This window comes from Novosphingobium sp. Gsoil 351 (genome assembly GCF_009707465.1).
Taxonomy (GTDB): Bacteria; Pseudomonadota; Alphaproteobacteria; order Sphingomonadales; family Sphingomonadaceae; genus Novosphingobium.
Window position 1 is genome coordinate 1,631,445 of sequence record NZ_CP046120.1, and the last position, 901,983, is coordinate 2,533,427.

At 66.2% G+C, this 901,983-nt stretch carries 855 protein-coding genes, 14 tRNA genes, 1 other RNA gene and 43 pseudogenes (1 of these 913 cut by a window edge); 475 read left to right on the plus strand and 438 right to left on the minus strand.

The window, feature by feature from the left end; all coding sequences use genetic code 11:
* The 4 genes from bioB to GKE62_RS07850 form a co-directional block, all read left to right on the plus strand.
* On the plus strand, positions 1-345 hold the end of the coding sequence (bioB, locus tag GKE62_RS07835; protein WP_154691765.1) for a biotin synthase BioB. Its footprint begins 726 nt before the window's first position; 345 of the gene's 1,071 nt are visible here — the last part of the coding sequence; its start codon lies off the left edge, out of view; the stop codon is at positions 343-345.
* Positions 342-1,520, plus strand: a complete 1,179-nt coding sequence (locus GKE62_RS07840) for an acyl-CoA dehydrogenase family protein (protein WP_154691766.1) — start codon at positions 342-344, stop codon at positions 1,518-1,520. The genes bioB and GKE62_RS07840 overlap by 4 nt, the downstream gene beginning before the upstream one ends.
* Positions 1,521-1,804: 284 nt before the next feature.
* Positions 1,805-2,779, plus strand: a complete 975-nt coding sequence (locus GKE62_RS07845) for an ester cyclase (RefSeq protein WP_230206998.1) — start codon at positions 1,805-1,807, stop codon at positions 2,777-2,779.
* Entirely contained in the window at positions 2,776-3,792 is a 1,017-nt protein-coding gene (locus GKE62_RS07850; protein ID WP_154691768.1) for a nuclear transport factor 2 family protein, read from the plus strand. Before GKE62_RS07845 ends, GKE62_RS07850 begins: the two co-directional genes overlap by 4 nt.
* 12 nt (positions 3,793-3,804) lie before the next feature.
* On the opposite strand, the gene GKE62_RS19400 is transcribed toward GKE62_RS07850, so the two are convergent.
* Together GKE62_RS19400 and GKE62_RS19405 are read right to left on the minus strand one after the other, a co-directional pair.
* A complete protein-coding gene (locus GKE62_RS19400; RefSeq protein ID WP_255453591.1) occupies positions 3,805-4,137 on the minus strand; it encodes a LysR substrate-binding domain-containing protein in 333 nt (110 codons plus the stop codon).
* A gap of 23 nt (positions 4,138-4,160) precedes the next feature.
* Positions 4,161-4,718, minus strand: coding sequence for a LysR family transcriptional regulator (locus GKE62_RS19405; RefSeq protein ID WP_255453592.1), 558 nt, complete (start codon positions 4,716-4,718; stop codon positions 4,161-4,163).
* Between the two features lie 96 nt (positions 4,719-4,814).
* Here GKE62_RS19405 and GKE62_RS07860 point away from each other — a divergent pair, with 96 nt between their 5' ends.
* Together GKE62_RS07860 and astD are read left to right on the plus strand one after the other, a co-directional pair.
* Positions 4,815-6,005 carry an aspartate aminotransferase family protein gene (locus GKE62_RS07860; protein ID WP_154691769.1) on the plus strand — a complete coding sequence of 397 codons (1,191 nt, stop codon included), beginning with the start codon at positions 4,815-4,817 and terminating at the stop codon, positions 6,003-6,005.
* Positions 6,002-7,444, plus strand: a complete 1,443-nt coding sequence (astD, locus tag GKE62_RS07865; protein WP_154691770.1) for a succinylglutamate-semialdehyde dehydrogenase — start codon at positions 6,002-6,004, stop codon at positions 7,442-7,444. The genes GKE62_RS07860 and astD overlap by 4 nt, the downstream gene beginning before the upstream one ends.
* Here the strand turns inward: astD and GKE62_RS07870 are convergent.
* From GKE62_RS07870 to hisD (GKE62_RS07885), 4 genes are all read right to left on the minus strand, one after another.
* Entirely contained in the window at positions 7,416-7,949 is a 534-nt protein-coding gene (locus GKE62_RS07870; RefSeq protein ID WP_230206999.1) for a substrate-binding domain-containing protein, read from the minus strand. The genes astD and GKE62_RS07870 overlap by 29 nt on opposite strands.
* Positions 7,831-8,439 (minus strand): LacI family DNA-binding transcriptional regulator, encoded by a 609-nt coding sequence (locus GKE62_RS07875; protein WP_154691772.1) that lies wholly within the window; start codon positions 8,437-8,439, stop codon positions 7,831-7,833. The genes GKE62_RS07870 and GKE62_RS07875 overlap by 119 nt, the downstream gene beginning before the upstream one ends.
* Positions 8,440-8,536: 97 nt before the next feature.
* Entirely contained in the window at positions 8,537-9,304 is a 768-nt protein-coding gene (locus GKE62_RS07880; protein WP_154691773.1) for an SDR family NAD(P)-dependent oxidoreductase, read from the minus strand.
* Positions 9,304-10,635 (minus strand): histidinol dehydrogenase, encoded by a 1,332-nt coding sequence (gene hisD / locus GKE62_RS07885; protein ID WP_154691774.1) that lies wholly within the window; start codon positions 10,633-10,635, stop codon positions 9,304-9,306. The genes GKE62_RS07880 and hisD (GKE62_RS07885) overlap by 1 nt, the downstream gene beginning before the upstream one ends.
* A 95-nt stretch (positions 10,636-10,730) precedes the next feature.
* Between hisD (GKE62_RS07885) and GKE62_RS18465 the strand changes: the two genes are divergently transcribed.
* The gene (locus GKE62_RS18465) at positions 10,731-11,297 is read left to right on the plus strand and encodes a cupin domain-containing protein (RefSeq protein WP_230207000.1); all 567 of its coding nucleotides are present in this window, start codon (positions 10,731-10,733) and stop codon (positions 11,295-11,297) included.
* A gap of 47 nt (positions 11,298-11,344) precedes the next feature.
* On the plus strand, positions 11,345-11,683 hold the full coding sequence (locus GKE62_RS18470; protein ID WP_230207001.1) for a hypothetical protein: 339 nt from the start codon (positions 11,345-11,347) through the stop codon (positions 11,681-11,683).
* Here the strand turns inward: GKE62_RS18470 and GKE62_RS07895 are convergent.
* From GKE62_RS07895 to GKE62_RS19710, 7 genes and pseudogenes are all read right to left on the minus strand, one after another.
* Positions 11,680-12,429 carry an HpcH/HpaI aldolase/citrate lyase family protein gene (locus tag GKE62_RS07895; RefSeq protein ID WP_230207002.1) on the minus strand — a complete coding sequence of 250 codons (750 nt, stop codon included), beginning with the start codon at positions 12,427-12,429 and terminating at the stop codon, positions 11,680-11,682. The genes GKE62_RS18470 and GKE62_RS07895 overlap by 4 nt on opposite strands.
* The gene (locus tag GKE62_RS07900) at positions 12,420-13,568 is read right to left on the minus strand and encodes a cobalamin-independent methionine synthase II family protein (RefSeq protein ID WP_154691775.1); all 1,149 of its coding nucleotides are present in this window, start codon (positions 13,566-13,568) and stop codon (positions 12,420-12,422) included. The genes GKE62_RS07895 and GKE62_RS07900 overlap by 10 nt, the downstream gene beginning before the upstream one ends.
* Entirely contained in the window at positions 13,550-14,305 is a 756-nt protein-coding gene (locus tag GKE62_RS18475) for an alpha/beta fold hydrolase (protein ID WP_255453609.1), read from the minus strand. The genes GKE62_RS07900 and GKE62_RS18475 overlap by 19 nt, the downstream gene beginning before the upstream one ends.
* Positions 14,302-14,946, minus strand: coding sequence for a hypothetical protein (locus GKE62_RS18480; RefSeq protein WP_195908663.1), 645 nt, complete (start codon positions 14,944-14,946; stop codon positions 14,302-14,304). Before GKE62_RS18480 ends, GKE62_RS18475 begins: the two co-directional genes overlap by 4 nt.
* Positions 14,943-16,013: an ester cyclase gene (locus GKE62_RS07910; RefSeq protein WP_195908664.1), complete on the minus strand. Its 1,071-nt coding sequence runs from the start codon at positions 16,011-16,013 to the stop codon at positions 14,943-14,945. Before GKE62_RS07910 ends, GKE62_RS18480 begins: the two co-directional genes overlap by 4 nt.
* On the minus strand, positions 16,013-17,083 hold the full coding sequence (locus tag GKE62_RS18915) for an ester cyclase (RefSeq protein WP_230207003.1): 1,071 nt from the start codon (positions 17,081-17,083) through the stop codon (positions 16,013-16,015). The genes GKE62_RS07910 and GKE62_RS18915 overlap by 1 nt, the downstream gene beginning before the upstream one ends.
* 79 nt (positions 17,084-17,162) lie before the next feature.
* A pseudogene (locus tag GKE62_RS19710) lies at positions 17,163-18,107 on the minus strand (arginine N-succinyltransferase); the annotation flags it as partial.
* 182 nt (positions 18,108-18,289) lie between these two features.
* On the opposite strand from GKE62_RS19710, the gene GKE62_RS07925 reads away from it, so the two are divergent.
* The 3 genes from GKE62_RS07925 to GKE62_RS07935 all read left to right on the plus strand — a co-directional run bounded on the left by GKE62_RS07925 (position 18,290) and on the right by GKE62_RS07935 (position 22,052).
* Positions 18,290-19,735, plus strand: a complete 1,446-nt coding sequence (locus tag GKE62_RS07925) for an MFS transporter (RefSeq protein ID WP_230207068.1) — start codon at positions 18,290-18,292, stop codon at positions 19,733-19,735.
* A gap of 134 nt (positions 19,736-19,869) precedes the next feature.
* Positions 19,870-20,832 (plus strand): ester cyclase, encoded by a 963-nt coding sequence (locus GKE62_RS07930; protein ID WP_195908666.1) that lies wholly within the window; start codon positions 19,870-19,872, stop codon positions 20,830-20,832.
* Between the two features lie 35 nt (positions 20,833-20,867).
* Positions 20,868-22,052: an MFS transporter gene (locus GKE62_RS07935; RefSeq protein WP_195908667.1), complete on the plus strand. Its 1,185-nt coding sequence runs from the start codon at positions 20,868-20,870 to the stop codon at positions 22,050-22,052.
* Here the strand turns inward: GKE62_RS07935 and GKE62_RS07940 are convergent.
* The gene (locus GKE62_RS07940; RefSeq protein WP_195908668.1) at positions 22,001-23,260 is read right to left on the minus strand and encodes an FAD-binding oxidoreductase; all 1,260 of its coding nucleotides are present in this window, start codon (positions 23,258-23,260) and stop codon (positions 22,001-22,003) included. The genes GKE62_RS07935 and GKE62_RS07940 overlap by 52 nt on opposite strands.
* Positions 23,261-23,456: 196 nt before the next feature.
* On the opposite strand from GKE62_RS07940, the pseudogene GKE62_RS07945 reads away from it, so the two are divergent.
* A pseudogene (locus tag GKE62_RS07945) lies at positions 23,457-24,467 on the plus strand (pyridoxal phosphate-dependent aminotransferase); the annotation flags it as partial.
* A 49-nt stretch (positions 24,468-24,516) separates the two neighbouring features.
* On the opposite strand, the gene GKE62_RS18925 reads toward GKE62_RS07945, so the two are convergent.
* Entirely contained in the window at positions 24,517-25,650 is a 1,134-nt protein-coding gene (locus tag GKE62_RS18925; RefSeq protein WP_255453593.1) for an FAD-dependent oxidoreductase, read from the minus strand.
* A 122-nt stretch (positions 25,651-25,772) separates the two neighbouring features.
* On the opposite strand from GKE62_RS18925, the gene GKE62_RS07955 reads away from it, so the two are divergent.
* From GKE62_RS07955 to GKE62_RS07970, 4 genes are all read left to right on the plus strand, one after another.
* Entirely contained in the window at positions 25,773-27,104 is a 1,332-nt protein-coding gene (locus GKE62_RS07955; RefSeq protein WP_154691785.1) for an MFS transporter, read from the plus strand.
* 2 nt (positions 27,105-27,106) lie between these two features.
* Entirely contained in the window at positions 27,107-28,168 is a 1,062-nt protein-coding gene (locus GKE62_RS07960) for an ester cyclase (RefSeq protein ID WP_195908670.1), read from the plus strand.
* Positions 28,165-29,802 (plus strand): sulfotransferase, encoded by a 1,638-nt coding sequence (locus GKE62_RS07965; RefSeq protein ID WP_195908671.1) that lies wholly within the window; start codon positions 28,165-28,167, stop codon positions 29,800-29,802. The genes GKE62_RS07960 and GKE62_RS07965 overlap by 4 nt, the downstream gene beginning before the upstream one ends.
* 163 nt (positions 29,803-29,965) lie before the next feature.
* A complete protein-coding gene (locus GKE62_RS07970) occupies positions 29,966-32,335 on the plus strand; it encodes a TonB-dependent receptor (protein ID WP_195908672.1) in 2,370 nt (789 codons plus the stop codon).
* A gap of 22 nt (positions 32,336-32,357) precedes the next feature.
* Here the strand turns inward: GKE62_RS07970 and GKE62_RS07975 are convergent, their stop codons facing one another.
* On the minus strand, positions 32,358-33,389 hold the full coding sequence (locus GKE62_RS07975; protein ID WP_154691789.1) for a nuclear transport factor 2 family protein: 1,032 nt from the start codon (positions 33,387-33,389) through the stop codon (positions 32,358-32,360).
* A 230-nt stretch (positions 33,390-33,619) separates the two neighbouring features.
* Between GKE62_RS07975 and GKE62_RS07980 the strand changes: the two genes are divergently transcribed.
* The 3 genes from GKE62_RS07980 to GKE62_RS07990 all read left to right on the plus strand — a co-directional run bounded on the left by GKE62_RS07980 (position 33,620) and on the right by GKE62_RS07990 (position 38,408).
* Positions 33,620-36,370, plus strand: a complete 2,751-nt coding sequence (locus GKE62_RS07980) for a TonB-dependent receptor (protein ID WP_154691790.1) — start codon at positions 33,620-33,622, stop codon at positions 36,368-36,370.
* 96 nt (positions 36,371-36,466) lie between these two features.
* Positions 36,467-37,474 (plus strand): histone deacetylase family protein, encoded by a 1,008-nt coding sequence (locus GKE62_RS07985; protein WP_154691791.1) that lies wholly within the window; start codon positions 36,467-36,469, stop codon positions 37,472-37,474.
* 259 nt (positions 37,475-37,733) lie between these two features.
* Positions 37,734-38,408 carry an SMP-30/gluconolactonase/LRE family protein gene (locus GKE62_RS07990; RefSeq protein WP_370516075.1) on the plus strand — a complete coding sequence of 225 codons (675 nt, stop codon included), beginning with the start codon at positions 37,734-37,736 and terminating at the stop codon, positions 38,406-38,408.
* Here GKE62_RS07990 and GKE62_RS07995 read toward each other — a convergent pair.
* A pseudogene (locus GKE62_RS07995) lies at positions 38,365-39,977 on the minus strand (MFS transporter). The gene GKE62_RS07990 and the pseudogene GKE62_RS07995 sit on opposite strands and share 44 nt — an antisense overlap.
* A 123-nt stretch (positions 39,978-40,100) precedes the next feature.
* Between GKE62_RS07995 and GKE62_RS08005 the strand changes: the two are divergent.
* Together GKE62_RS08005 and GKE62_RS08010 are read left to right on the plus strand one after the other, a co-directional pair.
* Positions 40,101-41,153 (plus strand): ester cyclase, encoded by a 1,053-nt coding sequence (locus GKE62_RS08005; protein ID WP_154691794.1) that lies wholly within the window; start codon positions 40,101-40,103, stop codon positions 41,151-41,153.
* A complete protein-coding gene (locus GKE62_RS08010) occupies positions 41,150-42,391 on the plus strand; it encodes an MFS transporter (RefSeq protein WP_154691795.1) in 1,242 nt (413 codons plus the stop codon). The genes GKE62_RS08005 and GKE62_RS08010 overlap by 4 nt, the downstream gene beginning before the upstream one ends.
* Positions 42,392-42,488: 97 nt before the next feature.
* On the opposite strand, the gene GKE62_RS08015 is transcribed toward GKE62_RS08010, so the two are convergent.
* Positions 42,489-42,578: transfer RNA gene (locus GKE62_RS08015), tRNA-Ser, on the minus strand.
* Between the two features lie 153 nt (positions 42,579-42,731).
* On the opposite strand from GKE62_RS08015, the gene hspQ reads away from it, so the two are divergent.
* A complete protein-coding gene (gene hspQ / locus GKE62_RS08020) occupies positions 42,732-43,112 on the plus strand; it encodes a heat shock protein HspQ (RefSeq protein ID WP_154691796.1) in 381 nt (126 codons plus the stop codon).
* 18 nt (positions 43,113-43,130) lie between these two features.
* On the opposite strand, the gene dxs is transcribed toward hspQ, so the two are convergent.
* Both dxs and sppA read right to left on the minus strand, forming a co-directional pair.
* The gene (dxs, locus tag GKE62_RS08025; protein ID WP_154691797.1) at positions 43,131-45,053 is read right to left on the minus strand and encodes a 1-deoxy-D-xylulose-5-phosphate synthase; all 1,923 of its coding nucleotides are present in this window, start codon (positions 45,051-45,053) and stop codon (positions 43,131-43,133) included.
* Between the two features lie 37 nt (positions 45,054-45,090).
* Entirely contained in the window at positions 45,091-46,989 is a 1,899-nt protein-coding gene (gene sppA / locus GKE62_RS08030; RefSeq protein ID WP_154691798.1) for a signal peptide peptidase SppA, read from the minus strand.
* A 108-nt stretch (positions 46,990-47,097) separates the two neighbouring features.
* Here sppA and GKE62_RS08035 point away from each other — a divergent pair, with 108 nt between their 5' ends.
* Positions 47,098-48,120 carry an aspartate carbamoyltransferase catalytic subunit gene (locus tag GKE62_RS08035; protein ID WP_154691799.1) on the plus strand — a complete coding sequence of 341 codons (1,023 nt, stop codon included), beginning with the start codon at positions 47,098-47,100 and terminating at the stop codon, positions 48,118-48,120.
* Positions 48,117-49,352 (plus strand): dihydroorotase family protein, encoded by a 1,236-nt coding sequence (locus GKE62_RS08040; RefSeq protein ID WP_154691800.1) that lies wholly within the window; start codon positions 48,117-48,119, stop codon positions 49,350-49,352. Before GKE62_RS08035 ends, GKE62_RS08040 begins: the two co-directional genes overlap by 4 nt.
* A gap of 1 nt (position 49,353) precedes the next feature.
* Here the strand turns inward: GKE62_RS08040 and GKE62_RS08045 are convergent, their stop codons facing one another.
* The 3 genes from GKE62_RS08045 to GKE62_RS08055 are packed head-to-tail and all read right to left on the minus strand — an operon-like array spanning position 49,354 to position 52,079.
* A complete protein-coding gene (locus GKE62_RS08045) occupies positions 49,354-50,715 on the minus strand; it encodes an SPOR domain-containing protein (protein WP_154691801.1) in 1,362 nt (453 codons plus the stop codon).
* A gap of 37 nt (positions 50,716-50,752) precedes the next feature.
* Entirely contained in the window at positions 50,753-51,346 is a 594-nt protein-coding gene (locus GKE62_RS08050) for a hypothetical protein (protein ID WP_154691802.1), read from the minus strand.
* 13 nt (positions 51,347-51,359) lie between these two features.
* Positions 51,360-52,079, minus strand: a complete 720-nt coding sequence (locus GKE62_RS08055) for a ParA family protein (RefSeq protein WP_154691803.1) — start codon at positions 52,077-52,079, stop codon at positions 51,360-51,362.
* Between the two features lie 162 nt (positions 52,080-52,241).
* On the opposite strand from GKE62_RS08055, the gene GKE62_RS08060 reads away from it, so the two are divergent.
* The 4 genes from GKE62_RS08060 (at position 52,242) to bfr (ending at position 55,444) form a co-directional block, all read left to right on the plus strand.
* Positions 52,242-53,294, plus strand: coding sequence for an SPOR domain-containing protein (locus GKE62_RS08060; protein ID WP_230207005.1), 1,053 nt, complete (start codon positions 52,242-52,244; stop codon positions 53,292-53,294).
* A 137-nt stretch (positions 53,295-53,431) separates the two neighbouring features.
* Positions 53,432-54,682, plus strand: coding sequence for a DUF418 domain-containing protein (locus GKE62_RS08065; RefSeq protein WP_154691804.1), 1,251 nt, complete (start codon positions 53,432-53,434; stop codon positions 54,680-54,682).
* A 29-nt stretch (positions 54,683-54,711) separates the two neighbouring features.
* On the plus strand, positions 54,712-54,894 hold the full coding sequence (locus GKE62_RS08070) for a bacterioferritin-associated ferredoxin (protein WP_154691805.1): 183 nt from the start codon (positions 54,712-54,714) through the stop codon (positions 54,892-54,894).
* Between the two features lie 67 nt (positions 54,895-54,961).
* Complete coding sequence (gene bfr, locus GKE62_RS08075; RefSeq protein ID WP_154691806.1) at positions 54,962-55,444, plus strand: bacterioferritin; 483 nt, start codon at positions 54,962-54,964, stop codon at positions 55,442-55,444.
* 9 nt (positions 55,445-55,453) lie between these two features.
* Here the strand turns inward: bfr and der are convergent, their stop codons facing one another.
* On the minus strand, positions 55,454-56,827 hold the full coding sequence (gene der, locus GKE62_RS08080; protein ID WP_154691807.1) for a ribosome biogenesis GTPase Der: 1,374 nt from the start codon (positions 56,825-56,827) through the stop codon (positions 55,454-55,456).
* 115 nt (positions 56,828-56,942) lie between these two features.
* Here der and GKE62_RS08085 point away from each other — a divergent pair, with 115 nt between their 5' ends.
* Positions 56,943-57,638 (plus strand): CHAP domain-containing protein, encoded by a 696-nt coding sequence (locus tag GKE62_RS08085; protein WP_230207006.1) that lies wholly within the window; start codon positions 56,943-56,945, stop codon positions 57,636-57,638.
* On the opposite strand, the gene GKE62_RS08090 is transcribed toward GKE62_RS08085, so the two are convergent.
* A complete protein-coding gene (locus GKE62_RS08090) occupies positions 57,635-57,943 on the minus strand; it encodes a DUF3297 family protein (protein WP_154691808.1) in 309 nt (102 codons plus the stop codon). The two genes, GKE62_RS08085 and GKE62_RS08090, sit on opposite strands and share 4 nt — an antisense overlap.
* 93 nt (positions 57,944-58,036) lie before the next feature.
* On the opposite strand from GKE62_RS08090, the gene GKE62_RS08095 reads away from it, so the two are divergent.
* Positions 58,037-58,111 (plus strand) — tRNA-Val (locus tag GKE62_RS08095).
* Positions 58,112-58,167: 56 nt separating this feature from the next.
* Here GKE62_RS08095 and GKE62_RS08100 read toward each other — a convergent pair.
* Positions 58,168-59,448 carry an adenylate/guanylate cyclase domain-containing protein gene (locus GKE62_RS08100; protein WP_154691809.1) on the minus strand — a complete coding sequence of 427 codons (1,281 nt, stop codon included), beginning with the start codon at positions 59,446-59,448 and terminating at the stop codon, positions 58,168-58,170.
* A gap of 120 nt (positions 59,449-59,568) precedes the next feature.
* Between GKE62_RS08100 and serS the strand changes: the two genes are divergently transcribed.
* The 3 genes and pseudogenes from serS to GKE62_RS19715 form a co-directional block, all read left to right on the plus strand.
* Complete coding sequence (gene serS / locus GKE62_RS08105) at positions 59,569-60,861, plus strand: serine--tRNA ligase (protein WP_154691810.1); 1,293 nt, start codon at positions 59,569-59,571, stop codon at positions 60,859-60,861.
* 135 nt (positions 60,862-60,996) lie between these two features.
* Complete coding sequence (gene surE, locus GKE62_RS08110) at positions 60,997-61,761, plus strand: 5'/3'-nucleotidase SurE (RefSeq protein WP_154691811.1); 765 nt, start codon at positions 60,997-60,999, stop codon at positions 61,759-61,761.
* Between the two features lie 68 nt (positions 61,762-61,829).
* Positions 61,830-61,970: pseudogene (locus GKE62_RS19715) on the plus strand (LysM domain-containing protein); the annotation flags it as partial.
* 98 nt (positions 61,971-62,068) lie between these two features.
* Here the strand turns inward: GKE62_RS19715 and GKE62_RS18490 are convergent.
* Positions 62,069-62,275, minus strand: a complete 207-nt coding sequence (locus GKE62_RS18490) for a hypothetical protein (RefSeq protein ID WP_195908731.1) — start codon at positions 62,273-62,275, stop codon at positions 62,069-62,071.
* A gap of 3 nt (positions 62,276-62,278) precedes the next feature.
* Between GKE62_RS18490 and GKE62_RS08120 the strand changes: the two genes are divergently transcribed.
* Together GKE62_RS08120 and glpK are read left to right on the plus strand one after the other, a co-directional pair.
* Positions 62,279-62,479 (plus strand): peptidoglycan DD-metalloendopeptidase family protein, encoded by a 201-nt coding sequence (locus GKE62_RS08120; protein WP_230207007.1) that lies wholly within the window; start codon positions 62,279-62,281, stop codon positions 62,477-62,479.
* A 146-nt stretch (positions 62,480-62,625) separates the two neighbouring features.
* Positions 62,626-64,095 (plus strand): glycerol kinase GlpK, encoded by a 1,470-nt coding sequence (glpK, locus tag GKE62_RS08125; RefSeq protein WP_154691813.1) that lies wholly within the window; start codon positions 62,626-62,628, stop codon positions 64,093-64,095.
* 32 nt (positions 64,096-64,127) lie between these two features.
* Here glpK and GKE62_RS08130 read toward each other — a convergent pair whose 3' ends face one another.
* Positions 64,128-64,571 carry a DUF1465 family protein gene (locus GKE62_RS08130; RefSeq protein ID WP_154691814.1) on the minus strand — a complete coding sequence of 148 codons (444 nt, stop codon included), beginning with the start codon at positions 64,569-64,571 and terminating at the stop codon, positions 64,128-64,130.
* A gap of 118 nt (positions 64,572-64,689) precedes the next feature.
* On the minus strand, positions 64,690-64,887 hold the full coding sequence (locus tag GKE62_RS08135) for a YdcH family protein (RefSeq protein ID WP_154691815.1): 198 nt from the start codon (positions 64,885-64,887) through the stop codon (positions 64,690-64,692).
* Between the two features lie 245 nt (positions 64,888-65,132).
* Between GKE62_RS08135 and GKE62_RS08140 the strand changes: the two genes are divergently transcribed.
* From GKE62_RS08140 to ftsH, 6 genes are all read left to right on the plus strand, one after another.
* A complete protein-coding gene (locus tag GKE62_RS08140; protein WP_154691816.1) occupies positions 65,133-65,288 on the plus strand; it encodes a YdcH family protein in 156 nt (51 codons plus the stop codon).
* 121 nt (positions 65,289-65,409) lie between these two features.
* The gene (gene ptsP, locus GKE62_RS08145; RefSeq protein WP_230207008.1) at positions 65,410-67,731 is read left to right on the plus strand and encodes a phosphoenolpyruvate--protein phosphotransferase; all 2,322 of its coding nucleotides are present in this window, start codon (positions 65,410-65,412) and stop codon (positions 67,729-67,731) included.
* A 120-nt stretch (positions 67,732-67,851) separates the two neighbouring features.
* Complete coding sequence (locus GKE62_RS08150; RefSeq protein ID WP_154691817.1) at positions 67,852-68,601, plus strand: helix-turn-helix transcriptional regulator; 750 nt, start codon at positions 67,852-67,854, stop codon at positions 68,599-68,601.
* Between the two features lie 105 nt (positions 68,602-68,706).
* Positions 68,707-69,645, plus strand: coding sequence for a tetratricopeptide repeat protein (locus GKE62_RS08155; protein ID WP_230207009.1), 939 nt, complete (start codon positions 68,707-68,709; stop codon positions 69,643-69,645).
* A gap of 66 nt (positions 69,646-69,711) precedes the next feature.
* Positions 69,712-70,713, plus strand: coding sequence for a tRNA lysidine(34) synthetase TilS (tilS, locus tag GKE62_RS08160; RefSeq protein ID WP_154691818.1), 1,002 nt, complete (start codon positions 69,712-69,714; stop codon positions 70,711-70,713).
* A gap of 329 nt (positions 70,714-71,042) precedes the next feature.
* Positions 71,043-72,989 (plus strand): ATP-dependent zinc metalloprotease FtsH, encoded by a 1,947-nt coding sequence (gene ftsH / locus GKE62_RS08165; RefSeq protein ID WP_154691819.1) that lies wholly within the window; start codon positions 71,043-71,045, stop codon positions 72,987-72,989.
* Here ftsH and GKE62_RS19720 read toward each other — a convergent pair whose 3' ends face one another.
* The 6 genes from GKE62_RS19720 to GKE62_RS08190 form a co-directional block, all read right to left on the minus strand.
* Positions 72,990-73,511, minus strand: coding sequence for a hypothetical protein (locus GKE62_RS19720; protein WP_195908675.1), 522 nt, complete (start codon positions 73,509-73,511; stop codon positions 72,990-72,992).
* Positions 73,498-74,049 (minus strand): DUF3667 domain-containing protein, encoded by a 552-nt coding sequence (locus tag GKE62_RS19725; protein WP_195908676.1) that lies wholly within the window; start codon positions 74,047-74,049, stop codon positions 73,498-73,500. The genes GKE62_RS19720 and GKE62_RS19725 overlap by 14 nt, the downstream gene beginning before the upstream one ends.
* 109 nt (positions 74,050-74,158) lie before the next feature.
* A complete protein-coding gene (locus tag GKE62_RS08175) occupies positions 74,159-74,695 on the minus strand; it encodes a glycine zipper 2TM domain-containing protein (RefSeq protein ID WP_230207010.1) in 537 nt (178 codons plus the stop codon).
* A 90-nt stretch (positions 74,696-74,785) separates the two neighbouring features.
* Positions 74,786-75,520: a ParA family protein gene (locus GKE62_RS08180; protein WP_154691820.1), complete on the minus strand. Its 735-nt coding sequence runs from the start codon at positions 75,518-75,520 to the stop codon at positions 74,786-74,788.
* Between the two features lie 31 nt (positions 75,521-75,551).
* Positions 75,552-75,896: a DNA-directed RNA polymerase subunit omega gene (gene rpoZ / locus GKE62_RS08185; RefSeq protein WP_154691821.1), complete on the minus strand. Its 345-nt coding sequence runs from the start codon at positions 75,894-75,896 to the stop codon at positions 75,552-75,554.
* A gap of 112 nt (positions 75,897-76,008) precedes the next feature.
* Positions 76,009-77,529: a replicative DNA helicase gene (locus GKE62_RS08190; protein ID WP_154691822.1), complete on the minus strand. Its 1,521-nt coding sequence runs from the start codon at positions 77,527-77,529 to the stop codon at positions 76,009-76,011.
* Between the two features lie 152 nt (positions 77,530-77,681).
* On the opposite strand from GKE62_RS08190, the gene GKE62_RS08195 reads away from it, so the two are divergent.
* The 6 genes and pseudogenes from GKE62_RS08195 (at position 77,682) to GKE62_RS08220 (ending at position 81,943) form a co-directional block, all read left to right on the plus strand.
* On the plus strand, positions 77,682-78,182 hold the full coding sequence (locus GKE62_RS08195) for a UPF0262 family protein (RefSeq protein ID WP_154691823.1): 501 nt from the start codon (positions 77,682-77,684) through the stop codon (positions 78,180-78,182).
* Positions 78,179-78,928 (plus strand): glycoside hydrolase family 25 protein, encoded by a 750-nt coding sequence (locus GKE62_RS08200; RefSeq protein WP_230207011.1) that lies wholly within the window; start codon positions 78,179-78,181, stop codon positions 78,926-78,928. The genes GKE62_RS08195 and GKE62_RS08200 overlap by 4 nt, the downstream gene beginning before the upstream one ends.
* Entirely contained in the window at positions 78,925-79,377 is a 453-nt protein-coding gene (locus GKE62_RS08205) for a cytidine deaminase (protein WP_370516076.1), read from the plus strand. Before GKE62_RS08200 ends, GKE62_RS08205 begins: the two co-directional genes overlap by 4 nt.
* 11 nt (positions 79,378-79,388) lie before the next feature.
* Positions 79,389-79,943, plus strand: coding sequence for a dCTP deaminase (gene dcd / locus GKE62_RS08210; RefSeq protein ID WP_154691824.1), 555 nt, complete (start codon positions 79,389-79,391; stop codon positions 79,941-79,943).
* A 129-nt stretch (positions 79,944-80,072) separates the two neighbouring features.
* A complete protein-coding gene (locus GKE62_RS08215; RefSeq protein WP_154691825.1) occupies positions 80,073-80,726 on the plus strand; it encodes a DoxX family protein in 654 nt (217 codons plus the stop codon).
* A 24-nt stretch (positions 80,727-80,750) separates the two neighbouring features.
* Positions 80,751-81,943 (plus strand): annotated as a pseudogene (locus tag GKE62_RS08220) (trans-acting enoyl reductase family protein).
* On the opposite strand, the gene GKE62_RS08225 reads toward GKE62_RS08220, so the two are convergent.
* Genes GKE62_RS08225 through GKE62_RS08235 form a run of 3 tightly spaced genes read right to left on the minus strand, consistent with a single transcriptional unit; the run spans position 81,940 to position 84,131 of the window.
* Entirely contained in the window at positions 81,940-82,932 is a 993-nt protein-coding gene (locus GKE62_RS08225) for a right-handed parallel beta-helix repeat-containing protein (RefSeq protein WP_230207012.1), read from the minus strand. The pseudogene GKE62_RS08220 and the gene GKE62_RS08225 sit on opposite strands and share 4 nt — an antisense overlap.
* Before the next feature lie 55 nt (positions 82,933-82,987).
* Positions 82,988-83,218, minus strand: a complete 231-nt coding sequence (locus GKE62_RS08230) for a toxin-antitoxin system HicB family antitoxin (RefSeq protein ID WP_154691826.1) — start codon at positions 83,216-83,218, stop codon at positions 82,988-82,990.
* A 1-nt stretch (position 83,219) separates the two neighbouring features.
* Complete coding sequence (locus tag GKE62_RS08235) at positions 83,220-84,131, minus strand: SPFH domain-containing protein (RefSeq protein ID WP_154691827.1); 912 nt, start codon at positions 84,129-84,131, stop codon at positions 83,220-83,222.
* A 273-nt stretch (positions 84,132-84,404) separates the two neighbouring features.
* Between GKE62_RS08235 and GKE62_RS08240 the strand changes: the two genes are divergently transcribed.
* Both GKE62_RS08240 and GKE62_RS08245 read left to right on the plus strand, forming a co-directional pair.
* The gene (locus tag GKE62_RS08240; protein ID WP_154691828.1) at positions 84,405-84,578 is read left to right on the plus strand and encodes a DUF465 domain-containing protein; all 174 of its coding nucleotides are present in this window, start codon (positions 84,405-84,407) and stop codon (positions 84,576-84,578) included.
* 13 nt (positions 84,579-84,591) lie between these two features.
* Positions 84,592-85,578: a TerC family protein gene (locus GKE62_RS08245; protein ID WP_154691829.1), complete on the plus strand. Its 987-nt coding sequence runs from the start codon at positions 84,592-84,594 to the stop codon at positions 85,576-85,578.
* On the opposite strand, the gene recQ is transcribed toward GKE62_RS08245, so the two are convergent.
* On the minus strand, positions 85,565-87,469 hold the full coding sequence (gene recQ, locus GKE62_RS08250) for a DNA helicase RecQ (RefSeq protein ID WP_154691830.1): 1,905 nt from the start codon (positions 87,467-87,469) through the stop codon (positions 85,565-85,567). The two genes, GKE62_RS08245 and recQ, sit on opposite strands and share 14 nt — an antisense overlap.
* Before the next feature lie 264 nt (positions 87,470-87,733).
* On the opposite strand from recQ, the gene GKE62_RS08255 reads away from it, so the two are divergent.
* Positions 87,734-87,877 carry a hypothetical protein gene (locus GKE62_RS08255; protein ID WP_154691831.1) on the plus strand — a complete coding sequence of 48 codons (144 nt, stop codon included), beginning with the start codon at positions 87,734-87,736 and terminating at the stop codon, positions 87,875-87,877.
* A 21-nt stretch (positions 87,878-87,898) separates the two neighbouring features.
* Here the strand turns inward: GKE62_RS08255 and GKE62_RS08260 are convergent, their stop codons facing one another.
* The 6 genes from GKE62_RS08260 to GKE62_RS08285 form a co-directional block, all read right to left on the minus strand.
* Positions 87,899-89,203, minus strand: a complete 1,305-nt coding sequence (locus GKE62_RS08260) for a sorbosone dehydrogenase family protein (protein WP_154691832.1) — start codon at positions 89,201-89,203, stop codon at positions 87,899-87,901.
* Entirely contained in the window at positions 89,203-89,655 is a 453-nt protein-coding gene (locus GKE62_RS08265) for a DUF2231 domain-containing protein (protein WP_154691833.1), read from the minus strand. Before GKE62_RS08265 ends, GKE62_RS08260 begins: the two co-directional genes overlap by 1 nt.
* Before the next feature lie 88 nt (positions 89,656-89,743).
* Entirely contained in the window at positions 89,744-92,347 is a 2,604-nt protein-coding gene (gene metH / locus GKE62_RS08270; protein WP_154691834.1) for a methionine synthase, read from the minus strand.
* Positions 92,348-92,575: 228 nt separating this feature from the next.
* Complete coding sequence (locus GKE62_RS08275) at positions 92,576-93,622, minus strand: homocysteine S-methyltransferase family protein (RefSeq protein ID WP_154691835.1); 1,047 nt, start codon at positions 93,620-93,622, stop codon at positions 92,576-92,578.
* Positions 93,619-94,542 (minus strand): methylenetetrahydrofolate reductase [NAD(P)H], encoded by a 924-nt coding sequence (gene metF / locus GKE62_RS08280; RefSeq protein ID WP_154691836.1) that lies wholly within the window; start codon positions 94,540-94,542, stop codon positions 93,619-93,621. The genes GKE62_RS08275 and metF overlap by 4 nt, the downstream gene beginning before the upstream one ends.
* Positions 94,539-95,555 carry a metalloregulator ArsR/SmtB family transcription factor gene (locus tag GKE62_RS08285; RefSeq protein WP_195908677.1) on the minus strand — a complete coding sequence of 339 codons (1,017 nt, stop codon included), beginning with the start codon at positions 95,553-95,555 and terminating at the stop codon, positions 94,539-94,541. Before GKE62_RS08285 ends, metF begins: the two co-directional genes overlap by 4 nt.
* A gap of 224 nt (positions 95,556-95,779) precedes the next feature.
* Here GKE62_RS08285 and GKE62_RS08290 point away from each other — a divergent pair, with 224 nt between their 5' ends.
* The 3 genes from GKE62_RS08290 to GKE62_RS08300 all read left to right on the plus strand — a co-directional run bounded on the left by GKE62_RS08290 (position 95,780) and on the right by GKE62_RS08300 (position 97,407).
* Positions 95,780-96,070: a hypothetical protein gene (locus tag GKE62_RS08290; RefSeq protein WP_154691837.1), complete on the plus strand. Its 291-nt coding sequence runs from the start codon at positions 95,780-95,782 to the stop codon at positions 96,068-96,070.
* Positions 96,071-96,346: 276 nt separating this feature from the next.
* Complete coding sequence (locus tag GKE62_RS08295; protein ID WP_154691838.1) at positions 96,347-96,562, plus strand: hypothetical protein; 216 nt, start codon at positions 96,347-96,349, stop codon at positions 96,560-96,562.
* Complete coding sequence (locus GKE62_RS08300; protein ID WP_154691839.1) at positions 96,559-97,407, plus strand: MaoC family dehydratase N-terminal domain-containing protein; 849 nt, start codon at positions 96,559-96,561, stop codon at positions 97,405-97,407. Before GKE62_RS08295 ends, GKE62_RS08300 begins: the two co-directional genes overlap by 4 nt.
* On the opposite strand, the gene arfB is transcribed toward GKE62_RS08300, so the two are convergent.
* The 4 genes from arfB to pabB all read right to left on the minus strand — a co-directional run bounded on the left by arfB (position 97,408) and on the right by pabB (position 101,645).
* The gene (gene arfB, locus GKE62_RS08305) at positions 97,408-97,824 is read right to left on the minus strand and encodes an alternative ribosome rescue aminoacyl-tRNA hydrolase ArfB (protein ID WP_154691840.1); all 417 of its coding nucleotides are present in this window, start codon (positions 97,822-97,824) and stop codon (positions 97,408-97,410) included.
* Positions 97,821-98,489 carry an RluA family pseudouridine synthase gene (locus tag GKE62_RS08310; protein WP_154691841.1) on the minus strand — a complete coding sequence of 223 codons (669 nt, stop codon included), beginning with the start codon at positions 98,487-98,489 and terminating at the stop codon, positions 97,821-97,823. The genes arfB and GKE62_RS08310 overlap by 4 nt, the downstream gene beginning before the upstream one ends.
* A gap of 151 nt (positions 98,490-98,640) precedes the next feature.
* Positions 98,641-99,762: a pyridoxal phosphate-dependent aminotransferase gene (locus GKE62_RS08315; protein WP_154693625.1), complete on the minus strand. Its 1,122-nt coding sequence runs from the start codon at positions 99,760-99,762 to the stop codon at positions 98,641-98,643.
* A gap of 53 nt (positions 99,763-99,815) precedes the next feature.
* Entirely contained in the window at positions 99,816-101,645 is a 1,830-nt protein-coding gene (gene pabB / locus GKE62_RS08320; RefSeq protein ID WP_154691842.1) for an aminodeoxychorismate synthase component I, read from the minus strand.
* Between the two features lie 106 nt (positions 101,646-101,751).
* Between pabB and GKE62_RS08325 the strand changes: the two genes are divergently transcribed.
* The 4 genes from GKE62_RS08325 to GKE62_RS08340 all read left to right on the plus strand — a co-directional run bounded on the left by GKE62_RS08325 (position 101,752) and on the right by GKE62_RS08340 (position 108,122).
* Complete coding sequence (locus GKE62_RS08325) at positions 101,752-103,326, plus strand: helicase HerA-like domain-containing protein (RefSeq protein ID WP_154691843.1); 1,575 nt, start codon at positions 101,752-101,754, stop codon at positions 103,324-103,326.
* Positions 103,327-103,420: 94 nt separating this feature from the next.
* Positions 103,421-104,581, plus strand: coding sequence for an isovaleryl-CoA dehydrogenase (locus tag GKE62_RS08330; protein WP_154691844.1), 1,161 nt, complete (start codon positions 103,421-103,423; stop codon positions 104,579-104,581).
* Entirely contained in the window at positions 104,578-106,179 is a 1,602-nt protein-coding gene (locus tag GKE62_RS08335) for a carboxyl transferase domain-containing protein (RefSeq protein ID WP_154691845.1), read from the plus strand. The genes GKE62_RS08330 and GKE62_RS08335 overlap by 4 nt, the downstream gene beginning before the upstream one ends.
* 2 nt (positions 106,180-106,181) lie before the next feature.
* A complete protein-coding gene (locus GKE62_RS08340; protein ID WP_154691846.1) occupies positions 106,182-108,122 on the plus strand; it encodes an acetyl/propionyl/methylcrotonyl-CoA carboxylase subunit alpha in 1,941 nt (646 codons plus the stop codon).
* 125 nt (positions 108,123-108,247) lie between these two features.
* On the opposite strand, the gene GKE62_RS08345 is transcribed toward GKE62_RS08340, so the two are convergent.
* Positions 108,248-109,156 (minus strand): LysR family transcriptional regulator, encoded by a 909-nt coding sequence (locus GKE62_RS08345; protein WP_154691847.1) that lies wholly within the window; start codon positions 109,154-109,156, stop codon positions 108,248-108,250.
* A gap of 114 nt (positions 109,157-109,270) precedes the next feature.
* Between GKE62_RS08345 and GKE62_RS08350 the strand changes: the two genes are divergently transcribed.
* The 12 genes from GKE62_RS08350 to GKE62_RS08405 all read left to right on the plus strand — a co-directional run bounded on the left by GKE62_RS08350 (position 109,271) and on the right by GKE62_RS08405 (position 120,319).
* Positions 109,271-110,311 (plus strand): class 1 fructose-bisphosphatase, encoded by a 1,041-nt coding sequence (locus GKE62_RS08350; protein ID WP_154691848.1) that lies wholly within the window; start codon positions 109,271-109,273, stop codon positions 110,309-110,311.
* 5 nt (positions 110,312-110,316) lie between these two features.
* Positions 110,317-111,192, plus strand: coding sequence for a phosphoribulokinase (locus tag GKE62_RS08355; protein WP_154691849.1), 876 nt, complete (start codon positions 110,317-110,319; stop codon positions 111,190-111,192).
* A gap of 129 nt (positions 111,193-111,321) precedes the next feature.
* Positions 111,322-112,404 carry a class II fructose-bisphosphate aldolase gene (gene fba, locus GKE62_RS08360; protein ID WP_154691850.1) on the plus strand — a complete coding sequence of 361 codons (1,083 nt, stop codon included), beginning with the start codon at positions 111,322-111,324 and terminating at the stop codon, positions 112,402-112,404.
* Between the two features lie 14 nt (positions 112,405-112,418).
* Positions 112,419-113,873, plus strand: coding sequence for a ribulose-bisphosphate carboxylase large subunit (locus tag GKE62_RS08365; protein ID WP_154691851.1), 1,455 nt, complete (start codon positions 112,419-112,421; stop codon positions 113,871-113,873).
* 11 nt (positions 113,874-113,884) lie between these two features.
* Positions 113,885-114,307, plus strand: a complete 423-nt coding sequence (locus tag GKE62_RS08370) for a ribulose bisphosphate carboxylase small subunit (protein ID WP_154691852.1) — start codon at positions 113,885-113,887, stop codon at positions 114,305-114,307.
* A complete protein-coding gene (cbbX, locus tag GKE62_RS08375; RefSeq protein ID WP_154691853.1) occupies positions 114,304-115,194 on the plus strand; it encodes a CbbX protein in 891 nt (296 codons plus the stop codon). The genes GKE62_RS08370 and cbbX overlap by 4 nt, the downstream gene beginning before the upstream one ends.
* Positions 115,191-115,913 (plus strand): HAD-IA family hydrolase, encoded by a 723-nt coding sequence (locus GKE62_RS08380; protein ID WP_154691854.1) that lies wholly within the window; start codon positions 115,191-115,193, stop codon positions 115,911-115,913. The genes cbbX and GKE62_RS08380 overlap by 4 nt, the downstream gene beginning before the upstream one ends.
* Positions 115,910-116,335, plus strand: a complete 426-nt coding sequence (locus GKE62_RS08385; protein ID WP_154691855.1) for a phosphate-starvation-inducible protein PsiE — start codon at positions 115,910-115,912, stop codon at positions 116,333-116,335. The genes GKE62_RS08380 and GKE62_RS08385 overlap by 4 nt, the downstream gene beginning before the upstream one ends.
* A 2-nt stretch (positions 116,336-116,337) precedes the next feature.
* Complete coding sequence (locus GKE62_RS08390; RefSeq protein WP_154691856.1) at positions 116,338-117,012, plus strand: HAD-IA family hydrolase; 675 nt, start codon at positions 116,338-116,340, stop codon at positions 117,010-117,012.
* Between the two features lie 29 nt (positions 117,013-117,041).
* The gene (gene idi, locus GKE62_RS08395) at positions 117,042-117,599 is read left to right on the plus strand and encodes an isopentenyl-diphosphate Delta-isomerase (protein WP_154691857.1); all 558 of its coding nucleotides are present in this window, start codon (positions 117,042-117,044) and stop codon (positions 117,597-117,599) included.
* A 51-nt stretch (positions 117,600-117,650) separates the two neighbouring features.
* Positions 117,651-118,652, plus strand: a complete 1,002-nt coding sequence (bchI, locus tag GKE62_RS08400; RefSeq protein ID WP_154691858.1) for a magnesium chelatase ATPase subunit I — start codon at positions 117,651-117,653, stop codon at positions 118,650-118,652.
* On the plus strand, positions 118,649-120,319 hold the full coding sequence (locus GKE62_RS08405) for a magnesium chelatase subunit D (RefSeq protein ID WP_154691859.1): 1,671 nt from the start codon (positions 118,649-118,651) through the stop codon (positions 120,317-120,319). Before bchI ends, GKE62_RS08405 begins: the two co-directional genes overlap by 4 nt.
* On the opposite strand, the gene GKE62_RS19730 is transcribed toward GKE62_RS08405, so the two are convergent.
* A complete protein-coding gene (locus GKE62_RS19730; protein WP_370516123.1) occupies positions 120,306-120,509 on the minus strand; it encodes a hypothetical protein in 204 nt (67 codons plus the stop codon). The two genes, GKE62_RS08405 and GKE62_RS19730, sit on opposite strands and share 14 nt — an antisense overlap.
* On the opposite strand from GKE62_RS19730, the gene GKE62_RS08410 reads away from it, so the two are divergent.
* The gene (locus GKE62_RS08410) at positions 120,484-121,038 is read left to right on the plus strand and encodes an alpha/beta fold hydrolase (protein ID WP_370516094.1); all 555 of its coding nucleotides are present in this window, start codon (positions 120,484-120,486) and stop codon (positions 121,036-121,038) included. The two genes, GKE62_RS19730 and GKE62_RS08410, sit on opposite strands and share 26 nt — an antisense overlap.
* Complete coding sequence (locus GKE62_RS19735; protein ID WP_370516077.1) at positions 120,953-121,396, plus strand: hypothetical protein; 444 nt, start codon at positions 120,953-120,955, stop codon at positions 121,394-121,396. Before GKE62_RS08410 ends, GKE62_RS19735 begins: the two co-directional genes overlap by 86 nt.
* Here the strand turns inward: GKE62_RS19735 and GKE62_RS08415 are convergent.
* Positions 121,359-122,174 (minus strand): hydroxyneurosporene dehydrogenase, encoded by an 816-nt coding sequence (locus GKE62_RS08415; protein WP_370516078.1) that lies wholly within the window; start codon positions 122,172-122,174, stop codon positions 121,359-121,361. The two genes, GKE62_RS19735 and GKE62_RS08415, sit on opposite strands and share 38 nt — an antisense overlap.
* A gap of 23 nt (positions 122,175-122,197) precedes the next feature.
* The gene (crtD, locus tag GKE62_RS08420; protein WP_154691860.1) at positions 122,198-123,775 is read right to left on the minus strand and encodes a 1-hydroxycarotenoid 3,4-desaturase CrtD; all 1,578 of its coding nucleotides are present in this window, start codon (positions 123,773-123,775) and stop codon (positions 122,198-122,200) included.
* A gap of 59 nt (positions 123,776-123,834) precedes the next feature.
* Here crtD and GKE62_RS08425 point away from each other — a divergent pair, with 59 nt between their 5' ends.
* From GKE62_RS08425 to pufC, 10 genes are all read left to right on the plus strand, one after another.
* Positions 123,835-124,944 carry a methyltransferase gene (locus GKE62_RS08425; protein ID WP_154691861.1) on the plus strand — a complete coding sequence of 370 codons (1,110 nt, stop codon included), beginning with the start codon at positions 123,835-123,837 and terminating at the stop codon, positions 124,942-124,944.
* Between the two features lie 198 nt (positions 124,945-125,142).
* Positions 125,143-125,994, plus strand: a complete 852-nt coding sequence (gene bchC, locus GKE62_RS08430; RefSeq protein ID WP_370516079.1) for a chlorophyll synthesis pathway protein BchC — start codon at positions 125,143-125,145, stop codon at positions 125,992-125,994.
* Positions 125,991-126,977 carry a chlorophyllide a reductase iron protein subunit X gene (locus GKE62_RS08435; protein ID WP_154691863.1) on the plus strand — a complete coding sequence of 329 codons (987 nt, stop codon included), beginning with the start codon at positions 125,991-125,993 and terminating at the stop codon, positions 126,975-126,977. Before bchC ends, GKE62_RS08435 begins: the two co-directional genes overlap by 4 nt.
* A 3-nt stretch (positions 126,978-126,980) precedes the next feature.
* Positions 126,981-128,516 carry a chlorophyllide a reductase subunit Y gene (gene bchY / locus GKE62_RS08440; RefSeq protein ID WP_154691864.1) on the plus strand — a complete coding sequence of 512 codons (1,536 nt, stop codon included), beginning with the start codon at positions 126,981-126,983 and terminating at the stop codon, positions 128,514-128,516.
* A complete protein-coding gene (bchZ, locus tag GKE62_RS08445; RefSeq protein ID WP_154691865.1) occupies positions 128,513-129,955 on the plus strand; it encodes a chlorophyllide a reductase subunit Z in 1,443 nt (480 codons plus the stop codon). Before bchY ends, bchZ begins: the two co-directional genes overlap by 4 nt.
* Before the next feature lie 138 nt (positions 129,956-130,093).
* Entirely contained in the window at positions 130,094-130,258 is a 165-nt protein-coding gene (gene pufB, locus GKE62_RS08450; protein ID WP_154691866.1) for a light-harvesting antenna LH1, beta subunit, read from the plus strand.
* Positions 130,259-130,331: 73 nt separating this feature from the next.
* Positions 130,332-130,520, plus strand: coding sequence for a light-harvesting antenna LH1, alpha subunit (gene pufA / locus GKE62_RS08455; RefSeq protein ID WP_154691867.1), 189 nt, complete (start codon positions 130,332-130,334; stop codon positions 130,518-130,520).
* 117 nt (positions 130,521-130,637) lie between these two features.
* Positions 130,638-131,477: a photosynthetic reaction center subunit L gene (pufL, locus tag GKE62_RS08460; RefSeq protein ID WP_154691868.1), complete on the plus strand. Its 840-nt coding sequence runs from the start codon at positions 130,638-130,640 to the stop codon at positions 131,475-131,477.
* A gap of 13 nt (positions 131,478-131,490) precedes the next feature.
* Positions 131,491-132,459: a photosynthetic reaction center subunit M gene (gene pufM / locus GKE62_RS08465; RefSeq protein ID WP_154691869.1), complete on the plus strand. Its 969-nt coding sequence runs from the start codon at positions 131,491-131,493 to the stop codon at positions 132,457-132,459.
* Entirely contained in the window at positions 132,456-133,541 is a 1,086-nt protein-coding gene (gene pufC / locus GKE62_RS08470; RefSeq protein WP_154691870.1) for a photosynthetic reaction center cytochrome PufC, read from the plus strand. The genes pufM and pufC overlap by 4 nt, the downstream gene beginning before the upstream one ends.
* 94 nt (positions 133,542-133,635) lie before the next feature.
* On the opposite strand, the gene GKE62_RS08475 is transcribed toward pufC, so the two are convergent.
* The 8 genes from GKE62_RS08475 to GKE62_RS08505 are packed head-to-tail and all read right to left on the minus strand — an operon-like array spanning position 133,636 to position 140,141.
* The gene (locus GKE62_RS08475) at positions 133,636-133,917 is read right to left on the minus strand and encodes a hypothetical protein (protein WP_195908678.1); all 282 of its coding nucleotides are present in this window, start codon (positions 133,915-133,917) and stop codon (positions 133,636-133,638) included.
* 8 nt (positions 133,918-133,925) lie between these two features.
* Positions 133,926-134,420 (minus strand): TspO/MBR family protein, encoded by a 495-nt coding sequence (locus GKE62_RS08480; protein WP_230207013.1) that lies wholly within the window; start codon positions 134,418-134,420, stop codon positions 133,926-133,928.
* Entirely contained in the window at positions 134,417-135,610 is a 1,194-nt protein-coding gene (locus tag GKE62_RS08485; RefSeq protein ID WP_154691871.1) for a geranylgeranyl diphosphate reductase, read from the minus strand. The genes GKE62_RS08480 and GKE62_RS08485 overlap by 4 nt, the downstream gene beginning before the upstream one ends.
* Entirely contained in the window at positions 135,607-136,920 is a 1,314-nt protein-coding gene (locus GKE62_RS08490) for a BCD family MFS transporter (RefSeq protein ID WP_230207014.1), read from the minus strand. The genes GKE62_RS08485 and GKE62_RS08490 overlap by 4 nt, the downstream gene beginning before the upstream one ends.
* The gene (gene chlG, locus GKE62_RS08495; protein ID WP_154691872.1) at positions 136,917-137,831 is read right to left on the minus strand and encodes a chlorophyll synthase ChlG; all 915 of its coding nucleotides are present in this window, start codon (positions 137,829-137,831) and stop codon (positions 136,917-136,919) included. The genes GKE62_RS08490 and chlG overlap by 4 nt, the downstream gene beginning before the upstream one ends.
* Positions 137,832-137,883: 52 nt before the next feature.
* Positions 137,884-138,414, minus strand: a complete 531-nt coding sequence (locus tag GKE62_RS18935) for a helix-turn-helix domain-containing protein (protein WP_230207069.1) — start codon at positions 138,412-138,414, stop codon at positions 137,884-137,886.
* The gene (locus tag GKE62_RS18940; RefSeq protein ID WP_230207015.1) at positions 138,296-139,321 is read right to left on the minus strand and encodes a PAS domain-containing protein; all 1,026 of its coding nucleotides are present in this window, start codon (positions 139,319-139,321) and stop codon (positions 138,296-138,298) included. Before GKE62_RS18940 ends, GKE62_RS18935 begins: the two co-directional genes overlap by 119 nt.
* A 13-nt stretch (positions 139,322-139,334) precedes the next feature.
* On the minus strand, positions 139,335-140,141 hold the full coding sequence (locus GKE62_RS08505) for a B12-binding domain-containing protein (protein ID WP_154691873.1): 807 nt from the start codon (positions 140,139-140,141) through the stop codon (positions 139,335-139,337).
* Positions 140,142-140,518: 377 nt separating this feature from the next.
* Between GKE62_RS08505 and bchF the strand changes: the two genes are divergently transcribed.
* The 14 genes from bchF (at position 140,519) to hemA (ending at position 155,789) form a co-directional block, all read left to right on the plus strand.
* Entirely contained in the window at positions 140,519-140,974 is a 456-nt protein-coding gene (gene bchF / locus GKE62_RS08510; RefSeq protein ID WP_230207016.1) for a 2-vinyl bacteriochlorophyllide hydratase, read from the plus strand.
* The gene (locus tag GKE62_RS08515; protein WP_154691875.1) at positions 140,971-142,251 is read left to right on the plus strand and encodes a ferredoxin:protochlorophyllide reductase (ATP-dependent) subunit N; all 1,281 of its coding nucleotides are present in this window, start codon (positions 140,971-140,973) and stop codon (positions 142,249-142,251) included. Before bchF ends, GKE62_RS08515 begins: the two co-directional genes overlap by 4 nt.
* A gap of 4 nt (positions 142,252-142,255) precedes the next feature.
* Positions 142,256-143,797 (plus strand): ferredoxin:protochlorophyllide reductase (ATP-dependent) subunit B, encoded by a 1,542-nt coding sequence (bchB, locus tag GKE62_RS08520; RefSeq protein WP_154691876.1) that lies wholly within the window; start codon positions 142,256-142,258, stop codon positions 143,795-143,797.
* A complete protein-coding gene (locus GKE62_RS08525) occupies positions 143,787-147,389 on the plus strand; it encodes a magnesium chelatase subunit H (RefSeq protein WP_154691877.1) in 3,603 nt (1,200 codons plus the stop codon). Before bchB ends, GKE62_RS08525 begins: the two co-directional genes overlap by 11 nt.
* A 13-nt stretch (positions 147,390-147,402) precedes the next feature.
* Positions 147,403-148,299, plus strand: a complete 897-nt coding sequence (gene bchL / locus GKE62_RS08530; RefSeq protein ID WP_230207017.1) for a ferredoxin:protochlorophyllide reductase (ATP-dependent) iron-sulfur ATP-binding protein — start codon at positions 147,403-147,405, stop codon at positions 148,297-148,299.
* Positions 148,299-149,003 (plus strand): magnesium protoporphyrin IX methyltransferase, encoded by a 705-nt coding sequence (gene bchM, locus GKE62_RS08535; protein ID WP_154691878.1) that lies wholly within the window; start codon positions 148,299-148,301, stop codon positions 149,001-149,003. The genes bchL and bchM overlap by 1 nt, the downstream gene beginning before the upstream one ends.
* A gap of 1 nt (position 149,004) precedes the next feature.
* On the plus strand, positions 149,005-150,447 hold the full coding sequence (locus GKE62_RS08540) for a BCD family MFS transporter (protein WP_230207018.1): 1,443 nt from the start codon (positions 149,005-149,007) through the stop codon (positions 150,445-150,447).
* A 67-nt stretch (positions 150,448-150,514) separates the two neighbouring features.
* Positions 150,515-151,282 (plus strand): photosynthetic reaction center subunit H, encoded by a 768-nt coding sequence (gene puhA / locus GKE62_RS08545; RefSeq protein WP_154691880.1) that lies wholly within the window; start codon positions 150,515-150,517, stop codon positions 151,280-151,282.
* Positions 151,279-151,914, plus strand: coding sequence for a photosynthetic complex putative assembly protein PuhB (gene puhB, locus GKE62_RS08550; protein WP_154691881.1), 636 nt, complete (start codon positions 151,279-151,281; stop codon positions 151,912-151,914). Before puhA ends, puhB begins: the two co-directional genes overlap by 4 nt.
* A complete protein-coding gene (gene puhC / locus GKE62_RS08555; protein WP_154691882.1) occupies positions 151,911-152,393 on the plus strand; it encodes a photosynthetic complex assembly protein PuhC in 483 nt (160 codons plus the stop codon). The genes puhB and puhC overlap by 4 nt, the downstream gene beginning before the upstream one ends.
* Positions 152,393-152,680, plus strand: coding sequence for a hypothetical protein (locus tag GKE62_RS08560; protein WP_154691883.1), 288 nt, complete (start codon positions 152,393-152,395; stop codon positions 152,678-152,680). The genes puhC and GKE62_RS08560 overlap by 1 nt, the downstream gene beginning before the upstream one ends.
* Entirely contained in the window at positions 152,677-153,759 is a 1,083-nt protein-coding gene (acsF, locus tag GKE62_RS08565) for a magnesium-protoporphyrin IX monomethyl ester (oxidative) cyclase (RefSeq protein WP_230207019.1), read from the plus strand. Before GKE62_RS08560 ends, acsF begins: the two co-directional genes overlap by 4 nt.
* Positions 153,760-153,761: 2 nt before the next feature.
* On the plus strand, positions 153,762-154,541 hold the full coding sequence (puhE, locus tag GKE62_RS08570) for a putative photosynthetic complex assembly protein PuhE (protein WP_370516080.1): 780 nt from the start codon (positions 153,762-153,764) through the stop codon (positions 154,539-154,541).
* A gap of 24 nt (positions 154,542-154,565) precedes the next feature.
* Complete coding sequence (gene hemA / locus GKE62_RS08575; protein WP_154691885.1) at positions 154,566-155,789, plus strand: 5-aminolevulinate synthase; 1,224 nt, start codon at positions 154,566-154,568, stop codon at positions 155,787-155,789.
* Between the two features lie 69 nt (positions 155,790-155,858).
* Here hemA and GKE62_RS08580 read toward each other — a convergent pair whose 3' ends face one another.
* On the minus strand, positions 155,859-156,401 hold the full coding sequence (locus tag GKE62_RS08580; RefSeq protein WP_154691886.1) for a cytochrome c family protein: 543 nt from the start codon (positions 156,399-156,401) through the stop codon (positions 155,859-155,861).
* Between the two features lie 167 nt (positions 156,402-156,568).
* Between GKE62_RS08580 and GKE62_RS08585 the strand changes: the two genes are divergently transcribed.
* Positions 156,569-157,075, plus strand: coding sequence for a spore coat U domain-containing protein (locus tag GKE62_RS08585; RefSeq protein ID WP_154691887.1), 507 nt, complete (start codon positions 156,569-156,571; stop codon positions 157,073-157,075).
* Positions 157,076-157,212: 137 nt separating this feature from the next.
* Here the strand turns inward: GKE62_RS08585 and GKE62_RS08590 are convergent, their stop codons facing one another.
* The 5 genes from GKE62_RS08590 to GKE62_RS08610 form a co-directional block, all read right to left on the minus strand.
* The gene (locus GKE62_RS08590) at positions 157,213-157,767 is read right to left on the minus strand and encodes a GNAT family N-acetyltransferase (RefSeq protein ID WP_230207020.1); all 555 of its coding nucleotides are present in this window, start codon (positions 157,765-157,767) and stop codon (positions 157,213-157,215) included.
* On the minus strand, positions 157,764-158,831 hold the full coding sequence (locus tag GKE62_RS08595) for an alpha/beta fold hydrolase (RefSeq protein ID WP_154691888.1): 1,068 nt from the start codon (positions 158,829-158,831) through the stop codon (positions 157,764-157,766). Before GKE62_RS08595 ends, GKE62_RS08590 begins: the two co-directional genes overlap by 4 nt.
* The gene (locus tag GKE62_RS08600) at positions 158,828-159,181 is read right to left on the minus strand and encodes a hypothetical protein (RefSeq protein ID WP_154691889.1); all 354 of its coding nucleotides are present in this window, start codon (positions 159,179-159,181) and stop codon (positions 158,828-158,830) included. Before GKE62_RS08600 ends, GKE62_RS08595 begins: the two co-directional genes overlap by 4 nt.
* A gap of 44 nt (positions 159,182-159,225) precedes the next feature.
* Complete coding sequence (locus GKE62_RS08605; RefSeq protein ID WP_154691890.1) at positions 159,226-159,978, minus strand: alpha/beta fold hydrolase; 753 nt, start codon at positions 159,976-159,978, stop codon at positions 159,226-159,228.
* 199 nt (positions 159,979-160,177) lie between these two features.
* Positions 160,178-160,483, minus strand: a complete 306-nt coding sequence (locus GKE62_RS08610; RefSeq protein WP_154691891.1) for a hypothetical protein — start codon at positions 160,481-160,483, stop codon at positions 160,178-160,180.
* Positions 160,484-160,710: 227 nt separating this feature from the next.
* On the opposite strand from GKE62_RS08610, the gene GKE62_RS08615 reads away from it, so the two are divergent.
* A complete protein-coding gene (locus GKE62_RS08615) occupies positions 160,711-161,910 on the plus strand; it encodes an IS256 family transposase (RefSeq protein WP_154691249.1) in 1,200 nt (399 codons plus the stop codon).
* 109 nt (positions 161,911-162,019) lie between these two features.
* On the opposite strand, the gene GKE62_RS08620 is transcribed toward GKE62_RS08615, so the two are convergent.
* Complete coding sequence (locus GKE62_RS08620; RefSeq protein WP_154691892.1) at positions 162,020-162,340, minus strand: hypothetical protein; 321 nt, start codon at positions 162,338-162,340, stop codon at positions 162,020-162,022.
* 361 nt (positions 162,341-162,701) lie between these two features.
* Between GKE62_RS08620 and GKE62_RS08625 the strand changes: the two genes are divergently transcribed.
* The 3 genes from GKE62_RS08625 to GKE62_RS18950 all read left to right on the plus strand — a co-directional run bounded on the left by GKE62_RS08625 (position 162,702) and on the right by GKE62_RS18950 (position 165,342).
* Positions 162,702-164,135 (plus strand): aldehyde dehydrogenase family protein, encoded by a 1,434-nt coding sequence (locus tag GKE62_RS08625; RefSeq protein WP_154691893.1) that lies wholly within the window; start codon positions 162,702-162,704, stop codon positions 164,133-164,135.
* Entirely contained in the window at positions 164,132-164,899 is a 768-nt protein-coding gene (locus GKE62_RS18945; protein ID WP_230207021.1) for an acyl-CoA dehydrogenase family protein, read from the plus strand. The genes GKE62_RS08625 and GKE62_RS18945 overlap by 4 nt, the downstream gene beginning before the upstream one ends.
* 86 nt (positions 164,900-164,985) lie before the next feature.
* A complete protein-coding gene (locus GKE62_RS18950) occupies positions 164,986-165,342 on the plus strand; it encodes an acyl-CoA dehydrogenase family protein (protein WP_230207022.1) in 357 nt (118 codons plus the stop codon).
* A gap of 4 nt (positions 165,343-165,346) precedes the next feature.
* Here GKE62_RS18950 and GKE62_RS08635 read toward each other — a convergent pair whose 3' ends face one another.
* From GKE62_RS08635 to GKE62_RS08645, 3 genes are all read right to left on the minus strand, one after another.
* Positions 165,347-166,261: an acyl-CoA dehydrogenase family protein gene (locus GKE62_RS08635; protein ID WP_154691894.1), complete on the minus strand. Its 915-nt coding sequence runs from the start codon at positions 166,259-166,261 to the stop codon at positions 165,347-165,349.
* A 107-nt stretch (positions 166,262-166,368) separates the two neighbouring features.
* Positions 166,369-167,559 (minus strand): aromatic ring-hydroxylating dioxygenase subunit alpha, encoded by a 1,191-nt coding sequence (locus tag GKE62_RS08640; RefSeq protein WP_154691895.1) that lies wholly within the window; start codon positions 167,557-167,559, stop codon positions 166,369-166,371.
* 129 nt (positions 167,560-167,688) lie between these two features.
* Positions 167,689-168,501, minus strand: a complete 813-nt coding sequence (locus tag GKE62_RS08645; protein WP_230207023.1) for an alpha/beta fold hydrolase — start codon at positions 168,499-168,501, stop codon at positions 167,689-167,691.
* Positions 168,502-168,785: 284 nt separating this feature from the next.
* Here GKE62_RS08645 and GKE62_RS08650 point away from each other — a divergent pair, with 284 nt between their 5' ends.
* The gene (locus tag GKE62_RS08650) at positions 168,786-169,361 is read left to right on the plus strand and encodes a TetR/AcrR family transcriptional regulator (RefSeq protein WP_195908680.1); all 576 of its coding nucleotides are present in this window, start codon (positions 168,786-168,788) and stop codon (positions 169,359-169,361) included.
* Between the two features lie 33 nt (positions 169,362-169,394).
* Here the strand turns inward: GKE62_RS08650 and GKE62_RS08655 are convergent, their stop codons facing one another.
* Together GKE62_RS08655 and GKE62_RS08660 are read right to left on the minus strand one after the other, a co-directional pair.
* Complete coding sequence (locus GKE62_RS08655; RefSeq protein ID WP_230207024.1) at positions 169,395-171,845, minus strand: TonB-dependent receptor; 2,451 nt, start codon at positions 171,843-171,845, stop codon at positions 169,395-169,397.
* A gap of 121 nt (positions 171,846-171,966) precedes the next feature.
* On the minus strand, positions 171,967-173,568 hold the full coding sequence (locus GKE62_RS08660) for a GMC family oxidoreductase (RefSeq protein ID WP_154691898.1): 1,602 nt from the start codon (positions 173,566-173,568) through the stop codon (positions 171,967-171,969).
* Between the two features lie 132 nt (positions 173,569-173,700).
* Between GKE62_RS08660 and GKE62_RS08665 the strand changes: the two genes are divergently transcribed.
* The 11 genes and pseudogenes from GKE62_RS08665 (at position 173,701) to GKE62_RS08715 (ending at position 187,128) form a co-directional block, all read left to right on the plus strand.
* Positions 173,701-175,200 carry a class I adenylate-forming enzyme family protein gene (locus GKE62_RS08665; RefSeq protein WP_230207025.1) on the plus strand — a complete coding sequence of 500 codons (1,500 nt, stop codon included), beginning with the start codon at positions 173,701-173,703 and terminating at the stop codon, positions 175,198-175,200.
* Between the two features lie 13 nt (positions 175,201-175,213).
* Entirely contained in the window at positions 175,214-176,434 is a 1,221-nt protein-coding gene (locus GKE62_RS08670) for a cytochrome P450 (protein ID WP_154691899.1), read from the plus strand.
* A 4-nt stretch (positions 176,435-176,438) separates the two neighbouring features.
* Positions 176,439-176,837 (plus strand): Zn-ribbon domain-containing OB-fold protein, encoded by a 399-nt coding sequence (locus GKE62_RS08675; protein ID WP_154691900.1) that lies wholly within the window; start codon positions 176,439-176,441, stop codon positions 176,835-176,837.
* Complete coding sequence (locus GKE62_RS08680; RefSeq protein WP_154691901.1) at positions 176,834-178,000, plus strand: transporter; 1,167 nt, start codon at positions 176,834-176,836, stop codon at positions 177,998-178,000. The genes GKE62_RS08675 and GKE62_RS08680 overlap by 4 nt, the downstream gene beginning before the upstream one ends.
* A gap of 11 nt (positions 178,001-178,011) precedes the next feature.
* Positions 178,012-179,487 (plus strand): aldehyde dehydrogenase family protein, encoded by a 1,476-nt coding sequence (locus tag GKE62_RS08685; protein ID WP_154691902.1) that lies wholly within the window; start codon positions 178,012-178,014, stop codon positions 179,485-179,487.
* Complete coding sequence (locus tag GKE62_RS08690) at positions 179,487-180,032, plus strand: carboxymuconolactone decarboxylase family protein (protein WP_154691903.1); 546 nt, start codon at positions 179,487-179,489, stop codon at positions 180,030-180,032. Before GKE62_RS08685 ends, GKE62_RS08690 begins: the two co-directional genes overlap by 1 nt.
* A gap of 95 nt (positions 180,033-180,127) precedes the next feature.
* Positions 180,128-182,239: a molybdopterin-dependent oxidoreductase gene (locus GKE62_RS08695; RefSeq protein WP_154691904.1), complete on the plus strand. Its 2,112-nt coding sequence runs from the start codon at positions 180,128-180,130 to the stop codon at positions 182,237-182,239.
* Positions 182,240-182,624: 385 nt separating this feature from the next.
* Complete coding sequence (locus GKE62_RS08700) at positions 182,625-184,907, plus strand: arylsulfatase (RefSeq protein ID WP_195908681.1); 2,283 nt, start codon at positions 182,625-182,627, stop codon at positions 184,905-184,907.
* 48 nt (positions 184,908-184,955) lie between these two features.
* Complete coding sequence (locus tag GKE62_RS08705) at positions 184,956-185,246, plus strand: putative quinol monooxygenase (RefSeq protein ID WP_154691906.1); 291 nt, start codon at positions 184,956-184,958, stop codon at positions 185,244-185,246.
* 87 nt (positions 185,247-185,333) lie between these two features.
* Positions 185,334-185,759, plus strand: a pseudogene (locus tag GKE62_RS19740) (NAD-dependent epimerase/dehydratase family protein); the annotation flags it as partial.
* A 292-nt stretch (positions 185,760-186,051) separates the two neighbouring features.
* Positions 186,052-187,128 (plus strand): NADH:flavin oxidoreductase, encoded by a 1,077-nt coding sequence (locus tag GKE62_RS08715; RefSeq protein WP_154691907.1) that lies wholly within the window; start codon positions 186,052-186,054, stop codon positions 187,126-187,128.
* A 121-nt stretch (positions 187,129-187,249) separates the two neighbouring features.
* Here GKE62_RS08715 and GKE62_RS08720 read toward each other — a convergent pair whose 3' ends face one another.
* Positions 187,250-187,963 carry a hypothetical protein gene (locus GKE62_RS08720; RefSeq protein WP_154691908.1) on the minus strand — a complete coding sequence of 238 codons (714 nt, stop codon included), beginning with the start codon at positions 187,961-187,963 and terminating at the stop codon, positions 187,250-187,252.
* 126 nt (positions 187,964-188,089) lie between these two features.
* On the opposite strand from GKE62_RS08720, the gene GKE62_RS08725 reads away from it, so the two are divergent.
* Both GKE62_RS08725 and GKE62_RS08730 read left to right on the plus strand, forming a co-directional pair.
* A complete protein-coding gene (locus GKE62_RS08725; RefSeq protein ID WP_154691909.1) occupies positions 188,090-188,491 on the plus strand; it encodes a hypothetical protein in 402 nt (133 codons plus the stop codon).
* 300 nt (positions 188,492-188,791) lie between these two features.
* Entirely contained in the window at positions 188,792-189,061 is a 270-nt protein-coding gene (locus GKE62_RS08730; protein WP_154691910.1) for a hypothetical protein, read from the plus strand.
* Positions 189,062-189,298: 237 nt separating this feature from the next.
* Here the strand turns inward: GKE62_RS08730 and GKE62_RS08735 are convergent, their stop codons facing one another.
* The 6 genes from GKE62_RS08735 to GKE62_RS08760 all read right to left on the minus strand — a co-directional run bounded on the left by GKE62_RS08735 (position 189,299) and on the right by GKE62_RS08760 (position 193,120).
* Positions 189,299-189,463 carry a hypothetical protein gene (locus tag GKE62_RS08735; protein WP_154691911.1) on the minus strand — a complete coding sequence of 55 codons (165 nt, stop codon included), beginning with the start codon at positions 189,461-189,463 and terminating at the stop codon, positions 189,299-189,301.
* Between the two features lie 201 nt (positions 189,464-189,664).
* Complete coding sequence (locus tag GKE62_RS08740) at positions 189,665-189,844, minus strand: hypothetical protein (protein WP_154691912.1); 180 nt, start codon at positions 189,842-189,844, stop codon at positions 189,665-189,667.
* 403 nt (positions 189,845-190,247) lie between these two features.
* Positions 190,248-190,829 carry a hypothetical protein gene (locus GKE62_RS18955; RefSeq protein WP_230207026.1) on the minus strand — a complete coding sequence of 194 codons (582 nt, stop codon included), beginning with the start codon at positions 190,827-190,829 and terminating at the stop codon, positions 190,248-190,250.
* Between the two features lie 617 nt (positions 190,830-191,446).
* Positions 191,447-191,971 (minus strand): CAP family protein, encoded by a 525-nt coding sequence (locus GKE62_RS08750; RefSeq protein ID WP_230207027.1) that lies wholly within the window; start codon positions 191,969-191,971, stop codon positions 191,447-191,449.
* A 166-nt stretch (positions 191,972-192,137) separates the two neighbouring features.
* The gene (locus GKE62_RS08755) at positions 192,138-192,305 is read right to left on the minus strand and encodes a hypothetical protein (RefSeq protein WP_154691913.1); all 168 of its coding nucleotides are present in this window, start codon (positions 192,303-192,305) and stop codon (positions 192,138-192,140) included.
* Positions 192,306-192,487: 182 nt separating this feature from the next.
* Entirely contained in the window at positions 192,488-193,120 is a 633-nt protein-coding gene (locus GKE62_RS08760) for a PEPxxWA-CTERM sorting domain-containing protein (protein ID WP_154691914.1), read from the minus strand.
* A gap of 400 nt (positions 193,121-193,520) precedes the next feature.
* On the opposite strand from GKE62_RS08760, the gene GKE62_RS08765 reads away from it, so the two are divergent.
* Positions 193,521-193,784, plus strand: a complete 264-nt coding sequence (locus GKE62_RS08765) for a GlsB/YeaQ/YmgE family stress response membrane protein (RefSeq protein WP_154691915.1) — start codon at positions 193,521-193,523, stop codon at positions 193,782-193,784.
* 759 nt (positions 193,785-194,543) lie between these two features.
* Here GKE62_RS08765 and GKE62_RS08770 read toward each other — a convergent pair.
* Both GKE62_RS08770 and GKE62_RS08775 read right to left on the minus strand, forming a co-directional pair.
* The gene (locus GKE62_RS08770; protein ID WP_154691916.1) at positions 194,544-194,786 is read right to left on the minus strand and encodes a hypothetical protein; all 243 of its coding nucleotides are present in this window, start codon (positions 194,784-194,786) and stop codon (positions 194,544-194,546) included.
* A gap of 50 nt (positions 194,787-194,836) precedes the next feature.
* Entirely contained in the window at positions 194,837-195,073 is a 237-nt protein-coding gene (locus tag GKE62_RS08775; RefSeq protein WP_154691917.1) for a hypothetical protein, read from the minus strand.
* A 218-nt stretch (positions 195,074-195,291) separates the two neighbouring features.
* Between GKE62_RS08775 and GKE62_RS08780 the strand changes: the two genes are divergently transcribed.
* Positions 195,292-196,014, plus strand: coding sequence for a Crp/Fnr family transcriptional regulator (locus GKE62_RS08780; RefSeq protein WP_230207028.1), 723 nt, complete (start codon positions 195,292-195,294; stop codon positions 196,012-196,014).
* 75 nt (positions 196,015-196,089) lie between these two features.
* Here the strand turns inward: GKE62_RS08780 and GKE62_RS18960 are convergent, their stop codons facing one another.
* From GKE62_RS18960 to aguB, 5 genes are all read right to left on the minus strand, one after another.
* Entirely contained in the window at positions 196,090-196,377 is a 288-nt protein-coding gene (locus GKE62_RS18960) for a hypothetical protein (protein WP_230207029.1), read from the minus strand.
* Between the two features lie 154 nt (positions 196,378-196,531).
* Positions 196,532-197,158 (minus strand): hypothetical protein, encoded by a 627-nt coding sequence (locus tag GKE62_RS08785; RefSeq protein WP_154691918.1) that lies wholly within the window; start codon positions 197,156-197,158, stop codon positions 196,532-196,534.
* Between the two features lie 441 nt (positions 197,159-197,599).
* Positions 197,600-197,675, minus strand: a tRNA-Lys gene (locus tag GKE62_RS08790).
* Positions 197,638-198,183 (minus strand): 2-amino-4-hydroxy-6-hydroxymethyldihydropteridine diphosphokinase, encoded by a 546-nt coding sequence (gene folK, locus GKE62_RS08795; RefSeq protein ID WP_154693637.1) that lies wholly within the window; start codon positions 198,181-198,183, stop codon positions 197,638-197,640. Before folK ends, GKE62_RS08790 begins: the two co-directional genes overlap by 38 nt.
* Positions 198,180-199,031 carry an N-carbamoylputrescine amidase gene (gene aguB, locus GKE62_RS08800; protein WP_154691919.1) on the minus strand — a complete coding sequence of 284 codons (852 nt, stop codon included), beginning with the start codon at positions 199,029-199,031 and terminating at the stop codon, positions 198,180-198,182. The genes folK and aguB overlap by 4 nt, the downstream gene beginning before the upstream one ends.
* A gap of 315 nt (positions 199,032-199,346) precedes the next feature.
* Here aguB and msrA (GKE62_RS08805) point away from each other — a divergent pair, with 315 nt between their 5' ends.
* A complete protein-coding gene (gene msrA, locus GKE62_RS08805) occupies positions 199,347-199,880 on the plus strand; it encodes a peptide-methionine (S)-S-oxide reductase MsrA (RefSeq protein ID WP_154691920.1) in 534 nt (177 codons plus the stop codon).
* A gap of 3 nt (positions 199,881-199,883) precedes the next feature.
* On the opposite strand, the gene GKE62_RS08810 is transcribed toward msrA (GKE62_RS08805), so the two are convergent.
* Positions 199,884-201,134, minus strand: coding sequence for an RsmB/NOP family class I SAM-dependent RNA methyltransferase (locus GKE62_RS08810; RefSeq protein ID WP_154691921.1), 1,251 nt, complete (start codon positions 201,132-201,134; stop codon positions 199,884-199,886).
* A 71-nt stretch (positions 201,135-201,205) separates the two neighbouring features.
* On the opposite strand from GKE62_RS08810, the gene GKE62_RS08815 reads away from it, so the two are divergent.
* On the plus strand, positions 201,206-201,364 hold the full coding sequence (locus GKE62_RS08815; RefSeq protein ID WP_154691922.1) for a DUF1674 domain-containing protein: 159 nt from the start codon (positions 201,206-201,208) through the stop codon (positions 201,362-201,364).
* Positions 201,365-201,432: 68 nt separating this feature from the next.
* Here the strand turns inward: GKE62_RS08815 and groL are convergent, their stop codons facing one another.
* The 4 genes and pseudogenes from groL to GKE62_RS08835 all read right to left on the minus strand — a co-directional run.
* Positions 201,433-203,079 carry a chaperonin GroEL gene (gene groL, locus GKE62_RS08820; RefSeq protein ID WP_154691923.1) on the minus strand — a complete coding sequence of 549 codons (1,647 nt, stop codon included), beginning with the start codon at positions 203,077-203,079 and terminating at the stop codon, positions 201,433-201,435.
* A gap of 77 nt (positions 203,080-203,156) precedes the next feature.
* Positions 203,157-203,444 carry a co-chaperone GroES gene (gene groES / locus GKE62_RS08825; protein ID WP_154691924.1) on the minus strand — a complete coding sequence of 96 codons (288 nt, stop codon included), beginning with the start codon at positions 203,442-203,444 and terminating at the stop codon, positions 203,157-203,159.
* 120 nt (positions 203,445-203,564) lie between these two features.
* Positions 203,565-204,026, minus strand: coding sequence for a VOC family protein (locus GKE62_RS08830; protein WP_370516082.1), 462 nt, complete (start codon positions 204,024-204,026; stop codon positions 203,565-203,567).
* 164 nt (positions 204,027-204,190) lie between these two features.
* Positions 204,191-205,435: pseudogene (locus GKE62_RS08835) on the minus strand (MATE family efflux transporter); the annotation flags it as partial.
* 221 nt (positions 205,436-205,656) lie between these two features.
* Between GKE62_RS08835 and GKE62_RS08840 the strand changes: the two are divergent.
* Positions 205,657-205,926, plus strand: coding sequence for an usg protein (locus GKE62_RS08840; RefSeq protein WP_154691925.1), 270 nt, complete (start codon positions 205,657-205,659; stop codon positions 205,924-205,926).
* 40 nt (positions 205,927-205,966) lie between these two features.
* Here GKE62_RS08840 and GKE62_RS08845 read toward each other — a convergent pair whose 3' ends face one another.
* Positions 205,967-207,217: an aminotransferase class I/II-fold pyridoxal phosphate-dependent enzyme gene (locus GKE62_RS08845; protein ID WP_154691926.1), complete on the minus strand. Its 1,251-nt coding sequence runs from the start codon at positions 207,215-207,217 to the stop codon at positions 205,967-205,969.
* A complete protein-coding gene (locus tag GKE62_RS08850; protein WP_154691927.1) occupies positions 207,214-207,453 on the minus strand; it encodes an acyl carrier protein in 240 nt (79 codons plus the stop codon). Before GKE62_RS08850 ends, GKE62_RS08845 begins: the two co-directional genes overlap by 4 nt.
* 145 nt (positions 207,454-207,598) lie before the next feature.
* On the opposite strand from GKE62_RS08850, the gene GKE62_RS08855 reads away from it, so the two are divergent.
* Complete coding sequence (locus GKE62_RS08855; RefSeq protein ID WP_230207030.1) at positions 207,599-208,222, plus strand: Pycsar system effector family protein; 624 nt, start codon at positions 207,599-207,601, stop codon at positions 208,220-208,222.
* On the opposite strand, the gene GKE62_RS08860 is transcribed toward GKE62_RS08855, so the two are convergent.
* Positions 208,219-208,581, minus strand: a complete 363-nt coding sequence (locus GKE62_RS08860) for a response regulator (protein ID WP_154691928.1) — start codon at positions 208,579-208,581, stop codon at positions 208,219-208,221. The two genes, GKE62_RS08855 and GKE62_RS08860, sit on opposite strands and share 4 nt — an antisense overlap.
* A 77-nt stretch (positions 208,582-208,658) precedes the next feature.
* On the opposite strand from GKE62_RS08860, the gene GKE62_RS08865 reads away from it, so the two are divergent.
* The 5 genes from GKE62_RS08865 to GKE62_RS08885 are packed head-to-tail and all read left to right on the plus strand — an operon-like array spanning position 208,659 to position 211,977.
* Positions 208,659-208,889, plus strand: coding sequence for a DUF3572 family protein (locus tag GKE62_RS08865; protein ID WP_154691929.1), 231 nt, complete (start codon positions 208,659-208,661; stop codon positions 208,887-208,889).
* Positions 208,890-208,899: 10 nt separating this feature from the next.
* Positions 208,900-209,529 carry an HAD family hydrolase gene (locus GKE62_RS08870; RefSeq protein ID WP_154691930.1) on the plus strand — a complete coding sequence of 210 codons (630 nt, stop codon included), beginning with the start codon at positions 208,900-208,902 and terminating at the stop codon, positions 209,527-209,529.
* Positions 209,526-209,990 carry a RidA family protein gene (locus tag GKE62_RS08875; RefSeq protein ID WP_154691931.1) on the plus strand — a complete coding sequence of 155 codons (465 nt, stop codon included), beginning with the start codon at positions 209,526-209,528 and terminating at the stop codon, positions 209,988-209,990. The genes GKE62_RS08870 and GKE62_RS08875 overlap by 4 nt, the downstream gene beginning before the upstream one ends.
* Positions 209,968-210,735, plus strand: a complete 768-nt coding sequence (locus tag GKE62_RS08880) for a glycerophosphodiester phosphodiesterase family protein (RefSeq protein ID WP_370516083.1) — start codon at positions 209,968-209,970, stop codon at positions 210,733-210,735. Before GKE62_RS08875 ends, GKE62_RS08880 begins: the two co-directional genes overlap by 23 nt.
* A gap of 60 nt (positions 210,736-210,795) precedes the next feature.
* Positions 210,796-211,977, plus strand: a complete 1,182-nt coding sequence (locus GKE62_RS08885) for a GNAT family N-acetyltransferase (RefSeq protein WP_370516084.1) — start codon at positions 210,796-210,798, stop codon at positions 211,975-211,977.
* 76 nt (positions 211,978-212,053) lie between these two features.
* Here the strand turns inward: GKE62_RS08885 and GKE62_RS08890 are convergent, their stop codons facing one another.
* Positions 212,054-212,398, minus strand: coding sequence for a hypothetical protein (locus tag GKE62_RS08890; RefSeq protein WP_154691933.1), 345 nt, complete (start codon positions 212,396-212,398; stop codon positions 212,054-212,056).
* A gap of 315 nt (positions 212,399-212,713) precedes the next feature.
* On the opposite strand from GKE62_RS08890, the gene dksA reads away from it, so the two are divergent.
* From dksA to GKE62_RS08920, 6 genes are all read left to right on the plus strand, one after another.
* Entirely contained in the window at positions 212,714-213,172 is a 459-nt protein-coding gene (dksA, locus tag GKE62_RS08895; RefSeq protein ID WP_154691934.1) for an RNA polymerase-binding protein DksA, read from the plus strand.
* Positions 213,173-213,348: 176 nt separating this feature from the next.
* Positions 213,349-213,714: a PilZ domain-containing protein gene (locus GKE62_RS08900; RefSeq protein ID WP_154691935.1), complete on the plus strand. Its 366-nt coding sequence runs from the start codon at positions 213,349-213,351 to the stop codon at positions 213,712-213,714.
* Between the two features lie 59 nt (positions 213,715-213,773).
* On the plus strand, positions 213,774-215,252 hold the full coding sequence (locus GKE62_RS08905) for an ABC transporter substrate-binding protein (RefSeq protein WP_154691936.1): 1,479 nt from the start codon (positions 213,774-213,776) through the stop codon (positions 215,250-215,252).
* A 58-nt stretch (positions 215,253-215,310) separates the two neighbouring features.
* Complete coding sequence (locus GKE62_RS08910; RefSeq protein ID WP_230207032.1) at positions 215,311-215,703, plus strand: DUF4112 domain-containing protein; 393 nt, start codon at positions 215,311-215,313, stop codon at positions 215,701-215,703.
* A 101-nt stretch (positions 215,704-215,804) separates the two neighbouring features.
* A complete protein-coding gene (locus tag GKE62_RS08915) occupies positions 215,805-217,748 on the plus strand; it encodes a potassium transporter Kup (RefSeq protein ID WP_154691938.1) in 1,944 nt (647 codons plus the stop codon).
* Positions 217,749-217,820: 72 nt separating this feature from the next.
* A complete protein-coding gene (locus GKE62_RS08920) occupies positions 217,821-218,594 on the plus strand; it encodes a class I SAM-dependent methyltransferase (protein ID WP_154691939.1) in 774 nt (257 codons plus the stop codon).
* Here GKE62_RS08920 and GKE62_RS08925 read toward each other — a convergent pair.
* Genes GKE62_RS08925 through GKE62_RS19410 form a run of 4 tightly spaced genes read right to left on the minus strand, consistent with a single transcriptional unit; the run spans position 218,578 to position 221,729 of the window.
* Positions 218,578-219,075: a GNAT family N-acetyltransferase gene (locus GKE62_RS08925; RefSeq protein WP_154691940.1), complete on the minus strand. Its 498-nt coding sequence runs from the start codon at positions 219,073-219,075 to the stop codon at positions 218,578-218,580. The two genes, GKE62_RS08920 and GKE62_RS08925, sit on opposite strands and share 17 nt — an antisense overlap.
* Positions 219,072-220,364: an acyl-CoA dehydrogenase family protein gene (locus GKE62_RS08930; RefSeq protein WP_154691941.1), complete on the minus strand. Its 1,293-nt coding sequence runs from the start codon at positions 220,362-220,364 to the stop codon at positions 219,072-219,074. The genes GKE62_RS08925 and GKE62_RS08930 overlap by 4 nt, the downstream gene beginning before the upstream one ends.
* 31 nt (positions 220,365-220,395) lie before the next feature.
* Positions 220,396-221,274: a phosphotransferase gene (locus GKE62_RS08935; RefSeq protein WP_255453595.1), complete on the minus strand. Its 879-nt coding sequence runs from the start codon at positions 221,272-221,274 to the stop codon at positions 220,396-220,398.
* Positions 221,220-221,729: a phosphotransferase gene (locus GKE62_RS19410; protein ID WP_255453596.1), complete on the minus strand. Its 510-nt coding sequence runs from the start codon at positions 221,727-221,729 to the stop codon at positions 221,220-221,222. The genes GKE62_RS08935 and GKE62_RS19410 overlap by 55 nt, the downstream gene beginning before the upstream one ends.
* A gap of 155 nt (positions 221,730-221,884) precedes the next feature.
* Between GKE62_RS19410 and bla the strand changes: the two genes are divergently transcribed.
* Positions 221,885-222,862 (plus strand): class A beta-lactamase, encoded by a 978-nt coding sequence (gene bla / locus GKE62_RS08940; RefSeq protein ID WP_154691942.1) that lies wholly within the window; start codon positions 221,885-221,887, stop codon positions 222,860-222,862.
* A 123-nt stretch (positions 222,863-222,985) separates the two neighbouring features.
* On the opposite strand, the gene GKE62_RS08945 is transcribed toward bla, so the two are convergent.
* A complete protein-coding gene (locus GKE62_RS08945) occupies positions 222,986-223,261 on the minus strand; it encodes an entericidin EcnAB (protein WP_195908682.1) in 276 nt (91 codons plus the stop codon).
* 303 nt (positions 223,262-223,564) lie between these two features.
* Between GKE62_RS08945 and polA the strand changes: the two genes are divergently transcribed.
* Positions 223,565-226,405 (plus strand): DNA polymerase I, encoded by a 2,841-nt coding sequence (gene polA, locus GKE62_RS08950; protein ID WP_154691943.1) that lies wholly within the window; start codon positions 223,565-223,567, stop codon positions 226,403-226,405.
* Positions 226,406-226,456: 51 nt separating this feature from the next.
* On the plus strand, positions 226,457-227,761 hold the full coding sequence (locus tag GKE62_RS08955; RefSeq protein WP_154691944.1) for a sensor histidine kinase: 1,305 nt from the start codon (positions 226,457-226,459) through the stop codon (positions 227,759-227,761).
* A gap of 96 nt (positions 227,762-227,857) precedes the next feature.
* Here the strand turns inward: GKE62_RS08955 and GKE62_RS08960 are convergent.
* Together GKE62_RS08960 and GKE62_RS08965 are read right to left on the minus strand one after the other, a co-directional pair.
* A pseudogene (locus GKE62_RS08960) lies at positions 227,858-230,177 on the minus strand (CDC48 family AAA ATPase).
* A gap of 394 nt (positions 230,178-230,571) precedes the next feature.
* Positions 230,572-230,886, minus strand: coding sequence for a hypothetical protein (locus tag GKE62_RS08965; protein WP_154691945.1), 315 nt, complete (start codon positions 230,884-230,886; stop codon positions 230,572-230,574).
* Between the two features lie 154 nt (positions 230,887-231,040).
* Between GKE62_RS08965 and GKE62_RS08970 the strand changes: the two genes are divergently transcribed.
* Genes GKE62_RS08970 through GKE62_RS08995 form a run of 6 tightly spaced genes read left to right on the plus strand, consistent with a single transcriptional unit; the run spans position 231,041 to position 235,828 of the window.
* Entirely contained in the window at positions 231,041-231,700 is a 660-nt protein-coding gene (locus GKE62_RS08970; RefSeq protein WP_154691946.1) for an HAD-IA family hydrolase, read from the plus strand.
* Positions 231,697-232,416, plus strand: a complete 720-nt coding sequence (locus GKE62_RS08975) for a CoA transferase subunit A (RefSeq protein WP_154691947.1) — start codon at positions 231,697-231,699, stop codon at positions 232,414-232,416. Before GKE62_RS08970 ends, GKE62_RS08975 begins: the two co-directional genes overlap by 4 nt.
* Positions 232,413-233,282: a hypothetical protein gene (locus GKE62_RS08980; protein WP_154691948.1), complete on the plus strand. Its 870-nt coding sequence runs from the start codon at positions 232,413-232,415 to the stop codon at positions 233,280-233,282. The genes GKE62_RS08975 and GKE62_RS08980 overlap by 4 nt, the downstream gene beginning before the upstream one ends.
* A gap of 16 nt (positions 233,283-233,298) precedes the next feature.
* Positions 233,299-233,934 carry a CoA transferase subunit B gene (locus tag GKE62_RS08985; protein ID WP_154691949.1) on the plus strand — a complete coding sequence of 212 codons (636 nt, stop codon included), beginning with the start codon at positions 233,299-233,301 and terminating at the stop codon, positions 233,932-233,934.
* A gap of 25 nt (positions 233,935-233,959) precedes the next feature.
* Positions 233,960-235,099, plus strand: a complete 1,140-nt coding sequence (locus tag GKE62_RS08990; RefSeq protein WP_154691950.1) for a nitronate monooxygenase family protein — start codon at positions 233,960-233,962, stop codon at positions 235,097-235,099.
* Positions 235,100-235,156: 57 nt separating this feature from the next.
* On the plus strand, positions 235,157-235,828 hold the full coding sequence (locus GKE62_RS08995; RefSeq protein ID WP_154691951.1) for a ferritin-like domain-containing protein: 672 nt from the start codon (positions 235,157-235,159) through the stop codon (positions 235,826-235,828).
* On the opposite strand, the gene GKE62_RS09000 is transcribed toward GKE62_RS08995, so the two are convergent.
* The 7 genes and pseudogenes from GKE62_RS09000 to hisS form a co-directional block, all read right to left on the minus strand.
* Entirely contained in the window at positions 235,825-236,466 is a 642-nt protein-coding gene (locus tag GKE62_RS09000; RefSeq protein ID WP_154691952.1) for a lysozyme, read from the minus strand. The two genes, GKE62_RS08995 and GKE62_RS09000, sit on opposite strands and share 4 nt — an antisense overlap.
* 179 nt (positions 236,467-236,645) lie before the next feature.
* The gene (gene metK, locus GKE62_RS09005) at positions 236,646-237,857 is read right to left on the minus strand and encodes a methionine adenosyltransferase (RefSeq protein WP_154691953.1); all 1,212 of its coding nucleotides are present in this window, start codon (positions 237,855-237,857) and stop codon (positions 236,646-236,648) included.
* Positions 237,858-237,903: 46 nt separating this feature from the next.
* Positions 237,904-239,469, minus strand: coding sequence for an apolipoprotein N-acyltransferase (lnt, locus tag GKE62_RS09010; RefSeq protein WP_230207033.1), 1,566 nt, complete (start codon positions 239,467-239,469; stop codon positions 237,904-237,906).
* A gap of 13 nt (positions 239,470-239,482) precedes the next feature.
* Entirely contained in the window at positions 239,483-240,334 is an 852-nt protein-coding gene (locus GKE62_RS09015) for a DUF4167 domain-containing protein (protein ID WP_154691954.1), read from the minus strand.
* Positions 240,335-240,510: 176 nt separating this feature from the next.
* Positions 240,511-241,401 (minus strand): peptide chain release factor N(5)-glutamine methyltransferase, encoded by an 891-nt coding sequence (gene prmC, locus GKE62_RS09020; RefSeq protein ID WP_154691955.1) that lies wholly within the window; start codon positions 241,399-241,401, stop codon positions 240,511-240,513.
* Positions 241,402-241,447: 46 nt separating this feature from the next.
* A complete protein-coding gene (prfA, locus tag GKE62_RS09025) occupies positions 241,448-242,518 on the minus strand; it encodes a peptide chain release factor 1 (protein ID WP_154691956.1) in 1,071 nt (356 codons plus the stop codon).
* A 120-nt stretch (positions 242,519-242,638) separates the two neighbouring features.
* Positions 242,639-243,921, minus strand: a pseudogene (gene hisS / locus GKE62_RS09030) (histidine--tRNA ligase).
* 129 nt (positions 243,922-244,050) lie between these two features.
* On the opposite strand from hisS, the gene GKE62_RS09035 reads away from it, so the two are divergent.
* The 3 genes from GKE62_RS09035 to ppa are packed head-to-tail and all read left to right on the plus strand — an operon-like array spanning position 244,051 to position 247,223.
* Positions 244,051-245,991: a M61 family metallopeptidase gene (locus GKE62_RS09035; RefSeq protein ID WP_154691957.1), complete on the plus strand. Its 1,941-nt coding sequence runs from the start codon at positions 244,051-244,053 to the stop codon at positions 245,989-245,991.
* A complete protein-coding gene (locus tag GKE62_RS09040; protein ID WP_230207034.1) occupies positions 245,988-246,656 on the plus strand; it encodes a DUF1345 domain-containing protein in 669 nt (222 codons plus the stop codon). Before GKE62_RS09035 ends, GKE62_RS09040 begins: the two co-directional genes overlap by 4 nt.
* Positions 246,657-246,695: 39 nt before the next feature.
* Positions 246,696-247,223, plus strand: a complete 528-nt coding sequence (ppa, locus tag GKE62_RS09045; protein ID WP_154691958.1) for an inorganic diphosphatase — start codon at positions 246,696-246,698, stop codon at positions 247,221-247,223.
* A 33-nt stretch (positions 247,224-247,256) separates the two neighbouring features.
* On the opposite strand, the gene GKE62_RS09050 is transcribed toward ppa, so the two are convergent.
* Both GKE62_RS09050 and GKE62_RS09055 read right to left on the minus strand, forming a co-directional pair.
* Positions 247,257-248,603, minus strand: coding sequence for a TldD/PmbA family protein (locus GKE62_RS09050; RefSeq protein WP_154691959.1), 1,347 nt, complete (start codon positions 248,601-248,603; stop codon positions 247,257-247,259).
* A 95-nt stretch (positions 248,604-248,698) separates the two neighbouring features.
* Entirely contained in the window at positions 248,699-249,112 is a 414-nt protein-coding gene (locus GKE62_RS09055) for a hypothetical protein (protein ID WP_230207035.1), read from the minus strand.
* 191 nt (positions 249,113-249,303) lie between these two features.
* On the opposite strand from GKE62_RS09055, the gene lptB reads away from it, so the two are divergent.
* The 6 genes and pseudogenes from lptB (at position 249,304) to GKE62_RS09085 (ending at position 255,443) form a co-directional block, all read left to right on the plus strand.
* Positions 249,304-250,107 (plus strand): LPS export ABC transporter ATP-binding protein, encoded by an 804-nt coding sequence (gene lptB / locus GKE62_RS09060; RefSeq protein ID WP_195908683.1) that lies wholly within the window; start codon positions 249,304-249,306, stop codon positions 250,105-250,107.
* Positions 250,108-250,233: 126 nt separating this feature from the next.
* A pseudogene (gene rpoN / locus GKE62_RS09065) lies at positions 250,234-251,746 on the plus strand (RNA polymerase factor sigma-54).
* Between the two features lie 140 nt (positions 251,747-251,886).
* Complete coding sequence (locus tag GKE62_RS09070; RefSeq protein WP_195908684.1) at positions 251,887-253,326, plus strand: peptide MFS transporter; 1,440 nt, start codon at positions 251,887-251,889, stop codon at positions 253,324-253,326.
* A gap of 172 nt (positions 253,327-253,498) precedes the next feature.
* Positions 253,499-254,074: a glycine zipper domain-containing protein gene (locus GKE62_RS09075; protein WP_230207036.1), complete on the plus strand. Its 576-nt coding sequence runs from the start codon at positions 253,499-253,501 to the stop codon at positions 254,072-254,074.
* 129 nt (positions 254,075-254,203) lie between these two features.
* Positions 254,204-254,596, plus strand: a pseudogene (locus tag GKE62_RS19745) (hypothetical protein); the annotation flags it as partial.
* Positions 254,597-254,813: 217 nt separating this feature from the next.
* On the plus strand, positions 254,814-255,443 hold the full coding sequence (locus tag GKE62_RS09085; RefSeq protein WP_195908686.1) for a L,D-transpeptidase family protein: 630 nt from the start codon (positions 254,814-254,816) through the stop codon (positions 255,441-255,443).
* Positions 255,444-255,500: 57 nt separating this feature from the next.
* Here GKE62_RS09085 and GKE62_RS09090 read toward each other — a convergent pair whose 3' ends face one another.
* From GKE62_RS09090 to GKE62_RS09105, 4 genes are read right to left on the minus strand one after another with little or no spacing between them, the layout of a single operon-like run.
* A complete protein-coding gene (locus tag GKE62_RS09090; protein WP_154691963.1) occupies positions 255,501-256,349 on the minus strand; it encodes a phosphodiesterase in 849 nt (282 codons plus the stop codon).
* 29 nt (positions 256,350-256,378) lie between these two features.
* Positions 256,379-258,271, minus strand: a complete 1,893-nt coding sequence (locus tag GKE62_RS09095; RefSeq protein ID WP_154691964.1) for a cytochrome c3 family protein — start codon at positions 258,269-258,271, stop codon at positions 256,379-256,381.
* Between the two features lie 7 nt (positions 258,272-258,278).
* A complete protein-coding gene (locus tag GKE62_RS09100; protein WP_230207037.1) occupies positions 258,279-259,241 on the minus strand; it encodes a hypothetical protein in 963 nt (320 codons plus the stop codon).
* Positions 259,241-261,817, minus strand: a complete 2,577-nt coding sequence (locus GKE62_RS09105; protein ID WP_154691965.1) for a cyclic nucleotide-binding domain-containing protein — start codon at positions 261,815-261,817, stop codon at positions 259,241-259,243. Before GKE62_RS09105 ends, GKE62_RS09100 begins: the two co-directional genes overlap by 1 nt.
* Positions 261,818-262,033: 216 nt before the next feature.
* Between GKE62_RS09105 and GKE62_RS09110 the strand changes: the two genes are divergently transcribed.
* From GKE62_RS09110 to GKE62_RS09130, 5 genes are all read left to right on the plus strand, one after another.
* Positions 262,034-263,365 carry a tetratricopeptide repeat protein gene (locus GKE62_RS09110; RefSeq protein WP_154691966.1) on the plus strand — a complete coding sequence of 444 codons (1,332 nt, stop codon included), beginning with the start codon at positions 262,034-262,036 and terminating at the stop codon, positions 263,363-263,365.
* A complete protein-coding gene (locus GKE62_RS09115) occupies positions 263,352-263,741 on the plus strand; it encodes a type II toxin-antitoxin system VapC family toxin (RefSeq protein ID WP_154691967.1) in 390 nt (129 codons plus the stop codon). The genes GKE62_RS09110 and GKE62_RS09115 overlap by 14 nt, the downstream gene beginning before the upstream one ends.
* Positions 263,742-263,907: 166 nt before the next feature.
* On the plus strand, positions 263,908-264,603 hold the full coding sequence (ctrA, locus tag GKE62_RS09120) for a response regulator transcription factor CtrA (protein WP_154691968.1): 696 nt from the start codon (positions 263,908-263,910) through the stop codon (positions 264,601-264,603).
* 358 nt (positions 264,604-264,961) lie between these two features.
* Entirely contained in the window at positions 264,962-266,362 is a 1,401-nt protein-coding gene (locus GKE62_RS09125; RefSeq protein WP_195908687.1) for a phenylacetate--CoA ligase family protein, read from the plus strand.
* A 32-nt stretch (positions 266,363-266,394) separates the two neighbouring features.
* A complete protein-coding gene (locus GKE62_RS09130) occupies positions 266,395-267,093 on the plus strand; it encodes a tRNA (guanosine(46)-N(7))-methyltransferase TrmB (protein ID WP_154691970.1) in 699 nt (232 codons plus the stop codon).
* Here GKE62_RS09130 and GKE62_RS09135 read toward each other — a convergent pair.
* From GKE62_RS09135 to GKE62_RS09150, 4 genes are all read right to left on the minus strand, one after another.
* Complete coding sequence (locus GKE62_RS09135; protein WP_154691971.1) at positions 267,090-267,659, minus strand: superoxide dismutase family protein; 570 nt, start codon at positions 267,657-267,659, stop codon at positions 267,090-267,092. The two genes, GKE62_RS09130 and GKE62_RS09135, sit on opposite strands and share 4 nt — an antisense overlap.
* Positions 267,660-267,724: 65 nt before the next feature.
* Positions 267,725-268,897: a CaiB/BaiF CoA-transferase family protein gene (locus tag GKE62_RS09140; protein WP_230207038.1), complete on the minus strand. Its 1,173-nt coding sequence runs from the start codon at positions 268,895-268,897 to the stop codon at positions 267,725-267,727.
* A gap of 71 nt (positions 268,898-268,968) precedes the next feature.
* Positions 268,969-269,628: an alpha/beta hydrolase gene (locus GKE62_RS09145; RefSeq protein WP_230207039.1), complete on the minus strand. Its 660-nt coding sequence runs from the start codon at positions 269,626-269,628 to the stop codon at positions 268,969-268,971.
* A gap of 34 nt (positions 269,629-269,662) precedes the next feature.
* Positions 269,663-269,737, minus strand: a tRNA-Gly gene (locus tag GKE62_RS09150).
* 172 nt (positions 269,738-269,909) lie between these two features.
* On the opposite strand from GKE62_RS09150, the gene GKE62_RS09155 reads away from it, so the two are divergent.
* The 3 genes from GKE62_RS09155 to GKE62_RS09165 all read left to right on the plus strand — a co-directional run bounded on the left by GKE62_RS09155 (position 269,910) and on the right by GKE62_RS09165 (position 271,857).
* Positions 269,910-270,824, plus strand: coding sequence for a tetratricopeptide repeat protein (locus GKE62_RS09155; RefSeq protein ID WP_154691973.1), 915 nt, complete (start codon positions 269,910-269,912; stop codon positions 270,822-270,824).
* A gap of 2 nt (positions 270,825-270,826) precedes the next feature.
* Complete coding sequence (locus tag GKE62_RS09160; protein ID WP_154691974.1) at positions 270,827-271,456, plus strand: LON peptidase substrate-binding domain-containing protein; 630 nt, start codon at positions 270,827-270,829, stop codon at positions 271,454-271,456.
* A gap of 101 nt (positions 271,457-271,557) precedes the next feature.
* A complete protein-coding gene (locus GKE62_RS09165) occupies positions 271,558-271,857 on the plus strand; it encodes a hypothetical protein (protein ID WP_154691975.1) in 300 nt (99 codons plus the stop codon).
* 118 nt (positions 271,858-271,975) lie between these two features.
* Here the strand turns inward: GKE62_RS09165 and GKE62_RS09170 are convergent, their stop codons facing one another.
* The 7 genes from GKE62_RS09170 to GKE62_RS09200 all read right to left on the minus strand — a co-directional run bounded on the left by GKE62_RS09170 (position 271,976) and on the right by GKE62_RS09200 (position 276,865).
* The gene (locus GKE62_RS09170; protein WP_154691976.1) at positions 271,976-272,596 is read right to left on the minus strand and encodes a MarC family protein; all 621 of its coding nucleotides are present in this window, start codon (positions 272,594-272,596) and stop codon (positions 271,976-271,978) included.
* A gap of 19 nt (positions 272,597-272,615) precedes the next feature.
* The gene (locus GKE62_RS09175; RefSeq protein WP_154691977.1) at positions 272,616-273,320 is read right to left on the minus strand and encodes a hypothetical protein; all 705 of its coding nucleotides are present in this window, start codon (positions 273,318-273,320) and stop codon (positions 272,616-272,618) included.
* Positions 273,321-273,406: 86 nt separating this feature from the next.
* Positions 273,407-274,294, minus strand: a complete 888-nt coding sequence (gene folD, locus GKE62_RS09180; protein WP_154691978.1) for a bifunctional methylenetetrahydrofolate dehydrogenase/methenyltetrahydrofolate cyclohydrolase FolD — start codon at positions 274,292-274,294, stop codon at positions 273,407-273,409.
* A gap of 1 nt (position 274,295) precedes the next feature.
* Positions 274,296-274,589 carry a YggT family protein gene (locus tag GKE62_RS09185; RefSeq protein WP_154691979.1) on the minus strand — a complete coding sequence of 98 codons (294 nt, stop codon included), beginning with the start codon at positions 274,587-274,589 and terminating at the stop codon, positions 274,296-274,298.
* A 77-nt stretch (positions 274,590-274,666) separates the two neighbouring features.
* Positions 274,667-275,215 carry a hypothetical protein gene (locus GKE62_RS09190; protein ID WP_154691980.1) on the minus strand — a complete coding sequence of 183 codons (549 nt, stop codon included), beginning with the start codon at positions 275,213-275,215 and terminating at the stop codon, positions 274,667-274,669.
* A 64-nt stretch (positions 275,216-275,279) separates the two neighbouring features.
* Positions 275,280-276,176 (minus strand): acetylglutamate kinase, encoded by an 897-nt coding sequence (gene argB, locus GKE62_RS09195; protein WP_154691981.1) that lies wholly within the window; start codon positions 276,174-276,176, stop codon positions 275,280-275,282.
* Complete coding sequence (locus GKE62_RS09200) at positions 276,176-276,865, minus strand: queuosine precursor transporter (RefSeq protein WP_154691982.1); 690 nt, start codon at positions 276,863-276,865, stop codon at positions 276,176-276,178. Before GKE62_RS09200 ends, argB begins: the two co-directional genes overlap by 1 nt.
* A gap of 84 nt (positions 276,866-276,949) precedes the next feature.
* Here GKE62_RS09200 and GKE62_RS09205 point away from each other — a divergent pair, with 84 nt between their 5' ends.
* Entirely contained in the window at positions 276,950-278,269 is a 1,320-nt protein-coding gene (locus GKE62_RS09205) for a NupC/NupG family nucleoside CNT transporter (RefSeq protein ID WP_154691983.1), read from the plus strand.
* 67 nt (positions 278,270-278,336) lie between these two features.
* On the opposite strand, the gene mutS is transcribed toward GKE62_RS09205, so the two are convergent.
* Positions 278,337-280,910: a DNA mismatch repair protein MutS gene (gene mutS / locus GKE62_RS09210; protein ID WP_154691984.1), complete on the minus strand. Its 2,574-nt coding sequence runs from the start codon at positions 280,908-280,910 to the stop codon at positions 278,337-278,339.
* 102 nt (positions 280,911-281,012) lie between these two features.
* On the opposite strand from mutS, the gene GKE62_RS09215 reads away from it, so the two are divergent.
* Both GKE62_RS09215 and GKE62_RS09220 read left to right on the plus strand, forming a co-directional pair.
* Complete coding sequence (locus GKE62_RS09215; protein ID WP_154691985.1) at positions 281,013-282,623, plus strand: hypothetical protein; 1,611 nt, start codon at positions 281,013-281,015, stop codon at positions 282,621-282,623.
* An 81-nt stretch (positions 282,624-282,704) separates the two neighbouring features.
* The gene (locus tag GKE62_RS09220; protein WP_154691986.1) at positions 282,705-284,969 is read left to right on the plus strand and encodes an NADP-dependent malic enzyme; all 2,265 of its coding nucleotides are present in this window, start codon (positions 282,705-282,707) and stop codon (positions 284,967-284,969) included.
* A 1-nt stretch (position 284,970) separates the two neighbouring features.
* Here GKE62_RS09220 and GKE62_RS09225 read toward each other — a convergent pair whose 3' ends face one another.
* From GKE62_RS09225 to ppk2, 10 genes are all read right to left on the minus strand, one after another.
* Complete coding sequence (locus GKE62_RS09225; RefSeq protein ID WP_230206602.1) at positions 284,971-286,059, minus strand: NAD(P)/FAD-dependent oxidoreductase; 1,089 nt, start codon at positions 286,057-286,059, stop codon at positions 284,971-284,973.
* Positions 286,056-286,751 carry a methyltransferase domain-containing protein gene (locus GKE62_RS09230; protein ID WP_154691988.1) on the minus strand — a complete coding sequence of 232 codons (696 nt, stop codon included), beginning with the start codon at positions 286,749-286,751 and terminating at the stop codon, positions 286,056-286,058. Before GKE62_RS09230 ends, GKE62_RS09225 begins: the two co-directional genes overlap by 4 nt.
* Complete coding sequence (locus tag GKE62_RS09235) at positions 286,748-287,779, minus strand: type III polyketide synthase (RefSeq protein WP_154691989.1); 1,032 nt, start codon at positions 287,777-287,779, stop codon at positions 286,748-286,750. Before GKE62_RS09235 ends, GKE62_RS09230 begins: the two co-directional genes overlap by 4 nt.
* Before the next feature lie 121 nt (positions 287,780-287,900).
* Complete coding sequence (locus GKE62_RS09240; protein ID WP_154691990.1) at positions 287,901-288,674, minus strand: sulfite exporter TauE/SafE family protein; 774 nt, start codon at positions 288,672-288,674, stop codon at positions 287,901-287,903.
* A 132-nt stretch (positions 288,675-288,806) separates the two neighbouring features.
* Positions 288,807-289,199 carry a hypothetical protein gene (locus tag GKE62_RS09245; RefSeq protein ID WP_154691991.1) on the minus strand — a complete coding sequence of 131 codons (393 nt, stop codon included), beginning with the start codon at positions 289,197-289,199 and terminating at the stop codon, positions 288,807-288,809.
* Between the two features lie 97 nt (positions 289,200-289,296).
* On the minus strand, positions 289,297-290,412 hold the full coding sequence (gene ribA / locus GKE62_RS09250; protein ID WP_370515987.1) for a GTP cyclohydrolase II: 1,116 nt from the start codon (positions 290,410-290,412) through the stop codon (positions 289,297-289,299).
* Complete coding sequence (xth, locus tag GKE62_RS09255; protein ID WP_154691992.1) at positions 290,361-291,143, minus strand: exodeoxyribonuclease III; 783 nt, start codon at positions 291,141-291,143, stop codon at positions 290,361-290,363. The genes ribA and xth (GKE62_RS09255) overlap by 52 nt, the downstream gene beginning before the upstream one ends.
* 258 nt (positions 291,144-291,401) lie before the next feature.
* Positions 291,402-292,061, minus strand: a complete 660-nt coding sequence (locus GKE62_RS09260; RefSeq protein ID WP_154691993.1) for an outer membrane lipoprotein carrier protein LolA — start codon at positions 292,059-292,061, stop codon at positions 291,402-291,404.
* 72 nt (positions 292,062-292,133) lie between these two features.
* Positions 292,134-292,301 (minus strand): 50S ribosomal protein L33, encoded by a 168-nt coding sequence (gene rpmG, locus GKE62_RS09265; RefSeq protein ID WP_154691994.1) that lies wholly within the window; start codon positions 292,299-292,301, stop codon positions 292,134-292,136.
* Positions 292,302-292,387: 86 nt separating this feature from the next.
* On the minus strand, positions 292,388-293,185 hold the full coding sequence (ppk2, locus tag GKE62_RS09270) for a polyphosphate kinase 2 (protein WP_154691995.1): 798 nt from the start codon (positions 293,183-293,185) through the stop codon (positions 292,388-292,390).
* A 111-nt stretch (positions 293,186-293,296) separates the two neighbouring features.
* Here ppk2 and phhA point away from each other — a divergent pair, with 111 nt between their 5' ends.
* Positions 293,297-294,235, plus strand: coding sequence for a phenylalanine 4-monooxygenase (gene phhA, locus GKE62_RS09275; protein WP_230206604.1), 939 nt, complete (start codon positions 293,297-293,299; stop codon positions 294,233-294,235).
* 117 nt (positions 294,236-294,352) lie between these two features.
* Here phhA and GKE62_RS09280 read toward each other — a convergent pair whose 3' ends face one another.
* The 6 genes from GKE62_RS09280 to GKE62_RS09305 all read right to left on the minus strand — a co-directional run bounded on the left by GKE62_RS09280 (position 294,353) and on the right by GKE62_RS09305 (position 300,892).
* Positions 294,353-294,637, minus strand: coding sequence for a hypothetical protein (locus GKE62_RS09280; RefSeq protein ID WP_230206605.1), 285 nt, complete (start codon positions 294,635-294,637; stop codon positions 294,353-294,355).
* A 99-nt stretch (positions 294,638-294,736) separates the two neighbouring features.
* On the minus strand, positions 294,737-295,006 hold the full coding sequence (locus GKE62_RS09285) for a GlsB/YeaQ/YmgE family stress response membrane protein (RefSeq protein ID WP_154691997.1): 270 nt from the start codon (positions 295,004-295,006) through the stop codon (positions 294,737-294,739).
* Positions 295,007-295,106: 100 nt separating this feature from the next.
* On the minus strand, positions 295,107-295,922 hold the full coding sequence (locus tag GKE62_RS09290) for an undecaprenyl-diphosphate phosphatase (protein WP_154691998.1): 816 nt from the start codon (positions 295,920-295,922) through the stop codon (positions 295,107-295,109).
* A gap of 34 nt (positions 295,923-295,956) precedes the next feature.
* Positions 295,957-296,577: a 2-hydroxychromene-2-carboxylate isomerase gene (locus GKE62_RS09295; protein ID WP_154691999.1), complete on the minus strand. Its 621-nt coding sequence runs from the start codon at positions 296,575-296,577 to the stop codon at positions 295,957-295,959.
* A gap of 54 nt (positions 296,578-296,631) precedes the next feature.
* Positions 296,632-298,767: a M13 family metallopeptidase gene (locus tag GKE62_RS09300; RefSeq protein ID WP_154692000.1), complete on the minus strand. Its 2,136-nt coding sequence runs from the start codon at positions 298,765-298,767 to the stop codon at positions 296,632-296,634.
* A gap of 295 nt (positions 298,768-299,062) precedes the next feature.
* On the minus strand, positions 299,063-300,892 hold the full coding sequence (locus GKE62_RS09305) for an ABC transporter transmembrane domain-containing protein (protein ID WP_154692001.1): 1,830 nt from the start codon (positions 300,890-300,892) through the stop codon (positions 299,063-299,065).
* Between the two features lie 142 nt (positions 300,893-301,034).
* Here GKE62_RS09305 and GKE62_RS09310 point away from each other — a divergent pair, with 142 nt between their 5' ends.
* The gene (locus GKE62_RS09310; protein ID WP_195908326.1) at positions 301,035-302,300 is read left to right on the plus strand and encodes a polyhydroxyalkanoate depolymerase; all 1,266 of its coding nucleotides are present in this window, start codon (positions 301,035-301,037) and stop codon (positions 302,298-302,300) included.
* Here GKE62_RS09310 and GKE62_RS09315 read toward each other — a convergent pair.
* The 6 genes from GKE62_RS09315 to GKE62_RS18505 all read right to left on the minus strand — a co-directional run bounded on the left by GKE62_RS09315 (position 302,293) and on the right by GKE62_RS18505 (position 307,019).
* Positions 302,293-302,901: a DUF4126 domain-containing protein gene (locus GKE62_RS09315; protein WP_154692003.1), complete on the minus strand. Its 609-nt coding sequence runs from the start codon at positions 302,899-302,901 to the stop codon at positions 302,293-302,295. The genes GKE62_RS09310 and GKE62_RS09315 overlap by 8 nt on opposite strands.
* Before the next feature lie 40 nt (positions 302,902-302,941).
* The gene (locus GKE62_RS09320) at positions 302,942-303,511 is read right to left on the minus strand and encodes a carboxymuconolactone decarboxylase family protein (protein WP_154692004.1); all 570 of its coding nucleotides are present in this window, start codon (positions 303,509-303,511) and stop codon (positions 302,942-302,944) included.
* Positions 303,508-304,686, minus strand: coding sequence for an acetyl-CoA C-acyltransferase (locus GKE62_RS09325; RefSeq protein WP_154692005.1), 1,179 nt, complete (start codon positions 304,684-304,686; stop codon positions 303,508-303,510). The genes GKE62_RS09320 and GKE62_RS09325 overlap by 4 nt, the downstream gene beginning before the upstream one ends.
* Positions 304,687-304,982: 296 nt before the next feature.
* Entirely contained in the window at positions 304,983-305,432 is a 450-nt protein-coding gene (locus GKE62_RS09330; protein ID WP_154692006.1) for a MaoC family dehydratase, read from the minus strand.
* A 55-nt stretch (positions 305,433-305,487) separates the two neighbouring features.
* The gene (locus GKE62_RS09335; RefSeq protein WP_154692007.1) at positions 305,488-306,873 is read right to left on the minus strand and encodes a putative O-glycosylation ligase, exosortase A system-associated; all 1,386 of its coding nucleotides are present in this window, start codon (positions 306,871-306,873) and stop codon (positions 305,488-305,490) included.
* Entirely contained in the window at positions 306,870-307,019 is a 150-nt protein-coding gene (locus GKE62_RS18505; protein ID WP_195908327.1) for a hypothetical protein, read from the minus strand. The genes GKE62_RS09335 and GKE62_RS18505 overlap by 4 nt, the downstream gene beginning before the upstream one ends.
* Before the next feature lie 96 nt (positions 307,020-307,115).
* Between GKE62_RS18505 and GKE62_RS09340 the strand changes: the two genes are divergently transcribed.
* The 5 genes from GKE62_RS09340 (at position 307,116) to GKE62_RS09360 (ending at position 316,233) form a co-directional block, all read left to right on the plus strand.
* Complete coding sequence (locus tag GKE62_RS09340; protein ID WP_154692008.1) at positions 307,116-308,360, plus strand: TIGR04063 family PEP-CTERM/XrtA system glycosyltransferase; 1,245 nt, start codon at positions 307,116-307,118, stop codon at positions 308,358-308,360.
* Between the two features lie 54 nt (positions 308,361-308,414).
* Positions 308,415-309,167 carry a hypothetical protein gene (locus GKE62_RS09345; protein ID WP_154692009.1) on the plus strand — a complete coding sequence of 251 codons (753 nt, stop codon included), beginning with the start codon at positions 308,415-308,417 and terminating at the stop codon, positions 309,165-309,167.
* Between the two features lie 163 nt (positions 309,168-309,330).
* Positions 309,331-313,971, plus strand: a complete 4,641-nt coding sequence (gene gltB, locus GKE62_RS09350; RefSeq protein WP_154692010.1) for a glutamate synthase large subunit — start codon at positions 309,331-309,333, stop codon at positions 313,969-313,971.
* A gap of 55 nt (positions 313,972-314,026) precedes the next feature.
* A complete protein-coding gene (locus GKE62_RS09355) occupies positions 314,027-315,463 on the plus strand; it encodes a glutamate synthase subunit beta (protein WP_154692011.1) in 1,437 nt (478 codons plus the stop codon).
* A gap of 119 nt (positions 315,464-315,582) precedes the next feature.
* Positions 315,583-316,233: a hypothetical protein gene (locus tag GKE62_RS09360; protein WP_154692012.1), complete on the plus strand. Its 651-nt coding sequence runs from the start codon at positions 315,583-315,585 to the stop codon at positions 316,231-316,233.
* Between the two features lie 91 nt (positions 316,234-316,324).
* Here the strand turns inward: GKE62_RS09360 and GKE62_RS09365 are convergent, their stop codons facing one another.
* Entirely contained in the window at positions 316,325-317,002 is a 678-nt protein-coding gene (locus GKE62_RS09365) for a phytanoyl-CoA dioxygenase family protein (protein WP_230206606.1), read from the minus strand.
* Positions 317,003-317,174: 172 nt separating this feature from the next.
* Here GKE62_RS09365 and GKE62_RS09370 point away from each other — a divergent pair, with 172 nt between their 5' ends.
* Positions 317,175-319,595, plus strand: coding sequence for a ligase-associated DNA damage response DEXH box helicase (locus GKE62_RS09370; protein ID WP_154692014.1), 2,421 nt, complete (start codon positions 317,175-317,177; stop codon positions 319,593-319,595).
* A gap of 62 nt (positions 319,596-319,657) precedes the next feature.
* Here GKE62_RS09370 and GKE62_RS09375 read toward each other — a convergent pair whose 3' ends face one another.
* The 4 genes from GKE62_RS09375 to GKE62_RS09390 all read right to left on the minus strand — a co-directional run bounded on the left by GKE62_RS09375 (position 319,658) and on the right by GKE62_RS09390 (position 322,288).
* Entirely contained in the window at positions 319,658-320,098 is a 441-nt protein-coding gene (locus GKE62_RS09375) for a biopolymer transporter ExbD (protein ID WP_154692015.1), read from the minus strand.
* A 33-nt stretch (positions 320,099-320,131) separates the two neighbouring features.
* Positions 320,132-320,656 (minus strand): biopolymer transporter ExbD, encoded by a 525-nt coding sequence (locus tag GKE62_RS09380; RefSeq protein WP_195908328.1) that lies wholly within the window; start codon positions 320,654-320,656, stop codon positions 320,132-320,134.
* Positions 320,657-320,799: 143 nt separating this feature from the next.
* Complete coding sequence (locus GKE62_RS09385) at positions 320,800-321,558, minus strand: MotA/TolQ/ExbB proton channel family protein (protein WP_154692017.1); 759 nt, start codon at positions 321,556-321,558, stop codon at positions 320,800-320,802.
* 79 nt (positions 321,559-321,637) lie between these two features.
* The gene (locus tag GKE62_RS09390; RefSeq protein WP_154692018.1) at positions 321,638-322,288 is read right to left on the minus strand and encodes an energy transducer TonB; all 651 of its coding nucleotides are present in this window, start codon (positions 322,286-322,288) and stop codon (positions 321,638-321,640) included.
* 373 nt (positions 322,289-322,661) lie between these two features.
* Between GKE62_RS09390 and GKE62_RS09395 the strand changes: the two genes are divergently transcribed.
* Both GKE62_RS09395 and GKE62_RS09400 read left to right on the plus strand, forming a co-directional pair.
* Positions 322,662-323,540, plus strand: a complete 879-nt coding sequence (locus tag GKE62_RS09395; protein WP_154692019.1) for a hypothetical protein — start codon at positions 322,662-322,664, stop codon at positions 323,538-323,540.
* 57 nt (positions 323,541-323,597) lie between these two features.
* Positions 323,598-324,909, plus strand: a pseudogene (locus tag GKE62_RS09400) (homoserine dehydrogenase).
* Positions 324,910-324,920: 11 nt separating this feature from the next.
* Here GKE62_RS09400 and GKE62_RS09405 read toward each other — a convergent pair.
* Positions 324,921-325,370: a hypothetical protein gene (locus GKE62_RS09405; RefSeq protein ID WP_154692020.1), complete on the minus strand. Its 450-nt coding sequence runs from the start codon at positions 325,368-325,370 to the stop codon at positions 324,921-324,923.
* 66 nt (positions 325,371-325,436) lie between these two features.
* Between GKE62_RS09405 and glpX the strand changes: the two genes are divergently transcribed.
* The 3 genes from glpX (at position 325,437) to GKE62_RS09420 (ending at position 330,304) form a co-directional block, all read left to right on the plus strand.
* Entirely contained in the window at positions 325,437-326,444 is a 1,008-nt protein-coding gene (gene glpX, locus GKE62_RS09410) for a class II fructose-bisphosphatase (protein ID WP_230206608.1), read from the plus strand.
* A 366-nt stretch (positions 326,445-326,810) separates the two neighbouring features.
* Positions 326,811-328,298, plus strand: coding sequence for an ATPase domain-containing protein (locus GKE62_RS09415; RefSeq protein ID WP_195908329.1), 1,488 nt, complete (start codon positions 326,811-326,813; stop codon positions 328,296-328,298).
* A complete protein-coding gene (locus GKE62_RS09420; RefSeq protein ID WP_154692021.1) occupies positions 328,295-330,304 on the plus strand; it encodes a response regulator in 2,010 nt (669 codons plus the stop codon). The genes GKE62_RS09415 and GKE62_RS09420 overlap by 4 nt, the downstream gene beginning before the upstream one ends.
* Positions 330,305-330,450: 146 nt before the next feature.
* Here the strand turns inward: GKE62_RS09420 and rpoC are convergent, their stop codons facing one another.
* Both rpoC and rpoB read right to left on the minus strand, forming a co-directional pair.
* The gene (gene rpoC, locus GKE62_RS09425; RefSeq protein WP_154692022.1) at positions 330,451-334,758 is read right to left on the minus strand and encodes a DNA-directed RNA polymerase subunit beta'; all 4,308 of its coding nucleotides are present in this window, start codon (positions 334,756-334,758) and stop codon (positions 330,451-330,453) included.
* Between the two features lie 137 nt (positions 334,759-334,895).
* Entirely contained in the window at positions 334,896-339,068 is a 4,173-nt protein-coding gene (gene rpoB / locus GKE62_RS09430; protein WP_154692023.1) for a DNA-directed RNA polymerase subunit beta, read from the minus strand.
* Between the two features lie 461 nt (positions 339,069-339,529).
* Between rpoB and GKE62_RS09435 the strand changes: the two genes are divergently transcribed.
* The 6 genes from GKE62_RS09435 to GKE62_RS09460 all read left to right on the plus strand — a co-directional run bounded on the left by GKE62_RS09435 (position 339,530) and on the right by GKE62_RS09460 (position 342,462).
* Positions 339,530-339,670 (plus strand): hypothetical protein, encoded by a 141-nt coding sequence (locus tag GKE62_RS09435; RefSeq protein ID WP_154692024.1) that lies wholly within the window; start codon positions 339,530-339,532, stop codon positions 339,668-339,670.
* 10 nt (positions 339,671-339,680) lie between these two features.
* Entirely contained in the window at positions 339,681-340,235 is a 555-nt protein-coding gene (locus tag GKE62_RS09440) for a DUF2975 domain-containing protein (protein WP_154692025.1), read from the plus strand.
* The gene (locus GKE62_RS09445; protein ID WP_154692026.1) at positions 340,235-340,468 is read left to right on the plus strand and encodes a helix-turn-helix transcriptional regulator; all 234 of its coding nucleotides are present in this window, start codon (positions 340,235-340,237) and stop codon (positions 340,466-340,468) included. Before GKE62_RS09440 ends, GKE62_RS09445 begins: the two co-directional genes overlap by 1 nt.
* Positions 340,469-340,754: 286 nt before the next feature.
* On the plus strand, positions 340,755-341,270 hold the full coding sequence (gene rplJ, locus GKE62_RS09450; protein WP_154692027.1) for a 50S ribosomal protein L10: 516 nt from the start codon (positions 340,755-340,757) through the stop codon (positions 341,268-341,270).
* Between the two features lie 60 nt (positions 341,271-341,330).
* The gene (gene rplL, locus GKE62_RS09455; protein ID WP_154692028.1) at positions 341,331-341,708 is read left to right on the plus strand and encodes a 50S ribosomal protein L7/L12; all 378 of its coding nucleotides are present in this window, start codon (positions 341,331-341,333) and stop codon (positions 341,706-341,708) included.
* Between the two features lie 181 nt (positions 341,709-341,889).
* A complete protein-coding gene (locus GKE62_RS09460; RefSeq protein WP_154692029.1) occupies positions 341,890-342,462 on the plus strand; it encodes a hypothetical protein in 573 nt (190 codons plus the stop codon).
* A gap of 6 nt (positions 342,463-342,468) precedes the next feature.
* Here the strand turns inward: GKE62_RS09460 and GKE62_RS09465 are convergent, their stop codons facing one another.
* Positions 342,469-343,704: a TCR/Tet family MFS transporter gene (locus GKE62_RS09465; protein WP_154692030.1), complete on the minus strand. Its 1,236-nt coding sequence runs from the start codon at positions 343,702-343,704 to the stop codon at positions 342,469-342,471.
* 232 nt (positions 343,705-343,936) lie between these two features.
* Here GKE62_RS09465 and guaA point away from each other — a divergent pair, with 232 nt between their 5' ends.
* The 5 genes from guaA (at position 343,937) to GKE62_RS09490 (ending at position 346,780) form a co-directional block, all read left to right on the plus strand.
* Complete coding sequence (gene guaA, locus GKE62_RS09470) at positions 343,937-345,496, plus strand: glutamine-hydrolyzing GMP synthase (protein WP_154693651.1); 1,560 nt, start codon at positions 343,937-343,939, stop codon at positions 345,494-345,496.
* Between the two features lie 79 nt (positions 345,497-345,575).
* Entirely contained in the window at positions 345,576-345,866 is a 291-nt protein-coding gene (locus tag GKE62_RS09475) for a type II toxin-antitoxin system Phd/YefM family antitoxin (protein ID WP_154692031.1), read from the plus strand.
* 9 nt (positions 345,867-345,875) lie between these two features.
* Complete coding sequence (locus GKE62_RS09480; protein ID WP_154692032.1) at positions 345,876-346,067, plus strand: type II toxin-antitoxin system VapC family toxin; 192 nt, start codon at positions 345,876-345,878, stop codon at positions 346,065-346,067.
* A 21-nt stretch (positions 346,068-346,088) separates the two neighbouring features.
* Positions 346,089-346,328, plus strand: coding sequence for a hypothetical protein (locus tag GKE62_RS19750; protein WP_195908704.1), 240 nt, complete (start codon positions 346,089-346,091; stop codon positions 346,326-346,328).
* Complete coding sequence (locus tag GKE62_RS09490) at positions 346,325-346,780, plus strand: CHRD domain-containing protein (RefSeq protein WP_154692033.1); 456 nt, start codon at positions 346,325-346,327, stop codon at positions 346,778-346,780. Before GKE62_RS19750 ends, GKE62_RS09490 begins: the two co-directional genes overlap by 4 nt.
* 69 nt (positions 346,781-346,849) lie before the next feature.
* On the opposite strand, the gene GKE62_RS09495 is transcribed toward GKE62_RS09490, so the two are convergent.
* The 3 genes from GKE62_RS09495 to GKE62_RS09505 all read right to left on the minus strand — a co-directional run bounded on the left by GKE62_RS09495 (position 346,850) and on the right by GKE62_RS09505 (position 349,055).
* A complete protein-coding gene (locus tag GKE62_RS09495; protein ID WP_154692034.1) occupies positions 346,850-347,263 on the minus strand; it encodes a hypothetical protein in 414 nt (137 codons plus the stop codon).
* Between the two features lie 68 nt (positions 347,264-347,331).
* Positions 347,332-348,771, minus strand: coding sequence for a metalloprotease TldD (gene tldD, locus GKE62_RS09500; RefSeq protein WP_154692035.1), 1,440 nt, complete (start codon positions 348,769-348,771; stop codon positions 347,332-347,334).
* Positions 348,772-348,827: 56 nt separating this feature from the next.
* Complete coding sequence (locus tag GKE62_RS09505) at positions 348,828-349,055, minus strand: zinc-finger domain-containing protein (RefSeq protein ID WP_154692036.1); 228 nt, start codon at positions 349,053-349,055, stop codon at positions 348,828-348,830.
* 79 nt (positions 349,056-349,134) lie between these two features.
* Here GKE62_RS09505 and GKE62_RS09510 point away from each other — a divergent pair, with 79 nt between their 5' ends.
* The 5 genes from GKE62_RS09510 to GKE62_RS09530 all read left to right on the plus strand — a co-directional run bounded on the left by GKE62_RS09510 (position 349,135) and on the right by GKE62_RS09530 (position 353,154).
* The gene (locus GKE62_RS09510) at positions 349,135-350,082 is read left to right on the plus strand and encodes an ABC transporter ATP-binding protein (RefSeq protein ID WP_154692037.1); all 948 of its coding nucleotides are present in this window, start codon (positions 349,135-349,137) and stop codon (positions 350,080-350,082) included.
* A 3-nt stretch (positions 350,083-350,085) separates the two neighbouring features.
* Positions 350,086-350,337: a hypothetical protein gene (locus GKE62_RS09515; protein ID WP_154692038.1), complete on the plus strand. Its 252-nt coding sequence runs from the start codon at positions 350,086-350,088 to the stop codon at positions 350,335-350,337.
* A complete protein-coding gene (locus GKE62_RS09520; RefSeq protein ID WP_154692039.1) occupies positions 350,334-350,549 on the plus strand; it encodes a DUF2283 domain-containing protein in 216 nt (71 codons plus the stop codon). Before GKE62_RS09515 ends, GKE62_RS09520 begins: the two co-directional genes overlap by 4 nt.
* Before the next feature lie 2 nt (positions 350,550-350,551).
* A complete protein-coding gene (nadB, locus tag GKE62_RS09525) occupies positions 350,552-352,138 on the plus strand; it encodes an L-aspartate oxidase (protein ID WP_154692040.1) in 1,587 nt (528 codons plus the stop codon).
* Positions 352,139-352,269: 131 nt separating this feature from the next.
* Positions 352,270-353,154 carry an alpha/beta fold hydrolase gene (locus tag GKE62_RS09530; RefSeq protein ID WP_154692041.1) on the plus strand — a complete coding sequence of 295 codons (885 nt, stop codon included), beginning with the start codon at positions 352,270-352,272 and terminating at the stop codon, positions 353,152-353,154.
* A 64-nt stretch (positions 353,155-353,218) separates the two neighbouring features.
* On the opposite strand, the gene GKE62_RS09535 is transcribed toward GKE62_RS09530, so the two are convergent.
* Entirely contained in the window at positions 353,219-353,461 is a 243-nt protein-coding gene (locus GKE62_RS09535; RefSeq protein ID WP_154692042.1) for a GlsB/YeaQ/YmgE family stress response membrane protein, read from the minus strand.
* Between the two features lie 571 nt (positions 353,462-354,032).
* On the opposite strand from GKE62_RS09535, the gene GKE62_RS09540 reads away from it, so the two are divergent.
* The 3 genes from GKE62_RS09540 (at position 354,033) to GKE62_RS09550 (ending at position 356,538) form a co-directional block, all read left to right on the plus strand.
* Positions 354,033-356,048 carry a ribonucleoside-diphosphate reductase subunit alpha gene (locus GKE62_RS09540; protein WP_154692043.1) on the plus strand — a complete coding sequence of 672 codons (2,016 nt, stop codon included), beginning with the start codon at positions 354,033-354,035 and terminating at the stop codon, positions 356,046-356,048.
* A 65-nt stretch (positions 356,049-356,113) separates the two neighbouring features.
* Positions 356,114-356,353 (plus strand): hypothetical protein, encoded by a 240-nt coding sequence (locus GKE62_RS09545; protein ID WP_154692044.1) that lies wholly within the window; start codon positions 356,114-356,116, stop codon positions 356,351-356,353.
* A gap of 2 nt (positions 356,354-356,355) precedes the next feature.
* Positions 356,356-356,538, plus strand: coding sequence for a hypothetical protein (locus GKE62_RS09550; RefSeq protein ID WP_154692045.1), 183 nt, complete (start codon positions 356,356-356,358; stop codon positions 356,536-356,538).
* Positions 356,539-356,768: 230 nt separating this feature from the next.
* Here GKE62_RS09550 and GKE62_RS09555 read toward each other — a convergent pair whose 3' ends face one another.
* The gene (locus GKE62_RS09555; RefSeq protein WP_154692046.1) at positions 356,769-357,011 is read right to left on the minus strand and encodes a DUF2171 domain-containing protein; all 243 of its coding nucleotides are present in this window, start codon (positions 357,009-357,011) and stop codon (positions 356,769-356,771) included.
* 205 nt (positions 357,012-357,216) lie between these two features.
* On the opposite strand from GKE62_RS09555, the gene GKE62_RS09560 reads away from it, so the two are divergent.
* The 4 genes from GKE62_RS09560 to GKE62_RS09575 all read left to right on the plus strand — a co-directional run bounded on the left by GKE62_RS09560 (position 357,217) and on the right by GKE62_RS09575 (position 359,828).
* Positions 357,217-358,290, plus strand: a complete 1,074-nt coding sequence (locus tag GKE62_RS09560; RefSeq protein WP_154693653.1) for a ribonucleotide-diphosphate reductase subunit beta — start codon at positions 357,217-357,219, stop codon at positions 358,288-358,290.
* A gap of 130 nt (positions 358,291-358,420) precedes the next feature.
* Entirely contained in the window at positions 358,421-358,726 is a 306-nt protein-coding gene (locus tag GKE62_RS09565; RefSeq protein ID WP_154692047.1) for a DUF1294 domain-containing protein, read from the plus strand.
* Positions 358,727-358,796: 70 nt separating this feature from the next.
* Positions 358,797-359,210 (plus strand): hypothetical protein, encoded by a 414-nt coding sequence (locus GKE62_RS09570; RefSeq protein ID WP_154692048.1) that lies wholly within the window; start codon positions 358,797-358,799, stop codon positions 359,208-359,210.
* Between the two features lie 258 nt (positions 359,211-359,468).
* On the plus strand, positions 359,469-359,828 hold the full coding sequence (locus GKE62_RS09575; protein WP_195908330.1) for a hypothetical protein: 360 nt from the start codon (positions 359,469-359,471) through the stop codon (positions 359,826-359,828).
* A 175-nt stretch (positions 359,829-360,003) separates the two neighbouring features.
* On the opposite strand, the gene GKE62_RS09580 is transcribed toward GKE62_RS09575, so the two are convergent.
* Both GKE62_RS09580 and GKE62_RS09585 read right to left on the minus strand, forming a co-directional pair.
* Positions 360,004-360,405, minus strand: a complete 402-nt coding sequence (locus GKE62_RS09580) for a hypothetical protein (protein WP_154692050.1) — start codon at positions 360,403-360,405, stop codon at positions 360,004-360,006.
* 151 nt (positions 360,406-360,556) lie between these two features.
* On the minus strand, positions 360,557-361,822 hold the full coding sequence (locus GKE62_RS09585) for a dicarboxylate/amino acid:cation symporter (protein WP_154692051.1): 1,266 nt from the start codon (positions 361,820-361,822) through the stop codon (positions 360,557-360,559).
* A gap of 90 nt (positions 361,823-361,912) precedes the next feature.
* On the opposite strand from GKE62_RS09585, the gene glmM reads away from it, so the two are divergent.
* The 3 genes from glmM to thiD are packed head-to-tail and all read left to right on the plus strand — an operon-like array spanning position 361,913 to position 364,239.
* Positions 361,913-363,253: a phosphoglucosamine mutase gene (gene glmM, locus GKE62_RS09590; RefSeq protein ID WP_154692052.1), complete on the plus strand. Its 1,341-nt coding sequence runs from the start codon at positions 361,913-361,915 to the stop codon at positions 363,251-363,253.
* A gap of 12 nt (positions 363,254-363,265) precedes the next feature.
* The gene (locus GKE62_RS09595; protein ID WP_154692053.1) at positions 363,266-363,490 is read left to right on the plus strand and encodes a DUF1272 domain-containing protein; all 225 of its coding nucleotides are present in this window, start codon (positions 363,266-363,268) and stop codon (positions 363,488-363,490) included.
* On the plus strand, positions 363,487-364,239 hold the full coding sequence (thiD, locus tag GKE62_RS09600; RefSeq protein ID WP_154692054.1) for a bifunctional hydroxymethylpyrimidine kinase/phosphomethylpyrimidine kinase: 753 nt from the start codon (positions 363,487-363,489) through the stop codon (positions 364,237-364,239). Before GKE62_RS09595 ends, thiD begins: the two co-directional genes overlap by 4 nt.
* A gap of 1 nt (position 364,240) precedes the next feature.
* Here the strand turns inward: thiD and GKE62_RS09605 are convergent, their stop codons facing one another.
* Both GKE62_RS09605 and GKE62_RS09610 read right to left on the minus strand, forming a co-directional pair.
* Positions 364,241-365,161, minus strand: coding sequence for a TIGR00730 family Rossman fold protein (locus GKE62_RS09605; protein ID WP_154692055.1), 921 nt, complete (start codon positions 365,159-365,161; stop codon positions 364,241-364,243).
* A 68-nt stretch (positions 365,162-365,229) separates the two neighbouring features.
* Positions 365,230-365,303, minus strand: a tRNA-Gln gene (locus GKE62_RS09610).
* Positions 365,304-365,429: 126 nt separating this feature from the next.
* Between GKE62_RS09610 and GKE62_RS09615 the strand changes: the two genes are divergently transcribed.
* The 3 genes from GKE62_RS09615 to GKE62_RS09625 all read left to right on the plus strand — a co-directional run bounded on the left by GKE62_RS09615 (position 365,430) and on the right by GKE62_RS09625 (position 368,730).
* Positions 365,430-366,572, plus strand: coding sequence for a Ppx/GppA phosphatase family protein (locus tag GKE62_RS09615; RefSeq protein WP_230206609.1), 1,143 nt, complete (start codon positions 365,430-365,432; stop codon positions 366,570-366,572).
* Complete coding sequence (locus GKE62_RS09620; protein WP_154692056.1) at positions 366,569-367,231, plus strand: RlmE family RNA methyltransferase; 663 nt, start codon at positions 366,569-366,571, stop codon at positions 367,229-367,231. Before GKE62_RS09615 ends, GKE62_RS09620 begins: the two co-directional genes overlap by 4 nt.
* A gap of 62 nt (positions 367,232-367,293) precedes the next feature.
* Entirely contained in the window at positions 367,294-368,730 is a 1,437-nt protein-coding gene (locus GKE62_RS09625; protein WP_230206610.1) for a peptide MFS transporter, read from the plus strand.
* Positions 368,731-368,734: 4 nt separating this feature from the next.
* Here the strand turns inward: GKE62_RS09625 and GKE62_RS09630 are convergent, their stop codons facing one another.
* On the minus strand, positions 368,735-369,376 hold the full coding sequence (locus tag GKE62_RS09630) for a cytochrome c family protein (RefSeq protein WP_154692057.1): 642 nt from the start codon (positions 369,374-369,376) through the stop codon (positions 368,735-368,737).
* 132 nt (positions 369,377-369,508) lie between these two features.
* On the opposite strand from GKE62_RS09630, the gene GKE62_RS09635 reads away from it, so the two are divergent.
* The 7 genes from GKE62_RS09635 (at position 369,509) to GKE62_RS09665 (ending at position 376,649) form a co-directional block, all read left to right on the plus strand.
* Complete coding sequence (locus GKE62_RS09635; RefSeq protein ID WP_154692058.1) at positions 369,509-370,408, plus strand: prephenate dehydratase; 900 nt, start codon at positions 369,509-369,511, stop codon at positions 370,406-370,408.
* Positions 370,409-370,444: 36 nt separating this feature from the next.
* On the plus strand, positions 370,445-371,116 hold the full coding sequence (locus GKE62_RS09640; RefSeq protein WP_154692059.1) for a hypothetical protein: 672 nt from the start codon (positions 370,445-370,447) through the stop codon (positions 371,114-371,116).
* A 65-nt stretch (positions 371,117-371,181) separates the two neighbouring features.
* Positions 371,182-372,360 (plus strand): DUF4350 domain-containing protein, encoded by a 1,179-nt coding sequence (locus GKE62_RS09645; protein ID WP_230206611.1) that lies wholly within the window; start codon positions 371,182-371,184, stop codon positions 372,358-372,360.
* A complete protein-coding gene (locus GKE62_RS09650; protein WP_154692060.1) occupies positions 372,357-373,325 on the plus strand; it encodes a MoxR family ATPase in 969 nt (322 codons plus the stop codon). The genes GKE62_RS09645 and GKE62_RS09650 overlap by 4 nt, the downstream gene beginning before the upstream one ends.
* Positions 373,322-374,644 (plus strand): DUF58 domain-containing protein, encoded by a 1,323-nt coding sequence (locus tag GKE62_RS09655; RefSeq protein ID WP_154692061.1) that lies wholly within the window; start codon positions 373,322-373,324, stop codon positions 374,642-374,644. Before GKE62_RS09650 ends, GKE62_RS09655 begins: the two co-directional genes overlap by 4 nt.
* The gene (locus tag GKE62_RS09660; protein ID WP_154692062.1) at positions 374,641-375,696 is read left to right on the plus strand and encodes a stage II sporulation protein M; all 1,056 of its coding nucleotides are present in this window, start codon (positions 374,641-374,643) and stop codon (positions 375,694-375,696) included. The genes GKE62_RS09655 and GKE62_RS09660 overlap by 4 nt, the downstream gene beginning before the upstream one ends.
* Positions 375,693-376,649, plus strand: a complete 957-nt coding sequence (locus GKE62_RS09665) for an RDD family protein (protein WP_154692063.1) — start codon at positions 375,693-375,695, stop codon at positions 376,647-376,649. Before GKE62_RS09660 ends, GKE62_RS09665 begins: the two co-directional genes overlap by 4 nt.
* A gap of 127 nt (positions 376,650-376,776) precedes the next feature.
* Here the strand turns inward: GKE62_RS09665 and GKE62_RS09670 are convergent, their stop codons facing one another.
* The 5 genes from GKE62_RS09670 to rplK form a co-directional block, all read right to left on the minus strand.
* A complete protein-coding gene (locus GKE62_RS09670; protein WP_154692064.1) occupies positions 376,777-377,226 on the minus strand; it encodes a hypothetical protein in 450 nt (149 codons plus the stop codon).
* Between the two features lie 138 nt (positions 377,227-377,364).
* Positions 377,365-378,285: an isoaspartyl peptidase/L-asparaginase family protein gene (locus tag GKE62_RS09675; RefSeq protein WP_154693657.1), complete on the minus strand. Its 921-nt coding sequence runs from the start codon at positions 378,283-378,285 to the stop codon at positions 377,365-377,367.
* Between the two features lie 5 nt (positions 378,286-378,290).
* Positions 378,291-378,839, minus strand: a complete 549-nt coding sequence (locus GKE62_RS09680) for a phosphatase PAP2 family protein (protein WP_154692065.1) — start codon at positions 378,837-378,839, stop codon at positions 378,291-378,293.
* A 132-nt stretch (positions 378,840-378,971) separates the two neighbouring features.
* A complete protein-coding gene (rplA, locus tag GKE62_RS09685) occupies positions 378,972-379,673 on the minus strand; it encodes a 50S ribosomal protein L1 (RefSeq protein WP_154692066.1) in 702 nt (233 codons plus the stop codon).
* A gap of 4 nt (positions 379,674-379,677) precedes the next feature.
* The gene (gene rplK, locus GKE62_RS09690; RefSeq protein ID WP_154692067.1) at positions 379,678-380,109 is read right to left on the minus strand and encodes a 50S ribosomal protein L11; all 432 of its coding nucleotides are present in this window, start codon (positions 380,107-380,109) and stop codon (positions 379,678-379,680) included.
* A 447-nt stretch (positions 380,110-380,556) separates the two neighbouring features.
* Between rplK and GKE62_RS09695 the strand changes: the two genes are divergently transcribed.
* Entirely contained in the window at positions 380,557-381,138 is a 582-nt protein-coding gene (locus GKE62_RS09695; RefSeq protein ID WP_154692068.1) for a hypothetical protein, read from the plus strand.
* 534 nt (positions 381,139-381,672) lie between these two features.
* Here the strand turns inward: GKE62_RS09695 and GKE62_RS09700 are convergent.
* The 5 genes from GKE62_RS09700 to GKE62_RS09720 form a co-directional block, all read right to left on the minus strand.
* Positions 381,673-381,897 carry a hypothetical protein gene (locus tag GKE62_RS09700; RefSeq protein ID WP_154692069.1) on the minus strand — a complete coding sequence of 75 codons (225 nt, stop codon included), beginning with the start codon at positions 381,895-381,897 and terminating at the stop codon, positions 381,673-381,675.
* Between the two features lie 54 nt (positions 381,898-381,951).
* Positions 381,952-382,488: a transcription termination/antitermination protein NusG gene (gene nusG, locus GKE62_RS09705; protein ID WP_154692070.1), complete on the minus strand. Its 537-nt coding sequence runs from the start codon at positions 382,486-382,488 to the stop codon at positions 381,952-381,954.
* Between the two features lie 50 nt (positions 382,489-382,538).
* Positions 382,539-382,733, minus strand: coding sequence for a preprotein translocase subunit SecE (secE, locus tag GKE62_RS09710; RefSeq protein WP_154692071.1), 195 nt, complete (start codon positions 382,731-382,733; stop codon positions 382,539-382,541).
* A gap of 208 nt (positions 382,734-382,941) precedes the next feature.
* Positions 382,942-385,872 (minus strand): adenylate/guanylate cyclase domain-containing protein, encoded by a 2,931-nt coding sequence (locus tag GKE62_RS09715; protein WP_154692072.1) that lies wholly within the window; start codon positions 385,870-385,872, stop codon positions 382,942-382,944.
* Between the two features lie 188 nt (positions 385,873-386,060).
* Positions 386,061-386,136: transfer RNA gene (locus GKE62_RS09720), tRNA-Trp, on the minus strand.
* Between the two features lie 88 nt (positions 386,137-386,224).
* Here GKE62_RS09720 and aat point away from each other — a divergent pair.
* The gene (aat, locus tag GKE62_RS09725; protein ID WP_154692073.1) at positions 386,225-387,004 is read left to right on the plus strand and encodes a leucyl/phenylalanyl-tRNA--protein transferase; all 780 of its coding nucleotides are present in this window, start codon (positions 386,225-386,227) and stop codon (positions 387,002-387,004) included.
* Positions 387,005-387,039: 35 nt separating this feature from the next.
* Here the strand turns inward: aat and GKE62_RS19755 are convergent.
* From GKE62_RS19755 to GKE62_RS09745, 4 genes and pseudogenes are all read right to left on the minus strand, one after another.
* Positions 387,040-387,489 (minus strand): annotated as a pseudogene (locus GKE62_RS19755) (DUF2155 domain-containing protein); the annotation flags it as partial.
* Positions 387,464-387,862: an NADH:ubiquinone oxidoreductase subunit NDUFA12 gene (locus tag GKE62_RS09735; RefSeq protein ID WP_154692074.1), complete on the minus strand. Its 399-nt coding sequence runs from the start codon at positions 387,860-387,862 to the stop codon at positions 387,464-387,466. The pseudogene GKE62_RS19755 and the gene GKE62_RS09735, both read right to left, overlap by 26 nt.
* 40 nt (positions 387,863-387,902) lie before the next feature.
* Positions 387,903-388,388 carry a DUF192 domain-containing protein gene (locus GKE62_RS09740; protein ID WP_154692075.1) on the minus strand — a complete coding sequence of 162 codons (486 nt, stop codon included), beginning with the start codon at positions 388,386-388,388 and terminating at the stop codon, positions 387,903-387,905.
* A complete protein-coding gene (locus GKE62_RS09745) occupies positions 388,385-388,951 on the minus strand; it encodes a regulatory protein RecX (RefSeq protein ID WP_154692076.1) in 567 nt (188 codons plus the stop codon). The genes GKE62_RS09740 and GKE62_RS09745 overlap by 4 nt, the downstream gene beginning before the upstream one ends.
* A 157-nt stretch (positions 388,952-389,108) precedes the next feature.
* Between GKE62_RS09745 and GKE62_RS09750 the strand changes: the two genes are divergently transcribed.
* Together GKE62_RS09750 and GKE62_RS09755 are read left to right on the plus strand one after the other, a co-directional pair.
* Positions 389,109-390,854: a fatty acyl-AMP ligase gene (locus GKE62_RS09750; RefSeq protein ID WP_154692077.1), complete on the plus strand. Its 1,746-nt coding sequence runs from the start codon at positions 389,109-389,111 to the stop codon at positions 390,852-390,854.
* A 97-nt stretch (positions 390,855-390,951) separates the two neighbouring features.
* Positions 390,952-393,588, plus strand: a complete 2,637-nt coding sequence (locus GKE62_RS09755; RefSeq protein ID WP_195908331.1) for a PAS domain S-box protein — start codon at positions 390,952-390,954, stop codon at positions 393,586-393,588.
* 10 nt (positions 393,589-393,598) lie between these two features.
* Here GKE62_RS09755 and GKE62_RS09760 read toward each other — a convergent pair whose 3' ends face one another.
* The 4 genes from GKE62_RS09760 to GKE62_RS09775 are packed head-to-tail and all read right to left on the minus strand — an operon-like array spanning position 393,599 to position 395,421.
* Positions 393,599-394,102: an AAA family ATPase gene (locus GKE62_RS09760; protein WP_154692079.1), complete on the minus strand. Its 504-nt coding sequence runs from the start codon at positions 394,100-394,102 to the stop codon at positions 393,599-393,601.
* Positions 394,099-394,698, minus strand: a complete 600-nt coding sequence (gene pnuC, locus GKE62_RS09765; RefSeq protein ID WP_230206612.1) for a nicotinamide riboside transporter PnuC — start codon at positions 394,696-394,698, stop codon at positions 394,099-394,101. The genes GKE62_RS09760 and pnuC overlap by 4 nt, the downstream gene beginning before the upstream one ends.
* A 43-nt stretch (positions 394,699-394,741) precedes the next feature.
* Positions 394,742-395,113: an arsenate reductase gene (locus GKE62_RS09770; RefSeq protein WP_154692080.1), complete on the minus strand. Its 372-nt coding sequence runs from the start codon at positions 395,111-395,113 to the stop codon at positions 394,742-394,744.
* Complete coding sequence (locus GKE62_RS09775; protein WP_154692081.1) at positions 395,110-395,421, minus strand: antibiotic biosynthesis monooxygenase; 312 nt, start codon at positions 395,419-395,421, stop codon at positions 395,110-395,112. The genes GKE62_RS09770 and GKE62_RS09775 overlap by 4 nt, the downstream gene beginning before the upstream one ends.
* A gap of 152 nt (positions 395,422-395,573) precedes the next feature.
* On the opposite strand from GKE62_RS09775, the gene aroC reads away from it, so the two are divergent.
* On the plus strand, positions 395,574-396,635 hold the full coding sequence (gene aroC, locus GKE62_RS09780) for a chorismate synthase (protein WP_154692082.1): 1,062 nt from the start codon (positions 395,574-395,576) through the stop codon (positions 396,633-396,635).
* Positions 396,636-397,066: 431 nt separating this feature from the next.
* Entirely contained in the window at positions 397,067-398,377 is a 1,311-nt protein-coding gene (locus tag GKE62_RS09785; RefSeq protein ID WP_154692083.1) for a dicarboxylate/amino acid:cation symporter, read from the plus strand.
* A 147-nt stretch (positions 398,378-398,524) separates the two neighbouring features.
* Here the strand turns inward: GKE62_RS09785 and nth are convergent, their stop codons facing one another.
* Together nth and dapB are read right to left on the minus strand one after the other, a co-directional pair.
* Positions 398,525-399,184: an endonuclease III gene (gene nth, locus GKE62_RS09790; protein WP_230206613.1), complete on the minus strand. Its 660-nt coding sequence runs from the start codon at positions 399,182-399,184 to the stop codon at positions 398,525-398,527.
* Positions 399,181-399,909: a 4-hydroxy-tetrahydrodipicolinate reductase gene (gene dapB, locus GKE62_RS09795; protein WP_154692084.1), complete on the minus strand. Its 729-nt coding sequence runs from the start codon at positions 399,907-399,909 to the stop codon at positions 399,181-399,183. The genes nth and dapB overlap by 4 nt, the downstream gene beginning before the upstream one ends.
* 34 nt (positions 399,910-399,943) lie before the next feature.
* Here dapB and GKE62_RS09800 point away from each other — a divergent pair, with 34 nt between their 5' ends.
* Positions 399,944-400,657 carry an NAD-dependent deacylase gene (locus GKE62_RS09800; protein ID WP_154693660.1) on the plus strand — a complete coding sequence of 238 codons (714 nt, stop codon included), beginning with the start codon at positions 399,944-399,946 and terminating at the stop codon, positions 400,655-400,657.
* Here GKE62_RS09800 and GKE62_RS09805 read toward each other — a convergent pair.
* The 4 genes from GKE62_RS09805 to mutM all read right to left on the minus strand — a co-directional run bounded on the left by GKE62_RS09805 (position 400,646) and on the right by mutM (position 404,605).
* On the minus strand, positions 400,646-401,419 hold the full coding sequence (locus GKE62_RS09805; RefSeq protein ID WP_195908333.1) for a HesA/MoeB/ThiF family protein: 774 nt from the start codon (positions 401,417-401,419) through the stop codon (positions 400,646-400,648). The genes GKE62_RS09800 and GKE62_RS09805 overlap by 12 nt on opposite strands.
* Positions 401,420-401,479: 60 nt before the next feature.
* On the minus strand, positions 401,480-402,910 hold the full coding sequence (gene dnaA / locus GKE62_RS09810) for a chromosomal replication initiator protein DnaA (protein ID WP_154692085.1): 1,431 nt from the start codon (positions 402,908-402,910) through the stop codon (positions 401,480-401,482).
* A gap of 498 nt (positions 402,911-403,408) precedes the next feature.
* Positions 403,409-403,669: a 30S ribosomal protein S20 gene (gene rpsT, locus GKE62_RS09815; protein ID WP_154692086.1), complete on the minus strand. Its 261-nt coding sequence runs from the start codon at positions 403,667-403,669 to the stop codon at positions 403,409-403,411.
* 126 nt (positions 403,670-403,795) lie between these two features.
* Positions 403,796-404,605 carry a bifunctional DNA-formamidopyrimidine glycosylase/DNA-(apurinic or apyrimidinic site) lyase gene (gene mutM / locus GKE62_RS09820; RefSeq protein WP_154692087.1) on the minus strand — a complete coding sequence of 270 codons (810 nt, stop codon included), beginning with the start codon at positions 404,603-404,605 and terminating at the stop codon, positions 403,796-403,798.
* 57 nt (positions 404,606-404,662) lie between these two features.
* Here mutM and GKE62_RS09825 point away from each other — a divergent pair.
* From GKE62_RS09825 to GKE62_RS18970, 4 genes and pseudogenes are all read left to right on the plus strand, one after another.
* A pseudogene (locus GKE62_RS09825) lies at positions 404,663-405,401 on the plus strand (class I SAM-dependent methyltransferase).
* Positions 405,398-406,957: a 2-polyprenylphenol 6-hydroxylase gene (gene ubiB, locus GKE62_RS09830; RefSeq protein WP_154692088.1), complete on the plus strand. Its 1,560-nt coding sequence runs from the start codon at positions 405,398-405,400 to the stop codon at positions 406,955-406,957. Before GKE62_RS09825 ends, ubiB begins: the two are co-directional and overlap by 4 nt.
* Before the next feature lie 2 nt (positions 406,958-406,959).
* A pseudogene (locus GKE62_RS19760) lies at positions 406,960-407,334 on the plus strand (acyltransferase family protein); the annotation flags it as partial.
* Positions 407,335-407,431: 97 nt separating this feature from the next.
* Entirely contained in the window at positions 407,432-408,076 is a 645-nt protein-coding gene (locus GKE62_RS18970) for an acyltransferase (RefSeq protein WP_230206614.1), read from the plus strand.
* Here the strand turns inward: GKE62_RS18970 and mnmA are convergent.
* Entirely contained in the window at positions 408,073-409,233 is a 1,161-nt protein-coding gene (gene mnmA / locus GKE62_RS09840) for a tRNA 2-thiouridine(34) synthase MnmA (protein WP_154692089.1), read from the minus strand. The genes GKE62_RS18970 and mnmA overlap by 4 nt on opposite strands.
* A 155-nt stretch (positions 409,234-409,388) precedes the next feature.
* Between mnmA and GKE62_RS09845 the strand changes: the two genes are divergently transcribed.
* The 6 genes and pseudogenes from GKE62_RS09845 to GKE62_RS09865 all read left to right on the plus strand — a co-directional run bounded on the left by GKE62_RS09845 (position 409,389) and on the right by GKE62_RS09865 (position 416,635).
* Positions 409,389-409,724, plus strand: coding sequence for a hypothetical protein (locus tag GKE62_RS09845; protein ID WP_154692090.1), 336 nt, complete (start codon positions 409,389-409,391; stop codon positions 409,722-409,724).
* 2 nt (positions 409,725-409,726) lie between these two features.
* Complete coding sequence (locus tag GKE62_RS09850) at positions 409,727-410,026, plus strand: DUF1153 domain-containing protein (protein ID WP_154692091.1); 300 nt, start codon at positions 409,727-409,729, stop codon at positions 410,024-410,026.
* Positions 410,027-410,349: 323 nt separating this feature from the next.
* A pseudogene (locus GKE62_RS18975) lies at positions 410,350-411,519 on the plus strand (efflux RND transporter periplasmic adaptor subunit); the annotation flags it as partial.
* Positions 411,520-411,549: 30 nt separating this feature from the next.
* Positions 411,550-414,756, plus strand: a complete 3,207-nt coding sequence (locus tag GKE62_RS09855; RefSeq protein ID WP_230207073.1) for an efflux RND transporter permease subunit — start codon at positions 411,550-411,552, stop codon at positions 414,754-414,756.
* 89 nt (positions 414,757-414,845) lie between these two features.
* Positions 414,846-416,063 carry a DUF445 domain-containing protein gene (locus GKE62_RS09860; protein WP_154693662.1) on the plus strand — a complete coding sequence of 406 codons (1,218 nt, stop codon included), beginning with the start codon at positions 414,846-414,848 and terminating at the stop codon, positions 416,061-416,063.
* A 2-nt stretch (positions 416,064-416,065) separates the two neighbouring features.
* A complete protein-coding gene (locus tag GKE62_RS09865; RefSeq protein WP_230206615.1) occupies positions 416,066-416,635 on the plus strand; it encodes a GNAT family N-acetyltransferase in 570 nt (189 codons plus the stop codon).
* Positions 416,636-416,639: 4 nt separating this feature from the next.
* Here the strand turns inward: GKE62_RS09865 and GKE62_RS09870 are convergent, their stop codons facing one another.
* From GKE62_RS09870 to sucC, 3 genes are read right to left on the minus strand one after another with little or no spacing between them, the layout of a single operon-like run.
* The gene (locus GKE62_RS09870; protein ID WP_154692094.1) at positions 416,640-417,569 is read right to left on the minus strand and encodes an electron transfer flavoprotein subunit alpha/FixB family protein; all 930 of its coding nucleotides are present in this window, start codon (positions 417,567-417,569) and stop codon (positions 416,640-416,642) included.
* A complete protein-coding gene (locus GKE62_RS09875; RefSeq protein WP_154692095.1) occupies positions 417,566-418,315 on the minus strand; it encodes an electron transfer flavoprotein subunit beta/FixA family protein in 750 nt (249 codons plus the stop codon). The genes GKE62_RS09870 and GKE62_RS09875 overlap by 4 nt, the downstream gene beginning before the upstream one ends.
* 28 nt (positions 418,316-418,343) lie before the next feature.
* Positions 418,344-419,543 (minus strand): ADP-forming succinate--CoA ligase subunit beta, encoded by a 1,200-nt coding sequence (sucC, locus tag GKE62_RS09880; RefSeq protein ID WP_154692096.1) that lies wholly within the window; start codon positions 419,541-419,543, stop codon positions 418,344-418,346.
* A 164-nt stretch (positions 419,544-419,707) separates the two neighbouring features.
* Here sucC and GKE62_RS09885 point away from each other — a divergent pair, with 164 nt between their 5' ends.
* Entirely contained in the window at positions 419,708-420,502 is a 795-nt protein-coding gene (locus GKE62_RS09885) for a 3'(2'),5'-bisphosphate nucleotidase CysQ (protein WP_154692097.1), read from the plus strand.
* Between the two features lie 118 nt (positions 420,503-420,620).
* Here the strand turns inward: GKE62_RS09885 and GKE62_RS09890 are convergent, their stop codons facing one another.
* Together GKE62_RS09890 and GKE62_RS09895 are read right to left on the minus strand one after the other, a co-directional pair.
* Positions 420,621-421,616 (minus strand): aldo/keto reductase, encoded by a 996-nt coding sequence (locus GKE62_RS09890; protein ID WP_154692098.1) that lies wholly within the window; start codon positions 421,614-421,616, stop codon positions 420,621-420,623.
* 87 nt (positions 421,617-421,703) lie between these two features.
* Complete coding sequence (locus GKE62_RS09895) at positions 421,704-422,396, minus strand: OmpA family protein (RefSeq protein WP_154692099.1); 693 nt, start codon at positions 422,394-422,396, stop codon at positions 421,704-421,706.
* Positions 422,397-422,560: 164 nt separating this feature from the next.
* Here GKE62_RS09895 and GKE62_RS09900 point away from each other — a divergent pair, with 164 nt between their 5' ends.
* Complete coding sequence (locus tag GKE62_RS09900; RefSeq protein ID WP_154692100.1) at positions 422,561-423,883, plus strand: hemolysin family protein; 1,323 nt, start codon at positions 422,561-422,563, stop codon at positions 423,881-423,883.
* A 131-nt stretch (positions 423,884-424,014) separates the two neighbouring features.
* On the opposite strand, the gene GKE62_RS09905 is transcribed toward GKE62_RS09900, so the two are convergent.
* From GKE62_RS09905 to GKE62_RS18510, 9 genes and pseudogenes are all read right to left on the minus strand, one after another.
* Entirely contained in the window at positions 424,015-424,422 is a 408-nt protein-coding gene (locus GKE62_RS09905; RefSeq protein ID WP_154692101.1) for a DUF3035 domain-containing protein, read from the minus strand.
* Positions 424,422-424,952: a signal peptidase II gene (gene lspA, locus GKE62_RS09910; protein WP_154692102.1), complete on the minus strand. Its 531-nt coding sequence runs from the start codon at positions 424,950-424,952 to the stop codon at positions 424,422-424,424. The genes GKE62_RS09905 and lspA overlap by 1 nt, the downstream gene beginning before the upstream one ends.
* Positions 424,949-427,908, minus strand: a pseudogene (locus tag GKE62_RS09915) (isoleucine--tRNA ligase). The gene lspA and the pseudogene GKE62_RS09915 overlap by 4 nt, the downstream one beginning before the upstream one ends.
* Positions 427,909-428,098: 190 nt before the next feature.
* Entirely contained in the window at positions 428,099-429,016 is a 918-nt protein-coding gene (locus GKE62_RS09920) for a bifunctional riboflavin kinase/FAD synthetase (protein WP_154692103.1), read from the minus strand.
* On the minus strand, positions 429,013-429,516 hold the full coding sequence (locus GKE62_RS09925; RefSeq protein WP_230206616.1) for a dihydrofolate reductase: 504 nt from the start codon (positions 429,514-429,516) through the stop codon (positions 429,013-429,015). The genes GKE62_RS09920 and GKE62_RS09925 overlap by 4 nt, the downstream gene beginning before the upstream one ends.
* Positions 429,513-430,568 (minus strand): 5-(carboxyamino)imidazole ribonucleotide synthase, encoded by a 1,056-nt coding sequence (locus tag GKE62_RS09930; protein WP_154692104.1) that lies wholly within the window; start codon positions 430,566-430,568, stop codon positions 429,513-429,515. Before GKE62_RS09930 ends, GKE62_RS09925 begins: the two co-directional genes overlap by 4 nt.
* Positions 430,569-430,572: 4 nt before the next feature.
* Positions 430,573-431,055 carry a 5-(carboxyamino)imidazole ribonucleotide mutase gene (gene purE / locus GKE62_RS09935; protein ID WP_154692105.1) on the minus strand — a complete coding sequence of 161 codons (483 nt, stop codon included), beginning with the start codon at positions 431,053-431,055 and terminating at the stop codon, positions 430,573-430,575.
* A gap of 19 nt (positions 431,056-431,074) precedes the next feature.
* Entirely contained in the window at positions 431,075-431,761 is a 687-nt protein-coding gene (gpmA, locus tag GKE62_RS09940) for a 2,3-diphosphoglycerate-dependent phosphoglycerate mutase (RefSeq protein ID WP_154692106.1), read from the minus strand.
* Positions 431,762-431,804: 43 nt separating this feature from the next.
* On the minus strand, positions 431,805-431,945 hold the full coding sequence (locus tag GKE62_RS18510) for a hypothetical protein (RefSeq protein ID WP_195908334.1): 141 nt from the start codon (positions 431,943-431,945) through the stop codon (positions 431,805-431,807).
* A gap of 86 nt (positions 431,946-432,031) precedes the next feature.
* Here GKE62_RS18510 and GKE62_RS09945 point away from each other — a divergent pair.
* Positions 432,032-432,106 (plus strand) — tRNA-Thr (locus GKE62_RS09945).
* On the opposite strand, the gene GKE62_RS09950 is transcribed toward GKE62_RS09945, so the two are convergent.
* Genes GKE62_RS09950 through GKE62_RS09960 form a run of 3 tightly spaced genes read right to left on the minus strand, consistent with a single transcriptional unit; the run spans position 432,085 to position 433,933 of the window.
* Positions 432,085-432,660, minus strand: coding sequence for an NADPH-dependent FMN reductase (locus GKE62_RS09950; RefSeq protein ID WP_154692107.1), 576 nt, complete (start codon positions 432,658-432,660; stop codon positions 432,085-432,087). The two genes, GKE62_RS09945 and GKE62_RS09950, sit on opposite strands and share 22 nt — an antisense overlap.
* Positions 432,661-432,671: 11 nt before the next feature.
* Positions 432,672-433,646 (minus strand): quinone oxidoreductase, encoded by a 975-nt coding sequence (locus GKE62_RS09955; RefSeq protein WP_154692108.1) that lies wholly within the window; start codon positions 433,644-433,646, stop codon positions 432,672-432,674.
* Positions 433,643-433,933 carry a GNAT family N-acetyltransferase gene (locus GKE62_RS09960; protein ID WP_154692109.1) on the minus strand — a complete coding sequence of 97 codons (291 nt, stop codon included), beginning with the start codon at positions 433,931-433,933 and terminating at the stop codon, positions 433,643-433,645. Before GKE62_RS09960 ends, GKE62_RS09955 begins: the two co-directional genes overlap by 4 nt.
* Positions 433,934-433,982: 49 nt before the next feature.
* Here GKE62_RS09960 and GKE62_RS09965 point away from each other — a divergent pair, with 49 nt between their 5' ends.
* Together GKE62_RS09965 and GKE62_RS09970 are read left to right on the plus strand one after the other, a co-directional pair.
* Positions 433,983-434,993: a low specificity L-threonine aldolase gene (locus tag GKE62_RS09965; protein WP_154692110.1), complete on the plus strand. Its 1,011-nt coding sequence runs from the start codon at positions 433,983-433,985 to the stop codon at positions 434,991-434,993.
* A complete protein-coding gene (locus GKE62_RS09970) occupies positions 434,990-435,913 on the plus strand; it encodes a DMT family transporter (protein WP_154692111.1) in 924 nt (307 codons plus the stop codon). The genes GKE62_RS09965 and GKE62_RS09970 overlap by 4 nt, the downstream gene beginning before the upstream one ends.
* Here the strand turns inward: GKE62_RS09970 and GKE62_RS09975 are convergent.
* Positions 435,823-436,656: an SDR family NAD(P)-dependent oxidoreductase gene (locus GKE62_RS09975; RefSeq protein ID WP_154692112.1), complete on the minus strand. Its 834-nt coding sequence runs from the start codon at positions 436,654-436,656 to the stop codon at positions 435,823-435,825. The two genes, GKE62_RS09970 and GKE62_RS09975, sit on opposite strands and share 91 nt — an antisense overlap.
* 241 nt (positions 436,657-436,897) lie before the next feature.
* On the opposite strand from GKE62_RS09975, the pseudogene pepN reads away from it, so the two are divergent.
* A pseudogene (pepN, locus tag GKE62_RS09980) lies at positions 436,898-439,491 on the plus strand (aminopeptidase N).
* 48 nt (positions 439,492-439,539) lie between these two features.
* Positions 439,540-440,298 (plus strand): peptidoglycan editing factor PgeF, encoded by a 759-nt coding sequence (pgeF, locus tag GKE62_RS09985; RefSeq protein WP_154692113.1) that lies wholly within the window; start codon positions 439,540-439,542, stop codon positions 440,296-440,298.
* A 28-nt stretch (positions 440,299-440,326) separates the two neighbouring features.
* Here pgeF and GKE62_RS09990 read toward each other — a convergent pair.
* Positions 440,327-440,554 (minus strand): annotated as a pseudogene (locus tag GKE62_RS09990) (magnesium chelatase domain-containing protein); the annotation flags it as partial.
* A 123-nt stretch (positions 440,555-440,677) separates the two neighbouring features.
* Between GKE62_RS09990 and GKE62_RS09995 the strand changes: the two are divergent.
* The 6 genes from GKE62_RS09995 (at position 440,678) to yihA (ending at position 444,763) form a co-directional block, all read left to right on the plus strand.
* On the plus strand, positions 440,678-441,355 hold the full coding sequence (locus GKE62_RS09995; protein ID WP_154692114.1) for an alpha/beta hydrolase: 678 nt from the start codon (positions 440,678-440,680) through the stop codon (positions 441,353-441,355).
* Positions 441,356-441,451: 96 nt separating this feature from the next.
* Positions 441,452-441,586 (plus strand): 50S ribosomal protein L34, encoded by a 135-nt coding sequence (gene rpmH, locus GKE62_RS10000; RefSeq protein ID WP_154692115.1) that lies wholly within the window; start codon positions 441,452-441,454, stop codon positions 441,584-441,586.
* Complete coding sequence (rnpA, locus tag GKE62_RS10005) at positions 441,583-441,975, plus strand: ribonuclease P protein component (protein ID WP_154692116.1); 393 nt, start codon at positions 441,583-441,585, stop codon at positions 441,973-441,975. The genes rpmH and rnpA overlap by 4 nt, the downstream gene beginning before the upstream one ends.
* Positions 441,972-442,181: a membrane protein insertion efficiency factor YidD gene (yidD, locus tag GKE62_RS10010; protein WP_154692117.1), complete on the plus strand. Its 210-nt coding sequence runs from the start codon at positions 441,972-441,974 to the stop codon at positions 442,179-442,181. The genes rnpA and yidD overlap by 4 nt, the downstream gene beginning before the upstream one ends.
* A gap of 75 nt (positions 442,182-442,256) precedes the next feature.
* Positions 442,257-444,131 (plus strand): membrane protein insertase YidC, encoded by a 1,875-nt coding sequence (gene yidC, locus GKE62_RS10015; protein WP_154692118.1) that lies wholly within the window; start codon positions 442,257-442,259, stop codon positions 444,129-444,131.
* A complete protein-coding gene (gene yihA / locus GKE62_RS10020) occupies positions 444,128-444,763 on the plus strand; it encodes a ribosome biogenesis GTP-binding protein YihA/YsxC (protein ID WP_154692119.1) in 636 nt (211 codons plus the stop codon). Before yidC ends, yihA begins: the two co-directional genes overlap by 4 nt.
* An 11-nt stretch (positions 444,764-444,774) precedes the next feature.
* Here the strand turns inward: yihA and GKE62_RS10025 are convergent, their stop codons facing one another.
* Positions 444,775-444,951, minus strand: a complete 177-nt coding sequence (locus GKE62_RS10025; protein ID WP_154692120.1) for a hypothetical protein — start codon at positions 444,949-444,951, stop codon at positions 444,775-444,777.
* A gap of 7 nt (positions 444,952-444,958) precedes the next feature.
* Positions 444,959-445,393 carry a VOC family protein gene (locus tag GKE62_RS10030; protein WP_154692121.1) on the minus strand — a complete coding sequence of 145 codons (435 nt, stop codon included), beginning with the start codon at positions 445,391-445,393 and terminating at the stop codon, positions 444,959-444,961.
* Between the two features lie 74 nt (positions 445,394-445,467).
* Between GKE62_RS10030 and GKE62_RS10035 the strand changes: the two genes are divergently transcribed.
* On the plus strand, positions 445,468-446,136 hold the full coding sequence (locus GKE62_RS10035) for a glutathione S-transferase family protein (protein WP_154692122.1): 669 nt from the start codon (positions 445,468-445,470) through the stop codon (positions 446,134-446,136).
* Here the strand turns inward: GKE62_RS10035 and GKE62_RS10040 are convergent.
* Complete coding sequence (locus GKE62_RS10040) at positions 446,133-446,600, minus strand: cupin domain-containing protein (protein ID WP_154692123.1); 468 nt, start codon at positions 446,598-446,600, stop codon at positions 446,133-446,135. The genes GKE62_RS10035 and GKE62_RS10040 overlap by 4 nt on opposite strands.
* A gap of 41 nt (positions 446,601-446,641) precedes the next feature.
* On the opposite strand from GKE62_RS10040, the gene dapE reads away from it, so the two are divergent.
* Positions 446,642-447,772, plus strand: a complete 1,131-nt coding sequence (dapE, locus tag GKE62_RS10045; RefSeq protein WP_154692124.1) for a succinyl-diaminopimelate desuccinylase — start codon at positions 446,642-446,644, stop codon at positions 447,770-447,772.
* Here dapE and GKE62_RS18980 read toward each other — a convergent pair.
* From GKE62_RS18980 to GKE62_RS10060, 3 genes are all read right to left on the minus strand, one after another.
* On the minus strand, positions 447,764-448,132 hold the full coding sequence (locus GKE62_RS18980) for a Smr/MutS family protein (protein ID WP_230206617.1): 369 nt from the start codon (positions 448,130-448,132) through the stop codon (positions 447,764-447,766). The two genes, dapE and GKE62_RS18980, sit on opposite strands and share 9 nt — an antisense overlap.
* A 227-nt stretch (positions 448,133-448,359) precedes the next feature.
* A complete protein-coding gene (locus GKE62_RS10055; protein WP_370516095.1) occupies positions 448,360-449,502 on the minus strand; it encodes a murein transglycosylase A in 1,143 nt (380 codons plus the stop codon).
* A gap of 188 nt (positions 449,503-449,690) precedes the next feature.
* Positions 449,691-450,356: a Tim44/TimA family putative adaptor protein gene (locus tag GKE62_RS10060; protein ID WP_154692127.1), complete on the minus strand. Its 666-nt coding sequence runs from the start codon at positions 450,354-450,356 to the stop codon at positions 449,691-449,693.
* 233 nt (positions 450,357-450,589) lie between these two features.
* Here GKE62_RS10060 and secB point away from each other — a divergent pair, with 233 nt between their 5' ends.
* The 4 genes from secB to GKE62_RS10080 all read left to right on the plus strand — a co-directional run bounded on the left by secB (position 450,590) and on the right by GKE62_RS10080 (position 454,731).
* Positions 450,590-451,135 (plus strand): protein-export chaperone SecB, encoded by a 546-nt coding sequence (gene secB, locus GKE62_RS10065; RefSeq protein ID WP_154692128.1) that lies wholly within the window; start codon positions 450,590-450,592, stop codon positions 451,133-451,135.
* 32 nt (positions 451,136-451,167) lie between these two features.
* A complete protein-coding gene (gene murJ, locus GKE62_RS10070; protein ID WP_154692129.1) occupies positions 451,168-452,760 on the plus strand; it encodes a murein biosynthesis integral membrane protein MurJ in 1,593 nt (530 codons plus the stop codon).
* 23 nt (positions 452,761-452,783) lie between these two features.
* Positions 452,784-453,800, plus strand: coding sequence for a tryptophan--tRNA ligase (gene trpS, locus GKE62_RS10075; protein WP_154693664.1), 1,017 nt, complete (start codon positions 452,784-452,786; stop codon positions 453,798-453,800).
* A 172-nt stretch (positions 453,801-453,972) separates the two neighbouring features.
* The gene (locus GKE62_RS10080; RefSeq protein ID WP_154692130.1) at positions 453,973-454,731 is read left to right on the plus strand and encodes a DUF4136 domain-containing protein; all 759 of its coding nucleotides are present in this window, start codon (positions 453,973-453,975) and stop codon (positions 454,729-454,731) included.
* A 122-nt stretch (positions 454,732-454,853) separates the two neighbouring features.
* On the opposite strand, the gene dut is transcribed toward GKE62_RS10080, so the two are convergent.
* Together dut and GKE62_RS10090 are read right to left on the minus strand one after the other, a co-directional pair.
* Positions 454,854-455,324, minus strand: coding sequence for a dUTP diphosphatase (gene dut, locus GKE62_RS10085; protein ID WP_154692131.1), 471 nt, complete (start codon positions 455,322-455,324; stop codon positions 454,854-454,856).
* Positions 455,311-456,864, minus strand: coding sequence for a phosphopantothenate--cysteine ligase family flavoprotein (locus GKE62_RS10090; protein WP_154692132.1), 1,554 nt, complete (start codon positions 456,862-456,864; stop codon positions 455,311-455,313). The genes dut and GKE62_RS10090 overlap by 14 nt, the downstream gene beginning before the upstream one ends.
* 152 nt (positions 456,865-457,016) lie before the next feature.
* Between GKE62_RS10090 and GKE62_RS10095 the strand changes: the two genes are divergently transcribed.
* On the plus strand, positions 457,017-457,415 hold the full coding sequence (locus GKE62_RS10095; RefSeq protein ID WP_154692133.1) for a DUF4345 family protein: 399 nt from the start codon (positions 457,017-457,019) through the stop codon (positions 457,413-457,415).
* 46 nt (positions 457,416-457,461) lie between these two features.
* Here GKE62_RS10095 and pgmG read toward each other — a convergent pair whose 3' ends face one another.
* The 3 genes from pgmG to GKE62_RS10110 form a co-directional block, all read right to left on the minus strand.
* Entirely contained in the window at positions 457,462-458,865 is a 1,404-nt protein-coding gene (gene pgmG, locus GKE62_RS10100) for a phosphoglucomutase/phosphomannomutase PgmG (protein WP_154692134.1), read from the minus strand.
* Between the two features lie 98 nt (positions 458,866-458,963).
* On the minus strand, positions 458,964-459,263 hold the full coding sequence (locus tag GKE62_RS10105) for a J domain-containing protein (RefSeq protein ID WP_154692135.1): 300 nt from the start codon (positions 459,261-459,263) through the stop codon (positions 458,964-458,966).
* Entirely contained in the window at positions 459,260-460,090 is an 831-nt protein-coding gene (locus tag GKE62_RS10110) for a division plane positioning ATPase MipZ (RefSeq protein WP_154692136.1), read from the minus strand. The genes GKE62_RS10105 and GKE62_RS10110 overlap by 4 nt, the downstream gene beginning before the upstream one ends.
* Positions 460,091-460,145: 55 nt before the next feature.
* On the opposite strand from GKE62_RS10110, the gene panC reads away from it, so the two are divergent.
* Positions 460,146-460,991: a pantoate--beta-alanine ligase gene (gene panC / locus GKE62_RS10115; protein WP_154692137.1), complete on the plus strand. Its 846-nt coding sequence runs from the start codon at positions 460,146-460,148 to the stop codon at positions 460,989-460,991.
* Here panC and GKE62_RS10120 read toward each other — a convergent pair.
* From GKE62_RS10120 to lgt, 7 genes and pseudogenes are all read right to left on the minus strand, one after another.
* Positions 460,980-461,053 (minus strand) — tRNA-Gly (locus GKE62_RS10120). The two genes, panC and GKE62_RS10120, sit on opposite strands and share 12 nt — an antisense overlap.
* A 47-nt stretch (positions 461,054-461,100) precedes the next feature.
* Positions 461,101-461,637: an adenine phosphoribosyltransferase gene (locus tag GKE62_RS10125; protein WP_154693665.1), complete on the minus strand. Its 537-nt coding sequence runs from the start codon at positions 461,635-461,637 to the stop codon at positions 461,101-461,103.
* A gap of 131 nt (positions 461,638-461,768) precedes the next feature.
* Entirely contained in the window at positions 461,769-462,626 is an 858-nt protein-coding gene (locus GKE62_RS10130) for a cytochrome c1 (RefSeq protein ID WP_154692138.1), read from the minus strand.
* Between the two features lie 27 nt (positions 462,627-462,653).
* Positions 462,654-463,967, minus strand: coding sequence for a cytochrome b N-terminal domain-containing protein (locus tag GKE62_RS10135; RefSeq protein ID WP_154692139.1), 1,314 nt, complete (start codon positions 463,965-463,967; stop codon positions 462,654-462,656).
* Between the two features lie 13 nt (positions 463,968-463,980).
* A pseudogene (petA, locus tag GKE62_RS10140) lies at positions 463,981-464,563 on the minus strand (ubiquinol-cytochrome c reductase iron-sulfur subunit).
* Positions 464,564-464,774: 211 nt separating this feature from the next.
* Positions 464,775-465,746: a class I SAM-dependent methyltransferase gene (locus GKE62_RS10145; protein WP_154693666.1), complete on the minus strand. Its 972-nt coding sequence runs from the start codon at positions 465,744-465,746 to the stop codon at positions 464,775-464,777.
* A 71-nt stretch (positions 465,747-465,817) separates the two neighbouring features.
* A complete protein-coding gene (gene lgt / locus GKE62_RS10150; protein ID WP_154693667.1) occupies positions 465,818-466,720 on the minus strand; it encodes a prolipoprotein diacylglyceryl transferase in 903 nt (300 codons plus the stop codon).
* A 178-nt stretch (positions 466,721-466,898) separates the two neighbouring features.
* Between lgt and GKE62_RS10155 the strand changes: the two genes are divergently transcribed.
* Positions 466,899-468,599, plus strand: a complete 1,701-nt coding sequence (locus tag GKE62_RS10155) for a class I adenylate-forming enzyme family protein (protein WP_154692140.1) — start codon at positions 466,899-466,901, stop codon at positions 468,597-468,599.
* 158 nt (positions 468,600-468,757) lie between these two features.
* Complete coding sequence (locus tag GKE62_RS10160) at positions 468,758-471,496, plus strand: [protein-PII] uridylyltransferase (protein ID WP_154692141.1); 2,739 nt, start codon at positions 468,758-468,760, stop codon at positions 471,494-471,496.
* Between the two features lie 9 nt (positions 471,497-471,505).
* Here the strand turns inward: GKE62_RS10160 and GKE62_RS10165 are convergent.
* Together GKE62_RS10165 and GKE62_RS10170 are read right to left on the minus strand one after the other, a co-directional pair.
* A pseudogene (locus GKE62_RS10165) lies at positions 471,506-472,847 on the minus strand (glutamate--tRNA ligase).
* A gap of 4 nt (positions 472,848-472,851) precedes the next feature.
* Positions 472,852-474,517, minus strand: a pseudogene (locus GKE62_RS10170) (NAD+ synthase).
* A gap of 87 nt (positions 474,518-474,604) precedes the next feature.
* Here GKE62_RS10170 and GKE62_RS10175 point away from each other — a divergent pair.
* Positions 474,605-475,540 carry a ribose-phosphate pyrophosphokinase gene (locus GKE62_RS10175; protein WP_154692142.1) on the plus strand — a complete coding sequence of 312 codons (936 nt, stop codon included), beginning with the start codon at positions 474,605-474,607 and terminating at the stop codon, positions 475,538-475,540.
* Here the strand turns inward: GKE62_RS10175 and GKE62_RS10180 are convergent.
* Positions 475,537-476,520 (minus strand): AraC family transcriptional regulator, encoded by a 984-nt coding sequence (locus tag GKE62_RS10180; protein ID WP_154692143.1) that lies wholly within the window; start codon positions 476,518-476,520, stop codon positions 475,537-475,539. The two genes, GKE62_RS10175 and GKE62_RS10180, sit on opposite strands and share 4 nt — an antisense overlap.
* A gap of 112 nt (positions 476,521-476,632) precedes the next feature.
* On the opposite strand from GKE62_RS10180, the gene GKE62_RS10185 reads away from it, so the two are divergent.
* From GKE62_RS10185 to pheT, 8 genes are all read left to right on the plus strand, one after another.
* Complete coding sequence (locus tag GKE62_RS10185; protein WP_154692144.1) at positions 476,633-477,415, plus strand: inositol monophosphatase family protein; 783 nt, start codon at positions 476,633-476,635, stop codon at positions 477,413-477,415.
* Positions 477,412-477,870 (plus strand): gamma-glutamylcyclotransferase, encoded by a 459-nt coding sequence (locus GKE62_RS10190; RefSeq protein WP_195908335.1) that lies wholly within the window; start codon positions 477,412-477,414, stop codon positions 477,868-477,870. Before GKE62_RS10185 ends, GKE62_RS10190 begins: the two co-directional genes overlap by 4 nt.
* A gap of 124 nt (positions 477,871-477,994) precedes the next feature.
* On the plus strand, positions 477,995-478,198 hold the full coding sequence (gene rpmI / locus GKE62_RS10195; RefSeq protein WP_154692146.1) for a 50S ribosomal protein L35: 204 nt from the start codon (positions 477,995-477,997) through the stop codon (positions 478,196-478,198).
* Positions 478,199-478,215: 17 nt separating this feature from the next.
* On the plus strand, positions 478,216-478,578 hold the full coding sequence (gene rplT, locus GKE62_RS10200) for a 50S ribosomal protein L20 (protein WP_154692147.1): 363 nt from the start codon (positions 478,216-478,218) through the stop codon (positions 478,576-478,578).
* Positions 478,579-478,732: 154 nt separating this feature from the next.
* Positions 478,733-479,623 (plus strand): AraC family transcriptional regulator, encoded by an 891-nt coding sequence (locus GKE62_RS10205; protein WP_230206622.1) that lies wholly within the window; start codon positions 478,733-478,735, stop codon positions 479,621-479,623.
* A gap of 101 nt (positions 479,624-479,724) precedes the next feature.
* Complete coding sequence (locus tag GKE62_RS10210) at positions 479,725-480,615, plus strand: AraC family transcriptional regulator (protein ID WP_154692148.1); 891 nt, start codon at positions 479,725-479,727, stop codon at positions 480,613-480,615.
* Between the two features lie 53 nt (positions 480,616-480,668).
* Positions 480,669-481,799 (plus strand): phenylalanine--tRNA ligase subunit alpha, encoded by a 1,131-nt coding sequence (pheS, locus tag GKE62_RS10215; protein WP_154692149.1) that lies wholly within the window; start codon positions 480,669-480,671, stop codon positions 481,797-481,799.
* Positions 481,796-484,183 carry a phenylalanine--tRNA ligase subunit beta gene (pheT, locus tag GKE62_RS10220; RefSeq protein WP_154692150.1) on the plus strand — a complete coding sequence of 796 codons (2,388 nt, stop codon included), beginning with the start codon at positions 481,796-481,798 and terminating at the stop codon, positions 484,181-484,183. The genes pheS and pheT overlap by 4 nt, the downstream gene beginning before the upstream one ends.
* 11 nt (positions 484,184-484,194) lie before the next feature.
* On the opposite strand, the gene GKE62_RS10225 is transcribed toward pheT, so the two are convergent.
* Positions 484,195-485,721, minus strand: a complete 1,527-nt coding sequence (locus tag GKE62_RS10225; protein ID WP_154692151.1) for a fumarate hydratase — start codon at positions 485,719-485,721, stop codon at positions 484,195-484,197.
* Positions 485,722-485,888: 167 nt separating this feature from the next.
* On the opposite strand from GKE62_RS10225, the gene GKE62_RS10230 reads away from it, so the two are divergent.
* Genes GKE62_RS10230 through GKE62_RS10245 form a run of 4 tightly spaced genes read left to right on the plus strand, consistent with a single transcriptional unit; the run spans position 485,889 to position 488,934 of the window.
* Positions 485,889-486,491, plus strand: a complete 603-nt coding sequence (locus GKE62_RS10230; RefSeq protein WP_154692152.1) for a protein-L-isoaspartate O-methyltransferase — start codon at positions 485,889-485,891, stop codon at positions 486,489-486,491.
* A gap of 4 nt (positions 486,492-486,495) precedes the next feature.
* Positions 486,496-487,950: a TolC family outer membrane protein gene (locus GKE62_RS10235; protein WP_154692153.1), complete on the plus strand. Its 1,455-nt coding sequence runs from the start codon at positions 486,496-486,498 to the stop codon at positions 487,948-487,950.
* A 52-nt stretch (positions 487,951-488,002) separates the two neighbouring features.
* Complete coding sequence (locus GKE62_RS10240) at positions 488,003-488,551, plus strand: DUF2497 domain-containing protein (RefSeq protein ID WP_154693669.1); 549 nt, start codon at positions 488,003-488,005, stop codon at positions 488,549-488,551.
* Positions 488,552-488,565: 14 nt separating this feature from the next.
* A complete protein-coding gene (locus GKE62_RS10245) occupies positions 488,566-488,934 on the plus strand; it encodes a ferredoxin (RefSeq protein ID WP_154692154.1) in 369 nt (122 codons plus the stop codon).
* Here the strand turns inward: GKE62_RS10245 and GKE62_RS10250 are convergent.
* The gene (locus tag GKE62_RS10250; RefSeq protein WP_154692155.1) at positions 488,931-489,227 is read right to left on the minus strand and encodes a hypothetical protein; all 297 of its coding nucleotides are present in this window, start codon (positions 489,225-489,227) and stop codon (positions 488,931-488,933) included. The two genes, GKE62_RS10245 and GKE62_RS10250, sit on opposite strands and share 4 nt — an antisense overlap.
* 99 nt (positions 489,228-489,326) lie before the next feature.
* Here GKE62_RS10250 and GKE62_RS10255 point away from each other — a divergent pair, with 99 nt between their 5' ends.
* Genes GKE62_RS10255 through xth (GKE62_RS10265) form a run of 3 tightly spaced genes read left to right on the plus strand, consistent with a single transcriptional unit; the run spans position 489,327 to position 490,899 of the window.
* Positions 489,327-489,758 (plus strand): CBS domain-containing protein, encoded by a 432-nt coding sequence (locus GKE62_RS10255; RefSeq protein ID WP_154692156.1) that lies wholly within the window; start codon positions 489,327-489,329, stop codon positions 489,756-489,758.
* Between the two features lie 31 nt (positions 489,759-489,789).
* A complete protein-coding gene (erpA, locus tag GKE62_RS10260) occupies positions 489,790-490,122 on the plus strand; it encodes an iron-sulfur cluster insertion protein ErpA (RefSeq protein ID WP_154692157.1) in 333 nt (110 codons plus the stop codon).
* Positions 490,123-490,899: an exodeoxyribonuclease III gene (gene xth, locus GKE62_RS10265; protein ID WP_154692158.1), complete on the plus strand. Its 777-nt coding sequence runs from the start codon at positions 490,123-490,125 to the stop codon at positions 490,897-490,899. It abuts the gene before it with no gap.
* A gap of 28 nt (positions 490,900-490,927) precedes the next feature.
* On the opposite strand, the gene GKE62_RS10270 is transcribed toward xth (GKE62_RS10265), so the two are convergent.
* The 10 genes from GKE62_RS10270 to GKE62_RS10315 all read right to left on the minus strand — a co-directional run bounded on the left by GKE62_RS10270 (position 490,928) and on the right by GKE62_RS10315 (position 497,448).
* Positions 490,928-491,521, minus strand: coding sequence for a cell wall hydrolase (locus tag GKE62_RS10270; protein WP_230206623.1), 594 nt, complete (start codon positions 491,519-491,521; stop codon positions 490,928-490,930).
* Between the two features lie 256 nt (positions 491,522-491,777).
* Complete coding sequence (locus tag GKE62_RS10275; protein WP_154692160.1) at positions 491,778-492,125, minus strand: DUF1491 family protein; 348 nt, start codon at positions 492,123-492,125, stop codon at positions 491,778-491,780.
* The gene (locus tag GKE62_RS10280) at positions 492,122-492,652 is read right to left on the minus strand and encodes a PaaI family thioesterase (RefSeq protein WP_230206624.1); all 531 of its coding nucleotides are present in this window, start codon (positions 492,650-492,652) and stop codon (positions 492,122-492,124) included. The genes GKE62_RS10275 and GKE62_RS10280 overlap by 4 nt, the downstream gene beginning before the upstream one ends.
* Entirely contained in the window at positions 492,639-493,100 is a 462-nt protein-coding gene (locus GKE62_RS10285) for a PTS sugar transporter subunit IIA (protein WP_154692161.1), read from the minus strand. The genes GKE62_RS10280 and GKE62_RS10285 overlap by 14 nt, the downstream gene beginning before the upstream one ends.
* Before the next feature lie 142 nt (positions 493,101-493,242).
* Positions 493,243-493,803, minus strand: coding sequence for a ribosome hibernation-promoting factor, HPF/YfiA family (gene hpf, locus GKE62_RS10290; RefSeq protein WP_154692162.1), 561 nt, complete (start codon positions 493,801-493,803; stop codon positions 493,243-493,245).
* 44 nt (positions 493,804-493,847) lie between these two features.
* On the minus strand, positions 493,848-494,537 hold the full coding sequence (gene dnaQ, locus GKE62_RS10295) for a DNA polymerase III subunit epsilon (protein WP_154692163.1): 690 nt from the start codon (positions 494,535-494,537) through the stop codon (positions 493,848-493,850).
* Positions 494,538-494,578: 41 nt separating this feature from the next.
* Complete coding sequence (gene coaE, locus GKE62_RS10300) at positions 494,579-495,193, minus strand: dephospho-CoA kinase (RefSeq protein WP_154692164.1); 615 nt, start codon at positions 495,191-495,193, stop codon at positions 494,579-494,581.
* A complete protein-coding gene (locus GKE62_RS10305) occupies positions 495,190-496,014 on the minus strand; it encodes a shikimate dehydrogenase (protein WP_195908336.1) in 825 nt (274 codons plus the stop codon). Before GKE62_RS10305 ends, coaE begins: the two co-directional genes overlap by 4 nt.
* Complete coding sequence (locus tag GKE62_RS10310) at positions 496,014-496,598, minus strand: nucleoside triphosphate pyrophosphatase (protein WP_154692165.1); 585 nt, start codon at positions 496,596-496,598, stop codon at positions 496,014-496,016. The genes GKE62_RS10305 and GKE62_RS10310 overlap by 1 nt, the downstream gene beginning before the upstream one ends.
* 10 nt (positions 496,599-496,608) lie before the next feature.
* Positions 496,609-497,448: a pyruvate, water dikinase regulatory protein gene (locus tag GKE62_RS10315; protein ID WP_154692166.1), complete on the minus strand. Its 840-nt coding sequence runs from the start codon at positions 497,446-497,448 to the stop codon at positions 496,609-496,611.
* A gap of 325 nt (positions 497,449-497,773) precedes the next feature.
* Between GKE62_RS10315 and hemE the strand changes: the two genes are divergently transcribed.
* The 3 genes from hemE (at position 497,774) to rho (ending at position 500,667) form a co-directional block, all read left to right on the plus strand.
* Positions 497,774-498,802, plus strand: a complete 1,029-nt coding sequence (hemE, locus tag GKE62_RS10320; RefSeq protein ID WP_154692167.1) for a uroporphyrinogen decarboxylase — start codon at positions 497,774-497,776, stop codon at positions 498,800-498,802.
* An 11-nt stretch (positions 498,803-498,813) separates the two neighbouring features.
* Positions 498,814-499,257 carry a CopD family protein gene (locus GKE62_RS10325; protein ID WP_154692168.1) on the plus strand — a complete coding sequence of 148 codons (444 nt, stop codon included), beginning with the start codon at positions 498,814-498,816 and terminating at the stop codon, positions 499,255-499,257.
* A 153-nt stretch (positions 499,258-499,410) separates the two neighbouring features.
* The gene (gene rho, locus GKE62_RS10330; protein ID WP_154692169.1) at positions 499,411-500,667 is read left to right on the plus strand and encodes a transcription termination factor Rho; all 1,257 of its coding nucleotides are present in this window, start codon (positions 499,411-499,413) and stop codon (positions 500,665-500,667) included.
* Between the two features lie 40 nt (positions 500,668-500,707).
* On the opposite strand, the gene GKE62_RS10335 is transcribed toward rho, so the two are convergent.
* From GKE62_RS10335 to GKE62_RS10345, 3 genes and pseudogenes are all read right to left on the minus strand, one after another.
* Positions 500,708-501,115, minus strand: coding sequence for a nuclear transport factor 2 family protein (locus GKE62_RS10335; protein WP_154692170.1), 408 nt, complete (start codon positions 501,113-501,115; stop codon positions 500,708-500,710).
* A pseudogene (locus tag GKE62_RS10340) lies at positions 501,112-502,729 on the minus strand (FMN-binding glutamate synthase family protein). Before GKE62_RS10340 ends, GKE62_RS10335 begins: the two are co-directional and overlap by 4 nt.
* A 4-nt stretch (positions 502,730-502,733) precedes the next feature.
* Positions 502,734-503,432: a dienelactone hydrolase family protein gene (locus GKE62_RS10345; RefSeq protein WP_154692171.1), complete on the minus strand. Its 699-nt coding sequence runs from the start codon at positions 503,430-503,432 to the stop codon at positions 502,734-502,736.
* Between the two features lie 105 nt (positions 503,433-503,537).
* Between GKE62_RS10345 and GKE62_RS10350 the strand changes: the two genes are divergently transcribed.
* From GKE62_RS10350 to GKE62_RS10380, 7 genes and pseudogenes are all read left to right on the plus strand, one after another.
* Complete coding sequence (locus GKE62_RS10350; protein WP_154692172.1) at positions 503,538-503,819, plus strand: DUF6489 family protein; 282 nt, start codon at positions 503,538-503,540, stop codon at positions 503,817-503,819.
* 28 nt (positions 503,820-503,847) lie between these two features.
* Complete coding sequence (gene mnmE / locus GKE62_RS10355; protein WP_154692173.1) at positions 503,848-505,128, plus strand: tRNA uridine-5-carboxymethylaminomethyl(34) synthesis GTPase MnmE; 1,281 nt, start codon at positions 503,848-503,850, stop codon at positions 505,126-505,128.
* 60 nt (positions 505,129-505,188) lie between these two features.
* Positions 505,189-507,018, plus strand: coding sequence for a tRNA uridine-5-carboxymethylaminomethyl(34) synthesis enzyme MnmG (gene mnmG, locus GKE62_RS10360; RefSeq protein WP_154692174.1), 1,830 nt, complete (start codon positions 505,189-505,191; stop codon positions 507,016-507,018).
* The gene (rsmG, locus tag GKE62_RS10365; protein ID WP_154692175.1) at positions 507,015-507,668 is read left to right on the plus strand and encodes a 16S rRNA (guanine(527)-N(7))-methyltransferase RsmG; all 654 of its coding nucleotides are present in this window, start codon (positions 507,015-507,017) and stop codon (positions 507,666-507,668) included. The genes mnmG and rsmG overlap by 4 nt, the downstream gene beginning before the upstream one ends.
* Complete coding sequence (locus GKE62_RS10370; RefSeq protein ID WP_154692176.1) at positions 507,665-508,441, plus strand: ParA family protein; 777 nt, start codon at positions 507,665-507,667, stop codon at positions 508,439-508,441. Before rsmG ends, GKE62_RS10370 begins: the two co-directional genes overlap by 4 nt.
* Positions 508,438-509,401, plus strand: a pseudogene (locus tag GKE62_RS10375) (ParB/RepB/Spo0J family partition protein). The gene GKE62_RS10370 and the pseudogene GKE62_RS10375 overlap by 4 nt, the downstream one beginning before the upstream one ends.
* A 118-nt stretch (positions 509,402-509,519) precedes the next feature.
* A complete protein-coding gene (locus GKE62_RS10380; RefSeq protein WP_154692177.1) occupies positions 509,520-510,017 on the plus strand; it encodes a spore coat U domain-containing protein in 498 nt (165 codons plus the stop codon).
* Between the two features lie 156 nt (positions 510,018-510,173).
* Here GKE62_RS10380 and GKE62_RS18985 read toward each other — a convergent pair whose 3' ends face one another.
* Complete coding sequence (locus tag GKE62_RS18985) at positions 510,174-510,347, minus strand: hypothetical protein (protein ID WP_230206625.1); 174 nt, start codon at positions 510,345-510,347, stop codon at positions 510,174-510,176.
* Here GKE62_RS18985 and GKE62_RS10385 point away from each other — a divergent pair.
* The 4 genes from GKE62_RS10385 to GKE62_RS10400 all read left to right on the plus strand — a co-directional run bounded on the left by GKE62_RS10385 (position 510,331) and on the right by GKE62_RS10400 (position 515,246).
* Positions 510,331-510,750: a spore coat U domain-containing protein gene (locus tag GKE62_RS10385; protein WP_230206626.1), complete on the plus strand. Its 420-nt coding sequence runs from the start codon at positions 510,331-510,333 to the stop codon at positions 510,748-510,750. The genes GKE62_RS18985 and GKE62_RS10385 overlap by 17 nt on opposite strands.
* A gap of 18 nt (positions 510,751-510,768) precedes the next feature.
* Positions 510,769-511,533 (plus strand): molecular chaperone, encoded by a 765-nt coding sequence (locus tag GKE62_RS10390; protein WP_154692179.1) that lies wholly within the window; start codon positions 510,769-510,771, stop codon positions 511,531-511,533.
* Entirely contained in the window at positions 511,505-513,976 is a 2,472-nt protein-coding gene (locus tag GKE62_RS10395) for a fimbria/pilus outer membrane usher protein (protein WP_154692180.1), read from the plus strand. The genes GKE62_RS10390 and GKE62_RS10395 overlap by 29 nt, the downstream gene beginning before the upstream one ends.
* A gap of 115 nt (positions 513,977-514,091) precedes the next feature.
* Positions 514,092-515,246 carry an acyl-CoA dehydrogenase family protein gene (locus GKE62_RS10400; protein WP_154692181.1) on the plus strand — a complete coding sequence of 385 codons (1,155 nt, stop codon included), beginning with the start codon at positions 514,092-514,094 and terminating at the stop codon, positions 515,244-515,246.
* Between the two features lie 82 nt (positions 515,247-515,328).
* Here the strand turns inward: GKE62_RS10400 and GKE62_RS10405 are convergent, their stop codons facing one another.
* Together GKE62_RS10405 and GKE62_RS10410 are read right to left on the minus strand one after the other, a co-directional pair.
* A complete protein-coding gene (locus tag GKE62_RS10405; protein WP_154692182.1) occupies positions 515,329-515,877 on the minus strand; it encodes a glycine zipper 2TM domain-containing protein in 549 nt (182 codons plus the stop codon).
* A 121-nt stretch (positions 515,878-515,998) separates the two neighbouring features.
* A complete protein-coding gene (locus GKE62_RS10410) occupies positions 515,999-516,484 on the minus strand; it encodes a GAF domain-containing protein (RefSeq protein ID WP_154692183.1) in 486 nt (161 codons plus the stop codon).
* A gap of 99 nt (positions 516,485-516,583) precedes the next feature.
* Here GKE62_RS10410 and GKE62_RS10415 point away from each other — a divergent pair, with 99 nt between their 5' ends.
* A complete protein-coding gene (locus GKE62_RS10415) occupies positions 516,584-518,041 on the plus strand; it encodes a sorbosone dehydrogenase family protein (RefSeq protein ID WP_154692184.1) in 1,458 nt (485 codons plus the stop codon).
* Positions 518,042-518,060: 19 nt separating this feature from the next.
* Here GKE62_RS10415 and GKE62_RS10420 read toward each other — a convergent pair whose 3' ends face one another.
* On the minus strand, positions 518,061-518,879 hold the full coding sequence (locus tag GKE62_RS10420) for an ATP-binding protein (protein ID WP_154692185.1): 819 nt from the start codon (positions 518,877-518,879) through the stop codon (positions 518,061-518,063).
* The gene (locus GKE62_RS10425) at positions 518,876-520,609 is read right to left on the minus strand and encodes an acyl-CoA dehydrogenase (RefSeq protein ID WP_154692186.1); all 1,734 of its coding nucleotides are present in this window, start codon (positions 520,607-520,609) and stop codon (positions 518,876-518,878) included. Before GKE62_RS10425 ends, GKE62_RS10420 begins: the two co-directional genes overlap by 4 nt.
* A 57-nt stretch (positions 520,610-520,666) precedes the next feature.
* Here GKE62_RS10425 and GKE62_RS10430 point away from each other — a divergent pair, with 57 nt between their 5' ends.
* Positions 520,667-521,608, plus strand: a complete 942-nt coding sequence (locus GKE62_RS10430; RefSeq protein ID WP_154692187.1) for an L-threonylcarbamoyladenylate synthase — start codon at positions 520,667-520,669, stop codon at positions 521,606-521,608.
* 14 nt (positions 521,609-521,622) lie between these two features.
* Here GKE62_RS10430 and GKE62_RS10435 read toward each other — a convergent pair whose 3' ends face one another.
* The 6 genes and pseudogenes from GKE62_RS10435 to GKE62_RS10460 all read right to left on the minus strand — a co-directional run bounded on the left by GKE62_RS10435 (position 521,623) and on the right by GKE62_RS10460 (position 527,075).
* Positions 521,623-521,937 (minus strand): hypothetical protein, encoded by a 315-nt coding sequence (locus GKE62_RS10435; RefSeq protein WP_154692188.1) that lies wholly within the window; start codon positions 521,935-521,937, stop codon positions 521,623-521,625.
* A gap of 68 nt (positions 521,938-522,005) precedes the next feature.
* Complete coding sequence (locus tag GKE62_RS10440) at positions 522,006-522,794, minus strand: head GIN domain-containing protein (RefSeq protein WP_154692189.1); 789 nt, start codon at positions 522,792-522,794, stop codon at positions 522,006-522,008.
* A gap of 280 nt (positions 522,795-523,074) precedes the next feature.
* Positions 523,075-523,602, minus strand: a complete 528-nt coding sequence (locus GKE62_RS10445; RefSeq protein ID WP_154692190.1) for a CarD family transcriptional regulator — start codon at positions 523,600-523,602, stop codon at positions 523,075-523,077.
* A 276-nt stretch (positions 523,603-523,878) separates the two neighbouring features.
* Positions 523,879-524,217, minus strand: coding sequence for a ferredoxin FdxA (fdxA, locus tag GKE62_RS10450; RefSeq protein ID WP_154692191.1), 339 nt, complete (start codon positions 524,215-524,217; stop codon positions 523,879-523,881).
* Positions 524,214-524,549: an RNA-binding S4 domain-containing protein gene (locus GKE62_RS10455; RefSeq protein WP_154692192.1), complete on the minus strand. Its 336-nt coding sequence runs from the start codon at positions 524,547-524,549 to the stop codon at positions 524,214-524,216. Before GKE62_RS10455 ends, fdxA begins: the two co-directional genes overlap by 4 nt.
* A pseudogene (locus tag GKE62_RS10460) lies at positions 524,534-527,075 on the minus strand (helicase-related protein). Before GKE62_RS10460 ends, GKE62_RS10455 begins: the two are co-directional and overlap by 16 nt.
* Before the next feature lie 213 nt (positions 527,076-527,288).
* Here GKE62_RS10460 and GKE62_RS10465 point away from each other — a divergent pair.
* From GKE62_RS10465 to GKE62_RS10490, 6 genes are read left to right on the plus strand one after another with little or no spacing between them, the layout of a single operon-like run.
* Complete coding sequence (locus GKE62_RS10465) at positions 527,289-528,935, plus strand: M23 family metallopeptidase (protein ID WP_230206627.1); 1,647 nt, start codon at positions 527,289-527,291, stop codon at positions 528,933-528,935.
* Positions 528,936-528,982: 47 nt separating this feature from the next.
* Complete coding sequence (gene hemB / locus GKE62_RS10470; RefSeq protein ID WP_154692193.1) at positions 528,983-529,975, plus strand: porphobilinogen synthase; 993 nt, start codon at positions 528,983-528,985, stop codon at positions 529,973-529,975.
* Positions 529,972-530,508, plus strand: a complete 537-nt coding sequence (locus GKE62_RS10475) for a GNAT family N-acetyltransferase (RefSeq protein WP_154692194.1) — start codon at positions 529,972-529,974, stop codon at positions 530,506-530,508. Before hemB ends, GKE62_RS10475 begins: the two co-directional genes overlap by 4 nt.
* A 1-nt stretch (position 530,509) precedes the next feature.
* Positions 530,510-531,043 (plus strand): GNAT family N-acetyltransferase, encoded by a 534-nt coding sequence (locus GKE62_RS10480; protein WP_154692195.1) that lies wholly within the window; start codon positions 530,510-530,512, stop codon positions 531,041-531,043.
* Positions 531,040-533,256, plus strand: a complete 2,217-nt coding sequence (locus tag GKE62_RS10485; protein ID WP_154692196.1) for a fused MFS/spermidine synthase — start codon at positions 531,040-531,042, stop codon at positions 533,254-533,256. The genes GKE62_RS10480 and GKE62_RS10485 overlap by 4 nt, the downstream gene beginning before the upstream one ends.
* A 2-nt stretch (positions 533,257-533,258) precedes the next feature.
* The gene (locus GKE62_RS10490) at positions 533,259-533,825 is read left to right on the plus strand and encodes a gamma carbonic anhydrase family protein (protein ID WP_154692197.1); all 567 of its coding nucleotides are present in this window, start codon (positions 533,259-533,261) and stop codon (positions 533,823-533,825) included.
* On the opposite strand, the gene GKE62_RS10495 is transcribed toward GKE62_RS10490, so the two are convergent.
* From GKE62_RS10495 to GKE62_RS10505, 3 genes are read right to left on the minus strand one after another with little or no spacing between them, the layout of a single operon-like run.
* Positions 533,812-534,324 carry a DUF1993 domain-containing protein gene (locus tag GKE62_RS10495; RefSeq protein WP_195908338.1) on the minus strand — a complete coding sequence of 171 codons (513 nt, stop codon included), beginning with the start codon at positions 534,322-534,324 and terminating at the stop codon, positions 533,812-533,814. The two genes, GKE62_RS10490 and GKE62_RS10495, sit on opposite strands and share 14 nt — an antisense overlap.
* 42 nt (positions 534,325-534,366) lie before the next feature.
* Entirely contained in the window at positions 534,367-535,989 is a 1,623-nt protein-coding gene (locus GKE62_RS10500) for a cisplatin damage response ATP-dependent DNA ligase (RefSeq protein WP_154692199.1), read from the minus strand.
* Entirely contained in the window at positions 535,990-536,994 is a 1,005-nt protein-coding gene (locus tag GKE62_RS10505; protein ID WP_154692200.1) for a ligase-associated DNA damage response exonuclease, read from the minus strand.
* 175 nt (positions 536,995-537,169) lie between these two features.
* On the opposite strand from GKE62_RS10505, the gene GKE62_RS10510 reads away from it, so the two are divergent.
* Positions 537,170-537,751 (plus strand): EF-hand domain-containing protein, encoded by a 582-nt coding sequence (locus GKE62_RS10510; protein WP_195908339.1) that lies wholly within the window; start codon positions 537,170-537,172, stop codon positions 537,749-537,751.
* A 1-nt stretch (position 537,752) separates the two neighbouring features.
* Here GKE62_RS10510 and clpA read toward each other — a convergent pair whose 3' ends face one another.
* Both clpA and GKE62_RS10520 read right to left on the minus strand, forming a co-directional pair.
* Positions 537,753-540,125, minus strand: coding sequence for an ATP-dependent Clp protease ATP-binding subunit ClpA (gene clpA, locus GKE62_RS10515; RefSeq protein ID WP_154692202.1), 2,373 nt, complete (start codon positions 540,123-540,125; stop codon positions 537,753-537,755).
* Between the two features lie 172 nt (positions 540,126-540,297).
* Positions 540,298-540,504 (minus strand): DUF1192 domain-containing protein, encoded by a 207-nt coding sequence (locus GKE62_RS10520; protein WP_154692203.1) that lies wholly within the window; start codon positions 540,502-540,504, stop codon positions 540,298-540,300.
* A 95-nt stretch (positions 540,505-540,599) separates the two neighbouring features.
* Here GKE62_RS10520 and GKE62_RS10525 point away from each other — a divergent pair, with 95 nt between their 5' ends.
* From GKE62_RS10525 to GKE62_RS10540, 4 genes are all read left to right on the plus strand, one after another.
* Positions 540,600-541,598 (plus strand): NAD(P)H-quinone oxidoreductase, encoded by a 999-nt coding sequence (locus GKE62_RS10525; RefSeq protein ID WP_154692204.1) that lies wholly within the window; start codon positions 540,600-540,602, stop codon positions 541,596-541,598.
* Position 541,599: 1 nt separating this feature from the next.
* Positions 541,600-542,217 (plus strand): glutathione S-transferase family protein, encoded by a 618-nt coding sequence (locus GKE62_RS10530; RefSeq protein WP_154692205.1) that lies wholly within the window; start codon positions 541,600-541,602, stop codon positions 542,215-542,217.
* 134 nt (positions 542,218-542,351) lie between these two features.
* The gene (locus tag GKE62_RS10535) at positions 542,352-543,053 is read left to right on the plus strand and encodes a DUF1013 domain-containing protein (protein ID WP_230206628.1); all 702 of its coding nucleotides are present in this window, start codon (positions 542,352-542,354) and stop codon (positions 543,051-543,053) included.
* Between the two features lie 264 nt (positions 543,054-543,317).
* The gene (locus GKE62_RS10540) at positions 543,318-544,979 is read left to right on the plus strand and encodes an AMP-binding protein (protein ID WP_230206629.1); all 1,662 of its coding nucleotides are present in this window, start codon (positions 543,318-543,320) and stop codon (positions 544,977-544,979) included.
* Positions 544,980-544,992: 13 nt separating this feature from the next.
* Here the strand turns inward: GKE62_RS10540 and GKE62_RS10545 are convergent, their stop codons facing one another.
* A complete protein-coding gene (locus tag GKE62_RS10545) occupies positions 544,993-545,382 on the minus strand; it encodes a polymer-forming cytoskeletal protein (protein ID WP_230206630.1) in 390 nt (129 codons plus the stop codon).
* 4 nt (positions 545,383-545,386) lie between these two features.
* Entirely contained in the window at positions 545,387-546,511 is a 1,125-nt protein-coding gene (locus GKE62_RS10550; protein WP_230206631.1) for a M23 family metallopeptidase, read from the minus strand.
* A 255-nt stretch (positions 546,512-546,766) separates the two neighbouring features.
* Between GKE62_RS10550 and GKE62_RS10555 the strand changes: the two genes are divergently transcribed.
* The 16 genes from GKE62_RS10555 (at position 546,767) to wecC (ending at position 558,466) form a co-directional block, all read left to right on the plus strand.
* Complete coding sequence (locus tag GKE62_RS10555) at positions 546,767-548,068, plus strand: glutamate-5-semialdehyde dehydrogenase (RefSeq protein ID WP_154692208.1); 1,302 nt, start codon at positions 546,767-546,769, stop codon at positions 548,066-548,068.
* 24 nt (positions 548,069-548,092) lie between these two features.
* Positions 548,093-548,839 carry an aldo/keto reductase gene (locus GKE62_RS10560; protein ID WP_305080852.1) on the plus strand — a complete coding sequence of 249 codons (747 nt, stop codon included), beginning with the start codon at positions 548,093-548,095 and terminating at the stop codon, positions 548,837-548,839.
* A 2-nt stretch (positions 548,840-548,841) separates the two neighbouring features.
* Positions 548,842-549,153, plus strand: coding sequence for an aldo/keto reductase (locus GKE62_RS19510; protein WP_305080853.1), 312 nt, complete (start codon positions 548,842-548,844; stop codon positions 549,151-549,153).
* 10 nt (positions 549,154-549,163) lie between these two features.
* Positions 549,164-549,814, plus strand: a complete 651-nt coding sequence (locus tag GKE62_RS10565) for a nicotinate-nucleotide adenylyltransferase (protein WP_154692209.1) — start codon at positions 549,164-549,166, stop codon at positions 549,812-549,814.
* Positions 549,815-549,908: 94 nt separating this feature from the next.
* Positions 549,909-550,310: a ribosome silencing factor gene (gene rsfS, locus GKE62_RS10570; protein ID WP_154692210.1), complete on the plus strand. Its 402-nt coding sequence runs from the start codon at positions 549,909-549,911 to the stop codon at positions 550,308-550,310.
* A 127-nt stretch (positions 550,311-550,437) separates the two neighbouring features.
* Positions 550,438-550,860, plus strand: coding sequence for a 23S rRNA (pseudouridine(1915)-N(3))-methyltransferase RlmH (locus GKE62_RS10575; protein WP_154692211.1), 423 nt, complete (start codon positions 550,438-550,440; stop codon positions 550,858-550,860).
* A 13-nt stretch (positions 550,861-550,873) separates the two neighbouring features.
* Positions 550,874-552,100 (plus strand): murein hydrolase activator EnvC, encoded by a 1,227-nt coding sequence (locus GKE62_RS19515; protein WP_154692212.1) that lies wholly within the window; start codon positions 550,874-550,876, stop codon positions 552,098-552,100.
* Between the two features lie 68 nt (positions 552,101-552,168).
* The gene (locus GKE62_RS10585; RefSeq protein ID WP_154692213.1) at positions 552,169-553,509 is read left to right on the plus strand and encodes a S41 family peptidase; all 1,341 of its coding nucleotides are present in this window, start codon (positions 552,169-552,171) and stop codon (positions 553,507-553,509) included.
* Positions 553,510-553,540: 31 nt separating this feature from the next.
* Positions 553,541-554,011, plus strand: coding sequence for a disulfide bond formation protein B (locus tag GKE62_RS10590; protein WP_154692214.1), 471 nt, complete (start codon positions 553,541-553,543; stop codon positions 554,009-554,011).
* On the plus strand, positions 554,008-554,517 hold the full coding sequence (locus GKE62_RS10595; RefSeq protein ID WP_154692215.1) for a demethoxyubiquinone hydroxylase family protein: 510 nt from the start codon (positions 554,008-554,010) through the stop codon (positions 554,515-554,517). Before GKE62_RS10590 ends, GKE62_RS10595 begins: the two co-directional genes overlap by 4 nt.
* Positions 554,518-554,605: 88 nt before the next feature.
* Positions 554,606-555,166, plus strand: coding sequence for a hypothetical protein (locus GKE62_RS10600; protein WP_154692216.1), 561 nt, complete (start codon positions 554,606-554,608; stop codon positions 555,164-555,166).
* A gap of 187 nt (positions 555,167-555,353) precedes the next feature.
* Positions 555,354-555,569, plus strand: a complete 216-nt coding sequence (locus tag GKE62_RS10605; protein ID WP_154692217.1) for a hypothetical protein — start codon at positions 555,354-555,356, stop codon at positions 555,567-555,569.
* A 48-nt stretch (positions 555,570-555,617) separates the two neighbouring features.
* Complete coding sequence (locus GKE62_RS10610) at positions 555,618-555,839, plus strand: hypothetical protein (protein ID WP_154692218.1); 222 nt, start codon at positions 555,618-555,620, stop codon at positions 555,837-555,839.
* A gap of 144 nt (positions 555,840-555,983) precedes the next feature.
* On the plus strand, positions 555,984-556,460 hold the full coding sequence (locus GKE62_RS19415) for a UDP-N-acetylglucosamine 2-epimerase (RefSeq protein ID WP_255453311.1): 477 nt from the start codon (positions 555,984-555,986) through the stop codon (positions 556,458-556,460).
* A gap of 25 nt (positions 556,461-556,485) precedes the next feature.
* Entirely contained in the window at positions 556,486-556,773 is a 288-nt protein-coding gene (locus tag GKE62_RS19420) for a hypothetical protein (protein ID WP_255453312.1), read from the plus strand.
* Positions 556,774-557,164: 391 nt separating this feature from the next.
* On the plus strand, positions 557,165-558,466 hold the full coding sequence (gene wecC, locus GKE62_RS10620; RefSeq protein WP_154692219.1) for a UDP-N-acetyl-D-mannosamine dehydrogenase: 1,302 nt from the start codon (positions 557,165-557,167) through the stop codon (positions 558,464-558,466).
* A gap of 6 nt (positions 558,467-558,472) precedes the next feature.
* Here wecC and GKE62_RS10625 read toward each other — a convergent pair whose 3' ends face one another.
* Entirely contained in the window at positions 558,473-559,486 is a 1,014-nt protein-coding gene (locus GKE62_RS10625; RefSeq protein WP_154692220.1) for an NAD-dependent epimerase/dehydratase family protein, read from the minus strand.
* A gap of 348 nt (positions 559,487-559,834) precedes the next feature.
* Here GKE62_RS10625 and wecB point away from each other — a divergent pair, with 348 nt between their 5' ends.
* Positions 559,835-560,953, plus strand: a complete 1,119-nt coding sequence (gene wecB / locus GKE62_RS10630) for a non-hydrolyzing UDP-N-acetylglucosamine 2-epimerase (protein WP_154692221.1) — start codon at positions 559,835-559,837, stop codon at positions 560,951-560,953.
* A 24-nt stretch (positions 560,954-560,977) separates the two neighbouring features.
* Here wecB and GKE62_RS10635 read toward each other — a convergent pair whose 3' ends face one another.
* Positions 560,978-561,715 (minus strand): polysaccharide biosynthesis/export family protein, encoded by a 738-nt coding sequence (locus GKE62_RS10635; protein ID WP_154692222.1) that lies wholly within the window; start codon positions 561,713-561,715, stop codon positions 560,978-560,980.
* A 270-nt stretch (positions 561,716-561,985) separates the two neighbouring features.
* Between GKE62_RS10635 and GKE62_RS10640 the strand changes: the two genes are divergently transcribed.
* The 6 genes from GKE62_RS10640 (at position 561,986) to GKE62_RS10665 (ending at position 571,282) form a co-directional block, all read left to right on the plus strand.
* Positions 561,986-563,953 carry a nucleoside-diphosphate sugar epimerase/dehydratase gene (locus tag GKE62_RS10640; protein ID WP_230206632.1) on the plus strand — a complete coding sequence of 656 codons (1,968 nt, stop codon included), beginning with the start codon at positions 561,986-561,988 and terminating at the stop codon, positions 563,951-563,953.
* Positions 563,954-564,181: 228 nt separating this feature from the next.
* A complete protein-coding gene (locus tag GKE62_RS10645) occupies positions 564,182-565,459 on the plus strand; it encodes an O-antigen ligase (protein ID WP_230206633.1) in 1,278 nt (425 codons plus the stop codon).
* A gap of 85 nt (positions 565,460-565,544) precedes the next feature.
* A complete protein-coding gene (locus tag GKE62_RS10650; protein ID WP_154692225.1) occupies positions 565,545-567,779 on the plus strand; it encodes a polysaccharide biosynthesis tyrosine autokinase in 2,235 nt (744 codons plus the stop codon).
* A 31-nt stretch (positions 567,780-567,810) separates the two neighbouring features.
* The gene (locus GKE62_RS10655; RefSeq protein ID WP_154692226.1) at positions 567,811-568,977 is read left to right on the plus strand and encodes a tetratricopeptide repeat protein; all 1,167 of its coding nucleotides are present in this window, start codon (positions 567,811-567,813) and stop codon (positions 568,975-568,977) included.
* 100 nt (positions 568,978-569,077) lie between these two features.
* Positions 569,078-570,349 (plus strand): oligosaccharide flippase family protein, encoded by a 1,272-nt coding sequence (locus GKE62_RS10660; protein ID WP_255453313.1) that lies wholly within the window; start codon positions 569,078-569,080, stop codon positions 570,347-570,349.
* A gap of 42 nt (positions 570,350-570,391) precedes the next feature.
* Complete coding sequence (locus GKE62_RS10665; RefSeq protein ID WP_154692228.1) at positions 570,392-571,282, plus strand: FkbM family methyltransferase; 891 nt, start codon at positions 570,392-570,394, stop codon at positions 571,280-571,282.
* Here GKE62_RS10665 and GKE62_RS10670 read toward each other — a convergent pair.
* Complete coding sequence (locus GKE62_RS10670; protein ID WP_154692229.1) at positions 571,274-572,392, minus strand: glycosyltransferase; 1,119 nt, start codon at positions 572,390-572,392, stop codon at positions 571,274-571,276. The genes GKE62_RS10665 and GKE62_RS10670 overlap by 9 nt on opposite strands.
* A 176-nt stretch (positions 572,393-572,568) precedes the next feature.
* On the opposite strand from GKE62_RS10670, the gene GKE62_RS10675 reads away from it, so the two are divergent.
* The 4 genes from GKE62_RS10675 to GKE62_RS10690 are packed head-to-tail and all read left to right on the plus strand — an operon-like array spanning position 572,569 to position 576,521.
* Entirely contained in the window at positions 572,569-573,912 is a 1,344-nt protein-coding gene (locus tag GKE62_RS10675) for a hypothetical protein (RefSeq protein WP_154692230.1), read from the plus strand.
* Positions 573,913-573,919: 7 nt separating this feature from the next.
* The gene (locus GKE62_RS10680; RefSeq protein WP_154692231.1) at positions 573,920-575,053 is read left to right on the plus strand and encodes a glycosyltransferase family 4 protein; all 1,134 of its coding nucleotides are present in this window, start codon (positions 573,920-573,922) and stop codon (positions 575,051-575,053) included.
* A complete protein-coding gene (locus GKE62_RS10685) occupies positions 575,050-575,898 on the plus strand; it encodes an NAD(P)-dependent oxidoreductase (protein ID WP_154692232.1) in 849 nt (282 codons plus the stop codon). Before GKE62_RS10680 ends, GKE62_RS10685 begins: the two co-directional genes overlap by 4 nt.
* Positions 575,895-576,521, plus strand: coding sequence for a sugar transferase (locus GKE62_RS10690; protein ID WP_154692233.1), 627 nt, complete (start codon positions 575,895-575,897; stop codon positions 576,519-576,521). Before GKE62_RS10685 ends, GKE62_RS10690 begins: the two co-directional genes overlap by 4 nt.
* Here GKE62_RS10690 and GKE62_RS10695 read toward each other — a convergent pair.
* From GKE62_RS10695 to GKE62_RS10725, 8 genes are all read right to left on the minus strand, one after another.
* Positions 576,518-578,029 (minus strand): hypothetical protein, encoded by a 1,512-nt coding sequence (locus GKE62_RS10695; protein ID WP_195908341.1) that lies wholly within the window; start codon positions 578,027-578,029, stop codon positions 576,518-576,520. The genes GKE62_RS10690 and GKE62_RS10695 overlap by 4 nt on opposite strands.
* Positions 578,030-578,065: 36 nt before the next feature.
* A complete protein-coding gene (locus GKE62_RS10700; RefSeq protein ID WP_154693675.1) occupies positions 578,066-578,908 on the minus strand; it encodes an SDR family oxidoreductase in 843 nt (280 codons plus the stop codon).
* 20 nt (positions 578,909-578,928) lie between these two features.
* A complete protein-coding gene (locus GKE62_RS10705; protein WP_230206635.1) occupies positions 578,929-579,972 on the minus strand; it encodes a YihY/virulence factor BrkB family protein in 1,044 nt (347 codons plus the stop codon).
* Between the two features lie 6 nt (positions 579,973-579,978).
* Positions 579,979-580,941, minus strand: coding sequence for a DnaJ C-terminal domain-containing protein (locus GKE62_RS10710; RefSeq protein ID WP_154692235.1), 963 nt, complete (start codon positions 580,939-580,941; stop codon positions 579,979-579,981).
* 97 nt (positions 580,942-581,038) lie between these two features.
* Entirely contained in the window at positions 581,039-581,416 is a 378-nt protein-coding gene (locus tag GKE62_RS10715) for a hypothetical protein (protein WP_230206636.1), read from the minus strand.
* Position 581,417: 1 nt separating this feature from the next.
* On the minus strand, positions 581,418-582,278 hold the full coding sequence (locus GKE62_RS18515) for an ERF family protein (protein WP_195908342.1): 861 nt from the start codon (positions 582,276-582,278) through the stop codon (positions 581,418-581,420).
* On the minus strand, positions 582,275-582,871 hold the full coding sequence (locus GKE62_RS18520; RefSeq protein WP_195908343.1) for a hypothetical protein: 597 nt from the start codon (positions 582,869-582,871) through the stop codon (positions 582,275-582,277). Before GKE62_RS18520 ends, GKE62_RS18515 begins: the two co-directional genes overlap by 4 nt.
* A 423-nt stretch (positions 582,872-583,294) precedes the next feature.
* Positions 583,295-583,660, minus strand: coding sequence for a DUF3489 domain-containing protein (locus tag GKE62_RS10725; RefSeq protein WP_195908344.1), 366 nt, complete (start codon positions 583,658-583,660; stop codon positions 583,295-583,297).
* Positions 583,661-584,004: 344 nt separating this feature from the next.
* On the opposite strand from GKE62_RS10725, the gene GKE62_RS10730 reads away from it, so the two are divergent.
* The 7 genes from GKE62_RS10730 to GKE62_RS10760 all read left to right on the plus strand — a co-directional run bounded on the left by GKE62_RS10730 (position 584,005) and on the right by GKE62_RS10760 (position 593,555).
* The gene (locus tag GKE62_RS10730; RefSeq protein ID WP_154692238.1) at positions 584,005-586,074 is read left to right on the plus strand and encodes a catalase; all 2,070 of its coding nucleotides are present in this window, start codon (positions 584,005-584,007) and stop codon (positions 586,072-586,074) included.
* A 169-nt stretch (positions 586,075-586,243) separates the two neighbouring features.
* Positions 586,244-587,041 (plus strand): exodeoxyribonuclease III, encoded by a 798-nt coding sequence (locus GKE62_RS10735; RefSeq protein WP_154692239.1) that lies wholly within the window; start codon positions 586,244-586,246, stop codon positions 587,039-587,041.
* The gene (locus tag GKE62_RS10740; RefSeq protein WP_154692240.1) at positions 587,041-587,577 is read left to right on the plus strand and encodes a hypothetical protein; all 537 of its coding nucleotides are present in this window, start codon (positions 587,041-587,043) and stop codon (positions 587,575-587,577) included. Before GKE62_RS10735 ends, GKE62_RS10740 begins: the two co-directional genes overlap by 1 nt.
* Positions 587,578-587,782: 205 nt before the next feature.
* The gene (locus GKE62_RS10745; RefSeq protein ID WP_154692241.1) at positions 587,783-589,834 is read left to right on the plus strand and encodes a TonB-dependent receptor; all 2,052 of its coding nucleotides are present in this window, start codon (positions 587,783-587,785) and stop codon (positions 589,832-589,834) included.
* Between the two features lie 43 nt (positions 589,835-589,877).
* Positions 589,878-591,494, plus strand: coding sequence for a winged helix-turn-helix domain-containing protein (locus GKE62_RS10750; RefSeq protein WP_195908345.1), 1,617 nt, complete (start codon positions 589,878-589,880; stop codon positions 591,492-591,494).
* A gap of 321 nt (positions 591,495-591,815) precedes the next feature.
* On the plus strand, positions 591,816-592,517 hold the full coding sequence (locus GKE62_RS10755) for a sulfotransferase family protein (RefSeq protein ID WP_154692243.1): 702 nt from the start codon (positions 591,816-591,818) through the stop codon (positions 592,515-592,517).
* Between the two features lie 318 nt (positions 592,518-592,835).
* The gene (locus tag GKE62_RS10760) at positions 592,836-593,555 is read left to right on the plus strand and encodes a hypothetical protein (protein ID WP_154692244.1); all 720 of its coding nucleotides are present in this window, start codon (positions 592,836-592,838) and stop codon (positions 593,553-593,555) included.
* Between the two features lie 107 nt (positions 593,556-593,662).
* On the opposite strand, the gene GKE62_RS10765 is transcribed toward GKE62_RS10760, so the two are convergent.
* Both GKE62_RS10765 and GKE62_RS10770 read right to left on the minus strand, forming a co-directional pair.
* Positions 593,663-594,394 carry a hypothetical protein gene (locus GKE62_RS10765; protein WP_154692245.1) on the minus strand — a complete coding sequence of 244 codons (732 nt, stop codon included), beginning with the start codon at positions 594,392-594,394 and terminating at the stop codon, positions 593,663-593,665.
* Positions 594,395-594,584: 190 nt separating this feature from the next.
* Positions 594,585-596,873 (minus strand): zinc-dependent metalloprotease, encoded by a 2,289-nt coding sequence (locus GKE62_RS10770; RefSeq protein ID WP_154692246.1) that lies wholly within the window; start codon positions 596,871-596,873, stop codon positions 594,585-594,587.
* A 203-nt stretch (positions 596,874-597,076) separates the two neighbouring features.
* On the opposite strand from GKE62_RS10770, the gene GKE62_RS10775 reads away from it, so the two are divergent.
* The gene (locus tag GKE62_RS10775) at positions 597,077-597,340 is read left to right on the plus strand and encodes a GlsB/YeaQ/YmgE family stress response membrane protein (protein WP_154692247.1); all 264 of its coding nucleotides are present in this window, start codon (positions 597,077-597,079) and stop codon (positions 597,338-597,340) included.
* Between the two features lie 690 nt (positions 597,341-598,030).
* On the opposite strand, the gene GKE62_RS10780 is transcribed toward GKE62_RS10775, so the two are convergent.
* Positions 598,031-598,321 carry a putative quinol monooxygenase gene (locus GKE62_RS10780; protein ID WP_154692248.1) on the minus strand — a complete coding sequence of 97 codons (291 nt, stop codon included), beginning with the start codon at positions 598,319-598,321 and terminating at the stop codon, positions 598,031-598,033.
* A gap of 151 nt (positions 598,322-598,472) precedes the next feature.
* Here GKE62_RS10780 and GKE62_RS10785 point away from each other — a divergent pair, with 151 nt between their 5' ends.
* Positions 598,473-599,156, plus strand: a complete 684-nt coding sequence (locus GKE62_RS10785) for a thermonuclease family protein (protein ID WP_154692249.1) — start codon at positions 598,473-598,475, stop codon at positions 599,154-599,156.
* Positions 599,156-599,341 carry a hypothetical protein gene (locus GKE62_RS10790; protein ID WP_154692250.1) on the plus strand — a complete coding sequence of 62 codons (186 nt, stop codon included), beginning with the start codon at positions 599,156-599,158 and terminating at the stop codon, positions 599,339-599,341. The genes GKE62_RS10785 and GKE62_RS10790 overlap by 1 nt, the downstream gene beginning before the upstream one ends.
* Positions 599,342-599,916: 575 nt before the next feature.
* Here GKE62_RS10790 and GKE62_RS10795 read toward each other — a convergent pair.
* The 6 genes from GKE62_RS10795 to GKE62_RS10825 all read right to left on the minus strand — a co-directional run bounded on the left by GKE62_RS10795 (position 599,917) and on the right by GKE62_RS10825 (position 607,280).
* Positions 599,917-600,135 carry a hypothetical protein gene (locus GKE62_RS10795; RefSeq protein WP_154692251.1) on the minus strand — a complete coding sequence of 73 codons (219 nt, stop codon included), beginning with the start codon at positions 600,133-600,135 and terminating at the stop codon, positions 599,917-599,919.
* A gap of 335 nt (positions 600,136-600,470) precedes the next feature.
* Entirely contained in the window at positions 600,471-600,947 is a 477-nt protein-coding gene (locus GKE62_RS10805; RefSeq protein WP_154692253.1) for an Hsp20 family protein, read from the minus strand.
* Between the two features lie 167 nt (positions 600,948-601,114).
* On the minus strand, positions 601,115-602,314 hold the full coding sequence (locus GKE62_RS10810; protein WP_154690754.1) for an IS256 family transposase: 1,200 nt from the start codon (positions 602,312-602,314) through the stop codon (positions 601,115-601,117).
* 564 nt (positions 602,315-602,878) lie between these two features.
* A complete protein-coding gene (locus GKE62_RS10815) occupies positions 602,879-604,936 on the minus strand; it encodes an alkaline phosphatase (RefSeq protein ID WP_154692254.1) in 2,058 nt (685 codons plus the stop codon).
* A 698-nt stretch (positions 604,937-605,634) separates the two neighbouring features.
* Positions 605,635-606,294, minus strand: coding sequence for a PEPxxWA-CTERM sorting domain-containing protein (locus GKE62_RS10820; protein ID WP_230206637.1), 660 nt, complete (start codon positions 606,292-606,294; stop codon positions 605,635-605,637).
* A 353-nt stretch (positions 606,295-606,647) separates the two neighbouring features.
* Positions 606,648-607,280 carry a hypothetical protein gene (locus GKE62_RS10825; protein ID WP_154692255.1) on the minus strand — a complete coding sequence of 211 codons (633 nt, stop codon included), beginning with the start codon at positions 607,278-607,280 and terminating at the stop codon, positions 606,648-606,650.
* A gap of 517 nt (positions 607,281-607,797) precedes the next feature.
* Here GKE62_RS10825 and GKE62_RS10830 point away from each other — a divergent pair.
* Positions 607,798-611,301, plus strand: coding sequence for a hypothetical protein (locus GKE62_RS10830; protein ID WP_195908346.1), 3,504 nt, complete (start codon positions 607,798-607,800; stop codon positions 611,299-611,301).
* A gap of 349 nt (positions 611,302-611,650) precedes the next feature.
* Here GKE62_RS10830 and GKE62_RS10835 read toward each other — a convergent pair whose 3' ends face one another.
* Positions 611,651-613,906 carry an OPT family oligopeptide transporter gene (locus GKE62_RS10835; RefSeq protein WP_154693679.1) on the minus strand — a complete coding sequence of 752 codons (2,256 nt, stop codon included), beginning with the start codon at positions 613,904-613,906 and terminating at the stop codon, positions 611,651-611,653.
* Between the two features lie 415 nt (positions 613,907-614,321).
* Positions 614,322-615,224 carry a diacylglycerol kinase family protein gene (locus tag GKE62_RS10840; protein WP_154692257.1) on the minus strand — a complete coding sequence of 301 codons (903 nt, stop codon included), beginning with the start codon at positions 615,222-615,224 and terminating at the stop codon, positions 614,322-614,324.
* Positions 615,225-615,515: 291 nt separating this feature from the next.
* Between GKE62_RS10840 and GKE62_RS10845 the strand changes: the two genes are divergently transcribed.
* On the plus strand, positions 615,516-616,112 hold the full coding sequence (locus tag GKE62_RS10845) for a hypothetical protein (protein WP_154692258.1): 597 nt from the start codon (positions 615,516-615,518) through the stop codon (positions 616,110-616,112).
* A 465-nt stretch (positions 616,113-616,577) separates the two neighbouring features.
* Here GKE62_RS10845 and terL read toward each other — a convergent pair whose 3' ends face one another.
* The 3 genes from terL to GKE62_RS10860 are packed head-to-tail and all read right to left on the minus strand — an operon-like array spanning position 616,578 to position 619,917.
* The gene (terL, locus tag GKE62_RS10850; RefSeq protein WP_154692259.1) at positions 616,578-618,038 is read right to left on the minus strand and encodes a phage terminase large subunit; all 1,461 of its coding nucleotides are present in this window, start codon (positions 618,036-618,038) and stop codon (positions 616,578-616,580) included.
* Positions 618,035-618,454, minus strand: a complete 420-nt coding sequence (locus tag GKE62_RS10855; RefSeq protein WP_154692260.1) for a DUF5681 domain-containing protein — start codon at positions 618,452-618,454, stop codon at positions 618,035-618,037. The genes terL and GKE62_RS10855 overlap by 4 nt, the downstream gene beginning before the upstream one ends.
* A complete protein-coding gene (locus GKE62_RS10860) occupies positions 618,454-619,917 on the minus strand; it encodes a DNA methyltransferase (RefSeq protein ID WP_230206639.1) in 1,464 nt (487 codons plus the stop codon). The genes GKE62_RS10855 and GKE62_RS10860 overlap by 1 nt, the downstream gene beginning before the upstream one ends.
* Positions 619,918-620,604: 687 nt before the next feature.
* Here GKE62_RS10860 and pdxH point away from each other — a divergent pair.
* Genes pdxH through GKE62_RS10875 form a run of 3 tightly spaced genes read left to right on the plus strand, consistent with a single transcriptional unit; the run spans position 620,605 to position 622,972 of the window.
* On the plus strand, positions 620,605-621,222 hold the full coding sequence (gene pdxH, locus GKE62_RS10865) for a pyridoxamine 5'-phosphate oxidase (RefSeq protein ID WP_154692262.1): 618 nt from the start codon (positions 620,605-620,607) through the stop codon (positions 621,220-621,222).
* Positions 621,222-622,166, plus strand: coding sequence for a cation diffusion facilitator family transporter (locus GKE62_RS10870; RefSeq protein ID WP_154692263.1), 945 nt, complete (start codon positions 621,222-621,224; stop codon positions 622,164-622,166). Before pdxH ends, GKE62_RS10870 begins: the two co-directional genes overlap by 1 nt.
* The gene (locus GKE62_RS10875) at positions 622,166-622,972 is read left to right on the plus strand and encodes a PhzF family phenazine biosynthesis protein (RefSeq protein ID WP_154692264.1); all 807 of its coding nucleotides are present in this window, start codon (positions 622,166-622,168) and stop codon (positions 622,970-622,972) included. The genes GKE62_RS10870 and GKE62_RS10875 overlap by 1 nt, the downstream gene beginning before the upstream one ends.
* Positions 622,973-623,078: 106 nt before the next feature.
* Here the strand turns inward: GKE62_RS10875 and GKE62_RS10880 are convergent, their stop codons facing one another.
* Entirely contained in the window at positions 623,079-624,101 is a 1,023-nt protein-coding gene (locus GKE62_RS10880) for a serine hydrolase domain-containing protein (RefSeq protein WP_370515995.1), read from the minus strand.
* 29 nt (positions 624,102-624,130) lie between these two features.
* Between GKE62_RS10880 and GKE62_RS10885 the strand changes: the two genes are divergently transcribed.
* The 4 genes from GKE62_RS10885 (at position 624,131) to GKE62_RS10900 (ending at position 630,333) form a co-directional block, all read left to right on the plus strand.
* Entirely contained in the window at positions 624,131-624,487 is a 357-nt protein-coding gene (locus GKE62_RS10885; RefSeq protein WP_154692265.1) for a hypothetical protein, read from the plus strand.
* Between the two features lie 132 nt (positions 624,488-624,619).
* Positions 624,620-625,873, plus strand: coding sequence for an adenylate/guanylate cyclase domain-containing protein (locus tag GKE62_RS10890; RefSeq protein WP_154692266.1), 1,254 nt, complete (start codon positions 624,620-624,622; stop codon positions 625,871-625,873).
* 212 nt (positions 625,874-626,085) lie between these two features.
* Positions 626,086-628,437 (plus strand): DNA translocase FtsK 4TM domain-containing protein, encoded by a 2,352-nt coding sequence (locus tag GKE62_RS10895; RefSeq protein ID WP_154692267.1) that lies wholly within the window; start codon positions 626,086-626,088, stop codon positions 628,435-628,437.
* Between the two features lie 138 nt (positions 628,438-628,575).
* Positions 628,576-630,333 (plus strand): cation:proton antiporter, encoded by a 1,758-nt coding sequence (locus GKE62_RS10900; RefSeq protein WP_154692268.1) that lies wholly within the window; start codon positions 628,576-628,578, stop codon positions 630,331-630,333.
* 27 nt (positions 630,334-630,360) lie between these two features.
* On the opposite strand, the gene GKE62_RS10905 is transcribed toward GKE62_RS10900, so the two are convergent.
* Positions 630,361-630,993: a flavin reductase family protein gene (locus GKE62_RS10905; protein WP_154692269.1), complete on the minus strand. Its 633-nt coding sequence runs from the start codon at positions 630,991-630,993 to the stop codon at positions 630,361-630,363.
* A 145-nt stretch (positions 630,994-631,138) separates the two neighbouring features.
* On the opposite strand from GKE62_RS10905, the gene GKE62_RS10910 reads away from it, so the two are divergent.
* The 3 genes from GKE62_RS10910 to GKE62_RS10920 all read left to right on the plus strand — a co-directional run bounded on the left by GKE62_RS10910 (position 631,139) and on the right by GKE62_RS10920 (position 637,159).
* A complete protein-coding gene (locus tag GKE62_RS10910) occupies positions 631,139-633,925 on the plus strand; it encodes a TonB-dependent siderophore receptor (protein WP_154692270.1) in 2,787 nt (928 codons plus the stop codon).
* Between the two features lie 339 nt (positions 633,926-634,264).
* A complete protein-coding gene (ald, locus tag GKE62_RS10915; protein ID WP_154692271.1) occupies positions 634,265-635,380 on the plus strand; it encodes an alanine dehydrogenase in 1,116 nt (371 codons plus the stop codon).
* A gap of 57 nt (positions 635,381-635,437) precedes the next feature.
* Positions 635,438-637,159 (plus strand): diguanylate cyclase, encoded by a 1,722-nt coding sequence (locus GKE62_RS10920; RefSeq protein WP_154692272.1) that lies wholly within the window; start codon positions 635,438-635,440, stop codon positions 637,157-637,159.
* On the opposite strand, the gene GKE62_RS10925 is transcribed toward GKE62_RS10920, so the two are convergent.
* Both GKE62_RS10925 and GKE62_RS10930 read right to left on the minus strand, forming a co-directional pair.
* A complete protein-coding gene (locus GKE62_RS10925) occupies positions 637,156-637,545 on the minus strand; it encodes a thioesterase family protein (protein WP_154692273.1) in 390 nt (129 codons plus the stop codon). The two genes, GKE62_RS10920 and GKE62_RS10925, sit on opposite strands and share 4 nt — an antisense overlap.
* A complete protein-coding gene (locus tag GKE62_RS10930) occupies positions 637,542-639,596 on the minus strand; it encodes a S9 family peptidase (RefSeq protein ID WP_154692274.1) in 2,055 nt (684 codons plus the stop codon). The genes GKE62_RS10925 and GKE62_RS10930 overlap by 4 nt, the downstream gene beginning before the upstream one ends.
* Before the next feature lie 55 nt (positions 639,597-639,651).
* Here GKE62_RS10930 and GKE62_RS10935 point away from each other — a divergent pair, with 55 nt between their 5' ends.
* The 6 genes from GKE62_RS10935 to GKE62_RS10960 all read left to right on the plus strand — a co-directional run bounded on the left by GKE62_RS10935 (position 639,652) and on the right by GKE62_RS10960 (position 647,556).
* The gene (locus GKE62_RS10935) at positions 639,652-641,451 is read left to right on the plus strand and encodes an aminopeptidase P family protein (RefSeq protein WP_154692275.1); all 1,800 of its coding nucleotides are present in this window, start codon (positions 639,652-639,654) and stop codon (positions 641,449-641,451) included.
* A 54-nt stretch (positions 641,452-641,505) separates the two neighbouring features.
* Positions 641,506-641,874, plus strand: a complete 369-nt coding sequence (locus tag GKE62_RS10940; RefSeq protein WP_154692276.1) for a VOC family protein — start codon at positions 641,506-641,508, stop codon at positions 641,872-641,874.
* A 213-nt stretch (positions 641,875-642,087) separates the two neighbouring features.
* Positions 642,088-642,684 (plus strand): EF-hand domain-containing protein, encoded by a 597-nt coding sequence (locus tag GKE62_RS10945; protein WP_154692277.1) that lies wholly within the window; start codon positions 642,088-642,090, stop codon positions 642,682-642,684.
* Positions 642,685-642,702: 18 nt separating this feature from the next.
* Entirely contained in the window at positions 642,703-643,437 is a 735-nt protein-coding gene (locus GKE62_RS10950) for a response regulator (protein ID WP_154692278.1), read from the plus strand.
* Entirely contained in the window at positions 643,437-644,795 is a 1,359-nt protein-coding gene (locus GKE62_RS10955) for an ATP-binding protein (protein WP_230206640.1), read from the plus strand. Before GKE62_RS10950 ends, GKE62_RS10955 begins: the two co-directional genes overlap by 1 nt.
* An 82-nt stretch (positions 644,796-644,877) precedes the next feature.
* Positions 644,878-647,556, plus strand: coding sequence for a M1 family metallopeptidase (locus tag GKE62_RS10960; protein WP_230206641.1), 2,679 nt, complete (start codon positions 644,878-644,880; stop codon positions 647,554-647,556).
* A 19-nt stretch (positions 647,557-647,575) separates the two neighbouring features.
* On the opposite strand, the gene GKE62_RS10965 is transcribed toward GKE62_RS10960, so the two are convergent.
* The 3 genes and pseudogenes from GKE62_RS10965 to GKE62_RS10975 all read right to left on the minus strand — a co-directional run bounded on the left by GKE62_RS10965 (position 647,576) and on the right by GKE62_RS10975 (position 653,048).
* Complete coding sequence (locus GKE62_RS10965; protein WP_154692279.1) at positions 647,576-648,136, minus strand: cytochrome b; 561 nt, start codon at positions 648,134-648,136, stop codon at positions 647,576-647,578.
* Between the two features lie 97 nt (positions 648,137-648,233).
* Positions 648,234-650,700 (minus strand): annotated as a pseudogene (treF, locus tag GKE62_RS19005) (alpha,alpha-trehalase TreF).
* A gap of 5 nt (positions 650,701-650,705) precedes the next feature.
* On the minus strand, positions 650,706-653,048 hold the full coding sequence (locus tag GKE62_RS10975; protein ID WP_195908347.1) for a TonB-dependent receptor: 2,343 nt from the start codon (positions 653,046-653,048) through the stop codon (positions 650,706-650,708).
* 147 nt (positions 653,049-653,195) lie between these two features.
* Between GKE62_RS10975 and GKE62_RS10980 the strand changes: the two genes are divergently transcribed.
* Positions 653,196-654,125, plus strand: a complete 930-nt coding sequence (locus GKE62_RS10980) for an alpha/beta hydrolase (protein WP_195908348.1) — start codon at positions 653,196-653,198, stop codon at positions 654,123-654,125.
* Positions 654,126-654,145: 20 nt separating this feature from the next.
* On the opposite strand, the gene GKE62_RS10985 is transcribed toward GKE62_RS10980, so the two are convergent.
* Together GKE62_RS10985 and GKE62_RS10990 are read right to left on the minus strand one after the other, a co-directional pair.
* Positions 654,146-655,150: a substrate-binding domain-containing protein gene (locus GKE62_RS10985; protein ID WP_154692282.1), complete on the minus strand. Its 1,005-nt coding sequence runs from the start codon at positions 655,148-655,150 to the stop codon at positions 654,146-654,148.
* Between the two features lie 27 nt (positions 655,151-655,177).
* Positions 655,178-656,083, minus strand: coding sequence for an alpha/beta hydrolase (locus GKE62_RS10990; protein WP_154692283.1), 906 nt, complete (start codon positions 656,081-656,083; stop codon positions 655,178-655,180).
* Between the two features lie 77 nt (positions 656,084-656,160).
* Between GKE62_RS10990 and GKE62_RS10995 the strand changes: the two genes are divergently transcribed.
* Together GKE62_RS10995 and GKE62_RS11000 are read left to right on the plus strand one after the other, a co-directional pair.
* Complete coding sequence (locus tag GKE62_RS10995) at positions 656,161-657,375, plus strand: MFS transporter (protein WP_195908349.1); 1,215 nt, start codon at positions 656,161-656,163, stop codon at positions 657,373-657,375.
* Positions 657,372-658,388, plus strand: coding sequence for an alpha/beta hydrolase (locus tag GKE62_RS11000; protein WP_154692285.1), 1,017 nt, complete (start codon positions 657,372-657,374; stop codon positions 658,386-658,388). Before GKE62_RS10995 ends, GKE62_RS11000 begins: the two co-directional genes overlap by 4 nt.
* 46 nt (positions 658,389-658,434) lie before the next feature.
* On the opposite strand, the gene GKE62_RS11005 is transcribed toward GKE62_RS11000, so the two are convergent.
* A complete protein-coding gene (locus GKE62_RS11005) occupies positions 658,435-659,448 on the minus strand; it encodes an inorganic phosphate transporter (RefSeq protein ID WP_154692286.1) in 1,014 nt (337 codons plus the stop codon).
* Positions 659,448-660,551: a DUF47 family protein gene (locus tag GKE62_RS11010; protein WP_230206643.1), complete on the minus strand. Its 1,104-nt coding sequence runs from the start codon at positions 660,549-660,551 to the stop codon at positions 659,448-659,450. Before GKE62_RS11010 ends, GKE62_RS11005 begins: the two co-directional genes overlap by 1 nt.
* A 235-nt stretch (positions 660,552-660,786) precedes the next feature.
* Between GKE62_RS11010 and GKE62_RS11015 the strand changes: the two genes are divergently transcribed.
* Positions 660,787-661,257, plus strand: coding sequence for a CHRD domain-containing protein (locus GKE62_RS11015; RefSeq protein WP_195908350.1), 471 nt, complete (start codon positions 660,787-660,789; stop codon positions 661,255-661,257).
* 101 nt (positions 661,258-661,358) lie between these two features.
* Here GKE62_RS11015 and GKE62_RS11020 read toward each other — a convergent pair whose 3' ends face one another.
* The 7 genes from GKE62_RS11020 to GKE62_RS11050 form a co-directional block, all read right to left on the minus strand.
* A complete protein-coding gene (locus GKE62_RS11020; protein ID WP_230206644.1) occupies positions 661,359-662,768 on the minus strand; it encodes a S41 family peptidase in 1,410 nt (469 codons plus the stop codon).
* A 98-nt stretch (positions 662,769-662,866) separates the two neighbouring features.
* Complete coding sequence (locus tag GKE62_RS11025; protein WP_154692289.1) at positions 662,867-663,973, minus strand: helix-turn-helix domain-containing protein; 1,107 nt, start codon at positions 663,971-663,973, stop codon at positions 662,867-662,869.
* Between the two features lie 466 nt (positions 663,974-664,439).
* The gene (locus tag GKE62_RS11030) at positions 664,440-664,832 is read right to left on the minus strand and encodes a terminase large subunit (RefSeq protein WP_195908351.1); all 393 of its coding nucleotides are present in this window, start codon (positions 664,830-664,832) and stop codon (positions 664,440-664,442) included.
* Positions 664,833-664,854: 22 nt separating this feature from the next.
* On the minus strand, positions 664,855-665,865 hold the full coding sequence (locus GKE62_RS11035) for a PBSX family phage terminase large subunit (protein WP_230207077.1): 1,011 nt from the start codon (positions 665,863-665,865) through the stop codon (positions 664,855-664,857).
* Between the two features lie 5 nt (positions 665,866-665,870).
* A complete protein-coding gene (locus GKE62_RS11040) occupies positions 665,871-666,281 on the minus strand; it encodes a DUF5681 domain-containing protein (protein ID WP_154692292.1) in 411 nt (136 codons plus the stop codon).
* 12 nt (positions 666,282-666,293) lie between these two features.
* The gene (locus GKE62_RS11045; RefSeq protein ID WP_154692293.1) at positions 666,294-667,568 is read right to left on the minus strand and encodes a DNA methyltransferase; all 1,275 of its coding nucleotides are present in this window, start codon (positions 667,566-667,568) and stop codon (positions 666,294-666,296) included.
* Between the two features lie 130 nt (positions 667,569-667,698).
* Positions 667,699-668,394, minus strand: a complete 696-nt coding sequence (locus GKE62_RS11050) for a hypothetical protein (RefSeq protein WP_154692294.1) — start codon at positions 668,392-668,394, stop codon at positions 667,699-667,701.
* Positions 668,395-668,525: 131 nt separating this feature from the next.
* Between GKE62_RS11050 and GKE62_RS11055 the strand changes: the two genes are divergently transcribed.
* The gene (locus GKE62_RS11055; RefSeq protein WP_154692295.1) at positions 668,526-668,735 is read left to right on the plus strand and encodes a helix-turn-helix domain-containing protein; all 210 of its coding nucleotides are present in this window, start codon (positions 668,526-668,528) and stop codon (positions 668,733-668,735) included.
* Positions 668,736-669,011: 276 nt separating this feature from the next.
* Here the strand turns inward: GKE62_RS11055 and GKE62_RS11060 are convergent, their stop codons facing one another.
* The 9 genes from GKE62_RS11060 to GKE62_RS11100 all read right to left on the minus strand — a co-directional run bounded on the left by GKE62_RS11060 (position 669,012) and on the right by GKE62_RS11100 (position 675,261).
* On the minus strand, positions 669,012-669,578 hold the full coding sequence (locus tag GKE62_RS11060) for a DUF1993 family protein (protein WP_154692296.1): 567 nt from the start codon (positions 669,576-669,578) through the stop codon (positions 669,012-669,014).
* 192 nt (positions 669,579-669,770) lie between these two features.
* Positions 669,771-670,607 (minus strand): alpha/beta fold hydrolase, encoded by an 837-nt coding sequence (locus GKE62_RS11065; protein ID WP_154692297.1) that lies wholly within the window; start codon positions 670,605-670,607, stop codon positions 669,771-669,773.
* 44 nt (positions 670,608-670,651) lie between these two features.
* Entirely contained in the window at positions 670,652-671,536 is an 885-nt protein-coding gene (locus GKE62_RS11070; protein ID WP_154692298.1) for a pirin family protein, read from the minus strand.
* A gap of 23 nt (positions 671,537-671,559) precedes the next feature.
* On the minus strand, positions 671,560-671,982 hold the full coding sequence (locus tag GKE62_RS11075) for an OsmC family protein (protein ID WP_154692299.1): 423 nt from the start codon (positions 671,980-671,982) through the stop codon (positions 671,560-671,562).
* A gap of 36 nt (positions 671,983-672,018) precedes the next feature.
* Entirely contained in the window at positions 672,019-672,918 is a 900-nt protein-coding gene (locus tag GKE62_RS11080; protein WP_154692300.1) for an alpha/beta fold hydrolase, read from the minus strand.
* 44 nt (positions 672,919-672,962) lie between these two features.
* Positions 672,963-673,364, minus strand: coding sequence for a Rid family hydrolase (locus tag GKE62_RS11085; RefSeq protein ID WP_154692301.1), 402 nt, complete (start codon positions 673,362-673,364; stop codon positions 672,963-672,965).
* Positions 673,364-674,119 carry a nuclear transport factor 2 family protein gene (locus tag GKE62_RS19010; protein WP_230206645.1) on the minus strand — a complete coding sequence of 252 codons (756 nt, stop codon included), beginning with the start codon at positions 674,117-674,119 and terminating at the stop codon, positions 673,364-673,366. The genes GKE62_RS11085 and GKE62_RS19010 overlap by 1 nt, the downstream gene beginning before the upstream one ends.
* Before the next feature lie 115 nt (positions 674,120-674,234).
* Positions 674,235-674,885, minus strand: coding sequence for a hydrolase (locus GKE62_RS11095; RefSeq protein ID WP_154692302.1), 651 nt, complete (start codon positions 674,883-674,885; stop codon positions 674,235-674,237).
* A 31-nt stretch (positions 674,886-674,916) separates the two neighbouring features.
* Positions 674,917-675,261 carry a nuclear transport factor 2 family protein gene (locus GKE62_RS11100; RefSeq protein WP_230206646.1) on the minus strand — a complete coding sequence of 115 codons (345 nt, stop codon included), beginning with the start codon at positions 675,259-675,261 and terminating at the stop codon, positions 674,917-674,919.
* Between the two features lie 151 nt (positions 675,262-675,412).
* Here GKE62_RS11100 and GKE62_RS11105 point away from each other — a divergent pair, with 151 nt between their 5' ends.
* Positions 675,413-676,336, plus strand: a complete 924-nt coding sequence (locus GKE62_RS11105) for a LysR family transcriptional regulator (RefSeq protein ID WP_154692304.1) — start codon at positions 675,413-675,415, stop codon at positions 676,334-676,336.
* 123 nt (positions 676,337-676,459) lie between these two features.
* On the opposite strand, the gene GKE62_RS11110 is transcribed toward GKE62_RS11105, so the two are convergent.
* Positions 676,460-677,404 (minus strand): AraC family transcriptional regulator, encoded by a 945-nt coding sequence (locus GKE62_RS11110; protein WP_154692305.1) that lies wholly within the window; start codon positions 677,402-677,404, stop codon positions 676,460-676,462.
* A gap of 91 nt (positions 677,405-677,495) precedes the next feature.
* On the opposite strand from GKE62_RS11110, the gene GKE62_RS11115 reads away from it, so the two are divergent.
* From GKE62_RS11115 to GKE62_RS11155, 9 genes are all read left to right on the plus strand, one after another.
* Complete coding sequence (locus GKE62_RS11115) at positions 677,496-679,304, plus strand: NAD(P)/FAD-dependent oxidoreductase (protein WP_230206647.1); 1,809 nt, start codon at positions 677,496-677,498, stop codon at positions 679,302-679,304.
* A 24-nt stretch (positions 679,305-679,328) separates the two neighbouring features.
* Entirely contained in the window at positions 679,329-680,165 is an 837-nt protein-coding gene (locus GKE62_RS11120; protein WP_195908352.1) for a glutathione S-transferase family protein, read from the plus strand.
* A gap of 93 nt (positions 680,166-680,258) precedes the next feature.
* Positions 680,259-682,715, plus strand: a complete 2,457-nt coding sequence (locus GKE62_RS11125; protein WP_195908353.1) for a TonB-dependent receptor — start codon at positions 680,259-680,261, stop codon at positions 682,713-682,715.
* A gap of 58 nt (positions 682,716-682,773) precedes the next feature.
* Positions 682,774-683,082, plus strand: coding sequence for a YciI family protein (locus GKE62_RS11130; protein WP_230206648.1), 309 nt, complete (start codon positions 682,774-682,776; stop codon positions 683,080-683,082).
* A 110-nt stretch (positions 683,083-683,192) separates the two neighbouring features.
* Positions 683,193-684,755, plus strand: a complete 1,563-nt coding sequence (locus tag GKE62_RS11135; protein ID WP_154692309.1) for an MFS transporter — start codon at positions 683,193-683,195, stop codon at positions 684,753-684,755.
* 170 nt (positions 684,756-684,925) lie between these two features.
* Positions 684,926-685,774, plus strand: a complete 849-nt coding sequence (locus tag GKE62_RS11140) for an acetoacetate decarboxylase family protein (protein ID WP_154692310.1) — start codon at positions 684,926-684,928, stop codon at positions 685,772-685,774.
* Between the two features lie 134 nt (positions 685,775-685,908).
* A complete protein-coding gene (locus tag GKE62_RS11145) occupies positions 685,909-686,325 on the plus strand; it encodes a GFA family protein (RefSeq protein ID WP_154693685.1) in 417 nt (138 codons plus the stop codon).
* Between the two features lie 142 nt (positions 686,326-686,467).
* Positions 686,468-687,799 (plus strand): histidinol dehydrogenase, encoded by a 1,332-nt coding sequence (gene hisD, locus GKE62_RS11150; RefSeq protein ID WP_154692311.1) that lies wholly within the window; start codon positions 686,468-686,470, stop codon positions 687,797-687,799.
* On the plus strand, positions 687,799-688,566 hold the full coding sequence (locus tag GKE62_RS11155) for an SDR family NAD(P)-dependent oxidoreductase (protein WP_154691773.1): 768 nt from the start codon (positions 687,799-687,801) through the stop codon (positions 688,564-688,566). Before hisD (GKE62_RS11150) ends, GKE62_RS11155 begins: the two co-directional genes overlap by 1 nt.
* A gap of 57 nt (positions 688,567-688,623) precedes the next feature.
* Here the strand turns inward: GKE62_RS11155 and GKE62_RS11160 are convergent, their stop codons facing one another.
* Together GKE62_RS11160 and GKE62_RS11165 are read right to left on the minus strand one after the other, a co-directional pair.
* Positions 688,624-690,174 (minus strand): AMP-binding protein, encoded by a 1,551-nt coding sequence (locus GKE62_RS11160; protein ID WP_154692312.1) that lies wholly within the window; start codon positions 690,172-690,174, stop codon positions 688,624-688,626.
* A 67-nt stretch (positions 690,175-690,241) separates the two neighbouring features.
* Positions 690,242-691,423: a lipid-transfer protein gene (locus tag GKE62_RS11165; RefSeq protein WP_154692313.1), complete on the minus strand. Its 1,182-nt coding sequence runs from the start codon at positions 691,421-691,423 to the stop codon at positions 690,242-690,244.
* A gap of 104 nt (positions 691,424-691,527) precedes the next feature.
* Between GKE62_RS11165 and GKE62_RS11170 the strand changes: the two genes are divergently transcribed.
* From GKE62_RS11170 to GKE62_RS11190, 6 genes are all read left to right on the plus strand, one after another.
* Positions 691,528-692,430: a LysR family transcriptional regulator gene (locus tag GKE62_RS11170; protein WP_154692314.1), complete on the plus strand. Its 903-nt coding sequence runs from the start codon at positions 691,528-691,530 to the stop codon at positions 692,428-692,430.
* 106 nt (positions 692,431-692,536) lie between these two features.
* Positions 692,537-693,034: a MaoC family dehydratase N-terminal domain-containing protein gene (locus GKE62_RS11175; protein WP_154692315.1), complete on the plus strand. Its 498-nt coding sequence runs from the start codon at positions 692,537-692,539 to the stop codon at positions 693,032-693,034.
* Positions 693,035-693,048: 14 nt separating this feature from the next.
* The gene (locus GKE62_RS11180; protein WP_154692316.1) at positions 693,049-693,459 is read left to right on the plus strand and encodes a MaoC/PaaZ C-terminal domain-containing protein; all 411 of its coding nucleotides are present in this window, start codon (positions 693,049-693,051) and stop codon (positions 693,457-693,459) included.
* A gap of 42 nt (positions 693,460-693,501) precedes the next feature.
* A complete protein-coding gene (locus tag GKE62_RS19015; RefSeq protein WP_230206649.1) occupies positions 693,502-694,074 on the plus strand; it encodes an SDR family NAD(P)-dependent oxidoreductase in 573 nt (190 codons plus the stop codon).
* 19 nt (positions 694,075-694,093) lie between these two features.
* Positions 694,094-694,414 carry a hypothetical protein gene (locus GKE62_RS19020; protein WP_230206650.1) on the plus strand — a complete coding sequence of 107 codons (321 nt, stop codon included), beginning with the start codon at positions 694,094-694,096 and terminating at the stop codon, positions 694,412-694,414.
* A 21-nt stretch (positions 694,415-694,435) separates the two neighbouring features.
* Positions 694,436-695,407: an alpha/beta hydrolase gene (locus GKE62_RS11190; protein WP_154692317.1), complete on the plus strand. Its 972-nt coding sequence runs from the start codon at positions 694,436-694,438 to the stop codon at positions 695,405-695,407.
* Positions 695,408-695,705: 298 nt separating this feature from the next.
* On the opposite strand, the gene GKE62_RS11195 is transcribed toward GKE62_RS11190, so the two are convergent.
* Together GKE62_RS11195 and GKE62_RS11200 are read right to left on the minus strand one after the other, a co-directional pair.
* Positions 695,706-695,981 carry a hypothetical protein gene (locus GKE62_RS11195; protein ID WP_154692318.1) on the minus strand — a complete coding sequence of 92 codons (276 nt, stop codon included), beginning with the start codon at positions 695,979-695,981 and terminating at the stop codon, positions 695,706-695,708.
* A gap of 48 nt (positions 695,982-696,029) precedes the next feature.
* A complete protein-coding gene (locus GKE62_RS11200; RefSeq protein WP_154692319.1) occupies positions 696,030-696,221 on the minus strand; it encodes a hypothetical protein in 192 nt (63 codons plus the stop codon).
* Positions 696,222-696,351: 130 nt separating this feature from the next.
* Here GKE62_RS11200 and GKE62_RS11205 point away from each other — a divergent pair, with 130 nt between their 5' ends.
* Entirely contained in the window at positions 696,352-696,813 is a 462-nt protein-coding gene (locus GKE62_RS11205; protein WP_230206651.1) for a hypothetical protein, read from the plus strand.
* Between the two features lie 108 nt (positions 696,814-696,921).
* Here GKE62_RS11205 and GKE62_RS11210 read toward each other — a convergent pair whose 3' ends face one another.
* The gene (locus GKE62_RS11210) at positions 696,922-697,137 is read right to left on the minus strand and encodes a hypothetical protein (RefSeq protein ID WP_370515996.1); all 216 of its coding nucleotides are present in this window, start codon (positions 697,135-697,137) and stop codon (positions 696,922-696,924) included.
* Positions 697,138-697,293: 156 nt separating this feature from the next.
* Here GKE62_RS11210 and GKE62_RS11215 point away from each other — a divergent pair, with 156 nt between their 5' ends.
* Positions 697,294-697,734 (plus strand): DUF1810 domain-containing protein, encoded by a 441-nt coding sequence (locus GKE62_RS11215; RefSeq protein WP_154692321.1) that lies wholly within the window; start codon positions 697,294-697,296, stop codon positions 697,732-697,734.
* A gap of 353 nt (positions 697,735-698,087) precedes the next feature.
* Here the strand turns inward: GKE62_RS11215 and GKE62_RS11220 are convergent, their stop codons facing one another.
* Both GKE62_RS11220 and GKE62_RS11225 read right to left on the minus strand, forming a co-directional pair.
* Positions 698,088-698,330, minus strand: coding sequence for a hypothetical protein (locus tag GKE62_RS11220; protein WP_154692322.1), 243 nt, complete (start codon positions 698,328-698,330; stop codon positions 698,088-698,090).
* A gap of 451 nt (positions 698,331-698,781) precedes the next feature.
* Complete coding sequence (locus tag GKE62_RS11225; RefSeq protein ID WP_195908354.1) at positions 698,782-699,096, minus strand: UrcA family protein; 315 nt, start codon at positions 699,094-699,096, stop codon at positions 698,782-698,784.
* A gap of 137 nt (positions 699,097-699,233) precedes the next feature.
* On the opposite strand from GKE62_RS11225, the gene GKE62_RS11230 reads away from it, so the two are divergent.
* Positions 699,234-701,009, plus strand: coding sequence for a winged helix-turn-helix domain-containing protein (locus tag GKE62_RS11230; RefSeq protein WP_154692324.1), 1,776 nt, complete (start codon positions 699,234-699,236; stop codon positions 701,007-701,009).
* 429 nt (positions 701,010-701,438) lie between these two features.
* On the opposite strand, the gene GKE62_RS11235 is transcribed toward GKE62_RS11230, so the two are convergent.
* Together GKE62_RS11235 and GKE62_RS11240 are read right to left on the minus strand one after the other, a co-directional pair.
* Entirely contained in the window at positions 701,439-701,699 is a 261-nt protein-coding gene (locus GKE62_RS11235) for a hypothetical protein (RefSeq protein ID WP_154692325.1), read from the minus strand.
* Between the two features lie 151 nt (positions 701,700-701,850).
* On the minus strand, positions 701,851-702,345 hold the full coding sequence (locus tag GKE62_RS11240) for an Rrf2 family transcriptional regulator (RefSeq protein WP_154692326.1): 495 nt from the start codon (positions 702,343-702,345) through the stop codon (positions 701,851-701,853).
* A gap of 42 nt (positions 702,346-702,387) precedes the next feature.
* Between GKE62_RS11240 and GKE62_RS11245 the strand changes: the two genes are divergently transcribed.
* The 3 genes from GKE62_RS11245 to GKE62_RS11255 all read left to right on the plus strand — a co-directional run bounded on the left by GKE62_RS11245 (position 702,388) and on the right by GKE62_RS11255 (position 703,723).
* On the plus strand, positions 702,388-702,837 hold the full coding sequence (locus tag GKE62_RS11245) for a globin domain-containing protein (protein WP_154692327.1): 450 nt from the start codon (positions 702,388-702,390) through the stop codon (positions 702,835-702,837).
* Between the two features lie 212 nt (positions 702,838-703,049).
* Positions 703,050-703,418: a group III truncated hemoglobin gene (locus GKE62_RS11250; protein WP_230206652.1), complete on the plus strand. Its 369-nt coding sequence runs from the start codon at positions 703,050-703,052 to the stop codon at positions 703,416-703,418.
* Positions 703,415-703,723: a DUF1971 domain-containing protein gene (locus GKE62_RS11255; protein WP_154692328.1), complete on the plus strand. Its 309-nt coding sequence runs from the start codon at positions 703,415-703,417 to the stop codon at positions 703,721-703,723. Before GKE62_RS11250 ends, GKE62_RS11255 begins: the two co-directional genes overlap by 4 nt.
* A 204-nt stretch (positions 703,724-703,927) precedes the next feature.
* On the opposite strand, the gene GKE62_RS18530 is transcribed toward GKE62_RS11255, so the two are convergent.
* On the minus strand, positions 703,928-704,527 hold the full coding sequence (locus GKE62_RS18530) for a hypothetical protein (protein WP_195908356.1): 600 nt from the start codon (positions 704,525-704,527) through the stop codon (positions 703,928-703,930).
* A gap of 129 nt (positions 704,528-704,656) precedes the next feature.
* On the opposite strand from GKE62_RS18530, the gene GKE62_RS18535 reads away from it, so the two are divergent.
* Positions 704,657-705,202 (plus strand): hypothetical protein, encoded by a 546-nt coding sequence (locus GKE62_RS18535; RefSeq protein ID WP_195908357.1) that lies wholly within the window; start codon positions 704,657-704,659, stop codon positions 705,200-705,202.
* 205 nt (positions 705,203-705,407) lie between these two features.
* Here the strand turns inward: GKE62_RS18535 and GKE62_RS11265 are convergent, their stop codons facing one another.
* Entirely contained in the window at positions 705,408-709,655 is a 4,248-nt protein-coding gene (locus GKE62_RS11265; protein ID WP_195908358.1) for an NACHT domain-containing NTPase, read from the minus strand.
* Between the two features lie 11 nt (positions 709,656-709,666).
* Here GKE62_RS11265 and GKE62_RS11270 point away from each other — a divergent pair, with 11 nt between their 5' ends.
* From GKE62_RS11270 to GKE62_RS11290, 4 genes and pseudogenes are all read left to right on the plus strand, one after another.
* A complete protein-coding gene (locus GKE62_RS11270) occupies positions 709,667-709,891 on the plus strand; it encodes a hypothetical protein (RefSeq protein ID WP_154692330.1) in 225 nt (74 codons plus the stop codon).
* A gap of 163 nt (positions 709,892-710,054) precedes the next feature.
* Positions 710,055-710,420 (plus strand): DUF3489 domain-containing protein, encoded by a 366-nt coding sequence (locus GKE62_RS11275; RefSeq protein ID WP_154692331.1) that lies wholly within the window; start codon positions 710,055-710,057, stop codon positions 710,418-710,420.
* A gap of 229 nt (positions 710,421-710,649) precedes the next feature.
* Positions 710,650-710,853 (plus strand): annotated as a pseudogene (locus GKE62_RS11285) (DUF2924 domain-containing protein); the annotation flags it as partial.
* Entirely contained in the window at positions 710,846-712,531 is a 1,686-nt protein-coding gene (locus tag GKE62_RS11290; protein ID WP_154692333.1) for a recombinase family protein, read from the plus strand. The pseudogene GKE62_RS11285 and the gene GKE62_RS11290, both read left to right, overlap by 8 nt.
* A gap of 189 nt (positions 712,532-712,720) precedes the next feature.
* Here GKE62_RS11290 and GKE62_RS11295 read toward each other — a convergent pair.
* Together GKE62_RS11295 and GKE62_RS11300 are read right to left on the minus strand one after the other, a co-directional pair.
* A tRNA-Leu gene (locus tag GKE62_RS11295) sits at positions 712,721-712,807 on the minus strand.
* A gap of 129 nt (positions 712,808-712,936) precedes the next feature.
* On the minus strand, positions 712,937-713,761 hold the full coding sequence (locus GKE62_RS11300; RefSeq protein ID WP_154692334.1) for an MJ0042-type zinc finger domain-containing protein: 825 nt from the start codon (positions 713,759-713,761) through the stop codon (positions 712,937-712,939).
* A gap of 254 nt (positions 713,762-714,015) precedes the next feature.
* Here GKE62_RS11300 and ftsE point away from each other — a divergent pair, with 254 nt between their 5' ends.
* Genes ftsE through GKE62_RS11320 form a run of 4 tightly spaced genes read left to right on the plus strand, consistent with a single transcriptional unit; the run spans position 714,016 to position 716,972 of the window.
* Positions 714,016-714,747, plus strand: a complete 732-nt coding sequence (gene ftsE, locus GKE62_RS11305) for a cell division ATP-binding protein FtsE (RefSeq protein WP_154692335.1) — start codon at positions 714,016-714,018, stop codon at positions 714,745-714,747.
* Positions 714,744-715,727, plus strand: coding sequence for an ABC transporter permease (locus GKE62_RS11310; RefSeq protein WP_230206654.1), 984 nt, complete (start codon positions 714,744-714,746; stop codon positions 715,725-715,727). Before ftsE ends, GKE62_RS11310 begins: the two co-directional genes overlap by 4 nt.
* 8 nt (positions 715,728-715,735) lie before the next feature.
* A complete protein-coding gene (locus GKE62_RS11315; protein WP_154692336.1) occupies positions 715,736-716,263 on the plus strand; it encodes a YdcF family protein in 528 nt (175 codons plus the stop codon).
* Entirely contained in the window at positions 716,247-716,972 is a 726-nt protein-coding gene (locus GKE62_RS11320; RefSeq protein ID WP_154692337.1) for a 1-acyl-sn-glycerol-3-phosphate acyltransferase, read from the plus strand. Before GKE62_RS11315 ends, GKE62_RS11320 begins: the two co-directional genes overlap by 17 nt.
* Here GKE62_RS11320 and GKE62_RS11325 read toward each other — a convergent pair.
* Positions 716,969-717,885, minus strand: a pseudogene (locus tag GKE62_RS11325) (prephenate/arogenate dehydrogenase family protein). The gene GKE62_RS11320 and the pseudogene GKE62_RS11325 overlap by 4 nt on opposite strands.
* Positions 717,882-718,982 (minus strand): histidinol-phosphate transaminase, encoded by a 1,101-nt coding sequence (locus GKE62_RS11330; protein ID WP_154692338.1) that lies wholly within the window; start codon positions 718,980-718,982, stop codon positions 717,882-717,884. The pseudogene GKE62_RS11325 and the gene GKE62_RS11330 overlap by 4 nt, the downstream one beginning before the upstream one ends.
* A 71-nt stretch (positions 718,983-719,053) precedes the next feature.
* Between GKE62_RS11330 and GKE62_RS11335 the strand changes: the two genes are divergently transcribed.
* Genes GKE62_RS11335 through GKE62_RS11345 form a run of 3 tightly spaced genes read left to right on the plus strand, consistent with a single transcriptional unit; the run spans position 719,054 to position 721,285 of the window.
* On the plus strand, positions 719,054-720,175 hold the full coding sequence (locus GKE62_RS11335; RefSeq protein WP_154692339.1) for a homoserine O-acetyltransferase: 1,122 nt from the start codon (positions 719,054-719,056) through the stop codon (positions 720,173-720,175).
* The gene (gene metW, locus GKE62_RS11340; RefSeq protein ID WP_154692340.1) at positions 720,172-720,759 is read left to right on the plus strand and encodes a methionine biosynthesis protein MetW; all 588 of its coding nucleotides are present in this window, start codon (positions 720,172-720,174) and stop codon (positions 720,757-720,759) included. Before GKE62_RS11335 ends, metW begins: the two co-directional genes overlap by 4 nt.
* Before the next feature lie 4 nt (positions 720,760-720,763).
* Complete coding sequence (locus GKE62_RS11345) at positions 720,764-721,285, plus strand: hypothetical protein (protein ID WP_230206655.1); 522 nt, start codon at positions 720,764-720,766, stop codon at positions 721,283-721,285.
* Here GKE62_RS11345 and GKE62_RS11350 read toward each other — a convergent pair.
* Positions 721,278-722,255 carry an agmatine deiminase family protein gene (locus GKE62_RS11350; protein ID WP_230206656.1) on the minus strand — a complete coding sequence of 326 codons (978 nt, stop codon included), beginning with the start codon at positions 722,253-722,255 and terminating at the stop codon, positions 721,278-721,280. The genes GKE62_RS11345 and GKE62_RS11350 overlap by 8 nt on opposite strands.
* A 47-nt stretch (positions 722,256-722,302) precedes the next feature.
* Here GKE62_RS11350 and GKE62_RS19025 point away from each other — a divergent pair, with 47 nt between their 5' ends.
* Complete coding sequence (locus GKE62_RS19025; RefSeq protein WP_230206657.1) at positions 722,303-722,761, plus strand: hypothetical protein; 459 nt, start codon at positions 722,303-722,305, stop codon at positions 722,759-722,761.
* Positions 722,758-723,132, plus strand: coding sequence for a VapC toxin family PIN domain ribonuclease (locus GKE62_RS11360; protein WP_154692342.1), 375 nt, complete (start codon positions 722,758-722,760; stop codon positions 723,130-723,132). Before GKE62_RS19025 ends, GKE62_RS11360 begins: the two co-directional genes overlap by 4 nt.
* 1 nt (position 723,133) lies before the next feature.
* On the opposite strand, the gene GKE62_RS11365 is transcribed toward GKE62_RS11360, so the two are convergent.
* Entirely contained in the window at positions 723,134-724,696 is a 1,563-nt protein-coding gene (locus GKE62_RS11365) for a M28 family peptidase (protein WP_230206658.1), read from the minus strand.
* A gap of 227 nt (positions 724,697-724,923) precedes the next feature.
* Here GKE62_RS11365 and glnE point away from each other — a divergent pair, with 227 nt between their 5' ends.
* The 7 genes and pseudogenes from glnE to GKE62_RS11400 all read left to right on the plus strand — a co-directional run bounded on the left by glnE (position 724,924) and on the right by GKE62_RS11400 (position 733,935).
* The gene (gene glnE, locus GKE62_RS11370) at positions 724,924-727,596 is read left to right on the plus strand and encodes a bifunctional [glutamate--ammonia ligase]-adenylyl-L-tyrosine phosphorylase/[glutamate--ammonia-ligase] adenylyltransferase (protein WP_154692344.1); all 2,673 of its coding nucleotides are present in this window, start codon (positions 724,924-724,926) and stop codon (positions 727,594-727,596) included.
* Positions 727,593-728,066, plus strand: coding sequence for a peroxiredoxin (locus GKE62_RS11375; RefSeq protein WP_154692345.1), 474 nt, complete (start codon positions 727,593-727,595; stop codon positions 728,064-728,066). Before glnE ends, GKE62_RS11375 begins: the two co-directional genes overlap by 4 nt.
* Positions 728,063-728,853, plus strand: a pseudogene (locus tag GKE62_RS11380) (ferritin-like domain-containing protein). The gene GKE62_RS11375 and the pseudogene GKE62_RS11380 overlap by 4 nt, the downstream one beginning before the upstream one ends.
* A gap of 186 nt (positions 728,854-729,039) precedes the next feature.
* A complete protein-coding gene (locus GKE62_RS11385; protein ID WP_154692346.1) occupies positions 729,040-729,723 on the plus strand; it encodes a M23 family metallopeptidase in 684 nt (227 codons plus the stop codon).
* Positions 729,724-729,920: 197 nt separating this feature from the next.
* The gene (locus GKE62_RS11390; protein WP_154692347.1) at positions 729,921-731,468 is read left to right on the plus strand and encodes an acyl-CoA synthetase; all 1,548 of its coding nucleotides are present in this window, start codon (positions 729,921-729,923) and stop codon (positions 731,466-731,468) included.
* On the plus strand, positions 731,468-732,775 hold the full coding sequence (locus GKE62_RS11395; RefSeq protein ID WP_154692348.1) for a cytochrome P450: 1,308 nt from the start codon (positions 731,468-731,470) through the stop codon (positions 732,773-732,775). The genes GKE62_RS11390 and GKE62_RS11395 overlap by 1 nt, the downstream gene beginning before the upstream one ends.
* Positions 732,776-732,891: 116 nt before the next feature.
* The gene (locus GKE62_RS11400) at positions 732,892-733,935 is read left to right on the plus strand and encodes an MBL fold metallo-hydrolase (RefSeq protein WP_154692349.1); all 1,044 of its coding nucleotides are present in this window, start codon (positions 732,892-732,894) and stop codon (positions 733,933-733,935) included.
* 29 nt (positions 733,936-733,964) lie between these two features.
* Here GKE62_RS11400 and galU read toward each other — a convergent pair whose 3' ends face one another.
* Positions 733,965-734,840, minus strand: coding sequence for a UTP--glucose-1-phosphate uridylyltransferase GalU (gene galU, locus GKE62_RS11405; protein WP_154692350.1), 876 nt, complete (start codon positions 734,838-734,840; stop codon positions 733,965-733,967).
* A 79-nt stretch (positions 734,841-734,919) separates the two neighbouring features.
* Here galU and murA point away from each other — a divergent pair, with 79 nt between their 5' ends.
* Together murA and chrA are read left to right on the plus strand one after the other, a co-directional pair.
* Positions 734,920-736,203 (plus strand): UDP-N-acetylglucosamine 1-carboxyvinyltransferase, encoded by a 1,284-nt coding sequence (gene murA, locus GKE62_RS11410; RefSeq protein WP_154692351.1) that lies wholly within the window; start codon positions 734,920-734,922, stop codon positions 736,201-736,203.
* A 155-nt stretch (positions 736,204-736,358) separates the two neighbouring features.
* Positions 736,359-737,678: a chromate efflux transporter gene (chrA, locus tag GKE62_RS11415; protein WP_195908359.1), complete on the plus strand. Its 1,320-nt coding sequence runs from the start codon at positions 736,359-736,361 to the stop codon at positions 737,676-737,678.
* Here the strand turns inward: chrA and GKE62_RS11420 are convergent.
* The 3 genes from GKE62_RS11420 to GKE62_RS11430 all read right to left on the minus strand — a co-directional run bounded on the left by GKE62_RS11420 (position 737,658) and on the right by GKE62_RS11430 (position 739,578).
* Entirely contained in the window at positions 737,658-737,906 is a 249-nt protein-coding gene (locus tag GKE62_RS11420) for a ribbon-helix-helix domain-containing protein (RefSeq protein ID WP_154692352.1), read from the minus strand. The genes chrA and GKE62_RS11420 overlap by 21 nt on opposite strands.
* Positions 737,907-737,942: 36 nt before the next feature.
* Entirely contained in the window at positions 737,943-738,665 is a 723-nt protein-coding gene (gene phbB, locus GKE62_RS11425) for an acetoacetyl-CoA reductase (RefSeq protein WP_154692353.1), read from the minus strand.
* A gap of 109 nt (positions 738,666-738,774) precedes the next feature.
* Entirely contained in the window at positions 738,775-739,578 is an 804-nt protein-coding gene (locus tag GKE62_RS11430) for a hypothetical protein (RefSeq protein ID WP_230206659.1), read from the minus strand.
* Between the two features lie 336 nt (positions 739,579-739,914).
* Here GKE62_RS11430 and GKE62_RS11435 point away from each other — a divergent pair, with 336 nt between their 5' ends.
* The 4 genes and pseudogenes from GKE62_RS11435 to holA all read left to right on the plus strand — a co-directional run bounded on the left by GKE62_RS11435 (position 739,915) and on the right by holA (position 744,605).
* The gene (locus GKE62_RS11435; protein WP_154692354.1) at positions 739,915-740,382 is read left to right on the plus strand and encodes a DUF3576 domain-containing protein; all 468 of its coding nucleotides are present in this window, start codon (positions 739,915-739,917) and stop codon (positions 740,380-740,382) included.
* 133 nt (positions 740,383-740,515) lie between these two features.
* Positions 740,516-743,054 (plus strand): annotated as a pseudogene (gene leuS / locus GKE62_RS11440) (leucine--tRNA ligase).
* Entirely contained in the window at positions 743,051-743,554 is a 504-nt protein-coding gene (gene lptE / locus GKE62_RS11445) for an LPS assembly lipoprotein LptE (protein ID WP_154692355.1), read from the plus strand. The pseudogene leuS and the gene lptE overlap by 4 nt, the downstream one beginning before the upstream one ends.
* Before the next feature lie 10 nt (positions 743,555-743,564).
* Positions 743,565-744,605 (plus strand): DNA polymerase III subunit delta, encoded by a 1,041-nt coding sequence (gene holA / locus GKE62_RS11450; RefSeq protein WP_154692356.1) that lies wholly within the window; start codon positions 743,565-743,567, stop codon positions 744,603-744,605.
* 19 nt (positions 744,606-744,624) lie between these two features.
* Here the strand turns inward: holA and GKE62_RS11455 are convergent, their stop codons facing one another.
* Genes GKE62_RS11455 through GKE62_RS11465 form a run of 3 tightly spaced genes read right to left on the minus strand, consistent with a single transcriptional unit; the run spans position 744,625 to position 746,538 of the window.
* On the minus strand, positions 744,625-745,200 hold the full coding sequence (locus tag GKE62_RS11455; protein WP_154692357.1) for an LptA/OstA family protein: 576 nt from the start codon (positions 745,198-745,200) through the stop codon (positions 744,625-744,627).
* Between the two features lie 47 nt (positions 745,201-745,247).
* Complete coding sequence (locus tag GKE62_RS11460) at positions 745,248-745,892, minus strand: LPS export ABC transporter periplasmic protein LptC (protein WP_154692358.1); 645 nt, start codon at positions 745,890-745,892, stop codon at positions 745,248-745,250.
* A 28-nt stretch (positions 745,893-745,920) separates the two neighbouring features.
* Positions 745,921-746,538, minus strand: coding sequence for a ribonuclease D (locus GKE62_RS11465; RefSeq protein WP_154692359.1), 618 nt, complete (start codon positions 746,536-746,538; stop codon positions 745,921-745,923).
* Between the two features lie 84 nt (positions 746,539-746,622).
* Here GKE62_RS11465 and ung point away from each other — a divergent pair, with 84 nt between their 5' ends.
* From ung to GKE62_RS11480, 3 genes are read left to right on the plus strand one after another with little or no spacing between them, the layout of a single operon-like run.
* Entirely contained in the window at positions 746,623-747,312 is a 690-nt protein-coding gene (ung, locus tag GKE62_RS11470) for a uracil-DNA glycosylase (protein ID WP_154692360.1), read from the plus strand.
* Between the two features lie 58 nt (positions 747,313-747,370).
* Entirely contained in the window at positions 747,371-747,664 is a 294-nt protein-coding gene (locus GKE62_RS11475) for a type II toxin-antitoxin system RelE/ParE family toxin (protein WP_154692361.1), read from the plus strand.
* Between the two features lie 10 nt (positions 747,665-747,674).
* Positions 747,675-747,962, plus strand: a complete 288-nt coding sequence (locus GKE62_RS11480) for a HigA family addiction module antitoxin (RefSeq protein WP_154692362.1) — start codon at positions 747,675-747,677, stop codon at positions 747,960-747,962.
* Here the strand turns inward: GKE62_RS11480 and GKE62_RS11485 are convergent, their stop codons facing one another.
* Positions 747,963-748,598, minus strand: a complete 636-nt coding sequence (locus GKE62_RS11485) for a YqaA family protein (RefSeq protein WP_154692363.1) — start codon at positions 748,596-748,598, stop codon at positions 747,963-747,965. It lies immediately after the preceding gene.
* Between the two features lie 201 nt (positions 748,599-748,799).
* Here GKE62_RS11485 and GKE62_RS19425 point away from each other — a divergent pair, with 201 nt between their 5' ends.
* The 3 genes from GKE62_RS19425 (at position 748,800) to GKE62_RS11495 (ending at position 750,754) form a co-directional block, all read left to right on the plus strand.
* The gene (locus GKE62_RS19425; RefSeq protein WP_255453315.1) at positions 748,800-748,931 is read left to right on the plus strand and encodes a hypothetical protein; all 132 of its coding nucleotides are present in this window, start codon (positions 748,800-748,802) and stop codon (positions 748,929-748,931) included.
* 297 nt (positions 748,932-749,228) lie between these two features.
* Positions 749,229-749,429: a hypothetical protein gene (locus GKE62_RS11490; RefSeq protein WP_154692364.1), complete on the plus strand. Its 201-nt coding sequence runs from the start codon at positions 749,229-749,231 to the stop codon at positions 749,427-749,429.
* Between the two features lie 194 nt (positions 749,430-749,623).
* Positions 749,624-750,754: an OmpA family protein gene (locus GKE62_RS11495; protein ID WP_154692365.1), complete on the plus strand. Its 1,131-nt coding sequence runs from the start codon at positions 749,624-749,626 to the stop codon at positions 750,752-750,754.
* A 348-nt stretch (positions 750,755-751,102) separates the two neighbouring features.
* On the opposite strand, the gene GKE62_RS11500 is transcribed toward GKE62_RS11495, so the two are convergent.
* The 7 genes and pseudogenes from GKE62_RS11500 to GKE62_RS19520 all read right to left on the minus strand — a co-directional run bounded on the left by GKE62_RS11500 (position 751,103) and on the right by GKE62_RS19520 (position 757,932).
* Positions 751,103-752,668 (minus strand): MFS transporter, encoded by a 1,566-nt coding sequence (locus GKE62_RS11500; protein WP_154692366.1) that lies wholly within the window; start codon positions 752,666-752,668, stop codon positions 751,103-751,105.
* A gap of 21 nt (positions 752,669-752,689) precedes the next feature.
* Positions 752,690-753,388 carry a 7-cyano-7-deazaguanine synthase QueC gene (queC, locus tag GKE62_RS11505; protein ID WP_154692367.1) on the minus strand — a complete coding sequence of 233 codons (699 nt, stop codon included), beginning with the start codon at positions 753,386-753,388 and terminating at the stop codon, positions 752,690-752,692.
* A 40-nt stretch (positions 753,389-753,428) separates the two neighbouring features.
* Positions 753,429-753,857, minus strand: coding sequence for a hypothetical protein (locus tag GKE62_RS11510; protein WP_230206660.1), 429 nt, complete (start codon positions 753,855-753,857; stop codon positions 753,429-753,431).
* Positions 753,858-753,962: 105 nt separating this feature from the next.
* Complete coding sequence (locus GKE62_RS11515; RefSeq protein WP_154692368.1) at positions 753,963-754,886, minus strand: Hsp33 family molecular chaperone HslO; 924 nt, start codon at positions 754,884-754,886, stop codon at positions 753,963-753,965.
* Positions 754,883-755,820 (minus strand): annotated as a pseudogene (gene argF, locus GKE62_RS11520) (ornithine carbamoyltransferase). The gene GKE62_RS11515 and the pseudogene argF overlap by 4 nt, the downstream one beginning before the upstream one ends.
* Complete coding sequence (locus GKE62_RS11525; RefSeq protein ID WP_154692369.1) at positions 755,817-757,010, minus strand: aspartate aminotransferase family protein; 1,194 nt, start codon at positions 757,008-757,010, stop codon at positions 755,817-755,819. Before GKE62_RS11525 ends, argF begins: the two are co-directional and overlap by 4 nt.
* A gap of 157 nt (positions 757,011-757,167) precedes the next feature.
* Positions 757,168-757,932 carry a cold-shock protein gene (locus GKE62_RS19520; RefSeq protein WP_154692370.1) on the minus strand — a complete coding sequence of 255 codons (765 nt, stop codon included), beginning with the start codon at positions 757,930-757,932 and terminating at the stop codon, positions 757,168-757,170.
* Between the two features lie 273 nt (positions 757,933-758,205).
* Here GKE62_RS19520 and GKE62_RS11535 point away from each other — a divergent pair.
* The 3 genes and pseudogenes from GKE62_RS11535 to GKE62_RS11545 all read left to right on the plus strand — a co-directional run.
* Positions 758,206-758,625: pseudogene (locus GKE62_RS11535) on the plus strand (TIGR01244 family sulfur transferase); the annotation flags it as partial.
* Between the two features lie 20 nt (positions 758,626-758,645).
* Complete coding sequence (locus tag GKE62_RS11540; RefSeq protein ID WP_154692372.1) at positions 758,646-759,044, plus strand: hypothetical protein; 399 nt, start codon at positions 758,646-758,648, stop codon at positions 759,042-759,044.
* 5 nt (positions 759,045-759,049) lie between these two features.
* Positions 759,050-759,952, plus strand: a complete 903-nt coding sequence (locus tag GKE62_RS11545; RefSeq protein ID WP_230206661.1) for a sterol desaturase family protein — start codon at positions 759,050-759,052, stop codon at positions 759,950-759,952.
* A 121-nt stretch (positions 759,953-760,073) separates the two neighbouring features.
* Here the strand turns inward: GKE62_RS11545 and GKE62_RS11550 are convergent, their stop codons facing one another.
* From GKE62_RS11550 to GKE62_RS11580, 8 genes are all read right to left on the minus strand, one after another.
* A complete protein-coding gene (locus GKE62_RS11550) occupies positions 760,074-761,579 on the minus strand; it encodes an ammonium transporter (protein ID WP_154692373.1) in 1,506 nt (501 codons plus the stop codon).
* Positions 761,580-761,599: 20 nt separating this feature from the next.
* Positions 761,600-761,938, minus strand: a complete 339-nt coding sequence (locus GKE62_RS11555) for a P-II family nitrogen regulator (protein ID WP_154692374.1) — start codon at positions 761,936-761,938, stop codon at positions 761,600-761,602.
* Between the two features lie 152 nt (positions 761,939-762,090).
* Positions 762,091-762,777 carry an endonuclease/exonuclease/phosphatase family protein gene (locus tag GKE62_RS11560; protein WP_154692375.1) on the minus strand — a complete coding sequence of 229 codons (687 nt, stop codon included), beginning with the start codon at positions 762,775-762,777 and terminating at the stop codon, positions 762,091-762,093.
* Positions 762,778-762,802: 25 nt separating this feature from the next.
* Positions 762,803-763,363, minus strand: coding sequence for a pyridoxamine 5'-phosphate oxidase family protein (locus GKE62_RS11565; protein ID WP_154692376.1), 561 nt, complete (start codon positions 763,361-763,363; stop codon positions 762,803-762,805).
* Between the two features lie 42 nt (positions 763,364-763,405).
* The gene (locus GKE62_RS19045; RefSeq protein ID WP_230206662.1) at positions 763,406-763,747 is read right to left on the minus strand and encodes an alpha/beta fold hydrolase; all 342 of its coding nucleotides are present in this window, start codon (positions 763,745-763,747) and stop codon (positions 763,406-763,408) included.
* On the minus strand, positions 763,699-764,271 hold the full coding sequence (locus GKE62_RS11570) for an alpha/beta fold hydrolase (RefSeq protein ID WP_230206663.1): 573 nt from the start codon (positions 764,269-764,271) through the stop codon (positions 763,699-763,701). Before GKE62_RS11570 ends, GKE62_RS19045 begins: the two co-directional genes overlap by 49 nt.
* 67 nt (positions 764,272-764,338) lie before the next feature.
* Complete coding sequence (locus GKE62_RS11575; protein WP_154692377.1) at positions 764,339-765,871, minus strand: peptide chain release factor 3; 1,533 nt, start codon at positions 765,869-765,871, stop codon at positions 764,339-764,341.
* A 35-nt stretch (positions 765,872-765,906) separates the two neighbouring features.
* Positions 765,907-766,530, minus strand: a complete 624-nt coding sequence (locus GKE62_RS11580) for a TetR/AcrR family transcriptional regulator (protein WP_154692378.1) — start codon at positions 766,528-766,530, stop codon at positions 765,907-765,909.
* 111 nt (positions 766,531-766,641) lie between these two features.
* On the opposite strand from GKE62_RS11580, the gene GKE62_RS11585 reads away from it, so the two are divergent.
* The 3 genes from GKE62_RS11585 to GKE62_RS11595 all read left to right on the plus strand — a co-directional run bounded on the left by GKE62_RS11585 (position 766,642) and on the right by GKE62_RS11595 (position 771,100).
* On the plus strand, positions 766,642-768,960 hold the full coding sequence (locus GKE62_RS11585; RefSeq protein WP_154692379.1) for a TonB-dependent receptor: 2,319 nt from the start codon (positions 766,642-766,644) through the stop codon (positions 768,958-768,960).
* 810 nt (positions 768,961-769,770) lie between these two features.
* Positions 769,771-770,334 carry a sensor histidine kinase gene (locus GKE62_RS19765; RefSeq protein ID WP_370516096.1) on the plus strand — a complete coding sequence of 188 codons (564 nt, stop codon included), beginning with the start codon at positions 769,771-769,773 and terminating at the stop codon, positions 770,332-770,334.
* The gene (locus GKE62_RS11595; protein WP_154692380.1) at positions 770,324-771,100 is read left to right on the plus strand and encodes a LytTR family DNA-binding domain-containing protein; all 777 of its coding nucleotides are present in this window, start codon (positions 770,324-770,326) and stop codon (positions 771,098-771,100) included. Before GKE62_RS19765 ends, GKE62_RS11595 begins: the two co-directional genes overlap by 11 nt.
* Positions 771,101-771,198: 98 nt before the next feature.
* Here GKE62_RS11595 and GKE62_RS11600 read toward each other — a convergent pair whose 3' ends face one another.
* Positions 771,199-771,483, minus strand: coding sequence for a UrcA family protein (locus GKE62_RS11600; RefSeq protein WP_154692381.1), 285 nt, complete (start codon positions 771,481-771,483; stop codon positions 771,199-771,201).
* Between the two features lie 222 nt (positions 771,484-771,705).
* Between GKE62_RS11600 and GKE62_RS11605 the strand changes: the two genes are divergently transcribed.
* Complete coding sequence (locus GKE62_RS11605; RefSeq protein WP_230206664.1) at positions 771,706-771,978, plus strand: hypothetical protein; 273 nt, start codon at positions 771,706-771,708, stop codon at positions 771,976-771,978.
* A gap of 115 nt (positions 771,979-772,093) precedes the next feature.
* Positions 772,094-772,954: a metallophosphoesterase gene (locus GKE62_RS11610; protein ID WP_154692382.1), complete on the plus strand. Its 861-nt coding sequence runs from the start codon at positions 772,094-772,096 to the stop codon at positions 772,952-772,954.
* Between the two features lie 54 nt (positions 772,955-773,008).
* On the opposite strand, the gene purD is transcribed toward GKE62_RS11610, so the two are convergent.
* A complete protein-coding gene (gene purD / locus GKE62_RS11615; RefSeq protein WP_154692383.1) occupies positions 773,009-774,307 on the minus strand; it encodes a phosphoribosylamine--glycine ligase in 1,299 nt (432 codons plus the stop codon).
* On the opposite strand from purD, the gene xseA reads away from it, so the two are divergent.
* The 4 genes from xseA to GKE62_RS11635 all read left to right on the plus strand — a co-directional run bounded on the left by xseA (position 774,306) and on the right by GKE62_RS11635 (position 780,306).
* Entirely contained in the window at positions 774,306-775,754 is a 1,449-nt protein-coding gene (gene xseA / locus GKE62_RS11620; RefSeq protein ID WP_154692384.1) for an exodeoxyribonuclease VII large subunit, read from the plus strand. The two genes, purD and xseA, sit on opposite strands and share 2 nt — an antisense overlap.
* Positions 775,755-775,780: 26 nt before the next feature.
* The gene (locus tag GKE62_RS11625; RefSeq protein ID WP_154692385.1) at positions 775,781-775,981 is read left to right on the plus strand and encodes a DUF2093 domain-containing protein; all 201 of its coding nucleotides are present in this window, start codon (positions 775,781-775,783) and stop codon (positions 775,979-775,981) included.
* Positions 775,982-776,082: 101 nt separating this feature from the next.
* Entirely contained in the window at positions 776,083-776,889 is an 807-nt protein-coding gene (locus tag GKE62_RS11630; protein ID WP_230206665.1) for a M23 family metallopeptidase, read from the plus strand.
* 336 nt (positions 776,890-777,225) lie between these two features.
* Positions 777,226-780,306, plus strand: coding sequence for a TonB-dependent siderophore receptor (locus GKE62_RS11635; protein WP_154692387.1), 3,081 nt, complete (start codon positions 777,226-777,228; stop codon positions 780,304-780,306).
* A gap of 86 nt (positions 780,307-780,392) precedes the next feature.
* On the opposite strand, the gene GKE62_RS11640 is transcribed toward GKE62_RS11635, so the two are convergent.
* Entirely contained in the window at positions 780,393-780,920 is a 528-nt protein-coding gene (locus GKE62_RS11640) for a hypothetical protein (RefSeq protein WP_154692388.1), read from the minus strand.
* A 318-nt stretch (positions 780,921-781,238) separates the two neighbouring features.
* Between GKE62_RS11640 and GKE62_RS11645 the strand changes: the two genes are divergently transcribed.
* Positions 781,239-784,205 carry a TonB-dependent receptor domain-containing protein gene (locus tag GKE62_RS11645; RefSeq protein WP_195908360.1) on the plus strand — a complete coding sequence of 989 codons (2,967 nt, stop codon included), beginning with the start codon at positions 781,239-781,241 and terminating at the stop codon, positions 784,203-784,205.
* A gap of 76 nt (positions 784,206-784,281) precedes the next feature.
* Here GKE62_RS11645 and GKE62_RS11650 read toward each other — a convergent pair whose 3' ends face one another.
* Together GKE62_RS11650 and rpmB are read right to left on the minus strand one after the other, a co-directional pair.
* Positions 784,282-785,553 carry an aspartyl/asparaginyl beta-hydroxylase domain-containing protein gene (locus GKE62_RS11650; protein WP_154692390.1) on the minus strand — a complete coding sequence of 424 codons (1,272 nt, stop codon included), beginning with the start codon at positions 785,551-785,553 and terminating at the stop codon, positions 784,282-784,284.
* A gap of 36 nt (positions 785,554-785,589) precedes the next feature.
* On the minus strand, positions 785,590-785,880 hold the full coding sequence (gene rpmB / locus GKE62_RS11655; protein WP_154692391.1) for a 50S ribosomal protein L28: 291 nt from the start codon (positions 785,878-785,880) through the stop codon (positions 785,590-785,592).
* A 126-nt stretch (positions 785,881-786,006) separates the two neighbouring features.
* On the opposite strand from rpmB, the gene GKE62_RS11660 reads away from it, so the two are divergent.
* Positions 786,007-786,462, plus strand: coding sequence for a nucleoside deaminase (locus GKE62_RS11660; protein WP_154692392.1), 456 nt, complete (start codon positions 786,007-786,009; stop codon positions 786,460-786,462).
* Between the two features lie 16 nt (positions 786,463-786,478).
* On the opposite strand, the gene GKE62_RS11665 is transcribed toward GKE62_RS11660, so the two are convergent.
* From GKE62_RS11665 to GKE62_RS11685, 5 genes and pseudogenes are all read right to left on the minus strand, one after another.
* Positions 786,479-787,213 (minus strand): ribonuclease T, encoded by a 735-nt coding sequence (locus GKE62_RS11665; protein ID WP_230206666.1) that lies wholly within the window; start codon positions 787,211-787,213, stop codon positions 786,479-786,481.
* The gene (locus GKE62_RS11670) at positions 787,182-787,652 is read right to left on the minus strand and encodes a hypothetical protein (RefSeq protein ID WP_195908361.1); all 471 of its coding nucleotides are present in this window, start codon (positions 787,650-787,652) and stop codon (positions 787,182-787,184) included. Before GKE62_RS11670 ends, GKE62_RS11665 begins: the two co-directional genes overlap by 32 nt.
* Before the next feature lie 28 nt (positions 787,653-787,680).
* Positions 787,681-788,541, minus strand: a complete 861-nt coding sequence (nadC, locus tag GKE62_RS11675) for a carboxylating nicotinate-nucleotide diphosphorylase (protein WP_154692394.1) — start codon at positions 788,539-788,541, stop codon at positions 787,681-787,683.
* 63 nt (positions 788,542-788,604) lie between these two features.
* A pseudogene (locus GKE62_RS11680) lies at positions 788,605-789,400 on the minus strand (LytR/AlgR family response regulator transcription factor).
* Positions 789,401-789,468: 68 nt separating this feature from the next.
* Positions 789,469-790,644: a sensor histidine kinase gene (locus GKE62_RS11685; protein ID WP_154692395.1), complete on the minus strand. Its 1,176-nt coding sequence runs from the start codon at positions 790,642-790,644 to the stop codon at positions 789,469-789,471.
* A gap of 69 nt (positions 790,645-790,713) precedes the next feature.
* Between GKE62_RS11685 and GKE62_RS11690 the strand changes: the two genes are divergently transcribed.
* Entirely contained in the window at positions 790,714-791,331 is a 618-nt protein-coding gene (locus tag GKE62_RS11690) for an HD domain-containing protein (protein WP_154692396.1), read from the plus strand.
* Positions 791,332-791,334: 3 nt separating this feature from the next.
* Here GKE62_RS11690 and GKE62_RS11695 read toward each other — a convergent pair whose 3' ends face one another.
* The 9 genes and pseudogenes from GKE62_RS11695 to GKE62_RS11735 form a co-directional block, all read right to left on the minus strand.
* Positions 791,335-792,282, minus strand: a complete 948-nt coding sequence (locus tag GKE62_RS11695) for a M48 family metalloprotease (protein ID WP_154692397.1) — start codon at positions 792,280-792,282, stop codon at positions 791,335-791,337.
* Positions 792,279-793,100 (minus strand): DsbA family protein, encoded by an 822-nt coding sequence (locus GKE62_RS11700; RefSeq protein WP_154692398.1) that lies wholly within the window; start codon positions 793,098-793,100, stop codon positions 792,279-792,281. Before GKE62_RS11700 ends, GKE62_RS11695 begins: the two co-directional genes overlap by 4 nt.
* Positions 793,101-793,113: 13 nt before the next feature.
* The gene (locus GKE62_RS11705; RefSeq protein ID WP_154692399.1) at positions 793,114-794,481 is read right to left on the minus strand and encodes a M48 family metalloprotease; all 1,368 of its coding nucleotides are present in this window, start codon (positions 794,479-794,481) and stop codon (positions 793,114-793,116) included.
* A gap of 12 nt (positions 794,482-794,493) precedes the next feature.
* Entirely contained in the window at positions 794,494-795,435 is a 942-nt protein-coding gene (locus GKE62_RS11710; RefSeq protein WP_154692400.1) for an alpha/beta hydrolase, read from the minus strand.
* A gap of 71 nt (positions 795,436-795,506) precedes the next feature.
* Positions 795,507-796,994 carry a hypothetical protein gene (locus GKE62_RS11715; RefSeq protein WP_154692401.1) on the minus strand — a complete coding sequence of 496 codons (1,488 nt, stop codon included), beginning with the start codon at positions 796,992-796,994 and terminating at the stop codon, positions 795,507-795,509.
* 91 nt (positions 796,995-797,085) lie between these two features.
* Entirely contained in the window at positions 797,086-798,390 is a 1,305-nt protein-coding gene (locus GKE62_RS11720) for an MFS transporter (RefSeq protein WP_230206667.1), read from the minus strand.
* A gap of 3 nt (positions 798,391-798,393) precedes the next feature.
* Positions 798,394-798,831 carry a DUF2141 domain-containing protein gene (locus tag GKE62_RS11725; protein WP_154692402.1) on the minus strand — a complete coding sequence of 146 codons (438 nt, stop codon included), beginning with the start codon at positions 798,829-798,831 and terminating at the stop codon, positions 798,394-798,396.
* Positions 798,828-799,538: a sterol desaturase family protein gene (locus GKE62_RS11730; protein ID WP_154692403.1), complete on the minus strand. Its 711-nt coding sequence runs from the start codon at positions 799,536-799,538 to the stop codon at positions 798,828-798,830. Before GKE62_RS11730 ends, GKE62_RS11725 begins: the two co-directional genes overlap by 4 nt.
* A gap of 209 nt (positions 799,539-799,747) precedes the next feature.
* Positions 799,748-801,078, minus strand: a pseudogene (locus GKE62_RS11735) (DEAD/DEAH box helicase).
* 306 nt (positions 801,079-801,384) lie between these two features.
* Between GKE62_RS11735 and GKE62_RS11740 the strand changes: the two are divergent.
* Both GKE62_RS11740 and GKE62_RS11745 read left to right on the plus strand, forming a co-directional pair.
* Positions 801,385-801,573, plus strand: coding sequence for a DUF1289 domain-containing protein (locus GKE62_RS11740; RefSeq protein WP_154692404.1), 189 nt, complete (start codon positions 801,385-801,387; stop codon positions 801,571-801,573).
* Between the two features lie 6 nt (positions 801,574-801,579).
* Entirely contained in the window at positions 801,580-802,884 is a 1,305-nt protein-coding gene (locus GKE62_RS11745; RefSeq protein WP_154692405.1) for a M20/M25/M40 family metallo-hydrolase, read from the plus strand.
* Positions 802,885-802,886: 2 nt separating this feature from the next.
* On the opposite strand, the gene GKE62_RS11750 is transcribed toward GKE62_RS11745, so the two are convergent.
* Both GKE62_RS11750 and GKE62_RS11755 read right to left on the minus strand, forming a co-directional pair.
* On the minus strand, positions 802,887-805,136 hold the full coding sequence (locus GKE62_RS11750; RefSeq protein WP_154692406.1) for a bifunctional diguanylate cyclase/phosphodiesterase: 2,250 nt from the start codon (positions 805,134-805,136) through the stop codon (positions 802,887-802,889).
* A 101-nt stretch (positions 805,137-805,237) separates the two neighbouring features.
* A complete protein-coding gene (locus tag GKE62_RS11755; protein WP_154692407.1) occupies positions 805,238-805,753 on the minus strand; it encodes an MmcB family DNA repair protein in 516 nt (171 codons plus the stop codon).
* Positions 805,754-805,892: 139 nt separating this feature from the next.
* Here GKE62_RS11755 and GKE62_RS11760 point away from each other — a divergent pair.
* Positions 805,893-805,969: transfer RNA gene (locus GKE62_RS11760), tRNA-Arg, on the plus strand.
* Between the two features lie 109 nt (positions 805,970-806,078).
* On the opposite strand, the gene GKE62_RS11765 is transcribed toward GKE62_RS11760, so the two are convergent.
* Together GKE62_RS11765 and GKE62_RS19770 are read right to left on the minus strand one after the other, a co-directional pair.
* Complete coding sequence (locus GKE62_RS11765) at positions 806,079-807,206, minus strand: Fic family protein (protein WP_154692408.1); 1,128 nt, start codon at positions 807,204-807,206, stop codon at positions 806,079-806,081.
* 192 nt (positions 807,207-807,398) lie between these two features.
* Complete coding sequence (locus GKE62_RS19770) at positions 807,399-807,590, minus strand: hypothetical protein (RefSeq protein WP_370515998.1); 192 nt, start codon at positions 807,588-807,590, stop codon at positions 807,399-807,401.
* Positions 807,591-807,674: 84 nt separating this feature from the next.
* Between GKE62_RS19770 and istB the strand changes: the two are divergent.
* Positions 807,675-808,312: pseudogene (gene istB, locus GKE62_RS11775) on the plus strand (IS21-like element helper ATPase IstB); the annotation flags it as partial.
* A gap of 182 nt (positions 808,313-808,494) precedes the next feature.
* On the opposite strand, the gene GKE62_RS11780 reads toward istB, so the two are convergent.
* Positions 808,495-808,740, minus strand: coding sequence for a transposase (locus GKE62_RS11780; RefSeq protein WP_230206668.1), 246 nt, complete (start codon positions 808,738-808,740; stop codon positions 808,495-808,497).
* Between the two features lie 336 nt (positions 808,741-809,076).
* Between GKE62_RS11780 and GKE62_RS11785 the strand changes: the two genes are divergently transcribed.
* On the plus strand, positions 809,077-810,159 hold the full coding sequence (locus GKE62_RS11785; protein WP_154692409.1) for a phosphatase PAP2 family protein: 1,083 nt from the start codon (positions 809,077-809,079) through the stop codon (positions 810,157-810,159).
* Between the two features lie 601 nt (positions 810,160-810,760).
* Here GKE62_RS11785 and GKE62_RS11790 read toward each other — a convergent pair.
* Both GKE62_RS11790 and GKE62_RS11795 read right to left on the minus strand, forming a co-directional pair.
* Positions 810,761-811,957: pseudogene (locus GKE62_RS11790) on the minus strand (IS256 family transposase).
* Between the two features lie 582 nt (positions 811,958-812,539).
* Complete coding sequence (locus tag GKE62_RS11795; RefSeq protein WP_154692410.1) at positions 812,540-812,977, minus strand: hypothetical protein; 438 nt, start codon at positions 812,975-812,977, stop codon at positions 812,540-812,542.
* 191 nt (positions 812,978-813,168) lie between these two features.
* Here GKE62_RS11795 and GKE62_RS19775 point away from each other — a divergent pair.
* A pseudogene (locus GKE62_RS19775) lies at positions 813,169-813,384 on the plus strand (surface lipoprotein assembly modifier); the annotation flags it as partial.
* Positions 813,385-813,623: 239 nt separating this feature from the next.
* Here the strand turns inward: GKE62_RS19775 and GKE62_RS11805 are convergent.
* Positions 813,624-814,313, minus strand: coding sequence for a hypothetical protein (locus GKE62_RS11805; protein ID WP_154692411.1), 690 nt, complete (start codon positions 814,311-814,313; stop codon positions 813,624-813,626).
* Complete coding sequence (locus GKE62_RS11810; protein WP_154692412.1) at positions 814,310-814,822, minus strand: RNA polymerase sigma factor; 513 nt, start codon at positions 814,820-814,822, stop codon at positions 814,310-814,312. Before GKE62_RS11810 ends, GKE62_RS11805 begins: the two co-directional genes overlap by 4 nt.
* Positions 814,823-814,887: 65 nt before the next feature.
* On the opposite strand from GKE62_RS11810, the gene GKE62_RS11815 reads away from it, so the two are divergent.
* A complete protein-coding gene (locus GKE62_RS11815) occupies positions 814,888-816,114 on the plus strand; it encodes a S8 family serine peptidase (protein ID WP_154692413.1) in 1,227 nt (408 codons plus the stop codon).
* A gap of 104 nt (positions 816,115-816,218) precedes the next feature.
* Positions 816,219-817,064 carry a hypothetical protein gene (locus GKE62_RS11820; RefSeq protein WP_195908363.1) on the plus strand — a complete coding sequence of 282 codons (846 nt, stop codon included), beginning with the start codon at positions 816,219-816,221 and terminating at the stop codon, positions 817,062-817,064.
* A 355-nt stretch (positions 817,065-817,419) separates the two neighbouring features.
* On the opposite strand, the gene GKE62_RS11825 is transcribed toward GKE62_RS11820, so the two are convergent.
* Together GKE62_RS11825 and GKE62_RS11830 are read right to left on the minus strand one after the other, a co-directional pair.
* Complete coding sequence (locus GKE62_RS11825; protein WP_154692414.1) at positions 817,420-817,821, minus strand: PilZ domain-containing protein; 402 nt, start codon at positions 817,819-817,821, stop codon at positions 817,420-817,422.
* Between the two features lie 70 nt (positions 817,822-817,891).
* Positions 817,892-818,446 carry a thiamine phosphate synthase gene (locus tag GKE62_RS11830; RefSeq protein WP_195908364.1) on the minus strand — a complete coding sequence of 185 codons (555 nt, stop codon included), beginning with the start codon at positions 818,444-818,446 and terminating at the stop codon, positions 817,892-817,894.
* On the opposite strand from GKE62_RS11830, the pseudogene GKE62_RS11835 reads away from it, so the two are divergent.
* Positions 818,430-819,111 (plus strand): annotated as a pseudogene (locus tag GKE62_RS11835) (YggS family pyridoxal phosphate-dependent enzyme). The gene GKE62_RS11830 and the pseudogene GKE62_RS11835 sit on opposite strands and share 17 nt — an antisense overlap.
* A gap of 3 nt (positions 819,112-819,114) precedes the next feature.
* On the opposite strand, the gene pyk reads toward GKE62_RS11835, so the two are convergent.
* Positions 819,115-820,590, minus strand: coding sequence for a pyruvate kinase (pyk, locus tag GKE62_RS11840; protein ID WP_154692415.1), 1,476 nt, complete (start codon positions 820,588-820,590; stop codon positions 819,115-819,117).
* A gap of 65 nt (positions 820,591-820,655) precedes the next feature.
* Here pyk and GKE62_RS11845 point away from each other — a divergent pair, with 65 nt between their 5' ends.
* The 12 genes from GKE62_RS11845 (at position 820,656) to GKE62_RS11900 (ending at position 829,338) form a co-directional block, all read left to right on the plus strand.
* Complete coding sequence (locus GKE62_RS11845) at positions 820,656-820,952, plus strand: DUF1244 domain-containing protein (RefSeq protein ID WP_154692416.1); 297 nt, start codon at positions 820,656-820,658, stop codon at positions 820,950-820,952.
* A gap of 91 nt (positions 820,953-821,043) precedes the next feature.
* Positions 821,044-821,280 carry a DUF2312 domain-containing protein gene (locus GKE62_RS11850; RefSeq protein ID WP_154692417.1) on the plus strand — a complete coding sequence of 79 codons (237 nt, stop codon included), beginning with the start codon at positions 821,044-821,046 and terminating at the stop codon, positions 821,278-821,280.
* Positions 821,281-821,453: 173 nt separating this feature from the next.
* Complete coding sequence (locus tag GKE62_RS11855; RefSeq protein WP_154692418.1) at positions 821,454-822,767, plus strand: amidohydrolase family protein; 1,314 nt, start codon at positions 821,454-821,456, stop codon at positions 822,765-822,767.
* Positions 822,764-823,108 carry a YbjQ family protein gene (locus tag GKE62_RS11860; protein WP_154692419.1) on the plus strand — a complete coding sequence of 115 codons (345 nt, stop codon included), beginning with the start codon at positions 822,764-822,766 and terminating at the stop codon, positions 823,106-823,108. The genes GKE62_RS11855 and GKE62_RS11860 overlap by 4 nt, the downstream gene beginning before the upstream one ends.
* A gap of 41 nt (positions 823,109-823,149) precedes the next feature.
* Complete coding sequence (locus GKE62_RS11865; RefSeq protein ID WP_154692420.1) at positions 823,150-823,893, plus strand: YebC/PmpR family DNA-binding transcriptional regulator; 744 nt, start codon at positions 823,150-823,152, stop codon at positions 823,891-823,893.
* A 129-nt stretch (positions 823,894-824,022) separates the two neighbouring features.
* Positions 824,023-825,069, plus strand: coding sequence for an acyl-CoA desaturase (locus GKE62_RS11870; RefSeq protein ID WP_154692421.1), 1,047 nt, complete (start codon positions 824,023-824,025; stop codon positions 825,067-825,069).
* A 13-nt stretch (positions 825,070-825,082) separates the two neighbouring features.
* A complete protein-coding gene (gene ruvC / locus GKE62_RS11875) occupies positions 825,083-825,553 on the plus strand; it encodes a crossover junction endodeoxyribonuclease RuvC (RefSeq protein ID WP_154692422.1) in 471 nt (156 codons plus the stop codon).
* 114 nt (positions 825,554-825,667) lie between these two features.
* Complete coding sequence (gene ruvA, locus GKE62_RS11880; protein WP_154693700.1) at positions 825,668-826,264, plus strand: Holliday junction branch migration protein RuvA; 597 nt, start codon at positions 825,668-825,670, stop codon at positions 826,262-826,264.
* Positions 826,265-826,616: 352 nt separating this feature from the next.
* On the plus strand, positions 826,617-826,877 hold the full coding sequence (locus GKE62_RS11885) for a type II toxin-antitoxin system ParD family antitoxin (protein ID WP_154692423.1): 261 nt from the start codon (positions 826,617-826,619) through the stop codon (positions 826,875-826,877).
* Positions 826,870-827,166 carry a type II toxin-antitoxin system RelE/ParE family toxin gene (locus GKE62_RS11890; RefSeq protein ID WP_154692424.1) on the plus strand — a complete coding sequence of 99 codons (297 nt, stop codon included), beginning with the start codon at positions 826,870-826,872 and terminating at the stop codon, positions 827,164-827,166. Before GKE62_RS11885 ends, GKE62_RS11890 begins: the two co-directional genes overlap by 8 nt.
* Entirely contained in the window at positions 827,163-828,194 is a 1,032-nt protein-coding gene (ruvB, locus tag GKE62_RS11895) for a Holliday junction branch migration DNA helicase RuvB (RefSeq protein ID WP_154692425.1), read from the plus strand. Before GKE62_RS11890 ends, ruvB begins: the two co-directional genes overlap by 4 nt.
* A 244-nt stretch (positions 828,195-828,438) precedes the next feature.
* A complete protein-coding gene (locus tag GKE62_RS11900) occupies positions 828,439-829,338 on the plus strand; it encodes a PEP-CTERM sorting domain-containing protein (RefSeq protein WP_154692426.1) in 900 nt (299 codons plus the stop codon).
* A 16-nt stretch (positions 829,339-829,354) separates the two neighbouring features.
* Here the strand turns inward: GKE62_RS11900 and GKE62_RS11905 are convergent, their stop codons facing one another.
* The 3 genes from GKE62_RS11905 to GKE62_RS11915 form a co-directional block, all read right to left on the minus strand.
* Positions 829,355-829,615 carry a hypothetical protein gene (locus GKE62_RS11905; RefSeq protein WP_154692427.1) on the minus strand — a complete coding sequence of 87 codons (261 nt, stop codon included), beginning with the start codon at positions 829,613-829,615 and terminating at the stop codon, positions 829,355-829,357.
* A gap of 69 nt (positions 829,616-829,684) precedes the next feature.
* Positions 829,685-832,357 carry an aconitate hydratase AcnA gene (gene acnA, locus GKE62_RS11910; RefSeq protein WP_154692428.1) on the minus strand — a complete coding sequence of 891 codons (2,673 nt, stop codon included), beginning with the start codon at positions 832,355-832,357 and terminating at the stop codon, positions 829,685-829,687.
* A 106-nt stretch (positions 832,358-832,463) separates the two neighbouring features.
* Positions 832,464-833,342 carry a DMT family transporter gene (locus tag GKE62_RS11915; protein ID WP_154692429.1) on the minus strand — a complete coding sequence of 293 codons (879 nt, stop codon included), beginning with the start codon at positions 833,340-833,342 and terminating at the stop codon, positions 832,464-832,466.
* A 223-nt stretch (positions 833,343-833,565) separates the two neighbouring features.
* Here GKE62_RS11915 and GKE62_RS11920 point away from each other — a divergent pair, with 223 nt between their 5' ends.
* On the plus strand, positions 833,566-834,915 hold the full coding sequence (locus GKE62_RS11920; RefSeq protein ID WP_154692430.1) for a L,D-transpeptidase family protein: 1,350 nt from the start codon (positions 833,566-833,568) through the stop codon (positions 834,913-834,915).
* A 207-nt stretch (positions 834,916-835,122) separates the two neighbouring features.
* On the opposite strand, the gene GKE62_RS11925 is transcribed toward GKE62_RS11920, so the two are convergent.
* Entirely contained in the window at positions 835,123-836,703 is a 1,581-nt protein-coding gene (locus GKE62_RS11925; RefSeq protein ID WP_154692431.1) for an NAD(P)/FAD-dependent oxidoreductase, read from the minus strand.
* A 121-nt stretch (positions 836,704-836,824) separates the two neighbouring features.
* On the opposite strand from GKE62_RS11925, the gene GKE62_RS19430 reads away from it, so the two are divergent.
* Genes GKE62_RS19430 through GKE62_RS11935 form a run of 3 tightly spaced genes read left to right on the plus strand, consistent with a single transcriptional unit; the run spans position 836,825 to position 838,132 of the window.
* Entirely contained in the window at positions 836,825-836,956 is a 132-nt protein-coding gene (locus GKE62_RS19430; RefSeq protein WP_255453317.1) for a hypothetical protein, read from the plus strand.
* Positions 836,953-837,624, plus strand: a complete 672-nt coding sequence (gene msrA, locus GKE62_RS11930; protein ID WP_154692432.1) for a peptide-methionine (S)-S-oxide reductase MsrA — start codon at positions 836,953-836,955, stop codon at positions 837,622-837,624. The genes GKE62_RS19430 and msrA (GKE62_RS11930) overlap by 4 nt, the downstream gene beginning before the upstream one ends.
* A 46-nt stretch (positions 837,625-837,670) precedes the next feature.
* Positions 837,671-838,132, plus strand: a complete 462-nt coding sequence (locus tag GKE62_RS11935; protein WP_154692433.1) for a Fur family transcriptional regulator — start codon at positions 837,671-837,673, stop codon at positions 838,130-838,132.
* Here the strand turns inward: GKE62_RS11935 and GKE62_RS11940 are convergent.
* Positions 838,129-838,668, minus strand: coding sequence for a GNAT family N-acetyltransferase (locus GKE62_RS11940; protein WP_230206669.1), 540 nt, complete (start codon positions 838,666-838,668; stop codon positions 838,129-838,131). The two genes, GKE62_RS11935 and GKE62_RS11940, sit on opposite strands and share 4 nt — an antisense overlap.
* 78 nt (positions 838,669-838,746) lie before the next feature.
* Here GKE62_RS11940 and GKE62_RS11945 point away from each other — a divergent pair, with 78 nt between their 5' ends.
* The 3 genes from GKE62_RS11945 (at position 838,747) to GKE62_RS11955 (ending at position 840,379) form a co-directional block, all read left to right on the plus strand.
* Positions 838,747-840,129: an RNB domain-containing ribonuclease gene (locus GKE62_RS11945; protein WP_154692434.1), complete on the plus strand. Its 1,383-nt coding sequence runs from the start codon at positions 838,747-838,749 to the stop codon at positions 840,127-840,129.
* A 47-nt stretch (positions 840,130-840,176) separates the two neighbouring features.
* Positions 840,177-840,250: transfer RNA gene (locus tag GKE62_RS11950), tRNA-Cys, on the plus strand.
* Between the two features lie 53 nt (positions 840,251-840,303).
* Positions 840,304-840,379: transfer RNA gene (locus tag GKE62_RS11955), tRNA-Thr, on the plus strand.
* 137 nt (positions 840,380-840,516) lie between these two features.
* Here GKE62_RS11955 and GKE62_RS11960 read toward each other — a convergent pair.
* The 5 genes from GKE62_RS11960 to GKE62_RS11980 form a co-directional block, all read right to left on the minus strand.
* Positions 840,517-840,876: a single-stranded DNA-binding protein gene (locus GKE62_RS11960; RefSeq protein WP_154692435.1), complete on the minus strand. Its 360-nt coding sequence runs from the start codon at positions 840,874-840,876 to the stop codon at positions 840,517-840,519.
* A gap of 330 nt (positions 840,877-841,206) precedes the next feature.
* Complete coding sequence (locus tag GKE62_RS11965; protein ID WP_154692436.1) at positions 841,207-842,469, minus strand: type II toxin-antitoxin system HipA family toxin; 1,263 nt, start codon at positions 842,467-842,469, stop codon at positions 841,207-841,209.
* Between the two features lie 7 nt (positions 842,470-842,476).
* Positions 842,477-842,818, minus strand: coding sequence for a helix-turn-helix domain-containing protein (locus GKE62_RS19435; RefSeq protein WP_154692437.1), 342 nt, complete (start codon positions 842,816-842,818; stop codon positions 842,477-842,479).
* A 53-nt stretch (positions 842,819-842,871) separates the two neighbouring features.
* The gene (locus GKE62_RS11975; RefSeq protein WP_154692438.1) at positions 842,872-844,071 is read right to left on the minus strand and encodes an integrase arm-type DNA-binding domain-containing protein; all 1,200 of its coding nucleotides are present in this window, start codon (positions 844,069-844,071) and stop codon (positions 842,872-842,874) included.
* A 244-nt stretch (positions 844,072-844,315) separates the two neighbouring features.
* Positions 844,316-844,402, minus strand: a tRNA-Leu gene (locus tag GKE62_RS11980).
* A 326-nt stretch (positions 844,403-844,728) separates the two neighbouring features.
* On the opposite strand from GKE62_RS11980, the gene GKE62_RS11985 reads away from it, so the two are divergent.
* Together GKE62_RS11985 and GKE62_RS11990 are read left to right on the plus strand one after the other, a co-directional pair.
* On the plus strand, positions 844,729-844,932 hold the full coding sequence (locus GKE62_RS11985; protein WP_154692439.1) for a hypothetical protein: 204 nt from the start codon (positions 844,729-844,731) through the stop codon (positions 844,930-844,932).
* Positions 844,933-844,934: 2 nt separating this feature from the next.
* Positions 844,935-845,912, plus strand: a complete 978-nt coding sequence (locus tag GKE62_RS11990; RefSeq protein WP_370516000.1) for a DUF475 domain-containing protein — start codon at positions 844,935-844,937, stop codon at positions 845,910-845,912.
* A 40-nt stretch (positions 845,913-845,952) separates the two neighbouring features.
* On the opposite strand, the gene GKE62_RS11995 is transcribed toward GKE62_RS11990, so the two are convergent.
* The 3 genes from GKE62_RS11995 to GKE62_RS12005 form a co-directional block, all read right to left on the minus strand.
* Positions 845,953-846,576: a pseudouridine synthase gene (locus GKE62_RS11995; RefSeq protein ID WP_154692440.1), complete on the minus strand. Its 624-nt coding sequence runs from the start codon at positions 846,574-846,576 to the stop codon at positions 845,953-845,955.
* A gap of 22 nt (positions 846,577-846,598) precedes the next feature.
* Positions 846,599-848,158: a class I adenylate-forming enzyme family protein gene (locus tag GKE62_RS12000; RefSeq protein ID WP_154692441.1), complete on the minus strand. Its 1,560-nt coding sequence runs from the start codon at positions 848,156-848,158 to the stop codon at positions 846,599-846,601.
* A gap of 578 nt (positions 848,159-848,736) precedes the next feature.
* On the minus strand, positions 848,737-850,158 hold the full coding sequence (locus GKE62_RS12005) for a M20/M25/M40 family metallo-hydrolase (protein ID WP_154692442.1): 1,422 nt from the start codon (positions 850,156-850,158) through the stop codon (positions 848,737-848,739).
* A gap of 115 nt (positions 850,159-850,273) precedes the next feature.
* Here GKE62_RS12005 and gyrB point away from each other — a divergent pair, with 115 nt between their 5' ends.
* Genes gyrB through GKE62_RS12025 form a run of 4 tightly spaced genes read left to right on the plus strand, consistent with a single transcriptional unit; the run spans position 850,274 to position 855,259 of the window.
* Positions 850,274-852,817 carry a DNA topoisomerase (ATP-hydrolyzing) subunit B gene (gyrB, locus tag GKE62_RS12010; protein ID WP_370516097.1) on the plus strand — a complete coding sequence of 848 codons (2,544 nt, stop codon included), beginning with the start codon at positions 850,274-850,276 and terminating at the stop codon, positions 852,815-852,817.
* 47 nt (positions 852,818-852,864) lie between these two features.
* Positions 852,865-853,386: a nuclear transport factor 2 family protein gene (locus tag GKE62_RS12015; RefSeq protein ID WP_154692443.1), complete on the plus strand. Its 522-nt coding sequence runs from the start codon at positions 852,865-852,867 to the stop codon at positions 853,384-853,386.
* Positions 853,383-853,907: a nuclear transport factor 2 family protein gene (locus GKE62_RS12020; RefSeq protein ID WP_195908366.1), complete on the plus strand. Its 525-nt coding sequence runs from the start codon at positions 853,383-853,385 to the stop codon at positions 853,905-853,907. Before GKE62_RS12015 ends, GKE62_RS12020 begins: the two co-directional genes overlap by 4 nt.
* Positions 853,904-855,259, plus strand: coding sequence for an aromatic ring-hydroxylating dioxygenase subunit alpha (locus GKE62_RS12025; protein ID WP_154692445.1), 1,356 nt, complete (start codon positions 853,904-853,906; stop codon positions 855,257-855,259). The genes GKE62_RS12020 and GKE62_RS12025 overlap by 4 nt, the downstream gene beginning before the upstream one ends.
* Before the next feature lie 16 nt (positions 855,260-855,275).
* On the opposite strand, the gene GKE62_RS12030 is transcribed toward GKE62_RS12025, so the two are convergent.
* Genes GKE62_RS12030 through GKE62_RS12040 form a run of 3 tightly spaced genes read right to left on the minus strand, consistent with a single transcriptional unit; the run spans position 855,276 to position 858,036 of the window.
* Positions 855,276-855,674, minus strand: coding sequence for a thioesterase family protein (locus tag GKE62_RS12030; protein ID WP_154692446.1), 399 nt, complete (start codon positions 855,672-855,674; stop codon positions 855,276-855,278).
* A 46-nt stretch (positions 855,675-855,720) separates the two neighbouring features.
* Entirely contained in the window at positions 855,721-857,322 is a 1,602-nt protein-coding gene (locus GKE62_RS12035; protein WP_154692447.1) for an NAD(P)/FAD-dependent oxidoreductase, read from the minus strand.
* Between the two features lie 51 nt (positions 857,323-857,373).
* A complete protein-coding gene (locus GKE62_RS12040) occupies positions 857,374-858,036 on the minus strand; it encodes a TetR family transcriptional regulator (protein WP_230206671.1) in 663 nt (220 codons plus the stop codon).
* A gap of 85 nt (positions 858,037-858,121) precedes the next feature.
* Here GKE62_RS12040 and GKE62_RS12045 point away from each other — a divergent pair, with 85 nt between their 5' ends.
* Together GKE62_RS12045 and GKE62_RS19440 are read left to right on the plus strand one after the other, a co-directional pair.
* Positions 858,122-859,588, plus strand: a complete 1,467-nt coding sequence (locus GKE62_RS12045; protein WP_255453318.1) for a 5'-nucleotidase C-terminal domain-containing protein — start codon at positions 858,122-858,124, stop codon at positions 859,586-859,588.
* Entirely contained in the window at positions 859,533-859,961 is a 429-nt protein-coding gene (locus GKE62_RS19440) for a 5'-nucleotidase C-terminal domain-containing protein (protein WP_255453319.1), read from the plus strand. The genes GKE62_RS12045 and GKE62_RS19440 overlap by 56 nt, the downstream gene beginning before the upstream one ends.
* 33 nt (positions 859,962-859,994) lie before the next feature.
* Here GKE62_RS19440 and GKE62_RS12050 read toward each other — a convergent pair whose 3' ends face one another.
* The 6 genes from GKE62_RS12050 to GKE62_RS12075 all read right to left on the minus strand — a co-directional run bounded on the left by GKE62_RS12050 (position 859,995) and on the right by GKE62_RS12075 (position 865,693).
* On the minus strand, positions 859,995-860,795 hold the full coding sequence (locus GKE62_RS12050) for a DUF1295 domain-containing protein (RefSeq protein ID WP_154692449.1): 801 nt from the start codon (positions 860,793-860,795) through the stop codon (positions 859,995-859,997).
* Positions 860,788-861,432, minus strand: coding sequence for a lysophospholipid acyltransferase family protein (locus GKE62_RS12055; RefSeq protein WP_154692450.1), 645 nt, complete (start codon positions 861,430-861,432; stop codon positions 860,788-860,790). Before GKE62_RS12055 ends, GKE62_RS12050 begins: the two co-directional genes overlap by 8 nt.
* 76 nt (positions 861,433-861,508) lie before the next feature.
* On the minus strand, positions 861,509-863,302 hold the full coding sequence (locus GKE62_RS12060) for an ATP-binding protein (RefSeq protein ID WP_230206672.1): 1,794 nt from the start codon (positions 863,300-863,302) through the stop codon (positions 861,509-861,511).
* Positions 863,303-863,368: 66 nt separating this feature from the next.
* Positions 863,369-864,127: a TIGR02186 family protein gene (locus tag GKE62_RS12065; protein ID WP_154692451.1), complete on the minus strand. Its 759-nt coding sequence runs from the start codon at positions 864,125-864,127 to the stop codon at positions 863,369-863,371.
* Positions 864,128-864,164: 37 nt separating this feature from the next.
* The gene (locus GKE62_RS12070; protein WP_154692452.1) at positions 864,165-865,079 is read right to left on the minus strand and encodes a sulfite exporter TauE/SafE family protein; all 915 of its coding nucleotides are present in this window, start codon (positions 865,077-865,079) and stop codon (positions 864,165-864,167) included.
* Positions 865,080-865,141: 62 nt separating this feature from the next.
* The gene (locus tag GKE62_RS12075) at positions 865,142-865,693 is read right to left on the minus strand and encodes a hypothetical protein (RefSeq protein WP_154692453.1); all 552 of its coding nucleotides are present in this window, start codon (positions 865,691-865,693) and stop codon (positions 865,142-865,144) included.
* Positions 865,694-865,838: 145 nt separating this feature from the next.
* On the opposite strand from GKE62_RS12075, the gene GKE62_RS19055 reads away from it, so the two are divergent.
* Positions 865,839-866,333, plus strand: coding sequence for a hypothetical protein (locus tag GKE62_RS19055; protein ID WP_230206673.1), 495 nt, complete (start codon positions 865,839-865,841; stop codon positions 866,331-866,333).
* The gene (gene nhaA, locus GKE62_RS12080; protein WP_154692454.1) at positions 866,330-867,508 is read left to right on the plus strand and encodes a Na+/H+ antiporter NhaA; all 1,179 of its coding nucleotides are present in this window, start codon (positions 866,330-866,332) and stop codon (positions 867,506-867,508) included. Before GKE62_RS19055 ends, nhaA begins: the two co-directional genes overlap by 4 nt.
* Before the next feature lie 67 nt (positions 867,509-867,575).
* Here the strand turns inward: nhaA and GKE62_RS12085 are convergent, their stop codons facing one another.
* Entirely contained in the window at positions 867,576-867,995 is a 420-nt protein-coding gene (locus tag GKE62_RS12085) for a VOC family protein (RefSeq protein WP_154692455.1), read from the minus strand.
* A 130-nt stretch (positions 867,996-868,125) separates the two neighbouring features.
* Positions 868,126-868,872 (minus strand): TorF family putative porin, encoded by a 747-nt coding sequence (locus GKE62_RS12090; RefSeq protein ID WP_154692456.1) that lies wholly within the window; start codon positions 868,870-868,872, stop codon positions 868,126-868,128.
* 292 nt (positions 868,873-869,164) lie between these two features.
* On the opposite strand from GKE62_RS12090, the gene GKE62_RS12095 reads away from it, so the two are divergent.
* Both GKE62_RS12095 and GKE62_RS12100 read left to right on the plus strand, forming a co-directional pair.
* Entirely contained in the window at positions 869,165-869,962 is a 798-nt protein-coding gene (locus GKE62_RS12095; protein ID WP_154692457.1) for a metallophosphoesterase family protein, read from the plus strand.
* A gap of 36 nt (positions 869,963-869,998) precedes the next feature.
* Positions 869,999-871,309: a UDP-glucose/GDP-mannose dehydrogenase family protein gene (locus tag GKE62_RS12100; RefSeq protein ID WP_154692458.1), complete on the plus strand. Its 1,311-nt coding sequence runs from the start codon at positions 869,999-870,001 to the stop codon at positions 871,307-871,309.
* Between the two features lie 71 nt (positions 871,310-871,380).
* Here GKE62_RS12100 and rnpB read toward each other — a convergent pair.
* The 4 genes and pseudogenes from rnpB to GKE62_RS12120 form a co-directional block, all read right to left on the minus strand.
* An RNA gene (rnpB, locus tag GKE62_RS12105) (RNase P RNA component class A) lies at positions 871,381-871,803 on the minus strand.
* Between the two features lie 6 nt (positions 871,804-871,809).
* Positions 871,810-872,523 carry an N-acetylmuramoyl-L-alanine amidase gene (locus tag GKE62_RS12110; protein WP_154692459.1) on the minus strand — a complete coding sequence of 238 codons (714 nt, stop codon included), beginning with the start codon at positions 872,521-872,523 and terminating at the stop codon, positions 871,810-871,812.
* Between the two features lie 22 nt (positions 872,524-872,545).
* Positions 872,546-873,190, minus strand: a pseudogene (locus GKE62_RS12115) (histidine phosphotransferase family protein).
* A 32-nt stretch (positions 873,191-873,222) separates the two neighbouring features.
* On the minus strand, positions 873,223-873,624 hold the full coding sequence (locus GKE62_RS12120; RefSeq protein ID WP_230206674.1) for a Mov34/MPN/PAD-1 family protein: 402 nt from the start codon (positions 873,622-873,624) through the stop codon (positions 873,223-873,225).
* Positions 873,625-873,663: 39 nt separating this feature from the next.
* On the opposite strand from GKE62_RS12120, the pseudogene GKE62_RS12125 reads away from it, so the two are divergent.
* Positions 873,664-874,619, plus strand: a pseudogene (locus GKE62_RS12125) (RluA family pseudouridine synthase).
* 172 nt (positions 874,620-874,791) lie between these two features.
* Positions 874,792-875,685: an RNA polymerase sigma factor RpoH gene (rpoH, locus tag GKE62_RS12130; protein WP_154693705.1), complete on the plus strand. Its 894-nt coding sequence runs from the start codon at positions 874,792-874,794 to the stop codon at positions 875,683-875,685.
* Between the two features lie 10 nt (positions 875,686-875,695).
* Here the strand turns inward: rpoH and GKE62_RS12135 are convergent, their stop codons facing one another.
* On the minus strand, positions 875,696-876,505 hold the full coding sequence (locus tag GKE62_RS12135; RefSeq protein WP_154692460.1) for a transporter: 810 nt from the start codon (positions 876,503-876,505) through the stop codon (positions 875,696-875,698).
* A gap of 97 nt (positions 876,506-876,602) precedes the next feature.
* Between GKE62_RS12135 and mtgA the strand changes: the two genes are divergently transcribed.
* On the plus strand, positions 876,603-877,331 hold the full coding sequence (gene mtgA / locus GKE62_RS12140) for a monofunctional biosynthetic peptidoglycan transglycosylase (RefSeq protein WP_154692461.1): 729 nt from the start codon (positions 876,603-876,605) through the stop codon (positions 877,329-877,331).
* A gap of 307 nt (positions 877,332-877,638) precedes the next feature.
* Here the strand turns inward: mtgA and GKE62_RS12145 are convergent, their stop codons facing one another.
* Positions 877,639-881,094, minus strand: coding sequence for a carboxypeptidase regulatory-like domain-containing protein (locus GKE62_RS12145; protein ID WP_230206675.1), 3,456 nt, complete (start codon positions 881,092-881,094; stop codon positions 877,639-877,641).
* Positions 881,095-881,395: 301 nt separating this feature from the next.
* On the opposite strand from GKE62_RS12145, the gene GKE62_RS12150 reads away from it, so the two are divergent.
* Positions 881,396-882,337, plus strand: coding sequence for a cation diffusion facilitator family transporter (locus GKE62_RS12150; protein ID WP_154692462.1), 942 nt, complete (start codon positions 881,396-881,398; stop codon positions 882,335-882,337).
* 64 nt (positions 882,338-882,401) lie between these two features.
* Here GKE62_RS12150 and clpX read toward each other — a convergent pair whose 3' ends face one another.
* Together clpX and GKE62_RS12160 are read right to left on the minus strand one after the other, a co-directional pair.
* Complete coding sequence (clpX, locus tag GKE62_RS12155; RefSeq protein WP_154692463.1) at positions 882,402-883,664, minus strand: ATP-dependent Clp protease ATP-binding subunit ClpX; 1,263 nt, start codon at positions 883,662-883,664, stop codon at positions 882,402-882,404.
* 138 nt (positions 883,665-883,802) lie between these two features.
* Positions 883,803-884,529: pseudogene (locus GKE62_RS12160) on the minus strand (ATP-dependent Clp protease proteolytic subunit).
* A 357-nt stretch (positions 884,530-884,886) separates the two neighbouring features.
* Here GKE62_RS12160 and GKE62_RS12165 point away from each other — a divergent pair.
* Positions 884,887-885,087 (plus strand): hypothetical protein, encoded by a 201-nt coding sequence (locus tag GKE62_RS12165; RefSeq protein ID WP_154692464.1) that lies wholly within the window; start codon positions 884,887-884,889, stop codon positions 885,085-885,087.
* 97 nt (positions 885,088-885,184) lie between these two features.
* Here the strand turns inward: GKE62_RS12165 and tig are convergent, their stop codons facing one another.
* A complete protein-coding gene (gene tig / locus GKE62_RS12170) occupies positions 885,185-886,741 on the minus strand; it encodes a trigger factor (RefSeq protein WP_154692465.1) in 1,557 nt (518 codons plus the stop codon).
* Between the two features lie 45 nt (positions 886,742-886,786).
* Positions 886,787-886,871, minus strand: a tRNA-Leu gene (locus GKE62_RS12175).
* 122 nt (positions 886,872-886,993) lie between these two features.
* On the opposite strand from GKE62_RS12175, the gene GKE62_RS12180 reads away from it, so the two are divergent.
* Together GKE62_RS12180 and GKE62_RS12185 are read left to right on the plus strand one after the other, a co-directional pair.
* Positions 886,994-887,185: a hypothetical protein gene (locus GKE62_RS12180; RefSeq protein ID WP_154692466.1), complete on the plus strand. Its 192-nt coding sequence runs from the start codon at positions 886,994-886,996 to the stop codon at positions 887,183-887,185.
* Positions 887,186-887,200: 15 nt separating this feature from the next.
* Positions 887,201-887,659 carry an SRPBCC family protein gene (locus GKE62_RS12185; protein ID WP_154692467.1) on the plus strand — a complete coding sequence of 153 codons (459 nt, stop codon included), beginning with the start codon at positions 887,201-887,203 and terminating at the stop codon, positions 887,657-887,659.
* Positions 887,660-887,697: 38 nt separating this feature from the next.
* Here GKE62_RS12185 and thiS read toward each other — a convergent pair whose 3' ends face one another.
* Positions 887,698-888,708 carry a sulfur carrier protein ThiS gene (gene thiS, locus GKE62_RS12190; RefSeq protein ID WP_154692468.1) on the minus strand — a complete coding sequence of 337 codons (1,011 nt, stop codon included), beginning with the start codon at positions 888,706-888,708 and terminating at the stop codon, positions 887,698-887,700.
* Positions 888,709-888,778: 70 nt separating this feature from the next.
* A complete protein-coding gene (locus GKE62_RS12195; protein ID WP_154692469.1) occupies positions 888,779-889,153 on the minus strand; it encodes a MerC domain-containing protein in 375 nt (124 codons plus the stop codon).
* 112 nt (positions 889,154-889,265) lie between these two features.
* Between GKE62_RS12195 and GKE62_RS12200 the strand changes: the two genes are divergently transcribed.
* The 3 genes and pseudogenes from GKE62_RS12200 (at position 889,266) to rpsI (ending at position 891,492) form a co-directional block, all read left to right on the plus strand.
* On the plus strand, positions 889,266-890,318 hold the full coding sequence (locus GKE62_RS12200) for a COX15/CtaA family protein (RefSeq protein ID WP_154692470.1): 1,053 nt from the start codon (positions 889,266-889,268) through the stop codon (positions 890,316-890,318).
* Positions 890,319-890,441: 123 nt separating this feature from the next.
* Positions 890,442-890,920 (plus strand): annotated as a pseudogene (gene rplM / locus GKE62_RS12205) (50S ribosomal protein L13).
* Positions 890,921-890,922: 2 nt separating this feature from the next.
* Positions 890,923-891,492, plus strand: coding sequence for a 30S ribosomal protein S9 (gene rpsI, locus GKE62_RS12210; RefSeq protein WP_154692471.1), 570 nt, complete (start codon positions 890,923-890,925; stop codon positions 891,490-891,492).
* A gap of 59 nt (positions 891,493-891,551) precedes the next feature.
* On the opposite strand, the gene GKE62_RS12215 is transcribed toward rpsI, so the two are convergent.
* Positions 891,552-892,451 (minus strand): LysR substrate-binding domain-containing protein, encoded by a 900-nt coding sequence (locus GKE62_RS12215; RefSeq protein ID WP_154692472.1) that lies wholly within the window; start codon positions 892,449-892,451, stop codon positions 891,552-891,554.
* A gap of 125 nt (positions 892,452-892,576) precedes the next feature.
* On the opposite strand from GKE62_RS12215, the gene GKE62_RS12220 reads away from it, so the two are divergent.
* Positions 892,577-892,876 (plus strand): UrcA family protein, encoded by a 300-nt coding sequence (locus GKE62_RS12220; protein WP_195908369.1) that lies wholly within the window; start codon positions 892,577-892,579, stop codon positions 892,874-892,876.
* 102 nt (positions 892,877-892,978) lie between these two features.
* Here GKE62_RS12220 and GKE62_RS12225 read toward each other — a convergent pair whose 3' ends face one another.
* Positions 892,979-893,974, minus strand: a complete 996-nt coding sequence (locus GKE62_RS12225; RefSeq protein WP_154692474.1) for an adenosine kinase — start codon at positions 893,972-893,974, stop codon at positions 892,979-892,981.
* 86 nt (positions 893,975-894,060) lie between these two features.
* Between GKE62_RS12225 and GKE62_RS12230 the strand changes: the two genes are divergently transcribed.
* On the plus strand, positions 894,061-894,714 hold the full coding sequence (locus GKE62_RS12230; protein ID WP_154692475.1) for an EI24 domain-containing protein: 654 nt from the start codon (positions 894,061-894,063) through the stop codon (positions 894,712-894,714).
* On the plus strand, positions 894,711-895,142 hold the full coding sequence (locus GKE62_RS12235; protein ID WP_154692476.1) for a hypothetical protein: 432 nt from the start codon (positions 894,711-894,713) through the stop codon (positions 895,140-895,142). Before GKE62_RS12230 ends, GKE62_RS12235 begins: the two co-directional genes overlap by 4 nt.
* On the opposite strand, the gene GKE62_RS12240 is transcribed toward GKE62_RS12235, so the two are convergent.
* From GKE62_RS12240 to GKE62_RS12280, 9 genes and pseudogenes are all read right to left on the minus strand, one after another.
* A complete protein-coding gene (locus GKE62_RS12240; protein WP_154692477.1) occupies positions 895,132-895,494 on the minus strand; it encodes an iron-sulfur cluster assembly accessory protein in 363 nt (120 codons plus the stop codon). The genes GKE62_RS12235 and GKE62_RS12240 overlap by 11 nt on opposite strands.
* Entirely contained in the window at positions 895,494-895,958 is a 465-nt protein-coding gene (locus GKE62_RS12245) for an SUF system Fe-S cluster assembly protein (RefSeq protein ID WP_154692478.1), read from the minus strand. Before GKE62_RS12245 ends, GKE62_RS12240 begins: the two co-directional genes overlap by 1 nt.
* Positions 895,955-897,117 (minus strand): annotated as a pseudogene (locus GKE62_RS12250) (aminotransferase class V-fold PLP-dependent enzyme). The gene GKE62_RS12245 and the pseudogene GKE62_RS12250 overlap by 4 nt, the downstream one beginning before the upstream one ends.
* A 41-nt stretch (positions 897,118-897,158) precedes the next feature.
* Positions 897,159-897,890: a SufD family Fe-S cluster assembly protein gene (locus GKE62_RS12255; protein ID WP_154692479.1), complete on the minus strand. Its 732-nt coding sequence runs from the start codon at positions 897,888-897,890 to the stop codon at positions 897,159-897,161.
* Positions 897,887-898,630, minus strand: a complete 744-nt coding sequence (sufC, locus tag GKE62_RS12260; RefSeq protein WP_154692480.1) for a Fe-S cluster assembly ATPase SufC — start codon at positions 898,628-898,630, stop codon at positions 897,887-897,889. Before sufC ends, GKE62_RS12255 begins: the two co-directional genes overlap by 4 nt.
* Positions 898,614-898,829 (minus strand): hypothetical protein, encoded by a 216-nt coding sequence (locus GKE62_RS12265; RefSeq protein WP_154692481.1) that lies wholly within the window; start codon positions 898,827-898,829, stop codon positions 898,614-898,616. Before GKE62_RS12265 ends, sufC begins: the two co-directional genes overlap by 17 nt.
* Positions 898,826-900,307, minus strand: coding sequence for a Fe-S cluster assembly protein SufB (gene sufB, locus GKE62_RS12270; protein WP_154692482.1), 1,482 nt, complete (start codon positions 900,305-900,307; stop codon positions 898,826-898,828). Before sufB ends, GKE62_RS12265 begins: the two co-directional genes overlap by 4 nt.
* A gap of 178 nt (positions 900,308-900,485) precedes the next feature.
* Positions 900,486-900,896 (minus strand): SUF system Fe-S cluster assembly regulator, encoded by a 411-nt coding sequence (locus GKE62_RS12275; protein ID WP_154692483.1) that lies wholly within the window; start codon positions 900,894-900,896, stop codon positions 900,486-900,488.
* A 46-nt stretch (positions 900,897-900,942) separates the two neighbouring features.
* On the minus strand, positions 900,943-901,902 hold the full coding sequence (locus GKE62_RS12280) for a helix-turn-helix domain-containing protein (RefSeq protein ID WP_154692484.1): 960 nt from the start codon (positions 901,900-901,902) through the stop codon (positions 900,943-900,945).
* Between the last annotated feature and the right edge of the window lie 81 nt (positions 901,903-901,983).

The following is a 901,983-nucleotide window of genomic DNA, read 5'->3' on the forward strand; positions in this document are numbered from 1 at the left end:
AACGCGCTGGTGCCGATTCGGGGCACGGTGCTGGGAGACATGCTGGCGGACACCCCGCTGGCGAAGATCGACGACATCGAGTTCGTCCGCACTGTCGCGGTGGCGCGGATCACGATGCCGCTGAGCATGGTGCGCTTGAGCGCGGGCCGCGAAAGCATGAGCGAGGCGACGCAGGCGTTGTGCTTCCTCGCCGGGGCCAACTCGATCTTCACCGGCGACAAGTTGCTCACCGCGCCCAATGCGGGCGACGACGCCGACGGAGCGATGTTCGCGCGGCTGGGGCTGACCGCGATGCACGGCGAGGAGCCGATGCGGGCATGTGCGGCGGTGGAGAACGTCACATGAGCCAAGGCGTCGGACCCGAACTGACCGCAAGGATCGCGGCCAATGTCGAAGCATTCGTGCGCGAAGTGGTCGTCCCCTTCGAGACCGACCCGCGCCGCGACCACCACGGCGCGCCGACCGACGAACTGGCCGATGAACTCAAGGAAAAGGCCCGCGCCGCGGGCGTGCTGACCCCGCACATCCTTCCCGATGGCCGCCACCTCTCGCAGCGCGAGACTGCAGTGGTTCTCGAAAAATCGGGCCTCTCGCCGCTCGGCCCCGTCGCGCTCAACACCGCCGCGCCTGACGAAGGCAACATGTTCCTCCTTGGCAAGGTCGGCAGCGAGGAGCTCAAGCAGCGCTTCCTCAAACCCATGATCGAGGGGCGCGCGCGCTCGGCGTTCTTCATGACCGAGCCGGCCGAGGATGGCGGCGCGGGGTCCGATCCGTCGATGATGCAGACCACCTGCCGTCCCGACGGCAACCACTGGGTGGTTTCGGGCCGCAAGACCTTCATCACCGGCGCGCAAGGCGCCAAGGTCGGGATCGTCATGGCCCGCGCCGAGCAGGGCGCCTGCATGTTCGTGGTGGACTTGCCCGATCCCGCGATCCGCATCGAGCATGTCCCCAACACGATCGACAACTCGATGCCCGGCGGTCACGCCACGGTCCTGATCGACGATTTGCGCGTTCCCGCCGACCAGATGCTCGGCGAGGCGGGCGAGGGCTTCAAGTACGCCCAGGTCCGGCTTGCCCCGGCCCGCCTATCGCACTGCATGCGCTGGTTCGGCGCATGCGTGCGCGCCAACGAGATCGCCATCGACTACGCCAACCGCCGCCAGGCGTTCGGGCAGTTCCTGATCGAGCACGAGGGGGTCGGCTTCATGCTTGCCGACAATCTGATCGACCTCAAACAGGCCGAACTAACGATCGACTGGTGCGCAAGCATTCTCGACAGCGGCGCGCCGGGTACGAGCGAGAGTTCGATGGCCAAGGTCGCAGTGTCGGAGGCGCTGATGCGCATCGCCGACCGCTGTGTCCAGGTCATGGGCGGCACCGGGGTCAGCGACGCGACGATCGTCGAGCAGGTCTTCCGCGAGGTTCGCGCGTTTCGCATCTACGACGGCCCGACCGAAGTCCACAAATGGTCGCTGGCCAAGAAGATCCGGCGCGATTGGGTCAAGCGCCAAGTTTGACCTGCGAGCTTCCGGTTTGGGACCCCAATTGTCGACCCCACCCTCGGCCTTGGCCGCCAAGGCCCAGCCGCGCAGCGCGTTGAGGCTGCGGGGCGTCACATGGCAGCTTCGTTCTCAGCTTTGCATCTCGTCTAGGCGGACGGATCAAGCTCACTGAGACCGAGATTCTCGTACGACGGAAGAACTCTGGAAGCAGCGACGAGCATTGTTGCATTCGAATGCAAATCAGCGTAACTCAACCGTTCGCTGACGGCCATGGAATGATCTGCGAGGGGTACGGCACTATGGCCATGGCGGGCTTCGACGCGAAATGGAAAGATCTTCCAGACTACATCATCGATATAACCCGCACCATTTGGGAAGGCCGCAACGTTGCCGCTCTGCGTGAGTGGTATGCAAAGGACATCATCGTCAGGATGCCGGGTGGCTTATCGCGCGGCAACGAGCGTGTGATTGCAGCGACCCTCGCGACGTTGGCGGAGTTTCCCGATCGCACGTTGCTGGCGGACGATGTTGTCTGGTCGGGCTCGCCGGAAGCCGGGATGTTGAGCTCGCATCGGATCTCCTGCACCGCCACCCACCTCGGCTCGGGCGTCTTCGGACCGGCCACGGGTCGTCGAGTCGGTTTTAGGGCGATCGCCGAATGCCACGTTCGGGCCGGAGTAATCGACGACGAGTGGCTGGCGCGCGATCAGGGAGCGATCTGTCGGCAGATCGGGATCGAACCCGAAGAGTTTGCGCGGGCACAGATTATCCGGGAGGGCGGACCGGAGACCGCGCCGGCGCCTTTCACGCCCGATCATGACGCCATCGGGTCGTACACCGGTACCGGCAACGACGATCCATGGGGCCAGCGCTATGCCGAGATTCTCAGCGCACTGATGGACGCTGACATTGCTGCCGTCGCCAGGAATTACGACCGCGCGTGTCGCCTGGCTTATCCGGACGGCATCGAAGCGCGATCGCATGGCCCGGCGGAAGACTTCTGGACCGGGCTGCGTGCCGCTTTCCCGTCGGCAGAGTTCAAGATCGACCATCGGATCGGCAACGACGATCCCATGTTGGGCCCGCGCGGCGCGCTGCGCTGGAGCTTGCAGGGAAAGCATGACGGTTGGGGCTTGTTCGGGCAACCGACGGGCGCGCCAGTGTACGTCATGGGATTCAGCCATGCCGATTTCGGGCCGTGGGGCCTGCGTAGCGAGACCGTCGTTCTGGATACGGTGGCGATCTGGAAGCAGATCCTGCTGCACAAGGGATGACCGCTACGGCCGCCCAACTACAGTCCGCCAAGGCTGTCGTGCACGCCTGCCACGAGGCAATGACGAGAGCCAAGCCGGAGACCGCGGCGTCGGTCTTGGCTGCACATGTATCGCCGGATTACCGTTGGCGCGGCGTTCACCCGTTTAACGAGCTGAGCGGGACTGAAGCCGTGGCTCGGACCTTCTGGTCTCCGTTGTTGGAGGCCTTCGCTCCGGTTCAGCGTCGTACCGACGTTTTCCTCGCCGGACTTAACAGGGCCCGAGAAGACGACACGGTGTGGGTACTTTCGATGGGCCATTTGCTCGGGCTGTTCGATCGGCCCTGGCTCGGCATTCCTCCCACACGCAAGATAGCGATGTTGCGCTACGCTGAGTTCAATCGGGTTGCGAACGGCCAGATCGCGGAAACCGCGCTGTTTTGCGACATCGTCCATCTGATGCTCCAAACCGGTCTTGCACCGTTGCCCCCCCAGACCGGAGCCCACCTGGTTCAGCCCGGCCCGATGACGCAAGATGCGCTACTGTACGAACCTCGGCCTGAGCACGAAGGGCAAGCGACCTATGCGCTGATCAAGCGGATGATCACCGACATCGGCAACCCCGGCAAGTACCCCCGCCGGGAGGACGAGTTGCGCCAGCACTGGGCCGAGGACATGATCTGGTGGGGTCCAGCCGGAATCGGTGCGAGCTACACAATCGAACGCTATATCGAACAGCACGCCGGGCCCTTCCGCGCGCACCTTCATGACCGCGTCTTTCACGGTCACGTCGCCTTCGTAACCGAGGGCAATTATGGCGGTTTCTTTGGCTGGCCGAATCTGACCATGCGCAATATCGGCGGCTACCTTGGATTGCCCACCTCGGCCGAGCGGGGTGAGATGCGCGTCGTCGACGTCTATCGGCGCGACGGAGACAAGCTTGCAGAAAACTGGATATTCATCGACATCTTGCACTTCCTGAAGTGCCAAGGCCTGGATGTTCTGGAACGGATCGCCACTGTTCCGCGGACCTGACGCCGCTAGGCGTCACGAGATTTTCGCGCCGCTCTCTCCCGCAGCTTCTTGCAGCAGCCATCTTCGAAACTTGCGGAACGCCGCTTTCTCAAGTTTTTCGGTGGGATAGACGAGATAGTATGCCCCCTCGCTCTCCTTTAGCCGAACTCCAGGGATCTCGACCAAGCGACCGTCCGCCAACTCATCACCAATAAGGTATCGGGGGATGATCGCCGCTCCGGCACCGGCCGCGGTCGCTTGCGCCAGCATCGAAAAGTGCTCGAACGTCGCCGTAGGTTTTCGAGATAAAACTGCAGCGCCCGTGGCGAGGTCGCACTTGTCCCATGCGTCCAGCCGGTTGCTCATGGCCAGCAACGGAACTCGCGCCATCAGGTCCTCGGGGGTTCCTCACGGCCCGACAACCACGATCCCGCCATCACCGCGACAGCCACCTCGGCGAACAGCAGATCGCAACGCGCGCGCCCCCAATCGGGTCGCCCGAAGTGGATGGCCGCGTCGTACGGTTCCGCAGCGAAGTCGAACTCGTCGTTTCGTGCAAAGAGGTTCACGACGAGCTCCGGCGCTTCGCGAGTAAGGTGGGCGAGGCGCGGTGCCAGCCACCGCATGCCGAAACTCGGCAGTGTGGCCAACGAGATCACCCCTGAATCGAGTACCGATCGATAGCGCGCGGTGGCCTGCGCGATAGCGGCGAGCGGACCGGCGATCGCCGCCGCGTAAGCTGACCCGCGCGTCGTCAATTCGAGACGCGGCCCATGCCGGGCAAAGAGCTGGACGGCAAGTAGCGCTTCAAGTTTTGCGATCTGGCGGCTTACCGCGCTTTGGGTCAGGTTAAGTGCGGCAGCAGCTTGGGTAAAGCTGCCGGTTCGGGCGGCTTCATGAAAGCAGCGCAGTGCACCCATCCCGGGCAGCAAGCGGGAATCACTCATGGTTCATTCCCTTCCGGAATGATGACATGCGCACAAGTCGTTTTGTTGTTGGGACTGTTCCTGAGCAAGGGAAATGGCTTGCGCGGGAGGCCATCAATGACTCATGCTCTGATGAACGTCTACAACAGGGCGGCGCCGGTCTTCGTGCGCGGAGAGGGGCCTTGGCTCTTTAGCGAGAGCGGCGATGCCTATCTCGATTGCGTCTCAGGGATAGCCACAAACGCGCTCGGGCATGCTCATCCCCGCCTGCGCGCCGCGTTGGACAAGCAAGCCGGCAAATTGTGGCATATTTCCAACATGTTCCGCGTGCCCGGTCAGGAACGCCTCGCGGAGAAGCTCACCAGCAGCTGTTTCGCCGACCAAGTGTTTTTCACCAATTCCGGCGCCGAGGCCGTGGAATGCGCCCTCAAACTTGCTCGGCGCTATCATTACGTCCGCGGCCGTCCAGAACGGACTTGGGTCTATTCCCTCTCCGGCGCCTTTCACGGCCGCACTTACGCGACGATTAACGCGGCCGGTAACCCTTCGTATCTCGAAGGTTTTGGCGAGCGCCTTCCGGGATACTCCGCGCTGCCCATCGATGACCAAGCGGCGCTTGCAAAGGCGCTCGCCCGGCCGGAGACCGCTGCTATCATAGTCGAGCCGGTGCAGGGCGAGGGTGGAGCTCGCGAACTACCTCGCGCACTGCTCCGCTGGCTACGCCGGGAGTGTTCGCGCCGCGACGTATTGCTCATCTATGATGAGGTCCAGAGCGGTATGGGCAGAACCGGGCGCCTGTTCGCTCACCAATGGCATCACGGATGTGAACCGGATGTGATGGCGATCGCCAAGGCGCTTGGAGGCGGCTTTCCCGTCGGCGCATGCCTGGCTTCCGAAGCGGCCTCCGTGGGGATGGTTCCAGGCACCCATGGTTCAACCTTCGGCGGCAACCCCCTGGCGATGGCGGTCGCTGAGGCAGCATTCGATATCATCGCCGAGGCGGCCTTTCTCCAGACTTCCCGCACCATCGCCGAATTTCTTCGTGACGGGCTCTCCGTGCTGGCCCAGGCTCATCCGAATATCGTCAAGGAAATTCGCGGCAAGGGTATGCTCATCGGGGTTGCCCTACACCCGAACAATCGAGCTTTTATCGCGTCGGCTCGCCAGCAGCGGTTGTTGTTGGCTGGCGGTGGCGACAACATCGTTCGCTTGCTTCCGCCGCTCAACTTGACGACCGCCGAAGCACGGGAGGCGCTCGATCGCTTCGAGAGGACTTGTGCCGCGATGACGCTGGCGGAGGCCTCGTGATCCTCCGTTCGTTCGATCCGGCGCTCGGAGAGGAACTCTGGCAGGGCGACGTGGCGCCGGCAGAAGCCTGTGCAGCTGCTGTCGCCCGGGCTCGACAGGCGCTACCCCTGTGGAGTCGCAGGCCGTTGGCCGAACGCGTCGACATCCTCGAGGGTTACGCGGCGAAGCTGAAGGGGCAGGACGAGGCGATGGCGCTGCGCATCGCCCGCGAGGCAGGCAAGCCCCTATGGGAAGCTCGAACCGAAGTAGCGGCGATGATCGGCAAGGTGGCGCTATCGGTCGCAGCGCTGCACGAGCGGGCCGGAGAGCGCGAAGCCGCGACCGACTTCGGCGTTGCAACACTTCGCCACAGACCGCATGGAGTCATGGCGGTCCTCGGCCCGTTCAACTTTCCCGGTCACCTGCCCAACGGTCATATCGTTCCGGCGCTGCTTGCCGGCAACTGCGTCGTATTCAAGCCGTCTGAGCAGACCCCGTGGGTCGGGCAGGCGATGGTCGAAATGTTGTGGGAGGCGGGAGTTCCTGGGGATGTCGTGCAGATCGTGCATGGCGGAAGGGAGACTGGCGGCGCCTTGGTCGCGTGCGACGTCGATGGCGTTCTCTTTACAGGTTCGGCCCGGGCGGGGCGCTTTCTGCGCCGCACCTTGATAGACCGCCCGGAAGTCATCCTCGCGCTCGAGCTTGGCGGCAACAATCCGCTGGTTGCCTGGGACGGCGATCCTGCACTGGCAGCCGAGGTCGTCGTTCAATCCGCCTTCATCACCGCGGGACAGCGCTGCACCTGCGCCCGGCGACTGATTGTGCCCCAAGGCGGCTACGGAGACCAAATGGTTGCGGCGCTCAGCGAGCGCATTGCGGCCTTGCGGATCGGGGCCTGGAACGATTTCGATCAGCCCTTCATGGGGCCGGTGATTTCAAGCCAGGCGGCACGGGCAGCTCACGACGCTCAGACCGCGCTGGTCGCAGCGGGATCGCGCTCGCTGGTGCCGCTTGAGGCCGTCCCAAACCGATCCGAGGCTTTCGTGAGCCCAGGTTTGATCGACAGCACCGGGGTAGACGCTGCCGACGAGGAAATCTTCGCACCCCTTCTTCAGGTGATCCGCGCGCCGGACTTTCCCCAGGCGATCGAACTCGCGAACCGAACTCGCTTCGGTCTCGCCGCTGGGCTGATCAGTGACGATCCCGGTTTGTGGGATCAATTTCGCCGGTCGATACGAGCGGGCGTTGTCAATCGCAATCGGCCGACCACAGGCGCCTCTGGCGCGATGCCCTTTGGCGGGCTCGGCGAGTCCGGCAACCACCGCCCGAGCGGGTTCTACGCTGCCGATTATTGCGCGCATCCGGTAGCTGGCCTGGAGGCGGCCAAAGTACATTCCATCCCAACCTTGCCGGGTTCCGGCTCTGCGCCGGTTAGACCCGGGCAGAGCGCCCCTCAATGAGAGTTCCGGTGAAGCTACGGATTTCGGGCGGAAGCTCTGGGTTTTCCACTCGTTCGAGCAGCATGGTCACCGCGGCTTCCGTCATCCTGCGAACCGGTTGCCGGATGGTAGTCAAACGGTAACTGGGCCAGTCAGCCGGGCCCACGCCATCAAAGCCAACGATCGAAATGTCCTCGGGAACCCTGAGTCCGAATTCGTCCCGCGCCGCATCCATTGCGCCTATCGCCATGAGATCGTTGGCGCACACGATCGCATCGGGCCGGCCCGGCGCTTTGAGCGCCTGACGCAGCCCCGCCGCGCCGCTTTCGTGATCGAAATTGCCCTGGAGAATGAGTGGCTCAAGTCCATGGTGCGCCAGGCGGGTTACCGCGCCTTCGACGCGCTGATTACCCACATAGCTGTCCGGAGGGCCGCCGATTATGACGAACCGCCGGTGCCCCGCTTCTACCAAACGGTCGATCAGAAGCCGCTCGCCGCCGATCGAGTCGCAGAATACGCTCGGCACGGTCCCCCCCTTCCGCAAAGCGGTTGTAGAGCACGACCGGTACGCGATGGCGCTCGAACTGCGCCAGATGAGCCGGAGACAAATGCGCTGCGGCGATCGCCCCGTCGACACGATAGCGCCATAGCTGCGTCAGGACCGCTCCGACGTCACTCTCGTGCTGGAGTGCAAAGAGGAGGACCCGAATTCCTTCGACGTCGAGGCGGTGAGAAAGCTCAGCAAGTACTTGGGGGTAATAGAGGTTCGTCAAATTGGAGATCAGGAGCGCCACGAGGTTCGAGCGGCGCGTGATCAAGCTCGAGGCGAAGGCGTTCGGTTCGTAGCCCAGCTTGGCCGCAGCCTTGAGGATGGCTTTGCGCTTTTCGTCCGAAATGCTGTTACCGGGGCGAAAGCAGCGCGATACCGCCGACTGCGACACCCCTGCGAGGCGGGCGACATCGTATGAGGTTGGGCGCCTGGTGCGATCCGGCACAGTGGAACTGTCAGAGCTCATGCGATCAGCTTAGGACAGCGATTTCATGTGAAGGCAAGTGACCACGCGCACGTAAGGGTGGCTAGGTGTCATCCGTCAATCAGGAAAAAGCGGGGACTCACTCAGCGGTCCATCCGCCATCGACGATGAGGCTGGTTCCGGTGACCATGGCGCTGGCATTGGCGGCGAGATACACCACGGCGCCCATGAGGTCTTCGACCTTGCCGATCCGGCCCAGCTTGATCTTGTCCAGCACCGAAGAGCGGAATGCCGCGTCTTCGAAGAAGGGCTTGGTCATCGGGGTTTCGATGAACGTCGGGGCGATCGTGTTGGAGCGGATGCCATGCGCCGCCAGATCGAGCGCGAGAGCCTTGCTCATGCCCTCGAGCGCCCACTTCGAGGCGCAGTAGAGCGAACGATTTGGGCCGCCGACATGCCCCATCTGGCTGCCGATGTGGATCAGCGAACCGCCGCTGCGCTCGGCCAGCATCCGCCGCGCGCAAGCCTGGGTGACGAAGAACGTGCTCTTGAGGTTGAGATCGAGCACCGCGTCGTAGTCGGCCTCGCTGACGTCGGTCATCGGCTTGGGCCGATTGGTCCCGGCGTTGTTGACGAGCACGTGGAAGGCGGGCCGCTCAGCGAAGAAATCGGCGACCGCGGCGAGGTTAGAGACATCCAGCGCCGCCGCCCGGGCGTTTCCGCCGGCCTTGCGGATCGCCGCCGCCCCGGCTTCGATCTCGTCGCCCGAGCGCGCCACGAGTGTCACTTCGGCCCCCGCCTCGGCCAGCGCCGCGGCCAGCGCCAGGCCGATCCCCCGCCCCGCCCCGGTGACGAGCGCCCGGCGCCCGTCGAGCCGGAACGATGGCGTGACTGGCAGCGCAGTCATCAGTCCGCCGTCGCCAGCAGCGGCTCGGCTTTGCCTGCATAAGCCACCTCGCGATGGCCATAGCGCCGCACGCGGATGTTGGCCTGCTCGCCGTGGCCGGCGAATCCTTCGAGCGCGCACAGGCGGCTGCAGTATTCCCCGATCATCGCCGACGCCTCGTCGGTCAGGACGCGCTGGTAGGTGCAGGTCTTGATGAACTTGCCGACCCACAAGCCCCCGGTATAGCGCGCCGCCTTCTTCGTCGGCAGCGTGTGGTTGGTGCCGATCACCTTGTCGCCGAAGCTGACGTTGGTTCGCGGCCCCAGGAACAGCGCGCCGTAGTTGGTCATGTGGTTCAGGAACCAGTCGGGATCGCGGGTCATCACCTGGACGTGCTCGGAGGCGAGCGCGTCGGCGATGCGGACCATCTCGGCGTCGTCTTCGGCGACGATGACCTCGCCGAAGCTTTCCCAGGCGCGACGCGCGATGTCGGCGGTGGGCAGGATCGTCAGCAGTCGCTCGACTTCGCGCATCGTCTCCTCCGCCAGCTTGCGGCTGGTGGTGAGCAGGACCGCCGGGCTGTCGGGACCGTGTTCGGCCTGGCCAAGCAGGTCGGTCGCGGCCAGCTCGCCGTCGCAGCCGATCTCGTCGGCGATGACCAGCGTCTCGGTCGGACCGGCGAACAGGTCGATGCCCACCCGGCCGAACAGCTGGCGCTTGGCCTCGGCGACGAAGGCGTTGCCCGGACCGACCAGCATGTCGACCGGAGCGATGCTCTCGGTCCCCAGCGCCATCGCCCCGATCGCCTGGATACCGCCGAGCGCATAGATCTCGTCGGCCCCGGCCATGACCTGCGCCGCGACGATCGCGGGTGCGGGCTTGCCGCCGAACGGCGGCGCGCAGGTGATCACCCGCGGCACGCCGGCGACCTTGGCGGTGATCACGCTCATGTGCGCCGAAGCGAGCAAGGGATACTTGCCGCCGGGCACGTAGCAGCCCGCCGCGCTCACCGGGATGTGCTTGTGGCCCAGCACCACGCCCGGCAGCGTCTCGACTTCGACGTCGGTCATGCTCGCGCGCTGGATCTTCGCGAAATTACGCACCTGCGCCTGCGCGAACTCGATATCCTTCAAGTCCTGACCCGAAAGCTGGTCGAGGCAGTCCTGCTTCTCTCGGCTCGTCAGCGCGTAGCTCTCGCGGTCCCAGCCGTCGAACTTCACCGACAGTTCGCGCACCGACGCATCGCCACGCCGCTCGATGTCCGCCAGCGTCGCCTCGACAATATCGCGAACCTTGCGGTCCGCGTCCGCCTTCGCCTCCGCCGTCGCACCGCGCTTGAGATAGTCAGCCATAGTACGAAACCTCCACCAGTTTGGCGAACCCCATTGACTGCGAATGCACAAAATTGCAAGGTCATTGCGATAGGTGGCGGACGGGACAAATCACAGTGGCTTCAAATTCGGGACCGAATGGTCGAATCCCTGCGGCTCTGGAGGCGCGTGTCGTCCGCTACCGCGACCTCATTCCTTGCCGAAACGCATTCATCGATACCCGCACGCCAGGCTCCGACGCCAAGGAGAATTTCACGATTATCGGGCCTGGCGTTTCGGAAAATCCCGAGCAGCACGTCCACATCACCGAACCTCACGGCTTCAACATTGGCGGCGCACGCCAGCCGCCCCGGTGTGTGAACTCGCAGCACAGTCACGACACCGCCGAGGTATTCGTAGTCCACTCTGGACGTTGGCGCTTTACCTTCGGCGAGCACGGCGAGGACGCCCAAGTCGACGCGGAGCCTGGTGATATCGTTTCATTTCCAATTCACACCTTTCGCGGATTCGAAAACATCGGCGAGGAGACAGGTTTTCTTTGGTCCGTGCTCGGAGGCGACGACCCAGGGCGGGTGCTGTGGGCTCCAGAGGTGTTCAGGATGGCCGAACGCTACGGGCTAATACTTCTGGAAAACGGGGCACTAGTCGACACGACCCTGGGGCAAACCCCCCGCCCGGCGTAAAGCCAATGCCAGTCACCAGCCCTGCGGCTATTGCCGGTCTGCGGCGGATGCGGCCCTCCGACGAAAATGAAATCATTTCTCGCGCCTCGACTGCCCCACGTCTGGGCGAACAATGCGCGATCGGCCCGGGAGGCACGCTTCCAGCCGCCCGGGGGTTCACCGTCAGCCGCATCGGGCTGCGGCTCGCGGAGAGCACGCCTGCGCTAGAGCAGCAGAGCCCCGAGGTCGTGTTCGTGCAGAGCGGGTATGCCGAAGTTCGCACACCAGAGGGGAACGTCAGCCTTGCTGCTGGGGACACAATGACCGTGCCAATCGGCCTACTGCGCGCCTACGCCGCGAGCGCGAGCGACGCGCAGCTTATCGTCGTCCGTGGCGAGCCATCCTAGAGCCCGGCAGCCGCGCGCGCAGCCCTCGCCCCCGCGCGCATGAAGGCGTGGTCGGAGCCCTGGAGGAACAGACGCGCGCCCTTCTCGCTCCATACGGCCACATCGGGGTCTCGCGGAACGAACATGCCCACGGGCAGGCTGGCCGCGAGGCCGGCGGCGAGTATGCGTTCGACCGCCTCGATCACCCGCGGGGCATTCGGGTCGGTCTCGCCAAGCGCGATGGTCAAGTCGATCCGTCCAATGAAAAGCGCGTCTAGGCCTGCCACCGCTGCAATCTCTTCGACAGCCTCGACCGCTTCGACGTCTTCGATCTGTGCTAACACGACCGTGCGCTCTTTACTTGCCGCAAGGTGGGCGGGAATGGTGACCGAACCATAGCCAGCTGCACGCGACGAGCCCGCATAGCCACGTCCCCCCCGCCCGTATTGCGCAGCGCAGACCAGGGCGCGGGCCTCATCCGCCGTGCGGACATGGGGAACGAGAACCCCATCAGCACCGCAATCGAGGGCATTGAGAATATGCTCGGATGCCGCTGTTGGGGTGCGGACGATCACTGGCATTCCTGCGGCGCGGGCTGCGAAAATACAGGTATCGATTGCCGCCCGGTCGAAGGGGGCGTGCTCGGCATCGAGGCACAGCACATCCAGTCCGGCGCTAGCAAGGACCTCGACGAGGATCGGCGAAGGGGTCTTGAGGAACGAGCCCCACAGCGTATCGCCGCTCGCCAGGCGCTGTTTCAAGCCCACGACGCCACCCGCTTGCTGGCGATCGCAGCGCCTTCGGCCAGGCTCGCTAGCTTCGCCCAGACGATTTCGGGATCGACCGCGCCGAAACCCGCGAAGGTTGAAAAGCCGCAATCGGTTCCGGCGATCACCCGTTCGGCTCCGACCAGATTGACGAAGCGCTCGACCCGCTCGGCCACGACTTTGGGATGTTCGATGAAGTTGGTGGTGGAATCGATCACGCCGGGAATGAGCACCTTGTCGCCGGGCAACCGCGCGAGGTTCTCGGCGAACGCTGCCCAGTCGTGCTGGTGCCTTGGATTGGCGGTCTCGAACAGCAACCCGGCCGGCTTCGCCCGCAGCAACGTGGGAAGAATGACCTCCATTTCGACGTCGCAGTGGTGGGGGCCTTCGTAGTTGCCCCAGCAGACATGCATACGGCAGCATTCGGCCGGGATGTTGCGCAGGGCATGGTTGAGCACTTCGACATGCCGGCCGATGGCGACGAGATAATCCGCGTCTGAGCGGTCCTTGAACATCATGTGGCGGCCAAGGCCGAGATCGGGACTGTCAAGCTGGAGGATAAGCCCGGCGGCTACGATGGCCTCGTATTCGGGCCGCATCGCCTCGGCTAGCGCCTCGAGATAGGCATCATCGTTCGGGTAGAAGTCGTTGGGTTGGAACAGTGCGATGACGCCAGGCGAGGCGGCGTTCATGAACCCGACCGGATCACCGTGAGCCTCCCGGGCCGCAGCGAAGCGGCGCATGTCATCGTGCAGCGGTTCGAGTGTAACCGGGCGCACCTCGCCGACACACCGCGGCCGGCGATAACTCGGTGTGCCGCCACCTTTGGCCTGACGCTCGAGAAAGGTCGGAAATGCCTCGAGATCGGCAGGCGCGCGCCTCGGGCTGTCACCCGCAAAACCGCTGATCCGATCCTTGATATATGTCGCGTAGCTGATCTTGCTCATCTCGCCATCGGAGACGATGGCGATGCCAGCCGCGACCTGGCGCTGCACCGCTTCCTCCACTGCGGCAGCAGCCACCTTATCGAACCGCTCTTGGTCGACAACGTCGCCGCGCTCGGCGGCGAATAGCAGCTCGGTGAGCTCCCTTCCCCGCGGCAGCGAGCCGACGTGCGTGGTCAGGATGCGGTCGGGCATAGGGTCTCCTCGGCAAGCCAACCGAGCAGAGCGTCGGCGAGCGGTTGCGGGCGTTCGAGCGGCACCAGATGCCCGGCTCCTGCGATCTCCAGGCAACGGGCTCGCGGGCCGATCGCTGCGGCCCAGGCGCGGTGCCAGTCAGGCGGACACAGACGATCTTCGCTGCCGCAGGCGAGCAAGACCGGCATCTGCAGTTGGGAGAGCGACGAGCGTAGGTCGTCGCGCTGGCGCAGGGCTTCGCTCTGCGAGACAAATGCTTCCGCGCCGAGCTCTTCCGCCATCTCCATGACCAGGTCGAGCAAGGCACCATCGCGCTGGTTGGCGGCGGCGAGGTAGTTCGGCTTGAGCTCTTCGGCGACGATGCGCGCAAGCTCGCCCGCCTTGACCGCGGCCTGCTGGCGCGGCCGCACCGCGGCACGCACGGGCAAGTCGGCGGCGGCGTTGAAGGCGATCAAGCCGAGCGCTGCAATGCGCCTAGGGGCGCGACGCGCCATCTCTGCGGCGACGATTGCGCCCATTGAAAAACCAACCGCAATTAGAGGGCCCTGGGCTGCGGCTAGCGGCCCCTGGGCTGCGGCTAGAACCGCATCCGCCATCTCGCCGATGCTCGGTTGGTCCAGACGAGGGGCCATTTGCACCCGATGCCCGTCCTCCTCCAATAGACGGGCAACGGGCTGCCAGAGGCGAGCATCGCACATGTTTCCCGGAATGAGCAGCAGGGGCGGCGAGACGGTCATAGGCGGGGTGTCCACGCACCCGATGGCGGCAAGTCGATGACGATCGCAGGCTCCTGGCCAGGCGCCACGCCGATTGCCGCATAACCGCGCAGCAAGCGCCGCGGCGCATCGTCGCTCAGGACGTAGACTGCCACGAGGGCGGCGGCCGCGGTGCCGTTGCCGAACGCGCGAGTCACAAAGCCGCGCACCCGCAGCGCACCGTCTCGCGCCAAGGTCTGAAGCGCAGCGGATGCGGCGCTGCGCAGCGCGGCGGCGCTCTCCGTCACTAGCTCGGGGTGGTCCTCCGCCCGGAACGCAACCTCCCCGCGATCCTGACGCAGATCGGGATCGAACGCCACCGATACGGCGCGTTCGAGTTTGCCGGGATGTCCGGCGCCGAGCCGCCATAGCCGCCCGATACGGCCGTCGTAAAGGTCGGCGAAGAGCGCAGCATCGGTGCCGATCCACGCCGCACCGCTGGCTGTTTCTACATGGAACGCGATGCCTTGGCAGTCGAAACGCTGGCGGGCGAATTGGGCGAGGATGGCCTCCTCGCCAAGAAATTCGACCCCCTGCCATTCGCAGCGTGCGTTGCCGAGCAATCCGTCCTGCTCGGGCCTGCGCCCGTCGGCCAGCGCAGCAAAATGCTCAGAGACCGTCATGCGCCCAAGCCGCCGGCGATTTGGCGCAGCACTGCCACCTCGTCGAAAACGGTGACGTCCTCGACTATGCAGCCATCGCGGAGGCGGTAATGCGAGGCGGCGAGCAGGTAGAGCTCGCGCCCGCTCGGCTCGCCCCACACCCCGGTGCCGCGGTGCCACCCGGTCAGCGACCACCGCAGCGCCACCGCGATATCGCCGCGCGGCAGGGGCCGAGCCGCGACATGCTCACACCGCCAGGCGCGATCGTGGAGCACCGCTGCGATCTGCGTCAGACAGCCGATCCAGTAGCCGCGGCCGAATCCGTGCCGATTGGACGGCCAGCGCACCTCGGCCGCCGGCGACAGCTGCTGCGCGGCTTCTCCGTAAAGGTCCTCGACGAAGGCACGGCAGAGCATTCGCGCGCAAGCAAATGCGGGGTGGCCGGGGTCGATGTCAACATTGCCCATCGAGCGTGTTTCCGCGATTGCCGCCTTGCGCCAGTCATGGCGGGTCTGATCGCCTTCGCGATCAAGCGCAGCGACGGCGGCGGCAACTTCGCTCGGTTCTGCTCCCACCTGCCAAAGCGCGCGCGAGTTGTCCCTGACCAGCCATTCCTCGACAATGCGGTTGGCCACGACTTTGCAGTCGGCGATCGTAGTCGCGCCGGTCCCGCGCATGGTGGCCGCACCGACCAGCGGCTCATCTCCGAAGTGGGTCGATCGACTGGAAATGCGATGCGAGCTGTAGAAAACCCCGGGCGCGTCTTCGGACCAGATCACGTCCTCGGCCAGGACCACTCGATCAGCGTAGCTTGTGACAGCCGCGACCGTGTTCTGGGTAACGGTCTCGATCCCCGTCGTCGGACCCGCCAGCGTGTGCATCACGCACTCTGCGCCATAATGGGTGCGGCACAAGCCGGCGTTCTTCTCTTCCCAAATCCGATGGGTGCAGCGGACGATGTAATCGACGATATCGCGATACACTGGGTCGAACCCATCCAGTGCCTGCCGCCGCGGCCCTTCGGCCATCTGCTCAGACATCGGTCGGCCGACCGGTGACAGCACTTCCAGATCTTGGTCCCAAGCCATCAACGATAAGCCTGCGCCAGCACGCCAATCTCGTCGAATAGCATCCATTCCTCCACGATCCTGCCCTCAGCAAGCCGCAGATGGGACATGCCCATCATGAATACGGGCTGCCCGGCCGGACACTCCCCGAGGACGCCCCCGGGAGCGCTACGCCCTTCGAGAACCCAACGAACAGCGACGATGACCCCATCGGCTTCCTCGCTCCAACTCACGTGCTCGACGCGCATCATGCCATCGGGGATCGCGGCAAGGACGTGCAGGATTAGCGCCTGGTAGTTGCGCAGGCCTTGCGCGGTGCGGCCGCCGCCCGCGTGGGCCACCACATCCTCGGCATAGGCGCGTGGAAGCCAATCAAGCCGGCGCAAGTTCCACACATCGTGGAACAGCGCCCGCGCCCACCCGTCGACCGTGCACTCGTCGAGGTCGAGGCGTCCGCGCGGCGCCTGGCCGTCAAGCCGCGTCGGCGGTGAGACGACGAAAGTCTCCGCCGTTCCATTCTCCGCTACGGTGCGGGCGATGGCATGCGGATCGTAGCCGAGCTGGCGCACTGCGGCGCCGTTGTCGCGGACCAGCCATTCGGTGTGGATACGGTTCTCGCGGCTTATGCAGTCGGCGGCAAAGCGGATCGAAGTGCGGCGCCCGGTTCCCGGACCCCACGGCGTGCGACCTACATTGGTCGATCGGCTGTGACCGAGGTGGGAGGTATAGAATCCCTCTTTCTCGTCTCCACTCCAAGCGACGGCGAGATGGTGGATTTCGCCATCGGGATAGGCGTTGAGGGTGGCGACGGTCGAGGCGACGACCTCCTCGACCGAACGAACGATCCCGTACGAAGAATAGATCGTGCAACTCGCGTCGTACGTATCGTAAATATAGCCGACGGCGCGCTCCATCCAGATTTCGTCTGTAATCCGGACGATATAATCGACAATGTCGCTGAACCGGTCTTCGTATCCACATAGCGGCTGTGAGCGTTCGCGCTGCACCTCGCGCAGGACGCGCGCGTCTTGCTGGCGCAATAGGGTCACCGGGGCACGCTCGGGCAGGAGAAAGGGCAGCGCATCGCTCATTGCCGCTGACTCCATAGGGGGCGAGCGAGATCGAGTCGCCGGTCTGGATATGGAGCGCATCGGCCACCGCAGCGTCAAGCCGGGCGTCACCGTCTGCGAGCGCCTGCGCGCGTCCGCGAGCTAGGCGGAAGGCCGGTCCGCTACCGCAGGCAATCAGCGCGGCTTCGTCGCCGCCATTCTCGGCATAGCGCAAACTGCGGCAAGCGGCGACGGTGCGGACCGAGTCGATCGGCGAGACCAGTGTCGGTCCACCGTCGAAGATGTCGACATAGCCTTCGTCGCGAAAGCCTTCTGCGAGGAGCATCGCGAGCGCCGGACGGCCGTCGTCATGAGGACGGCCGAGGGCCTCTTGTGCGGCCGTCGGAAGCATCGAGACGTAGATCGGGTAGCGCGGACCGAGATCCGCGATAAATTGATTGCCGAATATGGCACCGGTGCGGTCCGCCTCGTCGAACTCCATATCGTAGAAATGCCGTCCGATCGCGTCCCATACCGGCGATCGTCCGGCCTGGTTCTGATAGCCGCGCAATTCAGCGATCACTCGTTCGCCGAACCAATCGCGGTGGGTGGCGATGAACATGTAGCGCGCGCGCGCCATCAGCTGACCCAGCGCAAGACCGCGACGTTCAGGGTCGACGAACAGGCCGCCGACCTCCGTTTCCCCGTCGAAATCGTTGGTGAGGTTGAGCAGCCGCTGCGGCCGTGAGCGGGCGAGCGTGCGCGAAACCGCCGCCTGCCGCGTAATCCGGTAACTATAGAACGGCCATTCCGCGCCGACGCGCGCGAAGATCATACCGATGGCGACGATGTCGCCCTCAAGTTCGGCAACCAGCATAACCGGGGCGCCCGCGAGTCGTGCGGCCTCGTCGAGAAGGGCGGACTCGGCGGCGGCGATACGCCGCTCGAGGGTTGCCGGATCGGGCGGGAGGTTGGTCAGTCCATTGCCGCCGCGGCGCGCGAGCTGGAGCACCGCGCCAAGATCGGCAGCCCTTACCGGCCTTACGATCGCTTGTTCCTCGCCCATCGCGCCTTTGTAGCTTTATTGAATACGCAGTCAACATCTAGACTGTCGTTTGAGAAGAGAGTAGCGCTCCCAACGAACTTATACCTTGTAGCAGGTCTGGCATTCGGCCAGCATCCGCAGTCAAAGGGGGGCGCTGGCTCTTGGCAAGCGATCTAAGCCGCATTGGAACCGGCGTGACTGCAATGCTGGATGGCGCCAGCCAGCCGCCTTTGACCGTCCGCGACAAGGTCTCGTATGGGCTGGGCAGCACAGCCGAGGCGCTGGTCTTCACGACCACGTCCAGCTTCACGCTGCTGTTCTATAATCAAGTGCGCGGCCTCGACGCGGGGCTAGTGGGAACGGCTCTGGCGGTCGGTTTGTTCGTGAACGCCTTTGTCGATCCGATGGTCGGTTCTTGGTCCGACCGCACGCGTAGCCGCTGGGGGCGCAGGCATCCATTCATGTTCGGCGCAATCCTTCCGGCCGCCCTGCTGTTCTTTGCGCTGTACAATCCGCCGAACATCGGCACGTCCGGGCAACTGGTCTGGCTGTCGGTCATGAATACCCTGCTGTTGCAGGTGATGACGGTTTACCACACCCCGCACCTTGCGCTCGGCGGCGAGATGTCGAGCGATTACCTGGGCCGCACCAGCGTGATGGCCTACAACACGTTTTGCCTCTGGATGGGCGACACCTTGGGGTGGCTGCTTTCGTTCCGCGTATTCTTCGCCGCCTCCGGCAAGTTTCCCAACGGAGCTCTCGACCCGTCGCGCTATCCCGTGTTTTCCCTGACGGTCGCGCTGCTGGTCGTGGTGATCCTCGGCTATTCGAGCTGGTCGACGCGCAACCGAATTCCGTTCCTACCGCAGCCCAAGCCTGGCCAGAAGGCGTTCGGCCCGCGCGAACTGCTGCGAGACGTGTCCGGAGCGCTTGCCAACCGCAACTATGTGATGCTGCTGCTCGGATTGTTCTTCCTGTCGATGATGACTGGCGTGCGGATCGGGCTGTGGCTCTATACCGCTACCTTCTTCTGGCAGCTCGACAACAACCAGATCAGTCTCTTTGTAATCGGCAGTTTCGCCGGTTACGTCTTCGCCGCTTTTGCGGTTAAGCGCCTTCACGCCCGTTTCGACAAGCGTTGGACTGGCGCGATCGCACTCGTCCTCTACAGCCTCGGCCCGGCAATTCCTCTTGCTTTGGGCTATGCGGGCGTGCTGAGCGCGCGAACGCCGCACATCCTGTGGATCCTGATCGCCTTCTCAGTGCTGCAACACGCTCCTTACAGCCTGATGATCACCACCGTGACTTCGGCGCTCGCCGACATCGCCGACGAGAACGAACTCAAGTACGGCGTCCGCCAAGAGGGCGTACTCTACGCGACCCGAACCTTCTTCCAGCGGGTCGACCAAGCGCTCGGTACCGCGCTGGCTGGCTGGGTCCTCAGCGCCATCGATTTTCCCAAGGGAGCGAAGCCAGGTGAGGTTTCCAACGAGGTTTTGATGGGCCTCGCCGCCGCCTTCGCGCTGTCGGCGATCCCTGGTCTCGTTGCCGGCGTGTTTTACGGCATGCTGCGGGTCACCCGCGGTACTTACGAAGCCACCCGCGCCGCGCTCGCCGAACGGCAGTCGGCAGAGCTTTCGCCACTCTGATCTTGCTGCCCAACGAGGATACTATGCCTGCGCCAGACACCCCTTTTCCCTTGCCGGAGCGCCCTCCCGTCACCCGCATCCGACATGCGCGCACCTCGGACTTGTTGCGTCCTGCCGGACCTCGGACCCAGCCGATGGCGGGCTTCGAAGACGACTTCGTCGACATCGTCGACTACATCGTCCGCATCACCCACCAGATTTGGGTCGATCGGGCGATCGGGCGCATCTACGACACGTACGACGCCAACTGCGTCGTTTATTCCGCACTTGGCACGGTACGCTCGGTCGAGGATGTCGTCGCCAACACGCTGCAGGCCGTCAGCGCCTCGGGCGATGGAGAATCCCATCACCTCAACGTTGCCTGGAGCGGCGATGAAGACGAAGGCTTCTACACCTCGCACTTGGGCTTCGCCTACGCCACGAACACCGGCGCGACGATGTTCGGTCCGGCGACCGGCCGCAGAACCGGTCGGTTCTTCGTTGCCGACTGCATCAGCAAGGACAACCGCATCCATACCGAGTGGCTGATGCGCGACAACGGCGCCGCCGTACGCCAAATGGGTTTCGACCCCCACGAGGTCGCGCGCCGGCTCGCTCAAGCGCCGGCGCCCGAGCAACCGACGATCGCGGTTCCCACCCGGCTTGACGGACAAGCAGTGCGGGCCGCCTACGACGGCCCGACCGACACTCCGCGCGGATGGATCGAGCACCATTTCGATGCCTGGAATACACGACGTTTCGATCACCTGGCCTTGCACTATGCGCCGGGGATAATCGCGCATTGGTGCGGCGGACGCACCGCGCAAGGGTTGCGCAACGTAACCGCGTTGATCCTCCAACTGCTAGCCAGCCTGCCAACGGGAACTATCCGCGTCGAACACGTCAGTTGGGCGGAGGAAACCGACGGCACGATCGTTGCGGCAAGGTGGACGCTCGAGGGCTGGACCCGTGGAGGTGGTCTCCTTGGCGAGGTACCGGCAGGCAAACCGGCAGCGATCATGGGGGCCACCCACTTCCGCTTCCGCGGCGGGGTGATCGTCGAGGAATGGACGGTTTTCGACGAAATCGGCACGCTTGTGCAAATCTACCGCGCCTGATCGTGGCGTCGACAATGTCGGCGAAGAGGGCCCGGGTGGCGGTGGTCTTATATTTGCTGCTGCTCCAGTTCCTTTACAGCTGGTCGTGGAGCAGCAGCGATGTGCTGCGGCCTTTGTTCCGTCGACTTTATGGACTGTCCCTCGCGCAGGCAGGATTGGCCTATTCGGCGCAAGTGGGTGCAGCTCTCATCGGGGCGCTTTTGGTGGGCCGGGTCCAGCATCGCGCCGGGCGGAAGCATACGCTGAGCCTAGTTGCCGCAGGCTGCGGCCTCAGCCTTGCAGCAGGCGCGCTCGTCGACGGTCTGGCAGCACTCTTCGTGCAACGGCTCGCCCTCGGGCTCTTCATGGGCGCTGTCTTTCCTGTGACCGTCGGGCTGGTTGTCGATATGTTTCCGCCGGGCCAGCGCGGCCGGCTCGCCAGCCTCGTCGACGCGACCTATTTCTCGGCGGTGATCGCACTTGGCTGGGCGGCGGCGGCTTTGATCCCGCTCGACTGGCGCCTGCTGTTCTGGCCTGTGGGCGGCTCGCTCGTGTTGCTCAGCTTCGGGGCCCACTTGCTCGCGCTGGCGGCACATCCCGAAGACCATCCGAGGGACGCCCCACGCGCGCGCGATTTGTTCGCCCCGCCCTTGCGTGCGCAGACTCTGGCGCTCACAGCGATGATCTCGGTCAACGCTTGCGGCCATCAGGCGTTCGTCGGTTGGCTGACCGTGTACCTCAGCGAGGTCGACCGGGTTTCTGCTGCTGGAGTGGCCGCCACGCTGACCGCGTCGTACCTTGGCAGTATCAGCGGCTGTTTCGTCTGGGGCTTCGTCGTAGACCGCTTCGGTCGCCGCGCCGGCGGCCGGGGGCTCATAGCCGCAGGTGTATTCAGCGCCGCCTTCGTCCTTCTCCCGGCGCCTTTGTGGGCAAGGCAAGTCGCCGTGTTCGGATTCGGATTTGCTTTTGCCGCCATTGCGACGATTGGCCCGTGGCTCGCCGAGCTTTATCCAGCACGATTGCGCGCGCCGGCCACGTCGATCTTTCAGTGGGGCCGCTGCCTCAGCCTTGTCGCTCCGCCCCTGACCGGGTTCCTAGCCGAGAGGTTCGGATTGCCGGCCGTGATGACCCTGGCAGCGGTCGCTTTCGCCATGTCGGGGCTGATCTGGCGCCGCTTGCCCGAAACACATCACCAGGCCTGGCGCAGCACCGTACTCCAGCCAAATCTGTCTGGCCGATAAGGACGGTGCTCGATGTGCGTCGCTTGACCGCAAATTAGTTCGGAGACTAGGCGGCCACTAGCCGGGCCGCCGATCATCCCGTCATGGCCGTGGCCGGCCACGATCGCAACTCTCGGCGCCCTGAGCAGACGACCGATCGCAGGCACGCTATCTGGAAGTGCCGGGCGGCTGCCCATCCAAGGCCGTTTGTCCGCTGCGGTCAGGCCCGGGAACAGCCGCTGCGCGCGACCCCACAACGCTTCGGCTCGGGCATAGTTCGGCGGGGCGTCGGCATCCGCAATTTCCACCGTTCCGCCGAGACGCATTCCGCCGCGCATGGGCGTGAGGGCAAATCCGCCTTCGCGGTAGATCATCGGCGCGCTCAACTCCAGCGACGGATCAACAAGCTGGAGGTGGTAGCCGCGCTCTGCGACGAGTGGGATCTTTAGGCCGAGCGGCTTGACCAGCGTTGGCGTGCGCGCGCCCGCTGCCACGACGACTTGGTCGGCGAGATGCGCTTCACCGCCTGCCCAAAGGGTGCAGAAGTCGTCACCGGCAACAATGCGGTCGACCTTGATGGACCGGAACGCGCCGCCTTGCTCGCGGAACCGATCGCCTAGGGCTACGCAAAGCGCGGCCGGGTCGGGTGTGTGGGCGTTCCCGGGAAAGTAGAGGGCACGTCGTGCATGAGAGGCGATTCCAGGCACGCGCGCCTCGATCTCGCGTCGGTCCAGTTCCTCGCAAACTATGCCGAGCTCACGCCGGAGTTCGGCGGCGAGCCGTTCGGCAGGGCTCGGCTGCTCGCCTATCAACAGTGTTATGCCTCCGCGTTCGTGCACGTGGTCGGGGTAGGCATCGCCGAGCAGCATGCGGTATTCGCGCAGCGTGTTGCGGTGCAGCGCGCGCAGCGCGTCGACGCCCTCGCGCACCGCCGCGGGGCGGCTGGCGAGGAGCCATCGGGCGAGGAAGGGCAGCGAAGCGAGCGCATCGGCTGGGCGAACTGCCAATGGGGCCAGCGGGTCGAGGAGCCATCTCGGCACGTTGCGGATCATTCCGGGCATTGCGACGGGCAGATGAGCGTCGGGGTTGATAAGCCCGCCGCTGCCCCACGAGCAGCCCAAGCCTACGCCTAGCGGATCGTACAACTTCACAGATCGGCCGCGCTCCTGGAGATTGAGAGCCGTCGCCAGCCCAGCGATGCCGGCGCCAATCACCGCCACGTCGTCCACTTTTACCTGGGCCACCGCACCCTCCCACCGCTCCACGAGCAGGCTCTAGTGCATTCGGATGCAAAACGCTATGTGTCCCTGAACGGAGGGCCGAAAATGCCAATGCTATCACAACGGGCCGCGTCGGCACCGGCCAGCGGCATCCGCGCGATCACCAATCGCGCTTTGGCGATGGGCGACGTTTTGCGCCTAGAAATTGGGGGAGCCCAACTTCCCGACTCCGCCACACATTGTGGAGGCAGCGCATCGCGCCGCGCGCGACGGCTTTACCCGCTACACGGAAACGCAGGGCCTGCCCTCGCTTCGCGCGGCATGGTGCGACCGGCTGAAACGAGTTAACGGCTACGATACGACGCCCGAGCGCCTGCTGGTCACCGCTGGCGCGGTCTCGGGCCTCTTTGCCACTTTTGCCGCGATACTCGAGCAGGGCGACGAAATCCTGCTACCCGACCCGGGATGGCCCAACTGGTCGATGATGGCGAAGCTCATTGGCGCTCGGCCGATCGGCTACCGCTGTTCGCCGCACACGGGCTGGCAGCCCGACCTCGACCACCTCCGCGCCCAAGTCACTCCGCGAACCAAGGCGGTGCTGGTCAATTCTCCGGGCAACCCGTCGGGAGCGGTGCTTGATGCAGCTACGCTTCGCGCGATTTCCGAGATGGCCGAGCGCCACGATCTTTGGTTGATCTCCGACGAATGTTACGATGGGATCGTCTTCGAAGGCGAACACCTCGGCGCGGCCGCGGTCGCCGATCGGGCACGTACGGTGACGATCGTAAGCTGCTCCAAGACATACGCGATGACCGGCTGGCGGGTGGGCTGCGTCGCTGCGCCCGATGCGCTGGTCGGACCACTGGCCAAAGTCCAGCAGGCAACGCTTGCTAGCGTCTGCGCGGTCGCGCAGAAGGCGGCGGAATCGGCGCTCACCGGCAGTCAGGATGCGGCCGAAGCTATGCGTCTGGCTTATCGGCAGCGTCGCGACGAGGCGGCCGGGCTGCTGGCGCACCTTGGCCGGCCGATCGCTCCGCCGGGAGGCGCGTTCTACGCAATGCTCGACTTGTCTGATTGCATTGCCGACAGCACGGCCTTCGCACAACGGCTGCTGGACCAGGAGCGGGTGGCGGTGGCGCCGGGCCCGGCGTTCGGTAGCCAAGCCCCGGCTAGTGTGCGGGTCGCGCTTTGCGTCGATCCGGCGATTCTCGAAGCCGGGCTGCGCAAACTGGTTGCTGCAGCGGAGCGCAGCCGTCAGGGGGCGCTCACGCTCCCTCGCCGGGGAGCAGAGGCCGATGAGCGGCTAACCCGAACCGCGCGGCGTGTTCGCCCCGCGAGCCGTCCAAGACCATCTGCGCTACGTAATCGCCCAAAAGTGGCCCGAACTTGAACGCGTGGCCTGAGCCGCCTCCTGCTATCACGACATGAGCCGCCTCCGGATGGCGGTCGATTATGAAGTCTTCGGAGGCGGTATTTTCGAGCTGACTCACATAGGCCGATATAATGGGCCGCTTGGCAAGCGCGGGCAATCGGGCGGTAAGGAACTGCTTCGCGCCGTCGATCGCGAGAGGCGTAGGCAGGCGCTCCGCCGAATCCGGGTCCATGTCTATCCCGCGCATGGGCGGCGCGATCTTGACCCCGTTGCCGAGGTCCGCTGAGGTCCAGCCGAGCGGGTCAACGAGATTGGGACAGCGCTCCCAGCCAAAGCGCGGATCGCCAAGTTCCGGCGCGACGAACAGCAGCTCGCGGCGCGGGGTGCGGATGAACCCTCCGAGCAGGTCTGGCAACAATCGCGGCAGCCACGGCCCACACGCGAGCACGATGGTACCGCAGGGAAACTGCTCTCCATCGACCTCAAGGCGCGTGGAAGCGCCTTGTCCGAGGAGCGTGCCGCGACCGCGAATGACTTGGCCGTTGGCTCGGCGGAGTGCGCGTTCGACCTCGCGCAGCGAAAGCTCTGCGGCGAGCACGCCGGATTCGGGCTCATAGAATGTTGCAGGCGCCGACCACCGCACTTGCGGCCACCGACTTTCGACCTCGTCGGGGGACAGCACTTCGAAGGCCGCTCCAAGGGCAGCGAACAAATCGGCCTGAGCTGCGATCTCGGCGTCGGATCCGGCACGCAGGCTGCCGCACGGATAGACAAGAGTCGTCTCGAATTGCCTTTGCCGTTCACCCCAAATCGCCCAGGCGCGACGAGCCCAGCGCGTGTAGAAAGCATCAGCGCCGTACGCGGCACGGATATTGCGCGACTCTCCTCCGCTCGAAGAGCGGGGGTTGGGGGTGGGGTACATGTCTATCATCGTGACGCGGACACCCGCTTCGGCGAGGCTCAGCGCCGTCCACGCACCGAACGCGCCTGCTCCCACCACCGCGACGTCGCAGGCGCGGTACGTCACGGCCGCGACCTGCGCGGGGAGCGCCCCGGCATCCGGGCCTCCTCGGCGAAAAGTGGATCGAGATCGGCGAGGGAGCGCAAAATCGGCATTGCGAGTTGACTGCGTATGCATTCGTGGGGAATATGGCAATCGATTCCGTCTGGCGCAGCGCCGTCGCGGGATCGGGAGAGTCGCAAGTGCCGCAATCGCGCGAAGTCCCTCACGCCAGCGAAGTGGCGCTGTCGATCCGCATCGCCGCGTATGTCGCGGTGCTGCTCGGCTATGTCTTCTACTGCTACAATTACATCGTCGTGGGTTTCGTCAGACCGTACCTGGTCAGCCAGGTCGGGTTCTCGATCTCCGACACGGCGCTCATCACGATGGCCGGCAACGTCGGGGTGACGATCGGCGCGATCGTGTGGTCGCACTTCGTCGCCCGGGCAGGCCGTCGCAAGGCGGTCATCCTCATCGCGACGGGGATCGGCACCCTTGCGGTGCTCCAGGCGGCGACCCGCATCCTTGGCGTGTGGATCGGACTGCGTTTCTTCATGGATGGGCTTCTCGGCGGCTACTACGTCGTCGCCACCAGCCTGGTGGTCGCGCTATTTCCCGCAAAGAGCCGGGCCAAGCTGATCGCGCTGAATTCGGCGATGTACCCGGGCGCCAACATTCTTATCGGCGTGCTGGGCGGCTGGCTGGGCGACGCGCACTGGACCGTACTGCTGTGGCTGGCCGCGATGCCGCTGCCGATCGCGGTCGTGCTGTTCTTCGCGGTGCCGAAGGACAGCAACTATGCCGCCTATGACGACGAGGCGGGGAGCGGCACGGACGGCGGCGGGCGATGGAGCGAGATGTTCGCACCGCGGCTGCGCTGGATCATGGCCGGTTGCATCCTCTTGTCCGGGCTCGACTTCAACGCCTGGCAGTTGTTCCAGGGCTTCGTTACGCTCTACGTCAAGAACACCCTGGGAATGACCGCGGCCGCGATGGGCGCGATCGTCGCCTTCACCAGCGCCGGTTCCTTCATCGGCAACTTCTTCTGGGCGATCATAGCCGACCGCTTCGGACGCAAGGTCCCGCTGATCGGTTATATACTGGCGGCAGTGATGGTCCTGGTCTTCGTTCAGCCCGGGCTGGACCAGACTTGGCTGTCGCTGTTCGGCTTCGTCTTCGGCTTCGGCATGTCGTGCACGACCGCCTGGGGCGCCTGGTTTGCCGAACTCTTTCCGGTCCGGCTGCGCCCGTTCGGGGCCGCGCTGTTCCATATCGGCCACGTGATGGCCTTGGGGGCGCCGCTGCTCGCCGCCTATACCACGCAGCACCTCGGCATCACGACGTCGATGAGCCTGGCCTCGGTGGTTTATGTCGCGGGAGCGGCGCTGTGGTTCGCATTGCCTGAGACCCGCAAGGGCGGGTTCAAAGCCTCGGTCGCCCGCGACGCCGCGGCGCTGGCTCCGGCTGCAAAGGAGGGATGACGATGGCCCATCCGCAATTCGATCTGCCGTTCAACCTGCCCGAAAGGCCGCGCGTTCGGCGCATCAGGAAGGCCTCGCCCGCCGAGCTCACGGGTCGAACCCAATCCTTGGCGGGCTTCGAAGACCGCTTCACCGACATCGTCGATTACATTGTGCGGATTACCGACGAAATCTGGCAGGACCGCGCGGTCGGATACATCCGCGACACGTACGACGCCAACTGCGTGGTCTATTCGAGCTATGGCGTGACCCGCGGCGCCGAGGCGGTCGTCCGCAACACGATCGCGGGCCTGGCTGGCGCGCCGGACGGCGACACGAACCATCTCAACGTCGCCTGGAGCGGCGACGAAGCGCTGGGCTTCTACACCGCGCACCTGGGCTACGGGTTCGCCACGAATCTTGCGCCCAGCGACTATGGTCCCGCCACCGGGCGGCGCTATTCGCTGCGCTTCGCCGCGGACTGCATCAGCGCCGCAAACAAGATCCACACCGAATGGCTGGTGCGGGACAATGGCGCGATGGTGCGGCAGGTCGGTCTGGATCTCGACGAGGCGGCGCAACGGGTGGCGCTCAAGCCTGCCGCCGAGCCGTATCTGATCAGCGCCCCGGTTCCGGGCGCTTCGCCGCCGCCTCTTGCCGATGCGGGCGAGATCGAGAGCTGGGCGCGGTCATTGTTCGAGCGCGTCTGGAACGCTCGCCGCCTTGACCGCCTGGCCGAGTTCTACGCTCCGCACGCGATCGTCCATTCGGCGAGCGGGCGTAGCGCGCATGGGCTCGCAGCGATTTCCGACCTCACCCTGAGCGTGCTTGCCGCCATCCCCGACGGCGAGATGAGCGTCAATCACGTCTGCTGGGCTGACGAGACCGACGGCGTCATTGTCGCAGTGCGATGGGTCCTGACGGGAACGTCCGCGCGGGGAGGCGTGCTTGGCAACCAGCTGCCGGTAGGGCGGCCGGTGTTCATGATGGGCAGTTCGCATCTCCGGCTCGATGGGCCGCGCATCGTCGAGGAATGGACGGTGTTCGACGAGGTTGCGGTGATGGCGATGGCCTATCGCGGATGACGCTGGCCGCGCGCCTTGCCGCGGCTCAGCGCGATCCCGAGCTCGTCGCTGCCGCGGCGGCGATGGCGAGCGATCGGCTCGACGTGGCCGAGCGCGGCCTCAAAGGCGTGCTTCGTGCCCGGCCGACCGAGGTTGCGGCAATCCGCATGCTGGCCGAGGTCGCCGCGCGGCTCGGCCGTTACCGCGACGCCGAAGCGCTTCTCGCGCGAGCGCTCGAGCTTGCCCCCGACTTTCATACAGCGCGGGCGAACTACGTCACCGTCCTCCACCGGCAGAGCAAATTCGCCGACGCGCTCGCCCACGCCGAGCGCCTCATAGCGGCTGAGCCCGCCGATCTGGGCCACCTCGCACTCAAGGCCGCGGTGCTGGTCAGGACCGGCGAGTACGATGCGGCGCTGGACGCGTACGACCGTATCCTGGCAGCGTTCCCCGACAATGCACCGATCTGGGTAAGCCGTGGACACGTTCTCAAAACCGTCGGCCGCCAGAACGAGAGTGTCGCCGCCTACCGGCGCGCGATTGCGATCCAGCCCTCGTTCGGCGACGCCTGGTGGAGTCTGGCCAACCTCAAGGTTTCCGGGTTCGACGATCACGACATGACCCGGATGCACGCCGCCCTCGCCGCCGCGGCGAACAGTGCGGATCGCTATCATCTCCATTTCGCGCTGGGCAAAGCGCTAGAGGATCGCGGCGATTATGCCGCGTCGTTCGAGAACTACGCGGCGGGCAACCGAATGCGCCGCGCGGAGCTGCCCTATCGCGCCGAACGCACGAGTGCGCATGTCGCCGCGTCGCGCGATCGGTTCACGGCGGAAGCGTTCGCCCGCGCTGGCGCTGGAGGACATCCGGCGGACGATCCGATCTTCATCGTCGGGCTGCCCCGCGCCGGTTCGACGCTCCTTGAGCAGATCCTCGCGTCGCACAGCCAGGTCGAAGGAACGATGGAGTTGCCGGACATCGGGACGATCGCCGCCGACCTGGGCGGACGGGACGCCGACGGCACGCTGGACGACGCGGACGCGGGCTACATTCCGCACCTGCTTGGATTGACCCCGGCCCAGCGGCGCGAGCTTGGCGCGCGCTATCTTGCGGGGACCGGCATTCAACGGAAGACCGGGCGGCCGCGCTTTATCGACAAGATGCCGAACAATTTCGCCCACATCGGTCTGATCCATCAAATCCTGCCGAATGCGACGATCATCGACGCGCGCCGGCACCCGATGGCCAACGGTTTCTCTGCGTTCAAGCAGCACTTTTCGCGCGGACAGGGCTTCACTTACGACCTGCGCGACATCGGGCTTTATTGGCGAGACTACGCCGCCGTGATGGCCCACTACGAAGCCGTCCTGCCGGGCAGGGTGCTGCTGGTGCGGCACGAGCGGCTGATCGCCGATCCGGAAAGGGAGATCAGGCGCCTTCTCGACCATTGCAGGTTGCCGTTCGAGCCCGGCTGTTTGACGCCGCACCGCAATTCCCGACCGGTCCGAACCGCGAGTTCGGAGCAGGTCCGCCGCCCCATCGCCAAAGCACCCGACGAGGCATGGCGGCACTACGCGCAGTGGCTTGGTCCGCTGCGGGAAGCACTGGCCGGAGCGGATGTCGAGTATGAGAGGGCATTGACGCAGATTGCGTGAAATCGCCCTCAACAGTCTTGCATTCGAATGCGCGAAATGACATGCAGCAGCCCACCCACCGATCGCCGCAAAAGGGCGACGACCTATTCCAGGGAAGGAGATAAGCATGTCAGAAGCTGGAATCCTTGGCACGAGGGCCCTGTTGTGCTGCACGGCGACACTTATGACTTCGACTGCAATTCCTGCATTCGCCCAGACCGCGGGCGCCGAGGTTGAGAGCGACGCGGGGGCGCCGATTATCGTCACCGCCCAGCGCCGCGAGGAAAACCTTCAAGACGTTCCGGCGAGCGTGGTCGCGCTCACCACCGACAAGCTCGAGGCGCTGCAGGTGCGCAACTTCGTCGACTATATGGCTTACCTGCCAAGCGCGAGTTTCACCACTGGCAGCACCGGCGTTCCCGGCAACAGCTCGATCTCCTTCCGCGGCATTTCGACCGGCGGCGGTCTGGTAACGTCCGGTACGTTGCCGACCGTCGGCTCGTACCTCGACGATCAACCGATCACCTCGATCCTCGGGGCGGTGGATATCCACGTCTATGACATCGCCCGAGTCGAAGCTCTCGCGGGTCCGCAAGGCACGCTGTACGGCGCTTCGAGTGAAGCTGGCACCGTCCGGATCATCACCAACAAGCCGAATTCGAGCAAAGTCGAGGGACGCGCGGACATCGAGGTCAACAAGATCGCCCACGGCGATTGGGGTGGCCAGATCGAAGGCTTCTTCAACGTGCCAGTCGTGCAGGATCGCGCCGCGCTGCGAGTGGTGGGCTGGTATGAACACACCGGCGGCTACATCGACAACGTCTTGGGTTCGCGCACCTTTCCCAGCTCGAAAATCACGCAGAGCAACGCGGCGCTTGTCGAAGATGATCACAACCCGGTCGACATCTATGGGCTTCGCGCGCAGCTTGGCATCGACCTTGACGACAACTGGACCGTGACTCCGTCGGTCATCGCGCAAAAGACCAACTGGGACGGCAGCTTCCAATCGGACGACGACAAGGTCGGCGAGCTCAAGGTCGCGCACTACTATCCTGAATTCGGCGAGGACAAGTGGTACCAGGCCGGTCTCACGATCACCGGCCGCATCTCGAATTTCGAGGTGACCTACGCCGGGTACTATATGGATCGAAGAATCGACACGCAGAACGACTATTCGGACTATGGCTATTTTTACGACCTGGTGGCCGGGTCTGGCACCGGCGTCGTCAACAACGCCGGTCAGTTGATCGATCCCTCGCAGATCAACGTCAACCGCTTCCGCCTGCACAAACTCAGCCAGGAATTGCGCATCGCCACCCCGCAGCAGGCGCGCTTCCGGGCAATCGCCGGGCTGTTCTACCAGCGCCAGTTCCAGCGTGACGAGAACGACTACCTGACGCCCGGCTTCGCGGACCGCCTGTCGGTGCCGGGGCGGCCGGGCCAGGTCTGGTTGACGCTCGAGGACCGTGTCGACCGCGATTACGCGGCTTTCGCTCAAGCCGATTTCGACGTCACCGACAAACTGCTCCTGACCGGGGGCGTCCGCGCCTACAAGTTCGACAATACGCTGGAAGGGTTCTTCGGGGTCAACACCACGTATTTTGGCACCGGCGTGCGCCAATGCCTGGGACGGGCGCAGGGCGGGGGGCCGTTTGGACTGGGCCCCGCCGTGGTGCCGGGAAGCCCGTGCACGAACCTGGGCATTCTCAATGCGGATGGGTCGGTTTCGCCCAAGCGATCGAAGGGGGACGGCTTTACGTACCGCGCGAACGCGACGTATCGCTTCACGCCCGACAACCTCGTTTACGCAACCTACTCAACCGGCTTCCGTCCGGGCGGGATCAATCGCGCGGGCGCAGCGGTTCCGTTCGGCGCCGACAAGCTCTACAATTATGAGATCGGAACGAAGAACAGCTTTGACGGCGGGCGGCTAACCGTCAACGCGGCGGCGTTCATCGACGACTGGAAGAACGTGCAAGTCAGCTTTCAGCCGCCCGGTGGCAGCGGAGTGGTCTTGATCGGCAACGTCGGAAAGGCGCGCTCCAAGGGCATCGAGGGAGACATCGCCTGGCGCCCGGCGCCAGGGTTCTCGCTGACTGCGGCCGCCGCCTATGTAGACGCCAAGCTGAGAACCCCGTTCATTATCTCCGGCAAGGTGACCGCGCCTGCCGGTCAGCGCCTTCCGCTTACTCCCAAGTTCAAGGGCAACATTACCGGGCGCTACGAGTGGGACACGGGCCCAGGCCGGGCTCACGTCCAGGCCGCGGTGGCCTATATCGGGCAACGCAATCCGGTGATCACCACCAGCGATCTGATCAAGACCGGGGTACTGCCCGACTATACCACGCTCGATGCCTCGATCGGGTATGCGTGGGGCGACTGGGACGCCGAGCTTTACGGACGCAACCTCACCGATGCTCGCGGGCAGCAGAGCCGGGCGGCTCGGTGCAACATCAATTATTGCGGGCCCAGCACCCAGGACCCGGTCGGCGAGATCTACCGGATCTATATTCAGCCGCTGACCATAGGCTTGCGCCTGGGCCGCAAGTTCTAGGGGCGGATGTGGCCGCGGGGCCTCAGCCGCCCCCCGACTGCACCGCATCCATGCGCTTGAGCACATCGAGGCCCTGCATCGCCAGGTAATGCAGGATGTCGATGAATATCCAGTTCTCGGCCAGTTTTCCGTCCTGGGCGCGGTACATGTCGATCACGCGCATGTCGGCCGCCGCAGGGCCGGCTGTCATGCCCATGTAGCCGCCCGCGTTGCGCAAGGTCAGGTTGGCCCAGCCGAAGAACCCGCCGAAGTCACCCTCGGCGATCTTGGCGATATGGCCGTTGAAACGGTATCCGGCGGATAAGGCGTTGTCGAACGGGATACTGTGCTGGCGAACGTATCGCTCGATGGTGAACGTCGCCCCGATCCCCGCCGGGCCCCACCAGATCATGTCGTCATGCCAGACCCGGGCAAGGCGGGTGGCCTCGTCCTTGTTGTGGAATTTGGCGCCGGGGTTTTTGAGCATCGCATCGATCGCGGCCAGCGTCGCCTCGCCCCGTGCGGGGTCCTGTCGCTCGTAGCAGAGCCCGGTATGCGTGCGCGGGCCAGGCTGGACGAGCATCGCTCCGGTCTGCGGCGGGAACGGATTCTGCCCTGCCTGCATCATCAGGTGCGGAATGTCGCAGAACATGGCGGTCTCGACGATCTTGCCGTCGACCACGCGGTTGAATTCGCAATAGCGCAGCATGACGATGCGCAAAGTATGCCGGATGCCGAGCCACGGGCGCTCGAACAGCCCCATCAGGTGGCCCATCTCGGTCACCCACACGCTGTCCCCGCCATCGATCGCATTGCGGCCGGCAATGAAGATGTCGGGTCGCCGCTGCAGCGGCCTGAGCGCGTTCCTGAGCGGCGTCCAGAAAACACGCGCGACTGCTTCGGGTCCGTATTGCTCATGGAACGGGTGCATGCCGCGCCAGTGCCAGTCGGGCGACACAAACTGGGCGAGGGCCTGCTCGATATTGGCGGGGGTCGAGTTGTCGAGCGCATCGTGGAAGGCGCGGACGACGGCCTTTTCGGCCTGGTATTCCGCAACCGCTTTCCTATCCGGCATCGCTTGACCTCCCCCTCGCGGATTCGTCAGTGCGTACGAAGTCAATGATTATGCCTCGGGGTAGCCTCGATTTGGAAGGAAGTCCACCAATCGCTGCCGCCAACTCGACTCTTCTTCCCCAAAATTGCCGGTTTTGGCAAACTTTGGGTAACAAGCAGCCGACAACGGACTTGACTGCGGCTGCAACAATGTCACACTGACGGGACTCATAAAACCTGGGAGGGTTCGACATGGCGGTCCAGCGTTCGAAGGCATTCTGGCGCAATGCGCCGATCATCACTGAGGTTCTGCTCGGCGCGCTGTCGCTTGGGTGGGCCGCGCCGGGTCTCGCGCAGCCGGCCGCGACGGGCGCGGACGCCAACGAGGAAGCCAACGCAAGCGGCGAGATCATCGTCACCGCCCAGCGGCGCGAAGAATCGCTGCTGGAAGTCCCGATTTCCATCGTCGCAATCGGCAACAAGGAACTCGGCAATCGCGACATTACCGAGGCGTCCCGTCTCGAGTCCATCGCCCCGGGGCTGCAGATCGGCCGCTCGGGCGCCGACCCGAGGCCCGCCATTCGCGGCATCTACACCGAATCGATCCAGGGCAACTCGGACCCTCGTGTCGGCGTTTACATCGACGAAATCTATCAGTCGCGCACCTCGCAGCTAAGCGTTCCGTTCGTCGACCTTGCGCGGGTCGAAGTGCAGAAAGGCCCCCAGGGCACGCTGTACGGCCGCAACAGCTTCGGCGGCAACATCGCTCTGGTTACCAACAAGCCGAACTTCGATCGGGTCGAAGGCGGCGTCGATTTGCTTGCCGGCAACTACCGGCGGCTGATGGCGGACGGTTACGTCAACCTGCCGATCGCACCAGGTCTGGCCGCACGATTTGCCGGAGCGGTCGAGAAGCGCGACGGTTACATCAAGAGCCTGACCACGCCTCTCGCCGACTACGACGACAAGGGTCAGCATTACCTTCGTGGCGCGTTGCGCTGGTCGCCGCCGAGCATGGACGATCGCCTTGAGATCATCCTGAGGGGTTCGTACTGGAACGAGGACGACGCCGGGGGGAACACCTTCAACGCGAAGGCGATCGGACAGTTCATCGACCCGAAGCTGGTCGTCGCCCCCGGCGGCACGCTGACGGTGGGCAACGCGACCTTTACCTTCCCGCAAGGCTTCAACGGACGTTCGTTTACCGGTCAGTTCGTGCCCTATTCGACGTTTCGCGACGGGATTCCCGACATCAACGGAGCGGACATCGGAATCCTGATTCCCGGGCCTTACAAGGCGTTCAATGACGCGATCGGGTTCAACAAGATCAAGTCCTACCAGGGCTCGTTGAACATGGGGCTCGAGCTTGGCCCTGTTAAGCTGCGCTCGATCACGGGGTACACCGATTTCCGCGCCAATCGCGGTGGTGACAACGATGGCACCTCGGCCCCATTCGGGATCGGGTACTTCATCACCGAGAACAAGTCGTTCACGCAGGAACTCCAGCTGCTGTCCAACACCAAGGACAGCCCGCTGCAGTACGTGATCGGCGCCTACTATCTCGATGACAAAGTCCCGGACATGTTCCTTGGCGTGCGGAACCGCACGTATTCGACCGCCAGCGCCCTGGCGAACGGCCAGGTGCCGCTTTACTTCGGCAGCAACTTCACGACGCTCCCGAGCGTGCCGCCGTTCTCCAACGCCCTTATCACCGCGCCGGCGAGCGACGCCTACAACCCGCTCTCGTTCCAGCACACCAAGGCCTACGCCGGTTACGGACAGCTCTCCTACACCGTGGCCGACAGGCTGACGCTTACCGGCGGCTTGCGCTATACGGTGGACAAGAAGGACTTCGCATCGGCGCTTGGCAACCGCTTCGCTCCGGCGGGAACTTATCTGGTCTTTGCGCCGACGACCAACTTCAACCACACATGCAACGGCTTCACGGCGGCGGACCCATCGTCAACCGCGCCGGCGCAGACCGTTGCCGAAGCGCTCATCACCCGCTGCGGCAAGAAGACTTTCAAGTATTTCACCTATCGCGGAGCGGTCGATTACAAGCTCAACGACGACACCCTGCTCTACGCCAGCTATTCGACCGGCAAGCACTCGGGTGGGTTCAGCTACAGCGTCATCCCGGGAACGCCCGACAACTCGCTCCCGCCCTACGGCACCGAAAGCGTTACCGCGTACGAGGCGGGGCTCAAGGCGTCGTTGTTTGACCGCCGGGTCCAGCTGACGCTCGCCGGATTCTACAACGTCTACAAAGATCTCCAGGTGCAAACGAGCTTCGCCAACCCGAACGTTCCCAACAGCGTCATTACCGTCGCCGGCAACGGAGCGCGGACCAAGGCACCCGGCATTGATTTCGAAGTGGTCGCCCGGCCGGCCGACCGACTGCGGATCAACTTCTCCGCCAACTATCTGCACGCGCGCGACGATCCGTTCCCCGTGGCGGTGACCAACAACGGCGTGTGCGACATCGTTGCGCCGGGCGGGACCTGCACCACGCGTCCGGAAGTGCGGCTTGGCTTTTCCGGGGGCATCCTCCCCAATCCGGTCAGCAATCCGGAGTTCTTCGTTCCGGTGCTCGGACCGAACGGTCAGCAGCTCGTCGTGGGAGGCGTGCCGCAGTTTCTCGCGCTGGGTTACAACAAGAAGACGAGGGTACAAAACCAGGCCGATATCCAGCTTCGCGGAGGAGTCGCCTACGATATCGATCTGGGTAGCGCCGGCACCCTCACCCCCGAGGTGCAGACTTACTTCAACGGCGGCTATATCCTCTCTCGGACCCTGGTGAATTTCAAGCAGAAGTCCTACACCAAGACCGAGCTTCGCCTGACCTGGACCAACGCGGAGGATAACCTCTCACTCCAGGCCTTCGTCGAAAACCTCGAGAACGAAGCCGTCATCGGCCGCGCGACGATTGCCAGCGGTGGTGCGTTCAGTGGCACCTTCGCGCCGCCGCGGACCTACGGAATGAAGCTCAGCTTCCGGTACTGAGCGGATGCGCTGACCGGCGGCGGCGATCGAACCGCGCCGCCGCCGGCAGCGAAAGCTGATTGTCCTTTGCCGGTCGACGCGAGCACTGTCTGCCGCATGCGCAAGTTCTATCACGACGGACAGGCCGGGCACGATCCGGTCAGCGAGATGCACAACGGCAGCATGGTCCCGTACCGCGAGCACAGCGGCCGCATCGCCAGCGTGCTCGAGGCAATCGGCGAGACCGACCAACCCGCGGATTTGGGACTCGCGCCGATCGCCGCAGTCCACACGGACGAGTATCTCGACTTTCTTCGGTCGGCGCATGACCTCTGGCTTGCTGCCGGGCGTCGCGGCGACGCCTTGGCGTACGCCTGGCCGGTGGTCCGGCGGCGGCCGCTTTCCCTCCAACGGATCGACGCCTTGCTGGGCCGCTTCAGCTTCGACGCGACGACCCCGATTTCCGCTACGACCTGGCCCGCCGCCTATGCCAGCGCGCAAACCGCGCTGGCGACGGGCGGAGCGGTTCTTGCAGGCGCGCGCGCGGCTTTCGGCTTGTGTCGCCCGCCCGGCCATCATGCCGGGGCCGATTACCTGGGCGGGTATTGCTACCTGAACGTGGCCGCGGTCACTGCGCAGCTTCTTCTCACGAGTGGCTGCGGACGCATCGCCATCCTGGACATCGACTATCATCACGGCAACGGGACGCAGGACATCTTCTGGGAGCGTGGCGACGTTTTCTACGCCTCGCTTCATGCCGATCCCGCAACCGACTACCCCTTCTTCTGGGGCCACGCCGACGAGATCGGCCAGGGGGCGGGTCGCGGCGCCACACTGAATCTCCCGCTGCCGCGAGGGACCGCCCTGACCGAGTACCGGCCGGCGCTTGCCGCTGCGCTTGGAGCCATCGCACGCTTCTCGCCGGATTGCCTCGTGGTCAGCTTCGGCGCCGACACCTTCACCGGTGATCCCATCTGCGGGTTCGAACTCGCAACGGGGGACTACGCCAGGATCGGCGCGGACATAGGCCGCTGCGGCATCCCAACCGCCATCCTCCTCGAAGGTGGCTATGCCGTCGCCGAGCTCGGCGACAACGTCACCGCTTTCCCTTCCGGCTTTGCCTGACCCCACATTGGAGAACACCCATGGATGAATGGATCACGATGGCGACCGGGCTCGGCTTTCCCGAGGGTCCGATCGCCTGCGCCGACGGCAGCGTGCTGCTGGTTGAGATCGAGGCCGGGTGGATCACGCGGGTCCACGAGAACGGCACGGTCGAGCGCCTGGTGGAGACCGGGGGAGGACCTAACGGCATGGCCTTCGGGCCCGACGGCCTGCTTTATGTGTGCAACAACGGGGGGTGCCTGTGGCGCGAATGGGGGGGATGCGCCTGCCCCACGGCACGCCCGAAGGCTACCGCAGCGGTTCGATCCAACGCGTGGATATCGCTGCCGGCACCGTCGAGCAACTCTATGCGTCGGCCGGCGAGGTTCCGCTCAAGGGGCCCAACGACATCGTTTTCGACAGCCACGGCGGCTTCTGGTTTACCGACAACGGTAAAGGCACCACGCGGCAGCGCAGCGTGACCGGTGTGTTCTATGCGAAAATGGACGGCAGCTCATGCCGCGAAGTGATCTTTCCGCTCGACAACCCGAACGGGGTCGGACTTTCGCCGGACGGCCGCACGCTCTACGTCAGCGAGACGCCTCCGGCGCGTCTTTGGGCATTCGATATCGTGGCACCGGGGGAAGTCGCCCTGACACCCGGCCTGCGAGGAATGAGTGGGCGCTTCGTTCATGCCACTGCCGGGGTCGCTGCTTACGATAGCCTTGCGGTGGAGGCGGGCGGAAACATCTGCGTCGCCACGATCGGCCATGCCGGAATCACGGTGGTGACGCCGGATGGCGAACTGGTCGAGCACGTCCCGACCGACGACCCGTTCACCACCAACATCGCCTTCGGTGGCCCTGAGCTTCGGATGGCTTACGTCACGCTGGGTGGCACGGGGCGCCTGGTCAGGCGACCGTGGCCGCGCCCTGGCCTGGCGCTGGTTGCGTAGACCGTTCGGCGGCCAACGCCTGGCGGGTCGCGTGGTAGGATTCGCGGGTCACGCGCATCATCGCGTAGAACCCCGTGGCGACCAGTCCGGGGAGAGACGCCGCAACATAGGCGAGAGCCAGCCCGCCGAGCACTGCATTGTCGACGTGGCCCGGTTGCGCTTTCGCCGGGAAGGCCACGAGCGCCAGGACCATGCCGGCAAACGCCGTGCCGACGGCCGAGTCGATTCGCTGGAAGAACGTTCGCACCGAGTAGAGCACGCCCTCCTGGCGCAGGCCGAAGCGCAGCTCGTTCTCGTCGGCGATGTCGGCGAGCGCCGATCGGATCGTCGTGGTCAGAATGCTGTACGAGGCATGCTGGAACACCCCGAAGGCGATCAGGATCGCCAGCAGGCCGGGCATACCCGGGCGCAGAATTCCGAGGTAGCCGAGCAACAGCGGGATGCCGGGCACGATCGCATAAGTGAGCGACGACAACGCACCGCTCCAGCGTTTGTCGAGACGCTCGTGCAGCGGTTTGACAATCGCCGCGGCAAGCAGGTAGCCGCCGATGTTGCCGAGCACGAACCAGCTCAACTGGTTGTTGTCGAACCGCCAGAAGTAGCTGCCGACGTATAGCGACAGGCCGTTGCGCACGCCCGTCATCAGCGAGAAGAACAGCAGCGCAAACAGCAAGACGACGTAGTTGCGATTGACCAGGGCGCGGCGCACGTCGCCTCCGAAACTGCGGAGCGACAAGCGCTCCGTCCCCGGTGCGGGTTGCGAGACGAAGGGAATCCGCGACCGAGTCCACCATGTCGAGGCGAAAAGGATCGTCCCGACCAGCGCGGGAATCGCCAGCGCGAACACCGGGTAGCGCGAGGCATCGAGAGCGCCGTTCGGCAACCCCGGCTCCGGTGCAAAGAACAAGCGGAGCGTGAGAAGCGTCGCCACGGTGTCGCCGACGAACATCATGAAGGTGTTGTGCGCCATCACGCTCGAGCGCTCGAGATAGCCTTCGGACATCTCTCCGCCAAAAGCGAGGTGAGGGGTGTGATAGATCGTCATCATCTGCAGGAGCAGCGTGTTGGTCACGGCCAGCCACACCAGCAGGCCGGTGGGGCCGAGCCCTTCGGGCGGACGGAAGGCCAAAAAAAGCTGAGCGCGATCGGGACGATCGCCAGGAACATGAACGGATGGCGTCGTCCCAGGCGCGAGCGCGTCCGGTCGGACCATGATCCGATCAGCGGATCGAACACCGCGTTCACGAACAGGCCCACCGACAGCGCCGCCCCGACTTCTCCGGGGGGAAGGCCCAGCACTTGATTGTAATATATCATCAGGAACGTAGCGGCGATGAAGGTGATCGACTCCGCCGCGGTGCCAAGCGCGAAAGCGACCTTGAGTTTGAGCGTAAGCGAGGGCGCCCGGTCCGCCGCGAGGGCCATCCTTCGATCTCCAAAACGCAAGACATCGTGATCATGTCCGGGTTCGGATGCAAACTGAATCTTCAGGCGCTGTAATTCTCGATTGACGGCGATACGGCAGAGGAAGCGATAAGGTCTTGCATTCGCAGTCAGCGAAGCTAGCATCGCCTTGTGTTGCGAGCGAGAGAGTGGTCACGACGCGAATTCGCCGGGCTGGCAACAGCCGGGTGGGCTACGCTGGCGGCGCGTCGAGCCAAAGCACGCGCGGGTTCAGGGGAGAGAGCGAACATGCTGCAACATGCCCACAACAAGCGTCTGATCGCCGAATTCCTGACCGCGATGGCGGCTGGCGACGAGCGCCGGACGCTCGAGCGATTCTGCCATGCCGATTGCCGTTTCGAAGTCTTTCACCCGTTCAACACGATCGACGGCCTGGACGCCGTCCACGAACGGTTTTTCGTCCCGCTTCGGACAGCGTTCCCCAATTACGAGCAGCGCATCGCCTTTGCGCTTGGCGGCGGATACGAAGGCCGCGACATGGCAAGCACTTGGGGCTATGTCCTGGGCACTTTCGACGCGCCCTGGCTGGGTATCCCCCCGACGTTCGGCCTGGCCTACCTGAACTTCGGCTTCAATGCGATCGTCCGCGACGGCAAGATCGCCAAGGCCTACATCTTGCTCGATATCGTCGACCTGATGCGCCAAGCGGGCCACTACCCGCTGCGCCAGGCGCCGGGCACGTCCGAGCTGTGGCCCTTCCCGCCTTGCGACACCGGCGCGAGTGCGCTCGATTACGATCCTGTTCGCGGCGCCCGGTCCCTCCAAATCATCCGCGAAATGCAAATGAACCTGCTCACGCCCGAGCAGATCAAGGCTGGCGCGCCCGGCTCGCACAGTCCTCACTGGCACGAGCACATGGGGTGGTATGGGCCAGCGGGCATCGGTTCCATGCGCGGACGGCGCGGTTTCCGCGACTTTCATGGTGCGCTTTTCCTCCAGGCGTTTCCGAACCGCACTGGCTGGCCAAGGCAGGAGGGAGGACCGCAAGACGCCCCGGGGCACTACATCCGGCTGGGTGACGGGCTCTACGCGGTGACCAGCGGTTGGCCCTCCCTCCACGGCACGCACACCGGATCGGAATGGCTGGGTTTGCCGCCCACCGGGCGCAAAGTGGAAATGCGGGTCGCCGATTGGTATCGGCTCGACGAGCAGGGCAAAATCCACGACAATTGGGTGTCGATCGACATCCCCCACATCCTTCACCAGATGGGACTCGACATCTTCCACGACCTCCAGTTTTTCGTCGACCGATCCAAGCCCCGCGAGCGTCTGCCGCAGTGACCGCACCGGTCGCCGGAGGCGCTGGCCCCGCCGAGCGAATCCGCGCGGAGGACATTCCCGCGTCACTGCGTTGCGGGGCCTTTGGCTTCCTGATGATCGCCGAGTTCTTTTATGGCTGGGCGTGGAACACGGTCGACTTCCTGCGTCCGCAGATCCGGGAGTCGCTGGGCCTGACCCTGACGGAGGCGGGATCGGCCTACACCGCGCAAAGCAGCGGCGCGCTGGTCGGCGCACTGGTGCTCGCGCAGCTGGCCGACCATTTCGGGCGCCGCAGAACACTGTTCTGGGTCATCGCGGGCTACGCGATCACCGGCGCCGCGGGCGCGCTGGTGACGAGCTTCGGTCTCTTGCTGCTTCAACGCTTCGTGCTCGGATTCTTTCTCGGCGCGATCTTCCCGGTGCTTATCGGCACCTACATGGGCCTGTTCCCGAGCACGTTGCGAGGCAAGCTCGCCGCGCTCGGCAACGGCACTTACAACCTGTCGGTGGTCGCGCTGGGCTACGCCTTGGCGTGGACCACCTCGATCGACTGGCGTGTGCTGCTGTGGGCCGGTGCGCTTGTGCCCTTCGCGATCGCCCCGCTGGTTTTCGTTGCGGTGCCCGATGATCGCAAGATGATCCCGTGGGGAACTGAGGGCGATCTGGCCCGGCCTCACAAGCTGCCGATGACCGAGCTCTTTTCCGTCGCGCTTCGAGGCAACACGTTGCTGCTGTTCACGTTGGTCGCCCTGAACTTCTTCTCGTATCAGGCCTTCGCGGGCTGGGTCACGACATACCTCAAGGATGTACGCGGGTTCGCCGCCGAAGTTTACGGCCCGATCGCCGCCTGGCAATTCTGGGGCGCGCTGATCGGCGGCTTCTTCTGGGGCGCCTTCAGCGATCGTTATGGCCGCCGGACCGGCGCGGCCGGATTCTTCGGCGCCGGCGTCGCCATTCTTTTCTACCTGTATGTCCTGCACTCTCCGGAGCAGTTGCGTTGGGCAGGGTTTGCGTGGGGCTTCATGTTATCCGCGCAAGTAGCGTGGGCTCCCTGGATGTCGGAGCTGTTTCCCGCCCATCTACGGTCGACGGCAATGTCTATCTTCAACTGGGGGAGAATCGTTTCGATGACCGCCCCGCTTGTAACGGGCGCCATTGCAGAAACGTTCGGCCTCACTTGGGCCATGACTCTCGGTGCCGCAGGGTTCGCAGCGGGCGGCCTGGTGTGGCTGCGCTTGCCGGAGACGGTAAAACGCTAACTGCAAGGCCCGGTCCTGGCCGCGCGCCAAAATGGACGCGCAAGTGCGTGAATTAGGAGCTGCGACCGACAACACCTTCCTGCCGCGAAGGGGGAACTGGCGGAGAGGGAGGGATTCGAACCCTCGATACGGTTACCCGTATGCCGCATTTCGAGTGCGGTGCATTCGACCACTCTGCCACCTCTCCGCGAGATAAACCGCACGGTTTCCCGGGCGGCGGGCTGGCCGGAAGCGGGCGGTTAGCCCAAGCTCCGGCGCTTGCCAACCCTTTCGCGCCCGCATCCCCGGCCAACCGGCGCAAGCGCCTTGTTTCGCACCCGCGACAATCTATATTCGGGGCATGGACCGCGCGCAGTTCTTTTCCCCGCAGGCCGGCAAGATGGTCGATTCTCCGCCGGTGTCGCATGCCAGCTTCGGCATCGGCGACATCGTGCGCCACCGCATGTTCGATTTCCGCGGGGTGATCTTCGACGTCGATCCGGTCTTCGCCAACAGCGAGGAATGGTACAACTCGATCCCCGCCGAGGTTCGCCCCCACCGCGACCAGCCGTTCTACCACCTCCTCGCCGAAAACGGCGATTCGAGCTACGTCGCCTACGTCAGCCAGCAGAACCTGCTGGACGACGGCGACCTCGGACCGATCGAGCACCCCTCGGTGGCCGAGATGTTCGAGGATTTCGCCGAGGGTAAGTACCGCTTGCGCCGCGATTTGCGGCACTAGCCCAGGATCGCGGCGGGCCTAGGCCCGCGCCTCTTCAACCCCCGCGCTGTTGTGGCGCAGCGCCTTGAGCACAGTATCGACGATCTGCGGGGCGTTGAGCCCGGCGGCGTCGTACTGTTTGTCGGGGGCGTCGTGATCCTGGAACAGGTCGGGCAGGCGCATCGTGCGGATCTTCAGACCGGCATCGACCAGGCCTTCGTCGCTGGCGAGCGTGAGGACGTGCGCGCCGAGGCCGCCGATGCTGCCCTCCTCGACCGTAACGATCACCTCGTGTGTCGTCATCAGGCGGCGGATGAGCTCGGTGTCGAGCGGCTTGGCGAAGCGCAAGTCCGCAACGGTGGTGGATAGCCCGCGCGCTTCGAGTTGATCGGCGGCCTTGAGCGCCTCGCCCAGCCGCGTGCCGAGCGACAGCAGCGCGATCTTCGTCCCCTCGCGCACCACCCGCCCCTTGCCGATCTCGAGCCGCTGCGGAACATCGGGCAGCGCCACGCCGGTGCCGTTGCCGCGCGGATAACGGAAGGCGATCGGACCGCTGTCATGCAGCACGGCGGTGTGGGTCATGTGGACCAGCTCGGCCTCGTCCGCCGCGGCCATCACCACGAAGTTGGGCAGCGTCGCCAGATAGGTCACGTCGAACGAACCGGCATGAGTCGCGCCGTCCGCGCCGACGAGGCCCGCGCGGTCGATCGCGAAGCGCACAGGCAGGTTCTGGATCGCCACGTCGTGGACCACCTGGTCATACGCGCGCTGCAAAAAGGTCGAGTAGATCGCACAAAAAGGCCGCATGCCCTGTGCCGCCAGCCCTGCCGCGAAGGTCACACCGTGCTGTTCGGCGATGCCGACGTCGAAGAATCTCTCGGGATGCGCGGCGGCGAACTTGTCGAGCCCGGTGCCCGAAGGCATCGCCGCTGTGATCGCGCAGATCAACGGATCGGTCTCGGCTTCCTTGGTCAACTGCGCGCCGAAGACGTTCTGGTAGGCCGGCGGGCCCGCCGCACCCTTGACCTGCTGGCCGGTGATCACGTCGAACTTCTGGACGCCATGATACTTGTCGGCGCTGTTTTCCGCAGGGGCATAGCCCTTGCCCTTTTGGGTGACGACGTGGACCAGGCACGGTCCGACCCCGGCGTCGCGCACGTTTTCGAGCACCGGCACGAGCTGGTCGATGTTGTGGCCGTCGATCGGGCCGATGTAATAGAAGCCCAGTTCCTCGAACAGCGTGCCCCCCATCGCCATCCCGCGGGCGAATTCCTCGGCCTTTTCGGCAGCATCGTGGGCGCGGCGCGAGATCTTGCCGAGCGCCTTCTTGGCGAAGTGACGCAGGCCCAGGTATTCGCGCGAAGAGGCCAGCCGGGCAAGATAGCCCGAAAGGCCGCCCACCGGCGGCGCGATCGACATGTCGTTGTCGTTGAGGATCACGACCAGCCGGTTGCCCGCCTGTTCGGCGTTGTTCATCGCCTCATAGGCCATGCCAGCGCTCATCGCGCCGTCGCCGATAACCGCGATCGCGCGACCGGGTCGGTCGCTCAGCTTGTTGGCCACGGCAAAGCCCAGCGCGGCGGAGATCGAGGTCGAGGAATGCGCCGCGCCGAACGGATCGTATTCGCTCTCGCTGCGCTTGGTGAAGCCGGACAGGCCACCACCCTGGCGCAAAGTGCGGATGCGGTTACGGCGGCCGGTGAGAATCTTGTGCGGGTAGGCCTGGTGGCCGACATCCCAGATCAGGCGGTCGCCCGGCGTATCGAACACATAGTGGATCGCCACGGTCAGTTCGACGACCCCGAGGCCGGAGCCGAGATGACCACCGGTGGTCCCCACCGCCGAGATCATTTCCTGGCGCAACTCGTCGGCCAGTGCACGCAACTGGCCGGGCGGGAGCTTGCGCAGATCGGTGGGGGTGTCGATCGTGTCTAGAAGCGGGGTAGCGGGGTTGGCGCTCATCGGCAGGGTCTTACACGCGGGCGATGCGAGTGTCGATTCAACGCCGCGACTTTGCCCCGAACCCCGCCAGTTCGACCAACGCCTGCAATGCGTTAACCCGGTTGCGGTCTGCCCTCGGAGGAGCACCGGCGGGACACTCGAGGCAGTAGGCCTGAATTCCGCCCTGCCCGCTTAACAACGCCACATCGTGTACCAGCCGCTCGGCCAGCGCCGCCTGCTGCGCGGCGACGATCCCGCCGATTCCGCCCGAGCTGGCGCGAGAATCGTCGTCGTCGCGTTCGAGCAGCCGGACCAATAGCGTGCGGAAGGTATCGTCTTCCTCTCCCAGGTATTTCGGATGCCACTCGCCATCGCCGAGCTTGGCAGCCTTGGCGGCGTAGGCGAGCGCGTCTTCCATCCCGCCGAGTTGATCGACCAGGCCGAGCTGGCGCGCCGTGCCGCCGTCCCAAATGCGCCCTTGACCGATCGCATCGACCTGTTCGGGGGTCTTGCCGCGCGATTGGCCGACCAGGCCGATGAACCGCCGATAGCCGTTCTCGATCGTCGCCTGGACCAGTCCTTCGACTTGCGGGTTGAGGCCGCCGAAGACATCCGGCTGACCCGAGAGCGGACTGGTCTTGACCCCGTCGCTGGTCACCCCCCAGTTCGCCAGTGCGTTCTCGAAGGTCGGGATGATCCCGAAGATGCCGATCGACCCCGTGATCGTGCTGGGTTCGGCGAAGATGTGCGTGCCCGGCGTGGAGACCCAATACCCGCCCGAAGCGGCCAGGTTGCCCATCGAGACGACCACCGGGATGCCCTTGGCCTTTTGGCGCAGGATCGCAGTGCGGATGCGTTCGGAGGCGAGCACCGAACCGCCGGGCGAATCGACCCGCACCACCAGCGCGGCCAGATCGTCGTCGAGCGCCTCGTCGAGCGCCTTGGCGATCCGGTCTCCGCCCGCCTGGCCCGGCCCGGCGTCTCCATCGACGATCTCGCCGGCGATGGTGATCACCCCGATCGGCTTGCCCGCGGTGTTCTCGTCGAGATCGGCGAGCCAGGGATCGAGATCGGTCTTGCGAAACTCGCCGACCCGTCCGCCGATCTCTGGGCCGACCAGTTTGGCGACGCGCTGGCCGAACGCGGTGCGGTCGCCCAGATGATCGACCAACCCGGCCTGGACCGCGGCCGCGCCGGTGTCTCCGCCCGCGGCCTGGAGCCAGGCGGCAGGGTCCTTGGTCGGCAGGTCGAGGTTGGCCTTGGGCCGCGCGCGCGCGATGTTGGCGCGGTAGTCGTCCCACAGCCGGGCATAGACCGCGCCAAGCGCTTCGGCTGCCTCGGGCGACTGGTCGGCGCGGATATAAGGTTCGACCGCGCTCTTGTAGGTGCCGACCTTGAATACGTGGACGTTGATCTTCAGCCGGTCGAGCAGGTTCTTGTAGTACAGCCGGTTGCCGCCCGGCCCTGCTACCACCGCGCCGCCCAGCGGATCGGCCCAGACCTCGCTGGCGTGCGCGGCGAGCAGCATCGAACCGTCCGTGTAGGCGATCGCATGCGCCAGCACGGGCTTTTTCGCGGCGCGTACCGTGTCGAGCGCAGCGCCGATCCGTTCGAGATGAACCTGGCCCGCACCGGTGAACTCGTCGAGATCGAGCACGACCGCCTTGATCCGCTCGTCCTTGGCCGCGGCCTCGATCGCGCGGACCACGTCGCGTTCGCGGAATTGTTTGGCCGGCGTGCCCTGGCCGAGCAACATCTTGAACGGATCGACCTTGGCCGGTTCCTCGACGATCGACCCGTCGAGCTTGAGCAACAGCGCGCCGTCGCGCACCAGGCCGGGATTGGGACGGAGCGTGAGCACCGCATAGAGCGCCCAGAAGAACAGCAGCAGGAACAGGAGCGCGAACGCATCCTTGATCCCGACCAGGATCGCCCAGACCTTGCGTGCGAAAATCATCTTCTGCCAAATCCTAACACTTCTGGGGCGATGTAGGTGGAGCGAGGCTGGCGCGCCACCCGAATCCGCTTGAGCGACCCATGCGGCTCGACTAGGGGCATCGCTTTAATGCCATCGCCGGAAACACCCGTCGTCGGACGCTACCCAAGCGGGCGCGCCGCGTTCCCGCACCGTGACCTGCTGGGCATCGGCAGCCTGGCCCGGCATGAGATTCTCTACCTGCTCGACGAGGCGGAAGAGTGGGTCGCGCTCAACAAGCAGGCCTCCAAGCACGCCGACCGGCTGGCCGGGCTGACGATCATCAATGCGTTCTTCGAGAATTCCACCCGGACGCTGCTGAGTTTCGAGATCGCGGGCAAGCGGCTGGGCGCCGACGTGGTCAACATGCACGCCGCGCAATCGAGCGTGAAGAAGGGCGAGACGCTGATCGACACCGCGCTGACCCTGGGGGCGATGCGTGCCGACGCGATCGTTATCCGCCACGCCAGCAGCGGCGCGGTGCGGCTGATCGCGGACAAGGTCGATTGCCCGGTGCTCAACGCGGGCGACGGCCAGCACGAACACCCGACGCAAGGCTTGCTTGATGCGCTGACCATCCGTCATGCGCTGAACCGGCCCGCGGGAAGCGATCTCAACGGGCTGCAGGTCACGATCTGCGGCGATATTCTCCACAGCCGGGTGGCGCGATCGAATATCCTGTGCCTGACCGCGCTTGGCGCCGATGTGCGCGTCTGCGCGCCGCCCGCGCTGATGCCCGACGGGGTCGATGCGATGGGAGTCGCGCCGTTCCACGACTTTGATGCCGCCTTGAAGGGCGCCGAAGTGGTGATGATGCTGCGGCTCCAGCAAGAGCGGATGAGCGGCCAGTTCATCCCTAGCCCGCGCGAATACCGCCATCTCTACGGGCTGACGCTCGATCGCCTAGGCCGCGCCGCGCCGGGGGCGTTGGTGATGCACCCGGGGCCTATGAACCGCGGGGTGGAGATCGATTCCAACGTCGCGGATCTGACTGGCAAGGAGGGGGGCGGACGCTCGCTGATCACCCGCCAGGTCGAAAACGGCGTGGCGATCCGCATGGCCTGTCTCGACGTGCTGACCCGCAGACGCCGCGGCGTAGAGGGCTGGGCATGAGCATCGCCGCGCCGCTCACGATCGTCAACGGTCGGCTGGTGTTGCCGACGGGCGAGCCTCGTCCGGGCGCGATCCGCTGCGAGAACGGCGTCGTCGTCGCGCTCGACGGTTCGGTCGTCGCGCGCGATGGCGATACCGTCGTCGATGCCAAGGGCGCGCTGGTCGCGCCCGCGTTGATCGACCTGGGGGTGTTCGCGATCGACCGCCCGGCGTTCCACTTCGGCGGTATCGTCCGCGCCGCGCTGATGCCCGACGAGACCCCGCCCCTCGACCATCCGGCGCGGGTGCGGTTCGCGGCGCAATCGGGCAAGCCCGACTTGTGGGTGCATCCGCTCGCCGCCGCCACCAGGGGCCTCGAGGGTCGCGAACTCGCCGAGCTGGCGCTGATGCGCGAGGCGGGGGCAAGGGCTGTCGCCACCGGGCGCAAGTGGGTGGCGGACAGCGGGGTGATGCTGCGGCTGCTGCGTTATGCGGCGATGCTCGATCTGGTGGTAGTGACCCATGCGGAAGATGCCGGACTGACCGGCGAGGCGGTGGCGACCGCGGGCGAGATGGCGACGCGGCTGGGCCTGCCCTCCGCCCCCGCCGAAGCCGAAGCGCTGGCGGTGGCGCGTGACATCGCGCTGGCCGAGTTGGCCGGCGCCAAGCTGCATATCCGCCAGGTGACGACCGCGGCCGGTCTCGCGCTGGTTCGGGCGGCCAAACTGCGCGGCGTGGCGGTCACTGCGGGAGTGACTCCGGCGCACTTCATGCTCAGCGACCTGGAACTTGCCGATTTTCGCACTTTCGCGCGTTTGTCGCCGCCACTGAGATGCGACTGGGAGCGTCGCGCGGTGATCGCGGCCATCGCCGACGGGACGATCGACGTCATCGCCAGCGGCCACGATCCGCGCGGACCCGAGGACAAGCGCCTGCCCTTCGCCGATGCCGCGCCGGGGATGGCGGGGGCCGAGACGCTGCTGTCGCTGACCCTGACGCTGGTCCGCGACGGGGTGATCGACCTCGCCCGCGCCTTCGCGCTGCTTGCGGCCAATCCGGCGCGTTTGCTGGGGGTCGACGCGGGCGAACTGCGCGGCGGCGCCGAAGCCGATCTCGCGATCGTCGATCCGGCCAAGCCGTGGATCGTGGATTCGGACAAGATGGCCGCCGCGGCGGGCAACACCCCGTTCGACAAGCGCCCTGTGGAAGGCCGCGTCGTCGCCCTGTTCAAGGGCGGCGCGGCGGTCGGCTAGGTCAGCGCCGCAGCCCGCGCATCACCGCGCCCGCGCCCTGGATTTCGGCGCGCTTGACCAGGCAGGCGCCGCCCCGCGACTTGACCCTGGCGCACATCGCCGCTGCATCGGCATAGCTACCGAAGCCGGTGGCGGCGACGCGCCACACGGGCACGTCGTTGACCATGGCGGTGGTCGTAACCGACTTATAGCCCTTGAGCGCAGGAGTACGGCGGGTGAACTTGCCCCAGCCCTCCTTGGCGATCGCCGGATTGGTGTACGACCCAAGCTGGACCCAGTGCGATCCGCCCGAGACGGCGTTGGCGATCGCGGTCATCCCGGCCAGGCCCTTGCCCCTGCCGGGCTGCGCAACCTTGCGCGGATCGCTGACGAATTTGGTGCGCATGGCCTTGCCCGCGAAGGGGGAAGAGGCCGCCGACCGCGCCGGGGCGGAAATCGTGGCGAACGCGGGGGCATCGCTGGCGACGAGCGAGGGCGCGCGATCGAGTGCGGCAAGCGTGACCGGCTGAGCGACCGGAGCCGCGGCAGGAGCCGCAACCGCAGGAAGCTCGGCCTGGGCCATCGCAGGCGGGGCCGGTTGCGGCGCCACCTGAGCGGCGGGCTCGGCCGCGGCCACCACCTGGGCTTGCGCCTCGGCGGCCAGTTCGCTCGAACCCGGGAAGTTGGCCAGCGCCAGCGCCTGCGGCTGACCCGCATCGCTGCTCGGGGTCACGCCGAGCAGGTGCGCCACGCGCTTCACGGCGTCTTCGGGGCGGCCCATCTCGGCCCATTCGCCGATCCGGTCGGAGACCTTGTCCGCGGGCAGGTCCTGCGCGACCATCAGCCGCGCCTCGCGCCAGCGGCCGTCAAGGGCGAAGGCAAAGGCCAGGTTCTGGCGGATCTTGGCGTCGTTTTCGCCGTTGCGCAGCGCGTCGGACAGCACTTGCACGCCCCGCGCCGGTTCGCCGGCCAGCGCGTAGGCAAGCCCGAGGTCGCCAGCGGGGATGGTGTTGCGCCAGTCGTGGAGCAGTTCCACCGCGGCGGCGTTGTTGCCGTTGGCGGTTTCCGCCAAGGCCAGCCCGAGCACGGTTGCGGCGCTCTCGTCGCCCAGGTTCAAGGCATCGTCGTACGATTGCGCAGCCGAGGCGAAGCGTCCGGCGGCGAGGTAGGCGGCCGCCAGCGAGGCGCGCGCGGCGGCGTCGCGCGGCGACGCCAGCACGGCCTTTTCGGCCTTGACGACAGCCTTGCTGCCCTCGCCCGATAGCGGCTTGGCGGCATAGCTCGAAGGCCGGGCCCCGCCATCCGAGGCGCATCCGCTGAGCAATCCGACGGCGATGGCAGCGGTCGATGCGAGCTTGAGGATCGTGGTGCGAGTCCCGGTCATTGTAGTTTCCCCCGGAGTTCCGTGTGTCGAAAAAATGTCAGCGGCGCCGGACGCGCTTGGCCAGGTCGTCGAGTTCGGGCAGTTCCTCGAGCAGGCGGTCGAGCGCCTGGGTCACGAGCTGCTGGGCGCTGCGGCCCTGCATGGTGCAGGCCAGCCGCAGCTTGAGATGGCGAACCTCGTCGACCCGCAAGGTGAACGCGGCGCGGCGGCCGTCGGCAAGCGCCGAGCGGCGCTCGGCTGCGGCGCTGGCGGATTCGGCCTTGCCTGCGGCATCGCGCGCATAGCGGTGCGCGGCGAGCGGGATCAGTGACGAAGGCTCGGACCTGCCCTCGTCTCCGACATGACCAGCCAAAGCGTCCTGCTGGCGCAGCACCTCGGGCATTCCGGCGGTAAGCGGTGATTGCTGCAACTGTTCGTCGGGCGCACCGAACGGAACGACGGTCGAATCGACCGCTTCCTCGCCCATGTCGTCCCAGCCGAGATCTTCGAGATGGTCGGGGTGCGGCGGCAGCGGAACCTCGGTCGAATAATCGACCAGCGGCTGCCACTGGGGCCGCATCGCCGGCTTGGCGCCGCCCTTGCGAGCCAGCAGCGTCGGCGACAGCGACGCAAAGGATTTGGGCTCGCGCATCGACCCGAACCCGTCAGGAACCGGCGACGCGGCGGCCGAAGCCGCCCTGCGGCCGGCTCACCCCGGGCAGCATCGTCACCGATGCCGGCGCCGCGAACACGGTGCGGCGGAAGTTCTTTTCCAGGCGATCGGAGATATAGCCCCACAGTGCCTCGACTTCCTGCGCCGATCGGCCCTTGGGATCGACCTCCATCACGGTGCGGCCATCGATCATCGAGGCTGCGAAATCGGTGCGGTGATGCAGTGTGACGGGAGCGACGGTGCCGTGCTGGCTCAGCGCGACCGCGGCCTCGCTGGTGATCTTGGCCTTGGGGGTGGCGGCGTTGACCACGAAGATCAGAGGCTTGCCGGCGCGCTCGCACAAATCGACCGTGGCGCCGACGGCGCGCAAATCGTGCGGGCTGGGGCGGGTCGGGACGACGATCAGTTCGGCCACCGCGATCACGCTCTGGATCGCCATGGTGATCGCTGGAGGGGTGTCGATCACCGCCAGACGGAAGCCCTGCTGGCGCAGAACCGCGAGGTCTCCGGCCAGGCGTGCCACGGTGGTCTGGGCGAAGGCGGGAAACTCCGCCTCGCGCTCGTTCCACCAATCGGCCAGGCTTCCCTGCGGATCGATGTCGATGAGGACGACGGGACCGGCGCCTGCGCGCTGGGCCTCTACGGCGAGGTGCCCGGACAAGGTCGTCTTGCCCGATCCCCCCTTCTGTGATGCCAATGCCAGAACGCGCAACGTATTGCCCCCTAAATGCCAAGCGGTCCTTTGGAGGCCGGTATCCGTCATCACCCCTAATTTTGGGTTAACGGGCTTCCACGGCATGCGCTTCCACCGCTCGGTGATCTTGAGTGGGCTTCGCTAAGCGCCCGTTTACCATGCCGCCGCTATGGAAGCGTCGTGAACGGCGAGACGACCATGGCGCGGTGGCGGTTGGCGGCAGCGGGAGCGGCACTTGCGGCCCTAGCGGCTTCGCCTGCCGAGGCCGGTGTCAAGGACGGCGTCGAGGCATGGTCTCGCGGCGACTATGCGCGCGCCGCCGCCGAATGGCGCAAGCCCGCCGCCGCGGGCGATGCCGATGCGCAGTTCAACCTGGCCCAGGCCTACAAGCTGGGCAAGGGCGTCCCCCCCGATCTCAAGCGCGCCGAAGACCTCTATTTCAAGGCGGCGCAGCAGGGCCATCTCCAGGCGGCGGACACCTATGGCCTGCTGCTGTTCCAGTCCGGGCGGCGCGAGGCGGCGATGCCGTGGCTGGCGGCTTCGGCCGAGCGCGGCGAGCCCCGCGCCCAATACGTGCTGGGGGTGGCGCGCTACAACGGCGACCTCGTCCCCAGGGACCCGGTCCTCGCCTATGCGCTGATGACTCGCGCCGTCGCCGCCGGACTGGAACCCGCCAAGGCGACGTTGACGACGATGGACCAGACGCTGTCGCTCGAACAGCGTCAACAAGGCGTCGCGCTTGCGGCGGAACTGGAGCGCGAGGCCAGCGCCCAGCGCGCCGCGCAGATGGCTTCGCTGGGGCTCGGAGAGAAGACCGCGCCACTTGCGCCGCCGCCGTGGCCGGAACCGGTGACGGCCGGGGCCGACTACGCCAATCCGGTCGTGGTTTCGCGCCCGGTCCGGGGGGTTGCGCGGGCCTCGATCGTGGCCGTTCCTAACGTCAAAGCCGCTCCTGCTCCCGCGAAGGTCGCGGTCGTCGCGCCTGCCGTTCAACCGGCTGCCGCGCGAGGCAGCGGCACGTGGCGCATCCAGCTCGGCGCGTTCGGCGTTTCGGGGAACGCCCAGGCGCTGTGGGGCAAGCTCAAGGGCAACGCCGCGCTCGGCGGGCGGCAGGCGTTCTTCGTTCCGGCGGGCAGGCTGACCAAGCTCCAGGCCGGGCCATTCGCCAGCCGGGCGGAGGCGCAGACGGCGTGTGGACAGGTCGGCGTGGCGGGGTGCATGCCGGTGGGCTGAACCTTTCCAATCGATCCTTGCCCCTCCCCGTCGTCCCGGCGAAGGGCGGGGCCTAGACAAGCTCTGCAATCGCGATGATCGTGCGGTGACGCAGGGTTGGCTGGGTCCCGGCCTTCGTCGGGGCGACGGGGGATTTTGTGCAAAGTGCAGAACAGTCCCCCTCCCGCCTGATCGCGCTCGATTTCGTGCGGGGCGTCGCGATCCTGGGGATCCTGCTGCTCAACATCGTCGGGTTCGCCTGGCCCGAGATCGTCTATGTCAGCCCTCGCGCGCCGACCGCGCCGGTCAGCATTGCCGACGACTGGACCTGGCTGGCGGTGTTCGTGCTAGCGGACGGCAAGTTTCGCGGCCTGTTCTCGCTGCTGTTCGGGGCGAGCATGCTGCTGTTCGTCGAGCGCGCCGAGGCATCGGGGCGCGACGGCGCGGCCCTCCAGCAGCGGCGGCTGGGGTGGCTGGCGCTGTTCGGCCTCGCCCACTTCTTCCTGCTGTGGTGGGGGGACATCCTGTTCCTCTATGCGGTGTGCGGGTTCTTCGCGCTCGCGTTGCGTCACCTGACCCCGCAGCGCCTCGCGATCGCCGCGCTGACGATCTACGCGATTGGCGCCGTCACCCTCGGCGCGCTGACCGCGGGCGGCGCGGCGCCGTGGCTGGGTTGGGACGATGTCGGCGGCGGGACCGCGGCGAGCATCATCGCCGACTATGGTAACGACGCCCGGGCCGAAATTCCCGCAACGCTGGCGCCGTGGTCAGATCACGTCGCGCACATGCTGCGCGACAACTGGACCGATCCGCTGACCACGGTGGCGATGACCTGGTTCGAGACCATCCCGCTGATGCTGATCGGGATGGCGCTGTTCAAGACGGGGTTATTCGCCGGGATCTGGAAGGCGGCGCGGCTGAAGCGCTGGGCGTGGCGTGGCATCGGCGGCGGGCTGGTGCTGACGCTGCCACTGGCGTGGTGGTTGTGGCGCGAGGACTTCGCCCTGCCGCTGACCCTGTTCGTCTGGCTCGGCCCCGCCGCCGCGGGCCGCCTGGCGAGCACGCTGGGCTATGCCGCATTCGCGGTCGTGCTCGCTCGGCGCTGGGCCGGCAGCGCACTGGGAGGCCGCCTCGTGGCCTGCGGGCGGATGGCGTTCTCCAACTACATCGCGACCTCGCTGGCGATGACCTTCATCTTCCACGGCTGGGGGCTGGGCCTGTTCGCGCGCATCGGCCGGTTCGAGCTGCTCGCGTTCGTCCTGCTCGGCTGGGGGCTGATGCTGGCATGGAGCCGGCCGTGGCTAGCGCGGTTTCGCTTGGGCCCGCTCGAATGGCTGTGGCGCTCGCTCACCTATGGCCGGATCGCGCCGATGCGGAAGCCACTTGCTATTGAAAGTGATTCGCAGTAGTAACCTCTCCATCGAGAGGGCCCGAGCGCATGTACGTCTGCATCTGCAATGCCATCCGCGAAAAGGACCTGCGCGCCGCCGCGCGTTGCTGCCGCGATGGCGCGGAGGACCTCTACGCCCGCCTCGGCCGCACCCCGCAATGCCGCCAGTGCCTCGACGAGGCCGATGATATCGTCGCCGAGGAACGCAGCATGGCGCTTTTGCCCGCCTGATTCCTTGCTCCGCTAGCCGCGCCGGGCCATAACCCCCTCCACCCGGCGCGGCGACCAGGAGCGAGCGATGCAAGGCGACACCAAAGTCATCGAGTACCTCAATCGCGCGCTGACCAACGAGCTGACCGCGATCAACCAGTATTGGCTGCACTATCGCGTGCTCCACCACTGGGGCGTGACCAAACTCGCCGAATACGAGCGTCACGAATCGATCGACGAGATGAAGCACGCCGACACGTTGGCCGAGCGCATCCTGTTCCTCGACGGACTCCCCAACTTCCAGGCGCTGCACAAGCTCAAAGTCGGCGAGACGGTCGAGGAAATCCTCCGCGCCGACCTCGCATTGGAAATGGAGGCGATTCCGTTGCTCAAGGACGCGATCGCCCATGCCGAAAGCGTCCGCGACTACGTGAGCCGCGAGATCTTCGAACGCATCCTCGAAAGCGAGGAGGAACACGTCGATTTCCTCGAGACCCAGTTCGACATGATCGAACGGATGGGGCTGGCCAACTACGTGCAGTTGCAAAGCAAGCCCGCCGAAGCAGGTTAAGGCGCCGCGCTATTTGTCGTCGAACGGGTTCTTCGCGCTGCGCAGCGTCAGCCGCACCGGAACCGCCTCGAACCCCAGCTCGCGGCGGATGCCGTTCACCAAGTAGCGCTGGTAGCTCATCGGCAGTTGGTCGAGCCGGGTGCCGAACAGGATGAACCCCGGCGGACGGGTCTTGGCCTGGGTGATGTAGCGCAGCTTGATCCGGCGCCCCCCCGGCGCTGGCGGGGGATTGGCCTCCAGCGCGCGATCGAACCAGCGATTGAGCTGGCCGGTCGTGACCCGCTTCGACCACGCATCGCGCAGTGTGAAGGCGGCGCGGATCAGATCGTCGAGACCCTTGCCGGTCACCGCCGAAACGCTGAGCACGGGCAGCCCCTTGACCTGCGCCAAACCCTCGTCGAGCGCGAAGCGGATCCCGTTGAACAGCCCGCTGGGGTCCTCGGCGATGTCCCACTTGTTGATCGCGACGATCAGCGCGCGGCCCTCTTCGAGCACCAGGCTGGCGATCTTAAGGTCCTGGTGCTCCAGCCCGCGGGTGGCATCGAGCAGCAGCACCACCACTTCGGCGAAATCGACCGCGTGGCGCGCGTCGGCGACCGCCATCTTCTCCAGCTTGTCGGTGACTTGCGCCTTCTTGCGCATCCCCGCGGTATCGATCAGGCGGATGGGCCGCGCCTCACCACTCTTGGGATCGTTCCAGGTCCAGTCGACCGCGATCGAATCGCGGGTGATACCCGCCTCGGGCCCGACGAGCAGACGGTTTTCGCCCAGAATTCGGTTGATCAGCGTCGATTTACCCGCATTGGGTCGCCCGACGATCGCCAGCTTGAGCACCGACTGCGGATCGTATTCGCCGTCGTTGTCCTCCTCGGCCTCCTCCTTCTCGGCATTGCCGATCAGCGGCAGCAGCGCCTCGAACAGGTCGCCCAGCCCTTCGCCATGCTCGGCCGAGAATGGCACCGGATCGCCGAAACCCAGCGAAAAGGCCTCGTATAGCCCGTGATCGCCCGAGCGGCCCTCGGCCTTGTTGGCGACCAGCACCACCGGCACCGAGGACTGGCGCAAATAGCGGGCGATCTCCTCGTCGAGCGGGGTGAGCCCGGCGCGCGAATCGATCACGAACAGCGCGACGTCGGCGCCCACCAACGAGACCTCGGTCTGCGCGCGCATTCGCCCGGGCAGCGTCTCGGCGGCTTCGTCCTCCCAGCCCGCGGTATCGACGATGGTGAAGTCGATGCCGAGCAGGTGCGCCTCGCCATAGCGACGGTCGCGGGTCACTCCTGGCTGATCGTCGACCAGCGCTAGCTTTTTGCCGACCAGCCGGTTCCAGATCGTGGACTTGCCGACGTTGGGCCGGCCGATGATGATGACTTGCGGGCGCATGGTGCGGGGCCGTGGCCGCTGGCGGCGGGCATGGCAAGGCCTGTCACCGACCCCGGCGCTTTGGCGGCGCCGCGGATTAGGGCGATATTAACCCTCTCTGGCGATCTTGCCGGGCATGAGGGGTTGGACCGGACTTGCCGCCGCGATGCTCGCGTTGGGATGCGCGCCCGTCGCGCTGGCCTCGTCATCGGACGATTTTTCGATCCAGGGCGATGCCGCCAGCGATCTGCCTTACCTCCAGTGCGTCCCCTACGCGCGCCAGGTTTCGGGCATCAGGATATTCGGCGACGCGCACACCTGGTGGGATCAGGCGGCGGGCAAATACGCGCGAGGCAGCCGCCCCAAAGTCGGCGCGGTGATGAGCTTTCGCCCTTATGGCGCCATGCGCCTGGGCCATGTCGCCGCGGTCAGCCGGGTCATCGATTCGCGCACCGTGCTGCTGCGCCACGCCAACTGGAGCCTGATCGGCGGCCGCCGCGGCCAAATCGAGGACGATGTCCGCGCGGTGGACGTCTCGGACGCCAACGACTGGAGCGAGGTGCGCGTGTGGTTCGCGCCGATTCAGGCGCTCGGCACCACGCATTGGCCGCTCAACGGGTTCATCTATCCCGACAAGCCACAGGACCTGATGGAAGTCCCCCGCATGGTGCTGGCCTCGGCGGACGCCCGCCCGGCCCGCAAATCGCGTATCGGCAGCGATTTCCTTAGGGGCATCGCGCTGGACGACAAACCGCGCAAGGCGGCGGCGACCTCGCGCCCCGGCAAGCGTTCCGCAGATCCCATTGGCGAGATCATCGCGCGGGTGAGCTAGTCTCGCTTCGCCACCGGCGCGTCCTCGCCGAGATCCTTGTACCAAGCCTCGACCGGACCGCTCAGCTTCAGCGTCAAAGGCCGCCCCTTGCGGTCGAGCGTGCGCCCCGCCTGGACGCGGACCCAGCTTTCGGAGATCGAGTATTCCTCGATATTCGTGCGCTCGGTGCCCTTGAAGCGGATGCCGATTCCGCGCTCCAGCTTCTCTTGGTCGAAGTGCGGGCTCGCCGGGTCGATCGCCAGCCGGTCGGGCGGGACATCCGCGGCGGCGGGTGTGGTGGATTCGGGCGAGTTCTGGTCGGTCATGGGGCCGCGCCTTCGGGGGATGCGAGCCGCTTGTCAATTCGCAGGCGGTGCTTTAAGCGCCCGCCTTCGCGAACCGGGCCAGGCCCGGACGGCGGGCGCGTAGCTCAGCGGTAGAGCACACCCTTCACACGGGTGGGGTCACAGGTTCAATCCCTGTCGCGCCCACCAGCGGCGAACGCCTTCGCAAACTCTCCGCTGCGGATAGGCCCGGCCCGGACTGGCGGTCAGGCGATCGCCGCGTGGTCGAGATGAATGTCGTAGACGTCCGAATCGCCAAGATTCTTGAGATGCGCGACGCGCGGGGGATCGTAGGGATAGCTGTCCTTGGTCAGCTCCCAGATGTCCTTGCTGACCGTGATCCCGTCGGGAGCGGCGAGGCCCTGGAGGCGGGCGGCGACGTTGATCGTGTCGCCCCAGTAATCGTAGCTCAGCCGCATGTTGCCGATCACCCCGCCGATCATCTCGCCGGTGTTGATCCCGATGCGGACCTTGAGGTCGATCCCAAGCTGCTCGCCGACGCGGTGCGCCTCGCGGACCAGGAACACCGAGAAATCGACCGCCGCCTTTTCGGGTCGCGGCGGCTTGGTCAGCGCCCCCGAGACCGCCATGTAGCAATCGCCGATGGTCTTGACCTTCTCCATCCCGAACAGCGCGCAGCCATGGTCGGCGCGGGCGAAGAAGGCGTTGAGCATGTCGACCGTGCCCTTGCTGCCCAAGGCCTTCGAGATGCGGGTGAAGCCGACGATATCGGCGAAGACGATCGCCACGTGTTCGTGCGCATCGGAGACTTCCTCGTTGCGGCGCAGGCGTTCGGCGATTGGTGCGGGCAGCGCGCTTTCGAGCAGCGCGTCGGACTTGGCCTTTTCGGCGTCGAGATCGCGGGTCAGCTTGAACAGACGCCGCGCCTTATCGTCGATCGCCCAGTTCACGTAGAACAGCAGGGCTACGAAGGTGCCGTAGGAATTGAGCGTGTAGCCGATCTCGCTGGTGACCACGCCTTCGTAGCTCAGCAATCCCCAGATGTAGAAGAACGAAGCGACCACCAAGACGAGGTACGAGGCGACCGCGGCAGAGAACGCCAGGCAGCCCGCAGCCATCGCCAGCAGCAGCGAATAGCAGAACTGTCCGCTGAGCGGCCAGCCGTTCTGCCCGCTCTCGACCATCTGCATGTTGGTGACGAACATGCCCGGCTGGATCAGGATGAAGAAGATCACGTCGTTCCAGCCGCGGGTGACGTAGCCCGGGCGCCCGACCGCCCATGCATAGCCAAACAGCAGCGGAATGAAATACAGCTGCGCGTAGCCGACCTTTTCGAACGCGTCGCGGCCCAGGAACACGAAGCTCGACAGCACGAAGACGACGATCGCCACGCCGACGATCAGGCACATCGCGCGGGTGAACTTGGCCTGGCGGCTGCGCTGCTCGGTCAGATAGGCGAGCTCGTAAGCGGGATCGGGAAACCGCTGGATAAAGCGCCTGAAGAACCGGCCGACGATGTTGGTCACGAACGCCCCCAGCCAAGATCGAACCTGCGCGCCAGACAGACGATGGCTGGCGGTGAGTCAAGCACGCCGTGCGGGCGGCTCGCTTGCGCGAGCGCGGCCTCGGGGGCATAGGCCCGCGCCATGCACGACATCCGCCTGATCCGAGACGACCCCAAGGCTTTCGATGCCGCGCTGGCGCGGCGGGGTTTGGGAGCGCAGGCGGCGGCGGTGCTGGCGCTCGATACCGCCAAGCGCGCGGTGGCGACGCGATTGCAGGAAGGCCTCGCCCGCCGCAACGAAGCCTCCAAGGCCATCGGCGCGGCGATGGGCCAGGGCCGCAAGGAGGAAGCCGACGCGCTCAAGGAGGAAGTCGGCATCCTTAAGGTGTCGCTGCCCGCGCTTGAACAGGAAGAGCGTGAGCAGACGGCCGCGCTGCACGATGCATTGGCCGCGCTGCCCAACCGCCCTGCCGACGACGTGCCCGAGGGCGACGACGAAGCGGGCAATGTCGAGCAGAAGGCCTGGGGCGCCAGGCGCCAGTTCAACTACGCCCCGGCCAACCACGCCGATCTCGGCGCCGCGCTCGGGCTCGATTTCGAGACCGGCGCGCAGATCTCCGGCGCGCGGTTCACCTTCCTGCGCGGGCAGATGGCGCGGCTGCAGCGCGCGTTGGGGCAGTTCATGCTCGATCGCCAGACCGCCGCGGGCTTCACCGAATGCGCGCCGCCGCTGCTGGTGCGGAGCGACGCGATGTTCGGTACCGGGCAACTCCCCAAGTTCGCAGAGGATTCGTTCCGCACCGGCGACGACCACTGGCTGATCCCGACCAGCGAAGTCAGCCTGACCAACAGCGTGCGCGAACAAATCCTCGCCGACGGCGTGCTCCCGATCAAACTGACCGCGCTTACTCCGTGCTTTCGTTCCGAGGCCGGGTCTGCGGGCAAGGACACACGCGGCTACATCCGCCAGCACCAGTTCGAAAAGGTCGAACTGGTCACGATCTGCCGCCCCGAGGATTCTGCTGCCCAGCACGAGCGGATGACGCTCGCTGCCGAAGCAATCCTCGAGGCACTGGAACTGCCCTATCGGCGGATGCTGCTGTGCGCGGGCGACATGGGCTTTTCCGCGCGCAAGACATACGATCTGGAGGTCTGGCTGCCCGGGCAGGATGCCTATCGCGAGATTTCGAGCATCTCCAACTGCGGCGACTTTCAGGCACGGCGGATGAACACGCGGTATCGGCCCGAGGGCGGCCCAGATGGCAAGAAAGGGGGCACGGAGTTCGTCCACACCCTCAATGGCTCGGGCCTCGCGGTCGGGCGAACGCTGGTTGCCGTGCTGGAGAATTACCAGCAGGAGGATGGTTCGGTTCATCTGCCCGTAGTCTTGCATCCGTACATGGGTGGGGTGACCAAGCTAACGCCGGCTCTATGACCCGCCCTCTCCTTCCCCGTCGCCCTGAACTCGTTTCAGCGTCCATCTCGCGACTCAAACCGAAGAACGTTGGTGAACGAGGGATGCTGAAGCGAGTTCAGTATGACGACGGTTGGAGACGCTAGGGACCCATTGATGCGCATCCTCCTCACCAACGACGACGGCATCAACGCCGAAGGCCTCAAGGTCCTCGAACGGATCGCGCGCACGCTTTCGGACGATGTCTGGGTGGTCGCCCCGGCGGAGGAGAATTCGGGCGCGGGGCATTCGCTCACGCTGACCCGCCCGGTGCGGCTGTTCAAGCACGACGAGCGCCACTGGTCGGTCAGCGGCACGCCGACCGATGCGGTGACGATGGCGCTGCGCAAGGTGCTGCCCGCCCCGCCCGACCTGATCCTTTCAGGCGTCAACCGCGGGGCCAATCTCGGCGACGACGTCACGTACTCCGGCACGGTATCGGCCGCGTTCGAGGGCGCGTTGGCGGGCATTCGTTCGATCGCGCTGAGTCAGGTCTATGCCCGCGAGGGGATGGGAGACACCGTGCCGTTCGCGGTCGCCGAGGCCTGGGGCGAGCGGGTGCTGCGCCCGCTGCTGGGGGTGCCGTTCGCCGAGCGAACGCTTGTCAATGTCAACTTCCCCGCGATCGAGCCCGATGCGGTCCAGGGCATCCGCGTCGTCAAGCAGGGGTTCCACGATTACGCGCGCGGCAGCGTCGTCGAGGGGACCGATCCGCGCGGCTATCGCTATTACTGGTTCGGCCTCCACGGCATCGAGCACACACCCGGCCACGCCACCGACCTGGAGGCGATCGCCGACGGGTTCGTGGCGGTCACCCCGCTCCAGCTCGACCTGACCCACACCGGCTCGCTGCTCGCGCTGGGCGAACGGTACGCGCGGTGAGACTTGCCGCCGCCTTGTTGCTCGCTGCTGGACTGGCGGGCTGCGTGGGCAGCGAGCGCCCTGCGCAAATGAGCGAGCCGCGCGGCGGATATGTCGTGCGGCCGGGCGACACGCTGTCGTCGATCGCCGCGCGCAATGGCTTGATGATGAGCGTGTTGGCCCGCGCCAACCGCATCCCCCCGCCCTACCTGATCCGCGTGGGCCAGCGTCTGGCGATCCCTCGGGGCGGAAGCGAACCGGTGCGGCGGACGGAAAGCCGCCCGGTGGTCCAGCCGCTCCCGGCGCCGACGCCCGCCCCGGTGCCGACTTACGCGTATCGCCCACCTGCGCGCAGCCCCGCACCGATCGGCGCGCCGCGGCTGGTCTGGCCGACCGACGGCCCGGTCGCCGAAACCTTCGCCAGCGGCGCCGACCCGCGCGGCGTCGCCTTCGCCACGCTCAGCGGCGCGGCGGTGCGCGCGGCGGCGGGGGGATGGTGGTCTTCGCGGGCCCCGAGCCGCAGAAGTACGGCCAACTCGTGCTCGTCGACCACGGTGGCGGCTGGGTCACCGCCTATGGCCACCTCGCCAAGCTGGTGGTGCGCCAGGGCGAACGCGTCGCCAGCGGCGCGCGGCTGGGCTTCACCGGCGGGAGCGGCACCGACGCGCGACTGCACTTCGAATTGCGCCGCGACAACGAACCGCGCGATCCGCTACCGCTGCTGCCGCCACGGTTTTGAGGCGGCACCCTTTTGCCAAAACCCGTTCGTGCTGAGCTTGTCGAAGCACCGCTCTTTCTTCTAGCATCCCCGCGCAACCGCACGAAGAAAGAACGGCCCTTCGACAAGCTCAGGGCGAACGGTGTTGGGGGGGAGCGATAGCCTGAATGACCGACCTGATCCTCGTCCTCGATGCCGGGACCACCTCGACCCGGGCGATGGCGTTCGCCCGCGATGGCTCCATCCGCGCTGTCTCGCAGTGCGAGATCACCCAGCACTATCCCCAGCCCGGCTGGGTCGAGCATGACGCGCAGGAAATCTGGGAGGCGACGCTGCGCTGCGCGCGCGCGTGCATCACAGCGGCGGGCGGCGCGGCGCAATTCGCGGCCATCGGCATCACCAACCAGCGCGAGACCGTGGTGGCGTGGGACCGGACCAGCGGCGAGCCGCTCGCCCGCGCGATCGTCTGGCAGGATCGCCGCACCGCCGAGTTCTGCGATTCCCTGCGCACGGCCGGCCACGAGCCCGCGGTCCAGCACGCCACCGGGCTGCTGCTCGACCCCTATTTCTCCGCAACCAAGATGCGCTGGCTGCTCGACAACTCGGGCGAAGTCGCCGCGGCGGCGCGGACCGGGGTGCTCGCTTTCGGGACTGTCGAAAGCTGGCTGGTGTGGAAGCTGACCGGCGCAACGCACGTCTCCGATGCCTCCAACGCGAGCCGCACGTTGCTGCTGGCGTTGGATGGCCCGCAGTTCGATCCCGGCCTGTGCGACCTGTTCGGCGTGCCGCTCGCCGCGCTTCCCCAGGTGGTGGATTGCGCGGGCGAGTTCGGGACTACCCTGCCGGGGCTGTTCGACGCCCCCCTCGCCATCCGCGGACTCGCGGGCGACCAGCAGGCCGCGACCGTCGGCCAGGGCTGCAACGAACCGGGCGAGGTCAAGGCGACCTACGGCACGGGCGCGTTCGTCCTCGCCAACATGGGAGCCGTGCTCCCGCGATCGCGCCACCGCCTGCTCGGCACCGTTCTGACCCAGCTCGGCGGCCGGCGGACCTATGCGCTCGAGGGCTCGGTGTTCGTCGCCGGGAGCCTGGTCAAATGGCTGCGCGACAGTCTTGGCATTATCGCCAGCGCCTCGGAGACCGCAGCGCTCGCCGCCAGCGTCCCCGATACCGGCGGTGTGGTCCTGGTTCCGGCGCTGTCGGGCCTGGGCGCGCCGCATTGGCGGCCCGATGCGCGCGCGGCGCTGACCGGGATGAGCTTTGCGACCACCCGCGCCCACCTCGCCCGCGCCGCACTGGAAGCTACCGCCAACCAAACCCGCGATCTGATGGACGCCTTCGCCGCCGATGGCGCGCCTTGGGCCGCGTTGCGGATCGACGGCGGGATGAGCGCCAACGACTGGCTGGCGCAGGACCTGGCCAATATCCTCGGCATCGCGGTCGAGCGGCCCGAGATGGTCGAGACCACCGCGCTGGGCGCGGCGATGCTGGCGGCAGTGGCCAGCGGCTGGTTCGCCGATCTGGACGAGGCGGCCAAGAGCATGCGCGGGCCGGTGGTGAGTTTCACGCAGGCGATGGACGGGGCGGTCAAAAATGCACGGTTGGCCGCGTGGCGCGAGGCGGTGGCCAAGGTGTGATCGCACCGTTGCGTACGGTGTCTCGACGGGCGCTACCCGACCCGCGCCAGCCTCTCGCGCAAGCGTTCGATCGCGGTCGGTGCGCCCACAACCGCAGCGCCCCGCCGCCACGCGGCTTCCAGCCGCTCGATCCGCGCGAACAGGCGCTCGCTCATCTCCACCAGCCGGGCGGCATCCTCGGGCAGCAGCGCAAGATCGCCTGACGCCGATCGCGCGGGCAGGCGGCCGTGGCGGCGGAGCTGGAACTCGCTGATCTCGCCCGCGAAGAACGCGCGGTGGTTGAGCAGCCAGGCGAGGCAGTGCATCGTCCGGGTAGTGGCGCGCAGCCCCTCGCACGACAGCGCGACTCGCGCCGAGCAATCCTCGCCGATCGCGAAGTCGCCGCCGAAGCGGGTGCGCAGTTCGTCCGCCAGAACCAGCGCGTCGCCATAGAGCGCGTTCACGATCCGCTGGTTGATGTCTGCCGGAAGGGCCATTGCCGACACGTCTACGCCTCTTGCCGGTCCGCCGTCACGCGTCGCGCGGCTTGTTTCACCGGCGATGTGGCCCCTGTCCCAGCGCGGCACGAAACCGTAAGGGCGACCGGCGGAGAACCTATGCGATGATGTCGGGGATCAGATAATCCTCGAGCATCGATATCTGGTCCTTGAGCCTGAGCTTGCGCTTCTTCAGCCGCGCGATCTGGAGCTGGTCGCGCGCGCCGGCGGCGGTCAGCGCATCGATCGCCGCGTCCAGATCACCATGTTCGATACGCAGCATTTCCAGCCGCTTGCGCATCTCCTCTTCGCTCACCCGGACCGCCCTTCGTTGACACGCTCGGCGCCGTTCGTCCCGCGAAGGAATCCCCCGCCGCGTCCGCGCCTTTTTAACCCTTGCAAGCTACGACCAATGTGCTTGCATGACAATCGACGCGGGGGGCTTTGAGTCGGTCGCCGTCATTTGTGCGACCGCACATCGCCCACCGCGCCAGGACGGGTCCACCCGCCCCGGGCGTCGCATAACGCGGCTCCGCGGGGCTACGACGGAGGCGAACACCTATGGAAGCATCGCACATGAGCGCGCTGGTCGAAAAGCACGCCGGACTGGAACGCAAGATCCAGGAAGAAATGAACCGCCCCGCGCCCGACGATGCCCTCCTCCACGAATTGAAGAAGCGCAAGTTGCGCCTCAAGGACGCCATCACCCAACATTGATTCAGCCGGCCGGCCGGCCGGCTGCCGCTTCCCACCTTTCGGGCCTGGGCGCGGCTACGACCGGCTGGCCGCGTCACTGCGGCACGGTGCGGCGGGCACCGCGACGCGCGCGATCCCCCGTATGGAAACCGCGCCCCACTTCCGCTACGCCACCCCCATGCTTTCCGCCGCGGCCGCCGCCCGCTCGATCCTGACGCGCCTGCACGAGGTCATGGCCTCGCGGGCGCACGCCCAGGGCAAGCTCAACCGCGTGGTCGACGTGATCGCCGAGGCGATGAACAGCGAGGTCTGTTCGATCTACCTTCTGCGCGAAGGGATGCTCGAGCTGTTCGCCACCCACGGACTGTCGCAAAAGGCGGTCCACGTCACCCGGATGGCGATCGGCGAGGGGCTGGTCGGGACGATCGCCCAGAACACCGAGACGCTCAATCTCGCCGAAGCCACCGCGCACCCGGACTTCTCGTACCGTCCCGAAACCGGCGAGGAAAAGTTCCACAGCTTCGCGGGGGTGCCGATCGTGCGCCGCCAGCGTGCGGTGGGCGTGCTCGCGGTCCAGCACGCCGATCCGCGGCGCTACGAGGAAGTCGAGATCGAGGCGCTGCAGACCGTGGCGATGGTTCTGTCCGAGCTGATCGCCAACGCCGAACTGATCGACGAGGACGAGGCGCTGTCCGCGGCGATGGCGGCGACCGGCGAGGACCGGCTGACCGGGCTTGCGCTGGTCAAGGGGCTCGCCGCGGGCGGCGCGGTGTTTCACCAGCCGCGGATCACGATCGAGCATGTCGTCGCCGAGGATACCGAGGCCGAACGCCAGCGGGTCTATCTCGCTTTCGACAAGATGCGCGAGCAGATCGACCGGATGGCCAGCCAGGCCGAGTTTGGCGTCGGCGGCGAGCACGACGAGGTGCTCGAGACCTATCGCATGTTCGCCTACGACGAAGGCTGGAGCCGCCGGATCAACGAGGCGATCGACAGCGGGCTGACCGCCGAGGCCGCGATCGAACGGGTCCAGCAGCGCACCCGGATGCGGATGCGCCAGATTGACGATCCGTTGCTCGCCGACCGGATGCACGATCTGGAGGACCTGGCGAACCGCCTGCTGCGGACCGTGTCGGGCCAGGTCGGCACCGCGGCCAGCCAAGGCCTGCGCGGCGACGCGATCCTGATCGCGCGCAACCTGGGACCGGCCGAACTGCTCGAATACGATCGCCGCCGCCTGAAGGGCGTGATCCTCGAGGAGGGCTCGCTCACCGCGCACGTGGTGATCGTGGCGCGGGCGATGGGTATCCCGGTGTTGGGGCGCGTGCGCGGCATCCGCGGCAAAGTCCGCGAGGGCGACCAGATGCTGCTCGACGGCGATCAGGGCACAGTCATCCTGCGCCCGATCCCCGCGATGGTCGAGGCGTTCGAGGCGCGCTTCGCCAAGAGCCGCGAGCGCCAGGCCGGCTATGCCGCGATGCGCGAGCTCGAACCTGTGACCAAGGACGGCGAACGCGTCACGCTGATGATCAACGCCGGCCTGCGCGACGACATGGGGCTGCTCGCCGCGACCGGGGCCGACGGGGTCGGGCTGTTCCGCACCGAGTTCCAGTTCCTGGTTTCGGCCACGCTGCCTGCGCGCGAGCGCCAGACCCGCCTGTATCGCGACGTGCTCGACGCGGCGGGGGACAAGCCGGTGGTGTTCCGCACGGTCGACATCGGCGGCGACAAGGTGCTGCCCTATCTGCGGCACGACGATGGCGACGGCGAGGAGAACCCGGCGATGGGCTGGCGCGCGTTGCGCGTCGCGCTCGAACGAGAGGGCCTGATGAAGGCGCAGGCGCGTTCGCTGCTCGAGGCCGCCGGGGGCCGCACGCTCAACGTCATGTTCCCGATGGTGTCCGAACCGTGGGAGTTCGACGCGGCGCAGGCAGTGTTCAAGAGCCAGGTCGCCTGGCTCAAGCAGCAGCGCAAGCCGCTGCCCGAGGCGATCCGCTATGGCGCGATGCTCGAGGTGCCGGCGCTCGCCGAAGTGCTCGACGTGCTTGCGCCCAAGCTCTCGTTCCTGTCGATCGGGACCAACGATCTTACCCAGTTCCTGTTCGCCGCCGACCGCTCCAACCCCAAGCTGGCAGAACGCTATGACTGGCTGAGCCCGGCGATCCTGCGCTTCCTGGCGCGGGTGGTCCGCGACACCGGCCCCGGCGTGGGCGGACATCCGGTCGATCTAACCGTCTGCGGCGAGATGGGCGGGCGGCGGCTGGAGGCGCTGGCGCTGATCGGGCTGGGGATCAAGCGGCTGTCGATCACCCCCGCCGCGGTCGGCCCGATCAAGGCGCTGGTCCGATCGATCGACGCCGCTGAAATCCGCGCCGCGATGCTCGGATGGCTGGCCGAACCGCGCGCCGACATGCGCGTCGCGCTGCTCGAATGGGCCGCGGCGCGCAAGATCGAGGTCGATTGATCTCGTTTCGTCGGCTGGAAACGCCCTTCCTGCCGCAAAGCCGTTGACTCGGAACGACGAAATGCGCGTTTGGGTGCCAAGGGGTCGTCGAAAATTCAAGCGGGGCGTGGGGATCGGGTCGTGGCCGAAGCGGACGTAATGCCAATCGAGGCGACGGGAGAGGACCATCTTTCGTCGCGAGCCGGGGATAGATTGCGCGCAGCGCGCGAGCGGTTGGGGATCGACCGCGGCGAGCTATCGCTGAGAACCAAGATCAACGAACGTCATCTGGCCGCGGTCGAGGACAGCGACTTTTCGGCGCTGCCCGCGCGGATCTACGCCGTGGGCTTTGCCCGCAGCTATGCCGGGGCGGTCGGGCTGGACGGCGGGGTCATCGCCGCGCAGGTTCGCCGCGAGCTCAACGAGCAGGAAACCCCCGCTAACCAGCGCCCGGCCTACGACCTCGATCTCAAAGATCCCGCGAAAGTCCCCTCGTCACGGCTGGCGTGGCTCGCAGCCGGGCTCGGGCTGGTGCTGATCGTGGCCGGAGCGGTGTTCTGGCGCAGCTATTTCGTGCCCGCCGTCGATCTGCCCCCGGTGCGCGAGGACGTTGCCGCAAACGCTGTCGCCTCGCCCCAACTGACCCCGGCGGCGATGCTCAGCCCGACGGCGGAGAGCGCGGCCGGGCAGGTCACCCCGCTCGATCCGGCACCCGGCACCGGCGCCGACGCGGCGCCGGCCGGCCCGGCGGTCCAGTCGCGCCCCGCGGCGCGCAGCACGACGCCCGCCGCGGCGCGGGCGGCGCCGTCGCCCGGGCCCGAGCCGGTGCAACCGCCGGTAGCCGCGCAGACCCAGCCCGAACCGGTCCCGTCGAGCACGCCCTCTCCCTGAGCGGCGGCTTGGCCGACTGCGCCGGGTGACAGGCGCTCAAGGCATGGTTAAAGCAAATTCGGCACGGTTTGGAACGGCCATGAAAACGGGCCGGGCGGGAGAATAATGATCATGGCGACAGCGCGGCGGCGACTGTATTCGCGCATCTGCATTGCGCTGGCTTTGGCGGGGTGCGCTCTTTCCGCACCCGCCTCTGCGCAAAGCGACGCCGAGGTCCGCATCAAGAAGCTGGAGGCAGAAGTCCGCGCGCTCCAGCGCAAGGTCTTTCCTGGGTCCGACGGCAAGTATTTCGAGGCCGAGATCGCCCGCCCGGCGACGCCGGTCGCGGCTCCGGCCACGGTCACGACGGGTCCGGTCAACGACCTGATGGGGCGAATCGACGCGGTCGAAGGGGCGCTGGCGCGGATCACCGCGCAGAGCGAGGACAACGCCAACCGGATGGGCAAGCTCGAGGCGCGCCTGGCCGCGATCGAGGGCGGCAATGCGGCCCCCGTCGTCGCGCCCGCCGCGGCCACCACCTCGGCAGACCCGAAGCCGGCTTCGATCACCGGCTCGGTGGCCTCCAATGTGGCAGCGATGGCAGCGACCCCCGCCGCGAAGCCCAGCGCCGACCGCATCGCGGCGGTCGCCGCGATCGAACGGCCGGCCAGCGGCGACAAGGCAGAGGACGACTATCTCTACGGCTATCGCCTGTGGGAGGCGAAGTTCTATCCCGAAGCGGCGCAACAGTTGAAGGCGACGGTCGACAAATACCCCAAGGGCAAGCGTATCAGCTATGCCCGCAACCTGTTGGGCCGCGCCTATCTCGACGACGGCAAGCCCGGCACCGCGGCGCAGGTGTTCCTCCAGAACTACCAGGCCGACAAAGCGGGCGACCGCGCCGCCGACAGCCTGCTCTATCTGGGCGTGGCGATGACCCGGCTGAAGGAAACCAAACGCGCCTGCGTCGCACTGGCCGAGTTCGCCGACACTTATCCCGGCGAGGCGGCGGGGCGGTTGGCGAGCCAGTATGGCAGCGCCAAATCAGCGGTGAAGTGCAATTGATAGGGCGGACGATCTAGTCCCCCCGCGCCGCTCATCCCGAGCGAAGTCGAGGGATGTGGCGCAACGATGCAGGTTGCGCGCGATGTCTGGGCTACGCTCGACATCAGCGGGGTTGGGTTGAACGAGGAAAGCTACAGCGGCTTCGCCGCAAGCCTTGACGCGCTGATTGATTCCAAATCCCGCGTCGGCCTGGCCGTCTCCGGCGGCCCCGACAGTCTTGCGCTGCTGCTACTGGCCTGCGCGGGAGCCCCCGACCGCTTCGAGGTCGCCACCGTCGATCACGGCCTGCGCGCCGAGAGCGTTGCAGAAGCCGAAGCAGTCGGTGTGCTGTGCGAACGGTTCGCCGTTCCTCACGCCACCTTGCGCCCCGTCGTCGCAGCAACCGGCAACCTCCAGGCCAACGCCCGCGCCGCGCGTTATGACGCGCTGGGCGAGTGGGCGAAGGCGCGCGGGCTAGGGGCGATCGTCACCGCGCACCATGCCGACGATCAGGCCGAGACGCTGCTGATGCGGCTCAACCGCAGCGCCGGCGTGCGCGGACTGGCGGGGATGCGTGCGTGCGCGGAGGTGCCCGGCCACCCCGGCCTGCCGCTGCTTCGCCCTCTGCTCACCTGGCGCAAGGCCGCGCTCGAGGCAGTGGTCGCCGCGGCCGGGCTCGACCCGGCGCGCGATCCGTCGAATGCGGATCCGCGCTTCGAGCGCGCGCGCGTGCGATCCGAACTGGGCAATTCCGACTGGCTCGATTCCGCCGCTCTCGCCGCCAGCGCCGCTCACCTCGGCGAGGCCGACGATGCGCTTGCCTGGGCCGCGACGCGCGAATGGGATGAGCGTGTCGAGCGCCCCGGCGCGATCCTCGTCTATCGCCCCGCGGCCCCCCGCGCGGTGCGCTTGCGGGTGGTCGAGCGCATCGTGGCCGAGCTCGCCCACGAAGGCGCGCCGCGCGGAAGCGAGATCGCGCGCCTGGTGGACCGCCTCGACGCCGGCGAGACCGCGACCCTGGGCGGCGTGCGGGCTTCGTCCGCACGCGGAATCTGGCGCTTTTCCGGCGCCCCCGCACGTCGCCAATGACCAGACCATGCGCGGGGGCATCGCCGCGCCAAGCCGCTTCGGCCATTAAAGCGCTGTCCTACGTCCGGCCCGGCGTAGTATCGCTTCGCCGTGCGGCGCGATGCGACCTTTGCCCCCGGAATCGACGGACGCCAACGCGTCCCGCGCCCCGGATGACTTCGAAGGTCACAGGCGTGCGCCACACAATCGTTTTTAATCAATTCGTTAGACGAGAAAGTCTCAGAGTTTCGCCGACGCTTTCACGGTCCACGGGTCCGTTATATTGCCATTCACCGTCCCGCGCCTACATTGGCAGGCAAGCCCCCCCTCACGAAGAGCGCAATCGGACCATGAACGACGACCAGCCTCCCGGCGGCAACCCCTGGATCAAGAGCCTGATGGTGTGGGGCGGAATTTTCCTCGCCCTGCTGCTTGTGGTCTCGATGTTCGGCCCCAAGACCGATGCCGCGGCCAGCCAGATGCGCTATTCCGACTTCCGCGCCAAAGTCGCCGAGGGCTCGGTCAGCGAGGTTCAGATCGCGCCCGACCGGATCACCGGCACGCTGAAGAACAACACCCCGTTCTCGACCATCCCGATCGCGGGCGACAGCGGGCTGACCAAGCTGCTGGATGAAAACGGCGTGAAATACGCGGGCCGGGCCGAGGAGCAGCCCAACCTGCTGCTCTACATCCTGGTCCAGGCCCTGCCGTTCCTGTTGATTCTGGGCGTGGCGTTCTTCGCGATGCGCCAGGTCCAGAAGGGCGGCGGCGCGGGCGGGGCGATGGGCTTTGGCAAGTCCAAGGCCAAGCTGCTTACCGAAAAGCAGGGGCGGGTGACCTTCCAGGACGTCGCCGGGATCGACGAGGCGCGCGAGGAGCTGGAGGAAATCGTCGAGTTCCTGCGCGATCCCAACCGTTTCGCGAAATTGGGCGGGCAGATCCCCAAGGGTGCTCTGCTGGTCGGCTCGCCCGGCACCGGCAAGACCCTGCTCGCGCGCGCGATCGCGGGCGAGGCGGGCGTGCCGTTCTTCACGATTTCGGGCTCTGACTTCGTCGAGATGTTCGTCGGGGTCGGCGCATCCCGCGTGCGCGACATGTTCGAACAGGCCAAGAAGAACGCGCCGTGCATCGTTTTCATCGACGAGATCGACGCGGTCGGCCGCCATCGCGGCCACGGCCTGGGCAACTCCAACGACGAGCGCGAGCAGACGCTCAACCAGCTGCTGGTCGAAATGGACGGGTTCGAGGCCAACGAGGGCATCATCATCATCGCCGCCACGAACCGCCCCGACGTGCTCGATCCTGCGCTGCTCCGCCCCGGCCGGTTCGACCGCCAGGTCGTGGTGCCGATCCCCGACATCGAGGGCCGCGAAAAGATCCTTGCCGTCCACATGAAGAAGGTGCCGCTGGCCCCCGACGTCAATCCGCGCACGATCGCGCGCGGCACGCCAGGTTTTTCGGGCGCGGACCTCGCCAACCTGGTCAACGAAGCCGCCTTGCTCGCCGCGCGCCGCAACAAGCGGCTGGTCGCGATGCAGGAGTTCGAGGACGCGAAGGACAAGGTCATGATGGGCGCCGAACGGCGCAGCATGGTGATGACCGACGACGAGAAGAAGATGACCGCCTATCACGAGGCCGGCCACGCCATCGTCAGCGTGTTCGAACCCGCGAGCGATCCGATCCACAAGGCCACGATCATTCCGCGCGGCCGCGCCCTCGGCATGGTCATGCGCCTGCCCGAGCGCGACAGCTATTCCTATCATCGCGACAAGATGCACGCGAACCTGTCGGTCAGCATGGGCGGCCGCGTCGCCGAGGAGCTGATCTTCGGCCACGACAAGGTCAGCAGCGGCGCCTCGTCCGACATCCAGTACGCGACCAGCCTGGCGCGCAACATGGTCACCCAGTGGGGCATGTCGGACAAGCTGGGGCCGCTTCAGTACGAGCAGACCCAGGAAGGCTATCTCGGCTACGGCGGCAGCCAGCGGACGATGAATTCGGACGAGACCAACAAGGCGATCGACGCGGAGATCCGCGCGCTGGTCGAGGGGGCGCATGCCCGCGCCAGCGAGGTGCTCAAGGGCAACGAGGACAAGCTCCATCTGCTCGCGCAGGCGCTGCTCGAATACGAGACGCTCAGCGGCGACGAGATCAAGCAGTTGCTCGATGCCGGCAAGATCGACCGCCCCGATGCCCCGACGGGGCCGGTGCGACCCGTGACCACGGTTGGCTCGGCGATCCCCAAGGCCGGTCGCCGCTTCGGCGGCGCGGGCGAGGCGGCGCCGCAGGGGGCGTGATCAACTCAGCGTAAGGGCGACCAGCGCCAGCGCGAAAAGCAAGAGCGAGATCGCGGCGAACAGCGACAACGCCGTAGTCCGCGCGAGCGCCCCGCCGCGGGACGTCGCGTAAGTCTCGCGCAGCTGGCGGTACATGTGAAGCGGCACGTAGAGCAACAGCACGACGGGCAGCACGGGAACATCGTACGTCACCGCCAGGCTGATCGCGGCGATCTGCAAAAGCATGAAGCACAGCGAGTACGTCACGAATACCGTGTGATCGTAAAGCCCGAAGCGGCGGCTGAAGGGAAACAGCAGCCACACGAACGGGACGCTGAGCGGTATCAGCATCCAGCTGTATTTGTAAGCGCTCGATTGCAGCTTGTAGATCAGCAGGTCGGGATTGGCCTTGGCCTTCTTCCACAGCGCGTTGATCCGGTTGACGAGGTTTCCGTCGCTCGCGCCATCGGACACCGCCAGTTGATCGGGCAGCTTGCCCGCTCGCCCGGCTCGGATCGCGGCAAGCGCGCTACGATCGAACACCAGTTCGCTTTCCAGATCGCCGGTCGGCCGCCCCGCGGCGCGCGCGCGCGAGCCGGGCCTCGGTCGTCGCAAGCTCGCGGGCCGCGTCGGCCTCGGCCTGAACGCCGCCGGACTTGGCGGCGATCACGGCGGAGGGTTCGACGTGGATCGGTCCCACCGCCAGGTTGAACAGCGCGAAGGTGAGGAATACGACGAACAGGAACAGTGCGATCGGGCTGACATAGCTGGCGCGGCGGCCATCGATGTACTCGCGCGTGAGCAGCCCCGGTCGCCACACCAGCAACGGCAGCGTGCGCCAGATCTTGCCTTCGAAGTGGAACACGCCGTGGAGCAGATCGTGGAAGAACGCGGCCAGCGTCTTATGGACATGTGCAGCCTGGCCGCACGAGTGACAGTGGCTGCCGCAAAGGGTCGTCCCGCAGTTGAGGCACGCCGTCTCTTGCGTGTGCCCATCTGGCGCCTCGCCCGCAGCGGGCTCGACCGCCCGGGCGAGCAGCGCTCCCTCAGCAATATCGCCGACGATCTCGCTTCCGCTCATGCTCACCCCGCACGGCGAGGTAGCCCGGGTCAGGTCGTCTAGGCAATTGCCCTCGTAAGCAAAAAGGGCCGACGTTGCCGCCAGCCCTTCATTGATGCGAACCTCGCGATCAGTTGCAGCGCACTCTGCCTCGCTCGACCTCGCGGCCCAGCGCGGCGCCGGCGCCTGCACCGATGATGGTGCCGAGCACGTTGGATCTGCCCCGGGCGATCTGGTTGCCGAGCAACCCGCCAACCGCCGCGCCGACGATCAGCCCGGTCGTCCCGTCGTTGCGGCGGCAATAGTAGCGGCCGTCGTTGCCGCGATAGATGCGGTCGGTGCGGCTGAGGGTGTACGGCCGGTAATAGCTGCCGTCGCGGTAGTAGCGCTGGGCATCGTAATACCGGTATCCGGGCTCGTAGCGGTTGTAGTCGTAAGCCGCATAACGCCGCCAGTCGCGGTTGTCCTTGCGCTGCGCCTTGGCGAGTTCGCGGCGGCACTCACGCAGTTCCCGGCGATACTCGGCTCGCGAATCGGCGCGGCGCAGCTCGCGGTTGCATTCACGCACCTCGCGGTCGGTGCGGTAGCCTGTCTGCGTGGCGGCGGGTGCGCTCGCCAATGGGATCGAGGCCATGCCGATCACGGCGGCCAATGCCAGTTTCTTCACGATAACTCTCCTGCTCGTGCGATTTCGCCCATGGCCGTCAGAACGACTGCGGCAAGACGGCGTTCCCGCCGTTCCCGCCCCGTGCCGCGGTCAGGCAGCCCGCGTCAGGCGCCGCTCGACGATCGCCCACAGCGCGGCGAAGGCTTGGGCCGCCGGGCTCGCCGGGGCGAATGCGCCGATCGGCGCCCGGCGCGTGGCCATCTGCTCGATCGCGCTGGCCATGGGAATCACCGGCCAGCCCGGGTGCGCGAGAATCGCCGCGCGGTGGCTGGCGCGGCGGCGGTCGATCATCGAGAGCACCGGCAGCAGGGGCGGGTGGCGCTTGTGGTTGTCGGCAAGATCCGCGCGGATCTGTTCGAGCGCGCGCAGCGACAGGAGCGAGGGCGTGAGCGGCACGACCACCGCATCGGCGGCGCGCATCACCTGGGCGCTTACCTCGTTGAGTACCGGCGGACAATCGAGCACGATCCGCGGGTAATCGCTGTCGAGCCGCTCGATCAGCCGGGCGAGGCGGCGTTTCTTGCCAATCTTGAGCAGCGCCGCATCGAGCGCGCGCAGGCTGGCGTCGGCGGGCAGGAGCGCGAGCCCTGGCCAGGCCGTGGCACGGGCCAAGGCGGCGGGTTCCTGTTCGTGCGCGAACAGCCCGGCGGCGCGCTGACGCGGCGGCGGATCGACATCCAGCAGGAAACTGGCACCACCCGAGGCGTCGAGGTCCCACAGCAACGTGGCGCGCTTGGAGATCGTCGCCGCGCACCATGCCAAATTGGCGGCGATGGTCGTTTTCCCGACTCCGCCCTTAACGCTGTAGACCGCGATCGTCGCCATCCGCGCAGACTAGTGGCGAACGGCGGGGGTGTCAGCCGTCGTAGTCGGCGCCCAGCGAGGTGTTGCGCACCGGCGCGGCAGCAGTGATCCGCAGTGCTTCGGCCGACTGGCTGAGCGAGCCGACCGCATCGGCCTCGTCCTCGTCGTCGGGGAGGATCTTCTGCAGCGACGAGACCAAGTTCTCGTGAAGGTGCTTGGGCCTGATCGTCTCGTCGGCGATCTCGCGCAGTGCGACGACGGGGTTCTTGTCGCGATCACGCTCGATCGTCAGCTCGGCCCCGCCCGAAATTGCGCGCGCTCGGGTCGCGGCGAGCAGGACGAGGTCGAAACGGTTGGGAACCTTGTCGACACAATCTTCGACGGTAACGCGCGCCATCGGGCACTCCGATCAAATTGCAGAGTCTGCGGGAAAGCGCGTGAGGTACGGGCCGAGCACGCGAAAGTCAAGATTTTCGGGCAGGATGACGGGTTGATTCTCACGAACTCGATCAGTCGTAGCCGTTGCTCGCACGGTCCCCTTCGGCCAGATCGCTGAACTTGGTGATGCGCGGTTCGAAGCGGAGGCGGACCTTGCCGGTCGATCCGTGGCGCTGCTTGGCGACGATCAGCTCGGCTAGGCCGTAGACCCGCTCCATGTCCGCAGCCCATTGCGCGTGGGCATCGTGGGTCTTGGCGTCGTCACCTTCGACCGGGCGCTTGGGCTCGCGCGAGCCGACGTAGTAGTCTTCTCGGAACACGAACAGAACGATGTCGGCGTCCTGTTCGATCGAACCCGATTCGCGCAAGTCCGAGAGCATGGGGCGCTTGTCCTCGCGCTGCTCGACCGCCCGGCTGAGCTGCGACAGCGCCAGCACCGGCACGTTCAACTCCTTGGCCAGCGTCTTCAAGCCGCGGCTGATCTCGGAAATCTCATTGACGCGGTTGTCCTGCGCGCGACCCGAGCCCTGGAGCAGCTGGAGGTAATCGACAACGATCAGGCCGATGTCGTGCCGCCGCTTCAGGCGCCGCGCACGCGCCCGCAGCGCAGCGATCGACAGCGCCGGGGTGTCGTCGATATAGAGCGGCAGTTCGGCAAGGCGCTGGCTTGCGAACGACAGTTGCTGGAAATCGTCGCGGCTGATCTTGCCCATCCGCAGCATCTCGCTGGAGATACCCGACTGCTCGGCGAGGATTCGCGTGGCCAGCTGGTCGGCGCTCATTTCAAGGCTGAAGAACGCCACCGCCGCACCGACCGACTTGTCCGCCGCGATGCCGTCGACCAGGTCGCGGCGCATGCGGTCGGCGGCGTTGAAAGCGATGTTGGTGGCCAGCGCGGTCTTGCCCATGCCGGGGCGCCCGGCGAGGATCAACAGGTCGGATTCGTGCAAGCCCCCGATCTTCTCGTTGACCGATGTCAGCCCGGTGGTGGTGCCCGAAACGTGACCGCCCGAAAGCAGCGCCTGCTCGATCATCCCCAGCGAGATACGCGTCGCGACCGCGAAAGTCTGCGCCTCGCGTCCGCTGCTGGCGCCGTCGGCGACGGCATATAGCGCCGCCTCCGCTTCCTCGACCTGTTGCATTGGGGCGACATCGTTCGAGGTGTCCATCGCCCCGGTGACGAGGTTGCGCCCGACCGAAACCAGTTCGCGCAGCAGCGCCAGGTCATAGATCTGCGCGGCCAGTTCGCGCGGGGCGAGCAGGCCTTGGCCATCGGCGGTCAACCGCGCGAGATAGGTTATGCCCCCCAGCTCCTTGAGCGCCTCGTCCGCCTCGAAATAAGGCTTGAGGGTCACCGGGGTGACGGTCGCGTTGCGATCGAGCAGCTGAAGAATGCGCTCGTATATGCGCTGGTGGAGCGGCTCGAAGAAGTGCTGCGGGCGCAGGTTGCCTGCGTGCTCTTCGATAACCCGGTTGTCGATCAGCGCTGCGCCGAGAAATGCCGCCTCGGCCTCCAGATTCGCCGGCAACGCGCGGATTCCCGACTCGTCTGCGGAAGCGGGTGCGGGAAAGGGGATCGGTTCGCTGGCCATGCGGGGGTCAATGCGACGGGCGGTGCCGCGGCGGCAAGGGCGTTGCGACGAACGGCTGGGGATCGCCCTGTCTATAAGTATCGCCTGCGCCATTTCCCGACAGGCCATGCTCCCTTGCCCCCGCATGTTGCATCTGCGAGACAGCGTGCGCCATGGCGGACCCCGGTAAAATCGAAAACTGGCGCATCAGCCACATCGATCTGGACGAAGCGACTATCCTGTGGCGCAATCCAGATATCGAACAGGAACGGCGGATCGCTATCTTCGACCTGATCGAGGAGAACTCGTTTCGTCCGGTGCGCTCGGCCGAGGCGGGGCACGATGGTCCGTACCGGCTGCGCCTGTCGGTCGAAGACGGGCGGCTGGCGTTGGCGATCGCCGACGAAGCCGGCACGCTGCTGGAAACGATTATTCTCGCACTGGGGCGTTTCCGCCGCCCGATCCGCGATTATTTCGCGATCTGCGACAGCTATTACCAAGCGATCCGCCGCGCCACCGCAGCCGAAATCGAGACCATCGACATGGCCCGCCGCGGGGTCCACAACGAAGCGGCGGAGCTGCTGCTTGAACGCCTGGAGGGCAAGGTCGAAACCGACTTCGCCACCGCACGGCGGCTCTTTACCCTGATCTGCGTGCTGCATATCAGGGGTTGAATCAGACCAGAATCGAGCACGGGGCGCACGACAAGATCATGGCAAGGGCGAAGCGTTCGACGACGCGCGTCGTCCGGCGGCGGCTGTTCGCGGCGGGCGGGCTGCTGGCGCTGGTGCTGATCGGCACGGCTTGGTGGGAGGCTGGCGAATGGCGTCCCACGCGCGCGCGCTTTCCCGTGCAGGGCGCGGAAATCGGCAGCGGCGACAGCGCCGTGAACTTCGCCGCGCTGAAGGCGAGCGGCGCGGATTTCGTCTATCTCGACGCCAGCGAGGGCACCACGCAGCGCAACGCCGGGTTCGAGGAGCATCTTGCCGCCGCGCGCGAAGCCGGGTTGCAGGTCGGCGCGCTCCACCGCTTCGATCCGTGCCTGGGGGCCGATCCCCAGGCCGGCAATTTCGTCACCGTGGTCCCCCGCGACGCCAAGTTGCTGCCGCCCGCGATCGAGCTCGCCATCGACGACGAGGCCTGCGCAGCGCCTCCCGCCGAGGCGGCGATGCAGAGCGAACTGACGACTTTGGTCAACCAGCTCGAGGCGCATTCGGGCAAGCCCGCGATCCTCAAGCTGTCGCGCGGGTTCGAGGCGCGCTATCACGTGTCCGCGATGATCGATCGAAACTTGTGGGTGACCGGCGCCTATCTCGCGCCGGGCTATGCCGGGCGGCCATGGGTGATGTGGAGCGCCAACCCCCGCCTGCGCTCGCCCGCCGCCGCGGGTAGACTTCACTGGGTGGTGGTGCGGCCGTGAGTGGGCTGTCGTCCGCCCAGCGCGATTCACTGATCGCAGCAGCGCGCGAAGCGTCGAGCGGGGCGTACGCGCCGTATTCGAACTTCCACGTCGGCGCAGCGCTGTTGCTGGCTGACGGCACCGTAGTCACCGGCGCAAACGTCGAGAATGCCAGTTACGGCCTGTCGCTGTGCGCCGAGACGGTGGCGGTGGCCAAGCTTATGTCGGATGGCAAGCGAGGCGGGCTCATCGCGGTGGCGGTGGTCGGGGGCCGGCCCGCCGCTTCGGGGGAAGCGACCCCCGGGGCCGATCCGGTCAGCCCCTGCGGGCGTTGCCGCCAGGTCCTCAACGAGATCGCCCAGCTCGGCGGAACCGATCCGGCGGTGCTGTGCATCGGCGCCAACGATGTGGTGGAAACCACCCTAGCCGCGCTCTTGCCGCTGGCCTTCGGCCCGGCCAGTCTGGGCTGACAGGAGCGGGCATGGCAATTCTTTCGGACAAGTGGATTCGTACCCAGGCGATCGAGCACGGCATGATCGAGCCGTTCGTCGAGGCGCAGCGGCGCGATGGGTGCATCAGCTATGGGTTGTCGTCTTACGGCTACGACGCGCGGGTTGCCGAGGACTTCAAGATCTTCACCAACGTCAATTCCTCGGTGGTCGATCCCAAGGCGTTCGATCCCGACAGCTTCGTCGATCGCACGACCCAGTGCTGCGTGATCCCGCCCAACTCGTTCGCGCTGGCGCGCACCGTCGAATACTTCCGCGTCCCGCGCGACGTGCTGGTGATCTGCCTGGGCAAGAGCACTTATGCCCGGTGCGGGATTATCGTGAATGTCACCCCGCTCGAACCCGGCTGGGAGGGGCACGTGACGCTCGAATTCAGCAACACCACGCCCCTGCCCGCCAAGATCTATGCCAATGAGGGCGCGTGCCAGTTCCTGTTCCTCCAAGGCAACGAGCCGTGCGAGATCAGCTATGCCGACCGCGCGGGCAAATACATGGGCCAGCGCGGAGTTACCCTGCCCAAGCTGTAGAGTTGTATTGCTTCCGGGAACCTATCGCCGCCAAACTCGCTTGATCGCCAAGGCGCGGAGGTTTCGTCCCTGGCGAAACCGGCCGTCCGCGCCTTGCCTTTCAAAGCGCTATGCCGGGAGCAAGCCGCCATGAACGTCATCGCCGCCGTCATCGGACGAATCTTCATCGCGCTGCTGTTTCTCTATTCCGGCGCGACCAAGCTGTTCAATCCCGCGGCGGCCGAAGCAATGATCACCGGCGCGGGGCTGCCCAACGGGCTGGCGATCCCCACCGGGATATTCGAGGTGGTCGCCGCCTTGTGCCTGATCATCGGCTTCATGACTCGGCTCGCCTCGATCCTGCTCGCCGGTTTCGTCGCGCTCACGATCGTGTTCTTCCATAACGATCTCACGACCATGCCGGGCGCGATCACGGCTTTGAGCCACCTTGCGCTGATCGGCGGGCTGCTGTGTCTGTTCGCGCACAGTCAGATGCGCTGGAGCTACGATTCGATGCGGCTGACCCGCCGCGCGGAGATCGCCGAGCGCGATGCAGCCGCCAAAGTCCATGAGGCCGAGCTGCGCGCGGCCAAGGCCGAAGCGCACGCCGAAGGCCTGCGGACCGCGCCGGTCGCTCCGGCGCCGGTGGTGGCAGCCCCAGTGGTTGCCGCGCCAGTGATCGACCGGAACCGTGACGGCATCGACGACCGCGACCAGCGGGCCGTCCCCGCCGCGCGCCACGATATGGATCGCGACGGGATTGACGACCGAGCCGAAGCCATAGACCCTCGCCTGCGGCCCTGATTCAACCGGGCCGGGAGAGGCCCCATGGCGCAGACCAGCCCGCGCGACGCGCGCGAATTCGACATCGTGATCTACGGCGCAACCGGCTATACCGGACGTCTCGTCGCCGAATACCTGTCGCAACACTATGCCGGCCGCGCCGACGCGCCGAAATGGGCGATGGCCGGGCGCAGCGAAACCAAGCTGCGCGAAGTGCGCGACCTGATCGGCGCGCCCGAATCGACCCCCTGATCGTGGCGGATGCCGACGACCCCGGCAGCCTCGCCGCGATGTGCGGGCGGGCGCGAGTCGTGATCACCACCGTCGGTCCCTATCAACTTTACGGCGAGCCGCTGGTCGCAGCCTGCTCCGCTGCGGGGACCGACTACGCGGACCTGTGCGGCGAGCCCGGGTGGATGCACCAGATGATCGAAAGGTACGATGCCGCCGCCAAAGCCAGCGGCGCGCACATCTGCTTTTCCGCCGGCTTCGATTCGATCCCGTTCGATCTGGGCGTGCTGATGCTCCAGAACGAGGCCAAGGCCCGCTTCGGCAAGCCCGCGCCGCGCGTCCGTGGCCGGGTCCGAGCGATGAAGGGAACCTTTTCGGGCGGCACCGCGGCGAGCCTGACCGAGACGATGAAGGCGGTCGCCAAGAACCCCAAGCTGATATCTGTGCTCAACGATCCCTTCGCGCTCACCCCCGGCTTTTCCGGGCCGAGCCAGCCCGGCGGCCTGATCCCGCACTACGAGGCCGATCTCGACAAGTGGGCAGCGCCGTTCATCATGGCCACGATCAACACCAAGAACGTGCACCGCACCAATTTCCTCCTGGGCCACCCCTATGGCGAGGACTTCCGTTATGACGAGATGATGCTGACCAGCCCCGGCGAGGCCGGCAAGGCGGCGGCGCATGCGGTCGCCGAAATGCTCAAGAACCCGTTCGGGGCCAAACCGCCCAAGCCCGGTGAAGGGCCGAGCAAGGAGGAGCGCGAGACCGGGCACTACGACGTATTGTTTATAGGCGAGATGCCCGGCGGCGAGAAACTGCACTATGCGGTCAAAGGGCGTTATGATCCGGGCTACGGCTCGACCAGCCGAATGATCGCCGAGACGGCGATCGCGCTGCTGTCGTGCGCCAAGCCAGGCGGTGTCGGGACACCGGGGTCGTTCGTCGGCGAGGCGCTGGCAAAGCGGCTGCAGGACAACGCCGAGATTTCGTTTGGGGTGGAAGCCTAGCGCCGCTCGAAGCGCTTCAACCCCAGCCCCAGCCGGTTGTCGCCCAGCGCAAGGCGGTCGCCCGACCAATCGGCCACGAAAGTCGTGGTCCGATCGACGTTAGGCGCCAGGCGGGCGTCGTTGGCGGCGATGATCAGCCCGTTCGACGTATGGGCCTTACCTTCCGCCGCCACCGCGATGAACGCGCTGTAGTTTTCCTTGTCCGCCCCTTGCACGAACCAGTTCTCGGCGATCGTTCCGCTGGCTCCGCCCGGCAGGTCGACCATGTAGTTGGTCGCCTTGCCGCGGCTGTCGTCGAAGCTCGACTGGACGATCTCGATCCGCACCGCGCGGCTTTTGACGTAGTGTCCGCCGCGGCCCTGTTCGAAGCGGCAGCGGCGCACGGTCAGCGCGCCATAGTTGCCGATGTAAAGCGAATGCGCGCAGCCGCCCGCGCCTTCGCAGGTGCCGAGCCGGGTGAAGGTTGATTTCTCGATCAGGATCGAGCCGCCGGGGTCCTCGGCGGTGAGGATGCCCTGGTTGCTGTCCATGAACCAGCTTTGGGTGACCGCGAGGTCGCCGTGCTCGAGCCGGATACCCGCGCCATTGGCTTCGGGCACGCGCAAGCGCGCGAAGATCAGTCCTTCGACGCGCGCGCTGCGCCCGCGCAGGACCAGCGCCGCCTTGCCCTCGCACACCCCGCCGTCGAGCGCGGCCTGGCCGGGAACTTGCGCGACATAGCCGACCGAACCCTTGGTCTGCACTGCACAATCGCGCCACCGGCCCGAAGCGATGCGGATCGTGCCGCTGGCGTCGCCGATGGCGTCGACCGCCTGCTGGAGCGAGCCATACGAGCGCCCGGTCTCGGCAATCGTGTAGGGCCGCTGCGGCGTGCCTTGCGCGAACAGCGCGCCAAGCGGGATGATCGCCAGCGCCAGCCCGCCGAGCAGATACAGCGCGAGCCGGTCGTTGCGCGCCGCGCCGCTGGTCGGTTGCGAAAGCAAAGGCATCGGCGGTCCCCCCGGAAACCGCCTCCGTTTCTAGGCCGCAATGGTTAACCGAGCGTTAGGACGCGGGCTTGACGGGGTCCTTGGGCGGCCGACCCCGCTTCGGCTGGGGCGAAGCCTGCAAGCGCACCCCACGCCTGGTCAGCGCCTCGCGCAGCAGGCATTCGATCTGCGCGTTGACCGAGCGCAAGTCTGACGCCGCGGCGCGCTCGACCGCGGCGTGGAGCGCCGGGTCGAGCCGCAACGGGAATGCCTTCTTGCCCGTGCCCGAAGGTCCGCTTCCAGCCATGCTACTGGTAAAGCGAGCCTGCGTTGACAATGGGCTGGGTGTCGCGCTCGCCACACAGCACGACCATCAGGTTCGAGACCATCGCGGCGCGGCGCTCGTCGTCGAGCTCGACCACATTTTTCTCGCTGAGCAGCGCCAGCGCCATCTCGACCATGCCGACCGCGCCTTCGACCAAGGTCTTGCGCGCTGCGACCACAGCCTCGGCCTGCTGGCGGCGAAGCATCGCTCCGGCGATCTCCTGCGCATAGGCAAGGTGGGTGAATCCGCACTCATCGACGGTGATTCCGGCCAGCCGCAGCCGCTCGATCAATTCGCTGCGCAATTCCGCGCCGACCTGGTCGTGGTTGCCGCGCAGGGTAACTTCGGCGTGGGAGAAATCGTCATAAGGGTAGCGCGACCCGATGGTCCGCACGGCGGCTTCGATCTGGACCATGACGAACGCCTTGTAATCATCGACATCGTACAGCGCCTGCGCGGTATCGACCACCCGCCAGACCACTTGTGCGGCCATCTCGATCGGGTTGCCGCGCAAGTCGTTGACCTTGATCTTGTCGGAAATCAGGTTGTTGGCGCGCACCGAAATCTTGGCCTTACCCATCCATGGCCAGACCCAGCGCAGGCCGGCATGGCGGTCCGTTCCGCGATAGCTGCCGAACAGCGTGATCGCGGCAGCGGTATTGGGCTGGAGCATGTAGAAGCCCGAGGAGATCAGGATCAGCGCGAGCACCGCCAGTCCGGTCGTTACGAGAAAGCCGAAGACCTCCGTGTCGAGCGGCTCGCTGCCCGCAAACGCGACAACGTGCCAAACCGTCCATGCGAGCAGCACAAGGAACAGCACGAGCATCAAATAGCCGGTGGTGCTCCACGCACCCCGTTCGCGGCTGAGGTTCATGGCAGAATGCGAATCGGTCATCGATGTACCCCCCTTTAATATGATATCATATTAATATCATTGCGGCATGACTGGTCAAGAGCCCTTGCATTGCGGTGCGGCCAAGCCCATCTGGAGTTCACAGGACCGGGCCCCTCTGGCGCGGCATGGTGGCGGCAACGCCGGTATGCCTCGTGATGTCGGACTGTATCGGATGTTTCCGATGCTGTGGTCCGGGCTCGACCATCCACCCGCACCAGGCTCCGGCACGGCTCATCCGATCGAACGTCAATTCGTTTTCGATAGGGATTTGTCATGCCAGACACCGTTTTCCGCCTGATGGAGCGCCACCAGACGCTCGATGAGCGCCTGCGCCGGTTGCAGACCGCGCGCTGGCCCGATCCGTTCGAGATCGCCCGCCTGAAGAAGCTCAAGCTCGCGCTTAAGGACCGGCTCAACCGCGTTCTCCAGCGCCGCGCGCGCGCCTGACGGGGACGCCACGATGGAAATCCTGTTCGCCGAGATACTCGGCACCCCGGCCTGGTTCTGGCTGGCCTTCGCCGGCCTCGTCGTCGCCCTCACCGCATTCGATCTCGGCGTGCTCCACAAGGAGGACCGCGCCATGGGCATCGCCGAATCGCTCAAGCTCACCGCGTTCTACGTGAGCGTCGCGCTCGCCTTCGGAGCGTGGATCTGGGCCGCGCGCGGCGCCGAGCTGGGTATGCAGTACTTCACCGGGTTCTTCATCGAAAAGGCGCTGTCGATCGACAACGTATTCGTGATCAGCCTGATCTTCAGCTTCTTCGCGATCCCGGTGAAATACCAGTATCGCGCGCTGTTGTGGGGGATCGTCGCGGTCATCGTGCTGCGCGGGATCATGATCGCGGGCGGCGCGGCGCTGGTCGACCAGGCCTATTGGGTGCTCTACCTGTTCGCCGCGTTCCTGGTGTTCACCGGGATCAAGATGTTCTTCGCCGGCGATGCGCAACCCGATCTGGCGAACAACGCGGCGGTGCGCTGGATCTCGACCCGCATGCGGGTCACCCAGAAGCATCACGACCAGCGGTTCTTCGTCAAGGTGCCCGACGAAAGGACCGGCAGGCAGGTGACGGCGGCGACCCCGCTGTTCCTGGCGCTGGTGGTGATCAACCTCGCAGACCTGGTTTTCGCGGTCGATTCGGTGCCCGCGATCTTCGCGATCACCACCGATACGTTCGTCGTCTACACCAGCAACATCATGGCCATCCTGGGCCTGCGGGCGCTGTATTTCGCGCTCGCCGCGATGATCCACCGCTTCCACTATCTCAAATACGCGCTGGCGGCCGTGCTGGTGTTCATCGGCTCAAAGATCTTCGTCGCCGATTTCGTGCTGGGCGGAGACAAGTTCCCACCGGTGCTCAGCCTGGGCGTGACGCTCGCTCTGATCGCGGCGGGAGTCGGCTACTCGCTGTGGAAGACGCGCGGCCAAGTCCCGCTCACAACTGCCTGATGACCGCCAGGAACGCGTCGCCGTAGGCCTCGAGCTTACGTGCACCGATCCCGCCGATCGCGCCCAGGGCGGCGCGGTCGGCGGGACGCGCCGCGGCCATCTCGCGCAATGTGGCGTCGTGGAAGATCACATAGGGTGGGACCTGCGCCTCGGCCGCGAGATCGCGGCGCAGCGCGCGCAGCGCCTCGAACAGCGGATCGCCGACCGGGTTGACCCCACCTCCCTCGCGGCCGCCCGCACGATCGCGCCGCCGCTTGCGTTCGGGCCGCGCGGCCAACGCGACCAGCACCGGCAGTTCGCCCTTGAGGATCGCCCGCGCATCGCCGCCCAGCGCCAGCCCGCCATGCTCGGTCGCCACCAGGCTCCCGCGCGCCTGGAGAGCGCGGGCAAGCGGCTTGAGCAGCGGCGCTTCATCGGCGGTGGCGATCCCGAACACGCTCAGCTTGTCGTGGCCGCGCGCGGTCACGCGCTCGTCGGCAACGCCGGTCAGCACCTTCTCGAGGTGGCCGAGGCCGAAGCTCTGCCCGGTGCGATAGGCGGCGGAGAGCAGCTTGCGCGCGGTCTCGGTGGCGTCGACCACCCCGGGCGCGTCGAGGCAGTTGTCGCAGTTGCCGCACGACTGCGGCGGGTCCTCGCCGAAGTGGCGCAACAGGATAGCGCGGCGGCAGCCCGCGGTTTCGACCAGCGTCGCGAGCGCCTCCAGCCGAGTGCGTTCGCTGGCGCGGCGATGATCCTCGACCTCGCCCAGCCGCTGCCGGGCGCGGGCGAAATCGTCGGCGCCCCACAGCATCAGCGCGGTCGCGGGATCGCCATCGCGCCCGGCGCGACCGGTCTCCTGGTAATAGGCCTCGATCGACTTGGGGATGCCTGCGTGCGCCACGAACCGCACGTCGGGTTTGTCGATCCCCATGCCGAACGCGACCGTGGCGACCATCACCATGTCCTCGCTGGCGACGAACGCGGCCTGGTTGGCGGCGCGCACCTGCGGGTCGAGCCCGGCATGATAGGGCAGCACCCGCCTTCCGCTCCGCCCCAGCGCCTCGGCCAGCTTTTCGACCTGGTTGCGGGTCTGGGCGTAGACGATCCCCGGCCCCGACTGTTCGGCGATCAATTGCGCGAGCTGGCGTTGCGCCTGATCGCGCGGGCGGATCGCATAGCGGATGTTGGGCCGGTCGAACCCGGCGACGATCAGGCCCTCGTCCGGTATCCCGAGCTGGGCGAGAATGTCGGCCCGGGTATGCGCGTCGGCGGTGGCGGTCAGGGCGAGCCGGGGGACATCGCCGAACCGGTCGAGCAGCGGACGCAGTAGGCGATAGTCGGGGCGAAAATCGTGGCCCCACTCGGACACGCAGTGCGCCTCGTCGATCGCGAACAGGCAGATCGGCGACTTGCTCAACAACTCGCGGAAATGCGGCTGGCTGGCGCGTTCGGGGGCGACGTAGAGCAAGTCGAGCGCACCGCTGCGGAAGCGGTCGATCGCAGCCTCGCGATAGTCGTCGCTGTCGGCGCTGGTCAGCGTCGCGGCGCGGATGCCGTTGGCCGTCGCCGCGCGCAACTGGTCGTGCATCAGCGCGATCAGCGGCGAGACCACCACGCAAGTGCCAGGCAGCATGACCGCGGGCAGCTGATAGGTCAGCGACTTGCCGGCGCCCGTCGGCATCACCGCCAGCGTCGATTCGCCCGCCAGCACCCTGCGCACGACGTCTTCCTGCGCGCCGCGGAAATCGGCGAAACCGAAGACGCGGTGGAGGGCTTCTCGCGCCTCTTGGACCACATGGACCACTGTCCTGGGCAAAATTTCTTCGGGGCCGCAATGAGGCGGCGCGGGTCCTTCGCGAGCATCGACCCCGTCTTCGTGGATCGAAAGGGCGAAAGGAGGGAGCGAGGCCATGCGATCGCCCATGGCAAATTTCGGCGTCGTAGGAAAATTGCTTCGGCGAATGCCGTCAGAAAGGCGTCCGAAAAGCCGAACCCGCTGCCATCCAAAGCAAATCTTGCTTCGCTTGCGCGGCGCGGGACCTAGATTGGAGCCGTCGATGGCCCGCCACCGACCGCGGCTTTTGAGGTTCAGCTTGCTCCGCGTCAAAAAAGGCTAAAGCGCACGGCCGAGGCGACGACGCCAGACTCGTGTTCCATCGCAACATGGAGACTGGAAATGACGATTCGTCGAAATACCCGCCGCCGCGATCGCGTGCCGCCGATTCCACACCCATCATGGACTTACGGCAGCGACCGGCTCGCCGCGCTTTCCGGCAAACGCCTGAGCGCGCGCGATTTCTGGGAACGGGTCGGACCCTGAGCCAATCGCCACCCGGGTGGGTTAGCCTGCCGGGGTGACCCGCCAGATCGCGTGTCCGACGTCGTCGGCGACGAGCAACGCGCCCTGCCGGTCGAGCGCGACCCCGACCGGACGGCCCCGCGCCTTGCCGCTCGCTTGGTCGATGAACCCGGTCAGGAACGGCACCGGCTTGCCCGTGGGCCTGCCGCCCGCGAAGGGCACATAGGCTACTTGATAGCCATAGAAGACCGTGCGGTCCCAGCTGCCGTGCTCGCCGACGAACGCGCCGCCCTGGAAGCGCGGCGGCATCAGGGGGCCGTTCGAAAACGCGAGGCCGAGCGCGGCGACATGGGGGCCGAGCGCATAATCGGGCGAGGTCGCGCGGGCGACCATCTCGGGCCGCTGCGGGCGGACGCGGACATCGACGTGCTGGCCGTAGTACGACCACGGCCAGCCGTAGAACCCGCCGTCCTTCACCGAGGTGAGATAATCGGGTACCAGGTTGTTGCCGATCTCATCACGCTCGTTGACCACGGTGTAGAGGGTGTTCGAACCGGGTCGGAAGCTGAGGCCGTTGGGGTTGCGCAGCCCGCCCGCGAACAGGCGATGCGCCCCGGTGGCAGGATCGACTTCCCAAATCGCGGCGCGATTGTGCTCGGCTTCGAGGCCATTTTCGACAATGTTGCTGTTCGATCCGATCCCGACATAAAGCTTCGAACCGTCGGGGCTGGCGACGAGATCCTTGGTCCAGTGGTGATCGATCGGCCCGCCGGGGAGCGCGGTGAGCATCGTTCCGGGACCGGCGCTGGTCCCGCCGGAAGTGAACGGATAACGCCAGATCGCATTGGTCGCGGCGACGTACAGCGTGTTGCCGATCGTCGCGATGCCGAACGGCGAGGTCAGCTTGTCGACGATCACGAACTTCTTTTCGGCCACGCCATCGCCATCGCCGTCGCGCAACAGCACCACGCGGTTGCCCGGCTTCACCGGCGAATGCGCCTGGCCGATCACCAACCCATAGATGATATCCTTGGGCCGCAGCACCGGTTCGAACCCCGGCCCGCCGCTTTCGACCACAAGCACGTCGCCGTTCGCGAGCGGGAGCACGCGGCGCGGGGCTTTGAGATTGCGCGCGAACGCCTTGACCGTGAAGCCGGGCAACGCGGTCGGGGTCTCGTTCGCCTTGAATCCCACCGGTTTGGCGATGCCCATCGGCGGAAACAGATACTGCTGCGGTTCGGGCAACTTGGGATTGGCCCCATACTGGTCCTCCCCTGGAAATTGCGGGTGGGAGCAGGCCGAGGCGAGCGACGCCGCGCCGAGCGCGAGTGCTAAACGAGCGCGCATCACCGGATTCCCCCGCGCTGGTGGACGTAGGCGAGCCGGTGACCGAGGAACCCGGTCACCGCCAGCGCCAGCACGGTCAGTAACGACAGGGTCAGCCCGGTCGGAACGACGCCGGTCCAACCGTCGCGGGCGTGGACCAGGTTGTTGAACAGCCCGAGCACGAGGACCAGCGCGCTCAGCCCCAAGTGCAGCCACGCGCTGGCGGGGCGTGCGTGGCGCCGCGTAGCCAGCAGGTCGATCAACCCGAACAGCGCCGCCAAAGCGCCGAAGAATTCACCGGACGCCAGCAGCCATTGGGCGAAGTTGGACCACTGGACCTGCCCGTTGCTGCCGACATAGGCGAGATCGCACAGCAGCGCGCCGGTGAAGCCCACGATCGGAAACGGCACGAGCATGGCGTGGACGGGCACTCCGCCGATCGCCGCGCGTGGTCTGAAGCTTGCGTCCGCCATCGTTTATGCGCCCCATTGGCCTGTACAGGCGCAACGGCGCAGGCGGGGTTTGGTTGCCTTACCGTTTTGTCATCCGGGGGCGAGGCGCTCAATCGAGGTTGGGGCGCAACCACCGCTCGGCCTCGGCCAACGGCATTCCCCGCCGCGCCGCATAGTCTTCGACCTGGTCGCGCCCGATCCGCGCCACCCCGAAGTAGGCCGCTTCGGGGTGGGCGAAGTAAAACCCGCTGACCGCCGCGGTGGGCAGCATCGCCTGGCTTTCGGTGAGCTCGATCCCGGCGTTCTTGCCCGCATCGAGCAAGTCGAACAGGATTGGCTTGAGGCTGTGGTCGGGGCACGCGGGGTACCCGGGGGCGGGGCGGATGCCGCGGTATTGCTCGCGGATCAGCGCCTCGTTGGTCAGTTGCTCGCCCGGTGCATAGCCCCACAGCGTGGTCCGGACGTGCTGGTGGAGGCGTTCGGCCATGGCCTCGGCCAACCGGTCGGCGAGCGCCTTGAGCAGGATGTCGGAATAATCGTCGTTGGCGGCCAGGAAGCGCGCGCCGTGCGGTTCGATCCCGTGGATGCCGACCGCGAAACCACCGATCCAGTCGCCCGCTGGATCGATGAAATCCGCCAGACACATGTTGGCGCGGTCGCGGCTTTTCTTCACTTGCTGGCGCAAGAACGGCAGCAGGACGTTGCGCTCCTCATCGGCGAGGTGGATCGTCACGTCGTCGCCGTCGCGCGCGCAGGGCCACAGTCCGACGACGCCGCGCGCGGTCAGCCACTTCTCGGCGATGATGGTGTCGAGCAGCGCGTCGGCATCGGCCTTGAGCGCGCGCGCGGTCTCTCCCACGACTTCGTCGTCGAGGATCGACGGATAGGTTCCGTGCAGCTCCCAGGCGCGGAAGAACGGGGTCCAGTCGATCACCTCGCGCAAGTCTGCCAGATCCCAGTCGGCATAGACATGGATGCCGGGTTGCTCGGGTGGAGGCGGCTTGTCCGCGAAGCTGGGATCGTAGAAATTGGCGCGCGCCTCGTCGATCGTCAGCAGGACGCTTTGCGCCTTGCCCTCGCGCGCCTCGCGCACCTTGCGGTAATCACCCGCCGTGCTTTCGACGAACCCGTCGCGCTGGGTGTCGGACAGGAGCTGGCTGGCGACCCCCACCGCGCGGCTGGCGTCGAGCACGTGGATCACCGGGCCGTCGTAGGCAGGGTCGATTCGCAGCGCGGTGTGGACCTTGCTGGTGGTCGCCCCGCCGATCAGCAGCGGGATGTCGAACTCGGCCCGCTTCATCTCCTCGGCGACGGTGACCATCTCGTCGAGGCTGGGGGTGATCAGCCCGGACAGGCCGATGATGTCGGCATCCTCGGCCTTGGCGGTCTCGAGGATCTTCGCCCACGGCACCATCACGCCCAGGTCGATCACTTCGTAGCCGTTGCACTGGAGCACGACGCCGACGATGTTCTTGCCGATGTCGTGGACGTCGCCCTTGACCGTGGCCATCACGATCTTGCCCTTGGCGCGCGCGCCGGGTTCCTTCGCCGCCTCGATGAACGGGATCAGGTGGGCGACCGCCTTCTTCATGACGCGGGCCGATTTGACCACCTGCGGCAGGAACATCTGGCCCGATCCGAACAGGTCGCCGACCACGTTCATCCCGTCCATCAGCGGGCCTTCGATGACCTCGATCGGGCGCGCGTAGAGCTGACGGGCTTCCTCGGTGTCATCGACCACATGCGCGTCGATCCCGCGCACCAGCGCGTGTTCGAGCCGCCGGGCGACGTCCCACCCTCGCCATTCCTCCATCGCCTTTTCGGCCTTGGCGTCGGTGCCGCGATAGGATTCGGCAAGCTCGATCAGCCGCTCGGTCGCATCCGGACGCCGGGCGAGGATCACGTCCTCGCAGGCCTCGCGCAGGACGGGATCGATCTGGTCGTAGATGTCGAGCTGCCCGGCGTTGACGATCGCCATGTCGAGCCCGGCGGGAATCGCGTGGTAGAGAAACACCGAATGCATCGCCCGGCGCACCGGCTCGTTGCCGCGAAAGCTGAACGACAGGTTCGAGAGGCCGCCCGAGAAGTGCACATGCGGGCAGCTCAGCCGGATCGCCTTGACGGCTTCGATAAAATCGAGCGCGTAGCGGTCGTGCTCCTCCATGCCGGTGGCGATGGCGAAGATGTTGGGATCGAAGATGATGTCCTCGGGCGGAAACCCGATGCCGGTGAGCAGCGCATAGGCGCGCTCGCAAATCTCGATCTTGCGCTGCGCGGTGTCTGCCTGCCCCGCCTCGTCGAACGCCATCACGACCACCGCCGCGCCATAGGCCATGCACTTGCGCGCCGCGTCGAGGAACGGCTCCTCGCCTTCCTTCATGCTGATCGAATTGACGATCGGCTTGCCCGACACGCACTTGAGCCCGGCCTCGATCACCGCCCATTTGCTGCTGTCGATCATCACCGGCACGCGCGCGATGTCGGGCTCGGCGGCGATCAGCTGGAGGAAGGTGGTCATAGCCTCGACCGCGTCGAGCAGGCCCTCGTCCATGTTGACGTCGATCACCTGCGCGCCGTTCTCGACCTGCTGGCGCGCAACCTCGACCGCGCGGGTGTAGTCGCCCGCCAGGATCAGCTTCTTGAACGCGGCGCTGCCGGTGACGTTGGTCCGCTCGCCGATGTTGACGAAGCGCGAGGAGGCATTCTGGGTCATGGGATCGCAGTCGAAATGGGGTTGCAGGATAGCTTGTCCTCCCCCCTGCAAGGGGAGAGGATAGCCAAGCTTGGCCCGCGGAGCGGGACTAGCGCAGCTTGGAGAGGGGTGGTCTCCGGCCAGAGCACCCCTCTCCAACTTCGCCTAGCCAGCAAGCTGGCAAGTCTCCGTATCCTCTCCCCTTTCAAGGGTGAGGGCTGCCAAGCCGAGATTTCACGCACGTTACCGCTAAGCCGCCATCACGAACGGCTCCAACCCTGCCAGCCGCGTGACGGGCGCCAGCTCGGGTAGCTTGCGCGGCGGCCGGCTCGCCGCCGCCGCGGCGATCGCCGCGATGTGCTCGGGCGTCGAGCCACAGCAGCCGCCCAGCACGTTGACCTGCCCCGCCTCGGCCCATTCGCGGACCAGCGCGGCGGTGGTTTCGGGACGTTCGTCGTACTCGCCCAGCTCGTTGGGCAGCCCGGCGTTGGGATAGACCATGATTGCGGCGTCGGCGATCGCGCTCAGCGCGCGCACGTGCGGGCGCAATTGCGTCGCGCCGAACGAGCAGTTGAGCCCGATCGTCAGCGGGCGGGCATGGCGCACCGCGTACCAGAACGCCTCCACCGTGTGGCCCGACAGATTGCGCCCCGAAAGGTCGGTCAGGGTCATCGACAGCATCAGCGGCACCTCGCGGCCCAGCTCGGATTCGAGCTGCTTGACCGCCATGATCCCGGCCTTGCAGTTGAGCGTGTCGAACACGGTCTCGATCAGGATGAAATCGGCCCCGCCTTCGACCAGCGCGGCGGCCTGTTCCTTGTAAACCTCGACGAGGAAGTCCCAGTCGATCTCGCGAAAGCCCGGATCGTTGACGTCGGGCGAGAGCGACAGCGTCTTGTTGGTCGGCCCGATGGCGCCGGCCACGAAGCGCGGGCGGCCATCGGCAGCCTCGAACTCGTCCGCCACCCGCCGCGCCATCCGCGCGGATCCCAGGTTGATGTCGCGCACCAGATGCTCTGCTGCGTAGTCGGCCTGGCTGATCCGGTTGGCCGAGAAGGTGTTGGTCTCGGCGATGTCGGCACCGGCGGCGAAATAGGCGCGGTGGATCGATTCCGGAACGTGCGGTGCGGTCAGCGCGAGGATGTCGTTGTTGCCCTTCTGGTCCTTGGCCAGCCCCAGCGATCCGGCATAGTCGGCTTCGGCCAGCTTCCAGTTCTGGATCTCGGTGCCGAATGCGCCGTCGGTGATCAGGATGCGCCTGGCGGCGGCGTCGAGAAACTGTTCGCGCTTGGTCATGGCGTGGGCTCCGGGCGCAATCCGAGCAACTGGCAGATCGCGTAAGCCTGCTCGGCGCGGTTGAGGGTATAGAAGTGAAAGTCCCGCACCCCGCCCGCGTAGAGCTGGCGGCACAAGTCCGCCGCGGCGACCGCGGCGACCAGCGCGCGCGGGCCGGGACGTTCGTCGAGCCCTTCGAACAGCGCTTCGAGCGAGGCGGGGATCGTGGTGTTGCCCGACATCCGGCGGATTGCTGAAAAGCTGGTCACCGGCATGATCCCCGGGACGATCGGCGCCGTGATCCCGGCGGCGAGCGTCTGGTCGAGAAAGCGGAAATAGGCATCGGCGGAAAAGAAGAACTGCGTGATCGCGCGTGTCGCTCCCGCATCCAGCTTGCGCTTGAGGTTGTCGAGATCGGCCGCGGCGGTCGCGGCGTCGGGATGAACCTCGGGATAGGCGGCGACCGACAGCTCGAAGTCGCGGCGGGCCTTGAGTCCCGCGACCAGCTCGGCCGCGCTCGAATAGCCGTCGGGATGGGGCGTGAACCTGGCGCCCTCACCCGGCGGGGGATCGCCGCGCAGCGCGACGATATGACGCACCCCCGCGTCCCAGTACTGCTCGGCGATGTCCCCGATCTCGGCCTTGCTGGCCGCGACGCAGGTAAGGTGCGCAGCCGGAACCAGCGCAGTCTCCTGCACGATCCGCGCGACCGTCGCGTGGGTGCGCTCGCGGGTAGAACCGCCCGCGCCGTAGGTCACCGATACGAAGCTGGGATTGAGCGGAGCGAGCTGGGTGATCGCGTCCCACAGCTGCTGCTCCATCTTCTCGGACTTGGGCGGGAAGAATTCGAACGAGACCGCGATGTCGCCGGGCAGGTGCGCGAACGAAGGCTCGCTCGCCGCGCCAGGCTCGGGCCCAGGACGGGGCGCAAGGCGCGTCATGCGCTTTCCTTTCGGCGGGGGAGCCGGCTGACCGCGTCGGCCCGGCGCAACCCCGTCCAGATCATCACGGTAAGCTCACCGCCGCCCAGCGCTTCGCTGGCCTCGGGAGCGAACCCCGCCGCGTCGAGCAATGCGGCGACTTGCTCGCTGGAAAAGCCCAGGCGGACATGGGCGTGGGCGCTGCGCAATTCCTCGCGATCGTGCGGCGCGAAATCGACGATGGCGACACGCCCGCCCGAACGAGTGACGCGCGCGGCTTCGGCGAGCACAGCTTCGGGCGACTGTGCGTAGTGAAGCACCTGATGAAACAGCACCGTATCGAAGCTGGCATCGGCGAACGGCAAGGCGGCGAAGTCGCCCTGGACCAGCTCGACCCGTCCGGGAGCCAGGTGCTGGAGACGGGCGCGCGCGAGCCGCAGCATCTCGGGGCTGTTGTCGAGCGCGATTACGGCATCGGCGGCAGGCTCGAACAGTTCGGCCATCCGCCCGGTGCCGGTGCCGACGTCGAGCACGCGGCCCAGGCCCAACGCATTCTGGGACACGCCGCCGAGCAGCCGGGCCAGCTCCGCCTCGACCGTCGCCTCGGCGCTGTGGAGCGAGCGCAGCACGTCCCACTGCGCGGCGTGGCGAGCGAAGTAATCGGCGGCGCGGGCTTCGCGGGCGTGGCGGATCTGGCCCAGGCGCAGGCGGTCGGCCTCGGCCTGCGCGGCGAACGCGGGATCGCCCGCTTCGCCGCGGTCGATCAGCCCGGCAACAGCGGCGGCAAGCGGCGGTCGATCCACGCCGGAAATGCTGCGCACAAACACCCAGCTGCCCTCGCGGCGGCGTTCGGCGAGGCCTGCTTCGGCGAGGATGCGGATATGGCGCGAGACGCGCGGCTGCGACTGGTCGAGCACTTGCGCCAACTCGCCCACCGCCAGCTCCATCCGCGTCAAAAGACGCATGATCCGCAGGCGCGTAGGATCGGCGAGCGCGCGCAGGATGTCGATCAGGGTGGCGTCGATCCGGCTCATCGGACAGTCATATAAAGAATTCTTTATATGATGCAACCACTCGGTCGAGCGGTGGCTGGCCCGTCTTGCTCCGCGCCGAACGGGAAGCTGCGCAAGGTGAACCGCGGATGAATTTTGGCGTTTGCCTTGGGCTTGGCAAATCGGTAAACAGCCCTCCGCCGCCGCGTGTGCGCCTCCCTTAAGGAAGCGGTTCGCGGCGGTCGTTTTATCGAAGAGGGCCTCTCATGAAGAAGATCATTGCTGCCGCGTTTGCGGTGACCGCCTCCCTGGCTCTCGCCGCTTGCGGCTCGAGCGACAAGGCTGCCGACGAAGCTGCCGCCGACAACGTCGAAATGCCGGCTGAAGAAGCCATGCCTGCCGACGCCGCGACTGCTCCGGCCGACGCGATGGCGCCTGCCGCCGATGCTTCGGCTGCTGCTGGCGCCGCGAACGACGCCAAGATGGATGCCGAAGCCGCTGCCGGTGCCGCCGAGAAGGCCGCCGACGAAGCCAAGGCCGAAGAAAAGAAGATGTAATCGGCTCCGGCTGCGTGGAAGCGCGGCCGGGATTGCATCCGCCGCAAGGCAATCGGGGGACGGAAGCCGGGATGCCGGTTTCCGTCCCTTTGGTTTGCGCGGCGAGACGGCTTTCGTCTCGCGGGCCGCCGTGGCATGGCTGGCCGGATGAGACCCGCCACGCCCAAACCGCTTGCCGATTACGTGATCCGCTCGGGTCGAGCGAAGTCGAGACATGCTGATCTCGCGCAATCGTATCTCGACTGCGCTCGACACGAGCGGGGAGATGCAAAAACCATGAGGGTTGCCGCCGCGGCGTTTTGCCTATCCCTCGCCGCGTGCGGGCCGGGCGCGGACGATCCCGGCCCGGGCGCGGTGACCGTGGGCGAAGCCAAGGCGCTCGACGATGCCGCCGCGATGCTCGACGCGCGTCGCCCGCCTGCCGAAGCCGCGACGGTCGCCCCCGCTCCGCCACCGCCCACGCCCCCGACCACACCATCGGCCAAGCCATGAGCGATTGGGACGCCTGGATCGGACGCGAGGAACGGCGCGAGGACCGCGTCGAGCCGAGCGCCTATGCGCGCTGGCTGGCCACGCTCGACCGCGAGGCGCCCGCGGATGGATCGGTCGCGCAGGGATTTCACTGGTGCTTGGCGCTGCCCGACGCGCCGACCGCGGGCCTGGGCGAGGACGGCCACCCGTTGCGCGATGCCTCGCCGGACAGCTTCCTCCCGCCGGTCCCGCAACCGCGCCGGATGTGGGCTTCGAGCAAAGTCGAATTCCTCGCCCCGCTCCGCGTCGGCGCGGCGATCGAGCGTCGTTCGAAGGTCGCCTCGGTCACGGCCAAGAGCGGCGCGAGCGGGCCCCTGGTGTTCGTCGATGTAGCCCACGAAACGCACGCCGACGGCACGCTGGCGGTGCGCGAGGTCCAGAGCCTCGTTTATCGCGATCCGCCGCCCGCGGGGACGCCGCCTGCTCCTCCGGTCGCGGGTCCGGGCAGCTTCGATCCCGCCGCGTGGACCGCGCACCGCGCGCTGGCGCCATCCGAGCCGCTGCTGTTCCGTTTCTCCGCGCTGACGTTCAACAGTCACCGCATCCACTACGACGCGCCCTATGCCACGCATGTCGAAGGCTATCGCGGACTCGTCGTCCATGGCCCGTTGACCGCCAGCTTGCTGCTCGATCTGGCGCGGCGCGAGCTGGGCGACAACGCGCTGAAGTCATTCGCTTTCCGCGGCGTCTCGCCGGCCATCGCCGGAGAATTGCTGCACCTCGTGATGCGCAGCAAAAGTGCAGCATACGAACTCGGTGCCTTCGCGCCCGACGGTCGCGAGGTCATGCGCGCGAGCGCGACCTAGTCAGTCGAAAGAGACTTTTCCGCGCCCGGCCTTGACCGCGCCGCGCAGCTTCTTGCCCGCCAGCCGCTCGACCTTGTTGATCCGGTTGACCCGGCTGCGAGCGCGCTTTTCCGGCACCTTGAAGGCATCGGCGACCAGCTTGGCGATCCGCTCGCGCGCGTCGACGCGGTTCGCCTCCTGGGTGCGGAAGCGGCGCGCGGTCAGCACGATCTCCCCAGCGGCGGTCATCCGGCTGCCCGCCAGCGTCTTGAGCCGCGCGAACACCGCCTCGTCCAGGCGGAGCGCGAACACGTCGAGCCGCACCTGCACCGCGGTGGCGACCTTGTTGACGTTCTGGCCGCCCGGCCCGGCCGCCGCGATGAACCGCTCCTCGATCGACGCCAACGCGCGGGCGATCGTCTCGGCCGCGTCGCTCACGCTACAGAATCCGGGAGGGCGAACCCCAGCGCGGCGAAATCGGCGGGCAGCGGGCTGGTCGCGGCGACCGGCGGCTTGCCTTCGCGGGCGATGCTCAGCATCCGGGCGTGGAGCATCGTCCGCATGCCGTTGCGCGCCGCGCCGTAGACCGGATCGCCGAACAGCGCCGCCCCCAGCCCCGAGGCGGCGTGGACCCGGATCTGGTGGGTGCGCCCGGTCTCGGGCCGGAATTCGACGAGCGTCAGCCCGCCGCGCTCGTCCAGCTTGCGCCAGTGCGTCAACGAAGGCTTGCCCTTGCGCGCGGGGATCATGCGCCAGCCGTGCTCCGCCGAGCTGATCTTGCTCAGCGCCAGTTCGATGGTTCCCTCGGCGTCGGCCAGCACCCCGGCCACCACCCCGAGATAGACCTTCTCGACCGCGCGCGCCTCGAACGCCGCCGAGAACCGCTTCAGCGCCTTGGGGTTGCGCGCCAGCAGCAGGCAGCCGGAGGTATCGGTATCGAGGCGGTGGACCGGCACCGGCGAACGCTGAAACCCGAGCCTGAGTTCGTGCGCCCGATCCTCGAGACAGGCGCCGCCCGCGCGCGGCCGCTCGATCGGCAGGCCCGCGGGCTTGTCGATGATCAGCGCTTCGCCGTCTTCGAACAGGATGGGAATGGCGTTCACTGGGTCCAATCTTTTCACACGAAGACACCAATAAGTCGTGCCGACCGCAGGTCGATCCGATCAATCGCGGCGAGCGCGCCCTTCGATCGGCAAGCGGCTTCGCCCCGGGTTCAACGTCTTCGTGTCTTCGTGTCTTCGTGTGAACCCATCTTCACGCCAACGCCACCGCCTCGGCAATCCGCCGCAGCGCCTCGTCGAGCATCGCCTCGTCGGCGGCAAAGCTGATGCGAAAGCCTGACTCTCCACCGAACGCGCTGGCCGCGACCACCGCCACGCCGTGGTCGAGCAGGTGCAGGCATAGCGCCTCATCGGTTCCGAACCGCCCCATCAGCGGCGCGGCGTCGACCAGGCAATAGAACGCACCGTCGGGCGTCGGGGTCGACAGCCCGGGAATCGCGGCGATCGCCGCCACAACCCGGTCGCGCCGCGCGCGGAACCGCACGCGCCAGTCGGCGAGGAAATCCTGCGGCCCTTCGAAAGCCGCCACCGCCGCGGCCTGGCTGATCGAGCACGGGTTGCCCGAGCTGTGCGACTGGAGCCGTTCCATTGCCGCGATCAGCCAGCGCGGGCCGGTCGCCACCCCGATCCGGAAGCCGGTCATCGCATGGCTTTTGGACACGCCCGAGACGGTCAGGATGCGGTCGGCCAGATCGGGGCATTCGACCGCCAGCGTCGCGTGCGCGCCCGGCGTGTAGCGCAGCGGGGCGTAGATGTCGTCCGACAGCACCAGAACGCGGGGATTTTCGCGCAGTACTGCGCCAATTTCGCGCAACTGGGAGACCGAATAGACCGCGCCGGTCGGATTGCCGGGGCTGTTGAGCAGGAACCAGCGGGTGCGCGGGGTGATCGCGGCGGCGAGCTGGGCGGCGGTGATGCGGAAGCCGCCCGCCGCGCTGGTCGGCAACGCGACCACCTCGGCCCCGGCGAAGCGCACCACCTCGGGATAGCTGACCCACCACGGCGCGGGGATCAGCACGTCGTCGCCCGGATCAAGCGTGGCGAGCAGCGCGTGGAAGATCGCCTGCTTGCCCCCGGCGCTGACCGTGACTCGATCCGGCGTTGCCGCAACGCCCAGGTCGCGCGCGAAATGCAGCGCCGCGGCCGCCTTGAGCCGGGCGGTGCCGCCGACGGGCGTGTAGCGGGTGTCGCCCGCATCGAGCGCGGCCTTGGCCGCGGCCACCACATGCGGCGGGGTCGCGAAGTCGGGTTCGCCGACCGACAGCGAGATGATGTCCCGGCCTTCGGCGCGCAGCCGAGTCGCGCGGTCGGTCATCGCGCTGGTCTGCGAAGGAGCGATGCGCTGCAACGCGGCGGACAGCCGCTCGCTCACGTCCCCATCAGCCGCGCCGGGACCAGCCCGCGCAGCGCGTTGCCGATCCAGAACCCGCGCTCCAGATCGCCGATCCGCAGCTCCGCCTCGACCGCGCGGCCCTCGCCGAGCAACGACGCGCGCAGCACGCCCGGGAGCAGACCGAGCGCGGCGGGAGGAGTTAGCAGCGGGGCGTCCTGAGCATCCCCGGCCCGCGCGACGAACACGCTAGTGAAGCTGCCCTCGGTGACCAGCCCGGCCGCGTCGAGGAACACCGCCTCGTCGGCCCCGGCGGCGCGCGCCACCGCCAGAGCTTCTTCGTAAAAGCCCCGATCCGAGGTCTTGTGACGCAGCCGCCAGTCGGTCGCCGCAACCGGCAGCGGCAGCAGCGCGACCCGCGCCGGCACCGGCAGAGGCCGCGGCAACGGCGCCATCTCGATTGCATGCGCCCCGCTGCGCGCCGCGACCACCCGCAGCCGCGACGGCGCCTCCAGATCGAAGCACAGCGCCTGGATCGCGTTGCGCAAGGCGTGGCGGTCGAACGCAAAGCCGAGTTCGGCGGCGCTCGCCTTCATCCGTTCGAGGTGGAATTCGATCAGCGGCACACCGACCGCCGGATCGAACCGCATGGTCTCGATCAGGTCGCACTGTGCCGCCGTCGAACGCCCCACGAACCCTCCCTTGACCACGCACTCGCGCCATTCGTCGAGCGGCTGCGAATCGGCGACGATCGCCGATCCCACCCCCATCGTCGCACGGCCCGCCAACCCGTCCGGGCCGGGATCGAGCCGCAGGGTGCGGATTGCCACATTGAACGCCGCGTCGGAAGTGCCGTTGGCATCGGCGGGGTCAATCCGGCCGATCGCGCCGCAATAAGGCCCGCGCGCGTCGCGCTCGACCGCCTCGATCAGCTCCATAGCGCGGATCTTTGGCGCGCCGGTGATCGAGCCGCAGGGAAAGATCGCGCGGATCACGTCGATCGCGCCCAGCCCCGATCGCAAGCGTGCGCGCACGGTGGTGGTCATCTGGTGGACCGTGGGATAGCTCTCGACCGCAAACGCGCGCTCGACCCGAACGCTGCCGGGCCGGGACACGCGGCTTAGGTCGTTGCGCATCAGATCGACGATCATCAGGTTTTCGGCGCGATCCTTGATGCTGGCGGCGAGTTCGCCGGCGACCTCGGCATCGCGCGCCGGATCGGCTTCCCGCGGACGCGTGCCCTTCATCGGCTTGGCGGTGACCGCATCGTCCTTGAGCGCCACGAACAGCTCGGGCGACAGGCTCAGCAGCCAGTGCGAGCCGTCGAATACGATCCCGCCATAGCCTGCCGCCGCCTGCGGACGGAGCGCGGCGTAAAGCGCCAGCGGATCGCCGCGCCAGGTCCCAGAGAGCGGAAAGGTCAGATTGGCCTGGTAGATGTCGCCTGCGAGAATTGCCGCGCGCAAGCCGGCAAAGGCGGCGAGATAGCCCCCGGGGGAGAGTTGCGGATCGAGCGGGCCGATCGAAGCGGGCGCCGACCCAGACTGCTCCGCCAGCCAGCCCGGCACCGCCTCAGCGGCGATCTCTTCCCACCCGGCAAACGCCCCGAACCACACCAGCGGGCCGCCCGCGCCGCAGCGCCTGGCGGCCAGCGGGGCGAGCCGCGGTTCGATCGCCAGCCCGGCCTCGTAAGCGATGGTTCCGGCCAGGGCGTGGCCCTCTGCCGCCAAGTGTTCGATCCTCAGCAAGGCGCCCGCGACGTCCTCGGGCCGACGCGCGACGACGATCTCGAGCGGGTCGCGATAGAGCCGCGCCGGGCTCGCGCCCTCGCCGCGGGCGTCGTCGAGGAGGATGAACGGGGCGACCATTTCGGTGAGGCGGCCCCTAGCCCAGACGCGGCGCCATGCAAAATCCCTCGCCTGTCCCGCCGCTGCGTTCTATCCACTGCGCGAGAACCGACGACGGAGCAAATGCATGGCGGAGATCTTTCTGGGCTCGACCGAAGGCGGCGAACGCCAGACGCTGCTGCTGGGCCGGGCCAACCGCCACGGCCTGGTCGCGGGGGCGACCGGCACCGGCAAGACGGTCACGCTCCAGACGATGGCAGAGCAGTTTTCCGCCAACGGCGTCCCGGTGTTCCTGGCCGACGTGAAGGGCGATCTTTCGGGCATCTGCATGGCCGGCAGCCACGATTTCAAGCACGCCGACAGCCTCGAGGCGCGTGCGCTCCAGCTTGGCATCGTGCCCTACGAATACCACGACAACCCGGCGGTGTTCTGGGACCTTTACGGCAAGAAGGGCCACCCGATCCGCACCACGATTTCGGAAATGGGCCCGCTGCTGCTGTCGCGCCTGCTGGACCTGAACGAGACGCAGGAAGGCGTGCTGTCGATCGCGTTCAAGTGGGCCGACGACAACGGGCTGCTGCTGCTCGACTTCGAGGACCTGCAGCAGACGCTGATCGCCTGCGCCGAGCAGGCGAGTGAGCTGGCGACGAAATACGGCAATATCTCCAAGGCCAGCGTCGGCACGATCCAGCGCCAGCTGCTTGCCTTCCAGACCCAGGGGGCGGACGCGTTCTTCGGCGAGCCCGCGTTCGAAATCAACGACTTCATACGCACCGACGACAGCGGCAAGGGGATCATCAACATCCTCGCCGCCGACCAGTTGATGCAGAGCCCCAAGCTTTACGCCACCTTCCTGCTGTGGCTGCTGTCCGAACTGTTCGAGGCGCTGCCCGAAGTCGGCGATCCCGAAAAGCCAAACCTGGTGTTCTTCTTCGACGAGGCGCATCTATTGTTCGACGACGCTCCGCAAGCGCTGTTCGACAAGGTCGAGCAGGTCGTCCGGCTGATCCGTTCGAAGGGCGTAGGCGTGTTTTTCATCACCCAGAACCCGATCGATATCCCCGAGAAGATCGCGGGCCAGCTCGGCAACCGCGTCCAGCATGCCTTGCGCGCGTTCACCCCGCGCGACCAGCGGGCGATCAAGGCCGCGGCGGAGACCTTCCGGATCAACAAGGACCTCGACGTCGAGACCGTGATCACCGAATTGAAGGTCGGCGAGGCGCTGGTCTCGACGCTCGACGAAGACGGCGCACCGACGGTGGTCCAGCGCACGCTGATCGCGCCGCCGCACTCGCGGCTGGGTCCGGTGACCGACAAGGAACGCGCGATCATCCGCTCGATCAGCCCGTTCGACGGCAAGTACGACAGCGCGGTCGATCGCGAGAGCGCGGCCGAAGTGCTGGCGAAGAAGTCGGAAGATGCCGCCGCGGCCGCGCAAGTGGTCGAAACCCAAGGCGTCGAAGCGCAGCGCGCCCAGCCGCGCCAGACCCCGAGCATGTGGGAAAAGGCGGGCAAAGCCGCGTTCGGCGCGGCCGCTGCCTCCGCCGGAACGATGATCGCACGCTCGATGACCGGGCGCAGGTCGGGCGGATCGGTCGCCGCCAGCGCGGCCAGCGCCGCCGCGGGGTCGATCGGCACCGCGCTGGGCGGGGCAATGCTCGGCCGGTTCGCGCGCGGGCTGCTGGGCGGATTGCTGCGGTAGGCGAAACCAGATCCTCCCCCGCCAGGGGAGGAGACCGCCCGCCCCCTTGCCGACTCTCGCCGCCGCGCTATGGCTGGGACGAGAGGAGAGATCGTTGCGAGCGACACCGGATTTCGACTTCGCCCTGGGCGACAACGCCGAGATGATCCGCGATGCTGCGGGGCGTTTCGCCGACGAGCAAATTGCGCCGCTGGCCGCCAAGGTCGATCGCGAGGACTGGTTCCCTCAGCTGCTGTGGCCGGCGATGGGCGAGCTGGGCCTGCACGGGATCACCGTTGAGGAGGAGTGGGGTGGGCTCGGCCTGGGCTATCTCGAGCACGTGATCGCGGTCGAGGAAGTCAGCCGCGCGAGCGCGAGCGTCGGCCTGTCTTACGGCGCGCATTCCAACTTGTGCGTCAACCAGATCAGGCGTTGGGGCAATCCCGAGCAGAAGGCCAAATACCTGCCCAAGTTGGTCAGCGGCGAGCATGTCGGCAGCTTGGCGATGAGCGAGGCCGGGGCCGGTTCGGACGTGGTCTCGATGAAATTGAAGGCGCACGCGGTCCAGGGCGGCTGGGTGCTCAACGGCACCAAGTTCTGGATCACCAACGCGACCTATGCCGACACGCTGGTGGTCTATGCCAAGACCGGCGAAGGGAGCCGCGGGATCACCACCTTCCTGATCGAGAAGGACATGCCCGGCTTCTCGATCGGCCAGAAGATCGACAAGGTCGGGATGCGCGGCTCGCCCACCGCCGAGCTGGTGTTCAACGACTGCGAGGTTCCGGCGGAGAACGTCATGGGCCCCGAGAACGGCGGCGTCGGCGTGCTGATGAGCGGCCTCGACTATGAGCGCACGGTGCTCGCCGGAATCCAGCTCGGGATCATGCAGGCCTGCCTCGACACGGTCATCCCCTACGTCCGCGAGCGGAAACAGTTCGGCAAGCCGATCGGGGCGTTCCAGCTGATCCAGGCCAAAATCGCCGACATGTACGTCGCGCTGCAATCGGCGCGGGCCTACACTTATGCAGTCGCCAAGAATTGCGACGCCGGCAACACCACCCGGTTCGACGCCGCGGGCGCGATCCTGCTCGCCAGCGAGAACGCGTTCCGCGTCGCGGGCGAGGCGATCCAGGCGCTGGGCGGCGCGGGCTATACCACCGATTGGCCGGTCGAACGGTACATGCGCGACGCCAAGCTCCTCGACATCGGCGCGGGGACCAACGAGATCAGGCGGATGCTGATCGGGCGCGAACTGATCGGAGCTGGCGCGTGAGCGGACCGGTTCTGACGACCGCGCTCAACCTCGACAGCGACGACGCGAGGCAGCGCGCCGCGCATAACCGCGGTTTGGCCGAAGCGTTGCGATCCAAAGTCGCCGAAGCCGCGCTGGGTGGGACCGAGAAATCGCGCGAACGCCACGTCTCGCGCGGCAAGCTGCTGCCCCGCGACCGCGTCGAACGGCTGCTCGATCCGGGCTCGCCGCTGCTCGAGATCGGGCAGTTGGCCGCCAACGGGATGTACGAGGGCGACGTGCACGGCGCATCGCTGATCACCGCGATCGGGCGGGTCAGCGGCCGCCAGTGCATGATCGTGTGCAACGATGCGACCGTCAAAGGCGGCACCTATTACCCGCTGACGGTCAAGAAGCACCTGCGCGCGCAGGAGATCGCACGCGAAAACCGGCTGCCGTGCATCTACCTGGTCGACAGCGGCGGGGCCAACCTGCCGCACCAGGCCGAGGTCTTCCCCGACCGCGACCACTTCGGCCGCATCTTCTTCAATCAGGCGCAGATGAGCGCAGCTCAGATCCCGCAGATCGCCTGCGTTATGGGGAGCTGCACTGCGGGCGGGGCCTATGTTCCGGCGATGAGCGACGAGAGCGTGATCGTGCGCGAGCAGGGCACGATCTTCCTGGCCGGACCGCCCTTGGTCAAAGCCGCGACCGGCGAGGAGATCAGCGCGGAGGACCTGGGCGGGGGCGATCTCCATGCAAAGAAATCGGGCGTGGTCGATCACCTCGCCGAGGACGACGAGCACGCGCTGACCATCGTGCGCGATATCGTCAGCCACCTGGGTGCGGTCCACCAGCCCGATATCGACCTGCGCGAACCGCGCGCGCCCAAATACGACGCCGAAGAACTCTACGCGATCGTCCCCGACGACGTGCGCGCGCCCTATGATGTCCACGAAGTCATCGCCCGGCTGGTCGATGCATCCGAGTTCCACGAGTTCAAGGCACTCTACGGCAGCACGCTGGTCTGCGGCTTCGCGCATATCTGGGGCCAGCCGGTCGCGATCCTCGCCAACAACGGGGTGTTGTTCAGCGAGAGCGCGGTCAAAGGAGCGCACTTCATCGAACTCGCCTGCCAGCGGCGGATACCGCTGCTGTTCCTCCAGAACATCAGCGGCTTCATGGTCGGCGGCAAATACGAGGCCGAGGGCATCGCCAAGCACGGCGCCAAGCTGGTCACCGCAGTCGCCACCGCCAGCGTGCCGAAGCTGACCGTGGTGATCGGCGGCAGCTTCGGCGCGGGCAACTACGGCATGTGCGGACGAGCCTACTCCCCGCGCTTCCTCTTCACCTGGCCCAATGCCCGGATCAGCGTGATGGGCGGCGAACAGGCGGCGTCGGTTCTGGCGACGGTCCACCGCGATGCGGAGAGTTGGACGCCCGAGCAGGCCGAAGCGTTCAAGGCCCCGATCCGCCAGAAGTACGAGGACGAGGGCAACCCCTATTACGCCACCGCGCGGCTGTGGGACGACGGCGTGATCGACCCCGCACAGACCCGCGACGTGCTGGGTCTGGCGCTGGCCGCGGCGCTGAACGCCCCGGTGGAGGAGGCGCCCCGGTTTGGGGTGTTCCGGATGTGACGATGATCCAATCGCTCCTCATCGCCAACCGCGGCGAGATCGCCTGCCGGATCATCCGCACCGCGCGGCGGATGGGGATTCGCACCGTCGCGGTCTATTCTGACGCCGACGCCAAGGCCTTGCATGTGCGTTCGGCGGACGAGGCGGTGCATATCGGTCCCTCCCCGGCGCGCGAGAGCTACCTCGTCGGCGAGAAGATCATCGCCGCCGCCAAAGCCACGAACGCCGAGGCGATCCATCCGGGATACGGCTTCCTTTCGGAGAACGCCGACTTCGCGCAGGCCGTGATCGACGCCGGGCTGGTGTGGGTCGGCCCCTCGCCCCAGAGCATCCGCGCGATGGGGCTCAAGGATGCCGCGAAAGAGCGGATGATCGCCGCCGGAGTGCCCGTGACGCCGGGCTATCTCGGGGCGGACCAGTCGCCCGAACGCCTGCAGGCCGAGGCCGACGCGATCGGCTATCCGGTGCTGATCAAGGCGGTCGCGGGCGGCGGGGGCAAAGGGATGCGGCGGGTCGAGAGCGCGGGCGAGTTCTCCCACTCGCTCGACTCCTGCTGCAGGGAAGCCGCCTCTTCGTTCGGAAATACCGACGTGCTGATCGAGAAGTACATTCTCAGCCCGCGCCACATCGAGGTCCAGGTGTTCGGCGACAGCCACGGCAATGTCGTCCACCTGTTCGAGCGCGACTGCTCGCTCCAGCGCCGCCACCAGAAGGTGATCGAGGAGGCCCCCGCGCCGGGGATGGACCCGGAAACGCGCGAGGCGATCTGCGCCGCCGCGGTGCGCGCGGCCAAGGCGGTCGACTACGTCGGCGCGGGCACGATCGAGTTCATCGCCGATGCCTCGGAAGGGCTGAGGGCCGACCGCATCTGGTTCATGGAAATGAATACGCGGTTGCAGGTCGAGCACCCGGTGACCGAGGAGATCACCGGGGTCGATCTGGTCGAATGGCAACTCCGCGTGGCGAGCGGCGAGCCGCTGCCCAAGCGGCAGGACGAGCTGGCGATAAACGGCTGGGCGATGGAAGCGCGGCTCTATGCCGAGGACCCCACGAAGGGGTTTTTGCCGAGTATCGGGAAGCTGGAGCACCTGACGCTCCCCGAGCACATCATCCGCGTCGAGACGGGGGTCGAGGAAGGTGGCGAGGTTTCGCCATTCTACGATCCGATGATCGCCAAGCTCGTTTCGCGTGGCAACGACCGGCAAAGCGCTATCGACGACTTGGCACAGGCGGCTGCGACAACCGCCGTGTGGCCGGTGCGGACCAACGCGGCGTTCATTCTCAACTGTCTGCGCTCGCCGGATTTCGCCGCCGGGACAATCAATACCGGTTTCATCTCCGATGCTGGGGAGCAGCTGATCCCCGACGACGCGCCGCCAGCCGCTGTCGTAGTTGCCGGGGCAATGGCCGTCGCAAGCAGATCGGCGGGGAACCCTGTCCAGCAATTCGGTCACGGATTGATTGGACTCTCCGAAGCGAATTCACGCCCCTGGACTGGCGCATTCGGTTTTCGTCTCAACGCCGGACCGAACCAGATGGTCACCATCGACGTTGATGGTAACCCCCAAACCGCGTCGATTCCTGATCCTTATGACGAACTCGACGCTTGGGTTGAGACTTGCGGAAACACGATCTTGGTCGGCCAGAATGATGGCCGAGTCTTCGCGATCCACGATTCCCGCAATGACGGAGCCGGCCACCACCACGCCCACGACGGCGACATCCTTTCGCCGATGCCGGGCAAGATTATCGCGGTCGAGGTCACGCAAGGCCAGGCGGTGACCAAGGGCCAGAAGCTGCTCACGCTCGAGGCGATGAAGATGGAGCATACGCTGACCGCGCCGTTCGACGGGGTGGTGACCGAGCTTGCCGCGGTCGCGGGCGCGCAAGTGCAGGTCGAGGCGGTGCTGGCCCGGATCGCGGCGAGCGAAGAACAAGGCTGATCGCATGATCCTCCCCTGCAAGGGGAGGTGCCGGAGCGAAGCGGAGGCGGAGGGGTGTCCACACCCGCGTCGTCACCCCTTCGTCAGCCCAAGGGGGCTGCCATCTCCCCTTGCAGGGGAGGAACTCACCCCGGCAGGAAATTCCGCCCGCGCCGCGCCACGAACTCCCTGAACGCGGCCAGCGTGGGCGAGGAGGGCCGATCCGCCAGGCTGACCACGAACCACTGGCGCATCAACGGCGTGCCGACCACGTCGAGCACCGCCAGCCGCCCGACCTCCAGCTCGAGCGCGATGGTGTGGGCGGACAGCATCGCGACGCCCATCCGCGCCATCACCGCCTGCTTGATCGTCTCGTTGGAGTTGAATTCGGGGCCGGGGCGATCCAGCCCGCCCGGAATTTCCCCGAGGAACAGTTCGAGCGAGGTGCGGGTGCCCGAGCCGGCTTCGCGCATCAGGATCGTCTCCTGGGCGATGCGCCGTTTGGGGATGGCGCGCTGGCCCGCCAGCGGATGGTCGGGCGCGGCGATGATCACCAGCGGGTGGTCGCCGATCAGCGCGGTGGCGACGTCGGCGGCGCGCGGCGGGCGCCCCATCAGCGCGACGTCGATCTCGCGCGCATCGAGCGCGGCGATGATCCCGGCGCGGTTGGCCACGGTGAGCTGGAGTTCGATGCCCGGATGCTCGGCGGCGAACCCGGCGATCAGGCCCGGCACGAAATACTTGGCGGTCGAGACCGCGCCAAGCCGCAGCAGGCCCTGCTCGGCTCCGCCGATCGCCGCGATCTCCTCGCCAAGCAGGAGCAGGCGCTGCGCAATGTCCCGCGCCGCGGCGATCGTCGCCCGGCCCGCGTCGGTGGCGCGAAAGCCGTCGCTGGCGCGTTCGAACAGCGGGGTTCCGGCGGCGGCCTCGGCCTGCTGGATCTGCAGCGTGACCGCAGGGGCGGTGAGGCCGAGGTCGCGCGCGGCGGCGCTGACTTTGCCCAGCCGGGAGATCGCGAGCACCGCCCGAAGCTGACGAAGGGTAAGACCGCGCATGGACTATGCTAAGATTTTCTCACTACATATGTAAAGAGATTAAACTTTACTGAAATCGGACTAGCGTCTCACCTGTCGCTCAAGGCGCCACCAAGGCGCCACGGAGCGGACGCGGTGATCGGAACCACCCTCGACGACTGGCTCGATCGCCACCGCGCCACGGACGCGGCACAGGGCGCGGCCGTCGCCGACACGATTGCGATCCTCGCGCGCACCGGGGCCGGGCTTGCGGCGACGATCGCCGCCGGACCGCTGGGCGGCACCGTCGCCGATCCTGGCGCAGTCAACGCCGGGGGCGACGCCCAGCGCGGACTCGACTTGCTCGCCGACGACCGCTTCCTGACCGCGCTCAGCCGCTCGCCCGTCGGGCTCTATGCTTCAGAGGAACTGGCCCAGCCGGTGGTTATCGATGCCGCGCGGCCGCTGGCGCTGGCGATCGATCCGCTCGACGGCTCGTCGAACATCGATACCAACGTCTCGATCGGCACGATCTTTTCCGTCCGCGCCAACGACGCCGGGGCCGATCCGCTCGCGCCGTTCCTGCGTTCGGGGCGCGAGCAGTTGGCCGCCGGCTTCCTGATCTATGGTCCGCAACTCGCGCTGGTCCTGTCGCTGGGCGAAGGCACCCAGATTTTCATCCACGACCCCGCCGAGGGAGCCTTCCGCCTGATCAACGAGCGCAGCGCGATCCCGCCCAAGACCCGCGAATTCGCGATCAACGCCTCCAACTACCGCCACTGGCACGAGGCGGTGCGGCTCTATTTCGACGATTGCCTGAAGGGCGGCCACGGCCCGCGCGAGGACGAGTTCAACATGCGCTGGGTCGCCTCGCTGGTCGCCGAGACTTATCGCATCCTCGCCCGTGGCGGGACCTTCCTGTACCCCGGCGACCGCCGCCGCGGCTATGCCAAGGGCCGTTTGCGGCTGGTCTACGAGGCGCAGCCGATCGCGATGCTGATCGAGCAGGCCGGCGGGCTGGCGACCGATACGATCGAGCCGATCCTCGATCTGTGCGCGACCGAACTCCACCAGCGCGTTCCGCTGGTGTTCGGCTCGGCCAACGAAGTGCGCCGGATCGGCCGCTACCACACCCGCCCCAGCGACATGAGCGACCGCGCCCCGCTGTTCGCCAAGCGCACGCTGTTCCAGGCCTGACGGACATGAGCGCGCGTCACCCCATCATCTCGGTCACCGGCTCGTCGGGCGCGGGCACGACCACGGTCAAGCACACCTTCGAGCAGATCTTTCGCCGCGAGGGCATCGCCGCCGCGACGATCGAGGGCGACGCGTTCCACCGCTATGACCGGGCGACGATGCGCGAGAAGCTCGCGACCGCGGAAGCCGCGGGCAATCGGCACCTCAGCCACTTCGGCCCCGGCGAGAACCTGTTCGAGGAGCTGGAGCAGACCTTTCGCCAGTACGGCGCGACCGGCACGGGCAAATCGCGCCACTACATCCACGACGATGCCGAGGCCGAGCTTCACGGCGCGCCTCCCGGCACGTTCACCGAATGGGCGGACCTGCCCTCGCCCACCGACGTGTTGTTCTACGAAGGGCTGCACGGCGCGGTCGTTACCGACACCGTCGACATCGCCCAGCATGCCGATCTGCGGATCGGCGTGGTTCCGGTGATCAACCTCGAATGGATCCAGAAGCTCCACCGCGACAAGGCGGCACGCGGCCATTCGGCCGAGGCGATTACCGACACGATCCTGCGGCGGATGCCCGATTACATTCACTACATCTGTCCGCAGTTCGTCGAGACCGACATCAATTTTCAGCGGGTGCCGGTGGTCGATACCTCGAACCCGTTCATCGCCCGCTCGATCCCTACCCCCGACGAATCGATGGTGGTGATCCGCTTCAAGAACCCGCGCGGGATCGATTTTCCCTACCTCACCACGATGATCCAGAACGCGTTCATGAGCCGGGCCAACTCGATCGTGATTCCCGGCGGCAAGCTCGACCTGGCGATGCAGTTGATCCTGACCCCCCTGATCCTGCGCCTGGTCGAGCGCAAACGGAGGATGGACTGATGGTGAGACGGGCTTCCCATTCCCCCTCCCCGCTCATCCCGAGCCAAGTCGAGGAATCCCGCGCAAGGGTGCGACCTCACGAGAGATGTCTCGACTTCGCTCGACATGAGCGGGTTTCTGGAGGGCAACATGGCTAGAATTACACTGCGCCAACTGCTCGATCACGCCGCCGAGCATTCGTACGGCGTGCCCGCGTTCAACATCAACAACATGGAGCAGGGCCTCGCGATCCTGGAAGCGGCGCAGGCCTGCGACGCGCCGGTGATCCTCCAGGCGAGCCGCGGCGCGCGGTCGTACGCGGGCGACATCATGCTCGCCAAGATGATGGAGGCGCTGGAGGCGATGTTCCCGGCGATCCCGATCGTGATCCATCAGGACCACGGCAACACGGTCGCCACCTGCCTCAGCGCGATCCAGAACGGCTTCACCAGCGTGATGATGGACGGCTCGCTGAAAGAGGATGCCAAGACCCCCGCGGACTACGCCTACAACGCCGGGATCACCGGCGAGGTGGGGCGGCTGGCGCACATGGTCGGGGCCTCGGTCGAGGGCGAGTTGGGCTGCCTGGGCAGCCTCGAAACCGGCGAGGGCGAGGCCGAGGACGGCCACGGGTTCGAGGGCGCGCTCGACCATGCGATGCTGCTGACCGATCCCGACGAGGCCGAGCGCTTCGTCGCTGAAACCGGGGTCGATGCGCTGGCGGTCGCGCTGGGCACTAGCCACGGCGCCTACAAGTTCAGCCGCAAGCCGACCGGCGACATCCTGGCGATGGAAGTCATTGAGAAGATTCACGCGCGGCTGCCCAATACCCACATCGTGATGCACGGCTCGTCCTCGGTGCCCGAGGAGTGGCAGGAAGTGTTCAACGCCCATGGCGGCGCCATGCGCGAAACATATGGAGTGCCGGTCGAGGAGCTGGTCCGCGGCATCCGGCACGGGGTGCGCAAGATCAACATCGACACCGACCTGCGCCTCGCCGCCGCGGCCGAGTTCCGCCGGGTGGCGCAGACATCGCCCAGCGAGTTCGACCCGCGCAAGTTCCTGAAACCCTCGATGGACGCGATGGCGAGCATCTGCCGCGCCCGCTTCGAGGCGTTCGGCACCGCCGGTCAGGCCAGCAAGATCACCCCGCTGCCGATGTCCGAGATGGCCAAACGCTATGCCAGCGGCAGCCTCAACCCAACCCCTTCCCTCGCCCGCGCCGCGGCCTGACAGGAGAGCGACCGATGAACGCACCCGCCACCATTTCCGCCAAGGAACGCTATGCCGCCGGGGTCATGGAATACGCCAAGATGGGCTATTGGGAGCCCGACTACGAACCCAAGCCGACCGACCTGATCGCGCTGTTCCGGATCACCCCGCAGGAGGGCGTGGACTCGATCGAAGCGGCTGCGGCCGTGGCGGGCGAAAGCTCGACCGCGACCTGGACGGTGGTCTGGACCGACCGGCTGACGGCGTGCGAGAAGTACCGCGCCAAGGCCTATCGCGTCGATCCGGTCCCGGGCGCCGAAGACCAGGTGTTCGCCTGGATCGCCTACGACATCGACTTGTTCGAGCCCGGCTCGATCGCCAACCTCACCGCCTCGATCATCGGCAACGTGTTCGGGTTCAAGGCGGTCAAGGCGCTGCGGCTCGAGGACATGCGCATTCCGGTCGCCTACCTCAAGGCCTTCCAGGGTCCGGCGACGGGCGTGGTCGTCGAGCGCGAGCGGCTCGACAAGTTCGGCCGCCCGCTCCTCGGCGCGACGACCAAGCCCAAGCTGGGCCTCTCGGGGCGCAACTACGGGCGCGTGGTATACGAAGGGCTGAAGGGCGGGCTCGACTTCATGAAGGACGACGAGAACATCAACTCGCAGCCCTTCATGCACTGGCGCGACCGGTTCCTCTACGTGATGGAGGCGGTCAACAAGGCGCAGGCCGCGACCGGCGAGGTCAAGGGCCACTACCTCAACGTCACCGCCGGCACGATGGAGGAAATGTACGAGCGTGCCGAGTTTGCCAAGGAGCTCGGCTCGGTCATCATCATGATCGATCTGGTGATCGGCTACACCGCGATCCAGTCGATGGCCAAGTGGGCGCGGCGCAACGACATGATCCTCCACCTCCACCGGGCCGGCAATTCGACCTACAGCCGCCAGAAGAACCATGGGATGAACTTCCGGGTGATCTGCAAGTGGATGCGGATGGCCGGGGTCGATCACATCCATGCCGGAACCGTCGTCGGCAAGCTCGAAGGCGATCCGGCGATGATCAAGGGTTTCTACGATACGCTGTTGTGCGACACGCTGCCCGCCAGCCTCGAGCATGGGCTGTTCTTCGACCAGGACTGGGGCAGCCTCAACAAGGTCATGCCCGTCGCCTCGGGGGGCATCCACGCCGGGCAGATGCACCAGCTGATCCACTATCTGGGGGAAGACGTGGTGCTCCAGTTCGGCGGCGGAACGATCGGTCACCCGATGGGAATCCAGGCCGGGGCGACCGCCAACCGCGTGGCGCTCGAAGCCATGGTCCAGGCGCGCAACGAGGGCCGCGACTACCTCAACGAGGGGCCGGAGATCCTCGCCAACGCGGCGCGCTGGTGCACGCCGCTCCGGGCGGCGCTCGACACCTGGAAGGACATCACCTTCAACTATGCCTCGACCGATACCGCCGACTTCGTCCCCACCGCCACCCCTGCCTGAGGAGTCAACCGATGCGCGTCACCCAGGGAACCTTCAGCTTCCTTCCCGACTTCACCGACGAGCAGATCACCGCCCAGGTGCAGTACTGCCTCGACCACGGCTGGGCGATCAATCTGGAGTTCACCGACGACCCTCACCCCCGCAACACCTATTGGGAGATGTGGGGCATCCCGATGTTCGACATCGCCGATGCCAAGGGGGTGATGATGGAGCTGGCCGAATGCCGCAAGGTCCACGCCGGTGCGAACTATATCCGCCTGACCGCATTCGACAATTCGCACGGCTGGGAGTCGATCAGGCTGTCGTTCATCACCGACCGCCCGGCCGACGAGCCAGGCTTCCGGCTCGAACGCAAGGAAATCGGCGGTCGGCAGATCCAGTACACCACGCGCCCCTATTCGTCGGCCAAGCCCGTGGGGCAGAGGTACGCGTGAGTGGCGACCCGATCGACCTCAAGCGCGAATTCGCCGAGGCCGGGCTCGGCGACGAACTGGCGGTACTCGATGCCGAGCTGATCGGGCTCGCTCCGGTCAAGCAGCGCATCCGCGAGATCGCCGCGCTGCTCCTGGTCGACCGGGTGCGCGAGCGGCTGGGGCTGACCAGCGAGCCGCCAACGCTGCACATGAGCTTCACCGGCAATCCCGGCACCGGCAAGACCACCGTGGCGCAACGGATGGCGGGGATCCTCCACAAGCTAGGCTACGTGCGCAAGGGTCACCTCGTCTCGGTTACCCGCGACGATCTGGTCGGCCAGTACATCGGCCACACCGCACCCAAGACCAAGGAAGTGCTCAAACGCGCGATGGGTGGCGTGCTGTTCATCGACGAGGCCTATTACCTCTATCGCCCCGAGAACGAGCGCGACTACGGCCAGGAAGCGATCGAGATCCTGCTCCAGGTGATGGAAAACCAGCGCGAGGACCTGGTGGTGATCCTGGCCGGCTATGCCGACCGGATGGACACCTTCTTCGGCAGCAACCCCGGCTTTCGCAGCCGCATCGCCCATCACATCGATTTCCCCGACTATGCCGACGCCGAGCTGGTCGAGATCGCCGCGCTGATGCTGGCACGCCAGGGCTACAACCTGTCGGACGAAGCGCAAACGGCGCTGGGCGAGTACATCGCGCTGCGCCGCGGCCAGCCACATTTCGCCAACGCCCGCTCGATCCGCAACGCGCTCGACCGCGCCCGTCTGCGCCAGGCGGTGCGCCTGGTCGAGGGCGGCGGGGCGGTTGCGGCGGAGCGGCTTTCGACGATCGAAGCCGAGGACATCCGGGGCAGCCGCGTCTTCGCAACGGCCAGTGACGGCCCCGCGCCATGACGCTGAAGGCGCTGATCTTCGATGTCGACGGAACTCTCGCCGAGACCGAGGAAGCGCATCGTAGCGCGTTCAACCGGACTTTCGCCGAGGCCGGGCATGACTGGGAGTGGTCGCCCGAGCACTACCGCCGCCTGCTCGAGACGACCGGCGGAAAAGAGCGGATCGCCGCGTTTCTGGACGAGATCGGCGAGTCGCTTGCGGCAGAAACGATCGCCCGGCTCCACGCCCGCAAGAACGCGATCTACGCGCAACTTGTGGCCGGCGGCGAAGTGGCTTTACGCCCCGGCGTCGTCCGCCTGATCGACGAAGCGCGCGCGGCCGGGGTGGGGCTCGCCATCGCGACCACAACCAGCCGTGCCAATCTGGCCGCGCTGCTCGGCCGCCTCTTCGGCCTGTCCGCGCTCGGCATCTTCGCCGCTGTTGTTGCGGGAGAGGACGTGTCCGCCAAAAAGCCCGATCCGGAAGTCTACGCACGCACGCTCGCCCTGCTCGGCCTCGCCCCCGGCGAATGCCTGGCGATCGAGGATTCACGCAACGGGATGCTGGCCGCGCGGGCCGCGGGGCTGCCGGTGCTCGTCACCCCGTCGCGCTACACCGACCACGAGGTGTTCGACGGCGCGGCACTGCTCCGCCCCGATCTCGACTCCGCGCCCGCGATCACACTCGCCGATTGCGAACGGCTGGTGTCCGAGTCGCCGGCCACGGCCAACGCCGCATGACCGCGTCCGATCCGCTTCCGAACCTCGACGAAGCGCCGCTGGCCGGGCACGGCGGGCGGACCGAGACGATGGTGCTGGCGGGGTTCAGCTCCGTCGAGCACGCGCTACTGATCGTCATCGCGCTGCTGACGATCGGCGCGGCAAGCCTCGAACTCTACGGCGTGTTCGTCGCGCGGACAGTCGCGCTCGCCGACATCCTGCTGATGTTCCTCTACACCGAAGTCATCGGGATGATCGCGGTGTTCTACACCGGGCGCGGATCGCCGTTCGTCTATCCGATCTTCATCGCGATGACCGCGCTGGCGCGGCTGATCGTGCTCCAGGGCAAGGACATGGCCCCGGAGAACATTCTGTTCGAGGCGGGGGCGATCCTGCTGCTGTCGTTCGCCGCGGTGATCATCGCGCGCGCCGGGCGGCACTGACCTTGGCGGCCTCTCGCTTCGATGTAGTCGCGTTCGATCTCGACGGGACATTGGCGGACACCGCAGACGACCTTGCCGCCGCGCTCAACTATGCGCTGGTCCTGGCAGATCGGGCCCCTCTTGGCCTCGAAACGGTTCGCGCGATGGTTGGCCACGGGACCCGCGCGCTGATGCGCAAGGGGCTGGCGGCTACCGGTGATGTCACCGAAGCGCTGGTCGACGCCAGCCTGCCCGATCTGACCAATTTCTACGCGGCCAACATCTGCACCGCGACGACCGGCTACCCCGGGGTCGAACAGGCGCTCGATATGCTCGCAGAGCAAGGGTCACGCCTCGCGGTGTGCACTAACAAGCCCGAGCGGCTCGCGACGATGCTTGTCGAAGCGCTCGGCTGGACAGACCGATTCGCGGCCGTCATCGGCGGCGATACGCTGGCCTTCACCAAGCCGGACCCCGCGATGCTCCACGCCGCGATCTCCCGCGCCGGCGGGGGCCGCGCCGCCTATGTCGGCGATTCGATCACCGATGCCGACACCGCCCGCGCCGCCGCGATACCGTTCGTCGCGGTTTCGTTCGGGTTTCTCGACCGGCCGGTGGGGGAGCTGGGTGCGGCGGCGGTGATCGACCACTACGACGAACTGCCGGCGGCGCTTGCCAGTCTCGTCCGAGTGACATAGCACTATGACAAACGACCCTGACACTCGGGATGAGTACCCTGTTCGGCCAGACGCCTACGTCCGCATCGCCACGCGCAGCGCCAGCCGAGGCGCTGCTGATCCTCGTCGATGAGACCGACGCCGAGGTCGGGCATGCCGAAAAGCTCGAGGCGCACCGGCTTGGCGCGCTCCACCGCGCGGTCTCGGTGAGCATCGCCGACAGCAAGGGCAACATCCTGATCCAGCGCCGGGCGAGCGGCAAATATCATTCCGCCGGGCTGTGGTCGAACGCCTGCTGCTCGCACCCCCTGCCGGGCGAGGAAGCGCTGGCGGCGGCGCAACGCCGGTTGGGCGAGGAGATGGGGTTCGTCTGTGATCTCGGGTTCCGGCAGAAGCTGCGCTATTCGAGCGAGGTCGGTGCGGGACTGATCGAGAACGAACTGGTCCATTTCTTCGCGGGAACCTACGACGGCGAAGTGATCCCCGAGCCGAGCGAAGTCGGCGAGATCGCCTGGGTGCCGCATGCCGAACTCTACGCCCGGGTGCGCGCCAATCCCGTCGACTTTTCGGCGTGGTTCCGGATCTATGTCGAAGCCGGGGTCATCTAGCATCCGCGACGCTTGCCGCCCCGCCGACGCTTCTCCAGAGTAACCCCGCGCATGGCCCGCTTTCCCTTCTCGGCGATCGTCGGACAGGACGAGATGAAGCTGGCGCTGCTGATCGCGGCGGTCGAGCCGGGGATCGGCGGCGTCATGGTGTTCGGCGACCGCGGCACCGGCAAGTCCACCGCCGCGCGAGCCTTGGCGGCGCTGCTCCCGCCGATGAAGGTGGTCGCGGGCTGCCGCTTTCATTGCGCGCCCGAACAGCGCGGCTCGTGTCCCGATTGCTGCACCTCGCCCAGGTCCGCCCTGCGCCCGGTGCCGTTCGTCGATCTGCCGCTCGGCGCGACCGAAGACCGCGTGGTCGGCGCGCTCGATCTCGAACGCGCGCTGCGCTCGGGCGAGAAGGCGTTCGAACCTGGGCTGCTGGCGCACGCGCACCGCGGGTTCCTGTATATCGATGAGATCAACCTGCTCGAGGACCACATCGTCGACCTGCTGCTCGATGTCGCCGCCTCGGGCGAGAACCTGGTCGAACGCGAGGGACTGTCGGTGCGCCACGCCGCCAGGTTCGTGCTGATCGGCAGCGGCAATCCCGAGGAAGGCGAGCTGCGCCCGCAACTGCTCGACCGCTTCGGCCTGTCGGTGGAAGTGCGCACCCCGCAAGAGATCGCGCCGCGGGTCGAGATCATGCGGCGCTGCGCCGCGCAGGAGCGCGACGGCGAGGCGTTCGTGGCCGAATGGGCGGCGGAAGACGCCAAGACGGTCGCGCGTATCGCGCGCGGGCGCAAGCGGCTTGCGGCGCTGACCGTGCCCGACGAGGTGCTGACCGATGCCGCCGAGCTGTGCCAGGCGGTCAACGCCGACGGGTTGCGCGGCGAACTGACCCTGATGCGCGCGGCGCGGGCGCTGGCGGCGCTCGACGGGGCCAAGGCGGTACGGCGCAGCCATCTGCTGAGCGTCGCGCCGATGGCGCTGCGCCATCGCCTGCGCCGCGACGTGCTCGACGAGACCGGCTCGACCGTGCGGATCGAACGCGCGGTGGGCGAGCTGTTCGGGTGAGCCCGGAGGACTTCGAGTCCGCCGCAGCCGCCAAGCCCGGCGAGGATGCGCTGCTCGCCGCGCGCTTGTTCCTGATCGATCCCATCGGGTTGGGCGGGCTGGTGCTGCGCGGCGCCGGTCCCGCGCGCGATGCGGTGGTCGAAAGCATCCGTGCGCATCTGCCGTTGCGCCGCTTGCCCGCCAACGTCGACGACGCCCGCCTGCTCGGCGGGATCGACATCGCCGCGAGTCTTACGGCGGGCAAGCCGGTCCACGAACGCGGCCTGCTCGCCGAGGCTGCGGGCGGGGCGCTGCTGGTGACGATGGCCGAACGGATCGAGGATGCGACCGCCGGGCGGCTGGCGCAGGCGACAGAGGGCGAGGCCCGGGTCGCGCTGGTGCTGCTCGATGACGGCGCCAACCCCGACGAGCGGCCGGCGCCGGCTTTGGTCGAGCGGTTGGCGTTCGCGTGCGACCTGTCCGGGTCGCGCGGCATCGCTGCCTTGCGCGCGTGCCAGATGCCGGGGATCCTTCCGCGCGAGGTCGCCGCCGCTGAGGCAGCGTTGGAGGCCTTGGCCGCCACGTCGCTCGCGCTCGGCATCGATTCGGCTCGGGCGCTGGGGTTCGCGTTGCGCGCCGCCCGCGCCCACGCCGCGCTGAACGGGCGGACCGTGCTCGACCAAGCCGATTTGCAGGTCGCCGCGCGCCTCGTGCTCGCGCCACGGGCGACGCGGTTGCCCGCTTCGGAGGCGGACGCGACGCCCGAGTCCGGCGAGCAGGAGCCGCATGATGGCGGCGAAGGCGACGAGCGTCAGCTCGAAGCGCCGCCCGAAGACATGGTCCTCGCCGCCGCAATCGCCGCGATCCCGCCCGATGTCCTTTCGGCTATCGCCGAGGGGCGCGCGACGCGCAGCGCACGCGGTAGCGGGGCGGGAGCCAAGCGTCATTCGAAGCTGCGCGGACGCCCGCTCGGCGCGCGGCCGGGAACGCCGCGCGGCGGAGCGCGGCTGGCGCTGATCGACACCTTGCGAGCGGCGGTGCCGTGGCAGGCGCTGCGCCGGCGCGAAACGGGCACGGTGGCCGGACGCCTGCTGATCCACAAGGCCGACTTGCGCATCCGCCGCTTCGCCGAGCGGGCGGGCGCGGTGACCGTGTTCTGCGTCGACGCCTCGGGTTCGGCGGCGCTGGCGCGGCTGGCGGAGGCCAAGGGCGCGGTCGAGCTGATGCTGGCGCAAGCCTACGTCAAGCGGGCCGAAGTCGCGCTGGTGGCGTTTCGCGGAGCGGGCGCCGAACTGATCCTGCCGCCGACCCGCTCGCTGGTCCGCGCGCGGCGCACCCTTGCCGAACTGCCGGGCGGTGGGGGCACCCCGCTGGCGGCCGGGCTGACGCTGGCCCAGCGCGTGAGCGAGAGCGCGGCGGCGCGCGGACACACTCCGTTTCTGGTGGTCATGACTGACGGGCGCGCCAACATCGCCGCCGATGGCGCGCCGGGTCGAGTCGCGGCGGTCGCCGACGCGACCGCCGCGGCCCGGCGCATCGCCGCCCACGGCACCGCCGGGATCGTCATCGACATCTCGGCGCGCCCACGCCCCGAAGCCGCGCAACTCGCAAACGCGATGCGCGCGCGCTATCTGCCGCTGCCGTTCGGCGACGCCCGTACCGTCCACCGCGCGGTCACCGCGGCATGAGCGCGCCGCGCTGGGAGGTCGAGGGCCGCCACTGGCCGCATCGCGACGCCAGCCGGTTCGTCGCCGCGGGCGGCCTGACCTGGCATGTCCAGACGCTGGGCAGCGGCCCGGCACTTGCCCTGCTCCACGGCACCGGCGCGGCGACGCATAGCTGGCGCGGGGTCATGCCGCTGCTGGCCGAACGGTTCACCGTAGTCGCGATGGACCTGCCCGGTCACGGCTTTACCCGCGGGCGGGTGCGCGGTGGACCGTCCTTGCCCGCGATCGCAGGCGCGGTTGGCGCGCTTCTCGACGCAATGGACGTGCGTCCCAGCGTCATCGCCGGCCACTCGGCGGGCGCGGCGATCGCGCTGCGGATGGTCCACGATTCAGGCGAGCGCACCCCCCGTCGTCGGCCTCAGCCCCGCGCTGATGCCTTTCCCCGGCCTTGCCGCGAAGCTGTTTCCGGCGCTGGCCAAGGCATTGTTCGTCAACCCCTTCGCCCCGCGCATCTTCTCGCGCCTGGCGAGAGGGCCGGGCGAGATCGAGCGCTTCCTCCACCGCGCGATCGCCTCGCGGATCGATGCCGAAGGGGTGCGCTGCTACCGCGCGCTGCTCGGCAGTTCGGAGCATTGCGCGGGGGCGTTGGCGATGATGGCCAACTGGGATCTCGAGGGACTTGCCCGGCTGCTCCCGGAGATCGCTGCGCCGGTGACCCTGCTCCACGGGGAGCGAGATAGCGCGGTGCCGCTCGATTCGGTGCGCCGGGCCACCGCGTTGCTACCCGGTGCGCGGCTCGAGGTGCTGCCCGGGTTGGGCCACTTGGCCCACGAGGAGCGGCCCGATCTGGCGGTCGCGGCGATCCTCACGCGCCGCGGCCGAACATGCTATGGCGGCGTGAGGAAGCGAGCGGGGAGGACGGCGGATGGCAGAGCATTTCGGGTGGATCGAGATGGTCCTGGCCGGGATTTTCGGCCTCGGCTTCGGCGTGTGGCAATTGTGGTCGGTCAACCGCGAGATCGCCAAGGACAAGCTGGCCAAAGACGGCGCGGCCGAGGTCTCAGCCAGTGGCTCGCGGCATCCGGTAGGGGAGCATGAACTGGACGATCGGTGAGGCGAACCGGTTCAGGTCGAGGCTTTCCTGCACCGCCACCGTGCTCTCGCCGAACAATCGCGTCGACAAGGTCGAGCGGGCATAGAACGGCGCGTCTTCCCAGGTCTTGATCACCCCGGCATGACCACGATCGGCGCGCGTCTTGCGCTCCATCTGCCACAGCGTGTTCGGCAGCGGCGCGACCAGCGGCAAGTCCTCGTGATGCGGCGCGCCGGTCCTGTCGAAGCGCAAGGCGCTGGCGAAGCGAGAACCGTCGCGGCGCTCGCCCTCGTACGTCACCGCCGCGCCGTCCTTCAGATGCGCGCGCGACCAGTGCCAGACACGAAAACCCTCTTCCAGCGACTCCGAACCCCGGTTCGAATCGAAATATCCGCTGCCCCGCCAGCGCAACGCCGGGCGCTCCATTTCGACCTCGACGCGCGCCCTGGGGGCATAGCACTGCCACTCGTGCCGCCTGGCCGGATCGAGCGCCAGCGCGCTGGCGTTGAGCGTTTCGGGATGGATCGTCACCCGCCCGCACACCCGTCGCTGCCAAGGCACGCCGAGCCGCTTGTCGCGTTCCTCGATATCGATCGTCAGCGCGTCGCCGCTCCAGCGCACCTCGCTCGGCCCGATCGCGAGCGTATCGGCGTCGCGCACGATCGCGCCGCGCGGGCGCTCGGTCATCGTCCAGCGTGCACGCGCGCCATAGAGCGCGACGTTGAGCGCGGCGTGATCGATCGGATCGCCGCGCCCGCTCGCCTTGAAATAGGGCGAGAACACGCTGCCCAGAAAGGCGATGATGGTCAGGCCATGTTTGCCGTCGTCGGAGAGTGCGTCGATATACCACCAGGCATAGCCGCCGGGCGGGACGGCCGCATCGAAGCGCGGTCGCGGATCAGGCTTTCGGCCGCGAGCCGCCCCGACAAGGCGGCCATCGGCACCCCTGCGCCCGGATGGGTGCTCCCGCCCGCGCAGTAGAGCCCAGGGATCCGCGTCCGGGCGCCCTGGCGCAGGAAGGACGCCGCCCACCCGTGCGAGGCCCGTCCATAAAGGGCTCCACCCGTCGACGGGAACAGCCTCGCGAAAGTATTGGGCGTCGCCAGCGAATGCGACAGCGGCGCCTCCAGCGTCAGCCCGCATCGCGTAAGACTGCGCACCATGGCCTGCGTGCATCGCTCGATCTCCTCGGGGGTGTAGTCGTGGGTGTCGCCATTGGCGGGGGCGTTGACGATGATCTGGAAGCGCTCACGGCCCTCCGAACTCGACTTGGCAGGCGCGAGGCCATCGGCGGCATCGCGATCCTGCGCGCAGACGTAGACGCTGGGATCGGCGGGCGGGCGGCCCGCGGCGATGGCGCGGAACTCGGCGGGATAGTCGGGCGAGAAGAACACGTTGTGACGCGACAGGGGGAAGCCGTCGGCGCGCGCATGAGCGAGCCAGGTGAACGCCGAAAGCGAACGATTGGCTGGGCCGAGCGGGCCGCCAGCGCGCTCCGCTTCGGGCCCGAACGCGCCGTCTCCCAGCGCTGCGGGATCGGCGTTGACCAACACCGCATCGGCGGCGATGCGCTCGCCATCCCGGCTGATCACCCCCGCCGCACGGCCATGCGCAACCTCGATCCGCGCCACCGCGGTGGAGGTCCGAAAGGTCACCCCGCGCGCCTCGGCCAGCTTGCGCAGCGCCTGCGCCAGCGCGCTCATCCCGCCCTCGATCAGCCACACCCCGCGCGCCTCGACGTGGGCGATCAGCATCAGCGTGGCAGGGGTCGCGAACGGCGAGGAGCCGCAATAGGTTGCATAGCGCCCGAACAACTGGCGCAGCCGGGGGTCGGCGAATTGCTCGCCGAGCACTTTCCATAGCGTTTCATAGGGCCGGATCGCGAGCAGATCGCCGACGCGCGCCAGCCCGATCCGCCGCATCAGCGGCAGCGGCCACGCGGCCTTGGGCGCGCGCAGGAAACTGTTCTCGAGGATCGCGAAGATGCGCGCCGCCTCGGCGCGGAAGGCACGGTATCCGGCCGCCGCCTGCGCCCCGGCGAAATCGCCGATGGCCGCCTCGCTGCGCGCAGGATCGGCGTGGAGGTCGAGTCGGCCGGAGTCGTTCCAGGCGTGGCGGGCGAGCACTGGGGCGGGACGGACCGCGAGGTGGTCGTCGAGCCGCTCGCCGGCCTCGGCGAACACCTCGTCGAACACCTCGCGCAGGGCGAAGACCGTAGGCCCGGCATCGATCAGCGCGCCGTCGACCGCGACCCTGCGGACCTTGCCCCCGACGTCGGCCTCTTTCTCCAGCACCGTCACCACGCAGCCGCGCAAGGCGAGGAGCAGCGCGCCGACCAGCCCGCCGATACCGGCCCCGATCACCACCACCCGCGTGTCCGCCATGGCCTCTCCTCGCGAGGAGGATTGACCAAAGCACCCGGAGTGTCCAGTCCCATGGACAGATGCAGACGTCGGGCGATCTGGGCGACAAGCCCCCATCCGGAGTGCGCGCGGCATGGCTGCGCTGGCGCAACCGGGTGCTGGCTTCGACGCGGTTCCAGCAGGCCGCCGCCGCATTCCCCCTCAGCCGCGCGATCGCGCGGCGCAAGGCCGCCGGATTGTTCGATCTGGTCGCCGGGTTCGCCTATTCGCAAGTGCTGGCCGCGACGCTCGACAGCGAGCTGCTGGACTTCCTCGAAGCGGCCCCGGCGACAACCGGAGCGGTCGCCGCACGGACCGGGCTCTCGCCCCAGGCCGCCGAGCGCCTGCTCCGCGCCGCCGCCGCGCTCGACCTGACTGAGCAGATCGCGCCGGGGTGGTGGACGCTGGGCCAGCAGGGCGCGGCGCTGTCGGGCAACCTGGGCGCGCGGGCGATGATCCGCCACCACCGCCTGCTCTACGCCGACCTTGCCGATCCGCTGGCGCTGCTCCGCGCCGACCGCCGCGAACCGACCGCGCTGGCGAAATTCTGGACCTATTCGGCGTCGGCCACGGGTGCCGAAGCCGGACCTTACACGCAGTTGATGGCGGCATCGCAGGCGATGGTCGCCGCGCAAGTGGTCCCCGCCTATCGCTTCGATCGTCATCGCGCGCTGCTCGATGTCGGCGGAGGCAGCGGCACCTTCGCGCGCGCGGTCGGAGCCGCGCATCCTGCTCTTCGGATCGGCGTGCTCGACCTGCCGGGCGTGATCGCCTCGCTACCGCCGTCCGCGATCGAACCCCACGCCGGCGACTTTCTGCGCGATCCGCTGCCACCGGGCTACGACCTGATCAGCCTGGTCCGCGTGCTCCACGATCACGACGACTCACCCGCCCAGCACCTGCTGTACGCGATCCACGCCGCGCTTCCCCCCGGCGGCAGCCTGCTGCTCGCCGAGCCGATGGCGGATACGCGCGGGGCGCGGGCGATGGGCGACGCCTACTTCGGAACGTACCTGTGGGCGATGGGATCGGGGCGACCGCGGACGGCGCGCGAGATCGGCGCGATGCTGAAGGCGGCCGGCTTTCGCCGATGGCGCGAAGTAGCAACGAGCCAGCCGCTCATCGCACGGATCATCGTCGCGTTAAGTTGACACCTTTCTCTGTCATGAACGATTGACACCCGTTTCCGTTTGGTTACGTTGCCAACTGGGCGAGCATCCCGCCGATGCCGTCCGGGGTTCTTCGCCCGGAAAGGAAGCGAAGCCGATGGAGGGAGTCGCAGTCATCCTCGAAGCGCCGCGGCAGCTTGCGCTCCGCTCGCTCGAGCTGACTCCCCCGCTGCCGGCGACGTGGTTGTCGAAACGCGCTGGAGCGCGATCAGCAGCGGCACCGAAAAGCTCCTGTGGACCGGCGAGATGCCGTCCTTCCCCGGCATGGGTTATCCGCTGGTTCCCGGCTACGAATCGGTTGGCCGGGTGGTCGATGCCGGCACCGAGGCCGAGGCGCGGATCGGCGACTGGGTCTTCGTTCCCGGCGCGGCCTGTTATCGCGATGCGCGTGGGTTGTTCGGCGGCACCGCCGCGCGCCTGGTGGTGCCATCCGCGCGCGCCTTGCCGGTCGCTGAATCGCTCGGCCGGGACGGCACCTTGTTCGCGCTCGCCGCGACCGCGCTCCACGCGCTCGAAGGCGGTGAGGCGCCGGACCTGATCGTCGGCCACGGCGTGCTCGGCCGCCTGCTCGCGCGCCTCGCCATCGCCTCGGGTGCGCCGGCCCCGGTGGTGTGGGACACCAACCCGCTGCGCCGCGGTGGCGCGGCCAGCTATGATGTGATCGATCCCGCCGACGACGACCGCCGCGACTATCGCGCGATCTACGACGTCAGCGGCGACGCCACGCTGCTCGACGTGTTGATCGGACGCGTCGCCAAGCGCGGCGAGATCGTCCTCGCCGGGTTCTATCGCGACCGCCTCAGCTTCGGCTTCGCCCCGGCGTTCCGCGCCGAGGCGCGGCTGCGCGTCGCCGCGGAATGGGGGCCGGACGACCTGTTCTCGACCCGCGCGCTGATCGAATCGGGCGCGCTCGACCTCTCGGGCCTGATCACCGACGTTCGCCCCGCCGGGCAGGCCGCCAGCGCCTATCCGATGGCGTTCGACGATCCCGACTGCCTCAAGATGGTTCTCGACTGGAGCGGCACCGCATGACCATGCTCGATCTCCATTCCGGCCTGCGCGACGAAGCGGGAATCGAACCCGACCCGGTACCGACCGGCGAGGTCAAGAGCGCCACGCAGATCATCGCGATCTACGGCAAGGGCGGCAGCGGCAAATCGTTCGCGCTCGCCAACCTCAGCTACATGATGGCCCAGCAGGGCAAGCGCGTGCTGCTGATCGGCTGCGATCCGAAGTCCGACACCACCAGCCTGCTGTTCGGCGGCAAATCGACCCCGACGATCATCGAGACCTCGAGCGCCAAGAAACTGGCGGGCGAGGAGATCGGGATCGAGGACGTCTGCTTCCAGCGCGACGGGGTGTTCGCGATGGAGCTGGGCGGGCCCGAGGTCGGGCGCGGCTGCGGCGGGCGCGGGATCATCCACGGGTTCGAGACGCTCGAGAAGCTTGGCTTCCACGAATGGGGCTTCGACTACGTCCTGCTCGATTTCCTCGGCGACGTGGTCTGCGGCGGGTTCGGTCTGCCGATCGCGCGCGACATGTGCCAGAAGGTGATCGTCGTCGCCTCTAACGACCTGCAATCGCTCTACGTCGCCAACAACGTCTGCAAGGCGGTCGAATACTTCCGCAAGATGGGCGGCAACGTCGGCGTCGCGGGCATGATCCTGAACAAGGACGACGGCACCGGCGAGGCCAATGCCTTCGCCGAGGCGGTCGGCATCCCGGTGCTGTGCGCGATCCCCGCCAACGAGGACATCCGCAAGAAGTCGGCCAACTACCAGATCATCGGCAAGCCCGGCGGGCAGTGGGCCGGCCTGTTCGAGGAGCTGGCGATCAACGTCGCCGAGGCCCCGCCGCTGCGCCCCAACCCGCTCGACCAGGACGGTCTGCTGAACCTGTTCAGCGCCGACATCACCGGCGCGGACTTCACGCTCAAGCCCGCGACCCAGGCCGACATGCGCGGGGTCGAATTCGTCACCAAGCCGAGCCTCGAGGTCATTTATGACGAGGCCTGACGCATGACCGACCTCGCCCTTCCCGTGGCGACGCGCGAACGCGACCGGATCGATCTCGATCCCGTCGCCGAAGCCGGCGGCTGCCACGGCGGGGCGGAGACGATGCGCGAAGCCGCTAAGGCAGCGGGCAAGAGCGAGATCCTCGATCGTTACGCACAGGATTACCCACAGGGACCGCACGACCAGCCGCAATCGATGTGCCCGGCGTTTGGGTCGCTTCGGGTAGGCCTCAGGATGCGGCGCACCGCGACCGTGCTCTCGGGCTCGGCCTGCTGCGTCTATGGCCTGACCTTCACCTCGCACTTCTACGGCGCGCGGCGCAGCGTCGGCTACGTTCCGTTCAGCTCGGAGACGCTGGTCACCGGCAAGCTGTTCGAGGACATCAAGGAAGCGGTCGAGGGCCTCGCCGATCCGGCCAACTACGACGCGATCGTCGTCACCAACTTGTGCGTGCCGACCGCCAGCGGAGTACCGCTGCGGCTGCTCGGCAAATCGATCAACGGCGTGCGGATCATCGGCATCGACGTGCCGGGCTTCGGCATCCCGACCCACGCCGAGGCCAAGGACGTGCTGGCGGGCGCGATGCTGAACTATGCGCGCGGCGAGGTCGAGGAAGGCCCAGTCGCCGCGCCGAAGACCCGTTCGGACAAGCCGACTATCACCCTGCTGGGCGAGATGTTCCCCGCCGATCCGGTCGGGGTGGGGATGATGCTCGAACCGCTCGGCCTCGCCGCCGGGCCGGTGGTGCCGACACGCGAATGGCGCGAGCTCTATGCCGCGCTCGATTGCGCCGCGGTCGCCGCGATCCATCCGTTTTACACCGCCAGCGTCCGCGAATTCGAGGCCGCGGGGCGAGGCATCGTGGGATCGGCGCCGGTCGGCGCGGACGGAACGGCGGCGTGGCTCGACGCGATCGGCTCGGCGTGCGGTATCGCTCAGGAAAAAGTCGATGTGGCCAAGAACCGCTTCGTCCCCGCGATCCGCGGCGCGCTCGCCGCCAATCCGATCAAGGGGCGGATCACGGTTTCGGGCTATGAAGGGTCCGAGCTGCTCGTCGCCCGGCTGCTGATCGAGAGCGGCGCGGATGTGCCCTACGTCGGCAGCGCCTGTCCCCGAACCCGCTGGTCCGATCCCGACCGCGAATGGCTCGAAGCCAAGGGCGTGCGCGTCCAATACCGCGCCAGCCTCGAACAGGATCTCGCCGCGGTCGACGAGTTCGGGCCCGACCTGGCGATCGGCACCACCCCGGTGGTCCAGCACGCCAAATCGCGGGCGATCCCCGCGCTCTATTTCACCAACCTGATCTCCGCGCGCCCGCTGATGGGCGTCGCCGGGGCGGGAAGCCTCGCCGCGGTGATCAACGCCGCGATGGGCAACAAGGCGCGCTTCGACAAGATGCGCGAATTCTTCGAAGGCGTCGGCGAGGGCCACGCCGCGGGGATCTGGGACGAGACCCCGCAGGATCGCCCGCAGTTCAAGAAGAAGTACGCCGCCTTGAACGAAGCCGCGCGCAAGGCCGCCGAGGCGGTGGGATCATGACCCTGGTCCTCGATCACGATCGCGCGGGCGGATACTGGGGCGCGGTCTACGTGTTCACCGCGATCAAGGGTCTGCAGGTGATCATCGACGGCCCCGTGGGGTGCGAGAACCTGCCGGTGACGTCGGTGCTCCACTACACCGACGGGCTTCCCCCGCACGAGCTGCCGATCGTGGTTACCGGGCTGGGTGAAGAAGAACTCGGCAAGACCGGCACCGAAGGCGCGATGAAGCGGGCGTGGAAGACGCTCGATCCCGATCTGCCCGCAGTGGTCGTGACCGGATCGATCGCCGAGATGATCGGCGGCGGGGTGACCCCCGAAGGCACCAACATCAAGCGCTTCCTGCCGCGCACGATCGACGAGGACCAGTGGCAGTGCGCCGACCGCGCGCTGTCGTGGCTGTGGAAGGAATTCGGCCCCAAGGCGGTGCCGGCGCTCAAGGAGCGCAAGGAGGGCGAGAAGCCCCGGGTCAACATCATCGGCCCGGCTTACGGCATGTTCAACATGGCCTCGGACGTCGCGGAAATCCGCCGCCTCGTCGAAGGCATCGGGGCCCAGGTCAACATGGCCTTTCCGCTCGGCAGCCACCTTGCCGACGTTCGCCGCCTGGCCGATGCCGAGGCCAACGTCTGCCTCTACCGCGAATACGGGCGCAATTTGTGCGAGGTGCTCGAGCGGCCATATTTCCAGGCCCCGGTCGGGCTCAGCTCGACCACCGCCTTCCTGCGCGCGCTGGGCGCCGAACTGGGCCTCGATCCCGAACCGTTCATCGCGCAGGAAAAGCACACCACGATCAAGCCGCTGTGGGACCTGTGGCGATCGGTCACCCAGGACTTCTTCGCCACCGCCAATTTCGGGATCGTCGCCAACGAGACCTATGCGCGCGGCATCCGTCACTTCCTCGAAGACGACATGGGGCTGCCCTGTGCATTCGCGTTCAGCCGCAGCGCCGGGATCAAGCCGAAGAACGAAGAAGTCCGCGCCGCGATCCACGCCGCGCCGCCGCTGGTGGTGTTCGGCAGCTACAACGAGCGGATGTATCTCGCCGAGTGCAACGCGCGCAGCATCTACATTCCGGCGAGCTTCCCAGGCGCGGCGATCCGCCGCCACACCGGCACGCCGTTCATGGGCTATTCGGGCGCGACCTACCTCGTCCAGGAAGTGTGCAACGCGCTGTTCGACGCGTTGTTCAACATCATCCCGCTCTCGACCCAGCTCGACGCAGTCGAAGCGACCCCGGCGCGGCCGCACCGCGAACTGGCGTGGGACGCCGACGCCAAGGCCAAGCTCGACGCCCTGGTCGAGGCGCAGCCGGTGCTGGTTCGGATATCCGCCGCCAAGCGCCTGCGCGATGCCGCCGAACGCGCCGCGCGCCGCGCCGGCGACGACCGCGTCACCGCCGATCGGCTGGCCGACGCCCTTTTGGAGGGAGCCGGCTGATGCGCGGCCCTCGCCCCCGCAGTTTTCACCCCATTGCCCGCGCCGCGGGCTCAGAAATCCCCACGACTCGCTCGGGGGATACCGCCGGAGGGGCGCCAGCCGCTTCTCGCACAGCAAGGCAAGACTGGAGATGGAGCTATGAATGATCCGACACCACGCGACGATCGCTTCGGGCTGAGGACCTACCTCACCCCCGAGGAGGCCAAGGAATTCCACAAGCTGTTCATGAGCAGCTTCCTCGGCTTCACCGCGGTCGCCATCGTCGCCCATATCCTCGTGTGGATGTGGAGGCCGTGGCTCTGAGCCACTTCGACAGTCGCTCCTCACCAAACACGGTCCGGGGCGAGATAATGTTCATTTCGCAAGGATAACGACCATGTGGAGAATCTGGCTCATTTTCGACCCGCGCAGGGCCCTCGTGGCACTGTTCATTTTCCTGTTCGTGCTGGCTCTGGTGATTCACTTCATCCTGCTCAGCACCAATAAGTACAACTGGCTCGATGGCCCGCACGATGCGGCGGCGCCGATGGCGGCACCCGCGGCAGCGGCTCCGCCGGCGACCTGACCCACGGCTGTTGCGAGGGGCGGCGGCCCACAAAGCCGCCGTCTCCCGCGGTCGCCAGCCGTTGGCGAATGACGATAACACGGGTCCCGCCGAACTGCGGCGGGGGAGGATAAAGCTATGGCGCTGCTCAGCTTCGAGCGGAAATACCGCGTGCGCGGAGGCACCCTGATCGGCGGAGACCTGTTCGACTTCTGGGTCGGCCCGTTTTACGTCGGCTTCTTCGGCGTGGTCACCGCGATATTCGCCTCGCTCGGCACCGCGCTGATCTTCTACGCCGCGTCGCAGGGACCGACCTGGAACCCGTGGCTGATCTCGATCGCGCCGCCGGACTTGTCCTACGGCCTCGGCCTGGCCCCGCTCAACCAGGGCGGTTTCTGGCAGATCATCACGGTCTGCGCGCTGATCTCGTTCACCTCGTGGGCGGCGCGCGAGGTCGAAATCTGCCGCAAGCTGGGCATGGGCTATCACGTGCCCGTCGCCTTCGGCTTCGCGATCTTCGCCTACTTCTCGCTGGTGGTGATCCGCCCGGTGCTGCTGGGCGCGTGGCACTTCGGCTTTCCCTATGGCATCTTCAGCCACTTGGATTGGGTCTCGAACACCGGCTACCAGTACCTCCATTTCCATTACAACCCGGCGCACATGCTGGCGGTGAGCTTCTTCTTCACCACCGCGCTGGCGCTGGCGCTGCACGGCAGCCTGGTGCTTTCGGCGGTCAATCCGCCCAACAACCCCGACGGCACCCCCGGCGAGGTCAAGACCCCGGAATACGAGGACACCTTCTTCCGCGATCTGATCGGCTATTCGATCGGAACGCTGGGCATCCACCGCCTCGGCCTCCTACTCGCGCTCAACGCGGCGTTCTGGAGCGCGGTGTGCATCATCATCAGCGGACCGCTGTGGACCAAGGGCTGGCCCGAGTGGTGGACCTGGTGGCTCAACCTGCCGATCTGGTCGTGAGGGAGCAACGATAATGGCTCGTTATCAGAACATCTTCACCCAGGTTCAGCTCCGCGCGCCCGAATACGGCATCCCGCTGCCGCCCGGCGAAGAGCGCAGCGGCGGGATCGGCTTCAGCGACCTGTTCGGCCGGATCGGCGGGGCGCAAGTCGGCCCGATCTATCTCGGCTGGCTGGGCACCGCATCGCTGATGTTCGGCTTCCTGGCGATCGAGATTATCGGGCTCAACATGCTCGCCTCGGTCAACTGGAACTTCATCCAGTTCATCCGCCTGCTGCCCTGGCTGGCGCTCGAGCCGCCGGGGCCCGAGTGGGGCTTCACCTTCTTCGTGCCGCTGGCCCAAGGCGGGTGGTGGCAGCTCGCCGGCTTCTCGCTCACCGCCTCGGTGCTGCTGTGGTGGCTTCGCACCTACCGCCGCGCCCGCGCGCTGGGGATGGGCACGCACGTCGCCTGGGCGTTCCTTTCGGCGATCTGGCTGATGCTCGTGCTCGGGTTCATCCGGCCGATGCTGATGGGCAGCTGGGCTGAGAGCGTGCCGTTCGGGATCTTCCCGCACCTCGATTGGACCGCGGCGTTCTCGATCCGGTACGGCAACCTGTTCTACAACCCGTTCCACGCGCTTTCGATCGCGTTCCTCTATGGTTCGACGCTGCTCTTCGCGATGCACGGCGCGACGATCCTGGCGGTGGGCCGCTATGGCGGCGAGCGCGAGATCGAGCAGATCACCGATCGCGGCACCGCCTCGGAACGCGCCGCGCTGTTCTGGCGCTGGACGATGGGCTTCAACGCGACGATGGAATCGATCCACCGCTGGGCCTGGTGGTTCGCGGTGCTGACCACGCTGACCGGCGGGATCGGCATCCTGCTGACCGGGACGGTGGTCGACAACTGGTATCTATGGGCGCAGCAGCATCACTACGCGCCGTCCTATCCTGTAGCCGGGGTCCCCGACCCCGCCGGTCTGGGGAGCGTCGGACAATGAGGAGACCTATTCTCGTCGCCGCGGCGGCAACGTTGCCGCTGGTTCTGGGCGCCTGCGAGCTGGCGCCCAAGACCACCCACCAGAACGGCTTTCGCGGCACCGGCATGGATACCATCAAGGTCTCCGCTGCCGCCGCGGCGAGCGCCGTGCCCGCGCCTCCGTACGATCCACCCGCCGCGACCGGCGGCACGCCCGCCGGCAACGTCTACAAGAACGTCCAGGTGCTGGGCGACATTTCAGACGAGCAGTTCAACTACACGATGGCCGCGATCACCCAGTGGGTCGCGCCGGCCGAGGGTTGCAACTATTGCCACAACCCGGCGAACATGGCGTCGGACGAACTCTACACCAAGGTCGTCGCGCGGCGGATGCTGCAGATGACGCGCGGGATCAACCAGGGCTGGACCAGCCACGTCGGCAAGACCGGGGTGACCTGCTACACCTGCCACCGCGGCCAGGCGGTGCCGAGCGAGCACTGGACGCTGCCCGCCGCCGATCCGACCAGCATCGTCGGCAACCGTCACGGCCAGAACGATCCGGTCTCCAACTCGGCGTATTCCTCGCTGCCCAACGCGGCGGTGGCCAAGTACCTGCTTGGCGGGACGACGCCCGAGGACGTCCGAGTAGTGGCCAAGACCTCGCATCCTTCGCCCGCGGACAGGATCTCGATCAAGCAGACCGAGGCCAGCTATGCGATGATGATGCACATCACCCAGGCGCTGGGGGTGAACTGCACCTATTGCCACAACGCGCAGTCGTTCCAGACCTGGGCGACCAGCAACCCGCCGCGCGCCACCGCCTGGTACGGCCTGCGGATGGTCCGCGACATCAACGGGAAGTACATCGGGCCGCTGAGCGCCGTCTTCCCCGCCAACCGCAAGGGCGAGGGCGGCGATCCGTTCAAGGTCAACTGCACCACCTGCCACCGCGGCCAGAACAAGCCGCTGGGCGGAGTCGCGATGAGCAAGGACTATCCGGCCCTGTTGCACGGGGGGTACACCCAGACGGCGGCGCCGATGATGCCCGCGCCCGCCCCGGCGGCAGCGCCTGCTGCGGGGGCTGGGACGACGGCGACGCGGTAGGCGATCCTCCCCGGCACGGGGAGGGGGACCAGCGAAGCTGGTAGAGGGGTTTCGCGCCACCACGCGGCGTTGCGTGAGAAGGCGTCCCCCTCCGTCAGCGCTTCGCGCTGCCACTTCCCCGTCCCTGGGAGGATCGTCCCCGCCTCTTCACGTCCGCCAGATGCACCGGGAACGACAGCGCCAGCGGCAGCGCGATCCACGGCCAGGCGGCACCGGTCAGAGCGCCACGCAATGCGACGATCAGCAGCACGGCTGGCAGCAGCAGTAGAGCGACTGGGAGAGCCTCGCGCCCACGCGCGACCAGCCAGAACGCCTCGACGGCGAGCACGACGAGAATGAAATCGGCGGCGTGGCCGCTGGCGAACAGCCATGCCATCGCGTCGCTCAGCGGAACGGGCCGTTGAGCGCGACGATCTGCCAGTTGAGCGCGCCCGCGATCGTGACCCACACCAGATAGGGCGCCAGCAGCAGCCCGGCGGTGCGCGACAGGCGCCCGCACACCAGGATCAGCGCGGCGATCGAGCACCACAGCGCGATCAGCTCGCCGAACGCCCAGTCAGGCCGTTGGAGGCGGAAAAAGATCAGGCTCCACAGCAGGTTAAGGAAGCCGTTCAGCGCGAACATCCAGACCAGCGTGTCGGCCTCGCGGCTGCTCGCGGTCTGCCGCCAGGCGGTCACCGCGGCGCTCGCGGTCAGGGTGAAGACCACCGTCCAGATGATTCCGAAGGCCGGGCCGGGCGGGTTCCAGTCGGGCTTGCGCAACGCCTGATACCACGGCCCCAGATCGGTGATGGTGCCCCCGACCACGCCGACCAGGATCGCCGCGAAAGCCGCGATCGTTACCGGGGCGATCCAGCTGCGGCTTACCTGCACGCTCACTGCGGCAGCGGCCTCAACCGCAGCAGATGCCCCATGTCCTTGAAAAATATCCGCAAATGGGCAAGCGGCTTGGCCCGCACCAGGCGCTTGTTCATATAGGCCTGCCAGGTCAGCTCCTGCACGTCGGCATCGGCGCACATCGCCACGAACCGCTCGCGCCGCTCGTCGCTCGAGTACCAGAACCGCTGCATTATCCCCAGCACCCAGAACACCCGCCCGTGCTCGCGCATGAACGCCTTGCGCGCGGACTTGAGCGCGCGCGGGTTGCCGGTGGCGAGAAACGCCTCGCCCGCATCGGCCGCGGCGCGGCCGCCGGTCATCGCGTAGTAGATCCCCTCTCCCGAAGCCGGGGCAACCACCCCGGCGGCGTCGCCGGCGAGCAGCACATCGCGGCCGTTGTCCCAGCGTTTGAGCGGCTTGAGCGGGATCGGCGCGCCTTCGCTGCGGATGGTGGCGCAGTCGGTCAGACCCAGATCGCCGCGCATTTCCTTCACCGCGCCACGCAGCGAAAAGCCCTTGTTGGCGCTGCCGACCCCGATGCTCGCGGTCTCGCCATGCGGAAACACCCAGGCGTAGAAATCGGGCGAAAGCTTGCCCTGGTAATAGACGTCGCAGCGCCCACCGTCGAAGCCTTCGGGGGTCGACGGGGGCGAGGCGACGATCTCGTGATAGGCGAACACGCAAGGGATCCGCTCGGCCCCGGGCAGATTCTGCCGGGCCACCGCCGAACGCGCGCCGTCAGCGCCGATCACCAGCCGGGTGCGAACCTCGCGCAATTCCTCGCCGCGCGCGTCGCGATACCACACCGCAGTGCCGTCCTCGTCGCGCTCGATCCGTTCGAACACCCCGGTGCGGCGCTCGGCCCCGGCGGCGGCAGCGCGCGCGCGCAGCCATTCGTCGAACACGTCGCGGTCGACCATCCCGACGAAACCGATCTCGCCCACCGGCATGTCGACCCGGCGATTGGCGGGCGAGACCATCCGCGCCGAGCGCGCGCGCGCGACCAGCAGGCTGTCGGGGATCGCGAAGTCCTTGAGGAGGCGTGGCGGTACTGCGCCGCCACACGGCTTGATCCGCCCGGCACGGTCGAGCAACAGCACCTTGCGGCCCTTGCCTGCAAGATCGGCGGCCGCGGTCGCCCCCGCGGGGCCACCGCCGATCACCACCGCGTCATAGATCGCCTCTTTCATGTCGAACGCACCGTCTGGGTACTCCTTCGCGCGGCGCTGACCGCGAGCAGTGCGGCGAGCGCGAACAGCCCCGCCTCGCAGGCGAAAATCAGGCGGAAAGCGGCGGCGGTGCCCATCCCGTCGGCACGCGCGAAATCGACGCCGAGCGCGCCGGTCAGCCCGCCCAATCCGAAGGCGATCGCCTGGGCCGCGCCCCACACGCCCATCCGCACGCCCTCGCGGGTCCGCGCCCCCGCGCCCGCCAGCCCCATCATCGCGCCGATCGCCGAGACCGCGAACACGCCGTTGGCGAAGCCCAGCGCGAAGACGTTGGCGGCGAGCGGCCAGCCGGCACCGAAGCTCGCCGCGACGGCCAGCCCACTTAGCGCCAGCGCCGAACCGAGGCAGCCGCCGACGATCCAGATGCGCAAGTCGGAAGGCAGTCTCCCCGCGAACGCGCTGCCGCCGATTCCCGCCATGATCATCCCCAGCAGCACGCCGCCATGCTGGGTGCCGGAAAGCTGGGTCGACTGGCCGGGGCTCATCGCGAAGACGAGGCCCGCGAACGGCTCGAGGATCAGGTCCTGCATCGAATAGGCGAGCATCGAGACGAAGATGAACAGGGTGAAGCGGCGCGCCTCGCCCTCGCCGAAAATCTCGCGCAACGCTTCGCGCAGCTCGGGCGGTGGATCGCTTTTTACCGTCGCCGCGGGCGAACCGCCGCGTTCGAGGCGCCAGGTGGCAAGGCAGGTCAACGCCAAGGCGCATCCCGCGACCCCGGCGGCGACGCGGATCAGGCGGCCTTGCGAAAACGGCTCGAGCAGCGCTCCCGCCACGCCCGCCGAGACCACGATCCCCGCGACCATCATGATCCACGTGACCGAGGCGGCCGCTGCGCGCCGTTCGGGCGCGACGCCCGACGCGAGCAGCGCCAGCATCGAGGTGCCCGCCGCGCCGACCCCCGCGCCGATCAGCGTGAACCCCGCGATCGCCAGCGTCATCGCGCCCGCGGGCATCATCGAGTGAAGGGTCGTCGCTTCGACGGCGAGCAGCGCGCCCGCCGCCAGGATCGCCATCCCGCCGACGATCCAGGGCGTGCGCCGCCGCCCGTTGTCCGAACCCTGCCCCCATAGCGGGCGCGAGAGCTGGACCGCATAATGCCACGCTACCAGCCCTGCCGGGATCGCCGCGGCGAACCCGTACTCGACCACCATCACCCGGTTGAGCAGCGAGGTCGCGAGCATCGCAATCGCGCCGATCGAGGCCTGGACCAGCCCCAACCGGAAGATCCCGGTCCAGCCGATCCACGCCCCCGGTCGGATCGAGTTCACCAGTAGCCTCCCAGCCCCAGCGCGCTGGCGAGCATGCCGAGCACATAGAGCGTGATCCCGGTTCCCCCGTACCACGGTGCGTTGGCCGCAGGATCGCGCAGCAACTTGGGCATGGCCAGGAACTGGGCGAAGAGCAGCACGGTCACGATCGCAGCAGGCAGCAGCATCCCCCACATCGCCAGCAGCGCGATCACCCCGACTTGCGCCAACGCCATCACCGCGCAGGCCAGCCGGGCCGCGTTGGCCACGCCCAGCGTCACGGGCAGCGAGCGCAGCCCGGTGGCGCGATCTCCCTCTACCGCCTTGAAATCGTTGAGCGTCATGATCCCGTGCGCGCCCGCGCTGTACAGCGCGATCACCGCCAGCACCCGGTCCGGCGGCAGGCCCCCCGCCATCACGCTGGCCCCGGTGAACCAGCTCAGGCCTTCATAGCAAAGCGCGACAACCGCGGGGCCCAGCCAGCCGCTGGTCTTGAAGCGGAACGGCGGCGCGCTGTAAGCCCAGGCGCAGGCGATCCCGAACAGCGTGGCGATCAAAACCCAAGGACCCGTCGCGAACGCCACGGCCAGCGCCAGCACCGTGCCGATGCAGGCGATCCACAGCCCCCAGTGCCCCGCGATGCGCCCCGACGGGATCGGACGGTCGGGTTCGTTTATCGCGTCGACATGGCGGTCGAACCAATCGTTGACCGCCTGGCTGGTGCCGCAGACCAAGGGTCCGGTCAGCGCCATGCCGGCGATCACGAAGGCCCAGCGCCCGCTCGGCGAACTGCCCGAGGAAACGATCCCGCATCCGAACGCCCAGATCGGCGGAAACCAGGTGATCGGCTTGAGCAGTTCGAGCACGTCGGCCGGCTTGGGGCGCGGTGCGGGAACAGGAGCCGATACTGGCGGGACGACCGTTCGTGTCACGGTTGGAAGGCTATGCCTGACAGTCGGGACCGTCAAACCATTATGACACGCGCTACTCGGATTCGTCCATCAGATTGCCGAGACCATAGCGGTGCAGCTTCGAATAGAGGCTCTGGCGGCTGAGGCCGAGCACTTCGGCGGCGGAGGCGCGGTTGTCCGAGGTGTAGGACAGTGCCGCCTCGATGCACAGCCGTTCGATCAGGTCGGTGCTCTCTCGCACGATGTCCTTGAGAGCGACGCGCCCGACCAGTTCGGTGAGCTGCTCGACCGAACGTGGCAGCTCCTGCGAGGCCGGCGGCAGATCGCGCAGGCGGCGACCGATCTGGCGGATTGCGAAGCCATAGTGCGGTGTCTCGCCGCCAGTGCGCACTGCGGACAGCTCGACCGGCTCCTCGCTTTCGCCGTTCCGCCCGCGCACCACGGTGCCAACGTTGCGCGCAAAGCCGTGCTTGGTCAGCTGGTTTTCAATCAGCTCGAGGTCGATACCCGGCCGGCCAACGAAGTCGGCCAGCGCCCGACCGCGCAGTTGGTCGAAAGTCGCGGCCTCGGCGAGTTCGACGAAGGCGTTGTTGGCGATGACAATCTTCATGCTCGCATCGGCGACCACGAAGGCGTCGGGCATCCGCTCGATCACCTCGAGCAGCGGGGTCGCTTCGCGCGACGCGGGTGCCGTTTGACCCAGCCGCACGAGCAGGGAAACGACCGCCATGCTGGCGGAATCCGGTCGCAGAGAGAGTCAGGGTACGTTCGCCGTGGCCGTATTCCACTTCGATCGGCGAGACTGAGTTGGAAGTCATCACCGACCCCAGGAACGCGAGCAGCGGTTCGCGGGCGGTGCGCGCGAACAGCGCGGTCAGCCGCTGCCCGGCAAGCGTTCCGGGCCGCGCGGCGAGCAGTTCGTGCGCGGCGGGATTGGCCTCGCGGATCCGCTGGGTGTCGGCGTCGACAATCAGGACCGGCTCGGCCGACATGTCGAACAGCAGCCGGTACCGCGTTTCGACCTGGCGCAGCCGCATATAATCGCGTTCCAGCGATTGCTGGGCTTGGAGCAGGCGCTGCTGGAGCGCGGCAGAATCGCGCATGTCGCGGCCTAGCGCTATCGTCCGCCTGCCACCTGCGAGCGGAACCACCGTGTAGCGAACCGCCACATCGCCGCCGCGCGAGATGTGGTTGACCTGCCGCCAGCGCTGGGTCTCGCCCTTGCGGGCGCATTCGAGCATTTCGGCAACCTTGATCCGGCTCTCGATCGTAACCGTCTCGCTCCAAAGCGAGCCGGCCCACGTGTTCATGTCGGGAAACTCGACCGGGTTGGCCGATATGTCGACGATCCTTCCGGTTGTGTCGAGCACCAGCGCGATATCGCCGGCGGCCATCGCGAGGCGCATGCCGACCCCGGCGTCAAAATCGCCGAAGATCGCTTCAGGGCTACTGAACGGCGCCTTGTCCGCTATGCCCTTGAGGCTTTCGCTCGGGTGCCGAATCCCGGTCAACCATGCCTCCCGCTCAACAGGCCAGCGCTGTTCGCGGCTCGGCCTTGACGACCAGTCGCTCGGCCAGCGCCAACGCCGTGGGTCCATCGGGCGCTGTGCCGTCCGCGCCGGCCAGGTCGGCCAACCCCGGGTCGTCGTTGATCGCCCGGCCGCCGAGCATCACATAAAGCTTGGGATTGAGGGATACGCTGCGCACCGCGGTGATAAGGTCGGAAAGCTCGCCGCTATGGCAATCGCGCGATACGGTCAATCCAATCAGATCGAAATGCCTCCCGCCCACCATCGTTAGTAGATCGCGCCGCTGCGGCTCGATGAGTAGTTCGCTCTGCCATCCGCCCCGCGAAAAGATCTCTTCGACCATCAACGTGCCGAAGCTGTGCTGATCGCCCGGGATCGGACTGAACAACGCCGTCCGCGCCGAGAACAGCGAACCGGATATGGCCGGGGTGCGCCAGGCGATCTCGCGCATCACTTCCTGCAGACGCCACAGCCCGATCGTCACATCGACGAAATCGCAGGTGTCGCTCTCCCAGAATTCGCCAAGCTTGCGCGCAGCCGGGGCGAGAAGATCGACGAAGATCGACTCCGCGGCGATCCCCCGCGCGAGCAGCCCTTCGACGTGCTCAAGCAGTTCGTCTGCTTCGAGCACCAATGCGAGCGGGACGAAACGGCGGACATCTTCGGCCGAAATCCGCGCGGACCGGGCGATATCGGCGGGCGATCTGGGCACACCATGGGCGGCCAGCAACTGGGGGATGATCTCCCCTTCTATCAGCGTACTCAGGGCGGCGTGGGAATTGGCCTCGATCGGCGCGTCCACTGTTTCGAGACGACGGCTGCGACGGCCACTCGGCGGCCCTCGCATGCGCCTGCGAGGCTCGTCGTCTGTAAAACGGATCACCGTGGCCATGCGCAGACTCTCCCGGTCTGAGTGTGGTGGCAAAATTCGCTCGTAGAATCTTGCCTGTGACCCGGCGTGTCGATGTTTCGACTCCCCCGAATCCGTTCAGCCTACGCTCATTAAGGCAACGCGCAACCCCCGACCCTGTCAATTTTTCTTGTCGTCCAGAATGATTGACACTGGCTGCAAACGAGTCGTAGTCTCGTGGCGACCAGCGAAAGGTAGATACGCTCGGCATGGTTGGGGAAGCATCTGTTTTTGCGGTCGAGGGCCCGGTTCGGGCTGGCCGCCGCGCGATGCGCCCCCTTTACACAAGCGAAGAACGCGAACGCCGAGACGCGTCACCCTGGACGCTCGTCCAGGGTATCCTCGCGCCGGTTCAGTTCGCGATTTTCCTGATCAGCCTGGCGCTGGTCCTGCGCTGCCTGGCGACGGGCGAAGGCGCCTGGGCGGCGGATACTTCGGTGCTGGCCAAGACCGCCGCGCTCTATGCGATCATGATCACCGGGTCGATCTGGGAAAAAGCCGTCTTCGGCAAATGGCTGTTCGTTCCGGCGTTCTTCTGGGAAGACGTGTTCTCGATGCTCGTGCTGGCGCTGCACACCGCCTATCTGGCGATGCTGTTCGGCGGCATCGGAACGCTCGAGCAGCGGCTCGGGGTCGCACTTGCCGGTTATGCGGCTTACGTAATCAACGCCACCCAGTTCCTGCTCAAGCTGCGCGCCGCGCGGCTCCAGGCGGCTTCCGCATGACCCCCGCGCTGCCCGCCGCCGCGCCGGTGCTCGAACGCGCACCGGTGCTGCGCGAAAGAGGGCAGCGGGAGGTTTTCTGCGGTCTTACCGGGATCGTCTGGCTGCATCGCAAGATGCAGGACGCGTTCTTCCTGGTGGTCGGCTCACGGACGTGTGCGCACCTGCTGCAATCGGCCGCGGGGGTAATGATCTTCGCCGAGCCGCGCTTCGCGACCGCGATCATCGAGGAGCGCGATCTGGCCGGAATGGCCGACTGCCACGAGGAGCTCGACCGCGTGGTCGACCGGCTGCTCGCGCGGCGGCCCGAGATCAGGACGCTGTTCCTGGTCGGTTCGTGCCCGTCCGAGGTGATCAAGCTCGACCTGTCGAAGGCGGCGCAGCGGATCGGCGCGAAGCACGCCGGGGCGGTGCGCATCCTCAACTATTCGGGCAGCGGGATCGAGACCACGTTCACCGAGGGCGAGGACGCCTGCCTGACCGCGCTGGTGCCCGAGATGCCCGCGGGCGATCCAAACGGCCCGACCGAACTGCTGATCGTCGGTTCGCTGCCCGACATCGTCGAGGATCAGTTCCTCCGCCTGTTCGCCGAGTTGGGCATTACCCGCGTCGGCTGCCTGCCCGCGCGGCGCGCCTGTGACCTGCCCGCGGTCGGACCGCAGACGCGTTTCCTGCTCGCCCAGCCATTCCTGACCGAGACTGCGCGCGCGCTCGAAGATCGCGGCGCGCGGCGGCTCGATGCACTGTTTCCGTTCGGGGCGGAGGGTACCACCGCCTGGCTGCGCGCCGCCGCCGAGGCATTCGGGGTCGCCGAGATGGACTTCAACCGTGTCGTCGCGCCGGGGCGGGCGCGGGCCAAGCGCGCGCTTGAGCACAGCCAGGAACGGCTGGCGGGCAAGACGATCAGCTTCCTGCCCGATTCGCAGCTCGAAATCCCGCTCGCCCGGTTCCTGTCGACCGAGCTGGGGATGATCCCGCTCGAAGTCGGCACCCCCTATCTCAACAAGGCGCAGATGGCGCGCGAGTTGGAGCTGCTGCCCGAAAGCGCGCGGCTGAGCGAGGGCCAGGACGTCGATCGCCAGCTCGACCGGGTGCGCGCGGACAAGCCCGATCTGACCGTCTGCGGTCTGGGTCTCGCCAACCCGCTCGAAGCCGAAGGCTTTGCCACCAAGTGGTCGATCGAGCTGGTGTTCTCGCCGATCCACGGGTTCGACCAGGCGGGCGACCTCGCCGAACTGTTCGCGCGGCCCCTGCGCCGCCGCGACGTGTTGCGGGTCTAGCGCGGTGCAGCTCGCGGTCTGGACCTACGAAGGCCCGCCCCACGTCGGGGCGATGCGCGTGGCGACCGCGATGGACGGGGTCCACTACCTGCTCCACGCGCCGCAGGGCGATACCTACGCCGACTTGCTGTTCACGATGATCGAGCGCCGCGGCAAGCGCCCACCGGTCACCTACACCACCTTCCAGGCGCGCGACCTGGGCAGCGACACCGCCAGCCTGTTCCAGACCGCCGCGCGCGATGCGGTCGCCCGGTTCCAGCCCAGTGCGCTGATGGTCGGCGCGAGCTGCACCGCCGAGCTTATCCAGGACGATCCCGCCGGCCTCGCCGAAGCGATGCGCCTGCCCTGCCCGGTCATCCCGCTCGAACTGCCCAGCTATCAGCGCAAGGAGAACTGGGGGGCGGCGGAGAGCTTCTACCAGCTCGTCCGCAAGCTGGCCGATCCGGCGCTGCGCCCTGCCCCGCGCGACGGGCGGCGTCCGTGCGCGAACCTGCTCGGCCCCTGTGCCTTGGGCTTCCGTCACCGCGACGACACGATCGAGGTGACCAGGATCCTCGACCGGCTGGGGATCGACGTCCATCTCTGCGCGCCGCTCGGCGCGACGCCCGAAGACTTGCGCACGATCGGCGAGGCCGATTTCTCGATCGTGCTTTATCCCGAGATCGGCGAGGAAGCCGCGCGCTGGATCGAGCGGACGTTCAAGCAACCCATCGTCCGCACCGTGCCGATCGGGGTGAACGCGACCCGCGAGTTCATCGCCGAAGTCGCCGCCGCCGCCGGGGTCGACCCCGCTCCCGCGCTGGCCGACGATGGCTCGCGGCTGCCGTGGTGGAGCCGCTCGGTCGATTCGACCTACCTCACCGGCAAGCGCGTGTTCGTGTTCGGTGACGGTACGCACGCGGTCGCCGCCGCGCGCGTTGCCTCCGAGGAGCTGGGCTTCGTGGTCTGCGGCCTGGGTTGCTACAACCGCGAGTTCGCCCGCGATATCCGTGCCGCCGCGGCCAAGTACGGCGTCGCGCCGCTGATCTCGGATGACCACCTCGAAGTCGAGGAGGCCATCGCCGCGGCCAGCCCCGAGCTGGTCCTGGGCACCCAGATGGAGCGCCATATCGCCAAACGGCTGGGCATCCCGTGCGCGGTGATCTCGGCCCCGGTCCACGTTCAGGATTTCCCCGCGCGGCACAGCCCCCAGATGGGTTTCGAGGGCGCCAACGTGCTGTTCGACACCTGGGTCCATCCGCTGGTGATGGGGCTGGAGGAACACCTCCTGACGATGTTCCGCGACGATTTCGAATTCTCCGACGCGGCGGGTGGATCGCACCTCCACGCGGTCAGCCCGGCGGCGGCGATCCCCGAGGCGATTCTGGTTCCGGCCAACGACGGCGGCGCGGCGTGGACAGCCGAAGCCGAGCGCGAACTCAAGAAGATCCCGTTCTTCGTCCGCGGCAAGGCGCGCCGCAACACCGAAGCTTTCGCGGCCGAGCAGGCGCGCGGCGAGATCGACCTCGCCACGCTCTACGATGCGAAGGCGCACTATGCCCGCTAGCGCGCTGCCTCCGGTCCGCGTCGCGATCGTGACGCTCGACAACCACCTCAAGGGAGCGGTCGAGCGCGCCGAGATGGAACTGGCGCGCGACAATATCGCAATCTCGCTCCATGCCGCCGCCGACTGGGATCGCGATCCCGCCACGCTCGAGCGCGCCAAGGCCGAGATCGCCCGCGCCGACATCGTCATCGCGACGATGCTGTTCCTCGACGATCACGTCCGCGCGATCCTGCCCGCGCTGACCGAGCGCCGCGAGAACTGCGATGCGATGATCGGGCTGATGGCGGCAGGCGAGGTGGTCAAGCTGACCCGGATGGGCGGCTACCGGATGGACGCCCCGGCCAAGGGCCCGCTGGCGCTGCTCAAGCGGCTGCGCGGCCAGAACGGCAAAGCCGGCAAGCCGGGCAGCAACTCGGGCGCGGGGCAGATGAAGATGCTGCGCCGCCTGCCCAAGATCCTGCGCTTCATCCCCGGCACCGCGCAGGACGTGCGCGCGTACTTCCTCACCCTGCAGTACTGGCTGGCCGGTTCGGACGAGAACGTGATCGCGATGGTCCGCGCGCTGATCGACCGCTATTCCGCGGACGAGCGCGCGGTGCGCCGTGGCGCAACCCCGGGCGCGCCGCCCGCCGACTATCCCGAGGTCGGGGTCTACCACCCGCGCACCGAGCAGCGGATGAGCGAGAGCCTGCGCCTGCTGCCGCGCGGCAAGGGCGAGAACGGCACCGTCGGCGTGCTCATGCTGCGCTCGTACCTGCTGGGGCGCGATGCCGGGCACTACGACGGGGCGATCGACGCGTTCGAGCGCGCCGGGCTGCGGGTGATCCCGGCGTTCGCCAGCGGGCTGGATGCGCGCCCGGCGATCGACAGGTTCTTCGTCGCCAACGGCAAGCCGACGGTCGACGCGGTGGTCAATCTGACCGGGTTCTCGCTGGTCGGCGGCCCGGCCTACAACGATTCGGCCGCCGCGGCGGATACCCTCGCGGCGCTCGACGTGCCCTACCTCGCGGGCCACGCGATCGAGTTCCAGTCGCTTCAGCAATGGGGCGCGAGCCGCCAGGGCCTGCTCCCGCTCGAAGCGACGATGATGGTCGCGATCCCCGAACTCGACGGTTCGACCGTTCCCAGCGTGTTCGGCGGGCGCGCCGATGCCAGCGGCCCCTGCACCGGCTGCGCGCGGCACTGCAATTTCCCCGCCTCGGGCCTCGTCCGGGTGATGCGTTCGTGCCCCGAACGCGCCGAGGCGCTCGCCGCCAAGACGGTCAAGCTGATCGCGCTCAAGCGGAGCCAACGCGCCGAGCGGCGTCTCGGCATCGTCTTGTTCAACTTCCCGCCCAACGCCGGCGCAACCGGGACCGCGGCGTTCCTCGCGGTGTTCGAATCGCTCCACGCCACGCTGCTCCGGTTGGCGCGCGAGGGTTATGCGGTCGACGTGCCCGCGACGGTCGCTGACACCCGCGCCATGATCCTTGACGGAAACGCCGAACGCTTCGGCGCGGACGCCAACGTCGCGGTGCGGATCCCCGCCGACGAGCACGTCCGCCGCGAGCCGCACCTCGCCGCGATCGAGCGCCAGTGGGGCGCGGCGCCGGGCAAGCTCCAGGCTGACGGTTCGTCGATCCACGTGCTGGGCGCGCAATTCGGCAACGTTTTCGTCGGGATTCAGCCCGGGTTCGGCTACGAAGGCGACCCGGTGCGGCTGCTGTTCGACGGCGATTTCGCCCCGACCCACGCGTTTTCCGCGTTCTACCGCTGGCTGCGCGAGGACTTCGGCGCGCACGCGGTGCTCCACTTCGGCACCCACGGCGCGCTCGAATTCATGCCCGGCAAACAGACCGGCCTGAGCGGCGATTGCTGGCCCGAACGCCTGCTCGGCGATCTGCCCAACTATTACCTTTACGCCTCGAACAATCCCACCGAGGGCATCCTCGCCAAGCGCCGCTCGGCTGCCACGCTGGTCAGCTACATGACCCCGCCGCTGGCGCAGGCGGGGCTTTACAAGGGCTTCGCCGATCTCAAGGCGATGGTCGAACGCTGGCGCGCCTCGGCCCCCGACGGCGAATGCGACGCCCTGGAGGCGATGATCGGCGAGGCCTGCGTCGAACTCGACATCGAACTGGGTGCGATCGAGACGCTCGCCGGACGGCTCTACGAACTCGAGCGCACGCTGATCCCGGAGGGCCTCCATGTCTTCGGAAGCCAGCCGCAGGGCCAGGCGCGCGAAGGCCTGATTGACGCGATGGTTGCTGCTGACGCTGGGGCCGATCCGCAGACCGGGCGTGCCGCGATCGAGACGCTGATCGGTAGCTGCGATGAACTTGGCTCGCTGGTCCATGCGCTAGACGGCGGCTATGTGCGCCCGGCGCCGGGCGGCGATCTGCTGGCCAACCCGGAAGTGTTGCCAACCGGGCGCAACCTTCACGGCTTCGACCCCTTCCGTATCCCCAGCAAGTTCGCCTGCGCTCAAGGTGCCGAGCAGGCCGAGCGGCTGATCGCGCGCCATATCGAAAGCGGCGCGAACTTCCCCGAAAGCCTGGCGATGGTGCTGTGGGGCACCGACAACATGAAGAGCGAGGGCGTGCAGATAGCCCAGGCTCTGACCCTGATCGGCGCGCGCCCGCGGATCGACGGCTATGGCCGCCTGTGCGGGGCGGAACTGATCCCATTGGCCGAACTGGGTCGCCCGCGGATCGACGTGGTGGTGACGCTCTCGGGCATCTTCCGCGACCTGCTGCCCTTGCAGACGCGGATGATCGCCGAGGCCGCGCTGCTCGCTTCGCAAGCCGACGAGCCGCTCGACCTGAACTTCGTACGCAAGCACAGCCTCGCCCATCAGGCGCTGCATGACTGCGATCTGGAGACCGCGAGCCTGCGTGTCTATTCCAACGCCGAGGGCGCCTACGGGGCCAACGTCAACCGTCTGATCGACGGCGGGGTGTGGACCGATCCGGACGAACTGGCCAACGCCTTCGAGACCCAGAAGGGCTATGCCTATGGGGTCAGCGGTGCGCCCGTCCAGCAGCGCGACCTGCTGCGCAGCGCGCTCAAGGACGTCGAGTTCACTTACCAGAACCTCGAAAGCGTCGAGACCGGGATCACCGATCTCGACCAGTACGTCGACGGCCTCGGCGGCATCGCACGCTCGGTCGCGCGGGCGCGCGGCGCGGCGGCGCCGGTCTACATCCTCGACGCCACGCAAGGGACCGCCAAGGTGCGCACGCTGGGCGAGCAGATCGACCTGGAAACCCGCACCCGCACGCTCAACCCCAAGTGGTACGAGGGGATGCTCAAGCACGGCTACGAAGGCGTCCGCAACATCGAAGGTCATGTGACCACGACGATGGGCTGGTCGGCCACCACCGGTCAGGTCGCGCCGTGGGTATACCAGAAGATCAGCGAGACTTTCGTGCTCGACCCCGAGATGCGCCACCGCCTGGCGGCGCTCAATCCCAAGAGCTCGGCACGGGTCGCCAACCGGCTTCTCGAAGCCTGCGACCGGCGCTTGTGGGAACCCGATGCGGCGACGCTCGCCGCGCTGCGCGAAGCCAGCGACGAACTCGAAGACCGGCTCGAAGGGCTACAAGCAGCCTGATTAGGAACACGATATGACGATGCTCGACACCCTTACCCGCGACGCCCCGCCCGATGGCGAAGGCTCACTCCAAGTCGCGCTCGATCCGGCCGACAAAATCAAGGGCGCAAAGGTCTTCGCGGTTTACGGCAAAGGCGGGATCGGCAAGTCGACCACCTCGTCCAACCTCTCCGCGGCGTTTTCCAAGCTCGGCCATCGGGTGCTTCAGATCGGCTGCGATCCCAAGCACGACTCCACCTTCACCCTGACCAAAAAGCTGATGCCGACGGTGATCGACGTGCTCGAAACGGTCGATTTCCACGCCGAGGAGCTGCGCCCCGAAGACTATATGTTCGAAGGCTACAACGGGGTGATGTGCGTCGAGGCGGGCGGACCTCCCGCGGGCACCGGATGCGGCGGCTATGTCGTCGGGCAGACGGTCAAGCTGCTCAAGCAGCACCACCTGCTCGAGGATACCGACGTGGTGATCTTCGACGTGCTGGGCGATGTCGTTTGCGGCGGGTTCGCCGCGCCGCTCCAGCACGCCGAGCGCGCGCTGGTGGTCGCGGCCAACGATTTCGACAGCATCTTCGCAATGAACCGGATCGTCGCGGCGATCAAGGCGAAGTCCAAGAACTACGACGTGCGGCTCGCAGGAGTGGTCGCCAACCGCTCGGCCGAGACCGACGAGATCGACCGCTTCGCAGATGCGATCGGGATGAAGCGGCTCGCCCATTTCAAGGACCTCGACGCGATCCGCCGCAGCCGCCTCAAGAAGTGCACGCTGTTCGAGATGGACGACACGCCGGACATCGTCGCCGCTCAGAACGAATACATGAAGCTGGCGGACATGCTGTGGGCTGGCGTCGACCCACTCGACGCGCAGCCGATGAAGGACCGTGATATCTTCGACTTCCTGGGGTTCGAATGATGGCCAGTCATGCACCCAACACCGTGTGGTTCGATCACCGCGATCGCCTCGCCGAATACTTCGACGGGACCGCCCGCAAGGCGTGGATCGACCTCACTTCGGACGTCAAGGTCAGCGGCATCCGCGCCACAGTGCGCGCCGGTCGGGAGCGGATGCGGTCGCTGTTGCTAGACTGGTTGCCGCCCGACTTGCGCCGCACCCGCCTGCTCGACGCGGGCTGTGGCACCGGCGCGCTGGCTATCCAGGCTGCGCGGCGTGGGGCTGAAGTCACCGCGATCGACATCGCCGGGGGGCTCGTCGAGATCGCCCGTGAGCGCCAGCCGTCTTACCTCGGCCACGGCAAGATCGATTGGCGGGTGGGCGACATGCTCGATCCCGGGCTGGGTACGTTCGCGCATGTCGTGGCGATGGATTCGCTGATCCATTATCCGGCGGGCGAGATCGTCGAGACAGTCGAGCTGCTCGCCGAACGCTGCACCGGTTCGATCGTATTCACGTTCGCCCCGCACACCGCGCTGCTGGGGGCGATGCACCGGGTTGGCCAGTTTTTCCCGCGCAGCAACCGCTCACCCGCCCTCGTCCCGGTCGCAGAAGCCGAGTTGCGGACACGCCTTTCGGCACTTCCCGGCTGGCGGATCGGGCGCAGCGAGCGCGTGGTCAGCGGGTTCTACACTTCGCATGCGCTGGAACTGGTGCGCCGCTAAAATGACCGTACGCCGCCTTCCGCTGACCGTACGCAAGCCGAGCTGGACGCGAATCGCGACCGCCTGGCTGCCGTTCGCGGACGCGGCGAGCGACGACTTGCCGCTGGGGCGCCTACTCCGTCTGGCGCTGTTCCAGGTCAGCGTGGGGATGGCGACCGTTTTGCTCAACGGCACGCTCAATCGGGTGATGATCGTCGAGCTGAAAATCCCAGCCTGGCTGGTCGCACCGCTGATCGCACTGCCGCTGCTGGCCGCGCCGTTCCGCGCGCTGATCGGACACAAGTCGGATACCCACCGCTCGCTCCTCGGCTGGCGGCGGGTGCCGTACATCTGGTTCGGCACGCTGATGCAGTTCGGCGGGCTGGCGATCATGCCGTTCGCGCTGCTCCTGATCGGCCAGCCCGATACCGAAATGGCGGGGATCGCCGCGGGGGCGCTGGCCTTCATCCTCACCGGTACGGGGATGCACACCACCCAGACCGCCGGGCTGGCGCTGGCCACCGACCTCGCCCGCGAGGAGGACCGCCCGCGCACCGTGGCGCTGCTCTATGTGATGTTGCTGGTCGGCATGATGCTGTCGTCGCTGGTGATCGGCGCGCTGCTGGTCGATTTCTCGCCGACCCGGCTGGTAGGGGTGATCCAGGGCGCGGCGGTGCTGACGATGCTGTTCAACTTGTGCGCGCTGTGGAAGCAGGAGGCCCGCCACTCCGCCCCTATCGAAGTCGTCGCGCTCGCTCGCCTGCCCTTCGCGCACGTGTGGCGCGGGTTCGTCGCAGAGCGCAATGCGATGCGCCTGCTGGTCGCGATCGGGCTCGGCGCGGCTGCGTTCGCGATGCAGGACGCGCTGCTCGAACCTTATGGCGGCGAAATTCTTGGCCTGACGGTCGGTGCGACCACTGGCCTGACCGGGGCCTGGGCGCTCGGCGCGCTGGGTGGGTTCGCGCTGGCGGGCCGGTCGCTGACAAATGGAATCGATCCGCTGCGGCTCGCCGGGTTCGGTCTTGCCGGCGGAATCTGTGCATTCCTGATGGTGTTGTTCGCGGCGCCGCTCGGCTCGCCCGCGCTGCTCGCCGCGGGCGCGTTGACGATCGGGCTGGGCGTCGGCCTGTTCTCGGTCGGCACGCTTGTGGCGGCGATGGCGCTGGCCCGCGGCGGCGCTTCCGGCCTGGCGCTGGGCGCGTGGGGCGCGGTCCAGGCAAGCGCCGCGGGGCTTGCAATCGCACTGGGCGGAATCGCTCGCGACCTGATTGCGAGCCTGGCGGTCGCCGACGGCCTCGGCGCCACGCTGGCGCTGCGTTCGACCGGGTACAGCGCCGTCTACCTGATCGAGATCTTGCTGCTGCTGGTCACTCTGGCGGTGATCGGACCTTTGGTGGGACGCGATCGCATTCTTCCGCCCGCAGGCACTTCTCGCCGCTTCGGGCTCACTGAGTTTCCGACATGAGCAGGCTTGGCATGAGCAATTTGGGCATGAGCAATTTGGGCATGAGCAAGCGGGAAAGGACCGGACAATGAGCGATGGCTATCTGGTGGGTTCGATCGACGTCGCCGAACTGGCGTTCTTCGCATTCGTACTGTTCTTCGTGCTGCTGGTGTTCTGGCTGCGACGCGAAGACCGGCGCGAGGGCTACCCGCTCGAGGACGAACTGACCGGCGCGGTCGAGTCCTACGGCGGCGCGATGCACACCGCCACGACCAAGAGCTTCCGCCTGCCGTTCGACCGCGGCACGGTGAGCGCGCCCACCAAGGGCCGCGAGCCGGTCGATATTCTCGCGCGGCGTCACGAGAACTTCAGCGGCGCGCCCTATGAGCCGACGGGCAATCCGCTGACCGACGGCATTGGCCCGGCCGCCTACGCAGAGCGTGCCAAGTGGCCCGATCAGGACGCCGGCGGCCGGGCGCGGATCGTCCCGCTTTCGACCCAGACCGAAATCACCATCTCGCGCCCGGACAGCGACCCGCGCGGGATGAAGGTCTATGGCGCGGATGGCGCGCTGGCGGGCACGATCTCCGACCTATGGGTCGATCGCTCCGATCACCTCGTGCGGTATTACGACATCGCCACGACCGGCGGCGGACGCGCGCTGGCTCCGGCGGCGATGGGCAAGATCTCCAAGGGCGCGCTGGTGGTCGACGCGATCAACGCCGCCGACTTTGCCGGAGCGCCGCTGCCGGCCGCTGCGGGCGAGATCACTCGTTACGAGGAAGAGCGAATCGTCGGCTACTTCGGCGGCGGCTATCTCTACGCCAACGCCGACCGGCAGGAGCCGTGGCTATGAGCGAATACGACCACGAACCGGTCCGCGGGCTGCCGGGCAACCTGCCGCCGGGCGAGACGATCGTGTGGCAGGGCGCGCCCGACTGGCGCGTGCTGGCGCGCAGCGCGCTCCACACCCGGCTGATCGCAGCCTACTTCGCGGTGTGCCTGACGCTGGCGCTGGTCAACGGCAGCATGCTGGGCGTTGCCTTTACCGTGATCGGCGGGGCGCTGGTGGTCGCGCTGCTGACCGGTTTTGCCTGGGCAGTCGCGCGGACCACGGTCTATACGCTAACCAACCGCCGGATCGTGCTGCGGATCGGCGTGGCGCTCAACACCTGCATCAACCTGCCGCTCGGCCTGATCGGTTCCGCCGACCTGCGCGAGCGGGGCCATGGCTTTGGCGACATCGCGCTGGCGCCGACCGCCTCGCACCGCCTGGGCTATGTGCTGCTCTGGCCGCACGCCCGCCCGTTCCGTCTGCGCAGTCCCCAGCCCATGCTGCGCGCGGTGCCCGATGCGGCGATGGTCGCGCAGCAACTGGCACGAGCCTGCGCGGCGCTGAGGCCAGTTGAGCAGATGGAAGTCGAGGCGACCGCTCGCCAATCGCGCCCAGCGCTTGCTTCCGCCGGACTGGTCGAGGCTGCGGCATGAGCCACACGCATGCCCACGACGAGACCGTCCCCAAGCCCGCGCTGATCGCGGCGGGGGCGCTGGTGGTGCTGAGCATCCTGCTGACCTTGCTGGTACGCGTCGGCGTACTCGAGCGCGAGGCGGTTCCCGCGGCGGTGCGAGCGGCGGACCAAGCGAGCGTGGTCGAGACCCGCAAACTCACCTTCAGCGACCGGGCCGACGGCGCGGTGGTGATCGCCGACGCCGCCACCTCCGCCACCGTCGCGGTGATCGAAACCGAAACCAAAAGCGGCGGGTTCATCCGCGGCGTGCTGCGCGGCCTCGCGCGCGAGCGCCGGTCGCGCGGGATCGGTTCGGCGCCGCCGTTCACGCTGACCCTGTTCAGCGACGGCTCGCTCAACTTCGTCGATACCGCCACCGGGCGGAGCATCGAGCTGGGGGCATTCGGCCCCGACAACCGCGCGGTCTTCGCCGCCTTGCTGCCCAAGGCCGCCGCCTGATGCCCCGGGCCAGCTTCGATACCCCCTGCCGCATCGCGATCGAGCAGAGCGAGGAGCATTTCCACGCCCACGTCGAACTGGCCGGCGACATCGCGATCCATCCAGGCGACCGCGTCCGCGTACACGGCGCGCCGATCCGAGTGGCGTTCGGCCAAAGCGTGGTCCACGATCGCACCGCCACGGTGACCCGCGCAGGTCCGCTGCTGCGGGCATGGACCAGGTTCGTGGCATACTTCGATCTGGCCGAACTCTACGAAGTCAGCTTCACCCCGAGGAAGATCTCATGAACGCGCCCGTCTCCGCCAGCGCCTTCGACAACGCGATGGCCGCGCCCGACACCATGGCCATGGCGACCCAGGATACTGTCCTCAGCCCGCGTTTCTACACCACGGATTTCGCGCAGCTCGACGCTATCGATGTGACGTCCGTGCGCGCCGAGTGGGATGCGCTGATCTCGGAGATGCAAAGCGATCCCAACAAGCGCCACTTCAAGCGCGACGCCAGCTTCGATGGCGTGATCGAGGGCCTGGAACCCGCGCTGCGCGCCGAGTTCACCGACTTTCTCGTCAGTTCGCTCACCTCGGAGTTCTCCGGCTGCATTCTCTATGCCGAGATCGCCAAGCGGACCACGAACCCGGACGTGAAAATGCTGTTCAAGCTGCTCGCCCGCGACGAAAGCCGCCATGCCGGGTTCATCAACGAAACCCTCAAGGACGCCGGGATCGGGATCGATCTGAGCTTCCTGACCAAGACCAAGAAATACACCTATTTCAAGCCGAAGTTCATTTTCTACGCGGTCTATCTGTCGGAAAAGATCGGCTACGCGCGCTACATCGCGATCTACCGCCAGCTCGCCGCGCACCCGGAACTGCGCTTCCACCCGATCTTCCAGTGGTTCGAGCGCTGGTGCAGCGACGAGTTCCGTCATGGTGAGGCGTTCGCGCTGCTGATGCGCGCCGATCCCAAGCTGCTGACCGGGGTGAACAAGCTGTGGGTGCGGTTCTTCCTGCTCTCGGTCTATGCGACGATGTATGTCCGCGATCACGCGCGCCCGGTGTTCCACAAGGCGTTGGGGCTCGATCCGACTGCCTACGACTACAATGTGTTTGCGATCACCACTCAGATCAGCCGCCAGGTCTTTCCGATCGAACTGGATACCGATGCCCCGGCTTTCCGCGCCGCGCTCGAGCGGCTGCTCGCGGCAAGCCGGGCAATCGCCGATGGCAAGGCCCGCGGCGGCATCGCCGGGGCGCTCCAGCGTGCGGGCGGGATGATCCGCGCCGGTGCCGCCTTTGGGGGCCTGTTCTTCCACCGCACGCGCAGCAACGAACTGCCCGCCACCATCCGGCTGCAGCCCGCATGGTGACGATGGCGGGCCATATTCTGCCATTGGTGGCGACGATCGCGATCTGGTTCTTCGCGACGGGGCTGGTCGCGTGGCTTGATAACCGGGACCGGGCGACGTTTCCCGTCGCGCTGATCGTCGCCGGGATCGCTGGGGTGTTGGGCCTGGCGATGGTGGTGATCGCCGCCAGCCTGGCGAGCGCGGTCGGGGCGTACCTCGGCTTCGGCGGGGCGATGCTGGTCTGGGCGTGGCACGAGATGAGCTTCCTGATGGGCGCGGTGGCGGGCCCGCGGCGCGAACCCGCCCGGCCCGAAGCGCGCGGCTGGGACCGCTTCGTCGATGCCGGATCGACGCTGATATACCACGAGATCGCGCTGGCGGTGACCGCGCTATTGTTGATCTCGCTGACCTGGACCGCGCCCAACCCGCTGGGCGCGCAAGTGTTCTGCCTGCTGTTCGCGCTGCGTTTGGCAAGCAAGCTCAACATCTTCCTCGGCGTGCCGAACATGAGCGACGAAATCCTGCCGCCGCACCTCGCCTATCTCAAGAGCTACTTTGGGCCGCGCCGGTTCACCGCGCTGCTGGCTGCGACCATCGCCGCGACCGCCGCGCTCGCCGCGTGGCTGGGCGCGCAGGCGCTCGCCGCCGCGCCGCACGGTGCCGACGCGGTGGCGCTGAGCCTGCTGTTTACGCTTGCCGCGCTGGGCGTGGTCGAGCACATATTCTTGGCGTTGCCGTTCCGCGACGGCGCCTTGTGGGGCTGGGCATTGCCCGGCCAGAAGCGGGCCAAAAGCGGCGCGTAAGACGGTTTGGAGAGGGGAATACGCATGGATTACGAAGGCTTTTTCCAGACCGAGCTCGAGGCCGTTCGCGGCGAAGGCCGCTATCGCATCTTTGCCGAGATCGAACGCCATCGCGGCGCGTTCCCCAAGGCCACGCGTTACGACGACGAAGGCGGCACCCAGGACATCACGGTGTGGTGCTCGAACGACTACCTCGGCATGGGCCAGAACCCCAAGGTCATCGAAGCGATGCACCAGGTGCTCGACGAATGCGGCGCCGGGGCTGGCGGCACGCGCAACATTTCGGGGACCAACCACCACCACGTGCTGCTCGAGCGCGAACTCGCCGACCTCCACAACAAGGAAGCCGCGCTGCTGTTCACCTCGGGCTATGTCTCGAACTGGGCGGGGCTCGGCACGCTGGCGGGGCGCATTCCAGGCTGCGTGGTATTCTCCGACGGGCTCAACCATGCTTCGATGATCGAAGGCATCCGCTATTCCAAGGCCCCCTGCCGCATCTGGAAGCACAACGATCCCGCCGATCTCGACCGCCTCCTTTCCGAATATGGTCCCGAAGTGCCTAAGCTGGTCGCGTTCGAGAGCGTCTATTCGATGGACGGCGACATCGCCCCGATCGCTGAAATCCTCGATGTCTGTGAGAAGCATGGTGCGCTGAGCTATATCGACGAGGTCCATGCGGTCGGCCTCTACGGGCCGCGCGGCGGCGGGGTGGCCGAACGCGAAGGCCTGATGGACCGAATCACGGTGATCGAAGGCACGCTGGGCAAAGCGTTCGGGGTCATGGGTGGGTATATCGCCGCCTCGGCGGCGCTGTGCGATTTCATCCGCAGCTTCGCTAGCGGGTTCATCTTCACCACCGCGCTGCCGCCAGCACTGGCCGCGGGCGCCTGCGCGAGCATCCGCCACCTCAAGGAAAGCCAGATGGAGCGCGCGCGCCACCAAGAGCGCGTCGCCAAGGTTCGCCACCGGCTCGATGTGCTGGGCATCCCTCACCTGCCCAACCCCAGTCACATCATCCCGGTGATGGTCGGCGATCCGGTCAAGGCCAAGATGATCAGCGACTGGCTGATGGACAACCACGGGATCTACGTCCAGCCAATCAACTACCCGACGGTTCCCAAAGGCACCGAGCGGCTGCGGATCACCCCTTCGCCAGTCCACAGCGACGGCGACATCGACAGACTGATCGAGGCGCTGAGCGACATCTGGAGCCAGTGCGAACTCGCCCGGAGATCGATGGCGGCGTAATTGCCAGTGCCCACGAAAAAGGGCGCGATCCTTGCGGATCGCGCCCTTTTCCGTGTGTTTCGTGAACCGCTATTTCGAGGCTGTCGTCAGATAGGCGATCACGTCGGCGCGGTCCTGCGCCTTGGACAGGCCGGCGAAGGCCATCTTGGTGCCCGGCACCACGCGCTGCGGCTTCTCGAGATACTGGAACAGCTTATCGGGCGACCAAGTGATTCCGCTATTCTTGTTCGCGGCCGAATAGCTGAATCCGGCGATTTCACCCGAGTGACGGCCGATGATCCCGTGCAGCGACGGGCCGATCATGTTCTTGCCCGCTTCCAGCGTGTGGCAGGTTTTGCACTGGAGAAATATCTTCTCGCCGTTGGCGGCGTTGCCGGTCAGGCTGGCCAACTTGACGCCATCGACGGTGTCGGTGTTGTCCGCAGCCGGCGCGGCGCTGGCGGCTGCCGCCGGCGCTCCTGCCGGAGCGGCAGTGGTGGCAGCGGGGGTATCGGCCGCAGCAGCGGCGGCTTCGTCCGCTGCCTCACTGCCGTCCTCGGCCTTGTTTCCTCCGCAACTGGCCAGCAGAAGCGACGCCGAGATGACGCTGATAACGCTAAATGGAATCCGCATAAGTCTAACTCTCCCTGGGCCCGTGGTTCCGCTTAATGCAGGTGTTCAACCGCATCAACGAATGATTGTTCAGCAGCCTTGCGCACGTTTGGGTTTATGCCGTTTCATGCCGGGACGGGCGCCAGCGAGGACTCGAATGCAGCGCGGCCCAAGGGCAAGACCCAACGATGGACAGCCGCCACGTCGCTCGCTTCGTCACCCTGTTCGCGCTGTCGACCGTCGGCGCGGCATGGCCCACCGCCCAGGCTGCAACCGCGGCGTCGGCGACGATGGCGGTCAGCGTCGAGGTTGCTCCCAACTGCACCGTTGCCGCCGAGCCGCTGGTCTTCGGGACCACCGACGCAGCGCAGGCTCCGTCGCAAACCGCGAGTGCCGCCATCGAGGTTTCCTGCGGCGCGGAAGTGCCTTTCACCGTCGCGCTCGATGATGGACAATTTCCCGCCGGTGGCGCCCGGCGCGCGCTCGACCCGGCGAGTGGCCGGTACCTTGCCTACGACATCTTCGCCGATCCCGCCCACACCACCCGGTGGGGCGCATTGGGGAGCCAATCGGTCGCCGCCGTCACAAGCTCTGCCGGAACCGCCCGCCTGACCGCCTACGGAATGATCGGCGGGGACCCCCGCATCACCGCGGGCCGCTATGCCGATCAGGTGACGGTGACGACCAACTTCTGAGGTAGCGGAACACAGCGGAACCAACCTGGAGCCTGATGGCATAGGATATCGTGACCGACTATAAACGCCGCGATGGGCCAAAGGTCCGGCGATGACGAAGGGCTGGCGTTCGGCTGACCCGCGAACGATAGGGGGGATCAGGCCATCAGCGCCTGCGTTCGCGACCGTTCGCGGGCCACGTCCTGCGAGAGCACTGCCAGATCGTGCGGTTGCCCATTGGAGTCATGAACCTGATCGCGCAGCAGCGCCTCGCCGCGAAACCCGGATTCCTCGAACAGGGTAATCGCGCCGCGCTGATCCGGGGTCATCCGCGCGGTCAGCTTTGTCGCGCCCCGGGCGATCGCATGGTCGATGCTGGCTTCGAGCAGCGCTCTTCCGACCCCCTTGCCGCGCCATTCGGGCAGGACGAGCAGGCGCACGTCTGCGACATGCGCCGACCAGCTGAGCGGATCGCTGAGCACCGCGGTGGTCGCGACGATCTCGCCTCCCGCGACGGCAGCCAAGCTGTGGATCGAGCCGCGCTCGATCGCCTTGCGCCAGGCCGCGAGCACTTTGGGCTGGCGAATGTCGCGGTCCAGAAACAGCAGATCGTGCGGCGGCACTTTGCCCACGAAGCTGCGGACAGCGGCCTCGTCGCAATCCGCCAGGGACTGGATAGCCACCGGAGCGGCGGTCTTCACTTTCGCGTTCACAGGCTTTTCTCCGCCAGCCAATCGTCGAGCTTGGGCCACATCCGGCGCACCGCGTTGGGTCCGCCGACCAGGCTGACATGACCGCCCTTGAGGGTGACCTGCTCCTTGTCGACGCTGCCGATCATGTCGATCAGCGGAGCGGAGGCGGCGGTCGGCACGATATGATCGTGCTCGGCCGTCACGTGCAGGAACGGTACAGTGATGTTGGCCAGGTCGACCGGGCGTCCGGCGACGTCCATCGTGCCTTCCATCAGCGCGTTATCCCACATCAATTTCTTGATGGTGTCGCGAAAGTACGCGCCCGCGAGCGGGAGGATGTCCGTGCCCCAGCGATCGATCATCCGGTGGGCCTTGACGAACTCATCGTCCCACATTCGGTCGACCAGCCGCAAATTGCCCGCGATCCTGCCCGCCGGGCGCAGCGAATCAAACGAGGAGTAGAGCATCTCCGACGGGCAATTGCCCAGGGTATCGACGAGCCGGTCGACATCGAAATAGCGCTTGTCCGACCAGCTGGCGAACAGCGGCATCTGGCTGAAGTCGACCGGAGTGGTGAAAGTCGCCAGGTTCCTGAGCCCCGCATCTGGGTGCAACGCCGCCCACAGCAGCGAGAGCACCCCGCCGAAGCAATAGCCTAGGACGCTGACATCGGGTTCGCCCGTCGCCTGTTTGACGCGCTCGACGCAAGTCGGGATGAAGTCGAGCACGTAGCTGGCGAGATCGAGCGTCTTCTCGTCGGGGCGCGGGGCCTCCCAATCGATCATGAACACGTCGTAGCCGCGCTTCAGCAAATACTCGACCAGGCTCTGCCCCGGGGTCAGATCGAAGATATAGCCGCGGTTCGTCGTGGCCATCACCAGAAGCACCGGCACCCGGTAGATTTCGTCGACCAGAGGACGGTAGTGATACAGCCGTAGCGTGCCGCGTTCAATCAGCACGTCCTTGGCGCTCGCCCCCACGACCGGGGCGGGCGAAGCGAAATAGCCTAGCCCCTTGATGTTGCGCTGAAGCGCCCGCTCGAACTCCTGCCTGCTGCGTTCGAGTAGCCCGGGCTGTTCGCTCATGACTTGGCCGGAGGCTGGCGCGTGCGTGGCGGCCGGGGCAGCGCCGCGACGGTGGGCTCCGAGGGTTTGCCCGCCTCGATCCGCGCCAGGCTGGCCTCAATCGCGCCCAGCCGCGCGGACAGCGCCTCGATGTCGGTCCGGCTCGGCAGGTTGGCGACGGCCAGCGCCTTGCCCATCGCATCCTGCAGCGCCTTCTGCATCTGCAAGTAGCCGGCGGTCATCGTTTGCATCGCTTTGGTCGTCTCGGGACGCTGGAGAAACTGCGCGCCATATTCGTTGGCCAGCTTCTCCCACTGATCGAGTGCCGAGCGCATCATCGCCATCGGATCGAGGGAAGGCTCCACGCTCATCGACACGACCCGCCTGAAAGTTCAGTCATGGCGTCTCCCCTGCTTCATGCCTCTTGCGCGACTCGCGGGCGGGCCAGTATCGCCGCGACATGAAGCAGAACCTCGGGGTTGTGCGTCAACCCTAAATGGCTCCCGCCAACTTCTATGTTCTCGGTGTGGGCAGCCGGCTCCTCGATGCAGTTGCGCCACGCCGTAACCCCGTCGTTGCGCGAGTAGATAGCGGTGGTCGGAACGGCTGGCGGCGCACGGTCGCGCTCGAACCGCTCGCGCCATGAAGCGGAATCCACGCTCTCCCCGCTGACCAGCTTGTACATGCCGCGAATCGAGATCGCCCGCGGGTCTCCGGTAAAGGGCGAACCCAGGGTGATCACCCGCCGGACGGCCTCGGGATATCGGCGCGCCATTTGCCGCGCCATCATTCCGCCCAGGCTCCAGCCAACGAGACTCACTTTGTCGGCCGAACGTCCAGCCAGCTCGGATAGGCGCGCATGCAGCCCGGCCTGATCCTCGCCGAACTTCAGGTACCCGGTATTGAAGCCGAGCCGCCATGGCTCGCTGTCATAGCCCAACCACGAAAGATAGTTGCGCAAGGCCTGGGTCATCACGTCCGAGGTGGCGAAGCCTGGCAGGACCATGACCGTGTGCCCGTCACCGCGAGGCGCAGCGAGAAGGGCGGGAAGCCGCGCAAACATGCTTGCGAATTCAAGCGCTGCGCGCAGCGGCTCGGTCGCGCTAAGCCACAGCCCGGGCGCGGCGATGGCCTCGCTCTCGCGCGCCAGGTCACTCAGGGCAACCACCCACCGCTCTCGTCATCAACCGCCCCCTCAACCGACAAAACCCATCGCCCGCCCCCTCTAGCCAAAAATGGGTGGAAGGCAGTAGGGCCCTCTGCTCCCACGCCCGCCATACGGGCTTGCGGCGTTGAATGCGAGGACGAGGCGGATGGTGAACGACGCAGTCCCGGTCGAATCAGTCTCTGCGCCTGAAATTCCCATATCAATGGGAAAGTAGTGGGAAATCGCGCTCTGACGGGTCATTCTGGGGGTGATGGCATGCAAAAACCTTCCGGAATGCACGCGCGAGCTGTCCAATTTCCCCTATTCGGTTTTCTGGGAAGAGTTTGACGATTCCTGGGAAAATCTTCCGCTCAACCAGGAATTTTTTCCCCTTCTGGAATCCCGGTTCGGAGCCGCCCGAGCGCTCGGCGCGCGCCATCATCTCACGATTGGCGGAGGCAACGTTCTTGAGATTGTGCGCCCGATCGAGATGGATGAGTATCAGAAGGAACTGCTGTGCCTGCACCTCTACTGGCTGGCATCTACCTCAACCGGGAGCACAGCCGGTTTTTCAAATCTGGCCTCGAGCATCCTTAGGTCGTGCCCCCGGGCGTGGTGTAGGTTTCGAGGGTAGCGAAGCTGACCGGACGCGCGCTCCCCAACTAGCGCTGTAGCGGCCGGTCAGTTTCGCGGGTGGTCATCGGCGAACTTCGGATAAGCTTGGGTTGCGAAACTCAACTTACGGAGACACCGATGACCAACGACAAGATGGACCTGCACGCGCTGGTTGGGAAGACTGCCGACGGCGATTTCCTGCGCGACATGATTGGTTTTGCCGCGCAGCGGTTGATGGAGCTGGAGGTCGGCGGCCTGACGGGTGCGGCCTACGGCGAGAAGGATGCCGAGCGGCTCGCGCAGCGCAACGGCTATCGGGACCGGGACTGGGAGACCCGCGCCGGCACCGTCGAGCTGCGGATCCCAAAGCTCAGGAAGGGCAGTTACTTCCCGGGCTTTCTCGAGCCCCGCCGCATGGCGGAGAAAGCTCTGACGGCTGTGATCCAGGAGGCCTACATCCAGGGCATCTCGACGCGCTCGGTCGACGATCTTGTCAGGGCGATGGGGATGAGCGGCATCTCGAAGAGCCAGGTCAGCCGGCTGTGCGAAGAGATCGACGGCCGCGTGAAGGCGTTCCTCGAGCGTCCGATCGAAGGCGACTGGCCCTATGTCTGGATGGATGCCACCTACATCAAGGTCCGGCGAGCCGGCCGGATCGTCTCGGTCGCCGTCATCGTCGCGGTCGGTGTCAACAATGACGGCCGGCGCGAAGTCCTCGGCATGGCGATCGGGCATTCCGAAGCCGAGGTGTTCTGGACGGACTTCCTGCGCAGCCTTGCCCGCCGCGGCCTGCGCGGCGTGAAGCTGGTGATCTCCGACTCCCATGAAGGCATCAAGGCATCGGTCGCCAAGGTCTTCAGCGCAACCTGGCAGCGCTGCCGCGTCCACTTCATGCGCAACGCCCTGGCCCATGCCGGCAAGAGTGGGCGCCGGGTCGTCTCGGCGTTCATCGCCACCGCCTTCGCCCAGGAAACACCCGAGACCGCCAAGGCCCAGTGGCGCAGCGTGGCTGATCAGCTCAGGCCGACCGTGCCCAAGCTGGCGGCGCTGATGGACAGCGCCGAGGACGATGTGCTGGCCTACATGACCTTCCCCGCGCAGCATCGCACCAAGCTGCACTCCAACAATCCCATCGAGCGCCTCAATGGCGAGATCAAGCGGCGCACCGACGTCGTCGGCATCTTCCCCAACGAGGAGGCCATAACCCGTCTCGTCGGCGCGATCCTGCTCGAACAGAATGACGAGTGGGCCGTTCAGCGCTGCCGCTACATGACGCTGGAAAGCGTCTCGGGATTAAGCGATAACACCATCATCAGGTTGCCAGCCATGGCGGCATGATCAATCCGGCTTGGCCGGAGATCGCTGCGACTACGCCAGCGAACCTACACCACATGGTGGGACACGATCCATCCTTAAGTGTCTGAACCACTCGACGACGCAGACGCTGTCAGTTCAGCAAATCGCCCGGGTCGATTTTGATACGGTCGTTCAATCGTCCAAGCTGACGAAATCCGCCGCTGACCGCGCTGACCCCAAAATCATCGAGCGGGGCCCACGGGTCGAGCTCGACTTGCTTGCCGACCGCGGCTTGCTGGTACTTTCCTGCGATCTCCTCGCTCCCGAACGGTCCGGCAATGAAGTCCAGCGATGCCCCTCGAACGAGGTCGACGTAAAATGCACGCATGGCGCTCCTTTCTGCTTTGGCAACGTGAGCTGGGCAGCGTGAACACCCGACCGGCGGCCACCAGCGCACGAGCGCCTGCGGCAAACTATCGATCAGCGATGTCGGGATCTGCGGTCAGGTCGAATGCGACACTATCCGCTCACACCAATGACTATGGTCGCGGTGTGGGGGAATTCAACTGGAAAGCCAGAAGCAGAGCTCCGGGACTGATCGCCATGGCGCCGCCACTGCCGCTAAGCATTACCGATGTTACAGCATGCCGCGCTGGCAATGACTAATCTCGTCGAACGCCTTGACGAGAACGACGCCGACGGGATCGAGGCTGTCTTTGCATCCGTCACTTTCCCACCCTGGTCGCCGACAAGCTCTATTGCTACTTTTATCTAATGAGGTTAGATTTCAAAACGGAAAGGCTGCGGAATGGCGGCCTAACAAGGAGAGCTAAATGGCGACGCACGCGCGTGACCGTTTTGTGCTGACTGTGGATGGCCGAAGCGTGGAAACCGCCAAGACAATCCCGGTTCGCAATCCCGCGACGGGAGAAGTTTTTGCAGAGGCACCGGCCGCCGACGCAGCCGACCTCGACCGTGCCGTCGCCGCGGCCTCACGCGCCTTCCCCGGCTGGCGCGACACACCCGTGGCCGACCGCAAGGCTGCAATCATTAAAGCAGCCGACCTGATCGACGGCGAAGCTGATGCACTTGCCGCCCTGTTCACCAGGGAGCAGGGACGCCCTTTACCGGGCGCTAGGGCGGAGATCGCGGGCGCGGCGATGTGGCTTAAGGCGACCACGATGCTCGATATCCCGGTCGACGTCACCGAAGACACTGCCACGCGTCGAATCGAAGTGCATCACGTTCCGCTAGGAGTCGTTTGCGGCATCGTGCCCTGGAATTTCCCGGTTCTTCTTGCAGCCTGGAAGATCGGCCCTGCGCTCATGGCGGGGAACACGCTAGTGCTGAAGCCCTCTCCATATACTCCACTCACCACCTTGCGGATTGCCGAACTCATCCGAGACTGCTTTCCCGCAGGCGTGTTAAACGTCATCTGTGGCGGCGACGAACTGGGTCCGCTGATGACGGCGCACCCTGGTTTTGCAAAGATCTCGTTCACGGGATCGACGGCGACCGGTCGACGTGTAATGGAATCTGCGGCGCGCGACCTCAAGCGGATAACACTTGAACTTGGTGGCAACGATGCCGCGATCATTCTCCCCGACGTCGATGTTGACGCGGTTGCCGAGCAATTATTCGAAGGCGCGTTTCACAATACTGCACAGGTTTGCGTGGCAACGAAGCGGCTTTATATTCACGCCGATATCTACGATAAGCTTCGCGACCGCTTGCACGAGTTGGTGCGCGAAACCCCGATCGGCGACGGTGCCCAACAGGGCAATCGTTACGGCCCGATTCAAAACGAGGCGCAATATCGGCGCGTGATTGCGCTCCTCGACGATGCCCGCGCCAGCGGGTTGACCTTACTCGAAGGCCAAGCGGTCCCCGAAAGGGGGTATTTCGTCCCGCTGACGCTTGTCGACAATCCACCTGACGACGCCCGCGTGGTTGTCGAGGAAGCGTTCGGCCCCGTGCTCCCACTGCTCAAGTTCACGGACATCGACGACGTAGTCACTCGCGCCAATGACACGGAATACGGACTTGCTGGCGCAGTCTGGTCCGGCGACGTCGAACAGGCCACCGCGATCGCGCATCGCCTCGATACCGGTACGGTCTGGATCAACCAAAACCTGCAATCGACGCCGTTCACCCCCCTGGCCGGGGCCAAGCAATCGGGCTTTGGTCAAGAAAACGGGTTGCCTGGACTTCTGGAATTTACGCGACCGAAGTCGATTTACATTCCAAAGTCGGCCGCCGCGGCGTGAGCAGCACGCTATCAGCTTCCGAAAAGGCGTTTCGCGCCGAGGTTCGCGCATTCCTTGCCGATGCGCTCACTCCGGAGTTGCGCTTGGCAGGGAGCCGGATGACCAGCGTCTATGCCGATCATGCGTCGCAGATGGCGTGGCAGGCGATACTCCACAAGCGTGGCTGGGCGGCACCGGCTTGGCCGGTTGAATACGGCGGCGCTGGGTGGAGCGCCATGCAGCGACATATCTTCACGAGCGAGCGTGTAGCCGCCGGCGCTCCACCGACCTCGCCTATGGGCATAAACATGGCTGGGCCGGCGATCATCGGCTACGGAACGGAAGCACAGAAGGCCTACTTTCTCCCGCGAATGCTGTCGGGCGAGCATTTCTGGTGCCAAGGTTACTCGGAGCCCCAAGCCGGCTCTGACCTCGCTGCCCTGGATATGAAGGCGGTGCGCGACGGAGATGCACTGGTCTGCACTGGCAGCAAAATCTGGACCACGCATGCCAACGTAGCCAACTGGATGTTCTGCTTAGTCCGCACCGCGCGGACCGAGCGCCGCCAGCAAGGTATTACCTTTCTTCTCATTGACATGGCCACGCCGGGCATCGAGGTTCAGCCGATCATTATGCACTCGGGCGAATGGATCCAGAATCAGGTGTTCTTCGACGCCGTACGCGTGCCCGTCGCCAACGTTCTTGGTGAAATCGACGGGGGCTGGACGGTCGCCAAGTACCTGCTTGATTTTGAGCGCGGGGGAGCGCTTACGCGCCGGAACTGAAGGCAAAGCTCGATCTACTCTATACCGAGGCTGCGGGACGGATCGCTGCCGATCCAGTGTTCGCCACACGGCTCGCCGATGTTGGAGTGCAGATCGAAGTTCTCGACGCTCTCGAAATGGAAATTCTCTCCGCACTGTCAAACGATCGCTCTGTCGGCACCGATGCATCGATGATGAAGATCTTGGGCACCGAACTGCAGCAGCGGATCACAGAGTTGCGGCTCGAGGCCGCGGGGCCGCTTGCGCGTGCCTGGCAGCCGCGTGTCGCTATGCCGGGCGGCCCCGTAATAAACTACCCGGGTCCCACGGAAGCTTATGCCAGTTTAGAGCCTTGGCAGGCAATCGCACCGCTGCGCTATCTCAATGAACGGGCCGGCTCGATCTACGCGGGAACCAACGAGATCCAGCGCAACATCATCGCTAAGGCAGAACTTGGCCTTTAGCCACCTAGCGCGCCTCGCGCAGGCTGGCATACCGGGCTAAGTGCTTGTCGGCTGAGCCAAGTTCGTTTTCGATAACGGTCAGCCGCTTGAAAAAGCCCGAGAGGGGGAGCTCAGCGGTCATACCCATCGCGCCGTGAAGCTGCACCGCCTGCTGCCCGACATATCGCCCTGCGGCTGCAACGGTCGCCTTTGCGGCACTGACGATCCGTGATCGGACGTCGGCGGGACCGTCCAACGCTTCCATCGCCCGCCGCCCGATCGCCTCCGCTCGACGCGCCTGTATGTGCATGTCCACCAGGCGGTGCTGGACAACTTGGAACTGGGACAAGGTCTGTCCAAACTGGTGACGTTGGCGGGTGTAACTAACGGTGTCGCGGACCAATCGGCGCATGATCGCCGCTGCCTCGACTGCGATGCAGGCTAGCGCTTCGTCTATAGCGACATCCACCGCTTCAGCTGCGTCGTCCGAAACAAGCAAAGCCGGGGTGTCGGCGAATGTTACGTCGGCCGCCCGCCGGCCGTCAATTGTAGGATAACCGACGATCCTGTAACCGGCGCCAGGTTCGACAAGAAACAGACCGACCCGGAAACCCAGCGGAACGACAACGAGGAATGCCATCGCCGACTCGGCGTGAAGCACAAGTTTAGCTCGCCCGCTGAGAGTCCATTCCTCCCCAACCGAGGACCCTGCCAAGCCACCACGGAGACGCGGATCGATCCCGGCGACAGCACAGACGGTTCCATCGCCCGCGAGTTTGCGCAGCGTCGCATCAGCCACTCCCGAGAAGCGGCCAAGTAGTCCGGCTGCCACGACACTGCTTTCGAGAAAAGGCGTTGACCGACCTGTTTCGCCCAGAGCTGCCATGATCGGCTCGGCTTCCCGCGCGACGAGGCCCAGACCGCCGAAAGTCTCAGCCACGCGAAACCCGCTTACCCCGGCAACAACCAACCCGTCCCAAGCTGCACTAGCGTCGGCGGCCGCGAGCCTCCGACTGATTGCTTCGAACAGCTGGTGCTGCTCGCCGTTCACGCCCGTTCGAGAAGCGACTCAAGCGCCTCGTAATAGTGGACGATGTTAGCCTCCAGCCCGCAGTAAACGACCTCGTCGGGAACGCCCGTGCTCAGACCGGCCTGGCTGATCTCCGCGGCGCGGAAATCCTCGCCGCCAAACACGCTGATGATCAGCTCGTATGAACGCTTGAACACCTCCTCAGCCTTGGGTGTGGTCGCCGGGCCTGGGGTGAGCATAAAGTAGTGTACCGTTGTGCGATCGGCATCGCGCGGCATCAATATCATCACGCTGGTATAGTACTGGCTGGTCACAACCACGACGTTGGGGAACGCAGTGTAGGCATGCGTCACGAGCTTGTGGATATTGGCTTCAGCGTCCTCATCGAGCATCGCCGGATCATAGTCGATCCGGCCTGAAACTTGGCGGATATTGGCTCCGAACACATCGACGATGTTGGGTGCGTCCACGAACAGGTTGCCTATGGATGCGGCGTGTAGACGCTGAACGTGATAGCCCTCGAGAAACGGCTCAAGGACGACCTTCCAGTTGGCCTTCAATTCGAATGTCTGGCGCCCATAGACGTGGCCGTCGGCAATGCCGAGCGCTGTGAAATCTGCGGCAATTTGGTCGGAAAGCTGCGAATAGTCAGGATCGCCGCCGTCGAGCTGGGCATATACGATGCCGCCGAAGACACGGGCTGGCAGTCGCTTCAGGGAGCGTTGCGACTTGTCTAGACCGGCAAACATGTCCGCCCGAGCAACGCCAATCAGCTTGCCGTCAATGCCGTAGGTCCACGCATGGTATGGGCAGGTCATTCGACTCTGGGTATGGACGGTGCAATCTTCAATTAACTTCGCGCCCTTGTGCTGGCACGCGTTGACGAAGACGTTGACGTCACCGTCGCGCGTTCTCGACACCAGCAGAGGCACGCCATACGCCTCGACCGCGACGATTGAGCCTGCATCGGGAAGCAGCGCCGCAAGCGTGACAGGCACCGGGAACCGGCGGAAAATTTTCGTCTGCTCAAGATCAAAGCGCTCGCGACCGGTGAAGATCGCATTGGGGCGAGTCGCCGCGAGCGGAACATTCACTGCGTCCTTCTCAGCGGGAATGCGCCGGATCGATTCCTGTTGGCTGGCGGTTAGGTCCGACAGGCGAGTGACTTTGCGCCCGACGGACTTCGTGATGTCGACGACCTCGTTCATGGGTCTAACTGCCTCTCCTGCTATCCGGCGGCCATATCAAACTTTAAATCTAATGCCAATAGTTTTAACAGAGTCGGGCTTGATCAGGACGCCGCCCAAAAGCCAGCACGGGCTCGTTTGAAATTCCGTTCAAGTCCTGGTTGCCGGTCGTAGGACACGGTCGAGAAAGGCTATGACGCTAGCGTTGAAAGCATCGTTGCGATCACCCGACACCATATGGCCGGCGCCGCTGACATCGGCGACTTCCAGTGAGGGGAGGATCGCCCGAAATTCCGCGACGCCGCTGTCGCTGACAACGTCGCTGTTCAAGCCGCGCACAAGCAGAACCGGCATGTCGTCATTGTCGGCTAGAGTCCGTGATGACTGCTCCACGATCAAATGATGTAACTCGGGATCGGTGGCAACGATACGCGGGTCATAGTGCCAGTAGAGGCGTCCGTCTTTTCCCGCGCGCAGGTTGCGACGAAGCCCTTCAGGGTCGCTCGGCCGCCTGCGATGCGGATTGTACGCGGCCACCGCGGCCACAGCGTCCCCGATAGTGTCGAATCCCCCAGACGTGCCGCGCATGAAACCGACAATTCGGTCGATACCCACAGGCTCGGGCATCGGTACGATGTCCACCAAGACGATCGCTGCCGGCTGCAGTCCTGAGGCGACCGCATGGATTGCAGTCGCCCCGCCGAGAGATGCGCCCACGAGGGCGAAGGGCTGGTCAAGCTCTTGGACGATCGCGCGCAAGTCGCCCACCCGGTCGTCCAGCGAATAGTGCCCTGCATCTGACCAGTCGCTCTCGCCATGTCCGCGAGCATCAAAATTGATCACATGGTAACCGCGGGTGACTAGCGCATCCATCGCGCCGGACCAGCTATGCCGCGTCTGACCGCCTCCGTGCAGAAGCACAACAGCAGGGGCTTCTGGTGGACCCGCTTCGTCTGCGATCAAGGTGACCCCATCTGGCGACTGATAGCTTCGCAATCCAGGCATCAAGAAATCCCCCGCAGGATCATAAATCTATCGTTGTTAGTTTGCGATTGCAATTTCGCGCAAGCTGCTAGTCTATGCAGAACGGCTGGCTTACCGATTGGTGAGCGAGTGGATCGCGAAATGGGGTGAACGCATTGAAATCTGCACAAGGAACTGCCGCAAAGCCCGTGCGGGTACCACGTGCCGGTCGCCCGGCGACGCCCCTCATTACCCGGCATGCAGCTTCCGTGGCTGCCCTGAAGATGATCGATCGTCACGGCCTGGACGGACTCAACCTGCAGGTCGTGGCTCGCGAACTGCACGTCAGCGCGCCATCGCTCTACCATCACTTCAAGGATAAGGAGGAGATCCTCACCGAAGTTGCCCGGCGAATGATGGAGGAGATCGGCTCCGAACAAGAGAAATGGTCTGACGATTGGGAAACCCGGACCATCGAGCTTAGCCTCGCGACCCGCCGCGTGATGTTGCGCCACCCGAACGCCTCGCCGTTGGCCCTGCGCTTTTTCCCTCGCAAGGTGATGCTGCCTGCTTACGAGCGGAGCCTGGTCGATTGTCCCTACGCGCCCGAAGTACGCATGGTCATTCTGGAGGCGGTCGAGAAGTTTACCTACGGGACCTCGCTTTTCGCCGCTGCAGCCGAGGCGCACCACATCCCCGCGATGCCGGAGATAGACCCAGCCAAATTTCCCAATCTGGCTGAGGCATTGTCTCTCGCCCCGGACAACGACGAAAGGCTTCATGTCGAGGCCCTAAAGGCGCTGCTTGCAGGATTTCGGGCTTCGTTCCGGCCTTTGACGACGACCAAGCGCAAGCACTGAAAGGGCTCGGCCCCTGAGCCGAGCCCCACATCGTTAGAACTTGAGCCCGACCTCGACGTATATCTCACGAGGATTGTCGACGAAGGCCGACATGTCGGCCAAGGTCGCAGGGCCCGCTGTGCCCGTCCCTGTTCCCCCGGTGAAAGGGATATCATTCGCTGCGGCGACGACGAGCTTGTTGGTGAGGTTTCGACCGATTAGCGAAATCGACCACCGATCGTCCGGGCCTCGGAGGGCCAGACTGGCGTCAATCTTGGTGTAGCTCTTCTGCACAGAGTCCGGCCGAAGCGCGTCGGTGAAATTGAACTTTGACGTGTAGCTGACATCGCTGACGGCGCGCACCGACCATCCCGACGACCCGACCGGCACGTCCCATGTGAAACCGGCTCGGCCGGCGAACCTGGGTGCCTTGGGCGGCGTGCGTCCGTCATAGTCCTGCGCGGTGAAAGCAGCTCCAACTTTCTGCAGATTGCAACCCTGAACGATCGTCTGGCCCGGATAGCACTGACCAATGTAATCCTGGTATTTGGCATCGTTGTAGGCGGCTGCGCCCCGCAGGCTGAGCCCCGTAAGGCCTGGTACCCGGTAATTGAAGTCTGCTTCGATACCCTGGGTACGCAGCTTGCCCGCGTTGCCCGCGATGAGCGAAACAGCGATTGGGTCGAAGAACTGCACCTGCAGGTCCGAATATATGTATCGATAGATAGTCGCGTTGAGGCTCAAGCGCCGGTCGAGCTTGAGCGTCCGGACACCGACCTCGCCTCCTTCGGCGGTCTCGGATTTGTAGCGACCTGCCGCAACGGTTGCCGCAGGTGTGAGAACCTGGGAGATATTGAAGCCGCCCGCTTTGAAGCCTTGTTTGTAAGCAGCGTAAAAAGTGGTGTCGGGCTCGGGCTTGAATCGAATGGTCGCCTGAGGGGATATGTTGCTTTCCCGGTACCGGTCCTTGAGTTCAAGACCGCCCGGAAACGCCCCGGCAAAGGCGATGTGGCCAGGCAGCGAACGTTGGAACGAGTCGCGCGATTCGAGGCTGTACCGAGCACCGCCCGCCAATTCGAGTTGGTCGGAGACGTTGAGTGTGGCTTCGCCAAACAGCGACATCGAATCCGTGCTGAACCCATTGTCGCGCTTGAATGTGACGTATGTGTTGTTGAGCGGGTCGAGGGGAACCGGAAAAATGTAGGCATCTGTGTTGAAGTCGAATTTGCCGTGAGCGTAAAATCCGCCGAACAGCATGTTAAACGGTCCGTCGAAATGTGACTGGAACCGCAGCTCCTGCGAGTATTGGGTGAACTCGGCAAGCTGCGTAAAAGTCGACGGATACGCCTCGCCCGAAACGTTGTTCAGGTCTGTTTGCTTGAATCTGTAATATCCGGTGATCGACGTCACATCGAATGGATCGCTCTTGATCGTTCCCGTCATGATTCCGTATTGCGAAGCGAAATCCGCATAAAGACGACCATCACGCGCGTAACGATAGTTTGTCTGCGCAACCTGGATGGGGATTGCCGAGCTATCGGACCGTCCGTTGATACGGCAATCGGCATTGGGGCTGGGAGGAATCCCGTTGGCCGTAGCGGGAACGGTTCGTCCGCCGCCGCAGATCCGCTCGACGATGTCCGTCGGTCCACCATCATTGACTTGCGAGAAGCCACCCTTGAACTGCAGATTGAAGGATTCGGAAGGATCCCAATCCACCGTAGCGCGCGCCCCATAGCTTTCCGCAAAGCCGCGGTACTTGGAATTGCGCGTTCGGACCTGGCCTGGAATCGGCGTTGGATAGGTGGCCGCTGCGGTGTTGGTGAACGAGCCGTCGCTGTCCGAATAGCGACCTGCGATCCGCGCCCGCAAAGTATCGCTCAGTGGACCGGAGACGAATGCTTCGGCATATTTTTCCTTGCCTTCAAAGCCATAGCCGGCCTTCACCCCGCCCTCGAACCTGTCGGTGGGGCTGTTGGTGACAATGCTAATCAACCCACCGGTGGTGTTCTTGCCGAAGAACAACGCCTGCGGACCTTTGAGCACCTCGACTCGTTGAATGTCGTATTGCGGCAGACTGATCTCGCGGCCGCGGCTCATCGGCAGGCCATCGACCACGAAGGATACCGACTGGTCAAAGCCCGCGGACAAGGCTGTCGAGCCGACCCCGCGCAGGAAGATGCTGGCCGATGAGCCAGATGCCGCCTTACTGGTGATGAGCGACGGGACCAGCGTTGCTAGATCGGTCACCCGCGTCACGTTGTAATTCTGCAGGGTCTCGCCGCCGACCGCAGTGATCGCGACGGGAGCATCCAGCAGACGCTCGTCACGGCGTCGTGCCGAGACGATGATCTCGTTTGGATCGACCGTCTCCGAGACGTCCGTGGCCGGGGCAGCCGATGGGGCCTCAGCAGGCACGGACGCCGGCGATTGAGCGAACGCCGCGCCAGGCGCGACCATCGCGGTTGAGATCAACAGAGCGGCGACACGGAGCTTTTGAGCCACAAACAATCCTCCCAAGGGCCCGAGGCATTGTTCCGCCGCTGGGCTTGACTGCGCTCGAAGACGCACGCCGATATCGACCAATCCGCAACCTAATGTCAATAGATAAACGGCCCCGTCGTTTCTAGGTGCTCCCGTTCAGGATAAGATCCGCGGCTCGCCAGGCCATCGCCATGGTCGGTCCCTGGGTGTTACCCGCGGGGATTACAGGCATGACGGAGGTGTCCATCACCCGGAGCCCTTCGACCCCGCGGACCCGCAGTTTCGGGTCAACCACCGACTTCTCATCCTTGCCCATCCGACAGCTGCCAACCGCGTGATAGGCACAGGTTCCAAAGCGATCATAGGCGTCGAGAATCTCGGCATCGCTCGCATACGCGGGACCGGGCATTGTCTCCTCAGCGATCATCTGGTCGAGCGGCGGCTTTCGTGCATACTCGCGCACCACCCTTACCGCGCCGATCATAGATTGCCGATCTTCTTGGTTGGCTCGATAGTTGGGGTTGAACCGAGCGGCGGCGTTCGGGTCGCGGGTGTCGATATGGATGTTGCCGCGCGATGTCGGACGCAGCGAATAGACCACCACGTGCATTCCCGGGAAGGCTTCGACGTCCTGCCGGTTCTTGGCGAAATCGAACGAAAACGGCGCTATCAAAATCTGCGCGTCGGGTCGGTTGAGCCCCGGTCTGGTGCGGAACCAGGCGCCAATCTCGTAGGCCGCGGCAGCCATCGGTCCCTTGCGCGTAAGATAGTACTGCAGGGTCGAGCGGAGCAGCCGCCAGCCTTTGAAATGCTTGTTCTGGGAAATGTCCCGCTTCAGCTTCCACTGCATTATCAGTCCGCGGTGCTCGATCAGGCCTTCCCCGACTTCCGGGTTTTCGTGGACCAGGGGAATACCGAGCGCCTCGAGCCGCCGGGCATCGCCAATGCCCGAACGTTCGAGAATCCCCGGGCTGGCCATCGCACCACCGCAGACGATGATCTCACGACCTGCGCCAACTGCGTGACGTTCTCCGCCGCGGAGGAATTCCACCCCAGTAGCCCGGCGATCGGCAAAGATGACACGGTCGACCGTGCACTCCGTCAGGATCGTCAGGTTCTTCCGGTCCTGCGCTGGACGGAGGAATGCGACGGCGGCGCTTTGACGTCGTCCCTTCGCGATCGTTCGTGGCGCGAATCCGATCGCGTCGGAATTGTCCGGCGCATTGACGTCGGCCTTTCGCGGCCAGCCCATCGCCTCACCCGCCGCGATCTGAGCCTCGGACAGCTCGTCACGCAGGTCAGGCATCGTCACCTTTAGCGGTCCGCGATCGCCGCGTGTCTCGTCCGCGCCGAGTTCGTGGCTCTCGATCGCGGCGTAGGCCTTGCCGATGTGCTCCCAGTTCCAGTCGTCGCTGGTCAACTCCGCAAGGGCGTCGAAGTCCGCGGGCTGGCCGCGGACATACATCATGCCGTTGACCGAGCTCGATCCGCCAAGCACTCGACCCCGCACCCACACCTCGGACTGCCCTGCCGTGGATTCTTCGGGGTTGCTGGCATAAGCCCAGAGGTGGTTGGGATCCGCCATGACCTTCGCCAGGCCCTTCGGCATCGCTATGAACGGGTGAGTGTCGCGCGGCCCCGCCTCGATCAGCGCAACCGAGATTGCCGGATTTTCGCTGAGCCGGTAAGCCAGCACACAGCCAGCTGCGCCGGCGCCGACGATCACGTAGTCGAAGCGTTTCATGCATTCCCTCCGGGGGTGTGACGACATCTTCGGCCGCCTCATTCACTAAACCTATTGCCATTAGATAGAATGATCAATAGCTAGGTGGCAACGGGCGTCGCAGGACGCGAGACGGCGATGGGATAGGAACAGATGGCGCAGACCTTGCCTTCGGCAGTTGCCTGGTGGGCGCGAATGCGTCCCGACCAGCCCGCCGTGGTCCTTGGCGACGACACCCTGACCTACGGCGAGTACAAATCCTGGTCAGACCGCGTCGCAGCAATGCTCATCGCCGACGGTCTCGAACCGGGCGACCGGATCTCCATCTGTGCAGCCAACAGTTTGGCCTACGTCGCTCTGATCATGGGAACAATCCGGGCCGGGGGCATCGTCAATCCGATCAATTTTCGCTACACCCCGCGAGAGATCGCTGAGCAATGCGATGCCACTCAGCCGCGCTTCGTCTTCGCAGACGCTGACTTCGGCAAGAACGTTGCAGCCTCGGGCAGGAAACCACGCCCGATTGACGACATTGACGCACTGCGCTCAGGCCACGCTGCGACAATCGCGCACGATCCGGACCCCGACGCGCCGGTGGTTATCATTGCGACGTCCGGCTCGACTGCCAAACCCAAGGGCGTCGTCTTCACCAACCGCTCGATGACCGCGTACGCTGCCAACTGGGCGTTGGAAGAAACTAGCTCTGCGGCGGGAGCCCGCGTCTTGAGCCTAGCGCCACTCAACACATCGGCTGGCTTCGTCCAGTTGATGCACTACACGACGCAAGGCTGCACGATCTTCATGCTGCCCAAGTTCGAGCCGATGACCGCGCTGCGCCTGATCGAGCGGGAACGCATCACCTGCTTCGGAGCAGTTCCCGCCTTTTTCGAGTTCATCGCCGCGTTGCCCGAATTTGCCAACGCGGATTTGAGTTCGCTCCGGCTCGCCACCGCGGGCGGCGCACGGGTCAGCCGTCAGTTGTTGGAGGCCTACAGGGCCAAGGGAATCATCATCCGCCAGATTTATGGTCAAACGGAAATAGGCGGCAACGCCACCATGATGCCCGAGCATCTCGCGTTGGACGCGCCCGAAAAGTGCGGCTGGGGCAGCGTCTTCATGGACTTGCGAGTGGTGCACCCGGATGGTTCGGACTGCGCGCCGGGAGAAACCGGCGAAATCCTGATGCGGTCGCCGTCGATGATGCTGGGGTATTGGCGCAACCCGGAAGAAACGGCCCGAACCATTCGCAATGGATGGCTCCATTCCGGCGACATCGGTGCGCTCGACGATCAGGGCATGTTGACCTTTATCGATCGTCTGAAGGATCTGATCATCTCGGGCGGCCTCAACATCTCCGCCGCCGAAGTCGAGGCGGTCATCACTGAGTTTCCCGGCATTGTCGAAGCCATGGTGATCGCGGCGCCCGACACCAAATTCGGCGAGACCCCACTGGCAGTGATTCATGGCCCAGCGGAAATCGACGTCCGGGCCTTGATTGAGCACTGCGACGCCAATCTCGCGAATTACAAGGTGCCCCGCTACGTTGCCTACTCGCGCGAGCCGTTGCCGCGGCTGGCAACGGGCAAACTGTCCAAGCCCGCCGTCCGCGCACGCTACGCGGACGCTTACACTCAGCTTCCGCGCGTCCGCTAATGGAGTTCAGCGCATGAACACTCACCCAGCAATTGCCGGTCATGTTCCCGATCATGTTCCGCTCGATCTGGTCTACGACTTTGATATCTACGCGGACGCGCGGGTGTCGAGCGACGTGCAGCGCACGTACGCCGAGGCGATCGCGCATGCCCCCGATATCTTCTGGTCCCCCGCGAATGGCGGGCACTGGCTGGTCAAGCGGTTCGACGCGATCGCCGCAGTGGCGACCGATCCCGAGCATTTCTCGGTTCGTGAGATGCAAATCCCGCGGGTCGAGAATCCGCCGTTCTTCATCCCCCTGAGCCTGGATCCGCCCGACAACCTGCCATACCGGCGGGTTATGGCCCCGATGTTCGGGCCCGCCGCCATAAAGGCCCTCGAGCCTCGTCTTCGCCATTGGGCGCAAGCCATTGTTGCCGATGTCGCCCACAAACGAACCTGCGATTTCATGGGTGACGTCGCCAAGGTATTTCCTGTCACAATCTTCATGGAGCTGATGGGGATGGACCTCTCCAGGCTTCACAAGTTCCGTCACCTCGCCGAGCGATTCTTCGAAGTCCAGAACGACGCCGCGGAAATGGCCCGGCTCAGCGCCACTATACTCGGCATCTTGAGAGACCTTGTTGAGGAAAAGAGGGCGAAGCCCGACGAGAAGCTGATGAGCCACTTCATCCACGCAGAGATCGAGGACGGCCGGGTGATGAGCGATGACGAGATACTCGCGATGAGCTTCGTCTTGTTTCTCGGGGGGATGGACACCGTCACCAATGTCACCGGCTTTGCCTTCCAACAGCTGGCCCAGATGCCCGAACTCCAAGCGCGGCTGGCGGCCAATCCTGCAGGTCTGTCAGGCGCATTTGCCGACGAGGCGGTGCGCGCCTTCGGGGTCGTCAATTCGCCGCGGCTGGTCGTCAAGGATAAGGACCTGATGGGTGTCCCGTTCCGTGTCGGAGACATGGTGCTGAACCTCTTGCCGGTCGGCAGTCGTGACGAGCGCCGTTTCGAAAATCCGCACGTGCTCGACATTGACCGCAAGAAGACGGCCCACATCACGTTCTCGACGGGTCCGCACCTGTGCATCGGCCATGTCCTCGGCCGGGCTGAAATCCGCGTGCTGGCGGAAGAATGGATGCGGGCAATCCCGCGTTTCCAAATCGTCGAGGGGGCGGAACGGCCCTTCCGCACGGGCACCGTCATGGCGCTCGAGAAGCTGCAGCTGGAATGGGGCGCCTGATCGCATGAACCGGCTGGACGGCGCCGACGCGCCCTATTGGCATGGCCTCGCGGAAGGCCGGCTCCTGTTGCCTCGTTGCGGCGGCTGCGACCGCTGGATGTGGCCCGCCGGTCATCGCTGCGGACAATGCGGAAACTCCGACATCCGGTGGATCGAGAGGGAGCCGCGCGGAACGACTTTCTCATGGACGCGCACCTGGCATCGTTTCGGGCTTACCGAGGCGCTCGAGCTTCCCTTTGCCACCGTGCTTGCGGAAATCGACGAATGCGGTGTGCGCCTGCTCGGGCTACTGGATGATCCTGGGCGGATCGATCCGAGGATCGGCGAGAACCTGGTGGGACGCTTCGGTCAGACGACGGTCGGCGACGACCGCATTCCAACCCTGATCTGGAGCCGGACATGAACCCACTGTTCGGAACCACCGCGATCGCGGGAGTGGGCCTTCGCCAATACAAGCGCGGCGCCTCGCCGCTGCCCGAGCGAAGCGTTTTGGTCGAAGCAATCCTGGGTGCCTGTGCAGAGGCGGGGCTCGACCCCGCGGAAGTCGACGGCTTCGTTTCGTATGGCGACGACCATAACGAGCCGGTCCGGTTGATGCCTGACCTTGGAACTCGCGAATTGCGCTGGTCGGCGTCTGTCTGGGGGGGCGGCGGCGGCGGAATTGCCGGTGCCTTCGGCGTTGCGGCAGCCGCGATACTTTCCGGCCAGGCCAGTTCGGTGATAATATTCCGTGCTCTCGTCGAAGGCGCTAGCGGACGAATGTCTGCCGCCGTGATGGCGCACCATCTCAACGATCACCTGCTCGCCGCGGGCATTGTCGCGCCCGCCCAGATTTGCGCAATTCGCGCCAACCGCCTGTTCGAATATCACGGGGTGCCGCGCAGTATTGTCGACGATCTGGTGAGCGCCTCCTACTTTCACGGGAGCCGCAATCCGGAGGCGGTCAGCTTCGGTCAGACATTCGATCCCGCACAGATTCGGGCATCCCGCCTTATCGCCGAGCCTTTTCATCTGTTCGACTGCTCGCGCGAGAATGACGGTGCCGGAGCATTGCTGATGGTGTCGGCCGAGCGGGCGCGCGACCTCGCCAGTAGACCCGTCTATCTGCTCGGATGCGCCCAGGGCACGGAAGCGGGATGGGGCGATCTGCTCGAAAATGACAATGCGGAGGTTTACGCGACTGCCGGTTTCCGACCGGTAGCGCGCCGGCTTTACGAGAGCACCGGGCTTTCTCCGTCGGACATCGATGTTGTCCAACTGTACGAAAATTTCGATGCCCAGGGGATCATGTCCCTCATCGACCATGGGTTTTGCGACTATCGAAACGCAGCCGACGTCATCCGTTTTGACAACTTGATTAGCGACGGAGGAAAACTGCCGATCAACACCTCAGGCGGAAATCTGGCCCAGGGGTTCATCCACGGCATCGGGCTCGCGGTTGAAGCGGTTCGGCAGTTGCGAGGCGAGTCGAGCAATCCTGTCGCCGATGCCCGGACCTGCCTACTTGCAGGCGGACCGGGCGCTCCCACGGTCAGTTCCGCGATCTTCGCCAATCAGCTGCCTTGAAGGATCACGCCATGCGCACTGCGCTCAAGATGTACATCGACGGGAAATGGGTCGAACCCGCTGCCACTCGAACGATCGAAGTTATCAACCCAGCGACCGAGCAATCTGCGGGCCAGGTCGCGTTGGGAAGCGCAGCAGACGTCGATCGCGCCGTCGTCGCGGCTCGACGGGCCTTTCACAGCTTTGGACGATCCAGCCGCAAGGAACGCATCGAATTACTCGAGGCGATTATCGCCGCATACAAACCACGCCGCGCCGATGTCGCCGCCGCGATCACAGCCGAGATGGGCGCGCCCGCCGAACTTGCCGACAAACTGCATGGCGCGATTGGCCACATCCACCTCAAGATCGCGCTCAACGTGCTCAAGGACTTCGAGTTCAGCCGGATGCGCGGCACCACCCGAATCGAATACGAGCCGATCGGCGTGTGCGGGCTGATCACCCCGTGGAACTGGCCGATCAACCAGATAGCGGCGAAGGTCGCACCCGCGCTCGCCACCGGGTGCACGATGATCCTCAAGCCCTCCGAGCTCTCCCCTTTCTCTGCTCAGATCTGGGCGGAAGTACTCGATGCCGCGGGTGTTCCAGCTGGCGTGTTCAATCTGGTCCAAGGCGACGGTCCGGGCGTGGGCAGGGCGATAGCTGCTCACCCCGACATCGATATGGTATCGTTTACTGGATCCACGCGCGCCGGGATTGAGGTGGCACGGGCCGCCGCTCCGTCGATCAAGCGGGTCCATCAGGAGTTGGGCGGCAAGTCCGCCAACATAATCCTACCAGACGCGGATGTCGCAGAAGCGGCCGCCGCCGGATTTCGGGCGATCGTTACCAACGCCGGCCAGTCGTGCAATGCGCCGACGCGAATGCTCGTCCCGCGCGATCGGCGGGACGAAGCGGTCGCAGCGGTCGCAGCGGCGGCCGCCACGATCGCCATCGGCAACCCCTTGGACAATCCCGACATCGGGCCAGTGGTGAGTCGTAGCCAGTTTGAAAAGATCCAAGGGCTGATCGAGGCTGGGGTGGCGGAAGGCGCTACGTTAGTAAGCGGCGGCCCAGGTCGTCCCGACGGACTCACGAGCGGATTCTACGTGCGCCCCACGGTGTTTGCCGATGTCGAGAACAGTATGACGATCGCTCGGGAGGAAATCTTCGGACCGGTGCTTTGCGTCATGTCTTACGACAGTGTGGACGACGCAATCGCAATCGCGAACGCGAGCGAATACGGGCTGGCTGGTTACATCCAGGGCAAGGATGAAACCCTGATTGCCGACGTGGCCTCCCGGCTCCGTGTCGGACAAGTGCTGGTAAACCAGCCACACCCCGACGGAATGGCACCGTTTGGCGGCTACAAGCAGTCAGGGAACGGACGCGAATGGGGCGACTTCGGGTTTGAGGGATACCTCGAAGTCAAAGCCGTGCTCGGGGCTCGGCCGCTCGCAACGCCGGGTGCAGTCGAAGCGGCAGCACCAGCAGCTGTGCTCGCCTGATGGCCCGTCTGCCGTACCCCGACCCGTCCGCCCAAACCGAAGAGATTCGCGACCGGCTGACACGCATGGGCTCGCTCAACGCCACTCGCATGATGAGCCATGCCGAAGGCGCGATGCTTGCCTACGGTAAGCTCGGCACCCAACTGCTCCTTCGCGGCAAGCTTGACCCCGTATTGCGGGAAGTCGTGATCCTGCGGATCGGGCAGCTCTGCAACTCCGACTACGAATGGCACCAGCACGTCAGTGTGGCCCGCGCCGTCGGGATGGACGAGGCGACGCTCCAGTCCATCACGGATAAAGCGTTCGAACGGCTGGATGAGGTTCAACAGGCAGCGATCGCGGTGGCTGAAGAGATCAAGCGAGATGGCGGTGCGAGTGCTGCAACCTTTGCTCGCGCACAGGCGCATTTCTCCGCCGAGGAGCTGGTCGAACTGTGTCTGGTTGCGGGGTATTACATCATGACCGCCGGGCTGCTGCTGAGCTTCGACATCGAGATCGAGGACACAGCACCCCTGGGTGCAAGCATGATGACCGGCAAGGCCTGACTTCCTGGGGAGACAACCGGGGTCCCGCTAGAGCAAGCCCAGGGCCTGTCCATCCGACAAGGGTTCTGCCTGTGAAACACTGAGGAGTATGGGCCATGGCCCTGACGACCGTCCCAGGCGAAGATGGCGAACACGTTACCTATTGCCGGATCTGCGAAGCCCTGTGCGGCATGGTTGCGGACGTCAAGGACGGCAAGATCGTCAAGATCAGGCCTGACCACGATAATCCGCATTCGCGCGGGCACATCTGCGTAAAAGGTCCTGCGTTGGTAGAAGTCGCCTACGATGAGGACCGGGTCACAGCACCCCTTAAGCGTATAGGGGGACCAGGCGAATTCGTGCGGGTTACTTGGAATGAGGCGCTGGCGGACATCGCCGATCGGCTTGGCGCGTCGATCGAAAAAAATGGTTCAGCCAGCTTTGCGATGAACACCGGCAACCCGCCCAGCATGGGTTGGCCGAGCGCCATGGCCAATGCGCTTTTTCAGCAGGCAATGGGCTGTAGCAAACTCTATACGCCGTCGTCCGAAGATATCACCAGCTCGGTCCTCGCAACCGAGCTTCTCTTCGGTACCCACGCATTCGTCTTTCCCGATCTAGCTGAATGCGACCACCTCTTGATCTTCGGGTCGAATCCGCTGGTCAGCCATGGCTCCCTCCTGATCGCCCCCCGCTTTAGAGAAGATCTCGAGGAAATCGCTCGGCGAGGCCGGGTCATCGTGATCGACCCTCGCCGTACTGAAACCGCCCGCAAGTATGAACACGTTTCCGTAATGCCCGACACGGACGTGTGGCTTCTCGGAGCGATGCTCCAGGTGATCTCAGCAGAAGCATTGGGCGACGACGACTTCATCGCAGATCATTGTGTGGGCTGGGCCCGGCTCGCCGCCGCGCTTGCTTGGGTAACACCGGAGCTGGCTGCATCGCATTGCGGGATTGCGGCTGATGCCATTCGCACCCTCGCTCGCGACTTCGCGGGCGCTCAGCGAGCTGCAGCGATGGGCCGGATTGGCATCTGCCGAGGTAGTTATTCCACATTGACCAACTTCCTTCTGCAGGCCCTAAACGTCGTCTGCGGGCGGTTCCACCGGCCCGGTGGAGTTGGATGGGGCTACGGCGGCACCGCGACCAACGAGCAATTCAGGGGGATCTCGCCGGCCGCTACGCGCGGTGGTATCCCCTCACGAGTCAGCGGACTGCCAAGCGTCTGGGGTGCCCAATCGAGTCTGACCTTCCTCGAAGAAATGGTGACCCCTGGCGAAGGGCAGATCAAAACGCTTTTGGTCAGTGGCGCCAATCCGGTCATGTCGATGCCCAACGGACCACGCCTGCCCGACGGGTTCGCCGGGCTCGATCTAATGGTATCGCTTGATTTCTACATGACCGAGACGGCGCGTCATGCTCACTACATCCTGCCGGTCACGACCGCGCTCGAACGTGAAGACATCAACCAGTTCTTTATGAACCATATGGTGCGCCCATTTGCTCAGCATGTTGCCGCCGTGGTTCCTCCGATTGGCGAAGCGCGGACAGAGTGGGATATCTTGAGCGATCTGGCAGAGCGGATGGGCCGCGGTCGGGTGTTCGGTACATCGTCCCCATTCGATTTGGCGGATGCCGGTTTGCGCGCCGGAAACGAGGGCAAAGACGGGCTTTCACTCGCAGTCCTAAAGGAACATCCCCACGGCATGATGATCGCGCGCGGCCGTTGGGCGTTCGAATTCACCAAGCGGATTGGCCATTCTGATCAAAAGATCCACCTTTGGGATCCGCTGCTAAGAGGTGAGTTTGATCGGCTGCAATCCTCGCCTCCAAGAGACCCGGCAAAGCTTCGTCTCATCAACGTTCGCCGCCTCCGCTCGATCAACAGCTGGATGCAGAACGTTGATCGCCTCGCCCGGAACGACGATCCACTTCTGCTTATCCACCCTGATGATGCGAACGCGCGCCGAATCTGCGACGGTGCGACGGTCGAAGTCTCGACCGCGTGGGGACGGATTGAAGTGACCGTCAAAGTAACGGACGAGGTGCGCGCCGGGTGCGTCGCCTATCCCCACGGGCGCGGGCAAATGGGCGGGTGGCGACGGGCCAATAATCGACCGGGTGCAAACCTCAATGAGATCACCCCCTCCACCCCCGACATGGCCGAACAGATCTCTGGGATGAGCTTTCTTGAGGGGTTCGATGTTAATGTCACTCCGGCATAGGGGGTCCGGTTACTTTATACCAAATATGCACACATTTTCTTGCATAAACGCGGCGCGTGGCGTACTATTCTTGCTTCCGCGCAGCTAGTCGAGTTGTGCTGACTTGCTAATTATCATAAAATTGTGACTGCATTACTTCGCAGTTTTTGAAAACATTCGACTAGCTCCGCGCAAAGCTATCGCATTTCGACGCCTATTCAACTCCCGCATCGCCCGGTGGCTCCAGATGGCGCATCGGCAGCCCTTGACTTTAAATCTAATGTTCGTAGATTTCCGCCGTCAAGGCATTCGGTGCCTGCGAGATACGCAAGAAGCGTTAGGCCAGAAGCGGCCGTTTTGAACGCAGGAAAGCTGGGAGGACGGAATGACGGAATGGAGCTGCGGGGTGTCGGTATTGGCACTTGTCATAGCGACATTTTCCAGCTTGCCGGCGGCTGCCCGCGAAGAACCCGTGATCGGAAAAACTATCGCTGAATCCAAGGAAGCTACAATACAGCGTCCGGCTGCCCGACCCGGAGCTCCCAACATTCTCGTCTGGATGCTGGACGACACCGGTTTCGGTCAGCTATCTTGCTACGGCGGATTGGTTGCTACACCCAACATCGACCGGGTGGCTGCAAAGGGCCTGCGTTATTCGAATTATCATTCGACGCCAATCTGCTCCGCCAGTCGCGCCGCTTTCCTGACCGGGCGAAACTCCCACGAAGTTCACATAGGCGGGCATTCTGCGATGTCGATCGGATTTCCCGGTCAAGACGCGCTGGTGCCACGAAGCGCAGGAACAATCGCCGAGAATCTGCGCCAGGCGGGCTACTCAACCTACGCCGTCGGGAAGTGGGACCATCTTCCTCCAGGAGACGCCTCGGCTGCAGGGCCGTACACCTATTGGCCCAGCGGTCAGGGGTTCGATCGGTTCTACGGATTTCTGTCCTATGACGCCGATAACTTTGCGCCACTCCTCTGGAACGACCATACTCCGGTCGAGCTTCCAAAAGATCCGGCGTATCATCTCAGCAGCGATATGGCAGATCGGGCTATCGAAATGATAGCTTCACGCCAGGCAGCTGGACCTGGCCGCGAGCCATTCTTTCTATACTGGGCTACCGGAGCGGTCCATTCGCCTCACCACGCTCCCGATGAATGGCTACAGCGCTTTCGAGGAAAATTCGACAAAGGGTGGGACGTTGCTCGCGAGTGGACATTGAAGCGGCAGAAAGAACTTGGATTGGTCCCTCCTGACGCTCAATTGCCGCCCCGTCCTGAAGGCATGAAATCATGGGCGGAGCTCTCGGCTGACGAACGGCGGATCTATGCCCGCGCAATGGAGGCGTTTGCTGCCCAATTAGCCCACGCAGATTTCGAGTTCGGGAGAATTATTGACGCGCTCGAGGCTCAAGGCGAACTTGAGAACACAATGGTGATTGTCACGTCCGACAACGGAGCAAGTGGTGAGGGCGCTGTTACGGGGACATACAGCGAGCAGCTCATGGCGAATGGCCGATTTGCGTCAGTGGACCAAAATCTGCAGCATATGGACGAATGGGGGCGGCCCGGCACATACCCATTGTATCCAGTAGGATGGGCTGTCGCTGGTGACACCCCATTTCGCTATTACAAGCAGACGACCTTCGAAGGAGGCATCCGCGTACCACTGATTATCTCCTGGCCGAAAGGGATAGCGGAAAAGGGCCAGATTCGTGGCCAATATGCGCACATCAGCGATGTCATGCCGACGATTCTCCAAACAGCTCAGGTCCAGCCCGCTGCCACCGTGAATGACGTTTCGCAGCAGCCGACAAGCGGCACCTCTTTAACCTATAGCTATCAGCAGGCACGCGCACCCGACGCAAAGAAAGTCCAGTATTACGAAATGTACGGGAACCGGGCGGTCTGGGCTGGCGGGTGGAAAGCGGTGATGCCCCATCGCTTGCAAACCTGGGACTTCAAGACCCAGCCCCCAATTACGGATGCTGGCTGGCAGCTCTATGACCAGCGCAAGGACTTCAACGAACTACACAATGTGGCAGCAGAGAATCCTGCGAAGCTCTCAGAGATGATCCGCTTGTTCGATGAGGAGGCTGGAAAATACAATGTTTATCCTCTCACGAACACAGGTGCCGCGCAGCGCCTGATGGCGGATCGCGGCAAGCGCAATCTCCAGGCGCGAGGCGGACTGTTCAACTATGTCGGAGCGGTCAGCCGTATTCCTGAGGCGTTGGCCCCTCCGATCGCCACGCATAGCTTCTCTATGTCGATGACCGTTGAATCTGAGCGGCGCAGCAACGGGACATTGATGGCGATAGGCGGACGTTTCGGAGGCTTGGGTCTCTATTTGCTGAACGGCATTCCAACGGTGGCAGTCCGGGCCCTGGACGGAGAACTATTCACCGTTCGCGCGCCGAACGAGGTGGTCGGAAAGTCGCGAATTGGATTGCAGTTTACCAGGATAGGCCCCGAAGAGGCGAGAGCGACGATCAGCGTGAACGGCAAGGACGTCGCGAGTTCGTCGGTTAGTGGTGCTCTCTCAACCTTCATATTCTCGGGTAACGAGACCTTCGATATCGGCTCGGACCCTGGCACTACCGTGCTTGATGGCCTCGACGCTCCGTTCAAATTCGCCGGCGCTATTGGCGAGACCCGTTTTGCGGTGCAACTGCCAGCACAGTAGTTCAGCCACTTCGAACGCCGAAGGTCGCTGCTCGGGAGAATTATCGACATGATTTCTGTCATCGCAACTCTGCGGGCTAAACCTGACAAAGGCGGAGAATTCGAGCGCCTGTTCACCGAGTTAGCCGCACAGGTCCGGGCGAACGAAAGCGGCAACATCACCTATCAGCTGAGCCGCAGCCGGACCGAATCCAATACATACAAGGTGCTCGAAATCTATCGCAACGAAGAAGCGCTGGAGGCACATCGTGCATCGGAACACTTCCGTGCGGCAGGACCAGGGTTGGGCGCCGTGCTCGCGGGTCGCCCCGAGGTCGAAGTTCTCGATGCCGTAGGCTGATTGAGGAGCCGTACTGCATGGCACGCGTGTTCATTACCGGCAGCACCGACGGACTTGGCCTGGCCGCGGCTCAGTCGTTGCTCGCGGATGGGCACGCAGTCACGCTCCACGCCCGCTCGAAAGCGCGGGCCGAGGAGGCCCTGGTGGCGGCCCGGCGCAGCCGGGGTGGCTATCGGGGATCTGGCCAGCCACGAAGAAACCTGCAGCATCGCAGACCAGGTCAACGCTTTGGGCCGAATGGATGCAGTGATCCACAATGCGGGCATCTACACCGCGCCGGACCGCGGCTCGACGCCCGAAGGCCATTCGGCCGTGCTGGCGGTCAACACGCTGGCACCGTACATCCTCACCGCGCTCATCAAGCGGCCCGGGCGCCTGGTCTACCTGAGCAGCAGTGCGCACCGCGGCGGCGAAGGGTCGCTGGAGGACCTCGACTGGACGGCGCGCAAGTGGGACCCGGCACGAGCCTATGCCGAAAGCAAACTGCACGTGGCCGCGCTTGCGGCGGTATTGGCGCGCAGATGGTTCGACGTCGTTAGCAGCGCCGTCGATCCCGGATGGGTGCGCACGAGGATGGGCGGACCCTCGGCGCCAGTCGATCTCCACACTGGTCAACGCACCCAAAGCTGGCTTGCCGTCGGTGGGGAACCACGGGCCAAGGTCAGCGGCGGTTACTGGCGCGACCTCGCCCGGCAAGAGCCGGCAGCCGAGGTCACAGATGGGGACTTTCAGGATCGGCTGCTTTTGCGGCTTCACGAACTGAGGGGGTGGCGCTGCCTTCCTGATTTCCTGATAGGACGTGGCCATGAGCATCGATCCCTTCTCGCCCCTCGTCCTGCCGCGCGGCCCGGCGCTGCCCAACCGCTTCATGCTCGCGCCGCTGACCAATCAGCAGAGTCATCCCGACGGAACCTTGTCCGAGGAGGAATACCGCTGGCTGACGATGCGAGCCACAGGCGGCTTCGGGCTGACGATGACCTGCGCAGCGCACGTGCTCGCCAGCGGGCAGGGATTTGCCGGACAACTCGGGATCTGGTCGGACGCGCATCTCAGCGGCCTCACCCGCCTAGCCGAAGGGCTTTCCCAAGGCGGCGCTTCCGCTGTACAGCTCCATCACGCTGGCATGCGCTCTCCTGCGGACTTGATCGGCGGCCCGCCTGCGTGCCCCTGGGACGATGGAGAAACCGGCGCGCAGGCGCTGTCGACCGCCGGGGTGGAGGACATTGTCGAAGCTTTCGTCGGCGCGGGAATTCGGGCCGAGCGTGCGGGCTTCGACGGGGTAGAGCTCCATTCGGCCCACGGCTATTTGCTCGGACAGTTTTTCGACGCCGAGCATAACCATCGCAGCGACCGGTTCGGCGGCTCGTTCGCCAATCGTCGCCGCGTGCTCGATACGATCATCGACAGGTTGCGGGAACGTACAGCGCCGGATTTCCAGATCGGCGTCCGCCTTTCGCCCGAACGATTTGGGATCGACACCGCAGAAGCGCTTGAGCTTGCCGGCTCGCTCATGACCTCGGGACGGATTGATTACCTCGATATGTCGCTGTGGGATTGCTGGAAAGAGCCGCTCGATCCGCGCTTTGCCGGCAAGCCGCTAATCGAGTGGTTTGCGCAGTTGGAGCGGGGGAACACACCGTTGGGCGTCGCCGGGAAAATTATGAGCGGCGGTGACGTGCAGCGAGCCTTCGATGCGGGTGTCGACTTCGTGCTGATCGGCCGCGGTGCGATCCTTCACCACGATTTCGTGCGCAAGGTGGCTGCTGATCACGACTTTGAACCGGTCGCCCGGCCCGTCGCACCCGAACACCTCGAGGGCGAAGGCCTCTCCGACGCCTTCATCGGCTACATGAAGAATTGGAAGGGATTCGTGTCGGCCTGACGGCCGGTGGGTCGATGATGGATCTTATGTGAAGCGCGTGCATGGTGATTGAAGGCGGTTTCGCGCCCCCGTTAGAATGTTCAGTGCGGTCGTAGCAATCCCTGGAACAGAAATCCTAGCATCAAGATCGGTCACTGACCTTCCGTCTCCCCCACAGGGCATTCACAACCTCGCCAAGAAAGTCTCCGATCTGGCCGGTCGGTCGAGCCTTTCCTATTACTGCTGCCACGCGCACGGTCCAATGTACGCGTTTGGGATCGAGGATAAGTGAAAGCTGTTCGATCACGGGTTTGAGGTCATGCGTACGCCGATCACAACCAACTACTTCTCGAAGCAGACTTTCCTTTGCGCCATAATTGGCGGCCTCTGCGTCGATCTTGGCTTGGGCATGGTCCCAAGTCACGTTTCCAAGGGAGGCTAGGACCTCGTCCGCGAGAAAGAGATTCTCGCTTTCATGACAGTTTAACTGAATAAACGCGATATGCTGCTGCGGTGTAGCCGGGCTTTCAGAGGGCTTCCCCTTGTCACCATCGACTAGCGCATAACCAGACTTGGGCTGTCCAGGCTCCCGTAGGGCCGTCATCACCCGCTCCAACGCTCTTTGGTGAGCCAAGATTTGCTGGCCTCCAGATGGCAGGACGGAGAAACTGACCTGGTGATGGCGCGGAACCTGGCTCCAGATCCGGTAATCGTCGTCGCCCTCGACAAGTACCATAGGCACGCCGAATAAGGGCCCCATGAGCGCGTGTCCGCCAAGGCACGAAGCCAATTCCTTCAGAATGTCGTCGAACGGTTGAGCAGCAAAGAAGGTGCCCACACGATCAAGGTAGAGCACGCTAGCTCCCCCACCACCGAACTGCCCCAGCGCGGCAAGCAACGACTGTGGGTCGCCATCACCGTTTGAAAATTATAGTTCCCGGCGGCTTCCGTCACGAAATCTGCAAATCGGACGCGCGCGTCCGTGCCCCCGATCTCCCACATTGTCCGCGAAAGGCTCGAGGTCGAGCACCTGGCGCTGGTCGAGGCGCTGGAAACCGTCTCGCCGAAGCTGGCCGCTCACTACGGCAAGTTTGATGGGCTGTTCGCCCGGTTGTGCCTGCTCTGGCTTTGTATCGACAATGCCGATGCCATCCACCCGCCAGCCGAGATCAGCCTGCCGACCGCTGAGCGGGTCGCGAAGTTCATGGAGACCTTCATCCGGCCTAGCGCGGTCGCGTTCTACGCGGGCATGCTGGGGGGTTTCGGCAGGCCACGAGGAGTTAATCGCCTTGGCCGCGTGGATCGTTGCCAAGGGGTTGGACGAGGTGGGCGCGCGCGATGCCCAGCGCTCAACACAATCGCTGCGGCACCTGACTGCCGATGAGGTCCGCACGCTTTGCGAGAAGCTGGAATCGTTTGGGTGGCTCGAACGCGGGGAGCCTGCGCCCAAGAGCAACACGCCCCGATGGATCGTCAATCCTCGGGTCCACGAGCAATTCGGGGACCGTGCGGCGCTTGAACAGGCTCGCCGCGAGGCCGCGAGGGAGGCGCTTCGTGATGCTCTCCGGGTCTAGTTGTCACCAGTTGTCGCTTGCGCGCATGGGTACAAAACGAAATTTGACCCCTTTTCCTATTGCGACGGCTTCTGTGTCGCGCGCGCAAGCGACATGTGGTGACAACTGGAATGGGTAGCGTTTCGAACCTGTTCCACCCCGAGCGCTGGGTGTCGCAATGGCGGGCGCTGGGCGGCTATCTCACTGTTGGCGAATGGCCGGTGATCGATGGCGAGCCGACATTGTTGGACCTTGCGCCGACTTTTCCGGCGGCCGAACCTTGGGACTCACCGCGGCGTAGGCAGGCCACACACCTGCGGGCCGCGCTGGCGATGCCAGGCGCTCGGGGTCGTGTGATAGACTACCTTGCCCGCGTGGAGGCTAGCAGGGGTTGGGGGTGAGGTGCCGGGCGAGCGGGGCTGGGCCGCTGGTCATGTAGGCGGACCTCGCACCCTGGCGGCGTGACCCGGTCGTGGGCCCAAGCCGACCCCCATACTCGGGCCCACGCCTCAGCCTCGCTCGGCACGCCTAACACTGAGTTAATGACCGTCGCGCGAACGTCCTCGGCGCGTGCGCCTTTCGGCCCCTGAGCGTCGCCAAGTCCCTATGCTGGTCGCCTATCAGAGAGACCCACAGCACTAACGCTGATCTTCTGGCGGCATCCCGTAGGCCTTGTGCGCCGTCGATTCGATGTCGCGGCGTGGCACGGGGCCGTCGCGGTCGCGGCAGAGGTATTCGGAAACCAAAAGTCCGCCGATGAAAAACGCGGCGACTAGGGCCGCAAGGACGATTGCGGTAGACATAGGGCTCTCCCACGGCGGGAGCACTCCAGTGTCTCTCAGTCACCGACATGCCTCGATAAGGGACGGCGATGGGCCAAGCTTACAAACTTGATCTAGGTTAGCGAGTCTTAATCCTGACGGCGTGTTTTGCTCGATAGTGTGTCACCGCACACAGGACGACTCCAGCAAACGCGGGGATGCCAATCGCCCGGGGCAGCGCGATCAGGCGCGCCTAGCCTCGATCATCTTGTTCAACTGACGGACAAGAAGCAGCCCCAAGTTTTCGTCGACGTCCTGTCGACCCTCTGATTGCAAGGCCACCCGAAGCTCGTCGATGTTTTGAAAGGTGCCAGAGTCTGCCAACTCGAACGCACGCTCCAGCGTCGAATGTCCCATCCTCATGCAACCCCCCTCGCGTGCGGCAGCACCCGATGTAGACCCGGCGCCCACTTTGGAGCGCGGCACCCGAACGCCGAGTCCGCGCGCTCCTTCGCATCCGGACCTGCGGAAGTGATTGTAGGAAATCGACAAACCATTGCTGGATCACCGTTCATGTTCGCCGAGTAGCCTTACCGCGCAAATATGAGGCCCCGGCCATTGCGAGCCGGGGCCTCAGGGTGCGGAAGGGAACCGCAGCGACGACGGAGGGTCTGGGAGAGGGTTGTCGTCGCCAACGTTTGATAGGGGTTGGAGGGTGGCTGTCCTTGATCCAGATAAAGTTCGCCACGGCGAGGAATATAAAAACACCCAGATGCGAAGGTTTAGGCCATCCCCCGCGCGGTTATGGCTTCGACCATGGCGCGCATCAGCACTGGTATCGGTACACGCACATTAGCGCTGATCCACCCCGCGTTTTGTGCGCGCCGCTGCCCGAACGCGCCGATCCATTCCGACGCATCCGCCAGGCACGATGCAACGGCGCGACCGGCAGCAGGTAGCACCGCCGAGACGGCGCGAAGGCATAGGCGATGGAGTCACAGGCCAGCGGCTTCTGCACCCAACCGGGGGATCGGCGCGCTTCGTCACTCCATTGCTCTAGCAGGATGTCGGGCCATTCGTTGGTGCGGACCTTCTCGTCCACCGTGTAGGTCCGTCCACAGGCGAGCGTCAGGACGCGATCGATCCCACCGCGCTGTGCCAAACCATCCTCGCGCACCGAAACGGCGCTGACGAGAGTTGGGAAGGCAATCCGATAGAGGTCCAGCCACCATGGCGCGTCGGAGTAGCTGTTGGACAGGGCAAGGCTGGTGCGGAAGTTGTGGACGGGCCGCAACGGGATACGCCCCGGCAGTGAGGCCGGGGCGCTTGGGAAGAGTAGGGATTGTTGCTCGGCCATTTTCGCCGATCCAAATAATCTACACCGGCGAACCGGGCTTTCCGCCAGCATCTAGGTGTGCCTTTGGCGGTACAAACAAATTCCCGCTATCAGCTGAGCGCACCCCGTCCGCGCCGCACCGAAAACTCGATTGCAGGTGACCTGCCCCCCGCGTATGTCGGCTGCTCGTCATCTCCCGTCGTAAGAGCTGGAGAGCGAAGCGCATCAAATCTGAACACCGAGCAGGAAGCGATTTGTCTGGACGGGCTAATCGTTTAGCCGAGTATGGCTAAAACGAGAGATCATTATGATAATTGCGCTCGCACTTGCGACAACACCGGTCTTAGCCGTCCAGCTGTCCCATTCAGACATGCTGGCTTGCACCGAACTGACGCAAGTTGCCGAATCGACAGCGGCTCAGTTTCCCAAGTGGGTTGACCCTGTAACTCGCATCGACGCTCTGGTTGTGACCTGTAAGTCGAAGGCCTACCGTGTCGACAAGTTCATCAATGTGCCGACCTCGGACATGAGGGAGGGATGGCACGGTCGGAAGCAGGCCCAATGGGATGAGCAAATATGCACCGGGAGCATGGGCCCCCTCGTGGAGGCCGGGTGGCGTATCTCCCAGGTCCTGACTTTTGCGAGCGGAGAGCGGGTCCAAATGGATGCTCATTGCGGCAGGGTCTAACCTATCCGATCTTCTCCCCCATCACGTTTCCGGCAGGGAAGTAACGGCATACCAGCACCTCGTGCCCTCTGGCACGCGACACCGCACAGCCCACTTCCCGTGTCTCGGGCCAGATCAGTTGGGTGTAATGCCCGACGTCTTGCCAGCTGCCGGTCTTGGATACCTCCGGAAACTGTCCAGGTGTGAAGTAGCGGGCCTCCTCAACAAAGCCGCCGACCATCTCATCGGTCGAGTAACTCCCAGCGGTACCCATCCAAAGATTTTCGCCCTCGTCTTCGCGATCCCGGCTGTGCTCGAATTGCCCGCTGCTCGCCAGCGTGTCAGCCCATGCTTGCGCCTCCTGCGCTAGGCTCGGGTTCCATCTAAGGCGCGGAACGCCGACTCTGTCCCGCTCGAGATTGTGTGCATTGAGCAGTTGCACCTCAGTCTCTGCCAGAGCTCTATCGCCGGGTACCGTTGCTGACGCAGCAAACGCCAGGGTTGACGCCACAGCGATCCCACCGAAAATCCACTTGATAGCGCTCACCACCGGTGCCCCTTCCGCAGAAGTAGACACGATTGGCGCTTTCGATTTTGCTAATCCGAGAGGTTAATGCGGAGCCGGAGATCGCTTCGCCTGCTACTTGCATCAGGTCCGCGTCACTGGCCGGGGTTCGCTCGTGGTCGCGGTAACGTCCCAAAGATCCGCGGTGTCACTGACCTGAACGACTATCGAACACCGGCGTGTCATATTCATCGCGCACGATGGCATGCGTCACGCCGCTACGTCCGGAATAGCCCGGCAAGTCACGGCTGATAGTTGCCAGAGCCGCACCCAAGTCCTTCATTTCCATCGTCGACAGGGTTCCTTCGACCTTCATCCACTCTATTCGATAGCCCATGGTAATCGGCTTTCTTGCTCACAGGCTAAGATGAGCGGACTCACGACGGTTCCCACGCGACGAGCCAATGCAGAGCAGCACCGCTTCGAATTGACGTTAGCGACCGTGTTCTACACGCAATCTCGCATATCGCGTTGTTGGGCTAGCATCGCTGAAGCGTCTCAGACGTACCTGACCCGAACACCAGCAACGGTTGCCTTGCGACGGCGCAGCGCGCCGCCCAGAATCCCAAAGCCTGCCAGCATCATCGCCCAAGTCGCTGGCTCAGGGACTGCAGCGGTAACCGCGCTCAGGCGGAAGTTGCCATTGTAGTCGTTCAGATCGCCTCCGGGCACGGCGGAAAATTCGCTGACCGGGTTGGCCCGAGTGCGATTCCATGAGAAATCGGAGATCGAGTACGTCAGACCGTCGATTAGAGCGCTATTGGTGGAAAGAAAGGCATTGGGCTGCCCCGATGCATAAGTCGCCAACAGCGCTGCTCCACCCTCAAAGCCCAAGGTGAGTGTGTAGATCGCATCCGACGGCGGAAACGTGCCGACAGGATAGCCATCGCCATAGATCAGAAACTCGTCACCGGAGTTGGCACTAGTGGGCGTCAGGCTGGAATCGGTAGGGTTGATTACCGGGTTGGAAAGGCCGTTCCTCTGCAAGAACACGTTGTAAAAGCTGTTCCCCCCGACGGTGTCCCAGACCGTGCCCGTTGGACCAGTCACCGATGCGCTGAGCAGCGTTGCCGCCGAAGCGGGGGCGGCGAAGGCAAGGCAGGTGGTGATCAAGATGGCGGCTTTACGCATAGCAGTGCTCCTGTTCGGAAACGCAGTTGCGCTGCCGCCGTTGACGCCGAATTTTCCAAGTAGCCCCCAGGCGAATCGCCTGCAGAACGGGTTAGCCAACGGGCCTAATCGAAACAATAACTTAGGTTAGTTTTTGAAGTGTCTGATGTTAGGGTTCCTTACCCGGACATTTGCGTGACGACCCGCGCAAAGCGTGTCGGCAACGAGATACCCGGCTCGCGTTGCGGCCCATCGAAACTATCTGTCCAGATCGCTGGGCACGCGACCCCGGCTCCGGATGAACGTTCCGGCTGCAACGGGTGCTCGGCTGAGGCCGCGAAGTTAGCCGCATAGGCGCTTCCTGGGCGGAACCTTCATTCCTGCGCAAACGTTTCGCTGTTGCGGGAGCAGGAGAAGTGTCATGAATCTGATCATCCTTCTTGTTGTCGGCGGAATCCTCGGGTGGGTCGCCAGCATGCTTGTCGGCGGCGGGGGCGGCATCCTCATGAACATTATCGTTGGCATCGTAGGCGCCCTGCTCGCCGGGTTTTTGCTCAATCCGCTCATCGGCGGTGGCAATATCATGAGCGGCGATCTGAGCCTGAGCGCTATCGGTGTTTCCCTGCTAGGTGCGATCCTGTTGCTCGTGGTGCTCAACTTTTTCCGACGCGGCGCGGTTCGCTAACCTCGGAGTGTCGCCAGCTGCACGCGCGTCGTCGAGTCTGGTAGGATGGCGTTGGCGGCTCGGGTACGCGAAGAAGCCTAGCCGCCCTCAGATGAGAGGGCAGGGGCGATGCGGTTCATTGTAATCGACGCCAAGGGCAGTCCTCTATGCGACGACGCGGGCGAGCGGATCGCGCTGCCCACGTACGAAGAAGCATTGCGCTGGATTAGACCTGGCGAACAGGTTGTGCCCTATTTGGATCGGCGGCGCGAAAAACCTTCCAGGGGGTGGCTGACACTGCCACTTGGGCCACGTACCGCTAGTCGCCCTCGTATTTTGTAAACGCTCAGCGCGATGGGGAAGGGGCTTCCTACCAACGAGAGGCTAATTTTTGGGCAAGCCAGACGCGCTTGTCTCGCTCGGGCTATGGTGCTCGTCAGGCAGGAAATCGATCAGATGGGGCGGCACGGGTTCTTTCCCTACCCATGGAAGCCCCGGCCGCATTCCGCTTCGCTTAGCAAGGCACTCGGCAACACCGAAGGCGCCTACGAAAAACACCGCCAAAACTACCCCGAGAAGCAGCACGTTCGACATACGAGGCCCCGTCCAAAGCCAGACGCGCAACCTACTCTTATACCCTGTCTGCTGATTGACCTGGATCAATGTTGGCTGAAAAATCCGTCCGTCGAGGAGCTGGCCTTGTGCGCGCGCCCTTTGCCATATTCTCGATGCAGAGTCGGTGACCGCGGCTGTCAATCGCGCCAGGCCTCCATCGTCAACTCACCTGGTATAGTTGATCGACGCGGCCTCAGTGGCGAAGAAGGTGAGCGAGAACAGACTAAGGTCACTTTCGTCAGTGACGGTCATTCGCCACTCCATCCGATCCCAGAAATGGTCGGATTCATCGCAGAGAATCTCACCCGCCATTTTGACCGCTGCGCACTTGGCCGTAGCCAAGTCATCATACTCGCACCCATTGGCGTCCAGGCCTTCCCCGTCGATGTGAAAATAAAAGAGGGGCAAGTTCTATCTCCTCCTGTGATGAGGGCATGGGGACGAGAAGTTGATTTTGCCTAGTTCCTATCGACTTTCAGCGAGGCAGTGATGGCGGTCAAGAGTTGATGCGCACGCCACATCGGTGCGGCATCCCCATCGGCGGCTTCCGCCACATCCTTCTGGACGTCGAGTGCGCGCTCAGCAATTTCAATTACCTGCTGCAGGTCGAGGATGCCGTTTTCGCAGAGGCCGTGGATAAGGCTCTCGACCAGCAGCAACGCAGCCTGACCTTGGGGATCGGCGAGCGGCTGCATGTCACTTCGCATCGTAGAGCCGTTGTCGTTCGTAAACATGCGAGCGCCTCTCGGTACAGGCGAGAGTGCATTGCCTCTCAGCCGCCGACGCCTGATGAAGTCTGCCAACGATTTGCTGGCCATACACTCATGTGCATCCAACAACGATAACCTATAACAAGATTCGACAATAACATTGCGCAATATTATGATGAGGGTCGGAAGGGGTAAGGCGCCCCATGCCCAATCGATTCGTGGAAAAACTCAGTGGATTGGTCGAGCTTACGGCCAACGACGCGGTTGCGCTTGAAAAGGTCACTTCCAATACGCGCACCTACGTAGCTCGTCAGGACCTGATCCGCGAAGGCGATGAGACCGGGCCCGTTTTTATAGTCCTGGAGGGATGGGCCTGCCGCTACAAGATCCTGCCGAGCGGAAGCCGCCAGATCATGGCTTTTCTGATGCCGGGAGATTCCTGCGATTTGCACATAAAGCTTCTCGCTGAGATGGACCACGGGATCCAGGCTGTCACTGACGCAAGGGTCGCCACTATCTCGCGGAGCGAGATGGAGGGCGTGATGCATGAGCACCCGAACATCGCGCGCGCCATGTATACCTCGCAGCTCGTCGATGAAGGGATCATGCGTGCTTGGATCGTAAGCATGGGGCGGAGGAGCGCCTCCGAGCGTGTGGCCCACCTGATTTGCGAACTTTATCTGCGCGCGCGCAACATCGGGCTGACTGGCGATGGTGAGTTTGCACTGCCGCTCTCCCAGCTGGTGCTCGCAGACTCGCTCGGAATGACCGCCGTGCACATCAACCGTGTTCTCAAGGAACTTCGGTTGGCGGGGGCGATGTCACTGAAGCGGGGCAGCGTCACGATCATTGACCCCGTATTGTTGGTTCAGATCGCAGGCTTCGACGAGAACTACCTGCATCGGCGGCTCCGTCTGGTAGCCTAGCCTGCCTGTCCTCGATCCCGCAGCGAGCACATACGAAGCCGATAACTATTTCTCTCGGACAAGAAAGTCCGGCCTCTAGATGCCATTGGTGGCGATCAGTCGCTGCGGCTGACCGTCCGCGATTGCCATGGCACGCTTCCGCATCCCGTCGAGCATGGCACCACCGTGGGATTGGCGGCAGCTCCTCTGCGCATAATCGCCCTCGTGGCCGAGCATCCTCCATAGGTTGGACGTTTGAGGCGGGGCCGTCACCCCGGTCACGAGCAAGTAGGCCAAGGCAAGCTTGTGCAGGACGGTCCGCTCCACGGGAGCCGTCTCCGAATTCGAGAACGGGGCACGGCTGGAACAGACACGAAATTTCATGAAACTGAAAATTGCCGGCCTGTCGCGCGGCAATTGATTCGGGGGCACTGGACGGAGCTTGGTTCTAGACACCCCCGTCCTGATGGGATGGTGGAGCAGCAGGAGCATCCCGCGACGGGCTATCGCAGCGGGCCAACTGAAAATTCGTCGTCGCCTATCTCAACCCCGTATTCACACCCCAGCCGAAGGTGGACAGCCTGATCCTTCGACCGTGCCATGGGATTGTGAAGTGCCGCGCATTCCTTGATCGGTGAGATCGGCCCGCCAAAGTGCAGCGGCGTGTAGGCAACGGCATGAACGTGCTGAAATTCCGGTCGCAGGAAGAAATGCGATCGACCGGATTCTTGCCCTCTTGGTCGATCGTCGCCTTGAACTGCCAGCCGCCGACCGAAGGGGTGTCAGAGTCAGCGCCCACTCGGAAAGTCACATATTGCGATCCGATGGGCAGGAAAGCCTTCGCGAAATCTGGAACAGGGCCGCCGATTTTCGGAGCAACAGGTGCTTCCTGGCTGAGCCGAAACCCTGAAATGGCGATGACGACATAATCGCCCTCGGCAATCGCGCCCGCTTCACAGTGTTTGCGGATGGCCTCGGCCTTGGTTGCAAAGCCGCCAGTCAGTCGCCGCAAGGCCGCGTCCTCGGTCTTAGCGTCCGTTGACCATGAGGTGTAGCCGTCGCCCTTTTCCTCGGTCCATGTGTCCGACGAATGGGGCTCTGGCGTCGTAATCTCTACCAATAGGCGACCTTCCCCCAGCACAAAGGCAAGATCGAACCCTGGCACGCGGCCAAGCGGCTCCACCCGGCATCTAGGAAGGCCGCAGCGAACAGCAGCTCTGAAATGCGCTGCGGAGTCTCGCGGCGAAACCGCGCTGGGAAATCATCGTCTAGGAGCATGTGGGCACGCTCGAATGTCGCCTCGCACCACGCCGCTATGTCAGGCCGGAAGTCCGTCTTGCTCAGATTCCGGAAATAACGATGATCTGTCTCAAGCTCGGATCCATCAAAGAGCACTGTATATTCCCCCTCAAGAGCATTGCTGTTGTCTTTCCACATCGAGCGGAGGGTCGAATAAGGTGTCATCTTCATCCGACAGCGGAACCTCGCGGCACTAGCGAACCCAATCGTCACCCTTCGCGTTGTTGGCCTGATGCCCCTGTGATGCCCTGAGAAGCATCGGCGGGCGACACGCCGAACAAAGCCCGCGCTAAGTCACTGACATTTTTGGTGAGCCCTGCTGGGTTCGAACCAGCGACCTACTGATTAAAAGTCAGTTGCTCTACCGACTGAGCTAAGGGCCCGACCGGGTTGGCGGATAGGGAGCGGGGTGCGGCGGGTCAAGCGCGCGGCGAGGTGGGCTATCGTTAGCACCGTAAGCGGATCACGCCAGTCGCGGGCGATAGTCAGCGCTGGGGCGAGGACGAAGCCGCGCGTCCGGTAGGCCGGATGCGGAATCGCCAGACCGGGCGAAGCCCATGCGCCCATGCTCCACAGCACGATGTCGAGATCGAGCGTGCGCGCGCCCCAACGGCGGCCGCGGCGGCGGCGTGCGAAGCGGTGCTCGATCGCCTGGAGCCGAGCGAGCAAGGCCGGCGGGTCGAGCTTGCTGCGGACGATCACGGCCGCGTTGGCGTAGCGCCGCTGCGACGGACCGAGCGGCGCGCTGGCGACGATCCTCGAGGCGGCCTTGAGCTTGATTCCCTTTTCGCCATCGAGCGCACGGAGTGCGGCGCGCAGGACTTTGGGCGGCGAGCCGTATCGCGGATGGCGCACGTTGCCGCCCACTGCGATCAGGTAGCGCGACCTCACGAATCCTCGGTCAGTCGGCGGTACAGTTCGGGTCGACGGTCGCGGAAGAAGCCCATGCCCGCGCGATGTCGCCGCGCGGCATCGAGATCGAGCGTAGCAACCAGCGCGCCGCTCTCCTCGCGGCCATAATCTACCGCGAAATCGCCCCACTGGTCGGCGATGAAACTGTGGCCATAGAACGTCTGGCCGTGCTCGCTACCGATCCGGTTGGCCGATATCACCGGCATGCAGTTCGACGCAGCGTGGCCGAGCATCGCGCGGCGCCAGATGCGGCTGGTGTCGAAATCGGCGTCGTAGGGCTCGCTGCCGATCGCGGTGGGGTAGAACAACAGCTCGGCGCCCATCAGCGCCATCGCCCGCGCACACTCCGGAAACCACTGGTCCCAACAGATGCCGATGCCGATCCGGGTGCCGCAGACGTCCCAAACTTTGAACCCGGTGTTGCCCGGACGAAAATAGTACTTCTCTTCGTAGCCCGGCCCATCGGGAATGTGGCTCTTGCGGTAAGTGCCGAGAATCTCGCCGCCCGCGTCGATCATCGCCAGGGTGTTGTAGTAATGCTGGCCATCGCGCTCAAAAAAGCTGGTGGGGATGGCGATGTTCAGCGTCCGGGCCAGCCGCTGCATTTCGCGCACCGGGGCGCTTTCTCCCAGCGGGCGGGCGAGCGCGAACCGCACTTCGTCCTCGAGCGCGCAGAAGTAAGGCCCGGCGAACAGTTCGGGCGGCAGCACGATCCGCGCGCCACGCGCCGCCGCGTCCTCGACCAGCGCGGCGACCGCGGCGATGTTGTCAGCCTCGTCGGGGGCGTTGAGGGCGAGCTGGAGGGCGGCGACGGTGAGCGTGGTCATGTCCCCAGCGGTTATTTCGGCTCGAGCGCGAAGTCCACCGACACTGCGAACCGCGTCAGCGCGGTTCCGGAGCGGATCGATGACGGCGGTGGCGCAACCACCGGTCGCGGGCCGGCAGCGCGCGCAGGATCGATTTGGGCCGCGGCCCTGGCCGAAGGTGATCGGCAAGCGCAAGCGCGGCGGCCAAGGGCAGGCAGATCAGGGCTAAAAGTCGCATGGGAACTCCGGGGCGACTGCAGAGGCAAGCTTAGCCTCGCAAAGCGCAATGACAACCGCACCAGCGCTTCCTATCTTATCCGCACGAAGGAGATTTCGATGGAACAGGCGATTGTCGCAGGCGGATGCTTCTGGTGCACCGAGGCGGTGTTCCGCGATGTGATCGGGGTAAGCGGGGTCGAGAGCGGCTACATCGGCGGCAGCGTCGAGAACCCGACATACAAGGCGGTCTGCAGCGGGTCCACGGGCCACGCCGAGGCGATCCGAGTGACCTTCGATCCAGCGGTGCTCGATTACGGGCAACTGCTCGACGTGTTCCTGGGCACGCATGATCCGACCCAGCTCAACCGCCAGGGCAACGACATCGGCACGCAATACCGCTCGGCGATCTTCCCGCTGGACGATGCACAGCGGGCCGAGGCAGCCGCGGCGATCGAACGCTGGAACGCCGATCATCCAGGCCAGCGCGCGGTGACGACGATCGAGGGACCTGCCCCGTGGTATCCGGCCGAGGACTATCACCAGGAATACTGGGAAGGCGAAGGCCAGCGCAATCCCTATTGCCTGGCGACGATCCCGCCCAAGCTGATGAAGCTGCGCAAGAGCTTCGCGGCGAAGGTGAAGTCTGCTTGAGGTTCAAGCTGGTGCCGTCCAGCGAGCGATGAAGAAGCCGTCCATGCCGCCCGCATCGACGAGCATGCCAGGATCGGTACGCAGGGTGCCGTCGGCGCGGGGCAGCAGCCCGGTGGGCAGTTCGCCCGCACCGATCGGATCCGGCGTGAGCGCGACCGCGGCGGTCTGCGCCTCGCCCTCTTCGGGTTCGAGCGAGCAGACCGCGTAGACCAGCCGTCCGCCGGGCGCGAGCCAAGTGGCGGCGCGGGCGAGCAGCGCTGCCTGCAACTCGGCCATCTCGGCGATCTGCGCGGGGGCGACGCGGTGGAGCACGTCGGGGTGGCGGCGGCAGGTGCCAGTGGCGGTGCACGGGGCGTCGAGCAGGATGGCGTGGAAGCGGTCGCCGGGCTCCCAGGCGAGTGCATCGGCGGTAACGATCCCCGCGGTCAGTCCCGCGCGGGCGAGGTTGGCGTCGAGACGTTCGAGCCGCCGCGCGGACTTGTCGAGGGCAGTGACCCGCCAGCCCGCCGCGGCGAGCTGGAGCGTCTTGCCGCCCGGTGCCGCGCATAGATCGAGCGCGCTGCGGCCTTCCCCTGCGCCGAGCAGCCGAACGGGCAAGCTGGCGGCGAAATCCTGAACCCACCAGGCGCCCTCGGCGAAGCCCGGCAGGTTCCCAATCGCAGTGCCTCGCGGCAGTCGGACGTGGCCGGGCGCGAGCGATGAACCGCCCAGGCGTTCGCACCACTGTCCGGTTTCGCCAGGGTCGCGCAAGCTGAGATCGAGCGGCGGTGGCTCAGCCAGCGCGGCGGCGATGGCGGCGGCGCGGGCGGGATGCGCCGGTTCCCACCGCGCGACCACCTCTGGCGGCAGCGTCGGCCGGGCGGGCAGCCGCACCTCGCGCCGCAGCAGCGTGGAGAACACCCCGTGCGCCAGTCGCTTGGGGCCGCCGCCCAGCAGCGGCAGCGCGGTCGCGATCACCGCGTGAGGGGGCGTGCCCAGCCGCAGCGCCTGCGCGAGCATCAGCCGCAGCACGCTGCGCGGCTTCGCATCGTGGGGCAGCGGCTGCGCGGTCGCGCTGTCGATCAGCGCATCGAGATCGGTCAGCCAGCGCAAGGCTTCGCTGGCGATCGCGATGGCCAGCGCCCGGTCCTCGCCAGGCAGGCCGCGCATTGCGCCACCCGCCTGCTCCAGCGTCTCGCCCCGCCGCAGCACCGCGTCGAGCAGGCGCAGCGCCGCGGTTCGCGCCGGCTGGCCGGGGGTGTCGGGGGCGTTCACGCGAAGGGGGCTAGGCCGAGAGGTCGGCAAAGGCAATTGCACCGGACGGCGGAGGCGCGCACACTGCCCGCATGGAACGCGCCACCCAACGCCCGCCGGGTTTCAAGAAGCCCGCCAACTGGACCACTGACCCCGCACCTGAACCGCGCGCGCCCGAACCCTTGGACGACCCGCTCGACCCAACCCGTTTCGGGGACTGGGAGCACAAGGGCATCGCGGTCGATTTTTGAGCTGACGAAGCAAAAGGGCCGGGGGATTGCTCCCCCGGCCCCGTCTTTTGCTTGGCCGAACGGCTGGATCAGAAGTCCATTCCGCCCATGCCGCCCATCCCGCCGCCGGGCATGCCGCCCATCGCCGGCTTGTCGTCGGGCTTCTCGCTGATCGCCGCTTCGGTGGTGATCAACAGGCCCGCGACCGAGGCCGCATCCTGCAGCGCGGTGCGCACGACCTTGGTCGGGTCGATGACGCCGGCCGCGGTCAGGTTCTCGTACGTATCGGTCGCGGCGTTGAACCCGCGCAGTTCGTCGTTTTCGCGCAGCAGGTTGCCCGCGACAACGGCGCCGTCGTGGCCGGCGTTCTCGGCGATCTGGCGCAGCGGGGTCTGGATCGCCTTGCGGACGATGTCGATCCCGCGGGTCTGGTCGTCGTTGGCGCCCTTCATGCCCTCAAGCGCCTTGACCGCATAGAGCAGCGCGGTGCCGCCCCCGGGGACGATGCCTTCCTCGACCGCGGCGCGGGTCGCGTGAAGCGCGTCGTCGACGCGATCCTTGCGCTCCTTGACCTCGACCTCGGAGGAACCGCCGACCTTGATCACCGCGACGCCGCCGGCGAGCTTGGCCAGGCGCTCCTGGAGCTTCTCCTTGTCATAGTCGCTGGTGGTGGTCTCGATCTGGGCGCGGATCTGCTCGACCCGGGCCTTGATGTCGTCGGCATTGCCGGCGCCATCGACGATCGTGGTGTTGTCCTTGTCGATCGAGACGCGCTTGGCCTGGCCGAGCATGCCCACGGTCACGTTCTCGAGCTTGATGCCGAGATCTTCCGAGATCATCTCGCCCTGGGTCAGCGTGGCGATGTCGCCGAGCATGGCCTTGCGCCGATCGCCGAAGCCGGGAGCCTTGACCGCCGCGACCTTGAGGCCGCCGCGCAGCTTGTTGACCACCAGCGTGGCCAGCGCCTCGCCCTCGATGTCCTCGGCGATGATCAGCAGCGGACGCCCGGTCTGGACGACGGCTTCCAGGATCGGGAGCATCGCCTGCAGGTTCGACAGCTTCTTCTCGAAGATGAGGATGTAGGGATTGTCGAGTTCGACGGTCATCTTGTCGGGGTTGGTGATGAAGTAGGGCGACAGGTAGCCGCGGTCGAACTGCATGCCTTCGACGACATCGAGCTCGAACTCGAGGCCCTTGGCCTCTTCGACCGTGATCACGCCTTCTTTACCGACCTTGTCCATGGCCTCGGCGATCTTTTCGCCGACTTCACGGTCGCCGTTGGCGGAGATGATCCCGACTTGGGCGATTTCCTGGCTGCCGGAGACCGGCTTGGAGCGGTTCTTGAGGTCGGCGACGACCTTGGTCACCGCCAGATCGATCCCGCGCTTGAGATCCATCGGGTTCATGCCGGCCGCAACCGAAGTCATGCCTTCGCGAACGATGGCCTGAGCCAGCACGGTCGCGGTGGTGGTGCCGTCACCGGCCATGTCGTTGGTCTTGCTGGCCACTTCGCGCAGCATCTGCGCGCCCATGTTCTCGAACTTGTCCTTGAGCTCGATTTCCTTGGCGACGGTGACGCCGTCCTTGGTGATCCGCGGAGCGCCGAAGCTCTTGTCGATCACCACGTTGCGGCCCTTGGGCCCCAGCGTGACCTTTACCGCGTCGGCGAGGATGTCCACGCCCTTGAGAATGCGCTCACGCGCGTCGCGCGAGAACCGTACGTCTTTGGCAGCCATGGTGCTGTCCTTTCAGATTGAGTTGAATGTTGTGCTTGGACCACTTGGACCAGTGTCCTGGGCTAAAAATCCCGGCTTCAGGCGATCACGCCAAGAACGTCGGATTCCTTCATGATCAGCAGGTCTTCACCGTTGACCTTGACCTCGGTGCCCGACCACTTGCCGAACAGGACCTTGTCGCCGGCCTTGAGGTCCATCGGGGTGATCGTGCCGTTCTCGGCGCGGGCGCCCGAACCGACCGAGACGATTTCGCCCTCGCTCGGCTTTTCCTTGGCGCTGTCGGGGATGATGATCCCGCCGGCGGTCTTCTCTTCGGCTTCGATGCGGCGCACGAGCACACGATCGTGCAGCGGACGGAAATTCATGGAATTCTCCCTAGCCATGATAAAATTGGCGCTTTGGCACTCGCCATGGGAGAGTGCCAGCGCGGCGCATATGGGTCGGCGCTGCCGCAGCGTCAAGCGGTCTAGGAAACGATTGTTACGCTATTTGGGCGGGAGCGGCTGCCACAGCTCCACTTTGGTGCCGTCGGGATCGACGATCCAGGCGAACCGGCCGCTGGGATCGCTATCGTCGCGGCCCACGGGCTTGACCCCCTTGGCCGCGATCCGGGCGAGGAAGGCGTCGAGATCGTCGACCGCGAAATTGATCATGAACTCGCGGGTGGAGGGGGCGAAGTAGTTGGTGTCGGCTTTGAACGGCCCCCACACCACCACCGGCGGATGCCCCGGCGCATCGGTCTTGAGCGCGGCGCCGCCCCAATCCTCGACCGCGATGCCCAGCACGTCACGATACCACGCAGCCAGCGCCGTCGGATCGGGACTGCGAAAAAACACGCCGCCGACTCCGGTGATGCGCCCGGGCGCCGGATCGGGAGCGGCTGCGGCGGTCGTCGACATGAACGCCATGCTCGCCGCCATCGCCGCGATTGTCCAGCACTTCGGCATTGCCGCTTCCCCTTCTCAAAACGGCAGGAGTCCCAGCCGCTCCGCGCGCGCCAGCGGGCAAGGAGCAGCGCCGCTACCACGACAAGCCCCACCGCCAGACCCAGCCAGACGCCCAACCCGGATAGCGGGGTGAGGAAGCCGAGCAGCACCGAAGTCCCGAACCCGAAGATCCAGTAGCCGAGCAGGGCCAGGACCATCGGCATCCGGGTATCCTGCAAGCCGCGCAGCGCGCCCGCAAGCACCGCCTGCGCGCCGTCGAACAACTGAAACGCCGCTGCGATCGTCAGATACTGGACCGCGAACAGCACCATCGGCGTCACGCTCCACGCGTCGCTCCCCAAGTAAAGCCACAGCACCAGCCGCGGCGTCAGGATCATCAGCGCTGCGGGCAGGGACATGTAAGCGAGCGCCAGGATCAGCGCCGCCTGGCCCGCGCGCGCGACCGCCGCCCGGTCGCCCGCGCCGAAATGATAACCGACCCGGATCGTCACCGCCTGGCCGATCCCGAAAGGCACCTGGAAGGCCAGCGCCGCGATCTGCAGGGCGACCGTGTGCCCGGCCAGTTGCGCCTCGCCGATGAGCCCCATCAGGAACGCGGCGCTGGAGAACAGCCCGCCCTCGGCCAGGATGATCGCAGCGATCGGCACGCCGATCCGGATCAGGTCGCGCAGCCGCCGCCACTCGGGCCGCCACCAGCGGCCGAGGATGTGATAGCGCCGCAACCGGCGGTCGGCGTAGATGATCGCGATATAGGCCAGCAGCGTCGCCCAGCCGGTCACCAGGCTCGACAGCGCCGAGCCGATCAGCCCCAGTTCGGGCGCGCCGAAATGACCGAACACGAAAACGTAGTTGCCCAGCGCGTTGACCACGATCGCGACGAACGTGATCAGCGTCGCGAACGCCGGCCTTCCCAGCGCGGAGACGAACGTGCGCAGGACGTTGGACCAGATCATCGGGATCATCGCCCACAGCAGCACGCTCAGGAATCCGCCCGAGCGGGCCGCCAGGATCGGGTCCTGGCCGCTCGCGAGCAGGATCGCCTCGCCGTTGGCGACGATCGCCATGCCGATCAGCCCGCAAAGAACCGATAGCCACAACGCCATCCGTACCGAGCGGCGGACCTCGCGCACCGCATGCGCGCGCTTGCCCAGTTCGGCGGCGATCAGCGGCGCGCAGGCCCCTGTCAGCCCCGAAAAGCACCACATCAGCAGCCCGAAGATGGTCACGCCCAGGCTCGACGCGGCAAGCGCCTGCTGGCCGAGCCGGGCGACGAAGATCACGTCGATCGCATAGACCAGCATCTGCAACAGGTTCGCCGCCGCCAGCGGCACAGCCAGCCGCAGCGTCGCGCGGAACTCGGCGCGCAGGGGGCTGGGCGAAGCCAGCGGCAAGACGGACGCGTGCGACATAAAGCCGGCCCGGATAGGCGCGGTCGCGGGGGAGCGCAAAGCCGGCGTCGCACATCGCACGCTTTCACCCGGCTATCGCGGCATTGCCGCAACAGTCGGGGATAACGGCGTCAATGCGATGTTAACTGTGATTGCCGATAACCATAGTCAAATCTTGCAGGAATTGCGGGCCTCGGGGTCCTGACTCCAGCCCGCTCCTTCGCGAGAGGAGACCGTTGGGCATGACCGATCCCGATTTCGTCCTGCAGGTGAAGGGCTACGGCCTTTCGACCGTCCAGATTCACTACTACCTGCCGGATCATCCCAGCCTGCTGCAAATGTTCGTGATGCAGCAATACGATATCGCCCCGGCCTTTCCGCGGCTGGACCGGTTCCTCGACTATTGGCGCCGCGAGATCGAAGCCGCGCTCCATTCGGTTCGGGTCGCGCACAATCATCTGATCGGCCCCGCCGAATGGCGTGCGGTCGACGGGGTGATCACAATCAATTGACAGCGGCTTTGCGCCGGGCCTGGCCCCGTTCGCCCTCGGCTCAGATGATCCCCACCGCCTGGCCCGCCCGCTCGAACATCCCCAGGATCGTGTGGACCTGATCGGCAGTATGCTCGGCGCACAGCGAGCATCTGAGCAGCGTCATGTTCGCCGGGGTCGCCGGTGGCCGCGCCAGATTGACGTAGAGGCCCTCCTTGAGCAGCGCCTCCCACATCGCCGCGCCGCGCTCCAGGTCGGGCATGATAACCGCGATGATCGCGGACTGCGGCGTCTCGGTGCCGAGCTGGAACCCCTTCGCCTTCAAGCCGGCGTGCAGCGTGCGGCTGTTCTCCCACAAGTGCGCGCGCTTGTTGCCGCCGTGCATCAGCTTGCGGATGCTGGTCGCGGCGGTGGCGACGACGCTGGGCGGCAGGCTGGCGGTGAACACATAGGGGCGGCAGACGAGCCGCATGATCTCGAACTTGGGGTGGTTCGAGACGCAGAAGCCCCCGACCGTGCCGACCGACTTGCTGAAGGTGCCGATCACGAAATCGACATCGTCGAGGCAGCCCTGGTCCTCGGCCACGCCGCGCCCGTTGGGGCCGATGAAGCCCATCGAGTGCGCCTCGTCGACCAGCACCATCGCGCCGTTGGCCCTGGCGATGCGGATCATCTCCTTGAGCGGGGCGATGTCGCCGAGCATCGAATAGACGCCTTCGAGGATCACCAGCTTGCCCGCGCCTTCGGGAATGCGCTTGAGGCGTTTCTCCATCGCCTCGATGTCGTTGTGCTTGAACGGCACGACCTCGGCGTCGCCCAGCTTGCAGCCGTCCCAGATGCTGGCGTGACTGTCGATGTCGAGGACGATGTAGTCGCCCTTGCCCGCGATCGTGCTGATGATACCCAGATTGGCCTGGTACCCGGTCGAGAACACCATGGCGTGGTCCATGGCGTAGAAGTCCTTGAGCGCGTCCTCGCACGCGCGGTGGCCCTGGTAGGTGCCGTTGAGCACGCGGCTGCCGGTGGTCCCCGCTCCGAACTCGTCGAGCGCCTGCTTGCCCGCGGCGATCACGTCGGGATCGAAGGTCATCCCCATGTAGTTGTAGGTGCCTAGCAGGATCGTCTCGCGCCCGTTGCAGATCGCCTGGGTGGGCGAGAGCACCCTTTCCATCACCAGGCTGAACGGGTCCTCTTGGCCCGTGGCAAGCAGGTTGGCGCGCATGTCGATCAGCGGATCGAACTTGCTGAACAGGTCGGGGCCGGATCCCGCCAGAACGGCGGGGCGGTCGGCTTCGTCGATGCCTTCGGTCATGCGGAGAGCTTCGCCACGGCGTCGATCAGCTGGCCGTAGGTTTCGATCTCGGCCTGCTGGTTCATGCTGATGATGATGTCGAATTCGTCCTCGATCGCGGCGACGAAATCCATCACCGTCAGGCTATCCCATTCTAGATCGCCGGCGAAGGTGGTGGCGCCGGTGATGGCGATGCCCTTCTTGTTGAACGGCTCGATGATCCCGGCGATGCGCTCGGCGACTTCGGCGCGATCCATAAATTACTCCTGAAACGACTTGCGGCGGGCCTGTGCCATCCGAATACGGCGGAAAAGCGGCCCGTCCAGTGGCATTCAAGGATGTTGTCAACGGTTACAGTTTTGTGTCAGACGGGCTTTCGGGCCAAATCAGGGGTTTGTTGCCATGTCGAGGGCAGAAATCGTACCGATCCAGGAGGCCACATCGGCCGCGCCCGTCACCCCCGCGCCGGCCGCAGCCGAACCGGTCGTCGCCACCCCCTCAATGCCCTCGCCGACCGGCTATTCCAACCACGCGATCCATCTCGTCCGCACTTCACAGCAGATGCAGCTGGCGCTGTCACAAATGGCCGACCAGAAGGCCTCGATCCTGATGGGCGCCACTTTCGTGGTGTTCACGATCGCAGTCGGTCAGGCCAAGAACGGGCCGATCCCGATCAGTCTCGCGGTGCTGGCGCTCTCGGCGTTCCTTTCGGCGCTGTGCGCGGTCTATGCCGTGCTGCCCTCGATCCGCCCGCCCAAGAAGGGCTTCGTGGGCAAGCCCAACAAGCTGTTCTTCGGCCATTTCACCCAGCTGGACGAGGAAGAGTGGACCGAAGGGATCCTCCAGCGGCTGCGCTCGGACGAAGGCGTGTTCCGGACGATGCTCCACGACATGTACCAGAACGGCCAGGTACTTCAGGGCAAGAAGTACAAGTATCTGGGGCGCGCCTATCGCGTGTTCATCGTCGGGCTTTCGCTCACTCTGATCGCGTTCATCGCCGAACGGTTCGGCTTCACCGCGATCTAGACCAGCTTACGCACGGCCACCATGAACGGCCCGATCGACACCGGCTTGGCCAGATAGCCCTCAGCCCCCGCCTGCCGGATCCGGTCCTCGTCGCCCTTGCCGGCGTAGGCAGTGACCGCAAGGATGGGAATCGCGCGCAAGTCCTTGTCGGCCTTGAGCTGCTCGATCAGGTCGAGGCCGGAGACGGTCGGCAGGCTGATGTCCATGATCACCAGGTTGGGCACGAACTGGCGGGTGCGCTCGATCACCGCCTCGCCGTCGGCGACCGGCTCGACCGCGAAGCCGTTGGCGCGCAGCAGGTCGCAGAACAATTTGCGGTTGAGGTCGTTGTCCTCGACAACGAGGATGCGCTTTGCCATGCGCGTCGTCCTATGCCGAGCGAACGAGGCTGACAATTCTCCGCGACCCTCCATCCCCCGCCGTCGATCCGCAAGCTTTGGCGCTGTCCGCGCTGGGCTGGGTGCTGGCCAACGAGGATCGCGCAGCGCGGCTGCTGGCGCTGACCGGGCTGACCCCCGAGGCCTTGCGCGAAGGGCTGGGCGATCCGGCGGTGCTGGGCGCGGTGCTCGACTTCCTTTGCGGGCACGAGGCCGATCTGGTCGCCGCCGCGCACGAGCTGGGTGTCGAACCGCGGACGTTGGCCGCCGCGCGGGACAAGCTCGCATGAGGTGCTTAGGGTGACTCGGCCGCTGATCATCACCGATTGCGACGAGGTGCTGCTCCACATGGTCGCCCCGTTCCGCGACTGGCTGGGCGAGGCGCACGGCATCGATTTTTCGATGGAAGGCTCCGATTTTGGGAAGGCGCTCAAGCACCAGGACACCGGCGCGCTGGTCGAAGGCCCGGAGATCTGGCGCCTGCTCAACGGGTTCTTCGATACCGAGATGCACCGCCAGTTGCCGATCGCGGGCGCGGTGGACGGCGTGGCCAAGCTGGCCGAGCACGCCGACGTGGTGATCCTCACCAATCTGGGCGACCACAGGCAAGTCACGCGGACCGCGCAGTTGCGCGCGGTGGGGATCGACGCCCGGGTGTTCACCAACCAGGGGCCGAAAGGGCCTGCACTCCAGGCGATTCTCGACGAATACCGCCCGAAGAGCGCCGTGTTTATCGACGACCTGCCCCAGCACCACGGCTCGGTCGCCGAGATCGCCCCGCACGTCACCCGGCTGCATTTGTGCGGCGAGCCGCTGCTCGCCCCGCACATCGCCTGCGCGCACAAGGCGGGCCACGCCCACGCACGGATCGACGACTGGGCCAACGCGCTGCCGTGGCTGCTCGAGCGAATAGAGGGAGTGCCTGCATGAGCGTCGAAGACAAGCTGGCCGAACTCGGCCTGACCCTGCCGCAGCCCGCCGCGCCCGTCGCGGCTTATGTGCCGGTCGTCATCGCTGGCGGCATGGCCTACGTTTCGGGCCAAGTCTCGATGACGGACGGGGTACTGATCAAGGGCCGGCTCGGCGAGAACATGGGGCCGGACGAGGGCATCGCCGCCGCGCAAGCCTGTGGGTTGATGATCGTCGCGCAGTTGAAGGCCGCGCTCGGCGGAGACCTTTCGCGGGTCGAAAGGATCGTCAAGCTGGGCGCGTTCGTCAGCTCGACCGCCGATTTCATCGATCAGCCCAAAGTCGCCAACGGCGCGAGCGAACTGATGGTCGCGCTGTTCGGCGAGGCCGGACGCCATGCCCGCAGCGCGGTCGGCGTGCCGGTTCTTCCGCTGGGCGTCGCGGTGGAGATCGACGCGATTGTCGCCGTTCGGCCCGCTTGATTCCTGGCTGGCGCCGCCCTCCGGCGAGCAGCGCGTCGGCTGGCTGAGAGCGCACGCATACGCGCATCGCGGACTGCACGGTGGCGGGTTGATCGAGAATTCGCCGAGCGCGTTTGCCGCCGCGATCGAACGCGGGCTGGGAATCGAGTGCGACGTCCAGCGCAGCCGCGACGGCGAGGCGATTGTGTTTCACGACTGGGAGCTCGACCGGCTGACCGGCGAGAGCAGCCCGGTTAAAGCGCGCGACGCCGCCGACCTCACACGGATTGCACTGGGAGGGACCGGCGACACGATCCCCACGCTCGCCGACCTTCTCGCGCAAATCGGCGGCAAGGTGCCACTGCTGATCGAGATCAAATCGAAGCGCGAGGTTCGCTTCGGCCCGCTGTGCTTAGCGGTGCGCCGCGCTCTCGAAGGTTATCGGGGGCCAGTCGCGGTGATGAGCTTCGACCCGCGCGTGATCCGCTGGTTCCGCGCCCAGGCGCCGCACATCGTCCGCGGGCTGGTGGTCACCGAGGAGGGCCACCGCACGTTTTCGGGCAGCGTTGGGCGCCACCTGGCGCTGTGGCAGGCGAAACCGGAATTCCTCGCCTACGACATCCGCGACCTGCCGAGCCGCTTCGCCTGCGCCCAGCGGCGGCGCGGCTTGCCGCTGCTGACCTGGACCGTGCGCAGCGAGGAACTGGCCGGCCGGGCGCGACTCCACGCCGATGCGCCGATTGCGGAAGGGGCGGGGGTTGGCTGAACACTCGCCCACCCCCGCTCATCCCGAGCGAAGGCGAGGGATGGCGCGCGCGGGCAGACCGTGGCGCGTGGTGTCTCGACTTCGCTCGACACGAGCGGGTTCGTGGAAGTGAGAGGGCCAGTTACCGCTCGAATCGCCCGCGCGGTTTCCGATCTGCCCGCCGCCGAGTGGGATGCGCTCACCGACGGCGCCAACCCGTTTATGCGTCACGCGTTCCTCTCCGCGCTCGAACGATCGAGCAGCGTCGGCGGGCGAAGCGGGTGGACGCCGCTACCGGTGCTTTTCGACGGCCCAGATGGCCGCCTCGCCGCCGCGCTGCCCGCCTATCTCAAGCAGCACAGCCAGGGCGAATACGTGTTCGACCATGCGTGGGCCGATGCCTGGCAGCGCGCCGGCGGCGCCTATTACCCCAAGCTCCAGATCGCCGCGCCGTTTACCCCGGCGACCGGCCCGCGCCTGCTGACCCGCGACGCGGCCTATGCTCCCGCGCTGCTCGCTGGGGCGGAAAAGCTGTGCGCGTTGCACGAATTGTCCTCGGCCCATGCCACGTTTGTCGAACCCGAGCAGATCCCGCTGTTCGAGGCCGGGGGCTGGCTGATCCGCAGCGACATCCAGTTCCACTGGCACAATCGCGGTTACGCTTGCTTCGACGATTTCCTGCAGGCGCTTTCCTCACGCAAGCGCAAGGCGATCCGCAAGGAGCGCGCGGCGGCGCAGGAAGGGGTCGACATCCGCGCCTTCACCGGCGCTGAAATCCAGCCCGAGCACTGGGAAGCCTTCTGGCAGTTCTATCAGGACACCGGCAGCCGCAAGTGGGGCCGCCCCTACCTGACCCGCGCCGCCTTCGACATGCTGGGTGAAGCGATGGGTGAGGACATAGTGCTGATGCTGGCGTTCGTGGGCGACACCCCGATCGCCGGGGCGCTCAACTTCCTGGGGGGCGAGGCGCTCTACGGGCGCTATTGGGGCTGCACCTTCGACAAGCCGTTCCTGCATTTCGAGCTGTGCTATTACCAGGCGATCGAGCTGGCGATCGAACGGGGTCTGGCGCGGGTCGAGGCCGGGGCGCAGGGGCCGCACAAGCTGGCGCGGGGGTACGAACCGGTCCAGACGTTCTCGGCGCACTACATCGCCGACCCCGGCTTCCGCGCGGCGATCGCGGATTTCCTCGAACGCGAACGCGCGGGCGTGGCGCAGGATCAGCTCTATCTGGGCGAACGGACGCCGTTTCGAAGAGCCTAGGATTGAAAGTTGCGCTCGCAAGGGCGCCATGAGCAATGCGCAGATAATCTGATCAGCAGCTTTCATGCACGATGCTCTAAGCCGCCCGCTTGGCCCCCGCGCTCAGCCATTCGCGCGCGCGGCGCTGGGCTTCGGCGATTTCGCGGGCGGTCATTTCCTCGGCGATATCGGCGCGGCACCAGGCGCTTTCCGCGTGGCCGGATACGGCGGCGAGGTTGAACCACTTATGCGCCTCTATCAGGTCGCAGCCGACTCCGTGGCTGCCGGTCGAATAGGCGACGCCCAGGTCGTAGTATGCGGCGATGTCGCCCTGTGCGGCGGCGGCGAGGCAGCTTGCGACCAACAGGTCGGCGTTTTGCGTCGCGTCGATCGCAAGCGGCTGAGCGGTGCTCGCCGCGATGCGGATGATCCCTTGTTCCATGTCCCCAACTTCCCCCGTCAGCCGGTGTTTCCCCCTTCCGGCAAACGCAACCTGTCCAATCAGGGTCAACAAAAGGTTAACGTCCATGCGGCTTTTCTGATGCGCCGCTGTTGCGCTTTCGCGACACCCGTCGAAATTCCCTCGAAAAGAGCGCGATCCATTCGGCTAGCCTTAAGCTTTCACCCGCTAACCGCCGCCTCGCCCCACCTGGACGCTTGTGCGCGAGTCAGGCCGCAACTATAGGCGCGCACTAACAGGCACTTGGCGTAACAGCGCGGGTGCCTGGCCCACGGGGTACGGGTTTGGAGAGATGGGATGGCCACGGTTTTGGCTGACGAGATCGACGTACTGGCGAAAGCCAAACGCGCGCTGTCCGGCGACTATCTGCCGGGCGACGACGAGCCTTACATGGGCGAACAGCAGCTCGAATATTTTCGCCGCCTGCTGCTAGAATGGAAGCGTTCGATCCTGGCCTCGTCCGCGGACACGCTCCAGCTACTCCAGGACGGGCCGATCCGCGAACCCGATCTCAACGATCGCGCCTCGAGCGAGACCGACTGGGGGATCGAGCTGCGCACGCGCGACCGCCAGCGCAAGCTGATCGCCAAGATCGATTCGGCGCTGCGCCGGATCGACGAGGGCGAATACGGCTTTTGCGAAGTCAGCGGGGAGCCGATCGGGCTGGGCCGGCTGATCGCGCGGCCGGTCGCGACGATGACCGTCGAGGCGCAGCAGGCGCATGAGAAGCGCGAAAAAGTATCGCGCGACAATTGAGTTTTCGCGGGCGCGAATGCGGTGCCAGCCCGCTTCCCCGGTTCGCCGGAACCCCGCCTCCCTTCGCAACCGTTGGCGGCGCGTTAAGCAATTATTCGCGTTCGTTGGCTAAGCGTAGGGCTACAGAACGTCGCGCGCCGCCGGTTGGTGCGCGGTCCGGTTCGCAAGGTTGATCCATGGCCGACGACGACCATCGCCATCTCTCTCGCGACAGCCTGTTCCTGATGGCCGAACTGCGCCTGCCGGGAGAGGAGACGCTCGGCCGGGTCAAGGTGCGCAATCTCTCGGCGGGCGGAATGATGGCGGAAGGGGCGGTCAAAGCCGTCCGCGGGACGCTGATCGAGGTCAACATCCGCAACGTCGGGTGGGTCGGGGGCGCAATCGCCTGGGTCCAGGGCGACCGCTGCGGCATCGCCTTCAACGACGATATCGATCCCTTGGTCGCGCGCGCTCCGGTCACCGCGACGAGGGAAAGCACATTGCGGTTCGCGAAGCCGGCGGGGCCGTTCGTCGAGCCGGAGCGCACGCTCCGTAAAATCTGAAGGCCCGCCCCAAAGTGCGGCACTGACCCGGAACCGCAACCCTGCTACACCACCGGTCGATGCGGCGTGCGCCTGCCCTTTTCTGCCTGATCATGCTGCTGGCGGGCGGCTGCGGCCGCCGCGACGACGGGCCGGTCAAAGTCTCGGTGATCGGCGGCACCGACGCCTTCGCGCAGATGAGAGGCGTGCGCCTGACCCCCGCCGCTCAGCTTCTGCGCGCCGCCACCACCGAGGGTCTCGTCGGGTTCGATGCCGAAGGCCGCGTTGTCCCCGCGTTGGCCGATCGCTGGATCGTAACGGAGGACGGGCAAAGCTATATCTTCCGTGTGCGCAACGGCCAGTGGCCCGATGGCAGCGCGATCACCGGCGAGAACGCCGCCGCCGCGCTGCGACGCACGATCGCCGGGCTGCGCGGCACCCCGCTGGCGCGCGATCTCGCCGCGGTCGGCGAAATCCGGGCGATGGCCGGGCGGGTGGTCGAGGTCCGTCTCTCGACCGCGGTGCCCGACCTGCTCGATCTGCTCGCCCAGCCCGAATTGGGACTCGCATGGAAGAACCGCGGCGCCGGGCCGATGACCCTGGTGCGGACAGGCGACGTAGCCGAACTCGCGCCGATTCCACCCGAATCGCTGGGGCTTCCCGCTGAAGAGGGCTGGAAGGAACGCGTCCGTCCGCTGCGCGTCCGGCCCGAACCCGCGGCCGCGGCGGTGAAGCGGTTCGACGAGGGCTATGCCGATATTGTATTGGGCGGGACGGTCGACACCCTGCCGCTGGTCAAGGTCTCGGGGCTGTCGCGCGGCAACTTGCGGCTCGATCCGGTGATCGGCCTGTTCGGGCTGGCGGTGGTCACCCGCAATGGGCTGTTCGCCACGCCCGAGAATCGCGAGGCGATCGCGATGGCGATCGACCGGGACGCGCTGCTGGCCGAATTCAACGTGGCGCGCTGGGCACCGACCACACGGATCGTCTCGCCAGACGCCGCCGACGACGACGCGGGCAAGAGTGGCGCGGTCGGCGAGCGCTGGACCGGGCTCGACCTCGCCGCCCGCCAGCGCGTGGCCGCTCAACGGATCGCGCGGTGGACCGCGGCGGGCAACACCGCCCGCCCCGTCCGGATCGCGCTGCCCGCCACCCCCGGGGGCGCGATTATCTTCGCCCGCTTGCGCAGCGATCTCGCCGCAATCGGGCTTAAGGCGACGCGGGTCAAGGAAACCGAGGGCGCGGACTTGCGCTTGTTCGACGCGGTCGCGCGCTATGGCCGGGTCGCCTGGTTCCTCAACCAGCTTGGCTGCACCGCGGGCCGCGCGGTGTGCAGCCCGCAAGGCGACGCCCTGATCGCCAGCGCGCTGACCGCGCCCGACGCGGCCACGCGCACCACGCTGCTGGCGCAGGCCGAGACCGAGATCACCGCCGCCAACGGCTTCATCCCTTTCGCCCGGCCGCTGCGCTGGTCCCTTGTGCGCGGCGACATCACCGGGTTCGCGAACAACCCGTGGGGCCTGCATCCCTTGTTGCCGCTGGCGCTCGCCCCCAGATAGGCGAGGCAACAACGATAAGGCCGCAAGCATGGACACTGAGCGGGTTAGGCCACAACGGATGGGCTTCGAACTTCCCTCGCTCGGCAGCGACGCCGCCGCGGTTCGCCAGCGGATCGAGGCGATGGAGAAGCTGCTCGAACGCAGCTTGACGATTCCCGGCACGAAGATCCCAATCGGGCTCGATGCGCTGGCCGGGCTGATTCCGGTGGCGGGCGACCTCATCACCGCCGCAATGGGCGCATGGATCGTGTGGGAGGGAAAGAACCTGGGCCTGCCTAAATGGCAGCTGTGGCGGATGGCGGCCAATGTCGGGTTCGATGCCGCCATCGGTGCGGTCCCACTGGTCGGCGATGTGTTCGACTTCGCGTTCCGCTCCAACAGCAAGAACCTGCGGATAATCAAGCGCCACCTCGATCGGCATCATCCCGCGACGCAAGTAATCGAAGGCTGATTACGGCCGGAGAGAGCCCTGCCAAATCCCCTTGCATTGCCATAGCGGAAGAGTAGGGCGCGCAGCCCGTGCCGCGTGCAGGGATTTCCGTGGGGTAAACGATGGCATCCGCCGCAACCGTTTCGTCCGAATCCGTCGATCTGAACCACCATAACCCGACCGGCCAAGGCCTTGTCCCGCTGACCATCGGCGCGATCGGAGTCGTGTTCGGTGATATCGGGACCAGTCCACTCTACGCGTTTCGCGAGGCGCTCAATCAGGCGGGCTCCGACGGCCTCGTCCGCGAGGAAATCATCGGGGTGATGAGCCTGATGCTGTGGGCCTTGTTCCTGATCGTGACGGTCAAATACGTCATCGTACTAATGCGCGCCGACAACCGCGGCGAAGGCGGGGTGCTGGCGCTGCTGGCGCTGGCGCGTGGATCGGTGCGACGCGGATCGGGCGTGGTCCTGGCGCTGGGCGCGCTGGGCGCGGCGCTGTTCTATGGCGACGCGGTGATCACCCCGGCCTTGTCGGTGCTTTCGGCAGTCGAAGGCCTCAAGACGCTGCCCGGCATGGCCGAAGCGATCCCCCAGACGCGCGTGATCTGGATCACCCTCGTGCTGCTGGTCGCGCTGTTCGCGATCCAGCCACGCGGAACCGCTGTCGTCTCGCGTCTGTTCGGCCCGGTGTGCATCGTTTGGTTCCTGGCGATCGGCGCCCTGGGCGCGCTGCACATCGCCGACGGACCCGGCATCCTCGCCGCCTTCCTGCCGTGGCACGCGGTGAGGTTCGTCGCCAGCCACGGTGTGCTGGGGCTGTTCGTGCTGGGCGCGGTGTTTCTGACCGTGACCGGGGCCGAAGCCCTGACCGCGGACATGGGCCATTTCGGCAAGCGGCCGATCCGGATGGGCTGGCTGCTGCTGGTGTTTCCCGCGCTGGCGCTCAACTACTTCGGCCAGGGCGCGTTCGCGATCGCCACGCTCGACGCCGATCTTGCGCGCGGCGCGGCTTTCACCAACCGCGACTGGTTCTTCCAGATGGTCCCCGAAGCGATCCGCCTGCCGATGATCCTGCTCGCCTGCCTGGCCACGATCATCGCCAGCCAGGCGGTGATCACCGGCGCGTTCAGCCTGACCCAGCAGGCGATCCAGCTTGGCCTTCTCCCGCGGTTGCGGATCAAGCAGACGTCGGCGGGACATTCTGGCCAGATCTACGTCGGCTTCGTCAACTGGGCGGTGCTGTTCGGGGTGATCGCGCTGGTCCTGGGGTTCAAGAGCTCGTCGGCAATGGCCGCGGCCTACGGCATCGCCGTAACGGGCACGATGGTGGTGACTTGCTGCCTGGCGTTCGTGGTGGTCCGACGCCGCTGGCAGTGGAGCCTGGCCGCGTCGGTGGCGCTGATCGCGCCGTTTCTCGCACTCGACATGCTGTTCTTCGGCGCGAACATCCTGCGCGTGGTCGAAGGCGGATGGGTGCCGCTGACGATCGCCGCCTGCCTGCTGGTGGTGATCTGGACCTGGGTACGTGGCCGCCGCTTCGTCGCCACTCTTGAGGACGACGGCGCACTGCCGCTGGCCGAGATGGCCGCCGCGCTGGCCAAGCGCCCGCCGCCGCAGGTCGATGGCACCGCGGTATTCCTGACCGCGCGCAGCGAGCTCACCCCGCACGCGCTGCTTCACAACCTCAAGCACAACCGGGTGCTCCACAAACACAACTACGTGACCACAGTCCGCACGATGGCGGTGCCGCATGTGTCGCCCGAGGATCGGATCACGGTCGAGCGGATCGACGATCGTTTCAGCACGATCGAGCTGCGCTATGGCTTCATGGACACGCCCGCGGTCCGCGACGACCTGGTCGCGGCGGGCGGCGCGGTGGCCGACGCGGCGCAAGCCAGTTTCTTCATCGGGCGCAACAATTATGCGTTCTCGTCCGACGTGGGCATGCCGGTGTGGCAGGACGTGCTGTTCATCATCCTCCACCGCAACGCCGCCGATCCTACCGACTATTTCGGCATCCCCCACAACCGGGTGATCGAGCTGGGCGCGCAGTATGCGATTTGACCACACGCGATTTGAGGGTGTCGCCGCGCCCGCGCGACGATATGGTCGCGGCAACCGATGGGAGAACCTGCAATGAAGTTTCGATATGCCGCCTTATGCGTTGCCCTGCTCGCGACTTGCGCCACTCCGGTAACCGCCAAGCCCGCCGCCAAGGCCAACCATTCCGCCTCCGCGCTCTATGCCGCTGCGCTCGCCGACCCGGCGCGCCCCGCCGCCGACCGCGAGCGCGACGTTGCGCGTCTGCCGGCGCAGCTGCTCGCTTTCGCGCAGGTCAAGAAAGGCCAGCGGGTCGGCGATTTCGTCACCGGCGGCGGCTATGTCACCCGTGTGCTGGCCCCTGCGGTCGGGCCGACCGGGCATGTCTACGCCTTCCAGCCGGCCGAGTTCATGAAGTTCAAGGCGAGCTACGCCGACGATCTCAAGGCGCTCGACGCCGCCTACGCCAATGTCGACGCGGTGCCCGGACCGTTCGCCGCCCCCGCGTTTCCGGCGGGTCTCGATACGATCATTACCGTACAGAACTTCCACGACCTCTATCTCAAGCCCTTTGCCGTCGATACCGGCGCGAAAGCCAGCGCGGCGCTGTTCGCGGCGTTGAAACCGGGCGGCACGCTGGTCGTGGTCGATCACAGCGCCAAGGCGGGGACCGGCACGACGCTGTCGGATTCGCTCCATCGCATCGACAAGGCGGCGGTGATCGCGGCGCTGACCAAGGCCGGGTTCAAGCTCGAGGCCGAGAGCGCGCTTTACGCCCACGCCGCCGACCCGCGCACCGCCAACGTTTTCGACCCAAGCATCCGCGGCAAGACCGACCAGTTCGCGCTGCGTTTCAGGAAGCCGCGGTAGCGCCCTCACCGATATAGCGCATTGCCACGTCGCAACGGCTGTACTCCCCGCCACAGCGGGCGAGGACTTCGGCATCGTGGACGAAGCCGTTGCGTTCGTAGAGGCGGATCGCCGCCTGGCTCTTGCTGTTGGTCAGCAGGAACAGACGCGTCGCGCTCAGCGCGAAGGCGCGGGCAATCGCGGCGCGCAGCAGCGCCTCACCCGCGCCGCGCGCCCGCGCCTGGGGGAGAACCGCCATCTTGATCAACTCGAATTCCCCCTCGCTGGTCTTGAGCAGTCCGCAGGTACCGACGATCCCCAGCGCCTCGTCCTCGGCAAACAGGACCGCGCCCCCTGGGGCAACGATCTGTCCGTGAGGATCGGCAAGCTGCGCCTCGTCGACCGGCTCGAGCGCGTACATTTCCTCGATCCACTGACGGTTGATCCGGGCGAAATCTCCGGCCAGCGATGCATCATAGTCGCGGATGCGCAATCCGCTCATAGGGCCGCGAACTCCGCCTTCCGCGGCCCGAGATAGCCGAACAGATACGCCGCGACCTTGCGCATCTGAATCTCCTCGGCGCCTTCGGTGATGCGATAGCGGCGGTGGTGGCGATAGATGTGCTCGAACGGCTTGTGCCGCGAATAGCCGATCCCGCCGTGGACCTGCATCGCCCGGTCCGCCGCCTCGCACACCAGCCGGTTGGCGTAGTAGTTGCACATGCTGATCTTGTCGGAGAGGCGGTGCTCGATCTCCTTGTGGGGCATCTGGTCCATCTCCCACGCGGTCTTGTAGATCAGCATCCGCAGCATCTCGCATTGGGTCGCCAGCTCAACCAGCGGGAACTGGATGCCCTGGTTGCGCGCCAGTTCCTCGCCGAATGGCTTGCGCATCCGGGCGTAGCGGACGCTTTCCTCGACGCAGAAGGTGGCGGCACCGAGCGACGAGGCCGCCTGGCGGATGCGGTTCTGGTGGACGAAGCTCTGCGCCAGGCTGAGACCCCGTCCCTCCTCGCCCAGGATCGCCTCGTGCGGCACCCAGACATTGGTCAGGCTCAGCCGCGGGTGGTCGGTGGGCATGTTGAAGGTCCACATCCACTCCTCGATCTTGAGGCCCTCGGTCGGATTGGGGACGAGGAAGCAGGTGATGCCGCGAGCCTCGCCGGGGCTGCCCCGGGTGCGCGCAAATAGCGCGCAGTGACTGGCCACGTGCATTCCGGTGATCCACATCTTGGCCCCGTCGATCCGCCACCCGGCGACCCCGTCGCGGGTTTCCGCCACCGCGCGGGTCTCCATCCAGGTCGCGTCGGAGCCGTGGTCGGGCTCGGTCAGCCCGAACGCGACCCTGCGCTTGCCTTCGAACCCGCCGAGGATGAATTCCTGCTTCTGCGCCTCGGTTCCGAACTCCTCGAACATCGCCACGAAAGGGAAGTTGCCGACGATCGAGTGCTCGTTCTGGAGATCGTTGTGGAGCCCCAGGCCCTTCTGCGCGAAGCGATCGCGGATGACCGCCATCCACAGGTTGGCGCCGTCCTGGCCGCCGTACTTCTTGGGCGCGGAGAACCGCCAGTGTCCCGCCTGGTCCGCGATTTTGCGCGATTGGCGGAGCAGGTCTTCCCACTCATGCCGGGGCAGTCCCCCGTTCTCGAAGTCGGTGCGCGCGTACTCGCGGCGGTGATCGAAAAAGCGAATGTTGTCGTCGGCCTGTTCCAGCGGTCTGATCTCGGCGTCGATGAACGCGTCGAGTTCGGCGAGATAGGCGACGAGGTCGGCGGGCAGGGCGAAATCCATTGTTCTCTCCCGAATCGGTTTAACCGTTCGATTAAGAGACCTGCCATTTCCCGCGGGCCAAGGCGAGCGAAGGATATTTCGGCTGGTCCGCCGCCAGCTTGGTCAGCGCCGAACGCCGCAGGCGCGCGAGCAGGCCCTGCGTCGCCAGCGTCGCGCGCCCGGCCAGAATATCGTCCGCCAGCACACGGTCCTCGGCCGGGGACCGCGTCGCCAGTTCGCGCGCCACGATGCCCAAGGCGTTGCGCGCGACGGCGTGCTCGAAGCGTTCGCGCCCCACGAAACGTTCCTTGACCAACCCCAGCCATTCGCCAACCGCGGTGAGGATTTCATCGGCGGATGGCTCGCCCGCCTCGCGCGGCGCGGCGGTTGGAGCCGACGGTACCGCCCGCGCCCGCTCAGCCTCGGGCGCTTCGTCCTCGACAAGCAGCAGCAGGTCGAGTTCCTGCTCGGCGGCGCGTCTTCCGACGACCACGCGTTCGAGGCTGCGGTCGGCGCCGCTGCGCCAGGTCTGGCCCATCCCCAAACACCCCAGGGCCCACCATACCGTGCGATAGACCTGCCAGAACCGGAACCGCGCCGGGTCCACTTTCGCCCCACCATTGGCCTCATAGGCGTCGAACAGCTCGTCGAGCGACCCCAGGCCGAACCCAGGCAGCGGGCTGCCGAAGCGCCAGACTGCCATGCATCCGAATGCCAGATCCTCGTGGAAATCGCCAAGGTGCGCCAGTTCCCAGTCGAGCACCCCGGTCAGCCGACCATTCTCGGTCATCAGGTTGCCGATGCGGAAATCGCCATGAAGCAGCCGTGGCGCTATAGGATCCGGCAAGTTCGCGCGCAGCCACGCGAGGCCAAGGGCTATGATCGGGCGGTCGCCGCCGTGCTGGGCAAACTGCTCGGCAAGCCCCTCCACGCCGGCGGGGGATCGAGGCGGGGCGCCACCGTCATCGACGCCGGATCGATACGGTGGACCGCTGCAAGCGACGCGCCGAGATCGCCGAGCAGCTGCGCTCCTCCGCCCAGCGCCACCTCTGGCGCGGCGGTACCGGGCAGGCGACGCATGACGAAGCCACTGCCGAGGTCGTCGCCGGGCTCGAGTTCCGCAACCACCTCAGGTGCCAAGACTCCGGCGGCGTGCGCGGCGCGGATTATCGAGGCCTCGCCCGCGTGATCGAGAGGACGGCCCGCCATGACCTCTGCGGAGGGCGCACGGCGCAGGACATAGGCATTGCCAGCGCTGAAAAAGGCCCAGCTCTCCATGTTGGCGCCGCCCGAGAGGCGCTCCAGATCGGCTACCGCGCCGCGCCCCCCGGCCCGTTTCATAACCTCGCCTAGCCTGGCAGCCAGGTTCTGATTCGTTTCGCCCATTCACACTTCGTTAGCCAAACCTTGGGCAATATCCAGCCCAGCGGAGGCGCGCAGACGCCAACCCGTTGGAACCAGGGCTTGCGAAGCTTGCCTAAAATGCGTTTAATCATCTGGGGTTGGGTCGTATATTGAACTTCGGGACTGGGGTTACACGGATGAGTAAACGGGGTCGCGCCGCTTCCATTGGCTTTGCGATTTTGGCGCTGGTCGCCACGCCGGTTCCGGCTCAGTCGGTCAAGGCACAGGCGCTCGCGCCGCAGCGCGATTTCGCCTCCGCGGCGCTTGATCGCGCGCTCGAAACGCAACTGCGCGCGATCGTCGCCAATTCGGGCGGACGGATCGGCATCTACGCCGCCGACGTGGATGGCCCGCGCGCGGTTACGATCAACGCCAACCAGGCGTTTCCGATGGCCAGCACGGTCAAGGTTGCGATCGCCGCGGCCTATCTCCAGGGCGTCGACGATGGCCGTTTGCGGCTCGACACGGCCTATCCGCTGCGCATCGGCACGGGCCAGACCGGGGCGGATGGCCGGGTCATCACGCGCGAGGGAATGAGCCTGTCCGCGCAGAGCCTGATCGAATTGATGATCACCAAGAGCGACAACCAGGCGACCGACGCAATCCTGTCGGCGGTCGGGGGACCGGCGGAGGTCAACCGCTGGCTGCTGGGCGCGGGTATTTCCGGCCTGCGCGTCGATCGCGACATCGCCACGCTGCTGCGCGACGATCAGCGAAAGAACGATCCGGTGCTCGGACTGGACAAGCGGGATACGGTGACCCCTGCCGCGATGGTCCGCTTGCTCGGCGCGCTGCATCGCGGCGAAGTGCTGAGCCCGCAGAGCCGCGCGGTGCTGCTCGGAGCGATGAGCCGGTGCAAGACCGGCAAGACCCGGATTCCGGCGCTGCTTCCCGAAGGCACGCTGATCGCGCACAAGACCGGCACGCTATGGGCCCAGACCAGCGACGTCGGGATCATCCGCCTGCCCGATGGCCGCAACGTGGCGCTGGCGGTCTATGTCACAGGGCAGAGCAGCCACGCCGCCCAGGCCCAGACGATCGCCCAGGTCGCCCGGACGGTCTACGACAGCTTCACCACCAGTTCCTACCAGCCGAGCTATTCGGCGCGGCGTTAGGATTTCGGACAAGTAGTCGTCGCCCCCGAATGGGGCGATGATAGCGGGGCGCTCACCTCTCAGCCCAAACAAAAAGGGCGCGACCTTGCGGTCGCGCCCTTCATGTATTCGCAAACGCGAAGATTACATCTTCTTGTCGGCTTCGGCCTTCTCGACGCCTTCCTTGGCACCTTCGGCGGCGCCGCTGGCGGCGGCATCGGCGGTCGTCGCGGCATCGGCAGCGGCTGCCGAAGCGTCGCCCATCGCGTCAGTCGCGCCGGTCGCCATCGCGTCAACGTTCGCGGCGGCATCCGAAGCAGCGGCGTCGGCAGTGGTGGCGGCGGCGTCCTCGGTCTTTTCCGAGCAGCCGGCGAGAGCGAAGGCAGTGCCGACAACCGCGGCGAGGATCAGTTTGCGCATTCGAGAGTTCCCTTAAGGACACAAAAAACGGGTGGAGCGCGCGACGGCCCCATGTCCAAAAGCGCCGCGCAAAGTCTACTGATTAGGAAGACTTCGGGGCGTCAAATAATCGTTTGCGCGCGTCTGTGCAAGCGCGGAGCGCGCGGCCGGTCGCATTCGTCCCCAAAATGCTTGATAGCCGCCAATTGTGTCGTCGATATGACGGGCTCGCGATAGCCTCGGAGGAACGGGGCCTGCCGGGTTTCGCGCCGCGATTCGCCGACCCGGCGTGACGCCCGCGCACCGCGCTGCTAGGCGATTCTCATGTCGAACCGCCAGCATCTCTACCTCGTCGATGGCTCCGCCTATATCTTCCGCGCCTATCATCGCCTGCCGCCGCTGACCAACCCGCGCGGGGTGCCGGTGGGCGCGGTCTATGGCTATACCACGATGCTGTGGCGCCTGGCCGAAGACCTCAACAAGGCCGACGGACCGACGCATCTGGCGGTGATCCTCGACAAGGGCGCGACCAGCTTCCGCAACAGGCTCTACGATCAGTACAAGGCGCACCGCCCGCCCCCGCCCGAAGACCTCGTCCCACAGTTCCCGCTGATCCGCGACGCCACGCGCGCGTTCAGCCTGGCTTGTATCGAGGAGGACGATCTCGAGGCCGATGACCTCATCGCCAGCTATGCCCGCGCGGCCACGCTGAGGGGCTGGGACGTGACCATCGTCAGCTCTGACAAGGACCTGATGCAGCTCGTGGGCAAGTGCGCCGAAGGCGGCGGCTGCATCGACATGCTCGATACGATGAAGAACCAGCGGATCGACATTCCCGAAGTGATCGAGAAGTTCGGCGTTCCACCCGAGAAGGTCGGCGACGTGCTCGCGCTGATGGGCGACGCGGTCGACAATGTGCCGGGCATCCGCGGAATCGGGCCGAAAACCGCGACCAAGCTGATCCAGGATTACGGCGATCTTGAATCGGCGCTCGCCGCCGCGCCGACGATGAAGCCGTCCAAGATGCAGCAGAGCCTGATCGACCAGGCCGAGATGGCGCGGCTCAGCCGGGTGCTGGTCCAGCTCAAGGAAGACTGCGAGCTGCCGATACCGATCGAGGATTTCGCGCTGGCCGCGATTCCACCCGATCCGCTCGCCTCGTTCCTGACCGAGCACGGCTTCACCAGCCTGCTCAAGCGATTGGGAGCGGGCGGCAGCGCGCCGGGTCCGGCGACTCAACTGAATCCCGCCAAGCCCGTCACCCCCGGCGCGGCAGCCGCTCCGCAGGGGAGCCGCCAGACGCTGCCTGAATTTCCGCCGGTCGATCTCGACGCCTACGAATGCGTTCAGACGATCGAGGCGCTCGACCGCTGGATTGCGCGCGCCTTTGCCGCAAGAGCCGTGGCGTTCGATACCGAGACCAGCTCGCTCGACGCGATGCGCGCCGAGCTGGCCGGGGTCAGCCTCGCGCTCGGCCCGAACGATGCCTGCTACATCCCGCTCGGCCATGGCGGGTCGGACATGTTCGCCGAACGGCCGCTCCAGATCGACAAGGCCACGGCGCTCGCCCGGCTCAAGCCGCTGCTGGAAAGCGACGCGGTGCTCAAGATCGGGCAGAACGCCAAGTACGACATCAACATTTTTGCGCGGGCCGGAATCCAGGTCGCCCCGATCGACGATACGATGGTGATCAGCTTCGATCTCGACGCCGGGCGCGGCGAAGAGGGGATCGGCGGGGGCCACGGGATGGACGAGCTCGCCACCCGCCATCTCGACCACACCACGCTGACCTTCAAGGACATCTGCGGCAGCGGCAAGAAGGCGATCCCGTTCGGCGAAGTCCCGCTCGACCGCGCCACGCGTTATGCCGCCGAGGACGCCGACGTCACCTGGCGGCTGTGGACCCTGCTCAGGCCGCGGCTCGCCGAGGAAGGCGGGACGCGAGTCTACCAGACCGTCGACCGCCCGACGATCGCGGCGATCGCGGCGATGGAGCGGCATGGGATCAAGGTCGACCGCGAACGGCTCGCGGGCCTGTCGACCGAGTTCACCCACGCCATCGCCGGGCTGGAGACCGAGATCCACGGCCTCGCCGGCCAACCTTTCACCATCGGCAGCCCCAAGCAGCTCGGCGACATCCTGTTCGACAAGCTGGGCTACAAAGGCGGGCGCAAGGGTAAGAGCGGGCAGTATTCGACCGACGTCGGCATTCTCGAAGGGCTGGCCGCCCAAGGCGCGGAGATGCCCGGCAAAGTGCTCGAATGGCGCCAGCTATCGAAGCTGAAATCGACCTATACCGAGGCGTTGCAGGCCGCGATCAACCCCGCGACCGGGCGCGTCCATACCAGCTACAGCCTGGTCGGCGCGCAAACCGGGCGATTGAGTTCGAACGACCCCAACCTGCAGAACATCCCGATCCGCACCGCACTGGGCCGCCAGATCCGCGACGCCTTCGTCGCCGAACCCGGAAACGTGCTGCTCTCGGCCGATTACAGCCAGATCGAGCTGCGCCTCGCCGCGCACATGGCCGACGTCCCACCTTTGAAGGAGGCATTTGCGGCGGGCGAGGACATTCACTCGCGAACCGCGATGGAAATGTTCGGGACGGTCGACCGCGACACCCGCGGGCGGGCGAAAACGATCAACTTCGCGATCCTCTATGGCATCAGCCGCTGGGGCCTCGCGGGTCGCCTCGGAGTCACGCCCGAGGAGGCGCAGGGAATGATCGACCGCTATTTCCAACGGTTCCCCGGCATCCAGCGTTACATCGTCGCCACGCTGGAGAGCGTGCGCGAGCGCGGCTATTCCGAGACGCTGTTCGGGCGCAAGACATGGTTCCCGCGGATTTCCTCGCGCAACCCCAACGAACGCTCAGGGTCGGAGCGCGCGGCGATCAACGCGCCGATCCAGGGTACGAGCGCCGACATCATCAAGCGCGCGATGGCGCGGATGCTGCCCGCTCTGGCGGATGCCGGGCTGGAGCATGTGCGGATGCTGCTTCAGGTCCACGACGAGCTGGTGTTCGAACTGCCCGAAGCGGACGTCGCGGCCGCAAGTCCGGTGATCGAGCGGGTGATGGCCGATGCCGCTCTACCGGCGGTCGTGCTCGACGTACCGCTGGGGATCGAGATCGGCACCGGCCTGAGTTGGGGGGCAGCACACTGACTGCCGTCCGCCTTGTGACGGACGCGGCGCTCGCCTAGGCAGCGTCTGCCCATGGCTCTCGAAACCGAACAGCAGATTTTCGCGCGCAAGCGGCTCGGGTGGCGCCGCACCGCGCCGGGGATGGCCAGCCTGGCGCTGTTCGGCCTGGTCGCGCTGTCGCTGCTTGCGGCCACCTTCCTGATCTTCTCCACCGTCCGCGCCGAGCGGGCCGAGCGGGTCCAGGTCGCCCAGACCCGCGAAGTGCTTGAGGCGCTGCGCGAGATCACTACCGCCACGCTCAACGCCGAGACCGGCCAGCGCGGCTATATCATTACGCTCGACCGCCGCTATCTCGCCCCGTTCCAGCTTGGCGCCGCCTCGTACCCAACCGCGATGCGCCGCCTCCACGCGCTGCTCGATCCCGCCGCCGATGCGCGTCAGCGGGCGCTCGTCGCGCGCGTCGAGAAGCTGGCCGACGCCAAGTTTGCGGAGATGGCCGAGACCGTCTCGCTGGTCGACGACGGGCGGATCGTCGATGCCGAGGCACGCCTGCTCAGCGACGAAGGTCAGCAGCTGATGACCGAGCTGCGCGCGACCGCGGGCGAGCTCGAGGCGATCGAGGCGGGACAGCTGAGGCGCGCGGCAAGCGACACCCTGCGGCTCGAAGGGCGCATGGCCCCGCTGCTCGCGGGGCTGCTGCTGCTGATCCTCGGGGCGCTCGTGCTGGGGTTGTGGCAGGTCGTGCGTGGGGCGCGGGCCGAGGCGCTGGCCGCGACTGCGCAAGACCTGAGCGCAGCGCGCGACCGCGCCGATCTGCTCGCGGGCGAGCTCAACCACCGGGTCAAGAACCTGTTCGCGGTGGTCCTGGCGATCGTCAAGATGAGCGGCAAGGGCGATCCGGCGGCCAAGCCGGCGATCGACAAAATTGCCCAGCGGCTCCACGCCCTGCTCCGCTCGCACGAAGTGACCCAGGGCGATCGCACCCGGCCAGAGATTGACCTGCGCGAATTGGTCGATACCGCGCTGGAGCCCTACCGGCTGGACGAATCGCGCGGGCGGATCGAGGGGGATCCGGTCATGCTGCGCTCGCATCTGGCGGTGCCGCTGGGACTAGTGCTCCACGAGCTGGTGACCAACGCGGTCAAGTATGGCGCGCTTGCCAATGGCGATGGCAAGCTGGCGGTAAGCTGGCGGCACGAGGGCGGGCGGGTCCGCCTGATCTGGCGCGAAGAAGGCGCCAAGCCCGTCGCGCCTTCAGGCGACGAAGGCTTCGGCTCGATGCTGATCGGCAGCTCGGCCAAGCAGATCGCCGGAACGATCGAGCGCCACTTTCACCCGACTGGGGTGGAAGTGACGATGGATTTTCCGGTCAAGTAGGCACGCAGCGTCGGGCAGCCGACGCGACGCAGGAGCAAACGAACCGTGCTTCGATAAGCTCGGCGCCAGTGGGTTCCAGGCTAGCTCGTTACTCCCTCACCCGTGCTTCACATCGCGCGTCGAACTGACCATGCCCGGCGCGATGAAGCCGATGGGCGAGACCTCCATCGCCCGCTTCTTCAGCTCGCCCTTCATCTTGGCGTATTCCTCTTCCATCTCCGCGGTCACCGTCGCGCGCGAATCCTCGAGCGCCTCGCGGAAATCTTCGCCGGTGACGTCGCGGACCTCGGCTCCGGCCCGGCGCAGCGCGTTGAGGCCGGCGCGGCGAACGACGTCCTCCAAGTCGGCGCCGGTGAAGCGCTCGGTCTTGGCGGCGACCTTCGCCAGATCGACGTCCGCGGCCAGGGGCATCCCCGCGGTGTGAATCTTGAGGATGTGCAGCCGCCCCGCCTCGCTCGGCGTGCCGACGTAGACCAGTTCATCGAACCTTCCCGGCCGCAGCAGCGCCGGATCGACCAGCGCCGGGCGGTTGGTGGCGCCGATCACGATGACCGACTGCAGCTCCTCCAGCCCGTCCATCTCCGCCAGGATCGTGTTGACCACCCGTGCGGTCGCCTGCGGCTCGCCGGCGCTGCTTCCACGCGCGGGGACCAGGCTGTCGATCTCGTCGATGAAGATCAGGCATGGCGCGACCTGGCGGGCGCGCGCGAACAGCCGCGCGATCTGCTGCTCGCTCTCGCCGAACCACTTGCTCAGCAAATCGGACGATTTGATCGAGATGAAGTTGGCCTCGGCTTCCTTCGCCACTGCCTTGGCGAGAAGCGTCTTGCCGGTCCCGGGAGGCCCATAGAGCAGAAAGCCCTTGGCCGGGCGGATGCCCAGCCGGTGGAATGCCTCGGGCAGCTTGAGGCGGCAGCTCGATGCCTTCGCGCAGCGTCTCGCGCGCCTCGTCGAGACCGCCGACGTCGTCCCAACCCACGGTCGGCACTTGGACCATCACCTCGCGCATTGCGCTTGGCTGGATCCGCTTGAGCGCGTCGAGGAAGTCCTCGCGCTCGACCCGCAAGTCGTCGAGCACTTCGGGCGGGATCGTCTGCGCTTCAAGATCGAGCTTGGGCATGATCCGCCGGACCGCCTCGATCGCCGCCTCGCGCGTCAGCGCGGCCAGATCGGCACCGACGAAGCCGTGCGTGGTGCGCGCCAGCTCCTTGAGATCGACCCCTTCGCCCAGTGGCATACCGCGGGTGTGGATCGCCAGGATTTCGCGGCGACCGCCCTCATCCGGCACGCCAATAACGATCTCGCGATCGAACCGACCGGGCCGGCGCAGCGCCTCGTCGATCGCGTCGGGACGGTTGGTCGCGGCGATCACCACGAGGCTGACGCGCGCTTCGATCCCATCCATCAGCGTCAGGAGCTGGGCGACAAGGCGCTTCTCCGCCTCGCCATGCACCTGGTCGCGTTTGGGTGCGATCGAATCGATCTCGTCGATGAAGATGATCGCGGGGGCCGAACGGGTAGCCTCTTCGAACACCTCGCGCAGGCGCCGCTCGCTCTCGCCATAAGCCGAACCCATGATCTCTGGGCCGTTGATCGTGAAGAAGCTGGCGTCGCTTTCGTTGGCGACGGCCTTGGCCAACCGGGTCTTGCCCGTCCCCGGCGGGCCGTGGAGCAGCACCCCCTTGGGCGGATCGACCCCCAGCCGCCGGAACAGCTCGGGATAGCGGAGCGGTAGCTCGACCATTTCGCGCAACTGCCGGATAGTGTCGCCGATCCCGCCGACGTCGTCGTAGTTGAGCTCGGCGCGGCTGTCGCGCGGCTCTTCATACTCGGCGCGCAACTCGACCTCGGTATTTTCGTCTATGAAGACGACGCCCTTGGGCACCGTCGCCACCACCGACAGGCGGATCTGGGTCAGCGCGAAGGCGGGCACGTTGAGCATCTGGCGCAGCTGGGGCGGCATGTCGCCACGATCGACCTGCTGTTGCCCGGCGGTGGCAACGAGATCGCCCAGCGTCAGCGTCCGCCCGAAGAAGTTGCGCTTGAGCGCCTGCGCCGGGCCTTGGAGCCGCAACTCGCGCTGGGCGGGAGCGAATACCACCCGGCTCGCGGGCTTGGCGACGGCTTTGCGCACCACTACATGCTCGCCCGAAGCGACTTCGGCGTTGGCGCGCTGGAGGCCGTCGAGGCGAATCACCTCGATCCCCTCGTCTTCGGGGTGAGGCAGGATCGCGCGCGCGGCGGTCGCGCGCTTGCCCTCGATCTCGATTACGTCGCCTTCGGTAATCCCCAGCTGGGCCATCGTGGCGCGGCTGATTCGCGCGAAGCCGGTTCCGCTCTCTTCCTGGCGCGCACCCGCGACCTGGAGCCTGATCCCGTTGTCGGTAAGTGCGATCGCGGTCGCTGCGTCAGCCATGGCCCGTCCTGTCAATTAGTCTTCTAGGCGAAGCTAGGGTTGCACGACCGGGAATTCAAACGGGCGGCGCGCTCGGACGATCCCAAGACCAGGTAGAAAAAGCGCGGATGTCACCGTCATCCCCTCGCCCGGGCGCAGAAAAAAGGCCCGGACGTTGCCGTCCGGGCCATGAAAGTTTTGGGAGAGGATGCCTGAAAGGCAGGATCGTTATGCTCCTGACCCAAATATTGTGCAAGTGCGAAAAGGGATTTCAAGGATGAAAAAAACGCAATCGTAGGGCTAGATCGCGCGATACTGGCCGAAATGCTCGGACAGCCGGCAATTCGGAATGTCCTAAAAGCCGCTGACGCCTATCCGAAGCCGCGTTCACCGCTGCGATGCAGCACGTCGGTGATCAATCGGGCCGTGCGCAGCCGCGCTCGGTCGCCGGCCCGACGCTGCGCTCGACCGAAAACGGATAGACCGTGTCCGACATTCCATCGCTACACGGACCGGCGGTCACCCGCAGACGCAATGGCCGGCCATCAAGCAGCCCGCCGATATCGGCAAATCCGGGACCGGCGGTGCGTGTGACCGCGACGACCCGGCCCCGCTGGTCGAGCGGAGTCGAATAGGTCAGGCGATCGCCGTCCACTTTGGCCGCCCAGAACGGCTCGGTCCCCAACGCAGTGAAGCGTCCCGGAAGCGCGAAGTCCGCCGTCGTTCTCACGCATCCACCCAAGAACAAGGCGGCCGGTGCGGCGATGAAGACCAAGCGCAAGCAGCTTCTCCGTGTAGGTCGAGCCCCGCGGAATGCCTAGCATGGCGGAGTCATCCTCGCGAGCAATTGTGCTTCGCCGCGGCGCCGCCTATGGCCCCGCGCGATGGATATTCGGGCAGCGATCTTCGATTTCGGCGGGGTCATCACCGCCTCGCCTTTCGAAGCGTTCAACCGGCTCGAGGCCGAGCGCGGGCTGCCCCACGACCTCGTCCGCCGGATCAATGCCGCCGATCCCGACGGCAATGCCTGGGCCTTGCTCGAACGCGCCGAAATCGGTCGCGCCGAATTCGACGCGCGGTTTGCCGCAGAGGCGGCGGCGCTGGGCCACGACCTGCGCGGCGCCGACGTGCTGGCGGTGATCGCCGGGGCGATCCGCCCGGGAATGGTCGCCGCGCTCGACACGATCCGCGCCGCGGGGTTCAAGCTGGGCTGCATCACCAACAACGTGCCGGGCAGCAGCGGCCCGGCTATGGCCGCCGACGCGCATGCCGAATCGCGCTATGCCGATATCTTCGCCCGGTTCGATTGCGTGATCGAAAGCGCCAAGGCCGGGATCCGCAAGCCCGACCCGCGCATCTACCTGATGATGTGCGAGGCCTTGGCGGCATCGCCAAACGAATGCGTCTATCTCGACGACCTGGGGATCAACTGCAAACCCGCCGCCGTGCTGGGGATGACCGCGATCAAGGTGACGGGCGAGGCGCAGGCGCTCGAGGACCTGTCGCGGGTCCTGGACATCGATTTGGTCGGAGAACCCGCATGAACAAGCTCTATCCCGACGCCGCCGCCGCCTTGGACGGCCTGCTTCGCGACGGTCTGACGATCGCCTGCGGCGGGTTCGGTCTGTGCGGCATTCCCGAGCGCCTGCTCGACGCGGTGCGCGACAGCGGGGTCAAGGACCTGACCTTCGCCAGCAACAACGCCGGCATCGACAACGAAGGCATCGGCAAGCTGCTGCGCACGCGCCAGGTCAGGAAGATGATCGCCAGCTACGTCGGCGAGAACAAGGAGTTCGAACGCCAGTACCTGGCCGGCGAGTTGGAAGTGGAATTCTGTCCGCAGGGTACGCTGGCCGAACGCATGCGCGCGGGCGGCGCGGGGATTCCCGGTTTCTACACCAAGACCGGGGTCGGTACGCTGGTCGCCGAGGGCAAGGAGGCCAAGACCTTCGATGGCCGCAACGGCCCTGAGGAGTTCATCCTCGAGCGCGGCATCTTCGCCGATCTCAGCCTGGTCAAGGCGTGGAAGGCCGACGCGAGCGGCAACTGCGTGTTCCGCAAGACCGCGCGCAACTTCAACCAGCCCGCCGCCACCTGCGGCCAGGTCTGCGTGGTCGAAGTCGAGGAGATCGTCCCCACCGGCAGCCTCGATCCCGACGCGATCCACCTGCCCGGCGTCTACGTCCAGCGCCTGATCGTCGGCGCGCCCTACGACAAGAAGATCGAGTTCCGCATGACCCGGACGCGCGAGGCGGCGTGATCGGGCTGGCCGCCAAGGGCCGTTTGCTTGGCGCCCTCGCGGCGCTTGCGCTGCTCTCCGGCTGCATCGCCGCCGCCGCGCTGCCCCTGATGGCGGGCGGGGCGATGTTCGCCGGCGGCAACGTCAAGATCAGGGCGGCGACACCGCGGCCCAAGTCCTCGGGCACGGTGCGGATCGCCCCCACGCCAGAGGAACGCACGGCCGGGACCGCGGTGGCCGCCTTGGCGCTACCGAGCGCCGCGCCGGCGGGCCTGGGTTCCACCGCTGTCCTCACCGGCCTGACCGAGCTTCCCCCACCCACTCCGTCGGCGGCCGACCCGTGGCGGGCGTTCGTCGACTATGCGGCGCGGCAAGGCGCCGGGCTCGCCGGCAACGGACGGGGCCGTTCGGTCCTTCTCGAATCCGGCACCCAGCTCGTCCTGCCGAAGATGCGGACCTGCGAGGGCAAGCCCCCCGCGGTCATCGTCGATCTCGACGCCGGGCCGGGCCGATTCACCCCCGGCACGGCGGTGACCCCGTCGCCGGGCCTGGCCGAGGGCCTGGCGCGGCTTCGCGAAGCGGGGGTCGTGGTGCTGTGGATCAGCGCGCTGCCCGGAGGCGAGGTCGGTCAGGTCGCCGAGGCCTTGCGCTCCTCAGGGCTCGACCCGGAGGGCAAGGACCCGCTGCTGCTCGCCCGCTCGGCCGATGACCGCAAGCAGGTGCTGCGCGAGGACGCCAACAAGGACGTCTGCGTGATCGCGATTGCCGGCGACCGCAAGGGCGACTTCGACGAGCTGTTCGACTACCTGCGCGATCCGCGCAGCGGCGACGGGCTCGACTACCTGCTCGGCGCTGGATGGTTCATAGCGCCCCCGCCGCTCGGCTGACTGCAAAGGAGTTTCGATGCCCTGGACCCGCGACGACATGGCCGCCCGCGCCGCGCAGGAATTGCGCGACGGGTATTACGTCAACCTGGGCATCGGCATCCCCACGCTCGTCGCCAACCATATCCCGCCCGGCGTCGAAGTCACGCTCCAGTCGGAGAACGGGATGCTGGGGATCGGGCCGTTCCCCTATGACGACGAGGTCGATCCCGATCTGATCAACGCCGGCAAGCAAACGATCAGCGAACTGCCCAGCAGCGCCTATTTCGACAGCGCCGCCAGCTTCGCGATGATCCGCGGCGGGCACATCGACCTGACCGTGCTCGGCGCGATGGAAGTCAGCCAGGACGGCGACATCGCCAACTGGATGATCCCGGGCAAGATGATCAAGGGCATGGGCGGAGCGATGGATCTGGTCGCCGGGGTCAAGAAGATCATCGTGGTGATGGAGCACACCGCCAAGGACGGCAGCCCCAAGTTCATCCCCCAGTGCACCCTGCCGCTGACGGGGCGGAACGTGATCGACATGATCATCACCGACTTGTGCGTGTTCCAGCGGCCCGATCACGCCAGCCCGTTCAAGCTGATCGAATGCGCGCCGGGGGTGACCGCGGACGAGGTGGCGGCCAAGACCACGGCGCGCTACGTGACCTGAGTCGCGCCGCCTGGGAGAGTGCCGCATGAACAACGCCGTCTGCCGCCTGACCGGTTGCGAGTTCCCGCTGTTCGCGTTCAGCCACTGCCGCGACGTCGTCGCCGCGGTGAGCAAGGCGGGCGGGTTCGGGGTGCTTGGGGCCACCCGCTTCAGCCCCGAACAACTCGAGGAGGAACTGGCCTGGATCGACGCGCATGTCGATGGCGCGCCCTATGGCGTCGACGTGCTGGTGCCCGAGACGATCGATCCGCGAGTGGCCGGGATGACCAGCAATGCAGAGCGGGCCGGTGCGATCGGGGCGGCCCATCGCGATTTCGCCAATGCCATTCTCGGCGACTACGGAATCAAGACCGACGCCGCGGTGCCCGTCCTGCGCGAGCGCATGGGTATCACGCCCGAGAATGGCCTGGCGCTGATGGAAGTGGCCTTTCGCCATCCGATCCGGCTGATCGCCAACGCGCTGGGCATCGCGCCGCCCGAAATGCTCGCCGAGGGCAAGCGCCGCGGCGTGCCGGTGGCGGCGCTGGTGGGCGCCAAGGAGCACGCGCTGCGCCAGGCGGCCGCCGGGGTCGACATCATCGTCGCCCAAGGCGGCGAGGCCGGCGGGCACTGCGGCGAAGTCTCGACGCTCGTGCTTATTCCCGAGGTCGTCCGCGCGCTTGCAGGAGCGGGCTATGCCACCCCGGTGCTCGCCGCGGGCGGGATCATGACCGGGGGGCAGATGGCGGCGATGATGGCCGCGGGCGCCCAGGGCGCGTGGACCGGCAGCGTGTGGCTCGCCACGCCCGAGGCCGAGACCAGCGAGGCGTTCCGCGAGCGGATGGTCGCCGCGCGCAGCCGCGACACGGTTCGTTCGAAAAGCCGTACCGGCAAGCCCGCGCGTCAGCTTCGCACCGCGTGGCATGAGGCATGGGACGGCGCGGACTCGCCGGGCACTTTGCCGATGCCATTGATGGGGATGGTATCCGAACCGGCCTTCGCCCGGATCGAGCGCGCGGCCGCCGCCGGGAACGAACAGGCCCGTGACCTCGTTTCCTATTTCGTCGGCCAGGGAGTCGGACTGATCGAGGACGTCCGCCCGGCAAAAGCCGTGGTCCAGGCATTCCGCGAAGAGTTCGCCGAGGCGGTCGGGAGCCTGATGGAGATGCTTGACGACGGTTCATGACCGGCACGTTACCGCGGCGTCCAGTCGGGCCGCCAAAGCCATGGAAACAAAAGCCGAATGACGTCCCTTGCCGCCTTCCGCGCCCGATTTCTCGAAGTCCTCGCCTCAATCTACATCTACAACGAGCACCGTGGCTACACGTCGCTCGACCGGGTGCTGGAGGCGGTGCGCGCGCGCTGCCCGGATGACACCGCGTTCATCGCCGCGGTCGAGAAGCACCGCGCCGACGAGTACAAGCATTACCTGATGTTCAAGCGCTGGTTCGACCTGAAGGGCACGATGCCGCTCCGGGTCGATCGCACCTGCGGCCACATCGACCGCTTCATCGAGGGCGTGTTCGGCTGCCCGATCGAGGACCTCGACACGGCAGCGATCATCGCCGACGGGGCACAGTTCGAGAAGCTGTGCCGGGTGATCATGCTCACCGAACAGCGCGGGATGCGGCAGGTCGAGATCCTGCTCAGGAACAGCCATATCCGCTCCGACCCGGTGATGACCAAGATCTTCCGTATCGTCGAGGAAGACGAACCCGATCATTGGCTGCCCTACCACGGCTGGCTGACCCGCCAGGGACGGGTCACCGCGAAATGGCGCGAACGCTGGACCGACTACTGGATCCACAAATCGCTGATGCTGGCCAAGCTGCCTGCGGTGTTCCTCAACGCCCGTTCGCCCCGGCTGGAGCGGTGGCCGCACGAGGATGCGGCGGTCTATGCCATGGCGGCTTAGCCGAACAATCGTTCGAACCAGTTCGGGGCCGATTTTTCGGTCGGGCCGACCGCGCCGCAAGCCGGGGCCGGAGGTCCGTCGGCAACGGTAGCGGACGCCACCAGCAGCCCTTCCAAGGTTTTCTCGATGCTGATGCGCTCGGGTCTGACCGGCCGGTAGGTGGACTTTTCTACGTCGTACACCGCAACGCTGCCATCTCTCGACCACCTTGCGGCGAAGAACAGGTCGCGCTCACGGCGGCGACGCGCAAGGATTGTAGGGGGCCTGCGCCAGTCGCGGATGGCCTCGCGAGCGGCCGCGAGATCGCCGTCAAGAAACCGCTTGAGCCATGTCGCGCGCCCGATCGCGCCGGTGTTGTAGTGGAACAAGAGCGCGGCGGCGAGCTGGTGTTCGCAAGGCTTGAACGCGGCGAACACCGCGGGGAGATAGCGCGTGCTCAGGAGCCACACGAACACTTCGAGGCAGCGTTTGATGCTCTGCGGGTTGTCGCGGTAACGGCCGACCCGGTGCCCGCTGGCGTCGGTGATGCCCATGCTCCAGGTCCACACGCCGGCGCTGTCGCGATAGGCTTCGCGCGCCAGCCCCTCGTGCCGGATGATCTCGCTGACGATGTGGGGAGTGAGGGAGTCGACAGTCACGCGAATCGCCTTTCGCCAAAGACCAGCGTGATGGCGATTCAGGCTCGTGTAGGAAAGTTGTCTTTACCGTATCGGTTCAAACTCGGCGTAGCTCGCCGTTATCGGCGCGACCGGCCTGCGACGGGCGCCGACCCGCGCACCGTGAGCCGCGACGGGAACGCCGCGCTTGCGGTTGTCGATCAGCCCAGCGCCGCCCGCAGATCCTCGACCAGATCGGTCCGTTCCCACGGGAACAGGTCGCCTTCAGGCTTCCGCCCGAAATGCCCATAGGCGGCGGTCTTGCGGTAGATCGGCTTGTTCAGCGACAGATGCGTGCGGATGCCGCGCGGGGTCAAGCCGCCGAGCTTGGCGATGCTCTTGATCGCTTCCTCCAGCTTGTCGTCGCCGACCGTGCCGGTCCCGTGCGTATCGACATAGAGCGACAACGGCGCGCTCACCCCGATCGCATAGGCGAGCTGGATAGTGCAACGTGCGGCGAACCCGCCCGCGACAATGTTCTTGGCCAGATAGCGCGCGATGTAGGCGGCAGAGCGATCGACCTTGGTCGGGTCCTTGCCGCTGAAAGCGCCGCCGCCATGCGGCGCCGCGCCGCCATAAGTGTCGACGATGATCTTGCGCCCGGTCAGTCCGGCGTCGCCATCGGGGCCGCCGATCTCGAAGCTGCCGGTGGGGTTGATGTGGTAGACGGTCTCGTTGGTCAGCAGCTCGGCGGGGAGCACGTCGGCGACGACCGCGCGCACGTAATTGTGCAGTTCGGCCTCTTTCGCCCCCTCGTCATAGCCCTTGGCGTGCTGGGTCGAGACGACGATCGCGGTCGCGGCGGACGGCTTGCCATCGCGGAAGCGCAGCGTGACCTGGCTCTTGGCGTCGGGCTGGAGAAAGGGCGCCGCGCCCGAATGACGATCGGCGGCCATCCGCTCGAGGATCTTGTGGCTGTAGTGGAGCGTGGCGGGCATCAGATCCGGCGTCTCGTCGCAGGCGAACCCGAACATGATCCCCTGGTCGCCCGCGCCTTCCTCCTTGGCTTCACCGGCGTCGACACCTTGCGCAATGTGCGCCGACTGGGGGTGGAGGTTATTCGAGAAATCGAGCGTTTCCCAGTGGAACCCGTCTTGCTCGTAGCCGATCTCGCGGACGACATCGCGCACGGTCCGCTCGATTTCGTCGCGCACCCCGTCGGCCCAGTTGCCGTCCTCGTCCATGATGTTCTTGCCGCGAATTTCCCCCGCCAGCACGACCTTCTGGGTGGTCGTCAGCGTTTCGCAGGCGACCCGCGCCTCGGGGTCCTTGGCCAGGAACAGATCGACGATCGCGTCGGAAATCTGGTCGGAGACCTTGTCCGGGTGGCCCTCGGAAACGCTCTCCGAGGTGAACAGGAATTCGCTGCGCATGGGGAAGTCCGTTATATAAAGAAAGCTTTATGTGCGGTGCGCGGCTCTAGCGGGGGCGGCGGCGCAAGGCAACCAAGGACAGCGCAAGCAAGACTATGGCCCAGCCAAGCGGGAGCATATTGCCCGTGCGGGCGAACGGTGTCGGCGGCTTGGCCCGGGGCACGAAGGCGTCCATCCGTGCGGCGCGATGCTGGGGGACGGTCTGTCGAACCACGCCGTTGGCGTCGATCGCTGCGCTGATACCTGTGGTCGTCGCGCGCAGGATCGGCAGCCCTTCCTCGATCGCCCGCATCCGCGCCTGGGCCAGATGCTGCGGCGGTCCAAAGCGGCCGAACCAGCCGTCGTTCGATGGATTGAACAGGAAATCGGGGCGGTTGCCACGCTCGACCACCTGGCCGGAAAAGATGATTTCATAGCAGATCTGCACCCCGATCCGGCCCCACGGTTGCAGGTCCAGCGTGCGCGGGCCGGGGCCGGAGCGAAAATCGAGACTGCCCGCCACGAGCCGCGAAGCCCCGAGCGGCTCGAGCAATCCGCGCATCGGCAGGTATTCGCCGTATGGCACCAGGTGCGCCTTGACATAGCCGCTGCGGATGCGCCCCTCGCCATCGAGCGCGGTCACTGCGTTGTCTGCGGCGACCACCCGGCGGCCCCGCATGACCAGATCGACCGCGCCGGTCAGCAGCAGACTCCCTGGCCCGATCACCCGTCCGATCCGTTCGCGAGCCGCCTTGGGATCGGCGGCGTAAGTCGATTCGGCGTAGAACAGCTCAGGATATCCGGGGCGCAGATAGTCCGGCACCCCCGATTCGGGCCACAACACCAGCCGCCGCTGGCCCGGATGCCGCGCTAGGCTGAGCTGCGCGGTGCGGCGGAACTGGCTTTCGTATTTGGTCGGATCGGTCAGCTCATCCTGCGGGATGTTGGGCTGGACGAGGGTGTATGGCAGGGTGCCGGGCTGAGCGGCGGGAACGTAGAGCTGGGGCGCCAGCACCGCGAGGAACGGCGCCAGGGCCAGCGCGATGCGGCGGGCGGTGCTGATCTCCAGCACCGCCAACCACCAGCACCCGCCCAACAGCGCCGCCAGCGCCGAAAGCGCGTAGGTTCCCAGCCACGGGGCGAGCAGTGCCAGGCCGGGGCGCGACCACGGCCCCAGCGCGATCATCCCCAGCGGGTTCCACACGAACCCGGTGAACACCCAACTGCGCAGCCATTCGGTGATCGTCCACAGCGAGGCGAAGGCGAGGACGAGCGCGAGCGGCGAGCGGCGGGCGATCGCCCACGCCGCAACCGCCGCCAGCATCGGATAGACCGCCAGGTACAGCGCCAGCATGAACACCGCGATCCAGCCGAGCCAGGCGGGCATCTCGGCCTGATAGGTGAAGGCGGTGGCGATCCACCCGTTGCCGAAGGCGAAATGCCCGACGCCGAACACCCAGCCCAGCAGCGCCGCGCGGCGCCAGTTGGGCGCATCCGCGATCAGGTAGAGCAGGACCGCGATGCCGGCCAGCGTCAGCGGCCACAGCGACAACGGAGCGAAGCCGGCAGCCGAGGCTAGCCCGGCAGCAAAAATAATCGACAGAAGGCGGCGCGGCAGCACCGGAATTATCACCGGTGCCGTGCGATCAGCCGGTCACCACCTCGAGCGGTTCGCCGCCGTCGGGAAGTGGGGTCTTGCGCGGACGACCACGGCGGCGCGGGGCCGGTGCTTCTTCGGCCTCGGCCTCGTTCGCGATCACCTGCGCCCGCGATTCGGCGATGGCCGGAGGCAGGATCGACGCGTCGAACCCGATCGGCTCGCCGGCCTCGGCGTCGCCACCGGTCACCGGGCCGCCGGTCACCGGGCGCTCTTCGCGATCGCGGCGGGGGCGCAGGCCGCGGGTGTTGCGGACGAACGGGTTGGGGGCTGGCGCTTCGCCTTCCGCGGCACTGCCTAGCGGATTGCTTTCGCCGTTCGCCTGGCTTTCCTCGCCGCGCGGGCGCTGGGGTCCGCGCTGCTCGTAGCCGCGCGCCTCGCGGGCGCCGTCGGGCGGGCGCTGATCCCGCGGCTGGCGTTCTTCGCGAGGCTCGCGGGCCTCGCGCGATTCCTCGCGGCGATAGTTCATCGGCTGGTCGAAGCCGGGGATGTCGTTCTCGGCGCCGAACTCGTTCTCGTCGCTCTCGTCGAAGCCGCCGCCCTCGCCCGGACGCTCGTTGGGGCGTCCGCCGCGCTGCTCGTCCTGGCGGACGCGGGTGTCGGCGCTGACCCGGAAATAGTGGTCGGCGAACTGGAGATAGTATTCGGCCTGGACGCGATCGCCATTGAGGTGCGCGTCCTGAGCCAGCTTGCGATACTTCTCGAGCATCTGCGGCGCGTTGCCGCGCGCGCGGCTGTCGATCCGGTTGAGCTGCTGACCCCCGCCCTGCGGCCGGTTGTTGTTGCCCCGTCCCCGACGCCGATTGTTATTGTTACGGTTGTTGTTGCTGTTGTTGTTCAAGACAGCCTCGTCCTCTGGCTGGAGCGAGCGGACGGCAAAGGGCCGGACCGGTCGCGAAGTACCGCTTTCGCGCGCCCACAAGGGCGTTGCGAAAGTCCCTCATCTGCGGTGCGGAGCGGGGCGGCTGCCCTTGCGCTGCGGCAAATGGTGGAGTGGGCCGGGCGGGCGGGACCTTGTCATCCACCTGCTGGCTTGGTTTCGAGGTAATGCGGATCGCGCGCTTTGCCAAGCGGTTTCTTGCCAAGGCCCGACAGCGCGAGCGCGCGCGGGCGATTGGCCAGATCGCGGTGGAGTTCGGCCGCGAAACCAGCGGTGTGGGCCAGCGCGGCGACGGCGTCGGCCTGCGTGGCGCCGATCTCCACCACCGCCACGCCGCCGTCCTCGATCAGCGCGGGCAGTTGCGGGATCAGCGCGCGATAGGCGTCGAGGCCGTCCGCGCCTGCGAACAGGGCCCCGGCGGGCTCGTGATCGCGCACTTGCGGGTCGAGCGCGGCGCCGTCCTCGACGTAGGGCGGGTTGGCGAGGATCAGATCGAAGCGGCCGAGATCGGCGGCCCAGCCGGGGCGATTCCAGTCTCCCAGTTGCATCATTGTGGCAGCAGCAAGTGCGAGCATGCCGGCGTTTTCGCGCGCGATGGCGACCGCCTCGGGCGAACGGTCGATCCCCACCCCCAGCGCGCCGGGGCGCTCGGCCAGCACGGTGAGTAACAGCGCGCCCGATCCCACCCCGCAATCGAGCACCCGGCGCGGCGCGGGGCACGCGGCGAGCGCGGCGAGCACGGTGGTCTCGCTGTCGGCGCGCGGGATCAGCACGCCGGGCCCGACCCTGAAGGATCGCCCGAGGAAATCCTGCGAGCCGACGATGTAGGCGACGGGTTCACCGTTCAGGCGGCGCACCACCAGCCCGGCGATTCCCGCCGGGACCGGATCGCGCATCGCCCGGATCAGCATGTCCGGGCGGGACAGACCCAGAACGTGCGCCATCAGCAGTTCGGCATCGAGCCGCGGGGTGTCCGAGACCCGGGCGAGAACCTCCGCGGCCTCGCGGATGGCGAGCGCGACGGTCACCCCGACCGACTTGCCAAGACCCGCTTGTCCTCGACCCGCCGAAACCTCACTCCCCCACCGCCGCCAGCCGCTTGGCCTGGTCCTCGGCGATCAGCGCGGCGATCAGTTCGCCCAGGCCCGGGCCTTCGAGGATTTCCGGCAGCCGGTGCAGCGTCAACCCGATGCGGTGATCGGTGACCCGGCCTTGCGGGAAGTTGTAGGTGCGGATGCGTTCGGAGCGGTCGCCCGAACCGACCATCGCCTTCCTCGCCTCGGCCTCGGCCCCGTGCGCCTCGGCGCGGCGCAGGTCGTAGAGCCGCGTGCGCAGCACCTGCATCGCCTTGTCCTTGTTCTTGTGCTGGCTGCGCTGGTCCTGCTGGATGACGACCAGCCCGGTGGGCAGATGGGTCAGGCGGACGGCCGAATCGGTGGTGTTGACGTGCTGCCCGCCCGCGCCGGACGCCCTGTAGATGTCGATCTTGATGTCGCCGGGATCGATCTGGACATCGACCTCGTCGGGCTCGGGCAGCACCGCGACGGTCGCGGCGGAGGTGTGGATGCGCCCGCCGCTTTCGGTGACGGGCACCCGCTGGACGCGATGGACGCCGCTTTCGTATTTGAGCTGCGCGAACACGCCGGTTCCGGCGATGTTGGCGACGATTTCCTTGTATCCGCCCAGATCGTTGACGTTGGCCGAGATGACCTCGACCTTCCAGCCCTGCTCGGCGGCGAAGCGCTCGTACATGCGGAACAGGTCGGCCGCGAACAACGCCGCCTCGTCGCCCCCGGTCCCGCCGCGGATTTCGAGCATCGCCGGCCGCGCATCGGCGGAATCGCGCGGCAGCATGGCGATGGCCAGCGCCTGTTCGGCGGCGGGCAGTTCGGCGTTGAGCCGGGCGATGTCGTCGGCCACCAGCGCGCGCATTTCGGGATCGGGATCGCTGATCGCGCTCAGCTCCGCCAGCTCCCCGCGCATCTCGCGCACCGACGCGGCGGCGCGGGCGACAGGTTCGAGTTCGGAATAATCGCGCGATGCCGCGACGAAGTCCGCGCCTTCGAGCGTGCCTGAGGCGAGGCGCGCTTCGAGCTGGGCGAACCGTTCGGCGATCTGGGCAAGGCGGGCGTCGGTGATGGTCACGACGCAGTCCCCAAATAAAACTCCCCGTCACCCCGGCGCAGGCCGGGGTCCAACCAGCCCATCACCGTGCAGCGACGACAGGTTGGATAGGCCCCGGCCTGCGCCGGGGCGACGGTAAGTTCAAACATTGCCATGAGCCAGCATCGGCACGCCTAGCGCCGCCAATACTGCATCCCTCACCGCGAACGAATGCTCGTCGTCTCCGAACCACTGCAAGTAGTACTGGCCTCTCGGATCGTCCGCGCGCCGCACAAACACGACGCCGCTGGCAGCCGATTTGCGGGCGATCTCGACTCGCCGTTTGGGATTACCCTTGAAGGCAATGTCCGCAGGAATGCTAGCACAACGCAGCTTGTTGAGGATTGTGAGGGCGTCAGCCTCCAGTTCTGGGCTATCAGGGGCTACCGCCACCGATATCGGCACTGGCACCTCCCCCACCAGCATCGCCAGCCGCTCGATCCCCGCCGCCCAGCCGACCGCCGGGGTGTGGGGCCCGCCCAGCGTCTCCATCAGCCCGTCATAGCGCCCGCCGCCTAGCACCGTGCCCTGCGCGCCCAGCCGGTCGGTGACGAACTCGAAGGCGGTGTGGCGATAGTAGTCCAGACCTCTCACCAGCGATTCCGCGCGCTGCCAAGCGACGCCCGCCGCGGCCAGCCCATCGCAGACCTTGCCGAAGAACGCCTGCGCCTCGCCGCTCAGGAAGGCGTCGATCTTGGGCGCGTCGGCCAGGAACGCCTTGTCGCGCGGGTCCTTGCTGTCGAGGATGCGCAGGGGATTTCGTTCCAGCCGCTCCTGGCTGTCCTCGCTCAAATTCGCCCGGTGATCGCGGAAGTATTCGACCAGCGCCGTCCGCCACGCCTCGCGGCTGGCGCCATCGCCCAGCGTGTTGAGCTGCAAGGTCACCCCGTCCGCGATGCCCAGTTCCTTGAGCAGTTGATCCGCCATCGCCAGCAGCTCGACGTCGGCCTGCGGCTCGCCCGCGCCGATGATTTCGGCGTCGAGCTGGTGGAACTGGCGGTAGCGGCCCTTTGCGGGCGTTCGTAGCGGAACAAGGGCCCGTGGGTGGCGACCTTCAAGGGCGCGTGCTGCTGCCAGCCGTTGGTAAGGTAGGCGCGGGCGATGCCGGCGGTAAATTCGGGGCGCAGGGTCAGCGATTCATCGCCGCGATCCGTAAAACTGTACATCTCCTTGGAGACGACATCGGTGGTCTCGCCGATCGAGCGGCTGAACACTTCGGTCTTCTCGAACACCGGCATCTCGATCCGGCGGAAGCGGTACAGCTTGCGCACGCGTTCGAAGGTTTCGACCACGTGCTGGAACGCCTCGGCCTCGGCGCCGAAGATGTCCTGGGTGCCGCGGATGGCCTGAGGCGTTTTCAGGGGCGGGGTTTTGGGCGTGGTCATGCTGGCGCGGCGCTTAGCGGGAATGGGGATTTGGGGAAAGGGCGGCGCTCATTCCCCCTCCCGCCCGCGGGAAGGGGGATGCAAACGCGACCCGTTGCAACCGAAACCGCATCCCGGCATTGAGGGGGCATGCACAACGCACGCGCGGTCGCACCGCTCCTCGCCGCCCTTCTCCTCGCCACCTCGCCACTTGCCGCGCAGGCGCAGCGATCGACGCCGATGGCGCTGCCGATCTCGAGCACCATCCCCGCGGCGCAGGACGTTCCCTATCCCGGAACGATGGGCCTCGACATCGATGCAACCGATGTCGCCCGCGGGGTCTATCGCGTGACCCAGACGATTCCGGTCAGGCCGGGCGCGTCGGACTTCGTCCTCCTCTTGCCGCAATGGCTTCCGGGCAACCATTCGCCCACCGGCAACGCCGCGCTGATCAACGATCTGCGTTTCACCGCCAACGGCAAGCCGCTGGCGTGGAGGCGCGATCCCGTCGATGTCTATGCGTTCCACGTCGCCATCCCCGATAGTGCGCGTGAAGTGACCGCAAGGTTCGTCCACACCTCGCCGTTGCAATCGAGCGAAGGCCGGATCACGATGACCCGCGAGATGCTGAACCTCCAGTGGGAGAAGATGAGCCTGTACCCGGCCGGCTTCTATGTCCGCCAGATCAAGGTCAAGCCGACGGTCAAGTTTCCCGAGGGCTGGACGGTCTTCACCGCGCTGGACGGCAGGTCCACCAAGGGCAGCACGGTAAGCTGGGCGGCGACCGAGTACGATGCGCTGGTCGATTCGCCCGTTTTCGCGGGCAAGCATGCGGTGCGCACCGACATCGGTCACGGGGTGTGGATGGATGCCATCGCCGACAAGCCCGAGCTGCTGGCGATCGCGCCGAACCGCATGCAGACCTATCGCAACCTGACCGACGAGGCGCTGGCGCTGTTCGGCGCACGGCACTTCGATCACTACGATTTCCTGCTGGCGTTGACCGACCGGATGGGCAGCATCGGCCTTGAGCACCACCGGTCGAGCGAGAACCAGTACGAACCCAGGGACTGGATCGAGTGGGACAAGATGGACTGGGACCACAACGTGATCCCGCACGAATTCGTCCACTCGTGGAACGGCAAATACCGCCGCCCGGCGGACCTGTGGACCCCCGACTACCGCACCCCGATGCAGGACAGCCTGCTGTGGGTCTACGAGGGGCAGACCCAGTTCTGGGGCTATGTCCTGGCGGCGAGATCGGGCGTACAGAACAAGCAGACCGTGCTCGACATGTTCGCCGCCGCCGCAGCGACCTATTCGGAAGGCCAGCCGGGACGCGGCTGGCGCTCGGTCGAGGACACCACCAACGATCCGATCATCAACCGCCGCCGCCCGGTGCCCTACACCTCGCTCACCCGCTCGGAGGACTACTACACCGAAGGCGCGCTCGTCTGGCTCGAGGCCGACCAGGTGATCCGCCAGGGCACGCGCGGCGCGCGTGGGCTCGACGACTTCGCGCGCGCTTTTTTCGGGATGCGCGACGGCGACTGGGGCGAGCTGACCTACGATTTCGACGAGGTCGTAAGAACGCTCAACGCGGTCTATCCGTATGACTGGGCGACGTTCCTGACCACGCGGATCAAGACTCCCGGCCAGCCCGCGCCGCTCGCCGGGATCGAACAGGCCGGCTATCGGCTGGTTTGGAAAGACAAGCCCAATTCCTACGACGAAGGCCGCTACGGCAACGTCAAGTCCACCAACCTCGCCTACTCGCTCGGGCTAAGCCTCGATGGCGACGGCAAGGTCACCGGCGTCCGCTGGGACAGTCCCGCGTTCGACGCCGGGTTGGTGACCGGAAGCCAGATCATCGCGATCAACGAGGTCGCCTACAGCGCCGACGAGATCAAGAGCGCGATCACCGCGGCCAAGGGGGGCAAGGAGCCCCTCCGCCTGATCGTCAAGCGCGGCGATTCGGTGCGCACTGTGCCGGTCGATTGGCACGGAGGCCTGCGCTATCCGTGGCTGGAGAAGACCACAAAGGGCGAGGCCGGGCTCGACCGCCTGCTCGCGCCAAAAGTCCGCAAGTGAGCCGGGCGCGAGACGCTCTGAAGCTGGGCAACCGGATCGCGCCACCGCGTTTTGTGCTGTTCCTCGTGCTCCTGCCCGCAGGCCTGTTCGTCTATCGCGCGGTGATGCACACCAACGCCTGGCTCGATCCGCTGGCGATGGCGTTCGATTTCGCCGCGGCGGTGTTCCTGCTCTCGCTGATCCCGCTGCTGCGCGACAGCGAGGCGGTGGATATCCGCAAGCACGCCGCCGAGAACGACGCCAACCGGGTGGCGCTGCTGGTGGTCACCACGCTGCTCACTTTCGCGGTGATGGCCGCGATCACCGCCGAGCTGAAGGGCGCGCAAGCGCACGATCCGGCGGCGATGGCCAAGCTGATCGGCACGCTGCTGCTGATCTGGCTGTTCGCCAACACGGTCTACGCGCTGCACTATGCCCACCTGTTCTACTCGCGCGAGGAGAAGACGGGCAAGGACGCGGCGGGGATCGACTTTCCCGGCACCAAGACCCCCGACTACAAGGACTTCGCCTATTTCGCCGGGACCCTGGGGATGACCTTCCAGACCTCCGACACCGCGATCACCGCGCCGAAAATCCGCCACATCGCGCTGCTCCACAGCTTCGCCGCGTTCGTCTTCAACATCGGAGTGATCGCGTTCACGATCAACACGCTGGGCGGAAAGTAGGATTGCCGCAGTGCAGCATTAGGGCTACGGGCCACGGCCATGGACATCAGCAAGATTCCCGTCGGCGACAACCCGCCCGAAAGCCTCAACGTGATCATCGAGGTGCCGGTCGGCGGCGAGCCGGTGAAGTACGAGTTCGACAAGGCCAGCGGCGCACTGTTCGTCGATCGCATCCTCCACACGCCGATGCGCTATCCCGCCAACTATGGGTTCGTGCCGCACACGCTCAGCCCCGACGGCGACCCGCTCGACGCGCTGGTGATCGCGCGCAGCCCGTTCATCCCCGGCTGCGTCGTCCGCGCCCGCCCGATCGGGGTGCTCAACTTGGAAGACGAAGCCGGCGGCGACGAGAAGCTGATCTGCGTGCCGGTGGACACCACGTTTCCCTATTATTCCGACATCGGCGAGCGCCAGGACCTGCCCTCAATCGTTCTCCAGCAGATCGAGCACTTCTTCACCCACTACAAGGACCTGGAATCCGAGAAGTGGGTCCGGGTCGGCAAGTGGGGCGATGCCGATGAGGCGCGGCGGATCGTCGAGGAAGCGATCGCGCGGGCGAAGAAATAGGTCGATGCTTTCCGAGCTTGTCTCGGGAAGACCTTATTCCCCCGCCACCGTCATCCCGTCGACCCGCAGCGTCGGCACGTCGATCCCGCGGTAGATCTCAAGGTCGTTCGCCGCGCTGAGGTGCGCGAACATCTCCAGCAGGTTGCCGGCGATCGTGATCCCCGCGACCGGCCCGGCGAATTGCCCGTTCACGATCCGCAAGCCGCTGGCGCCGCGGCTGTAGTCGCCGGTCACGCCGTTGACCCCCTGGCCGATCAGCTCGGTGACATAGACCCCGTCGGCGATGTCGCCGATCAGGTCGGCCACGCTGGCCGCGCCCGGCTCGATCCACACGTTGCTCGCGCCGACCCCCGGCGAGCCGCCCTGGCCGCGCACCGCGTGGCCGGTGGGAGCCAGGCCAAGCTGGCGCGCCGAGGCCGAATCCATCAGCCAGCCGGTCAGCCGCCCGTCCTCGACCAGCGCGCGCGGCGCGGTGGGCAGACCTTCGCCGTCGAACGGGCGCGAGCGCAGCCCGCGCAGCCGGTGGGGATCGTCGCGGATGGTGATCCCGCGCGCGAACACCGCCTCGCCCGCGCGGCCGAGCAGGAAACTGGCCTTGCGCGCGATCGCCGCGCCGCTGATCGCGCCGAGCAAATGCCCGACCAGCGATCCGCCGACCCGCGGCGAGAATACCACCGGGCGCGGGCCGCTGCTCAGCGGCTGCGGATCGAGCCGCGCGACCGCGCGCTCCCCCGCCAGCGCTCCGATCTCGTCCGGGCCGGGCAAGTCGGCGGCGTGGCGCGCGACGCGCCAGGCGTAGTCGCGCTGCATTCCCGCGCCCTCGCCCGCGATCACGCTGGCCGAGAGCGAATGGCTGGTGGAGGCATACGCGCCCGCAAAGCCCGCGCTGGTCGCCAGCGCGACCACCGCCGCGCCGATGCTGGCGCTGCCGCCCTCGGAGTTGGTCACCCCGGCGACCGCGCGCGCGGCGTCCTCCGCCTGCTCGGCCCGCGCGCGCAGTTCGCCGGGAGCAAATTCGCGCGGATCGGCCTGGTCGAGCTGCGGGGGAAGGCCGCGCAGCAGCAAATCCTCGGGGGCCAGCCCGGCATACTTGTCCTCGGGCGCGGCGCGAGCCATCGCCACTGCCCGCGCGGCCAGCTCGGCCAGCGCTGCGTCGGACAGGTCGGACGAGCCGATGCTCGCGGTCCCCTGGCCGACGAACACCCGCAACGAGACGTGCTCGCTTTCGGAGCGCTCGACATCCTCGAGCGCACCCAGCCGGACCTGCACGCTTTGCGAGGAATCGGCGGCGAACAGCGTGTCGGCGGCGTCGGCGCCAGCGGCGCGGGCACGCTCAACCAACGCCTGGCAATGGGCTTGCGCTTGTTCCGGGGACAGCATGGGGCGACCCTGACCTGACTTGGGTGCCGGCGGAATGCGGGCGAGGACACGCCTCTAACGGTGGGGCAAAGGGCGGTCAAACCGCCCGGAACGCTTCAGCCGATGCGCTCGATACCCAGGATCAGGCCGGTCAGGACGAACGGCAGCCCGATCGCGAGCAGCCACAGGAACGCCTGGTCGCGGCGATAATAGCCGCGCAGCGAAGCGTCGGCGGCCTGATCGTCGCTGAGCTTTTCCCAGCGCCGCTCGAACCGGCGGCAGGCGGGGATGATCGCGGCGACGAGCACGATCAGCGAAAAGTACGGCAGGATCGACCCTTGGGTAAACTTCTTCATCGCGCCGATGGTCATGAAGATCTGCAGCGCGGTGTAGACCAGCAGGGCATAGGCGACATTGTCGCTCATCGCCTTGCGCCAGTCACACGGATGCGCCGCCGCGCGCGGACTATCGCTCCGGACATCGGTGCTGCGCGTGAACGTGTTTCGGTGGTCGCGCACGGCTTTGGCCATGTCCTTGACTCCATCCTGGTCCCGGACCCGACTATCACCCCTTCCGCCACCCTCGGCAAGCCTATTCACCAAATGTCCGCCCTGCGGCAAACGGCGAGTCATGCATAAATCCTGCCAGACGCGTGGTGGCGGGGGCTTTCCCGCCATGGCTCGCGTGCTATGGACCACTTCATGCGACCGAATACAGCCCGATGAACCTGGCTCACGACCCCGCTATCGCCGCCACGCAGGCCGCCGCCTCAGGCGTCAATGGCGCGTCGCCTCCGATTCCCCAAGGCGGATTGGAGGTGGTCTCGATCGCCAAGAGCTATGACAAGCGCGCGGTGCTCAGCGACATTTCGCTTGCGGTGGGCAAGGGCGAGGTGCTCGGCCTGCTCGGTCCGAACGGCGCGGGCAAGACCACCTGCTTCTATTCGATCATGGGGCTGGTCCGCCCCGACAGCGGGCGGATCCTGCTCGACGGGATCGATATAACCCGTCTGCCGATGTATCGCCGGGCGATCCTGGGGCTGGGCTATCTGCCGCAGGAAACCTCGATCTTCCGTGGGATGACGGTCGAGCAGAACATCGCCAGCGTGCTCGAGCTGGTCGAGCCGGACAAGGCCACCCGTGCCGCCGAACTGGAACGCCTGCTCGGCGAATTCGGGCTGACCCGGCTGCGCGCCAGTCCGGCGATGGCGCTGTCCGGCGGCGAGCGGCGGCGCTGCGAAATCGCCCGGGCGCTGGCCGCCAATCCCTCGATCATGCTGCTGGACGAGCCTTTCGCGGGGATCGATCCGCTCTCGATCAGCGACATCCGCGATCTGGTCAAGGACCTGGCCGCGCGCGGGATCGGGGTGCTGATCACCGATCACAACGTCCGCGAAACGCTCGACATCGTCGACCGCGCCTGCATCATCTATGGCGGCCAGGTGCTGTTTGCGGGCTCGCCCGAAGCGCTGGTGGCGGACGAGAACGTGCGGCGCCTTTATCTGGGCGAGGGGTTCACGTTGTGAACCGGTTCTCACCTTCCGCTCGTGCTGAGCGTGTCGAAGCACCGTCCTTTCTTGCTGCAGGCGCCGTGCCAGGAGTGAAGCACGGCGCTTCGGCAAGTTCAGGACGGCCGGGAACAGGGTAGGCTTATGGCGCTGGGTCCTCGCCTGGACCTGAGGCAAAGCCAGTCGCTGGTGATGACCCCCCCAGCTCCAGCAGGCGATCAAGCTGCTGGCGTTGTCCAACCTCGAACTGGAAACGGTGGTCGCCGAGGCGGTGGCGGACAATCCGCTGCTCGAAGCGGGCGAGGCCGGAGCGCCGGGCGATGCGGTCGAGCTCGAGCTTCCCGACGAACGCCGCACCAGCCTGGAAAGCTCCCCCATCGATCGGTTGATCGGCGAGGGCCGCGCCGCTGACGATCGCCCGCTCGACATCGACGCCACCGCACTCGACCGCGACCGTGACACCGGCGACGGCAGCGAGCGCGCATCCGCGTTCGAGCTGGAACGCGGCGGCGATAGCGGGGGCGGGGGCGGGGAAAGCCTCTCGCTCGAGGAGCGGGGCGGGGGCGAGCCGAGCCTGGCCGAACACCTCCACGCCCAGGTCGGCCCCGCCGCGCGCGATGCGCGGCAGGCGGCCATCGCCCGCTGGCTGATCGACCAGCTCAGCGAGGCGGGCTACCTCGAAACTCCGCTGCGCGAGATCGCCGAAATGCTGGGGGCACCGCTCGCCGAGATCGAGGACGCCTTGCGCCTGGTCCAGTCGCTCGACCCGACCGGGGTCGGTGCGCGCTCATTGTCCGAATGCCTCGCGCTGCAGGCGATCGAGGCCGACCGCCACGATCCGTGCATGAAGCGGCTGATCGAGAACCTCGATCTCGTCGCCAAGGGCGCCTTCGCCCAGTTGAAGCGGATGTGCGGGGTCGATGACGAGGATTTCGCCGACATGCTCGCCGAACTGCGCAGCTACGATCCGCGCCCGGGTCTGCGGTTCGGCGGCGGCCAGGCGGAATCGGTCACGCCTGACATCCTGATCCGCGCTCGCGCCGACGGCGGCTGGGACATCGCGCTCAACCAGGCGACGCTGCCGCGGCTGGTGGTCAACCGAAGCTACTACGTCGAGCTCAAGCGATCGTGCAGCGACAAGGAATCACGCGGCTGGCTGGGCGACAAGCTCGCCGACGCCAACTGGATGATCAAAGCGCTCGACCAGCGCCAGAAGACGATCCTCAAGGTCGCCGCCGAACTGGTCAAGCAGCAGGACGGGTTCTTCCGCCGCGGCGTGGCCGAGCTCAAGCCGCTGACCCTGCGCACCGTCGCAGAGGCGATCGAAATGCACGAATCCACGGTCAGCCGGGTCACCTCGAACAAGTATCTCAATTGCGAGCGCGGCACCTTCGAGCTGAAATACTTCTTTACCAGCGGGGTCGCTTCCGCCGATGGCGAGGGCGCGGTTTCGGCCGAGACCGTCAAGGCGCAAATCCGCGCGCTGATCGAGGCGGAGCAGCCCGACGCGATCCTCTCCGACGATACCCTGGTCGAGCTCTTGCGCGGCAAGGGCTTCGATCTCGCCCGGCGGACGGTGGCCAAATACCGCGAGGCGATAGGGCTGGGCAGCTCGGTCCAGCGGCGGCGGCAAAAGACGCTGGCGGGGGTGCGGTAGGCCCGCGGTCCCGACCAGGAGATCCCGTTCATCCTCAGCTTGTCGATGGACAAGCGGCGAATTGGAGTAGGACTTTTCGCCGGATGCTATACCCCGTGCCTATTCAGGCGCGGGCAAGCGTTTGTGGGGGACACGGCCGCATGACCACCACCGAATCCGGCACCGGCCTTCACGGCGAGGACATCGCCGATCCCACCGGCGCCCACGCGCTGCAGTCTGGCGATCACGCATTCTTCGGCCATCCCAAAGGACTCGGCTACCTGGCGGGTACCGAGCTGTGGGAGCGCTTCAGCTTCTATTCGATGCAATCGCTGCTGATGCTGTACATGACCAAGTACCTGCTGCTGCCCGAAAATTCGGGCAAGGTGGCCGGGCTGGGCACTTACCGCACCGTGCTTGAGGCGATCTTCGGGCCGATGACCGACCTTGCGCTCGCGGCGCAGACTTTCGGACTCTATTCGGGGCTGATCCTGGTGACGCCGCTGGCGGGCGCCTATCTCGGCGACCGCGTGCTGGGACGGACCAAGACCGTCACGATGGGGGCGCTGCTGATGAGCGCGGGCCACCTGACGATGGCCAGCGAGCAGGCTTTCCTGCTTGCGCTGGCCCTGCTGATCGCGGGTGGCGGCCTGTTCATCAGCAACCTGGTTTCGCAGATCGGGGGATTATACGCGCCCGAGGACACACGCCGCACCCGCGCTTTCGGGATCTATCTGATGGCGCTCAACGTCGGGGCGCTGGCCGCGCCGCTGATCGCGGGGACGCTGGGCGAGAAGGTCGGCTGGCATTGGGGCTTCGGCGCGGCGGGAATCGGGATGCTGTGCGGGCTGGCGACATACCTTGCCGGTCGCCGTCACTTCCCGCCCGATCTGATCGCACGCGGCGAGAAGTCAGCGCCTTTGACGCGCGGCCAGTGGACTTCGGTCGGCGCGATTGTGCTGCTGCTGGTGCCCAAGATATTCTTCTTCGCCGCCGCGCAGCAGGCCTACGGAATCATGGTGGTCTGGGCCGACACCGCAGTCGACCGAACGGTCGGAGGATGGGAGCTTCCGGTCACCTGGGTGCTCACCGCGGACGGCATCCTGACCATCGTCGGCGTGATCTTCGCCAACTGGGCCTGGACCCGGCTGGCCGCGCGGGGCCGCGAGCCGAGCGACATTCGCAAGGTCGGGATCGCCAATGTGATGGTAGCCGCCTCGTTCGTCGGGATCGCCCTTCTTTCGACGCTGGCCAAAGTGCCGATGATCGGCTGGCTGGCGTTCTACCTGGTGCTCGACTTCTCCTACGCCTGGAACGACCCGCCTTCAAAGGCGCTGATCGCACGCTATGCGCCGCGCTCGGTCAACGGCACGATGTTCGCGATCTCGAGCCTGTCGGGCGCGCTGGGCTTCTTCCTGCTAGGCTATCTCGGACGATTTTACGAGCCGCTGGGTGCACCCGCCTATTTCCTCCTCACGGCCACATTGCCCGTTGCCGGGGCGATCATGCTGATCGCTTTCGCCAAGCCTTTGGAGAGGTTACTCGCCGCGGGCGACGGCGACGGGGTGCACGCGTTCAAGGCCGAACCGCTGCCGGCTTAAGGCCACGGGTGGCGCAATCGCGACAAGTCGCGGAACCGTGCGGGGAACGGAATCGTACCGATTGCCGTTACCCCACCACGAAGGCCACGAGTCTTTCGGGTTGCACCGTGTTTCGATGTTCCGGGAATCTCGCCGCTTTCGCGCTCCTATCAGGGACTTGCGGAGAAGCATCATGCACAAGACAGCACTCATTCTATTCGGCGCCACCGCACTTTCGCTCGGCGGCTGCACCTCGATGAATCACGACAGCACGCTCGCCAGCGCAGGCACCGGGGCGGCGATCGGCGCTGCTGCAGGCGCGGGCGTCGGCGCGGTGGTCGGCGGCCTCAGCCCGATCGAAGGCGCGGTGATCGGCGCCGCGGTCGGCGGTATCGGCGGCGCGATCTGGGCCGATCGCAACAACGATGGCTATGCCGACGGCTATGTCCAGAACGGCCAGTACTACGAAGGGCGCCCGACCTATGCCGCGGCTGCCCCGCAGTGCAAATCGGTGCTCGGCGGCGCGGCGACCGGAGCCGGCGTCGGCGCGGTCGGCGGCGCGGGCGCGGGTGCGCTGATCGGAGGCATCAACCCGCTTGAAGGCGCACTGATCGGCGCAGCGGTCGGCGGTCTCGCCGGGGCGATCTGGACCGATCACAACAACGACGGCTGCGTCGACGGCTACACCCGCGAAGGCCAGTACTACGAAGGTGGCCCCGTGATTCAGCCGGTATCGAGCACTCCGGTGCGCACCGGCGAGCGCGGCTGAATGCGCAACCGACCCACGGCGGAGCGGCAAAGCCGTTCCGCCGGGTTTGTCCTAATTGCGGTTACGGCGGCGGCGGCAGCGATGCTGGCGCCGTCGCTCGCGCATGCCGAGCTGCCGCCGCAGCAGATGATGGCGGCGCTCGACGCCAATACCAAGCTCGATCCCACGCTGCGCGGGTTTTACATCGCGCGCGGCTATCGCCCGCTGTGGATCGAGGGCGACGCGCCGAACCAGGCGGCCGAGGCGCTCTACAAACTGGTCGCGACCGCGCAGTTCGACGGACTGAGCCGCAAGGCGCTCCAGGCCGATCGCCTTCGCGGCTATCTCAAGCGCGCGCGCCGCGGCGACGCCGACGATCTGGCCAAGGCCGAACTGGCTTTCTCCAAGACCTTCGCCGCCTACGTCCAGGGCACCCGGGCCACCCGCGATGCCGGGATGAGCTATCAGAGCAACCTGCTGGCGCCGATCGTGCCCAGCGCCAACGCCGCGCTGACCGCGGCCGCCGAAGCGCCTTCGCTCGAACGCTATGTCGACGACATGGCGTGGATGCACCCGTTCTACAACAATCTGCGCGATGCGCTGGCGGCCCGCGAACTGGGAGAGGGCGATACAGAACTGGTCCAGCTCAACCTCGAACGCGCGCGCGCGATCCCGGCAAACCCGGCGGCGCGCTATGTTCTGGTCGATGCCGCCGGGGCGCGCCTGTACATGTTCGAGAACGGCAAGATCGTCGATTCTGATGAAGGTGGTGGTGGGCAAGCCGAGCGAGCCGACCCCGATGATCGCCGGTCTGATCAGCAACGCGGTGCTCAACCCGTACTGGAACGTGCCGCCCGATCTGGTCAGCAGCCGGATCGCGTGGAACGTCAACAAGAACGGCCTGGGCTATCTGAAATCAAAGGGTTATCAGGCGCTCAGCGACTTTTCGAACAAGCCCAAGGTGCTCAACCCCGCCAAGATCGATTGGAAGGCGGTCGAGGCCGGCACCAAAGAGCTGCGCGTGCGGCAGCTTCCGGGCAAGAGCAATTTCATGGGCAAGGTGAAATTCAACTTCCCCAATAGCCAGGGCATCTATCTCCACGACACTCCGGACAAGGCGCTGCTCAAGGAAGAGGTTCGCTTCGCCAGCTCGGGCTGCGTGCGTCTCGAAGACGCGCCACGGCTGGGCAAGTGGTTGTTCGGCAAGATGCCGCAGGCGAAGAAAGGGGGGGTCGAGCAGGTCGTGCCTCTCGAGCAGCCGGTGCCCGTCTACATCACCTACCTCACCGCCGCGCCCGACGACGGGCGGATCGTCTTCCGTGACGACCTCTACGGCCGCGACGCGCCGCAGATGGCGGAACTGGGAAGGGACGCACGGCGGAGCCGGTAATCTGGCGGCACCGGTATCCCCTCATGTCGAGGGAAGACGAAACATCGCAAGTGAGCCCTAAACCGGCCGCTCCTCCAGCATCGCACCGATCATCGCTTGCAAGCCCTCGTCGTAGTGCGCCAGCACCTGGTGGTCGGTGGCGGTATCGTAGTGGCTGATCAGTTCGCGGCCGTTCCACCAGTGGAGCGCGTAGGCGGGCGGATCGGCCACGATCAACGGGCGGCCATCGGCCACCGCGGGGTCGATCGGCTTGAGCTCGAGCGCCACCGGCGGCGCAGTCGAGGGGCAGGTCGCGACGACAACGTCTTCCCAGCGGGTCACGATCGCGCGGTGGATGTGGCCGCAGACCAGCCCGATCACGTTGTCGCGACCGCGCAGGCAATCGGCCAGGCGGTGCACCCACGGCTCGGCCGGATCGGTGTTCATCCACGCGATCCCTACCTCGACCGGTGGATGATGCTGGACGATCAGCGTCGGGCGATCCGGCGCCGCATCCAGCGTCTGGCGCAGCCATGCGGCGCGCGCGTCGCAAAACGCTCCGCCGTGGCGGCCTTCCTCGAGCGTATCGATCACCACCAGCCGCACTGGGCCGTCATCAATGGTGTATTGCAGGAAACCGTCGGTCAGCGGGGCTTCGGGAAACACCTCGGCGAAGTTGTGCCGTACGTCGTGGTTGCCCAGCGCGTAGTGGACCGGGAATGGCAGCTCCGCGAACGCCTCGCGCAAGCGGCGATAGCTGGCGACGTCACCGCGATCGACGAGGTCGCCCGTCGCCAGCATCAGGTCGGGCGGCGGGTCGAGCGCGGTCAGCGCCGCGAGCGTCGCGTCCAGCCGCTGGCGATTGAATTCGCCCGGCGAGTCCGGCTCGAAGCCGAGATGGATATCGGTAATCTGTGCGACCAGCATTTCATTGTTCTTTTAGCGGGACGAACCCCTCACCGCGAGGAGGACGCGGCAGCGCCCCCGTTGCGGCGGCGGTCGTAGGAAGCCCGCCGCGATGCGGGCAACCTGGTCAACCACGGAGCTTTCTCGTCGAGGTGGTAGTCGTGGCACATCGCGCAGCTCGAATCGACCGCCTGCTTGACGTGACTGGAAGCCAGCTTGGCGCCGGTTCCGCCGACGTGGCAGGTGCGGCAGCCGCCCTCGCCGTCGAGTCCGGGGACGAGCAGGTCGGTGGCGTCGTTGCTGGTCTTGGCCTTCACATGGCAATCGACGCAATCAAACTTGGTGTGCTTGGCGTGGGTGAACCAGCCCTTGTGGTAATAGCGCTGGGTCTGGACCACGTTCTGGACGTTGTAGCCCGCGGTGGCCGCGCTGCCATTGCGGGTGATGTTGTGGCAGTCGAAGCAGGCGCCGCCCTTGTTGAACAGCATGTTGATCGCCTGGCCCGCTTCGGTCGGATAGAACCGCACCGCGCGGGCATAGTCGCTCGCCGTCTCGGCCGCGGCGCGGTCGCCAGGCACACGGCGGCTCATGCTGTCGAGGTTGATCGGACGCGGCGGCGCGCCCGCGGCGAAGAAGCCGCGCAAGTCGGCCACCACCTGTTCGGGTTCGCCATGGCGCAGCGTGCGGAAGGTGCCGCCAACCTTGTCGAACGTCAGGCTGTGACAGGTCTGGCAGGCCTCCTCCATCACCACCGGCTTGTACCAGACCCCGCTGGGATCGGACTGGTGGCAGTTCTCGCAATTGAGCCCTTCCTGATCGGGAAATTCGTTGGGGCGGCGGCGGACCATCTGGGCGACGCCGTTGACCGTCGAGAGATGCTGGGCGTGGGTGAACTTGACGCCCGAGAATTCCTTGGCGGTGGGCGACCAGGCGATTTGCTTGGTCATCGGGTTCATCGCGTTGCTGGGATCGACCACCACCGTCGGCATCAGCTGCGGATGCGAAGTGCCGAAGTCGGCGGCGTCGGGCAGGCGGGTGTCGGGCAAGCGCGTTTTCAATCCGGCATGGCAATCGGTGCAGAACTTCTGCTCGGTCGGAGCCATATCACCCGCACCCTCGTGCTCGGTGTGACATTCCACACAGCGCCCCGCGGGCTTGTTGAAGGTCGTCGCCACCGCGCGCTGGAACGCGGCGAAACCGCCGGGCGCGCCGCGTGCCTGGATCAGACGGCCGGTGTCCTTGATGTGATCGTGGACCTTGGTGTGGCAGGTCTGGCAGGCGTTGTCGCGAACCGCGACGAACGGCTTGACGTGGCATGCCTGGCAATCGTTCTCGAGCGATGCGTGCGCCTTGCTGAGCTTACCCGATTCCCAGCTCTTGTCGGCGTGATAGCCGGCGGGACGTTCGGCATTCTTCTTGAGGGCGAGATCGCTGTAGCTGGCGTAGCTCCAGATCGGCCAGGCAAGGAACGCCAGCAGGACCATCGCAGCGAACGCCCAAGCGCTCATCCGCTTGCTAGGGACCAGGCCCTTGAGCGTGTAAGCCTCGTTGGTCTCGGGATCGGAGTTGGAGTGCGAGACCGGTGTCTCGCGGCGCACGGTGAAGCTGGGAAAGCGGATGCCGCTGAACTTGCTCTCGTACAGTCCGACCTTGATCCGGTGGCTGCCGAACTTGAGCTCGGAGCCGAGCGTGACGTCGATCTCCTTGCGCTGGACCGACTGGCCATCGACCTCGAACGGTTGGCCGTTGAGGCTCTCGACCTCGATGTGGCTCTCGTCGAGCTGGGTGACCAGCGCATGCTCGGGATCGACACCGAGATCGGGCAGGTGGAGGCCGCAACTGCTGTCGCGGCCGATTTTCATTTCATCGCCGTCGACCCGCTTGGCGCGCTCGAGCTCGCCCCCGCTGGCTTTCAGGGCAATTTGGCGGACAAGAAAGCTCATGCGCCGCTCACCAGTAGAAGAACACGCTGATCACGTGCGCGGTCAGCGCGGCGATCAGGGCGAAGGTTGCCGGGACGTGGATGTAGAGCCAGGCCTGGAGCCAGCTCTTGAGCTGGAGATGCCTTCGCAGCTTCGCGAGCAGCGCCTCCTTCTTGGTCAGCAGCGTCTCGACGCGTTCGAACGGGTCGTCGTCGGTTCGCGGGCGGAAGTTGCGCAGCCTGCGCAGCTCGGTCATCGCGATGCGGGTCAGATCGCCCGGATAGCTGTTGCGCGCGCGCTGCCAAAACGACCCCGCGAACACGTCCTCGCCCAGGCACTTTTCGACGATTGCGGCAGCCTCGGGATCGAGCGGCTGCGCCGAATCGTGGATCTGGCGGTCGAGCTGCTTCATCTGCTCGATCATCACCTTCTCGGTGATCGCGCCATCCTCGTCATAACGGTTTTGCGAAAGCGCCTTTGGCAGCGTCGCGTAGACATAGATCCCGAACAGTCCGGACAGGATCACGATCATCATAAGCGACCATGCCAGGGTGTGGACGTTCCAGCCGAGCTGGAAGCCGGTGTGGAGCGTCGCGATCACGATCAGACTGAGTCCGAGATAGACGTGCGCGCTGGTCCAGGCCTTCAGGCTCCACCGCCCCGGAGTCATCGCCCGCTTCCGCACGCCCAGCAGCGTCAGCCACAGGATCAGTCCGAAGCCGATGGTGCCCAAGGTATAGCCATACCACGACCCGCCGTTGTGACGTGGCTGGATGTCGATCAGGAAATAGGTCGCGAAGCAGATCACGCAGATGGCGATCGCGGTCTTCCACCAGCGGCCGTTGCCGTAAGTGAGGAAGCTTTCGTGGCTGGTGACCTTGTCGCGGCGGACCCGCGGAGCCTTCGTCGGCTTGACCGTCGAGGTCGAGGCTTTGGTCGTCGCCGCGGTCTCGAAATCGCCTTGGTCGGGGTTATGCGGGATGGTCGCCATCAGGCGCTCTCCTGTTCCAGACGGGCGACGGTTAGGAACTCGTCGGGAGCGATGCGGATCGCGGCGCCGGTCGGGCAGGCGCGCACGCAAGCCGGACCGCCGTCGATGCCGGCGCACATGTCGCACTTGATTGCCTTCTTGCGATCGAGCGATTCGTCGATCGCCGGGTCGCCGGTGTATTTCATGTTCTTCTTGGACCACTTGTACGGCGGCTCGCCCGGTCCGGGACCGCTGCCGAAGAGCAGCCAATTGAGAAGGCTCGGCTTCTTGGGCGGAACCTTGTCCATGCGGATCACCCCGTAGGGGCAGTTGCGCTGGCAGTTGCCGCAGCCGATGCAGGTGTCGTTTATGAACACTTCGCCGTCGGGGCCACGGTGAATGGCGTTGGGCGGGCAGTCGGCCATGCAGTGCGGGTGCTCGCAGTGGCGGCACGAAGTCGGCACGTGTAGGTTGGCGAACGTTTTACCTGCCTCGCGATCGAGACGGCTCAATCCCTCGTGGCTATCGGCGCAGGCCTTTTCGCAATTGTCGCAGCCGACGCACAGCGTTTCGTCGATCAGCAGCACGTCGGTCGCCTCGCCCAGTCCCTGCGCGACGAGGAACGCGGCCTGTTCGGAATAGAGATCGACCACGCTCGAGATCGAGTCCTTTTTCGATTCGATCAGCGCGTTGGTCTGGCGCCGCAATTCCATGTCCTTGCGCGCGCGCTCGAGCAGCGCGGGCTTTCCCGCGAGCACCGCCTCGAACTTCTCGCCATCGATCTTGATGACCTCGGACTTGACCGCGGCACGCACGCTGGCGGTGCGCTGCCCGCCCGCGATCAGGGCCATCTCACCGACGTACGATCCGGCCGGCAGATAGCTAAGGAACACCGGCTTGCCGCCCACCATCTTCTCGACGATCATCGAGCCGACCCGGATCACGAAGATTTCCTTGCCCTCGTCGCCCTCGCGCAGGATCGTATCGCCGGCCTTGATCTGCATGATCTTGGCATCGTCGACCACTTCGCGGATGTCGTTCGGGGTAAGGCCCGCGCCGAACATCTGGAGTAGCTGGCGCTCGGTCGAGATACGCTCGATCGCCTTCTTGGCAGTCGGCACCTGGCTCTGCAGCTTGAGCGCGGCGTTGCGGCTGATCTCGACGCAGACTGTGTCCTCTGCGGCGACGATCGTCGCGCCTCGGCGGCGGCCAGAGATCAGGCCGACCTCGCCAAAGATCGAACCCTTCTCGATCGGCACGACCTTCGACGTGTCGGTCGGATCGATCCGGACGTGGACCATCCCGTCGGCGATCGCGAACAGCGAGGATCCGGGATCGTTCTTCTCGAAGATCGTCTGGCCCTTGCGGTACGAACGCATGTCCGAATCGAGCATGAACTCGCGCAACTGAAGCGTGGTCATGCTGTTGAGGATGGTGACGTTGCTCTTGAGGAACTCGAGCCAATCCTCGACCGAGCGGTTGCCCGGCAACCCGGCGAACTTGGCGTCGAGCAGCGGCTGGTCCGCCGGCTTCAGGCTGGTGTTGCCGTTGATGAATTCGACCGCGTCGTAGCCCTGGTTCATGCAATGCTTGATCAGCGGATAGCCGGCCAGCGCACCGATCACGAAGATTCCCGGCGCGGTCGATTCGAACACCGGCGACAGCGTCGGGAAGGCAAGGCGGTCCTGGCTGGCGAACTCGATCCCGCAGCCTTCGACAAACCCGCGCGGCGGGGCCGAGCCGATCCGGGCGATGATCCGGTCGCAACGGATACGCTCCTCGCCGTCGCGCGTGGTCAGCGTGATCCAGCCGGGCTCGACCTCCTTGGTCTCGGTCTCGTACATGATCGTCAGGCGGCCGGCAGCGTCGTCGTCGACCAGCGCCTTGGCGTTGGGTTCCTTGGCGGTGGCGAAGCTTTCGCGGACGTTGGTCGATTTCTGCGCGCGGTTGAGCACGGTGACGACGTTGCCCTGCACCTCGTCCTCGACCAGACCGCGCGCGTTCTCGATCCCCGCGTCGCCAGTGCCCACCACGGTGATGTGCTGGTCGACCACCACATAGGGATCGTCGAGCTGATAGGTCACGTGCGGCAGATCCCCGCCGGGGCAGCGCATCAGGTTGGGGTTGCCCTGAGTGCCGATGGCCAGAATGACGTTCTCGGCGATCACCTTCTCGCCGTTCGTCAGGGTCAGCTCATAAGGAGGGGCGTGGCGTTGCAGTTCGGTCGTAGTGGTCGATCCGTCGCGAGCGCGGCTGACGATCTTCTGGATCGAGCCGGGGATCGCGTCGCCGGTACCCTTGATCGACTTGACTTCCGCATTGAATTTTACGTTGACGTTGAGCTCTTTGGTCCGGTCGTTCCACTTGCCGAGGATGTCTTCGCGCTTGCCCGCGTCGAACTCCTGATCTGAGCGCAGGATCAACTGGTTGGGCGTCGCCATGACGTGCTTGCCCTTCTGATACTTGTAGATCGTATCCGAAAGGTGGTCGGTCTTTTCGAGCAGGACGTGGTTCAGGCCGAGCTTGGCCGCGTGGCTTGCGGCGGACATTCCCGCCGGCCCCGAGCCAATGATCGCTACCTTGTAGATTTCGCTCACCGGTGCACGTCCCCCGTCGCAACAGGCCGCGGCACGCTGGTGCCGACGCCCCTGTACTTGCCTGCTGCGACCCCCGATTGACTCGACCTTAGCGAAACAAGCTACGATTTCCACCCGCTATTTTCGCTTGTCGGCCGTGAGGTTGCGAAGCGCTTGCCAGCGTCGCCGGGCGCCGCGATATGCGTGGCGCTGCGACAGCGACCGGAGGAGAGACCAGTGAGCAAAGCCGAAACCAGCGCCGGAGCCGTCGATGGCAACTCCGGTTCCGGGGCGTCTGGCCCTCGCGGCGGACGCATCGCCTTGGGCGCCGCGCTGGTCATCGCGCTCGCGGCGGGCGGGGTGGCGATCTGGCGCAGTCGCGAGGCGCCGCCCGCCGCGGCTCCGGCGGCTGCCGCGCAGCCCTCGGTGGACGAGGTCATCACCCAGCTCGAGGCCCGGTTGAAGACCAATCCCAACGACGCCGAGGGCTGGCGGATGCTCGGCTGGTCGTACTACCAGACCGAGCGCTATGCCGAGGCGGCGACCGCGATGAAGCGCGCGACCGTGCTCGATCCCAAGAACCCCGAATACTTCTCGATGCTGGGCGAGGCGCTGGTCCTGGCGAGCAAGGACGGCGACGGCGTCCCCCCCGACGCCGCCGCCGCGTTCGATGCGGCACTGGCGCTCGATCCCAAGGAGCCGCGCGCGCGCTATTTCCATGCCGTGCGCCTCGATCTCGACGGCAAGCACACCGAAGCGGTCGAGGAGTGGTTCGCGCTGCTCAAGGATTCGCCCGCCGACGCGCCGTGGGTCGCCGACGTGCGTGAGGTGATCGCCGCGGTCGGCAAGAAGAACAGCATCGATGTCGCCACCCGGCTTGCCGCGATCAGCCCCGCCCCGCCCGCCAACGGCTTCAAGACCACCGGCCAGGAGATCGCCTCCGCGGGCATCCCGGGCCCGACGCGCGACCAGATCCAGGCCGCCAGCGCGCTGCCCAAGGGCGCCCAGGACCAGATGATCCAGGGCATGGTCGATGGGCTCGAGACCAAGCTGAAGGCCAATCCGCAGAACGCGCAAGGCTGGATCATGCTGATGCGCAGCCGGGTGCAGCTCGGCCAGCAGAAGCAGGCTGCCGAGGCGCTTCAGGGCGGCCTCGCCGCGTTCAGGAACGACGGCGCGACCAGCAGGCAGTTGCGCGAGGCGGCGGCGACGCTGGGGATCGGGGGGGCTAGCCTCGCCTTGCCGGTTCCCGGGGTTCATGCTATCTTACCCTCGTCTTACAACATGGTGAGGGCGATGGGTATTCACGAGAAGATTGGCACGGTCGTATCGACCAAAGGCCAGGTGATCCTGCCCAAGGCGATCCGTGACAAGCGGCAGTGGGCGGCGGGGACACGGCTGACCGTGGAGGATACGCCTGATGGCGTGTTGCTCAGGGCCAGTCCCTTGTTTCCCCCAACCACGCTCGACGAAGTTTGCGGAATGCTGAAATATGAAGGGCCTGCTCTGACCATCGAGGAGATGGACGCGGCCGTCATGCGAGAAGCGAAGCGCCGTGCGCGCCGTTGATACTAATGTTCTGGTAAGGCTGCTCACCCATGACGACGAAGCGCAGACGCGGATCGCCAAGCGCATCATCGCAGCCGGAGAGACGTTCGTTTTATCAACGGTTCTGCTCGAGACCGAGTGGGTACTTCGCGGTGCATATCGCTTTGCGCAGCCCGATGTGAACAGCGCTTTGCGTGCCCTGGGAGGTTTGCGAGGAGTGACCTTCGAAGCGCCCGACGTAATCGCGCAAGCGCTGGATTGGCATCAGGAAGGCATGGACTTCGCGGACGCCATCCACTTGGCGTCGGCAGGCCGCTGCGACGCATTCGTCACTTTCGACCGCAAGTTCGCCAAACGAGCAAAGACGCTCGCCGCTACGCCGATCAAGGTGCTTTGACCGCCTTGTCCGTTCCCCAACCTCTGTGACATTCACGCCGCAAGCCCCCGGAATCCCGACGTTTACACGAAATTAACCTTTTCTCTTCAGAACTCCTGTGGTTAATGACCGGCAAGACGAGTTGACGGTTTGTTACCGGGGCAGAGATAACGGGGGGTACCGCCACATGCGTGTTTTGCTGATCGAGGACGAGCCGACCACGGCCAAGGCGATCGAGCTGATGCTCACCACCGAGGGCTTCAACGTCTATTCGACCGATCTGGGCGAAGAGGGTTTGGACCTGGGCAAGCTCTACGATTACGACATCATCCTGCTCGACCTGAACCTGCCGGACATGCACGGCTACGACGTGCTCAAGAAACTGCGCGTCGCCAAGGTGCAGACCCCGGTGCTGATCCTGTCGGGCATTTCCGAGATGGATTCCAAGGTGCGCAGCTTCGGCTTCGGCGCCGACGACTACGTCACCAAGCCGTTCCACCGCGACGAACTGGTCGCGCGGATCCACGCGGTGGTGCGCCGTTCGAAGGGCCATTCGCAATCGGTCATCCGCACCGGCAAGCTGGCGGTCAACCTCGATGCCAAGACCGTCGAGGTCGAAAGCGCGCGGGTCCACCTGACCGGCAAGGAATACGCGATGCTCGAGCTGCTGAGCCTGCGCAAGGGCACCACGCTGACCAAGGAAATGTTCCTCAACCACCTTTACGGCGGGATGGACGAGCCCGAACTGAAGATCATCGACGTGTTCATCTGCAAGCTGCGCAAGAAGCTGGCGATGGCGTGCGAGGGCGAGAACTACATCGAAACCGTCTGGGGCCGCGGCTACGTGCTGCGCGATCCCGAGGACCGCGCCGAAGCGGCCTGATTTACCTGGCGCAAGCTACGCTACCCAGAACGGCCCGTCTCGCGAGAGGCGGGCCGTTTTTGGTTTGAGCCTTGCCCACTCTCGCCGGGGCGATGCGCAATCGGGCGGGAAGCCTCCCCGAACTGACCCTTGCTTTCCTCACTGACTGCTATGTTCGCCTGCGAGAGTGGACGCTTGTCCGCGATTTGCTTCACACGAAGTCACGAAGATGGCCTGGGCGCCGCAGGCATCTTTCGTCACGCCTCGTTGCGTTTGGCCCAACGATGGAATTTATGATGGCTTCGCCGATGGCACTACGTATTCGTGGCTTCGTGTGAAATCTCTTCCAACCGTGCGGCCGCGCAGGAAGGCTGCGGAATTGACCGCCGCGACCGCCGATGCCACCCCGCCAGGAATGCCTGCCGCGTTCGACATCTTGCACAGCGCAATCCCCGGCGTCGCCTGGCCGCCGCTGGTGCAGGGGGTGGCCGCACTGGTCGAGGCTTACGTCTCCCGGCTCGAAGTCACCGAGTGGTTGCCGATCGAGGAGATCGAACAGGCGCAGCGCGAACAGCTCGGGCTGCTTGCCGACCATTGCGCGCGGCATTCGCCCGCCTTTGCCCGGCGGCTGGCAGCGGCCGATCTGACCGCCGTTGACCTCGCCCAGCCGGGCGGACTGGCGCGCCTGCCTTCGCTTACCCGGCGCGGCCTTCAGGACCATGACGGCTTGTTCTGCGCCCAAGTGCCCGAGGCGCACCAGCCGGTGGGCATGACCCAGACCTCCGGCTCGACCGGCGAGCCGACGCGAGTGCGGCGCACCGGGCTCAACAAGCTGGGCCACATGGCGATGACGGTGCGCGACCACCGCTGGCAGAGCCGCGACGCACGCGGACGGCTCGTGGCGATGAGCGCGCACCGGCACGAGGTGAAGCCGCTGCCCGACTGGGGCGAGCCGCTGGCGCTGCTCTATCGCACCGGCCCCGCGCTCAGCCTGCCCGCGACGATGGCGGTCGCCGAACTGCACGCGCGCATCGCCGATTTCGCACCGCAAGTCCTGGTCACCTATCCCAGCGTGCTGGGCGCGATGCTCGACATCATCGAGTGCGGCGGGCGGCAGTTCCAGGGCCTCGCCCATGTCCGCTGCATGAGCGAGATGGTCCATCCCGACCTGCGCGCGCGGACGCAGGCGTTGCTCGGGCGGACGATCGAGGACGCCTATACCTCCGAGGAATTCGGCTTCCTCGCGCTGCAATGCCCCGACGCCGACGGCTATCACATCATGGCCGAGACCCACATCGTCGAGGTGATCGACGACAACGGCAAGCCCTGCGCGCCCGGCGAATGGGGCCGCGTGCTGGTGACCGACCTCCACAACTTCGCCACACCGCTGATCCGCTATGCCATCGGCGACTATGCAATGGCGGGGACGCCATGTGCGTGCCGGCGGGGGTTGCCGCGGATCGAGCGGATCATGGGGCGCGAGCGCAACCTGGTCGTCACCCCCGATGGCGCGCGCCACTGGCCGCTGACCGGCTATAGCAAGTTTCACGCCATCGCCCCTGTGCGGCATTACCAGTTGATCCAGCGCGATCTGGAAACAGTGGAGATGCGGCTGGTTGTCGCCGAGCCGCTCTCGTCCGCGCAGGAGGCCAAGCTCAGGGCGCTGATTCAGACCTCGGTGGGCCATCCTTTCGACATCCGGCTGACCTACTTCGCCGATGCGCTGCCCCCCGATCCCTCGGGCAAGCGCGAGGAGTTCGTCAGCCTCGTCGCCGGTTGACCCCGAGGGCGGCCCCTGCCACCGGCCCCGCGATGACCGCGCACAAACCCGGCGACCCGACCACGATCAACCGCCTTTACGGCCGCGCCAAGGGCAAGCCACTGCGCGCCGGGCAACAGGCGCTGGTCGACACGCTGCTCCAGCAGATCGCGGTGCCCGCCGAGAGCCCGGTCACCGCCGAGCGGCTGTTCGGATACGACCGCCCGCTCCATTTCGAAATCGGCTTCGGCGGCGGCGAGCACCTCGCGTACCGCGCCGACTTGCTACCCGATCACGGCTTCATCGGCGCCGAGCCATTTCTCAACGGCGTCGCCCAGGCGCTGGTCCATATCCGTGACGGCGCACTCGGCAACGTTCGCATCCACCATGGCGATGCGCTGGAGGTACTGGCCCGCGTGCCCGACGGAGCCTTGAGCTTCGTCTATCTGCTCCACCCAGATCCCTGGCCCAAGGCGCGCCACGCCAAGCGGCGGATGATGAACGACGGCCCGCTCGAGCTGATCGCGGCCAAGCTCAGACCCGGCGGCGAATTCCGCTTCGGCACCGATCATCCGGTCTACCTGCGCCACGCGCTGATGATAATGCAGCGCCACGGGGCTACGTTCGAATGGCTCGCCAAGAGCCCAGTCGATTGGCAGACCCGCCCCGGCGGTTGGCCCGAGACCCGCTACGAGGCCAAGGCCCGCAGGCTGGGGCACGAGGTCTGGTACTTCCGGTACCGGCGCATCTAGCTGGCCTTCAGCACCGCGCAGGCGATGCGGTCACCGCTGTCACCGGAAGGGTCGGTCTTGCCGTCATCGCGCTTGGCGTGGACCACCAGTGCGGCGCCATCGGTATCGATCAGGTCGGAGACGGTGCCCCCACCAAGCGTGGTGTTGACGATCCCGGTGCCGTCTTGGCCGACGGTCAGGTTGGGGATGTCGCCCGCGTGGGGTCCGTCGGGATTGGCCAGCCCGTGCTTCTTGCCCGCCGGGTTCCAGTGACCGCCCGCGCTTTCGAACTTGGGGCCTTCGCACTTGCCGACGGCGTGAAGATGGATGCCGTGCTCGCCCGCGGGCATGCCCTTGACCTGCACTGCCAGACGGATGCCTTCGCCAGCAGGCAGCACCGTGACCGTGCCCACATCCTTGCCGTCGGCGGTCATCAACGTTGCGGCCGCACGCGTCGGCGCGGCGCTTGGTCCGGCGTCCATCGGCAGCGAAGCGCTCGCCTCCGCGGTTGGCGCGGCGTCGGGTGTCTTGGTCCCGCACGCGGCGGCGGCGAAGAGGAGCGGCAGAACGAGGGCATGAAAACGCATGGGTTGCTCCGTTGACGGATCGGTGGCTGCAAAAGCTCCAACCGGGCCGCTTCGTTCCCGGCGTTTCACTCCTCGTGCGGCGAGAACGCGGGCGGGTGCTCGCCCAGCTTGGGCGGCGGGCCCCGCTCTCGCGCGGGCCAGCCACCGAATTCGACCGGCTGCTTCATCTCCCAATAGGCGCCCTCGCTGGGATGCTCGCGGCGCGCGAAGAATCCGGTCGCGGCCAGGTGCGGATCATCGTGAATGTCGCCAATGTCGCGGGCGGTGCGCGCCGGGAGATCGAGGGTACGGCATAGCGCCTCCAACTCGGCCGAGGTGTGGTTGACGGTCAGCGTCGCGAGCAGCGCGTAAAGATGGGTCACGTTGGCGACGCGCTTCTCGCGCGTGGCGAAGCGCGGATCGGTGATCGCATCGCCCGCCCCCAATGCTTCGAGCAGCCGCGGCCAGGCCTGCTCGGTGTAGGGAACGATGCTGATATAACCGTCGCTCGTCGGAAACGGCTGGCGGTTGGGATCGATCTGGCGGGCATAGCAGGCCGGCGCGTTGGGTGGATCGTAAGTCAGCCCGGCGAGATGCTCGACCAGCGAGAACTGGGCGAAAGCCTCGAACATCGGCACCTCGACATATTGTCCTTCGCCGGTGCGCAGCTTGTGGACGATCGCGGCCAGCGCGGCGTAGGCGGCGTGGAGCCCCGAAACCTTGTCCGCGATCAGCGAGGGGACATACCGCGCTCGCGGGTCGCCATCGACGCGGGCGGGCAGGCTGGCGAACCCAGTCGCGGCCTGGATCACGTCGTCGTAGGCAGGCTCATTGGCATAAGGCCCGCTCTGCCCGAAGCCGACGCAGTGGACGTAGATGATTCCCGGATTGAGCGCTCTGGCCGACGCGAAATCGAGTCCCAGCCGCTCGAGCGCCTTGCCCCGGACATTGAGCACGAGCACGTCGCATTCGCCGACCAGGCGGTGCATCGCAGCCAGATCGTCCGCGTCCTTGAGATTGAGCACGGCCGAGCGTTTGCCCCCGTTGAGCGCGAAGAAGGTCGGGCTCATTCCGGGGGTCTTGGCGGGAGCACCGAGCCAGCGGGCGATGTCCCCGCTCTCCGGCGCCTCGATCTTGAGCACCTCCGCGCCCAGGTCGTGGAGGATCTGGGTCGCATAGGGGCCGAACACCACGGTCGTCAGGTCGAGCACCCTGACCCCGGTGAGCATCGCCTTGCCGTCGTTACCCGCCGCCGCCATCCACGCCATCCTATCGTTCGCCTGCCTTGGCCACGGAGTGGCGCGGGGCGGACGGGCGCGCAACCCGCAATTTAGACCGCCTTCAGCAACGCCTTGGCGATGAAATCCCGCCCCAGCCGTAGCCCCACCGGATCGACGCTGTGGGGCACGCCCAACGAGACATGGGTGGTCACCGCCACGCCGAGCCGCTTGAGTTCGCTTTCCGCCAGATGCAGCGCGGCGACCGGGACCACCGGATCGGCCGAGCCGTGAACCAAAAGCACCGGGGGTTTGGCGGTATTCGTGGCGATGTCCGCCACGCTGGTCAGCATCCCGGAATACCCTGCGATCGCGGCCACCGGGGTCTTGCGCCGCAGACCGACATGCAGCGCCATCATCGTCCCCTGGCTGAACCCGACCAGCGCCAGGGCAGCCTCGGTCAGTCCGTACTGCGCCAGCTTGCGATCGAGAAACGCGTCGATGGCCGGCGCCGCCGCGGCCGCGCCCGCCGCCAGGGCCGCGGGCGCAAAGCCCGACAGGCCCCACCACTGGTAGCCCGCGCCCATCATTCCGCACCTTTGCGGCGCATGCGGTGCCAGGAACAGGGCATCGGGCAAGGCATCCTGCCAGTGCGGCGCCAGCGCGATCATGTCCGCGCCGCTCGAGCCATAGCCATGGAGCAGCACGACGATCTGCCTTGGGTCCGACCCTGACCGAGGCTTGAGGCTCTTGCCGTTTACGATGGGAGACAAAATCGCGCCTGCCTTCTTGGACGATGAAGGAGACTGGAGCGGGCGAAGGGATTCGAACCCTCGACCCCAACCTTGGCAAGGTTGTGCTCTACCACTGAGCTACGCCCGCTCGTGCGTCTGCTGGACCTGCGCGAAAACCGTCCGGGTCCGTGGAGAGGCGGGCGGTTAGCATCGCGTCTTGAGGGCCGCAAGGGTTAAGTGTCGCGGGCGGAAACCACTTGCCGAAACCGCCGCTGACCCCACATGATGCCCGCTAACCCGCGCAATCGGAGCAGACACCCTTGGCGACCCTCGGCCTCAATCTCGACGAACAGAAAGCTGTCGACCGCTTCCGCAAGGATGTCGTCGAACCCTCGATGACGAGCCTCGTCATCCTCGATTTCTGGGCCGAGTGGTGCGGGCCGTGCAAAGCGCTGTCGCCGATCCTGGAAAAAGTCGCCGCCGACTATGCCGACAAGGGCGTGATCCTGGCCAAGATCGACGTCGATGCCGAGAAGTTCATCGCGGCGCAGTTCCAGGTTCGGTCGATTCCCACCGTCTACGCGATGTTCCAGGGCCAGCCGGTTGCCGACCTGACTTCGGCGCGGACCGAATCGGCGCTGAAGGCGATGCTCGACCAGATCCTCGCCAAGCTGCCGATCCAAGGCGGCGCGGCGGCTGATGCGGCAGCTGAGCTGGAACCCTTGCTGGCGATGGGCGAGGACGTGCTGGCAAGCGGCGATGGCGAGCGCGCCGCCTCGATCTTCGCCCAGATCGTCGAGATGGCGCCCGACAATGCCGTCGCCAACGCCGGGCTGATCCGCGCGCTGACGCTGGCCGGTCGCACGGACGAAGCCCAAGCCGCGCTCGACGCCCTCGATCCGAACCTCGCCGCCGACCCCGCGCTGGCCCAAGCCCGCGCCGGGCTGGCGCTGGCCGAGGACGCGCCCGACCTTTCCGAACTTGAGGCGCTGCGCGCCTCCGCGGCCGAACGCCCCGCCGACATGGAGGCGCAGCTCGTGTTCGCCAATGCGCTGATCGCCAGCGGCGACCGCCAGGGCGCGGCGGACAAGCTGCTCGCCATGATCGCCGCCGACCGCGAATGGAGCGAAGGCGCCGCCAAGGCCCGCCTGCTCCAGCTGTTCGAGGCGACCGGACTCGAGGACCCGTGGGTCTCCGCGACCCGTCGCCGTCTCTCGACGCTGCTGTTCGGATAATCATGACTGCTGCGGCCACCACCACCCGGCTGTCGATCTTTCCGCTGCCCGGCGCGGTGCTCTATCCCGGGCTGCAACTGCCGCTGCACATCTTCGAGCCGCGTTATCGCGCGCTGGTCAGCGATGCGCTCGCCCGCGACCGGCGGATCGCGATGATCCAGCCGCAAGGGCGCGAGGAAGGCGCGCCGCTGTTCCGTGTCGGCTGCGTCGGCAAGATCGCCCAGTTCGAGGCGCTCGAAGACGGGCGCTACAATCTGGTGCTCGAGGGCGAGGCCCGGTTCCGGCTGCTGCGCGAGATCGACGCTGCGACCCCGTTTCGCCAGGTCGAGGCAGAACTGCTCGCCGACCCCGCCGACGAAGTGCTGAGCGCGGTCGAACGCGCGAGCTTCGAACGCGAGGCGCGCCGCTTCGCGGCGGCACAGGGCTATCGCGTCGATTGGGAATCGGTCGCACGGCTCGACGACGTTTCGCTGATCAACGGGGTCAGCCAGATCGCCCCGTTCGACGCCGCGGCCAAGCAGGCGCTGCTCGAGGTGAACGGGATCGGCGAGCGTTGCGAACTGCTGGTTCAACTGATGCAGTTCTTCGGCCGTCACGACGGCGGCGACGACGGGGCGGTGACGCTGCAATAGCGGCGGGCGCCAAGGCTGGGGCCAACATGACCAATTTGTAACTGTTCGGCGCGGGCGATGCGCGCTTATTCCGGCTGGCCGATGGGCAGCAGGAGAACTTCATGAAACGGTTGTTGATCGTCGCCGCCGCCGCGACCGCGCTCTCGCTGGGGGCGTGCAAGAAGGAAGACAAGTCCGCCGAGGCGACCGACGCCAGCACCGAGGCCGCGATGGCCGCGGGCGAAGCGAGTTCGGCCGCCGCCACCGCCAGCGACGCCGCGATGGACACCGCCGCCGCGCCGATGGATTCAGCCTCCGCCGCAGCCGCGGGCGACAAGGCCGCGATGGCAGGCGACGCCGCCGAAAAGGCCGGCGACAAAGCCAAGGAAGCTGGCGAGAAGGCCAAGGACGCCGCGCACTGATACCATCCCCTGGGGTGCGCGAACCGAGCAACGCCCGGGCTTTCAGGCCCTAGCCCGGGCGTTGTTCCTTCGGTCACCGGGCTTCGTATCCTCTCCCCTCGAAGAGCAAGGGCCGGGGTCAGCCGAGCACGGCCTTCAGCCCATCGATCACATACTGCGCCGCCAACGCTGCCAGCAGCACCCCGAGCAGGCGGGTGATCACCGCCTCGACGCTGGTTCCAAGCAGCTTCATCAGCGGCCCCGCGGCGATCAGCGAGAGCGCGGTCAGCACCAGCACCGCGGCTAGCGCGGCAAGCACCACCAGGGTCTGTGCGGTTCCCTGACTACGGCTCATCAGCAGCATCATCGTCGCGATCGAGCCAGGTCCGGCGATCATCGGCATCGCCATCGGAAACACCGCGACATCCTCGACCTCCGGTGTCGCCTTGATTTTTTCCGCCCGCTCCTCGCGCCGCTGGGTGCGCTTCTCGAACACCATGTCGAGCGCGATGACGAACAGCATGATCCCGCCCGCGATCCGGAACGCATCGAGTTCGATGTGCAGCGCGCCGAGCAGGTGCTCGCCGAACAGCGCGAAGATCAGCAGAATGATTCCGGCGATCAGGCTGGCGCGCAACGCCATGCTCCTCGCCTGCGGACGCGTCGCGCCGCTCGTCAGCCCGGCATAGATCGGCGCGCAGCCGGGCGGGTCGATCACCACGAACAGGGTGACGAAGGCGGAGAGGAACAAGTCTAGCATCGAAGTTGGCGGGCGCCGGTTACGCGCAATGCGGCGCAGGCTGTCCGGCTGGAACCGGCGGCGGCGGCGCAGTGCGGCGAAACACCTCTTTCATCCCGTCGTCCGAAGCCATCCGGACCACCGCGGTGCGCGAGCAATCCGCCGCGATCGCCGTTTCCCACGCCAGCGTGCCGTCGTTAGCCGCCGCGCTGCCCCACGCCTCGCCGCGACGAACGTCGCGGCTGGGCCGAGGGCCTTTGAGGCATTCGGCGACCTTGCCGGAAATCGTCTCGGGATCGATCGCGCCGCCCGCGCTGTCGAAGCCCTGGTCGAGCACCCAGCGGTATTCGCCGCTCTCCTGGCGCTGCCAGACGGTGAGGAAGCGGCTCTTGCGTCCGCTAGGAAAGGACGCCTCGCCGGTGGTGACCGCGAACGAGCCGTCGCAGCTCGACCACGCGGCATCCGGCCCCCACAGGATCGGCTGGGCCGGATCGGGCGTGCCCTTCAGCGACTGCTGGACGTTGCTCCACGCGGGCGGCGGCGGAAACTGCGCGTCACCGGTGGCGTAGTGGCGGAACGCCGTCCACGTGCCCTTCTCGCGCGCCATCCGGGCGAACGCGCGCTCGGTGGTGATGACCTGGCCGGGATCGGCGAACGGACGCAGGCCATGCGGCTTTCGCGCGTCGGCCGCCGTGGCGCAAGCGGTGAGGCTGAGGACGAGCGAAGCGAAAAGCAGTTTATGCATGGCCAACCCTACCCGCTCATGTCGAGCGAAGTCGAGACATCACGCGCGATGATGTCTCGACTTCGCTCGACATGAGCGGGCGTTGGTTAGATTTCCGTCCCTCGCACCCCCGCGCGGCGTTGCGCCGCGACCAGGGTGTTGCGCAGCAGGCAGGCGATGGTCATCGGGCCGACCCCGCCGGGCACCGGGGTGATCGCGCCGGCGACGGTGCTCGCCGAGGGGAAGTCGACGTCGCCGACCAGCTTGGTCTTGCCAGGTTCGGCGCCCGGAACGCGATTGATCCCGACGTCGATGACAGTCGCGCCGGGCTTGAGCCAGTCGCCGGTGACCATGGCGGGGCGCCCGACCGCGGCGACGACGATGTCGGCGCGGCGGACGACGTCGGCCAGGTCCCTGGTCCGGCTGTGGGCGACGGTCACGGTGCAGCTTTCCTTGAGCAGCAATTGCGCCATCGGCTTGCCGACGATGTTGGAACGCCCGATCACCACCGCGTCCAGCCCCGCCAGGTCGCCGAGACGATCTTTCAGCAGCATCAGACAGCCCAGCGGGGTGCACGGCACGAACCCGTGCAGCCCGGTCGCGAGCCGGCCAGCGTTGACCACGGTGAAGCCGTCGACATCCTTGTCGGGATCGATCGTGGCGATCACCTTGGCCTCGTTCATGTGCGGCGGCAGCGGCAACTGGACGAGAATGCCGTCGACCGCCGGATCGGCGTTGAGCGCATCGACCAGCGCGAGCAGTTCGGCCTCGGGGGTATCGGCCGCCAGCTTGTGTTCGAAGCTGGCCATCCCTGCTTCGAGCGTGGCCTTGCCCTTGGAGCGGACGTAGATCTGGCTCGCCGGGTCCTCGCCGACCAGCACCACCGCCAGCCCGGCCTGGCGTCCGGCCGCGGCCTCGAAGGCGCGCGCCTGGTCGCCGACCTTGCCACGCAAGGTGGCCGCAAACGCCTTTCCGTCGATCGTCTCCGCCGTCACCTCAAGTCGCCGCGATCGCTACGTTGCGCAGCACGATCATCACGATCTGGAGGAGAATGATCAGAACCATCGGCGAAAAGTCGATTGCCCCGGTTGCGGGCATGATCCGCCGGATCGGGCGCAGGATCGGCTCGAGGATCGCATTGATCGCGGTCCACACCGCATCGACGAAGCCGTTGTGCCGGTTGACCACGTTGAACGCCAGCAGCAGGCTGAGCACGAACTGGATGATCACCGCGACCACGATCACGTTGATCAACAGGCTGACGATCTCGATCAAGGTATAGAGAAACACCGCGTGCGCCTTGCCGTTGTAGGGTGCGCGCTGCCTAGCGGGACGCGGGCGTGCTAGCAATGAGGCGATGGCCGGATTCAGGGCTCGAACGTGACACTCTGGATGTGCCAGCGCAGTTGCGCCGGGGTTGCGCCGTCGACGTCGTTTACCCGGCGCACGACGATCGTACCGTGGCGCTCGAAGGAAGCGCCATCCTTGCGTGCGCCGGTGAGGGTCAACGGAACCTCGTAATATAATGACCCCGCCGCGCCCTCGACATCGCCGTCGCCGACGCCGACGGTGATTGTCTTGTAGTCCGCGAACTGTTTGGCCGACTTTGCCGCGGACGCCCCCGCCCCCCATTGCGCGTCGGCGCGCGCAAAATCGCGCCGCTCGATCGCGCGGGCCCATTCGAGCAGGACGTTGCGCGCGCCCGTCTCGCCCTTTTCGGCCTCGGGGACGAGAGCGGGGGCCGAGAGTTCGTCGGGGCTTGGCGTCGAGGTTGGCGGGGTGGTCTCGGCCGGCGACGGCTCGGCGGTGGCGGCCGGCGCCTGCGCGGCCTCGCTCGGCGCGGGGGCGGGCGCGGGCTGGTTGCAGGCGGAGAGGGCGAGGGCGAGCGCCGCGATGGCCGGAGGAGACTGCTTCATGGCAGGTTCGACGCGAGGAACCCCGTTCCGTTCCTCACCCAACCCGGTTTGACAGGTCTTGGCCTCAAACCCGGATCAAGGTCCCCGCGCCGCGGCTGGTGAAGATCTCGAGCAGCAGCGCGTGCGGCACCCGCCCGTCGAGCACCACCGCCGCCTCGCACCCGGCCTCTACCGCGTGGACGCAGGTTTCCAGCTTGGGGATCATCCCGCCGCGGATCGTGCCGTCGGCCTGGAGCTCGGCGATCCGCGCCGGGGTCAGGTCGGTGAGGAGCGCGCCCGCCTTGTCGAGCACGCCGGGCACGTCGGTCAGCAGGAACAGTCGCGCCGCGCCCAGCGCCGCGGCGATCGCCCCGGCCATCGTATCGGCGTTGATGTTGTAGGTCTCGCCGTCCTCGCCCGCGCCGATCGGGGCGACCACCGGGATCATCCCTGCCGCGCACGTGGTCTCGAGGATCGTGGTGTCGACCCTCGCCGGCTCGCCGACGAACCCGAGGTCGATCGCCTGTTCGATGTTGCTGTCCGGGTCCTTGCTCGTCCGCTCGACCTTGCGCGCGGTGACCAGGCCCGCGTCCTTGCCCGAAATCCCCAGCGCCTTGCCGCCCGCCCGTGCGATCCAGCCGACCAGCTCCTTGTTGATCGAGCCCGAAAGGACCATTTCGGCGACCTTGGCGGTCTCGCGATCGGTAACGCGCAGCCCGTCGATAAAGCTGCTTTCGACCCCCAGCTTCTTGAGCATAGCGCCGATCTGCGGCCCACCGCCGTGGACCACCACCGGATTGATCCCGACCGCTTTCAGCAGCACCACGTCCTGCGCGAAATCGTGCGCGGCTTCGGGATCGCCCATCGCGTGGCCGCCGTATTTGACCACGAAGGTACGACCGGCATAACGCTGGAGATAGGGCAGCGCCTCGGTCAGCGTCTCGGCTTTGGCGAGCATCGCGGGATCGGGAACCTGGCTCATCAAGAACGCTTTCCGTCGAGCTGGCGGGAAATGGCGACCACCGCCCAGATGATCAGCGGCACCAGCACCGCCGAAAGCACCACCTTGGCCAACATCTGCCCGAGCATCAGATCGAGGATCGGGCGCACGCCCCAGAACGAGGCGGTGATGAAGATCAGGGTATCGACGATCTGGCTGAGCGCGGCGGCGATGAACCCGCGGAAACCGGCCCAGCGGCTGGCGGTGCCATCCTTCGGCCGCAGCCTGTCGAAAATCCAGATGTTGAGCGTGACCGAGACGCCATAGGCGGCGATCCCTGCCGCCATCATCCGCCAGCTCTGCCCGACGATGATCGGAAACGCTTCCTTTGCGGGGGGATACATGCCCGGATCGGTCGGGAGTTGCAGCACCAGTAGTGCAAGTAGGATGGCGATCGTCAGCGGCACGAACCCGAACCGCACCAACCGGTCGGCGGTGGCCTTGCCATGCAGTTCGGCGATCGCGCTCGATATCGCCACAAGGGTCAGGAACGGAAAGATTCCCGCTTCCACCGCCAGCGGCCCCAGCGCGACCTGCTTGGCCCCCAGGAACCCGCCCAGCGGCACCATCCCGCCATACAGGATCGCGAACAGGAACAGCGAACGCGGGATCGAGAGCGCGCTTTGGGCGGGCGTTTGCAAAGGCGCCAGTGCGGGGGAAGGACTATCCATCGCGGCCCGATAGCGGGATTTTGACCGTCCGCCAAATCCCCCCTAACACCCTGCCTGCCAACAGGGTCCGGAGCCTCAATCCCGATGCGTGTCGTCTATTCCCTCCTCGGGATCGCCTTGATCTTGGCTCTCGCCTTCGCGCTGTCGAGCAATCGCCGCGCGATCCGCCCGCGGGTGGTCGCCGCGGCGTTCGCGCTGCAGGCGGGGTTCGCCGCGATGGTGCTCTATGTCCCGTGGGGCAACGCCGCGCTGCAGGGAGCCGCGCACGGGGTCGAGAACCTGCTCGGCTATGCCAAGGCTGGGATCGACTTCCTGTTTGGCCCGCTCGCCAAACCCGAGATCGGCGGGCAGAGCTTTGCCATCGCCGCGCTGCCGGTGATCATCTTCTTCGCCGCGCTGATCAGTATCCTCTACTATCTCGGGATCATGCAGCTCATCATCCGCTGGATCGGCGGCGCGCTCGAGCAGATCACCGGGATCAGCAAGGTCGAGAGCCTGACCGCAGCTGCCAACATCTTCGTCGGGCAGAGCGAGAGCCCGCTGGTGATCCGGCCTTATCTCGCCGCGCTCAACCAATCGCAGCTGTTCCTGGTGATGACCGTGGGCATGGCGGGTGTCGCGGGGACGATCCTGGCAGCCTACGCCAGCATGGGCATCCGCATCGACTATCTCGTCGCCGCCGCGTTCATGAGCGCGCCGGGCGGCATCCTGATGGCAAAGCTCATCATGCCCGACGAGCCACCGCGGATTGAGCCCGACCCCGAGGTTCGCGCGGCGATAGCCGACGAGATTTCCGAGGGCGGGCCCGTTGCGGGTGATCCGCTGACCAACCCGCACGATCCCGCGACGATCGAGCCCTCGCCGGTCGAGCCTGACGAGGAGCGCCCCGCCAATATCATCATGGCCGCGAGCCAGGGCGCGCAGACCGGCGTGAAGCTGGCCGTCGCGGTGGGCGCGATGGTGCTCGCTTTCGTCGCGCTGGTCGCATTGGCCAACGGCATCCTCGGCGGGATCGGCGCGTGGTTCGGCTATCCCGAGCTCAGCTTCCAGGGCATCATCGGCTACGCCTTCGCTCCGATCATGTGGCTGCTGGGAGCCGCAAGCTGGACCGAGGCGCTGCACGCCGGCAGCCTGTTCGGGACCAAGCTGGTGCTCAACGAATTCGTCGCGTTCATCGAGCTCGGCAAGGACGGCGTCCTGTCGCCGCATATGGTCGCGGTGGTGACGTTCGCGCTGTGCGGCTTCGCCAACTTCAGCTCGATCGCGATCCAGATGGCGGTGACCGGCGGCCTCGCCCCGAATCAGCGCCCGCACATCGCCCGGCTGGGGATCAAGGCGCTGGTCGCCGGGAGCCTGAGCAACCTGCTGAGCGCGGCGTTGGCGGGGCTGTTCTTGTCGCTTTGAGGGAGTTGAAAGGGGCGGCGTCCGAACGCGCCCCCTCTCCCAGCCCTTTGCCCTGAAGGGGCGAGGGCTAGTCCCCCGCTTCGTGCTTCAGCCGGTATAGCTCCTCCAGCGCCTCCCGCGGACTCAGCGCGTCGACATCGAGCGCCTTGAGCCGCTCGCGCAGTTCGTCGCAGACCTCCTCCTCGGCCGCCAGCGCCGCGGCGAACAGCGGCAGGTCGTCCAGCCCCGCGGCCAGCCCGCCGGTTGCCGCGCGGCCCTTTTCCAGCTTGTCGAGCACCGCCTTGGCGCGCTTGAGCACGGGCGGCGAAACACCGGCCAGCCGCGCCACCGCAAGACCGTAGCTGCGATCCGCCGGGCCTTCGGCGACTTCGTGCAACAGCACCAGATCGCCTTTCCATTCGCGCGCGCGAACGTGGTGGAGCGACAGCGCCTCGCATGTCTCGGCGAGGCGCGCCAGTTCATGATAGTGCGTGGCGAACAGGCAGCGGCAGCGGTTGGTCTCATGGACCGCCTCGACCACCGCCCAGGCCAGCGCCAACCCGTCGTAGGTCGAAGTGCCCCGCCCAACCTCGTCGAGGATCACGAACGAGCGCTCGGTCGCCTGGGAAAGGATCGCCGCGGTCTCGACCATCTCGACCATGAACGTCGACCTGCCCCGCGCAAGGTTGTCGCTCGCTCCGACCCGGCTGAACAGGCGATCGACCAGGCCGATGGTGGCGCTGGTCGCGGGCACGAACCCGCCCGCCTGGGCGAGGAGCACGATCAGGGCATTTTGGCGGAGAAAGGTCGACTTGCCCCCCATGTTCGGCCCGCCAACCACCCACAATCGGTCGCCAAGCGACAGCGTGCAGTCGTTCGCCACGAACCGTTCGCCCGCCTTGTCGAGCGCGGCCTCGACCACCGGATGACGCCCGCCCTCGATCGTCAGCACCGGCTCGGCGACGATCCGCGGCAGCGCCCAGCGCCCCTGGGCGGCGCGCTCGGCCTGGCCTGCGGCAACGTCGATCCGGGCGAGTGCGGCGGCGGTGGCGGCGATGGCCTGGCGGGATTGCGCCACTTGGCCGACCAGTTCCTCGAAATGCGCCTCTTCAGCCGCCAGCGCGTGGCCCGCGGCCTCGGCGATCCGGCTCGCCTCCTCGTGCAGCGCGAGCGCGTTGAAGCGCACTGCGCCGGCCATCGTCTGGCGATGGGTGAAGCCCGAATCCGCCGCCATCAGCCGGTCGGCATGCTTGGCCGGAACCTCTACGAAATAGCCGAGCACGCCGTTGTGTCGGATCTTGAGCGAGGGCGTGGCGGTCTCGTCGCGGTACCTGGCTTCGAGCGCGGCGATCGCGCGACGGGCATGGCCGCTGGTGCGGCGCAATTCGTCGAGTGCGTGGTCGTAGCCTTCGGCGATATAGCCGCCCTGATCGCGCGTCGTGGGCGGCGCGGGCACCAGCGCGCGGCTCAGCAGATCGACCAGCGCGCCGTGCCCGCCCAGCGCGGGGAGCAGCGCGTTGAGAAGCGCGGGCCGATCCTCGCGTTTTTGCAGGTGATCGCGCACGCGGCGCGCCTCGCTCAATCCATCGCGCAACTGGCCGAGGTCGCGCGGACTGCCCCGCCCCGCCGCTACTCTTCCCAAAGCTCGCCCGATATCCGGCGCGGCGCGCAGCATCACGCGCAGATCGCCGCGCAGCAGCGAATCGTCGTGGAGCCAGCTCACCAATTCGAGCCGGGCGTTGATCGCCGCAGAATCGGTCAGCGGGGCGGACAAGTCCTCGGCCAGTTGCCGCGCCCCGGCCCCGGTCACGCAGCGGTCGATCGCTTCGATCAGGCTGCCCTTGCGCGCGCCGCCTTGCGTCGAGAGAATCTCCAGACTGACGCGCGTCGCCTCGTCCATCGCCAGCGCCGCGTCGCCGCCGCGCACCTCGGGCGGCAGCAGCAGCGGAAGCGCGCCGCGCCCGACATGGTCGAGATAACCCAGCAGGCCCCCGGCGGCCGCCAGCATCGCCCGCCCGAAGCTGCCGAACCCCTCGAGCGTCGCGACCCCGTGCGCGGCCTTGAGCCGCCGCTCGCCCGATTCGCTGGTGAAGTCCGCCGCGCTGCGCGCGATCGCCCCGTCGGGCGCCGCCCAGCCCTCGGGCGCGACCACTTCGCTTGGGCCAAGCCGCGCCAGCGCCGCGCCCAACGCATCGGGTACGCACTCTTCCAGCTCCATCCGCCCGGTCGAGATGTCGCACGCCGCGATCCCGCAAAGCCCGCGCACCTCGCACACCGCCGCCAGCACATTGGCGCGGCGCGGTTCGAGCAGCGCTTCTTCCGTCAGCGTCCCGGCGGTGACGAAACGGACGATGTCGCGCGCGACCAGCGTCTTGGCCCCGCCGCGCTTTTTTGCGGCCTCGGGAGTCTCGACCTGTTCGGCGATCGCCACCCGGCAGCCTGCCTTGATCAGCCGCGCTAGATAGCCCTCGGCGGCGTGGACCGGCACCCCGCACATCGGGATCGGCGCGCCGCCGTGCTCGCCGCGGCTGGTCAGCGCGATGTCGAGCACTTGCGCCGCGACCCTGGCATCGTCGAAGAACAGCTCGAAGAAATCGCCCATTCGGTAGAACAGCAGACAATCGGCCGCCTGCGCCTTGAGCGCGAGATATTGCGCCATCATGGGGGTTGCGGCTATGGGGCTCACGGGCAGCCTGGCGGGTCCGAGTGGGAACGAGCCACCTAGACCAGGCATCCGGCATTCTCAAATCGGTGACGGGAACTCATGCACAGTCGTGAAGCATTGGCGCTAGGGCGCGACGCGGCGGTGCTGCAGTGGCTACGCGCGCCGTGGCTCATGGCCGCCATCGCGGTACTGTGCCTGCCCTATCTGCTGGTCACCGTACCACCGCTGATCGACCTGCCCGGCCACCTCGGCGCCGCGGCGATCGAGGCCGCCGCGCCGGGCAGCCCACTCCACCAGTACTGGAACTGGCAGTGGGCCTACTCGCTCAACATGGGCGGCGAAGTGCTGATGAAGCTGCTCGCCGATTCGTTCGGACTGGTCGCGGCGGGCTGGTGGAGCGCGGTGATCGCCACGGTCCTGTTCGCCGCCGGCTGCGTCGCCGCGATCCGCGCGGTCAATCCCCGGGGCGCATTCGGGCTCGGCTGGGCGCTGATCTTCGTGTTCAGCTATCCGCTGCTGATGGGTTTCATCAACTACGTGCTGGCCACGGGGCTGGCGCTGCTGGCTTTCGCCGCGTGGGTGACCTGGCGCGACAGGCCGGGCCGCCGGATCGCCTTGTTGCTGATCGCCCAGCCCATTCTGCTGACCTGCCACGCCGTCGGCGGCGCGATGCTCCCCTTGCTGGTCGCCACCTACAGCGTGGGCGCGGCGCTCGACGATCGCGGCGGCGGCTGGCGCGACGGCGCGAAGCGAGTGCTGCGCGAATGCTGGCCGCTGCTCGCTACCTTCGCGACGATGGCGCTGTGGAAACTCGCCGCGCCTGCGGGCAAGGGCGGCCTCAAGTGGTACGGCGCGCAAAAACTGCTCGCCTTTCCGTTCGCCCTGCGCGACCAGAACCAGATCCTCGACGTTGGTTCGCTGGTGGTGTGCGGCCTGGTACTCATCGTCGGAGCCGCGATCGGCGCGCGCTGGACGTGGCGCCAGGGCCTGCCCGCGCTGGCGCTGGCGGTGCTGTTCGCGATCGCACCGGGCGCGATCGACGGCAGCGCGCTGGTCGACGTTCGGCTGCTGCCGGTCGCGATCATGCTGGCGCTGGGGTTCCAGGATTGGAGCCGAGTCGATGCGGGCGTGGCGCGCGCGGTCGCGCTGGCCGGAGTGGGGCTGCTGGTGGTGCGGCTGGGCACCACGGCTTACGGCTTTGCCGCCTATGACGCCGACTACCGCGCGCAGCTTGCCGCGCTCAATCGCGTCCAGCCGGGCGCCAAGGTGCTCGCGCTGGTCGAGCACACCTGCCTGCGCGAAAGCTGGCGGACCCCGCGTACCGATCACCTGCCCAGCCTCGCCAGCGTCTATCGCGGGGCTTGGACCAACGACAACTGGGCGGTGCCGGGGCTGCACATGCTCACTCCGAAGTTCCGTCCGGGGCGGAACTACACCGCCGACCCGTCCACCTTCGTGTGGTCGCCGGGTTGCTCGGGCGGCAAGCGCCTGCGCGGGATCGACCAGGCGATGCGCAAGGCCCCGCTCGACAAGTTCGACTATGTCTGGCTGATCGACACCGGCAAACCCCGCCACCAGGACAAGCGCCTCGCCCCGGTGTGGCGCTCGGGCCGCAGCACGCTCTATGCGGTCAAGGCGCGTACCAACGTGCTGGGCGGTCAGGCGATGGCCAAGTCGAGCGTGCGAGTGCGGGTGCGCAACAAGGGCTGATTCCCCTCCCAACCCCGGTTGCCGCGCGGCGCGTCCCGTCCTAGACCTTTGCGGCGCGCGGGGCGACAGGGGTTTTTGGGCATGGCCGACGAGAGCAACGTCAAGTTCACCGAGCGCGAGGCGCTGTTCTTCCATTCGACCGGGCGCCCGGGGAAGATCGAGATCATCGCGTCGAAGCCGATGGCGACGCAGCGCGACCTGAGCCTGGCCTATTCGCCCGGAGTCGCGGTTCCGGTCCTCGCCATCGCCGCCGATCCCGCCACCGCCTATGACTATACCGCCAAGGGCAACCTCGTCGCGGTGATCTCCAACGGCACCGCGATCCTCGGTCTGGGCAACCTCGGCGCGCTCGCCTCCAAGCCGGTGATGGAAGGCAAGGCGGTGCTATTCAAGCGCTTCGCCGACGTCGATTCGATCGACATCGAACTCGCCACCGAAGACGCCGACGCGATCATCGAGGCGGTAACGCTGATGGAGCCCAGCTTCGGCGGGATCAACCTCGAGGACATCAAGGCGCCCGAGTGCTTCGTGATCGAGCAGGCGCTCAAGGAACGCCTCAAGATTCCGGTGATGCACGACGACCAGCACGGCACCGCGATCATCTCCGCCGCCGGGCTGCTCAACGCCTGCTTCCTCACCGGCCGCAAGTTCGACGAGGTCAAGGTGGTGGTCAACGGCGCGGGCGCCGCGGCGATCGCCTGCACCGCGCTCATCAAGGCGATGGGTGTGCGCCACGAGAACGTCATCATGTGCGATCGCTCGGGCGTGATCTATCGCGGGCGCGAGGGGATCGACCAGTTCAAGTCGGCGCACGCGGTCGATACCGACCGGCGGACGCTGGAAGAAGCGCTGGTCGGCGCCGACATCTTCCTCGGCCTCTCGGCCAAGGGCGCGCTCAAGCCCGAAATGATCGCCAAGATGGCCGATCAGCCGATCATCTTCGCGATGGCCAACCCCGATCCCGAGATCACCCCGCCCGACGCCAAGGCCGCGCGGCCCGACTGCATCATCGCCACCGGGCGCTCGGACTATCCCAACCAGGTCAACAACGTCTTGGGTTTCCCCTTCATCTTCCGCGGCGCCCTCGACGTGCGGGCGACCGCGATCAACGACGAGATGAAAATCGCCGCCGCCCGCGCCATTGCCGAGCTGGCGCGCGAGCAGGTTCCCGAGGAGGTCGCCGCGGCCTATGGCGGGCTGACGATGCAGTTCGGGCGCGACTACATCATTCCCGCACCGTTCGATCCGCGACTGATGGAGGTGGTATCGTCCGCGGTCGCCAAGGGGGCGATGGATTCGGGCGTCGCGCAAAAGCCGATTCCGGACTTCGACGCCTACCGCCACAGTCTCAAGTCGCGGCTCAACCCGACCACCTCGGTGCTGACCCAGGTCTATGCCAAGGCGCGGCTCAACCCCAAGCGGGTGGTGTTCGCCGAGGCCGAGGACGAAGTGGTGCTGCGCGCGGCGATCCAGTTCAAGGAAGGCGGCTATGGCGAGCCGCTGCTGGTCGGGCGCGACGCGGCGGTCCGCGCCAAACTCCAGGAACTGGGGATCGAGCAGCCCAACAGTTTCGAGATCCACAATTCGGCGATCAGCCCGCACGTGCCCGCGATGATCGAAGTGCTCTACGAACGGCTCCAGCGCCGTGGGTTCATGAAGCGCGACGTCAAGCGGATGGTCAACCAAGACCGCAACGTGTTTGCCTCGCTGCTGGTCAAGCTGGGCCACGCCGACGCCATGATCACCGGGATCACGCGGCCGTTCGCGCAATCGATGCGCGAGATTCGCCAGGTGCTCGATCCGGTGCCAGGCAAAGTGCCGTTCGGCATCCACCTGATGATCGGCAAGAACTACACGGTGTTCCTCGCCGATACGACGATCAACGAGCGGCCGTCGTCCGCGGACCTGGCGGAGATCGCGAAGGGCACCGCCGAAGTGGCCAAGAAGCTGGGCCACGAACCGCGCGTCGCATTCCTCAGCTATTCGACCTTCGGCAACCCGCCGGGGCGCTGGCTCGAGAACATCCGCGAAGCGGTGGCGCTGCTCGACGCCGATCCGCCGGGGTTCGAATATGAAGGCGAAATGGCCCCCGACGCCGCGCTCAACCCCGCGACGATGGCCAAGTACCCGTTCATGCGGCTCTCGGCCCCGGCGAACGTGCTGGTGATGCCGGGGCTGCAATCGGCCAACCTGTCGGCCAAGCTGCTGCGCGAACTGGCCGGCAACGCCACCATCGGGCCGATGCTGGTGGGAATGGAAAAGCCGGTCCAGATCGCGGCGATGAACTCCAACGCGAGCGACATCTTGACGCTGGCGGTGCTCGCGGCGGCGGAGGTGATGGGCTAGACTAGCCTCCCACTCGCGTCATTCGGGCAGCAAGGTCGACCAGCGAGGGGACGAGACGGGCGACGGTGACCAAAGCTCCGGCGCTGGTCGGTCGTTCGCCGAGACCCGCGATCATCCGCGCAACCCCGATCGGCAGTTCAATCTGGTAGGCAAAGCGAGACTGCCAGTCCGCCGCGGCCCCAGCTCCGCCGCGCCGCCAGGCCTCGGTCGCGCTGACGCCACTGGCCAGCGCGATGCCCATGCCCTCGCCCGCGAGGCTGGGGATCACCCCCGCCTGATCGCCGAGCCGGAACAGACCCGCGCGGCCCTCACGCAGCCGCCAGCCGTAAGGGACGTTCGCGATGGCATCGATCGGCTCGCTTCCATCGCGCCAGGCCAGCCGCTCGCCCAGCGCGGGGCATTCCTCGCCCAGCGCGGCGAGCAGCCGTTCCGGATCGCCGGCCTCGTTCAGCCGCGAGCGGTGGACCGCCATGCACACGTTGGCGCTGCCGTCTTCCTGCAGCGCGATCCCGCAATAGCCGCGATCGAACAGGTGCAGCTCGATCGCGTCGCCGATCAGCCGCGCCAGCCCCGGCGCGGCGGCGATCCGCACGCGCAGGCCCAGCGTGGGATCGCTGCCGCGCGCCTCGGCCGGGCGGGCAAGGCCGCGGACGTCGTGCTTGCCGCTGGCGAGGAACAACGCATCGGGGCGCAATTCGCTGCCGTCATCGAGCCGGACCGCGTCCTCGATCGCGCGCACCGCAACGCCGCGTTCAATCCGCGCGCCCGCTGCCCCCGCGGCCGCGAGCAGGACCGTGTCGAGCTTGCGGCGCGAGACCGAGCGAGCGGGGCGCGGCAATCGGGCTTCGGTTTGGCGTGACCCGGCAAACAGCCGCACCCGCGTCGTCGCGATGGGGTTTAGCGTATCCGCCTCGACCCCGAGCCCCGCCAGCGTCTCGAGCGTGCGCCAACTGAGGAACCCGCCGCACAGCGCATCGGCGGTTTCGCGGCTACGCTCGATCAGCAGCGGTCGCTCGCCCGCGCGGGCCAAGCCGATCGCCGCCGCCGCGCCGGCCGGACCCCCGCCGACGATCAGCAACGGCGGGTTCACGCCTTGAGCTTCTCGACGCACAGCCGGAACGGAAACGCGCGGAAGACCCGCGCGGTCACACCGGCCTCGGCCAGGATCGGCCCCCATTCGCCGGGGCGATAGCTGCGCGCGATCGACAGGGTGCCGTCGTGGCGGACGATCCGGTGCCAGCCGAACAGCGTCGCCAGCAGCGGGAACCCGCTGTGGGCGAAGCGGTGGCGGTGGAGATCGTTGATCAGCCAGCCGCTGCGCGCATGGCGGTCCATGAAGCGCAGGAAATCGACGAGCTGGTCGTGGGTCATGTGGTGCGCGACGAGGCTGGAGATCACGACATCCCATGGCTCGCTCGCCAGATCGGCGTAGTCTCCGGTCACCCAGCGGATCGTCATGTCCGGGGGCGTATGGGCGCGCGCCGCCAGTTCGCTGCGCGGGTTGAGATCGACCCCGACGAGTTCGACCGCGTGGCCCTTGCGCCCTGCCCAGCGCGCGATCCGGCGGAGCATGTCGCCATCGCCGAACCCGACATCGAGCACGCGCAGCGGTCCGCCGCGATGCCGCGCAAACACGCGCGCAAGGAACGCCAAAGTCGGCCGTGCCGCCATCGTCACCACGTTGACCTTGGCCAGATCCCCCACCACCGCCGCATACGTGGCGGCGTCGAGATCGTCGGCGTCCATCAGCTCTTCGGCGATGGCGCGCTCCGTGAGATTCACGGCGCCGACCGGAAGCGGATGCCCTCCGCGGCGAGGCCCGGGCCGAACGCCAGCGCAACGCCCGATCCGATCCGGGATCCCCGCAGCAGCCGCTCGAGCGCGAACATCAGCGTCGCCGACGACATGTTGCCGACATCCTCCAGGACCCCGCGCGATACCGCCAGCGCCTCGCGCGGCAGATGCAGCGCGCGTTCCACCGCGTCGAGGATCGAGCGACCCCCGGCGTGGACCGCCCAGCCATCGACTTGCGCCGGATCGCGCCCGCCGGTCGCCGCCAGCGCGAATTCGGGATCGGCGAGTCCCGCCGCAATCCGCGCCGGAACTTCTCCCGACAGGTGCATGGCGAAACCGCGGTCGGTGATGTCCCAGCGGATCAGCTCGGCGCTGTCCGGCAAAGTCGTGGCGAAGGGCGCTTCGAGCGCGAAGCCCGAGGGTTCTGCGGTGACCAGCGCCGCCGCCGCGCCGTCGCCGAACTGGAGCATCGCCAGCAGCGGCTCGAGTTCGGTCGCTTCCTGCAAGTGCAGCGTCGAAAGCTCGACGGTGACCACCAGCACCCGCGCCGCGGGATCGGAGCGGACGATGTGGCGCGCGCTGCGCAGCGCGGCGACCGCCGCGTAGCAGCCCATGAACCCGACCAGCAGCCGCTCTACGCTCGGCGCCAGCCCCAGCCGCCGCGCGACGATCTGGTCGATTCCCGGCGCGACGAACCCGGTGCAACTTGCCACCACCAGGTGGGTGATCGTGCCCAGGTCGGTTCGCGCAGCCAGCGCCGCGATCGCCTCAAGCGCGAGTTCCGGCGCGGCTTGCGCGTAAAGCTGCATCCGCGCGCCGGTGCCGGGCAGCGGGGTGGCGGCGTAGAAACCGCTGGCGTCGACCGGACTGCCGCCATCGTGACCCACCGGCAGGATCGACCAGCGATGTCCGATTCCCGATCGCGCCGCCATCCGGTCGAACAGCGGCCGCCGCCGATCGCTCAACTGCGCCCGGGCCCAGTCGATGAAAGCGTTATGGATGTCATGACCCGGCACCGCCGTGCCGACCGCATTGAGATAGCAGGGGGAAGAATCGGAAACGGCAATGGCCTAGAAAACGAGGGAACCTGCTATTTGTGCTCCCGCGACGTGCGGTTCAAGCCCCCGCGCCCGCCGGTCATCCCCAGGCGCGGTAGACGCCATAGGCGCTGGTCAGGGTCAGCACGATACCGACCAGGATCAGCATCGCCTTGGCCGGAATCCGCTTGGCCGCGAAGGCGCCGAACGGGGCTGCGGCGATGCCGCCGATCAGCAGGCCCAACGTCGCTCCGGCGAGGTCGGCGAAGCCCAGGTTCCAGATGAAGGTGGCCGAGACCGCCACCGTCAGGAAGAACTCGGCGGCGCTGACCGTGCCGACGACCTTGCGTGGGTCGGCGCCCTGGAACAACAGGTTCGAGGTCACCACCGGTCCCCAGCCCCCCCCGCCCGCGGCATCGAGGAAGCCGCCGACCAGGCCCAGCGGCGCGACGAACCTGGCCTCCTTGATCTTGGGCGGATACAGGATCCCGCGCACCAGAAGATAGAGCCCGATTCCCGTGAGATAGAGCAGCACGAACGGCTTCACGAAATCCGCGTTCTGCTTGAACAGCAGGGATAGCAGATAAGCGCCGGCGCACCCGCCGATCACGCCCGGAATGGCGAGCCGGACGAACAGTTTGCCATCGATGTTGCGGTGGAGCAGGTGGCTGATCCCCGAGACGCCGGTGGTGAAGCATTCGACCACGTGGACCCGCTGCGACGCGAGCGCCGGGGGCACGCCCATCACGCCGACCAGAAGGGTGTTCGAAATCACCCCGAACGCCATCCCCAAGGCGCCGTCGACCAATTGCGCCGCGAAGCCGACCGCGATGAACGGGAGCAGCGCCGAGAGGTCGAACGCCCCGAAATCCATCACATGCGCTCCCCGTCAGGTCTACTGGAGCGGTAGAGATGAGTGGGGGGCGAGGCGAGCAAGAATCTCGGACCCGCGACGAAGCGAAACTTTCGCGAGCCAGAGCCTATGCTGGAGCCGCAGCCAAAGCCGTCAGCGCACCAGCACCGCGGCGCGCTGCCAGGCAAAGCTCGTCGACAGCGCGCAGCGCGCGGTGGCCACCGAGACCAGCACGTCGCCGCCCTCGCGATGCCAGCGGAACGGCAGGTAATACCGCGCGAAGCCGCCGTTCGAGGCGGCGCGGATCGTCCAGTCGAGCGGCTTCATGTCCCCGTTGGCCAAGACCATCCGCCCCGCCGCGCCCGAACCAAGGCCCGACGCGGCGATGCGGTAGAACTGGCCGTTGCCGATCACGCGCAGCACGCAGTCCCCGTCTTTCGCCCGCGCGACCTCGGACCAGCCGGAATCGACGGGTTCGGCTGCCGAAGCAGTTGCGCCAGCGAGTGACGAGGCAAGGATCGAAGCGATGGCGAAGAGTTTGAACATGGCTCGGTTCTCCACGACTGGCCAGCGGGCGGCCATGCTATCCGATCCTCGATCGGCCCGCCGCCCCTCGTGCGCCGGCGCTCCAAATCGGGACGGATCAGCCCAGGAGATGCCCCGAACGATCGCGCTTGGTCGCGAGGTAGCGGCGGTTGTGCGGGTTGGCGGGGAGCGCGTGGGGCACCCGCTCCACCACCGTCACGCCCGCCCCCTCGAGCGCCGCGACCTTGGCGGGGTTGTTGGTGAGCAACCGGATCGGTCCCGCGCCGAGCAGCTCGAGCATCCGCGCGGCGACGGGGAAATCGCGCGCCTCGGTGGGCAGGCCAAGCCGCTCGTTGGCGTCGACGGTGTCGAAGCCCTGGTCCTGAAGTTGATAGGCGCGCAACTTGTTGATCAGGCCAATGCCCCGGCCTTCCTGGCGCAAATAAAGCAGCACGCCCCAGCCGGAGTCCTGGCGGGCTTCCTCGGCCATCGCGTGCAGCGCGGCGTCGAGCTGCGGCCCGCAATCGCACTTCAGGCTGCCGAGGACGTCGCCGGTCAGGCATTCGGAATGGAGCCGAACCAACGGGACGCGTTCGGACGACTGCCGGCCGATCACCAGCGCTACGTGCTCGCGCAGATCGTCGCGGGCGCGGAACGCAACGATCTCGGCCTCCTCCAGCGCTTCGACCGGGAGCCGGGCCCGCGACTGTATGGTCAGCGCGGCGGGGGCCTTCCACGCGGTGAGATCGGCGGCGGACACCTCCTGCGCCTCGTCCGCTTCGGACACGACCAGGAATGCGGGCAGAATTCCCGCCAGCCGGGCCAGCTCCATCGCCGCCGCGGCCGCCTCGCGCGCGGCGATCGGCTCGGCGAGGAACGGTCCCTTGAGCGGATAGCGCAAATCGAGCGCGGGATCGGCAATGGCCCGGGCGAGGTCGAGCGTGAAAGGTTCGGGACCGCGGATCAACACCGGCGCGTGGGGTGCGGCGGCGGCGCGCTGGTTGGCCAGCTTGAGCGTGACCGCGCGCGCGTCCGAGATCAGCAGCCGCGAAGCATCCAGCCCCGGCTCGGCGAAGGCAGTCTCGGCGGGCAACAGATCGAGCGCGCCATCGCCGCCCATCGTCCGGATCGCCCAGCCGTGACGCAGCGCATCGAGCGCCCGCGCGACACGACGCGTCGCACTCACAGATCGAACTCGGTGATCAGCGGCACGTGGTCCGAGGGCTGGTCCCAATTCCGGGTTTCCTCGACCACGCGATGCGCGGTCATCTGGCGCGCCAGTTCAGGCGAGGCCCACGCGTGGTCGAGCCGCCGGCCCTGGTCCTTTTGCCGCCACCACGAGCGATAGCTCCACCACGAGTAGCTGCGTCCGGGCGCGGGGATGTGCTCGCGCCCCAGATCGACCCAGCCGTGGGCATCGCGAAACCGGGCGAGCGTTTCGACTTCCTGCGGGGTGTGGCTGACCACCTTGAGCAGCGCCTTGTGATCGTAAACGTCGCAATCGAGCGGGGCGATGTTGAAATCGCCGACGATCAGCGTCGGGCGATCGAGCTTGTCCGCCCAGCGGGTCATCCGTTCGAGGAAATCGAGCTTCTGGCCGAATTTCGCGTTGACCTCGCGATCGGGAATGTCGCCGCCCGCGGGGATATAAACGTTCTCGAGGATCAGCTTGCCCGCAACCTCGACCCCGATATGGCGGGCCTCGCCGTTGTCCTGCCAGTCGTGACGGCCCAGTTCCTTCAGCGGCAGGCGGCTGACCGTGGCGACGCCGTGGTAGCCCTTCTGTCCGTGGACCGCGCTGTGGCCATAGCCCAGCGCTGCAAAGGCTTCATAGGGGAACTGCTCCGCGCGGCACTTGATCTCCTGCAGGCACAACACATCGGGCGCCTGCTCGGTGAGAAACCGCGCGACCTGATCGATCCGCAGACGGACCGAGTTGATGTTCCAGGTGGCGACGGAGATCATGGCTCAGCGGTTAGCGTGTCGCCGCGACAAAAGAAAACCCCCACTCCGGGGGCATTGGAGCGGGGGTTCCTTTGCGTTCGTCACGCTTTTGACCCGGACGACTGTTTGAGAGGTCTGGGCAACAGGGGGGAAACCCGCCTCGACCGTCCGTGTCCTGGACTATCTAGGGACTGGGCGCTTGCTGCGCAATGAACGGGCTCGTTAGGATTGTCGCAGTTTGTCGCAAGTTCCGCACGTTCGCGGACGAGCCGTTGCCCCTCAGCGACCGGGCGCGTTGCGCCGGGGATCGGTGTAGGAGAAAGCATTATCCGCGATGGCCACGCCGTATCGCTGATTGGCGAGTCGGATCGTGGTGCGCTTGTTCTGCGAATCGAGCGCGACCCAGCTGGTCAGCTCCATTCCGCCCGGCGCGCCGGGATCCTTGACGAAGATCATCGTGATCACACCGTATTCGGGATGCTTGGCGTCGCGCACCTCGATGCTGGTCACCGCGGGATTGCCCGTCGCGATCAGGCGGCCATAGCGCGAGACGTCGCGCTTGGGATCGAGCAATGCGCCGAGCGGGCTGTTGCCGATCGGCCAGCGCTGGACCTGGCGGACTTCGTAATCGACCATGGTTAGCGCCTTGCCGTCCGAAACTATCAGCAGCGGCACGCCTTTCTGGTACTGGAAGCGAATCTTGCCGGGACGCTTGAGCGTCATCTGGCCCGCCAGCCGCTGGCCGTTGCGGTCGGTCTGGGTAAAGTCCGCGGTCATCGTCGAGATGCCGCGCAGCGCGGCGACCGCCTGGTCGAGCTGGGAGCCGGAGCTTTGCGCCGCGAGCGGAGGGGCGAGCGCCGCGCCGGTGGCCGAAACGGCCAGCGCGGCCACGGCCAGCGACCGCAGCGGCTTGTCGAATAGGGTTTTACGTATGGTCATGGCCGGGGTCCTAGCAGGTCCGGCATTGAACTCGAACTGAACCGGCGGGTTCCCCGCGCCGGTCGCGCGCGATCACTTGATCTTGGCTTCCTTGAACTCGACATGCTTGCGCACGACGGGGTCGTACTTGCGGAAGGTCATCTTCTCGGTGGTGTTGCGCGGGTTCTTCTTGGTGACATAGAAGAAGCCGGTGTCCGCGGTGGAGACCAGGCGGATCTTGACGGTTGCTGACTTGGCCATCGGAAGTCCTGACGCTTAGAAATGAAACGGGCGGCACGCGCGCGCCGCCGACAGGCCGCGGCCCTTGCCCCGCGAGGCCATCGAAGTCAACCCGAGTCGTTGTCTTTGGGCGGAGCAAACGCCGGTATCGGGCGGAGCCTGCCATAGCGTTCGACCTGCGGTTCGTGGCCCAGTGGCGTGAGCTCGAGCGGCGGGTCTTCCACCGCGGTATCGGGCAGGCGGTCGATCAGGTCGCGGATCAGCGTCAGCCGCCCGCGGCGCTGGTCGTTAAAATCGACCAGCGTCCACGGCGCGAACTTGGTGTGGGTGGCTTTCAGCATCGCCTCGCGCGCTTCGGTATAGGCCTCGTACTTGTCGCGCGCGGCCAGGTCGATCGGCGACAGCTTCCAGCGCTTCAGCGGATCCTCGAGGCGATCCCTCAGGCGCTTTTCCTGGAGTTCCTGATCGGTGGTCAGCCAGTACTTGAACAGCAGGATGCCGTCGTCGACCAGGCCCTTCTCGAACGCGGGAGCCTGGGAGAGGAAGGCCTGGACCTGGTCCGGCTTGGCGAAGCCCATGACGTGCTCGACCCCGGCGCGGTTGTACCAGCTGCGGTCGAACAGGACGATCTCACCCTTGCTGGGGAGGTGCTCGGCGTAGCGCTGGAAATACCATTGCCCGGCCTCGTGCTCGGTCGGCTTGGGCAGGGCGACGATGTGGCACTGGCGCGGGTTGAGCTGCGACGAGACCGCGCCGATCGCCCCGCCCTTGCCCGCGGTGTCGCGGCCCTCGAACAGCACCACGATCCGCGCCCCCGTCGCCGCCGCCCACCGCGCCACGCCGACGAGTTCGCGCTGCATCGGTTCGAGCAGCTTGGCGTACTTGTGCTTCTTGAGCTTCTTCATCGCCGCCCCTTCCGAGTCGCAACACGCCATGCTGGGCCAGCCACGCAGGTTTCGCAATTCTCGCCGGTTTGCCGGGCGGCACGGCACCTGCTAGAAGTTGCAACCGAAACCATGGCCACGATCGATCTTCCCGAAGCCGACTTTGCGGCGCTGCCAGCCATGGACGGCGGCGTCTTCACCGCGCCGCTGCAGCGCCCCGCTCATCTCGGCGAGGACTGGCTCGAGCCGGCCCAGCGCGACTACGCCAGCGACGAGCACGCGATCTGGGACGAGCTCTACGCGCGGCAGATGGACGTGCTCCCCGGCCGCGCAGCCGGTGCGTTCCTAGCGGGCACGCAGAAGCTGGCGCTGGGACGCGGCGGCGTGCCCGAATTTGCCCGGCTCAGCCGCGAACTCGGCGCGCTGACCGGCTGGAGCGTCGTGCCGGTGCCGATGCTGATCCCGGACCACGTGTTCTTCTGGCACCTTGCCAACCGGCGCTTTCCCGCGGGCAACTTCATCCGCAGCCGCGAGACCTTCGACTACATCGAGGAACCCGACGTGTTCCACGACGTGTTCGGTCACGTGCCGATGCTCGCCGATCCGGTCTATGCCGATTACATGCAGGCCTATGGCCGCGCCGGGTGGAAGGCGATGCGCTATAACCGGCTGAAGGCGCTGGGCTCGCTCTACTGGTACACGGTGGAGTTCGGGCTGATCATGGAGGGCGACGGCCTGCGCGCCTATGGCGCGGGGATTCTGTCCGGCCCGACCGAGGCGGTGTTCGCGCTCGAGGCGCAATCGCCCAACCGGATTTTCCTCAATGTCGACCGGGTGATGCGCACCGGCTACGTGATTGACGATCTTCAGCCGACCTACTTCGTGATCGAGAGCCTGAACGACCTTTACCACCAGACCGTCGATCGCGATTTCGACCGGCTGTACCGCTCGCTCAATCCCGGCTTCACCTATGCCAACACCGCGGTGATCGACATCGACGACGTGCTGCACCGGGGCACCCAGGAGTATTTTCTGCGCGGCGGAAGGGCGTCGGGGGCGACGCCGGTTTAGACAACCGTTTCCCAGTTCCGCTCATGTCGAGCGGCTCACACGCATGTGGGCCCCGGAAAACGAAAACGGCGCCGGATCGCTCCGGCGCCGCTCGTGACGGTAGTCGAAAGCTGCGGGTCAGCCCGGCGCGCCGCCGTCCTTCTTGTCGGCAGCGTCTTCCATGGCGTCGGCCTTCTTCTCGCCCGCATCGCGGACGGCGTCGGCCTTCTCTTCCATCTTGTTCTCGGCCGGAGTGTCCACGCCGTCGGTCTTGGTGTCCATCGCGTCGGCCTGGTTTTCCATCGCATCGGCGGTGGCGTCCGCGGCGTCGCGGGTGGCTTCGGCAGCGGCTTCGGTCGCATTCTCGGACTTGCTGTCGCACGCGGCGACGCTCAGCCCGAGGGCGGCGATCGAGGCGAGCATGGCGCTCTTGGCAATAATCTTCATCGTGTCTTCCCCTTCAAGAAAAGGGGACGGTGGAGATTAACCCACCGTCCCGTTGGTGTTGCAGCAATCCGGTGTTTAACGCACCGAACCGCGGCGGACGAGATTGACGATCGCAAGCAGCACGACCGCGCCGAGGAACGAAACCAGCAGCGACGAAACACTGAAGTCGCCGTTCCAGATGTTGCCGCCACCGATGAGCGGGTTGAGCAGGAGACCGGCCAGAACCGCGCCGACAATGCCGACGATCACGTTCAGCAAAATGCCCTGCTGGCCATCGGTGCGCATCACGATGCTGGCGAGCCAGCCGAGAATTCCCCCGACGATGATGAGGATGATGATGCCCATGGTGTGCTTCCCTTCGATTGGTGTGTCGGGGCAGAAACCGGGGCCGGGTCATTTGGTTCCTTAATTGCGGTGAACCGTTGCTGCACGAAGCAGCGGCAAGTCAACCGTTTCGCAGCAGCAACCACGCAACTGCGGCGGTCCCCGCGAGGATTCGATACCACGCGAACGGCGCAAAACCGGCGCGGCTGACGTAGGCGACGAACACCTTGATCACCGCCAGCGCCACCACGAACGCGACGATAAAGCCGACCGCGATCTGCATCCAGCCGACCCCGGCACCCGTGGCCAGGGCATCGCGATGATCGAGCAGTTCGAGCGTCGAGGCGCCAAGCATCGTCGGCACCGCAAGGAAGAAGCTGAACTCCGCCGCGGTGCGCCGCTCGATTCCCATCGCCAGCGCGCCCATGATCGTGGCTCCCGAGCGGCTGACCCCGGGAATCATCGCCACGCACTGCGCCAGCCCCACCCCCAACGCCTGCTTGAGCGGCAGTTGGCCGATCCCGGTTGCCGGCCCAGGCTTGGCGATCCGTTCGATCGCCAGGATCGCGATTCCGCCCGCGATCAGCGCCCAGGCGACGATCGCCGGCGAGCCGAGCATCACGTCGATCTGGTCCTTGAACGCCAGCCCGAGCACGGCCGAGGGCAGGAACGCCGCCAGCAGGTTGCGCAGGAAGCGCAGCGAAATCGGCTCCAGCCGCAGGATGCCCCAGCCCACCGCCCAGAACGTGCGCCAGTATTGCACCACCACCGCCAGGATCGCGCCGAGCTGGATCACGACGTTGAAGGTCGCCCAGGTTTCGGCATCGAAACCGAGCAGTTCGGTGGCGAGGATCAGGTGGCCGGTCGAGGAGACCGGAATGAACTCGGTGACGCCCTCGACGATGCCGAGGAGGATGGCGGTTACGATGGAATCCATGGGCCGCGCTGGTGGCCCGCGGCGAGTCGCGCCGTCAAGCTGCTTGCGGTGAACGCTTGCGGATAAGCGCGGCTTCCACCAGCGGCAGGCGATCGTTGCCGAAATACATGTCGTCGCCGTTGACGAACATGCTCGGGCTGCCGAACCCGCCGCGCGCGATCAGCTCGTCGGTGTTGGTGCGCAGTTGCGCCTTGATCGGATCGCTGCGGGCCTCGGCGAAAACAGCCTCGGGCTCCTCCCCCTGCGCCGCGATCAGCGGGGCGAGCACCGCGGGATCGGCAAGATCGCGCTCGTGCGCCCACAGCGCGTCGAACGCCGCGAAGGCGAACGGCTCAAGCTTGCCCCGCGCCTGCATCGCCAGCGCCACGCGCATCGCCAGCACCGCGTTGACGGGGTGGCCGCAGGCGGGCGGGAAATGGATTTCGAGACCCGCCAGACGCGCCCAGTCCTGCAAGTCCTTGTCCATGTAGCGGGCCTTGGCGGGGACCGGGTTGGCGCGGGTTTCGTAAATCGCCTGATTGACCGCGTTGAACACTCCGCCGACCAGGATCGGGCGCCAGACGATCTCGGCACCATGCCGCTTCGCCATCGGAACCAGGTTGTGCACCGCCAGCCAGGTCCACGGACTGGTGAGGTCGAAAAACAGCTCGATCATCGGCGCAGCAAAGGCCTGCGGACGGCGCCTGTCAACGCCGCCCGCTGCATGACCTCACCAGATGTGCACGCGGTCCTTGGGCGCCAGGTACAGCTTGTCGCCGGGCTTGATGGCGAACGCCTTGTACCATGGGTCGAAGTTGCGCAGCACTTCGTTGATCCGCGCCTTGTCGGGCGAGTGCGGGTCGGTCTGCATGATCTGGCGCTGGAATTCCGGCCGAAACAGCGTGCGCTGGTGCTGGGCATAGGAGATGAAGAACCGTTGGTCGCCGGTCAGCCCGTCGATCACCGGCGCCTTCTTGCCCTTGAGCGAGAGGTGATAGGCCTTGTAGGCCATCGAAATCCCGCCGAGATCGCCGATGTTCTCGCCCAGCGTCAGCCGCCCGTTGATGCAGGTCTTGCCCTCGTCGAGCGGGCAGAAGGCATCGTACTGCTGGATCAGGCGCTCGGTCAGCCCGTCGAAGGTCTTGCGGTCCTGCTCGGTCCACCAGTTGGACAGCGCGCCGGTGGGACCGAAGCGCGAACCCTGGTCGTCGAAGCCGTGGCCGATCTCGTGGCCGATGGTCGCACCGATTGCGCCATAGTTGATCGCCGGATCGGCGGTCGGGCTGAACATCGGCGCCTGGAGATAGGCCGCGGGGAAGACGATCTCGTTGGCGCTGGGGTTGTAGTAGGCGTTGACCGTCTGCGGGCTCATGAACCATTCGCTGCGGTCGACCGGGCCATGGAGCCGGGCGAGATCGTACTTCCACGCCCAATCGGCGGTCGCGACCCGATTGGCGAGCGGCTGGCCGGGCTGGATCGTCAGACCATCATAAGTCTTGAACTTGTCCGGGTAGCCGATCTTGACCGAGATCGCGTCGAGCTTGGCCTTGGCGGTCGCCCTCGTCGCCGGGGTCATCCACGGCAGTTCTGCCAGATTCGCCGCCTGCGCCGCGCGCAAGTTGGCGACCAGCTCGATCATCGCCGCCTTGCTCGAAGCGGGGAAGTGGCGGTCGACATAGATTTTGCCGATCCCCTCGCCCAGCTGGTTCTGCACCGCGGCGACCGCACGCTCCCAGCGCTGGCGCTGGACTTTGCGGCCCTGGAGGTACTGGCCGTAGAAGGCGAAGTTGGCGGCATCGATATCGCTGGGCAGGATATCGGCGTTGCTGGCGATGAACCGGCTTGCCATCCACGCCTTGAGCACCGGCAGCGGGGTCGCGCTCACCAGCTTGAGCATCGCCGGGAAGCCGCCGCCCAGCTTCGCACGCTGTTCGGGGGTCAGTCCGGCCGCGGTCGCCTGCTCGTCGGTCGGCAGGATATTGGCGACGTTGAACTTGTCGGTCGGCGCCAGCCCGTTCTGCGCCATGAACCGCGCGATCGGGAAGTTGCCCGACAGCGCGATCAGCTCCGCCCCGGTCATCGGGTGATCGGTCAGCAGCGGGTTGCGGCGCAGCGCGCGGTCCCACGAAATCTCGGCGATCTGGCGCTCGAAGCCATAGACCGCCTCGGCGGTCGCCTTGGGATTGGCGTCGCCCGCCTTGCCCAGGAAGAACGCCAGCAAGTCCTTGTACTTGGAACGCATTTCCAGGTTGCGCGGGTTGTCGATCAGGTAGTTGTCGCGATCGGGCAGGCCAAGTCCGCCCATGCCGACACCGACCTCGTACTTGTCGGGATCGGCGTTGCTCGCGCCGATGCCGAAGCCCAGCGGCGCGGGATAGCCCGGCTTGCCCATCAGATCGAACAGCGCGTCTGCGGTCGGCGCGGCGGCGATGGCATCCAGGTACGGCTTGGCCGGGGCGAGGCCCGCGGCGTCGATCGCGGCAGTATCGAGATAAGCGGTATAGCTGTCGCCGATCCGCCGCTCGAGCGTGCCCGGCGCGGGGTTCGTGGTCGCCAGCTCCTCGACGATCTTGCGCACGTCGCGGTCCGAACCGAGGCGCAGATCGGTGACCACGCCGTAATAGGGAAACTGAGGCGGAATCGAGGTCGCGGCGGCCCACTTGCCGTTGACGTAAGCGTCGAAATCGTTGCCCGGGCGAACCGAGGTATCGAGTTCCGCCTTGTCGAACCCGATCTTGGTGTAGACCATCGGGGTGGGATCGACATACGCGGCGACCGTGGCGGCGGGCGTTGCGGTCTGCGCGCTGGCGGACGTGTAGGCGAGCAGCGATGCGGTCGCGGCGAGTGCGAAACCAAGACGATTCATGCGGTCAGTCCCCGACGAATGCGGTTGAAAATGAAACCAATTCCAAGGCGCATGGGGCTGAAGCGGGTCTGAATGCAAGGTGGTTGGCAGATGATTGTGTGCGGTTGGTCGATTGAAAGCCGAGCCCTTCGCCTCTCCCCTGGCGGGAGAGGATAGCGACGCTTGCTCCGCAGGAGCTAGCACAGCTTGGTGACGGGGCGAGGCGGGCGTGCCGTCAGTCCCCCTCGCCAACTTCGCCCAGCGAGCAAGCCGCAGGTCTCCGTATCCTCTCCCGCCAGGGGGAGAGGCGAAGGAACTACGCCGCCAACCCGTCGAACTGGAGCCGCGCCAGCCGCGCGTACAACCCGTCGGCTTTGGTCAGCGAGGCATGGGTGCCCTGTTCGACGATCCGCCCCTCGTCCATCACCACGATTCGGTCGGCCTGGCGGATGGTGGCGAGGCGGTGGGCGATGACCAGCGTGGTGCGGGCTTTCATCAGCTTTTCGAGCGCATCCTGGACCAGCCGTTCGCTTTCGGCGTCGAGCGCGCTGGTGGCTTCATCCAGCAACAGGATCGGCGCGTCGCGCAGCACCGCGCGGGCGATCGCGACGCGCTGGCGCTGCCCGCCCGAAAGCCGCGCGCCCGAATCGCCGAGGAACGTATCGAGCCCCTCGGGCAGACCGCGCAGGAATTCCTCGGCGTTGGCGGTGCGCGCCGCATCCCAGATCGCGTCGTCGCTCGCGTCCCAGTTGCCATAGCGCAAGTTGTCGCGCGCACTGGCCGCGAACAGCACCGCGTCCTGCGGCACCAACGCCATCCGTGCCCGGATCTCGGCGGGATCGGCCGAGGGCAGCGGCACCCCGTCGATCTTCACCGTCCCGGCCTGGGGATCGTAGAACCGCTGGGCGAGGAGGAACAGGGTCGACTTGCCCGCCCCCGACGGCCCGACCAGCGCGACTGTCTCGCCCGGCTCGACCGCCAGGGTGAAATCGCGCAGCGCGGGGGCGTCGGGCCGGGTCGGATAGCGGAAACTGACCTTTTCGAACGCCAGCTGGCCCCGTGGCGGCTTTGGCAACGCAACCGGGCGCAGCGGCGCGGCGATGTCCGGCTCCTCGTCGAGCAGTTCGGCCAGGCGGCTGGCCGCACCCGCGCCGCGCAGCAGGTCGCCATAGACTTCGGAGAGCGAGGCGAAGGCGCCCGCGACCAGTCCGCCGGTGAGCACGAACGCGGCGATCGTTCCGCCCGAGATGGTCCCGGTGGCGACGCCGACCGCGCCCTGCCACATCAGCACGGTGATCGATCCGAAGATCAGGAAGATGACGATCGCGGTCATCGCCGCGCGGATCATGATCCGCCGCCGGGCGACTTCGAAGGTGCGCTCGACGGCGCCGGCGAAGCGCTCCTGCTCGCGCTTTTCCTGGTTGAACGACTGGACGATCTTCATCGCCGCGAGCACTTCGCTGACCATCGAGCCGACATCGGCGACGCGATCCTGGCTGGTCCGCGAAACGGTGCGCAGGCGGCGCCCGAAGTAGATGATCGGAGTGATGACCAGCGGGATCGCCAGGACCAGCCCGGCGGTGAGCTTGGGCGCGAGCGCGAACAGGAAGATCGTGCCCCCGATCCCGGTGATCAGATTGCGCAAGGCGACCGAAACCGTGGTCCCGACGACCTGCTCGATCAGCCCGGTGTCCGCGGTCATCCGGCTGCTGATCTCGCGCGGGCTGTTCTCCTCGAAGAAGCTGGGCGGCATGCGCAGCAGGTTGGTCTGAACCATCAGGCGGATGTCGGCGACCACGCGCTCGCCCAGCCACGAGACGAAGAAGAACCGCAGCGCGGTGGCCAGGCCCAGCACCGCGACGATCATCAGCAGATAGCGGAACGAGTTGCCGATCTCGTCGAGGCTGGCCCCGGGGCCGAACGCCTTGTCGATGATCACCTTGAACCGCGCCGGGATCGCCAGCGTCGCCGCCGAAGTGGTCATCAGCGCGAACAGTGCGACAAGGAGATGCCTGGGATACCTGAGCGCCTGGCGCCAGATCATCAGCAGCGGACGCAGCGTGCGGGCGGGCTTCGCGGGGGGTACCGGGTCCGCGGCGGCAATCGGGGTCGGGGCCGCCACGGCGGGCGCTTCGCTCTCGTCCATCGCCCAGCGCCTAGCCGATCGCCGCGCGGCTTTGAAGCGCAACCATGGACAAAAGGTCCGCATCTGCAACTTTCGTCTCATGCCGCATTGCAACATGAGCCCAGACGGCGCACATTGCGGCCAGAAACACAGGGGTTACCAAGTGCTATACAAAGCTTACGAACTCCAACGCTCCCTCCTCAACGCGGCCAGCGCCTGGGCGTCGATCGGCGCGGACCTGCTTACAGACCGGCGGTTTCCCGCAGGTTTCATGGGCTGGGGCGAAATACCCGCCAATCTCCTGGAGGTGTTCGCCCATGCTACCCAGCCGCGCGGCAAGCCGACTTTCGGGCTGCGCACGATAACCGTCGATGGGACCGCCTACCCGGTGACCGAGGCAACCGAGATCCACAACACCTTCGGTGATCTCAAGCGGTTCAGCCATACCGGACTGCCCGCCGACGCCCCGCGGCTACTGATCGTGGCGCCGATGAGCGGGCATTACGCCACGCTTTTGCGCGGCACGGTCGAACGCATGCTCGAACGCTGCGTGGTCTACATCACCGACTGGGCCGACGCGAAGCTGATCCCGCTCGACGCAGGGCGGTTCGATCTCGACGACTACATCGATTACCTGATCGGCTATCTCGAACACATCGGCCCGCAGGCCAACGGCCAGGGCGCGCACATGATGGCGGTGTGCCAGCCGTCGGTCCCCGCGCTCGCCGCGACCGCGATCATGAACGAGATGGGGCATCCCTGCCGACCCGCCAGCCTTACGATGATGGGCGGTCCGATCGACACCCGCGAAAGCCCGACCGAAGTCAACGATCACGCTATGAACAAGCCGCACGTATGGTTTCGCCATAACGCGATCACCACCGTTCCCTCGACCTATCCGGGCCAAGGGCGGCGCGTCTATCCCGGGTTCGTCCAGCTCGCCAGCTTCATGAGCATGAACCTGGAAAGCCATATGATGAGCCACTGGGGCCTGTTCCGCCATCTGATGGCCGGCGCGGACGAGAGCGCCGACGCGACCAAGGCGTTCTATGACGAATACCGTTCGGTCTGCGACATGACCGCGGAGTTCTATCTCCAGACGGTCGACGTGGTGTTTCAGCGCCATGCCCTGCCGCGCGGCGAATTCGCCCACCGCGGCAAGCGGGTCGATCTCGGCGACATACGCGACACCGCGCTGCTGTGCATCGAGGGCGAGCGCGACGACATCTCGGGAATCGGCCAGACGAAGGCCGCGTTGAAGCTGACGCCGAACCTGCCCGAGGGAATGAAGCGCTATTTCCTCGCCCCCGAGGCCGGTCACTATGGCATCTTCAACGGCTCGAAATGGCGCGAGACGATCGCCCCGGTGGTGGACGAATGGATCGCCAAGTTCGAGCGGCCCAAGGCCAAGTTGAAAGCGGTCAGCTAGAAGGCGGCGGCCGCGCCTCGCGCGTGCCGAACAACCGCTTCCAGATGCGCCGCGCAACGATCAGCAGGCTCACCGCCAGCGCCAGCAGGACGGCCGCGATGCCGGTCGCGACCGCGGGGTGGGTGTAGGCCAGCGCAAGCAGTCCGGCACTCGCGACATCCTCCGCACTCGACACGAGGATGTTGCTGAAGGGTTCGGGGCTGGCATTCACCACCGCGCGCGCGCCAGCCTTGCCGCCATGCGCGAGCAGCGCGCCACCGCCGCCGAGCAGGAAGGCGATTACCTGCATCGCTGGATCCTGCGGATTGACGATCGCCAGCGCCAGCAGCGCGCCGCCGAGCGGGCGGATCACGGTGTGGACGCTGTCCCACAGCGAATCGAGCCAGGCGACCTTGTCGGCGAAGAACTCGGCTACCGCGGCGACCCCCGCCACGCCCATGACCCACGGGTTGGCCAGCACTGCCAGGCTGGCGAGGTGCGTGGGCAGCGGGACATAGCCGGTGCGCATCGCGATTCCCGTCGCCAGGACGCACAAGTAGAGCCGCCACCCCGCGAGCAGGCTGACGCTGGCGGCGACACCGAGGATTTCGACGATGCTCATCCGCGTGAGGCTGCGCGCTTAGCCGTCCGCTGGCAAGCGTTCAGCGGCGGTCGAGATCTGGATCGAGCGTCTGGCCGGGATCGAGCTGGACCCCGAAGCTGTTGAGCATCATCGAGACCTGGCTGTACTGGCCCACGGTCATCACCAGATCCATGCGCGCCTTCTCGCCGAGCGGCGCGAGCGCCGCCCAGGTTGCGTCGCTCACATGGAAATCGCGGGTCAGCTCGTCGCAGGCGGTCAGGATCGCGCGGTCGATCGCGCTCCACGAAGGTTCGTCCGGTCCCTGCTTGATGGCGAGGATCTCAGCCTCGTTCAGCCCCGCGTCCAACCCGATCGGCACGTGCTGGGTCCACTCGTAGCCCGCCCCGCAGGCGAAGCCCGTGCGCAGGATGGCGAGTTCGCGCTCGCGTGGCGGCAACGCGTTGCGGCGCGACAGGATGTAGCTCCCCCAGCCGAGGAACGCGGTCAACGCCTTGGGCGCGTGGGCGAGCGTGCGAAAGATGTTGAGCACGCCCAGCCTGCCATCGCGCACCGGGGCGAGCGCGGCCTGCTGATCGGCATCGAGCCGGTCGAGATCGAGCGGGGCGATCCGGGGCGCCGAGAGCCTCACAAGACCTCGAACAGGCCCGCCGCGCCCATACCCCCGCCGACGCACATCGTGACCACGACGTATTTCGCGCCGCGGCGCTTGCCCTCGATCAGGGCGTGGATCGTGCAGCGCGCGCCGGTCATGCCATAGGGATGGCCGATGCTGATCGAGCCGCCGTTGACGTTGAGCAGTTCGTCGGGGATGCCAAGCACGTCGCGGCAGTACAGAACCTGCACCGCGAACGCCTCGTTCAGCTCCCACAAGCCGATGTCCGAAACCTTGAGCCCGAATCGCGTGAGCAGCTTGGGCACCGCCACGACGGGGCCGATGCCCATCTCGTCGGGTTCGGTCCCGCCCACCGCCATGCCGACATAGCGGCCCAGCGGGGTCAGGCCCTTTTGCGCGGCGATCGCCGCTTCCATCACCACCACCGCGGCCGAACCGTCGGATAGCTGGCTGGCGTTGCCCGCAGTGATCGTCCCGTCGGGAAGCACGGTCTTGAGGCTTTGCAGACCTTCGAGCGTGGTGTCAGCGCGATTGCCCTCGTCCTTGGCGATCGTCACCTCTTTCGTGGAGGTTTCGCCCGTCGCCTTGTCAGTCACCGCCATCGTCACCGTCGCGGGGACGATCTCGGCGTCGAACTTGCCCGCGGCCTGCGCGGCGGCGGTGCGCTTCTGCGAGGACAGCGCGTATTCGTCCATCGCATCGCGCGAGATGTTGTAGCGGCTGGCAACGACCTCGGCGGTCTGGAGCATCGGCATGTAGATATTGGGGTGCATCGCCATCAGCTCGCGGTCGGGGGCGACGCGCATGTCCTTGGTCTGGACCAGGCTGATCGATTCCTGCCCGCCCGCGGCGACCACGTCCATCCGGTCGACGATGATCTGCTTGGCCGCGGTGGCGATGCTCATCAGCCCCGACGAGCATTGCCGGTCCATCGTCATCCCCGAGACCGAAACCGGCAGCCCGGCGCGCAGGGCGACCTGGCGGGCGAGATTGCCCGCCTGCGTGCCCTGCTGGAGCGCCGAGCCCCACAGCACGTCGTCGACTTCGGCCCCTTCGATCCCGGCGCGCTCGATTGCGGCCTTGAGGCTGAAGGAACCCAGGGTCGCGCCCGAAGTGGCGTTGAACGCGCCGCGATAGGCCTTGCCGATGGCGGTGCGGGCGGCGGAAACGATGACTGCGTCACGGGACACTGGGCTGTTCCTTTATGCTGAGGCCGGCGCGACCTTCGAAAGGCTGAGGCCGAACCGGGTTCGATTCGCATGATGGGAGCGTGGACCACTTGGACCACAGTCCAGGAATTAAAAAAGTCACCCTGTCCGTTGCCGAAGAAGCTGGGTTCCTGGACGAGGGCGCAGCGAAAGACATGCCGCGTACATGACACAATCCGCTTCGAGTAGGAAAGCGCCGCGAGCGTAGCGGCGTCCCGCGACGGATCGCTCCGGCGGGACAGGCCGGTTGCAGCGACCGGCACGTCACGCCGCCGTTTTCACACGAAAAACTGCATGATCCATTCGGCGATCAGCGCAGGCTTGTCCTCGCCCTCGATCTCGATGGTGATCTCGTTGGTCTGCTGCCACTGGCCAGGGCGCTTCTCGACCAGTTCGGTCAGCTTGGTGTGGCTGCGGACGCGTTTGCCGGCCCGGACCGGTGCGATGAAGCGGACCTTGTTGCCGCCGTAATTGACCCCCATTTTGACGTTGTCGACCCGTGCGCCCTTGGTCTGCGCACCCAGCACGGGGATCAGCGAAAGGGTAAGGAAGCCGTGGGCGATGGTCCCGCCAAAGGGGGTCTGCTTGGCCTTTTCCTCGTCGATATGGATGAACTGGAAATCGCCGGTGGCCTCGGCAAACTTGTTGATCCGATCCTGGCTGACTTCGAACCACTCCGAAACGCCGATGACCTCTCCGGTCTTCGCGCTGAGTTCCTGTGGAGTCATTGGGCGTCCTCTCCGCTGGCCTTATTCGGCCCGCGTCATGAACGCATCGCTGGCGTCATGCAACGCCCGCGGCACCGGTTGGCGGTGCCGTAGCGTCACGCCTGCCGGGCCGCACCGAAACCACGGCGGCGCGCGCCGAATCACGCCGCCGTGTCCAGCTCCACAGTCCGCATTGCAGCGCCACGATCATGTAGCAGAACGGCTGGAAGGCGATCCCGACGAACCCCGAACCAACCAGGTAGACGATCTGCGAGCGCTGCAACGCCGAGGCCAGCGGCGCGATCCACGCCGCGTCGGGGTCCGGGTCGCGGCGATGGCGGCGATAGATCCGCTCCATTTGCCACACCCCCAGGATGTGGAGCAGCAGCCACAGCGTGAGCCCCGGATAGCCTTGCTCGCCCAGCATCTCGAAGTAGGCCGAATGATAGGCGCGCGCCTTGTCCTGGACGGTGGTGGTCTGAAACGCGGTGGTGTTGCCGCTGGTCTTGGTATCGACCAGTTCGACCGAAAGCTTGTTCTGGCGATACGCTTCGAACCCGCCACCGAACGGATGGTCGTTGGCGAACCCGATCGTCCATTGCCACACCGCGAGCCGGGTCGAGGCCGACTGATCGGCCTGGTGATCGCCGATCGTCTCCATCCGCTGGGTGAAGCTGGGTGGAAGGAACGGCACCGCCAGCAGCCCCGCCGCTACGATCAGCACGACATAGCGGACCCGCCGCTTGACGTCGCGCAGGCTCATCGCGATCAGGAGCGCCAGGCAGACGAGGCCGGTGCGCGCCTCGGTCCCCACGGGCATCAGCGCGCAGGCGAAGCACAACGCCCAAGCGAACAGTTTGACCCGCCAATCGGGCCGGAAGATTGTGCCGTACCCGGCCAGCCAGAGCGCCAGGGGGATGATCGCGATCGCCACGGTCGAGAGGATCGATCCTTCGTATAGCCCGACGTTGTCGTTCACCAGGAGATGGAGGGAGCCGTAGCCGCCGCCCGAGATCAACGTCTTGATACCGGCGGGGATGATGATCGCGCCCGCGGTGAGCGTCATCACCAGCGCGGTCGCTTCGATCCGCAGGCGGGTGCGCAAAGTCAGCGGCAGGAATATCGCGAAGACCAGCGCCTTCCACACCCAGTCCCACTTGGCGAGCGCGTCCGCGGGGAAATCGGCCGCGATCGTCGTCGCCCCGCAATACGCCAGCAGCATCGCGATCAGGATCTGGCGGAAGGTCAGGCGGCCGCCGTTCTTGGCGTCGGCATAGGCCCAGCCGAGAAACGCAAGGCCGAACGCAATCAGCGAGATCGGCAGCTTCTGGAGCAGGAACCACGAGATTTTCTGCGGCGCGAGCACGTCGATATAGACGTAGGCGAGCACCCAGACGAACGGCTTGCGCAACCCCGCGACGAACAGCGCGAAAACGAACGCGGTCAGAAACAGATCGCTCATCGCTTGGTTCGCGGGGAGCGGTGCGCCTTGGCCCGGGGCGGCAGGCTTTCGTCAGGATCGGAATCGAGGTCGGGCCGCGCGAGCAGCCGCCAGACCGCGATGGCGAGCAGCAAGTGGATGAGGCCCAAGGCGAAATTGTCGATCACGCGCTCGTGCCCTGCTCGGGGAAGTTGGTCCCGTTTTGGACATATTGGGCGCAACCGGTTGACGCCCCGTTAAGCCTTCGCTGCGAAGTGCTCTCCATGCCGCGGATCCTTCACGTTCTCGACCACAGCCTGCCGTTGCACAGCGGTTATACCTTCCGCACCCGCGCGATCATGAAAGCGCAGGAAGCCGACGGCCACGAGGTGCGCGCGATCACCGGCTTACGCCAGGGATCGCACACGGCGGCGGACGGCGCACCCGAAGAGCACGCCGGGCTGATCTTCCATCGCACCCGCGGCGCGCCGAGCGGGCGCGCCGGCTGGCGCGAGTGGCGCGAAATCGCGGCGCTGGCGAAGGCGATCGACGACGTTTGCGAGCAATGGCGGCCCGATGTGTTTCACGCCCACTCGCCCGCCTTGTGCGGGCTTGCCGCGGCGCGCGTCGCCAAGGCGCGCGGCATCCCGCTCGTCTACGAGATTCGCGCGTTCTGGGAGGACGCCGCGAGCGGCAATGGCACCGGCGCCGATGGCACGGTGAAATACTGGCTGACCCGCCGTCTCGAGAACCGCGCGATCGCCAGGGCGAGCGCGGTGGTGACGATCTGCCGCGGCCTGCGCGACGATCTGATCGCCCGCGGGGTCGCGCCCGCCAAAATCTCGACCGTGGCCAACGGGGTCGATCTCGCGTTGTTCGGCGAGCCTCTCCAGCGCGACCTGGCGCTGGCCCGCGAACTCGGCTTCGACGCTTCCCACGAGGGCGGACCGGTGATCGGCTTCGTCGGAAGCTTCTATCCCTACGAGGGGGTCGACGACCTGATCGCGGCGATGCCGGCGCTTCTGGTGGCGCATCCCGCGGCCAAGCTGCTGCTCGTCGGAGGAGGCCCGTCCGAGGCAGCGCTGCGCGCGCAAGCCGCAGCGAGCAGCGCGGCCGGCGCGATCCGGTTCGTCGGACGCGTTCCGCATGAAGCTGTCCAACGCTACTATTCGCTGATCGATGTGGTCGCCTATCCGCGCAAGGCGATGCGGCTGACCGAACTGGTAACGCCACTGAAACCGCTCGAAGCCATGGCCCAGGGCAAGATCGTCGCCGCCAGCGACGTCGGAGGTCACCGCGAACTGATCGCCGACGGGCTGACCGGCACGCTGTTCGTCCCCGACGATCCGGTCGATCTCGCACGCGCCCTGGCGATTCTGCTGTGGCGGCAAAGCGAGTGGCCGCACCAGCGGATCGCCTCGCGCCGGGCGGTCGAGCGCGACCACGACTGGGCGCGTAACGTGCTGCATTATCGGGACGTTTACCAGCGCGTGCTAGACCCGTTGGGCACGCAAACCGAGCCCGCCTGACGGGGTCGGGCGCCGCGCGAACCGGGATCGCTGCCGCAAAAGAGACCGTCGCTGATGAACCGTTCCGACGCCCAGCCGCGCGATGCCGCGCCCAGCAAGTCGATCCTCGCCCACCCTTGGTTCGCCAGGATGATAGGGCTGTGGTTTGCGGCGCTGTTCGGCTTGAGCAGCCTCGCGCTGGCGCCCGAGGTGCTCGAACGGATCGTAACCACGCTCGGCATCGATACGATCCTGCCCGCCGCCGCGCCGCCGCTGGGCCAGACCGCACGGTTGCTGCTGGCGATGGGCATGGCCGGGGTGGGCGAGATCGTCGGCCTGCTGGTCGGCGCGCTCCTGGCCAGGCGACATCCGGCCCGACCCCGCCAACGGCACGAGCTGACGCCGGCCGCTGCGCAAGTCGATGCGATCGAGGCTGCTCCGCAGCCGGACGGCGAGTGGCTTGTCGAAGCTGAAAAGCCACACGAGAGCGCACCCGAGCCCGACGCCGCGCCCCTGTTGATCCCTGTCGAAACGGTGGCGGAGCAACCGCTTGCGCCGAGCGAACCGCGGCAACCGGTGATCCCGGCGGCGGTCGCGTCGGGCGTCGCGTCTGCCCCGGCGCGCATCGCGGCCGCCAACCTCGACGAACTGGGCGTCGTCCAGCTCAGCGAACGGCTCGCGCTCGCCCTCCAGGCGCGCCGCGAGCGCTGGGCGGACGCACCGGCGGTGGCCGCGCCGCATGCGGCAGGCAACCCCGATCCCGGCGAAAGCGACCGCGCGCTGCGCGCCGCTCTGGCCTCGCTCCAGCGCATTTCCGGGGCGCACTGAGCCCGCCCCGAGGCCTCCGCCCCCATCGCCGGGCTTGGCGGTTGCAAAATAACTATCCGCAAGCCATGGGACCCGAACACGCAATTATCGTCGCCTAGGCGGCGCGACGATTCGCGTTTGGTTTCCGCGGTAACTTGTACCGCGCTTGCAGACGGTGGAAAGAATGGGGTTACCGGAGGCCCAAGGCCTGTACGATGCACGGCATGAGCACGATTCCTGCGGGGTGGGCTTCGTGGCCCATATCCGCGGGCAAAAGAGCCATGCGATCATCGCCCAGGCGCTGGAAATCCTCCACAACCTCGACCATCGCGGTGCGGTGGGCGCCGACCCGCTGCTGGGCGACGGCGCGGGCATCCTGATCCAGATTCCCGACGCGCTGTTCCGCCGGTGGGCGCAAACGCAGGGCCACGATCTGCCGCAAGCGGGCGACTATGCGGTCGCGATGTGCTTCCTCCCCCGCGACGAAGCCGCGCGCGACATGGCCTGCGGGATGTTCGAGAAGTTCGTCGCCAAGGAAGGCCAACGCCTGATCGGCTGGCGCGAAGTGCCGACCACGCTCGACGGGCTGGGCACCGCGGTGATCGAGCAGATGCCGGTGATCCGCCAGTGCTTTATCGCACGCGGCGCAAACTGCGCCGACCAGGCCGCGTTCGAGCGCAAGCTGCTGGCGATCCGCAAGCAGACCCAGAACCCCCTCGCCGCGCTGGCGATGAAGCACGACCTGCCGGGGCTGACCGAGCTCTACATGCCCAGCTTCTCAAGCCGCACGATCGTCTACAAGGGGCTGCTGCTGGCGACGCAGGTCGGCAGCTTCTACGACGATTTGCGCGATCCGGCGTGCGTCTCCGCTCTCGGCCTCGTCCACCAGCGCTTCAGCACCAACACGTTCCCCTCGTGGAAACTCGCGCACCCGTATCGCTTCATCGCCCACAACGGCGAGATCAACACCGTGCGCGGCAACGTCAACTGGATGAACGCCCGCCGCCGGACGATGGAGTCCGAGCTGCTCGGCGCCGATCTCGACAAGATGTGGCCGATCATCCCGCACGGCCAGTCGGACACCGCGTGCCTCGACAACGCGCTCGAACTGCTCCTCGTCGGCGGCTACAGCCTGGCCCACGCGGTGATGATGCTGATCCCCGAGGCGTGGGCCGGCAACCCGTTGATGGACCCCGCGCGCCGCGCGTTCTACGAGTACCACGCCGCGCTGATGGAGCCGTGGGACGGTCCCGCCGCGGTCGCCTTCACCGACGGCCGCCAGATCGGCGCGACGCTCGACCGCAACGGCCTGCGCCCCGCACGCTATTGCGTGACCGACGGCGACCTGGTGGTGATGGCCAGCGAAAGCGGCGTGCTGCCGATCAAGGAAGACGACATCGTCCGCAAATGGCGCTTGCAGCCGGGCAAGATGCTGCTGATCGACCTCGAACAGGGGCGGATCATCGAGGACGAGGAGATCAAGGCCGAGTTGGCCGCCGCCGAGCCCTACCAGCAGTGGCTCGACGCCGCGCAGTACATGCTGCGCGACCTCGAAGTGGTCGAGCCCGAACTGGCCGCGCTGCCGGTCGATACGACCAGCTTCTTGGATCGCCAGCAGGCGTTTGGCTACACCCAGGAGGACATCTCCCGGTTCCTCGAACCGATGGCGCTGGCGGGCGACGATCCCATTGGCTCGATGGGCACCGACACCCCGATCGCGGTGCTCTCGGCCCGGCCGCGGCTACTCTACGACTATTTCAAGCAAAACTTCGCCCAGGTCACCAACCCGCCGATCGATCCGATCCGCGAGGAACTGGTGATGAGCCTGGTCAGCATGATCGGCCCGCGCCCCAATCTTCTCGGCCATGAGGCAGGCGCGCACAAGCGCCTCGAAGTCGGCCAGCCGATCCTGACAAACAACGCGGTGGCCAAGATCCGTTCGGTCGAGGCCGCGCTCGACGGCGCGTTCCGCACCGAGACGATCGACATGACCTGGCCCGCGGCCAGCGGCGCGGCCGGGTTGGAGCAGGCGATCAAGGAAATGTGCTGGGCAGCGACCGAGGCGGTGCTGGCTGACAAGAACATCCTCATCCTTTCGGACCGGGCCCAGGGGCCGGACAGGATCGCCATGCCCGCGCTGCTGGCCACCGCCGCGGTGCACCACCATCTCGTCCGCCAGGGCTTGCGGATGCAGACCGGGCTGGTGGTCGAGACGGGCGAAGCGCGCGAAGTCCACCACTTCTGCGCGCTGGCGGGCTATGGTGCCGAGGCTATCAACCCTTATGTGGCGTTCGAAACGCTCGAGGACATCCGGGTTCGCAAGGCGATCCCGCTCGAGGCGAAGGATGTCCAGAAGAACTACATCAAGGCGATCGGCAAAGGCATCCTAAAGGTGATGTCCAAGATGGGCATCAGCACCTACCAGTCGTATTGCGGGGCGCAGATCTTCGACGCGGTCGGGCTGTCGTCGGCGTTCGTCGACAAGTACTTCACGGGCACCGCGACCACGATCGAGGGCGTCGGACTGGCCGAAGTCGGCGAGGAGGCGGTGCGCCGCCACGTGATCGCATACGGCGACAACCCGGTCTACCGCCGGATGCTCGATGTCGGCGGCATCTATCAGTACCGCATCCGCGGCGAGGAGCACGCCTGGACCCCGGCCAACGTCGCGCAGTTGCAGCACGCGGTGCGCGGCAACGATCCGAAGAACTACGCCGAGTACGCCGCCTCGATCAACGATCAGGCCGAGCGCCTACTGACCATCCGCGGCCTGCTGCAATTCAAGCCCGCCGGTCCCGCGGTGCCGTTGGACGAGGTCGAACCCGCCAGCGAAATCGTCAAGCGCTTCGCCACCGGGGCGATGAGCTTCGGCTCGATCTCCAGAGAGGCGCACACCACGCTGGCGCTGGCGATGAACCGCATCGGCGGACGCAGCAACACTGGCGAGGGCGGCGAGGAAGTCGACCGCTTCACGCCGCTGGCCAACGGCGATTCGATGCGCTCGGCGATCAAGCAGGTGGCTTCGGGCAGGTTCGGGGTGACCACCGAATACCTCGTCAATTCGGACGACATCCAGATCAAGATGGCACAGGGCGCCAAGCCCGGCGAAGGCGGCCAGCTGCCCGGGCACAAGGTCGACAAGAACATCGCCGCGGTGCGTCATTCAACCCCGGGGGTGGGGCTGATCAGTCCCCCGCCGCATCATGACATCTATTCGATCGAGGATCTCGCCCAGCTCATCCACGATCTCAAGAATGCCAACGCGAAGGCGCGGATCTCCGTCAAGCTGGTGTCCGAAGTGGGCGTCGGCACGGTCGCGGCGGGCGTCGCCAAGTGCAAGGCCGACCACATCACCATCTCGGGCTATGAGGGTGGCACCGGCGCTTCGCCGCTGACCAGCCTGACCCACGCGGGCAGTCCATGGGAAATCGGCCTTGCCGAAACCCAGCAAACGCTGCTCCTCAACGGGCTGCGCAGCCGCGTCGCGGTGCAGGTCGACGGCGGCTTGCGCACCGGACGCGACGTCGCGATCGGCGCGCTGCTCGGCGCGGACGAGTTCGGGTTCGCCACCGCCCCGCTGATTGCCGCGGGCTGCATCATGATGCGCAAGTGCCATCTCAATACCTGCCCGGTCGGCGTAGCGACGCAGGACCCGGTGCTGCGCGCGCGGTTCACCGGCCAACCCGAGCACGTCGTCAACTACATGTTCTTCGTCGCCGAGGAACTCCGCGCGATCATGGCCGAGCTGGGCCTGCGCACCGTGGCCGAGATGGTCGGAAGGGTCGACCTGCTCGACACCGATCCCGCTATCTCGCACTGGAAGGCGCAAGGGATCGACTTGTCGCGGCTGCTGCACCAGGTTCCGGTGCCCCACGCCGGGGCGCTGAGCTGGACCGAAACGCAGGACCATGGCCTCGAAGCCGCGCTCGACGTCGACCTGATCGCCGCCGCGCGCGATGCGCTCGACAGTACCCAAGCCGTGCGCATCGAGCGCAAGGTGCGCAACGTCAACCGCACCGTGGGCGCGATGCTCTCGGGCGAAATCGCCCGGCGGTTCGGCCATCGCGGGCTGCCCGATAACACCATCAATATCCGCCTGACCGGGGTGGCGGGCCAAAGCTTCGGCGCGTTCCTCGCCCACGGCGTGACCCTCGACCTGACCGGAGACGCCAACGACTATGTCGGCAAGGGCCTTTCCGGCGGCCGGGTGATCGTCCGCCAGCCGGGCCACGTCGACCGCGACCCGACGAACAACATCATCGTCGGCAACACCGTGCTCTACGGCGCGATCGCGGGCGAGGCCTACTTCAACGGTGTCGCGGGCGAGCGGTTCGCGGTACGCAATTCGGGCGCGGTGGCGGTGGCCGAAGGCTGCGGCGATCACGGTTGCGAATACATGACCGGCGGGGTGGTCGTGCTGCTCGGGGCGACCGGGCGCAATTTCGCCGCGGGGATGAGCGGTGGGGTCGCCTACGTCTACGATCCTGACGGCATCTTCGCGCCGCTGTGCAACGCGGCGATGGTCGATCTGATGCCGATCAGCACCGTACGCGACGACGAGGATGGTGCGGGACGCCCGCAGCAGCGTGCGGTCTCGGTCCATGACTACGGCATGGGCGACATGCTCCGCCACGATGCCGAACGCCTGCGCATCCTGGTTGAGCGCCACCATCTCCACACCGCCAGCAAGCGCGCCCGCGCGCTGCTCGACGACTGGGGCAACGCGCTGGGCAAGTTCGTCAAGGTCATGCCGCGCGATTATGCGCGAGCATTGCAACAGCTCGAAGCCGAGCGTTTGGAAGCCGAGACGGTCGCGGCGGAATGAATCGACTCAACTATTCCCGTCGCCCTGGCGACGGCCAATTGGAAATTTGACGATCGTGGGCAAGGAAACCGGATTTCTGGAGATCGAGCGGCAGGAGCCCGGCTACCGGCCGGTCGAGGAGCGGCTCAAGCACTATCGCGAGTTCACCGTCCCCCAGGCCGAAACCGCGCTCAAGGGCCAGGCGGCGCGGTGCATGAACTGCGGGATTCCGTACTGCCACAACGGCTGTCCCGTGAACAACATGATCCCCGACTGGAATCACCTGGTCTACGAAGGCGACTGGCGCGAGGCGCTGACCAACCTGCATTCAACCAACAATTTCCCCGAGTTCACCGGGCGCATCTGCCCCGCGCCGTGTGAGGCGAGCTGCACGCTCAACATCGTCGACGCCCCCGTGACGATCAAGTCGATCGAATGCGCGATCGTCGACAAGGGTTGGGAGGAAGGCTGGATCGTGCCGCGCCCGCCACTGCGCAAGACCGGCAAGTTGGTCGCAGTGATCGGCTCGGGACCGGCGGGCCTAGCAGCGGCGCAACAGCTTGCCCGCGCCGGGCATTCGGTAACGGTGTTCGAGAAGGCCGACCGGGTCGGCGGACTGCTGCGCTACGGCATTCCCGACTTCAAGATGGAAAAGCACCTGATCAACCGCCGGGCGATGCAGATGGAGGCAGAAGGCGTTCAATTCCGGACGAGCACCGAGGTCGGCGTCACAGTCAGCTTTGCCAGCCTGGAAGAGAACTTCGACGCGGTAGTGCTGGCGGGCGGCGCGGAAGAGCCGCGCGGGCTCGAGATTCCCGGCGCCGAGCTGCCCGGCGTGCGCCTGGCGATGGAATTTCTGACCCAGCAGAACAAGCGAAATGCCGGCGACGACGAATTCCGCGCCGCACCACGCGGCACGCTGACCGCCACCGGCAAGCACGTGATCGTGATCGGCGGCGGCGATACCGGGAGCGACTGCGTCGGCACCTCCAACCGCCAGGGCGCGGCAAGCGTGACCCAGCTCGAGATTCTCGCCAAGCCGCCGGAAAAAGAAGATAAAGCGCTGACCTGGCCCGACTGGCCGCTCAAGCTGCGAACTTCGTCGAGCCACCAGGAAGGCGTCGCACGCGACTGGGCGGTACTGACCAAGCGCGTCGCGGGCGAGGACGGGCAGGTCACTGGGCTGGAATGCGTCCGCGTCGAATGGCGGGATCGCGAGATGATCGAGATTCCGGGGAGCGAATTCACCCTGCCCGCGGACCTGATCCTGCTGGCGATGGGCTTCACCGGCCCGCGCCGTCAGGGCTTGCTCGAACAGGCCGAGGTCGGGTTGGATGCTCGTGGCAATGTCGCAGCGGATACCTCGCGCTATGCGACCAGTCGCGAACGGGTGTTCGCCTGCGGAGACATGCGCCGCGGCCAGAGCCTGGTCGTCTGGGCGATCCGCGAAGGCCGCCAGTGCGCCCGCGCGGTCGACGAGATGCTGATGGGGGCGAGCGAACTGCCGCGCTGACTTCAGAAAAACTCCGCTGTCCCGAGCTTGTCGAAAGACCACATTTCCTCCAATCGGCTTGCTTGAAGCACGAAGGCAAGAACGGCCCTTCGACACGCTCTGGGCGAACGGTTCTGGTGATGACAAAATTGCTCCGGTTGGCGCTGCTCAGCTTGATCCTCGCATTTGCATGTCCGGCCGAGGCCCGCTCGCCCTACGCTGGGCGCTATCGCGTTGCAGAAGGGCCCGATGTCGCGGGCGGGCTCGAACTGGGCGCCGACGGCCACTTTCGCTACTTCTTGAGCGCAGGCGCGCTCGACCAGCACGCCGACGGCACCTGGACCGAGACCGGCGGCGACATCCGCTTGACCACCGACCCGAGGCCGGTCCCGCCCAGCTTCGCCCGCGGCCCCGACGCCATGCCGGAAGCGGGCAAGGACGCGCCGACGATCCACGTCAGGCTGGCCGATGGCCGCGACCTTGCCGGGGTTGACTTCCGCATCGGCCTGACCACGGGCGCGAGCATGGCGGGCTATACCCAGGCGGAAGGCTGGAGCTTCGAGGAACAAGGCGAGAAGCGAATCGTCTGGGTGGAGCTGGTTGAACCGATTTACGACGTGGCTTCGCCGCGCTTCATCATCGATCCGCCCGCGGCCGGAGGGCTGGTGTTCGTGCTCACCCCCAATGACATCGAAGTCGTCGATTTCCGCAACGACCGGTTCGAGAAGCGTTCGGACGATTTTGTCCTCCACTTGGGCGAGCGGACATTGCGAATGGTGCGAGCGAAGTGATCGTTCCCGCATCGCAAAGGGAGTTGGCAGCCCCCTTGGGCAATCGACGGTTGGTAAACGCGAGATAGGTTCTCCGCTGCCAAGGCAGAGTTCAATCCTTGCCGCCGAACAGCTTGCGCCAGCCCTGTTTGGCGACCAGCCCGACCGAGCCAAAGTCTCCGATTTCCTGGAAGTCCTTGCCCTTGAGCGAGGTCCGCTCGCCCAGGGTCACGCGCACCGCGATCCGCGGCCGGTCGGAATGGTTGGGATAGGCGCCGTAGAGCTGGGTCGCGTCGAAGAACAGCACCTGCCCAGCTTTCATCGCCGCGTCGTACGAAGGGGCGGTGGTGCTGGCGAGTTCGAGCGAGGAAAGCCGCGAGACCGAGACCATCGTCCGCTCGCCTTCCGCCGAGTTCGCGCCCATGCGCAGGCAGCCATTGCCTGCCCCCGCCTCGGTCACCGCAAACCACAGCGTGAACAGCGACGGCGGCTCGTCGGCGGCGCCCCATTCGCTCTGGTCGGTGCGATAGGTGGTCGAGGGCGCGCCGGCCTGCTTGATCGACGGGCAGGCGCGATAGACCACCGGATCCCGCAGCCGCTGACCGACCAGCGCGCGCGCATCGGGTTGTTCGAGGAGCTGGCGCAGCAGGCCTCCGGCCCCGCGGCTGGCGGCGAAGAACCCGGCCAGCTCTATCTCCGGTTCCCGGCTGCGCGGCGGCAGCGCAACCGCGGCTGCGCCAACCCGGGTTTCGAGTTCGGCGCGCAGCGTTTCGGGGATCGAACTCGACAACAATCGCCACATGCGGGTGGGCGGCCTCCAAAGCGCGAATCCTCGTGCGTTGGACAGACCTTCCCGGTTTCGGCCGCAATGCGCAAGCCCCCACGCAAGCCGGGTTTGACCAAGTGCGCCGATCGTGCGTTGAAGGTGCGACGATGGCCGCCGCCCCTGCTCTTCCCCCGAAATCGAGCAATGGTTTTCCACGCGCGGGTGGCGTCCGCGGCGCCATCAGCGCGAAATGCTCGCCGCTGATGCCGCGGGGCGGCACGCGCTGCTGATGGCCGATACCGGGGCTGGCAAGACACTCGCCGGGTTTCTGCCGACACTGGCGGCCTTCGCGCAGGGGCAACCCCCGCCAGAAGGCCTCCACACGCTCTACGTCTCGCCCCTCAAAGCCCTGGCAAACGACGTCCAGCGTAATCTTCTGACGCCGGTCGAGGAGATCGGCTTGCCGATTCGGATCGAGACGCGCAGCGGCGATACTCCTTCGGACCGCAAGGCGCGCCAACGCAGCAAACCGCCTCACATCCTCCTGACTACCCCCGAATCGCTCTCACTCCTGCTCAGCTATCCGGAAGCCGAGACGATGTTCACCTCCCTCCAGCGGGTGGTGATCGACGAGGTCCATGCCTTCGCCACCGGCAAGCGCGGCGATCTGCTCGCGCTGGCGCTGACCCGGCTCCAGGGGGTCGCGCCCAGCATGCGCCGCGCCGCGCTCTCGGCCACCGTTGCCGATCCAGAGGGCTTTCGCGCCTGGCTGGCCCCGTGGGGGGACATCGACAGCGTCGCGATGGTTGAGGGTGAGGCGGGCGCTGCGCCCGAGGTCGAGATCCTGCTGCCCGAGGACGCGCGAGTGCCGTGGGGCGGGCACGCTGCCGCGTGGGCGGTCCCGCAGCTCTACCAGTTGATCCGCGCCAACCGGACTACGCTGATCTTCACCAACACGCGCTTTCTGGCAGAGTACATTTTCCAGCTGCTGTGGGAGATCAACGACGACACCCTAGCGATCGGCATCCACCACGGCAGTCTGTCGAAGGAAGCCCGGCGTAAGGTCGAAGGGTCGATGGCGCGCGGCGAGCTGCGCGCGCTCGTCGCCACCGCCAGCCTCGATCTGGGGGTCGATTGGGGCGACATCGACATGGTCGTCCAGATGGGCGCGCCCAAGGGCTCGAGCCGCCTCCTCCAGCGGATCGGTCGAGCCAACCATCGCCTCGACCAACCCAGCCGGGCGTTGCTCGTCCCGGGCAACCGCTTTGAATTTCTCGAGGCCACCGCCGCCAAGGACGCAGTCGATGAGGGCCAGCGCGACGGCGAAGACTTTCGTCCCGGTGGACTCGACGTGCTCGCCCAGCACGTGATGGCTTGTGCCTGTGCCGGGCCGTTCAGCCAAGACGCGCTGCTCGCGCAGGTGCGCTCGTCGCTTGCCTATGCCTGGGTCGACCAGACGGTATGGCAGCGGGTGCTGAATTTCGTCGCGACCGGTGGGTATTCGCTCAAGGCCTACGATCGGTTCAAGCGGATCGTGCGCGACTCGGCGGGGACGTGGCGGCTGACCCACCCCGAGCACGCCGCCCGCCACCGGCTCAACGCCGGGATCATCCTAGATGCCGAAATGCTCGAAGTGCGGTTCAGGAACGGGCGCTCGTTGGGTCGGGTCGAAGAGACCTTCGGCGCTTCGCTCAGCCCCGGCGACACCTTCTGGTTCGCGGGAACTAGTTTGGAGGTTGAGGCGGTTCGGGACATGGCGATCATCGTGCACGCGGCCAAGAGTGCGGCGGCGATCCCCAGCTATGGCGGGGCGCGGATGCCGCTGACGACGCACCTCGCCGACCGGGTCCGCGCCCTGCTGGTCGACCGCGCGGGCTGGGCGCGCTTTCCCGACGACGTGCGCGAATGGCTGGAGATGCAGGACTGGCGCAGCCGCCTTCCGGGGCCGGGCGAGCTGCTGGTCGAAAGCTTTCCCCACGGCAAGCGCGAATACACCGTCTATTACACCTTCGAGGGGTGGAACGCGAACCAGTCGCTGGGGATGCTGCTGACCCGGCGGATGGAGGACCGGGGGCTGGGGCCGCTGGGGTTCGTGGCCAACGACTATTCGCTGGCGGTCTATGGCCTCAAGCCGGTCGCGGACCCCGCCGCGCTCCTCTCGCCCGACATCCTGACCCACGAATTCGTCGAATGGGTCCAGAACTCGCACCTGCTTCGCCGCGCCTTTCGCGAGGTGGCGGTGATCGGCGGGCTGGTCGAGCGCCAGCATCCGGGCAAGCGCAAGTCGGGCAAGCAGGTGACCTTCTCGACCGACCTGATTTACGACGTGCTGCGCAAGTACGAACCCGACCATATCCTGATCGAGGCCGCCTGGGCCGACGCGCGCACCCGCATGACCGACGTCAGCCGCGTCGGCGACCTGCTCGACCGCGCCGCCGGCCAACTGGTCCACGTCCAGCTCGACCGGGTCAGCCCGATGGCCGTGCCGGTGATGGTGATGATCGGCCGCGAGAATTTGCCGTCGGGGGCGGCAGACGAGGACCTCCTGCTTGAGGCCGAGAGCCTGGCCGGGACGGCAATGGGCGGAGGGGAGACTCCAGCTACGGAGCGCGACTGACCGACAAAAAAGGGGCGGATCGCTCCGCCCCTTCCTGGTGATTGCTGGAGAATGCCTTGGGCTTAGCCGCCGGCCTTGCCGAAGTTGGCGTAGAGTTCGTTCTGGACGAAGCCGAACTTGCTGACGCCCGATATCTTGATGACCTTGAGCACCTGGTCGGCCAGTTCGTAGCTCGCAAACTCTTCCGGCTGGAACTGCAGCTCGGGTTCGGGCGTCATCGTCCGCGTCTGGGCGAGCAGCGAAACCAGCTGGCCCTGAGTGGTGGGCGCGCCGTTCCACAGGATCTCGTTGCCCTGAGTCAAAATCAGCTTGTTCTTCACCGGGTCGATCTGCTGCTCAGGGGTCGGCGGGGTAGCCGCCGGCAGATCGATGGGGATCGCGTGGGTAGCCACCGGGATGGTGATGATGAACATGATGAGAAGCACGAGCATGACGTCGATCAACGGCGTCGTGTTCATTTCCATCATCGGTGAGCCGTCGTCCTTGCCGCCGCTCATTGCCATTGTCTGGTACTCCTGTTCGTTCGGCTGTCGGCGTTAGCCGTTGGGATCGACGGGGTTGGAAATGAAGCCCACCCGCGGATAGCCGGAAATCTGGACGTTGTAGATCGCCCCGGCGATGCACTTCCACGGCACGTTGACGTCGCCGCGGATGTGAACTTCGGGGATCTTGTCGGGATCGATGTTCTGAGCCCCGCCCTCGCGCTTGACGATCGCGTCCAGCCGCTCGAACGCCTGCTTCTGCAATTCGGCCGAATCGACCGGGCTCGTATTGTTGAAATAGACCCGGCACTGCCCGCCGCGCGATGAACCCTCGTAGCCCGGATCGCCGGGACTGCGCCCACCCTCGTCGGTCGAGACAACCGCGAGCAGCAGGTTTTCGACCTTGTCCTGCGATTCCTCGTACGGGTTGACCGGGACCTTGAGCTTCTCGATCTGCTTGATCGCCACCGGCACCGCAATGAGGAAGATGATCAGCAGCACCAACATCACGTCGACCAGCGGCGTGGTGTTGATGTCCGACATCGGAGTTTCTTGGGCGCCGCCTACCGCAACTGCCATGCTCTCATATCCTGTTCTCTTGCGGTCGGTTCCGGAGGGCGTTGTCCCGCCTGGAAGGCCGACCCACCGCCTCGCGCGGCCGCATGCGTTTGCTCACCGCCCTCCCCCGCGGGCGGGCGCCCGCGGGGGAGGGCAAGTCGTACTCAATTCTTGGCGGCAGCCGGTGCCGCGGGGCGGGCCGGAGCGGCGGTGGTCACCGCAGGGCGAACCGCACCCTTCGAGTTGATGTTCGCGAGCACGTCGGTCGAGAACCCGCTCAGGTGCTCGGCGATGCGCTTGTTGCGGCTCTGCAGCCAGTTGTAGGCGAGCACGGCCGGAACGGCGACGAGCAGACCGAGCGCGGTCATGATCAGCGCCTCGCCGACCGGACCCGCGACCTTGTCGATCGAGGCCGAACCGGCGATGCCGATGTTGATCAGCGCGCGGTAGATGCCGACCACGGTGCCGAACAGACCGATGAACGGCGCGGTCGCGCCCACGGTCGCGAGGAAGGGCAGGCCGCCGGCGAGACGCGCGTTGATCGAGGCTTCCGAGCGGGCGAGCGAGCCGTGGAGCCAGTCGTGAGCTTCCATCGAATCGGTCATCTTGCCGTGCTGGTCTTCGGCGGCGAGACCATCGTCGACGAGCTGGCGGAAGGCCGAGTTCTTGTCGAGCTTGTTGGCGCCTTCGCGAAGGTTGTTGGCGCGCCAGAAGTTGGTGCGGACATCGCGCGCCTGGCCCATGATCTTCTGCTGTTCGAAGAACTTGGTGAACAGGATGTAGAACGAGCCGAACGACATGATCCCCAGGATCGTGACCGTGGCATAGGCGATGAAACCGCCCTGCTGGAGCGCTTCGGCGAAACCGAACTTGTTCTGCGGCGCGGCGGTCTTGGCTGCCGCGGCCAGGATGTCGATGAGCATGCGGGTCTTCCTCTCAAACAATATCGAAAATGCGAATTCGCAGGGTTGGTCATGCCGGGGCGGAACCCGCCCCGGCGAGTTAGTTGATCTTGTAGACGATTCTCGTGCTGAACGAACCGGTGGTGGGGTTGCCCCCGGCATCGAGCGCGGGCTCGAAGCGGGCGTAACGCTGCATCCCGTCGCACGCGGCGCTGTCGAGATCGCCCGATCCGCTCGAACCCGTCACTGTGCAGCCCGCGACGCGACCGTCGGGGCCAACGGTGACACGGACGCCGACGGTACCTTCTATCTCCTTGCGCAAGGCGGCCGAAGGATAGTTGTCCTGAATCCGCGCAGCCCAGCTGCTTTGGCCCTTCGGCTTGGCGCCACGCGCCTTCGACACCGCGGGCGGCGGCGGGGGAGCGGGCGGCGGCGCCGTGACCGTGGGCGGCAGGACCACCGCGGGCGGAGTGGCTACCGCCTGAACCGGCGAGGGCCGATCGAAGCTGATCGGAGGCGGCGGCGCCACGATCGGCGGGGGCGGCACCGGCGCGTCGGGCGGCGGCGGCGGCGGTTCTTCGGGGGGCTTTTCTTCCTTCACGTCGAAGGTCTCGACGCGTTCCTTGATCTTCTTCACCGCCTCGTACGCCAGGCCAGTGACCAGCGCATAGCCGACGATAATGTGCAGGATCGCCACAATGATGAGCGCGGTAACGCGATTGCCGCTCATCTTCTGGTCAGCGTATGCCATTCAGGTCCTCTGCTCTGCCATCCCGCAAACGGGTCGCCCAAAACCACCGGGTCGAACGGCAAAGCCCTGCGACAGGCTCATCACGCCAGACCCGTTCAAACTATCGCTCCACCCTGCCGGATAGACCGAACCGCCAGCGCCGGAAACAAGTTCGGACGGCGGCATCGGTCGAGCGTATTTTTTATGTTCGCCCAACGTCTCCGAGCTTTAACGTTGATCCCCAAACCGCGCAAATGCTTTATCGGTTAAGACCGAATTCACCGTTCAAGCGCTCAACGAGGGGCGTTGCAGTGCGTTCCCACCCCTTGGTGGACGATCGGTTCGCGGCCGAAATCGTCACCGTTCGCGGGGTCGTTCCAGGAGCTTTCCCGTCATGTTGAAACCAGTCCTCGCGAAATGCCTAGCGGCGGCGGCGGTGCTTGCTGTTTTCCCGGCACCCCAAGGGTTTGCGCAAGAACGGACAGCCCCGCCCGTCGCCCCGGCCGCCCCCACATATGCCGATCTCGCGGACCTGGCGGACCATGCCCCGCTGGTCGCCCGCGTCGAGATCCGCGAGGCCATCCGATTGAAGCCCGAGCAAGCCCCGGGACTGCGTGGCGGAATGGCGAGAGTTTTCGTCAAGGCGCGAACCCGCGCGCTGCTGCTGGGTGAGACCATCGGCGAATCGGCCAGCTACCTCGCCGATGTGCCGCTCGACGCCAAGGGGAAGCTGCCCAAGCTGAAGAAGGCCGTGGCCCTGATCTTCGCCCGCCCGGTCGCCGCCAGGCCCGGCGAGCTCCAGCTGGTCGCGACCGCGGCGCAGGTCGCATGGTCGCAGCCGGTGGAGGAGCGGGTGCGCTCGATCCTGACCGAGCTGGTCGCGCCCGGGGCGCCGCCGCGCGTCACCGGCGTGCGCGAGATATCCCATGTCCCCGGGAATCTGGTGGGCGAAGGCGAGACCCAGATGTTCCTGACTACCGAGGCGGGCGATCCCGTCTCGATCAGCGTGCTCCACCGTCCCGGCGAGCCGCCGCGCTGGGGCGTGGCATTCGGCGAGATCGTCGATCAGGCCGCGCGCCCGCCCGTGCGCGACACGCTGGCCTGGTACCGCCTCGCCTGCTTCCTCCCCGCCGGGCTTTCGAGCGAAGCGGTTCTTTCGGGCGATGGCGTAGCCCAGCGCATCGCCGCCCAGGACTATCGCTACGTCCGCGGCCAGCTTGGGGCGTGCCCGCGCACGCTGAGCGGTTTGGGGGCGGGAGCGGTGCGCGGCTGAGGCTGGCGCCCGGCGGGTTCGCCCCCTAAGAGCGCCGCCAGATCAAGCGGGGGCAGCATGGCGGGACCACTTCGGATAGCATTGGCCGGGCTCGGCACGGTCGGGGCGGGGGTTATCCGCCTGCTCGACGCGAACGCCGGCCTGATCGCGCGCCGCGCCGGGCGGCGGATCGAGATCGTCGCGGTCTCGGCGCGCGAGCGGCTCAAGGACCGCGGGGTCGATATCACCCGCTTCGCGTGGGACGACGACATGACCGCGATGGCCGCGCGCGCCGATGTCGACGTGGTCGTCGAACTTGTCGGCGGCAGCGACGGCCCGGCGCTGACTGCGGCGCGCAACGCGCTCGCGCAGGGCAAGGCGCTGGTGACCGCGAACAAGGCGATGATCGCGCACCACGGTCTGGAACTGGCGCAGGCGGCCGAAGCGGCGGGAGTCGCGCTGAAGTTCGAGGCCGCGGTCGCGGGTGGAATCCCGGTGATCAAGGGCCTGCGCGAAGGTGCGGCGGCCAACGCGATCGAGCGGGTCTATGGCATCCTCAACGGCACCTGCAATTACATCCTCTCGACGATGGAAGACACCGGGCGCGACTTCGCCGGGGTCTTGGCGGAAGCGCAGGCCAAGGGTTTTGCGGAAACCGATCCGGCGTTCGACATCGACGGGGTCGACGCCGCGCACAAATTGGCGATCCTGGCCAGCATCGCCTTCGGCAGCCGGATCGATTTCGCGCCGGTCGAGACGATGGGCATCCGCCGCGTGCTCGCCGCCGACATCGCCCAGGCCGCGCAGCTCGGCTACTGCATCCGCCTGATCGGGATGGCCGAAGCCGAAGGGGGACGCCTTGTTCCAGCGGGTCCACCCCTGCCTCGTCCCGCGCCAGCACCCTCTCGCCCACGTCGACGGCGCGACCAATGCGGTGGTCGCGGAGGGCAATTTCTCGGGCCGCCTATTGTTCCAGGGCGCGGGCGCCGGCGACGGACCGACAGCGAGCGCGGTGGTCGCCGACCTGATCGACATCGCGCGTCAGACCGTGGTCGGCGGCGAAGTCGGCGCACCGTTCTCGATCCCCGTCGCCGAGCTCGAGCCGATGATACCCGCCGCGTCCGGCAAACGGGTGGGCAAGGCGTATTTGCGTTTCATCGTGGCGGACCGGCCCGGCGTGCTGGCGGAGATCGCGGCGGCGATGCGCGATGCGGGGGTTTCGATCGAGAGCCTGATCCAGCAGGGCGATTCCGATCCCGACGGGCAGGTGCTGATCGCGCTGGTCACCCACGACGGGCCGGAGCGCTGCATCGCCGAGGCGCTGCGGCTGCTGGAAGGGTCCGCGAGCCTGGCCGAAGCGCCGCTGGTGATGCACATCCTGGGCGCCTAGCGCCCGATGCCCTAGGGCTGCGCCTTTTCGCCCTTGGCGATCAGATCCGCGTCCGATCCGGCGGGCGCCTGGGGCAGCGCTTTGACGTCGATGAAGATCATCGGCGGCAGCGGGCACGGTGGAATGAAGCAGCCGCGCGCGACCACCAGGCCGGGATAGACCGGGCGCAGATCGGGCGCGCGGGGCAGGCCGTCGCGGGTCGACTTGGCCGAATCGAGTTGCTCGCGCCCCGGATAGCGGTGCTCGTGCACGTCGCGCGGTGCGCAGACGACGATCTCGCCGGCATCGGCGGCGCCCAGCGCGCAGCGCTTGTCGGTCAGGTCGGTCGTCGCCCGCTGCGCGGCGAGACGCTCGGCGACCTTGCGATCGAGCTCGGATTCGGCGTTCTGCGCGTGCGCGGTGCCCGTCGCATCGATCCAGATCAGGGCGATGGCCGCAAGCGCGGCGGGCAGTCTCGACAACGCAGGCCTCGCTCTTTAGGGCACGCGCACTCACTCCCCTTCCCCGCTGAACTGGAATTGAACGTCATGGCGAACAACGCCCCCGCGCCCACCCCGATGGCGACCCGGCCGAGCGCCCTGCTCGACCGCGTGCTGGTGCTGGAAATGGTGCGCGTGACCGAGGCGGCGGCGATCTCCGCCTCGCGCCTGATCGGGCGCGGCGACGAGAAGGCCGCCGACGCCGCCGCGGTCGAGGCGATGCGCGCCGCGCTCAACGAGCTCGACATGGACGGCACCGTGGTGATCGGCGAGGGCGAGCGCGATGAGGCGCCGATGCTCTATATCGGCGAGAAGGTGGGCAGCGCGCAGGGCACCGGCCCCAAGATCGACATCGCGCTCGATCCGCTGGAAGGCACCACGATCACCGCCAAGGCCGGGCCCAACGCGCTGGCGGTGCTGGCGATCGCCGAGGAGGGCAACCTGCTCAACGCCCCCGACGTCTATATGGACAAGCTGGCGGTCGGCCCCGGCTATCCCGCCGGGGTGATCGACCTCGACCGCACGGTGGGCGAGAACGTCGCCGCGGTGGCCGCGGCCAAGGGGGTCGAGCCCAACGAGCTGATCGTCTGCGTGCTCGACCGCCCGCGCCATGGCGCCCTGATCGCCGAGCTGCGCGCGATCGGCTGCGGGATCGCGCTGATCCCCGATGGCGACGTCGCCGGGGTGATCGCCACCACCGACGAATCGACGGGGATCGACCTCTACATGGGATCGGGCGGGGCGCCGGAGGGCGTACTCGCCGCCGCCGCGCTGCGCTGCGTGGGCGGGCAGTTCAAGGGCCGCCTGCTGTTCCGCAACGAGGACGAGAAGGCGCGCGCGCGCAAGTGGGGGATCGCCGACCTCAATCGCCAGTACGATCTTACCGAGCTGGCCAAGGGCGACTGCATCTTCGCCGCCACCGGGGTCACCGACGGCTCGCTGCTGAAGGGCGTCAAGCGGCTTAAGGGCGGGACGATGACCACCGAGAGCGTCGTCATGCGCGCGAGCAGCGGCACCGTGCGCTGGGTCAGGGGCGAACACCGCAAGCCACGCTAAACCGAGCGGCCGAAGCGCGCCTTGGACCACTTGGACCACAGTCCAGGGGTAAAAAAACCGACCTTCGGGACATGCGCCTGCGGAGCGGGCGAAAAGGGTGTTCGTCGGCCTAGGATCGGGTCTGCGGCGCATTGCCGATCGCGCGAGCAAATGAAATCCAACTTTGCAATGTGCGCGCACCGCGAGCCACGCCAGCAGCGCGGCCCCGACGCTCGGCTTGGAACGAGTTCCCCGTAGCGGGGTTTGTTTCGACAATGTCCGGGTCGCATCCGTCGACGGCGCTGCCGCGCCCCTTTCCGCAGCCGCGCAGAGCGCGCCGCTGGCGCCGGGGAGAGCGTCGATTTGAGCATTGAAAGTACTGACGAAATGAACAACGCGGGCAACAACGCCGCGACCGGAATCGAGGGACTCGACGACATCCTAAGGGGCGGACTCTCGCGAAGCCGCGTGTTCCTGCTCGAAGGCAGCCCCGGGACCGGCAAGACCACGATCGCCACCCAGTTCCTCCGCGATGGCGCAGCGAACGGCGAGCGCACGCTCTACATCACCCTGTCCGAGACCGAGGACGAGCTGCGCAACAGCGCGGGCTCGCACGGTTGGTCGCTCGAAGGGATCGAGGTCTACGAGCTGGTCCCGCCCGAAAACCTGCTCGACGACGACCAGCAGCAGAGCCTGCTCTATTCGTCCGACCTCGAGCTGGGCGAGACGACCAAGCGGATCTTCGAGGCCTTCGAACGGGTCAAGCCCGACCGCGTGGTGCTCGACAGCCTGTCCGAGATCCGCCTGCTCGCGCAAAGCTCGTTGCGTTACCGGCGGCAGATTCTCGCGCTCAAACACTACTTCGCGCGCCAGAACGCGACCGTTCTGATGCTCGACGATCTCACCACCGAAATCAACGACCGCACCGTGCACAGCGTCGCCCACGGGGTGCTGCTGCTGGAGGAGATGGCGCGCGATTACGGTGCCGAACGCCGCCGGATGCGCGTGATCAAGTATCGCGGCCGCCGGTTTCGCGGTGGCTACCACGACTTCTGCATTAAGACCGGCGGGGTCGAAGTCTACCCGCGGCTGGTTTCTTCGGAACACCGCGCCCAGTTCGTCCGCGAGACGGTGCCGAGCCAATCCCGCGAGCTCGACGCGCTGCTGGGCGGCGGGATCGAACGCGGCACCAGCATCCTGATCCTGGGGCCTTCGGGCACGGGCAAGTCGCTGCTCGCGCTCACTTTCGTGGTCGGAGCCGCCGCGCGCGGCGAGCGCTCGGCGATGTTCGTCTTCGACGAGGAGCTCGGATTGCTCAAGGAACGGGCCAAGGGTCTGGGCATCGATCTCGACGCGCTGGTGGCGGCGGGCAACCTTACCCTGGAACAGGTCGATGCGGCGGAGATGACCCCGGGCGAGTTCTCGCAGCGGGTGCGTCAATGCGTGGAGGTCCACGGCGCGCGCACTGTCGTCATCGACAGCCTCAACGGCTTTCAGGCGGCGATGCCCGAGGAAAACGCGCTGATCCTGCACATGCACGAGCTGCTCCAGTTCCTCAACCGTCAGGGGGCGACAACCTTCCTGACCGTCGCCCAGCACGGTCTGGTCGGCGACATGAAATCTCCGGTCGACGTCACCTATCTGGCCGACACGGTCATCCTGCTGCGCTACTTCGAGGCGCTGGGCCGGGTTCGCCGGGCGGTGTCGGTGGTCAAGAAGCGGACCGGCGCGCACGAGGACACGATCCGCGAATTCCGCATCGGGGCGCGCGGCTTCGATCTCGGCCGGCCGTTGACGGGCTTCCAGGGCGTTCTGCGTGGCGTGCCCACCCTGATCGACGCCGGCGAGGCGCTGCTGTCCGAAACGGGCGAGTGATTCCCGCCTTTTCCGAACGGGCGCTGATCCTGGCTCCCCATGGCCGCGACGCGACGATCGCCGCGGGGATGCTGCGTGAAACCGGCATCGACACCGTCGCCTGCACCGATGTCGCATCGCTGATCCGGGGACTGCGCCAAGGGGCGGGCTTCGCGGTGATCACCGAGGAAGCGCTGCTCTCGCCGGACTTACGCGAGCTCAGCGCGTGGCTCGACGAGCAGGCCGAATGGTCGGACTTCCCGTTCGTGCTGCTGACCGTGCGCGGCGGCGGGCTGGAGCGCAATCCCGCGGCCGGGCGCTATCTCGAGACACTAGGCAACGTCACCTTCCTCGAGCGGCCGTTCCACCCGACCACGCTGGTCAGCCTGGCGCGCGCGGCGATCCGCGGCCGCCGCCGCCAATACGAGGCGCGCGCGCGGCTGCTCGCGCTGCGCGAGAGCGAAACCCGCTATCGCACGCTGTTCGACACGATGGACGAGGGCTTTTGCGTCATCCGCTTCCTCGACGGACCGCATGGCAAGCTGAGCGACTATTTGCATATCGAAGCGAACGCCGCCTACGAACGCCATGCCGGGATCGCCAACGTGGTGGGCCAATACGTGCGCCAGATGGTGCCCGACGAAGCCGATGGCTGGGTCGAGCTTTACCGTCAGGTCCTGCTCACCGGCGAGCCGATACGCTTCGAGCGCGAGCTTGAGGCGACCGCGCGGCATCTCGAGCTCGCGGCGTTCCGGATCGAGCCCGCGAGCCGCCGCGAAGTGGCGGTGATCTTCCAGGACGTCACCAACCGCCGCCGCGCCGAAATCGCGCTGCGCGATCTCAACGCCACGCTGGAGCGCCGGGTGGAGGACGCGGTGGCCGAGCGCGAGGCGGCGACCGTGCAACTGCGCGAGGCGCAGAAGCTGGAGACGCTGGGCCAGCTCACCGGCGGGCTGGCGCACGACATGAACAACCTGCTGTCGCCGATCATGAGCACGCTCGACATGCTGGAACGGCGCTATGGCGGCAGCGACGCGGGGACCGCGCGGGCGCTCGACCGGGCGATCCGCTCGGCCGAGCGCGCCAAGACGCTGGTCAGCCGGATGCTCGGGTTCGCCCGGCGCCAGACGCTCGAGACCACCGCGGTCGATCTCGCCCGGTTGATGGACGGGATGCACGAGCTGATCGCCAGCTCGGTGGGCGCCACGATCGGGATCGAGACGCGGATCGCGCCATCGCTGCCTGCGGTGCTGGCCGACGCGAACCAGCTCGAACTGGCGATCCTCAACTTGTGCATCAACGCCAAGGACGCGATGCCCGGTGGCGGCCGCGTGACGGTCGAGGCCGCGCTGGCCCCGGCGCCGCCGCCAACGCTCGCGCCGGCGCCCGGCGGCTACGTCCTGCTGCAGGTCAGCGATACCGGTTGGGGCATGGACGAGGCGACTCTGGCCAAGGCGATCGAACCGTTCTTCTCGACCAAGGAGATCGGCAAGGGCACCGGGCTGGGACTGAGCATGGTCCACGGGTTCGCCAACCAATCGGGTGGCGCGTTCATCCTGAACAGCCGCGTCGGCGAGGGTACCCGGGCCGAGCTGTACCTGCCGGTGGCCTCCACCCCGGCGGCGGCGGTAACGGTCCCGCACCCGCCCCAAACTCCCGCGGCGGCGGGCCGGACGGTGTTGCTGGTGGACGACGAAATCCTGGTGCGGATGGGCACCGCCGACATGCTCGAAGACCTCGGCCACACCGTGATCGAGGCCTCGAACGGCGCCGACGCGCTCGAGCTTCTCGCGGCGAATCCGCAAATCGAGGCGGTCGTGACCGACTTCACGATGCCCAAGATGACCGGCGCCCAGCTCGCCAAGCTGATCCGCCAGGAGCACGGCGAACTCCCTATCCTGCTCGTCACCGGCTATGCCGCGGGCGACCTCGATCTGGCCCTGCCGCAACTGACCAAGCCGTTCCGCCAGACCGATCTGGCCGAAGCGCTGGCGGGGCTGTGGAGCGTGGGCGCGATCGACGCCTGACTGGAGGCAGATTGTCTAGGCCGCTCGTGTCGAGCGGATCAGATGATTTGCACGGCGTTCCAGCGACAAAAAACCCCGCCGGATCGCTCCGGCGGGGTCTTTGGTACTCTCGCCCTCGCCCCTGAAAAGGGCGAGGATAGGACGGCTTACTCGGCCTCGCCCTCGCCGATGTGAGCGGCGTCGCCATCGGCCAGCAGGTAGTCGCCGGCGTCGGCATCGGTGCCGTGGGTCTCGCCCTCGACCATCGCCAGCACGTCGTCGCCGATCGCCGCTTCCGGACCCTGGGCGAGTTCGGCGGCGTGCTCTTCGGCCGCCGTCGCGGGCGCGATCAGGCTTTCCTGGAGCTTGCGGTAGGCGGCGCGCAGCGCGGCGTCGCGGCTGGTCGCCGCCACGCGCATGCGGTTCATCCCCGCACCCGTGCCCGCCGGGATCAGGCGCCCGACGATCACGTTCTCCTTGAGCCCGATCAGGCTGTCGGTCTTGCCTTCGACCGCGGCCTGGGTGAGAACGCGGGTGGTCTCCTGGAACGAAGCCGCCGAGATGAAGCTGCGCGTCTGCAGGCTCGCCTTGGTGATGCCCAGCAACACCGGCTTGCCCTCGGCGGGCTTCTGGCCCTTGGTCAGCTTGGCGTTGTACTCGTTCATTTCCTCGTAATCGAGCTGCTCGCCGGCCAGCAGCGTGGTGTCGCCGCCGTCGGTGATCTCGACCTTCTGGAGCATCTGGCGGACGATCACCTCGATGTGCTTGTCGTTGATCTTCACGCCCTGGAGCCGGTAGACTTCCTGGATCTCGGCCACGAGGAACTCGGCCAGCGCCTCGACCCCCATGACTTCGAGGATGTCGTGCGGATCGGGCGAGCCCGAGATCAGGTTGTCGCCCTTCTTGACGAAATCGCCTTCCTGGACGTCGATCACGCGGCTCTTGGGGATCAGGTACTCGACCGGATCGCCCTCTTCCGGGACGATCGCGATCTTGCGCTTGGCCTTGTAGTCGCGGACGAACTCGATCCGGCCGGCGACCTTGGCGATGATCGAGTTGTCCTTGGGCTTGCGCGCCTCGAACAGCTCGGCAACGCGCGGCAGACCGCCGGTGATGTCGCGGGTCTTGGCGGCTTCGCGGCTGGCGCGGGCGAGCACGTCGCCGGCCGAGACCTGCTGGCCGTCCTCGACCGACAAGGTCGTGCCCGGCGCCATCATGAAGCGCGCGCTCTCGCCCGAATCCTCGTCGTGCAGGGTCAGACGGGGACGGTAGTCCTCCTTCTTGGCCCGGCCGATGCCGCGATTCTCGGTGACGACGCGCTGGGCGATGCCGGTGGCTTCGTCGACCTGCTCGGTGAGCGTGCGGCCGTCGATCAGGTCCTGATAGCGGATCGTGCCGGCCTTGTCGGTGATCACCGGGGTGGTGAACGGATCCCACTCGGCGACGCGCTCGCCCAGCGCGACTTTGGCGCCGTTCTCCTGGAGGAGATGCGTGCCATAGGGGACGCGGTGGAGCGCGCGCTCGCGGCCCTCGTTGTCCATCACCACGATCTCGCCGTTGCGGGCCAGGCTGAGCCGCCGGCCGCGCTTGTCGATGATCGTCGGGATGTCGCGGTGGACTATGGTGCCGTCCGCAATGGCTTCGAGGTGGCTGGTCTCGTTGACCTGCGCCGCGCCGCCGATGTGGAAGGTCCGCATCGTCAGCTGCGTGCCCGGCTCACCGATCGACTGCGCGGCGATGATCCCCACAGCCTCGCCGATGTTGACCGGGGTGCCGCGGGCGAGATCGCGCCCGTAGCACTTGCCGCACACGCCCTGCTCGGCGGCGCAAACCAGCGGCGAGCGAATCCGCGCGCCCTGGATGCCCGCGGCCTCGATCTTGAGGATCGCGGCTTCGTCGAGCAACTGGCCGTCCTTGGCGATGACTTCGCCCGACTTCGAATCGACCAGATCCTCGGCCAGCGTGCGGCCCAGGATGCGCTCGCCGAGCGAGGCGATGGTAGTTCCGCCCTGAACGATCGCGCGCATCTCGAGCGCGCGCTCGGTCCCGCAATCCTCGACGACGACGACGCAATCCTGCGACACGTCGACCAGGCGGCGGGTGAGGTAGCCCGAGTTGGCGGTCTTCAGCGCGGTGTCCGCGAGGCCCTTGCGGGCGCCGTGCGTCGAGTTGAAGTATTCAAGGACGGTCAGGCCTTCCTTGAAGTTCGAGATGATCGGGGTCTCGATGATCTCGCCCGAAGGCTTGGCCATCAGCCCGCGCATGCCCGCAAGCTGCTTCATCTGCGTCGGCGAACCGCGCGCGCCCGAATGGCTCATCATGTAGATCGAGTTGACCGGCTTCTGGCGGCCCTTCTCGTCCTTCGGCGTGGCCTTGATCTCGTCCATCATCGCGTCGGCGACCTTGTCGCCGCAGCGGCTCCAGGCGTCGATCACCTTGTTGTACTTTTCCTGCTGGGTGATCAGGCCGTCCTGATACTGCTGCTCGTAATCGGCGACGAGCGCCTTGGTCTCACCCACGAGCTCGACCTTGCTGTCGGGGATGATCATGTCGTCCTTGCCGAAGCTGATCCCCGCCTTGAACGCGTTGCGGAAGCCCAGCGTCATGATCGCGTCGGCGAACAGGACGGTGTCCTTCTGCCCGGTGTGGCGATAGACCTGGTCGATGACGTCGCCGATCTCCTTCTTGGTGAGGAGGCGGTTGACGACGTCGAACGGCACGGTGTGGCTCTGCGGCAGGCATTCGCCCAGCAGCATCCGTCCCGGGGTCGTCTCGAAGCGGCGCATGTACTGCTGCCCCTTCTCGTCGGTCTGCGGCACGCGCGCGACGATCTTGGAGTGCAGCGTCACCGCCCCCGCGGCGAGCGCGTGGTGCACTTCGGCCATATCGGACATCATCATGCCCTCGCCCGGCTCACCCTCGCGGTCCATCGACAGGTAGTACAGCCCCAGGACCATGTCCTGCGACGGCACGATGATCGGCTTGCCGTTGGCGGGGCTGAGGATGTTGTTGGTCGACATCATCAGCACGCGCGCTTCGAGCTGGGCTTCGAGGCTCAGCGGCACGTGGACCGCCATCTGGTCGCCGTCGAAGTCGGCGTTGAACGCCGAGCAGACCAGCGGGTGGAGCTGGATCGCCTTGCCTTCGATCAGCACCGGCTCGAACGCCTGGATGCCCAGGCGGTGGAGCGTGGGGGCGCGGTTGAGCATCACGGGATGCTCGCGGATCACCTCGTCGAGGATGTCCCAGACTTCCTTGCGCTCCTTTTCGACCCACTTCTTGGCCTGCTTGAGCGTCATCGACAGGCCCTTGGCGTCGAGCCGGGCGTAGATGAACGGCTTGAACAGCTCGAGCGCCATCTTCTTGGGCAGGCCGCACTGGTGCAGCTTGAGTTCGGGCCCGGTGACGATCACCGAACGCCCCGAATAGTCGACGCGCTTGCCGAGCAGGTTCTGGCGGAAGCGGCCCTGCTTGCCCTTGAGCATGTCGGACAGCGACTTGAGCGGACGCTTGTTGGCGCCGGTGATCACGCGGCCGCGGCGGCCGTTGTCGAACAACGCGTCCACCGCTTCCTGGAGCATGCGCTTTTCGTTGCGGACGATGATGTCCGGCGCGCGCAGCTCGATCAGGCGCTTCAACCGGTTGTTGCGGTTGATCACGCGGCGGTACAGATCGTTGAGATCCGAGGTCGCGAAGCGGCCGCCATCGAGCGGCACCAGCGGGCGCAGTTCGGGCGGGATGACCGGAACGACGTCGAGGATCATCCATTCGGGCTTGTTGCCCGAATCGATGAAGCTTTCGACGACCTTCAGTCGCTTGATGATCTTCTTGGGCTTGAGCTCGGACTTGGTGGTCCGCAGGTCTTCCATCAGGTCGTCGCGTTCCTGGACGAGGTCGAGGCTCATCAGCATGTGCTTGACCGCCTCGGCGCCGATCCCGGCGCTGAACGCGTCCTCGCCGTACTCGTCCTGCGCATCGAGCAGTTCGTCCTCGGTGAGCAGCTGGTAGCGCTCGAGCGGGGTCAGGCCCGGCTCGATCACGACGTAGCTCTCGAAGTAGAGGATCCGCTCGAGCTGCTTGAGCTGCATGTCGAGGAGGAGGCCGATCCGCGACGGCAGCGACTTGAGGAACCAGATGTGCGCGACCGGCGCGGCGAGCTCGATGTGGCCCATCCGCTCACGGCGGACCTTGGTGACCGTGACCTCGACGCCGCACTTTTCGCAGACGACGCCCTTGTACTTCATGCGCTTGTACTTGCCGCACAGGCACTCGTAGTCCTTCACCGGCCCGAAGATGCGGGCGCAAAACAGCCCGTCGCGCTCGGGCTTGAAGGTCCGGTAGTTGATCGTCTCGGGCTTCTTGATCTCGCCGAAGGACCACGAGCGGATGCGCTCGGGCGAGGCCAGACCGATCTGGATCTGGTCGAAGGTCTCGGGCTTGGCCACCGGGTTGGTGAATTTGGTCAGGTCGTTCATTTTTCGGTCCTCTTAAGCCCTCTCCCCTTCAGGGGAGAGGGTTGGGAGAGGGGGCTGTCCCCCTTGATCTCGGCGCATTGAAGAGAGCGGACATTCCCCTCTCCCCGACCCTCTCCCTGAACGGGAGAGGGAGATTCCTACTCCGCCGCCTGCGGCCACTCGTCTTCCTCGCTCGTATCGATCGAGGAGAGTTCGACGTTGAGGCCGAGGCTGCGCATTTCCTTGACGAGCACGTTGAAGCTCTCGGGGATGCCGGCCTCGAAGGTGTCGTCGCCCTTGACGATCGCCTCGTAGACCTTGGTCCGCCCGATCACGTCGTCCGACTTGACCGTGAGCATTTCCTGCAGCGTGTATGCCGCGCCGTAGGCCTGGAGCGCCCAGACCTCCATTTCGCCGAAGCGCTGGCCGCCGAACTGGGCCTTGCCGCCCAGCGGCTGCTGGGTGACCAGCGAGTACGGCCCGATCGAACGCGCGTGGATCTTGTCGTCGACCAGGTGGTGCAGCTTGAGCATGTAGATGTAGCCCACGGTCACCTTGCGGTCGAACGCGTCGCCGGTACGCCCGTCGTAGAGCGTGACCTGGCCCGACGGATCGAGGCCTGCCTTGACCAGCATCGCCGAGACATCCGCCTCGCGCGCGCCGTCGAAGACCGGGGTGCCCATCGGCACGCCGTTCTTGAGCAGCTCGGCCATGTCGACGATCTCGGACGGGGTCCGCGCGTCGATCTGGTCGTGGTACCGCTCGCCGTAGATGTCCTTGAGCCGGTCGACCAGGGCCGAGGGCGGCGCCGCCGCCTCGGGGTTCGGATTGGCGTCGCGCCATTCCTGCAACGCCGCGGTGATCTGCTGGCCGAGACCGCGCGCGGCCCAGCCCAGATGCGTCTCGAAGATCTGCCCGACGTTCATGCGCGAAGGCACGCCCAGCGGGTTGAGCACGACGTCCACCGGGGTCCCGTCCTCTAGGAACGGCATGTCCTCGGCGGGGAGGATGCGCGAAATGACACCCTTGTTGCCGTGGCGCCCGGCCATCTTGTCGCCCGGCTGGAGCTTGCGCTTCACCGCCACGAACACCTTGACCATCTTGAGCACGCCCGGCGCCAGCTCGTCGCCGCGCTCAAGCTTCTCGCGGCGGTCCTCGAACTTGGCGTTGATGACCTTGATCGCCTCGTCGTACTGGAGGCGGACGGCCTCGAGCTGGGTTTGGCGGGCATCGTCGGCGACCGCGAACTTCCACCATTCGTGGCGCTCGACTTCGCCGAGGACGGCCTCGTCGATGACCTGGCCCTTCTTGGCAGCCTTCGGCCCGGCCGCGACGACCTGCCCGACGAGCATCTCGCGCAGGCGGTTGTAGGTCGCGCGATTGAGGATGTTGCGCTCGTCCTCGCTATCCTTCTTGAGGCGTTCGATTTCCTCGTTCTGGATTGCGCGGGTACGGTCGTCGATTTCGATGCCGTGGCGGTTGAACACCCGGACCTCGACGATCGTCCCGGAAACCCCCGGCGGCAGCTTGAGCGAAGTGTCGCGCACGTCGCTGGCCTTCTCGCCGAAGATCGCGCGGAGCAGCTTTTCTTCCGGCGTCATCGGCGATTCGCCCTTGGGGGTGATCTTGCCGACGAGGATGTCGCCCGGGTGCACTTCGGCGCCAATGTAGACGATCCCCGCCTCGTCGAGGTTGCGCAAGGCTTCCTCGCCGACGTTGGGAATGTCGCGGGTGATGTCCTCCGGCCCCAACTTCGTGTCGCGGGCCATGACCTCGAATTCCTCGATGTGGATCGAGGTGAACACGTCGTCCTTGACGATGCGCTCGGAGATCAGGATCGAATCCTCGTAGTTGTAGCCGTTCCACGGCATGAACGCGACGAGGCTGTTGCGGCCCAGCGCCAGTTCGCCCAGCTCGGTCGAGGGACCGTCGGCGAGGATGTCGCCGGCTTCGACCACTTCACCGACCTTCACCAGCGGGCGCTGGTTGATGCAGGTGTTCTGGTTCGAACGCTGGAACTTCTGGAGCGTGTAGATGTCGACGCCCGACTTGCCGGGCTCGATGTCACCCGAGGCGCGGATCACGATGCGGGTGGCATCGACCTGGTCGACGATCCCGCCGCGCAGCGCGCCGATCGCCGCGCCCGAATCGCGCGCGACGGTTTCTTCCATGCCGGTGCCGACGAACGGCGCTTCGGCGCGAACCAGCGGCACCGCCTGGCGCTGCATGTTCGAGCCCATCAGCGCGCGGTTGGCGTCGTCGTTCTCGAGGAACGGGATCAGCGAGGCGGCGACCGAGACGAGCTGCTTGGGCGAAACGTCCATCAGCGTCACGTTGTCGCGCGGCGCCATCACGAACTCGCCGCTGTCGCGCGCCGAGATCAGATCCTCGACGAAGCGGCCGTCGGCGTCGGTTTCGGCCGAGGCCTGCGCGACGACGTGCTTCTGCTCTTCCATCGCGGAGAGATAGACGACGTCCGAGCTGACCTTGCTGTTCGAAACCTTTCGGTACGGGGTTTCGATGAAGCCGTACTTGTTGACCCGCGCGAACGTGCTGAGCGAGTTGATCAGGCCGATGTTCGGGCCTTCGGGCGTCTCGATCGGGCAGATCCGGCCGTAGTGGGTCGGGTGAACGTCGCGGACTTCGAAGCCCGCGCGCTCGCGCGTCAAGCCGCCCGGCCCGAGCGCCGAGACGCGGCGCTTGTGGGTGACTTCCGAAAGCGGGTTGGTCTGGTCCATGAACTGCGAAAGCTGGCTCGAACCGAAGAACTCGCGCACCGCGGCGACCGCGGGCTTGGCGTTGATCAGGTCGTTGGGCATCACCGTCGAGACGTCGACGCTGCTCATCCGCTCCTTGACCGCGCGCTCCATGCGCAGCAGCCCGACGCGGTACTGGTTCTCGAGCAGCTCGCCGACCGAACGCACGCGGCGGTTGCCGAGGTTGTCGATGTCGTCGACTTCGCCCTTGCCGTCCTTGAGATCGACCAGTTCCTTGACCACGCTGAGGATGTCCTCGGTGCGCAGCGTGGTGATCGTGTCCTCGACTTCGAGGCCGAGGCGCATGTTGAGCTTGACCCGGCCGACCGCGGACAGGTCGTAGCGGTCGGGATCGAAGAACAGACCGGCGAACAGCGCATCGGCGGTTTCGCGCGTCGGCGGCTCGCCGGGGCGCATCACGCGGTAGATGTCGGCCAGCGCCTGGTCGCGATCCTCGGCCTTGTCGGCCTTCATCGTGTTGCGGATCCACGGCCCCGTGTTGTTGTCGACGTCGAGCAGGACGAGGCGATCGACGCCCGCCTTGTCGAGCGCCTCGAGGTTCTCGGGGCCGACTTCGTCGCCCGCCTCGATCCAGATCCGCCCGGTCGATTCGTCGATCAGGTCGTGCGCGGCATAGCGCGCGAAGATTTCCTCGGTCGGGATCAGCAGCTCCTTGAGCCCGTCCTTCTCGGCCTTGCTTGCCATCCGCGGGGTGATCTTGGTGCCCTCGGCGAAGACGACCTCGCCGCTGGTCCCGTCGATGATGTCGAAGGTCGGCTTCTGGCCGCGCCATTGCTCGGCCACGTAAGGCAGCCGCCAGCCCGCTTCGGCGCGGACCCAGGTGACCTTGTTGTAGAAGTAATCCAGGATCTGCTCGTTATCGAGCCCCAGCGCGTGGAGCAGCGCGGTGACCGGAAGCTTGCGCTTGCGGTCGATCCGGACGTTGACGATGTCCTTGGCGTCGAATTCGAAATCGAGCCACGAGCCGCGGTACGGGATGACCCGCGCGGCGAACAGGTACTTGCCCGAAGAGTGCGTCTTGCCGCGATCGTGGTCGAACAGCACGCCCGGCGAACGGTGCATCTGCGAAACGATCACGCGCTCGGTGCCGTTGATGACGAAGGTGCCGTTCTCCGTCATCAGGGGCATGTCGCCCATGTAGACGTCCTGCTCCTTGATATCGACGAGGCTCTTGGTCTCGGTGTCGTGATCGACCTCGAAGGTGGCGAGCGTCAGCGTGACCTTCATCGGCGCGGCGTAAGTGATCCCGCGCTGGCGGCACTCGGTGACGTCGTACTTGGGCGGCTCGAGCATGTAGCCGCCGTCCTTCTTGATATCCAGGCTGGCGGTGCCGGCGAAGTCGGTGATCGGGAACACGCTGCGCAGCGTCTTCTCCAGCCCCGAGACGTAGCCCGTGGCGGGGTCGGACCGGAGGAACTGCTCGTAGCTTTCGCGCTGCACCTCGATCAGGTTGGGCATCGCGATGACTTCGTGGATGTCGCCGAAGATCTTGCGGATGCGCTTCTTGGCGGAGCTGCGGCTCGCCGAAACCGGCGTGGTGGGCTGGGTGGCCATGAGGGGGTCTGCGCCTCTTCAAAGGGCCGGACGAGAGGTCCGGCGAAAATCGTTCCGTCACGCGGGCGGACCATCCGACGCAAAAACGGCTGCGAGGCACACGGCACCCCTTCCGAGGACCGGGCCTGCAGCCATCGCGTCGTATGAGGCCTGGGCTTCCTTCCGTGGCGGCCCCTCGCGAATGGGTCCGCCTTGCTCGAAACACGCAAGCGAAGCGGGCATATAGGCGGCACGCAGGCGGGTGTCAAACGGTCGTCAGGACGCGCGAATCGGGCCGCAGACTGCCACGCGCCAAACCCCGCGCCGTGTAACCCGTCGCCGATTTCAGGGCGCGGCGCCGCCGCAGCGCGGGGAATTTCCGTAAAACAATCAGTGCCATATTGTTTTTCGATATTTATCGATTGACGATATGAACGACTGGACATATTGAATAACGATATCGCCCATATCGGAGAACGGCTATGACCCGCTTTCAAATCTCGCAGATCGCCTCGGTCGCCATGTCGGCCGCGTTCGTGCTCGCATCGTGGCTCGCCACCGTGACGGTGCCGGTCTCGCCCGTCGCTTTCGCCGCCGCGCCCGTCGCGGTCGAACTGGCCTGAGCGCGGCGCGATGACCCCTAAACGCGACCCCCTGCTCACCGCGGCGCGCCTGCTCCTGATGGTCTTCATCGGCGTGCTTGGCGTCGCCGCGGTGGCGGCTCTCCTCGTCATCCCGGTGGTGATCGTCTTCCAGGCCCGCGTCCTCGCAGAAATCGCCGCCAAGGGGGTCGAGACCGGCCCCGAGATGATCGGCGCGATCCTGATCGTGCTCGCCGGGATCGCGGTGTTGCTGGCGATGGCAGTATGGTTTCTCGTTCTGCTGCGACGGATCGTGCTCAGCGTCGGCACCGGCGATCCGTTCATTCCCGAAAACGCCGAGCGCCTGTCGCGGATGGGCTGGCTGGTCCTCGCGGGCCAGATCGCCTCGATCCCGGTCGGCGCACTGGTGCTGTGGATCGCCAGCGTAGTCGAAGACAGCCCCGCCGCCGAACACGCCCACGCCGACCTCCACTCCGATTTCGGCTTTTCGTTCAGCAGCCTGCTGCTGATGCTCGTGCTGTTCATCCTTGCGCGGGTCTTCCGCCGCGGCGCTGCGATGCGCGAAGAGCTGGAAGGGACCGTGTGATGGGCGAGGCCGAGACCGATGACGGGAAGATCGTCGTGACCCTCGACGAGCTGCTCTACCAACGCCGCATGACGCTGACCGAACTGGCCGAAAGGGTCGACATCACGCTGGCAAACCTCTCGATCCTCAAGACCGGCAAAGCCAAGGCAATCCGTTTTTCCACGCTCGAGGCGATCTGCCGCGTGCTCGAATGCCAGCCGGGAGATTTGCTGGGGTACGCCCGCGAAGCTTGACTCCGGGCGGGCCTTCCCCCACAGGCCCGCCCCGACCGGCAGGTTCGCCCTCCGGTCGTCCGTCCGAGACAGTCGGTGCGGGGTGTCTGCCCCGCTTAATTTCCGGCCTAGACGGGGAAACGAGATTTTCGCGCTCGGGCTTTTGGGCCCCGCGCCTTGGCGTTCGTTTCGGCGACGCCGCCTCCTTCCCCATCACTGGACTCGCCCGCTTGGTGCCCTGTGCGCCCGGCGGACATCGCAGCCGGTCGTTTGCCCCCGTGCACTCGGCCAAAGGGAAGGAGTACGCATGGATCGTTCGCAGAAAGCCGACGCGGTCGCAGCGCTCAACGCAACCTTCAACGAGGTCGGCGTGGTGGTCATCACCCGCAACCTCGGCATGACCGTGGCCCAGTCCACGGCCCTGCGCACGAAGATGCGGGATGCCGGTGCATCGTTCAAGGTTTCCAAGAACAGTCTCGCGCGCCTGGCGATCGAAGGCACCAGCTATAGCGGGATCGGTGACATGCTCACCGGTCCGGTGGCGTTGGCCACTTCGGTCGACCCGGTCGCGGCCGCCAAGGTCGCGATCGATTTCGCCAAGACCAACGACAAGCTCGAGATCGTCGGCGGGGCCATGGGGACGCAAGTTCTCAGCCCCGACGGGATCAAGGCGCTCGCTTCGCTGCCGTCGCTCGACGCGCTGCGCAGCCGCCTGATCGGGCTCGTCCAGGCCCCGGCTACCAAGATCGCCCAGGTCGTCGTCGCCCCCGCGAGCAAGCTCGCCCGGGTGTTCAACGCCTATGCCGAGAAAAGCGCCGCGTAAGACTGTTCGCATTCGTTTCTGCCGGCTGGCCCGGCACACATCCAATCAGGAGCACATATCATGGCCGACATCGCCAATCTCGTTGAAGAACTTTCCAAGCTGACCGTCCTCGAGGCGGCCGACCTCGCCAAGGCGCTCGAAGAGAAGTGGGGCGTTTCTGCCGCCGCCGCGGTTGCGGTCGCCGGCCCCGCCGCCAGCGGCGAAGCCGCCGCTCCCGCCGAAGAGAAGACCGAATTCGACGTCATCCTGACCGGCGACGGCGGCAAGAAGATCCAGGTCATCAAGGAAGTCCGCGCGATCACTCAGCTCGGCCTGACCGAAGCCAAGACCCTCGTGGAATCGGCTCCCAAGGCGATCAAGGAAGGCGTCAACAAGGCCGAAGCCGAAGAGATCAAGGCCAAGGTCGAAGCCGCCGGCGGCACCGTCGAGATCAAGTAACTTTCAGGTTTTGCGGGTGTCTTGAAGCACCCGTGATCGGAAGGGGCGGCACGAGCAATCGTGTCGCCTTTTTCGTTTATGTGAACAATCGGTAATGCGCGCTGCAGAGCGCGTTTTGTAATCCACGGTTCAGCTTCGCCGCATAAAATCTGCGCGCCGATTCAACCATGGAGGTTCAACGATGCGGGTATCCCGTAACGTCATCCTGACCGGCGCCGCCGCGCTGCTGGTCTGCGGCGTGGCCGAGGCGGCCACCGCGAAGCTTCACAAACTCAATGTCGCGCTGCCCGATGGCTCGGTCGCGCAAGTCGAATACGCGGGCGATGTCGCGCCGCGCGTCGTGGTCCAGGCTGCGCCGCAGGCGATCGCATTCGCCGATCCGCTGTTCGCGCTTGGCGGCGATCCCTTCGCCGAGATGCAGCATGTCTCCGCGCTGCTCGAGCAACAGCACCGCGCGATGCTCCAGCAGGTGGCCGAACTCCAGCGCGCCGCCGCCACGGGAACTCCCGCGCCGGGCCTGACCCTCACGAGCAACCTGCCCGCCGGGTCGTACCACTATAGCATGGTCTCCTCGACCACCGGCGCCGACGGCTGCACCCAGACCGTCTCGTGGAGCTCGGACGGGAAAAGCCCGGAGCCGCAGGTCACCAAGACCAGCGTAGGCAACTGCGACGCCGCCCGGCGCGACCGGGCGCCGATCGTGCCCGCCAAGGCCGAGGCTCCGGCGCAACCGGCCCCGGCAACGCGGATATAGAGGTGCCTAGCCCGCGGGGGCGGCCATCGCCTCCGCGGGAATTCGCCTCAGCCCCGCCAAGAACAATCCCAGCCCGATCAGCGAAAACCCCGCCGCAACCAGCAACGGCATCGCCGGGATTTGCGCCACCGCGCCCGGCCCGTTGAACTTGGCGAAGACGCCGGCGTAGAGCGGCGGGGCGACGATCGCGGCGATGCTGCCGATGCTTTGCGTCGCGCCCTGGAGTTCGCCCTGGCTGCGCGCGTCGACCGCGCGACTGTTGATCGCCTGGACCGAGGGCTGGATAAAGCCCTGCAACGACCCGACGAGGATCGCGGCGTAGACCAGCGCGGTGCTGGTCGCGGCCCAATACATCGCCGCCGAGATCGCGAACCCGGCGACCCCCAGCATCACCGCCGTCCGCTCGCCCAGCCACGGCGCGACCCAGCGCAGGCCAAGCCCCTGGACCAGCGCGCTGGTCAGCCCGACGACGGCCAGCGCCAGCCCGACTTGCTTCACGTCGAAGCCGTAGGCGGCCATCGCGAAGTAGGTCCAGATCGCGGGGTAGACGGTGTGCGCCAGCATCCACACCCCCAGTGCGGAGACCAGCCAGATCGTCGCCGCGCTCTGCCCGCGCAGGGCCCTGAGCGCGGCGAAGGCGTTGGCGCGGCGCCACTCGAACGGGCGCCGGTTCTCGGGCGCAAGCGTCTCACGCAGGAAGATCAAACCGAACGCGAAGTTGGCTAAGGCCAGCCCGCCCGCGGCGTAGAACGGCATCCGCGGATCGATCGCGCCCAGCAGCCCGCCGAGCGCCGGCCCGGCGATAAACCCGAATCCGAACGCCATCCCCATCGTGCCGAAATTCGCCGCGCGTTTTTCGGGCGGGGTGATGTCGGCGATCGCGGCATAGGCGGCCGAATAGCTCGCGCCGGTGACGCCCGCCACGATCCGCCCGACGATCAGCCACCACAGCGCGGGAGCCAGGCCCATCACCGTATAGTCGATCCCCATCGCGAGCACGCTGGCGAGCAGCACCGGGCGGCGACCGTAGCGGTCGGAGAGGTTGCCAATCACCGGCGCGAACACGAACTGCATCGCCGCATAACCCGCGCCGAGCCACCCCGCCCACACCGCCGCGCCATCGACCGGCATGTGCCCCAGGTGCATGATCAGACCCGGCAGCACCGGCATCACGATCCCGAAGCCGAGCATATCGATCAGGACGATGGCGAAGACGAACCCGAACGTGGCGCGGTGAGTCATGGATTAGAACTGCTCCTGATAATCCGTCCCAATAGACCAAGCAAAGTCCGCTCGTGTCGAGCAGCCCGCGCAGCGGGCACCGTCGAGACACCGTACGCAACAGTTAAACGTCGTGCGGGATGTCTCGACTTCGCTCGACATGAGCGGGTTTAGGGGGGCACGGCAATTACGCCAGCCAGAATGCAACGCGCGCCCGCTGGACATGCCCCGCCACGTTGCTATCCGCCCGCGCATGACCATCCAGCCCTCAGATTCCATCCTGATCGTCGATTTCGGCAGCCAGGTGACCCAGCTCATCGCCCGCCGGGTACGCGAGGCCGGCGTCTATTCGGAGATCGCCCCGTTCACCGCCGCCGCCGAGACGTTCGCGCGGATGAAGCCAAAGGGTATCATCCTGTCCGGCTCGCCCGCCTCGGTGCTCGACGAGGAAGGCCCGCGCATCCCCGACGAAATCCTGAACAGCGGGCTGCCGATCATGGCGATCTGCTATGGCCAGCAGGCGCTGATGCACCAGTTGGGCGGCGAGGTGTTGCCCGGCGATTCGGGCGAGTTCGGACGCGCCTTCATCGAGATCTCCGATGGCTGCGCATTGTTCGACGGGCTGTGGGCCGAGGGCGAGCGCCACCAGGTGTGGATGAGCCACGGTGACAAGGTCACGCGGCTGGCGCCCGGCTTCCGCCCCGTCGCCGCCAGCGCGGGCGCGCCGTTCGCGGTGATCGCCAACGATGCCAAGCGCATCTACGCGATGCAGTTCCATCCCGAGGTGGTCCACACCCCCGACGGCGGCAAGCTCTACAAGAACTTCGTTCGCCACGTCTGCGGACTGGCCGGCGACTGGACGATGGCCGAGTTCCGCAAAACCAAGATCGCGGAAATCCGCGCCCAGGTGGGCAAGGGCCGCGTCATCTGCGGCCTCTCGGGCGGGGTGGACAGCGCGGTCGCCGCGGTGCTGATCCACGAGGCGATCGGCGAGCAGCTCACCTGCGTGTTCGTGGATCACGGGCTGATGCGATTGGGCGAGGCCGACCAGGTCGTCAGCCTGTTCCGCGGCCACTACAACATCCCGCTGATCCACAAGGACGTCAGCACGCTGTTCCTGGGCGGGTTGGCGGGCGTCACCGATCCCGAGGCCAAGCGCAAGTTCATCGGCAAGACCTTCATCGACGTGTTCGAGGCCGAGGCGCGCCAGATCGGCGGGGCCGAGTTCCTCGCCCAAGGCACGCTCTATCCCGATGTGATCGAATCCGTGTCGTTCACCGGCGGGCCGAGCGTGACGATCAAGAGCCACCACAACGTCGGCGGGTTGCCCGAGCGGATGAACATGAAGCTGGTCGAGCCGTTGCGCGAGCTGTTCAAAGACGAGGTGCGCGAGCTCGGTCGCGAGCTGGGACTGCCCGAGGTGTTTGTCGAGCGCCATCCCTTCCCCGGCCCCGGGCTCGCCATCCGCATCCCCGGCGAAGTCACCCGCGCGGGGTGCGACACCTTGCGCAAGGCCGACGCGATCTACCTCGAGGAGATACGCAACGCCGGGTTGTATAATGCGATCTGGCAGGCCTTCGCGGTGCTGTTGCCGGTGAAGACCGTAGGCGTGATGGGCGACGGCCGAACCTACGACAACGTGTGCGCGTTGCGCGCGGTGACTTCGACCGATGGGATGACCGCCGACATCTATCCGTTCGACGCCGCGTTCCTGAGCCGCGTGGCGACGAGGATCATCAACGAGGTCAAGGGCATCAACCGGGTGGTCTACGACTACACGTCGAAACCGCCCGGCACGATCGAGTGGGAATGAAGGATCGGCAAGCTGGGTTCAGTGTGATCGCGCACTTCTTGTATTTGACCAACCCCCTTGGCCAAGGCACGATCCCCATATGACCATCCATGTCAACGTCGGCGAAGCCAAGACCCGGCTTTCCGAACTCCTAACCGCTGCCGCGCGCGGCGAGGAGGTTGTGGTGGACAAGGCGGGCGTGCCGTTCGCCACGCTCGTACCGCGTCCGGAAGCCTTGGCGCTCGAGCGGGAAGCACGCGCAGCGAAGCGCAAGGCGGCGTTCGGTTGTCCGGCCGAGAAGTACAAAGACTATCCGCCCGAGGCTTTCGAAATTCCGCCGTCGATGACCGACGAGGAATACGTAGAGCGGGTCAAGCGCAAATTCGGCTGAGCAACGGCTTTGCAACTGCTGCTCGATACGCACATCGTCGTCTCGATCGTTTTGAACGATCGGCGTCTTTCAGCGATGCAGCGGGAAGCCTTGGGCAAACCCTACAACGAAATTCTCGTTAGTCCGATCATTGCCTACGAACTGACTCATCTGCATCGCACTCGCCGCATTCCGTTGGCTGAGTCCATGGATCAGCTTTAAGACCTGATCGGGTTCCATTTAATCGATCTGCCCCACGGCATCTGGCGAACAGTTGGCGAGTTACCCGACATTCATCGCGATCTCATCGACCGCATGCTGAGCGCGCACGCACTTGCGAGCGGACTGACCATCGCGACGGCCGATGCGAGCATCCACCGCTACTCCGTGCCCTTCGTCTTGCCGGAACCTCGTCCCCGCGCGACCGTTAGCCTCCTTGTAGCGCCGCAGGGACTGTTGGCGCCGAAGGAGAGTATGCCATGAACAGGGTCCGTTTGCTCGCACTGGGCGCAACCGCCGCCGCTGTCACCCTGGCTGGGTGCGCGACGGTCGAAGAAGCTGCCGTTTCCACGGTTGCCCAGACCTATCACGCCAACATGACCGGCGCCCAGGAAGTGGGTGGCGGAGACCCCGACGGGTCGGGACGCGCCGATATCTCGGTCTCCGACCGGCTCAACCAGGTGTGCTGGGATATCCACGATATTCGCGGGATCGGCGAGCCGACCGCGGCACACATCCACAGCGGCGTCGCAGGGGTGAACGGGCCGGTCGTGGTCCCGCTGACGAAGAACAACGAAGGCACGTGGAAGGGCTGCGCCGATCGCGGCACCGAATGGACCCAGGATTACCTGAAGGCCAACCACGCGGCGTTCTACGTCAACATCCACACCGCCGATTATCCCAACGGCGCGATCCGCGGGCAGCTGCACAACTGAGATAGCGCCCGGCGATGCGGCGGAGGCTCGCAAGCGAGCGTCCGCCGCATCGCCGTCAGTCGCACATGGTCAGTCGCGCAAGGCGACCTTCTTGTAGGGGACGAACTCGCCGAGCCCGACGAAGCCGCTGTAGAAGTGGCTCGACTGGTCGTGTAGCTGGACGATGTCGACGCTGCACAGCGACGCCCCTCCGCCATGCAGATTGGTGACCATAATATCGTCGTCGTCGAGCGACTCAGCGCCGTTGCGCGGGCGGTTGACCCACAGCGTGTGGCCCGCGTCATAGACGATCGCGGTCTTGTCGATGATCCGCGAGCCGCGGATCGAGGGGAGGAAGATGCAATCCTGAGGCTTGCCCGCAACGCGCCCGTCGAGCATCTTTGCCAGCTTCGCTTCGGGCGACAGGCGCGGTTTGGCGTCGGCGGCGACCGAAAGCGAAAGTACGGTGGCGGCGGCGAGAACGGTGGCGATGGTCCTACGCATGGCAGCGACTCCTTTGGCGCTAGCACCCAGATAGGCTTCTATGCCTGAACCCGCAATGACCGCAAGGATCAGGCGGTGCCGCCGACCGTCAGCCCCGCAACCAGCAGTGTCGGCTGGCCGACCCCGGCGGGTACGCTCTGGCCGCCCTTGCCGCAGATGCCCACGCCTTCGTCGAGCGCCATATCGTTGCCGATCCCGGTGACGCGGGTGAGCACGCTGGGACCGTCCCCGATCAGCGTCGCGCCCTTGATCGGCGCGCCCAACCTGCCGTTCTCGATCTTGTAGGCTTCGGTGCAACTGAACACGAATTTGCCCGAGACGATGTCGACCTGGCCGCCCCCGAAGCTTTTGGCGAAGATGCCGTTCTTGACCCGGCTGAGGAGCTCGGCGGGGTCGTCGTTGCCGCCGCGCATGAAAGTGTTGGTCATCCGCGGCATTGGCGCGTGGGCGAAACTCTCGCGGCGCCCGTTGCCCGTTGGAGCCACGCCCATCAGCCGGGCGTTAAGGCGATCCTGGATGTAGCCCTTGAGGATGCCATCCTCGATCAGCACGTTCTCCTGCGTCGGGGTGCCTTCGTCGTCGATGCTCAGCGATCCGCGGCGGCCCTCGCCGTTGGCGCCCAGCAGCGTGCCGTCGTCGACCACCGTCACCCCGGGCGCGCCGACGCGCTCACCGATCCGGCCCGAGAACGCGCTGGTGCCCTTGCGGTTGAAGTCGCCTTCGAGGCCGTGACCGACCGCTTCGTGGAGCAGCACCCCGGGCCAGCCTGGGCCGAGCAGCACGGTCATCTCGCCCGCGGGCGCGGCTACGCTTTCGAGATTGGCCAGCGCCTGCGCCAGCGCGGTGTCTATCGCGCGGTTCCAGGTCGCGGGCTCGAACAGCCGGTCATACAACCAACGTCCGCCGATCCCGAAGCTTCCGGTTTCGCGGCGGCCGTCCTTCTCGGCAACGATGCTGACGTTGAGCCGCACCAGCGGGCGGATGTCGTGCGCGACGAAACCGTCGGCGCGGACGATCTCGACCACCGACCAGCTCCCCGAAAGCGAGGCCGAGACCTGGGCGACGCGCGGATCGCGCGCACGCGCCGCGGCGTCGATGGTTTCGAGCAGTTTGACCTTCTCGGCGAAGGGGATCGCATCGAGTGGGCTGGCGTCGGTGTAGAGGTGCCGGTTGGAACGGCGCGGCGGCGGCGCGGGACGGCCTTTTGCGGGATCCAGCAGGGTCAAAGTTTCGGCGGCGCGGCGGACCGCGTCGCGCGAAATCTCGTTGGCGTGGGCGAACCCGGTCATCTCGCCCGAAACCCCGCGCAAGCCGAACCCGGCATCGCGCGAATAGTCGGCCGTCTTGAGCCGCCCGTCGTCGAACCCGAAGCTCTCCGTGGCGACGAACTGGAGGTAGAGCTCGCCGTCGTCACATCGCGACAGGGCGTCGGCGGTCAGCCGCTGCGCCTCTTCGGGCGAGAGCTTGTCGGGGGCGTAGAGCAGCGAGCGGGGGTCGGTGAGCGTCATGCCAGCCGATATAGGGCGAAGCAGCGCTTCCCCAAACCAAAACCCGCGCCGGAGTGCTAGAGGCTCATTCCGCCCGAAATATCGAGCATGGTCTTCTGGTTCACCCCGTCCGCCGGCCCGCCCCGCAACACGAAGCGGCGGTCGCAATAGCCGCAATCGACGTAGCCCTGCTCGTCGATCTCCAGCCACACACGAGGGTGGCCGAGCGCGGGAGCGATGTCCGTGGCTCCGTCGCACTTCACGCGAGTGGTTTCGACCAGGACGGTTTCGGGCGGCGGGATCATGGTCCGCGCCGTTAGCAGCGCGTGCCCGACCCGCCAATGGGGTTTACGCGGCCCTCGCGTTGGGGCAGTCGCGCTACCCATGAACACCGGCCCCGCGATCTCGATACGCAACCTCGTCAAGCGCTATGCCGCGTTCAAGGGCGCGCCGGGCAAGCTGGCGCTCGACGATGTCAGCTTCGACGTGCCGCAGGGCCAGATCTTTGGGCTGCTCGGCCCCAACGGCGCAGGCAAGTCGACGCTGATCAACATCCTCGCGGGGATGGTCGACAAGACCGGCGGCAGCGCCGCCATCTGGGGCTTCGACATCGACCGCGAGCGCAAGAACGCCAAGGCCGCGATCGGGATCGTCCCGCAAGAAATCGTGTTCGATCCGTTCTTCACCCCCGCCGAGGTGCTCGAAATCCAGGCCGGCCTCTATGGCGTGCCCAAGGAACTGCGCCGCACATTGGCGCTGCTGCGCGAGGTCCACCTCGCGGACAAGGCCGAGGCTTATGCCCGAACCCTGTCGGGCGGCATGAAGCGCCGCCTGCTGATCGCCAAGGCGATGGTCCACTCGCCCCCGGTGCTGGTGCTCGACGAACCCACAGCGGGGGTCGATGTCGAACTGCGCCAGCAGTTGTGGGTGCTCGTCCGGCGGCTCAACGACGAAGGCGTGACGGTGGTCCTGACTACCCACTACCTCGAGGAAGCCGAGGAGCTGTGCGATCGCATCGCGATCATCAACCACGGTCGCCTGATCGCCGACAAACCCACCCGCGAACTCGTCGGAATGGCGCGCGAGAAGGTGGTGGTGCTGACGCTCGACCGCGACATCGCCGAGGCCCCGGTCCACCCCGCCTTCGTCAAGAGCGCGCGCACCGGCGAACGCACGGTCGAGATCACCTATGATCGCGACCGCATGAACGCGGGCGAAGTGTTGTCGGTGCTGCAAGGCCAGGGCTTTGCGATCGCCGACGTCTCGACCCGGGAACCCGACCTTGAGGATGTGTTCCTCCACCTGACCAGCGCGCCGAAAGAGGCGGCCTAGGGGGTGACGACGACGCGCTATTTCGACGAGCAAGTCTTGCGCAAGCGACCTTACCTGACCATCGATCTGTGTCTGGGTGTGATCGCCAAGCCAGTCAGGACCGAAATACGGGACGATGGCCGAGTCCGGCATTTGGGCACGGTCACGTTGCCAAACGAAGACAGGCCGCGCATCCTGCGGGTCGTAACACTTGAAGACCGCACAACCATCCACAACGCCTTTGTAGATCGCACCTTTCGCGAGGACGCACCATGAAGCTGCACTACTACGCCGAGACCGACAGTCTCTATATCGAACTGCGTGACGGCGCGGGTGTGGAAGTGCGCGAGATAGTGGCTGGTTTGAACCCCGATATCGACGCCGACGGCCATGTCGTCGGGTTCGACAGCGATAGCGCTTCAAAATTGCTCGACCTGTCCACGCTCGAAACGATTGCGTTGCCGCACACGACGATGAAGGCGGCCTGACGCTGGGCGAGGGCACCAATTTCGACGTCATCGTCGTCGGCTCGGGCGCCGCCGGCCTGACCGCCGCGCTGGCGCTGGCCGAGACCAAGCGCGTCCTCGTGCTTGCCAAGGGCACGCTCACCGGCGGATCGACCGCGTGGGCGCAGGGCGGGATCGCGGCGGTGCTCGACGAGGGCGACACTTTCGAAAACCACATCCGCGACACGATGATCGCCGGAGCCGGACTCAACCGGCTGGAGACAGTCGAATATGTGATCGGCCAAGCCCCCCGCTCGATCCAGCGGCTGATCGAGCTGGGCGTGCCCTTCAACACCGAGGCCAAAGAGCTCCATCTCACCCGCGAGGGCGGGCACAGCCATCGCCGTATCGTCCATGTCGATGACGCCACTGGCTGGGCGGTGCAGGAGGCGCTGCTCAAGGCCGCCCAGGCCAATCCCAACATCACCCTGCTGCCCGGCCGCGCCTGCGTCGACCTGATCACCGGGCGGCACGAGGCGCGCTATTCCGGGTCGGGCCGGGTCTGGGGGGTCTACGCGCTCGACGAGGCGACCGGCGCGGTCGAGGCGCACACCGCCCGCGCGACGATCCTGGCGAGCGGCGGCGCGGGCCGGGTCTATCAGTTCAGCACCGCGCCGCGCGGCGCCACTGGCGACGGCATCGCCATGGCCTGGCGCGCGGGCTGCCGGGTCGGCAACATGGAGATGATGCAGTTCCACCCGACCTGCCTCTACAACCTCGAGGTCAAGAACTTCCTGATCACCGAGGCGGTACGCGGTGAAGGTGGCCACCTGCTCAACCCGCGCACCGGCCACCGCTACATGCCCGATTATGACGAGCGGGCCGAGCTCGCCCCGCGCGACATCGTTGCCCGCGCCAACGACGCCGAGATCAAGCGCGACGGGCTGGATTTCGTCCACCTCGACATCAGCCACCAACCGCCCGAGTTCGTGCGGCACCACTTCCCGACGATCCACGAAAAGCTGCTCGGGCTGGGCATCGACATGACCACACAGCCGATCCCGGTGGTGCCCGCACAGCACTACACCTGCGGTGGGATCGTGATCGACCTGGCCGGGCGAACCGACCTGCCGGGGCTCTACGCCGCGGGCGAATGCACCGAAAGCGGGCTCCACGGCGCCAACCGCCTCGCCTCCAACAGCCTCCTCGAATGCTTCGTCTTCGGCGAGGCGGCGGCGGCCGACATCCTTGCCCGCTGGGAGCAATTCGAGGCCCCGCCCCCGGTCCGCGCCTGGGACGAGAGCCGCGTCACCGATTCGGATGAAGAGGTTATCATCAAGCAGAACTGGACCGAGATCCGCCGGTTCATGTGGAACTACGTCGGGATCGTGCGGACCACCAAGCGGCTCGAACGCGCGCAGCACCGGATCGCGATGATGACCGGCGAGGTTGAGGACTACTACGGCCATTTCCGCATCAGCACCGACCTGATCGAGCTGCGCAACCTCCTCCAATGCGCCGACCTGATCGTCCGCTCCGCGCTCGCCCGCCACGAGAGCCGGGGCTTGCACTATATCCTCGATTACCCCGAAACCGACCTCATCGCGCGCGATACGGTGCTGGTGCCCTAACTGATCCTTCCACCCCGCTCATCCGAGCGAAGTCGAGGGACGCTGGCGCAACGGTGCGCAGTTGCGCGCGCTGTCTCGACTACGCTCGCCATGAGCGGATCTTTTCTGAGCTACTCAAACAGGAAGTCCAAATGCCCCAGACAACCCATAACGGCATCACCCTCGAATACGAAACCCATGGCGATTCGGCCAACCCGGCGTTGCTGCTGATCATGGGGCTGGGCGCGCAGTTGACGCTGTGGCCGATCGAGCTGGTCGATGCGCTGGTCGAACGCGGGCTTTATGTGATCCGCCACGACAACCGCGACATCGGCCTCTCGACCAAGTTCACCGAAGCGGGCGTGCCCGACATCCCTGGCGTGGTGATGGCGCTCATGACAGGCAAGAAGCCCGCCGTTCCCTACACCCTGTCCGAGATGGCGGGCGACGCGGTGGCGGTGCTCGACGCGGTCGGCGTGGCCAAGGCGCACATCGTCGGCGCCTCGATGGGCGGGATGATCGCGCAGTTGGTCGCGGTCGAGCATCCCGAGCGCGTGCTGTCGCTGACCTCGATCATGTCGAGCACGGGCAACCCGATGCTCCCACCCGCCAAGCCCGAGGCGATGGCCGCCTTGACCGCGCCGATCGCCCCCGACGCCGACAAGGCCGCGATCCTCGAGCGCGGCGGGATGATCAGCCGCGCGATCGGCAGCCCCGGCTATCCCGCCGACCCCGCGCGGATCGCGGCCAACGTGACCCGCGACTACGATCGCAGCTTTCACCCCAGCGGCGCGATGCGCCAGATGGCCGCGATCGTCGCCGACGGCGACCGCCGCGCCCGGCTCAAGGGCGTGACCGCGCCGACCCTGGTGATCCACGGCGCTGACGATCCGCTGGTTCCGGTGGAGGGCGGCCGCGACACCGTGGCGGCGATTGCCGGAGCGCGGATCGTGGAGATTCCGGGCATGGGGCACGATCTGCCGCTGGCGCTGGTCGAGACGATCGCCGATGCGATCGCAGGACATGCCAACGGCTGAGCACTAGAACGACGGTACCCCCCTCCCGCTAGCGGGAGGGGTTGGGGACGGGCCTTCCACGACCTCACCCCAAATGCAGCATGCGCCCCACAAAGATCAGCACCATCGCCCCGATGATCGAGGCGATGAAGCCGGCGCGGTGGAAGCCGGTGGCGCCGCGCGCGGTGACCATGCCCGCGAGCAACGAGCCGGCTATGCCCAGGCCGATGGTCCACAGCCAGCCCATCCCAACCGTGCCGGGATAGAAGAACCGCGCGAGGATGCCGACGATCAGGCCCGAGATGATCGCGCCGATGATGTTGATCATGGATTGTACTCCGTCGCAGGTTACGATGCCCGCATCCTGTCGCGGCGGCATCGGCGGGGCAAGCGCTTCGTCACGCCGCGGTCGCAATCCACAGCCGCGTCATAAAACTGAAAAATATTTCGCACGGCACAATTAGCATCTTGCGCATCCCGCAACGTCCGCTCGAAGCACGCGTCGCTGCGTTGCAGCATGGGCGAGGCTGCGCCGAAACGAATCGGGCGTGCGACGAACCGTGTGGTTATCGACGGCTTTACCCTCTTGCGTCCATTTTGGATTGAGGCACTATAGGTAGTGGTTGGGTTGCGGGGGCACCTCAAAACCTTGTAGTACAAGGGACGCGCGGTTTTGCGCGGCGAAGGCGCTCGAATGCCGCCGGAAGAGCGGCAGCCGATCCGATCGGATCGGGTCTGGGGAAAAGTTTTTCCCTTTGATCGACCCAGACATGGTATGGCGGGGGTTCGCCCGTCGAGTCGAACAGAAGCGGAACGCCCGGCGCGCGGTCCGCCGGGTGTTCGCCAGGAATTGGGGTGGCGTCGGCCTGCAGGCCGACCCGCCGGGACGGGGGTGACGCATGGATTTTACTACAAGGGACGAAGTCGCAATGGCGCAGCAGGATCTGGGGTTCACCGCTACGCTGGAACGTGACGAGCAAGCGAGGCCGGCGATGAGCATGGACAAGGACGGCGCCGGGGCGGACACGGGCTCGGCCGGATTGGTCGAAGCCATGGCCGCTGGCGCGCTGGCCGCGGCGGCCGTCGCGAGCAAGGACGCCGATTCCAAGGCGATCCACGCCCGCCGCTTCGACATCGTCACCGACACCGCGCGCGACGCGCTTTTGACCGAATTCGGCAAGGACACGCTCGACGACCGCTACCTGCTGCCCGGCGAGACCTATCAGGACCTGTTCGCGCGCGTCGCTGATGCCTATGCCGACGATCAGGGCCACGCCCAGCGGCTCTACGACTATATTTCGAAGCTGTGGTTCATGCCCGCCACGCCGGTGCTGTCGAACGGCGGCACCGGCCGCGGCCTGCCGATCTCGTGCTATCTCAACTCGGTCTCGGACAGCCTCGAAGGCATCGTCGGCACCTGGAACGAGAACGTCTGGCTGGCCAGCCGCGGCGGCGGGATCGGCACCTACTGGGGCAACGTCCGCGGAATCGGCGAGCCTGTGGGCCTCAACGGCAAGACCAGCGGGATCATTCCGTTCGTGCGGGTGATGGACAGTCTGACGCTGGCGATCAGCCAGGGCTCGCTGCGGCGCGGCTCGGCGGCGGTCTATCTCGACATCTCGCACCCCGAGATCGAGGAATTCCTCGAAATCCGCAAGCCGTCGGGCGACTTCAACCGCAAGGCGCTCAACCTCCACCACGGCGTGCTGCTGACCGACGCGTTCATGGAAGCCGTGCGCGCCGGCGAGGAGTTCGCGCTGCGCAGCCCAAAGACCGGCGAGGTCCGCGGCAAGGTCGACGCGCGCAGCCTGTTCCAGAAGCTGGTCGAGACGCGGCTGGCCACCGGCGAGCCGTACATCGTGTTCTCCGACACGGTGAACCGGACGATGCCCAAGCATCACCGCGACCTGGGGCTCAAGGTCTCGACCTCGAACCTGTGCAGCGAGATAACGCTGCCGACGGGCACCGATCACCTCGGCAACGATCGCACCGCGGTGTGCTGCCTGTCGTCGCTCAACCTAGAAACCTGGGACGAGTGGAACAAGGACGAGCTGTTCATCGAGGACGTGCTGCGCTTCCTCGACAACGTCCTTCAGGACTACATCGATCGCGCGCCCGAAGAGATGGCCCGCGCCAAGTATTCGGCGATGCGCGAGCGGTCGGTGGGCATGGGGGTGATGGGCTTCCATTCGTTCCTCCAGCTCAAGGGCATCGGCTTCGAAACCGCGATGGCCAAGGCGATGAACCTCAAGATGTTTCGCCACATCGCCGCCAAGGCCGACGAGGCGTCGCTGATGCTGGCGCAGGAGCGCGGAGCCTGTCCCGATGCCGCCGACATGGGGGTGATGCAGCGCTTTTCGTGCAAGATGGCGATCGCGCCGACCGCCTCGATCAGCATCATCTGCGGCGGGACGAGCGCGTGCATCGAGCCGATCCCGGCCAACATCTATACCCACAAGACGCTGTCGGGCAGCTATTCCATCAAGAACCCGTATCTGGAAAAGCTGCTCCAGGCGAAATCGAAGGATTCCACCAACGTGTGGAATTCGATCCTCGAGCGCGGGGGTTCGGTCCAACATCTCGACTTCCTCAGCCCCGAGGAGAAGGCGGTCTACAAGACCAGCTTCGAGATCGACCAGCGCTGGTTGCTCGAATTCGCGGCCGACCGCACGCCGTATATCGACCAGGCGCAGAGCCTGAACCTGTACATCCCCGCCGATGTCGACAAGTGGGATTTGGCGATGCTCCACTTCCAGGCGTGGGAGCGGGGGATCAAGTCGCTGTATTACCTGCGTTCAAAGTCGGTGCAGCGCGCCGGATTCGCGGGCGGGGTCGAGGCCGACAACACCTCCGAAGCGCCCAAGTACGAGCTTGGGGGCCAGACCGACTACGAGGAATGCCTGGCGTGTCAGTAAGCCGCTAGGCCCCGGCGCGGAGGGCGGCGTGGACGGTATGCGGTATCCCCGAAGCGGTGTTGCGGATGATCTACGGTATTCCCGAGGCGGTGTTCTGGACGGTCGGCGCGGTATCGGTGGTGATCGGCCTGCTGCTGATCTTGCGCCGCGAGCGGATCGTGCGCTGCCTGCGCTGGTGGCTGATCAAGCAACTGCGCTGGGTCCGCAGCCCGCGCTATCGCACCTACTTGCGGATCAACGGTTGGCTGCTGTTCGTGCTGGGAACGCTGATGCTGGTGCTCATGACGCTCAAGCCCGCGCGGTGACGATGGCGCTGCCCGCATGGCCATGGCTGCTCGCCGCGGTGAGCGCGGCGCTGGCGATCCACGGCGGGTGGCGGGCGTTCCGCGCGCAGACCGCCGCGCCGCGCCCGGGCATCGTCGAGTTCGGCGTCGGCATGGCCGGGATCGCGATGCTGCTGCCGCGGCTGGCGGGGGTCTATATCCCGTGACCTGCCCAATCCCGCTCGAACGTCCCAACCCCGCTCATCCCGAGCGAAGTCGAGGGATCGTGCGCAATCTTGAACCCATGCGCAGCGTGTCTCGACTTCGCTCGACACGAGCGGAATTCGTCGGGCTGGTCTCGCGCCGAAAGAAAAACGCCCCCCCGGCCGTCGGGGAGGCGCCTTCCGGCGACGTTGGGCCGCCTGTCCGCGAAGGGTTTAGGGAACTCTCTCGCGGATTACTCTTCTTCTTCCATCGCATAGGCGTTGGCCGCGGTCGCGCTGAGGCGGACGGTGCCGCCCTCGACGTCGGCGACGAGGCCGCGGGCGATATAGTGGTGGTGGCCCTGATGGCTGCCCATGCCGCTGTCGGCCTTGGTCAGCTTGATCCGGTCGCCCTCGAGCTTGTCGATGGTGCCGAGGTGGACCCCGTCGGCGCCGATCACTTCCATGTGCTCGCGCAGTTCGCTGGCATCGGTCATGGCAAGTCTCCTGTTGCGGTGTCGGCCGGGAAAGCGCCCGGCGCTGTCGGACCATCAACCCGCCGCGCCCCCGCCCGTTCCCGGCGAGGCGCCGCGCAATCGCCGCCACCTGTCCACCGCCGCGTTCCTGCCGCCGCTTACGCAGCGCGCGTCGCTCGCCTATATTCACCCATTCGCCCACCCCAACCCGCACAGGGAATCTGACATGTCGCTGCTCGAAGCCCGCAAGACCTACAAGCCTTTCGAATACCCGTGGGCCTACGAGTTCTGGAAGCGCCAGCAGCAGATCCACTGGATGCCCGAGGAGGTGCCGCTGGGCGAGGACTGCCGCGATTGGGCGCAGAAGATTTCCGAGCACGAGCGCAACCTGCTCACCCAGATATTCCGCTTCTTCACCCAGGCCGACATCGAGGTGCAGGATTGCTACCACGATAAGTACGGCCGCGTGTTCAAGCCGACCGAGATCAAGATGATGCTGGCGGCGTTCTCCAACATGGAGACCGTCCACATCGCCGCCTACAGCCACCTGCTCGACACGATCGGCATGCCCGAGAGCGAGTACGGCATGTTCCTGGAATACCAGGAGATGCGCGACAAGCACGATTACCTCGCCCAGTTCGGGGTCGACAGCGACGAGGACATCGCCCGCACGCTCGCCATGTTCGGCGGCTTCACCGAAGGGCTGCAACTGTTCGCCAGCTTCGCGATGCTGATGAACTTCCCGCGCTTCAACAAGATGAAGGGCATGGGCCAGATCGTCAGCTGGTCGGTCCGCGACGAAAGCCTCCACTGCGAAGGCATCACCAAGCTGTTCCACGCCTTCACCAAGGAGCGCGACTGCCTGACCAAGGCGGTGAAGGAAGACATCATCGATTGCTGCCAGAAGACCGTGAGGCTGGAGGACGCGTTCATCGACCTGGCGTTCGAGCAGGGCCCGGTCCCGGGGATGAGCCCCAACGAGATCAAGCGCTACATCCGCTACATCGCCGACTGGCGCCTGGGCCAGCTCGGCCTCAAGCCGGTCTACATGATCGAGGACCACCCCCTCCCCTGGCTCGCCCCGCTGCTCAACGGGGTGGAACACGCCAACTTCTTCGAAACCCGCGCGACCGAGTATTCGAAGGCCGCCACACGGGGCAATTGGAACGACGTGTGGTCGAACTTCGACCAGCGGAGGAAGGCCAAGACGGGCGAGGCGGCGAACGAGGGCGCCGCGGAAGTCGAGGCCGGGGAGCCGGATATGTTTGGCGAGGCGGCTGGGGCGCAGGCGGCGGAGTAGCCATACGAAGCCAGCCGCGGGTTGGCGAGAGGTTGGTTGGGCACCGGCCTGCGCCGGGGCGACGATGAAGCGCCGGGTGGGCGACAGGGGTTTTGCGCTTTGTTTACCGGGCGCGCCGTAGGCCTCGGTGATGCCGCCGCCGTTCGACGCGATCCTCACCCTCGCCAACGTCGCGACCGCGCTGATCGTGCTGAACTTCGTCGTCTTCGCCGCGTTCGGGTTCGACAAGGTAGCGGCCGAGAACGGCCGGCGGCGGATCGCGGAGGCGACGTTGCTGGGCTGGGCGCTGCTAGGCGGCACCCCCGGCGCCTACGCGGGCCGCGCGCTGTTCCGCCACAAGACGCGCAAGCAGCCGTTCTCCCGCTCGCTCCACGGCATCGGCATCGCGGTCCTGCAGGTGGTTGGGTTGACCGTGCTGGCGGCGTTCAAACTCTAACCGTCGCCCCGGCGGAGGCCGGGGCCTAGATGACTTCGCGTCATGGCACCCTCGGCTTCAGGACGAAAGGTTGGTTGGGCCCCGGCCTGCGCGGCGCGATGGGTGGACGCCCGCGCGGCAGGGGCAGCTGATCGGGCTGATCGCCGAGACGGGCAGCGTGATCGCGGCGTGCCGGCGGCTGGGGATCGGGCGCGAGAGCGCGTACCGGCTGCGCGCGCGGGCAGGCGCAGCCGGTTTCGCGGCGGCGTGGGACGCGGTGCTGGGCCGGCGGCACGCGCCGGTCGATCTCGCATCGGCGAAGTCCACAGGTCTGTCCGCCGGGTACCGCTGCGAGCATGGCCTGATCCAGGTCGTCATGTACGCCGGGCGCTATGCCCGAAACCTGCGGAAGCCCGACAATTCGGCGCTGCTCCAGCACCTCGCGCAGCTTGACCGGGCGCTGGCCGCGGACGACGCCGGCGCGCGCAAGTCACAGGTTTTATAATGGCGTTTGGCGGTCCAGCCGGGTGCGCGCGGCGGCGGGTTTTTCGGCCCCGCGCGCGTCAGCACCAGCTTGCGCGCGCCTCGCCCATATATGTCCGGGCCACCCCGGCCTCGATCAGCACTTCGGCCGCGGTCTCCGTCCGCCCGCGCACCGTGCGCCGCGCGGTCATCAGTTCGCGGCCGTATTTGTCGGTCGGACGATCGAGCCGGGGGGACCAGTTCGAACGGGGCGGCGTTGACCCAGCGCTGGAGCACGGCGGTGGCGCGTTCGGCGCCGAGCGCCTCGGCCGGGCAGCGGGCGCGGACTTCGGGGGCGTCGATGCCGACGATGCGGACGGTGCGCTGCGCGATTTTCAGCGTATCGCCATCGACCACGCACAGCGCCCCGCGCCCCGCGCCGCAGCGGGTGAACGCACCGTCGACCGCGACCGGGCGGGCTTCGAGAAAGGCGGGCGGGGCGAAGGCGATGGCGTTGCGCCACAGCACCCACAGCGCGGCGATGACGACGATCCCCAGCCACCAGCGGATCGCCCGCCAGAAACGGACGAGGATGTTGGGGCGGCCAGAGCGTTTGGCCGATTCTCCGCGCCACTGCGCGGCGGGCAGGACATGGCCGTAATCCTCGGGCCGGGTCCACGATTTGGGCGCCTTGGGGCGTCTGCGAAAGGGGGATGAGATCGCCCATGGCGGCGGTGTAGCCCAACGCGGCGGATGCAAGAAGGGGCGACGGACCGGGCCCGCCGCCCCTGTTCTCACGGACCCGCCGCGCGGGGCCACGCCTGGTGGCGGTGCGGCTAGTCGGCCTTCTTGTCCTTGCCGGCCTTGACCTTGGCGCCCCCCTTGGCGGTGTGCGCGGCATGGGCATCGGCCGAGACCGTGGCGCCGCCCTCGGCCGAGGCGGCGGTGTCGTGCGCCGCGGCGACGGCTTCCTGCGCCCGCTCGGTGGCGGTGGCGACGGTCGCCTGCGCGGTGTCCGACGCCTGCGCCGAGGTGCTGGCGATGCGGTCGGCCACGGTATCGGCGGTGGTGCCGACGCCGTTGACCGCGCCGTTGGCGGCGCCATTGGCCTGGCCGGTCACGGCGCCGACGCCAGCGCCAACCCCGGCGCCAACCCCGGCGCCCACCTGGGCCTGCGCGGTCGCGCCCGTGGCGAGGAGGAGCGCGAGCGCGGCGGTGGAAACGATGGTCTTGGTCATGGATTTTGCGTCCCGTTGTGCTGTTGTGCTTGAGGGACGCGCGATGTGCCGGGTGCCCCCGCCGCTGGCTACCCCCGGCGCGGCGGAGCGCGCCGGAGCCGGGGCGGGCGGCATCCGTTCATCTGCGGTTTAGGCGGGGTTTATCCGCGGTTCAGCTTGGCGGCCCGCGCAGGGCCCGGCGATCGACCGCCGCGGCGACCGCGACGTCCATCGTCACATTGCCGACGGTGCGCATGAGGTCGGGCAGCATCTCGACCGCGACGAGCAGCGCCAGCGGGCCGATCGGCACGCCCATCGCGAGCGCGATCGGCCCGATGTTGGCGATGAAGCTGATCGAGCCGGGCAGGCTGGGCGCGCCCAGCGAGCTGAGCAGCGACACCGCGACCCCCGCGGCGAGCGCTGCGGGCGTCAGCTCGACCCCCGCGAGGTGCGCGACATAGACCGCGACCGCGATGTTCATCGCCGGGCTGGTCGCGCGGAACAGTGCCACCGCCAGCGGCAGGACGTAGTCCGCGCTGGTCTCGCTCAGGCCCAGGCGGCGCGCGGCGGAGAGCATCGCGGGCAGGCTGGCTAGCGAGGACTGGGTCGAGAGCGCCACCGTCTGCGGCGCCAGCATCGCCGCGGCGAACGCGCGCGGGCTTTGCCGGGCCAGGCCCAGCGCGACCGCGTAGGCGCCGAGCAGCACGACCCCGCCGACCGTGCTGACGATGACGATATAATGCGCCAGCGCCCCGACCGCGGCCGCGCCGCTCTTCGCCGCCACCCCCAGCGCCAGCGCCATGACCCCGATCGGGGCCAGCGCCAGCACCCAGCCGACGACCACCAGCATAGCCCCGGCGATCGCTTCGAACAGATGCTGAAGCGTCCGTCGCGGCTCGCCTCCAAGCCGGGTCGAGGCGAGCGCGAACAGCGTCATGAACACCACCACCGGCAGCAGCGCGCCCCCCGCCGCCGCCGCGACGACGTTGTCGGGGACGAGCGCGGCGAGGAAGTCGGCGAGCGTAGGCAGCGGCGCGTCCGCGCCCGCGTCGGCCAGTCTCAGCGCGGCGGCGGCCTCGGGCGGGACCGGCGACCAGGCCAGCAGCAGCGGGGTCAGCAGCGCCGCCATCACCGCGCTGGCCAGCAGGATCGCGGCGAACAGCCCCACCGACGCGCGCGCCATCGTCCCGCCCCGCGCCGCGGCGACGGTCCGCACGATCCCGGTGAACAGCAGCGCGGCGACCAGCGGCAGGATCGTCATCTGCAGCCCGCGCAGCCACAGCGCCCCCACCGGATCGGCGATCGCCAGCACCGCGGGCAGCGCAGCGCTGTCGCGCAGGGCGAGACCGGACGCGAGCCCCGCGACGAGCCCGGCGAAGGTCCACGCGGTGGGCACGCGGATCTCGGGAAGAGGCGACGCGTTGCGATCTTCGGACATGCCGTGCTTCCCCGCCGCGACTGGAGGGGTGACATTACCCGGCGCTCGCGGCATGGCAATCGCCGGGCGAATTCGAGCTTCGGGACGCACATGACACGCAAGTTCTTCGGCACCGACGGCATCCGCGGGCGCACCAACGCCGGGACGATGACCGCCGCCACCGCGATGCGGGTCGGCCAGGCGGCGGGCACCTGGTTCCTGCGCGGGGCGCACCGCCACCGCGTGGTGATCGGCAAGGATACGCGCCTGTCCGGCTACATGATGGAGAACGCGCTGGTCGCGGGCTTCACCAGCGTCGGCATGGACGTGATCATGACCGGGCCGCTGCCGACCCCGGCGATCGCGATGCTCACCCGCGAGATGCGCGCCGACCTGGGCGTGATGATCTCGGCCAGCCACAACCCGTTCGAGGACAACGGGATCAAGCTGTTCGGCCCCGACGGCTACAAGCTGTCGGACGAGGCCGAGCTCGGGATCGAGGCGCTGATGGGCGGAGAGATCGCGCTGGCCGACGCCCGCGACATCGGCCGTGCGCGGCGGGTGGAGGATGCGCGCGGTCGCTATATCCACGCGGTGAAGGCCAGCCTGCCCGACTCGGTGCGGCTCGACGGGCTCAAGATCGTGGTCGATTGCGCCCATGGCGCGGCCTATCAGGTGACGCCCGCGGCGCTATGGGAGCTGGGCGCGGAAGTGATCGCGATCGGGGTCGAGCCCGACGGCACCAACATCAACGCCGGGGTCGGTTCGACCAGCCTCGCCGCGATCAAGGCGCGGGTGGTGGCCGAACAGGCCGACATCGGGATCGCGCTGGATGGCGACGCCGACCGGCTGATCGTGGTCGACGAGCGCGGCGAGACCGTCGACGGCGACCAGATCATGGCGCTGATCGGCTCGAGCCTGGCCAGACAGGGGCTGCTCAAAGGCGGCGCGGTGGTGGCGACGGTGATGTCCAATCTCGGCCTCGAACGGTTCCTCGAAGCGCACGACATTGGCCTGTTGCGGACCGCGGTGGGCGACCGCCACGTGCTCGAGGCGATGCGCGCGAAAGGCTGCAACGTCGGCGGCGAGCAATCGGGACACATGATCCTGACCGACCACGCGACCACCGGCGACGGCACGATCGCCGCGCTTCAGGTGCTCGCCGCGCTGGTCCGGGCGAAGAAGCCGGCGAGCGAAGTGCTCCACCTGTTCGACCGGGTGCCGCAACTGCTGCGCAACGTGCGCTTCGCGGGCGGCAAACCGCTCGAGCACGACGCGGTCAAGCGCAGCATCGCCGAGGCCGAGGCCGCGCTGAACGGCAAGGGCCGCCTGGTCATCCGCCCCTCGGGCACCGAACCGGTGATCAGGGTCATGGCCGAGGGGGACGATGCGGGCGAGGTCGAGGCGGCGGTCGCATCGATCTGCGCGGCGGTGGAGGAGGCGGCGGCCTGATGCCGAAAACCGATGCTTGAGATGCGCCCCGACTGCGAACGCTGCGGCGCGGACCTGCCCGCCGAGGCGCCGGGCGCGTTCATCTGCTCGTTCGAGTGCACCTTCTGCGCCGAATGCGCCGATGCGCTCGACGACCGCTGCCCCAACTGCGGCGGCGAGCTGATGGACCGGCCGAGCCGCGCGAAGGCGCTGCACGCGAAGTTTCCGCCGGGCAAGGTGCGGAAGTTCAAGGGTTGAGCCCCCCGCCCCGCATCCTGACCATCGCCGGGTCCGACAGTTCGGGCGGGGCGGGGGTCCAGGCGGACGTCAAGACGATCACCATGCTCGGCGGCTACGCGATGACCGCGATCACCGCTTTGACCGCGCAGAACACAATCGGAGTGACGCGGGTCGAGCAGGTCTCGCCCGAGATGGTCGCGGCGCAGATCGACGCTTGCGTCAGCGACATCGGAGTCGATGCGATCAAGATCGGGATGCTCGGGTCCGCGGCGATCGCGCGCGCGCTCTCCGACCGGCTCGAAACGCTGGCCGCGCCCGTCGTGTTCGATCCGGTGATGGTCGCGACCAGCGGCGCCGCGCTCGCCGATGCCGAGACGATTGCCGCGTTCGAGCGGTTGATGGCGCTGGCGACGCTCACCACGCCCAACGTCGCCGAACTCGAAGCGCTGGGCGGCGACGACGCGATGGCGGCGCGCTGCGTCGCCTATCTCGCCAAGGGCGGCGATGCCGAGGGCGCGACGGTGATCGACCGGCTGGTCCGCACCGACGGCAGCATGCTCAGCTTCGAAGGCTCGCGCATCGCCACCCGCCACACCCACGGCACCGGTTGCACCCTGTCGAGCGCGATCGCGACGTTTCTGGGCATGGGTCTGCCATTGGAGGAGGCGATTGACCGGGCGCGGGGATTCGTCAGGTCGGCGCTACGCGCGGCGCCGGGGTTCGGGGAGGGGTCCGGGCCGCTGGGGCACGCTCAGGCGCGGGGTTAGCTCAGCACTCCAACCCGTAAAACGCCACGATATGCCCCCAGGCCTCGTCGGCGGTCTCGACCCAGCGGAACAGCTCGAGGTCGGCGTGGTTGATCACGCCTTCGTCGGCCATCGCTTCGAAATTGACGACCTTGTTCCAGTACGCGCGCCCGAATAGCAGGATGGGGATCGGCTTCATCTTGCCGGTCTGGATCAGGGTCAGCAGCTCCATGAATTCGTCGAGCGTGCCGAACCCGCCGGGGAACACCGCCACCGCGCGGGCGCGCAGGAGGAAGTGCATCTTGCGCAGCGCGAAATAGTGGAACTGAAACGAGAGGTGCGGGGTGACGTATTCGTTGGGCGCCTGCTCGTGCGGCAGGACGATGTTGAGCCCGATGGTCTCGGCCCCCGCCTCGTGCGCCCCGCGGTTGGCCGCCTCCATGATCGACGGGCCGCCGCCCGAGCAGATCACGAACTGGCGCTTGCCGTCCTCGACGACGTTGCACTCGCCCGCCAGCCGGCCGAGCCTGCGCGCCTCCTCGTAGTACTTGGAATTGGCGATCAGGCGCTCGACCACCTTGCGCCGTTCGGGCGTGCTGGCGGTGGCCAGCGCGGCCTCGGCCTGCTCGGGCGCGGGAATGCGGGCGGAGCCGTAGCAGACCAGCGTCGAGCCGATCCCGGCCTCTTCCAGCAGCATCTCGCACTTGAGCAGCTCGAGCTGGAAGCGCACCGGGCGCAGTTCCTCGCGCAGCAGGAACTCGGTGTCGCGGAAGGCCAGGCGATAGGCCGAATCGCGGGTCTGGGCGGTGTCGGGTGCCTGGCTTTCGGTGAACGCGGCCTCGGTCCGGGCGCGGTGGAATTTGCGGCCCGTCACGTCGCGGTCGGCGGCCACCGGCTCGGGCAGCGGGGCCTTGTCGGGCGCGGCGGGGTTCTGTTCGGTCATGTCTGCTCCCGGCCAACCGCCGCGACGCCTCGGGGTGGCGGGAGAGCGGTCGCGCGAATATGGGCGGTTGGATGCCCCGCGAGGATTCGAACCTCGATTGACGGAGTCAGAGTCCGCTGTCTTACCGTTAGACGACGGGGCAACGAGGGGTGGGCCTCTATGCGGGGGCCGGGGTCGAGTCAAGCAAGGCCCGGCCCGGTTCGGCGCCTCGCTTGCCGCCCACCGCGCAAGACGCTAGGCTCGCGGTCAGGTTCCCGGGGCGGGCATCGTGCCTGGCGAAAAACAGAGTTCGGAAAAGCACACCATGGCGGAGATGAGCCCGCCGCCGCGGGCCAGCGAGGCGCATCGAGACGAGCCGGTAGCGAAGCCGGCCCAGCCCCATTTCCGCCCCGCCTGGCAGGGCCGCCAAGCCTACGCCGCGATCGACCTGGGTACCAACAACTGCCGCCTGCTGATCGCGCGGCCCTCGGGCGAAAACTTCACCGTGATCGACGCCTTCAGCCGCGTCGTCAGGCTGGGCGAAGGCCTCGCGACCAGCGGCGTGCTCAGCCAGGAGGCCATGGACCGCGCGCTCGGCGCGCTCCACGTCTGCGCCGACAAGCTGCGCCGCCGCAACGTCCACCTCGCCCGCTCGGTCGCCACCGAGGCCTGCCGGCGAGCGAGCAACGGCGCCGAGTTCATCGCCCGGGTGCGCGACGAGACCGGCATCTTCCTCGACGTAATCAGCGCGCAGGAGGAAGCTCGGCTGGCAGTACTCGGCTGCCACATCCTGCTCGAACAGGGCGAGGGTCCGGCGATGATCTTCGACATCGGCGGCGGCTCGACCGAGCTCGTGCTGATCGACAGCGGCGAACGCGTGCCCCGGATACTCGACTGGCAGAGCGTGCCATGGGGCGTGGTCTCGCTCACCGAAAGCTGCGACGGAATCGACCTGGCCGACCCGTCACCCGATGCGCTGGCGAGGCATTATGCGCAGATGCGCGGGCTGGTTGCGGACAGCTTCGCCGAGTTCGGCGAACGGATCGAGCCGTGGCGGGCCAAGCGCGGACTCAATGGGGCCGGCGCCGAACTTCGCCTGCTCGGCACCAGCGGGACGGTGACCACGCTCGCCAGCCTCCACCTCGAGCTCCCGCAATACGATCGCCGCGCGGTCGACGGGCTGATCATGCCGGTCGAGGCGATGCGCGCCATCAGCGCGCGGCTTTCGGGGATGTGCCTCGACGAGCGCCGCCAGTTGCAATGCATCGGCCGCGAGCGCGCCGACCTGGTCGTCGCCGGCTGCGCGATCCTCGAGACGATCCTCGACCTATGGCCCGCCGAGCGTCTGGGCGTGGCCGACCGCGGCATTCGCGAGGGCATTTTGCGCAGCCTGATGGCGGCCGACTTCCGCCGTCAGGCGGACAAGACATGAGCCGGTCCGGCCGCGACCCGGGGGAACGCCTAAAAACCGCCAAGAAGCGCACCGCCTCCTCGGCACGGTGGCTCACCCGCCAGCTCAACGACCCTTACGTCAAGCGCGCCAAGGACGAAGGCTACCGCAGCCGCGCCGCCTACAAACTGGCCGAGCTCGACGATCGCTTCGCGCTGCTCAAGGGGGCCAAGGCAGTGGTCGACCTGGGCATCGCGCCGGGCGGGTGGGCGCAGATCGTCGCCAAGCGCGCACCCGGCGCGGCGATCGTCGGGATCGATTTGCTCCCGGTCGATCCGCTGCCCGGCGTCACGCTGTTCCAGATGGACTTCATGGCCGACGAAGCGCCCGGCCTCTTGACCGAGGCGCTGGGCCGCGCGCCCGACCTGGTGCTGTCCGACATGGCCGCCAACACCGTCGGGCACAAGCAGACCGATCATTTGCGGACGATGGGCCTGGTCGAGGCGGCGGCGGACTTCGCGATCGCCGCGCTCGCGCCGGGCGGCGCCTTCGTCGCCAAAGTGCTCGCCGGAGGGACCGATCCGGTGCTGCTGGCGCTGCTCAAGCGCCACTTCGCCGCGGTCAAGCACGCCAAGCCGCCGGCCAGCCGCAAGGGCTCGTCGGAGTGGTACGTGATCGCGCAAGGATTCAAGGGCGTTTGAAACGAGCCCGCACCGTGTAATTTTGTCCCCTTCGTAGCGAAGCAAACCCGGAGTGCCCGCCCTTGGAAACCAGCGCGATCGATGCCGATGGCGACGCCCTGCGGGCCGGACAGGCGCTCCCGTCCGGCGTGCCGACCGCCGAAGCCTTCGGCCAGCCCAAGGGCTTGTGGGTGCTGGCCGGAACCGAACTGTGGGACCGCATCTCGTTCCACGGGATGGTCGCGATGCTCACGCTCTACATGGCGGGCGAACTGCTGCTGCCGGGGCGGATCGAGCATGTCGTCGGGTTCGCCGGGTATCGCGCCTTCCTCGAGGGCATGACCGGGCCGCTGTCGGTCCAGGCGCTGGCGACGCAGACCTTCGGGCTGTATTTTTCGGGCGTGACCTTCATGCCGCTGTTCGGCGGGGCGATCGGCGATCGGCTGATAGGGCGCAAGGCGGCGGTCAGCCTGGGCGCGCTGCTGATGACCGCGGGGCACTTCGCGATGGCGTTCGACGCCTCGTTCCTGCTCGCGCTGGTGCTGCTGGTGCTGGGCGCGGGGCTGCTGCGCGGCAACCTGAGCGCGCAGGTCAAGGCGCTTTATGCCGAAGGCGATTCCCGCTCGGTCAACGCGTTCCAGTACTATTACCTCGCGATCAACTTCGGGGCGTTCATCGCCCCGATCGTGGCGGGCGGGGTCGCGGCGATCTGGGGCTGGCACGCCGGGTTCGGCATCGCGGGGTTCGGCATGCTGATCGGGCTGATCGTCTACCTCGTCGGCCAGAGGCACCTGGTCGACGAAAAGCCGCGGCGGCTGCGCCCGATCGAGGAACGCGGTCCGCGCGCCGCGCTGACGCCGGGCGAGCGCCGCCGGGTGCTGGGCCTCGCTCTGATCTGGCCGATCTCGGTCTGCTTCTGGGTCGCACAGGCGCAGATCTGGAACGTCTACAACATCTGGGTGCGCGATCACGTCGAGATGCGCGTCGGCAGCTTCGACGTGCCCGTGCCCTGGATGCAGTCACTCGACGGGCTCGCCCCGGCGCTGTTCACCCCGGTGGTGCTGTGGATCTGGTCGCGTCAGGCCAAGCGCGGCAGGGAGCCCGACCTTTACGTCAAGCTGGCGATCGGCGCGGGGATCTTCGCGCTGTCGACCGCCTGGCTTGCCGCCGCCCAACTGATCTACGGCGCAGGCCGCGCGCCGATCCTGTGGCCGGTGTGGTTCCACGTGATGTCGAACTTCGGGGCGGTCTATTTCGCGCCGACGATGCTCGGCATCTTCGGCACCCGCGCGCCCTATTCGCTCCGCGGCACTCTGATCGGGATCAACAGCCTCGCGGTGTCGGCGGCGAGCCTCATCAGCGGCCCGATGGGCGGGATGTACGAGACGATGAGCCCGGGCGCGTTCTGGCTGATCAACACCGCGATCTGCGGTGGCGGGGCGCTGACCGTGCTGGTCCTGCGCGGCTTCTACGGACGGCTGCTCGATCTCGATCCGGTCGCGCCCACCGCTGCGGGCTGAGCGATTACGGAGCCTTAGTGGTGGCCGCCGCCGCCTTGTCTTCGCCCGCCGCCGCTGCCTCCGCCGGAGCGGCCTTGGCATCCGCCGCGGCGGTGTCCGCTGCCGGGGCCGCTTCGGCGGCGGGCAGCGGCAGGTTCGAACCCTGCTTGTTGAGATAGACGATGATGTTGGCGCGGTCTTCCGGCTTGGAGAGGCCGGCGAAGCTCATCTTGGTGCCGCTGGCGAACTTCTTGGGGCTGGTCAGCCAGGCATCGAGATTGGCAAAATCCCAGTTGCCGCCGTGCCCGGCCAGATCGCCCGAGAACGCGAAGCCGCCCTTGCCCTTGCCGATCGGCTCGCCGACCGTGCCGTAGAGGTTGGGTCCAATGCCGTTGGCCCCGCCCTGCTCGATCGTGTGGCAGGCCTTGCACTTGGCGAAAAGCGCCTCGCCCGCGGCCGGATCGGCGGCGGCGAGCAGCGTGGGCAGCGGCACCGCGGCCGCGCCACCTTCGCCCTCGACCTCGACGCCTTCGATCGCATAGCCCATCTTGTGCGGACGATGGTCCTTGTCGGCCTCGAAGTAATGGCGGCTGACGCTCGCGAGCCCGAGCGCGACGATCCCGCCGAACAGCGTCCAGCCAGCAATCGTGTTGAACCTGTCGTCCATGTCCCCAGTGCCCCGTAAGCAGCCGATTTGGCCGCTGCTCTAGTCAGGCCCCCGCGAGCGCGCAAGTCAGATTGGCGTGCAAGTGCGATTGGGCTTGCGGACAGAGGTTTCAGCCTCCTAAGCGCGCGCCCGATGCACAGTTATCCGCCCGCCGCGCTTGCGCTGGTCGAAACGTACACCGCCGCAGTCGCGGGCGATCCGGCGCGCGCGATCGCTTTCCAGGGCGCGCCCGGCGCCAATTCGCATCGCGCGCTGGCCGAATACGCCCCCGACGCGCTGCCGTTGCCGTGCTTCTCGTTCGAAGACGCGCTGGAGGCGGTGCGCGACGGCCGCGCAGGCCAGGCGATGATCCCGATCGAGAATTCGCAGCACGGGCGGGTGGCGGACATCCATTTCCTCCTCCCCGAATCCGGGCTGGCGATCGTCGGCGAGCATTTCCTGGGGATCACCCACTGCCTGATGGCGCTGCCCGAAGCTGGCGACGGCCCGTTCGAGGCGGCCTACAGCCATCCTCAGGCGCTGGGCCAGTCGCGCCATTTCCTCCGCGAGCGGGGGATCGTGCCGCTGAGCTATGCCGACACCGCCGGCGCGGCGGCCTATGTCGCCGAGCTCGGCGACCTCACCGCGGCGGCGATCGCGCCCCGCATCGCGGCGGAACTCTATGGCCTGCGGATCGTGGCCGAGGCGGTCGAGGACGCGCCCGACAACACCACCCGGTTCGTGGTGCTGGCCCGCGAGGCGCTCGATCCCCTGCCGCAGGGTCCGGCGACGATGACGAGCTTCGTGTTCGAGGTGAAAAACATCCCCGCCGCGCTCTACAAGGCGCTGGGCGGGTTCGCCACCAACGGGGTCAACATGACCAAGCTGGAAAGCTATCAGCGCGGCGCGAGCTTTTCGGCGACGACGTTCTACGCCGACATCGTCGGTGCGCCGGGCGATCCCGCGGTCGATCGCGCGCTCGCGGAATTGGCGTTTCACTGCAAGCAGTTGCGCCTGTTGGGGACTTATCCCTTGGCGCGCGAGCGGGGTTAGGTTGCACCGCCGCCCGGCGCGTGCGAGCAAGCGCGGGTGAGCGAAGCAGGGGGCGTCATCGCCGGGTCCGAGGCCGCCGCGCGCGATTCCGCGGCGTGGGCCGCGCTGCGCGCCGATCCCTCGATCCAGTTCGCGCCGGTCCCGCCGCCTGCCCCGCCGGTCACGCCCGAATGGCTGCTCGCGGTCGGGCGCTTCCTCGAACGCCTGCTGCGCCCGCTCGGCGAGCTGCTGGGGATGGACTGGCGCTGGCTGATGGGGACGCTGCTGACGCTGGCAGGCGCGGGCGCGCTGTGGCTGGTGTGGGTGCTGGCAATCGCCCCGTGGCTGGCGAGGCGGCGCGCCGAAGCCGTCGCCGAAACGCCCGAGTGGAGCCCCGATCGCGCCGCCGCGCTCGCCCTGCTCGAGGACGCGGACCGGCTTGCCGCCGCCGGGCGCTATGGCGAGGCGGCGCACCTGCTGCTCTTGCGCAGCGTCGGCCAGATCGGCGCGGCGCGCCCCGGCCTGCTCCTCCCCGCCAGCACCGCGCGCGAGATCGGCGCGGCGCGCGCGCTGCCCGATCGCGCCCGCCACGCCTTCGCGACGATCGCCCAGGTTGTCGAGCGCAGCCTGTTCGCCTTGCGCGGCGCGGGCGAGGGCGACTGGGTGACGGCCCGCACGGCCTACGCCGAATTCGCGCTGGCCGATTTGCTGGCGGCGGACTTGCGCTGAGCGCCGCGTCCGCCTTCAGTCCGCGCGCGGCGCTGGGGCTGGTCGCGGTCGGCGCGATCGCCTTCGTGACGCTGCTCTACGCGATCGGCGCCGGGCTGACCGGCGGCGGCAATGACGGCGGCGCGCATGCGCTGTCCAAGGGGCTGACCGGCTATGCCGGGCTGGCCGAACTTGCCCGCGAAACCGGATTGAACGTCGCCACGGTTCGCAGCGTCGCGCGACTCGACGACCCTGGACTGCTCGTTCTCACGCCTCCCGCGGGTGCGGATGGGAAGGAGATCGAAGGGATCGTGGCCGCGCGTCGCGCGATCGGTCCGACCATGGTCGTAGCGCCCAAGTGGCTGACCGTTCCCGCGGGGAACTCCGGCAAGCCCGGCTGGGTTGCGCTTGCCGATACCGTCCTGCCGCGCTGGGAGGGGTTCGCCGATGACGTCACGGTCGAGATCGTCGAGGCCCGGACGTGGCGCTACAAGGTCCTTAGTGGCCGCTTGCCACAGCGGCACCGGGTCGAAATCGGAACCGGCAAAGACCTGATTGCCCTGGTCTCCGACGACCGGGGACGAACTCTGGCCGGCTATCGCGGGGACGAGGGCTACTACCCGCGCCTCAACGCCATGGCCGGGGTCGATGTCGACATGGGCGGTGAACGGACGGAACTCCATCCACTGATCCTGGTGTTCGAACCCGACCTGCTCGACAATCAAGGATTGCGCGACCGCGCGACCGCGATGCTCGCACTCCATCTGCTGCGCGAGGCGAGCGACGGCGGGCGGCTGCCGATCGCGTTCGACGTCACCCTCAACGGCCTGGGCCGCGCGCGCAATCTGCTGACGCTGGCGTTCACCCCGCCGTTCCTGGCCGCGACGCTGGCGCTGCTGCTGGCCGCGCTGGCGGCGGGGTGGCGCGGGTTCATCCGCTTCGGCCCGCCGCGCGTGGCGGCGCGCGCGATCGCCTATGGCAAGACCGCGCTGGTCGAGAACAGCGCCGGGCTGATCCGCCGCGCGGGACGCATCCGCCTGCTCGGCGCACCCTACGCGGCGCTCGTCACCCAGCGCACCTTGCGCGCGCTGGGCCTCCCGCCGGGGAGCGACGCCGCCGCCATCGACGCCGCGCAGCGCCGCCGCGGCCAGGCGGGGGCGGCATTCAGCACCGAAGCCGCCGCGCTGGCCGCGGCGCGCAAGCCGACCGATCTCGTCCGCCACGCCGCGGCGCTTCACACCATTGAAAAGGGCCTCTCGCGATGACCGAATCCGCCACGCTGGACCAGGTGCGTACGCTGGCCGAGGCGATCCGCGGCGAGGTCGCCAAGGCGATCGTCGGGCAGAGCGAGACCGTCGAGCACCTGCTGATCGCGCTGTTCGCGCGCGGCCACGTGCTGCTCGAAGGGCCGCCCGGCACCGCCAAGACCTTCCTCGCGCAAAGCCTCGCCGCCGCGCTGGGGCTGGACTTCGGGCGTATCCAGTTCACCCCCGACCTGATGCCCGGCGACATCCTCGGTTCGAACCTGTTCAATTTCTCGACCAGCGCCTTCACCCTCACCCGCGGGCCGATCTTCTGCGAGCTGCTGCTCGCCGACGAGATCAACCGCACTCCGCCGAAGACCCAGGCCGCGCTGCTCGAGGCGATGCAGGAGCGCCGCATCACCCTCGACGGCGAGGCGCACGCCCTGCCCGAGCGGTTCACCGTGATCGCCACCCAGAACCCGATCGAGAGCCAAGGGGTCTATCCGCTGCCCGAGGCCCAGCTCGACCGGTTCCTGTTCAAGCTGCTGATCGACTACCCCAGCGCCGAGGAGGAGGCGCGGGTGGTGCGGCTGTACGGAGAGCGGGGCGGTGCGCCCAGCCCCGCCGCGATGGGGCTGGGCGCGGTGACCGATGCGGCGGGGATCGCGCGCGCCGCGGCGGCGGTGAGCACGGTAACGCTGGCCGAGCCGGTCTCGGACTACATCGTCCGCCTGATCCGCGCGACGCGCGAAACCGCCGAGCTGAGCAGCGGCGCCAGCCCCCGCGCCGCGGTGCTGCTGGCCCAGGCCGCGCGCGCCCGCGCCGCGCTCGACGGGCGCGACTACGTGGTGCCCGACGACGTCAAGGCGCTCGCCCCCGCGGTCCTGCGCCACCGCCTGCTGCTGTCCCCGGCAGCGGAGATCGAAGGGCGCAGCGGCGAAGCCATCGTCGGCGAGCTGATCGAGGCGACCGAAGCGCCCCGATGACCTTCTACCCCACCGCCCGCACCACCTTGCTGCTGGTCGCGCTCGCGCCGCTGGCGCTGTTGCTGGCGGCAGTCGCCGAACCGCTATGGGTGCTGGCGCCATTGGTGGGGCTGGTCATCGTTGCGCTGGTGGTCGCCGACGCAGCGCTGGCCGGACGCGCGGCGGACGTCCGCCTGATCGCGCCGGGCGACGCCGAGATCGGCGAGTCGCTGGCGTTGACCGTCCTCGCCGACTTTGCCGGCAGGCGCGGGACCGGGTCGCCCGAGGCCGCGTTGGCGGTGGATCCCCGGCTGGCCGCCGGGGGCCGCACCGCGTTCCCTCTTGCCTACGATCCGGCGAGCGCAAGCTGGTCGGGCACCGCCGAACTCCTCCCGAACCGTCGCGGTTCCGCGGCGATTGCGGCCCTGTGGCTGCGCTGGCCCGGCCCGCTCGGCCTGGCCTGGCGGCAGCGGGTCGAAACGTTCGACCGCATAGTCCGCATCCGTCCCAACCTCGCTCCGGCGCGCAGCCCGGCGCTGCAGATGCTGCTGCGCGACGCCCAGTTCGGGCTGGTCGCACGACGCATCCGCGGGGAAGGATCGCAGTTCGAGGCACTGGCCGAATACGAACCGGGCATGGACCGCCGCCGGATCGACTGGAAGAGCTCGGCGCGCCACGTTCGCCTGCTCGCCAAGGAGATGGAGGCCGAGCGCAACCTGCCGATCGTCTTCGCTTTCGATTGCGGGCAGGCTATGTGCGAGCCGGTCGAAGGCCTGCCGCGGATCGACCGCGCGGTCTCGGCCGCGCTGACCACCGCGTTCGTCGCGCTCAAGGCGGGCGACCGGGTGGCGCTGTTCGGGTTCGCCGCGCGAGTGCTGGTGGCGACCCCGTTCATCGTCGACACCCGTCAGTTCCGCCGCCTCCACGCGGCCGCCGCCGAGCTCGACTACCGTCCCGAGGAGGCCAACTTCACCCTTGCGCTCTCGACCCTGGCGGCGCGGCTCCAGCGGCGCAGCCTGGTGGTGCTGTTCGCCGAATTCACCGATCCCACCGGCGCCGAGCTGATGATCGAGAGCGTCGCCCGATTGGTTACGCGCCACCGCGTGCTGTTCGTGGTCCTGCACGACGAGGAGCTGGAGGCGATGACCGCGCGCGAGCCGGCCAGCGTCCAGGCGATCGGGGTCGCGGTCGCCGCCGACGCGCTCGCACGGCAACGGATGTTGGTGCTCGCCCGGCTGCGGCGGCTGGGGGTGGACATCGTCGAAGCGCCGTGGCGCGAGGTCGGCACGCGGCTGCTCGACGCCTACCTGACGCTCAAGCGCGGCGGGGGCATCGGATGAACGCGCTGTCGCGCCTGTTCGCCAAGACCCCCGAACCGGTGCTCGCGGTCGAGCAGGCGGCGCTGCGCTCGGACCGCTTCCGGCTCGAGCGCGAGGGCGACTGGAAGCGGCTGGAAGCGATCGTCGTGCGGATGGAGAAGGGGCGCCTCTCGCGCCTGTCGGACGAAGACATCCTGGCGCTGCCGGTGCTCTACCGGACGGTCGCCTCGAGCCTCGCCATCGCCCGCGAGACCTCGCTCGATGCCGCCACGCTCGCCTATCTCGACAGTCTGGCCCAGCGCGCCTGGTTCCTCGTCTATGGCCCGCGCGTGGGCCTGTGGGGATGGCTGCGGCGGTTCCTGGGGGGCGACTGGGGGCGCGCGGTGCGCGGCATCGGCCCCGACATCGCGATCGCGCTGGCGGTGATGGTCGCGGGCGCGGTGGTCGGCTGGCTGCTGGTCGCGCACGATCCCGAATGGTACGCCGCGCTGATCCCCGAAGGCCTCGCCGACGCCCGCCGTCCCGGCGCCGACGCGGCGACGCTGCGCGGCACGCTCTATGGCGACGACGGGCAGGCCGGGCTGGCGGTGTTCGCCGCGGCGCTGTTCAGCAACAACGCCCAGGTGGCGATCCTCGCCTTCGCGCTGGGCTTCGCCTTCGCGCTGCCCTCGCTGCTGCTGCTGGTCCACAACATGGCCGGGCTGGGCGCGATGCTGTGGCTGTTCGACCGCGCCGGACTGCTGCCGGATCTGGTCGCGTGGCTGATGGTCCACGGCACCACCGAACTCTTCGCGATCCTGCTCGCGGGCGCGGCGGGGATCCACGTCGGGCGCGCGCTGGCGTTCCCGGGTGAGGCCGCGATGCTCGATGCCGCGGCCATCGCCGGCCGCCGCGCCGCCCAGGTCATGACCGGGGTGGTGCTGATGCTGATCGTCGCGGCGATGCTCGAAGGGTTCTTCCGCCAGCTCGTCCAGGATCCGGTGGGGCGGTTCGCCATCGGCAGCTTCATGCTGGTGTTCTGGATCGGTTACCTGTTCGCCTGGCGCCGCGGCGCAAGCGGAGACGCGGCGTGAGCGCGGCGCGCACCGCCAAACCGTCGCGCCCGGTGCTCGATACGGTGCGCCGCCGCCGCACCGTGGTGACGCCCGAGGGCATCGCGCTCGACTTCACCGTCGCCTCGCGTTCGAGCCGCGCCGGGGCGCTGCTGATCGACCTCATGATCGTCGCGCTGGCGATGCTGCTGACCACGCTGCTGCTGATCTTCCTGCTGTTCGGCACGCTGCAGGTCGGCGACGGCGCATTCGACCAGAAGAACGCGGCAGGGCGCGTGCTCCAAGGTTTCGCGGCGTTGTGGATCGTGGCGATGTTCCTGTTCCGCAACGCCTATTTCCTGTTCTTCGAACTCCGCCCGCGCGGCGCGACGCCGGGCAAGCGGATGGCCGGCATCCGCATCGCCGCGCGCGACGGGGCGCAGCTCACCGCCGAGGCGGTGATCGCGCGCAACCTGGTGCGCGACATCGAGCTGTTCCTGCCTGCGGTGTTCTTCGCCCAGGCCAGCCAGGGCGGGGGCGACACCGGCGTGGCGACGTTCGCCGCGCTCGCCTGGCTGCTGGTGTTCCTGGCGATCCCGCTGGCGGGCCGCGACCGCCTGCGCGCGGGCGACATCATCGCGGGCAGTTGGGTGGTCGAGGCCCCGCGCGCGAAGCTGGCGACCCTGCTCGCCACCGGCACGGCGCTCCGCGATGGAACCAGCGCGATCACCGGCGCGCGCTTCCGCTTCAGCGAGGCCGAGCTGGCGGTCTACGGCGAGTACGAACTGCAGACGCTCGAACGCGTGCTGCGCGACGGGCGCGGCGAGAACCTGGTCGCGGTGACCGAGGCGATCTGCCGCAAGATCGGCTGGGAACCGGGCCGCGGCGACGAACGCGCGTTCCTCGAAGCTTATTACGCGCAGCTCCGCGCGCGGCTGGAAAAGGGCATGCGCTTCGGCAAGCGCAAGGCCGACAAGCACGCGGGGGAAGGCTAAGCTCTTTCCCCAGGGCGCTTCTTCAATCCCCCCCGGGTGGGGAGGCGGAGGGGTGCCCACGCCAGCGTCGACACCCCTCCGTCAGCCCAAGCGGGCTGGCACCTCCCCGGCAGGGGAGGCGCTGTACCTACTTACGCCACTTGAGTTCCTGGAGCAGTTGCGTGCCCTCGACATGGCGGAACTTGGCGCGCTCGCCCGAGGCGGCTTCCATCTGGGCATCATCCATCTTGACGTTGGCGCGGATCATCGCGGCCCGCCGCTCGCCCTCGGCGCCGTCCGGAATGTTCTTGAACCGGCGGATCAGGTAGAGATCGGGCTCGCCCTTTCGCGCGTTCACGTTGGCGAGGATCTCCCAGCTCGTCTGCCAGCCCTGCTTGACCGCGTATTCCTCTTGCGCCTTATAGAAGCCGCTGAGGAAGTTGGCGTAATCGAGATAGTGGCCATCGTCGATCGAGACGCTGGTGACCGAAACATAGTCGCCGCCGATGAACGGATCGTTGCTCTGCGCGAGCGCGGGCAGCGGGGCGGCGAAGGCAAGGGTAACGGCGGCAACGGCCGCGAGTTTCAATGCACGCATGGGGGCAGTCCTCCTGTTCCCGGCCGACGGACGATCCGCCGGTCACGGGCAGCATTGGAGTCGGGCGACCCTCGTTCTCATTATTTGATTTGAGCCGGCCCCTAAGCTGCGCCGATGCTAGACTTACAACGCTGTCAGTCAATCCTGTTCAGCAAAGATCGCGGCTTCGCATAGACCGCCGCTGTCGGCGCGCGCGCGGTACATGCCCGGCGTGTTGAACGCGAACGCGGTGCTGCCGTCGGGCGCGGCGACGATCACCCCGCCGCTGCCGCCGAGCGCGCCGATTTCGGCGATCACCGCGTCGGCGGCGGCTTGCGCGCTTTCGCCCAGCAGCCGCATCCGCGCACCGATCTCGTGCGCGGCGGCGGTGCGGATGAAGAACTCGCCCGCGCCGGTGGCCGAAACCGCGCAGGCGCGATCGTCGGCATACGTGCCCGCGCCGATCAGCGGGCTGTCGCCGATCCGTCCCCAGCGCTTGCCGGTGAGGCCCCCGGTCGAGGTCGCCGCGGCGACGTGGCCCGCGTCGTCCACCGCGACCGCACCGACCGTGCCGTATTTGAGATCGACGTCGTACCAGCCCAGCTTCCTGGCCTTGAGCTCCTGCAACTGGCGCCAGCGCTCGGGGGTGGCGAACCAGTCGGGGTCGACCTGCTTGAGCCCCTGTTCGCGGCTGAATTCGTCGGCGCCGGGGCCGGAGAGCAACACGTGCGGGCTCGCCTCCATCACCGCGCGGGCGAGGCGCACGGGGTTGCGGGTGTGCGTCGCCGCGGCGACCGCGCCGGCGCCGCGGGTCGCCCCGTCCATGATCGCGGCGTCGAGTTCGGTGGTTCCGTGATAGGTGAACACCGCGCCGCGCCCGGCGTTGAATTTGTCATCGTCCTCGAGCACCGCCACCGCCGCGACCACCGCATCGAGCGCGCCGCCGCCCGCCGCGAGGATCGCCGATCCGGCGTCGCGCGCCACCTCGAGCGCGGCGAGATGCTCGGCCTGCGCGGCCTCGGGCATCGTCGCCGGGGTCATGCTGCCCGCGCCGCCGTGGATCGCGATGCTCCAGGCGATGCCGGTCAAAACGCCATCGCCATGCTCACCCCGCCGCCGTGGGCATCGCCCCACGGCACGACCATCGCGCTGCGCGGGTGGTGCTTGTTGGTGATCAGCAAGCCCGCCGCGGTGCCGATCCCGGCGCCCACCGCGCAATCGTACCAGTGGTGCTTGTCGGCCTCGACCCGCGCGAGCCCGACGAACGAGGCGGCGGCGAAGGCGGGAATGCCGATCCCCGGCCCCTCGCGCTCGTAGATGCTCGCCGCGGCGGCGAAGCCGACCGCGGTGTGGCCCGAGGGGAAGCTGCGGTTGTTGCTGCCGTCCGGCCGACGCTCGGGGAAGAGCTCCTTGAGCCCGGTGGCGGTCAGCCCCGCCGCCCCTTCCGATCCCGCCGCCTGGAGCGCGCCCGCCCCGTCGCCGTGGACCGCGGGCAGACCGATCGCCAGCGCGGTCAGGGCCAGCACCCCGACGTCGCTGGCGGTCGCCCAATCGTGGTCGGAAGCCTGCGCCGGGGTGACGGCGGCGAGCGCGATGGCGGAAGCGGCGACGGCTAGCGGAAGACGGCGATTCATGACGAGCTCCTCTGCCGCGAATGACGCCGCGCCCACCTCATAACCACAGCGGCCGTGCGACGGAAGCCGATGCAAAGGGGGCCGGGAAGGTTTCCCTTCCCGGCCCCCGAATAACGCACCGAAATCAGGCGATCAGACGCCCGCGACCTCGGCAGTGTCGATCTTTAGCCCCGGGCCCATCGACGAGCTCAGCGCGACCTTGCGGACGTACTTACCCTTGGCCCCGGCAGGCTTGGCCTTGACGATCGCATCGACGAACGCAGCGAAGTTGGCCTTGAGCGCATCGTCGGAGAACGACAGCTTGCCGATCCCCGAATGGATGATCCCGGCCTTCTCGACGCGGAACTCGATCTGCCCGCCCTTGGCGGCCTTGACCGCTTCGGCGACGTTCGGCGTGACGGTGCCCAGCTTGGGGTTGGGCATCAGGCCCTTGGGGCCCAGCAGCTTGCCCAGCCGACCGACGACGCCCATCATGTCGGGCGTGGCGATGACCCGGCCATAGTCGACGTTGCCGGCCTGCATGTCTTCCATCAGGTCTTCGGCGCCGACCTTGTCGGCTCCCGCCGCCAGCGCCTGCTCGGCCTTGTCGCCGCGCGCGAACACCGCGACCTTGACGGTCTTGCCGGTGCCCGAGGGCAGCGTCACCATGCCGCGGACCATCTGGTCGGCGTGGCGCGGATCGACGCCCAGGTTGAGCGCGACTTCGAGCGTCTCGTCAAACTTGGCCCTGGCCAGCTCGCGCAGCGTCTTGAGCGCCTCGTCGACGCCGTAGAGCTTCTGGTTGTCGCCGAGCTTGGCGGACAGCGCTTTCGCTTTCTTGGTTGGCTTGGCCATGTCGTCAGCCCTCCACAACTTCGAGGCCCATCGCGCGCGCGGAGCCTTCGATGATCTTGGTCGCCGCGTCGATGTCATGCGCGTTCAAGTCCGCCATCTTGACTTGCGCGATCTCGGACAGCTGCGAGCGCTTGATCTTGCCCGCGCTGACCTTGCCCGGCTCCTTCGAGCCCGACTTGAGGCCCGCGGCCTTCTTGATCAGGTAGGTCGCCGGGGGGGTCTTGGTCACGAAGGTGAACGACTTGTCGGCGTAGACGGTGATGATCGTGGGCAGCGGGGTGGTCTTCTCGACTTCCTGCGTGGCAGCGTTGAACTGCTTGCAGAACTCCATGATGTTGACCCCGCGCTGGCCGAGCGCGGGCCCGATCGGCGGCGACGGATTGGCGGCGCCCGCGGGCACCTGCAGCTTGATGTAACCGGTAATCTTCTTGGCCACGGATGGCCTCCTTTCTTCCTGTTGGCGCCGGGTGTTTCACCGGGAAGCCTCAGAGTGAGCGGTCAGGCAGACGGCGTGGGCCGTCCTCCCGCGGGGAATCGCCGGGGGCGGACCCTTCGGCGAAGGCGCGCGCCTAGGCGATGCCGGACCGAAACGCAATCCCGCTTGAAATGTAGGAAAACGTGGCAGAGATGGTGGCGGGCATGGCCGCCGCCCGCCCCTTCACCCGTGCCCAGGCGCTCGAGAACGCGGCCTTCCTGCACGAGCTCGCCCGCACCGGCAACGCGCGCGAGGCCGCCCGCCGGCTCGGCGCGCACCGCGCCCGGTTCACCAAACGCCGGCGCCGCCCATCCGGCGTTCGCCGCGCGCTGGGACGCCGCGCTGGCGCTGGCCCACGCCGCGCTCGCCGCCCGCGCCGGTCCAGCGGCTGCGCCCTCGCCTCACCCAATGCCGCACATCGTCCGGATCGCCGGGGGCCGGCTGCAGCTCCGCCGCGCCTTGCCCGGAGCGATCGACGGCGCCGCGCGGCAGCGCTTCCTCGCCGCACTTAGCGCCACCGCCAATGTCCGCCTGGCCGCCAAGGCCGCGGGCTTCAGCCACGCCGCGTTCTATCATCACAAGCGGCGCGATCCGGCGTTCGCGCGCGAATGGCGACTGGCGCTGGCCGCGGGATACGATGCGCTGGAAACCGCGCTGCTCGCCGGTTGGTCGCACGAAGCGTACGAATACGATCATTGGCGCCACAACGCGCCGGTGCCGATCCCGCCGATGACCGCCAACCAGGCGCTCCAGGCGCTCTATCTGCACCAGAAGGAAGCCCGGCTGCTGGCCGAACCGGACGCCCTGCGCCGCCGCCGCGGCGAGAGCTCGGCGGCGTATTCGGGCCGCATGGCATTGGTCCACGAAGCGCGGATTGAACAGGACCGCGAGCAGTTCCGCATAGCCCAGGCCGCCCGCGCGCGCGCGCCGGGCCCCACCCCGCGCCGCACGAGCCCGAACCGCCGGTGCTGCCCGACCTGGCCCAGGTGACCGGCTGGTCGAAAGCAGCGGGAAAGCCGCCGCTCGACGCGAGCCTGGCGCTGTTCGGCGGGTGGCGTCTCGCCGATTGACGAAAGGATTGATCGAGGAGTGGAGAGGGGCGGCTCACCCCCGTCCGCTTATGCCGACTCCCTCCCCGCTCAAGTCGAGCGAAGTCGAGACATTCCGCGCAAGGCCCCGTCGTCGCGCGCGGTGTCTCGACGGGCGCCCGCTGCGCGGGCTGCTCGACACGAGCGGAATTCAGGCGGTGCGGTTCTGGAAGCGGAAGATGCCGACGATCTCGATCGCATCGCGGCGCACGTGATAGGCGATCTTGAACTTGTAGCGCCGGGTCAGCTTGCGCCTCAATCCGCGTCGGCCAAAAGCTTGAGCCGAGTATGGGTTTTCTTGAAGCAACGATTGCACTCTCGATGTCGGCTCGAACCCGCAAAGCGACATCCGGATCGATATTTTCGTAGTAGCCGGCAATCGCCCGCAAATCCTCTAACGCCGTTGAACGATAGCGGACGTTTTTCAACGAGGTTTTCAGGCCCTGTCGAAGCGTCGGAAGACTGCTTCTACTTCTGCCGGATCCGCATACTGGGGATCGGGGTCGGCCATCCGCCGATCGAGTTCGGCAAGTTCGTCTGGGGTAAACCCAAACTCGGGATCATCGGAATCCATGATCGCAGCGAGAATCTCATCGATCTCGGCACGCCGTTCATCGGGCAGCGCTTCCGCGAAAGCGACGAATTTCTCGAGGATGCTCATCTCGCGAGCATAGCACCAAGCAAACCGGCGGCCAAACCCGTCCGGCGGGCAATCCTACTTCGCCAGCTCGACCTCTTCGAAGCCCAGTTCCACCGGGGTCGCGCGGCCGAAGATCGAGACGCTGACCTTGACCCGGTTCTTGTCGAAATCGAGCTCTTCGACGGTGCCGTTGAAGCTGGCGAACGGGCCCGCGTTGACCTTTACCGAATCGCCGATCTCGTAATCGACGTGGACCTGCTTGCGCGGTTCGGCGGCCGCCTGTTCGCGCGCACCGAAATAGCGCGCGGCCTCGCGCTCGCTGATCGGCTGGGGCTTGCCGTTGGGGCCGAGGAAGCCGGTGACCTTGGGGGTGTTCTTGACGAGGTGGTAGACATCGTCGCTGAGCATCAGCTTGGCGAGCACGTAGCCCGGCATGAACTTGCGCTCGACCTGGACCTTCTTGCCGCGCTTGACCTCGGTGATGGTTTCGGTCGGCACTTCGACCTGCTCGACCAGCTGCCCCAGCCCCATCCGTTCGGCTTCCGAAAGAATGGCGTCGCGAACCTTGTTCTCGAAACCGGAGTAGGCGTGGATGATATACCAGCGGTGCATGGGAAACCTTCGTGCGGGACGGGATCAGGCGCCAGAATCAGTCGAGCGGATCAGGCAAGCGAGAGCAGCTGGCTGACGATCCAGCCGAACAGCGAATCGATGCCGAGGAAGAACACCGCGAGGAGCACCATCATCACCCCGACCATGATCGCGGTGGTGACGGTTTCCTGGCGGCTCGGCCAGACGACCTTGCGCGCCTCGGCCTGGACCTGGCGCATGAATTCACCGGGACTGGTCTTGGCCATCGCGACTCGCTTCCTCGCAGTTTGCGCGTCTCGCGCCATCGGCTCCCGCGCCGCCGCGGGCGCCCCATGATGGGAGTGCCGCGAACAGGCTGAAGTTCTCCGATGTCGGAAGACAGGGGCGCCATTACAAGCGTGGGCCGCGGATGGCAAGGCTTGGCTGGCGCGCGGCAGGGGCACGCGCGCACGGCAACCGTCCAACGGCGTGCGTTCAGGCGGCGGCGGCCAGGCCGTCGCGCCAGACGCCGTCCCAATCGCCGGGCGGCGGCACTGCGGAGAGCGCGCGGGCGCGGGCGAGCATAAGTTGCGCGGGGCGGTCGTCGGGGTTGAGTTCCACAGCGCGCGCGAAGGCCGCCAGCGCATCGTCCCAGCGCCCGGCGGCCAGGGCCGCGCGGCCCTCGGCATAGGCCGCATGGCCGGCCGGGTCGGCGGTGCTGCGCGCCAGCACCTCGAACACCGTCTCGGGCCGCTTGCGCCCGCGCACCGCGATCAGATCGATCTCGCGCATCGGCTGGTCGGTCGTCACCGCCTTGGCCGTGGCCTCGTCGATCAGCATCTCCACGCCATAGGCCTTGGTCAGATCCTGAAGCCGCGCGGCCAGGTTCACGCTGTCGCCGATCACGGTATAGTCCATCCGCTTGGGGCTGCCGATCGTGCCCGCCACGACCTCGCCGGTGGCGATGCCCACCCCCAGGCGCAGCGGCGCCGCGCCGCGTGTCTCGCGGTTGCGGTTGATCGCATCGAGCATCCGCAGCATCTCGAGCCCCGCGGCGAAGGCGTTGTCGGGGTCGCGCTCGCTCGACAAGGGCGCGCCGAACACCGCCATCACCGCATCGCCGATATACTTGTCGAGCACGCCGCCGTTGCCCGAGACCGCCTCGTACAGTTCGGTGAACAGTTCGTTGAGCGTCTCGACCGTCTCGCGCGCGGTCAGTTCCTCGGCCATCGTGGTGAAGCCGCGGATGTCGGCGAACAGCACGCTGGCCTGGCAGGCGGTGCCGAACAGCGAATCGTCGTCGCGGCCGAGCACCTGGTCGACCACCTCCTGGGTCATGAACCGGCGCATCGCGCCTTGCAGCCGCTTGCCCTCGGAAATGTCCTCGATCACCAGCAGCACCCCGACCCGGCCGGTCTCGCCTTCGAGCGGGGTGATCGAGAGATTGACCGACGATGGCCGCTCACCGCCGGCGGTGAATTCGATGTCGAGCAGCAGCTTGGGTTCGCCGCGGTCGGCGACAGCGGCGATCTCGTCGACCAGCCGGGGGTTGAAGCGCGGCAGCACCGAGCGCGCGTCGAGCCCGGCGAGCAAGGTCGCCGAGGCGCCCAGGATCTGGGCCGCGGCGGCGTTGAGCTTGGTGATCTTCCAGTCCAGATCGAGCGCGATGACCCCGCCCGACATCGAGCGCAGGATCGATTCGTCGAAGCTGCGCGCCGCGACCGATTCGCTGAACAGCCGGGCGTTGTCGATCGCCACAGCGGCCTGCGCCCCGAACGCGCCGACCCGGGCGGCGTCGTCGGGCGAAAAGGCTTCGCCATCCTCGCGATTGAGCGCCTGCATCACCCCGATCCGGCTGCCGTCGCGCGAGGTGATCGGGACGGTCAGCACGCTTCGGGTGCGATAGCCGGTCGCCTCGTCCACCGATCGGTTGAACCGCTCGTCCTCGTAGGCGTCGGGAATGTTCAGGGTCTGGCCGGTCGCATAGACGTAGCCGGCGAGCCCGCGCCCGGCATCGAGCTTGAGCGGTCCGCCTTCGACGCCTTCGGCGACCAGCGAGGTCAGCGCCCGGTCGGAATCCTGCTTGAGGAACAGCGAACTGCGGTCGGCGCGGGTGATCTTGCTCGACACCGCGACGATCTTGCGCAGCAGGCTGTCGAGCTCGAGGTCGGAGGTGATCGCGGTGTTGACCTCGAGCAGGTTGCGCAAGTCGTCGTTATCCTGTTCGGAGCGCGCGACCGACAGCGACCAGCGTTCGGCCAGGATCACGACCTGCGAATAGAGCAGCATGACCGCGCCGAGCGCAGTGAATTCGTAGCTGCGCAGCTCGTCGAGGGTCGAGATCGCGGTCCAGACCAGCGCCATGATCACGAACGAGCCGACGAACAGCGCCATTCCGATCAGTTGCACGATCGCCCCGTCGCGGCGGCGCAGCGCCGCCAGCGCGATCACCCCCATCACGTAGACCTGCGAGGCGACGCCGGTCGGCAGGAACACGTTGCGCCCGATCTTGGAGGCGAGCAGCGTGTTGCCCAGCGTGAACATCACCGCCTGGACGGCCACGATGCTCAGGAAGAACACCACGAAGGCGCGCACGACCAGCGGCGAGCTTTCGCGCCGGTAGAGCTCGTGGACATAAAGCAGGAAGAACATGCCCGCCAACGGCGCGGTCAGGTACTGGAACCCCATCACCTGCTGGAACCGCAGCGCCGGGAACTGCATCATCAGGATGTCGTCGAACGCCAGAACCAGCATCGAGGGCAGGTAGGCCAGGCTGGCGAGCCCGAAGAACAGCGAGGCGCGGTCGCTCGGGCGGTAGAAGAAGGTGATCAGCGACAGCGCCGCGACGAGCGTCAGCGACGCCGCGTAGAGCGCGGTCCGGCTCCACTTGGTCGCGATCCAGTCCTGCATCGGTTCGGCCAGGCCGAGCACCGGAACCTGCTCGAGCCCGTTGTCCCAGTGGAGCCACACCGCCAGGTCGATCGCCAGGTTCAGCGGTCCGCCCCTGTGGTCGAACGTGATCAGATGGGCGCGGTGGACATAGCGGGTGGCGGCGGCGCTATCGCCAAGCACGCCGCGTTGCGATACCTGCCGCCCGTCCAGCGTGATCCGCGAGGCCGCGTAGATCGCCGGGACGTGGAGCACGTAGCGGCCCGGAACCAGGCCGCGCAACTGGAGCGAATAGCGCGCCCGGCCCTGCTGCGGCAGCGTGGTGCCGGCGATGTTGAGGCCTTCCCACAGCCCCGGCGCATCGGCCCAGCCGCTGGTCCCCGGCGCCGGTCCGGGGCCGCCGAGCCAGGTCAGCCGCCATTGGCCGTTGAGCTCGATCGGGCGGACCAGCGGGCCATGGGTGGTGAGATCGAGGACGCCGTGCTCGACCCGGCCCGCGCGCGGATCGAGCGAATCGCGGAAGTAGGGCGCGACCATCAGCAGGATCCCGACCAGCGCGCCGAGCCCGATCAGCAGCCGGCGGCGCGGCGATGTCGCGCTCAGCCACGATTCCCTGCGTTTGGCGACGCCTGTGGTGATCCCGCCAACCCCTCAATCCGGCGGCGATGCCGGAGCCTGACGACCAGCTTAGCCGATGCCGGACCGAGCGTCCACGCGAAGGGAAGTGGCAGGAGTGGAGGGACTCGAACCCACGGCCCTCGGTTTTGGAGACCGATGCTCTACCAACTGAGCTACACTCCTAAGCCCCACCCCCCTACCCACCATGCGCGGCAATGACAACCTAGGCGATGACAGGCGGGCAGCGGACAGGCACAATGCCGACCTCACCATGCACGCGCCCGCCGCCTCGCCGATCGATCCCGAGTTGCTGCTGAGCGCGTATCGCGCGGGCATCTTCCCGATGGCCGACGCGCGCGACGATCCCGAGGTATTCTGGGTCGAGCCGCGGATGCGCGCGATCCTGCCATTGGATGGCTTCCGCATGTCAGCCTCGCTCGCCCGGACATTGCGCCGCGAACGCTTCCAGGTGACCTGCAACGCCGCGTTCGATGGCGTGATCGACGCCTGCGCCGCGGCACGCGAAGGACGCAGCGAAACCTGGATCAGCGGGCGGATCGCGGCGAGCTATCGCGAGCTGCACCGGCTCGGCTGGGCGCATTCCATCGAGTGCTGGAAGCAAGGCGAGCTGGTCGGTGGTCTCTACGGGGTCGGCTTCGACCGGGTGTTCTGCGGCGAAAGCATGTTCAGCAGCCAGCGCGATGCGTCGAAGGTGGCGCTGGCGTGGCTGGTAGCGGCACTGCGCCGCGCTGGTGCCGCGCTGCTCGACTGTCAATTCATGACCGATCATCTCGCCTCGCTCGGCGCGGTCGAGATCGACCAGCAGGACTACCTCGCGCGGTTGCGCGCGGCTCAGGTCGGCGTGGGGGCCGGGCTTGGCGCTATGCTCGGGGTAGCGGAGGGCGAGGAATCGGGCGGAGCCGCCGGGCTCGATTTGCCCGCGGGCTTTGCCGCGCTGCTCGCCGACACCCCCTCGGCCGCTTTTGCCGCACCGGGCGTCGCCTCGTCGCCGGGGAAGCGCATTGCGCAGTCCTTGACCCAGACATCGTAGACCGGGTGCTCCACGACGTTGAGCGAGGGCGCGTTACGGAAAAGCCAGCCCGAGAATACCTTGCGCCAGGCTAACTTGTCGCGGACCGTGGCGCGCTCCTCGACGAACACCTGAACGAACGCGCCGGTTTCGGGCGGGTCTTCCCACGGCGCGGTCTTCTCGCACGCCGCCAGCTTGACGATTACATTGTCGATACGCAGCGATTCGCCAGGCTTGAGCTTGATGTCGCGGGTCAGGTTGTTGCGCTTGTTGAGCAGACCGATCGTCGCGACGCGCTCGGCGAGCGGGGTAACGCCCTTTTCATCGACCATTTTCGCCGCGCCCGCGGGTTTGGCCGAACCCGTCTGGCTCACTTCGGGAGGTAGATCGGGCTCGTCCTTCCCGCACCCCGCCAGCGTCATGGCGAGCAGCGGCAGCGCGACAAGAAGGGGGCTGGGGCGTGCGAACATCGGTGCGGGCTCAGTCGCCCGGGGACCAGGCTTCATAGTCGCCCGTCGCCGCCGCGCGCTTCCCGCCGCGCTCGAGCGCACCTGCAGGTCGATAGGCCGCCGCGGTCCCGGTGGCGTTGGGGGTGTAGTCGACCTCCCAAATCCGCGCTGGAGGCAGGTTGCTCTCGGGCACCCCCTCGAAAGAGCCGTGGAGCCAACCGTGCCATTCAGGTGGCACTCGGCTCGAATCGTTGGCACCGCTGTACATCACCCAGCGGCGCTCGCGCCCGTCCGGCAGTTTCTTGGCTGCGCGGAAATAGGCGTTGCCCTGTGCGTCGGTGCCTACCTTTTCGCCATGGCGCCAGCTGTTCAGCGCGGTGCCTATCGTCGCGCCGTCCCACCAGGTGAAGATTTTCGAGAGGATACCCATCGCGAACCGCCGTTAGAGGATTTGGTCGGTCGAGGGCAAGCTACCACTCGACCCGATCGCCGATCGCCAGCCCGAGCTGGGCGGCGCGGCCGCCGTTGAGTTCCAGGATGGCCACGACGGGACCTTGCGAGCTGATCGGAGCCAGCGAGTAGGGTACCGCATCTGGAGCGATGCTCTCGATCCGGCGGTCGGGGCCGACGAACACCATGTCCAGCGGAATCACGGTATTCTTCATCCAGAAACTTGCGCGTTGCGGCGGGCGATCGACGAAGATCATCCCCTCGTCGGCACCCATTGAGGTGCGGAACATCAGCCCCTTCTCCCACTCGGTGTCGGTGCGCGCGATCTCGACGCGAAATTCGTGGCGGCCGTTGGCGGATGCGATCGACAGGGGAACGACTTCCAGTCCCGAAATCGGATGCCGGACCGGTGCCGAGGCCGCCGCCTTCTGTCCGGCGTCGGCGCTCATCGGCGAGCACGCGGCAAGCGCGGCGAGGACGGCGTAAAAAACGACGCGAACGCTCATGTTTCTGATTCTCCAGCCGCTTCGTCGACCCATTCGAGCGCTTCGGCCTCGCTGGCTGCATCAACCAGAATGCGCGCGCTGTCGAGGGGGTGGCCCGCGCGGAGCATCGCGGCGAACTGCTTCTGGCGCTGGGCGGGATCTGGCCGCGCCTTCCCGAACGGGCCGAACCGTCGCTTGCGCGCGAGGACCAGCGCCGCGCGCCGCGAAGCTGCTTCGTCGCCCTGGACGCTGGCGCGCAATTCCTCGGCGATGCCGGCGCCGCGCAAAGCCTGCTCGATCCGCCGGTCGCCATAGCCGCGGCGGTGCAGGCTAGACGCGCGTCCGCGCGCGAACCCGGCGTCGTCGACATAACCGGCCGCCACGAAACGCTCGATCAGCGCCGCGACGTCCGGGCCGGGCACCGCGTTCCACCCGCGCTCGCAAAGCTTGCGTCGCAGATATTGGGCCAACTTGCCCGCGCTCGTCGCGAACCTCGCGACATAAGCGAGCGCCAGTTCTTCCAGCCCGGGCGGATCGAGCGGCTTGGTCACACGCGGCGTGCGAGGCTGGCGGGGCGGTCTCATGGGCGCGCCATATTCGTGCCACAGTCCGCCGCGATGGCAAAACTCCGATCCCGGCACCGATGAGGGCGGAGCCGGGTGACCAGGTCATCGGGGACCGGCCGAAGCGGCTCAAGCCGCACGGCGAAGTCTCCACGAAACAACGGGTTCTTGCGACGACATGACCGATACCGTCACCCTCGCGGCGTTGCCGCCGACCCCCAACGATTGCGCCCTGCCGCGTCGCTTTTCGGATTTCGTCACGTTTGCCGAGGCGCTCGATTATGCCGCGCTGAGCAAGAAGGGCCTCAACTTCCACGACCCTCGCGGCAACTTGACGCGCGCTTACCCCTATGCCGAACTGCGTGACGAGGCACGGGCGGCGGCGTTCCGGCTGATCGCGGCGGGGATCGCCAAGGGCGACCGTGTAGCGCTGATCGCCGAGACCGGGCCGCAGTTCGCCGCACTGTTCTGCGGCGCGGTGCTGGCGGGTGCGTGGCCGGTGCCGCTGCCGCTGCCGACCAGCTTCGGTGGCAAGGACAGCTATATTGACCAGATCGCGGTTCAGCTCGGCTCGAGCGATCCTGCTGTGTTGCTGTATCCCGAGGAAATCGCGGCGATGACCGAGGCTGCCGCCGCGCGCCATGGCGTCCGTGCGCAGTCCTACACCGATTTCAACAACGCCCCCGCGAACACCGCCGCGCTCCCGACGTCCGATCCCGAAGACATCTGCTACCTCCAGTATTCGAGCGGATCGACCCGCTTTCCCCATGGGGTCGCGGTTACCCACCGCGCCCTCCTGAACAATCTGCGCGGACATTCGACCAGCATGAAGATCGGCGACGGTGATCGCTGCGTTTCGTGGCTGCCGTGGTACCACGACATGGGTTTGGTCGGCTGCCTGCTCTCGCCGATCGCCAACCAGGTCTCGACCGATTATCTCAAGACCGAGGACTTCGCGCGTCGCCCGCTCGCCTGGCTCGATCTGATCAGCCGCAATCCCGGCACCACGCTCAGTTATTCGCCGACGTTTGGCTACGACATCTGCGCGCGGCGAATTTCCAGCCAGAGCCACGTCGCCGACCGGTTCGACCTGTCGCGCTGGCGGGTCGCCGGCAACGGGGCCGACATGATCCGCCCGGACGTGATGCAGAGCTTCGTCAACGCGTTCGCCGAAGCCGGCTTCCGCGCGCAGGCCTTCCTCCCCAGCTATGGTCTCGCCGAAGCGACGCTGGCGGTGACGGTGATGCCGCCAGGCGAAGGCATCCGCGTCGAGCTGGTCGAGGAAGAGCGCCTGTCGGGCCGTCCGCGCGATCTGTCTCGGCCGGCCCGTTATCGAGCCATAGTCAATTGCGGCAAGCCGGTGCTCGACATGGAGCTGGCGATCCGCGGCGAGAGCGGCAAGGCGCTGCCCGACCATCATATCGGCAAGGTCTGGTGCCGCGGCCCCAGCGTGATGCACAGCTATTTCCGCGATCCCGATTCGACCGCGGCCGCTCTCGTCGAAGGTTGGCTCGATACCGGCGACATGGGCTATCTCGTCGACGGCTATCTGTTCATCGTCGGGCGGGCGAAGGACATGATCATCATCAACGGCAAGAATCATTGGCCGCAAGACATCGAGTGGGCGGTCGAGCAACTCCCCGGATTCCACCAGGGCGATATCGCCGCGTTCGCCGTGGAATCCGACAATGGCGAGGAGGTGCCCGCGGTTCTCGTCCACTGCCGGGTCAGCGACCCCGACGAGCGCCTGCGCCTGCGCGAGCAGATCCGCGACAAGGTACGTTCGATCACCGGTATGAACTGCGTGGTCGAACTGGTCCCCCCGCGCAGCCTGCCGCGCACCAGCTCGGGCAAGTTGAGCCGCGCCAAGGCCAAGACGCTTTATCTGGGCGGCGAGATCGAGCCCTATGCGCTCGCCGCTTGACGGGCTTTTCGCAGACTCTTGATTTTGATCTTTTCCCTCCAGTAGATGGGCGGCAGGGGGAGGTCTCGGCGACATTGATCGCGAGGCCATCATTCGCTTGCTCGTAACCGCGCCCGACGAATTCCGGATGATCGCCGACAGCGCGCCGCTGCCGATCTGGCTGACCGGGCTCGATCGGCGGCGGCGGTTCGTCAACCAGGCCTACGTCAAGCTGCTCGGCGGCAGCTACGAGGAGGCGCTCGAGTTCGACTGGCGCTCGATCCTCCACCCGGCCGATCACGACCGCATCGTCGCGGAATCCATTGCGGGCGAGGCGACGCTCAAGCCGTTCACGCTCGAGGCCCGCTATCGCGTCGCCGACGGCTCGTGGCGCTGGCTCCACTCGGTCTCGCAGCCGTTGTTCGACGCCGACGGCGTACATCTCGGGTTCGAGGGCGTAGCCTTCGATCTGACCGCGATGAAGGAAGCGCAGCGCGAGCTCGAGGCGCGTGAGCGGCGCTTCTCGGCTTACGTCAACCAGACCGCTGCTGGCTTCGGCGAAGTCGACGCGACCGGCCGCTTCAGCCGGGTCAACGATCGCTTTTGCGAGATCACCGGCTATTCGCGCGAAGAGCTGCTCGAGCGCACGATGCTCTCGATCACCCACCCCGACGATGTGGCGCGCAACGTACCGCTGTTCGAAGCGGCAGTCGCGCATGGCACGCCTTACGTCCACGAGAAGCGCTACATCCGCAAGGATGGCGCGATCATCTGGGTGAACAACTCGGTCTCGGTAATCACCGAGACCGACGGCGAACTCAGTGGAGTTCTGGCGGTTTCCATCGACGTCACCGCGCGGCGTGAAGCCGAGGCCGATCTGCGCAAGGCCGAACAGCGGCTGCGCCTCGCCACCGAAGGGGCGGGGATCGGAACGTGGGATTGGAACTTGCGCGAAGGCGTGGGCACCTGGTCGTCGCAGGCGCAGCGCATCCTCGGGGTGGAGCGGGGCGAAAACATTTCGCTCGAGGAGCGGATGAACGCGGTCTATCCGCCGGATCGTCCGGCGGTGACCGCCGCTCTCGGCAAGAGCTTGAGCGGCAGCGGCGAGTTCGCCCTGGAATATCGCATCCAGCGCCCCGACGGCGCGATCCGCTGGGTCGCCTCGCATGGGGTGATGGAGCGCGACGAGGCCGGACGCTATGTTCGCGCGCTGGGCACGCTGCGCGACGTCACCACCCGGCGCGATGCGCAGGAACGGCTCGAACAGCTCAATCGCACGCTGGAAAGCAAAGTCGCCGAGCGCACGCGCGAGCGCGACGCGATGTGGCGGCTGAGCCGCGATCTGTTGCTGGTACTCGACGCGCGCCGGCGGATCGTCGCGATCAATCCGATCGTCGAAGAGGCCATCGGCTATTCGTCCGAGGAAGTGGTCGGACAGCCCTTCGAGCGGTTCCTCCACCCCGACGACAGGCCGCTGCTCGGTCAGGCAACCCGCCGCGGGCGCCGCGAACGGATCACCGATATAGACGCCCGGCTGGTAACCCGCGACGGCAACGTCCGGCAGTTCGTCTGGAACGCCACGCCCGAGGCGGGCTTGGCGTACGTGAACGGGCGCGACGTGACCGAGGAACGCGCACGCCAGGAAGAACTCTTCGCCGCGCAGGAAGCCCTGCGCCAAGCCCAGAAACTCGAAGCCATTGGCCAACTCACCGGTGGGGTCGCCCACGATTTCAACAACCTGCTCAGCCCGATCATCGGCGGACTCGACATCCTGCGCCGCCGCGGCGTGGGTGGCGAGCGCGAGCATCGCCTGATCGAAGGCGCGCTCCAGTCCGCCGAGCGCGCCAAGCTGCTGGTCCAGCGCCTACTCGCGTTTGCCCGCCGCCAGCCGCTCCAGGTCCGAGCGGTGACGCTCGCGCCCCTGCTCGAGGAATTGCGCGGGCTGCTTACTTCCACGCTTGGCCCGCAGATCGAATTGTCGATCCTCGTCGCCCCTGGTCTCGATTCGGTAATGGCCGACGCGAACCAGCTCGAAATGGCGATCCTCAACCTGGCGGTCAACGCCCGCGACGCGATGCCCGACGGCGGTCACCTGCGCGTTTCGGCGCAGCGTGTGGTGGCCGCATCGGGCACCGCGTTCATCGAGCTGGCGGTCAGCGACGATGGCCTGGGCATGGACGAGGAGACCCTGAGCCGCGCGGTCGAGCCGTTCTTTTCAAGCAAGGGCGTGGGCAAGGGCACCGGCTTGGGCTTGTCGATGGTCGAAGGGCTGACCGCGCAGCTGGGCGGATCGCTGCATATCGACAGCCGTCCCGGTGGCGGCACAACGGTGACGCTGTGCCTGCCGGTGGCGGGTGGCGTCTCGGCACCGCTCGCGCCCCCGCTCGCGTCGCCGGGGGCGGGCGGCAAGGGCTGCATCCTGGTCGTAGACGACGAGCCCCTGGTGCGCATGGGCACCGCCGAATTGCTGCGCGACGAAGGCTACGAGGTGGACGAGGCGGAATCGGCCGAAGCCGCGCTTGCGCTTGGTTCGTTCGATCGCTTCGCTTGCGTGGTCACCGATTATCTGATGCCGGGGATGAACGGGGTCGAGCTGGCCGCGCGGATTCAGCTGGCGCGGCCCGCGCTGCCGATCCTGCTGCTGTCCGGGTATGCCGATCCCGGGGCGTTCAGCGCGCTGCCATATCTGTCGAAGCCATGCTTCGGCGACGACCTGGCCCGGGCGGTCGGCACGCTGCTGGCGGACAAAGCCTAGCCGGCGGGAGTCAAAGCGCACCGAGGAAAGCTCGGGCCGTCGCTTCGCGCGTCGCCCAATCGCCACCCACCCGGTCGAACGCCACCCCGGCACGGACCAACATGTCCTCGGCCAGCGCTGCAAACCGCGCACGGGCCGCGGCGGTCCCGAAAAAACGGGTACCGTCGGCCACCCACGGAACATCGGGCGCGAACAACAGGTAGCGTTCGGCCTTGGGATAGGCGAGCAGCACGGGCGGAACTTCGCCGAACAGCATCGCCGCCCAGGCGGCGGTCATCAGCGGATCGGTGTCGAGCAGCACCAGCGGCGGGGCATCGGCACAGGTCGCGCGCATCGCCGCGTCCTGCCCCTCGGCGATGGCGAGCAGATCGGCCATCGTCAGGTCGGTGCCGCGCGTCTCGCAGTATTCGCGACCGTATTCGGGCACAAAGGGACGACCCAGTTCGCTCGCGAGCTTTTGCCCCAGGACCGACTTGCCGGTGCTTTCCGCGCCGTGAAAGCAGACCCGGATCAAGCTTCGTTGCCGACCGCGACCGGCTGCCGCCGCGCCGCCTCGACCCATTCCTTGAGCCCGAACAGGCTCATCACCAGGAACCCGCCGTAAAGGCCCGCGGTGGGATAGAGCCCGCGGTTGATGTAGAGCGCGATCGAGGCGACATCGATCACGATCCACAGCACCCAGTTCTCGATTCGGCGAAACCCCAGGAGCACTTGCGCGGCGACGCTGGCCCCGGCGATCGCGCTGTCGGCGTACGGCATCACCGCGTCGGTGAAGCGATGCATGACCCAACCCAGATTGATGCAGAGCGCGGCGGTGACCACCAGCCATACCGCCCGACTGGGATTGTCGAGCCAGCGCACCGGCACGGTGTCGTCCTCACCCCCCGCGCGCGACCACAGCCACCAGCCCCAGCCCTGGGCGAGGAAGAAGAACACCTGAAGCCCCGCCTCGGCGTAGAGCCGCTCCTCGTAGAACACGAGGATGTAGAGCGCGACCATCGCCATCCCGAACGGGAAATTCCACACGCTGCGGAAAATGAGCAGTGCGATGTTGGCAAGACCGAGCGCGGCGGCGGCATATTCGATGAGTTCGATCGTCGCGGGCGTCACCTGCCCGCGATAGCGGGCAAGCCGTGCCGGGTGAAGCGGGTTTTCAGGTCAACGCGCCGCCGAGCGCGGTCGACCATTCCTGCGCGTCGAAGCCCACCAGCAGGCCCTTGCCGTCCCCGTGCTCGTACTCAACCACCGGGCGCTTGATCGCCGAGGTGTTGGCGGACATCGTCCGCACCGCCTTTTCGGTGTCGAGATCGGTCCGCTCGCTCTCGGGCAAGTTGCGAAAGGTCGGCCCCTTGCGATTGAGGATCGCTTCCCACCCGCGCGCATCGACCCATTCGCGCAGCTTGTCCGGCTCGATCCCCGCCTTCTTGTAGTCGTGGAAGCGGTAGGCGAGCCCCAGCCCGTCGAGCCAACCGCGAGCCTTCCTGACCGTATCGCAGTTGGGGATGCCGTAGACCGTGATGCTCATGCGTCGCGCCTTTCGAAATGGTGGGTGCGCGGGTCTGGGCAGGCGTACAAGGTATAGCTGTCGTAATAGCGCTCGCGCCCGTTGGCCTTGGCGACGCGATGTTCGGCCACCCGGCCCCAGCCGCGCGCCGAAGCCTCGTCGTCCCATTCGCTGAGCGCGATCGTTTCGCCATCTTCGGCAACATAGCTCTTGAACGATCGATAGCCGGGCTGTTCCCGAGCGAGGTGTTCCATTGTCGCGGATTCGGCGTCGTATGCGGCCTGGTCGATGTCGGCGCGCTTGCGGTTGCGGAAAACGACAAGGTACATTTGAGGGTCTTTAGGACCGACATGGCGTTGAAGAAACCGCTCGTGTCGAGCGTAGTCGAGACACCTGGGCGCGATCTCTCGACCTTGCTCGACATGAGCGGAGTTGGGGGATGCCTAGACAACCGGGGGAAATCCGCCAAAAGGCGCGGGCTATGAGCTTCAACTCCTTCGGCCACGTGTTCCGCTTCACCACCTGGGGTGAAAGCCACGGCCCGGCGCTGGGCGCGGTGGTCGATGGCTGCCCGCCGGGGCTGGCGCTGAGCGAGGCCGATATCCAGCCGTTCCTCGACGCGCGGCGGCCTGGGCAATCGAAGTTCACCACCCAGCGACAGGAACCCGACGCGGTGCGTATCCTGTCGGGAGTGTTCGACGGACACACGACGGGGACACCGATCAGCCTGATGATCGAGAACGTCGATCAGCGCAGCAAGGACTACGCGGAAGTAGCCAAAGCCTATCGCCCCGGCCACGCAGACTACGCCTACGACGCCAAGTACGGCTTTCGCGACTACCGCGGCGGCGGGCGCAGTTCGGCGCGCGAGACCGCGGCGCGCGTGGCGGCCGGCGCGGTGGCGCGGCTGGTGGTCGCCGAGGTGACGATCGTCGCGCATGTCATCGAGATCGGCGGAGATCGAGCGGAGACCTTCGATGTCGCCGAGATCGCCAACAATCCGTTCTTTTGTGCCGATCCGGCCGCGGCGGCGCGCTGGGAAACGCTGGTCGATGGTGCGCGCAAGGATGGCTCCTCGCTCGGCGCGGTGGTCGAATGTGTCGCAACGGGCGTTCCGGCCGGTTGGGGCGCGCCGCTCTATGCCAAGCTCGACGCCGAGCTCGCCCACGCGATGATGGGGATCAACGCGGTCAAGGCGGTCGAGAACGGCGACGGTTTCGCCGCTACCCGTCTGCGCGGCGAGGAAAATGCAGACCCGATGCGACCGGGTGAGAACGCGCCGGAGTTCCTTGCCAACCACGCCGGCGGGATCGCGGGCGGGATCAGCACCGGGCAGCCGGTGGTGGTCCGCGTCGGCTTCAAACCGACCAGTTCGATCCTGACCCCGGTCGATACGATCGACCGCGACGGCAACGCCGCCGAAATCATGACGAAGGGCCGCCACGATCCGTGCGTCGGCATCCGCGGCGCCCCTGTCGTTGCGGCGATGATGGCGCTCGTCCTGGCCGATCAGAAGCTGCTTCATCGGGCGCAGTGCGGATAGGCTTCGCGCGCGGGCAAAGCCTTGCTTGAGGTGGACCGCAAAACGGCCCGCCAAAAAAAGCGTCGATCTGGCATTTTTCCATTTCAATGCAATACTTTGCAAGCCGGTGAACCCCCGCTTGTGTGACCTTTCGCCGACCCGGGGCTCGCGCCCGGTTTGGGCATCCAATACAGGCGAGGAACGGCGATTTTCGTCACGCCCGCGATCCTGTCTTTGAAAACCGATGTAGGAAATAGAAGACGACGTTGGACGCGGCGCGAGCCATCGCTCCTCTCCGGTTCGCCCGGGCTCACTGGTTTTGCCCCGGCTCACTGGTTTTGCCCCGGCTCACTTGTTTTGCCCCGGCTCACTTGTTTTGCCCCGGCTCACTTGTTTTGATTGTCTGAACCAACGCGGTCGCTAGGCTTCGCCGCAACCGCCGGGGAGCACCAATGGCCAAGCGACTGACCCTCTATATCCTGATCGGCATGGCGCTGGGGCTGATCGCCGGCGCGCTGCTACATGGCGCCTACGCCAAGGGGGATCCGGCGCTGGCCCAGGCCGCCGACTACCTCAAGCTGCTCCCCGACGTGTTCCTCAAGCTGATCAAGATGATCATCGCCCCGCTGGTGCTGGCGACGATCGTTGCGGGAATCGCCGGGATGGGCGACGCCGCCGAACTCGGCCGGATCGGCACCCGCGCGCTGGCGTGGTTCATCACCGCCAGCCTGCTGTCGCTGAGCCTGGGCCTGCTGCTGGTCAACCTGTTCAAGCCTGGGGTCGGTCTCGCGCTCCAGCCCACCGCGGACCTCGGCGAACTGGCGGTCAAGGACTTCACCTTGCGCCACTTCGTGCTCGAAATCTTCCCGACCAGCGCGTTCGACGCGATGGCGACGAACAACATCCTTCAGATCCTGGTGTTCTCGCTCTTCGCCGGGGTGGCGCTGTCCGCGCTCGGGCCGAAAGGCGCGGTGCTGGTGCGCGGGGCCGAGGCGCTGGCCGAGCTGATGCTCCAGATCACCGGCTACGTGATGCGCTTCGCGCCGTTCGCGGTGTTCGGCGCGATCGGATCGGTCGTCGCGACCAAGGGCCTGGGGATCGTCGTCACTTATGGCGTGCTGATCAGCGAGTTCTATTTCGGGCTGGTGCTGTTGTGGGCGATCCTGCTGGGCATCGGCGGGCTGTTCCTGGGGCGGCGCATCTTCACGCTGATCCGCTATATCCGCGAACCGCTGCTGCTGACCTTCTCCACCGCGAGTTCGGAGGCGGGTCTGCCCAAGCTGTTCGAGCAGCTCGACCGGTTCGGGGTGCCGCGGCGGCTTTCGGGTTTCGTCCTGCCGCTCGGTTACTCGTTCAACCTCGACGGCTCGATGATGTACATGAGCTTCGCGACGATCTTCATCGCGCAGGCCTATGGCATCGAGCTATCGTGGACCCAGCAGATCCTGATGCTGCTGACCCTGATGGTCACCAGCAAGGGCATCGCCGGAGTGCCGCGCGCCAGCCTGGTGGTGATCGCCGCGACGCTCAGCCAGTTCGGGCTGCCGGTCGAGGGCATCGCGTTGATCCTGGGGATCGATCAGTTCCTCGACATGGGCCGCTCGGCCACCAACATCGTCGGCAACGCGGTAGCGACCAGCGTGATCACCAAGTGGGAGGGGATGCTGGAGAAGCCCGAGCCGATCGCGGTCGAGCCGCCTCACGCCCCCAGCCACACGGCGGCGCACGGCAGGGCAGGGCTCGATCTCGATTCCTCGGCCTAGGCAAGGAGTTCACGCAAAGGCGCTGAGGCGCAAAGGCGGTTTCCCTTGCGGCGAAGCCGCAGTTCATTGTGGCGCCTTGCAGAAGGTCGCTCCTGCGGCGCACCCTACCTCCTTGCGCCTTCTTATCTTTGCGCCTTTGCGTGAACCCTACTTCTTTTCGACCGCCGCCGTCTTCGGCCTGAACGCGCACAAGTCCGCCACCACGCAGCGCCAGCATTCCGGGGTGCGCGCCTTGCAGGTGTAGCGGCCGTGCAGGATCAGCCAGTGGTGCGCGCCTTGGCGGAACGGCGCGGGGACCTTCTTGTCGAGCTGCGCCTCGACCGCCTCAGGGGTCTTGCCCCGCGCCAGGCCAGTGCGGTTGCCCACCCTGAACACATGGGTGTCGACCGCAAAGGTTTCCTCGCCCCAGGCGCAGTTGAGCACCACGTTGGCGGTCTTGCGGCCCACGCCGGGCAGCGCGGTCAGCGCGTCGCGATTCCGCGGCACTTCGCCGCCGTGCTCGGCGATGAGCTTCTCCGACAGGGCGATGACGTTCTTCGCCTTGGCGTTGAACAGGCCGATCGTCTTGATGTGCGCCTTCAGCCCGTCCTCGCCCAGCGCGACCATCTGCGCAGGGGTGGTCACCTCGCGGAACAACGCGCGCGTCGCCTTGTTGACCCCGACGTCGGTCGCCTGCGCCGACAGCACGACGGCAACCAGCAACTGATAGGTGTTGCCGAACTCGAGCTCGGTAAGCGGATCGGGGTTGTCCTCGGCCAGGCGGCGGAAGAATTCGAACAGCTCGGCCTTCGTGCGCGGTGCGCTCAAAGCCCCAAGACCTGCGCCATCGTATAGCGTCCCGCGCGCTGGCCGATCAGCCAAGCGGCTCCGCGCACCGCCCCGCGGGCAAAGATCGCCCTGTTTTCGGCAATGTGCGTCAGGACGATGCGTTCGTCCTCTCCCGCCAGGATCACGCTGTGATCGCCCGCCACGGTTCCGCCGCGCAAGCTGGCAAAGCCGATCGCGCCGCGTACCCTGGGGCCGCTCACCCCATCGCGCCCGCGCTCGCTGGCTTCGTTCAGGCGGATTTCGCGCGCCTCGGCGGCGGCCTCACCCAGCATCAGTGCGGTGCCCGAGGGGGCATCGACCTTGCGCCGGTGGTGCATCTCGGCGATTTCGATGTCCCAGTCGGCATCGAGCCGCAGCGCCGCCTCGCGCACCAGGTGGACCAGCATGTTCACGCCGAGCGAAGTGTTTCCGGTCTGGAGCACCGCGATCCGGTCGGCGGCGTGGTCGATCAGGAAGTGGTGGCGGTCTTCGAGGCCGGTGGTGCCGATCAGGATCGGCGTGGCCGCCTCGACCGCGATGTCGAGATTGTCCTCGAGCGCGGCGGGCGAAGAGAAATCGACCAGCACGTCGGACACTTCGGCCAGCGCGACGAGGTCGCCGCCCTGGTCGATCCCGCCCGCCACGGCATAGCCCGCCGCGGGGATCGCCTCGGCCAGCGCCCGGCCCATGGCTCCCGCGCTGCCGATGATGCCGATGCGTTCCATTGTGCTCCCCAGGTCCGCGTGCTTCATGGCGGACATGACTCCCGTTCGCAACATCGTGATCCTGACCGGCGCCGGGGTATCCGCCGAAAGCGGAATCGACACCTTCCGCAGCGCGGGTGGTCTGTGGGAACAGCACCGGGTCGAGGATGTCGCCACGCCCGAGGGCTTCGCGCGCGATCCCGAGTTGGTGCTGCGGTTCTATGACATGCGCCGCGCGGCGATCCAGACGAAGGTACCGAACCCCGCGCACGAGGCGCTTGCCCGGCTCGATGCGGAATGGCCCGATGAGACTGGGCGCGAACTGCTGATCGTGACCCAGAACGTCGACGATCTCCACGAACGCGCGGGGGCGAAGCGCGTGCTGCACATGCACGGCACCCACCTCAACGCCTGGTGCATGGCCTGCGACGTGCGCTCGCCGTGGCGCGAAACGCTGATCGACCGGCCGCCGTGCCCGGCCTGCGGCAAGGCGGCGCTGCGCCCCGATGTCGTCTGGTTCGGCGAGATGCCGTACGAGATGGACCGCATCTATGCAGCGCTGCGGTCGGCCGACCTGTTCGTCTCGATTGGCACCTCGGGCGCGGTCTATCCCGCTGCGGGGTTCGTCCGCGATGCGCGCGAATGCGGCGCGGCGACGCTCGAACTCAACCTCGAACGCAGCCAGGGATCGCGCTGGTTCGACGAGACGCGGCTGGGTCCGGCAAGCGAACTGGTGCCGGCATGGGTGGAGGAACTTTTAGGCGGCTGAGCACCCGCGACACTCCGGGTCCTTGGCGATTCGCAAGCTGCGCAGCGCGGGGGCGAGCCCGTCGAGCACGTGGAGCTGGCCGAACTGCGGATCGCCCATTCCGCCCACGCCCGCCGCCGCCAGGATCACGCGCACCGCTGCGAGCGCCGCGAACGTCCCCGCCCAACCGGCCATCGCGCCCAACATCCCATCCTCGGCGCAACTGTCGCAGTCCTCGGCATCGAACGCATCGCCGACGAAGCAGCGATAGCACGGCTGGCCGGCCAGGTGCCCCGCGAACGCGCCGACCTGGCCCTGAAAACGCCCGACCGCGGCGCTGACCAGCGGCGTTTGCGCGGCGACACAGGCGTCCGACACCGCCAGCCGGGTGGCGAAGTTGTCGCACCCGTCGACGATCACCGTACCACCGTCGAGCATCTTCGCGGCGTTGTCGCGGCCGATCCGCCCGCGGCAGATCCGGACCTCGATCGACGGATCGAATCGCACAGCCCAGGCGCGGGCGACGTCGACCTTGGCGCTGCCGATGTCAGCTTCGGCGAAGATCGTCTGGCGTTGCAGATTGCTCGCCTCGACCACGTCGTCGTCGATCAGTATCAACGCGCCGACCCCCGCCGCGGCCAGGTATTGTACTACCGGCGAGCCGATTCCGCCCAGCCCGACGACAGCCACTTGCGCCCGGCCCAGCGCAACCTGACCGGCGCCGCCAATCTCGGGCAGGACGATATGGCGAGCGAAGCGGTCGAGGCGGTCGGAGGGCAGCATCGGACTGCGGACTAGCCTGTTAACAAGCCGGGCAAAAGCGGTTCGCCCGGTGTGGACGAATCAGCTCTCCAGCTGGCGCAGCAAGCTGCGCACGTCGCCGTCCATGTCGGCATCGCGCGTGCGCAAGTCTTCGATCAGGCGCACCGCGTGGATGACGGTCGAGTGGTCGCGCCCGCCGAACTTGCGGCCGATCTCGGGATAGCTGCGCGGGGTCAGCACTTTGGCGAGGTACATCGCCACCTGGCGCGGACGAACGACGGCTCTCGCCCGGCGCTTGCTGCCCATCTCGGTGCGGTCGACCCGGTAGAACTGGCAGACGGTGCGCTGGATCTCGTCGATCGTGATCCGCCGGCGATTCGCCGAGAGAATATCGGTGAGCTGTTCCTCGGCGAGCTGGAGCGAAACCTGCTGCCCGGTGAGCTGGGCATAGGCGATCAGCTTGTTCAGGCCGCCCACCAGCTCGCGGACGTTGCGGTTGATCGTGCGCGCGAGGAACTCGATCACGTCGCCGGGCACCTGGTGGTTCTGCGCGACGAAGCGCAGCATCCGGTGCTCGAGGATCTTGCGGCGCAGCTCGATGTCGGCCGGTGCGATATCGGCGACCAGGCCCATGCTGAGCCGCGAGAGCAGGCGTTGTTCGACGCCATCGAGCGCCTGCGGCGCGCGATCGGCGGCGACCACCAGGCGCTTGCCCGCGGCGAGCAGCGCATCGATCGTGTGGAGCAGTTCCTCCTGGGTCGAGGACTTGCCGATGATGAACTGGATGTCGTCGACCAGCAGCAGGTCGAAGCCCCTGAGCCGCGCCTTGAACTCGAGCATCTCGTTGGCGCGCATCGCCTGGACGAACTCGATCATGAAGCGCTCGGCCGAGCAGTAGAAGATCCGCGCGCCGGGGCGGCTGGCGGCGAAGGCGTGGCCGATCGCGTGGAGCAGGTGAGTCTTGCCCTGCCCGGTCGAGGCCTTGAGATAGAGCGGCGAGAACTGCGGCGCGGCCTCGGCCGCCATCCGCTGCGCGGCGTTGCAGGCGAGCACGTTCGAGGCGCCGGTGACGAACTCGGTGAAGGTCAGCGAGGGGTCGAGCCCGGCGGAGAGCGAATCGACGATGCCCGGCGCGACCAGGGCGGCGCTGGAGGTCTGCATCGACGCCGGCGGACGCACGCTTCCGTTCAGCTTGAGCTCGGGCAGCGCGCGGCGGCGCGGGTGGACCGAGATGCGCACGTGGCGCACTTCCTGCCGCGCGATCTTCCACGCCAGCGACAGGCGATCGGCAAAGCGATCGGCGACCCAGTTGGCGGAGAATTCGGTCGGCAGGAATAGATCGAGCGTGCCGGTTTCCTTGCAGAAACTGCCAAGCTGCACGGGCTTGATCCACTGGCTGTGAAGCTGCTGGCCCAGGTCCTTGCGCAGACCTTGGCTGATGTCGGCCCAGTCGGCCGCCAGGTCGAGTGCTTCTTGATCCTCGACCGTCGTTTCCATGTCTGCCTTGCTCATCGACCCCCGCACCGACGATTCTACGCCAGCCTTCCACCTTGCCGCGACCCTGTTAAGTCCGCGGCGCGACCATACGTTCCAACCGTCCGGCGCAACGTTTCCCCCGTCAGCGCAGGCGCAATTCGGCTAGGTCGCGAAACTCGCGTATCGACCTTCGCCGCAGGAACTGGATTGCCAGGATTCGCGCCAAACGGCGTTCCTCCCGACGACCAATTCCTAAGCCCGGCTCGGGGCGTGGCAACCCGCCGACTGCAAAAAAAGTGAAATATTCGCCTTGACTCGCCACGGTCCGCAGAATTGCGCCTACTTCGTCTCAACCCTCTGAAATACTTGAATTATTATGCAAGGGTCGGGCCGAATCGTGGAAAATCCGTGCTTTGCCGCAAAGCACAATCGGGGCCGCCAAACACCAAGCGCCGGCGGTGGTCCGCCGGCGCTGCAAGTGTTCCGCTTGTGTACTGCCGACGCAAGCGGCGGGTGATCAAACCGCGGTGCGAATCAGAGCGCCGCGACTCGCTTGGTCAGCCGCGAGAACTTGCGGCTGGCGGTGTTCTTGTGCAGCACGCCGCGGGCGACGCCGCGCATGATCTCGGGCTGGGCAGCGGCCAAGGCTGCATCCGCCGCCGACTTGTCGCCACCCTCGATCGCGGCTTCGACCTTCTTCACGAAGGTGCGGATGCGGCCGAGGCGATTGCCGTTGATCTCCGCGCGGCGATCGTTGCGGCGGATGCGTTTCTTGGCTTGGGGCGTGTTGGCCATGTTCGTCCTCTGTGGGGCCGCGGCACGGCCACTTGATCCTGCTGATGCTGTTCGGTGAGGCAGGCCGAGACCCGCCGGAAAGCGCGCGCCCTAGCGCCGCGCGGCCGAATCGTCAACCGGCCATGCTTACTTCTGGCACTTCGGGCAGAACCACGTGCTACGTCCCCCCTGAACGATCCGCTTGACCGTTCCACCACACCCGCACGGCTCGCCCTCGCGGCCATAGACATCGAACTGCTTGGCGAAATAGCCCAGCTGCCCCGAGGGCTGGGCATAATCGCGCAGCGACGATCCCCCCGCCTCGATCGATTCGGCGAGGACCATTTGAATCGCGGGGACGAGGCGCTCGAGTGCGACCAATGGGACCTTTCCCGCCGCCTTGCGCGGATCGATTCGCGCGCGAAACAGCGCCTCGCAGACGTAGATGTTGCCGAGCCCGGCAACGATCCGCTGATCGAGCAGCAGGAGTTTCACCGCGGCGATCCGGCTTCCAAACGCGCGCTTGAGGTGTTTGGCGGTCAACCCCGGCCCCAGCGGCTCGGGGCCGAGCGCGGCGAACGGCGGCCATTCGTCGAGGCGCGCGGTATCGACCAGGTCGACCGAGCCGAACCGCCGCGGATCACACAGTGCGAGAACGTGGTCCTCGGTTTCGAGCACCATATGATCGTGCTTGGCGATCGCCTCGGGATCGATCCGCCAGCGTCCGCTCATGCCGAGATGGAACACCAGCGTGGCCGCGCGGTCGGTATGGATCAGGCCGTACTTGGCGCGCCGCGCTAGCCCGAGGACGGTCGCTCCGGTCAGCGTCTGGACGAGTTCGGGCGGGAACGGGCGGCGCAAGTCGGCGCGATTGACCGCGACTCGCGCGATCCGCCGTCCGTCGAGGATGCGCTCCAGCCCGCGCACGGTGGTTTCGACTTCGGGAAGCTCGGGCACGCGGGGCGGCTTATCAGTCTTTGCGCCCACGGCAATCGCCCTCTAAAGCGCCGCGCGATGAGCGATCCCGAAACCGTCTCCTTCGGCTACGAAGACGTCGCCCCCGCCGAGAAGGCCGCGCGGGTCGGCGCGGTGTTTTCCAGCGTGGCCAAGAGCTACGACCGGATGAACGACGCGATGAGCGTCGGGCTTGCACCGGATGTGGAAGGATACCTTCGTGCGCCGGGTAAAGCCACGTGAGGGCGAGACGATCCTCGACATGGCCGGCGGCACCGGCGACATCGCCTTTCGCATGGCGGCGAGCGGCGCGCGCATCACCGTCGCCGACATCAACCAGGACATGCTCGACGTTGGGCTCGAACGGGCCGCCGACAGGGGCATCGACGGCCTGGTGTGGTCGCGCCAGGATGCCGAGGACCTGGCCTTCCCCGCCCGCAGCTTCGACGCCTACACGATCGCCTTCGGCATCCGTAACGTGACCCGGATCGACGTGGCGCTGGCCGAGGCGCATCGCGTGCTCAAGTATGGCGGGCGGTTCTTCTGCCTCGAATTCTCGACCACAACCTGGCCTGGATTCGCCGAAGTCTACGACGCCTATTCGCACAAGGTGGTGCCTCGGATCGGCCAGGCGATCGCCGGGGACGCCGATTCGTACCGCTACCTGATCGAATCGATCCGCCGCTTTCCCGACATGCCGAAGTTTGCGGGCATGATCCGCGCCGCCGGGTTCGCGCAAGTCAAGGCCGAGCCGATCCTCGGGGGGCTGGTCGCGATCCACTCGGGGTGGAAGGTTTGACGCAGCCCGCGACGCATATTCTGCGATTGCTGGGCTGGGGGCGGACGCTGGCCCGGCACGGCGCGTTGCGCGGGATCGAGCGCGACCCCAATACCCCGGCGCAAGTGCGCCGATTGTGCCGGGTCGCTCGGATCGGCGCGATCCAGCCGCGAGCGCCCGACTACGCAGGCGCGTTCCGCGAAATCGGCCCCGCCGCGATCAAACTGGGGCAGACGCTGGCCACCCGTCCCGACATTGTCGGCGAAGATGCCGCGCACAACCTGCTCTCGCTCCAGGACAGCCTGCCCCCGGTGCCGTACCAGGCGATCTGCGCCGAGATCGAGGCGAGCTTCGGCAAGCCGGTGTCGTCGCTCTATGCGACGATCGAGCACGAATCGGTGGGCTCCGCGTCGATCGCCCAAGTCCATCGCGCCACCACCGCGCAAGGCCGCCAGGTCGCGGTCAAGGTGCTCAGGCCCGGGATCAGGGAAAAATTCGCGCGCGATCTCGACACCTACGAATGGGCCGCAGCGCATCTCGAGGCGCTCGGCGGAGAGGCCAGCCGCCTGCGCCCGCGCCTCGTCATCGCCAACTTCAAGCGCTGGACCTTGCGCGAGCTCGACCTGCGGCGCGAGGCGGCCTCCGCCTCCGAGCTCGCCGAGGCGATGACCGCGTTCGCCGGCTACCGCGTCCCCGCGATCGACTGGGACCGCACCAACGGCCGGGTGATGACGCTCGACTGGGTCGACGGGGTCAAGATCAGCGATCTCGCCGCGCTCGACGCCGCGGGCCACGACCGCAAGGAGCTGGCACGGCGGCTGGTGCTGGCGTTCCTGACCCAGGCCATATCGCACGGGCTGTTCCACGCCGACATGCACCAGGGCAACCTGTTCGTCGAACCCGACGGGACGATCGCCGCGATCGACTTCGGGATCATGGGCCGGATCGACCGTCGCGCCCGCGCCTGGCTCGCCGAGATCCTCTATGGCCTGACCACTGGCAACTACCGCCGCGTCGCCGAGATCCATTTCGAGGCGCAGTATGTGCCCGCGCACCATTCGGTCGACGACTTCGCCACCGCGCTGCGCGCGGTCGGCGAGCCGATGCGCGGCAAGCCGGTCAGCGAGCTGTCGGTCGGCGCAATGCTCGACGGACTGTTCGCGATCACCCGCGATTTCGACATGCAGACCCAGCCGCACCTGCTGCTGCTGCAAAAGACGATGGTGATGGTCGAAGGCATCGCCACCAGCCTCGATCCCGCGATCAACATGTGGGACGTCTCCGCGCCGTTCGTGCGCGACTGGATCCGCGACGAGCTGGGGCCCGAGGCGGCGCTGGCCGATCGCCTGCGCGAGGATGCCGACACGCTGCTGCGGCTGCCATCGCTGATCCGGCGGATCGAGGAACGATATCCGGCCAAGGGCGGCGCGCCGCAGCCCTTGCCGCTTCCCGACGTCGAGCTGATGTGGGAGCGGCGGACGGCAAACCCGCGCCGGCCGGTGTTCGGCTACGTTGTCGCGCTGGCTGCCGGAGCCGCGCTCGCGCTGGCGGGAGCGGCGCAAGGCTGGTGGGGGTGAACATGCCCCTGAATCCCGTTGGGCATCCCCTGCGCCTGCCCAAGCGGCACTTCAACGCGCTCGACCTGTCGCGGCTGGTCGCCGCGGTGGCGGTGCTGTTCTGGCACTATCTCCACTTCACGATACCCGCGAGCGGCAACCGTGCTCCGCCCAACTTCGGCGACTTCGAGCCGCTCCATGGCCTGTTCGCGGCGTTCTATGCCCACGGACATCTGGCGGTCGAATACTTCTGGATCGTCTCCGGGTTCGTCTTCGCGCATGTCTATCTGGCCGAAACGGGCGCGCGGGGGCGGTTCTGGCTTGCCCGAGTCGCACGATTGTGGCCGCTACACTTGCTGACATTGTGCGTGGTCGCTGCGCTTCAGGCCGCGTACTGGACCCAACACGGCGATCATTTCGTGTTCGGGCCAAACAACCTCTACCACTTCGTCCTCAATCTCGGGCTCGCGCACTACTGGGGGGTTCGAGCGGGGGATGAGCTTCAACGGTCCGTCGTGGTCGCTGTCGGTCGAAATCCTCGCCTATGCCGCGTTCTGGCTGGTCCTGCCCGCGCTGCGCCAGGGGCGCGCCGTTGTCGCGGGGGCGCTGGCGCTCGCCGCCGCGCTGCTCGCGCCGCAATACCCGGCGCTCAAAGCCTTCGCCTGCCTCGCCTACTTCTTCGCGGGAACCACGATCTATCTGGCGATGCTGCGCGGCTGGGCGTGGCCCGGCGTACTGGCGGTGGCCGGTGGCGCGGGCCTGATCCTGGCGGCTCGGTACGATCCGGTCACCGCGCTGGAATTCCCGCAGGGCGGGATGTGGGTGGTCTCGCTGTTCGCGCTCGCGCTGCTGGCCGACCGGCTCGACCCCGGCGACCGGCTGGCGTTCGGCAAGCGCCTCGGCGATGCCTCTTACGGCACGTACTTGTGGCACTTTCCGATCCAGCTGGTGATCGTGATGATGCTCGACGCGCTGCCCGGCGGGCGGGCGCTGGCGCAGCATTGGGCGGTGCTGGCGGTCTATCTCGCCGCCGCGCTCGCCGCCGGTTTCGCCTCGCACCGCTGGTTCGAGAAGCCCGCCCAACGCGCGGTGTTCGCCGCGGCAGCGCGATTGCGGACGGCGCGGATCGCCATGGCTTAAGCCTTCTGGGTCTCCGCGATCCAGCCGCCGCCCAGCACTCGCTCGCCGGCGTAGATCACCGCCGCCTGCCCCGCGGCCACCCCGTATTCGGGCGCGGCGAAGCGAAGCGTGGTCGCCGCGCCGCCGCCGAGCGGCCCGTCGAGGACCACCGGCATCGGCCTGGCCAGCGAACGCACCTTGGCGGTCAGCGGTGCCCCAAAATCACTCGGGCTCATCGGTCCGATCCGGTTGGTCTCGACCAAGCGCGCCGCAGACACCGCGAGCAGCCGCTTCGGCCCGACGATCACCCGCGCCGCCGGGGCATCGAGCGCGGTGACATAGAGCGGTTCGGCCAGCCCGCCGATCTCCAGCCCGCGGCGCTGGCCCACGGTATAGTGGAGCACACCCTTGTGCTCGCCCAGCACCGCTCCGGTCTCCGCATGGACGATCTCGCCCGGCGCGCCGCCTTCGGGGCGGATGCCGCGCACGACTTTGGCATAGTCGCCATCGGGGACGAAGCAGATGTCCTGGCTGTCGGGCTTGGCCGCGACTCGCAAGCCGGCCTGTTCGGCCAGCCGCCGCACTTCTGGCTTGGGCAGACCGCCCAAGGGAAAGCGCAGGAAATCGAGCTGGGCCTCGGTAGTGGCAAACAGGAAGTAGCTCTGGTCGCGCGCCGGATCGGCCGCGCGCCATAATTCGGGTCCGGCGGCGCCGGCGACCCGCCGGACATAATGTCCGGTCGCCAGGCAATCCGCGCCCAGATCGCGCGCCATCGCCAGCAGATCGGTGAACTTGGGCCCCATGTTGCAGCGGATGCAGGGGATCGGGGTCCGCCCGGCGAGATAGTCGTCGGCGAACTGTTCGATCACCTCCTCGCGAAAGGACGAAGCGTGGTCGAACACGTAGTGCGCGATCCCCAGCCGATCCGCGACCGCGCGCGCGTCGCGGATGTCGTCGCCCGCGCAGCACGCGCCCTTGCGCCCGCTGGCCGCACCGTGATCGTAGAGCTGGAGCGTGATGCCGATGGTTTCCGCCCCGCTCGCGGCAGCCAGCGCGGCGACCACCGAGCTGTCGACCCCGCCCGACATCGCGACTACGATCCGTCGCGCGGCGATCGGCGAGGCAAGCTGGAACAGCGCGGCGGCATCGGGCCGGTCGAGAAGCGCAAGGACGGACATCGGCCCGCCTATAGACGCGGTTCGGTCGCGGCGAAAGCAGCGGACGTCCGGCCCGCATTTCCCGTACAAGTCCTCGCCGCGGCTTAAGATTGGTCAACATGGGGTAAACCGGCGCTTTACCTTGCCTTGACGTTGACTCGCTATTGCCAGTCGCGATGGACCTGAACCTTTCCTCAGCCAAGGCTTTCGCCGACGCCGCCGATGACGGCGAAGGCACTGAGCTGCGGGCGCTGGACTGGGGGGCGCTGCTGGCGCGGCTCGGCGCCGAGCGCGATTTGCGCCGGGAACTGGCCAAGGGTCTCGCCGCTCCGCGACGCCTGGCGGATTTCGCGGGCGGCGCGGCAATCGTGGTATCGGGCGTTTCGTCCGTTTCGCCGCACAATGCACCAAGCGTTAACCCTGACGCTTTAGCCGATTTCAAATCGGCGGGAGGCAACACGTCGGCGACGAGGCATCCGCTGGCCGTCGCGAAGCTTGGCGCTCGAGGATAACAATGATCGAAAATCAGAAAATCCGTCCGGCCATGGTCATCGGTCCCCTCGGCGAGCCGCTTTCGCTCGAGTCGCTGCCCTCGCCGGAAACCACGCGCTGGGTTGTGCGGCGCAAGGCCGAGGTCGTCGCCGCGGTCAACGGCGGGCTGCTCTCGATCGACGAGGTGTGCGAACGGTACAACCTGACCATCGAGGAATTCGCCTCGTGGCAGCGCTCGGTCGATCGCTCGGGGATGCAGGGCCTGCGCGTCACCCGGCTCCAGCACTATCGCGACTTGTACGAGCGCCAGCTCAAGTACTGAAGCGGCATCGGCCGGGGTCTTTCGACCAACCGGCCCCACGGTTCGACCGGGGTAGCGGCGGGGTATTCCCCCGCCGTCCTTATTCGTGCTTAGCCGGGAAGGGCGCGAGACCGCCCCGGTAGCCTGTCATTGCCAGCTTTCGCGCGCGGGACTATGGCGCAGCTTGCCGTCTGCCGCGCGTGCTTTTCGGCCAAGTGCCTCCTTGCGGGAGGTGGCTTATCGAGATAACACACCGGTGCAGGATGAGGGGGCACTCTGCGTCCCACGATGTACGTGGCGCATCGGCGCCGACAAGGCCTGAGACTTGAGGGGCTGTGAGTTTTATGAACGACGAAACGCGGATCGACATGGCCACGGCCCAGCCGATCGACAGCTTCGACCACGAGCCTTTCGGCGAGCGGCTCAGCCGCCGCAAGTGGTGGATTGCCGGCGCGATCGCGCTGGCCCTGGCGATTGGCGCGTGGATCTATTTGCGCTCGGGTAGCGAGACTCCCGCCGCAGATGCCGCCAACCAGGCCCCCACCGTCACCGTCATAACCCCCGGGCGGGGCACCATCCAGGGTACGATCACCGCCACCGGCACGCTCGGCGCGCGGCGCGAGATGCCGGTGGGTTCGGTCGGCGAGGGCGGCCAGATCGTGCAGGTGTTGGTCGAAGCGGGTCAATGGGTGCGCCAGGGCCAGGTTCTCGCAGTGGTCGACCGCTCGGTGCAGACCCAGCAAGCCGCCAGCTTGGCGGCGCAGATCCAGGTCAGCCAGGCCGACGCCAATCTGGCCCAGGCCAACCTCGACCGCGCGCTCAAGCTGGTCGCGCGAGGCTTCGTGTCCAAGGCCGACGTCGATCGGCTGGCCGCCACTCGCGACGCCGCCAACGCCCGCGTCCGCGTCGCTCGCGCCCAGCTGGGCGAGGCGCAGGCGCGCACCGCCCGGCTCAACATCCTTGCCCCCGCGGCCGGACTGGTGCTCGAACGCAACGCTGAGCCGGGTCAGGTCGTCGGCGGCGCCAGCGGCGTGCTGTTCCGCCTCGCCCGCGGCGGCGAGATGGAGTTGCGCGCGGGCGTCTCGGAAATCGATCTCGCCCGGCTCGCCCCCGGTGTGACCGCGCAGGTCACCCCGATCGGCACCGACCGGAGCTTTACCGGGCAGGTCTGGCAGCTTTCGCCGACGATCGACCCGCAGAGCCGCCAGGGCACTGCCCGGATCGCGCTGGCCTACAACCCCGCCTTGCGCCCCGGCGGGTTCGCGACCGCGACGATTGCCAGCGGCACGCTGGTGGCCCCGCTGCTGCCCGAATCCGCGCTCCTGAGCGACGACAAGGGCAGCTATGTCTATATCGTCGGCAACGACGGGAAAGTCGTCCGCCGCGCGGTCAAGACCGGGATCGTGACCGCCAATGGCATTGCGGTGGTCGACGGCTTGACCGGGACCGAGCGGGTCGTGCTGCGCGCCGGCGGCTTCCTCGCCCCCGGAGACAAGGTAGTGCCGCGCGCCGCGCGGCCGCGACAAGCTAGAAACGAATCCCTCATGAACTTCCGCAACATCTCCGCCTGGTCGATCCGCAACCCGGTGGTGCCGATCGTCCTGTTCATCGGATTGACGCTGGCGGGGATCGTCGCGTTCATGGGAATGAAGGTCCAGGGCGATCCCGACATCGAGTTCCCCGCGGTGATCATCTCGATCTCGCAGCCCGGCGCCGCGCCGACCGAGATCGAGACCCAGATCACCCAGCGGATCGAAAGCGCGGTGCGCACGATCAGCGGCGTATCCTCGATCAGCTCTACCGCGCGCGAAGGCAACAGCCAGACCGTGGTCGAGTTCCAGATCGGCACCGACATCAACGAAGCGGTCAACGAGACCAAGAACGCAGTCGATCAGGCCCGCGGCGAGCTGCCTGACGGCATTCTCGAGCCGCAGGTCACCAAAATGCAGACCTCGTCTCAGCCGATCGGCTATTTCGCGGTTTCGGCCACCGACATGACGATCGAACAGCTAAGCTGGTTTATCGACGATACGGTATCGCGGCGGCTGCTGGCGATCCCCGGACTCGCCGGGGTCGATCGCGCGGGCGGGGTGGACCGCGAGATCGTGGTCGAGCTCGATCCAGCGCGGATGCAGTCGCTCGGCGTGACTGCCAGCCAGATCAACACCGCGCTGCGCGCCAGCAACACCAACACGGCGGGCGGGCAAGCGCAGATCGCCGGATCGCGCCAATCGGTGCGCGTTCTCGGCAACGCCAAGACCGCCTACGACCTCTCGCAGTCCGAGATCGGGCTGCCCGGCGGGCGCACCGTCCGGCTGACGGACGTCGCCCGGGTCAGCGACCGCTATGGCGAACTCAGTTCGATGGCAAAGGTCCGCGGCACCCAGGTGATCACTTTCGGGATCACCCGCGCGCGCGGCGAATCCGACGTCAGCGTCTACGACGGCGCGCTCGCCGAGCTCGACAAGATCACCAAGGAAAACGGCGGGCGGGTCAAGTTCACCCGGCTCTACACCAGCGTCGACGACATCAAGGTCCAGTACGAAAGCTCGATCGCCGCGATGATCGAGGGTGCGGTGCTCGCGGTGATCGTGGTGTTCTTCTTCCTGCGTGACTGGCGCGCGACGGTGATCTCCGCGATCGCGATCCCGCTTTCGGCCATCCCGACTTTCTGGTTCATGGACCTGCTGGGGTTCACCCTCAACGCATTGTCGCTGCTCGCCCTTGGGCTTGTCGCGGGCGTTCTGGTAGACGATGCGATCGTCGAGATCGAAAACATCGTCCGCCACATGCGGATGGGCAAAAGCGCCTACCAGGCTTCGATCGACGCCGCCGACGAGATCGGCCTGGCGGTGGTCGCGACGACCTTCTCGATCGTCGCGGTGTTCCTGCCGGTCGGCCTGATGCCAGGCGTCTCGGGCCAGTTCTTCAAGAATTTCGGGCTGACCGTCGTGGCCGCGGTGCTGATGAGCCTGCTCGTCGCGCGGATGATCACGCCGATGATCGCGGCCTATTTCCTCAAGGCCAAGGGTCACGCCAGTCACGGCGAAGGGCCGCTGATGGACCGCTACATGGCGGTGCTAGCGTGGTCGCTCGACACCCGTGCCGCGCGCGCGTTCCGCGAGGCCGCGCGCCGCGCCGATGGCCGCATTCCCTTGCGCAAGCGGCTCGCCGCGCGGCTGCGCGATCACCGCTTGTGGATGCTGGGAATCGGGTTCGGCTCGTTCCTGCTGACGGGCGTGTTGTTCGCCACCATCCCGCAGGAATTCTTCCCAACCGGGGACAGTAACTTCAGCCGCGTCGGTATCGAGATGGTGCCCGGCACCACCTTGCAGCAGACCGAGGCGGTGGCCGATCAGGTCGCCGCGATCGTCAACCGCGAGCCTGAGGTGGGCGAAGCGCTCGAGCGTATTCGCGAAGGTTCGGGCAATGTCTTCATTACCCTGAAGGAGGATCGCGCGCGGACCAGCCAGGAGTTCGAACGCGCGCTGACGCCGGTCCTCCAGAAGATTCCCGACGCGCGGGTCACCTTCCTGTCCAACCAGGGCGGCGGCCCTGGCGGCGGGACGGGACGGGCGATCTCGGTGATGCTCTCGGGCTCCAACCCGGACCTGCTCAACCGCACCGCCGCAACGCTGGTCCAGCAGATGAGCGGGCTCAAGTCCGTGGTCGCGCCGCGCGTCTCGGCCGACATGCGTCGGCCCGAGATCATAGTCACCCCCCGGCTCGATCTCGCCGCGCAGCTCGGCGTGACGACGGCCGCCCTGAGCCAGGCGATCCGCATCGCCACCCAGGGCGAGATCGATCAGAACAGCGCCAAGTTCTCGCTTTCGGACCGCCAAGTGCCGATCCGGGTCAAGCTGCCCGAAAAGTCCCGCCGCGACATCGAGACCATCCGCAACCTGCCGGTGCCGACCGCTAGCGGAGGATCGGTGCCACTGAGCCGAGTCGCGGCGATCACCTTTGGCTCGGGGCCGACCACTATCCAGCGCTACAACCAAAGCCGCCGAGTGTTCATTGGCGCCGATCTTGCGCCGGGCGTGGTCAAGGGTACCGCCGACAAGGACATCGCCAAGCTGCCGGTCATGCTGAACCTGCCGCAGGGCGTGTCCAATGCGCCATTCGGATCGGACCAGTGGCAGCAAGAGATGCTGGTCAACTTCTTCATCGCGCTGACCGCGGGCGTGTTGCTGGTCTTCTCGGTGCTGGTGCTGCTCTATCGCCGGTTCGTCTCGCCGTTGGTCAACATGGGATCGCTGTTCCTGGCCCCGTTGGGCGGGCTGATCGCGCTGTTGATCACCGGGCAGCCGATCAGCCTCGCGGTGTTCATCGGCGTGCTGATGCTGTTCGGAATCGTCGCCAAGAACTCGATCCTGTTGATCGACTTCGCGATCGAGGAGATGGCGTCTGGCCGCAAAAAGCTGGAAGCGGTCATGGATGCGGGCCACAAGCGCGCCCAGCCGATCGTCATGACCACCGTGGCCATGGTCGCGGGAATGATCCCGACCGCGCTGTCGCTGAGCGGCGACGCCGCGTTCCGCGCGCCGATGGGGACGATGGTGATCGGTGGGCTGACGTTGTCGACCCTGCTCACCCTGCTGATCGTGCCGGCCGGGTTCAGCCTAGCCGACGGAATCGAGAAGCGGCTCGGGCCGTGGCTCGGCCGCAAGGTGCTGACTTATCGCGAGGGCGATGATCGGAATGACCCGGCGCGGAACGATCCGGGGCGCGAGGCCGTTCCCGCGGAGTGAAATCGCCCGCGCTGATCGCTCCCGCCCGCACCAGGGCTTTCGCCCGCCGCCTGGGCATCGCGGATGCTCCGGTCGATCGCGCGCGGCAGATGCGCCGTACCGCCACCGGGTTGCTCGTGGCCATGGCCGGTCTGTTCTTCGTCGCGCGCACATTCCGCGATGTGCATCCGGTGTGGGGCTATGTCCTGGCCTTCGCCGAGGCGGGGATGATCGGCGGGATGGCAGACTGGTTCGCCGTGACCGCGCTGTTCCGCCACCCGCTGGGCATTCCGATCCCGCACACCGCGATCATCCCGGTCAACAAGGACCGCATCGCCGATACGATGGCCGGGTTCCTCCAGGACAACTTCCTCACGGTGCCGGTGATCTCGCGCCGCATCCAGGCGATGAACGTCGCCCAGGCGCTCGGCGATTTCCTCTCCGATCCCCGCGAGGCCGAGGGTATGCAAGGCACCCGCCTGCGCGCAGGGGTAGCCAACCTGATCGGCGACGTGCTCGAATCGCTCGATCCTGAAAAGCTCGGCGGACTGGCCAAGGGCGCGCTACGCAGCCAGCTCGAGAAACTCGACGTCGCCCCGCTGCTGGGCCAGCTGCTCGGCGCGGCGATTGCCGACAAGCGCCACATGCCGCTGTTCGAGGACTTCGTGCGCTGGAGTGGCGGCGTGCTCGAGGACAACGAGCCGATGATTCGGACGATGATCCACGAGCGCGCGAATGCCATCGTGCGGTGGACCAAGCTCGACGAGACGCTCGCCAACGCGATCCTCGACGGGCTCTACAAGCTGCTCGCCGAGACCGTGGTGGTGCCCGATCACCCGGTCCGGCTGAAGGTCGAGCAGGGGCTCGAAGACCTCGCCCACAAGCTGGTCCACGACCCGGCGATGCAGGCCAAGGTCGCCAGCCTCAAGCGCGAAGTTCTGGCCAACCCGGCGTTCGCGCGCTGGCTCGACGGAATGTGGGAACGCGGCCGCGCGGCATTGCTGCGCGCCACCCGCGATCCGCACAGCGCGCTGTCAGGCCAGTTCGGCGAGAGCATCGCCGAGCTGGGAGGGGCGTTACAGCGCGATGTGCGCCTTCAGCACCTGGTCAACCGTTTCGCCCGACGGACGGTGGTCGGCACCGCGACGCGCTATGGCGACCAGATCGTCCGGCTGGTTTCGGAGACGGTGCGCCGCTGGGACGCCCGCACGGTGACCGGCCGGATCGAAGGCGCGGTCGGCCGAGATCTCCAGTTCATCCGAATCAACGGCACGCTGGTCGGCGGGCTGGTCGGGGTGCTGATCCATGCAATCGACACGGTGCTGTGAGCGTGCCTGTCCTAGTCACCGAAAGGCTCGAGCTGTGGCGCCCGCAGGCGAGCGACCGCGCGGGCCTGCGCGCGCTGATCGGCCCGGGAGAGGTGCGCCGCTTCCTCGGCGGGATGGAAGCGAACGACGCCGACGTATTTGCCAGGCTGCTGCGCAATGCAGGAAGCTGGGCGCTCTACGGTTACGGCACTTTCATGGTTCGCCATCGGGGGCGACCGGAGATCGTCGGCAACTGCGGGGTGTTTCACTCATGGCGCGGGTTCGGGCCGAGCCTCGACGACGTCGCCGAAGCGGGCTGGATCGTGGGCAAGAGCGCGTGGGGCAAGGGCTATGCCCAGGAAGCCATGGCCGCGGCACTCGACTGGTTCGAGCGTGAGCACGGCGCGCAGCCGACGCTGTGCATGATCGAGCAGGGACACCGCGCCTCGGAGGCGGTGGCGGCGAAGCTCGGGTATGTGGCTTGCGATCGGGTGGCAGAGAAGGACGAGCGGCCGTTGATCGTTTATCGGCGTCCCGCTGCGAACTCCGGAGCCAAACCGCTTGCCGAGTGGACGCGAGCCCAGCCAGCCTGAGTGATCACAGCTTCCCCGTCAGCTCCGGCACCAAATTGAACAGGTCGCCCACCAGCCCGATGTCCGCCACCTGAAAGATCGGGGCGTCTTCGTCCTTGTTGATCGCGATGATGGTCTTGGAGTCCTTCATCCCGGCAAGATGCTGGATCGCGCCCGAGATGCCGATCGCGATGTAGACCTGCGGGGCGACGATCTTGCCGGTCTGGCCAACCTGGTAATCGTTGGGGACGTAACCGGCATCGACCGCAGCACGGCTCGCGCCGACGCCCGCGCCGAGCTTGTCGGCGAGCGGAATGATCACCTGCTGGAACGTCTCGGCATCCTTGAGCGCGCGGCCGCCCGAGACGATGATTTTCGCCGACGTCAGTTCGGGGCGCTCGCTCTTGGCGATTTCCGAGCCGACAAAGCTCGACAGACCCGATTCGCCGGGACCGCTGACCGCCTCGACGCTGGCCGAGCCGCCGCTGGTTTCGGCCTTGGCGAACGCGGTGCCGCGCACGGTGATGACCAGCTTCGCGTCGCTCGATTCGACCGTGGCGATGGCGTTGCCGGCATAGATCGGACGGGTGAAGGTCTTGGGGCCTTCGACCGAGAGGATGTCGCTGATCTGCATCACGTCGAGCAGGGCAGCGATCCGCGGGGCGATGTTCTTGCCGGTCGTGGTGGCGGGTGCGAGGAACGCGTCGTAGTTGGCCATTAGGCCAGCAACCAAAGGCGCGACGTTCTCGGCCAGTTCGTTGGCATAGGCCGCATCGTCGGCCTTGAGCACCTTGCTCACCCCCGCGATCTGCGCGGCGGCCTGCGCCGCGCCCTCGCAGCCTGCACCCGCGACCAGCGCGGTGACGTCGCCCAGCTTGGCGGCCGCGGTGACGACCGCCAGGGTGGCGTCCTTGACGCTCGCGTTGTCATGCTCGACCCAGATCAGCGTGTTCACGAGACCACTCCCATTTCCTTGAGCTTGGCGACCAATTCATCGACCGAGCCGACCTTGATCCCCGCGCTGCGCACCGGCGGCTCGCTGACTTTCAGCGTCTTCAAACGCGGCGCGGTGTCCACGCCGTAATCGGCGGGCGTCTTCTGCGCCATCGGCTTGTTCTTGGCCTTCATGATGTTGGGCAACGACGCATAGCGCGGCTCGTTGAGGCGCAAGTCGGTGGTGACCACCGCCGGAGCGGTCAGCTTCACGGTCTCGAGCCCGCCGTCGATCTCGCGCTTGACCGTGATCGTCTCGCCCTCGACCGTCAGCTCGTTGGCAAAGGTGCCCTGCGGGCGCCCAAGTAGCGCCGCGACCATCTGGCCGACCTGGTTGCTGTCGTCGTCGATCGCCTGCTTGCCGGTGATGATGATCCCCGGCTGTTCCTCGTCGGCGATCGCCTTGACGATCTTGGCGACGGCGAGCGGCTCGACCTCGTCGTCGATCATCACCAGGATCGCGCGATCGGCGCCCATCGCCAGCGCGGTGCGCAGCGTTTCCTGCACCTTCTGCGGCCCGACCGAGACCGCGACGATTTCGGTGACCGCGCCCTTTTCCTTGAGCCGGATCGCTTCCTCGACCGCGATCTCGTCGAACGGGTTCATGCTCATCTTGACGTTGGCGAGATCGACGCCGGTGCCGTCGGACTTGACCCGCGGCTTCACGTTGTAATCGATCACCCGCTTGACGCAGACCAGGGCTTTCATGAGGCTTCCTTCTTGAAACGGGTGCGGCTCACGCCGCCTTCTTTACTTCGGCCACGATCTTGCGCGCGGCGTCGCCAAGGTCGTTGGCGGGAACGATCGCCAGCCCGGAACTGGCGAGGATCGCCTTGCCCTGCTCGACATTGGTGCCTTCGAGGCGGACCACCAGCGGCACTGAAAGGTTCACTTCCTTCGCCGCCGCAACGATGCCGTCGGCGATGATGTCGCATTTCATGATCCCGCCGAAGATGTTGACGAGGATGCCCTCGACCGCCGGGTCCGACAGGATGATCTTGAACGCCGCGGTGACCTTTTCCTTGCTCGCGCCGCCACCCACGTCGAGGAAATTGGCAGGAAACGCGCCGTTCAATTTGATGATGTCCATCGTCGCCATCGCCAGGCCTGCGCCGTTGACCATGCAGCCGATGTTGCCGTCGAGCTTGATGTAGGCGAGATCGGACTTGCTGGCCTCGACCTCGGCGGGGTCCTCCTCGGTCTCGTCGCGCAACGCCTCGATGTCCGGGTGGCGGTACATCGCGTTCGAATCGAAGCTCATCTTCGCATCGAGGACGAGGAGCTTGCCATCGACGGTTTCGACCAGCGGATTGATCTCGAGCATCGAGCAGTCGGTCGCGAGAAACGCGTCGTAGAGCTGCCGCGCCAGCTTTTGTGCGGCCTTGTTGGTCTCGCCGGTCAACTTTAGCGCATAAGCGACCTCGCGGCCGTGGTGCGGCTGGAAGCCTTGCGCGGGGTCGATGGTCAGCGTGGTGATCTTCTCGGGGGTGTCGTGCGCAACGTCCTCGATGCTCATCCCACCCTCGGTCGACACGACCATCGCCACCCGTCCACTGGCGCGATCGACCAGCAGCGCGAGATAGTATTCCTTGGCGATATCCACTCCGTCGGTGACATAGAGCCGGTTGACCTGCTTGCCGCTCTCGCCGGTCTGGATCGTCACCAGCGTGTTGCCGAGCATTTCGCGCGCGTTGGCCTCGACCTCTTCAAGCGACTTCGCCAGCCGGACCCCGCCCTTGGCCTCGGCGGGCAGTTCCTTGTATTTGCCCTTGCCGCGCCCGCCTGCGTGGATCTGCGCCTTGACCACCCATAGCGGGCCGGGAAGCTTCTTTGCGGCGGCGACCGCCTCTTCCACGTTCAGCGCCGGATAGCCCGCGGGCACCGCGATGCCGGCTTTGGCGAGCAATTCCTTGGCCTGGTATTCATGAATGTTCATGCAAGCGTCCCGATTGCCGGAAGTTATGAGAATCCCGCGCGGTGCGGGCGCGAGGGCGCCTAAGCACAGGGGGCGGCGTTTGAAAAGGGGGGGCGTTAACCGCGCGATTAATCCAATACCTGCGGCTTGCGAGCCGCAACGAAAAGGCACAAGCGACAACGGCCGTGATCGATCGTGCCCGCCTCGAACAGATCGTCCGCCAAGCCGGCGCGACCGCGCTCGCGACTTGGCCGGGGCACGGCCACGCGCTGGAGGTCTGGGACAAATCACCCAACAACCCGGTCTGCGCCGCGGACATCGCTGTCGATGCGTTCCTCAAGCGCGAACTGGGTGCGCTGCTCCCATCGGCCGGTTGGCTTTCCGAGGAAACCGTCGATCATCCCGAGCGGCTCGAACGCGGACTGTGCTGGTTGGTCGATCCGATTGACGGCACCCGCGATTTCATCGGCGGGCGGCCTGGCTGGGCGGTATCCGTGGCGCTGGTCAGCGAGGGACGACCGCTGTTCGGGATGCTTGCGGCGCCCGCCCGGTTGATCGAGGGTGAGCCCGAATTCTGGAGCGCCGAGGCGGGGCAAGGCGCGTGGCGCAACGGGGTGGCGCTTACCGCAAGCCGACGCCTCGCGCTTGCCGGATCGCGCGTTCCCGCCGATGCCCTGCCGGGTCCCGACGCCGATCTAGTTACCGTCTACAAGCCCAACTCCATCGCGCTGCGGATCGCGATGGTGGCCGCCAACGAGGCTGACTTGCTCGCCACCTTGCGTTGGGGGTTTGAATGGGACGTCGCCGCGGCCACGCTGATTGCGCGCGAAGCAGGTGCCGCGGTCAGCGACGCGTTCGGCCAGCCGCTCGCCTACAACAAACGCGATCCGCGCGCCTTCGGCGTGCTGGTCACCGCGCCCGCGATCCATGAGGCGGCGGTTGAGCGACTGGCGGAGCGGGCGGAAAAGCTGGGGCGCTGATCTTCGGTGAAACCGCCAACACCGCCCTTCCCCTGCGAAGTCGAGCGATGCCGCGCACCGTCCGACCCGCGCGGCCGAAGTCTCGGATCCGCGCCGCTGACCAGTGGGGGACCGAGGTCTACGCGAACTCCTCGGTGTCTATCGTGCGCTGCATCGCTTCGGCGTAGCGTCCGCCCGCGACGGTTTCGCGGTTGATCAGCGAATCAAGCTCGGCGCTGACCGCGGCGGGCAGTTCCCAATCCCACCGGGCGATGTTTTCTTCCAGGTGCGCGATGTTTGCGGTGCCGGGGATCGTCACCACATGGTCGCCGCGCGAGAGCACCCAAGCGAGCGAGAGCTGCGCCGGGGTCACGCCCTCGCGCGCGGCGATCGCCTCGAAGCGGTCGAGCAGCTCACGATTGGCCGCCCAGTTCTCCCCGCCAAAGCGCGGCATGGAACGGCGGATGTCTTTTGCGCCAAGCGCGCCCGCATCGCGCACCCCGCCTGCCAGCGCCCCGCGGCCGACAGGCGAGAACGCCACGAACGTCGTCCCCAATTCACGGCAGACGTCGAGCACCGCGATTTCCGGGTTTCGGGTCATCAGCGAGTATTCGGTCTGCATCGCCGCGATCGGATGCACCGCGTCGGCCTTGCGCAGCGTCTCCGCAGACATCTCCGACAGTCCGATCGAGCCGATCTTGCCGGAGGCGACCAAGTCCGCCAGCGCCCCGATCGACTCCTCGATCGGCACGGTGAAATCGCGGCGGTGGAGATAGTAAAGGTCGATCCGTTCGGTGTTGAGCAGACGCAGCGATTCGTCGAGCGCGGCGCGGATCGTTTCGGGGCGGCAATCGATCCGGCGCTTGTCGCCATCGACGATGATCCCGGTCTTGGACGCGAGGAAAAACTCGTTGCGCCTGGCCGCAAGCGTCTTGCCGATCAGAGTCTCGTTATGGCCGAGGCCATAGATGCGCGCGGTATCGAGGTTGTTGTACCCAAGGTCGAGCGCGCGTTCGAGAAGCTTGGCGCCGTCCTCGTCCGACGGCGGGGTGCCGTAAGCCCAGCTCAGCGACATGCAGCCAAGCCCGATGGGGTTCACGGCGCGACCGGCGATCGTGCGGGAGGTTATCGGCATGGGCGACCTTTCCTGCGAAAGGCCGCCCGATGCCAGCGCCCATAATTTAGTGCAAGACCGGACGGGCAAACCCGGTCGCGACGTGGCCTACTGCCCGCCGCGCGCCGCGGCGACGTCTTCCTGAGTGATCGGCACGATCTTGATCTCGACCCTGCGATTGCGCGCGCGGCCATCGACCGTATCGTTCGAGGCGATCGGCTGGGTTTCGCCAAAGCCCTGCCAGCGCACCCGCGAAGCCGAGACGCCGCGGCTGGTCAGATAGTCGCTGACCGCCTTGGCGCGGCGTTCGGACAACGCCTGGTTGTACTGGTCCGACCCGGTCGAATCGGTATGTCCGTAGACGTCTATCAGGCTGTTGGGATAGTCGCGCAGCGATTGTGCGATCTGGTCGAGCGTGGTGCGGAAGTTGGGCGAAATCGCCGAGCTGTCGGTGGCGAAGGTCACCCCGTCGGGCAAGTTGACCAGGATCGCCTGGCCATTGTCGGTCGTCGACACGTCGATCCCCGAACCCGCAGTCTGTTCCTTGAGTTCCTTGATCTGCTTGTCCATCTGATAGCCGACGACCGCGCCGCCGACGCCGCCCAGCCCCGCGCCGACGATGCGCCCGGTCTTGCCGCCGATCACCCCGCCCAGCAGACCTCCGAGGACGGCCCCGCCAACCCCGCCGATCGCGGTGCGCGAGACCTTGCGCTCGCCGGTGTTGGGATCGGTGACGCAGGCCGAAAGGCTGACGAGCGAGACGGCGGCGAGGCTTGCGCCAAGAAGACGGGTGGAGAGCATGGGTTCTTCCTTGTTCGTGGTTCGTGCGGTGCGACCCAGACGGTATAACATAGGCGAAGATGAAGTCGGTTTAGTCAGCAAAACTGGCCTTAACCTGAATAGTTCCCCAAATCTTCGACCTCCATGGCCTTCGCACGGTCGCGCACATCTGCTAGCGCACCCTGGTGACGCCATTTCCCTGGTCCGATGTCCTGATCATCGCAGGGCTGATCCTGCTCAACGGCCTGTTTTCCATGTCGGAACTGGCGATTGTCTCTGCGCGCACCGCGCGCCTAAAGATCGCGGCGGAGGAGGGCAGCAGCGGCGCCGCCACGGCGCTGCGCTTGGCTGCCGATCCAGGCAAGTTCCTTTCCAGCGTCCAGATCGGGATCACCCTGGTGGGGATCATCGCAGGCGCGTTTTCTGGCTCGCGACTGGGAGGGCCGGTCGGCCAGCGCCTGGAATTGGCCGGGCTGTCGCACCGCTATGCGGAACAGGCCGGGTTCGCGCTGGTCATCGTGCTGACCACCTACTTCAGCCTGGTCGTAGGCGAACTGGTGCCCAAGCAACTCGCGTTGCGCGCCGCCGAGCCGATCGCCAAAGTCGCCGCGCGACCGATGGTGATCGTGGCGATGGTGACCGCGCCGTTCGTGTGGCTGCTCGATCGTTCGTCGAGCACGATCATGCGCCTGTTCGGCTTCGCCAAGGGCGGGGAGAACCTGCTCACCGCCGAGGAACTCCAGATGATCTTCGCCGAGGCCACCCGCCACGGGGTGATCGAGGAAGGCGAGCGCGCGATCATGAGCGGAATTATGCGTCTCGCCGACCGCCCAGTGCGCGAGGTGATGACCCCGCGCACCGAAGTCGATTTCATCGAGCGCCGCGCGACCGAAGCCGAGATTCGCGCGGCGATGATCGCCAGCCCGCACTCGCTGATACCGATCGCCGACGGATCGATCGACACGATCGTCGGGGTGGCCAAGGTCAAGGACATCCAGGCGGTGCTGTTGCGCGGGCGCAAGGTCCAGCTGACGCGGCTGATGAGAAAGCCCGCGATCGTCCCCGACCAGCTCGACGCGATGGACGCGCTGGGAGTGCTCCAGACCGCCGACGTGGCGATGGCGCTGGTTCACGACGAGTACGGCCACCTCGAAGGCGTGGTGACCCCGGCGGATCTGCTTTCGGCCATCGCCGGCAATTTCGTCAGCCACCAGGACGAGGGCGATGAGCCGATGTGGATCGAGCGCGAAGACGGCTCGCTGCTGGTCTCGGGCGCGTTGCCCGCCGACGTGATGGGCGATCGCCTCGGCCTCGATTTGCCCCACGACCGCGATTATGCGACCGCGGCGGGCTACGTCCTGTCGGTGATGAAACGCCTGCCTCAGGAAGGCGAGCGCTTCGACGAGCAGGGCTGGCGGTTCGAGGTCGTCGACATGGACGGGCGCAAGATCGACAAGCTGCTGGTGTGCCGGTTGCGCAAGGCGCGCGAGGAAGATGCCCCGGAATAGCCGTCCCGGCCTTCGCTCGTATCGAGCAGGGAGCGCAGCGGCCGACCGTCTAGACGCCGCGCGCTAGGGCGAGGTTCGGGGCGTTGTCTCGATTGCGCTCGACATGAGCGGGCTTGGAATGGCGGCGGCGATTAACCCTGCGCGGGAATCGCCGCCTGCGCCTCGCGGCCGTCGCCTTCGGGGGCGGCGAGGATGTCGCGGGTGACGCTACCCTTCGCGACAGTATTGGTCTGCGGATCGCCGACGGTGCTGCGGATGCCGGCAGCCGAAGCCCCGGCGCGACCCAGCGCGTCCTTTTCCACCTGGCTGCGCGGCGCGGGTCCGCCGAACAGCGCGTCGAGTGCCTGGCTGCTGGCGTCGTTGTCCTGAGGACGCGGGGCACCGGGGTTGGGCGGAGTCAGAGCGAAATCGGGCGGGACCACCAGCGGCGCCTGGCGTGAGACCGCGAATTCGTCGGGCCGCTCGCGGTTGAGGAACCCGGTCGAGCCGCAACCTGCCAGCGCTGCCGAAAGGACGAGAAGGGTGGGGAGAGTGCGCATCAGTGAAGAGTCTCCGGAGCCGGCGCGTCGCCGGCTGAATTTGGGGCAGGTTTGGCGGGCTTGTCGCGCAAAAGCAGCGAGCGGGCAAGTAGCAGCACGACCCCGCAGGTGATCGCCGCATCGGCGACGTTGAACACCATGAACGGGCGAAACGCGCCGAAGTGGAGGTCGAGGAAGTCGACCACGTAACCGAACCGCGCGCGATCGACGATGTTGCCGAGCGCGCCGCCAAGGACGAGGCCGAGCGCGACGATGTCCCAGCGGTTCTTCTCGCGGCTGATCCACACCGCCACCCCGACGGCGATCGCCGCGGTGACCGCGACCAGCGCCCAGCGCTGCGCGTCGCTGTCGGCGGTCAGCATCCCCAGGCTGACGCCGTGGTTTTCGACATAAGTGAAGTTGAAGATCGGCAAGAGGACCACCTGCCCCACCTCGCGCAGCGCGAGCGGCGCGAGCATGAGCCACTTGACCAGCTGGTCGAGCGCAAACACGCCGAGCGCGAGTGCGTAGCCGGAAGCGCGGTGGGTCATGCCGCCGCGTCCATGCCCGCCACCACCTGATCGCACCGTGAACACAACGCGCCGTCCTCGGTCACCTCGGGCAGGTGCCGCCAGCAGCGGCCGCATTTGCGGCGCTCGGTCTTGCGGACTGACGTCGGGCCTTGGTGCACCGCTGACACGATTAAGACCTCGGCGAGGTCGAGGTCTCCCGGATCGCCCGGATATGTGTACTCAACCTCGAGGCTCGAACCGATCACCTTTTGACGCCTCAGAGGTTCGATAACTTCGTTGGCCAACATTCGTTGGCTCCGAATCGCGTTCCAGTTCTCAATCAACTCGTCATCCCGGCGAAGGGTTTGGGCGGTCGGCAGCACGGGCCATTCCAGCAAATGCACCGACCCTTCGCCCGGAAACCGCGTGCCCCAAACCTCCTCGGTGGTGTAGACCAGCACTGGCGCGGCGTAGCGCACCAGCGCGTGGAACAGCGTATCGAGCACGGTGCGGCAGGCCATGCGCTTGGGATCGTCGGCCGCGTCGCAGTAGAGCGAATCCTTACGGATATCGAAGTAGAACGCCGACAGATCCTCGTTGCAGAAATCGACCAGAGCGCGAGTGTAGGTGTTGAAGTCGAAGTCCTCGACCGCCTGCTTCAGCGTCGCATCAAGTTTTGCAAGCAGCGCCAGCAAATAGCACTCCAGCTCGGGCATCGCCGCCACCTCGACCCGCTCGGCGTCAGAGAATCCCTCCAGCGCACCCAGCAGATAGCGGAAGGTGTTGCGCAGCTTGCGGTATTGGTCGGCGACGCCCTTGAGGATTTCGTCGCCGATGCGGTGGTCTTCGGTGAAGTCGACCGACAGCGCCCACAGCCGGATAATGTCGGCGCCGTAAGTCTCCATCACCTTGAGCGGATCGATGGTGTTGCCCACCGACTTCGACATCTTCAGCCCCTTGGCGTCCATCGTGAAGCCGTGGGTGAGGATCGCCTTGTACGGTGCGCGGCCGCGCGTGGCGCAGGATTCAAGCAGCGAGGACTGGAACCAGCCGCGGTGCTGGTCCGACCCTTCGAGGTAGAGATCGGCGGGCGGGCCGACGTATCCTTCGGGCCGCATCATCTCGGGCCAGCGCCCGCTTTCCATCACGAAGGCGTGGGTGCAGCCCGAATCGAACCACACGTCGAGGATGTCGGTGACTTGCTCGTAATCGTCGGCGGCATAGTCGTTGCCGAGATATTCCTGCGCGCGCGTAGCGGTCCAGGCGTCGACTCCGCCCTCGCGCAACGCGGCGACGATGCGTCCGTTGACCGCGGGGTCGGTGAGGTATCGGTTGGTGCCCTTCTTCACGAACAGCGTGATGGGCACCCCCACGCGCGCTGGCGGCTGAGCACCCAGTCTGGCCGCCCCTCGACCATGCTGCCGATGCGGTTGCGCCCCTTTTCGGGCACGAAGCGCGTGGCGGCGATGGCGGCGAGCGCGGTTTCGCGCAGCGTCTCGCCCTCGCCCTGCGCGGCGCGTATTTCCGCCTCGTCGGCGCAACGCGGCACCTGGCGGTCGATCGGTCGATCCATCGGCACGAACCATTGCGGGGTGCAGCGGTAGATGACCTTGGCCTTGCTCCGCCACGAGTGCGGATACGAATGCTTGTAATCCGCACTGGCCGCGAGCAGCCCGCCGCTCTCCCGCAAGTCCGTGCAGATCGGTCCTTCGGGGGCGTTGAACTTGGGGTTGATGACGCTGGCGCTACGTGGATCTGGGCCGGGGAGCCAGCCCCAGTCGGCGCGGTACTTGCCGTCAGCTTCGACCGCAAACACCGGCTCGATCCCGTGCGCCTTGCACAGTGCGAAGTCGTCCTCGCCGTGGTCGGGCGCCATGTGGACGAGCCCGGTGCCGCTGTCGGTGGTGACGAAATCGCCGGACAAGAACGGGCGCGGCTTGGCGAAGAACCCGCCGAGGTGGTGCATCGGGTGACGGGCGATGGTCCCGGTGAGGTCCGAGCCTTTCAGCTTGATCCCTTCCAGTAAGCCAAGCCTTGGTCTTGCTCCGTCGGGCATTGGCGGCATCAACGCATCAACTCGGCGACGCACCTCGCCTTCAAGTTCCTTAGCGATCAGGAGCTTGCGGCCGGACCAGTCGTTCAGCGGGTGGGTATCTTGGGCTGCCTCAAGATTAGCGTCGCCCACACCGCTAGCGCCCATTGCAACCGTGTAGATTCCGTACTCAACCTCCGGCCCATAAGCCAAAGCCTGGTTGACCGGGATCGTCCACGGCGTGGTCGTCCAGATCACCGCGTGCGCGCCGACCAGTTCGGGGATCGGGGATTCGACGATCTCGAACGCCACGTCGATCTGCGTCGAAACCACATCCTCGTACTCGATCTCGGCCTCGGCCAGCGCAGTCTTTTCGACCGGGGACCACATCACCGGCTTGGCCCCGCGATAGAGCTGGCCGGATTCGGCAAACTTCATCAGCTCGGCAACGATCGTCGCCTCGGCCTGGAAGTCCATCGTCAGGTAGGGGTGGTCCCAGTCGGCGTTGACGCCGAGGCGTTTCAATTGCTCGCGCTGGCGATTCACCCAGTGCTGGGCATAGGCACGGCATTCGGCGCGGAATTCTTGCGGAGGAACCTCGTCCTTGTTGCGCTTCTTCTTGCGGTATTCCTCCTCGACCTTCCACTCGATCGGCAGGCCGTGGCAATCCCAACCAGGGACATAGGGGGCGTCCTTGCCGAGGAGCGTCTGGCTGCGGACGACCATGTCCTTGAGCACGTGGTTGAGCGCGTGGCCGATGTGCATGTCGCCGTTGGCGTAAGGCGGGCCGTCGTGGAACAGGAATTGCTCCCGACCGCGCCGTTGTTCGCGAAGGCGCTCGTAGAGCTTTTCGTCTTGCCAGCGCGCGAGAAACCCCGGCTCCTTGGCGGGGAGCCCTGCCTTCATCGGAAAGTCGGTCTTCGGCAGGAAGACGGTGGATCGGTAGTCGCGCGGTTCGGTCATTGCGCGCGGGCCTTAGCGATGGCGAGGCGGCGGCGCAATTTGTGTCACACGAAGACACGAAGGCACGAAGAGACTGGGCATACGGCGAAGCCGCTTGTTCATTCCGGCCAGGGCGCATCGCGGTGCCGGGATCGACGCGGACTGCGGCGCAGCACGACATCTTCGTGCCTTCGTGTCTTCGTGTGAACCCTCAACCGAGCAGCCGCCGGGCCTCTTGGCAATCCGCGTCCATCTGAGCTTTCAGGTCGTCTAGCGAATCGAACTTCGCCTCCGGACGGATGAAGTGGTCGAAGGCGACCTCGATCTCCTGCCCGTAGAGGTCCTCGGCAAAGTCGAAGAAGTATGGTTCGAGCAATTCCTTCGGCGGATCGAACGTCGGTCGCACCCCCAGGTTGGCCGCGCCCTTCAGCATCCGGCCGTCGGGCAGCTTTCCCGTGACCGCATAGATCCCATAGCGCGGCCGGATGAAGCCGTACATCGCAAGGTTGGCCGTGGGATAGCCCAGCGTCCGCCCGACCTTGTCGCCGTGCTGGACTTCGGCGCGGATCGCGAAGGGGCGGGTCAGCAACCGGGTCGCCTCGGTGCAATCGCCCGTCTTGAGCGCCTTGCGAATGCGGGTGGACGAGACTGGCGCTCCGTTGTCGATCACCGGTGCGGTGGTCCTGACCTGCAAGCTATAGCCCGCACCCAACCCGCGCAGCATCGCGATGTCGCCGCCGCGGTTTTTACCGAACGTGAAATCGCCGCCGGTCACCACCCCCGCCGCGCCGATATGCTCGCCCAGCAAACGGACGAATTCCTCGGGCGTCAGCTCGGCGAAGGCAGCGTCGAAGTGGAACACCAGCATCGCGGCCGCGCCAGCGGCGGTGAACCAGTCCTCGCGCTGCTCGAGCGAACTGAGCCGGAACGGCGCCGCATCGGGCACGAAGTGGCGGATCGGATGCGGCGAAAACGTAGCGACAATCGCCGGGCGGTTCTCGGACTTTGCCCATTCGATCGCCTCGCCGACCACCGCCTGGTGGCCGCGGTGAAACCCGTCGAAGTTGCCCAGCGCGAGGATCGCCCGACGCAAGGCGTCGGGCATCGGATTGCGGTGATCCAGCCTCACCCAACGCGCTCCAACGTCACGAAATCGTAGGGCGGCTCGCCTTCCAGCGGCTCTTGCGTCACGCGCTTCACCTCACGCCAGCGCGCCGGATCGAACCCCGGCATCGTGGTGTCGCCGTGGATCGGCGCGTCGATCTCGGTCAGTTCGATCCGCGTCGCGAGCGGTTCGAACAGCGCGAAGATTTCCGTGCCGCCGATCACCGCGACGTCGTTATCGCCCGCATCGGCGATCCACAGGGCCGACTCCTCGTCCTGCGCGACGTCCACCCCCTCGGCCGACCACTCGGCATCGCGGGTGATCACCACATGGCGGCGACGGGGGAGCGTGCCGGGCAGGCTCTCAAAGGTCTTGCGCCCCATGATCACGGTCTTGTCGAGGGTGAGTTGGCGGAAGCGGCGCATGTCGGCGGGAATTTTCCAGGGTAGGCCGCCGGCATTGCCGATCACGCCGTTGGTGGCGCGGGCGACGACCAGGAACAGGCCGGGGATAGGCTTCGTCACAACGTCAACCTTGTCACGTGGCCCATCTTGCGGCCTGGGCGCGCCGCGGCTTTCCCATAAAGGTGCAGGTGATTGGCGGGATCGCTGAGGATTGCCGCCCAGTCTTCCGCGGCATCGCCGATCACGTTGCGCATCTCCACGCCCTTGGCGGCGAGCGTGGTGTCGCCCAGTGGCAGGCCGCAGATCGCGCGGATGTGGTTCTCGAACTGGCTGGTGAGCGCGCCTTCGATCGTCCAGTGCCCCGAGTTGTGGACGCGCGGGGCCATCTCGTTGAACACCGGACCGCTGGCGGTGGCAAAGAATTCTAGCGTGAGCACGCCGACGTAGTCGAGCGCCTCGGCGGCCTTGCGCGCGAGATCACGCGCGGCGGGGATCTGCGAAGTGACCGCCCCGCTGGCTGGAACGCTTGAGCGCGACAGGATGCCGCCCTTGTGGACGTTCTCGGCGCTGTCCCAGAAGCGGATGTCGCCATCGGCGCCGCGCACCAGAATCACCGAGAATTCGGCGATGAAATCGACCAGCGCCTCGTAGATCAGTGGCTTGGCGGGCAGGTCGAGCGCCGCGGCGTCCGTGGGCGAGGCAATCCGCCACTGCCCCTTGCCATCGTACCCGTCGCGGCGCGTCTTCAGGATACCAGGCGCGCCGATGCCTTCGATCGCGACGGTCAGCTCGGCGGCTGAATCGACTTCGGCGTAGGCCGCGGGCACCCCGCCGAGGTTTTGAGCAAACCGCTTCTCGGCCAGCCGGTCCTGCGCGATTTCCAGCGCGCAGGGATGCGGCAGCACGCTCGCCTCGCCCAACGCGGCGAGCGGGGCGACCGGCACGTTCTCGAACTCGTAGGTGATCACCGCGCAGTCGCGCGCGAACTTGGCCAACGCCTCGGCGTCATACCATCCCGCGCACGTGAATCCGCCGCAGACTTCGGCTGCGATGCTGTCCGCCTCGGGCGCGTAGACATGTGCGCGATAGCCGAGCTGCGCCGCGGCAATTCCCAGCATCCGCCCGAGCTGCCCGCCCCCGAGGATTCCGATGGTTTCGCCCGGAGCGATCATCTGGTCATTCGGGCCGATCGACGACAGCAGCGGTCTGCGCGGCGCGGTAGGCCTGCAACCGTTCCGCCAGCGCCTGGTCGGCTATCGCCAGGATCGCCGCCGCGAGCAGCCCGGCGTTGGTCGCCCCCGCCTCGCCGATGGCCAGCGTGCCCACCGGAATTCCGGCAGGCATCTGGACGATCGACAGAAGCGAATCCTGGCCTTTAAGCGCCTTTGATTCCACCGGCACGCCGAGCACCGGCAAGTGGGTCATGCTGGCCACCATTCCCGGCAGATGCGCCGCCCCGCCCGCACCGGCGACTATAACCTTGAACCCCGCCGCCGCCGCGCCCTTGGCGAACGAAACGAGCCTGTCGGGAGTGCGGTGCGCCGAGACGATCCTAGCCTCATGGGCGACGCCCAGCGCGTCAAGCGCCTGGGCGGTACGGCTCATCGTCGCCCAGTCGGACTGACTGCCCATCACGATCGCGACCAGCGGCTGCCCCATGTCCTGCCCCCAAAGAATCTCAGCGTTCGGCGAGGTAGTAGCGGTCCGACACCGCCAGGTCGTCGGCCAATTCGTAGATGAGCGGCTGCCCGGTCGGAATTTCGAGATTCGGGATCTCCGAGTCGGAGATTCCCGACAAGTGCTTGACCAGTGCCCGCAGCGAGTTGCCGTGGGCCGAGACGATCACGGTTTCCCCGCCGCGCAGCGCGGGCACAATCTCAGTTTCGTAATAGGGCAGGACGCGGGCGATAGTGTCCTTGAGACTTTCCGCCGCAGGCACCGCGACATCCGCGTAGCGCGGATCAGATGACAGGTCGAATTCGCTGCCCGGCTCCAGCGGCGGTGGCGGAATGTCGAAGCTGCGTCGCCAGATGTGAACCTGTTCGGCGCTGTGTTTCGCGGCGGTCTCGGCCTTGTCGAGGCCAGTCAGCCCGCCATAGTGACGCTCGTTAAGCTTCCAGCTCTTGGTTTCGGGCACCCACAACCGCCCGCAGGCCTCCAGCGCGAGATGCAGCGTCTTGATCGCCCGGGTCTGAAGCGAGGTGAACGCGCATGTCGGCAGGATGTTCTTCGCGGCCAGGAGATCGCCCGCTGCGCGCGCTTCGGCGGCACCCTTCTCGGTCACGTCGACGTCCCACCAGCCGGTGAAGCGATTCTCGAGATTCCACTGCGACTGGCCGTGGCGGATCAGGATCAGGCGCGGCATTGGGGCTCCGTGGCGGTCGGCGGGGAGCGAGAGGCCCTAAAGGTCACGGGCCGCTTTGGGAAGGGTCCGGCGGCGTGGCGCCTTGCCTTAAGGCTCGCGCCTGTTCCTTGCGGCGACGCAGATTGGCGCGCAGTTCGGCGGCAAGGCGTTCCTCGCGCGTAGGCCTGGGCGGGTCGTCTGCCATGGCCCCAGCTTGACAAAGCCCAGGCCCGCCCGCAATAGCGCGCCGCCACTCGCCTAAGGCAGTTGGCGAAAAAGCGGAAATGGTTGGCTGCTGTAGCTCAGTGGTAGAGCGCATCCTTGGTAAGGCTGAGGTCGGGAGTTCAATCCTCCCCAGCAGCACCATTTCCCTGTTCGATCGAAGCGACAAACTTCACCAGCAGCGCCGCGAGCCGCTCGCGTGTTTCGCCGTCGGTCAGGTCGCCATCGGCATCGAACAGTTTGCCCGAACGGGCCACGGTCAGCGGCGCTCCGAACCAGGGTGCCGCTCCCAACTGCCGCAGCACTGGTAGCCACGCCGCCTGCGATAGAACCGTGCCGAACCCGCCCGGCGAAGCGCCGATCAGCGCGACCGGTTTGCCCCCGAACACGCGAGCGATGTCGCTGTTGGGACGCGACAGCCAGTCGATCGCGTTCTTGAGCACGCCGGGAATCGACGAGTTGTACTCTGGAGTGGCAATCAGCAAGCCATCTGCTGCGGCAATCGCGTCCTTGAGTCCGGCCACGGCGGACGGAATCCCCTCGGCTTCCTCAAGATCGCCGTCGTAGAGGGGGATTCCGGCGATGCCGTAGACCGCCAGCGTGCTCCCGGCGGGCGCGAGTTGGGCCGCAGCGCGGAGCAGACCCGAATTGAACGACGCCCGGCGCAGGCTGCCCCCCAGACCGACGATGATGGTCACGGCGTTCTCCTTCAGGGAATGAGGATCGTCGATCCCGTCGTCGAGCGCGCTTCGAGATCGCGGTGCGCCCGCGCCGCTTCGCGCAACGGATAAGTCTGACCGATCGTCACCGTCAGTACACCATTGCGGATCAAGTCGAACACCCGGCCCACCCCCGCGGCGGCTTCGCCGGGAACGCGGTAATAGTCGAACAGCGTCGGGCGGGTGACGAATAGCGAGCCCTTCTGTGCCAGCACGCCCAGATTGACGCCCTCGACCGCGCCCGAGGCGTTGCCGAAGCTGACGATGATCGCCCGCGGCGCGGCCGAATCGAGCGAGGCTTGCCACGTGTCCTTGCCGACACCGTCGAAGATGGCGCGCACACCGTTGCCCCCAGTCAGTTCGCGGACCTTGGGCGCGACCGCGTCGCGATCGTAGCGGATGACGTGTTCGGCTCCTGCCTCCCGCGCCGCCTCGGCTTTGGCGTCGGTTGAAACCGTGCCGATGACCTTCGCGCCCACGTGCTTCAGCCATTGGACCAGCACCAGCCCGACCCCGCCCGCGGCGGCGTGCACCAGCACCGGCCAACCTGCCTCGACCCGCGCACAACGCTCGACCAGCGCCTCGACGGTGCAGGCCTTGAGCAGCGCGGCGGCGGCGATCTCGTCGCTTACGCCGTCGGGAATACGAAACAGCGCCGCGGCAGGAAGATTGCGCGCGGTGGCGTAGGCGCCCGGACCCATGAAGGTGCAAACCCGGTCGCCTGGCGCAAACCCCGTCACGCCTTGGCCGACCGCTTCGACCAGGCCCGCCGCTTCCATGCCCAGCCCGGAGGGCAGCGTGACCGGATAGAGACCGCCGCGGTGGTAGGTGTCGATGAAGTTGAGACCGACCGCAGTGTTGCGCATCCGCACTTCGCCAGGACCGGGAGGTGGCAGTTCGACCTCGCGCCACTCGATGACTTCGGGGCCGCCCTGGCGCTCGATAAACGCGGTGGTCTCGCTCATGCGCGCAACTCCGCCCAATCGGGATGCCGGCGGAACGCGGCTTCGACGTAGCTGCACTGGGGGACGATCCTGTCGCCCGCTTCGCGGGCGTCGGCGATCAGCGCCTCGACCAGCTTGGCCGCGACGCCCCGCCCGCCGATTTCTGACGGCACCAGCGTGTGGTCGGCGATCAGCGTCTTTCCGCGCCGCTGATAGGTCAGCCGTCCGATCGCGTCGCTGCCCGCTACCACTGCATGATATTCCCCCCGCGCGCCTTGGTCGTGGCGAGTAATGGTCGTGCCGTCCATGAAATCTCCTGTGCTTGACCGCCAACGCGCGAACCCTATCAGCGGGTCCATGCGCTTCTTCTCGGATAACGCCGCCTCGGTCCACCCCCAGGTTTGGGAGGCGCTCAAGGCCGCGGATGCGCCCGATACGGCCTATGACGGCGATGCCCTTTCGGCGCGGCTCGATGCCGCGTTTTCCGATTTGTTCGGGGTGGAATGCGCGGCCCTGTGGGTGGCCACGGGCACCGCCGCAAACTGTCTTGCGCTCGCCGCGATTTGCCCGCCGCACGGGGGCATCCTGTGCCACCGCGAGGCGCATATCGAGATCGACGAGGGCGGCGCGCCAGGGTTCTACACCCACGGCGCCAAGCTGCTGCTGGTCGACGGCGAGGGCGCGAAGTTGACGCCGGAAGCGCTGGCGACCGCCGTCGCGCCGATCCGCAACGATGTTCACCAGGTTCAACCGCACGCGCTCTCGCTGACCCAGGCGACCGAGTACGGGAGGGTCCACACGCCCGCCGAAATCGCCACGCTGGCGGCATTTGCGAACGAGCGAAAGCTGGGCCTGCACATCGACGGCGCGCGCTTTGCCAACGCGATCGCGCACCTCGGCTGCGCGCCCATCGAGGCCTGCAAGGGCGCGGCCACGCTCAGCTTCGGCTGCGTCAAGAACGGCGGGATGAACGCCGAAGCGCTGGTCCTGTTCGACCCCGCGCTCGCCGATCTGGTCAAATACCGCCGCAAGCGCGCGGGGCATCTCCAATCGAAAGGCCGTTTTGCCGCAGCACAGCTTCTGGCGATGCTCGAGGGCGAGTTGTGGCTGGCCAACGCCCGCGCCGCCAACGCCGCCGCCAAGGAGATCGCCGCGGCCTGCGGCGCCCGATTGCTTCACCCGGTCGAGGCCAACGAGATTTTCGTATCGCTCGCCCCTGCTGAAGCGGCTGCGCTGCGCGCACAGGGTTTCGACTTTTACGACTGGCCCGCACCTCCGGGCAACCCCGGCGCGGCGCGGCTGGTGACGAGCTGGAACAGCAATCCCGCCCACGTCGCCGCACTCGACCAAGCGATCCGCACCCTGTGACCGCCGCGCCCGCGCAAGCCGCGCCGCACTGGCGCCCGCGCGTGGTGATTCCCTTCGTGCTGCTCAGCCTGATCTGGGGCTCGACCTGGCTAGTAATCCGCGACCAGCTCGGCACCGTTCCTCCCGGCTGGTCGGTGACCTGGCGGTTCGCGATCGCCACGGTGGCGATGTTCGCGCTGGCAAGGTGGCGGAAGAATCCCCTTCGTCTCGATTCGCGCGGGCAATTGCTGGCGTTGCTGATCGGCGCGCCGCAGTTCGCGCTCAACTTCCAGCTGGTCTACCGCGCCGAGCAGCACTTGACCTCGGGGGTGGTGGCGATCGTCTTCACGCTGCTCTTCGCCTACAACGCGATGCTCGGCCGGGTCTTCCTGGGGCGCAAGCTGAGCGCACGCTTCCTCGCCGGTTCGGGGATCGCGATCATCGGAATCGCACTGCTGCTGATCAACGAGACGCAGCGCGCTGGCTTCGCAGGCGACAACGTCTGGCTCGGCACCGCGATGACGCTCGCCGCGATTCTCTGCGCCTCGAGCGCCAACGTCCTGCAGTCGACTCCCGCGGCCGAGCGGCTGCCGATCTTCACGCTGCTAGCCTGGGCCCTGCTGTGGGGTGCGTTGGTCAACGGGGTGCTGGCGTGGGCGATTTCGGGTCCGCCTCAGTTCGAGCCCCGGCTGGGCTACGCGCTGGGCGTCGCCTACCTCGCGCTGGTCGGATCGGTCGCGGCGTTCCCGCTCTATTTCCGCCTGCTGCGGGACATCGGTGCGGCGCAGGGCGGCTATGTCAACGTGGTGGTGCCGATCGTGGCGATGACGCTTTCGACGCTGTTCGAGGGCTATCGCTGGTCGGCGCTGGCGGTCGCCGGGGTCGTCGTGGCACTGAGCGGCATGGCGGTGGCGCTAAGCGCGCGCAGGCCGTCGACGTAGCTCGGATATAGAGGCCGCCAGCCGAGCACGCGCTTGGCCTTGCCGTTCGCCACCCGCCGGTTCTCGGCATAAAATGCGCGCGCCATCGGCGAGAGGTTGGCCTGTCCTAGCGATAGCAGCGGCGGCGGCGCGCGGCCGAGCAGGCGGCAGGCTTCCTCGATCACTGTGTTCTGGCTGGCGGGCAGATCGTCGGCGAGATTGTACACCCCCGACGGCGCAGTTAGCGCGGCGATCGCCCCGCTGACGATGTCGGCGACATGGACCCGGCTGAATACCTGGCCCGGCAAGTTGATCCGGTGCGCCGCCCCGCTCGCCACACGTTCGAGTGGGCTGCGGCCCGGTCCGTAGATGCCGGGCAGGCGAAACACCCTGGCCCCCAAGGCCTGCCAAGCGAGATCGGCCTCGCTGCGCGCGGTGCGGCGGCCGGTGCCGATCGGTGCCATCTCGTCGACCCACGCTCCGCCAGTATCGCCGTAGACCCCGGTCGACGAGAGGTAGCCCAGCCACCTTCCCCCCAACGCCGCGCCGAAAGCGTCCAGCACCGGATCGGAGCCGGCGGCATCCGGCGGAACCGATGACAGCACATGGCTCGAATCGAGCAACGCCGACTCGACCGCGGTGCGGGCGGCGAAATCGCAATCGCCGTCACGCCCGGTAGCGCGGACCGTCCACCCCATACCGCGCAAACGGGCCGCCAGCGCTTTGGCGGTGTAGCCCAGCCCGAAGATCAGCATTTGCGGCATAGTTTGGCCGATTCCCCCGATTGCGGTTCGTGCCGTCGCGGCCTAACTCCTATCCCGCTCGTGTCGAGCGAAGTCGAGACACGCTGCGCAACGAATCAACCTTGCGCGCGATCCCTCGAATTCGCTCGTGAAGGGCGGGTTTGGGAGAGAGTACGCAGCCATGACCGAAGTCGCCCAGCACCCCTCGACCCCGCCCGGCAATGTCCAAATTGCGGATGCGGCCCCGCCCCCCGCACCGACGATGATCCAGCGCAAGGATTACAAGGCCCCGGCGTGGCTGGTCCCCACCATCGCGCTCGATTTCGCGCTCGACCTCGAAACCACGCGGGTACGCTCTACGCTGGCGGTCGAGAGGAACCCGGCCGGAGACGGCAGCGCCACGCTGCGCCTCAATGGCGACGGAATTCAGGTGACCGCGCTCACCCTCGACGGGCGCAACTTCAATTCATGGGCGATGGACGGCGACGATCTGCTGATCGACTTGCCCGGCGACAAGCACACGATCGAGATCGAGACCCGCATCCACCCCGCGACTAACAGCCAGCTTTCGGGACTCTACGCCTCGAACGGAATGCTCTGCACCCAGTGCGAAGCCGAGGGCTTCCGGCGGATCACCTTCTTCCCCGACCGCCCCGACGTGCTGAGCAAGTATTCGGTGCGGCTGGCGGCGGACAAGGCGAAGTTCCCCGTGCTGCTCGCCAACGGCAACGAGGTCGCGACGGGCGAGGATTTCGCACGCGATGGCGACGGCACCCACTGGGCGCAGTGGGACGATCCCTGGCCCAAGCCGAGCTACCTGTTCGCGCTGGTCGCGGGCGAACTGCTCGCCAACCGCGACAGCTTCACGACGATGTCGGGGCGCAAGGTCGATCTGGCGATCTACACCCGCCCCGGCGACGAGACACGCACCGATCACGCAATGACCAGCCTGATCGCATCGATGAAGTGGGACGAGGACACCTATGGCCGCGAGTACGACCTCGACGTGTTCAACATCGTAGCGGTCTCCGACTTCAACGCGGGGGCAATGGAGAACAAGGGCCTCAACATCTTCAACACCCGCTACATCCTCGCCGATCCCGATACCGCGACCGACGGCGACTACGACGCGATCGAGGGGGTCGTCGGCCATGAATACTTCCACAACTGGTCGGGCAACCGCGTGACCTGCCGCGACTGGTTCCAGCTAAGCCTCAAGGAAGGCTTTACTGTGCTGCGCGACCAGCAGTTCAGCGCCGACCGCGGCTCACCCCCGGTCAAGCGGATCGAGGACGTGCGGATCCTGCGCGGGGTCCAGTTTCCCGAGGATTCAGGTCCGCTGGCACATCCCATCAGGCCCGATTCATACCAGGAAATCAGCAACTTCTACACCTCGACCGTCTACAACAAGGGCGCCGAGGTGATCCGGATGATGACTGTTCTGGCGGGCAAGGAGCGCTTCCGCAAGGGCACCGACCTCTACTTCGAACGCCACGACGGCGAAGCCGCGACCTGCGAGGATTTCGTCTCAGCGATCGAGGACGGCGCTGGGCTCGACCTCAAAAAATTCCGCCGCTGGTACGAGCAGGCCGGGACGCCGAGGGTCGAAGTCGAATCGAGGCACGATACGGCGAGCGGCGACGTAACCCTCACGATTCGGCAGAGCGTCCCGCCCACCCCCGGCCAACCCGACAAGGCGCCGATGCCGATCCCCCTGCGCACCGCGCTGTTCGACCGTAAATCGGGCGCAAACCGTGGCGAGGAACTGCTGGTGCTCGACGAAGCGCAGGCCGATTTCACCTTCACCGGGTTCAAAGAGGCCCCGGTGATATCAATCAACCGCGGTTTCTCCGCCCCCATCGCCATCGCCACCCAGCCGCCCGCCGAGGATTTGCTGTTCCTCGCCGAGCACGACGACGATCCGTTTGCGCGCTACGAGGCGATGCAGCAGCTTGTGGTCCAGCATCTGGTCGGGATCGTCACCGGGGCAGTCGCGGGCGAGGCCATCGACAGCGGCCGCCGCGATATCGGAGACGCCTTCCGCGCGATCCTCGCCGACCCGGAACTCGACGACCTGATGCGCGGCGAGCTGGTGATCCTGCCGGGAGAGACCTATCTGTCAGAGCAGCTGCTCGTCAACGAACCCGCAAAGATTCACGCCGCGCGCGAGGCGCTCAAGGGCTGGCTCGGGACGACACTCAAGTCCGAACTGATTGCGCTGCACGACCGTTGCTGCGCGGTGGCATACAGCCTGTCGGCCGAGGCCCGGGGGCGCGAAAGCTCAAGACCCAGGCGCTGGTCTACCTCGCCCCCGCCGACAAGCCCGAGGCGATCCGCCGGGCCAAGGGGCAGTTCGACGCCGCGGACAACATGACCGACCGCCAGGGCGCGTTGATGTTGCTGTGCGGGCTCGATTGTCCCGAGCGCGAGGATGCGCTCAAGGCGTTCCACGACCGGTTCGCGGGCAACGCGCTGGTGATCGACAAGTGGTTCTCGCTCCAGGCCGGATCGCTCCACCCCGATGCGCTCGCCCAGACCAAGGCGCTGCGCCAGCACCCCGACTTCACGATGACCAACCCGAACCGGGTGCGCGCGCTGTACATGGCCTTCGCCGCCAACCCGCAGGCATTCCACGCCTCTGACGGCGCGGGCTACAAACTGATAGCGGATTTGATTTTGGAACTGGACCCGCTGAATTCGAATACGGCGGCTAGGTTCGTTCCGCCGCTGGGCAGATGGAAGCGGATGGAACCTGGCCGCGCGGCGCTGATGAAGGGCGAGCTGGAACGCATCGCCGCGTTCACCGGGCTGAGCCGCGATACCCGCGAGCAGGTCACGCGCAGCCTGGATGGATAGAACACGACTCCACCTCAATCACTGCTCGCGTCGAGGGGTAAGCCAGGTGTGACCGAACCCGTCGAAGTCATCCGCGCCTCTTGCCTCGGGTCAATCCCCCACGGCTTCCTCGGCCGCCGCGGTGGGGTTTCCACCGGTATCCACGCCGGCCTCAACGTCGGCTGGGGGTCGGACGACGAGCGCGCCGCCGTCGCCGAAAACCGCCGCCGCGCGGTCGAAGCGGTGCTGCCCGGCGCGGCGCTGGTAACCGTCCACCAGGTCCATTCGCCCGACGTCGTCACCGTCACCGAACCCTGGCCCGACGATGCGAGGCCCAAGGCCGACGCGCTGGTCACCGACCGTCCCGGCCTGCTCCTCGGCGTGCTCACCGCCGATTGCGCGCCGGTGCTGCTGGCGGATGCCGAGGCAGGCATGATCGGCGCGGCGCACGCCGGATGGAAAGGCGCGCTCGGCGGGGTATGCGAGGCGACGGTCGCCGCGATGGAAGCGCTCGGCGCCCGGCGCGATCGCATCGCCGCCGCCATCGGCCCCTGCATCGCCCAGGCGAGCTACGAGGTGGACGCCGCGTTCGTCGACCGCTTCGCTCCGGACAACGCCCGCTTCTTCAAGCCGGGCCGCGCGGGCCACGCCTGGTTCGACCTCGAAAGCTACGTCGCGATGCGGCTAGCGGCGGCGGGGGTCGGCACCATCGAAAGGCTTGGCCTCGACACATACGCCGGCGAAGCCCGCTTCTACTCTTACCGCCGCGCCACCCACCGCGGCGAGCCGGGCTATGGGCGGGAAATTACCTTGATTGGGTTACCTTGAAATGGAAAACCTGATGTTCCCGGCGGTCTTCATACCTCAGGTCGGCGGGGGAAAGGTTGATCGTGATCCGCTTGGGCGGCAGCGCGAGGCCCAGGGCGGAGAGCGCGGCGCGGACCCGTTCGCGGCTTTCGCCGACCGCCTTGTCGGGCAGCCCGACGAGGAAAAAGCCGGGAAGGCCGGGGCCGACTTGGCATTGCACTTCCATGGCGCGCGCCTCGAGCCCGAGGTAGGCGACCGTCGATACTAGTGCGACCATTCGTGCGCCCCCGTCGCCACGCGGGTATGCATCGCGGCGCGGACCAAGTCGAGACCGCGCCCAGCCGATTGATCCGCCCCGGCTTAAACACGAATTAACCTCAAGGCGTTAGCTGACCGGGCGATGCTTCGGTTCGCCCTGATCCTTGCCGCGCTCTCGCCCGTGCCCGCGCTTGCGCAAGAGGCGGCGACCATAAGCGTCGAGGTCGTCCAGGAGACCCCGCTAGGCGATCCGGGCGGCGAGCGTTTCGTCGCGGAGGGCCGGTCCGATGCCACAAGCCTTAAGGCAATCGCCGCATATGGTCCGTTCCGCGTGCTCGATTCCGGCCGCGCTGCATTGGTCGACGTCACCGACACCGCAACCCCGCGCGCCTTTGCCCAAATGCTGATCGCGTTTCCCGGCTTGCGCACCATCGAGATGGTCGAATGCCCGGGCACCAGCGACGATACCGCCAACCTACGCCTGGGCCGAATGATCCGCCGCGCAGGGCTCGACACCTATGTGCCGCAAGGTGGTTCGGTGCGCTCGGGCGCGGTCGAGTTGTTCCTCGCAGGCCGGCACCGCCACGCCGAAGCCGGGGCGCAGTTCGCGGTGCATTCGTGGCAGGACAGCGACGGGCTCGAACCCAGCGACGTGGCCGATAACGACCCGGTCAACCTCGCCTATCTCGCCTATTACCGCGAGATGGGGCTGAGCGACGGGCAGGCCCGTGCATTCTATGCGATGACCAACGCGGTGCCGCACGACGACGCATTGTGGCTGAGCAAGGACGAGTTCGCCCGCTACGCGCCGCTGGATTGATACGCCGCAGCCGCGTTGACTTTAAGCCGCTGCTGACCTAACGGCGCGCCTCGATTTGGCGGCAACCGTCGCCGCAGACCCGATTCGAGAGATCCGATGAAGCGCACCTTTCAGCCCAGCAACCTCGTGCGGGCACGCCGTCATGGTTTTCGCACCCGCTCGGCGACGCCCGGTGGCCGCAAGATCCTACGCGCCCGCCGCGCCCGTGGCCGCATCAAGCTGAGCGCCTGAGCGACTCTTCGCCGCCGCCGCTTGCGGTCCTTCGCAAGCGTTCCGATTTCCTCGCCGCCAACCGGGGCCTGCGCGTTGCGCGGGCAGGTTTCGTCTTGCTCGTCCGCCGCGACGCCGCCGATGACGGCGCGATGCGCTTCGGCATCACCGTGACCAAGAAGATCGGCGGCGCGGTGATCCGCAACCGGATGAAGCGGCGGTTTCGCGAGCTTGTGCGCGAATTGTTGCCCGTTCACGGGATCGCCGGTGCCGACCACGTGCTGATCGGCCGCGAAGGCGGCATCGAGCGCGACTTCGCTCTGCTGCGCGGCGAATTGATCTCGGCGCTGGACCGGGCCACTGCGGGCAAGGGCGACCCGCTGCGCCGACGCAAGCCTCCCGCCAAATGAAGCAGCTGCTGATCCTGATCGCGCGCGGCTGGCAGCTTGGACCTTCGCGCGTCCTGCCGCCATCGTGCCGCTTCGCCCCGTCGTGCTCGCAATACGCGATCGAAGCGCTGGAACGGCACGGCGCGATTAGGGGTGGCTGGCTTGCGGCGAAGCGGCTAATGCGCTGCCACCCGTGGGGCGGGCATGGTTACGATCCCGTCCCCTGACGGGGTTGGCCCGTGCCTTGATCGCGCGATCGCGGTCCCCCATTTGCTCAGCGACACATCCACAGGACGGCATCCTTGACCAACCAGCGCAACCTGATCCTCGCGGTGGTGCTCACCGGGCTGCTCCTGCTCGGCTGGGACGCCGGGCTGCGCTACTTCTACCCGCAGCCGCTCAAGCCAGCCGCATCTGCCCCCGCGACGAATGCTAACGCCCCCGCGCCCGTCGCGCCGGGCGCCCCGGCCAAGCCTACCCGCGAGGGCGGGCTGACCAGCGCCGCCGACATCGCGTTGGAAAAGCAGGACCTCGACTCCGCGCTGGCCGGCGGCGGGCGCGTCCCGATCGCCGGACCGCGAGTGACCGGATCGATCAACCTGACCGGCGCGGTGATCGACGATCTCTCGCTGACGAGCCACCGCGCCGAACTGGCCAAGACCTCAGGCCCGGTCCGGCTGTTCTCGCCCGCGGGCACCCCGGCGCAGCATTTCGCCCAGTTCGGCTGGGTCGGAGAAGGCGTTCAGTTTCCCGACGCGCGCACCGTGTGGCGCGCCGAGGGCACACGCCTGACCCCGCAGACCCCGGTCACCTTGCGCTGGGACAACCCCACCGGGCAGAGCTTCGCGATCCGCTTCGCGATCGACGCTGATTACATGATCACCGCGACCCAAACTGTCGCCAACCGCGGTGCCGCGCCGACCGTCGTGCGCCCGTTCGCGTTGGTCAATCGCACCAACAAGACGGCCAGTTTGGACACTTGGAACGTCCATTCGGGTCCACTCGGCGCGTTCGCCGGATCGGTCGATTTTTCGAACAACTACAAGGATGTCCGCGAAGCTCCCGCCGGCACGATCTCGCCTGCCGGACACCCCGGCTGGATCGGGTTCACCGATATCTACTGGATGTCGGCGCTGATCCCAGATGCCAGCGCGCCCGCCAGCGGTGACTTCCGCGCGCTGGGCGGCGACATATTCCGCGCCGACCTGCTCTACCGCCCGGTCGCGCTCGCCCCCGGAGGCCAGATCGTCCGCACCACCCGCCTGTTCGCGGGAGCCAAGGAAAACGCGGTGCTTACCGCGTACGAAAATGCGGGCATCACCAACTTCAGCCTGGCGATCGACTGGGGCTGGTTCCGGTGGTTCGAGAAGCCGATCTTCATGCTGCTCGACTGGCTGTTTCGCACCATCGGCAACTTTGGGGTGGCGATCATTTGCCTGACTTTCATCGTGCGCGGGTTGATGTTCCCGGTCGCCCAGCGCCAGTTCGCCAGCATGGCCGCGATGCGCGCGATCCAGCCCAAGATGAAGGCGCTGCAGGAACGCTACAAGGACGACAAGGCCACGCTCCAGCAGAAGACGATGGAGCTGTACAAGGAGGAGAAGGTCAATCCGCTGGCCGGGTGCCTGCCGATCTTCCTGCAGATTCCGGTGTTTTTTGCGCTCTACAAGGTGCTGACGCTGGCGATCGAGATGCGCCACCAGCCGTTCGCGCTGTGGATCAAGGATCTTTCCGCGCCCGATCCGCTGCACATCGTCAACTTGTTCGGGCTGCTGCCGTTCACCCCGCCCAGCTTCCTGGCGATCGGGTTGCTCGCGCTGCTGCTGGGTTTCACCATGTGGCTCCAGTTCAAGCTCAACCCGGCGCCGATGGACCCCAGCCAGGAGATCGTCTTCAAGATCATGCCGTGGATGATGATGTTCGTGATGGCACCGTTCGCCGCGGGGCTACTGATCTACTGGATCACCTCGAACATCCTGACCATCGCCCAGCAATGGTATCTCTATAAACGCCATCCCCAATTGAAGGCGCAAGGCGAGAAGGACGCGCAGGACAAGGCGCGGGCGGCAGCACGGGACAAGCCGGCCGCGGCTGCGCTGGCCAAGCCGACGCCCGCGCCGCGCCCGAGCACCCCGCGTCCAACGACCCCGCGCAAGCCCAAGCCGCGCGGGCGGTGAGCGATCCTGACGAAACCGAACGCGCGCGGCTGCTGTTCGCGGGGCGGATCGAGTTTCTCAAGAGCGCGCCGTCGCTCCAGTTTCTGCCCGAAGCGGACTTTCCCGAGATCGCCTTCGCGGGCCGTTCGAACGTCGGCAAGAGCTCGCTGCTCAACGCGGTGACCGGGCGCCGGAGCATCGCCCGTGCCTCGGTCACTCCGGGGCGGACGCAGGAGCTGAACTTCTTCGAGCTGGGCGAGCCGACCAGGCTGCGGCTGGTCGACATGCCCGGCTACGGCTTCGCCAAGGCTCCGCCCGAAGTGGCCAAGAAGTGGCAGCGGCTGGTCCGCGATTTCCTGCGCGGGCGGGTGGTGCTCAAGCGCGTGCTGCTGCTGGTCGACAGCCGCCACGGGATCAAGCCGCCCGACCTCGAAATGATGACGACGCTCGACGAGGCGGCGGTGGTCTATCGCCTGGTCCTGACCAAGGCCGACAAGATCAAGCCGAGCGAGCTGGAGAAGGTCGTGACCGCCACCCTGGCGGAGGCGCGCAAGCATTCGGCCGCCTATCCGGAACTGCTGATCACCTCGTCGGAGACCAAGGCCGGTATCGCCGATCTGCGCCGCGCGGTGCTGGAGGATGCCGGGCTTTAGCCTATCCCCTTTCAGGGACGAGGGCTCTTGCGTCGCCACCGGCGCCAGCCAAACCAGCAGAGCCCTGCGCAAACCAGCCCGGCCAGCACCCATCCGGCCGCCTTTGCCACCACGATCCCCACCGCGATCAGCGCGCCGAAGGTCAGTCCCCAGCTGAGGTCGACGATGAATTGGGAGATGACGTCCATCGCGCCCCTATCGGGCGAAGAGTCCATCGAGGCTAGCGAAGGCTTTCATTTCCAAGGCATTTCCGCTGGGGTCACGGAAGAACATCGTCGCCTGTTCGCCCGGTTCGCCCTTGAAGCGGATGGTGGGTTCGATCTCGAAGCGGGTGCCCGCGGCGACCAGCCGCTCGGCCAGTTCGTGCCACTGGGCCATATCGAGCACCACCCCGAAATGCGGCACGGGTACCGCGTGACCGTCGACCGCGTTGGTGCGTTCGTCCGAGCTCGCCGCGCGCCCGTAGCCGGTGTCGGTTCGATGCGCGACGATCTGATGGCCGTGGAAATCGAAATCGACCCAGTCGTCAGCGCTGCGCCCTTCGGGGCAGCCCAGCACCCCGCCGTAGAACGCCCGCGCCTCGGCGATGTCGCGGACGGGGAAGGCGAGATGGAACGGGCGCAAGCTCATGGAGTTGTGCTACCGGTTCATTCTCGACTTCGCCAGACTGAACGCTTAATCCCGCCCGGTATCAGGGGCATCGCATGAAGCTGATCATCGGCAACAAGAACTATTCGAGCTGGAGCTTGCGCGGCTGGCTGGCGTGCAAGCAATCGGGGCTGGGCTTCGAGGAGATCACGGTCCCGCTCTATGGCGACGACTGGGACGAGGCCAAGAAGCAGGCCGAGGACCTCGCCCCCAGCCAGGGCAAGGTGCCGATCCTGTGGGACGGCGAATGCGTGGTGTGGGACAGCCTGGCGATCATCGATTTCCTCGCCGACCGCGTCGGCCGCGACCGCTTCTGGCCCAAGGATGAAACCGCGCGCGGCATGGCCCGCTCGATGGTCGCCGAGATGCATTCGAGCTACCTTCCCCTGCGCCGCCAGTTGCCGATGAACGTACGCCGCAAGATCGAAGGCATCGAGCCCACCGAGGAGACCCGCGCCGACATCGTCCGGATCCTGGGACTGTGGGCCGAGGCGCGGGCGCGGTTCGGCAAGGGCGGGCCGTTCCTGTTCGGTAGCTTCGGAGCCGCCGACATCATCTACGCCCCGGTGGTCAGTCGGTTCATCAGCTATGGCGTGCCCGTGCCCGGCTTCGCGGTCGCCTATATGCAGGCGGTGTGGGAGCACGAATGGATGAAGGCCTGGATCGCCGCCGCCGAGGCCGAGGAATGGTCGATCGAGAAGTTCGAGAACCCGGTTCCGGCCTAGGCCGGGCGCTGTGTCTCCGGATAGGGCGTGCCGTCCTTGTGGCGGTAGACGCCATCATCGGTCCAGCACATGTCGATGTCGGGATAGCTGCCGCCGCCGTCGGGACCCGCGCTGATCGCGACGAACACGCAGTCCGCTTCGGTTTCGTTGACCAGGTGATGGCCGTTCTCGGCGTCGGCGGGCCAGGCGCAGACGTCTCCGGGGCGCAGTACGGTGCGGCCCGCGTCTTCGATCAGGACCGCTTCGCCCGACAGCATGACCAGCAGTTCGTCCTCGCCCTTGTGCCAGTGGCGCTGCGATGACCACGCGCCCGGCTTGAGCACGACGTGGCTCGCGCCCAACGCGGTCAAACCCGACGGCGGAGCAAGGCGGCGATACCAACGGCCTTGCACAGGCGCGTCGAACGGCGGCGGGTAGCCGGTGCGATTGGTTTGCGGGATCGAGTCGAGATCGATCTTGGGCATCGTCGCTTCCTTCGCTGGCCGTCCTGTTATAGGCGTCCGCCATGGCGGATTCCAGCGACGTCGCGACCCTTGCCGAGCGGCTGATCGCCGCCCCCAGCGTGACCCCGGCATCGGGGCTGGCGTTCGATGCGCTCGAGGCGATGCTGCGCCCGCTGGGTTTTTCGATCACCCGCTTCCACGCCGGCGAGCCGCCCGACGGCCCGGTCGAGAACCTCTTCGCGATCCGCCAGGGGCCGGCGGGCAGCCGCCATTTCGCTTTTGCCGGGCACCTCGATGTGGTTCCGCCAGGCGAAGGCTGGAGCAGCGCGCCGTTCGCGCCCGAGCGCCGCGGCGACCTGCTCTACGGGCGCGGCGCGGTCGACATGAAGGGCGCGATCGCGGCCATGGTCGCGGCCGTCGCGGAAATCCCGGTCGAGACTGGGACGCTGAGCTTCGTCATCACCGGCGACGAGGAAGGTCCGGCGCGGTTCGGTACCGTCGCGCTGATCGAACGGATGCGCGAGATCGGCGCGATCCCCGACTTGTGCCTTGTCGGCGAGCCGACCAGCGTTGCCCGGCTGGGCGACATGGCCAAGATCGGGCGGCGCGGGTCGGTCAATGTCTGGCTAACGGTGACCGGCGCGCAAGGCCACGTCGCCTACCCGCACCTCGCCGACAACCCGGTGCGCAAGCTGGTCGCGCTGCTCGCCGAATTGCAGGCGATGCCGCTCGACGACGGGACCGAGTGGTTCCAGCCGTCGAACCTGGAAGTCACCGATCTGACGGTCGGCAACCCCGCGACCAACGTGATCCCGGCCGCGGCCCACGCGCGGCTGTCGATCCGCTTCAACGACTTACACAGCGGCGCGAAGCTGGCCGAGCGCGTGACCGAGATCGCCGCGCGCCATGGCGGCGTGGCGCGGCCGGTGATCTCGGGCGAGGCGTTCCTGACCCCGCCGGGCGACTTTTCCGCGCTGATCGTCGCCGCGGTCGAGGCGGAGACGGGCATCGCGCCCGAACTGTCGACCAGCGGCGGAACATCGGACGCGCGGTTTCTCAAGGATCTGTGCCCGGTGATCGAATTCGGCCTATGCAACGCGACGATGCACAAGACCGACGAGGCGGTCGCGCTGGCGGACCTCGCGACTTTGGCGCGAATCTATCGGCGGATCGCGCTGTCCGCTCTAGCGTAACGTGGTGGGCGCTTTCCTGAGCACGACATAGACTGCGCCGGCGCCGCCGTGGCGGTGGTGCGCGGGGCGGATCGCAGCAATCCTGGAGGCGTGCGGACTGGCCGCCAGCCAATCGAGCAGCTTCGCCCGAATCGCCCCGCGGCGGTTGCCGCGCTGGTCATGGTCGCCATGGGGCCGCGATTTGCCCGCGATCACCAGCAGCACACGGGCGCCGGTGAGGTTGGCCTGGGCGAGCGCGGTCATCAGCCGGGTATAGGCCGAGTCGATCCCCAGGCCGTGCAGATCGATCTGCGCATCGGGCGCCACCAAGCCCTGCGCGAGCCGCCGGTCCCAGGTGCCGTCGAGGGTCTTGTGAGCCATCGATACCGCCCCGGACCGGGGAGCGGGACCGCGCGAAGCGTGGTGGAGGGGTTTGGCGACAGGGCGCGATGTCTCGGGCGTCGCGCTTCGCGGCGGAACCCCTCCACCGTCCTGCGGACGGTCCCCCTCCCCGGTCCGGGGAGGTTTTGCGCCTGCCAGCGGTGTCACCGTCTGCGCCACCGCGCGCCATAGCGCGACCTCGCTGGGACTCAGCCCCCGCGGCGGCTTCACGGCCCAGAACGACGGGCGAGGACGCCTTTCGGCAGCAGAACATAAGCGGTGCCGCGCGCGCTCATCCCGCCCGCAATCGCCTTGGCGCGGTCGCCCGCGCCCCAAAAGGTGTCGAACCGGCCCGGACCCTTGATCGCGCCGCCGGTGTCCTGCGCGATCCACAGCCCGTTGGCCTCCGGCCGGTCGACGCCGAGCCAGACCGGTGCGCCCAGCGGGGTATAGGCGGGATCCGCAGCGACACTTGCTTCGGCGCGGACCGGAACGCCGAGTGCGCCAAGCGGGCCGTCTCCTGTCAGTTCCTTGAAAAACACCCAACTCTTGTTCTCGCGCATCAACGCCCGGCCCTCGTCGGGATGATCGTGCAAGTACTGGACGATCCCCTGCATTGAACCCGAGTACTGCCCCGGCTGATCGCCGAGCAGGCCGCGCTCGCGCATCACCGAGCCGACGCCGACGTAGTCGCGCCCGTTCTGCCCGGCATAACCGATGCGCATCACCGTGCCATCGGGCGCGCGCAGGCGGCCCGAGCCCTGAATCTGGAGGAAGAACATCTCGATCGCATCGAGCGCCCAGGCGATTTCCAGACCTTTGCCGGCCAGCGCACCGTCCTCGATTTCGGCGCGCTCGTAGTAGGGCACGAACGCTCCGGAGGCGTCATACCGTCCGAGCGGCGCGCGACCGGTACGCTGGTCTTGCGGCGTCTCGGCGGGCCAGTCGCGGATGAGGTCGGGCGGCAGTTTGTAGACCGGCACGTCGTAGCCCGGCAGATGCGTGCGCGCGCCGGCGATTTCGGGTTCGTAGTATCCGGTTGCGAAGGCTTGACCGCCGCTGATCGCCGCGGTCTCGAAATACTGCGCGAAAAACCGCGCGGCCTGCCCGGCGGGCCAGCCCGGCGCGGCGGCGCAGGCCGGCTGCCAGTCGGTGGCTACCGTCAGCCCGCTGGTGTCGGCGCGCGAAAGCAGTCGCGGGCAGGATTCGGCAAAGCCGCGCAACGCGCCCGCGGCATCAACTTCTGTGATCGCGAGGCTGGCGACCGCAGGGCCGGGCGCGGCGACCAGCGCAACGGGCGCCGGAGTGGGAGTCGGCGAGGGCGCCGGGCGCGGCGGCGGCTCGACCGGATAGCGCGGCGGGGGGATCATCGGTCCGCACGCGGCTAGCGCGACGGTGAGGAACCCGGCAATCCAGCCTCTGGAACGCCGCACCTTATGCATTTCGATACATTCCCAAGCTCCGCTCGTGTCGAGCGTAGTCGAGACGTTCGCGCTACGCTCCGCGTGTCTCGACTACGCTCGACACGAGCGGATTGTAATCCGGGTCTCTCTTGAACTCAGCCCTCGTCGGTTTCGTCGAGCAGCCAGTCGGGTTCGCGCGAGGTGAGGTTGCGCGAGAAGGTCCAAAGATCGCGGCTCTCGATCGCGTCGTCGAGCGAGCCGGCGATGACCTGGCCTTCGGCGTCGCGGGTTACGCTGGCGACATCGGCTGTGAAGCGTACGCGGATGCGGGCGGTGGTGCCGTCGAGTTCGGCGTGATCGATCACCGCTTCCTCGATCCGGATCAGGCGATTGTCGAGCGTCTCGCCCGCCGCGGTGCGCGCGTCGATCGCGGCAACGAAGCCGTCGTAGACGTCCTTGTCGCACAGTTGCGCCAGCTCCTCCTTGTCGCCGCGCCAGTAGGCTTCGAGGACCATCGCGTAGGCCCCCTTGGCGCCGTCGAGGAATGCGGAAATGTCGAAGCGGCGGTCGGCCGCGACGATCGCTCGGACCCCGGTTTCGGCCTCGACCGGAAAGCCGGGGCGAGCGGGGGCGCTGGGCGCGGCACGGGGCGGGGCGAGTTCCTCGGCGCGTGCCGGAGTGCGCTGCGCCGGGGCATCGGGGCGGTGGACCGGACGATTGATCGGCGGCTCGTCATGCTCTGCGCGGCGGCCCAGCACCGAATAGAGCCGGAGGCCGAGAAAGGCCGCTACCATCGCCAGGATTACGATCTGCACAATCACGCAACTGTCCCGCTTGCTGAACCTGTCTGCCCCTCGCCCACGGGCAGCTTGCCTCAGATAGGTACGAAAGACAAATGAACAACGCGTGGATGCGCGCACGTTCCCGGAGAATCCGCACCTTTGGTCGCAGCGGCGGTGGCGGCGCGAGCCCGCTGTCCCGCGCGGTTGCCGCTGGCGACCGAGCCTGCTAGGCGCGCGGCCATTCCGCCATCTTGCGACGAAAGCGTTTTCCCATGGCCGACGAAGGCAACGACATCCTCCAGAAGCTCGATCTCGACGCCGGTTCCGGTCCCGACGGTCCGGCGCCCAACGGGGAGGACACGTCGCCCGCGGTCGGGATCATTTCGCAGTACGTGAAGGACCTCTCGGTCGAGAACCCGCACGCCCCCGAAAGCTTCCAGTGGCAGGATCCCCCCCAGGTCGACGTCCAGTTCAACATCGGCAGCCGGACGCTCTCGGACGAGCTGCACGAGGTCGAGCTGAAGATCACGATCTCGTCGAAGCACGAGGCGGGAACCGCGTTCGTGGTCGAGCTGGCCTATGCCGGACTGGTCGGCATGCGCAACCTGTCCGACGATCAGGCACACCCGTTCCTGTTCGCCGAAGCGCCGCGGATCCTGTTCCCGTTCGCCCGCCGGGTTGTCGCCGATGCGGTGCGCGACGCCGGCTATCCGCCGCTGATGCTCGAGCCGATCGATTTCAACGGCCTCTACATGCAGCAGCTCGCCGCGCGCGATGCGGGCCTCGCCGAAGAAGGCGCGCCGGTCGGCAACGCGTGATCGCGCTGCCTCCCGGGTGAGGGGGGACTGAAGTGCCAAGCCTGGCCCGCAGCCTCGGCACGATCGGCGGACTGACGCTCGCAAGCCGCGTGCTCGGGCTCGTCCGCGACAGCCTGTTCGCTCGCTATATCGGCGCGAGCTTCGCCTCCGACGCGTTCCTCGTCGCGTTTCGACTGCCCAACATGTTTCGCGCGCTGTTCGCCGAGGGCGCGTTTGCCGCGGCCTTCATCCCCATGTTCAACCAGAAGGTCGGCGATCCCCAAGGCGGCGGGCTGCCGAACGGCATCGCCTTCGCGGAACGCGCGCTGGCGGTGCTGCTGCCGGTGCTGGTGGCGATGACGGTGCTGCTCGAGGCGTTCGCCTGGCCGGTTACGTTCGTGCTTTCGGGCAAGTTCAACGGGGTCAGCCCGGATCAGTTCGCGTTCGCGGTTCTGCTGTCGCGGATCACGATTCCCTATCTGATGCTGATCAGCCTGGTCTCGCTGCTCGGCGGCATCCTCAATTCGCTGCACAGGTTCTGGGTCAACGCCGCCGCGCCGATCCTGCTCAATGTCTGCCTGATCGTCGCGCTGCTCGCCTTTCATTCGGCCGACCCGCTGGTCACCGCGCGCAACCAGGCGATCGCGGTCAGCGTCTCGGGCGCTCTCCAGTTGATCTGGCTGATCGCCGCCTGCCGCGCCGCGGGGGTCAGCCTGAAGCTGCGCCGTCCTCGCCTCGATCCCGACATCAAGCGCCTGCTCTCGCTGATCTGGCCCGCCGCCGCAGGTGCAGGCGCGGTCCAGATCAATCTGGTCGTTTCCACCGCGCTCGCCGCCTCGCTGCTCAGCTCGGGCAGCGTCACCTACATCTACATGGCGGACCGGCTGAACCAGCTTCCGCTCGGGCTGATCGGGATAGGGCTGGGCACCGTCCTGCTGCCGACGATCTCGCGGCAGTTGAGCGGCGGCGAGGAAGCCGCGGCGCTGGAGACGCAGAACCGCGGTCTTGAGTTGGCGCTTCTGCTGACCCTACCCGCGACCATGGCGCTGGTGCTGTGCGGCGAACCGATCGCCGCGGCGCTGTTCGGCTATGGCCGGTTCGACGCGCACGATGTCCACTACACCGCGCAGGCGCTCGCGGCGTTCTCGGTGGGCTTGCCCAGCTACATCCTCGTCAAGGTCCTGACCCCAGGCTATTACGCGCGCCACGACACGCGCACCCCGGTCAAGTATGCGACGATCTCGATGGTGGTGAACCTCGTGCTCAACCTTGCCCTAATCGTCCCGCTGGCGCACATGGGGCCACCGCTGGCAACCGCGATCGCCTCGACGGTCAATGTCGCGATGCTCTATCGCACACTGGTAAGGCGCGGACATTTCTCACCCGACGCACGACTCAAGCGCCGGGTCTGGCGGCTGGCGCTCGCCGCGCTGCTGATGGGTGCGGTGCTGTGGGCTCTTCAAGGATTGCTGACGCCTTATACCCACGGCACCTGGACCATCCGCTTCGCCGCCTTGACCGTGCTAGTGGGCGGCGGCGCGGCGGTCTACTTCGCCGCAACGCTGTTGTTCGGCGCATTCTCTCGCGCTGACTTGCGGCTCCTCTTCCGCCGCAATCGCGCCGTGCCGATCGAGACCGACCGATGACCGACCCCAAGCCAATCAAGCCGATGCGCGTCGTTTCCGGCATCCAACCGACCGGCAAGCCACACCTAGGCAACTACCTGGGCGCGATCCGCAACTACGTGCGGCTTCAGGACGATGCGATGCGCGCCGACGGCGAATGCCTGATCTTTCTGGCCGATCTTCATGCAATCAGCCAGCCTCACGACCCAGCCGAATTAGCGGCGAGCACGCGCGAGCTGGTGGCCACGCTGGTCGCCTGCGGTGTCGATCCCAAGCAGGCGGTCCTGTTCAACCAAGCGCAGGTGCCCGCTCATGCCGAGCTGCAATGGTTGCTCAACGGCACCGCGCGGATGGGCTGGCTCAACCGCATGACGCAGTGGAAGGACAAGGCCGGCAAGAACCGCGAGGGCGCAAGCATTGCCCTGTTCACCTACCCGGTGCTCCAGGCCGCCGACGTCCTGCTCTACCAGGCGACCCACGTGCCCGTGGGCGACGACCAGAAGCAGCATCTGGAACTGGCGCGCGACATCGCCCAGAAGTTCAACACCGACTTCGGCGCGGGCAACGAGGTGTTCACCTTGCCCGATCCGATCGTTCCGCCCGACGCCGCACGGATCATGAGCCTGCGCGACGGTGCGGCCAAGATGAGCAAGTCCGATCCCAGCGACATGAGCCGGATCAACCTGACCGACGACGCCGATACGATCATGCAAAAGGTGCGCAAGGCGAAGACCGACCCGGCACCGCTCCCGTCCGATGCGGCAGGGCTGGAAGGTCGCCCCGAAGCAGCCAATCTCGTCGGAGTCTACGCCGCGCTCGCCGGAACCAGCATCGCGCAAGTGCTTGCTGAGCACGGTGGGCAGGGTTTTGGGGCGTTCAAGCCGGCGCTGGGCGAGCTGCTGGTCGAGACGCTGGCGCCGATCGTCGCGCGCTTCCGCGACTTGCGCGAGGACCGCCCGGCACTCGATGCGATCCTGGCCGATGGCTCGGCCAAAGCCCGGCAACTGGCCGCGCCGACGTTGGACGCGGCCTACGCCGCGCTGGGGCTGGTGCGCGGATAGCCAGGCTGTATTCGCGCGGCATATCGCTCGTTGCGAGCTGGCGCCAGCGCATCAAACGACACAGCGCGCATTCAACGCGCATTCAGCGACTCCGCGCTAAGCAAAGTTCATGCTAAAACAATCGTATGCCCGAGAAATCGGGTGAAGCGATTGCCGGACTGGAGTTTCCTTGATGCGTTCGCCCTCCTACTCTCCATTGCGCCGGATCGGCCTGATCGCCGCGCCGTTGCTGCTCGCCGGCCTCGCCGCCTGCGCAACGCCGTTCAACGCCAACGTTAAGCGCTTCTCCAGCGCGATGCCCGCGCCCCAAGGGCAAACGTTCGCGGTGGTCGCCGAGGATCCTCGCGATTCGGGTGGGCTCGAGTTCGGTCAGTATGCCGACCTGGTCGCCGCGCAAATGAGCCGCCTTGGCTATGTCCGCAGCGATCCCAGCCATGCGGCGATGATCGTGCGCCTCGACTATGGCGTCGACAACGGCCGCGATCGGGTGCGTTCCACCGGGTTCAGCGATCCATTCTGGTCACCGTGGTATGGCAGCCGCTTCGGCTATGGCGGGGGCTTCGGTTATAGCCGGTTCGGCTACGGCGGCTTTTCGCCCTATTATCACCGTGGACTGTGGGGCTATGGCTGGCAGGATCCCTTCTTCTTCGGATCGGGCTATGGCGATGTCGACGTCGTGACTGTCTACACCAGTGAGCTCGACCTCAAGATCGACAGCAGGGCCGATGGCCGCCGCTTGTTCGAAGGCAAGGCGCAGGCCGCCTCGCGCTCGGACCGGCTGGGCTATCTCGTCCCCAATCTGGTCGAAGCGGTGTTCACCGACTTCCCCGGCCGGTCGGGCGAGACCGTGCGCATCTCGATCGCGCCCGAGGATGGCAAGAAGTCGATCAAGCCGATCCGCGACAAGGACTTCGAGCGGCCGCGCTACTGAGCGGTTGGCCCCGAAAACGAAGGGCGGGTCGGCAACGGCCCGCCCTTTTCGTTGCCAAGCAGCGTGCATGAATTCAGCACAAATTCCGCTCATGTCGAGCGGGTCAGAATCGGCACCTCGCTCTAGCCGTCGCCGATACTGACGACCCCGGTCGAGCCGAAGCCGCCCTCGCCGCGCTTGGTTTCATCGAGCTCCTCGACCTTGAGCCAGCTCGCCCGCACCACCGGGGCGATCACCAACTGGGCGATGCGGTCGCCACGACGGACCTCGAACGGCGCTTGGCCGTGGTTGATCAGGATCACCTTGAGCTCGCCGCGATAGTCGCTGTCGATCGTGCCGGGGCTGTTGGGAACGCTTATCCCGTGCTTGAGCGCGAGGCCCGAGCGCGGGCGAACCTGAATCTCGTAGCCATGCGGGATCGCCACCGCCAAGCCCGTCGCCACCGGCCAGCGTTCGCCGGGGTGGAGGGTGACGTCCTCGGCCGACAACACGTCCATTCCCGCCGCTCCATCCGTGGCGTATTCCGGCAGCGTCAGCCCCTCGAAATGAGGAAGCCGCCGGACCATGATCGGAACCGGCTCAGGCGAATGCATCGGCTATCCGCTCGATCAGATGGCGCGCGACCTGTTCCTTGGGCATCGGCGCCCAATCCTCGACGCCCTTCTTGGTGACGAGGTGGATGCGATTGTCGGCGCCGCCCATCACATCTCCCGATACGTCGTTGGCGACGATCCAGTCGGCGGCCTTGCGCTTGAGCTTCTCCTGAGCGTTGGCGACGACGTCTTGGGTTTCCGCGGCGAACCCTACCACCAGCTTGGGCCGTTTGCGCCCGGTGGCGAGGCTGGCGAGAATATCGGGATTTTCCTCGAGGACGAGGGCGGGTGGGGCGGAACCGCGCTTCTTCATCTTCTCGGCGGCGAAATCGCGCGTCCGCCAGTCGGCCACCGCAGCAACCATGATCGCGACGTCCACCGGGAGGGTCGCGGTGACGGCCTCGGCCATTTCACGCGCGGTCTCGACGTCGATCCGCTCGACCCCCGGCGGCGTGGCCAGAGTCACCGGACCCGAGACCAGCGTCACCCGCGCGCCAGCGGCGGCGGCGGCGGCGGCGATCGCATAGCCCTGCCGCCCCGACGAACGGTTCGCGATATAGCGCACCGGATCGATCGGCTCGTGCGTCGGCCCCGCGGTGATCAGGATGTGCTTTCCGTGGAGTGGCCGCGGCGCGCCGTCGGCGAAGTCGGGCTGGCCCTCGAGCGGATCGGCCAGGGGCTCGGCGGGCGTCTCGAGAGGCGGCGGCGTTTCAAGATGGAGCGCGTGGCGGTCGGCATTGGGGATCGCATCAGGATCGGTCGGCGGTGCGGCCTTGGCCTTGCCCTTCTTGACCAGGATCGGCGGCGCATTCGGATCGATCGGAAGCGGCGCGGGCGCAAGCTGCGGCTCGCCGGGCGCCGGCTCTTCCTCGACGATGGGCAGGCCCGCCTCGTCGCGCGGCGCACGCGCGATCAGGTTGGCGGAAAGGCCGCCAAGGCCTTCGCCCGCGTCACTCCCAAAATCCGCATCCAGTCCGGGCAGTTCGGGCGAGGCGGAGGGCAGGTCGAGCACCTCGCCGATCGCCCGCCAAATCGTCGCGGGCTCGGGCAGGCGGCCCGGGCCGAATTCGCCACAGGCCATGGGTCCGTGGTCGGGATCGAGCACGAGGATGCCCAGGTTCGTCAGCTCGGCGATGTTGCGCCGCGTTGCGGGATGCTCCCACATCTTGACGTTCATCGCGGGAACCGCAAGCACCTGCTTGTCGGTGGCGAGGAGCAGCGTGGTCGCCAGATCGTCGGCCACACCCGCCGCCATCTTGGCCAAAAGGTCGGCGCTCGCCGGGCAGACCACCACCAGATCGGCCTGGCGGCTGAGCTGGATATGGCCGATCTCGACCTCGTCCTTGAGATCCCACAGGCTGGTGTGGACCGCGTTCTCGCTGAGCGCGGCGAGCGTCATGGGGGTGACGAACTGCGACCCGCCATGGGTGAGCACGCAGACCACCTCGCCCCCGCCTTTCTTGATCAGGCGAACCAGCTCGCACGCCTTGTACGCGGCGATGCCCCCGCCAACGATCAGCAGGATGCGCGGAGCGGTCATGTCAGGATTCTGCCGTGGATCGGTCCCGCCCCAGTCTGCACGTTACCCCCCGCGGCGAAACGACCCGGTGTTTGACGTCCAGCCTGCGGGACACCATAGTTCACGAACCTAGTGTGCATTGCATAATGCAGCAAGGTTAAGGGGGAATTGCGATGCGTCTCGTGCTGACCGCGCTGGTCTATCTGTCCGGCCTGCTGTGCCTGTTCCTGGCGGTAGGATTCCTCATCGATCCCGCAACCAATGCGGCGGGGCTGGGCATCAAGGCCGAGGGCGCCGCGGCGCTATCGACGGTCCGGGCGGACTTTACCGCGTTCTTCGGAGTAACCGGGGCTTTGATGCTGTGGGGCGCTTGGCGCCGCAACGGCGACCTGCTGCTGGTCCCGGCGCTTATCTACGGTACGGCCTTCACCTGCCGCGCGATCGGACTGGCGATCGACGGCACGTATCCCGATTTCGCCCAGCCGATGGCGGTCGAAGCGTTCTGGACAGTGCTGCTGGTCGCCGCGTGGCGCGTGCTGCCGCACCACAAGCTGGCTGAGATGGCTGGGTAGTTAGCCTGCCAAGACCAAGTCTTGAGCGTCGAATTCCAGCCGAAAATCAGTGCCCCGCCTGTTCGCCGCGCTCGAGGCCTGAGGCCTCGAGCTGCGCATCGATCTGCTCCATCAGCCGATCGAGCCCGGCCTGGTCCTCGCTTTCGGCGCGGGCGACGAGCACGTCCTGGGTGTTGGAGGCGCGCAGCAGCCACCAGCCATCGGCGGTAGTGACGCGGACACCGTCGGTGTCGTCCACCGCGGCGCCCGACGCCGAGAGCCGTGCCTTGACCTCATCGACCACCGCGAACTTGCGGCTTTCGTCGACCTGGAAGCGCAGTTCCGGGGTGTTGACCAGCGGCGGCATCTCGCCGCGCAGTTCGGTCAGCGACTTGCCCAGCCTGACGGTTGCCGCGATCAGCCGGATCGCCGCATAGAGCGCGTCGTCGTAGCCGTAATACTGATGCGCGAAGAACACGTGACCGCTCATCTCGCCGGCCAGTTCCGCGCCCGTCTGCTTCATCTTGGACTTGATCAGACTGTGCCCGGTCTTGCCCATCAGCGGCTTTCCGCCAAGCTCGGCGACCCGCTCGAACAGCGCACGGCTCGCCTTCACGTCCGCGATGATCGTCGCGCCGGGGACCATCCGCAGCAGATCCTCGGCATAGATCATCAGCAGCTGATCGCCCCATACGATCCGCCCGGTGCCGTCGACCGCGCCGATCCGGTCGCCGTCGCCGTCGAAGGCCACTCCGAAATCGAGCCGCTTGTCCGCCACCAGCGCGCGAAGATCGGCGAGGTTCTTTTCCTCGGTGGGATCGGGATGATGGTTGGGAAAATTCCCGTCGACATCTGTGAACAGCGTGAAGTGCTCGCCCGGAAGCCGGGCGACGAGCGCCTCGAGCGCGGGCCCCGCCGCGCCGTTGCCAGCGTCCCAACCGACGCGAAGTCCGGCGAGGCGATCGTCGCCGATCCCGGCTAGCCCTTCGACCAGCCGGTCGATGTAGGCAGGCATGACTTCGCGCGTCTCGCTCGTCCCGTTGCCCGAGGCCCACTGCCCGGCGGCGGCCATCCGGCCGAGCTCGACGATGTCCTCGCCGAAGAACGGCCGGCCCTGGAACACCATCTTGAACCCGTTGTAGTTCGCCGGATTGTGGCTGCCGGTTATCTGAATGCCGCCGTGCACGTCCTCCATCGAGGCTTCGGCGTAGTACAGCATCGGGGTCGGCCCCATGCCGATCCGCACCACGTCGCACCCGCTCGCGTTCAGCCCCTCGACTAGCGCATGCTCGAGGATCGGCGAACTGACCCGCCCGTCGTAGCAGACCGCGACCTTGGATCCCCCGGCCTCACGTAACTTGGTCGCGAAGCCGCGCCCGATCGCGCGCGCATCGTCGGGCCCGAGCGTTTCGCCGATGATCCCGCGGATGTCGTATTCGCGCAATGACGTGGGGTGGAAGGTGTGATTCATGGAGCCGTCCTAAATCGAAAAGACCCGCTCTTGTCGAGCGATGTCGAGACACGTGACGCCCTGTCCCTCGACTACGCTCGGGACGAGCGGACGATGCTTTAATCGCGAGAGGAAGAAGGGTTCCCCGGCAGCCGCGCGAGAAGCAGATCGCGCGCAGCGTTGGCCTCGTGGACTCGCTCGCTCGACCCGCCGCGATCGGGATGGACTCGGGCGATCAGGCGGCGGTGGGCTTCGGCGATATCCGCCGCGCTGGCGCCGCGTACCACCCCCAGCACCGCGCGCGCCTGCGCCTCGTCGGACGATGCGCTGGCGGCCCTGAACAGCTCCCACGGCCACTTGCCCGCAAGCATCCGAGAGAGGACGCTCGCCAGGATAAGCAGGACGATCAGCTTGCTCATGCGCCCGTCCCGCTCAGCGCCAGTTCGGGTTGGGGCCGGGTCGGCACCGGCAGGTTGAGCCCGGCGACCAGCTGGCGCAGTTCCTGCCGCGCCACCAGGTGGCTGGTACCCAGTTCGCCGAGCTGACCCTTGTCGAGCAGGGTCAGGCCCGAGGGAAACAGTTCACGGTAGATGACTCGCTCGCTCAGCCCCTGGGCGATCCGGAAGCCGACGCGCTTGCTCAGCTCGGTCAGCGCCTGATCGAGGCGGCGCATATTGCGCATCTCGACGTGGCCCGAGCGGTTGCGCACGACCACCCAGTCCATCTCGCGGCGGCCTTCCTGGATCGTGGTCATCGCCCGTTTCTTGCGCGCTTCCCAGATCAGCTCGGCATAGAACGACAGTTTGCGCACCTTGAAGGTCTCGGCATCAACTTGGCCGATCAGGTCGAAATCGACGAAGCTGTCGTTCAAGGGCGTAACCAGCGTGTCGGCGCGGGTGGCGACATGGCGGGCGAACGGATCATCGCGGCCGGGGGTATCGAACAGCAGGAAATCGTGGCCCTCGCCGATCTCTTCGCAGAGCTGGTCGAGCGCCTCGACGGTTTCGCCACGAAAGACCGCGAACTCCGGGCCGGGCAGGCGAATGCCGCGGCGGCGCTGGGTTTCGGCGCGGTTCTCGAGATAGCGGTGGAGCGTGCGCTGGCGCGAATCGAGATCGATCGCCGCAACCTTCGCGCCCTGATAGGCGAGCGCGACCGCGACGTGGACCGCGGTCGTCGACTTGCCGGTGCCGCCCTTTTCGTTGGCAAAGACGATCCGATGGGGGCCAGTTGCGGGACAGGGCATGACTTGCGAGCTTTCTCCTGCGATACGCGGGCCATTAGGCTACAAGCGGGGCGGCGTGCAAACCATCCACACCATCGAAGCGTTGAGAACTGCGCGCACGCGGCTGCGGGGACGGCTGGCGCTGGTCCCGACGATGGGCGCGCTCCACGACGGCCATCTGAACCTGGTGCGCGAGGCGAAGGCACGCGCCGCGCATGTCGCGGTTTCGATCTTCGTCAATCCGCGCCAGTTCGGGGCGAACGAGGATCTCGACGCCTATCCGCGCCAACTGGCGCGCGATTGCGCGTTGCTCGAGCCGATCGGGGTGGACATCGTCTGGGCCCCGAGCGCGGCGGAGATGTACCCGGCGGGCTATGCCACCAACGTCTCGGTCTCTGGCGTCAGCGAGGGTCTGTGCGGCGCTGAGCGGCCCGGTCACTTCGATGGCGTCGCCACCGTGGTGTGCAAATTGTTCAACCAGGTCCGTCCCGACCTTGCGCTGTTCGGCGAAAAAGACTGGCAGCAGCTTGCGGTGATCCGCCGGATGGTCCGCGACCTCGATCTGCCATTCCCGCGCGAGATCAGCGGCAGCCCGACCGTGCGCGAAGCCGACGGCCTCGCGCTGTCGTCGCGAAACGCCTATCTGAGTGCCGACGACCGTACCCGCGCCGCTATCCTACCCGCGGCGATGAAGAAGGCTATCGCCGAGATCAGCGGGGGCAAGGCGGTGCCCGAAGCGCTCAACCGCCTGATCGCAGCCCTGCTCAGCGGCGGCTTCGCGGCGGTCGATTATGCCGAACTGCGCGATGCCGAGACCTTCGCGCCCCTGACCGAACGCCCGACCGACTTCGCGCGACTATTGGTCGCGGCGCGGATCGGCGGCACGAGGCTGATCGACAACATGGAGGCATGGAGCGGGTAAGGGGAATCGAACCCCTCTAGCTAGCTTGGAAGGCTAGTGCATTACCACTATGCTATACCCGCGCTTGCGCCGCCCTATAGGGCGAGCGTCACCTAGGTCAATCTCGTGGTCAATGTCCGGGGAAGTCCACCAGGGCATCGACCTCCAGCCCGGCTTCGCGCAGGCGAGCGGCGCCGCCGAGGTCGGGCAAGTCGATCACGAACAGCGCGTGGCTGACCGCCGCTCCGGCCTGGCGCAGAAGTGCGGCGGTAGCGAGCGCGGTGCCGCCGGTGGCGATAAGGTCGTCGACGATCACCACCTTTTGGCCCGGCAAGACCGCGCTGGGATCGATTTCGAGCCGGTCGGTGCCGTATTCGAGCGCGTAGTCGATACCGATCGCGGGTACCGGCAGCTTTCCCGGCTTGCGCACCGGCAGGAACCCCAGGCCGAGCTGGGCGGCCACTGCCGCGCCGAAGATGAACCCGCGCGCTTCCATGCCTGCGACCAGCTCGGCGCCTGACGCTTGCGCGCGCTGGGCAAGATGGCCGACGCAGGCGGCGAAGCCCTCGGGATGGCCGATCAGCGTGGTGATGTCGCGGAACAGGATGCCAGGCGCGGGAAAGTCCGCGACGGTGCGGATCAGGGCGCGAAGCTCGGCGGGGGTCATTGGCCCGCGGTCACCCGCCACCGCAACCCATCCCGCTCATCCCGAGCGAAGTCGAGGGATGCTGCGCAACGTTCGACCATTGCGCCAGATGTCTCGACTTCGCTCGACATGAGCGGGGCATGGAAATCAGATCAGTGCTTCTTGTCGCGCCAGACGTTCTGGTAGGCGGCATAGGCCAGTCCGGTCAGGACGATCAGGAACAGCAGCACCGGCCAGCCGGTCTGGTGGCGCTTCGCCAGCTTGGGTTCGGCGGTCCACACGAGGAACGCGGCAACGTCCTTCGCCATCTGCGGCACGGTCGATTTCGTCCCGTCGCCAAAGGTGACCTGTCCCTCGCCGGTCAGCGGCGGAGCCATCGCCAGGTTGAGGTTGGCGAAATAGGGGTTGAAGTGCAGCCCATCCGGCGTCTTGGCGTCGGGGAACTTCTTGAGCAGTTCCTCGCCCTTCTCGTTCTTATAGCCTTCCTGCTCGGTGAACCCGGTCAGCAGCGAATAGACATAGGCCGGGCCGTCGTGGCGGGCCTTGGTCATCAGCGACAGGTCGGGCGGGATCGCGTTGTTGTTGGCGGCGCGCGCGGCGATGTCGTTGGCGAAGGGCTTGGGGAAATAATCGGTCGGCAGGCCGGGGCGGGTGTTGACCTCTCCCGTGCTAGGATCGAGTCCCGGGACCTGGAAGCCCTTGGCGATCGCCTTCACCTCTGCCTCGTTGTAGCCGAGCTGCCTCAGATCGCGGAACGCCACGAGGCGCAGCGAATGGCACGCCGAGCAGACTTCCTTGTAGACCTGAAATCCGCGCTGGAGTTGTTGCTTGTCGAAATTGCCGAAGGGTCCGTCGCTGGCGAAATGGACCTCCTTGGGGTGCTTGTGGAATGAACGCTCGACCGATTTGGGCATGCCCTCTTCGGCGAAGGTGATCGCGCCGACGACGAACGACCACAGCACCGCGACCGCGAAGAACAGGCCGGCGAGGATCCCGAAGATACGAACCATGGGCTTTGCTCTTGTCCTAGTGTCGCGTCAGGCGGCGGGAACGGGTTGGGCGGAAGCGACCGATCCGGGCGCGAGCACGGCCTTGTCGTCGTTGCCCAGCACTGCTTCGGTGATCGAATACGGCATAGGCTCGGGCCGTTCGATCGACGAGACGATCGGCAGGATGACGAGGAAGTGCAGGAAGTAGTACGCGGTCGCAAGCTGAGCGACGAGCACGTAGGGCTCTTCCGCCGGCGACCCACCGCAATAGCCGAGGATCAGGACGCACGGGATCAGGCCGAACCAGAAGAATTTGCGGAACAGCGGACGGTACTTGCCCGAACGCACGGGGGAGGTGTCGAGCCATGGCAGGAAGAAAAGCAGCAGGATCGCGCTGAACATCGCCAGCACGCCCATCAGCTTGGCCGGGACGAAGAAGAAGTCCGAAGTGAACGAACGCAGGATCGCATAGAACGGCCAATAATACCATTCGGGGACGATATGCGCGGGCGTGCTCAGCGGGTTGGCCGGGATGTAGTTGTCCGGGTGGCCGAGCCAGTTGGGCGCAAAGAACACCATGAACGCGAACAGGATCAGGAACGCGCCCAGCCCAAAGCCGTCCTTGGCCGTGTAGTACGGGTGGAACGGGACTGTGTCGCTCTCGGTCTTCACCTCTACCCCTGTCGGGTTCGACGAGCCGGGGATGTGCAGCGCCCAGACGTGGAGGATGATCGCCCCTAGGATCACGAACGGCAACAGGAAGTGGAGCGAAAAGAAGCGGTTGAGCGCGGCGTTGTCGGGCGCGAAACCGCCGAGCAGCCATTCCTGCAGCGGCGTGCCGACCAGCGGAATCGCGCTGAACAGCCCGGTGATGACCTTGGCCCCCCAGAAGCTCATCTGCCCCCACGGCAGCACGTAGCCCATGAACCCGGTGGCCATCATCAGCAGGTAGATCACCACGCCAAGCAGCCAGATCATCTCGCGCGGGGCCTTGTACGAACCGAAATAAAGGCCGCGGAAGATGTGGATGTAGACCACGACGAAGAACATCGAGGCGCCGTTGGCGTGGCCGTAACGGATTAGCCAGCCCCAGTTGACGTCGCGCATGATGTGCTCGGTCGAATCGAACGCGACCCCGGCGTTGGCCGCGTAGTGCATCGCCAGGATCACCCCGGTGAGGATCTGCACGACCAGCATGAAGCCGGCAAGCACCCCGAAATTCCAGAAGTAGTTCAGGTTGCGCGGCACCGGATAGCCAGCGCCTACCGCGTTGTAGACGAAGCGCGGCAGTGGCAGCTTTTCGTCAAGCCAGCGCATCACGGGCGCCTTCGGCTGGTAATGGTTCGCCCAGGGGAAGCTCATCGCGTGTCTATCCTCAGCCGATCTTGACCACGGTATCGGAATTGAAGGCGTATTCCGGCACCTCGAGGTTCTTGGGCGCGGGGCCTTTGCGGATCCGCGCCGCGGTATCGTAGACCGAGCCGTGGCAAGGGCAGAAATATCCGCCGAACTCGCCCTTGGTCTCGCCTTCGCCAGCGCCCAGGGGGAACGCAGCCGAGATGGGTGCATACCCCCATCGTGATCAGCCAGTTCTTCTTGCCTTCCTTGGTCCGCTCAGCGAGCGTCTGAGGATCGCGCAGGGTCGCGACCGAAACCTTGTCCGCCAAGGCGATTTCCGCCGGGGTCAGGTTGCGGATGAACACCGGCTGCTTGCGCCAAACCGCCTTGATCGCCTGGCCCGGCTGGATCGAGGAGATGTCGATCTCGGTCGAGCTTTCGGCGAGCACGTCGGCCGACGGCGCCATCTGGCTGACCAGCGGATAGAGCGCGGCCAATCCGCCCACCCCGGCGAACGTGACGGCGGCGATGTTGATGAAGTCGCGACGCCGAACCCCGTCGTCGGGCGCGCCGTCACCGGTTGCCGGGTTCGGCGCTTCGATGATCGCCTCTTGTGCCATTCGAAACCCTTATCGCTCGGTCGCCGGGCGGCGGCCTGCCCCTTCGTCGAATCGTCAAGGCACGCCAGGATTGCCCCCTTGCGGCCTTGTGCAACGGCCGGCGCCCGAAGGCGCGGATCCCCCGCTTGGCGGGCCTGATACCTATGGCGGGTGCGCTTGCCAACAGCATTTTCGGACGATCCGCCCGCACAGCGCGCAACCACGGGTGAATTCAGAATCCGGCCGCGTCGGGCCAGCTTGCCGCGGCCAGCCCCATGACCTTGAACAACGCCCCCATCTGGTCCTCCTCGATCAGCCGGTCGCGCGCGGCGAAGATCGCCTCGGCGCGTTCGGGAGCGCACGCCGCGAGGTTCTGGGCGCGGGTCTCGATGCCCAGCGCGCGCAGGAAATGGCCTTGCGCGACCGTGCCCAGCCAGCGCACGCCGCGCGACTGGGCGATCCCGGCGAGCGTCGCGAAATCGACGTGCGCGGTGAGATCGGCCTCGCCCGGCGCGGCGAACGGATCGAGCCGGCGATGCGCCCGCACCGCCTGGAGCGTACTGCCCGCTTGCGCCCGGTCGGATCCGTAGTCGATGAACAGCGCCGCGCCGCCTTGTGCCGCCAGCCGCTCGGCGACTTCGCCGATCGCCGCCGCCGCCGCGGGGCAGGTCTCGACGATCGTGCCTTCGGGGGCGTCGCGAAATGCGCCGGGCAGCGCCGCATCCATCGGTTGCGACCCCGCGACGAAGGCGTAGGCCCTTCCGTCGTGCCCGATCATCCGCTCGCGCCAGCCTGCGCAGGTACGGACCAACTGGCGCACCGGCAATGCATCGAGGAATTCGTTGGCGACGATCAGCAGGGGTCCGAGCGTAGGCAAGGTCGCCAGATCGTGGTGCCATTGCGCGGTGGGGTGGAGCGCCTGCTGCTGCGCCTTGAGTGCGGTGCTGGTCTCGACGAAGTGGACTTGCGGTGTCAGCCCGCAGCGCCGGGCCGCGCTCAGCGCGTCGCGCGCCAGGGTGCCTCGTCCCGGGCCGAGCTCGACGTAGTGCACCGGCTGGTCGCGACCGGCACGGATCCACAGATCGGCGAGCCACAGTCCGATCAGCTCGCCGAACATCTGGCTGATCTCGGGCGCGGTGACGAAATCTCCGGCGGTGCCGAGGGGGTCGCGGGTCGAATAGTACCGCGCGTTGCTCTCGGCCATGAAGTGGGCAACGCTGATCGGCCCGGTTGCGGCAATCAGACGGGCGAAGATGGCTGAGAGCGAAGAGTCGCTCACGCCGGCACCGCCACCCCGCTGCCCAGGCGCGGACGGAGCAGACCGCGGATCAGAAAGAACAACCCGACCGCCATCAGCGGGATGGTCAGCCACTGGCCCATCGACAGCCCGGTGCGCTGCGCGAAATCGAGCAGCTGGGCATCGGGCTGGCGGAAGAATTCGACGGTGAAGCGCGCAACCGCGATCCCAAACGCGAAGGTGCCGACCAGCACTCCGGGGCGCCAGCGTGCGTCGGTCTTCCAAAAGAGGGTCAGCAGCACGATCGCCATCGTCAGCCCTTCCAGCCCTGCTTCATAGAGCTGGCTGGGGTGGCGCGGGAGGTCTCCAGCGCCGGGAAAGACCATCGCCCACGGCACGCGGCTTTCGGTCACCCGCCCCCACAGCTCGCCGTTGACGAAGTTGGCGAGCCGCCCGAACATCATCCCGAACGGCACGCAGACCGCGATGTAGTCCGCCAGGCGCAGGAACGAGAGCCGGTTCCTCCACGCGACCCAGGCAAGCGCCAGAAGCACGCCGACGAGGCCGCCGTGAAAGCTCATGCCGCCTTCCCACAGCTTGAGCACGTCGGCCGGGTGGCTCCAAAGCTCGGGTGCGTAGAAGATCGTGTAGCCCAGCCGCCCACCCAGGATGATCCCCAGCGTGGCGTAGAAGAACACGTCGTCGGCATGGCGTTGGGCCATCGGCGCACCGGGTGCCTTGATCATCCGCGAAAGATGCCAGTAGCCCAGCAGAATCCCCGCCAGGTAGGCAAGGCTGTACCATTTTAGGGTGAAGAACCCCAGGTCGAGCGCCACCGGAGAAAGCCCCAGATCCTCCCAGTGCAATGGCTGGACCACCGCCGTGCCGGCCGCCACTGCGGTGCCCGCGGCACCACCCGCCGCGCTGACCGTGGCGAGCATGTCGGTGGCGGCCGCCGCTAGTGACAGCACTGTCAATTCTCCTTAGGAAAGGCGTGTAACTGCCCCACAGAGGGCATTTGGGGCGCGGTTTAGGGACAGCCGGGGTCACAGGCAAACCGAAATCGGGCCAATCAGGGAAGGGGTCGCCGCTGCCGCGGCGATGAAAGGAAAAACAGAAATGCCGAGCCAGCTCGATCTCGATCTCGAACGCGCGTTCGAGCGACACTACGCACCCGGCGGCCTGCTCGAGACGGCCCAGTTTCGGGTCGCGCGGTTCGGGGTGGACATGCCGCTGCTGGTCCAGGCGCCGCCCGCGCTGCCGCAATACCTCGCCCATTTCAGCGCCGCCAATGCCGAAAAGGAGTTCATCGTCGACGGCCCGCTGCGGCTGACCTTTGCAGAGGCCTATGCCGCGGCGCGCGAAGCGGCGGGCGGCCTGGTCGCCGGGCACGGCGTGCGCAAGGGCGATTTCGTCGGCATCGCCGCGCGCAATTCCGGGTGCTGGATTGTCGCTTACATGGCTGTCATCATGGCGGGAGGGTGCGCGACGCTGCTCAACGGGTGGTGGCAGGGGAGCGAACTGGCCGAGGGGATCAGGCTCGGCCCGTGCAAGCTGGTGCTGGCCGACGCCGGGCGGGCCAAGCGGCTCGAGGGTCTCGATCATGGCGCGACGATCCTCCCGCTGCTCCACGATTGCCCGCCCGCGCAAGGCCTCGCCGCGCTGACCGCCAAGGGCGGCGGCGCGGATACCGCGCTGCCCGAGGTCGGCCCCGACGACCGCGCGACGATGCTGTTCACCAGCGGCTCGACCGGTCAATCGAAGGGTGCGTGGTCGGACCACCGCGGGGTGACCCAGGGGACGATGAACTATCTCGCCCAGTCGATCGCGGTGCTCGGCCTGATGGAGGAACGCGGCGAGCTGCCCTCGAGCCAGCCGACCGCACTGGTCAACGTGCCGCTGTTCCACGTCACCGGCGAGGTTCCGCTGCTGCTGCAAAGCTATGCGCTGGGGCGCAAGCTGGTGCTGATGCCCAAGTGGGACGCGACCGAGGCGATGCGGCTGATCGAGGCGGAAAAGATCACCTATTTCGTCGGCGTTCCGCTGATGAGCTACGAGATCGCGACGCACCCGGACAAGGACAAGTACGATCTGTCGACGTGCGTCACTTTCGCCGCGGGCGGCGCGCCGCGCCCGGCCGAGCACGTCAGCCGGCTGCGCGAGGCGCTGCCGCATTCGTTCCCGATCCTGGGCTATGGCCTGACCGAGACCAACGGAGTGGGCGCGGGCAACTTCAACGAGAACTACCTGGCCAAGCCCGGCAGCACCGGGCGCGCCTCTCCGCCCCTGGCGGAACTGGGAATTCTCGACGACGACGGTAAGATGCTACCGCAAGAGACGATCGGCGAAGTCTGCATCCGCTCGATCTGCAACTTCGTCGGCTACTGGAACAACCCCGAAGCGACCGCCGCCGCGTTCACCGCGGACGGCTGGTTCCGCTCGGGCGATCTCGGCTACCTCGACGAGGACGCCTATCTGTTCATCGTCGATCGCAAGAAGGACATCATCATCCGCGGCGGCGAGAACATCTCGTCGATCGAGGTCGAGACCGCGCTCTACGCCCACCCCGATGTCGCCGAGGCCAGCGTGTTCGGGCTGCCCGACGAGCGGTTCGGCGAGGTTCCGGTGGCGGTGTACCAGGCCGAAGAGGGCCGCACGCTCGATCCCGAGGCGCTGCGCGCCTTCGTCGCCGGCGAAATCGCGCCGTTCAAGGTCCCCGCCAAGTTCTGGCAGGTCACCGAGCCGCTGCCTCGCCTGGGCACCGAAAAGGTCGACAAGCGTGCGCTGCGGACGCGCTATGCGGCCGAGTGGAAGGGCTGAGTCCTTCCTGAACCCCGGCCGATCCTCCAAGGTCCGCTCATGGCGGGCAGCCCGCGCAGCGGGCGACCGTCGAGACATCGCGCGCAACGCTCGCCCGGTACGCCGGATGTCTCGACTTCGCTCGACATGAGCGGGTCCGGGGTGCGAAAGACCGGGCGATGACCATGGACCGCCTGCCCAACCAACGCGCGATCCTCGACCGGCGCGTGCTCGCCGAGGGGATCGGCGCGGCGGTGGCCAGCGACGCGGCCAAGGCGCGTCCGGCGATCGTCGCGCTGTTGCGCGAGGCGCTGGGCGCGGGCCGCGAGGAGCTCGCGGGGCGGCTGGCGCTCCACCCCACCGCCGGACACGAATGCACCCGCGGTCACACCTTCCTGGTCGACCAGCTCGTGCGGGTGATTCACGACCACGTGATCGACGACGTCTATCCGCTGGGCAACCGCAGCACCGGCGAACGGCTCGCGATCATGGCGGTCGGCGGCTATGGCCGCGCCGAAATGGCCCCGCATTCGGACGTCGACATAGCCTTTCTGACCCCGGCGAAGGCGACCTCTTGGTGCGAGCAGGCGATCGAGGCGATCCTCTATTTCCTGTGGGATCTGGGCCTCAAGGTGGGCCATTCGACCCGCTCGCCCGACGATGTCGTGCGCATGGCCAAGTCCGACCTGACGATCCGCACCGCGCTGCTCGAAGGACGCTACGTGTGGGGCGACCGCGAGCTCTACGACACCGCCGCGCGGCGCTTTCAGGCCGAGGTCGTCGCCGGCACCGAACGCCAGTTCGTCGCCGAGAAGCTGGCCGAGCGCAACGAGCGCCACAAGCGGGTGGGCGACAGCCGCTATGTCGTCGAGCCCAACGTCAAGGAAGGCAAGGGCGGGCTGCGCGATCTCCACACGCTGTACTGGATCGGCAAGTACATCCACAAAGTGCGCAGCGCGTCGGAACTGGTCGATGTCGGGCTGTTCAGCGCCGAGGAATACCGCGCCTTCCGCCGCGCCGACGACTTCTTCCTGGCGGTGCGCTGCCACCTGCACCTCGTCACCGGGCGCGCCGAGGACCGCCTGACCTTCGATCTCCAGCGCGAGGTGGCCACGCGGATGGGGTTCGCCGAGCGTCCGGGCAAGAGCGCGGTCGAGCGCTTCATGCAGTATTATTTCCTGACCGCGAAGAAGGTCGGCAGCCTGACCGGCGTGTTCCTAGCCCAGCTCGACGAGCAGTTCGCCAAGGCGAACCGTGGGTTTTTTGCCGGCCTGCGCCGCAAGAACCGCAAGATCGGCGACTACGTAGTCGACAACGCCAAGCTTTCGCTGGCGGGCGACGATTTCTTCGCGGCCGATCCGGTGCGGCTGGTCGAGCTGTTCGTCGTGGCCAATCGCGAAGGGCTGGAGATCCATCCCGACGCGATGCGCCTGGCCGCGCGCGACGTGCGCCTGATCGATGCCGCGGTGCGCAAGGACAAGCGCGCCAACGCCCTGTTCCTCGACCTGCTGACCAGCCGCAAGAACCCCGAGGACGCGCTGCGCTGGATGAACGAGACGGGGGTTTTCGGGCGCTTCGTGCCCGACTTCGGCCGGGTCAACGCGCAGATGCAGTTCGACATGTATCACCACTACACGGTCGACGAACACACCATCCGTGCGATCGGGCTGCTCGCCCGGATCGAGGCGGGCGAACTGAGCGAAGACCATCCGCTGTCGCAGGAGGTGATCCCCAAGCTCGCCAGCCGCCGCGTGGTCTACGTCGCCACGCTACTCCACGACATCGCCAAGGGCCGCGGCGGCGACCACTCGGTGCTCGGCGCCGAAGTCGCGCTCAAGCTGTGCCCGCGGCTGGGGTTGAGCGACGGCGAGACCGAACTCGTCGCGTGGCTGGTGCGTTATCACCTGCTGATGAGCGCGACCGCGTTCAAGCGCGACCTCGCCGACTGGAAGACGATCGCCGATTTCGTCGCGCAGGTGCAATCGGTCGAGCGTCTGCGCCAGCTGCTGGTGCTGACCGTGGTCGACATCCGCGCGGTCGGGCCGGGGGTTTGGAATAGCTGGAAGCGCCAGCTCCTGGGCGAACTGTTCAGCGCGGCGGAGGAGATGCTCCGCCTCGGCCACAAGTCGAGCGGCCGCGCCCAGCGAATCGCGGCGAAGAAGCACGCGGTCGCCGAGCGGCTGGCCGAACGCAGCCCGCTGGTCGGCACGATCGGCGCGCAGCTTGGCGACGCCTACTGGATCGCCGAGCCCGAGGACATCATCGCGCTCAACCTCGTCCAGCTCGACCGCGCGCTGGGCCACCCGTTGACGGTCGAGGCCGAGTACTATCCGGCGCGCGGGGCAACGCTGGTGACGGTGCTGGCGGCCGACCACCCGGGGCTGTTCTACCGCATCGCCGGGGGCATCCACCTGGCCGGGGGCAACATCATCGACGCGCGGATCCACACCGCGCGCAACGGGATGGCGGTCGACAACTTCCTGATCCAGGACCCGCTCGGGCGCCCGTTCAACGACGCAGGCCAGCTCAAGCGGCTGACCCGCTCGATCGGCGATGCGCTGGCCAACCGGGTCAAGCTGGTGCCCCAGCTCGCCGCGCGCCCGCTTGCCCGCGCGCGCGCCGAGGCGTTCGACGTCAAGCCGATCGTGCTGTTCGACAACGCCGCCTCGAACCGCTTCACCGTGGTCGAGGTCGGCGCGCGCGACCGGCCCGCGCTGCTCAACCGGCTGGCCCGGGCGCTGTTCGAGGCGCGGCTGATCGTCCATTCGGCACATGTCGCGACTTATGGCGAGCGCGCGGTCGACACCTTCTATGTGACCGACCTGCTGGGCGGAAAGATCGAGGGCAGTCGGCTGCGGACCATTGAAAAGCGCCTGCTCGAAGCGGCCCAGGTTCAGGACGAGGTGGTGGCGGCCTGAACACCCGGATCAGCCGCTGGCGGCGGCCTCGAGCCGCGCGGCCGCGCGGTCGCGGCCGATCAGCGGCAGCAGCGCGGCCATGTCGGGGCCGTGATCGCGCCCGGTCAGCGCCAGGCGCAGCGGCAGGAACAGCGCCTTGCCCTTGCGCCCGGTGGCCTGCTTGAGCGCGGCGGTGAGCGCCTGCCACGGGGTGTCGCCCCATTCGCCGTCGCGCAGCACCGCGGCGGCCCCGGCCAGATAGTCGCGATCCTCGGCCGCGACGGCGGACGCCTCGACCGGCCCCGTCACCACCCGCCACCAGTCGGCGGCTTCGTCGATATGCGACAGGTTGGGGCGGATCGCATCCCACGCCGCCTCGCCCATCCCATCGGGCAGCAGGTGTGCGACGCGGGCGAACGGCAGGCGGTGGACGATGCCGGCATTGACGCGGTGCAGCTCGCCCTCGTCGAACCGCGCCGGGGCGCGGCCGAAGCGGCCCAGATCGAAGCCGGCCACCAGCTCGTCCACGGTGAGCTTGGGATCGACCGGGTCAGCGGTGCCGAGCCGGGCGAGCAAGGCAACGAGCGCCTCGGGCTCGATCCCCGCCTCGCGCAGGGCATCGACCCCGAGCGAGCCGAGCCGCTTGGATAGCTTTCCCTCGCTTCCGACCAACAGCGCCTCGTGGGCGAAGCGCGGCGCCCCGGCGCCCAGCGCCGCAAACATCTGGAGCTGCGCGGCGGTGTTCGAGACGTGGTCCTCGCCGCGCAGCACGTCGGTCACCCCCATCGCAACGTCGTCGATCGCGCTGGGCAGCATGTAGAGCCACGAGCCGTCGGCGCGGCGGACCACCGGATCGGACATCTGCCGGGGATCGAAGTGCTGCGGCCCGCGGACGCCGTCGAGCCATTCGATCGGTGCGGCATGATCCAGCTTGAACCGCCAGTGGGGCGCGACGCCCCGCGCCGCCATGGCGTCAGTGATCGGCCTCGGTGAGCGTCAGCGCGGCGCGGTCGTAGATCGGCGGCAGGCCGCGCCCGAGCTGGACCTTGCGCTTGAGGTCGAGCTCTTGCGCGGTCTCGTAGGCGCGATAGACCCGGCCCGCCGCGGCCAGTCTGGCGAATTCGGTCTCGTAGAGCCCGAACCGTGCCGACTGCCGTTCCTCGCCGTCGGGGTGCAGCCCCAGCCAGCCGAGATCGGCGCGGATCGCGACGACGTGGTCCTCGCGGCTACGCTCGGCGTCGGTATCGTCGATCCGCAGCAGAAACCGCCCGCCGCTCTTCCTCGCGAGCATCCAATTGTGCAGCGCGGTGCGGATGTTGCCGACGTGGAGCCGCCCGGTGGGCGACGGCGCGAAGCGGGTGACGATGGTCATTCGCTCAACCGCTTCGAAACGCATGCGTGATCGGATACCGGCGGTCGCGGCCGAAGTTGCGCATCCCCAGCTTGACCCCCGGCGGGCCTGGCGGCGCTTGTATTCGGCCAGATGCAACAGGCGCTCGATCCGCTCGACCGTCTCGCGTTCGAACCCGTCGGCGACGAGCTGGTCGACGCTCTTCTCGTGCTCCACCAGGCCCAGCAGGATGCCGTCGAGCACCTCGTAGGGCGGCAGCGAATCCGAATCCTTCTGGTCGGGACGCAGCTCTGCACTCGGCGGCTTGGCGATGATATTCTCGGGGATCACCCGCCCCTCGCGCCCCAGCCCGATCTTGGGCCGCGCGGTGTTGCGCCAGCGCGAGATCGCGAACACGGTCATCTTGTAGGCGTCCTTGAGCGGGTTGTAGCCGCCCGCCATGTCGCCGTAGATCGTCGCGTAGCCGACGCTCATCTCGCTCTTGTTGCCGGTGGTCAGCAGCATCGGCCCGAACTTGTTGGACAGCGCCATCAGCGTCACGCCGCGAATGCGCGACTGGAGGTTCTCCTCGGTGATGTCGACCGCGGCATCGGCGAAGCTGCCCGCAAGCATCGTATCGAACCCGTCGACCGCGGGCTGGATCGGGATGGTATCGTAGCGGCAGCCGATCAGCCGCGCGCATTCGGTGGCGTCATCGAGGCTCGACTGGCTGGTGTAGCGGCTGGGCAGCATCACGCACCACACCCGTTCCGGCCCCAGCGCATCGGCGGCGATCGCCGCGCAGATGGCGCTGTCGATCCCCCCGACAGCCCCAGCACAACCCCGGGAAAGCGGTTGGTGTCGACATAGTCGCGCAGCGCCAGGACCATCGCGCAGTAGATGTCCTCGGGATGTCCGGCGAGATCGTAGACTTCGCCCGGCTCGCAGCGCCAGCGGCTGCCCGAACCGGCGGGCGTGCGCACCCAGCGGGTGGCGACCACCGCCTCCTCCCAGTCGGGCAACTGGACCCACACCGCGCCCTCGGGGCCGACCACGAAGCTGGCCCCGTCGAACACGACCTCGTCCTGCCCGCCGACGCGGTTGAGGTAGATCAGCGGCGTGCCGGTATCGATCGCGCGGCGTTTGGCCACCCCGTCGATCCTGAGCTCGTCCTTGTCGATCTCGTAGGGGCTGCCGTTGACCGAGATGAACAGTTCGGCGCCCGCTTCGGCGAGATGGCGGCAGACCTCGGGATGCCAGATGTCCTCGCAGATCGGCAGGCCGAGCAGGCAGCCGCGGAACAGCACCGGCTCGGGCAGCGGGCCCGGCATGAACAGGCGCTTCTCGTCGAAGGTGCCGTAGTTGGGCAGCTCGTGCTTGAAGCGGGTGGCGACCACTCTGCCGCTGTCGAGCAGCGCGACCCCGTTGTGGAGCGCGCCGTCGCGCACGAACACGCTGCCGACCAGCATCGCCGGGCCGCCGTCGGCGGTGGCGTGGGCCAGCCGCTCGAGCTCGGCCGCGGCGCGCTCGATCAGCGCGGGCTTGAGCACCAGATCCTCCGGCGGGTAGCCGATCAGGTGCAGTTCGGGGAACACGATCAGGTCGGCCTGCGGCTGGCTGGCGCGCGTGGCGAGCATGGCCTCGGCGTTGGCGGCAAGGTCGCCGACGCGCTGGTTGAGCTGGGCGAGGACGATACCGAGAGATTCAGCCATGTCGCCGGGGATAGGTAGCGCCTTCGCTTATTGCAATCCGCTCCCGGCGCTGGCTAAGGCCGGGACGCTCGGGGCGGGAGAAGCGCAATGAAGATCATGGCCGGAAATTCCAACCTGCCGCTGGCCCGGGCGGTAGCGGGATACCTGGAAACCTCGCTCACCGACGCCAGCGTGCGCCGCTTCGCCGACGAGGAAGTGTTCGTCGAAATCCACGAGAACGTCCGCGGCGAGGATGTGTTCGTGGTCCAGTCGACCAGCTTTCCCGCCAACGACAACCTGATGGAACTGCTGATCTGCATCGATGCGCTGCGCCGCGCCTCGGCCCGCCGGATCACCGCGGTGGTGCCGTACTTCGGCTATGCCCGGCAGGATCGTAAACCCGGCCCGCGCACCCCGATCTCGGCCAAGCTGGTCGCCAACCTGATCACCCACGCGGGCGCCGACCGGGTGCTGTCGGTCGATCTGCACGCCGGGCAGATCCAGGGCTTCTTCGATATTCCCACCGACAACCTCTACGCCGCGCCGACGATGGCGCAGGATATCCTCGAGCAGACCGCCGGGCAGGACCTGATGGTCGTCTCGCCCGACGTCGGCGGCGTCGTCCGCGCCCGCGCGCTGGCCAAGCGCCTCGACAACGCACCGCTGGCGATCGTCGACAAGCGCCGCGACAAGCCCGGCAGCTCCGAGGTGATGAACATCATCGGGGACGTGCGCGGGCAAACCTGCGTGCTGATCGACGACATCATCGATTCGGGCGGCACGCTGTGCAACGCCGCCGCGGCGATCATGGATGCTGGGGCGGCGAGCGTGTCGGCCTACATCACCCACGGCGTCCTTTCGGGCGGCGCGGTGGCGCGAGTCGACAATTCCGCGCTCAAGGAACTGGTGATCACCGATTCGATCCTGCCGACCGATGCGGCCAAGGATTGCGAGCGCATCCGCATCTTGCCCATCGCTCCGTTGATCGGCGAAGCGATCCGCCGGATTGCGGACGAGAGCAGCGTATCGAGCCTGTTCGACTAGGCCGGCCCTGCCCGCCACGGCGTGGCGCCCGGTTCGATCCGCCGCAGTTCCTCGAGCCGCCGCGCCTGGCGCCCCTCCAGCGTGATCCGCAGCAGCGGGTTGGCGCGACGCGTGAGCTGCTGGGGGGTCATCCCGAAGAAGTGCGAGAACTCGCGGATCAGGTGACTCTGGTCGAAAAACCGCAAGGCCAGCGCCTCGGCTTCGTCGGGCGCGGCGACACCGAGCAGCTGCGACGCCATGTCGAGCACGCGGGCGCGGCGCAGAACCTGCTTGGGGGTCATCCCGAAGTCGCGCTTGACGATGCGTTCGAGCGTGCGCTGCGTCACCCCGTGGGTCGCGATGAATTCGGAGACCGGGGCGTCGGGGCTGGCAAACGCAAAGCGATCGAACGCGGTGGTCACCGGATCGGGCGGGGGCGGCCGGCGCAGGGCGATGAATTCGCGAAGCAATTCCTCGAAGCGATCGGCCCAGGCATCGTGCCCGGCGGCAACGTCGAAACGGTCGCCCAGCCGACCGTGCCCGACGATCCCATCGAAATCGATGATCCGGTCCATAGAAGCCGACGGCAGCATCCCGCCCATCGCGTATTCGGCCCCGGGCCGCAGCGACAGGCCCGCGACCTTGAAGCTGCCGTCGACGGTGATCGGCATGCACTTCGACAGCGGTCCGAAGAACAGCGCCTGCCCCTGGTTGCCCAGGTTGTAGCTGGCGGGGCCGTCGACGGTTTCAGCCCCCCACCGCCCGTGGAACAAGACCCGCAGGTTGGCCGCGTCGTTGAACATGTTGCAGCGGATCGTGGTCCCCGCGGGCGCGCGGACTTCGGCCGACATGATCCGCGCGACCCAGGGCGAAACGTCGGGCGCGGCGGCCCGGTTGAGCGATAGCGGCAGGCCATCGCGCGTCTCCCCGGTCAGCGGTTCGAGCACGGGATCGGCCGCATTGCCCCCGGCCGCGGTAGACGGCGATCCGTTTTCTTTCATTGCCGCCGTCCATATGCGGTTCGCCGCCGATGGCAATCGGGGGCAATCGGGGGTCTCGCGCAATTTTTGGCGTGGTCTGGCGCAGTTCGGCCCAGTCCGCTAGCGCGCTCCCATGCGTTTCGACCACGATATTGCGCTCGCGCTGCGCCTCGCCGATGCGGCCAGGGCGGCGATCCGCCCCCACTTCCGCAGCGGTCTGGCCAGCGAGCGCAAGGGCGACGCCTCGCCGGTGACCATCGCCGACCGCGCCGCGGAAGAGGCGATGCGGCGGATCCTGATCGCCGAAGTCCCGCGCGACGGGATCGCGGGCGAGGAGTTCGGCTATAGCGATGGCGCCAGCGGGCGGCAGTGGGTGCTCGATCCGATCGACGGGACCACCGCGTTCCTCGCCGGACGCCCCCTGTTCGGAACGCTGATCGCGCTGCTGGTCGAAGGCTGGCCGGTGCTGGGGATCATCGACCAGCCGATCCTGGGCGAACGCTGGCTCGGCGCGGCGGGCCAGCCGACCACCTTCAACGGCCAGCCGGTCCGCACCCGCGCCTGCCGCGCCCTGGCAGATGCGGCGACCGCGACCACCGGGCCGCACTATTTCGACGACCACGACGGCGAGCATTTCATGGCCCTGGCCGCCCGCACCGATCACAAACGGATGGTGATGGGGGGCGATTGCTACAACTACGCGATGCTCGCTTCGGGCCATCTCGACATCGTCTGTGAAGCGAACCTCAAGCTCCACGATTGGGCGGCGCTGGTCCCGGTGGTCGAAGGCGCGGGGGGATCGGTCAGCGACTGGGCGGGCGAGCCGCTCGGTCCCGGGGCCACCGGCCACGTCCTGGCGCTGGGCGATCCGGCGCGGCTCGAGGACGCGGTCGCCGCGCTCGCCTGCGGGCATTGAGCCTGCGATTGCCCGGCCCGCTGTTCTTCTACGGCGTGCTGATGCCCGGGCTGGTCAGCGGCAGGATGGCCGCGCTGGTCGGTCTGCTCGACCCCGGCATTGCGGCGACGGTCCGCGGCACGCTCTATGCCGTTGCGGATCGGCGCGGGCACTACCCGGTGCTGGTGGCCGATCCCGCGGGCGGGACGGTGGCCGGCCGCGTCCACGCGCCGGGGCCAGGCTTCGGCGCGGCGGAACTTGCCGAAATGGATGCGTTCGAAGGCTATCTGCCGGACGATCCGGGGCGATCCGACTACATCCGCCGCGCTTTGCCGGCCACGCTCGCCGATGGCCGCGCGACGGCGTGCGAGGCCTATGTCTGGAACCGCGCGGTGGATGGCGATCTGGTCCGCATCCCCCACGGGGACTTCGCCCGCTACCTCGTGGAGACGGGAATGAACCCGCTTCCCGGCTGATGTGCTTGCGTTTGGCGCCATCCCCCCTTACAGGCGCGCGCTTCATCGACACGGAATCTATGACCCGCCTGGCTAACAAGGGCTGCCATGGCCGGTTCAGCGTGTCCCCGAACAGGAGACCAAAATGCCCAAGATGAAGACCAAGAGCGGCGTGAAGAAACGCTTCAAGCTCACCGCCACCGGCAAGATCAAGCACGGGGTGGCCGGCAAGCGTCACCGCCTGATGAGCCACAACGCCAAGTACATCCGCCAGAACCGCGGCACCGACGTGATCTCCGACGCTGATGCGAAGACGATCAAGAAGTGGGCGCCCTACGGGCTGAACTGACGGAAAGGACTTAGACAATGGCTCGTATCAAACGCGGCGTCACCACGCGCGCCAAGCACAAGAACATCCTCGAAGCGGCCAAGGGCTATCGCGGCCGCCGCAAGAACACGATTCGCGTCGCCCGCCAGGCGGTAGAGAAAGCCGGCCAGTACGCCTATCGCGACCGCAAGGTGAAGAAGCGGTCGTTCCGCGCGCTGTGGATCCAGCGGATCAACGCCGCGGTCCGCGCCGAGGGACTGACCTACTCGCAGTTCATCCACGGCGCGAAGCTTGCCGGGGTTACGCTCGACCGCAAGATCATGGCCGATCTGGCGATGAACGAAGGCGGCATCTTCTCGGCGGTGATCGCGCAGGCGAAGGCCGCCCTCCCGGCCGCCTGATCGCCACCACCGCCTACCGGATCGAGGGCGTCGGCTGCGAAGCCGGCGCCCTCTTCGCATTCGCAGCAAGGAATCGCTTTACGACAGTCCCGCAGCCGCCATACTGTTGCGCAAGGGATCGCCAACAACAACAAGACGAGGGGACGCGGGCCGCGTGAGCGCTGATTGCCAGGTCGATGTGCGGTTTCATCAACCGCCGGAAGCCTTGCGCGCTTACTTCACCACGTTTTATTCGACCGAGGTGACCTTGCCGCCCGGCGAGCGGGTGGTCGACTATCTTCATCCCGAATGGGCCGGGATACGCATCATCACCGGCGACCTTCCCGATGCCGAAATCGCGGGACGCGAACCGCTGCCGCCCACCGCCTTCATCGCCCAGGGACCGACCAGCACGACCGTTCGGTTCACCGCGGGAAGCCTGCGGCTGTGGGGCATCGGGCTGCTTCCGCTGGGATGGGCGAAATTCGTCGGAACGCCCGCCGACCGGCTCGCCGACGTCCTGGTCGACGGACACGATCACCCGGACTTCGCCGAATACGCGCCGCTGGCAGACAGCTTGTTCGGGGCGGATCCCGATCCCGCCGCCGAACTGGAGCGAATCACCCGCTTCTTCGCCGCGCGGGTCGACCGCAAGGTGCCCGACGAGTCCCGCATCGTGGCGTGTCACGACGCACTCATCGATCCCGACGTGGCGACCGTGGCCGAGATGGCCGAGCACACCCGGCTACCGTCCTACACCCTCGAACGGACCTGCCGCCGCCACTTCGGGTTTCCGCCGCAGCTGCTTTTGCGGCGCCAGCGGTTCATGCGCAGCCTGGTCCAGTTCATGCTCGATCCGTCGCTCAAGTGGATCGGCGCGATCGACGCTCACTATCACGATCAGGCGCAGTTCGTGCGCGACTTTCATCGCTTCATGGGGATGAGTCCGCGCGAATACGCCAACGCACCGCACCCGATCATCGGCGCGGTCATGCGCAGCCGGTTCGAAGCGGCCGGCGCCGCCGTCCAGGCGCTGCATGTCCCGACCGCCAGAAATTCCGTTTGATAGCAGCTTGATCGTTCGCGCTTTTGACGGCAAAGGCCTGCCAGGTGTCGGGGGGCGAATGGCAACGATCGGCTTGCCATGAGCATAGCGGGTCGCAAGAAATGTCATCCGACAGCACGGTCACGGTGCATTTCTTTCAGCCGCTGGCGGCGTTGCGCCCCTATTTCACCGCGTTTTACCTGACCGAAATCGATGCCGCGCCCGGCGTGCTGGTCGATGACTACCTCCACCCCGAATGGGCTGCGATGCGGTTTACCGACGGTCCGCCACCGATCGCCAGCGTCGGGCCGGGGCCGTTGGTGGCGCAATGGCCGTTCGTAGCCAACGGTCCGACCAGTAAGGCGATTCATTTCGGCTGCGAGAAATCGCGGATCTGGGGCCTGGGTCTGCAACCCGCGGGCTGGGCGAAGTTCATCCCCGAAGGCGCCGACAAGCTCGCCAACCTCACCGTCGATGGCACCGTTCATCCCGCGTTCGCGCGGTTTGCCCCCCTGATCGAGAAGATCTTCGATGGACGGCACGATCCCGCCGCCGAAGCCGCGCGGATCAACGCCCACCTGATGACGATGATCGATCTTGCGGTGCCGCATGCAGCGCAAATCGCCGAGGTCCACGAAACGATCCTCGATCCGGAAGTGGCGACGGTTTCGGAACTCGTCGAACGCACCGGGCTGGCGCTCCACTCGCTCGAGCGGCTGACCCGGCGCTATTTCGGCTTCTCGCCCAAGCTGCTGCTGCGCCGCCAGCGGTTTCTGCGCAGTCTGGCGCAGTACATGCTCGACCCCTCGCTCAACTGGATCGGCGCGATCGACGGGCAATACCACGACCAGGCCCAGTTCGTGCGGGATTTCAAGGCGTTCATGGGCCTCAGCCCGCGCCAGTACGCGGCGCTGCCGCACCCCATCCTGCATCCGATCATGCGCCAGCGGATGACCGACGCGGGCGTACTGCAACCTTCCGATCTGCCGACGATCGCCCGCTACGCCGACTAGCGGCGCGCGGCCATCGCCGCTAGGAAGCGCGCTTTCGCGAACCCTGGAACCTCATGAGCGACATCGAAACCCTGGCCGCCGAGGCCGACCGCAGCATCGCCGCCGCGCCCGATCTGGCCGCGCTCGAGGCGCTGCGGGTCGCGCTGCTGGGCAAGCAGGGCAGCGTCTCGGTCCTGCTCAAGACGCTGGGCGCGATGTCGCCCGAGATGCGGCAGAGCGAGGGGCCGCGGATTCACGCGGTGCGCGAACGCGTGACCGCCGCCCTCGCCGCGCGCAAGGCCGCGCTCGAGGCCGCCGCGCTCGACCTGCGGCTCGCCTCCGAAACGATCGACCTGACCCTGCCCGCGCCCGAAGCCCCGCGCGGCGCGATCCATCCCGTCAGCCAGGTGATGGACGAACTCGCCGAAATCTTCGCCGACCTGGGCTTCGCGGTCGCCACCGGGCCCGAGATCGAGGACGACTGGCACAACTTCACCGCGCTCAACATGCCCGAGACGCACCCCGCGCGGGCAATGCACGATACGTTCTATTTCCCCGACCAGATGGCCCAAAGAACCGGCGAGGGGGACGCCGGCAAGATGCTGCTGCGCACCCACACCTCGCCGGTGCAGATCAGGACGATGGTGGCGCAAGGCGCACCGGTGCGAATCATCGCGCCAGGTCGCGTCTATCGCAGCGACAGTGATGCGACTCACACACCGATGTTCCACCAGATCGAAGGCCTGGTGATCGACCGCGGCATCCACCTCGGCCACCTCAAGTGGACGCTCGAGACCTTTCTCAAGGCGTTCTTCGAGCGCGACGACATCGTCCTGCGCCTGCGCCCGAGCTACTTCCCGTTCACCGAGCCGTCGGTCGAAGTCGACGTCGGCTGGGAGAACGTCGGCGGCAGGCGGGTTCTGGGCGGCGACGGCGATGCACCCGGGCACGGCTGGATGGAACTGCTCGGCAGCGGCATGGTCAGCCCGCGCGTGCTCAAGTTCTGCAACCTCGATCCGAACGAGTGGCAGGGTTTCGCTTTCGGCGTGGGGGTCGACCGGCTGGCGATGCTCAAATACGGGATGGACGACCTGCGTGCGTTCTTCGACGGCGACCTGCGCTGGCTGCGCCACTACGGCTTCTCGGCGCTCGACGTGCCGACGCTGTCCGCGGGCGTGGGGGCCCAGAACAGGATGGCGCCATGAAATTCTCGCTCTCCTGGCTCAGGGACTTCCTCGAAACCGACGCGACGGTCGAGGCGATCGCCGCCAAGCTCAACGCCATCGGGCTCGAGGTCGAAGGCGTCGAGGACCCGGCCGCGCGGCTGGCGGGGTTCCGCGTCGCGCGCGTGCTCACCGCCGAGCGCCATCCCAACGCCGACAAGCTGCAGGTGCTGTCGGTAGATGCCGGCCCAGATTTCAATGGGAGCCGGCCGCTCCAGGTCGTCTGCGGCGCGCCGAACGCGCGCGCGGGGCTGATCGGCGTGCTCGGGCTGCCCGGCGCGGTGGTCCCGGCGGGCGGGTTCGAGCTCAAGAAATCAGCGATCCGCGGGGTCGAATCGAACGGGATGATGTGCTCGAGCCGCGAACTCGAACTCGGCGACGATCACGACGGGATCATCGAGCTGCCCGGTGACGCGCCGGTCGGCCAGGCCTATGCCGACTACGCCGGATCGGACCCGGTGTTCGACGTCAGCGTCACTCCAAACCGCCCCGACTGCATGGGCGTCCACGGCATCGCGCGCGATCTTGCGGCCGCGGGGCTGGGCACGCTCAAGCCGCGCGCGATCCCGCAGGTGCCCGGCGCGTTCCCCTGCCCCACCGAAATCCGCACCGACGATCCCGATGGCTGCCCGGCGTTCCATGGCCGGGTGATCCGCGGCGTGACCAACGGCGCCTCGCCCGCGTGGCTGCAGGCGCGGCTCAAGGGTGCGGGGCAACGCCCGATCTCGGCGCTGGTCGACATCACCAATTACGTGATGCTCGGCTGGGGCCGCCCGGCGCACGCCTACGACCTGGCGAAGCTGACCGGCGCGGTCGTCGCGCGGCGCGCGGCGGATGGCGAAGGGGTGACCGCGCTCAACGGCAAGCACTTCGTGCTCGACCACGAGATGACCGTGATCGCCGACGACATGGGCGTCCACGACATCGCCGGGATCATGGGCGGCGAGCATTCGGGCTGTTCGGACGCCACCCGCGACGTGCTGCTCGAGGTCGCGTACTTCGATCCGGCGCGGATCGCGCGGACCGGCCAGACGCTGGCGCTGGCCAGCGACGCGCGCAGCCGGTTCGAGCGCGGGGTCGATCCCGGGTTCGTCGAGCCGGGGCTCGAACTGCTGACCGCGCTGATCCTCGAGATTTGCGGCGGCGAAGCGTCGGATGTGGTCCGGGCCGGGGCACCGCCCGCCGCGCAGCATACCGTGAGCTACGATCCCGCGCTCTGCGCGCGGCTCGGCGGCGTCGACGTCATGCCGTCACGCCAACGCGAGATACTGGAAAGACTGGGCTTTTCGGTGGTCGAGGGCGATGCGCACTGGGTCGTCACCGCCCCCAGCTGGCGCCCCGACATCGACGGCGCCGCCGACCTGGTCGAGGAAGTCGTCCGCATCCACGGGCTCGACAACGTGCCGTCCACCCCGCTGCCGCGCGCGGACGGCGTGGCCCGGCCGACCGCCACCCCGGCGCAGGCGATCGAGCGCAAGGTCCGCCGCGCCGCCGCTGCGCGCGGGCTGGTCGAGACGATCACCTGGTCGTTCCTGAGCGACGCCGAAGCCGAGGCGTTCGGCGGCGGGGCATGGAGCCTGGCCAACCCGATCAGCGAAGACCTCAAGGTCATGCGCCCCTCGCTGCTCCCCGGCCTGCTCTCGGCCACCCGCCGCAACCTCGATCGCGGCGCGGCGAGCGTGCGGCTGTTCGAGGTCGGGCGGCGTTATCTGGCGGATGGCGAGCGTCCGACGCTGGGGCTGGTGTTGGCGGGCGAGCGCACCGCGCGCAGTTGGGCTGGGGGCAAGGCGCAAGCGTTCGACGCCTTCGACGCCAAGGCCGAGGCGCTCGCGCTGCTGGCCGAAGCGGGCGCGCCGGTCGACAATCTTCAAGTCATGGGGGAAGCGGGCGGGCAGTTTCATCCCGGCCAGTCGGGCACCTTGCGGCTTGGCCCCAAGACCGTTCTGGCGCGGTTCGGGATGCTCCACCCGGCGACGGCGCGCGCGTTCGATCTCGACGGACCGGTCGCGATGGCCGAGCTGTTCCTCGACGCGATCCCGGCGCGCAAGGCGACCGGCTTCGCTCGCCCCGCCTTTACCCCGCCCGCGCTCCAGGCGATTACCCGCGACTTCGCGTTCCTCGTGCCGTTGGCGCTGCCCGCTGGCGACCTGGTCCGCGCGGTGCGCAACTGCGACAGGGCCAACATCGTCGCCGCACGCCTGTTCGACGATTTCCGCGGCGCGGGCGTGCCCGAGGGACACAAGTCATTGGCGGTGGAAGTGACGCTCCAGCCAGGCGAGAAAAGCTACGACGAGGCCGAACTCAAGGGGATCGCCGAACGGGTTGTCGCCGCGGCCGCAAAGCTGGGTGCTGCGCTGAGGGGCTAGCGTCGCACGCGCTACACCCCTTCCAGCAACCCTTCCCTGGCGATCCGTTCCTTCCACTCCAGCGGCGCGAGCTGGTGGACGTTGTTGCCGGCCGAATCGACCGCCACGGTCACTGGCATGTCCTTGACGGTGAACTCGTAGATTGCCTCCATCCCCAGGTCCTCGAACCCGACGACCTTGGATTGCTTGATCGCCCGCGCGACCAGGTACGCCGCGCCGCCGACCGCCATCAGGTAGGCGACCTTGTGCTTGGCGATGACCTGGGTCGCGCCCTGCCCCCGCTCGGCCTTGCCGATCATCGCCAGCAGCCCGAGGTCGAGCATCATGTCGGTGAACTTGTCCATCCGCGTCGCGGTGGTGGGTCCGGCGGGGCCGACCACCTCGCCCATGATCGGATCGACCGGGCCGACATAGTAGATCGCGCGGCCCCTGAAATCGACCGGCAGCTCCTCGCCCTTGGCCAGCATGTCCTGGATCCGCTTGTGCGCGGCATCCCGCCCGGTGAGCATCGCACCATTGAGCAGCAGCCGGTCGCCGTGCTTCCAGCTCTGCACTTCTTCGGGCGTCAGGTGGTCGAGATCGACCCGCCGCGCCGCCTTGTCGGGCGCCCAGGTGACCTTGGGCCAATCGTCGAGGTTGGGCGTCTCGAGGAAGCTCGGCCCCGATCCGTCGAGAGTGAAGTGCGCGTGGCGAGTGGCCGAGCAGTTGGGGATCATCGCCACCGGCTTGCCCGCGGCGTGGCATGGCCATTCCTTGATCTTGACGTCGAGCACCGTGGTCAGGCCGCCCAGCCCCTGCGCGCCAATGCCCAGCGCGTTGATCTTGTCGTAGAGCTCTACCCGCAGCTTCTCGGTATCGGTCTGGGGCCCACGGGCCTTGAGCTCGTGGATGTCGATCTCCTCCATCAGCGATTCCTTGGCGAGCAGCAGCGACTTCTCCGCCGTCCCGCCGATGCCGATCCCGATCTGGCCCGGCGGGCACCACCCCGCGCCCATCGTCGGGATCGTCTCCAGCACCCAGTCGACGATCGAGTCGCTGGGGTTCATCATCTTGAACTTCGACTTGTTCTCGCTGCCCCCGCCCTTGGCCGCGACATCGACGCTGACCGTGTTGCCGGGCACGAATTCGACATTGAGCACGCACGGGGTGTTGTCGCGGGTGTTGCGGCGGGTGAACGCAGGGTCGGCGACGATCGAGGCGCGCAGCTTATTCTCGGGGTTGTTGTAGGCGCGGCGGACCCCTTCATCGACAACCTCCTGCATCGATCTGGCGCTCTCCAGCCGGCAGTTCTGGCCCCATTTGAGGAAGACGTTGACGATTCCGGTGTCCTGGCAGATCGGGCGATGCCCCTCGGCGCACATCCGGCTGTTGGCGAGGACCTGGGCCATCGCGTCTTTCGCAGCTGGGTTGGCCTCGCGCTCCCACGCCCCGCCGAGCGCGCGGATGAAGTCCATCGGGTGGAAATAGGAGATGTACTGGAGCGCGTCGGCGACGCTTTCGATCAGGTCCTCTTCGCGGATCGTCACCATTTCGCTCATCGTCAACCTCCCGTGAAGTCATCCGACGAAACGCATACCCCTGCCGTCGAGTGCTGCCAAGAAGCGCTTGGCGCGGGTGCGGGGTTGGCTTAGATACCACGCGATTGCCCCGGTGTGTTGTTCATGCAATACAGCCGAGCCACGGGGCGCATGAGGGTTGTTTTGCAATGACGGTGCTGACCGAACCGGCGCTAGATTCCGCCGTGGGCATGGACGCGGCCCGGCGCGCGATGATCGACAGCCAGCTGCGCCCCAGCGGGGTCAACGATCCCGCGGTGCTCGCCGCATTCAATCGCGTACAGCGCGAAGACTTCGTGCCCGCCTCCGCGCGCGCTGTCGCCTATATGGACCGCGCCGTTCCGCTCGGCGCGGGCAAAGTGCTCGCCCCGCCGCTCACCCACGGGCTGATGCTGATGGAAGCCGCACCGGCGACGGCGGACCGCGCGCTGCTGGTCGATGGCGGCAGCGGCTATCTGGCCGCGTTGCTGAAGCCGCTGGTGGGATCGCTCGAGGTGATCGAGCCAGGCGCAGCAGCCAGCGGCGATGGCTACACCCTGATGATGATCGACGGCGGGATCGAGCAATTGCCGGATGCCCTGGCCGCCAAGCTGGGCGACGACGGCCGGGTGATCACCGGGCTGATCGAACGCGGCGTCTCGCGTCTCGCGACCGGGCGCAAGGCAGCGGCCGGCGTCGGCTTTCTCACGCTGGGCGAAGCCGATTTCGCGGCGCTTCCCGAATATGCCCTACCGGCCAAGTGGAGCTTCTGAGGCGATGCGTCGCACGATACTGAAAACGGCGCTGCTTGCCGGCGTGGCGCTGAGCGCCGCGCCCGCGCTGGCCAATCCCGATACGCTGCAGGAAGCGCTGGTTTCGACCTACCAGAACAACCCGACGCTGCTGGGCGCGCGGGCGCAGCAGCGCGCGGTGGACGAAGGGGTGCCGATCGCGCGCGCCGACGGTCTGCCGTCGGTCAACGCCACCGCGCAATACGTCGAGTTTCTCAAGCAGAGCTCGAACAACTTCACCGCCCCCGCACGGCAGGTGGGGGCCAACGTCGATCTGAGCGTGCCGATCTATTCGGGCGGGGCGGTCAAGAACGGGATCCGCGCGGCCAAGACCCGAGTGGAAGCCGGGCAGGCGGACTTGCGCGGAACCGAAGCCTCGGTGTTCAGCCAGGCGGTGGGCGCGTACATGGACGTGCTGCGCGACCAGGCGATCGTCGGCCTCTCCGCGAACAACGTGAAAGTGCTCGAGGTCAACCTCAAGGCGGCGAGCGACCGTTTCGAGATCGGCGATCTGACCCGCACCGACGTCGCCCAGTCGAACTCGCGGCTCGCGCTGGCGCGCGGCGACTACCGCACCGCGCAAGCCAACCTCATCTCCAGCCGCGAACGCTATATCCAGATCGTCGGCAAGCCGCCGGTCGATCTCCAGCCGCCCCCGCCGCTGCCGGGCTTTCCGGCAAGTGTCGAGGATGCCGAAGACGTCGCGCTGGCGAACAACCCTGATCTTGTCGCGGCGAAAGAGCGGAGCAAGGCCGCCGGATACGACATCGACGTGGCCGGTGCCGGACGCCTGCCCAAGCTGAGCGTGTTCAGCGGGGGGGCCTACACCAACTATCTCAACACGCTGGGCGGCAGCGCAGGTGCGGGGGTGTCGTTCGCCCAGACCGCGACGACCGCGCAAGCCGGGGTCCGCGCGACGATTCCGATTTTCCAGGGCGGGCGCCCCGCGGCGCAGGAACGCCGCGCCCAGGCGCAGGCGGCGCAGACCTACGAGAACGAGATCGCGGTCGAGCGCGACGTGATCGCCCAAGTGCGCAGTGCATGGTCGTCATACCAGGCGGCCACGGCGATCATCGCGACGAATCAGGTGGCGGTCGATGCGGCCGCGCTCAGCCTCGAAGGGGTGCGCGCGGAGAACACCGTGGGCAATCGCACGATCCTGAATATCCTCGACGCCGAGCAGGAGCTGCTGCGCGCCCAGGTCCAGTTAGTTACCGCGCGGCGCAACGCCTATGTCGCGGGATTCACGCTGCTCGCCGCGATGGGCCGGGCCGAAGCCGACGACCTCGGGCTCGACGCGGGCCCGCTCTACGATCCGGAAGTTAACTATCGGCGGGTAAAGGGCAAAATCTGGGATTGGGCTCACGACCCCGATCCCAAGGCGCAGGCCACCCGAACCGTTGACACGCTTCCCCAGGACGCGTCTATTCCGCCGCAATAGTTCACGCTCCGGCAGGGGTTGCCGGTCGGGCAGGGTGTGGAGTGACGTCATGATGCGCCAGGCAGGCGAGCCATCGGTCGAGGAAATCCTTGAATCGATCAAGAAAGTGATCGCGCGCGACAACCGCGCCGAGGCCGAGCAGGTCCGCCGCCGGCGTGAAAGCACCGGCGTGGCCGACCGCGCCGATCCGCTGGCTCCGGCGGAGGCTTTCGCCGACGAGGGTCCGGTCCCCGTTCTCGAGCTCACCGCCGCGGAAATGGCGCCCGCCACCGCCGAGCAGGATTATAGCGAGATGGATGATTCCACCGATGACGGAACCGCTGACGCACCGCGCGAAGATGCCGTGCCGCCTCCGGTCGATGAGCCCCTGCTGGCCGAAACCGCGCGCTCGTCCGTCCGCGAATCGCTGACCGCGCTGGCGATGCTGGCCGAACCTGGCGCACGTCCGCAGATCGTCCGCTCGGGCGAAACCTCGCTCGAAGGGCTGACCCGCGAACTGCTTCGCCCGATGCTGGCCGAATGGCTCGAGAAGAACCTGCCCGCGACGGTCGACCGGCTGGTCGCGGCGGAAATCAGCCGGATCGTCGGCAAGCGCAGCTAGCCCACACCGCTTTCATGCAAAACCCGCCCGATTCGGTCGCGCTCGCCGCGCGCGTGCTCGATAGCCTGGGCGGGTTCGACACCCGGCGGCACATCTTCCTGTGCTGCGATCAGTCCAAGCCCAAGTGTTGCGCCAAGGACCGCGGCCTCGCGGCCTGGGACTACCTCAAGCGGCGTCTGAAGGAACTGAACCTTGCCGAAAAGGGCGGGGTCCAGCGAACCAAGGCGGACTGCCTGCGGGTGTGCGAGGCCGGTCCGGTGGCGGTCGTCTGGCCGGAAAACGTCTGGTACCACTCGTGCGACCCGCCGGTACTGGAACGAATCGTTCAGGAGCACCTGATCGGCGGCGTGCCGGTGGAGCAATACCGGCTTCAGCGGCCCTAGAAGGGCTCGCGCTCATCCTCCAGCGGATCGAGGATCGCCTCGTCGTGGCCGGTGCCGCTGGACAGGAACACCAGCCCCATAAGCGCGGCCATCAGCATCATCGCCACCCCGATCCCTAGCGCGGTGGCGATGTAGAAGTGGATCGAGACCACGCCGTCGTGGCGGTACAGTCCCCACAGGCACACGATGACGGTGATCAAGGTGATCCCGCCCATGAACTTCATCAGCCGCCTGTAGCGCGCCCAAGCGAAGTGGGCGTTGTCCGGATCGTCGAGCGGGGACCAGCGATTCATGGCTTTCAGATGGGCTTATGCCGGCCCGCTGGCAAGGCCGCCCGTTTCGTGGCATCATCGGGCCACTCCCTGACGAGGGCTGGCGAAAAGGAGACGGCAATGACGATAGCCAGGCTTATCGCGGGCCGCAGTCCCGAGATCTGGTCGTGCCATGCCGATGACAGCGTCGCTGATGCTGTCGAGATGCTGGCGACGAAGCGAATCGGGGCGCTGCCGGTGCACGACGCAGGCAACAGCGTTGCGGGCATATTTTCCGAACGCGATGTGCTTTACTGCCTCAACACCAAGGGCGCCGCCGCGCTCGACCTCAAGGTGCGCGAGGTCATGACCGCCACCCCGATCACGATCACACCCGGCACCCAGGTACTCGAGGCTCTCGGGTTGATGACCCGGCGGCGCATCCGGCACCTCCCGGTGGTCGATGGCGGCGCGCTGGTCGCGTTCGTTTCGATCGGCGACCTGGTGAAGTACCGCATCGACAGCATCGAGGCCGAAGCCGAGGCTCTGCGCAGCTATATCCAGACCGCTTGAGCGGAGGCTGCAGCATCCCTATCTGGGGAAGATGGAAATCGCCCCAATCACGCTCGCACCCAATGCCGCAAGGCGCGTCGCGACGATCGCGGCCAAGCAAGGCAAGCCCGCGCTGTTGCGACTGTCGGTGGAGGGCGGCGGCTGCTCGGGCTTTCAATACAAGTTCGAGCTGGCCGAAGCGCCGGATAGCGATGACGCGGTGAGCGAAACCGACGGGGTCCGGCTGGTCGTCGACGCTGTCAGCCTCGATCTCGTTTCGGGCTGCGTGGTCGACTACGTCGAATCGCTTGGCGGATCGGCATTCCAGGTTAGCAATCCCCAAGCCGCCAGCGGTTGCGGGTGCGGTTCGAGCTTCAGCATCTAGGTGCGGATCGCCAGCTATAACATCAACGGGGTGAAGGCGCGGCTGCCGCGGCTGCTCGAGTGGCTTCAGGAAACCCGACCGGCGGTCGCCTGCCTGCAGGAGATCAAGAGCCAGGACGAGAGCTTTCCCGGCCACGAATTCGAAGCGATCGGCTATCACGCGATCTGGCACGGCCAGAAGGGCTTCAACGGCGTAGCCATGCTCGCCGACGGGGTGGCCCCGGTCGAAGTCCAGCGCGGCCTTCCCGGCGATCCCACCGACGACCATTCGCGTTATATCGAAGCCGACGTCTTCGGGGTGCGGGTGGCGTGCATCTATCTGCCCAACGGCAATCCCCAACCCGGACCCAAATTCGACTACAAGCTGGCGTGGATGGAGCGGCTGCGCGCGCGGATGCGCGAACTTCTGGCCAGCGAGGTGCCGGCGGTCGTGCTCGGCGATTACAACGTGATTCCGCAGGACAAGGACGTCTGGTCGCCCGTCGCGATGGCTGCCGATGCGCTGATGCAGCCGCAATCGCGCGACGCGTATGCCAGGCTACTCCACGATGGCTGGACCGACGCGATCGACATACTCAACCCGCGCGGCGGCGTGTGGACGTTCTGGGACTATCAGGCAGGCGCCTGGCAGCGCGACCACGGCTTTCGTATCGATCACGCGTTGCTCTCACCCGCACTGGCCGACCGGCTGGTCGCGGCTGGAGTCGACAAAGAGCACCGCGGCCGCGAGAAGGCCAGCGACCACGCGCCGATGTGGGTCGAATTGCGCGACCGATGAGCATGCCTCCCGCCAGGGAGGAATCGGTTCAACGATAGAAGATGTGGTTGTCGATCCGGGCTAGGCGAGTCAGCCGCCAGTTGGGCGAGACGCGCGCGGCGTGAAAGAACAGCGCGCCTTCGACCGGGCTCTTCCAGCTGCCTTCGTGGGCGATGCGGGCGATCCGCGCGGCTTCGGTCCAGGCGCGGCCGGACTTGTTGATCGCGGGCATGCCGTGTCCCTGGACGAACGAAAATTGCGAACGCTGGTAGACCACGCCGCAATAGCTGGCGGGGAAGCGGCCCGACTTGGCGCGCGCGACGATGACGCGCCCGACCGCAAGCTGGCCGGCCAGAGTCTCGCCCTTGGCCTCGAAATAGATCGCCCCGGCCAGGCAGGCCAGTTCGTTGGAGAATTCGCTGGGTGTGGCGGTCTGGGCCACCAGTTGGGAAAGCGACGCGGCATCGACAGGGGCCGGAGCCGATACGGCTTCATCGGCGACGGCTTCGACCGCCGCAGCGGGAAGCGGCTGGACAACCGGCTGACTGGCGAATCCGGGGGCCGATGAGATTTCGGCAGGTGCTGCGGGGAGCGGCTGGGCCGCTGCACCGGAACCCTCGCCGGTGACGAGGGTTGTGATCAAAGTCGCAGCAACGGCAAGCGTGCTGGCGTAACGAAGCTTGTTGCTTCTGGGCTTGGTAGTCATTGAATATCTGCATTGGGCGGTGAGCGGCCCGACGCACGATATGATCGGGCCATACTCCGCGCGTTGACCGCGCGGGACCCCGCCAAGATCGTGCCGGCGACCCCCCGTCTGCGTGCTTGCGCCCGAGCCAAAAGCCCTGATCGCCGCCTGCGCCAAACTGGAAGCCCAGCGAGTATTGTGCGGTGCAGCAGAGTCAAGCCGCCGTTGGTGAATCCCGGATGAACCGTTCGGGATTCGGGACGTCCAGTTCGACGATCCACAGGTCGTCGTCCTGGGCCGCGCGCCGGGTCAGATATTCATCGAATTCCGTTTTATTTTCAGGGTCTTGAGTGCGATTGAGGGTCCATGCGCGGATGCCGTCCGGTTGCGGCATTCGTTCGTAAAGCGTCGGATTCGTTCGTGAATCCCGCAGGACAAGCAAGATTGTTCCAGCGTCGCGCTCGCCCTTGGCGATGATCGTGGCGAAGCCACCAGCGCCCGCGACTCGCCGCATCAGCCCCGCCACTTCGAGGTGCGTCGGCAGCCGCGCCTCCTCGCTCACTCAGAATAGCCCGCCGCGTATCCGGGCAGGCCAGAGAGGCCAATATGCGAGCGCATGAAGGTCCCGGTGCCGCGGCCGATCATTTCGCCCTCCTCGTCGGTCAGCCAGGCCTCGGCGACCAGCACACGCCGCCGCCCGCTGATCCAGCGGCCCTGCGCGACCACATCGCCCGCACGGACCGGGCGGGTGAAGTGGAGGTTGAACGACGTGGTCAGCAGGAAGCGGTCGGTGACCAGAGTGTTGGCGGCATAGAACGCCGCATCGTCGAGCATCTTGAAATAGATCGTGCCGTGCGCGGCGCCCGCGGCGTGAAAGGTTTCGGGCGTGATCGCGAAATCGATCCGCGCGCGGCCTTCGTCCGCGATGCTCATCGTCGAGCGGAAGATCCGGTTGATCGGCGCGCTGGCGTAGAGCCGCTCAAGCGCGCGGTAGTGAAACCCCGCGCCGCCCTGTTCGCCAGCGCGGCCTTGCGGATCCGGCGGCGTCGCGGTCGATGGCCCTAAGCCGCCCTGGTCAGGCGGCGTCACGGTCGATTACATTGCAGAGTAGGCCGTAGATCGCCTCGGCATCGGGCGCGGCCTCCAGATTGGCACGCATCCGCTCGTCGCGCATCATCCGGCTGATCGCGGCGAGCGCCTGAAGATGCGAAGCGCCGCCCTGATCGGGCGAGAGCAGGCCGAAGACCAACCCCACCGGCATGCCGTCGGCAGCCTCGAACGCGACCGGGGCATCGAGCCGAAGAAATGCCGCGACTGGCTCGGCCACCCCCGCAATCCGCGCATGCGGACTGGCCACACCACGGCCGAAGCCGGTACTTCCCAGCCGCTCACGCTCCTCGATCCGCTCAAGCACGTCGCCACGATCGAGACCGTAGACCGCTGCGAAGCGATCCGCGAGCGCGCCGAGCACCTGCGCCTTGTCGGTCACGCGCAAGGTCGCCACCGCGTCAGGTTCGAGTTGGAAAAGATGGGCCATGGACAGTTCGCTTCAATCAGCCGTTCAGCGGCCGCAACCATCGCAACGCGCGAGTGCGCCGGCCAGCGCCGCGCCATCGCGCCTCAGGATGTTTCCGGTCTCGCGGCTTCCGGCAGCAACCCCGCCAACAAGCGAGGTTCGGTCAGCGCGGTTCGACCCAGCCGATCGAGCCATCGCCCCGCCGATAGACCATATTATGCAGCCCGGTTCCAGCATTTTTGAACAACAGGGCGTTGGTGTTGCGCAAGTCGAGCATCATCACCGCGTTGCCCACGGTGGCCTCGGGCACATCGACCTTGGTCTCGGCGATCACCAGCGGAGCATCGCCTGCTTCATCGGCGTCGTCGGCGCCGTCGAACACGGTATAGGCGGCCTCTTCCTCGCGTGCGGCCACCGCCGTCTGGCCATGGTGATCCTTGAGGCGGCGCTTGTAGCGGCGCAGCTGGGTCTCGATCTTGTCGGCCGCCTGATCGAGCGCCTGGTGGGCGTCTTGCGCTATCGCGTGGCCCTTGAGGATCAGGCCCTGCATCACGTGGGTGACGATGTCGCAGCGAAACGCGCCCTGTGGAGCCTTGCCCAGCGTGACCTGCGACGACAGGGCGCGCGAGAAATGCTTTTCGACTATGCCCGTCAAGCGCTCTTCGGCGTGCCCCTGCAATGCCGAGCCGGTGGCGATCTGGTGTCCCGAAACGCGGATATCCATCGTTTTTGTCTCCATTTGCGGCCTCCTGGCGGGGCTGCTTGAGGTCAACGCGCCGAGAGCCATAACGGCGCGGCAAGCGTGGCGACGAAAGCGGCATGGCGGGCGAGTTCGCCCTCGCTCGCGGTATGCGGACGCGGTGCGCGGAACACGCGCTGGCGCTGGGTGATGGCCGAACTCGAAGCGTCGTTGGCGGCAGCCTCGGCCACCAGTCCCAGCCCGATCTGACGCCCTCCGGTCAGCTCGACGTAGAGCTGCGCGAGCAGCTCGGCATCGAGCAGCGCGCCGTGCTTGACCCGGTGGCTGCGATCGATCCCATAGCGGCTGCACAGCGCGTCGAGGCTCAGCTTGGCGCCAGGATGGCGGACCTTGGCCAGCGCGACGGTGTCGATCATCCGGGTACGGCAGACCGGGTCCATCGCGCACAGGCTGAGTTCCATGTTGAGGAAACCGAAATCGAACCCGGCGTTGTGCGCGACGAGCTTGGCGTCGCCGAGGAATTCGATCAGCTCGGCCGCCTTTTCGGGGAACGGCGGCTTGTCCGAGAGAAACACATCGGAAAGCCCGTGGACCGCCTCGGCCCCCGCGGGCATCGAACGGCCCGGGTTGAAATAGGCATGATAGGTGCGCCCGGTCGGAACCCGATTGATCATTTCGATGCAGCCGATCTCGACCAGCCGGTCCCCGCCTTGCGGATCGAGCCCGGTGGTTTCGGTATCGAAGATGATTTCGCGCATTGGTGAACTCTATATCGACCCGACGGGCGCGGCTGGCAAGCCTACTTGGGCGGCGGCCATGGCCCATTTTCGCGCAAATGCGCCACGAGCGCGTCGATTTGAGCGCGGGTCTCGCCCACCTGCACCCCGGTATCGATCACGAAATCGGCGCGCGCGCGCTTTTCGCCATCGGGCACCTGGAGCGCCAGGATCTTCTCGAACTTCTCGATGCTCATCCCGGGCCGGGCGAGGACGCGTTCGCGCTGGATTGGGCCGGGGGCGGAGACCACCGCCACCGCGTCGAGGCCGTGCTGGCCGGTCTTCTCGTAAAGCAAGGGAATGTCGAACACGATGAGGGGCGCTTCGGCGTTGTCGGCGAGGAACGTGCGGCGCATTTCGGCGACTTCGGGATGGACGATGGATTCGAGGAGCTTGAGCTTGTCAGGATGGCCGAACACCGCCGCTCCCAGCTTCTGACGGTCTACGCCCAGCGCACCGGTCGTACCCGGAAAGGCACGTTCGATCGGGGCGAGACAAGCGCCGTCCGGCCCTTGCAACTCATGCACCGCGGCATCGGCGTCGAACACCGGCACCCCCAGCTCGCGCAGCATCCCCGCCACCGCCGACTTGCCCATCCCGATCGAGCCGGTAAGGCCAAGGATGAACGGCTTGCTCATGCGGTAAGAAGGGCGCGGAGTTCGGCATCGTGCTCGCGCGGGGCAGGCTGGCCGAAGAATTTTTCGAAGGCTGCGGCGGCTTGTCCGATCAGCATGGCGAGACCGTCCACGGTGCGCAACCCAAGCGCATGGGCGGCTTTCAGCAATTCGGTTTCGAGAGGCGCATAGACCATGTCGAAAACCACCAACGCGGGGTTGGCCAGATTGTCGATGATGGCCTGAGGTAAATCATCTTTGCCGGACATGCCCAGCGAGGTCGCGTTGATGATGACTTCGGCGCACTGGATATTGAGTGGATCCTCCAATGGTCTCGCGCAACCGCCCAGCCCAAACTCGTCGAGCAAGGACGATCCCAGCTCATGATTGCGCGCCGAGCTGTAGACAGTTGCCACCCCCCGCCGTTTGCATGCGGCGAAGGCCGCCCGCGCCGCGCCGCCCGTGCCGAGAATACACACGGTGCTGCCCGCCGGCATCAAGTTGACGGGCAGGGCCGCCAGAATGCCGGCAATGTCCGTGTTGGTCGCCGAGAGCCGCGCGGAGGTGGGGAAGACCGTGTTCACAGCCCCGGCCGAACAGGCTGGCTGGTCCAGATTGTCGACAAGCGCGATGCTTGTGACCTTGTGCGGAATCGTGATGTTGCATCCCCGCCAGTCCGCGTCTCCGCGCCTCCGCGCAAAATAGTCGGCCAGCTCGTCTGCCCCCACGTTACAGGCGCGATATTCCGCGTCGATCCCGAGCTTCTTCAGCCAGAAGTTATGGATCAGCGGCGACTTGGAGTGCGCGATCGGATCGCCGACCACCTCGGCATAAGGGCGACCCATCAGCCCAGCTCGCCATGATCTCGTAGTGCGCTCAAAAGCGGCAGCAGCGGCATGCCCAGCACGGTGAAGTGGCTGCCCTCGACGCGTTCGAACAGCTGCACTCCGCGCCCCTCGATCCGGAACACGCCTGCGCAATAGCCGACATCGGGCCACTCGGCGGCGAGGTAGCTCTCGATGAAATCCTCGCTAAGTATCCGGACTTGCAGCATTGCAACGTCGCCATGACGCCAAATGCAAGCGCAGTCGCGCGTCAGCACCGCCGCACTGTGAAGGCGCATGGGCTGGCCCGAGAACAGCCGGAGATGTTCGGCCGCCTCGTCCCGGCTACGGGGCTTGGCGAAAATCCGCCCGCAGACTTCGACCAGCGAATCCGAACCCAGCACAAGCCGCCCCGGCGCCGCCGCGCTGCCCGCCAGCGCCTTGGCCTCTGCCAGGATCATCGCGACTTGGGCGGGAGGAACCGCCACCAGTTCGCGGCGGATCGCGGGTTCGTCGACCGCGGCGGGGCGCGCCTCGAACCCCACGCCTGCGGCCTCGAGCATCGCCTTGCGCGAAGCGCTGGCAGAGGCGAGGATGAGCGTCATAGCGCCACACTCATATCGGCTTGCTCCCGCCGTCTGCCCCGTCGGACTGGCGCTCGTTGTAAAGGTTGATCACCGCCGCGGCTGTTTCCTCGATCGAGCGGCGCGAGACATCGATCACCGGCCAGCCGTTATCCGCGAACATCCGCCGCGCATACTGCACTTCCTTGGCGACATGGTCGGCATCCACGTAGGCGGTCTCGGGAGCCTGGCCGATCGACAGCAGACGGTTGCGGCGGACCTGCACCAGCCGTTCGGTGGCGGTGGTCAGACCGACCACCAGCGGGCGGCGCAAGCTGAACAGCGCCGCCGGCGGCGGGCTTTCGACGACGATCGGGATGTTCGCGGTCTTGTACCCGCGGTTGGCGAGGTAGATCGAGGTCGGGGTCTTCGACGAACGCGAGACTCCGGCCAGCACGATGTCGGCGGCTTCCCAGTTCTCCCAGTTGACCCCGTCGTCGTGGGCGATGGTGAACTGGATCGCCTCGACCCGCGCGAAATAGGCGGCATCCATCGCATGCTGGCGGCCGGGACGAACTTTGGCGCGCTGGCCGAGCAGGCCTTCGAGCGCCGCGTTCACCGCGTCGAGCGCCGCCACCGCGGGCAGGCCCAACGCGGCGCATTTGGCCTCCACCCGCTCGCGCATCCCGCCATCGACCAGGGTGAACAGCACCAGCCCCGGATTGGCGGATATTTCGGCCATGATCCGGTCGAGGTGTTGCTGCGAACGGACCATCGGCCAGAAGTGGCGGATGACTTCGGCATCGTCGAACTGGGCGAGCGCGGCCTTGGCGATCATCTCCAGCGTCTCGCCGGTAGAGTCGGACAGCAAGTGGAGATGAATCCGGTTCACCGGCCCTGCTATGGCGCAGGCCAAAGCCTGTGGAAAGCCATGCCACAAGCCCGTGGGCGGATCGGGGGACAATCCGGGTTGGCCGATCCGTTCGTCCAACGAGTCCTCGTCGCCGCGATTCCCCAACAGGCCGCCGGCGTTCCCCACAGGCTGGGGATAAGGCGGACAGCTTTGCTTTGACTCGGCCCGCGCGGCGAGTCGGGGCTTGCATTTTGGCCGGGTCCGCGTGAACAACTAAGGGATGGCGTCGCCGTCCCCGCTATCCACACCCCATCAGACTCCATCATCCATATATTCTCTTTTATTTTGATTCAGGGATGACCCGATGCCCGGCCTCCTGCTCGATACCTTGAACGGTGCCAACCGCGCCGAGCGACCGGTCTGGCTGATGCGCCAGGCGGGCCGCTATTTGCCCGAATATCGCGCCCTGCGCGCGCAGAAGGGCGGGTTTCTCAACCTGGTCGAGGACAGCGACGCCGCGGCCGAGATCACCCTCCAGCCGATCCGCCGGTTCGGGTTCGACGGGGCGATCCTGTTCTCGGACATCCTGATCGTGCCCTATGCGATGGGCCAGAACCTGGAGTTCCTCGTTGGCGAGGGTCCGCGCCTGTCGCCGCCGCTGGTCGATCGCGCGCTCGAGGACTTGCGCGCGGTGCCCGAGCGCTTCGCGCCGATCTACGAGACCGTCCGCAAGACCCGCGCCGGGCTGGGCGCCGACCGCACGCTGCTGGGCTTCGCGGGCAGCCCGTGGACCGTGGCGACCTACATGGTCGCGGGTGAGGGAAGCCGCGATCACCACGCCACCCGCGCGCTTGCCTATCGCGACCCGGCGGCTTTTCAGGCGATCATCGATGCGATCGTAGAGGTCACGCTCGAATACCTCGCCGGACAAATCGCGGCTGGGGCCGAGGCGGTGCAACTGTTCGACAGCTGGTCGGGAAGCCTCGCGCCCGCCGAGTTCGAACGCTGGGTCATCGCCCCGACCGCGCGGCTCGCCGCGGCGCTACGCCAGCGGTTTCCGCAGGTGCCGGTGATCGGCTTTCCCAAGGGCGCCGGCGCCAAGCTCGCAGCCTATGCGCGCGAGACCGGCGTATCGGCGGTGGGGCTCGACGAGACGATCGACCCGGTTTGGGCGCATCGCGAGCTGCCCGAGGGCATGCCGGTGCAAGGCTGCTTCGATCCGGTGCTGCTCGAAGCGGGTGGACCGATGATCGAAGTCCGCGCCCGCGCGATCCTCGATGCGCTGGCCGGACGTCCGCATGTGTTCAACTTGGGTCACGGTATTGGCCAGCATACGCCGATCGAGCATGTCGAGCAGCTCCTCGGCGTGGTTCGCAGCTGGCGGGCCAGCTAGGTGTCGGCGCCATGGATTGGGTACTCGGCATGACGTATCTCTGGCTCAAGGCCGGGCATGTGATCTTCGTGATCTTCTGGATGGCGGGGCTGTTCATGCTTCCGCGCTATTTCGTCTATCATCAGGAGAGCGCTCCCGGATCGCCCGAGAGCGCGCTGTGGGTGACGCGCGAGGCCAAGCTGCTGCGCATCATCCTGTGGCCTGCGCTGACGCTTGTGTGGCTCCTGGGACTGGCATTGGCAATCACGACGGGGGCGTTCGGGCAAGGCTGGTTCCATGCCAAGCTTGCCTTCGTCCTGGCGCTGACTGCGTACCATGTGTGGCTGGCCGGTTACGCCGCGGCGCTGGCCAGGGGCGAACGCAAGTTGAGCGGCAAGCGGCTGCGCCTGCTCAACGAAGTGCCGGGGATCGCCGCGGCGCTGATCGTGATACTGGTTATCGTCCGCCCGTTCTGAGCGGCCGTGCCCGATTGACTTGATCCGTTGCGCCGCTTATCTGAACGGCCTCTCCTCCGGTAGCGGACGGCGGCCCAGCCCCGTCCAGGGTCCGCTTTCTCCAAGCCCCTAGACCTTCCGCCGGCCATGTCACGCCTACCCGGAATCTTCAGCATGCATCTCAAAGACCTCAAGAAAATGACTCCGGCCGATCTCGTCGAGATGGCCGAGGAACTCGGCGTCGAGGGCGCTTCGACCATGCGCCGCCAGGACATCATGTTCGGCATTCTCAAGGAAGTCGCCGAGGATGGCGAGCAGATCATGGGCGAGGGCACGATCGAGGTGCTGTCGGACGGTTTCGGATTCCTGCGCAGCCCGCAGGCCAATTACCTTGCCGGACCCGACGACATCTACGTTTCGCCCAACCAGGTCCGCAAGTTCGGGCTGCGCACCGGCGACACAGTCGAGGGCGAGATCCGAGCGCCGAAGGACGGCGAGCGTTATTTCGCGCTGACCAAGCTGATCGCAGTCAATTTCGACGATCCGGAAGCCGTTCGGCATCGCGTCAACTTCGACAACCTGACCCCGCTCTATCCCGACGAGAAGCTCAGCCTCGATACCCTCGACCCGACCGTCAAGGACAAGTCGGCGCGGGTGATCGACATCATCAGCCCCCAGGGCAAGGGTCAGCGCGCGCTGATCGTCGCGCCGCCGCGCACCGGCAAGACCGTGCTGCTGCAGAACATCGCCAAGGCGATCACCGACAACCATCCCGAGGTGTTCCTGCTCGTCCTGCTGGTCGACGAACGCCCCGAGGAAGTCACCGACATGCAGCGTTCGGTGAAAGGCGAAGTCATCTCCTCGACCTTCGACGAGCCCGCCACGCGCCATGTCCAGGTCGCCGAGATGGTCATCGAAAAGGCCAAGCGGCTCGTCGAGCACAAGCGCGACGTCGTCATCCTGCTCGATTCGATCACGCGGCTCGGCCGCGCCTACAACACCGTGGTGCCCAGCTCGGGCAAGGTTCTGACCGGCGGCGTCGATGCCAACGCGCTCCAGCGGCCCAAGCGGTTCTTCGGCGCCGCACGCAATATCGAAGAGGGCGGCAGCCTGTCGATCATCGCCACCGCGCTAATCGATACCGGTAGCCGGATGGACGAGGTGATCTTCGAAGAATTCAAGGGCACCGGCAACTCGGAAATCGTCCTCGACCGCAAGGTCTCGGACAAGCGCATCTTCCCCGCGCTCGATGTGGGCAAGTCGGGCACACGCAAGGAAGAGCTGCTGGTCGAGAAGGACAAGCTCTCGAAGATGTGGGTGCTGCGTCGCATCCTCATGCAGATGGGCACGATCGATGCGATGGAGTTCCTCCTCGACAAGATGAAGGATTCCAAGAGCAACGAGGACTTCTTCGCGACGATGAACCAGTAGGCGGTTCGCCCGACAGGGGGGCCAGTGCCGGGCCGGGCGATCACCCCTTCGTCTGGAGCTCCGCCGCCATCAGCTCCCACAGCTTGTTGATCGCCTTCAACGGCCGGACCATCACCTTGAAGTCGCGGATCTTCCAGTCGGCATCGAACGCGATCAGGTCGATGCCGTTGATGGTGATCCCGTCGATCTCGGCGACGAATTCGAGGCACGCCTCGTGCCCGTCGACCAGCTCGCGGACATAACGGAACTTGGCGTGACCGCCGGGCGAGCCGAGCACCTGGCCCGCGGCGCTGAGATAGGCGATGACCTTGGTCTTGCCGGCTTGGGGGGTGTGGACCACCGGCGAGTGGAACACCGCGTCTTCGGCGAGGATTTCGGCCAGCTCGGCGGGGACGTTGCCTGCCGCCATCACGCGGTGCCAGTCGGCCAGCCCGGGGTTCTTGCTCATGCCGCTCTCCTGAAGCTGTCGCTGCGCGACGCGTCCCAATAACGCTTGTACGGCGTGCTGGCGGGATCGGCCAGCAATTGGCCTTCCTCAACGAAGTCGTAGATCCGGTCGACCGGGTTCGAGCGCGCGCTGTTCAGCCGTTCGGACAGGTCCTGCGGGCCGATCTGCCATGGATCGTCGAGCCCCATGGCGACGACGATCTCGCGCAGCCCGGCCAGTGTCTGCTTGTGGAAATGGGCGACCCGTGGCGCCTTGTCCGCGACCACCAGGCCGCGTTGGCGCCCGGCGTCCTGCGTGGCGATGCCGGTCGGGCAGGTATCGGTGTGGCAGCGCATCGACTGAACGCAACCGAGCGCAAACATGAACGCCCGTGCCGCGTTGCACCAGTCCGCCCCCAACGCCATGTTCATCGCCAGCCCCGCGCCCGAGTGAACCTTGCCCGAGGCGGCGAGACGCACGTCGCCTTTCAGCCCGCACCCGACGAGCGCGTTGCGGGTCAGGATCAGCCCTTCGCGCAGCGGCATGCCGATGCTGTTCGAAAGTTCGACCGGCGCCGCCCCGGTCCCGCCCTCGCCGCCGTCGACCACGATGTAGTCGAGCCGGATGCCGCTCTCGCGCATCGCCTTCATCACCGCGAACAACTGGTGCGGCTGCCCGATGCACAGCTTGATCCCGACCGGTTTGCCGCCCGCGAGATCGCGCAGCTTCGCCGCCCATTCGAGCAGCTCGAGCGGGGTCGAGAAGGTCGAATGCGCGGCGGGAGAGATGCAATCCCGGCCAATCGCCACGCCACGCGCCTCGGCGATTTCCGGGGTGACCTTGGCCCCCGGCAGGACTCCGCCGTGGCCCGGCTTGGCCCCCCTGGCTGAGCTTGATCTCGATCATCCGCACCTGATCGTCCTGCGCGGTCGCCTCGAACCGGCTCGGGTCGAAACCGCCCCTGGCATCGCAACAGCCGAAATAGCCGCTACCGATCTCCCACACGAGGTCGCCGCCATGGACCCGGTGGTGGCGCGAAAGCCCGCCTTCGCCGGTGTCGTGATAGAACCCGCCGATCCTCGCGCCCTTGTTGAGCGCGAGGATCGCGTTGGCGGAGAGCGCACCGAAGCTCATCGCCGAGATGTTCAGCAGCGACGCCTCATAGGGCTTGGCGCACTGCGGCCCGCCGACTTTGATCCGCCAGCCTTCCGCAGCCTTCTCGTTCGGGGCGATCGAGTGACCGAGCCATTCGTATTCGTCGGAGTAGACGTCGAGCTCGGTGCCGAAGGGATGCGCGTCGAGCTGTCCCTTGGCGCGGGCGTAGACCAGCGCGCGCTCGTCGTGATTGAACGGCCGCCCGTCGAGATCGCTTTCGACCACGTAGGAGCGCAGAAACGGGCGCAAGTCCTCCATGATCCAGCGCACCCGCGCGACCAGCGGATAGTTGCGGCGCAAGGTATGGCGGGTCTGGACGAAATCCCACAGCGTGATCGCCAGCAACGGGGCGAGCAACCACAGCGTCCATCGCGCCGGGGGCCAGGCGGCGGCACCGACCGCCAGCGCGGCCAGGATCAATGGAATCGCGAACCGGCCCAGCCCGGCGAACGAGCTGGTCAGCCGCTTCGCGCCGATCATGCCCTCAGGCCAGATGCTGGGCGAAGAAGTCGCGCGTGCGCTGGTCGGCCAACTTTGCCCCAGCTTCGTCGCGGCGGTCACCCATTTCTGCGGCGAACCCGTGGTCCAGCCCTGGATAGTCGTGCAGCGCGACTTTCGGGTGGCTGTCCAGGCCGGCGTGGATCGCGGCTTGGGCTTCGGGCCCGACGAAGTGGTCCGCGGTGGGAATGTGCAGCATCAGCGGGTGGGCGATCGCGTGGCTTTCGTTGAGCATCTGGTCGATCATGACGCCATAATACCCGACCGAGGCCGAGATATCGGTTCGCGTCGCCGCCATATAGGCGAGCCGTCCGCCCAGGCAGAACCCGACGAGCCCGACTTTGGCGCAGCCTTCGCTGCGACGCAGATGGTGGATCGCGGCCTCGATGTCCTTGACCCCGTCGTCGGCGTCGTATTGCTGGAAATAGCCGAATGCCTGCTGCAATTGCTCGGGCACGTCGGGATCGAGTTCGACCCCAGGAGCGAACCGCCAGAAGATGTCGGGGGCGAGCGCGAGGTAGCCAAGTTTGGCCCAATCGTCGCACTTGCGGCGGATGCCCGCGTTGACCCCGAAGATCTCGGGCACCACGATGATCGCGGCTTGGGGCGGACCCGCGGGGCGGGCGAGATAGATGGGAATGGCCCCGTCGCCATCGAGTGCCGGAATTGTCGTCGTATCGCCCATCGTCTCAATCCTTCGCCAGCAAAGTCCGGATCAGCCTAGTCGCGCCGATTGGACTTTGCCAAGGCCGTGTGACAGGCTGCACGCCGCAGGGGGAGGAGAGCGTCCATGAAGTTCCATGTCGAGGTCGATTGCACCCCCGAGGAAGCCCGCACCTTTCTGGGCTTTCCCGACGTCAGCAAGGCCAACGCGGTCTATGTCGATGCGGTGTCGAAGGCGATGAAGGGCGTGTCCGACGTCGAGAAGCTGCAGGACTACGCACAGCAGCTCGCGCCGATGGGCCAGATCGGGATGAAGCTGTTCCAGCAGTTCATGGAGAACGGGCCCGGCGCGCTGGCGGCGATGGCCGACGCGGCCACCAAGGGCGGGCGCAAGCGCAACGGCGATTGAAGCCGCGCCGGACGTTCTCGCTGCGGCGATGAGCGACACGATCTTCGCCTTGTCGAGCGGGCCTCCGCCTGCGGCCATCGCCGTGGTGCGCATCAGCGGGCCGCATGCCGGGGAGGCGTTGCGCGCGCTGGCGGGGCGCCTGCCCGTACCGCGCCGGGCGAGCACCGCGAGCCTGCGCGATCCTGGCGACGGCTCGCTGCTCGATCGCGCGCTGGTGTTGTGGTTGCCGGGACCGGGCACCGCGACCGGGGAGGACAGCGCCGAGCTTCACCTTCACGGCGGGCGCGCGGTAGTCGCCGCGATCGAGCGCGCGCTGGCCGGGTTGCCCGGGCTGCGCCGTGCCGAGGCTGGGGAGTTCACCCGCCGCGCCTTCACCAACGGAGTGATCGATCTCGCCGAGGCCGAGGGCTTGGCCGACCTGCTCGCCGCCGAAACCGAACTCCAGCGGCGCAGCGCGCTGGCGATGGCTTCGGGCGAATTGTCGCGCCTGGTCGAAGGCTGGCGGGACAGGGTCCTGAGTTTGTCCGCCCAGCTCGAGGCCTCGCTCGATTTTGCCGATGAGGACGACGTCGCCGGGCTGCCCGCGGCGTTCGAAGCCGATTGCCGCGATCTGAGCGAGGCGCTGGCGGCTTGGCTCGCGCGGCCACACGCAGAATTGCTGCGCGACGGTTTCCGGGTGGTGATCGCGGGTCCGCCGAATGCCGGAAAGAGTACACTTTTCAACATGTTGACCGATACCGAGGCGGCTATCGCAACCCCTATTCCGGGGACCACGCGTGACCTCTTGACGCAGCCGGTCGCGCTCGACGGGGTGCCGTTCGTGTTCGTCGATACCGCGGGGCTAAGGGCCGATAGCGCCGATCCGGTCGAGCGTATCGGGATCGCGCGGGCGGAGGCGGCGAGCGCCGCGGCAGACCTCGTGCTGTGGCTTGGGGCAGCGGACGAGCGACCGGGCGGGGCCTGGCAACTCGCGCCGCAGTGCGACCGCCCCGATAGGGATGCGGTCGCCGATCCCCGGCACGCCGTCTCCGCGCTGACGGGTGAGGGCATCGCTTCGCTTTGTGCAGATCTCGTCGCCACCGCTCGCGTCGCCATGCCCGCGCCGGGCGCGGTGGCCCTCGGTCAACGCCAGCGCCGCTTGCTTGGCGAATGCCGCGAAGCCGTCGCCAGCGCCGCCCACCACCCCGACCCGCTGCTCGCCGCCGAACACCTCCGCCTCGCCCGCCTCGCGCTTGATCGGCTGATCGGGCGCAGCGGCACCGAAGACATGCTCGATGCGCTGTTCGGCCGGTTCTGCATCGGCAAGTGATGTTCCACGTGGAACAGGCCGCTTTTGACCACGGCTATCGCGTGGGGTAACGGCGCGGTCGTGAGCGAGTTCGATGTCATCGTTGTCGGCGGCGGGCATGCCGGGTGCGAGGCTGCAGCGGTCTCCGCGCGGATGGGTGCACGGGTCGCGTTGGTCACGTTCGATCCGGCCACGCTCGGCGCCATGAGCTGCAATCCCGCGATAGGCGGGCTGGGCAAGGGCCATCTGGTGCGCGAGGTCGATGCCTTCGACGGCCTGATCGCGCGCGCTGCTGACGCGGCGGCGATCCATTACCGCATGCTCAATCGCTCGAAGGGGAGCGCGGTGCAGGGGCCGCGGGTGCAGGCCGACCGAGGCTTGTTCCGGCGCGCAATCCAGCGGATGTTGGCCGAGCAGGCCGGCCTTACCGTCGTCGGCGGCGAAGTCGCCGGGTTGAGCCTCGCGAACGGCAGGGTCCAGGGTGTCGAACTTGGCGACGGTTCGGTGCTTACCGCAGCGTCGGTGATCCTGTGCACCGGCACTTTCCTCGGCGGGCGGATGTTTCGTGGCGAGGAGACCTTCGCGGGCGGGCGGATCGGTGAGGCCGGGGCGCAGCGGCTCGCCGCGCAATTGCGCAACGCCGCGCTGCCGATGGCCCGGCTCAAGACCGGCACCCCGCCCCGGCTCGATGGGCGGACGATCGACTGGGCCGAGCTTCCGGAGCAAGCCAGCGACGCCGCGCCATGGACGATGTCGGCGCTCAGCTCGCGCCGCGCCAATCCTCAATTGTTCTGCGCGATCGCCCGGACCAACGAGCGAAGCCACGACGTCATTCGCGCCAACCTCCATCGCTCGCCGTTGTTCAGCGGCGCGATCGATGCCCGGGGCCCGCGCTATTGCCCGTCGATCGAAGACAAAATTCACCGCTTCGCTGACCGCGACGGACATCAGGTGTTCCTCGAGCCCGAAAGCCTGAACGATCACGCGGTCTATCCCAACGGCATCAGCACCTCGTTACCCGCGGACGTTCAGCTTGCGATGTTGCGGACGATGGATGGGCTCCACCAGGTCGAGATGACCGTGCCCGGCTATGCGGTGGAATACGACCATATCGACCCTCGGGCGCTGCGGCCTTCGCTCGAATTGCGCGCGATTCCCGGCCTCTACTGCGCTGGCCAGATCAACGGGACCACCGGTTACGAGGAAGCGGCGGCCCAGGGCCTGGTCGCCGGCATGCACGCCGCGGCGAACGCGTTGGGCAGGGAGTCCGCCCCGATCGACCGGGCCAACAGCTATATGGCGGTGATGATCGACGACCTGACACTTCACGGGGTCAGCGAGCCGTACCGGATGCTGACCGCCCGCGCCGAGTACCGGTTGCGGCTGCGCGCTAACAACGCCTCGACCAGATTGACCCCACTGGCGCTGGCCGCGGGATGTGTCGGCTCGGAGCGGGCCGAGTGGTTTGGGCGCCGCGAGGACGAGCGGATGCGCCACGAGGTTGCGCTCGATCACTCAGCCACCGCGTCCGAGCTTGATCTGCCGACAGGGTCGGGCGAGCGTCGCAGCCTGCGCGACTGGCTCCGCCTTCCCGGGGTGACTCTGGCCACCGTGCTGGGCGAAGCTGCACCTACCGACCCCGTGCTGGCCGAGGAGATCCAGGAGGACGCAGTCTACGCGCCCTACCTCGCACGCCAGGATGCCGAATTGCGCGATTTGCGGGCGAGCGAGGGGCTGCTCCTTCCCGGCACACTCGACTATCCCGCGATCCCTGGACTGTCGAACGAGATGGCTGAACGGCTTGGCGCCGCACGGCCGTTGACGCTTGGCGCAGCAGGACGGGTCGCCGGGATCACGCCGGCTGCGCTGGCGGTCTTGCTGATCCACGCGCGGCAGCACACCGCGGCATGACGCTGGCCAGCGAGGGCGAGGCGCGCGATTGGTTCGGCTCGGTGCTGGGGTGCGACGCGGCGACACTCGCCAGGCTCGACCGGCTTGTTGAACTTCTCCGCGCCGAGAACATGCTTCAGAACTTGGTTTCGGACACGTCGCTCGCGCAGGTCTGGGTGCGTCATCTCGCGGATTCGGCGCAACTCATCCATGTTTCACGTGAAACATCCCGTGGGACTTGGCTCGACCTGGGAAGCGGAGCTGGATTTCCCGGATTGGTCGTGGCCCTCTGCCGTCCAGCCGGCGAGGTAATCCTGGTCGAAAGCCGCAACCGGCGAATCGCCTGGCTCGAAAGCGCAATCGACAGGCTGAGCATCACCAACGCCCGCGTGTTCGGAGGCAAACTCGAGGCGATGGAGACGATCCCGGCAGCGACCATTTCGGCGCGCGCCTTTGCGCCACTTGCGCGGCTGATCGCTTTATCGGCACGCTTTTCCACATCGCAAACACAATGGCTGTTGCCCAAAGGCAGAAAGGGGCGGCAGGAACTGTTGGAAATGCCAAACACGGTCAAATCCATGTTTCACGTGGAACAAAGTCTCACCGATCCCGATTCGGTCATTCTCGTGGGTCGCGGCGTGCCCCCCGATTTCAAGGGAAAGCGCACATGATTCGGATGGCTATCGCCAATCAGAAGGGCGGGGTGGGCAAGACGACCACCGCGATCAATCTCGCGACCGCGCTGGCGGCGACCGGCTGGCGGACGCTGCTCGTCGACCTCGATCCACAAGGCAACGCATCCACGGGAATCGGCATCACCGCCGACGAACGCGAAAACTCCACCTACGACCTCTTGATCGACGGGCGTCCGCTGAACGAGACATTCCGGGCCACGCGGATTCCGGGCCTCGACATCGTCCCATCTACCGTCGATCTCTCCGGGGCGGAGGTCGAACTTGTCAACGTCGCCGAACGGACCGATCGGCTCAAGACCGCGCTAAAGGGCGATTCGCGTCACGATGTCTGCCTGATCGATTGCCCGCCTTCGCTGGGGTTGCTGACGCTCAACGCGCTGACCGCCGCAGACACCTTGCTGGTGCCGCTGCAGTGCGAATTCTTCGCGCTGGAGGGGCTGTCGCAACTGCTCAAGACGGTCGAGCAGGTCCAGCAGCGCTTCAATCCCGCGTTGGGGATCGTCGGCGTGGTCCTGACGATGTTCGACCGCCGCAACCGGTTGACCGACCAGGTCGCCGCCGACGTCCGCTCGTGCCTCGGCCCGCTGGTCTTCGAGACCGTGATTCCGCGCAACGTCCGGCTGTCGGAAGCACCCAGCCACGGTCTCCCGGCGCTGATCTACGACCACGCCTGCGCGGGATCGCAGGCCTACATGGCGCTCGCCCGCGAACTGCTTTCGCGCCTGCCCGAACGGAGAATCGCCGCATGACCAACGACGAACTGGTCCGCCTGTCGGTTCCCGCATCGGCCAAGAAGCGTCCCGGTGGTCTGGGTCGCGGGCTCGGTGCGTTGATGGGCGAAGTGCGGCGCGAGGAGCCGCTGATCCAGACGGCCGAAGCCGATCGAGGCACCACCGATGGCTTCGCTTTGATTGCGACCGCCAACATCGAGCCGCATCCAGATCAGCCGCGTCGCCATTTCGACGAAACCTCGCTCGACGAGCTGGCCGCCTCGATCGCGCAGCGCGGGGTGATCCAGCCGGTCATCGTGCGCCCGCTGGGGTCGGGACGCTACCAACTCGTCGCGGGCGAGCGCCGCTGGCGAGCCGCGCAGCGGGCGCGGCTCCACGAAATTCCGGCGTTGGTGCGTCAGCTCGGCGATGGCGATGTCGCCGCGCTCGCACTGATCGAAAACCTTCAACGCGAGGATCTCAATCCGATCGAAGAAGCGGCTGCATATCAAAGACTTACCACCAAAGACGGGCTGTCGCAGGCGGACGTCGCCAAGATGGTCGACAAGTCGCGCAGCCATGTCGCCAACCTGATGCGGCTGCTCGTTCTGCCCGCGGAGGTCCAGGCGATGCTCCAGGACGGCCGGTTGCAGATGGGCCACGCCCGCGCGCTGATCAACGCGCCCGATTGCGCCGCGCTCGCACGCGACGTGGTCGCGCGCGGACTGTCGGTGCGCGCCACCGAGCGCCTGGCGCGCAAGGCGCTGCGTCTTGGCGAGGGGGGAGGGCGAGGCGCCCGCGCGCAAGGCTCGTCTGGCGCGCGACCCGGTCGAGGACGCCGACATCGCCGCGGTCCAGCGGCATCTCGAGGATTTCCTCGGACTCAAGGTGACGATCGCCGCCGATGCCGATCCGCGTTCGGGGGCGGTTACGATCCGCTATCGCACGCTCGATCAGCTCGATCTGGTTTGCCAGCGGCTAACCGGCGGCGGGATTTGAGTATCGATCCCGTCCCGTAGCCGGCCGTTCGCGCCACGCCTTCCGGATAAAGTCACCGCGCCCTTAACCTTCGCCTAAGTGGTTTCCTTTAAGGGGGCTGCGACTTGGAGGGATCGGGATGATCAGCGGGCGTTGGGGCGCAGCTTTGATGATGGCGAGCGCCTGCGCGCTGGTCGCGTCGCCGTGCGCCGCCGCCGGACGCGCGACCAGCCAGTTCCGCGTATTGGTCAATCCCGTTAGTAGCTGCACCGTCAGCGCGGCTCCCCTGATTTTCCTGATCCCGGTGCCGACCAACAGCAACGTCGATTCGACGTCGACGATAACGATCAAGTGTCCGCCCAACACGGCCTACACGATCGATATTGATACCGGGCTTCATGCCAACGGGATCAACCGCCGGGTCTACAACGCGGGCTACAACGCCTACATCAATTACGACGTCTACAAGGATCCCCCGCGCAGCGCCGTGTGGGGTACCGGTGGGACCAAGAACGTCGGCGGCAACTCGGGGGTTACCGGCGTCGCTCTTATGACCGTTTATGGCCGGGTAAACTCGGTCAAGACGCTCAAATCGGGCAGCTACAACGATACGCTGACCGTAACCGTCACCTTCTGACGCGCACGCGCGAACCTGGCTCTCAAAGGTGCGAGCCCCCCGCCCAATGTCCCCCCAGATTTGAATTTGCGCGATTTCAGCCGCGGCGGTTACCCGATGTTAACCATACCGATCTAGGTATTATCCCCGAAGGCGATGCGAATTTCTTCGTAACCATTAGCCAAATTTCAATCGTTCGATGCGCATGGAGGGCGCGGCTTTGAGGCCGAGACTTTTGGGGATGACAAACATCATGCGTAACATTTTTCTTGGGCTGGCCGCTGTTGCCGCCGTCGCTGCAACTCCGGCGCTTGCCGCCACCGCCACCAACACGATGCCGGTTTCGGTCAATGTGATCAATTCGTGCACCGTCGCCGCCACGCCGATGTCGTTCGGCGCGCCGACCGCGATCGGTGGCAGCGATATCGACACCAGCTCGTCGATCTCTTTGGTGTGCACCAATGGCGCGACCTACGATGTCGCGCTTGACATGGGTCTGAACGCCGCTTCGGGCCAGCGTTACCTTTCGAACGGTGCCGTGACGCCGACCAAGATTCCGTACAACATCTATAGCAACGCCGGCCGCACGACGGCTTGGGGCAGCAATTCGGGTATCGGCGGCAACACCGTCGCGGGCGCGGCCGGTACCAGCGGGCTCGTGTCGCTCATTGCTTACGGGCGCATTCCGTCAAGCGCGACCTCGGTCGGCGCGGGTGCCTACACCGATACCGTGACGGTCACCGTCACCTTCTAAAAGCCAATGGAGACCTGAATGACCCGACCTGTCGTTTCATCGCGCCTGTTCGCCCTGATCCTGGCAGGCGGGTCGTTCCTCGCATTGACCGCGCCTGCGGTTCATGCGGACGAGCCAGCCGCTCCCGCTGCACCATCGGTGCCGGGAATGGCGCGGCTGAATATCGCTCCGCTGCGGCTCGAGCTCGATGCAGCGAAGCCCGCCGCCACGGTGATGCTGACCAACACCTCCGACCGGCCCGTACCCGTCCAGACCCGGCTGTTCGCCTGGAGCCAGGAGGGTGGCGAGGACCACTTCACGCCCAGTTCGGCGCTGACGATTTCTCCGGCGATCGTCGCGATCCAGCCGGGCGCCACCCAGATCGTTCGCCTGCTGCGCACCGGCGCCGCCTCGCCCGGCGAGAAGCGCTTTCGGCTCGCGGTCGATCAATTGCCCGATCCGACGCTGGCCCAGTCCGGCTCGGCCGAGGCCCGGCTGCGCTTTACGATCCCAGTCTTCCTCGACCGCGATACCGCTGCGCCGGCCCAACTCGACTGGCGGATCGGCGCCGACACCATCGAGGTCGGCAATGCCGGGGGCGCGACTGCGCGGATCGTTTCGATCGAGGTCAAGACCGCCGCGGGCAAAGTCGTCCCGGTCCAGCGCAATTCGCTGCGCTATGTTCAGGGCAGTTCCGCCATCGCCTGGCCGATCGCCAACGGCTGCGCGCTGGGGCCGGTCACGATAGTCGCTCAGGTCGATGGCCGAATGGCCAATGTCCAGGCTTCGCCCGTTTGCGGGTGAACGGCTCCTAGCGCTCTGCGCTGCCGTTCTCGCGGCAGCAAGCGGCGGAACTCCCGCCCTCGCGCAATCGGATCCGTTCGCTCTCCCCCCGGGGCTTACCGCACAAAGCGTCGCGGCGAGCAGCGGGCCCGGGCTATCCGAGATATCCATCGACGGCGATGTCCGCACGCGGCTGGTCGAACTGGCGTGGCGCGATGGCGTGCTGACGATCGACGCCGCCGCCGCCCGCGCCGCCGGGCTCCCAGTGGCGGCCGCCAGCGGTGGCATGATACCGCTCGCTTCGCTTCAGATCGCCAAATGGATCTTTGACCCGACCCACCAGCGGCTCGACGTCCAGCTCTTGCGCAAGGGCGACGGCGACAACTACATCGATCTGTCGCGGCCGCCCAAGCGCGACGGCATATCCGCGCCGCTGACCGCGCTACGCTTCGATTACGACTTGACGGGCACCTTGGCCCGCGGCCGCACCGACGCTGCGGGGTTGGTCGCAGCAGCGCTGGTGCGCGGCAACGTCGCGTTGACCAGCGGGTTTCAAGTGGCGACGAGTCCGGCGCCGGGGACGGGAAAGCTGCTGCGGCTCGACACTCAACTGCAGATACTCCTCCCGCGGCGCGGTCTGACCGCGACCGCGGGCGATTTCTTCTCGGCCGGCGGGCAGAGCCAGCGCGCGCTGCGGCTGGGCGGCCTGCAGATCGCCTCCGACTATAGCCTGCGCCCCGATCTGATCACCACGCCGCTGCCCAGCTTTACCGGCCAGGTCGCGGTGCCCACGGGCATCGACCTGATCAACGGCGACCAGCGTTACAAGCTCGGCGACATCCAGCCCGGCGAGTTCACCGTGCGCAACGTCCCCGCCAACAGCGGGCGCGGCGAGGTCGCGGTGATCGTGCGCGATGCCTTGGGCCGCGAAGTCATTCAAAGCACGAAGTTTTACGTTTCGCGCAACTTGCTGGCACGCAACTTGAGCGAGTTCGCGGTCAACGCCGGGTTCGTCCGACGACGATACGGGCTGCGTGGCGAAGACTACGGGCCCCTCACCGGCAGCGCATTCTACCGTCGCGGGATTTCCTCGCGGCTGACCGTCGAGGGCACCGCGGAGTGGACCTCGGGCCTCGTCAATGCGGGGGCCCGGGGCGATGTCGTGTTGGGCGGACTCGCGCTGGCGACGCTCGAGGCGCGCTACAGCCGCGATTCCGTGGGCAAGACGAGCGGAACGCTGCTCAATCTGGGGCTGGAATCGAGCGGCAGGCGCATTTCCGGACGAATTGGCGCGATTTTGCCCAGTTCGGGCTATCGCGACGTCGCCAGCAAGCTCGGCGACCCCCTGCCGCCAAAGCAGTTCGTCGGTCAGCTCAACTTCGATCTGGGCCATATGAACCAGATCCAGCTTTCCGCCTCGCGCCAGGAGCGCCGCTTCGATCCCCGGTTTCCTGCCTTCGAGCGCAAGAGCGACCTGCTCAACGCCTCGTTTCGCACCCGTATCAGCCGGAGCATCGATGTTTTCAGCTCGTTCGGCTATCGCCGCGGTCAAACTAGCGCGTTCACCGGGTTTGCGGGCCTTTCGATCCAACTTGGCGGTGGACGCAACTTCCAGGGTTCGGCGAGCGGAGGCACCGGGGCCCCCCTGTCGGGTTCGAGCACCTTGTCCAAGCACGACATCGAGGGAAATTCGGTCGGCTATGCGTTCGAGCGGACCTATGGCCCGACGACCCGCACCTCGGGCAGCGTCGCCTATCGCAGTCCCTATGGCCGAATCGAAGGCCAGGCCGAGCGCGTCGGCGGAAACTTCGGGTTTCGGGCCAACGCGCGCGGATCGCTGCTGATCGCGGGGGGCGGGGTGTTCGCGCGCAACCAGACCGGGGGCAGCTATGCGCTGGTGCGCACCGGGACCATTGCCGGAGTGACGGTGATGCGCGAGAATCGCCCCGCCGGCGTGACCGCGCGCGGCGGATTGCTGCTGGTCGAGAACATCCCGGCGCAAGTGCCGATCAGCTTCGACATCGATCCAGACAAGCTCCCCGTCGATGCGCTGGCGCGCGACACGCGCAAGCGGATCATCGTCCCGCGCGGAGCAGTCGGGCTCGTGGCGCTCGACGTGGTGCGCTTTATTCCGCGGCAAATCCGTCTGATCGGACCGAACGGACAGCCGGTCGCCCCCGGCACGCTGATCAAGGCCCTGCCATCGGGTGAGCAGACCATGGCCGGCTTCGACGGAGTGGTCGATTTCAACGCCGGCGGCGGCGATCGCAGCCTGGCCGTGGCGGGCGAGGACGGTGCGCAATGCGTGGCCGAGATCGATCGCGCGCAGCTCGATGCCGCGACCTCGCCCGACGATTTGCCACGGTTCGAATGCCGTGCCGCCATGCCGGGCGTGCTCGCGCAAGACACCGCTGGCGAACGAGCCACATCGGGCGCCATGCTCGCCGGGCGCAATCGGCGCTAAAGTCGCGCGGTGCGACTTCTCGGTTGTCTTTAACCGAACGATTAAACCCGCTTGACCCTCACCGGCGGCGCGGCCACACCGGCGCCAACCAAACCAGGAGAGGGGCCTCACCGCCATGTCGCTCGATCAGCTCGCCCGCACCGCCTATACCGAAGACCACGAAGCTTTCCGCCAGACCGTGCGCCAGTTCCTCCAGAAGGAGGTCGCGCCGCACGCCGCGGAGTGGGCCGACGCCGGCATCGTCCCGCGTTCGATCTGGCCCAAGGCCGGCGAGCTGGGAATGCTCTGCCCGACGGTGCCCGAGGAATACGGCGGGCTCGGGCTCGACTTCGGCTACAATGCGATCGTCGACGAGGAGAGCGCCTATTACGGGCGTGCCACCACCGGCTTCTCGCTGCAGTCCGACATCGTCACCAACTATCTCGTCAGTTACGGCAGCGAGGAGCAGAAGCGCGAATGGCTGCCGCGGATGGTCGCGGGCGAAGTGATCACCGCGATCGCGATGACCGAGCCGGGCACCGGTTCGGACCTCCAGGGCATCCGCACCACCGCGCGGAAGGACGGCAACCACTACGTCATCAACGGCAGCAAGACCTATATCACCAACGGCCAGAACGCCGACCTGATCCTGGTCTGCGCCAAGACCGACACCGAGGTGGAGCCGAAGTGGAAGGGCGTCTCGATCATCCTGGTCGAAGCCAACCGCGAGGGCTTCAAGCGCGGCCGCAACCTCGACAAGATCGGCCAGGACGAAGCCGACACCAGCGAACTGTTCTTCGAGGATGTTCGGGTGCCGATCACCAACTGCCTGGGCGAAGAAGGCAAGGGCTTCGTCTACCTGATGAGCGAGCTTCCCCAGGAGAGGCTATCGATCGCGGTGAGCGCCCAGGCCAGCGCCCAGCGCGCGTTCGACGACACGGTCGAGTTCACCCGCGACCGCAAGGCGTTCGGCAAGCCGGTGATCGATTTCCAGAATACCCGCTTCACGCTCGCCGACCTCAAGAGCAAGCTCCAGGTCGGCTGGGCGCATCTCGATTGGGCGCTGGTGCGGCTGCTGAAGAAGAAACTGACCCCCGAAGAAGGCGCGGCGGCCAAGCTGTGGCACACCGAACTGCAGTGGGAGGTGATGGACAAGTGCCTCCAGCTCCACGGCGGCGCGGGTTACATGAACGAATACCCGATCGCGCGCGCCTGGCGCGCCGCGCGGGTCACGCGGATTTTCGGCGGGACCAACGAGATCATGAAGGAGCTGATCGGGCGCAAGCTGTAGCGCCCGGTTACTTGCTGAGGCGCAGCTTGGTTCGCTTGACGCGCGCCGGGGCGCGGGCTGGCGCGCGACGGGGAATGGTCACCTATTCGGGCACCCATTCCTCGCGGGTGACGACTTCATCGTGGCAATCCTGCTCGCCGGGAACCGATACGAGCATGTAGCCTGGGGGGAGCACGGCGTCGCACTCGCCGCCATAGGCTTGCGGGTCGTCTGACAAAGCGGGAGATCGGATGGCCCCACGATCCTCGGCGCGGTCGATCGCCGCCCCGGCGGCGGCCCCGACCACCGCCCCCGCCGTGGTGCCGAGCAGGCGGTCGCCGTGTCCGGCGATGCGGTTGCCGATCAGTCCGCCGGTCACGCCACCGATCGCGGCACCGACCAGGCCGTCATCGCGGCGGCGACCATAGCCGTCGCGAAGATAGGCGGGGGTCAGATGCGGCCGCATCGACCCGTCACGCAGTCCGCAGCGTTCGGCAAGCGCCCGGTCGACCTGGAATGCGTTCTGCACCGGGGGCGTGAAATTTGCCGGAGAGGCGGGGTAGTCGATGGCGCGGTCGTGGCGGGCAAGGGCCGGGGTGGCAGCGAGCACCAGCGCGATGGCGATCCCCCTGGCAAAGGTCTTGGCGGGCATCGAACGAGTCCCCTGTCCGGGGGCGACCCGATGACGCCGCCCTTCGCCGGTTGGCTACCATCGCAACCCGCGGCGCACCACGGGGCGCCTGCCGCGCCCCCGACGGCGTCCCAATTCGGGCCTAGATTCTCGCGGCGATCAGCGCCGCCAGCGCCTCGATCCCGCGCGCGTCGTCGCCGTCGAAGCGGCTCGGCTCGGGACTGTCGAGGTCGATGACCGCGATCAAGATGCGATCCTCACGCAGCACGGGCACCACCAGCTCCGCGCGGCTGGCCGCGTCGCAGGCGATGTGGCCGGGGAAAGCGTGGACATCGGGCACGAGCTGGGTCTCGCCCGAAGCCGCCGCGGCCCCGCATACTCCCTGACCGAACGGGATCCGGATGCAGGCGGGCTTGCCCGCGAACGGTCCGAGCACCAGCTCCGATCCCTGCGCGCGATAGAACCCCGCCCAGTTGAGCCGCGGCACGAACTGCCAGATCAGCGCCACGATGTTAGCCATGTTAGCGACACCATCAAACTCCCCCGCGGTCAAGGCGTCGGCGGCCATGATCAGCTCGCGGTAGAGCTCGGGTTTGGGGAGATCGGCGCTCGCGGCAAAATCGTACATCCCGGTCAGCTAGGAGCGGAGGTGCGCGCGGGCAAGGGGAGTTGCGGACGGCGGGATGGGCGCTTACGTCTCCGGCCAAACAACGGGAACACCAACGCAATGCTGCGCAAGATCGCTTTGTGGATCATCGGAATCGTCGTCGTCACGGGAATCGCGCTGTGGCTCGTCACCCGTCCCGACACCGGTAAGCTCAGCGATGCCCAGCTTTCCGGCCCGCACCCGACGCTGGCCAAGGCCGACGCGCAGACGATCCCGACGATCGTCACCGCCGATCCGATCGGGTGGAAGGCGAACGAAGCACCCATGCCCGCGCCGGGGTTGGCGGTCGGCCGCTTCGCCGTCGGCCTCGACCACCCGCGCACGATGCTGGTGTTGCCCAATGGCGATGTCCTGGTCGCCGAAACCAACAGCCAGCCGCGCCCTGTCAAAGGCATCAGCGGGATCGTCATGAACTACATGATGAACAAGGTCGGCGCGGGCGGCGGCTCGCCCGATCGCATCCAGCTGCTGCGCGACGGCGACAGCGACGGCGTTGCCGAGCAGAAGATCCTGTTCCGCAGCGGCCTCAAGTCCCCATACGGTATGGCACTGCGCGAAACCCCGGAGGGCTCGCAACTACTGGTCGCGAACACCGATGCGGTGCTGAGCTTCCCGTTCAAAGTCGGCGAGACCACGCTCACGGGCGATCCGGTCAAGCTGATGGATCTGCCCGGCAACGGCAATCACTGGGCGCGCAACCTGCTACTCTCGCCCGACAACTCGAAGCTTTATATCGCGGTGGGTTCGTCATCGAACATCGCCGAGAACGGGATCGACAAGGAGACCGGCCGCGCCGCGATCCACGAATACGATTTCGCCAAGAAGACCCACCGGATCTACGCGGCGGGGCTGCGCAATCCCAACGGGATGGACTGGAACCCGGCCTCGGGCGAGCTATGGACGGTGGTCAACGAGCGCGACATGCTCGGCTCCGACCTCGTCCCCGACTACCTGACCGATGTCCCGTTCGGTTCACACTACGGCTGGCCGTGGGTCTACTGGAAGGACAACCTCGACATGCGGGTCAACGAACCCGCTCCGGAATACACCCTCAACTACATCCGCAAGCCCGAATACGCCCTGGGCAGCCACACCGCGCCGCTCGGGCTGGTGTTCGCCAAAGGCGGCAACTTGCTGGGCCCCAGGTTCGCCAACGGCGCGTTCATCGCGCGCCACGGATCGTGGAACCGCAAGCCGCTGTCGGGTTACGATGTGGTGTTCGTCGCGTTCGACGCGCGCGGCAACGCGTCGCCCCAGCCGCCGGTGCCGCTGCTGACCGGGTTCCTGGCGAAAGACGAGCGCGCGCACGGACGCCCGGTGTGGGTGAGCTGGGCCAAGGACGGAGCGCTGCTGGTCAGCGACGATACCGGTGGGATCATCTGGCGAGTGGTCGCGCCGGGGGCGTCGCCCTCCGCGCCGATCGCCGCGGTGAAGTCGACGTCGGTGGGCGAGCGGGTCCAGCTACCCGATTCGCTCAAGGGCAATATCGCCGCGCCCAACGAGCAGTTCCGCAACTGAGCAGGTTCGGGATGGACGGCTAGAGGGCGATGCCTTCTCGGCCCGCCAGCTCGGTAACGTATTGCCAGGCGACCCGGCCCGAACGGCTTCCGCGGCGCTTGCTCCATTCGAGCGCATCGCCCGGCTCCCAAGCGAGCCCCGCCGCTTCGGCATAGCCATCTACGATCGCCAAATAATCGTCCTGGCCGCACGCATGGAAGCCCAGGCTCAAACCGAAGCGATCGGCTAGCGCGAGTTTGTCGTCGACCGCGTCGCGGGGGTTGATCGGGTCGTCCTGTTCGGAGAGGTGGCGTTCCAGGATCGCGCGGCGGTTCGAGGTGACGGCAAGGCGGACATTGGCGGGCCGCGCTTCGACCCCGCCCTCGAGCCAGCTGCGCAAGTGCCGGGCTTCAAGGGTTTCGCCGCTCTCGAACCCGAGATCGTCGAGGAACACCAGGAACCGCCGCCCGACCCCGCGCAACGCCGCGAACAGCGCGGGCAGGCTGGCGAGCGCATCGGGGGCGGCCTGGACGAGCGCCAGCGAACCGGGGCGGTCGGCTTGCGCGGCGGCGACCGCGGCGCGCAACAGCGCCGACTTGCCCATCCCGCGCGCGCCCCACAGCAGCATGTCGTGCGCCGCCGCGCCGCTGGCGAGCCGCGCGACGTTGCCCGCCACCGCGGCCTTCTGCGCGTCGATCCCTTTGAGCAGCGCCAGCGGCGGCGCGTCGATCGTCGGGACCGGGCGCACTCCGGCATGGTCCCAGACGTAGCCAGGGTGCGTGCCCCAATCGGTCGCGGGCGGCGCGGGCGGGGCGAGCCTTTCGAGCGCCGCCGCGATCCGTTCGAGGGCCTCGCTCACCCGGCGAGCGCCTCGGCGTCGAGCGCGTAGAGCAGGTCCGCCCCGGCCATTGCCGCGCGTTTCAGCCCGCGCGCTTCGGCCGCCAGATGCTCGGCGAAATAGCGCGCCACCAGGGGTTTGGAGGTCGCCAGCGCGCCCGACGCCATCGCCGCCTCGCGCTGGAGCTGCCACCCGGCGACCGCGGTCGCCGCCATTGTCAGGAACGGCACGCTGCCCGCAAGCCGGTCGTCGAGCGAGGCGGTGGCGCACATCCACTCCAAAACCTTGCTGCAGTCGCTCGACAACTGCTGCAATTCGCCGTCGGTTTCGCGCACTGCATCGGCGAACAGGGCGCGAAGCACCTCTCCCCCCTCGTAGCCGAGCTTGCGCGTCACGAGATCGGCGGCCTGGATGCCGTTGGTCCCTTCGTAGATCGGCGCGATGCGGGCGTCGCGATAGTGCTGGGCGGCGCCCGTCTCCTCGATGAAGCCCATGCCCCCGTGGATCTGCACCCCCAGGCTGGCGACTTCGCACCCGATGTCGGTTCCCCACGCCTTGATCAGCGGCACCAGGCAGTCGGCGCGCTGCTGCGCCGCCGCGTCGCCCAGCGATCCGCGATCGACCTGCCCTGCGGTGTAATAAAGCAGCGCCCGCGCGCCTTCGGTCAGCGCGCGCATCCGCAGCAGCATCCGCCGCACGTCGGGGTGCTCGACGATCGCCACCGGGGCCTTGTCGGCCGATCCCGCGCGCGCCGACTGGACGCGCCCGGTGGCGTATTCCTGCGCCGCCTGGAGCGCGCGCTCGGCGATCTGGACGCCCTGGCTGCCGACGTTGATCCGCGCCGAGTTCATCATCGTGAACATCGCCTTGAGGCCCTCGTTCTCGCGGCCGATCAGTTCGCCGATGCACTCGCCGCCGCTGGTCGAGCCGTCGCCATAGGCCATCACGCAGGTCGGCGAGGCGTTGATCCCCAGCTTGTGCTCGATGCTCGCGCAACGCAGGTCGTTGCGCGCGCCCAGCGCACCGTCGGCGGCAACGTGGAGCTTGGGGACGATGAACAGCGAGATGCCGCGGCTGCCCGCGGGCGCGCCGGGGGTGCGCGCGAGCACGAGGTGGATGATGTTGTCCGCGCAGTCGTGCTCGCCGAAGGTGATGAAGATCTTGGTTCCGGCGATCCGGTATTTGCCCGAATGCTCGCCTTGCGAGATCGGCGTGGCGGTCGTCCGCAGCGCGCCCACGTCGCTGCCGGCCTGCGGTTCGGTAAGGTTCATCGTCCCCGACCATTCGCCGCTGACCAGCTTGGGCAGGTAGAGCGCCTTCTGCGCTTCGCTGCCGTGGTGCAGGATCGCCTCGATCGCACCCACGGTGAGCATCGGCAGCAGGGTGAACGCCATGTTGGCGGTGCCGCAAGTTTCGAGCACGCAGGTCGCCAGGCTGAACGGCAAGCCCTGGCCGCCGAAATCTTCGGGGCCGGCGATCGAGTTCCAGCCCTGCTCGACGAAGTGACGATAGGCCTCGCGGAAACCCTTGGGCAACGTGACCGTGCCATTGGCGAGCGTCGCGCCTTCGGTATCGCCCAAGCGGTTGAGCGGCGCCCATTCGCCCTCGGCGAAATCGCCGATGCCCTCGACGATCGCTTGCACCACATCTTCGCTCGCCGCGGCGAAGCGGTCGTCCGCGGCGAGTTCTTCGATCCCGGCGCAAGCCTTGAGCGCAAGCAACTGGTCGGCGGTGGGGGCGGTGAAGGCCATTCGCTTTTCCTTGTCGACGAACTTTCCCAGCCTATAGCCGCCGCCGTGGACGGGACAATGCCAAGGATTGCGCCAAGGATCGCCGGGGACGAAGCGCTGGACGAAGCCTTCGCGATCTTGCGCGACGGCGGTCTCGTCGCGGTCCCGACCGAAACCGTCTATGGCTTGGCCTCGCGCGCCGATAGCGACGAAGCGGTCGCCGCGATCTATCGCGCCAAGGGGCGGCCCTTGTTCAACCCGCTGATCGTTCACGTCGCGAACTTCGCCGCGGCACAGCGGCTGGCGGAAACCGATGAGCGCGCCGAGGCACTGGCGGCAAAGCTGTGGCCTGGCCCGCTGACGATGGTGCTGCCGTTGCGCGCCGGGGCTTCGATCGTGCCCGCGGTGACCGCCGGGTTGGCGACGGTTGCACTGCGCTGCCCGGCCCACCCGCTGATGCGCGCCTTGCTCGAGTGCTGCCCATTTCCCCTCGCCGCGCCATCGGCCAACCGCAGCGGGGCGATCAGCCCGACCGAACCGGCGCACGTCGCGGCTTCGCTAGGCAGTACGGTGCCGCTGATCCTGGATGGCGGCGCGTGCGCAACGGGGCTCGAATCGACCATCGTCGCGCTGCGCGGCGAATGCCAGTGGCAAATCCTCCGCCCCGGACCGATCGAGCGCGAGCGCATCGTGGCGATCCTGGGCGCGGGCAACGAAATCCTCGAACCCGCGAGCGCGATCGAGGCGCCCGGCCAGCTCACCAGCCATTACGCCCCCGCGAAGCCCCTGCGGCTCGACGCGGAAGAGGCCGCGCCGGACGAATTCCTGATCGGCTTCGGCGCGATCGGCGGGCAAGTCACGCTTTCGGCGGCGGGGGACGTCGGCGAAGCCGCTTCCCGGCTCTACCGCTGCCTCCACGAAGCCGACGCCTCGCCCCTGGCGCGCATCGCCGTCGCCCCCGTGCCCGAAGGCGGGATCGGCGCGGCGATCAACGACCGCCTGCGCCGCGCGGCTGCCTGACGTTATTGCGGCTCTTAGGGCACGGTGGGCGTGATGCCGTCGATCTGCGCCCGGATCGAGGATTGACGCTCACACGCGCGGCGATCGCCCTCGAGGCACTGGCCCTGGAGCTTGTCGAATTCGCGCTGGAGCTTGCCCAGGCGTTCTTCGCGCTGACGGATTTCCCTGCCGCGCTTCTGGTCCGCCTCGGACTGGCTGGTGGTCGCCAGATCGACACCCTTGCTGGCCACCTTGACCGGCAAAGTGACGACGTCGAGCGCGGTCTTCGCGAGACACCCTGAAAGCATCAGCGCAGCGGCTGAAGCGGCGAATACGAGACGTGCGGACATGGCGACCCCTGCGCTGGCAAGCGCGGACCTTTACCGGCGCAGGGTTGCGTTTGACTGAACCGCCGCCTCTAGGCCTTCGGCTGGTCGCTCTTCGGCTTCGTCCCGGCGCTCGCGGCGGGCGTGCAGACCAGGCGGCCCGAACCCATCGACGTGACCTTGCAGGTCGCGCGCCCGATCACCCGGACCTCGCCCGAACCCATGATGTTGGCCTTGACGGTGCCATCCGAAGCGAACGCGCTGTCACCCGAACCGGCGATGTCGACCTTGGCTTCTTCAACCTTCAACGCATCGAGCCGGGCGTCGCCGCTGCCGGCGATGGTCAGCTTGAGCGTCTTGGCGGTGCCGGCGGCGCGATAACTGCCCGATCCGGCGATATCGACCTTGAGCGAATCGGTGGCGACCGATTCGGTTTCCACGGTTCCCGAGCCCGCGACAGTGACCCGTGCCGAATCTCCGGCGAGGCCGGGCGAGAACATCTTGCCCGAACCGGCCATCGTCAGCTTGCGCGGGGCGGGCATGGTGACGTTGATGGTGACCGTCTCGCCACCCGACCATTTGCCGTTCTTGCGCAGGATTCCCAGCGTGCCGTTCTTGAGCGTGAAGCGCATCTGATCGGCCGTGTCAGAATCGCCGTCGACGCTGATCGCCAGTTTGTCGCCCTGGCTGATCCGCACCGTGTCGGGGCCGAGCAGTGTCACTTCGCTGGGCGGCGCACCGGTCAGGTCCAAGTCGGCGAGCTTCTTGCCCTCCTCACCGTCCAGGGAAACGTGGAGCTTGTCGCATCCGCCCGATGCGGCGGCCGCCAGGGCAAGCGCGGCGAGCGGCGCGACGCCGCGCAAAAGGGATTTGAGACTCATCGCGATAACCTCCGTTTGTGTGTTATCGCCTTAATACACTGCCACGCAGGATCGGCGCAAGCCGGTCGGCGAACTGTCGATTCGCTCCGACGAGCGACCGTTGCGCGACATCCCGCGCGTTCGCTCGGGATGCGCGGATCGGGGGCGTAAACGGCCGGAAGAGCCTTGAAACAGATCCCGCTCATGTCGAGCGAAGTCGCGACCTGGCGTTGGCGCGCGCCCCACAAACCAAAAGGGCCGCCGGTTTCCCGACGGCCCCTTCGTTCACTTGCTCAACCGATCAGGCGCTTTCGGCGTAGTACTTCGGCGCGTGCTCGTTGAGGATCGCGAGAATCTTCTTGAGCGCGGTCGGCTCGTCGGTCTTCTCCATCGCCGCCAGCTCGCGGGCCAAGCGAGACGAGGCGGCTTCGAAAATCTGCCGCTCGGAATAGCTCTGCTCGGGCTGGTCGTCGGCGCGGAACAGATCGCGGGTCACTTCGGCAATCGACACGAGATCGCCCGAGTTGATCTTGGCTTCGTATTCCTGCGCGCGGCGCGACCACATCGTGCGCTTGACCCGCGGCTTGCCGGTCAGCGTCTCGAGCGCTTCCTTGAGCGTCTTGTCGCTCGACAGCTTGCGCATGCCGATCGCTTCGACCTTGTTGACCGGAACGCGCAGCGTCATGCGCTCTTTCTCGAATCGCAGCACATAGAGCTCGAGCTGCATGCCCGCGATTTCCTCGCGCTGCAGCTCGACCACGCGGCCGACCCCGTGCTTGGGATAGACGACGTAGTCGCCGACGTCGAAGGCGAGCGCCTTGGTGGCCATGTCATGTCCTTTCATCGCGGCGGGAGACGCGGACTCGGCGAAACGACGGTGCAGGTCCGGGTGGCGAAAGCCGCGGCCTGCCCATGGCCGCACGCCCGGTCGGTGCGCGCATCGATCGGTTGAGCTGGTTTCCTGCCTTGTCAGATCTGCGGATCGCGCGGTCCCGAAGGGGTCGAGTCCGCCGCTTGTCCGATTATATAACCCATCCGCAACAAAATTTCCACCCCCGCATGCCAATGCGCACAAATACGGGGTTTCGGAGGGTCCGGCGGGGTATCAGTCGCCCTCGCCAGGGTCGGCCGAGAAGTACTTGTCGAACTTGCCCTCTTCGCCCTTGTGCTCGTCGGCATCGTCGGGTGAAGGCTTCTTGACCGTGATGTTCGGCCATTCGGCGGAGAACTTGGTGTTGAGCTCGAGCCACTTCTCGAGTCCGCTCTCGGTATCGGGCAGGATCGCCTCGGCCGGGCATTCGGGCTCGCACACTCCGCAGTCGATGCACTCGCTGGGGTTGATGACGAGCATGTTGTCGCCCTCGTAGAAGCAGTCGACCGGGCAGACCTCGACGCAGTCCATGTACTTGCACTTGATGCACGATTCGGTGACGACGTAGGTCATGGCGGCGGTTCCCCCGATGTTTGGGCCGTTTGGCCGGGTGCTATGGCGAATGGGGCAAGGGCGTCAAGCGTCCGGTAGCAAGCCTGCGCTTCGGGCGCGGGACCACGGCGCTGCGGCAGCGTCACGATTTCGACGATCCGGACCCGCTCGGCGGGCAGGGTCAGCACGTCACCGGCACGGATGGCTTGCGCGCTGCGCTCCACGCGGCGGCCGTTGAGGCGGATATGCCCGGTGGCGATGCGGGCCTGCGCGGCCACGCGGGTCGGGGCCAGACGCAGGAACCACAGCAGCTTGTCGAGCCGCAGCGTCGCGTCGCTCATCCCGCCGCCCATGCGGTAAGCGCGGCGAAGGCGTCGCGCGGGGGCCGGGCGACCGGGTGCGACGATACGGGGTGGCGGCGGCGCGGCGGCCGCCACTGCCACAAAGGCGGCGCGGGCGGGCCGGACTGCCCGGCGCCGAGCGCGCGCGGCGCGCGGACATCGAACCCGGCAAGGCGCAGCAGTCGGGCGTATCCCGCGGTCGACAGTCCCATAGACACCGCCACCGCCGGATCGAGCGCATAGCGCCGTCGTGGTGCGGCGACGCGCCTGGCGTGGGCGGCGCGCAGCAGCTTTTCCGCCAGATCGACGCGTAGCGCTTCGCCGCCGAGCGAGCGGTAACCGAGCGGCGGCCTGGGGGCCCGGAGCACCGGTGGAAACGTTTCGGGCGCAGCGGGCGGGGTCAGGCCGCCGATCCGCGCCAAGGCGGTCCACAGCGCCAGCGGCCCAGGCCTGAGCAGGGCGGGGTGGTGAATGTCGAGCGCACCGATCTCGCAGGCCGAGCGCGCGGAGGCGTTCGCGTTGCGGCGCGTCGAGCGCGTCGAGTGCAGCGTCGCGCGGCATGATCGCGCACGATTCGACCAGCCGCAGCGCCAACGCACGCAGCGCCGGACCCGATTCGGGATCGCGCGCGACGCCTTCGAGCGCGACCAGCGGGGCGAGCAGGCTGGTGACCCGCCCGGTCAACGCCCGCTCGAGCGCCCCGGCCACCTCGGCGCGCATCTGTGGGGTGAGCCGCGACACCGACGGATCAAGCACGATTCGTGGCGCCAGCAAGCTGCGGCCGCGCTCGAGCCGCGCGACGGTTTCCCCGCCCCACGCCAGGGTACCATCGGCTGCGATCGTCACCGCCGCGGCATCCAGAACCATCGCCCGCGCGCGATCGGCGAGCAGTTCGGGAAGATGGCGCTCGGCCGCGGCGAGCAGCAGCTTGCGATCGCCCGCGCGCGCCGCCGGATCGACCTGAAAGCGGAATCCCGACAGTTTGCCGATCGCCTCGTCGTCGACGGTCACCGCGCCGGTTTCGTCGACGCCTACCGGGAGCAGCGCGGCGTCGGGCCCCAGCTTGCGCATCAGCACGGTGGTACGGCGGTTGACGAAGCGTTCGGTCAGCCGGGCGTGGAGCGCGTCGGACAGGCGCGCTTCGGCGGCGCGGGCGCGCGCCGCCATTTCGTCGCGCTCCATCACCCAGTCGGGACGCTGGGCGATGTAGGCCCAGCTGCGAATCGCCGCGATGCGCTGCTGGAGCGTGTCGATGTCGCCCCCGGTGTGATCGAGCTGGGCGATCGCCTGCGCGACATAGTCGCCGCCGATGTGCCCGTTACCGACCGACAGGTCCTGCCACAGCCGCGCCACGAAGCGCGCGTGCTGGTCCCCGCCGAGCTTGCGGAAATCGGGCAGCGAGCACGCCGCCCAGAACCGCCTGACCAGCGCTGCGCCGCGAATCGTCCGCGCGACTTCCGGATCCTCGGCGAGAAACTTGAGCGTGGCCAGATCGATCGCCTGGGGCGCGGGGGCCAGCGCGGGGTTGTCCGGGGGCGCTTTGAGATCGCCGATCAGCGTGGCCAGCGAATCGAACCGCGGCTCGGCCTCGCGCCAGTACAGCCGGGTCAGCGGGGCAAAACGATGTTCCTCGATCGCATAGACTTCTTCCGGGGTGAACTCGGGCGACGAATCCCCCGCTCCGGACAGCGTCCCGAAGGTGCCGTCGCGCTGGTGGCGTCCGGCGCGGCCCGCGATCTGGGCCATCTCGGCGGGGGTCAGGCGGCGCTGGCGGTGCCCGTCGAACTTGCTGAGACCGGCGAACGCGACATGGCCGATGTCGAGGTTGAGCCCCATCCCGATCGCGTCGGTGGCGACGATGTAATCGACCTCGCCCGACTGGAACAATTCGACCTGGGCGTTGCGGGTCTGCGGGCTGAGCGCGCCCATCACCACCGCCGCCCCGCCGCGGAACCGGCGCAGCATTTCGGCCACTGCATAGACCTGTTCGGCCGAGAACGCGACGATCGCGCTGCGTGGGGGTATCCGGCTGAGCTTGCGCGCGCCCGTATGGCTCAGCGTCGAGAACCGCGGGCGGGTGACGATCTCGGCGTCGGGCAACAGGGTGCGCACCAGCGGCGCGAGCGTCGCCGAACCCAGCAGCATCGTCTCCTCGCGCCCGCGGGTGTGGAGCAGGCGGTCGGTGAAGATGTGCCCGCGCTCGGGATCGGCCCCGATCTGCGCCTCGTCGAGCGCCACGAACGCGAGGTCGGGCCGGCTCGGCATGGCTTCGGCGGTGCACAGCAGCCAGCGCGCGTCCTTGGGCTCGATTCGCTCCTCGCCGGTGATCAGCGCGACCCGGCCATCACCCTTGAGCGCGCGGACCTTGTCGTAGACCTCGCGCGCCAGCAGCCGCAGGGGAAAGCCGATCGCCCCGCTCGAGTGCGCGATCATCCGCTCGATCGCGAGATGGGTCTTGCCGGTGTTGGTCGGGCCAAGCACGGCCTTGACGGTGGAGTCGCCGGGTCGCGGGCGATCTGGGGATGGCCGGGCGGTCATCGTGCAGCGAATGTGGCAGCAGCGGCCGCGCGGTTCAAGGTGGCGCGGCTCGGCTTTCAACCGCCACGTCCCATCGCAGGCGAACCCGGCAAAACGCCGATTTAAGTCGAGTTTAACCCTAAGCGCGCACATAAGCGCGCGACGGAGTGGGATCCGGCGCACGGGAAGCGCGGGCTGCGACAGCCCGCCACGCCGGATGAAGGGGGCGCAGGTTTGTTCAGATCGCGCGAACAGTTGGCAGGCCGCTTCGGCACGCGCGAGGCGTTCGCCCCCGCGCATGCCGCGCCCGCCGCGCTGTCGTTCGCCCAGGCGATCCCGGTCCCACCGGCCCGGCCCGAGCCGCTCAGGCTGCGCCGGGGGCGGCGCAAGGACTGGCGGCAGATCGCCCACGAGCTGCGCTACGATCACCTGCCCGCGCTCCGCGATATCGATTGGGTGCCCGATCTGGCGCTCGATATCGGCAGCGGACGCTGGCTGCGAGGGATGGCGACGATGGCCGGGCTGGCGGCCACCGCGCTCCTGTTCTGGCCGAGCTTCGACGCGGTCGAGGCCGCGCCGACGACGCGCGTCGATGCCCGTACGCGCGACGAGTTCCGCAGCCAGATGATCATGCCGCTCGCGCTGGGCGGGGACAGCGGGCGGCGGATGGGCGCGACTGCGGCGGTGATCGCGCTTGCGAATGCGCCCGAGCGTCCGACCATCCAGCTCGTCGCCACGCTCGGCCAGGGCGACAGCTTCGGGCGGATGCTCCAGCGCGCGGGCGTGGGCAGCGGCGACGCCGCGCGGATCGAGAGCATGGTCGCCGCCGCGGTGCCGCTGTCCGAGATCGCCGCGGGCACGCGCTTCGACCTGACCCTGGGGCGGCGGACGTCCGCCACGCAGCCGCGCCCGCTCGACGACCTGAACTTTCGCGCCCGCTTCGATCTCGATCTCGCGGTCGAGCGGCGGGGCGGCGAGTTGGCCTTGATCCGCAAACCGATCCGGGTCGACGACACCCCGCTGCGGATTCGCGGAATCGTCGGATCCAGCCTCTATCGCTCGGCGCGCGCCGCCGGGGCGCCGGTCAAGGCGATCCAGGAGTACTTGCGCACGCTCGATACCCACATGAACCTCGAGATGGACCTCGCACCTTCCGACGAGTTCGACATCGTCGTCCGCTACAAGCGCGCCGGATCGGGCGAAAGCGAGGTCGGCGACCTTATGTACGCCGGGGTCACCCGCGACGGCAAACCGCGCGCGCAATTGCTCAAATGGGGCAATGACGGTCAGTTCTACGAAGCTTCCGGGGTCGGCCAGACCAACCAGGTTCGAATGGGCATGACCGCGCCGGTGTTCGGACGGATCACCTCGGGCTTCGGGCTACGCCGCCATCCGATCCTCGGCTACACCCGGATGCACGCCGGCATCGATTTCGCCGCCGCCTACGGCTCGCCGATCTACGCGACCAGCGACGGACTGGTGACTTATGCCGGGTGGCACGGCGGGCACGGCAACTTCGTCCGGCTCGACGCGGGCGGCGGTCTGGGCACCGGTTACGGCCACATGAGCCGGATCGCGGTGGCGCCGGGAATGCGCGTCCGCCGCGGCCAGGTGATCGGCTATGTCGGTTCGACCGGTCTCTCGACCGGGGCGCATCTGCACTACGAGATGTATCGCAACGGGGTGCCGGTCAATCCGGGGTCGGTGCAGTTCGTGACGACGACCTCGGCGCTGAGCGGCGCCGATCTGGCCGCGTTCAAGGCAAGGCTCGCGGTGCTGCGAGATCTGCGCCCCGGCGCCGCGCTCGGGCCGCTGTCGGGCCCTGCCGCGGCTGCTCCGCACCGCGAGATCGATCGCCTGAGCACCGCTGCCGCGCGCTAAGGCGCGGTCGCTTTTCACGCCGCGGGTTTTGCGGCACAAGCGCCCCGATGACCGCCAGCTATCCCGCGCTGCGCCTGCGCCGCACCCGTGCCTCGTCGTGGAGCCGGGCGCTCCACCGCGAGACCTTGCTTACCCCCGCCGACCTGATCTGGCCGCTGTTCGTGACCGAGGGTCGCGGGATCGAGGAGCCGATCGCATCGCTGCCCGGCGTCTCGCGCTGGTCGTGCGACGGAATCGCCGCGCGCGCCAGGGAAGCCGTCGCGCTTGGCATCCCGGTGCTCGCGCTGTTTCCCAACACGCCGCATGGCCTGCGCAGCGACACCGGCGGCGAGGCGCTCAATCCCGACAACCTGATGTGCCAGGCGATCCGGACCATCCGCGATGCCGTGGGCGACTCCATCGGCGTGCTGACCGATGTCGCGCTCGATCCCTACACCAGCCACGGCCAGGACGGGCTGGTCGACGCCGCTGGATATGTATCGAACGATGATACCGTGGCAGTGCTGGTCGGGCAAAGCCTCAACCAGGCCGCGGCCGGAGCGGACATCGTCGCCCCGTCGGACATGATGGACGGCCGGGTCGGCGCGATTCGCGCCGCGCTCGAGCGCGAGGGTTATCCCAATGTCCAGATCATGAGCTACGCCGCCAAGTATGCGAGCGCATTCTACGGCCCGTTCCGCGACGCGGTGGGTTCGCGCGGCCTGCTCAAGGGCGACAAGAAGACCTACCAGATGGATTCGGGCAACGCCGAGGAAGCCTTGCGCGAGGTCGCGCTCGATCTCGCCGAGGGCGCCGACAGCGTGATGGTCAAGCCGGGGCTGCCCTATCTCGACATCGTCCGGCGCGTGAAGGAACGCTTCGACGTTCCCGTCTTCGCCTACCAGGTGAGCGGCGAATACGCGATGATCGAGGCCGCGGCGGCGGCCGGCGCGGGCGATCGCGACGCGCTGGTGCTGGAAACGCTGCTGGCGTTCAAGCGCGCTGGGTGTTCGGGGGTGCTGACTTATCACGCGGCCCACGCCGCGCGGCTGCTCGGATGATCGAGACCGCGCGGCTTCTGCTGCGTCCGCCATCCGCGAACGATCTCGACTGGGTGCTCGAGAACATGAACACCGCGGCGGTGATGCGCCACCTCGGCGGTGTCCGCCTCGCCGACACGGTCGCCGAGCGGTTCGCATCGGACATCGCCGACTTCGCCGAAACGGGAAGCGGTCGCTGGATCCTGTGGCTGCGCGTAGAGGAGCGCCGGATCGGCAGGTGCGGCCTGTTTCGAATGTCCAGCGAAGCCGCGCCGGAAGCCTTACGCGGCCAGCATGAGATCGGCTGGACGCTGGCCGAACCGTATTGGGGGCAGGGCTATGCCAGCGAGGCCGCGCGCGCGGTGCTCGACTTTGGTTTCGAAGCGCTCGGTTACCCCGTGATCTATGCCCAAACCAGCGCTTCCAACGCGGGATCGACGCGGCTTATGGAGCGGCTCGGCCTCGAACGACGCCCCGATCTTGACTATGTCGATCCCGACTATCCCGCGGCAGACAACCCGACGACTGTCTATTGCGCGTGGCCGGGTGCCTAGCATGAGCGAGTTCCGTCTCGTCACCGATCGCCTGATCCTGAGGTCCTGGCGCGAAGCCGATCGGGACCCGTTCTTCGCGCTCAACCGCGATCCCGCGGTGATGGAGTTCCTTCCCGAAACCGACCGCGCGGCGAGCAACGATGCGGTCGACCGGATGCAGGCCGCGCAAGCCGCTCATGGCCATTGCTTCTGGGCGGTCGAGCGCCAGGGCGACGGTGCGTTCCTGGGTTTTTGCGGCCCGATGCCCGCGCGCGAACCCCTCAACGAGGTCGAACTCGGCTGGCGGCTTTGCCGCGCCGCCTGGGGCCAGGGCTACGCCAGCGAAGCCGCGCGCGCCAGCCTCGCGTGGTGCTGGGCCAACCTCGCCACGCCGACGGTCATGGCGATCACCGTTCCAGCCAACGTCCGCAGCCGCGCGGTGATGGAGCGGATCGGCATGACCGAGGTCGAGGGCGGCGATTTCGATCATCCGCATGTACCCGAAGGCGATCCGTTGCGCCGCCACGTTCTCTACCGAATCGCTCGTCCGGCATGACGTCACCGATCGCGCCCGCCGTCCGCCGCCCGCTTTTCGTGGCGACGGTGCTGACCGGCAGCTTCCTGCTGTTCGTGGTCCAGCCGATGGTTGCGCGGCTGGCCCTGCCCCGGCTCGGCGGTGCGCCCAACGTGTGGAACAGCGCGATGCTGGTCTATCAGGCCTTGCTGCTGGGCGGGTATGCCTACGCACACCTGCTTTCGCGGTTGCCGGTGGCGCGCCAGGCCACCATCCACCTGGTGTTGCTCGCGCTGGCGGCGATCACGCTGCCGATCCATCTGGCCGACCTCGCACCCCCTGCTCCGGGGCGCGAAGCTTTGTGGGTGCCAGCGCTGTTCGGGCTGTCGATCGGGCCGGTCTTCTTCCTCGTGTCGGCGCAGGCCCCGCTGATGCAGCGCTGGTTCTCGGCCAACCCCAACGCGGGCCAGCCATGGGCGCTCTACGCCGCGTCGAATCTCGGAAGCTTCGCTGGCCTGATCGCCTATCCACTGGTGTTCGAGCCGCTGCTGGGCGTCCATGTCCAGGCTTGGGCATGGAGCGCGGGCTATGCTGCGCTAGTAGTGCTGATCGGGCTGTGCGCATGGGCGCGGTGGGGCCTCCGCGCTGCACCCGCCGAAACGCTGGACGAGGCGGCCGAGCCGATTCCCGCGCGACGCATCGTCCAGTGGCTGGTGCTCGCCGCGGTGCCATCGGGGCTGATGCTTTCCACCACCACCCACCTCACCACCGACGTCTTCGCGATGCCGCTGCTGTGGGTGATCCCGCTGGGTCTCTATCTGCTAAGCTTCGTTCCCGCCTTCGCCGACCGGCGCCCCTTCGCGGGCGCGGTGACCCGCGTCACCCCGCTGCTGATTCTGCTCGCCGGCGGGTTCGCGATGACCGCGCGCGGGACCGGATCGCTGTCGCTGGCCCTTGCCGGGGTGGTGCTGCTGTTTGCCGTTGCGGTCACCCTCCACGCGCGGCTGTACGACTTGCGCCCGCCTGCGAACCGCCTGACACTGTTCTATCTGACGATGTCCGCAGGCGGCGCGCTGGGGGGGCTGTTCACCGCCTTGCTCGCGCCGCTGTGGTTCGACTGGGTGTGGGAACACCCGCTGCTGGTGCTCGGCGCCGCGTTCCTAGTGCCGATGCGTCCGTTGCTCGGGTGGATGCGGATGGACGGTGTAACCCGCTCGATGGCGCTCTACGTGATCACCGCGCTCCTGCTGCTCGCGGCCTTGCTCGGCTGGGTGTTGCTGGGCGTGGACCCCAGCCTGTCGCCGTATCTGGCACTATTGCTGACGCTGGCGATCGCCTTCTGCGGCGTGCTCGTGCTTGGCGAGCGTCTTGCCTTCGTCTCGATCCTGACGATCCTGATGTACGCCCACGGGGGGCTCGAAACGCTGCGCCAATCGTATGAAGGCGCACGCACCCGCAGCTACTTCGGCGTCTATACCGTGCGCGACTATCCCAGCGAGCACCAGCGCGTGCTGTCCCACGGCACCACCTTGCACGGGCTCCAGTTCACCGATGAGCGGCGGCGGATCCCGACGACCTACTACGGGCGCAGTTCGGGGATCGGCATCGCGATGAGCCGGGTCCCGCAGCTCTATGGTCCCGCCGCCCGCGTGGGCGTGATCGGGCTGGGCACGGGCACGCTGGCGTGCTGGCACGTTCCGGGTCAGCACTGGACTTTCTTCGAGATCGACGACGCGGTGCTCGACCTGTCGCGGCGCGGGCGCTTCACCTACCTGCGTGACTGCGCGCCGGACGCCACGGTCCGGATCGGCGATGCCCGGCTGGAAATGGCCAAGCTGCCCGCGCAAAGCTTCGACGCGATCGCAGTCGATGCGTTCTCATCCGATGCGATCCCCCTGCACCTACTCACCGCCGAGGCGTTGGGCGTGTACGAGCGCGCGCTCTCGCCCGGCGGGCTGTTGATGATTCACATCTCCAACCGCTATTTCGAACTGGAGCCGCAGCTCTCGGCGGCGTTGGGCGTGGCCGGCTGGCACGCCCGGGTGTTGACCGATCAGCCGCGCCGCGACAGCGTGCTATCCGGTTCGGTGTGGGTGGCCGCGACCCGCGATCCCGCCCGGCTCGCGCGGGTTACCGCGGGCAGGACGGACTGGAAGCCGCTGCTCGACGGTCCAGGCACGCGGCCTTGGACCGACGAGCATGCGTCGATTCTGGGCGCGGTGCGCTGGCGCAATGTTTTGGGTAAGGTGTTGTAACCATGAGCGAACCGCGGATTCATGACGTCACGATCCTGCCGATTCACGGCAAGTCGCCGCGGATCGACCCGACCGCCTGGATCGCCCCCGGCTGCCGGATCATCGGCGACGTGACGATCGGGCCGGGGTCGAGCGTATGGTACAACTGCGTCCTGCGCGCCGACGTCAGCCGGATAGTGATCGGGGCGCGCACCAACGTGCAGGACGGCAGCGTACTCCACTGCGATCCCCCCCGCCCCGGCGATCCGGACGGCTCACCCCTGCTCATCGGCGACGACGTGCTGATCGGGCATATGGCTATGGTCCACGGCTGCGTACTCGAAGACCGCGCCTTCGTCGGGCTCGGAGCGATTGTGATGAACAAGGCGCGCATCGGCGGCGATGCGATGCTGGCGGCGGGCGCGATGCTGACCGAGGGGAAGTCGATCGCGCCGCGCCAACTGTGGGGCGGCCGCCCGGCGCGGTTCATGCGCGATCTCGACGACGCCGCGATCGCGGGCATGCGAATGGGCGTCGCGCATTATGCCGAGAACGCAAGGGCGCACGCCGCGGCGATCAGACTGGTGTAGGCGCCTTCGCGTAGCGCAGCATGTAAGGCAGGAAATCGGCTTTCCCGATGGCCAGCCCTTTCGCACGCAGGATCGCATAGGCGGTCACGACGTGAAAGTAGAGCTGCGCCAGCGCCCAGTCGCGGACGTATTCGTCGGCCCGCATTGCGAATGTCATGCCGTTGGGCAGCGATAGCTCAATCGTCGCGTCAAGTGCGGCGAAGCTGGCATCGGGCTGCGTCTTGAGCGCGGCGCGCACCTTTGCGATGCGGTCGCGTGCGGCGGCGAGCGTCGTGTCATCATCGTCGGGCAGTGCAAAAGTGCTGTCGGTGGTTCGCTTGAGCGCCGCGGAAATCTGGTCGCAGGCGATACGGACCTGTGCCGCAAGCGGGAACATGTCGGGCGCCAACTTCTCCGCCAGAAGCGCGTCTCCGCCGTGTTCCACCGCCTTGCCGAGAAGATGATCGAGCGTTGCGAGCACGTTCTCCGCGGCGGGCTTGAGCTGATGGGCAATGGTCATGACAGATCTCTCCAGTTGCATTTTGCAACTGATAGCGTGGGGTCAGTCCCGGATCAATGCCTTGAGCGAGTGCATCCGATCTGCCTCATGGGCTGGTTTGTCGGTGCGAATGCGGTTGATCCGGGGAAAGCGCATCGCCACCCCCGATTTGTGGCGCTTGCTGGCGTGGACCGAATCGAACGCGACCTCGAAGACCAGGCTCTTGTCGGTCTCGCGCACCGGGCCGAAGCGGGCGACGGTATGGGTGCGGACGTGGCGGTCGAGGAACTTGAGCTCCTCGTCGGTGAATCCGAAATAGGCTTTGCCCACCGGAAGCAACTCGGCGCCTTCGTCGGGGTCGCCGTCCCAGCAGCCGAATGTGTAGTCCGAATAGAAGCTGCTGCGCTTGCCGCTGCCGCGCTGGGCGTACATCAGCACGCAATCGACCAGCAGCGGATCGCGCTTCCACTTGAACCACAGCCCGGTCTTGCGCCCGGTGACGTAAGCCGAATTGCGCCGCTTGAGCATGACCCCTTCGATCGCCTCGTCGCGCGCACGCTCGCGGATCGCTGCAAGATCGGCGAGCGATTGTGCGGAGATGACTTCGGATAGGTCGAAGCGAGCAGGATCCAGCCGCGGCATAAAGGCTTCGAGCTCGGCGCGGCGCTGTTCCCACGAGAGCGCGCGCAAATCCTCGTCCTCACGGATCAACAGGTCGTACAGGCGAACGAAGGCGGGGTATTCGGCGAGCATCCTTTTCGACACCACCTTGCGCCCCAGCCGTTGCTGGAGCGCGTTGAAGCTGGCCGCGCCACCGGCTTCGCCGCCTTGATGACTGCCCCGAACGAGCAGCTCCCCGTCGAGCACTGCGGGGATGACGAGCGCGGCTGCGATTTCGGGGAAAGTCGCGGATATGTCGTCGCCGCTGCGCGAATAGACGCGCGTTTCACCTCCCAGATCGTTGGCCACATTGACGATCTGAACGCGGATCCCGTCCCATTTCCATTCAGCCGCATAGTTCGGAAAGTCGCTTTCCATCGCAGCCATCGCCGGGCCCTCTAGCGGGTGCGCGAGCATGAACGGACGGAACAGCGGAACCTGGCCCGTGTCGGGTGCGGGCGCGCCCTCGGCCGCCCAGGCGAACAGCTCGGCATAGGGCGGGAACTGGCCGTGCCAGTATTCTTCGACATCGTCGATCGAGACCGCGAACGCCTGAGCGAACGCGACTTTGGCAAGCCGCGCCGAAATCCCGATCCGCATCGCCCCGGTCGCCAGCTTCAGCAGCGCATAGCGGCCGTTGGCGTCGAGCCGGTCGAGCAGCGCGGCCAGCTCGGCCGGCGCGGTCGCGCGGGTCATCTGCTGGAGCGCATGGACGGCTTGCGAAACGGTGGGCGGCGGTGGGACTTCGCCGGGCGGTTCGGGCCACAACAGGCTGGCGGTCTCGGCGGTATCGCCGACGAAGTCGCGGCTCAGCGAGAACAGCACCGGATCGACGCGCTCCATCAACAAGTTACGGATCGTCGAGCCCTTGACCGCTGGGAAATCGAGCCCATCGGTCAAGGCGGCCAGCGCCCAGCCACGATCCGGGTCGGGAGTGACGCGCAGATAGCCGGCGATCAGCGCCAGCTTGGCGTTGCGGCTGCGGGTATAGACCAGCGCGTCGACCAGAGCGGCGAAGGCCTTCACCTAATCATCCTCGTCCTCGTAGCCCACTAGCGCCAGCGCGCGGCCTTTGCGCTGGTGGAGCTGGCACCAGCGCAAAAGCGCCTCCTCGCGGCCGTGGGTGATCCAGCTTTCGGCGGGGTTCACCTCCTCGATCGTGCGGGTGAGTTCGTCCCAGTCGGCGTGGTCGGAAATCACCAGCGGCAGCTCGACGTTACGCTGGCGCGCGCGCTGGCGCACGCGCATCCAGCCGCTGGCCATCGCGGTGATCGGATCGGGTAAGCGGCGGCTCCAGCGGTCGTTGAGCGCGGATGGCGGAGCCATCACGATCTGCCCGGAAAGCGCGCCTTTGGGCGCATCCGCCATCAGCCGCAGGTCGCCTAGTTCGACCCCGTGCTCCTCGTAGAGCCGGCACATCCGCTCGAGCGCGCCGTGCAGCCAGATCGGCTCGGCGTACCCCGCCAGGCGCAGCTCGGCGATCACGCGCTGCGCCTTGCCCAGCGCATAGGCGCCCACAAGCACGCAACGCTCGGGGTTGTCCGCGCGCGCCTTTAGAAGCTTGGCGATCTCCTCCGCGATCGGCGGGTGGCGGAACACCGGCAGCCCGAAGGTCGCCTCGGTGATGAACACGTCGCACGGAGTCACCTGGAACGGCGGACAGGTCGGGTCGGGACGGCGCTTGTAGTCGCCGGTGACAATCACCCGCTCGCCCGCGTGCTCGAGCAGGATCTGCGCGGAGCCGAGGACGTGGCCCGCAGGGAGGTAGGTCGCATCGACCCCGCCGCGCAGGCGGATAGTCTCGCCATAGGCGACCGGCGTCGCGCCGGCGTCGGTCGCGTAGCGCAACTTCATGATGGCCAGCGTTTCCAGGGTGGCGACGGTCCGTTCGTGGCCGCCGCGGGCGTGATCGGCGTGGCCATGGGTGACCAGCGCCAGCCCGGCATGGCGCGCCGGATCTATCCAGGCATCGGCGGGGACGACGTGGATGCCGTGCGGCTCGGGCCGGATCCACGCGAAGGGGGCGGTCATCGCCGGTTCAATGGGCAAGCGTTACGGATCGTTCCCTCCGGTTGTCTCGACAGGTTCGCAAAAGGATTGGCACGTTGCAACCAAAGGCAAACCCGCTAGGTTCGCGACGCCACTGGTGGACGGCGATGGACCGAACCGGGATCCGGCCGGAACCGTGGCTGCTAAAGGGATGACGATGCGCAAGGTTTGGAACGGGGCGGCAAAAGCCGGCCGTTGGACACTCGCCATAGGCGTTTGCGGCCTCGCGCTCGTTGGCTGCGATCGCAAGGAAACCGGGCCCGAAGCCCAGGACACCGTCGCCACGGCCCCGGCCACCGCCACGCCCGTCCCGCCCGTCACCGCCGACCCCGCCGCAACCAAACCGCTACTCAGCTTCGCCGGGATGGATACCGACGACAACGGCCTCGTCACCTCGGCCGAGAATGCCAAGGCGTCGCAGACGATCTTCCAGGCCATGGACCTCGACAAGGACGGCGCGGTCACGCTTCCCGAAATGGACGCCGCCCGCGATGCGATCGGCGAGCGGCCCGAGTTTTCTTCCGAAAAACTGATCGAATCCGCCGATGCCGATCACGACGGCAAGCTGACTCTGGGCGAATGGGTCGCGGCATCGAACGCGCGCTTCGCAAGGTTCGATGCGAACAAGGATGATTCGCTCAGTCTGCCCGAATGGCAGGCGGGAATTGCCGCGGAGATGCCGCACGATGCTGCATCCGCCACCTTGGCCGGTTCCAAGAGCGGCCCGAGCAAGCGCTAACTTACTCGCCGCCGTCCTCGCTGGGTTCGGCGCTCGGCTCGGGCGTCGCAGTTTTCTTGGCCTTGCTGGGGCGCTTCTTGACCAACTTGGGCGGGGCCGGGGTCAGCTCGAACGAAAGCGCGTTGTCCTTCAGGCTGACGTGGACCTCGCCGCCGTGGGCGAGCTTGCCGAACAACAGTTCTTCGGCGAGCGGCTGCTTGACCTTCTCCTGGATCAGCCGCGCCATCGGCCGCGCGCCGTAAAGCTTGTCGTAGCCGCGCTTCGACAGCCACTCGCGCGCCTCGCTGTCGAACTGGATGTGGACGTTCTGCTCGGCCAGTTGGAGTTCCAGCTGGAGGATGAACTTGTCGACCACCCGGCTGACCACGCCCGTCGGCAGGTAGGCGAACGGGACGATCGCATCGAGCCGGTTGCGGAACTCGGGCGCGAACATCTTCTTCACCGCCTCGTCGCCCGCGTCCTCCTTGGAAACGTCGCCGAAGCCGATGCCCTGGCGCGCCATGTCGCTGGCCCCGGCGTTGGTGGTCATGATCAGCACGACGTTGCGGAAATCGACGGTCTTGCCGTGGTGATCGGTTAGCCGACCGTTATCCATCACCTGAAGCAGGATGTTGAAAAGGTCCGGATGGGCCTTCTCAATCTCGTCGAGCAACAGCACGCAGTGCGGCTGCTGGTCGACCGCGTCGGTCAACAGGCCGCCTTGGTCGAACCCGACATAGCCCGGAGGCGCGCCGATCAAGCGGCTGATCGAATGCCGCTCCATGTATTCGGACATGTCGAAGCGCTGCATCGGGATGCCCATGATGCTGGCGAGCTGCTTGGCGACCTCAGTCTTGCCGACGCCGGTGGGGCCGCTGAACAGAAACGAGCCGATCGGCTTGTCCGGATCGCGCAAGCCCGCGCGGCTCAGCTTCATCGCGGTGGCGAGAAGCTGGATCGCCTGATCCTGCCCGAAGACGACGCGCTTGAGATCGCGGTCGAGGTGTTCCAATACCTTTTTGTCGTCCGAACTCACAGATTTTGGCGGAATCCGGGCCATCGTCGCGATGACCGCCTCGATCTCCTTGGCGGTGATCGTTTTCTTGCGCTTGCCTGGCGGCACCAGCATTTGCATCGCCCCGACCTCGTCGATCACGTCGATCGCCTTGTCGGGCAGCTTGCGGTCGTTAATGTAGCGCGCCGACAGCTCGACCGCGACCTTGATCGCTTCGGGAGTGTACTTGACCTTATGGTGGTCTTCGAACGCGGTGCGCAGGCCGCGCAGGATCTTGATCGTGTCCTCGATCGTCGGCTCGTTGACGTCAATCTTCTGAAACCGGCGGAGCAACGCCCGGTCCTTTTCGAAGTGATTGCGGAATTCCTTGTAGGTGGTCGACCCGATGCAGCGGATCGTTCCGCCCGAAAGTGCAGGCTTGAGCAGGTTCGAAGCGTCCATCGCCCCGCCGCTGGTCGCGCCGGCGCCGATCACGGTATGGATCTCGTCGATGAAAAGCACCGCGTGCGGCAATTTCTCGAGTTCGGAGACGACCTGCTTGAGGCGCTCCTCGAAGTCGCCGCGATAGCGCGTGCCCGCCAGCAGTGCGCCCATGTCGAGGCTGTAGATCACCGCCTCGGTCAGCACCTCGGGCACCTCTCCCTCGACGATCTTGCGCGCCAGACCTTCGGCGATAGCGGTCTTGCCGACGCCGGGATCGCCGACATAGAGCGGGTTGTTCTTGGACCGGCGGCAGAGGATCTGGATCGTCCGGTCGACCTCGGGCCCGCGCCCGATCAGCGGATCGATCTTGCCCGCGAGCGCCTTCTCGTTGAGATTGACGGTGAACTGGTCGAGCGCTGAATCCTTCTTGGTCGATGCCTTGCCGTCACCGCCCTTTTCCTCGGCCTGAGGGGTTTCGCTTTCCGCACCCTTGGGCGATTTGGCCTCGATCTGGCGGCCGCCCTTGCCGATCCCGTGGCTGATGTAGCTGACCGCGTCGAGGCGGCTCATGTCCTGCTGCTGCAGGAAATAGACTGCGTAGCTGTCGCGTTCGGAAAACAGTGCGACCAGCACGTTGGCCCCGGTTACGGTGTCCTTGCCGCTCGACTGGACGTGGAGGATCGCGCGCTGAATAACTCGCTGAAACCCGGCGGTGGGCGCGGGATCGGCCTTGTCGCTGGTCTTGAGCGATTCGTATTCCTGATCGAGATACTGCTTCACCACGTCGCCCAGGTCGCCCAGATCGACCCCGCATGCGGTCATTACCTGGCTCGCGTCGGCATCGTCGATCAGCGCGAGCAGCAAGTGCTCGAGCGTGGCGTATTCGTGGCTGCGGTCGGACGCATTGCCGAGCGCGGCATGTAGGGTCTTTTCAAGCGACTGGGCGAAACTGGGCATCGCGGTACTTTCCGGCTCGCGCCTCAACGACCTCTTCAGCAGAGGTATGAAGAATTACGGTTAACGAAAGCTTGCGCAAGTCCGGTCGTGGCGATGTCCGGCATGGCGAGCATTGAGGATGAAACGAAGATATGGGAAGACCGCACCACGTTGCAAAGGGCGGCCCGCCAGATCACGGCGTGGCGGGCCTGGCGAACAGCGCATCGGCCGCTACGCGATGCGCCTTGGCCTTGTCGCGGTGGGCGACGATCCGCACCACCTCGGCCTCGCACAGTTGAATTCGCTCGTTGAGTTCATCGACCGAATAGCTGTCGAGCGCTTCGCCCGCCAGCTTGCTCGCGGCATCGCCTCGGGGACGGGGCAGGTCGTCGGGATCCATTGCGATGCAGCATCCCCCCCTAACCCCGCTTGCTGTCAACCGGGCGCGGGGCTAGGCAGCGGCGACTGTGGCATCCAGGGCACAGGGGGGATGAAATGGCCGAGGTTCCCGCGACCATGACTGCGATCGGGTTTGCCGAACCCGGCCCCCCAGAGGTGCTGCGGCCCGAAACGATCGATGTGCCGATCCCTGGTCCCGACCAAGTGCTGATCCGCGTGGCTTATGCCGGGGTCAACCGCCCAGACGTGATCCAGCGCCAGGGCTTCTATCCCGCCCCTCCCGGAGCTTCGCCGATCCCTGGGTTGGAAATCGCCGGCCAGATCGTCTCGGCAGGGCCGGGGGTGGTCATGCCGATGGTCGGAACCCAAGTCTGCGCACTGGTGTCGGGCGGGGGCTACGCCGAATACTGCCTGGCCCATGCCGGGCATTGCCTGCCGGTTCTGGAAGGCATGCCGCTGGACCAGGCCGCGGCGCTCCCCGAAACGCTGTTCACCGTCTGGCACAACGTGTTCGAGCGCGGCTTTGCCCGCGATGGCGAAACGGTCCTCGTTCACGGCGGGACCAGCGGGATCGGCTCGATGGCGATCATGCTCGGCCGCGCGTTCGGGCTGACCGTGCTGGTAACCTGTGGCGGCCCGGACAAGTGCGCCGCCGCGCGAGAGATCGGCGCGGCGCTGGCGATCGACTACAAGGCTGAGGATTTCGTCGAGGCGGTCAAGGGCTTCACCAAGGGCAAGGGGGTCGACCTGGTGCTCGACATGGTCGCGGGCGAATACGTGGCCCGCAACCTCAAGTGCCTGGCCGACGACGGCCGCCACGTGACCATCGCGGTTCAGGGTGGGGTTCGGGCTGAGCTCAACATGGCTGACATCATGCGCCGGCGCCTGATGCTCACCGGCTCGACGCTGCGCCCGCGCCCCGATGCGTTCAAGGCGGCGCTGACGAACGAAATCCTCGAACACGCCTGGCCGCTGATCGCCGACGGCACGATCCGCCCGGTGATGGACCAGACGTTCGCGCTGGCCGACGCGGCCCAGGCGCATGCGCGGATGGAAGCGGGCGAGCATATCGGGAAAATCGTACTGAAGGTGTGAGATGAGCGACCTGATCCTTCACCAGGACCCGCGCAGCGGCAATTGCTACAAGATCGCGCTGACCGCGGCGCTGCTCGGCATTCCGCTGACGATCCGCGACTACGACATCATGAAGGGGGAAACGCGGACACCCGATTTTCTCGCCGACGTGAACGGCAACGGGCGAATTCCGGTGCTCCAGATCGGCGACAAGTTCCTGCCCGAAAGCAACGCCGCGTGCTGGTATCTGGCCCAGGGCTCGCCGCTCGTCCCGGACGACCGCTTCCAGCAGGCCGATGTGCTGCGCTGGATGTTCTTCGAACAGTACAATCACGAACCCAACGTCGCCACGCTGCGCTTCTGGTTGCGCTTCATCGGCCAGGACAAGCTGAGCGACGCGCAGCAGGCGCAGATTCCGGCCAAGCGCGCCGCGGGCGATGCCGCGCTCAAGCTGATGGACGGGCATCTGGCACGAAACGACTGGTTCGTCGGCGAGGGCGCGACTTTGGCGGACATCGCGTTGTTCGCCTACACGCACGTCTGCGAGCAGGGCAGCTTCGCGCTCGACGATTATCCCGCCGTGCGCCGCTGGCTGGCGCGGATGGCTGCGCAGCCCGGTTTCGTGGCGATGGAGCAATAGCGCGCAAACGCTTGCCCAGAAGCGACGCTTGGCCTACATCGCGCCCCGACGGCCGCTCCGGAAAGGGGCGGCCACATCTGTTTTTGGCGTGCCCGCCACCTATCTTTTTGGCCTACCCGTACGGGAGAATTTACGTGACCCAGGTTACCCCGCTGATGCCCCACGCGACGGCATCGTGGCTCGTCGACAGCACCGGCCTGACCTTTGAGCAGATCGCCGAATTCTGTGGGCTGCACATTCTCGAGGTCCAGGCCATGGCCGACGATCTGGCCGGCGCCAAGTACACCGGGCGCGATCCGGTCCACTCCGGCGAACTGACCAACGAGGAGATCGAACGCGGTCAGGCCGATCCCGATTATCGCCTGAAGATGCAGAAGGCGCCGGTCCAGGTCACCCGCACCAAGGGTCCGCGCTATACCCCGGTGTCGAAGCGTCAGGACAAGCCCGACGGCATCGCCTGGATCATCCGCAACCATCCCGAGATTTCGGACGCCCAAATCGGCAAGCTGATCGGCACCACCCGCAACACCATTTCGGCGATCCGCGAGCGGAGCCACTGGAACATCTCGAACATCAACGCCAAGGACCCCGTCACCCTGGGCCTGTGCTCGCAGCGCGAGCTCGACGGCATCGTTGCCAAGGCCGCCAAGAAGGCTGGCATCGCCGAGGACGATGCCGCCCGCGACGCCCGCCTCGGCGACGATCGCGAGGCGTTGATCGAGGAGCTGCGCGCCGAGCGTGATGCCAACGCCAAGGTCGCGGCCGAGGCGGCGCACGAGGCCGAGGCCGCCGCCTGGCTCGAAGCCCGTCGCGCCGAGGGGGTCAGCGACAGCTGAGCTCGCTGCTTCGCGCGGCGGTAAACTCCCGCGGCGGTTGGGGTTGCCTACGCAGTTCCTCTGCTGGACTTCCTTAACCAGCGTCCGCTATCCAGTCGTCAAATAGTCCCATGACGGGTCGCAGTGGCGCGACCGCGGCAAACCGCGGCGCGTGAACAAGCTTGGCGAGGCGGGGGTCCGGGGGGGCCGTTTCGCGCGCGGGCAAAGGGAACAATGGACGCAGACCCCTCCGGGTCCGCTCCGGTCTCTGCGAGTGCGGAGTCGGTGCGTGACGGCTTGGCGCGATATGCCGCGCGGGGGCTGGCGTACGCTCCGCTCAGCCTTCCCGACATGTTCTTCGCCAGCGCCGCTGCCGAGCCTGCGGCAGCGCTAGTCGACTTTCTAGGCAGACGCTTCAGCTACGCCCAGATCGCCGCCCAAGCGCGCGCGCTCGCGGCAGGGCTGCAGGTGCGGGGGATCGGCAAGGGTGACCGGGTCGGACTGTTCCTGCCCAACATCCCGCTGTATCTCTCGGCCTATTATGGCGTGCTGGCGACCGGGGCGAGCGTGGTCAACTACCCGCCGGTGTGGAACGCTGCGCAGCTTGCGCGCGCATTGGCGGAAACCACGCCGAAGCTGGTGATCACCGTCGATGTTCGGGCGCTGCTCGACGAGGTGACGGCCGCGCGGAGCGCGGCACCGTTCCCCGAGCTGGCGGTCGGGCGGCTGGCCGCCATGCTGCCTCCGCTCAAAGCCTCAATGCTGGCGCTTTCGGGCCGTGGCGGACAAATCCGCGGACCCAGGACGATCCCGCTCGCGCAACTGCTTGCCGCGGAAGAGCCGCAACCGGTTGCGATCGATCCGCTGCACGATCTTGCCGTGATCCAGTATTCCAGCGGAACCACAACCGGATTGCCACGCGCGGTGCGGCTGAGCCACCAGAACCTGACTGCGAACGCCCGTCAGCTCGAGGCGATCGATCCCTGGCACGGCGGCCATGCGACGATGATCGGCGTGCTCCCCCTGGCCACGACGTTCGGTAATTCGGCGGTGCTCAACCGGACCGTGTTCGATCGCGGCTGCATCGCGCTGCTTCCCCGGTTCGTCCCGCGCGAGGTCCTGCACACGATCAAACGCACCCGGGCCGGCGCGATGCCCGGCATCCCCACGATGTTTCAGGCTTTGCTCGACGATCCCGGGCTGGCCAAGGCCGATCTCACATCGCTGCGGGTATGCATTTCCGGGGGAGCGCCGCTGTCCGCTCCGCTCAAGCGCAAGTTCGAAGCCGCCTCGGGCGCGACCGTGGTCGAAGGCTATGGCCTGACCGAGGCTGCGGGGGTGGTTGCGGTCAATCCACTCGACTCCGCCCAGCGGCCGGGGTCGGCCGGCAAGGCCCTGCCCGGCACGCGCTGGACCCTGCTCGATCGCGCCGACCCGTCGCGTCCGGCGCCGGCGGGAGAGCCCGGCGAACTCGCCGTGGCCGGGCCGCAGGTCATGCTCGGCTACTGGAACGATCCCGCCGCGCAGGCCGAGGTGTTCAGCGGCGACTGGCTGCGCACCGGCGATTACGCGACGGCCGACGCCGATGGCTATCTGACCATAATAGATCGCCTGTCCGACGCCATCGCCAGCGCCGGAACGACGATCTTCCCCAGCCGCATCGAAGAAGTCCTCCTCACCCACGAACTGGTCCGCGAAGCGGTGGTGATCGGCATTCCCGACGCGTTTCGCGGGGAAAGCCCGAAGGCGTTCGTCACGCTATCAGGCGAAAGCTTCGAAACCGGCGAATCGCTGCGCAACTGGCTCAACGGACGTTTGCCCGCGAACAAGCGGGTGCTCGCAGTGGAAGTGCGCAGCAGCCTGCCCCGGGTTCCGGTGGGCAAACTCGATCGCACGGCGTTACGGCTGGAAGAGGCTGAGCGCGCCCGGGCGTTCAAGGCCCGATGACGCGATCAAGAATTTAGTTCACCAGGCTGATCAGCACGCCTTCGTCGCTGCTCTCGGCATTTCGGGCCGAATGGTGCGCAAATCGTCCGTCGACCTCGGCGCCCTGTTCGATGGTCAGCGCGTCGTAGCTGACGTCGCCGAGGATCCGCGCCGATTTCAGGATCGTCAGGTGGCCCGCGTCGATCGAGCCGCGCACGGTTCCGGCCAGCCTCGCCGATTGTGCGCAGATCGCGCCGGTGATCTCGCTGCCCTCGCCCTGGACCAACGTCTGGCAGACGATGTCGCCCTCGATTCGGCCATCGACGTGGAGATCGGCGCTGGCCGTGACATCGCCGGTGATGGCGATGTCGGGTCCGAACACTGAAAAGGTCGAGCCTGACCCCGAATTCCGCCCCCCGGCCACCAATTCAGCTCCGTGAGGCCAAGGCGCGGCCTCCTGCTTTCGCGAAAACATTCTGGTTCCCCTCCAAGAATGGGCGCGGATTGACCGCCTGATCGTTGATCCGTACTTCGAAATGGAGGTGCGGCCCCGTCGAACGCCCGCTGCTGCCGATCGCCCCGATGGTGTCGCCGGCGCCGACCACTTGGCCGATACGCGCACGGAATGCGGACATGTGGGCATAGCGCGTCACCACGCCGTTGCCGTGGGTGATTTCGAGGCAGTTGCCATAGCCTTGGCGAATGCCGGCGAAGCTGACGGTGCCCTTGGCGGCGGCATAGATCGGCGCGCCGATCGGGCCGCGAAAGTCGAGCCCGGCGTGAAACGCGGGGGCGTCGGTGAACGGATCGCGGCGATAGCCGAAGCCGGAGGAGATGTATTCGAGGCTGGCGGGCAGATTGTGCGGCACCGCGGCCAGGCCGTCTTGCAGCGCGCCCATTCGCGCCAGGCTGAGCCCGAGTCGCTGGAACCGCGTATCGAGATCGTTGGCGGCGCCGAGCAGCGGGCCGCCCTGCGCGCTGCGGTCGTTCATCTTCGCCAGCATCAGGCGCGGGTTGAGCCCGAGGCGACGGATCGACGCCTCGGCGCCCGCCGCGCGGCTGTCGGCGAGGCGAGTAAGCTGCTCGGCGAAGGCGAGTTGACGCTGTTCGATCACGGCAAGCCCGGAGGCGCTGGGAAAGGACGCGGAGATCCTGGCGGCGGGCTTGGCGGTCTCGACGGGGCGCTCGGAAGCGGTATCGCCAGCGGCCGGCGCCGGCAGGTCGCCCAATTCGCTCTTGACCACTTGTTCGATGAACGCCTGGCGGCGCTCGAGATCGGCAGCGAGGTGATCGATGTCCTTGCGATACGCGGATACGCGGGTTTCCGCGCTGGTGACCTTGGCCTCGCGCTCGAGCAGCGCACTGCGCTGGCCGGTCGACGCAAACTGCACCGCGATAATCGCGATCATCATCGCCAGCCAGGCGAGCACGATGATGCCGCCAATCGCTGCAGCCGCGATCTGGACGCGCGACGAAACCCTGATGAAACGCACCTGACCCTGCGATCGCATGAAGAATTCGCGATCGGGGAACCAGGAGCGCAGACGGGTCATCCACCCGTCGCGATCCAGCGTTTGCAAAGTTGCGACCCACCCTTTGTTTTGCGTCGGACGGCCACTGACACCTGTGAAAGCGCAAGTCGAATCGCCGCGGTCGGACTCGGGGCGAGCCGGGCGAGTCGCGCGACAAGACGACTCCTCGCCTACAAATTTTTAGCAAACTTCGGGAACCGTGAGGCGCAAAGAGCGTTGGCGCGCTTCTTCCCAATCCGGTGTGACAACGTCCGCGCCCGGTGGTAGCGGCGCGCTATGGCCACCACTGCGATAAAGCCCGCCGAATCGGCGATTGAAGTTGCCACCGGAACCGTCGGCGAAAGCGTTCGTGCGCTGGCGCTTGCCGGGCGGCTGGCGCAGCAGCAGCTAGCGAGGCTGCCCAGCGCGGTGCGCGCCGCCGCGTTGCGCTCTGCGGCAAAAGCCTTGCACCAGGCGGCGCCCGAAATCCTCGCTGCAAACGCCGCCGACATGGCTGCCGCCCGCGTCGCCGGGCTGTCGGCGGCTATGCTCGACCGCCTGTTGCTCGATGGCCCGCGGCTAGCCGCCATGGCCGATGCGGTTGCCGCAATCGCCGACTTGCCCGATCCGGCCGGCGAGATCATCGACCGCCGCGAGCGGCCGAACGGGCTGGTGCTCGAACGCGTGCGCATTCCGGTTGGACTGATCGGGATCGTCTATGAAAGCCGCCCCAACGTTACCGCCGATGCCGCTGCGCTGTGCGTTCGTTCGGGCAACGCGGTGCTCCTGCGCGGAGGTAGCGAGGCGGTCCGTTCGAACCGCGCGATTCATGCCGCATTCGTTTCCGGGCTGGCCACGCAAGGCGTGTCTGCCGCAGCCGTCCAATTGATCCCGACGCAGGATCGCGCCGCCGTCGGCGCGATGCTGACCGCCGCCGGGCTGATCGACATGGTTATCCCGCGTGGCGGCCGAAGCCTGGTCGAACGAGTCCAGACCGAGGCGCGCGTTCCCGTGCTCGCGCACCTCGACGGGCTTTGCGTGAGCTACATCCACGCTGCCGCCGATCCCGCCAAGGCACGGGCCATCGCGCACAACGCCAAAGTGCGCCGCACCGGCGTTTGCGGAGCGATGGAAACGCTGCTGATCGATGCGACGTTCCCCGATCCCCATGGTCTGGTCGAACCGTTGCTGGCGGACGGTTGCGAATTGCGCGGGGACGCGCGGGCGCGGGCCATCGACCCCCGCATCAAGCCCGCCACCGCCGATGATTTCGACACCGAGCACCTCGACATGATCCTCAACGTCGCGGTGGTCGACGGGCTCGACGAGGCGATGGCGCATATAGATCGGCACGGCTCGCACCACACCGACGCGATCGTCACCGAAGATGCTGAGGCGGCCGAGCGGTTTCTGGCCGAAGTCGATTCGGCCATCGTCATGCACAACGCCTCGAGCCAGTTCGCCGATGGCGGCGAGTTTGGGATGGGCGCGGAAATCGGCATCGCCACCGGGCGGCTCCATGCGCGCGGCCCGGTCGCGCTCGAGGGCCTGACCACTTACAAGTGGCTGGTGCGCGGCACCGGCCAGATCCGCCCCTGATTCCACGCCCGCGAAGGATACGTCATGCGCACCAATCGTCTCGGCAACACCGGCCTGATGGTTTCCGAACTGTGCCTGGGGGCCATGACCTTCGGGACCGAGGCGGGCCGGTTCGGGGCGATCGCCGGCCTCGACCAGGACGCCTCGACCGCACTGGTCAAGCAGGCGATCGACGGCGGGATCAACTTCATCGACACCGCCAACGTCTACACCACCGGCCAGTCGGAGGAGTTCGTCGGCGGGGCGCTCAAGGCGTTGGGGACAAGGCGTTCCGATGTCGTGATCGCGACCAAGGCGATGGGCGCGATGGGGTCAGGGCCGAACGACGCCGGGGTATCCAGATACCACCTCATGCATCAGATCGACGCGAGCCTGAAGCGGCTCGGCACCGATCACGTCGATCTCTATCAGATCCACGGCTGGGATCCGACGACCCCGATGGAAGAAGCGTTGCGCGCGCTCGATGACATGGTTCGTTCGGGCCGGGTGCGTTACATTGGGGTCAGCAACTGGGCGGCCTGGCAAATCGTCAAGGCGCTGGGCATCTCGGCGCGGCTGGGTCTGGAAAGATTCGCCTCGCTCCAGGCCTACTATACCGTCGCTGGACGCGATCTCGAGCGCGAGATCGTGCCGATGCTACGGTCGGAGGGTGTCGGGCTGATGGTCTGGAGTCCGCTGGCCGGCGGATTCCTCTCGGGCAAATACACCCGCGGCGCCGATGACCGCAGCCAGGGCGAGGGTCGCCGCGCGGCGTTCGATTTCCCCCGGTGAACATGGATCGCGGCTACGACCTGATCGATGCGATGAAACGGATGGCGGACAGCCGTGGGGGCAGCGCCACCGTGGCGCAGATCGCGCTGGCCTGGCTGCTCTATCAACCGGTGGTCTCGACCGTGATCGTCGGGGCCAAGCGCGCCGACCAGCTCGCCGACAACCTCGCCGCCTGCGACGTCGAATTCACCGCCGCGGAATTGGCCGAGCTCGACCAGCTCAGCCAGCTGCCGCCCGAATACCCGGGCTGGATGCTCGGTTTCCAGAGCGGCTACCGCGCAAAATTCATGGCCGAGCCACGAAAGCCCAAGTGAACGCCTCCACGTGAACCGTGACGGCCCGTTGACCGGCCTGCTTGGCGGCAGCTTCAATCCCGCGCATCGCGGCCACCGCCGCATCAGCCTGTTCGCGCTGCGTCGGCTGGGGCTGGACGAGGTGTGGTGGCTGGTCTCACCTGGTAATCCGCTCAAGCCGGTCGAAGGCATGGCACCGCTGTCCACACGGGTCGCCGCGGCGCGCGATCAGGCGCGGCGGGCTCCGATCCGGGTCACCGCGATCGAACGCGAGCTGGGCACGCGCTTCACCGTCGATACCCTGCGCGCACTGGTTCGGCGCTATCCCGAGCGACGCTTCGTGTGGCTGATGGGCAGCGACAATCTCGCCCAGTTCCACCGCTGGAAAGACTGGCGCGGGATCGCCGCGGCGATGCCGATTGCGGTGATCGCGCGTCCGGGGTATGATGCCGCCGCCATGGCGAGCCCCGCGATGGCCTGGCTGGGCCGCTATCGCCGGCGACCCGAGACCCTGAAAGACCCGGCGAGACGGAGTTTGCCCGCGCTGTACCTGTTGCGTTTCGATCCCGATCCGCGCTCGGCCACCGTGATTCGCTCCGCCGATCCCCACTGGCATCGTCGTTTTGCCGTCGCCACGCGCGATGGCGTCACGCATCGCCCGATCCCGGCTGACCCCGCCTGATCGCGCGGCCATCCCTTGTCCCACTGGCCTTACGGCCGCGCTGGGGCATATTTCGGTCCATGATAACCCGGCATGAGGAGCCACTTCGACCCATATGACGCCGCTTGAATCGCTGCCGGCCACTGCCGCTGCCGCCCCGCCTCCCGCACCGGTGGGCGAATCGCCGCTCCACACGCTGGTGCTGACCTCGCTCGACGACGATCAGGCGCAGGAGGTGATTTCGATCCCGCTCGACGGCAAATCCTCGATCGCCGATCACATGGTCATCGCCTCCGGCCGCTCGACCCGCCAGGTCGCGGCGATGGCGCAGAAGCTGGCCGAGCGGATCAAGCAGGCCGGAATGGGGCCGGTCCGGCTCGAGGGACTGCCCGCTGCCGACTGGGTGCTGATCGACGCGGGCGACGTGGTCGTCCACCTTTTCCGCCCCGAAGTGCGCAGCTTCTACAACCTCGAACGGATGTGGGCATTCGGCGACGCACCGCCGGCGGCGGCATAAGCCCGAAGTCAAATCCCAACCCTATCATCCCGAGCAAAAGGCGAGGGATCGCGCGGAACGGTCGAGCAAGGTCCATGGTGTCTCGACTTCGCTCGACACGAGCGGGGTTGGGGGCAAAGAAGGCCGCATGCTGCTCCACGTTGTCGCCCGAGGCAAAATTGCGCGTTCGCCCGAGGCTGAGCTGGTCCAGCGCTACTCCAAACGAATCGTGTGGCCGCTAAAGATCAGCGAACTGCCCGAACGAGGCGGGAGCGTTGCGACACCGCCCACCCCCTGCCGCACCATCGTCCTCGACGAGCGCGGGCGCGACCTGACGTCGGCCGAATTCGCCGCGCTGCTCTCGCGTTGGCGCGACGACGGGGTGCGCGAGGCGCGGTTCTGGATCGGCGCGGCGGACGGCCACGACGAGATCCTGCGCGGCTCGGCCGACCTGCTCGTGCGCTTCGGCGCGGCAACCTGGCCGCATCTGCTGGCGCGGGCGATGCTGCTCGAACAGTTGTGGCGCGCGACCAGCATTATCGCTGGCCATCCCTATCATCGCGAAGGATAAGCGGCGGCGCACCATGACGTCGCGCTCCACCCCCGTTTCCGCCCCCATTTGCGCCATTGTTGCACTAGCGCTGGCGGTCGCAGCGGGGGTCGGCCAGGCGCAGGCACCAGTCCTGAACGCCGGTGACGACCCTCGCGGTGCGCTGGCCGCCGCCCTGACCGAGCAGCGCTTTGCCGCCGCCAGGGCTGGCCGGTTGGAGACTGCGGCGGCGCAAGCCTCCGCTGCCGCGGATCGCACCGCGCAGGCGACCGCCGCCTTGGCCGCGCGTATCCAGCAAGCCGAAGCGGGAGTGGCCGCGGGCGAGGCGCGGATCGCGCTGATCGAACGTCAGCGGGCGAGCTTGCGCGATTCGCTCGCGGTGCGTCAGGCCCCGCTCGTCCGCCTCACCGCCGCGCTCCAACTGATGTCGCGCCGCCCGCTGGGGCTAAGCGTGGTCCGGCCGGGGTCCTTGCGCGATATGGTCCACTTGCGCGCGGTGCTTGAATCGATGCTCCCCGCGGTGCGCCGCCAGACCGCGGGGTTGCGCGCCGGAATTCTCCGCGCGCGCCAGCTTCAGGCGGCGGTCCGCCAGGCTCAGTCGGGACTGCGGGGCGATCAGGCGCGGCTGGCCGAGCGCCGCGCGGCCCTGGTCGGGATCGAGACCCGCCAGCGGTTGAGCTCGCGAGCGGCAAGGGGGGACGCCAACCGCGAGGCCGACCGGGCCCTGGCACTGGCCGAGGAAGCGCGCGACCTGACGTCGCTGATGGGGACCCTCGAGCAGGCCGGAGCGCTGCGCCAGCGCCTCGCTGCGCTGCCCGGCCCCATGCTGCGGCCGGCCCAGCCGGGGGCGGCGCGGATCGAGGTTTCGCCCGTAGCCTCGCCAACCGCCGGGCTCGACTACATCCTCCCGCTCGCGGGAACGATCGTCACCGGTTTCGGCGAGGCTTCGAGCGGCGGGGGTTCGCGTTCGCGCGGGATCACCATTGCCGCAAGAAGCGGCGCCCAGGTGATCGCCCCCGCCGCCGGCCGGGTAGCGTTCGCCGGCCGCTACAAGGGCTTCGGGCAGATCGCCATCATCGAACACGACGGCGGCTGGACCACGCTGATCACCGATCTCGCGGCCGTTGCGCCCGCGGTCGGCGACCGCGTTGTCCAAGGCGCCCCGCTCGGCGTCGCCGGCCCGGGCAGTCCTCGCGTCACCATCGAGTTGCGAAAGAACGGCGCGCCGGTCGACGTCCTCGCCGCCATCTCCAGGCGTTGATCGATGCCCATCTGGCGTTAAGCTCGGCGCATCTATACATTGGCGGCAATCCGCCCGAGGCATTTCCCATGACCAAACCCAGATTCGCCAACCTTCTGCGCGCCGCCACGCTGGTCAGCGCGGTGGCTCTGCTGCCTGCGGCGACCGCCGGGCTCGCCGCGGTCGATGCCTCGGCCAGCCCCGAATTCGCCAAGCTGCTTGCGGTCTACCAGCGGATCAAGTCGAGCTATGTCGAGCCGGTGGACGACGACAAGCTGATCAAGGGCGCGATCGACGGGATGCTCGCCAGCCTCGATCCGCACAGCAGTTACCTCGACGCACGCGATTTCGAGAATCTGCGTACCCAGACCGATGGCGCCTACGGCGGACTGGGGCTGTCGGTGACGATGGATGACGGCGCGGTCAAGATCATCGCCCCGACCCGCGAAAGCCCTGCCGACAAGGCGGGATTGAAGGCGGGCGACTTCATCACCCATCTCGACGGCAAGCTGATCTACGGCGGCACGCTCGACGAGGCGGTCGACCGGATGCGCGGCGAGCCCGGAACGCCGATCCGCCTGTCGATCTTCCGTCCCGGCCGCGACGAACCATTCGATGTGACGATCACCCGGGCGATCATCGATCTCAAGCCCGTCGACTGGGAGGTCAAGGACAACGTCGGGATCATCACCGTGTCCAGCTTCAGCGCCGATGTCGGCAGCGACGTCGGCGAGGCGATGAAGGGCATCCGCGCCAAGCTGGGAGGCAAGGCCCCCGTGGGGATCGTCCTCGATCTGCGCCAGAACCCCGGCGGGCTGCTCGATGAGGCGGTGGCGCTGTCCGACGAGTTCCTCGACAAGGGCGTGATCGTCTCGCAGCGCGGGCGTTACGCGCGCGACAACGAGACCTACAACGCGCAGGCCGGCGAGCTGGCCCGCGGCATCCCGATGGTTGTGCTGATCGATGCCGGCTCGGCCTCGGCCAGCGAAATCGTGGCCGGGGCCCTGCAGGACCAGCATCGCGCGCTGGTGATGGGTGAGCGCAGCTTTGGCAAGGGAAGCGTCCAGACGCTGCTCCCGTTGTCGCGCTCGACCGCGCTCAAGCTGACCACCGCGCGCTACTACACCCCCTCGGGCCGTTCGGTGCAGGAAGGCGGGATCGAGCCGGACATCGCGGTGCCGCAGATCTCCGACCCCGACATGCGCGCCCGCGCCGCGCGCTCGTACCGCGAGAGCGACTTGCGCGGTCACCTGATCAACGAGGTCGATCTCGACGAAAAGGCGCTCGAGGTCGACAAGGTCCAGGACCCGCGCTTCAGGATGACCGCGGAGGAACTCAAGGCCAAGGGCATCGATGACTTCCAGATGTTCTATGCAATCAAGACCATTCGCAACACCGCCCCCGGAGCTCTTCTGGCGGCCCGGCGATAATCGTGGGGCGCTGATACTGGTCCGCAAGGCGATGAACCCGAACCGGCTGGCTTACCTGCTAGCGCTGCTGATCCCGGCCGCGCTCCTCGGCGGAGCTTTGATCGCGCAATACGGGTTTGGGCTGCCGCCGTGCGAGATGTGCTGGTGGCAGCGCTATCCACACATCGTCGCGCTCGCCCTGGCGGCGCTCGCTTGGCTGACGAAGCGCGATGCCTTGGTGGCGCTGGCGGCCGTCGCGATCCTCGTTTCCGGGGCAATCGGCGCGTTCCATGCCGGGGTCGAGTACAACTGGTGGGAAGGCGTCACCGCCTGCACCGCCAATGCCGCGGCGGGCGGCGACCCGCTCGCGTCGATCATGGCCGCGCCGATCGTGCGCTGCGATGTCGCGCCGTGGACCCTGGGTGGCGTTTCGCTCGCCGGGTTCAATTTCCTGATTTCGACGGCGGCGGGGATCGCGATCCTGTTCCTGATCCGCCGTCGTTCGCGTAAGGCCGTCAGATGAGCAAATCGTCGCGAATGCTGCGGGTCGATCAGGCTGGCGAATACGGCGCGACGCGAATCTACGCGGGCCAGCTCGCGGTGATGGGCGATCGCGCGCCGCACGCTGCCGAAATCGCAACGATGGCCACGCAAGAGGCGGAACATCGCGCGCGCTTCGACGCGCTCATCGCGAGCCGCGGGGTGCGTCCGACTGCGCTCCAGCCGCTATGGAGCGCGGCTGGTTATGCGCTTGGCGCGGCGAGCGCGCTGATCGGGCCGGAGGCGGCAATGGCGTGCACTGCCGCGATCGAAACCGAGATCGATCGGCACTATTCAGACCAGCTTGACCAACTGGGCGACGAGGATCCCGAGCTGTCTGCGATGATCGCCGAATTCCGCGACGACGAGCGCGAGCATCACGCCACCGCCATCGCATCAGGGGCGGAGCGGGCGCCCGCCTATCCGCTGCTTTCGGGGGTGATACGGCTCGGGTGCCGGATGGCGATTCGGCTCTCGGAGCGCATCTGAGCGGAACATTGGGCGCACTCGCTCGCTTCATGATGCATTCACCGCCGCGAGGCGCTAATCCTTTGGCCAAACCAGCAGGAACAGCTCGATGATCAGGACCGCCGCCCTCTTCGCCCTCAGCTCGTTTGCGTTGCTTGTCGCGCCCGGCCCCGCGCTGGCGCAAGCCGATGGCGAGAAGGTGAATCAGTTGATCGTCTATGGCGACGACCCCTGCCCACAATCGAGCGCGGATCAGATCACTGTTTGCGCGCGCAAGGGCGAATCCGAACGATATCGCATTCCCGAACCGCTGCGGGGCGACCCGCTCTCGCCCAAGAATGAGGCGTGGACAGACCGAGTGCAGGCATACGAGACCGTCGGCGCCCAAGGCATTTCGAGCTGTTCGCCCGTCGGTTCGGGCGGGGCGACAGGGTGCATGGCCAAGCTGATCGACACCGCCTACGCCGAGAAGCGCCAGGGTAGCGACACCCGCTTCGGTGCCCTGATCGAAGCCGAACGCGCCAAGCGCCTGTCGACCATCGACGCCGATGCCGCCGCCACCCAGGCTCGGGTGGAGCAGCTCGAAAAGGAATACGACGCCAAGATCAAGGCCGAGCGCGATGCCGAAACTCCCGGCACCGTCGCGCCCCTCCCTGCGCCTGGCAACTAGCCCCTGAACTTTCTGGTTTGGGTGGGCGCCAAGCGGCGGCGTTCGACCGACCGCGCTCAGAAAACGCTTGAGCGCATTTTGCAAAACCCCGGTAACCTATTGAGCAACCAAACGTATTGCGTACGCCAGGCTAAGGCGATGTCCTGAGCCCGGCTAGGTGCACCCGGAATCGTTTTTAGGAGCAATCATGAGGAAACTTCTCACCGCCGCCGCTGCGGCTTTTCTGGTCGCGGGAACAGGGGCTCACGCCGCCGCGCCGGTGCGGGCTGCTGCACCAATTGAAAATGCCAGCGAAATGTCTGGCGAGGGCCTTCCGCTCAGCGTGATTCTGGTGCTCGCGGCTGTTCTCGGCGGCGCGATCTACCTGCTGGTCGATGGCAACGATTCGCCAGACAGCCCCTGAACTCTGCGAGTCACTCGCACTCTATTTTCAGATTCAGGAGTTAGGTTTATGAAGAAGTTGGTTACTAGCGCGCTCTTGGCGTTTTCTCTTGTTGCCGCGCCAGTCGCGACTGCCCAGACCGCACCGTTCCGCGCCGCCGCTCCAATTTCCGGAGATGCCAGCGAAATCGGTGGCGGCGAAGGCGGAGGATTGATCCTTGCGGTTATTATCGTTGCGGGGATCATCGCCGCGATTTTAGCGCAGGAAGACGATTCTCCCGACAGCCCCTGATCAGAGCTGCTCCACACGCCCGCAACCACACGAGCCGGCGGGTCCGCAATGACTCGCCGGTTCTTTTGCGGATGCCGAGTTCGACCTTGAAGCACTGTGGCCAGCGGATTGCGGCGCTTCGGTCTCTCTCCTAAGCGTGCGGCGATGGCCGCCCGTAAGATCCTGACCGTCTTCGGGACCCGGCCCGAGGCAATCAAACTCTTTCCGCTGCTCCATGCGCTGACTGACGATCCTCGGTTCATTTCGTTCGCGTGTGTTTCGGCGCAGCATCGCGCGATGCTCGATCAGGTTCTGGATATCGCCGGATCATGCCCGTGCACGATCTCGACCTGTTGCGCCCCGATCAGACGCTCGACGTGCTCCACCGCGACGCTGCTGACCGGCCTGGGCAGGGTGATGGACGCCGAGAACCCCGATTGGGTTGTGATCCAGGGTGACGTCGCGACGGCCATGGCGTGCGCACTATCGGCCTTTTCTCGCAAAATTTCGGTCGCTCATGTGGAGGCGAGGCTACGCAGCGGCCCAATCCACCCGCCGTGGCCCGATGAGGTCACCCGCAAGATATCGGCACGATTGCTGAGCTGCACTGGCCCCGACCAAGACCGCCGCGGCCGCGCTTAGCGCCAAGAACATCGCGCCCGCAAGCGTGCACGTCTCTGGCAACTCGGTGATCGACACAATGCACTGGATCGTTGCCAAAGGCAAAACCGGTCCGGCTCTCGTCACTGGTTTTGCCGAGCTCGAGGCACGCTTTTACGGCACACGGATCATCGGCCTGACCAGCCACAGTCGCGAAAACTCTGGGGAAGGCAGGCGCGCTATCGCTGACCCGGGAAAGCGGATCGCCGCTCGGCTCGACGTGGCAGTTGTTTTCCCAGTCCACCTCAACCCCACACGTCCGCGCAGTGATGGAAGCCGAGTTGGTGGGCTTTGACAGCGTTGCGCTGGTCAAACCCCTCGACCATCGGCACTTTGCCCGACTTATCGCCCTCGGCTCGCTGATGGCGACCGATAGCGGCCGGTGCAGGATTACGCACCCGCGCGCGGTAAGTCGCTTCTGGTAATGCGCGAGACTACGGAGCGACGGTAGGGCGTGAAGGAAGGAACGACGCCGTTGGCCGGCACAAATGCGAACCGAATCGTAGCGGAAACTCTGCGCTTGCTCGACGATGGGCAGGATATTTCGCAATGGCGCGCGACCAGAACCCGTGTGGGACAGGCAAGCGGAACAACGGATCTCGGGGTTCGTGGCACAAAGCAAAGGCCGTCCGAATTGCTGAGCATCGTTACCCAAATCTTCACCGCACACTGCCATCTGGCGAGCCATGCTCGGCGACATCAAACCTACTGTCTGCGTGGTTGGCCTTGGCTACATCGGGCTGCCCACGGCAGCTATCATCGCGGGCGCGGGCTGCCCCGTGCTCGGCTTCGATGTTTCGCAATCTGTAGTCGACACGATCAACCGTGGCGAAATCCACATCGAGGAGGTTGATTTGGACGGGCTGGTCCACGGCGTCGTCCAGCGTGGCTTGCTGCGTGCCAGCACCCGTATCGAACCGAGCGACGTTTTTGTCGTCGCGGTGCCGACGCCATTCGCCAAGGACGAGGACCATAAGCCCGGCCTCTCTTTAGTGCTCGCGGCCGCCACCGAAATCGCTGCAGTCCTCAAACGCGGCAATCTGATCATCCTCGAATCCACGTCGCCAGTGGGCACCACTGAACAGGTTCGCGACTTGATCGCCGGCCTGCGCCCTGATCTCAAGTTGCCGGGAAGCACGGCCGAGTCGGCCGACGTATCAATCGCGTATTGCCCGGAGCGCGTCCTCCCGGGACGCATTCTTGTGGAGCTAACACACAACGACCGCTCGATCGGCGGGATCACGCCTCGTTGCGCTCGCAAAGCGCTGGCATTCTACAAGCGCTTCGTCCGCGGCGAGTGCCTGACCACTGATGCACGAAGTGCAGAAATGACTAAACTGGTCGAGAATGCCTACCGCGACGTCAACATCGCCTTCGCCAACGAGCTGTCGATGATCGCGGACGAAATGGGTCTCGACGTGTGGGAGGTGATCCGCCTCGCAAACCGTCATCCGCGGGTAAACATCCTCCAGCCGGGACCGGGCGTTGGCGGACACTGCATCGCAGTCGATCCGTGGTTCATCGTCCACGGCGCTCCCGAGCAGGCTCGGCTCATCCGCACTGCGCGCGAAGTGAACGACGCCAAAATGCGCCACGTGCTCGCCCGCGCAATCGCGCTGGTCGAATCTGCACCCACACAACAGGTCGGGTGCCTCGGCCTCGCCTTCAAGGCCAACATCGACGACCTCCGCGAGAGCCCGGCGCGCTTCGTTGCCGCCAGCCTCGCCCGTCGCTTTGGCAAGCGGGTCAAGGTGGTGGAGCCCTTCGCGACGACTCTTCCGAGCGAGTTCGCGGAGACTGGGGCTGCGCTGGTCGATCTTGACACCGCGCTAGAGACTTGTGGCGTGTTGATCCTCCTGGTCGATCACGAGGTGTTCCGCGCCGTGCCACTCGACGAGCGTCGCCACGCCCAGCTCTACGACACGCGGGGAATCTGGAACGACCTTGGGCAGGCAGCGTCCGCCCTGCGCCTGCGCCTCGCGAGCTGAGCCGGCCTATTCGCCGTAATAGTCGCGGTACCACGCGACGAACTTGCGGATGCCTTCTCGCACGTCGGTTTGCGGGCGATATCCGGTTAGCCTCTCCAGCAGTGTAGCATCAGCCCACGTTGCTTCCACGTCGCCCTTCTGCATGTCCATGTAGTTGCGGATCGCGAGATGGCCACATTCGTCCTCGATCGCTGAGACGAAATCTCCGAGTCGTATCTTGTCGCTGTTGCCGATGTTGACCACACGGAACGGCGCTACGGGCGAGAGGCTGTCCCATTGGGGAATCGCCTCGGGAGTCCCAAAGCGCAGCGGAACCGCGTCGATCAAGAGGCGAATGCCGCGCACGAGGTCGGTCACGTAAGTGAAATCACGCCACATCTCGCCGTTATTGTAGATATCGATCGGCTCGCCGCGTAGGATGCCGCGGGTGAACTTGAACAGCGCCATGTCTGGGCGCCCCCAGGGCCCGTAAACCGTGAAGAAACGGAACATAGTCGTAGGCAGATCCCATAGGTGCGCATAGGAGTGCGCCATTGCCTCGGTCGCCTGTTTGGTTGCAGCGTAAAGCGTCAGTGGCGTGTCGGCCTTGTGATGCTCTGCGAACGGCAAGACCCGGTTGGCGCCGTAGACCGAACTGGTCGACGCCATCAGCAGGTGCTCAACACCAAGCTCGCGCGCGCATTCCAACACATTGAATGTGCCTACAATGTTGGCGTCCACATATGCGCGCGGGTTCTCAAGGCTGTAGCGCACTCCCGCTTGCGCGGCGAGGTGGACGATCGTGTCGGGTCGTTCGCGCAGCGCCAGCGCGCGAAGCCGCTCCAAATCATCCAACATTGCGATCTCGGCTGAAAAATGCTGGTTCTGCAGTAGCATCTGGTGCCGCCGCTGCTTTATCTGCACGTCGTAGTAGTCGGTCATCCCGTCGTAGCCGACCACGGCGAAGCCTTCGCGCAACAACAGTTGCGACAGGTGAAAGCCGATGAACCCGGCCGAGCCAGTTACCAAAACCTTGCGCAATAGCCGCCTCCTACGCGTCCAGCCGGATCGCTCCCTTGAGATCGGCCAAAGTGTCGCCCGACGCAACCAGCGCCGTCGGGGCTCGATCCCCAGGTTACCAGTCGTACGCCAGCTCCGTCGCGAGCGGCATGCTGAACTTAGTCGCGCTTTATCGCCATTGTCCGCGTGGCGCTATTCGCCGGGGCAAAGCGAGCCTCAAAAAGCAGTATCGGGGCCGGAGGGCTGCGCTTTTGAGCGCGAAAGCTGCGAAAATCGCGCAACAGCAATGGGCTGAGCCTGCTGTAGGAAACCAAGTCAGCCTGAGCGGCGACTGGCACAACCAAGAATTCCTGCTAGGCGCACTGCACCATGAGCATGAAAATACTTACCATATTCGGCACCCGCCCCGAGGCCATCAAGCTGTTCCCGCTGATTCACGCGTTGGAGGCCGATCCCCGCTTCGTCTCGAAGGTGTGCGTGTCGGCCCAGCATCGCGCAATGCTCGACCAAGTGCTCGCCATTGCCGGAATCGAGCCCGATCACGACCTTGATCTGATGCGTCCCGATCAGTCGCTCAACGCACTTACGGCCGCCTTACTGACTGGGCTGGGCAGGGTGATGGATGCCGAAAGACCGGATTGGGTAGTGGTTCAGGGAGACACAGCGACGGCGATGGCCGGGGCGCTGTCCGCGTACTACCGCAAGATTCCGGTCGGTCACGTCGAGGCCGGTCTGCGCAGCGGCAATATTCACCATCCCTGGCCGGAGGAGGTCAACCGCAAGATCATCGGAAGCATTGCCACCCTCCATGCCGCGCCCACCGAAACCGCCGCGCAGGCATTGCTGCGCGAGAACGTCGATCCGCAGACCGTCCACGTCACCGGTAATACCGTAATCGACGCGCTCCACTGGATTGTCGCCCGGAGCGAGGTGGAGCGTGGGCTAGTGTCAGGCCTTGCGGATCTCGAAGCGCGGTTCGCCGGCAAGCGGATCGTCGGCATGACCAGCCATCGCCGCGAGAACTTCGGACAGGGCATGCGAGCGATTGCGACCGCGGTGAGGCGGATCGCCGCCCGCGCGGACGTGGCGGTAATCTTTCCGGTCCACCTGAACCCGAACGTGCGTGGGGTGATGCACGCCGAACTCGCCGGGCTCGACAATATCGCGCTGATCGAGCCGCTCGACTACCCGCATTTTGCGCGGCTGATGGCAATCTCCACGCTCCTGCTCACCGACAGCGGCGGGGTACAAGAAGAGGCGCCGGCCTTGGGCAAGCCGGTGCTGGTCATGCGCGAGACCACCGAGCGTCCCGAAGGAATCGAGGCCGGGACCGCGCGTCTGGTCGGAACTGATCCGGGACGGATCGTCGCCGAAACCTTTCGCCTGCTTGACGATGAGGCGGCCTACGCGGCGATGGCTCGGGCGCACAACCCGTTCGGTGACGGCCGTGCGGCGGGTCGAATCGTCGAACTGCTCGCGGCGGGGTGAACCTCTTCGACCACGTCGCCTGTTTCAGTTGCCGTTGTTTTGCAGCGCGATGATCAACGGCGTCGTAATGAGCGGCGCGAGCTGGGTGGCGTCCTTGATGAGGCGGCGCGTCTTGCTATCGCCGACGATGACCACGTCGTTGGGATAGATGTCTGGGTCCGGATAGTTGGCGCGACGGATTGCCGCGAGGTTGTAAAGCGCGGCGAGGCGCTGGCCCCCGACGTTGCGCATCACCACGACGTCGTCGATCTTGGCAAACTCGTCGAGGCCGCGGGCGGTGGCGATCGCGCGGGTCAAGGTCATGCGCCCTATGACTGGATACACCCCCGGCTGCTTCACCTGGCCGTCCACGGTGACCATTTGCCCTACGGTCTCCTTGAGGTTGACCGTCACCTCGGGATTGCGGATGTGGCCCGCCCGCAAGCGCCGGACGAGCTCAACCTCGAGCTCTCGTGGGGTCATGCCCGACGCGTCGATCACGCCAGCGATGGGGAATGAGATGCGCCCCGCAGCGTCGGCCGAGACCTCGCGCCGGGTCATCCCTTCGATCCCGAAGACATCGATCTCGAGCTTGTCGAACGGGCCAATCAGATAGGGACGACTGACCCCAACGACGTCTGAGCGTTGGGGGGCGGGAAGCTCGTTGCCTTCGAACACCTGCACGCCGCCGGCGGAGCCGAGGCGGCCGCCGCTCGGGCCGTAGCAAGCCGTCGTCAAACCGCAGGCCGCTGCGGCGACCAAAGCCAACGCGGCGCGAAACATGCTTGATGTCATTTCCCAAGGACTCCTGAGCACGCGCCTGGCGCGTTGCGTCCCGTTATAGCGAAGCCAGCCCGGGTCAATGTAGGAAATGCCCGAACGCACCGAGCGCCATTGAAAAGGCAAGCTCTGCAGAGGCTTAATGCGCGGAGCGCAGTAGCGTAGCTCGACGCAGCCCTCGACAGTGGCAGCGGGTTCGTGCACAGGGCGGCCAACCGCGATGGCGGTGCGGGTCGTAGATCGGCCGGCAACGAGATTATCGCCGCTCCCTGCATGCGCTCGGACACCCTGATGGCCCCGATTGAACTGAGAATTCCCCAGCCCCTGCTAGAGCGCGTGCTGGCGATGCCGCGGCTGCAGAAGCAGATCACGGCAATCACGTTCGACGCATTCCTGTGTTTGGCGAGCGTCGCGATAAGCTATTACCTTCGGCTGGGGTCATGGATTTATCCGGCCGACGCGCAGGCTCTCTCCTACCTATTGGCAGTTACGCTGGCGCTGCCACTGTTCGCCATTTTCGGTCTCTACAGGGCGATCTTCCGCCATGTCGGCGCCGCCGGCATCGCTTCGGTGGTCCAGGCCTGCGCGGTTTACGGTGCGGCTTACGCCACCCTCTTCACCTTCATCGGGATCGAAACGATCCCGCGCACCGTAGGTCTCATCCAGCCAATCATCTTCTGCGCGCTGCTCGTCGGGCTGCGGGCGCTTGCCGGCTACACTCTCGGCGTGTTCCACGGCCGACCGCGCGCGGGTCAGCGCCGACGCGCTCTGATCTACGGCGCTGGGGGCGCCGGACGACAGCTGGCTGCCGCGCTGGCAAACTCGCCTGAGATGCAGGTGGTCGGTTTCGTCGATGACGACACCTCGTTTCACGGCCATGTCGTCAATGGCAAGCCCGTATATCCCGGGGATCGCCTTGCCGCGCTGATCGAACAGCTCGACATCGCCGATCTCCTGCTGGCGATCCCGTCGGCGTCGAGGCGCCGCCGAAACGAGATCATCGAGGGGCTTCTGGGTACGTCAGCGGCGCTCCACACACTGCCCGGAGTCACCGACCTCGCCCGCGGGCGAGTGACGATCAACGATCTGCGCGAACTCGACATCGAGGATCTACTATGGCGTGATCCGGTTCCGCCCAACGGACTTCTGCTGGGACGCAACGTCGCCGGCAAGCGGGTGCTGGTGACAGGCGCGGGAGGGTCCATCGGCAGCGAATTGTGCCGTCAGATACTCAATCTCGGGCCAAGCGCGCTGATCCTCGTCGATTCCAGCGAATACAATCTCTACGCGATCGAAGCCGAGCTCGAGCAGCGTCGCCGGGTGTCGGGGTCAAGTGTGCGCGTGACGGCGATCCTGGCCTCGATTGGCGACACCGAGAGAATGGAGCGCGTGCTCAAAACTTGGCGGCCCGAGACGATCTACCACGCCGCTGCCTACAAGCACGTGCCCCTTGTTGAGCACAATCCCGGCGAGGGTGTCCGCAACAATACCTTCGGGACTCTGACCATGGCTCGCGCGGCGATCGACGCCGGGGTGGGTGACTTCGTGCTGATCAGCACAGACAAGGCGGTGCGGCCGACCAACGTCATGGGCGCGTCCAAGCGCGTCGCCGAACTCGTCCTACAGGCGCTTGCCGCTCAGGTCAGGCGCGGATCCGGTACCAAGTTCTCGATGGTACGGTTTGGCAACGTGCTGGGCTCAAGCGGTTCGGTTGTGCCGCTGTTTCGCAGGCAGATCCGCGCTGGCGGACCGGTAACCGTGACGCACGCCGAGATGACGCGCTATTTCATGACGATTCCCGAGGCCGCGCAACTCGTCATTCAGGCTGGCGCGATGGCCCAGGGCGGCGAAGTCTTCGTGCTCGACATGGGCGAACCGGTGAAAATCCTCGAGCTCGCGCGGCGGATGATCGAACTATCGGGCCTCACGGTACGAGACAGGGCCAATCCCGACGGCGACATCGAAATCGCCGAGGTGGGCCTGCGGCCGGGAGAGAAGCTCTACGAAGAGCTGCTGATCGGCGACAATCCGGAGCCGACAATCCATTCGCGGATCATGAAGGCGAACGAAGCGATGGTTCCCTTTAGCAGGCTCGAGGAGCACCTCGACAAGATCCAAGCCGCGCTCGACGCTCACGATCCCGTTCGGCTCCGTGAAGAGCTTCATCGCCTTGTCCCTGAATATGTGCCTAGCCAGGCCCCGACTACGCAGGTTCCGGCGGATGCGCGCATTGCCGGCTAAACGACAGACTGCCCGCATGGGCCCGCGATTGCGGCTGCGGGCAAACCTGCTAAAGGCGCGCGCACAAATCGCCTTCGGGCGAACTCATATGACACGCTGAACCGGATAGCTGTGCGACATCTCCTGAAGACTTTGGACCGCCATGGCGTTCGTTACTGGATGTTGGCCGGCTACGTAGTGCTGCTTTTTCTTCTTGGCGGCGGTGCGCGCGAGGACTTGCAATCCCTGGTGATTCTTCGCCCCCTGTCGATCCTGGCTTGCGCCGCGGGAATACTCTCCCTGCGGCGCGACGATTGGAACCGCTATCGAACTTTGTTCCTACTTGTCAGCGCGACGATCGTGCTCGTCGCGACCCAGCTCGTGCCGCTACCGTCGGCCGTCTGGCACGCGCTGGCTGGGCGCGAAGTGGTTCGCGAGATCGACGCCGTTGCCGGGCTTCGGGACGTCTGGCGTGCGCTTAGCATGGATCCCGGGATGACCTGGAATGCTCTGTTTTCGCTTAGCGTGCCCCTTGCGGTCCTGGCGCTAGCGGCGGGGCTATCCGGTGCGGCGTTGCAACGTTTGCTCAGTCTGCTTCTGATCGTCGGCTTGGTCAGCGGCGTCCTGGGAGTGCTGCAACTTGTCGGCCCGGCGCATGGGCCGCTCTACTTCTACCGCGTCGCCAACTTCGATTCCGCGGTTGGCCTGTTCGCAAATCGCAATCACCAGGCGGCGTTTCTCGCCTGTCTTTTCCCAATGCTGGCGGTCCACGCGTCGCAGCGGGTGGCAAATCCTGACGCCAGCCGCCGGCGCACTTGGAGCGCGCTGGTCGCCGGCGCGATTCTGATACCGTTTCTGCTCAACGCCGGTTCACGCAGCGGGTTGCTGCTGGGCGCAACGGGACTGGCCGCGGCCTGGTTCCTGTATCAGCCACGTCAGTCCGAGTTTGCAGCTGTACGCACTGCGAAGCCGTCACGGGCGATGCCTGCGCTGATTGCTGGCGGGGCTCTCGCGCTAGTTGGCCTGACGGTGATCGTCACGCGAGCCGCTTCGCTTCGACGGTTGCTACAAGGCGAGGAAGGCGGCGAAAATCGGCTGCAAGTGTGGGCGCCGATCGCGCGACAGGCCTGGGATACTTTTCCTTGGGGCACCGGATTCGGCAGCTTCGCTGCAGTCTTCAAGGTTATCGAGCCGCGTGCCAACCTCGACACGTCCTATCTTAACCACGCGCACAATGACTGGCTTGAGCTGTTCCTCACCGGCGGCCTAGCGGGGTTGCTGCTGCTTGCCGCAGCGCTCGCGGCAATTGCGCAGCGGGTATGGCGGGCATGGCGTGCGGTGCCCGGCGCGGGGTCTTCGGAGGCTGTCGATTTTGCCCGGCTCGGTGCGGTGCTGCTGGGGTTATTTGCCATCGCCAGCCTAGTCGACTATCCGTTGCGAACGCCGTCGCTGACAGCAACGGCGATCATAGCGCTTTTGTGGTTGTGGCGCGGCACCGACCACTCGCCGGATTCCCGCGGCACGTGAGTTCGATGCTTTCTCTTCGTAAGACAGCTGCTTACAAGGCTTACCGCCAGCGCCCCCGCCCCACCATCGCTTTCCGGATCATTCGATGAACGCTCTTTCGCCCGATATCCCTTCCTTCACCCCGCCTGCGGATGGGCGCGCGGCAGCGACCGGGCCCGACGTGCCGATCCTCCTATATTACTGGCAGATCGCGCTTCGCTGGCGCTGGATCATTCTCGGAATCATTGCCGCCTCGATCCTGGCTGGCGTGGTTGTGACGCTGTTGATGCCACGCCAGTACACCTCCCACGCTCGCGTCGAGATTAGTCGCCAGCAGAAAAACATCGTCAAGGTTGATTCGCTGGAGCCCGAACAAGCGGGACGCGACCTCGAGTTCTACCAGACGCAATATTCCCTGCTCCAAGCGCGCTCGCTAGCCGAGCGTGTGGCCCGCCAGCTTCGCCTTGCCTCTAGCGACGAGTTCTTCGCGGCACACGGGGTTGAGCCGTCCGGCGGGACGTTATTCGGCGACCGCGCGCAGGGGGCAACCACGGCTCAGCGCCAGGAGCGCCAGGAGCTGGCGGTGGACCTGCTGCTCGACCATGTCGAAATCCTGCCGATTCGCGGATCATCGCTGGTCGACGTCAGTTACACCAGCCAATCGCCGCAAGTCTCGACGAAGATCGTCAATGCGTGGACCCAGCAGTTCATCGCGGCGACCATGGACCGGCGCTTCGCCTCGACCGCCGATGCGCGACGCTTTCTCGAAAACCAACTCAGCGAGTTGCGCGGCAAGCTCGAGCAATCGGAACGCGAGACGGTCAACTACGCCTCGGCCAAAGGCATCGTCACACTCAGCCGGACCCAAGGCGATGATGGCCGGACACGCACTGAGAAGACGCTCGCTTCCAACGATCTCGAAGCGCTCAACACCGCGCTAACTCAGGCGACTGCCGATCGCATCGCGGCGGCGAGCCGGGTGGGAAGCAACGGCGCGGCGGTGGCGCCCGAGACCGGGGGAGCGCTTGCCAACTTGCGGCAGCGCCGCGCCGAGCTGGCTGCCGACTATGCTCGGCTGATGGTCCAGTTTGAGCCATCCTACCCGGCGGCTCAAGCAACCCAGCAGCAGATCACCGCGCTCGACCGGGCAATCCATGCGGAGGAGGGGCGGCTCTCAAACGGGCGCAGCGCGGAATATCGCGAGGCGGTGAAGCGCGAGACAACGCTGGAGGCGCGCGTCGATTCCTTGCGTTCGCAGCTCGACCAAGAGCAACGCAATACTATCCAGTATAATATTTACCAGCGCGAGGCCGACACAAATCGGCAACTCTACGACGCGCTGCTGCAGCGGTACAAGGAGATTGGTGTCGCCGGGGTTGAAGCCAACAACATCGCCATCATCGATCCCGCGATCCCCCCCACCGCGCCCTCCTCTCCTAACTTAGCGCTCAATCTCGTGCTTGCGCTGCTCGTCGGCTTGGTTCTCGCGGGAGTCGCGACGGTGGCCCTCGAACAGATCGACGAGGGGTTGCGCGATCCGGCTTCGGTTTCTCGCAAGCTCAGCGCGCCGCTGCTCGGCAGCATTCCAGACGCAGAGGAAGGCGATGCGCTCGAGCTCATCGGGGACCGCAAGTCAGAGTTGTCGGAAGCCTATTTCAGTGTCGCCTCAAACCTCGCCTTCTCTACCGATCATGGCGTGCCGCGCTCGTTCATGGTCACCAGCACACGACCGGCGGAAGGTAAGAGCACGACCAGCTATGCGCTGGCGGCAATGCTCGGGCGGACTGGAAAGCGCGTGCTGCTGATTGACGCCGACATGCGCTCGCCGTCGCTGCACACGTTTTTCGGTTTATCGAATGCGCAAGGCTTGTCGAACCTCCTCGCTGGCGCCGAAGATGCGCAGAAACTCGTCTATCCAACACGAATCAACGGCCTTTCGCTCCTTGCCACCGGGCCGATTCCGCCCAGCGCGGCCGAGCTTCTAAGCGGCGCTCGATTTGGCGAGCAAATTCGGCGCATGCTCGAAAGCTTCGATCACGTGGTGGTCGACTCGCCGCCGGTGCTAGGCCTGGCCGATGCTCCGCTGATCTCGCGAGCGGTGGAAGGCTGCGTCTTTGTGACCGAGGCCGAAGGCGTGCCTGTACGCGGCATTCAGACTTCGCTTGACCGTCTACGCACCGCCAACGCCACCATCTTCGGGATCATTCTGACCAAACTCAAGCGCACCCATGCCGGCTACGGCTACGGCTACGGTTACGGCTACGGGTACGGGTACCGTTATGGCGATGGCGATGGCGACGCGGTACCGAGCCGCAGTGCCGGTGAGACGGCCGCTGCCTAAGCCAACGTTAGGAGCGCGCAAACCGGCTCGGGTGGCCGCCTGGCTAGCGGCCGTCGCGCTGGCCGGGCTGGCCGCGATCCAGTCGTTCGCCTTGGCGCTTGGACCGGGTGGGGTCGACACGGCTATCGCGACTGGCTGGGCCGGCGGCGAAAAGTATGCCGCCAAGGCCGCGCTGAGCTATATCACGAATGCGCGGACCCCCCCCTTTGCGGAAATCGAGCGGCTGTCGCGCGAAGGCCTGCGTCGCAAACCTCTGAACCCCGCTGCGTTGACCTTGATCGGATTCGCGCGAGAGCGCCGCGGCGATGAGGCCGGCTCGCTGCGCCTGTTCGAGACGGCTCAGCGCGTCTCGCGGCGCGATGTCCTGACCCAGCTCGCTTTCGTTAACGGCCTTGCCGCGAAGGGCGATCTGGCTGGTACGCTCGACCACTATGACGTGGCGCTGCGGACCAACAACAGCGCAGTTGAGCTGATGACCCCGATCCTCGGCAACGCGATGCGCGACACGCGCATCCAGAAAGGCTTCGCCGGTCTTGTTCGTCAGCGCCCACCGTGGCTGCTCGTGGTGCTCGACAACATGAGCAGCACGACACAGTTCCCCGGGGGACTGGCGAAGTCGCTGGCGCTGGCCGGTGGTCTGCCACGCACGCCACCGTTTCCCGAGATCGAGCAACGCCTGTTGGCGCGCGTACTCGCAAGTGACGGGCCCATCGCGGCACGCGAATACTTCCTCTCGCTCCCCGGGGCGCGAAGTGCCGACCTGACCACGCTGAGCTTCGACGCGCGAACGACCAATCCGGACTTCGCTCCGTTAGTCTGGACCGAGATAGCGGATCCCAACGCTAGCGGCGCCTTCGTCCGCGATGGCGGGATGCTCTCGCTCCAAGGCTCGGCAGCGCCCAATTCATCGGGCGTGCTGGCGAGCCGGATGATGTTCCTCCCCGCAGGGCAATACCGGGTCTCAGGGCGCAGCGCTGTCAACGGCGATCCCGGCGCCGCCCTGACGATGACTATTCGATGCCTGGTTGACGGACGCGATCTTGCGAACTGGAAGGGGAAATTCGGCACACCGCTTCCGCCGCTGACGATCACGCCGGCGTGCGCGACGCAAAAGGTCGATGTTATGCTTGGGGCGGGCGAAGGCTCGAACGGCGCGGAGGCCCGACTGACCGGGCTTAGCCTGAAGCGGGGCGGCTGACGGCGTTGCGGGACGGGCGACGACAGGCATGCCGGAAGTGACACAAGCGTCCGCGGCGGGTGTTGCCGGACCTCTCGCGGGAGAGGCCGACCGACCCGGGATGGTTCGCGCGGGGGCATTCGCGCTCGGGCTCAAGGGCGCGTACGTCGCTGCTCAATTCGGAGTGGGTGTTCTGTTGGCCCGGGCGCTGGGACCGGTCGGGCTGGGAACATACGCCTTCGTCATGGCAGTGGTCCAAGTTTTGGTAATCGTCGGCCAATGGGGCATTCCGGCACTGCTGATGCGGCGCGTCGCCATCGACATGCAGGCCGCAAAGCTCGCCGACGTGAAGTCGAACGTGTCGAGCGGGCTTGTACTGGTCACCCTGACCGCGCTGACCGCGGGCGCCGCGTTTTTCGTCGGGGCCTCCCTGATCGAACCCAAGCTAATTTGGGCGAGCGTGCCGGTCATCGTGTTGGTCATAACCATGGCGTTAGGCAGCACGATTGGCGGCGCTCTGCGCGGCTTTGGTTATATCGTGCCGAGCCTGCTTGCCGAAGAGACGTTGCGCCTTTGGCTGCTGGTGATCGTGCTCGCCGGAATGTTGGCGTTAGGATCGCCGCTGACAGCAAGGACTGCACTGCTGATTCACGCGGTTTGCGGCGTCCTCGCCCTCGTAGCGGGAGCCGCTCTGCTACTTCGCCTAACTCCCGGGCCGCTGCGCACCGCCAAAAGATCGCCGCGGCTTCGTGCGACAGCGGTGCAGGGCTTTCCGTTCCTATTGCTCCTGAGCGCCCAGACGCTGAGCTATCAGACTGACACGATCATGCTTGGCTTGCTCAGTCCCGGGGCCCCAGTTGGGCTTTACCGAGCCGCGTTTCAGGTCGCCGAGGCTGTCGGCATCCTACTGTTCGCGATCTCGACCGTGATTGGTCCGCATTTAGCCCGTGTCGGGCACAACCCGGCCCAACTCCGGTCCATCCTTGTCCGCGCGCATCGGGTGGGGGTAGGGCTGGTCGCTCCAGGACTGATTGTGGTGCTGATACTTGGAAACCGGTTGCTCGGCTGGCTGTTCGGAGTGGATTTCGTAGCCGCCACGTTCGCCATGCAAATTCTGGTCGCAGGCAAGTTGTTCTATGCCTCGACTTGCTTCGTCGGCTTGGCGCTGAGCATGATGGGCAGGGCTTGGGCGGCCGCCACCATTTCGGCGGTAGTGATTTTCGCTAACGTAGCGCTTGATCTGATCCTGATTCCACGCTTTGGCATCGACGGCGCCGCGATTGCCGACGCAACGAGCAATTTCCTGGTCGCCGCTGGCGGAGCGCTATACTTGCGACGGCTTTTCGACGGTAGCGGCGTCACCGCTTTCGCCATAATCCGGCAACGGTCCTGACCGAGACCATTCGCGCGCAACCTCCCAAGGAATCGAGAAAGCATGCTTGTCCGCATTGACCAGGCATTGGCCTGGCATCTCCCAGGAAATCTGCTGAAGGACCTTTACCCGCGAGGCATGCGCCGACTTGCCGAACACGGCCTATTTCGTGGCACCCATCGGGTTCGAACGCGCTTCGGTTTTCGGATGGCTGTTAACCGGCTCGACGCAATCAAGTGGTGCATCTACTATTTTGGACAGTTCGAGCCTCGGATCAGCCGGGCCTTCGTGAACCTTCTGCAGCCCGGGGACATTGCGATCGATATCGGGGGAAATGTAGGGTATCACACGCTCCTTGCTGCCAAGCTCGTCGGTCCAAGCGGGCGCGTCCTTGCGTTCGAGCCATCTCAGCGCAATTTCGCCGAGCTGTGCGACAACATCGCCCTGAACGGGTTTGACAACGTCGTTCCGAGCCGAGTTGCGGTGTCCGATGTTGCTGGGACCGTCGAACTTTATTTCGGGGGCGAGAATGAACAAGGCAACTCGACTCTTTTCCCCAGCGAGGCAGGCTGGAGTTCGGAGAAGGTCGAAGCCATTTCGTTCGCGCAAATCGCGGATCGGTGCGAGCTGGAGAGGGTCACCCTTATCAAGATCGACGTCGAGGGTGCAGAGGGCCACGTCATTCGCGGGATAGTCCCCTATCTGTCGAGGCTGAATCCAGAGTGCGTGATCTTTCTGGAGATCAGTCCTGGCAACACCGGGCATGGAGAGGAATTGCTCGCACCGTTTCTCCAGCACGGATTCCATGCTCGGATGATCGAGAACGAATATAATCCGGAGTTCTTTCGCAGCGACGAAGCGGTCGTGTTGCGCGACCTTAGCCTCGTCGCGGGAAGGATCGTCGACGTGGTGTTGACGCGCGATCCCGCAAGCTTGGCCCGCCTATCAGGCTGATTTCCGCGCTGCCGCCGCGCTTCGCAGCACATACAGCCCGTGGATGTTGGCTTCGACATACGATGCGAAGCTTTCGTCCCAGACTGCGCGCGCGCGCCGGCCTGCTGCGACGATTGCGTTCCTATCCGCAGCGAGGATTTCGAGCTGGCCCCGGATTGAGCGTGCGCCATCGTCGACGGCCCAGCCAGTCCGCTGCGCCTCGACCTTGGCCCCAGGAGGTGTTCCCCTCGAGGTCAGCAACGGCCGCCCAAGGACGAGGTGCTCGTAGTATTTGTTGGGGGCTGCGAAGCGGTGATTCTCGACGGAGAGGTAGTACAGCCCAAGAATGACATGGCAGCGGGCCATCAGGGCCATTCCAGCGCGGTGTTCTACCGCCCCATGGAAGACAATCCGCTCGCACGTAGCGGCCGCTAGTCTAATTCGGCCTTCAAGCGCTCCGGCGCCTGCGACAACAAGCCGGTAGCGGGGGTCCGAAGCAACGATTTCGAGCACATCCTCGAGACCGCGATGCCACGCTTCGAGGTTTCCGAGATAGCCAAGGGTCAACGGCTCGTCGGCATCGACCGGATCAGCAGCCCATGCGAGCGCAGGCACGTTCTCTACGACAAGTAGATTGGCGCCCTCGCGAATTCCGTGCTGGCCCCGACGGGTCGGGTCGGCGATGATCGTCAGTGCAGCTTTCGCTGCAAGCAAGCCTTCGAGCTTTCGCGCAGCCCTTGCCGCCGTGTTGCGCAAACCTCGCGAATCCGGGTAGCTGTCGTAGAAGTCAACTATCACCGGGATCCTAAGTAACGCTCCGGCGAGGTAGGCCGTCAGCGCTGAGTCGAGATCGACGGCGTGAATACTGTCAATCTCCCGACGCAGCCGCCACACCGTCCCGACGATCGCGATGTTCCACGCGACCAAGCCCACAAGATTGCCCCAGCGAGCGCCAATGGGGGCGGAGCGACGGAACGGTATCAAGTTGTCGTGGATGCGCGACGATTGCACTGCCGGGTCGCGCTGCCAAAACAGTATCTTGTAAGCGGACCCGCGCCTCTCCAGCGCCTGCACATACCTCGCCAGACGTGAGTCGGTCGCGACTTCGATCGAGCGTATGAACAGTCTCACGGGGTCCCGTCGATAGTTAGGAGAGTTCGGCAGTGGCGCTTGCTACCGTTGGCCAGTCCCCATAAGGAGCCGGCTATGCCCCCGCAAGTTGGTTCAGGGATCCCGCGCCCCATAGCGACGTGTGCCAAAGCTCGCTACTCGCTCGCGCCTGTTGTGAGGCGTCGAGTCGTGTTGCGATGAGCGCCGCAACGTTCGCGTGGCTTTCTCTGGTCGTAAATGGCTCGTTGCTGGGCTGGATCTTTCTGCGCAAGTCGTTTCGCCCGAGCCAGTTCTTTGCCGCCACCGCGCTTTTCTCTTTCGGCGTACGCCCTTTGGCGTCCGAATCCTGCGAGTTTTTCACGCCGTTCTATTATTTCGAGATTGGCCTCTATGAGCGCGGCGTGATACTTGCCAACGTTGGCCTGACGGTTTTTATCGTCGGCCTTTTTATTGGCGCCCGCCCGATACGACAGGGCTTCTCGGTCGATACTGTGCAGCTCGGCTATTTTGCCGAGTTCCTGCTAGTGATCGCCGCACTGCTCGATGTTGCCGCATTGCGGCTGTTTGGCACGGCTATTCTCCCAGGGGTTCGCACCACTGGCTTGCAGCAGGCGGCGTCCGGCAGCCAGATTTTCTTTGCGGCGGTGAGTGCGGTGACCGTTCTCGGCATGGGGCTTTCGGTGCTGTGCGTCCTGACCCGGCGACCCGGGATGTCCCTTGTACGGATGGTCGTCCGCATCGCCGGGTTCTTCCTCATCTCGATGATCTTCTACCAACGTGGCGCGTTGCTTGTCGGAATCGTCTTCGGGCTGTTCCTGATGGGCTTGTACGACAATCGGTTCTTTGTCAGGAACAAGGTCCGGCTTGTCTCTGTCTTCGCCGGCATGCTGCTGTTGGCTACGCTCGGGCGACAGATCATCACGGAGATCGTCGCGCTGGTTGAACCGAGCGTGGCGATGGCCGAGCAATCGGCCCCCGGCGCCAACTACAGCTTCGCGTGTCGCGTCGCTAATACTGCGAACCAAGAGCACGACCAAGTTTGGCCGACACTGCTGCCTTACGTCGACCAATATGGCGCCGACCATTTCGCAAACGTCACTGCGGCAATTTTCCGCCCCTTCCTTTCCGCCACTCAGCGTGACCGCCTAGGGCTGACGACCTCGGTTGATGCGCTCAACATCTACAACGATTCTCAGTCCTACCTGGATCTCAACTTCGGCTTCTCGATCTCTGTCATCCAGTATCACTACTACTCAATGGGCTTGCTTTTCGTAATTTCGCTCGCGCTAGCGGGCTTACTTACTTCGCGGATCGAGAATGCGATCGACAAGGGGCGTCGCAGGGAAATCGATCCGGCGTACCTCGTCCGCGCGGTGCTCGTGCTCAACGGCTCGTACCTGCTCAACGGCCCCTTCGATGAGCAGCTCAAATGGGCGCTGATCAATTCGGTCGTGGGGCTCGGAAGCATTGCCGCCTACCTCGCGGGCCGACGCCTGTTTTTCCCGCAATACGGTCTGGCCCCAGACCGCGCGCAAGCCTGACTCCGCCATGCGAATCCTCATTTTCGGCACCTTGCCAGCCATGCTGTTCAAGTTTCACGGCGCGCTGATCGAAGCGCTCGTCGCAGCCGGCTGCGAGGTTCACCTCGCGGCCGGAGGGCTTACGCGCGACCTGGAATATGCGCCGCGCCTTGCACGGCTAGGCGCAAGGCTGCACGACGTGCGTCTCGATCGCAACGGGACGAACCCGCTCGCCGACCTGGCTACGCTGTCGCAAATCGCTCGCGTGATCCGGGCGGTGCGGCCTGACGCGATGCTCAGCTACACGGTCAAGCCCGTGGCGTACGGAACGTTAGCCGCCTGGGCATTGCGCGTCCCGCGCAAGGTCGCACTGGTTGTCGGCCTTGGCTATGCCTTCACGGACGAAGCTGGGTCCAGTCCCAAGCGCAGGGCAGTGCGCTTGGTCATGAGCGCGTTGTATCGGCTCGCTTTCCGCGCTGCGGACCTCGTGGTTTTCCAGAACCGGGACGACGAGCGCGAGGTCCGCGCGCTAGGGCTGCTCACCAAGCGAGACGCAAGCGCGGTGGTCGATGGCTGCGGGGTCGATCTCGCCGCGTTCCCGGCCCAACCCCTCCCGTCGCGCCCGGTCTTCCTATTCGTCGGGCGCTTGCTCGTAGACAAGGGTGTTCGCGAGTTTGTCACCGCCGCGCGCACTGTGCGAGCCCGCTTCGCGGCGGCGCGATTTGTCCTGCTCGGCGGGCTCGACACCAATCCATCCGGCATCTCCGCCGATGAAGTCGACGGCTGGGTGCGCGAAGGAGTGGTCGAATGGCTCGGCTACCACGAGGACGTGGCGCCGGCATTGCGCGAGGCGAGTGTGTTCGTGCTGCCGAGCTATCGCGAGGGTCTCCCCCAGTCAGCAGTCGAGGCGCTTTCTTCGGCTAAGCCGATCGTCACCACCGACGTGCCGGGGTGCCGCGAGACCGTCGTCCACGGTGAGAACGGACTGATAGTCGCGGCTCGAGACGCAGTTGCGCTGAGTACGGCGTTGGCCGAGCTTGCTGGAGCGCCCGAACTGCGTGAACGCATGGCACGCGCCTCACGCGATCTGGCCGAGCGTCGCTTTGATGCCCGTCTCGTCAATCGCCAGCTATTCGTGGTGTTAGGCCTGGAGGCGGAATGACCGCGCCGCGCATCCTTATCGTCGGGGCAAGTGGAAGGCTGGGAGGATTTCTGCGCCGTGCATGGCGGGAGGAAACGACGCCGTTCGTCTCGGTGTTTCAGCATCGCCGATCCGAGCCGGGCGCGCTTAACTGGTCCAATTTAGCAGAGCCAGCGCCGCTACTGCGCGAGCGCGCCGCGACTGAGCCGTTTGCCGCGATGGTGATGCTCGCCGGTGCGCTTCCCGGACGCGGTGCGGCGCTTAGTAACGCGGGTCTCGCCGAGATGGCGCTCTCGGCAGCCCATGCTGCGGAGATTCCGCGAGTGCTGCTGGCCTCGTCGGCAGCGGTCTACGGAGCGGGGCGGGCGCCCTATGCCGAGGACGATCCTTGCACACCCTTGAGCGATTACGGAGCCGACAAGCTCGCTATGGAAACCGTCGGCGAAAGCTGGCGGTCGCGCGGACTCGAGGTGACGAGCTTGCGGATTGGCAACGTCGTCGGGGCGGACGCGCTGCTGGGCTATGCTGATATGGATCGGGCTAAGGTCATCGACATCTACCCGGACGGGCGAGGCCCGGTGCGCTCCTGGCTCGGGCCGCGTGACTGGGCCAAGGCCGTGGCCGCACTGGTGCGCGCGCCGGGCGCCTTGCCTCGGACTATCAACCTCGCCAGCGAGCCCCCCTTCGCAATGGACGAGCTGGCGGACGCCGCTCGACTAAACTGGGCTGCTCGGCCGGCACGAGCGGATCCGCGGCAGGTCATCACTCTCGATACGAGCCTCCTCGGCCAGCTGACCCGAGTGCCGGTTGACACTTCGCTCGAGGCGCTAATTACCCAGTGGCGCGACTTCGGATCCATGCGATGACCCCAGCCAAGCGCCTGTTCGACATCGCCGCAGCGCTTGGGCTCCTGCTTGTGCTCGCGCTTCCCTTGGCGTTGATCGCGCTGATTGTACGCATACGCGACGGCCGCCCGATCTTTTACATCTCCGAGCGGATGCGCACTGTCGAACAACCCTTTGCGCTGATCAAGTTCCGGACGATGGCGGAGGCCGGCGACGATTCCGGGGTTTCCGGCGGGGACAAGCTGAACCGCATCACACCCACCGGACGATTCTTGCGGCGCTACCGGCTGGACGAATTGCCCCAGCTGTTCAATGTCCTGCGAGGCGACCTCACCTTCGTCGGCCCGCGTCCGCCGCTGCGCCAGTATGTCGAGCGTTTCCCCGAGCTTTACGCACGGGTCTTGCGCTCGCGCCCCGGGGTGACCGGACTGGCGTCGATCGTCTATCACGATCATGAGGAGCGGCTGCTGGCCCGCTCGCGCTCCGCGGAAGAAACCGACGCGATCTACTGTCGCAGTTGTGTACCCCGCAAGGCGCGCCTTGATCTCGTCTATCAGCGCCACTCTTCGCTATGCTGGGACGTGCTGTTGATGCTGCAGACCACTATCGGCGTGCGTGCGAGCGGCCAGCGCAGGCGACACTAGCCGGATGACTTACGCGGTCCCGTCTCGCGGCGCTCGCCGGAAGCGACGAACGACAAGTTACTACGGTTCGCCGCCTGGACGAAGTCGACGATGGGTATAACTGGTGCGATGACGGTTGATTCGCTCCACGCGTCTCCCGCGGGCCCTTCGACCCAGTAGCGCTGCGCAACCGATCCAAAGGCTGTCGGCTCGAAATGAATTTCCGAACGGTTGACGGTCTGGAACTGTCCCGTGCTGCGCAAGACTTTGCCTGGGCCGAAAATCCCACGTATCCGCAGCGTGACCGCTTCAAGATATTCGATTTCGCCAGCTGACTCGCATCCTTCCGCGAAGATAGTCAGCTGATGTGCGAAGTTTGCGCCCGACAGCCGGAAGCCACAAGTGCCGGCGCGGGCCTCGCCGCCTGCTACCGCCTGATTGCTAGTGTAAATGATCGCCGTCACCGCCGCGGCGTTGTGCAGGCGCACGGGCGCGCCGACGGGGTTATAACTGTGGCAGGTCAGAGGGCCATGAATCGTAAGCGCGCTGCACGAGGGAGGTCCGCCCTGTTCAGCGAACTGCGAAGGGACTTTCCAGAAGTCCGTGTTGGTGAAAGCCAGCGCAGTGTCCGCCTTCCAGTAGCCCGGAGTGACGACGCTCGCCAGCTCGGCGCTGTGGTTGAGCCAACCGATCGAGCCTTGCCTGCCATATGCTTGCGGCGAACTCACGATGTCGATGTCAACGTTGTCGAGGACGTTGAACTGGGCGTACTGGCTGCTCTGCGCGCGCCGGTCCGCGATGCCACAGAGCGATGGATTGCGGCGACCGGAACAGACGGAGAGGCCACGGACAACGGTGCGTTGCGAGCCGATCCGGTCAATTACGGGGTAAGCCCCGGTCTCGCCCCACAGCACCGTACCGGAATGGGCGCCATAGACCTTGCCGCTGCCGGCACCCTCGAGCACCGAGCCCGCTGGCTTGAGCGCCATGTTTACGGAGCGCGAGCGAATGAGAATGTTACCAAGCGGCAAACGCACCGTGTGGTGCCGCGATAGCGCTCGATTGAGCGCCTGCGCGTCATCGGTCCCGTGCCCGGTCGCCGGATCGTAATCGGCCATGAGCCCGAACCACACTGCTTCGACCGCGCCACGCCCTGAGACCCGATGCCACAGGCCGCAGCCCGCCGGTCCGTCGGCGAACCATGCCTCGAGCGCGAGTTGGTCATCCCAATCGTCCGGAAATGCGCGCTGCGGATCGATTACTGTGCCGCCGTCGTGCGTCCGCTTCAGCGCAGCAGCGTTCCACACGAAGCGCCCGCCGCCACCATCGCCTGTTTCATGGTAGCCGAGCACGTCGAGATAAGCGCCGTCGGTCCCCACCAGCCCGCCCAATCCGCTCATGGTCCGGATCGTGCCGCCGGTGTGTGCGGGCATGGACTCGGTCTGAGCCGCGCAAGCGACGGGGACGGCCAAACCGATCCCGGCGATCAATCCGCGACGCGAGGAGTTGAACTTGTTGTCGCGGGCCACCTATCTTCAATCTCCCGGATGCGGACTCGCTTAAACCTAGGCCAGCGCGATATCCGGCGCATCTTCCTGCTTCATGCCGATCGTGTGGTAGCCCGCATCGACATGGTGTGTCTCACCCGTCACGCCCGCCGCAAGGTCCGACAACAGATAAAGGGCCGCACCTCCGACATCGTCAATCGTCACATTGCGGCGGAGCGGGGAGTTAAATTCGTTCCATTTGAGGATGTAGCGGAAGTCGCCGATCCCTGAGGCCGCCAAGGTCTTGATCGGTCCCGCCGAGATCGCATTAACGCGAATTGCGCGGGGCCCGAAGTCATTGGCGAGGTACTTGACGCTGGTCTCTAGCGCCGCTTTCGCCACGCCCATTACGTTATAATGGGGGATCACCTTCTCCGCACCGTAGTAGCTAAGCGTTAGGAGCGCGCCGCCGCCTTTGCCTGTTTCGGGATCGAACGCCGGCATCATTTCCGCAGCACGCCGCGCCACCGCGGTGAAGCTGTAGACGCTGATGTTCATCGTCATCAGGAAGTCGTCGAGCCCGATGTCAGCATAAGGCCCGCGCAGGGCTTCCTTGTTGGTGAAGCCTATGGCGTGGACTACGAAGTCGATTGTCGGCCAGCGCTCGGCCAGCTTGGCAAAGGTCGCGTCTAACTCGGCCTCGGTCGAAACGTCGCAGTTCAGCAGGAACGGCTCGCTGTCGCCCGGATTGAGCAGTTGCCCCGCGAGTGGCCGCACCCGCTTTTCCATGACGTCACCCTGATAGCTGAACGCCAGCTCGGCGCCCGCGGCGTGGAGAGCCTTGGCGATCCCCCAGGCAAGTGACTTGTCATTTGCAAGGCCCATGATCAGCCCGCGCTTGCCGTTCATCAATTGGGGCATCGATCCCGTCGCCTGCGAGGTCATGCGGTCGCTTCTCCGTCGTCTTTGAAGGGTTCGCGCTGCACGCGCGCCCGATTATCCGCCTGGCCGATCATGTCGCGCTCTTCCGGAGTCTCGGTCAGAGCGGCGTTCAGTTCGGCGCCGACGACCATCCCTAAGCCGACCAGCCAGAAAAAGAAAAGCACGATCATGACCCCGGCCAAGCTGCCGTAGGTCGCATCGTAGCTGAAGAAGCGACGCAGCACCGCGGGCAGCGCGATCGTTACCGCCACCCACCAGGCCGTCACCAGCAGCGCGCCGGGCCACTTGGGGTATCGCCGCTTGCGGTAGGCGCCCGGGGTCAGCGAAAGGAACAGCAGGTAGATCGAAAGGTACAGCCCCAGCGCGGGGATGAACCGGGTCAGCGCGAGCTGGTCGATCAGATCGACCAATTGCGGGAACCACGCGTCGATCACCTCTTGCACTGCGCCGATCAGCACCTGCACCGCCAGGCTGACCAGAAGCAGCAGCACCGCGGCGATGATTACCCCGCTCGAGGCCAGGCGATAGCGCCAGAACGCGTGTTCCCAGTGGGTGCCATAGGCGCGCCGCAGAATGTCGCGGATCGTCTCTACCAGGCTGCCGACGGTCCACAGGCCGACGATCCCGCCGATCCACAGCAGCCAGCCCGAGCGCGCATCGACCACCCCGCGCGCGACCGGTTCGATCGCGTTGGCGACCACCGGCGGCACCGCGAGCAAGAACGCGTTGATCGAGGCCGCGCGCTGGCTTTCCTCGCCGACGATGGAGAAAATCGCTGCGACCAGGATGAAGAACGGAAATAGGGAGAGGATCGCCATGTAGGCGAGGTTGCCGGCGTGAATGAAGCCGTCGTTGTAGGCGCCCGTGGCGACGCGTTTGACGATTTCGAGGAAGCGGCTGCCCGGGCCGAAGTGCTGCCTGGCGCGTTCCTCCAGACCCGCGCGCGTGCGCAGCGCCTGCTTGCGGCGGGCTTCGGGGGAAAGGTCGGGCAGTTCGACGAGCGGCTTGGCGTCGGGGGGAAGGGTCGGTTCGGGAGACGCCACGAAAGCCTAAACGCCCAGCTTGGCGCGCAAGTTCCGCTCGTCGCGCCAGCCTTCGAGGCGCTTGGCGAGGTCGCTGTCGTCGGCCGGCACTTCGACCTGCAAAGTCACCAGCTGGTCGCCGCGCACGCCGTTCTTGGCTGTGAAGCCCTTTTCCTTGAGCCGCAGCGTCCGGCCGCTGCCGCTGCCCGGGGCGACCGTCAGCATTACCGGGCCCTCGACGGTCGGCACGCGGACCTTGCCGCCTCTGACTGCCTCGTCGAGCGTGATCGGCAAGTCGAGGCGGATATGGTCGCCATCGCGGCGGTAGAACGGATGGCCGCCGATTTCGATCGTCACGATCGCATCGCCGGCACCGCCCGGCCCCGGTTCGCCGCGCCCGGCGAGGCGCATCTGGGTGCCGGTTTCGACGCCCGCCGGCAGCTTGAGATCGATCGTTTTGCCATCGCTCAACGTGATCCGCTGCGGCGCGCGGGTGGCGGCGTCGATGAAGCCAACTTTGAGCCGGTACTGGACGTTGGCGCCCTTGGGCACGGGGCCGCGCCGGGCGCCCCCGCCCCTTCCGGCGCCCATGCCGCCCGGTCCGCCACCGCCGAACAAGCCCTCGAAGATGTTGCCGAGATCGATCCCCTCTGCCCCACCGCCGCCGAAGCCTTCGAAGTCCTGGGCGCGAAAGCCGCCTTGGCCGCCGCGAAAGCCGCCGCCGGGTCCGCCGCCGCCGCCGCCGAAGCCGAACGGCATCGCCGGGTTGCCGTCAAAGTCAATCTCGCCGCGATCGAACCGGGCGCGCTTGTCCTTGTCGGAGAGCAAGTCGTAGGCCTGGGTGACCTCGGAGAATTTTTCCGCCGCCTTGGGCTTGCCGGTGTTGCGATCGGGATGGAGCTCCTTGGCGAGCTTGCGGTAGGCGGACTTGATTTCCTTTTCGGTCGCTCCGCGAGCGACGCCCAGGATCGAATAGGGATCGGCAGCCATGCGGAGTAGCTAGGGTCAACGCGCCTGTACGGCAACCCACGCGCTTTGATTGTCGCCTTTGGGCCTGTCAGCGGGTGACATGATCGCCTCGCATTGCTCAGGGCGCGAAGTGCATTTGGCGCGGGCGATGAGGCCTGGCAGTCCCAGCATCCTCAAGCACCCGCCGATGCGGCGAACGCCGCGCAAACACCTCCGCCAGCGCAACCAGATCGAGCCCGTAGCGGATTTCGAACGCAGGCTCGCCGATCTGGTGCTGCTCGGCGTGGTGGGCGCGACACAGGCTGATGGTCCAGCGATCGGAGGGTTTGAGCGCAATCCCGCCGTCGGTTCCTGTGCGGACATGGGCGCACTCGATGGGCCCGGCAAGGCAGCCGGGTACCGAGCAGCGATGCTTGCGCACCCAGGCGCGGTGCGCGGGACAGGACCGCACGGGGTTGGGGCGGCGCTCGCGGACGAGCCGGGGCGGGAGGGACACGCTAGCCATTTGCGGCCAGCCCTTCCGCGACCGCGATGGTGCTCGCCCGCTTCGCCCGCGCCGGCTTGGACTGAGAGCCGGTGCGCTTCACGCCCGCTCCGGCTGATGCGCGGGCGGCGAGGACTGTACCATCCACCGGCTCAGACGAACCTGCAGCTTCGGCGGTGACGATTGCCGCGACCGCCTGCGCCAGCACCTTGCGCCGCGAAGCAATGGCCCACCCGACCCGCGCGTAAGCGGTGGGCTGCTCGCGCGCCAGCGCGGAGAGCTGGGCGCGGTTGCTGGCGAGCAGCCGCTCGATCGCCTCGGGGGTGACGCAGCTTTCGACCACCGCGGCGATGTCCTCGGCCCACTGCAGCCAGCCTTCGACGGGCGCGGGGAGGGCTGCCACCCTGCCGCGGCCGGACGAGCTGCGGCCCGACGGGCCGGGGCAGGGTGAGTTGCGGTCCGGGTCCTCGCGTCCGCTGGCGGGGATGCAGAACGCATGGAGCACCGCGTGCTTGTAGGCCGAGGTCATCGCCTTGGCGCTGGCCTTGTCGCCATGGTCGAGCGCCTCGCCGACCGCCTCGATGGTGTGCGACGAGCCATCCTCGACGCTGACCAGGTCGAACGCGACGCGCAGGACCACGTGGATCAGCGCTTCCCCGGCGGGATCGGTCCGCTCGCCCTGGGTGCGCTCGAGCACCCGGGGCAGGATACACAGCCTGTGCTCGGCCAGCAGCGGCGCGAGCCGCTCGACCACCTCGTCGATGGCGCGATAGGCATAGCCCTCGTCGCGGTTGATCCGCTCCCTGGGCAGGCCGTGATGGGCGAAGGCGGCGGTGATGGCGCTGATCGCACCGTAGACCCGGGGCAGGCTCATGAGCGTTGCCCGCGGATCGGAGCGGCCTCCCTGATGGTGATCGCGCCGGCCTTGCTGCGTTTGGCCTCGATGCCGTGGCCGTAGGCGCGCGCGACATCGGCCTCGACCAGTTCCTTCAGCGACGAGGTCGCGGTGGCATGCGTCCTGGCCGCCTCGCGGTGCTCGAGCCAGTCGGCCGCGAACGTGGCCCAGGCGTTGTGCCCGGTCATGCACACCTCGCGCACCCCCACCGGTTTGGGAGCATGGCTGATGATGCTGATCACCGGAGGCTCGCCGCTTCGGACACAATGCCAGAACCGCATCTCGGCCTCGAGCAGGTCTTCCTGGTACATCCAGTCCGAGGCCACTTCGTAGACCTCCCACTTGGAGTTGCCGTAAAGCACCGAGAGCAGCGCGGTGTCGCAGCCCACCACCGCCATGGTGTGCTGGAGCTGGGGCATGTAGCGCTGCAGCACTTCGTCGGGACTGCCGAACGGGCTGGTGTGCTTGGCTTCCCAGATCGCTCCTCGCTCCATCACGTAACCATCGAGCGTGGCGCTTGCGCCAAGGTCGGACCGGGCAGCGCACCCGTTCGCCGACGCGGGTGACCGCATGCCCGACCAGCTTCTCGTACCACTGGCGGTTGAACGCCTCGGTCCAACTGCCGAGCATCACCGGCAGCTTGTCCGAGAGGTCTTCGGGCGCCTCCTCGCCGCGCTTCTCGCGCCAGAGGCGCAAGATCCGCTCCGCCGACCCCGACAGGATGGTGTTGGCGTCCGAACCGCCGATACTGCCTACTCGCTCGGCGAGGGCCGCCGCGCTGAGGCCAAGCGAACCTAGCTCGGGCCAGGGGACCGATCCCCGCAATGGCTCGCGCTCGGGTTGCGCGGCCGATCGAGGCCGACCTTGCGGAGTGGGCAGCACCTGCGCTGCTTGATCCTGTTTTGCCATGCGAGTTGATCCGCGTTTGCCCGCGCGCGGGTTGCCGGCATGGACCTGGGGCGAGGGCGCGGCGCGAGATGGCTGGGGGTTGGTCATCACAACACGCTCCCCGTGCCAATCGTGGTGCCAGTGGTGGTCTCACTGACCGCTAAGACCGCCGGGGTGATCGCGTAGCGCGAGATGCCATCGCGCATTGTCCGCACGATCGCGTGGCGTTTGTGCCGCAGTGTGGTGAGCGCGGCGCGGACGCTGTGCGACTGCCATCCCGTCGCCGCCATCAGCTCATCGATGCTGACGCCGCCGGGCTGACCAAGCAGCTCCATGACCACGGTGTTCTTGCTCCGCGGCGGCAGCGCCTTGGCATTCTTCGGCGCTGTGCCCTTTCTTGCCTGCGCTTCGGATAGCGGTTTCCGCCCGCGCGTGGCGACGCGGCTCGGGGCGTTGGTGGTCTTGCGGATCATGGGGTGTCTTTCGGTGTTCGAAGCCGCACCAGTGCTGCTTCCACCGACCACACCCCCGCCGGTCAGCCGGTCGGGGGTAACGCGCCGCTCAAGCGGCTGCATTCGCACGAGCAACCAATGCTCGCTTCGCCAGCACAGTCCACTCGAATGTCGAACTCCCCAGCACAAATCCGCGTCCGGCAAAAAGCTGGGTCACCGAGACCAGGGTCCTGCGTCAAAGAACGTGTCCGAGTAGCAGCGGAAATCCGTCGCGCCGCAAGCTTTGAACTTTTTGTCGAGCCAAAACCGGCATTTGCGCGTTGTGCCTGGAGACCTGGGTGTTCCGGGCGCAGAGGAACGATCACATGGTCAAACAGACGGAGCAGTCCCGCGGTAGCGGCGGCGAAACACATCAGCGCGGATCCGACGAGCTTCTCACGACCAACCATGGCGTTGGAGTCAGCGACAATCAAAATAGCCTGAAGAGCGGTTCGCGCGGTCCGACGCTGCTCGAAGACTTCGTCCTGCGCGAGAAAATCTTCCATTTCGACCATGAGCGCATCCCCGAGAGGATCGTTCATGCCCGCGGCACGGGTGCGCATGGCGTGTTCGAGGCGACGGCGGATATTTCCGGGCTTTCGAAGGCAGCGGTGTTCACCAAGGGTGAGAAGACAGAGGTCTTCGTTCGCTTCTCGACGGTGGCGGGCGGAGCGGGATCGGTCGACACGCCGCGGGACGTTCGCGGTTTCGCGGTCAAGTTCTACACGCGCGAGGGCAACTGGGATCTGGTCGGCAACAACATCCCGGTTTTCTTCATCCAGGATGCGATCAAATTTCCCGACCTCGTCCATGCGGTAAAGATGGAGGCGGACCGCGGCTATCCGCAGGCCGGCAGCGCGCACGACACCTTCTGGGATTGGGCCTCGCTGATGCCCGAAACCACACATATGCTGATGTGGGCGATGTCCGACCGAACACTACCGCGTTCGTTACGGATGATGGAAGGTTTCGGGGTTCATACTTTCCAGCTTGTCAACGCCGCCGGGAAAGTCAGTTTCGTCAAATTCCACTGGCGACCCCGGCTGGGCATTCAGTCGACCGTCTGGGACGAGGCGCTGAAGCTTCAGGCGGCTGACAACGACTACCACCGGCGCGATCTGTTCGAAGCGATCGATACCGGTGCGTTTCCGCAGTGGGATCTCGCGATCCAGGTGTTCGATCAGGCGTTCGCCGATGCGCAGCCTTACGACGTTCTCGACGCGACGAAGCTGATCCCCGAAGAGGACGTCCCGCTCCGCGTGATCGGGACCCTGACGCTAAACCGCAACGTCGACAATTTCTTTGCTGAAACCGAGCAGGTTGCGTTCCTGCCGAGCAACATCGTGCCCGGCATCGACTTCTCGAACGACCCGCTGCTCCAGGGGCGGCTGTTCAGTTATCTCGACACGCAGAACTCGCGCCTTGGGACCACCAACTTTCACCAGATTCCAGTCAACGCGCCGCGCTGCCCGTTCGGCAATTTCCAGCGTGACGGCAAGATGCAGACGATGGTGCCCAAGGGCCGTGCCAATTACGAGCCCAACAGCCTGGCAGCGCACGGCGAGGAAGGCGGACCTCGGGAGAATCCCGAGCGGGGCTTCGTCACGGCAAGCGCCACAAGGGGCGATGACGAAACGGGCGACAAGCTTCGCGTCCGGGCCGAGACCTTTGCCGACCACTACACCCAGGCGAGGTTGTTCTACCGCTCGCAGGACGCTCACGAACAGGCGCACATCGCCTCCTCCTTCGTCTTCGAGCTCTCGAAGGTAGGTCTGCTGGACCAGGTGCCGCCGCGAATGGTCGCCAATCTGCGAAACGTCGATGAGGATCTGGCCAAACGCGTCGCAGCTGGCCTCGGCATCCCCCTGCCGCCCAAGGCGAAAGCAGCGAAGCCGACACTCGATATGCCGCCCTCCGATGCGCTGTCGATTCACAAGAAGATGAAGGCAACGCTTGAGGGGCGCGCGGTCGGAATCCTGATCGCCGACGGTACCGACGCGGCTGATCTCAAGTCCATGGTCGAAGCGGTGACCAAGGCCAAGGGCAAGCCGGTGCTTGTCGCGCCCAAGATCGGGGGCGTGAAACTATCCGATGGCAAGTTGCAAAAGGCGGACGGTCAGCTGGCGGGTTCACCCAGCCAGCTATTCGATGCAGTCGCGATCATTCTCTCGGACGAGGCCTGCGCGATGCTCCTCGCAGACGGCGCGGCTGTCGAGTTCGTGATGAACGCGTATGGGCATCTCAAAGCGATTGGCGCCAGCGCGGCAGCGCAGCCGCTGCTCGACAAGGCGGGTGTCAAACCGGATGAGGGTGTGACGACCTTAGGTGCTGCGTTCGTCAAAGCCGCTGCTCGGCGCTTCTACGACCGCGAGCCTCACATTCGCACCTTGGCGTGACCCCACGGGTGCAAGTGGCGGAATAGGGCGCGGCTGTCCCTGACTTGAGTGCCGGCTCAAATCCAGGGAGCAGACTTTGGATATCTTCACACCTTGGCTGGTGATATCTCACGCGCGTCCTCAAGTGCTATAATCGCAACCGCAGCTGCGTTGGCGCGTTGGGATCAGCGTGAAGCTTGCCACCTACAACGTCAACGGCATCAATGGCCACCTGTCCGTGCTGCTGCGTTGGCTCGGCGAATCGGCGCCCGACGTTGTGTGTCTGCAGGAACTAAAAAGTTCCGACGACCGGTTTCCGGAAAGCGCACTTCGCGATGCGGGCTACATTGCAGCATGGCATGGTCAGCAACGTTGGAACGGCGTCGCCATCCTCAGCCGGGTTGGTGATATCCATGTGACCCGCCGCGGTCTGCCCGGCGATCCTGACGACACGCACAGCCGCTACCTGGAAGCAGCGATCAACGGGATCATCGTGGGCTGCCTCTATCTGCCCAACGGGAATCCGCGGCCAGGACCCAAGTTCGACTACAAGCTCAAATGGTTCGCGCGGCTGCTCGACCATGCGCAGGGCTTGCTCGATCATCGTCTGCCGGTCGCGCTGGTGGGCGATTTCAACGTCATGCCGACCGATCTCGACGTCTACGCCCCTGAACGCTGGCGTGACGACGCGCTGTTCGCGCCAGAGGTACGCGAGGCTTACGCCGCGCTGCTTGCACAAGGATGGACTGATGCCGTCCGTGCGCTTCATCCCGATGAGCGCATTTACACATTCTGGAAGTATTGGCGCAACGCCTTCGCTCGCGACTCCGGCCTGCGAATCGACCACCTACTGCTCAGCCCCGATCTCGCCGCCCAACTGACCAAAGCCGGCATCGATCGCAGTCCGCGCGGTTGGGAGAATACCAGCGACCACGCCCCGGCGTGGATCGAGCTGAACGACAAGCCGAAACCCGGGAGGAGGCGCTGATGCCGCGCGCGCTGAAGGTGTATCGGACCGCGATCGGGTTCCATGATGCCTATGTCGCTGCGCCGAGTCAGAAAGCCGCGCTGGCCGCTTGGGGTACGGACAAGAACCTGTTTGCGCGCGGTGCAGCGGAGATTGTGAGCGACCCAGTGTTAATGAAGGCCCCGCTGGCAAGGGCGGGCCAAGTAATCCAAGTCGTGCGCGGCTCCGCGGCGGACCACGTTAAGGCACTCGGCAAGGGTGAGCGACCGAAGGCGAGATCCGCGCCGACGCCCCAGCGGAAGCAGCGCGAAGCCAAACCCAAGCGTCCACCCAAACCGTCGCGCGAGGCGCTTCGGCTGGCCAGGCAGGGTATGCGCAGGGCCGCCGAGCGTGCCGTCGAGTTACTCGCCGACCTCGCAAAGCGTGAGAAGGCATTGGCCGCGGAGCGCCGCCGGCTGACACTCGCGCTTTCCGCCGAAAAACAGCGGCAGCTTACGCGTTTGCGGCAGGCCGAAAAGGCATACGAAGACGCGCTCGCGGACTGGTCGCGCGGCTAAAAAGTCTGGCGCTCGCTCGACGCTACCTGCATTTGGTTATCGAAAGTCCTTCCCGTTTTTCGGAGGAGTCTCGCCGGAGGGATGCGAAGTCGCTGGCCGCCCGTCCATGAAGGTGGGCTGAGGAATTTCCGACGTTTTGCCGATGGACTTTTCGCGGGACACCAACCTGCTTGTTTCTCATCCCGCAACACGGCGATAAGGGCGTATGGGATGGCGTTTCGGCACCGACGCGCGACTAATAGCGTTCATCCCGGCAGTGGCGGGCGGCGCACCTGCATGGGGGCAGGCGGCGGAAGAGATCATCGTGACCGGCGAGCGGGTGGCGCGGAGCGAAGCTACAACCCCATCCAGCGTCGTGGTGATTACGAGCGACGCAATCCGGGCGATGCCTGGGACCGATCGTATCGATCAAATTTTCGCACTCATACCCAACGTCCAGCTGGGATCGGGCGGTGAAGGGCCGACGATCCGCGGCCAGGACAGCAATGGTCCGTTGCGCGATATGCCTGCGTTCCTGGGCGGCAATCGCCCCCGTGTGACGATGCAGATCGATGGCCGCCCGGTTGGCTATAATGAGCTCGCATTCGGGGTCACTGGACTCTGGGATGTTGCAAAGATCGAGGTGTTTCGTAGCCCGCAGACCACGACTCAAGGGCGCAACGCTATCGCCGGGGCAATCTTCATTGAGACCGCTGCGCCGAGCTTCGATTGGCAAGCACGCGCTCGCCTGCTCGTCGGTGAGGCCGAAACGCGCCAGGCATCGGCTGCGGTCGGCGGACCTTTGATTTCCGATGCGCTCGCATTTCGCGCGTCGGTTGATCTCCGCCGCAGTCGGCCTGCCAGCCGCATTTCTTCGCCGGCCCTGACCGATTTCAATCGCGACGATTACGATTCGCTCAGGTTAAAGTTGCTCGCTACGCCGGAGAACACGCCGGGCCTTCGGTTATCTGCAACCCTCAGTCACAATCGTTCTGCAGCGCCGCAGTTGGAGGGGGTTCGCGCGCCGTTTGCGGCTCGCCGAGACCCTGCCGCTACCTATGGCTTCTTCAAAGTGCGGGTGGATGCTGCGACACTTCGGGCCGACTATGCCATTACCTCCGATTGGAACACCACTGTCACGCTGACCCGCGGAGACGCGACAATCCGACGGATCGCCCCGCCGGGATTCGGCGAAGCACGGATCGGAGCCGGCGACTGGACCGCCGAAGCAGTTACGATCTGGCGCCCCCGACCGAACCTGGCGCTGCTTACGGGAGCCAACTTCACTCACGCCACGCTCGAGCAACAGATCGATCTTCGCGCGGCACTGCTGGGTATGGGCCGCTTTAGCGATCGCCAAGATGCGCTCGGTCTGTTCGGCCAGGCGGAATGGCGGGTCGCGTCCGCTCTTACCGTCACAGCGGGTGCGCGCTACCAGCGCGACGACCAGGACCGCTCGGGCATTCTCGGCATCGGTAACCCCACCCAGTTGCCGCTCGATTTCCGCCAGCGTTATTCGCGCTTTCTCCCGAAGGTGTCGGTGAGCTTCGATGTGCTGAAAGGATTGCGCGTGGGGGGGCTAGTGCAGCGCGCCTACAATCCGGGAGGCGTCACGCTCGATGCGCGCCGCCGAATCGCGGATACATTCGACCCCGAAACCCTCTGGGCTTACGAAGCGTTCGTACGTCTCGCAGCACCGAACCGCACGTTCATCGTTTCGGCCAACATTTTTTACTACGACATGAACAATGCACAACGCAGCGTGATGCGTGAGCTGCCGACGCCAGCCGGCATCGTGACGGTCGCCGAAATCGGCAATGCGCCCGCCGCACGCAGCAGCGGAGGGGAGTTGCAGGGCCAGTGGCAGGTTCGGCCTGGCCTCGATGTTCGCGGAGCGATCGGGCTGCTACAGACTCGCTTGACCCGCACGCTCAGTGCATCCGATCCGCTACTCGGAAAGCAGTTTCAGCGCTCGCCCCACTTTACCGGTACCGCCGCTATTGATTGGCGCCCAAGCGACGACCTGCGGCTGTCAGGTCAAGCTCGGCACAACTCGGGGTATTACAGCGAGGACACGAATGATCGCGATCGCCGGGTCGGCGGGGCGACTGTTGTAGACATAAACGGCGCATGGACGCGCGGCCCGTTCACGGTATCAGCGTATGTTCGCAATTTATTCGACAAGTTTTACCTCACCTATCGGTTTTCGAAGGTGATGAACCTCGCCACCGCCGGTGATCCACGAGAATTCGGCGCCTCGGTAGAAATGCGCTTCTAACATTGCTCTCGCCCATAGGTGCGAGGCGGGTTAGATATTGCGCGTGAACGATCTGCCGTTTCCGCTTTCCGAATCAATCCACGTCGCGCTCCAACCGCTCGTCCGCCGCGCCGATTTTCAGTTGGGTCACGCCACCGTCCGTCCCTCGCTCAGGACTATCGAAGGCCCGCAGGGAGCTGCGAAGGGTGAGCCCCGGGTGATCCAGGTGCTTGTGGCGCTGGCTGACGCGCAGGGCCGCGTGTTGTCGCGGGACGATCTGCTGCGCCTGTGCTGGGATGGACGGATCGTTGGCGACGATGCAATTAACCGTGCGATCGCCGAAGTGCGCCGCATCGTTGCATCGACCGGCGCCGGTTTCGAAGTCGAGACAGTCCCACGGGTGGGTTACCGGCTCACAGGGATCGATTGGAATGCATTGCAGGTTGGCGAGGTTAGCACTGACCCGTCACCGACGATGTCTCGTCGCACGGCGATCCTCGTGGGTGGTGCGTCTGTAATCGCCGCGGGCACCGGCGCGGCCATGTTATTGCATCGTCGGGACGAGGAGCACGTCACCCGTCTGATCGAACGTGGACGCTTAATGCGCGCGATGGGGCTACCAGGCTCTCAGGCTGGAGCTAAGCAGCTGTTTCTGCGCGCCGCTTCACAAGACCCGGGGAGAGCGGAGGCTTGGGGTTGGCTCTCCGTGGTGGAGCTTGTCGATGGTTCCACGGCCAATGCTCGCGCCCAGGATGCAGCGCAGCGGGCACTCGCGCTCGACCCCAAGGAGGCTAACGCGCGATCGACGATCGCCTTGCTGCGTCGCGATCTCGACGACTGGGTTAGCTACGAGAACGATTTGCTTGGCATCGTGAAAGACGATCCGGGTTGCGCGCCCGCGCATGAATATCTCACGCTGTTTCTGCAAAGCGTCGGCAGATGTCGGGACTCACTCGCGTCGAACGAGCGGGCGGTCTCGCTCGAGCCGTTCTCTCCGAAGCATCAGTCGCGCCGAGCTATGAAACATTGGATTTTCGGTCGCATCGGTGAAGCCGACAAGGTTGCAGACCGCCTGCTTCAGTTGCGACCTCGTGATCCTAACGCCTGGAACGCGCGCTTGATCATTTATGCTTTCACTGGCCGCGCTGAAGCTGCGCTCGCATTGCTGGACGATGTGCCGAGCAGGCCTGCCAACCTCAAGGCCCCCAGCATCAATTCCTGGCGAGCAGGCCTCATTGCACTGGCAAGCCGAGCATCTCGCGACATCGCCATCGCGGTGGCGACCTACGCCCGCGTCGCCCCACTTTCTCCCGGCTTGGCGGCCAATGCCATAATGGTGTTCTCGGCGTTGGGAGAACTGGACGCGGCGTATACTGTTGCCGATGGTCTCCTTAACAATCGCGGTCCACTCGTCCTGCGATCCCGCGAGCCACGTATTCAAGGCGAGGTCTATTCGAACCCGGTTTGGGGTCGCACGCAATTTCTGTTCATTCCAGCAACCTCATCATTTCGTGACGACGAACGCTTTCCGGATCTCTGCGAGCGGATGGGCCATGTCGCCTATTGGCAAGAACGGGGGATCTGGCCGGATGCTTTTGTTAGCGGATCCTTGACCCGGCTTCGAACGGCGGCGGCGAACGCCACTGCTCTCCGTGGGGCCAATTCGACCAATGGCCATTGAGCGACCAGCGGCCGAAGTCGATTTCCTTGGTTTAGATGGCTCCGAATAACCTGATGAGCACTCACTGTGCCGTCAACGAGAGGTCCCGCTGCTTAAAGGAGAGAGCGGAATGTTGCCGTTGGAGGGCTGACCGCTTGTGGTGGCGCTGGCAGCGGAAGCCGTCATTTTCGCAAGTAGGATTAGCGGTCATTCTTCAAATGCGAGCCCGAGCCGGGGACATTCCTAGGGCTATTTCGGCGTACGAGAGCAAACGACCCCGGTGTAGTCGTCTCGCCGTACAAACACTTTCGCGCCATTCGGAGCTGGCCTACAACTGTGCACATGGCGCTTCGGGTCATCGCAGCGGGCTTGGGCCGGAATGCCACTCTGTCGATAAAATTTGCCCTGGAGGCGCTCGGCTTCGGGCCGTGCCACCATATGACGGAAGTCTTTGCAGACGAACAGCGGCAGGTTCCCTTGTGGCTTGAAGCCGCCGCAGGCCGGCCCGACTGGGATGTCATCTTCGAGGGATTTGGCTCTACCAGCGATTACCCCTCTGCCACCTTCTGGCGCGAGATCGTCGAATATTACCCGAATGCCAAGATCGTGCTGACAACCCGCGACCCCGATCGCTGGTTCGATTCCGTCAGTCAGACGATCTTCTCGCCGTGGATGCAGGACGCCCACGCCGGCACGGCGGCTCATGCTTTGATGCAGGCGACGATGTTTGGTCCCATCGCCGGGAACGTATCGGACCGGGCGTTCCTCACGGACTGGTACGTCCGGCGCAACCGGGCGGTGCTCGATGGAATAGCCGCCCAGCGACTGCTGCACTTCGATGTACAAGACGGCTGGCACCCACTGTGCCAATTCCTCGACGTGCCGGTACCTGATCTACCGTTTCCTCGCACCAATAGCCGGGCCCAGCTGGGCCGCGCGAGCGGCGCCGCAGGTGTCGTTTCGAGTGACCCGCAAGCGCGAGAGCGCTTCGCGCGCCTCTATATCGAGCTGATGCGAGACCAGGCCTTTGCGGCGGTGGAGTGACCGGCCGGACAAATCATCGGAAATTCATCAGCAATCCGCCGGACAAATCATCGGAAATTCATCAGCAATCCATCGGCACGGCATCATTTGGCTGGCCGGTTGACGGGCGCATGACGGTTGCAAGGAGGTGCAGCCATGATACGCATAACCCGACGCGAGACACTCGCCGGCGCTGGCCTAGTCCTGCTCGCCGGGTGCGGTGGAGGCGGCAGTCCCAGCGCGCCGATCAGCTTGGGACAGATGTCAGCTCCCGCCCCGACGCCAACTCCGTCCCCTACACCTTCCTCGCCTCCGCCGCCGGTGGGATCGTTCGGCAGCTTGAGTGCGACCACTTCCCAAGCGTTCTCGACTCTCGGAAACTTGCAGGCTGGCAAAGGGAGCGGATGGGATTTCGTTTACGAAGCTGGGACTCTGGCGACCCATCCCGGACATGCGATCCGCTTCGCGGCGCCGTCAAGCCTACTGCTTATGGTCCCCGGACTTGGCGAAGGGGAACTCGTTCCGCGCAATAATTCGGGAGCGATCGTCAATGGCCAGCGCGCTGAGGCCTACTTCAACGTGTTGGGCGGCATACTCGATCTTTCCAGGCCCATGGTAGGAGAGCGGCTTCAGCAATATGTGATGCAAGGCTACTTCGCCAGCTCCCCGAATGCCAATTCAACCGAGTCAAACCTCATGTTGGCATTTGGATATGGAATCCCTACGCCGCCCAATGCTCTACCCACCTCGGGCGCAGCCGACTACCAGATGGTATTCACCGAGAAGGGCTTCACCTTCCGTGCAGACTACGGTGCCAAGATCATAACGGGCACCATCCCATACTACGTCAACGGGCCAACCCTAGCTTCCGAACTTCGCGATGTGACGATCAGCGCCGACGGGGCCAGTTTCAGCGGTCGGCTGATCCCGCCAGATGGATCGGGAGAAGGGCTCCTCCAAGGCCTGTTCATGGGGCCTACCGGTGAAGAGTTTCTAGCCCAGGCGATCCTAAAATCGGGACAGAGCGCCACCTTGTTCTCCGGCACCCGCGCGTTTTAGGCGGTCGCTTTGGTCACAAGCGGAAGCGCCAACTCGCGTTGCGCAACCGGCCAGAAAGATGTCATTGCCGCCAACGCGGCAAGCCCAAGGGTCCAGAGACTCGCGGCTCAACCAGCAAACGAGCTGGCATAAGCTATGACGCTGGGTCGGCCAGCCAAGGTGAACGTGACGGCTATCCAGACAAGCAGGGCCCCGCCGGTCCAGTAGTGTGCGGGGTGCACCTGCCCATGGACCCGGCGGTCGAAACGCATTGCCACCCCGAGGTGCGCCAATAGTACCACCAACACCAGTACGATCGCGCGCTGGTCGAAGAACTGCGGTAGGATCAACCGCCCCCAAGCTACCGACATCAAGCTCAGCATCGCGCCGAACATGAGCCGCTTGTGCCAGTCACTCCGCATCCGCAAGAGCAATGCGCTCCCCGCAAGCGCGGCGAAGACAGCCATGTTGAGCCAATCCATCATCAGGAAGAAGCTAGGGGTGAAAAACGGCGCGATACGCCCCTGCGCGATCGTCCGGGTTATGGTCCAGCACCCGAAAGCGACCAGCCAGATGCACCATCCCGCGACGAGGATGCCCAGGCGCCGATGCAAGGCGAGATCGCCGCGCGCCACGAGCCAGGTCTGCATCACATAAAGCCCAAGGAAACCGACCATAGTCACCGCGTGAGTATGTACCCACCAGGGCGAGTGGAAGCTCGACACGCCGATGGCGAAAAAGAAGCCGAAGCCTGCGATCGCGGCGATGAGGAACACGAGCGACATGCGGAAATAGAACGTCCGCTCTCGCGTCATCGGGTCGCGCTGCCCGCCTTCGAACGATTGCGAAATCGTTGCCATCGCCCCCTCCCTCCAGCGAGGAGTCTACAACCTTCGTAGCAGGGGAGATAGCGCTGAGATTCTAGCGAGCCTTGGTATTGCACCCCCCATTGCGACGTTGGAGCAACACGGCACTAGGGACTAAATGGGCGCGGTTTATGACTGGCGTCTTTCGGTCAAAGCTCCGACAAAATCGGGCATCAAGACCCGATCAAATTGGCATCCCTGGCGGAATCTCGGGCCGGGGCACGGAAAGGGCGGCGCTTAGCGCATCGTGATCGGATAAAAGAGCGCCAAGTCCGTGTTGCCAGTCGGCTTGCTCGCCAGACCCCGATGCCGCCACGAGTTGCCTAGCCCAGGTTCCCATTAATCCCCCCATCTGCATGACGGTCGCAGACGAGAGATTTTTGGCGCGCGCAGTTCTGGCCAACTCAAGTGCAATAGTGGTCGCAATCCGGCGCCCCACTGCCCCTCGAGCGGCCGCACTGTCGGCAAGAGCAATCAACTTGCTCACCACCGCATGGACAGAGGGAATTGCAGGCGATTGAGCCGACTGCATTTCAAGGCGGTTGAGGCGCTCTGGCTCCAGCAGGCTGCCTAAGATCATAGTCGCCCCAATTTCAGTGGCACCCAAGCTGTCAAAGACCGGTCCGCCCGCGGTCGGCATGACCTCGATGTCGGTTTGATAGTCGCCGATCGTACCCTGCCCAAAAGACAGCATCGGCTGCAAACGTGCGGGTACGGTCCATGCGTCAACCGAAAGAGTGTCGAGCAGCGCCGCCAGCGCCGCGTTTTGCTGTGCAGCCGGGACGGTCTCGGTCGCGACGGTTTCGCCAGCTACGGCCACTGGAGAAACCACACCTCCCAATGCCTTTGCCGCAGCCTCGACCTGATATCGATGAATCAGCCATACGGGAACGAATGAGCGGCGAAGATCGGAAAGATCCTGTCCTTGCGGGAGCGCGTCGATCCCAAACCGAGCCAGAGCTGCTCTGCGGATGGTCATCATCCGCGCAAGCTCGGCGACAGGATCGCCGAAATCATCCCATATTGCGCCCAGCGGATTAGCGGTCTCGGATCCGCGGGAGTCGTTGTCACTCACAAAGCGCAGCCCCTTGGCGCGCGCCTGCCGGACCATTTCGGATCCTTCAGCATCGTTTTGAGCGCCGTACAGGTAGGCTACAAGGAAGCGATCCCAATCGCCCAACCCGGTGCCGTAAGCGTCAGCGAGGGACAGCTTGCCATCCTTCAGCTCCACACGCGGAGCGGGATAGTCCATGACGGAATAGCGGCCTTGGCTGCTCGCAGCGAAGTTGTGCTCGAAACCTAGCGCATGACCCACTTCGTGGGCGCCGAGCTGGCGAATCCGCCGAAGAGCGACCTCCACCGGATCTTCAGGCCCCCCGCTGTTGGTCAAGCCAGCGCCGACCAGAGCCTGGTAGATCATGATGTCCTGCCGTACCCGCAGCGAGCCGAGCATCACAGCACCTTTGATCACCTCACCGCTGCGCGGATCGGTAGCAACACCGCCATACGACCAGCCGCGGGTAGCACGGTTGACCCAATTGACGACGTTGTAGCGGGCGTCGAGCGGGTCGACGTCGTCCGGCAGGACCGCCACTCGAAACGCGTCCACGAGACCTGCCGCATCGAACGCCTGCGCCCACCAGCTCACCCCGTCCAGAAGCGCCTGGCGCACAGGCTCGGGAGCGGCGGGGTCGATGTAGAATACAATGGGCTCTTTTACCGGCGAGCGCACTGCCGATGGATCGGTCTTCTCAAGCCGGTGGCGCTCGGCGATGCGCCGAAGGATCGGCAATCCGAGGGGTGTCGAATAGTCATACGTGAGCTGGCTGAACACGAAGCCATAGGGATCAGTTCGCGGCGTCAATGCCTTCTCCGGCAGCGCGACCAAAGAGTGATGCACCCACATGGTGACATCCGTCCCGTTGGGGGAGACGTTGCGGAGTTCAGAGGTGGGCTTTTGAGACGTAAAGCTGAGCAAGGAAGCGAACTCGGCGTTTCGTGGGAACACCTTAGCTTGTGTGGGATCAGCGACTGAGCGCGATCCATCGAGCGTGTACGGATGGCTCTCCGTTCCAAGCCGCCCCGCCAGCCCGAACCGATCGGCGGCGAGGAATGGCGCGAAGTCGAAGGAGAAGCTGCCGTCTTTGTCCGTTTTTGCAATGTCCCCCACCCAAAGCACCGATGAAGGAAAGCTATGTGCGACCCCTTCCCGCTCGGCTAAGGTTCCCGTTGAGGCCACGAACTTGCTGTTCACGAGTTCCACCGCAATTTTCGAGCCGATCCGGCGAAACCTCACAATACCGTTTGTCAGTGTGGTGCCGCGGTCGAGACTGACGGCAGCCGATCCGAGCCCAGTCTCGACTTTGGCAATATAAATGAACTGCGCAGCAATCCCGTCAGCGTCGGGTTTCGGAAGCTCGAATATGATTTTCCCGGTGTCGGGGTTTGCCGACACAACGATCAGGGGGAGCAAATTCCGCCGCGGAGGCTGCCGGGATCGTGAGCGAGTTCGCCCAAGCCACCAACGCGGCTGCTAGCAACAGATTTTTCATAGCGCCCCCCAAGACGTTGGGAGATCAAGCAGTTGGACCGATCTGTCAAATGGATAGGCGTGACCGCGTTGGAACTATCATTCCTGCGCGAGCGTTTCGATCTTGCGGGAGCAGGAGAAGTGCCATGAATTTGATCATTCTTCTTGTTGTCGGCGGAATCATTGGGTGGGTCGCCAGCATGCTTGTCGGCGGCGGGGGTGGCATCCTCATGAACATTATCGTCGGCATCGTAGGCGCTCTACTCGCCGGGTTGTTGCTCAATCCGCTCATCGGCGGTGGCAACATTATGAGTGGCGATCTCAGTTTGAGCGCCATCGGTGTTTCGCTGTTGGGCGCGGTCCTGTTGCTCGTCGTCCTCAACTTTTTCCGACGTGGCGCGGTCCAATAACCGCGAGCCTCAATCAGCCAGATTGAAACTGCCCCGCTTCGGCGGGGATTCTTTTGCTCCGCCATCCGACCGATCTCGATTTCTGTGCGCGCCGTCCCCGGGCTAACTTTCGGCGATGGCCTTGGCGTGCTGGTGTAGCCCATCGAGCCTGACGCCACCGTGAGACTGCCCGCAGCTCATCTGCACCAGAACACCCTCAGGCAGGCGTTGAGTTTGGCATAGCCCACCGCTTCACCAGTTGCGCGGCCAGGGTGGGGCGTCGAGCACAAGCGGGTCCCATACCCGCGCTGGAACTGAAAATTAGAGCGCCGCTGTCTGCGCGGACTTCAACATGCGTCGCGCCCCAACGGACCTTGTGCGCGATCAACCTCGACCTGGCGATGTCGCGTGCCGCGGCAAGAGTGCCCACTTGCTCAGAGCTGATCGCGTCGTCGCCTGCGAACCAAGTGATTGTAAATATCATTGCTGCGATCCTCTCGGTAACGATCCCGGAAAGGCCCCCGGCCTCCTTGGGGGAAGGGCCGGGGGTTAGTCCTACTCAGGGTCGCACTGGCAAGTTGGAGTTCGCGCACTAAGCGAGGGTGAAAAAACAGGGTTAGGAATTTAAGATTTGGAAGGTCTGGGACATCCAAACCTCATGCAGGGGCTTGGAACGGCAATAATGAGGCGCGGGTGCGGTGAAGTGTCGGATCAGCCCACAGCATCGAGAAGTTCGATCTCGGGCCGGCCCTCGAGGACGCGTCCCAACCCCGGGCCAGCCGCGCGGAAGTGGTCCGAGGCGCGATGCGCTTCCAGCGCTGCTTCATCGCGATAGAGCTCGAGAACCTTGTAGGTGGCGGGCTCGGTCCGGCTGCGGCAGAGCTGATAGGTGATGTTGCCACCTTCATTTGCTCTGACTTGTGCGGCCAAGTCAGTGAAGAGGCGCTCGAACTCATCTGTCATACCGGGCTTTGCCCGCAGAATTGCGACGACTGCGATCATGGCGACTATTCTCCTTGGGGACTGTGTGACCAACCCGGATAATCCTGAGTAGCGACAGATGCGGGCGTGTCGAGCGAGGGGGCAGCGCTGCGAAGGCTGGGACTCATTCGGGGAAATTGTTTTGCAAGAGGTTCGCTGGCATTCTCAGCCGATGCGATCCCTGTTTCTCGCCGTCGCCCTCATCGCAGCACCGGGTCAGGCCCAAACTCTGTCCGGTCCCGCCAAGGTCGTCGACGGTGATTCGCTCTCGGTGTCGGGGATTTCGGTCCGTCTGTTCGGCATCGATGCCCCCGAGGGCAAGCAGACCTGCAATCGTTCCGGCACCGCGTGGCGTTGCGGCGAGGAAGCTGCGGCACAGCTTCGCGGGCTCATCGGCGGCAACCCGATCGAATGCCGCGGCCGGGACATCGACACCTACGGCCGGACGCTCGCGGTCTGTGCGGTGGCCGGCATCGAGATCAACCGCGCGATGGTCGAGTCCGGATGGGCAACCGCGTTTCGCAAGTACAGCCAGGACTACGTGGTCGAAGAGACGCGCGCCAGAGCGGCGCATCGCGGGATCTGGGCGTCCGAGTTCCAGCTCCCCCAAGACTATCGCGCAGCGCAAAGCGCAACGCAGGGGGCCGCTCCGGTTGCACTCATGCAGAGGCAGATTGCGTCACCCGCTACGCAAATGACCTCGGGCTGCGCGATCAAGGGCAATCGCAACCGCAAGGGGCAGTGGATCTATCACCTCCCGGGGATGCCCTACTACGCGATCACCCGGGCCGAAGAGATGTTCTGCAGCGAGGCCCAAGCCCAAGCCGCAGGCTACCGCCGCGCAATCGTGCGGTGATGGACTGGCAGCACGAGGTCTGGGCCGAAGCGTTGTGGGTTGAGCAGCACAAGGGCAACGAGGGCCCGGCGTTCATCGCCGATCAGGTTGCCCGGCTGGCTCTCGCAAACGACCTTGACGGCGTTGCCCGGTGGAAGCGGATCTCCACCGCCTACGACGAGCTGCGCGCCGGGCGTCGGCAGTGAGGAACGATCGCTGGCTCAAGGTCGAGCTCGCGGCGCTGCTTGGCGCATCCCTCCTGATGGGTGCGCTCGCCGTGCGATCGGGATGGCAACAATTGATCGGCTTGCTCTAGCGCTTACGGCGAAGTGACCACACCAGCGAGGCGAGACTGGACACCAACGCTGCAAGTGCGGTGATGAGGACGGGATCAAGTGCGGGCATGGGCGACTCCGGGCAGGAGTCGCGACTAACCATATTGGCACTATGTAGGAAAATGAAAAGCGCAAGCGCCCGGTTACGCCCCCACAAATCGCCGATTGTCCTGAGTGACAAAGAACCCAAGGCCTTGCCTTTGGGCGCTGCCCGGCGACGAGCCACCAGGAGCGGAAAGCGCTCAACCAAAGACAGTCACTTGAGCCGAAGAGGCAGATCATGTCCTGAACGGGTCAAAAGTGGCACCGCTGCCGTCGGCAACATTTAGATCACCGAGGGCGGCAGGGCGCACATTCCGCGCCGCGGAAGATCCGCGATCCGATTTTGGAACCAGCCGGCGACCTTGTCCGTGAGAACGGATCTACTCAAAGAACGCCCGCACGGATCAGGTTTCACCTTGCAGCAGAGCCGTCATCGGGGATGCTGCCTGATGCCGATCGACATCTAGGCCGCGAAACCAGCGGCCCAGCTGATCCTCGACGATCCGGCAGAGCTGAGACAATCGCGCGATCCGCTTGCTCTCCGGTTGAGCCAGTGCCCGCTTGAGCTCCTGTTCGAGACGTTGGCTCTCTTCATCCAAACCTTCCCGGAACCTTTGCGGCATTCCTCAGCAAGCTCCTCGGTCCAGATCACGCAGGGCAGCCATCACATCGTCGTACTGGAGGGGCCGGTCGACACCAGGTGGGTGGCGAAGCGCGGGTTGATGCTCGACCGCGTGAGCATCTGACGCCCACGAAGCCAGAATTGCCCGCTTCACCTCGGGTTCGAGCTGCGGATGGCGCACAACTTGCGCAGGATCACCAAAATTGGAGAGGAACACGAGCTTGTCTCCTTTCTAACTGTCCTCACACTTGCAGATGAGCGGACCGCGCTGCCGGGCCTCAACCCGGGCGGCTGCCGGCCTGCTCCAAGCAGTGCCGGCAAACCGCAACCGATATTTCAGCCGGTGGCGCTCGCCTTGGCCTTGGGCCCTTCGAGCTGGTCGTTGGCGGCCTTGGCGCTGATCTCGATACGCCGAGGCTTCATCGCTTCGGGCACCACACGCTTCAGGTCGATAGTCAACAAACCGTGCTCAAACGTGGCGTTTCCAGCCTCGATGAAGTCGGCAAGCTGAAAGCGCCGTTCGAACGCGTGGGTTGCAATGCCGCGGTGCAGATACTCGCCCTTGGTCTCACTTTGGGAAGGCTTGCCAGTAACGGTCAGCAGGTTCTGCTGAGCGACGATGTCAATCTCCTCGGGTCGGAAGCCGGCAACCGCAAGCGTGATCCGGTAACTGTCTTCGCCCTCCCTCAGCAGATCGAACGGAGGAAAGCCGTCCGACGCGTCGGCGCGGGATCCCGTCTCGAGAAGGTCGAAGAGACGGTCGAAGCCGACCGTCGAACGGCGGTAAGGGGCAAAGTCGAAGTTGGTTCTCATTTCCAAATCCTCCTCACGAAGCAATTCGGACTTGAGTTGCACCGGTGACGAAGAGCCGGTGCCCTCTACGTCCACCGGACCCGAACACGGCGCCCGGGATCGTGCCCCACCGCGTGGTGTAGGTTCGCCGGCGTAGCCCTGGCGATCTCCGGTCAAGGCCGGATTGGTCAGGCGGCCATTGCGGGCAGCTTGACCAGGGGATCATCGCCTAATTGGGCGACGCTTTCCAGTGTCATGTAGCGGCAGCGCTGGACCGCGTACTCATCGTTCTGCTCGAGCAGGATCGCGCCGACGAGACGGATGATGGCATCCTCATCGGGGAAGATCCCGACAACGTCGGTGCGTCGCTTGATTTCGCCGTTGAGACGCTCGAGCGGGTTGGTCGAGTGGAGCTTGGTGCGGTGCTGGGCCGGGAAGCTCATGTAGGCGAGGACGTCCTGCTCGGCGTTGTCCATGAGCGCAGCGAGCTTGGGGACCGTGGGCCGGAGCTGGTCGGCGACCTTGCGCCACTGGACCTTGGCGTCCTCGGCGCTCTCCTGGGCGAAGGCGGTGGCGATGAACGCCGAGACGACCCGGCGCCCGCTTCGGCCGGCATGTGCCAGCGCGTTGCGGGCGAAGTGAACGCGACATCTTTGCCAGGTGGCGCTGAACACGCGCGAGACCGACGCCTTGATGCCTTCATGCGCATCCGAGATGACCAGCTTGATGCCGCGCAGGCCGCGCCGCGCGAGCGAACGCAGGAAGTCGGTCCAGAACACCTCGGCTTCGGATGGGCCGACCGCCATGCCCAGCACCTCGCGGCGGCCATCGGAGTTGACGCCCACCGCGACGATCACCGCGACCGAGACGATGCGTCCGGCCTGGCGTTGCTTCACGTAGGTGGCGTCGATCCAGAGATACGGCCAGTCTCCCTCGAGCGGCCGCTCGAGGAAGGCCTTTACCCGGCCGTCGATCTCCTGGCACAGCCGGCTGACCTGGCTCTTGGAGATCCCGCTCATCCCCATTGCCTTGACCAGGTCGTCGACCGAGCGCGTCGAGATTCCCTGGATATAGGCCTCCTGGATGACCGCGGTCAGCGCCTTCTCGGACAGCCGCCGGGGTTCGAGGAAGCAGGGGAAGTAGCTTCCCGTCCTGAGCTTGGGGATCCGCAACTCGACCGTGCCAGCCCGCGTCTCCCAGTCGCGGTCGCGGTACCCGTTTCGTTGCGCCAGTCGCGCAGCGCTCTTCTCGCCGTAGCCTGCGCCGGTCCGCTCGCCGACCTCGAGCTCCATCAGGCGCTCGGCGGCAAATCCAATCATGTCGCGCAGAAAGTCCGCATCCGGGCTCTTTCCCAACAGCGCGCGCAGGTCCATCTTGTCCTCGGTCATCGGTTGTCTCCGTAAGATTGATTGGCAAACCAACCTTACCAGAAGTCGCCGATGACCACCCGCGCAGCTGACCGCCCGCTACAGCGCTTTGGGGAGCGCGCGGCCGGTCAGCTACGCTACCGCCGAGCTACACCACGCCCGGGGGCACGACCGCGCCCGGTACGGCTTGAGCTAGTCTGGGTCACCCCGCTTTCAAGATCTCCGATGCGCATCCGACACAAAATTCAGACTGGCAGCCTTGTCGCCGGCAGCGGACTTGGCTGCGCTACGGGCTTGGCAGCCAGCAATTTAGACCGACAAGCTTTCGAGATGCCATCGCCAACGGCGGCGCAGCCGCTTGGTTGTACGAGACCAACAATTTGCTCTCAGCCGGCGTCCGGACGCCGCCCCCAAGTTGATGCGCCGCGATTCCTGCCCCCATCCGAACCACAGCGACTAAGGGTGAAGTCGCCACCCACTCTGGAGGGAAGGTGCAAGTAAGGTCAACGGATCTCTGGTTTCGGCCTGGGCGCAGGTTGGGCTATAAGGACGACACCGAGGCGCAATTCTGCCTTACTTTGCGCATCAAACAGACAGCTTGGGATCGCCCTCCAGAACCCGCTGCCTGAGCTCTGGTGCCATACCAGCCGACCAGAGCCGGGCGCGGTGCGAGACGCGATAGCGCAGCGGCCCGCCATCCGGCGTCGTCGCGCGCGCGACCGGGCGAACGATGCAGACGAACTCAGTTTCGATGACGTCCGGTCCGGCGCTGACTACCGAATAGCCATGCCCAGCCATGTCGACGAACTCGACGTGCGGGGCGACATCGGGATTGGTTAGCGCTCGCGCCTTGGCGATGTCGCCGCTCGCCGAGTATTCCAGCGCAGACCGCACCCCGCGCTTGAGCATCAGGTTGACCACATGCTCGGGCTCGCCGCCGACTGGCTTGCGGATGTAGAGCGGGCGCAATGGATTGGCTTCCCTCATGCCTTCGACGGCCTCACCCATCCCGGGAGCCGAGATCGACCCGGTAATGAAGCTCAAGCCGACCGGTTCGAACTTGGCCGGCGGCAACCGCGGCGCGGCGTAGCCTGCCCAAAAGCTGTGTCGGTCGCCCGAGACGGTGACGAAGCCCGAGACCTTCTGGTCGCGGACCAAGTCGTAGATTTCCGCTCGCTCGTGAAACGCGCCGCTGAAGTCGCCGCCGCCGAATGTACCGAAATCCTTTCCCATCCACGGCGTCTTGATGAACCCGACGGGCAGATTTTGCGCGTCGGTCCGCATGTCCAGCGGGCCGTTCGTCACGCCCCAAATCTTCCACGTCGCGTTCGAGCGGGTCAGCCGCTCTTTGAGCCAGGCCTTCTGCTCCTGCCCGAGTACTGTCACCGGCGGCTCGTCCTTGCGGAAATTGGGGATGGTCTTGTCGCCGATCCCAATTGTCGCGGGCGGTTGGCCCCCGTTGTAGTCCCGTCCGCCGTCAACGATCTCCATCCATTCCTGCGGCAGGACAGGATATTGGCCTGAGTCGAGCGCAGCCGCGTCGGGGCGGTCGGTAGGGTCGGCCATCTTGTAGCTGTGATGATCGGTGAGGATCAGCTCGATGTTTTTGCCGTAGCGCATCGCGCGGTAGGCGGTCATGCTGCCGACAGCGATGCGGTTGTTTGGCTCGGTACCGAAGCCATGGTCGTCGAAGGTTTCGATCGGCGCCGCGGTGACTGCGGGCGGGTCGAACTCCTCGAGCCCCTCCCCCGAGGCCTTGGCCACGCGGGACGGGATGTATTCCCACCACGCCTGGTTGGCGGCGACCCGTAGCGGCTGCGCCGGCTCCACCGTCGCGCCATATTTGATAAAGCTTTGCCAGCCTTGCCAGGAGAATTCGTGGTTGTCGCCGATACACACGAAAGGGAAGTGCGCGCGAGCATCCTGAATGTCGGGATCGTTGATGTGAGCCCGGTAGACGAAGCGGTAGCCGGCGAGGTTGGTTGGAACGTGGAAGTTGCTGACCTTGCGCGCATCGGGGACTTTGCCGATGTCGTACACCGTCCGCGAGAAGCGGTGGGGGAGTTCTTCGGGATATTCGACAACCTCGTAGATGAAGTCGCCGAGGTGAAGCACGAACCCGAGCTTGCGGTCAGCGGCCGCGCGTTCGTCTTCCCAGATCATGCGGGCATAGGCGTTCTGCGCGCCTTCATTGACGCTGTTGCACGAGACGAAGGCGAAACGCACCGGGCGCGGGTCGTTCGAGCGCGGGGCTGTGATTGTGCGGCCGATACGGCTGCCGCCCCCGCTGTCGTCGGTGAAGCGGTACCAATAAGGCGTCGCCGGCGTGAGTCCGCCGACCAGCGCGCGAGTGGTCCAGTCAGACGCTGCCAAGACAGGGACGCGAGATTGGGCCACGACGTGGCGGAAGCCACGGTCCTTCGCTACCTCGATGGTCAACTCGTGCCGCTCGCCTTGATCGAACGGCCTCCGAGTCCACAGTATGACGCTGTGGTCGTCGGGATCGCCTGAGGCCACGCCTTGCGGAAAGAGCCGTCGGTCCTCGCGCCAGGCAATCCGCGAGGGCGCGGCATCCGACCGGCTTGCCCAGATGCCGCAGGCCCCGAGCGCCGTGGCGCTTAGCAGGAATTGCCGTCTATCCACTTTTCAGTCCCCGTTTGGGGCGGGATGATCGATGAAATACGGAGTCGGGCAATGGGCGCTCTACAGACGGCGTTCCCCGCCCGTCCAAGCTCACGCCAGCGCGGTCACACAGCATTGCAAACCCACGATTCGTGAGCCATTGACCGTATTTAGGAATGCGCACCGGGAAACTGTATGACCGGATGCGAGGCGCAGAAGGAAACGGCCAAAGGAGCCGGTAGCGGCGTGACCGCTTCTCAGTGGCAGACGCTAGAAAGGGACTTCTGTTCGGCGCGTGTCGAGTGGAGACTGAGCCAGTCGGTGAGATGCGGCGTCGCTGTCTGTGCTGAAGAAGGCTTCTGGGCTATGCAGGCTGTGGATCGGTACGGCTCTGACTTTCAAGGCGACCTTCATAGTTTTGTGTCCTCGCTCAAGAAGGCGCCCCGGCTTGAGGCAGCCGGGGCGAGGCGCTTTAGGGTCGCACGTTGCGGTGTAGCCCGTCCCTGTTAAGCGTCGGTAGCGAACTTGGTTGAGATTTAAGGAATCCGCTGCCGCACCGTCGCGACTTCATCTGCACGACAGCCTCGTGGCACACTCGCTCATCGGGTTGATCCCAAGGATCGTTCTGATCCGTGAGCCTGCCGCGGTCGGATAGGATACGCGCCACAGCTCTGGCGTCAGCGCTCTGGACAATCAGGCGCGCTGACGCCGAAAGCCTGCTATGCGTAACGGACTCGCGCCTTCACTCCGTCGCGGTTGCGCCGTCGCATGGTAAAGCCGAGCATACCGAAACCGATCAACATCATTGCCCAGGTAGCCGGCTCAGGAACTGCACCCGTCGTACCGAGCGTGAAGTTGCCGACATAGTCGTTGGGGTCTCCGCCCGGCGTTGCTGAGTGAATCTGGACCGTGTCGCCGCCGAACCGCCGGAACGAAAAGTCGTTCAGGGTATAGTTGAGCCCATCAATTACGGCCGAGCTGCCGGCAAGGAAGGTATTGGTCGTCGGCGTGTAGGTTCCGGTCAGCGACGCGCCACCCAGGAAGCCCAGCGTAAGCCTGTAAATAAGGTCCGAATCCTGATTGGTCCCCGGAAGAAAGCCTTCTCCGGCGAGCAGAAACGGGCTCGGGCCAGAACCGACGTTTTGACTGATCGTCTGATCGTTTGGGTTGAGCACCGGCGCGCCATTCAGGCCACTAACCGGGTACTGAACGAAAAGCGTGTAAGTAGGATTGCTGGGGTCAGTATCCCAAACAGTTCCTGTGGTAGCACCTTGGGCGTTCAAACCGTAAACTGCAGCATTAATCAAAGTGGCTGCACTAGCCATGCCAGAAACAGAAAGTCCCGCTGCGGCCAACGAAAGCATGACGATTTTACGCATATAAGTTCTCCTTGTCGGAAGTGTATCACTACCGACTATACTACGCCTGTTATCCGTCAGTTCGCCTTACAGAGACTTGCCCCGACTCGACTTACTAGTGAGTTATTAAAGGCCTCGCCGTGTCATTTGTTATACTGAACTGCAAGGTATTGCTGCCGTGTCAAAATGGGACGCGGCGCCCTACGCCCCGTTGCCCCGCTTGGTTAACTTAATGTTAACCGCAGACCTAACCGTCGAGGGCTTTCGCGGTTCCCACTAGGTTGAATTTTTTCGCGATAACAAGTCCATGGGGACCCCGGGGGGCTCGGTTGAGGCCGACCGTCATCGAGGCAACAGCGTGCGCGCTAGGGCAATCAGTTGATGTCGTAGCTCAACAGGGTGAACCTGGCGGGCGCAGTTGCAAAGACACCGTGGCCGCGAGCACCCGGCGCGCCGAAGGTGAGTCCAATGCGATCGGCGTCGGCTAGCGCTGCTTCGAAGGCTTCGCGATAATCGCCAGACGATTTGCCCCAAACTGAAATCCAGCCGTCATCATTAAAGCTGGCGCGCATTTCGTAGGTGCCAGGCGCGATCTCCCGCAATGTCTGCTCGGGCGCGTACCAGCGGAACATTTCAAAACGTTTCCCGCGCCACGGATCGCCCCGGCGCTGGAAATACAGTGAGACCGTAGCGGGGGTGGTTGGCGTCTCGCGAGACACAAACGACGCCCCCCGTTCGCCCTCAATGCGGTAGCGCACCGTTAAATTGTGTGCGCCGGCCATCGAACCGACCGGCGTTGTTACGTAATGCACGTGGCCGGCCGCATCGTCGGGATAGGGAAAGTCAAACGACCATCCACTGCGCGTCGGCTGAGGGGTGTTGGGCATTCCAACTGAATAATCTCGCCCGCGGATATTCGGACCTATTTCCCAAGCTTGAGCGGGACGAGACGCAAGGTTCTCGGCCGCGACAGGCGCGGCGAAAGCGGCAAGCGCAAGGGCGGACAAGATGGCTCCTTTAAGCATAGCAGCGTGTCGCACACGGGCGTTTGCACCGGTATGAATGTGCGAGTCAGTTGACGGACAGGAAGACGACGCGGTTCCAACCCCGGGAGCCAATCACCACCTTCGGGCGTGCCGGGACACGATCTGTGGACCGTATAGCGGGAACCATCCCGCTTAAAGAACGTATGGCTTTCAATCGGTTGGGGGGCCAGCCGGCGGCGCATGTACGCGCTTGCACCCTAGGAAACCGATCAACATGTCGACGACACGCTTCGCGCTGCTCAGCAGCGCGTCATTTGCTGCCGCCTCCCTCTTGCACTCAAGCGCCGCTCAGGCGCAGTCTACGACCTGCTCGCAGACGGGAACCACGATTACCTGCGTGGACGGCACCGCGACCGTCGTGACCGCAAACACCACCCCCGCAACTTCGACCGTTTCGGGACCTGGCCTTGTCACGGTCGCCACGACAGGTCCGTCGACGACCGCCTACTCGGCCACAGGCCCAATTGCGACGACCGCAGTGCCTGCCGTAAATCTGACCTCGACCGGGGGAGCGCTAAGCTTCACCCCGTCGAGCACGGGTGCGCCCGTGAACATCAGCGCCACCGGTGGCGTCGGCGCCAATGGCGTGACGCTGAATACCGTCGGCCAGACCGCGACGGCGACCGTGGGCAACGTGACGACCAGCGGAGCGAATTCCTTCGGAGTGCTGTCCAACGGCGGCACGGATCTGACGCTGCGAACCGGCGACATCACCACCACCGGCGCCACCAGCCGGGGAATCCAGGCAGTTGCCCAGACTGGCGCGGTCAACATCACCGCAGGCAATCTGACGACTACCGATCGCGCGATCAGCGCCGCTGCGGCAGCGACCTCCAATGCGACGGTCGTGACCGGCAACGTCTCTACGGGTGCATCGGGCGTTCTCGTCAACGGCAACAACGTCAATATCACGACCGGCAATGTCACCACCGCAAACGGCTTTGGCGTGATCGGGCAGGCCCAAGCGAGCGGCACCGGTAACGTGGTCGTCCGTACTGGAACGGTGACCAGCACCAATGGTGCCGGTGTCGGCGGAACCGTATTCAACACCGTTGGCGGCGTGGATGTCGGTTGCACCTCGGTAAATTCGAACAGCGGCGGCGCCGCAGCCGTGTTCGCCCAGAATAACGGTTCGGGCGCGCTGACAATCAACTGTGGTGCAGTGACCAACGTCGGCAACAACGGGGTTTATGCACAGTCCTTCGGTACCCCCAATGGTGGCAATATCGCAATCAACACAACTTCGGTCTCTGCGAGCAACACCGCCTTTCCCAGCCTGTTCGCGCAGACGAACGGCACGGGCACAATCACGGTCAACGCGGGTACCGTCACTGGCGGTACGAGCGTAGCGGGCGTCGGGGCCGTCGGTATCGATCTCATCACCGGCACCGGCGCGATCGACGCTGGCTACGGCAATGTGACCACTGTCGGCACTGCGCTTCAATCCAACTCCGCCGGCACTCTCATTCTGCGCGGAACTGGTGCCACGCTGAGAACATCGGGCGCGGGATCGACCGCAGCCCTCATCAACGCCAGCGGCGTTACGGGCAACCTCGGCAACGTCGCCACCACTGGCGTTGGCGCAAAGGGTGCCGTCGTTACTTCGACCGCCCCGGTCAACCTGACCATCGGCAACGTCGCGACCACCGGAAACGGCGTGACCGTCAACAGCCTGACCAATGCCATCACGCTGGTGACCGGCACTGTCACCGCGACCGAAGCCGGAGCAACCGGCACGGTTGTGAACGCGACCGGCCCGGTTACCTTCAACGGCGGCAAGCAAACAGCCAACGGCGCCAACGCTTTGCAGATCAACGGCGGTGCGGGCGCGATCAGCGCCACGGTCGCTGGGGCCGCGACTACTGGAACCGGCGCTGCGGTGGCGATCACCGGGACCGGCCCGGTTGCGTTCGCGAACACTGGCTCGATCACCACCACCGGTGCCACTTCGGCCGGGCTCGCAATCTCTGGCGTTACGACCGCGGCGGTCAATTGCGGCAACGTATCGACAACCGGGGCTAACAGTCCGGCTGTCGTCGTCGCGGCCAATGGTACCACGAGCGTGACTTGCGGCACCATAGCCACCACCGGCGCAACCAGCGATGCGGTCCTCGTCAGCAATACCCTCGGCACCATCACCGTCACCGGCGGAGTGACCTCGGCAACCGGCGTAGGATCGCGCGGCATCGTCATCAGTTCCTCCGCGCCAGCAGCGTCAGGGCTCGTCACGGTCAGCACCGGTGCGGTCACCGCCAACGGCAATGCCGTCCAGGCGAGCTCGAGTGGCGGCGCTAATGTGGTCGTCAGCGCCACCGGCGACGTCGCGTCCACCACCGGGACAGGCATCACCGCCTCGACCGGCGGCATGACACTGGTGACGATTGGTGCCGGTACGACCACCACCGGTGTCCAGGGCGCCAGTCTGCAAGGCACGTCAGGCAATACGCTGATCGTCAACGGCACCCTGCGGAACGCAGGTGGCACCACCCCCTACACGGCCCTAGCCGGTGGCCCGTTCACGCTGACGCTGGGGTCGACAGGTACGATTGTGGGTCCGCTGGCATTCACCAGCGGCAACGACACCTTCAACAACCAGGGCACCTTCGTCCTGCCTGCGTCGCTCGATTTCCTCGCAGGGGTCGATGTGTTCAACAACAGTGGTACGCTGAACGCGTTCTCAGGGACTTCGGTCGTCAGCAATCTCGAGACGTTTAACAATGCCGGCGGCTTCATCGACATGCGCGATGGAGCGGCGAATGACATGGTGAGCCTCGCCAACTCAAATTATGCTGCGTCGGGCAATGCGCGCCTCGGCATCGATGTGGTCGCCACCGGCGCGACCACCACAACCGACCGGCTCGTGATCGGCGGGACGACCAGCGGGACCACTACGGTGCTGGCCAACTTGGTGAGTCCGGTCATCGATTCGACCGGTGCATTGATCGTCGATTCATCGCTCAACAACATCGCTGCCGGACAGTTCGTTCTTGGTGGGATCACTAATTTCGGCCTGATCAATTACGCGACGCAGGTTCGTGCAGGCGACGTGTTCCTGGTCGCGACTCCCGATGCCCGGGCCTACGACACGGTGTTCGCCGGGCGCCAGGTGCGCGACTTGTGGTATCGCTCTGCTGATGCCTACACCTCTTACGCGACCGCGCGGCGGGTCAGCTTTGGCCAGGAGCGCAAGGCTCCCATCGGCTTCTGGGCGCAGCTTTATAGCGAGAACGGGAAAGCCGGCGATCGCAACCGGAGCACCTCGTTGTTCGGGACGGCGCTTACAGTGTCGGACCGGATGCGCACCGACTACCGCGGAGCGCAAGGTGGTATCGACTTCGGTTCGTCCAACTTCATCGTCGGGCTCACCGGGGGGTATGCGCGAGCCAAAGGCGATACCGAGGCGGCAACCGATTTGGTTACCGAAGGCCGAAACTATGGCGCCTATGCCCAGTTCGGGATGACCAATGGGTTCTACGCCGGGGCGCTGATCAAGCGGGACGATTACCGTACGCGCTTCAACAATGCCGCGATCCAGGCGGGTTCGATCAGGCTGCGTTCGCGCAGCGATGGCATCGAAGGCGAACTCGGCCTCCGCACCGGCGGTGAAGGGAACATCAATTTCGACGTTGGTGCAGGGCTTGCCTATGTTCGCTCGAAGCTCGACACGTTCGATTTCGGTAACATCACGTTCGACGCTGATCGGATGACGAGCATGCGCGGGCGCGTGCATGCCCGGGCAAGCTTCGCGGGCGACATTGCGCCGTTCATCGAAGCGCGCGGCTTCCACGAGTTCCGTGGTGACACCGAGTATCAGCTGCGCAGCGGCTCGAGCTCGACCACGCTCGACGGCCTGGGCAAGGGGACTTGGGTACGGATCGAAGGCGGAATTGGCGGCGGGACCGGGGGCGGACCGCTCATCAGTGCCTGGGCCGATTTCGGCGATACTCGCGGGTACGGTGTGCGAGCCGGATTCCGCTTCTAGGTATCGTTTGCACACATGAACCGACGGGCGTCCGGGAGACCGGGCGCCCTACGTTCGTAGCCCTCCTAGCTTTCGAAAAACGCCCCTCCCTGTCGTCCAATATCTGGGGCATTGCGGCCCCTGAAGATCACGTCCGTTTCTAAGCGACGCGCACAAAGCCGTCGACTTTCCGACGCCTCACGGCGTCCGAAGCTCTAAACGGTTGCCGACGTTCCGCTTACAAACGAATCAACAGAACTTGCAGACATTCCGCTGCTGACCCAATTCCGCAGTACGCCACAGGGTTCAAGGCGGACCGAAGGGCAACTTCGATGGCATTTTCATCATCAGCAAACCTACCGACACTGACCTAGTCCACCTTGTCGGTTGCGTCCTTCGTGCGCTGCGTTGCGACCATGTAGAGCGCGACGACAATCGCTCCAAAAGGAAGGAGCGACAGCGCGTCTGCAAATGGTCCGCCGTAAAACGGATTGGATGTTTTCATGGCGGCGTCGATGCGCGCGCTCGTTTCAGTCAGGATCCCTGACATGAAAGCGATCGCAATTCCGGCGATCGCCCCCCCGGCGATATAGCCCGACGCAAGCAGCACACCGGGGCCCCGGTCCTCTTCCGCCTTGGCGTCGGCCGCGAACAGCGACCGGTCTCGGCGCTGGGCGCGCCGGTCGACCAGCCAGCGTACCATGCCGCCCACGAAGATCGGGCTGGAAGACGAAAGCGGCAGATAGACCCCCACCGCGAAGACCAGCGAGGGAACCCCTGTCATCTCGAGTGCCAACGCGATCATGGCTCCGAGCAGGACCAGGCCCCACGGGAGTTGATGGTTGAGTATGCCCTTGATGATGTACGACATCAGCGTCGCCTTGGGCGCATCGAACTTTTGAACGGGAGCGCCAGCGGCGGTGGTCCGATGCGTGCCGTTAATACCGGGATCGACCAGGAACGCCGGGGTTCCGGCAGCATCCACCAGATAGCGCTGCGGCGTGCCTGCCTTGTCGGCAAAACGCCGAACGCTGTATTCCGCCCCGTTCACCTTCTCCTTGGGCAAGGCGCTCAGTTCGGCCGGGGAGAGGGTCGGAAGTGCCGACGCCACCGGGCCGGCCTGCATCACTGGGACGAGGACGGTGCCGGCCTGGTTGAGCGCGAGCAACACTGGCCCCAGCGCAAGTGCCGAAGCCAGCGCCCCAACCATGATCGCGATCTGCTGCGACCGCGGCGTCGAACCGATCAGGAACCCGGTCTTCAGGTCCTGCGAAGTCGTGCCGCCATTCGATGAGGCGATGCAGACGATCGCGCCGACCGACAGCGCTGTGACGTAGTAATTGGGGCCGGTCCAGCCGAGCGCCAAGAACACCAGGCAAGTAACGAGCAGCGTTGCGACGGTCATCCCTGAGATCGGATTGGAGGTGGACCCGACCTCGCCGGTCAGCCGCGATGACACAGTGACGAACAGAAATCCCACGAAGATGATGAGCGCGGCACCGACCAAGTTCATGTGCAGCGGCCGGGCCAGCAGGATTGCTGCCATCAGCCCGATCAGCCCGATCGCGACAAACCTGGGCGACAGGTCACGGTCGGTCCGGGGCCGACTTTCCTCGGTGACGCGCTCGCCCGGTCGGCGCGTGGTCACGCTGCGCCATGCGCCTTTTATGCCCCCCGCAATCGTCGGTAGCGAGCGGATCATACTGACGATTCCGCCTGCGGCGACCGCGCCCGCGCCGATATACAGGACATAGGCCCCACGGACATCATCGGGCGACATTTCGCTAATCGGCATTGTCCCCGGAGACACGATGACGCCGGGGACGCCGAAGAACTTGATCGCGGGGATCAGGACAAGATATGCGAGGACCCCGCCCGCGCACATCGTCGCCGCCAGCCGCGGTCCGATGATGTAGCCCACGCCGAGCAGCTCAGGAGAGATCTCGGCTGCCACCGAGCCGCCGACGAACGGCTTGCCAAACAGGACCTGCGGCACGTCCTTCCACGACTTGAACGCGACCATCGCGATTTTGTAGACGATCCCGATCGCGAACCCGCCGAAGATCAGTCTGGCGCCGCGGGCTGCATCAATCCCGTCGTCAACGGCTGAATCAGTCCCGGCCGCAACCGCGCGATCCTGCGCCGAACATCCCGCCTTGAGCACTTCGGCGCAGGCGGTGCCCTCGGGATAGATCAGCTGTTCGTGCTGCTCGACGATCAGCGCGCGGCGCAGGGGGATCATCATCAAGATGCCCAGCAGCCCCCCGAGTACCGATACGAGCAGCACGCGTGCGATATCTAGATCGAAGCCCAGGATCATGATCGCGGGCATCGTTACGCCGACGCCGAATGCAATCGACTCGCCCGCAGACCCCGCGGTCTGGACTATGTTGTGCTCCAGGATTGTCGCATCGCGCCCGCCCAACTTGGCGATCAGGCGAAATACTGTCAGCGATATCACGGCGACGGGAATAGACGCGCTGACTGTCAACCCGACCTTAAGCACCAAATAGAGTGACGAGGCCCCGAAAACTATCCCGAGTACCGTGCCAAGAATTAGCGGAACCAGCGATAATTCGCGCATGTTTGCGCTGGCAGGGATGAAGGGTTCGGGCCGCGGCAACATGCTCTGCGAAAGATTCGGAGTGGCAGTCCCGCGCGCGGATTCATTCCTCAACTCAGGATCCTCTCGTCAATTGTTCGAGACTATGATGGACTTTTTGCCCACGGCAATTGAATAATTCCTAGATAGCTAGTTGACCGTGTCGAAGGCGCCGATCTGACGAACGTACCTGATCGGATTGCGGACACCCAATGCTCTGCGATATCTCAGGGCCACTCCTCCATAAGGGAGGCGGTTGCCGACACTCTGCCCTCAGGCGGCTGCCCTCTGGAAACGGACGTCCAGGTATTGTCTGTCTAATCGCAAAGATGTCTCGGCTGGGCACGGTTAGCGCTTGGTTGCCCACCCTGAGCCCATGACCGCGTGCCCCTCGGCCAGGGCCACCCATTGCCGCTTTTAGCGAACCGCCACACCGGCATTATATTTGGAACTGCCCGTCGCGGGGTGCCGCCACCTCAATGGCGCCTTTCGCGACGCTGATTGTTACCGGGGTTCGCGCTGCTATCTCGCCGTCGATCGAAATATCGAGCCGGGGCTGGGTGCCAAGCCGCATTTTGCGCCCCCGAAACTCACGTGTCGTGCCGTGCCTTCCGCGCAGCTTTGTCACCGTCGCGAACCAGCTCCAACCCAGACCCCATACGCTTTTCCCGGTGACGGCCTGAATGACAATCACTCCGCTATCAATTTCCTGACTCTCGACCATTTCGACTCCGCCGTGATGCGTGCCGTTGGCGATCCGAACCTCGGTCGCCCAGACTTTCTTGTGTCGCCCATCGTCGTACTCGACGGTCACTCGGAACGGCCGGAACTTGAACGCGCAGCGCGCCGCCCAGAGCAAATAACCGACCATACCCAGGTAGCGCTTCAACTTAGGAGGCACCGTCTCGGCGATCATCGGCGACAGGCCTATCGCCGCGGCATTGACGAAGAAATGTCCGTCGATGCAGCCAAGATCGATCCGCTTGCGCTCTCCATTGGCAATGACCGCGACCGCGCTGTCGATGTCCTTGGGAATTCCAAGCGTGCCCGCAAAGCTGTTGGCGGTGCCAAGCGGTACGATCGCGAACACGGTGTCTTTGCCCATGAAGGAACTGACGTTGGTCGACAGCGATCCGTCACCGCCACCCACGATCACCATCGGCGCCTGCGCGATTGCATCGCAAATGGTCGGCTCCATCTGGTCCGGATCGGTGATGGCGTGCGCGGCAAGGAGTTCGACTCCCGCGGCAGCCAGCTTGTCACGCACTTCGTCAAACGCTTCGGCACCACTGCGGCTCATGGAGTTGACGACGAGGATGGCTTGTTGGGGGAGGGGTGTCATCTCAGCCGTGCGTGGCACGCCCTCTATGCCCGCGCCAGTCCCGTGTAAGCTAGGAGCAGTCGTTCCGCGTCCAACGACGAAAACTTGCGTCAGTGGCCGCGTAACCCTGCCCTCCGGCACTGGGTCGAGGCGCGCCCAACATCGCGCAGCAACGCGGCTAAGCTAAACACGAAGCGATCCGTAGCGGTGCAGAGCATGAAATTAACGAACTCGCTCAATTATTTGACCGGCTTCATCCCTTAGGCATGACTCACCGACGCGATGAAGTATCGCGTTCATGGGGGATAATTGATGGATTACCGTGTTGCCGCGCTTGCGGCCGTCTTGCTTGCTTCGCCGGTCGCCGCACAGGCGCCTACTCCGACGGCCAACCCCAAGGTGCCCGCCACCGTTGTATTGCCCATGATGGTATCGCCCGCACAAAACGTCACCTTGATCCAGCAACAAGCAGCAAGCGATGTGTTGCGCGCGGGTTCACCTGTTCCCGTCGCTCTCTCCGAGTTTCTCACGACGAAGGGCAAGGCTCTCAAAGTCGGGCAACGTGTCCGTCTTGAAGTCGCACAGGACGTCATGATCAACGGTCGCCTCGCCATCCCGGCGCGCAGCCCTGTCGAGGGCGTTTTGACCGAAGTTCGCAACAAGGGGATGTGGGGCAAGTCCGGTGCGATACGGCTGCACATCAGCTCCGTGAGCATCAACGGCACGGCGATCAGGCTCACCGGCGACATGGACACCCGAGGTCAAACCGGCACCGCTGGGGTGGTGGGCTCTCTTGTCGTTCTTCCGATCGCAGGTTTCTTTGTAACTGGCACCAGCGCCGAGATGCCACTCAACATGCCAGGTCGCGCGTTCCTCGATCAGGACATCGCCCTGGCCGCCGCTCTCTGAGGATCACCAGTTCACTAGGCGCGCCTAACAACGGTGCGCCTAGTGGGCCTCATTTCTTGCTGTCCTATTCGCCCGGCGCGGCTCTACGTGGCTATGGGTGCCGTAGCCTGCATCGTGGTGCCATCGTTCTGAGCTACATACCGGGAAGAAGGCGACTGGCAGCGGCTGGCCTGGTGGATCCACGCCCACCTACCCTACTCCTACCTGACCTTCCTCAAGACCCATTTCGCGTTCAACATCGGCTGGCATGAGAATCCAACCCGCATCATTGACAGCCGAGCCAAGCCGCGAGCAATCCTAACCAAGCCGGGAATGGCCAACCACGATGGCAGTCACGCCGAAACGTGGGATGGCATTGTAACGGACAGCATGGTGAGCACTAAATAGACGCCGAGTGGACCGGGCGGGGGAGTAGCCCGCTTCGCCTGTCAACGGAGCCAAAGAGTTGTAAACTGCCAGGAGGATCTAGCGGCGCATACGACCTTTGGGGCGGGGGAGTGCCCGCGGCCGCTCGCGGTGAAAATCTTGCCGCTCGGGATTGAGCAAGCTGGCGAACCTCGTCTGAATGTAGTCGAGCGCCTGGCTGGTGCTATCGACCTGATCGTCATGAACCCGATTGGGAAAGCCAAGGAGTTCGTCGAGGTAAAGCGCAAGCCAGGGCGCGTCGCGCGGCAGGAAGATCCTGCCGGTCTCGAACATCACGGCCCGCGCCTGCATTCGCGCGACTTTGTCGATCTTGGGTCTATGGAGAATCGGTCTGCACACACTGGACGCACGCCGGAGGTGCTGCACCAGCCCACGGCCAAGGTCGGCGTCTTCAACCACGGTTACATGGACCCCGCAGCGTTGATGCACCTGCTCAATACGGCGGATGAGTTCGGGGGCTTCGAGACGGACACGCTCGACATGAAGCAAATGAGCCTCGTTCGCCCGGACGCCCCAGACTGTCGCGACTGACCAGTCAGAATTTTCTCCCAAGGTCGATGCGGTATCCCAGCTGGCAACACGTGTGGTGTAGTCGTCGGCCGGTTCCTCGTAATAGCGCAGCCAGCCTTTGCGCACGACAATGCCATCGTCAGGTACCGGTTGCTGTTGATATTGCGCGCTGAATGCGGTTTGGCCCATGATCCGGCGGCGGACTTCGAGCTCTGCTTGACCCATCCGCGAAGGCTGGATGTGCTCGCCCCGCGCGCGGTGGTAAATTTCGCCATGACCGATGTCCCAGGTTTCATCGGCGGTCGCTGTGGCGGGAACGACCAAAGTTTCCCACTGTTCCTGCCCGAGCATGTGGCCCGCCAGATCGTCATCATGGAGCCGCTGCATCACGCAGACGATGGCGCTTGCGCGTGGGTGGTTGAGGCGGGTTGAAACCGTGTGGTCGTAAGACTTCTTCACCCTGTCACGAGCGACCTTCGAATAGATCTCCTGCCCCTTGTTGGGGTCGTCGAGAATGATGAGATCAGCGCCTCGGCTCAGCACGCTGCCATTGATCGAGGTGGCGAGGCGGTACCCGCCAGTCGAGCTTGTCCACTCCATCTGCCGGTTGGGTACGACAGGGCGGCACGCTGGAAATACCCGCCGGAACCAGGCGCTACTGACCACCCGGTTGAACAGTACCGCCTGCGCCAGCGCCACATCCTTGTTATACGCCACCGCCATGATCCGGCAGCCCGGGTCATGACCCAGCCGCCAGGCACTATAGCCGACGCTGACCAGGATCGTCTTCATGCTGCGCGGGGGTAGGTTGACCATCAGCCGGCGGCAATCGCCTCGAGTTACCCGTCGCAAACGCTCGTTGATGAGATCGATATGCCAATTGTGCTCATAGGTCGTGCCCGGCTCGAGAGTTGCCATGACCCGGGCGATAAAGGTCGGATAGTCGATCCGGATCATGGCGTCGTAGAAGCTTTCAGGAAGTTCGATCACTTCGTACCGTGCCTCGCTGCGGGGACTTCCGCGTCAGATTTGTCGTTGCCCAGCAGCTGTTCTTGGGACAGATAGCGCTTCGCGAACCGGGCCAGGTCCGCCGGATCGACCGCCACCACCGGGTATTCAGGCTGGCTCGGCCCAGCGATCAGCTTCAACAGGTTGGCCAGACTCTTGGGGTCGCCCATGGCGGCGTCATTGACGAGTTTCTTGGCGATGATCTCGCGCTTGGTCAGGCGGACGCGTTTGCCGCCCTCGGAGATCATAACCATCTGATCGAGTTCCGCTTCGACCTGCTTGCGGATGTCCCGGTTTTTGGGCGGGCGACCGGCGGGATTGCCAGACTGCCCCTTCTTGAACCGGGCATGTTCCGGCGGGTTGCCGCCGCGGGCGGACTTGGGGCGAGCGGCGGCCATCAGACCTCCTCCCCCGCGGCGGCACCATCGTCGCCATCGGCTCGCAAAGGAACTGGATCGCCATCTTGAGCTCCGGGGATTCGCTCGCGGGTTATTTCGGCAAAGGTCTGGCCGGTTGCCTCCAGCACTGCCTCATTCCCGCTTAGCGCTTTCCACCGCCTGATCGTCGCATCGCAGTAGAGTGGATCGAGCTCGATCAGCCGCGCCTTGCGCCCGGTCCGCTCGGCCGCAATCAACGTGGTGCCATAACCTCCAAACGGATCGAGGATGATGTCACCGCGCCTCGAACAATCTCGGATCGCATCGGCAACCATGATCCACGGCTTGACCGTGGGATGGGCAGCAAGTTCTTCGTCGCGAGCCCGGTGGAAGCCAGCGTTACCCTTGTAATTCCAGACGTTCGTACGGTAGCGCCCAGTTTCGCCCAGCCCGAAATTGTTGATGTGCGGACCGGTGCCGTTCTTCCAAACAAAGATCAATTCGTGCTGGGATCTGAAAAAGGTCCCCATCGATGCCGAGGGCTTGGCCCACACGACCAATTGCTTAAGTTCGGTGTAGGCTTGGTTGCCTGCAGCCAGCATCTCGCCCATGTGCTTCCAGTTCATGCACTGGAAATGGATTGAGCCGTCGATGCTGTGTTGAGCACAGTGCCGGAATGCCCTCGTTAGAAAGGTGGTGAACCCCTCGGGGGACATCTCGCCCGCCGCCATCGCAAAGTCGCGGTGCTTGTGCTTGCCCTTGCTGGAGATGGCAGCCGCTGATTCGTTGTACGGGGAATCTGAAAACACCATCCCCGCTTTTTCGCCGCCCATTAACGTGACGTACGTCTCCGCTTCGAGGGAGTTGCCGCAGATGAGGCGGTGCGTACCCAGGAGCCACACATCCCCCAGCCTGGTGATAGCCACTTCGCTCTCATTCGGGGGACCAGAGAGGCCATCCTTTTCCGGCTGAGGAGCGCATAAGAGATCGTCGATCTCGCTGGTCGCAAACCCCGACAGCTCGATCTTGAGGTCGAGATCGAGTTCTCCCAATTCGGACAATTCGATCCTGAGCACATCGAGATCGAACTCGGACTGTTCGGCGATCTTGTTGTCCGCGATTGCGTACAGCCGCAGCTGCTCTGGACTGAGATGTTCCAGTTCGATCACCGGAACCACGGTCATCCCCAGCGCTGTAGCTGCCAGCCATCGCCCGTACCCACTGACTATCTGGCCGGCGTGGTTGATCAGGATCGGGTTAACGAAGCCGTGCTCGCGTATGGATGCGCCAATAGCCGCGATCTGTCGTTTATTGTGCTTGCGCAAGATTCGGGCGGGCGGCTTCACATGGGCAAGAGCGCGGTAGGTGACGTTGATACGCAGGTTGCTTTGGAAGTGATTGTTCAATGCCGCGGTCGGGGTTGAGCCCTCGACTGGGTTTGCGAATTGAACCCGCTTGCGGATGTTAGTCTTTTTGGGTGTCACGGGCTTGTCCTTCGGGTCGGTCGAGCAGCCAGGACAGAATCGGGTAGACCATAATGAAATGGTCGGTCCGGTCGCTATCTTTGCTGCCCACATGCCCGAAGTGACAAGCGGAATGCCTCCATTCGCCGCTCGCGGAGCTCAGGAGACCCCCCACATAGCACGGTATTGTCACGGTGCAAAATAAATTGTACATGAATTCTGCAAATATACCCGACGTACAATTCTAATACTGCTACGATTAAAGTGTTTGTCGAGAGTTGTGGCTCTGATTTCGGAAAAATGTGCCCTGTTAATTGTGCTTGATATCAGCCAAGTACTTGAGCGAGTTGGGATTCGCGAGACGGGATGAAAGGCTTCCCCTGTTTTGCCTTATGAAACAGGGGTCAGATCGCCTCTGGCAGCGATGTTGCTGCCCTGTTAGCGCCTTCATAAAGAAGGCCCCCGCTTTGCTCTGCAGCTCCCTGTTCCTTGGGCGTTTCGCACAGCAACGCGCTCAAAGCAGGCAACCAAGGTAACCTTCCCACGCTAGTTGGAGCTCAACGATCCTGCCGAGGGCCACCCAGCAGCGACTCAGCGCGACGATTGTTCAACACACAACCGCGCCATCGCCGACCCTGGTCCGAGGGGTGCAGGTCAGATCGACTCAACAGGGTCGACGCCTACGGCGAGCGCGTTACAGAGCAACCCATGTCACTCGTTGATCCCGCCTCTGACTGGATACCTCACACTGATCCGTTCGCGCTGTTCGACGCCTGGTTCGCTGAGGCGCGGGCGAGCGAGCTGAACGATCCCAACGCCATGGCCTTGGCGACCGCCACACCAGCGGGCGCGCCCTCGGTGCGGATGGTGCTGCTCAAGGGACATGGTCCTGATGGCTTCGTGTTCTACACCAATTTCGAGAGCCGCAAGGGACACGAGCTGGCGGCGAACCCGCAAGCAGCGCTGCTGTTCCACTGGAAGTCGCTGCGCCGCCAGGTGCGGGTCGAAGGACGGATCGAGGAAGTGACCGCGGCCGAGGCGGACGCCTATTTCGCCAGCCGCCACCCCGTCTCGCGATTGGGCTCGGCCGCCTCGGACCAGTCGCGCCCGTTGCCGGATCGCGAAACCTATCTGGCGCGGGTCGAGGCGTTGCGCGCGCAGTATCCTGACGGCGACGTCCCGCGCCCGCCCCACTGGTCCGGCTATCGGGTGATTCCGGCGGCGATCGAGTTCTGGGTCGACCGCGACCACAGGCTGCACGAACGGCGCCGGTTCGTCCGCGAAAACGCGAATGCACCATGGTCCAGTACGCTGCTTTATCCTTAATGTCCGCCCCCGCACTCAACATCCGCGCCGCGTTCGCTTCGATCAGCGTGGCATTGCTGCTGCTGGGGATGAAGGCGTGGGCGGTGTGGGCCACGGGCTCGACCGCGATGCTCGGCAGCCTGGCCGATACCGCGCTCGACCTGATCGCCAGCCTGGCGACGCTGGCGGGTGTGTGGATCGCGGCGCAGCCCGCCGACGAGGAGCACCGTTTCGGCCACGGCAAGGCCGAGGCGCTGGCAGCCATGTTCCAGGTGGTGCTAATCTCGCTGTCTGCGTTTGGGCTAGCAGTCCGCGCAATCCAGCAGTGGATTGGTGGAGGACGCACCGAGGCGGCGCAGGAGGGCATCCTCGTCTCGGCCATCGCGATGGTCGCGACACTGGCGCTGATCGCCTATCAGCGGTTCGTGATCGCGCGCACCGGTTCGATCGCCATCAGCACCGATCACGTCCACTACCAGTCCGATCTGCTGCTCAACCTCGCGGTGATCGCAGCGCTCGCGCTCGATCAATATGCCGACATTTCCGGCGCCGATCCGTTCTTCGCGCTAGCCATCGCGGTGTGGCTGGGGTGGGGGGCGTGGAACGCTTCGCAGGCCGCGATCGAGCAGTTGATGGACCGCGAGTGGCCCGAGGCGCAGCGCGAGGCGTTTCTCGCGGTGCTCGCCCAGCATCCTGAGCTGCGCGGGGTCCACGATTTGCGCACCCGGACCAGCGGCAATCACGATTTCGTCCAGTTCCACGCCGCGGTGGACGGGCGTATGACGGTCGCCCAGGCGCATCGGGTAATGGATGAGATCGAGGCACGGCTCGAGCAATCGTTTCCCGGCGTCGAGGTGCTGATCCATCCCGATCCGGAGGGGTTGGTCGACGAGCAGGGCCACGCCGCCGAAGAATTGCTGCCTACTGCACTGGCTGCTGCGGGCGCTACAGAGGGGAAAGACTGATGCCGACCGTTCCCTACTGGCATGTCGATGCCTTCGCCGACCGCGCCTTCGCGGGCAACCAGGCCGCGGTGATGATCCTCGAGGAATGGCCCGACGATGCGGTTCTCGCCGCGATCGGCGCGGAGAACCTGTTCGCCGAAACCGCGTTCCTCGTTCGCGACCACGCCGGTCCCGCCGACTGGGAGCTGCGCTGGTTCACGCCCGCGGTCGAGATCCGCCTGTGCGGCCACGCCACGCTGGCATCGGGTCATGTGCTGCTAGGCCGCGACGGGGGCGAGCGGGTGGTGTTCCGCACGCGCCTTGCCGGGTTGCTGGAGGTGCGGCACGAGGCGGCGGGCTATGCGCTGGCGCTGCCCGCGATCGGGGTCGAGCCGGGCAATTGGCCCGAGGCGGTTGCCGCGCTCGGCGGCGCGGCGCCGCAAAAGGTCTGGCGCAATCCCGATCGCTACAACGTGTTCCTTTACGAAAGCGCCGCGCAGGTCGCCGCGCTTGCCCCCGATTTCGGGGCGCTCGCCGCGCTCGGCGACCACCAGTTCATCTGCACCGCCCCCGGCGCGGGCCATGCCAGCGGCGCCGACGTGGTCAGCCGGGTGTTCGTGCCGGGTGCGGGTGTGGACGAGGACAGCGTGACCGGGTCAGCGCACGCGGTCCTCACACCGCTGTGGGCCGACCTGCTCGGCCGGAGCGAATTCAGCGCACACCAGGCCTCGGCGCGGGGCGGCTCACTGACCTGCCGGCTGGAGGGCGAGACCGCTTGGCTCGGCGGCCCGTGCGTGACCGTGGTCGAGGGCAGCTTTACGTTCTAGCGCGCGTAGAGCGCCACGATCCGCGCGATCCGTTCGCGCACCGGAATGAGCTTGTCCTCGTCGGTGCGGCCCAGCCGGACCACGGTCAGCTTCTGGCGCGGGGCGATCACCACGTATTGGCCGAGGTGACCCTGTGCGGCGAAGACGCTGGCGGGTGCGCCCGGGAATTCGGGCTTCCCCCGCGCTCGCCATTGGCGGCCTGGGGCCGATTGAGCCAGGTTTGCGCGCCGTAGCCGGGATTGCGCGGATTGGGGGTGGTCATGAACTCTATCCACGCGCGCGGGACGAGTTGCACGCCCTTGACCGCACCACCATTGCGCAGAAATTCCCCGAATTTCGCCCAGTCGCGCGCGGTGGCGTGGATCAGGCTGCCGCCGATCAACGTGCCTGAGCGGTCGAATTCGGGCAGCGCGCTGGTCATTCCGGCCGGTTCGAACAGGCGGTTGCGCAAATAGTCGGCCATCGCCCGGCGGCGCAGCACGGGGTCGGTGCCGGCGGTCAACGCACGGGTGGCGATGTCGGCCAGGATCACCGTCGTGTTCGAGGAATACTCCCAGTGCCGTCCCGGCTCGGCCTCGAGCGGTTGGGCTTCGGCATAGGCGGCCATGTCGTCACGCCCGTCGAGAAACAGCATCCGCACCTCGCCCGATTCGTAGATCGGATTGCCCGCCTCGGTGTGGTGCAGCCCCGAACGCATCTGGAGCAACTGGCGCAGCGTGATCTCGCCGCGCGGATCACCAGGACGCTGCCAGGCGGGGACCGGCGCGGGCTGATCGAGCTGGAGCCGGCCGTCCGCGATCAGCATCCCGATCATCACGGCGGTGATCGTCTTGGCCATCGACCAGCTGATGAAGCGCGTGTTCTCGTGATAGCCAGGAGCGTAGCGTTCGGCGACGGTCTGGCCGCCCTGCACGACGATCACGGCCCGCGTTTCGTCCTCGGCCAGCGGTGTGAATAGATCGTCGATCCGCCGGGCCAGCGCCTCGCGCGGCACGCCGGGCTTCGCGACTACCGCCGCCAGCGCCGCCTCGCTCAACGGCGGAGGCGTCGGCGCGGTCGCGGGCGTGCAGCCGTTAAGCGCTGGCACCAACGCCAGCACAACGATAAGGAACGCGCGAACCTGGGCCATCGGCCCGCCCCTGTCGCAACGGGACCCGCATGGCAACCGCAAACCCCGCCGCGCCCACGCCTCGTCGCGCGCACCGCCGCCGTCGCCTGTGGGCGCTGCTCGCGCTTGTCGCGCTGGCCGCGCTGCTCGCCGCGTTCTGGCGTCCGCTGACTGGCTATGCCCGCGTCGGCGCAGCCTATGGCGCGCATGTCGGCTGTTCGTGCCGCTATGCCGGGGGGCGTACGCTGAAGGACTGCGCCAAGGACTTCGAGCCCGGCATGGAGCTCGTCTCGCTCAGCGAGGACCGCAAGGCGCGCTCGGTCACCGCGCGCTTTCCGCTGCTCGGCGGCGCGACCGCGACCTACCACGAAGGCTGGGGCTGCGTGCTCGAACCGTGGCGCGGTTGAGCGCATTGTAGTCGAGGCGAGCCCCGCCGGATAGAAAAGCACGTGCGCTGTGATACAGCGCACTGGCCAGACGCGGCCCAGCCGCTTTGCTGGAGCCAGCGTGGCCGGTCCGCGCCTTGGATTGGGGACGCCATGGCATCACTCGCCCGCCTGCTGTTCCAGCGCTTCGCGGACTCCCGCGACGAGCAGCGCTATCGGCTCGAGCTGCGCCAGCGGCAAACCAAGTTCATCCGCGCGTTGATGTTCATCGGCGCGGCGATGCTGTCTGTCTACGTCATCCTCGCGCCGCTCTACTTGTCGCTGGCGGCAACCTTCGCGGTGCTGCTCTCGACCGTGGCGATGGCTCCGCTGCTAGCGTTTTACGCGTGGTACGTCGGCCGCCCCGGCTATGCCGCCAATCGCTGGGTCGAGATCGGCTTCTTCGCGCTGATGGAGCCGCTCCATCTCTATTACATCTACACCCTGCACAGCACCGGGGTGACCGGATGGCCGTTCTACGGCGTGCTATGCTACAACCAGATGCTGTTGCTGAGCTTCGCCAGCCTGGCCTTCGCCGCGTCGGTTCGCCAGTTCCTGATCTGGACCACGATCACGGTGGCCATGGTCCTCGCGCTGCTGGTTTCGATCGGCTACCCCTCGAACGTCGTCGCATACACGACCGCGTTTTACGCCCCGTTCGCCTGCCTGGTCGGCTACATCAACTGGGCCAGCGACGACAAGGCGCGGGCGCTGTTCGAGGCCGGCACGCGGCTAGATGCCGAAAAGCGCAAGTCCGACGCGTTGCTCTACAACGTGCTGCCGCAAAGCATCGCCCAGCGTCTGCAATCGGGCGAGGCGGTGGCCGACGCGTTCCCGGAAGTAACGATCGTGTTCGTCGACATCGTCGGCTTCACCCGGATGAGCCAGGCGATGGACGCGGGCCAGGTGGTGACCCTGCTCAACGCCTATTTTCACAAGGCCGACGCGGGCTGCGACCTGTTCGGGATCGAGAAGGTCAAGACCATCGGCGATGCCTATATGGCGGTCGCGGGCGCGATCGTGCCCACGCCCAAGCCGGCCAAGGCGGTGGTCGATTTCGCGTGCTATCTGATCGGCGCGACGCGGGACATAAGCCGCGAGTTCGGGCTCGATTTCAAGCTCCACATCGGGATCAACACCGGACCGGTGGTCGGCGGGGTGATCGCGGGCAAGAAGATGCTCTACGATTACTGGGGTGACGCGATCAACGTCGCGAGCCGCCTCGAAGGTGCGGCCCCGCCCAACGGGATCACGGTCAGCCAGGCGACATACGACGCTACGAAGGACTCCTGTCGCTACCACCCGCCGCGCCCGGTAACGCTCAAGGGAATCGGCGAGGTTCCGGTCTACGACGTGGATCTGGGCTGATTGATCCTCTCCCGGGACGGGGAGGTGGCAGCCCGCAGGGCGGACGGAGCGGCGGGCAGTCCCAGCTAACGCGGCAAAAGGGCGCTAGCCACTCGACCACCCTTCGGGCGCTCCCGCTCCTGTGCCGGGAAGGATCGGACCATTGGATTCGCATGGATTCTTGACGAGGAGTCACGCCTGCGCGCATGATGCGGCCTGACAAGGGGATGGTCATGGCTTCACGTGCGATCATCGCGACAGGGCGCGGCACGCCTTCCAACTGGCGCGCGGCGCTGCGCCGTTCGGCACTGCGCGCGGGCGAACTCGGCGGCGCCTGCGCGCTGTTCGGGCTGATGTTGTTCCTCGGGCTGGCGTTGGCCAGCTACCACCAGACCGATCCCTCGATCAGCACCGCTGCCGGCGGCGAGGTTGCCAACTGGATGGGCGCGCCCGGCGCCTGGGCGGCCGAGCGGATGCTGTTCGCGTTCGGGCTGCCTTCGCTGCTGGTGCTGCCGCTGATCTATCTCGAGGCGCGCCAGCTGTGGGCGTTGTCAGACGCCGCGGATGGCGACGAGGCGCTGCCCAGCCCGCGCTGGTGGCGTCTGTTCGGGATGCTGCTGCTGGCGATGGCGCTGCTCGGCACGGTGCTGGCGCTGGTCTTCGATACGCCGGGCGGCTCGCTTCCGGCCTCGCTCGGCGGGGTCGCGGGCTTGCTCGGGGCGAAGGCGATCGCCGCATTTGCCGCGCTGCTTCCCCCGGCGGCGCGGGGCTGGACCACGTTCGGCCTGGCGCTGGCGACGCTGGCCGGTGGCGCGCTGCTGGCGGGCCGCGTGCTGCAACTCGAATGGCGCGCGCTGCTGCGGATGCCCGCGTTCTTCCGCCGCCCGCACCGCGATCCCGGCGGCGCCCCCGCACTTTCGCCGCGCCGCGAGCGCAAGGCAGCGCGGCGCGCGGCGGCCGAGGACGCGCCCGCGCTGCCCGAACGCAAGCCGCCCGAGATCGCCGATACCCGCGCCCCGCCCAAGCAGGCCCAGCTTACCGCCAAAAGCCGCCAGACCGACCTGTTCGCGGCGTTCGAGCTGCCCAGCCTCGACCTCCTCGCCGACCCCCCGCCGCAGCCACCCAACAAGCTCGACAAGCTGGCGCTGGAGCGCAACGCCCGCTTGCTCGAAACCGTGCTCGACGATTTCAACGTCAAGGGCGAGATCGCCGCGGTCCGCACCGGCCCGGTGGTGACGATGTACGAACTCGAACCCGCGCCCGGCGTGAAGGCCAGCCGGGTGATCGGGCTGGCCGAGGACATCGCCCGCAACATGAGCGCGATCAGCGCGCGCGTCTCGTCGATCCCCGGGCGTACGGTGATGGGGATCGAGCTGCCCAACGCCGACCGCCAGATGGTCGCGTTCAAGGAGCTCGCCGCCTGCGACGCGTTCGTCACCTCGAAGGCGCTTCTCCCGATCATCCTCGGCAAGGATATCTCGGGAGAGCCGATCGTCGCCGATCTTGCGGCGATGCCCCACCTGCTCGTCGCCGGGACCACCGGTTCGGGCAAGTCGGTCGGGCTCAACACGATCCTGCTGTCGCTGCTCTATCGCCTCACGCCCGACGAGCTGCGACTGATCCTGATCGATCCCAAGGTGCTCGAGCTCAAGAGCTACGACGACATCCCGCACCTGCTCAGCCCGGTGGTGACCGAACCGGCCAAGTCGGTCCGCGCGCTCAAATGGGCGGTCGAGGAGATGGAGCGGCGCTATCGCCAGATGAGCAGCATCGGCGTGCGCAATCTTTCCGGCTTCAACGACAAGGTCAGGACCGCCGCTGCCAAGGGCAAGCCGCTGGGCCGCCGCATCCAGATCGGGTTCGATCCCGATAGCGGCGAGGAACTGTTCGAGGAACAGCAGCTCGATTACCAGCCGCTGCCCCAGATCGTGGTGATCGTCGACGAACTCGCCGACCTGATGGTCACGATCGGCAAGGAGATCGAGGTGCTGATTCAGCGGCTCAGCCAGAAGAGCCGTGCCGCGGGCATCCACCTGATCATGGCCACCCAGCGTCCGTCGGTCGACGTCATCACCGGGGTGATCAAAGCCAACCTCCCGACCCGGATCAGCTTTGCCGTGACCAGCCGGATCGACAGCCGCACGATCCTGGGCGAGCAGGGTGCCGAGCAGCTGCTGGGCAAGGGCGACATGCTCTACAAGCCCAACACGGCCCCGGTGATGCGCGTCCATGGTCCGTTCGTGAGCGATGAGGAAGTCGAAAGCGTCGCCGATCACTGGCGCGGCCAGGGTTCGCCGGCCTACGTCGATTCGGTCACCGAAGAGCCCGAGGACGGTGGGTTTGGCTTCGACGATCTCGACGCCACCGCCAGCGACGCCCCCGAGGAACGCAAGTATCGCCAGGTCTGCCAGATCGTGTTCGAAAGCCAGAAAGCCAGCGCGAGCTGGATCCAGCGCCAGATGGGCGTGGGCTACAACACCGCGGCGAAATGGATCGAGCGCATGGAGGCGGACGGCTTCGTCGGCCCGTCGAACCACGTCGGGCGGCGCGAGATCTACCGGGACAAGGATGGCTCGCCGCTGTGAGGGTGGCGCGCGGATTTTGAAGAAGACACCAGATGACCAACCCGCGGTACATCCGCCGGACGCTGGAGGCGGCGCTGCGGGGGGGACGCCTTCATCCGAGGTAGGAATCGGGTCCCCGACGGGCTAACCCTTTCCACAATGCCCGACGCCCCCACCGCCACCTCGCTTCTGCGCGACGGGTTCCTCCTGCTCGGCTCGGCGTTGGCGTTCGTGCTGCTGTTCCGGCGGCTCGGCCTCGGCGCCACACTGGGCTACCTCGTCGCGGGCGCCGTCATGGGTCCACATGTGCTCGGGCTGGTCGGCGACGCCGAGGGCAAGATCGGGATCGCCGAGCTGGGGATCACCCTGCTGCTGTTCGTGGTCGGGCTCGAGCTGGCGCCCGCGCGGCTGTGGCGCTTGCGGCATTCGATCTTCCTGTTCGGCACCAGCCAGGTCTTGCTGAGCGGGCTGGCGCTGGCCCTGGTGATCGGGCTGGCGACGCGGTTCAGCTGGGCCGCCGCGCTCGCGCTGGGGCTGCCGCTGGCGCTGTCGTCGACCGCGCAGGTGCTGCCACTGCTCCAATCCGCCGGGCGCCTGCGCACCCCGTTTGGCGAGCGCGCTTTCGCGATCCTCCTGTTCCAGGACCTCTCGATCATCCCGCTGATCACGGTGATCGCGGCGATGAGCCGCAATCCCGCCGACGCCGGCGGGCCGCCCGGGTGGTTGCTTGGGCTCTACACCGTCGCCGCTATCGTCGGGCTGGTCGCGGCCGGCCGCTTCGTGATCCGTCCGCTGTTCGGGCTGATCGGCAATCTCGGCGAGCGCGAGATGTTCGTCGTCGCGGCGCTGTTCACCGTCGTCGCCAGCGCCGCGTTGATGGAGGCGCTGGGGCTGTCGACCGCGCTCGGCGCGTTCGTCGCCGGGGTGATGCTCGCCGATTCGCCCTATCGCCACGAGCTCGAGGCTGATGTCGAGCCGTTCCGATCGATCCTGCTCGGGCTGTTCTTCCTCGCGGTGGGGATGATGCTCGATCTCCCCGCGATTGCGCGCAGCCCGCTGTTCGTCGTGACGATGGCGCTCGCGCTGATCGCGATCAAGGCCGGGATCGTCTTTTCCATCGCGCTGGCCTTCCGGATGACGTGGCGCGGCGCGCTGGCGCTGGGGCTGCTGCTCAGCCAGGGCGGCGAGTTCGGCTTCGTCCTGTTCGCACAGGCGCAGAGCGCGCTCCTGATCAGCGGCGAGGCGGCGAGCCAGTTCGGCGCGATCGTCACCCTGTCGATGGCCAGCACTCCGTTCCTGATGATGGCGACGGCCAAGCTGCGCGAGGCGCCGACGATCCGCGAGACGCGAGAGGAGCCCAAGCACGATGGCGCCAACGCGTTGATCGTCGGCTACGGACGATTCGGGCAGACGGTGGCGCAGATCCTGATCGCCGCGGACATTCCGGTGACCCTGATCGACAGCGACGTCGAAATGATCGACGTCGCCGGCCATTTCGGCGCCAAGGTCTATTTCGGCGACGGCACCCGGCTCGACCTGCTGCGCCAGGCGGGCGCGGCCGAGGCCGAACTGATCTGCTTCTGCATCGATGGCGAGCAACTGACCCCCGACATCGTCGAGGCGGTCCACACCGCGTTCCCCAATGCCGCGCTCTTTGCGCGCGCCTACGATCGCCGCTCGGTGATCCTGCTCAAGCCGACCCCGGTCAAATTCGTGGTCCGAGAGGTCTACGAAAGCGCGGTGCGGATGGGCCGCCTGGCGCTCGAGGAACTCGGCGCGAGCGAGGAAGCGATCGATCGCGCGGAAACGATGTACCGGGCCCGCGACAAGGAGCGGCTCAAGCTCCAGATCGAAAGCGGGGACGTGAGCGCCGCACGCGACCGGATCATCGTCCAGCCCCAGCGCGAGGGGCGGTAGGGGCAAACTCGGAATTGGATTGAGGGCTTACTTGTCCGGAAGCGGCCAGCCGACGCGCTTCATCTCGAAGCTGTCCGAATTGCGCACGTAGTGCCCGCTGCCATGCTGGCGGCCCAACAACTTCATCGCCTGCGTATCGATCCGCGGCCTTGCAGGGTCGCCGCCCAGGAACTCATCGGCGATGTGGATCGCCAGGATTTCACCCAGCACCACGGTGCTGCGCGGGCTGGCGTCGATGATCTGGAACGTCCGGCACTCGAAGCTGACCGGGGCGCTGGCGATCAGCGGGGGGACGACATGGAGCGCGGGCGTAGTGGCGATCCCGGAGTAGGCGATCTCGTCCTCGCCCGGCGGGGCATCGGCGGCGGTCAGGTTCATCGCCGCGGCGTCGGCCTCGCCGACCAGCGCGATGGTGAACTCGCCGGTGGCGCGGATCAGACGCGCGGTGTCCTTGTCGCCTCCGCGCGCGTGGTGCGCCATCAGCCCGAGCACGACCAGCGGCGGATCGTCGGACAGCGCGTTGAAGAACGAATGCGGCGCGCAGTTGCGCGTGCCGTCGGGCGCTTGCGTCACCACCCACGCGATCGGTCGCGGGGTGACGGTGTTGACGATCAGGCGATAGCGATCCGCGGGCGAAAGCGCGGCCATGTCCCAGTGCATGGGTGCCGCTTAGCCATGGATCGTGGACAAGGCGAGCGTTGCGCGCATGTCACGCCTCGATGACAATCCGCTGCGTTGCAGCAGGACGCACTTGCCGAAAGCGGGCGCAGGTCGCAGCGTGGGTGCAACAGGGGAGCCCAAAGCCATGAATCTGCGCAACATTCTCAGCACCGGTGGAGCCATCGGAGCGATCGCCCTCTCGCTTGGCGTCAGCCCGGCGCAGGCCCAGGACACCAGCGCCCAGGCCGCGGAAGAGACCGCGCCGCCCGAAAGCGCGATCATCGTCACCGGCTCGCGATCGACCACGCGGACCGTCGCCAATTCACCCGTGCCGGTCGACGTCCTTTCGGGCGAGACCCTGACCGAGGGCGGCCAGGTCGAAACCAACAAGATCCTCAACAAGCTGGTCCCCAGCTTCAACTTCCCCCAGCCCGCGATCTCGGACGGCTCGGACGCGCTGCGCCCGGCCACGCTGCGCGGCCTCGCCCCCGATCAGACGCTGGTGCTGGTCAACGGCAAGCGCCGCCACACCGCGGCGTTGCTCAACATCAACGGCACCGTCGGGCGCGGTTCGGCGGCGGTCGACATGAACTCGATCCCCGCGCTGGCGATCGAGCGGATCGAAGTGCTGCGCGACGGCGCCTCGTCGCAATACGGCTCCGACGCGATCGCCGGGGTGATCAACATCCGCCTCAAGACCGCCGACAGCGGGGGCAAGGCGGTTGTGAGCTACGGCAAGTACGTGACCACGCTCGACGATGTGCTGCGTGTGACCGGATTGCAGACCAACGCTGCGGGGCAGCCGTTCTTCGATCCGACCGACGGGCGTTATCTCGCCGCCAACACCGGCGGTGAACTCAAGGTCCGCGATGGCGAGACCTATACTTTCGCGAGCAACGTCGGCCTGCCGATCTTCGGCGAGGGGGGCTATCTCAACCTGACCGCCGAGTATCGCCACCGTGACCGGACCAACCGCACCGGGTTCGACCTTCGCCCCAACTACGTGCGCCCCAGCGGCACGACCTTCGATCCGCGCGAACTGACCTTCGATCGCCGCGAGTTCCGTTTCGGCGATCCCGAGGCCGACGACTTCACCCTGTTTCTAAATTCCGCAATTCCCTTGGGCGACGTGTTCGAACTCTACGCGTTCGCCAGTTTCAACCAGCGCGATTCGGTGAGCGCCGCCAACTATCGCCAGCAGTCGAACGCCAACAACGTCGATTACTCGCAACTCGCGCCCAACCAGCCGCCCCCCGCCGTCGGGCGCCCGCTGCTGACCCCCGACGGGTTCCTGCCGCTGATCAAGTCCGACCTGACCGACTATGCCTATACCGCGGGGATCCGCGGCGAAATCATGGGCTTTCGCAGCGACCTGTCGGTCGGGATCGGCAGCAACCAGTTCGACTACGTGACCCAGAACTCGGTCAACGCTTCATTCGGCGCGGCCACGCAGGGCAAGTTCGACGCCGGCGGGCTCAGGTACACCCAAGGCTTGCTCAACCTCGACCTCAGCCGCGACTACGAACTGGGCTTCGCCAAGCCGCTGACCGTGTCGTTCGGCGGCGAGTATCGCAACGAGCGCTACCAGATTCGGCCGGGCGACTTCCAATCCTACGCGCTCGGGCCGTTCTTCCGCGCGGCGGTCCCCAACACCACGTTGGCCAACTGCACCGCGCTCGGCGGACGCTACGGGTCGATCGCGGCGACCACTTGCGACTTTCCGGGCCGTAACGGCGGCGCGGGCGCGCAAGGCTTCGCCGGGCTCCCGGCCAACGCCCGGACTGATGCCGTCCGGCATAACTTCGCGGGCTATGCCGAGGTCGACACCGATCCGTTCGATGGTCTTTCGCTGACTGCGGCGGCCCGCTTCGAGCATTATTCGGACTTCGGCAACACCGTGACCGGCAAGCTTGCCGCGCGCTTCGAGGTCGTCGATGGGTTCGCGCTGCGCGGTTCGGTCTCCAACGGGTTCCGGGCGCCATCGCTTCACCAGCAGGTGTTCACCACCACCTCGACCAACTTCATCTCGGGCATTCCGATCGACATCCTCACGGTCCCGGTCTCCAACCCGGTGGCGAGGGCACTGGGGTCCAAGGATCTGAAGGCCGAAAAGAGCCTCAACCTCAGCGCAGGGTTCACGGCCAACCCCCTCTCGGGGCTGACTTTGACGGTCGATTACTACAACATCCGCATCCGCAACCGCATCGTGCTGACCGAGAACCTCGGCGCCTCGGGCAGCGGCACGAGCGCGCAGAATGCTGCGGTCGGCGCGCTGCTCGCCGCCGCGGGCTATCCTTCGCTCGGCGCGGCGCGGTTCTTCGTCAACGGGCTCGATACCCGCACCCAGGGCGTCGATGCGGTGCTCAACTGGCGGGTCCCGGTCGATTTCGGCAAGTTCAACCTGACTGCGGCCTACAACTACAACGACCAGAAGATCCTCAAATACCGCAACAGCCTTGCCGGGCTGTCGGCAATCCCCGGGCTGGTGCTGTTCGGCCGCACCGAAAGTTTGCGCTTCACCAAGGGTCAGCCGCGCGACAAGATCGTGCTCAGCGCCGACGGCGACATCGGCGCGTTCGGGTTCACCGTGCGCGGTACGCGCTATGGCAAGGTGCTGTCACCTGGCTCGATCGCCCCGCTCGCGCCCAATCAACTTAGCCTGACCGCGCTCGGCCCCGACGACATCAAGCTCAGCCCCAAGTGGATCACCGACATCGAGGTCCGCTTCGACGTCAGCGAGCGGATCCACCTCGCGGTCGGCGCGGACAACGCCTTCGACGTCTACCCCGATCGCCTGCCTTTCGGCCCCCGCCCGGCGGCTGCAGGCGGCGGGTTCTATCCGCAGAACAACCAGTACAACGGCTATTCGATCTTCTCGCCGTTCGGCTTCAACGGCCGGTTCCTCTACGGGCGCGTCGGCTTCGACTTCTAGGCAAGGTTCCTTCGGGAGAGGAGTGAGGGCCGTCCGGGTGACCGGGCGGCCCTTTCGCATCGCGCGAAACGCCTTTCTTACTTGGGGCGGGGTGTGGCTTAGTCGGCGCGATGATCAAAGCCGCTCGCCCCGGTTCGTTTCAGCGCCGCTCGGTCGCCGCCCCGTCGCGCTCCGTTCGGGGTGGCGCGGTGGCCGCCGGCTCGCACGTGTGGAAGGCTGGAAATTTTTCCCTTGGACAGTGGTCCAAGTGGTCCAAGTGGTCCACGGGCTCGGCAGTTTGCGGGTTCGGTTGCGCCCAACCGGTTGCAACTGTAACGACCCTGGCAAAGGAGACTTCCCATGCGCGTTGGAACCGTCGGCGAGATCAAGAACCACGAATACCGCGTCGGGCTGACGCCTGAAAGCGCGCGCGAGCTGGTGGTCAACGGCCACGAAGTGTGGGTCGAAACCGGCGCGGGGCTGGGGATCGGCGCTTCGGACGAAGACTATGTCGCGGCGGGGGCGGTGATCCAGCCCGATGCCAGGACGGTGTTCGACGGCGCGGAGATGATCGTCAAGGTCAAGGAGCCGCAGCCCGTCGAATGCGCGATGCTGCGGCGCGGGCAAATTCTCTATACCTACCTCCACCTCGCGCCCGATCCCGAGCAGACCGCGGCGCTGGTCAAATCGGGGGTCACTGCGATCGCCTATGAGACGGTCACCGGGCCGGGCGGGAGCTTGCCGTTGCTCAAGCCGATGAGCCAGGTCGCCGGGCGGATGAGCATCCAGGCCGGCGCGACCGCGCTGGAGAAGGCACATGGGGGCAGGGGCGTTCTGCTGGGCGGGGTGCCGGGGGTGCTGCCGGGGCGGGTGCTGGTGATCGGCGGGGGCGTAGTCGGCTTCAATGCGGCACAGATGGCGGTCGGGCTGGGGGCGGACGTGACCATTCTCGATCGCGATCCCGAAGTGCTCGAACGCCTCGGCACGCATTTCGAAAGCCGCGCCAAGACCCGTTTTTCCAACCGCGCCAACATCCAGCAGATGATCTGCGAGGCCGAACTGGTGATCGGCGCGGTGCTCGTCCCCGGCGCGGCGGCGCCCAAGCTGGTGACCCGCGACATGCTCAAATGCATGAAGCCGGGGGCGGTGCTGGTCGACGTCGCGATCGACCAGGGCGGCTGCTTCGAGACCAGCCACGCGACCACCCACCAGGACCCGACCTACATCGTCGACGGGGTCGTGCATTATTGCGTCGCCAACATGCCCGGCGCGGTGGCGCGGACCAGCACTTATGCGCTCAACAACGTGACCCTGCCGCACGCACTGAAGATCGCCGAACTGGGCTGGCGCGAGGCGATGCGCCGCAACCCGCACCTCGCCGCCGGGCTCAACGTGCACGACGGCAAGCTGACCTACCAGGCGGTGGCCGAGGAGCTCGGCTACGCGTTCGTGCCGGTGGCGGAGGTGCTCGGCTGAGCCTATTCCCTATCCGGGCTTAACCCGTTCAAAACGCCTGTCGGGTAAAGCGGCGCGATGGGGCTCATCGGCTTACTCGGCAGGATCACCACGTTGGCGTTGGCGCTGGCGGTCGTGATGCTGGCGCATGCCGCGCCCGCGACGGCTGCGCCCATCCGCCCGGTCTGCCACGGCTTCGCCGACCCCGGAGCGCTGCCGCGCGAGTGGTCTTGCGGAGCGACGCACTGGAGACCGACCGCGCGCGTGGCCTGGCTGCGTTTCGATGCGGCATCGTGGCGGGATGCGCCGCCGCGCAAGCTGATCCTGACGATCGGCCGGTTCGACCGGGCAACGGTCAGCGCTTACGGCGATCGCGGCGTGCAATGGTCGCGGGAGCTCCACCTCGACGACTTCACGGCGCTCGAAAACGGCCCACGCATGGCGGTGAACCTTCCCGCGGTAAGTCCTCAGACCAAGTCGATCATGGTTCGGATCGATCATACCTGGAGCATCCACACCTTGTCCGGCACCCGGCTGGACGCGAGCGACGCGCCGGGCGAACCTTGGGGCTATCGCGCGATGGTGCTGCTGGCGATGCTCGCCGGATTGCTCTGCGCGCCCGTGATCTTCGACCTTGCGTTCTATACCGCGCTGCGCGAGCGATTCCTGCTGTGGCACGCGGGAATGACCACCGGCATGCTGACCCAAACCGTGATGGCGTCGGGCCTGGCGGTGACGTTGTTCGGGCTCACGCCGGTACAACTCGCGGTGCTGTCGCCGCTGGCGTTCGCGGTCGCGGTCGCTGCGGCTGCGTTCTTCTCGGCCGAGTTCCTCGAACCGGACGCGCTCTCGCCGCGGATGCGCCTGTTGTTGCGGCTATCGGGCTGGTGGGTGCTTCTGGTTTCATGCACGCTGGCGCTACAGCCGCCCGGACTGGGAGCGCTGGGCGGGCAGACCTACCACCTGAGCTTTCTGCCGACGACGCTCGTCTTCGGGACGACCATGATCCTGGCAGTGCGCAGCGGCAGCCGCGCGGCGCGGTTTCAGATGGCCGCCTGGACGCCGATCCTCGCTTGCGGCTTCGACCGGCTGTTTCGCGGAATCGGCCTCTATTCGCTCCCGATGGCGGCAGACCAGGCCATCTATCTGGCGATGGCGCTCGAGGTGGTGATAACGATGCTGGGTGTGGCGGATAGGTTCATCGTGTTGCGCGGCGAACGGGATCGCGCCAACGCCCGAGCCCAAGAGCTCGAGGCGGCGATCGAGCGCGATCCGCTTACCGGACTCTTCAACCGCCACGGGATCGAGGACCGCTTCGCCGCGTTCCGAAACGCCGGGTTCGACACGCTCGCGGTGGTCGATCTCGATCACTTCAAGGCGGTCAACGATGCGATGGGCCATGCCGCGGGCGATTGCGTCCTTGCAGCAGCGGCGGCCGCGCTCAGCGACGATCCGGACCTCGTCGCGTGGCGGTTGGGCGGAGAGGAATTCCTGCTGTTGCTGCGCGGTCGCAATGCCACGGCACGTGCCGAAGCACGCCGCCAGGCGATCCCCGGCCGTGTCGCCGCGACGATTCCGGGGCTACCCGCGCCGGTCACGGCGAGCATGGGCTTGGTCGAGATGCAGCGCGGATCGATGCTGGCGACGCCCTATGCCGAACTCTACGCGCGGGCGGACCGCCTGCTCTACGAAGCAAAACACGCCGGGCGTAACCGGACGTGCAGCGAAAAGGTCACGCTGTTCGCGGGCGGCGATCGGCGCGTGGCTGACCGCCGCCGGAGCGCCCGTCAGGCAGCTTAGAACGACGCCGCGATCTCGGGGCGGACGCGGCACAGCCGCCCGCTGGCGCGGTCGAGCAGCGCCCATGTGCTTCGCGCCGAGACGATCGTCTTGCCGACGCGATCACGGAACACCACGCACCGATCGAACTGCGCTCCGCGCGGCGGGCCGGGAATGAAAGTTTCGGCGATCACGCTCTCGCCCAGGCCGATGTTGCCACGATAGTCGATCTCATGGCGGGTCACGACCCAGACGTGCGCCGCGACATGCGCGGGCGCGGCGACCGCATGCCAGTGCGCGGTCGCGATCTCCTGAATCCACTGCACCCAGACGGTGTTGTTGACGTGGCCCAGTTCGTCGATGTGCGCCGGGCCGGCGGTGAAGGTCATCGCGTGACGGTCGCTCACGCCGCGACTCCCAACTGCCACAGGATGAACGCGAACTCCTCGGCGGTCTCGCGCAAGCTCTCGAACCGCCCCGATTTGCCGCCGTGGCCCGCGCCCATGTTGGTCTTGAGCAGCAGCTCGTTGGCGTCGGTCTTCAGTTCGCGCAGCCGGGCGACCCACTTGGCCGGTTCCCAATAGGTCACTCGCGGGTCGTTGAGGCCGGCGGTGACCAGCAGCGGCGGATAGTCCTGCACGCGCACGTTGTCGTAGGGGCTGTAGCCGCGGATCAGGTCGAAAGCGGCCCGATCCTCTATGGGGTTGCCCCATTCCGGCCACTCGCCGGGGGTCAGCGGCAGCGAGGCATCGAGCATCGTCGCCAAGACATCGACGAACGGCACATGCGCCACCGCCGCGCCCCACAGTGCCGGATCGCTGTTGAGGACGGCGCCGACCAGCTCCCCCCCGGCCGATCCGCCCGAGATGCTGATGCTGCCAGCTTGGGTGAAACCGCGCGAGATCAGGCCATGGGCAGCATCGACGAAATCGGTGAAGGTGTTGGCGCGGCGCTCGAGCTTCCCCGCCTTGTACCACGCCCGCCCCAAATCGTCGCCGCCGCGGATATGGGCGATGGCATAGGCGAAGCCGCGATCCACCAGCGAAAGCCGGGTGGTCGAGAAGCCGGGGTCGATGCTGATGCCGTAGGCGCCGTAGCCATACAGATGAAGTGGGCCGCCGCGTTGGCGGTCGCGGCGGTAGACGACGCTGACCGGGATCGCGGTGCCGTCGTGAGCAGGGATTTCGAGGCGTTCGGTGACGTAGAGCGAGGTGTCGTAGCCCGACGGGATTTCCTGGACTTTCAGCACCTCCATCGTCCGCGTGGTGACGCTGTAGTCGAACACCGTCGCCGGGCTGACCATGCTCTCGTAGCTCAGCCGCAGCGTGTCCATCGCCCACTCGGGATTGTCGCCCAGCCCGGCCGAAAAGCTCGCTTCCGGAAACACGATCGGCTCGATCCTCGCCGGGTCGTCGTAGTAGCGCACTTCGATCGTATCGAGCCCGCGAACCCGGCCCTCGGTCACGTAGAAATCGCGAAACAGATCGAAGCCGGTGAGATAGAAGTCGTCGGTGCCCTCGACCAGCGTGGTCCACTCGCCCGGGTTGTCGAGTGGCGCGGTGGCCAGGCGGAAGTTCTCATGGGTGTCGTTGGTGTGGACGAACAATACGCCGTTGCGCTCGTCGATGTCGTACTCGACGCCGGTCTGACGCGGGCGGACGAGGATCGGCGTTGCGAGCGGATCGGCGGCTGGGACCAGTCGGACCTCGCTGGTCTCATGGTCGCTGGTCCCCACGATCAACCACTTCTGGTTGGCCGAAAGCGACGATCCGACGCGAAAGCCCTCGTCGTCCTCGTGAAACAGTTCGATGTCGTCGGACAGCGGCTGGCCCAGCCAGTGAAGCCGGGCGTTGTCAGTCCGCCACTGTTCGTTGGCAAGCGAATAGACCAGGCCGGTGTCGTTCGCGACCCACACCAGCCCGGAGAGCGTACCGGGGATCTCGTCGGCCAGCACTTCGCCGGTGGCGATGACCTTGATTCTGGCGGTGAAGCGTTCGGAGCCATTGTCGTCGACCGACCAGGCGAGAAGCTTGCCGTCGTTGGAGACGCTGATCGCGCCGAGCCGGAAATACTCATGGCCTTCGGCCAATGCGACTTCATCGAGAATCAACTCGTCCTCGCCGCCTGAGACCGGCCTGCGCCACCACTTCTTGTATTCGGCGCCGTCCTCGAACTCGATCCAGTAGAGCCAGTCGCCGTCCCTCTGCGGGACCGACTTGTCCGCCTCCTTTATCCGCCCGCGCATTTCCTTGAGCAGTGTCTCGACCAGAGGCTGGTGCGGCGCCATCCGCGCTTCGAACCAGGCGTTCTCGGCGGCAAGGTGGGCGAGGATTTCGGTGTCCGCGACCTCGGGATAGCCGGGGTCGCGCAGCCAGGCATAGTCGTCGGTCAGCTCGACGCCGTGGTAGGTGACGGTGGAAGGCTTCTTGGCGGCGACGGGAGGTGTGGCAAGAGTCATCCGGCGGCCCTATGATGCCCCGCATGACCCCGCAACCCGGACCACGCTCATGCTGATGCACACCCACGAATCACGCCTCGATGCGCTGCGCAAGGAACTGGCGCGGCAAGACCTCGATGGCTTCGTAGTCCCGATTTCCGACGAGCACATGAGCGAGTACGTCGGCGGCTATGCCCAGCGGCTCGCCTGGCTGACCGGGTTCGGCGGCTCGGCGGGAACCGCGGTCGTGCTGAAAGACAGCGCGGCAATGTTCGTGGATGGGCGCTACACCCTGCAAGTCCGAGACCAGGTCGACGGGCGGTTCTGGGACTACCAGAGTGTGCCCCAGACCAGCGTTGCCAAGTGGCTTGGCGAACACGCACCCGAAGGCGCGCGGATCGGCTACGATGCCTGGCTACACGGCAAGCCCTGGGCCGACGCGGTGCGCAGGGCGCTGGCCGACAAGGGTGGCGAACTGGTCGCTGTGGAACGCAACCCGATCGATGCGGTCTGGCAGGACCGGCCCGAGCCTTCGGACGCTCCCGCCACGGTCCACGCCACCGAGCATGCGGGCAAATCCAGCCAGGAAAAGCGCGCGGCGATCGCCGAGTGGCTGGGCGAGAAGAAGCTCGACGCAGTGGTGATCGCCGCGCTCGATTCGCTCGCCTGGCTTTTCAACATCCGCGGCGCGGACGTCGAGCGTACGCCCGTTGCGCTGGGCTTTGCGCTGGTCCACGCCGACGGCACTGCCGACCTGTTCATGCCCGAGGCCAAGCTGCCCGCCGAGGTCCGCGCGCATCTCGGCAACGCGGTGCGGGCCCACCCGCGCGAGGCGTTCGTGCCCGCGCTCGGCGAGCTTGGGGGCAAGCGTGTCGGGGTCGATCCCGAACGTTCGGTCCACGCAATCTTCGCCGCGCTCGAGGCCGCCGACGCGACGATCATCGAACTGCGCGATCCCTGCGTGCTAGCCAAGGCGGTCAAGAATGAGGCCGAGAAGGCCGGGCAGCGCGCCGCGCAGGCGCGCGACGGGGCTGCGCTCAGCAAGTTTCTCAAGTGGCTGGCCGAGGCCGCGCCTGCGGGCACCGAAACCGAGCTGTCCGCCGCCGCACAGCTCCGCGCGCGCCGCGACGAGACCGGAGTGCTTAAGGACCTGTCGTTCGATACCATCAGCGGCGCGGGACCGAACGCGGCCATTCCACACTACCGAGTCAGTGAGGAATCGAACCGGCGGATCGAGCCCAACAGCGTCTACCTGGTCGATTCCGGCGGGCAGTACCTCGACGGCACCACCGACGTGACGCGGACTGTGTGGATCGGTCCGGGTCAGCCTCCCGCCGAGGTCCGCGACCGCTTCACCCGCGTGCTCAAGGGCCACATCGCGCTGGCGCGGGCGGTATTCCCGCAAGGGACGGTCGGCAGCCAACTCGACGGCTTCGCGCGCCAGTTCTTGTGGGCCGCCGGTCTTGATTACGCGCACGGCACCGGCCACGGGGTGGGCAGTTTCCTATCGGTTCACGAAGGTCCACAGCGGATCGCCAAGTCGGGCGGGGGTCAGGCCGGGACCGAGCAGGAACTGCTCGCCGGGATGATCCTGTCCAACGAGCCGGGCTACTACAAGTCGGGCGAGTACGGCATCCGAATCGAGAACCTGGTGCTCGTGGAGCCGCGCGAGATTGCTGGCGCGGAAGGTCCGTTCTTGGGCTTCGAGACACTGACTTTCGCCCCGATCGACCGCGCGCTGGTCGATACCGCGCTCCTGACCGCGGAGGAGACCGCGTGGTGGAACGGCTATCATGCCGAGGTGCTGGCCAAACTGGGCCCGCGGCTCTCGGGCGAAGAGCGAGCTTGGCTGGACGGCGCCTGCGCCCCCTTGTGAGGCCACGAATGTTCCTTTAATGTTCCAATCGACTCAGGGGAAGGGAGCAGGAACATGATTGGTTATGTTACCGTCGGCACCAACGACATCGCCCGCGCGGCGAAATTCTACGACGCGATCGCCGCTGAGCTGGATACCCCGCGAATGATGGAGTTCGAAAACTTCATCGCCTGGGCCAAGCCGGGCGGAGGTGCAGGTATCGCCGCGACGAAACCGTTCGACGGCAACGCGGCGAGTGTCGGAAACGGCGTGATGGTCGCATTCGAGGCGAAGGACGAGGCGCAGGTCCAGCGGCTCTACGACATCGCGCTGGCCAACGGCGGAACCGACGAGGGCGCGCCCGGGCCACGCGGCGAAGGATTTTACGCGGGCTATTTCCGCGATCCCGACGGCAACAAGCTCAACGCCTTCGTGATGAGCTGAGGCAGGACGCCGCGGCCTGGCTTTCCCCGCGGTGAACGACGGGCGACGTTTGCGACAAATCGCGACAAAAGTGGCTGGCCCCGGCATAGTCGCGCGACACGGGGGGCCTAGAAGGCTTGCCGAAGCCGTGTCCGGGTCGGTCGCTTCCCTCCCCCTTCCCGTTCGACCTCGGGCATGGCTTCACGCATTCTGCGAAACAGGAGGTTGTTCGCGATGAAGAAGTTTACTCTGGCTGCGGCCGCAGCCACTCTGGCGATGAGCGCCACCGCGTTGATCGCCGCGCCCGGCGATGCCAAGCGCGGCCCCGACGCCAATGGCGACGGCACGATCACTCGCGCCGAAGTCCAGGCCCAGGTCGCCGAGCGTTTCGCCAAGGCCGACGCCAATGGCGATGGCGTGCTCAACGAAGCCGACAAGGCGGCGCGGACCGGCCAGATGTTCGATCGCATCGATACCGACAAGAACGGCTCGATCAGCCGCGCCGAGTTCCTCGCCGCGCATTCGGGTGCGGGCGGCGAGCACGCCGGCATGGACCATGGTGCAATGTTCGGTCCAGGAGGTCGCCCCGGCGGACGCATGGGAGGCGCGGGCATGATGCTGCGGATGGCGGATACCAACAACGACGGCGCGGTGACCCGCGACGAAGCGCTGGCCGCGGCGCTCAAGAGCTTCGACCGGATGGACGCCAACAAGGATGGCCAGGTGAACCGCGCGGAGCGCCAGGCCGCGATGCAGGCGATGGGCGCACGGATGCGCGGCAACGGCCCGGGCGGTGACATGCCGCCACCTCCGGCCGGCGACGACCAGTAAGGTCTTGATGGGCGCGGCGTGACGGCTCCGACCGAATCTGCGCCAACCCGGCTGCTCATCGTCGATGACGAATCCGCGCTGCGCGAACCCCTGGCGGACTATCTGGTCCGCCAGGGATTTGCCGTGACCCAGGCGGGCACCGCGGCTGAAGCGCGCAGCCGCCTAGCCGAAGACGTCCCCGACCTGGTTCTACTCGACATCATGATGCCGGGCGAGGACGGCCTGTCGCTGTGCCGCCACCTGGTCGAATCGCGCCGGTTGCCCGTCATTTTCATCACCGCCCGCGGCGAGGCGACAGACCGCATCGTTGGGCTCGAGATCGGTGCCGACGACTATGTCGTCAAACCGTTCGACCCCCGCGAGCTGGTCGCCCGTATCCGCAGCGTGCTGCGCCGCGCGAATCGCGGCCCGTCTCCGGCCAGCGACGAGTACGACTACGAATTCGAGGGCTGGCGGCTCGATCCGCTCAAGCGCCGCCTGGTCGATCCCGAAGGCGCCGTGGTGGCGATTTCCTCGGTCGAGTTCCGTCTGCTGCTGACCTTTCTCGATCACCCCCGCCAGGTGCTGGATCGCGACCGCCTGCTCGATATGGTCCAGGGCCGCGAGGCGCATCTTTTCGATCGCGCGGTCGACAATCAGGTCAGCCGCCTGCGCCGCAAGATCGAAATGGACAGCAAGAACCCCCAACTTATCCAGACGGTGTGGGGCGGCGGCTACCTGTTTGCCGCCGATGTGCGCCGGGTGCCTGCCTAGTGCCGGTCTGGCCGCGAAGCCTGCAAGGTCAACTGCTGCTCGCGATCGCGGTGGCGCTGCTGATCGCGCAGGGCGTCAGCGCGGCGCTGATCTATCGCGCCCAAGCTGAACGACGCGAAGCCGCGCTGGTTTCGGCGGCTGCGTTCCGCCTGACCGGGGGCGAGGGGCGCGACCGCCCCGGGCCGATCGCGCGAGGCGAGCGGATGGGGCTGCGGGTGGGAGCCTCGTCGCCCCAATTCGCCGGCGAGGCTCGCGACACCCGCGCCGAGATAGCGCTGGCGGATATTCTCACTCGCGAGGGAGTGGCCTTCGACCGAGTTGTCGTGCTCGACCGCCCCCTGGCGCGCGATGCCTATGCACGCGATTGGCTCGCTCGAAATCACGATCGAGTCGTGCGCCGAATGCACGAGCCGCCCAGCGAGCTGGTGGTGGCCGCGCTCCGCCGCACCGATGGCCAATGGCTGAGCGCGCGCGTGGTGGTGCCGCCGGGCGAGCGTCGCCTGCTGCGCTCGCTCCTGCTCCAGGCGCTGTTCACGTATGCCGTGCTGATCGGCGCGGTGGCGCTGGTCCTGCGGCGGATCACCCGGCCTTTGGCGGCGCTGACCCGGCGCATGGAGCGCTTTGCCGGCACCCGCGATGGAAGCGAACCGCTCGCCGTCGAAGGCCCCGACGACGTCCGCCGGCTGATCGCCGCGCACAACGCACTCGAAACGCGGATCGCCACGCTGCTCGATGAGAAGGACGTCATGCTCGGCGCGATCGGCCACGATCTCAAGACCCCGCTGGCGGCGCTGCGGGTACGGATTGAGAATGTCGAGGACGATGCCGAGCGCGGCAAGATGGCGGCGACCATCGAGGACATCAACCGCAGCCTTGACGACATCCTCAGCCTCGCGCGCGTCGGGCGTCCCTCCGATCCACTCGAACCGACCGAACTCGGCGCGCTGGCGGCGGCGGTGGTCGAAGAATACGAGGACCAGGGCAAGCCAGTGACGATCGCCGAAGGTCCGCGGATCGTACTGCACGCACGCGCCACCTGGCTGCGGCGCGGCCTGCGCAACCTGATCGACAACGCGCTGCGCTATGGCCAACGCGCCCGGGTTTCCCTGGTCCGCGAAGGCGGCATGGCGGTGATCCGGATCGAGGACGACGGCCCCGGGATTCCCGCGGACGAGATCGTCCGGATGCTCGAGCCGTTCACTCGCCTCGAGGGTAGTCGCAACTCCGCCACGGGCGGCGCGGGTCTGGGGCTGACTCTCGCCCGCGCGGTCGCCGAGCAGCACGGCGGAGCGCTGCGCCTGGCCAATCGGCGCGATGGGACGGGACTGATCGCTAGCGTTTCGTTACCGCTGGTGTGACATTCGTCGAAAGCGATTAGAAATGCGCGGATGTTTGGCTATTCGCTTGCCGTGAACGAAAACGTTACGGGATCGCAACTTCATGACTATCCGCACGGTGGCGCTGGCCGCCAGTCTCCTGCTCGCAGGCACGGCAATGCTCACGCCAGTCGCCTCAGCTCAGCCCGCAACGCCGCCGCAGCCGCTTGCCAAATCAGTGCCCAGCGACCTGCCGCGGACTGCACGCCCGCTGCACTATGCGATCGCGATCGAACCCGACGCTGCCAACCTGACCTTTGCCGGCCAGAGCAGCGCCGAGATCGAGGTTTTCGCCGAAACGTCCGAACTCTTGCTTCACGCAGTCGACCTAAAGATTGCCGAGGCCCGTCTGGTACCTGCGGCGGGGGGCGTGGCGATCCCGCTCAAGATCGCGCTCGACGAAGGCAACCAGCTTGCCCGCTTCGCCGCGCCCTCGCCGATCACGCCGGGCCGCTACACGCTGACCACGCGCTATTCCGGGACAATCTACACCCAGGCCAACGGATTGTTCGCGCTAGACTACAACGACACCGCTACCGGCCAACCGCGGCGCGGGCTGTTCACCCAGTTCGAGGCACCTGACGCGCGCCGCTTCGCGCCGCTGTTCGACGAGCCCAGCTACAAGGCGACCTTCGACCTTTCGGCGATCGTGCCGGCGGCGCAGATGGCGGTCAGCAACATGCCGGTCGCGCGCGAGGAGCAGCTGAGCGGCGGGCGCAAGCGGGTGACGTTTGCGACCAGCCCGAAGATGTCGTCGTACTTGCTGTTCTTCGGGACCGGCGATTTCGAACGGATAGCGCGGAAGGCGAGCAACGGCACCGAAGTCGGCGTCGTCGTGCCGCGCGGCAAGATTCCCCAGGGCGGCTACGCGCTCGATTCGCTGGCCGAGCTCGTCCCCTATTATTCGGACTATTTCGCGCAGCCCTATCCACTGCCGAAGCTCGACGAGGTGACCGGTCCCGGCCAGTCGCAGTTCTTCGGGGCGATGGAGAACTGGGGGGCGATCTTCACCTTCGAGTATTTCCTGCTGAACGATCCCGCGCTGACCAGCGCCGCAGGCAAGCAGAATATCTACACCGGGGTTGCGCACGAAACTGCGCACCAGTGGTTTGGCGATCTGGTGACGATGGCTTGGTGGGACGACTTGTGGCTCAACGAAGGCTTCGCGAGCTGGATGGAGACCAAGGCCAGCGACCACTTCAACCCTAGCTGGAACGCGCTGCTCGACCGTGTCGGTGGGCGCGAGGCAGCGATGGGCCAGGACGGTTTCGTGACCACCCATCCGATCGTCCAGAAGATCCGTACCGTCGAGGAAACCAACCAAGCCTTCGATTCCATCACCTATTCCAAGGGCGAGGCGGTGATTTCTATGCTCGAGGCCTATGCCGGGCCGGACATTTGGCGCAGCGGCCTTCGCGCCTACATGAAGGATCGTGCCTATGGCAACGCGACCACGCAGGACCTTTGGCATGCGGTGGAGGCGGCGGGCGCGCCGGGCCTCACTGCGATCGCTAGCGATTTCACCAACCAGCCGGGTATCCCGCTGGTCCGCGTCGCCGAGGCGCGGTGCGTCGGAGGGCATACCCGGCTGGTGCTAGAACAGAGCCAGTTCAGTCGCGACCGCAAGGCTGATGTCGCCGCGCAGCCGCTGCGCTGGCGGGTGCCGTTGCTGCTGACGCCGCGGGGGGGCAAGCCGACCCGCATCGTGCTCAAGGATGGTCGCGCCGAAGCGACCGTGGCGAGTTGCGCGCCGGTCGTCGTCAACGGCGGCCAGCTGGGTTATTTCCGCACGCTCTATCCCGCCCCGACGCTCGCCGGCCTGACCAAAAACCTGTCCAGGCTGGCGCCGATCGATCAGCTCGGTCTGGTGAAGGACAACCTCGCGCTGTCTCGCGCCAGCTATCAGCCGATGACTCCGGCGCTCGATCTGCTGGCAGCGGTTCCGGTCAAGGGCGATGCGACGGTCGCCGCCGGCGCCGTCGACGAGTGGGGCAAGCTCTACGACAGCCTCGCCGCCGAACCGGCGGAGCAGGCGCGCCTCGGGGCGCGGATCGCCCGTCAGTGGCGCCCGCGGATGGTCGCGCTCGGGTTCGAGCCGCGCACCGGCGAGACCTTGCCGCAGGCGCAGCTGCGCGCCGGCCTGATCGCCATGCTGGGCAAGCAGGGCGACCCGGCGGTCGTCGCCGAGGCCCGCCGCCGCTTCGCCCGGCTCCCCGCCGACCCGCGTGCGCTCGACGGGCCGCTCAAGACCGAATGGTTGCGCATCGTGGCGGGCAACGCGACCCGCGCCGAATGGGACGCGCTGGCCGCGCTGGCCAAGTCGAGCCCCGCTCTGGTCGAACGCTCGACCTATTTCGGGCTGCTCGGCCGCGCCAGCGATCCGGCGCTGGCGCAGGCCACGCTCGATCTCGCGCTGACCGACACGCCTCCGCCGACGGTGCGCGCGGCGATGGTCCGCGCGGTCGCCGAAGGACACGCCGACCTCGCGTTCGGATATGCGATGGCGCACCGCGCCCAGATCGAGGCCCTGGTCGACGATTCCTCGCAGGCGAGCTATTTCGCTGGGCTCGCCTCCACCGCGCAGGATCCAACCACGCTGACCGCGCTTCAAGCTTATGGCGCGGGCCTCAAGCCCGACCAGCGCAAGCCGGTGGCCCGCGTGCTCGGCCAGATCCGCCAGCGCCTGGCCGATACCGCCGCGCAAGTTGCGGGGACCAAGGCGTGGCTGGCCGGCAAGAGATAACGCGGAAGGGTGCCCGAAGTCAGTCTGGCGCGGGGAGCATTCGCGCGACTATGTCCTGCTCATCGTCAAACAGGATGTGCTTGAGCACCGCGACGATGTGCAGCGTGACGAGCCCCATCATCAGCCACGCCAGATTGGTGTGGACGAAGTGCGCGGGTCCGGCCGATGCCTCGCCGCGCGGGACCGGCAGGAACGGCACGGCGAACGGCCCGAAGCCGAATGCGTCCCGATCGTGGTCCGCTGAGGTCATCCACCAGCCGCTCAGCGGGAGAACGAGCAGCAGCACGTAGAACGCGGTGTGGGTCGCGCGCGCGGCCCACCGTAGCGCGGGCGCTATGGTCGTGGGCAGAGGGGGTGGCCTGTGGCTCAGGCGCCAGCCGGTCCGGACCAGCGACAGCGCCAGAATGATCATCCCGATCGACTTGTGCAGGCCGATCGCCGCTTGCGCCCTGTCGGTATCGTAGGCCGCGCCATACCAGCCGATCGGGATCGTCGTCAGGACCAACGCCGCGATTCCCCAGTGCAGCAGAATCGCTGTGCGCGAATAGGTCGAGCAAACGGATCCGGCCTGGTTTCCCATCGCCCTATGGTGCGGCGCGATCAGCGCCACCGCAAGCCGTGGATCGCGACGGCTGCCATCGCCGTGCTTGGATTAGGTTCCTTGCTGCGAGCTTGGACTATTCCGCAATCTCCGCGCCGACCACCGCGTCGCACGAATCGATGAAGTCGGCGATGACGCCGTTGGTCCAGCCGAACCCGGTCTGCGGCGCGTACTCGCCCCCGCGCCGACTGCGCCGGCCTCGACATCGTATTTCTCATAGACAAGGCCATGGCGCCGGTAGGTCTGGTCGACGGTTGTCACCCACCGCCGCACGATCTCGCGGGCGAGCGCGCCATGGCCGTAGCGGCGCAGGCCGGTGACCGCGATCCACTGCAGCGGGGCCCAGCCGTTGGGCCTATCCCACTGCTCGCCGGTTTCGACGAGCGTCGTCCGCAGGCCCCCCGGGGCGAGGAAATGGCCGCGGACGCATTGCGCGATCGCATCGGCTTGGACTTGCGTGGCGAGTCCGACCAAAGGGGCGCCAACGCGGCGGCGCTGGGCTGCGGCCGGCGTTGGTCGTGGTGGAGATCGAGATCGGCGAAGAACCCGCGCGATCCGTCCCAGAAATGCCGTTGGATCGCTGCTTGGCGGTCCTGCGCCCGCCTTGTGTAAGCGGGGGCATCGGTATCGCCGCTTTGCGCGATCGCCGTTTCCAGCCCAAACAGGAATGCGTTGAGATCTACCGGAGCGATCGATGTAGTCCGGATCGAGGAGAGCGAAGAATCGTCCAGCCAGCGCGAGGAAAAGTCCCAGCCGCTCTCCGCTCCGGCCCGAAGGTCGCGATAGACCTCTCGCGCTGGCCGGTCGCTTGCGGCGGCCGTCGCGATATCCTCGCGCCAGCTCTCGTCGCGTGGGGTGCCGCTCGGATCCCAGTAGCGGTTGACGAGGCTGCCGTCGGCCAGGCGCGCCACGTGGTTGCAGCGTTCGCCCGGCCCGATGTCATCGGCCCCTTCCATCCACCAAGCATACTCGCGCTTCATCGCGTCCAAGCGGCGAAGCGCGACATCGGGGCGACGATCGTCGAGCAGCGCGACCATCATGTGGAACAACGGCGGCTGCGAACGGCCGAGGAAGTAAGTACGCGCGCCATTGGGGACGTGACCGTGCTCCTCGATGAGATCGGTCATCGCGTCGACGATGCCGTTGGCGAGTTCCGTCTCGCCATCGCGCACGAGACCGAGCATCGTGAAGTAGCTGTCCCAGTAGTAGATTTCGCGAAACCGCCCGCCCGGCACGACATGACGGTGGCGGACCGGCAGCGCCGAGGAGTAAGTAGCGCCGTCTGCCGGATCGCGCGCAAGATCGGACCACATGGCGCGGATGTGGTCGCGCAACGACACCGCGGGATCGGCCGATGGGACGGTGGCTCCGGCTGTCGAGGGAGGGAGATTGAAGTTCGCGGAAACGAACCGCGCCAGCGCCTCGTCGTCGTTCGGCAACTGCCGGAAATCCGCCATGATCGCACCAATCGAACGTTTCGGGACTGCATCGACGAAGGTTTTGCCGTCGGCCAGGATGTCGCGCTCCTGCACCGCGGCGAGCAGCGGCCCGTAAAGCTCTTGGGGAGTGGCCTGGGTCTTGGTCACCCGACGAGTTGCTTGGCAAAGAAGGCTGCTTGCGCAGCTAGGGGCGTCGTCGGTTTCGGGGCATTCGATCCAAGCCCAAAAGGCGTGCATCATGCCTTCGTACACGCGCAGATCGGTCTGCACCCCCGCGCGGCGCAGCGCGAGGTCGGCGAGCACGGTCTGGCTGAGCAGCTGGTCGCGCGTGCTGGTCATCACCAGCATCGGCGGCAGGCCCGAAAGATCGCCGTAGATCGGCGACAACAGCGGGTTCGTCCGTTCGGTCCCCGCGCTGTAGTCCGCCAGGGTGTCGGGGGCGGAGCGATCTGCCAGGATCGAAGGCAGGAACGCTTCGCAATCGCCAGCCAGCGCAAGGTCGCCGCTGCCCGAGAAGAACCCGGCCGCTGCGGGCATCGGCAGTCCTTCGGCCCTGATCCGCGCCAACAACTGCAGCGTCAGCACCGCGCCAGCCGAGGTGCCGTAAATCCCGACCGATCCGGGCGACCGCCGCGCGAGCGCATCTCTGTAAACCGCCAAGGCATCGTCAACTGCAGCGGGGAACGGGTGCTCGGGGGCCATGCGGTACATGACCGATACCACGGGGATGCCCGTCATCCCGGCGATCGGGATGGTTTCGGTAAGCGAGCCGGAATCGACCATGAACCCGCCGCCGTGGAAGTTGATCAGCAGGCGCTGTTCTGCCTCGGCATCGAGGCCCCTGCGACGCACCAGCTTCACCGCCACGCCGGCGATGCGCGCCTTGGCGACGTCCACCCCGTAACGCTTTGCGCGCCCCTTGTTCAGAGGACGCAAACGGAGCGCCGCGGCCGTACGGATGGCCTTGCGGGTCACCGGGTTGCGCATCAGCGAGGCGGTCATTTCGGGCGCCGGGTTTGCCGTCAGCATCGGGGTCATCACCGCTCGCGCTTCCGCGCTGACCGTCAGCGCGAAGGGCGGTTGCGGCGGCTTCGCGCCAGTCATCGGCCTCAGCTTCCGAAGCGGTAGCCGACACGCACCCCGTACATCCGCGGCTCGCTGTAGGTCAGGCCCACCGTGCCGGTGCTTCCGGCGTATTGGTCGAGTACCCCGACCGGCTTCGTCTCGTCGGTCAGGTTGTTGACGAACACGCCGATGTCGAGCGGGCGGCCGCCGACGTTGCGCCAATCGAGGCTGGCATTGAACAGCCCATAGGCTGGGAGGAAGCGATAGAACGAGGAATTGGTCTGCGCGGTCGACGACTTGCTTTGATGGACGTAGTTGATCCCCGCCCGAAGATCCCCCGTCGAACCCAGCGGCAAGTCGTAGCTCGCGCCCAGGGAGAACTTGTGTTTCGGTGTGTAGGGAAACGGCGAGCCGTTAAGGATCGCGCCGGCGCTGGCATCGGCAACCTTGGTGTACTTCGCGTCGATGTATGAGTAGCTGCCAGTGAGGGTGAGGCCAGTCACCGGGACGATCGCGGCGTTAACCTCTAAGCCCTGCACTTTGCCTTTGGCAGCGCTGCGCGTGACGTTGAGCTGGGCTGGCCCGGTCGGCAGGTTGACGGTCTCGACCGTGGTCCTTTGAATGTTATCGTAGATACCACGGTAGGCGGCGACATTGAATCGGCCCGCAAGACCGCCCAGGTCGAACTGCGACTTCAGCCCGATCTCGACGTCGGACAGTTTCTCTGCCGGGTAGAACCGGAATGGCGACGATGCCGGAACCGGACCGTTGAACCCGCCCGACTTGTATGCGTCGCGTGCGGTCACATAGACGTGGACGTCGCGCGAGACGTCGTAGTCGAGCGTCGCGGTGTAGCTCAGATAGTCGTCATCGACCGAGCCCGTGGTTGCCGTCGGAACGCCGATGGCCGTCGACGAGAAACTGTGCTCCCAGGTGTAGCGCAGTCCGCCAGTGACGCTGAAACCTTCAAGGGCCGGCGCGACCCGACCGAGCTCGAGCGTCGCCTGGGCGAACACCGCCTCGCTACTGTTCTCGGCGTCGAATATCGCCGACAGCGTCGGCACCAACGTTCCCGCCGGGAAGAAGGTGTATTCCGCGATGCCTGCCGGCAGCTTGGTCTTTTGCCGATCGAGGAACCCGCCGAAAGTGAAGGTCAGCGCCTTGTCGAACGCGGTGCCCTGGAGCTGGAGTTCTTCGGTAAAGAAGGTCGGTGCCAAGGTCGGTACTCGCCCGCCCTTGAAGAGGCCGGGGTTCGCCGGGTTGACCTGGCTGGTCTGGCTCGAGAGCGGATTGGCAGTGGCGTCGTAATCGTACCCGTAGATCGTCTTGAGCTCGGAATAGCTGATCACGTTCTTCAGCTTGAGCGCGTCGCTTAGCTCGAAGGTCGCCTGGTTGATGATCTGCCAATAGCGCGTGTCGGAAAACTGGTTGAGGTTGTAGGAGACACGGCGCGGCCCGCGCGCGGCCTGATCGGCGACCGCGGTCAGCATGCTCGGATAGAAGAACGCCACCGGCAGGAAGCCGAGCCCAAACGCGCTCGCGTCGAACCCGGCGGCGGGGTTGAAAGCGCCGAGCACGGTGCCGCCCCCGTTGGTGTGCGAGTTGTAGTAGCGCCCGACGGTGTAAATCTCGATCCGGTCGGTCGGCCGCACGGTCAGCCCGACGCGGAAGCTCTCGTAAGCGAGGTTGTCGTAGTCCTTGCCGTTGAAGAACGGCCCGACGTCCTTGGTGTAGCCATCGCGCCGCCCGACTTCCCCAGCGACACGCAGCAGGAGAGTGTCGGGCACGATTGCCACGTTGACCGCACCCTCCATGCGGCGGTCATTGTAGTTGCCGTATTCGGCGCGGACGTAGCCGCCGTTGCCGTTCTGCGGCTTCATTGGCTCAAACAGAATATTGCCGCCGGTCGCGTTCTTGCCGAACAGCGTGCCCTGCGGGCCGGCCAGCACCTGCACGTTGGCGAGGTCGTAATAAGTGCCGACCCGACCGTCGACGTTCACCGAATTGGGCACTTCGGCGAAGTAGTTGACGACGCCCGGGGTAGAGCCGAACGCGGGCCCTTGGCCGCGAAGCGCGAAGAACGCGAACTCACGCGGATAGCCGCCGTTGATCGTGAACAGCGAAGGCGTGTTGTCGGCGAGCGACGTGCGGTCAGTGATCGCCTTGGCCTGTAGCGTCTCGGCCGTATACGCGGTGACCGCGATCGGCACATCCTGCAGGTTCTCCTCGCGGCGGCGCGCGGTGACGACGATGTCGCCCAATGCGCTCAATTCGTCATCTGCGCCTGAAACGGAATCCGTGGGCGCGGTCTGAGCCAGCGCCATACCGGGCAGAGCGCTGCCGCCGAGCGCAAGGACGACGAGAAGTGTGGAGCGCTTCGAGTTCACTAATCCCTCCCAAGGGTGCATGCTGTGCGATTGACCGCCTAATCACACATGATTGGTATCGATGTCAATAGCCCTTGTGATGCGAGGCATTCCGTGTATCCTTTGGCGGCAAGGCAGGTCTGCTATCGATAGCAGATGGGAGCGAGGATGATCGATCCGCGACAATTCGCTGACTGGGTTAGCGGCGAGGCGAAAGCCATGTTCGTCGCTGACGCCTTACTCGCCTCCGCGCCCGCGGAGCTCGCGGATCTGCGGCTGCACTACGGGGCCTACAATCGCCGGATGCTCGACGATGCCGTGAAGGCGTTCGCGGTCGAAATCGCTGAGCGCGAGATTGCCGGTGTCGTGGCCCACGTCGTGACACCGGCTGGCGGAGCGACCGACGAACGCGTCCTGATCTGCCTGCACGGCGGGGCCTTCATGTGGGGCTCTGGCGCAGGCGCGCTGCTCGAGGCGGTGCCCGTGGCGGCAATCACCGGTATGGAGGTGATTGCGGTCGACTATCGCCTGGCGCCCGAACATCCCTATCCGGCGGCGGTCGACGATGTGCTGGCGGTGCATGCCGATCTCCTGAGCCGGTTCGAGCCATCTGCTATCGGCCTCTACGGTTGCTCGGCGGGTGCCATGCTGACTGCGCAGACGGTCGCGCGGATGGTAGTCGAGGGCCGACCGACGCCTGGCGCGATCGCGATGCTGCATGGGGCTGGGCTGGACTTCGCTGGCGATTCGGCCGCGACCTCGTCCGCCTTCGCGCTGCGCGCCAACCCCGGCCCCGCACCGTCGGCCGCCCAGCTGCCCTATTTCGCCGGCGCCGACATGGACCATCCGCTGGTGCTTCCCGGCAACCACCCGGGAATCCTCGCAAGGTTCCCGCCCAGCCTGCTTGTCTCGGGCACGCGCGACTTCGCCGCCAGCGCATGCTCGGTGATGCACCGCCGACTGCTATCTGCGGGGGCGGAAGCCGGCTTCGTCCTCTTCGACGGGATCTGGCACGCGCACCATATGGCGGTCGGTCTGCCCGAATCGCGGGAGACCTTCGCGCTCCTCGACCGCTTCTTTAAAAAGCACCTGCGGTGACTAGGCACCGGAATTGTCCGTCAGCCGCTGCTCTCGCGAACGACCAGCTCGACCGGGAGCTGCTCCGAGCTTCCGTCAGCGGTGCCTTCGACGAGCCCGACGATGGCCCGTCCGAGCGCGCGGCCGGCGGCGGCGCCATCCTGACGGATCGAACTGAGCGGGGGCCGATGGGCCGAAGCGATGGGCGCGTCGTCGAAACCGACTACCGCGACGTCGCGGGGCACGGTGAAGCCACGCGTCGCGAGCTCGTCGGAGGCGCCCGCGGCGATGAAATCACTTGCGGCGAAGATTGCGTCGAACGCGGTGCCGCCCGCGATCGCCGCGCCCACCGCCCTCGCGCCCGCTTCGGCGGTGAACGCGCAAGGCAACACGCCGGCGAGCATCGCCGCGCTCGAGGCCAGGACCTCGCGGCACCCCGCCAGCCGTGCGGCGACTTCCGGGTGCTGGTTGTCGCCCAGGAACAGCATCCGGCTGCGTCCCTTGGCCACCAGATGCTCGGCAGCGAGCCTGCCACCGGCGTGATTTGCACTGCCTACGACCGGGATTTTGACTCCACTGACCGGCTCTCCCCAGGCGACCATCGGCAGTCCGAACGCCTCGATCTGCGCCAGCCGGTGGCCGCCCTCGCCCTCGCCGAGCATGACCACCCCGTCGGCGCCCATCGCGCTTGCGGCGAGGAAGTGCTCGTTGGTGGTCAGCAGCATCGCGTAGTCGGCCGGCGTCAGAGCCTCGAGCAGGCCGCCGATCATCGCGAGCAACAGCGGGTCTGCGATCGGTCGATCACCGCGGTCGAGCTGCTCGATCACAACCGCGATCGTGCGCGAACGGCGCGTCCGCAAACTGCGTGCAGCGACGTTGACGCGATAGCCGATCTGCTTGGCCACCCGGGTGACGCGCTCGCGCACCTCGGGGCGAACCAGCTCGCTCCCGCGCAAAGCTCGCGAAACGGTGATCTTGGACACGCCGGCCAGTTCGGCGACCCGCTCCATCGTTGGGCGTTCCGCAGGATCGCCGGGCTTGTTCATCGTGCTACTCGCATCGGGAAAGAGCCTTCAGGGATTGGCGAAGTAGCGGCCGACCAGGCGCGCGACCAGATCGAACGACCGGCCCACCGCGGGAATGCCGATCGGAAGAAACAGGAAGCCGTGCGGCAGGCCGGGGAGGCGCATGGCCAGCGTCTCGACACCCGCCGCGACAAGCGCCCGCGCGTAGCACTCGCCGTCGTCGCGCAGCGGGTCCTCGGACGCGGTCAGCACGATCGCCGGGGCGAGGCCGCGGTGGTCGGTTGCGCGGAGGGGCGAGACCAGGGGATCGCCGATGTCGCCGCCGCCGAGGTACAGGTCGCGGCAAGCTTCGAGATAGTCGCGAGTCAGCCCGGGGGCCGCCACATCGTCGATCGACGGCAGGGTGAAACCCATGTCGGTTACCGGATGGACCAGCAGCTGGAACAACGGCTGCGGCTTGTCCGCATCGCGCAGCCGCAAGGCGATCGCGGCGGTCAGGTTCGCGCCGGCGCTTTCGCCGCCCAGCGCGATGCGCGCCGAGTCGCAGTCCAGCGCCTCCGCCTCGCGTCGCGCCCAGGTGAACGCCGCGGCGGCATCTTCGAGCCCGGCGGGAAATGGATGCTCGGGCGCCAGGCGATAGCCGACGGCGAGCACCGCGCACCCGGCACGCGCTGCAATGTGGCGGTGCATTGCATCGTGGGTATCGAGGTCTCCGAGCATCCAGCCGCCGCCGTGGAGGAACACCAGCAGCGGCAACCGGGCCTCGGTCGTCGGCCGATAGAGCCGCACCGGCACGCCGTCGGCGTCGAAATCGCGGACCTCGGCGAGCTGGGTGCCCTGCAACCCCGCCGCGGCAGCCGTCATGCCCGCCCGGATCATCGGAACGATATCGGCCGTCAGCGCTGGCATCGGTGGCGGTACGCCCAGCGCTGCAGCAATGTCGCTATCAAGCATGGCTCTCGTTTCTCCTCCGATGACATCGTTATCAATCAGAAGAAAAGGCAATACAAGTGGGCCAGCGAGAAATGACGATGAGCGACCCAGCCGCCGCTGAAGCCCCGGTTGGCTTTGCCGACGACGGAACGTCGCGTCGACTTTTTCTGGGCGTTTCCGGGCTCTATCTCGCGCTTTACCTGCACTACGGTTTCTTCGCCTTCATTCCGTTGTGGCTGAAGCATACCGGTGCCGCGCCGGGCGAGATCGGGGTGTTGCTGGCGATCCCGCTCGTGCTCCGCCTGCTGACTGTCGCGCCGTTTTCGGCCTGGGCCGGGCGCCGCGGGCGGGTGCGCGATTCGATCATGGTCACGGCGATCGTGTCGGCCGCGATCATAACGCTGCTGCTCGGTCAGCCGGGCTATGCGGGCCGGGTCGCAGTGGTCCTGGCCTTCTCGATCATGTGGGACCAGCTGCCGGTGCTGACGGATGCCTATGCGGTGATGGCGGTGCGCGCCAAGGCGCTGGATTTCGGACGGATGCGCGTGTGGGGCTCGATCGCGGTGGTGATCTCCACCGCGTCGGCGGGGTGGGTTTTCGGGTTGACCGGAATCGAGGCGCTGCCGCTACTCGTCGCCGTGCTGCTGCTCCTGCCCGCAGCAGTCGCGCCATTGCTGCCGCCCGACCGGCAGATGGCGACGGTCGAGCCCGGCACCACGGGCAACTGGCGCGACGTGGTCGCCGACCGCAAGCTGATGCGGGCGATGGTCGCGGCCGCGATGATCATGGGCAGCCACGGCGTGCTGAGCAGCTTCGGTGCGATCCAGTGGAGCGAGCGGGGCATCTCGACGGGGATGATCGGCCTGCTCCAAGCGCTGGCGGTCAGCGCCGAGATCGTCGCGTTCTGGTTCGGGTCGAAAGCGCTTGGGCGCAGAGATCCGAGCCTGCTGATCTGCATCGCGGCTGGCGCGGCGACGTTGCGCTGGATCGTGATGGCGAACAATCCCGGCCTCGGGGTGCTGGTCGCCGCGCAACTGCTCCACAGCATCACCTCGACCGGCGCGATCCTCGGCACGATGCTCGTCATCGCCCGGCGGGTGCCGGTGCAGACGAGCGCCGCGGCGCAAGGACTCTACGCGGTGCTGCTCGGTCTCGGGCTCGCGGTAACCACTGCGGGATCGGGGCTGCTGTGGTCGTGGGGGATATCGGTCGCCTACCTGGCCATGGCCGCGCTGGCGGCGCTGGCGATCCCGCTGGCGTGGCCGACAAAGACGCCGGCGGCCGTCTTGTCGCCTTCAGGAGCGGAAGCATGAACAAACAGACCTACGGCCTGGCATTCCTAGTGGCTGCGGTCCTGGCTGCCCCTGCCTTGGCGCAGACGGCGCGGGCTGCACCACCCGACATGATGGCTTGGACCGTGCCCGAGACCGTCAGTCCCGAAGGACGGGCGGCGGTCGCGGCATTGGCCAGCGCGCCATTGCCCAATCCGATGCCGCCGGTCGCCATCCAGCGGCAGATGATCGGCGCGATGCAGGACGCGATGGGTGCCGAACTCCAAAAGCGCCACGGCGCCCGCGTCGAAGCAGCGACGATCGCCGGGGTGCCCGTGCGGATCGTGTATCCCAAGGGCATGACCGCGTTGGGCCGCGGGCCGGTGCTGCTCAACCTCCACGGCGGTGGATTCCAGGTCGATTCGGGTTCGCAGACCGAAACGATCCCGATCGCCGCGCTGACCGGCTTGCCGGTGGTCTCGGTGCTCTATCGCCTTGCGCCCGAGCATCCCTATCCCGCCGCGCTGGAGGATGCGCTGAACGTGTATCAGGCGCTCGAGCATGATCGCGCGCCCTCGCGGATCGCGGTCTACGGCACCTCGGCCGGCGCCGTCCTCGGTGCCGAGCTGATCGCAAAGCTGGCCAGCCTCAAGCGGCCGATGCCTGCGGCGCTGGGCTTCTTCTCGGGCAGCGCGGACATGAGCGTCAGCGGGGATTCGGAATCCTGGATGCCGCTGCCAACCGGCGAGAAGACGCTAGCCGCTGCGATTGGCGCCTATATCGGTACGACTCCCGTTAAGGACCCGATCCTCTCCCCCATTCACGGCGACCTCGCAGGCTTCCCGCCGACCCTGCTGGTCAGCAGCACCCGCGATTCCTTGCTAAGCGGGACGTCGATCTTCGGTCGTGCCTTGCTCGAGCAGGGCGTCGATGCGCGCCTCGTCGTGCTCGACGGGCTGCCGCACGCCTTCTGGGCCTACATGGACGTTCCGGAGACCGCCCAGGCGAATGCGTTGATGGCGAAGTTCCTGAAACGGCGGCTTCGCGCGCGCTGAGCACTAAGGCGAGTGACCGCTGCAGGCGACCGGCGGCCCAAAGGCGTCAGAACAGCGTGGTAAGCCAGTAAAAAAGCGCCCCCACCGCCGCGCTGGCCGGAATCGTGATCAACCACGCCGTGACGACGTTCTGCGCCACGCCCCACCGCACCGCGCTGGCTCTTCTCGCCACGCCTGCACCGATGATGCAGCCGGTAATGGTGTGCGTGGTCGAAACGGGGATACCCAGCCACGACGCGGCAAACAGCATGACCGATCCCCCGGTCGAGGCGGCGAAGCCCTGGTGATGGTCGATCTTGGTGATCCGGCTGCCCATCGTCTCGATGATCCGCCAGCCGCCGGTCAGCGTGCCGAGCGAGATTGCGACATAGCACGAGATCGAGACCCAGTGGGGCACCTGAAAGTCCCCGCTCAGATAGCCCGTGGAATATAGCAGCACCGTAATCAGCCCCATCGTCTTTTGCGCATCGTTGAGGCCATGTCCGGTCGAATAGGCGGCGGACGAGATCAGGTGCAGCATGCCGAACCGTCGCTCAGCCCCGCGCGCGGTGGCACGGCGCATCATCCAGCTGCTGACAAGCATGATGAGCAACGCCAACATCATGCCCAGAGTGGGCGACAGGACGATCGCGATCAGCGTCTTGTTGAGGCCGGTCCACTGCACCCCGCCGAGCCCGGCGTGGGCGACGCCGCTGCCGATCAGCCCGCCGACCAGCGCATGGCTCGACGACGAAGGGATGCCCTTCAACCAGGTCACCACGTTCCAGAAGCTCGCCCCGATGAGCGCGCCGAAGACCACCCCTGGTGTGACCAGATCCTTATCGATCAGACCCTTGCCGATCGTATCGGCGACCTTGTGCAGCGCCGGGAAAGCCAGCGTCAGGAAATAGGCCGCGAAGTTGAAGAACGCGGCGAAGCCGACCGCTTGGACCGGACCCAGCAGGCGCGTCGCCACCACCGTCGCGATCGAGTTGGCGGCGTCGTGCAGCCCGTTGAGGAAATCGAAGGCCAACGCGATCAGGATCAGGCCGGCCAGCAGCGGGAACGCGAGTTCGTGCATCAGGCGTGATCAATGACCAGGCCGTCGATCTCGTTCGCAATGTCCTCGAAGCTGTCGACGATGCGTTCGAGGTGCTTGTAGATTTCACGTTTGACGGTGAACGCCATCGCTCCACCGGGTTCGGCGGAGTGGCGTCGGTACGCCGATTTGAGCCCGGCGCGATGGACTTCGTCGGCATGACTCTCCATCCGCACCAGCCGCTCGGTCAGTTCGTGCAGCCGTCCTCCGTTGTTCGAGATGTCGCGCAGCAGCGGGATCGCCTCGGCCATCACCCGCGCCGAATCGATCGCGATACCGACCATGTCGGCCATCTCGGGCTCAAAGTCGGTGATGTCGTAGAGGTCCACCGCGTTGGCGGCGGACTGCATTTCGTCGATCGCATCGTCCATTGCGTTGATGAGCGAGGTGATCGCGCCGCGGTCGAACGGGGTCAGGAAGGTGCGCCGCACGGTTTGCAGGGTTTCGCGGATAATGTTGTCGGCGTCGTGCTCGCGTTCGTTGATCTCGCGAATGTGTTCCTCGCGCGCCCCGCCCTCGCGAAACAGCCGGCCGAGCGCGTCTGCGCCGGCGACCACGCTGCGTGAGTGCGATTCGAAGAGCTCGAAGAAGTCGCCTGTCGTAGGCAACAGGCGCTGGAACCAGGCAAACATCGGACCCACCCTCGATTTTTGCGCGACCACCGAGATGATCGTCTTGCGCTTGGTTGCTTTGGAAAATTCGGCGGCGTTGAACGAGCGGATCAGATTGGCGAGATCGGGCTCTTCGACCATGTCGGCCGCCTCGCTCAGATTGAACCAGCGCCGGGTGCGCTCGCCCGCCTCTTTCCAATCAGGCATCTCCTCGCTGACCGCGAGCGGATAGACATCGACGTCGAACATCAAGGAGGCGCCCGTCTTGCGGCGCTTTCGATAGCGATATTGGCCGAGCGGAATCGGGCACATCGCGCCGCGCACCCCAGCTTCCTCCTCCGCCTCGAGCGCGGCGGCGATGTGAGGAACTTCCGAGCTCCCTCGGTTGCCTTTCGGTACGACCCATCGCTTGCTCTCGCGCGAGGTGACGAGCAGGATACTGACCACCCCGTTCCCAGTCGTGCGATAGGGCAAGGCGGCTATCTGGCGAATGGCTGGGTCCTATCGAGCTTCGGTCAATCCGCCGTAGTTCTTCGTCACAAGACCGCAACATCATCGCCATAGATGCCCACAGGCCAAATTCCCGTTTCAACGCTATGACCGCCTTGAAGGCGAGGCAATGCGAGCGCATTCTGCGTAAGGGAGCCGACGCCGCGTCGAGTCGCAGTCAGCGCGGGGAGCAGTTCCGCCTTATGGGAGCGGAATGCCGATGAAAGCTTTGCACCTTGTCCTCACGGCCGCGTTTGTCGCGGTGCAGGCTGGGCCTGCGCAAGCCCAGGCGACTGCGGCTGCGCCTGAGCCGGCCGCGGCGGCATCGGTCGCGCCCACCTCGGGCAAGCTCACCGCGACATTGGTCGGTGACCTGGAGGTCCCGGACGATGGCGATCCCGATGGTGCCGGCTCGGCGGCTATCTCCATCGAGGGAGGCAAGCTGTGCTACAAGGTCGAATATCACCACCTCGCTCCGGTCACGATGGCGCATATCCACGTCGGGGCGGCCGGCAAGGCGGGTGAGCCGGTGGTCAACCTGACATTGGACGCGGATGAAAACATCGCCGGCTGCACGCCGATCGCCTCCGATCTGGCGGCTCGGCTCTTGGCCGAGCCGGGCGCATATTACGTCAACGTGCACACGACCGAGCTGCCAAAGGGAGCGATCCGAGGACAATTGGGCAAGTAGCTTGCATGTCCCTCCGGCCTCACCGCGTGATTTCGACTGTAACCATTCGGGTCGGCATATGACCGCCGAGCGCGGACACCTTCATTTCCCCACGGCGACGCCTACAAAGTAGCGACCCACGCTTTCGCGGCCGCCTTGGGTGTGTCGCGCTTGGCGGCAATATCCGCGATGCTGCGCGTGATGAGAACATCGGGCACTACGCCTCGATCGGGCTGCGGCGTCTGCGCAAAGTTGCCGATGATCGGCATGTCGAACTCCAACCCGCTCGCCGGCAAGCGCACGAAAAAGTAGCCGTTTCCATTGATCCCGCGCAAGTTGCCGCCGCTCGGTTCTCCGAACAGGCGAACCAGGCCGGATTCGCGTGCGCGGCGGGCGAATGAAAACGTCGCGGAGCTGCACGCCGGGCCAATCAGCGCCGCCACCGGCACCGTAATGCGCGGAGTGATCGAGGGGATCGTATCGCTTCCTTCCCGACCCAGTTCGTAGAAGCCGCCTCCTGCGTCGGTTGCATTTTCACCGATTGCGCGAAAGCTGGCGTCCCATGTGTCGAGATAGGCATCGAGCTCCTGGGGAGAGCGGCGGTACCGCACCAGCTGCCGATAGCCTTCGAACTGGAGATCCTTGTCGCTGAGGCGGGCGAAGATCGCGTTGCCACATTCATTGCCGCCCTCGTTCTCGCGCAGGTCGATGACCAGTCCCTTCGCCCCGCGCAGGCTGGCCAAGCGGTCGGCGAGCCATGGCTCCCACTTCCATGTGCTGTTGTACATGACCCAGCTCGGCATGGTGAGGATCGCGACGCCATCCTCCATCTCCCACGTCCAGAACGGTTCGGAGGTGCCGTCCGTCTCGAGCGTGTGACGATTTGCGCGTCGTTGTTCGGCCGTAACACCTTTGAAATCGCCAGCGCCGAGCCGACCATCGGGCGTCCGGTAGCTCAGGTGGAAACCCGCCGGGCGCGGCGGCAGAATGAGGCCCTGATAGATATCGAAGGTTTCCCACCGATCGATGTTGCGCATGGCCATCTGCGCGACCCTCTTGGCGTCGTTCGATCCGTCGGCCCTGGCGTAAGGGACGAGACGCTCGAGCAGCCGGGGAGCCGCCTCGCCATCGATAGTAAGTATCTCGGTGCCCGCAAGCAGGCCCGTCCCGCTGCGGTCGGCGAGCACGACCATGCGTCCCGCGATCCAGTCGAATTCGAGCGGCAGCTTGGTCGGGCGTTCGAACAGCGACTGCACGACGCTTTTGCTCTGGTTGTACGGATTGCACTGGCTGTGACCGCAGCGGATGGTTGCCATGAACCGCGAGAGGACCAGAAAGCGCTGCTCCAGACTCCCCGCGCCGACAAAGTCCCGCTCCAGGCGTGCGAGGTGCTGGCTCAGCTTCCGTGGTGTCTGGTAGCGAAAGACCCCAGGGTGCAGCGCGAGTGTGCGCCGCACGATCTCGATGTCCTGGCGGTATTCGCCGGCGGATGGTGTGGCCTCGAAGGCCGTGGGAGGCGATGATCGCGGCACCGCCGGACACCAGCATCGATCGTCGAGTGAAGTGCATCATGCGCCGACGCTGCCAGAGCAGCGATAACGGTGCGCCTCATATCGCGCATTTTCGGCGATTATTTGCGACTTGAGCCGTGAGCTTGGCGATAAGCCGATGGACTGGCGCCGAAGGTCGCTTTGAAAGCCCGATTGAAGCTCGCCTTTGAACTGAACCCGCTTTCCAGCGCCAAATCGAGCAGATCGCCGGCTGACCCTTGGCGCAGGCGCTCGGCGACATCCTCACAGCGCAGCCGGTTTACATAAGCCGAAAAGCTTTCGCCCAAACCGTCGTTGAAGGCGCGCGAGACGTAAGAGGTGTTGGTGCCAAGGATCTTCGCAAGCTTGGGCACGCTTAGTTCCGGGTCGGCAAAGATCCGCTCGCGAATGATCCTGCCGGCCCATTCCCCGGCCTTGCCCGACCAATCGGTCGTGCCGGGTTCGGATATCTGGAGCTCGGCCAAAGTAGGAAAAGGCACGGTCGAATGGCGCCAGCCTTCTATGCCCAGGAAGAGCGCGAACGCCGCAATGGCCGCGTACAATCCCATAAGCCCGAAATACCCGAGCGGCCGGATCAAATCCCAGATGCCGTAGGTCGCCCAGATGGCCAGCAGCACGAACAGCGCCGCTACGGCCCGGCTCAGCCAGCCAAGCATCAGGCGATGGGTGTCGCTCCGCTGCCGGATCAATCTGGTGCGGTATTGGCCGATCAACGACCGGCACAAGCCGCCGTATGTACCCAAACCGAGGACCACGCCGAGATTGACGATCAGGTCATGTGTTGGCGAGGATTGCGTCAGCCAATCGTTCTTGAAGGGCTGGCGAAGCAAGAGGAACGCTCCTGCCAGATAGGTGAACTGGACGACGGCCGGCGCGAGATGGAACCACGTTCGTTGCGGCAAGCGTCCGGTGGTCAGCGAAACGACGTAAAAGTAGGTCAGCGGAGCAATCGCGAGAGATATGGCAAACGGCGCGAAGCTGAGCCACTGCCACCGGTCGTAGAAACCCGCAAAGCCGATCATCCACGGCGTGATCACCCCGGCAAGTACCACTAGAAGAACCGCGAGTATTCGGTTGGCTATTCGGTTCTGAATCGGTCGGAGAAGTGCGATCGCAAGCAGCAGCAACTGAGCGAATGCAACAGAGAGAATGGCCGATCGCCAGCCGTAGACGAGACCCTGGACCATGGCGGGTCACTAGCATGCCGCAAATGCCCGTCGAAGGGCGAACTGTCACGGCGGCCAACGCCTTTGAGATCGACGGCCATCGCCGCTGACCGTCCACCGGCCCGGGGCAACGTGAAACGCTCGAAGCGATAAGTGGGCGTCCTGGAGTGAGGAGTTCCAGGACTGTGTGGTGCGCCACCTAGTCAGCGCCGAACCCGTCTCCGACCAGATTTCCCGCTTTAACGGGAATATATCGGGAAATACGCGCCTAAACGCCTTTAATCGCATCAAGTTAGTAGCGCCAGAGCCCGGAATTGCGCGGTTCGGGAGGGTTTCCCGTAAACGCAAAACGGGAATTCACCCGAGCAGAAACGGGAACGCGCGTTGCCAAGTACGGGTAAACTGAGTGCCCCGACAAGAATCGCTGTTTGGCGTCGCCTCTTGCCACCACAACACTCGTTGATCGGCACGCTCAGCTTTCGCGAGCTCAGTCCCACAAGATCCCGGACCGGCGCGACGGCACCGTCCCCCACCCTTTCGTCACGTCGATCTCGGGCCTGCGAAACGGGTCGTGACCCATGGCACCGGGCCTGGCCAAACTGACGCGCGGACCGGAGGTAGAAATCCGCGGCTCGCCGGCAGAGGCCTTGCGGACCCCCTCTAGACCGTAGCGCAAAGAGTCGATGACGTGGTTATGAGCATCGGCCGGTTTTGGCAGGATAACGCCAGTCTGACGATCGGTCGACCAACGGTACATGACGAGCTCGTCTGCCAGGTGCTTGCAGCGGGGATGCACGACGATGTCGTAGTTCTTCAAAAACTCGATCCCGTCCTCGACTGAGCCTGCGCCCTTGATCGCAGCGGCAATGTCGAACCCCATCGCTTTCATGTAAGCGATGGTTTCAGGGCGAGCTATCGGCAGTGATGCGGATCTTGCGCGCGCCGGAGATACCCGGGTGAGCGAAGGGGTTGGTCCAGCGAGCTGGCCGCCGATCATCCGAACCGGCGAACAGCGCCGGGATTTCGTTGATCGGGCAACCGATCTGGTAGGCCTCGTAATCGACGAAGAGACACCTGCCCTTGGGGTCCGCTATGACGCGGCTCATGCCGGGCTCGCCTTCCCAGTGCCCGATGAAGCAGCGCACCAGCACCGTGGGATCGTTGCTATATCCCCAGTCGGCGCCGAAGCGGAAAACCGCATCGCTGGGCGTCTCGAAGCCTAAACACAGCCAGTTGCGGAACACCTGCGCTTCGCTGTGGGTGACATACTTGCCCTGCCAGATGTGGGCGTACTTCTCCGGGTCGCGCCCGCGGTCGTATTCCATGTCCCGGCGCAGCACGTCAGGGAACCACGGGTTGTCGTCGTAGCCAACCTCGACGAGGATGGTACCCGGCGGCGGCGTGCCGTCGCGGAACATGCGGTCGACCGGATCTGTCGGGTAGCGCGGATTGTAGCTCCACCAGATCTCCGAGCCCTCGCGGCGAATGGTCGGGATCAGCGCATCGAGCGATGATTGCGACAGGGTCGCCGCCTCTTCGACCCAGGCAAGATCATAGCCCTCATAAGACTTGATCGAGGCATCCTTTCCGTTGAGTCCGACGAAAGTGAACACCGAACCGTTGCGCCCGCGGATCTCGCGTTCGGTGAAACTGAAGAAGCGGTCGCCTCCTGGCCCCATCTCCATGCGCTCGATGCTATCCTCGATCAGCTTCTTGGAGGAGTCGCGCATCGAGTTCTGGAACTCGCGCAGACACAAGATGCGGGTGGGGCAACGCCGGGCCCGCTCGATCAGCTTGAGCGCGATCGTCCAGGACTTCGCGCCGCCGCGGCCGCCGAAGAAGACGCGGTGGCGGACCGGTTCGTGGGAGTCGTTCTGCCGAACATCGAGCCAGGTGGCCCAGTCGGGGAGCATCACCTTCACGACTTGGGCTCCTTCCACAAGTCGGCCGGTGGCAGAGCAACCTTTGAGCCCTCAGCGTGGTGATAGATGACCTCGAGCGGCTTGGGAGACGAGGCGAGGGCACCGGGCGAGAACCGCTCGATCAGGTTGATCACGTACTGGAGGTCGCGTGCGCTGCCGCTGGTCATCGTCTGCACCAGTCGCTCGACCAGAATATCTGCAACTTCCATGTCGAGGACCTGCTCGCCGCGTTTGATCTTACGCTTGGTCCGCAAGGCCCGGTCAAGGATTTCGGGGATGGATAGCGGGTTGTCCGCCTCCACCGCCTTGGGCTTCTTCCGGCGGCGGCCTTTGGCTGCGGCGTTACCGGGTTTGAACCGGTGCTGGCGGGGCGGTTTGCCGTAGCCCACATCATAATCATCGCTCATGATGTAGCGCCCCTACTTGCGGCGGCGCACGACGGCGCCCGTTGCAGCGTTGACGGGTTCGATGCCGGTGACGTCGCAAAACCGGCGCAGCGCCACGTTGACGTAGTGCGGGTCGAGTTCGATAACCGCAGCCCGCCTGCCGCAGCGCTCAGCGGCAATCATTGCCGTTCCCGATCCTCCGAACGGGTCCAGGATCAGCGCGCCGCGGGTCGAACAATCGAGCATGGCGTCGGCGATCAGGCCCACGGGCTTGAGGGTCGGGTGCATCGCCAGCTTTTCGGCGCGGCCCTTCTGGAACGAGTTCATCCCGGGGGCCATCCACACGTTGGTGCGGTTACGGCCATGCTTCCCGAGTTCGATGTTGTTGATGTGCTTGGCCTTGCCGGCCTTGAACACCGCGATGAGTTCATGCCTGCTGCGGTACAGCGAGCCAAGGGCCCCCTGGCTTTTGACCGAGCAACACAGGTTCTTGAACTCGGTATAGACGCTGCCCGCGGTCAGCAGCTCGAGCAGGTGGCGAAAATCCATGAAGATGAAGTGGATCGAGCCATCGACACTGTTAGCGATCATGTGCTCAAACGAGGTGCGCAAGAATGCGGTGAACTGTTCCGGGCTCATCTCGCCCGACGCCATCCCGAACTCGCGCGCATCGGCCTTGCTCGAGACATGACCCTTGATGGGCACATTAAAAGGAACGTCCGAGATGATCATCTGCGCCAGCTCGCCGTCGAGCAGCGCTAGGTACGATTCCCGGTCCAGTGCGCTGCCACAAAACAACCGGTGGCGACCGCACAGCCACAGGTCGCCCAGCCGGGCGACGTCCTCAATGTGGTTCGGGTTGACGGGCTTGTCCGCCGGATCGGCTTTGGGTTTGTGGCGCCGCTCAATCAGATCATCGACCTTGGGGAGTTCGAAACCGGTCGCAGTGATCTCGAACTCGTCGAGCGCGATCAGCTCTTCGAGCTCGATCGCGAGGATCTCATCATTAAATTCGCTCAGTTCCCCCAGCTGGTTGTCCGCGATCATGAAGGCCCGCTGTTGGGCCTCGCTCAGGTGCGCGATCGACACCGTGGGGATCGTGTCGAGCCCCAGCTTGATCGCCGCCAAGGTTGCACCGTGGCCGGCGTAAATGACGTTGCCCGCGCCAACGACCACCGGCTTGTTGAAGCCGACCGAGTTTATCGATTCCGCCAATTTGTCGATCTGATCGTCATCGTGGATGCGGGAATTGCGCGGATTGGGAACAAGCGCGCGCGGGTCCTGGTGGGTGAGTTTGAGAGAAGTCATGTGTGCCTCCGTTTTAGAGGCAGACACATCTGGGGGACTTTCGAGGGCTTGGTCAGGCTGAACTAAAGAAACGCTCACGCCCGGCCTTTCGACCTGCAGTCAGGCTACCTGCTGCCTCAAAGAGGCGCAGCTAAAGCTTGTCGGCGGTGAGCTTCTGGTCGGCTGAGGTTTTTTTGATCCCCTCATCGATCATGGCGTCGAAAGCAGATCGGGCCATATAGCGAAGCGCGATGCCCATGCGCCGGTCGCCAGTGCCGTCGCATTCCGCGGTGCGCTGGTCGTACATAGTTCGGCCAAGGCGCCACAGGCTCGCGCCAAGCTTGCCGCCGCCAATCGGATAGGGTGGCGGCACCGCCACGTCGAACCGAAACACCATCCCCACCGCAACCGTCTCGCTGGCAAACGCGAACGCCGCCCCGTCGGGCTTCCCGCTCTCACGGGCACGAGAGTTGGCCCGAGCAACTTCGAGTTCGGTCAATTCCTGCGTGGGGCCGATGTGCTGCGGATATTTGGTGGTGAGACCCATCGACAGCTTCTGGAAAACGTCGACCGCCTTAGCGCTGCACTGGTCAGCTGCCGTAAGCCAGACCTCCTTGAGCTTGTTGTTCTCGAACCGAGGAGAGAGCTCGAAGGGCACGGCGGCGATGACGATCTTCTGGCTGGTATGATTGATTTGGAGGCGATCCACCGCCTCGGGCCGTCCGCGCACCTTCGCGCTCTTGACGCCCTCGACCGCACTCACCGCCGCAAGCGCCTCTTCAGGCGTCATTCCGACTGACAGGCCCTGCCAGAGCACAATTGGAACCGGCGCGGGCTCTTCGGCCATGGCGCTTCCACCAGGCAGCGCAACCATCGCGACAGCGAACAATATAGAGAGAAGGCGGGCGACCAGGAAGATCCTCGAATACATACTATAGTAAATAAAGAGGTGAGCCGGTAATTGCCAATGGTTTGTGCATGGACATGCGCAAACTCGTCGGCTCCAACGTGCGTCGATTGCGAATAGCTCGCGGAATGACACAAGAGCAGTACGCTGAGCGCTCGGGGTTCTCTCAGCAGTACATCTCCGACCTTGAACGCGGGCGACGCAACCCGACGGTGGTGTCGCTGTTCGAGCTTGCCCAAGCGCTCAACGTGGGACCGACGGACCTGATTTCGGAAGAATGAGCCCGCGGCGGGAGCAAAAAATCGCTGTGCGAGGATCGCCATGCGGAAGTCGTCTTGGCCAGGGCCCAACGTGCACTCCGACTTCTCAGACGGCATCGTGCGGAAACACGATTGTGGTTTCGAAGGGCCGCTTTGCGCCTTGATCCCGGTCGTCCATCGCGGGATCTGCAAAGCCAAAAGTTGACGTCTGCCGGGCACGCGGTTGGCCTCGCTATCAATGATTGCGCTATCGATGCGGCACAAGAGTTCTTGCGCTCGGACCGGTTGGAAGTTGTTCTATTGTGCAGGCATCGTGCCGGGCCGTAGGTATGGGAACATGTGAGCGACGAAGTCGGCTTTGCCCAAGTCGATACCCTGGCCACGCAGGATCGCGTAGGCGATTATGATGTGAAAGTAGAACTGGGGCATCGTCCAGTCGCGGGCGTATTGCTTCGCCGTTAGGTCGAAGATCATGCCGTTGGGCAGCGCGTGGGCGATCGGCGCCTCCGGATCGGTTTGGGCCGCTTCGGCAGTCAACCCTTTCACCACGCCTAAGGCCTCGCTGATCCGTGCCCGTGCGTCGGCTATTGAGCCCGGACGCTCGGTCGCGTTGCGGCCCTCATTCAACAGCACGTCGATCGTATCCGGGAAATCTCGTCCCTGTAGCCGGCACATGCCCTCCTGAGCTTGCACACAGGCGAACCGGATTTGAGTGGAGAGTGGAAACATGTCGGGAGAGAGGCGCTTGGACAGGAGCGCATCTGCCTCGCCGCCCGGCATTTGCACCTCAGCCTTGGCTAGCCACTCCGAAAGCGCTCCCAGCATCTGAACGTAGGTGGGCACAAGAATGTCGAGCAACTTCACGTTTGTTCCTCTTTTGGGGAGCCGGCTTTCGCGGGCTCAATTGGTGTATCGCTATTTCCCGGACATTGAGACGCTGGCCATACTTTGAAGGTCACACGGGCATCTCCCAACCTCCCGGCAGGAACGTCCGCGTGCCTGAAGTGCGGGGCCGCAACCGCTTCAGCCCGGCGAGACAAGCAGTGGGCAGTCGCCTCAGCTGGCCACGAACTCTAGAATATCCGCGTTCAGCACATCGGCATTCACAGTGAGCATGCCGTGAGAGAGACCGGGGTAGGTCTTGAGCGTGCCGTTCGGCAGGAGTTTGATCGCCTTCTGCGCCGAGGCGGCTATCGGAACGACCTGATCGTCCTCGCCGTGCAAAACCAGGGTCGGCACGGTGATCGCTTTGAGGTCCTCCGTTTGCTCGGTCTCCGAAAACGCCTTGATGCCGTCGTAATGCGCCTTGGCGCTGCCCATCATGCCCTGCCTCCACCAGTTCTGGATCACGCCTTCATGGACTGTCGCGCCCTCACGGTTGAAGCCGTAGAAGGGGCCCGCGGGGACATCGCGAAAGAATTGCGCGCGATTGCCGGCAAGAGCGGTCCGGTAGCCGTCGAATACCTGCATGGGGGTGCCCTCAGGATTGTCGGCGGTCTTCAGCATGAGGGGCGGGATCGCCGCAACGAGAACTGCCTTGGCGACCCGGCCGGCAGGTCCGCCGTGTCTCGCTACATATCTCGCGACTTCCCCGCCTCCCGTAGAATGACCGATATGAACGGCGTTACGTAAATCCAACGCCTCGGCGACAGCGAAGGCATCGGCCGCGTAGTGGTCGATGTCATGGCCCTCGGCAACCTGCGCCGACCGCCCGTGACCGCGCCGGTCGTGCGCGACCACGCGATAACCTTTCGACAGGAAGAAGAGCATCTGCGAATCCCAGTCGTCGGAACTGAGCGGCCAGCCGTGGTGAAAAACGATGGGCTGGGCGACCTTGGAACCCCAGTCCTTATAAAAAATCTCGACGGCGTCTTTCGTGATGATTGTACTCATCGGTAGTGTTCCTTTGGTTTAGTCGGGAAAGATAGAAGCTCGCGTCAGGTAAAATCACGATCCTCCGGAAGGGGCGTGAACTCTTCGTCGTCGGCATCGGGCAACTTCATGCGCCCTTGCTTCCAGTCTTCCCTTGCCTGTTCGATCCGATCTCGCGACGAGCTGACGAAGTTCCACAGCATGAACCGCTCGCCAATGGGATCGCCGCCCAGAGCCATGATGGTGGCCGCTTCATTCGCCTTCACGACCACATCCTCGCCGGGCTCAAGCACAGCCATCTGCCCGGCATTGAGAATCTGCGCCCCGACCATCGCGGTGCCGGCGGCGACGTAGACCGCGCGCTCCTCGTATTCGGCGGGGAGGGTGCGGCGCGCGCCCGCATCCATATCCCAGTGCATGTAGAATTGCGGGCTGTGGACCATCACCGCCGATCGCATTCCTTCTGCGCTGCCCGCGATCAGTCGACCGCGAAGGCCCTGCTCTTCCCAGGTCGGCAAGTCGGCATAGCCTGCGTGGTGATAGAAGGCGGGATCGGCCTCTTCATGCTCGGTTGGCAGGGCGACCCAGGCCTGGATGCCGTGCATGTGTGCGCCGTGCTCGCGGGCGTGGTCGAAGCGTTCGGAATGAGTGATGCCGCTTCCGGCGATCATCCAGTTGACTTCGCGTGGGCGGATTCCCTGCGTCACGCCCAGGCTGTCGCGATGAGTGAGGGCGCCATCGAAGAGATAGGTGACGGTGGAGATGCCGATGTGCGGATGCGGGCGCACATCCATCTCGCGCGGGAGGCCGGGGGCGAGATCGGCGGGCCCCATATGGTCGAAGAAGATATAGGGTCCGACCGTCCGGCGAGCGTGAAAAGGCAGCACGCGTCCAACCTCGAACCCGCCGCCCAGGTCATGCCCGCGTTTATCGATGATGCGTTCAATCATTGGTCTCTGTCCCTCGGCGGCAGCTAAGCGAGCGTGAAGCTCATGCTGATCTTGGCGTTGAGTACTTTCGAGACCGGACAGTTCTTCTCCGCGGCGCGGGCAAGGTCCTCGAACTTTGCTTCATCGATGCCGGGTACCTGAGCGATGAGCGTCAACACCGAGCGACTGATCTTGAAGCCCTGGCCGTCTGCCTCAAGATGCACCGCCGCATCGGTCCTGAGCTCGGTCGGCGTGAAGCCGGCGGTCTGCAGCTGGAAGGCGAGCGCCATCGCGAAGCAGCTGGCATGGGCGGCGGCGATCAGCTCCTCGGGATTCGAGCCATGCTCGGTCTCGAAGCGCGTCTTGAACGAGTAGGGCGTCTCCGAGAGCACGCCTGACTCGGTCGTCAGGTCGCCATTGCCGTCTCGGCCGATGCCGCGCCACACGGCGTTCGCTTTGCGGATCATCTGCGGTTCTCCTTCAGGGGGTGACTGGGTAGTTGGTTACTCGGACGGGTCGGCTGGCTGATCGCCCAAAGCGCGCGGGAGAAAATCGAGAATCAGAGCCGCGATCTCACCAGCATGGGTTTCGAGCGCGAAATGTCCGGCATCCAACAGGTGGATTTCAGCCGTCGGATTGTCACGCTTGTAGGCCTCGGCACCGGCCGGAACGAACGCCGGATCATGCCGGCCCCAAGCGGCCAGCAGAGGCGGCTGGTGCTCGCGGAAATAGGCCTGAAAATCCGGATAAAGCGCGACGTTGGTGCGATATTCGCGGATCAGGTCGAGCTGGATGTCCTGTGCACCGGGCCGCGCCAGATAAGCGATGTCGAGTTCATACCCGTCGGGCGACAAGAGCTCGGGATCGGCGCCTGTGCCGTACTGCCAGTTCCTGATCGTGTCGGGCGACAGCGACGGTCGGCAGGCTTCGCGATTCGCCTCGCTTGGATCGCGCCAATAGTCTTCCCAAGGTCCCCACTGGTCGCTGAAACCTTCGACATAGGCGTTGCCATTCTGGCTGATGATCGCAGTCACGCGCTCGGGGTGACGCATGGCAAGGCGCAGGCCGACCGGCGCACCGTAGTCGAAGATGTAAAGCGCGTAGCGATCGAGCGACAAAGCATCGACAAACCGCGTAAGCACGTCCGCGAGCCGGTCGAAGCTGTACTCGAACTCACCTCGAGGCGGGGACTTGGTCTGGCCAAAGCCGGGCAAGTCGGGCGCGATAAGTCGGTAGCGGTGCGCCAGGAGCGGGATCAGATCGCGGAACATGTGGCTGGCGGTCGGGAAGCCATGGAGCAGCAGGATCACCGGCGCGTCGGCGGGTCCGGCCTCGCGGTAGAACACCGTCACGTCGCCGACTTGCTGCGACTTAAAGCGTGTTGGCGTTCTGTCGGACTGCATCTTGGGGCTCCTCGAGCTCGTGAAGTGCCAGCTGGAAGGTCGTGTCAGTGAATGATGGCGGTGATGCGGATTTCGAACCGCATTTCAGGCAGGCCCAGGCTTTCGACGCCCAGCTGGGTCCATGTCGGCGCGTGATGCGGCATGTACTGGCGGTAGAGCTTCACGATTGTGTCGTTGACGATCGGAGGGAAGCCGCCGACGTGGTAGGTGTTGACGTGAACGACATGATTCCAGCTTGCGCCGGCCTGGGTGAGGACCAGCTCAATGTTCCGGAACGCGCCCGCTATCTCGGCGTCAAGGTCGCCGGGAATTTCGAGCTTGTCGTTCCACCCGCCGTGGCCGGAAGTTTCCAACCGATCCCCGATCCTGACGGCGCTCGAGAAGTGCAGGATCTCGCGGAGTTTCTCACCGGCTCCGGGCGCCACGATGAAAACTGGCCTGTCCATCATGCAGTCCCAACGGCGCGCAGGCGATCCGAGGCCTTGACCCCTTCATGGGCATCGAACATCGGGATGCCACCCGAAGCTGCCGTGACCGGGACTTCGTTCTGCAAGACGTCCCAATGCTCGGCGAGCATGCCGCCCTCGACCCGGAAAAAATCGACCACCACCTGAGGCGCGTCGCCCCAGCCATGGATGCGGCCGTGAATGGCGACCAGATCGCCTTCGGCGACGATCAGACCAGGCTCGTAATGGACTTCCTCCGACAGGCCGGCGACCAGCGTGCGCAAGGCGTCCCGGCCTTGCGGGATGTCCGGATTGTGCTGGATGTAATCGGGAGCGTATAGACTCTCGACGGCGGTCACGTCACGACGCTGAAACAGCGAAGTCATCGCCTCCATCACCAGCGCTTTGTTTCGCTCCGGTCGATCGTCAGAGACCTGATCGGCGCGCCGAGTGATCGTGAACGCACCCGTCATCCGCAGAAACTGGCCACCAGGCAGCGTCGCAAAAGAGTGGATTAGGCCACGATCATAGTCCTGGACGTTGGTCACGGTCGCGCCATCCGCCTCCTGCCAGCTCACAGCGAAGATGCTGTTGCCGAGGGGGACGACGAAGATGTCGACGATCTCGCTTCGGGCGAACGGTCCTTCCTTGATCTCGAACCTTAACTGGGTACCCGATAGCAGCGTCAAGCTCAGGGCGAAGTTCGGGTAGGCGACATCCATTTCTTGTCCGACGGGGAAGCGATCCATCGACATCCGCATTGTCCTTGTGTGGTCTGATAAATGGTCTGATCCATCCGGGGATGACTGAGCGCTGCGGGGAACCGGTGTTTGCCGCGGTTCGACCATCACGCTCGTCATCCCGACCGGATCAAGCTGCCGCGCTCAGGACTGGCGTATTGAGCAGCTGCTGCTCCCAGAGGAAGGCGATGCCGCTGCCCGCGGCGTGGTGTTTCATCACGTCGGTCAGCGGACCAGCCGTGTCCAGCCGGGCCCAGTCACGCTGCCACTCCGCCGCGAGTGCGAGCCAGGTCATCACGTTCGCTCCTGCGGCGATCATGCGCTGGATCGCAACCTCGTGCGCCTCGACCGAGATGCCGCCCGAAGCATCGGTGATCACGGTCACGTCCCAGCCTTCGCCGAGTGCCTGAATAGCCGGCATGGCGACGCAGACCTCGGTCCACAGGCCCGCCATGATCAGCTGCTTGCGACCCGTTGCCTTGACGGCATCGACGACCTTTGGATCCTGCCAGGTGTTGATGAGCGTGCGGTCGATCACCTCCTGATCAGGGAATACATCGGTAATCTGGGGGAAGATGAAACCGCCCCGTTCTTCGAGGACGCTCGTCAGGATCGTTGGCACGCCGAAAACCTTGGCGGCCTTCGCTAAGCCGACCGCGTTGTTTACCGCCATCTGCGGATCATGGCTGTTGAGGTTGGTGAGCTGGTACGGCTGATGATCGATCAGCACGAGCACGCTGTCTTCGGGGCGAAGCAGAGCATTGAGACCATTGTTGCGCATTGGAAACTCCTTTGGTGTCGCTGAGTGATGCTCAGGCGGTGGGTTCGATGAAGACGTGAAGAGAATGGATGCGCCCATCCCGCGCGTGGGCGATGTCCATGCCGCTGACCGCGACCGGGCCATTTGGCGGCCCGGCCTGCCAGCGCAGCCGACCGATGCCATGGTGGCCCATTGCCGGGCCGGTCGCGGTGAAGGCAAAGTCGGCCGGCAGCTTGGCTAGCAGCCGGGCTACCGCTTCGGAGATCGCAGCATGGCCCTCTACTGCCGTGTCCGGCGGCTCGTACAGGACCGCGTCTTCAGCATAGAGTTCGCCGATAGCTTCGATACGTTTCCGGGCATCGCGCTCGTTGAACACGCTGGCCAGATTGGCTTGCATAAGGCGGTCGTAGTCAGTGGCACTTGCCGGTCGGCTGGACATCGGAATGGGCTCGTCGGGTTTGGACTTGCCGCGACATACGCCAAGAAAGCTGCTCGGATTAGTCATTGCTGGGTGGAACCAGCTTCAACGATCAGTATAAGATCGCTCTGTGGAAACACTCGCCAACCTTGAGTCTTTCATCCGGAGCGCAGAATGTGGCAGTTTCTCTGCTGCCGCCCGGCGGCTGGGCGTGACGCCAGCGGCCGTGAGCCGGAACGTGGCAACGCTGGAACGCAACCTCCGCGTTCGCATGTTTCACCGCAGCAGCCGCAGCCTGACGTTGACCGACGACGGCGAGCGGTTCCTGGCGTCAGTCTCCGACGGCGTGGAGTCCATCCGAGACGCGATTGAAAGTGTCACGACTGATGCGGGCAAGCCGGCCGGCGTGCTCAAGGTCAGCATGCAGTTGACGTTCGGCCTCGATTATGTGGTCCCGCTGCTGCCGGCCTTCCTGGCGCAATACCCCGACGTTCAGGTCGACTGGAGCTTCGAGAACCGTCAGGTCGATCTGATCGGAGAGGGCTTCGATGCCGCCATCGGCGGCGGCATGGAACTTGCGCCTGGCGTGGTGGCCCAGCGACTGGCGCCGCTTCACGTCATCGCGGTCGCTTCTCCAGACTATATCAAAGACCGAGAGCTGCCGCAGCAACCGCACGAGTTGGAGGATCTGGACGGAGTCTCCATGCGCTCGGCCGTCACTGGGCGCCTGCGTGTCTGGAGAATGCGTAACCGCGATGGCGCCGAAGCGACGCTGGAGCACAGAGCGCGCGTGGTGGCCGATGATCCCGAGGCAATTTGCCGAGCAGCCTTGATGGGATTGGGCGTGGCGATGATCGCCATGCCTTACGTGGAACGGCATCTAGAAAGTGGCGCACTTCAGCGCTTGCTGCCGGATTGGCACGCCGACCTCGGCGCCATATCGCTTTACTTTGCCAGCCATAAGTTGCTGCCGGCCAAAACCCGTGCCTTCGTAGATTATACGACAAACGCGTTTCGCGAACAGGATTTGGCACGACGATTTGCAGCGGAATGATGAAAGAGCCTGATCAAAGCAGGCGCGATTGGCCGGACCTTTTGTTGCCCTGAACGGCAGCTTCAGCCGGAACTTATTCCCTAACCGCTCTGACCGCTATCGGCCCCACAGAAGTCCGTAAGGCTAATGGAGGTTGATCGACTCTTCGGACCGTACCCTGCTGCGAAAATCCTTTGGAGGGCATCCTTCAGTGCGTGAAAAAGCTGTGCTGAATGCGCTCGACGATTGAAAACCAATAACTTCCGCAATCTGGCCGATCGTCAGCCGACCAGTGCGCAGTTCGTCCTTAGCCAACGCCATCCGCCAGCGTAGCAAGTACTCCATGGGCCCCATGTCAATTGTTTGGCGGAAGCGAGCCGCAAGTGTCGAGCGCGAGACGCCGCAGGTCCGCGCGAGTTCGGCAAGGGTCCAGGCGTGCGCGACATTGCCATGCAGCGAGGACAGCGCCTTTGCCGTCACGGGGTCTGTCAGGCCCGCAAGCAATCGCCCATGCTTTTGATCCGGGTCTGCAGCCTGTGAGCGAAGAATATCGACGAGGACGAGTTCGATGAGGCGAACAATGATGAATTCGCTGCCGGGCCCCGGTTCGCGCGCCTCGGCCTCATTCAGGGCAAGCAAGCTCCGTACGTGGCGCAAGGCGGTATCGTTGGACCGGACGTGAATGAGCGCCGGTAAAAGGTCATTCAAAAAGTTGGCGTTGGCCGTGTCGAACAGGAATTTGCCAGCCCGCAAGCCTACGGGCCCGCCGATACCGTCGCCAATCCGAACAGTCTTGTGGATTCTACCCTTGGCAATCTCAATGAGTTCCCTGCTGTCTACGGGCGTGATCGACGGGCCGGACGCCAAGATAAACGGTGCGACAGTGCGAATGAGGACAAAGTCGTCTGACACGAGGGCGATCGGATCATGTCCCGGACGAAGTAGTTGGCAGGATCCGTGAGCGATTCGGCAAAAGACCAGCTCGTTGTCCTGAGCATATCCGATGGCCCAGCGCCCGGATGCTTCAACTCCACCCGACAGGGTAGCCCGCGGTCGCAGCAAACGCATGAAATCGACGAAGGGATCCAAGATTCGGACTTTCGATAAACAAAATCGCACGTTTGATTATAGACGATGCGACGGAGGCGCAATAGCTTTGCGCAACGAGAGGACGGCCAGAATGACCACCGATAGCGCGGCGGCGCGCGACATGCTGATCGACGCAGCCTTCGACGTGGATGCGCTGCGCGAAAAGTATCGCCAGGAGCGCGAGAGGCGCCTCCGACCTGAAGGAATCGAACAGTTCGTCGAGTTGACCGGCGACTTCAGCCGCTATGTCGATGACCCTTACGCGGATTCTGACTTCATCCGGCCAGCCATATCCAAGGAGGTGGATGTCCTCGTAGCCGGAGGTGGCTTCGGCGGCCTGTCAGCCGCGGCGCAGCTTCGCAAGAACGGATGGCGCGACCTCACAATCGTTGAGAAGGGCGGCGATTTCGGGGGGACTTGGTATTGGAATCGGTATCCCGGAGCACAGTGCGATATCGAGACGTACTGCTACCTTCCGCTCCTCGAGGAGACGGGATACGCACCGTCCCTGAAATACGCCTTCGCGCCCGAGATTCTGGAGCACGCCCAGCGCATCGGCAAGATGTTCGATCTGTACAAGGACGCGCTGTTCCAAACCGAAATAACGGGAATGCGGTGGCTGGAGGATGAAGGCCGCTGGCTGTGCGCCACCAGTCGTGGAGACGCTATCAAGGCTCGCTTTGTCGTCCAGACCAATGGAATTCTCGATCGCCCGAAGTTGCCTGGTATTCCAGGTATCGCCTCTTTCAACGGCCATACTTTCCATACTAGCCGCTGGGACTACCACTATACCGGCGGCAGCAACGAGGGCGGCCTCGACAAGCTAGCGGACAAACGCGTCGCAGTGATCGGCACCGGCGCAACCGCTATCCAATGCATTCCTCACCTCGCGCGCCACGCCAAGCACCTTTACGTGGTTCAGCGCACCCCGTCCTGCGTCGACGAGCGCCGCAATGCGCCTACCGATTTCGCGTGGATGAGCTCGCTTTCGGCTGGCTGGCAAGCGGCGCGGCGTCGCAATTTCGTTGCCTTGACCTCGGGCGTTCCGCAGCCAGAAGATCTGGTCGGCGACGGTTGGACGGAAATCGCCCGAACCGTCGGTGGCTACCTGTCGGCGGACCTAGACGAGACCTCCGACGAAAGTCGCGCGCAAGTGGGGGAGCTGGCCGACTTCCAAAAGATGAACAAGATCCGGGCGCGGGTTGAAGCAATTGTTGATGATGCTCAGACCGCAGAGGCGCTCAAGCCGTGGTATCGTCAGTTCTGCAAGCGCCCAACGTTCAACGACGACTATCTGGACAGTTTCAACCGCCCCAACGTGACCTTGATTGACACCAAGGGCCGCGGTCTCGATGCCGTGACCGAGGCTGGGCTGCAATTCGATGGCCAGGAATATGCGGTCGACTGCATCATCTTCGCCACGGGTTTCGAGGTCGGAACCAGCTTTGTCAGGCGCATGGGCTTCGAAACCATCGGCCGCGACGGAAAGGCTCTCTCGGACGCGTGGTCCCAAGGCCTCCGCTCGCTCCATGGCGTCATGGTGCACGAGTTTCCCAACCTGTTTCACATGGGTATCAATCAAAATGCCCCTTCCTATTGCGTAACCTACCACCTCGATGAGCAAGCAGAGCACATCGTCGCGATCCTGGGCCACGCTCGGGCAGCCGGCGCCCGATACGTCGAGCCCACTCAGGCGAGCGAGCAGTCATGGGTCGCCACCATTCGCGCCAAGAGCGGCGCTACCCTCGCGTTCCAGCGCGAATGCACGCCGAGTTATCTCAACAACGAGGGCAAGGCCGACGGTCCGCTGAACGAGATTTATGGGGGCGGCTCTATCGAATTTTCGGAGCTGATCCGGGACTGGCGCGAGCAAGGCATGCCGGGCCTCGAGCTTCGATAAGTGGCAAGCGTGGGAGGAAACCTGGTGCTCGAACTATATCATGCGCTGACCTCGACGTGCAGTCAAAAGGTGCGCTTTTGCTTGGCCGAGAAGGGCCTGACTTGGGTCGACCGGCATGTCGACATTCTTTCCGACAGCCACCTCACTCCGGACTATCTTGCACTCAACCCGCTGGGAGTGGTGCCGACGCTTGTCCATGACGGGCAGGCAGTCACGGAATCGTCCGTCATCTGCGAATACATCGACGACGTGTTTCCCAGCCCCTGTCTGGCTCCATCGGGCGCATACCAGAAGGCGCAGATGCGCTCCTGGATGGCGTTTTTCTCCGAAATTCCGACAAGTTTCATCCGCGTCGTGACCCTCCACATGCTTACAAAATCGAAGCAGGACGCGGTTTCGGAAGAAGACTACATCGCAAACACCGAGAGGCGGCCCGTCCGCAAATACATCTTTCGCAAGATGGGTCGCGGCGGCTTCCCCGCCGACGAGATCAAGTCCGCGTTCGACGGCCTTCGCCAGACCGCTGAACGCGTCGACGAGCAACTGAAAGCCTCCGAGTGGATCGCAGGCGACCAGTTCTCCCTCGCCGATATCGTCCTGTTGCCATCGATCGATCGGCTCGAGGATCTTGGGCTGGACGCCGTCTGGGCCGGACTTCCTCGATTTGGGGACTGGTGGAGCCGTGTGAAGTCTAGGCCGGCCTACGCTCAGGCTTACCCCAAGGGATCCCGGTTCTCGCATTATGCGCCCGATGTCAGAGTCCGCGCGCGTGAGGTTTACAGGCAGGAGCTGACACAATTCCTACAGGCAAGCCTGCAAGGCTCCCGCAGGGCTGTTCGAGAAAGTATCGTTGCGGTCTGATTTTTGGATCCCAACCGATTCTATTTACGAAACTAGAGAAGCAAGACCGAATATCTCTGATCTTATCAAATACGATAAATAATGGAGGGGAAAATGAAGTCGATCGATGCATCAAAGGGATCACGGCGGTCGATTGACTTTACGACAGCCATCCGCGTCTGGCTCTTGTCTTGCGCGACATTTGTGGTTGCCCCTGCTCACGCCCAAACTGTGGCCGAACCCGAAGTTTCGGCAATGGGGGCGGATGACACCGAGGCGCAAGGCGAAATCATCGTAACCGCCCGCAAGCAATCAGAGGCTCTGTCCAAGGTTGGCCTACCGATCACCGCGGCCACCGGCGATGAGCTTGTCGCGAGGGGGATCACAACCGTGACCGAACTCGTCAAGCTGGAACCAAGCCTACAATACGCCAAGAGCTTCGACAGCACGCCGATCTTCACGATCCGCGGCGTCGGATACAACGATAATTCGATTCAGGCGCCGCCGACGGTGAGCGTCTACCAAGACGAAGTTCCTTACGCGTACTCGGTGATGACAAAGGGCGCGATGCTCGACGTGCAGCGCGTCGAGATTCTGAAAGGCCCTCAAGGAACGTTGTTCGGGCAGAACGCCACCGGCGGAGCGATAAACTTCATCGCCAACAAGCCCGGCGAGGAGTTTGGCGCGGGCGTGACGGCGACGTATGGGCGATTTAACGCAGTCCATTTCGATGGCTACGTAAGCGGTCCCCTGGCGCCATCGCTTAAGGCGAGGATCGCGCTGGCGACGGACCTTGGCGGGGCTTGGCAGCGCAGCAACACGCGCGACGATCGTCTTGGCGATAAGAACATGCAGCAGGCGCGAGTGCTGCTGGAATGGGAACCCAGCGCGAACTTCAGCGCGCTTCTGAACCTCAACGGCTGGCGGGACCGATCAGAGACGCAAGCCCAGCAGCTTTTCGGCTTCTTCGTGAAGTCGCCACAGTTCGTGGGGCTCGGAGCCGGCAAAAACCAGCCCACACCTGCTCAGGTGGCCGCGATGCCCGCTTATGCGGCCGAGCTCAGGCAAATCTTGCAGCAACCGCTTTCGCCGCGCAGGAACCGCGCGGCCGATTGGGTCGCGGGCACCCATCCGGAGCTTGATCAACGTTTTCGTCAGGCAGCGTTGCGCTTGAACTGGGAGGTCAACGAGGGGCTTGGTTTCACTTCGCTGACCAGTTTCGAGCACTACACACAGGCCGACGAGATCGATAACGCCGGCGTCGCCCTCTTGGCAAACAACAGGTTGAGCACTGGCGAGGTAGATTCCTTCTTTCAGGAAATCCGCGCCCATGGGGGCTTGGGTGAGGGCTTCGTGAAATGGCAGCTCGGCGGGAGCTATGTCCATGACAAGTCGAACCAAATTGTCGACCAGTACACGACACAATCCGGCAGCTATTTCTCCGGGTTCCCGCCTTCGGTTGGCGGCAATCCACCGTTTCACCGTCTAATTTCCTACGCCAACAACACAACCGAAACAAAATCGATCTTCGGCAGCGTTTCCGTCGCGCTTCTCGACGATCTGAAGCTCAACGGCAGCGCCCGCTACACCGATGTGAAGTCGGATTTCGGCGGATGCGTCGGGACGACGGATCGGCAACTGGAACTGCTCATCACCAACGTGTTTGGCGATGGCAAGGCTAACAGCGGCCAATGCATCACCGTACTCTCCAAAGGTGGCCCGTCGGGCTATTTCCGCACCACCCTCAACGAGGACAACATCGCTTGGCGGCTCGGGCTCGAGTGGCAAGCGACCGCCAACACCCTGATCTACGGCTTGGTAAGCCGCGGTTACAAGGCGGCTGCGTCTCCCATTTTGACTGCGACCACGGCAGCCCAGTTGCGCCCCGTGACGCAGGAGTCCGTGATCGACTATGAGGCCGGGATCAAGACCCGGCTGTTCGGAAACACGCTGCAGTTCAACGGAAGCGTATTCTACTACGATTATCGCAACAAACAGCTTCTGGCGAGGTTCATCGATCCGATTTTCGGGGCGCTCCAAGGCTTGGTGAACATTCCCAAGAGTCGCGAATTTGGCGCGGAGGCGAGCGTCGTTTGGAAACCGATAGCGGACCTCACTCTCGATGGCGCGGTGACCTATCTCAATTCACGAGTTGAGTCCGATTTCCCCAACACGGACGTCTACGGGAACGCGGTGAACTTCAAGGGAGAGCATTTTCCGTTCACGCCGAAATGGTCCGCTTCGGGTGGCGTTCGCGTGGATCTGCCGGTGGGCGATCACCATTCAGGGTATCTCGGGGCGCGAGGTTCCTACCAGAGCGCCACCGTAACCTCGTTTGGCGAGTCGGCCGTCATTGCCGCACGGGCACCCTCGATTGCGATCAAATCATATGGATTGCTGGATCTGAGCGCCGGCATTGCTCCCAATGGCGGCAATTGGAAAGTTGAGTTCTGGGCTCGGAACGTTACGAACACGTACTACTGGGTAAACTTCAACAGTGGCGGCGATGTGACGGTAAGATTGACCGGGATGCCGCGCACTTATGGCGCAACGGTGCAGCTCGATTTCTAGATCGCAAGCTCCTGAGCAGCGATACTACATGATCCCATCTCGTCAAAGGAAGATCGGAATGAAATATTTCTTTGTTCAAGGTGAATATTCGATACCGTTTACGGAGCTGACAAAGCTGTCCGACTTGGTCGCTGAACATCGTGCTTACGTCCAGCAAGCCTACGACGATGGCCATTATCTACTTTCCGGGCCGGAAGTCCCTGCGGACACCGGGGTTGTGATCGCTCGCGCTCCATCTCGCACGTTGCTTAACGAGCTTATGGAACGCGAGCCGTTCGTCCGTGACGGCAAGGTTCGAATATCTCGGGTCGTGGAGTTCGTCCCGGCTCGCCACCGACCTCAAATCGAGGATTGGGTAGTTGGTTAGGCAGCGCACGCGATGCTCCGATCTCGGTGCTTGCTGGCGAGGCCGATACCGCACGCTTCGATTTACGAGCCGTCACCGCGACAAGCCGATCGGCCCCGACAACTGGCCGGATGCGTGGTGTCGATCATTTTTGTGAGATGAGTTGGAACATGATGGCGCAAAGCCGCGGACCAGCGCAGCCAAACCTTGTGCAGGTGCTCGATACGGCACCTCTGAACATGAGGTATTGGCGCGCCATCGGCATGATCACGACCGCCGCCATGCTAGACTATTTCGACTTTGTGATCGTCGGATTCATCATTGCGGTCATCGGCCCGGCCTGGAAGCTGACCTTTGTCGAGACTTCCGTGATCCTGATCAGCGCCGGCATCGGATCGGTCGTCGGTTCGCTCGTCTGGGGCGTTCTGTCGGACTTGATCGGTCGCAAGTTCATGCTGGTTTGCGGTATTGCAATATGCGGCTCGGCCAGCGGGGCGATAGCTTTTGTGCCCGACGGAGCCTGGGTTCCGCTGACCGCACTTCGTTTCCTGGTGGGCCTGGGCATGGCGGGTGCCGGTATTGGCTCGATTACGCTCGCGGTCGAGTTGACGCCTGTGCGGGTCCGAACGGTGCTGGCGAGCTCGGTGGCGATACCCGGAAGTCTCGGCGTTTTTGCAGCGGCACTCCTCTCGTCGGCATTGTTGCCATCGATCGGATGGCGGGGCTTGGCGCTGGTCGGGTTTGCCCCGCTGGTGCTGGTGGTTCCGGTCTTGATATGGGTGCCCGAGTCCGCTCGCTGGCTGATGTCTCGCTCGCGAGCCGAGGATGCGCGAAAGGCCGCCTCGAGTTTGCTTGATCTGCCCGTTGAGCATGTTGCACAACCCCCAGCTATCGCTCGTCAGTCGGGTGGCGCTCGACTTTCCGAAGTCTATTCCGAGCCCCAGGTTTTCTGGTTTGTGGCGTTGGCCTGGCTTGGGTTCAGCGTAGCGAGTTACGGTGTCCTGTTGTGGGGGCCGACGATCCTTTCCCTGATCCTCGGTGTCGATGCGTCCCGTGCCGCGCAGCTTTACATCGCGGTCAGTTTGGCGGGTCTCGCCGGGCGGATCTTCTTCGCCGTTTTGCCCCAGTGGCTGGGACGTCGGCTTGCCGGACAAATCACCGGTCTCGGAATCGCGCTCGCGTTGGGAGCCGTCTCTCTCTTCTTCCAGGAGTCTATCGGGGGATTCCCGCTGATTGTCGTCCTGCTTTGCATCGGTGCGCTGTTCTTCGACGGGGGCGCATCCAATCTGGGCCCCTTGTCAGCCGAGGTCTTCCCCGCGCATCTCGCCGCGCGTGGCAGCGGGGTCGGTCAAGCCGCGAACGGGATCGGGAAGATCCTGGGCCCGTTGGTTCTCGCGTTTATTGCCGGGACAGACAATCTCCTCACGCCACAGGCCACGATCGACGCCGCCGGACCGGCATTTGCGTTTCTCGCGGGTTGCGGCTTACTGGTTTGGTTCGCGTTCGCGTTCCTGGGAGTTGAAACGCATCTCAAGACGCTCAAGCTAGGCGACAGCGTAGAGGACCGGCTCGAAGTCGCTGGAAGCGCTCCAAGCCCCGATCTCCTGCAAGGATCCGCCGACACTGGCGGTCCGAGAGCTCACGCATACACCCTTGGCGAATTGGGTGGCGCAACCGCCCCGACAGCGCGGTGAGCACCCGAATTGCCATGATGACGTGGGCAACCGCATCAGGCCGCATTGTTTGGGTTAGGGAAGCTCTCCTCGTCGAAGCGGCACGCACGGGGCCACTTGCGAACCTCCATTACCGCAAATCCGGACAGTACCCGGCGATGCGCTTCTGACGATCTAGCGAGGTCTTTGACATGGATTATGGTCGCGAACCGAAGATTTACCTGATGCCCCGTTGCTTCGGTCCCGCCGGCGGGCCGCGTCAGGCGCCCAACGATGTCGATTTCAGTCACGGTCCGTCACGCTTCACGCGATACCTGGTCGGTTTTCAAGGTCGTGCGTCGGAAGTTGGAGCATTGCTTCCCAAAGGACTCGAGTTGCGGGGTGAGCCCACCGTCTTCGTGCAGTTCTTCGAGCTTGCCGAGATACCGTGGCTGGCTGGCCGGGGCTACAACATCCTTTCGGTAATCATCCCTGTTCGCCACCGTTCCGGTACTGGTGGCGACGTCGTCGACGGCCTATTTCAGGCAGTCTTGTGGGAAAACCTTTGTGACCCGATCGTAACCGGACGCGAGCAGCTTGGGCATGCCAAGCTCTACGCCCAGCTTCCCCCGGCGCGCCGCTGGGGCAACACAACCTCCATCCGTGCAAGCTGGGAGGGCTTCACTTTTGCTGAGATGGAGGTGAGCTGCGGATCGGAGCCGGATCAGCAAGCAATCGCGGATCTTCAGTCGCAGGCCGGTGCTGGCCTGATCAGCCACAAGTACATTCCCAGATCGGGAGATTGGGCTGTCGCGGATGCCGACTACCTCACCCTGACCCCGCTGCCAGGCGCATCGAACCTCGCCGATCCGCAGCCGCAGCCGCTGGTAAGGGTCGGCGATGGCCAGATTCGGTTCAACCGCCCGACGTGGCAGGACATGCCCACGCAGTATCATATCATCCAGCGTCTCGCAGACCTCGAGCAGATTTCCCCGATGCGTGCCGTCGTGATGGAGGGAAAGACTTATGCCGATGCATTCGATCAGCACATCCTTGCCTAACGTCTCCGCGAACGCGCATCGCAGCCTCTTGCGTTGGGCTGCGGGTGGTTTTGTCTTCGCTGTTGCGCGCCAGTCGACGCGTTTCGCGGCGCCTCGGGTGGCACGTGCATCCACATCGGCGGGGCATGAAGGACATGGCGTTTACGGGCAGATGCTTGTGCGGCCAGGTAAGCTATTCGGCCTCGGCCGGGCCTGTTCTTTCGGCAATCTGCCACTGTCGGAACTGCCAGCGCCAGGGTGGGAGCGCTTTCTCGATAATCGTGGGAGTACCTGTCGGCGCCGTCACGGTGAATGGCCAACGCGCAGTCTTTGCCGACACAAGCGAAGCAGGGGGGACGATCGTTCGCAAGTTTTGTCCTCAGTGTGGTTCCCCGATGTTTTCGGACGCTTCCGCAATGCCTGAATTGAGATACATCAAAGCCGGCACTTTGGACGATGTTTCAACGTTTCAGCCGCAAATTGAGATTTGGAGGAGGAGCGCTCAACCGTGGCTCGAACTCGGCGGCGATCTTCCGAGATTTGACGAAAATCCGCCCCTGATTGGTCAATGACCGTGCGCAAGGGTGGCCAAGCGCCGGAGCCCGACCGCCGGCACACCAAGTATCTTCCTGGCGAGCAATCGGCGCTTCGACATGATTGCGGAAAAAATGGACTACGACAGGCGCATTGCCTGTTTGATGTGGAGGCGAACCGATGCCCGAATATCTGAAGCGCGGGGTTGATGCGGAGGCGAAGGCGGACGCGGACCGCAAGGTTCGCGATATTGTCGAGGCGACGCTGGCGGACATCGAGCGGCGTGGCGATGCGTCGGTGCGCGAACTGTCGGTGAAGTTCGACGGCTGGGACCGCGAGAGCTACGCGCTGACGAGCCGAGAGAAGCAGGACTGCCTCGACCAGCTTTCGGGTCAGGACTTGAAGGATATCGAGTTCGCGCAGGCGCAGGTGCGTAATTTCGCGAAGATCCAGCGCGCGAGCATGACCGACGTCGAAGTCGAGACGCTGCCGGGCGTGGTGCTGGGCCACAAGCACATCCCGGTGAGCGCGGCGGGCTGCTACGTGCCCGGCGGCAAGTATCCCTTGCTCGCTTCGGCGCACATGAGCGTGATCACCGCCAAGGTCGCCGGCGTGCCGCGGGTGATCACCTGCGCGCCGCCGTTCGGCGGCAAGCCCGCACCCGCGATCGTCGCGGCGCAGGTCATGGCCGGGGCCGACGAGATCTATGCGCTCGGCGGTATCCAGGCGATCGGGGCGATGGCGCTGGGGACCGAGAGCATCGCTCCGGTCGACATGCTGGTCGGTCCGGGCAACGCCTTCGTCGCCGAGGCCAAGCGCCAGCTGTTCGGCCGGGTGGGCATCGACCTGTTCGCCGGTCCGACCGAGACGCTGGTCATCGCCGACGAGATCGGCTGCGACGGCGAGCTGGCCGCGACCGACCTGCTTGGCCAGGCCGAACACGGTCCCGACAGCCCGGCGGTCCTGCTCACCACCAGCCGCAAGCTGGCGGAGGAGACGATGCGCGAAGTCGAGCGACTGCTGACGATCCTGCCCACCGCCGACATCGCGCGTCGCGCCTGGGAAAGCTTCGGCGAGGTCATCGTCGCCGAAGACGACGCCGAGATGGTCCGCATCGCCGACGCGCTCGCCTCCGAGCACGTCCAGGTGATGACCCGCGATCCCGACTGGTTCCTGAACCACATGACCAACTACGGCGCGCTGTTCCTGGGGCCGCGAACCAACGTCAGCTTCGGCGACAAGGTGATCGGCACCAACCACACGCTGCCGACGAAGAAGGCGGCGCGCTATACCGGGGGCTTGTGGGTCGGCAAGTTCATCAAGACCTGCACCTACCAGCGCGTCCTGACCGACGAGGCGTCGGCGATGATCGGGGAATACTGCAGCCGCCTGTGCGCGCTCGAAGGATTCGCCGGCCACGGCGAGCAGGCCAACATCCGCGTGCGGCGCTATGGCCATCGCGAGGTGGCTTATGCAGGCAAAGCCGAGCCGCTGCTGGCGACGGCGGACTGATGACTGCGCTGCCAGTCACGCCATCGTTCCGGCTCGACGGGCGCCGGGCGCTCGTCACCGGGGCGGGGCGGGGGATCGGCCTGGCGCTGGCCGCGGCGCTGGCCGAGGCGGGGGCCGAAGTGACACTCGTGGCGCGCTCGGGCGACGAGATCGAAGCCGGGGCGGCGGCGATCCGCAAGGCCGGCGGAAACGCCCGGGCGGCGGCGCTGGATGTCTCTAACCTCGCCGCGGTCGCCGATTTCTTCGCTGAGCGGCCCGCCTTCCACGTGCTCGTCAACAACGCCGGGACCAATCGGCCCAAGCCGATGACCGACGTCAGCGAGGCCGACTACGACGCGGTGCTCGATCTCAACCTCAAGAGCACGTTCTTCGTCACCCAGGCTTGCGCGCGGCGGATGCTGGCCGAGCGCAGCGGCGGTTCGCTGATCCACATCGGCAGCCAGATGGGGCATGTCGGCGGCCCAAATCGTTCGCTCTACTGCGCCTCGAAGTGGGCGCTCGAGGGCATGAGCAAGGCTCTCGCGCTCGATCTGGCGGCGCATGGCATCCGCTCCAACACGATCGCTCCGACGTTCATCGAAACCCCGATGACCAAGCCCTTCTTCGAAGACGCGGCATTCCGCTCTTCGGTGCTGGACAAGATCAAGCTGGGCCGGATCGGCAAGGTCGAAGACCTCATGGGCGCCGTGGTGTATCTCGCCGCCAATGCCAGCGCCATGGTCACCGGAACCAGCCTCATCGTCGATGGCGGATGGACCGCGGAATAGCGAAGTTCCTGGATGACCGGTACGCCCGGACAGGCACCTGGTTTCACTAGCGAATTGCTAGGCGCCGATGCGCTCCAGAAGAAGGTGCTTCTTCATCTTTCCTGTCGGCAGACGCGGGAGGTCATCGGCAAAAACAATGCGCTTGGGTACTTTGGCGCCTGACAGTTGCCCGCGAAGCCAAGTTCGAAGCTCTGCGGCAAATTCCGGGGTCGCTTGGCCAGAATTCACCAATTGGACGAAGGCGGTGACTATCTCTCCCATTTCGTCGTCGGGCACTCCGACTACTGCGGCGTCGGCTACGGTGGGGTGTGTGACCAGGAGATTTTCGATCTCCTGAGGATAGACGTTCACTCCGCCCGTGATGATCAGGAACGAGCTGCGATCGGTCAGATAGAGAAAGTCCTCAGAATCGAGATACCCCACGTCGCCGACGGTCGACCAGCCTTTGGCGTGATGAGCTGTTGCCGTACGTTCCGGATCGTTATGGTAGCTGAACCGCATGCCGCCGTCGGCATAGACAGTTCCGATGGTTCCCGCAGGAACCTCGTCACCAAAATCGTCGCAGATGCGCAGTGCTCCCGTCACGCAACGGCCGACCGAACCCGGGCGCTCAAGCCATTGCGGAGTGTCGATCATGGTCAGCACTGATTGCTCGCTGCTGCCAAAGTATTCCGAAACAATCGGGCCCAACCATTCGATGATGTTGCGCTTTACCTCGACCGGGCATGGTGCGGCGGCGTGAATGACTAGGTCGAGCGACGAGAGATCAAAGGCATGCCGCTGCTCATCTGGCAATTTCAACATGCGGACGAAGTGTGTCGGCACGAACTGCGCAACGTTGATCTGGTGCCGCTCTATGAGCTGCAGGGCCTGCACGGGTTCAAATCGTTCCATGAGTACGAGGGTTCCACCGAGGCGGATGACCGCAATTGCCCAAGCGTACGGCGCTGAGTGGTAAAGCGGCGCGGGGCAGAGATAGACCGTCTCGTCGCTAAGGCCGAACCTGGACGCGACACTCATGACGGCCTCGGAGACGCCGCCAACCCGCCCGACATCGGTGGCGTGATAGACGATGCCCTTGGGCTTGCCCGTGGTGCCGGACGAGTACAGCATCTCGCGCCCCGGCGCTTCATTGTCCGGGGGAGTATCCGGCTGGTTCGCGCAAAGGCTTTCCCAGGATTCGAGGCCCTCGATTTCGCCTCCAACGACGAACGTGCGCGGCAGGCCCGGCAGTGCAAGGAGCTCTTCGAACCTCTGTCTCACCGAGGTCGATACGATCAGCAGTCTCGAGCCGCTGTCTGCGACGATGAAGGCAACCTCGGTCGCGGTCAGCAGGGTGGATAACGGAACGACGACCAATCCGATCCTGAGGCCTGCCAGAGCGGTCGCCAAAAACTCGACACTGTTCTCGAGCTGAAAGGCGAACCGGTCGCTACCGACCAATCCGCATTGGCGAAGCGCATGCTCGCGTTTGTTGACGAGGTGTTCCAGTTCTCCATGGCTAGTTCGAGCACCCGATCCCAGGACGACTGCAGCCTTGTCCGGCGTTTTCGTTCCGAGAAGCGCGTAAGGTCTGTGCTTGTCCCCCGTCGGTCCTTCTCGCTCCATCACCTCTTCCTTCGAAAATTCGGGATTGACGGCATCGGATCACGCCGGCCGCGAAGACGCTGCGCCTCTAGGTCCGCTCGTAGATCGTCACCACGCACGCCCCGCCGAGGCCGAGATTGTGCTGCAAGGCATGCCTGACGTTTTCGACCTGACGCGGACCCGCCGTGCCGCGCAGCTGATGCGTGAGTTCATGGCACTGCGCGAGGCCGGTGGCGCCAAGCGGATGGCCTTTCGACAGTAGCCCGCCGGATGGGTTGGTGACGACGCGGCCGCCGTAGGTGTTATCGCCGTCGGCGATGAACTGCGAGGCTCCACCCTCGGGGCAAAGGTCCAGGTTTTCGTAGGTGATGACCTCGTTGTGCGCGAAGCAGTCATGAAGCTCGACGACGCGGAAGTCTTCGGGGCCGACACCCGCGGACTCGTAGGCCTCACGGCTGGCGCGCTTGGCCATGTCCTTGCCGACCAATTCGATCATGTCGTGCGCTTCGAGCGTGACGGGGCGATCCGTCGACATTGTCTGCGCGGCGATACGAACCCCCGGCACAAGGCCGTTTCGCTGCGCGAAGTCGCGCGAAACGAGAAGAGTAGCGGCCGCGCCGCACGTCGGCGGGCAGGCCATCGGCTTGGTCATGACGCCCGGCCAGATCACTGGCGCATCAAGAACCTCTTCCACTGTCATCACGTTCCTGAAGACGGACAGCGGGTTGCACGCGGCGTGGCGGCTGGCCTTGGCGCGTACTTTGGCAAAGTCCTCGAGGGTCGTGCCGTAGCGCTCCATGTGCGCTTTGCCTGCGCCCCCGAAATAGCGCAGCGCGAGCGGAAGGTCGACGTCGACAAGCGCGTCGCACTCACGGTCAAAGTCCGCAAATGGGCTGACGCGGTTGGAAAACATCGATGGAAGCGCGCCCGGCTCCATCTCTTCGAAGCCGACCGCCAGCGCACACTCGACCGCTCCGCTTTCCACTGCCTGGCGGGCAAGAAAGAGGGCAGTCGAGCCTGTCGAACAGTTGTTGTTGACGTTGACGATTGGAATTCCGGTCATGCCGGCGCGATAGACCGTGCGCTGTCCCGCGCAGCTTGCCCCGAACACGTAGCCTACATAGGCCTGCTCGATGCGATCGTAGCCGATACCGGCGTCGGCCAACGCGAGACAGATGGCTTCGCTGCCCATCTGGTCATAAGGCGCGCTGCTGCCGGGTTTGGCGAACGGGATCATTCCCACACCGGCAACCAGCACTTCGCGATCCATGCTCGTCATCTCCGACCTCACCGCAAAAGAAGAATCCGAATGTGGCGCTTGGGCGCCGAAGGCAAATTCATTGAAGACCGTTTGTATTCTCGATAAGAATAGTCATGCTCGATCCCCGCCTGAACTATCTTGTGATTGTGGCGCGTACCGGCTCATTCACGACAGCAGCGCAAGAAGCTGGCGTTACTCAGTCTGCGGTGACGAGGAGCATCGCCGCGCTGGAACGGGAGGTCGGCTTTCCGATCTTCTATCGCACGCCTCGGGGCGTCATTCCGACCGAGAAGGGCGGCGACTTCATCACCCGGGCCGCGCGTTTGCTCGAGGACGCCCGCGAACTTTTGCGAAGCGGGGCGGGAAACAAGGACCCGTACAGTGGTGTCCTGCGCATCGGGATCTGCCCCGCATCGCTCGAGTGGGGGCTTGTGGAACCGCTGGCCAGCTTGCTGCGTAGGCATCGCGGCATCCGCTATGACATTAGCAGCGGTGGCTTCGAGACGATCGTGCAACACTTGCGGATGGGTGCGATCGACGTTGCCGTGGGCTACAACGCCGCCTTCAGCGAATGGTCGGATTTAAGGCGTGAGCCGATGGGCAGCCTGGATGTCGCACTGTTCGTGCGGCGCGGGCATCCCCTGCTCGGCGTGTCGGGCCCAACTTTGCGCGACCTTGCGCGGTACGACTTCGTCTCACCCTCGGATTCCCGGCCTTACGGTGAAATCATCCGCAACATCTTCCAAAAGCAGGGGATCGACTGGCATGAACGGGTCCATCGCGCAGACTTTTTCCCGATCGTGCGAAGCATCGTCGAAACCTCTGACGCTGTAGGCGTGGTTGCGCGATCTCACGCCGCGTCGCCTCAGTTTGCCGAGCGCTATCAATTGCTCGCGGGCCTTGACCTGTTCCCCACCGCGCCTTTGTGCTGCGCGGTCCGGGTACGCTGGGAGCCCAAGGCTGCCACCCGCGCCTTAATCGGCACTCTCACAAGGGCATTTCCCTTGGCACAATGATTAAATTGAATGGTCTGTCATCATTATGAATTGGACGCCGTAAGCCGATAGCCCCACCGTGCCGCGCAGTTGGTGCCCCTCTCCGGGATGAACGGAAGCGAGCGAAATGGCCGAAACGAGCGGGCAAGACATTCGTCAAGGGCGGTTTCGACGCGAGGCGAAAGGCGCAGAGACGGCGTCGGTGTGCGTTAAGGTCGAGCGTGGGCGCATCCGTGCCTTCGCTAGCGTTCTTGGACAGATCGATCCGCTCTTCAACGATGTGGCTGCGGCGCACGCCATGGGTCATCCAGACATCGCGGCGCCCCCTTCCTTCTTCATGGTCGTCGAAGCAATCGCCAACGAAGAACTCCGGCGCCAGGGGGAGGCAAGCGCGATCGAGATGGCCGGCTGCGACTTTCGCTATCTACTTCATGGCGACGAGCACTATTCTTACAACGGGCTCGTCTATGCCGGGGACAGTGTGACGTTTTCAACCAGAGTGCTCGACTTCTATGACAGGAAGGGGGGGCTGATGGAGTTCGTCACGCTCGAATCCGTGGTTGCCCATCACGAGCGCGGGCCGCTCATCCGAGCGCGCCGCACACTCTTGCACAAGTTCGGATGACGCGGGAGCGGATGATGGCGACCGATCGGATCAGGGCCGGCGACACGCTCTCGGAAATACGGTTTGGGCCGATTTCACGAACGACGCTAGCGCTCTACGCTGGCGCGTCAGACGATCACAACCCGGTGCACATCGATCTCGATTTTGCCCGTCAAGCCGGCCTCGACGACGTGTTCGCGCACGGCATGCTATCCTTCGGCGTGCTTACTCGCGTGGTGACCCAGCGCTTCGGTGCCGCCCGCCTCCGTTCGTTCGGTGCGCGTTTCACGGCAATTACCCACGTCCACGATGTTGTCTCCTGCCACGCCTCGGTCAGCGAATGCTTCGAGGAGGACGGCGAGCGGCTCGCGAGAATCGCGGTGTTCGCGCAAACTGCGGGTGGAGTCACGACCCTTTCAGGTGAGGCGATCGTCGCGCTCGATTGATGCAGTGCCCGTGTCTTGAGCGGGGAAAGGTAAGATCTTCGAATGTCCATGAGGTTCGACGAGCGCGTTGTCGTAGTCACTGGCGCCGGGCAGGGCCTCGGCCGATCGCACGCGCTCGAGTTCGCACGGCGCGGAGCACGGGTTTTGGTAAACGATTTGGGCGGCGGTGCGCAAGGCGGCGGCGGCAGCACCTCAGTCGCCGAGTGCCTTGTCACCCGCATTCGTGACGAGGGCGGGGAGGCCTATGCCAATTCCGATAGCGTGGAGGATGGTGAAAAGATCGTTCAGGGGGCTTTGGATGTATTTGGGCGGGTCGACGTAGTTGTGAACAATGCTGGAATTCTGCGCGATTCGACCTTTGCCAAAATGAGCGATGAAGACTGGGATTTGGTCTACCGGGTTCACCTCCTCGGCTGCTTCAAAGTGACCCGAGCAGCCTGGCCCCACATGCGCGAGGCGCGATATGGCCGCGTAATAATGACGACCTCGATCGCGGGCATCTATGGCAACTTCGGCCAGGCAAACTACTCGGCCTGCAAGTTGGGCCTGTTTGGCCTCGCCCAGACGTTGGCGATTGAGGGGGGGGCCACGAAACATCCTAGTGAACACGGTTAGCCCCACTGCAGGTTCGCGGTTGACCGAGGGTGTGCTGCCCAAGGAGGTCACCGACGCACTGAAGCCCGAATATGTTACTCCGGCGGTGATCCTGCTTGCCCACGAAAGCTGTCCGACCACCGGCAAACTCTTCGAAGTGGGTGGTGGCTGGGTTTCACAAACCCGCTGGGAACAGACCCAGGGCGTGTTCTTCAACGATGACTTCTCTTCCGAACAGCTGGCTGAGCGATGGGGTGAAGCGACGTCGTTCGAAGGTAGCCGTCACGCTTCCAAGCTGCAGGAAGCGAAGACTGGTATCCAGGAGCGCTTGGGGCGCGATCTCGCGCTTGCGCCGCAATAGCCCTGCGGGCTGCCATTGCTCATGGAGTTGAAGATGGCGCCTGAACCGAAGGTCGAAGACGTGCACAGGGTCGACCCGCAGCTGCGAGCCGGACTCGCTCTTTTCCCAGATATCGAACTGACCTGCGAAATCCTACCCGACTTGCGCAGGGCTTCTTTCGGCCGAGACGAAAAGATTGCGATCGCCGGTTTGAGCGAACATCGCGTCTCACTTCCGGTCGCATCGGGCAGTATCGATCTGTTCGTCTGCAGGCCGGAAAGTGCCGAAGTCCTGCCCGGCATCTGCTGTCTGCATGGTGGAGGCTTCGTTAGCGGCTCGGCCATGCAGATGGCGGCTCAGCGGGCCGGGTGGGCGTTGGCGCTCAATGCGGTACTGGTCTTCGTCGACTACCGTCTCGCTCCGGAGCATCCATTCCCACAACCCTTGGAGGATTGTTACGCTGCGCTGCGGTGGATGTGCAGCGAAGGGCGAGAGTTCGGCATCGACCGCACGCGCATCGCGCTATGGGGCATTAGCGCCGGGGGCGGCCTTGCCGCGGGGCTCGCGATTCTTGCCCGAGATCGCGGCGAGTTCCAGGTTGCCTGCCAACACCTGTGGTCGCCGATGCTGGATGATCGCACCACGACAGCTGCTGATCCACATGCGTACGTTGGCCAGTTCGTTTGGAACCGGAAGAACAATCGTTTTGGCTGGCATTGCTATCTTGGACAGGAGCCAGGCACGCCTGGCGTCTCGCACTATGCTGCGCCATCGCGGCTGCGGGCCATGGAAGGCCTACCGCCGACCTATCTCGCAGTGGGTGCGTTGGACCTGTTTCTGGAAGAGAATGTCGAGTATGCTCGCCGTCTCTTACGTGGGGGTGTGCCAGTCGAACTCCATGTCCACCCTGGGGTGTATCACGGCGCGGCGTCGATTTCCGAGGCGGATGTGATCAAAAGGTGGGAGCGCGATAGTCGCAACGCGCTCAATCGCGGATTGCGAGGATATCTCTGATCTACGTTTCCCATCTACCAGTCCATTTTCCAGATAATGATGAGGCGGCGTAACTAGAGAACCGCCTCTACCGTCAACCTCTGGATTGTTACCGCAGAGCAATTTGGCGTGCTGTCAGCTAAGCGAGGTTCCAGCGCGAAAACCGGCTTGGCAGTGAACGGCCCCTTTCTAGCCGTTGGGGACAAAGTGCTGTTGAAGCGTCGGGCAGACAATCGGACTTATGTTAACCGCCGCATTTGGCCTTTATGACAAACTGATTCGAAGTCGCCGATGTCGGATCAGAGTTGTTGGGGGCGGCCTAGCGCCTGGCCTCGGTCGGCCGCGGCTCTGGTCGAGTGCGCGAAACCTTTACATCGACATCGACGTCCCCGACCTCATCCTTCACCACGCGAGCGGTACCCTTGGCGATATGGGCAACCCCCGTGCCAACTGCCTTGGCTGCGCGGGCGGTGTCTGCCGCCGACTTCTTTATGCGAGCCTCGTCGTATCTGACCGTAACCTGATCCTTATCGGGGTCGTTCGCGACATTGCAGCCGCTTGGAACGATCAACAGGACGGGCAGCAATATTCGCATGTTTTTGACCCTCGCTACTCGAGAAACGCCCCGACATAAGCCTAGCGGTCAGCGGCGGCGGTCGTTGTAGCGCTTCAAAGCGTACCCGCCGACCGCCGCGGCGATCATCCCGGGGAGTCCAAATCGGCGGGCAATCGCCACCGCGGCCATACCCATAACGGCACCGCCTGGCTGATCGACCCCGCGCGTTTCTTTGGCCGCCCTTGCTCCCGCATAGGCTCCCATAAGTTTTCCAAGCATTCGAACCTCCTTTGACTTTCGCACTAGAAGCGAACGGTCGGGCTTTGGGTTCCACGGGGAAGGATGCCGCGATGCCGTTGTCGCGGAAGGTCATCTCCCGCTGGATCGTCTACCGACCAGGAGCGCCGATATGGCCGCGACCCGCTGCGGCGGCTATGACGGCCCGATGTCGTTCGCAAAGGTAGATCACTGGATCGGCAGGACGCTCTTTTTCCCTCCCACTATAAAACTGTGCCAGCTCACCCGACAGAGTCAGTTCGCCGTCTCGCGGATGTTCTGGTTCATCGCGGCCCTGGACGGCTTCTACCTTGCGGAAACCCTCTTCGGATCGGTTCTTTGGGGCGGGATGAGCGCTATCATGATGATCGGCGCCACGCGCCGGGCCGACGTCCCCACCATCAGCTTTCTTTTCTTTCGCCTGTTGGCAATCGCGTTCCTGGTGCTCGATTTCGTCAAAGGGGTGACGACCGTGGAGTGGGCAGGGATCGAGTTTTGGCTCTTTGTCCTCACAGCAGAATATGCGGCGATAATTCGCACGATCCCACCGAGGGAAGCAGACAAGTCGGGAAGAAAGATCGTGACGGCCAAGTAGGCCCGTGGGGGGGCGCCACCGTAGTTGCCCAACACCGCAGCGCCGCGATCCATCGAGGCCACACGTATCCTGCCCGAGACTTAGTAGTCTTACATTAAACGCGCCATCTCAGTCGTCGCCCGCCGCGCTCAGCAGATCCATAAGGTTGCGCGCCGCCTCGCGGTCGGCTTCGTCCGGAAACCCCACCTCGAGGCCGGGCTCTGCGCCCAGCACGTGCAAGAGGCACCACAGCGCGATGCGGCTGGCGCGATCTTTCTCCAGCCCGAAATCCACTTGCATCCGCTCGATCCCGGCACTTTGCGTAGTCGGGAGCACTTGCGCCATGTCGCTGACGCCAAAGTAGCGCGATAGGAGATCGTCGAGATTTATAGCGACGGCCCCCCATCACTCCCCGTGCGAAGCAGACTCGCAGATCCGCGCAGGGACAAGCTCATCGCCTGGACGCTTGTCCTCAGGCCAAAGCCGAAGCACAGCACATTCATGACAAATGATGATCCCTTTGACCTTCAGCGCTTCGTCGACGCTCAGGAAGAAACCTATCCAACTGCGCTGGCGGAGATCAGACGGGGAGCGAAGCGAGGCCATTGGATCTGGTTCATATTCCCTCAGCTGAGGGGCTTGGGATGCAGCGAGATGGCGCGACGTTTTGAACTTGGCTCGCTCGAGGAAGCACGTGCGTACCTAGCGCACCCGGTCTTGGGGAGCAGGTTGCGCGCGTGTCTCGAAGCCATTCAAGACTTAACGACGAAGTCGGCGGTCGACGTTTTCGGTGAAGTCGATGCGATGAAACTCAGGTCGTCACTCACGCTATTCGCGCGCGCGCAAGGCGGGCCAATCTTTGACGCGGTGCTGATCAGGTGGTTTGGCTCCGCTGACGATCGAACTGACGAGATCCTCAAGGTAAGTAAGGCGATCCCGTGAAAAGCAGGTTTGGGGCCTATTCTGTTGAAAAAGTCCGGCGCTGGTTTTGCCGGGCAATAATTAAACTCAGGCAGGCGCCCTCGCGCAAAGATGATTCACGTGACTCAGCGTGGCTAAAATATTATTGCCCAAATTGTCCCGGGGCGTCGCTCTCGTCGACTTTTTCAACAGAATAGGGCCGGGTGCTGACAGTGTGCTTTAGGAACATGGACCCGTTAAAATACCGCTCGGCATCCGATCCCATTGCGCGCTTGCCCTGAGCCCACCTAGATGAACCGCGCACTTCGATCCAAGTAACAACGAACGTCGACTAGCTCCTGCCGGCTCAAACCTGCTCTGCAGCTCGCGCCGCGTTATCGATCGCGCGCATCAGCTTCGCCGCCAGGGTCAGTCGGGGTGCGGTATTGTTCGCCGCCATCACGGGAGTCGAACAATACCGCACCGTCCGAGGAATGAACTTGGACATGCGTTGCGCCTGATCGCACGCGATGGGCAACCATTCGGCATTTCGCGATATCGCGACCGGCAGCGAAAGTGCTCGCACGCTCCCTGCTAATTGCTGTCTCGCCTGCGTACCAGGTGGTGATGAATTCCATAGGTGCGACCCTTTGATAGCGAACTCTGAAAGACCCCGGCACTTCGGGGGTGAAGGTCGGAGCAGACTCTCAGGGTTGCAACCCGGTGATGAGCCGCGCAAGCTAAGAGCTGGTGATCAAACAGGGTTAGGATTTTAACCTGTGGCTTGCTTCCAATAAGAACGGACAAGCGAGCAGTTGTCAGCTCTCCGCCGCATTCGGACCATCGGGCGACGGGAATAGGGTGCCCTCAACCGGCCCAGCCGCTCAGTAGCGATCACGCGCGTTTTGAAGTCCGAGATGGGGCCGTAACGCGACCGACAGCTTGGCCCGGTTCTCCGTCTGAAAGCCGTCAGGCGGAGAACGGCCCCAAATCGGGTATGATCCTGCGTGACGGGACGCTAGTTAGGGGTCGACCTCTCGCCGACGCGGACATTGCTGCCGGTAGGCCAGGGTGGTCAGCCGCGACTGCTCATCGCTTGCCAGCGAGGCGCTCGTCAAACTGCTGTGACGACCGCGCGACAACTTTATTCACATCGTCGCGCGCTTGTCGTTCGGTCTCACGGCGACAGCGCGCAATGGCATTGTTGACGGGAGGATCGTAGCTGATTGGTCGCCCGCAAACTTGGTCGATCGCCTGATTGATGCGGCCCTTCAGGATCGCCCGGCCGTGACCAGAACTAAGGTCAAGATCCTTGTACGCGACTGGACTGGACGCCTGTCTGGCTTGGGCTCCCGCCGCACTGATCGCGAGCACAACAATGGTCATCCTGACGATGGCTTTCATGGTAGTTCCTCCTTGGTCAACAAGGTAAACGTGCACCATCGCGGAGCCCCAAGCTTTGGCAGAAGCCTGAAACATGCTGAAATATGCAGGGTTTCTGCGGTGGACCGGCCGAAGCCGGATAGGTATTTTACCCCTCGATGGAGGGGGAATATCGCATCGGCTCCTTGATCTTGCGCCCAAGGCGCGGGCTACGCGCGGGTGCGAGCCATTTGTCGCTAGGCGGCCGCGCCCTCGACTTGCTCTCCGCTCTTGCGGAAGCGAGGGGAGAAATTGTTACCAAGGACGAACTCTTCAACGCGGTTTGGCCGGGTTTGATCGTCGAAGAAAACGCCCTTCAGGCCCAGATCTCCTTTGTAAGGAAGGCGCTCGGCGCCGAAGCCCGGCGGCTGGTCACGGTTCGCGGCCGCGGCTATCGGCTGGAACTGGACGATTTCGCACAAGCCGAACCAAGCGCAGCGTCAATTGCCGTGCTCCCTTTCGATTCTCTCGAAAAGGATACGTGCCACGACTATCTGGCCGATGGCCTGGCCGAAGAGCTGATTGCCACACTGTCCGGGGTACGCGGCCTCAAAGTCGCTTCGCGCACGTCGAGCTTTGCTTACCGGGGCCAAGCCCGGGACCTTCGCAAGGTTGCGGCGGAGCTGGGTGTCTCTACCCTTCTCGAGAGCAGTGTGCGTGTAGCGGAGGGGCGGGTACGTATCACTGCACAACTCATCGACGCCACAAACGGGTTCCACCTCTGGGCTCAGTCCTTCGAAAAGCCGCTCAGTGATTTGCTGGTCATTCAAGAGGAGTTGGCGCGCGAGCTCACCATCGCTCTCCAACGCGAACTGGGGCCACGCATCCCCGACACGAGCGATCCAGAGGCCATGCGTCTGTTGTTTGAAGCACGGGCAGCTTCCGCCAAATTGACGCCAGAAGGTCTCGAGTCGGGCGCGAGGCTCGCCAGAGAATCGCTTGAACGCGATCCAGGATTTGCGAAGGCTTGGGCCTCGCTGGCTGGAACGGTCTACGCAATGGCCAACGTGGGCTTTCTTCCGAAGGCCGGTTTCGCCGAGGCACGACGCGCGGCTTCCAAGGCCATTGCACTCGATCCATCGGTTGCCGGTGCATACGAGATAGTGGCTCTTGTCGACGCAGCAATGGGACGCTTCATGAGCGCCATCGAGCAGATGGAGCGAGCGTTGGCGGTCGACTTCGAGGATGGAGCGGTCGCCGACGGCGCGATCATCAACCTGTTCGTCCCGCTGGGCTATCGCACTCACGCAAGGTACCTTGCCGATAGACTCGTCCGCATCGCACCGGCTCGACCAAGGCCTTATCTTGCGCGGGCGCTTTGTGCCGCAGATATCGATGAGACCGAATACTACCTTGAGCTGGCATTGGCTCGGGGCCAGCCGGAAGCCCGCCCGCCAGTAGAGATCATGCGATTTGAAATCGCGCTGGCACGGCGACGCTTCCCCGAGGCGGCGGCAGCTCTCACGACCTGGGCCGAACGAGAGCTGAAGGTCCGCGGCGCCGGACTGGCCATGAACGACGCTGTTCTGGCCATGCAAGAGAGTGACCGCAGTGGAGGTGCGGCGAAGGTGGCTGATCTGGTGTTGGCCGCAGACCGCGCGGGAACGCTCTGGGCTCATCCCGGAACGCCCGGCTTGCTGCTTACGATGCAGGAGCGGCTCGGTGATCGAGAAGGGGCATACGTGACGGCGCACCGTCTTGTCGAACACTGGCACCAGTCCGGGCGAATGCCGACGGGGAGCATTACGAGCCTTTTGATCGGGGACCTCGCAGATTTTCGGCGCGACACGCGCTTTCAGACCATTGTGGAAGGCCTCGGTCTGATCCCTTGCTGGACCGTGCATGGACCACCGGAAGGTCATCGCATGGATAACGGTAGGCTCATCGTATTGTAGCACCGTTGGGCGAGACAGCGCTCAACGGCAGGTGCTGCCCGACTAACCCGTCTCGCCGCAATGGAACCCTGCACTACGCGGCGGCGCCTCATAAGTGCGGGGTAGAAACCATCCGATTTGCTGCTCCAATTGCGGAATATCTGTGGCTAGGTCTCGAATGAATGTCGGTGCAATCCATGCGCATTTTTTCGCCTCTGCTGATTGTTAGGTCGCGGAGCGCATCGCGCGCCCTGGAATTGATCGCCCGGCGCCATCTGCTCGCTAAACACTTCTATGCTGCACCGACTCGTAAGTTGGCCTGCAGATGTCCGTGAATTGCGAAGCGAAACCGCCCTTGCCGCTATCGGCCCCTTTTCTGCTCTTGATCGGGGCTCATCGATTGAGCCCGTTTGCGCAATCGGTTTTATATGAAGCGGGAGGGGCGGGGCCTCAGCCGTCGCCGGTGGCTGCAAGCAGGTCCAGGAAATTGCGCGCGGCCTCGCGGTCCCCTGCATCCTTGAACGCCACGTCCAGGTCCGGTGCCGACCCTAACATATGCAGCAGCGCCCACAGCGCAAAGCGATGGCCGCGATCAGTCGCGAGCCAGAAGTCGACCTCGATACGCTCGATACCGGCGATCTGCGCGCTTGGCGGCACTTGCCACATGTCGGTCGTGCCGAAGTAGCGGAAGAGGAGGTCGTCCAGGTCCATGCGATCAGTTTAGCCGACGCTCGCTTGAGTGGGAATGCGTTGAGATTATGGCCATTGATCGGGTCCTGAATGGTGCCGATGGCGTACGGTCAGCCATCCGATCGTCATGACGCACAAGGCTTCCGGCTCGCGAGAAACGGCAGCCGGATCGTTAAAAATCTATGCCACCACTCAGTTCATTGGCTTCTGCTTCGGGAGGCGCCAATGTGAAGGATGTCCGCGCGGGGTGCGCCGCCTGTGAGAGAGTCGTATTGTCGAGAACGGCCATGAAAGCGGCAAGGGCGTCCGCGAGATAGCCACTTGTGCCGCAGTCGAAGCGTATAGCGCAGCGGCCACAGTCGGCGAGCTGCATGCCCGGCTCCATTGCTCGAACCACTTCGCCCACAGTAATCGTGTCGGGTGGGCGAGCCAGGTCGACGCCGCCGCCCCGACCGCGACGGCTGCGGACGAACCCGTGACGTGCGAGGCGCTGAGCAACCTTTGCCACGTGATTGTAGGAAAGCCGCTGGTCGGCTGCGAACACGGGGAGAGACACCGCGCCGCCCTTGCGCGCCAGCACAATCAGCAAGCGCAATCCGAAGTCCGTTTGTTGGGTGAGCTGCATGCAATCGCAGATGTGCATTTTTGCATTGCACGAATCAAGCACTGCTAATACCGGTATCTTGGATACCACAAAGGAGAACAGTCAATGCGTACCGCCTCTGCCGCTGCCATGGAGATCGTAAAGTCGACCGCGCCCCTGCTGGAGCAGCACGGCGTGGCCATCACCACTGCGATGTACGCAAGGTTGTTCCAGGACCCTGAGATTGAAGCGATGTTCGATCGCGCAGCTCAGGCGAGCGGCGAGCAGCCCCGGCGCCTGGCGGGCGCTATTCTGGCCTATGCCAAGAACATCGACAAGCTCGCCAACCTGAATACGGCCGTCCAGCGCATGGTTGCACGCCATGTCGAGACCGGGGTGAAGCCCGAGCATTACCCGAACGTGGCCAATGCGCTGCTGCCGGCGATCCGGGACGTGTTGAGCGCCGAAGTGGCGACGGACGAGGTCCTAGCCGCATGGGGTGAAGCTTACTGGATGCTCGCTGACATTCTGATAGGCGCCGAAGCGCAGGCGTATGAAGATCGGCTGGCCGCCTGATGGGAGCGGAGACCCGGCCAACGCGCCCAACCCTCACCCAGAGCGCATCGAGCGCCTATGGGCGGTCACGGTAAGCTGGATTCTCTTCGACGCGCGCGGCGCTCAACGCTCGGCCACGACTTTTTGCAGCGCTGATTGCCGGTGGCGGAGCCGTCTACTCGCATGGAAAGGTCAACCACTTGGATGGACGGTACACCCTGACTGCGGTTCACATGTCAGAGGATGACATCGCTGGGCTCCTGCCTGCGTTCTACGCGCGGGTTCGCGCCGACGTCGTACTTGGCCCGATCTTCGAGGGCGGCGTTGACGACTGGCCCCACCACCTGGACAAACTGGAGGCGTTCTGGTCCTCGGTGATGCTCAGCAGCGGCCGCTACAAGGGACAGCCGATGGTCGCTCACCTGAAGCATGCCGACCACATGACCCGCGACAACTTTGCGCGCTGGCTCACTCTGTGGAGGCAGACGACCGAGGAGCTGCTTGCGCCAGAGCTGGTAAGGCAGCTTCAGGACAGGGCCCACAGGATTGCCGAAAGCCTGCAGCTCGGGGTGCAGTTTCAGCGCGACCGGCTTGTCGCGTGACGAAGCTTCCGCCCGGGCTCCAGAGCTACAAGCGTACGCAGACCTTCACCGCGGCCACCATTCCGCGGGCACTTCTGAACGATCATTCGACCAAGGATGGCACGTGGGGACTAATCCACGTCGAGAAAGGCGAGCTCTTGTACGTCGTCACCGATCCCCGACGGCCCGCATCCGAGCAAGTGCTTACTCCGGAAAGTGCGCTAGGCGTCGTGGAGCCAACCATTCTGCACCGCGTCGAACCGATCAGCCCCGTCCGTTTCCATTTGGAATTCTTTCGAGGGGAGCCGACGGTGGGTCCTCGGTGATCACCTGGTGCCCTTCTAAATCGTCGAGGCGTTGCGCGGAAGGCGAACTCGCGGCTGGAGCAAAGGAGGGGGGCGGTGCCTTCCCAAGGGCAAAAAGGGGAGGTTAGCGGACTGGCAACTCTTAGGTCGGATCGCTACCAATGCTGCCTCCTCGTTCACGGCTGATCGTGCCAGTGGCGTCCCTAACTCGACGGGAAAGGGCGATTATCGGCGCGACGGCCTGACCAAATGCGGGTAGAACCCGCGCAGATGCTCACTCGGGTCCGGAACCGTCGCCTCACCGCAGCCGCACTGCTGTTGTATGCGATTTCGCAACCGGCTCGAGCCGAGGAACAGCCGGCTGCATTCGATAGCAGAGCAGCCTGGACTTCCTTCGAGCAACTCGTACGCCAGGGTTACGCATACCTCGAGCGTCCCGGCATCGATGGCAATGCCATTCTTTCGACCTTCGCACCTCGCGCCAAGGCAGCGCGAACCGATGCCGAATTCATCGATGTACTGCAGCTCGTTGCGCACAATTTCGCCGATCCCCACTTCGTCGTTGGACCGCTCGATGCGAGCGACTGGGCAGTCATTCCGACCTCGTCGGATATTTTCGCCCACTACGACGGCACGGACTTCCGCGTTGAAGAAGTGCGCGCCGGGAGCGACGCGTCGAACCAGGGCATTCGGCCCGGTATGACCATCGCAACGATCGCCGGCCGGCCGCTCCGGGCGTCGATCGATGAGATCACCGGACGACCCTTCGCGCAACTTACCCCGCCGCAGGTCGACTTCGCGCTCAACACAGCGCTTGCCGGCCATCGCGGCCAGCCCCGGTCGATGGAGTTGATCGCGGGGCAAAAGCGCAAGGGGTTCACCCTCGCCGCTACCGCCGAGCAGGCAAAGCGCGTGTCGAGCGGTCCAATGCTCGAGACTGAGCGACGCGGAGACTTGGGGATCATCCGCATCAACAATTCTCTGGGCAACAACGGGCTAATCGCTGAATTCGGTAATGCGCTGCATTCGCTAGCAGACACCCGGGTGCTGTTGATCGACCTTCGCAACACGCCGAGCGGAGGCAATACGAGCGTTGCGCGTGGCATCATGGGTCATTTCGTGACCCGAGACATGCCATACCAAATGCACGTGATCCCCTATGAATCACGCGTCTATGGACCGATCCGCAAGTTCGTCGAGTATGTCGCGCCCTTCGGCGAACACTATTCAGGAAAGATCTATGTGGCCGGCGGTCACTGGACGGGCAGCATGGGCGAAGGGTTGATGATCGGCTTCGACGCGATCGGCACGACCACGGTCGGGTCCGAACTCGCCCACTTGTTAGGGGCGCTCAGCAACGAGACTATCGCTGGTTCCAAGGCCAAAGTCGATCTCGGCACAGAGGAACTTTTCACGGTGTCGGGGGGCCTCGCGCCAATTTCCGCCCACGCATCTACCTTGAGCAGGCCGAACGCAATCAATCGACCGATCCAGTGCTAGCGGTGATCGACGCTGATTCTCCGCACTAGTTCTATCCAGGAAAATGGACGACTTTCATCGCCTGGAACTGGTTTGCTGGAAGCAGGTTGATCATGGCGCGGGGCAAAGTCTCAAAAGGGGCCGGTTTCAGTCCGTCTGCTTTCGGGTAATCATACTATGAAAGCCGACCTTGCATCTCGGAGCGTAGCCAAGATCGCGTGATGCGCTAATTTGGTCGCCCAGCAGCGAGGTCGAGCACAACCACATCGATCAGTGCGCGGCGCGCCTCGGTAATTCGGTCGATGAGCATGGTGCGCATTTCGCTGGCACTTTGAGGGGCGGCAAGGCCAAGCGGGTGCGCCTTCAACCGCCGGTTGGTCGACGACGGCAGATCGCCGAACCACAACACGCAATAGATGCCGCGCTGCTCTGAGCGCCAGTCGATCAAATACTGGACATCGAGCTGACCTGTGGCCGCATCCCAGACATCGTTGTGCCACTGGCCCTTGACCTCGACCGGCAACTGCATCTTCCCGCGCGCGAAGGCGAGATCGGCGCGCTTGGTCTGCGGCATGTCCGCCTCGGTAATCCTCTGGATATCGTAGCGTGCGAGTTCCGGGCCGATCATCGCCGCCAGCCGGTCACGGCAACGGTTCTCACCGCGGGGAATACCCGCATCGGTCCAGAAGTCGACGACCGAGTCGATATCGTCACCAATGAGCTTGAGCTGCGCGACATCCATTTCTTCGCGTATCAGCGCCTTCAAATCTTCGATATTGCCCGGCGGTCCATCGTCTAGGAGTGCGGCGAGATCGCCTGGCGCCAAGGTTGAAAAGTCCTCTTCAGCGCGCTTCTGCCGCTGCTCCGCCGCCATGTGGCGGATCAATTCGGCGTAACTGTCGTTGGGTCCAGCGACGAGGCGCGCCATCGCCTCTGCCGCCTCGACGCTGGTATCACCTGCAATCCGGTTGATCAGAGAACGCAGAAAGTCGGTCGCGTCATAGTCGTTAGTGTTGCCAGAACCGGTGCCTTCCAGCACCACATGTGGCCATTGTCCGCGGAATTCGGTGATAATCCATTCGGCCTGCGTGACCGAGAGCGGGAGCATGCCGCCGCGCCGTTCGAACTGAAGCCGATTTCGCAAGAACCAAATAAAGTCGGGATACTCCGTGCCGATATTGGAGAGATCGGACCGCACCACCTCGAACCGCACCAGCACATCGATCGCCAGCCACGACAGCATGTGGTCGAAATTGCCGAAAACCGCTCCGGCGCGCGCTTCGGCGACATCGCGCAGCGCATCGAGCGCGCCGCCATAGGTCAGGCAGTCGACCAGTTCTGCCTCGACCGATTCTGGTACAGCGGGAAAAGCTGCCAGCCATCCGGCGCCAAGCGCAGCACCGGTCCCCTGCCAATCCGGATCGTGGGCGAGCTTGTAGAGCCCCGCGACATGCTCGTTGCCCGCCGTGAGCGCGGGCTCGATCCAGAGCCGCGCGAACGCCTGGCGTTCCTCGGGCGTCGGGATGACTTCGGCCTCCAGCGCTACCCGCAGTGCCTCTTTCTCCTTGTCGAGATTCCAGCCGTAATCGTCATGGCTGAGCAGCAAAGCGGACTGTTTGAGCGGATCGGGCAGATCGGCAATTCCTTTGCCGCCGCGTATTCGCTCATACAAACCGGCCATGATCGGAAAGCTGAAATTGTAGACCGTCCCGCGCGCGAAACCGTCGGCGATCTCATTGGGTGTGGGCAAATCGGTCCGGTGCAACACGGCCTCGAAACCGACCAACGCATCGTCGCGCAGATCCGGCCCGATCCATGTCGCCAATCGCTGGCTCGGCGGCAATTCGCTCGGGAGGTCGTGGAACCGGTCGAGATAGGCTTGAGCGGAGGGCAGGATCGCCGACAATTTGCCCGCCCGTAGATCGTTGCGGACCTTGTCTAGCTCGCGACGCGCTGTCTCGAACGCTACCTTGCGCTTGCGCTCCCGTTTGGCAGCTTCGTTTTCCTGCCGGACCTTCCACGCGGGTTTCTTAGGATTTTCGAGCTTGCGCAGGAAATCTGCGAGCGGCTTGTCGCCGCGCCTGAATTCTTCCGCCGAGGCCCGCACCCCGGGATCGAGGCCATCTGGCCCCCATGCCATGCGCACCAGATCCTGCCAATCTTGGCGCCGATCCGGATTCTTGTTGTCACCTTGGGCAAGGCGGTCGAGCGCATAAACAATGTCGTCAGACCGCGCCGTGAGTCCGACCAGCCGGCGGTGCAGGTACAGCTCGGTGACCCACAAACTTTCCTTGCGGCGGTCGTTCGCCAGTACATGTGTCTGGACCGCGCGGCGCAACTCATCCTGTGCCCCCAGTTGCGCGGCAAGCGCCTGCTGTACGTCGCGGTGATAGCGATGCGCCTGCTCGATTGTCGCGAGCCAACGCCACAACGACGGTGCCTCAGCCGTTCCGATCACCCCTTCATCGATCGCGCGGATGATTAGACTGGCCACAATGTCGGCGACCTCACCGGCATTCTCCCAATCGCCGTCGTGCAGCAACTCGGCATGTTCGGCGATCAGGTCGAGCACTCCGACCAGCCTCTTCGACGGGATGGCGTGGATCAGCCGATCATAGCTGCGCACCGTATGGGCCCGCCGACCCTCGCGGCGCGGAAGCGGGCAGCTAGTCACCCCCATTTCGGCGAACAAGGTCGCTACAATCAGCTCGTCCGAAACGTCGGCATCGATATGCTGAATTAGTTGGCGCGCGAGGCGAGGTGCGTCGTCGCCGCCCTGATTGGTGAGCTCTCCGATCGTACCTCGCCACCAGGCTCGATCGCGGTGCGGCAACAAGGCGTCTGCCGCGTCGTCGCGTTCGCGATAGAAGCGCCCCGGCGAGAGGACGATCGCTTCCAATGTATCGGCGAGCTCGGCAGCAAGCGGCGTGCCCTCTAGCCCTTCGATCAGTAGTGAGCGGAGGTGTGCGCTGCTTGCTGCCGAAGTGATGATCGCGTCGATCTTGGGCTTGAGGGCGGGGATCATCAGCCCCGCGGCAGTCTTGCTGTCCCAGTCCGCCGCGCGGAAATAGGGATCATCCTCGGCTAGATTGCACAGCTCTTCAAACAGAACGTCTGCGAAATGCGGGGTCAGCGCGGCGGTTTCACCGTAGCGCAACACACCATATGGGTCTTCGGCGATGACCCGCTCGGCCATCGCCGGACTGTGATAGGCGAGCCAAGCATGCAGGCCGCGTAGACTCGCCGGCACGCCGCCGCTGCCATGGAATTGCGCCAGTACACGCCGCTGCGCGCGCGGTGTTGCAGCCTGTTGTGCGAGCCAGCGCGAGCCGAGAAATTCTGCGATGACGCGGTGGATCGGCTTGGCTCGCGACAGGCCGATGCTGTGGAACAGTTTGGAGGTAAAGATCGACCGCGCGGATTTCGCATTGGGTAGAATCTCCAAATCGGCAATCCGAATATCACCTTGCTGGACCTGCGCTGCGCCCGCCGCACTGGCGGCCTCGGCGCCGCCGAACAACAGGCCGGCGGCAATCGCCCCGGCGGCATCGAGTGCCTCGTCCTGGGTGAGCTGGGCCAAGCCCTCGTCCTGCCGATCGGGATCATGCTCGGGCCAGATCAAAGTGCAGACGCGCTCGAACAGGGCCGCACGTGTCGCCGGCAACTGTGTGTCGGCTTCGGCCACGCGCCCCATCAGACCCAGCGTCAGCGGGTTGCGGTACAGCTCTTCTAGGCTGTGGTCTGTGAGATGGCCTAGAACGTGATCCGCATCCACGCTTGGATGTTGTGCGAGGAGAAATGCGCGCGCCTCGACGCCATCGAATGGTTCAAGCGTCAGGATTCTCGGATCGGCACCGTAGAGTTGACGCAGGTTCGTCACGCTGCGGGACTGCCATTCGCGCGAGCGGCACGAGAGGATAAATGGCGGTGAATCCGCTTCTTCGAGCTGCGCCAGAATGGCGTCAACCGCGTCGCCCTCGCGCCGCGACATCGCCTCGTCCAGGCCGTCGATCAGCACCGGCTTACCCGCTGGGACCAGTTTGGCCGGGCTTTTGGCGTTGATGAACCGGATTGCAGTGACTGGTTCGATACCGAGCCGCCGCCCGACCTCGCGTATCAGCTCGCTCTTGCCCATGCCAGGCTCGCCGAGAATTACCCTATTACCGCCAAGCGCAAGAAGTCCGACTTCATCAACTTGATTATCGAGGATGGAGAGATCGCTAAGCGTGAGCCGGCGGGGAAAATAGACCGGAGCCGGCGACGAGCTGGTGTCTTGATCGTGCGTCGTCGCAAACGCAGGCGAAGTCTCAGTTTCCATCCGCGCAAACATCTCCCGGCTTGCAACGACCATAGGGGCTGGGTGCGGTGATGTCAGCTTTCGGGATCGACCAATCATTGTTGGAATGACAAAAACGAGGCGCAAACCGGCCAGTCTGAAAAAGCTCCGTATCGACTTCTTTCCGGTGGCGGGCATGTACGGCCGACATGGCGAGCAGCGCACACCTCGAAATCCACGGTTTGATTGCAGCGCTGGTCCTTGAGGCCGGGCGGATCATGGAAGACGAGAGCCCACCGCTGGCCATGATCCTGCCAACGTCGGGCCCTGAGCTTATCGTTCGCTTGGCGGCGGCTCGCCGCGCAGGCGAGGACATCGCAGCTCTGGCTGCCGCTGCCGAAGTGATCGCACGGCGCGCATTGGCAGAAACCTAGCCTCACTGCTCAAAGTTCATTCGACTTCGGCGGCACCGCAAGCATTGGTGTCATCACTGAATCGCAGCCGGCTAGACTGGCTGCCACCCCGACGAGCTCATCGGTCGGGGGTGTGGGTGGTGGAAGCAGCAATTCCCAGCTGCTTCGCAATGGAGAACCACCCATGACCGAGGCTACCACGACGATCGAACCGGCTAGCGCTGACAAGCCCGCGCCCCGTTCAGCCACGCGCCGCATGGCGCGCGAACCGAACCTGCCTCAGCAGACCGCGACTGCGAGCGCGGAGACTGAGGCCAAGGCCCAGCCGCCCTCGGAGCCGAAAGAACCCCGCGGCCCGAGCAAGATCGCCTCGGTGATCGCGCTGCTCGAGCGAGACCAGGGCGCAATACTAGCCGAGTTGGTCGAGGCAACCGGTTGGCTGCCGCATACGACCCGCGCCGCGCTTACCGGCCTCAAGAAGAAGGGCCACACCATCGCCAAGGACAAGCGCGGCGATGTGACCTGCTACCACATCGGCAAGGCCGCCTGATGGGCCGCCGACGCGATAGCATCGAGCCGAACCTGACTGCGCTGGCGACGATGTCGCTGGCGCAGCTGCGCGATCATTGGACGACCAGCGATCGAACATTGCCCCCTAATCTGCCCACACCGCTGCTGCGCCGCTTACTGGCCCAGCGGTTGCAGGAACGCCGGTTCGGGGCGCTTCCCTCACTCGTCGCGCGAGAGTTGGAACGGGTTTCTCAGGGAGAGCCAGCCGGGGGTCCGCTCGACCTTCGGTCCATCTCACCCCAGGGGCGCGGCTTGTGCGCGAATGGAACGGTCAGACGATCGCCGTCGAAGTCCGCGAAGACGGTTTCTGGTGGAAGGATCGCCTGTGGCGCTCGCTCAGCGAGATAGCGAACGAGGTCACCGGCACGCACTGGTCGGGGCCGCGGTTCTTTGGGCTGAGCGGTCGTGGCTGAGAGGAAGCTGCGCTGCGCGGTCTACACCCGCAAATCGACGGAGGATGGTCTCGAACAGGAGTTCAACAGTCTCGACGCCCAATACGAGGCCTGCGCTGCCTATGCAGTCAGCCAGCGGCACGAAGGCTGGGTCCTGAACCCCGAGCGCTACGATGACGGCGGTTTCTCGGGCGGAAACATGGAACGACCGGGCATGAAGCGGCTGCTAGCCGATGTCACCGCGGGCAAGGTCGATATCATCCTACTCTACAAGATCGACCGGCTGACCCGCAGCCTCGCCGACTTCGCCAAGATCGTCGAAGTACTCGATAAGGCCGGCGCCAGCTTCGTGTCGATCACCCAATCGTTCAACACCACCACCAGCATGGGTCGCCTGACGCTCAACATGCTGCTCAGCTTCGCCCAGTTCGAGCGCGAGGTCACAGGCGAGCGTATCCGCGACAAGATTGCGGCGTCCAAGCGCAAGGGCATGTGGATGGGTGGCCCGGTTCCGTTGGGCTACCGCGTCGAGAACCGGAAGCTGGTCGTTGACGAGGTGGAGGCCGATCTTGTCCGTCATATCATGCAGCGGTATTTGGAAGTTGGCTCGGTGGTCGAGCTAGCCGACGAGCTCAACCGCCAGGGACACCGCACCAAAGTTCAGAACCAGACCAGCGGTCCGCATCGCGGCGGCTGCATATTCCGGCGTGGGACCCTTTACCATCTCCTTCGCAATCGCGCTTACCAGGGCATGATCGTTCACAAGGGAGAGGCTTTCCCCGGCGAGCATGAAGCAATCGTCTCTGAAGCACTGTGGAATGACGTGCAGTGCATGTTCGCCGAGCGCGTGCAGGGTCACGCCCGACGCATCAAAGCGAAGCAGCCCAGCTTGCTGGTTGGCAAGGTGTTCGACGGTGAGGGGAGGGCAATGACCCCGAGCCATGCGACCAAGCCGGGCCGGCGCTATCGCTACTATATCACCCGTCCCGACCTGCTCGATGGTTCTCCGGCCTGGCGCGTCTCTGCGCATGACATCGAGAAGCTGGTAAGTGACCGCTTGGCCGAACTCCTCGTCGATCAGCAGATGCTATGTTCCCTAGTGAGCAATGACGACGAACATGCACAACGAGTTCACTCACTGATCGCCGCAGGCGATATAGCAGCTGCCGCCATGCGCAGCGGTTCGGTCGCCGCACGCATTCGGTTGGTAGAGATGCTTGTCGAGCGAATCGTGCTTGCAGACGACAGAGTGGAAATAGCGGTCAGCTCGGCCAAGCTACTCACAGCCCTCGGTTCCAGCGATGAAGGCTCGGCGCATGGTCGGACTTTGACTCTTACATGCGCAGCGACCCGCGTGCGCCGCGGGCACCAGGTGCGGTTGGTCATTCCGGCTGCAGCGGACGCAAATCTCGTTCCTCGCATCCGCGATGAGAAGCTGGTTGCTCTGGTTGCCGAGGCTCACGCCGCTCGAAAGCTCGTCCTGGCCAATTCTGAGCAGTCGCTCGCGAGCGTCGCGTCGGCTGCCAACCGCTGCCGCACGCGCCTGACCAAGCTGGCTGGCTTGGCATGCCTCGCGCCCGACATTGTCACGGCAATTTTAGAGGGACGTCAGCCATTGTCGCTGACCAACCGCTCGTTGCTGGCCACCGATCTGCCGCTCGACTGGGCCGCGCAGCGCGAAGCACTCGGGTTCTCCTGAGCGCAATCCCACTGCAGTCACAAACTTTGGAGCAGAGACGGCGCGGAAATGGCCGCCTGTTGTTGGCGTCAAGGCTGCCATCTCTGACTGCATTCCACAAATGCACGGAGAGGAAATGGCGCGGACCTGCGCCACAAACTGCGTGAACTTGGAAGTGAGCCTCCTGGAGTGAGGAGTTCCAGGACTGTGTGGTGCGGTCGAGAAGACTCGAACTTCCACGGGCTTTCGCCCACAACGACCTCAACGTTGCGCGTCTACCAGTTCCGCCACGACCGCACATCGAACAGGACCCAGCCGAGGTTGATCGGCAATTTTGGCGGGCCCCCGGTAGGTAGGAGCGGGCGCTTAGCAGGGGGGTTCAGGGGTGGCAAGAGAGTCTTGGAAGGTGCGCCATCGGGCGAAAACCTAGGGCTTCCATCCGATCTCGGCGACTTTCGCCGAACGCGGGACATCGGTCACCGCTTCGTTGATCGTCACGCTCTCGCCTGGAGCCAGGGCTGCCTTCGGCGCGCGGACTTCCCAAGTGTAGACGATCCGGTCCTTGCCATCGCGCAGCACGATCAGGATCGCGGGGACGTTGCGGGTTTCCTGGCCGACGTTGGTGACGGTACCGCTCGCGCCGAAGAACTCGGTGCCGTTGGGCAAGGTGCGCCGATCCTGGCGTTCGGACGGGAATTCGAGCACCAGGTCGGGTTCGGCCGAGCCGAATGTAGGGCGCGAGATCGGCACCCAATCGGGCACCCCCCACACGCTGACCGCGCCGATCAGCGCCGCGACGAGCAGGGCAAAGGCGACCGCCGCGGCGGTCCACAGCTTTGCCGGGTTGCGGCGAGGGCGGAACGGCGGTTCGTGCGCGAAGCTGGAGGGCGAGTCCTGATAGACGACGTCGATCTCGTCCCGCTGGGTCTCGGCGAAGGCGGGTACTTCGGCAGGTGGCGGCGGCGGTTCGGCCCAGGTCGTGTCGGATAGGTCGGGTTCGGGTTCGGGCGCCGGGTCGGCTTCCGGTGCGGGCGACGCAGGTGCAGGGCGGGGATCGAACTGGGTGGGCTGCCGATCGACGGGCTGGGCCTGCTCGACCGGGGCGGGCGAGGGCGTTGGCCGCTCCACCGCCGGGCCGTCCTGAAACCAGCTATGGCGGCATTTGGCGCAACGCACCGTTCGCCCATCGACGCCGATTGCGCTGTCGGGCACGACATAGCGCGTCGCGCAGGCGGGACAGGCGATGATCACGGCCCCGGGTAAAGCACGCGGCGGCGGCGGCGAGCAAGGGCTGCAACCCCAACCAGGTGTTGCGACGGCCTTTTTTCCACATCGATTGCTGGTATAGGGGCAAGCTTATCCAGCTCGAGCGGCGCCGGTCCGCTCTCCCGCCTGCCGTCCGTCGGTTCATCGAAGCGGGTTGGCTGGAAGGGGGGCAGTCCGGCGCTGCGTGTTCAAGTCTGTTTCTACGCGATGCTTTGCCACCTGAACCAAGTGCCTGGCCGATGACCGAACCCGAGGCGGAGATCGTCCGGTTCGACAACGTCGGGCTGCGCTATGGCTCGGACAAGGAAGTGCTCACCGACGTATCGTTTACGCTGTTTCCGGGCACGTTCTACTTCCTCACCGGGGCGAGCGGCGCGGGCAAGACCTCGCTGCTCAAGCTGCTGTATCTCGCCCAGCGGCCTTCGCGCGGGAAGATTTCGATGTTCGGGACCGACGCGATCACGCTGCCGCGCGAACGACTCCCCGGCTTCCGCCGCCGCCTTGGCGTTGTGTTCCAAGACTTTCGCCTGATCCCCCACCTTTCCGCGTTCGACAACGTCGCACTCCCGCTGCGGGTGGCGGGGGTGGAGGAGGACGACTTGCGCAAGCCGGTCGCCGACATGCTCGAATGGGTCGGGCTGGGCGACCGGAGTCACGCGCGGCCGGCGACGCTTTCGGGCGGCGAGCAACAACGCGTGGCGATCGCCCGCGCGGTGATCGGACGCCCCGACATGCTCGTCGCCGACGAGCCCACCGGCAACGTCGATCCCGAAATGGCAGTGAAGCTGCTGCGCCTGTTTGAAGCGCTCAACCGGCTGGGAACGACAGTGGTGGTCGCGACCCACGACGTCCACCTGCTGCGCAAGGTGCCCGAATCGTTGATCATGCGGCTCGATCGCGGGCGGCTGTCCGATCCCACTGGCGCCTTGCGCTATCCCCCGCGCCGCGCCGGGCTGGTCCCCGCGCGATGAGCAGCCCGGCCGCCAATTCGCCGACGCCCCCGATTTCATCGACCGTGGCCGGTCGCCTGCGCACTGTGGGTGCGGCGATCTCGGGCCGGTCGGAAACCCAGTTGGTGCCGCAGACCAGGCTTTCCGGGCCGATGCCGTGGGTGATCGCGATCATGGTGCTGCTGACCGCGATCGCCGCCGCCGCGGGACTGGCGCTGGGCAATCTGGCGAGCCAGGCCAGCGCCGACCTGTCGGGCGGGATCACCGTGCAGGTGGTCAACGCCGCGCCCGGCGCACGCGCGCGCCAGGCCAACGATGCTCTGGCGGTGCTGCGCGAGACCCCAGGCGTCGTCCAGGTCCGGCTGGTACCCGCTGCCGAGGTCGATGCCCTGCTCGAACCCTGGCTGGGCACCCGGGTGGCGAGCGGCAACGACGAGGCCGTCGCCGATGCCCTGCCGGTGCCCGCGCTGATCGACGCCAGGCTGGCGGGTCCGGCCGACGATACCGCCCTCGGCCGCATCCGCGCGCGGCTGGCGAATGCCGCTCCCGACGCCCGGGTCGACGCGCAGGCCGGCTGGCTCGAGCCAGTCTTCGCCGCGATTGTCGCGCTGCGCTGGCTGGCGGCCGCGCTGATCGCTCTGCTCGCGCTGACGACGATCGCCGCGGTCCTGCTGGCCGCGCGGACCGCGCTCGACAGCCATCGCGGGACTATCGAGATCGTCCACATGCTGGGCGGGACCGACGCCCAGATCGCGCGAGTGTTCCAGCGCAGCATCGCGATCGACGCTGCGGCGGGCGGTGCGCTCGGCCTGGCGCTGGCGGTCGGTATCGTTCTGTTGCTGGGGCAGCGGTTTGCTGCGCTGGGGTCGGGGCTGGCTGGCGGAGCGGGCCTGGGCTGGGACGACTGGCTGGTGCTTGCGCTGGTTCCGCTCGCAGGGGTCGCGCTGGCGACGGTGACCGCGCGCGCCGCGGTGCTGCGCGCCCTGCGGCGAATGCTGTAGGCGACCCCATGCTCCGCCGGCTCGCTTCCTTCCTGGTGATCGCGTGGGCGCTCGGTTTCGTTTGGTTCGCCGCGATTCCGCCACAGCCGATCGGCGCCGGGCGCAGCGACGCGGCAATCGTTCTGACCGGGGGCGACGGCCGGATCCAGCGCGCGCTAGCCGTCCTCGGCAAGGGCTGGGTGGACAAGATCCTCGTCGCCGGGGTCGACAGCGAGGTCCGTCCGCGCGAATTCGCCGCCGAATACGAGGTGAGCGCGCGGACGATGGCCCGCTGTGTCGCGCTCGATCAGGTTTCGGTCGATACCCGGACCAATGCGCGCGAAGCGGCACTCTGGATCGCCGCCAACAAAGTCCGGTCGGTGCGGCTGATCACCAGCGACTGGCACATGCGCCGCGCGGCATGGGAGCTTGCCAAGGCAGCGCCGGACGTCGAGATCGCCCGCGACGCGGTGCGGACCAAACCCAGCTTCCGCATCCTGTTCATCGAATACCACAAGCTGATCGCCCGCAGGATCGCACATGTCCTCGGCTACTGACGCCGCCGTCCGCCCGCTCGATGTGGCGCGCAGTCTGCTGTTCTACCCGGTCTTCTACGTCGGGAGCGTTCCCTACGTGATCGGCGCCGCCATCGCGATGCCGATCGCCCAGCGCCTGTTCGTGCGGATCGTCACCGGCTGGTCGGCCTGGCACCGGTTGTGCGCTCGCTTGCTGCTGGGGATCAAGGTGCGGGTCGAAGGCACGATCCCCACCGGGCCGGCGATTGTCGCGCTGCGCCACGAGAGCTTTTTTGAGGCGATCGACCTGCCGACGCTGCTCCACGACCCGGTAATTGTGGCCAAGGCGGAGCTGATGAACATCCCGCTGTGGGGCCTTGCCGCGCGGCGTTGGGGCCTGATCGCGGTGCGCCGCGAGGACGGCGCCAAGGCGCTGCGGGCGATGGTCACTGAGGCCAAGGAGCGCACCGCCGCCGGCCGCCCGCTGGCGATCTTTCCCGAAGGCACACGGACGCCGTTCGGGAGGGAGGTGGAGCTCCAATCTGGCTTCGCCGCGCTCTACAAGCTGCTCGGGCTGCCGGTGGTGCCGGTTGCGGTGACCAGCGGGCGGCTCTACCACCGCTGGGCCAAGCGGCCGGGAACGGTGGTCTACCGCTTCTGCGAGCCGATTCCCCCGGGGCTCAAGCGCGAGGAAATCGAGGCGCGGGTGGGCGCGGCGATCACCCAGTTCAACCGGGTCTTGCCCGGCTAGCCGCCATGATCCGCGCGGCCGAAATCGGGCCGCGCATCATCCTGGCCTTCGGCGATGATCGAGCGGCGGATCGCGCGGGTCTTGCTGAACAATTCGAACAGCGCGTCGCCGTCATCCCAGCGGATCGCGCGCTGGAGCGCGGTGAGGTCCTCGGTAAAACGCTGGAGCATTTCGAGCACCGCGTCCTTGTTGGTCAGGAACACGTCGCGCCACATCGTTGGGTCCGACGCGGCGATGCGGGTGAAGTCGCGGAAGCCGCCCGCCGAATACTTGATCACCTCGCTTCGGGTGACCGCCTCGAGGTCGGACGCGGTGCCGACGATGGTGTAGGCGATCAGGTGCGGCAGGTGGCTGGTGATCGCCAGCACCAGATCGTGATGCGCGGGATCCATCGTCTCGACGTTGGCGCCAAGCGCGGCCCAAAACGCCGATAGGCGCGCGACTGCCGTACTATCGGCGTCGACGGGCGGGGTCAGGATGCACCAGCGATTGTGAAACAGCGTGGCGAAACCGGCATCCGGACCGCTCCGCTCGGTCCCGGCGACAGGGTGCGCGGGGATGACGGTGTGATCCGGAAGCGCCGCGGCCAGGGCCGTGGCGACGCTTTGCTTGGACGAGCCGACATCGCTGATTAGGGCGTCGGGCGAGAGACCCGGCGCAAGCGCCGCTGCGGCATCGGCCATCGCGCCGACGGGTACGCACAGGATCACCAACCCGGCACCGCGCACCGCGATGGAGGGATCGTCCGCGATCTCGGCCAGCTCGAGATCGGCGGCGCGGGCGCGCACCTGGGGGAGGCGTCAAAGCCGGTGATCCGGGTCGCGGGCAGGTGGGCCTTGATCGCATGGGCGAGCGAACTGCCGAGTAGCCCTAGCCCGATCAGCGCGACGTGCTCGAACGGCGCCTCGCTCATCGCGCCGCTTCCGCCAGATCGCGCAGGATCGCAGCGACTTCCATCATCTGCGGTCCTGTCCCGATCGTGATCCTCAAGCAATGCGGCAGGCCCTGCCCCGGCAGCCAGCGGGTGATGAATCCGCGCTCGGCCAGCCCCTTGTAGGCGGCCTGCCCGCTCAGAGCACCGGAGAATTCGACCAGCACGAAGTTGGCCTTGCTCGGCAAGGGGCGCACGCCGCGGTTGCCCAGTGCAGACAGCGCGACGACGAACTCTTCGCGGGCCTGCGCATTCGCCGCGCACGCTTCCGCCAGCCAGGCGCGGTCGGCCAGAGCGGCGAGCGCGGCGGCCTGGCCGCTGACGCTGACGTTGAATGCGCCGCGCAGGCGGTTGACCGCATCGATGAGCGCGGGCGCTCCGGTGACCCAACCGACCCGCTCGCCGGCCAAGCCGTACGCCTTCGAAAAGGTCCTGCTGACCAGCACGTTGTCATGCCGCGCGGCAAGCGCGAGGCCGCCATCGTCCTCGTCCTCGCCCAGAAACTCGGCGTAGGCCTGATCGATGATCAAAAGCACGTCGCGCGGCAGGGCGGCGTGAAGCCGCGCGACCTCGGGCGCCGGCAGCCAACTGCCGACCGGGTTGTTGGGGTTGTCGAGCAGCACCACCCGAGTCGTCGCAGAGACATTTGCCAGCAGCGCGTCGACCGATGCGGCGTAATCCGCGTCGGCGGCCATGACAGGCGTCGCCGCCACCTTCTGCGCCAGCAGCGGATAGAGCGAGAACGAATAGCGCGAGAACAAGACCTCGTCGCCCGTCCCGGCGAAGGCCTGCACTGCTCCGTGAAGCAGTTCCCCCGATCCGGTGCCGCATACGATTCGCGCCGGATCGATGCCGTGCAGCGCTCCGATCGCGTTGCGCAACGCGACGCAGTCGGGATCGGGGTAAAGCGCGGGCGAACCCGCCGCGGCGCGCGCCGCGAGCGTGGCGGGACTCGTCCCCAGCGGGTTCTCGTTGGCCGAAAGCTTGATCAGCGGGCGCCCGTCGGCACCCGTGCTCTTGCCCGGAACATAAGCTTCGATGCCCTCGATCCAGGGCTTCATCTGCGGGGCGTCGGCCATAGTGGGGCGCGCCTTAGCCGGATTGCGCGCGATTGACAGCCCCGCCGGTTTCCCGCCAAGCCGCGCGCGTCATGGCTCCCACCGCCTCAACACCCGAACTCCACCTGTCCGCGGGCAATCTGCTGGTGCTCGACGCGCCCTTGCTGCTCGACGGCGGGCAGAGCCTGGAAGGCGTGCAAGTCGCCTACGAGACCTGCGGGACGCTCAATGCGGACAAGAGCAATGTGGTTCTGCTGTTCCATGCGCTGACGATGGACCAGCACGTGGTCAGCGATCATCCACGCACGGGCAAGCCGGGTTGGTGGCGGGCCAGCGTGCGGCCCGGCGGACCGATCGACACGAACCGCTTTTTCGTGATCTGCGCGAACGTTCTGGGCGGTTGCATGGGTTCGACCGGTCCGGCCAGCTCCGCCGCCGATGGCACAGCTTATGCAATGCGCTTCCCGGTCATCACCATTCGCGACATGGTCCGGGCGCAGATCGCGCTGCTCGATGCGCTGGGGATCGATCGGCTTCATGCCGTGGTCGGCGGATCGATGGGCGGGATGCTCGCGCTGAGCCTCGCCGCTAACTTTCCCAGTCGCACGAATGCTGCATTGGTAATCGCCAGTACTGCGCGCCATTCCGCGCAGAACATCGCGTTTCACGAGGTCGGGCGGCAGGCGATCATGGCCGATCCGAAGTGGAAGGGCGGCGACTACGGTCGCGGCAAGGGTCCCGAGGCGGGCTTGGCGGTCGCGCGGATGGCGGCGCACATCACTTACCTGTCGGAAGCCGGGCTCACCGAAAAATTCGGGCGGCGGCTGCAGGACCGCGATGCCAAGACGTTCGGCTTCGACGCCGACTTCCAGGTCGAGAGCTACCTGCGCCACCAGGGGTTGAGTTTCACCGGACGGTTCGACGCCAACAGCTATCTCTACATTACCCGCGCGATGGACTATTTCGACCTGGCCGAAGAACACGGCGGACGCCTCGCCGATGCGTTCGCCGGAACGGCAGCGCGGTTCTGTCTGGTCAGCTTCGACACCGACTGGCTCTATCCCACCGCCGAATCGCGCCATGTCGCCCACGCGCTGAACGCGGCGGGCGCGGCGGTGAGCTGCGTCGAACTGTCCGCGCCCTATGGTCACGACAGCTTCCTTCTCGACGTCCCCGCGCTCGACCGGGTGATCGCCGGATTCCTCAACCAGTGAGCCTTCGCCCCGACCTCGCGGTGATCGCCGCCAACGTCGCGCCGGGAAGCCGGGTGCTCGACGTCGGTTGCGGCGACGGTGAGCTCCTTGCCGCGCTGCGGCGCGACAAGAGCGCCGACGCGCGCGGGCTTGAGATCGACGCGGGCAACGTCACCGAATGCGTCGCACGCGGGCTATCGGTGCTTCAGGGCGACGCCGATACCGACCTTGCCGACTATCCCGACAAGGCGTTCGACTACGCGATCCTCAGCCAGACGCTGCAGACCACGATGCGGCCCGACCTTGTGCTGGACCAGTTGCTGCGGATCGGGCGGCGAGCGTTCGTCAGCTTTCCCAACTTTGCCCATTGGCGCGTGCGATTGAGCCTGCTGTGGGGCGGGCGGATGCCGGTCACCCGGCTGCTGCCGGTGGCGTGGTACGAGACGCCGAATATTCACCACGTGACGATCGATGATTTCCGCGCGCTGCTCGACGCGCGGGGAATCAAGGTCGAGCAGGCGTGGTTCCTCACCGGCGACCGGCGGACCAGCGCGGCGGCCGCCAACTTCCGTGCCGAGCACGCGGTGTTCCTGCTGTCGCGCTGAGATGATGGCCCGCCTGCTCTGCCTGCTTGCCGCGCTGCTCCTGCCGCTACCCGCGAGCGCCCAGGTCATGCTCTCGTTCCAGAGCTTCAACGGCTCGATGTTCGGCGGACGTTTTCCGCACACCTTCGTCGTGCTCCAGGGCACGCTCGAGGCCACCGGGGCGAAGATCGACGAGAACTATGGCTATTCGGCCAAGTCGGCGACGCCCGCGGTGCTAGCCGGTCCGGTCGAGGCGATCGTGATGGTCGAACCGCCCAAGTACGTGACCGGCACCAACCGCCACTTCACCGTGCCGATCAGCGACGCCACCTACTGGGCAATCCGCGCCGAGGTCGCCAAGTGGCGCGATGCCCCCGGCAAGCAATACCGGCTCGACCAGCACAACTGCGTCTCGTTCGTCGGCAGGATCGCCCAACTGGCGGGAATCGTGGTGGATTACCCCAAGGGCCTGATGCGCAAGCCCAAAGCCTGGCTCAACCACATCGCTGCGCTGAACCCGCAGTTGGGGGCCAAGCCGATCAAATAGCGACGGGCATTTGCTGGCTGGCGCAATGAAAGCCGCCGCCTCCCGCGAGCACCGCGTCGGCCATCAGGCCTAGGGTTTGGCGCCCCGGAAACAGCGCGGCGACCGCGGCGACCCCGTCCGCGTCGTGGGCCGAGCCGAACACGGGGACGACAACCAGTCGGGTGGTGATCACGAAGTTCATATAGCTGGCCGGCTGGACCGCGCCGCCCCATTCGATCCGCCCGGGCGAGGGGATTTCAGCGATTGCCACGCCGAACCCCCGGGCCCGCTCGTGCGCGTCGGCATAGATCGCGGCGTTGGGATCGTCGGGGCCGGTGGCTACCAGCAGCGCCATGCGGTTCGGCGCTACGAAGCGGGCCAGGTTGTCGACGTGGCCGTCGGTGTGGTCGTTGACCAGTCCTTCGCCCAGCCACAGCACCCGATCGAAGCCGAGGTCGATCGCCAGCCGGCCCTCGATCTCCTGGCGCGACAGGCGCGGATTGCGGTTCGGGTTGAGCAGACACTGCTCGGTGGTAACCACCAACCCGGTCCCGTCGCCATCGATCGCTCCGCCTTCCAGGATCCAGTCGGCGGTCGTCACCGCCAGCCCGGCGTCGCGCGCCAGTTCGCCGCCGATGCTCTCGTCGCCGGGCATAAGATACTTTCCGCCCCAGCCGTTGAACCCAAAGCGCAGCGCCGCGCGGCCGTCGGCCAGCACCAGCGGCCCGGTATCGCGCAGCCACACGTCGCCATAGACGCGGCGTTCGAGCCGCACCGCCGAACTCGTCAGCTCTCGCGCCCGCGCCTCGTTGGCCGCGTCGCGGACCAGCAACCGCACTTCCTGTCCGCTCTCGGCCACCGCGTTGGCGAACGCCGCGATCTGCTCCTGCGCGCGGCCCAGCTTGCCCGGCCACTCGTCGGCATCATGCGGAAAGCCGATCCACAGCCAGCGCTGCGGATGCCATTCAGGGGGCATGACGGGTTTTGACATATGTATATTCTCAAAATATACTTCGAATCGACATCAAGGGAAGTTCGATGGGAAAGTACGAGCCGCTCACCCACTATCTGGAAAACCTTTCCGATGAAATCTGGGACGCACGGTTTGCTGACGTCGAACGCGTGCTCGGCTTTCCGTTGCCGGCTAGCGCGTACGAATATCCTGCCTGGTGGGCCAACCAGGAACCCGGACACAGCCAGACTCGGGGATGGCGCGATGCCGGGTGGGAAACCGGTCGGGTCGATCTTGCGGGCAAACGACTTCGCTTCGTCCGTCGAGCTCGGCAGGCCCGTTCGCAGGAATCGGCGCGGAGCGATCCACAAATGGCCGATTTGTGGGAGCGAGCGCGTCGGATCAGCGGCATCGATGACCACGACGCCTTGCTCAAGGCCGCGCTCACCGCCTTCGTCCGGCGAGAGGCGGCCAAAGGGTTGGTTGCCCTTGGTGGGACGATGCCCGATTTCGCGATCCCGTCACGCGAAAGGCCCGTCCTTTGATCCTCGTCGATTCGTCGGTCTGGGTCGCTCACCTGCGAACCGAGGATCGGCGCCTGACCCAATTGATCGTCGAGGATCGGGTCGTCCATCATGCCTTCGTGACCGGAGAAATCGGCATGGGCAGCTTTTCTTCGCCCGCCGCAAGGTCGCAGGTGGTCGAGTTCCTTCGCGGACTGGAACCCGCCGTCATCGTTGGCGAGACGGAGTTTCACGATTTCGTTTCGGCGAAGCAGCTTTATGGGACGGGAGCGGGCTTCGTGGACTGCCATCTGCTGGCAAGCATCGCCTGTTCCCCGGAGGTGAGCCTGTGGACCACCGACAGCCGTTTGGCGATCCAAGCCCGCCGCATCGGAGTTGAACTCTACGGCTGATTCAACACCCGCCGGGGCCGGCGGCGCAGCTCTTGTCACGCACCGCGCGGAACTCGTCGCCGGGATACCAGTTGGGCCAGGTCGTGCCCTCGGCCAGCGTCCGCCCGAGGCGATAGAGCAGCTCGGTTTCCTGAGCGATCCCGGTGAAGTTCCAGTCGGGCGAATATTCGTCGCCGGGCTGGTGATAGCGGTTCTTCGTGTAGTCGTCGGCCGCCGCCTTGCCCGCCTCGATCCCGCCCTCGACCAGATCGAGCCCGCGCCCGACGCGGAACATCGGCACACCGCGCTTGGCCAGGCTGAAGTGGTCGGAGCGGTAATAGCCGCCGCGTTCGGCATATGCCTCGGGCGAAAGGCGCAGGCCCATCGTCGCCAGCGTCTGCCGGAGAATGCCCGTGAGCTCCGACTTGTCGCCCCCGGTCGCGGTCACGTCGCGCGATGGGCCGATCGGCGCGAGCCCGTCGATGTTGACCCCGCCCACCGTCCGGTCGAGCGGAAAGACCGGGTTGCGCGCATACCATTCCGACCCGAGCAGCCCCGATTCCTCGAGCGTCACCGCCGCGAACACCTGGCTGCGCCGGGCCGGGCCGGCGCGGTGGTTCATGTCGGCGAGTGCAACCAGCCCGGCGATCCCGCTCGCGTTGTCGACCGCGCCGTTGCAGATGTCGTCACCGGTGTTGTCGGCGTTGCAGCGCCCGAGATGGTCCCAGTGCGCTGTGGTGAGAACGTATTCGTCCTTGCGCGTCGTCCCCGGCAGGATGCCGATCACGTTGTGCGAGACGCCCGTCTCGATCGTGTTGGCAAAGCTCAGGCTCGCCTTGAGCCCCAGCGGCACCGGCTTGAAGCCCTTTTGCCCCGCTGCGGTGGACAGTGCCGCCAGGTCCTTGCCTGCCGACGCCAAAATCGCCTCGGCCACCGGCTTTTGGATCCAGGCGTTGGCCTGCGTCTCGCCCATCGCGTTATCGGGGCGCCGGACGTAGTGCTGGGTGTTGGTCCAGCTCGAGTTGACGACGTTCCAGCCATAGGCTGCGGGGAAGGTGTCGTGGACGATCAGCGCGGCGGCGGCGCCCTGGCGCGCGGCCTCCTCGAACTTGTAGGTCCACCGCCCGTAATAGGTCATCCGACGGCCCTTGAACGGCCCGTCCTCGCCTTCCATCGCGTAGTCGGGATCGTTGACCAGGATAACCGCAGTCTTGCCCTTCATGTCCAGCCCTGCATAGTCGTTCCAGCCCAGCTCGGGGGCGACGATGCCGTAGCCGACGAAGACCATCTCCGAATCGGCGATGCGGGTCTGTGGCGTCACGCGATAGCTGCCCGCGACGAAATCGCTGCCGTAGGCGAAGCGCAGCGGCTTGGCCCCGCCGCCGCTGACCGTCAGCGGCGAGACGTCCTTGGCTGTAATGTCCACCGTGGGCACTTCCTGGAGCCACTGGCCGTTGCTGCCGGGCTCAAGCCCCGCCGCCTTGAACCGCGATATGATCTCGGTGATCGTCAGGTCTTCGGCGCGCGCGCCCGGGGCCCGACCTTCGAACTCGTCCGAAGCGAGGCGGGCGATGACTTCGCGCATCAGCGCGACGGGAACGGCAGGAGTGGCATGTATTGCCGGTGCGACGGCGGGCGGCGCGGAAGTGGTGTTGGCACACCCCGCAAGCGTCAAGACGGCTAGCGGGAGCAAATGACGGAACATGGGCGACCTCATGGGCTGGCAGGCTTGGCCGCAGGGGTGACAGACGCGGTACGGCGGCGCAAGCGGTCGCGCTTGAAACCTTCGGGGTGAGCGGGCATCGCCGAGCGATGGCGAATGCGGCCCTGTTCAGCGACGCGATCGAGCGGGCCCGCAGCCATGCGCCGTTCCTGGCGAGTGCGCTCGATGTGTTGCCCGAGCTCCGCGAAACGCTCGCCGCGGGCCGGATCGACGAGGCGCTGCTGATGGCGCGCGCAGCGGGCGACGACGCACCCGATCTTGGGGTCGCGCTGCGGCGAGAGCGGCTGGCCTTGGCGCTGGCCCTGGCGATCGGAGATCTGGCGGGCGCGCTGCCGCTGGCGCGTGTGGTCGAGGAGTTGTCCGCATTCGCCGACCGGGCGCTCGATGCGGCGATCGCCGACGGTATCCGCCGCCGCGTGCCCGATGCCGAACCCGCAGGGTTTTCCGCGATCGCGCTGGGCAAGCACGGCGCGCGCGAACTCAACTATTCGTCGGACATCGACCCGATTCTGCTGTTCGATCCCGCGACCCTGCCGCGCCGCGACCGTGACGAGCCGGGTGCGGCGGCGCAGCGGGTCGCGCGCGCGGTGGTCGAGACGCTCGGCCGGGTCGATGCCGAGGGCTACGTCTTCCGGGTCGACCTGCGGCTGCGCCCGGCGAGCGAAGTCAGCCCGCTGGCGCTGCCGTTCGAGGCGGCTATCGGCCACTACGAATCGAGCGCCCTGGCGTGGGAGCGCGCCGCCTTCATCCGCGCCCGCGCCGCTTCGGGCGATATCGCCGCGGGGGAGGATTTCTTGCGCACGATCCGCCCGTTCGTGTGGCGGCGCAGCCTCGATTTCGGTGCGATCGATGAAATCGGGCGGCTGACGACGCGGATTCGCGGGGCTTACGCCGGCGGCCAGGCGGTCGGTCCGGGCTATGATCTCAAGCGCGGGCGCGGGGGCATCCGCGAAATCGAGTTCTTCGCCCAGACCCACCAGTTGATCCACGGCGGCCGCCGTCCGGAACTGCGCCTACGTGGCACCCGCGCCGCGCTCGACGCGCTGGCCGAGGCAGGGATCGTCGCTGGTGAAGATGCCCGGATCCTGGGCGAAAGCTACGACCGGCTGCGCACGATCGAGCACCGCCTGCAGATGGTCGCCGATCAGCAGACCCATGCGTTGCCAGCCGATGCGGAGGGGCTCGATGGCGTCGCGCGGCTCGACGGGCTGGCCGGCGGTGGCGTGCTGATCGCCGAGCTGGCGGCGATTTCCGAGGCGGTGGGCGCGCGGTTCGATGCGCTGGTCGCCAGCTATGCCGCCAGTCAGGCGCCCGCCGCTTACACCCCGGCACCGACCGACCCGTTCGCGATCCGCGCCGCGGGGTGGACCGGTGACCGTTTTCGCGCCTTGCGCTCGCCCGAGGCGCGCGAGGCGTTCGCCCGGATCCTGCCCGCGCTGTGCGAGGCGCTGGCGGGAGCCCCCGACCCCGAGCGCGCGCTCGTCCGCTGGGAAACGCTGCTGGCCGCGCTGCCGAGCGCGATCAACGTGTTCCGCCTGCTCGAAGCGCGGCCTGCGCTGCTCGCGCTGCTGGTCCGCATCCTTGCGCATGCCCCCGGACTGGCCGACGAGTTGACGCGGCGGGTCGAACTGCTCGACCCGCTGATCGATCGCAGCGCGTTCGATCTGCCCGGCAGCGTCGCCACCATCGCGGCCGGGCTGCTCCCGCACGAGCGCGGCGCCGATTACCAGCAGGTACTCGATACCGTCCGCCGCGAAGTGGGCGAGCGCCGGTTTGCGCTGGGCGCGCAACTGGTCGAGGGCGCCAGCGATGCGCTGGCGGTGGCGGGGGCCCTGTCGCGGATCGCCGAAGCGGCGATCGCCGTGCTGGGGGCCGCCGCGGTCGCCGAGTTCGAGGGTATCCACGGCAAGGTGCCCGGCAGCCGCCTCGCGATCTTGGGCCTCGGGCGGCTGGGCGGCGGCGCGCTGACTCATGCCTCCGATCTCGACCTGGTGTTCCTCTTCAGCGGCGAGCACACCGGCGAGAGCGACGGCAAGCGTCCGCTCGGCGCGACGCTCTATTTCAACCGGCTCGCCCAGCGCGTGATCGCCGCGCTTTCGGTGCCGACTGCGGCGGGTGCGCTCTACGAAGTCGACGTGCGCCTGCGCCCGTCGGGCGCGCAGGGGCCGATCGCGGTCAGTTTCGCCAGCTTCGCGCGCTATCAGCGCGAAGAAGCATGGACCTGGGAACACATGGCGCTGACCCGCGCGCGGGCGGTCTTCGGCACCGACGAAGACCGCGGCGAACTCGACGCGGTGATCGGCGCGGTCCTGGCCAAGACCCGCGATGACGCCGAATTGCGCGGCGAAGTGCTGGCGATGCGCGCCGAGATGGCCGCGCACAAGCCGCCCCGCGGCAGCCTCGACGCCAAGCTGTCGCGCGGCGGGCTGGTCGATCTCGAATTCCTTGTCCACTTCCTTCAGCTGCGCGACCGCGTGGGACTGACCCCCGATCTGGGCGCGGCCTGCGATGCCCTGGCGCAAGCGGGGGTCCTTGCCGCCCAGGTGCGGCGCGCGCACGATCTGATGACCCGGATGCTCGTCGCCGGGCGTTTGTTCGCCCCCGATGGCGATTACCCGCCCCCCGCCAGCCGCGAGCTCGTCGCCAGGGCAGCGGGTTGCGCCGGGTGGCAAACGCTGCTGGACGAATTCGCCGCGGCGCGCGAAACCGTCGCGGGCGAATGGCTGCGGGTGTTCGGCAGCGCGCTGGAGATCGATCGATGAGCAGGCAAACGGATGTGGGCGAGGCGATGCCGGACGTGGCGATGACCGGCGCGGACGGGCAGGCGGTTTCGATCCGCGATTTCGCGGGCCAGAAGCTGGTGGTGTTCTTCTACCCCAAGGACGACACGCCCGGCTGCACCATCGAGAACCAGGACTTTTCGAATCTCGGCCCCGAATTCGCCAAGGCGGGGGTGGCGCTGCTGGGCGTGAGCAAGGATCCGCCCGCCAAGCACGCCAAGTTCGTGGCCAAGTACTGCCTGGTGGCGCCGCTCGCCTCGGATGCGGAAACCGGCGGCCTGTCCGACGCGCTCGGCATCTGGACGGAAAAGTCGATGTACGGGCGGAGCTACATGGGAATGGAGCGGACCACCTATCTGGTCGACGCGAGCGGCAGGATCGCGCGGGTTTGGCGCAAGGTGAAGGTCAAGGGCCACGCCGCCGAGGTGCTGGAGGCGGCGAAAGAGCTTTGATTTCCGTATCCGCCGCGATCCGTGCGGCGCTGCTTACCGCCGAACCGCAGGCCAAGGTCCGCGCGACCCGCGAGGTCGCCCGGCGCTGGCGGCGCGGCGACCTCGCCTTCGCGTTCGACACCGCGATGCCCGATCGCCCGGCGCGGCCGCTTCGGCCCGCGTTGCTGCCACCCAATGCGATGCCGAAACGCGGCCGCGCGCAGTCGCTCAAGGGCCGGATCGCCTTGATCCACGCGCTTGCCCACATCGAATTCGTGGCGATCGACCTGGCGCTCGACATGGCGGGACGCTTCGGTGGGGCCATGGAGCCGCGCTTCACCGGCGAGTGGCTGGCGGTCGGCGCGGACGAGGCGATGCACTTCGCCTTGCTCGCGCGCCGGCTGGCGGCGTTGGGTAACGCCTACGGCGATCTTCCCGCGCACGACGGCCTTTGGAAAGCGGCTTCGGCGACCCGCCACGACCTGGCCGCGCGGCTCGCGATCGTGCCGATGGTGCTCGAGGCGCGGGGCCTGGATGTCACCCCGCCGATGATCGAGCGCACGCGAATCGCCGGCGACGAGGCAACGGCGCGGATCCTCGAGCGCATTTTTTCGACGAAATCCGCCATGTGCGGTGCGGCACAGCATGGTTTGGGAAAGTCTGCGAGATGAGCGGACGTGACCCCGCTGCCACTTGGCAAGGCCTCGTCGAAATGCATTTTCGCGGGGGCCTGAAGCCTCCGTTCAACGACTCAGCGCGTCAGGCAGCCGGTTTACCGCGCGAATTCTACGCCGGTATTGCTTTGTAAACCATCCGCCGGGATACCCCAACTCACGAGATGGCGGGGGGTTCCGATCTATCTCAAAAATTAATGTCACACCGCGGCGGCGTGCCGTGGCGGGGTGATCCTAATGCCACGCAACGGGGGTTGCTGCGGCCCAAGTCGTTGAAACATCAACGGCAAACGGTCGAGATAGAATGGAACTGGTCGCACATGTTCACTTTTCTGATCCGTAAGGGCCTGGGCGCCATTGCCGCTCTCGCGATTACGGTCTCGGCCAACCCGGCCCTCGCCAACTCCGCTGCCACCGCAGACATCGCCGCTCCGCTGCGCGCCGCGCAGGCCGAAAAGCCCACCGCGCTCGGCAACCGCGACGAACAGTTCAAGGCCCTGTTCAGCCGCTGGCAGTCGATGGACGGCGGCGCTGCCACCACCAAGTCTTCGGTTTCGATCCCCTCGCTGATGCCGGTCGACGGGGTCCACCTCAGCAGCGACTACGGCATGCGCGTCCATCCCGTTCTGGGCGGCCGCCGCCAGCACAAGGGCATCGATTTGGCCGGTCCGATCGGCACCCCGATCCACGCCGCCGCCGATGGCGTCGTCAGCCGCGCCGACTGGTTTTCCAGCTATGGCCTCTACGTCAGCCTCGAGCATGGCGGCACTCTCCAGACCCGCTACGGCCACATGTCGCGGCTCAACGTCGCTGCAGGCCAGCGCGTCCACAAGGGCGACGTGATCGGCTACATCGGCACAACCGGCCGCTCGACCGGCCCGCACCTCCATTACGAAGTCCGCATCGCCGGCGAAGCGGTCAACCCGGTACCCTACCTTCAGGCGGGCGCTTATCAGCAGGCGTTCGCGTCTGCCGACCCGACCCTGGGCCAGGGCGGCGAGTAAGAATTCGGCGCACCGCGCCGCAACCTAATCGCATCGGAGAGGGTGCGTGAGATAAGGGGCGGCAGCCGCAAACGCGGCGCCGCCCTTTTTCGTGCCCGCCGAAGCCTGCCAGCACCTTTATCCTTGGCTGACTTTAATCGAACGATTAAACCTCTCCTGAATCGCGGCTCGAAGCGCGCATCGAAACTGGAGAGATCATGCACCCGTCGGTTCACGCGCGCACAAATCCGGAAAAACCCGCGGTCATCATGGCGGGGAGCGGCGAGACGATCAGCTATGCCGAACTCGACCGGCGATCGAACCAGGTGGCCCAGTTGCTGCGTGCGCGCGGGATCGGTATCGGCGATACCGTGGCGATGTGCCTCGAGAACCATCCGTGGTTCTTGTGCCTCGCCTGGGGCTTCCAGCGCGCCGGGGTCCACTATGTCGGCATCTCGAGTCGCCTGACGGCCGCGGAGATCGCCTACATCCTCGAGGACAGCGGTGCGTTGTTGCTGTTCGGATCGGCCTATCTCGCCCCAACGCTCGACGAGCTGGTGCGGATTGCGCCGCAAATTCCACAGCTGCGATTCGATACCGCCGGGGAAGCGAGCGCCGAGGCCGCGATCGCCGCGATGCCGGGCACGCCGATCGCCGACGAACGTGCGGGTACCGACATGCTCTATTCGTCTGGCACCACCGGCCGGCCCAAGGGGGTCAAGTTGCCGTTGCCCGACGATCCCGCGATCGACGCCGGCAATCTCCTCGCCCAGTTGGTCGCCCAGGCCTACGGCCTGTCCGACCAGACCGTCTATCTGACCCCCGCGCCCCTGTATCATGCCGCGCCGCTGCGCTGGTCGATGACCCTTCAGCGGCTCGGTGCCACCGTCGTGGTACTCGAAAAGTTCGATGCGGAAGCCACCCTGGCGACGATCGAACGGTATGCGATCACGGCCGGACAGTTCGTTCCGACGCATTTCGTACGGATGCTCAAGCTGCCCGACGCAATCCGCGCCAAGTACGACATTTCCACCATCCGATGCGCAATCCACGCTGCTGCTCCCTGCCCGGTCCCGGTCAAGCACGCGATGATCGAATGGTGGGGTCCGGTGCTCTACGAATACTACGCCGGAACCGAAGGCAACGGATCGACCTTCATCACCAGTCCTGAATGGCTGGGCAAGCCCGGCTCGGTCGGGCGGGCGCTGTCGGGCATCCTCCACATCTGCGACGAACAGGGAGACGAGGTCCCGCCTGGCGCCGAGGGACAGATATTCTTCGAGCCGACCGACCCGTCGGTGAAACCGTTCGAATATCACAACGATCCGGTCAAGACCGCCGAGAGCCGCAACAAGCACGGCTGGACCAGTCTCGGCGATGTCGGCCGGGTGGACGACGACGGCTACTTGTTCCTCACCGACCGCAAGAGCTTCATGATCATCTCGGGCGGGGTCAACATCTATCCGCAGGAGATCGAGAACCTGCTCGTTACGCATCCCAAGGTCGCCGACGCGGCGGTGGTAGGCGGACCCGACCCGGACATGGGCGAGCGCGTGATTGCGGTGGTCCAGCCACTCAACATGGCCGATGCGGGGCCGGCGCTCGCCGAGGAATTGAGCGCGTACCTTGCCTCGCAACTGTCGCGGCTCAAGCTGCCCAGGCAGATCGATTTCATGGAACAGTTGCCGCGCGAAGCCACCGGCAAGCTCTACAAGCGCCACTTGCGCGACGCCTACTGGGCGGCAGCCGCCAAAGAGACCGCTTGATGGCCGCGATAGTGCCGCCGGCCGCCTCACCCGAGGTGGCCGGCGCGGTGATCGACCCCAAGTCCTACGCCGCGTGGGACCCGCTGCTCGACCTGTTCGATACGATTCGGAGCCAAACCCCGGTGCTGCGGATCGAACTCGCCGACGGCAGCATCGAGCCGTTCTGGTTGGTCACCCGCTACGATGACGTGATGCGGATCTCCAAGGACAACGCGGGCTTCCTCAACGCGCCGCGACCGACCGTGCTGACCAGCAAGGCGGGCGAGGCGCTGGCCCGCGCGGTCACCGGGGGCAGCCCCAACCTGGTCAGCTCTCTGGTCTCGCTCGATGCGCCGATCCATCCCAAGTTGCGCCGCCTGACCCAGGACTGGTTCATGCCGAAGAACCTGGCACGGATCGAGGCCGACATCCGCGATCTGGCGCATCGCACCGTCGATCGGCTGATCGCGGCGGGCGGCGAGGTCGATTTCGTCAAGGAGGTCTCCGCGCCCTATCCGCTCCACGTGGTGATGCAGATCCTCGGCGTGCCCGAGGAGGATGAGCCGCGGATGCTGTTCCTTACCCAGCAAATGTTCGGCGGGCAGGACGAAGATCTCAACAAGTCCGGCGTCGCCGATCTGCCGCCGGAACAACTCCTCCAGATCGTGGTGGGGGCGGTGCAGGACTTCGAGCGCTATTTCGACGGGATCGCGCAAGCGCGGCGGGCGAACCCGACCGAAGATGTCGCCAGCGTGCTGGCGAACGCCACCGTCGACGGCGAACCGCTCAACCCGCGTGAGCTCGCCGGCTATTACATCATCCTCGCCGCCGCGGGACACGATACGACATCGGCCTCGACCGCCGGGGCGATGCTGGCGCTGTCGCGCGATCCCGAACAGTTCGCGCGGGTAAAGGCCGATCGCAGCCTGCTTCCAGGCATCGTCGAGGAAGCGATCCGTTGGACCACCCCGGTCCAGCACTTCATGCGGATGAGCGCGAACGATACCGAAATCGCCGGGGTGCCAATCGCGGCCGGCGACTGGCTGATGATCAACTATGTCGCCGCCAACCACGATCCCGCGGTGTTCGAGAACCCGCGCCGGTTCGATGCGGCAAGAAGCCCGAACCGCCATCTCGCCTTCGGCGCGGGCGCGCACCAGTGCCTTGGCTTGCATCTGGCGCGGCTGGAAATGCGCATCCTGTTCGAAGTGCTGCTCGACCGGATCGATAGCGTCAAACCCGCGGGCGATGCCAAGCGCGCCAATTCGACGTTCGTCGGCGGGCTCAAGACGCTGCCGCTGAGGATCGAGGCAGCCGTTTCCGTCTAGCGCTCCCTTTCCCTCCGAATCGGCGCGTGGTATCGCCCGGATCGTCGCACCCCATCCACGGGAGACGCAGCGTGACCGACTCGACCGACGGCGCGGCGCGGATTCGGCCCTGAGCGATGTTGCTCACCTCCTTTCGTGACGGTGAAGGCTGCAAATCGTACATCATCGGCTGCGAGGAGAGCTGCGCCGCGGCGATCATCGATCCCGCGCTAGACCAGGTCGACCGCTACCTCGGCGAGATCGCCAAGCAGGGCTTGCGCGTGCGTTACGTGATCGACACGCACACCCACGCCGATCATTTTTCCGGCGCGCGCGCGCTGCGCGGTGAACTTGGCGCGCCGATCGTCATGCACCGCTTCGCGCCGGCACCGTACGTCGATCTGCGCGTCGAGGACGAGCAATCGCTGCCGCTCGGCGCGCTGCGTCTGCGCATTCTGCACACCCCCGGCCACACCCGCGATTCGATGGCGATCTATGTCGCCGGCCATGTCTTCACCGGCGATACGCTGCTGATCGGCGGGACCGGGCGCAGCGACCTGCCGAGCGGCGATCCCGAGCAGCTTCACGCCAGCCTATTCGGCAAGCTGCTGTCGTTGCCAGACGAGACGCTGGTTTTCCCGGCACACGACTACAAGGGGCGCGATCATTCCACGATCGGGGACGAACGCGCCGGCAATCCGCGACTGGCGCAGTCCGAGCGCGGCGTCTTCGTCGAACTGATGAACGGCCTCAACCTCTCGGCCCCGACGCATCTGACCGAGGCGTTGCGGACCAACATGTCGGGCGGCAAGACCGTGCGCCAGATGCTGGCGGAGGCGGGCGCTCGCGTGCCGTTCATGTCGATGGACCAATTGCGGCTGCGCCTGGACAAGCGCGCCAACGACTTCATCATTCTCGACGTGCGCGAAAAGGACGCCTTCGCCGCGGGCCATGTCCCGGGGGCGGTTCATCTGCCGCGCGGCCAGCTCGAGCTGAGGGTCAACGACGCCTTGCCCGATCCCGGCGTCGAGATTCTCGCGATCTGCGAGTTCGGCAAGATTTCGACCCTCGCTGCGGCGACCTTGCGCGAGCTGGGCTTCGAACGCGCCGCCGCGCTGGACGGCGGCATGGCGGCCTGGCGTGAACGGGGCCACCCGGTGGAGGCCGCGCCGAGCACCTGAACGGGCGGCGGCGGCCTGTGGGGCCCGCCTTACGAGGCCAGCAACCGCGTCGCCATCGCCCGGACCTCGCCGCGCAAGTCGTCGCGCTCGAGGGCGATCGCCAGGGTGGCCTCGATGAAGCCGATCTTGCTGCCGCAGTCGTAGCGCTTGCCCGCGAAGGTCACCGCGTGGAACGGCTGGGCGCCGATCATCCGCGCCATCGCGTCGGTCAACTGGATTTCCCCGCCCGCGCCCTTTTCCTGGCCTTCGAGCGTGCGCATCACCTCGGGCTGGAGGATGTAGCGGCCCGAGACGATCAGGTTCGACGGGGCGTCTTCGATCCTCGGCTTCTCGACGAGGCCGAGCACTTCGGTAAGCGCGCCGTTTCGCGCCCCTGGGGTGATCACCCCATAGCTCGAAACCTCCTCGTGCGGGACTTCAAGCACGCTGATCAGGTTGCCACCGACTTCATGATAGGCCTCGACCATCTGCTTCATGCAGCCGGGCGCGCCGATCATCAGTTCATCGGGAAGGAGGATCGCGAAGGGTTCGTCGCCGACGATCCCGCGCGCGCACCAGATCGCATGGCCGAGGCCGAGCGGCACCTGCTGGCGCACGGTGGCGAGGTTACCCGGTTGGATTCGCGTCGGCTCGAGTGCTGCCAAGTCCTTGGCCCGTTCGCGCATCGTCGTCTCGAGCTCGAAGGCCATGTCGAAATGATCGATCAGCGCGGTCTTGCCGCGTCCGGTGATGAAGATGATCTGCTCGATCCCAGCCTCGCGCGCCTCGTCGACCGCGTATTGGATCAGCGGCCGGTCGATGATCGGCAACATCTCCTTGGGGATCGCCTTGGTCGCGGGGAGAAAGCGGGTGCCAAGTCCTGCAACGGGGAACACGGCTTTGCGGATCGGCTTGCGTTCGCTCATGGCGCGGTTTGGTAACGGCTCGCGGAGCGGGGTCAACCGCCCCGCTTGTCCGCCGTCCAATTCCCGCTAAACGCCGCTGATGGACAAGATCATCATCCACGGCGGTAAGCGGCTGAGCGGCACGATCCCGGTCTCCGGCGCCAAAAATTCGGCGCTGACCCTGATCCCTTGCGCGCTGTTGACCGACGAGCCGCTGACCCTGCGCAACCTGCCGCGGCTGGCCGACATCGACGGCTTTCAGCATCTGATGAACCAGTTCGGGGTATCCACCTCGATCGCCGGTTCGCGGCCCGAGGATTTCGGCCGGGTCATGACGTTCGAGGCGACGCGGATCACCAGCAGCGTTGCGCCGTACGAGCTGGTCCGCAAGATGCGTGCCTCGATCCTCGTCCTCGGCCCGATGCTGGCGCGGATGGGCGAGGCGACCGTGTCGCTGCCCGGTGGCTGCGCGATCGGCAATCGCCCGATCGACCTTCATCTCAAGGTTCTGGAGGCGATGGGCGCGCAGATCGAGATGGCGGCGGGCTATGTCCGCGCGATCGCGCCCGATGGCGGACTGCCCGGGGGCGAGTTCGATTTTCCGGTGATCTCGGTCGGCGCTACCGAGAACGCGCTGATGGCCGCGGCAACCGCCAGCGGGACGGTCCGCCTGCGCAACGCGGCGCGCGAGCCCGAGATCGTCGATCTGTGCAACCTGTTGGTGGCGATGGGCGCGGAAATCGAGGGAATCGGCCAGTCCGACCTGACGATCCACGGGGTCAAGCGGCTCCACGGCGCGACCTACCGGGTGATGCCCGATCGGATCGAGGCGGGCAGCTATGCCTGCGCCGCGGCGATCACCGGGGGCGAGGTCACGCTCGCCGGCGCGCGGCCCGAGGAGATGAGCGCGACCAGCCACGCGCTGCGCAACGCCGGGGTCCAGGTCGAGGCGGTCAAGGGTGGGTTGCACGTCGCTGCCAACGGAGCGCTCAAGGCGGTCAATCTCTCGACCGCACCCTATCCCGGCTTCGCCACCGATATGCAGGCGCAGTTGATGGCGCTGCTGTGCCGCGCCGAGGGCACCAGCGTGCTCACCGAGACGATCTTCGAGAACCGCTACATGCACGTCCCCGAGCTCAACCGGATGGGGGCGCAGATCGAAACCAGCGGACGCACCGCGATCGTCCACGGAGTGGCTGGAATGCACGGCGCCGAAGTGATGGCCACCGACCTGCGCGCCTCGATGAGCCTGGTGATCGCGGGGCTCGCCGCGACGGGCGAGACGCAGGTCCACCGCCTGTACCACCTCGACCGCGGCTATGAGCGGCTGGAGGAAAAGCTGGCGCTGCTCGGCGCGGACGTGGAGCGGGTCGGCGGCGACTGATCTGCGATTGGCCGATTGATAGAACGCCTTTGTTGCCGCCGGCGTCGCTTGGCCGTAGTTTGACGGAACGGGACGAAGCGGCCTCCCGTCCAGGCGTCCGCGCCCAAGCGTCGCGCTTTTGACAGCGGGTGGTCGCGCCACCTGCGGGAGCGCGCATGACTTCCCACGATATCGCTACTTCGCCCTCGGCCGTTACCTTCGGCGAACTTCTTCGTGTGTTCACCCGCGTCGGCTTCCTCAGCTTCGGCGGCCCGGCGGGACAGATCGCGCTGATGCATCGCGAGATCGTCGACGAGCGCGGGTGGGTCGAGGAGGGCGCGTTCCTGCGCGCACTCAACTTGTGTCACCTGCTGCCCGGACCCGAGGCGCAGCAGCTGGCGACGTGGATCGGCTGGCGGCTCCACGGGGTGCGCGGCGGTTTGGCGGCGGGGATGCTGTTCGTCATCCCCGGCGCGGCGGTTATGCTCGGGCTATCGCTGCTTTATGTCGCGGCGGCCGGGCTTGGCTGGTTCGCGGCGCTGTTCCTGGGGATCAAGGCGGCGGTGCTGGCGGTGGTCGCGCAGGCACTGATCCGCGTGGGCGAGCGCGCGCTGGGGACACGGTTCAAGCTGGCGCTCGCGGCGCTGGCGTTCGTTGCGCTGAGCCTGCTTCACGCCCCGTTTCCGCTGGTGATCCTGGCTGCGGCGGCGACCGGTGCGCTGGTCCACGCCTGGCGGCCCGATTGGCTGGGCAAGCTCAAGGCGCCTCCGCTGGAAACCGCACCTGCCTCGCGGCGGCGCGTCGCGGCGGCGACACTCGGCACGATCGCCGCATGGCTGGCGATCTGGGCCGCGCCGATGGCGCTGATCGCGGTCACGCTGGGGACCGGGCACGTGCTGTGGGACATCGGCGCGTTTTTTTCCAAGCTCGCGGTGGTGACCTTCGGCGGGGCCTATGCGGTGCTGGCCTATATGGCGCAGCAGGCGGTCGAGAACCTGCACTGGCTTCGCGTTGGCGAGATGGCCGACGGGCTGGGGCTCGCCGAATCGACCCCCGGGCCACTGATCATGGTCACCCAGTTCGTCGGCTTCCTCGCCGCGTTTCGCGATCCCGCTCCGTTCACCCCGGTGATGGCGGGAGTGCTCGGCGCGGGGTTGACCACCTGGGTGACGTTCGCGCCGTGCTTCCTGTGGATTTTCGCCTGCGCCCCGTGGATGGACCGGCTCGAGCGGGTGCCGCGGCTCCAAGCGGCGCTGGCGGCGATCACCGCCGCGGTGGTCGGGGTGATCGCCAATCTAGCGCTGTGGTTCGCACTGCACGTGCTGTTCGCGCGGATGTTGCCCTCGGGTTTGCCCGATCCGGCAAGCTTCGACTGGCGCGCGGGGCTGATCGCGATTGGCGCGGCGCTGCTGTTGTTCCGCTTCAATCGCGGCGTGCTCCTCACTCTCGCGCTGGCCGCCTTGGCGGGTTTGGGACTAGGCCTGCTGCATTCGTGAAGCGAGCCAGCCGACCAGCCACAGGCGGATTGCGCTGGCGAGGCCCGGTGGGGTCGGGCTGGCGATTCGCTCGCCATCGATGCGTGCGACCAGGGCGTTGACCGGCACGCCCTCCAGCTTGGCCGCGGTGCGCAAGATTTCCCAGAACAGCGGCTCGAGGCTGATCGAGGTCTTGTGCCCGGCGATCTCGACCGAATGCTTGCGCGGTGGGTGGTAGGGCGTGGTCATGAGCGGTGTTAGTTTACCGCTCAAATCGATCCTACCTCAATACATGTGTTGCCCGCCGTTGATGCTCAGCGTCGAACCCGTCACGAACCCGCCGTTCTCCGAGCAGAGGAAGTTGACCCCGCGCGCGATCTCGCTGGCCTGGCCGAGGCGACCGACGGGAATCTTGGCGACGATCTTCTCGAGCACCGGCGGCGGGACCGCGGCGACCATGTCGGTGTCGATATAGCCCGGGGCGATGGCGTTGACGGTCACGCCGAACTTGGCGCCTTCCTGCGCCAGCGCCTTGGTGAAGCCGTGGATGCCCGATTTGGCGGCGGCGTAGTTGACCTGGCCGTACTGCCCGGCCTGGCCGTTGATCGAGCCGATGTTGACGATCCGTCCCCAGCCGCGCTCGCGCATGCCGGGGAATGTCGCCTTGGCCATGTTGAAACACCCGCCAAGGTTGATCCGCATCACCTCGTTCCAGTCGTCGAAGCTCATCTTGTGGAGCGTGCCGTCGCGGGTGATCCCGGCGTTGTTAATCACCGCGTCGATCGGCCCGACCTCTTCGGCCACCCGGGCGCAGCCATCGAGGCAGGCCTGATGGTCGCCGACATCCCACTTGTAGGCCTTGATCCCGGTCTTTTCGGTGAAGGCGCGCGCCTTTTCCTCGTTACCCGCATAGTTGGCGACAACGGTGAAGCCGTGCGCCTTGAGCCCGAGGCTGACCGCCTCGCCGATGCCGCGGGTACCCCCGGTCACGATTGCCACACGGCCCATCAACAGTCTCCCAAGCTTGGTTATGCCGGGATGACGCTAGGGAATGCGAGGGAAGGGAGCAAGTCGAGCGACGTGAAATCGCAAGACCCGGCCTAAATAGCAACGCTGCCTAGAAGCGGAACTGGGTTCCGACGTAGACCGCCTGGCTATCCTGCGTGGCGTCGGTCAGCGGCGCGACGCGGTCGCGCTCGGACGAATAGCGGACACCAGCGGTAACCGCGAGGTTGCGGGCGACGCGATAGCTGCCGCCGACATCGACCGAATAATCGCCCTGGCCTTCTAGCGTTCGCGGTGCGCGCCCAGGCTTGGCGGTCTCGTCGAGCGCGACGCGCGGGGCGAAGCGCGGGGCATCGCCGCCGGCGGTTCGGTTCTTGCCTGCGCCCCCAGCGAACGCGGCAAGGTCGGGCATGCTGTCGAATTTCTTGATCTCGGGCGCAACGATCGCCCCGGCCAACTTGGGCGCCAGCTTGGGCGCGAAGCTTTCGTATCCGCGGGCGACACCCAGGTTGAATCCGCCCGGAACGATCCGCACCGCGGCCATACCCGGCTGCGCCGCGGCGGCTGCGAGCGCCTGGCGAATCGCTACGGCCCGGGCGGTCTCGCTATCCACGCGAACCGCAACAGTCACCGCGCGATTGGCGCGGCCGTCGCTGGCCGCGGGGGTGAACTTGAACAGCGGGCTGTTGGCGAGGCGATTGATGCTGACCCGCGCCGCCATCCGCGGATCGACCGAGGCTGGAGTGAACGAACCGATGCTGCCGCGCGCCGACAGGCTGACCGGGCGCGAATCGAATCCGCTCGAGAACGCATTGCCGACATCGGGATGCATCAGCAGGCCGAAAGCCAGCGCACCGGCGGCGACAGCGCCCAGCGCCCGCCCTCCTGCCTTGCCCTGACGACCTTGCCCGCGCATCGATTTTGCCCTCAGTCCCCGTTCCGGCTTCTACCGCGAATCGCCGGGATCGTTCCCGGATTCGCCACGCACCTATAGTGGTGTCTCTGACATAGCCTTTTCAACCGAAAAATCCACATTTTCCCGACCGTTCGACCCTTTCGGCATAAGGTGTTGCCCAAGACGCACAGACTCGCCGCAAGGTTCATTCACCGTTCACCCGCGGAACGCCCAAGAAGGCCTTCGGGCGAACGGGCTTGCCGCCCGCGCGCGAGCGATGATAGAGCGCCCCCGAAGCCAGCGACACGCGGTATTGTGCCGCGCTTGATCGCCCACCAAAGAGCAGGATTCCAGCGCGTGACCACCAGCCGAACCTTTGCCCCAGTTTCGCGTGCGCTTTCCTGGCGTACGCTCGGCGTCGTCGCGGCGGCAGCCTTGCTCGCCTCGTGCGGTGGCGGAGGCGGACGCCCCAAGGCCGATCTGGCGGCAAGCAAGGTCACCACGATCGGGGTCAACAGCTATCTGTGGCGCGCAAGCCTGGAAACGCTGTCGTTCATGCCGCTGGTCCAGACCGACAGCAACGGCGGGGTCATCGTCACCGATTGGTACGCCAACCCCAACAATCCCTCGGAGCGGGTCAAGGTCACCGTCTCGATCCTCGACCAGGATTTGCGCGCCGACGCGGTGCGCGTCGCAGCCAGCCGTCAGGTGGCGCAAGGCGGGGGCTGGGTCGATGCCCCGGTCCAGGCCGCGACCGTCCAGAAGCTGGAAGACATTATCCTGACCAAGGCGCGCGATTTGCGGCGCTCCGCGGTCAGGGGCTGAGCGACGGGGCTGCCGAGACCCGGCTCGTTCCGAGCTTGTCGAAGGTCCGTTCTCCTTCTGGCAGTTGCGCACGAGGCGCGAGGCAGCGGACGGTGCTTCGATTGCTCAGCACGAACGGGTCCGGGTGACTGAGATGACCAGCGAACGTTTCGATCCCGCCGCCGCCGACCCGCGCTGGCAAGCCGCGTGGGACGCTGGCCAGACCTTTCGCGCCGATTCCGCGAGCGGCGCCGACGACAACCGCCCGCACAGCTACGTGCTGGAGATGTTTCCATACCCCTCGGGGCGGATTCATATCGGCCACGTTCGCAATTACACGATGGGTGACGTGCTGGCGCGCTACAAGCGGATGCGCGGGCACGCGGTGCTCCACCCGATGGGCTGGGACGCGTTCGGAATGCCGGCCGAGAACGCGGCGATGGAGCAGGGCGTCCACCCCGGCGGTTGGACCCGGGCCAACATCGCGGCGATGAAGACCCAGCTCAAGCGGCTCGGCTTCGCTCTCGACTGGAGCCGCGAACTGGCGACCTGCGAGCCCGAGTACTATGGCCACGAACAGGCGCTGTTTCTCGATCTTTACGCCGCGGGGCTGGTCTATCGCAAGGAATCGGCGGTCAACTGGGACCCGGTCGACCAGACCGTGCTGGCCAACGAACAGGTGATCGACGGGCGCGGCTGGCGCAGCGGCGCGCCGGTCGAGAAGCGCAAGCTCAGCCAGTGGTTCCTGAGGATCACCCAGTTTGCCGACGAACTGCTCGATGGGCTGGGCAGCCTCGACAAGTGGCCCGACAAGGTCCGGCTGATGCAGGAGAACTGGATCGGCAAGAGCCAGGGGTTGCGCTGCACCTTCAAGCTCACCGACAGCTCGGAAGGCATTGAGGTGTTCACCACGCGCCCCGACACAATGTTCGGCGCGAGCTTCGTGGCGATCGCCGCCGAGCATCCGCTGGCGACACGGCTGGCCGAGCACGCGCCCGAACTGGCCGCGTTCATCGCGGCCTGTAAACGCGGCGGGACCACTGCCGCCGAACTCGAAACCGCCGAAAAGATGGGTTTCGCTACCGGGTTGTCGGTTACCCACCCGCTCGACCCGGATTGGCACCTGCCCGTCTACGTCGCCAACTTCGTGCTGATGGAGTACGGCACCGGGGCGGTGTTCGGCTGCCCAGCGCATGACCAGCGCGACCTCGATTTCGCGCGCAAGTACGAGCTGCCGGTGCATCGTGTCGTCGCCGATGGCGAGCACACCGGCCAGGTGTTCACCGGTGACGAGGCTTACACCGGGCCGGGCCGGATCGTGAATTCGCACTGGATGGACGGGATGACCGTCGACGAGGCCAAGCGCGCGGTCATCGCCAGGGCGCAGCACGACGGCTGGGGCGTGGCCCAGACCCAATGGCGGCTGCGCGATTGGGGGGTGAGCCGCCAGCGGTACTGGGGCACGCCAATCCCGTTCATCCACTGTGCCGTTTGCGGCATCGTGCCGGTGCCCAAGCACCAGTTGCCGGTTGTGCTGCCCGAGGATGTCGATTTCCAGACGCCCGGCAACCCGCTGCTCCGCCACCCCACCTGGAAGCGCGTCGCCTGCCCCAAATGCGGCGCGCCGGCCGAACGCGAGACCGACACGCTCGACACGTTCGTCGATTCGAGCTGGTATTTCCTGCGCTTCGCCAGCCAACCCGCGGACAAGCCGTTCGACCGCGCCGAACTGGCCAAGTGGCTGCCGGTCGAGCAATACATCGGCGGGATCGAGCACGCGATCCTCCATTTGCTCTATGCCCGGTTCTGGACGCGGGCGTTGCAGCACATCGGCCTGATCGACTTTGCCGAACCGTTCGCCAGTCTGTTCACCCAGGGGATGGTGACGCACGAGACGTACTCTCGCGACGTCGACGGACGCGAAATTTTCTTCAGCCCCGGCGAAGTCGAGCGATCGGGCGATGGCGCGACCTTGCGTGCGGACGGTGGGCCGGTAGCGATCGGCCGGGTCATCAAGATGTCCAAGTCGAAGAAGAACACGGTCGATCCGGACGAGATCGTCGCCAAATACGGCGCCGACGCGGTGCGCTGGTTCATGCTCTCCGACAGCCCGCCCGAGCGCGACCTGCCGTGGTCCGAGGCAGGGGATCGAAGGCTGCTGGCGCTTCGTCCAGCGGGTCTGGCGGCTCTGCGGACAATACGACGTCGCGGCGACCGGCAGCGACGTCGCACTCGACCGCAAGCAGCACCAGGCGGTCGCAGCGGTCGCCGCGGACGTCGAGGCGCTCGGCTTCAACAAGGCGGTAGCGCAGATCTATGGTCTCGCCAGCGCGATCGAAAAGGCCGCGCCCTCGGCCAGCCGCTCGGCAGCGATCCGCACGTTGCTGCTGCTCGCCGCGCCGATGATGCCGCATCTTGCCGAAGAGGCCTGGGCGCAGATGGGCGAAGCCGGCCTGATCGCCGACGCCGCCTGGCCGCCGGTCGATCCGGCGCTGCTGGTCGAGGACGAGGTCACCGTCGCGGTTCAGGTCCGCGGCAAGCTGCGCGATACGCTGACCGTCGCCAAGGGCACCCCGCGCGAAGACCTGGAGGCGCTTGCCCTGGCCAGCGACAAGGTCCAGCGTGCGCTGGATGGAGCGGCGGTAAAGAAGGTGATCGTGGTGCCCGACCGGCTGGTCAACCTCGTCGCATGAAGCGGCTCGCAATCCCGGCCGCCGCGCTTTTCCTGTGCTCGTGCGGTCTCCAGCCGATGTACGCGGGCGGCGGCAATGGGATGGTTGCGCGCTCGCTCGCCGACGTGGCGGTGCCGGCGATCGAGGGCCAGCAGGGTTGGCTGGTGCGCAATGCGCTGATCGACCGGCTCGGCACCGCAGGCGCGACCGGCGCGCGCTACCGGCTCGAAGTCCGTCTCGACGACAAGCTCGAAGGTCTCGGACTGCTCGGCAACGACACCATCGCGCGCGAGCGGCGGACGTTGCGCGCGCGCTATCAGCTGGTCGACGCGCAGGACGGCAAGGTCCTGCTCGATGCCACTGCCGGGTCGGACGCGGGGATCGACGTGGTCGGTTCCGAATACGCGACGATCGCCGCCGAGCAGACCGCGCTGGAGAATCTGGCGCGGGTGGTCGCCGATCAGATCGTCACCAAAGTTTCGCTGCGGCTGCGTTCAGGCGGAGATAGCGCCAGCAAGTGAAGGCCGCACGATGAAAGCCACCCAGGCCAACTTCGCCGCCACCGCCGCGCGGGCCGCGCGCGAATGCCGGACCTTCTATTTCTGCGGACCCGACGAGGCGGGCGCTCACGATGCCGCACAGGCGATCGTCGCGCTGCTGCCAGCCGGGATCGAGCGGGTCGAACTTGCCGGGGCGGATCTGCGCAAGGACCCGGTGCTGCTCTCGGACGAGGCGCGCTCTACTTCCTTGTTCGGCGGTGCGCGCTACATTTTCGTCCGCACCGCGGGCGACGAGACCAGCGAGGCGGTGGAGAACCTCCTGGCCGACGAAGTCGAGGCCTGCCCGGTGCTGATCGTGGCTACCTCGGCGACCGATAAGAGCCGCGTGGCCAAGCTGCTGGCCGAGCGCAAGGATGCGCTGGTGGCGATGTTCTACGCTCCCGACCTGCCCGCGGTGGCGCAGGCGGTGCGCACGATGGCCGATTCGGCGGGGGTGCGGATCGATGGCGCCTTGGCGGAACGGATCGCCAAGGCCTGTGCGCTCGACACGCGGATGGCGCGCAGCGAGATCGAAAAGCTTGCGTTGTATCTCGACGCCGGGCCGCAGGCGCCAAGGACCGCCGATGCCGAGGCGCTCGACGCGATCGGGGCGAAGAACGAGGACGACGGATTCATGCCGATCGTCAATTGCGTGCTCGGCGGCGATGTCGGGCGCCTGTCGGCCGAGCTGACGCGGCTGCGCGAGCTGTCGCTGAATCCGGTGGGTCTGCTCCTGGCGTTCGAGCGACGGGCGGCGCAGCTCGCCCAGCTTGCGGCGCGGATGGGGCCGCGCGGCGATGTCCAGCGCTTCATGGAGAGCGAACGCCAGGCGCGCCGGGTGTTCTTCCGCGACGCGCCCGATCTCACCAACCAGCTGCGCCGCTGGCGCGGCAAGCGGTTGACCCGGCTGGTCGAACGGCTCGTGGCGCTACATCGCGAACTTATGGCCAACAGCCAGAGCGCCGGGTTGCTGCTAGCCCAGGGCCTAACCGAAATCGCCCGGGCGGCGGCCGCCGTGGAGCGGGTCCGGTAGGTCGGTGAAGACGGCGGCGTCAGTTCTTCTTCGGCACCGCGAAGCTCCCGCTAACGCGCCCGCCGCGGCCCGAGCTCGTCCCCAGCGCCGATGATGAGCCGCCGGCGCGGCCATCGACGCTCGAGACGCCGCTGTTCAGATCGATCACCAGCCGCCCGCCGTTGAGCGTGTCGGCGCCGCGGCGCAGGCCGACATTGCCGACCATGGTGATGATCCGGCGGTTGAAATCGTAGATCGCGACGTCGCCGCGGGCCGTCTCGCTGCCGCGATCGACCTTGACCCCGCCGGTGGCGTCGATCCGCTGGATCGCCAGGCTCGCGGTGTCGGTATAGGCGACCGTGGTCCGCGCCGCGTTGAGCCTGAGATCGCCCTGGCGGATATCGACGTTGCCCGACAGGACCACCCGGTTCTGGCGGTCCTGCAGCTCGATCCGGTCAGCCGAGTAGTTGACCGGCTGGTTGCTGTTGAACCCCGAGATGCCCTGCGCCTGGGCCACCCAGCCCGCTCCGGCGAGCAGAGCCGTGCCTGCCGCGAACCCGGCGGTCAGCGCGCGCAAGGCCAGGGAACGCACAGCGAGGGTCGGGCGGGTGTCCATGGAATCGCGCCTTAACCGCTTGGCGACGCCGGGGGAAGGGCGCTGCCTCATGGCATCCGCATCCGCCCGGGCGTCATCCGCAGCCGAGCGTTTCCATCCAGCGTCACCGTTCGTGCGTTGAGATCGCTGACAATCCGGTCGGCGGTGAAGGTCCCCGCAGGCACTTCGCCGGAGACGCGGCCCCGGCTTGCCATCCGCTGTTTGTCGACATCGATGTCGACGTCCTCGGCGGTCATGCGATAGCCATCGGCGGTGGCGAACATCACGGGGCCGAAGATCCGCATCCGTTGCGCGTCCATGTCGTAGGCGCCGGCGTTGGCGGAGAGCACCGCGGGTCCCTGGGCCAGCAGCATCCGCGCGACCAGCTCCTGCATCGCCACCACCGGGTTGGCGGCGGTGTGCTGGACCGCCGATCCGGCGGTGATCGAGAACGGCCGGCCCTGGTCGTCCTCGCCGCGGTACATCGCGCGATCGACCTTGAGCCGGTCGTCGACCACCGCGACCTTGTTGCGATCGAGCAGGAAGCTGACCTCGCCGCGTGGGCTGAGCGGGCTGAACACCATGATCGCGGCGAGTACGCCGACCGCGGCGGGCAGCGCCACCGCCAGGGTGCGGACCACCCGGTCGTGCGATCCGCCGGGGGTGGCGAAGTTGCGGCGCTTCGAGCGAATCTGGTCGGCCTGGACGGTCATTGCGCCGATGCCTTAACTCGCCGCCGCCTTACTCGTGGCTGAAGATGTCGCGATCGGCCCAGCCGGCCAGATCGAGCAGGGCGCGGGTCGGCAGGAAATCGAAGCACGCCTGGGCGAGCGCGGTGCGCCCCTCGCGCTCGAGCCGGGCAACGAAGATCGCGTGCATCGCGTGGAGATAGCGCACGTCGGAGGCGGCGTATTCCTGCTGCGCGTCGCTCAGCGTGGGGGCCCCCCAGTCGCTCGATTGCTGCTGCTTGGAAATCTCCTTGGCGAGCAGTTCGCGGACGATCTCCTTCAAGCCGTGCCGGTCGGTGTAGGTCCGGGTCAGTTTGCTGGCGATCTTGGTGCAGAACACCGGGGTCGCCATCACCCCGAGGTAGTGATGAATCGCGGCGAGATCGAAGCGGGCGAAGTGGAACAGCTTGAGCCTGGCCGGATCGGCCAGCACGCTGCGCAGGTTGGGCGCGGCATAGCTGCTGTCGGCGGCGAAGCGGACGAGATGCTCGTCGCCGCCGCCATCGCTGATCTGGACCAGGCACAACCGGTCGCGCGGCGTGATCAGCCCCAGCGTCTCGGTATCGACGGCGACCGGGCCGGGGGCGAGCACGCCGGCGGGCAGGTCTTCCTCATGAAAATGAACGGTCATTGGGGCAAACCCCTAGGAGCATTGCCGGGGAAAGGCAAAGCGGCCCGCTTGGCGCAGCGCACGGTCCGGCGCTAAGCCAGGGCGATGCCGGATTCCCCTCTTCCCGCAACCTGGCGCGCGGCGCTCGAGCCGGTGCTGGCGACGCCGCGGCTGCGCGCGCTGGGCGGGTTCCTGAGCGCCGAGGAGCGCGCGGGCAAGACGATCCATCCGCCGCGCGGGACGCGCCTGGCCGCATTGGAACGCACGCCGCTCGACGCGGTCAGGGTCGTGATCCTGGGGCAGGACCCCTACCACGGGCCCGGCCAGGCGCACGGGTTGTCGTTCTCGGTGCCCGAGGGAATCGCGATTCCCCCCAGCCTGCGCAACATCTACAAGGAATTGGAAGCCGATCTCGGCATCCCCCCGGCCGCCCACGGCAACTTGAGCCGCTGGGCCGACCAGGGCGTGCTGCTGCTCAACAACGCGCTGACGGTCGAGGCCGGGCAGGCCGGATCGCACCAGGGCCGCGGGTGGGAGGAGTTCACCGACGCCGCGGTCGCCGCGGTCGCCGCGCGCGCCGAGCCGAGCGTGTTCATCCTATGGGGCAGCCACGCGAGGAAGAAGGCGGCGGGGGTGGCGGGGCTCGGCGCGGGCTCGCCCCACCTCGTCGTGGCGAGCGCGCATCCCAGCCCGCTGTCGGCCCATGCCGGGTTCTTCGGCTCGAAACCGTTCAGCAAGGCGAACGCGTTTCTTGCGGCGAACGGGCGCGGGGCGATCGACTGGCGGGTGGGTTGAGCGGGAAGCCTTCTTCGTGATGTCGCCTGACGCCTGACACACGACATCGTCATCCGCTATGCAACAGCCGGTGGAGATAGCCAGCTTGCGGCACAAGGGCCTCGAACGGCTGTACAAGCGCAACCACCCCTCGAAGCTCGATGCCCGGACGATCGACAAGCTCCGCAAGCAGTTCTTCTTTCTCGACGCGATGGATCATAGCGACGAATTGCGAACGCTGGCCCTGGGGAAGGCGCATCGCTTGAGCGACAGCCGCTGGAGCCTGCACGTCATCGCCAATTACCGGATGACGTTCGATGTGAACGACGTGACCCGGACCATTACCATTCTCGATCTCGAAGACTATCATTAGGACGCCTCCGATGCCCATGCACAGCCCGCCCCATATCGGCGATTTCATCCGCACCGAGATTCTCGCTGCGCACGGCCTGAGCGTTACCGGCGGGGCGGTCGCCCTGGGCGTGACGCGGCAGGCGCTGTCGACCCTGCTCAACGGTCATGCGGGGCTTTCGCCGGTGATGGCGTTGCGGATCGAAAAGGCGTTCGGGGTGAAGATGGACACGCTGCTGAGGATGCAGACCGCCTACGAGATCGCCCAGGCGCGGGCGATGGAGCAGAACATCGCGGTGCCGCGGTATATGGCCGCCTGATCAGGCCGCTGCCGCTACCGCGGCCTCGCACTTGCCCTTGGCCTGTTCGCCGCCGCCGCCCAGCAGCGTCAGCGCGAGGAAGCCGGCGACCACCACCACCACGAAGCCCACCGTCACCAGCCCCAGGTACTTGTCGATGAACGCCTTGATCGGCGCGCCGAACAGGCGGAACAGCACGCCAACGATCATGAAGCTGATCGTGCGGCTGACCAGGCTGGCGCCGATGAACGGCAGCAGCGGCATGTGGATGAATCCGGCGGTGATCGTCAGCAGCTTGAACGGGATCGGGGTCGCGCCCTTGATCATGATGATCTCGGCCCCGTATTCGCGCAGATAGCACGCCGCGACCGGAAAGCTTTCGGTCATCCCCAGCACGCTGAGGAGCTGGGTGCCGATGGTGTCGTACAGCCCCCGGCCGATCGCGTAGCCGAGCAGGCCGCCGGCGACCGAGGCGATCGTCGCCACCGCGGCGAAACGCACCGCCTTCTTCGGCTCGGCCAGGCACATCAGCCCCAGCAGCGGGTGCGGCGGGACCGGAAAGAAGCTCGCCTCGACGAACGCGAACAGCGCCAGCCACCACACCGCGTGGGGGTGTGCGGCCTTGGCCAGGGTCCATTCGTAGAGGCGGCGGAGCATGGCGCGGGCCTCTAGGCGACGGAGTTCGGCAAGGCCAGTGCGAGTTGATAACCGGATCGGTTCTTTTGGCTTGACATCGTCACGCTCGATCGGTACATAACGGGAACATTCGCGATGGACCGAGTCGAAACGGCGAGGCCGCAGGGCCGCCGCCGTTTTCGTGTCCGCGCGACCCTTTCATCGAAAAGTGGGCCAACGCACATGAGCCAGACCAAACGAGGAACCGCGCCTTTCTGGGTCGCGCCGTTCCTGCAATCGCTGCGCGACGGTTCGGCGTGGACGCTGCATGCGAGGGCGTGGGATAAGTTCTTCGACCGCCTATCGCCGCCGTGACTTCGACCGCGACTTCCGGGCCGCGTGGGACGCGATCCGCAAGGTCGGCCCGCGCGCCACCCCCACCGGCCGCAACTCGCCTCGCGACAAGCGGCGGATCGAACGCTTCCTCGCCGAACTCGCCGCGACATCCAACGCCGCCGCCGCCGCCGCCTCGGCCGATCTGGCGGTGAGCAACGTCTACCGGCTGCGTCGCACCGACCCGGACTTCGCCCGCCGTGTGGTACGCGGCGCTGTCCGAAGGGTACGACAACCTCGCGATGGAACTGCTGCAGCACTTGCGCAGCGCGGGCGCGGATGGGCTTCATCGCCTCGCGCACCGTGCTGCAAGTCTACGAGAAGTCGGCGGCGTGCTTTCGCCATTACACCGATCCCTGGCAACGGTGTGTCGTTCCGGCAACGCCCACCGACGGGGCGACGATCGACCAGGAAGTCCGCGTAGTGGTCGGTAACCCTTTAGCGAAGCTGGTGAGCGCAGGGATACTTGCGACGAGTTGAGGGGAACAAACCCGATGATCGGGCATTTGGGGGCTGACATGAGGGAATTATCCGCACCGAACTGCACGGATGCCGCACACAAGCGTGGCTTTGCTGCAACAGGGTCCGAATTTTGCCCGCTTGCACCACGGTGGCTTCACCGATAGATAAACCGCCGGAACTTTGGCATTTCGATTGTAAAAGGGGAAACGATAATGCGGAAATTGGTCATTGGCTTGGCCATGGCGTCGACTGCGCTGGCTACGCCCGCGCTGGCACGCGATGACTCATGGTACGTCGAGCTCGACGGGGGTGTCATGATCCTCGAAGACCAGGATTTCAGGGTGGCCGGGGTAAGCAACGCCGTCACCGTTGACTCCGATACTGGTTACGACTTCGGCGGTATCGTCGGTTACGATTTCGGCGGCTTCCGCCTCGAAGCCGAAGCTGGCTACCGCGGTGCGGATGCCGATACGCTGACCGTCAATTCGGGCCGTATCGCTGCGACCGGTTCTGGTGCAACGGCTGCCGGTTCGGCCGGCCCGGGGTCCTATGACTATGTCGGTGGCGAGGCGACCGCGTTGTCGTTCATGGTCAACGGCATGCTCGATTTTGGTGCTGATGATGGCCTGCAGGGCTTTGTCGGCGGCGGCGTCGGCGTGGCGCGGATCAAGTCTGACCTCTCGGTCAACTCGACCGGGCCGGGCTTCCTCAACGATTCGGACACCGGCTTTGCCTGGCAGGCGATCGCGGGCGTCCGCGCGCCGATCTCCGATCATTGGGATGCGGGTATCAAGTACCGCTTCTTCAATGCCCGCAAGGTCGATCTGGTTGATGCCGCCGGTCGCGATGTTCGCACAAAGTGGCGTTCGCACAGCCTGCTCGGCACGTTGGCCTACAACTTCGGTGGCGCCGAACCGATGCCGGAACCCGTTGCCGCACCGCCGCCACCGCCGCCCCCGCCGCCCCCGCCGCCCCCGATGGTGCAGCCGGTCTGCAACAAGGGTCCGTACATCGTGTTCTTCGACTGGGATAAGTCGGACATCACGCCTGAAGCGGCGACCATCCTCGACAACGCCGTCGGTGCCTATGGCAACTGCGCCAGCGTTCCGATCATGCTTGCGGGCCACACCGACCGTTCGGGTTCGACCCAATACAACATGGGTCTGGCCGAGCGTCGCAATGGTTCGGTTCGTGGCTACCTCACATCGCACGGTGTGCCGGATGGCAGCATCACGGCGCAGGCGTTTGGCGAAAGCCAGCCGCGCGTGCCGACTGCCGACGGGGTTCGCGAACTGCAGAACCGCCGCGTCGAGATCACTTACGGTCCGGGTTCGGGCATGTAAGGATCGCGATCCCGGTCCACTCGGACTGGATCGAAACGAATTGGGGGCCGGAGCAATCCGGCCCCCTTTTTCGTGACTGAGGTCATGCCGATCTATTTTGATCCACCGCTGCTTGAGGTTGCCGATGGAGCCTCTCGAACCGAGTCGCATCGCATCGCTGGCACCGTCAACCAATCCACGCTGCGCGACACTCGTTGCCGCGAGGGTTCCAAGGGCAACCACGGCGGGTCGGTGTAGATCGGCGACCGTGCAACGCAGGGGCGAGAGGGACCCCAGCGAACGAGCGTTTCCGCCAAGGCGGCAGAGTGCGTTCCCGGCGGCAGCCGTTGTTCGCCGCCGTCAGCTGGACTATCCGGCTTCACCCGACCGATGGTTGAGGCTAGCTTCCGCTGCGGGCACCGCGCGATACGCGTAGAGCAGAAGACCCAGCGCCACCGGCGCAACCGCGATCAGGGAGAGAATTCCCGTTCGCAGATCGCCGACCAGGCGGCCCTCGACCATGGTCCCGGCAAAGTCGGAAATTTGACCGACCATGTACGGGCCGAACGACAGGCCGACGAGGGTCGTGGCGAGGAAGAACGCAGCAGTCGCGGTGCCCCGCATCCGCGGCAGGACCAGATCCTGCGTCGTCGCGGCCGCCGCGCCCAGCGCGGTTGCCCCGAACATCCCGGCCAGGAAGTTCATCGCGTAGAACAAAGTCGGATTGGCCGTGGTATAGCCTATCCAGATCGGCGCAATCGGGGCGACCACCCCGAACATGATGACCAGGATGCGCCCCGCCGGATTCCGCGCTCGCAATGCGTCGGCGATACGGCCGCCGCCGATTACCCCGAGAAACCCGGCCAGCGCGCCGTTGGCGCCAAGAACGAAGGCGAGTTCCTGCTTGGGCAATCGCAGCACGGTTTCCGCGTAAGGCGCTGACCAGAACGCAAGGGCATAGGCCGCCAGCGAAACCAGCCCATAGCCCAGCGCGGTGCACAGGAACGCAGGCGTTCCCCAGACCAGGCGAAAGGTCGCCGGGTCGCGCCGGCGCAGCGCCGTTGCCCACGAGAATACGGCATAATACCCCAAGCAGACCGCCGACCACTGCGGAAGGTTGCCGGTCAGCCCAATCATTCCCCAGGCCAATGCGACCATAGAGGCGGCAAAGGCGAGGTTTAGCGCGAAAGCCTGCGGACCCCGCCGCCAAGCGCCGAGCAGCGTGAACGGCGGGACGATGGCTGACAGGTCCGCCAGAAACTCGCCAAAGGGCCGCGGCGAACCCTTCGAGCCGCCCTCGCGCAGCGGTTCGCGCAACGTCGCGACCCAAAGCGCGACGAGCAGCCCCGGGATGCCCACCGCCAGGAACGCCGCCTGCCATCCGACCAGCCCCAGTGGGCCGCCGCCGGGATAGGCCTTGTTCCAGCCTGCGACGACGCTCGCGCCAATCAGCAGCGAGACCCCTCCGCCCAGATAGAGACCGGACGAATAGATCGCCAGCGCGGTGGCGCGCTGGCGCTTGGGGAAGTAATCCGAAATCAGCGAATAGGCGGTCGGGCTGGCTGTCGCCTCGCCCACCCCAACCCCCATCCGCGCCATCGTCAGCGAAAACTGGTTGTAGGCAAACCCCGACAGGGCGGTCATCATCGACCATAAGGCGAGCCCGGTCCCCAGCAAGCGCACTCGGTGCCAGTTGTCCGCCAGCCGGCCCAGCGGAATCCCGAACAGCGCATAGAACACCGCGAACGCTGCGCCTCCCAAGAAACCCATTTCGCTGTCGGTGAGAGCCAGATCGGCTTTGATATCGACCGCGAGGATGCTGACCACCTGCCGGTCGATGAAGTTGAGAATGTAGACTACCACCAGGACGACCAGCACGTACCAGCTATAGCCGGTCGCCCGCCGCTCGGCGGGTGCGATAGGTGCCTCGTTCATCCTCGTTCCTTCTGGTTTTCTTCAAGCAGCGTAAGGCGTTGTATCCTTTACCCCCGCTTCGTCCATCCCCGCGCGGCGCAACCGGCAACTGTCGCACAATCCGCAGGCGCGGCCATCGTCGCCGGGATCGTAGCACGACCAGCTCCACCCTGGCTCGAGGCCGAGCCGCGCCGCCTCGCGCGCGATGTCGGCCTTGCCCAAGTGCTGGAGCGGGGCGTGGACACGGAATCCCTTCCCTTCGCTGCCTGCCCTGGTCGCCAGGTCGGCGAGCGCGGCGAACCCGGCGACGAATTCGGGACGGCAATCGGGATAGCCCGAATAGTCGAGCGCGTTGACCCCGATGAAGATGTCGCGCGCGCCCAGCGCCTCGGCCCAGGCCAGGGTCAGCGAGAGGAACACCAGGTTGCGCGCGGGTACATAGGTCACCGGGATCCCCGGCTCGAGCCCGCCCTTGGGCACCGCGATGTCGTCGGTCAGCGCCGAGCCGCCGAAGGCGCGCAGATCGAGCGGGAGGACGACGTGGCGCGCGGCGTCGAGCCGTTCGGCTATCCGCCGCGCCGCCTCTATCTCCACCCGGTGGCGCTGATTGTAGTCGATTGTTAGCGCGTTGAGCGCAAACCCCTGTTCGCGCGCGAGCCCGGCAGCGACCATCGAATCGAGTCCGCCGGAGAGCAGGACGACCGCTTCGCGACGGGTAGGCGTTGAGGAAAGCGCAACCATCGCGACCAGCTAAGCGCCGCACCAAGGGCTGGCAAGCGCGTCAGGACTTGCCGCAGTCTCCGACCCGGCGCGCCTCGGCGGCGAAATCGAAGGGAAGGCGCGAAGCGACGCCGGCGCTCTCGACCTGCACCAGCCGCGGAGTTTCGAACCGCAGACGGGTGCGCCCGGAACCCTGGCCCGGGCAAACGTAGTGGATCGTCACCGAACCCGGCTCATCCTCAACCACGAACTGGCGGCACGTCAGATTGGGATGACGCAGCTGGATCAGGCGGCGGCCATCCTCGAGACACACGCGCTCGCTCTGGCGGCTGTCGCGCATGCGGATTTCCCACATCCCCGGATCGAGCCGATCGAGCATCGCCAGTTGCACACCCTGACCCAGCGCTGCCCCACCGACGAGGCAGGCGACGGCGGCAAGACATTGGCCCGAAATCCGGATTCGCCGGGTCGTCGTTCGTCCACCACTCATCGTTCGCACAATCGCCGTTGCAATTCGCCGGGCTATGTAGCCGCGCATAGCTTAACAACACCTGTCGATGAAGCGTTGCCTGCGCGCGTTGAGCGGAAGCGACGCCTAGACCTCGACGATCCGGAAATCTCTCGAACAGAACGCGCAATCGACCACGATGACCCCGTCGTCGTCGCGCATCGCGGCGATCTCGTCGGGTGGAAAGCGCGCGATCACGCCGCGGTAATGCTCGATCGTGCAACGGCAGCCTCGCACGAGGCGCTGGCCCGGATCGACGCGAACTTCGCGTTCTTCGTGGAACAGCCGCCAGACGATGCTTTCCAGTCCGAGCTGGCGATCGACCAGTTCCTCGTGGCGAATGCTACCCCCGAGAACCGCGACGTGCTCCCACTCGGGATGGTCGAGCCGCACATGCAGTCGCTCGCGTCCCTCCTCACCCTCGGCCAGGTGTTGGACCAGCAGCCCGCCCGCGACACAGCCCTCCGGTCCCGAGCGCACGCCCACCCGGATCAGGGTGGGCACCTGCTCGGACTGAGCGAAATAGGCCTCGCAAGCTTCGGCGAGCGATGCCCCTTCGAGCGGGACGATCCCCTGATAGCGCTGACCGGTCTCGCCAATGTCGAAAGTGATCGCCAGATAGCCGCGTCCGAACAGCGCGAACAGCGGAGGGTTGGCGCCCAGTGCGGCGACTTTCTCGGCATCGTGCTGAACGTAGCCGCGCAGTTCGCCGCCGCGAAAGTCGCAAACCAGCAGCCGAATCGCGCCGTCCTCGGTCTGCGCCTGCAGAGTCAACTGCCCGCCCGCTTGGTCTCCGTCGTTACCCTTCAGCAGGCTGCCCAAAAGCGCCGCGAGCGCCAGCGCCTCGGCCAGCAGGTGCTTGATCGACGCCGGATAGGCGTGCGCCGAGAGGATCTCGTCGAGCACCGGGCCGAGCCGGACGATCCGTCCGCGGGCATGGCGATCAGGCAGGGTAAAGCGCAGGACGCGGTCGAAGCCGGTCTCCGCCCGCGTTGTCGCCGCCTCGCTCACAACTGGCCGAAGACCCACCGCAAGACCGACTTCTGGGCATGGATGCGGTTCTCAGCCTCGTCCCACACTGCCGATTGCGGCCCGTCGATCACGGAATCGACCACTTCCTCGCCGCGGTGCGCGGGCAGGCAATGGAGGAAGGTCGCGCTCGGGGCAGCGGCGGCCATCAGCGTCTCATCGACCTGATAGGGCTGCATCGCGACGATCTGTGCATTGCTCTCGCGCTGGCCCATCGAGACCCAGCAGTCGGTGACCACCGCCTGCGCTCCCGCAACCGCCTCGCGCGCGTCCTGCGTCAGCACCACTTCACCCCCGCGGCGCGGGCGCGCTCGACGAAGCCGCGGTCGGGCTCGTAGCCCTCCGGGCCGCCGACGCGGACCGTGAAGTTCATCAGCCCCGCCGCCTCGATCAGCGAATTGAGCACATTGTTGCCGTCCCCCAGCCAGGCGAGTTGCAGGCCGGGCAGCGCATGGCCCCGCTCGATCAGGGTCAGCAGGTCGGCGACGATCTGGCACGGATGCGAGCGGTCGGTCAGGCCGTTGATCACCGGCACGGTCGCGTGCCGCGCCATCTCCTCGATCTGGGCGTGATCGTGAGTGCGGATCATGATCGCATCGACCATCCTACTGAGCACGCGGGCGGTGTCGGCGATCGTCTCACCGCGGCCCAGTTGCATCGATCCGGCCTCCATCACCAGCGCGCTGCCGCCGAGCTGGCGCATCGCGACGTCGAAGCTTACCCGGGTGCGGGTCGAGGCCTTCTCGAAGATCATCGCGAGCACGCGCCCGGCGAGCGGCGCGTCGGCATCGGGCTGGCCCTTGGGCCAGGCGGCGCGGACCGTCTTTCGCTCGAGTGCGTCGTTGAGCATTGCCGCGATCGCGTCGCCTCCCGCGTCACACAGGTCGAGGAAGTGCCTGGGGGCCGGACCGCTCATGTCGCCACCGGCTCGAGACGGTAGTCGGCCGCGCCGGCCGAGAGCCTTTCCATGAACTCGTCGATGTGAGCATCGTCGATTACCAGCGGCGGGATCACCCGCACGGTGTTGTCGCCCGCAGCCACCGTCAGCAACCCGTGGTTGTCGCGAAGGTGGGCGACGAACGGCCGACTCTCGGACTTCATCTTCAAGCCCAGCATCAGGCCCTTGCCGCGGACCAGCTCGAACAGCTCCGGATAATTGCCGATGAACTGTTCGAGGCGGCTGCGCAGACGCTCGCCCTTGGCTGTGACCTCAGCCAGGAACGCCTCGTCGGCCACGACATCGAGCACCGCGCCGCCAGCAGCCATAGCCAGCGGATTGCCGCCGTACGTCGAGCCGTGGGTGCCAAGCCCCATGCCGCGCGCGGCGTGCGCGGTGGCGAGACATGCACCCATCGGGAAGCCGCCGCCGATACCCTTGGCGGTCGCCATGATGTCGGGCGTCACGCCGTAGTGTTCGTAGGCATAGAGCTTCCCGGTGCGCGCGACGCCGCATTGGACCTCGTCGAAGATCAGCATCAGGCCATGTTCGTCGGCCAGCGCGCGCAGGCCCTCGATGAACGCGGGCGAAGCCTCGCGAATGCCGCCCTCGCCTTGGATCGGTTCGACCAGGAAGCCAGCGGTCTTGGGCCCGATCGCGGCCTGGGCGCCGGCAAGATCGTCGAAATCGACGTACTTGAAGCCTTCCAGCAGGGGTAGAAAGCCCTTGTGCATCTTGTCCTGATTTGAGGCGCTAATCGTCGCCATCGTCCGCCCGTGGAACGCGTTCTTGAAGGTGATCAGTTCGTACTTTTGATCGTCGCCCACGGACTGATGAAACGCGCGCGCGGTCTTGATCGCGCACTCGACCGCTTCCGCACCGGAATTGGTGAAGAACACCGTATCGGCAAACGTCAGATCGACGAGGCGCCGCGCCAGAACTTCCCCCTGTGGGCTGCCGTAGAGGTTCGAAACGTGCATCAACGTTTCGGCCTGGCGCTGGATCGCTCCGATCAGTCCCGGGTGGGAATGGCCGAGGATGTTGACCGCGATCCCGCTAGCGAAATCGAGGAAGCGGCGACCGTCTTCGCCGATCAGGTGGCAGTTCTCGCCGCGCACCGGGCGCACCTCGCACCGGGGGTATACGGGCATGAGCGGAGTGATCGACATCGGCAGTTTCCCTCGCGTCGCTGAGCAGGTGGAAGCGCAAACGACAAATGGCGGCGCCCGATCATCGGGGGCCGCCATTTGCGCGTATCTAGAAGTGGACAAGCCCCCGGTCAAATCGAGGCCGGGCGCTGTGCCAGGGCCTAAGCCCAACGGTCGGTCAGTCCTGACGCGGCACCAGGTTGACCGCCGAGTGCTTGCCTCGTCGGTCGACCTCGAGGTCGAATTCCACCCGATCGCCTTCGTTCAGGCCGTTCATGCCAGAACGCTCGACCGCACTGATGTGGACGAACGCGTCGGGCTGGCCGTCATCGCGGGTGATGAATCCGAAGCCCTTCATCGCGTTGAAGAACTTGACCGTCCCGGTCGCCTTCTCGCCGGTCAGCGAGCGCTGCGGAGCTGCCGCGGCGCGGCTCTCGACCGGAATGACGTCGCCGACGACCTGCAGGTCGCTAGCCGAAATCTTGCCACCGCGATCGACCAAGTTGAACTGGAGCTCCTGGTTTTCGGCCAAGCCTTCTAGACCGGCGCGCTCGACCGCGCTGATGTGGACGAACACGTCCTCACCGCCATCGTCGCGGCTGATGAAGCCGAAGCCCTTCTGGACATTGAAGAACTTGACCTTGCCGCTGCCCGTGCCGACGACTTGCGCGGGCATGCCCCCGCCACCGCCTCCACGCGGCGGGCCACCGGCACCGCCACCGAAGCGGCTTCCACCACCGCCGCCATAGCCGCCGCCACCACCACCGCCATAGCTGGGACGATCTCCGCCGCCGCCGAAGCGGCTTCCGCCACCACCGCCGCCGAATCCGCCACGGTCGCCGCCAAAGCCGCCACCACCGCCGCCGTAAGGATCAAACGATTCTTCACCGAAACCGTCGCGCTTGTCGCGACCTCGGCCGCGCCGCCCTCTATCGAAACCCATTTCCCCGAACACACCTTAAACACGTTCATTGCCAAACTTGCGGGCGGGGCCGAACGACTGCACCCACCGCACTGCTTGCAAAGTGAAACCGGGAAAACGGCCGAACCTCGCCTACGCGGGCGGGCTTATAACCAGAAAATTGAGGCAAGGCGAACGGATTCAGGCCGTTGCCGGATCGCGCTTTGCGCAGCTGTGACATTTTGGCCAGCGTGGGTGTTGGCTTGCCTGGCTTCGGCGGCTCGGGCAGAGGCGAAGCTTGGAGGCAGCAAAGGTATGAGCGAGAAGTTTCGCCACTTGAACGAATGGGTCTTGGTGAGCCCTCAAATCGATCTCGAGGATGTCGCCAGCGCGCGCGATCTGGGGGTCGCGTTGATCGTCAACAATCGGCCCGAAGGCGAATCGGGCGATCAGACGCCGGGAGCCGAAATCGCACAAGCCGCCAGCCAGGCGGGGCTCGACTACGTCGAGATCCCAGTCACCCATGCCGGTTTTTCGGAAGCGCAGGTCACCGCGATGCGCGCCGCGCTGGATCGGGCAGGCGAATCGCGCGTGCTCGCCTATTGCCGTTCGGGCACGCGCTCGACGCTCTTGTGGGCACTCGCCGAGGCAAGCGCCGGGGCCGATCCTCAGGCGCTTTGTGCCACCGCCGCTGGGGCGGGCTACGACCTGGCACCCATTGCCCCACTGCTCGATATGCTCGCTGCAAAGGCCGGATGATCGCGCACGCGCTTCAGTTCGGCGGGTCGCTGGCGGCGATCGTGCTGCTGGCGTGGCTCGCCCGGCGGCTGGAGCTGGGCGGCGACCCGCGACTGCGCGATCCCGCCGAAGCGCGCCGGCTGGCGAGCGAGGCGCTGTGCGGATTCGAGGCGCAGGACGTCGCGCTCGACCGGGCGGGGATCGGAGCGTTACTGCGCGATTCGAGCGGGCGGGTGATGCTGCTGCGCCGCCACGGCGCGCGTTGGGTGGCGCGGTTGCTCGACGGTCACGCCGGGGTCCGGCTCGACCGGACCTTCATGACCGTTTCCACCGCAGAAAAGACCTTCGGGGCGATAACCCTCGACCTCGGTGACCAGGCTCAGTCGTGGGCGGGCAGCTTGCGCAGGCTGGGTTAGTTTTCGTGGTGGGACCGCACTTTAGCCCGGTCGATTACGCGGTGCCCGCCTTTGTTCTCCTCGTGCTGGCGGAAATGGTCTGGTCCCGGCGGCGCGCGCCCGACGCGTACGAGCCGACCGATACGCTCGTCAGCCTCGCCTTCGGGCTGGGTTCGACCGTGGCCGGGCTGCTGAGCGCGGGCGCGATCGCCACGGCGGCGCTGTGGCTCTATCAGCACCGAGTGGTCACCGTGCCGTGGTCGTGGTGGGCGTGGGTCTTGTGCTTCCTGGCCGACGACCTCGGCTACTATTGGCAGCATCGCCTGGGCCACCGGGTGCGCTGGTTCTGGGCTAGCCACGTCAACCACCATTCGAGCCAGCACTACAACCTGTCGACCGCGCTGCGCCAGACCTGGACCGGGTTCATCGCGCTGAGCTTCGTGTTCCGGATTCCGCTCGCGCTGATCGGGTTTCACCCGGCGATGATCGCGATCGTCGGCGGCTTCAACCTGATCTATCAGTTCTGGATCCACACCGAGGCGATCAGGCGGCTGCCGCGCTGGTTCGAGGCGGTGATGAACACGCCGAGCCATCACCGCGTCCATCACGCTACCAATCCGGTCTATCTCGACCGAAACTATGCGGGGACTTTTATTGTTTGGGACAAGGCGTTCGGCACCTTTCAACCCGAGCGCGACGACGTGCGCATCCACTACGGCATCGTCAAGCAGCTCGGCAGCTTCAACCTGCTGTGGAGCGTGTTTCACGAATGGATCGGCATCGCCCGCGACCTGTGGACCGCACCGTGGCGGCACAAGGCTGGCTATCTGTGGCGCCAACCCGGCTGGAGCCATGACGGCAGCCGTGACACAAGCGACGCGATCCGGGAGCGCTGGCGCGGGGCGGGCACAGCGCAGTCATCCGAATAAAAAAGGGGCCCGAGCGGCTGGCTCGGACCCCTTGAGTCTGTTCGCAGGAGGAACAGCGGATGGCGGGACTGGGGTTCGTGCGAGAGGATACGTTCCTCCGGCCCCGCCAAGCTCTTGAAGTCTAGTAGTTGTAGGCGCGCTCGCCATGCTCGGAGAGGTCGAGCCCTTCGCGCTCGCCTTCCTCGGTGGGACGCAGGCCGAAAAGCTTGTCGACGATGAAGAACAGCACCGCCGAACCGATCCCCGACCAGACGAGGGTCAATGCCACCGCCTTGACCTGGGTGATGAACTGCCCGGCCATGTCGTAGGTCCCCGGAACCGCCGGAAACACGGTGTAATCGAACCAGCCCTGACCGCCGAGCGCGGGGTCGGCAACGATCGCGGTGCCCAGCGCGCCGACGATCCCGCCGATGCAGTGAACCCCGAAGACGTCCAGCGTATCGTCGTACTTGAGCGCGTTCTTCACCACGCTGACAAACAAGTAGCAGATCGGCGAGACGATGAACCCGAGCAGGATCGCGGTCATCGGTGCAGCGAAGCCCGATGCCGGGGTGATCGCAACAAGCCCCGCGACCGCGCCGGTCACGCCGCCTAGGAGCGAGGCGCGCTTGTGGTGGATCTGCTCGACGATCGCCCAGCTCACCGCCGCCGCGCAGGTCGCGACCATCGTGTTGACAAAGGCTACCGCGGTAACGCCATTGGCTTCCAGGTTGGACCCGGCGTTGAAGCCGAACCAGCCCACCCACAGCAGGCTCGCGCCGATCATCGTCATCGTCAGCGAGTGCGGCGGGGTAGCTTCCTTGCCGAAGCCGACGCGCTTGCCGATCATCAGGCAGCCGACCAGGCCGGCGATCCCGGCGTTGATGTGGACCACGGTTCCGCCCGCGAAATCGAGCGCGCCCCAGCCATAGAGCAGCCCGCTGTCGGTCGGCGCGTCGGGCAGGAAGTCCGGACCGGCGAAGTACCACACCATGTGCGCGATCGGGAAATAGACGACGGTCATCCACAGCACCATGAAGACCATCAGCGGGGTGAACTTCACCCGTTCGGCGAAGGCCCCGACGATCAGCGCCGGGGTGATCATCGCGAAAGTCATCTGGAAGACGACATAGGAGAGTTCGGGCAGGTAGACGTTGTTCGAGAACGTCGCCGCGTAAGTCCCACTGGTGACACCGGCGAGGAACGCCTTCGAGAACCCGCCGAACAGCGAGGGGAACGGGCTGCCGGCTGACGTGAAGGCCATCGAATAGCCCCAGCAGCACCACACCAGGCCCGCGATCGAGACGATCATGAACACCTGCATCAGCACGCTCAGCATGTTCTTGGTCCGCACCAACCCGCCGTAGAACAGCGCAAGTGCGGGCACGCTCATCATCAGCACGAGCACCGAGCAGAGCAACATCCAGGCGGTGTCGCCCTTGTTGACCATCGTCGCCATCTGCTCGACTGTCGGCGCCTTGATCAGTGTCGTTGCGGCGGCCGCGGCGGCTTCAGTCGCCGCGGGACTGGGCGCGGCTGCGGGCGCCGCAGTAACCGCGGCGGTGGTTGCTTCTTGCGCGAAGGCGGCGGCGGAGACGAACAGGCTCGTCCCCAGCGCGCCCGCGCCAGCGAGAATCTTACGGATCATGTGGGTCCCCCCGATCGAAGTCATAGTGCAGTGTCCCCGGTCTCGCCGGTGCGGATGCGGGTGGCGGAGGCGAGGTCGATAACGAACACCTTGCCGTCGCCGATTGCCTCGGTGCTGGCCACCTGCTGGATAGTTTCGACGATCCGCGGTGCCAGTTCGTCGCTGGCAGCGATCTCGATCTTCACCTTGGGCAGCATGTTGGTCGAATACTCAGCGCCGCGGTAGATTTCGGTCTGGCCCTTTTGCCGCCCGAAACCCTTGACCTCGGACACCGTCATTCCGGCCACGCCCAGCGCGCTGAGGGCTTCACGCACCTCGTCGAGCTTGAATGGCTTGATGATGGCGATGATGAATTTCATGCACGCCCCCGTTTGTGATCGCCGGACCCATCACCGGCTTCGCACACGCAGCAAGAGCCGTGCCAAGCCCAAAAACGGCACGTTCGTACACTTTGATGAGATCAAAATTGTGCGACGCACAATCACGCTGCCCGTTTTTTAGGCAGCAATGCCTAAAGCGTCAGCGTCGCCCACACCGGCAGGTGATCCGACCCCACGGCGGCTAGCGCCGAGCGATGGACCCCGCACGCCGCAACAACCAGGTCGTGCGAAACCACGATCTTGTCGAGCGGCGCCACCGGCCGGCGCGCCGGAAAGCTCAACCCGGTCCCAATCGTCGACCAGCCCTCCCCGAATTCGCGCAAGGCTCGGCCATTGCGCGACCAGTCGTTGAGGTCGCCCATCAGTACTGTGGGGGATGGCGTCCGCGTGACGTGGCCGACAACGCTGCGCACCTGGTGGTGCCGACGAAGGCCAGAGATATCGAGGTGCATGCCGACGATCCGCAGCGGCTTCCCGGCAATCGCCAGGTCGGCGCACACCGCTCCGCGCGGCTCGAGCGTCGGCAGTGGCACCGGCGAGCACCCGTCGATGCCGATGCCCTTGCGGACGAGGATGGCGTTGCCGTGCCATCCCAGCGAATGCGGACGACCGGCCAGCGGCACGGCGCACCAAGGGCTGTCGTCGAGCAAGGTGCGTGGAATCACGCTGAAACGCTCGCCGAACCGCCGATCGCATTCCTGAAGGGCGATGACGTCGGCGTCGACCTCGCGCAGGATCGCCATGATCCGCTCCGGATCGCGCCTGCGATCCAGCCCCACCGCCTTGTGAATATTGTAGCTGGCAACCGTGATCCGCATCCGCTGGTCCAAGCGGTTGGCGCGCTCAGGCGTTCCCGGCGATGAAGCGATCGGTCGGACGGGTGGGCAGGCCGTCGATGCTCTTCGTCCGGCCCTGGAATTTCTCCATCCATTTTTCGGGATCGGACTGGCGGTGGAATTTGACTAGCGTCTCGCGCTCCCGATCGATGTGCATCAGTGGCACGCCCCAGCCGCACGAGGTCTGGACGCTCTGCACGGCGATATCGAAGATCTGGCGGGTGCCGGGAAGCAGCTCGAAATGCGTGGAAAGCTCGGCAAAGTCGGCATCCTGCGGCAGCACCGCGCGGCCGGTGCCATAGATCCGCAGGATCAGCGCGGGCTGCTCGAAGTTGCACATCATCACCGTGATCCGGCCGTCCGCCGTCAGATGGGCGTGGGTCTCGTTGCCCGACCCGCCGAGATCGAGATAGGCGACACGGTTCGGCCCAAGCACGCGGAAGCTGTCGGCGAGCCCTTTGGGACTGAGATTGATCCGGCCTTCGACGGCGGCAGTGGCGACGAAGAATACCGGCTGCTTGGCGATCATCGCGATGTGGTCGTCGGTCAGGTGGTCGGTGAACTCCATGACGCTGCTCCTTCTCCCCTCCCGCAAGCGGAAGGCGGCTCCTTACAGAAACTCCCTCAGCGTGGCGATGAAACGGTCGAACTGGTCGTGGTGGAGCCAGTGCCCGGCATTCTCGAACTCGATCACTTGCGCCGTATTGAAATACTTGATCCGCCCGTCCTTCTCAGGGTTTGAGGCCCAGCTATTCGCCCCATACAGCAGCAGTGTCGGGCAAGAAATCGCCTCCCACACCGCCTTAAGCTCTTCATAGCCGGTCTCGACCGGCCAGTTGTTGAGGTGCGGATCGAACTTCCAGCTGAACGTTCCGTCCTCGTTGCGGTTGACCCCGTGGATCGTCAGGTGCTCGGCCTGCTCGGCGGTGAGGTAGGTGTTCTCCTCACGCATCCGGGCCAGCGCATCGCCGATCGTCGGGTACTTGCGCGGGATGCGCCCGGCCGAGGCGCGCTTTTTTCGATCCATTCGCGCACCCTCTCGCGGTAAGGCGTGGCCATCAACTTGGCGAGCACGTCCGGTGAAGGACCCAGCCCCTCGATCGCGACCAGCTTGCGGACCATCTCGGGATAGATCCCGGCATAACGAAGGCACACCTGCCCACCCATCGAATGCGCGACGATCGTGACCGGGGCGAGATCGAGCTGGTGGATCAGCTGGGCGACGTCGTAGACCATGTCGCCCGCCGAATAGTTGCCGTCCGAAACCCACTCGCTGTCGCCGTGACCGCGGTGGTCGAGCGCGATTATGTGCCACTCATCGCACAGCGCCCGCGCCGTCCAGTCCCAGTTGTGCGCATGGTCGCGCCCGCCGTGGACCAGCAGCAGCGGCGGCTTTTCCGGGTTGCCCCAGTCCAGATAATGCAGCCGCAGCCGCTGCGAGATGAATGTGCGCGATACCGGGCCAAGCGTGCTCATGGTGGGCGCATAGCGGCTGCACGGCCACGGGCGCAACCGTCCGCTCCCTCCAGCGGTGAGCGGAGAGCTACCGCTCCTTGGTCGCCCCAAAGACCAGCTCCGGATTGCGTTCCTGCTGATAGCCGACGTCCCAGGCCGAGCGGGCGAGGAACACCGGATCGCCGTCGCGGTCGCGCGCGAGGTTGGCGCCGTTGAAGTCGGCGAAGGCCTTGAGCGCGGTCTCACTGCCCTTGATCCAGCGCGCGGTGTCGAACGGCGCGGGCTCGAGTGCGGCGGCGACCTTGTATTCGGCTTCCAGACGACTGATCAGCACGTCGAGCTGGAGCTGCCCGACCACGCCGACGATCCATTGCGCGCCGATCTCGGGATAGAACACCTGGATCACGCCTTCCTCGCTCAGATCGTCGAGCGCCTTGCGTAGCTGCTTGGTCTTGGTCGGATCTTTCAGCACCACCCGGCGCAGGATTTCGGGCGCAAAGTTGGGCAGCCCGGTGAAGCGCACGTCGTTGCGCTCGCTCAGCGTATCGCCCACGCGCAGCGTGCCGTGGTTGGGGATGCCGATGATGTCGCCAGCCTCGGCGGTGTCGGCGATCTCGCGGTCCTGCGCGAAGAACAGGATCGGCGAGTGGATTGCGATCGGCTTGCCCGAACCCGACGGGGTGAGTTTCATGCCGCGCTTGAAGGTGCCCGAAACCATGCGCATGAACGCTATCCGGTCGCGATGCTGCGGGTCCATGTTGGCCTGGACCTTGAACACGAACCCGGTGACTTCGTTACGCGTGGGTTCGATGGCGCCAAGTTCACTCGGCTGGGCGCGCGGCTCGGGGGCGTAGCGGGCGAGCGCGTCGATCAGTTCGGTGACGCCAAAGTTCTTGAGCGCCGAGCCGAAAAACACCGGGGTCAGGTCACCGCTGCGATAGGCATCCTCGTCGAACTCGGGATAGCCGCCGCGCGCTAGTTCGACCTCGTCGGCATACTCGGCGGGCAGGTCGGCGCTATCGCGCGTGCCCAGATATTCACGGCTGTCGCCTTCGGGGCGGGCGACCGTGCCGGTCGCGAAATCGAGCACGCCCTCGAACAGCCCGCCCATCCCTACCGGCCAGCTCATCGGCACGACATCGAGCGCGAGCGCGTCGGCGACCTCGTCGAGCGTCTCGAACGGGCTGCGACCCTCGCGATCGACTTTGTTGACGAACGTGATGATCGGCACCGAACGCAGGCGGCACACCTCGAACAGCTTGCGCGTCTGCGGTTCGATGCCCTTGGCGGCGTCGATCACCATGATCGCCGAATCGACCGCCGTGAGGGTGCGATAGGTATCTTCGGAAAAGTCCTCGTGGCCCGGGGTGTCGAGCAGATTGAAGACGATGCCGTCCTTCTGGAAGGTCATCACCGAGCTGGTCACGCTGATCCCGCGCTGCTGCTCTATCTTCATCCAGTCGCTGCGCGCCCGCCGCGCCGCTCCACGCGCCTTGACCTCGCCCGCCAGATGGATCGCCCCGCCCTGAAGCAACAGCTTCTCGGTCAGCGTGGTCTTGCCCGCATCGGGATGCGAGATGATCGCGAAGGTGCGCCTGTTCGAAAGTGGGGGATTGGGCATAGGCGCGGGCGCTTAGCCGCCGCGCGGTTCTACGTCTAGGAGAGGCCCTTCCGGATCAAGGCGTTTGCAATGCCCGCCACCTCGTCGAGCGGGCGGGAACCGTCCTGCACCCCGAAGCGCAGCCCCAGAAACACGTTCATGCCCATCAACGCCCAGCCGTGGACTTCGTCGATCGGTCCGCTCACCTCGCCCCGCATCTCGCCTTCGCGCAGGCGCTCGACAATACGTTGCGCAGTGCGTTCGTAATGGCGGTGCCATTCGTCGGGAACGACGAATTCGGCTTCGTCGATGATCCGGTAGATTTCCTTGTGGTCGCGCGCAAAGCCCAGGAACGCGGCCAGCGCCGCGCCTTCGCGGGTAATCGCATCGGCGGGTTGGATCAGCATCGGTGCCACCACGTCGCGGACGCGGTCCGACATGTCGCGTACGAGCGCGCGGAACAGGGCGTCCTTCGATGCGAAATAGGTATAGAAACTGCCGAGCGCGACCCCGGCCCGCGCGGTGATCGAGACCACCGAGCTTTCGTGAAACCCCTTCTCGCCGAACTCGGCGGCGGCCGCGTCGAGCAACGCGCGCTGGGTTTTGCGTCCCCGCGCCGTGCGCGGCGATTTGTCCGCTGGAATGCCCGCAACTGTTGCCGGAACGGCACTCTCCGCCATCACCTGTCCCCGTCGCTGCAATTCCAAGTTGAAAGATGGTTCAACTTTCAGCATAACGCCTGTCACGCGGGTGGCAACCCAGCCTAACGACACGCCAGGGAGAGGAACACCATGTCCAGCCGGATCATTTTCGCACGCACGCTGCTGCTCGGGGGTATCGCCGCGAGCGCCTTCGCCACGCCCGCCGCTTTCGCCCAGGACGGCGCGACCGCCCAAGCTGAGGCCTCCGTCGAAGAGACCGGCGATGTCATCGTCGTCACGGCGCGCCGCCGCGAGGAGACCCTTATCGACGTGCCGGTAGCGGTTACCGCGCTGGGCACAGCGCAGCTCGAGAAGCTGGGCGCCAACGATCTCTCGGGGGTCCAGGGCGCGGTGCCCAACGTCAATATCGTCCAGGGTCGCGGCTCTGCCAGTTCGGCCAATTTCTTCATCCGCGGGATCGGTCAGCCCGACGCGCTGTCGACCTTCGATCCGGCCGTTGGCGTCTATGTCGATGGGGTCTATCTCAGCCGCATCCAGGGCGCGCTGCTGAACCTGTTCGACGTCCAGCGGGTCGAGGTCCTGCGCGGGCCGCAGGGCACGCTCTATGGCAAGAACACCATCGGCGGGGCGGTCAACGTCGTCTCGAAGAAACCCGATTTCGACGTGCTGCGTGGTGAGGGCAGCTTCACCTATGGCCGCTTCGACGAGACCACCGCCAAGGGCTATGTTTCCGCGCCGCTCGCGCCGGGCAGCGTCGCGCTGTCTTTGGCCGGACTCTACGACCACCGCAATGGGCTGGTCACCGACCCGCGGACGGGGCGCAAATTCAACGATCGCGACAACCTGTCGGGCCGCGCGATCCTGCGGGCCAGGGCGGGCGACAGCCTGGAGGTCCTGCTTTCGGGCGACTACACGCGCCAGCACAACAAGCCGACGCTCGGCTACCTGACCGCGCCGCTGATCCAGACCAATTTCGCGACCGGGGCCACCGTGTTGGCACCCGCGGCCCCCTATGGTCCCTATGACTACAAGGCTTCGACCAGCCTCCTGCCGGGTCAGGGCCAGAAGCTCGAGCATTGGGGCACGTCGTTGACCCTGAACCTGGACTTGGGACCCGATCTGACGCTCAGTTCGATCAGCGCCTACCGCCGCCTGAAGACCGATTTCTTCGTCGACATCGACGCCACCCAGTTCAAGATCGGCGACGTCTTCGTCGGCACCCGGCAGCGCCAGTTGAGCCAGGAGCTTCAGCTCAAGTACGAAGGCGAGCGGCTAAACGGCGTGCTCGGGCTCTACTATCTCGACGAGAAGATCGCCTCGCACCAAGAGGCCTACGCAGACGATCTGTTCAAGTTCGGCGCGCTTCCGATCACTTTCGCCCGGCTGATCGACGATTCGCAACGAACCAAAAGCTACGCCGCGTTCGGCCAGGCGACCTATGATTTCACCGAAAAGCTGAGCCTCACCGCGGGCCTGCGCTACTCCAAGGAAACGAAGCGCTACAACCGCTTCACCACGACGACGTCCAACGCGCCGTTTCCCGGGCTGAACGGCCTGACTTTCCGCTTCCCCGACAATCTGCCCGCGCCGTTCAACGCCGACAACGACGTGAGTTTTGACGCGTGGACTCCGATGGCCAGCCTAGCCTTCAAACCCACCCAGGACACATTGCTCTATGCCTCGGCAAGCCGCGGGTTCAAATCGGGGGGCTTTAACGGCCGGGTCAACAGCGTCGCCGACGTTACCGAGTTCGTAAACGGCGTTGCTACCATCCGGCCCTTCTTCAAGCCGGAAAGCGTCTGGACCTACGAGGTCGGGGCCAAGGGCAGCTTCCTCGACGGCCGGGTCACACTTTCCGGCGCAGCGTTCTATTCGGACTACAAGAACTTCCAGGCGCGGGTCGGGGGCGGCAACCAGTCGTTCCCGGTGCTAAACGCCGGCAAGTTGCGGATTCAGGGCTTCGAATTCGAGGCCCTGGTCAGGCCGATCAGGCCGCTGACGCTGACCGCCTCGGTCGGTTACCTCGACGCCGAATACAAGCGTTTCGACGATGCGCGCCGGGCACCTGCGTTCAGCTGCAATCCAACCGGAACCAGGATCGTCTGCGAGCCAGCGTTCGCTCCGCCGCTAACGATGCGATTTGGCGCCGATTACAGGGTTCCTCTCGGCGAAGCCTCAAGCCTGACATTCGGCGGCGACGCGCGGTTCGTCGACAAGCAGTTCCTCTCGGTTGATAACCGCCCGGGCCTGGTCGAGAACGGATACTTCCTCGGCAACGTCTATGCACAGGTCGACTTCGACCGGTTCTACGTCCGCGGCATGGTCAAAAACGTGACCAAGTCGCTCTACAAAACCGACGGTCAAGAATTCAGCTCCGTCGGCAACATCCAGACGGTCTACTTCGGCGACCCGCGGACATGGCAGGTCACGGTCGGGGCGCGGTTCTAGCCGCAATCGACCAAGCGCCGACCGGGACCGACGAACCTGCTGGAAATGGCGCGGCAGCGCGGGCTACAGCGGCGGGAATGGCCGATGCGATCCTCCAAACCGATTCCGGCGGACCCGTGCGGGTGCCGGTGCGGCTGGTGGTCGGATCGGCGGCCGCCTTGTGGGCGTGCTATTACCTCCTGACCACTGCGCGAGGGTTCGTCGTCGGGCTCGAATTCCAGGACGAGCTGGCCGGTCGCCGTTTGTTGGTGGCGGTCGCCGGTTTCGCGGTGACGCTCGCGATCTGGCCGCTGCTGCGCCAGCTCGATGGGCGGCGGCTGGCGATCAGGGTGACCGCGGCGCTGCTGCTGATGCTGCCCGCCTCGCTCCTCGTCGCCTCGATCAACGCAGCGGTTTTCGCCGACATGGAAGAGAAGATCGTCTCCAGCATCGGCGAAAAGCAGGGCGTGCGCATCCGGCGCGACGAAGCGGGCAACGTGCTGGTCGATGTCCCCGATCTGCCCAGTGCGCCGCCCGGGCCGGTCGAGGTGACACGCCGGGATGGGACCAAAGTCGCGGTCACGCCCCTGTCGATCCCCACTCCCGACGCGGTCAAAATCGATCACAAGGTCCAGGCCGAGGCCAAGTGGCGCCAACTCACAGACATCGCGCTAGGGCGCTATTTCCTCCCTCCTGGCGTGGGCCGGGCTCTATTTCGCGCTGGGCTACGCAGAACACGCCCGCGCTGCCGAACGCCGCGAGGGCGAGCACCGCCGCGCCGCCAAGGCCGCCGAACTGCGATCCCTACGCTATCAGGTCAATCCGCACTTCCTGTTCAACACCCTAAACTCGCTGTCCGCGCTGGTCCTGACCGGCAAGGTGGATGCCGCGGAGAAGATGATCCACACCATTTCCACCTTCTATCGCCGCAGCCTGGCGGGAGATCCCACCATCGATGTGCCGCTTGAGGAAGAAATGCGTTCGCAGCGGCTGTATCTTGAAATCGAAGGGGTGCGCTTTCCCGATCGCCTGCGGATCGCCTACGACATTCCCGAAGCGCTCGAACAGGCTTGCGTGCCCGGCATGATCCTCCAGCCAATTGTCGAAAATTCGGTGAAATACGGCGTCGCCCCGGTCGCGCGTCCAGTGACGATCACCATGGCCGCTCGCGAGGAACATGGACGGCTGGTGCTCACTGTCGCCGACGACGGCCCCGGCGCTCCGTCCACCGAGTTGCCGGGCGACACCGGCGGCGCGGGTTGCGGCATCGGCCTGCAAAACGTCCGCGACCGGCTCGCCGCGCGGTTTGGCAGCGATGCCAGCGTGGTTTCGGGAAGCACCGGCAACGGCTACGCTACCATCATCCGTATTCCCATGGTCGCCAATGGCTGCTGATCTCGAACCCCGCATCCTGCGCACGCTGATCGCCGACGACGAACCGCTGGCGGTCGAGCGGATGCAGATCATATGCGCCGGCATCCCCGCACTGGCGGTGATCGGCACTGCCAGCGACGGAGCAGCGGCGCTGCGCCTGATCGATGCGCTGACGCCCGACCTGGTGCTGCTCGACATGACCATGCCCGAGCTCGACGGGCTGGGTGTGGCCCGCCGCCTGGGCGGCAAGGTCGACGCCCCGGCGATCGTCTTCGTCACCGCGCACGACAGCTTCGCGGTTGAAGCGTTCGATCTCGATGCGGTCGACTATGTGCTCAAGCCGGTCACCGCCGAGCGGCTCGAGCGCGCGATAGGTCGCGCCCTGGCGCGGCGCGGGGCCGGAAGCCCGCGCGAGGTCAGCGATTGGATCGCGGAGTTCTGGGTGCCGCACCGTTCCGAACTGCTCCGGATCGCCGCGGACGACGTCACGCGCATCGACGCCGAGCGCGACTATGTCCGGTTGCATCTGGCTGATAGCCAGGGAGGAATGGGCAGTCAGGGCGGGACCCGCAGCTATCTTCTGCTTCAGACGATCGCCGGGCTGGAAGCGCGGCTCGATCCAGCCAGGTTTATCCGCATCCACCGCTCGGTCATCGTGCGGCGCGACCGGATCACCGGCCTGCGCCACGACGGGCTGGGGGTGTGGTCCGTCGAACTCGCCGGCGAAGAGCCCGTGCGGATCGGGCGGACTTACCTGGCCAGGGTCAAGGCGCTGGCCGGACGCTAGCCGGTTGGCCAGGGGTCGATCTACCGGAGCCTCAATCGTTGTCGCAAAAGGCGGCCCGGATCGGGGACTGGTCCGATCCGGGCCACAGGGCGGCGGTTTCAGCCGCCGTTAGAGGAACCCGCGCGACGGGCAGCCACCTGCTTTTCGATCCCGGCGCGCGCACGCGCGACACATTCGCTGTCGACGACGCGGATCCGGCTGCTGGTGGTCATCTCGCTGCATACGTTGCGCGCGGCGCGATCAAGCCGGGCCTCGAGCTTCGCCTGACCTTCGGCAGTCGCCAGGTCGAGGTCCTTGGTCTGGACGGTGGCCGTGGTGGCCTGCGCGGCGCCGGCGATGGTGAACGTGGCGAAAGCGGCGGCGGTGATGAAAGTGCGGATCATGACGGTCTCTCCTCCTTGAAGTATGGCCCGGTCGGCGGGGTGGTGCGGGGTTCCGGACGGGCCATTTCGATCTAGCGTTCGCACCGCGGCGGCGCGTGCCAAGGTCGATCGGAGTGCGATTTCTATCGACCGGGCCGCGTTCGCCTCGACGAACCGCTGCATCCCGCCGCCGAACGGCATGAACTCTGGCAATGCTGCAAGGCTGCCCTACATAGCCCCCGGATGTCGCTGGCGATTCTGGTCACCTTCCTGCTGGGAATTGGCAACTTCGCGCTGCACAAGGCGGTGATGGAGAGCGGTCATCCGCTGCTCGGACGAATGCCGTGGTTCTACCACGCGCTGAACGGCAATTTCAGTCTGGTGGTCGAATTCCTGATGCTGCTGGCCGCGTTGCTGTTCGTCGCGCAGGACTATTTCGCCGCGGCGGTCGCCTACATCGTCTACTCTATGCTCAACAGCTTCTCGGCCTGGCTTATCCTCACCGGACGGCTGTGACGGGAATTGGCGAAAGGGTATCGGCGTTCGAACGCCCGATCGTGGGGGATAGATCCCGAACGTTTGCGCCTGATGCGGTTGAAATGACCCCTGCAACTCGCCATCCCCGCGTCGTATGACTACGCCATCCATCGTTCTCTTCCACCTCAGCGATATCCACTTCGGGCTGGAGGACGAGGCCGCGCTCGCCTGGGTCGAACGCTGCATCGTCGAGGAAAAGCCCGCTGCGATTTGCATCACGGGCGATTTGACCATGCGCGCGCGCCACCGCGAGTTCGCCGCGGCATGCAGCTGGATCTCGTCGCTGGGTCCGCCGGTGACGGTCGAGGTCGGCAACCACGACATGCCTTATTTCAATCTGCTCGAACGTTTCGTCGCTCCCTATCGGCGGTTCCGCGCGATCGAGGCGCTGCTGGAAAAGCAGATCGACCTGCCAGGGCTGGCGATCGTCCCGCTCAAGACCGTGGCGCGCGCGCAATGGCGCTTTCCGTGGTCGAACGGTTGGGTCACCCGCGCCGCGCTGACCGAGACGCTGGCCGCGCTCGACGCGTTGCCCAAAGGGACGCGTGCGCTGGTCACCGCGCACCATCCGCTGACCGAGCGCGATCCGCGCGGCAAGCGGCTGACGATCAACGGCGGGGCGGCAATGGCCGAATTGGCCAAGCGCGACATCCTCGCGATCCTCACCGGCCACGTGCACGATGCCTTCGATCTCGACCAGCCGACGCCCTCCGGTCGGCTGCGGATGATCGGCGCGGGCACGCTGTCGAAGCGCATTCGCTCCTCGCCGGCCAGCTTTAACGAGTTGACGATAACCGATGCGGGAATCGCGGTGACCGTGCGCAACGTCGAAGCGGTGCCGACGCGCGCGATGCAGATCGGCCGGGTGCCCGAAAACGCGCTCCCGCCGCGCCAGCCCGCCGATCCCGTGGCGCCGGTCGCGACCGTCCCGGAGCACGACCCGCCGGTGCATTAGAGTTTTTCCGTTTCGGTTGTCGCTGGCGCCGAACCGACGAAACTCGGAAAGACCCTAAGTCGCAGCCGCGGCCTCGCGCTCGATCTCCCGCCAGCCGATGTCGCGGCGACAAAAGCCGTCGGGAAAATCGATCAGATCGATTGCGCGATACGCTTTTTGCTGCGCCTCGCGAACCGACGCACCCAACGCGGTAACGTTGAGCACGCGTCCCCCGTTGGCGACCAGCGCGCCCTCGCATAGCGCGGTTCCGGCCTGAAAGACTTTGGCCCCGTCAAGTTCGGCCGCCGCCAGTCCGTCGATCCGCCCGCCTTTCTTCGCAACACCTGGGTAACCGCTTGCCGCCAACACGACGGTCAACGCGGTGCCGGGCGAAAACCTAGGTGGGGCGCACGCTGCCAGCCGGTTCTCGGCGCAGGCGAGCAGCAGTTCGGCGAGGTCGTCTTCAAGCCTCAACATCAGCACCTGGCATTCGGGATCGCCGAAGCGGGCGTTGTATTCGATAAGCTTGGGACCGTCGCGAGTGAGCATCAACCCGGCGTAGAGAACCCCTGAATAGGGCGTGCCCGCTTCCTTCATCGCCCGTACCGTGGGCGCTATGATCCGCTCGATCACTTCGCCTTCGAGCAGCGGGGTCAGCACTCGCGCCGGACTGTAGGCGCCCATCCCGCCGGTGTTGGGACCGGTGTCTCCCTCGCCGACGCGCTTGTGGTCCTGCGCCGATCCAAACGGCACGATTGTTGCGCCGTCGGTTAGCGCGAAGAAGCTTGCTTCCTCGCCCTCGAGGAATTCTTCGATCACCACTTCCGCGCCTGCGTCTCCGAATTGTCCGTCGAACATATCGGCGAGCGCGGCCTCCGCTTCGCTGCGGGTTTGCGCTATCACCACACCCTTGCCCGCGGCCAGCCCATCCGCCTTGATCACCACCGGCAGCGCGTGGCCGTCGAGCGCGGTCAGTGCGGCGTCGAGCGCGGTCGCCCGGTCGTAGCGCGCAGTGGGAATGCCCGCGCGGGCGCACAGGTCCTTGGTGAAGCCTTTGGAGCCTTCCAGTTGCGCGGCCGCGCGCGAGGGACCGAACACCGCCAGTCCTGCAGCGCGCAACGAATCTCCCAGCCCATCGACCAGCGGTGCCTCCGGCCCGATCACCACCAGCCCGATCTGCCGCGCCTCGCAGAAGGCAATCACCGCGCGGTGATCGCCGGCGTCGAGCGCGACCAGCTCCGCCTCCTGCGCTATTCCCGGATTGCCGGGCGCGGCATAGAGCGTACCGCCAGATCCCTTGCAGAGGGGCGATTGCGCGAGCTTCCATGCCAGCGCATGTTCACGTCCGCCCGAGCCCAGCAGCAGGATGTTCATGAGTAGCTTTCCGATGGACGACGATGACGAAGGCGCGCTCCTAGCCGCCAGCCGCCCCGGCGACAACGCCGAGCCACTGAGCGTCAGCGAGCTTTCCGCTCGGCTCAAGCGCACGGTCGAGGACCGCTTCGGCTTCGTCCGCCTGCGCGGCGAGCTGTCGGGCGTCAAGCGCGCGGCCTCGGGCCATTTCTATTGCAGCCTCAAGGACGAGGGCGCGCGGATTGACGGGGTGATGTGGCGCGGCAGCGCCGCGCGGCTGGCCTTCGTGCCCGAGGACGGGGTCGAGGTCGTCGTCAGCGGTAAGCTGACCACTTATCCCGGCCGCTCGACCTACCAGATCGTAATCGAGCGGATGGAGATCGCCGGCGAGGGCGCCTTGCTTGCGCTCTTGGCCAAGCTCAAGGCTCGGCTCGAGCGCGAGGGGCTGTTCGATTCTGCGCGGAAGCGCTCGCTACCCTTCCTGCCGCGGGTCATCGGCGTGGTGACCTCGCCCACCGGGGCGGTGATCCGTGACATCCTCCACCGCTTGTCGGACCGCTTCCCCACGCGCGTGCTGGTGTGGCCGGTGCTGGTTCAGGGCCAGGACGCCGTGAGCCAGGTCGCGGCTGCGGTGCGCGGCTTTTCCGGACTGTCCGAGCACGGCGCGGTCCCTCGCCCCGACCTGGTGATCGTCGCGCGCGGCGGTGGCTCGATCGAGGACTTGTGGGCCTTCAACGAGGAAGCGGTGGTCCGTGCGATCGCCGCGAGTACGATCCCGGTGATCTCCGCGATAGGCCACGAGACCGACACCACCTTGGCCGACTTCGCTGCCGACTTGCGCGCGCCGACCCCGACCGCCGCCGCCGAACTGGCGGTGCCGGTCCATGCCGAACTCACCAACCTGATCGGCGAGCTGACCTTGCGCTACCGTCGCGGGCAGCAACGCACGCTGTCGCTGGCGCGCGAGCGGCTGGCGGCGCGGGTCGAGCGTCTGCCCCGGCCGCAGGCCCTGTGGGCCCAGCGCGCGCAACGCCTCGACGATCTGGCGGAGCGGCTACGACGCGGGCTTGCCCACCGCACCGAAGTGGCGCGCGGACGGCTCGCGCGCGATGCCGGGGCGTTGCGGCCCGCGCTCGTCGCCAACCGGCTCGCTGTCGCACGCGAGGCGCTGGGGCGCAGCCGGCTTGCGCCGGCGCTGCTGGAAGGCCGGCTGCGCCTCGCCGGCGATCGCCTGGCATCGCTGGGGCGCATGTTGCCCCAGCTCGATCCCGATCTCCCCCTGGCCCGGGGCTTTGCCCGCGTCCTGGGTGCAAATGGGCAGACCATGAAGACCGCCGCCGCCGCCGCTCGGGAGCCCGCCCTGACCCTCAAGTTCGCCGACGCCGATCTCACGGTCGCGCCCGCCGGTGCTCGCTCGCGCGCTTCGCGAGCGGACGCGACGCCCGCCCGTCAAGGCGATTTGTTCTGATGCGCCGGACTTGCTAGGATCGCGCCATGTTGATGTCCCCCCGTGACCGCGAAGCGCGCCTCCTCTACCAGCCCAACGGTTTCCGGGTGCTCAGCCCCGGCGACCACGTGACTTGCGCGGTCAGCGGTGAGCGGATCGCTCTCGAGATGCTGCGCTACTGGAGCGTGACCCGCCAGGAAGCCTACGCCAGCGCGGAACTCGCGACCCGGCGCGCACTCGCCGGGTGAGGCGGCTGAGGTTCGCACTGCTGGCGCTTGCTAGCGGGTGCACGGGCGCGACCGCCGGAAGCAGTGATCGACCCGGCCCAGTCACCGCGGCATTGCGGGCCGTGCCCGCGCCGCCGCAGGCGCGCGGCCCCGCGACGTTCGTCTACGCGGGCGAGCTTACCCAGGGCGGATGGCTCAAGGGCACGGTTCCCGGCGGCACCGTCGCGTTGACGCTCGATGGCGCGCCGGTCGATGTCGCGCCCGACGGCGGCTTCCTCGTCGCTTTCGATCGCGATGCCCCCCCCGCCGCCACCCTGATCGCGCGTCTCGGTGACGGGCGTAGCGTCACCGCCGCGCTGACGATCGCCCCTCGGGCGTGGGAGATCGAGAATGTCGCGGTCGCCCCGCGCCCCGGCGAGCTGCGCAGCGCCGAATACGAACGACGCCGCGCAATCGAACTGGCCCAAATCAAGACCGCGCGCGGTGTCGTCACCGGCAGCCAGGGCTGGCGGCAGGATTTCGTGTGGCCCGCGATCGGGCGCATTTCCGGCCGATTCGGCGCGCAGCGCGTCTATCGTGGCACGCCCGGGGCGTACCATTCGGGCATCGACATCGCCACCGGGGGAAGCGGCAGCCCCTATGTGGCCCCCGCCGACGGGGTGGTGATCCTCGCCGCCGAGGCGCCGTTCACGCTCGAGGGCAACCTGCTGATGATCGACCACGGCAACGGCCTCAACAGCGCCTTCCTGCATTCCTCCAAGCTGCTGGTGAAGGCAGGCGAAGCGGTCCATCGCGGTCAGGCGATCGGGCTGATCGGCATGACCGGGCGCGCCACGGGCCCGCATCTCCACTGGTCGCTCAAATGGCGCGACGCTCGGCTCGATCCGATCCTGTTCACCGGCCCGATGCCTCCCACCTTGGCCAAATGAAAACCCAAGAAGGGTGCAATTGAAATTAAATATCGCGCATTGTGGCGTTCTTGTAATCAAGAAGCAGCAGTCGAAAGTCTAGGGTTTCCGCGGCGCAGTCGGTGCCGCCATCTTCCTGTAACATAAACGCCACACCGCTGCTGGAATCGCCGACCAAACCATCAAGCGCTTTGAATCAACCCGTTGTTTCCGCCAGATTGAGCCATCCGGTTCGGGCAAGAATCCGTCATCCAGTTGGCTATTGTCGCTGGCCAGGCAGGTCAAACCCCCCCGCACAGGGCCGATTTCTAACTAATTTTGCGTCGTTCGACGTTTGTCACAACAAGGGACTGATCTGTGAAAACCACCTCGCTTCTGCGGCTTGCCGCCGCGCACGGCGCGCTCGCCATCGCCGGATTTGCCGCCCCCGTTCTCGCTCAGGATGCCGAAGTTGCGAAGCCCCAAGCCGAGGCTGAGGACACCAGCTCCGGCGGGTCGATCGTCGTCACCGGTTCGCGCATCCAGTCGCCGACGATCACCTCGGTGTCGCCGGTGCAGGTCGTGGGCGCCGAGCAGATCGAAAAGGCGGGCATCACCAATGTCCAAGAACTTCTGCTCGAGAATCCGATCTTCGGCTCGCCGACTTTCGCGCGCACCAACACCGCGTTCCTGACCTCGGGCACCGGGGTCGCCACCGTCGATCTGCGTAACCTCGGCACCGACCGCACGCTTGTCCTGATCAACGGCCGCCGCGTCGTCGCTGGTCTGCCGGGCTCGGCTACGGTCGATCTCAATGTCATCCCCGCCCAGTTCGTCAAGCGCATCGATATCCTGACCGGCGGCGCTTCGTCGCTCTACGGATCGGACGCGGTCGCCGGCGTGGTCAACTTCATTTACAAGGATGACTTTGAGGGCCTCGAGGCCAACGGCCAGTACAACATCACAGAGCGTGGTGATACGCCCGGCTATCAGGGCAACCTGACCGTCGGCACCAACTTCGCCGACGACCGCGGCAATATCATGGTCCACTTCGGCTACACCAACGAAGGCCAGCTCCTCTCGCGCCAGCGCAAGAATACCCGGATCGATGATCTCGATACTTTCATCAACATCACCGGCGATCCCGCAGACTATGGCGTGCCGACCGAAGGTCGCTTCTCCGGCTTGCCGCCGCAGGGCGTGTTTACGGCGGGGGGCTGCCAGTTCACCTTCAGCCCGACGAACGTGCTCGAGCGCGGCTTCAGCGCCAACGGTGGCACGATCAGCGGCGGGCAGGCGACCGCTTGCGGCGTGCCGGCCGGCACCGCGCTTCCCGCGCGCGGCTTCAATCGCCAAGCGTTCCGCACCATCGCGGTGCCGGTCCAGCGTTACCTGTTTGCCACTCGCGCGACCTACGACATCGCCGACAACATCAGCTTCTTCGGTGAGGGTACTTACACCCGGACTTCGGCTAGCCGTCAGATCGAGCCGTTCGGCTTTCAGTCGGCCGGTTCGACCGGAGTTTTCCCGTCGGGCGGATTGTACAACATCCAGACGCGCCGGACGAACGCCGATGGCACGTTCACGATTGTCAACAACCCGTTCGTTCCCGTCGATATCTTCAACAAGGCGGTCGATGGCAACGGCGACGGCCTGAAGGACGTCGGCTTCTCTCGCCGTGCGCTCGAGTTCGGCACGCGCAACAGCCGCACCGATCGCGATTTCTACCGCTTCGTGCTCGGGCTTGAAGGCGACATCTTCGCCGACAAGTTCCACTGGGACGTGTCGTACAACTACGGCCGCACCAAGGAGAGCCAGGAAGGCAACGGCCAGATCAACATCTCCAACTTCCAGAACGCGCTTGACGTGCTGCCGGCGGGCACGATCGCTGGTACGGTCGGCCCGCAGTGCGCGAGCGCGCAGGCGCGGGCAAACGGCTGCGTCCCGGTTAATATCTTTGGTAACGGATCGATCTCGCCGGCGGCGGTGGCCTACATCCAGGCCAACCAGACTTTCCAGACTACAATCCAGCAGCAGGTCGCCACGGCCAACCTGTCGGGCTCGTTGCTCGATCTGCCGGCCGGTCCGCTCGGGATCGCTGTCGGCGTCGAGTATCGTAAGGAAAAGAGCCGGGAGAACAACGACTCGCTGACCAACCAAGGGCTCAATGGCGGCAACGCGCTGCCCGATACCGCTGGTTCATTCGACGTCAAGGAAGCTTACGCGGAAGTCAATATTCCGGTGCTTCATGACACGCCGTTCTTCCATCAGCTTAATCTGCGCGCCGCTGGCCGCGTGTCCGACTACTCGACGGTGGGCAACGTTTACAGCTATTCGGGTGGTGTGGAGTGGGCGCCGGTCGAGGATATCCGTCTTACCGCCACGTATGCTCGCGCGGTTCGTGCCCCGAACATTGGGGAACTGTTCACTGGACCCTCGCAGACCTTCCCGACTGGCCTGACCGATCCCTGCATCGGGGTGATGGCGACCGGCGGCGGAATCAAGGGAGATACGTGCCGTGCGTTTGCGGGCGTGCTCTCGAACATTCAGAACGGCGTTACAGGCGGAAACGGTCTCAACTTCCAGCAGAACCCGATGGGCCGGTTCGATATCAACCAGTCGGACCAGCAGAGCGTCAGCGGCTTCAACCGCGGCAACCCGAACCTGCGTGAAGAAAAGTCCACCAGCTATACGATCGGCGCGATCATCACGCCGCGTTCGATCGATGCGCTGCGCAACCTCACCTTGCGGATCGATTACTACAACATCGACATCAAGGACGCGATCGTTGGGGTTCCCCGTCAGGTCATCCTCAACAAGTGCTTCAACGAGGGCAACCAGGACTTCTGCCAGTTCATCCGTCGCCGGGCTGCCGCAACCGCGGTCAACAGCGCGGGTACGCTCGAGTTCATCGACCAGGGTTCGGTCAACGGCGGCGCGCTGAAATCGGAAGGCATCGACTTCACGGTCAACTATCGCCAGCCGCTCGATGGCAAGTTCGGACTTCCCGGCAGCCTGAGCTTCAACGGAACGTACACCCGACTGCTGACCGCTTACGTTCAGCCGACCCCTGGCGATCCCACGAAGGACAACTTCAAGAACGAAATCGGCGCGGCCAAGGATCGCTTCACCGCGACTGTCGGCTACTCGAGCGAGAAGTTCGACCTGAGCTTCACCGGCACCTACTTCGGTCGGTCCAACGAAGACGATCAGCTGCTGCTTCCCGATTTCGCGAAGGATGCGGTCAGCGTGCCTGCCCAGTTCTACCTGGACATGCAGACGAGCTTCAAGCCGACCGACGCGTTCGAGTTCTACATCGGGGTCGATAACCTGCTCGACAACGGTGCGCCGAATATTCTTTCGGGCAGCGGATTCAACACCACCGGCACCGATACGTCGGCGGGAACCTACGACGTGTTCGGCCGCCGCTACTATGCCGGCGTCCGCCTGCGCTACTGATCGCTTCCGCGGTCACGCAAACCAGAAGGGCGGGAGACCAAGTCTCCCGCCCTTTCTTTTGCGCCCATGAGGCCTCGAAAAGAGCTCTATTCCGCCAAACGGCGGACCCGAAACCCGCGGCCGTTCTCGATCTTGGCCATGTAGCCGCTAATCGTCGCCTTGCGGATGACGATCTTCTGTCCGGGTTTGGGCTGGTTGATGTATTCGGTATCGACCTGCTGCCAGCGCGCGCCGGTGTCGAGCGTCAGCAAGAGCCCGCCGCCCGAATTCGACCCGACCCCCGTCAGCTTCGCATCGATCGATTCGACTTGTTCGGCGGCGCTATCGCCGCTTTGGAACAGCTTGATCCTGGGCAGCGAGAAGCCGAAGATGCCGCGTCGCGCCTCGCGCATCGTTGCCTTGTCCACCACGACGACGTCGTTGCGGGCGATCGCGCCGTCCAGTTCGGATACCGCACGGTCGAAGCAGGCGAGCCGGGCTCCGTCGTTGCCCAGCGCGCGACACGCCAGAACCGATTTCATCAACACTGGCGGGGGCGCGTTGTCGGCGGCCACTGCGGCGACGGCTCCGCAGCCCAACGCCGCCACACCGATTGTTAGCAGGCTTTTGTTCATGGTACGATCTCCGTGATCCGGGACGATGGTGGAGCGATGGCGGGGCGAGGTCAATCTTTGCACCTTTCGCGATCGCCGTCCCACCATCACTCAGGTTTCGGCCAGTGAATCATAGGTGCAACAAAATTGCTCAGTGTGATAACCGCGCAACAGCGCGCGCCGAAAAAGCCACGACTCGTGCAATTCCTTTGAACCGCTTGGCCGCATGCGCCACTTTCCATCCATGACTTGTGACCGGGTGCGCGTGGGCGCGCAATCTGGTCGATCAGGAAAATCGCGCGGTAGCCAATGTCGCGCCAAGCACAGGGAACAACACTGGTGAAAACCACTCAGATCAAATCGCTCCTCGTCAGCGCCACGTGCCTCGCCGGCGGGGCCGCGGCGCTATTTGCCGCCACCCCCGCGCTGGCCCAGGATGCTGCTCCGCAGGACGCGCAGACATCGGAAACCGCCGATGCTCCCCAAGGCACGATCGTTGTCACCGGGTCGCGCATCAACCGCCCCGATCTTACCGCCGCAAGCCCGGTCTCCGTCGTCGGCGGTGAGCAGCTACAGCTCGCCAACAAGCCGGGCGTCGAGGAACTTCTTCGCCAGATCCCGCAGGCCGTCCCCGGCATCGGCCAGAACACCAACAACGGCAACGTCGGCGTCGCAACCGTCAACTTGCGCAATCTGGGTGAAGAACGCACGCTGGTGCTGGTCGATGGCAAGCGCTTCGTGCCTTACGATTCCAACGGCATCGTCGACCTCAACATGATCCCCGCCGCGCTGATCAGCCGGGTCGAGGTGGTGACCGGCGGCGCTTCGGCGGTGTACGGTTCGGACGCCGTCGCCGGCGTCGTCAACTTCATCCTGAAGGACGATTTCGAGGGGCTTGAAGGAAATGCCTCGGCTGGTATCAGCAGCCACCATGACGGCCCCCAGTACCAGGCGTCGCTGACCGGCGGCATCAATCTGGGCGATCGCGGCCACTTGATCGCGAGTGGCGGTTACACCAAGGTCTTCAAGGTCACGCAGGGCGACCGTGCGTTCTCCACCTTCGCGCTTGCAGCGGCGGACTTCTCGCCTGGCGGCAGCTCGACCAACGCGTTTGGGTCGATTGACACGCCCAACGGTCGCTACACCTTCACCCCCGGCGGGTTCGTGCCTTACAGCGGCGCGCGTGACAGCTTCAATTTCAACCCGCAGAACCTGCTTCAGGTGCCGCAGGAAAAGTGGACCGCGACCGTCCTCGCCAACTACGAGCTGACCGACAACATCGAGTTCTTCGCGCGCGGTTCGTACGGCAAGACCAAGATCCAGACCGAAATCGGGTCTTCGGGCACGTTCGGGTTCAGCTTCAACATCAACTACCGCACCAACCCGTTCCTCGATCCCGCGGTAAACCCGAACGCGGCCGGTGCGCGCGCGATCCTCGCTCAGTTCGATGACGGCACGACCAATGGCGATGCGGTAGCCAACGACGGGATCGTGCGCCTCGGGGTCCGCCGCCGGATCACCGAGCTGGGTCCGCGCGCCTCGTCCTATAAGAGCGAGGCTTATCAAGGCGTCGCCGGGTTCCGCGGCGACATCGGCGAAGCCCTGCACTGGGAGGTGTTCGGGCAGTACGGTCGTTCCAACCGCGATCAGGCGTTTCTCAATGATGTTTCGCTGACCAACCTGCAGCAAGCGCTGCTGGTCGTTCAGGGTCCGAGCGGCCCGGTCTGCACCAACCCCGCCAACGGCTGCGTTCCTGCCAACTTGTTCGGCTTCGGCACGCTCAGCCAGGCTGCTGCCGATTACATCAAGTTCGGCATTTCCGAGAAGGACCACAACGATCAGTACGTCTTTGGCGGCTTCATCAGCGGCGATCTTCCCTTTGGGCTGATCGAATCGCGTCCGGCGGCGTTCGTGCTCGGCGCGGAATATCGCAAGGAAAAGGGCATCGCCCGTCCGGATCTCGACTACCTTCTGGGTAATGCCATCGGCTATGGCTCGTCGTCGCGGGTCAACGCCAAGTTCAACGTCAAGGAAGTCTACGGCGAAATCAAGATTCCGATCGTCGAGGACCGGCCATTCCTCCGTTCTCTCGGGCTGGAAGCAGGCTTCCGCTATTCGGACTACAAGAACAGCACGATCGTCGATACCAGCCCGCTTAACGGGATGATCAACAGCTTCTCGAACAGTTTCAGCAACTGGACCTACAAGATCGGTGGCGACTGGAAGCCGATCGAGGAGCTGCGCTTCCGGGCAATGTATCAGCGCGCAGTGCGGGCGCCCAATCTGCAGGAGATCGGTCTTCCTCGCACCGCCGGAACTGGTGACGCGCTGTTCGACCCTTGCGCTGCGGGAACGTTTAACGCCAGTGACGCCACACTGCGGCAATTGTGCCAGACCGTTGGCGGCGGGATGACGGCCGCACAAGTTGGCACCATCGCCCAGCCGACGTCAGGGCAGGTCAACAACTTCTCGGGGGGTAACCCCAATCTGGTTCCCGAGAAGGCCGACACCATTACGATCGGCGCGGTGTTTCAGCCCTCGTGGGTTCCGGGGCTCAACGTTTCGGTCGATTACTTCGACATCAAGGTGAAGAAGGCCATCCTGGCGACGCCCGAGCAGGCCATCCTCGATGCGTGTTACTATGCCGAACGCAACGCAACGGGGCCGTTCTGCTCGCAGATCTTCCGCAACCAGAGCGACGGCTCGCTCGAAGGCGACAATATCTACGGAGTTGACGCAACGCGCCGCAACATCGGTCTGCTGCGCTCGCGCGGGATCGACTTCATCGCGAGCTATCGGGCATCGTTGGCCGAAGATCTCGACCTGATCCTCGGCCTCAACCTGACCCGTCAGCTCAAGTCGCAGGTGCAGTTCGCGAATGTCCTGCGAACTTACGATTGCGTGGGCCTGGTCGGCAAGACTTGCGCCAACCCCGATCCGAAGTGGCGCTGGCTCCAGACCACCGGGATCGAGTGGGACAAGACCCTGCTCCAGGTCTCCTGGCGGCATATGAGTTCGATCACGAACGACACCATCACTGGCGATGTCGGATACAATTTCCAGCCCGCCAGCGCCTTCGTGGTGCCCAAGATCAAGGCCTACGACTACTTCGATGTGTCCATGCGGTGGGAGCCCAACGATCGCTTCAACTTCCGCGTCGGCGTCGACAACCTCTTCGGCAAGAAGCCTCCGGTGGTCGGCAACGATTATGGTGCGACCACTCAAAATAGCGGCAACACGTTCCCCGGGACGTACGATACGATCGGCCGCTATTTCAACGTGGGCGTTACGTTCAAGTTGTTCTGAGACTCGCAGTGAGCAACAATGGGGCGCCGGATTTCGATCCGGCGCCCTTTTCTTGCCCTGCCGCGACAAACGTTAGCTAGAACTCGTCGCCCGCATTCCGCGCGCGCCCGTAATGTTCGTCATAGGTGCGCAGTGCCGTGGCGAGGTAGTCGCGCTCCGCCGCATCCAGCAAGGGATGCCAGATGTCGAAGATCAGGATGACGCGCGGCTCGTCGCTGTCGTTCCATGCCTCGTGCTCGATCGTATCGTCGAACACCCAAGCGCGACCCGGCAGCCACTCGCGCGTCTCACCCCCGACACGGAAGCCGCAGCCCTGAGGCACTATGAGCGGCAGATGGACCGTGAGCCGGGCATTGGTGACTCCATGATGCGCGGGTATCTTGGTCCGCGGTGCAAGCCGCGAGAGAAAAGCATTGGGACCTCGCCCATCGAGGCGCAGGAGCGGCATCCGGTCCAGCATGGCCGCGGTTCGAGGCAATTGTGCCGCGGCTTCGCCATCGCGGCGACCGTGGTGCCAGAAGAACAGCGCCCCCCAGTCGCGGTTGTGATCGAGCTTGTCCCATTGATTCAGCGGGGTACCGGGCGGGTTCGCGACGTAAGGCGCGAACCGTTCGGCATCCACAATCAGGCCGGCGGCTTCGTCGCGCAGGGCTACCCAGTCGGCCTCCAGCTGATCGAGCCAAGGAATGTCGTCCCGCTCCAGGAACGGGATCGAGGGAAGTTCGGGCACCGTGAGAAACGTCGGTTCTGAGCGATAGAGCGGTCCGTCGCCGGTGATATTCGCAATGGCGGCCGAGGTCCGCCGACTGGGCGGGGCGACGCGCGCCTTAATCGCTGTCGCAAGAGTACGGCCATCGGCGGCAACAGCATCGGTCGCACGGGTCATCATCGCAGCGAAGCGAGGATCGTCGCGAATGGCATCAGGTACGGTATCGAGCAGGTCGCGGAACACTTGCGCCGCCTCGCGCGCTTGGCCGATCCCAGCCAGGACCACGCCCTTTTGGTATAGCGCTTGCACGAAGTAGGGATCGGCAGCCAAGGCTCGGTCGAGAGCGCTCAACGCTGCCAAAGGATCGTCGCAGCCGCTGCAGGCGGCCGCCAGATTGAACAGCAGCGCCGGTTGACCCGGATCGGCGTTCACGGCGCGTTCGAGAAAACTCCGCGCCGCCTGAACGTCGCCCGCCGACAAGGCCAGGTTGCCGAGAGCGTTTGCGGCCTCGGCATCGTCCGGCCTCTCGATCAGAAGTTGGGACCAGGCCTCCATCGCACCCGCGCGATTTCCAGCAGCGGACGCCTGACGCGCGCCGTGGCGCAAAGCCTCGATATTCAGGCCGCGATCCGCCGCCATCTCTTAAAGCTGTGGCGGCATGGTCGCCGAGTTATCTCAGGCAGCAGCCTTTGCGGCCTTGGTCAGTTCGCGCTTCACCTTCAGCGCGGTGGCGCTGAGCTTTTCGTCCGAGGTCTTGACCAGCCAGTTGTCCAGCCCGCCGACATGCTCGACCGAGCGCAGCCCGTGGGCCGAGACGCGGAACTTGTAGCTGCGATCCAGCTTCTCGCTCATCAGCGTGACGTTCTGCAGGTTGGGCAGGAACACCCGCTTGGTCTTGTTGTTGGCGTGGCTGACGTTGTGGCCGACCTGACGACCCTTACCGGTCAGTTCACAGATGCGCGACATGGCTGAACACTCTCGAAAATTAGCGGGGTTCGCTGGAAAGCGCGGCGCATAGCGATTCACCCCCCCACGGTCAAGGTCGCGCGGTCGGGGTTGCGCGGGGATAGGACCGCGGGCTAGCGCCGCGCGATGGCGAACTGGCCCCTCTCGTCCGCGATGCGCGCGGCGCTTGACCAGGCGCGGATCGGCGCGCTGGCGGGCGAGGTGCCTGTTGGCGCGGTGGTGGTCAGGGACGGGGCGGTGGTTGCCGCGGCGCACAACGCCCCGCGCGGACTGTCCGATCCCACCGCGCACGCCGAGGTTCTGGCCATTCGCGCTGCCGCGCACGCGCTTGGCGGCGAACGGCTCGACGGCTGCGAGTTGTGGGTCACACTCGAGCCGTGCGCGATGTGCGCGGGAGCGATCGCTCATGCTCGCATCGCCCGCCTCTATTACGCCGCGCCCGATCCCAAAGGCGGCGCGGTCGAACACGGCGCCCGCGTGTTCGCGCACGACCAATGCCTGCACCGCCCCGAGATCTATGCTGGCATGGGCGAGGATGAGGCTGCCGGGCTGTTGCGGAGCTTCTTCGCCGAAAGGCGATAGGAATGTACGAAAATCCTTACAATCCCCGCCAGATCTTGAGCGACGAGGCATCACGCGGCCCCATCTGCTGGGCCTTGCAACGAGCCGGACGAAAGCGCCGGTCGAGGCAGACGCGAATCTCGCGCAGCCAGCCGCTGCGGCTGGTCAGCAGCCCGAAGCTGGAGGCCGGGCGACCAGGATTGGCCTTGGCGAGCGCTTCGCGCAGTGCGCCGGCGGTCAGCCCGCGGTCGCGCGACAGGCGTTCAATCGGCGGGTAGCGCATGGCGTCGGAAAGGATGTTGCTGACGCGGAAATAGCCCGCCGCGTCGCGCGCCATGCAGCTGCCATGCTTGGCCCATTCGTGCGCGATCAGCCCGACCGAAGGGGTTCGGCACAACTGACCGCGCACCGCGGCGGACGTCGGCGCGGGCACGGCGCGGCACCATTGCGGCGATCTGGCCACGCCTTCGGGCCACAATCCGTGGACCACGAAGCCGAACCGCCCTGTGGCGCCCGAGCATTGGAGGCGGTGGGCCGGATCGCGCTCTTTGCCGCGGCAGAACTCAGGAGCCCAGGTCAGGGCTAGGGTATAACCGGCGATCGGGACGCGCTGCGCCTCAGCGTCCGCGCGAGTCCTTGCGATGCGACCGATGTCGGCAGGCATGCGGCACTTATAGGCTTGAGCCGATGCCGCCGCGGGAGCCAGCAGCGCCGCGGCCAGTGCCGAAACCGCGGCCAGGCTAGTCGAAAGTCTTCGGATCGCCTGGTCCATCCACACCCTTGCTTTCCAGCCACGCCACCGCGTCCGGCCGGAACAGCAGCCAGGCCCCATAGACTTGCAGGAGCACCGCGAGCGCACCGAGCAACGTGACCAGGCCCTTGGGCACCAACGGGTTGGCGAGCGAGCTGAGGAACCCGAACAATCCCAGCGCGGTCAGAACCACGTAGATCCACTTGGCGACGTTGCTCGCCCTGCGGGCGACGAAGTACCAAAGCAGCAACGGGATCAGGACGCCCACGAAAACGCCGAACACCAGCGTCCCGGTACCCAATCCTGCAGCTTGCGCGCGCGGATCGTTCAGCATCGCGTTGACCTGGCTCCAGCTCAGAGCCGTGTTGATCAACCCGATCACAATCGCGCCGAGATAGACCTTTTCGAATAATTCGATCGATTGTGGACGCATGATCGGTTCCCCGTTGATGGTCGGCACGCTAGCGCGGGGCTGCGCGAACGCAAGCCTACAGCGGCGTGAAGTCCAGACCGATATCGGCTGCGGGGGCGCTTTGGGTCAGGCGGCCGACCGAGACGTAAGTTACGCCCGTGGCGGCGACCGCGGCAATGGTGTCGAGACGGACCCCGCCGCTTGCCTCGCTCGGCACCCGGCCCGCGACCAGCGCCACGGCCTCGCGCAGCATCGCCGCATCCATATTGTCGAGCAGCAACCATGTCGCCCCTGCTGCGAGTGCCGGTTCGATCTGGTCGATCCGGTCGACTTCGCAGATGATTTCGGCGACCCCGGCATCCTTCGCCCGGCGCACCGCCTCGGCCACGCCGCCCGCGACGAGGACATGGTTGTCCTTGATCATCGCGGCGTCCCACAGCCCCATCCGGTGGTTTTGCGCCCCGCCCGTGCGGGTCGCGTACTTCTCCAGGAGACGCAGGCCGGGGATTGTCTTGCGGGTATCGAGCAAGGTGGCGTGACCGGCCATCGCCTCGACATAGTCCCGCGTCATCGTCGCTATCCCCGAGAGATGCTGGACGGTGTTAAGCGCGCTGCGTTCGGCGGTGAGCATTGCGCGGGCATTGCCTTCGAGCCGCATCAGGTCGGATCCGGGAGGTACCCTTGCGCCCTCTTCCGCCAGCACCTCAATCCGCATCGCGGGGTCTAGCGTGCGGAAGAATTCGGCGGCGATGGGAAGGCCGCACACGACGATCGCGTCGCGGCTGTCCATCACGCCGGAGAACCGGGCGTCCGCCGGGATCACGCTCTCGCTGGTCACGTCGTGCCCACCGCCGGGCAGACCCCCGCCAAGGTCTTCGGCCAGCGTAGCGGCGACGAAGGCGTGAAGGTCGAAGCCGGGAAGGGTGAAGGCGCTCATCTCCCCGCCACTCGCAAACTCACCCGGTCATGTCGAGCGAAGTCGGACGCCGGTTCGCTCTGCCTAGTGCACGAACCGGGCGACGACGTCGCGATAGCTGCGCGAGACCTTCACTTGCGCCCCCCGAATCCAACACCAGAAAGCACTCCCCGTTGGTGTGCGGCTTGACCTGGCGAACCTGGTTGAGGTTGACGATGGTCGAGCGGTGGACCCGCTGGAACACTCGCGGATCGAGGCGCCGCTCGAGATCCTTCATCGTCTCGCGCAGGATGAGCGAGTTGTCGCCGGTATAGATGCACATGTAATCACCCGCGGCCTCGATATGCTCGATCGAATCGACGTCGACGCGGAAAATCTGGCCGCGGTCCTTGATGTTGATCAGCTTTTCGAAGCGGCCCGCGGCTTCTTCCTCATCGGGCATCGCATCCATCGCGTCGGGCGCGACTTCCGCCAGAACCGTCTTGAGTTTTTCGACCTCTTCCAGCCCGCGCTTTTCACTCATCCGCGTCCTGGCGCGGTCGAGCGCGTCCGCTAGGCGGTCGTCGTCAACCGGCTTGAGTAGGTAATCGACCGCGTTGGCCTCGAACGCCTTGATCGCGTGTTCGGCGTAAGCGGTGACGAAGACGAACAGCGGGGGCTCGATCTCCATCACCCCCTTGACCACGCTGAACCCGTCGAACCCGGGCATCTGAATATCGAGGAAAACCAGGTCGGGTTTGCCGGTCTTGATCTTGCGGATCGCCTCGCGCCCGTTCGAACAGGTGTCGATGATCTCGACGTCGGGATACTTTTCCAGGCGGAGCTCGAGACCCTGGACGGCCAGTTTCTCGTCATCGACAAGGATGGTGCGGATGGTCATTTCGATCCTTCGTTGGTGGAGACCGCCCCTGCCGCCGGGCCGGAACCTAGTCCGCCGGATCGTTCGACTCAACCCGCCGTGACGAGGCGCGATGCAGGGGCGGGGGATGGTTTGGAAATTTCGCTAGCTTCGAAGGGCAGTTCGATCACGACCGCAAAGCCCCCTTCCGGCGCGTCCTGGATGTCGAATCGTTGCTCCTCGCCATAGGCCTGCGCCAGCCTGTCGCGGATGTTGGCGAGCCCGACCCCGGTCGATACCGGCTCACCGGTGTCGGGGTTGGTCGCGCTCCACCTTGCGGGATCGGGCCTGAAAGGATCGGCGCCGGACTGCAATCCCGGGCCGGTGTCGGACACGGTGATCCGAAGCATCGGGCCGACGAGTTGCGCGGCGACCGTGATTTCGGCGCCCTCCTCCAGCGGGGTAACCGCATACTTGATCGCGTTTTCGACCAGCGGCTGAAGCAGCAACGACGGCAGCAGTGCGCCGCGCGTGTTCTCGGCAATGTCGAAACGGGTGCGCAGACGGTCCTCGAAGCGCATCCGCTCGATGTCGAGATACAGCTTCAGCGTCTCGATCTCCTGCGCCAGCGTGACCCGCCCGGCAGGCTCGTTGATCAAGGTGTAGCGCAGGAACGATGACAGTCGGCTCAGCATCGCGTTCGCCGGCTCGGTCTGCTTGAGCAGCACGAGGGTGGAGATCGAGTTCAGCGTGTTGAACAGAAAGTGCGGGTTGAGCTGATAGCGCAGCATCGCCAGCTGGGCGCTCGTCGCCTGGTTTTCCAGCCGGAGGAGCTGGTCGTTCTGCTCTTCGACCTGGAGGAAGAAGTTGATCGCGTAATACAGCGCGGACCAGGCGCCGAGCAGAGTCAGGTCGAGGTAGAACACCCCCAGAAACAGCTGGGTGAACCCGGTGTCGCTTCCCGGGCGGTAGAGCCCGATCACCCAGCTATCGATGAAGGCATAGAGGCTGACCGCAAATGGCAGGATCAACGCGGTCACCCCCCAGGTCACCAGCGGCGTGCGGTTGATCAGGTTGCGATAGATCACCGACAGGATTAGCGAGATCGAGAAGCCCGTGATCGAGGCGATCAGCACCAGCACCAGGAACGAAAGCGGCTGGGCGTTGGCCAGGCTCGACATCGCGCGCAGCAGCATCGCCCCGCCCCAGCCAGCGGCCTGGAGCTGCCAGAAGGCGCGGTTCTTGTTGCCGAAGAACGGCGTGGGGGCAAACGGCAGCACGGCCATGGGCGAAGGGATAGCGGGTTTTGCCCAAGGCGCAAAATTGCGATACGCTGGGCTCCAAGGAGAGCAGCAATGGACAACCAGACTGACATTCGCGCCGAGACCGAGCACGGCTTCGAGGAACGTGCTCGCTTCACCGCGATGGAGAACGGCACCCAGGAGGACTGGAGCATCATCGCACGCGACTACAACGCGTTCGCCGGCGGCGTGGCCGACCGGGTGCTGACCCATCTCAAGCTGCTCAAGGGCGATTTCGGCGGGTTCCCGGTGTGCCGCCTGGAGCACAGCCTGCAATGCGCGACCCGCGCCTATCGCGACGGGCGCGATGAGCAGTACGTGACCATGGCGCTGCTCCATGACATCGGCGACACGCTCGGCACCTACAACCATCCCGATGTCGCAGCGGCGATCATCAAGCCATTCGTCGATGAGCAGACCCACTGGATTTGCCAGAACCACGGTGCGTTTCAGGGGTACTACTACTTCCACTTCCTCGGCATGGACCGCGACATGCGGGACAAGCACCGCGGCAACCCGCACTGGGAGGCCTGCGCGGAATTCTGCGCGAAGTACGATCAGTCGGCGTTCGACCCGGCCTACAACAGCGAGCCACTCGAGTTCTTCGAGCCGATGGTGCGACGGGTGATGGCCAGGCCGCTCGCGCGAGCAGAGGTGAAGGCCGCAGCTTAGCGCTCAACCAGCGCCACTGAAATCGTTCGCCCAGTCGGCCCTGCCGCCGCGCGCCGCCTGGGCCGTGCGCATCGTTTCGATCTCTGCGGAAACCGTACGGACGCGCGCCTTCCACCCGTCGTGATCGGGCGTGGCAAAGATCCCGAGATCGAATTTCGGGCCCCACCAGCGATAGAACCTCACCGCAGCGGCCGGATCGTAGCCGGCATTGGCCAGCAACCACACCGACAGGCGATCCGCCTCGCGTTCGGTCGCCTTGACCTTGCCCCAACTGCGTCCCGATGCGGTGAGACGGGCGCGGTGGCCGAGTAGGTTGTGCGCCAGTTCGTGCGCCAGCGCCGCTGCGAGCAGGTCGTCCTGTGGCATCGCTTCGACCAATGCTCGTCCGATTACCACCCGGCGTCCGTCCGCCGCGGCCCTCGTCCCCGAGCTTAGCAGTTCGAAGCGGGACACGCAGACAGGTTCGCCGGCAATGGAGATGGAGGCTCCACCCGCGTCGACGAGTCCGACTTTGCCCGTCGCCAGCAACGCCGCATCGACGCGGTCGTGAAGGCCGACGAGCCGCGCATAGTCGCCCGGTGCTGCCGCCGGGAGCGAGGTCACGTCCTCTCCGGCCACCACGCTCAACGGTTGCGCACTGCGCAAGCCCGCGCGTGCGGAGGGTGCATCGCTGGCGACAGCCTCGACCGCGATGTCGCCTGGCAGGTCCAGCGCATCGCGCACCGCCTTGGGATCGGAAAACCCGGCGGCGTCGAACAGGACCAGCCCGACTCCCGGCGCGACCTTATGGCAGTATGGGGCGTTGCCGCGGACCAGCCGCCAACCGGCACTCTGCACTTTTGCGTCGAGCGCCTGCAAATGTTCGAGCTGGGCGCGCAAATCCGGCTGCGTGGCGATCGCCGGGGCCGCGGCTAAGAGCGCGGCTGCGGCAATCGCGCCGCGCCAGATCATGAGGCTTTGCGCGTTTCCGCGATCGCGCTTTCCAACGCGCGACGCCCAACCGCGCCTATCAGCAACCGGTCGCCGATCACCCAGGCCGGGGTGCCGGCGATCCCCAGTTCCTTCGCCAGCGCGATGTTGCCCGCGAGCTCATTGGTCACTTCGGCGCTCGCGGCTACCGGCGCGGCCGCCCCGGCATCGATCCCGGCCTTTCGCGCTGCTGCCGCAATTGACGCCGCCGCCGGCTTCTCGCCCGCGAACATAGCGTCGTGATACGCCGCGTAGTGCCCCTGCCGCGCGGCCGAGAGTGCCATCCGCGCGGCCTGTTCGCTCGCGCGAGAGAGGATGGGCAGTTCGCGCACCACCACCCGCAGATCGGGATGCGCGGCGGTCAAGGCGGAAATGTCGGCCACGCTTTGACGGCAATAGGTGCAGGCATAGTCGGTGAACTGGACCAGGGTGATCGTCCCTCGGGGATTGCCCAGCACCGCCCCAGCGAAGGGGGTCTCGATCCGGTCGCGCTGCGCCGCGATCTGCCTGGCCGCGCCGTTGGCCTGGAGCCGGCTCATCGCCTCGGGCAGTATTTCCGGATGGGCGAGGATATAATCTCGGACCAGTCCCTCGATCGCCGCGCGCTCGCGTCCGTCGATACCGGCCGCGGCCAGCCGCGCTTCGATCGTGTCCCCGGCGGCGGATTTGGCTGGGGTTGAGCGGCTGCTTTCCCACCACCACCCGCCCGCCGCCCCCAGCCCGGCGAGGAGAATCGCGAGCGCGGGGAACCAGGGCCGGCGTCGCGGCGAGATTGATGAGGGAAGGTTGCGATCGGCCATGGCGCAAACCGGCCTAGCGCCGCTTCTTGTCCTTCTCAATCGCGGCGCGCGCCTGAAACGCAATGTCCTGCGCGCGAAGCCAGTCCGCAGAGCCTTTGGGCAGCGTCGCCTGGGCGGCCTGCGCGCTGATCAGCGCGAGCGGCATCTGCTGGCTGAGCACCTGCTGCTCGGCGCTGGCGAGCCGGGCGCGTGGGGTGTCGCCGGCCGATTCATAGACGACGCCGAGCTGATACCAGGCGAACGGGTTGTCGCGATCGCGCGCCACCGCGGCCTTGAGCACGCGCTCGGCCTCGGCAAAATTGGCTTTGTCCTCGGTGGCGATCAGCGCGTGGCCGAAGCTGGTGGCGATCAGCGGCTGGTTGCCCGTGAGCTGGGTCGCCCTGCGCAGCGGCTCGAGCGCTTCGCGCGGCCTGCCAGATTCGAGCAGGATCTGACCCTTGATCTCGAGGAAATAGGGGTTGGCCGGTTCTTCGGCGAGCAAGGCGTCGGTCTCGGCGGTGGCCTTGTCCATAAGCGCTTCCTTGTGAAAGGCATAGGCTCTGGCATAGCGCGCGGGTTCAGACTTGACGGTTTCAGGATAGGCTTGGAGCGTCGCGGAAGGCTCGGCGAGGTAGCCGTACAGCTTGGCCTTGACCAACTGGAAGCGGCGCTCGAGCTCGCGGTCGTCGGGCTTCTTCCACGCCGGGTCCGCCGCGTAGGTTTCGGTCAGGCGGGCGATGCGGTCGCCCGAGGAGGGGTGCGTGCTGAAGAAGGCATCCTCGTCGCTGGGCGAATAGCCATAGCGGAATTCCTGGTTCTGCAGGGTCTTGAAGAATTCCAAGCTGCCATGGCCGGATATGCCCGCCTTCGACAGATAGCTCGCCCCTGCGGCATCGGCGGCTGATTCCTGGGTGCGGCTGAACGACAGATACTTTCCCAGCGCCGCCTGCTGGCCGGCGGCCATCACACCCATCGCCGCCGCGCCCGCGCCGGCGACCGCGGCAGCGACGCCGAGCAGCATCGACAACAGCGAGATCGACGTCGCGGCCTTGGCTCCGTCGCCGATCGCGATCGCGTGGCCGCCGGTGACGTGGCCGAGTTCGTGCGCGATCACGCCCTGGACCTGGTTGGCCGACGTCGCCGCGTTGATCAGGCCGGAATTGACATAGACCGCCTGGCCCCCTGCGACGAACGCGTTGATCGAAGGATCGTTGATGAGGACGATGTCGACATTGGCGGGATCGAGCCCGGCGGCCTTGATCAGCGGCGCGGACATGTCGCGGAACAAGGCTTCGGTTTCGGCATCGCGCAGGATCGATTGCGCCGCGGCGCTTTGCAGGGTTAGCGCGGCGGCGACTACCGTAGCCGAAAGACGCAAAAAAGCGGAGGAACGGCGGATCATTTTCAGCGGGGGTTAGCGCGCCGCAGCCTGAACCGGCGATGAAGCCGGGGCGGGCGGGAGCACCCTCGCGAGGAACGGGAACACTGCGTCGGCCACTCGGTGATCGTACCAGTCGAACGGGTGCGCGAGCGTTACGACCATCGCAATATGACCGACCCCGTCGATCAGCGTCGCTTTGGTCGGCACCCCGGCCTCGGTCAGCTTGCGCGCGAGAATGAGCGCGTTGCGCGGACGGACGATGGTGTCCCTGGTGCCATGGACCAGCAGCATTGGCGGCGCGTCGGCGCGGACGAAATTGATCGGCTGGGTATCGGCCGGACGCGGCCAGTGGCTCATCGCGTTGATCGATGACTTCTTGTCGAAGGGATAGAAATCGGCCGGACCGGCCAGCACCACCGCGCCCTTGACGGTGGCTTCGGGAACGCCCTCGCGCCCCAGCCATTGGCGGTCGAGGGTCAGCATCGAGGCGTTATAAGCCCCCGCCGAGTGGCCCATCAGGACCACTCGCGAGGGGTCGATCTTATACTCCGCCGCGTGAGCAAGCGCCCAGCGGGCGCCCGCGGCACTGTCCTCGAGCATGGCCGGGAAGCGACCGGCAGCGTTCAGGCGATAGCCGACCAGCGCGGTGGCATAACCCTTCTCGCCCAGGGCGCGGGCGATCCAGTGGTAGTCGTGCGGATCGCCTTCGTGCCAGCCGCCGCCGTGGAAGAACACCACCAGCGGAAATCCGCCCGCCGGTACGGCGCCGGCGGGGACGAACATTTCCAGCTTCTGCGCGGGATCGGCGGCGTAGTTGGCTGCTGCGACCTGAGCAATCGTGCTGTTGCGCGAAAAATTGGCGTCCAGTGCGTCCAGCGTCGCCGCCGAATCGTTGCTGAGCGCCCACCATGTCAGTGCGCCAAGAGCCAGCGCGGCGAGCAGCAACATAGCCCCCGTCCAGCCGAGCCAACCCATCCGCCTGCGCCCCGTTCGTCCCTGCATCGCGCGGCCATAGCGCGGAGTTGGCGGCGCGTCTTGCGCTGGTTTCAGGCGACCAACTTCCTCGCCGCGCGTTCGAGCAGGCCGACGTCTTCGGGCACTTCGCCGATCACCACCACTTCGCCCGAAGGCAGGCGGCGGGCGACCAGCAGGGTGAATTCCTGGCCCTCGGCGGCCAGATCGGCGAGCGCGACGGCATCCAGCTTGCGCAGCTTGCGCGCGAGCGTTTCACGCGGCGCCTCGCGCGGTTCGAGCGACTTGCCGCTGGCCTGCTTGCGCCAGCGCCGCTCTTCGTTGACCACGCCCTTGAGTCCCCCCGGCGCCGCCGAGAGGAACGCGCCCAGCGAGCCGCGGGCGATGCCGACGCGATGCGCCTGGTCGAGCGCCGCGGCGAATTCGGTCAGGCGGGTCTTGTCGTAATCGGCGCCGAACACGAGCTTGACCACCGGCGTCATCGGCGCGCGGTCCTGCATCGTCAGGCCGGCATCCGCGACGAGTTCGTGGAAACCTTCGGGTTCGGCCTGCGCCGCCAGGCTGAAGTCATAGGCTCGCCCGATCGCGGCATAGAGCGCGCTGCGGGTGCGATCCTCGCTCGAACAGGCGACCAGCGCCATTTCGCGAGCCGAGGCGAGCCAGTCGGCCAGGCCCATGTCCGCTTCGGCTTCGGCCTCGGCGAGCTCGGTCAGTTCGAAGGTATCGTCCTCAGGCTCGGCGTACGGTGGGTTTACACCGAAGGCCGGCTCGGGCCACGCGACGCTGCTCGGCCCCTCGCGCGCGATCAACGCACCCAGATCGAGCACGGCGTCGGCGTCGTGATCGATCCCGGCCGCCGCAAGCGGATCGCCGGCCAGGGCGGGCGTGCCGTGCAGCGCGACCGGGGCGTCCGCCCAGTCGGTCATCTCGTCGTCGCGGCGCGCCACCGGTTCTCCGGCTGCCGCTTCCAATGCTTGATCGATCTCGAGCATCAACTCGTCGGTGTCGATCTGGTCGGGCAGCTCCTTCCAGTTGATCACCCCATAGATGAAGTCGATCGTGTCGTCGTCGCTCGAGAACGGCAGCAGAATGCCGCGATACAGGATCGTCTGGCCGCGCTGGTTGACGAATTCGGCCTCGAACCCGATCGGCGCCTGGTTGGCGATGATCTGCATGTAATGGTCGGTGATCCGGCTGAGCAGCGAACGGCTCGGAACGTCGGAGAGGGCACGGATTTCGCCGTTGGTGCCGCACTCGCGCGCCAGGCTTGCGCCCAGGAACTGGACCGCGGGATCTTCGATGCCCGAAGTGAAGTCGAGCAGCACCGAATAGGGCCCGAAATCGGGTAGGTTTGCGGGATCGAGGTCCTCGATCGACGGAAAGTTGCGATCGGCAAGCAGGCTGGCCCAGTGGTTATACGCGCGCACCTGCATCCGGCGCTCGTCCTGGCCGACCGGGGACGGCGCGGGGCCGAGATCCTCGGTCGCGGGGGGAATTTGGGCAGAGTCGGCGAAATCGGTCGGCTCGTAAGCCTCTTCCGGCCATCCGCGAAACGTGTCCATGCGATCGTGCCCCCGTTGGTCTTGCCGCAGGTTGTGGCGCAACGTGGTAAAAGAAGGATTAAGTCGCGCCGCAACTTTCAACAGGGTTCACCTAGCCGGGTGGCGCGGCCGCGGCGGGCTGGGTGGTCGCTGACTGGTCCAGACGACCTTCGTCGCGGGTGGGCATCGGCGCGATACGGCGCATCACGATCAGGCTCAGCGCAAGCCAGGCAGCGGCGGCGTGGAGCGCGAACGGCAGCCCGCGAACGTCGGCCAGCCAACCCCACATCCACGCCCCCAGCGCCATCCCGCCGAACGTCACCGCCTGATAGAGCGACAGGCAGCGCCCCAGGATCGTTTCGGGCGAGCGCAGCTGCATCGCCACGTTGAGGCTGGTCATCGCCGCGACCCAGCCGGCCCCGGCGATAAACGTCGCGGGCAGCGCGGCGGCAAGGTTGCCCGCGAGCGATATCCCGAGCTGGGCGGCGATGAACGCCAGCGTGGCGAGCGTGACCACGGTTTCGGCACCGAACCGCCGCCGCCACTTGCTGACCCACAGCGCGACCGTCACCGACCCAAATCCGAACGCGCCCAGCATCAGCCCATAGTCGATCTCGGTCCCGTGGAGCCGGTCGCGCGCGATGGAGGGAAGCAGCGCCTGATAGCCCGCCACGCCGAAGCCGATGACTGCGCCGCGCAGCAGGACTTTGCGCACCGGGGGCGAGCGGCTGCACCACGCGATCCCTTGCGCGATCGAGGCCAGCATCGGCCCGCGCGCCGGATTGAAGCGCGGCGGCTTCCACCGTGACAGCGCCACGATCATCCCCAGATAGCTGACCGCGTTGATCAGGAACGCCAGTTCGACGCTCCAGATCGAGATCAGTACGCCACCCAACGCCGGACCCACGCTGCGCGCGAGGTTGAACGACAGCGCGCCGAGCGAGATCGCCTGGGGCAGGTCCTCGGGGGCGACCTGCGCCCGAACGGAGGCCTGCCAGGCGGGTCCGTTGAGCGCGGTGCCAGTGCCCACCGCAAGGGTCAGCGCGATCAGCGCGAGCGGGCCGATGGCCCCGGCATAGGTCAGCACCGCGAGCAGCGCTGAAACCAGCAGCATTCCGCTCTGCGCGGCGAGCATCACCAGGCGGCGGTCGTAATTGTCCGCGATCGCTCCGGCGAACAGCCCGAACAGCATGATCGGGATCGTCGCGGAAGCCTGGACCAGCGCGATAAGCAGGTGGCTGCGGGTCAGTTCGGTCATAAGCCAGGCTGCGCCGACCGACTGGATCATCGAACCGATGTTGGAGAACAGGTTGGCGGTCCAGATCGCACGGAATGCCGGGTGGCGGAACGGGGCGAGCGGTTCGCCCGGGGCCATCAGGCGCGCGCGCAAGCCTGCTTCACGGTCGGCGTCGGACATCGCCTAAAATACGTAGCGCATGCGGATCGGTATGCTGACCGGTTCGGCGCCGACGTCGAACGCAGCGGCGGCGAACTTGGGCGGCCCAAACGGCGCGGCGGCATCGCGGGAGAAGCCGAAGCCCTCGCGCGGGATGAACAGCGCCATGTCGGCCTTCCCGTTGCCGTTCGCGTCGTCGAGCAGGGCCACGGCATAGCGGCCCGGCGGGACCGCGGCGAACCGCAGCGTCGCCGCCTCGCGCGAGGGCACTGCCAGCTTGCGGGCGGCCGGATCGCGCGTGCAATCGGGAAAACTCTTGGCGCGCGCGGTCAGGCAGGCGAGCACCTGCCCCTTGGCCGAGCGCAGTCCGCTGATCTCGACCACGACGGTGCCGCCGGGCGCGGGTGCCGTGCCGATCAGGCTGGCGGTCAGCGAAACAAGGCCGAGCTTGCCCAGCTTCATGCGGCCGCGAGCCCGCGATCGGTGCCGCAAAGCCGGTCCCAGTGACGGAAGTAGAGCCCGTAGTTGCAGCGATACTGGTCGTGATGGCGCTGGTGGTGGCTGGCGGTGATCAACCATCCCCCGGGGCGCGATGCCACCAGGGCGCGCGGGAAGATTTCCCAGCCCATATGGTTGGTCACGCCCATCACGGTCATGGTCAGCAGCACCAGCCCGAGCACCCCGGCGTGGATCGGCACCAACAGGACGAGCGCCGGGATCACCACCGCGCCGCTCAGCGCTTCGAGCGGATGAAAGCTCATCGCCGCCCATGCGGTTGGCGGGCGGCTCGCGTGATGGACCGCGTGGACCATACGGAACGGCGCGGGACGGTGCATCCAGCGGTGGGTCCAATAGAACCATGCGTCGTGCAGGACGAGGTAGACGAGGAAAGAGCCGGGCAGCCACCATAGCGGGTACGTTTGCGGATCCGTGTAGATGCGGGTCCAGCCGCGGTTCTGCCAGCCCCAGGCGACGATACCCGCGGGCACGCCATAGATCGCCGCCGAAGCCAGGCTCCAGCCGATCTCGCGCTGCATCTGCGGGACGAGTCCGGCGTAAAAACCGGGCTTCACCCGCGCGGTCAGCCAGGCGAACAGTCCGCTGCTGGCGAAGTAGCGCAGGCAGACGATGACGGTCATCGCCAGGGCCGAGAGAAGCGGCGAGGTCATCCGCCAGCGCCGCGCCGTCGTGGACCGGGTCGACCACATGGACCACATGGACCACTGTCCCGGGGTAAAAAAACCATCGGGAAACTGCGCCGGTCAGGGCGAAGCACGAGCGCCTGTCGCTTGTCGGCAGCGAAAAGTGTCGGGGCGGGCATGACGGATGCTATGCCAAGCCCGCCCCCGGTAGGACAGCGCAAAAGTGCGCCAAGCGATCACCCAGCCCGGCGGGTATGCACCTTCACCCCGGCAGGCCGCTTAGGCCCGCGCGGGTGGAAGCGACGCGGCGGGGCGCCGTCGCCCCGCGGTTCGCCGTGGCGCTGGCTGTTGCCGTGGCCATGACGCGGTGCCGCGTCCTCGCGGCGCTGGGCGGCGGGAGCAGGCAGCTTGGCCGCGGCCTCGCGGAAGCCTTCGGGCAGCGGCAACGGCATGAGCTTGACCTGGGTCAGCCGCTCGATGTCCTTCAGGAAGCCCTTCTCGTCGGGCGCGACGAAGCTGATCGCGATGCCGTCGGCACCCGCCCGCGCGGTCCGCCCGATGCGGTGGACGTATTGCTCGGAAACGTTGGGCAGCTCGAAGTTGAACACGTGGCTGACGCCGGAGACATCGATGCCGCGCGCCGCGATGTCGGTCGCGATCAGGACGCGGCACGAACCCTGGCGGAACGCCTCGAGCGCGGCGGTACGCTGCGCCTGGCTCTTGTTGCCGTGGATCGCGGCGGCCTTGACCCCGGCGCTCGTCAGATGGCGGACGATGCGGTCGGCGCCGTGCTTGGTCCGGCTGAACACCAGCGCGCGTTCGAGCGTGCCGTCATTGGTCAGCGCCTGGAGCCGCAAGCTGAGCAGCGCCTGCTTCTCGGCCTGGTTGACGAAAGTGACGAACTGCTCGACCCGCTCGGCAGTGGTCGCCTGCGGGGCGACTTCGACACGCACCGGGTTGTCGATGAACTGGCGGCCGAGGTCGGCGATCGCCTTGGGCATCGTTGCCGAGAAGAACAGGCTCTGACGTTTGGCCGGGAGCATCGCCGCAACCCGCTTGAGTGCGTGGATGAAGCCCAGGTCCATCATCTGATCGGCTTCGTCGAGCACGAAAATCTCGACATGGCGCAACGTCAGCGCGCGCTGGTCGATCAGGTCGAGCAGGCGGCCCGGGGTGGCGACGAGCACGTCGGTGCCCTGGACCAGCCGCCGCGCCTGCTTGCCGACGGGGACGCCGCCGAACACGCAATCGACCTGAAGGTTCAGGTAGCGGGCATAGCCCTGCATGTTGTCCGCGATCTGCGCGGCGAGCTCACGCGTCGGCGAGAGCACCAGCATCCTGCAGGCGGCAGGCTTGCGCGGCATCGTGTTGGCGGCGAGGCGGTGCAACGACGGCAGCGCGAACGCCGCGGTCTTGCCGGTGCCGGTCTGGGCTATGCCCAAAGGTCGCGGCCCGCGAGCAGCGCCGGGATCGCCTGGCTCTGGATCGGGGTGGGATCGGTATAGCCCTTGGCCGCCAGCGCGCGCTGGATCGGCTCGGCAAGGCCAAGATCGGTGAAATAGGTCATTGAAAAATACTCGTAAGGGAGCGGGCGCATGCCATGCAGCCGGAATCGGCCACGCACGCGAACGCGAGGTGTCGTTCGATGCGACCCTGCGTGAAGAAGGAAGCTTCTGCGATGCGGCCGTAGGCCCGAAGCGGATCTGGCGATGTGTCCCGCCGACCTCACGCTGCTTCGGATTGCGGGGGATTTGGTGGTCCGCCCGCCGATCGCTGGGGCCGCATATAGGTGCATTGCAGCAAAACGCAAGAAAATTGCGTGCGCCGGGCCCTGGCTTGATCCGGGCGGGCGGCCCAGCCACAGTGGACCGCGATGAACGACGACCCGCCCAGCCCCTGCACAGGCGTGTGCCGGATCGACGCCGGCGCCGATTGGTGCTCGGGTTGCCGCCGCACGCTCGACGAGATCGCGGCATGGCCGAGCGCTCGCGCCGCGTTCAAGCGCGACGTGCTGGCGCGGTTGGCGACGCGTGCTTGCGCGCCGGTCCCGGGAGGAGAATAGCAGGGCATGACCTTACGCCCGTTCGCTTCGCTCGCCCTCGTCCTCGCCACCCCCGCAATCGCGGCGCCGCCGACGCCCACCGAGCGGACGATGGTCGCCACCGTCGACGCCGAGCAAGCGCGCACCCTGGCGCTGCTCGAAAGGGCGGTAAACCAGAACAGCGGAACGCGGAACCTGGCGGGCGTGAAGGCAGTCCACGACATTTTCGCGCCCGAATTCGCCGCGCTGGGCTTCGCGGTACGCTGGGTGCCGCAGGACTCGGTCGGCCGGGCCGGGCATGTGATCGCCACGCATAAGGGCAAGCCGGGGCGCAAGCGGCTGCTGTTGATCGGCCATCTCGATACGGTGTTCGAGCCCGATTCCAGCTTCCTCATGTTCGAGCGCATCGACGCCGAGCACGCTCGTGGACCCGGCGTGGCCGACGACAAGGGCGGCGACGTCACGATGATCGCGGCGCTGCGGGCGATGGCCAAGGCGGGCACGCTCAAGGATGCGAACATCGAGGCGGTGCTGACCGGCGACGAAGAGGAAGCCGGCCTGCCCCTCGATGCCGCGCGCGCCGATCTGGTCGCTGCGGGCCGGCGCGCCGACGTCGCGCTCGATTTCGAGGGGCTGGCGCGCGATGGCGGGCGCGACATGGGCTCGGTCGCGCGGCGCTCGGCGGGCAACTGGACGGTCACGGTCAGCGCGAAAAGCGGCCACAGCAGCGGGGTGTTCTCCGAATTCGCGGGCGACGGCGCGGTCTATGCGCTCGCCCGCATCCTCGCCGCGTTCCGCGCCGAGCTGCCCGAACCCAACCTGACCTTCAACGCCGGGCTGATCGCGGGCGGGGCGACCGCCGCGCTCGGCGCCGACGAAGCCCGCGCCGAGGCGACGGGCAAGACCAACATCATCCCCGCGGCCGCGGTCGCGCGCGGCGATCTGCGCGCGCTAAGCCCCGATCAGATCGCCCGCGCCGAAGCCAGGATGCGGGCGATTGTCGCGCGCGACTATCCGGGCGCAAAGGCCGAGCTGACGTTCGACAACAAGTACCCGCCGATGGCCCCGACCCCGGGCAATCGCGTGCTCCTTGCCCGGCTCAACGCGGTCAACGCCACGCTCGGGCTGGAGCCGATGGGCGAACTCGACCCGCTCAAGCGCGGCGCGGGCGACATCAGCTTCGTCGCGGCCGACGTCGACAGCCTCGCCGGGCTCGGCCCCGCCAGCGAGGGCGATCACACCCCGCGCGAGACGGTCGACATTCCCAGCATCTGGAAGCAGGCCAAGCGCGCCGCGCTGCTGATGAGTCGGCTGGCGGCGGAGAAACGCTAGGTCTAACCGGAAATTCGGGATTGGAGCCCGGTGCTCAGCGGCCCACCACCACCTGCATGAACTGCGGCCTGCCGCCACCCCTCCCCGCCGAGCGACAGCGGGTAATTGCCCGGAGGCAGCGCAGCCAGCGGCATACCGGCGGCTGCGAGCGCATAAGGGCTGACCCGGTGCCGGGTAACCAGCCCGCCCGCGCCGTCGCTGACCAGCGGGGTTTCGAACTCGACGGCAATGTGTGCGTCGGCGGAACGGGTCACTTCGGCGACGGCGAGCTGTCCGCCGCCCAAGTCGATCACCAGTCCGGTACCGACCGGAACCCCGACCAGCCCGTCGATCCGCGCCCCGGTGGTCGAAAGGTCCCGCATCACCGCCTCGTAGCGGTGGTCCTCGTGGATGATCCCGATCCGGCGGAACACGCTGCGGCGATCGGGGCGATGGCGATCGGGTCCGTTGGGTTCGATCTTGAAGCTTTCGCTGCCCATCGCCTCAAGCAGCTCCGCCTGCGGCAGCGCCTTGGCATAGATCCACCCCTGGATGAACTTGGCGCCCTTGCTGCGCACCAGTTCGAGCTGGTCGAACGCCTCGACCCCCTCGACCGTGGTCTCCATCCCCAGCGCATCGGACAGGCCGATGATCGCGGCGATGATCTTGGCGCTGTTCTGGTCCTGCTGGGTGCACGAATCGACGAAGCTCTTGTCGACCTTGAGCTTGTCGAACGGGGCCGAGCGCAGATAGCTGAGCGAGGAATAGCCGGTCCCGAAATCGTCGAGGGCCAGGCGCACGCCCAGCTGCTTGAGAACCTTGAAAGTCTCGTCGGTGGTCTCGCTGTCGCCCATGAACACGCTCTCGGTCAGCTCGAGCTCGAGCCGTTCGGCATCGAGCCCGCTGGCCGCCAGCGCGCTGGTGACGATCGCGGGAAAGCCGGGGCTGGCGAACTGCACCGCCGAGACGTTGACCGCGACGCGGACCGATTTTGGCCATTGCATCGCGTCCTGGCAGGCTCGGCGCAGGGCCCATTCGCCGAGCTGGATGATCAGGCTCGATTCCTCGGCCACGCTGATGAAGGCGGCGGGCCCGATCGGGCCGCGCTCGGGATGTTCCCAGCGCATCAGCGCCTCGCAGCCGACCACCATGCTGTCGGCGGTGCGGACCACAGGCTGGTAATGAAGCTCGAGCTGGTCGGCGGCGAGCGCTTCGCGCAAATCCTCCTCGAGCATGCGGCGCTCTTCGGCCTCGTCCTTGAGATCGGCGGAGAAGAAGCGGAACGCACCGCGTCCGCCGTTCTTCGCGGCGTACAGCGCCAGATCGGCGGCGCGTACGATCTCTTCGCGCTCGACCCCATCGTAGGGTGCGATGGCCAGGCCGACCGAAGTCCCGATGATCGCGCGGCCACCCTCGACCGGATAGGGTTGCGAGACGATCTGAATGATCTTGGCGGCCAATTCGCCCAACTTGCCGCGGTCGTCGAGGTCGGGAAGGATCACCTGAAACTCGTCGCCGCCCAGCCGCCCGATCTCGCCGCGCTCGCCGATCACGCGTTGCAGGCGCTGCGCGACCTGGCGCAGCACCTCGTCGCCCGCGGGGTGACCCATCATGTCGTTGACCTGCTTGAACTTGTCGAGATCGAGCATCATCAACGTGCAGCTGCGCTTGGCCGCCTTGTAAGCGGCGAGCGTGCTTTCCAGCCGCCGGGTCATGCGGTGCCGGTTCGCCAGCCCGGTCAGCGAATCGTATTCGGCGAGCCGTGAATCCTCGAGCTTGCGTTCGTATTCGGTGGTGATGTCCTTGGCGCTGCCGCGATAGCCGAGGAAGTTGCCCCCGGCGTCGAACTTGGGATGGCCCGAGATCGACCACCACGCTCCGCGACCGCTGCCGCTGAGCCGGGCGGGGATGAAGCGGACGGTCACGTCGACCAGCTTGTTGCGCGCCGAGAGCTGGAATTTGAGCGGGCGGCCCGCGTTGCGTTCGTCGAGGTTCTCGGAATCGGTCTCGAACAGCGCCACGAAGGGTTGGGCGAGCAGCTCGGCCAGCGGCCTGTCGAGCCGCTCCGCGGCGCTCGCAGAGACATAGATCAGGCGGCCTTGGGCGTCGGTCGCCCACATCCAGGCGAATCCGCCGCTTTCGAAATCATCGAGCAATTCGAGGCGGCGCGCGGCGTCGTTGGGCGAGATCACCGCCGCCGCACCGTGATCGGCTTCCGGGTCAGCCGCGGCGTGCCGCCCGGTCAGTCCCTGAAAGAGCCTCTTCACCGCCATCGCCGTGTCCATTTTCGCCTTTGCCGAGGGCATCTGCCCGAATGGACAACAGTGCCTAAGCGGTTTTGGTTAACGGACCGATAAGGATGATTGTCGCGGCCTCAACCCTCGCCGCTCATTTCCCACGCCGCACAGTGCGGATCGAGACCGACCAGTTGCCGGCGCAGCGCGGTGCGTGCGAGCCGTTCGACCTCGACCCGGCGGCGCGCGGGAGCAAGCGGCAGCGCGGGCGCTGGGCGGACGATCTCGGCGTCGTAGCCGTCGGCCACGATCACCCCGCAGGCGTGGGGCAGGAACGGCGCGCCATCTAGGCAGGCGCGGTCGAGCTGCGGGGGCAAGCCCCAGTAATAACGGTCGCAATGCGCCAGGTAATCGGGCCACTTGCCGTCGCCCAGCAGATCCGCGCGGCTGACCTTGATTTCGACGATCACGATCCGGCCCTTGGCATCTACCCCCATCAGGTCGGCACGGCGCCCGTTACGCAGCGGCATTTCGGCGAGGCACCAGATGTCGTTTCGAGCGAACAGACGGCAAATCCCGCGCGCGACAGCCAGCGAAGCGCGTTCTTCGGCGGCTGCGGACGCAGAGGCAAGGGGTACGACGGCCGACTCGGGCATGCACCAACCCTAGGAACAGATCATGAACCGCGCAAGCGCCGAAGCGGAAGTTCTGGGCAAGGCGAAATCGCCACGGGCACCCGCCCGCGCAATTCGCACTGGCAACCCCCAGCCGCCGCTGCTAGGCGCTCGCTGCCATGCATCCGTAGCTCAGCTGGATAGAGCGCTGCCCTCCGAAGGCAGAGGTCACAGGTTCGAATCCTGTCGGGTGCACCAGTTTTCTGGGGTTTCTGACTACCCCACAATCTACCTCGTGGCAGTTATGTGGTCGTAACGCCCTTTTTTTGGACCGAAAACCGCCTTCACAGTCGGCCTTCGGCGGTCGTCAGGCCGATCTTGAGTGCGGGTCAGACACCTCGGGGGCGAGCGAGTAGCTGGTGCTTCGTCCACCGGCCGGGTCCTTCACGAGTATGCCCCTTTCGACGAGATCGGTGATGTCGCGCAACGCCGTGTCAGGCGAGGTCTTGGCGAGCTTCGCCCATTTGGAGCTGACGAGCTTGCCCTCGAACCCATCCAGCAGACGGTGGATCATCGTGATCTGGCGCTCGTTTAGCTTTTGGCCTGCGAGCTTGTCCCACGTTCGCGCCTTGCTCATAACATGGGCGAGAATGGCCTCGGAACCGTCGAAGGCTCGATCCAAGCAAGCGATGAACCATAGCAGCCACCGCGTGATGTCCAGATCGCCCTTCTGGGTGGTTTCCAGCATGTCGTAGTAGTCGTTGCGCTCGGTCCTGATTTGGGCGGACATGCTGTAGAAGCGTTGCGCCATCCCTTCTGCGCGCGCGAGCGACATGTCGGCGATGGCGCGCGCAATTCGCCCGTTCCCGTCATCGAACGGATGGATGGTGACGAACCAGAAGTGCGCGATCCCAGCCTTGAGGACCGGATCGGGGTCTGCACTGTGGAACCAGTCGAGGAACTTCGCCATCTCTGCTTCGAGCCGTTCGGCCGCTGGTGCCTCGTAGTGTACCCGCTCGCGCCCGATCGGCCCAGAAACGACCTGCATGGGTCCCGTGGCGTCATCGCGCCATGTACCCACGGCGATGCGGCTCATGCCGCTTCGGCCAGTCGGGAATAGTGCGGCGTGCCACCCGAAAAGTCGTTCGGTGGTGAGCGGCTCTGCGTAGCTCTGCGTCGCGTCTAGCATCATCTCGACAACGCCTTCGACATGGCGATCGGCGGGAACGAGGCCGCTGATGTCCATCCCAAGACGCCGGGCGATGGAGGAGCGAACTTGGTCCTTGTCGAGCACCTCGCCCTCGATCTCGCTGGACTTGAGCACGTCTTCGGTCAGGGCGTGCAGTACCGCTTCTTCCCGTAGGGGAAAGCCGAGAGCCTCCATGCGGCCGATCAGCCGTCCCTGCCTATGGCGCACGGCAGCCAGCGGCTTGGCAAGCTGCTCGTCGTTCCAGCGCAGGTTCGGCCAGCCGGGTAGTTCGTGGATGTAAGACATTAATCACCGCACCCCTTGCGGAGATTGTTGGCCCCAATCTCCGCAGAAGGCAAGCTTAATCTCCGCATAGCGTGCGGTGAATATGGCCGATAATCTCCGCAAGGAGCGTCGGGCACAGCTCCGACGCCGCTGCAACCGGTTGCAACTAGACCGCGTCAGCTCCCCAGATCGGCCAACAACTCGACACAGGCTTCACGCCGCTGATGTGCAAATGATCGCGGGCGCGCGTGCAGGCGACGTAGAACAAGTGCCGCTCGGTCTCGAAACCTCGCGTAGCTCGTCCTCATCGGTGGCATCATCGACCCGTGATTGCAGCGGCAAGGCTTCGTCATCGCAAGCCATTACGGCGACGGCCTTGAACTCCAGCCCCTTAGCGAAGTGCATCGTGCCTACAGCGACGCGATCTCCATGGTCTTCGACGCGCTCTGTCAGTTGACGGGCTACCAGACCGGCAGCCGCGATGGCAGCACGCGCGCGGCCCAGATAATCGTCGGCGACCCGCTCAAGGCCGAGATCGACGAGAAGCAGGCGCGCTCGATCAAGTACCAGATGACGATCGCCAAGCTGCCGCTGGCAAGGGAGCTCGCGACGTTCGACTTCGCCGCCACCCCGATCAACGAGCAACTGGTGCGTGAACTCGCCACCGGCGGCTTCCTCGCCAGCCAACGCAACGCGGTGCTGATCGGCGGCACCGGCACCGGCAAGACCCACCTCGCCATCGCCATCGGCCGGGCCTGCGTGCGCACCGGGGCGGGGCCCGGTTCTACAACACGGTCGACCTGGTCAACCGGCTCGAGGCCGAAGCTCGTGCCAGCAAGCCGGGGCGCATCGCCGATCACCTCGCCCGGCTCGACCTCGTGATCCTCGACGAGCTCGGCTATCTGCCGTTCGCGCTCGCCGGCGGCCAGCTGCTGTTCCACCTGGTCAGCCGGCTCTACGAGCAGACCTCGATCATCGTCACCACCAACCTCGCGTTCGGCGAGTGGCCCCAGGTGTTCGGCGATGCCAAGATGACGACGGCGCTGCTTGACCGGCTCACCCACCACTGCGACATCGTCGAGACCGGCAACGAGAGCTGGCGGTTCAAGCACCGCGAAGCCGCCTGAACCCCTTCCCCCGGACCTCCATCCCCCGGGTTGGCCCGGTGGGTCCACAGGCACCTCCCACGGACGCCGCCGCCAGCGCTCCTGACGGCGCGCGGCGTCGTCCGCGGGGCCCTCCTATGTACTACCGGGACAACCCGAAAACACTCACACCAAGGGGGTCAATGTTGGACGCCGATCCGGGGTCAAGATCCCGCGCCGATTGACACTACAGGGCTTGGCAGCACCTTCAGCGGCGGATCGAGAAGCTGACCCGACATCGCCTTGCGGCGCCAGGTATAGAGCAGGCCGCTCGTCACCTCGTGGCGCTCCATCGCCAATCGCACCGATCCGCCCGGACCGAAGGCATCGCGCAGCATCATGAGCTTCTGCTCGACGGTCCAGAACCGCCGGCCCGATACACGGGCGATCACCTCGATCCGACTAGTCATACGAGCGGTCGTATGACCGCTCGCACCCTCAGCGACCTCACTGTCCACCACGCGCTCCGCCCAAAGGCGACAAACATCGCAGCAAATGCATCAGCGGCAAGGCGGCCTACCGACCCCGCTTACGCTTCATCTTCGACCGTCAGCGACCATAGCCGGGCGATCAAAGAGGCCTCGGATTCGTTGCTCGCCATAACTGCGGTCAATGACCTGGGGATTCCCGCTCACCTTGAAGAGGACCAAGGGCCAGCCGCAACAGTCCTCCGAATAGTCACTATTGGGCCGCTAAAATCCCGTTAACCATTCGCTGCGTATTGCCAGCAGCACGTGGGGGGCCAAATGTCGGCGATAAAAGCAAATGACCGCAACAACTTGCAGGAAATCCAGGCATTGTTGCTCAACGACGTACCAATCTATGCCGTCACGAGCCTGCTCCTTGCGCTCTGCATGACTATCTTCGCCGCATACGGCGTCAGTGTCCATCTAGACCTCTTTGCCGCGAACGCAGGACTCTATGTGGTGGCCGGCGTCCCCATGGCGATCTTCGACGCAGTCTGGCTGCTCTTCCGCAATCGTCCTGAAGAGCCGATCCGCTTCATTGTTGAGACATATCGCCGGCGCGCATGCGACCCTGCTCTGCTCGCACGAGTGCCGCTGCTTGGCGTTGCCATCGCCTTCATGCCCTTCTTTTCGAAAATCAAGTCGATGATTCCGCTGTTCAACGACTTCAAGTGGGATGCCACATTCATAGCGTTCGATCGGGCACTCTTCTTCGGGAAGGACGCCTGGCAAGTACTGCATCCCGTCTTTGGCAGCCCGGTGGTCACGGCAGCCGCGGCGGGCCTTTATCACGCATGGATGATGCTCATTTATATGGGGACGCTGTTCTTCGTGTTCCATCCTTCGGCTACGAAAGTGGTGCGCCGATACGTCCTGAGCTTCGTGCTGATTTGGGTGTTGATTGGAGGCGTGTTGGCGACCGCTCTGGCCTCAGTCGGGCCCTGCTTCGTTGGGCCGATCCTCGGTGACGACACCTTCAACGCTCAAATGGCCTACCTGAGGGCAGCCAACGAGCAGATCCCGGTGCTCACGCTTCCCGTGCAGGACCTCCTGCTGCAATGGTATCAGGAAGGCAGCCGCGGGCTTGGGCGGGGAATAACCGCGATGCCATCCATGCACGTGTCGATGTCGTTTCTCTTCTGGCTGGCCATTCGCAAGGTCTCCTTGTTCGCTGGCCGCGGGTTCTTCCTTTTTTTCAACCTGATTTGGCTCAGCTCGGTCCACCTGGGTTACCACTACTTCGCCGACGGCCTCGTCGGCGTGATTGCTACAGCGATCATCTGGCACGGGAGCGAGACTCTTTTGCAGGGGTGGGATCGGTTGAGGTATCGTGGGCGCACTTCCGAGACTGCGCTAGCTTGAGGCTTGCGACGATCGCGCTACCAGTTGCACCCAACGTAGAACATCCAAACCACGCTCGGGCTGTCGTGTCCACCACGCAGCAGGTTGTCCGCGGCTCACCGTTCCGCGATTGCCTTGGCCCGCTTCCGCATCCCGTCGAGCATAACGCCGCCGTGTGACTGACGGCAGCTCCTCTGGGCATAATCGCCCTCGTGGCCGAGCAACCTCCATAGGCTCGACACTTGAGGCGGGGAAGTTACCCCGGTCACCAGTAAGTAGGCCAGGGCAAGCTTGTGCAAGACGGTCCGATCCGCCGGCGCGCCGTTTGCTTCACGAACTGCCGCATCGAGCGTATCGATCGCCAAGAGCGCTAGACGGGAAACGGTAGCGCGCGAGGGACGGGCAGGGGTCATCCGCACTTGAGAACGTAGTGAGAACGATTCGGCAAGCGGGCTGCGATTGCCGATTGTACGTGGCCAGGTGTTGTTCCGCGACGAACGTAGGTCCAGATCGGCAGACAGTGGGCAATATCACGCGAAACTGCCAATCACTGATCGGGCCCCACCTCGTGGTGTAGGTTCGCCGGTGCGTTCACGGCGATCTCCGGCGCGGGCCGGGTTGGTCAGGCTGCCATGGCTGGCAGGCTGACAAAGGGATCATCGCTGATTTGCGAGACACTTTCCAGTGTAAGATAGCGGCATCGCGGGACGGCCCATTCATCGTTGCGCTCGAGCAGGATTGCTCCAACGAGGCGCGTGATCGCGTCTTCGTTAGGAAAGATGCCGACCACGTCGGTGCGTCGCTTGATCTCGCCGTTGAGGCGCTCGAGTGGATTTGTGCTGTGCAACTTGGTTCGATGCTGGGCTGGGAAGCTCATGTAGGCGGGCACGTCCTGCTTGGCATTGTCCATGAGCACGGCGAGCTTTGGGACCGTGGGCCTGAGCTGGTCGGCGACCTTGCGCCATTGCGTGGTGGGGGCCTCGGCGGTGTCCTGGGCATAGGCGGTGGCGATGAACGCGGAGACCACGCGGCGGCCGCTGCGCCCGGCATAAGCCAGCGCGTTGCGGGCAAAATGCACCCGGCAGCGCTGCCAGGTGGCGCTGAACACGCGCGAGACCGCGGCCTTGATGCCTTCGTGCGCGTCGGAGATCACCAGCTTCACGCCGCGCAGGCCGCGCCGCGCCAGGCCGCGAAGAAAGTCGGTCCAGAACACTTCGGCCTCGGACGGACCGATCCCCATGCCGAGCACCTCACGGCGGCCATCCGCGTTGGCGCCGACCGCGACGATCACCGCAACCGAGACAATCCGGCCCGCCTGGCGGACCTTCACGTAAGTCGCATCGATCCAGATGTACGGCCAATCGCCCTCGAGTGGTCGCTCGAGGAAGGCTTTCACGCGACCGTCGATCTCCTGGCACAGCCGGCTGACCTGGTTCTTGGAGATGCCGCTCATCCCATCGCCTTGACCAGGTCGTCGACCGAGCGCGTCGAGATCCCCTGGATATAGGCCTCCTGGATCACCGCGGTCAGCGCCTTCTCGGCCAGCCGGCGCGGTTCGAGGAAGCCCGGGAAGGAGCTCCCGGTTCGAAGCTTGGGGATCCCCAGCTCAACGCTGCCGGCGCGCGTCTCCCAATCACGCTCGCGGTACCCGTTGCGCTGGGCGAGCCGTTCGGGGTTCTTCTCACCATACCCGGCCGGTCAGGCCGCCGACCTCCAACTCCATCAGCCGTTGCGCGGCAAAGCCGATCATCTCGCGCAGAAAATCGCCGTCGGCAGTCTTCCCAACCAGCCCCTGCAGGTCCATCGTATTGTCGGTCATCGGTTGTCTCCGTAAGCTTGAGTGGCAACCCAACCTTACCCCAAGTCACCGACGACCACCCGCGAAGCTGACCGGCCGCTACAGCGCTTTTGGGTGAGCGCGCGCCCGGCCAGCTTCGCTACCGTCGACCTACGCCACCTGCCGGGACACGATCTCCCCCGGAATTGACAAAATAAGGACAACTTGTTTTCGGCATCCTTAATCATCTGATATAAAAAGCTAAAAATGATCGCCCGCTCCGCTCCGAAGGCAGAGGTCACAGGCTCGAATCCTGTCGGGTGCACCAGTTTTCTGGGGTTTCTGATTCTCAAATCCGCCAAGAACTCCAAGAGCGGCCGGATGCGGCAAATGTGGAGTCGGTCCCAGGCGTGCGTGCGAACGGCTTGGAACAGGTGCGTTCCTAGTCGAAAGCCTCGCGTGGCTCGCCCTTGTCCGTGGCTTCATCGATCCGCGATTGCAGCGTCAAGACTTTGCGTCGTCGCAAGCTCCCACGGCAACGGCCTTGAACACCAGCCCCTAGACGAAGTGCATCTCTGATCAGGCGACAATTGCCTCAAAAGTCGAGCTGCAACGAGGGATTGGCTAGTAGCCTCGCAGTCGCTTCGTCTTGACTTTAACGCTACCACGATCGCTCACCGTGCACTTGAAGCTTCGAGGTCCGAAGTTGCGGTAGCGATAGTTATCGCCGTAGGCATCGCGATAGCCCTCGGTAATCCCGTAGACCCGGAAACTGCTCCGCTTGTAGGGGCGAACGTCGTCGATCCGCATCCGGCCGTAACGCTCGACCTGGGGGCGACAAGCATCGATCGCGAAGCGCTCCGCGCCGCGATAGCGCACTTCGTACAAGCTTCGATCGAAGGCGTCGGTAACGGTGCCCAGCGCGCGCGCCGCCTCGTCGATCGTCCGCGCAATCTTGTCGCCGGTTCGACCAGACCTGCTGTCTGGATAGTATTGCCCGAGTGCAGGTTGCGCAATGATAGCGCTCGCCGCCACCAGACCGATGATCAAATTTTTGAGCACGTTAGCCTCCTCGTTTGAGCGAGCCAGAAGCTTGGCCACCCTCAGGATGTAAGGATAAAATGATCGGACCCCCGAAAAGCTCCGCGGCAGTCGCCGTGCCACAGAAGCAGAGCCGAACTCGCGCCCGGTCAAATCGCCGTTGACTACATCGTCAAAGGCAGCGTCCAGAAGCAAGGCGACAAGCTGAGGGTCGCCAGCTTCGTGCTCGATACGCGACGCTTGGCCTGTTTGGAACGACCGGCCGCGATTTTTCCCTCCAGGCCAGCGCGGGCCTGTCCAAGCGCAACTGGTCGGTGGCCGGCTTTGCACCCTCGATCAAGCTCATCTACTCCCGCACCGCTTCCTCCATTGCGCTTTACGACCAGGCGAGAAAACGCGCGGAATTCGGGGTAACGAAGGCGTTTTGATCCTGATTTTGAAGCGTTGAGCACCACCGCTCCTTGTCGTTCAGAAGCGCATCACGCATTTGCTGAATCGAATTGCCTTGTCCAAATTGGCAATCTGCCCGGCGCGCGCTCTACTTCGATACGTCGCCGGAGTACGAGTGGCGGCGTGACCGCTCATCGGCGGCGGGCCTCGGGCTGATTTCGCGCTGTGCGCTTTGGGCTGCCGCTATCGCAAACGGGCTGGAAAAAGCGTCGGCACGCTATCGCCAACCGCGTTCTCTGGCTTCCAGTTCCTGCGCCGCATCGAATGCCGGGCCGGCCGCCATCGCCTGAGCCGCTTCCAGCAAGCCGGCGTCGCTGCTTCCGGCCTGCCGATATTCCTGGGACTGGGCGGCCTGGCCCGCGCGCAGTTCGCGAAGCTTCCAGCCCTGCGTATCGCGGCAGGCGATTCCGGATTGGCGCGCCGCCGAGAAAGCTCGGCAATAGGCTCCTGCATCGTCTCGGAACGACAGCAGGATGCGCGTTGGTGCGTCGCTCGGCGCCGTCGCGACGAGCTGATTGTCAAGCGCGCTGGCGAGCTGGCCCGATGCGTAGTCGGCGCGCTCGCCGCCGCGCGGAGCAAAGAGCGCCAGCGCCAGCGAGGCGGCAAGCGCCGGTGCGGCGATCCAGCTCCACCGCGGCAGGCGGCGGCGCTCCCCGCGCACGGCACGCGCGGCGGCAAGATCGACCACCTCGGCCTTCGGAGAGAGCTTCGCGGTCAGCATAGCGGGAACAGGTTCGTCGAGGATCGGCGCAAAATGCGCGCTCAGCCGCGCCTTGAGCTTCCGGTGCGCCGCGATTTTCGCCGCGAGGGCGGGGTCTGCCGCGGCTGCCGCGGCCACCCTGTCCCCGCGCCCGCCATCGAGCTCGCCATCGGCGAAGGCTGCCAGTTCCTCGGGTGTAATGCTCATGCGGCTTCTCCGAGCTGCGCCAGAAGCGCGTCGCGTCCGCGCACCAGCCGGGAATTGAGCGTGCCGACCGGACAGCCGACTATTTCGGCAGCTTCCTTGTAGGCATAGCCCTCCACCATCACCAGCAACACCGCCTCGCGCTGTTCTCCAGGCAACGTCGCCAACGCGCGATCGATGTCGCCGAGCGCCACCGAGGCCTCTTGCCCACCGTCGCCACCGACGCTCAGCCCCGCGTCCTCCGCCACGAAGGTCTGGGCCCGGCGGGTGCGAGCGCGGGCTTCGTCGATCCACAAGTTGCGCATAATCCGATACATCCAGCTGTCGAGCCGTGTACCCGCCTCCCACTTGTCGCGAGAAAGCAGCGCGCGCTCGATGGTCGTCTGGCAGAGGTCGTCGGCATCGGCACGGTCGCGCGCCAGCCCCGCAGCAAATCGCCGCAGGCGCGGAAGCAGCGCCAGCACGCCCTGTTCGAAACTTTCGCTCAGACCGGTTGCCTTCGTTTCTACCATGGATGAAACGGACGGAGTCGCCCGTTTCATCCCTGCTTTACCGAAAATATCTGATGAGGTCAGGAATGCCGCGCAACTGGACGAATGGAGCAGCGGCGGCGGTGCTCGCGCTGGCAACGCCGGCGAGCGCGCAGCTTGCATTGCCCGCGGTGCCGCTGCCCCCGGTCTCGGGCTTGGTCGAGCGCGCGACCGGCACCGTCGGTGATACCCTCGCCCCCGTCGTGACGAGCGCGCGGGAGTTGGCCCGGCTGAGAGTCGTGCGGCTCGACGAGCTCGTCCGCCGCAGCCGCGGGTTGATTGAACGCGACGTGCTGGGCGCGCCAGCGCGGCGGGGCGAGCTGCTTCTGACCGATCCGACCCCCGAGCAGCTCGCCAAGGCGAAGGCAGCAGGCTTTGCCGTGTTGGAAAATGAACCGATCGAGGGCCTGGGATTCACGGTCGCGCGCCTGCGGGTGCCAGAGCGAGAGACGCTCTCCGGCGCCCAGAAACGACTTGTCGGTTTGCTGCCCGGGGCCAACGTTAGCGCCGACCTGCTGCACTTTCAGGCCGGGGGCGTGGCGTTTCCTGCCGAACCGCAAGCGGCGGCGCCGGGGGCGAGCGTCACGACACCGATCGGCGTGATCGACGGCGCCCCCGGGGGCGCGGCGCTGGGCGAAGCGCGAGGCTTCGCCAAGAACGCGCCACTGGCCAGCAATCATGGCAGCGCGATCGCCTCGCTGCTTGCACTTTGCGGGGCGCGCGACGTGCGTTTCGCAGACGTCTACGGTGCCGATCCGGCGGGCGGCAATGCGCTCGCGCTCGCGCGCGCGCTGGGGTGGCTGGTCACGCAAGGTGTCCGGGTGGTGACCATCAGCCTGGTCGGACCGGCGAGTCCGGTCGTGGCCAAGGCCGTTGCCGCCGCGCAAGCCCGGGGCGTGGCGGTCGTCGCCGCAGTGGGTAATGACGGGCCCGCCGCGCCACCCTCCTATCCCGCCTCGTATCCCGGGGTGATCGCGGTGACCGCGGTCGATGGCCGCAACCGCGCGTTGATCGAGGCGGGCCGCGCGAGCCACCTCGACTATGCCGCACCCGGCGCCGACATCCTGGCAAGCGACGCCAGGGGGCGCTGGGTGCGGGTGCGCGGGACGTCCTACGCGACGCCGCTCGTGGCCGCGCGGTTGGCGGCCGCCTGGGGTCCCAAACGGGTAGCGCTGGCACGGCTCGATCAGGAGGCGCGCGATCTCGGTCCGCGAGGGGCCGACCCGACCTATGGCCGCGGCCTGCTGTGCGAGACTTGCCGCCGAATCCACTGAGCGCAAAAAAATCGAAGCTGGACTGGATTAAACTTCGAAGCCCGTCCGTTTCATCTTCGAGCGAGGGAATGAGGCCCTTGCCGCGAGATGAGAGGACTAGGATCATGCGCACATTTCTTCTGGCTTCCGCCGCGTTGGTCGCGACCGCAGTTCCGGCCCACGCCCAGTTGCTCGGCGGTGGCGGGATCGGCGGAATGATCGGTGGCGCCGGTTCGATCGGCGGCTCGATCGGCGGACCGCTCGGCTCCCCGATGGATACCATCGACTCGGCCACCCGGGGCAGCGTCCGCGGCTCCGGCGCCACCAGCGGAAGCCACAGCGTCGACCGCAAGAGCGGTCATGTCCATGCTGATCGCAGCGCCAATGGCGAAGTCTCCGGTGACCTCGGTCAGGTGGTGAGCACGCCGACGCGCACGCTTTCCAGCAATACCACGGGATCGGCGAGCGGCAGCGGCCAGGGCAGCGCCGACGCACAGCTGGTCGGCACCGATGCACTTCGTTCGACCGCGGGTTCCGCGGTCGGCGCCGTCCGCGGCGCGGCGCAACAGGGGCGTGGCCAGGCTTCCGGCATGGCCAGTGGCGCCGGTAACGCTGCGGGCGGTTTGATGGGTGGTGCCAGCGGCTCGGCGCAGGGCGCCGGATCGGGCATGTTCTCGGGGGCGGCTGGCCAGCTCGCCGCCGCGGGCAGCCTCGCCGCTCAAGGAGCCGGCAGTTTTGCCGTGGCGCCGGGCATGCCGGTGCTTGCCCCCGATGGCGACAAGATCGGCAAGGTCCGCCAGGTGCTGACCGATGCGCGGGGCCATGTCCGCGCGCTGCTGGTCAAGGTCGATGGCGAAACCGCGAGGCTTCCGGCGGCCAATTTCAGCGGCAGCGGCTCGGCTGTGATCTCCGCGATGAGCGAAGGCGCCATCAAGCGTGAAAGCGCCCGTCAGGAGGATCCCGGCCAGTAATGTTTCGGCCTCGACCGCTAATCTAACCCCCCGATCGTCGCTTCGCGACGATCCGCGCCCGGGACCGGCACCTCTCCCGCCGTCCCGGGCGCGCCTAATTTTCCAGATGCGGTCAGGCTTTCGGCTTTAGGCCGCCTGCCGAAGCTCCGGCACTGATCTCCAAAGTCAGGAGCGCGCTGGCAAAGCGGAAGCACTCGATCTGCTCGCGGAGCTCGGTTGCGACTATGCGCAGGGCCATCTTATCGGAAGGCCCAAGCCCTTCCATGCGCCATCTGCGCGATGCGCGAGCCCGGTGTTCCGAGCCGCCTAAGTCGAAGTTTCGAGCACACTCGATTTTGCATATGTATGCGGACCGTTACCCAGCAAGTCTCCAAAGTGAGCCAGCGCGGGGTTCGCCATCGACAGGTTCGCCGGGGCCGCGATGCTTGAGCTGCATCGCCTTCGCGATGATCCGAAACGTCGGCAAATCGAGCGGTTGCGAAAAGCGCACCCCGACCGACGCGGCGTCGGTCCAGACCACTTCGCCTTGCTGGGCGTGGGGGAGGAACGGCAACTGAAGGTGCACCAGCTGACCTTCCTGAAACCGAGCAAAGCGGGTCTCTATCCGTGCTCCCGTCCGGCAAAGATCATCAACCAGCACGGAAACGGTAGCATCGCTGCACACTGCGTCGACAGCTGCCCAAACGCGCACCCGTTCGGTGTCCCGCGAGCCAATTCTGACGTCGATCATCTCTTCAAGCTCTGCGGAACAGATCATTTTTGGCCCTTTCTGGCACCCTCAGGGTCCATTGAGCCGTAGGTGGATACCGGATGGGCAACGAAGGAGGTTAGCTTCGGGTAAAGCCGCCAACTTGGCGGACGGCCAAGCCATCGATCGCTGCCCAGCCCCAAACGCCCAATCCACGGAAGCGCCCCGCGGTCATCCCGCCTAGCGCGATCGCGGGCATGGCCGCGCGACGGGCAAGGAGGAGGAGGCGGACTCGGCCCAGGGCCGGCATGCCGGGGTGCGAGCGCGTGGCGAACACCGGCGAGATCAACACCGCGTGCGCGCCGTAACGGTTGGCCCGCCCGATTTCACGCAGATCGTGAGCGGAGGCCAGGCGGCGGTGCGGTGCGGGCGGACCATAACCTTCGCCTGCCAACTCGAGCCGGTGGCCGAAGCGGCGGCACAGACGGCGGACTTGCGACAAGCGGACTGCGCGTTGCTTCGCAGCCAAGTGGAAATGGCGAAAGATGACGCCAGACCCGCGCGGCAGGCGGGCGATGGCGCCATCCAGTTCGGCGTCGGTGCGGGCGTCGGTCACCAGCCAGAGCCGGGGCAGGGCGGGGTGGCGCGCGGTCACCCCGTCGCTATAGCAGCACGCGATGCTCGAACCAGCCATGTCCCCGTTGGCCGATGTCCGCCAGCGTATCGCCGCCGCCGCCGCAGTGGCGCGACGCGAGGTCGATGAGATCGCCCTGGTCGTCGTGAGCAAAACCCAGCCGGCCGAAGCGATCCGCGCGTTGATCGCCCAGGGCCAGCGCGTTTTCGGCGAGAACCGGGTCCAGGAGGTGCAGCGCAAATGGCCCGCGCTGCGCGAGGCTTACCCAGAGGCGTCGCTCCACCTCGTGGGCCAGCTTCAGTCGAACAAGGCGGCCGAGGCGGTGGCACTGTTCGACTGCATCCATTCGCTCGACCGGCTCAGCCTTGTGACCGCGCTGGCCAGGGCGATGGACGCGGCGGGACGGCGCGTGCCGTGCTTCGTGCAGGTCAACATTGGAGCGGAGGCGCAGAAGGGCGGGTGCCCGATCGACGGCCTGGCGACATTGTTGGCACAGGCGCGCGGCGGCGGACATACCGCTAGCCGGGCTGATGTGTGTGCCGCCCGAGGGAATCGAACCCGCGCCTTTCTTCGCGTTCCTCGCCAAGCTGGCCGCCGACAACGGGGTCACCGGCTTGAGCATGGGGATGTCGGGCGATTTCGAGACCGCGGTTCTGCTGGGTGCCACTCATGTTCGCGTGGGGACGGCGTTGTTCGGCGCGCGCGGGGGCCGTTCGCCGCTTTGACTGTTAGCCTTCGCGGCCCTTCAGTTCGTCCCCCGTCAGCGTAACCACGTGCAGCAGGTTGGTTGCGCCGGGCGTTCCGAACGGAACCCCGGCGAGCGCGATGAGTTTCGACCCCGCTTCGCCGAAGCCCTGGCGGAGCGCCATGCGCTTGCCCTTGGCGATCATCTCCTCGAAACTGCCGATGTCCTTGGTGTGGACCGCGTGTGCACCCCACAGCAAAGCGACGCGCCGCGCGGTCCTGAGGCTGGGGGTGAGCACCAGCACGGCGACGTTCGGCCGCTCGCGCGCGACACGCCGGGCGGTCGACCCCGAACTGGTGAACACGATGATCCCCGCGGTGGTGACGGTCTCGGCGATCTTCGCCGCGGATTGGGCGAGCGCATCCGCGGTCGTGGCGTCCGCAGGCGTGGCGATGAAGTGGACCCGTGCGGCATAGCCGGGATCGGCTTCGACCTGGGTGCCGATGCGATCCATGATCGTCACTGCCTCAACCGGCCATTGCCCCGCCGCGGTCTCGGCCGAAAGCATTACCGCGTCTGCCCCGTCGTAGACCGCGTTGGCGACGTCGGAGACTTCGGCGCGGGTGGGGGCGGGGCTCTCGATCATCGATTCGAGCATCTGGGTGGCGACGATCACCGGCTTGCCCAGCCGCCGCGCCGCCTCGACGATGCGCTTTTGCAGCGGGGGGACTTCCTCGGGATTGAGCTCGACCCCCAGATCGCCGCGCGCGACCATCACCCCGTCGGCCAGCTCGAGGATGCCGTCGAGGCTGGCGATCGCCGCGGGCTTCTCGATCTTGGCGATCAACGAGGATTTGCCCCCGATCAGCCGCCGCGCCTCGGCGACGTCCTCGGGGCGCTGGACGAAGCTCAGCGCGATCCAGTCCGCGCCCTGCTCGAGCGCGAAGGCGAGGTCGGCGCGGTCCTTTGGGGTCAGCGCGGGCACCGGCACGACCGCGTCGGGGACGTTGACCCCCTTGCGGTCCGATATCGCGCCGCCGACTTCGGCCGAGCACAGGATGCTTTCGGGGTTCGCGCGGATCACCTTCAGACGCAGCTTGCCGTCGTCGATCAGCAGCCGCTGACCCTTGTTGAGGACGGCGAACAGTTCGGGATGGGGCAAGCAGACGCGGGTGTCGTCGCCCGGCGCGGGATCGCGATCGAGGGTGAAATGGGCAGAGTGGCGGATGAACGCCTTGCCGCCCTTGAACTGGCCGACGCGCAGCTTGGGCCCCTGCAAATCGCACAGGATCGCGATCGGGCGCCCTACGTTCTTTTCGAGTGCACGGATCGCGGCGATGGTCGCGGCATGGAGCGCGTGGTCGCCGTGGCTCATGTTGACCCGAAACGCATCGACTCCGGCCTGGTAGAGCCGGAGGAGCATCTTGGGATCGCTGCTCGCTGGGCCGACCGTGGCGAGGATCTTGACCTTTCGCGTGCGCAGGTTGGTCACGGGCAGGCGAGTGGCGGGCTTGGCCAAGGGACTTCCTTTGGATGCGGCGCGCGGCCTATGGCAAATGTTGCCCGCAAACCCAAGGACAGATCATGCCCGATCCGCTCGACGAACTTGACGACGCCCATGCCGCCGCCGCCTTTCGCCGTCTGGTGCGCCACTTGCGCCACCGCCACGATGCGCAGAACATCGACTTGATGGGCCTGGCCGGATTCTGCCGCAATTGCCTCAGCGACTGGATCGTCGAAGCCGGCGCGCCGCTCGGCAAGGCGCAGGCGCGCGAGACGATTCACGGGATGCCGGCGGACGAGTGGAAGGCGAAATTCCAGACCGAGGCAACGCCCGAGCAGTTGGAGCGCATGGCGGCGAGCGTCGCGAAGAACGGCTAGCCGACATTTCCACAGGCCCGCGCTTCCCCGAATCGCAAGCGCGTGGCTAAGGCCGCGCCAGCCCGTTCACCCCCATCCCTGGAGTACCCCCATGGCCACTGCCACCGACGACCGCCTGCGCCTGCTGATTGAGCGCGTCGAACGTCTCGAGGAAGAAAAGAAGGGCATCGCCGACGACATTCGCGATGTGTACGCGGAAGCCAAGGCGGTGGGTTACGACAGCAAGATCATGCGCCAGGTCGTCCGTCTGCGAAAGATGAAGCCCGACGATCGCGCCGAGATGGAAGCCATCCTCGATCTTTATAAGGCGGCGCTGGGGCTGGGCTGAGCGCCAAAACCCATCCGCTGTCGTATACCGCTGATAATCGGACAAACTCACTTCCCGCTCACGTCGAGCGTAGCCGACTCATTGTGCGGGCTGTCTCGACTGCGCGCGACATGAGCGGGGTTGGAGGCGGCCTCGTTTTGCTTCAGACGGGTCTCCAAGACAGGGAGAAATCGATGAAGTACTGGGTCGCCGCAGCCGTTCTCGCCTCCACCGCACTCGCCGCACCAGCGGCGGCGCAAGCCCCGGAGGTCACCTATATCCATGCAGGGCATCTGCTCGATCGTCCCGGGGAAGCCCCGCGCGGGCCCTCGACGATCGTCGTGCGCGAAGGCAAGGTCGCCGAAATCCGCGCCGGGTTGGTTCCCGCCGAGGACGGGGCGAAGCTGGTGGATCTGTCGCGCGCCACGGTGTTGCCGGGGCTGATCGACATGCACGTCCACCTCCTCGGGATCGGCGGCGATCCGCTGCAGGCGCGCCTGACGCGGCTCAATACCGAGCCAGAGGACGCGGTGTTCATCGGCGCGGGCAACGCCCGGCGCACGCTGGAGGCGGGGTTCACTACGGTGCGCGATCTCGGCGGATCGGCGCGCGGGATTCGCGCCCTGCGCGACGCGATCGACCGGGGCGACGTCACAGGGCCGACCGTCGTCAACGCGGGCGAGCCGATCTCGGTCACCGGCGGGCACGGCGATCCGCTCAATGGTCTGGCTGAACCGTTCGCGCACGCGGTCGCCGAAAGTGTCGAGAACACCTGCAACGGCCCGGACGATTGCCGCCGCGCGGTGCGCCGCCAGGTCGGGTTGGGCGCGCAAGTGATCAAGTTCATGGCCACCGGCGGGGTGCTTTCGAATGTCTCGGGCGGGCTCGGCCGGGCGATGCAGCCCGACGAAATGAAGGCGATCGTCGAGACCGCGCACGCGCTGGGGCGCAAGACCGCCGCGCACAGCCACGCCGCCGAAGGCACCCGCGCCGCGGTGGAGGCCGGAGTCGATACGATCGAACACGGCACTTTCCTCGACGACGCGACGATCAAACTCATGAAAGCGCACGGCACCTGGCTCGTCCCGACGATGCTCGCGCCGCGCGCAGCGCTGGCTCAGGCGCGGGGCGGGATGCTGCCCCCCGCCACCATTCCCAAAGCCGAGCAAGCCGCCGCCGCGGCGATGGAAAGCCACCGCCGGGCGATCGCCGCCGGGGTTAAGGTTGCGTTCGGGACCGACACCGGGGTCAGCAAGCATGGCGACAACGCGCAGGAATTCGCGCTGATGGTCGAGGCCGGGATGACCCCGGCGCAGGCGATCAAGGCGGCGACGGTCGGTGCCGCCGAGGCGCTCGACCGGCCGGGCCTCGGCCGCATCGCGCCGGGCCTCCCCGCCGACATCATCGCGGTCGATGGCGACCCGCTGGCCGATGTGCGCGAACTGGAGGATGTCGATTTCGTCATGAAGGGCGGTAAGGTCATCAAGCAGGAGGGCGAGGCTCAGTGATCGTTACCACCACCCACACCGTCGAAGGCCGCGAGATCGTCGAGTATCTCGGCATCGTCACCGGCGAGGTGATCCTGGGCGCCAACATCTTCCGCGACATGTTCGCCTCGATCCGCGATGTGTTCGGCGGCCGCTCGGGCGCCTACGAACAGGTGCTCGAACGTGGACGGCGCGAGGCGATCCTCGAAATGGTCGACAAGGGGCGACAGCTCGGCGGCGACGCGCTGGTGGGGTGCGATCTGGACTATCAGGTGCTGGGCAAGCGTGGATCGATGCTGATGATCTCTATCAACGGCACCGCGGTCAGGCTGCGCCAGGAATTGCCCGGACGGTCCGGCTAGGCTAGGGCGCGGCACCGCAATTCCAGCTCAAGACCGGACCAATGGCAGGCCATTCCAAATTCAAGAACATCATGCACCGCAAGGGTGCGCAGGATAAGAAGCGTTCGGCGAGCTTTTCCAAGCTGTCCCGGGAAATTACCGTCGCGGCCAAGATGGGCATGCCAGATCCCGACATGAACCCGCGTCTGCGTGCTGCGGTCAACGCCGCCAAGGCCCAGTCGGTGCCCAAGGACAACATCCAGCGCGCGATCGACAAGGCCAGCCGCGGCGACGCCGAGAACTACGAGGAAATCCGCTACGAAGGCTATGGTCCGGGCGGGGTCGCGCTGATCGTCGAGGCGCTGACTGACAACCGCAACCGCACCGCCACCAACGTGCGCACCGCGTTCGCCAAGAACGGCGGCAATCTGGGCGCCAGCGGTGCGGTCAGCCACGGGTTCGAGCGGCTCGGGCTGATCGAATACGGCGCCAAGGCCGGCGACGAGGACACCGTTCTCGAAGCCGCGATCGAGGCCGGCGCCGACGATGTCGAGAGCGACGACGAGGGCCACGCGATCTGGGTGGCGATGGACGCGCTACATCCGGTGGCCCGCGAACTCGAGAAGACCCTGGGCGAAGCGGTGGCGGTCAAGCTTGCGTGGAAGCCCAGCCTGACGACCGAAGTCGATGAGGCGACCGCGACTACCCTGCTCAAGCTGATCGACGTGCTCGACGATGACGACGACGTCCAGGCGGTGTGGGGAAATTACGAAATCCCCGACGCGGTGATGGAGAAGCTGGGCTGATTCGATCGGCACGGACTGTCCCGATCTCGGCAGGTCGCCGCAATCGGGGCTTCGCCATGGTTGACGAATGGTGTAGATCGTCCCCCAGTCCAGACTAGGGGGTCGAGATGAATACGTTGCGCGAGGGGGATGGTCGCGCCGGATACGGCGTACTCGAACCATGAAGCCGAAAGCGGCGCGGATGGCCGTAGTGCGCTGTCGCTGCCCGGGGGGCCGGAGCCGCTCGTCGACCGCTGGCAGCGGTCGGTGTGGTTCGGCACGACCGAGGCCATGTCGCGCCGGCGCGAGCACTTGTTCTACGCAGCGGTCAAGCAGGGCGGTGCGCTGGTCGCGATTGGATGGCTGCTTCTGCAGCCGACCGGCTGGGTCGAATGGTCGGGCTTCGCGCTGTTCTATGTTCTCAACATCCTGTCGATGTCGCTAGGCTATCATCGCTATTTCACCCACAAGGCGTTCCAGACCTCGCGGCCGATGCGCTATGGATTGGCTGCGCTCGCGCAGTTCGGCATGTATGGCTCGCTGCGGCGCTGGGTTGCCGACCATCGCCGCCACCATGCGCTGTCCGACCGGCCGGGGGACATCCACAGTCCCTGGGTCGACGGGCACGGCCGCCCGCTTTCGGGCAAGGCAGGGCTCAAGCATTCGCACCTCGGTTGGGCCTACGACGATGTCGTCACCAATACCGATCTTTACGGCAAGGGCGTGCTCGGCGATCCGGCGATCGAATGGGCGCACCGCACGCGCTATCTCTGGCTGGTCATCTCGGTTCTGGTCGCACCCACGCTATGGGCCATGGCTTGGGGCGGTGGATTGGCGGTTTCGGCGAACACCCTTATCGGCACGATCCTGGTTGCCGGGTTCCTGCGCGCGGCGCTGGCGCTCCACGCGATCGCCGCGGTCAATTCTTTCGGCCATGTCCATGGTTACCGGAACTTCGAGGTGGGCGACACCGCGCGCAACAACCTGGTGCTCGGATATTTGACGCTGGGCGAAGGCTGGCACAACAATCACCACGCCCATGCCCGCGCCGCGAGCAACCACATGCGCTGGTGGGAGATCGACATGACCGGCTGGGTCATTGCCGGGCTGGAGAAACTGGGGCTGATCTGGGACGTCAGGTGGCCCGATTTTGAGCGGCCCTCCGGGCGTTCGGGGCGAGCACCGCGGCGGAATTGATCCGGACTGCAAGATGCGCGTCATCGGTATCGACCCGGGCCTCGGCTGCACCGGCTGGGGGGTGATCGCGCGCGAGGGCAGTCGCTTGCATCACGTCGCCAATGGCCAGATACGCACCGATCCAGCGCAACCGATAGCCAGCCGGCTTGTGGCGATCGATGCCGGGCTTGCCGCCGCTATCGCCGCGCACGGGCCGCATTTCGGCGCGGTGGAAGAAGTCTTCGTCAACACCAACGCCCAATCGACGCTCAAGCTCGGCCAGGCGCGCGGCGTCTGTCTGCTCGCGCTCGCCCGCGCCGGGATGCCGGTGGCCGAATATGCCACGCGGCTGGTCAAGAAGGCGCTGGTCGGCACCGGGGGCGCGGAAAAGGCGCAAGTCCAGGCGATGCTCAAGGTGCTGCTGCCGGGGGTGAAGCTGGCCGGCGCGGACGCCGCCGATGCGCTCGCGGTGGCGATCTGCCATGCACATATGCATCGCGGCTAGCAAACCGCGCTCATCCCGAGCGCAGTCGAGGGATGCCGCGCGCCCTTTGCGCATGGTGCAGCGTGTCGCGACTGCGCTCGACACGAGCGGGGGATGTATGGCACCGCCCAGCCCATGATCGCCAAGCTCACCGGCCTGCTCGACGATACCGGCGCCGATTGGGCGGTGATCGACGTCGCGGGCGTGGGCTACCTCGTCCACTGCTCGGCCAAGACGCTCGCGGCTATCGGCGTCCGCGGCGATACGGTGGCGCTGTTCACCGATCTCCAGGTCAGCGAGAACGACCTGCGCCTGATCGGCTTCGCCAGCGGGGCGGAGCGCGACTGGTTCCGCTTGCTGACGGGGGTGCAGGGCGTCGGCAGCAAAGTCGCGCTGGCGATCCTCTCGGCGCTCTCGACCGAGGAGTTGCAGCGCGCCTGCGGTGCGGGAGACGCGGCGATGGTCGCGCGGGCGCAAGGGGTCGGGCCGAAGCTGGCCGGGCGGATCGTCAACGAATTGAAGGACAAGGCGGGCGGTCTGCCGACGGCGCCGGGTGCGGTGAGTGTGGCTCCGCCGGGTTCGGTCAGCGCGGATGCGATGTCGGCGTTGCAGAACCTCGGCTTTAAACCCCAAGTGGCAGCGACGGCGGTCGCCGCCGCGACGAGCGAACTCGGCGACCACGCGGCTCTCAACGACTTGGTGCGGGTTGCGCTGAAGAGGGCCGCAGGGTGAATCAGCTGTCTCGGAGATTTTGTACGCGCCACCTTGTCGCTCTATCGCTTTGCGGAGCCTTTCTGCTGATGGCGGGAATCCTCATTGGATACTGGATTCACGACTGGGTCGAGATTGATTCCTGTTTGGATCATGGTGGAAAGTGGGATTATCATCGCACAGTCTGTATCGAACGATGACCGACCCTTCCTGACCCCGCATTCCGACGACGCCGACGCCGAGCCCCGCCCCTCTTCCAACAGACACCGCCCGATGAGTCCAATGCGGCGTTCCGACCCAGGCGGCTCTTCGGGTCCTTCAAGAATGGGGCGTTCCGCTTGGAACGTTGAGGTAAAAGACCTATACCAGCGCCATGGGTGAAATCAGCTTCCCTTCCGAAATCCGCCAATGGATCGCATCGCGGGTCACCGAGGGCGGATATGCCGACGAGGACGATTATGTTCTCGAACTCATCCGCCGCGATATGGCGGACGCGTCGCTCGCCGAGACCCCCGAGCAGATCGCTTGGGTTCGCGAGAAAGTTGCTGAGGGTCTGGCTTCGGGTATCGCTGAAGGCGACCCGCGAACCTTTATCGAAAAATTGATCGCCAAGCGCCGCGCCACGCGTGGCTGAGTTAAGCTTTTCGATCGCCGCGCAATCCGACTTGGCCGACATCGAAGAATACGGTGTGCGTGAATTTGGACCCGACGTGGCCGAAGTCTATATGCGACGCCTCATCCAGGCGCTCGCATTTCTTGCCCGCTATCCGCGCTCGGCGCCGGAACGGCCCGACTATGGCGAAGGAATTAGATCCAAGACGGTGCGCAAGCACCTGATCCTTCATCAAGTCGATGCATCAGGCGTCTTTGTCGTCCGTATCCTCCACCATTCGCGCGACGTCTCACGGCACCTCAAGTCATGACCGACCCCCTTCTCACCCCCCAGCGCCAGCCCGACGACGCCGACGCGGCGCTGCGTCCGAAGACGCTCGCCGAGTTCGTCGGACAGGCGGCGGCCAAGGACAACCTGCGGGTGTTCATCGAATCCGCGCGGTCGCGGCGCGAGGCGATGGATCATGTTTTGTTCTTCGGGCCGCCGGGGCTGGGCAAGACCACGCTCGCGCAGATCGTCGCGCGCGAGCTGGGGGTGGGGTTCCGCGCCACCTCCGGTCCGGTCATCGCCAAGGCGGGAGATCTCGCCGCGCTGCTGACCAATCTCGAAGAAGGCGACGTGCTGTTCATCGACGAGATTCACCGGCTCAATCCGGTGGTCGAGGAGGTACTCTACCCGGCGATGGAGGACCGCGCGCTCGATCTTATCATTGGCGAGGGGCCTTCGGCGCGATCGGTGCGGATCGACCTTCCAGCATTCACCCTGATCGGGGCGACCACCCGCCAGGGCCTGCTGACCACCCCGCTGCGCGACCGATTCGGGATCCCGGTGCGGCTGAACTTCTACACCGTGCCCGAGCTCGAACGCGTGGTCACCCGCGCCGCGGCGCTGCTCGGGCAGGGTCTCGACGCAGAGGGTGCGCGCGAGATCGCCCGCCGCGCGCGGGGGACGCCGCGCGTCGCCGGGCGGCTGCTGCGGCGGGTGCGCGATTTCGCGCATGTCGCGGGCGACGGGCTGGTGACGCGCGAAATCGCCGACGCCGCGCTGACCCGGCTCGAGGTCGACGCGCTAGGCCTCGACGCGATGGACCGGCGTTACCTGACGATGATCGCCGACATCTACAAGGGTGGCCCGGTGGGGGTCGAGACGCTCGCCGCGGGTCTCAGCGAGCCGCGCGACACGATCGAGGACGTGATCGAGCCCTACCTGATCCAGCTCGGGCTGGTCGCACGCACCGCGCGCGGGCGTTGCCTCAACGACCGGGCGTGGGCGCACCTCGGCCTGAGTGCTCCCACGGGCAGCCAGACCGGTCTGTTCGATTCGTCCGGCGCCGAATGAAGCGCTCCCCGGGCCGATTTTGGAGCGGCCCGTTGGCAATCCCGTCAGTTTCGGTTTCATAACGGGACATACCGGGCCGCAGGCGGAAGAATCGCGTTGTTTTCAAGGTTCCACCCTCGGCCAGCACGGTTAACGCGATTGCTACAACAGTCCCGCTGAGCCCTAGTTGCAGGCAACGGGGCAGGTTCGCCGGCTTAGTCGCGGCCTATTCGCCCCATCGCCGAGCGAGAAGCGAACACGGACGATGTCGATTCGGATGGCCCTGGCCAAGTTGAGCGCGCTTGCCGCGACCGGCGCGATGGTCGGCGGCGGTGCGGTGCACGTCGCCGAGCCCAGCGCCAAGGACAAGGGCTACGTCAAGCACCTCAAGCAGGCGAAGCAGAAGCCGGTTCCGCGCGCGGTGACCGCCCGCGCCCAGCCGCGCACCGTCAAGCGGATGCGCAGGATCGTCCGCACCGAGACCAACCGGGTCTGCGCTCCGCAGCAGGACACGCTGATGGCCGTGCCGCTGCCCGCGCCGGTGATGCCGCTGCCCTCGGGCGGCGGTGGCGGTCCGGCGGTGATCGGCGGCGGCCCGATCGGCGGATTCGGCGGCGGCGGTTTCTTCGGCGGATTTTTCGGCGGCGGCAGCGGGGGTGGCGGCAGTGTCGTCGTGTCCTCGACCAGCACCGGCAGCACCTCCACTTCGGGCGGCAGCACTTCGACGTCGTCAGGCGGATCGGGGGGCAGCTCGACCAGCACTTCGTCGGGCGGGATCACCAGCTCGACCACCAGCGGAGGGGTCTCGACTTCCACCGGCGGGGTGAGCACCTCGACTTCGTCGGGCAACGTCAGCACATCGAGTTCGACGTCCACCAGCTCGGGCAACGTGTCCACGTCGTCCGGCAACGTCTCGACCAGTTCGGGCAACGTGAGCACCTCGAGCTCGACGTCTTCCTCCACCAGCAGCTCGACGAGTTCGTCCACCTCGAGCTCGACCAGCTCAACCTCGTCCGGGAGCAGTGGCGGGATCACCAGCAGCGGCGGGACCCCGCCGGTCGATGTGCCCGAGCCGGGCATGCTGATCCTGTTCGGCGCGGCCGCGGCGACCCTGGTCGCGCGCCAGCGCTATGGCATGCAGAGCGCCCGGGCGGCCGCCCAGTAGGAGGCCAAGCGAAGCGTCAGGCCCGCGGCGCCGCTCCGCCTCGCTGCAAGGTCCAAAGCGTGGCCAGTCCGACCCCGCACCAGATCACGTTGAGCACGGTCGAGGGGATCGCCCCGTGCGCGCCGCTGTTCACCACGAACCCCGCCGCCCCCGCCACATTCATCCACTGAAACGTCCGCGAGCGGCCCTCCAGCCGTCCGAGCGAGACGAGGATGTACGAACCCAGGATCAATGCCGCGCCGCTCCACCCGGCGGCTTCGATGAGCAGCGACTGCATTCGCGTCCTTCCAAATGAAACGGGGCGGGCGATCGTCTCGCCCGCCCCGCAACGGCCCAAACTTTGCCTCTATGCCGCCAGCTTCCTCAGCACGTAGTGCAGGATCCCGCCGTTGAGGAAATACTCGAGCTCGTTGGCGGTATCGATCCGGCACAGCGCGGTGAAGGTGAAGGTTTCACCGCTCGGGCGAGTGACTTCGACTTTCACGTCCTGGCGCGGCTTCAGGCCCGCGACACCATGGATGGTGAACGAATCGTCCCCGGTCAGACCCAGTGAATCGCGCGTGTCGCCGCCCATGAACTGGAGCGGGAGCACGCCCATGCCGACCAGGTTCGAGCGGTGGATGCGCTCGAAGCTTTCGACGATCACCGCGCGCACGCCGAGCAGGTTGGTGCCCTTGGCGGCCCAGTCGCGCGAGCTGCCGGTGCCGTATTCCTTGCCCGCGATCACCACCAGTGGCGTCCCGTCGGCCTTGTGCTTCATCGCCGCGTCGAACACCGGCATCGGCACGCCGTCGTAGCGGCTCATCCCGCCTTCGATCCCGGGGACCATCTCGTTCTTGATGCGAATGTTGGCGAAAGTGCCGCGCATCATCACTTCGTGGTGGCCGCGGCGGCTGCCGTAGGAATTGAAGTCGGCCTTGGCGACCTGATGCTCCATCAACCACTGCCCGCCGGGGCTGTCGACCTTGATCGAACCGGCTGGGCTGATGTGGTCGGTGGTGATCGAATCGCCCAGGATCAGCAGCGGCTTGGCGCCGACGATGTCGCCGACCGGGGCCGGGGTCATGCTCATGCCCTCGAAATACGGCGGGTTGGCGACGTAGGTCGATCCGGCGCGCCATTTGTAGGTTTCGCTGCCGGTCACGTCGATCGCCTGCCAGTGGCTGTCGCCCTTGTAGACGTCGGCATAGCGCGCCTGGAACATCGGGCGGTCCATGCAGCTCGCCATCGTCGAGGCGACTTCGAGGTTGGTCGGCCAGATGTCCTTGAGGAACACGTCGTTGCCGTCGGAGCCCTGGCCGATCGGAGTGGTCGTGAAATCTTCGATCACCGTGCCCTTCAGCGCATAGGCGACGACCAGCGGCGGCGAGGCGAGGAAGTTGGCGCGCACATCGGGGCTGACACGGCCCTCGAAATTGCGGTTGCCGCTGATCACCGCGGCGGCGACCAGTCCGTTCTCGTTGATTGCCTTGCTGATCGGCTCGGCCAGCGGGCCGGAATTGCCGATGCAGGTGGTGCAGCCGTAACCGACGAGGTTGAAGCCGATGTTGTCGAGGTGCGATTGCAGCCCGGCGCGCACCAGGTAGTCGGTGACCACCTGCGATCCGGGCGCGAGCGAGGTCTTGACCCATGGCTTGGGCCTGAGGCCCAGCTCGTCCGCCTTCTTGGCGACCAGCCCGGCGGCGACAAGCACCCCGGGGTTCGAGGTGTTGGTGCAGCTGGTGATCGCCGCGATCATCACGTCGCCATCGCCGATGTCGAAGTCCTTGCCCTCTACAGCGACGCGCTGGTTGGACTTCTTGTAGGTGTCGCGCATGTCGTCGGCGAAGACGTCGTCGACCTTGGTCAGGTCGACCCGGTCCTGCGGGCGCTTGGGCCCGGCGAGCGAGGGGACGACGCTGGCCATGTCGAGTTCGAGCGTCGATGTGAACACCGGATCGGGGCCGTTCGGATCGAGCCAGAAGCCCTGTTTCTTGGCATAGGCTTCAACCAGCGCGATCTGGTCCTCGTCACGCCCGGTCAGGCGCAGATAGTCGAGCGTCTTGTCGTCGATCCCGAAGAACCCGCAGGTGGCGCCGTATTCGGGGGCCATGTTGGCCAGCGTTGCGCGGTCGGCGAGCGTCAGGTGGGCGAGACCGGGGCCGAAGTATTCGACGAACCGCCCCACCACGCCATGCTTGCGCAGCATGTTGGTGCAGGTCAGCACCAGATCGGTCGCGGTCACGCCTTCGGACAGCGCCCCGGTGAGCTTGAAGCCGACGACTTCGGGGATTAGCATCGACACCGGCTGGCCGAGCATCGCCGCCTCGGCCTCGATCCCGCCGACGCCCCAGCCGAGCACGCCGAGGCCGTTGATCATCGTGGTGTGGCTGTCGGTGCCGACGCACGTGTCGGGATAGGCGACGTCCTGCCCGGTCTGGTCCTTCGAGACCCAAACGGCCTGGGCGATGTTCTCTAGGTTCACCTGGTGGCAGATGCCGGTGCCGGGGGGGACCGCGTAGAAGTTGTCGAGGCTTTTCGAACCCCACTTGAGGAAGTCGTAGCGCTCGCCGTTGCGCTCGTACTCGATCTCGACGTTCTGCTCGAACGCCTTGGGATGGCCGAATTCGTCGACCATCACCGAGTGGTCGATGACCAGGTGGACCGGAACCAGCGGGTTGATCTTGGAGGTATCGCCGCCGAGCTTGGCGATCGCATCGCGCATCGCGGCCAGATCGACCACGCAGGGGACGCCGGTGAAATCCTGGAGCAGCACGCGCGCCGGGCGATACTGGATTTCGGCGCCGGTGACCGGGTTCTGCTGCCAGTCGACCAGCGCCTTGACGTCGTCGGCCGAGACGGTGAAGCCGCCGTCCTCGAAGCGCAGCATGTTCTCGAGCAGGACCTTCAGGCTGAACGGCAGGCGGCTGATGTCGCCATAGGCCTCCGCGGCCTTGGCCAGCGAATAGTAGCCGTATTCCCTTGCGCCGACCTTGAGCGTCTGGCGCGCGCCAAGCGAGTCCTGTCCGACCTGAGTCATGTGTGCAAATCCCTCCTGCTGGATGTACCGGCGGGCGCGCCCAACCCCGTCCGGAGAGTCGTGCCCGCGATGCGCGTTTCGCGTATGCAGGTCAAGGGTGGCTGCGTCAGGCGGCGACCGGCTCGGGCGGGGTGCCTCGCGCCGCGACCAGACAGGCGGCGACGATCAGCGCCACTCCGGCCAATGTGGTTGTCGAGACCGGCTCGTGAAATGCCAGCCAGCCGACCGCGGCGGCCCAGCCGAACGCGCTATACTCCATCGGCACCAGCACTTGCGCTTCGGCGCGGGCATAAGCCCACGCGAGCAGCAGCGCGGCACCGATGCTGAGCAGCGAGGACACCGCCACCCAGGTCAGCGCCCCGGATGGCGAGCGCAGGAACCATGGCGCGAAGCAAATGAGCACCGCGCCGCCGATCGCGTTCTGGAAGAAGGCGATCTCGCGCGGCTTGGCGATCAGCGCCTGGCGCCGCGCGAAGACGAGATTGAGGGCATAGAGCACCGCCGAGGCGAGCACCGCGGCGATCCCTTCGATCCGCTTCGGGGTGCGCTCCACGGTCAGCTCGGGCCAGCAGATGACCGCCACTCCGGCCAGCCCGATCAGCGAGGCAAGAATTGCGGAAGGGGCGATTTTCTCACCCAGCATCACCGCGGCGAGATAGAGCGAGATCAGCGGCGCAAAGAACGAGATCGCGATGGCCTGAGCCAGCGGCAGCAGGGTCAGCGAGTGGAAGAACAGCAATGCCATCACCGCGACGATCACCCCGCGGAACAGGTGGACGCGCATCACCGCGGGTTTGGGCCACGGCGTGCGCGCGCCCAGCCACAGCGGCATGGTGATCGCGCTGCTCATCAGCGCCCGCCAGAGCATCGCGGAGTAGGCGCCCAGCGCCAGGCTCGCGCCCTTCATCGCCCCGTCCATCACGCTCAACAGCGCGATCGCGACGATCGCGACGATGACCGGGGCGAGGGGGTGGGTGAGTTTCATCGCCAGGGGTCGGTAGGGGATTGGCGAGTGCCTCGCCACCCATGAACCTGCCTCGCTGGCAATGCGCCGGGCCTTGCGTTGCCATCGCGCCACAGCCGCGGTGATTCAGCCGCCAGTCAGCCGCGGTCCTTGAATCAAGCGATGCCGTAAGGCAGATTCGCGGCGCGGCTGCGGATCGGCGGCGCGAACTTCAGCTACTTTGGCAGCAACAGCGGGACCGACAATGCAATTCCGGGGTGCCTTTCAACGAACCACGATTCTCGCGGCAATGGCCGGGCTGGCGCTGCCGGGGGCCGCGTTCGCCCAGCCGTCGGCCGCGCCGGTTCCCCCGCCTGCGGACCTGTTGCCGCCCGCGGCAGCGACGCCCGCACCCACGCCCGCTCCCACCCCGGTGCCCCCGCCGCCTGCACCCTCGTGGCCGCTGCGCGATGCGCGTGCCCTGCTGGCGACCATCCAGGGGATCGGCAGCGAAGGCCTCGATCCCAAGGACTACGAACCCGCCACGCTCGCCGCCGCGATTGCCGCCGGCGAGGGAGTTGCGCTCAACGATACCGCCACCCGGCTGTTCGCTTGGCTGGTCGAGGACATGCGCGACGGCCGCACGCCGATGGCGGCGCGGGTCCAATGGTTCGCGGTCGATCCCGATCGCGACATCAACCCGACCGCGCTTGTCCTGGCGCGCGCGCTGGAGCAGCACGACGTCCCCGGGCAGATCGCCGCGCTCGCCCCGCTCCACCCCGACTATGCCCAGCTCAAACGGTCATTGGCCGAGGGAACGGGCGACAAGGCCGTGATCCGCGCCAACATGGACCGCTGGCGTTGGCTGGCCCGCGACATGGGCAAGCAGTACCTGCTGACCAACGTGCCCGAATACACGCTGCGGCTGACGGTCAACAACCGCGTCATCACCAGCTACCGCACGGTGGTCGGCAAGCCGGGCAAGACGGCGACGCCGCAGCTCGCCGAGACCGTGCAAGGGGTGATCTTCAACCCGACGTGGACGGTGCCGCAGTCCATCGTCAAAGGCGAGGGGCTGGGCGCCAAGGTGCTCGCCAATCCGGGCTGGGCCAAGGCCGCGGGCTACAAGGGGATAAAGGATCCCACGACCGGCTTCGTCACCGTCGTCCAGCAGCCGGGCAAGAACAACTCGCTCGGGCTGATGAAACTCGACATGCCCAACCCGCATGCGATCTTCGTCCACGATACCCCGGCCAAGTCGCTGTTCGCCGCGCCCAACCGCGCGTTCAGTCATGGCTGCATCCGCACCGAGCGCGCGAGCGAGCTGGGGATGCTGATGGCGATGCTCGGCGGCGGTCTGACCAAGGAAGAGGGCGTCGCCCACACCCTGTCGGGCGTCTACACCAAGGTCCCCATGACCAAGACCTTCCCGATCTACATCACCTATTTCACCATGGCGAGCGACGTCGGCGGGGGCATGCGCAAGTTCGCCGACATCTATGGCCGCGACGCGCCGGTGCTGGCCAGCTTCAAGGCCCCGCGCCAGCTCCACACCGACCAGCGCACCAGCAGCGAGAAGGTGATCGAGATCGTGGACGATCTGGGGGCGGTTTGACGCTGCGAGCCTTTGGGGCCTTTAAGGATTCTCGACGACTAACGTCATCCTGAATTCGTTACTGGATCCATCTCTCCGACTGTCCTGTGCCTTGAGGGCAAAAGCGACCTTCCGGCGAGGTTCGCGATGACTTCGCTCTCCGGTCGTGGGGAGCGATGGATGCTGAAACAAGTTCAGCATGACGAAGTGATAAACGTGGCAGAACATTCAGACCTTTCGCCCTGCCTTGAGCACCGCGGCCGCGCAGTTGTGTCCCGGCGCGCCGGTGACGCCGCCGCCGGGGTGCGCACCCGATCCGCACAGCCACAGGCCGGGAATCGGCCCGCGATGGCTGCCCGTGCCGAGCACCGGGCGCGCCGCCCATAGCTGGTCGAGGCTCATCCGGCCGTGGAAGATGTCCCCGTCGACCAGCCCGAAGCGGCGCTCCAGGCCTTTGGGGGTGAGCACCTGCTGCGCCACGATCAGATCGCGCACGCCCGGCGCGTGACCCTCTAGCACGGTCAGCACCGCCTCGACCGCGGCCGCTTCCTGTGCTGCGGTCCATTCCAGTTTCGGATCGAACTGCTGACAGAACAGGCTGGCGACGTGGCTGCCCTGCCGATCGACCAGCGTCGAATCGACGGTCGAGGGGATCAGCATCTCGACCACCGGAGCGCGGCTCCAGCCGAACCGCTTCGCATCGTCGAAAGCGCGGTCCATGTAGTCAAGCGAAGGGGCCATGATGATCCCCGCCGAGAGGTGTTCGCCGGGTCCGGGGAGCGCGGCGAAGCTCGGCAGCGCAGACAGCGCCAGGTTCATCCGCAGGCTGCCGCTGCCAGTGGCGTAGCGGTCCATCGCGACCGCGAAATCGTCGGGCAGCGCGGCTCGCGGGATCAGCTTGCGGTAGAGCAGCGCCGGACCGACATTGGCGATTACGCGTTTGGCGCGCACCTCTTCGCCGTTCGCCAAATGCACACCGACCGCGGCGCCGCGCTCGACCAGCACCTCGGCGACTGGCTGCTCGACTCCGATCTCGACGCCCGCCTCGTGACAGGCCGCCGCCATCGCCTGGGTGATCGCGCCCATCCCGCCGATCGCGTGACCCCACGCGCCCCTTACGGCGTTGGACTCGCCGAACACGTGGTGGAGCAACACATAGCCGCTGCCTGGCGCGTCGGGGCTGGCGTAGTTGCCGACGACCGCGTCGAAGCCGAACGCGGCCTTTATCGGGTCGCTTTCGAGCCAGCCGTCGAGGTATTCCCGCGCCGAGCGGGTGAACAGCGCCAGCGCCTCGCGCTTGCCCGCCACGTCGAGGTCCTTGAGCACCCGCGATTGGAGCGCGGCGTCGATCAGCCCGCGCAGGCCGTCGGTGCGCGGCGGGATCTTCAACGCCAGCGCGCGCAGCACGTCCGCGACCCGGTCTAGCGCGGCGAAGTACGCGGGCAGGGTCGCGGCGTCCTTGCGACTGAACTTCGCGACTTCGGCCTGGCTGCGTTCGAGCCCGCCGCCCATCAGCAGATAGTCGCCAGGGGTGGGCGACAGCGGCAGGAAGTTGGCCACCGGGCGGTTGACCACGCGCAGTCCCCGCCGTTCCAGCGCCATTTCGGCGATCACCTTGGGTTGAAGCAGGCTGACGGTGTAGCTCGCCACCGAATTACGGAAGCCGGGATGAAACTCCTCGGTCACCGCCGCCCCGCCCACGGTGTGGTGCGCCTCGCAGATCCGCACCTTATGCCCGGCGCGCGCCAGATAGAACGCGCAGACCAGCCCGTTGTGGCCCCCGCCGATGATCACCGCGTCGAGCGCCATGTGCGACTGAACTCCCCGGCCCGGCGAATGAACCGAAACCTGTGAACGCGTTCACAGCATGGAAAGAGCGAATCGCCTAGTCGGGACAAGAACAATCGAACGAAGAACGAAGGACACGGTCATGGGACTGTTTCGCAAGGATCTCTATCGCGCGTTCCTGATCGGGTTCATGATCGGGACGGCCGGGCTGGCAGCGAGCATCGGCGGAGATGCGCGCGCACAGATCGTGGCGCAGGTTGCGCACCACGTATGATGCGCTTGTTAGCGCCGCTCGTGGCGGCGTCACTTCTGGCGACCGCGTGCACCTCGCCCGCGCTGGCCGAAGGCGTGGTCGCCACGCCTGCCGCCAAAGTCGTCGCCAACGAGAAGGGCCTGAAAACCGCCATCTTCGCCGGCGGGTGCTTCTGGGGCATCGAGGGCGTGTTCAGCCACATCAAGGGCGTGACCAGCGCGGTCTCGGGCTATCACGGCGGCGCCGCGGCCACCGCGACCTACGATCAGGTCAGCAACGGTGACACCGGCCATGCCGAGGCGGTCAAGGTCACTTACGATCCCGCGATCGTCCGCTACGACGAGTTGCTCCGCGTGTTTTTCGCGGTCGGCGCCGATCCGACGCAGCTCAACCGCCAGGGGCCCGATCACGGCACGCAATATCGCACCGCGCTGGTCCCGATGAGCGCCGAGCAGAACAGGGTGGCTGCCGCCTACCTTGCCCAGCTCAAGACCTCAGGCCTGTGGAAGAAGCCGCTGGTGGCGCGGATCGAACGGGCGCAGGCGTTCTATCCAGCCGAGGCCTATCACCAGGATTTCATGAGCAAGAACCCCAACCACGGCTATATCCGGATGTGGGATGCGCCCAAAGTCGCCGGGCTCAAGCGGCTGTTTCCCGGCGAATACAAGGCAGCGTTTACACCGGGATGAGGACAGGGCGGGTGACGAACCCCGCGCCGTTCCCTATATGCCGCGCATGGCCCACCACCATGCCCACCGGGAACATACCGGCGACAGCCTGATCGCCGCCGCGCGCGGCGCGCTGACCGCCGCCGGCGAGCAGTGGACCGGGATGCGCGGCGACGTGTTCGAGGCGCTGGCGGTGCGCGACAAGCCGGCCTCGGCCTACGATATCGCGGAGACCGTCGGGGCCCGCCGCGGCAAGCGGGTGGCGGCCAATTCGGTCTATCGCATTCTCGACCTGTTCGTGCGGACCAACCTCGCCCGGCGGGTGGAAAGCGCCAACGCCTATCTCGCCAACAGCCACCCCGGCTGCCGCCACGATTGCATCTTCCTGATCTGCGACGTCTGTGGCCAGGCGACCCACATCGACGACGACCGTCTGACCGGGGCGTTGGTTTCCGCCGCGCACGACGCGGGCTTCGCCGAGATCCGCCCGGTGGTCGAACTGCGCGGACGCTGCGCGGAGTGCGGCTAGGTCAGCACCTTGCCCATCACTGCGCCGGGCACCGAAACGCCGTTCGCCGACAACCTCTCCGCCCGTTCGATCACGCGAAAGCCGCAAGCGATGTAGAGCGGCTCCCCCGCCGCCGTCGCCATGAGCTCCAACCGCTTGAAGCCCTCGTTCCGCGCGGCTTCCTCGCACAATGCCAGGATCAGCCGTCCGATCCCGCGGCGCGCATAGTGCGGATCGGTATACATCGCCCGGATCCTTGCCGGTTCGCCCGCCGGGTCGAGCAGGCGGTCGTCGCGCAAGTCGGCGGCGTGGTTGCCGCCGTAGAGCGTCGCGCGCCGGCTCCAGCCGCCGCACCCGGCCAGCCTGGCCCCGTCCTCGATCACGAAGTAGGTGCCGTCCTCGATCAACTGGGTGTCCAGCCCCATGCTCTCGGCGCTGGCGGCGATTTGCTCGGGCGTGAGATACGCCGTCTGCAACTGCGCGATGGCGCGCGCCATCAGCGCCGAGATCGCGGGGATGTCCTCCGTCCGGGCGAGGCGATGGGTGAATCCGGTCACCGCTCCTGTTTGCCCGGCGGGGAAGGGTGGTCAAGCCGCGCCCTTTCCCTTTGCCCGATGCTCGCCTAATCCTCGCGCATGAAGGCGCTCGCCGATCCCGACCGCCTGCTCGGCGAAGGTCTCGCCGCGATCCGCGCGCAATATGCTATCCCGCCCGAATTCCCGCCCGAGGTGCTCGCCGAGGCGGAGACGACGAGGGATCGCGCACCCACCGCCCATGCCGATTGGACCGCGCGCGAATTCGTCACGCTCGATCCCGCGACCTCGACCGATCTCGACCAGGCCTTCGTCATCGAGGCGGCGGGTGCCGATCTGATTCTTCATTACGCGCTCGCCGACATCGGCTGGTTCGTTCCCGAAGGCGGGGCGATGGAGGCCGAGGCGTGGAAGCGCGGCCTCACCCTCTACCTCCCCGATGACCGCGCCCGGCTCTATCCGGCGGCGCTGAGCGAGGCCGCGGCCAGCCTGCTGCCCGACGGGCCGCGCCCGGCGATCGTGGCCAGCGTGCGCTGCGCTCCCGATGGCGCAGTGAAGCTCGCAGCGGTTACCCGCGCGGTGGTCCGCAGCCGCGCCAAGCTCGCCTACGAGAGCGTGGACATCGCGGCGGTTCCCCACCTCGCCGATTTCTCCGCGCGGATGCAGCGCGGCGAGGACGCGCGCGGCGCGGCGCGGGTCGATCCGCCCGAGCAGGAAGTTGAGCGCGCCGCTGACGGCAGCTACCGCCTGACGTTTCGGCCATGGCTGCCGAGCGAAACCGCCAACGCTTCGCTCTCGCTCGCCGCCAACATGGCCATCGCCGACGCGCTGTTCGCGGCCCGCACCGGCCTGTTCCGCGAAATGGCCCCGCCCGACGACCGCGCGCTGGTCCGGTTGCGCAATACCGCCCGCGCGCTGGGCCTGACCTGGCCGGCCAACGCCACGCTGCCCCAGTTCGAGCGGACCGTCGACCCGCGGACTCCCCCGGGCGCGGCGTTCCTGCTCGCGGTGCGCCGCGCGGGGGGCGGCGCGCACTACCTGCCTTTCCAGGAGGGGCACGTCCCGTGGCACGCCGCCCTGGGCGCGACCTATACCCACGCCACCGCGCCGATGCGGCGGCTGGCCGATCGCTATGTGCTCGAGGCGGTGCTTGAAATTGCCAACGGCCGCCCGCTTCCGCCCGCCTGCGCCGATGCCTTCGCCCGCTTGCCCAAAGTGATGGACGCCGCCGATGCGCGCGAGGGCGCGGTGGACCGCGCGGTGATCGATTTGGCGGAGGCCGCGCTGCTTCACGGCCATGAGGGCGAGACCTTCGCCGCGGTCGTGACCGACCTCGACGAACGCGGCGCGCGCATCCAGCTGTGCGACCGCCCGGTGGTCGCCCGCGTCGACGCGCACCGTGTGGCGAGCGGCGGCGACGTGCGGGTCCGGCTGATCGAGGCCGATCCGGTCAAGCGGGTGCTGCGCTTCGAACGCGTGAACTGATTGCGCACGCGCAGCTTTGCGGCTAACCGGCCCCCTCACCGCGCCGAGGCCCGATGGCGGAGTGGTTACGCACCGGACTGCAAATCCGTTTACGCCGGTTCGATTCCGGCTCGGGCCTCCAGCGCGGCAAAAGCAATTGCAGACCCGGCCCCGCGCCGGTAGTCGGCAGCGCATGCCGCTTTAGCTCAGTCGGTAGAGCACATCATTCGTAATGATGGGGTCACAGGTTCGAATCCTGTAAGCGGCACCACTTTTCAATAGCTTAGCCCCGCACAAAGGGCGGATTCTCGATTTTCCGGCAGAACGACGCGGTTGACCGAGCCGTCGAGGGTGTCCGGCGTCCGTGAACGCGGTTCTGGACCGCCGAGCCTTGCGGAGAGCTGCCTTTCAGACCAGCAGCGGTTCGGTCTCGGCCTTCGCCTTGGCTTTGGCGAGGAAGTCGACCTGCTCGGCGACGATCTCGCAGCCGTGCCGGACCTGGCCTTCGCTGTCGGTCCAGCGGGTGTAGTGGAGGCGGCCGGTGACCATGATCATTGTGCCCTTGGCGACATGCTCGGCGACCGCCTTGCCGATGCCGTTGAAGCAGGTGACGCGGTGCCACTCGGTTTCGGACTGGCGCTTGCCGTCCGCGTCCTTCCAGTTGCGGCTGGTGGCGAGCCAGACGCTGGTGACCGTTGCGCCGTTGGGAAGATTGCGAATCTCGGGGGCGTTGCCGACGAAGCCGACGAGGGTGACGGTGTTCTTCATGATTGTGTCCTTTCGAAGCTTTGCTCGTCCAAGGGACCATTCCCTTCGACCGAGCCCCGAAAGGTCCGATCGGCGGACGGGCCCTCACCGCGCGGCACGCGCGGGTAACTCCATCCGAGGGGGTGGAGCGGGCAGGCAGGCGGAGCCTTGCCAACACGGCCCCCATGAATGCAGGTTGCAGAGCCCTGCGACAAGCGGACAGGGGCGCTCGTCAGGTCATCGAACGGGGATTGTCCATGACGCGGCAAAGCTGCGAGGACTTGGGTCCATGGACACCGAACGCTCGGCGCCATGTGGGTGAGTCAATGCCCGTGCATTGGCATCTTCCCTTTAGGGGTTGCTCGTCGCCAGTCGAAAGCATGTCGCAAAGCGCTGTTGATCGGCTGCTCCGAGGCCCGCCTCGCCGAACAATGGCTGCCAGCGCGCGGCGACTATGGATCGCATCTCGCCAACCAGCGCGATCGCGTCCTCTGCCGACAGATCGAATGCCGCAGCGCCCTGCAGGGCGTTCTCGAGCGTCGCGTTGCGACCCTGAGGTCCGACCCCCAAGACAAGCCGACGCTCCAGCCCGACCTGGGGCTTGGGCACGACGTCATAGAGTGGGGAAAGCCGCCAGCGCGTGCCATCGAGAAGAAAGCCGTGATTGCGAAGGTGGTCGTCGTCGTTCGTGACGAGGATGTTGAACACCATCCGCCGGAAGAGCTCATGCAGATCCTGTCGCACGGCGCTGCCATGCTGGCGAATGACGCCGGCAAGATCGGCATAGCTGAACAGGCTGACCTCACTCTCGTGCGCGGCGAGCATCGTCAGTCCTGACACAAACGGACGACGTTCCGTCCAGCTGCCATGCGCGCTGCTATGCACAACGCGGTCAAAGCGTTCGATCAGGTAGATGTCGCGACCGAGCACGTGCTCGAAGCCGAGCGCCGGAACGTTGAGCCCGCATTGCGCCGCAAGGCGCATGGTGGCTAATTCGACCCGGCATTCGGGAAAGCTGTCGTTGCGGGCCTGGAACTTGGCGATCCACGGCTGATCGCCAATCTCGGTCGAGGCCTTTGGCCTGGCACCACCCAGCGACGATCCTGCGGTAAGCAACCGCCGGAGATTTTCGTCGAGCTGGTCGACATGCTGGGCTCGTTCGGCGGCCTCGGACAACTCCTCCAGCGTGAAATGCTCGCCGGGCGCGTTGCCATCGCCCCATGGGGTAAGACGCTCCGGGCGGGCCGGAGTGGGTCCGAACGCTAGCGCGCCGACCCGGTGCTCACCCGACGCCAGGATCAGGTCGATGCCGGTGGGCGTCCGATCTCCGGTCGCCTTGTACATGAGGTATTGGCCCCAGCCGTCGGGTGCCGCGTCGCGGATGCCGCTGAACACCGCAAAACCCTCTTCCGTCCGGAAGGTGCGATCGGTGCCAGGGGCGGGAAGCGGTAAGCTGACCGGGTCGATTGGAATTCGATCCGGTCGCTCGAGATAGCGCCTGCCGTAGGCAAATGTCGCGAATGCGGCGCGCGGCTCTTCCGTCATCACCAGCAGCCCGGCGGGAACCGGGCCCTCCGGGAAGTGAACGAAGACGTAAGTGCGAGCGACGGCCATGAGGCGCCTAGAAGTCCAGCTCGTCGCCGGTCGGCGCGTGGGTCTTCTTCGGCAGTCGGGCAAGATCCTCGCTGATGCCGGCGCTGTCGCTGTCCGGCGCAACGAGTTCGGCAAGACGCGAGGTCATGCCTAGCACGAGCAGTGCGCTCGCCAGCACCGCGAGCCCAACCGTCGGATCACCCGCTTCGAGCCTCTGGAGTGTCTGGACGGAAACCAGCATGCGTTCTGCCATAAGCCTTTGGGGCAACTTGCGGCGGCGGCGCGCGAGCGCGATGTTCTTCCCCAGTTGCCCAATGGCCCGGAGACTCTGAGGGGGAAGCCCACTGGCAGCTCGAGATGCACGCGACATTTAATTCGCATGACATATCATCTCTCAATTGTCAATTGGCATGATATGTCATTCTAATTACAAATGTTGGTCGTTTTGCGAAGTTCATCCAGGTAATCGCTCCACCACTGGTGCATCGCGACGCGTTCTTCCCAGTAGCGGCCACGGTTGTAGATGCCGCGGACCGCGTCCTTGTCGGCATGCGCTAGCGATCGCTCGATCGCGTCAGGCTTCCACTTGCCGCTCTCGTTGAGAAACGTGGAGGCTGTGGTCCGCAAGCCATGCGCTGTAATCTCGCCGACGGCATAGCCCATGCGCCGAAACGGCTGGTTGATCGTGTTCTCGCTGAGCGGGCGCTTGAACGTATGAAATGCGGGAAAGACATACCCTTCGGGCCCCGTAAGCTCGTGAAGCTCGCGCAAGTACGCTACCACCTGTCGCGACAGCGGCACGGCGCGCGGGCGCGGCATCTTCATACGCGCGGCCGGGATCTTCCACGTCGCCGCCTCGAGATCGAACTCGGTCCATGTCGCTTGGCGAAGCTCGCCGGGACGGGCCATGACATGCGGGGCCACCTGCATTGCGATCCGGGCGATCGCGTGGCCAGCGTAGCTGTCGATCGAGCGCAGCAACTCGCCCACGGCCTCGGGTTCGAGCATCGCACCATGGTGCTCGGTCTTTGGCGTGATCAACGCGCTGCGCAGGACCGAGGTGGGGTCGATCTCCGCCCGTCCGGTCGCGACCGCGTAGCGGAACACTCGGCTCGCGAACGAACGGCAGCGCCGCGCGGTCTCGTGCTTTCCCTTGGCCTCGATGCGCTTGAGCGCGGCGAGCACCTCGACGGGCTTGAGCTCGGCCACCGAGGACTTGGCGATCGGCGCGAGCTGCTCGAGCAACCAGTTGGCCTTGGTCGTCGTGGTGTCCGCGCGACCCTCGGCCACCATCTTGTCGATGTATTCCTTGGCGAGATCTCCGAAGGTGTTGGCCCCGTTGAAGACTGCCAGCAGCTTCTCGCGCTTGCGCTCGACTGCCGGATCGATGCCGTCAGCCAACCCGAGCCTTGCCTCATCGCGCTTGCGCCGTGCCTCTGCCAGTCCGGCCTCGGGATAACGGCCGAGTGCGATGCGCTTTTCCTTGCCGAGGCGCCTGTACTTGTAGCGCCACAGTTTGGAGCCGGTGGGGTGCACCTCAAGATACAACCCGTGACTGTCCGAGCATTTGTAGATTCGATCCCGCGGCTTGAGCGCGCGAATCTCGACATCCTTCAGGGCCATCGACCAATTCTCCGTCATTTTGACGGTCTTGGCCCCAAAACGCCCGCCTTTCTGCGGATTTTCAGCACATCCAGGCGACAAACGGGCCATCGGATCGAGCGGGCCATGGGATGGCCCTTCTCATGGCCCGTTTTCGCTTGGGATGGCCCGAAATCGCCTTGGACGCCTAGGGACAAAACCAAGGACAAAATGGCAGATTTCTGCCGTTTTGCCGATGGTTTTGGGATGCCCTGAGGCGAACAAATGGTGCCCAGAAGAGGACTCGAACCTCCACGCCCTTGCGAGCGCCAGCACCTGAAGCTGGTGCGTCTACCAATTCCGCCATCTGGGCACGGTGGCATCGCGCGGGTGCGTCGATGCCGGGGTAGGAGCGCGCCGTTAGCGGGGCGCGGCGGCTGTTGTCAACGACAAGCGTCGGATGGCCGGACGCTGCGCCGAAGTGCCGTCGGTGTTCAGGCGGTTTGGAGTGGGGGGTGGACGCCGCTCACGAGGCGAAGGCCAGGCGGATAGACGGCGCCCCAGCACCGAAGATCGCCAGCGGAACGAGGATCGGCGCATCGCGATCTTCGCCCATATCCATGATGCGCGCCCAATTGGAACACCACCGGCGGCGTGGTAACGGTCAAGATGCCCGACCGGCCGCCGCTCCGAATACGCATGACCGAAGGCCGCAACGATAGCCAATTGCGCGGCACGGTTCTGCTCGAGAATGGCGGCGGCAACCTCAAGGCGAGCCGGACCATCGATTGTTTCAGGGATCGGAGCGAAGTGGGCCGCGGCTTCGGCCGGGGATTGAATTGGCGCACGGGCCGCAAGGATCGACAACACAGCGGCCTACTCCGGCCGGGAGATACGTTTTGACAATGCAATACTACAAAGGCTCGATCCTCTTCACCATCGTATGCTTGGCGTTGGCGGGTTGGCTCGGCTGGTTTGTGACCGGGTCCGTCTCCGGAACGCTCGAAGTGCTGTGGCTGGTGTTGGTGCTCAGCGTGCTGGAAGTGTCGCTGTCGTTCGACAACGCGGTGGTCAACGCCACCGTCCTTCGCGACATGGACCAGGTCTGGCGCAAACGGTTCCTGACCTGGGGCATGGTCATCGCCGTCTTCGGGATGCGAGTGATCTTTCCATTGGCGATCGTGGCGATCGCCGCCGGGATCGGCCCGATCGCCGCGCTGAAACTCGCCGCCACCGAGCCGCTGGAATACGAACGGATCATCACCGCGGCGCATGTCGGCATCGCCGGGTTCGGCGGCGCGTTCCTGGCCATGGTCGGGCTGAAGTTCTTCTTCGACAGGGAAAAGCACGCCGACTGGATCGGGTGGATCGAGCGCCACTTGCGAAAGCTTTCCGACATCGAGGCAGTCGAAATCGCGGTGGTCCTGCTGGCGCTCTACGCAACTTCGCGGCTGCTCTCCGCCGACGACGCGATGACCCTGCTCGTCTCCGGGATCTTCGGGATTTTGACCTACATCGCGGTCGAGGCACTGGGGTCGGTGCTGACAGTCCCGGAAAGCTCGAGCGTGGCCGGGGCCGCGGCCAAATCGGGATTGGCGGGCTTCATGTACCTGCAAGTGCTTGATTCGTCGTTCTCGTTCGACGGCGTCATCGGCGCTTTCGCGATCTCCAACAACATGTTCATCATCGCGCTGGGCCTGGCGATTGGCGCGATGTTCGTTCGGTCGATGACGATCATGCTGGTCGATAAAGGCACGCTTTCGGAATACCGCTATCTCGAACACGGCGCCTTCTGGGCGATCCTGGCGCTGGCGGCGATCATGTTTCTGGGCGCGCGCTATGAAATCCCCGAGACGATCACCGGCCTAATCGGGGGGCGCTGATCGGTTTGTCGCTGTGGAGCTCGATCCGTCACAACCGCGCTCACCCCGACAAGGACGACGACACCGCCGCCACGTTGACCGGAGCCGATTGACCGGCCCGGCCGCCACCTCCGATCGCAATGGCTGTCTCGCGCCATTCGCCGGGCGCCAGACCGTCGAGAGTCCAGGCCCCCACCTGCCGGCGCACCAGTCGCAGCGTCGGCAGCCCTACCGCCGCGGTCATCCGCCGGATTTGACGGTTGCGGCCTTCGCGGATCGTCAGCTCGAGCCAGCAGTCCGGGACCGACTTGCGAAAGCGCACCGGCGGTTCGCGTGGCCACAGCGCGGGCGGATCGATCCGGGCGGCTTGGGCGGGCAGGGTCATCCCGTCCTTGAGGCGCACGCCTTCGCGCAGCGCGGAGAGATCGGCGTCGGCGGGATCACCTTCGACTTGCACCCAGTAAGTCTTGGCCAGCTTGAACCGTGGATCGGCGATGCGGGCCTGGAGGCGCCCGTCGTCAGTGAGGAGGAGCAGGCCCTCGCTATCCGCGTCGAGCCGTCCGGCGGGATAAACGCCGTGAACATCGACAAAGCTTGAGAGCGTGGGGCGCGGAGTGGGGCTGCGCGCGTCGGTGAACTGCGAGAGCACGCCGTAGGGCTTGTTGAGCAGGATCAGCCGCGCCATGGCCCAACGTCCCCTGGGGCGCTCAGGCGGCCCCGCCCTTGGCCGCCGCCAGATCGCGCAGTTCGGTCTTGAGCAGCTTGCCGATGTGGCTGCGCGGCATCTCGTCGATCGCATGAACCAGCGCGAGCCGCTGGGTCTTGCCCAGGCGGGCGTTGGCGGTGGCGCGGATGTCTTCCAGTTCAGCCTCGCCGTGATCCCTTGGCGCCCGCTTGAGCACGACGAAGCCCACCGGGGTCTCGCCCCATTTCTCGCTCGGCACGCCGATCACAGCGGCCTCGGCGACGCGCGCGTCCTTGAGCAGCTCGCCCTCGAGATCGATCGGGAACACGTTGAACCCGCCGGTGATGATCACGTCTTTGGCGCGGCCCACCAGCTCGACGAAGCCGTCGCCATCGACCCGGCCGATGTCGCCCATTTTCATCCAGACACTGCCGTCGGCGGGATCGATCCACTGCGCCTCAGCGGTCTTGGCCGCGGCGTTGTTGTAGCCGCTCATCATCGTCGGCGAGCGGCCGTAGAGTTCGCCCGGCTGGCCCGGCGCGACTTCGTTGCCATCCTCGCCGATCACCTTGAGCAGGCTGCCCGGAGCGGGGCAGCCGACGGTGTGGAGCTTGTCGCGGTGTTCGTGGGCATAGAGAATGCAGACCACGCCGCCCTCGGTCATCGAATAGATTTCGATCAGCCCGCCCGGCATCCGTCGCAGGACTTCGGCCTTGAGCTCGGCGGGGAAGGGCGCGGAGGTGCAATACTTCATCCGCATGCTCGTCAGGTCGAACTCGTCGAAGCGCGGCTCGGCCATCAGGCGGCGGTATTGGACCGGGACGAGCATGGTGTGGGTGGCGCGCTCGGCCTGCGCGCGCTCCAGCCATTTGACCGTGTCGAACTTGCCCATCAGCGAGGCGCACCCGCCCGAGAACATCGTGGGCAGAAACACCGCCAGGGTGGTGTTGGAATAGAGCGGGGTCGAGGTCAGCGTGATCGCTTCGGCGCCGTAGCCCTGGAGCGAACGGAACGCCATCTGCCGCCACCGCATCAGGTGCGAATGGACGATGCCCTTGGGCGCCCCGGTGGTGCCCGAAGAATAGATGATGTTGAAGCGATCGGCGGACTCGGGCTGGAACGGTTCGCAAGTCGTGCCCTCGGGCGCGGCCCAGCTCCACAGGTCTTCGTCCAGCACGATCTGGCGCTTCACGCCCATCGCGAAGTCGCCCAGCTCGGTAAGCTTCGCGCGATCGACGAACAGGTGCCGTGCGCCCGAATCGACCGCCATGGCGCGCAATTGCTCGGGACTGGCGCTGGTGGTCAGCGGCGCGGCGCAGCCTCCGGCATAGATCGCGGCGAGATAGACCAGCGCATAGTCGGTGGTGGTGGTGCCCAGGATCGCTACGGCCTGGCCCCGCTGCAGGCCGTCGGATTTGAGGCGCGCAGCGATCCGGCGGATGTGGGCGGCGGCTTCGGTCCAACTCAGCGAGCGGCGTTCGTCGCGCAAGGCGCAGGCGCCGCCGCGGCGCTCGCCCCAACCGGCTAGGAGGGCGGGGAACGAACCGAACTCGCGTTCGAGTTCGGCTTCCGGATCGGTCATATCCAGGCTCCCGCGCTGGGCGATGTGGACGCAAAACAGTGGGTGAAAACCTGTGACCTTTGCCCCTCGCACGGCTGAATTCCGCGGGTTTGCGCCGATCCGGGTGTGACCATCCGCGGCGCGGCTCTGCGGCGCCGAGGGGCGTTCGCGAAGGGCCGGATGGCGGATAAACGGGTGCTGGTCATCGCTCGTTCAGTGTCACAGCGCGGCACGCATAGGAAAGCAAAATCGGCGGCGCAGGCGTCTTCTCACCCAACACGATTGCAAAAAACGCAACTGAGAGGGCAGTAATAACAACCCATTTATGCTGCATCGCACCTAAAGTTTTCCACTTTCGAGCTTATAACCAACGCACGATGAGTCGTGTGGATTCATCGACAAAAGGAGAAGCTCCATGCGTAGTACCGACCAAGGGCAGAATGTTCCGTTGCGGAATACGATCCTTCAGATCGTCATGTTGATCGCCGCATTCGGCGCCAGCAGCAGCATCTTCGCCGTTACCCTCGCCTGAGCCGATCATGTCGGCTAGCCGTGAAGGCCGGTAGCGGGATCGCTCCCGCTGCCGGCCTTTCCTATTTCTAGCCGGCGAGTGCCTTGACCAAGTCGTAAAGATAATCGCGCGCGGTGTAGAGCGCCTTGGCCTCGACCCGCTCGTTCAGGCCATGCGTGCCGTTGCCGTCGGGATCGGCCCAAACGCTGGGCACGCCGTAGACCGGAATCCCCACCGCTTCGAGATAGACACCATCGGTCGCCCCGGTCGACATCGTCGGAATCACCGGAACGCCGGGGAAATACTTCGCCGCCAGTTTCTCGACAGGACCGAGGATCTTCGGGTCCAGCGGCGGCTGGATCGCGATCGGCTTGTCCTTCACGCGTTCCTCGATGGCGATCTTGGGATCGCCGATCGCAGCGGCCAGGGCCGCCTTGGTTTCGGCTGCGGTCCGCCCCGGGAACATCCGGCAATTGACGTTGGCGGTCGCTCGCTGCGGCAGCGCGTTGAGCGCGTGACCGGCATCGACCAGCGTCGCCACGCAAGTCGTGCGCAGCATCGAATGAATCGCCTTGTCGGTGTTGGCGGTGGCTTCGGCGATCGTGTCGCCGGGATTGTCGGCCAGCGCGACCATTGCGGTTCCGACTGCGTCGCCGCGCAGCGCACCGGACTTCTTGAAGAACGCCTTGGTCACGTCGTTGAACTGGAGCGGAAACTCGTAGGCGCCGATCTTGAGCAGGGCAGCCGCAAGCGCGTAGATCGCGTTGTCCGGGGGCGGCGCCGAGCTATGCCCGCCGGGGTTGGTCGCGGTCAGGGTGAAGTCCTGATAGCTCTTCTCGCCGATCTGGATCGTCTGGACGAGCAGCTTGCCCTTGCCGTCGGTGCGCCCGCCGCCGCCCTCGTTGAGTGCGAATGCGGCATCGATTAGATCGCGCTTGTCCTTGGACAGATACTCCGCCCCATTGAACGCGCCCGAGGTTTCCTCGCCGCAGGTCAGCGCCAGCTTGATAGTACGCTTGGGCCTGTAGCCCGATTGCTTGAAGCGGACGAAGGTGTCGGTCCAGATCGCGGCCTGGGCTTTGTCGTCGAGCGTGCCGCGGCCATAGAAATAGCCGTTCTCCTCGATCAGCGTGAACGGATCGCGGGTCCAGTCCTCGCGCTTGGCCTCGACCACGTCGATGTGCGCGAGCAGCAGCATCGGCTTGAGCGCCTTGTTGCTTCCCGGCAAGACCGCGACGAGCCCGCCGTCCTTGGGGTGTTCTGGCGTCGCGAAATAGGTGATCGCCTCGTCGCCGAACCCGGCGGCCTTGAGGCGCGCGCCCATCTTGGCCGCGGCATCGGTGCAACTACCATTGCTCAACGCGGTGTTGGTCTCGACCAGTTCCTTGTAGAGCCCGCGAAACGCCTCCTGATCTGGACGGAGCGGGCCGGGCAGGCCGGTCGGTGTCTGGGCGGTGGCGGCGGTACTGACAAATGCGGCCAGGACGACCGCGGACAAGGCTTGCTTCATTATGTGCTCCCCGATTTGTGGGCGGGGTTGCAGCACAGTTCGAGCCAACTTGAAAGGCTGTGGATGGGTTTCTTCGCGGGTTCCTAAAATGCCCGACGATGCCTATATGATGGGCATGACAGAGACCTCCGAAGCCACCCCGCCAGAACCTAGCGCGAACCTCAACATCCCCAACGCCAACGCCTATGGCGCGGATTCGATCAAGGTGCTCAAGGGCCTCGACGCGGTGCGCAAGCGGCCGGGGATGTATATCGGCGACACCGACGATGGATCGGGCCTCCACCACATGGTGTTCGAGGTTTCCGACAACGCGATCGACGAGGCGCTGGCCGGGCACTGCGATCTGGTCCTGATCGAACTCAATCCAGACGGCTCGGTCTCGGTCGAGGACAACGGGCGCGGCATTCCGACGGGCATCCACGCCGAGGAAGGCGTCTCCGCCGCAGAGGTCATCATGACCCAGCTCCACGCCGGCGGGAAGTTCGAGAACACCAGCGACGACAACGCCTACAAGGTTTCCGGCGGACTCCACGGGGTCGGCGTTTCGGTGGTCAACGCACTGAGCGAATGGCTCGAGCTGACGATCTGGCGCGACGGGCAGGAGCACTGGATGAAGTTCGCGCACGGCGATGCTGTCGAATCGCTGCGCGTGGTCGGCCCTGCGCCGGAGGGGAAGAAGGGCACCCGCGTCACCTTCCTCGCCTCGACCGACACCTTCAAGAACGTCACCGATTTCGATTTCGAGAAGCTCGAGCACCGCTATCGCGAGCTCGCCTTCCTCAACTCCGGCGTCCACATCAAGCTGCGTGATCTGCGCCACGAGGAGATCAAGGAGCACGACCTGTTCTACGAAGGCGGGATCGGCGCGTTCGTCGGCTATCTCGATCGCAACAAGACCCCGCTGCTGCCCGAGCCCGTGGCGATTTCCAGCGAGCGCGATGGCATCGGGATCGAGGTCGCGCTCGAATGGAACGACAGCTACTACGAAAACGTCCTGTGCTTCACCAACAACATCCCCCAACGCGATGGCGGCACGCACCTCGCCGCGTTCCGCGCCGCGCTGACCCGCACGCTCAACAACTACGCCGAAAAATCGGGGCTGATGAAGAAGGAGAAGGTCAGCCTCACCGGTGACGACATGCGCGAAGGGCTGACCGCGATCGTTTCGGTCAAGCTGCCGGACCCGAAGTTCTCGTCGCAGACCAAGGACAAGCTGGTCTCGTCCGAAGTCCGCCAGCCGCTCGAGAGCCTGATGGCCGACCGGATGAGCGACTGGCTCGAGGAAAACCCCGCGCATGCCCGCGCGGTGATCGGCAAGATCATCGATGCCGCCGCCGCGCGCGAGGCGGCCAAGAAGGCGCGCGAGCTGACCCGGCGCAAGGGCGCGATGGACATCGCCAGTCTCCCCGGCAAGCTCGCCGACTGCCAGGAGCGCGATCCCGCAAAGTCCGAACTGTTCCTGGTCGAGGGCGACAGCGCCGGCGGCTCGGCCAAGCAGGGGCGCGACCGGCACTATCAGGCAATCCTGCCGCTCAAGGGCAAGATCCTCAACGTCGAACGCGCGCGGTTCGACCGGATCATTTCGTCGAAGGAAGTCGGCACGCTGATCCAGGCGATGGGCACCGGCATCCGCGACGAGTTCAACCTGGAAAAGCTGCGCTATCACAAGATCGTGATCATGACCGACGCCGACGTCGACGGCGCGCATATCCGCACGCTGCTGCTGACCTTCTTCCACCGCCAGATGCCCGACATCATCCGCGGCGGGCACCTCTACATCGCCCAGCCGCCTTTGTTCAAAGTCGCCAAAGGGCGCAGCGAGGTCTACCTCAAGGACGCCGCCGCGCTCGACCGCTACCTGGTGGAGGCGGGCCTTGCCGGGCGGGTGCTGGAAAGCGCGGGCGGGGCGAGGGCCGGTTCCGAGCTGGAAGAGCTGGTCCAGCACGCGATGCGGATGCGCAGCCTGATGGCGTTCGTGCCCAAGCGCTACGACCCGAGCATCATCGAGGCGCTCGCGCTGGCCGGCGCGCTCGATCCGGAAGCGGATCGCGCCGCGGCGCTCGCGAAGACCGTCCAGTGGCTCGATCGCGGCGACCAGGAGGCGCGGTGGAGCGCCGAGATCTCGGTCGAGGGCGGCTATCACCTCCAGCGCCAGTGGCGCGGGGTGGCCGACCACCACGTGATCGAGCCCGGCTTCCTCGTCAGCGCCGAAGCCCGTAAGCTCGCCCGGCTGACCGCCGAGCACGCCGAGGTCTATGGCGCGGTGGCGCGGCTGGTGAAGGGCGGCGCGGCCGAGCCCGAGCCGGAAGTCGAAACCACGGTCGAAGACGAACTGGGCGAGGATCCCGGGGCGCAGGCTCCGGCGCGGGCCGTGGCCGGTGACGGTTCGATAACCCGGCCCTCACAACTGCTCGACGCGGTGCTCGCGGCCGGGCGCAAGGGCCTCTCGATTGCGCGCTACAAGGGGCTGGGCGAGATGAACGCCGAGCAATTGTGGGAAACCACGCTCGATCCCGAGGTTCGGCTGCTGCTCCAGGTCAAGGTCGAGGACGCCGACGTCACCGACGAGATCTTCACCCGCCTGATGGGCGACGTGGTCGAACCGCGCCGCGAATTCATCCAGGAGAACGCGCTGAACGTCGCCAATCTCGACGTTTGACGTTTCTGCTAGTCTCGGGGGTCGGCCCGGCGGGGTAGTCTCGCTGGATGGACGACGCCCCCAGCACGCCCGATCGCGTCGCCGCCCGGCTGGACATCGCGGACCTGCTCGCGCGCTATTGCCGCGGGATCGATCGCTGCGACGCCGACGAGCTCGACCGCGTCTTCGCCGACGATGCCCGGATCGATTATGGCTATGGCGCGCAGGACAAGGCGACGACCTGCGCCAGCCTGCTGGCCGCGATCGGGGGCATGCGCCTTACCCAGCACGCGATCGGCAACGTCATCATCGAGTTCGACGCAAAGCGCGCGCGGGCCGAGACCCAGTGCGTGGCGCTGCACATCCTGGGCGAGCCGGGCGCCGAAGTCGAAATGACCGTGGGCGGGCGCTATCTCGATACGCTGGAACAGCGGGCCGAGGGGTGGCGCATCGTCGAGCGGCTCTATGTGATGGACTGGAACCGGCGGATACCCGCGACGATGAGCCTCGACGGCGGGCTTTTCGACCGCCTTCAGCGGCGCGGCGGGCGCAAGCCGGAAGACCCGCTGTATCGCTGGGGCGCGGCGTGAGAGCGCGCGATCCGGCCCTGCAGGAACTGCTCGATCATCGCGCGATCGCCCAGCTCTCGATCGACTATATGCGGGCCCTCGACCGGCTCGACCGCGACCTGCTGCGATCGGTCTATCACCCGGACGCGACCGACGACCGGGGCTTCTTCGCCGGATCGGGACCCGAATTCTGCGACTTCGCGCTGGGCGTGCTGGCGAGCCACAAGGTCAACCACCACATGATCGGCCAGACGAACATCGCGATCGAAGGCGACGTCGCTTTCGGCGAGATCTACTTCAACGCCTATCACCGCATCGAGAGCGATGGGGAGGACAAGGATTTCGTCGTGATCGGCCGCTACGTCGATCGCTACGAACGGCGCGAGGGCGTGTGGAAGATCGCCCATCGCAGCGAGCTGAACGATTCGTGCTGGACGGTGCCGGCGGCCGACGATTGGCTGCGTCAGACGCCATCGGCGCTGCGCGGGGCGCGCGGGTCGGCGGACCTGTCGGCGCGGCGCGACGAAGTGCGGCGGCGATGACCGAACGAACCGTCGCGCGCTGCCCTGGGCCTTCCACGCGTGCCATCATCCTGGACGACGCGATCCCGCCATCGGCCGGCTTCATTGCCGAGCGCTATCAGCATCTGGGCGACGACGACCTGTCCTACGCCGCCTATACCAGCGAGGACTACGCCCGGCGCGAGCGCGAGCGCCTCTGGCCGCGCACCTGGCAGATGGCCTGCCGCGAAGAGGAAATCCCCAACCCGCGCGATTTCCTGGTCCACGACATTGGCGACGACAGCGCGATCGTCGTCCGGCAGGATGACGGGTCTGTGCGGGCCTTCGTCAACAGCTGCATCCATCGCGGGATGCAGCTCGCGCCCTCCGGCTCGCGCGGGCACGCCAGCGTGCTGCGCTGCCCGTTTCACGGGTGGAGTTACGCCTCCGACGGCGCGCTCAGGTCGCTGCCCTGCGCATGGGATTTCGCGCATGTGGACCGCGCCGCCGCGCGTCTCGACGAGATCGCGACCGGGCGCTGGGGCGGGTTCGTGTTCGTCCATTTCGGCGACGATCCGCCGCCGCTCGGCGAGTTCCTTCACCCGGTTCCTGAACTCGACCTGCCGGTGCCGATGGATGCGCGGCACATCGCCGCGCACTATCGCAAGCACCTCCCGGCCAATTGGAAGATCGCGCTCGAGGCGTTCCTCGAGGCCTACCATGTGATGGCGACGCATCCGGAGGGTCTGCCCACCGCGGGCGACGCCAATTGCCAATACGATCTGCTTGGGGATCACGTCAGCCGCTTCATCCACACGATCGGGTTCCAAAGTCCGCACCTCAAAGGCACGCCGAGCGAGGAGGACTTGCTGGCGCGGCTCGATCGCGGCCGATCGGGACTGCGCCTGCAGCCGGGGCAGCGCGCGCGAGACGCCTTTGCCGAACACCTGCGGACGACGCTAGGCGCCCAGCACGGGGTGGACCTGGCGCGCGTCTCGACCACGCAGATGATCGATTCGATCGAGTATTACTGCTTCCCGAACTTCGTTTTCTTTCCCGGTATCGCGCTGCCGATGGTCTATCGCTTCCTGCCCGATCCGGAGTCGGTCGATCGCTGCTTCTTCGACTTGTGGTTCCTTGCGCCGACCCGCCCCGGCGAGTCGCCGCCGCCGGTCCCGGCCACGGTCGAACTCGCGCTAGACGAGCCGTTTGCCGCGGCGCCGGGCATCGATCCGAAGCTTGCCTTCATCTACGATCAGGACGTCGACAACCTCGCGCGCCTGACCCGCGGCATCAAGGCCAGCCGCAAGCCGGGGCAGACGCTTGGCGCCTATCAGGAAGTCCGCATCCGCCACATGCGCCAAACGCTGGCGCGCTATCTGGGCGAGGAGTGAACGCTGCTGCGGGGAATCAGACGGGAAGGAACCGCGCGATCACGTCGCGCGCCAAGCGCGCCGGTCGCAGCGTCGCGGAATCCACCGAGCACCAGATCGACTTGACCTCGACCAGGATGTCCTCGCCGCGTCGCAGCACCGTCTCGTAGTAGGCGCGCACGCCCTGGACCTTTTCCAGCACCACCGTGGCGATGACGTCGTCGCCCAGGAATGTCGGGCGGCGGTAGGTGATCTCGTGCTTCAAGGCGACCCACAAGTGCCGCGCGACCGCTTCGGGCGGGGCGAGATTGCGCCAGTGCGCGACCACCGCGTTCTGCACCCAGGTCAGATAGTGGGCGTTGTTGACGTGGCCCATGAAATCGATGTCGCCGGGCTCGACGCCGATCGGAAAGAGATAGGGAATCGCTTTGCTCACATGCCTGTAAATAGGGTGTAGCGAGCCAACTTGCCAGCGCGTTGCATCAGGCCATCGCAAATCCGCGATAGCCGTCCGCCACCACGTCGTTGCAGGCGACCACATATTCGGGAAATCCGCCGACATAAGGCAGGAACACCCGCGGCTTGCCTGGTACGTTGGCCCCCATGTACCAGCTATTTGCCTGCGGAAACAGAGTGGTATCGGCCACTTCGCCGACATGCGCGACCCATTCAGCTTCGGCTTGTGCTGTCGCCTCGGCCACCTTGAACTGGTGCTCGGCCATGTGCGCGATGCAGCCGGCGATCCATTCGACATGTTGTTCGATCGACATCATCATGTTGGTCAGCACCGAAGGGCTGCCCGGCCCGGTCACGGTGAACAGGTTGGGAAACCCGGACATCGTCAGCCCGAGGTATGTGTGCGGGCCATCTGCCCACTTGTCCTTCAGCGACACTCCGCCGCGTCCGCGGATGTCGATCTTCGTGAGCGTCCCGGTCATCGCATCGAAACCGGTCGCGAAGACGATCGCGTCGAACGCGGTTTCGCCCGCGGAAGTGCGGATTCCCGTCCGTGTGACTTGCACGATCGGAGTCTCGCGCAAATCCACCAGCGTCACGTTGGGGCGGTTGAAGGTCGCGTAGTAGCCGGTGTCAACGCACAGGCGCTTGGTTGCGATCGGATAGGTCTTGGGGGTCAGCTTGTCGGCTACGGCGGGATCGGTGACGATGCTGCGGATCTTCGCGGCCATCAGATCGGCGGCGATCCTGTTCGCGTCGGGCTCGGTCAGGACATCGGCGAACAGGCTCATCATCGGCAATCCGCCGTTTTGCCAGCGGCGCTCGAACTCCGCCTGCTGTTCTTCGGGCGTCATCTCAGCGGCGGTTCGCTCCTCCGGATTGAACAGCGCGGCGACCGACTGGCTGCGGGCATCGGCGCGATAGGCGTCGCGATTGGCGTCCCAGTCGCTATATTGCTGCTGCGTCACCGGCTGGTTCCAGGCCGGTGCGCAGTAGTTGGGGGTGCGCTGGAACACGGTGAGCTGCGCCGCCTGCTCGGCGATGACCGGGATCGACTGGACCGCCGACGATCCGGTGCCGATCACCCCGACCCGCTGCCCGGTGAAATCGACACCTTCGCGGGGCCATTCGAAAGTCTTATAGATCGACCCTGCGAAGTTTTCGATTCCCGGGATGTCGATCTGCTTGGGCGTGGACAGGCACCCGGTGGCCATCACCACCCAGCGCGCGGACAGTTCATCGCCGCGATCGGTGCGCACCGTCCAGCGCGCCGCGGCTTCGTCCCAATGCGCGCTGTCGACCCGGGTCTCCAACTGGATGTCGCGGCGCAAGTCGTAGCGGTCGGCGACATGGTTGGCGTAGCGCAGCAATTCTTCCTGCGGAGCATAGCGCTCCGACCAGCGCCATTCGCGCTCGAGTTCGGGATCGAACGAGAACGAGTATTCCATGCTCTGGATGTCGACCCGCGCGCCGGGATAGCGATTCCAGTACCAGGTCCCGCCGACCCCATCGCCCGCTTCTATCACCCGCGTGCTCAGGCCCAGGCCGCGCAGCTTGTGGAGCATGTAGAGGCCGGCAAACCCGGCACCCACCACGATCGCGTCGAAATCCCGAGTCGCTGCCGTCATGACCGTTCTCCCGGCCGGGAGGATGGCAGATCAGCGCGGCGGCGCAATGGTTCAGGCGGCGCGCAGTCCTTGCACCCCGATCGCGCCGCGGTCTTCGGCCGAAAGCCCGTCGAAGATCGTATCGACGATCCGCGCGAGCTTGGCCTCGCTCAGCTTTTCCATGATCATCACCATCAGGGCGATGTTGACGTAGGCCGAGATCATCTGGTTGATCAGGCTCAGCGCCTCGTCGATGGACAGGCCGGGGAAGTGTCCGTCGTCCATTGCCTCGGCGATGATCAGGCACAGGTAATGGTCGCCGAGATCGACGTAGCTGCGGACCACCTCGAAGTGCTGGTTGCCCAGATCGCAGTGCATCTGGAACAGCACCGGATCGGCGCGGTAGCTGTCGCGCAACAGGACAAAGCGGCGCGCGAAGAATTCGTACATCTTGCGCCGCGGCGGCAGATCGCTGGCGACAACCTCCTCCATGATCCGCACTTTGGCGCGGAACCAGCGTTCGGCGACGGCCTCGAGCAGATCGTCGTAGGTTTCGAAGGTGCGTTGCAGCGCGGTGACGGTCAGGCCCAACCGGCTGGCGACTTCGCCCAGGCTCAGCGCGTTGGGTCCGCGATCGTTGAGGATGGCGAGCGCGGCATCGACCGCGCGATCGCGTTGCTGGTCTGCTTCGGCCTGGTTGACAGGCATAAGGAAAGGCCCCTTCCGACGCTTCATGGCGAATTTAGGCTCGCAGGTGCAGCATTTCAATCGAGCCGCGATGAAATTTCCTGACGCTGTCATTTTGCGCTAACCGGCGGCGATGATCCCGCTTTCGCGCCTGCTCGTCGCCATCCTTATCCCCGCCATCGCCGCCTGCGCCACGGTGCCGCGCGGCGCCTCCGTTCCGGTCGAGGTGGGGATCATCGCGATCAACGATTTCCACGGCGCGCTCGAGCCGCCGAAGCAGGCGGTGCCGACGATCCTGCACGGCACCCGCCGCGTGGAACCCAGGCCCGGCGACGCGCAGCTCGATCAGAGCGAGCGGGTTGTTGCGGTCCCGGCTGGCGGTGCGGCCTGGCTGGCGAGCGCGATCGACAGTGTCCGCAGCAAATATGCCAATCACGTGACCGTCTCGGCCGGCGATCTGGTGGGCGCCTCGCAGCTCGCTTCGTCGCTCTACCTCGACGAACCGGCGATCGGCGTGATGAACCGCATCGGGCTCGATTTCAACGCGGTCGGCAATCACGAATTCGATCGCGGCGCGGCGGAGCTCAAGCGCCTGGTTGCGGGCGGGTGCCAGCCGCTCGCGGCGCGCCAGCCGTGCCAACTCGAGAAATGGGCGGGGGCGAGGTTCCCGTTCCTCGCCGCCAACTCGATCCGTCCCGACGGCTCAACGCTGTTTCCCGCCACCGGAATGAAGACCTTCGGTAGCGGACGGCGCAAGGTGACGATCGGCTTCATCGGTGCAACCCTGAGAGAAACATCCGACCTTACAGCGAAGGAAAACCTCCAGGGCGTGACCTTCGCCGACGAGGCCGACACGATCAACGCCGCGATCCCGGGGTTGAAGGCGCGAGGGGCCGACGCGATCGTGGTGCTGATCCACCAGGGCGGGCGCACCGATACCAAGGTCGCCCCTGATCCCAGCGCGTGCGCGGGCTTCACCGGCGCGATCCGCTCGATCCTCGATCGCCTCAGCACCGAGGTGGACGTCGTCGTCTCGGGCCACACCCACTGGGCCTACGTCTGCGACTACGCCACGCTCAACCCGGCCAAGCCGTTCCTGCTGACCAGCGCCGGGGTATTCGGCGAGCTGGTGACCGATATCGACCTGAAGTTCGATCCGGTGACGCGCCGGGTGATCTCCAAGTCGGCGCGCAACGTGATCGTCCAGAGCCCGGGCTATAGCAACGCGCGCGGCGATCTCGTCCTCGTGCCGGAATTCCCGCAATTCGCGCCGCGATCCGACATCGCCGCCTACGTCGCGCGCTATGTCGCCGCCTCCAAGGATTTCATCGAGCGCCCGGTCGGCAAGCTGGGCGGGCTGGTCGAGCGTCCGGGCGGCGACGCCTCGAACAAGGGCGGCAGCCTGGGCAACCTCGTCGCCGATGCCCAGCTTGCGGCGACACGATCAGCCGGCGCGCAGATCGCGCTGATGAACGTCTTCGGGCTGCGCGCGCCGTCGCAGATCGCGCCCGCCGCCGATGGCGGGGTGACTTTCGGTCAGGTCTATGCGGTGCAGCCGTTCGCCAACGACCTCGTCACCCAGACCCCTGACCGGGGCTGAGCTCAAGGCGGTTCTCGAGCAGGGCCTCGACAGCAACCAGCCGGTCCAGTTCCTCAGCCCAAGCTGGGGCTTTTCCTACAGCGTGGATATGGCCCGTCCCGAAGGCCAGCGTGTGGTGGCGATGACGCTCGACGGGGTGGCGATCGATCCCGCCAAAAGCTACCGCGTGACCACCAACAGCTTCCTCGCGAACGGCGGCGACAGCTTCTCGCTGCTGGCGGGCCAGCGCGACAAGGCGATCGGCGGAAGCGACATCGATGCGCTCGAGGCGTGGCTCAAAGCGGTCCCGCCGCGGCCTGCGCCGGTGGAAGAGCGGGTGATCGATCTCAATCCGGCGGCTACCCCGCAGAAGCCGGGGCCGATGTCCAAATAGAACTGCCCAATTGATCCCGCTCGTCCCGGGATTCTAGGATCGGTCGCGCCTGGGCAGCCAGGGCACGAACCCCGAAGTTCGCTTCACGTACGCCGCATAGTCGGGCCGTCGCTTGGCCATGCCCTTTTCGAGCAGCGGCTTGCCCGACCATTTGGTCAGCGTAAACGTAAGGAACAGCGGACCCGCCACGCTGGCGGCGGCGATCCCCCACCCGGCATCGGCGGCGGCGAGCCAGATGCCCCACCAGGCGCAGGCGTCGCCGAAATAGTTGGGGTGGCGGGTATAGCGCCACAGCCCCCAATCCAGGACTTTGCCCTTGCTCGCCGGATCGGCGCGAAAGCGGGCGAGCTGCCAGTCGCCGACCCATTCGAAGACAATTCCCACACCCCACAGCGCCAGACCCGCCCAGGCGAGCGGTCCAAGCGGCGCCGAATCGCGACTGGCGAGAATGCCCAGTTGCGCGGGCAGGCACACGAGGAACAGCAGAAGCGCCTGCGGCCCGAACACGATCTTGAGCGCCGCTCCGGCAAACTTGCCACGCTCCTTGGCCTTGCCCAGCATCCGGGCGTAGCGCGGATCTTCGCCGTGCCCGCGCCAACGCAGGAAAAGATACAGCGCCAGCCGCCCGCCCCACAGCACGGTCATCGCGAGAATCAGCGTCGCGAGCGCTCCGGGTTCGTCGCGCTGGAGCCAGCTCGAAACCGCCAGCAGCGCCATCCCGCCACCCCACACCGCGTCGATGAAGCTGACGTCGCCGATCCGCACCGCGATCAGCCACAGCCCGGTCATGACCACCACTATCAGCGCGGCATTGACGAGCAGCGCTTCAAGCATGCGCCTGGACGCCTTGGCTGGAGGTTGTCTCGCCAATGCCGAAATCGCTTTGCGCGCGCGCGGGGTTCTTGGGCGTGACGCTGCGGTAGTATTGGACGATCTTGGCCATGTCGGCCGCATAGTCGCCGGTCGGCCAGATCGCCGGACCCAGCCCGCCGCTCTTGGTGCCGTAATCCATCATGCCCACCAGCAGCGGCACTTTCGCGCCAAGGGCGATGTAGTAGAAGCCGGTGCGCCAGCGGCGCACGGTGCCGCGGGTGCCCTCCGGCGCCACGGTCAGGAGGAAATGCTTGCGGCGTCCGAATTCGGCGACCATCTGGGCGACGTAGTCGTGGCTGCTCGACCGATCGACCGGCACGCCGCCCATGTCGCGCATGAAGCGCTTGAGCGGCCAGCGGAACAGCTCCTTCTTGCCCATGAAGTGGGCCTTGACCCCCAGCGAGTCGGTCAGCCCGAGAAAGTTGACGAAATCCCAGTTGGAGGTGTGCGGCGCGGCGATGATCACCCCGCGCAGGTCGGCGGGCGGAGTGCCATGGGCGGACCAGCCGCGCGTGCGGTAGAACCACAACAGGAACGCCCGCAGGACCCGCGACAGCAGCGCCGGGCGCGGTTCGCCAGTATCTGCCTTCCTGCTCATCCCAAATCCCCCGCCCGAGCATAGGGGCGTGGGGAGTGAGGCGCCAGCGGTTATCGGCCGGCGCTGGCCGATCCGTTCAGCGGCCCTGCGCGCGCCAGCGCGCGACCGCGCGGCTGACCTGCTCTTCCTCGCCGCCGCTGTTGTTCCACAGCTCGGAAAACGAGGGATCCGCCGAGGCCGGACGCTTGTATTCCTCGAGTTCGTCGAAGCTCACCCGAACCGGGATCGAAACGCCCTCGCCGCAGATGATGCATTCGCGGTTGCGCAGCGCGGGGATCGAATCGAGGAAGCCGCGCGCGCCTTCGGGCATCGCCGCCTTCACGAACGCCTGGTCGCGATCGTTGTTGAGGCGCATCGAGATGATCGTGCCGCATTGGCTGAGCACGCCTTCCGCCAGGTCGGACGGGCGCTGGGTGATCAGCCCCAGGCTGATCCCGTACTTGCGTCCTTCCTTGGCGATCCGGCTGAGGATCCGCCCCACGCTGGAGCCGTCGGCGTTCTTCTCGTTCGGGACGTATCGATGCGCTTCTTCGCACACCAGCAGGATCGGACGGGTCAGGTCGTCGCGCGACCAGATCGCGTAGTCGAACACCAGCCGGCTGAGCACCGCGACCACGGTGCTGGTGATGTCCGAAGGCACGCCGGAGACGTCGATGATCGAGATCGGCTTGCCGTTGGAGGGCAGGCGAAAGACCTTGGCGATGAATTCGGCCATCGTATCGCCGACCAGCATGCCCGAGAACATGAACTGATAGCGCGGATCGGCCTTGATCTCGTCGATCTTGGTCTTGAGCCGCATGAACGGAGCCGATGAGGAAGCCTTGTCGAGCCGCCCCATCTCGTTCTGGATGCCGCTCGACAGGTCCGACAGCAGGTAGGGGATCGGCGAATCGACGGTGATCTTGCCCATGCTTTCGGCCAGGCGGCTTTTGCAGCGAGCGGCGAGCAGGCACTTGGCGAGGATGTCGCGGTCTTCCTGCGCCTCGGGTCCGTTGGCGGTGACGAAGACTTCGCAATGCTCTTCGAAGTTCATCAGCCAGTACGGCATGTGCAGGTTCGAAACGTCGAGCAGCAGCCCCGAATGGCGGAACGCGGCGGAGTATTCCCCGTGCGGATCGATCATCACGATGTGTCCGTCGGGCGCGGCTTCGCAAATCTTGTGGAGGATCAGCGCGGCGCTGGTCGATTTGCCGGTGCCGGTCGAGCCGAGCAGCGCGAAGTGCTTGCCCAGCATCGCATCGATATACAGGCCGGCACGGATGTCGCGGGTCGGATAGACAGTCCCCACCGTGATCGCGCTGCGCCCGTCGCTGGCGTAGATCTGCCGCAAGTCCGCGCTGGTCGCGGGATAGATCAACGCGCCGGGGATAGGATAGCGGGTCACGCCGCGGCGGAAGTGATAGATCTTGCCGGTCAGCTTCTCTTCGTCGCCTTCGCCGAGGAAGTCGATCGCGGCGACGATCCCGCCGGGGACCGCCTCGTCCGAACGCTGCGTGCGCACGCTGGCGAGCAGCCAGGTGTTGCCGACGCGGATCTTGATCTGGCTGCCGACCTGCCCCGCCAGCGCCACCGATGGATCGGTGTCTCCGGCGCATTCGTCGAGCCGCCCCAGGTCGAGCGCGATGCGCGATCCCGATCCCGCGATCTCGATCACCATCCCGATCGGGTCGAGTGCGTTGCGCGAAACCGACGATGGTTCCGCCCGCGGGGCAGGGGCGGGCGCTCGCACGCGCAACGACCCGGCGGGCTCCCCGAACGGCTGCTGCGGTCGGTGGAAGTCGCTGACGCTCGCGGGTTGCGCCGCGTCCAAGCCGTATCCGCCCATGTCCGGCATCGCGCCCGGTCCCCGTGTGTCCGTCGGTCTATCCATGCCGTGGCGATAGGGGGCCGCGGTTAAGATCAAGTAACCCTGAGGATTCGCGGCATCCGGAGCGGTCTACACCAAGGCGAACAGTCTCCCCGCCAGCCAGCCCATGAACACCGACATCAGGACCGCGCTGATCCCGTACCAGAAGCCGTTGCGCTGAGCCCGGTCGGCGACGAAGCGCTCGAACCCCAACTTGCGCACCGCGACCGTGGTCGACGCGGCGGCGACGACCTTGCCGCGCGCGACGGCAAAGGTTTCGGCGGTGTAGGTGCCGGTCGAAACGCTTGAGGGCAGGGATATCCGCGCCTGGTAGAGAACGCCGCCGCTGACTTTCACGGCGGCTTCGTCTTGCTGATAGAGCCCCTGGCGGCGCATCAGATCGACCAGCCCGCCGGCAAACCGCGCCTGTTGCTTGGGATCGATCGCCCCGATCGGCGAAAGCTGGAGCCAGGGCAGGCCCAGCTCGTAGATCGCCGCGGTACGCTCGTCGACGATGTCCCGGATCGGGCGCGACGAGGCGACCGCGAAGAACGCCGGAGCCGAGCGGAACTCGCTGCTGTCGGCGTTGATCCAAACGCCAGCGACCTTCTGCTTTTCGCGCAGCACGATCGAGCGCGCCGGGCCCTGAAGCACCACGACGATGTCGTAGGCCTGCGCGGCGCGAGTGCCCTCCGGGGTCAATATTGCGCCGAACAGGAGCAGGTCGGTCCCGGTAAAACCCTGCTGGACCTGGACCTCGTGTTGCGAAATCTCGGGAATCAGGATCGGGTCGCGCGCGCAGATCAGAAGCGGACCCAGGACCAGCGCCAGGATTATTCGCCACCCCAAGTCCCCAAAAAGGGATTTCCTGGAGTGCGCATCCCGGTCACAGCGGGGTCACCGTGAATATCTCGTCGGGGCGATAGCCGAGCCCGATCGCCAGGCGCAGCGCGACCAGGATCACGATCACCGCCAGGATCAGGCGCAAGTATTCGGGCCGGAACTTCTGCGCGAACTGCGCTCCGATCTGCGCGCCCGAGACCGAGCCGATCAGCAGCAGGAGGGCCAGCACGATGTCCACCGCCTTGGTCGTCAGCGCGTGCATCATCGTCGAAACCATCGTGACGAACAGGATCTCGAACAGCGACGTGCCGACCACCACGCTGGCGCTCATCCCCAGGATGTAGAGCATCGCCGGGACCAGGATGAACCCGCCGCCGACGCCGAGCAGCATGGTGAGAATGCCGGTTGAGAAGCCGAGCAGCAGCGGCGCCAGCGGCGAGATGTACAGCCCCGAGCGATAGAACCGCCAGCGCCACGGTAAGTTGGCGACCAGCGGGTGGTGGCGACGCTTGCGCGCGGGCAAGCGCCTGCCGCTGCGCATCGCGCGCAAGCTCTGGACCGCCTCGTTGCCCATCATCCCGCCGATTGCGCCGAGCATGATCACGTAGAGAATGTTGATCACGGTATCGATCTGGCCGAGTTCCTGGAGCAACCGGAACAGCACCGCGCCGACGAGCGTGCCGAACACCCCGCCGACGACCATCACCCCGCCCATCAGGTAGTCGACCCCGCCGCGCCGGGTGTGCGCGAACACGCCCGAGACGCTCGCCCCGGTCACCTGGCTGGCAGCGCTGGCGGCGGCGACCGTCGGGGGAATGCCGTAGAAGATCAGCAGCGGTGTGGTCAGAAAGCCTCCGCCGACCCCGAACATGCCCGAGAGGATGCCCATCAGCCCGCCCAGACCGACGATCACCAGGCCGTTGACCGAAAGGTTGGCGATGGGAAGGTAGACGTCCATCCTGCGCGCGGGCCTAGCCTATGGGGCGGGGGAAGGGAACGCCGCGAAAGCTAGAATCCCGCCTAAAACGTCAGCGTCGGGCCAGAGGCGGGACGGGCGCTGCCGGCCACGCGGAAGCGCCAGTCGAGCGCCAGGCGCGCCGCAGCCGGGCCGGTGGTGAGGCGTAGGCTGGCGCGAGGACCGAGATCGAGCCTGACGGCGCCCTTCTGCCCGCCGCTCCAAGCACCCCCGCCCAGTCGCAGCTCGGCCGGCCCGGCGCTCGCCAGCCTGCGATCGGCGACCGCCTGGACGTCGAAGAACGGTGTCGCTCCGCGTTTGTCGCCGATCGGCGCGCCCGCGTAACCGGCTTGGGCATAGGCTTCGCCTGCGATCCCCAACGGCAACCGCACCGGCGGCAGTTCGGTGATCAGCGAGGCCGCAGGGCGGACCCGCGTGCGCCCTGAACCGCGCCGTACGCGCGCCTCGCCGAGCAGCCGCAGCGGCAGGTTTGGGAACGGGCGCGCCGAGAGGCCCTCGGCGATTTCGCGCTCGTCGATCCCGCCGACGGCGCGGCTGACGCGGACGTAGGCCTGCGGGACGTTCCCCGAGGACGGCGCGAGCGCGAACCGGATCACCCCGCCAATGCGGCCGGATGCACCAAATCCTCGGCATCATGGAGGACACGCTGCGTGCACGCACCCCGCTCCGCTGCTCGTCAGCTGCAAGCGCGGCATAAAGCCGGTTGAGGCAATCGGCCTTGGTCGTGGGGCCATCCGCCCCATGGACGACCACACGGATGCGCGGATCGGCCCCGGCCCCTTCGGTCAGTGCGGCGAGCGTGGACGAGTCGTTGCGACAGCAGCCGGCGTAGATGCGCAGTTCCTGCTGCGGCCAGCATGTCCGGCAATGGCGGTGCATCGCGGCGATGACCTCGGCTTCGCGCCAGGCGGGAACCAGCACGGCTGCGATACCCTTGAGCGGTGCATTGGGCGTGTTGGCAAAGGTCCGCGGTCGCGTCTTCCCCGTCAGCTTGAGCCGGAGCCAGGCAAGATCGACCCCCAGTTCGTCGATCGCGCCGACAAGGAAGAAGAACGCGGCGAAGAGCAGGAACTCATGCTCGACAATCTCAAGCCACTGCCACGGGTCGAGCCCGGCGAAGTCGAACCGTCCTGTCATGCACCCGCCGCCGCGCACCCCAAGCGCAGCTCAGCAGCCCTATCGCGCGCGAGCGTAGGTTGCAACGTGTCGCCATTTGGCCGATGCACTAGCGTATGATTACGCCCCGCCGCCAGTTTCTGTCTGCGCGGCTGCGATGGCTACATGACAGCGAAGCCGCGCCGGGCATAGTCCTGCTTATCGCCGCCGCGGCAGCGATGATCGCGGCCAACACTGCGCTCGAACCGGCCTATCATGCGCTGCTCCATCATCCCCTGGCGTGGAACCCTGTAGCGCGGCTGACGACCCTCCACCTTTGGATCAACGACGGCCTGATGGCGGTGTTTTTCTTCGTCGTCGGCCTGGAGATCAAGCGCGAGGTGCTAGGCGGGGTGCTGGCCAACCCGGCAACCCGGCGGATGCCGGTGATCGCCGCAGCCGCGGGAATGGCGGCGCCTGCCGCGATCTACCTGTTGATTGCGGGCAACGTCTCCGGGCTTGCGCGCGGCTGGGCGATCCCAGCGGCGACGGATATCGCCTTCGCGATGGGGGTCGTCGCGCTACTTGGCAGCCGCGTGCCGCCATCGCTCCGGCTGTTCCTGCTGACGGTCGCGATCGTCGACGATCTGGGCGCGGTGGCGATCATCGCGCTAGCCTATACCACCGGGATCGACCTTGCGTGGCTGGGCGCGGCGGGTGCGATCCTGGGAGCGATGCTGTTGCTCGCCCGGCTGCGGATCGAGCCGGCCGCGCCGTTCGTGGTGCTGGGCGTGGCGCTTTGGCTCGCGGTACTCCACTCGGGGGTCCATGCGACCGTCGCGGGGGTGCTCGCAGCGTTCGCGATTCCGCTGCGTCCCGGCAGACGCCACCACGATTCGCTGCTGCTGCGGATGGAGCACCATCTCGTGCCGTGGAACGGGTTCGTCGTCGTTCCGCTGTTCGGTTTCGCCAACGCCGGGGTCGTGCTGGGCGGCGCCAGCTTGCTGGCGCCATTGCCGCTGGGCATTGCGCTGGGGTTGGTGCTGGGCAAGCAGGCCGGGATCTTCGCCAGTCTGGCGCTCGCTGAACGGCTGGGCATCGCGCGCCGTCCGCAAGCAGCTGGCTGGCTTCAGCTATGGGGCATCGCGCTGCTATGCGGGATCGGCTTTACCATGAGCCTGTTCATCGCCGCGCTCGCGTTTCCGGCCGATCCCGCACTGATTGAAGAGGCCAAGCTGGGTGTGTTCGCGGGTTCGCTAGTCTCGGCGCTGCTGGGCTATGCGGTGTTGCGGTTTGCGAGACCCGCGCCCCCATAGTGCTTTACAGAATATCTGGTCCGCTCGACACGAGCGGTTTGGTGCAGCTTTCATGCACGCGCTCTGCTCACCATTCGCCCGTATTCGCCATACTCGCCCACGGTTCCTGCGGCTCGAGCCGACCGTCCTGCAAAAGTTCGATCGAGATTCCGTCGGGGGTGCGCACGAAGGCCATGTGGCCGTCGCGCGGGGGGCGGTTGATGACGACGCCGGCGTCCATCAGCCGCTGGCAGGTTTCGTAGATGTTCTCGACCCGGTAGGCGAGGTGGCCGAAGTTGCGCCCACCCGAATAGGCCTCCGGGTCCCAGTTGTGGGTCAGTTCGACCTCGGCAATGCCCTCCTGACCGGGCGCGGCGAGGAAGATCAGGGTAAAGCGGCCCTGTTCGCTGTCAAAGCGGCGGACCTCCTCGATCCCGATCAGCTTGAAGAACGCCACGGTCGCGGCGGGGTCCGAAACCCGGATCATGGTGTGAAGATAGTGGGTCACTGCTCGCCTCGCTTGTCGCGTCGGCGGTGTCCTACATCAAGCACAGTCCGGTTCAAGCGCGCCCGGCCGGAAACGCGAAAGCCCGCGCCGGTATCCCGGCGCGGGCTCCCGCGTCACCCTTGAACAGGACTTAGAAGGCGAGCTTGACCGTCGCCACCACGGTGTCGTCGGAAAAGCTGTCGATCTTGAAACCGTCGACCCCGACGTAGCTCGCCCCGACCGAGAACTTCGGCGTGATGTTATAGGTGATGCCGGCCGAGTAATCGAACCCGCCGCCGGTTCCCTTGCCCGTGAGCAGATCGGGCGACTGGACGCCGTCGGCGTAGCCGAGGTGCGTCGAAATCGAGATCGGGGTGTCGGGGATGCCGCCGGAAAGCTCGCCGTAGACGTAGGTGTTGTCGTCGTTGCCCAGCGAATCCTGGCTCGGCGCATAGGCGACGCCCACCTTGGCAGTGGCCGGGCCGATCGCCGCGGTCAGCGAGGCGTAAGGCTCGAAGTAGTTGGCCTTGCCGACGTGGCCGTTGGGATAGGCGTAGTAGAGCAGCCCGACGTCGGCGGTGATCCCGCTGCCCAGCGCGCCGGTCCAGCCGCCGTAGAGATCGACTTCGGTGCTGCCGTAGACCGCGGAGTCTTCCAGGCTCGATGCCCAGGTCCCAACGTAGAACCCGCTCGAGTGGTTGAGATTGATTGTGCCCTGCACCGCGAAATCACCGCCCGAGAGCGAGAGCCCGCGGAAGCGATAGTCGGAAACACCCTGGACATAGCCGCTGAACGTGAAATCGCTCGGCGGGGCGGTGTCGTCGGCGAGTGCGGGAGTCGCTCCTAGCCCAAGGCCAAGGAGAATGGCGGCCGAAAGGGCCGAAACGGACGTGCGCATGTCAAAATCCTTCAAAAGTTGACGCGTCGTCCCACCTGCGCAACGCCGGGATGCCTCGTGTTCTTGGGCGGTCCTCGAGCAATGCGAGGCAACGATTGCCGCCTCATGCTGCATTGCACAAGTAAAAAATTGCGCGGAGTTTCGCGTTCGCGCATGCCCGTGGCTTTTGCGCACCACTTGGCACGGTTCATCGCGGGTGTATGTGGAACCCGATAGGGGCCTGCTGCATTGCAGCGGGGTTGAGGCGAAACCGACCGCGCTCTATTAGGACCCGCCGTTCGGCGAAACCCGTATGCTCAAGCGATTGCGTTCCATCCTTTCCCCGGCGGCAGAGTTCGTCGAAGCCGCGGCCGCGGTGCCGGAGGGCGTGCGGGTCTATGCGATCGGCGACATCCACGGGCGGCTCGACCTGTTCGAGCAGCTCATCGCGGCGATCGACGCCGACGATGCCGTGCGGACACCGGCCGAGACGACAGTGGTCTTGCTCGGCGATCTGGTCGATCGTGGGCCCGACAGCGCCGGAGTGATCGATGCGGCGATGGCCTGGGGCAAGCGCCGCCGCGTGCGCCTGCTGTCGGGCAACCACGAGGAGATGTTCCTCGACAGTCTCGATCGCACCGAAGTCCTGCGCCACTTCCTGCGCTATGGCGGCAAGGAGACGGTGCTCAGCTACCCGATCGACCGCAGCGACTATCGCGAACTCTCGCTTGACGAACTGCAGGCGCGGATGCGCGAGGCCATTCCCCAGGCGCACCTCGACTACTTGCGCGAGGCCGAGGACCTCATCGCGATTGGCGACTACCTGTTCGTCCACGCCGGAATCCGCCCCGGGATCGCGCTCGAGGACCAGAACCCGGCCGACTTGCGCTGGATTCGCGAAAGCTTCGTTTCCGACACCCGCGATCATGGCTGCATCGTGGTGCACGGCCACACCATCAGCGCGCATGTCGAGGAGATGCCCAACCGGATCGGGATCGATACCGGCGCATTCCAGTCGGGACGGTTGACCGCGCTTGGGCTCGAGGGCAGCCAGCGCTGGTATCTGGCGGCGCGCGACGCTATCGCGCGCGCCGATGATCAAGCCGCCTAGGCCAGCCGCCCGGGCAGTCGAATAGGATAAGCGAACGTGAAAATCTGCATGGTCGGGGCCGGATACGTCGGTCTCGTCTCGGGCGCCTGCTTTGCCGATTTCGGCCACGATGTGGTCTGCGTCGATACCGATCCCTCGAAGATCGAGCGGCTCCACGCCGGGGTAATGCCGATCTACGAGCCGGGGCTCGACGACCTGGTCAGGCGCAACGTCGCCGCCGGGCGGCTGGCGTTCACCACCAGCCTGGCCGAAGGAGTGGCCGGAGCCGGCGCGGTGTTCATCGCGGTGGGCACTCCCAGCCGCCGCGGCGACGGGCATGCCGACCTCAGCTATGTCCACGCCGCCGCCAAGGAAATCGCCGCCAGCCTGACCGGCGAGGCGGTGGTGGTGACCAAGTCGACCGTCCCGGTTGGTACCGGCGACGCGGTCCAACGTATCATCGCGGAGGCCGGCTGCGCACACCGCGTCAGCGTCGTCTCCAACCCCGAATTCCTGCGCGAAGGCGCGGCGATCGCCGATTTCAAGCGCCCCGACCGGATCGTCATCGGGGCCGAGGACGATTTCGGCCGCGAGACGATGCGCGAGGTCTACCGTCCGCTGTTTCTCAACCAGGCGCCGATCCTGTTCACCGGTCGCCGCACCAGCGAGCTGATCAAGTATGCCGCGAACGCGTTCCTCGCGACCAAGATCACCTTCATCAACGAGATCGCCGACTTGTGCGAGGCGGTGGGAGCGGACGTCCAGGACGTCAGCCGCGGGATCGGGCTGGACAACCGGATCGGCCCGAAGTTCCTCCACGCCGGGCCGGGCTATGGCGGAAGCTGCTTTCCCAAGGACACGCTGGCCTTGCTCAAGACCGCGCAGGACGCCGACGCGCCAATACGGATCGTCGAGGCGGTGGTCGCGGTCAACGACACCCGCAAGCGGGCGATGGGGCGCAAGGTGATCGCGGCCATGGGCGGCGGCGATTCCGCCCGCGGCAAGACCGTCGCGCTGCTCGGGCTGACCTTCAAACCCAACACCGACGACATGCGCGATGCGCCCAGCCTTGCGGTCGCTCAAACGCTCATCGATGCGGGCGCCAACGTTGTCGCCTACGATCCCGAGGGGATGGAGCTGGCCAAGCCAATGCTTCCCGCGGTAACGATGGCCGACAACGCCTGGGGCGCGATCGCCGGGGCCGATGCGGTAGTCCTGGTCACCGAATGGGACGCGTTCCGCGCGCTCGACCTCAAACGCATCGCCCGAGAGGCGGCTACCCCGCTGCTGGTCGATCTGCGCAACGTCTACAACCCGGTGGAAGCGCGCGCGGCTGGATTGACCTATGTCGGCGTCGGGCGCGGTTGAGCGGAACGGCGATTTGACGTTCGCCGGCAACCATCGCCAGCGAATCTCGCGGGCCAGCCATCGCCGCGTGAGTTGCCGGGGGGCCTGTAAGCCGGGTTCTGTGACGCGGGCGGTGTCCTCCAAGTTCCCCTGGGCGGACCAGCCCCGCATCGGCAGCCATTCCTCTAGGCCTTGCGTTGCCGCAAGGCTCAAGCAGCCAACCCGGGCGGTCGGGGCGAAACACCCCAGCCGGTCCCTTTCGAGACCGTCTCGCCGCCCCTATTAGGCCTTGCTCCAGGTGGGGTTTGCCGTGCCGCTTCCGTTGCCGGTCGCGCGGTGCGCTCTTGCCGCACCCTTTCACCCTTACCTCTTGCGAGGCGGTCTGCTCTCTGTGGCACTTTCCCTGAACGTCGAGCCGAAGCCCGACGCCCGGCGGGCGTTACCCGCCACCCTTGTTTCGTGGAGCCCGGACTTTCCTCGGCAGGTTTCCCTGACGCGGCTGCCCGGCCCCCCGGCACAGGTCACCTAGCACGGCCCCGGTCGCGATCCAACAGCAGCGCGAACACCATCGCGCCCACTTGCAAGTCGATCTCGCCGTCGATCAGGCTCGGCCGCCAGCGGCGCTGAAACGCGCGCACCGCGGCGCGGCCGTCGGTGATGTCGTAGCCGAACCGTTCGAGCGCCAGTAGCACCGAACCTTCGTTGTCGAACGGATCGCCCAGCATCACTTCGGGGATCGGCAGCGCCAGCTTGTGCCGCGCGAGCAGCGGCCAGTCGAACAGCTCGCCGGGATCCTCCTTGCGCGCGGGCGCGACGTCGGAATGCCCGACCACGTTGGCTCGAGGAATGTCGTGGGTCTTCACGATCCGCGCCAGCAGCGGCAGCAGTGCCTCCATCTGCGCCGCGGGAAAGGCGCGATAGCCCCATTCGTGCCCCGGATTGACCAGCTCGATCCCGATGCTCGCCGAATTGACGTCGGTAACCCCCCGCCAGTAGCTGCGCCCGGCGTGCCACGCGCGCCGCTCCTCGGGCACCAGCCGGACGACCTCGCCGTCCTCGCCGATCAAGTAGTGCGCGCTGACCTTGGCTTGGGGATCGACCAGCCGCTCCTCTGCCTCGGCTGCGGTCTGCATGCCGGTATAGTGCAGCACGACCATCGAGATTGGCCGCGCCCCAGGCAGCGCCCGCGCGTCGCAATTAGGCGACAGGTTCTCGCGGTGGATCAGTTCGTCCATCGCGGTCTCCTCTCTCTCCCCCTCAAGCCTGCGGCAAGACCGCGCCCAACACCAGCGCATCTTCGCCGCGGTGCCATTGAACCCCGCCGCCGGTGCTGGCGGCCAGCTCCCCGGATCATCGCCGCGGGCGCGGTGCGGCTGGATAGCTCGCCCGGCGGCAACGACCCGTCGAGCGCGTGGCCGATGTTTTCGTCGAACGCGATCCTGGGGCCCTCGGCGCGGATCACGATCTCGCTGGCGCCGCCGTTCAGCTCCGCGCCGACTTCCAGCGTCCCGCCGCGCACCAGCGTCTCGAGCCCGATTGCGGCAAGGTTGAGCAGGGTCTTGACCGCCGCCTTGGGCAGTTCCTCGCTCGGGACCTTCCAGTCCAGTGTCACCCGTCCTGAATCGCCGATCAGCGCTGCGATGAGATCGCGCGACTCGGACACTGAAACCATCTGCCCGAACCCCCCGCCGCACCGAACGCCAAGCGAAAGAACTTGAGCTTGTCCGCACTCGCCTTGGCGCTCTGCTCGAGCAGTTCCATGCAGCGCTTGCGCATCTCGGGGTCTTTCTCGTCGCGCAGCAGTTCGAGTCCGTTGGAAAGCGCGCCGACCGGAGAAAGCATGTCGTGGCACAGCCGCGAGCACAGCAGGCTGGCGAGATCGATTGCGGCGGTATCGGTCATCTGGTCCCCTGGGCGCGATGGCTACCGGTGCCTTAACCGGCATCGATCCGGGTTGAAAGCAGTACGAAGCCCTGGGGCGTGTCGCGCCAGAATGTCACCATCCCGGCACCGACGATCGCCCAGACTTTGCCGTCGCCGCTCGCGTTCATCCGATCGGTGGCGGAGGGTTCGGTCGATCCGGTGGGGTGCGAGTGCCAATACCCTGCGATCCGCTGCGCACCCGAGCGTTCCGCCTTGTGCGCGGCGATTAGCGCGACCGGATCGATCTCGAAATGGGTGCGCGGGGTGGGATGGACGTTGCGCGTGGGGATCGCGGCTTCGATCCGTTCGGGGGTGCCCAGCAACAGCCCGCAAGCTTCCTCCGGCTCGGCTCGTGCGCCTTGTTCGATCATCGCCTTGATCGCTGACCTTGCCACGGTGTGCGCCATGCCCATGTTGTAGCCGTGGGGCAAAACGAAACCAGCGCAGAACGCATCCTCGAAGGCGTGTTGACGGGTGAGAGCGCGCGGCTCGACAAGGCGCTGGCCGAGGCGAGCGGGTTGTCGCGCGAGCGGGTCAAGGCGCTGCTAGGCGAGGGGCGGGTCCTGCTCGATGGCCGGCCGGCCGCGCAGGCTTCGGCGAAGCTGCCGGAAGGCACGCGCTGGGCGATCCACGTGCCCCAGGCGGTTCCCCCTGGCCGCTGCGGCTCAGGACATCCCCCCTGGTCATCGCCTATGAGGACGAGCACCTGATTGTGATCGACAAGCCCGCGGGCCTCGTCGTCCATCCCGCCGCGGGCAATTTGGACGGAACGCTGGTCAACGCGCTGCTTCACCACTGTGCGGGCCAGTTGTCCGGCATCGGCGGGGTCGCCCGGCCGGGAATCGTCCACCGGATCGACAAGGACACCTCCGGCCTGCTTGTGGCCGCCAAGAGCGACGTCGCGCACGAGGGGCTGGCACGCCAGTTCGCCGCGCATACGATCGAGCGCGCCTATCGCGCGGTCTGCGCAGGACGTCCGCTGCCGCCCATCGATACGATACGAGGGGCGATCGCGCGCTCGGCCAGCGACCGCAAGAAGATGGCGCTGGTTGGGCCGAACATCGCGGGCAGCCGCGGCAAGCACGCGGTAACGCATTACCGGACGCTCCAAGCCCTTGAATCTGCAACCGATCTGGAATGTCATCTGGAAACTGGACGAACCCATCAGGTTCGTGTTCATCTTGCGTCAATCGGTCATGCGCTATTGGGTGACGCTGTCTATGGACGCTCTCTCCCCGCGATTCGCCCGATCCTCGCCCGGCTTGGTTTCGCCCGCCAGGCGCTTCATGCCGCCCGGCTGGGATTCGAGCATCCCGTCACTGGCCAACGGCTCGCCTTCGCCAGCACGCTCCCGGTCGATATGCGGGAACTGATCGTCGAATTGGGAGGTTCGCCCGAGACAGCATAAGATACGTTAGAATACCGCTTATCGAGCCACGCTATCACAGTGGATAGAAAGCATCAGTGGTCCCGCCGGCCGCCGCCCGCTAAAGGGGACGACCACGGGGATCGACGAAAGGACGGAAGTTCAAGTGAGCAAGGTTCCAACCCGTAAGTCAAGCGTGCCCGCCGTGCCCGTGATGGGCGGCGAGGCCGGACTCAACCGCTATCTCAGCGAAATCCGCAAATTCCCGCTGCTCGCGCCCGAGCAGGAGTACATGCTCGCCAAGCGTTTCGCCGAGCATCAGGATCCCGAGGCCGCGGCCCAGCTCGTCACCAGCCACCTGCGGCTCGTGGCCAAGATCGCCATGGGCTATCGCGGCTATGGCTTGCCCGTGTCGGAACTCATCTCCGAAGGCAACATCGGGCTGATGCAGGGCGTGAAGAAGTTTGATCCCGAACGCGGCTTCCGCCTTGCGACGTATGCGATGTGGTGGATCAAGGCTTCGATCCAGGAGTACATCCTGCGCTCGTGGAGCCTGGTCAAGATGGGCACCACCGCCGCGCAGAAGAAGCTGTTCTTCAACCTGCGGCGGATGAAGAAGAACCTCGAGGCGTTCGAGGATTCCGATCTTCACCCCGACGACGTGCGCAAGATCGCCACCGACCTGGGCGTGCCCGAGGTCGACGTGGTCAACATGAACCGGCGGATGATGATGGGCGGCGACGCGTCGCTCAACGTCTCGCTGCGCGCCGACGAGGACGGCGCCGGGCAGTGGCAGGACTGGCTGGTCGACGACCGCCCGTTGCAGGACGAGACCGTCGCCGAAGTTGAGGAGGCGGGTCTGCGTCACGACATGCTGACCGAAGCGCTCGACGTGCTCAACGAGCGTGAGCGCCACATCCTGACCGACCGCCGCCTGGCCGAAGAGCCCAAGACGCTCGAGGAGCTGAGCCAGGTCTACAACGTCAGTCGGGAACGCGTCCGCCAGATCGAGGTGCGTGCGTTCGAAAAGCTGCAAAAGGCGATGCAACGGATCGCGGGTGACCGGCTTACCCCGAGGGGCGGCGGGTTGGCGCTGGCGGCGGGGTGAACCGGCCTGGCTAGCCGTACCGGCGGGCAAACCCGACCATCACCGCGTGTTGGGGCGCGGACTGGCTGACCCCCAGGTCGGCCTCTAGGTCGAGCTGGGTGCGCTTGTCGACTTGCCACACCAGCGATCCCGCGACGCGGCCGTCGAACGATGAGCCCGCGGGATCGCGATCCTCGAATCCGGCGAATTCGGCGGTCAGCGAGAGCTTTTCGCCCAGCGGGTGCGAGAGTCCCACCACCCCGCCGTAAGCGAGGTGTCTCCCGGTGCTGCTGGCGTTTACCGCGGCGTCGATCTCGGGCGTTAGCGCGAGCTGGAACTTGCCAGGCAGGTCGTGCTGGAACGGCACCAGCAGGTCCGCGCCCCAGTCTCCTGCACTCGCGGGACGCCGGCCTATTGGGAGTGTCACGAGGGCCTGGACCGCGATCGGGCCGTCGTCTCCGGCCAAGCCGTGGCGGATGGCGAGGAGCCCGTCGCCGGCCCCGGTTGAATGCGCGACCCTCCCGCTAGCCCGGTCCCGCGAGCGGGTCCGTACCGCGGCGGTGATGCCTAACTGGACTTCGGTGTCGCCGCCCACGCCGATGCGCAGCAGCGTATCGCCCAGGGTGATCGTATCGTCGATGTTCTGCGCGTCGGCATCGTGCTCCCAATCGACAGCGCCGACTTCGACCATCGCCTGGCCTGGCGCCAGCGTGCATGCCGGCGTGCCGCGACCCGGCCGATCGGCGCAGAAATCGCGATCGTCGGCGTGCGCGCAAACGGGCGCGACCGACGCGAGAGTCGCGCAGAGCAACGTCAGCGAGGAGACTCGGGTGATCGGCATGGGTGGAACGATACCCTCCAGGCGCGGGTCCGTGCATTAATTCGCGGTTAGGCTGCTGGCCGGATGACGAGGCCGCGCGGTCGCGCTAATCGGCGGCATGGCCTTGGCATTTCTCAAACCCTCGCGCGTCTCCAAGTCGCATGGTCCCGCGTTTCGCATCGGTTGGTTCGTGGGGCGGCTGATCGTCTGGTTCCTCGCGCTCAGCGTCGGGTTCACGCTGCTTTATCGTTTCGTGCCGGTGCCGGTGACGATCACCATGCTGACCGACCCCAACGGCTTCACCCGCGACTGGACCTCACTCAGCGAGATCGACCGCGACATGGTCGATGCGGCGATCGCGGGAGAGGACGGCAAGTTCTGCACGCACGACGGGTTCGACCGCGCCGCGATCGAAACGGCGATAGCCAAGAACGCGCGCGGAAATCGCCTGCGCGGCGGCTCGACGATCAGCCAGCAGACCGCCAAGAACGTGTTTTTGTGGCAGGGTACGGGCTGGAGCCGCTATCTGCGCAAGGGGCTGGAGGCATGGTTCACCGTGCTGATCGAGCAGCTATGGCCCAAGCGGCGCATCATGGAAGTCTATCTCAACGTCGCCGAGACCGGGATCGGCACGTATGGCGCCGAGAGCGGGGCGCAGCGTTACTACAACAGGTCCGCCGCGAGCCTGAGTCCGGTGGAGGCCGCGCGGATCGCCGCCGCCTTGCCCGCTCCCAAACGCCGCGCGGTCAACGGCGCGAGCGGCTTCACCCGCCGCCACGGCAACGCCATCGCCGCTCGGATCGGCGTGGTCCGTCGCGACGGGCTGGATGCCTGCGTGTACAAGTAGCCCCGGACCGGAGCTACGCTCCAAACACTTCCGGCGCCCGATGCTTCCCCCGGAAGCGGACGAGCGCCGGTCGCGTTGCGCCGTGAAGGGGACCACACGGCGTGCCGTTCGATTGCCCCCGCAACCCCTGCCTGAATTCAGGCCCGCCCCACGCTTAGGCGTTGCGTTCGTCGGCAGTGACGACGGTCACATGGCCAGCCGAGTCGCGGTGTGACGGTTTGCACAGCAGGGAAGCGGCCCGTCGCAAAAAGCGAAGGCGCGGGGAGGCGTTATGCCTTCCCGCGCCTCGCAAGCTCATCGACGGGAATCAGAAGCTCACGCGAGCTCCGATGCGGATCGTGTAAAGCGACTGACGGGCGTAGATCGTGTCGCTGGGTGCCACGAAGTTGCCCGAAGCGTCCTTGGTGTTGGCGTCGTAGCGGTACTGCGCACAGGCTTGAGAGGCGTTGGCCGCCGCCGTTCCGGTCGGCGTTACACCGGGGGCCGGGGTGACATTGCCCGAGGTCGTCAGGCACGAGACGGTGACCGGCGCCGGGGTGTAGGGGAAGGCGTACTCGCGAATCTGGCCCCACTTCTTGTTGAGCAGGTTGGTGAAGTTCTCGACATCGGCAAACAGCGTGAAGCGCGACTTGCTAGTGACGAACGCGGGCAATTCCTGCGAAAGGTGAAGATCGACCTTGGTGATCCACTTCGAGTTGAACGCGTTGCGCGGCGCGATCATGCCGCGATACTTGGCTAGCCCCGATGATGTGATGAATGCATCGACCTGCGAGGCGATCGTGGTGTTGGCATACTGTACCTTCGGATCGTTGATCCCCGTCGGCACGTAGAGCAGGTAGCGGGTGCCCGAACCGATGGTCCCGAACACCGTCGATCGCGCCGCTGGATCGCGCATCGTGTAGCTGTAAGGATGGCCCTGGCGGCTTTCGCCGAACAGTCCGATCGTCGTCTTGTAGTCCCCGAAGAACGCGTGGTCGAAGGTCAGATCGCCCTTGAACGCGTACTTTACCTGGTCGTTCGATATTCCGTAAGCCGGGCCGTTGGGATCGAGCGAGACGCCGGCGGCATAGTTCGACCCCGCGGTCGACGAGGTCGCCGGGTTCTGATCCTTGATGTCCTGGTAGGTGAAGCTCGCGCCCAGGTTCAGCCCGAAATCGAAGTCTTTGCGGACCCGGGCGATCGCGACATAGCTGCGGCCCTTCTTCGAATTGGTCAGCAGGATGTCCGAATTGGTGTCAGTGAACGCGGTGATCGGAGTGTAGCGAGCGCGCCCATCGGGGGTGACCAAGCCGTTCGGACGAACCCGCAAGTCGGTGAAGAACACCTGGTTGCGGACCTTCGAATAGAGGATGTCGGCACCGAAGTCCCACCCGCCGCCGAGCGGTCCAAGCTCGTCGGGTTGCCAGTCGGCCGACAGCGTCGCTCGCCATTGCGAGGGCAGCTTGAAGTTTGGATCGAGCGCATTGACTGGCGAGTTGGCCGAGACCGTGCCGCCCAGCAGATAGGCGTTGGCCAAGGCCGGGATCATCGCGCCGTTGACGTTGGTCAGCACCGCCGCGCCTGTTCCCGCGGGGAGCCCGGTGCCGGTGTAGGTGCCGTTGTTGGCCTGTTGTATCTCGATGGTGTTGGTCAGCACCCCGGTGTTCGAGAAGCTGTTCGAGACATAAACGTCGGGCGTTCCGCCGGCGAAGATGCCCACGCCGCCACGCAGCGACAGCGTCGAGGTCGGCTTGAAGGTGAAGCCCAGGCGCGGCTGGAACACGCCGAGCCCGTCGAGGTATTTGGTGTTGGAGAAGTTGTATCGGCTGGTGAAGACCGAATTCAGCGCCGGCTTGCTCTCGCCCCCGTATAGATCATAGCGCGCGCCATACGACAGAGTCAGGATGTCGCTGATCCGCCAGGTATCGCCGATCCCGAAGGCGAACGCCTGGTAGCGGAACTTGGCTGCCGCGTCTTCCGGCACCAATGAGGGCACGGCGTTGCCGTAACGGAAGCGCTGGGCGTTGCCGGCCTGGAAGTCGGCGATCGAGTCAAAATAATAATCGCCCGACGAGCGTTGCAGGAACGAGTTGAACGTCTTGGTATCCTGGAAATCGGCAAAGATGCGCAGATCGTGGTCGTCGCGCTGGAGCCGCGCCTGGATTACCCCGCCGTAGGTCTGGTTGTTGAGCGCGTTGGTCTGGCGCGAGACGTCGGGGCCGAAGCTGACCTGGGCAAAGCCGGTGGGGCAGCTAATGTTGGCGGATGCCGCTGCACCCGCCAATGTGCGGTCCGAGGTCGGCGCGGTGCAAACCTGGAACTGGGCGAAGCCGCGGCCGAGCACCGGGTCCTGGCCCCGCACGTAGTCCTTGTAGAACGCGCGAACCTCGGTCGAAAACTCGTCGGTCCATTCGGAGTTGAGCTGGAATACTCCGGTGTGGAGACGGTTCGACTGGACGTAGTCGTTCGACGCCAGGCTCAGCCCCGGGGGTGCGGTGGTGAAGTTGTTGACCCCGATGTTGAGCGCGTCCTTGGCATAGGTATAGGTCAGCGAGGCGCGCTGGGTGTCCGATAGATTGGCGTCGAGCTTGACGACCAGGCGGTCGTCCTTGTCGCCGGTGCTCTGCAGCACGCCACCGGTGTCGTAGCCGTACCTGTTCTTGGCGATGGCGGTGATGTTGTCGACCTGGGCTTGGGTCAGCGTCGGGATCTGGGTTCCGGCATTGTTGTCGACCGGGCCCTCGGGAATCGGCTGGTTGGAGCGGACCCGCTCGCCCGCGATCATGAAGAACAGCTTGTCCTTGATGATCGGGCCGGACAGTTCGGCGCCATAGTTCTTGTAAATGAAGTTGGGCAGGGTGACCCTGCCGGTCGGAATTCCCGGTCCCGGCTTGGTCTCCTTGCCGGTCAGCTCGTCGGCCGAATAGGCATAGAACCCGGTGCCCTGGAACTCGTTGGTGCCCGAACGCAGGACGATGTTGATCGATCCGCCCTGGAAGCGGCCCTCGCGGATATCGAACGGCGCGACCTTGGCCTGGAACTGGCCGATCGCGTCGAACGGGATCGGCGAACGGCGGCTCGGCAAACCGTCGGTGTTGAGCCCGAAGCTGTCGGTAATCGGCACGCCATCGACCGAGAATTTGTTGTACTTGGAATTTTGCCCGGCGAAGCTGATCGCGCGGCCGCCGGTGGGGGTGTCGTCGAGCCGGGCGAACGGATCGCGGCGCGATAGGTCGCGGATGTCGCGGTTGACCGAGGCCACGTTCTTGATCTGCTCGATACCCAGTACGGTCACTGGACCTTGGCTAACCGAGCCGGCCCCGGCGAGGCGCCCGGCGCTGACGATGATGACGTTGCCGCCGCTTTCGGCGACGAGATCTACCGGCAGGTTATAGGTTTGGGCGGCGACGGTGACGATGTCGGTTACCTGGGCATCATCGTAGCCCGGCGCGCGGACGGTGACGGTGTAGGTGTCGCCCGCACGCACGCCCGACACGGTGAATCCGCCCGAGGCGGTCGAGGTCGCGGTCGAGACCGCACCGGTGTTGGTATCGAGCACCTCGACGGTCGCCCCAGCGACGGGGGCGCCGCCGCTCGTCACGGTGCCGGTGATCTGCGAGGTCGTCTCCTGCGCGTGGACCGGGGCGGCGAGGCCGCAGGCAAGCGAGAGGCTGGCTGCGCCGGCGGCGAGGAAGTACTTGAGCTGCATGTCGTCGAACCCCAATTTGCCGGTGCACCCGGCGACCCGTCGGAAAATTTTGTAAATCCTGCGCGCGACTCGCATCCGAGCACGCCCGCCAAGGCTCTTACAAAGACACTGGGTTCCCCTGAAACGCGATTTGTGACGCGCTGTTGACAGCTCAAACCCGATCAACGCTTGGGACGAACCCGCGGGCAAGTCTGTTGCTTCGCAGAATGGATTTGAATCCGATTGTTACAGAACCAGCCGGCCCCGGCCGCGGGATTGGCGGATTTCGGCGCATTCGGAGCCGGCGCGCGAATTTTGCCGCACTGCGGCATTTTTACAACGCTGTCAGCAGTCGCGAGAGCCTGACATTGCCGTTCCGGCCCGCTACCACCCCGCCATGGGCGCTCATCACGATCACGGGCAAAGGCAAGGGCGCGGGCACAGGCACGGCCACGAGCACGGCGCGGCGTCGTCGGGCCATGGCCGCGCGTTTGCGCTGGGCGTGATCCTAAACACCGGATTCGTTCTGCTCGAGGCGGGGATGGGAATCGTCTCGGGCTCGATGGCGCTGGTCGCCGATGCCGGGCACAACCTTTCGGACGTGCTCGGATTGCTCATCGCCTGGGGCGCCAGCGTGCTCGCCGCGCGGCCGCCGAGCGAGCGCTTCACCTATGGCTTCAAGTCCAGCTCAATCCTGGCGGCGCTGGCCAACGCGGCGCTGCTGCTGGCGGCGCTAGGCGCGATCCTGGTCGAAACGCTCCGCCGCCTGGGCGATCCGCAGCCGGTCGCGGGCGAGACGATGATCGCGGTCGCCGCCGCCGGGATCGTGGTCAACACCGCCACCGCGCTGCTGTTCCTGCGCGGGCGCAAGACCGATCTCAACATCCGCGGCGCGTTCCTCCACATGGCCGCAGACGCCGCGGTCAGCGCGGGCGTGGTCGCGGCCGGGCTGCTGGTGGTGTGGACCGGCCGGTCGTGGATCGATCCGGTCACCGGCCTGGCCATCGTCGCGGTGATCGCTTGGGGCACCTGGGGGCTGCTCAAGGATGCCGTGAAGATGGCGCTGCTCGCGGTGCCGGAAGGGATCGACGAAGCCCAGGTGCGCGCGTTCCTGGCCGCGCGGCCGGGGGTGAGCGCGGTCCACGACCTGCATATCTGGCCGATGAGCACCACCGAAACCGCGCTCACCGCGCACCTGGTGGTCCCCGCCGGGCATCCCGGCGACGGGTTCCTCAACGCCCTGGCGCACGACCTGATGCACGATTTCGGAATCGGCCACGCGACGGTCCAGGTGGAGACGCAGGCGGAGTGCGCGCTGGAACCGGCGGGGGTGGTCTGAACGCCGCCGACGGATGAGTTGGCCCAATCCTCCCCGTCGCGAAGCAACGCGGAGTAGAAGCGAACTAGGCCGCCTCTTCCTTGCGGTCGCCGCTCAGCACCTGGACGGGTTCCTTGCGGCCTTCGACCACGTCCTTGTCGACCACCACCTCGCTGACGCCTTCCAATGTCGGAAGGTCGAACATCGTGTCGAGCAGGATCGATTCGACGATCGAGCGCAGGCCGCGCGCGCCGGTCTTGCGTTCGATCGCGCGCTTGGCGATCGTCTCGAGCGCGTCGGCGGTGAAGGTCAGGCCCACGTCTTCCAGCTCGAACAGCTTGGCGTACTGCTTGACCAGCGCGTTCTTGGGTTCGGACAGGATCTTGACCAGGGCCGCGATGTCGAGGTCTTCGAGCGTGGCGATCACCGGTAGCCGGCCGACGAATTCGGGGATCAGCCCGAACTTGAGCAGATCCTCGGGCTCGGCCTTCTGGAGCAGCTCGCCCACCCGGCGCTTGTCGGGATCGGCGACGTGCGCGCCGAAGCCGATCGAGCGCTTCTGCAGGCGGTCGGCGATGATCTTTTCCAGCCCCGCGAACGCCCCGCCGCAGATGAACAGGATGTTGGTGGTGTCGACCTGGAGGAATTCCTGCTGGGGGTGCTTGCGTCCGCCCTGCGGGGGCACGCTGGCGGTGGTCCCCTCCATCAGCTTGAGCAGCGCCTGCTGGACGCCTTCGCCCGACACGTCGCGGGTGATCGACGGGTTCTCCGCCTTGCGGCTGATCTTGTCGATCTCGTCGATGTAGACGATCCCTTGCTGCGCCTTCTCGACGTTGTAGTCGCTCGACTGGAGCAGCTTGAGGATGATGTTCTCGACGTCCTCACCCACGTAGCCGGCCTCGGTCAGCGTGGTCGCGTCGGCCATCGTGAACGGCACGTCAAGCGTGCGCGCCAGCGTTTGGGCGAGCAGCGTCTTGCCGCTGCCGGTGGGGCCGACGAGCAGGATGTTCGACTTGGCCAGCTCGACGTCGCCCGACTTTCCGCTGTGTTTCAAGCGCTTATAGTGGTTGTGGACCGCGACCGAGAGGACCCGCTTGGCGCGGTCCTGGCCGATCACATAGTCGTTGAGCGTCGTGAAGATGTCACGCGGGCTGGGTACGCCACCGTCCTTCTTCCCGGCGATGCCTGCCTTGGTCTCTTCGCGGATGATGTCGTTGCACAGCTCGACGCATTCGTCGCAGATGAACACCGTCGGCCCGGCGATGAGCTTGCGCACCTCGTGCTGCGATTTGCCGCAGAAACTGCAGTAAAGCGTGCTCTTGGTGTCCGATCCGGAAAGCTTGGTCATCTTCGATCCTGTGGCGCCCGCGAAGGGCAAGACTCGGCGACTGTAGTCACCAACCGCATTTAATCAACATACGGCGCACGCCGCGCCAGCTTCGCCGTCCTAGCGACAACACCTTTCGCCGGGCTGAAGCGCCAGCCTTTACGCTTCCTTGCCGTCCTTGGCGTCCTTGGCGTCCTTGGCGTCCTCGCCGTCCTTGTCGCTCGCCGGGCGCGATTCGAAGACCTTGTCGACGATCCCGAAGTCCCTGGCCTCGTCGGCCTCGAGGAAGGTGTCGCGATCGAGCGCTTTCTCGATCTCGTCGAGCGACTTGCCGGTGTATTTGACATAGAGCGAATTCAGCCGCTCGCGCAGGCGGAGAATCTCGCGCGCCTGGATCTGGATGTCGCTGGCCATGCCGCGCGCCCCGCCCGACGGCTGGTGGACCATGATCCGCGCGTTGGGCAGCGCGATCCGCATCCCCGGCTCTCCCGCGGCGAGCAGGAAGCTTGCCCATGCTTGCGGCCTGGCCGATGCACACGGTCGAGACCCGCGGGCGGATGTATTGCATCGTATCGTGGATCGCCATGCCGGCGGTGACCACCCCGCCTGGCGAGTTGATGTACATCGAGATGTCCTTGGAGGGGTTCTCGCTTTCCAGGAACAGCAACTGGGCGACGATCAGTGAGGCCATCTGGTCCTCGACCTCGCCGGTCACGAACACGATGCGTTCGCGCAGCATCCGGCTGAAGATATCGAAGCTGCGCTCGCCGCGGCTGGTGTTCTCGATCACCATCGGCACCAGCGCGCCGGTGATCGGATCGCGGGTGAACTGGCCCTGGGTGCCGTAGCGTGAACCGTGGGCGTCGCCGCCGAACAGGTCGATCATGAAGAAATGCCCTCTCGTCTCGATTGGCGGCTTATGTCGCGACGCAGCGCGGGGAGTTCAAGAGCGTTAACCGCTTGGCGGCTATTGAATGCACCGCTCTTTTCATTTGGCGGCGAAACCGCAAGGTCCGCCAGCCTAGGCTGCGAGACTCGCCCGTTTCGAAGCGGAATGAATCGGTACGAATTGGCCATCACCTCATCGTGCAAAATGCACCGCTCCCCGAGAAATTCTCGGAAAGCTCCATTTTGGATGATGAAAGTTGCATGGTTGACTTGCCGTTGTCATAACTGTTTAGGAAGACGTTCTACGTCTGGGTAAAGGGACCGCGGCGATTGCCGTTTTAAGGAGGGAAAATCGATGCGTATCAGGAATACTTTTGCGGCTGCTGCTGGTTTTTTCGCAACCGCCGCGCCGGCGCTCGCACGGGCCACGGCTCCGCTCGAAGGCGCGAGCGAGATGGGTGGCATGTCGACGCTGCTGATCGTCGCGCTGGTGGTTGCGCTCGGCGTGGGCATCTTCCTGATCGTGGACGACAACAACAAGCCCGACAGCCCGTAATCGCGGCGAACGCCATTCCGGCGCCAGCGCGCGCCGGCAACAAAAAAGGCGGGGAGCGGTCCCCGCCTTTTTCGTATCGGCTGGCCCGTCGGCCCGGTCAGGCCTTCTTCGCGGCCGGCTTCTTGTTCGCCGGGGCGGGCTTGTCTTCATTGGCGGCCACCGGCGCGGCGGCCGAGGCCTTCTTGGCCGCAGGCTTCTTGGCGGGCGCGGGCGCCTTCGCAGGCGCAGGCTCGGGTGCTGGCTCGGCCTCGGCCTTGGCTGCCTTTTTCGCGGGAGCCTTGGCCGCGTTCTTGGCCTTCGCCGGCTTGGCCGCGACGGCGGGAGTTTCGTCCGCCTCGATCGCGGCCTGCAATTCCTCGCGGGTCACCTGGCGTTCGCTGACTTCGGCCTTGTCGAACAGGAAGTCGACGACCTTGTCCTCGTACAGCGGGGCGCGCAGCTGCGCGGCGGCGAGCGCGTTCGAGCGGATGTACTCGACGAACCGGTCGCGATCCTCGTCGCGATACTGGCGCGCGGCCTGCTGGATCAGCATCTCCATCTCCTGCGGCGAAACCTGGACGCCATTGGCCTGGCCGATCTCCGAGAGGAGCAGCCCGAGGCGGACCCGGCGCACCGCGATCGCGCGGTAGTCGTCCTTGTCGCCCTCGATCTCGAGCCGGGCCGCTGCGGGATCGTCCTCGCCCGCGGCTTCCTGCTGGAGCTGCTGCCAGATCTGCTCGAATTCGGCCTCGACCATCGACGGCGGCACGTCGAAATCGTGCGCCGCGGCGAGCTGGTCGAGCAGCGCGCGCTTCATCGCGGTGCGGGTGAGCCCGGCGGTCTCCTGCTCGAGCTGGCCGCGCAGCAGGCCCTGCAACTGCTCGAGGCTTTCGAGGCCGAGCGACTTGGCGAATTCGTCGTCGAGCTTGGCTTCGCCTTCGACCTTCACATCCTTGACCGTCACGTCGAACGTGACCGCCTTGCCCTTGAGGTTTTCGGCCGGGTAATCGGCGGGGAAGGTCACGTCGATGACCCGGTCCTCGCCCGCCTTCATGCCGACGAGCTGTTCTTCGAAGCCGGGGATGAAGCGGCCCGCGCCGAGTTCGAGCGGGGTGTCCTCGCCGGCCCCGCCCTCGAACGGCACGCCGTCGAGCTTGCCGAGGAAGTCGATCACCACCTGGTCGCCGGTCGCGGCCTTCTTGCCCTTCTTGGCCGCGACGAAGCTCTTCTGGCCCGAAGCGATCTTGGCGACCGCCTCGGTCACCTCGGCATCGCTCACCGGCACGGTCAGCTTTTCCAGCTTGAGCCCGGTGATGTCGGGGGCGGCGATCTCGGGCAGCACTTCCAGCGCGACCGCCAGTTCGGCGTCCTTGCCCTCTTCATAGCCTTCGCCCAGGGCGACTTCGGGCTGCATTGCGGGGCGCAGGTTGTTGTCGCGGACCAGCTTGTCCATCGCCTCGCGGATTGCGGCGTTGAGCACATCCTGGTGGAGCGCGGCGCCGTGCATCTTGCGGACGAGATTGGCGGGCACCTTGCCCGGACGGAAACCGGGCATCTTGACCTGCGGGGCGATCTTCTTGACTTCGCCATCGATCCGCGCGGCAATCTCCTTGGCGGGAATGGTCACCGCGAAGGCGCGCTTGAGGCCATCGCTGGCGGTTTCGGCAATCTGCATGTCGTCAAAGCTTTCCGTATCATCCAGCCTGGCGGATGGCGGTGATGGTGCGGGCGAAGGGACTCGAACCCCCACATCCGAAGATACCAGAACCTAAATCTGGCGCGTCTACCAGTTCCGCCACGCCCGCTCAGGTCGCGAAATGAACGGCGGCCTCTATCGGCAGTTCCCGCAAAGGGCAAGGCGGATGACGGGCGCGGAACGAAGCGCGCGGACGGCACGTTTAACGCGGGTAGAGAGGAGGCTGATGCCATGTCCGACCCGAAACAGCCGCAGATGCCGCGCCCCGACATCATCGAACCGCAATCGCCGCAGGAAAGCCCTGCGCACCAGACCCCCAGCGAGCAGCCGATGCAGCAGCCCGACGAAGTCCAGCCCAGCCAGCCCGACCAGATCCAGCCCGATTCGGCGCCCAGCGAAGTGCCGGAGATTCCCGGGAACTAGGCGCGAGGGGCGACGATGGACCTGAAGTTCACGGTGTTCGCAATCGTCTCGCGCCCGGCGGCCGAGGTGTTCGATGCGGTCGCCGATCCGGCGAAACTGTCTGCCTATTTCACCACCGGCGGCGCGGTCGGGCGGCTGGAGGCGGGCAAGACCGTGCAATGGGACTTCGCCGACTTCCCCGGCGCGTTCCCGGTCGACGTGGTCGAGGCAGTGCCGAACGAGCGCATCGTCCTGCGCTGGGGCCGCAACGAGGACCGCAAGCCGACCGGCGAGACCAACCCGGTGACCTTCACCTTCACTCCGCTCGACGGCGACACCCGCACCAAGGTCGAGATCGCCGAGTCAGGCTGGAGCGAAACCCAGGCCGGGCTCGACGCCAGCTATGGCAACTGCATGGGCTGGTCGCAGATGCTGTCGGCGCTCAAGGCGTGGGTCGAGCACGGGGTCGTGCTGCGGGAGGGGATGTACAAATAGGACAGACCTGCAGTCCGCAAGCCGCATCTCTTGCGCTGCTAGATCAACCCCGCCAGCGGGCTGCTGGGATCGGCGTATTTCCGCGTTCCCATCCGTCCCGAACGATAGGCCTCACGGCCCGCTTCGACCGCCAGTTTCATCGCGCGGGCCATGCGGATCGGGTCCTTGGCTTCGGCGATTGCGGTGTTCATCAAAACGCCGTCGCAGCCCAGCTCCATCGCCACCGCGGCGTCGCTGGCGGTGCCGACCCCGGCGTCGACCAGCACCGGCACGCTCGCGCCCTCGACGATCAGGCGGATCGTCACCCGGTTCTGGATGCCCAGCCCGCTGCCGATCGGCGCGCCCAGCGGCATCACGGCGACCGCCCCGGCCGCCTCCAGTTGCTTGGCCGCGATCGGATCGTCGACGCAGTAGACCATCGGCTTGAAGCCCTCGTGGGCCAGCACCTCGGTGGCTTTGAGCGTCTCGCGCATGTCGGGGTAGAGCGTGCGCGCCTCGCCGAGCACCTCGAGCTTGACCAACTCCCACCCGCCCGCCTCGCGCGCCAGGCGCAGCGTGCGGATCGCCTCGTCGGCGGTGAAGCAGCCCGCGGTGTTGGGCAGGTAGGTGACTTTGCGCGGGTCGATGAAGTCGGTCAGCATCGGCGCCTTGGGGTCGCTGACGTTGACCCGGCGAACCGCGACGGTGACGATCTCCGCCCCGCTGGCGGCGACCGCGGCGGCGTTCTGGGCGAAGTCCTTGTACTTGCCGGTGCCCACGATCAGCCGGCTGCGGAAAGTCTGACCGGCGACGGTCCAGGTGTCGTCGTCCAGCGCCAGCGGGTGGTCGCCGCCTCCGACGAAGTGGACGATCTCCAGCACATCGCCGTCGGTGAGCAGCACGCCGCCCAGCGTCGAGCGCGGAGCGATCTCGCCATTGCGCTCGACCGCGACCTTGGCCGTATCGAGGCCCAGCTCGCGCACGAGATCGGCGACGGTCGCACCGGCCGGAGCGCGGCGCAGTTCGCCGTTGACGGTGAGGGCGAGCGAGGTGGTGGCGCTGGTGGTCATCGCCGCGGCATTAGGACAAGCCGCGAAGGATGGGAATTGCCTAACCAACCGAGCTGAAGTTGCAGGACGCTCAGGCGCTGAGGTGGCGAACGTTGCGCCAGTGGGCGAACGCGACCAGCGAAACCCCGGCGATTGTCAGCGCGGCTTCGGCCGGTCCGTGGCCGGTGATCAGCGCCAGGCTCATCAGCGAAAGCCCCGCGCCGCCGATCAGCAGCGGCTCGCGGCGGCCGTGGCGCGCGATGCCCAGGCCCAGCGCGATCCCGCCGACCGCGATCGCCAGCGCCAGCCCGACGCGGTGGAGCGCGGGGTTGAGCAAGAACCCGCCGCCAAGGCCCAGCACCGCGACTAGCACCAGCGTCGCCACACAATGCACCGCGCACAGCCCGCTGAGGAGGATTCCCACGCGATCGAATCGATCGCGCATCAGTTTGAAAGCCTCGGCCATGGCTCGCCATATATGTAACAGTATATCATTATGCAAGCTGCGTCGGCGCGATCGCGCGAATCGCTTGCGCTTTGCCGGGACGCGCCGCAGGGGCACGGGGATTATGGTGGCGATGGCTGGGAATACGCGAGTGGCGGGTGACTTGCGGCACAGTGCCGGGCGGCCGCTCGCGCTCGCCCGCTGGCTGTTCGCGGTCGCCGCGCTGATCGCCGGGATCGTGGTCGTGGGCGGCATCACCCGGCTGACCGAATCGGGCCTGTCGATCGTCGAATGGAAGCCGGTGACCGGCATCCTCCCACCATTGAGCCACGCCCAATGGCAGGCCGAATTCGCCGCATACCAACGCATTCCCCAGTATACTGAGGTCAACGGCCCCGCGGGGATGACGCTGGCGCAGTACCAGTCGATCTACTTCTGGGAATGGCTTCACCGCCTGCTCGGGCGCGCGATCGGGCTGGCGATGGCACTGCCATTCGCATGGTTCGCCTGGCGCCGCGCAATCCCGAAGGGTTATGCGCCGCGGCTGTTCGCGCTGCTCGCACTGATCGGGTTGCAGGGCACATTCGGGTGGCTGATGGTCCGTTCGGGGCTGTCGGGGCGGACGCTGGTGGCGCCGCACTGGCTGGCGATCCACCTCGTCACCGCGCTGGCGACGATGGCCGGGATGATCTGGACCGCGCTCGATCTGCGGGGCCTCGCGCGGCGCCAACCGGCGGCGAGGCTGACCGGGTTTTCGGCGCTGACCCTGGCGATGCTGGCGATCCAGCTTGTCTATGGCGCGCTGATGGCGGGCTGGCGGGCGGGTTACCTGGCAAGCGACTGGCCGGCGATGCAGGGGCGGCTGGTTCCCGACGGCATCGACTGGAGCCGCGGCGTGGCGGCATTCGTCGACGATCCCTTCCTGATCCACTTCATCCACCGCTGGTGGGCCTTTGCGGTGGTCGCGGTGCTGGTGGTGATGGGCCGCAAGCTGCGCGCGCATGGCGCACGGTTGGCTTCGATCGCGCTGCACACCGCCTTTGGCGTGCAGATCCTGCTCGGGATCGCCACGGTGATGAGCGGGATGGCGCTTTGGCTCGCGGTGCTCCACCAGCTGACCGGCGCGGCGCTGGTGGGCGCCACGGCATGGGGCGCGCACGCGTTGGGAGCGCGCGCGCGGACTTAGCGGTATTGTTTTACCTCTCCGCAAACCCCCGGAAAAGCTTGACTTGCCGGCCCTCAATCGCCACAGGCCCCGCTTCCAACGCGCGATGTGCGAAAATCTTGTAGAAATAAGGACCGTCCTTTCATGAAGGCGCTCAGCACGCAGACCCGGTCGATCAAACCGGCCGAGGTCGAGAAGAAGTGGCATCTGATCGATGCCGAAGGCCTCGTCGTCGGTCGCCTCGCGGTGATCTGCGCCGATCTCGTCCGCGGCAAACACAAGCCCAGCTACACCCCCACGTCGATTGCGGCGATCACGTCATCGTGATCAACGCCGACAAGGTGAAGCTGACCGGCAACAAGCTGAAGCAGAAGACTTACTACAAGCACACCGGGTACGCCGGCGGGATCAAGGAAGTGACCGCCGACAAGGTGCTCGACGGCCGCTTTCCCGAGCGCGTGATGGAAAAGGCGGTCGAACGGATGGTCCCGCGCGGGCCGCTGGGCCGCCAGCAGATGAAGAACCTGCACCTCTATTCCGGCACCGACCATCCGCACGCCGGGCAGCAGCCCGAAACGCTCGATGTCGCTTCGCTCAATCGCAAGAACAAGGTGGGCGCGTAATCATGGCCGACACCCCGAACACTGAAAACACCGTTTCCGATCTCGCCGATCTGGGCGCTTTGACCGGCGCCACCAGCACCGCCGCACCGGCGGTCGCCGCCGACGACCACGACGTGATCGTCGCTGCTCCGCCGCTCCCGCGCGGTGGCCCGCTCGCGCCGCTGCGCGACAAGGAAGTCGACGCGCAGGGCCGCGCCTACGCCACCGGCCGCCGCAAGGATGCGGTCGCTCGCGTATGGCTCAAGCCCGGCACCGGCAAGATCACGGTCAACGGCCGCGATCAGGAAGTCTACTTCGCGCGGCCCACGCTGCGCCTGGTAATCGACCAGCCGTTCCAGATCTCCGACCGCGCCGGCCAGTACGATGTGATCGCTACGGTTAAGGGCGGCGGGCTTTCGGGTCAGGCCGGTGCGGTCAAGCATGGCATCAGCCAGGCGCTCAGCAAGTTCGAGCCGCAGCTGCGCCTCGCGGTCAAGGCCGCCGGGTTCCTGACCCGGGATCCCCGCGTGGTCGAGCGCAAGAAGTACGGCCGCGCCAAGGCACGCAAGAGCTTCCAGTTCAGCAAGCGCTGATCCACCGAAGCCACGCCGAGAACACGAAAGGGCGGTCCCGCGGGGCCGCCCTTTTGCGTTCAAGCGGGAACGAGCACCCGATGCGGATCGTCGCCCACCGCAGTGCGAACCTCGCCGAGCAGCCACTCGCGAAACGCGCGGACTTTCCGCAAGCTTCGCTTGTGCGGCGCATAGCACAGCCAGAAAGCGCGGTCGTCGTAGGCAACGTCGGCCAGCGGCGCGACGAGGCGGCCCTCGGCGAGATCGCGGGTGAACATCATCGGGTTGAGCAACGCCACGCCGTGACCCGCAATCGCCGCCTGGCCGATGAGCGACTGCGAATCGAAACGCACCCCACCTGTCGCCGCGCTGCCATCGCCGAGCAGTAGATCCCACCACTCGTCGTCGGGGGTGATCCGCGGCGCACCGGCGAGGTCGGCGAGAGAAGCGATCGGGTGCGTGGCGAGGAAGCCGGGGCTGGCCATAGGCGTGAACACCTGGCGTGCGATGAAGTGTACGGCGACCCCTTCAGGTTGACGCCGGACGCCGCGGATGGCGATGTCGATCTCACCGCTCGCAAGATCGTGGAGCTGATCGGATACGTCGAGCCGCACCGCCAGATCGGGATGGGCGAGCTGGAAGCCGCCGAGCCGGGCTGAAAGGAAATTGAACGCAAAGGTCCGCGACGTGGTTAGCGTCAATACCGCCTCATTCTCGCTGCGTGCCATCGCGAACGCGGCGTCGAGCCCGGCAAACGCCTCGCTGACGCGCGGAGCGATCCGCTGGCCCAGCGGGGTCAGCACCCGATTGCGACCGGATCGCGCGAACAGCTTGGCCCCGAGCCGTTCCTCGAGCAGCTTGATCTGATAGCTGACCCCAGCCTGGGTCATCGCCAGCTCTTCCGCCGCCCGGCTGAAATTGCCGTGCCGCGCCGCCGCCTCGAAGGCGCGAACGGCGGCGAGCGGAGGTAGGCGAGCCATTCCCAATACATAAGTCATACTTGTATATCAGGTCCACCGTTTTGTTGGTGGCGCGGCGCCTTCCAAGGCACTGAAGGGTCATCCACAGAAACAGGATCACCGCCATGAAAGCCCTAGTACTCGCCTTGACGCTCGCCGCCGCCACATTCTCGAACCCCGTCGCGGCTAGCGGCAACAATCCTTCCGTGACCGTCGGCTACGGCGATTTGCAGCTCACCGGAACCGCTGGCCGCAAGGCCCTGGATCGCCGCATCGCGCACGCGATCGAACACGCGTGCGGGGTCGAGGTGCAGAATCGGCTCCTTGCCGAAGAGCGCGCCGCCAAGGATTGCGTTCGCGCAAAGCACGCCGAAGTGGCGCCTCAACGCGCTGCGGCGCTGGCCTCTCGCGGCATCGCGGTGGAGGTTGCAGCGGCAAACCGCTGACCGCATCCCAAAGGGCCTCCGCCGCGTCGGTCCTGCAAGCAGGACTGATGCAAAAGCAAGCGCGCCGGGACCGAAGCGCCGCGGCGCGCTTTGCTTTTCAGGTCAGCCGGTGCGAGCTGCGACCAGCGCCTTTAGGTCGCCCTCGGGCCTGGCGCCGTAGTGGCTGATGATTTCCGCCGCGCAAATCGCGCCGCGTTTCAGGCAATCGGCTAGCGGGAGGCCGCGGACGTGGCCGGACAGGAATCCAGCGGCGAACAGGTCGCCCGCGCCTGTGGTGTCGACCACCTTGGCGATCGGCTCGGCGGCGACTTCTGCGCGCTTGCCAGCGGCAATCGCGATTGCGCCGTGGGGGCCGCGAGTTGCGACCAGGACCGGCACGTTGGCGGCGACTTTTGCGACCCCCGCCTCGAAGTCGCTCTCGCCGGTCAGCGTCGCCAATTCACCCTCGTTGGCGAACAGGATGTCGATCATCCCCTCTGCGATTAGATCACGGAAATCGTCGCCGTGGCGCTCAATCACGAAACTTTCACTGGCGGTGAAAGCGACCATGCGTCCGGCGGCGCGCGCCACGTCGATCGCCCGGCGCATGGCCCGGCGGGGCTCCTCGGGGTCCCACAGGTAGCCTTCAAGATAGAGGACCGCGGCGCTGGCGATCAGCGTCTCGTCCAGCGCCACCGGCGGCAGGAACTGGCTCGCGCCCAGAAACGTGTTCATCGTCCGCTCCCCGTCCGGGGTCACGAAGATCAGGCACCGGCCGGTCGGCGGATCTCCCGCGCGCATCGGCGTGGCGTAGGCGATCCCGCCGGCGCGGACGTCGTGCGCGAAGACTTCTCCGAGCTGGTCGTCGGCGACCTGACCGATGAACGCACATTTGGCCCCCAGTGCGGCCAGCCCCGCCAGGGTGTTGGCCGCCGATCCTCCGCTGATTTCCTTGGCCGGGCCCATCGCGTCGTAAAGTTCCTGCGCGCGCGCGGTATCGACCAGGGTCATTCCCCCCTTGGCGAGGCCGAGCCGCTCGATCGTCGCGTCTTCGGCCGGGGCCATGACATCGACGATGGCGTTGCCGATGGCGATGACGTCGAAGGTGGGGGCGGTCATGAGGTCTCCGGTCGGGGCAGGGGAAGCGGCGCGCCTAACCGCCATCGCATTGACAGGCAAGGCTTGGCGGGCGAGTTGCGGCTGCGATGCTGACTGCCTTCTCCCTCGCGCTGGGCCAGCTTGGCGACCGCAGGATTTTGGCGGTTCTGGCCAAGAGCCTGGCGCTGACCGTGGCGGTATTTGCGGTGTTGGGTGGGGGACTGGTCTACGCAGCTTCCGCCTACGCAAGGGTGGAGGGTGTCGCCCTGGCGCTCGCCGGGATCTTGGCGTTGTTCGCGACATGGTTCCTGTTCCGTATCGTCGCGCTGGCGGTTCTCCAGCTGTTCGGTGACGAGGTGGTCCAGGCGGTCGAAGCCCGGCACTATCCCTCTGCCGCCGCTTCCGCCCGCGCGTTGGGCTGGCGCGAGGAGGTGCGGGTTGGCCTGCGTAGCCTTGGCCGGACGCTGGGCTATAATCTGGTGGCGCTGCCGGTGGCGCTGCTTCTGCTGGTGACCGGGGTCGGCACCGCGCTTGTGTTTGTAGGGGTCAACGCGGTGCTGCTCGGACGCGAGCTGACCGAGATGGTGGCGCTGCGCCATCGCGACGACGCGGGCAACGCGCCCCTGCCGGGATTTGCGAAGCGGACGCTGCTCGGCGGGGTGGTGGTCGCGCTCCTGATCGTGCCGTTCGTCAACCTCGTCGCCCCGGTGCTCGGCGCGGCGGCTGCGACGCATATCGTCCATCGGCGACGCAAGTCATGATTCGCGTCTCGGCCGCGTTGCTGGCGGTGACGCTGGCCGGGTGCGCGACCACGCCTCCCGTGGCCAAACCAGCCTCGACCGGCATTTCCCGGCCCGCGGCTACCAGGGCGGTCCCGACCCGCGTGCGCCCCTCGCGCAAGCCGCCGGTCAACGCGACCCCGCAGTTCGTTCCCGGCGTCGAAGGCGTGATCGGCAACGACGCCGCGGGACTTATCCGCCAGTTCGGCAAGCCGCGCCTCGACGTGATCGAGGGCGACGCGCGCAAGTTGCAGTTTTCCGGAACGGCCTGCGTGCTCGACGCCTATCTCTATCCGCCGGTCGAAGGCAGGGAGCCGCTTGCGACCTACATCGACGCGCGGCGGGCGAGCGACGGCCAGGATGTCGATCGCGCGGCGTGCATCGCCGCGCTGCGCGCTCCTAGACCGTAAAGCTCTCGCCGCAGCCGCAGGCGCCTTTGGCATTGGGGTTGGCGAACACGAACCCGGCGGCGAAATCGTCTTCCTGCCAGTCCATCGTGCTGCCGATCAGATAGAGCACGCTGGCGGCGTCGATGAAGAACAGGCCGCCGGGGGTCTCGATCTTCTCGTCGAACGCGGCAGCCTCGGTCACATAGTCGACTGAATAGGCGAGGCCCGAGCAGCCCCGACGCGGGGTCGAAAGCTTGACCCCGATCGCGCCTTCGGGCGCCTTGGCCATCAGCTCGGCCACGCGCGCCTCGGCGGCGGGAGTGAGGGCCACCGCGGCTGGGCGGGGCCGAATGGTCCCAATGTTCGCACTCATCATAGCATCCCCAGTTCGAGTCTGGCCTCGTCGCTCATCTTGGCCGGGTCCCAGGCGGGTTCCCACACCAGGTTGACCTCGGCGTCACGCACGCCAGGGACCGCGCCAACGCGCAGTTCGACCTCACCGGGCATCGATTCGGCGACGGGACAGTGCGGCGTGGTCAGCGTCATTGCCACCGTGACGTCGCCCTCGGGGCTGACCTCGACGCCGTAGATCAGCCCGAGTTCGTAGATGTTGACCGGGATTTCGGGATCGTAGATTTCCTTGAGCGCGTCGATCACGCCGTCGTAGATCGCTCCGCCGGGTTGGTCGGCGGAAACTGCGGGAGGTTTGGCCGAGAGGAACCCGTCGAGGTAGTCGCGCTTGCGGCTGAGCTTCTCGGCTGGCGTCTCGTCGACATCCACGCGCGCCCGCGGCGGCGGGGCGATGCCTTCGACTTCCTCAACTTCGAAACCGCTCATCCGAAAATCCTCATCGTCCGTTCGATCCCGCGGACAAGCGCCGCGACATCGCTTTCATCCGAATACAGCCCGAAACTCGCCCGCGCGGTGGCGGGAACGCCGAGATGCTCCATCAGGGGCTGCGCGCAATGGTGCCCGGCGCGGATCGCGACGTTCTCTTCGTCCAATATGGTGCCCAGGTCGTGCGGATGCACCCCTGCAGCGTGAAACTGACGATGCCGGCGGCGTCCTCGGGCCCGAACAGCGTTGCCGAGTTGATCGAGCGCAGTGCTTCACGGGTCTGGCGGACCAGCGCCGTCTCATGCGCGTGGATCGCTTCGAGGCCAACGCTGCTCACATAGTCGATCGCCGCGGCCAGTCCGATCGCCTCGACGATCGCCGGGGTGCCCGCCTCGAACCGCGCGGGCGGCGGGAGGAAGCTGGTGCGCTCGAACGTCACCCGCTCGATCATCGCCCCGCCGCCCTGCCACGGCGGCATCGCCTCGAGCAGGTCCGCACGCCCCCACAACGCGCCGATCCCGGTCGGGCCGTAGAGCTTGTGGCTTGAGAAAACGTAGAAGTCGCAACCCAGCGCGGCGACGTCGACCGGCATCCGCGGGACCGCCTGGCAGCCGTCCAGCAGCAGCTTCGCGCCCACCGAATGCGCCAGGGCGGCGGCACGCTTGGCGTCGAGCACGCTCCCCAGCACGTTGGAAACGTGCGCGAACGCGACCATTGTGTGCTCAGGGGTAAGCATCGCCTCGGCGGCGTCGAGGTCGATCCGGCCGTCGTGGGTCAGCGGACAGACATCGATCTGCCAACCCGCGAGTTGCCATGGCACGATGTTCGAATGGTGCTCTAGCGTGGAGAGCAGAACCCGGCCTTTGTTGGGATATCGGTAGGCGACCAGGTTGATCGCCTCGGTCGCGCCGCGGGTGAAGACGATCTCGTCCTCGCGCCCGCCGATGAACGACGCGACCCCCCGCCGGGCGGATTCGTAGCCCAGCGTCATCTCGGCCGAGCGGGTGTAGACCCCGCGATGGACGGTGGCGTAGTCCGCCCCGATCGCGCCGGTGGTCGCGTCGATGACGGCCTGGGGTTTCTGCGCGGTGGCGGCGGAATCGAGGTAGTGCCAGCGCGAGCCGTCGAGGTTGGCGAGGCCGGGGAAATCCCGCGCCAAATTCCCAACCCCGGTCCTGAGCGGAACTTTGGTGAGTGTATTCACACCAGCACCTCCAGCCGCGCCAGCGCCGCGGAGGTCAGCGCTTCCTCGTCCGCCGCGCCGACGAACGCCTCGGCGATGAACGCCTGGAGCATCAGCCGCTTGGCCTCGCCGGGCGGAATCCCGCGGCTGGCCATGTAGAACAGCGCCTGCGCATCCAGTTCGCCGATCGCGCACCCGTGCGCGCACTTAACGTCGTCGGCGTAGATTTCGAGCTCGGGCTTGGCGTTCGCGGTCGCGGTGCGGTCGAGCAGCATCGCGCGCACCGATTGCGCCGCGTCGGTTCCGTCCGCCCCACGCGCCACCGCGACTTTGCCGAGATAGGTGCCGGTGGCGTGGCCGGCGAGGACTGACCGGATCGTCTGGCGGCTGGTCGCGTTAGGCGCGGCGTGGGTCACGGTGGTGACGATCTCCAACGTTTCGCTCGCGCCGCCCAACTGCGCGGCGCCGAGCATGAAGTCCGCGCCTTCGCCCAGCGACACCGAGAGCGCGATGCGGCCATAGGCGACCCGTGCGTTGAGGATGCGCAGATCGAACCGCGCGCCCGCTTCCAGCACAATCGAAAGCGACCGCACCGGCGCCTCGGCGCTGGCGACAATCGTCAGTGCGCCCGTCTCCCCCGCCGCGACCGCAATCGTCTCGACCGCGACCGGCCACAACGGCGCGAGTGCCTCCAGGTCCGCGTAGCGGAAATCTTCATCGCGGCGGGAGGGCAGCGCGAGGACGGTCATGCCGCGACCGCCTCGTATCCCTCGGCCTCGAGCCGGTGCGCCAGTTCGGGCCCGCCGGTCTTCACGATCCGCCCGTCCGACAGGATATGGACGAAATCGGGGCGGACGTAGTCGAGCAGACGCTGGTAGTGGGTGATCAGGAGGACCGCCTTTTCGGGCCGGCGCATGATCGCGTTGATCCCGTCGCCGACCACGCGCAGCGCATCGATGTCGAGGCCCGAATCGGTCTCATCGAGGATTGCCAGCGCCGGATCGAGGATGCCCATCTGGACCATCTCGGCGCGCTTCTTCTCGCCGCCCGAAAAGCCGACGTTCACCGGGCGCTTGAGCATGTCCATGTCGAGCTTCAGGAGCGCCGCTTTTTCGCGCGCCAGCTTGAGGAATTCGGCGCCGGACAGCGGGGGTTCGCCGCGCGCCTTGCGCTGGGAATTGAGGCTTTCGCGCAGAAACTGGACGAACGACACGCCGGGGATTTCGACCGGGTACTGGAACCCCAGGAACAACCCCGCGGCGGCGCGCTCGTGGGGGGCGAGGGCCAGAAGGTCTTGCCCTTCAAGCGTGACCGAACCCGAAGTCACCTCATACCCCGGCCGGCCGCCGAGCACATACGACAGCGTCGATTTCCCCGCCCCGTTCGGCCCCATGATCGCATGAATCTCGCCCGCCCCGATGGCGAGCGAAAGCCCCTTGAGGATCGGCTTGCCACCGACGTCGGCGTGGAGGTTATCGATTTGGAGCATTAGTTTTCTTTTTTTCTATGACGAATTCATGGGATTGCTCGATCACGGGGGCGCCATTCACCAGCAGTTGCTTGACGCCTTTGGCAATCGCCACACCGGTTCCACCATCTATGATGCCGCCGCAGTCAATGGCGTTGGCGCGCTTTACGGCACCGCAATCGCCATTCTGGTGGCCGTCGCAACGATCATGGCCCATCACCCCACGCTCCCCTCAAGGCTGATCCCGAGGAGCTTCTGCGCCTCGACCGCGAACTCCATCGGCAGCTGCTGGAGCACCTCCTTGGCGAAGCCGTTTACGATCAGCGCGACCGCCTCTTCCTGCCCCAGCCCGCGCTGCATGGCGTAGAACAACTGGTCGTCGGAAATCTTGCTGGTGGTCGCCTCGTGCTCGATCTGCGCCGAGGGGTTCCTTACCTCGATGTATGGCACAGTATGCGCCCCGCAGTCGCTCCCCAGCAGCAGCGAATCGCATTGGGTGAAGTTGCGCACGCCTTCCGCGCCGGGCGCCACGCGCACCAGTCCGCGATAGGTGTTGTTCGACTTGCCCGCGCTGATGCCCTTGCTGACGATCGTGCTGCGGCTGCGCTTGCCGTTGTGGATCATCTTGGTGCCGGTGTCGGCCTGCTGGTGGTTGTTGGTCACCGCAACCGAGTAGAACTCGCCCACGCTGTCTTCGCCGTTGAGCACGCAGCTCGGGTACTTCCAGGTGATCGCGCTGCCGGTCTCGACCTGGGTCCACCTCACCTTGCTGCGCTTGCCCTGGCACAGCGCGCGCTTAGTGACGAAGTTGTAGATCCCGCCCAGACCTTCGGCGTTGCCGGGGTACCAGTTCTGCACGGTCGAATACTTGATCTCGGCATCATCGAGCGCGACCAGTTCGACCACCGCGGCGTGAAGCTGGTTCTCGTCGCGCATCGGCGCGGTGCAGCCTTCGAGGTAGCTCACGTAGCTTCCTTTGTCGGCGACGATCAGCGTGCGCTCGAACTGCCCGGTGTTCTCGGCGTTGATCCGGAAGTAGGTGGAAAGCTCCATCGGGCAGCGCACACCCTCGGGGATGTAGACGAAGGTGCCGTCGGAAAAGACCGCGCTGTTCAACGCGGCGAAGTAGTTGTCGTGAACCGGGACGACCTTGGCCAGCCACTTGCGGACCATCTCGGGGTATTCGCGGATGGCCTCGCTGATCGAGAGGAAGATCACCCCGGCACGCTTCAATTCCTCGCGAAAGGTGGTGGCGACGCTGACGCTGTCGAACACCGCATCGACCGCGACCTTGCGCGCCCCCTCGACTCCGGCGAGAACCTTCTGCTCCTCGAGCGGAATGCCCAGCTTCTCGTAAACCCGCAGGATCTCGGGATCGACCTCGTCGAGGCTGCCCAGCTTGGGTTTGGCCTTGGGCGCGGCGTAGTAATAGGCGTCCTGGTAGTCGATCGGCGGGACATTGAGCTTGGCCCAGTCGGGCGCGGTCATCGTCAGCCAGTGGCGATAGGCCTTGAGCCGCCATTCAAGCATCCATTCGGGCTCGGCCTTCTTGGCCGAGATGAACCGGACGGTGTCTTCGGACAGGCCTTTCGGTGCGAAATCGGTGGCGATGTCGGCCGACCAGCCGTGCTCGTAGTCGGCGACGCGATCGGCGGCATCGCGCGCGGCCTGGTCCTTGAGGATGACGGTGTCGGTCATGCCGCATTCCCCAGAAAAATGGGTTCACACGAAGACACGAAGGCACGAAGAGGTCGTTCCTGGCCGTAGGCCATTTTATCCAGCCCGACCTCAGCGCCAGGGCTTGCCATCGGTCTGGCAATGCGGCTTCGCCGCGAGCGCCACATCTTCGTGCCTTCGTGCCTTTGTGTGAAAACCATCATGGTGCCAATTCTGCCAACCGGGTGAGCGGCACGTCCGCCAGCGCCCCGCGCATCGCGGCGTTGACCGCACTCCAGTGCGGCTGGACCGAGCAAGTTCCTTCGAGCGTGCAATCGTGCTTGCCCGCTTCGACGCAGGCGGTCAGCGCGATCGGGCCTTCGACCGCCTCGACGATGTCGGCCAGGCTGATCGCCGCGGCCGGCCGGGCGAGCTTGAGGCCCCCGCCGGCGCCGCGGCTGGCGCGCAAAAGGCCGGCGGCGGAGAGCTTGCTGACCAGCTTCTGCACCGTCGCCGCAGGCAGCCCGGTTTCCTCCGCGAGTTGCGCTGCGCTAACCTTCACTCCGCCGCAATGCCGTGCGGCGGCGGACATAGTGACCACGGCATAATCGGCTAGGTTTGAAAGGCGCATCGTTAATCAGACCGAATCGTTCCGATTACCATCTAGGGACGCGGCGTCACGCGCGCAAGTCGTCGGGGATCGGCGCCAGCCGCGAGCTTTTCTCGCGAAAATTGCGCAAGTCCATGATCGCGGAGAGGAACGGGGTGTCGGGATCGGCGATCCGCGCGGGAGTCCGGCCCGCGAACAGCCGCATCTCGCGGATCATATGCGGCTGGTCATAGAAATGATCCTGCACCGCCGCGATCTCGTCGGTGGTCAGATCCGGACGCGAAAGCAACACCGCGGCGCGCAGCGCCCGATACTTGCGCGCCAGGGCAGTGGGCGGAAGTCCGAAATAGCGGTCGGTCAGGCGCTGGACCTGACGTGCGCTCCAACCGCCGCGGGCCTGGAGATCGGCCACGGCCGGGGCGATCGAGCCCGCGAGCCATTCCCCCGCGATCTTGACGAAACGCGCGTGACTCGGCTTGATCGCACGCACCGAGGCGAGGATCGCGGCGGAAAAGCGCTCGACCATGGCTTCGGACGAAAGCCGCTCGAACTCCTCAGCGATGCCCTTGGCGGCTTCGGCCAGCGCCGGACCCAGCACTTGCCCGCCATCGTAAATCCGATTGCCGTGCTTCGTCGCGCAAAGCCCGGTCAGTGCCGCCCATCCGAGCGGGGTCAGCGCCGCGCCGAACAGGTGCCACGGTCCGTCCACCTCGAAAGTCGCGGCGGCGGACGTGGGCGATTGCAAAGTGAAGCGGTGGCTCGGCTCGCTGCGTCCGTCGAGGAAGCGCATTTTCCCTGATCCGCGCGCCATCGCCGCCATCATTCCCAGCGACGAGGGCTGGACGTCGCGAATCCTCCGCTCGTCGCAGCGCATCCGGAAGAAGGTGGTCACATAAGGCGTGACGAAGGCGGGTGGCGGGAACAGTTCGAGCCGAAGCAGTCCCTGCTGGGTCAGCCGGGCATCGCGCGACCTTTCGGGCTGCGCCATTCGCGCCATCGAAACTCGCGCCATGGTCTTTTCGCGCACCCTTGTCCCGAACCGGCAGGTCCAGACATCCGTCTAAGCGGAGGTGGCAAGGCGCGCAACCCGGCCCGCGACGGGTCAAGT

What these genes read in the sequence shown, in the direction of transcription:
- GKE62_RS07840 (WP_154691766.1), top strand. Translation starts at nt 342, where the DNA reads ATGAGCCAAGGCGTCGGACCCGAACTGACCGCAAGGATCGCGGCCAAT.
- GKE62_RS07845 (WP_230206998.1), top strand. Translation starts at nt 1,805, where the DNA reads ATGGCCATGGCGGGCTTCGACGCGAAATGGAAAGATCTTCCAGACTAC.
- GKE62_RS07850 (WP_154691768.1), top strand. Translation starts at nt 2,776, where the DNA reads ATGACCGCTACGGCCGCCCAACTACAGTCCGCCAAGGCTGTCGTGCAC.
- GKE62_RS19400 (WP_255453591.1), bottom strand. Translation starts at nt 4,137, where the DNA reads ATGAGCAACCGGCTGGACGCATGGGACAAGTGCGACCTCGCCACGGGC.
- GKE62_RS19405 (WP_255453592.1), bottom strand. Translation starts at nt 4,718, where the DNA reads ATGAGTGATTCCCGCTTGCTGCCCGGGATGGGTGCACTGCGCTGCTTT.
- GKE62_RS07860 (WP_154691769.1), top strand. Translation starts at nt 4,815, where the DNA reads ATGACTCATGCTCTGATGAACGTCTACAACAGGGCGGCGCCGGTCTTC.
- GKE62_RS07875 (WP_154691772.1), bottom strand. Translation starts at nt 8,439, where the DNA reads ATGAGCTCTGACAGTTCCACTGTGCCGGATCGCACCAGGCGCCCAACC.
- GKE62_RS07880 (WP_154691773.1), bottom strand. Translation starts at nt 9,304, where the DNA reads ATGACTGCGCTGCCAGTCACGCCATCGTTCCGGCTCGACGGGCGCCGG.
- hisD (WP_154691774.1), bottom strand. Translation starts at nt 10,635, where the DNA reads ATGGCTGACTATCTCAAGCGCGGTGCGACGGCGGAGGCGAAGGCGGAC.
- GKE62_RS18470 (WP_230207001.1), top strand. Translation starts at nt 11,345, where the DNA reads ATGCGGCCCTCCGACGAAAATGAAATCATTTCTCGCGCCTCGACTGCC.
- GKE62_RS07900 (WP_154691775.1), bottom strand. Translation starts at nt 13,568, where the DNA reads ATGCCCGACCGCATCCTGACCACGCACGTCGGCTCGCTGCCGCGGGGA.
- GKE62_RS18475 (WP_255453609.1), bottom strand. Translation starts at nt 14,305, where the DNA reads ATGACCGTCTCGCCGCCCCTGCTGCTCATTCCGGGAAACATGTGCGAT.
- GKE62_RS18480 (WP_195908663.1), bottom strand. Translation starts at nt 14,946, where the DNA reads ATGACGGTCTCTGAGCATTTTGCTGCGCTGGCCGACGGGCGCAGGCCC.
- GKE62_RS07910 (WP_195908664.1), bottom strand. Translation starts at nt 16,013, where the DNA reads ATGGCTTGGGACCAAGATCTGGAAGTGCTGTCACCGGTCGGCCGACCG.
- GKE62_RS18915 (WP_230207003.1), bottom strand. Translation starts at nt 17,083, where the DNA reads ATGAGCGATGCGCTGCCCTTTCTCCTGCCCGAGCGTGCCCCGGTGACC.
- GKE62_RS07925 (WP_230207068.1), top strand. Translation starts at nt 18,290, where the DNA reads ATGCTGGATGGCGCCAGCCAGCCGCCTTTGACCGTCCGCGACAAGGTC.
- GKE62_RS07930 (WP_195908666.1), top strand. Translation starts at nt 19,870, where the DNA reads ATGGCGGGCTTCGAAGACGACTTCGTCGACATCGTCGACTACATCGTC.
- GKE62_RS07955 (WP_154691785.1), top strand. Translation starts at nt 25,773, where the DNA reads ATGGCAATCGATTCCGTCTGGCGCAGCGCCGTCGCGGGATCGGGAGAG.
- GKE62_RS07960 (WP_195908670.1), top strand. Translation starts at nt 27,107, where the DNA reads ATGGCCCATCCGCAATTCGATCTGCCGTTCAACCTGCCCGAAAGGCCG.
- GKE62_RS07965 (WP_195908671.1), top strand. Translation starts at nt 28,165, where the DNA reads ATGACGCTGGCCGCGCGCCTTGCCGCGGCTCAGCGCGATCCCGAGCTC.
- GKE62_RS07970 (WP_195908672.1), top strand. Translation starts at nt 29,966, where the DNA reads ATGACTTCGACTGCAATTCCTGCATTCGCCCAGACCGCGGGCGCCGAG.
- GKE62_RS07975 (WP_154691789.1), bottom strand. Translation starts at nt 33,389, where the DNA reads ATGCCGGATAGGAAAGCGGTTGCGGAATACCAGGCCGAAAAGGCCGTC.
- GKE62_RS07980 (WP_154691790.1), top strand. Translation starts at nt 33,620, where the DNA reads ATGGCGGTCCAGCGTTCGAAGGCATTCTGGCGCAATGCGCCGATCATC.
- GKE62_RS07985 (WP_154691791.1), top strand. Translation starts at nt 36,467, where the DNA reads ATGCGCAAGTTCTATCACGACGGACAGGCCGGGCACGATCCGGTCAGC.
- GKE62_RS07990 (WP_370516075.1), top strand. Translation starts at nt 37,734, where the DNA reads ATGCGCCTGCCCCACGGCACGCCCGAAGGCTACCGCAGCGGTTCGATC.
- GKE62_RS08005 (WP_154691794.1), top strand. Translation starts at nt 40,101, where the DNA reads ATGCTGCAACATGCCCACAACAAGCGTCTGATCGCCGAATTCCTGACC.
- hspQ (WP_154691796.1), top strand. Translation starts at nt 42,732, where the DNA reads ATGGACCGCGCGCAGTTCTTTTCCCCGCAGGCCGGCAAGATGGTCGAT.
- dxs (WP_154691797.1), bottom strand. Translation starts at nt 45,053, where the DNA reads ATGAGCGCCAACCCCGCTACCCCGCTTCTAGACACGATCGACACCCCC.
- sppA (WP_154691798.1), bottom strand. Translation starts at nt 46,989, where the DNA reads ATGATTTTCGCACGCAAGGTCTGGGCGATCCTGGTCGGGATCAAGGAT.
- GKE62_RS08035 (WP_154691799.1), top strand. Translation starts at nt 47,098, where the DNA reads ATGCCATCGCCGGAAACACCCGTCGTCGGACGCTACCCAAGCGGGCGC.
- GKE62_RS08040 (WP_154691800.1), top strand. Translation starts at nt 48,117, where the DNA reads ATGAGCATCGCCGCGCCGCTCACGATCGTCAACGGTCGGCTGGTGTTG.
- GKE62_RS08045 (WP_154691801.1), bottom strand. Translation starts at nt 50,715, where the DNA reads ATGACCGGGACTCGCACCACGATCCTCAAGCTCGCATCGACCGCTGCC.
- GKE62_RS08050 (WP_154691802.1), bottom strand. Translation starts at nt 51,346, where the DNA reads ATGCGCGAGCCCAAATCCTTTGCGTCGCTGTCGCCGACGCTGCTGGCT.
- GKE62_RS08070 (WP_154691805.1), top strand. Translation starts at nt 54,712, where the DNA reads ATGTACGTCTGCATCTGCAATGCCATCCGCGAAAAGGACCTGCGCGCC.
- bfr (WP_154691806.1), top strand. Translation starts at nt 54,962, where the DNA reads ATGCAAGGCGACACCAAAGTCATCGAGTACCTCAATCGCGCGCTGACC.
- der (WP_154691807.1), bottom strand. Translation starts at nt 56,827, where the DNA reads ATGCGCCCGCAAGTCATCATCATCGGCCGGCCCAACGTCGGCAAGTCC.
- GKE62_RS08085 (WP_230207006.1), top strand. Translation starts at nt 56,943, where the DNA reads ATGAGGGGTTGGACCGGACTTGCCGCCGCGATGCTCGCGTTGGGATGC.
- GKE62_RS08090 (WP_154691808.1), bottom strand. Translation starts at nt 57,943, where the DNA reads ATGACCGACCAGAACTCGCCCGAATCCACCACACCCGCCGCCGCGGAT.
- serS (WP_154691810.1), top strand. Translation starts at nt 59,569, where the DNA reads ATGCACGACATCCGCCTGATCCGAGACGACCCCAAGGCTTTCGATGCC.
- surE (WP_154691811.1), top strand. Translation starts at nt 60,997, where the DNA reads ATGCGCATCCTCCTCACCAACGACGACGGCATCAACGCCGAAGGCCTC.
- glpK (WP_154691813.1), top strand. Translation starts at nt 62,626, where the DNA reads ATGACCGACCTGATCCTCGTCCTCGATGCCGGGACCACCTCGACCCGG.
- GKE62_RS08130 (WP_154691814.1), bottom strand. Translation starts at nt 64,571, where the DNA reads ATGGCCCTTCCGGCAGACATCAACCAGCGGATCGTGAACGCGCTCTAT.
- GKE62_RS08140 (WP_154691816.1), top strand. Translation starts at nt 65,133, where the DNA reads ATGGAAGCATCGCACATGAGCGCGCTGGTCGAAAAGCACGCCGGACTG.
- ptsP (WP_230207008.1), top strand. Translation starts at nt 65,410, where the DNA reads ATGGAAACCGCGCCCCACTTCCGCTACGCCACCCCCATGCTTTCCGCC.
- GKE62_RS08155 (WP_230207009.1), top strand. Translation starts at nt 68,707, where the DNA reads ATGATCATGGCGACAGCGCGGCGGCGACTGTATTCGCGCATCTGCATT.
- tilS (WP_154691818.1), top strand. Translation starts at nt 69,712, where the DNA reads ATGCAGGTTGCGCGCGATGTCTGGGCTACGCTCGACATCAGCGGGGTT.
- ftsH (WP_154691819.1), top strand. Translation starts at nt 71,043, where the DNA reads ATGAACGACGACCAGCCTCCCGGCGGCAACCCCTGGATCAAGAGCCTG.
- GKE62_RS19725 (WP_195908676.1), bottom strand. Translation starts at nt 74,049, where the DNA reads ATGAGCGGAAGCGAGATCGTCGGCGATATTGCTGAGGGAGCGCTGCTC.
- GKE62_RS08180 (WP_154691820.1), bottom strand. Translation starts at nt 75,520, where the DNA reads ATGGCGACGATCGCGGTCTACAGCGTTAAGGGCGGAGTCGGGAAAACG.
- rpoZ (WP_154691821.1), bottom strand. Translation starts at nt 75,896, where the DNA reads ATGGCGCGCGTTACCGTCGAAGATTGTGTCGACAAGGTTCCCAACCGT.
- GKE62_RS08190 (WP_154691822.1), bottom strand. Translation starts at nt 77,529, where the DNA reads ATGGCCAGCGAACCGATCCCCTTTCCCGCACCCGCTTCCGCAGACGAG.
- GKE62_RS08195 (WP_154691823.1), top strand. Translation starts at nt 77,682, where the DNA reads ATGGCGGACCCCGGTAAAATCGAAAACTGGCGCATCAGCCACATCGAT.
- dcd (WP_154691824.1), top strand. Translation starts at nt 79,389, where the DNA reads ATGGCAATTCTTTCGGACAAGTGGATTCGTACCCAGGCGATCGAGCAC.
- GKE62_RS08215 (WP_154691825.1), top strand. Translation starts at nt 80,073, where the DNA reads ATGAACGTCATCGCCGCCGTCATCGGACGAATCTTCATCGCGCTGCTG.
- GKE62_RS08225 (WP_230207012.1), bottom strand. Translation starts at nt 82,932, where the DNA reads ATGCCTTTGCTTTCGCAACCGACCAGCGGCGCGGCGCGCAACGACCGG.
- GKE62_RS08230 (WP_154691826.1), bottom strand. Translation starts at nt 83,218, where the DNA reads ATGGCTGGAAGCGGACCTTCGGGCACGGGCAAGAAGGCATTCCCGTTG.
- GKE62_RS08235 (WP_154691827.1), bottom strand. Translation starts at nt 84,131, where the DNA reads ATGACCGATTCGCATTCTGCCATGAACCTCAGCCGCGAACGGGGTGCG.
- GKE62_RS08240 (WP_154691828.1), top strand. Translation starts at nt 84,405, where the DNA reads ATGCCAGACACCGTTTTCCGCCTGATGGAGCGCCACCAGACGCTCGAT.
- GKE62_RS08245 (WP_154691829.1), top strand. Translation starts at nt 84,592, where the DNA reads ATGGAAATCCTGTTCGCCGAGATACTCGGCACCCCGGCCTGGTTCTGG.
- recQ (WP_154691830.1), bottom strand. Translation starts at nt 87,469, where the DNA reads ATGGCCTCGCTCCCTCCTTTCGCCCTTTCGATCCACGAAGACGGGGTC.
- GKE62_RS08255 (WP_154691831.1), top strand. Translation starts at nt 87,734, where the DNA reads ATGACGATTCGTCGAAATACCCGCCGCCGCGATCGCGTGCCGCCGATT.
- GKE62_RS08260 (WP_154691832.1), bottom strand. Translation starts at nt 89,203, where the DNA reads ATGCGCGCTCGTTTAGCACTCGCGCTCGGCGCGGCGTCGCTCGCCTCG.
- GKE62_RS08265 (WP_154691833.1), bottom strand. Translation starts at nt 89,655, where the DNA reads ATGGCGGACGCAAGCTTCAGACCACGCGCGGCGATCGGCGGAGTGCCC.
- metH (WP_154691834.1), bottom strand. Translation starts at nt 92,347, where the DNA reads ATGACCCAGAATGCCTCCTCGCGCTTCGTCAACATCGGCGAGCGGACC.
- GKE62_RS08275 (WP_154691835.1), bottom strand. Translation starts at nt 93,622, where the DNA reads ATGACCAAGCGCGAACAGTTTCTCGACGCCGCCGCCAGGCGCATCCTG.
- metF (WP_154691836.1), bottom strand. Translation starts at nt 94,542, where the DNA reads ATGACGCGCCTTGCGCCCCGTCCTGGGCCCGAGCCTGGCGCGGCGAGC.
- GKE62_RS08285 (WP_195908677.1), bottom strand. Translation starts at nt 95,555, where the DNA reads ATGAGCCGGATCGACGCCACCCTGATCGACATCCTGCGCGCGCTCGCC.
- GKE62_RS08290 (WP_154691837.1), top strand. Translation starts at nt 95,780, where the DNA reads ATGAAGAAGATCATTGCTGCCGCGTTTGCGGTGACCGCCTCCCTGGCT.
- GKE62_RS08295 (WP_154691838.1), top strand. Translation starts at nt 96,347, where the DNA reads ATGAGGGTTGCCGCCGCGGCGTTTTGCCTATCCCTCGCCGCGTGCGGG.
- GKE62_RS08300 (WP_154691839.1), top strand. Translation starts at nt 96,559, where the DNA reads ATGAGCGATTGGGACGCCTGGATCGGACGCGAGGAACGGCGCGAGGAC.
- GKE62_RS08315 (WP_154693625.1), bottom strand. Translation starts at nt 99,762, where the DNA reads ATGACCGACCGCGCGACTCGGCTGCGCGCCGAAGGCCGGGACATCATC.
- pabB (WP_154691842.1), bottom strand. Translation starts at nt 101,645, where the DNA reads ATGGTCGCCCCGTTCATCCTCCTCGACGACGCCCGCGGCGAGGGCGCG.
- GKE62_RS08325 (WP_154691843.1), top strand. Translation starts at nt 101,752, where the DNA reads ATGGCGGAGATCTTTCTGGGCTCGACCGAAGGCGGCGAACGCCAGACG.
- GKE62_RS08340 (WP_154691846.1), top strand. Translation starts at nt 106,182, where the DNA reads ATGATCCAATCGCTCCTCATCGCCAACCGCGGCGAGATCGCCTGCCGG.
- GKE62_RS08345 (WP_154691847.1), bottom strand. Translation starts at nt 109,156, where the DNA reads ATGCGCGGTCTTACCCTTCGTCAGCTTCGGGCGGTGCTCGCGATCTCC.
- GKE62_RS08355 (WP_154691849.1), top strand. Translation starts at nt 110,317, where the DNA reads ATGAGCGCGCGTCACCCCATCATCTCGGTCACCGGCTCGTCGGGCGCG.
- fba (WP_154691850.1), top strand. Translation starts at nt 111,322, where the DNA reads ATGGCTAGAATTACACTGCGCCAACTGCTCGATCACGCCGCCGAGCAT.
- GKE62_RS08365 (WP_154691851.1), top strand. Translation starts at nt 112,419, where the DNA reads ATGAACGCACCCGCCACCATTTCCGCCAAGGAACGCTATGCCGCCGGG.
- GKE62_RS08370 (WP_154691852.1), top strand. Translation starts at nt 113,885, where the DNA reads ATGCGCGTCACCCAGGGAACCTTCAGCTTCCTTCCCGACTTCACCGAC.
- GKE62_RS08380 (WP_154691854.1), top strand. Translation starts at nt 115,191, where the DNA reads ATGACGCTGAAGGCGCTGATCTTCGATGTCGACGGAACTCTCGCCGAG.
- GKE62_RS08385 (WP_154691855.1), top strand. Translation starts at nt 115,910, where the DNA reads ATGACCGCGTCCGATCCGCTTCCGAACCTCGACGAAGCGCCGCTGGCC.
- idi (WP_154691857.1), top strand. Translation starts at nt 117,042, where the DNA reads ATGAGTACCCTGTTCGGCCAGACGCCTACGTCCGCATCGCCACGCGCA.
- bchI (WP_154691858.1), top strand. Translation starts at nt 117,651, where the DNA reads ATGGCCCGCTTTCCCTTCTCGGCGATCGTCGGACAGGACGAGATGAAG.
- GKE62_RS08410 (WP_370516094.1), top strand. Translation starts at nt 120,484, where the DNA reads ATGCCGCTGCTGGCCGAACGGTTCACCGTAGTCGCGATGGACCTGCCC.
- GKE62_RS19735 (WP_370516077.1), top strand. Translation starts at nt 120,953, where the DNA reads ATGGCCAACTGGGATCTCGAGGGACTTGCCCGGCTGCTCCCGGAGATC.
- crtD (WP_154691860.1), bottom strand. Translation starts at nt 123,775, where the DNA reads ATGGCGGACACGCGGGTGGTGGTGATCGGGGCCGGTATCGGCGGGCTG.
- GKE62_RS08425 (WP_154691861.1), top strand. Translation starts at nt 123,835, where the DNA reads ATGCAGACGTCGGGCGATCTGGGCGACAAGCCCCCATCCGGAGTGCGC.
- GKE62_RS08435 (WP_154691863.1), top strand. Translation starts at nt 125,991, where the DNA reads ATGACCATGCTCGATCTCCATTCCGGCCTGCGCGACGAAGCGGGAATC.
- bchY (WP_154691864.1), top strand. Translation starts at nt 126,981, where the DNA reads ATGACCGACCTCGCCCTTCCCGTGGCGACGCGCGAACGCGACCGGATC.
- bchZ (WP_154691865.1), top strand. Translation starts at nt 128,513, where the DNA reads ATGACCCTGGTCCTCGATCACGATCGCGCGGGCGGATACTGGGGCGCG.
- pufB (WP_154691866.1), top strand. Translation starts at nt 130,094, where the DNA reads ATGAATGATCCGACACCACGCGACGATCGCTTCGGGCTGAGGACCTAC.
- pufA (WP_154691867.1), top strand. Translation starts at nt 130,332, where the DNA reads ATGTGGAGAATCTGGCTCATTTTCGACCCGCGCAGGGCCCTCGTGGCA.
- pufL (WP_154691868.1), top strand. Translation starts at nt 130,638, where the DNA reads ATGGCGCTGCTCAGCTTCGAGCGGAAATACCGCGTGCGCGGAGGCACC.
- pufM (WP_154691869.1), top strand. Translation starts at nt 131,491, where the DNA reads ATGGCTCGTTATCAGAACATCTTCACCCAGGTTCAGCTCCGCGCGCCC.
- pufC (WP_154691870.1), top strand. Translation starts at nt 132,456, where the DNA reads ATGAGGAGACCTATTCTCGTCGCCGCGGCGGCAACGTTGCCGCTGGTT.
- GKE62_RS08475 (WP_195908678.1), bottom strand. Translation starts at nt 133,917, where the DNA reads ATGGCATGGCTGTTCGCCAGCGGCCACGCCGCCGATTTCATTCTCGTC.
- GKE62_RS08485 (WP_154691871.1), bottom strand. Translation starts at nt 135,610, where the DNA reads ATGAAAGAGGCGATCTATGACGCGGTGGTGATCGGCGGTGGCCCCGCG.
- bchF (WP_230207016.1), top strand. Translation starts at nt 140,519, where the DNA reads ATGCGCCCCCTTTACACAAGCGAAGAACGCGAACGCCGAGACGCGTCA.
- GKE62_RS08515 (WP_154691875.1), top strand. Translation starts at nt 140,971, where the DNA reads ATGACCCCCGCGCTGCCCGCCGCCGCGCCGGTGCTCGAACGCGCACCG.
- GKE62_RS08525 (WP_154691877.1), top strand. Translation starts at nt 143,787, where the DNA reads ATGCCCGCTAGCGCGCTGCCTCCGGTCCGCGTCGCGATCGTGACGCTC.
- bchL (WP_230207017.1), top strand. Translation starts at nt 147,403, where the DNA reads ATGACGATGCTCGACACCCTTACCCGCGACGCCCCGCCCGATGGCGAA.
- bchM (WP_154691878.1), top strand. Translation starts at nt 148,299, where the DNA reads ATGGCCAGTCATGCACCCAACACCGTGTGGTTCGATCACCGCGATCGC.
- GKE62_RS08540 (WP_230207018.1), top strand. Translation starts at nt 149,005, where the DNA reads ATGACCGTACGCCGCCTTCCGCTGACCGTACGCAAGCCGAGCTGGACG.
- puhA (WP_154691880.1), top strand. Translation starts at nt 150,515, where the DNA reads ATGAGCGATGGCTATCTGGTGGGTTCGATCGACGTCGCCGAACTGGCG.
- puhB (WP_154691881.1), top strand. Translation starts at nt 151,279, where the DNA reads ATGAGCGAATACGACCACGAACCGGTCCGCGGGCTGCCGGGCAACCTG.
- puhC (WP_154691882.1), top strand. Translation starts at nt 151,911, where the DNA reads ATGAGCCACACGCATGCCCACGACGAGACCGTCCCCAAGCCCGCGCTG.
- GKE62_RS08560 (WP_154691883.1), top strand. Translation starts at nt 152,393, where the DNA reads ATGCCCCGGGCCAGCTTCGATACCCCCTGCCGCATCGCGATCGAGCAG.
- acsF (WP_230207019.1), top strand. Translation starts at nt 152,677, where the DNA reads ATGAACGCGCCCGTCTCCGCCAGCGCCTTCGACAACGCGATGGCCGCG.
- puhE (WP_370516080.1), top strand. Translation starts at nt 153,762, where the DNA reads ATGGCGGGCCATATTCTGCCATTGGTGGCGACGATCGCGATCTGGTTC.
- hemA (WP_154691885.1), top strand. Translation starts at nt 154,566, where the DNA reads ATGGATTACGAAGGCTTTTTCCAGACCGAGCTCGAGGCCGTTCGCGGC.
- GKE62_RS08580 (WP_154691886.1), bottom strand. Translation starts at nt 156,401, where the DNA reads ATGCGGATTCCATTTAGCGTTATCAGCGTCATCTCGGCGTCGCTTCTG.
- GKE62_RS08585 (WP_154691887.1), top strand. Translation starts at nt 156,569, where the DNA reads ATGGACAGCCGCCACGTCGCTCGCTTCGTCACCCTGTTCGCGCTGTCG.
- GKE62_RS08595 (WP_154691888.1), bottom strand. Translation starts at nt 158,831, where the DNA reads ATGAGCGAACAGCCCGGGCTACTCGAACGCAGCAGGCAGGAGTTCGAG.
- GKE62_RS08600 (WP_154691889.1), bottom strand. Translation starts at nt 159,181, where the DNA reads ATGAGCGTGGAGCCTTCCCTCGATCCGATGGCGATGATGCGCTCGGCA.
- GKE62_RS08615 (WP_154691249.1), top strand. Translation starts at nt 160,711, where the DNA reads ATGACCAACGACAAGATGGACCTGCACGCGCTGGTTGGGAAGACTGCC.
- GKE62_RS08625 (WP_154691893.1), top strand. Translation starts at nt 162,702, where the DNA reads ATGGCGACGCACGCGCGTGACCGTTTTGTGCTGACTGTGGATGGCCGA.
- GKE62_RS08640 (WP_154691895.1), bottom strand. Translation starts at nt 167,559, where the DNA reads ATGAACGAGGTCGTCGACATCACGAAGTCCGTCGGGCGCAAAGTCACT.
- GKE62_RS08650 (WP_195908680.1), top strand. Translation starts at nt 168,786, where the DNA reads ATGATCGATCGTCACGGCCTGGACGGACTCAACCTGCAGGTCGTGGCT.
- GKE62_RS08660 (WP_154691898.1), bottom strand. Translation starts at nt 173,568, where the DNA reads ATGAAACGCTTCGACTACGTGATCGTCGGCGCCGGCGCAGCTGGCTGT.
- GKE62_RS08665 (WP_230207025.1), top strand. Translation starts at nt 173,701, where the DNA reads ATGGCGCAGACCTTGCCTTCGGCAGTTGCCTGGTGGGCGCGAATGCGT.
- GKE62_RS08670 (WP_154691899.1), top strand. Translation starts at nt 175,214, where the DNA reads ATGAACACTCACCCAGCAATTGCCGGTCATGTTCCCGATCATGTTCCG.
- GKE62_RS08675 (WP_154691900.1), top strand. Translation starts at nt 176,439, where the DNA reads ATGAACCGGCTGGACGGCGCCGACGCGCCCTATTGGCATGGCCTCGCG.
- GKE62_RS08680 (WP_154691901.1), top strand. Translation starts at nt 176,834, where the DNA reads ATGAACCCACTGTTCGGAACCACCGCGATCGCGGGAGTGGGCCTTCGC.
- GKE62_RS08685 (WP_154691902.1), top strand. Translation starts at nt 178,012, where the DNA reads ATGCGCACTGCGCTCAAGATGTACATCGACGGGAAATGGGTCGAACCC.
- GKE62_RS08690 (WP_154691903.1), top strand. Translation starts at nt 179,487, where the DNA reads ATGGCCCGTCTGCCGTACCCCGACCCGTCCGCCCAAACCGAAGAGATT.
- GKE62_RS08695 (WP_154691904.1), top strand. Translation starts at nt 180,128, where the DNA reads ATGGCCCTGACGACCGTCCCAGGCGAAGATGGCGAACACGTTACCTAT.
- GKE62_RS08705 (WP_154691906.1), top strand. Translation starts at nt 184,956, where the DNA reads ATGATTTCTGTCATCGCAACTCTGCGGGCTAAACCTGACAAAGGCGGA.
- GKE62_RS08715 (WP_154691907.1), top strand. Translation starts at nt 186,052, where the DNA reads ATGAGCATCGATCCCTTCTCGCCCCTCGTCCTGCCGCGCGGCCCGGCG.
- GKE62_RS08730 (WP_154691910.1), top strand. Translation starts at nt 188,792, where the DNA reads ATGGGTAGCGTTTCGAACCTGTTCCACCCCGAGCGCTGGGTGTCGCAA.
- GKE62_RS08735 (WP_154691911.1), bottom strand. Translation starts at nt 189,463, where the DNA reads ATGTCTACCGCAATCGTCCTTGCGGCCCTAGTCGCCGCGTTTTTCATC.
- GKE62_RS08740 (WP_154691912.1), bottom strand. Translation starts at nt 189,844, where the DNA reads ATGAGGATGGGACATTCGACGCTGGAGCGTGCGTTCGAGTTGGCAGAC.
- GKE62_RS18955 (WP_230207026.1), bottom strand. Translation starts at nt 190,829, where the DNA reads ATGCTGGCGGAAAGCCCGGTTCGCCGGTGTAGATTATTTGGATCGGCG.
- GKE62_RS08755 (WP_154691913.1), bottom strand. Translation starts at nt 192,305, where the DNA reads ATGAAGGTCGAAGGAACCCTGTCGACGATGGAAATGAAGGACTTGGGT.
- GKE62_RS08760 (WP_154691914.1), bottom strand. Translation starts at nt 193,120, where the DNA reads ATGCGTAAAGCCGCCATCTTGATCACCACCTGCCTTGCCTTCGCCGCC.
- GKE62_RS08765 (WP_154691915.1), top strand. Translation starts at nt 193,521, where the DNA reads ATGAATCTGATCATCCTTCTTGTTGTCGGCGGAATCCTCGGGTGGGTC.
- GKE62_RS08775 (WP_154691917.1), bottom strand. Translation starts at nt 195,073, where the DNA reads ATGCAGCCGCTCGCCGATCCCCAAGGTCAGGCTGCGTTGCTGCTGGTC.
- GKE62_RS08780 (WP_230207028.1), top strand. Translation starts at nt 195,292, where the DNA reads ATGCCCAATCGATTCGTGGAAAAACTCAGTGGATTGGTCGAGCTTACG.
- GKE62_RS18960 (WP_230207029.1), bottom strand. Translation starts at nt 196,377, where the DNA reads ATGAAATTTCGTGTCTGTTCCAGCCGTGCCCCGTTCTCGAATTCGGAG.
- aguB (WP_154691919.1), bottom strand. Translation starts at nt 199,031, where the DNA reads ATGACCACGCTCACCGTCGCCGCCCTCCAGCTCGCCCTCAACGCCCCC.
- msrA (WP_154691920.1), top strand. Translation starts at nt 199,347, where the DNA reads ATGGAACAGGCGATTGTCGCAGGCGGATGCTTCTGGTGCACCGAGGCG.
- GKE62_RS08815 (WP_154691922.1), top strand. Translation starts at nt 201,206, where the DNA reads ATGGAACGCGCCACCCAACGCCCGCCGGGTTTCAAGAAGCCCGCCAAC.
- groL (WP_154691923.1), bottom strand. Translation starts at nt 203,079, where the DNA reads ATGGCTGCCAAAGACGTACGGTTCTCGCGCGACGCGCGTGAGCGCATT.
- groES (WP_154691924.1), bottom strand. Translation starts at nt 203,444, where the DNA reads ATGAATTTCCGTCCGCTGCACGATCGTGTGCTCGTGCGCCGCATCGAA.
- GKE62_RS08830 (WP_370516082.1), bottom strand. Translation starts at nt 204,026, where the DNA reads ATGCCGAAGTGCTGGACAATCGCGGCGATGGCGGCGAGCATGGCGTTC.
- GKE62_RS08840 (WP_154691925.1), top strand. Translation starts at nt 205,657, where the DNA reads ATGACCGATCCCGATTTCGTCCTGCAGGTGAAGGGCTACGGCCTTTCG.
- GKE62_RS08845 (WP_154691926.1), bottom strand. Translation starts at nt 207,217, where the DNA reads ATGACCGAAGGCATCGACGAAGCCGACCGCCCCGCCGTTCTGGCGGGA.
- GKE62_RS08850 (WP_154691927.1), bottom strand. Translation starts at nt 207,453, where the DNA reads ATGGATCGCGCCGAAGTCGCCGAGCGCATCGCCGGGATCATCGAGCCG.
- GKE62_RS08855 (WP_230207030.1), top strand. Translation starts at nt 207,599, where the DNA reads ATGTCGAGGGCAGAAATCGTACCGATCCAGGAGGCCACATCGGCCGCG.
- GKE62_RS08860 (WP_154691928.1), bottom strand. Translation starts at nt 208,581, where the DNA reads ATGGCAAAGCGCATCCTCGTTGTCGAGGACAACGACCTCAACCGCAAA.
- GKE62_RS08875 (WP_154691931.1), top strand. Translation starts at nt 209,526, where the DNA reads ATGAGCGTCGAAGACAAGCTGGCCGAACTCGGCCTGACCCTGCCGCAG.
- GKE62_RS08890 (WP_154691933.1), bottom strand. Translation starts at nt 212,398, where the DNA reads ATGGAACAAGGGATCATCCGCATCGCGGCGAGCACCGCTCAGCCGCTT.
- dksA (WP_154691934.1), top strand. Translation starts at nt 212,714, where the DNA reads ATGGCCACGGTTTTGGCTGACGAGATCGACGTACTGGCGAAAGCCAAA.
- GKE62_RS08900 (WP_154691935.1), top strand. Translation starts at nt 213,349, where the DNA reads ATGGCCGACGACGACCATCGCCATCTCTCTCGCGACAGCCTGTTCCTG.
- GKE62_RS08905 (WP_154691936.1), top strand. Translation starts at nt 213,774, where the DNA reads ATGCGGCGTGCGCCTGCCCTTTTCTGCCTGATCATGCTGCTGGCGGGC.
- GKE62_RS08910 (WP_230207032.1), top strand. Translation starts at nt 215,311, where the DNA reads ATGGGCTTCGAACTTCCCTCGCTCGGCAGCGACGCCGCCGCGGTTCGC.
- GKE62_RS08915 (WP_154691938.1), top strand. Translation starts at nt 215,805, where the DNA reads ATGGCATCCGCCGCAACCGTTTCGTCCGAATCCGTCGATCTGAACCAC.
- GKE62_RS08920 (WP_154691939.1), top strand. Translation starts at nt 217,821, where the DNA reads ATGAAGTTTCGATATGCCGCCTTATGCGTTGCCCTGCTCGCGACTTGC.
- GKE62_RS08925 (WP_154691940.1), bottom strand. Translation starts at nt 219,075, where the DNA reads ATGAGCGGATTGCGCATCCGCGACTATGATGCATCGCTGGCCGGAGAT.
- GKE62_RS08930 (WP_154691941.1), bottom strand. Translation starts at nt 220,364, where the DNA reads ATGGATTTCGCCCTGCCCGCCGACCTCGTCGCCTATCTCGCCGAACTC.
- GKE62_RS19410 (WP_255453596.1), bottom strand. Translation starts at nt 221,729, where the DNA reads ATGGGCGAAACGAATCAGAACCTGGCTGCCAGGCTAGGCGAGGTTATG.
- bla (WP_154691942.1), top strand. Translation starts at nt 221,885, where the DNA reads ATGAGTAAACGGGGTCGCGCCGCTTCCATTGGCTTTGCGATTTTGGCG.
- GKE62_RS08945 (WP_195908682.1), bottom strand. Translation starts at nt 223,261, where the DNA reads ATGCGCAAACTGATCCTCGCCGCGGTTGTCGGCACTGCCTTCGCTCTC.
- polA (WP_154691943.1), top strand. Translation starts at nt 223,565, where the DNA reads ATGTCGAACCGCCAGCATCTCTACCTCGTCGATGGCTCCGCCTATATC.
- GKE62_RS08955 (WP_154691944.1), top strand. Translation starts at nt 226,457, where the DNA reads ATGGCTCTCGAAACCGAACAGCAGATTTTCGCGCGCAAGCGGCTCGGG.
- GKE62_RS08970 (WP_154691946.1), top strand. Translation starts at nt 231,041, where the DNA reads ATGGATATTCGGGCAGCGATCTTCGATTTCGGCGGGGTCATCACCGCC.
- GKE62_RS08975 (WP_154691947.1), top strand. Translation starts at nt 231,697, where the DNA reads ATGAACAAGCTCTATCCCGACGCCGCCGCCGCCTTGGACGGCCTGCTT.
- GKE62_RS08985 (WP_154691949.1), top strand. Translation starts at nt 233,299, where the DNA reads ATGCCCTGGACCCGCGACGACATGGCCGCCCGCGCCGCGCAGGAATTG.
- GKE62_RS08990 (WP_154691950.1), top strand. Translation starts at nt 233,960, where the DNA reads ATGAACAACGCCGTCTGCCGCCTGACCGGTTGCGAGTTCCCGCTGTTC.
- GKE62_RS08995 (WP_154691951.1), top strand. Translation starts at nt 235,157, where the DNA reads ATGACGTCCCTTGCCGCCTTCCGCGCCCGATTTCTCGAAGTCCTCGCC.
- metK (WP_154691953.1), bottom strand. Translation starts at nt 237,857, where the DNA reads ATGCGCAGCGAATTCCTGTTCACCTCGGAGAGCGTTTCCGAGGGCCAC.
- GKE62_RS09035 (WP_154691957.1), top strand. Translation starts at nt 244,051, where the DNA reads ATGCACAACGCACGCGCGGTCGCACCGCTCCTCGCCGCCCTTCTCCTC.
- ppa (WP_154691958.1), top strand. Translation starts at nt 246,696, where the DNA reads ATGGACATCAGCAAGATTCCCGTCGGCGACAACCCGCCCGAAAGCCTC.
- GKE62_RS09050 (WP_154691959.1), bottom strand. Translation starts at nt 248,603, where the DNA reads ATGCTGTCCCCGGAACAAGCGCAAGCCCATTGCCAGGCGTTGGTTGAG.
- GKE62_RS09055 (WP_230207035.1), bottom strand. Translation starts at nt 249,112, where the DNA reads ATGGCCAAAGCCGTGCGCGACCACCGAAACACGTTCACGCGCAGCACC.
- lptB (WP_195908683.1), top strand. Translation starts at nt 249,304, where the DNA reads ATGAACCTGGCTCACGACCCCGCTATCGCCGCCACGCAGGCCGCCGCC.
- GKE62_RS09070 (WP_195908684.1), top strand. Translation starts at nt 251,887, where the DNA reads ATGACCACCACCGAATCCGGCACCGGCCTTCACGGCGAGGACATCGCC.
- GKE62_RS09075 (WP_230207036.1), top strand. Translation starts at nt 253,499, where the DNA reads ATGCACAAGACAGCACTCATTCTATTCGGCGCCACCGCACTTTCGCTC.
- GKE62_RS09085 (WP_195908686.1), top strand. Translation starts at nt 254,814, where the DNA reads ATGAAGGTGGTGGTGGGCAAGCCGAGCGAGCCGACCCCGATGATCGCC.
- GKE62_RS09090 (WP_154691963.1), bottom strand. Translation starts at nt 256,349, where the DNA reads ATGCTGGTCGCACAGATTACCGATATCCATCTCGGCTTCGAGCCGGAC.
- GKE62_RS09095 (WP_154691964.1), bottom strand. Translation starts at nt 258,271, where the DNA reads ATGAGCTTTCTTGTCCGCCAAATTGCCCTGAAAGCCAGCGGGGGCGAG.
- GKE62_RS09100 (WP_230207037.1), bottom strand. Translation starts at nt 259,241, where the DNA reads ATGGCGACCATCCCGCATAACCCCGACCAAGGCGATTTCGAGACCGCG.
- ctrA (WP_154691968.1), top strand. Translation starts at nt 263,908, where the DNA reads ATGCGTGTTTTGCTGATCGAGGACGAGCCGACCACGGCCAAGGCGATC.
- GKE62_RS09130 (WP_154691970.1), top strand. Translation starts at nt 266,395, where the DNA reads ATGACCGCGCACAAACCCGGCGACCCGACCACGATCAACCGCCTTTAC.
- GKE62_RS09135 (WP_154691971.1), bottom strand. Translation starts at nt 267,659, where the DNA reads ATGCGTTTTCATGCCCTCGTTCTGCCGCTCCTCTTCGCCGCCGCCGCG.
- GKE62_RS09140 (WP_230207038.1), bottom strand. Translation starts at nt 268,897, where the DNA reads ATGGCGGCGGCGGGTAACGACGGCAAGGCGATGCTCACCGGGGTCAGG.
- GKE62_RS09160 (WP_154691974.1), top strand. Translation starts at nt 270,827, where the DNA reads ATGACTGCTGCGGCCACCACCACCCGGCTGTCGATCTTTCCGCTGCCC.
- GKE62_RS09165 (WP_154691975.1), top strand. Translation starts at nt 271,558, where the DNA reads ATGAAACGGTTGTTGATCGTCGCCGCCGCCGCGACCGCGCTCTCGCTG.
- GKE62_RS09170 (WP_154691976.1), bottom strand. Translation starts at nt 272,596, where the DNA reads ATGCTAGACTTGTTCCTCTCCGCCTTCGTCACCCTGTTCGTGGTGATC.
- GKE62_RS09175 (WP_154691977.1), bottom strand. Translation starts at nt 273,320, where the DNA reads ATGCATAAACTGCTTTTCGCTTCGCTCGTCCTCAGCCTCACCGCTTGC.
- GKE62_RS09190 (WP_154691980.1), bottom strand. Translation starts at nt 275,215, where the DNA reads ATGAAGCAGTCTCCTCCGGCCATCGCGGCGCTCGCCCTCGCCCTCTCC.
- argB (WP_154691981.1), bottom strand. Translation starts at nt 276,176, where the DNA reads ATGAGCCAGGTTCCCGATCCCGCGATGCTCGCCAAAGCCGAGACGCTG.
- GKE62_RS09200 (WP_154691982.1), bottom strand. Translation starts at nt 276,865, where the DNA reads ATGGATAGTCCTTCCCCCGCACTGGCGCCTTTGCAAACGCCCGCCCAA.
- GKE62_RS09205 (WP_154691983.1), top strand. Translation starts at nt 276,950, where the DNA reads ATGCGTGTCGTCTATTCCCTCCTCGGGATCGCCTTGATCTTGGCTCTC.
- mutS (WP_154691984.1), bottom strand. Translation starts at nt 280,910, where the DNA reads ATGATGGCGCAATATCTCGCGCTCAAGGCGCAGGCGGCCGATTGTCTG.
- GKE62_RS09215 (WP_154691985.1), top strand. Translation starts at nt 281,013, where the DNA reads ATGCACAGTCGTGAAGCATTGGCGCTAGGGCGCGACGCGGCGGTGCTG.
- GKE62_RS09220 (WP_154691986.1), top strand. Translation starts at nt 282,705, where the DNA reads ATGGCCGACGAGAGCAACGTCAAGTTCACCGAGCGCGAGGCGCTGTTC.
- GKE62_RS09240 (WP_154691990.1), bottom strand. Translation starts at nt 288,674, where the DNA reads ATGGATTTCGGGGCGTTCGACCTCTCGGCGCTGCTCCCGTTCATCGCG.
- GKE62_RS09245 (WP_154691991.1), bottom strand. Translation starts at nt 289,199, where the DNA reads ATGTTCAAACTCTTCGCCATCGCTTCGATCCTTGCCTCGTCACTCGCT.
- xth (WP_154691992.1), bottom strand. Translation starts at nt 291,143, where the DNA reads ATGATCTCCGTCGCCACCTGGAACATCAACTCGGTCCGTCTGCGGATC.
- GKE62_RS09260 (WP_154691993.1), bottom strand. Translation starts at nt 292,061, where the DNA reads ATGACCATACGTAAAACCCTATTCGACAAGCCGCTGCGGTCGCTGGCC.
- rpmG (WP_154691994.1), bottom strand. Translation starts at nt 292,301, where the DNA reads ATGGCCAAGTCAGCAACCGTCAAGATCCGCCTGGTCTCCACCGCGGAC.
- ppk2 (WP_154691995.1), bottom strand. Translation starts at nt 293,185, where the DNA reads ATGAAGAAGCTCAAGAAGCACAAGTACGCCAAGCTGCTCGAACCGATG.
- phhA (WP_230206604.1), top strand. Translation starts at nt 293,297, where the DNA reads ATGGCCACGATCGATCTTCCCGAAGCCGACTTTGCGGCGCTGCCAGCC.
- GKE62_RS09280 (WP_230206605.1), bottom strand. Translation starts at nt 294,637, where the DNA reads ATGCTCGCCTCGATCGCCGCCCTCGGGCTGAGCGTCGCCGCGTGCGAC.
- GKE62_RS09285 (WP_154691997.1), bottom strand. Translation starts at nt 295,006, where the DNA reads ATGGGCATCATCATCCTCATCATCGTCGGGGGAATTCTCGGCTGGCTC.
- GKE62_RS09290 (WP_154691998.1), bottom strand. Translation starts at nt 295,922, where the DNA reads ATGGATTCCATCGTAACCGCCATCCTCCTCGGCATCGTCGAGGGCGTC.
- GKE62_RS09295 (WP_154691999.1), bottom strand. Translation starts at nt 296,577, where the DNA reads ATGATCGAGCTGTTTTTCGACCTCACCAGTCCGTGGACCTGGCTGGCG.
- GKE62_RS09300 (WP_154692000.1), bottom strand. Translation starts at nt 298,767, where the DNA reads ATGAATCGTCTTGGTTTCGCACTCGCCGCGACCGCATCGCTGCTCGCC.
- GKE62_RS09305 (WP_154692001.1), bottom strand. Translation starts at nt 300,892, where the DNA reads ATGGACGAGAGCGAAGCGCCCGCCGTGGCGGCCCCGACCCCGATTGCC.
- GKE62_RS09315 (WP_154692003.1), bottom strand. Translation starts at nt 302,901, where the DNA reads ATGAGCATCGTCGAAATCCTCGGTGTCGCCGCCAGCGTCAGCCTGCTC.
- GKE62_RS09330 (WP_154692006.1), bottom strand. Translation starts at nt 305,432, where the DNA reads ATGACTCCACAGGAACTCAGCGCGAAGACCGGAGAGGTCATCGGCGTT.
- GKE62_RS09335 (WP_154692007.1), bottom strand. Translation starts at nt 306,873, where the DNA reads ATGAGCGATCTGTTTCTGACCGCGTTCGTTTTCGCGCTGTTCGTCGCG.
- GKE62_RS09340 (WP_154692008.1), top strand. Translation starts at nt 307,116, where the DNA reads ATGCCGCGGATCCTTCACGTTCTCGACCACAGCCTGCCGTTGCACAGC.
- GKE62_RS09345 (WP_154692009.1), top strand. Translation starts at nt 308,415, where the DNA reads ATGAACCGTTCCGACGCCCAGCCGCGCGATGCCGCGCCCAGCAAGTCG.
- gltB (WP_154692010.1), top strand. Translation starts at nt 309,331, where the DNA reads ATGGGGTTACCGGAGGCCCAAGGCCTGTACGATGCACGGCATGAGCAC.
- GKE62_RS09360 (WP_154692012.1), top strand. Translation starts at nt 315,583, where the DNA reads ATGACAAAATTGCTCCGGTTGGCGCTGCTCAGCTTGATCCTCGCATTT.
- GKE62_RS09375 (WP_154692015.1), bottom strand. Translation starts at nt 320,098, where the DNA reads ATGGCAATGAGCGGCGGCAAGGACGACGGCTCACCGATGATGGAAATG.
- GKE62_RS09380 (WP_195908328.1), bottom strand. Translation starts at nt 320,656, where the DNA reads ATGGCAGTTGCGGTAGGCGGCGCCCAAGAAACTCCGATGTCGGACATC.
- GKE62_RS09385 (WP_154692017.1), bottom strand. Translation starts at nt 321,558, where the DNA reads ATGCTCATCGACATCCTGGCCGCGGCAGCCAAGACCGCCGCGCCGCAG.
- GKE62_RS09390 (WP_154692018.1), bottom strand. Translation starts at nt 322,288, where the DNA reads ATGGCATACGCTGACCAGAAGATGAGCGGCAATCGCGTTACCGCGCTC.
- GKE62_RS09395 (WP_154692019.1), top strand. Translation starts at nt 322,662, where the DNA reads ATGTTGAAACCAGTCCTCGCGAAATGCCTAGCGGCGGCGGCGGTGCTT.
- glpX (WP_230206608.1), top strand. Translation starts at nt 325,437, where the DNA reads ATGGCGAACAACGCCCCCGCGCCCACCCCGATGGCGACCCGGCCGAGC.
- GKE62_RS09415 (WP_195908329.1), top strand. Translation starts at nt 326,811, where the DNA reads ATGAACAACGCGGGCAACAACGCCGCGACCGGAATCGAGGGACTCGAC.
- rpoC (WP_154692022.1), bottom strand. Translation starts at nt 334,758, where the DNA reads ATGAACGACCTGACCAAATTCACCAACCCGGTGGCCAAGCCCGAGACC.
- rpoB (WP_154692023.1), bottom strand. Translation starts at nt 339,068, where the DNA reads ATGGCCACCCAGCCCACCACGCCGGTTTCGGCGAGCCGCAGCTCCGCC.
- GKE62_RS09435 (WP_154692024.1), top strand. Translation starts at nt 339,530, where the DNA reads ATGACCCGCTTTCAAATCTCGCAGATCGCCTCGGTCGCCATGTCGGCC.
- GKE62_RS09440 (WP_154692025.1), top strand. Translation starts at nt 339,681, where the DNA reads ATGACCCCTAAACGCGACCCCCTGCTCACCGCGGCGCGCCTGCTCCTG.
- GKE62_RS09445 (WP_154692026.1), top strand. Translation starts at nt 340,235, where the DNA reads ATGGGCGAGGCCGAGACCGATGACGGGAAGATCGTCGTGACCCTCGAC.
- rplJ (WP_154692027.1), top strand. Translation starts at nt 340,755, where the DNA reads ATGGATCGTTCGCAGAAAGCCGACGCGGTCGCAGCGCTCAACGCAACC.
- rplL (WP_154692028.1), top strand. Translation starts at nt 341,331, where the DNA reads ATGGCCGACATCGCCAATCTCGTTGAAGAACTTTCCAAGCTGACCGTC.
- GKE62_RS09460 (WP_154692029.1), top strand. Translation starts at nt 341,890, where the DNA reads ATGCGGGTATCCCGTAACGTCATCCTGACCGGCGCCGCCGCGCTGCTG.
- GKE62_RS09465 (WP_154692030.1), bottom strand. Translation starts at nt 343,704, where the DNA reads ATGACTCACCGCGCCACGTTCGGGTTCGTCTTCGCCATCGTCCTGATC.
- guaA (WP_154693651.1), top strand. Translation starts at nt 343,937, where the DNA reads ATGACCATCCAGCCCTCAGATTCCATCCTGATCGTCGATTTCGGCAGC.
- GKE62_RS09475 (WP_154692031.1), top strand. Translation starts at nt 345,576, where the DNA reads ATGACCATCCATGTCAACGTCGGCGAAGCCAAGACCCGGCTTTCCGAA.
- GKE62_RS09490 (WP_154692033.1), top strand. Translation starts at nt 346,325, where the DNA reads ATGAACAGGGTCCGTTTGCTCGCACTGGGCGCAACCGCCGCCGCTGTC.
- GKE62_RS09495 (WP_154692034.1), bottom strand. Translation starts at nt 347,263, where the DNA reads ATGCGTAGGACCATCGCCACCGTTCTCGCCGCCGCCACCGTACTTTCG.
- tldD (WP_154692035.1), bottom strand. Translation starts at nt 348,771, where the DNA reads ATGACGCTCACCGACCCCCGCTCGCTGCTCTACGCCCCCGACAAGCTC.
- GKE62_RS09505 (WP_154692036.1), bottom strand. Translation starts at nt 349,055, where the DNA reads ATGATCCCGCCGCCCGAAACCGTCCTGGTCGAAACCACTCGCGTGAAG.
- GKE62_RS09510 (WP_154692037.1), top strand. Translation starts at nt 349,135, where the DNA reads ATGAACACCGGCCCCGCGATCTCGATACGCAACCTCGTCAAGCGCTAT.
- GKE62_RS09520 (WP_154692039.1), top strand. Translation starts at nt 350,334, where the DNA reads ATGAAGCTGCACTACTACGCCGAGACCGACAGTCTCTATATCGAACTG.
- GKE62_RS09530 (WP_154692041.1), top strand. Translation starts at nt 352,270, where the DNA reads ATGCCCCAGACAACCCATAACGGCATCACCCTCGAATACGAAACCCAT.
- GKE62_RS09535 (WP_154692042.1), bottom strand. Translation starts at nt 353,461, where the DNA reads ATGATCAACATCATCGGCGCGATCATCTCGGGCCTGATCGTCGGCATC.
- GKE62_RS09540 (WP_154692043.1), top strand. Translation starts at nt 354,033, where the DNA reads ATGGATTTTACTACAAGGGACGAAGTCGCAATGGCGCAGCAGGATCTG.
- GKE62_RS09545 (WP_154692044.1), top strand. Translation starts at nt 356,114, where the DNA reads ATGATCTACGGTATTCCCGAGGCGGTGTTCTGGACGGTCGGCGCGGTA.
- GKE62_RS09550 (WP_154692045.1), top strand. Translation starts at nt 356,356, where the DNA reads ATGGCGCTGCCCGCATGGCCATGGCTGCTCGCCGCGGTGAGCGCGGCG.
- GKE62_RS09555 (WP_154692046.1), bottom strand. Translation starts at nt 357,011, where the DNA reads ATGACCGATGCCAGCGAACTGCGCGAGCACATGGAAGTGATCGGCGCC.
- GKE62_RS09560 (WP_154693653.1), top strand. Translation starts at nt 357,217, where the DNA reads ATGTCGCTGCTCGAAGCCCGCAAGACCTACAAGCCTTTCGAATACCCG.
- GKE62_RS09565 (WP_154692047.1), top strand. Translation starts at nt 358,421, where the DNA reads ATGCCGCCGCCGTTCGACGCGATCCTCACCCTCGCCAACGTCGCGACC.
- GKE62_RS09580 (WP_154692050.1), bottom strand. Translation starts at nt 360,405, where the DNA reads ATGACCAAGACCATCGTTTCCACCGCCGCGCTCGCGCTCCTCCTCGCC.
- GKE62_RS09585 (WP_154692051.1), bottom strand. Translation starts at nt 361,822, where the DNA reads ATGTCCGAAGATCGCAACGCGTCGCCTCTTCCCGAGATCCGCGTGCCC.
- glmM (WP_154692052.1), top strand. Translation starts at nt 361,913, where the DNA reads ATGACACGCAAGTTCTTCGGCACCGACGGCATCCGCGGGCGCACCAAC.
- GKE62_RS09595 (WP_154692053.1), top strand. Translation starts at nt 363,266, where the DNA reads ATGCTTGAGATGCGCCCCGACTGCGAACGCTGCGGCGCGGACCTGCCC.
- GKE62_RS09605 (WP_154692055.1), bottom strand. Translation starts at nt 365,161, where the DNA reads ATGACCGAACAGAACCCCGCCGCGCCCGACAAGGCCCCGCTGCCCGAG.
- GKE62_RS09620 (WP_154692056.1), top strand. Translation starts at nt 366,569, where the DNA reads ATGAGCCGGTCCGGCCGCGACCCGGGGGAACGCCTAAAAACCGCCAAG.
- GKE62_RS09630 (WP_154692057.1), bottom strand. Translation starts at nt 369,376, where the DNA reads ATGGACGACAGGTTCAACACGATTGCTGGCTGGACGCTGTTCGGCGGG.
- GKE62_RS09635 (WP_154692058.1), top strand. Translation starts at nt 369,509, where the DNA reads ATGCACAGTTATCCGCCCGCCGCGCTTGCGCTGGTCGAAACGTACACC.
- GKE62_RS09650 (WP_154692060.1), top strand. Translation starts at nt 372,357, where the DNA reads ATGACCGAATCCGCCACGCTGGACCAGGTGCGTACGCTGGCCGAGGCG.
- GKE62_RS09655 (WP_154692061.1), top strand. Translation starts at nt 373,322, where the DNA reads ATGACCTTCTACCCCACCGCCCGCACCACCTTGCTGCTGGTCGCGCTC.
- GKE62_RS09660 (WP_154692062.1), top strand. Translation starts at nt 374,641, where the DNA reads ATGAACGCGCTGTCGCGCCTGTTCGCCAAGACCCCCGAACCGGTGCTC.
- GKE62_RS09670 (WP_154692064.1), bottom strand. Translation starts at nt 377,226, where the DNA reads ATGCGTGCATTGAAACTCGCGGCCGTTGCCGCCGTTACCCTTGCCTTC.
- GKE62_RS09680 (WP_154692065.1), bottom strand. Translation starts at nt 378,839, where the DNA reads ATGAATCGCCGTCTTCCGCTAGCCGTCGCCGCTTCCGCCATCGCGCTC.
- rplA (WP_154692066.1), bottom strand. Translation starts at nt 379,673, where the DNA reads ATGGCCAAGCCAACCAAGAAAGCGAAAGCGCTGTCCGCCAAGCTCGGC.
- GKE62_RS09695 (WP_154692068.1), top strand. Translation starts at nt 380,557, where the DNA reads ATGCCGCACATCGTCCGGATCGCCGGGGGCCGGCTGCAGCTCCGCCGC.
- GKE62_RS09700 (WP_154692069.1), bottom strand. Translation starts at nt 381,897, where the DNA reads ATGAGCATCCTCGAGAAATTCGTCGCTTTCGCGGAAGCGCTGCCCGAT.
- nusG (WP_154692070.1), bottom strand. Translation starts at nt 382,488, where the DNA reads ATGCACCGCTGGTATATCATCCACGCCTACTCCGGTTTCGAGAACAAG.
- secE (WP_154692071.1), bottom strand. Translation starts at nt 382,733, where the DNA reads ATGGCCAAGACCAGTCCCGGTGAATTCATGCGCCAGGTCCAGGCCGAG.
- GKE62_RS09715 (WP_154692072.1), bottom strand. Translation starts at nt 385,872, where the DNA reads ATGGTCGCGCCCTACTTCCGCGATTCGCTCGATCCGCGCGCGGGCCGG.
- aat (WP_154692073.1), top strand. Translation starts at nt 386,225, where the DNA reads ATGCACGCGCCCGCCGCCTCGCCGATCGATCCCGAGTTGCTGCTGAGC.
- GKE62_RS09735 (WP_154692074.1), bottom strand. Translation starts at nt 387,862, where the DNA reads ATGGGTATCCTCTCGAAAATCTTCACCTGGTGGGACGGCGCGACGATA.
- GKE62_RS09740 (WP_154692075.1), bottom strand. Translation starts at nt 388,388, where the DNA reads ATGAGCGTTCGCGTCGTTTTTTACGCCGTCCTCGCCGCGCTTGCCGCG.
- GKE62_RS09745 (WP_154692076.1), bottom strand. Translation starts at nt 388,951, where the DNA reads ATGAGACCGCCCCGCCAGCCTCGCACGCCGCGTGTGACCAAGCCGCTC.
- GKE62_RS09750 (WP_154692077.1), top strand. Translation starts at nt 389,109, where the DNA reads ATGACCGATACCGTCACCCTCGCGGCGTTGCCGCCGACCCCCAACGAT.
- GKE62_RS09770 (WP_154692080.1), bottom strand. Translation starts at nt 395,113, where the DNA reads ATGAGCATCACGGTCTACGGCATCCCCAACTGCGATACGGTCAGGAAG.
- GKE62_RS09775 (WP_154692081.1), bottom strand. Translation starts at nt 395,421, where the DNA reads ATGTACCTTGTCGTTTTCCGCAACCGCAAGCGCGCCGACATCGACCAG.
- aroC (WP_154692082.1), top strand. Translation starts at nt 395,574, where the DNA reads ATGAGCTTCAACTCCTTCGGCCACGTGTTCCGCTTCACCACCTGGGGT.
- GKE62_RS09785 (WP_154692083.1), top strand. Translation starts at nt 397,067, where the DNA reads ATGGCCAAGCGACTGACCCTCTATATCCTGATCGGCATGGCGCTGGGG.
- dapB (WP_154692084.1), bottom strand. Translation starts at nt 399,909, where the DNA reads ATGGAACGCATCGGCATCATCGGCAGCGCGGGAGCCATGGGCCGGGCG.
- GKE62_RS09800 (WP_154693660.1), top strand. Translation starts at nt 399,944, where the DNA reads ATGACTCCCGTTCGCAACATCGTGATCCTGACCGGCGCCGGGGTATCC.
- GKE62_RS09805 (WP_195908333.1), bottom strand. Translation starts at nt 401,419, where the DNA reads ATGCTGCCCTCCGACCGCCTCGACCGCTTCGCTCGCCATATCGTCCTG.
- dnaA (WP_154692085.1), bottom strand. Translation starts at nt 402,910, where the DNA reads ATGAGCAAGGCAGACATGGAAACGACGGTCGAGGATCAAGAAGCACTC.
- rpsT (WP_154692086.1), bottom strand. Translation starts at nt 403,669, where the DNA reads ATGGCCAACACGCCCCAAGCCAAGAAACGCATCCGCCGCAACGATCGC.
- GKE62_RS18970 (WP_230206614.1), top strand. Translation starts at nt 407,432, where the DNA reads ATGAGCTTCAACGGTCCGTCGTGGTCGCTGTCGGTCGAAATCCTCGCC.
- mnmA (WP_154692089.1), bottom strand. Translation starts at nt 409,233, where the DNA reads ATGTCCGTCCTTGCGCTTCTCGACCGGCCCGATGCCGCCGCGCTGTTC.
- GKE62_RS09845 (WP_154692090.1), top strand. Translation starts at nt 409,389, where the DNA reads ATGGACCTGAACCTTTCCTCAGCCAAGGCTTTCGCCGACGCCGCCGAT.
- GKE62_RS09850 (WP_154692091.1), top strand. Translation starts at nt 409,727, where the DNA reads ATGATCGAAAATCAGAAAATCCGTCCGGCCATGGTCATCGGTCCCCTC.
- GKE62_RS09855 (WP_230207073.1), top strand. Translation starts at nt 411,550, where the DNA reads ATGAACTTCCGCAACATCTCCGCCTGGTCGATCCGCAACCCGGTGGTG.
- GKE62_RS09860 (WP_154693662.1), top strand. Translation starts at nt 414,846, where the DNA reads ATGCGCCGTACCGCCACCGGGTTGCTCGTGGCCATGGCCGGTCTGTTC.
- GKE62_RS09875 (WP_154692095.1), bottom strand. Translation starts at nt 418,315, where the DNA reads ATGAAAGCCCTGGTCTGCGTCAAGCGGGTGATCGATTACAACGTGAAG.
- sucC (WP_154692096.1), bottom strand. Translation starts at nt 419,543, where the DNA reads ATGAACATTCATGAATACCAGGCCAAGGAATTGCTCGCCAAAGCCGGC.
- GKE62_RS09890 (WP_154692098.1), bottom strand. Translation starts at nt 421,616, where the DNA reads ATGCCGATAACCTCCCGCACGATCGCCGGTCGCGCCGTGAACCCCATC.
- GKE62_RS09895 (WP_154692099.1), bottom strand. Translation starts at nt 422,396, where the DNA reads ATGCTCTCCACCCGTCTTCTTGGCGCAAGCCTCGCCGCCGTCTCGCTC.
- GKE62_RS09905 (WP_154692101.1), bottom strand. Translation starts at nt 424,422, where the DNA reads ATGCGCACTCTCCCCACCCTTCTCGTCCTTTCGGCAGCGCTGGCAGGT.
- lspA (WP_154692102.1), bottom strand. Translation starts at nt 424,952, where the DNA reads ATGACCCACCGCGCTTCCGGCTACGCACTCGCGCTCGGCGTGTTTGCG.
- GKE62_RS09930 (WP_154692104.1), bottom strand. Translation starts at nt 430,568, where the DNA reads ATGATCGCTCCGGGCGAAACCATCGGAATCCTCGGGGGCGGGCAGCTC.
- purE (WP_154692105.1), bottom strand. Translation starts at nt 431,055, where the DNA reads ATGGGGCAGCCGCTGGTCGCGATCGTGATGGGCAGTCAGTCCGACTGG.
- gpmA (WP_154692106.1), bottom strand. Translation starts at nt 431,761, where the DNA reads ATGCCGCGCCTGATCCTGATCCGCCACGGCCAGTCGCAGTGGAATCTC.
- GKE62_RS18510 (WP_195908334.1), bottom strand. Translation starts at nt 431,945, where the DNA reads ATGGCAGACGACCCGCCCAGGCCTACGCGCGAGGAACGCCTTGCCGCC.
- GKE62_RS09955 (WP_154692108.1), bottom strand. Translation starts at nt 433,646, where the DNA reads ATGAGCGAGACCACCGCGTTTATCGAGCGCCAGGGCGGCCCCGAAGTC.
- GKE62_RS09960 (WP_154692109.1), bottom strand. Translation starts at nt 433,933, where the DNA reads ATGGACGGCACGACCATTACTCGCCACGACCAAGGCGCGCGGGGGGAA.
- GKE62_RS09965 (WP_154692110.1), top strand. Translation starts at nt 433,983, where the DNA reads ATGCGCTTCTTCTCGGATAACGCCGCCTCGGTCCACCCCCAGGTTTGG.
- GKE62_RS09975 (WP_154692112.1), bottom strand. Translation starts at nt 436,656, where the DNA reads ATGCCGCAAATGCTGATCTTCGGGCTGGGCTACACCGCCAAAGCGCTG.
- GKE62_RS09995 (WP_154692114.1), top strand. Translation starts at nt 440,678, where the DNA reads ATGCTTCGGTTCGCCCTGATCCTTGCCGCGCTCTCGCCCGTGCCCGCG.
- rpmH (WP_154692115.1), top strand. Translation starts at nt 441,452, where the DNA reads ATGAAGCGCACCTTTCAGCCCAGCAACCTCGTGCGGGCACGCCGTCAT.
- yidD (WP_154692117.1), top strand. Translation starts at nt 441,972, where the DNA reads ATGAAGCAGCTGCTGATCCTGATCGCGCGCGGCTGGCAGCTTGGACCT.
- GKE62_RS10025 (WP_154692120.1), bottom strand. Translation starts at nt 444,951, where the DNA reads ATGGACGTCATCTCCCAATTCATCGTCGACCTCAGCTGGGGACTGACC.
- GKE62_RS10030 (WP_154692121.1), bottom strand. Translation starts at nt 445,393, where the DNA reads ATGAGCTTGCGCCCGTTCCATCTCGCCTTCCCCGTCCGCGACATCGCC.
- GKE62_RS10035 (WP_154692122.1), top strand. Translation starts at nt 445,468, where the DNA reads ATGAAGCTGATCATCGGCAACAAGAACTATTCGAGCTGGAGCTTGCGC.
- GKE62_RS10040 (WP_154692123.1), bottom strand. Translation starts at nt 446,600, where the DNA reads ATGCCCAAGATCGATCTCGACTCGATCCCGCAAACCAATCGCACCGGC.
- dapE (WP_154692124.1), top strand. Translation starts at nt 446,642, where the DNA reads ATGGCGGATTCCAGCGACGTCGCGACCCTTGCCGAGCGGCTGATCGCC.
- GKE62_RS18980 (WP_230206617.1), bottom strand. Translation starts at nt 448,132, where the DNA reads ATGGCTCACAAGACCCTCGACGGCACCTGGGACCGGCGGCTCGCGCAG.
- GKE62_RS10055 (WP_370516095.1), bottom strand. Translation starts at nt 449,502, where the DNA reads ATGATCCCCCCGCCGCGCTATCCGGTCGAGCCGCCGCCGCGCCCGGCG.
- secB (WP_154692128.1), top strand. Translation starts at nt 450,590, where the DNA reads ATGGCCGACGAAGGCAACGACATCCTCCAGAAGCTCGATCTCGACGCC.
- trpS (WP_154693664.1), top strand. Translation starts at nt 452,784, where the DNA reads ATGCGCGTCGTTTCCGGCATCCAACCGACCGGCAAGCCACACCTAGGC.
- GKE62_RS10080 (WP_154692130.1), top strand. Translation starts at nt 453,973, where the DNA reads ATGCGTTCGCCCTCCTACTCTCCATTGCGCCGGATCGGCCTGATCGCC.
- dut (WP_154692131.1), bottom strand. Translation starts at nt 455,324, where the DNA reads ATGCATTCGCCTGAGCCGGTTCCGATCATGGTCCGGCGGCTTCCTCAT.
- GKE62_RS10090 (WP_154692132.1), bottom strand. Translation starts at nt 456,864, where the DNA reads ATGACCGCTCCGCGCATCCTGCTGATCGTTGGCGGGGGCATCGCCGCG.
- GKE62_RS10095 (WP_154692133.1), top strand. Translation starts at nt 457,017, where the DNA reads ATGCGTCTCGTGCTGACCGCGCTGGTCTATCTGTCCGGCCTGCTGTGC.
- pgmG (WP_154692134.1), bottom strand. Translation starts at nt 458,865, where the DNA reads ATGAATCACACCTTCCACCCCACGTCATTGCGCGAATACGACATCCGC.
- GKE62_RS10105 (WP_154692135.1), bottom strand. Translation starts at nt 459,263, where the DNA reads ATGAGCAAGCTGATCGTCCTGCTTATCCTGGCGAGCGTCCTCTCTCGG.
- GKE62_RS10110 (WP_154692136.1), bottom strand. Translation starts at nt 460,090, where the DNA reads ATGCCCTGTCCCGCAACTGGCCCCCATCGGATCGTCTTTGCCAACGAA.
- GKE62_RS10125 (WP_154693665.1), bottom strand. Translation starts at nt 461,637, where the DNA reads ATGACCCCCGCCGAGCTTCGCGCCCTGATCCGCACCGTCGCGGACTTT.
- GKE62_RS10130 (WP_154692138.1), bottom strand. Translation starts at nt 462,626, where the DNA reads ATGGTTCGTATCTTCGGGATCCTCGCCGGCCTGTTCTTCGCGGTCGCG.
- GKE62_RS10135 (WP_154692139.1), bottom strand. Translation starts at nt 463,967, where the DNA reads ATGAGCTTCCCCTGGGCGAACCATTACCAGCCGAAGGCGCCCGTGATG.
- GKE62_RS10145 (WP_154693666.1), bottom strand. Translation starts at nt 465,746, where the DNA reads ATGGCCGAGAGCAACGCGCGGTACTATTCGACCCGCGACCCCCTCGGC.
- lgt (WP_154693667.1), bottom strand. Translation starts at nt 466,720, where the DNA reads ATGCTCGCCACGGTCAGCGCGGCGGGTGGTGCCGCGGGCACCGCAGTG.
- GKE62_RS10155 (WP_154692140.1), top strand. Translation starts at nt 466,899, where the DNA reads ATGCCGAGCCAGCTCGATCTCGATCTCGAACGCGCGTTCGAGCGACAC.
- GKE62_RS10160 (WP_154692141.1), top strand. Translation starts at nt 468,758, where the DNA reads ATGACCATGGACCGCCTGCCCAACCAACGCGCGATCCTCGACCGGCGC.
- GKE62_RS10175 (WP_154692142.1), top strand. Translation starts at nt 474,605, where the DNA reads ATGAAGATCATGGCCGGAAATTCCAACCTGCCGCTGGCCCGGGCGGTA.
- GKE62_RS10180 (WP_154692143.1), bottom strand. Translation starts at nt 476,520, where the DNA reads ATGAAAGAAAACGGATCGCCGTCTACCGCGGCCGGGGGCAATGCGGCC.
- GKE62_RS10185 (WP_154692144.1), top strand. Translation starts at nt 476,633, where the DNA reads ATGCGTTTCGACCACGATATTGCGCTCGCGCTGCGCCTCGCCGATGCG.
- rpmI (WP_154692146.1), top strand. Translation starts at nt 477,995, where the DNA reads ATGCCCAAGATGAAGACCAAGAGCGGCGTGAAGAAACGCTTCAAGCTC.
- rplT (WP_154692147.1), top strand. Translation starts at nt 478,216, where the DNA reads ATGGCTCGTATCAAACGCGGCGTCACCACGCGCGCCAAGCACAAGAAC.
- GKE62_RS10210 (WP_154692148.1), top strand. Translation starts at nt 479,725, where the DNA reads ATGTCATCCGACAGCACGGTCACGGTGCATTTCTTTCAGCCGCTGGCG.
- pheS (WP_154692149.1), top strand. Translation starts at nt 480,669, where the DNA reads ATGAGCGACATCGAAACCCTGGCCGCCGAGGCCGACCGCAGCATCGCC.
- pheT (WP_154692150.1), top strand. Translation starts at nt 481,796, where the DNA reads ATGAAATTCTCGCTCTCCTGGCTCAGGGACTTCCTCGAAACCGACGCG.
- GKE62_RS10225 (WP_154692151.1), bottom strand. Translation starts at nt 485,721, where the DNA reads ATGAGCGAAATGGTGACGATCCGCGAAGAGGACCTGATCGAAAGCGTC.
- GKE62_RS10230 (WP_154692152.1), top strand. Translation starts at nt 485,889, where the DNA reads ATGACGGTGCTGACCGAACCGGCGCTAGATTCCGCCGTGGGCATGGAC.
- GKE62_RS10235 (WP_154692153.1), top strand. Translation starts at nt 486,496, where the DNA reads ATGCGTCGCACGATACTGAAAACGGCGCTGCTTGCCGGCGTGGCGCTG.
- GKE62_RS10240 (WP_154693669.1), top strand. Translation starts at nt 488,003, where the DNA reads ATGCGCCAGGCAGGCGAGCCATCGGTCGAGGAAATCCTTGAATCGATC.
- GKE62_RS10245 (WP_154692154.1), top strand. Translation starts at nt 488,566, where the DNA reads ATGCAAAACCCGCCCGATTCGGTCGCGCTCGCCGCGCGCGTGCTCGAT.
- GKE62_RS10250 (WP_154692155.1), bottom strand. Translation starts at nt 489,227, where the DNA reads ATGAATCGCTGGTCCCCGCTCGACGATCCGGACAACGCCCACTTCGCT.
- GKE62_RS10255 (WP_154692156.1), top strand. Translation starts at nt 489,327, where the DNA reads ATGACGATAGCCAGGCTTATCGCGGGCCGCAGTCCCGAGATCTGGTCG.
- erpA (WP_154692157.1), top strand. Translation starts at nt 489,790, where the DNA reads ATGGAAATCGCCCCAATCACGCTCGCACCCAATGCCGCAAGGCGCGTC.
- GKE62_RS10285 (WP_154692161.1), bottom strand. Translation starts at nt 493,100, where the DNA reads ATGGCCCATCTTTTCCAACTCGAACCTGACGCGGTGGCGACCTTGCGC.
- hpf (WP_154692162.1), bottom strand. Translation starts at nt 493,803, where the DNA reads ATGGATATCCGCGTTTCGGGACACCAGATCGCCACCGGCTCGGCATTG.
- dnaQ (WP_154692163.1), bottom strand. Translation starts at nt 494,537, where the DNA reads ATGCGCGAAATCATCTTCGATACCGAAACCACCGGGCTCGATCCGCAA.
- coaE (WP_154692164.1), bottom strand. Translation starts at nt 495,193, where the DNA reads ATGAGCAAGCCGTTCATCCTTGGCCTTACCGGCTCGATCGGGATGGGC.
- GKE62_RS10305 (WP_195908336.1), bottom strand. Translation starts at nt 496,014, where the DNA reads ATGGGTCGCCCTTATGCCGAGGTGGTCGGCGATCCGATCGCGCACTCC.
- GKE62_RS10310 (WP_154692165.1), bottom strand. Translation starts at nt 496,598, where the DNA reads ATGACGCTCATCCTCGCCTCTGCCAGCGCTTCGCGCAAGGCGATGCTC.
- hemE (WP_154692167.1), top strand. Translation starts at nt 497,774, where the DNA reads ATGCCCGGCCTCCTGCTCGATACCTTGAACGGTGCCAACCGCGCCGAG.
- GKE62_RS10325 (WP_154692168.1), top strand. Translation starts at nt 498,814, where the DNA reads ATGGATTGGGTACTCGGCATGACGTATCTCTGGCTCAAGGCCGGGCAT.
- rho (WP_154692169.1), top strand. Translation starts at nt 499,411, where the DNA reads ATGCATCTCAAAGACCTCAAGAAAATGACTCCGGCCGATCTCGTCGAG.
- GKE62_RS10335 (WP_154692170.1), bottom strand. Translation starts at nt 501,115, where the DNA reads ATGAGCAAGAACCCCGGGCTGGCCGACTGGCACCGCGTGATGGCGGCA.
- GKE62_RS10345 (WP_154692171.1), bottom strand. Translation starts at nt 503,432, where the DNA reads ATGGGCGATACGACGACAATTCCGGCACTCGATGGCGACGGGGCCATT.
- GKE62_RS10350 (WP_154692172.1), top strand. Translation starts at nt 503,538, where the DNA reads ATGAAGTTCCATGTCGAGGTCGATTGCACCCCCGAGGAAGCCCGCACC.
- mnmE (WP_154692173.1), top strand. Translation starts at nt 503,848, where the DNA reads ATGAGCGACACGATCTTCGCCTTGTCGAGCGGGCCTCCGCCTGCGGCC.
- rsmG (WP_154692175.1), top strand. Translation starts at nt 507,015, where the DNA reads ATGACGCTGGCCAGCGAGGGCGAGGCGCGCGATTGGTTCGGCTCGGTG.
- GKE62_RS10370 (WP_154692176.1), top strand. Translation starts at nt 507,665, where the DNA reads ATGATTCGGATGGCTATCGCCAATCAGAAGGGCGGGGTGGGCAAGACG.
- GKE62_RS10380 (WP_154692177.1), top strand. Translation starts at nt 509,520, where the DNA reads ATGATCAGCGGGCGTTGGGGCGCAGCTTTGATGATGGCGAGCGCCTGC.
- GKE62_RS10385 (WP_230206626.1), top strand. Translation starts at nt 510,331, where the DNA reads ATGCCGGTTTCGGTCAATGTGATCAATTCGTGCACCGTCGCCGCCACG.
- GKE62_RS10390 (WP_154692179.1), top strand. Translation starts at nt 510,769, where the DNA reads ATGACCCGACCTGTCGTTTCATCGCGCCTGTTCGCCCTGATCCTGGCA.
- GKE62_RS10395 (WP_154692180.1), top strand. Translation starts at nt 511,505, where the DNA reads ATGTCCAGGCTTCGCCCGTTTGCGGGTGAACGGCTCCTAGCGCTCTGC.
- GKE62_RS10400 (WP_154692181.1), top strand. Translation starts at nt 514,092, where the DNA reads ATGTCGCTCGATCAGCTCGCCCGCACCGCCTATACCGAAGACCACGAA.
- GKE62_RS10405 (WP_154692182.1), bottom strand. Translation starts at nt 515,877, where the DNA reads ATGCCCGCCAAGACCTTTGCCAGGGGGATCGCCATCGCGCTGGTGCTC.
- GKE62_RS10410 (WP_154692183.1), bottom strand. Translation starts at nt 516,484, where the DNA reads ATGTACGATTTTGCCGCGAGCGCCGATCTCCCCAAACCCGAGCTCTAC.
- GKE62_RS10415 (WP_154692184.1), top strand. Translation starts at nt 516,584, where the DNA reads ATGCTGCGCAAGATCGCTTTGTGGATCATCGGAATCGTCGTCGTCACG.
- GKE62_RS10425 (WP_154692186.1), bottom strand. Translation starts at nt 520,609, where the DNA reads ATGGCCTTCACCGCCCCCACCGCCGACCAGTTGCTTGCGCTCAAGGCT.
- GKE62_RS10430 (WP_154692187.1), top strand. Translation starts at nt 520,667, where the DNA reads ATGCCAAGGATTGCGCCAAGGATCGCCGGGGACGAAGCGCTGGACGAA.
- GKE62_RS10435 (WP_154692188.1), bottom strand. Translation starts at nt 521,937, where the DNA reads ATGTCCGCACGTCTCGTATTCGCCGCTTCAGCCGCTGCGCTGATGCTT.
- GKE62_RS10440 (WP_154692189.1), bottom strand. Translation starts at nt 522,794, where the DNA reads ATGAGTCTCAAATCCCTTTTGCGCGGCGTCGCGCCGCTCGCCGCGCTT.
- GKE62_RS10445 (WP_154692190.1), bottom strand. Translation starts at nt 523,602, where the DNA reads ATGGCCACCAAGGCGCTCGCCTTCGACGTCGGCGACTACGTCGTCTAT.
- fdxA (WP_154692191.1), bottom strand. Translation starts at nt 524,217, where the DNA reads ATGACCTACGTCGTCACCGAATCGTGCATCAAGTGCAAGTACATGGAC.
- GKE62_RS10455 (WP_154692192.1), bottom strand. Translation starts at nt 524,549, where the DNA reads ATGGGCGGCGGGATGAGCGACGCGACGCTGCGGCTCGACAAGCTGCTG.
- hemB (WP_154692193.1), top strand. Translation starts at nt 528,983, where the DNA reads ATGACCGCCAGCTATCCCGCGCTGCGCCTGCGCCGCACCCGTGCCTCG.
- GKE62_RS10475 (WP_154692194.1), top strand. Translation starts at nt 529,972, where the DNA reads ATGATCGAGACCGCGCGGCTTCTGCTGCGTCCGCCATCCGCGAACGAT.
- GKE62_RS10480 (WP_154692195.1), top strand. Translation starts at nt 530,510, where the DNA reads ATGAGCGAGTTCCGTCTCGTCACCGATCGCCTGATCCTGAGGTCCTGG.
- GKE62_RS10485 (WP_154692196.1), top strand. Translation starts at nt 531,040, where the DNA reads ATGACGTCACCGATCGCGCCCGCCGTCCGCCGCCCGCTTTTCGTGGCG.
- GKE62_RS10490 (WP_154692197.1), top strand. Translation starts at nt 533,259, where the DNA reads ATGAGCGAACCGCGGATTCATGACGTCACGATCCTGCCGATTCACGGC.
- GKE62_RS10495 (WP_195908338.1), bottom strand. Translation starts at nt 534,324, where the DNA reads ATGACCATTGCCCATCAGCTCAAGCCCGCCGCGGAGAACGTGCTCGCA.
- GKE62_RS10505 (WP_154692200.1), bottom strand. Translation starts at nt 536,994, where the DNA reads ATGACCGCCCCCTTCGCGTGGATCCGGCCCGAGCCGCACGGCATCCAC.
- GKE62_RS10510 (WP_195908339.1), top strand. Translation starts at nt 537,170, where the DNA reads ATGCGCAAGGTTTGGAACGGGGCGGCAAAAGCCGGCCGTTGGACACTC.
- clpA (WP_154692202.1), bottom strand. Translation starts at nt 540,125, where the DNA reads ATGCCCAGTTTCGCCCAGTCGCTTGAAAAGACCCTACATGCCGCGCTC.
- GKE62_RS10520 (WP_154692203.1), bottom strand. Translation starts at nt 540,504, where the DNA reads ATGGATCCCGACGACCTGCCCCGTCCCCGAGGCGATGCCGCGAGCAAG.
- GKE62_RS10525 (WP_154692204.1), top strand. Translation starts at nt 540,600, where the DNA reads ATGGCCGAGGTTCCCGCGACCATGACTGCGATCGGGTTTGCCGAACCC.
- GKE62_RS10530 (WP_154692205.1), top strand. Translation starts at nt 541,600, where the DNA reads ATGAGCGACCTGATCCTTCACCAGGACCCGCGCAGCGGCAATTGCTAC.
- GKE62_RS10550 (WP_230206631.1), bottom strand. Translation starts at nt 546,511, where the DNA reads ATGACCCGTCTGCGCTCCTGGTTCCCCGATCGCGAATTCTTCATGCGA.
- GKE62_RS10555 (WP_154692208.1), top strand. Translation starts at nt 546,767, where the DNA reads ATGGCCACCACTGCGATAAAGCCCGCCGAATCGGCGATTGAAGTTGCC.
- GKE62_RS10560 (WP_305080852.1), top strand. Translation starts at nt 548,093, where the DNA reads ATGCGCACCAATCGTCTCGGCAACACCGGCCTGATGGTTTCCGAACTG.
- GKE62_RS19510 (WP_305080853.1), top strand. Translation starts at nt 548,842, where the DNA reads ATGGATCGCGGCTACGACCTGATCGATGCGATGAAACGGATGGCGGAC.
- rsfS (WP_154692210.1), top strand. Translation starts at nt 549,909, where the DNA reads ATGACGCCGCTTGAATCGCTGCCGGCCACTGCCGCTGCCGCCCCGCCT.
- GKE62_RS10575 (WP_154692211.1), top strand. Translation starts at nt 550,438, where the DNA reads ATGCTGCTCCACGTTGTCGCCCGAGGCAAAATTGCGCGTTCGCCCGAG.
- GKE62_RS19515 (WP_154692212.1), top strand. Translation starts at nt 550,874, where the DNA reads ATGACGTCGCGCTCCACCCCCGTTTCCGCCCCCATTTGCGCCATTGTT.
- GKE62_RS10585 (WP_154692213.1), top strand. Translation starts at nt 552,169, where the DNA reads ATGACCAAACCCAGATTCGCCAACCTTCTGCGCGCCGCCACGCTGGTC.
- GKE62_RS10590 (WP_154692214.1), top strand. Translation starts at nt 553,541, where the DNA reads ATGAACCCGAACCGGCTGGCTTACCTGCTAGCGCTGCTGATCCCGGCC.
- GKE62_RS10595 (WP_154692215.1), top strand. Translation starts at nt 554,008, where the DNA reads ATGAGCAAATCGTCGCGAATGCTGCGGGTCGATCAGGCTGGCGAATAC.
- GKE62_RS10600 (WP_154692216.1), top strand. Translation starts at nt 554,606, where the DNA reads ATGATCAGGACCGCCGCCCTCTTCGCCCTCAGCTCGTTTGCGTTGCTT.
- GKE62_RS10605 (WP_154692217.1), top strand. Translation starts at nt 555,354, where the DNA reads ATGAGGAAACTTCTCACCGCCGCCGCTGCGGCTTTTCTGGTCGCGGGA.
- GKE62_RS10610 (WP_154692218.1), top strand. Translation starts at nt 555,618, where the DNA reads ATGAAGAAGTTGGTTACTAGCGCGCTCTTGGCGTTTTCTCTTGTTGCC.
- GKE62_RS19415 (WP_255453311.1), top strand. Translation starts at nt 555,984, where the DNA reads ATGGCCGCCCGTAAGATCCTGACCGTCTTCGGGACCCGGCCCGAGGCA.
- wecC (WP_154692219.1), top strand. Translation starts at nt 557,165, where the DNA reads ATGCTCGGCGACATCAAACCTACTGTCTGCGTGGTTGGCCTTGGCTAC.
- wecB (WP_154692221.1), top strand. Translation starts at nt 559,835, where the DNA reads ATGAGCATGAAAATACTTACCATATTCGGCACCCGCCCCGAGGCCATC.
- GKE62_RS10635 (WP_154692222.1), bottom strand. Translation starts at nt 561,715, where the DNA reads ATGTTTCGCGCCGCGTTGGCTTTGGTCGCCGCAGCGGCCTGCGGTTTG.
- GKE62_RS10640 (WP_230206632.1), top strand. Translation starts at nt 561,986, where the DNA reads ATGCGCTCGGACACCCTGATGGCCCCGATTGAACTGAGAATTCCCCAG.
- GKE62_RS10650 (WP_154692225.1), top strand. Translation starts at nt 565,545, where the DNA reads ATGAACGCTCTTTCGCCCGATATCCCTTCCTTCACCCCGCCTGCGGAT.
- GKE62_RS10660 (WP_255453313.1), top strand. Translation starts at nt 569,078, where the DNA reads ATGGTTCGCGCGGGGGCATTCGCGCTCGGGCTCAAGGGCGCGTACGTC.
- GKE62_RS10665 (WP_154692228.1), top strand. Translation starts at nt 570,392, where the DNA reads ATGCTTGTCCGCATTGACCAGGCATTGGCCTGGCATCTCCCAGGAAAT.
- GKE62_RS10675 (WP_154692230.1), top strand. Translation starts at nt 572,569, where the DNA reads ATGAGCGCCGCAACGTTCGCGTGGCTTTCTCTGGTCGTAAATGGCTCG.
- GKE62_RS10680 (WP_154692231.1), top strand. Translation starts at nt 573,920, where the DNA reads ATGCGAATCCTCATTTTCGGCACCTTGCCAGCCATGCTGTTCAAGTTT.
- GKE62_RS10685 (WP_154692232.1), top strand. Translation starts at nt 575,050, where the DNA reads ATGACCGCGCCGCGCATCCTTATCGTCGGGGCAAGTGGAAGGCTGGGA.
- GKE62_RS10690 (WP_154692233.1), top strand. Translation starts at nt 575,895, where the DNA reads ATGACCCCAGCCAAGCGCCTGTTCGACATCGCCGCAGCGCTTGGGCTC.
- GKE62_RS10700 (WP_154693675.1), bottom strand. Translation starts at nt 578,908, where the DNA reads ATGCCCCAATTGATGAACGGCAAGCGCGGGCTGATCATGGGCCTTGCA.
- GKE62_RS10710 (WP_154692235.1), bottom strand. Translation starts at nt 580,941, where the DNA reads ATGGCTGCCGATCCCTATTCGATCCTGGGCGTCGCTCGCGGAGCGACC.
- GKE62_RS18515 (WP_195908342.1), bottom strand. Translation starts at nt 582,278, where the DNA reads ATGAGCCTGCCCCGGGTCTACGGTGCGATCAGCGCCATCACCGCCGCC.
- GKE62_RS18520 (WP_195908343.1), bottom strand. Translation starts at nt 582,871, where the DNA reads ATGCGGTCACCCGCGTCGGCGAACGGGTGCGCTGCCCGGTCCGACCTT.
- GKE62_RS10725 (WP_195908344.1), bottom strand. Translation starts at nt 583,660, where the DNA reads ATGATCCGCAAGACCACCAACGCCCCGAGCCGCGTCGCCACGCGCGGG.
- GKE62_RS10730 (WP_154692238.1), top strand. Translation starts at nt 584,005, where the DNA reads ATGGTCAAACAGACGGAGCAGTCCCGCGGTAGCGGCGGCGAAACACAT.
- GKE62_RS10740 (WP_154692240.1), top strand. Translation starts at nt 587,041, where the DNA reads ATGCCGCGCGCGCTGAAGGTGTATCGGACCGCGATCGGGTTCCATGAT.
- GKE62_RS10745 (WP_154692241.1), top strand. Translation starts at nt 587,783, where the DNA reads ATGGGATGGCGTTTCGGCACCGACGCGCGACTAATAGCGTTCATCCCG.
- GKE62_RS10755 (WP_154692243.1), top strand. Translation starts at nt 591,816, where the DNA reads ATGGCGCTTCGGGTCATCGCAGCGGGCTTGGGCCGGAATGCCACTCTG.
- GKE62_RS10765 (WP_154692245.1), bottom strand. Translation starts at nt 594,394, where the DNA reads ATGGCAACGATTTCGCAATCGTTCGAAGGCGGGCAGCGCGACCCGATG.
- GKE62_RS10775 (WP_154692247.1), top strand. Translation starts at nt 597,077, where the DNA reads ATGAATTTGATCATTCTTCTTGTTGTCGGCGGAATCATTGGGTGGGTC.
- GKE62_RS10780 (WP_154692248.1), bottom strand. Translation starts at nt 598,321, where the DNA reads ATGATCGCAGTCGTCGCAATTCTGCGGGCAAAGCCCGGTATGACAGAT.
- GKE62_RS10785 (WP_154692249.1), top strand. Translation starts at nt 598,473, where the DNA reads ATGCGATCCCTGTTTCTCGCCGTCGCCCTCATCGCAGCACCGGGTCAG.
- GKE62_RS10790 (WP_154692250.1), top strand. Translation starts at nt 599,156, where the DNA reads ATGGACTGGCAGCACGAGGTCTGGGCCGAAGCGTTGTGGGTTGAGCAG.
- GKE62_RS10795 (WP_154692251.1), bottom strand. Translation starts at nt 600,135, where the DNA reads ATGCCGCAAAGGTTCCGGGAAGGTTTGGATGAAGAGAGCCAACGTCTC.
- GKE62_RS10805 (WP_154692253.1), bottom strand. Translation starts at nt 600,947, where the DNA reads ATGAGAACCAACTTCGACTTTGCCCCTTACCGCCGTTCGACGGTCGGC.
- GKE62_RS10810 (WP_154690754.1), bottom strand. Translation starts at nt 602,314, where the DNA reads ATGACCGAGGACAAGATGGACCTGCGCGCGCTGTTGGGAAAGAGCCCG.
- GKE62_RS10820 (WP_230206637.1), bottom strand. Translation starts at nt 606,294, where the DNA reads ATGCGTAAAATCGTCATGCTTTCGTTGGCCGCAGCGGGACTTTCTGTT.
- GKE62_RS10835 (WP_154693679.1), bottom strand. Translation starts at nt 613,906, where the DNA reads ATGTTGCCGCGGCCCGAACCCTTCATCCCTGCCAGCGCAAACATGCGC.
- GKE62_RS10840 (WP_154692257.1), bottom strand. Translation starts at nt 615,224, where the DNA reads ATGACACCCCTCCCCCAACAAGCCATCCTCGTCGTCAACTCCATGAGC.
- GKE62_RS10845 (WP_154692258.1), top strand. Translation starts at nt 615,516, where the DNA reads ATGGATTACCGTGTTGCCGCGCTTGCGGCCGTCTTGCTTGCTTCGCCG.
- GKE62_RS10855 (WP_154692260.1), bottom strand. Translation starts at nt 618,454, where the DNA reads ATGGCCGCCGCTCGCCCCAAGTCCGCCCGCGGCGGCAACCCGCCGGAA.
- pdxH (WP_154692262.1), top strand. Translation starts at nt 620,605, where the DNA reads ATGTCACTCGTTGATCCCGCCTCTGACTGGATACCTCACACTGATCCG.
- GKE62_RS10870 (WP_154692263.1), top strand. Translation starts at nt 621,222, where the DNA reads ATGTCCGCCCCCGCACTCAACATCCGCGCCGCGTTCGCTTCGATCAGC.
- GKE62_RS10875 (WP_154692264.1), top strand. Translation starts at nt 622,166, where the DNA reads ATGCCGACCGTTCCCTACTGGCATGTCGATGCCTTCGCCGACCGCGCC.
- GKE62_RS10880 (WP_370515995.1), bottom strand. Translation starts at nt 624,101, where the DNA reads ATGGCCCAGGTTCGCGCGTTCCTTATCGTTGTGCTGGCGTTGGTGCCA.
- GKE62_RS10885 (WP_154692265.1), top strand. Translation starts at nt 624,131, where the DNA reads ATGGCAACCGCAAACCCCGCCGCGCCCACGCCTCGTCGCGCGCACCGC.
- GKE62_RS10890 (WP_154692266.1), top strand. Translation starts at nt 624,620, where the DNA reads ATGGCATCACTCGCCCGCCTGCTGTTCCAGCGCTTCGCGGACTCCCGC.
- GKE62_RS10895 (WP_154692267.1), top strand. Translation starts at nt 626,086, where the DNA reads ATGGCTTCACGTGCGATCATCGCGACAGGGCGCGGCACGCCTTCCAAC.
- GKE62_RS10900 (WP_154692268.1), top strand. Translation starts at nt 628,576, where the DNA reads ATGCCCGACGCCCCCACCGCCACCTCGCTTCTGCGCGACGGGTTCCTC.
- GKE62_RS10905 (WP_154692269.1), bottom strand. Translation starts at nt 630,993, where the DNA reads ATGCACTGGGACATGGCCGCGCTTTCGCCCGCGGATCGCTATCGCCTG.
- GKE62_RS10910 (WP_154692270.1), top strand. Translation starts at nt 631,139, where the DNA reads ATGAATCTGCGCAACATTCTCAGCACCGGTGGAGCCATCGGAGCGATC.
- ald (WP_154692271.1), top strand. Translation starts at nt 634,265, where the DNA reads ATGCGCGTTGGAACCGTCGGCGAGATCAAGAACCACGAATACCGCGTC.
- GKE62_RS10920 (WP_154692272.1), top strand. Translation starts at nt 635,438, where the DNA reads ATGGGGCTCATCGGCTTACTCGGCAGGATCACCACGTTGGCGTTGGCG.
- GKE62_RS10930 (WP_154692274.1), bottom strand. Translation starts at nt 639,596, where the DNA reads ATGACTCTTGCCACACCTCCCGTCGCCGCCAAGAAGCCTTCCACCGTC.
- GKE62_RS10935 (WP_154692275.1), top strand. Translation starts at nt 639,652, where the DNA reads ATGCACACCCACGAATCACGCCTCGATGCGCTGCGCAAGGAACTGGCG.
- GKE62_RS10940 (WP_154692276.1), top strand. Translation starts at nt 641,506, where the DNA reads ATGATTGGTTATGTTACCGTCGGCACCAACGACATCGCCCGCGCGGCG.
- GKE62_RS10945 (WP_154692277.1), top strand. Translation starts at nt 642,088, where the DNA reads ATGAAGAAGTTTACTCTGGCTGCGGCCGCAGCCACTCTGGCGATGAGC.
- GKE62_RS10960 (WP_230206641.1), top strand. Translation starts at nt 644,878, where the DNA reads ATGACTATCCGCACGGTGGCGCTGGCCGCCAGTCTCCTGCTCGCAGGC.
- GKE62_RS10965 (WP_154692279.1), bottom strand. Translation starts at nt 648,136, where the DNA reads ATGGGAAACCAGGCCGGATCCGTTTGCTCGACCTATTCGCGCACAGCG.
- GKE62_RS10980 (WP_195908348.1), top strand. Translation starts at nt 653,196, where the DNA reads ATGATCGATCCGCGACAATTCGCTGACTGGGTTAGCGGCGAGGCGAAA.
- GKE62_RS10985 (WP_154692282.1), bottom strand. Translation starts at nt 655,150, where the DNA reads ATGAACAAGCCCGGCGATCCTGCGGAACGCCCAACGATGGAGCGGGTC.
- GKE62_RS10990 (WP_154692283.1), bottom strand. Translation starts at nt 656,083, where the DNA reads ATGCTTGATAGCGACATTGCTGCAGCGCTGGGCGTACCGCCACCGATG.
- GKE62_RS10995 (WP_195908349.1), top strand. Translation starts at nt 656,161, where the DNA reads ATGAGCGACCCAGCCGCCGCTGAAGCCCCGGTTGGCTTTGCCGACGAC.
- GKE62_RS11000 (WP_154692285.1), top strand. Translation starts at nt 657,372, where the DNA reads ATGAACAAACAGACCTACGGCCTGGCATTCCTAGTGGCTGCGGTCCTG.
- GKE62_RS11005 (WP_154692286.1), bottom strand. Translation starts at nt 659,448, where the DNA reads ATGCACGAACTCGCGTTCCCGCTGCTGGCCGGCCTGATCCTGATCGCG.
- GKE62_RS11015 (WP_195908350.1), top strand. Translation starts at nt 660,787, where the DNA reads ATGAAAGCTTTGCACCTTGTCCTCACGGCCGCGTTTGTCGCGGTGCAG.
- GKE62_RS11025 (WP_154692289.1), bottom strand. Translation starts at nt 663,973, where the DNA reads ATGGTCCAGGGTCTCGTCTACGGCTGGCGATCGGCCATTCTCTCTGTT.
- GKE62_RS11030 (WP_195908351.1), bottom strand. Translation starts at nt 664,832, where the DNA reads ATGGGGTTCGACATTGCCGCTGCGATCAAGGGCGCAGGCTCAGTCGAG.
- GKE62_RS11035 (WP_230207077.1), bottom strand. Translation starts at nt 665,865, where the DNA reads ATGCTCCCCGACTGGGCCACCTGGCTCGATGTTCGGCAGAACGACTCC.
- GKE62_RS11040 (WP_154692292.1), bottom strand. Translation starts at nt 666,281, where the DNA reads ATGAGCGATGATTATGATGTGGGCTACGGCAAACCGCCCCGCCAGCAC.
- GKE62_RS11045 (WP_154692293.1), bottom strand. Translation starts at nt 667,568, where the DNA reads ATGACTTCTCTCAAACTCACCCACCAGGACCCGCGCGCGCTTGTTCCC.
- GKE62_RS11050 (WP_154692294.1), bottom strand. Translation starts at nt 668,394, where the DNA reads ATGGCCGAAGAGCCCGCGCCGGTTCCAATTGTGCTCTGGCAGGGCCTG.
- GKE62_RS11055 (WP_154692295.1), top strand. Translation starts at nt 668,526, where the DNA reads ATGGACATGCGCAAACTCGTCGGCTCCAACGTGCGTCGATTGCGAATA.
- GKE62_RS11065 (WP_154692297.1), bottom strand. Translation starts at nt 670,607, where the DNA reads ATGAGTACAATCATCACGAAAGACGCCGTCGAGATTTTTTATAAGGAC.
- GKE62_RS11070 (WP_154692298.1), bottom strand. Translation starts at nt 671,536, where the DNA reads ATGATTGAACGCATCATCGATAAACGCGGGCATGACCTGGGCGGCGGG.
- GKE62_RS11075 (WP_154692299.1), bottom strand. Translation starts at nt 671,982, where the DNA reads ATGATCCGCAAAGCGAACGCCGTGTGGCGCGGCATCGGCCGAGACGGC.
- GKE62_RS11080 (WP_154692300.1), bottom strand. Translation starts at nt 672,918, where the DNA reads ATGCAGTCCGACAGAACGCCAACACGCTTTAAGTCGCAGCAAGTCGGC.
- GKE62_RS11085 (WP_154692301.1), bottom strand. Translation starts at nt 673,364, where the DNA reads ATGGACAGGCCAGTTTTCATCGTGGCGCCCGGAGCCGGTGAGAAACTC.
- GKE62_RS19010 (WP_230206645.1), bottom strand. Translation starts at nt 674,119, where the DNA reads ATGTCGATGGATCGCTTCCCCGTCGGACAAGAAATGGATGTCGCCTAC.
- GKE62_RS11095 (WP_154692302.1), bottom strand. Translation starts at nt 674,885, where the DNA reads ATGCGCAACAATGGTCTCAATGCTCTGCTTCGCCCCGAAGACAGCGTG.
- GKE62_RS11100 (WP_230206646.1), bottom strand. Translation starts at nt 675,261, where the DNA reads ATGCAAGCCAATCTGGCCAGCGTGTTCAACGAGCGCGATGCCCGGAAA.
- GKE62_RS11115 (WP_230206647.1), top strand. Translation starts at nt 677,496, where the DNA reads ATGACCACCGATAGCGCGGCGGCGCGCGACATGCTGATCGACGCAGCC.
- GKE62_RS11125 (WP_195908353.1), top strand. Translation starts at nt 680,259, where the DNA reads ATGAAGTCGATCGATGCATCAAAGGGATCACGGCGGTCGATTGACTTT.
- GKE62_RS11130 (WP_230206648.1), top strand. Translation starts at nt 682,774, where the DNA reads ATGAAATATTTCTTTGTTCAAGGTGAATATTCGATACCGTTTACGGAG.
- GKE62_RS11135 (WP_154692309.1), top strand. Translation starts at nt 683,193, where the DNA reads ATGCGTGGTGTCGATCATTTTTGTGAGATGAGTTGGAACATGATGGCG.
- GKE62_RS11140 (WP_154692310.1), top strand. Translation starts at nt 684,926, where the DNA reads ATGGATTATGGTCGCGAACCGAAGATTTACCTGATGCCCCGTTGCTTC.
- GKE62_RS11145 (WP_154693685.1), top strand. Translation starts at nt 685,909, where the DNA reads ATGGCGTTTACGGGCAGATGCTTGTGCGGCCAGGTAAGCTATTCGGCC.
- hisD (WP_154692311.1), top strand. Translation starts at nt 686,468, where the DNA reads ATGCCCGAATATCTGAAGCGCGGGGTTGATGCGGAGGCGAAGGCGGAC.
- GKE62_RS11155 (WP_154691773.1), top strand. Translation starts at nt 687,799, where the DNA reads ATGACTGCGCTGCCAGTCACGCCATCGTTCCGGCTCGACGGGCGCCGG.
- GKE62_RS11160 (WP_154692312.1), bottom strand. Translation starts at nt 690,174, where the DNA reads ATGGAGCGAGAAGGACCGACGGGGGACAAGCACAGACCTTACGCGCTT.
- GKE62_RS11165 (WP_154692313.1), bottom strand. Translation starts at nt 691,423, where the DNA reads ATGGATCGCGAAGTGCTGGTTGCCGGTGTGGGAATGATCCCGTTCGCC.
- GKE62_RS11170 (WP_154692314.1), top strand. Translation starts at nt 691,528, where the DNA reads ATGCTCGATCCCCGCCTGAACTATCTTGTGATTGTGGCGCGTACCGGC.
- GKE62_RS11175 (WP_154692315.1), top strand. Translation starts at nt 692,537, where the DNA reads ATGGCCGAAACGAGCGGGCAAGACATTCGTCAAGGGCGGTTTCGACGC.
- GKE62_RS11180 (WP_154692316.1), top strand. Translation starts at nt 693,049, where the DNA reads ATGGCGACCGATCGGATCAGGGCCGGCGACACGCTCTCGGAAATACGG.
- GKE62_RS19015 (WP_230206649.1), top strand. Translation starts at nt 693,502, where the DNA reads ATGTCCATGAGGTTCGACGAGCGCGTTGTCGTAGTCACTGGCGCCGGG.
- GKE62_RS11190 (WP_154692317.1), top strand. Translation starts at nt 694,436, where the DNA reads ATGGAGTTGAAGATGGCGCCTGAACCGAAGGTCGAAGACGTGCACAGG.
- GKE62_RS11195 (WP_154692318.1), bottom strand. Translation starts at nt 695,981, where the DNA reads ATGCGAATATTGCTGCCCGTCCTGTTGATCGTTCCAAGCGGCTGCAAT.
- GKE62_RS11200 (WP_154692319.1), bottom strand. Translation starts at nt 696,221, where the DNA reads ATGCTTGGAAAACTTATGGGAGCCTATGCGGGAGCAAGGGCGGCCAAA.
- GKE62_RS11205 (WP_230206651.1), top strand. Translation starts at nt 696,352, where the DNA reads ATGGCCGCGACCCGCTGCGGCGGCTATGACGGCCCGATGTCGTTCGCA.
- GKE62_RS11210 (WP_370515996.1), bottom strand. Translation starts at nt 697,137, where the DNA reads ATGGCGCAAGTGCTCCCGACTACGCAAAGTGCCGGGATCGAGCGGATG.
- GKE62_RS11215 (WP_154692321.1), top strand. Translation starts at nt 697,294, where the DNA reads ATGACAAATGATGATCCCTTTGACCTTCAGCGCTTCGTCGACGCTCAG.
- GKE62_RS11220 (WP_154692322.1), bottom strand. Translation starts at nt 698,330, where the DNA reads ATGGAATTCATCACCACCTGGTACGCAGGCGAGACAGCAATTAGCAGG.
- GKE62_RS11225 (WP_195908354.1), bottom strand. Translation starts at nt 699,096, where the DNA reads ATGAAAGCCATCGTCAGGATGACCATTGTTGTGCTCGCGATCAGTGCG.
- GKE62_RS11230 (WP_154692324.1), top strand. Translation starts at nt 699,234, where the DNA reads ATGGAGGGGGAATATCGCATCGGCTCCTTGATCTTGCGCCCAAGGCGC.
- GKE62_RS11235 (WP_154692325.1), bottom strand. Translation starts at nt 701,699, where the DNA reads ATGGACCTGGACGACCTCCTCTTCCGCTACTTCGGCACGACCGACATG.
- GKE62_RS11245 (WP_154692327.1), top strand. Translation starts at nt 702,388, where the DNA reads ATGCGTACCGCCTCTGCCGCTGCCATGGAGATCGTAAAGTCGACCGCG.
- GKE62_RS11250 (WP_230206652.1), top strand. Translation starts at nt 703,050, where the DNA reads ATGTCAGAGGATGACATCGCTGGGCTCCTGCCTGCGTTCTACGCGCGG.
- GKE62_RS18530 (WP_195908356.1), bottom strand. Translation starts at nt 704,527, where the DNA reads ATGGCCGGCAAGCGCTGTGTTGAGCGCGAAGTCGACCTGCGGCGGGGT.
- GKE62_RS11265 (WP_195908358.1), bottom strand. Translation starts at nt 709,655, where the DNA reads ATGCCCGCCACCGGAAAGAAGTCGATACGGAGCTTTTTCAGACTGGCC.
- GKE62_RS11270 (WP_154692330.1), top strand. Translation starts at nt 709,667, where the DNA reads ATGGCGAGCAGCGCACACCTCGAAATCCACGGTTTGATTGCAGCGCTG.
- GKE62_RS11275 (WP_154692331.1), top strand. Translation starts at nt 710,055, where the DNA reads ATGACCGAGGCTACCACGACGATCGAACCGGCTAGCGCTGACAAGCCC.
- ftsE (WP_154692335.1), top strand. Translation starts at nt 714,016, where the DNA reads ATGACCGAACCCGAGGCGGAGATCGTCCGGTTCGACAACGTCGGGCTG.
- GKE62_RS11310 (WP_230206654.1), top strand. Translation starts at nt 714,744, where the DNA reads ATGAGCAGCCCGGCCGCCAATTCGCCGACGCCCCCGATTTCATCGACC.
- GKE62_RS11315 (WP_154692336.1), top strand. Translation starts at nt 715,736, where the DNA reads ATGCTCCGCCGGCTCGCTTCCTTCCTGGTGATCGCGTGGGCGCTCGGT.
- GKE62_RS11320 (WP_154692337.1), top strand. Translation starts at nt 716,247, where the DNA reads ATGTCCTCGGCTACTGACGCCGCCGTCCGCCCGCTCGATGTGGCGCGC.
- GKE62_RS11330 (WP_154692338.1), bottom strand. Translation starts at nt 718,982, where the DNA reads ATGGCCGACGCCCCGCAGATGAAGCCCTGGATCGAGGGCATCGAAGCT.
- GKE62_RS11335 (WP_154692339.1), top strand. Translation starts at nt 719,054, where the DNA reads ATGGCTCCCACCGCCTCAACACCCGAACTCCACCTGTCCGCGGGCAAT.
- GKE62_RS11345 (WP_230206655.1), top strand. Translation starts at nt 720,764, where the DNA reads ATGGCCCGCCTGCTCTGCCTGCTTGCCGCGCTGCTCCTGCCGCTACCC.
- GKE62_RS11350 (WP_230206656.1), bottom strand. Translation starts at nt 722,255, where the DNA reads ATGTCAAAACCCGTCATGCCCCCTGAATGGCATCCGCAGCGCTGGCTG.
- GKE62_RS19025 (WP_230206657.1), top strand. Translation starts at nt 722,303, where the DNA reads ATGGGAAAGTACGAGCCGCTCACCCACTATCTGGAAAACCTTTCCGAT.
- GKE62_RS11365 (WP_230206658.1), bottom strand. Translation starts at nt 724,696, where the DNA reads ATGCGCGAAGTCATCGCCCGCCTCGCTTCGGACGAGTTCGAAGGTCGG.
- glnE (WP_154692344.1), top strand. Translation starts at nt 724,924, where the DNA reads ATGGCGAATGCGGCCCTGTTCAGCGACGCGATCGAGCGGGCCCGCAGC.
- GKE62_RS11375 (WP_154692345.1), top strand. Translation starts at nt 727,593, where the DNA reads ATGAGCAGGCAAACGGATGTGGGCGAGGCGATGCCGGACGTGGCGATG.
- GKE62_RS11385 (WP_154692346.1), top strand. Translation starts at nt 729,040, where the DNA reads ATGTTCACTTTTCTGATCCGTAAGGGCCTGGGCGCCATTGCCGCTCTC.
- GKE62_RS11390 (WP_154692347.1), top strand. Translation starts at nt 729,921, where the DNA reads ATGCACCCGTCGGTTCACGCGCGCACAAATCCGGAAAAACCCGCGGTC.
- GKE62_RS11395 (WP_154692348.1), top strand. Translation starts at nt 731,468, where the DNA reads ATGGCCGCGATAGTGCCGCCGGCCGCCTCACCCGAGGTGGCCGGCGCG.
- GKE62_RS11400 (WP_154692349.1), top strand. Translation starts at nt 732,892, where the DNA reads ATGTTGCTCACCTCCTTTCGTGACGGTGAAGGCTGCAAATCGTACATC.
- galU (WP_154692350.1), bottom strand. Translation starts at nt 734,840, where the DNA reads ATGAGCGAACGCAAGCCGATCCGCAAAGCCGTGTTCCCCGTTGCAGGA.
- murA (WP_154692351.1), top strand. Translation starts at nt 734,920, where the DNA reads ATGGACAAGATCATCATCCACGGCGGTAAGCGGCTGAGCGGCACGATC.
- chrA (WP_195908359.1), top strand. Translation starts at nt 736,359, where the DNA reads ATGACTTCCCACGATATCGCTACTTCGCCCTCGGCCGTTACCTTCGGC.
- GKE62_RS11420 (WP_154692352.1), bottom strand. Translation starts at nt 737,906, where the DNA reads ATGACCACGCCCTACCACCCACCGCGCAAGCATTCGGTCGAGATCGCC.
- phbB (WP_154692353.1), bottom strand. Translation starts at nt 738,665, where the DNA reads ATGGGCCGTGTGGCAATCGTGACCGGGGGTACCCGCGGCATCGGCGAG.
- GKE62_RS11430 (WP_230206659.1), bottom strand. Translation starts at nt 739,578, where the DNA reads ATGCGCGGGCAAGGTCGTCAGGGCAAGGCAGGAGGGCGGGCGCTGGGC.
- lptE (WP_154692355.1), top strand. Translation starts at nt 743,051, where the DNA reads ATGAAGCGGCTCGCAATCCCGGCCGCCGCGCTTTTCCTGTGCTCGTGC.
- holA (WP_154692356.1), top strand. Translation starts at nt 743,565, where the DNA reads ATGAAAGCCACCCAGGCCAACTTCGCCGCCACCGCCGCGCGGGCCGCG.
- GKE62_RS11455 (WP_154692357.1), bottom strand. Translation starts at nt 745,200, where the DNA reads ATGGACACCCGCCCGACCCTCGCTGTGCGTTCCCTGGCCTTGCGCGCG.
- GKE62_RS11460 (WP_154692358.1), bottom strand. Translation starts at nt 745,892, where the DNA reads ATGACCGTCCAGGCCGACCAGATTCGCTCGAAGCGCCGCAACTTCGCC.
- GKE62_RS11465 (WP_154692359.1), bottom strand. Translation starts at nt 746,538, where the DNA reads ATGACCGTTCATTTTCATGAGGAAGACCTGCCCGCCGGCGTGCTCGCC.
- ung (WP_154692360.1), top strand. Translation starts at nt 746,623, where the DNA reads ATGCCGGATTCCCCTCTTCCCGCAACCTGGCGCGCGGCGCTCGAGCCG.
- GKE62_RS11475 (WP_154692361.1), top strand. Translation starts at nt 747,371, where the DNA reads ATGCAACAGCCGGTGGAGATAGCCAGCTTGCGGCACAAGGGCCTCGAA.
- GKE62_RS11480 (WP_154692362.1), top strand. Translation starts at nt 747,675, where the DNA reads ATGCCCATGCACAGCCCGCCCCATATCGGCGATTTCATCCGCACCGAG.
- GKE62_RS11485 (WP_154692363.1), bottom strand. Translation starts at nt 748,598, where the DNA reads ATGCTCCGCCGCCTCTACGAATGGACCCTGGCCAAGGCCGCACACCCC.
- GKE62_RS19425 (WP_255453315.1), top strand. Translation starts at nt 748,800, where the DNA reads ATGAGCCAGACCAAACGAGGAACCGCGCCTTTCTGGGTCGCGCCGTTC.
- GKE62_RS11490 (WP_154692364.1), top strand. Translation starts at nt 749,229, where the DNA reads ATGGGCTTCATCGCCTCGCGCACCGTGCTGCAAGTCTACGAGAAGTCG.
- GKE62_RS11495 (WP_154692365.1), top strand. Translation starts at nt 749,624, where the DNA reads ATGCGGAAATTGGTCATTGGCTTGGCCATGGCGTCGACTGCGCTGGCT.
- GKE62_RS11500 (WP_154692366.1), bottom strand. Translation starts at nt 752,668, where the DNA reads ATGAACGAGGCACCTATCGCACCCGCCGAGCGGCGGGCGACCGGCTAT.
- queC (WP_154692367.1), bottom strand. Translation starts at nt 753,388, where the DNA reads ATGGTTGCGCTTTCCTCAACGCCTACCCGTCGCGAAGCGGTCGTCCTG.
- GKE62_RS11510 (WP_230206660.1), bottom strand. Translation starts at nt 753,857, where the DNA reads ATGAGTGGTGGACGAACGACGACCCGGCGAATCCGGATTTCGGGCCAA.
- GKE62_RS11525 (WP_154692369.1), bottom strand. Translation starts at nt 757,010, where the DNA reads ATGTCGATCACTCCGCTCATGCCCGTATACCCCCGGTGCGAGGTGCGC.
- GKE62_RS19520 (WP_154692370.1), bottom strand. Translation starts at nt 757,932, where the DNA reads ATGGGTTTCGATAGAGGGCGGCGCGGCCGAGGTCGCGACAAGCGCGAC.
- GKE62_RS11540 (WP_154692372.1), top strand. Translation starts at nt 758,646, where the DNA reads ATGATCGCGCACGCGCTTCAGTTCGGCGGGTCGCTGGCGGCGATCGTG.
- GKE62_RS11550 (WP_154692373.1), bottom strand. Translation starts at nt 761,579, where the DNA reads ATGATCCGTAAGATTCTCGCTGGCGCGGGCGCGCTGGGGACGAGCCTG.
- GKE62_RS11555 (WP_154692374.1), bottom strand. Translation starts at nt 761,938, where the DNA reads ATGAAATTCATCATCGCCATCATCAAGCCATTCAAGCTCGACGAGGTG.
- GKE62_RS11560 (WP_154692375.1), bottom strand. Translation starts at nt 762,777, where the DNA reads ATGCGGATCACGGTTGCCAGCTACAATATTCACAAGGCGGTGGGGCTG.
- GKE62_RS11565 (WP_154692376.1), bottom strand. Translation starts at nt 763,363, where the DNA reads ATGGAGTTCACCGACCACCTGACCGACGACCACATCGCGATGATCGCC.
- GKE62_RS19045 (WP_230206662.1), bottom strand. Translation starts at nt 763,747, where the DNA reads ATGCGTGAGGAGAACACCTACCTCACCGCCGAGCAGGCCGAGCACCTG.
- GKE62_RS11570 (WP_230206663.1), bottom strand. Translation starts at nt 764,271, where the DNA reads ATGAGCACGCTTGGCCCGGTATCGCGCACATTCATCTCGCAGCGGCTG.
- GKE62_RS11575 (WP_154692377.1), bottom strand. Translation starts at nt 765,871, where the DNA reads ATGCCCAATCCCCCACTTTCGAACAGGCGCACCTTCGCGATCATCTCG.
- GKE62_RS11580 (WP_154692378.1), bottom strand. Translation starts at nt 766,530, where the DNA reads ATGGCGGAGAGTGCCGTTCCGGCAACAGTTGCGGGCATTCCAGCGGAC.
- GKE62_RS11585 (WP_154692379.1), top strand. Translation starts at nt 766,642, where the DNA reads ATGTCCAGCCGGATCATTTTCGCACGCACGCTGCTGCTCGGGGGTATC.
- GKE62_RS11595 (WP_154692380.1), top strand. Translation starts at nt 770,324, where the DNA reads ATGGCTGCTGATCTCGAACCCCGCATCCTGCGCACGCTGATCGCCGAC.
- GKE62_RS11600 (WP_154692381.1), bottom strand. Translation starts at nt 771,483, where the DNA reads ATGATCCGCACTTTCATCACCGCCGCCGCTTTCGCCACGTTCACCATC.
- GKE62_RS11605 (WP_230206664.1), top strand. Translation starts at nt 771,706, where the DNA reads ATGTCGCTGGCGATTCTGGTCACCTTCCTGCTGGGAATTGGCAACTTC.
- GKE62_RS11610 (WP_154692382.1), top strand. Translation starts at nt 772,094, where the DNA reads ATGACTACGCCATCCATCGTTCTCTTCCACCTCAGCGATATCCACTTC.
- xseA (WP_154692384.1), top strand. Translation starts at nt 774,306, where the DNA reads ATGAGTAGCTTTCCGATGGACGACGATGACGAAGGCGCGCTCCTAGCC.
- purD (WP_154692383.1), bottom strand. Translation starts at nt 774,307, where the DNA reads ATGAACATCCTGCTGCTGGGCTCGGGCGGACGTGAACATGCGCTGGCA.
- GKE62_RS11625 (WP_154692385.1), top strand. Translation starts at nt 775,781, where the DNA reads ATGTTGATGTCCCCCCGTGACCGCGAAGCGCGCCTCCTCTACCAGCCC.
- GKE62_RS11640 (WP_154692388.1), bottom strand. Translation starts at nt 780,920, where the DNA reads ATGAACAAAAGCCTGCTAACAATCGGTGTGGCGGCGTTGGGCTGCGGA.
- GKE62_RS11650 (WP_154692390.1), bottom strand. Translation starts at nt 785,553, where the DNA reads ATGGCGGCGGATCGCGGCCTGAATATCGAGGCTTTGCGCCACGGCGCG.
- rpmB (WP_154692391.1), bottom strand. Translation starts at nt 785,880, where the DNA reads ATGTCGCGCATCTGTGAACTGACCGGTAAGGGTCGTCAGGTCGGCCAC.
- GKE62_RS11660 (WP_154692392.1), top strand. Translation starts at nt 786,007, where the DNA reads ATGGCGAACTGGCCCCTCTCGTCCGCGATGCGCGCGGCGCTTGACCAG.
- GKE62_RS11665 (WP_230206666.1), bottom strand. Translation starts at nt 787,213, where the DNA reads ATGGACCAGGCGATCCGAAGACTTTCGACTAGCCTGGCCGCGGTTTCG.
- nadC (WP_154692394.1), bottom strand. Translation starts at nt 788,541, where the DNA reads ATGAGCGCCTTCACCCTTCCCGGCTTCGACCTTCACGCCTTCGTCGCC.
- GKE62_RS11685 (WP_154692395.1), bottom strand. Translation starts at nt 790,644, where the DNA reads ATGGCCGTGCTGCCGTTTGCCCCCACGCCGTTCTTCGGCAACAAGAAC.
- GKE62_RS11690 (WP_154692396.1), top strand. Translation starts at nt 790,714, where the DNA reads ATGGACAACCAGACTGACATTCGCGCCGAGACCGAGCACGGCTTCGAG.
- GKE62_RS11695 (WP_154692397.1), bottom strand. Translation starts at nt 792,282, where the DNA reads ATGATCTGGCGCGGCGCGATTGCCGCAGCCGCGCTCTTAGCCGCGGCC.
- GKE62_RS11700 (WP_154692398.1), bottom strand. Translation starts at nt 793,100, where the DNA reads ATGGCCGATCGCAACCTTCCCTCATCAATCTCGCCGCGACGCCGGCCC.
- GKE62_RS11705 (WP_154692399.1), bottom strand. Translation starts at nt 794,481, where the DNA reads ATGATCCGCCGTTCCTCCGCTTTTTTGCGTCTTTCGGCTACGGTAGTC.
- GKE62_RS11710 (WP_154692400.1), bottom strand. Translation starts at nt 795,435, where the DNA reads ATGGGTTGGCTCGGCTGGACGGGGGCTATGTTGCTGCTCGCCGCGCTG.
- GKE62_RS11715 (WP_154692401.1), bottom strand. Translation starts at nt 796,994, where the DNA reads ATGGACACGTTTCGCGGATGGCCGGAAGAGGCTTACGAGCCGACCGAT.
- GKE62_RS11720 (WP_230206667.1), bottom strand. Translation starts at nt 798,390, where the DNA reads ATGTCCGACGCCGACCGTGAAGCAGGCTTGCGCGCGCGCCTGATGGCC.
- GKE62_RS11725 (WP_154692402.1), bottom strand. Translation starts at nt 798,831, where the DNA reads ATGAAGCTGGGCAAGCTCGGCCTTGTTTCGCTGACCGCCAGCCTGATC.
- GKE62_RS11730 (WP_154692403.1), bottom strand. Translation starts at nt 799,538, where the DNA reads ATGACCTCGCCGCTTCTCTCGGCCCTGGCGATGACCGTCATCGTCTGC.
- GKE62_RS11740 (WP_154692404.1), top strand. Translation starts at nt 801,385, where the DNA reads ATGAACGACGACCCGCCCAGCCCCTGCACAGGCGTGTGCCGGATCGAC.
- GKE62_RS11745 (WP_154692405.1), top strand. Translation starts at nt 801,580, where the DNA reads ATGACCTTACGCCCGTTCGCTTCGCTCGCCCTCGTCCTCGCCACCCCC.
- GKE62_RS11750 (WP_154692406.1), bottom strand. Translation starts at nt 805,136, where the DNA reads ATGGCGGTGAAGAGGCTCTTTCAGGGACTGACCGGGCGGCACGCCGCG.
- GKE62_RS11755 (WP_154692407.1), bottom strand. Translation starts at nt 805,753, where the DNA reads ATGCCCGAGTCGGCCGTCGTACCCCTTGCCTCTGCGTCCGCAGCCGCC.
- GKE62_RS11765 (WP_154692408.1), bottom strand. Translation starts at nt 807,206, where the DNA reads ATGTCTTACATCCACGAACTACCCGGCTGGCCGAACCTGCGCTGGAAC.
- GKE62_RS19770 (WP_370515998.1), bottom strand. Translation starts at nt 807,590, where the DNA reads ATGCACTTCGCTAAGGGGCTGGAGTTCAAGGCCGTCGCCGTAATGGCT.
- GKE62_RS11780 (WP_230206668.1), bottom strand. Translation starts at nt 808,740, where the DNA reads ATGACTAGTCGGATCGAGGTGATCGCCCGTGTATCGGGCCGGCGGTTC.
- GKE62_RS11785 (WP_154692409.1), top strand. Translation starts at nt 809,077, where the DNA reads ATGTCGGCGATAAAAGCAAATGACCGCAACAACTTGCAGGAAATCCAG.
- GKE62_RS11805 (WP_154692411.1), bottom strand. Translation starts at nt 814,313, where the DNA reads ATGAGCATTACACCCGAGGAACTGGCAGCCTTCGCCGATGGCGAGCTC.
- GKE62_RS11810 (WP_154692412.1), bottom strand. Translation starts at nt 814,822, where the DNA reads ATGGTAGAAACGAAGGCAACCGGTCTGAGCGAAAGTTTCGAACAGGGC.
- GKE62_RS11815 (WP_154692413.1), top strand. Translation starts at nt 814,888, where the DNA reads ATGCCGCGCAACTGGACGAATGGAGCAGCGGCGGCGGTGCTCGCGCTG.
- GKE62_RS11820 (WP_195908363.1), top strand. Translation starts at nt 816,219, where the DNA reads ATGCGCACATTTCTTCTGGCTTCCGCCGCGTTGGTCGCGACCGCAGTT.
- GKE62_RS11825 (WP_154692414.1), bottom strand. Translation starts at nt 817,821, where the DNA reads ATGATCTGTTCCGCAGAGCTTGAAGAGATGATCGACGTCAGAATTGGC.
- GKE62_RS11830 (WP_195908364.1), bottom strand. Translation starts at nt 818,446, where the DNA reads ATGGCTGGTTCGAGCATCGCGTGCTGCTATAGCGACGGGGTGACCGCG.
- GKE62_RS11845 (WP_154692416.1), top strand. Translation starts at nt 820,656, where the DNA reads ATGCCCGATCCGCTCGACGAACTTGACGACGCCCATGCCGCCGCCGCC.
- GKE62_RS11850 (WP_154692417.1), top strand. Translation starts at nt 821,044, where the DNA reads ATGGCCACTGCCACCGACGACCGCCTGCGCCTGCTGATTGAGCGCGTC.
- GKE62_RS11855 (WP_154692418.1), top strand. Translation starts at nt 821,454, where the DNA reads ATGAAGTACTGGGTCGCCGCAGCCGTTCTCGCCTCCACCGCACTCGCC.
- GKE62_RS11865 (WP_154692420.1), top strand. Translation starts at nt 823,150, where the DNA reads ATGGCAGGCCATTCCAAATTCAAGAACATCATGCACCGCAAGGGTGCG.
- GKE62_RS11870 (WP_154692421.1), top strand. Translation starts at nt 824,023, where the DNA reads ATGGTCGCGCCGGATACGGCGTACTCGAACCATGAAGCCGAAAGCGGC.
- ruvC (WP_154692422.1), top strand. Translation starts at nt 825,083, where the DNA reads ATGCGCGTCATCGGTATCGACCCGGGCCTCGGCTGCACCGGCTGGGGG.
- ruvA (WP_154693700.1), top strand. Translation starts at nt 825,668, where the DNA reads ATGATCGCCAAGCTCACCGGCCTGCTCGACGATACCGGCGCCGATTGG.
- GKE62_RS11885 (WP_154692423.1), top strand. Translation starts at nt 826,617, where the DNA reads ATGGGTGAAATCAGCTTCCCTTCCGAAATCCGCCAATGGATCGCATCG.
- ruvB (WP_154692425.1), top strand. Translation starts at nt 827,163, where the DNA reads ATGACCGACCCCCTTCTCACCCCCCAGCGCCAGCCCGACGACGCCGAC.
- GKE62_RS11900 (WP_154692426.1), top strand. Translation starts at nt 828,439, where the DNA reads ATGTCGATTCGGATGGCCCTGGCCAAGTTGAGCGCGCTTGCCGCGACC.
- GKE62_RS11905 (WP_154692427.1), bottom strand. Translation starts at nt 829,615, where the DNA reads ATGCAGTCGCTGCTCATCGAAGCCGCCGGGTGGAGCGGCGCGGCATTG.
- acnA (WP_154692428.1), bottom strand. Translation starts at nt 832,357, where the DNA reads ATGACTCAGGTCGGACAGGACTCGCTTGGCGCGCGCCAGACGCTCAAG.
- GKE62_RS11915 (WP_154692429.1), bottom strand. Translation starts at nt 833,342, where the DNA reads ATGAAACTCACCCACCCCCTCGCCCCGGTCATCGTCGCGATCGTCGCG.
- GKE62_RS11920 (WP_154692430.1), top strand. Translation starts at nt 833,566, where the DNA reads ATGCAATTCCGGGGTGCCTTTCAACGAACCACGATTCTCGCGGCAATG.
- GKE62_RS11925 (WP_154692431.1), bottom strand. Translation starts at nt 836,703, where the DNA reads ATGGCGCTCGACGCGGTGATCATCGGCGGGGGCCACAACGGGCTGGTC.
- GKE62_RS19430 (WP_255453317.1), top strand. Translation starts at nt 836,825, where the DNA reads ATGGGACTGTTTCGCAAGGATCTCTATCGCGCGTTCCTGATCGGGTTC.
- msrA (WP_154692432.1), top strand. Translation starts at nt 836,953, where the DNA reads ATGATGCGCTTGTTAGCGCCGCTCGTGGCGGCGTCACTTCTGGCGACC.
- GKE62_RS11935 (WP_154692433.1), top strand. Translation starts at nt 837,671, where the DNA reads ATGGCCCACCACCATGCCCACCGGGAACATACCGGCGACAGCCTGATC.
- GKE62_RS11945 (WP_154692434.1), top strand. Translation starts at nt 838,747, where the DNA reads ATGAAGGCGCTCGCCGATCCCGACCGCCTGCTCGGCGAAGGTCTCGCC.
- GKE62_RS11960 (WP_154692435.1), bottom strand. Translation starts at nt 840,876, where the DNA reads ATGAAGAACACCGTCACCCTCGTCGGCTTCGTCGGCAACGCCCCCGAG.
- GKE62_RS11965 (WP_154692436.1), bottom strand. Translation starts at nt 842,469, where the DNA reads ATGGCCGTCGCTCGCACTTACGTCTTCGTTCACTTCCCGGAGGGCCCG.
- GKE62_RS19435 (WP_154692437.1), bottom strand. Translation starts at nt 842,818, where the DNA reads ATGTCGCGTGCATCTCGAGCTGCCAGTGGGCTTCCCCCTCAGAGTCTC.
- GKE62_RS11975 (WP_154692438.1), bottom strand. Translation starts at nt 844,071, where the DNA reads ATGGCCCTGAAGGATGTCGAGATTCGCGCGCTCAAGCCGCGGGATCGA.
- GKE62_RS11985 (WP_154692439.1), top strand. Translation starts at nt 844,729, where the DNA reads ATGACCGAAGGCCGCAACGATAGCCAATTGCGCGGCACGGTTCTGCTC.
- GKE62_RS11990 (WP_370516000.1), top strand. Translation starts at nt 844,935, where the DNA reads ATGCAATACTACAAAGGCTCGATCCTCTTCACCATCGTATGCTTGGCG.
- GKE62_RS11995 (WP_154692440.1), bottom strand. Translation starts at nt 846,576, where the DNA reads ATGGCGCGGCTGATCCTGCTCAACAAGCCCTACGGCGTGCTCTCGCAG.
- GKE62_RS12000 (WP_154692441.1), bottom strand. Translation starts at nt 848,158, where the DNA reads ATGACCGATCCGGAAGCCGAACTCGAACGCGAGTTCGGTTCGTTCCCC.
- GKE62_RS12005 (WP_154692442.1), bottom strand. Translation starts at nt 850,158, where the DNA reads ATGAAGCAAGCCTTGTCCGCGGTCGTCCTGGCCGCATTTGTCAGTACC.
- gyrB (WP_370516097.1), top strand. Translation starts at nt 850,274, where the DNA reads ATGACAGAGACCTCCGAAGCCACCCCGCCAGAACCTAGCGCGAACCTC.
- GKE62_RS12015 (WP_154692443.1), top strand. Translation starts at nt 852,865, where the DNA reads ATGGACGACGCCCCCAGCACGCCCGATCGCGTCGCCGCCCGGCTGGAC.
- GKE62_RS12025 (WP_154692445.1), top strand. Translation starts at nt 853,904, where the DNA reads ATGACCGAACGAACCGTCGCGCGCTGCCCTGGGCCTTCCACGCGTGCC.
- GKE62_RS12035 (WP_154692447.1), bottom strand. Translation starts at nt 857,322, where the DNA reads ATGACGGCAGCGACTCGGGATTTCGACGCGATCGTGGTGGGTGCCGGG.
- GKE62_RS12040 (WP_230206671.1), bottom strand. Translation starts at nt 858,036, where the DNA reads ATGAAGCGTCGGAAGGGGCCTTTCCTTATGCCTGTCAACCAGGCCGAA.
- GKE62_RS12045 (WP_255453318.1), top strand. Translation starts at nt 858,122, where the DNA reads ATGATCCCGCTTTCGCGCCTGCTCGTCGCCATCCTTATCCCCGCCATC.
- GKE62_RS19440 (WP_255453319.1), top strand. Translation starts at nt 859,533, where the DNA reads ATGCGGTGCAGCCGTTCGCCAACGACCTCGTCACCCAGACCCCTGACC.
- GKE62_RS12050 (WP_154692449.1), bottom strand. Translation starts at nt 860,795, where the DNA reads ATGCTTGAAGCGCTGCTCGTCAATGCCGCGCTGATAGTGGTGGTCATG.
- GKE62_RS12055 (WP_154692450.1), bottom strand. Translation starts at nt 861,432, where the DNA reads ATGAGCAGGAAGGCAGATACTGGCGAACCGCGCCCGGCGCTGCTGTCG.
- GKE62_RS12060 (WP_230206672.1), bottom strand. Translation starts at nt 863,302, where the DNA reads ATGGATAGACCGACGGACACACGGGGACCGGGCGCGATGCCGGACATG.
- GKE62_RS12070 (WP_154692452.1), bottom strand. Translation starts at nt 865,079, where the DNA reads ATGGACGTCTACCTTCCCATCGCCAACCTTTCGGTCAACGGCCTGGTG.
- GKE62_RS19055 (WP_230206673.1), top strand. Translation starts at nt 865,839, where the DNA reads ATGGACGACCACACGGATGCGCGGATCGGCCCCGGCCCCTTCGGTCAG.
- nhaA (WP_154692454.1), top strand. Translation starts at nt 866,330, where the DNA reads ATGATTACGCCCCGCCGCCAGTTTCTGTCTGCGCGGCTGCGATGGCTA.
- GKE62_RS12090 (WP_154692456.1), bottom strand. Translation starts at nt 868,872, where the DNA reads ATGCGCACGTCCGTTTCGGCCCTTTCGGCCGCCATTCTCCTTGGCCTT.
- GKE62_RS12095 (WP_154692457.1), top strand. Translation starts at nt 869,165, where the DNA reads ATGCTCAAGCGATTGCGTTCCATCCTTTCCCCGGCGGCAGAGTTCGTC.
- GKE62_RS12110 (WP_154692459.1), bottom strand. Translation starts at nt 872,523, where the DNA reads ATGGACGAACTGATCCACCGCGAGAACCTGTCGCCTAATTGCGACGCG.
- GKE62_RS12120 (WP_230206674.1), bottom strand. Translation starts at nt 873,624, where the DNA reads ATGGGCATGGCGCACACCGTGGCAAGGTCAGCGATCAAGGCGATGATC.
- rpoH (WP_154693705.1), top strand. Translation starts at nt 874,792, where the DNA reads ATGGGCGGCGAGGCCGGACTCAACCGCTATCTCAGCGAAATCCGCAAA.
- GKE62_RS12135 (WP_154692460.1), bottom strand. Translation starts at nt 876,505, where the DNA reads ATGCCGATCACCCGAGTCTCCTCGCTGACGTTGCTCTGCGCGACTCTC.
- mtgA (WP_154692461.1), top strand. Translation starts at nt 876,603, where the DNA reads ATGGCCTTGGCATTTCTCAAACCCTCGCGCGTCTCCAAGTCGCATGGT.
- GKE62_RS12145 (WP_230206675.1), bottom strand. Translation starts at nt 881,094, where the DNA reads ATGCGAGTCGCGCGCAGGATTTACAAAATTTTCCGACGGGTCGCCGGG.
- GKE62_RS12150 (WP_154692462.1), top strand. Translation starts at nt 881,396, where the DNA reads ATGGGCGCTCATCACGATCACGGGCAAAGGCAAGGGCGCGGGCACAGG.
- clpX (WP_154692463.1), bottom strand. Translation starts at nt 883,664, where the DNA reads ATGACCAAGCTTTCCGGATCGGACACCAAGAGCACGCTTTACTGCAGT.
- GKE62_RS12165 (WP_154692464.1), top strand. Translation starts at nt 884,887, where the DNA reads ATGCGTATCAGGAATACTTTTGCGGCTGCTGCTGGTTTTTTCGCAACC.
- tig (WP_154692465.1), bottom strand. Translation starts at nt 886,741, where the DNA reads ATGCAGATTGCCGAAACCGCCAGCGATGGCCTCAAGCGCGCCTTCGCG.
- GKE62_RS12180 (WP_154692466.1), top strand. Translation starts at nt 886,994, where the DNA reads ATGTCCGACCCGAAACAGCCGCAGATGCCGCGCCCCGACATCATCGAA.
- GKE62_RS12185 (WP_154692467.1), top strand. Translation starts at nt 887,201, where the DNA reads ATGGACCTGAAGTTCACGGTGTTCGCAATCGTCTCGCGCCCGGCGGCC.
- thiS (WP_154692468.1), bottom strand. Translation starts at nt 888,708, where the DNA reads ATGACCACCAGCGCCACCACCTCGCTCGCCCTCACCGTCAACGGCGAA.
- GKE62_RS12195 (WP_154692469.1), bottom strand. Translation starts at nt 889,153, where the DNA reads ATGGCCGAGGCTTTCAAACTGATGCGCGATCGATTCGATCGCGTGGGA.
- GKE62_RS12200 (WP_154692470.1), top strand. Translation starts at nt 889,266, where the DNA reads ATGGCTGGGAATACGCGAGTGGCGGGTGACTTGCGGCACAGTGCCGGG.
- rpsI (WP_154692471.1), top strand. Translation starts at nt 890,923, where the DNA reads ATGGCCGACACCCCGAACACTGAAAACACCGTTTCCGATCTCGCCGAT.
- GKE62_RS12215 (WP_154692472.1), bottom strand. Translation starts at nt 892,451, where the DNA reads ATGGCTCGCCTACCTCCGCTCGCCGCCGTTCGCGCCTTCGAGGCGGCG.
- GKE62_RS12225 (WP_154692474.1), bottom strand. Translation starts at nt 893,974, where the DNA reads ATGACCGCCCCCACCTTCGACGTCATCGCCATCGGCAACGCCATCGTC.
- GKE62_RS12230 (WP_154692475.1), top strand. Translation starts at nt 894,061, where the DNA reads ATGCTGACTGCCTTCTCCCTCGCGCTGGGCCAGCTTGGCGACCGCAGG.
- GKE62_RS12235 (WP_154692476.1), top strand. Translation starts at nt 894,711, where the DNA reads ATGATTCGCGTCTCGGCCGCGTTGCTGGCGGTGACGCTGGCCGGGTGC.
- GKE62_RS12240 (WP_154692477.1), bottom strand. Translation starts at nt 895,494, where the DNA reads ATGAGTGCGAACATTGGGACCATTCGGCCCCGCCCAGCCGCGGTGGCC.
- GKE62_RS12245 (WP_154692478.1), bottom strand. Translation starts at nt 895,958, where the DNA reads ATGAGCGGTTTCGAAGTTGAGGAAGTCGAAGGCATCGCCCCGCCGCCG.
- GKE62_RS12255 (WP_154692479.1), bottom strand. Translation starts at nt 897,890, where the DNA reads ATGACCGTCCTCGCGCTGCCCTCCCGCCGCGATGAAGATTTCCGCTAC.
- sufC (WP_154692480.1), bottom strand. Translation starts at nt 898,630, where the DNA reads ATGCTCCAAATCGATAACCTCCACGCCGACGTCGGTGGCAAGCCGATC.
- sufB (WP_154692482.1), bottom strand. Translation starts at nt 900,307, where the DNA reads ATGACCGACACCGTCATCCTCAAGGACCAGGCCGCGCGCGATGCCGCC.
- GKE62_RS12275 (WP_154692483.1), bottom strand. Translation starts at nt 900,896, where the DNA reads ATGCGCCTTTCAAACCTAGCCGATTATGCCGTGGTCACTATGTCCGCC.